835 protein-coding genes, 1 tRNA gene and 39 pseudogenes (2 of these 875 cut by a window edge) are annotated in these 922746 nt (G+C 62.4%); 477 read left to right on the top strand and 398 right to left on the bottom strand.

Annotation, left to right across the window (positions count from 1 at the left end; all coding sequences use genetic code 11):
- Nucleotides 1-290: the start of an adenosyl-hopene transferase HpnH gene (gene hpnH / locus G5S42_RS12785; RefSeq protein WP_176107065.1), read on the bottom strand. Its footprint begins 865 nt before the window's first position; the window shows 290 of its 1155 coding nt (coding positions 1-290); it begins with the start codon at nt 288-290; its stop codon lies off the left edge, out of view.
- A 10-nt stretch (nt 291-300) separates the two neighbouring features.
- On the bottom strand, nt 301-1245 hold the full coding sequence (gene ispH, locus G5S42_RS12780; protein ID WP_176107064.1) for a 4-hydroxy-3-methylbut-2-enyl diphosphate reductase: 945 nt from the start codon (nt 1243-1245) through the stop codon (nt 301-303).
- 377 nt (nt 1246-1622) lie between these two features.
- Here ispH and hpnC point away from each other — a divergent pair, with 377 nt between their 5' ends.
- Both hpnC and G5S42_RS12770 read left to right on the top strand, forming a co-directional pair.
- Nucleotides 1623-2489: a squalene synthase HpnC gene (gene hpnC, locus G5S42_RS12775; RefSeq protein WP_176107063.1), complete on the top strand. Its 867-nt coding sequence runs from the start codon at nt 1623-1625 to the stop codon at nt 2487-2489.
- A complete protein-coding gene (locus tag G5S42_RS12770; RefSeq protein ID WP_176107062.1) occupies nt 2489-3661 on the top strand; it encodes a glycosyltransferase in 1173 nt (390 codons plus the stop codon). Before hpnC ends, G5S42_RS12770 begins: the two co-directional genes overlap by 1 nt.
- Nucleotides 3662-3753: 92 nt before the next feature.
- Here G5S42_RS12770 and G5S42_RS12765 read toward each other — a convergent pair whose 3' ends face one another.
- The gene (locus G5S42_RS12765; RefSeq protein ID WP_176107061.1) at nt 3754-4308 is read right to left on the bottom strand and encodes a hypothetical protein; all 555 of its coding nucleotides are present in this window, start codon (nt 4306-4308) and stop codon (nt 3754-3756) included.
- 112 nt (nt 4309-4420) lie between these two features.
- Nucleotides 4421-5431: a hopanoid-associated sugar epimerase gene (gene hpnA / locus G5S42_RS12760; protein ID WP_176107060.1), complete on the bottom strand. Its 1011-nt coding sequence runs from the start codon at nt 5429-5431 to the stop codon at nt 4421-4423.
- Between the two features lie 137 nt (nt 5432-5568).
- Between hpnA and G5S42_RS12755 the strand changes: the two genes are divergently transcribed.
- A complete protein-coding gene (locus G5S42_RS12755; RefSeq protein WP_176107059.1) occupies nt 5569-5862 on the top strand; it encodes an acylphosphatase in 294 nt (97 codons plus the stop codon).
- A 103-nt stretch (nt 5863-5965) separates the two neighbouring features.
- Here the strand turns inward: G5S42_RS12755 and egtD are convergent, their stop codons facing one another.
- Nucleotides 5966-6949, bottom strand: a complete 984-nt coding sequence (egtD, locus tag G5S42_RS12750; protein ID WP_176107058.1) for an L-histidine N(alpha)-methyltransferase — start codon at nt 6947-6949, stop codon at nt 5966-5968.
- A 557-nt stretch (nt 6950-7506) separates the two neighbouring features.
- On the opposite strand from egtD, the gene rarD reads away from it, so the two are divergent.
- A complete protein-coding gene (gene rarD, locus G5S42_RS12745; protein ID WP_176107057.1) occupies nt 7507-8397 on the top strand; it encodes an EamA family transporter RarD in 891 nt (296 codons plus the stop codon).
- A 20-nt stretch (nt 8398-8417) separates the two neighbouring features.
- Here rarD and G5S42_RS12740 read toward each other — a convergent pair whose 3' ends face one another.
- The 20 genes from G5S42_RS12740 to G5S42_RS12650 form a co-directional block, all read right to left on the bottom strand.
- Nucleotides 8418-8957: an Mpo1 family 2-hydroxy fatty acid dioxygenase gene (locus G5S42_RS12740; RefSeq protein ID WP_176107056.1), complete on the bottom strand. Its 540-nt coding sequence runs from the start codon at nt 8955-8957 to the stop codon at nt 8418-8420.
- Nucleotides 8958-9086: 129 nt separating this feature from the next.
- Entirely contained in the window at nt 9087-9404 is a 318-nt protein-coding gene (locus G5S42_RS12735; protein WP_176107055.1) for a hypothetical protein, read from the bottom strand.
- Nucleotides 9405-9645: 241 nt separating this feature from the next.
- Nucleotides 9646-10032 (bottom strand): hypothetical protein, encoded by a 387-nt coding sequence (locus tag G5S42_RS12730; RefSeq protein ID WP_176107054.1) that lies wholly within the window; start codon nt 10030-10032, stop codon nt 9646-9648.
- 148 nt (nt 10033-10180) lie between these two features.
- Nucleotides 10181-12175 (bottom strand): putative bifunctional diguanylate cyclase/phosphodiesterase, encoded by a 1995-nt coding sequence (locus G5S42_RS12725; RefSeq protein ID WP_176107053.1) that lies wholly within the window; start codon nt 12173-12175, stop codon nt 10181-10183.
- Between the two features lie 136 nt (nt 12176-12311).
- On the bottom strand, nt 12312-13037 hold the full coding sequence (locus G5S42_RS12720; protein ID WP_176107052.1) for a GGDEF domain-containing protein: 726 nt from the start codon (nt 13035-13037) through the stop codon (nt 12312-12314).
- A gap of 1 nt (nt 13038) precedes the next feature.
- Nucleotides 13039-13434: a DUF1987 domain-containing protein gene (locus G5S42_RS12715; protein ID WP_176107051.1), complete on the bottom strand. Its 396-nt coding sequence runs from the start codon at nt 13432-13434 to the stop codon at nt 13039-13041.
- Nucleotides 13435-13453: 19 nt separating this feature from the next.
- Nucleotides 13454-14017, bottom strand: coding sequence for a SiaB family protein kinase (locus G5S42_RS12710; protein WP_176107050.1), 564 nt, complete (start codon nt 14015-14017; stop codon nt 13454-13456).
- A 12-nt stretch (nt 14018-14029) separates the two neighbouring features.
- Entirely contained in the window at nt 14030-15145 is a 1116-nt protein-coding gene (locus G5S42_RS12705) for a SpoIIE family protein phosphatase (RefSeq protein ID WP_176107049.1), read from the bottom strand.
- 310 nt (nt 15146-15455) lie between these two features.
- Nucleotides 15456-15716 (bottom strand): hypothetical protein, encoded by a 261-nt coding sequence (locus G5S42_RS12700; protein WP_176107048.1) that lies wholly within the window; start codon nt 15714-15716, stop codon nt 15456-15458.
- The gene (locus G5S42_RS12695; protein ID WP_176107047.1) at nt 15709-16458 is read right to left on the bottom strand and encodes a DNA/RNA non-specific endonuclease; all 750 of its coding nucleotides are present in this window, start codon (nt 16456-16458) and stop codon (nt 15709-15711) included. The genes G5S42_RS12700 and G5S42_RS12695 overlap by 8 nt, the downstream gene beginning before the upstream one ends.
- 321 nt (nt 16459-16779) lie before the next feature.
- Nucleotides 16780-17139, bottom strand: a complete 360-nt coding sequence (locus G5S42_RS12690) for a DUF3564 domain-containing protein (RefSeq protein WP_013092796.1) — start codon at nt 17137-17139, stop codon at nt 16780-16782.
- A 216-nt stretch (nt 17140-17355) separates the two neighbouring features.
- On the bottom strand, nt 17356-19068 hold the full coding sequence (locus G5S42_RS12685; RefSeq protein ID WP_176107046.1) for an acid phosphatase: 1713 nt from the start codon (nt 19066-19068) through the stop codon (nt 17356-17358).
- Between the two features lie 101 nt (nt 19069-19169).
- The gene (locus tag G5S42_RS12680) at nt 19170-19466 is read right to left on the bottom strand and encodes a hypothetical protein (RefSeq protein ID WP_176107045.1); all 297 of its coding nucleotides are present in this window, start codon (nt 19464-19466) and stop codon (nt 19170-19172) included.
- Between the two features lie 192 nt (nt 19467-19658).
- Entirely contained in the window at nt 19659-20120 is a 462-nt protein-coding gene (locus G5S42_RS12675; protein WP_176107044.1) for a GNAT family N-acetyltransferase, read from the bottom strand.
- 142 nt (nt 20121-20262) lie between these two features.
- Entirely contained in the window at nt 20263-20466 is a 204-nt protein-coding gene (locus G5S42_RS12670; protein WP_176107043.1) for a DUF3562 domain-containing protein, read from the bottom strand.
- A 236-nt stretch (nt 20467-20702) separates the two neighbouring features.
- Nucleotides 20703-22001 (bottom strand): TAXI family TRAP transporter solute-binding subunit, encoded by a 1299-nt coding sequence (locus G5S42_RS12665; RefSeq protein ID WP_176107042.1) that lies wholly within the window; start codon nt 21999-22001, stop codon nt 20703-20705.
- A gap of 350 nt (nt 22002-22351) precedes the next feature.
- Nucleotides 22352-22789: a hypothetical protein gene (locus tag G5S42_RS12660; protein ID WP_246391978.1), complete on the bottom strand. Its 438-nt coding sequence runs from the start codon at nt 22787-22789 to the stop codon at nt 22352-22354.
- Nucleotides 22790-23134, bottom strand: coding sequence for an STY0301 family protein (locus tag G5S42_RS45740; protein ID WP_368611023.1), 345 nt, complete (start codon nt 23132-23134; stop codon nt 22790-22792).
- Nucleotides 23121-23507, bottom strand: coding sequence for a BPSL0067 family protein (locus G5S42_RS12655; protein WP_176107041.1), 387 nt, complete (start codon nt 23505-23507; stop codon nt 23121-23123). Before G5S42_RS12655 ends, G5S42_RS45740 begins: the two co-directional genes overlap by 14 nt.
- Before the next feature lie 220 nt (nt 23508-23727).
- Nucleotides 23728-24654 carry a LysR family transcriptional regulator gene (locus tag G5S42_RS12650; RefSeq protein ID WP_176107040.1) on the bottom strand — a complete coding sequence of 309 codons (927 nt, stop codon included), beginning with the start codon at nt 24652-24654 and terminating at the stop codon, nt 23728-23730.
- A 124-nt stretch (nt 24655-24778) separates the two neighbouring features.
- On the opposite strand from G5S42_RS12650, the gene G5S42_RS12645 reads away from it, so the two are divergent.
- Both G5S42_RS12645 and G5S42_RS12640 read left to right on the top strand, forming a co-directional pair.
- Nucleotides 24779-25873 carry a tartrate dehydrogenase gene (locus G5S42_RS12645; protein WP_176107039.1) on the top strand — a complete coding sequence of 365 codons (1095 nt, stop codon included), beginning with the start codon at nt 24779-24781 and terminating at the stop codon, nt 25871-25873.
- A 178-nt stretch (nt 25874-26051) separates the two neighbouring features.
- A complete protein-coding gene (locus G5S42_RS12640; RefSeq protein WP_176107038.1) occupies nt 26052-27362 on the top strand; it encodes an MFS transporter in 1311 nt (436 codons plus the stop codon).
- A gap of 81 nt (nt 27363-27443) precedes the next feature.
- On the opposite strand, the gene G5S42_RS12635 is transcribed toward G5S42_RS12640, so the two are convergent.
- Complete coding sequence (locus G5S42_RS12635; protein WP_176107037.1) at nt 27444-28052, bottom strand: hypothetical protein; 609 nt, start codon at nt 28050-28052, stop codon at nt 27444-27446.
- Nucleotides 28053-28658: 606 nt separating this feature from the next.
- Here G5S42_RS12635 and G5S42_RS12630 point away from each other — a divergent pair.
- On the top strand, nt 28659-29207 hold the full coding sequence (locus tag G5S42_RS12630; RefSeq protein ID WP_176107036.1) for a hypothetical protein: 549 nt from the start codon (nt 28659-28661) through the stop codon (nt 29205-29207).
- Here the strand turns inward: G5S42_RS12630 and G5S42_RS12625 are convergent.
- Nucleotides 29201-29536, bottom strand: a complete 336-nt coding sequence (locus tag G5S42_RS12625) for a DUF4148 domain-containing protein (RefSeq protein ID WP_176107035.1) — start codon at nt 29534-29536, stop codon at nt 29201-29203. The two genes, G5S42_RS12630 and G5S42_RS12625, sit on opposite strands and share 7 nt — an antisense overlap.
- A gap of 369 nt (nt 29537-29905) precedes the next feature.
- Here G5S42_RS12625 and G5S42_RS12620 point away from each other — a divergent pair, with 369 nt between their 5' ends.
- Nucleotides 29906-30829, top strand: coding sequence for a LysR family transcriptional regulator (locus G5S42_RS12620; RefSeq protein ID WP_176107034.1), 924 nt, complete (start codon nt 29906-29908; stop codon nt 30827-30829).
- Between the two features lie 11 nt (nt 30830-30840).
- Here the strand turns inward: G5S42_RS12620 and G5S42_RS12615 are convergent, their stop codons facing one another.
- Together G5S42_RS12615 and G5S42_RS12610 are read right to left on the bottom strand one after the other, a co-directional pair.
- Nucleotides 30841-31431 carry a hypothetical protein gene (locus G5S42_RS12615; protein ID WP_376776947.1) on the bottom strand — a complete coding sequence of 197 codons (591 nt, stop codon included), beginning with the start codon at nt 31429-31431 and terminating at the stop codon, nt 30841-30843.
- A 28-nt stretch (nt 31432-31459) separates the two neighbouring features.
- Nucleotides 31460-32479: an AraC family transcriptional regulator gene (locus G5S42_RS12610; RefSeq protein WP_176107033.1), complete on the bottom strand. Its 1020-nt coding sequence runs from the start codon at nt 32477-32479 to the stop codon at nt 31460-31462.
- A gap of 200 nt (nt 32480-32679) precedes the next feature.
- On the opposite strand from G5S42_RS12610, the pseudogene G5S42_RS12605 reads away from it, so the two are divergent.
- Nucleotides 32680-34611 (top strand): annotated as a pseudogene (locus tag G5S42_RS12605) (glycoside hydrolase family 3 protein).
- 105 nt (nt 34612-34716) lie between these two features.
- On the opposite strand, the gene G5S42_RS12600 reads toward G5S42_RS12605, so the two are convergent.
- Both G5S42_RS12600 and G5S42_RS12595 read right to left on the bottom strand, forming a co-directional pair.
- The gene (locus G5S42_RS12600) at nt 34717-35121 is read right to left on the bottom strand and encodes a DUF3224 domain-containing protein (RefSeq protein ID WP_176107032.1); all 405 of its coding nucleotides are present in this window, start codon (nt 35119-35121) and stop codon (nt 34717-34719) included.
- Between the two features lie 93 nt (nt 35122-35214).
- The gene (locus G5S42_RS12595; RefSeq protein ID WP_176107031.1) at nt 35215-36165 is read right to left on the bottom strand and encodes a LysR family transcriptional regulator; all 951 of its coding nucleotides are present in this window, start codon (nt 36163-36165) and stop codon (nt 35215-35217) included.
- A gap of 82 nt (nt 36166-36247) precedes the next feature.
- Here G5S42_RS12595 and G5S42_RS12590 point away from each other — a divergent pair, with 82 nt between their 5' ends.
- Nucleotides 36248-36967 (top strand): SDR family oxidoreductase, encoded by a 720-nt coding sequence (locus G5S42_RS12590; protein ID WP_176107030.1) that lies wholly within the window; start codon nt 36248-36250, stop codon nt 36965-36967.
- A gap of 32 nt (nt 36968-36999) precedes the next feature.
- On the opposite strand, the gene G5S42_RS12585 is transcribed toward G5S42_RS12590, so the two are convergent.
- The 3 genes from G5S42_RS12585 to G5S42_RS12575 all read right to left on the bottom strand — a co-directional run bounded on the left by G5S42_RS12585 (nt 37000) and on the right by G5S42_RS12575 (nt 40188).
- Nucleotides 37000-38400 (bottom strand): DHA2 family efflux MFS transporter permease subunit, encoded by a 1401-nt coding sequence (locus G5S42_RS12585; protein ID WP_176107029.1) that lies wholly within the window; start codon nt 38398-38400, stop codon nt 37000-37002.
- Between the two features lie 55 nt (nt 38401-38455).
- Entirely contained in the window at nt 38456-39718 is a 1263-nt protein-coding gene (locus tag G5S42_RS12580; RefSeq protein ID WP_176107028.1) for a multidrug effflux MFS transporter, read from the bottom strand.
- Between the two features lie 185 nt (nt 39719-39903).
- A complete protein-coding gene (locus tag G5S42_RS12575; RefSeq protein ID WP_246391972.1) occupies nt 39904-40188 on the bottom strand; it encodes a hypothetical protein in 285 nt (94 codons plus the stop codon).
- Between the two features lie 126 nt (nt 40189-40314).
- On the opposite strand from G5S42_RS12575, the gene G5S42_RS12570 reads away from it, so the two are divergent.
- Nucleotides 40315-41199 carry a LysR family transcriptional regulator gene (locus G5S42_RS12570; protein ID WP_176107027.1) on the top strand — a complete coding sequence of 295 codons (885 nt, stop codon included), beginning with the start codon at nt 40315-40317 and terminating at the stop codon, nt 41197-41199.
- Nucleotides 41200-41208: 9 nt separating this feature from the next.
- Here G5S42_RS12570 and G5S42_RS12565 read toward each other — a convergent pair whose 3' ends face one another.
- Together G5S42_RS12565 and G5S42_RS12560 are read right to left on the bottom strand one after the other, a co-directional pair.
- Nucleotides 41209-41604 (bottom strand): glutathione binding-like protein, encoded by a 396-nt coding sequence (locus G5S42_RS12565; protein ID WP_246391970.1) that lies wholly within the window; start codon nt 41602-41604, stop codon nt 41209-41211.
- 167 nt (nt 41605-41771) lie between these two features.
- Nucleotides 41772-42755, bottom strand: a complete 984-nt coding sequence (locus G5S42_RS12560) for an aldo/keto reductase (protein ID WP_176107026.1) — start codon at nt 42753-42755, stop codon at nt 41772-41774.
- 180 nt (nt 42756-42935) lie between these two features.
- On the opposite strand from G5S42_RS12560, the gene G5S42_RS12555 reads away from it, so the two are divergent.
- From G5S42_RS12555 to G5S42_RS12530, 6 genes are all read left to right on the top strand, one after another.
- The gene (locus G5S42_RS12555; RefSeq protein ID WP_176110504.1) at nt 42936-43913 is read left to right on the top strand and encodes a LysR family transcriptional regulator; all 978 of its coding nucleotides are present in this window, start codon (nt 42936-42938) and stop codon (nt 43911-43913) included.
- A gap of 120 nt (nt 43914-44033) precedes the next feature.
- Nucleotides 44034-44633, top strand: coding sequence for a cytochrome b (locus G5S42_RS12550; protein WP_176107025.1), 600 nt, complete (start codon nt 44034-44036; stop codon nt 44631-44633).
- Nucleotides 44634-44696: 63 nt separating this feature from the next.
- Nucleotides 44697-46148: a glycosyltransferase family 2 protein gene (locus G5S42_RS12545; RefSeq protein WP_176107024.1), complete on the top strand. Its 1452-nt coding sequence runs from the start codon at nt 44697-44699 to the stop codon at nt 46146-46148.
- A 225-nt stretch (nt 46149-46373) separates the two neighbouring features.
- A complete protein-coding gene (locus G5S42_RS12540; protein WP_176107023.1) occupies nt 46374-47564 on the top strand; it encodes a Rieske 2Fe-2S domain-containing protein in 1191 nt (396 codons plus the stop codon).
- A 225-nt stretch (nt 47565-47789) separates the two neighbouring features.
- The gene (locus G5S42_RS45165; protein ID WP_281374993.1) at nt 47790-47915 is read left to right on the top strand and encodes a hypothetical protein; all 126 of its coding nucleotides are present in this window, start codon (nt 47790-47792) and stop codon (nt 47913-47915) included.
- Nucleotides 47916-47986: 71 nt separating this feature from the next.
- On the top strand, nt 47987-48421 hold the full coding sequence (locus G5S42_RS12530; protein WP_176107021.1) for a rubredoxin: 435 nt from the start codon (nt 47987-47989) through the stop codon (nt 48419-48421).
- A 33-nt stretch (nt 48422-48454) separates the two neighbouring features.
- Here G5S42_RS12530 and G5S42_RS12525 read toward each other — a convergent pair whose 3' ends face one another.
- Nucleotides 48455-49309: an oxidoreductase gene (locus G5S42_RS12525; protein ID WP_176107020.1), complete on the bottom strand. Its 855-nt coding sequence runs from the start codon at nt 49307-49309 to the stop codon at nt 48455-48457.
- A 216-nt stretch (nt 49310-49525) separates the two neighbouring features.
- A complete protein-coding gene (locus G5S42_RS12520) occupies nt 49526-50464 on the bottom strand; it encodes a LysR family transcriptional regulator (protein WP_176107019.1) in 939 nt (312 codons plus the stop codon).
- A 107-nt stretch (nt 50465-50571) separates the two neighbouring features.
- Between G5S42_RS12520 and lysA the strand changes: the two genes are divergently transcribed.
- Nucleotides 50572-51840, top strand: a complete 1269-nt coding sequence (lysA, locus tag G5S42_RS12515; protein WP_176107018.1) for a diaminopimelate decarboxylase — start codon at nt 50572-50574, stop codon at nt 51838-51840.
- Nucleotides 51841-51850: 10 nt separating this feature from the next.
- On the opposite strand, the gene G5S42_RS12510 is transcribed toward lysA, so the two are convergent.
- Nucleotides 51851-52771, bottom strand: coding sequence for a LysR substrate-binding domain-containing protein (locus G5S42_RS12510; RefSeq protein ID WP_176110503.1), 921 nt, complete (start codon nt 52769-52771; stop codon nt 51851-51853).
- Nucleotides 52772-52885: 114 nt separating this feature from the next.
- Between G5S42_RS12510 and G5S42_RS12505 the strand changes: the two genes are divergently transcribed.
- The 3 genes from G5S42_RS12505 (at nt 52886) to G5S42_RS12495 (ending at nt 56047) form a co-directional block, all read left to right on the top strand.
- Nucleotides 52886-53653, top strand: coding sequence for a transporter substrate-binding domain-containing protein (locus G5S42_RS12505; protein WP_176107017.1), 768 nt, complete (start codon nt 52886-52888; stop codon nt 53651-53653).
- A gap of 36 nt (nt 53654-53689) precedes the next feature.
- Nucleotides 53690-54805, top strand: coding sequence for a succinylglutamate desuccinylase/aspartoacylase family protein (locus G5S42_RS12500; RefSeq protein ID WP_176107016.1), 1116 nt, complete (start codon nt 53690-53692; stop codon nt 54803-54805).
- 324 nt (nt 54806-55129) lie between these two features.
- Nucleotides 55130-56047, top strand: coding sequence for a dihydrodipicolinate synthase family protein (locus G5S42_RS12495; RefSeq protein ID WP_176107015.1), 918 nt, complete (start codon nt 55130-55132; stop codon nt 56045-56047).
- Between the two features lie 76 nt (nt 56048-56123).
- Here G5S42_RS12495 and G5S42_RS12490 read toward each other — a convergent pair whose 3' ends face one another.
- Nucleotides 56124-58259, bottom strand: a complete 2136-nt coding sequence (locus tag G5S42_RS12490; RefSeq protein ID WP_176107014.1) for a phosphocholine-specific phospholipase C — start codon at nt 58257-58259, stop codon at nt 56124-56126.
- A gap of 210 nt (nt 58260-58469) precedes the next feature.
- On the opposite strand from G5S42_RS12490, the gene G5S42_RS12485 reads away from it, so the two are divergent.
- The 4 genes from G5S42_RS12485 to G5S42_RS12470 all read left to right on the top strand — a co-directional run bounded on the left by G5S42_RS12485 (nt 58470) and on the right by G5S42_RS12470 (nt 65882).
- Nucleotides 58470-60440: an amylo-alpha-1,6-glucosidase gene (locus G5S42_RS12485; protein WP_176107013.1), complete on the top strand. Its 1971-nt coding sequence runs from the start codon at nt 58470-58472 to the stop codon at nt 60438-60440.
- 52 nt (nt 60441-60492) lie between these two features.
- Nucleotides 60493-63264, top strand: coding sequence for an MGH1-like glycoside hydrolase domain-containing protein (locus G5S42_RS12480; protein WP_176107012.1), 2772 nt, complete (start codon nt 60493-60495; stop codon nt 63262-63264).
- Nucleotides 63265-63374: 110 nt separating this feature from the next.
- Nucleotides 63375-64994, top strand: coding sequence for a glucose-6-phosphate dehydrogenase (gene zwf / locus G5S42_RS12475; protein ID WP_176107011.1), 1620 nt, complete (start codon nt 63375-63377; stop codon nt 64992-64994).
- A gap of 63 nt (nt 64995-65057) precedes the next feature.
- Complete coding sequence (locus tag G5S42_RS12470) at nt 65058-65882, top strand: ROK family protein (RefSeq protein WP_176107010.1); 825 nt, start codon at nt 65058-65060, stop codon at nt 65880-65882.
- 7 nt (nt 65883-65889) lie between these two features.
- Here G5S42_RS12470 and G5S42_RS12465 read toward each other — a convergent pair whose 3' ends face one another.
- Nucleotides 65890-66351 (bottom strand): type VI secretion system amidase immunity protein Tai4, encoded by a 462-nt coding sequence (locus G5S42_RS12465; RefSeq protein ID WP_312883560.1) that lies wholly within the window; start codon nt 66349-66351, stop codon nt 65890-65892.
- Nucleotides 66352-66454: 103 nt separating this feature from the next.
- Between G5S42_RS12465 and G5S42_RS12460 the strand changes: the two genes are divergently transcribed.
- Nucleotides 66455-67021, top strand: coding sequence for a YbhB/YbcL family Raf kinase inhibitor-like protein (locus G5S42_RS12460; RefSeq protein ID WP_176107008.1), 567 nt, complete (start codon nt 66455-66457; stop codon nt 67019-67021).
- A gap of 47 nt (nt 67022-67068) precedes the next feature.
- Here G5S42_RS12460 and G5S42_RS12455 read toward each other — a convergent pair whose 3' ends face one another.
- Nucleotides 67069-68064 carry an aldo/keto reductase gene (locus G5S42_RS12455; protein WP_176107007.1) on the bottom strand — a complete coding sequence of 332 codons (996 nt, stop codon included), beginning with the start codon at nt 68062-68064 and terminating at the stop codon, nt 67069-67071.
- Between the two features lie 480 nt (nt 68065-68544).
- Between G5S42_RS12455 and G5S42_RS12450 the strand changes: the two genes are divergently transcribed.
- The 5 genes from G5S42_RS12450 (at nt 68545) to G5S42_RS12430 (ending at nt 73394) form a co-directional block, all read left to right on the top strand.
- Nucleotides 68545-70761 (top strand): TonB-dependent receptor, encoded by a 2217-nt coding sequence (locus tag G5S42_RS12450; protein WP_176107006.1) that lies wholly within the window; start codon nt 68545-68547, stop codon nt 70759-70761.
- 79 nt (nt 70762-70840) lie between these two features.
- Nucleotides 70841-71524, top strand: a complete 684-nt coding sequence (locus G5S42_RS12445; protein ID WP_176107005.1) for a Fe2+-dependent dioxygenase — start codon at nt 70841-70843, stop codon at nt 71522-71524.
- The gene (locus tag G5S42_RS12440) at nt 71521-72243 is read left to right on the top strand and encodes a PepSY-associated TM helix domain-containing protein (RefSeq protein ID WP_176107004.1); all 723 of its coding nucleotides are present in this window, start codon (nt 71521-71523) and stop codon (nt 72241-72243) included. The genes G5S42_RS12445 and G5S42_RS12440 overlap by 4 nt, the downstream gene beginning before the upstream one ends.
- 110 nt (nt 72244-72353) lie before the next feature.
- A complete protein-coding gene (locus G5S42_RS12435; RefSeq protein WP_176107003.1) occupies nt 72354-73043 on the top strand; it encodes a nitroreductase in 690 nt (229 codons plus the stop codon).
- Nucleotides 73044-73079: 36 nt separating this feature from the next.
- Nucleotides 73080-73394 carry a high-potential iron-sulfur protein gene (locus G5S42_RS12430; protein ID WP_176107002.1) on the top strand — a complete coding sequence of 105 codons (315 nt, stop codon included), beginning with the start codon at nt 73080-73082 and terminating at the stop codon, nt 73392-73394.
- A gap of 26 nt (nt 73395-73420) precedes the next feature.
- On the opposite strand, the gene G5S42_RS12425 is transcribed toward G5S42_RS12430, so the two are convergent.
- Both G5S42_RS12425 and G5S42_RS12420 read right to left on the bottom strand, forming a co-directional pair.
- Nucleotides 73421-73771, bottom strand: coding sequence for a DOPA 4,5-dioxygenase family protein (locus G5S42_RS12425; protein ID WP_176110502.1), 351 nt, complete (start codon nt 73769-73771; stop codon nt 73421-73423).
- A 48-nt stretch (nt 73772-73819) separates the two neighbouring features.
- Nucleotides 73820-74306: pseudogene (locus G5S42_RS12420) on the bottom strand (GNAT family N-acetyltransferase).
- Nucleotides 74307-74653: 347 nt separating this feature from the next.
- Between G5S42_RS12420 and G5S42_RS12415 the strand changes: the two are divergent.
- The 5 genes from G5S42_RS12415 to G5S42_RS12395 all read left to right on the top strand — a co-directional run bounded on the left by G5S42_RS12415 (nt 74654) and on the right by G5S42_RS12395 (nt 78649).
- Nucleotides 74654-74926: a DUF1488 family protein gene (locus G5S42_RS12415; protein WP_176107001.1), complete on the top strand. Its 273-nt coding sequence runs from the start codon at nt 74654-74656 to the stop codon at nt 74924-74926.
- A 697-nt stretch (nt 74927-75623) separates the two neighbouring features.
- A complete protein-coding gene (locus tag G5S42_RS12410; RefSeq protein WP_176107000.1) occupies nt 75624-76097 on the top strand; it encodes a hypothetical protein in 474 nt (157 codons plus the stop codon).
- Nucleotides 76098-76412: 315 nt separating this feature from the next.
- Nucleotides 76413-76766, top strand: a complete 354-nt coding sequence (locus G5S42_RS12405) for a YciI family protein (protein WP_176106999.1) — start codon at nt 76413-76415, stop codon at nt 76764-76766.
- Nucleotides 76767-76944: 178 nt separating this feature from the next.
- Nucleotides 76945-77358: a YciI family protein gene (locus G5S42_RS12400; RefSeq protein ID WP_176106998.1), complete on the top strand. Its 414-nt coding sequence runs from the start codon at nt 76945-76947 to the stop codon at nt 77356-77358.
- A gap of 16 nt (nt 77359-77374) precedes the next feature.
- The gene (locus tag G5S42_RS12395) at nt 77375-78649 is read left to right on the top strand and encodes an RNA polymerase sigma factor (RefSeq protein ID WP_176106997.1); all 1275 of its coding nucleotides are present in this window, start codon (nt 77375-77377) and stop codon (nt 78647-78649) included.
- Between the two features lie 25 nt (nt 78650-78674).
- On the opposite strand, the gene G5S42_RS12390 is transcribed toward G5S42_RS12395, so the two are convergent.
- The 8 genes from G5S42_RS12390 to G5S42_RS12355 form a co-directional block, all read right to left on the bottom strand.
- Entirely contained in the window at nt 78675-79292 is a 618-nt protein-coding gene (locus G5S42_RS12390; protein WP_176106996.1) for a LysE family translocator, read from the bottom strand.
- A 55-nt stretch (nt 79293-79347) separates the two neighbouring features.
- Complete coding sequence (locus G5S42_RS12385; RefSeq protein ID WP_176106995.1) at nt 79348-79935, bottom strand: DUF4337 domain-containing protein; 588 nt, start codon at nt 79933-79935, stop codon at nt 79348-79350.
- A 150-nt stretch (nt 79936-80085) separates the two neighbouring features.
- Nucleotides 80086-81054: a quinone oxidoreductase family protein gene (locus G5S42_RS12380; protein ID WP_176106994.1), complete on the bottom strand. Its 969-nt coding sequence runs from the start codon at nt 81052-81054 to the stop codon at nt 80086-80088.
- A gap of 95 nt (nt 81055-81149) precedes the next feature.
- Nucleotides 81150-84218 carry an efflux RND transporter permease subunit gene (locus tag G5S42_RS12375; RefSeq protein WP_217709887.1) on the bottom strand — a complete coding sequence of 1023 codons (3069 nt, stop codon included), beginning with the start codon at nt 84216-84218 and terminating at the stop codon, nt 81150-81152.
- A 16-nt stretch (nt 84219-84234) separates the two neighbouring features.
- Nucleotides 84235-85386: an efflux RND transporter periplasmic adaptor subunit gene (locus G5S42_RS12370; RefSeq protein WP_176106993.1), complete on the bottom strand. Its 1152-nt coding sequence runs from the start codon at nt 85384-85386 to the stop codon at nt 84235-84237.
- Between the two features lie 54 nt (nt 85387-85440).
- On the bottom strand, nt 85441-86958 hold the full coding sequence (locus G5S42_RS12365) for an efflux transporter outer membrane subunit (RefSeq protein WP_176106992.1): 1518 nt from the start codon (nt 86956-86958) through the stop codon (nt 85441-85443).
- A 290-nt stretch (nt 86959-87248) separates the two neighbouring features.
- Nucleotides 87249-87911 carry a VC0807 family protein gene (locus G5S42_RS12360; protein WP_176106991.1) on the bottom strand — a complete coding sequence of 221 codons (663 nt, stop codon included), beginning with the start codon at nt 87909-87911 and terminating at the stop codon, nt 87249-87251.
- 208 nt (nt 87912-88119) lie between these two features.
- Nucleotides 88120-88854 (bottom strand): GNAT family N-acetyltransferase, encoded by a 735-nt coding sequence (locus tag G5S42_RS12355; RefSeq protein ID WP_176106990.1) that lies wholly within the window; start codon nt 88852-88854, stop codon nt 88120-88122.
- 93 nt (nt 88855-88947) lie between these two features.
- Between G5S42_RS12355 and pdxR (G5S42_RS12350) the strand changes: the two genes are divergently transcribed.
- The 3 genes and pseudogenes from pdxR (G5S42_RS12350) to G5S42_RS12340 form a co-directional block, all read left to right on the top strand.
- Nucleotides 88948-90549 carry a MocR-like pyridoxine biosynthesis transcription factor PdxR gene (gene pdxR, locus G5S42_RS12350; RefSeq protein WP_176106989.1) on the top strand — a complete coding sequence of 534 codons (1602 nt, stop codon included), beginning with the start codon at nt 88948-88950 and terminating at the stop codon, nt 90547-90549.
- Between the two features lie 203 nt (nt 90550-90752).
- Complete coding sequence (locus G5S42_RS12345; RefSeq protein WP_176106988.1) at nt 90753-91088, top strand: hypothetical protein; 336 nt, start codon at nt 90753-90755, stop codon at nt 91086-91088.
- A gap of 138 nt (nt 91089-91226) precedes the next feature.
- Nucleotides 91227-91514, top strand: a pseudogene (locus tag G5S42_RS12340) (flavin reductase); the annotation flags it as partial.
- Nucleotides 91515-91520: 6 nt separating this feature from the next.
- Here G5S42_RS12340 and G5S42_RS12335 read toward each other — a convergent pair.
- The 4 genes and pseudogenes from G5S42_RS12335 to G5S42_RS12325 form a co-directional block, all read right to left on the bottom strand.
- Complete coding sequence (locus tag G5S42_RS12335) at nt 91521-92018, bottom strand: GNAT family N-acetyltransferase (protein WP_176110500.1); 498 nt, start codon at nt 92016-92018, stop codon at nt 91521-91523.
- Between the two features lie 142 nt (nt 92019-92160).
- Nucleotides 92161-92526 (bottom strand): outer membrane protein assembly factor BamB family protein, encoded by a 366-nt coding sequence (locus tag G5S42_RS45160; RefSeq protein WP_281375091.1) that lies wholly within the window; start codon nt 92524-92526, stop codon nt 92161-92163.
- A 459-nt stretch (nt 92527-92985) separates the two neighbouring features.
- Nucleotides 92986-93306 (bottom strand): annotated as a pseudogene (locus G5S42_RS45155) (hypothetical protein); the annotation flags it as partial.
- Between the two features lie 322 nt (nt 93307-93628).
- On the bottom strand, nt 93629-94012 hold the full coding sequence (locus G5S42_RS12325) for a hypothetical protein (RefSeq protein ID WP_176110499.1): 384 nt from the start codon (nt 94010-94012) through the stop codon (nt 93629-93631).
- Nucleotides 94013-94160: 148 nt separating this feature from the next.
- On the opposite strand from G5S42_RS12325, the gene G5S42_RS12320 reads away from it, so the two are divergent.
- Nucleotides 94161-95033 (top strand): AraC family transcriptional regulator, encoded by an 873-nt coding sequence (locus G5S42_RS12320; RefSeq protein WP_176106986.1) that lies wholly within the window; start codon nt 94161-94163, stop codon nt 95031-95033.
- Between the two features lie 355 nt (nt 95034-95388).
- Nucleotides 95389-96753 carry an MFS transporter gene (locus G5S42_RS12315; protein ID WP_176106985.1) on the top strand — a complete coding sequence of 455 codons (1365 nt, stop codon included), beginning with the start codon at nt 95389-95391 and terminating at the stop codon, nt 96751-96753.
- Between the two features lie 58 nt (nt 96754-96811).
- Here G5S42_RS12315 and G5S42_RS12310 read toward each other — a convergent pair whose 3' ends face one another.
- Both G5S42_RS12310 and G5S42_RS12305 read right to left on the bottom strand, forming a co-directional pair.
- Nucleotides 96812-97645: an AraC family transcriptional regulator gene (locus G5S42_RS12310; RefSeq protein ID WP_176106984.1), complete on the bottom strand. Its 834-nt coding sequence runs from the start codon at nt 97643-97645 to the stop codon at nt 96812-96814.
- 45 nt (nt 97646-97690) lie between these two features.
- On the bottom strand, nt 97691-99184 hold the full coding sequence (locus G5S42_RS12305; RefSeq protein ID WP_176106983.1) for a DHA2 family efflux MFS transporter permease subunit: 1494 nt from the start codon (nt 99182-99184) through the stop codon (nt 97691-97693).
- A 315-nt stretch (nt 99185-99499) separates the two neighbouring features.
- On the opposite strand from G5S42_RS12305, the gene G5S42_RS12300 reads away from it, so the two are divergent.
- Entirely contained in the window at nt 99500-99877 is a 378-nt protein-coding gene (locus G5S42_RS12300; RefSeq protein WP_176106982.1) for a hypothetical protein, read from the top strand.
- Between the two features lie 8 nt (nt 99878-99885).
- On the opposite strand, the gene G5S42_RS12295 is transcribed toward G5S42_RS12300, so the two are convergent.
- The 10 genes from G5S42_RS12295 to G5S42_RS12250 form a co-directional block, all read right to left on the bottom strand.
- A complete protein-coding gene (locus G5S42_RS12295; RefSeq protein ID WP_176106981.1) occupies nt 99886-101109 on the bottom strand; it encodes a dienelactone hydrolase family protein in 1224 nt (407 codons plus the stop codon).
- A gap of 33 nt (nt 101110-101142) precedes the next feature.
- Nucleotides 101143-102783 (bottom strand): AMP-binding protein, encoded by a 1641-nt coding sequence (locus G5S42_RS12290; RefSeq protein WP_176106980.1) that lies wholly within the window; start codon nt 102781-102783, stop codon nt 101143-101145.
- Between the two features lie 84 nt (nt 102784-102867).
- Complete coding sequence (locus G5S42_RS12285; RefSeq protein WP_176106979.1) at nt 102868-103266, bottom strand: RidA family protein; 399 nt, start codon at nt 103264-103266, stop codon at nt 102868-102870.
- Nucleotides 103266-103706: an acyl-CoA thioesterase gene (locus G5S42_RS12280; protein ID WP_176106978.1), complete on the bottom strand. Its 441-nt coding sequence runs from the start codon at nt 103704-103706 to the stop codon at nt 103266-103268. The genes G5S42_RS12285 and G5S42_RS12280 overlap by 1 nt, the downstream gene beginning before the upstream one ends.
- Complete coding sequence (locus tag G5S42_RS12275) at nt 103703-104914, bottom strand: acyl-CoA dehydrogenase family protein (protein ID WP_176106977.1); 1212 nt, start codon at nt 104912-104914, stop codon at nt 103703-103705. Before G5S42_RS12275 ends, G5S42_RS12280 begins: the two co-directional genes overlap by 4 nt.
- A gap of 1 nt (nt 104915) precedes the next feature.
- A complete protein-coding gene (locus tag G5S42_RS12270) occupies nt 104916-105767 on the bottom strand; it encodes an enoyl-CoA hydratase family protein (RefSeq protein WP_176106976.1) in 852 nt (283 codons plus the stop codon).
- A gap of 19 nt (nt 105768-105786) precedes the next feature.
- Nucleotides 105787-106341 (bottom strand): MarR family winged helix-turn-helix transcriptional regulator, encoded by a 555-nt coding sequence (locus G5S42_RS12265; protein WP_176106975.1) that lies wholly within the window; start codon nt 106339-106341, stop codon nt 105787-105789.
- Nucleotides 106338-107111 carry an SDR family NAD(P)-dependent oxidoreductase gene (locus G5S42_RS12260; RefSeq protein ID WP_176106974.1) on the bottom strand — a complete coding sequence of 258 codons (774 nt, stop codon included), beginning with the start codon at nt 107109-107111 and terminating at the stop codon, nt 106338-106340. The genes G5S42_RS12265 and G5S42_RS12260 overlap by 4 nt, the downstream gene beginning before the upstream one ends.
- Nucleotides 107108-109492 (bottom strand): bifunctional salicylyl-CoA 5-hydroxylase/oxidoreductase, encoded by a 2385-nt coding sequence (locus G5S42_RS12255; protein ID WP_176106973.1) that lies wholly within the window; start codon nt 109490-109492, stop codon nt 107108-107110. The genes G5S42_RS12260 and G5S42_RS12255 overlap by 4 nt, the downstream gene beginning before the upstream one ends.
- Nucleotides 109493-109775: 283 nt before the next feature.
- Complete coding sequence (locus G5S42_RS12250; protein WP_176110498.1) at nt 109776-112313, bottom strand: DUF3772 domain-containing protein; 2538 nt, start codon at nt 112311-112313, stop codon at nt 109776-109778.
- A 1039-nt stretch (nt 112314-113352) separates the two neighbouring features.
- On the opposite strand from G5S42_RS12250, the gene G5S42_RS12245 reads away from it, so the two are divergent.
- Together G5S42_RS12245 and G5S42_RS12240 are read left to right on the top strand one after the other, a co-directional pair.
- Nucleotides 113353-113535, top strand: coding sequence for a hypothetical protein (locus tag G5S42_RS12245; RefSeq protein ID WP_176106972.1), 183 nt, complete (start codon nt 113353-113355; stop codon nt 113533-113535).
- Nucleotides 113536-113891: 356 nt separating this feature from the next.
- Nucleotides 113892-114947, top strand: coding sequence for an AI-2E family transporter (locus tag G5S42_RS12240; RefSeq protein ID WP_176106971.1), 1056 nt, complete (start codon nt 113892-113894; stop codon nt 114945-114947).
- A 103-nt stretch (nt 114948-115050) separates the two neighbouring features.
- Here G5S42_RS12240 and G5S42_RS12235 read toward each other — a convergent pair whose 3' ends face one another.
- Entirely contained in the window at nt 115051-115812 is a 762-nt protein-coding gene (locus G5S42_RS12235; protein ID WP_176106970.1) for a TetR/AcrR family transcriptional regulator, read from the bottom strand.
- A gap of 424 nt (nt 115813-116236) precedes the next feature.
- Between G5S42_RS12235 and G5S42_RS12230 the strand changes: the two genes are divergently transcribed.
- From G5S42_RS12230 to G5S42_RS12205, 6 genes are all read left to right on the top strand, one after another.
- Nucleotides 116237-117412 (top strand): efflux RND transporter periplasmic adaptor subunit, encoded by a 1176-nt coding sequence (locus G5S42_RS12230; protein ID WP_176106969.1) that lies wholly within the window; start codon nt 116237-116239, stop codon nt 117410-117412.
- Nucleotides 117409-120582: an efflux RND transporter permease subunit gene (locus G5S42_RS12225; RefSeq protein WP_176106968.1), complete on the top strand. Its 3174-nt coding sequence runs from the start codon at nt 117409-117411 to the stop codon at nt 120580-120582. Before G5S42_RS12230 ends, G5S42_RS12225 begins: the two co-directional genes overlap by 4 nt.
- A 2-nt stretch (nt 120583-120584) precedes the next feature.
- A complete protein-coding gene (locus tag G5S42_RS12220; protein WP_176106967.1) occupies nt 120585-122066 on the top strand; it encodes an efflux transporter outer membrane subunit in 1482 nt (493 codons plus the stop codon).
- 165 nt (nt 122067-122231) lie between these two features.
- Entirely contained in the window at nt 122232-123653 is a 1422-nt protein-coding gene (locus G5S42_RS12215; RefSeq protein ID WP_176110497.1) for a paraquat-inducible protein A, read from the top strand.
- Nucleotides 123625-125220, top strand: coding sequence for a PqiB family protein (locus tag G5S42_RS12210; protein ID WP_176106966.1), 1596 nt, complete (start codon nt 123625-123627; stop codon nt 125218-125220). The genes G5S42_RS12215 and G5S42_RS12210 overlap by 29 nt, the downstream gene beginning before the upstream one ends.
- Nucleotides 125217-125957 (top strand): PqiC family protein, encoded by a 741-nt coding sequence (locus G5S42_RS12205; protein WP_176106965.1) that lies wholly within the window; start codon nt 125217-125219, stop codon nt 125955-125957. The genes G5S42_RS12210 and G5S42_RS12205 overlap by 4 nt, the downstream gene beginning before the upstream one ends.
- Before the next feature lie 68 nt (nt 125958-126025).
- Here G5S42_RS12205 and G5S42_RS12200 read toward each other — a convergent pair whose 3' ends face one another.
- A complete protein-coding gene (locus tag G5S42_RS12200) occupies nt 126026-126781 on the bottom strand; it encodes a TetR/AcrR family transcriptional regulator (RefSeq protein ID WP_176110496.1) in 756 nt (251 codons plus the stop codon).
- Nucleotides 126782-127171: 390 nt separating this feature from the next.
- On the opposite strand from G5S42_RS12200, the gene G5S42_RS12195 reads away from it, so the two are divergent.
- Together G5S42_RS12195 and G5S42_RS12190 are read left to right on the top strand one after the other, a co-directional pair.
- Nucleotides 127172-127840 (top strand): TetR/AcrR family transcriptional regulator, encoded by a 669-nt coding sequence (locus G5S42_RS12195; protein ID WP_176106964.1) that lies wholly within the window; start codon nt 127172-127174, stop codon nt 127838-127840.
- A 55-nt stretch (nt 127841-127895) separates the two neighbouring features.
- Nucleotides 127896-128795, top strand: coding sequence for a LysR family transcriptional regulator (locus tag G5S42_RS12190; protein WP_176106963.1), 900 nt, complete (start codon nt 127896-127898; stop codon nt 128793-128795).
- A gap of 571 nt (nt 128796-129366) precedes the next feature.
- Here the strand turns inward: G5S42_RS12190 and G5S42_RS12185 are convergent.
- From G5S42_RS12185 to G5S42_RS12155, 7 genes and pseudogenes are all read right to left on the bottom strand, one after another.
- Complete coding sequence (locus G5S42_RS12185; RefSeq protein WP_176106962.1) at nt 129367-130191, bottom strand: amidohydrolase family protein; 825 nt, start codon at nt 130189-130191, stop codon at nt 129367-129369.
- A gap of 24 nt (nt 130192-130215) precedes the next feature.
- Nucleotides 130216-130638: an RbsD/FucU family protein gene (locus tag G5S42_RS12180; protein ID WP_176106961.1), complete on the bottom strand. Its 423-nt coding sequence runs from the start codon at nt 130636-130638 to the stop codon at nt 130216-130218.
- Between the two features lie 66 nt (nt 130639-130704).
- Nucleotides 130705-130953 (bottom strand): annotated as a pseudogene (locus tag G5S42_RS12175) (altronate dehydratase); the annotation flags it as partial.
- A complete protein-coding gene (locus G5S42_RS12170) occupies nt 130920-131096 on the bottom strand; it encodes a hypothetical protein (RefSeq protein ID WP_176106960.1) in 177 nt (58 codons plus the stop codon). The pseudogene G5S42_RS12175 and the gene G5S42_RS12170, both read right to left, overlap by 34 nt.
- A 65-nt stretch (nt 131097-131161) precedes the next feature.
- Nucleotides 131162-132364, bottom strand: coding sequence for a fumarylacetoacetate hydrolase family protein (locus G5S42_RS12165; RefSeq protein WP_176106959.1), 1203 nt, complete (start codon nt 132362-132364; stop codon nt 131162-131164).
- A 95-nt stretch (nt 132365-132459) separates the two neighbouring features.
- Entirely contained in the window at nt 132460-133506 is a 1047-nt protein-coding gene (locus G5S42_RS12160; protein ID WP_176106958.1) for an aldo/keto reductase, read from the bottom strand.
- Between the two features lie 62 nt (nt 133507-133568).
- The gene (locus G5S42_RS12155; protein WP_176106957.1) at nt 133569-134918 is read right to left on the bottom strand and encodes a LacI family DNA-binding transcriptional regulator; all 1350 of its coding nucleotides are present in this window, start codon (nt 134916-134918) and stop codon (nt 133569-133571) included.
- Between G5S42_RS12155 and G5S42_RS12150 the strand changes: the two are divergent.
- From G5S42_RS12150 to G5S42_RS12130, 5 genes and pseudogenes are all read left to right on the top strand, one after another.
- Nucleotides 134873-135502, top strand: a pseudogene (locus tag G5S42_RS12150) (ATP-binding cassette domain-containing protein); the annotation flags it as partial. The gene G5S42_RS12155 and the pseudogene G5S42_RS12150 sit on opposite strands and share 46 nt — an antisense overlap.
- Nucleotides 135498-135854, top strand: a pseudogene (locus tag G5S42_RS12145) (substrate-binding domain-containing protein); the annotation flags it as partial. The pseudogenes G5S42_RS12150 and G5S42_RS12145, both read left to right, overlap by 5 nt.
- A 156-nt stretch (nt 135855-136010) precedes the next feature.
- Nucleotides 136011-136967 (top strand): substrate-binding domain-containing protein, encoded by a 957-nt coding sequence (locus G5S42_RS12140; protein WP_176106956.1) that lies wholly within the window; start codon nt 136011-136013, stop codon nt 136965-136967.
- A gap of 92 nt (nt 136968-137059) precedes the next feature.
- Nucleotides 137060-138625 carry a sugar ABC transporter ATP-binding protein gene (locus G5S42_RS12135; RefSeq protein ID WP_176106955.1) on the top strand — a complete coding sequence of 522 codons (1566 nt, stop codon included), beginning with the start codon at nt 137060-137062 and terminating at the stop codon, nt 138623-138625.
- A 19-nt stretch (nt 138626-138644) separates the two neighbouring features.
- Entirely contained in the window at nt 138645-139946 is a 1302-nt protein-coding gene (locus tag G5S42_RS12130) for an ABC transporter permease (protein ID WP_176106954.1), read from the top strand.
- A 100-nt stretch (nt 139947-140046) separates the two neighbouring features.
- On the opposite strand, the gene G5S42_RS12125 is transcribed toward G5S42_RS12130, so the two are convergent.
- Genes G5S42_RS12125 through G5S42_RS12115 form a run of 3 tightly spaced genes read right to left on the bottom strand, consistent with a single transcriptional unit; the run spans nt 140047 to nt 142090 of the window.
- Nucleotides 140047-140661 (bottom strand): hypothetical protein, encoded by a 615-nt coding sequence (locus G5S42_RS12125; RefSeq protein WP_176106953.1) that lies wholly within the window; start codon nt 140659-140661, stop codon nt 140047-140049.
- 49 nt (nt 140662-140710) lie between these two features.
- Entirely contained in the window at nt 140711-141505 is a 795-nt protein-coding gene (locus G5S42_RS12120; RefSeq protein ID WP_176106952.1) for a molybdopterin-dependent oxidoreductase, read from the bottom strand.
- 3 nt (nt 141506-141508) lie between these two features.
- A complete protein-coding gene (locus tag G5S42_RS12115; protein ID WP_246391965.1) occupies nt 141509-142090 on the bottom strand; it encodes a cytochrome b/b6 domain-containing protein in 582 nt (193 codons plus the stop codon).
- A gap of 442 nt (nt 142091-142532) precedes the next feature.
- Here G5S42_RS12115 and glnH point away from each other — a divergent pair, with 442 nt between their 5' ends.
- Genes glnH through G5S42_RS12090 form a run of 5 tightly spaced genes read left to right on the top strand, consistent with a single transcriptional unit; the run spans nt 142533 to nt 146727 of the window.
- Nucleotides 142533-143279: a glutamine ABC transporter substrate-binding protein GlnH gene (gene glnH, locus G5S42_RS12110; protein WP_176106950.1), complete on the top strand. Its 747-nt coding sequence runs from the start codon at nt 142533-142535 to the stop codon at nt 143277-143279.
- 27 nt (nt 143280-143306) lie between these two features.
- Nucleotides 143307-143963, top strand: coding sequence for a glutamine ABC transporter permease GlnP (glnP, locus tag G5S42_RS12105; protein WP_018438276.1), 657 nt, complete (start codon nt 143307-143309; stop codon nt 143961-143963).
- Nucleotides 143960-144697 carry a glutamine ABC transporter ATP-binding protein GlnQ gene (glnQ, locus tag G5S42_RS12100; protein ID WP_018438275.1) on the top strand — a complete coding sequence of 246 codons (738 nt, stop codon included), beginning with the start codon at nt 143960-143962 and terminating at the stop codon, nt 144695-144697. The genes glnP and glnQ overlap by 4 nt, the downstream gene beginning before the upstream one ends.
- A gap of 10 nt (nt 144698-144707) precedes the next feature.
- Nucleotides 144708-145793, top strand: a complete 1086-nt coding sequence (locus G5S42_RS12095; RefSeq protein WP_176106949.1) for a C45 family autoproteolytic acyltransferase/hydrolase — start codon at nt 144708-144710, stop codon at nt 145791-145793.
- Nucleotides 145729-146727 (top strand): MurR/RpiR family transcriptional regulator, encoded by a 999-nt coding sequence (locus tag G5S42_RS12090; RefSeq protein ID WP_176106948.1) that lies wholly within the window; start codon nt 145729-145731, stop codon nt 146725-146727. Before G5S42_RS12095 ends, G5S42_RS12090 begins: the two co-directional genes overlap by 65 nt.
- Nucleotides 146728-147115: 388 nt before the next feature.
- On the opposite strand, the gene G5S42_RS12085 is transcribed toward G5S42_RS12090, so the two are convergent.
- The 5 genes from G5S42_RS12085 to G5S42_RS12065 form a co-directional block, all read right to left on the bottom strand.
- A complete protein-coding gene (locus G5S42_RS12085) occupies nt 147116-148144 on the bottom strand; it encodes a hypothetical protein (protein ID WP_176106947.1) in 1029 nt (342 codons plus the stop codon).
- Between the two features lie 71 nt (nt 148145-148215).
- Nucleotides 148216-149100 (bottom strand): polysaccharide deacetylase family protein, encoded by an 885-nt coding sequence (locus tag G5S42_RS12080; protein WP_176110493.1) that lies wholly within the window; start codon nt 149098-149100, stop codon nt 148216-148218.
- 75 nt (nt 149101-149175) lie between these two features.
- Nucleotides 149176-150438, bottom strand: a complete 1263-nt coding sequence (locus G5S42_RS12075; protein WP_176106946.1) for an FAD-dependent oxidoreductase — start codon at nt 150436-150438, stop codon at nt 149176-149178.
- Nucleotides 150438-151640 (bottom strand): carboxylate--amine ligase, encoded by a 1203-nt coding sequence (locus tag G5S42_RS12070; RefSeq protein WP_176106945.1) that lies wholly within the window; start codon nt 151638-151640, stop codon nt 150438-150440. The genes G5S42_RS12075 and G5S42_RS12070 overlap by 1 nt, the downstream gene beginning before the upstream one ends.
- A gap of 143 nt (nt 151641-151783) precedes the next feature.
- On the bottom strand, nt 151784-153118 hold the full coding sequence (locus G5S42_RS12065) for an MraY family glycosyltransferase (RefSeq protein ID WP_246391963.1): 1335 nt from the start codon (nt 153116-153118) through the stop codon (nt 151784-151786).
- Between the two features lie 151 nt (nt 153119-153269).
- Here G5S42_RS12065 and G5S42_RS12060 point away from each other — a divergent pair, with 151 nt between their 5' ends.
- The 4 genes from G5S42_RS12060 to G5S42_RS12045 all read left to right on the top strand — a co-directional run bounded on the left by G5S42_RS12060 (nt 153270) and on the right by G5S42_RS12045 (nt 159268).
- Entirely contained in the window at nt 153270-155507 is a 2238-nt protein-coding gene (locus tag G5S42_RS12060) for a polysaccharide biosynthesis tyrosine autokinase (RefSeq protein ID WP_176106944.1), read from the top strand.
- Nucleotides 155508-155731: 224 nt separating this feature from the next.
- Nucleotides 155732-156841, top strand: a complete 1110-nt coding sequence (locus G5S42_RS12055) for a glycosyltransferase family 4 protein (protein ID WP_176106943.1) — start codon at nt 155732-155734, stop codon at nt 156839-156841.
- 22 nt (nt 156842-156863) lie between these two features.
- Entirely contained in the window at nt 156864-158084 is a 1221-nt protein-coding gene (locus tag G5S42_RS45460; RefSeq protein WP_176106942.1) for a glycosyltransferase family 4 protein, read from the top strand.
- Complete coding sequence (locus G5S42_RS12045; RefSeq protein ID WP_246391961.1) at nt 158081-159268, top strand: glycosyltransferase; 1188 nt, start codon at nt 158081-158083, stop codon at nt 159266-159268. The genes G5S42_RS45460 and G5S42_RS12045 overlap by 4 nt, the downstream gene beginning before the upstream one ends.
- A gap of 62 nt (nt 159269-159330) precedes the next feature.
- Here G5S42_RS12045 and G5S42_RS12040 read toward each other — a convergent pair whose 3' ends face one another.
- Complete coding sequence (locus tag G5S42_RS12040; protein WP_176106941.1) at nt 159331-160608, bottom strand: hypothetical protein; 1278 nt, start codon at nt 160606-160608, stop codon at nt 159331-159333.
- A gap of 399 nt (nt 160609-161007) precedes the next feature.
- Between G5S42_RS12040 and murJ the strand changes: the two genes are divergently transcribed.
- The 3 genes from murJ to G5S42_RS12025 are packed head-to-tail and all read left to right on the top strand — an operon-like array spanning nt 161008 to nt 164771.
- Nucleotides 161008-162372 (top strand): murein biosynthesis integral membrane protein MurJ, encoded by a 1365-nt coding sequence (gene murJ / locus G5S42_RS12035; protein ID WP_176106940.1) that lies wholly within the window; start codon nt 161008-161010, stop codon nt 162370-162372.
- 29 nt (nt 162373-162401) lie between these two features.
- Nucleotides 162402-163541: a glycosyltransferase family 4 protein gene (locus G5S42_RS12030; protein ID WP_176106939.1), complete on the top strand. Its 1140-nt coding sequence runs from the start codon at nt 162402-162404 to the stop codon at nt 163539-163541.
- A 51-nt stretch (nt 163542-163592) separates the two neighbouring features.
- On the top strand, nt 163593-164771 hold the full coding sequence (locus G5S42_RS12025; RefSeq protein ID WP_176106938.1) for a glycosyltransferase family 2 protein: 1179 nt from the start codon (nt 163593-163595) through the stop codon (nt 164769-164771).
- 81 nt (nt 164772-164852) lie between these two features.
- On the opposite strand, the gene G5S42_RS12020 is transcribed toward G5S42_RS12025, so the two are convergent.
- On the bottom strand, nt 164853-166835 hold the full coding sequence (locus G5S42_RS12020) for an acid phosphatase (RefSeq protein ID WP_176106937.1): 1983 nt from the start codon (nt 166833-166835) through the stop codon (nt 164853-164855).
- 729 nt (nt 166836-167564) lie between these two features.
- Here G5S42_RS12020 and galU point away from each other — a divergent pair.
- From galU to G5S42_RS12005, 3 genes are all read left to right on the top strand, one after another.
- A complete protein-coding gene (gene galU, locus G5S42_RS12015; RefSeq protein ID WP_176106936.1) occupies nt 167565-168464 on the top strand; it encodes a UTP--glucose-1-phosphate uridylyltransferase GalU in 900 nt (299 codons plus the stop codon).
- 377 nt (nt 168465-168841) lie between these two features.
- Complete coding sequence (locus G5S42_RS12010) at nt 168842-169498, top strand: peroxiredoxin (RefSeq protein ID WP_176106935.1); 657 nt, start codon at nt 168842-168844, stop codon at nt 169496-169498.
- A 57-nt stretch (nt 169499-169555) separates the two neighbouring features.
- Complete coding sequence (locus G5S42_RS12005) at nt 169556-170623, top strand: rhodanese-like domain-containing protein (protein WP_176106934.1); 1068 nt, start codon at nt 169556-169558, stop codon at nt 170621-170623.
- A 31-nt stretch (nt 170624-170654) separates the two neighbouring features.
- Here G5S42_RS12005 and G5S42_RS12000 read toward each other — a convergent pair whose 3' ends face one another.
- The gene (locus G5S42_RS12000) at nt 170655-171659 is read right to left on the bottom strand and encodes a DMT family transporter (protein WP_176110490.1); all 1005 of its coding nucleotides are present in this window, start codon (nt 171657-171659) and stop codon (nt 170655-170657) included.
- A gap of 477 nt (nt 171660-172136) precedes the next feature.
- Here G5S42_RS12000 and G5S42_RS11995 point away from each other — a divergent pair, with 477 nt between their 5' ends.
- On the top strand, nt 172137-172754 hold the full coding sequence (locus G5S42_RS11995) for a dihydrofolate reductase family protein (protein WP_176106933.1): 618 nt from the start codon (nt 172137-172139) through the stop codon (nt 172752-172754).
- Between the two features lie 39 nt (nt 172755-172793).
- On the opposite strand, the gene G5S42_RS11990 is transcribed toward G5S42_RS11995, so the two are convergent.
- Entirely contained in the window at nt 172794-173738 is a 945-nt protein-coding gene (locus G5S42_RS11990; RefSeq protein ID WP_176106932.1) for a LysR family transcriptional regulator, read from the bottom strand.
- A gap of 125 nt (nt 173739-173863) precedes the next feature.
- Between G5S42_RS11990 and G5S42_RS11985 the strand changes: the two genes are divergently transcribed.
- Nucleotides 173864-175081, top strand: coding sequence for an FAD-dependent monooxygenase (locus G5S42_RS11985; RefSeq protein ID WP_176106931.1), 1218 nt, complete (start codon nt 173864-173866; stop codon nt 175079-175081).
- Between the two features lie 161 nt (nt 175082-175242).
- Here the strand turns inward: G5S42_RS11985 and G5S42_RS11980 are convergent, their stop codons facing one another.
- Together G5S42_RS11980 and G5S42_RS11975 are read right to left on the bottom strand one after the other, a co-directional pair.
- On the bottom strand, nt 175243-175575 hold the full coding sequence (locus tag G5S42_RS11980; RefSeq protein ID WP_176106930.1) for a hypothetical protein: 333 nt from the start codon (nt 175573-175575) through the stop codon (nt 175243-175245).
- A gap of 73 nt (nt 175576-175648) precedes the next feature.
- Nucleotides 175649-175867, bottom strand: a complete 219-nt coding sequence (locus tag G5S42_RS11975; RefSeq protein WP_176106929.1) for a hypothetical protein — start codon at nt 175865-175867, stop codon at nt 175649-175651.
- A gap of 40 nt (nt 175868-175907) precedes the next feature.
- Here G5S42_RS11975 and G5S42_RS11970 point away from each other — a divergent pair, with 40 nt between their 5' ends.
- Nucleotides 175908-177107, top strand: coding sequence for a TIGR03118 family protein (locus G5S42_RS11970; RefSeq protein ID WP_176106928.1), 1200 nt, complete (start codon nt 175908-175910; stop codon nt 177105-177107).
- 55 nt (nt 177108-177162) lie between these two features.
- Here the strand turns inward: G5S42_RS11970 and G5S42_RS11965 are convergent, their stop codons facing one another.
- Entirely contained in the window at nt 177163-177900 is a 738-nt protein-coding gene (locus G5S42_RS11965; protein WP_176106927.1) for a transporter substrate-binding domain-containing protein, read from the bottom strand.
- 136 nt (nt 177901-178036) lie between these two features.
- Here G5S42_RS11965 and G5S42_RS11960 point away from each other — a divergent pair, with 136 nt between their 5' ends.
- From G5S42_RS11960 to G5S42_RS11950, 3 genes are all read left to right on the top strand, one after another.
- Nucleotides 178037-178618: an RNA polymerase sigma factor gene (locus G5S42_RS11960; protein WP_176106926.1), complete on the top strand. Its 582-nt coding sequence runs from the start codon at nt 178037-178039 to the stop codon at nt 178616-178618.
- A gap of 12 nt (nt 178619-178630) precedes the next feature.
- Nucleotides 178631-178939, top strand: a complete 309-nt coding sequence (locus G5S42_RS11955; protein ID WP_176106925.1) for a hypothetical protein — start codon at nt 178631-178633, stop codon at nt 178937-178939.
- A 140-nt stretch (nt 178940-179079) separates the two neighbouring features.
- Nucleotides 179080-179796 (top strand): O-methyltransferase, encoded by a 717-nt coding sequence (locus G5S42_RS11950; protein ID WP_176106924.1) that lies wholly within the window; start codon nt 179080-179082, stop codon nt 179794-179796.
- Nucleotides 179797-179926: 130 nt separating this feature from the next.
- Here the strand turns inward: G5S42_RS11950 and G5S42_RS11945 are convergent, their stop codons facing one another.
- Nucleotides 179927-180475 carry a carboxymuconolactone decarboxylase family protein gene (locus G5S42_RS11945; protein WP_176106923.1) on the bottom strand — a complete coding sequence of 183 codons (549 nt, stop codon included), beginning with the start codon at nt 180473-180475 and terminating at the stop codon, nt 179927-179929.
- 324 nt (nt 180476-180799) lie between these two features.
- On the opposite strand from G5S42_RS11945, the gene G5S42_RS11940 reads away from it, so the two are divergent.
- Entirely contained in the window at nt 180800-181216 is a 417-nt protein-coding gene (locus G5S42_RS11940; protein WP_176106922.1) for a cupredoxin domain-containing protein, read from the top strand.
- 120 nt (nt 181217-181336) lie between these two features.
- On the opposite strand, the gene G5S42_RS11935 is transcribed toward G5S42_RS11940, so the two are convergent.
- A complete protein-coding gene (locus G5S42_RS11935; RefSeq protein ID WP_176106921.1) occupies nt 181337-182752 on the bottom strand; it encodes a UbiA family prenyltransferase in 1416 nt (471 codons plus the stop codon).
- 825 nt (nt 182753-183577) lie between these two features.
- Here G5S42_RS11935 and G5S42_RS11930 point away from each other — a divergent pair.
- Nucleotides 183578-185182, top strand: coding sequence for a hypothetical protein (locus G5S42_RS11930; RefSeq protein ID WP_246391959.1), 1605 nt, complete (start codon nt 183578-183580; stop codon nt 185180-185182).
- 327 nt (nt 185183-185509) lie between these two features.
- On the opposite strand, the gene G5S42_RS11925 is transcribed toward G5S42_RS11930, so the two are convergent.
- Nucleotides 185510-185680: a hypothetical protein gene (locus G5S42_RS11925; protein WP_217710221.1), complete on the bottom strand. Its 171-nt coding sequence runs from the start codon at nt 185678-185680 to the stop codon at nt 185510-185512.
- An 84-nt stretch (nt 185681-185764) separates the two neighbouring features.
- A complete protein-coding gene (locus tag G5S42_RS11920) occupies nt 185765-186676 on the bottom strand; it encodes a CHAD domain-containing protein (RefSeq protein ID WP_176110488.1) in 912 nt (303 codons plus the stop codon).
- A 240-nt stretch (nt 186677-186916) separates the two neighbouring features.
- Here G5S42_RS11920 and G5S42_RS11915 point away from each other — a divergent pair, with 240 nt between their 5' ends.
- Nucleotides 186917-187285, top strand: coding sequence for an NUDIX hydrolase (locus tag G5S42_RS11915; RefSeq protein WP_176106920.1), 369 nt, complete (start codon nt 186917-186919; stop codon nt 187283-187285).
- Between the two features lie 66 nt (nt 187286-187351).
- Here the strand turns inward: G5S42_RS11915 and G5S42_RS11910 are convergent, their stop codons facing one another.
- Nucleotides 187352-188593: a cystathionine gamma-synthase family protein gene (locus tag G5S42_RS11910; RefSeq protein ID WP_176106919.1), complete on the bottom strand. Its 1242-nt coding sequence runs from the start codon at nt 188591-188593 to the stop codon at nt 187352-187354.
- Between the two features lie 203 nt (nt 188594-188796).
- On the opposite strand from G5S42_RS11910, the gene G5S42_RS11905 reads away from it, so the two are divergent.
- On the top strand, nt 188797-190416 hold the full coding sequence (locus G5S42_RS11905) for a DHA2 family efflux MFS transporter permease subunit (protein ID WP_176106918.1): 1620 nt from the start codon (nt 188797-188799) through the stop codon (nt 190414-190416).
- Nucleotides 190417-190426: 10 nt separating this feature from the next.
- On the opposite strand, the gene G5S42_RS11900 is transcribed toward G5S42_RS11905, so the two are convergent.
- Together G5S42_RS11900 and G5S42_RS11895 are read right to left on the bottom strand one after the other, a co-directional pair.
- Nucleotides 190427-190825, bottom strand: coding sequence for a hypothetical protein (locus G5S42_RS11900; RefSeq protein WP_176106917.1), 399 nt, complete (start codon nt 190823-190825; stop codon nt 190427-190429).
- A 93-nt stretch (nt 190826-190918) separates the two neighbouring features.
- On the bottom strand, nt 190919-191914 hold the full coding sequence (locus G5S42_RS11895) for an aldo/keto reductase (protein WP_176106916.1): 996 nt from the start codon (nt 191912-191914) through the stop codon (nt 190919-190921).
- Between the two features lie 174 nt (nt 191915-192088).
- On the opposite strand from G5S42_RS11895, the gene G5S42_RS11890 reads away from it, so the two are divergent.
- The 8 genes from G5S42_RS11890 (at nt 192089) to G5S42_RS11855 (ending at nt 200224) form a co-directional block, all read left to right on the top strand.
- Nucleotides 192089-192685: a cysteine hydrolase family protein gene (locus G5S42_RS11890; protein WP_176106915.1), complete on the top strand. Its 597-nt coding sequence runs from the start codon at nt 192089-192091 to the stop codon at nt 192683-192685.
- A gap of 84 nt (nt 192686-192769) precedes the next feature.
- Nucleotides 192770-193285 carry a hypothetical protein gene (locus G5S42_RS11885; RefSeq protein WP_176106914.1) on the top strand — a complete coding sequence of 172 codons (516 nt, stop codon included), beginning with the start codon at nt 192770-192772 and terminating at the stop codon, nt 193283-193285.
- Nucleotides 193286-193402: 117 nt separating this feature from the next.
- Nucleotides 193403-194248: an AraC family transcriptional regulator gene (locus tag G5S42_RS11880; protein WP_176106913.1), complete on the top strand. Its 846-nt coding sequence runs from the start codon at nt 193403-193405 to the stop codon at nt 194246-194248.
- A 45-nt stretch (nt 194249-194293) separates the two neighbouring features.
- Nucleotides 194294-194701 carry a PTH2-like family protein gene (locus G5S42_RS11875; protein WP_013092622.1) on the top strand — a complete coding sequence of 136 codons (408 nt, stop codon included), beginning with the start codon at nt 194294-194296 and terminating at the stop codon, nt 194699-194701.
- 613 nt (nt 194702-195314) lie between these two features.
- Nucleotides 195315-196706, top strand: a complete 1392-nt coding sequence (locus tag G5S42_RS11870; RefSeq protein WP_176106912.1) for a class I SAM-dependent methyltransferase — start codon at nt 195315-195317, stop codon at nt 196704-196706.
- 22 nt (nt 196707-196728) lie between these two features.
- Nucleotides 196729-198084, top strand: coding sequence for a sensor histidine kinase (locus G5S42_RS11865; protein WP_176106911.1), 1356 nt, complete (start codon nt 196729-196731; stop codon nt 198082-198084).
- Nucleotides 198085-198092: 8 nt separating this feature from the next.
- Nucleotides 198093-199217: a hybrid sensor histidine kinase/response regulator gene (locus G5S42_RS11860; RefSeq protein ID WP_176106910.1), complete on the top strand. Its 1125-nt coding sequence runs from the start codon at nt 198093-198095 to the stop codon at nt 199215-199217.
- Nucleotides 199217-200224, top strand: a complete 1008-nt coding sequence (locus G5S42_RS11855) for a response regulator (RefSeq protein WP_176106909.1) — start codon at nt 199217-199219, stop codon at nt 200222-200224. Before G5S42_RS11860 ends, G5S42_RS11855 begins: the two co-directional genes overlap by 1 nt.
- Nucleotides 200225-200355: 131 nt before the next feature.
- Here G5S42_RS11855 and G5S42_RS11850 read toward each other — a convergent pair whose 3' ends face one another.
- Nucleotides 200356-201246 (bottom strand): 2OG-Fe(II) oxygenase, encoded by an 891-nt coding sequence (locus tag G5S42_RS11850; protein ID WP_176106908.1) that lies wholly within the window; start codon nt 201244-201246, stop codon nt 200356-200358.
- Nucleotides 201247-201682: 436 nt separating this feature from the next.
- Here G5S42_RS11850 and G5S42_RS11845 point away from each other — a divergent pair, with 436 nt between their 5' ends.
- The 13 genes and pseudogenes from G5S42_RS11845 to G5S42_RS11785 all read left to right on the top strand — a co-directional run bounded on the left by G5S42_RS11845 (nt 201683) and on the right by G5S42_RS11785 (nt 220803).
- Entirely contained in the window at nt 201683-202954 is a 1272-nt protein-coding gene (locus G5S42_RS11845; protein WP_176106907.1) for an efflux RND transporter periplasmic adaptor subunit, read from the top strand.
- Between the two features lie 15 nt (nt 202955-202969).
- Nucleotides 202970-206095: an efflux RND transporter permease subunit gene (locus tag G5S42_RS11840; RefSeq protein ID WP_176106906.1), complete on the top strand. Its 3126-nt coding sequence runs from the start codon at nt 202970-202972 to the stop codon at nt 206093-206095.
- Nucleotides 206092-209406, top strand: coding sequence for an efflux RND transporter permease subunit (locus G5S42_RS11835; protein ID WP_176106905.1), 3315 nt, complete (start codon nt 206092-206094; stop codon nt 209404-209406). The genes G5S42_RS11840 and G5S42_RS11835 overlap by 4 nt, the downstream gene beginning before the upstream one ends.
- On the top strand, nt 209403-211031 hold the full coding sequence (locus tag G5S42_RS11830) for an efflux transporter outer membrane subunit (RefSeq protein ID WP_176106904.1): 1629 nt from the start codon (nt 209403-209405) through the stop codon (nt 211029-211031). Before G5S42_RS11835 ends, G5S42_RS11830 begins: the two co-directional genes overlap by 4 nt.
- 9 nt (nt 211032-211040) lie before the next feature.
- The gene (locus G5S42_RS11825) at nt 211041-211664 is read left to right on the top strand and encodes a chromate transporter (RefSeq protein ID WP_176106903.1); all 624 of its coding nucleotides are present in this window, start codon (nt 211041-211043) and stop codon (nt 211662-211664) included.
- 44 nt (nt 211665-211708) lie between these two features.
- A pseudogene (locus tag G5S42_RS11820) lies at nt 211709-212244 on the top strand (chromate transporter).
- 234 nt (nt 212245-212478) lie between these two features.
- On the top strand, nt 212479-213876 hold the full coding sequence (gene ehuR / locus G5S42_RS11815) for a MocR-like ectoine utilization transcription factor EhuR (protein ID WP_176106902.1): 1398 nt from the start codon (nt 212479-212481) through the stop codon (nt 213874-213876).
- Between the two features lie 182 nt (nt 213877-214058).
- Nucleotides 214059-215090: a hydroxyectoine utilization dehydratase EutB gene (gene eutB, locus G5S42_RS11810; protein ID WP_176106901.1), complete on the top strand. Its 1032-nt coding sequence runs from the start codon at nt 214059-214061 to the stop codon at nt 215088-215090.
- Complete coding sequence (locus G5S42_RS11805) at nt 215087-216091, top strand: cyclodeaminase (RefSeq protein ID WP_176106900.1); 1005 nt, start codon at nt 215087-215089, stop codon at nt 216089-216091. The genes eutB and G5S42_RS11805 overlap by 4 nt, the downstream gene beginning before the upstream one ends.
- Nucleotides 216092-216144: 53 nt before the next feature.
- Nucleotides 216145-217170: a N(2)-acetyl-L-2,4-diaminobutanoate deacetylase DoeB gene (gene doeB, locus G5S42_RS11800; protein ID WP_176106899.1), complete on the top strand. Its 1026-nt coding sequence runs from the start codon at nt 216145-216147 to the stop codon at nt 217168-217170.
- A 7-nt stretch (nt 217171-217177) separates the two neighbouring features.
- Complete coding sequence (locus tag G5S42_RS11795; protein WP_013092605.1) at nt 217178-217669, top strand: Lrp/AsnC family transcriptional regulator; 492 nt, start codon at nt 217178-217180, stop codon at nt 217667-217669.
- Between the two features lie 168 nt (nt 217670-217837).
- Nucleotides 217838-219361 (top strand): NAD-dependent succinate-semialdehyde dehydrogenase, encoded by a 1524-nt coding sequence (locus G5S42_RS11790; RefSeq protein WP_176106898.1) that lies wholly within the window; start codon nt 217838-217840, stop codon nt 219359-219361.
- 44 nt (nt 219362-219405) lie between these two features.
- A complete protein-coding gene (locus tag G5S42_RS11785; protein ID WP_176106897.1) occupies nt 219406-220803 on the top strand; it encodes an aspartate aminotransferase family protein in 1398 nt (465 codons plus the stop codon).
- 56 nt (nt 220804-220859) lie between these two features.
- Here the strand turns inward: G5S42_RS11785 and G5S42_RS11780 are convergent, their stop codons facing one another.
- The 5 genes and pseudogenes from G5S42_RS11780 to doeA form a co-directional block, all read right to left on the bottom strand.
- Nucleotides 220860-221264: a hypothetical protein gene (locus tag G5S42_RS11780; RefSeq protein WP_176106896.1), complete on the bottom strand. Its 405-nt coding sequence runs from the start codon at nt 221262-221264 to the stop codon at nt 220860-220862.
- A gap of 1172 nt (nt 221265-222436) precedes the next feature.
- Nucleotides 222437-222751, bottom strand: a pseudogene (locus tag G5S42_RS11775) (lysozyme family protein); the annotation flags it as partial.
- Nucleotides 222752-222796: 45 nt separating this feature from the next.
- Entirely contained in the window at nt 222797-223246 is a 450-nt protein-coding gene (locus G5S42_RS11770; protein ID WP_176106894.1) for a hypothetical protein, read from the bottom strand.
- 228 nt (nt 223247-223474) lie between these two features.
- Entirely contained in the window at nt 223475-224566 is a 1092-nt protein-coding gene (locus G5S42_RS11765) for an alcohol dehydrogenase family protein (protein WP_176106893.1), read from the bottom strand.
- Between the two features lie 65 nt (nt 224567-224631).
- Nucleotides 224632-225852, bottom strand: coding sequence for an ectoine hydrolase DoeA (gene doeA, locus G5S42_RS11760; protein WP_176106892.1), 1221 nt, complete (start codon nt 225850-225852; stop codon nt 224632-224634).
- A 332-nt stretch (nt 225853-226184) separates the two neighbouring features.
- On the opposite strand from doeA, the gene ehuA reads away from it, so the two are divergent.
- From ehuA to eutA, 5 genes are all read left to right on the top strand, one after another.
- Entirely contained in the window at nt 226185-227087 is a 903-nt protein-coding gene (gene ehuA / locus G5S42_RS11755) for an ectoine/hydroxyectoine ABC transporter ATP-binding protein EhuA (protein WP_281374989.1), read from the top strand.
- 82 nt (nt 227088-227169) lie between these two features.
- The gene (gene ehuB, locus G5S42_RS11750; protein ID WP_176106890.1) at nt 227170-228012 is read left to right on the top strand and encodes an ectoine/hydroxyectoine ABC transporter substrate-binding protein EhuB; all 843 of its coding nucleotides are present in this window, start codon (nt 227170-227172) and stop codon (nt 228010-228012) included.
- A 74-nt stretch (nt 228013-228086) separates the two neighbouring features.
- The gene (gene ehuC, locus G5S42_RS11745; RefSeq protein ID WP_176106889.1) at nt 228087-228746 is read left to right on the top strand and encodes an ectoine/hydroxyectoine ABC transporter permease subunit EhuC; all 660 of its coding nucleotides are present in this window, start codon (nt 228087-228089) and stop codon (nt 228744-228746) included.
- Nucleotides 228747-228750: 4 nt separating this feature from the next.
- The gene (ehuD, locus tag G5S42_RS11740) at nt 228751-229410 is read left to right on the top strand and encodes an ectoine/hydroxyectoine ABC transporter permease subunit EhuD (protein ID WP_176106888.1); all 660 of its coding nucleotides are present in this window, start codon (nt 228751-228753) and stop codon (nt 229408-229410) included.
- 3 nt (nt 229411-229413) lie between these two features.
- Nucleotides 229414-230187: an ectoine utilization protein EutA gene (gene eutA / locus G5S42_RS11735; RefSeq protein WP_176106887.1), complete on the top strand. Its 774-nt coding sequence runs from the start codon at nt 229414-229416 to the stop codon at nt 230185-230187.
- A gap of 27 nt (nt 230188-230214) precedes the next feature.
- Here the strand turns inward: eutA and G5S42_RS11730 are convergent, their stop codons facing one another.
- Complete coding sequence (locus G5S42_RS11730; RefSeq protein ID WP_312883559.1) at nt 230215-231318, bottom strand: extracellular catalytic domain type 2 short-chain-length polyhydroxyalkanoate depolymerase; 1104 nt, start codon at nt 231316-231318, stop codon at nt 230215-230217.
- 267 nt (nt 231319-231585) lie between these two features.
- On the opposite strand from G5S42_RS11730, the gene G5S42_RS11725 reads away from it, so the two are divergent.
- Complete coding sequence (locus G5S42_RS11725) at nt 231586-232941, top strand: MFS transporter (protein WP_176106886.1); 1356 nt, start codon at nt 231586-231588, stop codon at nt 232939-232941.
- A 62-nt stretch (nt 232942-233003) separates the two neighbouring features.
- On the opposite strand, the gene G5S42_RS11720 is transcribed toward G5S42_RS11725, so the two are convergent.
- Nucleotides 233004-233393 carry a YunG family protein gene (locus G5S42_RS11720; RefSeq protein WP_176106885.1) on the bottom strand — a complete coding sequence of 130 codons (390 nt, stop codon included), beginning with the start codon at nt 233391-233393 and terminating at the stop codon, nt 233004-233006.
- Nucleotides 233394-233660: 267 nt separating this feature from the next.
- Complete coding sequence (locus tag G5S42_RS11715) at nt 233661-235439, bottom strand: arabinofuranosidase catalytic domain-containing protein (protein ID WP_312883558.1); 1779 nt, start codon at nt 235437-235439, stop codon at nt 233661-233663.
- Nucleotides 235440-235461: 22 nt separating this feature from the next.
- On the opposite strand from G5S42_RS11715, the gene G5S42_RS44265 reads away from it, so the two are divergent.
- Nucleotides 235462-235704 (top strand): hypothetical protein, encoded by a 243-nt coding sequence (locus G5S42_RS44265; RefSeq protein ID WP_246391957.1) that lies wholly within the window; start codon nt 235462-235464, stop codon nt 235702-235704.
- A 383-nt stretch (nt 235705-236087) separates the two neighbouring features.
- Here G5S42_RS44265 and G5S42_RS11710 read toward each other — a convergent pair whose 3' ends face one another.
- From G5S42_RS11710 to coxB, 5 genes are all read right to left on the bottom strand, one after another.
- Nucleotides 236088-236786 (bottom strand): hypothetical protein, encoded by a 699-nt coding sequence (locus G5S42_RS11710; protein ID WP_176106883.1) that lies wholly within the window; start codon nt 236784-236786, stop codon nt 236088-236090.
- Between the two features lie 20 nt (nt 236787-236806).
- Nucleotides 236807-237577 carry a tetratricopeptide repeat protein gene (locus G5S42_RS11705; RefSeq protein WP_176106882.1) on the bottom strand — a complete coding sequence of 257 codons (771 nt, stop codon included), beginning with the start codon at nt 237575-237577 and terminating at the stop codon, nt 236807-236809.
- Between the two features lie 192 nt (nt 237578-237769).
- Nucleotides 237770-238105, bottom strand: a complete 336-nt coding sequence (locus G5S42_RS11700; RefSeq protein ID WP_176106881.1) for a hypothetical protein — start codon at nt 238103-238105, stop codon at nt 237770-237772.
- A complete protein-coding gene (ctaD, locus tag G5S42_RS11695) occupies nt 238102-240639 on the bottom strand; it encodes a cytochrome c oxidase subunit I (protein ID WP_176106880.1) in 2538 nt (845 codons plus the stop codon). Before ctaD ends, G5S42_RS11700 begins: the two co-directional genes overlap by 4 nt.
- Nucleotides 240636-241322, bottom strand: a complete 687-nt coding sequence (coxB, locus tag G5S42_RS11690) for a cytochrome c oxidase subunit II (protein WP_176106879.1) — start codon at nt 241320-241322, stop codon at nt 240636-240638. Before coxB ends, ctaD begins: the two co-directional genes overlap by 4 nt.
- Nucleotides 241323-241418: 96 nt before the next feature.
- Here coxB and G5S42_RS11685 point away from each other — a divergent pair, with 96 nt between their 5' ends.
- Nucleotides 241419-241886, top strand: coding sequence for a DUF2231 domain-containing protein (locus G5S42_RS11685; protein ID WP_246391955.1), 468 nt, complete (start codon nt 241419-241421; stop codon nt 241884-241886).
- On the opposite strand, the gene G5S42_RS11680 is transcribed toward G5S42_RS11685, so the two are convergent.
- Together G5S42_RS11680 and G5S42_RS11675 are read right to left on the bottom strand one after the other, a co-directional pair.
- Complete coding sequence (locus G5S42_RS11680) at nt 241850-242362, bottom strand: HemJ family protein (protein ID WP_176106877.1); 513 nt, start codon at nt 242360-242362, stop codon at nt 241850-241852. The two genes, G5S42_RS11685 and G5S42_RS11680, sit on opposite strands and share 37 nt — an antisense overlap.
- Entirely contained in the window at nt 242359-243084 is a 726-nt protein-coding gene (locus G5S42_RS11675) for a cytochrome c oxidase assembly protein (protein ID WP_246391953.1), read from the bottom strand. The genes G5S42_RS11680 and G5S42_RS11675 overlap by 4 nt, the downstream gene beginning before the upstream one ends.
- 324 nt (nt 243085-243408) lie before the next feature.
- On the opposite strand from G5S42_RS11675, the gene G5S42_RS11670 reads away from it, so the two are divergent.
- A complete protein-coding gene (locus G5S42_RS11670; protein ID WP_176106876.1) occupies nt 243409-243567 on the top strand; it encodes a hypothetical protein in 159 nt (52 codons plus the stop codon).
- A gap of 108 nt (nt 243568-243675) precedes the next feature.
- Here the strand turns inward: G5S42_RS11670 and yfcF are convergent, their stop codons facing one another.
- On the bottom strand, nt 243676-244308 hold the full coding sequence (gene yfcF / locus G5S42_RS11665) for a glutathione transferase (RefSeq protein WP_176106875.1): 633 nt from the start codon (nt 244306-244308) through the stop codon (nt 243676-243678).
- Between the two features lie 534 nt (nt 244309-244842).
- On the opposite strand from yfcF, the gene G5S42_RS11660 reads away from it, so the two are divergent.
- The 3 genes and pseudogenes from G5S42_RS11660 to G5S42_RS11650 all read left to right on the top strand — a co-directional run.
- Nucleotides 244843-244927 (top strand) — tRNA-Leu (locus tag G5S42_RS11660).
- Nucleotides 244928-245100: 173 nt separating this feature from the next.
- Nucleotides 245101-246050 (top strand): annotated as a pseudogene (locus tag G5S42_RS11655) (tyrosine-type recombinase/integrase); the annotation flags it as partial.
- 9 nt (nt 246051-246059) lie between these two features.
- Nucleotides 246060-246413, top strand: a pseudogene (locus G5S42_RS11650) (IS30 family transposase); the annotation flags it as partial.
- Between the two features lie 440 nt (nt 246414-246853).
- On the opposite strand, the gene G5S42_RS11645 reads toward G5S42_RS11650, so the two are convergent.
- The 4 genes from G5S42_RS11645 to G5S42_RS11630 form a co-directional block, all read right to left on the bottom strand.
- The gene (locus G5S42_RS11645; RefSeq protein ID WP_176106874.1) at nt 246854-247312 is read right to left on the bottom strand and encodes an MFS transporter; all 459 of its coding nucleotides are present in this window, start codon (nt 247310-247312) and stop codon (nt 246854-246856) included.
- A 254-nt stretch (nt 247313-247566) separates the two neighbouring features.
- Nucleotides 247567-249015, bottom strand: coding sequence for an amidase (locus tag G5S42_RS11640; RefSeq protein ID WP_176106873.1), 1449 nt, complete (start codon nt 249013-249015; stop codon nt 247567-247569).
- A gap of 18 nt (nt 249016-249033) precedes the next feature.
- Nucleotides 249034-250146 carry a CobW family GTP-binding protein gene (locus G5S42_RS11635; RefSeq protein ID WP_176106872.1) on the bottom strand — a complete coding sequence of 371 codons (1113 nt, stop codon included), beginning with the start codon at nt 250144-250146 and terminating at the stop codon, nt 249034-249036.
- A gap of 86 nt (nt 250147-250232) precedes the next feature.
- Entirely contained in the window at nt 250233-250934 is a 702-nt protein-coding gene (locus tag G5S42_RS11630; RefSeq protein WP_176106871.1) for a cyclase family protein, read from the bottom strand.
- Between the two features lie 299 nt (nt 250935-251233).
- On the opposite strand from G5S42_RS11630, the gene G5S42_RS11625 reads away from it, so the two are divergent.
- Nucleotides 251234-252067 carry an IclR family transcriptional regulator gene (locus G5S42_RS11625; protein ID WP_176106870.1) on the top strand — a complete coding sequence of 278 codons (834 nt, stop codon included), beginning with the start codon at nt 251234-251236 and terminating at the stop codon, nt 252065-252067.
- Between the two features lie 216 nt (nt 252068-252283).
- Here G5S42_RS11625 and G5S42_RS11620 read toward each other — a convergent pair whose 3' ends face one another.
- From G5S42_RS11620 to G5S42_RS45140, 4 genes are all read right to left on the bottom strand, one after another.
- Nucleotides 252284-253690 (bottom strand): MFS transporter, encoded by a 1407-nt coding sequence (locus G5S42_RS11620; RefSeq protein WP_176106869.1) that lies wholly within the window; start codon nt 253688-253690, stop codon nt 252284-252286.
- 144 nt (nt 253691-253834) lie between these two features.
- Entirely contained in the window at nt 253835-254581 is a 747-nt protein-coding gene (locus tag G5S42_RS11615; RefSeq protein WP_176106868.1) for an SDR family NAD(P)-dependent oxidoreductase, read from the bottom strand.
- A gap of 37 nt (nt 254582-254618) precedes the next feature.
- A complete protein-coding gene (locus G5S42_RS11610; protein ID WP_217709885.1) occupies nt 254619-255056 on the bottom strand; it encodes an SDR family NAD(P)-dependent oxidoreductase in 438 nt (145 codons plus the stop codon).
- Nucleotides 255046-255264, bottom strand: a complete 219-nt coding sequence (locus G5S42_RS45140) for an SDR family NAD(P)-dependent oxidoreductase (RefSeq protein ID WP_217709884.1) — start codon at nt 255262-255264, stop codon at nt 255046-255048. Before G5S42_RS45140 ends, G5S42_RS11610 begins: the two co-directional genes overlap by 11 nt.
- Nucleotides 255265-255760: 496 nt before the next feature.
- Here G5S42_RS45140 and G5S42_RS11605 point away from each other — a divergent pair.
- From G5S42_RS11605 to G5S42_RS11595, 3 genes and pseudogenes are all read left to right on the top strand, one after another.
- A pseudogene (locus tag G5S42_RS11605) lies at nt 255761-256072 on the top strand (LysR substrate-binding domain-containing protein); the annotation flags it as partial.
- A 698-nt stretch (nt 256073-256770) separates the two neighbouring features.
- Nucleotides 256771-257097: a hypothetical protein gene (locus G5S42_RS11600; protein WP_176110485.1), complete on the top strand. Its 327-nt coding sequence runs from the start codon at nt 256771-256773 to the stop codon at nt 257095-257097.
- 157 nt (nt 257098-257254) lie between these two features.
- Nucleotides 257255-257542, top strand: a complete 288-nt coding sequence (locus tag G5S42_RS11595) for a GYD domain-containing protein (protein WP_176106867.1) — start codon at nt 257255-257257, stop codon at nt 257540-257542.
- 270 nt (nt 257543-257812) lie between these two features.
- Here G5S42_RS11595 and G5S42_RS11590 read toward each other — a convergent pair whose 3' ends face one another.
- From G5S42_RS11590 to glcD, 6 genes are all read right to left on the bottom strand, one after another.
- Nucleotides 257813-258322 (bottom strand): DUF1269 domain-containing protein, encoded by a 510-nt coding sequence (locus tag G5S42_RS11590; protein WP_176106866.1) that lies wholly within the window; start codon nt 258320-258322, stop codon nt 257813-257815.
- Between the two features lie 138 nt (nt 258323-258460).
- Nucleotides 258461-259342, bottom strand: coding sequence for an NmrA family NAD(P)-binding protein (locus tag G5S42_RS11585; protein WP_176106865.1), 882 nt, complete (start codon nt 259340-259342; stop codon nt 258461-258463).
- Nucleotides 259343-259493: 151 nt separating this feature from the next.
- Complete coding sequence (locus tag G5S42_RS11580) at nt 259494-260066, bottom strand: TetR/AcrR family transcriptional regulator (RefSeq protein WP_176106864.1); 573 nt, start codon at nt 260064-260066, stop codon at nt 259494-259496.
- 575 nt (nt 260067-260641) lie between these two features.
- Complete coding sequence (gene glcF / locus G5S42_RS11575) at nt 260642-261907, bottom strand: glycolate oxidase subunit GlcF (RefSeq protein WP_176106863.1); 1266 nt, start codon at nt 261905-261907, stop codon at nt 260642-260644.
- A 35-nt stretch (nt 261908-261942) separates the two neighbouring features.
- Entirely contained in the window at nt 261943-263010 is a 1068-nt protein-coding gene (gene glcE / locus G5S42_RS11570) for a glycolate oxidase subunit GlcE (protein WP_176106862.1), read from the bottom strand.
- Nucleotides 263010-264509: a glycolate oxidase subunit GlcD gene (glcD, locus tag G5S42_RS11565; protein WP_176106861.1), complete on the bottom strand. Its 1500-nt coding sequence runs from the start codon at nt 264507-264509 to the stop codon at nt 263010-263012. Before glcD ends, glcE begins: the two co-directional genes overlap by 1 nt.
- A 249-nt stretch (nt 264510-264758) precedes the next feature.
- Between glcD and glcC the strand changes: the two genes are divergently transcribed.
- The 5 genes from glcC (at nt 264759) to G5S42_RS11535 (ending at nt 270978) form a co-directional block, all read left to right on the top strand.
- Nucleotides 264759-265523, top strand: a complete 765-nt coding sequence (gene glcC, locus G5S42_RS11560) for a transcriptional regulator GlcC (RefSeq protein ID WP_176110484.1) — start codon at nt 264759-264761, stop codon at nt 265521-265523.
- A 326-nt stretch (nt 265524-265849) separates the two neighbouring features.
- Nucleotides 265850-266410: a hypothetical protein gene (locus tag G5S42_RS11550; RefSeq protein WP_176106860.1), complete on the top strand. Its 561-nt coding sequence runs from the start codon at nt 265850-265852 to the stop codon at nt 266408-266410.
- A gap of 884 nt (nt 266411-267294) precedes the next feature.
- The gene (ggt, locus tag G5S42_RS11545; RefSeq protein ID WP_176110483.1) at nt 267295-269028 is read left to right on the top strand and encodes a gamma-glutamyltransferase; all 1734 of its coding nucleotides are present in this window, start codon (nt 267295-267297) and stop codon (nt 269026-269028) included.
- A gap of 395 nt (nt 269029-269423) precedes the next feature.
- Complete coding sequence (locus tag G5S42_RS11540; protein ID WP_176106859.1) at nt 269424-270335, top strand: dienelactone hydrolase family protein; 912 nt, start codon at nt 269424-269426, stop codon at nt 270333-270335.
- A gap of 205 nt (nt 270336-270540) precedes the next feature.
- The gene (locus tag G5S42_RS11535; RefSeq protein ID WP_312883557.1) at nt 270541-270978 is read left to right on the top strand and encodes a LysR substrate-binding domain-containing protein; all 438 of its coding nucleotides are present in this window, start codon (nt 270541-270543) and stop codon (nt 270976-270978) included.
- On the opposite strand, the gene G5S42_RS11530 is transcribed toward G5S42_RS11535, so the two are convergent.
- From G5S42_RS11530 to G5S42_RS11490, 9 genes are all read right to left on the bottom strand, one after another.
- Nucleotides 270950-272374 carry an amidohydrolase family protein gene (locus tag G5S42_RS11530; RefSeq protein WP_176106858.1) on the bottom strand — a complete coding sequence of 475 codons (1425 nt, stop codon included), beginning with the start codon at nt 272372-272374 and terminating at the stop codon, nt 270950-270952. The genes G5S42_RS11535 and G5S42_RS11530 overlap by 29 nt on opposite strands.
- A 10-nt stretch (nt 272375-272384) precedes the next feature.
- On the bottom strand, nt 272385-273200 hold the full coding sequence (locus tag G5S42_RS11525) for an ABC transporter permease (protein WP_176110482.1): 816 nt from the start codon (nt 273198-273200) through the stop codon (nt 272385-272387).
- Nucleotides 273201-273229: 29 nt separating this feature from the next.
- Nucleotides 273230-274054: an ABC transporter ATP-binding protein gene (locus G5S42_RS11520; protein WP_176106857.1), complete on the bottom strand. Its 825-nt coding sequence runs from the start codon at nt 274052-274054 to the stop codon at nt 273230-273232.
- A 4-nt stretch (nt 274055-274058) separates the two neighbouring features.
- Entirely contained in the window at nt 274059-275096 is a 1038-nt protein-coding gene (locus G5S42_RS11515) for an aromatic ring-hydroxylating dioxygenase subunit alpha (RefSeq protein ID WP_176106856.1), read from the bottom strand.
- A gap of 30 nt (nt 275097-275126) precedes the next feature.
- The gene (locus G5S42_RS11510) at nt 275127-276107 is read right to left on the bottom strand and encodes an ABC transporter substrate-binding protein (RefSeq protein ID WP_176106855.1); all 981 of its coding nucleotides are present in this window, start codon (nt 276105-276107) and stop codon (nt 275127-275129) included.
- Between the two features lie 973 nt (nt 276108-277080).
- Nucleotides 277081-277455: a VOC family protein gene (locus G5S42_RS11505; RefSeq protein WP_176106854.1), complete on the bottom strand. Its 375-nt coding sequence runs from the start codon at nt 277453-277455 to the stop codon at nt 277081-277083.
- 27 nt (nt 277456-277482) lie between these two features.
- Entirely contained in the window at nt 277483-278205 is a 723-nt protein-coding gene (locus tag G5S42_RS11500; protein ID WP_176106853.1) for a helix-turn-helix transcriptional regulator, read from the bottom strand.
- Nucleotides 278206-278618: 413 nt separating this feature from the next.
- On the bottom strand, nt 278619-278804 hold the full coding sequence (locus G5S42_RS45735; RefSeq protein WP_217710053.1) for an HNH endonuclease: 186 nt from the start codon (nt 278802-278804) through the stop codon (nt 278619-278621).
- A gap of 675 nt (nt 278805-279479) precedes the next feature.
- Nucleotides 279480-279641, bottom strand: a complete 162-nt coding sequence (locus G5S42_RS11490; protein ID WP_176106852.1) for an FAD-linked oxidase C-terminal domain-containing protein — start codon at nt 279639-279641, stop codon at nt 279480-279482.
- 44 nt (nt 279642-279685) lie between these two features.
- Between G5S42_RS11490 and G5S42_RS11485 the strand changes: the two are divergent.
- Nucleotides 279686-279940: pseudogene (locus G5S42_RS11485) on the top strand (hypothetical protein); the annotation flags it as partial.
- A 90-nt stretch (nt 279941-280030) separates the two neighbouring features.
- On the top strand, nt 280031-282082 hold the full coding sequence (fusA, locus tag G5S42_RS11480) for an elongation factor G (RefSeq protein ID WP_176106851.1): 2052 nt from the start codon (nt 280031-280033) through the stop codon (nt 282080-282082).
- A gap of 209 nt (nt 282083-282291) precedes the next feature.
- On the opposite strand, the gene G5S42_RS11475 is transcribed toward fusA, so the two are convergent.
- A complete protein-coding gene (locus G5S42_RS11475; protein WP_176106850.1) occupies nt 282292-282456 on the bottom strand; it encodes a UTRA domain-containing protein in 165 nt (54 codons plus the stop codon).
- A gap of 398 nt (nt 282457-282854) precedes the next feature.
- Complete coding sequence (locus G5S42_RS11470) at nt 282855-283961, bottom strand: IS5 family transposase (protein ID WP_376776852.1); 1107 nt, start codon at nt 283959-283961, stop codon at nt 282855-282857.
- Nucleotides 283962-284201: 240 nt separating this feature from the next.
- On the opposite strand from G5S42_RS11470, the gene G5S42_RS44255 reads away from it, so the two are divergent.
- A complete protein-coding gene (locus G5S42_RS44255; RefSeq protein ID WP_246391951.1) occupies nt 284202-284444 on the top strand; it encodes a hypothetical protein in 243 nt (80 codons plus the stop codon).
- A 340-nt stretch (nt 284445-284784) separates the two neighbouring features.
- On the opposite strand, the gene G5S42_RS11460 is transcribed toward G5S42_RS44255, so the two are convergent.
- The 8 genes and pseudogenes from G5S42_RS11460 to G5S42_RS11425 form a co-directional block, all read right to left on the bottom strand.
- Entirely contained in the window at nt 284785-285984 is a 1200-nt protein-coding gene (locus G5S42_RS11460) for an acyltransferase family protein (RefSeq protein WP_176106849.1), read from the bottom strand.
- A 560-nt stretch (nt 285985-286544) separates the two neighbouring features.
- Nucleotides 286545-286607: pseudogene (locus tag G5S42_RS11455) on the bottom strand (IS3 family transposase); the annotation flags it as partial.
- Nucleotides 286603-287478, bottom strand: a pseudogene (locus G5S42_RS11450) (IS30 family transposase); the annotation flags it as partial. The pseudogenes G5S42_RS11450 and G5S42_RS11455, both read right to left, overlap by 5 nt.
- A gap of 662 nt (nt 287479-288140) precedes the next feature.
- Nucleotides 288141-289160 (bottom strand): D-cysteine desulfhydrase family protein, encoded by a 1020-nt coding sequence (locus tag G5S42_RS11445; protein WP_176110480.1) that lies wholly within the window; start codon nt 289158-289160, stop codon nt 288141-288143.
- Nucleotides 289161-289187: 27 nt separating this feature from the next.
- Nucleotides 289188-290375 (bottom strand): annotated as a pseudogene (locus G5S42_RS11440) (aminotransferase class V-fold PLP-dependent enzyme); the annotation flags it as partial.
- 27 nt (nt 290376-290402) lie between these two features.
- Nucleotides 290403-290876: a RidA family protein gene (locus tag G5S42_RS11435; protein ID WP_176106848.1), complete on the bottom strand. Its 474-nt coding sequence runs from the start codon at nt 290874-290876 to the stop codon at nt 290403-290405.
- Nucleotides 290877-290980: 104 nt separating this feature from the next.
- Nucleotides 290981-291892, bottom strand: coding sequence for a transcriptional regulator GcvA (gene gcvA, locus G5S42_RS11430; protein WP_176106847.1), 912 nt, complete (start codon nt 291890-291892; stop codon nt 290981-290983).
- 80 nt (nt 291893-291972) lie between these two features.
- On the bottom strand, nt 291973-293268 hold the full coding sequence (locus tag G5S42_RS11425) for an L-fuconate dehydratase (protein WP_176106846.1): 1296 nt from the start codon (nt 293266-293268) through the stop codon (nt 291973-291975).
- Between the two features lie 193 nt (nt 293269-293461).
- Here G5S42_RS11425 and G5S42_RS11420 point away from each other — a divergent pair, with 193 nt between their 5' ends.
- The 9 genes from G5S42_RS11420 to G5S42_RS11380 all read left to right on the top strand — a co-directional run bounded on the left by G5S42_RS11420 (nt 293462) and on the right by G5S42_RS11380 (nt 303586).
- Nucleotides 293462-294223 carry a GntR family transcriptional regulator gene (locus G5S42_RS11420; RefSeq protein ID WP_176106845.1) on the top strand — a complete coding sequence of 254 codons (762 nt, stop codon included), beginning with the start codon at nt 293462-293464 and terminating at the stop codon, nt 294221-294223.
- A gap of 90 nt (nt 294224-294313) precedes the next feature.
- The gene (locus G5S42_RS11415; RefSeq protein WP_176106844.1) at nt 294314-295831 is read left to right on the top strand and encodes a sugar ABC transporter ATP-binding protein; all 1518 of its coding nucleotides are present in this window, start codon (nt 294314-294316) and stop codon (nt 295829-295831) included.
- 13 nt (nt 295832-295844) lie between these two features.
- The gene (locus tag G5S42_RS11410; protein WP_013092574.1) at nt 295845-296873 is read left to right on the top strand and encodes an ABC transporter permease; all 1029 of its coding nucleotides are present in this window, start codon (nt 295845-295847) and stop codon (nt 296871-296873) included.
- Nucleotides 296874-296992: 119 nt separating this feature from the next.
- Complete coding sequence (locus tag G5S42_RS11405; RefSeq protein WP_176106843.1) at nt 296993-297934, top strand: ABC transporter substrate-binding protein; 942 nt, start codon at nt 296993-296995, stop codon at nt 297932-297934.
- Between the two features lie 330 nt (nt 297935-298264).
- Entirely contained in the window at nt 298265-300214 is a 1950-nt protein-coding gene (locus G5S42_RS11400) for a putative bifunctional diguanylate cyclase/phosphodiesterase (RefSeq protein WP_176106842.1), read from the top strand.
- Nucleotides 300215-300243: 29 nt separating this feature from the next.
- Nucleotides 300244-300666, top strand: coding sequence for a hypothetical protein (locus G5S42_RS11395; protein WP_176106841.1), 423 nt, complete (start codon nt 300244-300246; stop codon nt 300664-300666).
- A gap of 115 nt (nt 300667-300781) precedes the next feature.
- Nucleotides 300782-301006 carry a hypothetical protein gene (locus G5S42_RS11390; RefSeq protein WP_176110479.1) on the top strand — a complete coding sequence of 75 codons (225 nt, stop codon included), beginning with the start codon at nt 300782-300784 and terminating at the stop codon, nt 301004-301006.
- A 233-nt stretch (nt 301007-301239) separates the two neighbouring features.
- Entirely contained in the window at nt 301240-302946 is a 1707-nt protein-coding gene (locus G5S42_RS11385; RefSeq protein WP_176106840.1) for a fibronectin type III domain-containing protein, read from the top strand.
- Between the two features lie 199 nt (nt 302947-303145).
- Complete coding sequence (locus G5S42_RS11380) at nt 303146-303586, top strand: hypothetical protein (RefSeq protein WP_176106839.1); 441 nt, start codon at nt 303146-303148, stop codon at nt 303584-303586.
- A 66-nt stretch (nt 303587-303652) separates the two neighbouring features.
- Here the strand turns inward: G5S42_RS11380 and G5S42_RS11375 are convergent, their stop codons facing one another.
- Nucleotides 303653-304804: a peptidyl-alpha-hydroxyglycine alpha-amidating lyase family protein gene (locus tag G5S42_RS11375; protein WP_176106838.1), complete on the bottom strand. Its 1152-nt coding sequence runs from the start codon at nt 304802-304804 to the stop codon at nt 303653-303655.
- 263 nt (nt 304805-305067) lie between these two features.
- Here G5S42_RS11375 and G5S42_RS11370 point away from each other — a divergent pair, with 263 nt between their 5' ends.
- The gene (locus tag G5S42_RS11370; RefSeq protein WP_176106837.1) at nt 305068-305361 is read left to right on the top strand and encodes a DUF1330 domain-containing protein; all 294 of its coding nucleotides are present in this window, start codon (nt 305068-305070) and stop codon (nt 305359-305361) included.
- A 47-nt stretch (nt 305362-305408) separates the two neighbouring features.
- Here G5S42_RS11370 and G5S42_RS11365 read toward each other — a convergent pair whose 3' ends face one another.
- From G5S42_RS11365 to G5S42_RS11355, 3 genes are all read right to left on the bottom strand, one after another.
- Nucleotides 305409-306260 (bottom strand): carbohydrate ABC transporter permease, encoded by an 852-nt coding sequence (locus G5S42_RS11365; protein ID WP_176106836.1) that lies wholly within the window; start codon nt 306258-306260, stop codon nt 305409-305411.
- A complete protein-coding gene (locus G5S42_RS11360; RefSeq protein ID WP_176106835.1) occupies nt 306257-307147 on the bottom strand; it encodes a carbohydrate ABC transporter permease in 891 nt (296 codons plus the stop codon). Before G5S42_RS11360 ends, G5S42_RS11365 begins: the two co-directional genes overlap by 4 nt.
- A gap of 172 nt (nt 307148-307319) precedes the next feature.
- Complete coding sequence (locus G5S42_RS11355) at nt 307320-308552, bottom strand: ABC transporter substrate-binding protein (protein WP_176106834.1); 1233 nt, start codon at nt 308550-308552, stop codon at nt 307320-307322.
- Between the two features lie 320 nt (nt 308553-308872).
- Here G5S42_RS11355 and G5S42_RS11350 point away from each other — a divergent pair, with 320 nt between their 5' ends.
- Together G5S42_RS11350 and G5S42_RS11345 are read left to right on the top strand one after the other, a co-directional pair.
- Nucleotides 308873-309658: an SDR family oxidoreductase gene (locus G5S42_RS11350; protein ID WP_176106833.1), complete on the top strand. Its 786-nt coding sequence runs from the start codon at nt 308873-308875 to the stop codon at nt 309656-309658.
- Between the two features lie 64 nt (nt 309659-309722).
- Nucleotides 309723-310805, top strand: a complete 1083-nt coding sequence (locus G5S42_RS11345; protein WP_176106832.1) for an ABC transporter ATP-binding protein — start codon at nt 309723-309725, stop codon at nt 310803-310805.
- A gap of 217 nt (nt 310806-311022) precedes the next feature.
- Here G5S42_RS11345 and G5S42_RS11340 read toward each other — a convergent pair whose 3' ends face one another.
- Complete coding sequence (locus tag G5S42_RS11340) at nt 311023-312129, bottom strand: IS5 family transposase (RefSeq protein WP_376776852.1); 1107 nt, start codon at nt 312127-312129, stop codon at nt 311023-311025.
- Nucleotides 312130-312231: 102 nt separating this feature from the next.
- Here G5S42_RS11340 and G5S42_RS11335 point away from each other — a divergent pair, with 102 nt between their 5' ends.
- The 5 genes from G5S42_RS11335 (at nt 312232) to G5S42_RS11315 (ending at nt 318007) form a co-directional block, all read left to right on the top strand.
- Nucleotides 312232-313095 (top strand): MurR/RpiR family transcriptional regulator, encoded by an 864-nt coding sequence (locus G5S42_RS11335; protein WP_176106831.1) that lies wholly within the window; start codon nt 312232-312234, stop codon nt 313093-313095.
- Nucleotides 313096-313497: 402 nt separating this feature from the next.
- On the top strand, nt 313498-314733 hold the full coding sequence (locus tag G5S42_RS11330; RefSeq protein WP_176106830.1) for a YbfB/YjiJ family MFS transporter: 1236 nt from the start codon (nt 313498-313500) through the stop codon (nt 314731-314733).
- A complete protein-coding gene (locus tag G5S42_RS11325; RefSeq protein WP_376776946.1) occupies nt 314625-315980 on the top strand; it encodes a TadA family conjugal transfer-associated ATPase in 1356 nt (451 codons plus the stop codon). The genes G5S42_RS11330 and G5S42_RS11325 overlap by 109 nt, the downstream gene beginning before the upstream one ends.
- A gap of 52 nt (nt 315981-316032) precedes the next feature.
- Nucleotides 316033-317010 carry a type II secretion system F family protein gene (locus tag G5S42_RS11320; RefSeq protein ID WP_176106829.1) on the top strand — a complete coding sequence of 326 codons (978 nt, stop codon included), beginning with the start codon at nt 316033-316035 and terminating at the stop codon, nt 317008-317010.
- Nucleotides 317011-317038: 28 nt separating this feature from the next.
- On the top strand, nt 317039-318007 hold the full coding sequence (locus G5S42_RS11315; RefSeq protein ID WP_176106828.1) for a type II secretion system F family protein: 969 nt from the start codon (nt 317039-317041) through the stop codon (nt 318005-318007).
- 10 nt (nt 318008-318017) lie between these two features.
- On the opposite strand, the gene G5S42_RS11310 is transcribed toward G5S42_RS11315, so the two are convergent.
- The 5 genes from G5S42_RS11310 to G5S42_RS11290 form a co-directional block, all read right to left on the bottom strand.
- Nucleotides 318018-318662 carry a trimeric intracellular cation channel family protein gene (locus G5S42_RS11310; protein WP_176106827.1) on the bottom strand — a complete coding sequence of 215 codons (645 nt, stop codon included), beginning with the start codon at nt 318660-318662 and terminating at the stop codon, nt 318018-318020.
- 57 nt (nt 318663-318719) lie between these two features.
- Entirely contained in the window at nt 318720-319175 is a 456-nt protein-coding gene (locus tag G5S42_RS11305; RefSeq protein ID WP_176106826.1) for a MarR family winged helix-turn-helix transcriptional regulator, read from the bottom strand.
- 96 nt (nt 319176-319271) lie between these two features.
- The gene (locus tag G5S42_RS11300) at nt 319272-319799 is read right to left on the bottom strand and encodes a GNAT family N-acetyltransferase (RefSeq protein WP_176106825.1); all 528 of its coding nucleotides are present in this window, start codon (nt 319797-319799) and stop codon (nt 319272-319274) included.
- Nucleotides 319796-320392, bottom strand: a complete 597-nt coding sequence (locus tag G5S42_RS11295; RefSeq protein ID WP_176110478.1) for a helix-turn-helix domain-containing protein — start codon at nt 320390-320392, stop codon at nt 319796-319798. Before G5S42_RS11295 ends, G5S42_RS11300 begins: the two co-directional genes overlap by 4 nt.
- 139 nt (nt 320393-320531) lie before the next feature.
- Complete coding sequence (locus G5S42_RS11290; protein ID WP_246391947.1) at nt 320532-321728, bottom strand: M23 family metallopeptidase; 1197 nt, start codon at nt 321726-321728, stop codon at nt 320532-320534.
- A 651-nt stretch (nt 321729-322379) separates the two neighbouring features.
- On the opposite strand from G5S42_RS11290, the gene G5S42_RS11285 reads away from it, so the two are divergent.
- From G5S42_RS11285 to G5S42_RS11275, 3 genes are all read left to right on the top strand, one after another.
- A complete protein-coding gene (locus tag G5S42_RS11285; RefSeq protein WP_176106824.1) occupies nt 322380-325880 on the top strand; it encodes a YadA-like family protein in 3501 nt (1166 codons plus the stop codon).
- A 51-nt stretch (nt 325881-325931) separates the two neighbouring features.
- On the top strand, nt 325932-326174 hold the full coding sequence (locus G5S42_RS11280; protein ID WP_176106823.1) for a hypothetical protein: 243 nt from the start codon (nt 325932-325934) through the stop codon (nt 326172-326174).
- 331 nt (nt 326175-326505) lie between these two features.
- Entirely contained in the window at nt 326506-328656 is a 2151-nt protein-coding gene (locus G5S42_RS11275; RefSeq protein ID WP_376776945.1) for a beta-glucosidase family protein, read from the top strand.
- 60 nt (nt 328657-328716) lie between these two features.
- Here the strand turns inward: G5S42_RS11275 and G5S42_RS11270 are convergent, their stop codons facing one another.
- The 4 genes from G5S42_RS11270 to G5S42_RS11255 form a co-directional block, all read right to left on the bottom strand.
- Nucleotides 328717-330039 carry a metal-dependent hydrolase family protein gene (locus tag G5S42_RS11270; protein WP_176110476.1) on the bottom strand — a complete coding sequence of 441 codons (1323 nt, stop codon included), beginning with the start codon at nt 330037-330039 and terminating at the stop codon, nt 328717-328719.
- Between the two features lie 368 nt (nt 330040-330407).
- The gene (locus G5S42_RS11265; RefSeq protein ID WP_246391945.1) at nt 330408-330878 is read right to left on the bottom strand and encodes a hypothetical protein; all 471 of its coding nucleotides are present in this window, start codon (nt 330876-330878) and stop codon (nt 330408-330410) included.
- A gap of 152 nt (nt 330879-331030) precedes the next feature.
- On the bottom strand, nt 331031-331570 hold the full coding sequence (locus G5S42_RS11260; RefSeq protein ID WP_176106821.1) for a thioredoxin family protein: 540 nt from the start codon (nt 331568-331570) through the stop codon (nt 331031-331033).
- Between the two features lies 1 nt (nt 331571).
- Nucleotides 331572-332288 carry a cytochrome c biogenesis CcdA family protein gene (locus G5S42_RS11255; protein ID WP_176106820.1) on the bottom strand — a complete coding sequence of 239 codons (717 nt, stop codon included), beginning with the start codon at nt 332286-332288 and terminating at the stop codon, nt 331572-331574.
- 374 nt (nt 332289-332662) lie between these two features.
- Here G5S42_RS11255 and G5S42_RS11250 point away from each other — a divergent pair, with 374 nt between their 5' ends.
- The 4 genes from G5S42_RS11250 to G5S42_RS11235 all read left to right on the top strand — a co-directional run bounded on the left by G5S42_RS11250 (nt 332663) and on the right by G5S42_RS11235 (nt 335705).
- A complete protein-coding gene (locus G5S42_RS11250; RefSeq protein WP_176106819.1) occupies nt 332663-333706 on the top strand; it encodes an alpha/beta fold hydrolase in 1044 nt (347 codons plus the stop codon).
- Nucleotides 333707-334086: 380 nt separating this feature from the next.
- Entirely contained in the window at nt 334087-334434 is a 348-nt protein-coding gene (locus G5S42_RS11245) for a DUF4148 domain-containing protein (RefSeq protein ID WP_176106818.1), read from the top strand.
- Between the two features lie 41 nt (nt 334435-334475).
- Nucleotides 334476-334829, top strand: coding sequence for a DUF4148 domain-containing protein (locus tag G5S42_RS11240; protein ID WP_176106817.1), 354 nt, complete (start codon nt 334476-334478; stop codon nt 334827-334829).
- Between the two features lie 87 nt (nt 334830-334916).
- The gene (locus tag G5S42_RS11235) at nt 334917-335705 is read left to right on the top strand and encodes an alpha/beta fold hydrolase (RefSeq protein ID WP_176106816.1); all 789 of its coding nucleotides are present in this window, start codon (nt 334917-334919) and stop codon (nt 335703-335705) included.
- 21 nt (nt 335706-335726) lie between these two features.
- Here G5S42_RS11235 and G5S42_RS11230 read toward each other — a convergent pair whose 3' ends face one another.
- Nucleotides 335727-336200: an Lrp/AsnC family transcriptional regulator gene (locus G5S42_RS11230; protein ID WP_013092527.1), complete on the bottom strand. Its 474-nt coding sequence runs from the start codon at nt 336198-336200 to the stop codon at nt 335727-335729.
- A 336-nt stretch (nt 336201-336536) separates the two neighbouring features.
- On the opposite strand from G5S42_RS11230, the gene G5S42_RS11225 reads away from it, so the two are divergent.
- A complete protein-coding gene (locus G5S42_RS11225) occupies nt 336537-337166 on the top strand; it encodes a LysE family translocator (protein ID WP_176106815.1) in 630 nt (209 codons plus the stop codon).
- Between the two features lie 265 nt (nt 337167-337431).
- Here G5S42_RS11225 and G5S42_RS11220 read toward each other — a convergent pair whose 3' ends face one another.
- From G5S42_RS11220 to G5S42_RS11195, 6 genes are all read right to left on the bottom strand, one after another.
- Nucleotides 337432-338232, bottom strand: coding sequence for an SDR family oxidoreductase (locus G5S42_RS11220; protein ID WP_176106814.1), 801 nt, complete (start codon nt 338230-338232; stop codon nt 337432-337434).
- Between the two features lie 105 nt (nt 338233-338337).
- Nucleotides 338338-338493: a DUF3309 family protein gene (locus G5S42_RS11215; protein WP_013092523.1), complete on the bottom strand. Its 156-nt coding sequence runs from the start codon at nt 338491-338493 to the stop codon at nt 338338-338340.
- 226 nt (nt 338494-338719) lie between these two features.
- Complete coding sequence (locus G5S42_RS11210; protein ID WP_176106813.1) at nt 338720-338929, bottom strand: hypothetical protein; 210 nt, start codon at nt 338927-338929, stop codon at nt 338720-338722.
- Between the two features lie 279 nt (nt 338930-339208).
- Nucleotides 339209-339427, bottom strand: coding sequence for a hypothetical protein (locus G5S42_RS11205; RefSeq protein WP_176106812.1), 219 nt, complete (start codon nt 339425-339427; stop codon nt 339209-339211).
- A gap of 195 nt (nt 339428-339622) precedes the next feature.
- Nucleotides 339623-339910: a hypothetical protein gene (locus G5S42_RS11200; RefSeq protein ID WP_376776873.1), complete on the bottom strand. Its 288-nt coding sequence runs from the start codon at nt 339908-339910 to the stop codon at nt 339623-339625.
- Between the two features lie 100 nt (nt 339911-340010).
- Nucleotides 340011-340280, bottom strand: coding sequence for a hypothetical protein (locus G5S42_RS11195; protein ID WP_176106810.1), 270 nt, complete (start codon nt 340278-340280; stop codon nt 340011-340013).
- 433 nt (nt 340281-340713) lie between these two features.
- Between G5S42_RS11195 and G5S42_RS11190 the strand changes: the two genes are divergently transcribed.
- A complete protein-coding gene (locus G5S42_RS11190) occupies nt 340714-342864 on the top strand; it encodes a serine/threonine protein kinase (RefSeq protein WP_176106809.1) in 2151 nt (716 codons plus the stop codon).
- 28 nt (nt 342865-342892) lie between these two features.
- Here the strand turns inward: G5S42_RS11190 and G5S42_RS11185 are convergent, their stop codons facing one another.
- Nucleotides 342893-344923, bottom strand: a complete 2031-nt coding sequence (locus tag G5S42_RS11185; RefSeq protein WP_176106808.1) for an SUMF1/EgtB/PvdO family nonheme iron enzyme — start codon at nt 344921-344923, stop codon at nt 342893-342895.
- A 311-nt stretch (nt 344924-345234) separates the two neighbouring features.
- Between G5S42_RS11185 and G5S42_RS11180 the strand changes: the two genes are divergently transcribed.
- The 9 genes from G5S42_RS11180 to G5S42_RS11140 all read left to right on the top strand — a co-directional run bounded on the left by G5S42_RS11180 (nt 345235) and on the right by G5S42_RS11140 (nt 357940).
- Entirely contained in the window at nt 345235-345738 is a 504-nt protein-coding gene (locus G5S42_RS11180; protein WP_246391943.1) for a DUF4399 domain-containing protein, read from the top strand.
- A 46-nt stretch (nt 345739-345784) separates the two neighbouring features.
- The gene (locus tag G5S42_RS11175) at nt 345785-346222 is read left to right on the top strand and encodes a DUF4399 domain-containing protein (RefSeq protein WP_176106807.1); all 438 of its coding nucleotides are present in this window, start codon (nt 345785-345787) and stop codon (nt 346220-346222) included.
- Nucleotides 346223-346473: 251 nt separating this feature from the next.
- Nucleotides 346474-346758 (top strand): hypothetical protein, encoded by a 285-nt coding sequence (locus G5S42_RS11170; RefSeq protein WP_176106806.1) that lies wholly within the window; start codon nt 346474-346476, stop codon nt 346756-346758.
- Nucleotides 346759-347109: 351 nt separating this feature from the next.
- The gene (locus tag G5S42_RS11165) at nt 347110-348486 is read left to right on the top strand and encodes an efflux transporter outer membrane subunit (protein WP_217710050.1); all 1377 of its coding nucleotides are present in this window, start codon (nt 347110-347112) and stop codon (nt 348484-348486) included.
- A gap of 240 nt (nt 348487-348726) precedes the next feature.
- Entirely contained in the window at nt 348727-351339 is a 2613-nt protein-coding gene (locus G5S42_RS11160) for an FHA domain-containing protein (protein ID WP_176106805.1), read from the top strand.
- Nucleotides 351317-352690, top strand: coding sequence for a beta-barrel domain-containing protein (locus G5S42_RS11155; RefSeq protein ID WP_176106804.1), 1374 nt, complete (start codon nt 351317-351319; stop codon nt 352688-352690). Before G5S42_RS11160 ends, G5S42_RS11155 begins: the two co-directional genes overlap by 23 nt.
- Nucleotides 352691-352727: 37 nt before the next feature.
- A complete protein-coding gene (locus G5S42_RS11150) occupies nt 352728-353480 on the top strand; it encodes a peptidylprolyl isomerase (protein ID WP_176106803.1) in 753 nt (250 codons plus the stop codon).
- 39 nt (nt 353481-353519) lie between these two features.
- Nucleotides 353520-356588: a peptidase domain-containing ABC transporter gene (locus G5S42_RS11145; protein WP_176106802.1), complete on the top strand. Its 3069-nt coding sequence runs from the start codon at nt 353520-353522 to the stop codon at nt 356586-356588.
- Complete coding sequence (locus G5S42_RS11140; RefSeq protein ID WP_176106801.1) at nt 356585-357940, top strand: sigma-54 interaction domain-containing protein; 1356 nt, start codon at nt 356585-356587, stop codon at nt 357938-357940. Before G5S42_RS11145 ends, G5S42_RS11140 begins: the two co-directional genes overlap by 4 nt.
- 69 nt (nt 357941-358009) lie before the next feature.
- Here G5S42_RS11140 and G5S42_RS11135 read toward each other — a convergent pair whose 3' ends face one another.
- Together G5S42_RS11135 and G5S42_RS11130 are read right to left on the bottom strand one after the other, a co-directional pair.
- Nucleotides 358010-358780, bottom strand: coding sequence for a PP2C family protein-serine/threonine phosphatase (locus G5S42_RS11135; protein WP_176106800.1), 771 nt, complete (start codon nt 358778-358780; stop codon nt 358010-358012).
- Nucleotides 358781-358785: 5 nt separating this feature from the next.
- Nucleotides 358786-359073, bottom strand: coding sequence for a hypothetical protein (locus G5S42_RS11130; RefSeq protein ID WP_176106799.1), 288 nt, complete (start codon nt 359071-359073; stop codon nt 358786-358788).
- A 451-nt stretch (nt 359074-359524) separates the two neighbouring features.
- Between G5S42_RS11130 and G5S42_RS11125 the strand changes: the two genes are divergently transcribed.
- Both G5S42_RS11125 and G5S42_RS11120 read left to right on the top strand, forming a co-directional pair.
- The gene (locus G5S42_RS11125) at nt 359525-360046 is read left to right on the top strand and encodes a lecithin retinol acyltransferase family protein (RefSeq protein WP_176106798.1); all 522 of its coding nucleotides are present in this window, start codon (nt 359525-359527) and stop codon (nt 360044-360046) included.
- A gap of 40 nt (nt 360047-360086) precedes the next feature.
- Entirely contained in the window at nt 360087-360344 is a 258-nt protein-coding gene (locus tag G5S42_RS11120; RefSeq protein ID WP_176106797.1) for a hypothetical protein, read from the top strand.
- Here the strand turns inward: G5S42_RS11120 and G5S42_RS11115 are convergent.
- On the bottom strand, nt 360335-361213 hold the full coding sequence (locus tag G5S42_RS11115; protein ID WP_176106796.1) for a LysR family transcriptional regulator: 879 nt from the start codon (nt 361211-361213) through the stop codon (nt 360335-360337). The two genes, G5S42_RS11120 and G5S42_RS11115, sit on opposite strands and share 10 nt — an antisense overlap.
- A gap of 338 nt (nt 361214-361551) precedes the next feature.
- Here G5S42_RS11115 and G5S42_RS11110 point away from each other — a divergent pair, with 338 nt between their 5' ends.
- Entirely contained in the window at nt 361552-362043 is a 492-nt protein-coding gene (locus G5S42_RS11110) for a DUF4126 domain-containing protein (RefSeq protein WP_176106795.1), read from the top strand.
- A gap of 75 nt (nt 362044-362118) precedes the next feature.
- On the opposite strand, the gene tehA is transcribed toward G5S42_RS11110, so the two are convergent.
- The 3 genes from tehA to G5S42_RS11095 all read right to left on the bottom strand — a co-directional run bounded on the left by tehA (nt 362119) and on the right by G5S42_RS11095 (nt 365183).
- Nucleotides 362119-363144, bottom strand: a complete 1026-nt coding sequence (tehA, locus tag G5S42_RS11105) for a dicarboxylate transporter/tellurite-resistance protein TehA (protein WP_176106794.1) — start codon at nt 363142-363144, stop codon at nt 362119-362121.
- A gap of 177 nt (nt 363145-363321) precedes the next feature.
- Complete coding sequence (locus G5S42_RS11100) at nt 363322-363672, bottom strand: response regulator (protein WP_176106793.1); 351 nt, start codon at nt 363670-363672, stop codon at nt 363322-363324.
- Nucleotides 363673-363677: 5 nt separating this feature from the next.
- A complete protein-coding gene (locus tag G5S42_RS11095) occupies nt 363678-365183 on the bottom strand; it encodes an ATPase domain-containing protein (RefSeq protein ID WP_176106792.1) in 1506 nt (501 codons plus the stop codon).
- A gap of 215 nt (nt 365184-365398) precedes the next feature.
- On the opposite strand from G5S42_RS11095, the gene G5S42_RS11090 reads away from it, so the two are divergent.
- Nucleotides 365399-366445 (top strand): phytoene/squalene synthase family protein, encoded by a 1047-nt coding sequence (locus G5S42_RS11090; protein ID WP_176106791.1) that lies wholly within the window; start codon nt 365399-365401, stop codon nt 366443-366445.
- Nucleotides 366446-366549: 104 nt separating this feature from the next.
- Entirely contained in the window at nt 366550-366798 is a 249-nt protein-coding gene (locus tag G5S42_RS11085) for a hypothetical protein (RefSeq protein ID WP_176106790.1), read from the top strand.
- Between the two features lie 195 nt (nt 366799-366993).
- On the opposite strand, the gene G5S42_RS11080 is transcribed toward G5S42_RS11085, so the two are convergent.
- The 8 genes from G5S42_RS11080 to G5S42_RS11045 form a co-directional block, all read right to left on the bottom strand.
- Nucleotides 366994-367308 carry a DUF4148 domain-containing protein gene (locus tag G5S42_RS11080; protein ID WP_176106789.1) on the bottom strand — a complete coding sequence of 105 codons (315 nt, stop codon included), beginning with the start codon at nt 367306-367308 and terminating at the stop codon, nt 366994-366996.
- Between the two features lie 196 nt (nt 367309-367504).
- Nucleotides 367505-369067, bottom strand: a complete 1563-nt coding sequence (locus G5S42_RS11075) for an alkaline phosphatase family protein (protein WP_176106788.1) — start codon at nt 369065-369067, stop codon at nt 367505-367507.
- Between the two features lie 151 nt (nt 369068-369218).
- Nucleotides 369219-369911, bottom strand: coding sequence for a hypothetical protein (locus G5S42_RS11070; RefSeq protein ID WP_176106787.1), 693 nt, complete (start codon nt 369909-369911; stop codon nt 369219-369221).
- On the bottom strand, nt 369911-370393 hold the full coding sequence (locus G5S42_RS11065; protein WP_176106786.1) for a glycoside hydrolase family 108 protein: 483 nt from the start codon (nt 370391-370393) through the stop codon (nt 369911-369913). The genes G5S42_RS11070 and G5S42_RS11065 overlap by 1 nt, the downstream gene beginning before the upstream one ends.
- Nucleotides 370394-370446: 53 nt before the next feature.
- Nucleotides 370447-371922: a tetratricopeptide repeat protein gene (locus tag G5S42_RS11060; protein WP_176106785.1), complete on the bottom strand. Its 1476-nt coding sequence runs from the start codon at nt 371920-371922 to the stop codon at nt 370447-370449.
- Between the two features lie 285 nt (nt 371923-372207).
- A complete protein-coding gene (locus tag G5S42_RS11055) occupies nt 372208-373071 on the bottom strand; it encodes an ABC transporter permease (RefSeq protein ID WP_176106784.1) in 864 nt (287 codons plus the stop codon).
- Between the two features lie 16 nt (nt 373072-373087).
- Nucleotides 373088-373882: an ABC transporter ATP-binding protein gene (locus G5S42_RS11050; RefSeq protein WP_026228638.1), complete on the bottom strand. Its 795-nt coding sequence runs from the start codon at nt 373880-373882 to the stop codon at nt 373088-373090.
- 39 nt (nt 373883-373921) lie between these two features.
- Nucleotides 373922-374941, bottom strand: a complete 1020-nt coding sequence (locus G5S42_RS11045) for an ABC transporter substrate-binding protein (RefSeq protein WP_176106783.1) — start codon at nt 374939-374941, stop codon at nt 373922-373924.
- A 287-nt stretch (nt 374942-375228) separates the two neighbouring features.
- Between G5S42_RS11045 and G5S42_RS11040 the strand changes: the two genes are divergently transcribed.
- The 5 genes from G5S42_RS11040 to G5S42_RS11020 all read left to right on the top strand — a co-directional run bounded on the left by G5S42_RS11040 (nt 375229) and on the right by G5S42_RS11020 (nt 380621).
- Complete coding sequence (locus G5S42_RS11040; RefSeq protein WP_013092490.1) at nt 375229-375906, top strand: response regulator; 678 nt, start codon at nt 375229-375231, stop codon at nt 375904-375906.
- A gap of 2 nt (nt 375907-375908) precedes the next feature.
- Nucleotides 375909-377294 (top strand): sensor histidine kinase, encoded by a 1386-nt coding sequence (locus tag G5S42_RS11035; RefSeq protein WP_176106782.1) that lies wholly within the window; start codon nt 375909-375911, stop codon nt 377292-377294.
- A 126-nt stretch (nt 377295-377420) separates the two neighbouring features.
- Entirely contained in the window at nt 377421-378461 is a 1041-nt protein-coding gene (locus tag G5S42_RS11030; RefSeq protein WP_176106781.1) for an ABC transporter substrate-binding protein, read from the top strand.
- A 50-nt stretch (nt 378462-378511) separates the two neighbouring features.
- Nucleotides 378512-379894: a sensor histidine kinase gene (locus tag G5S42_RS11025; RefSeq protein ID WP_176106780.1), complete on the top strand. Its 1383-nt coding sequence runs from the start codon at nt 378512-378514 to the stop codon at nt 379892-379894.
- 31 nt (nt 379895-379925) lie between these two features.
- A complete protein-coding gene (locus G5S42_RS11020; RefSeq protein WP_176106779.1) occupies nt 379926-380621 on the top strand; it encodes a response regulator transcription factor in 696 nt (231 codons plus the stop codon).
- 81 nt (nt 380622-380702) lie between these two features.
- Here G5S42_RS11020 and G5S42_RS11015 read toward each other — a convergent pair whose 3' ends face one another.
- A complete protein-coding gene (locus G5S42_RS11015) occupies nt 380703-381542 on the bottom strand; it encodes a DNA-binding transcriptional regulator (protein ID WP_176106778.1) in 840 nt (279 codons plus the stop codon).
- Nucleotides 381543-381762: 220 nt separating this feature from the next.
- On the opposite strand from G5S42_RS11015, the gene G5S42_RS11010 reads away from it, so the two are divergent.
- The 9 genes and pseudogenes from G5S42_RS11010 to G5S42_RS10975 all read left to right on the top strand — a co-directional run bounded on the left by G5S42_RS11010 (nt 381763) and on the right by G5S42_RS10975 (nt 392862).
- Entirely contained in the window at nt 381763-383625 is a 1863-nt protein-coding gene (locus G5S42_RS11010; RefSeq protein WP_176106777.1) for a bifunctional 3-(3-hydroxy-phenyl)propionate/3-hydroxycinnamic acid hydroxylase, read from the top strand.
- Nucleotide 383626: 1 nt separating this feature from the next.
- Entirely contained in the window at nt 383627-384577 is a 951-nt protein-coding gene (locus tag G5S42_RS11005; protein WP_176106776.1) for a 3-carboxyethylcatechol 2,3-dioxygenase, read from the top strand.
- A gap of 18 nt (nt 384578-384595) precedes the next feature.
- Nucleotides 384596-385405 carry a 2-keto-4-pentenoate hydratase gene (locus G5S42_RS11000; protein WP_176106775.1) on the top strand — a complete coding sequence of 270 codons (810 nt, stop codon included), beginning with the start codon at nt 384596-384598 and terminating at the stop codon, nt 385403-385405.
- 35 nt (nt 385406-385440) lie between these two features.
- Nucleotides 385441-386391, top strand: a complete 951-nt coding sequence (locus G5S42_RS10995) for an acetaldehyde dehydrogenase (acetylating) (RefSeq protein WP_176106774.1) — start codon at nt 385441-385443, stop codon at nt 386389-386391.
- A gap of 13 nt (nt 386392-386404) precedes the next feature.
- Nucleotides 386405-387430 carry a 4-hydroxy-2-oxovalerate aldolase gene (gene dmpG / locus G5S42_RS10990; RefSeq protein ID WP_176106773.1) on the top strand — a complete coding sequence of 342 codons (1026 nt, stop codon included), beginning with the start codon at nt 386405-386407 and terminating at the stop codon, nt 387428-387430.
- A gap of 101 nt (nt 387431-387531) precedes the next feature.
- Nucleotides 387532-388803: a 3-(3-hydroxy-phenyl)propionate transporter MhpT gene (mhpT, locus tag G5S42_RS10985; protein WP_176106772.1), complete on the top strand. Its 1272-nt coding sequence runs from the start codon at nt 387532-387534 to the stop codon at nt 388801-388803.
- An 81-nt stretch (nt 388804-388884) separates the two neighbouring features.
- Nucleotides 388885-389769 (top strand): alpha/beta fold hydrolase, encoded by an 885-nt coding sequence (locus G5S42_RS10980; protein ID WP_176106771.1) that lies wholly within the window; start codon nt 388885-388887, stop codon nt 389767-389769.
- 111 nt (nt 389770-389880) lie between these two features.
- A pseudogene (locus tag G5S42_RS44250) lies at nt 389881-390036 on the top strand (putative type II toxin-antitoxin system PemK/MazF family toxin); the annotation flags it as partial.
- A 597-nt stretch (nt 390037-390633) separates the two neighbouring features.
- Nucleotides 390634-392862: an NADP-dependent isocitrate dehydrogenase gene (locus G5S42_RS10975; RefSeq protein WP_176106770.1), complete on the top strand. Its 2229-nt coding sequence runs from the start codon at nt 390634-390636 to the stop codon at nt 392860-392862.
- Between the two features lie 188 nt (nt 392863-393050).
- Here G5S42_RS10975 and G5S42_RS10970 read toward each other — a convergent pair whose 3' ends face one another.
- Both G5S42_RS10970 and G5S42_RS10965 read right to left on the bottom strand, forming a co-directional pair.
- Nucleotides 393051-393278, bottom strand: a complete 228-nt coding sequence (locus tag G5S42_RS10970) for a hypothetical protein (RefSeq protein WP_013092475.1) — start codon at nt 393276-393278, stop codon at nt 393051-393053.
- Between the two features lie 360 nt (nt 393279-393638).
- Nucleotides 393639-394535 carry a LysR family transcriptional regulator gene (locus tag G5S42_RS10965; RefSeq protein WP_176106769.1) on the bottom strand — a complete coding sequence of 299 codons (897 nt, stop codon included), beginning with the start codon at nt 394533-394535 and terminating at the stop codon, nt 393639-393641.
- Nucleotides 394536-394633: 98 nt separating this feature from the next.
- On the opposite strand from G5S42_RS10965, the gene G5S42_RS10960 reads away from it, so the two are divergent.
- From G5S42_RS10960 to G5S42_RS10950, 3 genes are read left to right on the top strand one after another with little or no spacing between them, the layout of a single operon-like run.
- The gene (locus tag G5S42_RS10960; RefSeq protein WP_176106768.1) at nt 394634-395938 is read left to right on the top strand and encodes a CitMHS family transporter; all 1305 of its coding nucleotides are present in this window, start codon (nt 394634-394636) and stop codon (nt 395936-395938) included.
- A gap of 25 nt (nt 395939-395963) precedes the next feature.
- Nucleotides 395964-397337, top strand: a complete 1374-nt coding sequence (locus tag G5S42_RS10955; protein ID WP_176106767.1) for an acyclic terpene utilization AtuA family protein — start codon at nt 395964-395966, stop codon at nt 397335-397337.
- On the top strand, nt 397324-397629 hold the full coding sequence (locus G5S42_RS10950) for an AtuA-related protein (RefSeq protein ID WP_176106766.1): 306 nt from the start codon (nt 397324-397326) through the stop codon (nt 397627-397629). The genes G5S42_RS10955 and G5S42_RS10950 overlap by 14 nt, the downstream gene beginning before the upstream one ends.
- Before the next feature lie 57 nt (nt 397630-397686).
- Here the strand turns inward: G5S42_RS10950 and G5S42_RS10945 are convergent, their stop codons facing one another.
- The gene (locus G5S42_RS10945; RefSeq protein WP_176106765.1) at nt 397687-398397 is read right to left on the bottom strand and encodes a FadR/GntR family transcriptional regulator; all 711 of its coding nucleotides are present in this window, start codon (nt 398395-398397) and stop codon (nt 397687-397689) included.
- A 414-nt stretch (nt 398398-398811) separates the two neighbouring features.
- Here G5S42_RS10945 and G5S42_RS10940 point away from each other — a divergent pair, with 414 nt between their 5' ends.
- The 4 genes from G5S42_RS10940 to G5S42_RS10925 all read left to right on the top strand — a co-directional run bounded on the left by G5S42_RS10940 (nt 398812) and on the right by G5S42_RS10925 (nt 405338).
- A complete protein-coding gene (locus G5S42_RS10940; protein WP_176106764.1) occupies nt 398812-400143 on the top strand; it encodes an MFS transporter in 1332 nt (443 codons plus the stop codon).
- A 130-nt stretch (nt 400144-400273) separates the two neighbouring features.
- A complete protein-coding gene (gene gudD, locus G5S42_RS10935; protein ID WP_176106763.1) occupies nt 400274-401623 on the top strand; it encodes a glucarate dehydratase in 1350 nt (449 codons plus the stop codon).
- A gap of 539 nt (nt 401624-402162) precedes the next feature.
- Nucleotides 402163-404436 carry a beta-glucosidase family protein gene (locus G5S42_RS10930; protein WP_246391940.1) on the top strand — a complete coding sequence of 758 codons (2274 nt, stop codon included), beginning with the start codon at nt 402163-402165 and terminating at the stop codon, nt 404434-404436.
- A gap of 104 nt (nt 404437-404540) precedes the next feature.
- A complete protein-coding gene (locus tag G5S42_RS10925) occupies nt 404541-405338 on the top strand; it encodes a peptidylprolyl isomerase (protein WP_176110472.1) in 798 nt (265 codons plus the stop codon).
- A gap of 85 nt (nt 405339-405423) precedes the next feature.
- On the opposite strand, the gene G5S42_RS10920 is transcribed toward G5S42_RS10925, so the two are convergent.
- Nucleotides 405424-406932, bottom strand: coding sequence for an MFS transporter (locus G5S42_RS10920; protein WP_176106761.1), 1509 nt, complete (start codon nt 406930-406932; stop codon nt 405424-405426).
- A 306-nt stretch (nt 406933-407238) separates the two neighbouring features.
- Between G5S42_RS10920 and G5S42_RS10915 the strand changes: the two genes are divergently transcribed.
- The 3 genes from G5S42_RS10915 to G5S42_RS10905 all read left to right on the top strand — a co-directional run bounded on the left by G5S42_RS10915 (nt 407239) and on the right by G5S42_RS10905 (nt 410897).
- Entirely contained in the window at nt 407239-408417 is a 1179-nt protein-coding gene (locus tag G5S42_RS10915) for a porin (protein ID WP_176106760.1), read from the top strand.
- 542 nt (nt 408418-408959) lie between these two features.
- Complete coding sequence (locus tag G5S42_RS10910; protein ID WP_176106759.1) at nt 408960-409667, top strand: dienelactone hydrolase family protein; 708 nt, start codon at nt 408960-408962, stop codon at nt 409665-409667.
- Nucleotides 409668-410195: 528 nt separating this feature from the next.
- On the top strand, nt 410196-410897 hold the full coding sequence (locus G5S42_RS10905) for a GntR family transcriptional regulator (protein ID WP_176106758.1): 702 nt from the start codon (nt 410196-410198) through the stop codon (nt 410895-410897).
- A 107-nt stretch (nt 410898-411004) separates the two neighbouring features.
- On the opposite strand, the gene G5S42_RS10900 is transcribed toward G5S42_RS10905, so the two are convergent.
- The 7 genes from G5S42_RS10900 to G5S42_RS10870 all read right to left on the bottom strand — a co-directional run bounded on the left by G5S42_RS10900 (nt 411005) and on the right by G5S42_RS10870 (nt 416738).
- Nucleotides 411005-411550, bottom strand: a complete 546-nt coding sequence (locus G5S42_RS10900; RefSeq protein ID WP_246391938.1) for a flavin reductase family protein — start codon at nt 411548-411550, stop codon at nt 411005-411007.
- 99 nt (nt 411551-411649) lie between these two features.
- Nucleotides 411650-412321, bottom strand: a complete 672-nt coding sequence (locus G5S42_RS10895) for a 4-carboxy-4-hydroxy-2-oxoadipate aldolase/oxaloacetate decarboxylase (RefSeq protein WP_176106757.1) — start codon at nt 412319-412321, stop codon at nt 411650-411652.
- Nucleotides 412318-412995 carry an RraA family protein gene (locus G5S42_RS10890; protein WP_176106756.1) on the bottom strand — a complete coding sequence of 226 codons (678 nt, stop codon included), beginning with the start codon at nt 412993-412995 and terminating at the stop codon, nt 412318-412320. The genes G5S42_RS10895 and G5S42_RS10890 overlap by 4 nt, the downstream gene beginning before the upstream one ends.
- Nucleotides 412996-412997: 2 nt before the next feature.
- Nucleotides 412998-413660, bottom strand: coding sequence for an RraA family protein (locus G5S42_RS10885; RefSeq protein ID WP_176106755.1), 663 nt, complete (start codon nt 413658-413660; stop codon nt 412998-413000).
- 14 nt (nt 413661-413674) lie between these two features.
- Nucleotides 413675-414679, bottom strand: coding sequence for a DODA-type extradiol aromatic ring-opening family dioxygenase (locus tag G5S42_RS10880; RefSeq protein ID WP_176106754.1), 1005 nt, complete (start codon nt 414677-414679; stop codon nt 413675-413677).
- A gap of 27 nt (nt 414680-414706) precedes the next feature.
- A complete protein-coding gene (locus tag G5S42_RS10875; protein ID WP_176106753.1) occupies nt 414707-415720 on the bottom strand; it encodes an amidohydrolase family protein in 1014 nt (337 codons plus the stop codon).
- A 58-nt stretch (nt 415721-415778) separates the two neighbouring features.
- On the bottom strand, nt 415779-416738 hold the full coding sequence (locus G5S42_RS10870) for a PDR/VanB family oxidoreductase (protein WP_176106752.1): 960 nt from the start codon (nt 416736-416738) through the stop codon (nt 415779-415781).
- A gap of 273 nt (nt 416739-417011) precedes the next feature.
- On the opposite strand from G5S42_RS10870, the gene G5S42_RS10865 reads away from it, so the two are divergent.
- From G5S42_RS10865 to G5S42_RS10795, 15 genes are all read left to right on the top strand, one after another.
- Nucleotides 417012-418154, top strand: coding sequence for a WD40/YVTN/BNR-like repeat-containing protein (locus G5S42_RS10865; RefSeq protein ID WP_176106751.1), 1143 nt, complete (start codon nt 417012-417014; stop codon nt 418152-418154).
- Between the two features lie 82 nt (nt 418155-418236).
- Nucleotides 418237-419421: an acyl-CoA dehydrogenase family protein gene (locus G5S42_RS10860; RefSeq protein WP_176106750.1), complete on the top strand. Its 1185-nt coding sequence runs from the start codon at nt 418237-418239 to the stop codon at nt 419419-419421.
- Nucleotides 419422-419430: 9 nt separating this feature from the next.
- A complete protein-coding gene (locus tag G5S42_RS10855) occupies nt 419431-419736 on the top strand; it encodes a hypothetical protein (RefSeq protein WP_176106749.1) in 306 nt (101 codons plus the stop codon).
- Between the two features lie 59 nt (nt 419737-419795).
- The gene (locus G5S42_RS10850; RefSeq protein WP_176106748.1) at nt 419796-421049 is read left to right on the top strand and encodes a Rieske 2Fe-2S domain-containing protein; all 1254 of its coding nucleotides are present in this window, start codon (nt 419796-419798) and stop codon (nt 421047-421049) included.
- Nucleotides 421050-421056: 7 nt separating this feature from the next.
- The gene (locus G5S42_RS10845) at nt 421057-421851 is read left to right on the top strand and encodes an amidohydrolase family protein (protein ID WP_176106747.1); all 795 of its coding nucleotides are present in this window, start codon (nt 421057-421059) and stop codon (nt 421849-421851) included.
- A gap of 26 nt (nt 421852-421877) precedes the next feature.
- On the top strand, nt 421878-422981 hold the full coding sequence (locus G5S42_RS10840; protein WP_176106746.1) for a zinc-dependent alcohol dehydrogenase: 1104 nt from the start codon (nt 421878-421880) through the stop codon (nt 422979-422981).
- A 46-nt stretch (nt 422982-423027) separates the two neighbouring features.
- Nucleotides 423028-423873 (top strand): amidohydrolase family protein, encoded by an 846-nt coding sequence (locus tag G5S42_RS10835; protein WP_176106745.1) that lies wholly within the window; start codon nt 423028-423030, stop codon nt 423871-423873.
- Nucleotides 423874-424114: 241 nt separating this feature from the next.
- A complete protein-coding gene (locus tag G5S42_RS10830; protein WP_246391935.1) occupies nt 424115-425173 on the top strand; it encodes a Rieske 2Fe-2S domain-containing protein in 1059 nt (352 codons plus the stop codon).
- A gap of 35 nt (nt 425174-425208) precedes the next feature.
- The gene (locus tag G5S42_RS10825) at nt 425209-426789 is read left to right on the top strand and encodes an FAD-dependent oxidoreductase (protein WP_246391933.1); all 1581 of its coding nucleotides are present in this window, start codon (nt 425209-425211) and stop codon (nt 426787-426789) included.
- A gap of 37 nt (nt 426790-426826) precedes the next feature.
- Nucleotides 426827-428167: an MFS transporter gene (locus tag G5S42_RS10820; RefSeq protein ID WP_176106744.1), complete on the top strand. Its 1341-nt coding sequence runs from the start codon at nt 426827-426829 to the stop codon at nt 428165-428167.
- Nucleotides 428168-428229: 62 nt separating this feature from the next.
- Nucleotides 428230-429402: a mandelate racemase/muconate lactonizing enzyme family protein gene (locus G5S42_RS10815; protein WP_176106743.1), complete on the top strand. Its 1173-nt coding sequence runs from the start codon at nt 428230-428232 to the stop codon at nt 429400-429402.
- 68 nt (nt 429403-429470) lie between these two features.
- On the top strand, nt 429471-429986 hold the full coding sequence (locus G5S42_RS10810) for a hypothetical protein (RefSeq protein WP_176106742.1): 516 nt from the start codon (nt 429471-429473) through the stop codon (nt 429984-429986).
- Nucleotides 429983-430177: a hypothetical protein gene (locus tag G5S42_RS10805; RefSeq protein WP_087738133.1), complete on the top strand. Its 195-nt coding sequence runs from the start codon at nt 429983-429985 to the stop codon at nt 430175-430177. The genes G5S42_RS10810 and G5S42_RS10805 overlap by 4 nt, the downstream gene beginning before the upstream one ends.
- Nucleotides 430178-430296: 119 nt before the next feature.
- Nucleotides 430297-430833: a hypothetical protein gene (locus G5S42_RS10800; RefSeq protein WP_246391931.1), complete on the top strand. Its 537-nt coding sequence runs from the start codon at nt 430297-430299 to the stop codon at nt 430831-430833.
- 12 nt (nt 430834-430845) lie between these two features.
- Nucleotides 430846-431034, top strand: coding sequence for a hypothetical protein (locus G5S42_RS10795; protein WP_176106741.1), 189 nt, complete (start codon nt 430846-430848; stop codon nt 431032-431034).
- 511 nt (nt 431035-431545) lie between these two features.
- Here the strand turns inward: G5S42_RS10795 and G5S42_RS10790 are convergent.
- Complete coding sequence (locus G5S42_RS10790) at nt 431546-432634, bottom strand: porin (RefSeq protein WP_176106740.1); 1089 nt, start codon at nt 432632-432634, stop codon at nt 431546-431548.
- A gap of 629 nt (nt 432635-433263) precedes the next feature.
- On the opposite strand from G5S42_RS10790, the gene G5S42_RS10785 reads away from it, so the two are divergent.
- From G5S42_RS10785 to G5S42_RS10765, 5 genes are all read left to right on the top strand, one after another.
- Entirely contained in the window at nt 433264-433527 is a 264-nt protein-coding gene (locus G5S42_RS10785; RefSeq protein ID WP_176106739.1) for a DUF4148 domain-containing protein, read from the top strand.
- A 475-nt stretch (nt 433528-434002) separates the two neighbouring features.
- Complete coding sequence (locus G5S42_RS10780; RefSeq protein ID WP_176106738.1) at nt 434003-434506, top strand: hypothetical protein; 504 nt, start codon at nt 434003-434005, stop codon at nt 434504-434506.
- Nucleotides 434507-434529: 23 nt separating this feature from the next.
- Nucleotides 434530-435051 carry a DoxX family membrane protein gene (locus G5S42_RS10775; RefSeq protein WP_176106737.1) on the top strand — a complete coding sequence of 174 codons (522 nt, stop codon included), beginning with the start codon at nt 434530-434532 and terminating at the stop codon, nt 435049-435051.
- Nucleotides 435052-435218: 167 nt separating this feature from the next.
- A complete protein-coding gene (locus G5S42_RS10770; protein WP_176106736.1) occupies nt 435219-436199 on the top strand; it encodes a TRAP transporter substrate-binding protein in 981 nt (326 codons plus the stop codon).
- Between the two features lie 95 nt (nt 436200-436294).
- On the top strand, nt 436295-437650 hold the full coding sequence (locus G5S42_RS10765; protein ID WP_176106735.1) for an MFS transporter: 1356 nt from the start codon (nt 436295-436297) through the stop codon (nt 437648-437650).
- A 367-nt stretch (nt 437651-438017) separates the two neighbouring features.
- Here G5S42_RS10765 and G5S42_RS10760 read toward each other — a convergent pair whose 3' ends face one another.
- Nucleotides 438018-438998 carry a Bug family tripartite tricarboxylate transporter substrate binding protein gene (locus tag G5S42_RS10760; RefSeq protein WP_312883556.1) on the bottom strand — a complete coding sequence of 327 codons (981 nt, stop codon included), beginning with the start codon at nt 438996-438998 and terminating at the stop codon, nt 438018-438020.
- Nucleotides 438999-439746: 748 nt separating this feature from the next.
- Between G5S42_RS10760 and G5S42_RS10755 the strand changes: the two genes are divergently transcribed.
- From G5S42_RS10755 to G5S42_RS10725, 7 genes and pseudogenes are all read left to right on the top strand, one after another.
- A complete protein-coding gene (locus tag G5S42_RS10755; protein ID WP_246391929.1) occupies nt 439747-440865 on the top strand; it encodes a porin in 1119 nt (372 codons plus the stop codon).
- 283 nt (nt 440866-441148) lie between these two features.
- Nucleotides 441149-441439 (top strand): annotated as a pseudogene (locus G5S42_RS45135) (MarR family winged helix-turn-helix transcriptional regulator); the annotation flags it as partial.
- Between the two features lie 45 nt (nt 441440-441484).
- Nucleotides 441485-441685: a hypothetical protein gene (locus G5S42_RS44240; RefSeq protein WP_246392224.1), complete on the top strand. Its 201-nt coding sequence runs from the start codon at nt 441485-441487 to the stop codon at nt 441683-441685.
- 342 nt (nt 441686-442027) lie between these two features.
- The gene (locus G5S42_RS10745) at nt 442028-443593 is read left to right on the top strand and encodes a methyl-accepting chemotaxis protein (RefSeq protein WP_176106731.1); all 1566 of its coding nucleotides are present in this window, start codon (nt 442028-442030) and stop codon (nt 443591-443593) included.
- A 104-nt stretch (nt 443594-443697) separates the two neighbouring features.
- A complete protein-coding gene (locus tag G5S42_RS10740; RefSeq protein ID WP_176106730.1) occupies nt 443698-444171 on the top strand; it encodes a hypothetical protein in 474 nt (157 codons plus the stop codon).
- A gap of 504 nt (nt 444172-444675) precedes the next feature.
- Complete coding sequence (locus G5S42_RS10730; protein WP_176106728.1) at nt 444676-445704, top strand: helix-turn-helix domain-containing protein; 1029 nt, start codon at nt 444676-444678, stop codon at nt 445702-445704.
- A 4-nt stretch (nt 445705-445708) separates the two neighbouring features.
- On the top strand, nt 445709-446965 hold the full coding sequence (locus G5S42_RS10725; RefSeq protein ID WP_176106727.1) for a Zn-dependent hydrolase: 1257 nt from the start codon (nt 445709-445711) through the stop codon (nt 446963-446965).
- A gap of 8 nt (nt 446966-446973) precedes the next feature.
- On the opposite strand, the gene G5S42_RS10720 is transcribed toward G5S42_RS10725, so the two are convergent.
- On the bottom strand, nt 446974-447279 hold the full coding sequence (locus G5S42_RS10720) for a panthothenate synthetase (protein WP_176106726.1): 306 nt from the start codon (nt 447277-447279) through the stop codon (nt 446974-446976).
- 134 nt (nt 447280-447413) lie between these two features.
- On the bottom strand, nt 447414-448037 hold the full coding sequence (locus G5S42_RS10715; protein ID WP_176106725.1) for a methylated-DNA--[protein]-cysteine S-methyltransferase: 624 nt from the start codon (nt 448035-448037) through the stop codon (nt 447414-447416).
- A gap of 299 nt (nt 448038-448336) precedes the next feature.
- Here G5S42_RS10715 and G5S42_RS10710 point away from each other — a divergent pair, with 299 nt between their 5' ends.
- The 7 genes from G5S42_RS10710 (at nt 448337) to ilvD (ending at nt 455879) form a co-directional block, all read left to right on the top strand.
- The gene (locus tag G5S42_RS10710; RefSeq protein ID WP_176106724.1) at nt 448337-449716 is read left to right on the top strand and encodes a leucine-rich repeat-containing protein kinase family protein; all 1380 of its coding nucleotides are present in this window, start codon (nt 448337-448339) and stop codon (nt 449714-449716) included.
- Nucleotides 449713-450693 (top strand): substrate-binding domain-containing protein, encoded by a 981-nt coding sequence (locus tag G5S42_RS10705; protein WP_176106723.1) that lies wholly within the window; start codon nt 449713-449715, stop codon nt 450691-450693. Before G5S42_RS10710 ends, G5S42_RS10705 begins: the two co-directional genes overlap by 4 nt.
- A gap of 51 nt (nt 450694-450744) precedes the next feature.
- The gene (locus tag G5S42_RS10700) at nt 450745-451131 is read left to right on the top strand and encodes an amino acid ABC transporter permease (protein ID WP_312883555.1); all 387 of its coding nucleotides are present in this window, start codon (nt 450745-450747) and stop codon (nt 451129-451131) included.
- A gap of 79 nt (nt 451132-451210) precedes the next feature.
- A complete protein-coding gene (locus tag G5S42_RS10695; protein ID WP_176106721.1) occupies nt 451211-451858 on the top strand; it encodes a LysE family translocator in 648 nt (215 codons plus the stop codon).
- Nucleotides 451859-451881: 23 nt separating this feature from the next.
- Nucleotides 451882-452313: an NUDIX hydrolase gene (locus G5S42_RS10690; RefSeq protein ID WP_176106720.1), complete on the top strand. Its 432-nt coding sequence runs from the start codon at nt 451882-451884 to the stop codon at nt 452311-452313.
- Nucleotides 452314-452599: 286 nt separating this feature from the next.
- Nucleotides 452600-453745: a branched-chain amino acid ABC transporter substrate-binding protein gene (locus tag G5S42_RS10685; RefSeq protein ID WP_176106719.1), complete on the top strand. Its 1146-nt coding sequence runs from the start codon at nt 452600-452602 to the stop codon at nt 453743-453745.
- A 271-nt stretch (nt 453746-454016) separates the two neighbouring features.
- Nucleotides 454017-455879, top strand: a complete 1863-nt coding sequence (ilvD, locus tag G5S42_RS10680) for a dihydroxy-acid dehydratase (protein ID WP_176106718.1) — start codon at nt 454017-454019, stop codon at nt 455877-455879.
- A 119-nt stretch (nt 455880-455998) separates the two neighbouring features.
- On the opposite strand, the gene G5S42_RS10675 is transcribed toward ilvD, so the two are convergent.
- Nucleotides 455999-457207 (bottom strand): GGDEF domain-containing protein, encoded by a 1209-nt coding sequence (locus G5S42_RS10675; protein ID WP_176106717.1) that lies wholly within the window; start codon nt 457205-457207, stop codon nt 455999-456001.
- A gap of 338 nt (nt 457208-457545) precedes the next feature.
- On the opposite strand from G5S42_RS10675, the gene G5S42_RS10670 reads away from it, so the two are divergent.
- Nucleotides 457546-458001, top strand: a complete 456-nt coding sequence (locus G5S42_RS10670; RefSeq protein WP_176106716.1) for a CHRD domain-containing protein — start codon at nt 457546-457548, stop codon at nt 457999-458001.
- 48 nt (nt 458002-458049) lie between these two features.
- Here G5S42_RS10670 and G5S42_RS10665 read toward each other — a convergent pair whose 3' ends face one another.
- The 4 genes from G5S42_RS10665 to G5S42_RS10650 form a co-directional block, all read right to left on the bottom strand.
- On the bottom strand, nt 458050-458742 hold the full coding sequence (locus tag G5S42_RS10665) for a cytochrome b/b6 domain-containing protein (RefSeq protein ID WP_176106715.1): 693 nt from the start codon (nt 458740-458742) through the stop codon (nt 458050-458052).
- Nucleotides 458743-458895: 153 nt separating this feature from the next.
- Nucleotides 458896-460095 carry a GGDEF domain-containing protein gene (locus tag G5S42_RS10660; protein WP_176106714.1) on the bottom strand — a complete coding sequence of 400 codons (1200 nt, stop codon included), beginning with the start codon at nt 460093-460095 and terminating at the stop codon, nt 458896-458898.
- Nucleotides 460096-460295: 200 nt separating this feature from the next.
- Nucleotides 460296-461537, bottom strand: a complete 1242-nt coding sequence (locus G5S42_RS10655) for an FkbM family methyltransferase (protein WP_246391928.1) — start codon at nt 461535-461537, stop codon at nt 460296-460298.
- A gap of 73 nt (nt 461538-461610) precedes the next feature.
- Complete coding sequence (locus G5S42_RS10650; protein ID WP_176104966.1) at nt 461611-461895, bottom strand: hypothetical protein; 285 nt, start codon at nt 461893-461895, stop codon at nt 461611-461613.
- A gap of 199 nt (nt 461896-462094) precedes the next feature.
- On the opposite strand from G5S42_RS10650, the pseudogene G5S42_RS44235 reads away from it, so the two are divergent.
- A pseudogene (locus G5S42_RS44235) lies at nt 462095-462487 on the top strand (SDR family oxidoreductase); the annotation flags it as partial.
- Nucleotides 462488-462493: 6 nt separating this feature from the next.
- Here G5S42_RS44235 and G5S42_RS10640 read toward each other — a convergent pair.
- From G5S42_RS10640 to G5S42_RS10625, 4 genes are all read right to left on the bottom strand, one after another.
- Entirely contained in the window at nt 462494-462952 is a 459-nt protein-coding gene (locus G5S42_RS10640; RefSeq protein ID WP_176110466.1) for an MEKHLA domain-containing protein, read from the bottom strand.
- A 641-nt stretch (nt 462953-463593) separates the two neighbouring features.
- Nucleotides 463594-464886, bottom strand: a complete 1293-nt coding sequence (locus G5S42_RS10635; protein WP_176106712.1) for an SUMF1/EgtB/PvdO family nonheme iron enzyme — start codon at nt 464884-464886, stop codon at nt 463594-463596.
- Nucleotides 464887-464999: 113 nt separating this feature from the next.
- The gene (locus tag G5S42_RS10630; protein ID WP_176106711.1) at nt 465000-465656 is read right to left on the bottom strand and encodes a helix-turn-helix domain-containing protein; all 657 of its coding nucleotides are present in this window, start codon (nt 465654-465656) and stop codon (nt 465000-465002) included.
- Between the two features lie 312 nt (nt 465657-465968).
- A complete protein-coding gene (locus tag G5S42_RS10625; RefSeq protein WP_176106710.1) occupies nt 465969-466436 on the bottom strand; it encodes a universal stress protein in 468 nt (155 codons plus the stop codon).
- Between the two features lie 282 nt (nt 466437-466718).
- On the opposite strand from G5S42_RS10625, the gene G5S42_RS10620 reads away from it, so the two are divergent.
- Nucleotides 466719-467408 carry a FadR/GntR family transcriptional regulator gene (locus tag G5S42_RS10620; RefSeq protein WP_176106709.1) on the top strand — a complete coding sequence of 230 codons (690 nt, stop codon included), beginning with the start codon at nt 466719-466721 and terminating at the stop codon, nt 467406-467408.
- 57 nt (nt 467409-467465) lie between these two features.
- On the opposite strand, the gene G5S42_RS10615 is transcribed toward G5S42_RS10620, so the two are convergent.
- Nucleotides 467466-468059: an acyl-homoserine-lactone synthase gene (locus tag G5S42_RS10615; protein ID WP_176106708.1), complete on the bottom strand. Its 594-nt coding sequence runs from the start codon at nt 468057-468059 to the stop codon at nt 467466-467468.
- A 155-nt stretch (nt 468060-468214) separates the two neighbouring features.
- On the opposite strand from G5S42_RS10615, the gene G5S42_RS10610 reads away from it, so the two are divergent.
- Entirely contained in the window at nt 468215-468532 is a 318-nt protein-coding gene (locus G5S42_RS10610; protein ID WP_013092374.1) for a helix-turn-helix domain-containing protein, read from the top strand.
- On the opposite strand, the gene G5S42_RS10605 is transcribed toward G5S42_RS10610, so the two are convergent.
- Entirely contained in the window at nt 468516-469220 is a 705-nt protein-coding gene (locus G5S42_RS10605) for a helix-turn-helix transcriptional regulator (protein WP_176106707.1), read from the bottom strand. The two genes, G5S42_RS10610 and G5S42_RS10605, sit on opposite strands and share 17 nt — an antisense overlap.
- A 577-nt stretch (nt 469221-469797) precedes the next feature.
- Here G5S42_RS10605 and G5S42_RS10600 point away from each other — a divergent pair.
- The 7 genes from G5S42_RS10600 (at nt 469798) to araD (ending at nt 477999) form a co-directional block, all read left to right on the top strand.
- Nucleotides 469798-470787, top strand: coding sequence for a dihydrodipicolinate synthase family protein (locus G5S42_RS10600; RefSeq protein ID WP_176106706.1), 990 nt, complete (start codon nt 469798-469800; stop codon nt 470785-470787).
- Nucleotides 470784-471746 (top strand): SMP-30/gluconolactonase/LRE family protein, encoded by a 963-nt coding sequence (locus tag G5S42_RS10595; RefSeq protein WP_176106705.1) that lies wholly within the window; start codon nt 470784-470786, stop codon nt 471744-471746. The genes G5S42_RS10600 and G5S42_RS10595 overlap by 4 nt, the downstream gene beginning before the upstream one ends.
- 233 nt (nt 471747-471979) lie before the next feature.
- Entirely contained in the window at nt 471980-473149 is a 1170-nt protein-coding gene (locus tag G5S42_RS10590; protein WP_176106704.1) for an ABC transporter substrate-binding protein, read from the top strand.
- 171 nt (nt 473150-473320) lie between these two features.
- Nucleotides 473321-474400 (top strand): ABC transporter ATP-binding protein, encoded by a 1080-nt coding sequence (locus G5S42_RS10585; protein WP_176106703.1) that lies wholly within the window; start codon nt 473321-473323, stop codon nt 474398-474400.
- On the top strand, nt 474397-475284 hold the full coding sequence (locus tag G5S42_RS10580) for an ABC transporter permease (protein ID WP_176106702.1): 888 nt from the start codon (nt 474397-474399) through the stop codon (nt 475282-475284). Before G5S42_RS10585 ends, G5S42_RS10580 begins: the two co-directional genes overlap by 4 nt.
- Nucleotides 475284-476231, top strand: coding sequence for an ABC transporter permease (locus tag G5S42_RS10575; RefSeq protein ID WP_176106701.1), 948 nt, complete (start codon nt 475284-475286; stop codon nt 476229-476231). Before G5S42_RS10580 ends, G5S42_RS10575 begins: the two co-directional genes overlap by 1 nt.
- 31 nt (nt 476232-476262) lie before the next feature.
- Nucleotides 476263-477999, top strand: a complete 1737-nt coding sequence (gene araD, locus G5S42_RS10570) for an L-arabinonate dehydratase (RefSeq protein WP_176106700.1) — start codon at nt 476263-476265, stop codon at nt 477997-477999.
- A gap of 3 nt (nt 478000-478002) precedes the next feature.
- On the opposite strand, the gene G5S42_RS10565 is transcribed toward araD, so the two are convergent.
- Nucleotides 478003-478608, bottom strand: coding sequence for a short chain dehydrogenase (locus tag G5S42_RS10565; protein WP_176106699.1), 606 nt, complete (start codon nt 478606-478608; stop codon nt 478003-478005).
- A gap of 148 nt (nt 478609-478756) precedes the next feature.
- Complete coding sequence (locus G5S42_RS10560; protein ID WP_176106698.1) at nt 478757-479209, bottom strand: DUF3005 domain-containing protein; 453 nt, start codon at nt 479207-479209, stop codon at nt 478757-478759.
- Nucleotides 479210-479537: 328 nt separating this feature from the next.
- Between G5S42_RS10560 and G5S42_RS10555 the strand changes: the two genes are divergently transcribed.
- Both G5S42_RS10555 and epsC read left to right on the top strand, forming a co-directional pair.
- Nucleotides 479538-479771, top strand: a complete 234-nt coding sequence (locus G5S42_RS10555) for a hypothetical protein (protein WP_013092363.1) — start codon at nt 479538-479540, stop codon at nt 479769-479771.
- A 146-nt stretch (nt 479772-479917) separates the two neighbouring features.
- The gene (epsC, locus tag G5S42_RS10550; protein WP_176106697.1) at nt 479918-480844 is read left to right on the top strand and encodes a serine O-acetyltransferase EpsC; all 927 of its coding nucleotides are present in this window, start codon (nt 479918-479920) and stop codon (nt 480842-480844) included.
- A 35-nt stretch (nt 480845-480879) separates the two neighbouring features.
- On the opposite strand, the gene G5S42_RS10545 is transcribed toward epsC, so the two are convergent.
- The 3 genes and pseudogenes from G5S42_RS10545 to G5S42_RS45730 form a co-directional block, all read right to left on the bottom strand.
- Nucleotides 480880-481392, bottom strand: coding sequence for a metal-dependent hydrolase (locus G5S42_RS10545; RefSeq protein WP_176106696.1), 513 nt, complete (start codon nt 481390-481392; stop codon nt 480880-480882).
- A 149-nt stretch (nt 481393-481541) separates the two neighbouring features.
- The gene (locus tag G5S42_RS10540; protein WP_176106695.1) at nt 481542-482051 is read right to left on the bottom strand and encodes a hypothetical protein; all 510 of its coding nucleotides are present in this window, start codon (nt 482049-482051) and stop codon (nt 481542-481544) included.
- A 92-nt stretch (nt 482052-482143) separates the two neighbouring features.
- Nucleotides 482144-482346: pseudogene (locus tag G5S42_RS45730) on the bottom strand (porin); the annotation flags it as partial.
- A gap of 602 nt (nt 482347-482948) precedes the next feature.
- Between G5S42_RS45730 and G5S42_RS10535 the strand changes: the two are divergent.
- From G5S42_RS10535 to G5S42_RS10530, 3 genes and pseudogenes are all read left to right on the top strand, one after another.
- Complete coding sequence (locus G5S42_RS10535; protein ID WP_176106694.1) at nt 482949-483485, top strand: hypothetical protein; 537 nt, start codon at nt 482949-482951, stop codon at nt 483483-483485.
- 160 nt (nt 483486-483645) lie between these two features.
- Nucleotides 483646-483747: pseudogene (locus G5S42_RS46175) on the top strand (hypothetical protein); the annotation flags it as partial.
- 28 nt (nt 483748-483775) lie between these two features.
- The gene (locus G5S42_RS10530) at nt 483776-484207 is read left to right on the top strand and encodes a YjaZ family protein (protein WP_176106693.1); all 432 of its coding nucleotides are present in this window, start codon (nt 483776-483778) and stop codon (nt 484205-484207) included.
- Between the two features lie 252 nt (nt 484208-484459).
- Here the strand turns inward: G5S42_RS10530 and G5S42_RS10525 are convergent, their stop codons facing one another.
- Entirely contained in the window at nt 484460-484891 is a 432-nt protein-coding gene (locus tag G5S42_RS10525) for a hypothetical protein (RefSeq protein ID WP_176106692.1), read from the bottom strand.
- Between the two features lie 74 nt (nt 484892-484965).
- Between G5S42_RS10525 and G5S42_RS10520 the strand changes: the two genes are divergently transcribed.
- The 6 genes from G5S42_RS10520 to G5S42_RS10495 all read left to right on the top strand — a co-directional run bounded on the left by G5S42_RS10520 (nt 484966) and on the right by G5S42_RS10495 (nt 490018).
- Nucleotides 484966-485136 carry a hypothetical protein gene (locus G5S42_RS10520; protein WP_176106691.1) on the top strand — a complete coding sequence of 57 codons (171 nt, stop codon included), beginning with the start codon at nt 484966-484968 and terminating at the stop codon, nt 485134-485136.
- Nucleotides 485133-485834, top strand: a complete 702-nt coding sequence (locus G5S42_RS10515) for a CDP-alcohol phosphatidyltransferase family protein (protein WP_176106690.1) — start codon at nt 485133-485135, stop codon at nt 485832-485834. The genes G5S42_RS10520 and G5S42_RS10515 overlap by 4 nt, the downstream gene beginning before the upstream one ends.
- Nucleotides 485831-486646 (top strand): HalD/BesD family halogenase, encoded by an 816-nt coding sequence (locus tag G5S42_RS10510; RefSeq protein ID WP_176106689.1) that lies wholly within the window; start codon nt 485831-485833, stop codon nt 486644-486646. Before G5S42_RS10515 ends, G5S42_RS10510 begins: the two co-directional genes overlap by 4 nt.
- Nucleotides 486643-487695: a lysylphosphatidylglycerol synthase domain-containing protein gene (locus G5S42_RS10505; RefSeq protein ID WP_176106688.1), complete on the top strand. Its 1053-nt coding sequence runs from the start codon at nt 486643-486645 to the stop codon at nt 487693-487695. Before G5S42_RS10510 ends, G5S42_RS10505 begins: the two co-directional genes overlap by 4 nt.
- Before the next feature lie 28 nt (nt 487696-487723).
- Complete coding sequence (locus G5S42_RS10500) at nt 487724-488488, top strand: phosphocholine cytidylyltransferase family protein (protein ID WP_176106687.1); 765 nt, start codon at nt 487724-487726, stop codon at nt 488486-488488.
- A gap of 126 nt (nt 488489-488614) precedes the next feature.
- Nucleotides 488615-490018 carry an MFS transporter gene (locus G5S42_RS10495; RefSeq protein WP_176110465.1) on the top strand — a complete coding sequence of 468 codons (1404 nt, stop codon included), beginning with the start codon at nt 488615-488617 and terminating at the stop codon, nt 490016-490018.
- A 23-nt stretch (nt 490019-490041) separates the two neighbouring features.
- Here G5S42_RS10495 and G5S42_RS10490 read toward each other — a convergent pair whose 3' ends face one another.
- Nucleotides 490042-491091, bottom strand: a complete 1050-nt coding sequence (locus G5S42_RS10490) for a S1C family serine protease (RefSeq protein WP_176106686.1) — start codon at nt 491089-491091, stop codon at nt 490042-490044.
- A gap of 188 nt (nt 491092-491279) precedes the next feature.
- Here G5S42_RS10490 and G5S42_RS10485 point away from each other — a divergent pair, with 188 nt between their 5' ends.
- Nucleotides 491280-491678, top strand: coding sequence for a VOC family protein (locus tag G5S42_RS10485; RefSeq protein ID WP_176106685.1), 399 nt, complete (start codon nt 491280-491282; stop codon nt 491676-491678).
- A gap of 163 nt (nt 491679-491841) precedes the next feature.
- Nucleotides 491842-492768, top strand: coding sequence for a polyphosphate kinase 2 (gene ppk2, locus G5S42_RS10480; RefSeq protein WP_176106684.1), 927 nt, complete (start codon nt 491842-491844; stop codon nt 492766-492768).
- A 102-nt stretch (nt 492769-492870) separates the two neighbouring features.
- On the opposite strand, the gene G5S42_RS10475 is transcribed toward ppk2, so the two are convergent.
- Nucleotides 492871-494457, bottom strand: coding sequence for an inorganic phosphate transporter (locus tag G5S42_RS10475; protein ID WP_176106683.1), 1587 nt, complete (start codon nt 494455-494457; stop codon nt 492871-492873).
- Nucleotides 494458-494639: 182 nt separating this feature from the next.
- Nucleotides 494640-495233, bottom strand: a complete 594-nt coding sequence (locus G5S42_RS10470) for a short chain dehydrogenase (protein WP_013092348.1) — start codon at nt 495231-495233, stop codon at nt 494640-494642.
- Between the two features lie 225 nt (nt 495234-495458).
- On the opposite strand from G5S42_RS10470, the gene G5S42_RS10465 reads away from it, so the two are divergent.
- On the top strand, nt 495459-496304 hold the full coding sequence (locus G5S42_RS10465; RefSeq protein WP_176106682.1) for a CHAD domain-containing protein: 846 nt from the start codon (nt 495459-495461) through the stop codon (nt 496302-496304).
- Nucleotides 496305-496407: 103 nt separating this feature from the next.
- On the top strand, nt 496408-498003 hold the full coding sequence (locus G5S42_RS10460; protein ID WP_176106681.1) for a GGDEF domain-containing protein: 1596 nt from the start codon (nt 496408-496410) through the stop codon (nt 498001-498003).
- A 65-nt stretch (nt 498004-498068) separates the two neighbouring features.
- Here the strand turns inward: G5S42_RS10460 and G5S42_RS10455 are convergent, their stop codons facing one another.
- From G5S42_RS10455 to G5S42_RS10445, 3 genes are all read right to left on the bottom strand, one after another.
- A complete protein-coding gene (locus G5S42_RS10455; RefSeq protein WP_176106680.1) occupies nt 498069-499193 on the bottom strand; it encodes a VTT domain-containing protein in 1125 nt (374 codons plus the stop codon).
- A 265-nt stretch (nt 499194-499458) separates the two neighbouring features.
- A complete protein-coding gene (gene folE / locus G5S42_RS10450) occupies nt 499459-500097 on the bottom strand; it encodes a GTP cyclohydrolase I FolE (RefSeq protein WP_176106679.1) in 639 nt (212 codons plus the stop codon).
- 137 nt (nt 500098-500234) lie between these two features.
- Nucleotides 500235-501164: a LysR family transcriptional regulator gene (locus tag G5S42_RS10445; RefSeq protein ID WP_013092343.1), complete on the bottom strand. Its 930-nt coding sequence runs from the start codon at nt 501162-501164 to the stop codon at nt 500235-500237.
- 433 nt (nt 501165-501597) lie between these two features.
- Between G5S42_RS10445 and G5S42_RS10440 the strand changes: the two genes are divergently transcribed.
- From G5S42_RS10440 to pcaC, 5 genes are all read left to right on the top strand, one after another.
- The gene (locus tag G5S42_RS10440; RefSeq protein ID WP_176106678.1) at nt 501598-502305 is read left to right on the top strand and encodes a 3-oxoacid CoA-transferase subunit A; all 708 of its coding nucleotides are present in this window, start codon (nt 501598-501600) and stop codon (nt 502303-502305) included.
- A 13-nt stretch (nt 502306-502318) separates the two neighbouring features.
- Complete coding sequence (locus tag G5S42_RS10435) at nt 502319-502978, top strand: 3-oxoacid CoA-transferase subunit B (RefSeq protein ID WP_176106677.1); 660 nt, start codon at nt 502319-502321, stop codon at nt 502976-502978.
- A gap of 292 nt (nt 502979-503270) precedes the next feature.
- The gene (locus G5S42_RS10430) at nt 503271-504650 is read left to right on the top strand and encodes a 3-carboxy-cis,cis-muconate cycloisomerase (RefSeq protein WP_176106676.1); all 1380 of its coding nucleotides are present in this window, start codon (nt 503271-503273) and stop codon (nt 504648-504650) included.
- 5 nt (nt 504651-504655) lie between these two features.
- Nucleotides 504656-505447, top strand: coding sequence for a 3-oxoadipate enol-lactonase (pcaD, locus tag G5S42_RS10425; protein ID WP_176106675.1), 792 nt, complete (start codon nt 504656-504658; stop codon nt 505445-505447).
- On the top strand, nt 505444-505845 hold the full coding sequence (pcaC, locus tag G5S42_RS10420; protein ID WP_176106674.1) for a 4-carboxymuconolactone decarboxylase: 402 nt from the start codon (nt 505444-505446) through the stop codon (nt 505843-505845). Before pcaD ends, pcaC begins: the two co-directional genes overlap by 4 nt.
- Before the next feature lie 132 nt (nt 505846-505977).
- Here pcaC and G5S42_RS10415 read toward each other — a convergent pair whose 3' ends face one another.
- From G5S42_RS10415 to G5S42_RS10400, 4 genes are all read right to left on the bottom strand, one after another.
- Nucleotides 505978-506181 (bottom strand): Sec-independent protein translocase family protein, encoded by a 204-nt coding sequence (locus G5S42_RS10415; protein ID WP_176106673.1) that lies wholly within the window; start codon nt 506179-506181, stop codon nt 505978-505980.
- Nucleotides 506182-506298: 117 nt separating this feature from the next.
- Complete coding sequence (locus G5S42_RS10410) at nt 506299-506691, bottom strand: hypothetical protein (protein ID WP_176106672.1); 393 nt, start codon at nt 506689-506691, stop codon at nt 506299-506301.
- 14 nt (nt 506692-506705) lie between these two features.
- Nucleotides 506706-507095: a hypothetical protein gene (locus G5S42_RS10405; RefSeq protein ID WP_176106671.1), complete on the bottom strand. Its 390-nt coding sequence runs from the start codon at nt 507093-507095 to the stop codon at nt 506706-506708.
- Complete coding sequence (locus G5S42_RS10400) at nt 507092-507463, bottom strand: tlde1 domain-containing protein (protein ID WP_176106670.1); 372 nt, start codon at nt 507461-507463, stop codon at nt 507092-507094. The genes G5S42_RS10405 and G5S42_RS10400 overlap by 4 nt, the downstream gene beginning before the upstream one ends.
- A 264-nt stretch (nt 507464-507727) precedes the next feature.
- Here G5S42_RS10400 and G5S42_RS10395 point away from each other — a divergent pair.
- From G5S42_RS10395 to G5S42_RS10370, 6 genes and pseudogenes are all read left to right on the top strand, one after another.
- Nucleotides 507728-508120, top strand: a pseudogene (locus tag G5S42_RS10395) (amino acid synthesis family protein); the annotation flags it as partial.
- 142 nt (nt 508121-508262) lie between these two features.
- The gene (locus G5S42_RS10390) at nt 508263-510215 is read left to right on the top strand and encodes an ABC transporter permease (protein ID WP_176110464.1); all 1953 of its coding nucleotides are present in this window, start codon (nt 508263-508265) and stop codon (nt 510213-510215) included.
- Entirely contained in the window at nt 510212-511024 is an 813-nt protein-coding gene (locus tag G5S42_RS10385) for an ABC transporter ATP-binding protein (RefSeq protein WP_176106668.1), read from the top strand. Before G5S42_RS10390 ends, G5S42_RS10385 begins: the two co-directional genes overlap by 4 nt.
- Nucleotides 511021-511734, top strand: a complete 714-nt coding sequence (locus tag G5S42_RS10380) for an ABC transporter ATP-binding protein (RefSeq protein WP_176106667.1) — start codon at nt 511021-511023, stop codon at nt 511732-511734. The genes G5S42_RS10385 and G5S42_RS10380 overlap by 4 nt, the downstream gene beginning before the upstream one ends.
- Before the next feature lie 58 nt (nt 511735-511792).
- Nucleotides 511793-511957: pseudogene (locus tag G5S42_RS10375) on the top strand (c-type cytochrome); the annotation flags it as partial.
- A gap of 150 nt (nt 511958-512107) precedes the next feature.
- The gene (locus G5S42_RS10370; protein ID WP_176106666.1) at nt 512108-513316 is read left to right on the top strand and encodes an ABC transporter substrate-binding protein; all 1209 of its coding nucleotides are present in this window, start codon (nt 512108-512110) and stop codon (nt 513314-513316) included.
- A gap of 97 nt (nt 513317-513413) precedes the next feature.
- Here G5S42_RS10370 and G5S42_RS10365 read toward each other — a convergent pair whose 3' ends face one another.
- Nucleotides 513414-513665 carry a hypothetical protein gene (locus G5S42_RS10365; RefSeq protein WP_176106665.1) on the bottom strand — a complete coding sequence of 84 codons (252 nt, stop codon included), beginning with the start codon at nt 513663-513665 and terminating at the stop codon, nt 513414-513416.
- Between the two features lie 194 nt (nt 513666-513859).
- Between G5S42_RS10365 and G5S42_RS10360 the strand changes: the two genes are divergently transcribed.
- Complete coding sequence (locus tag G5S42_RS10360) at nt 513860-514384, top strand: DUF6496 domain-containing protein (protein ID WP_176106664.1); 525 nt, start codon at nt 513860-513862, stop codon at nt 514382-514384.
- A gap of 101 nt (nt 514385-514485) precedes the next feature.
- Here G5S42_RS10360 and aptA read toward each other — a convergent pair whose 3' ends face one another.
- Nucleotides 514486-515814, bottom strand: a complete 1329-nt coding sequence (aptA, locus tag G5S42_RS10355; RefSeq protein ID WP_176106663.1) for an omega-aminotransferase AptA — start codon at nt 515812-515814, stop codon at nt 514486-514488.
- Nucleotides 515815-516002: 188 nt separating this feature from the next.
- Between aptA and G5S42_RS10350 the strand changes: the two genes are divergently transcribed.
- A complete protein-coding gene (locus G5S42_RS10350) occupies nt 516003-517418 on the top strand; it encodes an aminotransferase-like domain-containing protein (protein WP_176106662.1) in 1416 nt (471 codons plus the stop codon).
- Nucleotides 517419-517439: 21 nt separating this feature from the next.
- On the opposite strand, the gene G5S42_RS10345 is transcribed toward G5S42_RS10350, so the two are convergent.
- Entirely contained in the window at nt 517440-518063 is a 624-nt protein-coding gene (locus G5S42_RS10345; RefSeq protein ID WP_176106661.1) for a LysE family translocator, read from the bottom strand.
- A gap of 262 nt (nt 518064-518325) precedes the next feature.
- On the opposite strand from G5S42_RS10345, the gene G5S42_RS10340 reads away from it, so the two are divergent.
- Both G5S42_RS10340 and G5S42_RS10335 read left to right on the top strand, forming a co-directional pair.
- Nucleotides 518326-519228 (top strand): glutamate/aspartate ABC transporter substrate-binding protein, encoded by a 903-nt coding sequence (locus tag G5S42_RS10340; RefSeq protein WP_176106660.1) that lies wholly within the window; start codon nt 518326-518328, stop codon nt 519226-519228.
- 139 nt (nt 519229-519367) lie between these two features.
- On the top strand, nt 519368-519757 hold the full coding sequence (locus tag G5S42_RS10335) for a hypothetical protein (protein ID WP_217709881.1): 390 nt from the start codon (nt 519368-519370) through the stop codon (nt 519755-519757).
- A gap of 67 nt (nt 519758-519824) precedes the next feature.
- On the opposite strand, the gene G5S42_RS10330 is transcribed toward G5S42_RS10335, so the two are convergent.
- From G5S42_RS10330 to G5S42_RS10320, 3 genes are all read right to left on the bottom strand, one after another.
- A complete protein-coding gene (locus G5S42_RS10330; protein WP_176106658.1) occupies nt 519825-521624 on the bottom strand; it encodes a chloride channel protein in 1800 nt (599 codons plus the stop codon).
- A gap of 2 nt (nt 521625-521626) precedes the next feature.
- Complete coding sequence (locus G5S42_RS10325; protein ID WP_176106657.1) at nt 521627-522043, bottom strand: MarR family winged helix-turn-helix transcriptional regulator; 417 nt, start codon at nt 522041-522043, stop codon at nt 521627-521629.
- A 116-nt stretch (nt 522044-522159) separates the two neighbouring features.
- A complete protein-coding gene (locus G5S42_RS10320) occupies nt 522160-523326 on the bottom strand; it encodes an HPP family protein (protein WP_176106656.1) in 1167 nt (388 codons plus the stop codon).
- A 300-nt stretch (nt 523327-523626) separates the two neighbouring features.
- On the opposite strand from G5S42_RS10320, the pseudogene G5S42_RS10315 reads away from it, so the two are divergent.
- From G5S42_RS10315 to G5S42_RS10295, 5 genes and pseudogenes are all read left to right on the top strand, one after another.
- Nucleotides 523627-523943, top strand: a pseudogene (locus G5S42_RS10315) (DUF1840 domain-containing protein).
- 480 nt (nt 523944-524423) lie between these two features.
- Nucleotides 524424-524846 (top strand): annotated as a pseudogene (locus G5S42_RS10310) (chloride channel protein); the annotation flags it as partial.
- A gap of 177 nt (nt 524847-525023) precedes the next feature.
- Nucleotides 525024-525521, top strand: a complete 498-nt coding sequence (locus G5S42_RS10305; RefSeq protein WP_176106655.1) for a universal stress protein — start codon at nt 525024-525026, stop codon at nt 525519-525521.
- 62 nt (nt 525522-525583) lie between these two features.
- Complete coding sequence (locus tag G5S42_RS10300) at nt 525584-525721, top strand: hypothetical protein (protein ID WP_013092287.1); 138 nt, start codon at nt 525584-525586, stop codon at nt 525719-525721.
- A gap of 301 nt (nt 525722-526022) precedes the next feature.
- Nucleotides 526023-526454: a response regulator gene (locus G5S42_RS10295; RefSeq protein WP_176106654.1), complete on the top strand. Its 432-nt coding sequence runs from the start codon at nt 526023-526025 to the stop codon at nt 526452-526454.
- Nucleotides 526455-526564: 110 nt separating this feature from the next.
- Here the strand turns inward: G5S42_RS10295 and G5S42_RS10290 are convergent, their stop codons facing one another.
- Together G5S42_RS10290 and G5S42_RS10285 are read right to left on the bottom strand one after the other, a co-directional pair.
- Nucleotides 526565-527356, bottom strand: coding sequence for a DUF4410 domain-containing protein (locus G5S42_RS10290; RefSeq protein ID WP_176106653.1), 792 nt, complete (start codon nt 527354-527356; stop codon nt 526565-526567).
- 646 nt (nt 527357-528002) lie between these two features.
- Nucleotides 528003-528455 carry a hypothetical protein gene (locus G5S42_RS10285; protein WP_176106652.1) on the bottom strand — a complete coding sequence of 151 codons (453 nt, stop codon included), beginning with the start codon at nt 528453-528455 and terminating at the stop codon, nt 528003-528005.
- Nucleotides 528456-528808: 353 nt separating this feature from the next.
- Between G5S42_RS10285 and phaP the strand changes: the two genes are divergently transcribed.
- The 3 genes from phaP to G5S42_RS10270 all read left to right on the top strand — a co-directional run bounded on the left by phaP (nt 528809) and on the right by G5S42_RS10270 (nt 531413).
- Nucleotides 528809-529234, top strand: a complete 426-nt coding sequence (gene phaP, locus G5S42_RS10280; protein WP_176106651.1) for a phasin family protein — start codon at nt 528809-528811, stop codon at nt 529232-529234.
- Nucleotides 529235-529651: 417 nt separating this feature from the next.
- On the top strand, nt 529652-530110 hold the full coding sequence (locus tag G5S42_RS10275) for a DUF2844 domain-containing protein (RefSeq protein ID WP_176106650.1): 459 nt from the start codon (nt 529652-529654) through the stop codon (nt 530108-530110).
- A gap of 10 nt (nt 530111-530120) precedes the next feature.
- A complete protein-coding gene (locus G5S42_RS10270) occupies nt 530121-531413 on the top strand; it encodes a DUF3443 domain-containing protein (RefSeq protein ID WP_176106649.1) in 1293 nt (430 codons plus the stop codon).
- Nucleotides 531414-531467: 54 nt separating this feature from the next.
- On the opposite strand, the gene G5S42_RS10265 is transcribed toward G5S42_RS10270, so the two are convergent.
- Nucleotides 531468-532568: a zinc-binding metallopeptidase family protein gene (locus G5S42_RS10265; protein ID WP_176106648.1), complete on the bottom strand. Its 1101-nt coding sequence runs from the start codon at nt 532566-532568 to the stop codon at nt 531468-531470.
- 356 nt (nt 532569-532924) lie between these two features.
- Here G5S42_RS10265 and G5S42_RS10260 point away from each other — a divergent pair, with 356 nt between their 5' ends.
- The 4 genes from G5S42_RS10260 to G5S42_RS10245 all read left to right on the top strand — a co-directional run bounded on the left by G5S42_RS10260 (nt 532925) and on the right by G5S42_RS10245 (nt 540185).
- The gene (locus tag G5S42_RS10260) at nt 532925-536335 is read left to right on the top strand and encodes a transglutaminase family protein (RefSeq protein WP_376776872.1); all 3411 of its coding nucleotides are present in this window, start codon (nt 532925-532927) and stop codon (nt 536333-536335) included.
- Between the two features lie 68 nt (nt 536336-536403).
- Entirely contained in the window at nt 536404-538995 is a 2592-nt protein-coding gene (locus tag G5S42_RS10255) for a circularly permuted type 2 ATP-grasp protein (protein WP_246391922.1), read from the top strand.
- Entirely contained in the window at nt 538992-539882 is an 891-nt protein-coding gene (locus G5S42_RS10250; protein WP_176106646.1) for a transglutaminase family protein, read from the top strand. The genes G5S42_RS10255 and G5S42_RS10250 overlap by 4 nt, the downstream gene beginning before the upstream one ends.
- A 75-nt stretch (nt 539883-539957) precedes the next feature.
- Nucleotides 539958-540185: a hypothetical protein gene (locus G5S42_RS10245; RefSeq protein WP_176106645.1), complete on the top strand. Its 228-nt coding sequence runs from the start codon at nt 539958-539960 to the stop codon at nt 540183-540185.
- Here the strand turns inward: G5S42_RS10245 and G5S42_RS10240 are convergent.
- On the bottom strand, nt 540151-540516 hold the full coding sequence (locus G5S42_RS10240) for a LysR substrate-binding domain-containing protein (protein WP_246391920.1): 366 nt from the start codon (nt 540514-540516) through the stop codon (nt 540151-540153). The genes G5S42_RS10245 and G5S42_RS10240 overlap by 35 nt on opposite strands.
- A gap of 181 nt (nt 540517-540697) precedes the next feature.
- On the opposite strand from G5S42_RS10240, the gene G5S42_RS10235 reads away from it, so the two are divergent.
- Nucleotides 540698-541633, top strand: coding sequence for a DMT family transporter (locus G5S42_RS10235; protein WP_176106644.1), 936 nt, complete (start codon nt 540698-540700; stop codon nt 541631-541633).
- Here G5S42_RS10235 and G5S42_RS10230 read toward each other — a convergent pair.
- Nucleotides 541630-542313: a response regulator transcription factor gene (locus G5S42_RS10230; RefSeq protein WP_176106643.1), complete on the bottom strand. Its 684-nt coding sequence runs from the start codon at nt 542311-542313 to the stop codon at nt 541630-541632. The two genes, G5S42_RS10235 and G5S42_RS10230, sit on opposite strands and share 4 nt — an antisense overlap.
- Before the next feature lie 379 nt (nt 542314-542692).
- On the opposite strand from G5S42_RS10230, the gene G5S42_RS10225 reads away from it, so the two are divergent.
- Nucleotides 542693-543385 carry a phosphatase PAP2 family protein gene (locus G5S42_RS10225; protein ID WP_176106642.1) on the top strand — a complete coding sequence of 231 codons (693 nt, stop codon included), beginning with the start codon at nt 542693-542695 and terminating at the stop codon, nt 543383-543385.
- A gap of 57 nt (nt 543386-543442) precedes the next feature.
- Here G5S42_RS10225 and G5S42_RS10220 read toward each other — a convergent pair whose 3' ends face one another.
- On the bottom strand, nt 543443-544372 hold the full coding sequence (locus G5S42_RS10220) for a LysR family transcriptional regulator (RefSeq protein ID WP_176106641.1): 930 nt from the start codon (nt 544370-544372) through the stop codon (nt 543443-543445).
- An 87-nt stretch (nt 544373-544459) separates the two neighbouring features.
- Between G5S42_RS10220 and G5S42_RS10215 the strand changes: the two genes are divergently transcribed.
- Entirely contained in the window at nt 544460-544993 is a 534-nt protein-coding gene (locus G5S42_RS10215) for a DUF8737 domain-containing protein (protein ID WP_176106640.1), read from the top strand.
- Nucleotides 544994-545267: 274 nt separating this feature from the next.
- Nucleotides 545268-546080 (top strand): DUF4377 domain-containing protein, encoded by an 813-nt coding sequence (locus G5S42_RS10210; RefSeq protein WP_176106639.1) that lies wholly within the window; start codon nt 545268-545270, stop codon nt 546078-546080.
- 58 nt (nt 546081-546138) lie between these two features.
- Here the strand turns inward: G5S42_RS10210 and G5S42_RS10205 are convergent, their stop codons facing one another.
- Complete coding sequence (locus G5S42_RS10205; protein WP_176106638.1) at nt 546139-546429, bottom strand: hypothetical protein; 291 nt, start codon at nt 546427-546429, stop codon at nt 546139-546141.
- Between the two features lie 110 nt (nt 546430-546539).
- On the opposite strand from G5S42_RS10205, the gene G5S42_RS10200 reads away from it, so the two are divergent.
- Nucleotides 546540-547505 carry a GlxA family transcriptional regulator gene (locus G5S42_RS10200; RefSeq protein ID WP_176106637.1) on the top strand — a complete coding sequence of 322 codons (966 nt, stop codon included), beginning with the start codon at nt 546540-546542 and terminating at the stop codon, nt 547503-547505.
- 4 nt (nt 547506-547509) lie between these two features.
- Here G5S42_RS10200 and G5S42_RS10195 read toward each other — a convergent pair whose 3' ends face one another.
- The 4 genes from G5S42_RS10195 to G5S42_RS10180 form a co-directional block, all read right to left on the bottom strand.
- Nucleotides 547510-548157 carry an energy transducer TonB gene (locus G5S42_RS10195; protein WP_176106636.1) on the bottom strand — a complete coding sequence of 216 codons (648 nt, stop codon included), beginning with the start codon at nt 548155-548157 and terminating at the stop codon, nt 547510-547512.
- Between the two features lie 88 nt (nt 548158-548245).
- Nucleotides 548246-548644 (bottom strand): ExbD/TolR family protein, encoded by a 399-nt coding sequence (locus G5S42_RS10190; protein WP_176106635.1) that lies wholly within the window; start codon nt 548642-548644, stop codon nt 548246-548248.
- Nucleotides 548641-549264: a MotA/TolQ/ExbB proton channel family protein gene (locus G5S42_RS10185; protein WP_176106634.1), complete on the bottom strand. Its 624-nt coding sequence runs from the start codon at nt 549262-549264 to the stop codon at nt 548641-548643. The genes G5S42_RS10190 and G5S42_RS10185 overlap by 4 nt, the downstream gene beginning before the upstream one ends.
- Nucleotides 549265-549285: 21 nt before the next feature.
- A complete protein-coding gene (locus G5S42_RS10180) occupies nt 549286-551631 on the bottom strand; it encodes a TonB-dependent receptor (protein WP_176106633.1) in 2346 nt (781 codons plus the stop codon).
- Nucleotides 551632-552051: 420 nt separating this feature from the next.
- On the opposite strand from G5S42_RS10180, the gene G5S42_RS10175 reads away from it, so the two are divergent.
- From G5S42_RS10175 to G5S42_RS10145, 7 genes are all read left to right on the top strand, one after another.
- The gene (locus G5S42_RS10175; RefSeq protein ID WP_176106632.1) at nt 552052-552474 is read left to right on the top strand and encodes a MarR family winged helix-turn-helix transcriptional regulator; all 423 of its coding nucleotides are present in this window, start codon (nt 552052-552054) and stop codon (nt 552472-552474) included.
- An 83-nt stretch (nt 552475-552557) separates the two neighbouring features.
- Nucleotides 552558-552980, top strand: a complete 423-nt coding sequence (locus G5S42_RS10170) for a MarR family winged helix-turn-helix transcriptional regulator (protein ID WP_176106631.1) — start codon at nt 552558-552560, stop codon at nt 552978-552980.
- Nucleotides 552981-553059: 79 nt separating this feature from the next.
- Nucleotides 553060-554160 (top strand): HlyD family secretion protein, encoded by a 1101-nt coding sequence (locus G5S42_RS10165; protein ID WP_176106630.1) that lies wholly within the window; start codon nt 553060-553062, stop codon nt 554158-554160.
- A gap of 7 nt (nt 554161-554167) precedes the next feature.
- A complete protein-coding gene (locus tag G5S42_RS10160; RefSeq protein WP_176106629.1) occupies nt 554168-555739 on the top strand; it encodes a DHA2 family efflux MFS transporter permease subunit in 1572 nt (523 codons plus the stop codon).
- A 9-nt stretch (nt 555740-555748) separates the two neighbouring features.
- The gene (locus tag G5S42_RS10155; protein ID WP_176106628.1) at nt 555749-557173 is read left to right on the top strand and encodes an efflux transporter outer membrane subunit; all 1425 of its coding nucleotides are present in this window, start codon (nt 555749-555751) and stop codon (nt 557171-557173) included.
- Nucleotides 557174-557364: 191 nt separating this feature from the next.
- Complete coding sequence (panE, locus tag G5S42_RS10150; RefSeq protein ID WP_176106627.1) at nt 557365-558300, top strand: 2-dehydropantoate 2-reductase; 936 nt, start codon at nt 557365-557367, stop codon at nt 558298-558300.
- Between the two features lie 88 nt (nt 558301-558388).
- Nucleotides 558389-558688 carry a hypothetical protein gene (locus tag G5S42_RS10145; protein WP_176106626.1) on the top strand — a complete coding sequence of 100 codons (300 nt, stop codon included), beginning with the start codon at nt 558389-558391 and terminating at the stop codon, nt 558686-558688.
- Between the two features lie 21 nt (nt 558689-558709).
- Here G5S42_RS10145 and G5S42_RS10140 read toward each other — a convergent pair whose 3' ends face one another.
- Nucleotides 558710-559147 carry a carboxymuconolactone decarboxylase family protein gene (locus tag G5S42_RS10140; RefSeq protein WP_176106625.1) on the bottom strand — a complete coding sequence of 146 codons (438 nt, stop codon included), beginning with the start codon at nt 559145-559147 and terminating at the stop codon, nt 558710-558712.
- 118 nt (nt 559148-559265) lie between these two features.
- Here G5S42_RS10140 and pdxR (G5S42_RS10135) point away from each other — a divergent pair, with 118 nt between their 5' ends.
- The 6 genes from pdxR (G5S42_RS10135) (at nt 559266) to G5S42_RS10110 (ending at nt 566276) form a co-directional block, all read left to right on the top strand.
- Nucleotides 559266-560753 carry a MocR-like pyridoxine biosynthesis transcription factor PdxR gene (pdxR, locus tag G5S42_RS10135; RefSeq protein WP_176106624.1) on the top strand — a complete coding sequence of 496 codons (1488 nt, stop codon included), beginning with the start codon at nt 559266-559268 and terminating at the stop codon, nt 560751-560753.
- Nucleotides 560754-561128: 375 nt separating this feature from the next.
- On the top strand, nt 561129-561581 hold the full coding sequence (locus G5S42_RS10130; RefSeq protein WP_013092256.1) for an HU family DNA-binding protein: 453 nt from the start codon (nt 561129-561131) through the stop codon (nt 561579-561581).
- 412 nt (nt 561582-561993) lie between these two features.
- Nucleotides 561994-563403, top strand: a complete 1410-nt coding sequence (locus G5S42_RS10125; protein WP_176106623.1) for a circularly permuted type 2 ATP-grasp protein — start codon at nt 561994-561996, stop codon at nt 563401-563403.
- A gap of 117 nt (nt 563404-563520) precedes the next feature.
- A complete protein-coding gene (locus tag G5S42_RS10120; RefSeq protein ID WP_176106622.1) occupies nt 563521-564471 on the top strand; it encodes an alpha-E domain-containing protein in 951 nt (316 codons plus the stop codon).
- A 12-nt stretch (nt 564472-564483) separates the two neighbouring features.
- Nucleotides 564484-565284, top strand: coding sequence for a transglutaminase family protein (locus G5S42_RS10115; protein ID WP_176106621.1), 801 nt, complete (start codon nt 564484-564486; stop codon nt 565282-565284).
- A gap of 119 nt (nt 565285-565403) precedes the next feature.
- Nucleotides 565404-566276 (top strand): proteasome-type protease, encoded by an 873-nt coding sequence (locus tag G5S42_RS10110; protein WP_176106620.1) that lies wholly within the window; start codon nt 565404-565406, stop codon nt 566274-566276.
- Between the two features lie 147 nt (nt 566277-566423).
- On the opposite strand, the gene G5S42_RS10105 is transcribed toward G5S42_RS10110, so the two are convergent.
- Both G5S42_RS10105 and G5S42_RS10100 read right to left on the bottom strand, forming a co-directional pair.
- Nucleotides 566424-567629, bottom strand: a complete 1206-nt coding sequence (locus G5S42_RS10105; protein ID WP_176106619.1) for a porin — start codon at nt 567627-567629, stop codon at nt 566424-566426.
- Nucleotides 567630-568014: 385 nt separating this feature from the next.
- Entirely contained in the window at nt 568015-569286 is a 1272-nt protein-coding gene (locus G5S42_RS10100; protein ID WP_176106618.1) for a YihY/virulence factor BrkB family protein, read from the bottom strand.
- A gap of 173 nt (nt 569287-569459) precedes the next feature.
- On the opposite strand from G5S42_RS10100, the gene G5S42_RS10095 reads away from it, so the two are divergent.
- Together G5S42_RS10095 and G5S42_RS10090 are read left to right on the top strand one after the other, a co-directional pair.
- Entirely contained in the window at nt 569460-569999 is a 540-nt protein-coding gene (locus G5S42_RS10095; RefSeq protein ID WP_176110463.1) for a YbaK/EbsC family protein, read from the top strand.
- Between the two features lie 125 nt (nt 570000-570124).
- A complete protein-coding gene (locus G5S42_RS10090) occupies nt 570125-571684 on the top strand; it encodes a methyl-accepting chemotaxis protein (RefSeq protein ID WP_176106617.1) in 1560 nt (519 codons plus the stop codon).
- A 66-nt stretch (nt 571685-571750) separates the two neighbouring features.
- Here G5S42_RS10090 and G5S42_RS10085 read toward each other — a convergent pair.
- From G5S42_RS10085 to G5S42_RS10060, 6 genes and pseudogenes are all read right to left on the bottom strand, one after another.
- A pseudogene (locus tag G5S42_RS10085) lies at nt 571751-571861 on the bottom strand (SulP family inorganic anion transporter); the annotation flags it as partial.
- Between the two features lie 40 nt (nt 571862-571901).
- Entirely contained in the window at nt 571902-572492 is a 591-nt protein-coding gene (locus tag G5S42_RS10080; RefSeq protein WP_176106616.1) for a BPSL1445 family SYLF domain-containing lipoprotein, read from the bottom strand.
- Nucleotides 572493-572771: 279 nt separating this feature from the next.
- On the bottom strand, nt 572772-574160 hold the full coding sequence (locus tag G5S42_RS10075) for an FAD-binding oxidoreductase (protein ID WP_176106615.1): 1389 nt from the start codon (nt 574158-574160) through the stop codon (nt 572772-572774).
- Nucleotides 574161-575236: 1076 nt separating this feature from the next.
- Nucleotides 575237-577603: a hypothetical protein gene (locus G5S42_RS45130; protein ID WP_217709879.1), complete on the bottom strand. Its 2367-nt coding sequence runs from the start codon at nt 577601-577603 to the stop codon at nt 575237-575239.
- A 207-nt stretch (nt 577604-577810) separates the two neighbouring features.
- Entirely contained in the window at nt 577811-578473 is a 663-nt protein-coding gene (gene pdeM, locus G5S42_RS10065; protein WP_176106613.1) for a ligase-associated DNA damage response endonuclease PdeM, read from the bottom strand.
- Nucleotides 578470-581112: a ligase-associated DNA damage response DEXH box helicase gene (locus G5S42_RS10060; protein ID WP_176106612.1), complete on the bottom strand. Its 2643-nt coding sequence runs from the start codon at nt 581110-581112 to the stop codon at nt 578470-578472. The genes pdeM and G5S42_RS10060 overlap by 4 nt, the downstream gene beginning before the upstream one ends.
- Before the next feature lie 251 nt (nt 581113-581363).
- Here G5S42_RS10060 and G5S42_RS10055 point away from each other — a divergent pair, with 251 nt between their 5' ends.
- From G5S42_RS10055 to G5S42_RS10045, 3 genes are all read left to right on the top strand, one after another.
- Nucleotides 581364-581714 carry an FKBP-type peptidyl-prolyl cis-trans isomerase gene (locus G5S42_RS10055; RefSeq protein WP_373685682.1) on the top strand — a complete coding sequence of 117 codons (351 nt, stop codon included), beginning with the start codon at nt 581364-581366 and terminating at the stop codon, nt 581712-581714.
- A gap of 103 nt (nt 581715-581817) precedes the next feature.
- Entirely contained in the window at nt 581818-582279 is a 462-nt protein-coding gene (locus tag G5S42_RS10050; protein ID WP_176106611.1) for a DUF488 domain-containing protein, read from the top strand.
- A 275-nt stretch (nt 582280-582554) separates the two neighbouring features.
- A complete protein-coding gene (locus G5S42_RS10045) occupies nt 582555-583628 on the top strand; it encodes a DUF6765 family protein (RefSeq protein WP_176106610.1) in 1074 nt (357 codons plus the stop codon).
- Between the two features lie 21 nt (nt 583629-583649).
- Here the strand turns inward: G5S42_RS10045 and G5S42_RS10040 are convergent, their stop codons facing one another.
- Complete coding sequence (locus G5S42_RS10040) at nt 583650-583901, bottom strand: hypothetical protein (RefSeq protein ID WP_246391917.1); 252 nt, start codon at nt 583899-583901, stop codon at nt 583650-583652.
- 407 nt (nt 583902-584308) lie between these two features.
- Here G5S42_RS10040 and G5S42_RS10035 point away from each other — a divergent pair, with 407 nt between their 5' ends.
- The 4 genes from G5S42_RS10035 (at nt 584309) to cls (ending at nt 587662) form a co-directional block, all read left to right on the top strand.
- Nucleotides 584309-584647, top strand: a complete 339-nt coding sequence (locus tag G5S42_RS10035; protein ID WP_176106608.1) for a hypothetical protein — start codon at nt 584309-584311, stop codon at nt 584645-584647.
- A 208-nt stretch (nt 584648-584855) separates the two neighbouring features.
- On the top strand, nt 584856-585707 hold the full coding sequence (locus G5S42_RS10030) for an H-NS histone family protein (RefSeq protein WP_176106607.1): 852 nt from the start codon (nt 584856-584858) through the stop codon (nt 585705-585707).
- 22 nt (nt 585708-585729) lie between these two features.
- The gene (locus G5S42_RS10025; protein WP_176106606.1) at nt 585730-586236 is read left to right on the top strand and encodes a hypothetical protein; all 507 of its coding nucleotides are present in this window, start codon (nt 585730-585732) and stop codon (nt 586234-586236) included.
- 151 nt (nt 586237-586387) lie between these two features.
- Complete coding sequence (gene cls / locus G5S42_RS10020) at nt 586388-587662, top strand: cardiolipin synthase (protein WP_176106605.1); 1275 nt, start codon at nt 586388-586390, stop codon at nt 587660-587662.
- A 34-nt stretch (nt 587663-587696) separates the two neighbouring features.
- Here cls and G5S42_RS10015 read toward each other — a convergent pair whose 3' ends face one another.
- From G5S42_RS10015 to G5S42_RS09985, 7 genes are all read right to left on the bottom strand, one after another.
- Entirely contained in the window at nt 587697-588587 is an 891-nt protein-coding gene (locus G5S42_RS10015; RefSeq protein WP_217709878.1) for a hypothetical protein, read from the bottom strand.
- Nucleotides 588588-588643: 56 nt separating this feature from the next.
- The gene (locus G5S42_RS10010; RefSeq protein ID WP_176106603.1) at nt 588644-589438 is read right to left on the bottom strand and encodes a MetQ/NlpA family lipoprotein; all 795 of its coding nucleotides are present in this window, start codon (nt 589436-589438) and stop codon (nt 588644-588646) included.
- Nucleotides 589435-590526: a formylglycine-generating enzyme family protein gene (locus G5S42_RS10005; protein WP_176106602.1), complete on the bottom strand. Its 1092-nt coding sequence runs from the start codon at nt 590524-590526 to the stop codon at nt 589435-589437. The genes G5S42_RS10010 and G5S42_RS10005 overlap by 4 nt, the downstream gene beginning before the upstream one ends.
- A gap of 7 nt (nt 590527-590533) precedes the next feature.
- Nucleotides 590534-592504, bottom strand: coding sequence for an arylsulfatase (locus G5S42_RS10000; RefSeq protein WP_176106601.1), 1971 nt, complete (start codon nt 592502-592504; stop codon nt 590534-590536).
- Between the two features lie 143 nt (nt 592505-592647).
- The gene (locus G5S42_RS09995; protein WP_176106600.1) at nt 592648-593190 is read right to left on the bottom strand and encodes a hypothetical protein; all 543 of its coding nucleotides are present in this window, start codon (nt 593188-593190) and stop codon (nt 592648-592650) included.
- Between the two features lie 51 nt (nt 593191-593241).
- Entirely contained in the window at nt 593242-593895 is a 654-nt protein-coding gene (locus tag G5S42_RS09990) for a response regulator (RefSeq protein ID WP_176106599.1), read from the bottom strand.
- A complete protein-coding gene (locus tag G5S42_RS09985) occupies nt 593892-595307 on the bottom strand; it encodes a cache domain-containing protein (RefSeq protein WP_176106598.1) in 1416 nt (471 codons plus the stop codon). Before G5S42_RS09985 ends, G5S42_RS09990 begins: the two co-directional genes overlap by 4 nt.
- A 205-nt stretch (nt 595308-595512) precedes the next feature.
- Here G5S42_RS09985 and G5S42_RS09980 point away from each other — a divergent pair, with 205 nt between their 5' ends.
- Both G5S42_RS09980 and mctP read left to right on the top strand, forming a co-directional pair.
- On the top strand, nt 595513-595710 hold the full coding sequence (locus tag G5S42_RS09980) for a DUF3311 domain-containing protein (RefSeq protein ID WP_018434172.1): 198 nt from the start codon (nt 595513-595515) through the stop codon (nt 595708-595710).
- Nucleotides 595707-597188, top strand: coding sequence for a monocarboxylate uptake permease MctP (gene mctP / locus G5S42_RS09975; protein WP_176106597.1), 1482 nt, complete (start codon nt 595707-595709; stop codon nt 597186-597188). Before G5S42_RS09980 ends, mctP begins: the two co-directional genes overlap by 4 nt.
- An 88-nt stretch (nt 597189-597276) precedes the next feature.
- Here the strand turns inward: mctP and G5S42_RS09970 are convergent, their stop codons facing one another.
- The 4 genes from G5S42_RS09970 to G5S42_RS09955 form a co-directional block, all read right to left on the bottom strand.
- On the bottom strand, nt 597277-597960 hold the full coding sequence (locus tag G5S42_RS09970; RefSeq protein ID WP_176106596.1) for a Fe2+-dependent dioxygenase: 684 nt from the start codon (nt 597958-597960) through the stop codon (nt 597277-597279).
- Entirely contained in the window at nt 597957-598793 is an 837-nt protein-coding gene (locus G5S42_RS09965; RefSeq protein WP_176106595.1) for a tetratricopeptide repeat protein, read from the bottom strand. Before G5S42_RS09965 ends, G5S42_RS09970 begins: the two co-directional genes overlap by 4 nt.
- Nucleotides 598793-601039, bottom strand: coding sequence for a TonB-dependent receptor (locus G5S42_RS09960; RefSeq protein ID WP_176106594.1), 2247 nt, complete (start codon nt 601037-601039; stop codon nt 598793-598795). The genes G5S42_RS09965 and G5S42_RS09960 overlap by 1 nt, the downstream gene beginning before the upstream one ends.
- 431 nt (nt 601040-601470) lie before the next feature.
- Nucleotides 601471-602703, bottom strand: a complete 1233-nt coding sequence (locus G5S42_RS09955; RefSeq protein ID WP_176106593.1) for an NAD(P)/FAD-dependent oxidoreductase — start codon at nt 602701-602703, stop codon at nt 601471-601473.
- Between the two features lie 252 nt (nt 602704-602955).
- On the opposite strand from G5S42_RS09955, the gene G5S42_RS09950 reads away from it, so the two are divergent.
- The 4 genes from G5S42_RS09950 to G5S42_RS09935 are packed head-to-tail and all read left to right on the top strand — an operon-like array spanning nt 602956 to nt 607627.
- Nucleotides 602956-603723 carry a DUF3348 domain-containing protein gene (locus G5S42_RS09950; protein ID WP_176106592.1) on the top strand — a complete coding sequence of 256 codons (768 nt, stop codon included), beginning with the start codon at nt 602956-602958 and terminating at the stop codon, nt 603721-603723.
- A 10-nt stretch (nt 603724-603733) separates the two neighbouring features.
- Nucleotides 603734-606352, top strand: coding sequence for a DUF802 domain-containing protein (locus G5S42_RS09945; RefSeq protein ID WP_176106591.1), 2619 nt, complete (start codon nt 603734-603736; stop codon nt 606350-606352).
- Nucleotides 606349-607002: an OmpA family protein gene (locus G5S42_RS09940; protein ID WP_176106590.1), complete on the top strand. Its 654-nt coding sequence runs from the start codon at nt 606349-606351 to the stop codon at nt 607000-607002. Before G5S42_RS09945 ends, G5S42_RS09940 begins: the two co-directional genes overlap by 4 nt.
- Complete coding sequence (locus G5S42_RS09935) at nt 606995-607627, top strand: DUF2894 domain-containing protein (RefSeq protein ID WP_176106589.1); 633 nt, start codon at nt 606995-606997, stop codon at nt 607625-607627. The genes G5S42_RS09940 and G5S42_RS09935 overlap by 8 nt, the downstream gene beginning before the upstream one ends.
- 58 nt (nt 607628-607685) lie before the next feature.
- Here the strand turns inward: G5S42_RS09935 and G5S42_RS09930 are convergent, their stop codons facing one another.
- Complete coding sequence (locus G5S42_RS09930) at nt 607686-608438, bottom strand: TerC family protein (protein WP_176106588.1); 753 nt, start codon at nt 608436-608438, stop codon at nt 607686-607688.
- 120 nt (nt 608439-608558) lie between these two features.
- Between G5S42_RS09930 and G5S42_RS09925 the strand changes: the two genes are divergently transcribed.
- Nucleotides 608559-609440, top strand: a complete 882-nt coding sequence (locus G5S42_RS09925; RefSeq protein ID WP_176106587.1) for a LysR family transcriptional regulator — start codon at nt 608559-608561, stop codon at nt 609438-609440.
- A gap of 29 nt (nt 609441-609469) precedes the next feature.
- On the opposite strand, the gene G5S42_RS09920 is transcribed toward G5S42_RS09925, so the two are convergent.
- Nucleotides 609470-610630 carry a porin gene (locus G5S42_RS09920; protein WP_176106586.1) on the bottom strand — a complete coding sequence of 387 codons (1161 nt, stop codon included), beginning with the start codon at nt 610628-610630 and terminating at the stop codon, nt 609470-609472.
- Nucleotides 610631-611092: 462 nt separating this feature from the next.
- Here G5S42_RS09920 and G5S42_RS09915 point away from each other — a divergent pair, with 462 nt between their 5' ends.
- On the top strand, nt 611093-611767 hold the full coding sequence (locus tag G5S42_RS09915; RefSeq protein WP_176106585.1) for an HAD family hydrolase: 675 nt from the start codon (nt 611093-611095) through the stop codon (nt 611765-611767).
- Between the two features lie 12 nt (nt 611768-611779).
- Here G5S42_RS09915 and G5S42_RS09910 read toward each other — a convergent pair whose 3' ends face one another.
- Entirely contained in the window at nt 611780-612640 is an 861-nt protein-coding gene (locus tag G5S42_RS09910) for a hypothetical protein (RefSeq protein WP_246391916.1), read from the bottom strand.
- A 620-nt stretch (nt 612641-613260) separates the two neighbouring features.
- Here G5S42_RS09910 and G5S42_RS09905 point away from each other — a divergent pair.
- Nucleotides 613261-614223: a response regulator gene (locus tag G5S42_RS09905; RefSeq protein WP_176106583.1), complete on the top strand. Its 963-nt coding sequence runs from the start codon at nt 613261-613263 to the stop codon at nt 614221-614223.
- A 43-nt stretch (nt 614224-614266) separates the two neighbouring features.
- Here G5S42_RS09905 and G5S42_RS09900 read toward each other — a convergent pair whose 3' ends face one another.
- A complete protein-coding gene (locus tag G5S42_RS09900) occupies nt 614267-615259 on the bottom strand; it encodes an alpha/beta hydrolase (RefSeq protein WP_176106582.1) in 993 nt (330 codons plus the stop codon).
- A complete protein-coding gene (locus G5S42_RS09895) occupies nt 615252-615788 on the bottom strand; it encodes a thioesterase family protein (RefSeq protein ID WP_176106581.1) in 537 nt (178 codons plus the stop codon). Before G5S42_RS09895 ends, G5S42_RS09900 begins: the two co-directional genes overlap by 8 nt.
- Before the next feature lie 236 nt (nt 615789-616024).
- Here G5S42_RS09895 and G5S42_RS09890 point away from each other — a divergent pair, with 236 nt between their 5' ends.
- The gene (locus G5S42_RS09890; protein ID WP_176106580.1) at nt 616025-616336 is read left to right on the top strand and encodes a hypothetical protein; all 312 of its coding nucleotides are present in this window, start codon (nt 616025-616027) and stop codon (nt 616334-616336) included.
- A gap of 235 nt (nt 616337-616571) precedes the next feature.
- Here G5S42_RS09890 and G5S42_RS09885 read toward each other — a convergent pair whose 3' ends face one another.
- The 7 genes from G5S42_RS09885 to phnC form a co-directional block, all read right to left on the bottom strand.
- On the bottom strand, nt 616572-618152 hold the full coding sequence (locus tag G5S42_RS09885) for a TolC family protein (RefSeq protein ID WP_176106579.1): 1581 nt from the start codon (nt 618150-618152) through the stop codon (nt 616572-616574).
- 7 nt (nt 618153-618159) lie between these two features.
- Nucleotides 618160-620169 (bottom strand): FUSC family protein, encoded by a 2010-nt coding sequence (locus G5S42_RS09880; RefSeq protein ID WP_176110462.1) that lies wholly within the window; start codon nt 620167-620169, stop codon nt 618160-618162.
- A 1-nt stretch (nt 620170) separates the two neighbouring features.
- The gene (mdtN, locus tag G5S42_RS09875) at nt 620171-621220 is read right to left on the bottom strand and encodes a multidrug transporter subunit MdtN (RefSeq protein WP_176106578.1); all 1050 of its coding nucleotides are present in this window, start codon (nt 621218-621220) and stop codon (nt 620171-620173) included.
- A complete protein-coding gene (locus G5S42_RS09870) occupies nt 621217-621510 on the bottom strand; it encodes a hypothetical protein (protein ID WP_373685679.1) in 294 nt (97 codons plus the stop codon). Before G5S42_RS09870 ends, mdtN begins: the two co-directional genes overlap by 4 nt.
- Nucleotides 621511-621833: 323 nt before the next feature.
- Nucleotides 621834-622673 carry a phosphonate ABC transporter, permease protein PhnE gene (gene phnE / locus G5S42_RS09865; RefSeq protein ID WP_176106577.1) on the bottom strand — a complete coding sequence of 280 codons (840 nt, stop codon included), beginning with the start codon at nt 622671-622673 and terminating at the stop codon, nt 621834-621836.
- The gene (phnD, locus tag G5S42_RS09860) at nt 622670-623647 is read right to left on the bottom strand and encodes a phosphonate ABC transporter substrate-binding protein (RefSeq protein WP_176106576.1); all 978 of its coding nucleotides are present in this window, start codon (nt 623645-623647) and stop codon (nt 622670-622672) included. Before phnD ends, phnE begins: the two co-directional genes overlap by 4 nt.
- Before the next feature lie 59 nt (nt 623648-623706).
- Nucleotides 623707-624621, bottom strand: coding sequence for a phosphonate ABC transporter ATP-binding protein (gene phnC, locus G5S42_RS09855; protein WP_176106575.1), 915 nt, complete (start codon nt 624619-624621; stop codon nt 623707-623709).
- Nucleotides 624622-624888: 267 nt separating this feature from the next.
- Between phnC and G5S42_RS09850 the strand changes: the two genes are divergently transcribed.
- Nucleotides 624889-625080 carry a hypothetical protein gene (locus G5S42_RS09850; protein ID WP_176106574.1) on the top strand — a complete coding sequence of 64 codons (192 nt, stop codon included), beginning with the start codon at nt 624889-624891 and terminating at the stop codon, nt 625078-625080.
- Nucleotides 625081-625165: 85 nt separating this feature from the next.
- Here the strand turns inward: G5S42_RS09850 and G5S42_RS09845 are convergent, their stop codons facing one another.
- From G5S42_RS09845 to G5S42_RS09835, 3 genes are read right to left on the bottom strand one after another with little or no spacing between them, the layout of a single operon-like run.
- Nucleotides 625166-625600 carry a hypothetical protein gene (locus tag G5S42_RS09845; RefSeq protein WP_176106573.1) on the bottom strand — a complete coding sequence of 145 codons (435 nt, stop codon included), beginning with the start codon at nt 625598-625600 and terminating at the stop codon, nt 625166-625168.
- Entirely contained in the window at nt 625590-626174 is a 585-nt protein-coding gene (locus G5S42_RS09840; protein WP_176106572.1) for a lysozyme, read from the bottom strand. The genes G5S42_RS09845 and G5S42_RS09840 overlap by 11 nt, the downstream gene beginning before the upstream one ends.
- Nucleotides 626167-626637, bottom strand: a complete 471-nt coding sequence (locus G5S42_RS09835) for a hypothetical protein (protein ID WP_176106571.1) — start codon at nt 626635-626637, stop codon at nt 626167-626169. Before G5S42_RS09835 ends, G5S42_RS09840 begins: the two co-directional genes overlap by 8 nt.
- Before the next feature lie 412 nt (nt 626638-627049).
- On the opposite strand from G5S42_RS09835, the pseudogene G5S42_RS09830 reads away from it, so the two are divergent.
- From G5S42_RS09830 to G5S42_RS09820, 3 genes and pseudogenes are all read left to right on the top strand, one after another.
- A pseudogene (locus G5S42_RS09830) lies at nt 627050-627299 on the top strand (hypothetical protein); the annotation flags it as partial.
- A gap of 221 nt (nt 627300-627520) precedes the next feature.
- Complete coding sequence (locus G5S42_RS09825) at nt 627521-628111, top strand: hypothetical protein (protein WP_312883550.1); 591 nt, start codon at nt 627521-627523, stop codon at nt 628109-628111.
- Complete coding sequence (locus G5S42_RS09820; protein ID WP_176106570.1) at nt 628108-628821, top strand: hypothetical protein; 714 nt, start codon at nt 628108-628110, stop codon at nt 628819-628821. The genes G5S42_RS09825 and G5S42_RS09820 overlap by 4 nt, the downstream gene beginning before the upstream one ends.
- Nucleotides 628822-628981: 160 nt before the next feature.
- Here the strand turns inward: G5S42_RS09820 and G5S42_RS09815 are convergent.
- Nucleotides 628982-629281 (bottom strand): annotated as a pseudogene (locus G5S42_RS09815) (integrase core domain-containing protein); the annotation flags it as partial.
- Nucleotides 629282-629594: 313 nt separating this feature from the next.
- On the opposite strand from G5S42_RS09815, the gene G5S42_RS09810 reads away from it, so the two are divergent.
- The 4 genes from G5S42_RS09810 to G5S42_RS09795 all read left to right on the top strand — a co-directional run bounded on the left by G5S42_RS09810 (nt 629595) and on the right by G5S42_RS09795 (nt 637592).
- Nucleotides 629595-630632, top strand: a complete 1038-nt coding sequence (locus G5S42_RS09810) for a M14 family zinc carboxypeptidase (protein ID WP_176106569.1) — start codon at nt 629595-629597, stop codon at nt 630630-630632.
- Nucleotides 630629-631477: an alpha/beta fold hydrolase gene (locus tag G5S42_RS09805; protein WP_176106568.1), complete on the top strand. Its 849-nt coding sequence runs from the start codon at nt 630629-630631 to the stop codon at nt 631475-631477. Before G5S42_RS09810 ends, G5S42_RS09805 begins: the two co-directional genes overlap by 4 nt.
- 198 nt (nt 631478-631675) lie before the next feature.
- Entirely contained in the window at nt 631676-636514 is a 4839-nt protein-coding gene (locus G5S42_RS09800) for an NAD-glutamate dehydrogenase (protein WP_176106567.1), read from the top strand.
- A 172-nt stretch (nt 636515-636686) separates the two neighbouring features.
- Nucleotides 636687-637592 (top strand): cation diffusion facilitator family transporter, encoded by a 906-nt coding sequence (locus tag G5S42_RS09795; protein ID WP_176106566.1) that lies wholly within the window; start codon nt 636687-636689, stop codon nt 637590-637592.
- A gap of 82 nt (nt 637593-637674) precedes the next feature.
- Here the strand turns inward: G5S42_RS09795 and G5S42_RS09790 are convergent, their stop codons facing one another.
- On the bottom strand, nt 637675-638655 hold the full coding sequence (locus G5S42_RS09790; protein ID WP_176106565.1) for an aldo/keto reductase: 981 nt from the start codon (nt 638653-638655) through the stop codon (nt 637675-637677).
- A gap of 341 nt (nt 638656-638996) precedes the next feature.
- Between G5S42_RS09790 and G5S42_RS09785 the strand changes: the two genes are divergently transcribed.
- From G5S42_RS09785 to G5S42_RS09750, 8 genes are all read left to right on the top strand, one after another.
- Complete coding sequence (locus tag G5S42_RS09785; protein ID WP_176106564.1) at nt 638997-647639, top strand: hemagglutinin repeat-containing protein; 8643 nt, start codon at nt 638997-638999, stop codon at nt 647637-647639.
- Entirely contained in the window at nt 647636-647917 is a 282-nt protein-coding gene (locus tag G5S42_RS09780; RefSeq protein WP_176106563.1) for a hypothetical protein, read from the top strand. The genes G5S42_RS09785 and G5S42_RS09780 overlap by 4 nt, the downstream gene beginning before the upstream one ends.
- 52 nt (nt 647918-647969) lie before the next feature.
- Nucleotides 647970-648215, top strand: a complete 246-nt coding sequence (locus G5S42_RS09775; RefSeq protein ID WP_176106562.1) for a hypothetical protein — start codon at nt 647970-647972, stop codon at nt 648213-648215.
- A 236-nt stretch (nt 648216-648451) separates the two neighbouring features.
- Entirely contained in the window at nt 648452-649228 is a 777-nt protein-coding gene (locus G5S42_RS09770; RefSeq protein WP_176106561.1) for a class I SAM-dependent methyltransferase, read from the top strand.
- Nucleotides 649225-650970 carry a ShlB/FhaC/HecB family hemolysin secretion/activation protein gene (locus G5S42_RS09765; protein WP_176106560.1) on the top strand — a complete coding sequence of 582 codons (1746 nt, stop codon included), beginning with the start codon at nt 649225-649227 and terminating at the stop codon, nt 650968-650970. The genes G5S42_RS09770 and G5S42_RS09765 overlap by 4 nt, the downstream gene beginning before the upstream one ends.
- A gap of 58 nt (nt 650971-651028) precedes the next feature.
- Complete coding sequence (locus G5S42_RS09760; RefSeq protein WP_176106559.1) at nt 651029-651709, top strand: CsgG/HfaB family protein; 681 nt, start codon at nt 651029-651031, stop codon at nt 651707-651709.
- 71 nt (nt 651710-651780) lie between these two features.
- Nucleotides 651781-652149 (top strand): DUF4810 domain-containing protein, encoded by a 369-nt coding sequence (locus G5S42_RS09755; protein ID WP_246391913.1) that lies wholly within the window; start codon nt 651781-651783, stop codon nt 652147-652149.
- A gap of 10 nt (nt 652150-652159) precedes the next feature.
- The gene (locus G5S42_RS09750; protein WP_176106558.1) at nt 652160-652825 is read left to right on the top strand and encodes a DUF799 domain-containing protein; all 666 of its coding nucleotides are present in this window, start codon (nt 652160-652162) and stop codon (nt 652823-652825) included.
- Between the two features lie 271 nt (nt 652826-653096).
- On the opposite strand, the gene G5S42_RS09745 is transcribed toward G5S42_RS09750, so the two are convergent.
- The gene (locus tag G5S42_RS09745) at nt 653097-653402 is read right to left on the bottom strand and encodes a DUF4148 domain-containing protein (protein ID WP_176106557.1); all 306 of its coding nucleotides are present in this window, start codon (nt 653400-653402) and stop codon (nt 653097-653099) included.
- Between the two features lie 210 nt (nt 653403-653612).
- The gene (locus G5S42_RS09740; RefSeq protein WP_176106556.1) at nt 653613-654617 is read right to left on the bottom strand and encodes a LysR family transcriptional regulator; all 1005 of its coding nucleotides are present in this window, start codon (nt 654615-654617) and stop codon (nt 653613-653615) included.
- Between the two features lie 176 nt (nt 654618-654793).
- Between G5S42_RS09740 and G5S42_RS09735 the strand changes: the two genes are divergently transcribed.
- From G5S42_RS09735 to G5S42_RS09710, 6 genes and pseudogenes are all read left to right on the top strand, one after another.
- Nucleotides 654794-655660, top strand: coding sequence for an alpha/beta hydrolase (locus G5S42_RS09735; RefSeq protein WP_176106555.1), 867 nt, complete (start codon nt 654794-654796; stop codon nt 655658-655660).
- Between the two features lie 35 nt (nt 655661-655695).
- Entirely contained in the window at nt 655696-656919 is a 1224-nt protein-coding gene (locus G5S42_RS09730; RefSeq protein WP_176106554.1) for an efflux RND transporter periplasmic adaptor subunit, read from the top strand.
- A 43-nt stretch (nt 656920-656962) separates the two neighbouring features.
- Nucleotides 656963-660148 (top strand): efflux RND transporter permease subunit, encoded by a 3186-nt coding sequence (locus G5S42_RS09725; protein WP_176106553.1) that lies wholly within the window; start codon nt 656963-656965, stop codon nt 660146-660148.
- Nucleotides 660149-660161: 13 nt separating this feature from the next.
- A pseudogene (locus tag G5S42_RS09720) lies at nt 660162-661797 on the top strand (efflux transporter outer membrane subunit).
- A gap of 233 nt (nt 661798-662030) precedes the next feature.
- Complete coding sequence (locus tag G5S42_RS09715) at nt 662031-663182, top strand: acyl-CoA dehydrogenase family protein (protein ID WP_176110458.1); 1152 nt, start codon at nt 662031-662033, stop codon at nt 663180-663182.
- A 58-nt stretch (nt 663183-663240) separates the two neighbouring features.
- Nucleotides 663241-664569, top strand: a complete 1329-nt coding sequence (locus G5S42_RS09710) for an Nramp family divalent metal transporter (RefSeq protein ID WP_176106551.1) — start codon at nt 663241-663243, stop codon at nt 664567-664569.
- 152 nt (nt 664570-664721) lie between these two features.
- On the opposite strand, the gene flhC is transcribed toward G5S42_RS09710, so the two are convergent.
- The 6 genes from flhC to G5S42_RS09680 form a co-directional block, all read right to left on the bottom strand.
- Entirely contained in the window at nt 664722-665291 is a 570-nt protein-coding gene (gene flhC, locus G5S42_RS09705) for a flagellar transcriptional regulator FlhC (protein ID WP_176106550.1), read from the bottom strand.
- Nucleotides 665292-665305: 14 nt separating this feature from the next.
- Nucleotides 665306-665626, bottom strand: coding sequence for a flagellar transcriptional regulator FlhD (gene flhD / locus G5S42_RS09700; RefSeq protein ID WP_018434215.1), 321 nt, complete (start codon nt 665624-665626; stop codon nt 665306-665308).
- A gap of 741 nt (nt 665627-666367) precedes the next feature.
- Nucleotides 666368-666904, bottom strand: a complete 537-nt coding sequence (locus G5S42_RS09695; protein WP_176106549.1) for a GNAT family N-acetyltransferase — start codon at nt 666902-666904, stop codon at nt 666368-666370.
- A 41-nt stretch (nt 666905-666945) separates the two neighbouring features.
- Nucleotides 666946-667794: a helix-turn-helix domain-containing protein gene (locus G5S42_RS09690; protein WP_176106548.1), complete on the bottom strand. Its 849-nt coding sequence runs from the start codon at nt 667792-667794 to the stop codon at nt 666946-666948.
- A 171-nt stretch (nt 667795-667965) separates the two neighbouring features.
- Nucleotides 667966-668268, bottom strand: coding sequence for an addiction module antidote protein (locus G5S42_RS09685; RefSeq protein WP_176106547.1), 303 nt, complete (start codon nt 668266-668268; stop codon nt 667966-667968).
- Nucleotides 668265-668654, bottom strand: a complete 390-nt coding sequence (locus G5S42_RS09680) for a type II toxin-antitoxin system RelE/ParE family toxin (protein WP_217709876.1) — start codon at nt 668652-668654, stop codon at nt 668265-668267. Before G5S42_RS09680 ends, G5S42_RS09685 begins: the two co-directional genes overlap by 4 nt.
- 258 nt (nt 668655-668912) lie before the next feature.
- Between G5S42_RS09680 and G5S42_RS09675 the strand changes: the two genes are divergently transcribed.
- The 6 genes from G5S42_RS09675 to G5S42_RS09650 all read left to right on the top strand — a co-directional run bounded on the left by G5S42_RS09675 (nt 668913) and on the right by G5S42_RS09650 (nt 671395).
- Complete coding sequence (locus G5S42_RS09675) at nt 668913-669281, top strand: nuclear transport factor 2 family protein (protein ID WP_176106546.1); 369 nt, start codon at nt 668913-668915, stop codon at nt 669279-669281.
- A gap of 22 nt (nt 669282-669303) precedes the next feature.
- The gene (locus tag G5S42_RS09670) at nt 669304-669585 is read left to right on the top strand and encodes a hypothetical protein (protein ID WP_176106545.1); all 282 of its coding nucleotides are present in this window, start codon (nt 669304-669306) and stop codon (nt 669583-669585) included.
- A 62-nt stretch (nt 669586-669647) separates the two neighbouring features.
- Nucleotides 669648-670118: an RbsD/FucU family protein gene (locus tag G5S42_RS09665; protein WP_176106544.1), complete on the top strand. Its 471-nt coding sequence runs from the start codon at nt 669648-669650 to the stop codon at nt 670116-670118.
- Entirely contained in the window at nt 670115-670522 is a 408-nt protein-coding gene (locus G5S42_RS09660; protein WP_176106543.1) for a VOC family protein, read from the top strand. Before G5S42_RS09665 ends, G5S42_RS09660 begins: the two co-directional genes overlap by 4 nt.
- 103 nt (nt 670523-670625) lie before the next feature.
- Nucleotides 670626-671060 (top strand): DoxX family protein, encoded by a 435-nt coding sequence (locus G5S42_RS09655; protein WP_018434221.1) that lies wholly within the window; start codon nt 670626-670628, stop codon nt 671058-671060.
- 62 nt (nt 671061-671122) lie between these two features.
- Nucleotides 671123-671395, top strand: coding sequence for a hypothetical protein (locus G5S42_RS09650; protein ID WP_176106542.1), 273 nt, complete (start codon nt 671123-671125; stop codon nt 671393-671395).
- Between the two features lie 22 nt (nt 671396-671417).
- Here G5S42_RS09650 and G5S42_RS09645 read toward each other — a convergent pair whose 3' ends face one another.
- Entirely contained in the window at nt 671418-672878 is a 1461-nt protein-coding gene (locus G5S42_RS09645) for an MFS transporter (protein WP_176106541.1), read from the bottom strand.
- Nucleotides 672879-673035: 157 nt separating this feature from the next.
- Nucleotides 673036-674337 (bottom strand): MFS transporter, encoded by a 1302-nt coding sequence (locus tag G5S42_RS09640; RefSeq protein WP_176106540.1) that lies wholly within the window; start codon nt 674335-674337, stop codon nt 673036-673038.
- A 292-nt stretch (nt 674338-674629) separates the two neighbouring features.
- Between G5S42_RS09640 and G5S42_RS09635 the strand changes: the two genes are divergently transcribed.
- The 7 genes from G5S42_RS09635 to G5S42_RS09605 all read left to right on the top strand — a co-directional run bounded on the left by G5S42_RS09635 (nt 674630) and on the right by G5S42_RS09605 (nt 680497).
- Nucleotides 674630-675337 (top strand): response regulator transcription factor, encoded by a 708-nt coding sequence (locus tag G5S42_RS09635; protein WP_176106539.1) that lies wholly within the window; start codon nt 674630-674632, stop codon nt 675335-675337.
- A gap of 225 nt (nt 675338-675562) precedes the next feature.
- Complete coding sequence (locus G5S42_RS09630; protein ID WP_176110456.1) at nt 675563-676519, top strand: 4-hydroxyproline epimerase; 957 nt, start codon at nt 675563-675565, stop codon at nt 676517-676519.
- Entirely contained in the window at nt 676516-677667 is a 1152-nt protein-coding gene (locus G5S42_RS09625) for an NAD(P)/FAD-dependent oxidoreductase (protein WP_176106538.1), read from the top strand. Before G5S42_RS09630 ends, G5S42_RS09625 begins: the two co-directional genes overlap by 4 nt.
- Nucleotides 677660-677935 carry a (2Fe-2S)-binding protein gene (locus G5S42_RS09620; RefSeq protein WP_176106537.1) on the top strand — a complete coding sequence of 92 codons (276 nt, stop codon included), beginning with the start codon at nt 677660-677662 and terminating at the stop codon, nt 677933-677935. The genes G5S42_RS09625 and G5S42_RS09620 overlap by 8 nt, the downstream gene beginning before the upstream one ends.
- Nucleotides 677932-679224: an FAD/NAD(P)-dependent oxidoreductase gene (locus G5S42_RS09615; RefSeq protein WP_176106536.1), complete on the top strand. Its 1293-nt coding sequence runs from the start codon at nt 677932-677934 to the stop codon at nt 679222-679224. Before G5S42_RS09620 ends, G5S42_RS09615 begins: the two co-directional genes overlap by 4 nt.
- Nucleotides 679225-679382: 158 nt before the next feature.
- Complete coding sequence (locus G5S42_RS09610; protein WP_176106535.1) at nt 679383-680150, top strand: AraC family transcriptional regulator; 768 nt, start codon at nt 679383-679385, stop codon at nt 680148-680150.
- Between the two features lie 17 nt (nt 680151-680167).
- A complete protein-coding gene (locus G5S42_RS09605; RefSeq protein WP_176106534.1) occupies nt 680168-680497 on the top strand; it encodes a hypothetical protein in 330 nt (109 codons plus the stop codon).
- A gap of 72 nt (nt 680498-680569) precedes the next feature.
- Here G5S42_RS09605 and G5S42_RS09600 read toward each other — a convergent pair whose 3' ends face one another.
- The 3 genes from G5S42_RS09600 to G5S42_RS09590 all read right to left on the bottom strand — a co-directional run bounded on the left by G5S42_RS09600 (nt 680570) and on the right by G5S42_RS09590 (nt 683407).
- Nucleotides 680570-680824, bottom strand: a complete 255-nt coding sequence (locus tag G5S42_RS09600; RefSeq protein ID WP_176106533.1) for a hypothetical protein — start codon at nt 680822-680824, stop codon at nt 680570-680572.
- Nucleotides 680825-680978: 154 nt separating this feature from the next.
- Nucleotides 680979-681311 (bottom strand): hypothetical protein, encoded by a 333-nt coding sequence (locus G5S42_RS09595; protein WP_176106532.1) that lies wholly within the window; start codon nt 681309-681311, stop codon nt 680979-680981.
- A 203-nt stretch (nt 681312-681514) separates the two neighbouring features.
- Entirely contained in the window at nt 681515-683407 is a 1893-nt protein-coding gene (locus G5S42_RS09590; protein ID WP_176106531.1) for a bifunctional sugar phosphate isomerase/epimerase/4-hydroxyphenylpyruvate dioxygenase family protein, read from the bottom strand.
- A 318-nt stretch (nt 683408-683725) separates the two neighbouring features.
- Between G5S42_RS09590 and aroQ the strand changes: the two genes are divergently transcribed.
- Genes aroQ through G5S42_RS09575 form a run of 3 tightly spaced genes read left to right on the top strand, consistent with a single transcriptional unit; the run spans nt 683726 to nt 686546 of the window.
- The gene (aroQ, locus tag G5S42_RS09585; RefSeq protein WP_176106530.1) at nt 683726-684181 is read left to right on the top strand and encodes a type II 3-dehydroquinate dehydratase; all 456 of its coding nucleotides are present in this window, start codon (nt 683726-683728) and stop codon (nt 684179-684181) included.
- Nucleotides 684178-685128 carry a shikimate dehydrogenase gene (locus G5S42_RS09580; protein ID WP_176106529.1) on the top strand — a complete coding sequence of 317 codons (951 nt, stop codon included), beginning with the start codon at nt 684178-684180 and terminating at the stop codon, nt 685126-685128. The genes aroQ and G5S42_RS09580 overlap by 4 nt, the downstream gene beginning before the upstream one ends.
- Nucleotides 685129-685178: 50 nt before the next feature.
- Complete coding sequence (locus G5S42_RS09575; RefSeq protein WP_176106528.1) at nt 685179-686546, top strand: MFS transporter; 1368 nt, start codon at nt 685179-685181, stop codon at nt 686544-686546.
- Nucleotides 686547-686655: 109 nt separating this feature from the next.
- On the opposite strand, the gene G5S42_RS09570 is transcribed toward G5S42_RS09575, so the two are convergent.
- The 3 genes from G5S42_RS09570 to G5S42_RS09560 all read right to left on the bottom strand — a co-directional run bounded on the left by G5S42_RS09570 (nt 686656) and on the right by G5S42_RS09560 (nt 689846).
- Nucleotides 686656-687411, bottom strand: coding sequence for a TetR/AcrR family transcriptional regulator (locus G5S42_RS09570; protein WP_176106527.1), 756 nt, complete (start codon nt 687409-687411; stop codon nt 686656-686658).
- A 105-nt stretch (nt 687412-687516) separates the two neighbouring features.
- Nucleotides 687517-688806, bottom strand: coding sequence for an NAD(P)/FAD-dependent oxidoreductase (locus tag G5S42_RS09565; RefSeq protein ID WP_176106526.1), 1290 nt, complete (start codon nt 688804-688806; stop codon nt 687517-687519).
- Between the two features lie 107 nt (nt 688807-688913).
- Entirely contained in the window at nt 688914-689846 is a 933-nt protein-coding gene (locus G5S42_RS09560) for a dihydrodipicolinate synthase family protein (protein ID WP_176106525.1), read from the bottom strand.
- Between the two features lie 159 nt (nt 689847-690005).
- On the opposite strand from G5S42_RS09560, the gene G5S42_RS09555 reads away from it, so the two are divergent.
- Nucleotides 690006-690959, top strand: a complete 954-nt coding sequence (locus G5S42_RS09555; RefSeq protein ID WP_176106524.1) for a LysR family transcriptional regulator — start codon at nt 690006-690008, stop codon at nt 690957-690959.
- A gap of 309 nt (nt 690960-691268) precedes the next feature.
- Entirely contained in the window at nt 691269-694382 is a 3114-nt protein-coding gene (locus G5S42_RS09550; RefSeq protein ID WP_176106523.1) for a transglycosylase domain-containing protein, read from the top strand.
- A 5-nt stretch (nt 694383-694387) separates the two neighbouring features.
- On the opposite strand, the gene G5S42_RS09545 is transcribed toward G5S42_RS09550, so the two are convergent.
- The 5 genes from G5S42_RS09545 to G5S42_RS43800 form a co-directional block, all read right to left on the bottom strand.
- Nucleotides 694388-695632 carry an ROK family transcriptional regulator gene (locus G5S42_RS09545; RefSeq protein ID WP_176106522.1) on the bottom strand — a complete coding sequence of 415 codons (1245 nt, stop codon included), beginning with the start codon at nt 695630-695632 and terminating at the stop codon, nt 694388-694390.
- A gap of 42 nt (nt 695633-695674) precedes the next feature.
- Nucleotides 695675-696478: an ATP-binding cassette domain-containing protein gene (locus G5S42_RS09540; protein WP_217709874.1), complete on the bottom strand. Its 804-nt coding sequence runs from the start codon at nt 696476-696478 to the stop codon at nt 695675-695677.
- A gap of 20 nt (nt 696479-696498) precedes the next feature.
- The gene (locus G5S42_RS09535) at nt 696499-697488 is read right to left on the bottom strand and encodes an ABC transporter permease (RefSeq protein WP_176106521.1); all 990 of its coding nucleotides are present in this window, start codon (nt 697486-697488) and stop codon (nt 696499-696501) included.
- Between the two features lie 97 nt (nt 697489-697585).
- Nucleotides 697586-698587 carry a sugar ABC transporter substrate-binding protein gene (locus G5S42_RS09530; RefSeq protein WP_176106520.1) on the bottom strand — a complete coding sequence of 334 codons (1002 nt, stop codon included), beginning with the start codon at nt 698585-698587 and terminating at the stop codon, nt 697586-697588.
- Nucleotides 698588-698712: 125 nt separating this feature from the next.
- Nucleotides 698713-698928, bottom strand: coding sequence for a hypothetical protein (locus G5S42_RS43800; protein ID WP_176120226.1), 216 nt, complete (start codon nt 698926-698928; stop codon nt 698713-698715).
- Nucleotides 698929-699036: 108 nt separating this feature from the next.
- Between G5S42_RS43800 and G5S42_RS09525 the strand changes: the two genes are divergently transcribed.
- Nucleotides 699037-700245, top strand: a complete 1209-nt coding sequence (locus G5S42_RS09525) for an MFS transporter (protein WP_176106519.1) — start codon at nt 699037-699039, stop codon at nt 700243-700245.
- A 61-nt stretch (nt 700246-700306) separates the two neighbouring features.
- Here G5S42_RS09525 and G5S42_RS09520 read toward each other — a convergent pair whose 3' ends face one another.
- Entirely contained in the window at nt 700307-701350 is a 1044-nt protein-coding gene (locus G5S42_RS09520; RefSeq protein ID WP_176106518.1) for a LacI family DNA-binding transcriptional regulator, read from the bottom strand.
- Between the two features lie 192 nt (nt 701351-701542).
- Here G5S42_RS09520 and G5S42_RS09515 point away from each other — a divergent pair, with 192 nt between their 5' ends.
- The 11 genes and pseudogenes from G5S42_RS09515 to G5S42_RS09465 form a co-directional block, all read left to right on the top strand.
- Nucleotides 701543-702694, top strand: a complete 1152-nt coding sequence (locus G5S42_RS09515; protein ID WP_176106517.1) for an ABC transporter ATP-binding protein — start codon at nt 701543-701545, stop codon at nt 702692-702694.
- Between the two features lie 20 nt (nt 702695-702714).
- Nucleotides 702715-704691: a beta-galactosidase gene (locus tag G5S42_RS09510; protein WP_176106516.1), complete on the top strand. Its 1977-nt coding sequence runs from the start codon at nt 702715-702717 to the stop codon at nt 704689-704691.
- An 88-nt stretch (nt 704692-704779) separates the two neighbouring features.
- Nucleotides 704780-706033 carry an ABC transporter substrate-binding protein gene (locus G5S42_RS09505; RefSeq protein WP_176106515.1) on the top strand — a complete coding sequence of 418 codons (1254 nt, stop codon included), beginning with the start codon at nt 704780-704782 and terminating at the stop codon, nt 706031-706033.
- Between the two features lie 67 nt (nt 706034-706100).
- Nucleotides 706101-707075, top strand: coding sequence for a carbohydrate ABC transporter permease (locus G5S42_RS09500; protein WP_376776871.1), 975 nt, complete (start codon nt 706101-706103; stop codon nt 707073-707075).
- 10 nt (nt 707076-707085) lie between these two features.
- Nucleotides 707086-707937, top strand: coding sequence for a carbohydrate ABC transporter permease (locus tag G5S42_RS09495; protein WP_176106513.1), 852 nt, complete (start codon nt 707086-707088; stop codon nt 707935-707937).
- Between the two features lie 559 nt (nt 707938-708496).
- The gene (locus G5S42_RS09490; protein ID WP_176106512.1) at nt 708497-708829 is read left to right on the top strand and encodes a DUF2322 family protein; all 333 of its coding nucleotides are present in this window, start codon (nt 708497-708499) and stop codon (nt 708827-708829) included.
- 245 nt (nt 708830-709074) lie between these two features.
- Nucleotides 709075-709365, top strand: a complete 291-nt coding sequence (locus G5S42_RS09485; RefSeq protein WP_176106511.1) for a hypothetical protein — start codon at nt 709075-709077, stop codon at nt 709363-709365.
- A gap of 58 nt (nt 709366-709423) precedes the next feature.
- Complete coding sequence (locus G5S42_RS09480) at nt 709424-709567, top strand: hypothetical protein (RefSeq protein ID WP_176106510.1); 144 nt, start codon at nt 709424-709426, stop codon at nt 709565-709567.
- 97 nt (nt 709568-709664) lie between these two features.
- Nucleotides 709665-709892, top strand: a complete 228-nt coding sequence (locus G5S42_RS09475; RefSeq protein ID WP_176106509.1) for a hypothetical protein — start codon at nt 709665-709667, stop codon at nt 709890-709892.
- Between the two features lie 42 nt (nt 709893-709934).
- A complete protein-coding gene (locus tag G5S42_RS09470) occupies nt 709935-710144 on the top strand; it encodes a hypothetical protein (protein WP_246391908.1) in 210 nt (69 codons plus the stop codon).
- Between the two features lie 714 nt (nt 710145-710858).
- Nucleotides 710859-711548, top strand: a pseudogene (locus G5S42_RS09465) (sterol desaturase family protein); the annotation flags it as partial.
- Between the two features lie 183 nt (nt 711549-711731).
- Here G5S42_RS09465 and G5S42_RS09460 read toward each other — a convergent pair.
- The 5 genes from G5S42_RS09460 to G5S42_RS09440 all read right to left on the bottom strand — a co-directional run bounded on the left by G5S42_RS09460 (nt 711732) and on the right by G5S42_RS09440 (nt 718173).
- Nucleotides 711732-712877 (bottom strand): MFS transporter, encoded by a 1146-nt coding sequence (locus G5S42_RS09460; protein ID WP_176106508.1) that lies wholly within the window; start codon nt 712875-712877, stop codon nt 711732-711734.
- Nucleotides 712874-713668 carry a DeoR/GlpR family DNA-binding transcription regulator gene (locus G5S42_RS09455; RefSeq protein ID WP_176106507.1) on the bottom strand — a complete coding sequence of 265 codons (795 nt, stop codon included), beginning with the start codon at nt 713666-713668 and terminating at the stop codon, nt 712874-712876. The genes G5S42_RS09460 and G5S42_RS09455 overlap by 4 nt, the downstream gene beginning before the upstream one ends.
- A 101-nt stretch (nt 713669-713769) precedes the next feature.
- Nucleotides 713770-715275 (bottom strand): PepSY-associated TM helix domain-containing protein, encoded by a 1506-nt coding sequence (locus G5S42_RS09450; RefSeq protein WP_176110454.1) that lies wholly within the window; start codon nt 715273-715275, stop codon nt 713770-713772.
- 35 nt (nt 715276-715310) lie between these two features.
- On the bottom strand, nt 715311-717680 hold the full coding sequence (locus G5S42_RS09445) for a TonB-dependent receptor (RefSeq protein WP_217709872.1): 2370 nt from the start codon (nt 717678-717680) through the stop codon (nt 715311-715313).
- An 82-nt stretch (nt 717681-717762) separates the two neighbouring features.
- A complete protein-coding gene (locus tag G5S42_RS09440; RefSeq protein WP_176106506.1) occupies nt 717763-718173 on the bottom strand; it encodes a DUF2946 domain-containing protein in 411 nt (136 codons plus the stop codon).
- A 153-nt stretch (nt 718174-718326) separates the two neighbouring features.
- Here G5S42_RS09440 and G5S42_RS09435 point away from each other — a divergent pair, with 153 nt between their 5' ends.
- Entirely contained in the window at nt 718327-718506 is a 180-nt protein-coding gene (locus G5S42_RS09435; protein WP_176104965.1) for a hypothetical protein, read from the top strand.
- Here G5S42_RS09435 and G5S42_RS09430 read toward each other — a convergent pair.
- The gene (locus G5S42_RS09430) at nt 718501-719097 is read right to left on the bottom strand and encodes a putative pterin-binding protein (protein WP_176106505.1); all 597 of its coding nucleotides are present in this window, start codon (nt 719095-719097) and stop codon (nt 718501-718503) included. The two genes, G5S42_RS09435 and G5S42_RS09430, sit on opposite strands and share 6 nt — an antisense overlap.
- Before the next feature lie 182 nt (nt 719098-719279).
- On the opposite strand from G5S42_RS09430, the gene G5S42_RS09425 reads away from it, so the two are divergent.
- Nucleotides 719280-719513 carry a hypothetical protein gene (locus tag G5S42_RS09425; RefSeq protein WP_176106504.1) on the top strand — a complete coding sequence of 78 codons (234 nt, stop codon included), beginning with the start codon at nt 719280-719282 and terminating at the stop codon, nt 719511-719513.
- A 22-nt stretch (nt 719514-719535) separates the two neighbouring features.
- Here G5S42_RS09425 and G5S42_RS09420 read toward each other — a convergent pair whose 3' ends face one another.
- Together G5S42_RS09420 and G5S42_RS09415 are read right to left on the bottom strand one after the other, a co-directional pair.
- Nucleotides 719536-720843 carry a LysR family transcriptional regulator gene (locus tag G5S42_RS09420; RefSeq protein ID WP_176106503.1) on the bottom strand — a complete coding sequence of 436 codons (1308 nt, stop codon included), beginning with the start codon at nt 720841-720843 and terminating at the stop codon, nt 719536-719538.
- Nucleotides 720840-721541: a GntR family transcriptional regulator gene (locus G5S42_RS09415; protein ID WP_176106502.1), complete on the bottom strand. Its 702-nt coding sequence runs from the start codon at nt 721539-721541 to the stop codon at nt 720840-720842. The genes G5S42_RS09420 and G5S42_RS09415 overlap by 4 nt, the downstream gene beginning before the upstream one ends.
- A gap of 391 nt (nt 721542-721932) precedes the next feature.
- On the opposite strand from G5S42_RS09415, the gene G5S42_RS09410 reads away from it, so the two are divergent.
- The 4 genes from G5S42_RS09410 (at nt 721933) to G5S42_RS09395 (ending at nt 724896) form a co-directional block, all read left to right on the top strand.
- Nucleotides 721933-722775 (top strand): gallate dioxygenase, encoded by an 843-nt coding sequence (locus G5S42_RS09410; protein ID WP_176106501.1) that lies wholly within the window; start codon nt 721933-721935, stop codon nt 722773-722775.
- Nucleotides 722775-723134 (top strand): protocatechuate 3,4-dioxygenase, encoded by a 360-nt coding sequence (locus G5S42_RS09405; RefSeq protein ID WP_176106500.1) that lies wholly within the window; start codon nt 722775-722777, stop codon nt 723132-723134. Before G5S42_RS09410 ends, G5S42_RS09405 begins: the two co-directional genes overlap by 1 nt.
- Before the next feature lie 94 nt (nt 723135-723228).
- Nucleotides 723229-723771 (top strand): hypothetical protein, encoded by a 543-nt coding sequence (locus tag G5S42_RS09400; RefSeq protein ID WP_176106499.1) that lies wholly within the window; start codon nt 723229-723231, stop codon nt 723769-723771.
- Nucleotides 723772-723903: 132 nt separating this feature from the next.
- A complete protein-coding gene (locus G5S42_RS09395) occupies nt 723904-724896 on the top strand; it encodes a bifunctional helix-turn-helix transcriptional regulator/GNAT family N-acetyltransferase (RefSeq protein ID WP_176106498.1) in 993 nt (330 codons plus the stop codon).
- Between the two features lie 30 nt (nt 724897-724926).
- Here the strand turns inward: G5S42_RS09395 and G5S42_RS09390 are convergent, their stop codons facing one another.
- From G5S42_RS09390 to G5S42_RS09375, 4 genes are all read right to left on the bottom strand, one after another.
- Nucleotides 724927-725562 carry a PqiC family protein gene (locus tag G5S42_RS09390; protein ID WP_176106497.1) on the bottom strand — a complete coding sequence of 212 codons (636 nt, stop codon included), beginning with the start codon at nt 725560-725562 and terminating at the stop codon, nt 724927-724929.
- Nucleotides 725559-726854, bottom strand: coding sequence for an MlaD family protein (locus tag G5S42_RS09385; RefSeq protein WP_176106496.1), 1296 nt, complete (start codon nt 726852-726854; stop codon nt 725559-725561). The genes G5S42_RS09390 and G5S42_RS09385 overlap by 4 nt, the downstream gene beginning before the upstream one ends.
- Entirely contained in the window at nt 726851-728056 is a 1206-nt protein-coding gene (locus G5S42_RS09380) for a paraquat-inducible protein A (protein ID WP_176106495.1), read from the bottom strand. Before G5S42_RS09380 ends, G5S42_RS09385 begins: the two co-directional genes overlap by 4 nt.
- Before the next feature lie 175 nt (nt 728057-728231).
- A complete protein-coding gene (locus G5S42_RS09375) occupies nt 728232-729353 on the bottom strand; it encodes an L-dopachrome tautomerase-related protein (RefSeq protein ID WP_176106494.1) in 1122 nt (373 codons plus the stop codon).
- A 519-nt stretch (nt 729354-729872) separates the two neighbouring features.
- On the opposite strand from G5S42_RS09375, the gene G5S42_RS09370 reads away from it, so the two are divergent.
- Nucleotides 729873-730655 carry a hypothetical protein gene (locus G5S42_RS09370; protein ID WP_176106493.1) on the top strand — a complete coding sequence of 261 codons (783 nt, stop codon included), beginning with the start codon at nt 729873-729875 and terminating at the stop codon, nt 730653-730655.
- A gap of 103 nt (nt 730656-730758) precedes the next feature.
- Here G5S42_RS09370 and G5S42_RS09365 read toward each other — a convergent pair whose 3' ends face one another.
- Both G5S42_RS09365 and G5S42_RS09360 read right to left on the bottom strand, forming a co-directional pair.
- Nucleotides 730759-731145, bottom strand: a complete 387-nt coding sequence (locus G5S42_RS09365; protein WP_176106492.1) for a BON domain-containing protein — start codon at nt 731143-731145, stop codon at nt 730759-730761.
- Nucleotides 731146-731186: 41 nt separating this feature from the next.
- Nucleotides 731187-731762 (bottom strand): cysteine hydrolase family protein, encoded by a 576-nt coding sequence (locus G5S42_RS09360; RefSeq protein WP_176106491.1) that lies wholly within the window; start codon nt 731760-731762, stop codon nt 731187-731189.
- A gap of 196 nt (nt 731763-731958) precedes the next feature.
- Between G5S42_RS09360 and ppnP the strand changes: the two genes are divergently transcribed.
- Nucleotides 731959-732279, top strand: a complete 321-nt coding sequence (gene ppnP / locus G5S42_RS09355) for a pyrimidine/purine nucleoside phosphorylase (RefSeq protein ID WP_008917257.1) — start codon at nt 731959-731961, stop codon at nt 732277-732279.
- Nucleotides 732280-732331: 52 nt separating this feature from the next.
- Here ppnP and G5S42_RS09350 read toward each other — a convergent pair whose 3' ends face one another.
- Together G5S42_RS09350 and G5S42_RS09345 are read right to left on the bottom strand one after the other, a co-directional pair.
- The gene (locus G5S42_RS09350; RefSeq protein ID WP_246391906.1) at nt 732332-732814 is read right to left on the bottom strand and encodes a CPBP family glutamic-type intramembrane protease; all 483 of its coding nucleotides are present in this window, start codon (nt 732812-732814) and stop codon (nt 732332-732334) included.
- A 29-nt stretch (nt 732815-732843) separates the two neighbouring features.
- Nucleotides 732844-733491, bottom strand: a complete 648-nt coding sequence (locus tag G5S42_RS09345) for a DsbA family oxidoreductase (protein WP_176106490.1) — start codon at nt 733489-733491, stop codon at nt 732844-732846.
- Between the two features lie 213 nt (nt 733492-733704).
- Here G5S42_RS09345 and G5S42_RS09340 point away from each other — a divergent pair, with 213 nt between their 5' ends.
- The 4 genes from G5S42_RS09340 (at nt 733705) to G5S42_RS09325 (ending at nt 739153) form a co-directional block, all read left to right on the top strand.
- The gene (locus tag G5S42_RS09340) at nt 733705-734433 is read left to right on the top strand and encodes a 2OG-Fe(II) oxygenase (RefSeq protein ID WP_013092117.1); all 729 of its coding nucleotides are present in this window, start codon (nt 733705-733707) and stop codon (nt 734431-734433) included.
- 104 nt (nt 734434-734537) lie between these two features.
- Entirely contained in the window at nt 734538-735440 is a 903-nt protein-coding gene (locus tag G5S42_RS09335; RefSeq protein WP_176106489.1) for a LysR family transcriptional regulator, read from the top strand.
- 132 nt (nt 735441-735572) lie between these two features.
- A complete protein-coding gene (locus G5S42_RS09330) occupies nt 735573-737528 on the top strand; it encodes an aconitase family protein (protein ID WP_176106488.1) in 1956 nt (651 codons plus the stop codon).
- A 134-nt stretch (nt 737529-737662) separates the two neighbouring features.
- Nucleotides 737663-739153, top strand: coding sequence for an MFS transporter (locus G5S42_RS09325; RefSeq protein ID WP_176106487.1), 1491 nt, complete (start codon nt 737663-737665; stop codon nt 739151-739153).
- 101 nt (nt 739154-739254) lie between these two features.
- Here the strand turns inward: G5S42_RS09325 and G5S42_RS09320 are convergent, their stop codons facing one another.
- From G5S42_RS09320 to G5S42_RS09290, 7 genes are all read right to left on the bottom strand, one after another.
- A complete protein-coding gene (locus G5S42_RS09320) occupies nt 739255-739713 on the bottom strand; it encodes a cupredoxin domain-containing protein (RefSeq protein ID WP_246391904.1) in 459 nt (152 codons plus the stop codon).
- Nucleotides 739710-739925: a heavy-metal-associated domain-containing protein gene (locus G5S42_RS09315; RefSeq protein ID WP_176106486.1), complete on the bottom strand. Its 216-nt coding sequence runs from the start codon at nt 739923-739925 to the stop codon at nt 739710-739712. The genes G5S42_RS09320 and G5S42_RS09315 overlap by 4 nt, the downstream gene beginning before the upstream one ends.
- 448 nt (nt 739926-740373) lie before the next feature.
- Nucleotides 740374-740745, bottom strand: coding sequence for a BON domain-containing protein (locus tag G5S42_RS09310; RefSeq protein WP_176106485.1), 372 nt, complete (start codon nt 740743-740745; stop codon nt 740374-740376).
- A 422-nt stretch (nt 740746-741167) separates the two neighbouring features.
- A complete protein-coding gene (locus G5S42_RS09305; RefSeq protein WP_176106484.1) occupies nt 741168-743537 on the bottom strand; it encodes a DNA polymerase II in 2370 nt (789 codons plus the stop codon).
- Nucleotides 743538-743690: 153 nt separating this feature from the next.
- Nucleotides 743691-744701 carry a DUF2891 domain-containing protein gene (locus tag G5S42_RS09300; RefSeq protein ID WP_176106483.1) on the bottom strand — a complete coding sequence of 337 codons (1011 nt, stop codon included), beginning with the start codon at nt 744699-744701 and terminating at the stop codon, nt 743691-743693.
- Between the two features lie 10 nt (nt 744702-744711).
- The gene (locus G5S42_RS09295) at nt 744712-744876 is read right to left on the bottom strand and encodes a hypothetical protein (protein ID WP_246391902.1); all 165 of its coding nucleotides are present in this window, start codon (nt 744874-744876) and stop codon (nt 744712-744714) included.
- 25 nt (nt 744877-744901) lie between these two features.
- Nucleotides 744902-745819: a LysR family transcriptional regulator gene (locus tag G5S42_RS09290; protein ID WP_176106482.1), complete on the bottom strand. Its 918-nt coding sequence runs from the start codon at nt 745817-745819 to the stop codon at nt 744902-744904.
- Between the two features lie 104 nt (nt 745820-745923).
- Between G5S42_RS09290 and mdlC the strand changes: the two genes are divergently transcribed.
- From mdlC to G5S42_RS09275, 3 genes are read left to right on the top strand one after another with little or no spacing between them, the layout of a single operon-like run.
- Nucleotides 745924-747567, top strand: a complete 1644-nt coding sequence (gene mdlC, locus G5S42_RS09285; RefSeq protein ID WP_176106481.1) for a benzoylformate decarboxylase — start codon at nt 745924-745926, stop codon at nt 747565-747567.
- Nucleotides 747568-747604: 37 nt separating this feature from the next.
- Nucleotides 747605-749056 carry an aldehyde dehydrogenase gene (locus tag G5S42_RS09280; protein WP_176106480.1) on the top strand — a complete coding sequence of 484 codons (1452 nt, stop codon included), beginning with the start codon at nt 747605-747607 and terminating at the stop codon, nt 749054-749056.
- Between the two features lie 58 nt (nt 749057-749114).
- Entirely contained in the window at nt 749115-750533 is a 1419-nt protein-coding gene (locus G5S42_RS09275; RefSeq protein WP_176106479.1) for an MFS transporter, read from the top strand.
- A 48-nt stretch (nt 750534-750581) separates the two neighbouring features.
- Here the strand turns inward: G5S42_RS09275 and G5S42_RS09270 are convergent, their stop codons facing one another.
- The 8 genes from G5S42_RS09270 to G5S42_RS09240 all read right to left on the bottom strand — a co-directional run bounded on the left by G5S42_RS09270 (nt 750582) and on the right by G5S42_RS09240 (nt 758323).
- Nucleotides 750582-751313, bottom strand: coding sequence for a DUF2278 family protein (locus G5S42_RS09270; protein ID WP_176106478.1), 732 nt, complete (start codon nt 751311-751313; stop codon nt 750582-750584).
- Between the two features lie 112 nt (nt 751314-751425).
- Nucleotides 751426-752160 (bottom strand): alpha/beta fold hydrolase, encoded by a 735-nt coding sequence (locus tag G5S42_RS09265; protein ID WP_176106477.1) that lies wholly within the window; start codon nt 752158-752160, stop codon nt 751426-751428.
- 81 nt (nt 752161-752241) lie between these two features.
- Nucleotides 752242-753699 (bottom strand): aspartate aminotransferase family protein, encoded by a 1458-nt coding sequence (locus G5S42_RS09260; protein ID WP_176106476.1) that lies wholly within the window; start codon nt 753697-753699, stop codon nt 752242-752244.
- A gap of 49 nt (nt 753700-753748) precedes the next feature.
- Entirely contained in the window at nt 753749-755083 is a 1335-nt protein-coding gene (locus tag G5S42_RS09255; RefSeq protein WP_176106475.1) for a glutamine synthetase family protein, read from the bottom strand.
- Nucleotides 755076-755885: a gamma-glutamyl-gamma-aminobutyrate hydrolase family protein gene (locus tag G5S42_RS09250; protein WP_176106474.1), complete on the bottom strand. Its 810-nt coding sequence runs from the start codon at nt 755883-755885 to the stop codon at nt 755076-755078. Before G5S42_RS09250 ends, G5S42_RS09255 begins: the two co-directional genes overlap by 8 nt.
- Before the next feature lie 265 nt (nt 755886-756150).
- Nucleotides 756151-756372 carry a hypothetical protein gene (locus tag G5S42_RS44220; RefSeq protein ID WP_241496023.1) on the bottom strand — a complete coding sequence of 74 codons (222 nt, stop codon included), beginning with the start codon at nt 756370-756372 and terminating at the stop codon, nt 756151-756153.
- 247 nt (nt 756373-756619) lie between these two features.
- Nucleotides 756620-757639 carry a VTT domain-containing protein gene (locus G5S42_RS09245; protein WP_176106473.1) on the bottom strand — a complete coding sequence of 340 codons (1020 nt, stop codon included), beginning with the start codon at nt 757637-757639 and terminating at the stop codon, nt 756620-756622.
- 267 nt (nt 757640-757906) lie between these two features.
- Nucleotides 757907-758323, bottom strand: coding sequence for a cupin domain-containing protein (locus tag G5S42_RS09240; RefSeq protein ID WP_176106472.1), 417 nt, complete (start codon nt 758321-758323; stop codon nt 757907-757909).
- A gap of 164 nt (nt 758324-758487) precedes the next feature.
- Here G5S42_RS09240 and G5S42_RS09235 point away from each other — a divergent pair, with 164 nt between their 5' ends.
- Complete coding sequence (locus tag G5S42_RS09235) at nt 758488-759093, top strand: peroxidase-related enzyme (RefSeq protein ID WP_176106471.1); 606 nt, start codon at nt 758488-758490, stop codon at nt 759091-759093.
- A gap of 42 nt (nt 759094-759135) precedes the next feature.
- Here G5S42_RS09235 and G5S42_RS09230 read toward each other — a convergent pair whose 3' ends face one another.
- Nucleotides 759136-760416 carry an MFS transporter gene (locus G5S42_RS09230; RefSeq protein WP_176106470.1) on the bottom strand — a complete coding sequence of 427 codons (1281 nt, stop codon included), beginning with the start codon at nt 760414-760416 and terminating at the stop codon, nt 759136-759138.
- Nucleotides 760417-760498: 82 nt separating this feature from the next.
- Entirely contained in the window at nt 760499-761446 is a 948-nt protein-coding gene (locus G5S42_RS09225) for a LysR substrate-binding domain-containing protein (RefSeq protein WP_176106469.1), read from the bottom strand.
- A gap of 290 nt (nt 761447-761736) precedes the next feature.
- On the opposite strand from G5S42_RS09225, the gene G5S42_RS09220 reads away from it, so the two are divergent.
- Complete coding sequence (locus G5S42_RS09220) at nt 761737-762450, top strand: DUF899 domain-containing protein (RefSeq protein WP_176106468.1); 714 nt, start codon at nt 761737-761739, stop codon at nt 762448-762450.
- A gap of 27 nt (nt 762451-762477) precedes the next feature.
- On the opposite strand, the gene G5S42_RS09215 is transcribed toward G5S42_RS09220, so the two are convergent.
- Together G5S42_RS09215 and G5S42_RS09210 are read right to left on the bottom strand one after the other, a co-directional pair.
- Complete coding sequence (locus G5S42_RS09215; RefSeq protein WP_176106467.1) at nt 762478-764451, bottom strand: putative bifunctional diguanylate cyclase/phosphodiesterase; 1974 nt, start codon at nt 764449-764451, stop codon at nt 762478-762480.
- Between the two features lie 215 nt (nt 764452-764666).
- Nucleotides 764667-765020: a hypothetical protein gene (locus G5S42_RS09210; RefSeq protein ID WP_217710037.1), complete on the bottom strand. Its 354-nt coding sequence runs from the start codon at nt 765018-765020 to the stop codon at nt 764667-764669.
- A gap of 392 nt (nt 765021-765412) precedes the next feature.
- Here G5S42_RS09210 and G5S42_RS09205 point away from each other — a divergent pair, with 392 nt between their 5' ends.
- A complete protein-coding gene (locus G5S42_RS09205; RefSeq protein WP_167039836.1) occupies nt 765413-765691 on the top strand; it encodes an HU family DNA-binding protein in 279 nt (92 codons plus the stop codon).
- A 246-nt stretch (nt 765692-765937) separates the two neighbouring features.
- Here G5S42_RS09205 and G5S42_RS09200 read toward each other — a convergent pair whose 3' ends face one another.
- From G5S42_RS09200 to G5S42_RS09190, 3 genes are all read right to left on the bottom strand, one after another.
- Nucleotides 765938-767056, bottom strand: a complete 1119-nt coding sequence (locus G5S42_RS09200) for a 3-deoxy-7-phosphoheptulonate synthase (RefSeq protein WP_281374985.1) — start codon at nt 767054-767056, stop codon at nt 765938-765940.
- 239 nt (nt 767057-767295) lie between these two features.
- Nucleotides 767296-768219 (bottom strand): DUF72 domain-containing protein, encoded by a 924-nt coding sequence (locus tag G5S42_RS09195; protein ID WP_176106465.1) that lies wholly within the window; start codon nt 768217-768219, stop codon nt 767296-767298.
- A 39-nt stretch (nt 768220-768258) separates the two neighbouring features.
- Complete coding sequence (locus G5S42_RS09190; protein WP_176106464.1) at nt 768259-768996, bottom strand: TetR/AcrR family transcriptional regulator; 738 nt, start codon at nt 768994-768996, stop codon at nt 768259-768261.
- Nucleotides 768997-769243: 247 nt separating this feature from the next.
- Here G5S42_RS09190 and G5S42_RS09185 point away from each other — a divergent pair, with 247 nt between their 5' ends.
- The 4 genes from G5S42_RS09185 to G5S42_RS09170 are packed head-to-tail and all read left to right on the top strand — an operon-like array spanning nt 769244 to nt 775027.
- Nucleotides 769244-770425: an isovaleryl-CoA dehydrogenase gene (locus G5S42_RS09185; RefSeq protein WP_176106463.1), complete on the top strand. Its 1182-nt coding sequence runs from the start codon at nt 769244-769246 to the stop codon at nt 770423-770425.
- Between the two features lie 34 nt (nt 770426-770459).
- Entirely contained in the window at nt 770460-772067 is a 1608-nt protein-coding gene (locus G5S42_RS09180) for a carboxyl transferase domain-containing protein (protein WP_176106462.1), read from the top strand.
- 49 nt (nt 772068-772116) lie between these two features.
- Complete coding sequence (locus G5S42_RS09175) at nt 772117-772905, top strand: enoyl-CoA hydratase/isomerase family protein (RefSeq protein WP_176106461.1); 789 nt, start codon at nt 772117-772119, stop codon at nt 772903-772905.
- A gap of 52 nt (nt 772906-772957) precedes the next feature.
- Nucleotides 772958-775027, top strand: coding sequence for an acetyl/propionyl/methylcrotonyl-CoA carboxylase subunit alpha (locus tag G5S42_RS09170; RefSeq protein WP_176106460.1), 2070 nt, complete (start codon nt 772958-772960; stop codon nt 775025-775027).
- Between the two features lie 32 nt (nt 775028-775059).
- On the opposite strand, the gene G5S42_RS09165 is transcribed toward G5S42_RS09170, so the two are convergent.
- From G5S42_RS09165 to G5S42_RS09155, 3 genes are all read right to left on the bottom strand, one after another.
- The gene (locus tag G5S42_RS09165; RefSeq protein ID WP_176106459.1) at nt 775060-775851 is read right to left on the bottom strand and encodes a phosphate/phosphite/phosphonate ABC transporter substrate-binding protein; all 792 of its coding nucleotides are present in this window, start codon (nt 775849-775851) and stop codon (nt 775060-775062) included.
- Nucleotides 775852-775871: 20 nt separating this feature from the next.
- On the bottom strand, nt 775872-776150 hold the full coding sequence (locus G5S42_RS09160) for a DUF1488 family protein (RefSeq protein ID WP_018434317.1): 279 nt from the start codon (nt 776148-776150) through the stop codon (nt 775872-775874).
- Between the two features lie 413 nt (nt 776151-776563).
- Nucleotides 776564-777856 (bottom strand): cation:proton antiporter, encoded by a 1293-nt coding sequence (locus G5S42_RS09155; protein ID WP_176106458.1) that lies wholly within the window; start codon nt 777854-777856, stop codon nt 776564-776566.
- Nucleotides 777857-777971: 115 nt separating this feature from the next.
- On the opposite strand from G5S42_RS09155, the gene G5S42_RS09150 reads away from it, so the two are divergent.
- On the top strand, nt 777972-778331 hold the full coding sequence (locus G5S42_RS09150) for a hypothetical protein (RefSeq protein ID WP_176106457.1): 360 nt from the start codon (nt 777972-777974) through the stop codon (nt 778329-778331).
- 444 nt (nt 778332-778775) lie between these two features.
- Here the strand turns inward: G5S42_RS09150 and istA are convergent, their stop codons facing one another.
- A complete protein-coding gene (gene istA / locus G5S42_RS09145; protein ID WP_176106456.1) occupies nt 778776-780275 on the bottom strand; it encodes an IS21 family transposase in 1500 nt (499 codons plus the stop codon).
- On the opposite strand from istA, the gene G5S42_RS09140 reads away from it, so the two are divergent.
- The 7 genes from G5S42_RS09140 to G5S42_RS09110 all read left to right on the top strand — a co-directional run bounded on the left by G5S42_RS09140 (nt 780274) and on the right by G5S42_RS09110 (nt 789584).
- Nucleotides 780274-781866: an adenine nucleotide alpha hydrolase family protein gene (locus G5S42_RS09140; RefSeq protein WP_246391900.1), complete on the top strand. Its 1593-nt coding sequence runs from the start codon at nt 780274-780276 to the stop codon at nt 781864-781866. The genes istA and G5S42_RS09140 overlap by 2 nt on opposite strands.
- 79 nt (nt 781867-781945) lie before the next feature.
- The gene (locus tag G5S42_RS09135; protein WP_176106455.1) at nt 781946-783499 is read left to right on the top strand and encodes a site-specific integrase; all 1554 of its coding nucleotides are present in this window, start codon (nt 781946-781948) and stop codon (nt 783497-783499) included.
- Nucleotides 783496-785424, top strand: a complete 1929-nt coding sequence (locus G5S42_RS09130; RefSeq protein ID WP_176106454.1) for a hypothetical protein — start codon at nt 783496-783498, stop codon at nt 785422-785424. Before G5S42_RS09135 ends, G5S42_RS09130 begins: the two co-directional genes overlap by 4 nt.
- The gene (locus tag G5S42_RS09125) at nt 785421-786401 is read left to right on the top strand and encodes a hypothetical protein (RefSeq protein ID WP_176106453.1); all 981 of its coding nucleotides are present in this window, start codon (nt 785421-785423) and stop codon (nt 786399-786401) included. The genes G5S42_RS09130 and G5S42_RS09125 overlap by 4 nt, the downstream gene beginning before the upstream one ends.
- Entirely contained in the window at nt 786350-787498 is a 1149-nt protein-coding gene (locus G5S42_RS09120; RefSeq protein WP_176106452.1) for a site-specific integrase, read from the top strand. The genes G5S42_RS09125 and G5S42_RS09120 overlap by 52 nt, the downstream gene beginning before the upstream one ends.
- 38 nt (nt 787499-787536) lie before the next feature.
- Nucleotides 787537-787941, top strand: coding sequence for a hypothetical protein (locus G5S42_RS09115; protein WP_217709871.1), 405 nt, complete (start codon nt 787537-787539; stop codon nt 787939-787941).
- Between the two features lie 989 nt (nt 787942-788930).
- The gene (locus G5S42_RS09110) at nt 788931-789584 is read left to right on the top strand and encodes a TetR/AcrR family transcriptional regulator (protein ID WP_176106450.1); all 654 of its coding nucleotides are present in this window, start codon (nt 788931-788933) and stop codon (nt 789582-789584) included.
- A gap of 276 nt (nt 789585-789860) precedes the next feature.
- Here the strand turns inward: G5S42_RS09110 and G5S42_RS09105 are convergent, their stop codons facing one another.
- The 8 genes from G5S42_RS09105 to G5S42_RS09070 all read right to left on the bottom strand — a co-directional run bounded on the left by G5S42_RS09105 (nt 789861) and on the right by G5S42_RS09070 (nt 798997).
- On the bottom strand, nt 789861-790628 hold the full coding sequence (locus G5S42_RS09105) for an SDR family oxidoreductase (RefSeq protein ID WP_217709870.1): 768 nt from the start codon (nt 790626-790628) through the stop codon (nt 789861-789863).
- A gap of 226 nt (nt 790629-790854) precedes the next feature.
- Entirely contained in the window at nt 790855-791592 is a 738-nt protein-coding gene (locus G5S42_RS09100; protein WP_176106448.1) for an OmpW/AlkL family protein, read from the bottom strand.
- 218 nt (nt 791593-791810) lie between these two features.
- Nucleotides 791811-792608, bottom strand: a complete 798-nt coding sequence (locus G5S42_RS09095) for an SDR family NAD(P)-dependent oxidoreductase (protein ID WP_176106447.1) — start codon at nt 792606-792608, stop codon at nt 791811-791813.
- Between the two features lie 261 nt (nt 792609-792869).
- Nucleotides 792870-794441: an AMP-binding protein gene (locus G5S42_RS09090; RefSeq protein WP_176106446.1), complete on the bottom strand. Its 1572-nt coding sequence runs from the start codon at nt 794439-794441 to the stop codon at nt 792870-792872.
- A 13-nt stretch (nt 794442-794454) separates the two neighbouring features.
- Nucleotides 794455-795759: an acyl-CoA dehydrogenase family protein gene (locus tag G5S42_RS09085; RefSeq protein WP_176106445.1), complete on the bottom strand. Its 1305-nt coding sequence runs from the start codon at nt 795757-795759 to the stop codon at nt 794455-794457.
- A gap of 33 nt (nt 795760-795792) precedes the next feature.
- The gene (locus G5S42_RS09080; RefSeq protein ID WP_176106444.1) at nt 795793-796623 is read right to left on the bottom strand and encodes an enoyl-CoA hydratase/isomerase family protein; all 831 of its coding nucleotides are present in this window, start codon (nt 796621-796623) and stop codon (nt 795793-795795) included.
- Nucleotides 796624-796652: 29 nt separating this feature from the next.
- Nucleotides 796653-797876 carry a thiolase family protein gene (locus tag G5S42_RS09075; RefSeq protein ID WP_176106443.1) on the bottom strand — a complete coding sequence of 408 codons (1224 nt, stop codon included), beginning with the start codon at nt 797874-797876 and terminating at the stop codon, nt 796653-796655.
- Entirely contained in the window at nt 797873-798997 is a 1125-nt protein-coding gene (locus G5S42_RS09070; protein ID WP_176106442.1) for a saccharopine dehydrogenase family protein, read from the bottom strand. Before G5S42_RS09070 ends, G5S42_RS09075 begins: the two co-directional genes overlap by 4 nt.
- A 212-nt stretch (nt 798998-799209) precedes the next feature.
- Here G5S42_RS09070 and G5S42_RS09065 point away from each other — a divergent pair, with 212 nt between their 5' ends.
- Nucleotides 799210-800163 (top strand): helix-turn-helix domain-containing protein, encoded by a 954-nt coding sequence (locus G5S42_RS09065; protein WP_176106441.1) that lies wholly within the window; start codon nt 799210-799212, stop codon nt 800161-800163.
- A 194-nt stretch (nt 800164-800357) separates the two neighbouring features.
- On the opposite strand, the gene G5S42_RS09060 is transcribed toward G5S42_RS09065, so the two are convergent.
- The gene (locus G5S42_RS09060) at nt 800358-800960 is read right to left on the bottom strand and encodes a TetR/AcrR family transcriptional regulator (protein ID WP_176106440.1); all 603 of its coding nucleotides are present in this window, start codon (nt 800958-800960) and stop codon (nt 800358-800360) included.
- Nucleotides 800961-801147: 187 nt separating this feature from the next.
- Here G5S42_RS09060 and G5S42_RS09055 point away from each other — a divergent pair, with 187 nt between their 5' ends.
- The 16 genes from G5S42_RS09055 (at nt 801148) to G5S42_RS08980 (ending at nt 816479) form a co-directional block, all read left to right on the top strand.
- Nucleotides 801148-801978 (top strand): alpha/beta fold hydrolase, encoded by an 831-nt coding sequence (locus tag G5S42_RS09055; RefSeq protein WP_217709869.1) that lies wholly within the window; start codon nt 801148-801150, stop codon nt 801976-801978.
- Nucleotides 801975-802271: an extradiol ring-cleavage dioxygenase gene (locus tag G5S42_RS09050; protein WP_176106439.1), complete on the top strand. Its 297-nt coding sequence runs from the start codon at nt 801975-801977 to the stop codon at nt 802269-802271. Before G5S42_RS09055 ends, G5S42_RS09050 begins: the two co-directional genes overlap by 4 nt.
- A 7-nt stretch (nt 802272-802278) precedes the next feature.
- The gene (locus tag G5S42_RS09045) at nt 802279-803136 is read left to right on the top strand and encodes a DODA-type extradiol aromatic ring-opening family dioxygenase (RefSeq protein WP_176106438.1); all 858 of its coding nucleotides are present in this window, start codon (nt 802279-802281) and stop codon (nt 803134-803136) included.
- Between the two features lies 1 nt (nt 803137).
- Nucleotides 803138-803482: a non-heme iron oxygenase ferredoxin subunit gene (locus G5S42_RS09040; protein ID WP_176106437.1), complete on the top strand. Its 345-nt coding sequence runs from the start codon at nt 803138-803140 to the stop codon at nt 803480-803482.
- An 11-nt stretch (nt 803483-803493) separates the two neighbouring features.
- Nucleotides 803494-804897 (top strand): aromatic ring-hydroxylating dioxygenase subunit alpha, encoded by a 1404-nt coding sequence (locus G5S42_RS09035; protein ID WP_176106436.1) that lies wholly within the window; start codon nt 803494-803496, stop codon nt 804895-804897.
- Nucleotides 804894-805445: a 3-phenylpropionate/cinnamic acid dioxygenase subunit beta gene (locus G5S42_RS09030; protein WP_081069608.1), complete on the top strand. Its 552-nt coding sequence runs from the start codon at nt 804894-804896 to the stop codon at nt 805443-805445. Before G5S42_RS09035 ends, G5S42_RS09030 begins: the two co-directional genes overlap by 4 nt.
- A gap of 2 nt (nt 805446-805447) precedes the next feature.
- On the top strand, nt 805448-806257 hold the full coding sequence (hcaB, locus tag G5S42_RS09025; RefSeq protein WP_176106435.1) for a 3-(cis-5,6-dihydroxycyclohexa-1,3-dien-1-yl)propanoate dehydrogenase: 810 nt from the start codon (nt 805448-805450) through the stop codon (nt 806255-806257).
- Nucleotides 806254-807279, top strand: coding sequence for an NAD(P)H-dependent flavin oxidoreductase (locus G5S42_RS09020; RefSeq protein ID WP_217709868.1), 1026 nt, complete (start codon nt 806254-806256; stop codon nt 807277-807279). Before hcaB ends, G5S42_RS09020 begins: the two co-directional genes overlap by 4 nt.
- A 33-nt stretch (nt 807280-807312) precedes the next feature.
- Nucleotides 807313-808092, top strand: a complete 780-nt coding sequence (locus G5S42_RS09015) for a 2-keto-4-pentenoate hydratase (RefSeq protein ID WP_176106434.1) — start codon at nt 807313-807315, stop codon at nt 808090-808092.
- Between the two features lie 4 nt (nt 808093-808096).
- Nucleotides 808097-809971, top strand: coding sequence for a feruloyl-CoA synthase (locus tag G5S42_RS09010; protein ID WP_176106433.1), 1875 nt, complete (start codon nt 808097-808099; stop codon nt 809969-809971).
- Nucleotides 809972-809993: 22 nt separating this feature from the next.
- The gene (locus G5S42_RS09005) at nt 809994-810944 is read left to right on the top strand and encodes an acetaldehyde dehydrogenase (acetylating) (RefSeq protein ID WP_176106432.1); all 951 of its coding nucleotides are present in this window, start codon (nt 809994-809996) and stop codon (nt 810942-810944) included.
- A gap of 13 nt (nt 810945-810957) precedes the next feature.
- Nucleotides 810958-811995, top strand: coding sequence for a 4-hydroxy-2-oxovalerate aldolase (gene dmpG / locus G5S42_RS09000; RefSeq protein WP_176106431.1), 1038 nt, complete (start codon nt 810958-810960; stop codon nt 811993-811995).
- Between the two features lie 4 nt (nt 811996-811999).
- Nucleotides 812000-813022: an FAD-binding oxidoreductase gene (locus G5S42_RS08995; protein WP_176106430.1), complete on the top strand. Its 1023-nt coding sequence runs from the start codon at nt 812000-812002 to the stop codon at nt 813020-813022.
- A gap of 79 nt (nt 813023-813101) precedes the next feature.
- On the top strand, nt 813102-814715 hold the full coding sequence (locus G5S42_RS45125) for a methyl-accepting chemotaxis protein (protein ID WP_176106429.1): 1614 nt from the start codon (nt 813102-813104) through the stop codon (nt 814713-814715).
- A 55-nt stretch (nt 814716-814770) separates the two neighbouring features.
- Nucleotides 814771-815520, top strand: coding sequence for an electron transfer flavoprotein subunit beta/FixA family protein (locus G5S42_RS08985; RefSeq protein WP_176106428.1), 750 nt, complete (start codon nt 814771-814773; stop codon nt 815518-815520).
- 23 nt (nt 815521-815543) lie between these two features.
- On the top strand, nt 815544-816479 hold the full coding sequence (locus G5S42_RS08980; protein WP_176106427.1) for an electron transfer flavoprotein subunit alpha/FixB family protein: 936 nt from the start codon (nt 815544-815546) through the stop codon (nt 816477-816479).
- Nucleotides 816480-816507: 28 nt separating this feature from the next.
- Here G5S42_RS08980 and G5S42_RS08975 read toward each other — a convergent pair whose 3' ends face one another.
- A complete protein-coding gene (locus G5S42_RS08975) occupies nt 816508-816762 on the bottom strand; it encodes a hypothetical protein (protein WP_176106426.1) in 255 nt (84 codons plus the stop codon).
- Nucleotides 816763-816953: 191 nt separating this feature from the next.
- Between G5S42_RS08975 and G5S42_RS08970 the strand changes: the two genes are divergently transcribed.
- The 7 genes from G5S42_RS08970 (at nt 816954) to G5S42_RS44200 (ending at nt 823325) form a co-directional block, all read left to right on the top strand.
- Nucleotides 816954-817970: an NADP-dependent oxidoreductase gene (locus tag G5S42_RS08970; protein WP_176106425.1), complete on the top strand. Its 1017-nt coding sequence runs from the start codon at nt 816954-816956 to the stop codon at nt 817968-817970.
- A gap of 199 nt (nt 817971-818169) precedes the next feature.
- Nucleotides 818170-819336 carry an ADP-forming succinate--CoA ligase subunit beta gene (gene sucC / locus G5S42_RS08965; protein WP_176106424.1) on the top strand — a complete coding sequence of 389 codons (1167 nt, stop codon included), beginning with the start codon at nt 818170-818172 and terminating at the stop codon, nt 819334-819336.
- 105 nt (nt 819337-819441) lie between these two features.
- Nucleotides 819442-820323, top strand: coding sequence for a succinate--CoA ligase subunit alpha (gene sucD / locus G5S42_RS08960; protein WP_176106423.1), 882 nt, complete (start codon nt 819442-819444; stop codon nt 820321-820323).
- Nucleotides 820324-820521: 198 nt separating this feature from the next.
- Nucleotides 820522-821610 carry an MBL fold metallo-hydrolase gene (locus tag G5S42_RS08955; protein WP_176106422.1) on the top strand — a complete coding sequence of 363 codons (1089 nt, stop codon included), beginning with the start codon at nt 820522-820524 and terminating at the stop codon, nt 821608-821610.
- Nucleotides 821611-821798: 188 nt separating this feature from the next.
- Nucleotides 821799-822272, top strand: a complete 474-nt coding sequence (locus G5S42_RS08950) for a hypothetical protein (RefSeq protein WP_246391896.1) — start codon at nt 821799-821801, stop codon at nt 822270-822272.
- 75 nt (nt 822273-822347) lie between these two features.
- A complete protein-coding gene (locus G5S42_RS44205; RefSeq protein WP_246391894.1) occupies nt 822348-822920 on the top strand; it encodes a hypothetical protein in 573 nt (190 codons plus the stop codon).
- 42 nt (nt 822921-822962) lie between these two features.
- On the top strand, nt 822963-823325 hold the full coding sequence (locus G5S42_RS44200; RefSeq protein WP_246391892.1) for a deazapurine DNA modification protein DpdA family protein: 363 nt from the start codon (nt 822963-822965) through the stop codon (nt 823323-823325).
- A gap of 137 nt (nt 823326-823462) precedes the next feature.
- Here the strand turns inward: G5S42_RS44200 and G5S42_RS08940 are convergent, their stop codons facing one another.
- Nucleotides 823463-824089 (bottom strand): hypothetical protein, encoded by a 627-nt coding sequence (locus G5S42_RS08940; RefSeq protein ID WP_246391890.1) that lies wholly within the window; start codon nt 824087-824089, stop codon nt 823463-823465.
- Nucleotides 824090-824273: 184 nt separating this feature from the next.
- On the opposite strand from G5S42_RS08940, the pseudogene G5S42_RS44195 reads away from it, so the two are divergent.
- Nucleotides 824274-824600, top strand: a pseudogene (locus G5S42_RS44195) (type 2 periplasmic-binding domain-containing protein); the annotation flags it as partial.
- On the opposite strand, the gene G5S42_RS08935 reads toward G5S42_RS44195, so the two are convergent.
- Nucleotides 824554-825456 (bottom strand): LysR family transcriptional regulator, encoded by a 903-nt coding sequence (locus G5S42_RS08935; RefSeq protein WP_312883636.1) that lies wholly within the window; start codon nt 825454-825456, stop codon nt 824554-824556. The pseudogene G5S42_RS44195 and the gene G5S42_RS08935 sit on opposite strands and share 47 nt — an antisense overlap.
- Before the next feature lie 105 nt (nt 825457-825561).
- On the opposite strand from G5S42_RS08935, the gene G5S42_RS08930 reads away from it, so the two are divergent.
- The 6 genes from G5S42_RS08930 (at nt 825562) to G5S42_RS08905 (ending at nt 834134) form a co-directional block, all read left to right on the top strand.
- Entirely contained in the window at nt 825562-826395 is an 834-nt protein-coding gene (locus G5S42_RS08930) for a shikimate dehydrogenase family protein (protein ID WP_176106420.1), read from the top strand.
- Nucleotides 826396-826420: 25 nt separating this feature from the next.
- Entirely contained in the window at nt 826421-827203 is a 783-nt protein-coding gene (locus tag G5S42_RS08925; RefSeq protein ID WP_176106419.1) for a sugar phosphate isomerase/epimerase family protein, read from the top strand.
- A 64-nt stretch (nt 827204-827267) separates the two neighbouring features.
- Nucleotides 827268-828587, top strand: a complete 1320-nt coding sequence (locus G5S42_RS08920; protein ID WP_176106418.1) for an MFS transporter — start codon at nt 827268-827270, stop codon at nt 828585-828587.
- Nucleotides 828588-828916: 329 nt separating this feature from the next.
- On the top strand, nt 828917-829939 hold the full coding sequence (locus tag G5S42_RS08915) for an IS110 family RNA-guided transposase (protein ID WP_176106417.1): 1023 nt from the start codon (nt 828917-828919) through the stop codon (nt 829937-829939).
- Nucleotides 829940-830665: 726 nt separating this feature from the next.
- Nucleotides 830666-831979 (top strand): group II intron reverse transcriptase/maturase, encoded by a 1314-nt coding sequence (gene ltrA, locus G5S42_RS08910; RefSeq protein ID WP_176106416.1) that lies wholly within the window; start codon nt 830666-830668, stop codon nt 831977-831979.
- A gap of 622 nt (nt 831980-832601) precedes the next feature.
- Entirely contained in the window at nt 832602-834134 is a 1533-nt protein-coding gene (locus G5S42_RS08905) for a serine hydrolase (protein WP_176106415.1), read from the top strand.
- A 219-nt stretch (nt 834135-834353) separates the two neighbouring features.
- Here G5S42_RS08905 and G5S42_RS08900 read toward each other — a convergent pair.
- A pseudogene (locus G5S42_RS08900) lies at nt 834354-834827 on the bottom strand (transposase); the annotation flags it as partial.
- Between the two features lie 254 nt (nt 834828-835081).
- Nucleotides 835082-835363: a DUF4148 domain-containing protein gene (locus G5S42_RS08895; protein ID WP_176106414.1), complete on the bottom strand. Its 282-nt coding sequence runs from the start codon at nt 835361-835363 to the stop codon at nt 835082-835084.
- 402 nt (nt 835364-835765) lie between these two features.
- Between G5S42_RS08895 and fumC the strand changes: the two genes are divergently transcribed.
- The 6 genes from fumC (at nt 835766) to G5S42_RS08865 (ending at nt 840124) form a co-directional block, all read left to right on the top strand.
- Nucleotides 835766-837277: a class II fumarate hydratase gene (fumC, locus tag G5S42_RS08890; RefSeq protein WP_176106413.1), complete on the top strand. Its 1512-nt coding sequence runs from the start codon at nt 835766-835768 to the stop codon at nt 837275-837277.
- 86 nt (nt 837278-837363) lie between these two features.
- Nucleotides 837364-838032, top strand: a complete 669-nt coding sequence (locus tag G5S42_RS08885) for a YoaK family protein (protein ID WP_246391888.1) — start codon at nt 837364-837366, stop codon at nt 838030-838032.
- A gap of 70 nt (nt 838033-838102) precedes the next feature.
- Complete coding sequence (gene tatA / locus G5S42_RS08880) at nt 838103-838303, top strand: Sec-independent protein translocase subunit TatA (protein ID WP_176106411.1); 201 nt, start codon at nt 838103-838105, stop codon at nt 838301-838303.
- Between the two features lie 51 nt (nt 838304-838354).
- A complete protein-coding gene (gene tatB, locus G5S42_RS45725; protein WP_376776870.1) occupies nt 838355-838867 on the top strand; it encodes a Sec-independent protein translocase protein TatB in 513 nt (170 codons plus the stop codon).
- 94 nt (nt 838868-838961) lie between these two features.
- Complete coding sequence (gene tatC / locus G5S42_RS08870; protein WP_246392143.1) at nt 838962-839675, top strand: twin-arginine translocase subunit TatC; 714 nt, start codon at nt 838962-838964, stop codon at nt 839673-839675.
- Complete coding sequence (locus G5S42_RS08865; RefSeq protein WP_217709867.1) at nt 839672-840124, top strand: response regulator; 453 nt, start codon at nt 839672-839674, stop codon at nt 840122-840124. The genes tatC and G5S42_RS08865 overlap by 4 nt, the downstream gene beginning before the upstream one ends.
- A 40-nt stretch (nt 840125-840164) precedes the next feature.
- Here G5S42_RS08865 and G5S42_RS08860 read toward each other — a convergent pair whose 3' ends face one another.
- From G5S42_RS08860 to G5S42_RS08845, 4 genes are all read right to left on the bottom strand, one after another.
- Complete coding sequence (locus tag G5S42_RS08860) at nt 840165-842654, bottom strand: ATP-binding protein (protein ID WP_176106407.1); 2490 nt, start codon at nt 842652-842654, stop codon at nt 840165-840167.
- Nucleotides 842655-842816: 162 nt separating this feature from the next.
- Nucleotides 842817-843569 carry a response regulator gene (locus G5S42_RS08855; protein WP_176106406.1) on the bottom strand — a complete coding sequence of 251 codons (753 nt, stop codon included), beginning with the start codon at nt 843567-843569 and terminating at the stop codon, nt 842817-842819.
- A 680-nt stretch (nt 843570-844249) separates the two neighbouring features.
- Nucleotides 844250-844582, bottom strand: a complete 333-nt coding sequence (locus tag G5S42_RS08850) for a DUF4148 domain-containing protein (protein WP_176106405.1) — start codon at nt 844580-844582, stop codon at nt 844250-844252.
- A 656-nt stretch (nt 844583-845238) separates the two neighbouring features.
- Nucleotides 845239-846156, bottom strand: coding sequence for a LysR family transcriptional regulator (locus tag G5S42_RS08845; RefSeq protein ID WP_176106404.1), 918 nt, complete (start codon nt 846154-846156; stop codon nt 845239-845241).
- A gap of 146 nt (nt 846157-846302) precedes the next feature.
- Between G5S42_RS08845 and gltP the strand changes: the two genes are divergently transcribed.
- Both gltP and G5S42_RS08835 read left to right on the top strand, forming a co-directional pair.
- Complete coding sequence (gene gltP, locus G5S42_RS08840; RefSeq protein ID WP_176106403.1) at nt 846303-847628, top strand: glutamate/aspartate:proton symporter GltP; 1326 nt, start codon at nt 846303-846305, stop codon at nt 847626-847628.
- A gap of 48 nt (nt 847629-847676) precedes the next feature.
- Entirely contained in the window at nt 847677-848966 is a 1290-nt protein-coding gene (locus tag G5S42_RS08835) for an aminotransferase class V-fold PLP-dependent enzyme (RefSeq protein WP_176106402.1), read from the top strand.
- Between the two features lie 506 nt (nt 848967-849472).
- Here the strand turns inward: G5S42_RS08835 and G5S42_RS44190 are convergent.
- The 4 genes from G5S42_RS44190 to G5S42_RS08815 all read right to left on the bottom strand — a co-directional run bounded on the left by G5S42_RS44190 (nt 849473) and on the right by G5S42_RS08815 (nt 852112).
- Nucleotides 849473-849628, bottom strand: a complete 156-nt coding sequence (locus G5S42_RS44190) for a hypothetical protein (RefSeq protein ID WP_246391884.1) — start codon at nt 849626-849628, stop codon at nt 849473-849475.
- A complete protein-coding gene (locus G5S42_RS08825; RefSeq protein ID WP_176106401.1) occupies nt 849625-850728 on the bottom strand; it encodes an extracellular catalytic domain type 1 short-chain-length polyhydroxyalkanoate depolymerase in 1104 nt (367 codons plus the stop codon). The genes G5S42_RS44190 and G5S42_RS08825 overlap by 4 nt, the downstream gene beginning before the upstream one ends.
- Nucleotides 850729-850761: 33 nt before the next feature.
- A complete protein-coding gene (locus G5S42_RS08820; protein ID WP_176106400.1) occupies nt 850762-851178 on the bottom strand; it encodes a ribbon-helix-helix domain-containing protein in 417 nt (138 codons plus the stop codon).
- 229 nt (nt 851179-851407) lie between these two features.
- Nucleotides 851408-852112 (bottom strand): hypothetical protein, encoded by a 705-nt coding sequence (locus G5S42_RS08815; protein ID WP_176110446.1) that lies wholly within the window; start codon nt 852110-852112, stop codon nt 851408-851410.
- 459 nt (nt 852113-852571) lie between these two features.
- Here G5S42_RS08815 and G5S42_RS08810 point away from each other — a divergent pair, with 459 nt between their 5' ends.
- From G5S42_RS08810 to G5S42_RS08790, 7 genes and pseudogenes are all read left to right on the top strand, one after another.
- Nucleotides 852572-852775 carry a cold-shock protein gene (locus G5S42_RS08810; RefSeq protein WP_176106399.1) on the top strand — a complete coding sequence of 68 codons (204 nt, stop codon included), beginning with the start codon at nt 852572-852574 and terminating at the stop codon, nt 852773-852775.
- Between the two features lie 275 nt (nt 852776-853050).
- A pseudogene (locus tag G5S42_RS44185) lies at nt 853051-853274 on the top strand (hypothetical protein).
- 389 nt (nt 853275-853663) lie between these two features.
- A complete protein-coding gene (locus G5S42_RS45455) occupies nt 853664-853960 on the top strand; it encodes a RidA family protein (protein ID WP_312883545.1) in 297 nt (98 codons plus the stop codon).
- A 570-nt stretch (nt 853961-854530) separates the two neighbouring features.
- A complete protein-coding gene (gene nthA / locus G5S42_RS08805) occupies nt 854531-855220 on the top strand; it encodes a nitrile hydratase subunit alpha (RefSeq protein WP_376776869.1) in 690 nt (229 codons plus the stop codon).
- Nucleotides 855217-855873, top strand: coding sequence for a nitrile hydratase subunit beta (gene nthB / locus G5S42_RS08800; RefSeq protein ID WP_176106397.1), 657 nt, complete (start codon nt 855217-855219; stop codon nt 855871-855873). The genes nthA and nthB overlap by 4 nt, the downstream gene beginning before the upstream one ends.
- Nucleotides 855874-855908: 35 nt before the next feature.
- Nucleotides 855909-856265, top strand: coding sequence for a nitrile hydratase accessory protein (locus G5S42_RS08795; RefSeq protein WP_176106396.1), 357 nt, complete (start codon nt 855909-855911; stop codon nt 856263-856265).
- A gap of 167 nt (nt 856266-856432) precedes the next feature.
- Nucleotides 856433-857452 (top strand): IS110 family RNA-guided transposase, encoded by a 1020-nt coding sequence (locus G5S42_RS08790; RefSeq protein ID WP_176110445.1) that lies wholly within the window; start codon nt 856433-856435, stop codon nt 857450-857452.
- Between the two features lie 535 nt (nt 857453-857987).
- On the opposite strand, the gene G5S42_RS08785 is transcribed toward G5S42_RS08790, so the two are convergent.
- The 4 genes and pseudogenes from G5S42_RS08785 to G5S42_RS08770 all read right to left on the bottom strand — a co-directional run.
- Nucleotides 857988-859193, bottom strand: a complete 1206-nt coding sequence (locus G5S42_RS08785; protein ID WP_446686555.1) for an ABC transporter substrate-binding protein — start codon at nt 859191-859193, stop codon at nt 857988-857990.
- Nucleotides 859194-859741: 548 nt separating this feature from the next.
- Nucleotides 859742-861448 carry a 3-(methylthio)propionyl-CoA ligase gene (locus tag G5S42_RS08780; protein WP_176106394.1) on the bottom strand — a complete coding sequence of 569 codons (1707 nt, stop codon included), beginning with the start codon at nt 861446-861448 and terminating at the stop codon, nt 859742-859744.
- Between the two features lie 300 nt (nt 861449-861748).
- Nucleotides 861749-862231: a YybH family protein gene (locus G5S42_RS08775; protein WP_246391882.1), complete on the bottom strand. Its 483-nt coding sequence runs from the start codon at nt 862229-862231 to the stop codon at nt 861749-861751.
- A gap of 251 nt (nt 862232-862482) precedes the next feature.
- A pseudogene (locus tag G5S42_RS08770) lies at nt 862483-862680 on the bottom strand (IS30 family transposase); the annotation flags it as partial.
- A gap of 474 nt (nt 862681-863154) precedes the next feature.
- Between G5S42_RS08770 and G5S42_RS08765 the strand changes: the two are divergent.
- The 5 genes and pseudogenes from G5S42_RS08765 to G5S42_RS08745 form a co-directional block, all read left to right on the top strand.
- Complete coding sequence (locus tag G5S42_RS08765; protein WP_176106393.1) at nt 863155-864963, top strand: cytochrome P450; 1809 nt, start codon at nt 863155-863157, stop codon at nt 864961-864963.
- Between the two features lie 414 nt (nt 864964-865377).
- Nucleotides 865378-865629 carry a YkvA family protein gene (locus G5S42_RS08760; protein ID WP_176106392.1) on the top strand — a complete coding sequence of 84 codons (252 nt, stop codon included), beginning with the start codon at nt 865378-865380 and terminating at the stop codon, nt 865627-865629.
- 525 nt (nt 865630-866154) lie between these two features.
- A complete protein-coding gene (locus G5S42_RS08755; RefSeq protein ID WP_176106391.1) occupies nt 866155-866316 on the top strand; it encodes a hypothetical protein in 162 nt (53 codons plus the stop codon).
- Between the two features lie 9 nt (nt 866317-866325).
- On the top strand, nt 866326-867243 hold the full coding sequence (locus tag G5S42_RS08750) for a hypothetical protein (protein WP_176106390.1): 918 nt from the start codon (nt 866326-866328) through the stop codon (nt 867241-867243).
- 204 nt (nt 867244-867447) lie between these two features.
- Nucleotides 867448-867717, top strand: a pseudogene (locus G5S42_RS08745) (hypothetical protein); the annotation flags it as partial.
- Between the two features lie 115 nt (nt 867718-867832).
- On the opposite strand, the gene G5S42_RS08740 reads toward G5S42_RS08745, so the two are convergent.
- A complete protein-coding gene (locus tag G5S42_RS08740) occupies nt 867833-868285 on the bottom strand; it encodes a PPC domain-containing DNA-binding protein (RefSeq protein ID WP_176106389.1) in 453 nt (150 codons plus the stop codon).
- Between the two features lie 158 nt (nt 868286-868443).
- Nucleotides 868444-868869, bottom strand: coding sequence for a CBS domain-containing protein (locus G5S42_RS08735; protein WP_176110443.1), 426 nt, complete (start codon nt 868867-868869; stop codon nt 868444-868446).
- A 278-nt stretch (nt 868870-869147) separates the two neighbouring features.
- On the opposite strand from G5S42_RS08735, the gene G5S42_RS08730 reads away from it, so the two are divergent.
- Both G5S42_RS08730 and G5S42_RS08725 read left to right on the top strand, forming a co-directional pair.
- On the top strand, nt 869148-869948 hold the full coding sequence (locus G5S42_RS08730) for an MBL fold metallo-hydrolase (protein ID WP_176106388.1): 801 nt from the start codon (nt 869148-869150) through the stop codon (nt 869946-869948).
- Nucleotides 869949-870007: 59 nt separating this feature from the next.
- Nucleotides 870008-871117 carry an SDR family oxidoreductase gene (locus G5S42_RS08725; protein WP_246391880.1) on the top strand — a complete coding sequence of 370 codons (1110 nt, stop codon included), beginning with the start codon at nt 870008-870010 and terminating at the stop codon, nt 871115-871117.
- Between the two features lie 53 nt (nt 871118-871170).
- Here the strand turns inward: G5S42_RS08725 and G5S42_RS08720 are convergent, their stop codons facing one another.
- Both G5S42_RS08720 and G5S42_RS08715 read right to left on the bottom strand, forming a co-directional pair.
- Nucleotides 871171-871413: a hypothetical protein gene (locus tag G5S42_RS08720; protein ID WP_176106387.1), complete on the bottom strand. Its 243-nt coding sequence runs from the start codon at nt 871411-871413 to the stop codon at nt 871171-871173.
- Between the two features lie 182 nt (nt 871414-871595).
- On the bottom strand, nt 871596-872087 hold the full coding sequence (locus G5S42_RS08715; RefSeq protein WP_176106386.1) for a hypothetical protein: 492 nt from the start codon (nt 872085-872087) through the stop codon (nt 871596-871598).
- A 36-nt stretch (nt 872088-872123) separates the two neighbouring features.
- On the opposite strand from G5S42_RS08715, the gene G5S42_RS08710 reads away from it, so the two are divergent.
- Together G5S42_RS08710 and G5S42_RS08705 are read left to right on the top strand one after the other, a co-directional pair.
- The gene (locus tag G5S42_RS08710; protein ID WP_176106385.1) at nt 872124-872522 is read left to right on the top strand and encodes a DUF2971 domain-containing protein; all 399 of its coding nucleotides are present in this window, start codon (nt 872124-872126) and stop codon (nt 872520-872522) included.
- The gene (locus tag G5S42_RS08705; RefSeq protein ID WP_176106384.1) at nt 872503-873123 is read left to right on the top strand and encodes a hypothetical protein; all 621 of its coding nucleotides are present in this window, start codon (nt 872503-872505) and stop codon (nt 873121-873123) included. The genes G5S42_RS08710 and G5S42_RS08705 overlap by 20 nt, the downstream gene beginning before the upstream one ends.
- Before the next feature lie 284 nt (nt 873124-873407).
- Here the strand turns inward: G5S42_RS08705 and G5S42_RS08700 are convergent, their stop codons facing one another.
- The gene (locus G5S42_RS08700) at nt 873408-874037 is read right to left on the bottom strand and encodes a TetR/AcrR family transcriptional regulator (protein ID WP_176106383.1); all 630 of its coding nucleotides are present in this window, start codon (nt 874035-874037) and stop codon (nt 873408-873410) included.
- A gap of 130 nt (nt 874038-874167) precedes the next feature.
- Between G5S42_RS08700 and G5S42_RS08695 the strand changes: the two genes are divergently transcribed.
- Genes G5S42_RS08695 through G5S42_RS08680 form a run of 4 tightly spaced genes read left to right on the top strand, consistent with a single transcriptional unit; the run spans nt 874168 to nt 878003 of the window.
- A complete protein-coding gene (locus G5S42_RS08695; RefSeq protein ID WP_176110439.1) occupies nt 874168-875250 on the top strand; it encodes an alkene reductase in 1083 nt (360 codons plus the stop codon).
- Nucleotides 875251-875300: 50 nt separating this feature from the next.
- On the top strand, nt 875301-876089 hold the full coding sequence (locus G5S42_RS08690) for an SDR family NAD(P)-dependent oxidoreductase (RefSeq protein ID WP_176106382.1): 789 nt from the start codon (nt 875301-875303) through the stop codon (nt 876087-876089).
- A gap of 42 nt (nt 876090-876131) precedes the next feature.
- Nucleotides 876132-876995, top strand: a complete 864-nt coding sequence (locus G5S42_RS08685; RefSeq protein ID WP_176106381.1) for an alpha/beta fold hydrolase — start codon at nt 876132-876134, stop codon at nt 876993-876995.
- A gap of 6 nt (nt 876996-877001) precedes the next feature.
- On the top strand, nt 877002-878003 hold the full coding sequence (locus tag G5S42_RS08680; protein ID WP_176106380.1) for an NADP-dependent oxidoreductase: 1002 nt from the start codon (nt 877002-877004) through the stop codon (nt 878001-878003).
- A 398-nt stretch (nt 878004-878401) separates the two neighbouring features.
- Here the strand turns inward: G5S42_RS08680 and G5S42_RS08675 are convergent, their stop codons facing one another.
- A complete protein-coding gene (locus G5S42_RS08675; RefSeq protein WP_176106379.1) occupies nt 878402-878980 on the bottom strand; it encodes a TetR/AcrR family transcriptional regulator in 579 nt (192 codons plus the stop codon).
- 256 nt (nt 878981-879236) lie between these two features.
- On the opposite strand from G5S42_RS08675, the gene G5S42_RS08670 reads away from it, so the two are divergent.
- The 6 genes from G5S42_RS08670 (at nt 879237) to G5S42_RS08645 (ending at nt 884141) form a co-directional block, all read left to right on the top strand.
- On the top strand, nt 879237-879869 hold the full coding sequence (locus G5S42_RS08670) for a cysteine hydrolase family protein (protein ID WP_176106378.1): 633 nt from the start codon (nt 879237-879239) through the stop codon (nt 879867-879869).
- A 93-nt stretch (nt 879870-879962) separates the two neighbouring features.
- Nucleotides 879963-880313 carry a CidA/LrgA family protein gene (locus G5S42_RS08665; protein ID WP_246391878.1) on the top strand — a complete coding sequence of 117 codons (351 nt, stop codon included), beginning with the start codon at nt 879963-879965 and terminating at the stop codon, nt 880311-880313.
- Nucleotides 880300-881010, top strand: coding sequence for an LrgB family protein (locus G5S42_RS08660; protein ID WP_176106376.1), 711 nt, complete (start codon nt 880300-880302; stop codon nt 881008-881010). The genes G5S42_RS08665 and G5S42_RS08660 overlap by 14 nt, the downstream gene beginning before the upstream one ends.
- Before the next feature lie 117 nt (nt 881011-881127).
- Nucleotides 881128-881748 carry a sensor histidine kinase gene (locus tag G5S42_RS08655; protein WP_176106375.1) on the top strand — a complete coding sequence of 207 codons (621 nt, stop codon included), beginning with the start codon at nt 881128-881130 and terminating at the stop codon, nt 881746-881748.
- Nucleotides 881749-882097: 349 nt separating this feature from the next.
- Nucleotides 882098-882490, top strand: coding sequence for a tautomerase family protein (locus tag G5S42_RS08650; protein WP_176110437.1), 393 nt, complete (start codon nt 882098-882100; stop codon nt 882488-882490).
- A 622-nt stretch (nt 882491-883112) separates the two neighbouring features.
- Nucleotides 883113-884141, top strand: coding sequence for a glycosyltransferase family 9 protein (locus G5S42_RS08645; RefSeq protein ID WP_176106374.1), 1029 nt, complete (start codon nt 883113-883115; stop codon nt 884139-884141).
- A 161-nt stretch (nt 884142-884302) separates the two neighbouring features.
- Here G5S42_RS08645 and G5S42_RS08640 read toward each other — a convergent pair whose 3' ends face one another.
- The 4 genes from G5S42_RS08640 to G5S42_RS08625 all read right to left on the bottom strand — a co-directional run bounded on the left by G5S42_RS08640 (nt 884303) and on the right by G5S42_RS08625 (nt 894505).
- A complete protein-coding gene (locus tag G5S42_RS08640) occupies nt 884303-886015 on the bottom strand; it encodes a class I SAM-dependent methyltransferase (RefSeq protein ID WP_176106373.1) in 1713 nt (570 codons plus the stop codon).
- Between the two features lie 38 nt (nt 886016-886053).
- Nucleotides 886054-890166, bottom strand: a complete 4113-nt coding sequence (locus tag G5S42_RS08635; RefSeq protein WP_176106372.1) for a hypothetical protein — start codon at nt 890164-890166, stop codon at nt 886054-886056.
- Nucleotides 890166-893690 carry a hypothetical protein gene (locus G5S42_RS08630; protein WP_176106371.1) on the bottom strand — a complete coding sequence of 1175 codons (3525 nt, stop codon included), beginning with the start codon at nt 893688-893690 and terminating at the stop codon, nt 890166-890168. The genes G5S42_RS08635 and G5S42_RS08630 overlap by 1 nt, the downstream gene beginning before the upstream one ends.
- Before the next feature lie 614 nt (nt 893691-894304).
- Nucleotides 894305-894505 (bottom strand): hypothetical protein, encoded by a 201-nt coding sequence (locus tag G5S42_RS08625; protein WP_176106370.1) that lies wholly within the window; start codon nt 894503-894505, stop codon nt 894305-894307.
- On the opposite strand from G5S42_RS08625, the gene G5S42_RS08620 reads away from it, so the two are divergent.
- A complete protein-coding gene (locus G5S42_RS08620; RefSeq protein ID WP_176106369.1) occupies nt 894505-894936 on the top strand; it encodes a hypothetical protein in 432 nt (143 codons plus the stop codon). The two genes, G5S42_RS08625 and G5S42_RS08620, sit on opposite strands and share 1 nt — an antisense overlap.
- A 457-nt stretch (nt 894937-895393) precedes the next feature.
- Here G5S42_RS08620 and G5S42_RS08615 read toward each other — a convergent pair whose 3' ends face one another.
- On the bottom strand, nt 895394-895807 hold the full coding sequence (locus G5S42_RS08615) for a hypothetical protein (protein WP_176106368.1): 414 nt from the start codon (nt 895805-895807) through the stop codon (nt 895394-895396).
- Between G5S42_RS08615 and G5S42_RS08610 the strand changes: the two genes are divergently transcribed.
- On the top strand, nt 895794-896897 hold the full coding sequence (locus G5S42_RS08610) for a hypothetical protein (RefSeq protein WP_176106367.1): 1104 nt from the start codon (nt 895794-895796) through the stop codon (nt 896895-896897). The genes G5S42_RS08615 and G5S42_RS08610 overlap by 14 nt on opposite strands.
- A gap of 631 nt (nt 896898-897528) precedes the next feature.
- Here the strand turns inward: G5S42_RS08610 and G5S42_RS08605 are convergent.
- The 3 genes from G5S42_RS08605 to G5S42_RS08595 all read right to left on the bottom strand — a co-directional run bounded on the left by G5S42_RS08605 (nt 897529) and on the right by G5S42_RS08595 (nt 899351).
- Nucleotides 897529-897822 (bottom strand): hypothetical protein, encoded by a 294-nt coding sequence (locus G5S42_RS08605; protein WP_176106366.1) that lies wholly within the window; start codon nt 897820-897822, stop codon nt 897529-897531.
- A gap of 204 nt (nt 897823-898026) precedes the next feature.
- On the bottom strand, nt 898027-898371 hold the full coding sequence (locus G5S42_RS08600) for a DoxX family protein (RefSeq protein ID WP_176106365.1): 345 nt from the start codon (nt 898369-898371) through the stop codon (nt 898027-898029).
- 2 nt (nt 898372-898373) lie between these two features.
- On the bottom strand, nt 898374-899351 hold the full coding sequence (locus G5S42_RS08595; RefSeq protein WP_246391876.1) for an NAD-dependent epimerase/dehydratase family protein: 978 nt from the start codon (nt 899349-899351) through the stop codon (nt 898374-898376).
- A gap of 75 nt (nt 899352-899426) precedes the next feature.
- Here G5S42_RS08595 and G5S42_RS08590 point away from each other — a divergent pair, with 75 nt between their 5' ends.
- Nucleotides 899427-900032 (top strand): TetR/AcrR family transcriptional regulator, encoded by a 606-nt coding sequence (locus G5S42_RS08590; protein WP_176106364.1) that lies wholly within the window; start codon nt 899427-899429, stop codon nt 900030-900032.
- A 151-nt stretch (nt 900033-900183) separates the two neighbouring features.
- Here the strand turns inward: G5S42_RS08590 and G5S42_RS08585 are convergent.
- Nucleotides 900184-901424 (bottom strand): annotated as a pseudogene (locus tag G5S42_RS08585) (alpha-hydroxy acid oxidase).
- A gap of 85 nt (nt 901425-901509) precedes the next feature.
- Nucleotides 901510-902442, bottom strand: a complete 933-nt coding sequence (glaH, locus tag G5S42_RS08580; RefSeq protein ID WP_176106363.1) for a glutarate dioxygenase GlaH — start codon at nt 902440-902442, stop codon at nt 901510-901512.
- Nucleotides 902443-902537: 95 nt separating this feature from the next.
- Here glaH and G5S42_RS08575 point away from each other — a divergent pair, with 95 nt between their 5' ends.
- Nucleotides 902538-903455, top strand: a complete 918-nt coding sequence (locus G5S42_RS08575) for a LysR family transcriptional regulator (protein ID WP_176106362.1) — start codon at nt 902538-902540, stop codon at nt 903453-903455.
- A gap of 134 nt (nt 903456-903589) precedes the next feature.
- On the opposite strand, the gene G5S42_RS08570 is transcribed toward G5S42_RS08575, so the two are convergent.
- The gene (locus tag G5S42_RS08570; RefSeq protein WP_176106361.1) at nt 903590-904213 is read right to left on the bottom strand and encodes a cysteine hydrolase family protein; all 624 of its coding nucleotides are present in this window, start codon (nt 904211-904213) and stop codon (nt 903590-903592) included.
- Nucleotides 904214-904467: 254 nt separating this feature from the next.
- Here G5S42_RS08570 and G5S42_RS08565 point away from each other — a divergent pair, with 254 nt between their 5' ends.
- Nucleotides 904468-904980 carry a winged helix-turn-helix transcriptional regulator gene (locus G5S42_RS08565; protein ID WP_176106360.1) on the top strand — a complete coding sequence of 171 codons (513 nt, stop codon included), beginning with the start codon at nt 904468-904470 and terminating at the stop codon, nt 904978-904980.
- 11 nt (nt 904981-904991) lie between these two features.
- Here the strand turns inward: G5S42_RS08565 and G5S42_RS08560 are convergent.
- From G5S42_RS08560 to G5S42_RS08545, 4 genes and pseudogenes are all read right to left on the bottom strand, one after another.
- A pseudogene (locus tag G5S42_RS08560) lies at nt 904992-906214 on the bottom strand (YbfB/YjiJ family MFS transporter).
- 66 nt (nt 906215-906280) lie between these two features.
- A pseudogene (gene acuI, locus G5S42_RS08555) lies at nt 906281-907262 on the bottom strand (acrylyl-CoA reductase (NADPH)).
- 86 nt (nt 907263-907348) lie between these two features.
- Complete coding sequence (locus G5S42_RS08550) at nt 907349-908560, bottom strand: MFS transporter (RefSeq protein ID WP_217709865.1); 1212 nt, start codon at nt 908558-908560, stop codon at nt 907349-907351.
- A 95-nt stretch (nt 908561-908655) separates the two neighbouring features.
- Nucleotides 908656-909282, bottom strand: a complete 627-nt coding sequence (locus G5S42_RS08545) for a cysteine hydrolase family protein (protein WP_176106359.1) — start codon at nt 909280-909282, stop codon at nt 908656-908658.
- Between the two features lie 444 nt (nt 909283-909726).
- On the opposite strand from G5S42_RS08545, the gene G5S42_RS08540 reads away from it, so the two are divergent.
- From G5S42_RS08540 to G5S42_RS08525, 4 genes are all read left to right on the top strand, one after another.
- A complete protein-coding gene (locus tag G5S42_RS08540) occupies nt 909727-910017 on the top strand; it encodes a muconolactone Delta-isomerase family protein (protein WP_176106358.1) in 291 nt (96 codons plus the stop codon).
- 124 nt (nt 910018-910141) lie between these two features.
- Complete coding sequence (locus G5S42_RS08535) at nt 910142-910714, top strand: ferric reductase-like transmembrane domain-containing protein (RefSeq protein WP_176106357.1); 573 nt, start codon at nt 910142-910144, stop codon at nt 910712-910714.
- Between the two features lie 134 nt (nt 910715-910848).
- On the top strand, nt 910849-912207 hold the full coding sequence (locus tag G5S42_RS08530) for an epoxide hydrolase family protein (RefSeq protein WP_176106356.1): 1359 nt from the start codon (nt 910849-910851) through the stop codon (nt 912205-912207).
- A gap of 177 nt (nt 912208-912384) precedes the next feature.
- Nucleotides 912385-912831: a MaoC family dehydratase gene (locus G5S42_RS08525; RefSeq protein ID WP_176106355.1), complete on the top strand. Its 447-nt coding sequence runs from the start codon at nt 912385-912387 to the stop codon at nt 912829-912831.
- 604 nt (nt 912832-913435) lie between these two features.
- Here the strand turns inward: G5S42_RS08525 and G5S42_RS08520 are convergent.
- The gene (locus G5S42_RS08520) at nt 913436-913696 is read right to left on the bottom strand and encodes an EamA family transporter (RefSeq protein ID WP_312883544.1); all 261 of its coding nucleotides are present in this window, start codon (nt 913694-913696) and stop codon (nt 913436-913438) included.
- A gap of 72 nt (nt 913697-913768) precedes the next feature.
- Here G5S42_RS08520 and G5S42_RS44180 point away from each other — a divergent pair.
- Nucleotides 913769-913910 (top strand): annotated as a pseudogene (locus G5S42_RS44180) (HU family DNA-binding protein); the annotation flags it as partial.
- 334 nt (nt 913911-914244) lie between these two features.
- Here G5S42_RS44180 and G5S42_RS08515 read toward each other — a convergent pair.
- The 3 genes from G5S42_RS08515 to G5S42_RS08505 all read right to left on the bottom strand — a co-directional run bounded on the left by G5S42_RS08515 (nt 914245) and on the right by G5S42_RS08505 (nt 916377).
- Nucleotides 914245-914724: an Lrp/AsnC family transcriptional regulator gene (locus G5S42_RS08515; RefSeq protein ID WP_008919388.1), complete on the bottom strand. Its 480-nt coding sequence runs from the start codon at nt 914722-914724 to the stop codon at nt 914245-914247.
- Between the two features lie 76 nt (nt 914725-914800).
- Nucleotides 914801-915745, bottom strand: coding sequence for a 2-hydroxyacid dehydrogenase (locus tag G5S42_RS08510; protein ID WP_008919387.1), 945 nt, complete (start codon nt 915743-915745; stop codon nt 914801-914803).
- Nucleotides 915746-915786: 41 nt separating this feature from the next.
- Nucleotides 915787-916377, bottom strand: coding sequence for an amino acid synthesis family protein (locus G5S42_RS08505; RefSeq protein ID WP_176106354.1), 591 nt, complete (start codon nt 916375-916377; stop codon nt 915787-915789).
- Nucleotides 916378-916536: 159 nt separating this feature from the next.
- On the opposite strand from G5S42_RS08505, the gene G5S42_RS08500 reads away from it, so the two are divergent.
- From G5S42_RS08500 to G5S42_RS08480, 5 genes are all read left to right on the top strand, one after another.
- Nucleotides 916537-918318, top strand: a complete 1782-nt coding sequence (locus G5S42_RS08500; RefSeq protein ID WP_176106353.1) for a helix-turn-helix domain-containing protein — start codon at nt 916537-916539, stop codon at nt 918316-918318.
- A gap of 145 nt (nt 918319-918463) precedes the next feature.
- A complete protein-coding gene (locus G5S42_RS08495; protein WP_176106352.1) occupies nt 918464-919444 on the top strand; it encodes a flavin reductase family protein in 981 nt (326 codons plus the stop codon).
- Nucleotides 919445-919460: 16 nt separating this feature from the next.
- The gene (locus G5S42_RS08490; protein ID WP_176106351.1) at nt 919461-920972 is read left to right on the top strand and encodes an aldehyde dehydrogenase; all 1512 of its coding nucleotides are present in this window, start codon (nt 919461-919463) and stop codon (nt 920970-920972) included.
- A 37-nt stretch (nt 920973-921009) separates the two neighbouring features.
- Nucleotides 921010-922077, top strand: a complete 1068-nt coding sequence (locus G5S42_RS08485; protein ID WP_176106350.1) for an LLM class flavin-dependent oxidoreductase — start codon at nt 921010-921012, stop codon at nt 922075-922077.
- Between the two features lie 19 nt (nt 922078-922096).
- On the top strand, nt 922097-922746 hold the 5' portion of the coding sequence (locus G5S42_RS08480; protein WP_008919381.1) for an alpha/beta fold hydrolase. 190 nt of this gene lie beyond the right edge of the window; only the first 650 of its 840 coding nucleotides appear in the window; it begins with the start codon at nt 922097-922099; the stop codon falls past the right edge of the window.

Here is a 922746-nt window from a genome sequence, read left to right as displayed (position 1 = left end):
ATGATGCCCTTGACGATCTGCGGCATTTCCTTGTGCAGCAGCGGCTCGCCACCGGCGATGGAGACGACCGGCGCGCCGCATTCGTCGACTGCCTGAAGGCATTCTTCGAGCGACAGACGCTGGTTCAGGATCGGATCCGGATAGTCGATCTTGCCGCAGCCATTGCAGGCGAGATTGCAGCGAAACAGCGGCTCCAGCATCAGGGCGAGCGGATAGCGTTTGTTGCCGGAGAGATGCTGGCGCATGATGTATGCGCCGACGCGGACTTTCTGTAGCAGCGGAATAGACAAGGCGTCCTCCTTAAACTTCGCGTGCAGCGAGAGGTTGCATGAGCTTCGATGGCAACTTGAATTCGACTTTTTCTTCACGGCCCGCCATCGTCGTGACATCGACGGGTCCCAATGCGCGCAGCGCATCGATTACGTTTTCGACCATTTCTTCGGGTGCCGACGCGCCGGCCGTGATGCCGACCGTCCGCACGTTGGCGAACCATTCCGGCTTCACTTCGGAGCCGTCGGCGACGAGGTAGCTCGCCACGCCGCTCTCACTGCCGATTTCGCGCAGCCGGTTCGAGTTCGAGCTGTTGGTTGCGCCGACCACCAGCAGCACATCGACCTCCTTGCTCAGTTCGCGCACCGCCGCCTGGCGGTTCTGCGTTGCATAACAGATGTCGCGCGTGTCGGGACCGACGATGTCGGTAAAGCGGCGCAGCAGCGCGTCGATGATGCCGCGCGTGTCGTCGACCGACAGCGTGGTTTGCGTCACGTAGGCGAGCGGCGTATCGACCGGCAACTCGAGTTTCGCGACTTCTGCCTCGCTCTGCACCAGCAGCACCGTGCCGGGGATCTGGCCGATCGTGCCTTCCACTTCGGGATGGCCGGCGTGGCCGATCAGGATCAGCGTGCGGCCGGCGGCCACGTACTGGCGACCCTGCACATGCACCTTGGTCACGAGCGGGCAGGTGGCGTCGAGCACGTCGAGGCCGCGCGCTTCGGCATCACGTTCGACGGTTTGCGCAACCCCATGCGCGCTGAATATCGCGACGGCGCCTTGCGGCACTTCATCGAGCTCCTCGACGAAACGCGCGCCCTTCTGGCGCAGATTGTCGACCACATGACGGTTATGGACAATCTCATGACGGACATACACGGGAGCGCCGTGTTGCTGTAACGCACGATCGACGATTTCGATTGCGCGGACAACGCCCGCACAAAAGCCGCGCGGCTGGGCAAGGATGACTCGCATAAGTTGGCGAACTCCGACTAACGCGGGTTTCGAAGAAGTCGTGAAGCTGACTTTATCGCCGCGCTCATCATGATTAGTTGACGTCTTGAGCCCCGGCGACCGGCCGGTACAGCAAAACCAAACGCGCATTCTAACGCTATCGGGGCCGCTTTGCTTTCTGGTGCGGCCCGCGTGTTGGGCGCTTGCCGCATCCGCTGGGCCTTGCGCAGGAGCGGGGCTACGGAGCGTTACAACGATGTAAGGAGCCAGCGCCAGATCGCCCCGTTATGCGCCCGGCCATGACCGCACACTGCACCGTCACCGCGGAACCCTTAAACTACCGATCCTTGCTGCGCGGACATCGCGCTGTATTACAGAATGGTTTCGAGGCTCGCTGGATGGACGTCGATCAACACGAAAACTTTCCGATCGCGAGCGTGTTGCTGCCGCAGGCGCTACGCGCGCCTGTCGGTATTATCTATCAGGTCGTGCGCACCGCGGCCGATATCTCCGCCGAAGGTCAGTGGAACGCCGCCGAGCGGCACGCCCGTCTGGCCGATTTCCGCGCCGGGCTCGACGCGATCGCGCAACGGCGCGCCGCGCCCGTGCATGCGCTGCTGTTCGGCAAGCTCGCTGGCGTGATCGCGCAATACGAGCTGCCGCTCGAACCGTTCTACGATCTGCTCGACGGCTGCGCGCAGGACATCGATACGAATCGCTATGCGGATCGCGCCGCGCTCGTCGACTATTGCCGTCGTTCGGCGCATCCGGTCGGGCATCTGCTGCTGCATCTGGTCGGCGCGGCGACGCCGGACAATCTCGCCGACGCCGACGCGATCTGCACGGGGTCGCAACTGATCAGCTTCTGGCTCGACGTCGCCGCCGACTGGCAACGACAGCACGTGTACCTGCCGCAAGCCGATCTGCGGCGCTTCGGCGTGACCGAGGCGCAGATTGCCGAGGGGGTCGTCGATGACGCGTGGCGCGCGCTGATGGCCCACGAAATCGCGTTCGTGCGTGCCACGCTGATCAGCGGCGCGCCGCTCGCGCTGCGCATGCCGGGGCGGCTCGGCATCGAGCTGAGCGGCGCGGTGCATGCCGGACTGCGGTATCTCGAGCGCATCGAGCGCGCGGGCTACGATGTGTTCCGCAAGCGCCCGGTGCTCAATCTGTTCGACTGGTGCGTGGTGGCGGCACGCACTCTGACAATGCGACTATCCAGGCGCGTCGGCATGGCGGCGCGCTCAATCGAGGGTAATGCTTAATGGCGGCGGTCCTGTTCATTCTTTCGTGTGTTTCCCTGCTGATCTGGTGCGTGCTGCTGTTCGCGCGCGGCGGCTTCTGGCGCGCGCGCCCCGCCGCGCCGCTGACCATCGCGGCGCGCGAAGCATGGCCGGCCGTCGCGGCCGTCGTACCGGCGCGCAATGAAGTCGATGTGATCGCCGAGGCGGTGACGTCGCTGCTCAAGCAGGACTATCCGGGCGCGTTCCACGTGATCGTCGTCGACGATCACAGCACCGACGGCACCGCCGACGCCGCGCGTGCCGCCGCGCTGCAGCTGCAATGTCCGGAGCGCCTCACCGTGCTGAGCGCTAAGCCGTTGCCGCCGGGCTGGTCCGGCAAGGTGTGGGCGCAGTCACAGGGCATCGAGGCGGCGCGCACGCTCGATCTGCCGGCCGATTTCCTGTTGCTGACCGATGCCGACATCGGCCACCCCGCCGAGGCGTTGACGCAGCTCGTCGCGCGCGCGAATGCCGAAAAGCGCGACCTCGTCTCGCTGATGGTCAGGCTGCGCTGCGATTCGTTCTGGGAAAAAGCGCTGATTCCGGCCTTCGTGTTCTTCTTCGCGAAGCTGTATCCGTTCGCGTGGGTCAACAATCCGCGCAACCGTACGGCGGCCGCGGCGGGCGGCTGCATGCTGGTGCGCCGCGCGGCGCTCGAGGAGGCGGGCGGCATCGAGTCGATCCGTGGCGAACTGATCGACGATTGCAGTCTCGCCGCGCGCATCAAGCATCGCGGCACCGGGCGTCATCCGATCCGCCTCGACGTGGCGGCGAAGAGCGTGTCGCTGCGTCCGTACGATAGCTGGCGCGACATCTGGAACATGATCGCCCGTACCGCGTTCACGCAGTTGCGCTATTCGCCGCTGCTGCTCGCGGGCACGCTGGTGGGAATGGCGATCATCTATCTGTTGCCGCCGCTCGCGGCGTTGATTCTCGGGCCGCTCGGCTGGCCGGCCTGGATCGCGTGGGCGGCGATGTGCTGCGCGTATGCGCCGATGCTGGTCTACTACCGGCGCTCGCCGCTGTGGGCGCCGTTTCTGCCGCTCGTGGCGCTGTTCTATGTCGGCGCAACGTTCGCGTCGGCGGTGCGTTACTGGCGTGGCAAGGGTGGACAGTGGAAGGCGCGCGTGCAGGCGCCGATGCAGGAGCGGTGAATTCGTTTGGCGCAGGCCAATGATGCTCCCGGCAGAATGCAGACGTAAAAAAAGCGGCTCCAGGCCGCTTTTTTTACGTCACGCGCTTCTCGTCACGCGTTCGTCAGCATCATGTACATCTGGATCACGACGTCCGGCGAGAACGTGAACGGCACCCAGCCGTGGCCGGTGTGGCGCATCACGAGCAAACGGTCGCCGCTCGACTGCTTCTGCACGGCCATCATCGGATTCTTCGTCGACACGAATTGCCAGCCCGGCGGGATGCCCTGCGGCTGCTCCGGCGTCATCGACGCGCGCGCGTTCGACAGTTCCTCGATCAACCGGCTGATCTGCTCGGGGCGCAGCGCGACGGTCTGGTTGCCGATCGTCATCGTGATTTCGTCACGCGCCGGGCGGTTGATTTCGAGCGTCGGCTGCAATTGCGGGGCGGCCGGCTTATCGATCGCTGCGGCGTTTGCTGCGGGGCTCGCGGGCTGTTCCGCGGCCGCTTGCGCCCGTGTGTCGTGCGCGGCATGCTCCGCCGCCGCGGGCGAGGCCGCCGCGTCAGCGTTTGTCTCGGGAGTGTTCTCGGCCTGCGTGGCCACGACAGCCTGAATGAGCTGATCGACGCCCATTTCCAGCGCGCCGAGCTGTTCGTGAAGATTCATGCGAGGTTTCTCAGGTAGGACCCGCGATTTTACCCGCTGCACGCGGGCTTGGACCCGTCGCCGGCGCGGGACTTGTAACAAATTGCTTACCGCTGTCGCTTACCGGTGTCGCTTACCGCTTCAGATACCCCGCCTGCCGGAACCATTCGAGCGCATCGCCGAGACCCTCGCGATAAGGCCGCGCGCGATACCCCAGCTCGCGTTCCGCCTTCGCCGACGTGAAATACATCTTGTTCTTCGACATCTTCAATCCGTCGACGGTGACGAACGGTTCGCGCTTCGTGAACTTGGCGACCGCTTCCGCGCCCATCGCGAGCGGATACAAAGGCCAGCGCGGCAGGCTCAGTGTGGGTGCCTTGCGGCCCGTCAACGCCGCGATGTCGGCGAGCATCTGCTGCAGCGGCAGATTTTCGCCGCCGAGAATATAGCGCTCGCCGATCTTGCCGCGTTCGAGCGCGAGGAAATGGCCGGCGGCGACATCGTCGACGTGCACGAGGTTCAGCCCCGTATCGACGAATGCGGGAATCTTGCCGAGCGCCGCCTCCAGGATGATGCGGCCGGTCGGCGTCGGCTTCACGTCGCGCGGGCCGATCGGCGTCGACGGATTGACGATTACCGCGGGCAGGCCGTCCTCGGCGATCATGCGCTCGACCGCGCGCTCGGCGAGCACCTTGCTGCGCTTGTAGACGCCGATCGCCTGGTCGGCGCGAAGCGGCGAGGTTTCGTCGGCGGACTGGCCGGAGCTCGTCACCTTCAGCGTCGCAACGCTGCTCGTGTACACGATGCGTTCCACGCCTTCCTTCAACGCCGCGCGCATCGTCGCCTCGGTGCCTTCGAGGTTCGCGCGCTCGATCTCGCCGGGGTCCGGCGCCCACAGCCGATAATCGGCGGCCACGTGCAGCAGATAGCGCACGCCGCGCAGCGCATTGCGCATCGATGCTTCGTCGCGCATGTCGCCGACGACGATTTCCGCATCGAGCGATTCGACGTTCTTGCGCGGACTCGTCGCGCGCACCAGCACGCGCACACGAAAGCCTTTGCTCTGCGCGATGCGGGCCACCGACGAGCCGACGAAGCCGGATGCGCCGGTCACGAGCACGAGATCGCGATTCTGTTCGGTCATTGTGTTTCCATTTCCTGCGTGACGGTCGACGGATTGTACGTGTCGCGCGCGGGGATGGGTGTTGTCGAGCACGCTCGCCGCGACACGACTAGAATGCCGGCTTGAAAGACTGTCAGGCATTAAAAGGAGGTAGCGGCATGGCCCCGGATCTGGATGAGCGGATCGAAACGTATTACGCGCGGGTGCGCGGCACCGTGCAGGGCGTTGGCTTTCGGCTGGCGACGGTGCGCCAGGCGCACGCCCTTGGCATCAAGGGATGGGTCGCGAATCTCGACGACGGTTCGGTCGAAGCGATGTTGCAGGGATCGGCCAATCAGATCGACCGGATGCTCTCGTGGCTGCGTCACGGACCGCCGGCGGCGCGCGTGACCGAGGTGAGCGGCGAGGAGCGCGCAACCGACAAGCGGTACGAGCGCTTCGAGCAGCATTGAGTTCGAGCTAAGCGGGTTAAAAAAGCGGCGCGCCGTCCAGAGGAGGGCGCGCCGCTTTTTCGTTGATGCCTTGATCGGCCGCGGTTCACCGCGTGCTCAGCGCTTAGCGCGCCACCAGCAAACTCTCAGCGAATCCCCACTCATCCTCGATCCATTGATGGCTGCACACGAAGCCGGCGTCATCGGCGATCGCGGGCAATTCGTCCGCGCGATACTTGTGGCTGCTTTCGGTCCAGATCGTCTCCCCTTCCTTCAGCGACACCGTCAGCTTTGCGGCGCGCACGTGAGCGGTGATATCGCGCTTCGCGCGCAGATGCATCTCGATGCTGCGCGCGTCCGGATTGAAGCGCGCGACGTGCTCGAACTCATCGAGCGGAAAGTCGCCGTCGAGTTCGCGGTTGATGCGCGCGAGCAGGTTCAGATTGAACGACGCGGTCACGCCGACCGCGTCGTCGTACGCGGCGACCAGCACGGGGGTCGGTTTGATCAGATCGGTGCCGAGCAGCAGCGCGTCGCCGGGCGCGAGCATGTTGCGGATGTCGCGCAGAAAACGCGTGGCCGCGAGCCGGCCGAAGTTGCCGATCGTGCTGCCGAGAAACAGCACCAGCAAGCGGTCGCCGGGCGCGCGCTGCCGGCTCACCTCGGCGAGACCAGCCAGATAGTCACGCTCATAGCCGACGATCGAAATCCGCTCGATGTCGCCGAGTTCGCGCCGGCACAACTGCAAGGCACTGCGCGAAATTTCAATCGGGCAGTAAGAAGTGGGGCGCTTTTTACACAGCGCCTCGAGAATGCGCCGCGTTTTGCGGCCGCTGCCGCTGCCGAGTTCGGCGACCGTCACGTCATGCGGCAAATGCTCGACGATGTCGGCCGCGTGCTTCGTGAGCAGCCGTTCTTCGGCGCGCGTGACGCCGTATTCGGGCAATACGGTAATCACTTCAAAAAGTGCGGAGCCGACTTCGTCGTACAGATACTTCGACGGCAGCTCTTTTTGCGGCGTGTGGGTGAGGCCGGCGTATACGGCGGCGGCGAAGGCGCGGCGCAGTTCGGAAGGCGAGTTGCTGAGCGATAGGGCTGGCTGGGTCATGCTGGCTCCAGTAGTCACATTCGATGAGCGGGATTGCTGCCGGGTGGTGGCATGCGCGGTGAAACGCGGTTGACGCGTGCCGTGGGCGAGATGCGCGGACGTCGGTTCATGGCGGCCTCCAAAACTACGCTCGGAGTTGCATTCGCCGACCCGGCTCGTGGGTGCTGCTGGTTTCGTGCCGCCGTGGCCGTCGTTGTCGCGAGTGATGCGGCCACAGCGTGCAAAACTTGGTAGCAAGATTCGCGCACGGCGCTGACGAACGTACATGTGTTCGTCGGCCGCGCGCATGAAGTTATGTTTTAGTGCATTGACGCGCAATGCGCACGACTAATTGCAGCCGATTGACGAAAAAGCGCAGGCCCATCGGCGACTAACCCGTCTAGAATGCCCGTTCTCCGGCTTTTTTGCAGAGCCGCTTCAGAACAACAATGCAGCGTCGGCCGCTTTGCCCGCATGCCTGCCTGCTCACGAGACATCATATTCATGACGACAACGAACGCCGCGAGCCCGGGTCGCGCGCCACAAGCCCAAGCGTCACATCGATTCCGGACCGCGTAATGACTCACAACGACTTCAGGCGCGGGATCGCATTGTCGGTCGGTGCGTCGGCGATGTTCGCATTGCTGTCCGCTTACGCGACGCTGCTGAAACCGCTTTCGGGCCTCGACATCTTCGCGTGGCGCATCGTGTGGACCGTGCCCGGCGCGCTGCTGCTCGTCGCGCTGCGCAAGCGTCTGCCGATTCTGCGCGCGCTGGTTGTCCGAATGATGAAGCAGCCGAAGCTCGGCATCGCGATGAGCGTGACCGCGGGCTTGCTCGGCGTGCAGCTCTGGCTGTTTCTGTGGGCGCCGCTGCATGGGCGCATGCTCGAAGTGTCGCTCGGTTATTTCCTGCTGCCGCTCGTGATGGTGCTGGTCGCGCGTTTCCACTATCACGAGCGGCTCGACGCGTTGCAGTGGCTCGCGGTCGCCTGCGCTGCGGTTGGCGTCGCGCACGAGCTGTGGGTGACCGGCGCGTTTTCGTGGCCGACGCTCGTCGTCGCGCTCGGCTATCCGCCTTATTTCATGCTGCGCCGTCAGATCAATCACGATTCGCTCGCGATGTTCACCGTCGAAATGGCCTTGCTGCTGCCGGTGGCGATCGTGTTCATTCTCGTCGGCGGTTCGCTGCAAGCGATCGCCGGACGCGCGGAAATGTGGTTTCTGCTATTGCCGGGCCTCGGCGCGTTGAGCACGCTCGCGCTCGCTTCGTATCTGAAGGCGAGCCGCCTGCTGCCGGTCGCGTTGTTCGGCATCCTCGGCTACGTCGAGCCGGTGCTGCTCGTGTTCGTATCGATCACGCTGCTGCGCGAAACGCTGAGCGTCGCGCAACTCGCGACCTATGTGCCGATCTGGATCGCCGTTGCGCTGACCGCGCTGCACAGCGTGCGCTTCGTGCGGTTTGCGTAGAGCTGAACGGCGACGCCCGCTCAGCGATGCGCTTCGGTCCGCTGTGGATTGATGCGCGTCGGGCCTACCTGCGCCTCGATCGCGTCGCGCAGTTCGGGACGCCAGCGGACACCGAACAGCGCTTCGGCGAGCACGAATAGCGGGCCGATCAACAGGCCGATCACATCGTCGACGAAGGCCGGCTTGCGATGTTCGTACGCGACGTGACCGACGAACTGGAACCCCCAGCCGATCACGAAGAGGCCAATGCCGGTCGCGAGCCACACGAGCGTCGTTTGCGCGGCGATCCACTCGCCGAACCCGACACAAAGCGCCGAGATGCAGGCCATCAGCACGCCGAGCGGCACGTCGAGCGCGAGGTAATAGATGGTCGCCGCCACGAACAACAGCCACGCTGGCGACAACGTGATCGGGAACATCCCGGCATCGAACGACGGGCGGCTCAGCAACACCGCGAGCGCGAGCACGATCATCGGAATGCCGACGAAGTGCGTGGCGATATTGCGCCGGTCGCGGTGGTAGGCCGCGTATTGCGTGAGTTGCTGCGTCAGTGTTCTCATCAGTGCCGCTCCTATGTCAACGTCAGCATAATCGCGCGCAGCGGATTTTCAAACCATCGGGTAGCCGGCGATCAGCGACGATCGCCCGCGGATGCTGTCCATGGTTTGTACGGCGCTCGTCGAGCGCGTTTAACGCGCGCCCGGGTGACCTGCGCGACGTTTCAATGCGCCGATCGTCGCGGCGGGCAACGTGGTGAGCAGCGTGTGCAACGTGAAGTCGAGGTCTTCGCGCGCGATGTCGAGTTGCACGCGGACTTCTCCGCGCACGGTTTCCGTGTTGATGACATAGACGCCGAGCGGCGAATGAAGCAGTGCGCGCAGGTGAGGGCGCGGCAGCGTCACGAGTAGAAGCGAGCGCGCCGACGGAAACGGAATGACGTTGCTGTGTTGAACCTGCTTGCTGGCAGGTTGCGCAGAGAGCGTGTCGAGCGATTGCATGAGAGCCATGTGATGCGGCGTTCGTGTAACGCGATGGTGAATTGGAACAATTCGAGCGTAATCGCCCGCGGGTAAAGACGGTGCAAAAATTCGCGGGTCTGTCGACAAAAAGATACGACACGGCATGGCACACGGCGTAAAAAAAGGCGAGTCATAAGACTCGCCCTCCCTGAACGGCACGGCCCGGCTTCGATCAGCTTCTATTTGAACAGCACCTGGATGGCCGGTCAGCGCCGAAACCGATCACGTGTTATTGCGTTTTGGTCGTGTCGGCTTGTGCGCCGTCGGCTTTCGCCGGGGCAGTGCTGGCCTCTTTCGCACTCTCCGTTTTAGTCTTCGCGGCGCTCGTTTCGACGGCATGTTTGCCCGTGGACTTGTGGGCCTTCTTCGTATGGGCGGAAGTCTTTTTCACGTGCTTTTGCGTGGCGGCTTCGGCGGGCGCTTTCGCTGCGGCCGCGCTGTCGTCCGTCGCACCGGCTTGTACCGCGGTGCTTGCTTTCAGACTCGCCTGGCCGGCAGTCGGCAGCTGCGTGGCTTGCGCGGGTTGCGCAGGTTGTGCGGCGGACGGTGCGGCCGTTTGAGCAAATGCGGTCGACACGAGCAGTGCGGAAGCAACAGCGGCGAAAAGCGTCTTCATGATGTGACTCCTGGTTGAATCGGTGGATTCGTTTGTCGCGGCTGAATTATTTCAGCGCTGCCGGTTTAACGTAGGGCGGAATACAGGAGTTGACGCTGCGCTGGTGACAAAACGTAAGTAGTGCGTCAGCGCGGATACATCTTGCGGCTCACAAAGCGAATCCACGGAAACTCGCCACGCTCAATGAAGACGCGACCGCGGTCTTGCCGAGCAATTGCGCTAAAGCCTCCGGCGAGACCGCCGGGCTAAACAGGAAACCCTGGGCCACCGTGCATCCGTGGCGGACCAGAAACTCGCGCTGGACCTCGAGCTCGACCCCTTCCGCGACCACATCGAAGCTCAGCGTTTCAGCAATCGCGATGATCGCAAGCGACAGCGCTTCGAGCTCCTTGTCTCTGCCGATTTCGCAAACGAAGGCGCGATCGATCTTGATGCGATCGACGCTAAAGCGTTTCAGATAGCTGAGGCTCGAATAACCGGTGCCGAAGTCGTCGATAGCGATGGAAACACCGAGTCCGCGCAGCTCGCGAAAAGCCCGTTGCGCTTCTTCCGCGTTGCGCATCAGCGTGCCTTCGGTGACTTCGAGTTCCAGTAGTTCGGCGGGCCAGTTGGCGTCCTCGAGTGCCGAGCGCACCACGCCGGGGAGGTCCGCCCGTTCGAGTTGAAGTGGCGAAACATTGACCGAGATGCGCACCGGGGGAAGCCCCGAGTGCACCCACGCGCTCGCCTGCAGGCACGCCTGCCGCAATACCCAGGTGCCGATGCTCTGAATCAGACCGGTTTCTTCGGCAAGCGGGATGAAGACGGCCGGCGACACCTCACCGAGTTCGTCGTCGTGCCACCGCAACAGCGCCTCGGCACCGACGATGCATCCGGTTTTCATGTCGATCTGCGGCTGATACGCCAGATACAACTCATTGGCTTTCGCCGCGCGCCGCAGTCGCGTCGTGAGCCGCAACTTCTCGGCGGCCGCCCGGCTCAACTCCGGCTCGTAGAATTGATAGCCGTTTCGCCCGCGCGATTTCGCCACGTACAGCGCGGCATCGGCATTGCGCGTGAGCAATTCCGGCTTCGCGCCGTCTTGTGGAAACGTACTGACGCCAATGCTTGCTTCGAGATAAAGCTCGTGCTCGCCGATGCCATACGGCTCGCTCATCTCATGAATCAGCGAGTCCAGCATTTCGGTGAGTTGCGTCGCGTCGGCTCGTTCCGCGACGATGACGAATTCATCGCCCCCGTAGCGCGCGACGAAATCCGTCGCGCGCAGCAGGCGCTGAAGCCTTCGCGCCACGGCTTGCAGCAGCAAATCGCCGATGCGGTGTCCGAGCGAATCGTTGACGTCCTTGAAACGGTCGAGATCGAGGAACAGGACGGAAACGTTCTGGCCTGTCGCTTGCGCGCGCACCAGCGACTCCGAGAGATGTTCGCCGAGCAGCACGCGGTTCGGCAGCTCGGTCAGGGCATCGTATCTGGCTTGATGCTCGAGTCTTTTGAGCGAGCGGCGAAGATGCGCTCCAATGCGGCCGTTCCAGTGAATCAGCGAAAGCAGCAACAAGGCCGAAGCGACGCCGCAGCCCAACAGCATGCGCGTAAACCACTTCCCGTCCAGCGAGGATTTGCTGACGACTGAAGCGACCTTGGCATCGGCCGCGAGTCGTACGTCGACTACCCGTTCGAGGACGCTATAGAAATAGGCGTCGATTTCCTCGAGTCGGGGGTCGTCCACTGCCACGCTGCCGGGATGCTCCGCGATCATGCGCGCAAGACCGAAGCTCTGCTCGCTGAGTCTGCCGATCATGTCGTCCAGGTCCGACAGCCGCGATATGCATTCCTGATTCTCGCTGCAGCTCTCGCGCGCGTCGCGCGTCAACGCGAGCAGTTCCAGCATCGGAAAGCTATAGGCCGCGCGGTTGTATAGCGGCACCGTGGCTATCGAGGTGTAGAGCGTCGCATGCTCGTCGAGCATGACATGCTGAACCTGGTCGAGGTCGTGGCGCAGCCGACCGGAAGCCTGGATCGTCCGAAGCGAACTGTCCTGCTCGCTGCTCTGGCGGATTGCGAGGAAGGTACTCGTCGCAATGACAGCGAGAATGGCAAGCACGGCTATGACAGTACCGGCTTTGCGCGTTGCTTCCTGTCCCAAGGCGCTTCCTTTCCGTCAACCCGGCGCGGGCGAAAACCGGCCCGCCCGGATAGTGAATGTTCAGGTGGCTGCATGACTTGCCTTAGGGCGCTGGGGATCTACCCGGGAATGGCGCGCTATGGCTCTGCTTATCCGCCTATCGATCGGCAAATTCCACGCGGTTGCGACCGCTTCGCTTGGCGCGGTACAGAGCCGCATCGGCGAGACCGTATGCGGTGTCGAAACAGGTTCCGACTGCGTTGATGCTGACGCCAAAGCTGGCCGTGATGCGGCGCTCGACCGGCGGAACGACCAGCGAGTCACTGATGGCTTCTCGCATGCGCTCGGCAAGAATGGCGCCACTGGCCGGTTCATGACCGGGCAGCAGCACCGTGAACTCCTCACCGCCCACTCGCCCGATGAAGCCTTGTTCCCCCACGATTCCGCGCAGACAATCGACGACCCCCGAAATGACCGCGTCTCCAGTGGGGTGGCCGTAGTCGTCGTTGATCCGCTTGAATTCGTCGATGTCGAGGATGATCATCACCGCGCTGCTGGTGCGCAAGACCTTGGTGGTCCGCTCGATCACGGCGCTGCGGTTCAGTACGCCCGTCAACGCGTCGTGCGAGGCGCGATACGCCAACTGCTGAGCCAGCACCTGCATCTCGCGTTCAGCCCGGTCGCTGCGGCCGATCAGGCGCCGTGTTTCGCGCATCAGGCGCTGGAAGTGCTCGATCAGTTCGCCCAGCGACTGGCGATACTCCGCGGCATCCGCATCGATGATCGAATGCATCGCGCGGGCCTTTGCCAGCGCCGTGCTCTCGTTCTGGAACAGATCGGGTGCGCCGCCCGAGGACACGTCACGGGAAGAGGTCGAACGCACCTTATTTTCCTTGCTGCGCGATGGGGCGATCGGTGAACTCGATCGCGCGGAAATCGGCCTTCAGTTCTTCACCGAATTCGGCAATGGTCTCGTCTTCCTCGTCGCGATACCAGTTCATCGACACGCGGCTTCCCGATTCCGCCGCCTGATCGAGCGCGTCGAAGATGCTGAACAGCATCTTGGTGCTCGAGCTGTTGAAGTACGTCAACGCGACGTCGATGGTGATTTCGGCCCCGGTATTCGCTGCGAGGTACTTGCGCATCTGCTCGATGATCGGCGCGTAAAAAGCGGCTGCGTTTTCCGGGTAGGACTCACCCTTGATCGACAACGCGTGTTGGTCGAAGCGAAAGTCGACTTCGGGCGACGTCGTCGTCGCGGGGATGTGTAGGTTTTCCATTGTTTTTGTGCCTTCCTGCTCAGATGATGGCCATGAGGCAAAACAGCGTGGTGCCGGGTTCGTCGGCACGCGGATGAAAAGCGAATTCAAGCGGCGCGCTCGCATCGCGCGCCATCGTCAGGAAGCCAAGGCCGGCGCCCTTGCTGTCCTTCGGCGCGTCGGCGCGCAATGTCACCTTGTACGCCTGCTTGATTTCTTCGAGCGACATGCTGCGCAGAGGCTCCAGCCTGTTGCGCAGGCCCTCGACCTCGGCGGTCGCGATGGGATTGACGCACAACATCACGTGATGCTCGCCGTGCCTGGAGATGCACACCGCGCCCTCGCGTATCGCGCCCGTCCCTTCGCCGCCTGGCTCCAGCGCGTTCGACGAGTAATGAACGATGTTCTGTGCCAGCTCGATAAAAGACGAGAAGAGTTTGCGGCGGGTCGGACCGCTGACGCCGGCGACTTCGAGTTGCAGTTTCACGACTTCGCCCATCGACGCGACGATGTTATGGGAGAAGTAGCCCTTGTGATAGAAGAGCACATTGCGCCGCTGCGCGAGTTCGAAAAAGGCGCTGTCTTGTTCTAGTAGTTGAGACATTCTGGGAATTCACTAAATGCGGGCACAGAAAAGCGTGACGTCGTCACGGCGCGGTTGATTGCCTTGCCATTGCGCGAGCGCGAGCCGGACGCGCTCGCAAATCGTCGCTGGGGTTTCGGCGCGGTTTTCGAGGATCAGGTCGAGCGCACGGCGCCGGCCGAAAGAAATGTTGCGCGGGCCGCCGATCTGATCGGCGAGGCCGTCGGTATAGATGAACAGCAGGCTACCCGTCGTGACCGGAATCGAGCGCAAGCTCCACGCATAGTCGGCGCGACTGTCCACGTAACCGACGCCCATGCGGTCGGCGCTGATCGTCTCGAACTCCGCGGCATCGGGTGACAGGATATGCAGCGCGATCCTCGCGCCGGCAAAACGCAGCATGCTCTCCGTCGCATCGAACCAGAAGAGTGCCGTGTCCAGGCCGTCGTTGGATTGGGTTCCTTCGTCGGCACTGTTCACTTGCCCCAGCAAGGCCTTGACGTTGCGATTGACGGCCGCCAGCAGCGCGGCGGGGTCGCGCGGCCCGATCTGTTCGAGCGCCTTCGACAACGACGCCGAAGCAAGCAAGGTCATGAAGGCGCCGGGAACGCCATGTCCGGTGCAATCGGCAACAGCGCCGAACCAGCCGGTCGGAAAGGCCGCGAAATGATAGAAGTCGCCGCCGACTACGTCGCGAGGTTCCCAGACCATCGCCGCGTCGCGCAGCTTCATCGACAGCGTCTCGCTGGAAGCGCGCAACATGGCGCGCTGGATCACGCTGGCGTACTCGATACTCTGCATGATCTGGCGGTTCTTCTCCGCCTGCATTTCCGCGACCGCGCTGATCAGTTGCAGACCACTGCCGAGACCTGAGAAGAGTCCGTCGCGTGTCACGATGAAACCATCGACCAGTGCTTTTTCTCCGGCCTCGACGGTCCTGAACGTCAGCGCTTCGATGCTCACGTCGGCATCGACGATGAGCGGGTCCTTGTCCATGAACGCGATGCAACTCTTCTTGTCGTAAAGCTCGCGATGGAACGGCTTGCTCATCTGCGACATGAAGATGTCGCGGTTGATCAGGCCGATGGGACGGTGCTCATTGATGACAGCGAGGCTCTGCATGTCGCGGCGCGCCGAGAAGATCTCCATGACCACGGAGTTGGGGTCTTCAACGTCTACGGATGGAACTTCGTGGCACAAGTCTCCGGCTGTGCGCGGATTCCCCTGTGCGGAAGAACGGCGAAATCTCGAGAACGCTGGATGCATGGCGACGCCAGTCGATGTATGAGGAAACCTCGCACGCTAAGGTTTCTCCATGTACTTTATGTGACAGAGCGGAGGCGATCCGCTCGATTGGCGCGAGATTAGAAAACGAGTGGTCACGCAAAGGTTTGCGTGACCGACATCAGTAAAACTTGCGGGCTGCGAGGTTGCGCAAATGCAACGCCGACGGGTCCGGTTATTCAAACGGGTTCTGCACGACACCCGGCTTGGCATCCGGCTCGTCCTGCACCTTCGCCGGCAAATCCTTCTGCGCCTGAAGACTCGCGACGATTGCATCGAGCGCTTCCTTCAGCGCGAGCGCCGCCTTCAGGCCGCGTTGGTCGCGCGTCAATTCGAGCGTGCCGTTCAGCACGACACGCGTCGTGCCGTTGCTGAGCGTGAGCGCATCGCCCTGAATGTTGAGCACGTCGTCATCGTTCGAATAGGGCTTAAACACCTTTTAGTCCTCCTGGCCGCTGGTCCTTCAGGTTATCCGGAATGCCCGGAAAGCGGATGCCCGACATTGCTTCGAGCTCGTGAATCGTGCGCATGTCGTAGCGGTTGGTCGCTACATTGTCAACCACGACTGCGAAAGCCAGTTGACGCGACGGCACATAGACGACCTTGTACAACTGGGTCGGCACGAACACGCGCGTCGGTCCGATCGTCTGCAATTGCTGTCCGGTGAACAGCGGTCCGGTGACGACGTACGTGTCGTCGTAGGCTAGTGCGATCTTGCGCACCGCGGTTTCGATGCGTGCCCACAATCGTTGGTTGTTCTGACGGTCTTGCGGCACGACGTTCGCGAGCGAGAACGATTGCGCCATCGCCTCATTGTTCCAGCGATTGCCCGCCGGACTCATATGGCCGCGATCGAAGCCGCTGCGTTTGTAGTCGGCGAGGGTCGCGCCTTCGCCTTCGGGCAGACGCGCGTCTTCGAAGAACTTGTTGGTACGCACCATGTCCTTCGCTTCTTCGATGTGCTCGCGTGTCAGATGCTCGGCCGACCACAGCGGACCGTGCGTGATACCCGAATGCAGCACCGCGAAATCGCTATAGCAAAGCATGCGCGTTTTGGGCGCCATCTTCTGATTGGTGAGGACGGGCCATTGCGCATTCGGCGTGAAACTGGTGCAGGAGGGCGCCGCGCCCGCATGGGCGGCGACGGCGAGGAACAGACAGGCAAGCCACTTCTTCATGTGTCGGTGGTTCGATGAAAGGGGACGCAAGTATAGCGTCGCGGCCCGCATCGAGCGACCGCACCATGCGAATCAAAGAAAGGGGATGGGAAACAGAAGAGGCGGCGTGCGCCGCACAAAAAAGTGGGCCGCTTTGCAGCGACCCGAATGCGTGGACTTCCGACTCTACTCACGCAATCTTAAGAAGGTCTTAAGACCTGCGTTCTCGCGGTACGTTATGTTCGTTTGCGCACGAACAGATTTACGCGCTCGAGCAGTGCTCGCGGAACGAGCCGGAAGTTTCGACCGGAAAAGAGGCAGCGCGGCGAAGCGCGCCGGAGATTAATTACCGAACACGCTGTTTTCAGCGCGAGTTTTTTGACGATCCACCGCCTGCAAACGCCAGAAGCCGCTAGTCGCCTTGCGGGTTCGCAGCGCGGTCCATGCTGCGGCGCCTTGCGCGGCGCTCACTCGTTCCTTGCGATCGACGTGCAGACCGCGCAACGTACAGAGCGGCGCGTCGGCGCTCGGTGCGCACAGCGTGGTCACGCCGTTCTCGTCGCGCAGTTCACCCCAAGGGGGCAAGTCGATCCCTTGATGCGCTTCTCTCGACCACCGATGTTCATCAGTATCGAGCCAGAGCACAGCGTAATCATGGCTTACGGTGGGATCGGAACCGTTGATCAGGATGGTCAGTCGCATAGCAGTTCCGTTCATAATTTGCGAAGGGCTTTACCAGTCTAGGCGGCGCGGCGCTTTATGCAAGACAAAGGCATGATTTGCGAATGGAAAAATAATTCGCCAAACCGTGAGGCGAGGTACGATGCATGCTCGAAGCGGCGCGCCGTACGCGATATGCATGCTGGAATGAGCACATGCACACCGCGAGGCGCGGCAAATCAACGCAGCCGACAGGCGTCAAGCGAGATCGAGCGAAGCGGTCAGATCGCCGAGCGGCGCGAGTCCGTTGCTGGCGAATGCCTTGTCGCGCGCGACCACGCCATCGAGCGGAGCGAGTCCATGCACACGACTAATAAAACGCAGAATTGAGTTCGTGTCGTACACCGTGTGATCGACGTAACCCTTCTTCGCGAGCGGCGAGATCACCAGCGCGGGAACGCGTGAACCCGGCCCCCAACGATCGCCGATCGGCGGCGCGACGTGGTCCCACCAACCGCCGTTCTCGTCGACGGTGACGATCACGACCGTGTTCTGCCATTGTGGCCCGCGCTGAATATGCTCGATCAGCGTCGCGATGTGACGGTCGCCCGAGGCGACGTCGGCATAGCCCGCGTGCATGTTCAGGTCGCCCTGCGGTTTGTAGAACGTGACGGTCGGCAAACGTCCCGCGTCGATGTCGGCGATCAGGCGATTGGTCGACGCGTCGTTGCCCATCCCGCCGTCGCGCAGATACCGGCGGCGCGCGGCCGTGCCCGGCGCGTAATTGGCGAAGTAGTTAAACGGCTGATGGTGATACTGAAAGTCGGGCATCGATCCCGTATCGCGATGATCGAGCGCGAATTGCCATGCGCCGCTGTACCACGCCCAGTCGATGCCCCTGGCGGTCAGCCGGTCGCCGATCGTCGCGTAATTCTGCGGCGGCATCACGCGCGGGTCCGACGGGTCAGCAAATGCCGGGTCGCCGCCTTCGGCCGGACGCACGCTGCTCGGCTGATACGGCGGAGCCATCGTGTTGACTGCGTAGCCGTCGGCGGTGAAAGCGCCGTCATTGACGAACTTTGGCGGACCGTCGAGCGCCGACGCGGGCGAATTGGGCGCGAGCTTCAAACGGGTGCCGGTCGGATCGTCGCCTTCCACGACCGACACCATCTTCCTCGCCGGGCTGTTGTGGATGTCCGGGTAGTACGGCGCCTGCGCCGAGATCAGGAAGATGTGATTCAGCCATGAACCGCCGAAAGCGGCCATGAAGAAGTTGTCGCACAGCGTGTGCTGCTGCGCCAGATTCCAGAGACGCAGTGAGTCGGCGGAATTGCGGTAGTGCCCCATCACGAGGCCGCCCGAATCGCCCCACGCGGCGAACTGGTTGTTGCGCCCCGCGTTGATCTGCATCTGGTTCTGATAGAACCGATGGATCAGATCGCGGGTGATCACGCCGGTCGGCAGCGGCGCGCCGTGCGCATCGACGATCTGGAACGGCCGGTTGCGCAGATGATCGAGATCCTTTTCGCCAATCATATAGCGCTTGCCGTCCACTTCCTGCGCCTGCGGCACGAGCCCGCCCCAGATCGCCGGCAGCCGCGGCAGCGGCGTCTTGCCATCGCGGTCGAGCTGGACGTACTGCTCGGCGGTGACCTCGTCGAGCGGATGCTGGACCCCCGGGTAGTTGCCGTACAGGTTCGCGAAGCTGCGGTTCTCCGCGTAAATCACCACGATGTTCTTCACCTGATCGTGCAGCGCAGCGTCGAGCCGCAAGTCGGCGGCGCTGCGCGGCGGGCCGTTGCCCGCGAGTGCCTCGCCCGTTTTGCAGCCGGGCAGCGCGAGGCCGAGGCCGACCGCCGCGAGACCGGTCAGGACGCGCCGGCGTTCGGGATCGTCGGGGGCGTCGTTGGTGTTGTCGATTGAATCGGGGTTGTCCAGTTTCGGTGGCAGGTGAGGATCGTGGTCGGTCATCGGTGAGTTCCGAAGGAGACGTGACGGTCGCTTCGGCGCCGCTGGAGGCGGCGCGCGCGACACCGGTTATGGGTCCGCCGAGGCCGGCAGGCCTCGCGGCTTTACGGCAGCCGACGCTTCACGCGCCAGCTGTGATGCGTGGCATCGACAGCCAATAGTAGCCAGTGCCGTGCGTCGATCGGATGACGCTTTTGCGTCGCGTAACGGTCGACGGTCAATTCGAGTTCGTCATGCGCGCGCCGATGATAGGTGGCGTGCGCGCCGGAGCCATCCGCGAACTCGACGCGCGCCTCGGCGAGGTTCGGCGCGCCGGCCGGTTCGGGAAGTTCGGCGATGCGCACCGCGCAGCCCGGATAAAGATGCGAGTCGGCAACCTGAATCTGGATCGCGTTGGGCATGACGTGGCCTCCTACGCTTGGGCGGCGCGAGCGCGCGGCTGGGACACACCGCGCCGCTGGACCGGATCAAAGCATAGCACCGCGTGGCCGAATCGCCGCATGCTTCGCGCTATCGTCCTGAATTGAATCGCATGAACCGCATAGCGCGACGCGATCGGACTCGGCACGCATCCGCTGAGCCGCGATCAGGCGTCAAAGCGTTTTCCGATAAACCACGAAGCCGGACTTGTCCGCGACCTTGTCATAGAGCTGCATCGCGGTGCGGTTCGTCTCGTGCGTCTGCCAGTAGACGCGTTGCGCGCCGTCGGCTTGTGCCCGCGCATAGACGGCCTCGATCAGCGCACGGCCGACACCCTTGCCGCGCTCGCTATCGAGCGTGTATAGATCCTGCAGATAGCAGATCGGTCCCGCCATCGTCGTATGGCGGTGATACAGAAAATGCACGATGCCCTGCAATTGCCCGGCGCGTTCGGCGACGAACGCATGCATCGGCTCGTAGCCATCGAAAAAGCGATTCCAGGTGATTTGCGTGATCTCGCGCGGCAACGCGGTCTCGCCCGAGCGGCCATAAAACGCGTTGTAGGCGTCCCATAGCGGCAGCCATGCATCGAAATCGTCGCGGGTGACGGCGCGAATCTGCAGCGGGGCGGACATGTGGGCGGCTCCTGTGGAAAGCTGTGGAACCGCCAGCATAGAAAATTTGCGACGTGATTGTTAGCTCCACCATGAACGACAAATCTGGAGCCACGACGCTTGCGGCAGTGCGGTGAGCCGATGCATCACCGCCTGCAGCGAGTCAGTGCTTGCGAGGATGCTTCTGGCGAAGCTCGTTGCGGACCTTCTTCGCGGCGAACAGCGGCACGTAGTCGAACACGCGCGCCTCGCTCCGGAATTCGGCGAGCGTATCGGCGTACATGCGGGACACCGTTTCGGTCGGCGTGTCGGTTTCTTCGGCGATGCTGCGGACTATTTCGTCTACATTCGGCTCGGGCTGCGACATGGACGCTCTCCGGTTAGTGTGCGGCGGACTGGATGGACGGTACGCGCACGGCAGGAGTCCATTACAGGATGCGATTCGCGAGCACGCCAATTAAATCGGCCTATCGTCCGACCGATTTCACAGAGATTTTCTTCTTGCGCTGCGGCAATCGACCATGCGGTGAGGGCGGGCGCAAAATCAACCGGTACGGCGGTGGTGAATACCCGGGAAACGTGCAGGGGTAAGGAGCGGCGTCTCTACTTCTCCATCTTCTGCGCTACGTGCGCGATCCGGTCGCGCACGACGCCGATCGCCTGCTTCAGCGCGTAAACGTCCTGAAAGTAGCGGTACGGAATCCGGATCTGGCTAGCGTTCGCGTCGATGTTTTCAATCTCGTCACTCCATTGCGCGACCTGCGCGCGAGTCGGCTCGGCGTTCTTCCATACTTCGTCCTCGAGCGCCTTGATCGCGCGGTACCACACGAACAGGCGCTTCTTCATACGCGCTTCGAGCATGCTCGGCAGCGCCTGGGCGAGGCCGATCAGCAGCGCAAGGAACGGCACCAGAATCAGCAGCCGTCGCTCGATCAGACTCGCGAGCCAGAACGGCAGGTAGCGATACAGAAACGGCCGGCCCGATTTGAAGTAGCGCACGCTTTCGTCGGAGATCGGGAATTCTTCAGTGTTCAGGTTCGGGAACGTGCCGAGCGGCGTGAAGTAGTCCTCGCCGCCGTGCACCGTGCGGGCCGCGTCGAGCAGCAGATAGACGAGCGCCGGATGCAGCGTGTCTTTCGACACCAGCAGCGCCGTCGCCGCGAGCAGCGTGACGTCGCTGCGCGGCAGATCGTCGGCGACGCTCGTCGAGGCACGCGGCAATACGATCTTCGACAGCGACGGGAATTTTTGCGCCAGTGCATCGGCCTGCGCGAAGCTCATCAGCTTCAGGTTGCTGGTCAGCAGCGTGTGCTGCATGTCGGCGTCGGGCCGGCCGATGAAGAACGCCGCATCGATCTGACCGCTTTCGAGCCCTTCGTATGCGGCGTTCGCGTCCATCTGCAGCAGCGTCGAGTTCTGGCTCGTGACGCCGCTGTAGCCGAGCAGCACCTGGGAGACGTTGAGCAGCCCGCTGCCCGGCACGCCTATCGAAATGCGCTTGCCGCGCAGTTGCGACAGCCGGTCGATCGTCGCGTCGCCGCGATAGAACACCCAGATCGGCTCGTACGACACGGCGGCGATGGTTTGCAGATTGTCCGTGTCTTTCGGACTGGTCGTGCCCGACTGGATGAAGCCGACCTGATAGGCGCTGTCCGGGTCAGCGAGGCGCTGGTAGTTTTCGACCGAACCCGACGAGCTGCGGATGTCGAGCTTGATGCCTTCGCGCTTGAGCAGCGGCGCGTAGCGATCGGCAAAGCCGCGATAAATGCCGCCGTCTGCGCCGGAAGTGATGACGATCGTGCGCTGGAACGCGGGCTCGAGAATCAGCGCGACCATCCAGCCGAACGCGGCGACCAGCACGATGGCGCCGATGATCAGAAGACGCCGGCGCCGCCGTGTCATCGGGGTTCTCGGGCTGCGGTACGGCGCGGGGTCTGGTCTCGGCATCGTTACCCGGTTTGGTCAGGTCCGGCCTTGGTGAGTAAAGGAGTGGGATCGGGGTTTGGTTCCTCAACTTTACGATATCGGGGAGTTTTATTCGATAGCCAGTGATGTGCAGTGAAAAGAGGCGGGTCTGTTACAGACTGTGGGGATCGCGATTTTCGTGCTACAGATTCCAGTCGTACAGGCCGTTCCGGCGTACGAACACGCGCGTCGTTCGTTCAGTCAGAGGGAGTTGCGGTGTTGGAGGCACCTTCTATCCCATTAGCAGGGCGCAGCCCATATGCAAGCACGCGTAGCCGTCGCAGCGGTTACTGTTCAGCCTGCGATGTGGCATTAGCCAATGCTTTACACAGTGAACTCATGCCTTTTGGGCAAGATCTGGTAGAGAGCGTAGCGATCTTTGCAAGGTCGTCAGTATCAAGCGTTGAGTTAATGTGACGCAGCACGAACGATTCTAGTGGCGGATCGAGCTTGATTTGTGCATCGAGTTCCGGCAGTGCTTTCCAGTGGTCAATCAGCAATCGCGCGATTGCCTCAGAATAGCCTTCAGCAATCCCACCATCGTCGCAGTGACCATACTGACTGAATGCGCTATTTACCTGAGCCCAGCTATCGAGTTGATCCACCATCGCGTCCGCCGCAAAAGCATCTTTTTCCGGGCAAATTTTGCCGTATGCCAACGGCATCCACGCAGCAATAGCAGCAGCTACAAGCAGCGCCGCCATTTTGCGGTTATCCCAGTCCATTTAACGAGAGGTGCAGTGAACAGCAAAGGGTTTGCTGGTGGCTTCGCAGGTCCGAGCACCAACAGCATGAATCACAAAAGTGCTGTTAGTGCCGTGATAGCGGCATACCAGATAGGGGTCGACGCCCGTTAAATCCCACTGGTCAGATGTTTTTCCTGGCTCAGGAATAAGGTCCGCCTCCTCCTCTGGAGGGCCATCGAACAGGGATGCGTTATCCAGAACATGATGTTGCCCTCCCGCAGAAAGAACGCTTGGGCATTTGAATCGGATCCGTGTTGGCGACGCACACGCGGCGCTTGTTGCCACGAGGCAAACTGCCAGGAAGAGCGCCTTATTCGACAACATAATATCGGCTGCCATCATTAACAGGCGTTCCATGGCCGCGACGGAAATGGATAGTACGCCGATGCGGAGGTTGTTTGGTATGGCCATTCCACTGGTCAATTACAGTGATTCCATCCAGTGTTTGCCCGAGATAAATTGCCGCATGGCTGGTTCCGTTCGTGTGATTTCCATAGCGTCCATTGCTGTCGAATGTGGCTATTACGGTTCCTTTGGCGATGAGGAAATTGCCTTGGACTCGGTCTCCCCTTTTCCATAAGGAAGACGGCGGAATACTCACAACAGCATGAACGAGTGTAACGCACTGGCCATTCCCAATCAGATGCCCTTGGTTGATCAGGTCATCTGCCTTTTCCGTATCAGCGACATAGCGCATCTTTTCTACTTCTCCTCAGCCAGTGAAAGGGGATAAGACTCAGCACACACTATCGAGGCAATCGTGCAAAAACAAGCAGTACTCAATTTTCAGATAATGCCGATCTGCTGATAAGGCCGTCCAGATTGTGATTCAGCTGCTCGCGAGCCAGAAACAGCCTCCTTCTCAATGTGTCGCAATGTGTCGAGTAGCTCCGCGACGAGTTAACCGCTCCGCAGCACTACCCAACCACCCCCACCTCACCCCCCAACTCCCGCGCAATAAACTCGACAAACGCGCGAATCCGATTCGACATCTGCTGCCGCGGCGAATACACCGCGAAGATGTCCGCATTCGGCGTGTCGTGATCAGGCAGCAACTGAACGAGCGACCCCTCCGCCAGATACTGCCGGATGTCCCATTCCGCGCGCATCAGGATGCCGTGTCCTTCGAGCGCCCATTTGACGGCGATCTCGCCGTCGTTGGTGGTCAGCGTTCCCTTGATGCGCACCGCCTCGGTCTTGCGCGCGGCGCCGCGTCCCGACGTCAGCCGCCACACGCCATACGCTTCGTCTCCCTGCCGAATGCCGATGCAGTTGTGGCGCGTCAGATCGTGCGCAGTGAGCGGCGTGCCGTGCGCCGCGAGATATGACGGCGCCGCGCACAGCAGACGCCGGTTCGGCGCAAGCCGGCGTGCGACTACGCGCGTATCGGGCGGCTCGCCGAAGCGGATGCAGACGTCGAAGCTGTCGTCGGTGAGCGGCGGGGGCGTGACCGACAACTGCAGTTGAACCGACACTTGCGGATACCGCGCGACGAAGCGCGAAATCGCCGGTCCGATATGGCTGCGCCCGAAGCCGAGCGTCGCGTTTACGCGCAGCAAACCCTTCGGTGTCTTCTTCGCCGAGCCGAGCAGTTCGGCCAGCTCGTCGATCTCGTCGAGAATCCGCCGCGCGCGTTCGAGGTATAGCTCGCCTTCGGGCGTCAGCATCATGCGGCGCGTCGTGCGGTTCACGAGCGCGACGCCCGCGCGCTGTTCCATCTGCGTGAGGCGCTTGCTGACGGCGGCCGCGGTCAGCCCGAGTTCGCGCGCGGCCGCGCTGAGACTGCCGCTCGCGGCGAGCGTCGAGAAAAAGCTCAGATCCGCTGGCTGCACGGTGTCGCGCATCGTCGTTTCCACGCCTTCGCATTTGTGAATGCAAGTTAAAGATGCTTTGAGTTTAGCACCGGTTTTTACCCATGCGACCGCGCTAGAGTCCACTCACGCCATTCACCAAGCACAGGACGCAGACATGAAGACCTATCGCATCGCAACCATTCCAGGCGACGGCATCGGCAAGGAGGTCGTGCCGGCCGGCGCGCAGGTGCTCGAAGCGCTCGCGAAGACCACGCGCGCCTTCACGTTCGAGTTCGAGAACTTCGATTGGGGCGGCGACTACTATCGCCAGCACGGCCTGATGATGCCGGCCAACGGGCTAGATGCGATCCGCAACAAGGATGCGATCCTGTTCGGCTCGGCGGGCGACAAGGACATTCCCGACCATGTCACGCTGTGGGGTCTGCGTCTGAAGATCTGCCAGGGCTTCGATCAATACGCGAACGTGCGCCCGACACGCATCCTGCCCGGCATCGACGCGCCGCTGAAGTACTGCAAGCCCGAAGACCTGAACTGGGTCATCGTTCGCGAAAACTCGGAGGGGGAATACTCGGGTGTTGGTGGCCGCGTGCATCAGGGCCATCCGATCGAAGCCGCGACCGACGTGTCGATCATGACGCGCGCCGGCGTCGAGCGCATCATGCGCTTCGCGTTCCGGCTCGCGCAGTCGCGTCCGCGCAAGCTGTTGACCGTGATCACGAAGAGCAACGCGCAGCGTCACGCGATGGTGATGTGGGACGAGATCGCGCTCGAAATCTCCAGGGAGTTTCCGGACGTCACGTGGGACAAGGAACTCGTCGATGCTGCGACCGCGCGCATGGTCAATCGCCCCGCCACGCTCGACACGATCGTCGCCACCAATCTGCACGCCGATATTCTCAGCGACCTTGCAGCCGCGCTCGCGGGCAGCCTCGGCATCGCGCCGACCGGCAACATCGATCCGGAGCGCCGCTATCCGTCGATGTTCGAGCCGATCCACGGCTCCGCGTTCGACATCATGGGCAAGGGGCTCGCGAATCCGGTCGGCACGTTCTGGTCGGTCGTGATGCTGCTCGAACACCTCGGCGAATTCGCCGCGGCCAGGCGTGTGATGCAGGCCGTCGAAGCGGTCACCGCGAACAGGTCGCTGCATACCCGCGACCTCGGCGGCACGGCCACGACCGCGCAGGTGACGGCGGCCGTATGCGCGTTCATCGAGCAGGCGGCGACGCCCGCGGAGAACGCGGCTTGAACGCCGGCTTCGCTTGAATTGACCGGCACCAAGCGGGAACCGCGCGCAACTCAGGCGCACGGTCTACGCCCCGGCCACCACGTGGCCGGCACCCAACCTTGACTCGACTAGCTCGGCCCAACGTCGGCCGGCGCGAGGCTCGCGCGCGGTCCACTGCCGCGCGCAGCAGGAGGAGACAATGACTTCGGAACTCGAAAGCCGGGTGTCCCGCAAGCTGATGCTGCGGATCATCCCGTTCGTCATGCTGTTGTACTTCGTGAGCTTTCTCGATCGCGTGAATGTGGGCTTCGCCGCGTTGTCGATGAACAAGGCGATCGGTCTTTCGCCGACCGCGTTCGGCCTCGGCGGCGGCCTCTTCTTTATCGGCTATTTTCTGTTCGAAGTACCGTCGAACCTCATCCTGCACAAGGTCGGCGCGCGCCGCTGGATTGCTCGCGTGATGGTGTCGTGGGGGCTCGTGTCGCTCGCGTCCGCGTTCGTCGTCGGGCCGAACAGCTTCTACGCGCTGCGCTTCATTCTCGGCGTCGCGGAAGCGGGGTTCTTTCCCGGCATCATCCTGTATCTGAGCCTGTGGTTTCCGACCCGGCAGCGCGCGGTCGCGGCGGCGTGGTTCATGGCCGCCGCACCGATTTCGACCGCGATCGGCTCGCCGATTTCCGGCGCGATCATGAAACTGCCGCCGATCGCCGGACTCGCCGACTGGCAGATGCTCTACATACTCGAAGCCCTGCCGGCGATCATCCTCGGCTTCGGCGTGCTCAAGTATCTGACCGACAAGCCCGCGCAAGCCGAGTGGCTGCAGCCCGAGGAGCGCGACTGGCTGATCGCGAAGCTGAAGCTCGAAGCCGACGCGCGGCACGCCCATGCAGGCCACACGGCCGGCGCGCTCAGCGCGTTGCGCGATCCGCGCGTGCTCGCGCTCGCGCTGATCTACTTCGGCACCTCGGCGGGACTTTATACGCTCGGCTTGTGGGCGCCGCTGATCATCCGCCAATATGGTTTCGGCACGTTCGAAACCGGGCTGCTTGCCGGTGTGCCGAGCGTGCTCGCGGTGATCGCGATGGTGCTCTGGGCGAAGCACTCGGATCGTACCGACGAACGTACTTGGCACGTCGTGATTCCGTGCGCGCTTGCGTGCGTAGGCTTCGTGTTCGCCGGCAATGCGAGCACCGCGTTGATGATCGTGCTTGCGCTCGTCGTCGTGAACGTCGGCATCAGCGCCGCGAAGGCGCCGCTGTGGGCGATGCCGAGCATGTTCCTGTCGGGCGCCGGGGCGGCCGCGGGGATTGCGATGATCAACTCGATCGGCAACCTCGGCGGCTTCGTCGGGCCGTTTGCGATCGGCTGGCTCAAGAACGTGACGGGCGGCTATTCGGCGGGGCTTTATGTGGTCGGCGCGACGTTGGCGGTGTCGGCGGTCGTGACGCTGATGCTGAGCCGCCAGACCAGGCATGCGCCGGTCGCGGTGGGCGAGCGGCAAGGGCACTGAGCGAAACATCGATGATACGGGAGAGCCGCCGGCTGAAAGGCCGGCGGCGAACGTGAACTCATCCGATGCGTTAGCACTCGACTACCGGAACCCGTAGACCAGAACCTTCTTCCCTTCAAAGTGTTCCTGCACACCTTGCACGCAATTCATCGGACAGCTGTAGTCGGGAGTCGACGAGGCTGTCGGGACACTCGCCCGATAGACCACGGATTCGATCTGCGTCCCGTCCGAAGTGATCACGATGTTCAGGTCAGTCTCGACGCCAGCCGCCACAGGTCCTCCGGTAATGTAGCGGACCGACATCGTTCCGGTGCAATCGGAGTTCACCGTGTAGGTGCCGGTCTGGTGAGGATTGAAGGTAGTCGAGCCGGCTTTCGGCACGCCGTTGATGTTCCCAACGTCAGTGCGTGTGAAACCACCGTTGCCGTCGAACGTCACCAGGGCGACGTCATCGTAAATCAACGGGCTCGTGAACGGATGCAGCGTGTTCGTCGAATCGAGCAATCCAAGAATCTCTCCGTGACCGATGAACCCATAGGGTCCCTTTAGCGTTGCCTTGGAGCAAAGGCCCCCGCGACCACCGTCGCCATCACCGTCGCCATCACCCCTGCCGCCGGCCTGCGCGGTGCCGCTCAGCGACAGAATTGCAACGGCTACCGCCGTCCAAACGCTTATATGCCGGGTCTTCATCTTCATCTCCTTGTTAGCAAATCAGGCGCATGAAATCGCGGCGTGCAACAGCCGTTCGGCTGCCGGGATCGGGGCCTGGATCAATCAAACGAAAATAGTCGATATGAAATGGCCGCAGCGATGCCTGGTCGCCGTCGGTTGAAGGACCAGAGGTGGGGCCAAAGTGGTGAATGACGAAACGTTTTCGCCGGGCAGTCGTGTTTCGCCCGGTGTCGGCGGATACGTGCGGAAAGGATGCACGAAAGTCCGCGCAATGGTGACTTCGTGAGTCAGCCACGCTTTAAAGTCGCATGGCGAAAACCAGTGTAATCCACGCTATTTGCGCAGACCTGATGAATATCGGACAAAAGGAAGGCACAATCAGATCGCGCGCCGCGAAGGATTGCGCTTTCTTTGGGGTTCCGCGTGGCTAATGTGCAACGTCGTCACGCCCGGCAAAAGAGCGTGCGCGACAACGAGACGACAGAGCGAGCTGATTGAAAGCTTGAGCGGCCGCTTCATGTTCCTGGCGGAACTTTTTGGGCGATCACCGCCACTGCTGCGGCCTCAACGGGACAGCACGCGGTCGCGTTCATCTGGAGTCCCTACACGCTGGTTTTCGCTGCTGTGCTGTTCGTCGTGCTGGTGTGCGTTGCGGCGCTCACGGATAGAGGCGCGTTGTTCAGCGTCAACCGCGCGATGAGTTTCGGGCGGCGTCTTTACGTGTGGTGGTCGTGCGCGTGGCGTCAGTGGCTCGCGAGTACGCTGCTTTTCATCGTCGCCGTGGTGGCGTTTCACTTTCTGGTGCCGCGCGCGGCGGTGCCGCTGATGAGATTCTCCGAGCATGTGATTACGGCTGATGTCGCGAGGAGTTCGCCGGCATGGTCGATGGTGATTGCGGCGATGCCGGCGATCGTCGCGCTCGCGATCTACCTGCTGGTGAGTCTGCCGATCGCCGGATATATGGTGCGCAGCGGCCTGGCCGCGCATGGTTTCGCCGGTCCCGAACGTTTCGGCTTCTGGCGCGCGGTGTCGCTCGGGCTCACGACGTATCTCTGGTCGGTGCCTGGTAGCCTCGCGATTGCCGATATCCGGTGCATGCGCAACGGCCCGCTCGAAGCGGGCCGTCTTCCATTGCCGCTGCCCACATGGGCAGCGCTCGCCAAACGTCAATGATGCGCGTAGACCGAGGCGAGGGCGGCAACGTCCTGTTGCTGCGACAGAGCCGGGACCTTAACCGCGCCAGCTCCGGCCGCCGACGACCCGTTCGCCGCCCCGCCATATGCCGACGCCGCCGCGCCGTTCAGCGCGCTCACGCGTGCCTCGGCGGCCTGGATATCCTGCGGATAGGTGTTGTAATCCGCAGCCGGGTTGTAACCCGCCTTTTCGAGTTGGACCAGTTCCGCGCGAACCTGGGCACGCGTAACCGGCGCGTTGGACTGCGCGAACGAAACGACGGGGACAGCGACAACAGCGGCAACGATCAGCGACTTGACGAGTTTCATGGCATCCACCTGAGAGCAATTGAGTTGGTTCAGACCACGGTTGCGTGGCCCGTGCATCCAGTCGCGTCGACGTCCGCTTTGCTTTGCGGCACCGCCGACTGGCATGGACATATTTGAACCCCCTCATGTATCCCGTCTGTTTCCGCGAACCCCGACTTTTGCAACGGTGTTTGTCGGTCAGCCCGGTGGATACATAACGATACGAAACTCGTCGAAATCACCGCGCACCGTTACTGGCCGCGAGTTCGGCGGGTCGAGGAAGCGCGTGCGCAACACCATCTTGACCAGGGCAATCCTTGCTAGCAAGAGCAACAAAGTTCACATATCGTTCCTCACACAGCAACGGAGCCACAGGCTAACGGGGATGTGATGCGCGAAATCAATCAGCAGCGGCTGCGCTATTTCCATGAGGTGCTCGGGCACGGCACGATCCGCGGTGCCGCGGACAGCCTCAACACGTCGCCCTCGGTGATCACGCGGCAGATCAAGCTGCTCGAAGACGAACTGGGCGTGCAGCTGTTCGAGCGGCAGGCGCGCGGCGTCCGGCCCACCGAGGCCGCCGCGCATCTGCTGGAGTTCTGGCGCGGCTATCGCGCGCAGCAGGAGAAGTTCGAGGATCAGCTGCACGCGTTGCGCGGCTTGCAGCAAGGCCGCGTCGATCTGGCCGTCAGCGAGGGTTACGTGGATGCGCTGATTGCCGAGGTCATCACGCCGTTCTGTGTGCAATACCCGAAGGTCGATATCGGCCTCACCGTGCTGCCGGTCGACGACGTGCTCGACGCAGTTGCGGAAAGCCGCGCCCATATCGGGCTCGCGTTCAATCCGCCGCCGCATCCGCGCGTCGAATATCGCGCGAGTTCCGCGCAGCCCGTGGTGTTGCTGGTGCGCCGCGACCATCCTCTCGCGCGGCGCGGCAAGCCCGCCACGATCGACGATCTGCTCGCGTGGCCGCTGGCGTTGATGCCGAGCACGTTCGGCATCGGGCACCTCGCAACGATGCTGGCGTTCGTCGAACACGTTGAGATCCGCGCGACGCTCACCACCAATTCGCTAACGGCACTCAAGCGGTTTGTCGCCGATGAAAACTTTGCGACGCTGATCGGAGAGTTCGCGGCCTCGCGCGAGATTCAGGCTGGCGAGCTGGCGACCGTGCCGATCGACCACGCGCTGTTTTTAGGCACGAAGGCGCGCGTGCTGGTGAAATCCGGGCGGCCGCTCGTCGCGGCCGCGCACGAACTGCTCGCGTGGATCTTGCAGCGCATGACGATGTTTGGGGGCGGCGCGCAAAGGTGAATCGGGTTGATTCACTGCGACCGCGCGCAATAGGCCCCCACCTGCCGCCTACGCACCACCATCAACGAACAGACCCCGATGGACGCCACGATATTCACGGCCGGATAAAACGCCACGGCCACACTCCATTTCGGCAGCGCGAGAATCGCGAGCGCGTACTTAAGAACGCATAGCGCAAAGTACAAAAGACTCTCACTCCACGGATCGAGGATGGTCTTGCGCACCGTCGGCCCGAGGCCGACGAGTTCGATCAGCGTGACAAGACAGATCGACCAAGTCGGATCATTGGTGAGTATCCAGAGCGGAATAGCCGACAACGCAGCGACGAGGCAAAGCCAATCGAAAGCGGTCCGCCGCCGTTCACCCCGAAAGACGCTCGCGACGAGAACAAAGAAGCAGGTGGCCGCGATCGCCCCGGTAGACCACGCCGAAGGGCCTGCACCGGCGACGAATTGTCCGACCGCCGCAATCGCCGTGACGACCGACCAGACCAGCCACGTGAACAGATGCGGACGTACGGTGCCGCGCCAGATCGCAAGTCCATAAGGCAGAAACGCGACCAGCGAAACGATCGCCCCCATGACGCCGAACAGTCGGGTCATGTCCTGAAAGATGCGCATCATAGGAAGATCACACCCGGCACTGTCCTCGATATCGTGCCGGCGGTGCTCCACATGCGCGCGTAAAGAACCGAGTAAACGCTGTCGTCGATGCAAAGCCGACCCGCTCGCTGATCTCGCTGATCGACATCGGCGTATGCGCGAGCAGCGTACGCGCTTCGTCGATGCGCGTTTGCGTCAGCACCTCGGTGAAGGTTTTGCGCTCCGCGGCGAGCTTGCGTTGCAAGGTCCAGCGCGTCAGCGACAGCCTCTCGCAGACGATCGTCTGCAGGCTCTTGGGATCGATCGCATCCGCCTGCTCGCGCAGCACGTCACGCAGACATCGCTCGACTGTCGGAGAAAAGCGGCCCTGCTCGCGAATCCGCTGCAAGATGCCATGCGCGGCATGCATATGAATTTTCGAAAGCGGCGCGTTGTAGACCTCGAACGCGCGATCCAGCGCCGACGACTGCAACACCATCCGATTGCACGCCTGATCGAGTTGAACGCGCACGCCCAACGTCCCGCACAGCGCCCCGAGCGCACCGAGCCGCGCATCGGTGATGCCCGCGTCGCGCACGCGCAGGCGCGCGTCGTAGAGCCTGGCCACGCGCGCGATCAGCGTGAAGTTGCCGAGCGCGCTCGAGGCGTTGCGCCCTTCGCCTTCCGTCACGTATTCGAATGCGACTTGGTCGCCATCCTCCTGCATGATGAGCCAGTCGACATTACCGATCAGGTCGCGGTACGTGACGTAATTACGCAATGCATCGCGCAGCGTCGGACTATTGCAGAGCACGCCCGCGAGCTCGGGGAAATACAGCAGACCATCGAGCGCGTCGCCCTCGGGCGCGCCGCGCATCAGGCAGCGTTCCGCGAGCTGGAGCATTGCGACATGCTTGTCGCCCGGGACTCGCGCATCCGCCGCGGCGAGGTCAGCCTCCGCGATGCCGATATCGTGAGCCACTTTGGTGCGATCGAGACCCTCACGCTCCGCCGCGTCGAGCAATCCTCGATAGATGCGCGCTGATACGGACTTCTGACGCAAATCCACTGTGCCCTCCTCCGGTCGAAACCTGTCTGCGGGTTTTCCTGACGCTTCATCGGTCAAGTGCTGCACCCATCGGTCAAGCGCGTTTCGAGCGCATCCCTAGAATTTCTTTCGGCGCATTACCGCGAGCGCTAAGCGTAACAGGACGACAACGTTATGCAATGCAAATCACATGACCGACAACGACAACTCGGAGCGAGACGATGAGAAGCAAGCTGACGATACCCTTTGCCGCAGGCGCCATCGCCTGCGGTGTCGCGGTGGTACTCGCCGCCTGCGGCAATGGCAGCAGCCTCAGTGACCCGCCGTTGCCGAGCGATCCCGATGCACGCGCCGATGCGCGTGCCGCCGCGCTGGTCCAGCAAATGACGACCGCCGAAAAGATCCAGCTCGTGCACGGTGTCGGCATCCCCAACGCGGGACTGGGCGGTCCGTATCCGGCCGGCGTCAACGGAGCAGGCTACATTCCGGGCATCGCGCGGCTTGGCATTCCGGGCCTTGCAATGGCCGATTCGGCGGGCGGCGTCAATGTCGTCAAGTCGAATGCGACGGCGCTGCCCGCGCCGGTGGCGCTCGCGGCAAGCTGGGACCCGGCGCTCGCGAACGAGTACGGCGCGCGTATCGCGACGGAGCTGCGCGTGCTCGGTTATGGCGCGATCAGGAAACGAACCGCATGACGAGCAACTCGGTCGTCGACGAACGCACGATGCGCGAGACCGAACTGCTCGCCTTCGAACTCGGCGTCACGCAAGGAAGAAGAGCCCGGCGATCTCGGCGGCGGAGCGTCGATTCCAGGCTTCACGCTGACGTCCTATTTCAACACCGCGCTGACGAGCGCGGTCAATGCCGGCAGCGTGCCAATGTCGCGACTCAACGACATGGTTCAGCGCAAGCTTCGCACGATGATCCGCTATGGCGTCTTCGATTCGCCGCCGACCACGGGCGGAAGTGTCGATCAAACCGCGGGCAATGCGCTGGCGTTGCAGGTCGCGCAGCAATCGTCGGTGTTGTTGAAGAACGCGGTGGCGAACGGTGATTCGCAGCCGGTGCTGCCGCTGAATGCGGCGGGGTTGTCGTCCATCGTGGTGATCGGCGGTCACGCGGATGCGGGCGTGCTATCGGGCGGCGGCTCGGGCGCCGTGCCAGCGGCCGCGGGCAACGCGGTGTCCGGTTGCGTGTCGCCGTCGCCGCTGCTGAGCACCTGCGCGACATGGTACAAGTCGGCACCGCTAGCCGCGATTCAGGCGAAGGCGCCGAACGCGAGCGTGACCTTCGTCGACGGCACGAACGCGGCGGCGGCGGCCACCGCGGCCGCGAAGGCGGACGTGGCGATCGTGTTCGCGACGCAATGGGAAAGCGAAGGCGCGGATCTGTCGAGTCTGAGCCTGCCGAGCAATGCGACCGACAGCTATAACCAGAGCTACGATCAGAACGCGTTGATCACCGCGGTCGCGGCGCAAGCGAAGCGCGTGATCGTCGTGCTCGAAAACGGCAGCCCGGTCCTGATGCCGTGGCTCGGCAACGTGCATGGCGTGCTCGAAGCCTGGTATCCGGGCGTGCAGGGCGGCCAGGCAATTGCCGATCTGCTGTTCGGCGCCGTCAATCCATCCGGCAAATTGCCGATCACGTTCCCCATGCAGGACGCGGATCTGCCGCAGCCGACGATCTCGGCCACCGATACGACCGTCAATTACAGCGAAGGGCTCTTCATGGGTTATCGCTGGTATGACGGCAAGCAGATCGCGCCGCTGTTCCCTTTCGGTTATGGGCTGTCCTATACCAGCTACAGCTACTCGGGCCTCAACGCGCAAGTGGATGCGAGTGGCAATGTGACTGTGACCTTTACCGTCAAGAATACCGGCTCACGCGCGGGCGCGGAAATCGCCGAAGTTTATGCCGCGTTGCCGAGCGGTCTGGGCGAACCCCCGAAGCGCCTGGTCGGCTGGCAAAAGGTCGCGTTGCAGGCGGGGCAGTCGCAGCAGATCAGCGTATCGATTGCGCCGAAGCTGCTGTCGACGTGGGACGCGACCAATCACGTGTGGAAGCTGAACGGCGGCGTCTATCAAATGATCGCGGGGGCTTCTTCGCACGATCCGAATGCGTTGACGGCATCGCTGACGATCGCGGGGCATTGAGCGCCGAGGTGTTGAACCCGCAAGCCCGGCAGCAGGGTACGGGGTCTAGCTCCGTGTCCTGCCTGCCCGGCTAGCTCGTGTCGTGGCCGCTCGGGTTTCGGCATGTCAACCGCCGGGCAGCCGATAAGCGAACTCGTACGAATGCGCGCCATCGACGATGTCGATCTTGAACTCGCCTTCAATGCCGCTCAGCTCGCCCGTGCCCGAATCGGGCACGACCGTCACCGCCAGCGACGCAGCACCGCGATTCATCACGCCGATATGCTGCAGCACGAACGTGCCCTGCTTGCCCGCCAGCGTGCCCCTCACCTGTTCGAGCGCGACATAGCCAGCCGAGCCTTTGACGTTCGTCATCGCGCTCAGCATTTGCCCTTGGGTGGTCGCGACGAGATCGCCGGAGATCTGCTTGTCGATCGACATGCGGCCGAGCTTCGATTCGGCCTCCGCGTTTTCGAACGGCATCGGTTGAAGGGAGACGATGAAGGTGCCTTTTGCGATGTGCTGAGTCATCGGGATTTCCTCCTGGCTTGAACGGGCGATGGCGAAGCGGTGAAACGAGACGCAACGCAATGTGACGGTGGTGAACCGTAGCACACGTCGCTGTTAATTAGCCGCACGCGCCGTGCTGTCAGCCGTGCCGAACGCATCCGCGAACTCGCGCTTCAACCACGCCAACGCCGGGTCCTGATCGTGCGCCGCGGCCCACATCAACGAAACCTCGTAGCCCGGCACTTCGAATGGCAACGGGCTGAGCGCGAGACCGAGCGTATCGCGCCAGACGCGGCCGATGAACTCCGGCACGGTCGCGATCGCCGCCGTGCGTTGCACGATGAACGGACTGGTCGCGAAGTTCGAACTCGAAAATACGACCTCGCGCTTCAGTCCCTGCAGCTCCAGTCGTTCATCGATGAAGCCGCGCAGCTCGGCGCTGAACGAAGTCAGCACGTGGCGGTGGCGCAGAAATTCGTCCCTCGACAGATGCTTGCGACGCGTCTTGACGAGCTTCGGGTTGTAGACGCTCACGAAGCGCCATGAAAACAGCGGCATGAGTCGCTGCCACGGCACGCACTCGCGGAACACGCCGACTGCGAGTTCGATCGCGCCGTCGTCGAGCATCGCGGCGGCGCGCGTCGAATCGGTGGAGCGTGCGATCAGCTTCACGCCGGGCGCTGCCACGGCGAGGCGCGCCATGATCTCCGGCATCAGCAGCAGTTCGAGCGAATCGCTGAGGCCGATGCGGAACACCCGCTGCGCGCGGGCCGGATCGAACACGGACGGCTGCGTGAGCGCCTGATGCAGCGATTGCAGGAATGGCTCGATCTGCCGCGCGAGTTCGAGCGCGCGCGGCGTCGGCGTCATGCCTTGCGGCGTGCGCACGAACAGCTCGTCGCCGAAGGTCTCGCGCAAGCGTTTCAGTGCGCCGCTGACGGCCGGTTGGCCAAGAAACAGCCGCTGCGCGGCACGCGTGACGCTGCGCTCTTCCAGCAGCGCGCGCAAGGTCAGCAACAGGTTCAGGTCGAAGCGCCGAAAATCATTTTCAATGATGTTGGCCATGACATTAAACGATTTGAATGATGGGCGTGCACCGCGCATTCTACTGCCACGGGGTCTTCCGTTCACTCTCAGGAGCAATGAAATGGACTGGCAAAATCAGAAGGTCGTGGTGCTGGGTGGTTCGTCGGGTGTTGGGCTCGCGACGGTGAAGCGGCTCGCGGCGGCTGGCGCGAGCGTCGTCGCGGTGGGGCGCGACCGCGCCAAGCTGGACGATGCGCTGAGCGGCATCGGCGCACAGGTGACGGGCGACGCGCTCGATTGCACCGATCGCGCGGCGCTCGAACGGTTTTTCGGCGGCCTCGGCCGGATCGATCATCTGGTGATGACGCTGTCGGGCGGCGAAGGCGCGGGGCCGTTTGCGGAGCTGGATCTGGCCGCGCTGCGGCGCGGCTTCGAGGCCAAGTTCTGGCCGCAGCTCGAAGCGGCGCAGACCGCGCTGCCCGCGCTGCGTCGCGACGGCAGCATCACGTTTCTGACCGCGATTTCGGCGCGCATCGCGAATCCGGGTACGGCGGGTCTGGGCGCGATCAACGGCGCACTCGAAAGCATGATCGGCACGCTGGCGCGAGAGCTGGCGCCGCTGCGCGTGAACGCGGTGTCGCCGGGGGTGATCGATACGCCGTGGTGGGACAGATTTCCGGCGAGCGTGAAAAGCGAGCTGTTTCGGCAGCAAAGCGAAACGCTACCGGTGCGGCGCGTCGGCCAGGCCGACGATGTCGCGCACGCGCTGCAGTTTCTGCTGGAGAACACGTTCATGACGGGGGCGGTGATCGAGTGTGACGGCGGCTTGCGACTACTGTGAAGCACGGGCGCGGGAATATGCGCTGAGGCATCCTACGCCCTCCGAACCCGAACTGGCAGACACATCGTCGCTGCGAAGCACAGCAAATGCAGCGCGGCCAGCAGCACGAACATCGGCAGAAATCGGCTGGGCTGGACATCCGAAGCACCATGCAGCGTCAACGCGATCGCCATCGAAAGCAGCGTCGTGGCGAACGGACCGCCCACTCTCTGCGCGATGTTCAACGCCGTATTCGCGACCGCGAGCCGTTCTCTCGCGATCGACGAATACGCGGCCGAGATCGACGGCACGCTGATCGTCCCCTGACCGACGCCCGCAACGAACAGACTGACAGCGGCCCATCCGGCCGAGAACGAAGCGATGCTCATCCACAGAAACACGAGCGTGCTCAGAAACGCCAGCAATGCGCCGGCCGCCGCGAGCGCGCGGCAACCGAGCCGCTCGGTCAACCAGCCGATCGGCGGGAACGAGCACATCATGCCGACGCCGGTCGCCGCGAGCAGGCCGCCCGCGTGCGCGGCCGACAAACCGCAGCCCGCGATCAGAAACAGCGGCACTGCAAGCTGTCGTCCATACATGATCCCGTTCGCGGAGAACTGCGCGAGTGCCGCGACCGAGAACGTACGCCTTGCAAACATGCGCACGTCGATCAGCGCGGCATCGCCTTTGCGCAACGCGTACAGTACGAACCCGGCGAGAAACACGACGCCCGCAAGCAGCCACGCGAGGCCCACCGCGCGCAACGCGTTCTGAAGTCCATAGACGAGTGCGACCAGCCCAGGGGAGATCAGCGCAAAGCCGGTGAAATCGAACGGCCGCTTCTGCGACGCAGGGGCATCGCGCGGCAGCAGCAACACCGCCATCGCGATGCCGACAGCGCCCACCGGCGCATTGATGAAGAACAGCCACGGCCAACTCGCGTGCGCGAGGACGAGTCCGGCCAGCACCGGGCCGAGAATGGGACCGAGCAGAATGGGCAGCGCGGTGAAGCCCATCACGCGCTCGAGGTTCCTGCCGGCCACTCGTCCGATCATCATCTGCGCCATCGGCACGAGCACACCGGCAACGAGGCCCTGGAAGATGCGCGCGCCGATCAACTCGCCGATCGTCTGCGCCGCGCCGCACAGCATCGACGCTATCGTGAACGTCGAAAAGCAGAACAGGTACAGCCGCTTCGCGCCGATGCGGTCGACCAGCCAGCCGTTGAGCGGCAACATCAACGCCATCGCGAGCAGGTAGCCGCTGACGATCCACTGCGCGGTGGCGATCGACGCATCGAGCGTATGGCCGATCGTCGACAGCGACACGTTGACGAGCGTCGAATCCATCTGCGACATGAACGAACCGATCGACACGACCGCCGCGACCTTCCAGACGGTGGGATCGATCCGCTCGGAAGCGGACGCGGAGATGTGCTCGCGCATGCCGCTCATCGGTCCGCGCGTGTACGGATGAAGGTCTGGCGCTCGGTCAGGCTCATGTACCGGCTCACGCTGCGTTGCCGCTCGCGGTCGCCGCGGCCGCGGGCTGTACCTGCTCGAGATGACGCAGCAGCTTCGTCACCATCATCACCACGACGAACGCGAGGACCACGAAGAACAGCGCGAGCGGCGTGAGCACCTGCACCGACACGAAGCCGGCCAGCCCCATCATCGCCGAGGACACCAGCAGCAGCGCGCAGCCGAGAATCGCGCTCGTCAGGCCCGCGATGTGAGGGAACAGCGAGTTGCCCTTCGCCATCAGCGTCGGATACATCGCGCCGGCGCAGAAGCCCATCACCAGCACGGGCGTCGCGAGCGTCCACACGCGCAGGCCGACCGTCAGCGCGAGCAGCAGCATCACAACCGACGCGGCCGCCATCAGCCGCGCGCCGATGCGCAACCGCTGCTCGGCGCTCGGCAGACGCGGACCGTGCAGCCGATTCGACAGACCGCCAAGGAAGTACATCATGCCGATGCCGAGCGCGAGATAGCCGAAGAAGGTCGGCGGCTTGTGCAGCGTGGTCTGCACCATGAACGGCCCGACGATGTTGAACACGAGCAGGATGCTGTAGCACAGGCCCTGCGCGAGGAAACAGCTTTGGAACACGGGGCTCGCGAGCACCTTGCGCGCGTTCGCGGTCAGCGTGCGCGGTTCGAGATGCACGGGCTTCGGCAAGGTCTCGCGATAACGCCACAAGAGCGCCCACATCACCAGCGAATAGATCAGCAGGAACACGAGGCACGCGCGCCAGCCGAACGCCGTCTGCAGATGCGCGCCGATCACCGGCGCGACGATCGGCGCGAGCCCCCATGCGATCGACATGTACGTGAACGCATGCAGCAACGCCTGACCCGCGAACGAATCGGTGATGATCGCCTTCGCGAGCAGGTTCGTGCTCGCGATGCCGAAGCCCTGCAACGCACGGGCGAGGATGAACGTCTCGAGATTCGGCGCCGCGAGCGACAGCAGACAGCCGACCGTGTAGACGGTCAGGCCGAACGCGAGCACGCGCTTGCGGCCATACGCGTCGGCGATCGGACCGAAGATCAGCTGGCCGAACGCGTAGGCGGCCATGTAGCCGGTGACGCTGGTCTGGATCGCTTGCGGCGAGGTACCGAAGTAGTGCGCCATCGCGGGCAGCGCGGGCACGTAGATGTCGATTGCGAGCTGTCCGGCGGATGCGAACAGGCAGATCAGGAACAACAGGAAGCGCGGCGAGTTCGGAGCGGAGTCGGCGGAGGCGGGTTGGTCGGCGGTAGCGTGGCTCATGGGTGCATCGAAAGGGAACACTGACGGCGCGGGCAGCGGCGCGTTCGGATATCGAACGGAAAAGACGCGGGTGCCCCGGCATTATCGCCGGGTATTGTGCCCGTGGTATCGCGGGAAGTGGGATATTCCTGGCGAGGGTGTGGGATGGCGCAGCCGACCAGCGCGCTATGCCGCCGCAACGGCGCTCATCTCGCGCAATCTTCGATCGACCGCAGCAACGCTCCCTGGTCCGCCGGGTCCTGGAAGAACGCGACGAAGCTCGCGTGTTCGCCGTTTGCGATGCGGTCCGAGCAGTCCTTGCCTTTGAGCGGGGGGCGAGACGCCGTCCAGATCATCGCCATCACGCCGAGGGCCAGCACGACGCCTGTAAAGACGAACCCGAGCAGCAACGACCTGGCGTCGTCCGACATTGCGTCTAGCGGATGAGAAGCGTCTTCCGGCTCGCAACTTCTTGTTGAAGATGAGTTCATGCCGATGTCCCGATAGTCAGCGTTCAAAAACCAGCGCCACCATGTTCCATCAGCACGTAAGATTGGAAAAGTTGAGTTTACTGACCATGTGATTCAGTTTTTCTGACCAATGCCATTCCGACTCCGATGAGAGAGATCAGTCTCGACCGCCTGCGCACCCTCGTTGTCGTCGCCGACCTCGGCTCTTTTGCCGAGGCCGCTGGCGTTCTGCATCTCGCGCCACCCACGGTCAGTCTGCATATCGCGGATCTCGAAAGTCGCGTCGGTGCGCCGCTGCTGTCGCGCAAACGCGGCCAGGTGCGCGCTTCGGCGATCGGCGAGACGCTGGTGGCCTATGCGCGTCAATTGCTGGCGAATGCGGAGCAGGCGCTGGAAGACGTGCGGCGGCAGGTGGAAGGGCTCGGCGGACGGGTTCGGCTCGGCGCTTCCACCGCAGCCATCGCGAATCTGCTGCCGCAGGCGTTGGAACGGCTGGCCGAGGACCATCCCGGCATCGACGTACAAATCGCCGTGCTGACTTCGCAGCAAACGCTGACGCGACTCGCGGAGGAGTCGCTCGACGTGGGCATCGTGGCGCTGCCGCAAGCGCCGATACGCGGGCTATCGATCGAAAAATGGCGCCGCGATCCGGTGGTCGCATTCATGCCGGCCGGGTGGCAATGTCCGGCGCGCATCACGCCGCATTGGATCGCCGCGAAGCCGCTGATCCTGAACGACGCCACCACGCGGCTTTCCCGTTTGACGACGGAATGGTTCAGCGCGGCGGGGCAGCATCCCACGCCGCGCATCCAGCTCAACTACTCGGATGCGATCAAGAGTCTCGTGGCGGCGGGATACGGCGCCGCGCTGCTGCCGCAGGAAGCGCGCTGCTCAACGGCCGACACTCGCATCGTCACACGTCCGCTGCGCCCGGCGTTATGGCGGCAGCTGGGCCTGGCCTATCGCGCGGGTATGGTGGAGCGTCCGACTCAGTATGTGCTCGACGTATTGCGGAGTTTGCGGTCGAGCTAGTGAACAAGACTACATGGCCGCGGCTTTGCGTCTGTCCTGTTCCTCGCGATAAAGCACGTACTCCTCCGCCATCGCTTTTGCAACGGATGGTCTACGCGCGGTGCGTTCGTAGTACTGCTGCACCGATGGCCACTGCGCGAGCTCGACGCCGCTGTAGCGCGCCCAGTTCAACACAGTGACCAGATAAGCATCCGCGACGGAAAACCGCTCCAGCAAAAACTCGCGTCCATGCAAATGCTGCTCCAGCACGTTCAATCGCAACGCCACCTTCTTGTGTGTATAGCTAAGAACGTCGGCGGCCGCGTCCGGATCGAGCAGCGGCACGAATACTCCCTTGTGCAGCTCCGTGCTGATGAAGCCAAGCCACTCCTGCAATTTCGCGCGTTCCGCCGTGCCGAGTCGCATCGGCGATTTTGCATACTCTCGCGCTGCGCTCGCGCGCGGGCGACTCGCGCGAGTCGCTGCGCGCGACGGCGCAGGCTGGCGTCGCGCTGATCTGCGGGGCGCCGGGCAAAAAGCCAGGCAAACCGCGGCACAGGTCCAAAACCTGAAGCGCCGCGACCGCGCACCGCCTAGCGGTTGATGAACCGCTGAAGCTGCGCCGGATAGCGCTCGCCCACCACCTTGATCTGCTCGAGCGCCGCTTCGATGTCGGAGAGATCCGCCGGCGTCAGCACGACACTGGCGGCGCCGACGTTCTCCGCGAGGCGCGGCAGCTTCGTCGTGCCCGGAATCGGCACGATCCATGGCTTCTGCGCGAGCAGCCACGCTAACGCGATCTGCGCGCGCGTCGTGCCTTTGCCATCTGCGATCCGGCCGAGCACGTCCACCAGCGCGGCATTCGCCTTGCGGTTCTCTTCCGAGAAGCGCGGCGCGATATTGCGGAAATCGCTCTTGTCGAAGGTCGTGCGCTCGTCGATCGCGCCGGTCAGAAAGCCCTTGCCGAGCGGGCTGAACGGCACGAAGCCGATACCGAGTTCTTCGAGCGTCGGCAGCACGCTGGCTTCGGGCTCGCGCCACCACAGCGAATACTCGCTTTGCAACGCCGCGACCGGCTGCACCGCGTGTGCGCGGCGGATCGACTCCACGCCCGCTTCGGACAGCCCGAAGTGCCCGACCTTGCCCGCGGCGATCAGATCTTTCACCGCACCGGCGACGTCCTCGATCGGCACGTTCGGATCGACGCGATGCTGATAGAACAGATCGATGCGGTCGGTTTTCAGACGCTTCAACGCAGCCTCGGCGACAGCGCGAATGTTTTCGGGCCGGCTGTTGAGCGGCTTTTTGGTGTCGCCGTCCTGAAAGCCGAACTTGGTCGCGACCACCACCTGATCGCGAAACGGCGCGACCGCTTCGCCGACCAGCTCTTCGTTCACAAACGGACCATAGACCTCGGCGGTATCGAAGAACGTGACGCCTTGCTCGAAGGCCGCGCGGATCAGTTCGATGCCGGCCGCTTTTTCGGTGGCAGGGCCGTAGCCGAAGCTCAGGCCCATGCAGCCGAGGCCGAGCGCGGATACTTCGAGGCCGCTTTTACCGAGTTGACGTGTTTGCATACGATGCTCCAGTTGATGCGCCCGGCCCCCGGCTGCTGCCGGGACCACGACGCTTTGAATGCGACACGCGCCACGCGAGTCGCGGCACTGGAAGCGAGTTTAGGTTGCTGTGTGCGGCTCAACAATATCTCTATACTTGCATGACGTATTGAATTGAATTCACAAATGGCGAATTCCCGACTGCCGCGCGCGGGCCTGGCCGAACTGACCGCCTTCATCACGATCGCCGAGCAGCGCAGCTTCAGCGCCGCCGCGCGCGTGCTCGGGCTGTCGCCGTCGGCGTTGAGTCACGCAATGCGCAACATGGAGTCGCGCCTCGACGTGCGGCTCTTCAATCGCACCACGCGTTCAGTCGCGTTGACGGAAGCTGGCGAGCAATTGCTACGGCGCGTGCGTCCGGCGCTGGCGGATCTCGACGACGCGGTCGGGGAAGTCACGGCCGCGCGCAACCGGCCGTCGGGCACGATCCGCATCAGCGCTTCGGAGGCGTCCGCGAAACAGCTCGTGCGGCATGTGCTGCCCGATTTCTTCGCGCGCTATCCCGAGATTCACGTCGAGTTCGTGGTCGATTCGAGGCTCGTCGATATCGTCGCCGAAGGATTCGATGCGGGCATCCGCGTGCTCGAGGACGTGCCGCGCGACATGATCGCGGTCCGCTTCGGGCGCGACATGCGTCTGGTGGCGGCCGCGTCGCCCGAGTATCTCGCGCGTTATCCCGCCCCCAAGGCGCCGCACGATCTGATGCGGCACCGTTGCATTCGCTTTCGCTTTGAAAGCGGCACGCTGTATCGCTGGGACCTCACGCATCGCGGCAAGAGCGCGAGCATCGACGTCGATGGACCGATGACGCTCGGCAATGTGAACCTGATGGTCGAAGCGGCGCTGGCCGGCATCGGCGTCGCCTGGGTGCCGCTCGACCATGTGGCCGAACACGTCGCGAGCGGCCGGCTCGTGCAGTTGCTGCCGGAGTGGAGCCCGACCTTCGCGGGCTTGTGCCTGTACTACCCGGCCAACCGTCATCCGCCGACCGCGCTGCGTTTGTTCGCCGAAGCAGTGCGCGCTTGGGGCGAGCGGCAGTTGAGCGATGAGCGGAACAAGGACCCGCGTCATCCCGTGAAACGAGTCGGTGCGCGAAATCAAAAGCCCGAAACAAACTGAAACACGCACGTTAAGCGCTTTACGGAATAAGACGGCAAACTTGGGCGTTTGCCTGATACCGGCAGCGTCGATTTTCAAACATCTTTCGCGCCTTTCATCGCCTTCGTGAACGGAACCCCTATGAACACCCAAGCGAACTCCCTGGCCGATTCGACCGATGCGACTTACCCGCCGCGTTACACGCGCACCGCGATGACATTGCACTGGCTGATCGCGTTGCTGATGATCGTCAACGTCGTGCTCGCTCTGTCCGCTGATTCCCTGCCCGACGACTGGGTGCGTCCTGTGATCGACACGCACAAATCGATCGGCATCACGGTGCTCGGGCTCGCGGTGCTGCGCATTCTGTGGCGCCTGTCGCACAAGCCGCCGCCGTTGCCGCGCGAGTTTCCGTCGTGGGAAAAGATGGCCGCGCATCTCGCGCACTTCGCGCTGTATTTGCTGATGATTGCGTTGCCGCTGTCCGGCTGGCTGCACGATTCCGCGTGGAAGGGCGCGGCCACGCATCCGATGCAGTGGTTTGGCCTGTTCCAATGGCCGCGTATCGGCTATGTGATGCACCTCGACCCGACGCTGAAGGAGACATTGCACGATCGCTTCGGCGCGCTGCATACGTGGCTCGGCTATACGCTTTATGCGTTGCTGGCGATGCATATCGGCGGCGCGCTCAAGCATGAATGGCTCGATCGCAAATCGGTGTTGAAGCGCATGAAGCCGTAAAGCCGCGGCACGAACACGGTTTCATCAACCAACCGCCACCAGCTCCAACCTGAAATATTCGCTTTGAAGAAGACCCTCGAACAGGCACTCGCGGCCGCGTCACCACGCATCCTGCCGCGTCGCGCGACGCTTTGGAGCACGCTGATCCATTCCAGCGTCGTCGTGCTGTGGGCGCTGCTGTTCGCGCGCGCGTTCTTTCTGCGCGGTGCGCTTGCGTGGTCAACCGGAATTGCGTATGTCGTCTATGACACGTTGCTGCTCGCGTTCGTCACGTGGAAATCGTTGCCGCTCACGCGCCGCGCGGCGCCGCTCGAAGCCGACTACGAACGGCGCGAACTGCCGGGCATGGGTGTCATCGTCGCGTCGCATAACGAGGCCACCGTGTTGCCGGTGACGCTCGCCGCGCTGTTGAGGCAAACGCACGGCCCGGCGCAGATCGTGATCGCCGACGACGGCTCCACCGACTCCACTGCCGACCTGCTCACCCAACGCTTCGGCCTCACGCCCGCCGCCGAAGGCGTGCTGAGCGCGCCGAGTTCGCTGCATCCGAATCTGTTCTGGCTGCGCGTGCCGCACGGCGGCAAGGCGCGCGCGCTGAACGCCGCGATCACCGTGATGACGACCGACACCGTGATGACCGTCGACGCGGACACGCTGCTCGACGACGACGCCACCTACGCGATGCGCGCCGCGTTCGCGAGCGAACCGTCGCTCGTCGCAGCGGCGGGCATTCTCGTGCCGGTCTGCGGCAAGTCGCTGTCGGGCCGCGTGTTCCAGTGGTTCCAGACCTACGAGTACATGCGCAACTTCATCGCGCGTTTCGCGTGGATGCGCGCGGACAGCCTGCTGCTGATCTCGGGCGCATTCGCGTCGTTCCGCCGCGATGCGCTTGTCGCGGTCGGCGGCTTCGATCCGCAGTGTCTGGTCGAGGACTACGAGCTGATTCACCGGCTGCGCCGCTATTCGGTCGATCACGAGCTCGGCTGGGACGTGCGCGTGGTCGGCGAAGCGCATGCGCGCACCGATGCGCCCGACACCCTCGCAAGCTTTCTGCGCCAGCGTCGCCGCTGGTTCGCGGGCTTCCTTCAGACGCAGTACTGGAACCGCGACATGACCGGCAATCCGCGCTACGGCACGCTCGGCATGCTGATGCTGCCGATCAAGGCGGTCGACACGATGCAGCCGATCTACGGCCTCACGGCATTCGCATTGCTACTCGGTCTTCTATTCGGCGGACATGGCGCGATCGTCGTGTCGATCTTCAGCGTGATCGGTCTGAAAACGGCGATCGATCTGGCGTTTTACCTTTGGAGCATCCATTTGTACCGGCGCTGGACCGGCGAGCGCAGCGGCAACAGCCTCGGCATGGCGATGCTCGCGGCCGTCGCCGAGCCGTTCACGTTCCAGCTCGCGCGTCATCTGGGTGCCGCGCTCGGCTGGCTGCACTTTTTGCGCGGCGGCCGCGCATGGGGCGTGCAACGGCGCACCGGGCTCGTCGCTCGCGACGACGATTGAGCACGTCGATGGACAGCTCATAACCCAGGTCAATGTTTCTGTAGGGCGGGTGTGGTAAAGGTAGATCCTTCACGCCGATGCGGCCGATGCGCAATGTGTGCTGCGACGCATCGCGCATGCCCGCCACAGTGCCATGCGGCGGCTGCATCAAGTAGACTGGTAAAGATGCCGCACTGCCATGCAGCGCGGCAACCTTCTATCCGCTCGTGCACGGAGGCTTGACCTATGCATGCAGTTCCCCCGCTAGAACAGGAACAGGAAATCGCCGGCGCCGCGCTTGCCGCCGCGCCTGCTCAAGCCACTCACGACGCGCCGGTGCGTGATCTGCGCCGCGTCGCCATTCATCCCGATTACTGGTACCCGCTCGCGTGGTCGCATGAAGTGAAGCGCGGCAAGACGCTCGGCGTGACCTTCGCCGGCGATCCGATCGTGCTCGCGCGCACCGAGAGCGGCAAGGTGTTCGCGCTCGAAGATCGCTGTGCGCATCGGCAGGTGCCGCTGCATCAGGGCGTGGTCGACGGCGAATCGATTCGCTGCGGCTATCACGGCTGGACCTACGACTGTTCGGGCACCTGCATCGATGTGCCCTACCTCGGCCGCGAGCGTCTGCCGAACGGCGTGCGTTCGTATCCGTGTCAGGAAGTGGAGGGACTGATCTTCGTGTTTCCCGGCGATGCCGCGCTCGCCGAGGAACGGCCGCTGCCGGGCTTTTGCTCGGTGTCGGACCCGAAGTACAAGACGCGCCGCTTCGGCCGTCCGGTCAAGTGTCATTATTCGTTCATGCACGAGAACCTGATGGACATGAATCACCAGTTCCTGCATCGGCGCCAGATGGGGCAGATGCGCGCGCGTTCGCTCGGGCGGCGGCGCGGTGAGGGCTGGGTCGAGATCGACTATACGTTCGCGCGGATGGCGGGCCAGCAGCCGATTGGCGAAGCGATGGTGTTCGGCGAGAGGCGCAAGACCGGTGGCTTCAACCATAAAGACGTGATGACGATCCGCACCGAATACCCATACCAGACCCTGCAGATCCGCAACGACGACAAGACGCTGGTGATGGACCTGTGGATCGTCTATGTGCCGCTCGATCGCGAGCAGCGCACCAACCGAACCTTCGGGCTGCTGTCCATCCGCAAGCCCGGCATTCCGGGTGTGATGAATCTTGCATGGCCGCTGCTGGTGTGGTTCACCGAGCGTATTTTCAAGGAGGATCGCGAGATCGTCGAAGCGGAGCAGCGCGCCCACGATTCGCAGGGAGCCGACTGGAATCACGAGGTGTTCCCGGTCATCAACGACCTGCGCGCGCTGCTGCGCGAGTGCGGCGCGCCGGACCAGGTGGTCGGCGCGGGCACTGGCGATACCTCGGTGATCCGCTTCTGGGATTCGCGTCACGGCAATCCGCTCGCGAAGACCTGAACGCAGCGCGGCGCGGGTGTGTTCACCGGCGCCGCGCAACCCGTCCCGCCACGGCTTTCTCCCTCGCTGGGAATTAATCCATCTCCGCACGGTAGACAATGCGCGGCGTGCAAGCGGCGATAATGTCGCACGGTACTGTTATTGCTCGCGAGTTTGCGCCAATCGACATTCGTCGCGTCCGCACCCGTGTACCATTGCGCTTTTTCCAAACTTCAAGACTCACTCGTGACCACGCAACAAACCCCCGCCGCCTCGCGTAAATCCCTCACTCTGCTGCAACTGCTTGGCCTGATCGGCGCCGCCGGCCTGATCGCGTCGTACGCGCTGAACCTGCTGATACAGGCGCACTGAAGCAGCGCCCGCGTCGCGCGGGCAGCCTTACGCCGGCGCGCGTCGCCGGCTTTCTCGAGTTTCCGATTGCCATGTACAAAAAGGGCGTAGCCGTAGAAATCCAGTTTTCCCCCGAGCGGCTCAACGATGGCGCCGGCGATCCGTACTGGATCGATCTGACCCACGACGAAGCGCAGCGCCTGCTCGACAGCTTGCAGGCGCGGCTCGCGGGAACCGGTAGCGGCATGGTCGCGCCGCTCGTCGTGAGCCTCGATCCGACGGCGCGCACGAACGCGGCGGATGCCGCCGCGTCCGCTAAGCCCGATGCGCCGTCGGCCGCGAACGCCGCCACGGCCGAGGAGTTCAAGCAATGGGTCTGCGTGATCTGCGGCTGGGTCTACGACGAAGCCGCCGGCGTGCCGGAAGAGGGCATCGCGCCGGGCACGCGCTGGGCCGATGTGCCGGCCGACTGGCGCTGCCCGCTGTGCGATGTGGGCAAGGACGATTTTGCGCTGGTGGAGTTTTAAGGCACGCGCCGAGGCTCGCCTGACAAACCTGCTCTACGCCGTCCGTTCCGGATAGTCCGCGCCCTCGGTCGTCGCTCGCCATGTGTCGAAATCGCCGCGCATGAAATCGAGCTTCTTGTACGCGAGATCGAGCGCGGCCTTGCCGAGCAGCAGACGCAGCGGCGGCGTGTCCGACAACGCCGCATCGATGATCGCCTGCGCGGCGCGCACCGGGTCGCCAGCCTGCTTGCCGCTGCGCGCTTCGGTCTGCTTGCGGCGCTCGCCGGCGGTCGACGCGTAGTCGTCGATCAGCGTCGCCGACTGCTTGATCGACGGCCCCGCCCAGTTGGTGCGGAACGGCCCCGGCTCGACGATCAGCACGCCGATGCCGAGCGGCTTCACTTCCAGCGCGAGCGATTCCGACAGCCCCTCGACCGCGTACTTGGTCGCATGATAAAAGCCGGTCGCCGCGAAACTCGTAATGCCGCCGATCGACGACACGTTGACGATCAAACCGCTGCGCTGCTCGCGCATGATCGGCAGCACGGCCTTCGTGATGTCGATGAGACCGAACACGTTGGTCTCGAACATCGCGCGGACTTCGCTGTCGTCGCCTTCCTCGATCGCGGCCAGATAACCGTAGCCCGCGTTGTTGACGAGCGCGTCGATACGGCCGAAATGGCGCTTCGCCTGCGCGACCACGGTTTCGATCTGCGCGCGATTGGTCACGTCGAGCGGCAGCACCAGCGCGCGCTCGCCGTGCCCCTGGGCAATGTCCTTCACTTTCGATGCATCGCGCGCGGTGACGACCGCGCGCCAGCCGCGTTCGAGCACGAGCTTCGCGAGCTCGCGGCCGAAGCCGGTGGAACAGCCTGTGATCAGCCAGACGGGATTGTCTCGATTCATCATGTGGAACACTCCTGTTGAGGGTCTATGACGTGAGGACTCGAAAACGGCGCGCCGATGCGGCGCGAACGCGCGGCGCGTCGGTAATCGGTATGCGGGTGATGTCAGCTTGAAGCGTGCCCGGTTGGCGCGGCGGACGGTTCGGGCGGTGGCCCCGCGCGAGCGCGCGTGCTGCTGCGCGGATTCGCCGGGGGATGACGACGGGCGCCGCCGTGACTGCTATGACTGCGAGGACCGCGTGGGGCTGGTGTGACGTTTCAATTGTAGTCGCAGCGCGGCGGCTTCGCTTTGCAGCGCGCCGACGAACGCGTCCGCGAGCGGATGCGCGGGCCGGTGCTCGGGACGGATCACGCCGACGCGAAACGGCAGCGATAACGCGAGCGGCCGGATATGCAGATTGCGGCCCGCGAAATCGAGCGCGGTCAGCGGATTGACGATCGCGATGCCGAGCCCTTGCCGCACGAAGCTGCACACCGATACCGCGGTCGGCGTTTCGATCAGCAGGCGGCGCGCGATGCCAGCCCGCGCGAACGCTTCGTCGATCTGCAGCCGGTACGGATCGTTGGCAGACAGGCTGATGAACGCCTGATCGGCGAAGTCTTTCAACGCGATCACGCGTTTCGCGAGCAGCGGGTGAGCGTCGGGCAGCACGCACACTTCATCGACGGCGATCAGCGGCGTGAGCCGCGTGCCGGGCGGCGGCGCGTCGTGCTCGGTGAGGCCGAGGTCGTAGCGCTGCGCGGTCAGCCATTCTTCGAGAAACGGCGACTCCTGCGTCGCGATCGATACGCTGACACCCGGCTGCGCATCGTGAAAGCGTTTGACGGCGCCCGGCAGGATCGAATGCGAAAACACCGGCAGCGCGATCACGGACAGCTGGCCGCCCTTGAATTCGCGCAGCGCGGCCGCCGTCGACGCGACGCGCTCGAGCCCGACATACGCGCGCTGAATCTCGTCGAACAGCGTCAGCGCGGATTGCGTTGGACGCAGCCGGCCCTGCGCGCGCTCGAACAATGCGAAGCCGATGCTCTGTTCCATGCGCGCCAGTTCGCGGCTCACAGTGGGCTGCGACGTGAACAGCATCTCGGCTGCCTTGGTGACGCTGCCGCCTGTCATCAGCGCGCGGAAGATTTCGATGTGCCGGTGCGTGAGCGCCATTGTGGTTCGGGGTATATCAGAAGTGAATAGATCAGCGATAGATTGGTATTTTACTGAATGATCGCCGCGGCTCATCATGTCGGCTAACGCTTTCGCAAAGCTTCGACATGCAACCGACCGTGACGCCATTCAACCCCCATCAACTCGCCGATCTCGGGCGCCAGCACGGCACGCCGCTATGGGTGTACGACGCCGACGCGATCCGCCGGCGCATCGGGCAGTTGCGCAGCTTCGACACGATCCGCTACGCGCAGAAGGCCTGTTCGAACGTGCACATCCTGAAGCTGATGCGCGACGAAGGCGTGATGGTCGATGCAGTCTCTTCAGGCGAACTGACACGCAGTTTTGCGGCGGGCTTTGCGACTCAACCTAGGTCGCACGACGCACCCGAAGGCGTGGTATTTACCGCCGACGTGCTCGACCACGCGACGCTAGCCACCGTGCTCCACGAGCGGATCACGGTCAACGCCGGCTCGCTCGACATGCTCGAACGGTTCGGACGACATGCGAGCGAAGGCCATCGCGTGTGGCTGCGGATCAATCCCGGCTTCGGTCACGGCCACAGCAGCAAGACCAACACCGGCGGCGAGCACAGCAAGCACGGCATCTGGCGCGACGACCTGCCACGCGCGCTCGAACTGGTGCGGCGCTATCGGCTGAAGCTCGTCGGGCTGCACATGCATATCGGCTCCGGTGTCGATTATGCGCATCTCGCGAGAGTTTGCGACGCGATGGTCGATGCAGTGTCGCAACTCGATCAGGATATCGAGGCGATTTCCGCGGGTGGTGGTTTGTCGGTTCCGTATCGCGATGGCGAGCCGAGCGTCGATACCGCGCATTATTTCCGGCTGTGGGACGATGCGCGGCGGCGCATCGAAGCACAGGTCGGGCATCGTGTGCGGCTCGAAATCGAACCGGGGCGCTTTCTGGTCGCGCAGGCAGGCGTGCTGGTCGCCGAAGTGCACGCGCTGAACCGGCGGCCGTCGCGGCAATTCGCGCTGCTCGACGCGGGCTTCAATGACCTCGTGCGGCCGTCGTTCTACGGCAGTCATCACGAGATCAGCGTGCTTCGGCGCGACGGTACGCCGAGCGATGCACCGGTCGGCTCGTTCAGCGTGGCGGGGCCGTTGTGCGAGACCGGCGACGTGTTTACGCAGGCGGAAGGCGGTGTCGTGACGAGCCGCTCGATGCCCGCGCCTCAAGTGGGCGACTTGCTCGTGTTTCACGATGCGGGCGCGTATGGCGCGTCGATGTCATCGAACTACAACAGCCGGCCGCTTGCTCCCGAGGTGCTGATCGAGCGCGGCAATGCGCGGCTGATCCGGCGCAGACAACGCATCGAAGAATTGATCGCGCTCGAAGAAACGGCGGGTTGAAGTTCAAGGCTCAACGCGCCCGCACCGTGCGCGTGTACGACGCGATCATCGTCGCGAACTCCTGCGTGGCTGGCGTCAGTGGAATCGCCGCGCGTTGCAGCAGACAGACGTTTTGCTGCAACGCGCGCTCGCGCACCGGGATCGTCGTCAGCATGTCCGCGAACGGTCCCCGCTTCGTGATGACCGACGATTCGAGCGACAGGCAATCCGTCGCGCCTACCAGATGCAACGTCTCGTATAAGCCCTCGACGGTCGCGACGATCTTCGGCGGCGGCAAACCGTGGCTGTCGAACAGATGGCTCAAGCGGTTGACGTGCGGCTCCTCGGTCAGATTCGGCGAGCGCGTCGTCACCCACGTGCAATCGACGAGCTCGGCGAGAGACTTCGCATCCGCCTTCGGATGACCGCGCCGGCACACGATCACCGGGTCGGACGGATAGAGTGGCGTGACCGACAGATCGGCGGTATCGGTCTGCTTCGAGACGAGCGCGACCGCGAAATCCAACGTGCCTTCACGGATCCACGAAATCATCATGCGCGACGTGCCCGTGCGCAGATGCACGGCGACGCGCTCGAAGCGCGCGCGAAACTCCATCAGCACCGGCGCGAACGCGTCGACGAGCGGCTCGGTCGTCATGCCGAACGTGACCTCGCCCACGTAGTCGCCGCGCAACTGACGCACGTCCTCCTCGGCCCGCTCGCATTCACCGAGGATCGCGCCGGCCCGCTGGAGCAGCCGCTGGCCCAGCGCGGTCAGCGCAATGCCGCGATTGGTACGCGTGAACAACGTCGCGCCGAGCATCGATTCGAGGTTCTGCAACTGCTGCGTGATGCCGCTTTGCGCAATGCCGAGCGCGCGCGACGCCGCGCGGATGCTGCCATGCTCGGCGACCGCCGTGAACGCGCGCAACTGCGAAATCGTCAATGCCATTGGCGTCAGGGACTGGTGATCGGTAAAAGTGATCATGATAGTCCGAACGGGACTTCTTCGAGGCACGGCGGCAGCTTACGATCGCGCTGTCCTGATCCGCTCACGTCGCCGTCCATGAAAACTTCGCTGATGACTCTTTGCGCCGCGCTGGCTTTCAGCAGCGGCGCGTTCGCCGCTGACGCCAACACGTTGCGCCTCGGCATCGACCCGACCTATCCGCCGATGGACTCGAAGGCCCCCGACGGCAGTCTGAAGGGCTTCGACGTCGATCTCGGCAACGAGATTTGCCGGCGCATCCACGCGCATTGTCAGTGGGTCGAACTCGAGTTTTCGGGCATGATTCCGGCGCTGCAGGCACGCAAGATAGACGCGGTGCTGTCGTCGATGGCGATCACCGAAAAGCGCGAGCAGCAGATCCTGTTTTCGTCGAAGCTGTTCCAGTTCAAGTCGCGGCTGATCGCGCGGCAAGGCTCATCGCTCGCGCCTACGGCGAGCGGACTTGCCGGCAAGCAGATCGGCGTGCAGTCGGGCACGCAGTTCGAGGGCTACGCGCTGAAGAACTGGACGCCGCTCGGCGCGAACGTGGTCGCCTACAAGAGCCAGGACGAGGTGTTCGCCGATCTGCGCAACGGCAGGCTCGACGGCGCGTTGCTCGGCACCGTCGAGGCCGATTACGGCTTCCTGCGTACGCCGGCGGGCAAGGGCTTCGCGTTTGTCGGCGAGCCGCTTTCGATGGGCGATCGCGGCGTCGGCATCGGCTTGCGCAAGGATGAAACCGAAGTGCAGGCATCGATCAACGCGGCGATCGCGTCGATGCGCCAGGACGGCACCTATGCGCAGATTGCGAAGAAGTACTTCGACTTCGATCCGTACGGCAATTGATCCAGGTTTCCAACTTTTCTTCACGGCTTTCCCTTCATGAACAGGCAATCGATTCCGCTTCTGTCGCCGGCTATCGGCACGCACCGCGAGCTGGTGTCGTTTCATTTCGGCCTGGCCAATAGCGGGCAGAAGATCTACATCCAGGCGTCGCTGCATGCCGACGAAACGCCGTCGATGCTGACCACGGTGCTGTTGAAGCGGAGATTGCTGGACCTCGAACAGGCCGGCGCGCTGAATGCGGAAATCGTGCTCGTGCCGGTGTCGAATCCGGTCGGGCTCAGTCAATACGTGCTCGGTCAGTTCGTCGGCCGCTTCGATCTCGGCAGCGGCAAGAACTTCAACCGGCATTTCGTGCAGTTCACGAAGCTCGTCGAGGATGCAAAGGAGGCGCTGGGAGCCGACGCGAACGCGAACCGCCGCATCGTGCGCGCACTGCTCACGGCCGAACTCGCGCAACAGAAGCCGCTGACCGAATTCGAGTCGCTGCAACTGGCGCTGCTGAAGCTGTCATGCGACGCGGACGTCGTGATCGATCTGCATTGCTCGCTCGAAGCGGCGATGCATGTGTACACGAGCGAGGCCGCGTGGGCCGAGTTCGAGCCGCTGTCGCGCTACCTCGGCGCCGAGGCCTCGTTGCTCGCGACGGATTCGGGCGGCGGCGCGTTCGACGAAACCCACAGCCTGCTGTGGTGGAAGTTGCAGCAGCAGATGCCGGCGAGCAAGCCGGTGCCGACCGGGTCGATCGCGGTGACGGTCGAATGCCGCGGCCAGCGCGACGTGTCTTACGAAGTCGCGCAGCAGGATGCCGACGCGCTCGTCGACTATCTGGTGTGGCGCGGTGCGATTCGCGGTGAGGCCAAGCCGTTGCCGCCGCTTCTGTCGCCGGCGACGCCGCTCGCGGGCAGCGAGCAGTTCTATGCGCCGGTAAGCGGGATTCTCGTGCACCGCGCGAAGATCGGCGACACGATCCGCGTCGGCCAGCCGCTGTTCGATATCGTCGATCCGCTGACTGACGAGACGACCACGATCGCGAGCCAGACCGAAGGGGTGCTGTATATGCGACGCGCGATCCGTTTCGTGACGGCCGGTGCGCCGCTCGGTCGCGTGAGCGGCACGCGGCCGATCAGAACGGGCGTGTTGCTGGGCGCCTGATCGATTGACGGAGGGCCCGCGCTCTTCGTCGCACCGCCTGCGCGCCGGCGGCACGAGTTACGACGCATCGCGTGCCGCTATGCCGGACTCGGCATCCAGGACCGCGTCAACGCCTCGCGCGACGGCGCTCACATGCGCCGCAGCCGCGTTGCCGTGAAGTTGGATTGCGCGATCCGACGCGGCCATTCCGCGTCTCGCCGACTGTGCGGATTTAATCTCTTTCAGCCGCGAAAAAGCCCAAGCCCGCTTCCGGACAAAGGCCGATACTCGTCGTCATACTCAACGTGTGTCGGCGCGGCCGGCTTTTTGAAGGAGACGGATAAAGTGAGCAAGGCTATCCAATGGAGCGGGGTGTTTCCCGCCGTCAGCACCCAGTTCAAGACGGATTTCTCGCTCGACATCGACGCGACGCACCGCGTGGTCACCAATCTCGTCAAGGACGGCGTGTCGGGTCTGGTGGTCTGCGGCACGGTCGGCGAAAACACTTCGCTGAGCACGTCGGAAAAGCTTCAGGTGATCGAGGCAGCGCGCGACGCGTCCGGCGGCAAGGTGCCGGTCGTCGCGGGCGTCGCCGAGTTCACGACCGAGTTCGCACGGCAGACGGTGCGTGAAGCCGCGCGTGTCGGCGTCGACGGCGTGATGGTGATGCCGGCGCTCGTCTATTCCGCGAAGCCGCACGAAACCGCCGCGCATTTCCGCTCGGTCGCGACCAGCACCGACCTGCCGGTGATGATCTACAACAACCCGCCGATCTACAAGAACGACGTGACGCCGGACGTGCTGATCGCGCTGCAGGACTGCGAGAACATCGTCTGCTTCAAGGATTCGTCGGGCGATACGCGGCGCTTCATCGATCTGCGCAACGCGGTGGGCGACCGCTTCGTACTGTTCGCCGGCCTCGACGACGTGGTGGTCGAAAGCATCGCGGTGGGTGCGGAAGGCTGGGTGTCGGGCATGTCGAACGCGTTCCCGAAGGAAGGCGAGACGCTGTTTCGCCTCGCCACCCAAAAGCGTTTCGATGAGGCGTTGGCGCTGTATAGCTGGTTCATGCCGCTGTTGCACCTCGACGCGCGCCCCGACCTCGTGCAATGCATCAAGCTATGCGAGGAACTGCTCGGGCGCGGCAGCGCCGTCACGCGTCCGCCGCGCCTCGCGCTGCAAGGCGATACGCTCGCCGAAGTCAAAGAAATCGTCGCAAAGGCGCTCGCTACGCGTCCGACGCTGCCGGACGTTGGTCTTTAAGAACGCCTGAAAGACATCGGCATCCTGTCCGCCTAGGAGGGGAACAGGATGCCGAACCCAACCGCGAGCGCAGACATCAACTCGCCGTCAGCACCGGCGCAACCGCAGCCGGATCACTGATACTCGGCCGGCCGTTCTCGACGTGACCGGCAAAGCGGCGCGAGAAGCGTGCGTCGTCGCTGCTCGTCACCGTCAGGTCGTACCAGTGATGGCTCGACGTAAGCACCCAGCCTTCTTCGATACGCGCATTGGCGGGCACGACCACGGTGCGCGGCCGCGCGCCGTATGCGTTGTCGATCACCGTCAGATGCGCGATGCCACCACTGCTGTTGGTGAACTTCAGGAACACGTTGCCATTCGCGACGTCGTATCGCGCGGTCACTTCAGGCTGAGCCGGCTTGTCGTTGCCGTGTCCGTTCTGCGCACTCGCCCGCGTGTGGCCCGCGAACTTGCGCACGAAGCCGTTCGGGCCGAACACGTCGAACGCATACACGCCGTTCGTCGCGCTCAGGTCGAACGTATCGCTGAGCGACTTGCCCGCTTCGACCGTGTAGCGCCACGGACCGTCGGTGCGATTCGTCGCGTACACGCAGAAGTGAGCGCCCTGCTCGCCGGTATTGCCGAGCGTGATTTCGAACGTGTTCTTGCCCACGTTCGCCGCGCCGTTCGCATGCAGTTCGTACGGCAACGCGCGCGCGAAGCGGATGCCCGCTTCCTGCGCTTCGATCGGAGTCGACGTCGTCGGCACGGTCGGCTTCGGTTGCGTCCTGCACTGGTTGTCGGCCATGTCCAGGTAGCTTTTGGTATCCGGCAGCGTCGGCATCTTCGAATCCGGCGTGCGGAAGTCGAACGCGGTGCTCAGGTCGCCGCACACCGCGCGACGCCATGCCGTGATGTTCGGCTCATGCACGCCGAAGCGCGTTTCGATGAAGCGGATCACCGACGTGTGATCGAACACTTGCGAGCATACGAAGCCGCCCTTGGTCCACGGCGACACGATCGTCATCGGCACGCGCGGTCCGAGTCCGTACGGACAGCCGTCGGCGCTGTAGCTGCCGCCGCGCAGCGGATTGACGACGTCGTGGATCTCGCCGTCGGTCGTCACCGTCGACTTGCCCTGCGCGGACTTCGTCGGCGGTTGCGGCGGCACGAGGTGATCGAAGAAACCGTCGTTCTCGTCGTACATGATGAAGAGCACGGTCTTGCTCCACATTTCGGGGTTCGACGTCAGCGCGTCGAGAATCTGCGACGTGTATTCGGCGCCGTACGCGGGCGTGTAGCGCGGATGCTCCGAATACGCGGCCGGCGGGCACAGCCACGAGACCTGCGGCAGCCGGTTCGCGAGCACGTCGGCCTTCAGGTCGTCGATCGTGCGCACGGTTTGCGCGCGCTCGTGGAGCGGCGAACCCGGCCGCGCGTTGATGAAGTTCGTGAAGTTCTGCAGGATGTTGGTGCCGTAGTTGCCGTACAGCGGATCGAAGCCCGTCGTGCCCTGTTGATAGACCTGCCATGAAATGCCCGCTGCCTGCAGACGCTCCGGATACGTGGTCCATGACAGCAACTGATAGTTCGGCGGACGATCGCCGTCCGCCCAATCGTTGTTGTCGAGCAGCGGGCCGCCCAGCGTGCCGCTTGGGTCGACCATGCCGGTCATCAGATACGCGCGGTTAGGGTGCGTCGGGCCCGGCAGCGAGCAGAAGTACGCATCGCAGATCGTGAACGCGTCGGCGAGCGCGTAGTGGAACGGGATGTCGCTACGCAGGTGGTAGCCCATCGTCATGTCGGTCTTGTTGGCAGGCCACTGGTCGTGGCGGCCGCCGTCGATCGCGGATTGGGTCTTGGACCACGTGTGATCGAGTTCGCCGACGCACTGCGCGCTCGTCGTCGCGGTGTTCAGATGGAACGGCAGCACCGGCCTCGCCGGGTCTTCCTTCGACGGCTGATTCCACACCGGCAGGCCGCTCGGCAGCGGGATCGGGAAGCGGTCGTTATAGCCGCGCACGCCGCGCAAATGACCGAAGTAGTGGTCGAACGAGCGGTTCTCCTGCATGAACACGACGATGTGCTCGACATCGCGAATCGTGCCGGTGCGCGAAAACGCGGGCACTGCCAGCGCGTTGCGGATCGACTCGGGCAATGCGGTCATCGCGGCGGCGGCGCCCGCGGATGAAGCCACGGTTTGCAGGAAACGGCGACGGCTAGTTGATGTCATCGAATATCACCTTCTGCGTAAAGGAAGAATAGCGGGTGAACGTGCCGTTGGGGTGTTTCGCTGTCGGTGACGCGTTGCTCTTGCCGATCAGTTGCGGGCTAGTCGTCGGTTGATCGAAAGAAAACGGAAAGTATTGGGAAGATCAATGTTCATTGCGCTGCCATCTGCGCTATGTTTGCTGCATTACGATTCGCGTATGAGCACGATTCAATGACTCGCATCGATCCACCCATCGACATCTCGCGACTCGAAGACGAATGGCTCGAAGCCGACGGCTTCGGCGGCTTTGCGTCAGGCACGGTCGGTATGTTGCGCACGCGCCGCTACCATGCGCTGCTGCTAGCCGCGACGCGCGCGCCGGGCGGACGCATGGTGCTCGTCAACGGCATCGAGGCGTGGGTCGAGGCGGGCGGCGAGCGCTTCCCGTTGACCATGCAACGCTATGGGCCTGACCTGATCTATCCGGATCTGCGCGGCAACCTGCTCGGTTTCGATACCGCGCCTTGGCCGACTTGGCGCGTTCAACTCGATACGCATACTGCGATGATCGCCGACGTGTTCGTCAGCAAAGCGACGTGCGAAACGGTATTGCGCTGGCGGCTCGAAGGCGGCGAACTCGATGCGCCCGTGCTGAAGGTCAGACCGCTGTTGTCGGGCCGCGATTATCACGCGCTGCATCACGAGAATCCGACCTTCGACTTCGGCGCGCAGGTCAGCGCCGATCAATCGTGCGCGAGCTGGCGGCCTTATGGCGGACTGCCGGTCGTGCGGGCGGCGACGAACGGCACCTATACGCATGCGCCCGATTGGTATCGCAACTTCTGCTACGTGCGCGAGCAGGAGCGCGGTCTCGATTGCAGCGAAGACCTCGCGGCGCCCGGCGTGTTCAGCTTCGATCTCGCCGAGGGCGAAGCGGTGATGATTCTGAGTGCAGCGAGCACTGCCGCCACCCAGAGCATCAACGACAATCCCCGGACCACCGCCCGCGCCTCCGAACTCGCCGACACCGAACGACAACGTCGGGCCGCACTCGGCTCGCGCCTGCAACGCTCGGCCGACGCCTATGTCGTCACGCGCAACGAAGGCCGCACGATCCTCGCAGGCTTTCCGTGGTTCACCGACTGGGGCCGCGACACCTTCATCGCGATGCGCGGCCTGCTGATCGCGTCGAACCGTCTCGACGACGCCGAAGCGATCCTGCTCGAATGGTCGGGCACGTTGTCCGACGGCATGCTGCCGAACCGCTTCCCCGACTACGGCGACGCGCCCGAATACAACTCGGTCGATGCGTCGCTATGGTTCATCGTCGCCGTTCACGACTATCTGGCTACGCCCCATGCAAGCGCGCGGACGCGCGCGCATCTGCAGCAAGCCGCCGAAACGATCCTGACCGGCTACACGAACGGCACGCGCTTTAACATCGGCTGCTGTCCCGACGACGGTCTGCTGCGCGCCGGCATCCCCGGCGTGCAACTGACGTGGATGGACGCGAAAGTCGGCGACTGGATCGTCACGCCGCGCATCGGCAAGCCGGTCGAAGTGCAGGCGCTATGGATCAACGCACTGCGAATCGCGTCGGCATGGAACCCACAGTGGCGGCAGGCTGGCGAGCGCGCGGCGCTCGCATTTCGCCGGCGCTTCGTCGATCCGGCCACGCAGACGCTGTTCGATAACGTCGACGTCGATCATGTGCCGGGCACGGTCGACCGCTCGATCCGGCCGAACCAGATCTTCGCGATCGGTGGCCTGCCGTTTCCGCTGCTCGAAGGCGCGGCGGCGCGCGCGGTGGTGGCGCAGGTCGAAGCGCAATTGCTGACGCCGCTCGGCCTGCGCTCGCTCGCGCCTTCCGATCCGGCCTATCGTGGCCACTACGGCGGCGCGCCGCTCGAACGCGACGGCGCTTATCATCAGGGCACCGTGTGGGTGTGGCTGATCGGCCCGTTCGTCGAAGCGTGGCTGCGAGTGAATGGCGCAAGCGCCACGAATCTCACACAGGCGAGGAGGCGTTTTCTCGCCCCGCTGTACGCGCATCTCGATCACGCGGGCCTCGACCACCTGTCCGAGATCGCCGACGGCGACGCGCCGTACGCGCCCGCCGGCACGCCGTTCCAGGCATGGTCGCTCGGTGAAATGCTGCGCGTCGAAAGTCTGCTTGCCCGATTCGAGCGCGACGGGGCGTAAACCGCGCTACGATGTTGGGTCCTACCGCCAGGCTTGTTGCAAGGACGTTCTCATGCCACCGCTGCGCGCTGCCAATCTGCTTGCCACGATCGAAGGTTCCCGGCTGCATTCGCCCGAATGCGGCCACTGGCAGCGCTGGGGGCCGTATCTGAGCGAGCGCCAGTGGGGCACGGTGCGCGAGGATTACAGCGCGAACGGCACCGCCTGGGACTCGTTTCCGCACGACCATGCGCGCAGCCGCGCCTACCGTTGGGGCGAAGACGGCATCGCCGGGTTCGGCGACGACCGGCTCAGCTGGTGCGTATCGCTCGCGCTGTGGAACCGCAAGGACCCGATCATCAAGGAGCGCCTGTTCGGCCTGACCAACGCGCAGGGCAATCACGGCGAGGACGTGAAGGAGCTGTACTTCTATCTGGACGGCACGCCCACGCACTCCTACATGCGCATGCTGTACAAGTACCCGCATGCGGCTTATCCGTACCAGAACCTGATCGACGAAAACGCGCGCCGCGGCGGCGACATGCCGGAGTACGAAGTACTCGATACCGGCGTGTTCGACGATCTGGGCTATTTCGATGTGCAGGTCGAATACGCGAAGCACACGCCCGACGACATCGTGATGCGCGTGACGATCGAAAATCGCGCGGACGAGGCGGCGTCGCTCGATGTGCTGCCGCAGATCTGGGCGCGCAACTCGTGGTCGTGGAAGGAGAACAAGGACAAGCCGAAGCTCGTCGCCGGCACCGACCACGACGGCGCGGTGCGTCTGCTTGGCCATCATCATGTGCATGAACCGATCGTCGTGACCGCGTGGTCGAAGGACGCACCGCAACTCGCGTGGCTGTTCTGCGAGAACGACACCAACGTGAAGCGGCTGTTCGGCATGGACGGCGCGGGCCCGTTCAAGGACGGCTTCAACGATTACCTCGTGCACGGCGACGCGAACGCGATCCGTCGCGACGCGGGTACCAAGGCCGCCGCACATGCACCGCTGGAACTCGGGCCGCATGGACGCGCGGTCGTGTATCTGCGCTGGCGCCCGCAAGCGGCGAGCGATGAAGCGCCATTCGATGCCGACGCGTTGATCGCGCGCCGCCTCGCCGAGGCCGACGAATTCTATGGCGCATTGCAGCACGAGATCACCGACCCCGATGCGCGCCTCGTGCAACGTCAGGCGCTCGCCGGCATGCTGTGGTCGAAGCAGTACTACCAGTACGACGTGCAACGCTGGCTCGACGGCGACCCGCTGCAGCCGAGCCCGCCCGCCGCGCGCAAGCAGGGCCGCAACAGGGACTGGCGACATCTGTGCAATGCGGACATCGTGTCGATGCCGGACAAGTGGGAGTACCCGTGGTATGCGTCGTGGGACCTCGCGTTTCACGCGGCCGCGTTCGCGCTGATCGATCCGGCGTTCGCGAAGAAGCAGTTGCTGCTGCTCGTGAAGGACCGCTATCAGCACCCGAACGGTCAGTTGCCGGCTTACGAATGGGCACTCAGCGATGCAAACCCGCCTGTCCATGCGTGGGCCGCATGGCGCGTGTACGAGATCGATCGCGCGCTGACCGGCAAGGCGGACCGTGATTTTCTGGAACTCGTGTTTCACAAGCTGCTGCTGAATTTCTCGTGGTGGGTGAACCGCAAGGACGCCGACGGCCACAATATTTTTCAGGGCGGTTTTCTCGGTCTCGACAACGTCGGCATCTTCGACCGCTCATCGCCGCTGCCGACCGGCGGCCACATCGACCAGGCCGACGGCACCGCGTGGATGGCCGCGTATGCGCTCGACCTGATGCGTATCGCGCTCGAACTCGCCTACGCGAATCACGTGTTCGTCGATATCGGCGTGAAGTTCTTCGAGCACTTCCTGTACATCGCGGAAGCGGTCAGTTGCGACGACGGCTGCGACACGGGCCTGTGGGACAGCGCGGATGAATTCTTCTACGACAAGCTGCGCTTGCCGGACGGCAGCAACATGCCGATGCGCGTTCGCTCGATCGTCGGATTGATACCGCTGTTCGCCGTGCACGTGCTCGAAGAGCGTTTGCATGGCGGCTTGCCGGGCTTGCGCGAGCGCCTCGTATGGTTTCTCGAGCATCGGCCCGATCTCGCGAAGCTGGTGTCGCGCTGGAACGAGCCCGGCAAGGGCAACGCGCTGCTGCTGTCGCTGCTGCGCGGGCATCGGATGAAGGCGCTGCTACGGCGCGCGCTCGACGAAAGCGAATTTCTTTCCGATCACGGCGTGCGCGCGTTGTCGCGTTGCCATCGCGACCATCCGTTCGTGTTCGAACACAACGGCAACAGCTTCTGTGTGAAGTATCTGCCGGCCGAATCCGATACCCGTGTGTTCGGCGGCAATTCGAACTGGCGCGGGCCGGTGTGGATGCCGGTCAACTATCTGCTGATCGAATCGCTGTACGAGTTTCATCGTTACTACGGGGATGATTTCCGCGTCGAGTATCCGACCGGGTCGGGCCAAAAGTTCTCGTTGAGCGAAATCGGCGACGAACTCGCGCGCCGCGCGACCACGCTGTTCCTGAAGGACAAGAACGGCGAGCGGCCGGTGATGGGCGCGTATCCGCTGTTGCAGGCGGACCCGCGTTCGCAGGATCTGATCCTGTTCCACGAGTATTTTCATGGCGACAACGGTCGTGGCGTCGGGGCTTCGCATCAGACCGGCTGGACCGGGCTCGTCGCGTTGCTGTTGCAGCCGCGCGCGATGGCGGCATCGGGCAACGTGCCGCTGGCGGGGGAACCGGCGCCGGCGCCCGCGCCGATTCCGGTGAATGAACCGGTACCGTCGCTCGCGGCCGCGACGACGAAGTAAGCACGCCGCGCGCTCGCGCGCGAAGGCGATTGAACTGTGCGGCAGCGCGCGTGGTCTTTCATGTATCGCCACGTTCGTTCTCTCGGCTTTCCAAGTTCCAGGTGAATTTCATGTCGACTACACCGAACTCTTCCGCCTCTTCCGATCAACCCAACGCAACGCCCGCCTCGAGCTGCAAGCTCATTTCGAACCGATACGACACGCTGTCGTCGCCGGCCGGCAAGAAGCCCGCGCCGCCGTGCACGCTCGTGATCTTCGGCGCGGGGGGCGATCTGACCAAACGTCTGTTGATGCCGGCGCTTTACAACCTCTCGGTCGATGGCCTGCTCGATGACGGCATGAAGATCATCGGCGTCAATCACGGTGAGCGCGAAACGCGCGAATGGTGCGACGAACTGCATACGTCGCTGCAGAAATTCGCCGCCGACAAAGCCAGCACCTTCCACGCCGGCAAGCTCGACGACAACGCGTGGAGCTGGGTCGCGCAGCGCCTCGAATACATGGCGGGCGAGTTCGAATCCGACGACACGTTCGCGAAGCTGAAACAGAAACTCGATCAGTCGAAAGTCGGCAACGTGATTTTTTACCTCGCGGTCGGCGCGCGTTTTTTCAAACCGATCGCCGAGCGGCTCGGCAAAGCCGGCCTGCTGAAGGAAGGCGACGGCGCGAACGGCGGCTTTCGGCGTCTCGTGATCGAGAAGCCGTTCGGCACCGATCTCGCATCGGCGCGCGATCTGAACGCGCACATCCTGTCGTATGCGCGGGAGTCGCAGGTATACCGCATCGATCATTTTCTCGGCAAGGACACCGTGCAGAGCATTCTCGCGGTGCGCTTCGCGAATGCGATGTTCGAGCCGGTCTGGCGGCGCGAGTACATCGACTGCGTGCAGATTACTGCGGCGGAAACGATCGGCGTCGAAGGGCGCGGCAGATTCTACGAGCAGACCGGCGCGTTTCGCGACATGGTGCCGAACCATCTGTTTCAGCTGCTCGGCATCGTGGCGATGGAGCCGCCGAATTCGTTCGACGCCGAAGCCGTCCGCGACAAGAAGGTCGAGCTGTTCGACGCAATCCAGCCGCTCAAGCCCGACGACGTCGTGTTCGGCCAGTACGAAAAAGGGTCCGCCGGTGTGGGCTATCGCGAGGAGCCCGACGTCGCGCCCGGCAGCACGACCGAAACCTACGCGGCGGCGCGCGTGTTCGTCGAGAACTGGCGCTGGGCCGGCGTGCCGTTCTATCTGCGTACCGGCAAGCGGCTCTCAGTGCGCCGCACCGAAATTTCGGTGCAGTTGAAGCCGGTGCCGTTCCGCCTGTTCCGCGACACGCCGGTCAACGCATTGACGCCGAACGTGCTGACGTTGCGCATCGATCCCGAGCACGGCTCGAGTTTCGATTTCAACGTGAAGGCGCCGGGCCCGGTGATGCAGGTCGGTGCGGTGCAGTCGTCATTCAACTATGGCGACTTCTTCGACGAGCGCGCGAACGTCGGATACGAGACGCTGCTATACGACTGCATGCTAGGCGACGCGACGTTGTTCCAACGCGCCGATGGCATCGAGACGGCCTGGTGTGCGGTCGACGACGTGCTGCATCCGAAGAGTGGCGGTGCTCTGCCCGTGCACGGTTATGCGGCAGGCAGCGACGGGCCGGCCGAAGCCGACGCGCTGCTCGCGCGCGATGGCCACGCGTGGCGGCCGTTGCAGCAGAAAGCGCCCGGTCGCAAGTCGTAGCGGCACCTTTGAACCAACCCGCAGACACGCATCACAACCGCTTCACCACAACCGGGAGACATCGTGGCGACACGCAACAAGAACGCAGTGAAACGGAATGCGCCGAAAAGCGGCAGCGAGCACATCCTCGCGATCGACGTCGGCGGCACCGGCCTGAAGGCCGCGATCATCGACGCCAACGGGCAGATGAAAACCGAGCGCGTGCGCGTTGCGACGCCGCATCCGTGCACGCCGGATCAACTGGTTGACGCGCTCGCGCAACTCGTGGCTCCGCTCATCGAGCAGGTGCAGCCCGCTTGTATCTCGATCGGCTTTCCGGGTGTCGTGCGTAATAACCGCATTCTGACCGCGCCGCATTTCGGCATCGAAGGCTGGCACGACATCGCGCTCGCGGATCCGCTCGCGCGGCGCCTGGGCGGTTTGCCGGTGCGAATGATCAACGATGCCGAGATGCAGGGCTTCGCGGCAATCGAAGGCCACGGCCTCGAATTCGTGCTGACGCTCGGCACCGGCGCCGGCACCGCGATGTTTCGCGATGGCGAGCTGATGCCGCATCTGGAGCTCGCGCATCATCCGGTCAGCAAGAAGGGTGTCGCGTACGACGAATACATCGGCGAGGCCGCGCGCGAGCAGGTCGGCAACAAGCGTTGGAGCCGGCGTGTCGAGAAGGTGATCGGCATTCTCGAGTCACTGGTCAATTACGACAAGCTGTGGATCGGCGGCGGCAACGCGGCGCGCATCAAGTTCAAGCTGCCGGCGAACGTGGCGACCGTATCGAACGACGCGGGGATCGAGGGCGGCGCGAAATTGTGGCATCCGCTGTCGGTGCGCGAGACGCGGCAGTATCCGGAGGCGACGGAGAAGACGGGGCGGTTTAAGCCGAAGTGAGGGGGAGTTACTTCGGTCTTGCCGGCAACGGATTATCTTGCCTGTAGGTGCGCTTGGGGTTGACGGCCAAGCGCTTTACCTGTTCGTCCAATTCCTTACTGTGATACAGGTCCAGGCACTTCAGGAAGTCGAATCGGATACCTTCAGTTTCCGATTCGACCAGCGGGTTTTGATAGTCTCGAGCCAAATAATTGTCCACCAAGGTTTTGATCGCGTCTGGAGCCTTCTCCAAGTCATAGTAAGTCCAGTCTCGCAATGCACTGACGCTGCTTCCGGCATCGATAGCAGCATCTTTGTCGTTTTTGTAGGCGTTCGCGATACAAGTAGCCAGAACCATGTCTCTGTAATTCTGTGCATGAGTGCGTGCTCCAGCTTGTGGATTCGCGACTTGATCGGCTTTCGCATAGCAAGCAGACGTACCGAAGATGATGGCAGAAGCAGTTACGATGCAAACCCAAACCTTCTTCACGGCAAACTCCAGAAGTTCGCTCCATGCGCAATATGCCGCCTCTTCCATCTCGAAACAACATTCTCGCTATAGTTGATGCATAAACTCTCAATGGAGACGCCCCATGAGTCGCATCCACTTGGCCCTCGCGCGGCACCTCCTCTCCGCTGTCGCGTGCGCGCTGCTCGCTTACGCGAGCGCACATGCCTACGCGGCACCGTCCTTCGCAGTGTCGTCACCGGGACTGGCCGATGGCGGCACGCTCAACGCGAGCCACGCGGCGAGCGCGAACAACTGCGGCGGCGGCAACGTGTCGCCCGCATTGCAATGGCATAACGCGCCGGCCGGCGCAAAGAGTTTCGCGGTGACGATCTTCGATCCCGACGGCGCGAAAGGCCTCGGCGTCGTGCACTGGATCGTCTACGGCATCGCACCGGGTACGACCGGACTCGCCGAGGGCGAAGCGGCGCCGGCGGGCAGCGTCGCCGGCACGAATCGCACCGGCGGCCCCGGCTATTACGGCCCGTGTCCGGCAGTCGGCGATGTGCCGCATCACTACGTCGCGCAGGTCTATGCGCTCGATCTGCCGCCCGACGCATTGCCGGCCGGCTTGACGCGCGATGCGTTCCTCGCCGCGATCAAGGATCACGTGCTCGCCGCGACGAGCACCGTGCTGCGCTACGGACGATGAAGTCGCGCGGCCGAACACCGGGCCGCGCTTGATCTGCAGAAGGGCGCTTAGCGCGCCGCATCCCCCCATCGATACTGCACGCTCGCGTCATCGAGCTGAGTCTTGATTGCGTCGTCGAGCGTGAACTCGGCCGCCGAGAGCGTATCGCTCAACTGCTCGGCGCGACTCGCACCAATGATCGCCGACGTGATCAGCGGATTCGCGAGCACCCACGCAAGCGATACCTTCGCCAACGATTCGCCGGTCGGCGCGGCGATCGCCTTCAGTCTTTCGATCGTGTCGAATTCGCGCTCGTGCCAGTAGCGCTGTTGATACATCGCGCCAGCCTTGCCGACGCTTTCAGTGAAGCGCCCCTCGGTGGGCGTCGCATCGAGCCGATGCTTGCCCGTCAGCAGTCCGCCCGCGAGCGGGTTATACGGCATCACGGCTAGCTGCTCCTCGGCGGCCAGCGGCAGCAGCTCGCGCTCGATCTGGCGAAACAGCAGGTTGTAGCGCGGCTGGACCGACACGAAGCGCGCGACGCGCAGCACGTCCGCGCGTCCCAAAGCTCGCGCGAGCCGGTACGCAAGAAAGTTCGATACGCCGATATAGCGCGCCTTGCCCGAGCGCACGATCGTATCGAGTGCTTCGAGCGTCTCGTCGAGCGGGGTTTTCGGGTCGTCGGAATGGAGCTGGTACAGGTCGACGTAGTCGGTGCCGAGGCGCTGCAAGGACGCATCGATCGCATCGAGCAGGTGTTTGCGCGACGCGCCCTGATCCCACGCGGCGGGCCCCATCTTGCCGACCGCCTTGGTCGCGACGATGAAGCGCTCGCGCTTGCCCTTCAACCAGCGTCCGACGATTTCCTCGGTGCGTCCGGACAGGTCTTCGCCGGCGCCGAGCGGGTAGACGTTCGCGGTATCGATGAAATTGACGCCGGCGTCCGCGGCCGTGTCGAGGATGCGGTGCGATGCGGCTTCTTCGGTTTGCAGGCCGAAAGTCATGGTGCCGAGACACAGGCGCGAAACGGTCAGGCCGGTGCGGCCGAATTGGCGATATTGCATAGAGTCGACTCCAGAGGGGACGAAAGCGTTTGCCGGAAGGGTGGGACTTTCATGTTGTATGCGGTGTTGTAAAAAGGATAAACGGACTCGCGATTCGATGTGCACGACCGCCGCGATAGAATGTTATTTAAATGAAAGAAATCGCGTAAGGTTGAATTGGCCCTCGAGTGCGTCATTGATAAGACTTTTGCAAGCATAGAATTACAAACAGTAATGAATCTGCGTAAGTAGCGCCCTTACGTTTACGTATTGCTTTCGAAAAGTAAAAAACAGAAACAAATCCATTACGCGAAGTAATGTACGCCGCGATTGATGCCTTCTTGTGCTTATGAAATGATAGCGATTCTCATTTAAACCAGCCAGCCATCCCGTCATCTCCATCTCACACAACGGAGAGCGGCAGCCAGCCATTTGCGCTTTCGTCATGAATTCGACGTCATTGATGCGAATTCGACAAAGCGCATTTCTGACGGGATTTCCATGCTCAATCACACGCCGCTCGCGACAGCGCTGGCGCTCGCTTTTGCCGTTCCTTATGCGACGCCTGCACTCGCGCAAAGCGCGTCACAACCGGCCGCCTCCAGCGCGCCGCAGACCGCACAAACCAACGCACAAACCAACGCACAGAACAACACACCCGCCGCCGCGCAGACGCTGCCGACCATCGGCGTGCAGGCTCAGACCGTTCAACAGGACTTCCAGGCCGAGCGCGCGAGCGTCGGTGCGAAGACCCCGACCGCGCTGCGCGACATTCCGCAGACCGTCACCGTGATCAATCGCGACCTGCTCGCTTCGCAGGGCGCGACGTCGTTTACGGACGCGCTGCGCAACGCACCCGGCGTGACCATCGGCGCGGCCGAGGGCGGCCAGATCGGCAACAACATCAACCTGCGCGGCTTCACCGCGCAGAACGACATCTATCTGGACGGCTTTCGCGACCGCAACCAGTACTACCGCGACACGTTCGATCTCGAAGCGCTGGAGGTGCTATATGGTCCGTCGTCGATGCTGTTCGGCCGCGGCTCGACGGGCGGCGTGATCAATCAGGTCAGCAAGAAGGCGAACCTGACGGACTCGGCGGAAGTCTCCGGCATGATCGGCACCAACGACCGCTACCGCTCCACCGTCGACGTGAACCACAAGCTCACCGACACCTCGGCGATCCGCCTGAACGCGTTCGGCCAGAGCCTCGGCTCGACGCGCGACGTGATGAAGAACAAGGATTTCGGCGTCGCGCCGGAGCTGCGCTTCGGTATCGGCACGCCTACCGAGATCACGCTGTCGGCGCTGATCCAGCGCAACAACGACATGCCCGACTACGGCATCCAGGCGCTGAACGGCCGCCCGTCGCCGGTGCCGAAAAACACGTTCTACGGTTTGACCAGCGACCGCACGATCCAGAACGTGCAGATCCTCACCGGGGCGATCAAGCACAAGTTCTCCGACGACCTGACGCTGACGAACCAGACGCAGATCTCGCATTCGATGACCGACGCGCGCGAAACCGCGCCGCAAGCGGTGCTGACCGGACCGCTGTCGTCGAGCACTGCGCTGAGCAACGGCAACTTCACGACGCTGCCGCCGTCGGCCCTGTTCATCAAGCTGCAGAGCCATGACCGCGTGATCCAGAATCACGCGATCTACAACGACACGATGGTCGAATACAAATTCGACACCGGGCCGGTCAGGCACGACGTGATTGCCGGTGTCGAAGTGGGCCACGACAGCTATACGAACCAGGCATATACGCGCAACAACCTGCCGATCGTGCCGATGCTCAATCCGCCGATCATCGGCACGCCGTCGAACGTGACGACGACGGTCGGCAACTACGCCGATTCGAGCGCGAACGAAATCGCCGCCTACCTGAACGACACGATCACGCTGACGCCGCACTGGAAGCTGATCGGCGGTCTGCGCTGGGATCGCTTCTCGGCCGAGATCCACAACACCGTCAGCGCGCCGGCTTTCGCGAGCCAGATCAACTACTTCACGAGCGTGCGCACGGGCCTCATCTATCAGCCGACCGACTGGCAGTCGTACTACGTGTCGTACGGCACGTCGTTCAACCCGTCGCTCGAAAACCTGACGGTCACGAACCTCACGCAGAACCTCGCACCGGAATCGACGAAGTCGTATGAAGTCGGCGGCAAGTGGGATCTGTTCGGCGGCAACATCTCGCTGACCTCGGCATTGTTCCGCGAGGAGAAGGACAACGCGCGCACCCAGGTCTCGCCGACCGAATACGAGCTGGCCGGCGACATTCGCGTCGACGGCTTCCAGGCGAGCGTGACCGGGCACATCACCGACAAGTGGCAGATTTTCGGCGGCTACACGTACATGGACGCGAAGATCCTGAAAGCGGCCGACGGCACGCAGGGTCACACGCCGGCCAACACCCCGCGCAACACGCTGACGTTCTGGACCACATACGCGATCACGCCGCACTGGGAAATCGGCGGCGGTCCGATCTATATGTCGTCGCGTTATGCATCGAATACGAACTACGTGAAGGTGCCGGGCTACACGCGTTGGGACGCGACCGCCGCCTATCACGCGAAGAAGTACGACGTGCGCCTGAACCTGCTGAACCTGACCAACAAGTACTACTACGACGCGTTGATTCCGTCGGACGGCGGCCGTTCGGTGCCGGGCATCGGCCGTACGTTGCTCGCGACGTTCGATTACCGCTTCTGATGGCCGCTTTTGCGACGCACTGGGCGCATCCGTTAGGCTTGCCGCTTTGCAAACGGCAAGCCGACTCGAAGGACACACTATGTTGCTGCACATTCCGAAGGTACTGGACGCCGGGCAATTGCGCTTCGTGCGCGAGCGGCTCGATCGAGCCGGCGACGCGTGGGTCGATGGCCGCGCGACCGCGGGCTATCAGGGCGCGCCGGTCAAGCGCAATCAGCAGATCGCCGAGCACTCTTCGATTGCGCGCGAACTCGGCGACGTGATTGTCGCGGCGATCGAGCGCAATCCCCTGTTCATCAGCGCGGTGCTGCCGAACCAGGTGTATCCGCCGCTGTTCAACCGCTACGAGGGCGGCATGCGGTTCGGCAGCCACGTCGACGGCGCGGTGCGCGTGCTGCCGAACGGCGTGAAGCTGCGCACCGACGTGTCGGTGACGCTGTTTCTCAGCGCGCCCGACGAATACGACGGCGGCGAACTCGTGATCGAAGACACCTACGGCGTGCAGCAGGTAAAGCTGCCGGCCGGCGACATGATCGTTTATCCGGCGACGAGTCTGCATCAGGTGACGCCCGTCACGCGCGGCGCGCGCGTGGCGAGCTTCTTCTGGGTGCAGAGTCTCGTGCGCAGCGACACGCATCGCGCGCTGCTGTTCGACATGGACACCGCGATTCAACGGCTCAATGCAACCCATGCCGACGAGGCTGCGCGACGCAGCCTCGTCGGTTGTTATCACAATCTGCTGCGTACCTGGAGTGAAACGTGAGCGAATCGGACACCCTCGACATGCAACCGCCGGCGGCCGGCCAACATGGCGCGCACGAACCGCGTCGGCTCGATGGCGATGAACTGAAGGCGCGCCAGCAGCGCTCGCGTCGCGCGACTTTCATCAAGTGGCTGCGCAACGTGCATGGCTGGGTTGGATTGTGGGGCGCGGCGCTCGGTCTGCTGTTCGGCACGACGGGCTTCTTCCTGAACCATCGCGGCGGTCCGCTGCGTGTGTCGACCGGCGAACCGCAGGTCTCGGTGATGCAGGTGCCGCTGCCGCAACCGGCACCGGAAACCCCGCGCGAACTCGCGAAGTGGCTCAAGCAGGAGCTGAAGGTCGCCGGCAATCCGGGGCGTGTGCAGAAGGAATCCGAGCATCCGGTGGCATGGGGCGATCGCAGCGTCGTGCAGCCCGAGCACTGGCAGCTGAATTTCGCGTCGCCGAAAGAAAATACCTTGGCCGAATACTGGGTGGGCAATAACACCGTGACGGTCAAGCGCAGCGCGAACACCTTTCTCGCGATGCTGACGAACATGCACAAGGGCGTGGGCTTGAGCGTCGGCTGGGTGCTGCTGATCGATACGCTCGCGGGCAGTCTGATCCTGCTGTCGCTGACGGGCGTGCTGTTGTGGACCGAGTTGAACAAGCGCAAGACGGTGGGGCTCGTGCTCGTGGCGGGTTCGATTGTGGCGGCGGTGGCGTTGGGGACGATGTAAGGGCGCAGCGCAACGCCCTGGACGAAGCCTGCGCGCTGGCGGGCAGGCTTGGAGCGGTACGCGCTAGAATCGTCGCTGACCTACTTCGCTGGCTCTGCCGCCATTCGCCGATGACCTCTCCCGCGAACCCCGTCGACACCGCGCTGACGACGCGACGCGCGGTGCGCGCCTTTCTGCCGACGCCGGTGCAGCGCGCCGACATCGAAGCCATTCTCGAAGCCGCCAGCTACGCGCCGTCCGGCACCAACACGCAGCCGTGGAAGGTGTACGTGCTGACGGGCGAATCGCTCGCGCGTCTGTCGCGCGATCTGCTCGCGGCCTACGACGATCCGCAGCGCGACCAGCTGTGCCAGGAGGAGTACGCGTACTACCCGCGCCAATGGCAGTCGCCGTACATCGACCGGCGCCGCAAGATCGGCTGGGATATGTACGGCCTGCTCGGCATCGAGAAGGGCGACAGGGCGCGCATGCACGAACAGCACTCGCGCAACTTCCGTTTCTTCGACGCACCCGTCGGCCTGCTGTTCACGATCGATCGCAGCCTCGAGCGCGGCAGCTGGCTCGACTACGGCATGTTCCTGCAGGCGATCATGACCGCAGCGCGCGGACGCGGCCTCGACACCTGTCCGCAGGCCGCGTTCATGCAGTTTCATCGGCTGATTGCCGAACATCTCGGCCTGCCCGAGAACGAGCAGTTCGTGTGCGGCATGTCGCTCGGCTTCGCCGACCCCAACGCGCTGGTCAATACGCTGCGCCCCGAGCGCGAGCCGGTCGAGCGCTTCACGCGCTTTCTCGATTGACCGCAGACCTCAGTCCCCACCCAGAGGCAAACGAAAATGAAAACATCGCGCCGCCATTTCCTGCTGGTCAGCGCGGGCGTCGGCTCGTCGCTCGCGCTGTCTCGCGTCGCGTTCGCCGCGACCGTTCCCAATGCGCTGAGCGAGAGCGATCCGCAGGCGCAGAAGGTCGGCTATACCGAAGATGCGTCGAAGGTCGACAAGGCAAAATTCCCGAACTTCGCGGCCGGGCAATCGTGCGCGAACTGCTCGCTGTTTCAGGGCAAGGCGTCGGATGCGTACGGCGGCTGCACGCTGTTCGGCGCCAAACAGGTCGCGTCGCGCGGCTGGTGCAGCGCGTACACGAATATGTAAGCACGCCGGCGCATCGTTCTCGGCTGCTACAGCAGCGCCTTTAACACGAGCTCGTGCGAGTGCCCGATCCACACGGCGGCGTCGCGATGATCGCGCAGCGCGTCGCCGGTATTCGGATGCAGAAAGACATCGAGCGCGCCGTGATTGAGCGTGAGCCAGCTGACCACGTCGGCGAACTGTTGGTGCGCGAACGCGAGCTGATACGACCACATCGGATGCGGGCCGACCGGCCGTTCATGGAAGCGCCCGATCTGCAGTTTGTCGCCCCAATGCGCGTCGATCTGCTCGCGAAACGCCCACGCGGCGTCGCGGCTCGCCGCGTCGAAATAAATGTGCGCGTGCCAGCTTTGTATTGCTGAAGCATCGCGAAAGTTCATATCAGAGTTCATTGCCAGGCTCGTTCCGTATCAGTCTTTATCCGACATTCATTCTGCTTCGTTTTCCGCCGGCGCGCGCGCTGCAACGCGCATGTGAAACTGTGTCTGATCCTCGCCGACGATCGCGAAGCCAAGACGATCGTACAGCCGTTTGGCGGGATTGCCCTTGAGCACCTGCAAGCTGACCGGCAGCGCTTCGGCCGCGGCGGCGCGCAGGATCGTGCGCAGCACCTGCTCGCCGATACCGCGGCCTTGTAGCGCCGGCGCGATCTGCAACTGCGCGACGAAACATTCGTCGTCGTTGCGATGCGCCTTCAACAGGCCCGCGGGCGCGCCGTCGATGCAGATCACACTGCGCGGCGTCGTAGCGATGCCGCAGGCGCGCGCGATGGGCGTTTTCGTCGGTCGGCTCGCCGGCGCGCGCCAGGTGTTCGGTCATCGTCGCCTTGCGCAGTTCGAGCAGGAAGGGTTCGTCGTCGGGTTGCGCGGGGCGCAAGGTCAACCCGGATCGTTGGTCGGGCAGTTGGGCGGTCATGTCGGCAAGGTGGTAGCGCGCGATCGGGCACGCGATGATCGTGCGAAGCGCGAGTAAGAATTGTCGTCGATTGTCGCGTCCGCTGCGCTTTTATTACCACGCGGCTATGTTGCGGTCTTCCCACTTTGCGATGCGGTCATCGTTGCCGGTGCCCGTGAGTGCCTGTGTCGCTATCGGCGTTGGGTGGCATGCGCTTTGCTCTAACGTCTGGCTCCATCGCGGCCACGCTATCCGCACCCCTGTACGAACAGACAAAACGGGCCTCGCGATGCTGCGAGCGTCAGATGATTTTCCGGGGACGTTCGCGTCATACGGCGAACGTCGTAATCAACGTTGCGAGGTGTGCTATGGCGATGATCGAGGCGGTACCCAGCGTCTCGGCAGATGGACGGGCGGTGATTTTCCAGCTTTCGTCGCGGGGACGAGACCTTGAATGCGCGGTCACGCGCGAGGCGCTCGAACAGCACTTCTGGCTGCAACGCGGCGCGGGTGAGGCGCGCATTCTGAAGACGTTCGCGGATGGGCGCCAACGCATTACCGCGATCGCCGAACGAAAAATGCTCGCGCGTCCCGGTGAGAAGGTCTTGCTGACGATCGACGATTTCTCTACACGCGGTTGACGTGCGTGGCGCGGCGGGCCGAAAAGCCCGTTGTTACATCGATTCGCCAAATTAAGCCGCCAATGTCCCTCGCTTCGCGCAATTGCATTCGCGGGTGCGCGCCTACACTCTTTTCCATGGAGCGACAAATCACCGAACTCCATCGATGCGACTTCCCCTCGTGTCGGATTTGAACCGTACCGTTGATGAAGTAGTCCGCAGTTCGCAGTTCGCAGTTGACGCAATATGAAGCGCGCAATGCATTGAACACGCGCGCGAAGCAAAAGGGGTAGCGGCCAGCAGTAGGAAATAACGAGGACCGGCCCACATGCAGTGGTATTTGGAAGTGAATTGAATCGACAGTTCGAAACGTGCTGTCGAGCGGTAGAAATTGCCGTTGCAGTACACGTAAGCAATAGCTTTGCAGGTTAGGTGGTTATAGGTTTGCAGGCACTCCACGCGCCTGCTCGACTGTTCCATCCTGTCAGCCCTGTTCCCTCGCGGAACAGGGCTTTTTTTCGTCGCAACGAAACGCGCTGCTTGTTTCCGGCGGCTTCGAACCGATATGGGGACAGTGCGTTCTTCGATACGTCGAAGAACCGGCACGTCGCAGAGCGTGAACTGTCGGGCGCGAAATGCGTCGGACGTTCGAGCGCGGCGTTTGCCGCCGTCGCGTGCCGAAGTCCGGGCGCGCTGCCGAAAGAAGGAGGTTGAATCGATGTCTAGCAAATCGCGAGTTCGCAAGCCCGGCCGCACGGCCATGTCCCCCTTGTTGCGTTCCCTCACGCAGAGCCGCACCGCGCACGCGCCGGTCACTCAGACCATGCTATTGCAGGCCTACGCCGCGCTCGATGCCTTTCGCCGCGGCCACGGCGCACGCATGCTGCACACGACGCTGAGCCGGCATCTGCTGGTGTCGCAGGAACTGACCCGCGCCGGACTGGGCGCCGACGCGCTCGCGGACATCGAAAGCGCGCATGCGGCGATGGTGCGGCTCGACATGCGCGAGCGCAGGACCGGCCGCTGGTCGCTCGAAGACGACGACTACGCACGTCTGTGCACGGCGCTCGCGATCTTCGACGGACAACTGTCGGCCGCGTCGCTGAGCGAGCTGGCGAGCGCGGAAGCGAAAATGATCGAAGGTCTGATGCGCTCCGCGCGGCTGAGAGCGCTGGCGGAAGCGCCAGTTTGAGCGTCCCGCAACATGCAAAACGCCCCTATAGGGGCGCTTTTCACATTCGGCGCGGACGTAAATTGATTCCGGAGAATGCTTGAATGCGGCATCGACGTGTCGCGCGCGGCCGGCTGATGCGCGCCGCGTGGCTCGTTACGAGTGTCCGTAGAAGTCCCGCCGGGCGCGTTTGCCGCTGAGGTTCCCGCTTGCTAGACTGGCTGCGCCTGATTGCCACCTATCTGCCTGCCTACCTGCTATGGCACCGAGGCCGGGCGTCGCTGACGTCGTTGCGATGCCGACCCGCGCATACAACCGAGCCCTGTCGGAGACCCCATGTCCTACATGCTGCTGATCGTCGAACCCACGGACCAACGCGAGGAGCGCGGCGAAGCCGCCGGTCGCGACCTCTATGACCAGATGGTGCGGTTCTCCGAGAACCTGAAAGCGCGCGGCAAGCTGCTCGCGGTCGAATCGCTGACTTCGCAGAAGGACGCCGTGCGCGTGCAGGTCCGCAATGGCCAGTCGAAGCTCGTCGACGGGCCGTTCGCCGAGGCGAAGGAGATGATCGGCGGCTTCTTTCTGCTGAACTGCGACAGCCGCGAAGAGGCCGTGGCGATCGCGCAAACCTGTCCGGCGGCGGCGTGGTGCACGGTCGAGGTCCGCAAGCTCGGCCCGTGCTTCATCTAGCCACGGGTGGCTCTCGCGTCATCCGCTTCGTGTTTTCCCTGGGATGCCGGGACCGCCGCGGGTGTCGATCTGACCTTGCATCGCGCGTCGTGTGAGTAAGGGGCTAGCCGGCGTGGCCTCTCCAAGCGATTCACGCGAATCCACTCACCACGAACCACTAACAACAAGGAGCAACGACATGCGATTCATGATCATCGTAAAAGCCACGGCCGCGAGCGAAGCCGGCGAGATGCCCGAACCGTCGCTGATCGCCGCGATGGGCGCCTACCACGAAGAACTCTCGAAGGCCGGCGTCCTGCTCGATGCAACCGGCCTGCAGCCGAGCTCGAAAGGCTGGCGCGTGCGCTATAGCGGCGGCAAACGGAGCGTCGTGGACGGACCGTTCGCGGAGACCAAAGAGCTGATTGCTGGCTACACGTTGATCCAGGTGCGCTCGCGCGACGAGGCGATGGAATGGGCGCGGCGTTTCCCGGCCCCGTTCGGTGAGCACGCCGATGGCGAAATCGAAGTGCGGCAGCTGTTCGAGATCGACGACTTCGAGCCGGGACCGGAAGTCGAGCGCTTTCGCAAGCTCGAAGAAGATCACCGCTGAGGTGAAGGCTGACGCCGTGACGATACAGGCCACCCATCGTGCGATCGACGCTGTCTGGCGGATCGAATCCGCGAAGGTCATCGCTCACGTCGCGCGGATCGTGCGCGACGTGGGGCTCGCCGAGGAACTCGCGCAGGACGCGCTGGTGGCCGCGCTCGAGCATTGGCCGAACGCGGGCGTGCCCGACAACCCCGGAGCCTGGCTGATGACGGCCGCGAAAAACCGCGCGCTCGATCGCTTGCGCCAGGAAGCGCTGCATGCGCGCAAGCGCGAGGAGCTCGGCCACGATCTCGACGCGATCGAGGCGCACGTGGTGCCCGATTTCGTCGATGCGCTCGATGCCGCGCGCGCCGACGACATCGGCGACGATTTGCTGCGGCTCATCTTCACCGCGTGCCATCCGGTGCTGTCGACCGATGCGCGCGTCGCGCTGACGCTGCGCCTGCTCGGCGGCCTCACCACCGACGAAATCGCGCGCGCGTTTCTCGTGCCGGAGCCGACCATCGCGCAGCGGATCGTGCGCGCGAAGCGCACGCTGTCGGCGGCGCGCGTGCCGTTCGAGGTGCCGCAGGCGGACGCGCGCGCGGCGAGGCTCGCGTCGGTGCTGCAGGTGATCTACCTGATTTTCAACGAAGGGTATTCGGCTACTGCCGGCGACGACTGGATGCGCCCGGCGCTATGCGAGGAGGCGCTGCGGCTCGGGCGCGTGTTGAGCGGACTCGTCGCCGACGAAAGCGAGGTCCACGGTCTGGTTGCGCTAATGGAGATCCAGGCGTCGCGCACGCATGCGCGCACCGATGCGCAGGGGCGGCCGGTGCTGTTGCTCGATCAGGATCGCAGCCGTTGGGACCCGCTGCTGATTCGCCGCGGCCTCGCGGCGTTGGACAGCGCGCATGCACTCGGCGGCGCAAGCGGGCCGTATGCGTTGCAGGCGGCGCTCGCCGCGTGTCATGCGCGGGCACGCCGCGCCGAGGACACCGACTGGGCGCAGATCGTCGCGCTCTACGATGCTTTGGCGCAGGTCGCGCCATCGCCGGTCGTGGAGTTGAATCGCGCGGTCGCGGTGGGGATGGCGTTCGGGCCGACGGCCGGACTCGAGATCGTCGATGCGCTCGCGGCTGGTTCGGCGCTCGAGAATTATCACTGGCTGCCGAGCGTGCGCGGCGATCTGCTGGTCAAGCTCGGACGCATCGACGAAGCGCGCGCTGAGTTCGAGCGCGCCGCGGCGATGACGCGCAATACGCGCGAGCGCGAGCTGTTGCTGGAGCGTGCGCGCGGGCTTGCGCATTGAGTTTTGGGCACCTCCGAGTGCCGCCTCAACGAATCAGCTGCCGCACTCCCAACGCAACGATCAACCCGCCGCACACGCGATCGACCCACATCTTGCCGCGCCGATACACCGACGCGATCCGCGCATGCGACAACGCCAGCGCGACGAACCCGTACCAACTGCTCGCGACGACGAACACCATGCCGAGCATCGCGGCAAACGTGCCGGTGCTCACATGCGCGGGTGCGGCCGACGAAAACACCGCGGCAAAAAACGCCATCGACTTCGGATTCGCGATGTTGGTCGCGAAACCCTGCGCGAACGCCTGCCTGAAGCCACCCGCCGGTGCTTTGACGAGCACCGCCTGCCTTGCCGCCGACGCATTGAAGATCAGCCGCCCGCCGAACCACAGCAGATAACAGGCGCCCACGATCCTGACCACGAGCGCGAGCCACGGGAACGCCGCGAACACGATGCCGACGCCGAGAATCGCGCAACTTGCCCAGAACAGATTGACGAGCACGATGCCGGCGACCATCGCGAGCGCTTCGATGCGCGTCGCCGAAGCGGCCTTATGCGCGACCGCGACGAAGTTCGGGCCCGGACTCACGACGCCCGCGATATACACGGAAAACACGCCGACCACGGCGGACCCATCGATCACGACACACTCCCTGTTGAAAAGCTCCGGCTCGAAGAAGGCAAGCGATGTACCTCGCTCATAGCCCGAAAAACGCCGCGCCTGCGGTCAGGACGCCTGCTCCCGCGACGAGGTACGACACATTGCGCAGCCAGTTCTTGCGCGTGAGCAGCGTGATCGCGCACAGCGCAATCGCGACCTGAATCAGCAGCGTCGCCTGAGCCCAGCGATGATGGCCGTGCAGCAGCGTTTCGCTGCGCGTGTCGGCGGCGACGACCTGTTTTTCGATCGCTTCGGCGTTCGCGCGGATCGGCTCCTTCTGCTGCTTGTATTTCTCGACGTCGGCGACGAATTTCGCGTGCGCGTCGGTATTGGGCGCCGACAGCGCCGCGCCGAGTTCGGCGAGGTTCTCCTTCTCGCCCTTCGCCTGGTAGTAGCTCCACTGGTTCGACGCTTCGGTCTTCTTGATCGCGGCTTCGTTCTTGAAGAACAGCGCGAGGTTTTCGGCGTTGCCGCTCTGGTACGCGCACAGCGCGCCGATCGTCGCGAGGATCGCGGTCATCACGGCCATCCGGCTCGCGAACGGATCGGCGTCGTGATGCCCGGCGTGGCCGGCGTGTTCGACGGCGTGGTCGTGCGGACCGTGCACTTCATATTCATCAGACATCAGATTCTCCGAGGCAATGCTTTTGTCGTTCTCGCCGGGCGGCGCGGGCGCCCGGCGGCCTCAATCTTAGCGTGTTGCGGGCGGCCTGAGGCCGCGGCTTCAATGCAGTGTCGCCGCCAGCGGGTTGCGCAGACCTGTGTCGGAGGTTGGTTATTGCATAAGGATCACGACGCGCCCGCGCGTGCCGGCGGCGACCGCGTCGTAGGCTTCGCGCGCGCGGGCGAGCGGAAATTCCTGTGCGATCGCCGGGCCGCTCAGCTTGCCGCTGTCGAAGCCCTCGACGAGCGACCTCATCAGCGGCGCTGATTGCGCGACGCCGAGCTTCGCGCTGTCGACACCGAGCAATTGCGTCTCGTTGTGATAGAAATCGATCAGATCGAACTCGACCCGGCGCTTGCCGGTCGCGCTGATTTCGAGCACGCGGCCGCGCCGCTTCGCGAGACTCAGCGCGGTCTCGAACGCGACACCGCCTACCGTGTCGTAGACGACTTCCGCGCCTGCGCCGCCGGTCAGCTCGCGCACACGTTCGGCTGCGTGTTCGTCGAACGGTACGTAGGCGTCGATCAGGCGGCCCGCGGGCGTGGCCGGATCGAGCGGCCGGCGGTCGACGGCGATCACGCGCGCGCCGCGTGCCTTCGCGATCTGCGCAACCGCGCCGCCGACACCGCCGCCCGCGCCAAGCACCGCGACGGTCTCGCCGGCCTGCAAGCTTGCGTATTCGACGGTGCCGAGCCACGCGACCACGAAGTTCACGCCGATTGCCGCCGCCTCGACATGGCTCAACGCAACGGGCTTGCGTGACAGCGCCGCGACCGGAATGCCGAGGTACTCGGCGTGCGTGCCGTCGCGCGTGAAGCCGATGTCGCCGCCGGTGCCCCACACTTCGGCGTCACGCCACGCGGCCGGGCCATCCACCACCACGCCGCTGAAGTCGCGCCCCGGTATGCGCGGCAGCACCGTATGTTCGAAACGGCCGGCCACGTTCTTCACGTCGCTCGGATTGACCGAGGCCGCCATGACCCGCACGACCGCATGCTCCGCGTCGGCCTGCGGCGTCGGCAGATCGACGTATTCGAGCACTTCGGGGTTGCCGAAAGATTTGAACTGGATCGCTTTCATCGTGCGTGGCTCCGGTTGGTCTTGCGCCGCGTTGCGCAGCGAATGCTCCGTAGTCTAGGTGACGAACGCGCAGCGGGTACGCGAACACCCAGGCCCTAACCCGCCTGACCCGCCTCGCCGGCTTTCGGCGCCTGAGCATGCCGCTGATGATCGGCGGCCAGAAACATGTACATCGCCGGCACGACGAACAACGTGAACAGCGTGCCGATCGACATCCCCGTGAAAATCACGAGCCCCATCGCGTTGCGGCCCGCCGCGCCCGCGCCCGACGCGATCACGAGCGGCACCACGCCGAGCACCATCGCGGCGGTCGTCATCAGGATCGGACGCAGCCGCACGCCGGCGGCTTCCTCGACCGCTTCGCGCTTGCCGCGGCCCGCGCGCTGCAATTCGTTGGCGAACTGCACGATCAGAATGCCGTGCTTGCTGACGAGTCCCATCAGCGTGACGAGACCGACCTGCGTGTAGATGTTCAGCGTAGTCAGGCCGATGTTGATGAAGATCAGCGCGCCGAACAGCGCCATCGGTACCGAGATCAGGATCACGATCGGATCGCGGAAGCTCTCGAATTGCGCCGCGAGCGCGAGGAACACGATGATCGTCGCAAGCAGCAGCGTAATGACGAAGCCACCCGACTCCTGCACGAACTGGCGCGACGCTCCCGAGTAATCGGCCGAATATCCGGCCGGCGCGACCTGTGCGGTCGCCTTGCGCAGAAAATCGAGCACCTGGCCTTGCGACACGCCCGGCACGATCACGCCGGAGATCGTCGCCGAGTTCAACTGCTGGAAGTGATTGATCGATTCGGGCACGACGCTGTGCTTTATATGCGCGACCGTCGAGGCCGGAATCACGCTGCCGTCCGGCGTGCGCAGATAGTAGTCGAGCACCTGCGACGGATTGAGCCGATCGGTCTGCAGCACCTGCGGAATCACCTTGTACGAACGCCCCGCGATCGAGAAATAGTTGACGTAGCCGCCGCCCAGCGCCGAACCGAGTGCCTGTCCGACGTCGCTTTGCGATAGCCCGAGCGAGGCCACCTTGTCGCGATCGACGACGAGCACCGCTTCCGGCTTGTCGATTTTCAGGTCGGTATCGACGAAGAAGAACATGCCGCTCGCGCGCGCTTTTTCGAGCACCGCTTGCGATACCTCGTTGAGGTTTTGGAACGGCTCGGTCGTGCTGATTACGAACTGCACCGGCAAGCCCTGCGAGCCCGGCAGCGGGGGAAACTGGAACGCTGCGACGCGTGCGCCCGCGATCTGATTCCACTTCTGCTGCAATTCCTCCTGCAGTACGGTCGCGTTTTTGCCGCGCTGATCCCAGGTCTTGAACAGCACCCCGCCGATGCCCTGGTTGATGGTCGGCGAACCCGTCAGCTGGAACATCTGCGAGTACTCGGGCAGCGATTTCGAGGCATCGAACACCTGGTCCGCATAGGTCTGCATCTGCTGGATCGTCGCGTTCGGCGGCCCGATGATCTGCGACAGCACGACGCCCTGATCTTCCTGCGGCGCGAGTTCCGACTTGGAGGTCATGAACAGATACACGGTGCCGCACAGCAGCAGCGCGCCCATCACCACGAACACGGGCCAGGTATCGAGCGTCGCATGCAACAGCCGGCCATAGCCGCGATGCACGCGCTCGAACTGACGGTCGACGAAACGCGCGAAACGCCCCGATTCCTGCTCGGCGCGAAAGAAGCGCGAACACATCATCGGCGACAACGTGAGCGCAATTACGCCCGATACCGTCACCGCACCCGCGAGCGTGAACGCGAATTCGGTGAAGAGCGCGCCCGTCAGCCCGCCCTGGAAGCCGATCGGCGCGTACACGGCGATCAGCACGACGGTCATCGCGACGATCGGGCCGCCGAGTTCGCGCGCGGCGATCAGCGCCGCGTCGAACGGCGTCTTGCCTTCGTGCTTCATATGCCGATCGACGTTCTCGACGACGATGATCGCGTCGTCCACGACGAGCCCGATCGCGAGCACGAGCGCGAGCAGCGTCAGCAGATTGATCGAATAGCCGAGCGCCTGCATCACGAAGAACGTGCCGATCAGCGACAGCGGCATCGCGATCAACGGCACGATCACCGCGCGGAAACTGCCGAGAAACAGGAAGATCACGATGGTGACGATCACGAGCGCTTCGACGAGCGTCTTGATCACTTCCCTGATCGCGGTGTTCACGAAGTCGGTCGCGTCATACACGATGTCGCCCGTCATACCGGTCGGGAACTGCCTCTGCAGATCGGGGAACACGGTTTTCACCCGCTTGGCCACATCGAGAATGTTCGCGTCCGGCGCGACCTTGATACCGATGAACACGGAGCGCTTGCCGCTGAACGCGACGTTGAAGTCGTAGCTGTCGGCGCCGAGCACGACGTTCGCGACATCCTGGAGACGCACGATCGAGCCGTTCTTCTGCTTGACGACGAGCTGCTTGAAATCGTCGACGGTATGCAGGTCCGTGCCCGCTTCGAGGTCGACGCTGACCATCTGCCCCTTCGTCGTGCCGAGCGTCGCGAGATAGTTGTTGTTGCCGAGCGCGGTGAACACGTCGCTCGCGCTGACGCCGTGCGCGGCGAGCCGCGCCGAATCCAGCCACGCGCGCATCGCGAACTGCCGGCCGCCGAGCACTTCGGCGGTCTGCACGCCCTGGATCGAGTCGAGCTTCGGCTTGACCACGCGCAACAGGTAGTCGGTGACGTTGTTGCTCGGCAGCACGCTGCTGTAGAAGCCCATGTACATCGCGTCGGTGGTCTGCCCGGTCTGAACCGTCAGCACCGGCTGCTGCGCCTGCGGCGGCAACTGGTTGCGCACCGAGCCGATCTGCGTGTTGATCTCGGTCAGCGCGCGGTTCGCGTCGTAATTCAAACGCAGCGTCGCGACGATAGTCGACACGCCCGTGATGCTCGTCGACGACATATAGTCGATGCCCTGCGCCTGCGCGATCGCCGCTTCGAGCGGCTGGGTAATGAAGCCGGCGATGGTGTCCGGGTTCGCGCCATAGTAGGCCGTCGTGATCGTGACGACCGCGTTCTCGGTCTGCGGATACTGGCTGACCTTCAGCACCGCGAGCGCGCGCAGCCCGAGCACGAGGATCAGCAGGCTCACGACCGAAGCGAGTACCGGCCGGCGGATGAAGATGTCCGTGAACATGATCGGGCGGCCTCGCTTATTGTTCCTGCGGCGTCGGATCCGGACTGTCCGACGGCTGGACGCGGTTGTCGATGATCAGCGGCGTGCCATTCTTCAGCTTGAGCTGGCCGCTCGTCACGACCTGCGTGCCGTCGTCGACGCCCTTCAGAATCGCCACCTGGTCGCCGCGCGTCGGGCCCGGCGTCACGAACACCTGCTGCGCGACGGGCAGCGTCTTGCCCTGCGCGTTGGGCTGCGTGCCGGGCTTCACGATGAACACGGTCGCGCCATACGGGTTGTAGGTGATCGCCGTTTGCGGCAGCGTTAAGTGGCGCTCCTCGGCGCCCGAGTCGATCTTCACGTTCGCGTACATGCCGGGCAGCAGCTTGCGCTCGCGATTGTCGACGCTCGCCTCGATCTGCACGTTGCGCGTCGCGCTGTCGACTTTCGGGCTCATCGACTGGATCTTGCCGGTGAAGCTTCGTCCGCTGTACGCGTTGGTATCTACGCTGACGGTCGCGCCGATCGCGAGCTGGCCGAGCTGCTGTTGCGGCACCGAGAAGTCGGCGTAGATCGGATCGATGGCTTGCAGCGTGACGATCGTATCGCCCGGATTCAGGTATTGCCCCGGATTGATCGTCGTGATGCCGAGGCGCCCCGCGAACGGCGCGCGAATCGTCTTCTTGTCGACGAGCGCCTGCTGCTGCGCGACCTGCGCCTTCTTGCCCTTGAGGTCCGCCGCATCGGCGTCGAGCTGCGCTTTCGCGATCGCCTTGATGTCGTACTGCGCGCGGTCGCGCTCGTAGACCGTCTGCGCGAGGTCGGCCGCGGCCTGCAGCGATTGCAGCAGCGCGACGTCGCTGTCGTCATTGAGTCGCACGAGGATCTGCCCGGCTTTCGCTTCCTGCCCCGACACGAACGCGACCTGGCGCACGAGGCCGGCGACTTCGGTCGTCACGTCGACGCCGCGCACCGCGCGCAGGCTGCCGACCGCCGCGAGCTGCGGCTGCCACGACTGATAGTGGACCACCACCGCCGACACCGTCGCGGGCGGCGTGGTGTTGGCCGCCATGAACTTCGCGAACATGTGCGCGCGGAACAGGTTGAAGCCGACCAGCCCGGCGAGCAGCAGGCCGACGCAGATCAACATAATCACCATGCGCTTCGTCATCGGTTCTCTTTCGGCCATCGTGATGTCCTTGCTCGGCTTGGGGCGAGGGCTGAGGGTTGTGTCAGGGCACGGTCAATGTGGCGTTGCGGCGGCGGGCGCGGCGGCCGACTCGGGCGCCGCGCCATTCCACCAGCCGCCGCCGAGCGCCTGGAACAGCGCGGCCGTGTCGGCGTAACGCGCGGCCTGCGCCTGCGCGAGACTCACCACTGTCTGCTGATACTGGCGTTGCGCGTCGAGCAGCGCGAGGTAGCTCACGCCGCCGACGCGATACTGCCCGCGCGTCAGTTCGAGCGAATCGCTCGCGGCGCGCGACGCGTCGGTCTGCGCCTTGAGGCCGGTCGCATCGTGTTCGAGCGCACGCAGCGTGTCCGCGACGTTCTGGAACGCGAGCAGCACCGTCTCGCGGTATTGCGCGCCGGCCTGCTCGTAGGCGGCCTCGGCCGCGCGCTTCTGCGCGCTCAGCTGGCCACCGTGAAAGACCGGTTGCAGCAAGCCCGCGCCGATGCTCCAGATCGTGCTGCCCGCCCTGAGCACCTGCGCGGGCGTCAGCGCCTCGGCGCCGTAGCTCGCGGACAACGTGATCTGCGGATACATCGCCGCGGTCGCGACGCCGACCTGCGCGCTCGCCTGATGCAGCGTGGCGTCGGCGGCGAGGATGTCGGGGCGCTGGCGCACCAGCGACGACGGCAGGCTCACGGGCAGCGTGTCGGGCAGCGAGAACATGTCGAGTGTGAATTCGGGCACGCCGGTGTCGCTCGGCAGTTTGCCGGCGAGCACCGCAAGCTGGTGGCGCGCCTGGTCGAGTTGCTGATAGAGCGGCGGCAGCGTCGCGCGGGTCTGCGCGAGCAGCGTTTCCTGCGCGAGTACGGCCGCGCGGCTCACGCCGCCGAGTGAGAGTTGCTGGTCGAGCACGTTCAGCTGCTGCTCTTCCTCGGTGGCGATCCGCTCGGTCGCGTCGATCTGTGCGCGCACCGACGCTTCCTTGACCGCCGCGGTCACGATGTTGGCCGATATCGTCAGATAGGCGGCCTGCAGCTGGAAGCGCTGATAGTCGATTTGCGCATGCAGCGCTTCGAGTTCGCGCCGCGCGCCGCCGAACACGTCGAGCTTGTACGAGACGTTGACCGACGCGTTGTAGAGATTGAATTCTTCGACGAGGCCGGGCTGACCGAACGCGATGCCGTTGATCTTTTCGCGCGTGGCGTTGAGTTGCGCGTCGACGCTCGGCAGCAAGGTGCCCCCCGCCTGCGCGATGTAGTTTTCGCGGGCCTGGCGCAACGCGGCCTGGGCCGCGGTCATGTTCGGACTATTGGCGATGGCCTCGCGGATCAGCGCGTCGAGCGGCTCGCAATGAAACAGCGTCCACCATGCGGCGGGAATGTCCTGGGCCGGCGCGAAACGCTGCGGCAGGCCGGCGGGGCCGGGCGCGGAGGCGGTCTGGTCGGGCAGTGGCGTGGGGGTGAAAGTGTTCGTGGCCGGCGCGGGCGGCGCGTGGTAGTCGGGGCCGACCATGCAGCCGGCCAGCGCGATGCAACTGCACAGCGCAACGGAGAGGCGCCGCCAGACAATACGCTGACTCACGTCGATCATCGATCTACCTTGTACGCCAGGGGCGGGTGGACCGGACGAAGATGTTCAGGGCACCCGAACGTTCTTGGAGTTGTCTTGCCGACGCTGGAATTTACCACGCACGGCGCGAGCCGCGTTTGGCCTCGCGTTCGCTAACCGCCGAAGGCGGATACGAGATCACGTAGGAGGGCGGTGATAACGGCTGGAGCTCCGCGCTGTCTGCGGCGGTGCTCGCCTGGTGGCCGGCGAACCGGAATCCTTGTTTGGCCAGGTTCCAGGAGTTGGCATGAACGGACCGCCGGCGCGGTCATTCACGCACCAGCCGCCGAACTCTCCGCCGCCGCCTCATCCGCCGGATAGCGCTGCGCGTCCCTCTTGATACGCCGGCGAATCAGGATCGTCCACAGCGTCAGCGACACGTACACACCATAACGCAGCGCAGTGGATGCAAGCGCCGAGCGCGGGTCGTTCGGCCAATGCAGCACGATCGCGCTTCGCACGATGTTCTCGCCGATCATGCCAATCCCCCACACGAGTGTCATCAGGCGAATATAGGTGGAGAGCATCGGACGATCGCGCCAATGTCGCTCGAACACTTCCACGCTGCGATGATCTTCGCGCGACATCGTCGAGCGCGCCAGATAGAACACCATCGGCTTGCGCAGCGTGAGCGACGCGAGAAACGTGATGCCGATAAAGCCCGACACCATAGGATCTTCGATCAACAGCAGACGCGCGTCGCCGAACACGAGGCTCGTGACGAGCGCTGGCAGCACGCCAGCGAGCACGAGTGCGCTCAGCGCGTCGAAATGCCGGTAACGCAGCAGATCCACCGTCATCCATGCGATCAGCGGCAACGCCGACGCGGCGAGCGCGCCCGTCTGCCCCCAGTGCGGAAACGCGAGCCGGTAGACAAGCAAGGGCAGCGCGAGATTGACGAGCAATGCGCTCAGGTAGCGCAGACGGGATTTCATCGGCTGGGCTGTAACGGCATGGACGGAGGCACGCGCGGCACATGCTGGTGCGCTGTGACAATCGCGCTTCGGCAGCGGCGCACGAACGTATGGAGCCAGTGTAGGGCGAAGTTGCGCGCGTTGCCGGGGTTGGCGGCGCGCAGCGAAAGGCTGGCGCAAGCGCGCCGCGTGCGGGGAATCGGCGGCGCGCCGATGCGATCGCCTGGTTTTACCGGGCCTCGTCCGCCGCTCGCCGCTGCGCGATCAGATCGGCAAGCCGCTCGACCTGCTGCCCTTGCGCATCGAAATTGCCCGCGTCCAGCCACCGCTGATAACACGAACGCAATGCCGGCCATTCGCTGTCGATGATCGAAAACCACGCCGTGTCGCGATTGCGCTCGCGATAGACGATCGCCTGCCGGAAGATCCCCTCGAACGTGAACCCGTAGCGCAGCGCAGCCTTGCGCGACGGCTCGTTCAGCGAATCGCATTTCCATTCGAAACGGCGGTAACCGAGCTTGTCGAACACTTCGCCGAGCAGCAGGTACATGGCATCAGTTGCGATGCGCGTGCGCTTGAGCCGCGGCGAGTACGTGACGTGGCCGACTTCGATCACGCCGTTGGCCGGATCGATCCGCATCAGCGACAGCGTGCCGACGGGCTTGCCCGTCGCGAGGTCGATCACCGCGTAGTGCAGCGGATCTTTCGATGCCGCCATTCGCGTCAGGTGCTCGCGATAGGCCGCGAGGCTGTCGAACGGGCCGACCGCCAGATAGGTCCAGTCGCGGCCGTCGGTGGCCGAGCGGTACGCGTCGAACAGGTCGGCCGCGTGGCGCTCGACGTCGACGGCTTCGAGCCGGCAATAGCGGCCGCTCAGCGGCTCGCGGCCCGGCGGCTGCGCGCCGTGCCAGCCGGGCATGGGCGCGCCGATCGGCTGGCCGTAGGCGTTACGTGTGGGTTCCATGTCCTTTCTCCTGGTCGTCGATGCAGGAACGATACGGCAAACGTGGTATGTTCAAAAGATCCACGACACGCTTATTCGATAGGTCCAGCCGCCATGATCGAAATTATCGGACCGCTCGTCCATGCGAACGACGTTTCCGCCGCGAGCGGCGCCAGCGGGGCCACTCGGCCCGCGCCGCTGCAAAAGCAGCTGATCGAACGTCTGCAGCAGGCGATTCACGCTGGCCGTCTGCCGGCCGGGTCGTTGCTGCCGTCGTCGCGGCTGCTCGCCGCCGAAATGGGCGTGTCGCGCAACACCGTCGTGATCGCTTACGAACATCTCGCCGCGGTCGGCTACGTCATCGCTGATCGCCAGGGCACGCGCGTGAGTCCGCTGTCGAGCCCCGCCGCGCGCGGCGAGCGGGCGACGGCGCCGGCCGCGCCGGAGGTCGTGTACGCGACGCGCGTCGAGCAGTTCGCGGCGACGCACAAGCACGCCGACAACAGCTATGCGCTGACCCCCGGCACGCCCGCGCTCGACCGCTTCCCGCTGGCCGCGTGGCGGCGCGCGCTCGAACGTGCGATGGAGCGCGCCTTACCGCACGCGCTCGGCTACGGCACGCCGGCCGGCGAAGCGGCGTTGCGCGACGCGATCGCCGCGCATCTGCGGATGGCGCGCGGCGTGCGCTGCGACGGCTCGCAGGTCGTGATCACCGAGGGCGCGCAGGAGGCGCTGAACCTGTGCGTGCGGCTACTGACCAATCCCGGCGATATCGCATGGACCGAGGACCCCGGCTACCGCGGCGCGAAGGCCGCTTTCAACGCGGGCGATTTGCGCTTGCTGCCGATTCCCGTCGATGCCGAAGGCATGGCCGTGCCGGCCGACGCGTGGCGCACGCATCCGCCGAAGCTGATCTACACGTCGCCCGCGCATCAGTATCCGACCGGCGCGGTGTTGTCGGTGGCGCGGCGGCTCGAACTGATTGCAGAGGCGCGGCGTTGCGGCGCGTGGCTGATCGAGGACGATTACGACGGCGAGGTGCGCCACACCGGCGAGCCGATCGCGAGCATGCAGGGCCTCGTCGACGAGGCGCCCGTGCTGTACGTCGGCTCGTTCAGCAAGACGATGTTTCCGGCGCTGCGCATCGGCTTCGTCGTGCTGCCTCGGGCGATCGCCGCGCATGCCGCTGTTGCGCTGCAAGAGATGCTGCGCGGCGGGCACCGGCTGGAGCAACTGGCGCTCGCGCATTTCCTCGAAAGCGGCGAATTCGGGCGGCATCTCGGGCGGATGCGGCGGCTGTACCGCGAGCGCCAGCAGGCGCTGCGCGACGCGCTGGCCGAGCATTTTCCGACGGCGACGATTCTTGGCGGCGATTGCGGGATGCATCTGACGCTGCGGCTGCCCGCGTCGCTCGACGATCGCGCGCTGACGGCGCGGGCGCTTGCGTTGGGGCTCGGTCCGCGCGCGCTGTCGGGGTTCGCGATCGGGGCGTCGGAGCAGACCAACGGGCTCGTGATCGGGTATGGCAATACGGAGGCGGAGCGCTTGGGGCCGGCGGTGAAAGCGCTGGCGGAGCTGGTGCGTGAGATGCAGAGCGAGGCGCGACCGGCTGCGAAGCGCGCGGCAAAATCCGCCGGGAAACCCGCTGGAAAACCCGCCCGGTCCCGCAAAAAGCCCACCCCGCAACGTCGTACGCCGGCCACCCAGGATATGTAAGTTTTACGTTTGTCCGCCCGGACCATGTCGCGCTATCGTGTCGTATGCGCGGCGACTTCGCTCCGAAGTGCTGGGTCTGGCTGGGTCTGCCCGCATGTGCCGTGGTTGCTCGGCCCGCCGCGTCGCAGGTGTCGCGCCGGCGATGGGCACGAACAATGCATTGAGTGTGGTTCTCGATGACGATTTATCCGACCGGAGACGATATGAAGGAAATCGAACCGACCCCGTGGTTTGAGCTGGCCATCCATACGCCCGTACGCGAAGGCTGGTACGAGGTGCAGTTGGCGAGCGGGGACACGGCGTTTGCGAAATTTGGCGACGGCGTATGGACCGAAAAGCCGTTGCTCGTGTTCACGCATTGGCGCGGCCTATCCGCCGATCCGTCGAAAGCCGCGGACGGCGCGGCCGAGTCGGTCAGCGCCGAGGCCACCGCGGCGCAGGGTGTGCGCGCCGCCTGGAACGCGTTCTTCCCGGGACTCGGCGAAGAGCAGCACAAGCCGCACAATGTGGTGCCGAACGGCAAGGCGCCGCATCATTGAGCGGCCATTGAAGTTCGCTTGAAGTCTGGTCGGGCGGCGGCTCGTGGGCTGCCGCCCGGCAGTTCGATTCGCCCGCCCATCGCTCCACACTGCGGCTGCGCACTGCGCGCATCGCATTTCTTCCGCCCCGCTACAATCTCCGCGTTCGATCTCGAGACCTTCCGCGCGCAAAAAATCGACGTGCCGATGCTGGCCGGCTGCATCACGTGGATGGAATGCAAGGTGATTCCGGATGACAGCCAGCGGCATGATCTGATCATCGGAGAAGTGGTCGCCGCGTATGCGGATAGCCGCGTGTATTCGCACAACCGCTGGCATTTCGGTGACGATCCCGACCTGCGCACGTGCCATTACGTGGCAGGCGGCACTTTCTTCGCGACGGGCGATGCGTTCGAGGTGGCGCCCGTCGCGGCCTTCGCGCAGTGATCGCGCTTAGGTGTTCGGTGCGGTTTCGCCTTCGGCGAATGCCTTGAGCGCGTCGCCCGCGAGACGGTAACGCACCCATTCGCTTTGCGGATTCGCGCCGATCGACTTGTAGAAGCCGATGGCCGGCTCGTTCCAGTCGAGCACGCTCCATTCGAAGCGGCCGCAGCCCGTTTCGCAGGCGATTTGCGCGAGATGGCGCAGCATCTGTTTGCCTGCGCCGCTGCCACGCGACGCGGGCGACACGTACAGGTCTTCCAGATAAAGCCCTTGCTTGCCGAGCCACGTCGAATACGAAAAGAAGTACACGCAAAAACCGACGGGCGCACCGTTCATTTCGCAGATCAGCGCTTTCGCGGGCGCGCCCTCGGAAAACAGGCTTTTCTCGATGTCTTTGATACCGGCGACGACTTCGTGCTCGGCTTTCTCGTAGATCGCAAGTTCGGTGATGAAGCGCAGGATCAGGGGGGCGTCGGAGGCGGTGGCGGGGCGGATGTGGATCGTCAAGGTCTGGTGCTCGGTGAGTTCGGTGGTGATTCCGGTCCGGCTGGCGGTACGCACGCGCCAAATGCGCCGGCCTCGGAACAGACTCACATCGTAGCAAAGAGCCAAAGGCCCCGCCGTGAAAGGACGAGGCCTTTGGCGTTTCCTACAGACCGAAGGCGAACAATTTTTGCGGCCCCGGTCCGTTCGTTGAACCAGAACCCCAGAACACCACGCCGTCCGCAACGGCCGGTCCGGCATTGCACGCGCCGCCGCTATCGAATGACCACAGTACTTTTCCGTTGGAAGAATCGAGCGCGTACATCGTGCCTTTCGTGTAGTCGAGATTGCATCCGAACACCACGCCATTCGCGACACTGACCGCTGCCTCCGCGCGGCTTCCGAGTGGGTCCGGCGTGGTCCACTTGACCGCGCCGGAATTCGCGTTGAGCGATGCCCAGCCGCCCGACGTGGTGGTGCCGCCGCCGTTCGCCAACTGCCATACGCCTGGCGTCGTGCCCGAGCCGGTCATCCCGCTGTTCGATGCCGCAACGTAAATAAACTGGCCGTCGTTGGCCGATCCCCACTGCAGACCGCCTGTGAGTCCGCCGGGGGCGACCTGGGTGGACCAACGCAGTGCGCCCGTTTCTTCATCGAAGGCCCAGAACATCCCGCTCTTTTGTCCCGCGCCGACCAGTCGGCCGGCATTGCCATTGCCACCGAAGAGCATCGGCCCTTGCGCGAAGTCCCAGTCCGGACCCTGCGGATTGGGGCAGTTGGCATTCGGCGGAAGAGTGAAGACGCCCGGCACGTTGAGGCCGCAGCCGACATTCCACGTGTCGTACGGCAGTCCGCGCGCGGACCATTTGACTGCGCCCGTCGTCATGTCCAGCGCGAGGATCGAGTCGAAGTGGTCGTTCGGGTCGATGCACGATGTCGGCGTGCCGCCGCTGTTCATGCAATCGAGTACGGCCTGAGGTACTGCCCAGTTGTTGCCGGAACCCATGAACACCGTATTGCGATCGACGTCGACGGCGCCCGTGCTTCCCCAGACGGAGCCGCCGTAATAACCCGTCGGCATCGTGTATGTCTGCCACTTGATTGCGCCGGTCGCGACCTCGAGCGCGACGACGCTGCCGCGGAAACTCCACTGCCACGCAGGCGGGGGGACATAGGCGGCCATCAATTCTTCGTTCGATTTCGTTCCTACGAAAGCCGTACCGTTCGCGATGACGGCGGACTGCGTGACCATTGAATACGTGGTTGGATCGACTTGGGTGTGCCAAAGCCGCAGGCCGGTGTTCTTGTCGACGGCAAAGACCTGGGCCGGTTGCGGAGGGCCGGTTGCGGACTCGACAGTTTGCCGCTTTGATTGCCGAGTATCAGTACGTTTCCGGAGATAGCGGGCGTTGCACGCGCGTAGTCGTTAGGGATGTCCGTGTAGGACGATACGAGGTTCTTCCAGACAACTGGACCGGTCTATTTGAATAAAATGAGTTCCCGGCGCCCTTGCGAAATTCGATGTGCGTTGGCCGAGGGATGGGGCACGGCGTGAATTTGGTCTGGCGGACGGAGTGGGATATCTGAAAGGCAAAGGAGGCTTGCCGGGTTCGCCGGTAAGAGTCTGACGCGCTTCAAGCCTCCGGCAATACCGACTTTCCGCGCCGCTTTTTCGGCTTTGGTTCCACCCCCACTCGCGGGTCCCGCTCCAGAACGAGCGCCGTCAACTGCTCGACAGTGTCTTCAAACGCAGGGTCCTCCTGCGGCACATAGAGCCACTTCCCGAGTACCGGGTGAGGCCGCAATGCAGGCAGATCGGTAATCAGCGCAGCATGGCGTTCCTGCGATGTACAAACGAGCAGCCCATTCCACGGCTTATCGCGATCGGCCGCAACCAGACACAACAGGCCGTCGATATACGCGGCATCGCTGCCAAACATCCGCCGGCGCAGATAAGTCGGATCGCGTTCGAACGCGTCGAAGATCCAGAGGAGCGAATTGCTGATCGAAGAGGGCATCGGCGGATATCTCAGGAAGCGAGGCAAAGGAATAAGTTTACGCAGATTCTCCAGGCTCGGCAGCGAGCCAATCGAAGATCGAGCAAGTCCGGCTAGGTAAGATGTGTCCAACCTCGGCGACCATATCGGAACTCGCCCGATCCAGACCATGCTAACTCACACGGACGCCACCGCCGCTTACGCTAAACGCTTCGAAACCGTTCTCGCCTATATCGACGCAAACCTCGAGGGTGATCTGTCGGTCGACGCGCTAAGCCGTATCGCAAACTTCTCGATGTTTCATTTCCATCGACAGTTTGTCGCGTATGTCGGCGTGCCCGTCGCACGCTACGTGCAGTTGATGCGCTTGCGTCGCGCGGCTCACCGCCTCGCGTCGCGGGCGTCGTGCTCGGTTCTCGATGCCGCGCTCGACGCCGGCTTCGACAGTCCCGAAGCCTTCAGCCGCGCGTTCAAGCGTGCGTTCGGCATGGCGCCGAGCGCGTTTCGACGGCATCCAGCATGGCAGTTCTGGAGTGCGAGTTTTATTGTTCCCTATCTTTCAAGGAGACTGACCATGCAAGTGAAAATCGTCGATTTTGCGGAAACCCGGGTTGCCGCGCTCGAGCATTGTGGTTCACCTGGACTCGTCAACGAGAGTGCGCGCAAGTTCATCGATTGGCGTGTTCAAAGCGGACAATCGCCGGTGGGGTCGAGCAGGACCTTCGGCATCCCGCACGGCAATCCGGACACCGTGCCAGCGGAGGAATTCCGCTTCGATATCTGCGGAGAGATCGACGAGCCGGTCGCACCCAATCGCTATGGCGTGCGCGAACTCGTCATGCCGGGCGGACGGTGCGCAGTGGTGCGACACACGGGATCGACCGATCACATCGGCGAGACGATCTACCCGATCTATCGCGACTGGCTGCCTTCGAGTGGAGAAGAGTTGCGAGATCATCCGCTGTTTTTCCACTACCTGAGCGTCTATCCTGAGACGCCAGTCGATCAATGGCAGACGGATATCTACATTCCGTTGGTGTGACTAGGGGAACGGAGGCGATGAGCATATGAGATGCCTAACCGTTCTGCGCGTGGTCTCCGAAGTTTGGGTTCATTCGGGCTCCGATCCAATTTTCGCGTCGGTATCAATTGCATTGAAGCGATGATTGACGGATTGTAGATGCGGCAAAAAATGCAATTGCGGAATGTATCTTGGAAACAAAGCCCCGATCTCTGCGAATAATGGTGCAGATACGGGTTTTCATCGATCCAGGCTCTCGGCCATGACAGAAGCCGAAAGGCGGTTCCGCTTTCGGCATCTCGCCTAATCACCGGAACCACCCAATACCCTGGGTGTCAACTGAGGATGTCACCCGTCCATTTTGGGGAGATATCAAATGGCTGCCACGCAATCTGGGGCTATGCCCCTCTCCGGTGAGGAGGCACGGCGCCAGTTGCGCCGCGCTGTCATCGCCAGCACGATTGGTACCACGATCGAATGGTATGACTTCTTCCTGTACAGCACGGTCACTGGTCTGGTATTCGCGAAGCTGTTTTTTCCTGAATCGGACCCGCTCGTCGGCACACTCCAGGCTTTTCTGATTTACGCCGTCGGCTTTATCGCGCGGCCGGTGGGCGCGGCGATTTTCGGCCACTATGGCGATCGCATCGGACGTAAAGCAACGTTGATCGTGACGCTATTGCTGATGGGAGTCGCGACATTCGCCGTCGGCTTCGTTCCGACCTACGCGTCGATCGGCATCTGGGGGGCGATCGCGCTCACGGCTCTGCGCTTTATTCAGGGTGTGGGCGTGGGAGGCGAGTGGGGCGGTTCTGTGCTGATGTCGATGGAATGGGCACGCACCAACAAGCACCGTGGTTTCGTCGCGTCGTGGCCGCAGTTCGGCGTACCGGCGGGATTGTTCGTCGCGAATCTGGTGGTACTGGCCACCAGTCGGATCTCCGGTAGCGCATTTCTCACGTGGGGCTGGCGAGTGCCGTTTTTCCTCAGTATTGCGCTGGTCGCGATTGGCCTTTATATCCGCTTGAGTATCCTCGAGACGCCGATCTTCGCGAAGCTTCTCGCTGAGCGCAGGATCGAAAAGGCGCCAATGCGTGAAGTCTTGCGCCGGCAGCCGAAAGACATTCTTCTGTCGGCTCTTGCGCGTATGGCCGAACAGGCGCCTTTCTATATTTTCACGGCTTTTATCTTCACCTATGGCGTGATGAGTCTGGGCGTTACACGCGATCTGTTGCTCACCGCGGTGCTGGCTGCTTCGGTGCTGGAATTCTTCACGATTCCGTTGTTCGGTCACGTGTCCGATCTGATCGGACGCCGACGCATGTACGTGATAGGCGCCGCTGCTGTCGGGCTATTCGGTTTCCTGTACTTCTTCATGGTCGGAACTCATAACCCGGGATGGATCTTCGCGGCGATCGTGCTTTCGCTGGTGCCGCACGCAATGATGTATGGTCCCCAAGCCGCGTTGATCGCAGAATCGTTCACGGGGCGCTTGCGCTACAGCGGCGCGTCGATGGGATACCAGTTGGCTTCCGTCATCGCTGGCGGTCCGGCACCGTTGATTGCGACCGCGCTTTATGCTTACTTCCATTCGGGATTTGCGGTGGCGTGGTATGTGTTCGTGTGTGCGGTGATTAGCGTGGCCGCCGCTATGCGATTGAGCGATTACACGAATAAGGACATTTCGCGGGAATACGACGACGTGCATGCATTGCATGATCGGGGACACGCCACTCCGTGATCGATCAGGCGGATGGCCGGTCGCAGCGGCCATCCGCGGCCATCCGCCGAATCAGGCATCAGCTTTTCAGCGGCAACCAGACTTCGACTCCACCCATTCCCGTCACCGGATCGAACTGCTCGCCATACCGTTCGAAGTGCGGTGCATCGGCAGGCACGTGCCCTGATGCGGGCAACCACTGATTCCAGATCGTATTCATCGTGCGACGAATGCCCGAGATGTGCTCGCGATGACTGAACACCGCATAGCGTTGTGCCGCGATGCGTACGCGACTCAGCTCCGGCGGCAATGCGGAAAAATCGCTGACTTCGACGCCGCACATATAGTCGAAGTTGCCCAATTCGTCGGCGTTATAGCCAACGCCATAAGCCACCTTGCCGACCTGTCCCGGCACCCTGCCGTACCAGGCGCCAAAGCGCTGCCATTGAGAGGGAATCGCCTTGCTGGTCTCGCACGTATAGCGCTCGCTCAGTCCAGCGATGAGAAGCGGCTTGCCGTCTTCGAAGCGCGGCGGTTCCAGATGGGTCAGAAGGGTTTCGTCCATTTTGATCGGCTCCACGATGCTCAGGTTGTCGAGATGACCCCGCGCGCGCAGCGCATCGGGCGTGAGCCCGAACTGGTCGCGAAACGCGCGCGTGAATGCTTCGTGAGAGCCGTAGCCGGCGTCGAGGGCGACCGCGAGGATGTCGGGCGCACCATCCGCGAGACGTCGTGCGGCCTCGCTCAAACGCCGTGCGCGAACGTAGCGCATCACCGGCATCCCGGTGGCCGCTTCGAACGCGCGGGCGAGGTGAAAGCGCGATACGCAGCCACCGCGGGCGATGTCGTCGAGCGTCAATTCGCCCGCGAAGTGGCTTTCGATATACCAGAGCGCTTTTCCAACCGGGTTCATCTCAGTTCTCATGTCAGCATGAAGCCAGCATAGTCAGCGGCGAACTCAGGCATTTGATCGTGCTTGCTGTTTTGCAGTCGCGGCGGAGGGCCGGGCCGACTCCACCACGTCACTCTGCGCGCCCGCAGCGCCGCCCGCCTGCCCCGGCCGCAGCAACAGCCCACCCAGCACGCCGGCCGCCGCCGCAAAGACCGCCCCAAACAGAAACGCGACGTGATACCCGCTGTTCAGCGCGGCCGCCGCGCTCGACGACGCCTGCATTGCCTCACTACGCGCCGCGGCAAGGCTCGCGAGCACCGCGAGCCCGAGCGCCCCGCCCATCATGAACGACGTATTGACGATGCCCGACGCGAGGCCCGAATCGGCGGGATCTACATCGCTCATCGCGGCGAGCAGCAGCGGGTTGAATGCGATGCCGGCGCCGAAGCCGAGCAGCAACATGCCGGGCAACACGTCGGGGACGAAGCTGCCGCCGACGGGCGCGCGCGCGAACAGCGCGAGCCCGCATGCAGCGATCAGCAGGCCCGCCGCGAGCGGCCCGCGCAGCCCGAAGCGCATCACCACACGCGCCGACAATCCCAGCGAAAAGAGTCCCATGATCAGATTCGCGGGCAGAAACGCGAGCCCCACCTGCAACGGCCGGTACCCGAGCACGCGCTGCAGATACAGCGCCGAAATAAAGAACCACGCGAACATCGCGGCCGCCCACAACACGCCGACCACGTTCGCGGTCGCGACATTGCGCAAACGCAGCAGACCGAGTGGCATCAACGGATGTTCGACTCTCGCCTCGATTGCGAGGAACACCGCAAGCAGTGCGAGCGCGACGCACAGCAGGCCGAGAGTTTGCGCAGAAGTCCAGCCCGCTTCGTTGCCGTTGACGATTGCATAGACCGCCAGCATCAGCGATGCGGTCACGCTGAGCGCACCGGCCACGTCGAGCCGTTCGCCGTGCGCGTGTCCGCGCGCGGCGGGCAAGAGCGCGAGGCACAGCGCGTACACCGCAATGCCGATCGGCAGGTTGACCAGAAAGATCCAGTGCCAGCTCAGCAGATTGGTGAGCAGTCCGCCGAGCAGCACGCCGATGCTGCCGCCGCCCGCGCAGACGAAGCCATACACGCCCATCGCTTTCGCGCGTTCACCGGGTTCGGTGAACAGATTCATGATCAGCGACAACGAGACCGCCGAGACGATCGCACCACCCAGGCCCTGCACGCCGCGCGCGGCGACCAGCAGCACTTGCGAATTCGCGAGGCCGCAGGCGAGCGAAGCGAGCGTGAAGAGCGTAATGCCGCACAGGAACAGCTTGCGGTGTCCGTACAGATCGCCAAGCCGTCCCCCGAGCAGCAGACAGCCGCCGAACGTCAGCATGTAGGCGTTGACGACCCATACGAGGGAGGTTTCGCTAAAGCCGAGATCGGTGGCGATGGACGGCAGCGCGACGTTCACGATGGTCGTGTCGAGCACGATCATCAGCACGCCGAGGCAGAGCACGATCAGTGCGAGCCAACGTTGCTTGCCGTGGAGGGAGTGGGTCATGCGGGTGCCCCTTTACGCGGATTTACGCGGATTCGGTCGATCACCGACGATGGGTTTTCGAGTCTAGCATCCGCGCATTTCGCGTCCAACTACGAAATCCTGGGCGGCAGCTCTTCGGATCGCGCCCATAACGCTTGATCTCGTAGGGGACGCCGTGTTTCTTCGAGCCGCCCGCGGTGATGGTTGGCGACGTGTACTACCCGGTTCACAATAAGGACTTTAGAGAGTAGTCAATAAAACACAACGAGGAGGTGACCGCGTGATCTATTCGGATCGAAAGTTTGTTCGAATCGACCCACCGATCAAGGTGTACTTGTGAAACACGGGCGATCGATCGGATTGGCTGCGGTAGTGCTTGCAATGATGTTTGCCGTACTTCTCGTCGCGACGCACACCGATACCGGGAATGCGAGCGAGTGCATCAAAAGCACGTCAAAGAACGGCCGCTACATTGCAGAGCGATGCCTGCTCCAATGGCGAGGCGGCAACGACCCGGACTATCGCGGTCAGGTCTACGACGCTGTCTCAGGCAAACTGCTGGTGCGCCGAACCTTCAGCACGCCCGTTCCTGAATTGATTTGGCTGGACGACGAAGGCGTTTCATTTTCTCGTGGCGACGACGACGCGTCGTTTGTAAAACTGCCGCCGTCATTCTATGACCGGATGATCGCCCGATTTTCATCGAGGGAATGACCACATCCTCAAACCTTAGACTTACCCCCCATCAACCCATTCGACGGCAAAGTCTCATCCAGCAACTTCCTCGCACTCTCAATCCCCGCCACCGGCAAACCCTCCGGATCGAGCAACCCCACCTGCACGAGCACCGAAGCCTGATCCCAATAGATGTGCTCGTTATAAAGCTTGTCACCGCGGAAGCACACCACGGCGAGCATCGGCACCTCGAAGTACTTGCCGGTCGGCGCGACGCCCGGCAGCAGCCAGTCGATCTCGCAGCTATGCGTGCAACTGAAAATGAACTCATCGACGACGCGATCCGAGCCGATCGTGCGTGAAATCGGGATCAGCTTCGTATCGGGCGGATTCGAGTTGACGAAATGATGCGTGTAAAAGCGCTTCAGATTGTCATGCCCGACACCGCCCGTCATCGTCGGAACATGATTGACGTAGGGCTCGGCGACCATCGTCGGCATCACCGCATCGACGTCGCGTGTCGCGAACTCGTGATAGCAATGCGCTTCCCACAGCGCGTTCAGATCGTAGACTGGACCGAGCACCTTGCGCAGCAGCGCGAGCGTGCGCGAGTACGCCATCATCGCGGCCGGCTTGTCGTACTGCTTGCGCTGCGGCGCGGCGAACGCGTGATCGCAGCCGGGATACACGTATTGCTCGATCTGCGGCCGCGTACGCAGTGCGGCGCCAATGCGTTCGCGCGTTTCGGGCGGACAGTGCGCGTCGTTTTCAGGGAAGTGGAACACCATCGGGCAGTTGATTGCCGATACTTCGTCGAGATGCGCGTCAAGCCCCACGCCGTAATAGCTGACCGCGCAATCGACTTCGGTGCGCGCCGCGCTCAAAAACGCGAGCTTGCCGCCGAGGCAGTAGCCGACCACGCCCACCTTACCAGCCTGCTCGGGCAGTTCGCGCAACGTGGCGATCGTGGCGGCGATGTCCTTCACGGCGACATCCGTATCGAACTGCCCCAGATAGCCGAGCGCCTGTTTCATATCGGCGTCGCCGTAGCCAAGCGAAATGCCCGGCTTGATGCGCCAGAACAGATCGGGCACGAGCACGACGTAGCCTTCTTCGGCGTAGCGATCGGCGGTCGCCTTCATCGTGTCATTGACGCCGAAGATTTCCTGCAGCAGCACGAGCCCCGGGCCCGAGCCCTGCGCGGGGCGCGCGACGTAAGCGTTGAAACGGCCGCCATCGTGGGCGACGACTTCGATGAAAGAGCCGGCCATGCGGTCTGTCTCCAGTCTTATGATAGATACGGGTTACGTCATCATGCGCAACTCGAAACGTTTGAGCTTGCCCGTTTCGGTGCGCGGTAGCGCGCCGACGAACGTGATGACGCGCGGATATTTATACGGCGCGACGTTATTCTTAACGAAATCCTGCAGTTGCGCGACCAGTTTATCGTCGGCCGTGTAGCCGGGGTTCACCACGACGAAGGCCCGCACGATCTGCCCGCGCGTTTCGTCGGGCACGCCGATCACGCCGCATTCGGCTACCGCCTCGTGCTGCATCAGCACGCTTTCCACCTCGGGGCCGGAAATGTTGTAGCCGGCCGACACGATCATGTCGTCGGCGCGCGCCTGGTAGAACACGTAGCCGTCCGCGTCCAGATAGACCGAATCGCCCGGCAGGTTCCAGCCATCGCGCACGAAGCGCAACTGTCTGTCGTCGGCCAGATAGCGGCAGCCGGTCGGGCCGCGCACTGCGAGCTTGCCGATCGTGCCGGGCGGCACGGGTTGCATGTCGTCGTCGACGGCTTGCACGACGTAGCCCGGCACCGCGCGGCCGATCGCGTGAGGCCGGATCTCCGCGCCTTGCGACGAAACGAAGATGTGGATCAGCTCGGTGCCGCCGATGCCGTCGATCATGTCGATGCCAGTCGCGTCGCGCCACAGACTCCGCGTCGAATCGGGCAGCGCCTCGCCGGCCGACACGGTCTTCTTCAGCGACGACACGTCGTGTTGCGCGACGAGCGGCGCCATCTGCCGATAGAACGTCGGCGCGGTGAACATCACGGTCGCATGAAAACGTTCGACCACGTCGAGCAAGGTCTGCGGCGTGAGCTTTTCGACGAGCACCGTCGACGCACCGACGCGCAGCGGAAAGCACAGCAGGCCGCCGAGCCCGAACGTGAACGCGAGCGGCGGCGTGCCGCAGAAGATGTCGCTCGCGGAAGGCTTCAGCACATGACGCGGGAACAGATCGCACATCGCGATCATGTCGCGATGGAAATGCATGCAGCCTTTCGGCGCGCCGGTCGTGCCGCTCGTGAACGCGATCAGGCAGACGTCGTCGGCGGCGGTGTCGCATGCGGTGAAGTCCTCTGGCTTGTTGGCGGCGAGCGTCTCGAGCGAATCGGCGGAATCGTCGTGAAAGCGGCGCGTCTGCTTCAGCACTGCGCAGTAGAACTCGTCGCGCGGATTCGTGCAGCGCTCGAGTTCCGCTGTCAGGCGCGCGTCGCAAAGCGCGGCGCTGACCTGCGCTTTCTCGATGATCTGCTTGAGTTCCTTCGCGCGCAGCAGCGGCATGGTCGGCACCACGACGAGCCCCGCCTTCAGCGCCGCGAGTGTGGCGACGGCCATCTGCAACGTGTTCGGTCCACGCAGCAGCACGCGGTTGCCGGGCCGCAAGCCCATTTCATCGACGAGCACATGGGCGCTGCGGTTGACCAGCGCGAGCAGTTCGCCGTACGTGGTTGCTTGCGGCTTGCCATGGACGTCTGACCAGATCGCCGGCCGGTCGCGATGTCCGGCCTCGATGGTCCGCTCCAGCAGTTCGGTCGCGCAGTTCAGCCGCGGCGGATAGGCGACGTCCGGATTGTCGAGCAGAAAGACGGGCCATTGATCCTGCGGCGGAAGATTGTCGCGCGCGAAAGTATCGACGTGTGCTGACGGTTCCATCATGGTCTCCCGGGGCGTTGAGCCGGAAAATGCGCTTCGTTCGGTGTGAAGGGCTTGCCTGTGCGTTCGATACCTGTATGACGTTCAGTGCGGAATCACCGCGGTGGCTTCGATCTCGACCTTCGCGCGGTCTTCCATCAGCGCGACGACCTGCACCGCGCTCATCGCGATGTCGTAGTCGCCGATCAGCTCGCGAAACACGCGGCCGATGTCCTTCAGCGATGCGAGGTACTCGCGCTTGTCGGTCACGTACCAGGTGAGGCGCACCAGATGTTCGGGCTTGCCTCCCGCTTCGCGCAGCACGGCAAGCAGATTCTTCAGCGCCTGCTCGGACTGCAGCGCGAAATCATCGGAATGGAACTGCGCCTGTTCGTCCCAGCCGATCTGGCCAGCGATGAACACCTGTGTGCCGCCGCTCGCCGCGACGCCGTTCGCATAGCCGCGCGGTTTGACCCAGCCGGCGGGAAGGAGAGCTTTTTTCATCAGCGCTGAGCCTCGATGGGGGAGGGCGATGGAGCGTACGCCGCGAGCGCGCTCGCGATGTCGCCGGGAAGATCGATCGATTTCGCGCTGTCGAACGACATGAACACGAGCACCTGTTTCGAACGAAAGCGCGTTTCGCCGTTGCAATGCCCGTGAATCTCGATGCCGATAGAACTGCGGCCGATGGTGTGGACCTCGAGCGTGAGCAGGATCGTTTCGCCCATCTGGCTCGGCCGCGAGAACTCGCAGTCGAGCTTGACGATCGGCAGGCCGATGCGGCGCCGCGCGATCATGTGCGCGTAGTCGATGCGCAGGCCCTCGTTGAACCAGTCTTCGACGAGCACGTTGGTGATCACGAGGTACTGCGGAAAGTACACGATGCCCGCGGGATCGCAGTGCGAGAAGCGGATGCGGACGGGCCGCTCGAACGATGTACTCATTGCGCGTTACCGTTCGCAGCGGCATGCGCCCTCAACAGATCGCGGCCGACGATCAACTGCTGCACTTCGGTCGCGCCTTCGTAAATGCGCAGCGCGCGGATCTCGCGGTACAGCATCTCGACCGCGCTGCCGCTTTGCACACCCATGCCGCCGTAAAGCTGTACGGCTGCGTCGATCACCTGCTGCGCGCCTTCGCTCGCGTGCCACTTCGCCATCGCGGCTTCGCGCGTGACGCTTTCGCCCTGGTCGCGCAGCCACGCGGCCCGATAGACGAGCAGCGCGCTGCTGTCGATCGTCAGCGCCATCTGCGCGAGCTTCGCCTGCGTCAACTGGAAGTCGCCGAGCGTCTGGCCAAACATCTTGCGCGACGCCGCGCGCGCGAGGCCTTCGGCCATCGCATGACGCGCGAAGCCGAGCGATGCGGCCGCCACCGACGTGCGAAAAATATCGAGCGTGCGCATTGCGATCTTGAAGCCTTCGCCGGGCGCGCCGAGCATCTGGCTCTTCGGCACGCGCGCGTTCGTGAAGCGCAGACGCGCGAGCGGATGCGGCGCGATCACGTCGATGCGCTCGGCGATGTCGAGGCCCGGCGTTTCTGCATCCACGATGAATGCGCTGATGCCGCGCGCGCCTGGTGCTTCGCCGGTGCGCGCGAACACCACGTAGAAGTCCGCGATTCCGCCGTTCGATATCCACGTCTTCTCGCCGTCGAGCACGTAGTGGTCGCCCTCTTCGCGTGCGGCCAGCGCCATCGCCGCGACGTCCGAGCCCGCTTGCGGCTCCGACAGCGCGAACGCGGCGATCGCCCGGCCGCTCGCGACGCGCGGCAGATAGCGCGATTTCTGCTCATGCGTGCCGGCGAGCGAGATCGCGCCCGAGCCGAGGCCTTGCATTGCCAGTGCGAAATCGGCGAGGCCGGAATAGCGCGCGAGCGTTTCGCGCAGCAGACACACCGCGCGCGTGTCGATCGTGTCGCCGTGGCCGCCATAAGCGACGCCGCCGACGCCGTATTTCAGCCAGCCGGCCTCACCGAGTTCCCGCACCAGCAGGCGGCAGGTCGCGTCGGTGTCGCCATGATCTTGATGCTTGAGATGCTCGCGGCACCACGCGTCGATGCCGGCCGCGAGTTGGCGATGACGCGGCTCGAAAAACGGCCACGCGAGCGGGTTATGCAAGTCGATCGGCGTGTTCTGATGGTCGGCGCTCAACTCAGTCTCCTTCGAACACCGGACGTGTCTTCGCCGCGAACGCGTCGTACGCGCGCTCGAAGTCGCGCGTGCCCATGCAGATCGCCTGCGCCTGCGCTTCGGATTCGATCGCTTCGTCGATGCTCATGCTCCATTCCTGGTGCAGCATCTTCTTCGTCATGCCGTGCGCGAAGGTCGGGCCGGACGCGAGATCGGCGGCGAGCTTGTGCGCTTCTTCGATGAGCGCGGCCGGGTCGCACAGGCGGTTGTAAAAGCCCCATGCGTGAGCTTCGTCGCCGCTTGCCGAGCGGCCGGTGAACAGCAGTTCGGCGGCGCGTCCCTGGCCGATGATGCGCGGCAGCATCGCGCATGCGCCCATGTCGCAACCGGCGAGGCCGACCCGCGTGAACAGGAACGCGAGCTTGCTGCGCGCGGTGCCGAGGCGCAGATCGGAAGCCATCGCGAGGATTGCGCCGGCGCCCGCGCAGACACCGTCGACGGCCGCGATGATCGGCTGCGGGCAATGGCGCATGGCCTTGACGAGGTCGCCGGTCATGCGCGTGAACAGCAACAGCTCGGGCATCGGCAGATCGATCAGCGGCGCGATGATGTCGTGCACGTCGCCGCCCGAGCAGAAGTTTTCGCCCGCGCCGTGCAGCACGACGGCTTTCACGTCGGTCGCGTACGCGAGGTCGCGGAACAGGTCGCGCAACTCCGCATACGATTCGAAGGTCAGCGGGTTCTTGCGCTCGGGGCGGTTCAGCGTGATCGTCGCGACCTTGCTGGTCACCGACCAGCCGAAGTGCTTCGCCTCGTAGCCCGCCAGGGTCAGGCGGTTGCCGGCCATCAGTGCGTCGGCGGTGGATCGTGTCATGTATGCCTCCAGTGCGAAGTCAGCCTTTCAGGCTGTCGAGCAGATGCCGCTTGAGTTTGCCGAGGTCCTGATGGGTCTTCATCTTTTCGTCGAGGCTCAGGCCGCCGAACATTTCGACGACCCATTGCTCGTGCGCGACGGCCATTTTGTCGAACGCCTTGCGGCCAGCCGTCGTCAGGCACACGCTGATCGAGCGGCGGTCGTTCGGGTCGGTATCGCGCGTGACGAGCCCCTCTTTTTCGAGCTGATCGGTGATGCCGGTGACGTTGCCGCCCGTCACCATCAAACGGCGCGACAGCTCGGTCATCTTCAGGCCTTCGGGATGTCGTTCGAGTTGCGCCATCAGATCGAAACGCGGCAACGTGGTGTCGAATTCGGTGCGCAGACGTTTGCGCAATTCGGCCTGCACGAGGTTGGTGGTGGTCAGCATGCGCAACCACAGACGCAGGCCCATATGGCTGTCCGCACCGGTGCTCATTTCGAGGTCCACGACGTTCTCCGCGGGTTGGGCGACGCCTTTGCGCGACGGTTTCGCATCCGCCGCCGACTTTTTTGCTTGTGTTGATTTGCTCACGTTACTTCCCCACCCGAAATGGAAATGGATTGCCCCGTGATCGCATCCGAGCCGGGGCGGCACAGCCACAACACCGCGTTCGCGACCTGCTCCGGACTCACGAAGCGGCGCTGCGGATTCGAGCGCAGCAGCGTGTCGCGCGCCTCGGCTTCGGTGCGCGAGGTCTTGCTCGTGATCTGTTGGAGCGATGCATGCAGCAGCTCGGTTTCGGTGTAGCCGGGGCACACGGCGTTGACGGTGATGCCGCGCGTCGCGGTTTCGAGCGCGAGCGAGCGCGTGAGACCGACCACGCCGTGCTTCGCGGCGCAATACGCGGCGACGTACGCATAGCCGATCTGCCCCGCGGTGCTTGCGACGTTGACGATACGGCCATAGCCACGCTCGAGCATGCCCGGCAGTACAGCGCGGGTGCCCAGAAACACGCCGGTCAGATTCACGTCGAGCATGCGCTGCCAGAGCGCGAGATCGGTGTGCGTGAACGGCGCGGCCTGCGCCTGCCCCGCGTTGTTGACGAGGATATCGACGGCGCCCGCCTCACCGAATGCGCGCGCCACCGACTCTTCTTGCGTGACGTCCATGCTGATGCACGCGACATCGCCGAGTGCCGCGCATTGTTCGCGCTGCGCTTCGAGGCGTTGTGCGTTGCGGCCCATCAGCGTGACGCGCGCGCCGGCGCGCAGCAGCGCCTGCGCGATGGCTGCGCCGATGCCGCTGCCGCCGCCGGTGACGACCGCGTGTTGGGCGGCGAGAGAGGTGTCTGACGTGTTCACACGGTTCCTTCGGCGCGTTGCGCGCGTTGTTGCGCCGTCAGGCCGGCGTTGGCGATGGCCTGCGCGCGCTCGCGTTCGAGGTTGCGTTCGAGCTGCATTTTCGCGGCGGTGTAGGGCTTCGGCCACGCGATGTCGAGATAGCCGATCTTCGCCGCTTCGTTCAACGTCCACGACGGATTCGCGAGATGCGGACGCGCGATCGCGCACAGGTCCGCGCGGCCCGCCGCGATGATGCTGTTCACGTGGTCCGCTTCGGAAATCGCGCCGACCGCGATCGTCGCGATGCCGGCTTCATTGCGCACGCGATCGGCGAACGGCGTCTGGAACATGCGGCCGAACACGGGCTTTTCTTCCTTGCTGACCTGGCCCGACGACACGTCGATCATGTCCGCGCCGGCGGCCTTGAACGCTTGCGCGATCTTCACGGCGTCGTCGGGCGTGTTGCCGCCTTCGACCCAATCGTGCGCGGAAATCCGCACCGAAATCGGCTTGTCCTGCGGCCACACCGCGCGGATCGCGCTGAATACCTGCAGCGGATAACGCAGACGGTTTTCGAGCGAGCCGCCGTATTCATCGGTACGGTGATTCGTCAGCGGCGACAGAAAGCTCGACAGGAAATAGCCGTGCGCGCAGTGCAATTCGAGCCAGTCGAAACCCGCTTCGATCGACATGCGCGTCGCCTTCACGAACTGCTGCTCGATTGCGCGCAGCTCTTCATGCGTGGCTTCCCGCGAATGCTGGCTGATGCCGCGCAGATACTGCTGCGGCGACGCCGAAACGAGCGGCCAGTTGCCTTCGTCGAGTGGCTGGTCGATGCCTTCCCACGCGACGCGCGTCGAACCTTTCGCGCCGGAGTGGCCGAGCTGGATGCCGATCTTCGCATCCGATTGGAGATGCACCAGATCGACGATGCGCTTCCACGCGGCCAGATGCTCGGGCGCGTACATGCCGGGGCATCCCGGCGTGATGCGCGCTTCGGGCGACACGCAGGTCATCTCGGTCATCACGAGCGCGGCGCCGCCCATTGCGCGCGCGCCGAGATGCATCAGGTGGTAGTCGCCTGCCACGCCATCTACCGCCGAGTACTGCGCCATCGGCGACACCATCACGCGATTCTTCAGCGTGACGCCGCGCACCTTGAAGGGCGTGAACATCGGCGGAATCGAATGTTTGTCCGCCGCGCGCTCGACGCCCGCGCGCTTCGCGAGCCAGTCTTCGAAGCCGGACAGATATTGCGAATCTCTCTCGCGCAGGTTCTCGTGCGAGATGCGCTGCGAGCGCGTGAGCAGCGAATAGGCGAACTGTTCCGGCTCGAACGACGTATAGCGATCGACGTGCTCGAACCATTCGGTCGAATTGCGCGCGGCGTTCTGGATGCGCAGCACGTCGACGCTGCGTACTTCGGCGTAGTGCTTCAACGCTGCAGCCAGATCGTCAGGATGCGAACCCGGATGCGCGCTGATGCTGTTCGCGAGTTCGATCGCGTCTTCCAGCGCGAGCTTGGTGCCAGAGCCGATCGAGAAGTGCGCGGTATGCGCCGCGTCGCCCATCAGCACGATCGGCGTTCGTGTGCCGTTCGCGTTGCGGCGCCAATGCACCCATTCCTTGTTGACGACGCGCGGAAAACGGATCCATTGCGACGAGCCGCGCAGATGCGCCGCGTTGGACATCAGCGCATTGCCGTCGAGGTACTTCGCGAACAGCTTCTCGCAGAACGCGATGCTGTCTTCCTTGCTCATTTCGTCGAGACCGGCGGCGCGCCATACGCGTTCCGGGGTTTCGACGATGAACGTCGAGGTTTGATCGTCGAAGCGGTAGGCGTGCGCCTGGAACCAGCCGAATTCGGTTTCCTCGAACGCGAACGTAAACGCGTCGAACAGCTTCTTCGTGCCGAGCCACACGAAGCGGCAGTCGCGCACGTCGATGTCCGGCTGATAGGTGTGCGCGTATTTCTGACGCACGGCGCTGTTCAGGCCGTCGCTCGCGATGATCAGGTCCGCGTCGTATGCGCTGTCGTCCACGACCTGGGTTTCGAACACGAGCTTCACGCCGAGTTCTTCGCAGCGCGCCTGCAGGATATTCAGCAGGCGTTTGCGACCGATGCCGCAAAAGCCGTGGCCCGACGAACGCACGCTGCGGCCGCGGAAGTGGATCTCGATGTCGTCCCAGTGATTGAACGCGTCGAGGATCGCCTCGGCGCTCGGGGCGTCGGCGGCGCGCAGATTGCCGAGCGTCTGGTCGGAGAACACGACGCCCCAGCCGAAGGTGTCGTAGGGGCGGTTGCGCTCGATCACCGTGACTTCATAGCCGGGGTTGCGCTTCTTCATCAACAGACCGAAGTACAAACCGGCCGGGCCGCCCCCGATACAGACTATGCGCATGCTGGTTCCCCAAAATGAACTCCGCGTTGAGATTAATTTAGGTTTTGATAGTTTAGATGTCAAGTAAATTTCGGGAGTGCCGGCATTGGCGGCTTCAGGCGATGTCGGGTATGCAACGTCCGTCGCCAGACAGTGCGGAGGCCGTTCCCCGCGCCTCAACCCGAAAGAACGGCGCCGCCCAGCGACGAGTGGAGTGTCGAGCAACAACAACCTGCGCAGGGCGTTTACTGGCGCTGATGGGTTTATGCAGGCCGGTCGACTGACAATCCTCGCAAGACCTGCGCTACGCCTCGACGCTGCTCGCAATATTTCGCGTGTTCGCCGATACGCTCGTTGTGCCGGCTGACGAAGAACTGCTATGGTGCGGTCCACCCGCAGCCGCCCCAAGCCCATTGGGGAGACAGCCGCGCGGTGAATGGATCAAAACCGTTCGTGGGTTCGACAAAGAGATGTCCGCGCCACGGAGCCGCTTGAGGATGGCGAACAGGAGTTCGCTTTTGGTGTCGGCAGCGATCCTGGGGCTCCTCACATGCCCCGTAACGGTGAGCGTAATGCCTTCGGGCGTCAACTGACTGAACATGACGGATGGCGCCGGATGTGCCAGAACCGAAGGATGATCCCTGTAAGCATCGAGAAGAATGTCGCGGACTTGCTCCGGGTCGACGTCGAGGGCGAACGTGAGCACCAGGGAGGCGATACCCTGTGTGGTGTTTCCCATCGTGACGTTGCGCACGTTCTGCGAGATGAGCTGTGAGTTCGGCACGATCACAGTCGACTTGTCCGCAAGCTGGATCTGGGTGGCACGCACGCTAATGCGCCGTATGTCTCCCTCGATGCCGGCGATACTGATCATGTCGCCCACCTTCACCGGCCGCTCCGCGAGCAAGATTAGTCCGGAAATAAAGTTCTTTACGATTTCCTGCAGACCGAAACCGATTCCTACCGACAACGCACTGACTATCCACGCAAGGTTGTGCCATCTGACGCCTAGCACCGACAACGACTGCAGCATGACGAGCACGTAACCGATGTTCGCAAACAGTGTGAGCAGCGACGCCCGCATTCCGGGACTCATTTCCGTCTTAGGCAGCAACTCCCTGTCGAACCATTTGCGCACGGACCGCACCAGATATATTCCGACGCCGGCCGTGAGCACGGCGCTAAAGATGTGAGCGGGGACGATATTGAGCGCACGCAGCCGGTCGCCGCCCAGCACCTCCAGAATGCTGTCGATCAGATCCGCGGGCGTTGTTCCGAGACCGCCTGTGAGCAGCGCAACGACTGCAGCGACGATGAGTGCGCTTCGGAGAACCCCGGTAAGCACTGTCGAAATCTGCGCGAGATGGGCGTTTTCGAGGCCAAACAGATGCTTGATCGTATTACCGCTTGCATGCGTCGGCAAAAAGATGCTTTCGCATACATCGCGCGTAAGCATCACCAGAAAATAGAGACTGCACAGAACGATATAGAACCACACGAGTTCGTAGGTCAGGAAACGCGCAACGGAAATGTATCCGAAGACCAATGCAGCCAGGGCGCCCACTACGACAACGCAGACAGCAGCGTGAATCAGACCGGCAACTGTTGACCGACCTTCCGGCGAATTTCCGGCTGCGGCCAGAGCGGTACGTACCCGGTTCGCATGAAGCAACGAAGCGCCGATGGCCAACGCGACGATCAACGCGACCAGACCGCGAGTGAAAATCGTGATTTGAAGGCTGGTGTCCACCGCTCTGTTGATCTGCTCTATCGCCCCTGAAAACAGCAGGAGCGCGGCCAATGTCCGTGGAAAAGATCTGAGCGCCTGCGCCACAGGATCAGCGATAGCAGGCAGGCGCCAGGTAGGATGCTCTGTACACAGGAACGCCCTGCCAAGTGCGAGGATCAACGCACAATTGACGATGTGCTTGACAAGCTCGTCAGTGAAGGTCTGCAGGGCGGGCGACAAGCTTTGTCGACCGCCAATGGCCACGCCGACCAGGTGTATTGCAACCACAGTGGTCGCAAGCGTCGCAAGTACGGTCGATATCGCGAAAGCACTGCGGCGCAGCCGTCCTTCCGGCAGACGGCGAACGCAAACCCATCCTAGCGTTCGCTCAAGAAGGCTGGCACCGACTGTTGCGCAGGCTACCGCGGCCAGAAGGATCGTGGTGGCGAGGAAGCGTCCCGGTTGCCACATCGATTGCATCTGCTTTTCGACCTGCTTTCCAAGCGCTCGCAGACTCTGATAGTCAGCCGCTTCCGGGTGAACCATGGGTGTCCAGAATGCAGTGCTCAGAATGCTGTCGGTGCGGAGCGCCAGTTGGTCTTTCAGATGTTCGTGGAGCAATCGTCCGATCTGTGCATCGACGTTGGCCAGATCGCCCTTAATGCTTCGCGCCTGCCTGAGCTGCGCACCAAGCCGCGCTTGCTGCGCCGTGAGGGCGTCGCGTTGTTGGGCGACGGCGGGTGTTTCCGGCCTTGCACCGGCGAGGGGTGCCGCGCCGAGCAAATCGAGCTGCGCGTGCGTCCGTTCAAGCTCGGGCTGCAGCGAGGTTTCGACCAATTTGTCGACGTCGTCGACTATGCGCCGGCTCAGCGAGTCCAGTTTGATCAGTTCGGCATCACCGGTTGCCCTCGACGCTCGCTGCCTGAGCGCGTCTTCCTTGGCCTGAAGCGCATTGAGTGCTTCCGCCGGCTCAGAACCCACACCAGCGATGGGCGCGGCGTAGTCGCGGTCAGCCCCGGCAGGCGGACCGCCCGCCGAGCATGCTACGGCCGGGACGAGGGCCCACAACGCAAGAACGATGACGCGGAAAGTGACCAGAAGTACTTGTCGCATGGCTCGGGAAGGAGACGGGCGAAACGTCATTGCCTGCCTCATGGCGCAGCAGGTGCCATCCGCCGATGTGCCCATGCCGGTAGCGCAGGAGACGTTCGCTGTCCGATATCTAAAGTGATTAGTATATCATCGGTGATATGTAAACCATAATTGTAGCGAACTCGCGCCAAGCGCCCGTCGACGCAACGCGCGGTAACAGATCGTGGGGCGGTCGGCAAAAAATTGCGGAAGCGCTGACGAGGGACGCGTCGGCGGTTTAGGGGCCTGGATCGGCGACTGTGAAGAAAGCTGGCTCTGGACTTGAGACGTTGCCTGCGTCAGCTGCTGTGACGAAAGCTGCTGCATGAGGGGCTGTTGCGTTAACTTTGCCGCCCTGAAAAAAACCGGCCCCCTGAACTTTTTCGCCGCTAACTTCAAATATCCGATATCACGCCGCTGCCGGAAACGGGTTGGACTGACGATTGCTTTGCGGACGAGCTTCTCACGCCACCATATTGTTCAAACGCCTGTTGTTGGGCTTGCATCCGCGCCTTGGCGCACGCAAAGTCCATCGGGTAGCCCGCGGCGGCGCTTGTTCTGTCCAGGTAGCTTGCACCCTGCGGCCGAACCGGGGCGCGCACTAGCTCGCTCATTAGCGAGCTGGTGCTGTGTGCGAATGAGACAGCCGGTACGGTTAGCGCAGACGCGAGAACGGTACCCGGGATGAACTTTCTTGCCTTCACGATGATGGTCTCTCCACTAGCGCGTCGGACATAAGAGGACGCGGATTTCTGAAATAACGTGCTGGGGCAGCAAGCCGTCAGTTCGTTGAGCGAGAGTCTATCGAATCGCTAAACACTCACAAGCAACTGCACGACAACGAACAGTTCCGCCGGGCGCAACCTTGCGAGCTCCCACGGACGCCCATCGCCTCGTTCGTTGGCAAGATGGAAACACACAATTGCGAGCGTCCCTTCAAGGTCTACGGCACATATACTTCCCGCCGCCGTCACCTCATCCATCAGGTGCCGGATTCTTATTGTCGAGAGAAGGAGTACTTATGGAAAAGCCATTCATCGCGATGATCGGTAAAGCAAGGCCAGAAAGCGCTCACCAGATCGTGCAGGCCGCGCTTCGCAGTGCAGCGACGGCGTCCACGCCCAACGGCGCCATCGACCTGCTTGGCGAGGCCCTGCTGGAGCTGGAGCGCCTGCTCGCACTGAATAGCGGGCAGATGCACTGAACTTCAGTGGCCCGCGTGGCTTTCCGAGAACACATGCAATGCTCCGGGGAGGTGTCAATGAACAGATCGCTTGCCGCACTGCTCCTGCCGTTAATGGTCGATGCCAATGCGGTTATCGCTGTTGTCAGGTATTCCGCATGTCCCGGAACAGGGCAGATCAATTCATGATTGACGATCTATCCAATAGTGATGATAATATCACTCATGCGGATTGCAGGTGTGTCGCCACTGTCCCCACGCGGGGACGGCAAATGTGCGGCGATGACGGCAGGATAAGGGCAGCGTATGCGAGCCAGGCGAATTGTGCAGCGCCGCTCGCCTGCCGAACTGAGCTTTAACGCGGAAAGGTCTTACGTATGACTGTCTACCATCGCCAATCATTGTTCTGGGGAGCCGTTGCCCTAGCGGCTGGCATCCTGTTATGGGTCCTGCGTCCCGTCCTGACGCCGTTTTTACTCGGTGCCATGATCGCGTACGTTTTGCAGCCAGGCGTGGAGTGGCTCGTACGGCATCGCGCACCCCGCGGTCTCGCGGCGTTTGTCATGATTTCCCTGTTCGCATCGCTTCTTCTGCTGCTTGTTTTGCTGATATTCGCGGTCTTTCAGAGAGAAGGGCCCGAACTCGCAAAAGAGCTGCCTTCGTTGGCGTCCAAACTGGACGCTGCGCTGAAACCCCGGCTGGCTTTCCTGGGGATCAACCATTCGCTCGATCTGGGGCATGTTCGCGACGCATTGGCAGCGCGACTGACTTCAGGCGAACACGGCGCAGTCCTCGCTGTGTGGCAGTACTTGCGCACGAGCGGCAATGTGATGTTGAGCCTCGTGGGCAATGCGGTGCTGGTGCCGGTCGTTCTTTTCTATCTTCTCTACGACAGGCACGAGGCGCTCGAGCGCATGGAGAGTTTTGTGCCGCGGCGCTGGCTCGGAAAAACTCGCCACTTCGTTGCCGAGATCGACCAGATGCTGGCGCAGTATCTCCGTGGGCAACTGCTTGTCGTCGTGATACTTGCGGTGTTTTACCCCGCAGCGCTGGCGATCGCCGGGTTGGACATCGCGCTGCCTGTCGGCCTTCTCACTGCATTTGCCGTGTTCGTGCCGTATATCGGCTTCTCGACCGCGCTGGTTCTTGCGCTGCTCGCCGCGTTTCTACAATTCGGGAACTGGTACGGCTTCGCAGCGGTGGCCGTCATATATGGAATCGGACAGATCCTCGAGAGTGTCGTTCTGACACCGAGGCTCGTTGGCGAGCGCATTGGCCTGCATCCGTTGGCGGTTATTTTCTCGTTGTTGGCGTTTGCGCAACTGTTCGGATTCTTCGGCGTGCTGCTGGCACTTCCCGTGAGTGCCGTCGTCGTTTCAGCGTTGCGGGAACTACGGCGGGGCTATCTGGCAAGTGCGCTTTACCAGGACTGATCGTTTTTAGATCAGCAGTAGTTGCGCACTGCGCCAACAAACAGCGGATGATGCTCGATTGCCTGCGAGGCGTGTGGCGCCGAGCGTGAAACCGCCTATCGCTTCAGATGGGCGCCGCTCGAGGGGGTGAAGGAAGTGGACGGCGAGCAATCTTTTCTGCTTCCGCGCGCTTGATGCCGAACGCCTGCAGCACCATGGCCGCCGTACTCTCGGCGAACTTGTCGTGCCTGGATCGAAGGGTCTTTCGTGCGCGAACCGTCTGTTTTGAAAATCCGGAGAAGTGAAGCTCAGCTGCTACTCCAGCGACGACAGTGCCGATCACGGAAAACACACACATCAGTTCGTCCGCGACCATGAAGCGTCGTTCCGAAATCCCTCTCTTCGTATCCCGCAGCAGCCGCTGACCGAGTCCCCTGCTCAGTACGCGCGTGGACAGCCCTTCGCGTATAAGGAGTTGCCCCCAAACGGGCTCCCGATACGCGCGCAAAAGCGTATGACGCACCGACACTGCAACCGCTTCGGCTGGGTCCGGCAATCCCGCGGCCAGGCGATCGAGCGTACCGGCGAATTCCTCGAACAGCCATTCGACAAGCGCGGCGAAGATCCCTTCCTTTGAGTCGAAGTAGTTGTAAAAGGACCCGAATCCCACGTTGGCGGCGTTCGTGATCTCGGTGATCGTGACGCCGTCCATTCCCTTCTGCGCCACCAGTTCGAACGCAGCATCGAGCAGACGAAGCCGCGTTTCGAACTGGCGCCGTGCCACGCGCGGCGATCGTGCTGCGATGGATTCGCGGCCGGAATTGGATGAACTGGATCCCTTCATTGGTTGCCGACGGTTCGTGCGCGAACTCGGAACGTTGGGCATGTCAACTCCTCCTCTGTATGCGGCAGATTGTAGATTTAAATCTCATAGTTGACAATAGAATCAGAAATGGATTTAATGTCACCTGTGCGACGGCGGAAGCGGGAAAACGGCGGAACCGGCAAGCGGCGAACAAGTCTCCGGGCCGCTACCAGTTGCCCCGCGCCCAAGTCCGCACACGTCGTGCAGAGAGCGCGTGCATCAGCGATGTGCCTGTCAAATGGCGCCGACCCGCTTCGAGGCACGTGTTGCTTACCCGATGCGATGGTCTGTCAAGGAACTTGTGCCGCCGTTCCGTCGGGTCATCAAAGAGGATTAGTTCGGCATCAATGGCTTTGTTTTCGCGTTACTGGCAACGCACGTCCGGCGGGCGCGGCTGGCCATTGGCGCGGACGACTTTTCCACCTGACTTCATCACCTGCCTTGTGTGAACATCGTGAAACATTCCGGTCTTGTCGCGCTGAAACGAGTGCGCTCCCTGTTACCTTGCTTCCTTCCATCCACACGTAAGGCAACTGTCGCCCTTGCGGCATGCAGCGCCATCGTCCTTGGCGCATGCCACCAGCGCGACGCAGTGGTCGCCGAGGTCAAGCCCGTCGTCGCGCTGGCGGTTCACCCGGATGAGCGCGTCGACACCACCTCGTTGCCCGCACAGGTGGAGGCGCGCTACTCCACGCCTTTATCGTTCCGGGTGGGAGGCAAGGTCATCGAGCGCCGAGTGCATATCGGCGATACGGTCAAGGCGGGACAGACCGTTGCGCTGCTAGATCCGACGGATCTGCAGAACAACCTCGTCAATGCGCGCGCGCAACTCGATGCGGCTGAGCATCGCCTTGTCTTCGCGAAGCAGCAGCTCGACCGCGATGAAGCGCAGGCGCGCGCAAACCTGATTGCGCCGTCGCAGCTTGAGCAAACTCAGGATGCCTACGCTTCCGCACTCGCACAGCGCACTTCCGCTCTCGCGCAGATGGCGCTAGCAACGGATCACCTGCGCTATGCGACGCTGACCGCGGACCACGACGGTGTCATCACATCGGAGGATGCGGATACCGGCCAGAATGTTCAGGCAACGCAGGCTGTGTATCACTTCGACTGGACCGGCGACATCGATATCGTTTGCGACGCGCCCGAAAGGACCGTGAGCTCTCTGGCCGTCGGCAGCAAGGCGCGCGTCACCTTGCCAGCGCTGCCCGGCAAGACGTTTGAAGCGCAGGTGCGCGAGGTGTCGGCGGCGGCCGACCCCGAAAGCCGCACGTGGCGCGTGAAGCTCACGCTGACTGCGCCGGGTCCCGACGTGCGTCTTGGCATGACCGCGAATGTGGCTTTCAGCTCAGCCGACGATATGGTTGCCGGCCAGACCTTTACGCTCCCGGTGACGGCGCTCTTTCACAAGGGTGATAACCCGGCCGTGTGGGTCGTGCGTAAAGGCAGCGACACGCTCGAGTTGCGCCCCGTCACGATACAGCGGTATGACGAGCGCACGGTCTCGCTCAGTGCGGGACTGCACGATGGCGACCGGGTGATCCTGCAGGGGGTGCATGCCGTGAGCTCCGGGGAGCAAGTTCAAGTGGTGCCTCCGCTGCATCGGGAGGGCTCGGTATGAACGCGCGCGACAACGAAACTTCGGTCGAACGGGCGCCGGCAAATGCTTCTGGCGAGGAACGCGCGAGCGGTACGGGCTTCAACCTCTCCGCATGGGCGCTGACGCACCAGCAGCTCGTGATCTTTCTGATCGGGCTCGCCACGCTGTTCGGTGTGATCGGCTACACGCACCTCGCGCAATCGGAAGATCCGCCCTTCACGTTTCGCACAATGGTGATCAAGACGTACTGGCCGGGCGCGACCGCCCGCGAAGTGCAGGAGCAGATCACCGACCGCATCGGCCGCCAGTTGCAGGCGGCGCCGTATGTGGACAACATCAAGAGCTACTCGCGGCCCGGCGAGTCGATGATCTTCTTCGCGATGAAGGACTCGGCGCCGGTCAAGGAGGTGCCCGAGACCTGGTACCAGGTTCGCAAGAAAGTCGGCGACATCCAGGCGACGCTTCCGAAGGGGACGGTCGGACCGTTCTTCAACGACGAATTCGGCGACGTCTATACCAACATCTATGCGCTCGAAGGCGACGGCTTCTCACCGGCGCAACTGCACGACTATGCGGACGGGCTGCGCACGGTGCTGTTGCGGGTGCCCGGCGTTGCGAAGGTCGACTACTTCGGCGACCCCGATCAGCACATCTTCGTCGAGATTTCGAACGCGCAACTGACGCGTCTTTCGATCACGCCGCAGCAGCTTGCTCAGGCGATCGACGCGCAGAATGCCGTCGCGCCTGTCGGCACGATCACCACGGCGGACGACCGTGTATTCGTGCGTCCGAGCGGCGCGTTCAAGGACGAGCGCGCGCTTGCGGACACGCTGATCACCGTCAACAAGCGCTCGTTCCGCCTCGGCGACATTGCGACGATCAGGCGCGGTTACGACGATCCGCCCGTCACGCAGATGCGCGTTGGCGGCCAGGCTGTGCTCGGCATTGGTGTGACGATGCAAAAGGGCGGCGACGTCATCGACCTCGGCCGCGCGCTCGACGCGAAGACCGCCGAACTGCAGGCAACGTTGCCGGCGGGTCTGAAGCTCGTGCCAGTTTCTAGCATGCCGCACGCGGTCAAGCACTCCGTGGACGAATTCGTGCGTTCGGTCGGAGAAGCCGTCGCGATCGTGCTGGTCGTGAGCCTCGTTTCGCTCGGTCTGCGCACGGGCATGGTGGTGGTGATCACGATCCCGATCGTGCTTGCCGTCACCGCGCTGTGCATGCATACCTTCGGTATCGGGTTGGACAAGGTTTCGCTTGGCACGCTCGTGCTCGCGCTCGGGCTGCTGGTCGATGACGCGATCATTGCCGTCGAAATGATGGCGGTGAAGCTGGAGCAGGGCTGGAGCCGCATGCGCGCGGCGGCGTTTGCGTATTCGAGCACCGCATTTCCGATGCTGACCGGCACGCTCGTGACGGTCTCGGGCTTTTTGCCGATCGCGCTGGCGAAGTCGAGCACGGGTGAGTACACCCGCTCGATCTTCGAGGTGTCGGCCATCGCGCTGATCGTCTCGTGGTTCGCGGCGGTCGTGCTGGTGCCGCTGCTCGGCTTTCATATGCTGCCCGAGCGCAAGGCTCACGCCGGCGCCGGGCACGACCATGAGCACGCCGTCTACAACACCGGCTTCTACCGACGCCTGTCGGGCTGGGTCACGTGGTGCATCGAGCGGCGCTGGATCGTGCTCGGCGTCACCTGCGGCCTGTTCGCGCTCGCCATGGTTGCGTTCACGCGCGTGCCGCAGCAGTTCTTCCCGAACTCCGAGCGTGCTGAATTGCTGGTCGACCTGAGGCTGCCTGAAGGCGCTTCGTTCGAGGCGACGCTGCGTGAATCGAAGCGCCTCGAGAAGGTCCTCGATGGCAAGACCGGGATCGACCACTACGTCGACTTCGTCGGCACGGGTGCCCCGCGCTTTTATCTCCCGCTCGACCAGCAGCTCCAGCAGCCCAATTTCGCGCAGTTCGTGATCACGGCCAAAGACGTCGAAACACGCGAGGAACTGATGCGCTGGCTCGACGCGAAACTGGAGAAGGACTTTTCCGGTGCTCGCACACGTGTCGCACGGCTCGAAAACGGTCCGCCCGTGGGCTTCCCGATCAAGTTCCGGGTGAGCGGTGACGACATCGCGACGGTGCGATCGATCGCGGATACGGTCGCGGAAAAAGTCCGTGCCGATTCGCGCACGCGCAACGTCCAGTTCGATTGGGATGAGCCGGCCGAACGCTCGATTTCGTTCGAGATCGACCAGAACCGCGCGCGCCAGCTTGGCGTCACGTCAGCGGACGTTTCCAGCTTCCTGGCCATGACGCTGTCCGGCTACACCGTCACGCAGTACCGCGAGCGCGACAAGCTGATCAACGTCGATCTGCGAGCGCCCAAGAGCGAGCGCGTCGATCCCGCCAAGCTCACGAGCCTTGCGATTCCGACACCGAACGGCCCGGTTCCGCTCGGTTCGCTCGGACACGTGCGCGACACGCTCGAATATGGCGTGATCTGGGAGCGTGACCGCCAGCCAACCATCACCGTGCAGGCGGACGTGCGCGGCGACGCGCAGGGCATCGACGTGACGCACGACATCGAGAACGCACTCACGGCTGTGCGCGCAAAGCTCCCCGTGGGCTACCGGATCGAGGTGGGCGGGGCGGTCGAGGAGAGCGTGAAGGGCCAGACGTCGATCAATGCGGAAATGCCGCTGATGATCATTGCGGTGCTGACGCTGCTGATGATCCAGCTGAAGAACTTCGCGCGCACCTTCATCGTCGTGCTGACCGCGCCGCTGGGTCTCATCGGCGTCGTGACAGCGCTGCTGCTGTTCAGCAAGCCGTTCGGCTTCGTCGCGCTCTTGGGCGTGATCGCGATGTTCGGCATCATCATGCGCAACTCCGTGATTCTCGTCGACCAGATCGATCAGGACATCGCGGCGGGGCACCCGCGCTTCGACGCCATCATCGGCGCAACGGTGCGACGTTTCAGGCCGATCATGCTGACGGCCACCGCCGCCGTGCTCGCGCTGATTCCGCTGCTGCGCTCGGGCTTTTTCGGGCCGATGGCGACTGCGCTGATGGGCGGCATCACCGTGGCCACATTGTTGACCGTGTTCTTCCTGCCGGCACTCTACGCGACCTGTTTCAGGGTCCGTCGTGACGAGCGCGGCGAGCAACCGGTCGTCGTCGAGCATACGGAGGTTTGATCATGAGTTTTACTTACAAGGCATCCGTGTTTGCGGCGGCCGCGGCGTTCGCCATGACGGCGTGTTCGTTCGGGCCCAGCGGCGAGCCGCCGGCGATGCCGTCTCCAGAGCATTACGGTGCGCAGGCGCAGCCTGCGAAGACGGCGGCAGCGGGCGGCGTTGCGCAGACCTTCGATGTCGGCGCCACGCCGGGGCCGCAATGGTGGCGGCTCTACCACTGTGCCGCGCTGGACGCACTCGTCGACGAAGGACTGCGCAACAGCCCGACGCTTGCGGCAACGCAGCGTACGCTCGCATCGGCGCAGGAGCAATTGCGCGCTCAGATCGGCTCATCGACGCTGCCATCGATCGATGGCACCGCGCAGATCCAGCGCGCCCGTTCACCGGTCGCGCCGCAGCTTGGCCTGCCCGAGCAGGTGCAATACAACTTCTTTGCCGGGCAGCTGCAAGCGCATTACACGTTCGGCCTGTTCGGCCAGACGCGCTATGCGAACTCCGCGAGCGCGGCCCGTGTGAATGTGCAGGCGTTCGAGCTGGAAGCGTCGCGCCGTGCGCTCGCGGCAAACATCGTGGCAGCCACGATCAACGTGGCGGCCCTCGACCGGGAGATTGCACTCACCGAGCGGCTCGCCGCCGTATCGAACGATGCGGCGAACGAAGACGCACAGCGCTACGCGCTCGGCTCGGTTTCGCGAGCCCAGGCGTTCGAGTCGAAACAGGACGCGGCCTCCATCGCGGCGAGCTTGCCCGCACTGCGTCAGCAACGCGCGACCGCGATTCATGCACTCGCGGTCCTGATTGGCCGTACACCGGACAATGCCCCGAGCGTGCCGGATCTGGACAGCCTGTCGCTGCCTGAGCACGTGCCCGTCGCGGTGCCTTCGGACCTGTTGCGCTCGCGCCCGGACATCCAGGCAGCCGACGCGGCCGTCAAGGCCGCAGCCGCCGACGTGGGCGAGGCAACGGCGCAACTCTTCCCGAGCCTGTCGCTGACGGGCGCGATGGGGCGCGGCGGCTTCAGCTGGCCGGCAGTCGTTTCGGGTGCGGGCGGGCTGTGGGCCATCGGTGCGAGCCTTTCGCAGCCGATCTTCCATGGCGGCGCGCTGTTCGCGCAACGCCGCGCGTCGATCGATGCGTACGACGCTGCCGCGCTGCACTACAAGGCGACCGTGCTTTCTGCGTTCGAGGACGTGGCGAATTCGCTCGCCGCGCTGGATAACGACGCACAGACTCTGGCGTCGAGCGAAGCCGCCGCCGATGCCGCGCGCACGGCATTCGACGACACCGCGTCGCGCCACCGCATGGGCTCGCTGCCTTCGGCGGCAACGCACGCCAGCGAATTGCGCTACCTGAACGCGCAAATCGCTGCAGCACGCGCCGCAGGTCAGCGCATGGGCGATACCGCGGCGCTCTTTCAGGCGATGGGAGAACTGCCCGACGCCCAGCAAGCGACCGCATCGACTGCAAAGACCGGGCGCTCGTGACACACGAGGGCGATCCAGCGGGACCGCCCTCGCCGTTCAGCAGTGGCTCGAGCCACGTCGATAGCCGTTGGACCCACATCGATTGCCGGCTGGGGGCCGCGCCGCAACGCGCGGTCTGGGCCTGCTGCGAGTGTGAATGCCCGCGGTTTTCCGCTTTATTTCCGTATGGATTACCAAAGACTGATTGTCTGCCACGAATGCGACCTGTTGTTTCGCAAGCCCGCTGACGTGAAAAGGCACCGCGCGGCCTGCTCGCGATGCGGTGCGGGCCTCGCAGCGCTACCGGGTTGCGCATTGTCGCTCGACTGGATTTGCGCTGTGACGCTCGCCGCGTTGATCGTTTTTTGTATCGCGCAGAGTTTCCCGCTCATCGAAATGCACGCGAACGGCATGACATCCGAGGCGACGCTGTTTGGCGCCGTGCGCTCGCTGTGGTTCGGCGACATGCGTGTCGTCGCGGTGATGGTGTTGTGCTCGGCGGTACTTTTTCCGTTGATCGAATTGCTCGCATTGCTCTATGTGCTGGTGCCGCTGAGGTTGGGTATACGGCCACCCCGTTTCAATGCGATGGTGCGTCTCGTGCAGATCGTCCGGCCGTGGGGCATGGTTGAAGTGTTCATGCTCGGCGTGCTTGTGACGATTGTGAAGATGGTCAGCATCGCGCAAGTGATCCCGGGACCGGGGTTGTTCGCATTAGGCACGCTGACCGTCATGCTGGGCGTGGTTGCTTCATTCGACCCGAGCGGGCTTTGGGCGATCAGTGAAGAAATCAGGCGCTCGCGAATGGCGGACGTTCGGTGGTCGAAGGTGAGCACCGGGCGACAGCGGTTCATGCGGCCCTTTGGGGCGCGCAAAGCCAGTTCGTCGACCGCCATCACGGCACGGCGAGCCGGACTTGTCGGCTGTCACGCATGCGGACTCGTTCAGACGCGTAGCGAACGGGATGCTCACCAGCGCTGCACCCGATGCCAGCATGTGCTGCACGAACGCAGGCCCGACAGTCTCACGCGGACGGCCAGTCTGCTTCTTGCCGCCGCGATTGCCTATATTCCGGCGAATCTGCTGCCGATCATGCACGCGTCATCCGTGGGCGGCTCGGAAGACGACACGATCCTTGGCGGCGTGGCGTATTTCTGGACCTCGGGAGACTGGCCGCTCGCTGTCGTCGTCTTCATCGCCAGCGTTCTCGTGCCGGTTCTCAAGCTCGTTGTTCTCACGCTTCTCACGGTGGCCGCTTCGCGCGGTTCGGGCTGGCGCGCTCGTGAAAGAGCGACCCTGTACCGGCTCGTCGAGCGCATTGGCCGGTGGTCCATGCTCGACGTCTTCGTCGTTGCACTGACGGTCACACTGGTGCATTTCGGCTCGCTTGCCGTCATCACTGCTGGACCGGCCGCCCTCGCTTTCGGAGCGGTTGTGATCCTGACCATGCTTGCATCGCATCAGTTCGATCCTCGGCTCATCTGGGACAACGTGGGTCCGGGGCCGCGTGCCGCTTCAACTGCGAACGATAAAGCTCTAGCTGCTCCTCTCCTGAAAAACCCGATTTCTGAAAAAGACGATGCATCTTTCCAATCTATCCAGACCTGACGTCAAGCCGCGCAAGCGTTGGCTGCCATCCCTCATATGGTTAGTGCCCCTGATCTCGGCATTGATCGGTGTTGCTCTGGTGGTCAAATCCGTTGCGGAAAAAGGACCCGTCGTGACGGTCACCTTCAATAACGCCGAAGGTATAGAGGCGGGCAAGACGAAGGTCAAGTACAAGGACGTTGAAATCGGTGTCGTGCAAGGCGTCGCGTTGTCCGCGGATTTGCGGCACGTTATCGCGAGTATCCAGTTGAGCAACGACGCAGAGAAGTTTGCCACGCAAGGCACGCGGTTCTGGGTGGTACGCCCGCGCGTCGGCGCCAATGGCATCTCCGGCCTCAGTACGCTGCTTTCGGGCGCCTACATCGGCGTGGACATCGGGCGCTCGACCGAGCGGCAAACCGCCTTCCTCGGTCTTGAAAGTCCGCCTATTGTCACCACGGGACAACCGGGGCATCAGTACACGCTGCGAGGCGACTCGCTGGGCTCGATCGATATCGGCGCCCCCATCTTCTATCACCGTATCCAGGCGGGGCAGGTGATCGGCTACTCGCTCGATCCTCACGGCGCGGGCGTCATCGTGAATGTGTTCGTGAATGCACCGTACGACCAGTACGTCGGTACCAATACGCGGTGGTGGCATGCAAGCGGCGTCGATCTGCGTCTTGATTCCAACGGGCTGAAGCTCAATACGCAATCGCTCGCGACTGTCGTCGTCGGAGGGCTGGCATTCCAGTCTCCGGCCGGGCAGGACGCGGGCCGACCGGCGGCAGACAAGGCGGAGTTCCGGCTCGCCGCGGATGAATCGGACGCCATGCGCGAGCCCGACGGCCAGCCGCTCAACGTGGTCATGCGTTTCAATCAGTCTTTGCGCGGACTGTCCGTTGGCGCACCCGTCGATCTTCGCGGGATCGCGCTGGGGCAGGTGACGCAGATCGGCATCGAGTACGACGAAAAGCAGAAGAGCTTCAGCATGAAGGTGGCGATGGCGCTTTATCCTGACCGCCTCAGCCGGCGCTCCAGCGAGGCGCTGCCGGCGCCGGACACGCCAGGCGGGCACGACATGCTAGAGCACCTGGTGACGGAAGGACTGCGCGGGCAACTGCGCACCGGCAATCTCCTGACGGGGCAGCTGTATGTCGCGCTGGACATGTTCCCGAAAGCGCCTCGCGCGACTGTGAACGTGCACAGCAACCCGATCGAACTGCCGACCGTGCCGAATACGCTCGACGAGCTGCAGGTGCAGATTGCGGACATCGCAAGGAAGCTGAACCAGGTGCCGTTCGACCGGATCGGCGCGAACCTCGATGGTGCCCTGGCGAACGCCAGCAAGCTGTTCGGACATATGGACACGGAGGTCGTGCCGCAGGCACGCGACACGCTCGCCGCCGCGCAAAAGACATTCGCGACGGCCGAATCGACGCTCCGGCAGACTGCGCCGATGCAGTCGGACGTTCAGGACGCCATGCAGCAGCTCACGCGCACGCTGCAATCGCTCAATGCGCTCTCCGACTACCTGGAGCGGCATCCACAGGCGCTGCTGTTTGGCAAGAAAGGAGACCAGCAATGATCGTGAGGCAATCCCGCTCGTTCCGCACCATGATGAGGACACTCGTCTCTGTCGTTGGGCTGGCCGTTCTGACGGCGTGCGCATCACCGGCGACGCGCTTCTATACGCTCGGGACCGACGCAGAGCCGGATGTCGCGAAGAGTGTGACAAGCCCCGCATTGCGGATCGATGTACGCCCGGTAAAAGTGCCGGCCGCAGTCGCCCGAAGCCAGCTTGTGGTGCAGGTCAATGCGGCCCAGGTGCAGGTGCTTGAAGACGACCAATGGTCGTCGGCGCTTCCGGACGAGATTCGCTATGCACTCGTGGCTCGCGTGAGCCAGCAGGCCGCCGCATCCGCTGCCAGCGCGATTGGGCGTGGCGATGCGGTTCCTGTCTATCGGATTGGCGTCGATGTTCAGCGCTTCGAATCGTGGCCCGGTTCACATGTGCTGGTTGACGCCGTGTGGAGTGTGAGCGGGTCTGCGGGCCTGCAGAGGCTGACTTGCCACAGCACTGTGACGGAGCCCGTGTCTGGCGGATACCAGGGCATCGTCGAGGGGCATCGTCGTGCGATCAATGCGATTGCTGACCAGATAGCCGAGGTCGTGCGCGCCTCCGCGGCGAGCGCGGTGGATCGGCCGTCTGGCCTTACGGGTGGGCTCGGCGGAACGGGAATGACAACGCTGTCCTGCCCGCCATTTTCAGGCGGTGCGCAAACCGCGGTAAACAGGCCGGCGGCTCCGCGCTCCGGCGGATAAATTCGCAGCCCGTCGCCAGTCGGGACAGGGACCGATCGCCAGAGACGTTCCGCGCACGACTGGCGACCTCAAGCTGCCTCGTCGGCTACCTCGACGATCGGCAGTGGACGCGCGGCAATCTTTTCCGCCTCTGCGCGCTTCAGGCCGAGTATCTGGAGCAACATGGCTGCCGTGCGCTCCGGAAAGTGCTCGCCGCTGAAACCCAGCTCCTTCAGCATACCTGCGGCACTTGCGCCCGGCGCGACATAGTTCAGTTCGGCCGCGATGGCAGAAAGAACGGTGCCGCCCACTGCGAGGTAGCCGATAAACGGGTCGGCAACGACAAATCGCTTTGCCGCAATGCCATTTCGAATGTCGCGCATAAGCCGCTGAGCCAGTCCACGACTCAGCGCAGGCGCCGAAAACCCTTCGCGAATCAGAAAGCGTCCCCACACCGGATCGTGCCGTGCGCGCAGCACGGTGTGGCGCACCGAGACGGCCACTACTTCCGCGGGATCGGTAATGCCTCCCGCGAGGCGATCCAGCACGTTCGCAAACTCTTCGAATACGTTGTCGACGAGCGTCGCGTAGATCGCTTCCTTCGACTCGAAGTGGTTATAGAAGGAGCCAAAGCCGACATCGGCGGCCTCGGTGATTTCATTGATCGCCACGCCTTCCATGCCCCTTTCGGCCATCAGCCTGAGGGCGGCGTCGAGCAGACGGGCGCGCGTCTCGCGCTTGCGGCGGGCGCCGCGAGGTTCTTTTTCTTCGATGACGGGAGCCGGGGAGGCGGACGCCTTAGCCGGGGAGCGCCTGGCTGCCGCGCGCTTTGTCGTGGTTGTCATGGTGAATCCAGTTCTGGGCATAGCCACAGTATAGATTCGAATGTCTTAATTGACAAAGCGATCAGTGATGAGTCGGATGTCATGAACGGCGGCAAAAGCCGGTCTTACTAGAACAGACGGAGTGACTGTGGAGACAGCAAACAGAACCGGCATTGCGCCCAGCGGCCGGCATCACCTTACCCAACGGCCCATCCGGGCTTTAGTCGAGGCCAACTGAAGCGTCGCTCGCGCCCTCAATTTCTTGATTGACATAAATATCAATTATGAGTGTAATGTCGAACATCCACGGGAAACCATGAGTCGGTCCCAGCGGCACAACGAGAGACGGCGATTTCACAGGTTCGTCTTGCGCAGACGATCACGAACAGTGAGATCGCCTCGAGCCACGCTATGAAGCACGAACGCCTGAGCCACGCGCGCAGAAAAGAGCAGACCCGGGAGCGCCTGTACGGTGCCGCAAGGACCATGTTCCTCGGGAAGGGCTTCGCGGCGACGACCGTGGAGGACATCGTCGAGGCCGCCGGGTACACGAGGGGCGCTTTCTACTCCAATTTCAGGAGCAAACAGGATCTGCTGACGGAACTGTTGCGGCGCGACGTCGAAGCGGCGCATGCGCATATGCGGGCGGTCTTTCGGGATTCTGGCACGCCTGAGCAAGCGACCGCGTGCGTGATTGCGAATCTGGTGCGTTTGTGGCGTGATCGAGAATGCTTTCCGCTTTGGGTCGAGGCGTACCTCCTCGCACGCCGCGACAGCGTCTTTCAGGAGCGCATTCATGGGTTGCGACGCGAGAAGCTTTTGCAGGTCGGCGCCCATATTCAAACGCTCCTGAGGGAAAGCGCCAGCGCATTGCCGCTGCCGTCGGATGCGCTGGCGCTCTGCCTCGTGAGCCTTTGCGAAGGCATGCAGCTCTTTAGTCTCTGCTATCCGCAGAGTGCGATCGACCAGTTGAGCCAGACAGTGCTAGCGCAATTTGCTTCATCCGTACTGCATCAGCAGTCAACGGAAAAATCGCCGCCGATGGGATGGCACCAGCGCTGCACTGTCGACAATCGTTGAACGAGGTCGCAAAGTGTTGCGATTGCAACGCGTCCAGGCGCTCGAAACGTAGATCATGGAATATATAGAAAGCTTGCGTCTTTTCCGCACGATCGTCGAAGTGAGAAACTTCCGGCGCGCGGGCGAAATGATGGACCTGTCACCTTCAGTTGTTTCACGCTCGATAGCCTCGCTGGAGGAGCGTCTGGGAGCACGACTGTTTCACCGTTCGACGCGGCAGTTTTCTCTCACGGAAGCCGCGGAGCACTTTTACGAGGGGTGCTGTCGCATTCTCGACGATCTGGATCGCCTGGAAGCGAGCGCTGCAGGTCATGGGCGACTACCGGCAGGCGTATTGCGTGTGGTCGCGCACACTACGGCTGCGTTGACATGGCTCGCGCCGTTGATGGCGTCGTTCAAGCGCAAGCATCCAAATATCAGTCTGGATATCACTTTGACAGAGCGATCTGTCGACCTGACGGCCGACGGGTACGATCTGGGCATCGTGCTACCGTTCATGCTCGCGACGGATCTTGCCGTGACGCGGCTTCTCCAACGGCTGCCGCTGGTCATCGTCACGACGCAGGCGTACCTCGGCAGGCGTCCACCGCCGCGGCATCCTGCGGAGCTGGCCGATCATGTGTTCGTCACGGTACCGCCCTCGATGCATAAACCAACCCTTACGTTCCAGATCGATCACGAAACCGTCGCAGTCCAGATCAAATACGAGATCGCCTCGAATAACCCGATATTCAATCGCGACATCATTCTCGAGGGATACGGTGTGGGATTGCTTCCCTCCGCGCTTGTGGAGCAGGACGTCAAGGCTGGCCGGCTCGTACGTCTGCTTGAAGGCTTCGAGATCGTCGATACGGCGGCTGAAGTCCGACTGGCCTATATCGGCCGCACGCTATTACCCGCAAAGGTCAGGGCATTTATCGACCATAGCGCGGAGTTCTTTGAACGGGGCATGTAAGCGACTCGCCGCTCAACGACGACCGAAGGCGCGTCGACTGTGCGGGCTGCCGGGACGGACCATGCTGGAGCGAGGCGCGAGAAGGGACGCTGGTCGGCGTTTCAGTTCGAACAGATCAAGCCCGCGCTCGCCCAGTACAAGGCAGCGTGGTCCGGGAAGCGCTCGCTGAGCGCGCCGGAAGTCTTAGCCAGTTCACATGTCCTTGACTCGCCTTGTTGGGATCACGATGCGATGTATCGTCGGGCACTTGCCGATCTGTGGGAGGAAGAATCTAGGTGCGCGTGACCGCCACTAACGCGGTTTCGCCGCACCCAGCGCGGGACACCTGGCCGTAAAAGCGCCTCGCTGCTGATGTATCAAAGTTTGCCGGTTTTCACTTTTAGTTTTTCATTCATCGATCTAGGTGGCCGACAAGTCGCCGTTTGACGTTTTTCAGCGAGTCTTAAAATTCAAGGTAGATGCGGCGCAGTTCTGACAGTTTTATTTTTAGGATCAAAGTCAGTCGCTCCCCGGCGCGCGGCGGCTTCAGGCGTGTCAGGGCCGCCGAAGCGAAGAATCGCGAGGAAGCGATTCAGACGCCGTAAAAGCGAGCGGCGTTCGCCTCGAAGATGTCGTGCAGCGCGTCGCCCCCAAAATGCCGTGCGAGAAGCGTGCGCATCAGATTCGCTACTTCGGCGTAGGTCGCGCGCAGCGTACAGACCGGCCAGTCGCTGCCGAACATCAGGCGTTGCGCGCCGAATGACTCAACGACATGATCGACGTAAGGGACGAAATCGCTGTATTGCCAGTGTTCGCTCGCTTCGGTAACCAGTCCCGACAGCTTGCAGAAGACATTTGGAAGTTTTGCCAATGTCGCGATGTCTTCTTTCCACGGCTCGAACGTTTGATGTGCGATATCTGGCTTGGACATGTGATCGACGACCGCACGCAGCGTGGGAGTATGCTCCAGGGCACGCTGCACATGACGCAAATGTCGCGGAAAGCTCAGTATGTCGAACGGAACGTTCTTGCGTGCCATCACCCTCAACGCATCGAGAACGCGCGGCCGTACGATCCAGGCGTCGTCGGGCAGGTCTTGCAACATGGGCCTCAAGCCGACGAACTTCGGAAACGTCGCGAAGCGGTCAAGCTTGTGCTCGAAATCGTCGGCCTCCATGTCGAGCCACCCGACCACACCCGCGATGAAATCGTGCTGCTCCGCGAGATCGAGCAAATAGACCGTTTCGCCCTCGGTTTGCGCGGCCTGGACGACGATCGTACGCGTGATGCCGGCCCTGGACAGGTGCGGCAGCAGGTCGGCAGGCTCAAAGTCGCGATTGAGCGGTTGAAGGTGCGGACCAAGCCAGTCGTAATCTCCACGATCGACTCGCCAGAAATGCTGGTGTGCATCGAGCATGACGTTCAGGTTTCTCCACGCAGATTACAGACGTACTACCCCTTTCTTGAGGATGATGTTGCCGTATAGTCGGCGCTCGCCTGAAGCGACGACCGCGAACGCGGCCCGAGCACGCTCGTAGAACTCGAAGCGATCGAGCAACTCGAGTTCGAGCACGCGTCCTTCGGCTTGCGCGATGGTCGCCTCGAACTGCCGGTGAATCTCGGGGCTTTCATCTGGAGCCCGCATGACGGCAGCCGGATTTGGCACGAAGTCGTCCAAAGGAAACACGGAACACACCGCGTCGAGGATTTCGGTCGCGGCGACGCCTGGTAGCTCAACGAGGCGTCGGGCGCACGCGGCAGCAGGGAAGTTGGCATCGGCGATCACGAATTCGTCGCCGTGCCCCATGGATGCAAGGATCGACAGCAGATCGCCGGTCAGCAAAGGGTTGAGATTCTTGAGCATGTGAATCCAGTTAGATGATGTTTGATGATCCCGCACACGGGGCCGCTGACATCAGGGCCGACAGATTCAGGTGATGGCGCCCAACTGCCATGGCACGAACTCATTCTGGCCGTATCCATGCAGTTCGCTTTTCGACTTCTGGCCCGAAGCAGTGGCCAGCATCAGCTGGAAAATTTCCTCGCCCAACTCATCGACCGTGCGCGTGCCATCGATGACGGCACCGCAGTTCAGATCGATATCCTCCTGCTGTCGTTGCCAGAGCGCCGAATTCGTCCCGAGTTTCAGTGACGGCGACGGTGCGCATCCACCTTGACGTCGTCGCCCACGCGCATACCCGCCACGAGCTGGTCGCGGGCGATCACGACATCGTCATCGGGATGCAGCCGGATGATGGGGTCCGTGGTTGCGGCATGCGCTGCGAGCGTTGGTGTTGCTGCAGATTTCAGGGTCGTAGGCATTGGACGATCTCCACGCAGGAGTTCACGGGCGCAGCGCCGCTGGTCGCGCGCGCAAGGGTTCGAATTCAGAGCGGCTTGCCGAGCAGTCCGCGCTGGGCGAGGTTGGTGATCAGCGCGCGCACGCCGAACCGCCATGGCGCGATACGGTCACTGCGCCCTACGCGGTTGACGAGCGTGCCGAGTGCGGGCGTGGAAATCCGCACGATGTCGCCTTCCTTGTGGGTAAAACCAGCGCCGGGCGCATCGCGGTCTTCCACTGGCGCGAACAGAGTGCCGAGGAACAGCACCGCGCCGTCGGGATACTGGTGAATTGCGCCGATTGTCTGGGCGACGAGATCGAGCGGATCGCGAGTGATCTGATTCATCGAACTTGTGCCGACCATGACGAAGCCGTCTTTGCCTTCGACACGCAGGCCCAACTCCGCTTGCCGCACGTGATCCATTGAAAAGCTCTCGTCGAACAGGCGCAGGAACGGACCGATGGCGGTCGAGCCATTGTTGTCCTTCGCCTTGCCAAGCAGCAGCGCGCTGCGGCCTTCGAAGTCGCGCAGATTGACGTCGTTGCCCAGCGTGGCGCCCAGCACCTGGCCCCGGCTGTTGATCGCCAGCACGACTTCGGGCTCCGGATTGTTCCACTCCGATCCGGGATGCAAACCGATATCCGTACCGGTGCCCAGAGCGGACAGCACGGGTGCCTTCGTGAAGACCTCAGCATCGGGACCGATCCCCACCTCGAGATATTGCGACCACATGCCCTGCGCGATCAGCAAAGATTTGAGTTCGCGCGCCTCGGCCGAATCCGGGCGAATGCTGGCAAGGCTGTCACCTACCAGCGCCTGAATCGTTGCGCGAATCTGCGCAGCGCCCGCAGGATCGCCTTTGGTCTGCTCTTCGATCACGCGCTCGATCAGACTGCCCGCAAACGTGACGCCCGCCGCCTTGATGACCTGCAGGTCACACGGTGCGAGCAGATGCGGGTGGGTGTCGTCCGCGTTGGCGGGTGCGTGCGCCAGCATCGTCTCGAGACTGCCGATCCAACGGCCGGCTGCACGACGTACCGTGGTCACAGGGTCGTCGTGTTCCAGCAGGCTGCTCATGGTCGGCGCTACGTCGGAAATGTCGAACACGCCATCGGCGCGCAGTACGACTACCGCCGGGCCGCCGAGCGCCGTGCCGGTAGGCGGCAGCCACGCGCGTCCGACGAGTGTACCCGTGAACCCGTCGTCGGGAAGCGTGTCCGTGGCGTTTAGCACTAGCGGGGAAGTCATCGTTGTCTCCATGCATTCTTGTTGGATCGCGTGCCGAGTCCGGCGGCGTATGTTGATCCGTCGCGCGTGGTCAAGGCCGTTCAGCGGTGCAGATATCAAGGGCGGGTGCCACGACACTCATGATCGGAGGGGTCTGGCGTCGCTGCGTGGGGCGCACCACGCGCGAGGAGGGGTTCCGGCGCGTCAGCGGGAAGCAGGCCGTCGGTTTTCAATGCCGCCCAGAATGCTGGTGGAATCGTCTCGGTCATTGCCGCGCAGTTCTGTCTGATCTCCGTTGCGTTCCTTGCGCCTGCAATCACGCAAGCAACCGCTCGCGGGGCATTGGTGAACTGCAGCGCGGCGGCCTTCAGGTCTACGCCGAACCTTTCGCAATGGGTCAGGAGTCGGCGCCGCTTCTCTAACATTTCCGCCGGCGCCTCGGCATATTCGAACGTCGTGCCGCCCACGAGCAAACCCGAATTGAACGGACCGCCCGCGACGAGCTGTACGCCGCGAGCATCGCAGACGGGGATCAGCGTATCGAGCGCCGAAGTGTCGAGCAACGTGTACCTCCCGGCGATCAGGAACACGTCCGGATCGGCGTCGCACAACGTCATCAGACACGGTTCGACGCGGTTGACGCCGAGCCCCCATGCGCCAATCACGCCTTGATCGCGCAGATCGGTCAACGCCCGCATCGCGCCGTCAGCGGCGATACGGTATTGCCGCTGCCAGTCCTCACCATGCGTGTCCTCAGCGACGTCATGGATATAGACGATATCGATGCGATCGAGCGAAAGACGCCTGAGGCTCGCGTCGATGGAGCGGTGCACTCCTTCCGCCGAATAATCGAATTCCACGCGAAACGGCAACGCGCCGACATATCCGTGCTGAACCCTGGAAACGGACGCATCCGGGACCAGCAGACGTCCGACTTTCGTCGATACGACGAACTCTTCGCGGGCATGATGCGCGAGGGTCCGGCCGAGGCGCTGTTCGGACAGACCCATGCCGTAAAACGGCGCGGTATCGAAATAGCGCATGCCGGCGTCCCAGGCCGCGCTCAGCGTCTCTTCGGCGGCTTCGTCGCTGACGGGCGCGAAGAGATTGCCTAATGGGGCCGCGCCGAAACCTAACGGTCCGGGCGGAATCAGAGGTCGCATGTTCTTCACGGATTGCTTCTCGTCGTTGATATAAGTCCGGTTCGCGGAGTCCGAGCGTCGATTCACGCGTCGGCAAGGTGCGCGTTGGCTGGCTTTCTCGTGCGCCGCGCCGGAGCGCGCCGCGCGGCAAGTCCGCTCGGCGCCGCCGGCGCGACGCAGGATTGCCGGATGACCATTTCGGGTGTGAACACCAGATGCCGTGGCGCAGCGTCCGTCCCGTTGATACGTTCCAGCAGCAGATTGAACGCGGCGTCCGCCATCGCGTCGACGGGTTGGCGCACGGTTGTCAGTGCGGGAGAGAATGCGGCCGCCCAGGGAAAATCGTCGATGGCGGCGACCGAGATATCGTACGGACAGGACAGCCCGGACTCGGAGATCGCGCGCATCACGCCGATCAGCATCTGGTTGTTGGCCGCAAAGATTGCCGATGGCCGCTCCGGCAGTGCAAGCAGAGCTTGCGAGCAGTCGAACGCATCGCTTTCATTGAACGCGCCGTGACGCACGAACTCGGGTATCACGTCGAGGCCCGCACCGCGTAACGCCTCGACGAATCCGGCCAGACGATCGCGGCCCGGTACGAGGTGCTGCTGTCCGGCAATGATCGCCACACGCGTATGACCCAGACTGATGATGTGCTGCATGACCATGCGCGATGCCGCGACGTTGTCGAGAACGACCGAGTCGTAATCGTCGGCACGGATGATGTGGTCGACCGAGACGATCGGCATGATGCCTACCTCATTGGGTAAGTCCTTGTATGACGCGTCGGGTCCCGCGGGGCAAATAATGGTGCCCGTCGCCAGGTGCGCGCGAAGCATCTTCAGATACGAGCGTTCCTGCTCGATATCGCGTTCGCTGTCGCATAGCAGAACCGCGTAGCCTAATTCGCGGGCGCGCTTTTGCACCGAATGAACGAGCTCCGTGAAAAACGGGTTGGTGATGTCGGGCACGACCAGCCCGATTATCTTCGTCGCACCCTTCTTGAGACTGCTAGCTACAGAATTGGGCGAGTAGCCCAGCGCGGCGACAGCTTTCTTCACGCGGCTGGTCAGCTCGGGGCTTACGTAAGTCGATCCGGACAGCACTGCGGAGACTGTCGCGAGGCTGACCTGCGCAAGGCGCGCTACATCCTTCATTGTTGATGCCACGGTTTTTCTTCCGATATCAGTGTGAGCCGTTGACGAATCATAGCTGCTTTCGATTCGCTTGATAAAGCGTTTAGCGAAACGTTTCGTTATGTGCATCTTATGGTTAACCCCGTCACGCCTGATTGACCATTGACACAAGGTTTCTAGCAATCTACTCTCTCGCCGCAACGTTTCGCTAAACGTTTCGCTGGGTGCCGAAAAAAACTGGACGAGAAGAAATGAGTGAGACAGAAACACGGCAGGACGGCGGTCGTCGTCGCGCACTGGTATCGATTCGCAATCTGAGCAAGTCGTTTCCTGGCGTGCGGGCGCTCGACAATTGCCAGTTCGAGTTGCTGCCGGGCGAAGTACACGCGTTGATGGGCGAGAACGGCGCCGGAAAATCAACGCTGATGAAGGTGCTGTCGGGCGTCTATCAGAAGGACGAAGGAGAAATCCTGATCGACGGCAAGTCCGTCGACATTCCCGATCCGCGCGCGGCCCAGGCGCTCGGCATCGGCATCGTTCACCAGGAACTGAACCTGATGAACCATCTGAGCGCCGCGCAGAACATCTTCATCGGGCGCGAGCCGCGCCGCGGCATCTTCATCGACGAACGCGCGCTGAATCGCAAGGCCGCTGAGATCTTCGAGCGCATGCACCTGAAGCTTGACCCGCGTACGCCCGTCGCTGAGCTCACGGTCGCAAAGCAGCAGATGGTGGAAATCGCGAAGGCATTGTCTTTCGATTCACGCGTGCTGATCATGGACGAACCGACGGCCGCGCTCAACAACGTCGAGATAGAGGATCTGTTCCGGATCATTCGTCAGCTTCAGTCGGCCGGCGTCGGCATCGTCTACATCTCGCACGACGGACCTCACGAAATCGATCATCACTGCCCACCCGCATCTGAAAGGCATCTTCGGCACGAACGAAGGATCGGCGATCGGTGTCGTGAACGGATGCCGCGAAATGAAAATGACCGGGAAGATCGCGATCGTCGGCTTTGACTCGGGTGAAAAGCAACTCGACGCGATTCGCCACGGCGACGAGGCAGGGGCCATCACGCAGAATCCGATCGGCATCGGTTACGACACCGTGCAAGCGGCAGTCGAGGCGCTTCAGGGCAAGAAGCTGCCCAAGCGGATCGATACGGGCTTCTACTGGTACGACAAGACCAATATCGATGACCCGAAGATCGCCGCGGTTCTTTACAAGTGATGCGCGATAGGGGCACCAAGCAGAGCAGGCGCAAAGCAGCAGAGCAGGAGAAGCAGATGCACTAACCGCGCATCTCGTCATGCGCAACCAAACAACCATCATAGATGGGCGGGAGCGGGCGGAAAGCCCCAACTCCCGTTGACATAGGAGACAGAGATGAACCGCAATCGCCGTCTGTTTACCGGCGCGCTCGTATCGGCGCCTTTGGCCGGTCTGATCTTAAAGGCCGGCTATGTACACGCGCAGGGCAAAAAATACCGCTTCGGCTTCTCGCAGGTCACGACCGTCGAGCCCTGGCGAGTGCAGTTCAACAAGGATATGAAGGCCGAGGCCGCGAAGCATCCGAATGTCGAACTCGTCATCGCCGATGCGAACGACCGCACCGACAAGCAGGTTGCCGACGTGGAGAACTTCATCGCGCAAAAGATGGATGCGATCTTCATCTCGCCGAAGGAGTCGGCGGGGCTCACGGGCGTCGTCGAGAAAGCCTACAAGGCAGGCATTCCCGTGTTCGTGCTCGATCGCGAAGTCAATGGCGACCAGTACACGCAGTTCGTCGGCGGCGACAACGTGCTGATCGGCAAGGGCGCGGGCGAGTTCATCGTGAAGACGCAGGGCGGCGTGGGCAAGGCGAAAGGCAATATCGTCGAAGTGTGGGGCGGTTTCGGCACGCAGGCTTCGCACGACCGGCACGACGGGATGATGTCGTTCGTCGGCAAGGAGCCGGGGCTGAAGATCGTCGGACAGCGCGTCGATTGCGACTGGAAGCAGGACAAGGCCTACGACTACATGAAGACGGTGTTGCGCGTTAATCCGCAGGTCGATCTCGTGTTTGCGCATAACGATCCGATGGCCTATGGCGCATATCTCGCCGTGAAGGATGCAGGGGTCGAGAAGAAGATCAAGTTCGTCGGCGCGGACGGCTTGCCGAACGAAGGCGCGGTTTGGGTCGAAAAGGGCATTCTCACCGCGACGTTCGTTTATCCGACGCCGGGCGGCGAAGCGATCCGTCAGGCGCTGAAGATGTTCGCCGGCGAAAAGATTCCGAAGAAAGTGACGATGCCGACACAGGGCATCTTCGCCGATAACGCGAAGCAGTTTGCCGCGAGTTGAGTCGCGGTGGAGCGCGCGCAGCGGTTGTCGTCACCGCCGCGCGCGCTTAGCACGCAACTTTGCATCCACGAATAATCAGCGGATGGGAATCCATGACGCCGAATGCCAGCAGCCTCGATCCTCCCCTACTGCAGCGAAGCGTTCCAGCGAGCGCGACACCGCTCGTCGCGGCGAAGCGCGTTTCGATCGCCTTCAACGGCAGCCCCGCGCTTACCGAGGTCGATTTCGACATCATGCCGGGCGAAGTGCATGCGCTGGCCGGTGAGAACGGCGCAGGCAAGTCGAGCCTGATGAAGATACTGGGTGGCCTGTATCTGCCCGATACCGGCTCTATCGACGTGGCCGGCGTTCCCGTCGATTTTAGAACCACGGCCGACGCCAACGAAGCGGGCATCGCGATCATTCACCAGGAACTAAATCTGGTGGATAGCCTGTCCGTTGTCGACAACCTGTTTCTCGGCCAGGAAATCACGACGCGCTTCGGCTTTCCCGATCATCGCGCGATGCGGGCGAAAGCGATCGAAGTGCTCGCGCAACTGCAATTCAGACCGTCGCCGGAGGCGCTCGTCGGCGCGTTGCGGATCGGTGAAAAGCAGTTGATCGAGATCGCCAAGGCGCTGCTTGCCGATGCGCGCGTGCTCATCATGGACGAGCCGACTTCCGCACTCTCCGACACGGAAGCGCATGCACTCGCGGGCCTCGTGCGTGCGTTGCGCGAGCGTGGCATGGGCATCGTGCTGATCAGTCATCGTTTGCACGAGGTGTTCGAACTTGCCGATCGCGTGACCGTGCTGCGCGACGGACGCCATATTGCGACGCTGCCGATGAGCCGCGTGGAGTCGGCGGTACAACTGGTGTCGATGATGATCGGCAAGAACTTCGTCGCGCCGCATCGCGAGTCCGGCGAAGTGCGCGCCGCTGCCGACACGATGATTGCCGTGCGCGATCTGACGCTGCATGGGGAGCATCGGCCAGTGGTGGATTGCGTGTCGTTCGAAGTGCGGCGCGGCGAAGTGCTCGGCCTGTCGGGGCTGCTGGGCGCGGGCAAGACGGAGATTCTCGAAGCGCTGTACGGCGTGTCGCCGTATCGGGTTGAGGGCGCAATCGAGATCGGCGCCGAAAGGCGCACGTTCAAGACGCCGGCGGACGCCGTCGAGGCAGGCGTCGCGTTCGTCACCGAAGATCGCAAGAAGGACGGGCTGATCGTCGATCAGTCGGTCGAGGCGAACCTGGTGCTGCCGAGTCTCGCGCAGGTGGAAGGCTTTCCGTTCTACCGGCCGCGCGTGATCGCGCGACGCGTGGCCGCGCAGGCGAAGGCGTCGAACGTGAAGTACGGCGGCGCGTCGCAGCCGGTCGCGACGCTGTCGGGCGGCAACCAGCAGAAGCTGATCATCGGCAAATGGCTGATGACGCAGCCCGCCATCCTGTTGCTCGACGAGCCAACGCGTGGCGTCGATGTCGCCGCGAAGGCCGAAATCTATAGCCAGATTTTGCAGGCCGCTCGCAGCGGGCTGACGGTGGTGGTCGCTAGTTCGGAGATCGATGAACTGATGCTGATGTGCGACCGCATCCTCGTGCTGTGCGAAGGGCGCGGGCGAGGCGTGCTCGAACGCGAAGCATTTTCCGCAGATGAACTCATAAAGCTGGCGTCGCCTTGATGCCGATGGAGCCCCGAACATGCTGAAGATCGATCAACAGGCGATGGATGCGATGCCTGATACGCGGCAGCAGCGATTGCGCGCGTGGCTGACGAACGTGAAGTACTACCTTGGACTGATCGTGCTGCTCGCGCTCGGCGCGCTCACGTCGCCGCACGCGGCGGACGGCAGCAACATCTTTCTGTCGTCGGCGAATTTCTCGGATGTATTCCGCCAGGTGGCGAACGTGGGCGTGATGTCGGTTGGGATGACGCTCGTCATCATCACGGCGGGCATCGACCTGTCCGTCGGCTCGGTGATGGGCTTCGGCAGCGTGCTCACCGCCATCCTGCTGACGACGCCCAGCAGCAACGCGGCCTCGTGGACATCGCTCGCGCTCGACGCCGTGAGTGTGTTCGCGATCGTCTATGGGGCGGGCGGGATGTTCGCGCGGCGCATGGGCGGCGCGAAGGTAACGGCGGGCACTGCGGGCGTCGGCGGCAAGGCGTCTGGCAAGCGGCATCGCGCGGTTCGCGTGGCGCTTGCCGCGCTCGCCGCACTGCTTGCTTGCGGCGTCGTGTGGCATCGACTGCCGCAGAAAGTGTCGCTCCTGATGGTGCTCTGGATGGTGCCGCTCGCGGGCCTCGCGATCGGCGCGCTCAATGGCCTCATCATCACCCGCGGGCGCATGCAGCCGTTCATCGTGACGCTCGCGGCGATGGTCGGCATGATGGGCGTGGCGCGGCTCGTTGCCGGGCAGGATACGGCCGTGTATTCAATCTATAGCGGTAGCAACGCGACGACCGACATCGACAACCTGCGTGCATTGCTGTTCGGCGTGGTGCCCGTTCCCGCGCTCTTTTTCATCGTGATCGCGCTGATCGCGGACTTCGTGCTCAATCGCACGGTGTTCGGCAAGTACCTGTATGCGATCGGCGGCAACGAAAAGTGCGCGCGCATTTCGGGGCTCAACGTCGACCGCCACAAGATCGCCGCGTATGCGATCTCGGGCATGCTCGCGGCGCTCGTCGGTGTGTTGTATGCCGCGCAGTACCGGCAAGGGAAAGTCGATGCCGGCGTCGGTTGGGAACTCGATGCGATCGCGGCGGTGGTGATCGGCGGAACGAGCCTGATGGGCGGCGTCGGACGGATCGCGGGCACGGTGGCGGGCGTGCTGATCTTCGGATTTCTCGGCAACATCCTGCTGCTCAACAACATCGACAGCAATACGCAACTGGTGCTGAAGGGGGTGATCATCGTCGTCGCCGTGTTCCTGCAACAGACCCGCATGAATCCGCAGACGATGCTCGTGCGGCTGCGCGGTCGGCGGGCAGCGAGATGAATGCACCCCATCCAGGCAAATCAATCGTGACGATGCGTCGGCACGCGCGGCGTCGACACATGACGCCGTGCGTGGCGCTCGCCGAGGCGAAGGTCAGCGCTCACATCGGCGGTACCACGCCGTCCTTTTCGACCACGACGCGTTGCGCAACGTAACTTCCCTGCGACGCAGGCGTTGCGACGATGAACACCTTCTTGCCGGCCGTAAGATCGCTGTGCTCCGCGGGCGTGAACGTGACGACGGGCACGTTTGGCGGCACCGTCACCACATTGCTGCCGCCCTTGTACGACAGCTTCAGGTCGCGTCCGTTAGTGCTCTGCACGACGGAGTCGACGTTCGCGTTGGTCATCGAGCTTTTCGGGCCCAGGTCCCACGGGTAATGCCCTTCGCCCGTGCCGCGCGCGGACTCGGGGAACACCACCACTTCCGTTGCCGTCAGCTTGCCGTCGGTGCCCGTGGTTGCAGCCGTGCCAATGAACGTACCCGGCTTGATATCCGATAGCTGCATCGTTTTCACAGCCGAGACACGCACATCCGGCTTCACATCGACCGACACGGTATCGCCGCTGCGGCGATGGACCTTGAGCGTGTCACCGTTTTGCGACACGATTTCGCCACGGATGCGCGTGGGCGTCGTGGCGGGCGCCTGCGCGAAAGCAGCGCTCGCGAGCGCGGCAGCCATAAAGGCTGCGCCAAGTTTGATGCGGAGTGTCATAGAACCTCCCAACTGGATGGTTGAAGGACGGGGGAAAGACATCATTGCTTCACGAGCCGCTGAACCAGTTGTAGCCCTGGTTCTCCCAATAGCCGCCCGGATACTGGTTGGTGATTTCGATTGCGACGACATGCTTGGGATTCTTGAAGCCGAGCTTGGTCGGCACGCGCAGCTTCATCGGGAAGCCATACTTCGGCGGCAGCACGTCACCGTCGTAAGTCAGCGTGAGCAGCGTCTGCGGGTGGAGCGCCGTCGGCATGTCGATGCTGGTCCAGTAGTTGTAGTCCGCGCAATGCAGCGACACGTACTTTGCAGTCGTGTCCGCACCCGCGCGACGCAGGAAGTCGGAAAAGCGAACGCCGCCCCAGCGGCCGATCGCGCTCCATCCTTCGACGCAGACAAGACGCGTGATCTGGCTTTCCTGCGGCAGCGCATGCAGTTCGTCGAGCGACCAGGTGCGCTTGCCATGCGCGAGGCCGGTGACCTGCAGACGGTAGGTCGCGGCATCGATCTCGGGTACGTCGTCGATCTCATAGAACGCGTTGAACGGAAACGGCCGCGTGATCATCGATTCCGGATACGTGGGCGCCAGCTTGTTCGGATCGAACAGCAGCGCCTGCACGCGGTCGTTGAAGAACGAGATGCGGCGCAGCGCGGTGTTCACCGCCTTGTCGTTGGTCAGATCGCAACCGGAGAGCATCGCGATGCCGCCCAGGGTCAGCAGCCGCCGGCCGAACAGGCGGCGCGCGGGCGATTTGAGTTCGCGCTGTGCGTCGCGGATGATCGATTCGGCATGCGTCGCGAGAAAACTGCCTTTTTGCGCGGTGCGTTTTCGGATCGTCACGATTTACCGTCCCCGTATCATCAACAGTAACGAGCGCGGCACGAGCGCGGCCATCGCGACGTGAACGATGAAAAACGCCACCAGGACGCTCATGCATACGAAGTGCACGACGCGCGCATTGTCATATCCGCCCATCAGCGTGCGCAGCAGCGGGAACTGCACCGACTTCCATATGACGAGCCCCGACAACACGATCAGCACGATGTCGGCGATCACGACGAGATAGGCGAGCTTCTGCACCGAGTTGTAGTGCGCGAGGTCGTCGTGTTTCAGGCGCCCGCGCAGTGCGGCGACCAGGTCGGCGGCCAGCTGTTTCGGCCTGATGGGCAGCAGTTTGCGTCGCAAGCGCCCGGACGCCAGATTCAGCGCGAGATAGACCAGAAAATTGGCGACCAGCAGCCACATCACGGCGAAATGCCATAGCAGCGCGCCGGCGAGCCAACCGCCAAGTGTGATCGAAGGTGGAAACTGAATGGCTGGAAAGATTGGCGACGCATCGTAAATCTGCCAGCCGCTCATGACCATCAGCACGACCGCGACAGCATTGATCCAGTGTGTGATCCGTACCCAGCCGGGTTGAACCATGTTGTGACTCAAAATCACTCCAGATTCGGTGGCATTCATTCCAGTAGCGCGGGGGCAAGCCGGTCGACACCGAATCGCGCTCCGACCGTCAGGCTGCCATCTGCAACACAAGGGCTAACGCGATCGATTGACCGTTATTCCGTCGCGCGTGAAGATTTTTCCCTTGCAATCGACTTTCAATACCGACACACAGCGCGCGCGAAAGCCGTCCCGCCGCAGGGGATTCGCAGCATCCGGCATGCCCTATTGCGCCGGGCACAAGCGCTTCGGCGCAAAGACATGCTTCGGCACCCAGCGCCTTCCGTCCGACATCTCCTATCGGGGTATACCCGATTCGCAAGCAAATTTGCGCGCCAAGCTATTGCGCAAATAAATTTGCAGAAAGATACTCATCGCAAATCGGTTTGCTGTCGTTCCTCAACCCCACCTCGAAGAGGTCATCATGAAACTCGTAGCAAAGCTCGCCGCGGCTGCACTCGTCGCCGTTTCCGTCCTCGGTCATGCCGCGCGGGCCGAGACCTTGCTGGTCGCCTGCGACACGGCGTTCGTGCCGTTCGAATTCAAACAGGGCGACAAATACGTCGGCTTCGATATCGACCTGTGGGAAGCCATCGCGAAGGACCTGAAGCTCGACTACAAGCTGCAGCCGATGGATTTCAGCGGCATCCTGCCGGCGCTGCAAACCCATAACGTCGACGTCGCGCTCGCGGGCATCACGATCAAGGACGAGCGCAAGAAAGTGATCGACTTCTCCGATGGCTACTACGACAGCGGCTTCACGCTGATGGTGCCGGCCACCAGCGCGATCAAGGGCCCGGACGACCTGAAGGGCAAGTCGCTCGCCATCAAGACGGGGACGTCGGCGGCGGATTACGCGAAGATGCACTTCGCGGGTACCGATCTGCGCCAGTTCCCGAACATCGACAACGCGTATCTGGAGTTGCAGACAGGACGGGTCGATGCAGCGATGCACGACACGCCGAACGTTCTCTACTACATCAACACGGCCGGCAAGGGCCATGTGAAGGCGGTCGGTCCGCAGATGATGGCGCAGCAATACGGCATCGGCTTTCCGAAGGGCAGCCCGCTCGTGCCGAAGGTCAATGCGGCGCTCGCGAAGATCAAGGCTGACGGTCGCTATGCGGCGATCTACAAGAAGTGGTTCGGCGCCGAGCCGACGAAGTCCTGATAACGCAACGGCTGCGGGAGGCAAGTCATGCAGTTCGATCTGTCAGTCGTCGTCGATGCGTTACCGGCACTATTGCAGGGCGCGAAGCTGACGGTGCTCATCACCATCGCGGGCCTTGCGGGAGGCCTGGCGGTCGGCTTTCTGTTCGGCTTGATGCGGGCGTACGGGAACGCCTTCATGCAGAAGATCGCGTTCGCGTACGTCGAGTTCGTGCGCGGCACGCCGATCGTCGTGCAGGTGATGTTCATCTACTTCGCTCTGCCCGTGCTGCTTAACGTGCGCGTCGATGCGTTGACGGCCGCGATCGTGTCGATCATCGTCAATTCGGGCGCGTATATCGCCGAGATCGTGCGCGGCTCGTTCCTGTCGGTGCCGCGCGGATTGAAGGAAGCGGGACTCGCGCTGGGCATGCCGATGTGGCGCGTGCTAGGGTTCGTCGTCGGGCCCGTTGCGATTCGCCGCATGACGCCTGCGCTTGGCAACCAGTTCATCGTGAGCCTGAAGGATACGTCGCTGTTCATCGTGATCGGCGTCGGTGAACTCACGCGTCAGGGTCAGGAAATCATGGCGGCGAATTTTCGGGCCGTTGAAATCTGGACGGCCGTGGCCGCAATCTATCTGTGCATGATCGGTGTGCTGACGTTCTGTCTGCGCACGATGGAAAAGAGGATGCGGATACTATGAGCGCGCTCGATATGGTGCAGTTCAAGCAGGTCACGAAGCGCTTCGGGCAGACCACCGTGCTGGACGGCGTCGATCTGAACATTCGCGCGGGCGAAGTCGTGGTGCTGATCGGTCCGTCGGGTTCGGGCAAATCGACGCTGCTGCGTTGTATCAATGCGCTGGAGCATATCGACGGCGGCGATCTGATCGTCGATGGCATCAGCGTGCACGGCGGCTCGAAGAAGGTGCGCGAGATTCGCCGCGAAGCGGGCATGGTGTTTCAGCAGTTCAACCTATTCCCGCAACTGACGGCGCTCGAAAACGTCGCGTTCGGTCCGCGTCAGGTGCGCGGCATGAGCAAGTCCGACGCGGAAACGCTCGCGCACGAGCTGCTCACGAAAGTCGGCCTGGCGGGCCGCGTCGGGCACTATGCAAGCGAGTTGTCGGGCGGTCAGCAGCAACGCGTCGCGATTGCGCGTGCGCTGGCCGTCAAGCCGAAGCTGATGCTGTTCGACGAGCCGACTTCGGCGCTCGATCCCGAACTGCGGCAGGAAGTGCTGCGGGTGATGCAGTCGCTGGCGGAAGAGGGCATGACGATGGTCGTCGTGACGCACGAAATGACGTTCGCGCGCAAGGTCGGCACGCGTCTTATCTTCATGGAGCACGGCCACATCACGGTCGACGGGCCGCCCGCGCAGTTGCTCGACAATCCGCCGAATCAGCGCCTGCGCGATTTCCTTCAACACGTCGAATGATCTCGAACTCATGTCTGCAATTGGATTCATCGAAATCTCCGGCTCGCCGTTCGACGCGGGCGAGGCGTTAGGCCGCTTCGGCGCGTTGGCCGTGCATCGCCACCTGGTGCAATCAGCCGCCTGGCGCGACGTCATGCAATGGCGTGGCACGCCGCTCGCGGCCGCGCTTTCCGCACATACGCGGCAGCGCTTTCCGCGAATCTGGGCGGAATTGCAGGGGCTTGCCAACGGCCTCGGACTGCCCTTCGACGATGTGTTCCTGTGGAACTGCCGCGGCGACCTGTGGGCTGCGTCGCCCGACGGTTGCACGACGGTTCAATTGCCATCGGTTGATGGCAAGCGCATCAGTCACAACGAAGACGGCGACCCCGGCTTCGCGGGGCATTGCGCGATTGCCGCGTGTCGGATCGAAGGCAGTCCGGGCTTTGCGGCGTTCGTGTATCCGGGCTCGCTGCCGGGCCATACGTTCGCCGTGACGGACGCGGGTCTTGCCGTCACCGTGAACAACCTGCGGGTGCGCGAGACCGAGGCGGGCGTGCCGCGCATGGTGCTCACGCGCGCCTTGCTGGATGCGCGCGATCTCGATGCGGCCGTTGCCGTGGTGCGCGACAACCCCCGCGCGGGCGGCTTCCATCTGACGCTTGCGCATCAGGCGAGCGCGCCGTTGCTGAGCGTCGAGTACAGCGCGCACGGTTGTTCCGTGCAGGAGATCACGCAGCCGTCATTGCATGCGAATCACGCGATTCATCCGCCGATGCACGGCCTCGCTCAGGTCGTGACCGATTCATCGCGTAGTCGGCAGGCGCGCGGCGACCGGATGCTGCGGGACGCAAGCGAAGCGGGGCATGCGCCTGAGCCGCTCGCGATCCTCGCCGACACGCACGACGAATCGCTGCCGATCTACCGCACCGATCCCGCCGATCCCGACGACGAAAACACGCTCGCAACCGCTGATATCGTGATCAGGGCGTCTCACATAGAATGGGACGTTTATGAACAACCAGGGACGCCGCCGCGATATCGATTGATCAATGGACACAAACCTACGCACGAAGCGCCGCAAGCCGGCGAACAAGGACGAGGCGAGCGCGCCTGAAGCCGTCGCTGGCGCGCCGCGCAGCGTCGATGCGCTGCGCGAACTGGTGGTGCGCATCGGTCGCGACGAGGCGGGCCTGTCGCTCGGCGGTAAGGCGCACGCCGTGCTGGCGTGGCTGCTCGAACGGCCGGAGGAAGTGGCCGTGCGGACCATCACCGATCTGGCGACGGCACTCGACGTCAATGCGTCGACGCTGACGCGGCTCAGCACGAAGCTCGGCTATACAGGGTTCGCGGATTTTCAGAGCGTGTTTCGCGATTCGCTGGCGGAGCGTCACCGGCATTTCTATACGAATCAGGCGGAGCGGCTCGTTGCAGGGAAAAAGCAGCGTGCGCACACGCCCGTCAATAGCGGAACGTCGCCCGAAGTCGAGGTCGTCGTGCAACTCGCGCACGAATCGATCGTCAATGTGGAGACGTTTCTCGCGCGGCTATCGGCTGACGATCTGCGTGGCGCGGCCGCGCTATTGGCGGGGGCGCCGCGCGTGCGCGTGCACGGCTTGCGGCAGTTCAGCGCCCTCGCCAGCTTTCTTTGCTATGGGCTCGGGATGATCCGTACCGACGTCGCGTTGCTCGATGCACAAGGGCTCGGCGTGGCTGAAGGACTCGCGCAGTTGCAACCGGGCGATGTGGTGGTCGTCACGAGCGTCTCGCCTTATACGCGCAGCGTCGCTGAAGCTGCGAAGGCAGCGGCCGAGGCGGGTATGACGGTCATCGCGATCACGGATACGCTCGCGTCTCCACTGGTGCCGCCCGCGCGCCACGCGTTCCTGATTCCGCATGACAGCAGTTTCTTCAGCAATAGCATGGGCGCGTATCTGATCTTTTGCGAAGGCCTGCTCAATCTGGTCGCGACGCATCTCGGGAAGCGGTCTTTGCAGGCGCTATCGCGGCGCGAACGATTGATTACCGCGTTGGGGATCGAGACGGACTAATGCTGGCGAGGGATCGTAAAGATCCGTTGTCGGACCGCGAGGTAGGTGCAGCGCATCTGCGGCTCGCTAGCCGCGGCCGTTGTGATCCGCCGCGTTCTGCTGACTTTCAATATTTCCCGCTCGATCGGCGCTGCTCAAGGAGCGCAAGCGCCGCTGGCGGAGCCGGCCATTCTTCGACGTATTCGAAAACAGGACGTCCGCGACGGCTCTGAGAGCAAGGTAGACCACGAATAGAAACGCGATCGTACCGATTATTCGTATAAGAGTCGTCATCTTGAACCCTCACTTAAGTAACGCGACCTCAGTTGGCTCGATTGGAAAACCGATCCATCAGTCGGGATTCCCAACTCCCGGCCGCGCACCTCCGGTCAATGCAGCACAGTTGCGCTTACTGAACGACTTTGCATCCTCTCACGCAGGTGTTTTGCCGATACTGTGCGGCGCCGCCGCTCGCCTTTTGCCATATGATACCTGGCCGTGTTGCGAACGAATAGTACGCCTTTTCGCTTACCCCCATTACGGTGTTGTAACGCACGATGTTGGTCGAGTAGTCTGCGTCGCCGGCGGTGCCACCTGTCAGCAGCACCGAAGCGCCCATATCGGGCGCTCCATAGCCGTGAATTGCCCTGACGTCGTTGTATTCGATCACGTTATCGCCGCCCAGTTGCTGCGCATTGTCATTCTCGACACCTACCGCGCAATCTATCAGAACATTATGTCCAATGTACCCGTGTCGATGCGCGACGAATACGGCGCCGTAGTATCCGCAGCTCTCGAAACGGTTGTATGCAATCACGTCGCCGCTGCCGCCGTCCACTTCCCCGTAGGTCTGAAACATCGCCTGGCCAAAAAATCGCCTGAAGGTGTTGCCGACAAGCATGAAGTCGCTGACCCTGTCCCGCGTCTCGACGGGAATGTTGTAGTGCAGCGCATCGTCGTCGAGAATAAAGCGTGGAGCAGTGGAATTGGTTCCTTCGAATACGCAATTGGCGATGCTGTCGCCGGTCAGCGTTTTCCCCCCCGGTGCGACGACGGAAAACATGCTGAATACCGGCTTGGTCTGCCTGAGCGTCGTGCCTTTCGCACATTCCATGTGCCGATGGCTGACCGTGATTTTGACCGTGTGGTCGATCACGCAGGTCCCAGCCGGCACCCGTACGTCGCCGGCATCCAGCGCGGCCTGAAATGCTGACGAATCGTCCGACACGCCATCGCACTTGGCGCCAAAGTCAACGGGATTCACTGGGTCAACAAGGGCTGGTGCGACGATAGTGCGCTCAGCCGGGGGCGTACCCAGCAGACCGCTGGCTGGCGGCACCCTGGCTGCCGCATCGCCGCGATCCGCGAGTAGCCGCAATGACAGCGCGGCAATGAGCCCGCTGAGCAACAGGCCGCAGGCCCAGTAAGCGAACCTCATGAAAATTGACTCCAGCGTTCGTTTAATAGCGCAACAGGGTTACAGCCGGACGGACATCCGGCCTTCGCCAACTAGAACTGCGGAAAGCGTCCATCCCACGAGCCACCTCGCAAGTAGCGCAGAAAAACCGGAATGCCTGTCAATTGGGCGGCGAACCAGGTGGGCGAAGCGTCGTCGGTAATGATGATCGTGCGCAAACGGTAAGGATCGGTTTGGCTATCGTTCCAGCCAACGTCGCAGGTGCGCGCGGTCTTGAATCCCGCCGCCTTCACGTATTCGATCTCCCGCGCGCCGTAGTTGCCGTTCGGATACGCGAAGTGAGTGCACTCGCTATTCAGTAAAGCGCCAACCTCGTGTCGTGAAGCCGCGATTTCCTCCTCACATTCGGATGCCTCGCAGCGCGTCAAGATCGGATGAAACCGCGTGTGCGCCTGAAAGTCCACGTAAGGCTTCATCGTTTGGATCTGCTCATGGGTGAGGCCCGACGGCTTGTCTTCGCCGTCCTGCGCAAATCCTCTCACCTCGAGTTCGGCCAGCCGACGTGAATTGCCTAGTCGCTTCAGCCGTTCGATACCGGCCTGTTCCGCTGACGGATGCAACCACCAATGCCTGCGCCGGCGCGCGACGATTCGACTGCATAGGAAAATGGTCGGGCGAACCTTATGTTTGATGAAAACCGGCAGAAGATCAGCATTGCCTGCGTGGCCATCGTCAAAAGTAACGACTGCGCGAGGCCGCCCTTTGCTGGGCTCATTGAGAGCCGCGAGAGGGATCACGTCGCAGATCTTCCGCAAATGGGTCAGATGCACATCGAGCGTTGCAGGGTCCGGATCGTGATACAGCAGGATCGCGACTCTGTCACGCCATAGCAAAGTTCGCGTTAGCCACGTCATACCGGAAAAGGACAAGCAGCGAGCCATGATTTCTTTCACGGCGCTGTTTCGCTGGGGAATCATCATTGGGCACACTCACTGAGTAGACAGTTGGCGTATCGATGAACCTGAACTCGACACGATCCGCATGGATGGCGCTTAATGATCCGCCTGATTCGCAACTGCTTCCGTAGTTGCTGCGGCGGGCGTCGTTCGCGGCGCGGGGCTATCGTGCCAATAACGCTTCACGATATGCCGTGCAACCTGCGGCGCTGCGTATTTCGCTCCATAGATGAATCGCATCACAGGACCAAAGCTGTATGCGGATGCGGGTCCAATCACATAGAGACCGGGAACACCGGTCTCGAAATGGCGCGTGAGTTCCGGCACACCGTCTTCAAGGGACATCGACTGGACGATTTCCCTTGAAAGAAATGCATGTCGACTGAGGTCGGTTTTGAACCCGGTCGCCGCAATGACGTGGTCGGCCTCTAACTGCGATTGCTGGTCTTTCGTGGAGACCTGCAAGACAATGCGATTTTTATCAACGGTCGCGTGACGTATCTGGCTGCCGACCGACACGTCGACTTGGTCGACGACGCGATCGCGCAGCCACCAGGCGCCAGACGGGCCCCACGTGGAATTTACGACCTGCTTTCGGCGCTGTGCGCCAAATGCGCGAAACACGAACGGCCATTCCGCGATGATATGGGCGCGCCAACCCGGGCCGATTCGCCCATCCGGCCTGATCAGCCTCGATACAAGGCTCCGGTTGTTCTGCGGTTTGTTGTTCCACGTCACGACAGGTTCACGCGCGAGCACGCGGATACGACCACCGTTTTCGTTCATGAGCGCGGCGAGGCCGAGTGCCGACTGTCCGCCACCCACGATAACGATATCCTTTCCTCGCACCCATTCGAGATTTCCGTACTCGCAGGAATGGGAGACGAATTCTCGTGGCAGCCCTTGCAGAACCGGAGGCGTCTTTTCGAAACCCTTGAGCCCCAGCGCCAGCACCACGCGGCGCGCGACGACGGAAGTGCCGTCACTCAGCGACAGATGGAACATCCCGTCCACGCGGCGCATATCGACAACATCGACCTGCCTTAAATCGTCGACGAGCTGTTGTTGAAACCACAGTCCATAATCAATGAACGTTTCGCGTGTCAGGCGCATGCCGATCGGCTGGTAGCGAATGCCCCTCAGCGCACAATAGTCCTGAAGCGCATAACCGCGCTGCGGTGCATAGAGACTCGTGGACCAGCCGTCAGAGCGCATCAGCATGCCCGGTGGCGCGAAGTTTCGCCAGCCTTCCATAGGCGTGCCTAAAACCTGATGAGGCACGCCCGCCGCATCCAGGTGAGCCGCGAGAGACAAGCCATAAGGTCCTGCACCAATGATTGCGGTATCGGTCGTTGCCATTAGTTCCTCCCACTTAACAGATTTTCGGGTCGATTTGTGAGCACATCTCTCTGCATCATCTGCCGCAGTCGGCGCAACGGATTTCCCATGCAGTACTGTCTTAAAGCGGGAAACGGGTCCTCGATGCGAAAATAGCCGTCCACGATCTCCGTGATGCCCGTCAGCAGTTGAGGTGGCGGCTTGTCGGCGATTGACGCCCGCCACGCGACGCTCACACGGTTTGCCGTGGCCGTCGTCACAGGTAGTCCTAGCTCGTGCTGATAGGCCGCGACTGGGATATTCGTCCCACACAAGGTAGCGATTTCTTCCTGCCAGTCCGTTCTTCCAACGGTGGGTTCGATCATCACGAACTTCCGGCGATGATCGTCCCACTTGTATTCCATGCTGCCCATGCCGTCCATGCTCGCGCATTCCGCGAAAGCCAACGTGATGGGCTCGAGTACTTTGTGCGCGTCGGGCGCCGCAACACATACCGCTGTGCTACCTACGTTGCGGGGATAGCAGGAGAGCTTGCGTCCGGTGAAGGTTGCGATTGGCCGTCCATCCGCACCACGATAAAAGAGCGTGAAATAGATGTTGCTATCCGCCCCTTCTATCCACTCCTGCACCACGATTCCTCCAGGAGTCTCAAGCATGACGGCTGCTTGCTCGCGGGCCTCTTTTAGCGTTTCGATACGAAGCGCGCGTTCTTTTTTTCCGGTTAACGCACTTCGCTTGTCATCGGGTTTCATCACGCATGGGAACTGCAGCATACCCAGCAGTGCCATATCGGAGCCACTTTCAAGAACGACAGTACGCGGAACCTCAAAATCATTTACTTGTGCGAACACGTGGAAACTCGCCTTACTGCTCAGGAGCTTTATCTTCTCGTCGGTCGGAATCCGAATGCGGAACCACTTCGATATTTCGTCGATGTTTTCGGAGACAGCATGAACCGCTGGTTCGGCCGTCAATATCAGAACCGGCGGCTCGCTCATTCCCCTGCCGATTTCGATCATGTCGTCGATGAATTCTCTTCCTTCGAGATTTCTGATTAGCCGGCCCTGCGTGTGACGAGACCAAAAGGCAGCCCTGCTTTCCATATCGACAGTCAAGGTCCGAATTCCTTGCCGAGCGAGCGACCTGACGACGCCAAGGCCGTTCAATTCGCCGCCAACCACTACTGCGCTGACGTTTGCACTGCGTGAATCCATACGCGCCATAATCGCTCCGGGTACGATTGCCTACATAAGAATGCCTGGGTCATTTGCACGTTCGGCCTTGCACGACGAGGAGTGCATAGCCGACTGCAATGAGATTTTTTTTGATGGAAGATTGGTCCGCTCTGTCCAGCTGATATGCGAATTCATTCCGCCTGGGATGGCTGCTCAGCGGTGTGGTTAGCCGGTGTTTCGCTCGGAGCGGGCAACGAATCGCGGGGCATGTAAATCACGAGCCAGCGCGGTGCCCTGAATTTGACGATCGATACATACAGCCAAACGTAGACCGCCATGAAAGTCATCGCGGTCGCAAAGAGCGCCACTTCGTTATTCCAAAGGAACGTCGCCGGCACGATACTGATGAGGCTGATCGTCCAAAGGTATGGCGACGTCCTCGCGTTGCGCCTCGTGCGCTGGCGTGTCGTCTCGGGATGAGCTGCGCGGCGCACCATCCGCCTGAAGATCAACGTGTGCAAATGGATGCCGTCAGGCTCGCCTGCCGCGCAGCCGCGCACAATGCGCCGCCGGTAGATCGTGAAGACGGTTTCGAAGATCGGATAGATCGTCACGACGACAGCGTACCAGGCAGAGACATTCGGATGGCGCGCTATAAGGAGGACGACGAGTTCGGCAATCGTAAAGCCGATGAAGTACGCACCCCCGTCGCCGAGGAAAATCGCCGCGGATGGGTAGTTCCACACGAGGAAGCCCACGATGGCGCCGATCATCGTCAGGGACACGCTGAGAATCAGCCAGTCGTCCACCTGATGTGCGACGAAACCAATCGAGGCCAGCATCAGAACTGCCACTCCGCCGGCCAATCCGTTGAAGCCGTCGATCAGATTGAACGCGTTGGTCAAGCCGGACACCATGAGCAAAGTGAGGCCCAGCGCGATTGGCGAATAGACAAGAAGGGAATCTATCAGCGGAAGATCCACACGATCGACGACGGCCCCTAGCGCAAAATCGCCGATCGCCGCAGAAACGATTGCACATAGCAACCTCGCCGCTGGACTCACCTGCTTGGTGAAGTCCTCGATGATCCCGCCGAGGAAAACTGGCAACGCGCACAGAAGCAATTTGAAAACCTCCATGCGCGGATTACTGCCGAGTAATGCACCGAGCGCGAGTGTTAGCGCCACCGCGAGCGCGACCGCGATGCCACCTACACGGGGCACGGCCGTAGCGTGCATCTTTTGTACGCCATCGAGTTGATTGTCGAGTCCAATGCCGCCACCGAGCCGAGCGCTTTTGACAACGATAAAAGTAATCAGAAAGCATGCTAATAGGCCAAATATTAAGTTCGGCATCTCTCTCGCCTCGATGGTGTTGACCTGATAACTGTCTCTCACACACAAAACGCGAATTCCACGACGATTAAAGCCATTTGTGTGGCGAGCAGCCTTTTTATTAATTCGGCATTTGCTACCGACGGGTACAGAAGGTACGGGAAAAAGGTACCCATCAATGTTCGTTTCCATACACAAACGGGGCCGGCCCGCTGGTACGTTCTACCGAAATGATTTTGGCTACTGTAGGCCTGCTGCGCGACTGATCTGATGCTTCACAACGGACGGAGCGTTTCTTCGCGAAGCATGTGACTTACGGGTTCTGTTTGTCCTGGGGATCTCCATGAACGAAAAGCAGATATCGATGCCGTCGTCGGCGCGGTCCAGCCACGGCAATCTTTCGCAAATACTCGATGTGATTTCGCGGCGCCGGCTGACGATTGCAGTCACAACGGTGGTCTGCCTCGTTGTGGGTGGCGTCGTCGCGCTCACGTCGCCGGTCTACCAGTCGAACATTCTCGTCAAGATCGATCAGTTGCCTGAAGCGCAGCCCTCCTCGCGTCCGGAACTGATGTCGATGGTTTCGCCTGCGTTCGATGCAAGGTCGAAGACGACGGGAGAGATGCAGGTAATCCAGTCGCGCCAGACCGTCGCACATGTGGTCGATGAGCTCGAGCTCGACGTTGTTTCAGGCCCGCGTCGCTTTCCTGTCATCGGAGCGTGGCTCGCGAGTCATGCAAGTGATCTCTCGAAGTCGGTCTTTGGCGCCATTGGCGGCTACGCGTGGGGCAAGGAACAGATCAAGGTTGGTGCATTCAAAGTTCCACGCGAGCTGGAAGACCGCCAGCTGACATTGACGGCGCTGTCCGAGGATCGATACGAGCTGAGCGGTAGTGAGCTTGACAGGCCCTTCGTCGGCAGCGTCGGTCGGACCGAAACGATCGCGACCACCAAAGGCGATGTGACGTTGCGCATCGACACGATCGTGGCGGGGCCCGGTATCCGGTTCAATCTGAAGCGCTTGTCGCGCCAGGACGTGATTGACGATATGCAGAAGCATCTGCAGATCACTGAGCAAGGCGAGAAGTCGAACGTCGTGAGCGTCTCCATGCGGGGTAGCGATCCGGAGATGCTTAGCCAGACGTTGAACGCGCTCGGCGCGCAATACGTGCGTGAAAATAACGATCGCAATGCGACCATCGCAGCAAATTCGCTGAGGTTCCTGGAGAGTCAGTTACCCGCTATGCAAGCGCAAATGGTGGCGGCCGAGCACCGCTACACCGCATATCGCAATTCGCTCGGTCTCGTCGATGCGACTGAAGAAGGGCGGCTAAATCTGCAGAGAGTCTCCGATGCTGAGGCACAGCTGCTCACGCTGCAGCGCACCCGTGCCGATCTGGCAGCGCGATACGCGCCGTCGTATCCGGCCGTAGCGTCGCTCGATGCGCAGATCGCGATGACGAAGCAGTATCTTGAAGCCGGGAGAGCGCGCGTCAATGCCATGCCGACGGAGCAACAAGACGCGCTCGCCCTGATGCGCGACGTGAGAATGACGACCGACCTTTACACGGCGGCGCGGAACAATGTCGAGCAACTTCGGCTCATTCAGGCGAGCAAAGCGGGTTTCGCGCAGATCATCGATCCCGCAATCGTACCCGAACATCCGGTGCGGCCCGTGCGGTCACTCGTGCTCGCCGCGTCGTTGTTACTCGGACTACTTGCGGGTGTCGCGATTTCGTTTGTCCGCGAGCTGCTTTTCGCTGGGGTGACCGAGCCTGAACAAGTCGAAGCTCGCACCGGTCTGATGGTGTACGGAATGGTGCCTCATAGCGCAAAGCAGGACGAGCTTCAGACCAAAGCGAACGCTACCGACGCGCGCGACCTGATTCTCGCCTGCCGGCACCCGTCCGATCCGGCCGCGGAAAGCCTGCGTTCGTTCCGCTCGGCCCTGCAATACATGTTGGCGAGTGCGCGCAACAACATCGTCATGGTGGCGGGTCCGATGCCACAGGTCGGAAAGTCGTTCGTCGCCGCGAACCTTGCGGTGATCCTGGCGATGACCGGAAAACGCGTGCTGCTCGTCGACTGTGACTTGCGCAGGGGCGCCCTGCATCGCAGTTTTGGACTTCCGTCCGGCCTGGGACTCGCGGAAGTTCTCGCGGACCCGTCACTGACTGTCGAGCTTGCAACACGAGAGGTTTTACCGAATCTCGACATCTTGCCGTGTGGTGACTATCCCGCCAATCCGGCCGAATTGCTCAATAGCGTCGCTTTCGACAGCTTGATGAGTAATGCGTCGGCGCGATACGACATCGTACTGCTCGATTCGGCGCCGGCGCTCGCCGTCTCGGACGCCGGCATTGTCGCGCCGCACGCAGGATCGGTCTTTCTGGTGGCACGGTTCTCGGAAACCCGTCTTGCGGAAATCGAGGAAACGGCAAGGCGCTTTGCCCAGGTCGGCACCCGGATACACGGCGTGATGCTTAACGGCTTCTCGGTACGCAGCGTGAAGTACCTGCATCCGGGGCGCTACGGCAGCCACATCTATGCGACGAGCCAGCACACTGACCGCATGAACTGACATCGTCGACGCGTATCAGTTCGACTTCACGACGGAGAACCGGCTATTCGCGACGTTGCTTTCTTTAGCCGGTGTCGTGCTCGTGCACAAACATCTCGTTACTGCCGTTCGCCGTAATAGTGGCGCGCGACTTCGTGCTGGCCCGCCAATTCGGGCCAGTTGGTGTGCAGTTTTCAACCGCGAAACACGCTGAGCCTTTGGCCGTTCCGGGGAGACAACGAAACGTGAAGATTGTTCTTGTCGTCAATTCAATGGGAGGACCGGGCGGCGCCGAACGGGTTGCCGCGGTGCTGTCGGCCGCGTGGGCCCAACGCAACGACACCGTTACGCTCGTGCCGACCTACAGCAAACACGGTGGATGTTTTTTTCCCATCGACGAGAAGGTGCGGATGATCTATCTGGCCGACCGCGTCAGGCATAGCCCGCTGCGACGGGTCAACTACATCGCGAGACTGGCGGAGTTGCGCAAGCTATTCGTGGAAGAGCAGCCCGACGTCATCGTGTCGTTTTTGACCAACGTGAACATCAACGTGATCCTGGCTTCACGGGGCCTGCGCATTCCGGTGATCGCCTGCGAGCACAACGATCCGGTGGCCGATGGCCGCCCGTTTCTGTGGAAGCTGCTTTGCCGGCTCACCTACCCGCGGGCCACCGCGCTCACGTTCCTTTCCCAATCGATGGCAACGCCGTTCGAGAAGATGCGCTCGGGAGACACGCCTCACATTGCCGTGATGCCGAATCCGATTCCGGACGAGCTTTTCAGCATGACGAGGCCGCAGCGCGTGGAAGGCAGAAAGCGCCTTATTTCAGTGGGTCGTCTGAACCCCCAGAAGCACTACGAGCTGCTGATCGAAACCTTTGCGAAGGTCGCGCACGATTTCGAGGATTGGGATCTGTGGATCTGGGGCGAAGGCCCTGAGCGGCCGATGCTCACCCGCAGGATTGCAGAGCTCAATCTGTCCAGGCGGGTATTTCTGCCGGGCAGCACGCAGGCTGCATGGGATGAGATGGCCGCCGCGGACGCTTTCATACTGTCGTCCCGCTTTGAAGGGATGCCGGTGGCGTTGATGGAGAGCATGGCGCTCGGTGTGCCGGCGGTCTCGTTCGACTGCCCGAGCGGGCCGCGCGAGTTGATGCGCGACGGGCAGGACGGTCTGCTGATCCCACCGGGCGATGCAACAGCGCTCGCCGCCGGACTGCGGCGCATGCTGTCGGACCAGGCGCTGCGCGAAGAGCTCGGCGTCAGGGGCGCGCGCTCGATCCGGGATCGCTATTCCGTTGCCCATATTCTGACGATCTGGGATCGCCTGTTCGCCCAGTTGCGCCTGGGTTAATCAGTTTTTCCGGAGGACGATAGTGCCGACGAATAAAGTCATTCTTCTCGCGAACACGGACTGGTATCTCTTCAACTTCCGCTTGTCGCTCGCACAAACCCTACGAGAGCGCGGGTTCGAGGTGATCCTGCTATCGCCCGACGGCAGTTATGGGCCGAAGCTTCGAGCTCTCGGTTTTACCTGGGAGGCGATTCCGATGGAACGGCGCAGCCTCAACCCATGGCGCGAGGTCGGCCTCATTCTATGGCTCGCACGCGTTTTCAGACGCGAGCGTCCGCTGCTCGTCCACGGCTTTACGATCAAGGGCGCAGTCTATAGCTCGCTCGCGGCGCGGCTGGCCGGCGTGCCGATTCGCGTCAACGGCATCGATGGCCTCGGTTACGTGTTCACGAGCGATGAACTGCGCGCCCGCATGCTGCGTCCCGTGGTGAGCAATCTCATGCGCTTCGCCTTCAATGGGGAACGCTCCGCCGTCGTTCTGCAGAATTCGTCGGACGTCGCGCTCTTCAAGCGGTCTCGCATCGCTGCGGACCGGGCGGTGCGGCTCGTGAGAGGCGCGGGGGTGAACCTGACACGCTACCGGCCGCGCGAGCCGGCCGAGACGAAAAAAGGTGCGCCGTTGCGCATCGTGCTGGCGGCGAGGCTGATCTGGGAAAAGGGTATCGGCGAATTCGTCGAAGCGTCTCGGATACTGAAGAGCGAAGGCCGTTCGGTGATTTTCCTGCTGGCGGGCTCTCCCGACGAGGGCAATCCAGCCGCGATTCAGCGCAGCAAGATCGAGGAATGGGACCGCGACAACCTGCTTACCTGGCTGGGGCACGTCAGTGATATGCCCGCCTTGCTTTCGGAGGTCGATGTGGTCGTGTTGCCGAGCTACTATCGGGAAGGTTTGCCGACGACGCTGATCGAGGGCGCAGCCTGCGCGCTACCGCTGATCACGACCGATGCGCCCGGCTGCCGCGAAGTGGTGAGCCGCAACGGCGACGATGGCATCCTCATTCCGGCGCGAGACCCCAAAGCGCTCGCCGACGCGATCCGCATGCTCGACGACGATCGCGCGCTCGGCGCCAAGCTGGGCCTTGCCGCGAGAGCGAAGGTGCAAACCGAGTTCGACGAGAACATCGTGCTCGCCAAGTTGCTGTCGATCTATCAGGAGTTGGGCGCCGCGTCGCCGGTCCCGGCGACGGTGCCGGTGCCGGTCGCAGGCTTGGTGGCAACACCGCCGGAGGGGACATCGCCATGAGAATCGTCCATGTCATCTCCGGGCTGCGGGTAGGCGGGGCCGAAATGATGCTCTATCGGCTGATCCAGGCGTCGCAGCGCGATGGTGTCCAGCACACGGTGATCTCCATGTCGTCACTCGACACGATGAGCGAGCGCATACGATCGCTCGGTGTCGAAGTGCGGATACTCGGCATGTCGCGGAGTTTGCCCAATCCGCTCATGCTGTTTCGCCTCGTGCGCTGGCTGATCGAACTGCGTCCTGACGTTGTGCAAACCTGGATGTATCACGCGGATCTGTTTGGCGGAATCGCCGCGCGCATCGCCCGGATCGTCGCGGGACGGGGCGAACGACGAGGCGGTACCTTGAGGCTCGCCTGGGGTGTGCATCAGACCGAGTTCCCATCGCTGCGTTCGGGCACGAAGCTGGCAATCGTCGCGAAGTTCTGTGCGTGGCTGTCAACGCGCCTGCCCGACGTGATCATCTGCTGCGCTGACGCGGCGCGCATCTCGCACGTCCGAGGCGGCTATTGCAGTACGCGAATGCAGGTGATTTTCAACGGCTTCGATCTCGACTTGTTCAAGCCGCGCCGGCGCGACAGCGATCCGTTGCGCAAGGCGCTCGGACTGGACCCTGCGACGAAGATTGTCGGCATAGTCGGCCGCTACGACCCTGCCAAGGACTATGGCACTTTCATCAACGCCGTAGCGAGGGTGTCTGCAATGGAGCCGGACTGCCGCTTCGTCATGATTGGCCGGGGCCTTGACGAGAGCAATCGGGAACTCACGGCGATGATCGACCGCGCGGGCATCAGGGACGTTTGTCGACTTACGGGCGCAAGCAATGACGTGCACCTGCTGATGTCCGCTTTGGACGTCTTCTGTCTATCGTCACGAAGCGAGGGACTGCCGACGGTGGTTGGCGAAGCGATGGCATGCGGTGTCCCCTGCGTGGCGACCGATGTAGGCGATACCGCGGCATTGATGGGAGAAACCGGCCGTCTGGTTCCGAGCGGCGATCCGGACGCGCTCGCCGCTGGTATCGTTAGCCTGCTTTCGCTCGACCGCGAGGGACGCGAACAGCTCGGCAAGCTGGCGCGCACGCGAATGGCAACACGCTTTTCAATCGAGCGCTGCTGGGCAAGCTACCGGCACGTCTATTCGACGCGCGACCAGGCGTTCGGGTTCGGTATTGATCGCACGTGAGGGCAACACAAACCTCGCAGGCCGGGACATGAGAGGATCGAGTACCGGCCGCAGATCGAAACTTAGGGCGAGCGCGGCGCAACTAGCAAATCCGGTTCTCTACCCTCAACATCGACACCCCGATAGCCGGCAGCCGAATGGGTATTGTCCCGCGATACCCCCAGCCGCATCACCAGGGGCAGGAGCCCGAAGTAGAGAAGCGGCGACGTGTACGACAGCTTTGATGACATCAGCAGCCCGAAAAAGCACAGATTGGCAATGTCCTTTTTCATGACCAGGAATATGCCGATGGGAATTGCAAGTCCTACGATGCCAAGTTGCACGACGAAAAAATTGAGCAATCCTGCGTCGTTAAGTGATGCAACAAAGGTCGACGTGTGTTCCGAGACATCGAACAGGTCGTATTCGACGGAGAAGGGGCCGTAGCCGAACAGAAAATCCCATCCATGGCGCACTTCATAGACGTACGACAGCAGCCGCAAGCGCAGTCCTGAATCCGCATCGATTTTGAGCATGAAGCTATTGACGTAAGCCGCAATCAATCCCGGCGAGGCCAAGGCGATCAATGTGAATATTGCCGTCGCCCACGCTCTCATGCGGCGCGAGTGCGTGACCATCAATGCTGCAATCAACACCACCGCCTGTACAACCGCCGCAGCTGACTGCGTGATGAGCATGGATAGCACGGTCAGAGCGATGGGCAGCGTAGCCGGCGTCTTTCCTCTCGCCCTGGAAAGCAGGATATAGCCGATTGCCATGGTTCCCACGGCCGCGGCGAACGTCGAAGGTTCTATATACAGACCCGTCGGCCGGAATGCGAAAACGGGATGCACGGACTCCCAATTCTGGTACCGCGACGCGTCACCCGTAATCGGCCTGGTAAAGTCGATGTACTGGCCGCTGATGAGCAGCGTTGCTGTCTGCAGGAACAGGACGGAGCAATTGAGGACTAGCAACCTCGAGACAGCTGTCGTGACTTCGCCGATGCGTGTTGAAATCAACGCAGCGAATGACGCAAGAAAGCCGATGTCAAGCAAGAAGAAAATGTAGTTGTTCGTCGCGGATTTCTCGAGATTGTACGAAGCGTTCCCGTGTGGTACTGCGAGAAACCACAGATAGCACGCGGTAATGACAGTCGCCGAAAGCGACACAAGAGCCACGCATCGAATACTGAACAACGCCTCGCGGACCTTCGCGTCGCTCATGCACACTGCCATAAGCAGCAGAATGCCTGTCATCACGACATATGGTCCATGGCTCGTCAGTGAGCACAGCAGCAGCGCGACGAACATCGCGCTGCGATGAATTGCGGTCGACCGCATCGTTATTTGTGTACTCATGCTATGGCTTCTCTGCTAAGCAAATAGTTGGACCAGGCCTTTGATTCAACTATTCGTTATTCCGGTACTTTCTGCGCACCCCGGTGAATGTAGAGGAAATAGGTACCTGTCAATGTGCGTTGTCAAACATTAATAGGGACGCAGTGACTGCTATGTTTTACCGACGTTTTGCGTGGCCGGATGCGTGCCACGCCGCGGTCTAAACCCTGCGATACGGAAGACTCCTACGTGTGCGAAGCATGTGGGCTTCGGTCTCCGCGCCCTGAGGAACTCCATGAGCGAAAGGAAGGTGTCCCTGGCGTCGTCGGCGCCGCGCAACCGAGCGCCAGCGGAAATACTCGCCACTGCGAAGTTTGCCGCACAGGAATTTGGACGGTTCAGACGATGGTGAGCGCACTGATGTTCCAACTGACTCGCTGGCGCGAGCGGGTGCTCAGTACGCATCCTGACCATGCACGCATCGCACGGAGCCTGGCGCGCGTCTCTGCGTTCGTGCTCATCGGGAAATGTGCCGGAGCGCTGAAGGAAATGGCGATTGCGTACAAGTATGGAGTCAGCAGCATTGTCGATGCGTATCAGTTCACGTTTTCGATGGTGAACTGGTTGCCAACCACATTGCTGTCCGTGGCAGGTGTGGTGCTCGTGCCGATGTTCGTCAACCTGCGCGCGCAAAAGAAGGAAGACGTGGCGCAGTTCGTCGGCGAGCTCGAAGGGGCCGCGCTAGTGAGCGGTCTTCTGGTTGCTATCGTCCTATACGTCGGCTGGCCGTTCGTGATGCAGCACCTTGGGCCGGATGCGCCGTCGACGACGCGCGACTTGTCCCGCGAAATGATGTACTGGCTCGCGCCCACAGGTGTACTGACGCTCGGCGCGGGGATTTATGCCGCGCGGCTGCAGGCCAACGAAAAGCATGTGAATACATTGCTCGAGGGGCTGCCTGCCGCGGTGATTCTCGTGAGCGTACTCGTGGCTTCGCCCGACGCGGGCCTCGTGTCGATCGTCTTCGGAACTGTGGTCGGCCTGGCGCTGCAGATGCTTTGCCTCAGGTGGCTTGCCGGACGCACCGACGGCGTGTCGAGCCGGGTCAGGCTCTCCATGCGCTCTCCGCATCTGGGCGAAGCATGGCTGTCCATGCGCACCCTCATGGTCGGCCAGGTCGCCGTCTGTTTCGCCGGACCGCTCGACCAATACCTGGTCGCGAATCTCGAAGCGGGATCGAATAGCACGCTTGGCTACGCGAACCGCGTACTCGCGTTGTTGCTCAGTGTAGGGGCGATGGCTGCCGCGCGCGCCACGCTGCCCATCTTCTCCGACATCCGCAGGCAGGGTGATGCGCGGCGTGCGCGCCGAACGGCGCTTTTCTGGGCGCTCGCCACGCTCGCTGCTGGTCTCGTTTGTGCGCTGGTGTCGTGGTTCCTCGCTCCGACTGCGATCGCCGTTCTGTTCGAGCGAGGTGCGTTCACGCCAGAAGATACGGTGAGAGTGGCAAGCGCATTTCGTTGGGGACTTTTGCAAGTACCGTTCTATTTTGCGTTGATGGTCGTGTGGCAACTCTTTGCCAGCGAAGGACGCTTCAGACTAGTGACAAACATCTCCTTGCTGGCGTTCGCGGTGAAGGTAGGGGCCAGCTTCGTGCTAGTTCACTTATTCGGAGTCGCGGGTGTGCAGATTTCACTTGCTTTGATGTACGTAACCGCATTCGTGCTTGCGATCAGCATGCTGCGGAGCAGTTCAACTTCGCGGCACGACAGCGAAATGCGCTGAGCCCTCGACCGTTCAAGAGACTACGAAACGTGAAAATTGTTCTTGTCGTCAATTCAATGGGTGAGCCGGGCGGCGCCGAACGGGTCGCCGCGGTGCTGTCGGCCGCGTGGGCCCAGCGCAATGACACCGTTACGCTCGTGCCGACCTACAGCAAACATGGTGGATGTTTTTTTCCCATCGACGAGAAGGTGCGGATGATCTATCTGGCCGACCGCGTCAAGCATAGCCCGCTGCGACGGGTCAACTACATCGCGAGACTGGCGGAGTTGCGCAAGCTATTCGTGGAAGAACAGCCCGACGTCATCGTGTCGTTTTTGACCAACGTGAACATCAACGTGATCCTGGCTTCACGGGGCCTGCGCATTCCGGTGATCGCCTGCGAGCACAACGATCCGGTGGCCGATGGCCGCCCGTTTCTGTGGAAGCTGCTTTGCCGGCTCACCTACCCGCGGGCCACCGCGCTCACGTTCCTTTCCCAATCGATGGCAACGCCGTTCGAGAAGATGCGCTCGGGAGACACGCCTCACATTGCCGTGATGCCGAATCCGATTCCGGACGAGCTTTTCAGCATGACGAGGCCGCAGCGCGTGGAAGGCAGAAAGCGCCTGATTTCAGTGGGTCGTCTGAACCCCCAGAAGCACTACGAGCTGCTGATCGAAACCTTTGCGAAGGTCGCGCACGATTTCGAGGATTGGGATCTGTGGATCTGGGGCGAAGGCCCTGAGCGGCCGATGCTCACCCGCAGGATTGCAGAGCTCAATCTGTCCAGGCGGGTATTTCTGCCGGGCAGCACGCAGGCTGCATGGGATGAGATGGCCGCCGCGGACGCTTTCGTACTGTCGTCCCGCTTTGAAGGGATGCCGGTGGCGCTGATGGAGAGCATGGCGCTCGGTGTGCCGGCGGTCTCGTTCGACTGCCCGAGCGGGCCGCGCGAGTTGATGCGCGACGGGCAGGACGGTCTGCTGATCCCACCGGGCGATGCAACAGCGCTCGCCGCCGGACTGCGGCGCATGCTGTCGGACCAGGCGCTGCGCGAAGAGCTCGGCGTCAGGGGCGCGCGCTCGATCCGGGATCGCTATTCCGTTGCCCATATTCTGACGATCTGGGATCGCCTGTTCGGTCAGCTGCCAGGGTTGAAGGGTTTTGCTGGAGCACGAAGATGCCGATGAATGAAATCGGTCTCGACGGCTGTATCAGGCACTGTTTGACTCGGAGGACGGATGAGCAAGGTCTATAGGTACGTCTCCAGGGCTACCGGCTCGGACGCCGTTGCCAGGAGCCTCGATGCGGTCTCTCGATTCCCTCTTTCCTGTGTCGCCACGGCCCTCAAGCTGACAGCCGACGGCAGAAAGAAGCCAATGGACAAAATGGCATTGGAGGCACGCATACAGAAACTGAGACCGTATCGGCCATCAGTTTCTCAGCAGTTGGCCTGCATGAATGAGGACACGGGCCTATGGCTTTCCATCATCGTGCCCGTGTACAACGCGCAAGCCTATCTGCTGAAGTGCATTGACTCGGTTCTGACCCAGAACACCGCACTCGCCTACGAACTGATTGCCGTCGATGATGGATCGACGGACGATTCTTCGGCCATTCTCGATTGCTACGCGAACCGCCCCCGCGTAACCGTGGTGCACATCGCGAACAGCGGCGTGGCGCTGGCCCGCAACGAAGGTCTCAGACACGCAAAAGGCAAATACGTGATGTTCGTCGACGCGGACGACTACCTACCGCCGGACTGCGTCGAGACCCTACTCGCTCCCGCACTTCGACACGACGTCGATATCGTGCAAGGCAGTTACTGGGTCGTCGACGTGACGGACAAAATACATAGGACGCAGGTCTTCGACGATTCGGTCGCGACTCGCGCTGATCCCGATGTCTTCGATCTGTCGGGGTATCCGTGGGGAAAAGTCATCAAGCGCGATCTTTTCAAAAGCGTGCAGTTTCCGGAGGGCATGGCGTATGAAGATTCGGTCGTCACGCTGGTCCTGCTTCCGCTGGCCAATGGCTATGTGAGCCTCAGTCAGCCGGTCTACTTTTATCGCGAGAACCCGCGCGGCCTGACGGCTGTCTTGACCAGGGATCCAAAGACACTGGATGCCTATTGGATTGTATTGAAGCTTCTGTCGGACAGACGTTCATTGGGCCTGCCGACTGACAACCGGGTCCTCGGGCAGGTTAAGAGTCATTTCGGCGCACTGCTCTACGGGAGGCTTGCCAATTTCGACAATGAGGTAAAGCGCGCAGTCTTCTATCTATGCTGCCTTCAACTGGAAGCGTTGCGAAGGGAATGCAGCGGTGGCATAAGCAGCGACAAGGTCGATAGGCTCGATTGCGCTTTCCGCACACGAAATTTCCTGCTCTGGAAGTTGCTTTGTTTTTTCGAGTTGTAAATTTCGCGATCGTGTCTCGCGTTGCGCGGTCCGTACCTCACGGTTGACGCGCAGCGCGATCCCACGCGGCATCCGGCCGGATTACGAATCGATGTGCACCGACACCCCGTTCGCCGAATAAACGGGTGTCGCCATGTGGCCGTCGACCGTGATCGTCGTGAACTGCTTGTTCGCCCCATTGCCATCGATCAGATCGATGGTGTCGCCGACCTTGGGCGCAAAGCCGTTCACGAACTTCACGTGCAGCGTGCCGCCTGCGATGGTGAGTTGATTGCCAACGTGCAATTGGCCGGCGCCTTTGCCGTCGATGTCGAGTTCGAGCGTCGTGCCGGCGAGCTGCGTGTACTTGCCGACGATGGACACGGGCGAAGTCGCCGCGATGGTGACGCCGCCCGCACCCAAATACACGTCGCCCGTGCCGAACGCATTCGGAGAATCCGCCTCGAGCACACCGCCGCTTACCTGGGAACCGCCCGACCAGGTGTTGTTGCCACCGAGCTTCAACGTACCGCTACCCTGCAGCGTCAACTTCCCCGCGCCGGAAATGTCGTTGCGCCACAGATCCGACGCGTTGAATCCGCCTTGGGACGCATCCATCGAAACGATGACGCTGCCATTGAACGCACCATATCCGTCGCCGGCCGCAAACATGTTGAGGCGGCCCCATCCTTCCGCGTCATCCATGACCGGATAGCCGGAAGGAAGCTCGGTCGTCTTGAGCACCACGCGGCGCTGGGCTGCGCTCAGATACGGAAAGCGCGTCTCCAGCAATACTTCCGCACCCTTCGGCACGACGGGAGGCGCATCGGTCGATTCGATCGGAGCAAAGCCGAACGTCATACGGCGGGTGAAGTCTGCTTTGTTCGTTGCATAGTCGGCGAAGCGGTCCGTCGCTGCCGTGCCGGAGTGGGCGAAAGCGGCGAAGTTCGTCGAATTGGTGTTGGTCGACTGCATCAGGGCTGCGTGCGCCTGACTAAATGCGGCGCCCTTCAAGGTGGCGTTGCTGGGATCGGAGAGATTCGCAGCAGTCGCCGCAAGTGCAAACATTCGACCAGCAATGACGTCGAGCGGCGAATGCATACCGGCAAAAATGCGGTTTTCGCCAAGTTCGAGGCCGCGGCTCGCCATCTCCTGGAACCGCTCCGGCAGCACGTAGGCCATTGTCATCGCGTCGCGCATCGCCTCCGCCTCGTGACCGCTGATATATCCGCCATCGGTCGAAGGCGTGGTGCTCTCGGCCGGCACCAGAGTCGGAGCTACCACGACACTCGTGCTCCAGCGGTATGGCCGCGCGTATTTGTAGAAGCGCTTGGCCGGCTCGGTCGATGCGTTGTTGCCCATGTTGCTGAGCAGATCGACAACCTGGCCGAAATTGCTATTGCCGCCACTGCTGCCGACGCCGATGTTGTTGCCGGCGTCGTTGTACAGCACGGTCGTCGCATCCGCCGGGATCGACGTGATCGTCGTCGTCTGCTGCGCCGCCGTGCGCCACGCGTTGGTGAGCGGGCCCATGCCGTCGGTCACGCTGTAGCCTTTGCCGCGCCGGTCGTCGTAGTAGGCTGCATCGGCCTGTGCCTGGGTTCGGTTGGTCGTCTCGGTGACCACGAATTGAATGTTTGCGGCATGGACGGCGCTATTCACGACCGCCCCACCCGGCGTACCGTCATTGGGTAGTCCGGTCCACGTGGATTGCACGACAGCCGGAAAGGAACCATTGGCGGGGGCGGATACGCCCGCATCGACGATCTCGGTCAACGGTTGCCAGATATCGAGGAATCGCGAGACGACACGCACGCCCGCATTCGTGGCGAGCGTCGCATATCGAGCGTCGCCGCGCTGGTTGGTCGCAATCGTGTCGACGAACGCGGGCACGTCGGGGATTGCGGCGTTGTCGACAAAACCAGGGTCGGCAGGCGGAGCCGGGATCGAGGCCGTCGTCGTTGTCGTCGAAGTATTCGAGGACGTCGGCGTAGAAGAGTCATTGCTGCCACCGCACGCGGCTAGTGCCGCCACGCTTGCGAGAATAGTGAGGCGCAGCGGAAGAGAGACGCGAAGATGAGTCATCACGAGACTTTCTTGTCGTTGTTGGTGGCGTCGAATTGTGCGGATGAATTATTACGGCATTGTTGCGACCTATTTTCAGGCAAGGGGACATGCATCGCAGACGTCTGAGCGCAGAGAGGGGGAAAGCCAACCCCTAAAGCCAACCCTTTACCGTCGCCACTCGCCAGACGACAAACATGACGAGGCCCACCGACGCGGCGGTCAACAGAATGAAGTCAATCGAGCGCGCTAGCTTTTTCATATCAAAGTCGGATCGGACGTGCGACGTCCGCATGTGAACAGGGAGTCAGGCGTGCGTGAGTATCGAAACGCGCTTGTGCGGAATGTCGAGCGCTCACGGGGACGCTTAGATGGATCGCGGCCAGGCAGCGATCGACGGGGCGCCCGGCATTCAGCGTGGGTGTGAAGTTACGCCCTGCAAGCTTAAAAGCCGCTTATCCCGAGCCTGTCCCCTTGACGACCCGGGTTCCCCCCGAGTCGCCCGGCGCTGCTGACTGACGCCCCGCAACGGCGAATATCCACATCCGCCGGCAAACCGTGCCATCATGGCGCGAGCATTCAGCAGATGTTTGCGAGCGGACGGAAGCCACGTTTGTTGCAAGCGCTTCATCGGTACCGCACGCTCCGACGCGCAGCACTGGCCAGCCGAAGCGGGACGCCCAGCCGGCGGCATCCGGCCATGCTCTACAGCCGTGCTGCTCCGTCTACCAGCCGGACGAGGAGTTCATCATGCTCGCAGTTCACAAGGCGGTGTTTCCGGTCGCGGGAATCGACACGCGCTTTCTGCCGGCCACGAAGGCGAGTCCGAAGGAGATGCTGCCGGTCATCGACAAACCGCTGATTCAATATGCGGTCGAAGAAGCGGTTGCCGCGGGTATCACCGAGCTGATCTTCGTCACGGGCCGCGGTAAGCGCGTGATCGAAGATCATTTCGACAGATCCTACGAAGTCGAACACGTGCTGCGGGCGCGCGGGCTGCAAAACCTCGCCGAACTCGTGCAAAGCATCAAACCACCCAACGTCAACTGCATCTATGTTCGGCAAGCCGAGCCGCTCGGACTCGGGCATGCGGTGTTGTGCGCGCAAAAGCTGATCGGCGACGAGCCGTTCGCGGTCGTTCTCGCCGACGATCTGCTCGAGGGTCAGCCGCCCGTTCTCGAGCAGATGGTGCACATCTTCAGCCATTACGATTCGTCGGTAATCGGGGTCGAGGAATTCGAAGCGCACGGCGCTTGCTCGCATGGCGTGGTCGGCGGACGACATTGGGACGAGCGCGTGATCAACGTGTCGAGCATCGTCGAAAAGCCCGCGCCGGAAAAAGCGCCTTCGTGCTTCGGCGTCGCGGGGCGCTATGTGTTGATGCCAGCGATATTCGACCACTTGCGCGCGCAGCGGCCCGGCCCTCACGGCGAGATTCAACTGACACCCGCCATTCATTCGATGCTCGAGGAAGAGCAGGTGCTCGCGTATGAATTCATCGGCAAACGCTACGACTGCGGGACCAAGCTCGGTTATCTGCAGGCGACCGTCGACTTCGCGCTGCGGCATAACGAAGTGCACGATGCATTCGGTGCCTGGTTGCGCAAGCGGGTCGACGGCGAGACGGCCGCGCCGGGCACCACGCATTAGCGCCGCCCATTGGACGACGGCACGGTCTGGTCAAAGCAGGGCCCGGTAAATCTGTGCGCTATCGCACACACGCCGGCGCATCGAATGTCCATGATTTACCGATCAACGCCATTCCTCTCAGCCATTCCGGAGTGGCCAGCCGGACAGATTTCGATGGGTGTCAGCATGGGCCTGCGCGTAACGCGCTATATTTGAATTCTCACTGCGCGATGCGGCGATGCGCTACTTGCCGCGCGAGTATGCGCCGCGAAAGCTTCATCTATCGTTGTGAGCCTTGGTGATTTTCAATCCCCGAGATTAACCGGGCTCGTGTTGGACCGTTGCAGACAGGCCTCGCTCGGGTCTTCCGCTTAACCACGACTTCACAGGACGGCAATATGTCACTTCGTATCAATGACACCGCGCCCAATTTCACCGCGCGGACCACGCAGGGCACCATCGATTTCCACGACTGGATCGGCGACCAATGGGCGATCCTGTTTTCTCACCCGAAAGACTTCACGCCGGTTTGCACGACTGAACTGGGCTACATGGCGAAGATCGAGCCGGAGTTCACCAAGCGCAACGCGAAGCTGATCGGGCTATCGGTCGATCCGGTCGAAGACCACGAAAAATGGGCCAAGGACATCGAGGAAACGCAGGGCGCCGCCGTCAAGTACCCGATGATCGGCGACACCGACCTCGCAGTCGCCAAGATGTACAACATGCTGCCGGCCGACGCGGGCGATACCAGCGAGGGCCGCACCGCAGCGACCAACGCGACCGTGCGCTCGGTTTTCATCATCGGTCCCGACAAGAAGATCAAGCTGACGCTGACCTACCCGATGAGCACCGGCCGCAACTTCGACGAAATCCTGCGCGTGCTCGATTCGATCCAACTGACCGCCAAACATAGGGTCGCGACGCCGGTCAACTGGAAGCAGGGCGAAGACGTGATCATCACGTCGGCGGTCAGCAACGAAGAGGCGCAGCAGGTGTTCCCTGGCTTCAAGACCATCAAACCGTATCTGCGCACCACCAAGCAACCGCGCTGACAGATGCGGCATGGCGGCCGTTCGCGGCCGCCTCGCCGATCTTCTTGAGAGATGCAGATGATTTTTCGTCAGCTGTTCGATCCTGTTTCGTCGACCTACACGTACCTGCTCGGTGACAGCGGCGAGGCGGTGCTGATCGACCCCGTCTACGAGCAGGTGCCGCGCGATCAGGCACTGCTGCGCGAGCTGGGCCTCTGGCTGCTTACTACGCTCGATACCCACGTGCACGCCGATCACGTAACCGGCGCATGGCGCATGCGTTTGCGTTGCGGCAGCGAGATCGGGCTTGCCGCGGTCGTGGGGGCGAAAGGCGTGACGCGGCCGCTCGCGCATGGCGATCGGATCGACTTCGGCACGCGTCACCTGACCGTGCGCGCGACGCCTGGCCATACGAATGGCTGCCTGACCTACGTGCTCGACGATCAGAGCATGGCCTTTACCGGCGACAGCCTGCTGATTCGCGGCTGCGGCCGCACCGATTTCCAGCAGGGCAGTCCGCAGCAGTTGTTCGCGTCCGTGCGCGAGCAGATCCTGTCGCTGCCGGACGGCTGCCTCCTCTATCCCGCGCACGATTATCGCGGCATCACGGTGACGAGCGTGACCGAGGAGCGGCGCTTCAATCCGCGTCTGGGCGGCGACGTCGACGTCGGCGATTTTGCCGGGTACATGAACAACTTGAATTTGCCGCATCCGAAGCAGATGGCGGTCGCGGTGCCCGCGAACATGCGTTGCGGGCAGCCGGAAGGCGGCGCCGAAGTTGCGACCGAAACACCGGATTGGGCACCGTTGACGCTGCGCTTTAGCGGCGTGTGGGAAATCGAGCCGATGGCGCTGCTCGAGCATGGCGCGAAATTTCAGATCGTCGATGTACGCGAGGCGCCGGAGTTCATCGATCGTCTGGGTCATCTGCCGGACGCGAAGCTGGTGCCGCTGTCGCAATTGACAGCGCGGCTCGAAGAACTGGATCGCGAGCGGCCGGTGGTCGCGGTGTGCCGGTCCGGCGTGCGCTCGGCGCAGGCGAGCGTATTGTTGACGAAGGCTGGGTTCGGCAAGGTGGCGAATCTTGCCGGTGGGATGCTGCGGTGGCGGACGGAGGGGTTGCCGGTTGCGTCGGACAGCGTTTGACGGGAAGCCGACGCTACGGAACCCCGCGAACTCAGCCGCGACCCTGAGGGCCCACGGCGACACCAGCCTTCGAATAGCCAGCGCTCCGTTGCGCCGAGCGCGTAACCAGCCAGATTCCTCCGCATACCAGCACCAGCGCGACGAGATTCTTCAATTCCATGATGTTCTCGTTCAGGCAAAACGCGGACAGCACGGTACCGAACACGGGCACCAGGAAATTGAAAACGGTAACTTTGCCGACCTGGTTATATTTGAGCAGAAGACTCCACAACGTGAAGGCCGCTGCAGACAGCAACGCCAGGTAGGCCAGCAAAGCCATCGATCCCAGCGTGAACGCGTGCAACGAACCACCGGTCGCGTACCCCGCCGCCAGCAGAACGACGCCGCCAAACCCGAGTTGATAACCGGTCATGACCATGACGTCCATACTCTGCGAAATGCGCTTTCCGTAAATCGATGCAGCGGATAGCACGAATGCGGCAATCACGATAAAGCCTTCGCCGAGCAAGGTGAATGCAAATTCAAACAGACCGTCGCCGAAATTGACGACCATCACGCCGACGAATCCCAGCAGACATCCAAGCGCTTTGCGTGGCGACAGCTTATCGTTCTTGTAGATGAAATGAGCAAGCAGCACGCTGAAGAAGGTCGTCGTCGAGTTCAGAATCGAACCGCGAACGCCGGTCGTGTAGGCGAGACCGATATAGAAGAAAACATATTGAATGGCCGTTTGCGTGAAACCCAATAGCATCAGCTGTCCGCTATTGCGTCGATTCAATTCGAAAACAGGCTTCTTTGAAAAGGCAGCAAGAATCAACAACAACAGTCCCGCGAGCACGAACCGGTAGCCCGCGAAGATCAGCTTCGAAGGAATATCGTTTTGTGTGATTCCGAGCAACGCGTAGCCAATTTTAATTGCCGGGTATGAACTGCCCCAAAGCAGGCAGCATAGCGTCGCCACGATGACGAGCACTTTCGGTTGGGTGAAAAACCGCGCGGAATCGCGCGATCCGGTTGTGGCTGAAGGCACGGACATTTTTCGGGTGATGTTGTCTTTGTGCACTATGTGGGCAGGCCACAGCAGTGCTTTTTTATTGCGGTATCGCTAATTTGCTTTTCAGTGATACCGCATGAAGGCTTCGCGAAATTATACGCAAATGCAATTGTAATGTCAGGGAGGAGCGGCTGCCTCGCGTCTAGCCATGCGTCGAACGTCGACGCGAATTCGGGCCGCGAACACTCATCGGCCATTGCGCGAAAGGCCACGGGCGACCGGACGTTACGCCGGCTGCTATGTGCGCATCACTGTGTCGGGCGATCTTCCGACCATACGCTGGCGAGTGGTGCGCACCTTCACACCTGCGTCGCAGGCACCCGTGGTCCAATCATTCTGCGCCGATCGCGCGATGCCCGCTTGCGCGGCTTCACGCAGTCCGCACGCCGATTGTCGATCCGCGTGCGAGTCGTTCGTCGTAGAGATAAACCGATCAGCTTCATCGACCAGGAGCCCATCATGCGCAAGCACATCGTTTCCATGTTCCTCAGCCTGGATGGCGTCACTCAATCCCCCGGCGCGCCCGAGGAGGATGCCAGTGGCAACTTTCGCCTGGGCGGCTGGATCGTCCCTTACGCCGACGAAGCGATCGGCGTGAGTGTGCACGAGCTGCTCGCTCAGCCGTTCGAGTTGCTGCTCGGGCGTTGCACGTATGACATATTCGCGTCTTATTGGCCCCATGTCCCGGCCGATTCACGCAGCCGCGGCATGGCCGACCAGTTCAATCAGGTCCGCAAGCACGTGGCCACGCATCGATCCGATACGCTCGATTGGCACAACAGCCACCCGCTGAACGGCGACCTTGCCGACGCGATACGCGCGCTGCAACTTCAGGACGGTGCCGATCTATTGACGTTCGGCAGCGGCGACATGGTGCGCCAACTGCTGGCGGCGGGCCTCGTGGATGAGCTTCGGCTTCTGATTTACCCCGTCATACTCGGGCACGGCAAACGTCTGTTCGGCAACGACGCACAAGCGTCGGCCTTCACGCTGGAACACGCGACGAGCACGCCCGGCGGCGTGCTGATCACGCGCTACACGCGCAATGGCGAGGTGCGAACCGGAGTGTTCGAGTAGACGTGAAGCTTCGGAGGATCGACGTTTACAAAAAAAGCCCTATTTCTTCCTCACGTCCCGCGCTCGCCTGCCACTCGTCGCCGTATCCGCGAACAGGTCGATCACGACCTCGCGCAGCCAGCGATTGCCTTCGTCGTGATGGACCCGTTCGTGCCACAACAAATGGATCGGCGCGGCGGGCAGCGTCATCGGCAGCGCGCGCAGGCTGAGCGAGAACGGCGTGGCCAACTCCAGTGCGAGACGCTCTGGCACCGTGGCGATCAGGTCGGTACGTTGCAGGATGTAGCCTACGCTCATGAAGTGCGGCACCGTCAGTCGCACCTGACGCCGCACGCCGCGCCGTTTCAGCCACTCGTCCACCTGACCGTGGCCGGTGCCGGCCGACACCACCACCAGATGCTCGGCTTCGCGCCACGCGGAAAGCGTGAGCGGCGCCTCTTCGAGTGGGTGGCCGCGTCTGAACAGACAGACGTAGCGCTGATCGAACAGACGCCGCTGATAGAAACCGCCCTTCAACTGCGGCAACAGTCCGATCGCCAGATCGACGCGGCCGTCGCCCATCTCCTTGCTCAGATTGACGCTCGTATTGCGGACCGTATTCATCGCGACGCCTGGCGCGACGCGCGACAATCGTTCCAGCAATGCCGGCAAAAACACGACTTCGCCGATGTCGGTCATACCGATCGTCATCGTTCGCATTGCGCGCAGCGGATCGAAGCCCGTCACCGGATTGAGCGCGGCGTGCAAGGTGGCGAGCGCCTGCGAGACCGGTTCCGCGAGACGCAGCGCGAACGGGGTAGGCACCACACCGCCCGGCGCGCGCACGAACAGCGGATCACCCAGCAGGCGGCGCAGCTTCGCGAGCGCATTGCTGACGCCCGGCTGGCTCATGTTCATTTGCTCGGCGACGCTCGCCACGCGCCGCTCCTGCATCAGCCGCTGGAATAGCAGCAGCAGGTTGAGGTCGAGATCGCTCAGTTCCATGGCTTCGGCATGACTTAAAGATCATTCATTTCGGTGATGAAGGAGATTCATTTCATCTTATTGAGCAATGACGGTCTAGTGCTGAAAATACCGACACGATAAACCCGCATATCGGAGACACAATCATGACCCGGATGGACCTGAGCATCGCGATCGTCGGCGCCGGCATCGGCGGCCTTACGCTGGCGCTCGCACTACGCGAGCATGGCATCGATGCGCAACTCTATGAGCAGACCGACGAGTTGCGCGAAGTGGGCGCGGCCGTCGCGCTGTCGGCCAACGCGACGCGCTTTTACGAGCGCATGGGACTACGCTCCGCGTTCGACGACGTGTGCGCCGAAGTACCCGGGCTCATCTATCGTGACGGCCGCAGCGGCAGCGTGATTGGCCATCATCGCGGCATGCCCAGCTATCGCGAGCAGTTCGGTGGCTCCTACTGGGGCGTCCATCGCGCCGATCTGCAGGCGGTGCTGTCGAAGGCGGTCGGTCTCGAGCACATCGAGCTCAGTCATCGGCTGGTCGATCTCGTGCAGCATCCCGATCGTGTGAGCCTCGCGTTCGACAACGGTCGGCGTATCGATGCCGATCTCGTGATCGGTGCCGACGGCGCACGCTCGATCACGCGACGCTGGATGCTCGGCTACGACGACGTGCTGTATTCCGGTTGCTCGGGCTTTCGTGGCATCGTACCGGCCGAGCGCATGGACCTGTTGCCCGATCCGGAGACGATCCAGTTCTGGGTCGGGCCCGGCGGCCATCTGCTGCATTATCCGATCGGCGACAACGGCGATCAGAACTTCCTGCTGGTCGAGCGTCATCCGTCGCCGTGGCCGTCGCGCGACTGGGTCATGCCGTCGACCGAAGGCGAACAACTGCGCCTCTTCAAGGACTGGCATCCGGCCGTCGTGCAGATGATCACGGCGGTGCCGATCAGTCAGCGCTGGGGCCTGTTTCACCGTCCGCCGCTCGGCCGCTGGAGCAAGGGTCGCGTGACGCTGATCGGCGATGCCGCGCATGCGCTCGTGCCGCATCACGGCCAGGGCGCCAATCAATCGATCGAAGATGCCGTGGTGCTGGCCGCACAACTGGCCAAGGCGGGCCCAGGCAACTGGCGGGAAGCGCAGGAGGGCTACGAGCGTCTGCGCCGGGGCCGCACGCGCAAGGTGCAATACGCGTCGATCAGTACCGCGGACGTGCTGCATCTGCCGGACGGCCCCGCCGCGCAGGAACGCAACGCGCGGCTTGGGGCGCGCGATAGCATGCTGCATCACCTCGACTGGATTCACGACTTCGATGCGCTCGCGCAGGAGCCGAGCGACCGGCAAGGGGGCACGTGGCTTTGAGCCTGTCCGTGACGCTTCGATAGCCAGGCGGTTGGCCGCGTGCGACGGCCATGCCTCTGCTATTCGACAAACTGGGCGCCGGTCGCAATTACACCTACGCCGCTGCGGACGGAGCGTTTGTGCCGCCGTGGATCGCAGCCGACGGTCATTTTTGCCAGCTGTTAATGGCCGGTAGCGGCTGGCGATACCACGCTCGGGGTCGCCAGCGTGTTGTTGGTCTTGGGCGCGGGGGTGGCGGTCGTCGAGCCGGTGTCGTTGCTCGGCAGGCCCGAGTTCGGCGCCTTGGCGCCCATGCCGCTGTCCGAGTTGGTGTTGCCTGGCATGCCGTAGCCGCCTGACGTTGTGCCGTTCATCTGATTCGACGGACTGGCGGTGCTGCCTGCGTTTCCGGTCGAACCGCTGCCGCTCTGACCTCCGGCCATCTGCGCAAAAGCGCCTCCCGACAGCGAGAGTGCGGCGACGGCCGCGACTAGTGTGATGGTTGCCTTGCTCATGATCCGCCCCTCCTTGATTGGACTGGAAGATTGACGCAGACAGTTGTCGCCTGCGCTACAGGAAATGTCGCAATCAGCGTGCCGCGCGTTTTCTCAGGTGCTGAATCGACGGTTGAATTTCACGCAGTGACGGCTCGATACAAGTTTTGGCCGCACGCATGGAATAGTCACGCCCCGTGTTCGTTGCGTACCAATCGCTTTTGTCTGGACGAACTCGACCATTGCGATCGCACGGGATCTGCCGCGAAATCAGCCGCTCCGCCGGAATAAACCCGATGCCGTGCTCGTTCATTGAGCGTTAGGTCCTTTGGGGCAGAACAAGGAGTGCGGTCATGAAGTCTCTACTCGCTATATTCGGCGTCGTTGCATGCGGCGCGGCCGTCGCGACTCTTGTGTCATGCGGCGGCGGGGGCGGCGGTAGCTCGAATTCGAGCAGCACGAGCCCGCCGGTTCAGTCGTCGTTCACAGCGACGGCGCTCGTATCCGATGGCGCGGTGCCGGCCGCACACACCGACGCAAATCTGAAAAACCCTTGGGGCGTCGCCTTCAATCCCAATGGTTTCGCCTGGGTCGCGGACAATGGCACCAATGTCGCGACGCTCTATGACGGCAATGGCGTGCCGCAATCGCTGGTCGTCACGATACCCGATGGCAAGAACGGCTCCGCATCGCCGACGGGCATCGTGTTCAACGGAACACAAAGCTTCCTCGTCACGGAAAACGGCAAGTCCGGAGTCGCTGCATTCATCTTCACGGGCGAAGGCGGCACCATCACCGCCTGGGCGCCCGCCGTCGGGCCGACCAATGCGTTCGTCATGTACGACGATGGTGCCGGTGGTGCCGTCTATAAGGGCCTTGCGCTCGCCGCCATGAACAATGGCAACTTCCTCTACGCGACGGACTTCCATAACAACAAGATCGACGTCTTCGATAGCTCGTTCACGAAGGTCTCGATGCCCGGCGCCTTCACGGACCCGGCGATGCCGGCGGGCTTCGCGCCGTTCGGCATTCAGGCGATCGGCTCGAATCTGTTCGTCACCTATGCAATGCAGGACGCAGCCAAACACGACGATGTCCCGGGCGCGGGGCTCGGCATGGTCGATGTGTACGACACCGGGGGCAATCTGAAGCAACGCTTCGCAACAGGCGGTTCGCTGAACGCGCCGTGGGGTATTGCGCAGGCGCCCGCGAGTTTCGGCTCGATGAGCGGCGCAATCATAATCGGCAATTTCGGTGATGGCATGATCAATGCGTTCAACGCATCGAGCGGGCAGTCGATGGGACCGATCAGTGGACCGAACAACAGCCCGATCGTCGAACACGGCATATGGGGCATCGCGTTCGGCAACGACCTCAGCAATCAGCCTTCCAGCACGCTCTTCTTCGCGGCGGGCCCGAATGACGAAGCAGATGGCGTCTACGGAAGAATCGATCTGAATACGGCAACGTCGAGCTCGGGCACGACCACGACCACGACCCCGGGCACGGGCACGGGCACAAGCGCGGGCGGAGGGATGAGCGTTGGAATGTAGCGCCAAGCGCGTAATGGACAAGCGCCGCTCTTGATGCGAGAGCGGCGGGATTTCTTTATCCTCGACCCGCGATAGCGGGATCGATCTCGTTGTGTGTCAGGCCGAAAGCCGCCATGCGAGCACGATGATCCGGTGAGCCCAGATATGAACGAAGGGCCTGGTTTACCGCCTGGATCAGATTGCTGTTACTTCTATTGAACGAGAATGCCCCGAGCGGCGGCTTCTGCTGCTGGCTCTTCGTTCCCGGTTCGTGCTCGACGGCCTCGAGCATTGAGCCTCCGATCCGGCTCGCCACTATCCGATTCCCCAAGGCCGTGCTCGCATAGGCATCGATGGCGCCGGAGAGCACCGCTTCGATAGCATCGGCCTGATGCTCGAAGACGGTAATCTGATCCTCGCTTACGCCAGATGCTCTCGCTGAGTCGTGCTGAACCTGTCCGGCTATGATGCCAACGCGCGCATCAGCGCGTTTGGCGAGTGACGCGTAGCTGTCGAGCGCTTTGGGGTTTCCAGTCCGAACCAGAAAACCGTCTGCGATCCCCCATACGGGGACGCTGAACGCGACCCTATCGGCGCGTTCTCGCGTGACGAACAGCGGAACGTTCATATCCCATCTGCCTGCTTCGACGCCGGGCAGGAGTTCACTAAACGATGTCAGATGGTGCTCGATCCGGGTGGCACCGATCGCCCGAAGCACCGTGTCGGCCAGAGCGATGTCGGCACCGGTGGCAGTACCATCTGTTTCCATCCAACCGAACGGGGGCTCTTCGATGTACGCAATCGTGACCTTCATGGCTGGGTCTCCCACTTCTTGCCGTTACGTAATGGTCGCAAACCTGCTACGCATTGCATCGCGCGAATCGGCAGTTTCTCAGGGAAAAAATTTTCGCGCTCGCCACAATTCGCGCTGCTGAAACGTCTTCAGGCGCATGGAACCGCCACCCACCTCGCACCCGATGACCGACCGAGACAGCGACATCACCGCGACCGTGGTGCGCGAGCGCACGAGGCTCGTCAATTTTATCCGGCGTCGGATACGCGACCCGGACGATGCCGAGGACATCCTGCAGGATGTGTTCCACGAATTCGTGCAGGCTTACCGGCTTCCGGCTCCGATCGAACAGGCGAGCGCGTGGCTTTTTCGCGCGGCGCGCAATCGCATCATCGATCGTTTTCGCAAGAAGAAAGAGCAACCGCTGGCCGATTTGTCCGAGGCCGAGGACGACGCCAGCGGCGAGTATCGCCTCGACCTCGCGCTGCCGGCGCACGATGCCGGTCCCGAAGCCCTCTACGCTCGCGCTGTATTGCTCAAGGCTCTGCAGGATGCGCTCGATGAATTGCCGCCGAATCAACGTGAGGTATTTATTGCGCACGAACTGGAGGGGCGGTCCTTCAAAGACATGGTGGCGGAAAGCGGCGTCGCGCTCAACACGCTGCTCGCGCGCAAGCGCTATGCGGTCTTGCATCTGCGCGCCCGACTGCAGGCCATTTACGACGAACTGGATATTTAGAGGAGTCGACGGATGAAGTTTCGAATCAGATGCGTGGGTAAAGCGCTGCTCGTGGTGATCGCGATAGCCGTGCTCGGGTTGGTGGTGATGACGTTATGGAATTGGGTGATGCCGGCGCTATTCGTCGGCGCCCGCGCGATCGACTTCGCGCATGCGTTGGGCTTACTGGTTTTGAGCCGCATCCTGTTTGGCGGATTCCGCGGACATGGCGGCTGGCGCGGACGGCGTCACTGGCGAAAATGGGAAGCGATGACGCCTGAAGAGCGCGAGCATTTTCGGGCGGCATGGCGATCGGACCGCGACCGGCGCGACGGAGATTGAACGTGCGCGAGGAATCGACGGTCGACTGCAAACAGCGGTCGGGCGTGATTGCGCCTGTCGTGCGGTCTTTGTGTGGGCGTGCCCCGAAGGCGCGATCAAGCTCGCCGGAACGGCATAGCGGTACACGTCAAGGAGCGCATATGGCTTCGTCAACCACGGATCTTCTGCGACGGCTTCACGAACAGAGTCAGACCGAGGTGATAGCCCGCGCACGCGCGCAATTCCAGGGATCGAGTGAGGAGTTTCTGACTCTTTCGGAGGATTACGAAACCCTCGCGCCGCGACTCCGTGGACGGTTTCTCGAAACGCTCGGACTATCCAGCGAAGATTTCGAATCGTCGCAAGGCCCGCCTTTATCGTTGGCGGTGTCGGCGGAAACGGGAAGGTTTTTGCGCAACATGGTGCTTTCGAACAAACCAGCTCGAATCCTCGAACTCGGCAGTTCGTGCGGGGTGTCCACGCTGTATTTCGCCGAGGCTCTTCGCATGTTAGGCAGTGGCATGGTTGTCGCGACTGAACTCGATGCCGGCAAGTGCGCGCAACTTCGGGCCCACGTCGGAATGGCGGGCGTAGACGCTTATGTCGACGTGCGGGAGGGCGATGTGTTCGAAACCGTTGCCGAGTTGGACGGTACTTTCGACATGGTGTTTATCGACGTATGGGCCGACAGCTATCTGAATCTGTTCAAGGGGATCGAGCGGCTGCTGCGGCCGGGGTCGATCGTTCTCGCCGACAATATGTACACAGCCGAGGACGCCGTTCGGCCATACAAGCGCTATCTCGACGGCGATTCGCGCTTTTCCACCACGACGCTGAACTTTGAATCGGGGGTCGAATTTACCGTTGTCGTGTCTTAGGCAGAAATCGGTTCATGTGCCTGACCGAACAGGCATGCAGGAGAAAAGGCCCTTTCCCCGTGAGGAAAGGGCTTTATCAGGCATTCCGCGGCAGCGGGCTCTATTGCTATTCACGCCGCCCCAACTTGCATCAAGCCTTCCATTCGTAGGGCTGCAAGAGTTCTTCGAGCGGCGGCTGGGTGACGTTCGCGGTGTAGTTCGTCATCGTCGAGGCGGCGACCACGAGGACGACATCAAGCACCAGCGCCTGATCGAAGCCGGCCTCGGTGAACGCAGCGATGTCGTGGTCGTCGATGCGGCCGCGCTTTTCGATCAGCGTGCGTGCGAGGCGTGACAGCGCCGCAAGCTTGGCGTCCTGCGGGAAGCGGCGTTCGCGGATCGCCTGCACGTCGGTCTCGGTCAGACCCTCCTTAAGCCCGAGGAATGAGTGGAATGCGACCGGCCAGGCGGAGCCATTGGTCACCGCATTCGTGAGCAGCAGTACCTGCATCTGCTGTTCGTCGAGGTTGCCGCCGTGCGCCTGATTGAACACACCCACGAGGGCAGTGATCAGTCTCGGTGAGCCCGCCATTTTGGCAGGCATATTGGGCACCATACCGAAGATCTCGGCGAGGCTGTTCAGCGCGGGCTTCGATTGTTCGGGTGCGGATTCGAGCGTATAGGTGGGAAAGTTGGCCATGGTATTTCCTTGAGGTTCGGGGGATATCGCTGGGTACGTTCGGGCGACATGCACAGATTAGTCAGAGGCGCGAGTCCCGCCAATTACATGGCAGGTAATAAACGAACCACACTATTCACGGGGCGCGGCGAGCAAAGCGATATGCCGCGCCTCAGCGGACTTACGGAATAAGCCTTCCGCCGCGCACGTTTACTGCACGTATCGCGCAATGCGCAAAGCGCTCATGCCATCGCACAGGCAGGGGTATCTGCTTGTCCGATAAATTGGCCGCGGCAATCGCTCGACGCCAGACACGCGCGATATGTCGATTCAAAGGAGGGCGCCATGTATGGCACTTACAGAATCGCCATCCTCGCGGCTGTGATCGCGCTCGGGATGACATCGCATTCAGGCTGGGCGGAGCAAACCGTTGATGCAACATTGCTATCGAACTCGATCCAGCTCGGGACGCACACCGTCAAGGCGGGTCCCATCACGCTTGAAGTCAAGAATGCTGCGGACAACAACATGGAACACGAACTCGTGGTGCTCAAGACAGATCTCTCGGACGATGCACTGCCCGTCAGCAGAGGACAGGTGCTGGAGCGCAGACTGAAAAAGATCGGCGAAGTGGAAGACATCGCGCCGGGCAAGAGCAAGCGCGTGTCGTTCAAGCTTGCGCCTGGCCACTACGCGTTAATCTGCAACAAGGCGGGACACTATGCAGCGGGAATGCACACGGCGCTCGTCGTCACGCCGTAGAGCATGCTTACTCACAAGCGAGCCACCGCAAACGGTGTTCGCCTTCACCAGGTGACAGTCGCAGCGGACCGTGGTTCTGTGCATGCATGGCTGGGCGCAGAAAAAAGAGCTAGCGTTTGATCAAATCGCAAAAAGGACTGCGGCTACGCAAAGCATCATGATGACCAGGCTAGAACGGTTCCTGAACGCATATACGATCGGGTCGTCATGCATCTGGCCTCGGAACGCTACCATCCAGACGCGGCTGATCCAGTACAGCACGAGAACAAAGAAGATCCAAAGCCTGTGGGGATGACGATACAACCCCGTGACGGCAGCAGAATTCATGTAGAGCGCAAGAACGAGCACCGCGACATAGCCCGCAGCGGGTCCAAACGAGCGCACGATGCTCATGTCCGCCGTTAGATAACCTCGGCCAGACGTGGAGTCCTTGCCCTCCCGCTGCATTTTGTCGAGTTCGGTATAGCGCTTCACCAACGCGAGACTGAGGAATATCATCACCGAGAACATGATTAGCCAGTCTGACGGCACGACATCGACCGCCGCGCCCCCGGCCACGATGCGGGTGGTATAGAGCGCAGCCAGCGTGAAGACATCTACGAGCATCACCCGCTTCAGGTGGAAGGAATAAGCGAGTGTCATTGCGACGTAACACGCTAGCACGAGCTGAAACGCCGGCGGCAGGAAAACCGCCAGGCTCGCCGACGCCAGCAACAGGACGAACAACATGCCAATGCCGCTAACTAGCGGCAACTCGCCTGACGCAAACGGACGTTTGCACTTGCGACTATGGCGCCTGTCCGCGTCGAGATCGAGCATGTCATTCAATATATATACCGAAGACGCACACAAGCAGAACGAAAGAAATGCGATCCCGGCAACCTTCAGTGCATCGATATTTGTAAAGCGATGCGACGCAAGAAGCGGCACGAAGATCAACAGGTTTTTCACCCACTGATAGACGCGCATTTCCCGTACGGCCAGTCTGAAGAGAGACCGTTTGTTATCGAAGATGACCGTGGTTTGATTCACCTTCCGCGCGGCCGCCTGGATGCTCGTTCCTCCAACGACGATCGCCGTGCGCGCCTGCTTCCACACCGGCAGATCGGCTCGCGCGTTTCCGCAATAGTCGAACCCTTGCACGCCAAACTCCGCCGTTAAAACCGACGCCTTGTTCGTGCCTGACAGATTGACCGACTCGTTGCTCGACATCACCCCTTTGAAGAATCCGAGGTGACGCGCGATCTGTTCGGCAAACCGTTGATTCCCCGCAGTGCAGAGATAGAGGTCGCGGCCGGCCGCGCTCTCTTTCTTCAGGAAGTCGATCAGGCGTCCGTTGTATGGCAGCAGTGACACGTCGATTGCGGCCCGTTCGGCTATCTGCGCTTTGAGATAACCCTTTCCGCGCAGCAACCATTCCAGACAATAGAGCAGATAGAGCGGATTTCGCTTGACGAGGGCGAAAAACGACTCGATCAGAAGATCGCTGGACGTCAGTGTCCCATCCAGATCAACGCAAAGTGGAATGGCAGCCATAGTGACCTCGATGTACCTGAATCGTCATCAAACCTTCCAAAGTTTGAGCAATGCAAAGCCACATTGAGCCGCTGGATCAGCCCGCGAGCGCACGCGCCGCTGCCGCGACCCATTTCTGCGTCGTCGGCTCGGTCGGGTTCATCTACTGATTCCAGTGAATTTTTCTACTTGAGAAGCGCAACTGCGGCTGGAACGCGCCATGCTGCAGTGAAGGGTGCGCGCACGCTCCCTGCATGAAGATCGTGATCGTCATGCACTCGACCCTTGTCTGACCGCATCGATCTGTCGATAGGGGTAGCACCACAGATTCGTGCGCGGACAATGAAGCCAATCGCTGGCTATTGCCTGTTCGCTGCGCAGCAGCGAAACGTTAGAACCTGAAGCGAGCATAGACCTGCCGGCTCTAAGCGGTGTGACAGGGGCTCGGAATGTGGTGATATTGGCCGATAACGTTGAACACTCACCACGTCAGGGTGCACGCCTCGACTTTCGAGGCACCCCCATCGAGCCGCGTTATTTGTGCGGCGCTCCGACAGCAGAAAAGTGCCTTGGCGGTTCGCGCAATGCGAGCTTGTGCAACGCCACACAAATGCACATAATCGGCAGTGTTCGACATCGCTATCGTTCCTCTTCTACTTCGTTCATCCCAACCCCGGCCGTGCGTTGTGTTGTCGTGGGCATGCTTCGATGGTCAGAGCGGTGACCTGATAGAGGGCGGGCATGCGTCGACGGACGGGGGGGCTCCATCAACCAGAGAAGGCCCGCATTTCCACGATGACGAAAGACGCCACTCAGCGCGTGAACTCCACGCGGAAATCGATGAGGATGCAAGCCGCCCTCGAGCGTGTGAACTGGACGCAGCTGTGCGACCAGATCCTCATTTTCGTATTCGGCTCGTCGCTATATGCCGCAATCCTCTACAACTTCGACATCAATAGCGGCGTGCTGGCGGGAATCTGGGCGTTCGCGATCGTTGTAGCCGTCGTCATCTATGGCTATGTTTCCCGTTTCGAATGGCGCACCACGATCGTTACGGTACTATTCATCGCGGTGGTGTTGTTTGCGTTCGGATTCCTGCGGGAATTCAGTTTCGACGGCTTGAACTACCACGTCGCGACACCGCTATCGATAGATCACACCCTGAACGGCATTGCCGATACCGATGCACTGGGCGGAAGCTTCTGGGCCGAACACTACCCCAAGGCATTTGAATATTTTGCATACACGGCCAAGGTTCTGGCTTCACGATTCAATAGTGGAAAGTCATTTACGCTATTGCTCAGTGTTCCTGCCTGTGTTGCTCTAATGCGTGTGCTCCAGTCAGCGGGAATATCTGCCAGAGCTTCACTGATTGCTTCGGCTTGCTGCGTTTATAACCCGGTGGTGCTCGGCCAGGTGACGAGTTTTTATGTCGACGCTGCGCATTACTTCTGCTGGGTCATCTTTTCGGTCCATTTGCTTTTCGCCCTCAAGCGTAGGCCTTATTCCAGAGTTCAACTAGGTATCGCACTCGTGCTTCTGATCGGCTCGAAGCTGACAGGACCGGCCTTCGCCGCTATCTCGATCGCTGTTCTCTTCACAGCGGCGTTTATTGGCGGCGAAAAGAGACGCTTTCTGACTCAGAACCGGGGAGTTATCGGAGAGCTGGTCATCTGGTCTTTTGTTGCTGTCGTAGTGATCGGCTATTCGCCGTACGTGGAGAACATAGTCGCTGGAAAACACCTTTTCTACCCCGTGCTGGGCAGCGACAAGATCGATATCATCGGTGGAAGAGTGTCAGCAGACTTTCTTGCAATGAATCCTTTGCAAAGGATATTCCTCTCGTATTTCTCGCTGCCGCTGGATTGCAGGCCGTGCGAGAACGCGGAGCCTACCTTCGTCCCGTCATACGCGCACTTGCGCGACGCGTTTATCGCGCTGCACACGGCTGCTACGCGTTTTGGCGCATTCGGACCCTTCTTCGGGGTTATGTTTATTGCGTGCATCGCTTCTTTGTTCTGGAGGAGGAGAGGCGGCGGTGAGATTGCGAAGATATTTCTTCTCGCGACGTTAGCGAGCGTCCTGCTACATCCGCAATCGTGGTGGGCCCGCTACGTCCCGATGTTTTATATGGTCCCTTTTCTGGTCATTGCGGGCTTTTCATCCGCTCGGAAACTATTCCATGTGGTAGTCGCCGTCGCCATCGCGAATTCGGTTCTCGCTGCGGCAAGCGTTACCGGCTACCTCCTGCTGAAGGAAACGCACTACAAAAACCAGGTGGCTGCAGTGCGCACCATGTGCGGTGAAGAACCAATATTGCTAGCATCTTCGGAGATGAATTGGGAAGCGGATTTGCGCGACGACCGTCTCGTGGTTGTTGCGGCGGGAAGGCATCCGGCCAATTCGAGTTGTCCCGTGAACTTCGACGAGATGATGGTAATGAAGAAGTAGGCGTCTAGCGCGTGATCCTCTCTATTGCTCAAGCGACAGAATGGGTCGTCATTGTTCTGCAGGACTGCGGCGGGTCTGCTAGCTGAAGACCACTGTCGAGTGGCACCGATCTATTTGAGCCCCAAACGCTGTCTGACCAAGCTGTGCAACTCGGGAAGAGCCTTCCGGCGCACGAACGATTCTGGGTCCTCAATGTCGATTTCGTGAAGAGTCTGATTGGGCCCGGCTACGGGGACTGAAATCGGCACCCGAGATCTTGCGTTCTGCGGCGGTATCCAGGTTCCTACCAATTTGCCATTTTGGCTGATGACAGCGATTTTCGACATTTCAGTTCCAGTCCTGGATATTCAGATTGTGCGGAACCGGACGCGAACCGGGATTTGTGATCGTAATCGTGTAATTCAGACCGTTATTAGTCGCGATCACGCCCTGATTGACGGTCACCAGCACGTCGCTGCCGATCACATCGTCGATGATGTTTGCTGGCAATGCCCACATCAAAGACGGATTTGCAGCGTGGCGCAAAAGAAGCTATTCGGGAGATGACGCAAAGCGAGCATCAACGAACTGATCCGGCCCGTCTCAGCTAGAGATGGCTCGAACCTGTCGCGATGCCGCCTGCATCCGTAGGGACTTCTGTTTTTCCAACCATTGCAGCGATTCCTGCACGACCTCGGGTGGAACTTCGTTGAAGGACGCGTTGCGAATCAGCGCCTCGCTTGCGGCAATGTCGTTGAACTGCCCCAGCTTGTTCTGCACGGATGTCAGTTCCTTGATGGTGCGACCGTGTCCGCCTTTGATAACGGGTTGAAAAAACTCCAGCAGGTACCTCAGTTTTTTGCCTGCTTTTCTGACATCGTGGAGCTCCTCCTCGTGGGGGTCCACGCTACGTGCAGCGCGTTTGCTGCGCTTTTGAAGTGCGCGTTGCGCTAAACGGACACGCTTTTCGGCGAACGCCCGAATGGCTAGACCGTCGCAGCGCGACAGCAGTGTGGTTTGCGCGCGAAGCAGGGCATCGTTCAGGAACGCCTCGACATCGTCGCTTTTGATCATCGTCTGACTATGCACGACCGCCTGCGCTCGCCTCTCGCGCGCCGCGGCCACCAGCGGTTCGATCGAGGCGCCGGACTGCTGGGCGGCTTTCAGCAGATCGCCTGCTATGTCCCAGTCACGCGTTCCGCCTGCGACGGCCGCAAGACGCTTGAATTCTTCTGTGACTTGGGCGGTCGATTCGTCTCCGAGGTATGGGGAGTACGCCCAGTACAAAGCCCGAAGCTTTCTGAAAGCAACGCGAAGCTGATGAAACCCTTCGGCGTCGCTCTGCGTGGATAGCTCTTTTGCCCTTTGCACGGCTTCAGCCACCACCGGCGCCGCGAGCGACGAGAAGGTACTGGCAATGGAACTCGATTTAGACAGTGATGAACCGGCCGTCCGGCGGTTGACCTTGAAGAGCGCATTTGGCCGTGGCAAGGACCAGTCACCATCCATATCCATTGCAGCCTCGAATCGGAAAAAATATACTGCCGAGACCTTACCACAGGGAGCATCGACCGCCGCGATTGTGACGCGCTGATGACAGGCTTTGCCGTGCCGCGCGTTCATGGTCCGCGCTTCGAAAACATCACCGCATTCTGCGGTTCTGTATTAGCATGCTCAACTATGTCTGATAACGCCCGATACGCCGCCGCGTCGTGAGCGTCTTGAGAGCATCCAGGGCATAAGTGGGAGTCCGGTTTGAAGAAACGCGCCACCGTGATCTGTCGCAGAGGTAAGCGAATCCTTCTGGTCGCACGTAGTGCATCAAAGTGGGCTTTGCCGGGCGGGATTCTCAAGCGCGGCGAACACCGCACCGACGCCGCACTTCGGGAACTCAAGGAAGAAACACAACTCTCCGGGAAGTCAGCCAAGCACCTTTTCGACTTCCGCGGCAAGCAGAAGCACCATCACGTGTTTTCCTGCGAAATTCCGAATCGCGCCAAAGCTCGCCCGAGTAACGAAATATCCAGGTGTCGCTGGTTTCACCTGGATGACATTCCTCGCCTCGTGACCACCGGGCCGACAACCGATATCGTGAAGCTGATGAATCAGCGGCGCAGAAAGTAGCACTGCCAGCAGTGGGACGAGCGAGACCGGCGCACCAGTCTCGCTCCAATTTCAAAGTCCCGCCAACTACGCCGCCAACTTCAGCGCCTGCTCAAAATCGGCAATCAGGTCGTCGGTGTCCTCGATGCCCGCCGAGAGCCGCAGCATGCCGTCGGAAATCCCCATCGCCTTGCGCGTTTCCGGCCCGGCTTCGAAAAAGATCGTCGGCGCAACGGGAATGATCAGCGTGCGCGTGTCGCCGAGACCGGTCGCCTTGACCGGCAGCTTGAGCGCGTTGACGACTTCGACCATGCGATCCGCGTTGAGCAATTCAAACGACAACAGCCACGAGGCGCCCTTGAACAGCGTCTGAGCGATCTCGTATTGCGGATGGCTTTTCAGGCCAGGATAGAACACTTTGCCGATCGCTTCGTGCCCTTCGAGAAACTGCGCGAGCGCGAGCGCATTGTCGCTGCTTTGTTTCACACGCAAGGCGAGCGTTTCCGCGCCCATCGCGATCGAGTGCGCCTGCTCGGACGACAATGACGCCCCCATGTCTCGCAAGCCCTTCTTGCGGATCTGCAGAAGCCCCTGATCCTTCGCCGCCGAGCGCCGATAGTCGTCGGCGATATTCGGATACGCGCTCCAGTCGAACAGGCCCGTATCCGTCACCGCGCCACCGAGCGCGGCGCCATGACCCGCGATGGTCTTGGTCAGCGAGTTGATGACGAGGCTCGCGCCGACCGCCTTTGGCTTGAACAAGGCAGGCGAGGTGATCGTGTTGTCGACCACGTACGCGATGCCGCGCTCGCGGCACACGTCACCGATACCTTGCAGGTCCGGAATCTGCGTGCCCGGATTCGCGATGGTTTCGACGAACACCATGCGCGTATTCGGCCGGATTGCGTTCTCCACGTCGTCGAGGTTGCACGCGTCGACGGTCGTCACTTCGACGCCGAGCGCCCGCAATGTGCCGAACAGACTGTTGGTGTTGCCGAACACGTAACGGCTCGACACGAGATGATCGCCCGCGCGCAGCAGCGTGAGGAACGTCGCGGTGATGCCGGCCATGCCGGTGCTGAAGCAGACCGTGCCGACGCCTTCTTCGAGGCTGGTGATCTTGCGCTCGAGCGCGGCGGTGGTGGGGGTGCCTTGCCGTGCGTAATTGAAGCCGCCTTTCTTCGTGCCCTGGAACACGCCGATCAGGTCCTCGACGCGCTCGAAACCATATTGCACGGACGTATGAACTGGCTGACGCAAGGCGCCGTGCTCAGTGCCCGCGGTTCTGTCGCCGTGAACGATGCCAGTGGTGAAACCTTGCTTGTCCATTCCTTCTCCGCCTTTTCAGATCGATTGCTTCCGACCGATTATCGCCTGTAACCGTCCGCCGGCGAAGTCCTTGGCGTCCCGCCCGGCGGCGCCGGGCTTTCCGAATGGTGCAAAACGCGCTCCGCGATGTTGCGCTGCGGGGTTGACTAGCCTCGGTGGCACGCACAGGCTCTAAGTCTCCATCGACCAGCACTGGAGGAAACGTGGCCAAGCCGAATACGGCGCGCATCATTGCCGCGCAGGCGAGTCCGTGCGACGAGCTCGTCATCCGCACACAGCCCCTCACGATTGACCGCCCATGCCGGCGCAAGCGGCTCGCGCTCGCCGCGACCATCGCTGGTTCGAGCATGGCGTTCATCGATGGCTCCGTCGTCAACGTCGCGCTGCCGTCCATTCAGAGCGAACTCGGCGCGAGCGTCGCGGCGATGCAGTGGGTCGTCAACGCGTATCTGCTGTTTCTCGGCTCCCTCGTGCTGGTCGGCGGATCGATGGGCGACAAACTCGGCCGACGCACGGTGTTCATTGCGGGCGTCGGGCTTTTCACGCTGGCGTCGGCCGCTTGCGGGTTTGCACCGAATGCGTCTGCGCTGGTCGCCGCGCGCGCGGTTCAGGGCATCGGCGCGTCGCTGCTCGTGCCCAGCAGTCTCGCGATCATCGGCGCGGTGTTCGACGACGCCGCGCGCGGACGGGCGATCGGCACCTGGGCGGGCGTCGGCGCGATCACGTCGGCCGTGGGGCCGGTGGCGGGCGGCTGGCTCGTCGATGCGTGGTCGTGGCGCGCGATCTTCTTCCTGAACGTTCCCCTCGCGGCGCTGACGATCGCGCTCGCGATATTGGCGGTGCCCAACAGCCACCGCGCCGATGCACCGCGACAGATCGACTGGCCCGGCGCACTGAGCGCGGCCACGGGACTGGCCGCGCTGACGTTCGGCCTGACCGAAGCATCGGCGCGTGGCTTCGCGCATCCGCTCGTGTTCGGTGCGATTGGCGCCGGCGTGCTGATACTCGCGGCATTCGTGATCGTTGAGGCGCGCAGCCCTAACCCGATGGTGCCGCTCGATCTGTTTCGCTCGCGCGACTTCACCGGTGCCAATCTCGTCACCCTGCTGCTTTACTTTGGCCTTGGCGGCGCGTTCTTCTTCCTGCCGTTCACGCTGATCCGCGCGCATGGCTTCAGCGCGACCCAAGCGGGCGCGGCGCTGTTGCCGGTGCCTTTCATCATCGGTCTGCTATCGCGCTTCACCGGCGGTCTGACGAGCCGCTTCGGTTCGCGCGCGCTGCTGACCGTTGGCCCGGGCGTCGCCGGAATCGGCTTCACGCTGCTGGCGCTGCCGTTCGTGCGCGGCAGCTACTTGACTGGGTTTTTCCCCGCGCTCGTCGTGCTCGGGCTCGGCATGACGATCACCGTCGCGCCGCTCACCACGACCGTGATGAGCGCGGTGCCTAGCGACCGCACAGGCGTAGCGTCCGGCATCAACAACGCGGTTGCGCGCGTGGCGGGCCTGCTGGCGATTGCGGTGCTCGGCATCGTCTTCCTGTGGTCGCATCACGCGGCGCTATCGGCGCGCCTCGACGAACTGCACGTACCGCAAGATGTGCGCCAGAGCGGGCAACTGCTGGCGCCGGTCGAGCAAGGGGGAGCGGCAGCAAGCGCCTCGCCTGCGCCGCGCGACACAGCCGTGGCGCGCGCGCAAGCCGATTCGATGACCGACGCGCTGCGCGCCGTCGCGCTCGTCTGCGCCGCGTGTGCGTTCGCTGGAGCGGGGCTGGCGATGGCGACCCTCCAGCCGCTGAATCGGGCGGCGGTAGCGCGCCCACAGTGAGAGTCGAAACTCAGTGGTGAACGGGCCGTACCGGCGACCCCGTCGGGCGTATCACCGCGGCCGCTCGCGCCTCGATTCTTTCCGCGGACGAAGTAGGCTGATGCGGAATGGTTGCGCTGTCGTACCCGTTCATTTGTTCATCGATGACGAAGTCCGCGACTCTCATCGCGTCCATCGCGTTGCCGTCCACGTCGTTCCACTCGCGAATCGCGCGATTGATCTTGGTTAGCGCGGTGACGGCGAGCAGGATCGCGTCGGTCTCGGTGATCTTGCCTTCGAGATCATCGACGAGGTAATCCGCAACACGTAGCGCCGCGCCGATCAGATTGGTGTCGTCGCTCAAGTCCGTCAGTACCGCATGAACCACTGCGAGGCAAGCATCTTTGCGTGCAAGTGCGATGTCCGTCATGAGGTTCTCCAGAGTCGAGGTGCCAGCACAATTTACTCCGAGTGCTCCCTGCATGTCGAATGCGCCCGCGGCGAAGCCGCCACCGCGTTGCCTTTACCAGCGCTGGTGGACGTGGGGCGCGATATGGTGCTGATAGATTTCCCGGACCCGCTGCATGAGCTCGTCGGACAGCGGCGCGAGGCTCGCGGCCGATACGTTCGACGCCGCCTGGGCGGCGTTTTTACTGCCAGGGATGATGACGGAGACGGCATCCTCCATCAGGATCCAGCGCAGGGCCAGTTGCGCCATCGAGGCGTCCGCGGGTACGAGGCCGCGCAGTTCGTCGACCGCCTTCAACGCGATGTCGTAGGGCACGCCGGAGAACGTTTCGCCGACATCGAACGCCTCGCCATGCCGATTGAATGCGCGATGATCGTCCGACGCGAAAACCGATTCCGCGGACAGCTTTCCCGTGAGCATGCCGCTCGCCAGAGGCACTCGCGCGATGACCGCAACGTCTTTCTTTTGCGCCTGCCTGAAGAACAGATCGGCGGGACGCTGACGGAACATGTTGTAGATGATCTGGACCGAAACCACATTCGGATATTCGATCGCCTTCAGCGCTTCTTCCACCTTTTCGACCGACACGCCGTAATAGCGGATCTTGCCGGCGGCGACGAAGTCGTCCATTGCGTCGAACACTTCGGGACGGTAGTACACCTCGGTCGGCGGGCAATGCAGCTGCACCAGGTCGAGCGTGTCGACGCCGAGGTTGGAGCGGCTCCGGTCGATGAACGCTTCGAGCTCGCGCCTGTTCAGATAGCCGCTGGTCACATGCGGGTCGAGTCGGCGCCCGAGCTTCGTGGCGACGATGGGACGTTCGCCGCCTCGTTGCCGCAGCACGTCCCGGATGATCCGTTCGGAGCGACCGTCGCCGTAGACATCGGCCGTGTCGATGAACGTCACACCGTTATCGAGCGCGGCGTTCAGCGCTGCCTTGGCGTCATCTTCCGCAACACTGCCCCACGAGCCGCCGATCGCCCATGCCCCAAAACCGATTTCCGACACATTCCAGCCGGTACGACCAAATTTTCTCGTCGAAAGCGTCATTTGGATGTTCATCCTCTGTTTTTGCGAAGTAGCGTCGCAGGTGCTTCATTACCCTTGCGGGAGTGCCGGCGACCTTGGTACGTAGTGTAGCAAGCGGGCGGGGGCGTATGATTGCCACGGCATCGGAACGGCCGCTCTGACAACAGGAAGTGGAACCGGGATAAAGGTGGCGCAATGACAACCAACGCAGGTTCTGACGACATCGCGAACGAGGCCATCACACCATCGCGAACCGCGCTCATCGTGATGCACTACCAGACCGACATTCTCGGACTGTTTCCATCGGTCGCGCCGGCGTTGCTCGCCAATACGCGCAGGTTATGCGACGCGGCCCGGGCCAAAGGCGTCAGCGTCTATTTCGCCAATCTCCGGTTCAGTCCGGGCTATCCGGAAGTCAGCCCGTTAAACAGGAACGGGCAGGGAATCAAAAAACTTGGCCTCTTCCGCGAAGACCGGACCGCGCCCGAGTTGGGCCAGCAGGCCAACGAACCACTCCTCATCGCGCATCGTGCGAGCGTGTTCTTCGGCACCGATCTGGAGGCGCGACTCTCCGCGCAAGGTATCGATTCGCTGATGATGGTCGGCATCGCGTCGACCGGAGTCGTGCTCTCCTCGGTCGCGTACGCGAGCGACGCGGACTTTCGCCTGTACACGGTCAAGGATTGCTGTTACGACCCGGACCAGGTGGTCCATGAACATCTGTTTGCGACGGCGTTCGATTCACGCACGACGGTGCTGTCACTGGCGGACGCGTTGCTACTGCTCACATAGACCGATACCGACGACTCGACCCGTTAGCCTCGGCATGCCATTTGCTGACTGAAACCGGAAGACAAACTCACCAGGCGACAAACCGTGGCGCCGAAAGCAACGGACATCAGCTCGTTTCAGATTTTCGAGAGCGTCGTCATCCGCTTGTACGACGGCGGGGTGCTGTCGCCGGCGGTGCTTGAACGTGTCGTCGGCGCTTTCGCACAAGCGAATGTCGACTGGCATAGCACCGTGCAGGGCCGTTCGGTAGATGGCCGTTCACTGCACGAAATCGTCGCGCTGACGATGCTGCCCGGACAGCCGCTTCGATCGGCATCGGCATCCTTCATGTCCGTGATCGAACACATCGCGGGCGTCGCCTCTCAAGCCGAACCGAAGCCCGCGAGACGCGGTAGAACAGCCGTAGCGCCGGCGGACAAAACGGAAGCGGAAGCGGAAGCGGAAACGGAAACGGAATCGCAAGAACTGCTTGCGCAATTGTCCGGCAACGAACCACCCGGCAAGCGCCGCCGCGCGAACCAACAACACGATCGGCCGGCGAACCCGCACGGCTATAACCCGTTCGTCAACGCCCGGCCGCCGCGCTCGAAGAAACCGTGACCCCGGTCGCGGCTCGCTTCGCATGCGCCAGGCGCTGGCGTCCCCGCAGATCCCGATTCCCACGCTGCCGTACACTATCCGCTGGCCGCATCGCCCGCGGGCCGTCAGCTCCCACCCATGCCCACTCCACTCGATCCCGCCAACTGGCTAACCGCCCGCCGCGATGCCGAAACCGGCATCGAAAGCCTGCGCGCGCATTTCAGCGGCCACGCCTACGATCCGCACGATCACGACGACATGCTGATCGGCTACACGGAGCAGGGCGTGCAACGCTTCCAGTGTCATCGGTCGTTGCACACCAGCGTGCCGGGCCGCGCGATCCTGATCGAGCCCGGCGCGCTGCACGACGGTCACGCGCCCGAGGCGGGCGGCTTCACGTACGCGATGCTGTATCTGCCGCAAGCCTGGGTCGAGCGCGCGGCGCGCCGGCTCGACCTGCCGGGACTGGCCGGCGTCGAGGCGGTGTTCGGCCACACGCTCGTCGACGACCATGCTCTCGTCGATGCGATCCGCCAGGCGTTCGTCGCGATTCATGGCAACGAGGGCCGGCTCGCGCGCGACCAGACGCTCGATCGTCTGCTGCTGCGACTCGGCGCACAGTTGCGCGACGCGCCGCTCGCCGGCGACCCCGCCGCGTCGCCCGCGATCGCGCGGGTGCGCGATCTGCTGCACGAACAGATGGACGGCAGTCCCGGGCTCGACGAACTCGCCGAAGTTGCCGGCATCGACCGATTCAGGCTGACGCGTCTGTTCCAGCGCGCGTTCGGCACGTCGCCGCACGCGTATCTGGTGCGCTTGCGCCTGCGCGCCGCGCGGCGCCTGCTCGCGGCCGGCCGCACGCCCGCGCAGGTCGCGGCCGAAGTCGGCTTCTCCGACCAGAGCCATCTCGGCCGCTGGTTTCGTCGCGCGTACCGGATGACGCCAGCCGCGTACCGGCAGATGTGCACAAACGTTCCAGACTGATCGCGCGGCATCGTCGATCATGAGCGGCTCAACGAAGGAGTCGTCATGTTCGATACCAAAGTGGCGCTGATCGTGCGCAGCGATCTCGCGGTCTGGCAGAAGCTCAATGTGGTCGCGTTTCTCGCGACCGGCGTCGCGGCCGCGGCGCCCGATGCGCTGGGCGAGCCCTACGAGGATGCCGCCGGGCACCGCTACGGCCGCATGCTCGGCCAGCCGATGATGGTGTTCGCCGCCGACCGCTCCGGTCTGCAGGGTGCGCATCGGCAGGCGCTGTCGCGCGAGCTCAGAATCGTGCCGTATGTGCACGCGATGTTTTCGACGGGGCATGACGCGGCGAACCGCGCAGTGTTTCGCGCCGAGGACGCGGCCAATCTCGACCTCGTTGGTCTCGCGCTGCACGGACCGAAGAAAGCCGTCGACAAGGCCGTGAAAGGTTTGGCCTTGCACGAGTGAGTCGACGAGTGCGCGAGCCGCTCGATTGTCGACGGCACTCGCGCCGAAGCTAAAAAAAAGCGTTTGCCGCGCCGGACCTGAATTGCGTTAAAACAAAAAAGCTTATTCGGCGAATGCACGAGGCATCAATTGCCGCTTCATTTCACATCGTTTCGACTCTCGAAACGGTATTGCGTCAAAGCGCCGGTCTATCCAACGGGCATAGATCGGAAAGGCACAAGTAACGCACCTCCTCTATAGCGGAGCGTGTCGCCGTCGTGGCAATGCGATTGCAAGTCTTTGTCGGGAAACGAATTGTCGGCGATTGCGCCAACGCGGTCGCCAACTCGTTTCAAATTATTCTTTGCAAAAACGGCTTTCTATAGCATGGACATGCTCGCGAGAAAACCTTGCGTATACGTTTCAACCTAAATTGAACCTCATTCAGAATTGAATCTGTTGATGTTACACTGCAAGCCGCTGGAGCCATTCTGGCAAAGGGCTTTGGTGTTTCCAGCTCAACTGTGGTTTGAAACGCGTCCACGACTTGTCGCTGGTGTCGTGCGTGCGGCAGCCATTCACTGGACTTCTCCAACACCCTGCTGCGTTCCCGGATTCCTCAGGTACTAATACCGTGTACTCTCAAACGCAAATCGACCCGGTGGTCAGCTTCCGCAACTCGCAGCGCGAGCATGTGCGTGGGACGATCATTAACCTCCAGAGAAAGTCTTTGGTCATGGAGGTCTATAACCCCTATTCCATCGTGCAGGTCAGCGAGGTCTTAAGCGAGCTGAGCGTGCGCATGGGCACCAAGAATGCCTATCTCGGCAAGGCGGTGGTGGTGAGTCTGGTGAACACCGGTCTGACCGCGGTGGTTTCACTGGCACTCATCGACGAATGGCGCGAGCTTAGCGTTCTGCCCAATGAAGCGAAGTCGGTCGGGCGGGAAGCAGAACTCTTTATTAGCGACTGGGACGCGCGCTTCAATATCCGCCGCGACTATCAGATCGTCGTGAACGAGATGCGCGCGTTCCTGTCGGAAGTGTCGCGCTGGGTGGAGCAGGTCGATCTGACCGAGAGCTTGCCGAAGACCGAAGGCGGCCGGCTGCGCGAGGACCTGTTCTACGAGCTTGCCACGCCGATCATGCTCAAGATCAAGTCCTACCTCGACCGTCTCGAGGAAGAAGCCGAGCGCGTCGACGCGGAGATCGCACCCGTGCATCGCACCTATGCGCAATCGGCGCTGCATCCGTTGCTGCTGCGCGCGCCGTTCGTCTACCGCACGTTCACCAAGCCGCTCGGCTATGCCGGCGACTACGAGATGGTCAATCAGATCCTCAGCGATCCGCAGCAGGGGCCGACCACTTACTTCCAGATCGTCAATACCGCGTTCCTGCAGGCGGCGGTCGCGACCGCGCACCGCAACCGCATCACGCTGCTGATCGACTTTCTGACGCGGCAGGCCGAGGCGGCGCGCGCGGCCGGCAGGCCGTTCCGCATCCTCAACGTCGGTTGCGGGCCCGCTTTCGAGATCCAGCGGTTCGTGCGTGAATATCCGCATCCGGAGCTGCTGTCGTTCGAGCTGGTCGACTTCAGCGAGGAAACGCTGGCGTTTACGAAGGACGCGATCGAGAGCTCGGCGCACGCCGCGGGCCATAAAGCCTCAGTGCAAATGGTGCATCAGTCGGTGCACGACCTGCTCAAGCGTAAGATTTCCACGGACCCCTCCGCGCGCGAATTCGACGCGGTGTACTGCGCCGGTCTGTTCGACTATCTGTCGGACAAGGTCTGCGCACGTCTGCTCAGTTACTTCGCCGCTCGCACCCGACCCGGCGGCCACTTGCTGGTCACCAACGTCCATTCCGCGAATCCGGAGAAGTACGGGATGGAGCATCTGCTCGAGTGGTACCTGATCTATCGGAACGAGAGCGGCATGAGCTCGCTGCTTCCCCCCAACTCCACTGACCAGAAGCTCTACGTCGACGAGACCGGGGTGAATGTGTTCGCGGAAGCAACGATCCTCTGAAACCGTGTCGACATCCCTGTCCATGACTACCAGTCCCCTGCAGAGCGGCTATCAAACCGAGCTGGCCGACTTTCGCGTCACGTTCAGCCGGGGCGGCGCGTGCACCGCGATTGCGCTCGTGCTGCTCGGCGTGGGGCTGGATTACGCGCAGTATCCGCAGTATCAGACGTCGTTCGCGCTCGCGCGGCTGCTCGTGTCGTTGATGATCGGCGGTATCGTCGCCTTGCTCGACACCGACATGGGACGACGGCTTACTCCATGGCTGACGCTGTCCTGGCTGCTGCTGCCGCAGGTGATGATTTCATGGATGATCTGGCGCACCGATGGCGTTCTGTCGCCTTACTATATGGGGCTGAATCTGGCCATCTTCGCGTCCGGCATTGCCTTGCCGTTCGGCTTGTGGCAAAACCTCGTGTTTGGCGTGTTGTCGTGCCTTCTGTATCTGCTGGCCTGCCTGTTGCCTCCGCATGACGGCTTGCCGCTCGGCACGTTGACCGTCAATGTTCTGCTGCTTCTGTTCGCCGCGGCCGCGAGTGCGGTCTACACGTTCTTCAATGAACGCGTGCGCTTCATGCTGTTTCGCCTGAAGGCCGAGGTGTCCGAGAAAAACGCGGAGGTCTCCGCGAAGAACGCCGAGCTCGAAGTGATCAATCGGCAGTTGCTCGACATCAAGGGCCAACTGCTGCAGCAGGAAAAAATGGCGGCGATCGGTACGCTCGCGGCGGGCCTGCTGCATGAAGTGAACAACCCGGTGAACTTCTGCCTGATGGCGATCGAGGTCGCTCTGGAGGAGCCGATCTCGAAGAAGGAGCCGACGCTGCAGGAATGTCTGGTCGATGCGCGGCAGGGCATGCAGCGGATCCAGCACATCGTGTCGGACCTGAAGACGTTCGCGTATCGCAAGCCCGGCGCCGAGGCGGAGCTGGGCACGCCGTTCCTGTTCGAAAAGGCGCTCGATTCGGCGATCCGGCTCGTCGGGCATGAATTGCGCGGCGTCACCGTGACGCGCGAGCTGCCCGCGGATACGCTGGTGCAGGGCGACGAGGCGGCCATCATCGGCGTGCTGATCAACCTGCTGTCGAACGCGGTGCTGGCGATGCGCAAGGCGGGCACGCCCGCGCCGGCGATCCACGTCAACGTCAGATGGACGGAAGAGCGCCTGCACGTGACGGTGAAAGACAATGGGCCGGGCATCGCGCCGGAGAATATCGCGCGCGTGTTCGAACCGTTCTTTACCACCCGCGAAGTGGGACAGGGCCTGGGCCTCGGACTGTCGATCAGCTATGCGGTGATCGAGCGCCACGGCGGCCTGCTGTTTGCCGAGAGCGAGCTGGGAAGTTGGGCGGCGTTCAGTTTCGATCTGTCGCCCGCACCCTGAGAAACACCATGAATGACATCCGTCAGACACAGCCCACTCTTCTCTACGTCGATGACGAAGAGTTGGCGTGCAAATATTTCGCGCGCACCGTCGGTGCCGATTACGAGGTCCTGCTCGCGACGAGCAGCGACGAGGCCATCGCTATCCTCGAGCAGGACAGTGCCCGGATCGCGGTGCTGGTCACGGACTTCCGCATGCCGGGGCGCGACGGCGGCGACCTGCTGCGCCAGGTGGCGCTGGAGTATCCGCACATCGTGCGGATTCTGGTCACTGCTTACGCAGACGTCGAGATGCTGTTGCAGACGGTCAACACCGGCGAGGTGTTCCGCATCCTCGAAAAGCCGCTGAAGCCGGCGGCGGTGCGCGATACGCTGCAACTGGCATTTGACCGCTACCACGAACGCGCGATGCAGAATCAGCGTCTGATCGCGATCGACGAAACCCTCGCGTTCATCGCGCACGAACTGAACACGCCGCTCGCGGCGATCGCGTTGAACGCGCACAGCATCGAAGATCGGACCGACGCGGAGCGCGATGCCGAAGGCGAAATTCTCGGCGCCGCGAAATCGATGCGCGAGAGTGCGCAGTACTGCATGGCGGTGGTGTCGTCGTTCTGGCGCTCGGTGCACAACGGGCGGCGCCGGCAACAGGAGGGCGACGAGGCGCGTATCGAGAGCACCGCGCATGGGCTGATCTCGGCGTTGCTCGATACGTATCCGTTTACGACCGCGCAGCGCTCGTGGGTGCATGTCGATGTCGAAAGCGACTTTGCGGTGCTCACGCAGCCGAACTGCGTGGCGCTCGTGCTGTCGTCGCTGTTGTCCAACGCGTTGCGCGCGCTCGCGGATGTGCCGTCGCCGTCGGTGCGCTTTACCGTAACGACGGAACCCCACCCGAGCATCGGCATCTGCGACAACGGGCCCGGAATTCCGCCCGAGATCAAAGACCGCCTGTTGACGGACCCAATTACAACGCACGCGAAATCCGGGGGGAACGGCTTGGGCCTGATTCTATGCAACCGTGTCATGCAGTCCTGTGGCGGCGGACTCAGGATCGAGTCCACGTCGGGGGGAGGCACCACCGTAGTGCTGGATTTCCCCCATATCAAAGGTCAAACGCACAGGAGTTGTTGATGAACGAAGCAAAAGCCACAGAGGAGTTGGCGCCGGCGATCATCTTCGTCGATGACGAAGCTACCGCCGTAAAGTACTTCCAGCGTGCCATCGGAAGCCTGGCGCCGGTCCTGACTGGCGGCTCGGTGGAAGAGGGCAAGGCGCTGCTCGACGAGCACGGCGACAGGGTCGGCGTTCTCGTCTCCGACCAGCGCATGCCGGGCGAGTTCGGCAACGAGCTGCTGCGCTACGCGAGCGAGCGCTTTCCGCATGTCGTGCGGATTCTGACCACCGCGTATTCGGAAATCGATCAGACCGTCGCGGCCGTCAACCTCGGCCATATCCATCGCTACATCAAGAAGCCTTGGGACATCACGGCGCTGCGCATGGAGTTGAAGCAGGCGCTCGAACTGGCCGAGCTGCGCAAGGAGCGCGACACGCTGGTGCGCGAGAAGCTGGGCGTGCTGCAAAAGCAGGTGGTCGCCACCCGCATTGGTCTGGTGCGTTCGCTGTCGGCTACGCTGATCGGGCCCGAGCGCTTCCAGCCGGTCGAGACGTATCTTGCGGCGGCGGTGCTCGCCGAAGTGCCGAACTCCGAGCCGGACTGGCTGCTGCAGGACTACTCCGACCTGATCGCGGCCGAGAGTGCCCGCAGCGGCGCGTTCGGTCATGCGGTCGCGGCGCATCTCGCCACGCTGCGCAACCGGCACGGCGGCGCGAGCGTGACGGCGAGTGACGCGCTGACGGCGCTGGCCGGGGCGTTTTCCGAGGCTGGCATCAATGTGCGCCGCGCAGGCGATGGTCTCGTGTGCGACCAGCCGGCCACGCTCGCGGAGTTTCTCGCGGAGCCGGGCAACAACGCGGTGTCGAGCGGCCACGCGGCATGGCTGGCGAGCCTGCTGTGGCTCGACGGCACTGACGGTGCATTGCAGCCGGCACGCGAAGGCAATGCGATCGCGTTCCGGCCGGCGCAGCGCGGTAACGAGTTCGCCGCTGACCGCCTCGCCACGTGGATCGAGCAGTTCTGATCAGTTTGCTTAGAGGGCGCGGCGTCTGACGCGCCCCTACTCACACTGGCTTCGCGCCGCAGCCCGCCTCGGCTAGCAGCGCGAAGCTGACCAAGGCTCGCACGAGCCGTCCCCGCTTCGGTCGATCATTCTCAAGCCTGAATGCGCGGCACGAAGCGCCGCGTGCGAATCCATTTGGTCGCCACCCACTTGTCGCCGGTGCGCAGCGGCGTGCTCGCGTGCAGCGAGCTCGGATCGCACATCCCGTAGCGGTTGCCGTATTCGAAGTAGAGCGCATGCCCGCGCTGCGGCACGACCGACCAGCCGAGCTGCGGAAACACCGTCTCACCGCCGCCTTCCACGTCTTTCAGATACATCAGCAGCGTGCCCATGCGCTGGCCGCTGCGGCCAATCGACTCGCGATTCGCTGCGTTGCCCGTCATCAGATAGTCGACGTGCGGCGTCGACTCCGCGCCTTCCTCGTAGTGAAGCATTTGCAGGCCTTCGCCGTTCTCGACCGGCGTCGCCGTCAGTTCCGCGATGCGCGCCTCGATGCGCGCGATCAGCGGCGTCTCGCCCAAACGGAAAAACATCCCGTGACTGCTGCGATGAGCGGCGATCACATCGCGGCCGGTCACCGGATCGACGACGGCCGAGCGGTCCAGCCGCGGCTGTGCCAGCGCGATCAGCTGCTCGCATTCGTCGGCACTCAGGAAGTTGGCGAGGTGCACGGCGGCCGGTCGTTGCAGCCGCGACAGCACGCGCACCTTGCGCTCGCCGAGCTGGATCAGAGGACCTTCGGGCACGCGCAGCGGCTCGGGCTGATAGCTGAGCGGCGCGCCGCCGACTTCGAGCTTGTCGCCGGGCAGCGCCATGCCGTACAGGAACGCCGACGCGACCGCCTCGACCATCGCCGCGGCCAGCTCGGCCGCGTTGTTGCGGCTCACCAGTTCGTTGACGATCGCTTGCGGCGCGACGCCGCGCGAAAGATTGGCGGCGATCCAGTCGCGGACTTCGGCGGGGAAATTGACGGTGATGGACATCGGGGCGAGCTTGTGGGGTGTCGTGACAGTCGCGGCGCGACGCTGGCTCGCGATGATATCGGACGAATGTGACGACTCTGGACGGACGGCCCGGTTTTCATTTGGCTGTCGTCTGTTACCGCATGTTGCGATGTCCCGCCGCGCTCAAAACTCGACCCATGCGGATGTCCGCCGCCCGCGCGCCGCCTGATCGATACCCCAACCCTTTCACCCGCCAACATGTTGCACCCCTGTAACTCAAGCCCTGCGCAAGCCGGCTAGATTCACGCATGCCCCACACCAAAGTCGCGCCCCGCTTTCTTACGTCTTCATAACAACAGTACCGAGGGCTTCGACTGATGACAACGCGCGCGAACCGTGTCACTTTTGCGCAGTCCCGTCAGAGGACGAGCTTCCAGCCGAATCTTGACATCAATATCCGTTCCCGGAGATCAACATGAGCGAAACCGTGTCCCCGCCGCCAAAGCGCTCGCGACGCGGGCTCATCATCTTCGCGGTTGTCCTGCTCGTGCTGGTCGCGCTCGTCGTGGTTCATCTGCTGACGCGCAAGAAGCCAGCGCGCGAGAACGCGGCGATCGTCGTCACCGTTGCGCAGGCGACGCTCGGTTCGATGCCGGTCACGCTGAGCGAGCTCGGCACCGTCATTCCGATCGCGACCGTGACCGTGCTGCCGCAGCTGAGCGGCTATCTGACCGAGGTCGGCTATCACGAAGGCCAGGAGGTGCAAAAAGGACAGTTCCTCGCGCAGATCGATCCGCGCCAGTATCAGATCAGCAAGCAGCAGGCGGAGGCGACGCTCGCGAAAGACCGCGCTTTGCTCGCGCAGGCGCGCGCCGATCTCGAGCGCTATACCCAGCTGAACGAGCGCAAGTCGATCGCGCAGCAGACCTACGCGGATCAGCAGTTTCTCGTGCAGCAGGACGAAGCGGCGGTGAAGGTCGATCTCGCCAACATCGCCCAATTCGATCTCGACCTCGCGTATTGCCGCATCACCGCGCCGATCGCGGGCAAGGTCGGCTTGCGGCTCGTCGATCCGGGCAACTACGTGACCGCGTCGTCGACGACCGGAATCGTCGTCATTACGACCGTGAAGCCGACCACGGTGCAGTTCACGGTGCCGCAGGATTCGCTCGCGTCGATCGTGCAGCGTCTGTCCACCGGCGCGAAGCTGCCGGTCACCGCGTATTCGAGCGACAACTCGCGCGAGATCGCAACCGGCACGCTGTACGCGGTCAGCAACCAGATGGCGACCGCGACCGGCACCATCACGTTGCGCGCGACCTTCGCGAACGACGACGAAGCGCTGTTCCCGAACGAGTTCGTCAACGTGAAGCTGCTCGTCGACACGATGCAGAACGCGGTGCTCGTGCCGAGCGCCGCGGTGCAGTCCGGCGCGCCGGGCGACTTCGTCTATCTGGTCAATCCGGACAGCACGGTGTCCGTGCACAAGGTCAAGCTGGGCCCGAGCGACGGCAGGAATACGGTGATCGAGTCGGGTCTCGCGGCCGGCAACCAGGTCGTGACGGACGGTACGGATCGTCTGAACGACGGCGCGAAGATCCAGCCGGCGCATCCGAAGTCCGCCGCCGCGGCAAGCGGCGCGGCCGCCGCCGGCCCGAAGGCGCCCGCCGCGGCGTCCGAAGGAGCGCCGGCGTCGAGCGCGGCGGCATCGCCCGCTGCGGCCGCGTCAGAAGCCGCTTCGTCGTAACGGACCGCCGCGCCGATGAACATTTCCCGCCTGTTCATACTTCGCCCGGTCGCGACGCTGCTGTTGATGATCGCGCTCGTGCTCATCGGTCTGATCGCGATGCGCGTGCTGCCGGTGTCGTCGCTGCCGAACGTCGACTATCCGACGATTCAGGTGCAGACCTTCTATCCGGGTGCGAGCCCGACGGTGATGGCGACCACCGTGACGGCGCCGCTCGAAGTGCAGCTCGGCGAGATTCCGGGCCTGCAGCAGATGACCTCGTACAGCTCGGACGGCGCGTCGGTGATCACGCTGCAGTTCGATCTGTCGCTGAACCTCGACATCGCCGAGCAGAACGTGCAGCAGGCGATCAACGCGGCGAACAGCTATCTGCCGTCGGGCCTGCCGGCGCCGCCGACATACGCGAAGGTCAATCCCGCCGACCAGCCCATTCTGACGCTCGCGGTCACGTCGAAGTCGATGTCGCTGACGCAGCTCGAGGACGTCGCGAACAATCGCCTCGGCACGAAGATCTCGGAGGTGTCGGGGGTCGGCGTCGTGACGACGAGCGGCGGCAACGTGCCCGCGATCCGCGTCGAGGCCGACCCGCACAAGCTTGCCGCCTACGGCCTCAATATCGACGATTTGCGCACGCTGCTCAGCTACGTGAACGTGAGCCAGCCGAAGGGCAATTTCGACGGCCCCGATCTCGACTACACGATCAACGGCAACGATCAGATCACCGACCCGAAAGACTATCTGGACACGGTGATCGCCTATCAGAACGGCTCGCCGGTCTACATGCGCGACGTCGCGCGCGTGAGCCAGGCCGCGCAGGACGTCGAGCGCGGCGCGTGGTACAACGGCTCGCCCGCGATCGTGCTGAACGTGCAGCGCCAGCCCGGCGCGAACGTGATCCAGACGGTCAATCAGATCATGAAGGTGCTGCCGCAGCTCGAATCGACGCTGCCGGCCGGCATGAAAGTGACGGTGGTGTCGGACAGTACCGGCGTGATTCGCGCGTCGGTCGCGGACGCCGCGTTCGAGCTGATTCTCGCGATCGTGCTGGTCGTCGCGGTGATCTTCGTGTTCCTGCGCAACGTGCCCGCCACCGTGATTCCGAGCATCTCGGTACCGGTCTCGCTGATCGGCACGCTCGCGGTGATGTACCAGCTCAACTATTCGATCGACAACCTGTCGCTGATGGCGTTGATCATTGCGACCGGCTTCGTGGTCGACGACTCGATCGTGATGATCGAGAACATCGTGCGCTATCTGGAAGAGGGCATGTCGCCGCTCGAAGCCGCGCTCGAAGGCGCGGGGCAGATCGGCTTCACGATTCTGTCGCTGACCATTTCGCTGATCGCGGTGCTGATTCCGCTGCTGTTCATGGGCGGCGTGATCGGGCGCCTGTTCAGCGAGTTCGCGGTGACGCTCGCGGTCACGATCGTGATTTCGGCGGTCGTGTCGCTGACGGTGGTGCCGATGCTGTGCGCGCGGATGCTGCGCGCGCAGGCCGAGCGGCATCCGAGCCGCTTCGAGCGCATCAGCGAGCGCCTGTTCGACAAGACGCTTGCCGCCTACGAGCGTGGCCTGCGCTGGGTGCTCGACCATCAGACGCTGACGCTCATGGTCGCGGTCGCCACCGTCGTGCTGACCGGCATCCTGTATGTGGTGATTCCGAAGGGGCTGTTTCCGGTGCAGGACGTCGGTGTGATCCAGGGCATCAGCGTCGCCGACAACTCGGTGTCGTACGCGGCGATGGTGAAGCGGCAGAGCGCGCTCGCCGATGCGGTCCTGAAGGACCCGGACGTGGTGTCGCTGACGTCGTACGTTGGCATCGACGGCACCAACGCGACGCTGAACAACGGCCGCTTCCTGATCAATCTTCGCGACAAGGACAAGCGTTCAGACAACGCGCAGGAAATCGCGCGCCGGCTGGCGCAGGAAGTCGCGCATGTGCCGGGCGTGAAGCTTTTCATGCAGCCCGAGCAGGACCTGACACTCGACACGACCGTGTCGCCGAACCAGTACAGCTTCGTGTTGCGTGGACCGAGCCAGCAGGCGTTCCAGAAGTACGTGCCGGAACTCGTCGCGCGTCTGAAGCAGATTCCGTCGCTGTCCGACGTGCAGAGCGACCTCAACACCGACGGCCTCAGCGTGAACGTCGAAGTGAACAGGCAACTGGCCGCGCGCTTCGGCATCACGCCCGCGACGATCGACAACGCGCTGTACGACGCGCTCGGCCAGCGCATCGTGTCGACGATCTTCGAGCAGTCGAGCCAGTACCGCGTGATTCTGGTCGCGAAGCCGGAGTCGATGCCGACCGTGCAATCGATCGGCAATCTGTATCTGCCGAGCCAGACCAGCAGCACGGGTCAGGTGCCGCTGTCCGGCATCGCGAAGATCGAGATCAGGAAGGCCCCGCTCGTGATCAGTCACCTTGCGCAGTTCCCGTCGGTGACGATCTCGTTCAATCTCGCGAAGGGCGCGTCGCTGAGCACCGCGGTGGAGGATATTCACCGGGCCGAGCAGGCGATCGACCTGCCGCCGTCGATCACGTCGTCGCTGCAAGGCGCGACCGCGGCGTTCGAGGATTCGCTATCGAGCGAGGTCTACCTGCTGATCGCCGCGCTCGTTGCCGTGTATATCGTGCTCGGTGTGCTGTACGAGAGCTTCATCCATCCGGTCACGATCCTGTCGACGCTGCCGTCGGCGGGCATCGGCGCATTGCTGTCGCTGATGCTCGCGGGGATGGATCTCGACGTGATCGGCATCATCGGTATCGTGCTGCTGATCGGCATCGTCAAGAAGAACGCGATCATGATGGTCGACTTCGCGCTCGACGCCGAACGCAATCACGGCAAGGCGCCGCGCGAGGCGATCTTCGAGGCGTCGCTGCTGCGTTTCCGCCCGATCCTGATGACGACGCTCGCGGCGATGCTCGGCGCGCTGCCGATGCTGCTCGGCACCGGCACCGGTTCGGAACTGCGCCGCCCGCTCGGCCTCGCGATCATCGGCGGTCTGACGCTGAGCCAGGTGCTGACGCTGTTCACCACGCCGGTGATCTATCTGTTCTTCGACCGGATGGCCACGCGCGTGAACCGCTGGCGCGCCGAGCGCGCTAAGCGCAACGCAGGCGGCGCGGAGGGCACGCGGTGAACATCCCGGCGCTCTTCATCCGGCGACCGGTCGCGACGACGCTGCTCGCGATCGCGATCCTGATCTCCGGCACGCTCGCCTATTTCCGCATGCCGGTCGCGCCGCTGCCGAACATCGCGTTTCCGGTGATCGTCGTGCAGGCCAACATGGCCGGCGCGAGCCCGAACATCATGGCGTCGACGGTGGCCGAGCCGCTCGAACGGCGGCTCGCGACGATCGCCGATGTCGAGGAGCTGACCTCGATCAGCTACGTCGGCTCGTCGATGATCATCGTCGAGTTCGGTCTGAAGCGCGACATCAACGGCGCCGCGCGCGACGTCGAGGCGGCGATCCAGGCCGCGCGCGCCGATCTGCCCACCACGCTGCGCAGCAATCCGAGCTACCGCCAGTACAACCCGGCCGACGCGCCGATCGTGGTGCTGTCGCTGACCTCGGACACGCTGACCAAAGCGCAACTCTACGACTCCGCCGATTCGGTGATCCAGCAGCAGTTGTCGCAGGTGCAGGGCGTCGGTCAGATCACGCTCGGCGGCGGCGCGTTGCCGAGCGTGCGCGTCGAGTTGCAGCCGGGCAAGCTCAATAGCTACGGCATCGGCATGGAAGACGTGCGCGCGGCGATCAGCGCGGCCAACGCCGACAGCGCGAAGGGGCATATCGACGTCGGCGATCAGCGCTACGTGGTCACCTCGAACGATCAGATCACGCACGCGGCGCCGTATCGCGATCTGGTGGTCGCGTATCGCGACGGCGCGCCGGTGAAGTTGCGCGACGTCGCCCAGGTGCGCGACTCGAACGAAAATATCCGCAATGCGGGGCTTTTCAACGGCAAGTCGGCGATTCTGGTGATCGTCTATCCGATGCCGGGCAGCAACGTGGTCAGCACCGTGCAGCAGATCCGCAACGTGCTGCCGGCGATCGAAGCGACGTTGCCGAGCAGCGTGCACGTGGATGTCGCGATCGATCGCTCGCAGTCGGTCACGTCGTCGGTCGGCGATACCGAGCGCACGCTGTTCATCGCGGTGCTGCTGGTGGTCGGCGTCGTGTTCATCTTCCTGCAGTCGCCGCGCGCGACGCTGATTCCGGCGGTCGCGTTGCCGCTGTCGATCGTCGGCACCTTCGGGCCGATGTATCTGCTCGGCTATAGCATCGACAACCTGTCGCTGATGGCGCTGACCATCGGCACCGGCTTCGTCGTGGACGACGCGGTCGTCGTGCTCGAAAACGTCGTGCGGCACATGGAGCTGGGACTGAGTCCGAAAGAGGCCGCGGTGAAGGGCGCGGGCGAAGTCGGCTTCACGGTGATTTCGATGAGCCTGTCGCTGATCGCGGTGTTTCTGCCGATCATTCTATTTCCGGGCATCGTCGGACTGATGTTTCATGAGTTCGCGATCACGCTGTCGATCGCGATCCTGATCTCGCTGGTGATCTCGCTGACGGTCACCCCCGCGATGTGCGCGTACGTGCTGAGCCGCGACAACACGGGTCATTCGAAAGCGCGCTGGGCGCAGTGGATCGAGCGGCAGTTCGATCGCTTCAAGGATGTCTATGCGCGCTCGCTGACGGCCGTGCTGGATCATTCGCTGCTGGTGATCCTGCTGCTGTTCGCGCTGCTGGTCGGCAACGTGTTCATGCTGAAGCTGGTGCCCGCCACCTTCTTTCCCGAGCAGGACACCGGCATCGTGATCGGGCAGATCATCGCTGATCAGAGCATTTCGTTCACGGCGATGCAGAAGAAGCTCGCGCAGTTGCAGTCGATCGTGCAGAGAGATCCGGCGGTGCAGTCGGTCGCGGGCTTTACCGGCGGACGCGCGCTCAATACCGCGAACGTGTTCATCGAGTTGAAGCCGCTGTCGCAGCGGCACGCGACGGCCACCCAGGTCGTGAACCGCCTGCGTCCGAAGCTCGACGAAGTGTCGGGCGCGCGGCTCTTTCTGCAGGCGCAGCAGGACTTGCGCATCGGCGGGCGGCAATCGGCGGCCGAGTACCAGTACACGCTGACGAGCGACGATTCCGCAGCACTGTTCGCGTGGACGCCGAGACTCGTCGCCGCATTGTCGAAGGAGCGCGGACGGCTGCTCGACGTGAACTCCGACTTGCAGCAGAACGGCCTGCAGACCTACCTGACGATCAATCGCGCGACCGCCGCGCGCTTTGGCTTCGCGCCGAACCAGATCGACAATGTGCTGTACGACGCGTTCGGCCAGCGCACCGTGTCGACGATCTATAACCCGCTGAACCAGTACTTCGTCGTGATGGAGGTCGCGCCCGAGTACTGGCAGTATCCGGAGACGCTGAGCCGGATCTATCTTAGCGCGTCCGCGGGTAATCCGACCGGCACGGCCGCGACGCAGATGCCGCATGGCACGGTGTCGGCGACGACTCGCGCGACCACGGCCAGCGCATCGTCGAACACGAACTCGCGCAACTCGGACGCGCAGTCGAACGCGACCAACAACAGCATCGCCAATAGCAAGGGCGGCAGCTCGACCGGCAGCGCAGATAGTACGGCTGCCGAAACGATGGTGCCGCTTTCGGTGCTGACGTCGTACAGGAACAGCCATACGTCGACGCAGGTGAACCACCAGAGCGGGCTCGTCGCCGCGACGATCTCGTTCAACCTGCCGGCCGGCGGGTCGTTGAGCCAGGCAGGCGCGGCGATCAACGAGACGATCCGCGACATCGGCATGCCCGCGAGCATTCACGGCTCGTTCGCGGGCGCGGCGGCGGCCTATTCGCAGTCGCTGGGCGTGGTGCCGCTGCTGATTGTCGCGGCGCTCGGCGTCGTCTACATCGTGCTCGGCGTGCTGTACGAAAGCTCGATCCACCCGCTGACGATCCTGTCGACGCTGCCGTCCGCGGGCATCGGCGCGACGCTCGCGCTGCTGATCTTCGGCACGCCGTTCTCGGTGATCGCGATGATCGGCATCATCCTGCTGATCGGTATCGTCAAGAAGAACGGCATCATGATGGTCGACGTCGCGATCCAGTTGCAGCGCCACGAACGGATGCCCGCGCGCGACGCGATCCACGCGGCCGCGCTGATCCGTCTGCGGCCGATCATGATGACGACGTTCGCGGCCGTGCTCGGCGCGGTGCCGCTCGCGATCGGCATCGGCCAGGGCGGCTCGCTGCGCCAGCCGCTCGGTATCACGGTGATGGGCGGGCTGATTCTGAGCCAGATGTTCACGCTCTATACGACGCCGGTGATTTATCTGTATCTCGACCGTCTGCGCGCACGGCTGGTCAGATGGTCCGCGGGTCTGCGCTGGAACCGCGACGCGACGCCGGGACAACCGGATACGAAGGCATGACGATGAAGATTTTTTCTGAACGAATGACGGGGCCGCGCGCCGGGTTGCCGGGCGTCGCGACGCTGGCCGTCGCGCTGCTCGCGCTGTTCAACGCCGGCTGCATGGTCGGCCCGGACTATCACCGGCCGCAGGTCAGCGTGCCCGCCACGTACTCGGAGCTGCCGGGCTGGACCCAGGCCGAGCCGAACGCGACCGGCCCGAAGGGCAGGTGGTGGACCTCGTTCAACGATCCGCTGATCGACGAACTCGAACCGCTCGTCGCGGTGTCGAACCAGACCGTGCGCGCGGACTACGCGAACTACCAGCAAGCGCTCGCCGAAGTGCGCGCCGCGCACGCGGCGCTGTTCCCGACGATCGGCGCGACCGGCTCGGCGACGCGCGAACGCGCGAGCAGCGGTTCGGTCAGTGCAGCGGGAAGCTTCGTCAATGGTACGTCGACGCGCATCGTCAATTCGGGTTCGCTGGAAGGCAACGTGAGCTGGGCGCCGGACCTGTGGGGTCAGGTGCGCCGCACCGTCGAGGAAAACGCCGCGAGCGCGCAGTCGAGCGAAGCGACGCTCGCGAACGCGACGCTCTCCGAACAGGTCGCGCTCGCAACCGCGATCATCGAATTGCGCACCAGCGACGCGAACATCGACCTGCTGCAACAAACGGTCGTCGCATATCAGCATGCTCTCGACGTCGTCACCGAGCAGGATCGCGCGGGCACCATTCCGCCGAGCGACGTGATCACCGCGCGCAGCCAGTTGAATACCGCGAAGTCCGATCTGATCGCGCTCGGCGTCGCGCGCGCGCAGCAAGCGCATGCGATCGCGGTGCTGGTCGGCAAGAACCCGGAAGAGCTGTCGATCACGCATAGCACCGCGATGCCGGCGCTGCCGTCAGTGCCGGTCGGCGTGCCGTCGACGCTGCTCGAACGGCGGCCCGACATCGCCGCCGCCGAACGCAAGATGGCCGCGCAGAATGCGGCGATCGGCGTCAAGGTGGCCGCGTATTACCCGGACATCTCGCTGTCGGCCGCGGCGGGTTTCACGCAGTCGCCGCTGTCCGGTCTGCTGAAGGTCGCGAACTATGTGTGGTCGCTCGGCGGCAGCGCGACCCAGACGCTGTTCGACGGCGGCCTGCGCAGCGCCGACGTCGATGCGGCGAAGGCGGCCTACGACTCGGCCGTTGCCAACTATCGCGGCACGGTGCTGGGCGCGTTCCAGAACGTCGAGGACGATCTGTCCGGCCTGCGCATTCTCGCCGAGCAGGCGGACGTGCTCGAAACGGCGGTGCGCGATGCGGACCGAGGCGCGGAGATCGCGTTCAACGAGTACCAGGCGGGCACCGTCGATTACACGACGGTCGCGACCGCGCAAGCGACGCAGCTGACCACGCGGCAGACCGCGCTGAACGTGCAGGAATCGCGCTTGCTGCACGCGGCGTCGTTGTTTGGCGATCTGGGCGGCGGGTGGTCGACCGGTGAGTTGCATGATCCGCGGCATCCGGCGGCGGCTGCATCGTCGGCAGCGTCTGCGGCTTCCTCGCCTTCGGCTGCGTCTGCTCCATCGGCTACGTCAGCGGGGACATCTGCGGCTATCATGCCGGGCGCGCGGCAAGCGCGGCACGATCAAAACGACTAAGGACGAGCATTGGCCAAAGGCATCCACGGGCACCACGTCAGCGGCCCGGTATCGGCACCCGAAGATGACGCGCCACACCACACACCGCCTCGCGATGTGACCTCGCTGGGCCTCTTTCTGATCTTCGCTCGCATCGGTCTGACGAGTTTTGGCGGCGGCTTGAGCGGCTGGTTCATGCGCGAGTTCGTGCACGACCGGCACTGGATGAGCGAAGACGAATTTCTCAACGGCCTCGCGTTGTCGCAGGCGCTGCCCGGCGTCAACGTGAAGAATCTGGCGATCTGGATCGGTTACCGGCTGCTCGGCTGGCGCGGCGCCGTCGCGGGATTTTTTGGCATCATTTTTCCGGCCGCCGTCGTGATCATTCTGCTGGGCGCGTTCTTTTCGGCGATCGCGTCGTTTCCGCTCACGCATATTGCGCTCGCTGGCGCCGCGGCCGGTGCGATCGGGCTGTCGCTGTCGATGGCGATCACCGCGGCGCGCCGCTTGCCGCGCCGCGTGTTTCCCTATCTGGTGCTGCTCGCGACGTTCGCGGCCGCCGCGGTGTTTCGCGTGTCGCTGGTGTGGACCGTACTGATTGCCGGCGCGTTGAGCGTTGGCTACGAGTACGTGCGCGAGGCGCGCCAGCCCTGATCGGCTTGTGTCGCCACAAGTCAAACTCCCCTAAAGCTTCCGCCGTGCTCAGAACTCTCATCGCCCTGTTTTCGGTTTTCGCGCCGCTGTCGATCGTCACCGTCGGTGGCGGGCAGGGGATCATCCCCGAAGTGCAACGCCAGGTCGTCGACGTGCATCACTGGATGACCCATGCGCAATTTCTCAGCGACTTCGCGATCGCGCGGCTCGCGCCCGGTCCCGGCTCATTGCTCGCGACGCTGATCGGCTATCAGGTCGGCGGCGTCGGCGGCGCGCTCGTCGCGACCGTTGCGCTATTCGGGCCGACGGCGTTTCTGATGTATGGCGTCGTGCACGTATGGAATCGGCACGAAGGCGCGCGCTGGCTGAATGCGTTGCAGGCTGGATTGGCCCCGTGGCCGCCGGGCTGATTCTCGCGGCCGTCTATGTGCTGATCAAGGACCTCGAAGGCGGCTGGATTGCGTGGCTGACCGCGGCAATCGCGACCGTGCTCGTGATGAAGACGCGCATCAATGCATTGGTGCTGATCGCGGGAGGGGCGATCGTTTTTGTGCTGATGCATTTTGCGGGGTTGCTGTAGCGCGGGGGGAACACAACTACCTTCGCCAGTCGAGACGTTCAGTATCTGACGCGATTTCCCGCCGTGACTGTGCTCAGGCGATGAACCAAATCGCCTGCATCCCGCCCCACATTTTTTCGCCCCAATTGCTCTAGGACAATTATTTTTCGCCCCGTTTTTGCCTCACTATTGGAGATCAGGCAAGACGACACGACTTCAAACGGAGCCGGAGTCGCGATAAACGGAGGAGCAACGGTGATCGAGCAATGGCGCGAGGCCGTGCGCGCGGTGCACGGCGTGGAGTCGAAATACAAGCGGCTGGTCAAGGCGATTGCCGGCGACATCGAGAACACGTCGCTGCCGCCCGGCGCGCGCCTGCCGCCGCAGCGCGACGTCGCCGCCGAACTCGCGATCAGCGTGCAGACCGTGACCAACGCATACAAGGAACTGGAGCGGCAAGGGCTGATCCGCTGCGAGGTAGGGCGCGGCAGCTTCGTCGCGGCGCGCGTCACCGAAACGATGTCGAGCTACATGCTCGATACGGCCGAGCGCTCGGTGGTCGATTTTTCGATCGCGCGCATCATTCACACGTCCGAGCACGATGCGATGTGGCGCAAGGTCTGCGCGACGCTCTCGACGCTCGACGATCAACCATGGATTCGCGCGTTCCGGCCGATCGCGGGCTTCGAGCATCATCGCCAGGCGGGCATTGCGTGGCTCGCGTCGCTCGGCATGCCGGCTTCGGCCGATACGCTGCTCGTCACCAACGGCGCCGCGCACGGCATCTTTCTCGCGCTTGCTTCGCTAGTGGGACCGGGCGACACCGTGCTGTGCGAAAGCCTGACGGATCACGGCGTGATAGGTTCGGCCAACGTGCTCGGCTTCACGCTGAAGGGCCTCGAAATCGACGAGTACGGCATACACCCCGAACATTTCGAGGAGATGTGCGACAGCGAGCGCATCTCCGCGCTCGTCTGCACGCCGACGCTGAACAACCCGACCGTCGCGCTGATGCCCGATTCGCGGCGTCGCGCGATTGCGAAAATCGCCGAACGCTATGGCGTCTACGTGATCGAGGACGACGTGTACGGCCCGTTGCCCGCCAAACATTCCACGCCGATTTCGAGCCTGATTCCCGATCTGTCGTTCTACTGCACGAGCTTGACGAAGTCGGTGATGGCCGGTTTGCGCATCGGCTATATGACGACGCCGCGCCGGCTCGCGCTGCGCGCCGAGAGCGTGCTGCGCGTGAGCAGCTGGATGGCGACCCCGCCGATGGCCGAGATCGCCACGCGTTGGATCGTCGACGGCACGGCCGCGCGGCTCGTCGAAATTCAGCGTGAACGGCTCGGGCGGCGTCAGGCGCAATTGCAGCAGACGCTCGGTAAATATGTCCTGGGCGCGCATCCGCAGGCATTGTCGGCATGGTTGCGGGTGCCCGATCACTGGCGCACCGACCGGCTGGTGCGCGAACTGCGCAACCGCGACATCGCGGTGACGTCGCCCGATCCATTCCTCGTGCGCGACGCGGACCGGCCTAATGCGGTGCGCGTTTGCGTCGGCGCCGAGGTTAGCGAAGACACCTACAAAGCCGCGCTCGAAACGATGCACGATGTGTTCGAGCAATACCCGCAGGTGCACGACTTCACCTGATCGCGCGGGTGCGCGAATTGCGCGGGCGCTGACCGAAATGAACTAGGACAATAAAAATCCTTTTTTAGAACACTAGACTGGGCTGCATGGAAAACGATGCGGCCGCGAATCACTGCGTTTATCTGCGACAGCCGTGCCCGCATCGAATAGCGAATCGACCACTTTGATGCAGGGCCTCGCGCATGTCCGTTCCATCGTCAGCCGATCTGTCGTTAGCCGACATTTACCGCGCGCGCAGCCGTATCGACGGCCGCGTGTGCCGTACACCGCTCGTCGAATCACCGAGCCTGTCGGCGCACGCCGGCACGCCGGTCTATCTGAAGCTCGAAACCGTGCAGCCGACCGGCAGCTTCAAGCTGCGCGGCGCGACCAATGCGCTCGCGCAACTGGCCGAGCAGGGCTGCACTCGCGTGGTGACCGCATCGACCGGTAATCATGGCCGCGCGCTCGCGCATGCGGCGCGCGCGCTCGGTATCGACGCAACCGTGTGTCTGTCGCGCCTCGTGCCCGCCAACAAGGTCGATGCGGTGCGCGCACTCGGCGCGCACGTGCGGATTACCGGCCAAAGCCAGGACGAGGCGGAGCACGAAGCATTGCGACTCGCGCGCGAAGAAGGTTATGCCTACGTGCCGCCATTCGACGATCCGCGCGTGATCGCTGGACAAGGGACGATCGGGCTCGAAATCGTCGAGGCCTTGCCCGATGTCGCGAACATCGTCGTTCCGTTGTCGGGCGGCGGGCTGTTTGCCGGCATCGCGCTCGCCGCGAAAAGCACGAGTGCCGCGATCGGTTTGACCGGCGTGACGATGGCGCGCGGCGCCGCGATGCACGCGAGTCTCGCGGTCGGTCAGCCGGTGCTGGTCGAGGAAGTCGATACGCTGGCCGATTCGCTCGGCGGCGGCATCGGACTCGAAAACCGCTACACGTACGCGCTGACGCGCGATCTGATCGACGAAACCGTGCTGCTGGATGAGGCATCGATCGCGCGCGGTATCGCGCATGCGTATCGGCAGGAACGGCTCGTCGTCGAAGGCGCGGCGGCGGTGGGGATTGCCGCGGTGCTCGATCGCGCGCTGCCCGCTGAGCGCATCGCGCGCGGGCCGCTCGTGCTCGTCGTGACGGGCGCGAACATCGATATGGATCTGCATCGGCGGATCGTCGGCAACGAAACATCGCAAGCCGCACCGCTACCGAACCCACATACCGCATCATGACCTCGATCACGCTCCTTGGCGAAGCCGAGCTTCGCAATCTCGTGCCGCTCGATCTCGCGGCTATCGACCAGATCGAAGCCGCCTTTGTCGCGCTCGCGACCGAAGCGGTCGCGATGCCGCCGATTCTGCGGCTCGATCTGCCAGCGCATAACGGCGAAGTCGATGTGAAGACGGCCTGGCTGCCGCGCCTCGACAGCTTCGCAATCAAAGTCAGTCCGGGCTTTTTCGATAACCCGTCGCTTGGTTTGCCGAGCCTGAACGGCCTGATGCTGGTGCTGTCGGCGAAGACCGGATTGACCGAGGCGGTGCTGCTCGACAACGGCTATCTGACCGCGATACGCACGGCGGCCGCCGGCGCGGTCGCGGCGCGCTGGCTCGCGAAAGCGCACACGCCGCACGTCGCGGTGATCGGCGCGGGCGAGCAGGCGCGCCTGCAACTGCGCGCCCTGATGCTGGTGCGCCGCGTCGAACACGTACGGGTGTGGGCGCGCGACGCGGCGAGCGCGCTACGTTTCTCAGCAGAAGCGAACAACACGCTCGGCGTGCGCTGCGACGTCGCGGCCAGCGTTCACGACGCGCTCGCCGAAGCGGACGTGGCGATCACGACGACGCCGAGCCGCACGCCGCTCATCGAAGCCGCCGATCTGCATCCGGGCCTGCACATCACCGCGATGGGCTCGGACGCCGAACACAAGAACGAAATCGCGCCGGCCGCGCTCGCGGCGGCGCGCTACGTGTGCGACCGCGCGCAGCAAACGCGGGTGCTCGGCGAACTGCATCACGCGATTGCCGCGGGCACGATGCGTGACGATGCGGCGATCGTCGAATTGGGTCAGGTGATAGCCAAAAAGGCGGCGGGCCGCATGAGCGACACCGAGGTGACGATCTGCGATCTGACCGGAACCGGCGCGCAGGACACCGCGATTGCCGCGCTCGCCTTGCAGCGCGCGCGTGCCGCGAAGGCGGGGACGACATTTGGCAACGACGCGCCGCTGAAATGACGCGCGATCAACGGTAAAACGCCGCACAAGCGGCTCACGAAGGAGTAGCACAGATGCGGGCATCCCCGATTCAACCGACGGTCGATTTCAACGCCGACGGCGAACAGCATGGTTTCCTGAAGCTGCCTCATTCTCACGACGTCTCCGCGTGGGGCGCGGAGATGATCCCCATCACCGTGATCCGCAACGGCGAGGGACCGACCGCGCTGCTAACGGGCGGCAATCACGGTGACGAATACGAAGGGCCGATCGCGCTGTCGAAGCTCGCCGCCACCTTGAAGGCGAGTGACGTGCGCGGGCGTGTGATCATCGTGCCGTTCATGAACTTTCCGGCGTTTCGCGCGGGCACGCGCACGTCGCCGATCGATCGCGGCAATCTGAATCGCAGCTTTCCGGGCAAGCCTGAGGGCACCGTGACCGAGAAGATCGCCGATTATTTTCAGCGCTATCTGCTGCCGCTCGCCGACTATGTGCTCGATCTGCACGCGGGCGGCCGCACGCTCGACTTCGTGCCGTTCGCCGCGATTCACGTACTGCCCGACGCGACGCAGCAGGCGCGCTGCGAAGCGGCGATGCGCGCGTTCGGCGCGCCGTACTCGATGCGGATGCTCGAGCTAGATAGCGTCGGGCTTTACGACACGGCCGTCGAGGAAGCCGGCAAGGTGTTCGTGTCGACCGAGCTTGGCGGCGGCGGTACCGCAACGGTGCAGAGCGTGGCGATTACCGAGCGTGGTGTGCGCGGCTTTCTGCAGCATGCGGGGATCATCGAGCAGGACGAATCGAGCCGTAACGCGCCACGCACGACCACGCTGCTCGATATGCCCGATGGCACCTGCTACACGACGAGCGAGCACGATGGTCTGCTCGAATTGTGCAAGGACCTCGGCGAGATGGTCGATAGCGGCGAGGTGATCGCGCGGGTTTACGATGCGAATCGCACCGGTGCCGCGCCGATCGAATATCGCGCGCGACGCGCGGGCATGCTCGCCGCGCGGCATTTTCCGGGGCTGGTGCGGATCGGCGATACGGTTGCGGTGGTCGCCGACGTGCTCGAACGTGGCATACCGGTAACGGTCTGAACGCGCGATGAAATTCGACCGCTACGATCTCGCGATTCTGCGCATTCTCGCGCGCGACGGACGAATCACGAAGTCGCGCCTCGCCGAAGAAATCAATCTGTCGATTTCGCCGGCATGGGAGCGCGTGAAGCGCCTCGAAGAAGAGGGCGTGATTCGCGGGTATCGCGCGGATATCGATTGGGTGCGCGCGTTCAAAGGCAGCCGCGTGGTGGTCGAGGTGACGCTAGCGCGTCATACCGCACCGGACATGCGGCGCTTCGAGGAGCGCATCGCGGCCGCGCCCGAAGTCGTGCAATGCCTCGCGACTGGCGGCGGCGTCGACTATGTGATGCACGTGCTGTCGCGCGATATCGACCACTATCAGCGCTTCATCGATACGTTGCTCACCGACGAATTGGGCATCGAAAAGTACTTCACCTATATCGTCACGAAGGTGGTGAAAAGCGGCGCCGAAGGACTGCCTGATTGGGCGGAACAATCGATTGGCGAGAACGGTTGAATGGCGCTGTAAATGCGGTCCAAATACGGTCAAAAGTCCCGCCCGAAAAAACATCAATCACGGGGCGAATTGCAGAAAAAACGCAGTTTTCCAACCGCGACAACAAAAAAATCCGCAGTGCCCGAGGACCTACAGTGATAGCAGAGACATCGCACACAGGAGGTCGTCATGTTGCTGGGTCATCCGGTCCTATTCAAATCGCTGTGCTACGTGGATGGACGCTGGGTCCATAGCGCGAGCGCCGCGAGCGTCGCAGTGCAGAATCCCGCGAATCAGGAAGTACTCGGCCATGTGCCGATGCTCGACGCGGCGCAGATCACCGCCGCAGTCGATGCCGCGCAGCGCGCGTTCGACACGTGGCGCTGGGTGCCGGTCGCCAAACGCTCGGCGCTGCTATTGCGCTGGCATGAACTGATCCTGCGTCATCAGCAGGATCTCGCTGCGATCCTGTCGCTCGAACAGGGCAAGCCGCTTGCCGAAGCGCGCGGCGAAATCGCGTATGGCGCGAGCTTCGTCGAATGGTTCGCGCATGAAGTGCGGCGCCTGAATGGGCGCACGATTCCGACGCATATCGATGGCGCGCATCTTGGCACGATCATCGAGCCGGTCGGCGTCGCCGCACTGATCACGCCGTGGAATTTCCCGTGCGCAATGCTCACGCGCAAGGCCGCTGCCGCGCTGGCCGCAGGTTGCACGGTGGTCGCGAAGCCCGCGCACGAGACGCCGTTCTCCGCACTCGCGCTCGCGCAACTCGCCGAAGAAGCCGGCTTTCCGGCAGGCGTGTTCAACGTGGTGCTCGGCGAGCCGCAAATGGCGATGGAAACGCTGGTTTCCGATAGCCGCGTGCGCTCGGTCAGCTTCACCGGATCGACGCGCGTCGGTGCACTGGTGATGCAAACGGCCGCGCAGGCAGGCATCAAGAAGACCGCGCTCGAACTGGGCGGCAACGCGCCTTTCATCGTGACCGAAGATGCGGACCTCGCACAAGCCGTGCGCGTGGCGGTGGCTGCGAAGTTCCAGACCTCGGGCCAGGACTGCTGCGCGGCGAACCGGATCTTCGTTGCGCGTTCGTTGTATGAAGCATTCGTGGCGCAATACAGCGATGCCGTGAGGGCGTTGAAAGTGGGCAATGCATTCGACCCGCACGTGGACGTGGGCCCGCTGATGCACCAGGCCGCGTTCGACTCGACCGTGCAGCGCGTCGCCGACGCGCGCGAGAAGGGCGCGCGCATCACGGTGGGCGGCTCGGCGCACGAGCGCGGCGGCTGGTTCTTCGAGCCGACCGTGGTGGCCGATGCTGCGCCCGGCATGCGCATCTATGACGAAGAGAACTTCGCGCCGATCTCGGCGGTCACGCCGTTCGATTCGCTCGACGAAGTGGTCGAACGCGCGAACGACACCGAGTACGGACTCGCCGCCTACGTGTGCGCGAAAGATCTGAACACCGTGTTTCAACTGATCCGCCGACTCGACTTCGCGATGGTGTCCATCAACGGCGCGAAGTTTACCGGCGCGCCGATTCCGTTCGGCGGCATCAAGTCGTCGGGGCTGGGACGCGAAGGCGGCGTCGAAGGCTTCGAGCCGTTCGTCGAGACACGTTATTTCTGCCTTGGCCAGCTCGGCTTGCCGGTCAGCGACAGCGCCCCCGCTCGTGCCGCGGCACACGCGATGGCGACGGACGCAACGGCCTGAACCTACTGTTTCATTCATCAAGACATCACACGAGGGAGCGACACATGACTCAATTCGATCAACTGCTGAGCGCCGATCGCGCACACTTCATGCATCCGTCGACGCACGCGCACGATCACGCGAGCGGCGCGCTGCCGGGCCGGATCGTGACCGGCGCGAAGGGCATCCGTATCGAGGACCATCAAGGCAAATCGTTTATCGATGCATTTGCCGGCCTTTACTGCGTGAACATCGGCTACGGCCGCACCGAAGTGGCAGACGCGATTTACGAGCAGGCGAAGAAGCTCGCGTACTACCACACGTATGTCGGCCACTCGACCGATACGATCATCGAGCTGTCGTCGCGCATCATCGACTGGTCGCCGAAGGGCATGAAGAAGGTGTACTACGGCTTGTCGGGTTCGGACGCAAACGAAACGCAGATCAAGCTCGTCTGGTACTACAACAACGTGAAGGGCCGCCCAAACAAGAAGAAGATCATTTCGCGCGACCGTGGCTATCACGGCTCGGGTATCGTCACCGGTAGCCTCACGGGCTTGCCGAGCTTCCATCAGTTCTTCGATCTGCCGGTCGAGCGCGTCAAGCACACCGTGTGTCCGCACTGGTATCGTCGCGCGCCGGCGGGCATGAACGAAACGCAGTTCGTCGCGTACTGCGTCGACGAACTCGAAAAGCTGATCGCGCATGAAGGCGCCGATACGATCGCGGCCTTCATCGGCGAACCGGTGATGGGCACGGGCGGCATCGTACCGCCGCCGGCCGGTTACTGGCCGGCGATCCAGCAGGTGCTGGAGAAGCACGACATTCTGCTGATCTGCGACGAAGTGGTGTGCGGCTTCGGCCGGCTCGGCTCGAAGATGGGCGCACAGCACTACGGCATTCAGCCGGATCTGATCACCGTCGCGAAGGGTTTGACGAGTGCGTATGCGCCGCTGTCGGGCGTGATCGTCAGCGAGGGCGTGTGGGATGTGATCGATAAGGCATCGCAGGAATCGGGCGCGCTGGGGCATGGCTGGACCTATTCGGGCCATCCGATCTGCGCGGCCGCGGCGCTCGCCAACCTCGACATTCTGGAGCGCGAGAACCTGACGCAGAATGCGGCGCAAACCGGCGCTTATCTGCTCCAGCAACTGCACGCGGCGTTCGACTCGCATCCGCTCGTTGGCGAGGTGCGCGGCGAGGGTATGCTAGCCGCGCTGGAGTTCATGGCCGACAAGCATCTCCGCACGCCGTTCGATGCGGCGCTGAAGGTGGGGCCGCGTGTGTCGGCTGCCGCGATGCAGCGCGGACTGATCGCGCGGGCGATGCCGCATGGCGACATTCTCGGCTTTGCGCCGCCGCTGGTGACGTCACGCAGTGATGTCGACGAGATCGTCAAGTTGACGCGCGAAGCGGTGGATGAGGTTGCGTCGCAGGTGTTTGCGCCGGCTGCTTCGCTTTGATGAACTGAGGTGTGAGAAAGCCCCGGCTGCTGGGATGTGGTTTGTGGTCGGGGCTTTTATTTACTTCGGGCGGAATTGATGTCAGGCGGTTCAATTTCGATAGAATCCAAGGTTTCGCTGACCGATCGTGTTTCGCGCAGATCACCGCCCACGATTTCGTGCTGGTGTCTGTCGAGAAATCGGATCTTCGTGTCGATTATCAACGTAACTGGGACGTCACCGTGGGAGCTATGCCACACGGCTTGAAATTTATACGGTCCCATCCGAGCACCGCCCATATGCGGCATTGTCGCGCTACCTATCCTGTTTCCCCATCCCGTATCCGTAACCGAAAAGTTTTCAGTTATGAACTGTTCCAATTCAGCGCGCGCCTTGAGCATTGGAACAATGTCGCCGTGAAAACTGACCGATCCATCCGCATAAGCGGTCGGAATCAATAGCGCTCCGACGAGCGTAGTCATAAATCTTTGAGCACAGATCCTTTTATTCACGATTCAAGATCTAGAAGATCTGGAAGAGCATGCCTTTAAATCTATGCCGTGCTTTAGTCCTCCCGGAACGGACTCCGGTTGCCCTTGTTCCGCAGGTCCTATCGTCACGCTATCGATATGCTCTTCAATGCGGACTGCCTTAAGCAAACTTCCATTGACCTTCCTGCCGCGCGAGTCGATAAAATCTATACGCGTGTTTATCGTCAGAACTACTGGTTTTGAACCTGAATTCCCGCGCCAGTTTGCCCACATCGAATAAGGCCCGATTCGGGAAACCCCCTAAAGCTTTCGATTTGAACGTCTCCAATTCGCGTTCCCATTGGATCGCTGACGATATCGAAGCTGCAGAGAACGAGTTCTCTTAAGTCTGCGTTCTGATTTAATAGCGGCATGATAGATGAATCGAAATCGACTGAGCTCGTACCATTTAGTGCGAAAGCAGTAAGCGGGAGACACGACAAGAGCGGAAGCAGTCTTTTCATTTAATAACCCAGGAATTTGGCCCGGCGAGAGCCGACAGCGTTGTGACGATGCATTGGCACGCTCCTCCTCGGATGGCGGCGGCTTCGCGCCGCCTTGTCACTGACGGCTATAGGTACATGGACCCACATCAGAACCGCTGGAAATTGTGCTTGCACGACAAGATGCTGCTTCGTAGCGACCGCTTCTCTGATTGAAGCGAAACCGGGTTGTGTAACACGTTATCGCCGTACAAGCCGTCTCTGCGATGTCTCGCATTCCACCATGCTCCACTTGCAAGATCTGAAAAACATCAGCATTTCCTTCATGCAGGATGCGCCCGTTAGAAACAAGCCAGTGCTGGAATTGATGGGCGCCATAGAAAGGTGCAAAATATGGGTCCAAGGTGGGCCGCACGAATCGGATTTCCCGCCCCCTAAGGCTAATTGGGACGGTCTTCCATACGAGCCTTGTGCTTGGGTCCTTCGGTATCTCGTCCGCTTGTGCATAGCCAGTTAAATCCTGCGCTCGCTCTTCATGTCTCATCAATGCGCTTGCGAACGCATGAGTGACGTGATCCCATCCGCTCGTTGAGTCTTCAGTTCGATTCTCGAACAAGATTTCTGAGGCAACTGCATGACCAGTCGTAAGGCCTGCGAGTAGTAGCGCGATAGCAGTATTTTTCATTTTGGTGTCCCGCCGCCCGCAATAAACCACGCCTTTAGAGTCGCAAAGTCATGAACCTGAAAGGACACCCATTCATGAGGCTTTAGCTTCTCAATGGCATGCTTAATGTCTCCGGCTATCACCAAGTCAATTACATTGTGGACGCGAACGTCTTCAACCGCGATAAGGTCCTGAGTGTGCGGCGAAAAATCGTCGAGACCCATCGCCTTTTTGCCATGTTCGGTCCACGCGGCTCTGTTAATCTGGTACAGACCGGCAGCGGTAGTGTGTCCATCTTTACCCGGCCCCGGGTGAGTTGATTCGTCGGTAAAGGTCCACGTCGTATTTCCCGGATACCACCCGTACTTCGCGTTGTCTTAGGCATCTTTCGCGCCGTTGCAATAAATATTGATTTCTTCAGCCGAACTGGTCATGGAAAGACGGTGCGTATAGCCGCTCGCGTCGGTCATTCCATGTTCTATATCGCCGCTTGCCCGTTCGACGGCATATTCAATGTTGACTAAAGGCTTACCCGTGTGAGTGTCGAGAAGTTGGAATTGCTCGTTGTAGTTGATACGCCTGGTGACCGGGGTGCGTCCGCGACAATCACACGCCCATGCGTAACCTAGCGCTTTAGCCATGTCATAACCGGTTGATAGCGAACGCAGCCGATCAAAGGGAAAGAACTCTCCGGTTTCTGCATTCATAGCCTGTGCCGACGGCATCGGCGGGAAGTTGGCGTAGATCGAATAGGTAATGCGACAAAGGTCACAGACCTCCTCGTCCGGCATCTTCTTTCCAGTGCCATCCTGATTCCGTTTCTCCATTGGATTCCTCATGAATTTTCCAGGCGATGTCGGATACTTACCCATCGAAACGAACCACGTCAACAGCTTTAAATCGAGATAAGACTGTCTTGAAAAACATTGACGACGACTGCTACGCGCGAAAAAGAAAGCCCGCCATGAGGGGCGGGCGGGCTCGGAGGGTGACAGTGTGCGGCTAGAGCTGGGAAGGGCCGTAATGCATCGGCCAGTGTTTAATCGCAATGAGAGTTAATGCGAAGCTTCGTCGCCGTAATGCCGATCCGGAATCACAACGATATTCCCCACGAAGCGCTTTTCAATAAACCGCGTCTGCGCCTCATGAAACTTCGACAGCGGATAAGTCGCTGCGAGAACCGGCCGAATCGTACCGCTCTGAATATAGTCGAGCACGCGTTTGAACGCGCCGCGCGTGCCCTGCGACGATCCATTCAACTGCAACTGCTTCAGATACATCGTGCGCAAGTCGAGTTGCACGACCGGCCCTGCGATCGCGCCCGCGGTCGTGTATCGCCCCTCTGGCCGCAGCACGTTCAACAGCTTGCCGAACAGCGCCCCGCCAACCAGATCGGCAACCACGTCGACAGGCCGGCCGTCGGTCATCCGTTCGACGTCCGCGACGAAGTCGCCGCTGTCGCGCAGCATCACGCGTTGCGCGCCGAGCGCGAGCACCGCTTCTTCCTTGCCCTTGCTGACCACCGCATACGGAACTGCGCCGCGCGCGCGGCACAGCTGAATGATGGCCGAGCCGACGCCGCCGGACGCACCGGTAATCAGCACCGCTTCGCCGCGCTTGACGGCCGCGCGTTCGATCATCTGCTCGCCGGTGTGATAAGCGCACCAGAACGTCGCGAGCTCGGCGTCGGAACACGTGGAGTCGACGCGATGCGCGTTGTCCGCGGGCACGGCCGTGTATTCAGCGTACCCCCCGTCGCGGCCGTGGCCGATGTAGTCGATATCGGCGAGGCTGTCGTCGTCGCGGTTGTAGATCGACGCGTCGACGATCACGCGCTCGCCGATCCGTGCATCGCTGACGCCGCGACCCACCGCGACCACGCGGCCGACGATATCCGCGCCCTGAATGCGCGGAAACGTCAGCGTCGAGCGGCCGCGTCGCCACGTCGAAACCGCTTGCGGGTCGTCGTCGGTGCCGTAGGCGCCCTCGCGGACCCACACGTCGGTATTGTTGAGACCGCATGCGGTCACATCGATCAGTACTTCGCCGGCCGCACAGGACGGCACCGGCACGTCGCCGCGATAGACCAGTTTGTCGAGGCCGCCGTGCCCGGTCAGCACGACGGCCTTCATCGTTTTCGGCAGCATGTTTCCCCTCGTGTTGAGACGGGCATCGTGCTCCGCGAGTCGATGCGGGCACGACGCCCGTGCGCTTACGGTTTGACGAACAGCTTGCGTGGCGTGCGGCAGAAGGTCTCGACACCGGTCCTGGTGATCAGGATGCTCTCGGTGATTTCGAGGCCCCAGTCGTCGAGCCACAGGCCCGGCATGAAGTGGAACGTCATGCCGGGTTCGAGGACGGTCTTGTCCCCAGGACGCAGGCTCATCGTGCGCTCGCCCCAGTCCGGCGGATAGCTCGCGCCGATCGGATAGCCGCAACGGCTGTTCTTCTCGATGCCGTATTTGTGCAGCACCGCGAAAAACGCATTAGCGATGTCCTCGCAGGTATTGCCCGGTTTCGCCGCGGCAAGACCGGCCTCGATTCCTTCGACCACCGCGCGCTCGCCCTCGATGAAATGCTTCGGCGGCTTGCCCAGATACACGGTGCGCGACTGCGGGCAGTGATAGCGCTTGAAGCAGCCGGCGATTTCGAAGAACGTGCCGGCGTCCTTCGCGAACGGCGTGTCGTCCCAGGTCAGATGCGGCGCGGCCGCGTCGGCGCCGGTCGGCAGTAGCGGCACGATCGCCGGATAGTCGCCGCCATGACCGTCGATGCCGGTAATGCCTGCCGAGTAGATCTCCGCGACGAGGTCATTCTTGCGCATGCCCGGCTCGATTCGCTCGAGGATATGCGCGTGCATCTTCTCGACGATGCGCGCGGCCACGCGCATGTACTCGATCTCGCGTAGCGATTTGACCGCGCGTTGCCAGTTGACGAGGCCGGTCGCGTCCTGCCATTTAGCGTCCGGCAGATGCGCGACGAGCGAGCGATAAGCGGCGGCGCTGAAATAGTAGTTGTCCATTTCGACGCCGATCTTCGCGTTGGCCCAGCCGCGCGCCGCGATCACCTCGCGCGCGAGATAGTCCATCGGATGCCGCGCGGTGGATTGCACGTAGTGGTCCGGATAGCCGACGATCTGATCGTGCTGCATGAAGACGGTGCGCTTTGCACCATTCGCGTCCTGACCGCGGCCGAACCAGACCGGCTCGCCATCGAGCGCGAGCAGCACGCACTGATGCACGTAAAACGACCAGCCGTCATAGCCGGTGAGCCAGGCCATATTGGTCGGGTCCGACACGATCAATAGCTCGATGCCGGCCGCCTGCATGGCCTTGCGCGTCTTGGCAAGACGCGCGGCATATTCGTCGCGTTCGAACGGCAGGCGCACGACGGGCACCTCAATTCGCGATTCCTGTTGCGTCGTATCTGACATCTTCCCCTCTCTCTGAGCGTGACGTCGTTGCGGGAGGTGGCGCACGGTGCACGTGAATGCGGCGCCACGGGTATTTCTCGCCGCAGTCTAATGCCGCGAAAAAACGCCTCCGAATGTGCTAGTTCAATGTCAGTGACGTTATCAACGCATGCTGCGGTCTTGTTGCGGTGCACCCTTCGCCCGCCTTTGGCCGCGCGGAAAAAAAGAATTGTTCTAGAGCAATCCGGTTTGCAAATATGGCTGCGTATTCTGGTCCGCATCACTGGCATTTCCGGCGCCGCAGCCGCATTCCATTGAGTCAAATCACGTACGACGAACGGGATCGAATCGATATGAACACTGCGCGAGTTACCGATCTACTGAGCGCTTCAGGCATCGCCCCGGCAAGTCTTTCCTCCGAACGCACGGCCACGCCCGCAGGCACTCAGGCGCGCCGTGACCAAAGCCCCGCGAATAAGCCATTGATCCGACTCGACCGGATCACGAAACGATATGGCGCGCTGACCGTGCTCGACGAACTATCGCTCGACGTGATGCCCGGCGAGAAACTGGCGCTGATCGGTCCGTCGGGATCGGGCAAGACGACGATCCTGCGCATCCTGATGACGCTCGAGACGATCGATGGCGGCCATATCGAGGTGGACGGCGAACAACTGTTTCATATGCCGCGCGGCGGCCAGATGGTGCCCGCGAACGAAAGGCATCTGCAGAAGATGCGCGAGAAGATCGGCATGGTGTTTCAGCACTTCAATCTGTTTCCGCACAAGAGCGTGCTCGACAACGTGACGCTCGCCCCAATGCTGACGAAGGGCGAGAGCCGCGAGTCGGCGGAGAAACGCGCGCTAGAGCTGCTCGACATGGTCGGCATGGCCGACAAGGCGAAAAGCCGTCCCGCGCAACTGTCGGGCGGCCAGAAGCAGCGCGTGGCGATCGCGCGGGCGCTCGCACTCGCGCCGCGAATCATGCTGTTCGACGAAGTGACGTCCGCGCTCGACCCCGAACTCGTCGAGGAAGTCCTGAACGTGATGCAGCGGCTCGCGCGCGAAACCGATATGACGATGCTGCTCGTCACGCACGAAATGGGCTTCGCGCACGATTTCGCCGACCGCGTGCTGTTCTTCGATCGCGGCAGGATCGTCGAGGAAGGCAAGCCCGAGGACATCTTCACTCATCCCGTGCATGAGCGGACCCAGACCTTCCTGCGCAAGATCCTCGCCGCGGGGCATCGAATCTGAGCCGAGCCGCAACAGATTGTTTTTCCATGCTGCACATCACCCACTACTACGTCATACCACTACGCCAAAGGAGCCAGAGATCATGAAGCTGAAGGGGATTCTGATTGCGGGAGGGTTGTCTCTGCTGACGCTCGCGAGCCTCGCATATGCCGCCGACGACAAGCTCACGCAGCTGCGCCAGCAAGGTTTCGCGCGCATCGCGATCGCGAACGAACCGCCGTTCACCGCAGTCGGCGCGGACGGCAAAGTGACGGGCGCGGCGCCCGATGTCGCGCGCGCGGGGTTCAAGAAGCTGGGCGTCAACGACGTCGTCGCGTCGGTCTCCGAGTATGGCGCGATGATTCCGGGCCTCGCGGCCGGGCGGCATGACGCGATTGCGGCGGGGCTGTTCATGACGCCGCAGCGTTGCGCGGCTGTCGCCTATTCGCAGCCGGTGCTGTGCGCGGTCGAAGCGTTCGCGGTCAAGAAAGGCAATACGAAGAGCATCAAGACCTACGAGGAAATCGCGAAAGATCCGAAAGCTGTGATCGGTGTGGAAGGCGGCACGACCGAGCAGAAGCTCGCGACCGCCGCGAATATTCCGACCGATCGCGTGATCATCGTGCCGGACGGGCAAAGCGGTCTGAAGATGTTGCAGGACGGCCGCATCGACGCATTCGCGTTGCCGCTTCTTTCGATCACCGATCTGCTTTCAAAGGCGAAGGACCCGAACCTCGATTCGATCGCGCCGGTGCAGAACACGCCGGTGCAATGCGACGGCGTCGCGTTCCGCAAGCAGGACACCGCGCTGCGCGATGCGTTCGATGTCGAGCTGAAGAAGATGAAGGATTCCGGCGAGTTCGCGAAGATCGTCGAGCCCTATGGCTTCTCGGCGAAGGCGGCGATGTCGGCGAGCCGCGAACAACTGTGCACGGCGAAGAACTGAGGCCGCGATAGCACGCCATGCGCGCGGCACGGTCGCGCGCATGGCCCCCGATACATTGTGCGCGAGGTGCGTCGATGAACCACTGGTCCGGTTATTTGGAGCTGATTTTGCAGGGGGCGCGGACAACCGTCGAACTGACGCTGATGGGCGCGGTACTCGCGCTCGTCATGGCGTTCGTCGCGGGGCTCGGGCGTCTGTCGCGCTTCTTCGTGGTGCGCGCGTTGGCCACGTCGTATATCGAGTTCTTTCGCGGCACGTCGATCTTCGTGCAGCTGTTCTGGGCGTACTTCGTGTTGCCGATGGCCGGCCTCACGCTGACGCCGCTGCAGGCCGGCGTGCTCGCGCTTGGGCTTAACGTCGGCGCGTACGGCGCCGAATTGGTGCGCGGCGCGGTCGCCGCGATCGGCCACGAGCAGCGCAGCGCCTGCATTGCGTTGAATCTTTCCCGCTATCAGCGCATGCGGCACGTGATCCTGCCACAGGCCTTGCCGCTGATGCTGCCCACCTTCGGCAACAACGCGATCGAGCTGCTGAAGGGCACGGCCGTCGTGTCGCTGATTTCGCTCGGCGACATGACCTTCCAGGCGCAAGTGGTGCGCTCGCAAACCGGCAATACGTTGATCCCGTTCGCGACGATTCTCGCGCTGTACTTCGGCATGGCCTGTCTGATCTCGTTCGGTATGCGCAAGCTGGAAAGCCGGATGAGTTTCGGTCTCGACCGCATCAGGAGATAGACGTATGGAATGGGACTGGAGCTTCGTGCGCGAGATTCTGCCGCTGCTGCTGCAAGGGTTGGAGATCACCGTGCTGGCTACCTTGCTGGGCGCGGTAGTGGCCGCCGTGGTCGGCATGGTGATAGCCATCTTGCGGCTCGCACCGAATCGCGTGGTGTCGCGCGGCACATCGGCGATTGCGAGCTTTATTCGCGGCACGCCGCTGCTGGTGCAGCTGTATTTCGTGTTCTACGTGCTGCCCGACATCGGCATCCGGATGCCGGCCCTCGCGGCCGGTGTGCTCGCAATCGGCGTGCATTACGCGACATATGCGGCCGAGGTCTATCGTGCCGGCATCGAAAGCATTCCGCGCGGGCAATGGGAGGCCGCGAAGGCCTGCAATCTGAGCCCCGCGCAAACCTGGCAGCACGTGATCCTGCCCGAAGCGGTGCCGCCGATGGTGCCGGCGCTCGCCAATTACCTGATCTCGATGTTCAAGGAAACGCCGTTGCTGTCGGCGATCACGGTCCTCGAATTGATGAATCAGGCGAAGATCATCGCGAATACGGATTACCGCTATCTGGAGCCGATGACGCTGGTCGGCGTGCTGTTCCTGATCATCAGCCTGATCGCGGTGGCCTGTGTGCGCCTCCTTGAAAAGCGTTTTCCGGCTCCGGGACATTGAACGATGCAAATAACTATTCGGCAGTTCGAGCGCGCGCCGAATTTGATCGAACGCGCTTTCGAAAAACGTATCGGCCTCGTGATTCTCGCGACCGATCACACCAGCGAGCCGGATTTCGCGGCACTCGTTGCGAGCGAGCGGATCGGCATCTACGTGAATCGCGTGCCGTATGCGAACCCGGTCACGCCCGACAATCTGCGCGCGATGCAACCGTCACTGACCGCGGCCGCGGCGCTGATCCTGCCCGACGAAACGCTCGACGTCGTGATGTATTCGTGCACGTCGGCATCCGTGATGATCGGTGATGCGCAGATCGAGCGCGCAATTCATGCAGCGAAGCCATCCGCCCGAGTGGTCACTCCAACGAATGCCGCGGTCACTGCGCTCGACACGCTCGGCGCGCGGCGTATCAGCGTGCTGACGCCGTACACCGCCGAAACGAGTGGGCCAATGGCGGAGTACTTTGCCGCACAAGGCTTCGCGATCGATCGCTTCTCTTGCGTCGGTTTGACCGACGACCGGGAGATGGCACGGATTTCGCACGACGATATCGTCGCCTTTGCGCGCGAAGCGACGGCGCGGGACTCCGACGCGTTGTTTATCTCATGCACCGCTGTGCGAGCCGCGCGGATCATCGCGCGAATCGAAGAGGCTACGGCCAAGCCGGTGGTCAGCAGCAATCTCGCGACCGCATGGATGTGTTTGCGGCTGTGCGGCGAGAACGACGCGAGGCCGGAGCAGGGGCGTTTGATGACGCTGCCGTTGCTGATGCGCTGATACGAATGACGTTGGGCTTTCAGCCACTCAGTGGCTTGCGCCCGACGTTAATCGTTCGATCATGTTGCGGATCGCGCGCATCTGAACGCCTTGCTGATCGGCGAAATGTCGGCCGGTATATCCCCACCAGTCCCAGCATCCGTTCGGGTTGGTTATTGGAATCGATACCGCCTGCGGATACAGCACGACGATCCGGTTGTTGTCCGCCCACTGCGTATAGCCGGCGTGCCGGACGAACGTGGTTCCGTAGGAGAGCCCGGTCGGTGAGCCGAGCGGGACATACGCCTGCCCCTGCCGGCAGCCATGCAGCGCAACTTGCAGCCGGCACGGTGCTCCGGCATTGCATGTGCTCGGTACATACAGCCATCCGGTGGCGTCCATGCCCGTCCTGCGCAAAATGCTCGCTGGCTGGCTGGCCGGTAGATAACGGCTCTGATCGAAGCGGATGAAGCGTCCCGATGGCGTTGCCGCGGCAGGCGGCGCGAGCGGAGCAGGTCCGTAGATCCAGCCCAGTATCTGCTTCGCGCCATCGACATCGCACTTGCCGATGAAAGGCGATTCGCTTTTTGCGCAGGCCACGCCATAGTCGATGGTGGGCATCGTGTGGCCCGCATCGGCAATGCCGATTTGAGTCATGTTCTGTGCCGGCACGCCGAGTGCCGCATAGAACGCCTGCAACTGGGCGACGATGGGCGCAGGCACGGTCGCATCTTTCGCTCCCGATATCGTGACGATTCGTTGGCCCATGATGCTGGCGACATCGTCGATCAGGCGACTGGCCGAAAACGTTTTGGCCATCGAGACGAGCCGTGGCACATTGGTGCTGTCAGGCGAGACCCGGCAGGCGCTCGCCGGTCGGATGGTGCATGAGCACCGGGTGGTGGCGATCAGAAGGCTGTTTCGCGAGCAATAGTACGGACCGGCCGCAACGACGCCCACGCCCTTGATGATCGACGAGTACGCGACCGCCAGTTGCACCGCCATGAACCCTCCCGCCGAGAGGCCGGAGACGGAGGTCTGCGAGATATCGATGTTGAGCGCCGGCAATGGCGGATAGCTGGCCGATTCGGCGTAACACCCTGCCGATGGCATCGACAAAGCGGTGATACATATGCAGAGCGCTGCTTTCACCGGTTGGCCTCGCACTCGAATGCTTATCGGTAGAACGAACGACGGCTTGAAATTTTAAAGCGTGCATTGCACCCGAATCGTGTTGTTTTTCCCGATCGCGCACGACGTATCGCCCACGCACGCGTACGGATTACCGCATCCAGGGCGGGCTTTATGGAAAACCCCGATGCCTGCATCGTCCTAGAACATCGTTGCGGAAGCGTGCCGCCGGTATCGTGGATTCGGGCGACGTTGCCTGTGTCGCATAGAGACATCCCAGGAGGAGACATGCATTACGCACATTCATGGACCGCGCAGAGCGCGCAACCGCAAGCGCAAGCGCGCAGCTTGCTGCGACGCGCGATCGCCGCATCGGCGCTCGGCAATGCAACCGAGTGGTTCGACTACGGTATCTACGCCTATGGCCTCAGTTACATTTCGGCCGCGTTGTTCCCCGGCAGCACTTCACAGGCTACGTTATTCGCACTCGCGACGTTCGCCATTTCGTTTCTCGTGCGTCCGTTAGGCGGCCTGTTCTGGGGGCCGCTCGGCGATCGACTCGGCCGCAAGCACGTGCTCGCTTTGACGATCATCCTGATGTCGGTCGCAACGCTGCTGGTCGGACTCGTGCCGACTTACGCAAGCATTGGCTGGTGGGCGCCGACGATCCTCGTCGTGCTGCGAATGATCCAGGGCTTTTCGACGGGTGGCGAATATGGCGGCGCGGCGACTTTCATGGCCGAATACGCGCCCGACAAGAAGCGCGGCTTTTGCGGCAGCTTCCTCGAATTCGCGACGCTGTCGGGCTTCTCGCTCGGCGCGTTTCTGATGCTCGGCTGCTCGGTCGCGCTCGGCAACACGGCGATGCATGCATGGGGATGGCGTTTGCCGTTTCTGATTGCGGCGCCGCTCGGCCTGATCGGATTCTATCTGCGCTCCAAGCTCGAAGACACGCCGGTCTTTCGCGAGCTCGAAGAAACGATGCATAAGGAGCAGCATAGCTGCGTCACGCTGAAGGCATTGCTGAGCGACTATTGGCGACCGCTGATCCAGCTCGGCGGACTCGTGGTTGCTTTGAATGTCGTCAACTACGTGCTGCTCGCCTATATGCCGACCTTCATGCAGAAGCAGCTTGGCATGAGCGACAACATGTCCCTGCTCGTGCCGCTGATCGGCATGCTCGCGATGATGGTGTTCCTGCCGTTTGCGGGCACGTTCTCGGATCGCGTCGGACGCAAGAACGTGTGGTGGTTTTCGCTGGTTGGCCTGTTCGTCGCGGCGATTCCGATGTTCCTGCTGATGAAGCTCAGCGTGACCGGTGCGTTCATCGGCTTTGCGGTGCTCGGGCTTTTGTACGTGCCGCAATTGGCCAGCATCTCGGCGATGTTCCCCGCGATGTTCCCGACCCAGGTCCGTTACGCGGGGATGGCGATTGCGTATAACTTGTCGACGTCGATTTTCGGCGGCACGGCGCCGATGGCGAACGAATGGCTGGTCGCGCATACGGGCAATGCGCTGGTGCCCGCTTACTACATGATGGCGGCGTGCGTCGTTGGTGCGATTGCGCTGGTCTTCGTGCCTGAAACGCGCGGGTGTTCGTTGCGCGGGCAAGGCATTCCGGGGAAGCAGGAAGTGGTTGGTTGAGGTGACATGGCGTGGCCGACCGCATATCGATGCCGTTCGGCCGCGCGTGTTCGATTGAGTGTTTATTTCAGCTGGCTTTCCGCGAGCCTCGACTTCAGCAGTTCATATTTCTCCCGCGACGTATCCGCGAACGCCGCCTCACGACTCGAACGCGTATCGTCGAATGGAATCGGCTCGGCAAACTGGCTGACGGTCAGATCCCATCTCTTGCCGTCGATCAGGTTGTAGAAGTGCGTGCCGCCGGACGTACGCGTCGTCAGAATCTCGCCACCGAAGCAGTCCTGCACGATCAGAGACGTCACGCTGCAATGATTCTGCGCCGGATTCGTCGACAACCACGCGTGGGTCGGGCTCGACGTATCGCCGGCCCACACACGTGCAAGGGCGCGGTAAAGATCGATGGGCGTCGCAAAGGTCTTCGAAACGGCTGGCGTCTGTGCTTCCTGCGTCATGGCGGCAATCCTTCGTTCGATGAGCGGATAAGGTCGTGGAAAACAAAAAGCCCCGTCGTTGCCGGCGGGGCTTTCTGGCGCATGCCGCTGCGAACGATGTCTAGCGGCGTATGCGTATGCGAGTCCCCACAGGCAGTCCCACGCGGGTATGCGCATGATGATGCTTTGCGATCGAGTGGGTCGTGAGGGCTTGCATAGTGAGCGAGTGTGCCTTCGATCGCGTGACGCGTCAACGAATCATCGATAACTGCGTGGCGCTGATCGTGATTACGACTTCGTGCCGCTCAGAATCGCGAGGCTCGGGCAGTAATGTGTCGCGCTCAAATACGCGGCCTGCTGCGAACGCACGCCTGCACTGTTCGACGTCGGCGGATCGATGAACACCTGCGCGTTGTTCGATCCCGCCGGTGCGGTCAGCGTCATCGTCACTTTCCACCAGTTGCCGGCTTTCACCGCGCTCAGCGCCGTCGCTTGTCCCGCGCCCCACGTGCCGCGCACGATCGCGCCGGTGTTCGTGTTCAGCACCCAGCCGAACTCGGTGCCGCTCGGGTCGTCGGTCTGGATCGAGCCGCCGGGGAATACTGTTGCGTTGGTGGTGGCGAGCACATAGTCGGTGAACGTGTACGACTGGCCGCCCTGTACCCGGATCACTTCGTGGATGTTCGACACGGACGAACCATTCGTGCTCGTGACCGTCGCGGCGCCAAGATTGACGCCGGAGATGTCGGTGGCGGGCACGGCAGTGCCGCCGTTCGACTGGAACCACGCATCCGGCGTCGCGAGACTACGCGGCGAATTGATCAGGTTGTTCGCGTAGCAGGCCGACGCGGCCGCGTCGGCCGGCGGTCCGTAGAAGCTTGCGATGCTCGACTGGATCGCGTTGTCGGTCGTATCGGACGTCGCCTTGGTGATGATCGCGCCTTCGAAGAACTGGATCGGCGCGGCGCTGCCGTCGCCGCCTTCGCCGAGCGACAGACCGCCTTGCCATTGGCCGTTGAATGCGTGACCGGCATCGTTGCCGAAGATCAGCGCTTCAGGCGGCGCCTGATCGTACAGCGCTGTCAACACGCTTTGCGAAGCGGAACCGCCTTTGACCGCGAATAGATTCAGCGCGTTGACCGGCGAGTACTTCGACAGCACCGTGACGAACTTCTCTTCCGCCGGCTGCTGCGGGCCGTACAGATAGACGCCGGCTTCGGCATCCACACCCGGCCAGTTCGTATCGAGTGCATTGCACACCGGGTCCTTCACGTTCGACGGCTGAATCGAGTCGCCGTCGCAATAGCCGAATACGGCCGCGTTGCCGTTCGAGAACGCGAGCGCGAACATTTCGCCTTCGATTTCGCCGTGCGCATAGGTGCTCGGATTCGCGCTGCTTTCCATGTTGCCGTAGGTGCCGCAGCAGGTCGACGATTGGCTGTAGTGCGCGCCAGCGACCATGTACTCGGCGATTTCGCTATCGCCGATCGACTGGTTCACCGTCCCGAAGCGTTTGCGGTAGGCCTGCCCGGCGAGCGTGCCGAGAGCCGCAATCTGGACACCGTTCGTCGTGACGAATCCGAGCTTGGCCGGTGTGCCGGGCAGCGCTGGCAAGTCGTTGCCGATCGTCAGTTGCTGCGTCGGCGTCTGTGCGGTCAACGCGGTCGGCGGCTGAAGCAGCTGCACGGTCAGGGTGCCGGAGGTGCCGGGCAGCGTGATCGTCGCGAAGCCGTTGAGCACCGGAACCGTGGTCGTTTTGCTGCCGTTCTTGACGCTTAGCGATTCGGTGCCGTCCTGGTTCAGCGTCAGCGTCGCGGGGACATTACCGAACGCGCCGTTCTTCAGCGGCGCGACCAGATCGATCTGGTCGTAGATGTAGGTAACCGAACAGGTCGTGTTGTCGCAGAAGGATTGCGCGCTCTGCACATTCGCCGAGCCGACCAGCGAGCGGTCGCCGCCCTTCAGCGTGCTGTTGGTGTACGGATAGACGTCGAGCGTCGTGTTGTCGGACGCGCGTTGAATCTGGAACAGCGGGCCCGTGTAGTTCTTCGTCAGCAGCCGGGTCACGCTGTGCGCGGCGGAGCAGGGCGTGTTGGCGGTTGCGGCGGCGTCGCAGGGCAGCGGCGGAGTCGTCGAGTTGTTGTTCGCCGATGCGTTCGAATTCGATTGCGATGCGTTGCTGGATACCGCGGCGTTCGAGGTGGCCGCGTTCGCCACCGGCGATGTCGATACGCCGCTATTGTCGCCATTACACGCGGCGAGTCCGACGACCATCGCCAGCCAGACCGCCACTAATCTTATTCTTCTGGACATCATGACCTCCTCCTGTTGAACCGCTGATCGATTGGAAATACCTATTGTTGGTTGCTCCGCAAGACGGCCGCTGGGGCTGGCGGCTAACGCCGGCAGGTAATAATATTAGTCAACAATATCGATTTGCCGGCATGGGGTAATCCCGCATGCGGGCCTTAGGAGAATGAAGGAGTCAAAGCTGGATGTGGAGTACGCATTCCGCATACATGCGGGGCTTTACGGAATTATTACTAATATTTTGGCCGGTGCGACACCCACGGCATGCTGCCGCGATGACGTGATTGCGAGCGCCGTGGCGAATCAGCGCGACGCCGTGAAGCGAGGGGAATAGAAATGAAAGTGACGCGCGGCGAATCAGAGCTTCAACCGCACATGGCTTGCGCCGATGTACTTCAACGCAATTCAACCACCGGACAGAATCGTGTCCTCGATTTCATAGCGTTCGTTGCCGACCGAAATCAGATTGATGCCGGCGTGTTTGCGCGTCAGCGTGTCGCCGGGCGTCGGCTGATCGTTCACGGACGCAGCGGTGCCCATCACACGGCCGTTGACGGCGAAGAAAATCGCTCGCGTCGTGCCGTCCGGCCAATACACCACGACCGTTGTCGATCGATCGCTGTGATGCACGACGCCGAACTTGCACATCGTTCTGGTCTGTCCGTTGCCCCGCTCGCATGGCAGTGTGCCGCTCGCGCTGATCGGCGATTCGTTTCCGGGCGCGTGACCATTCTGCGAACTAGTCTGAGCGCCTTCCGTCGAAATGGAAATCAGCGTCACGCCATCCGCTTCGCCGACCACGCGCGCGCGCCGCTGGTGCTCGACGATCGCACGCACGGCGGCGCTGTCGCGAGGACCTGGGCAACCGACCAGCATCGCCATATGGTCCAGATAGTTCGCGGTCGCGGCCGACTCGCCGAGCCGCCGGCAGACATCGCCCGAGTGCGGATAGCCATCGCCGAGCACGACGAACGAGGCGGGCCATTTGAACGGCCTCTCCGTGCCAGCGGCCTGCGCGGAAGTCGAGGCGCCGCCGCTACCGAAAGCCATCGCTGCCATTGCGGCATACAGCGCCAAAGCGAAACACCGGGTTGCGCGTCGCATCGATGTTCTCCTCGGCATGCTCAGGTTCGAGCCGCACCGGCCGCCAACGCGGCCTGCGCCCGCTGCAGCCACTCGCGATTGTGTTCGCGCGCGTGACGCGGCCAATGTTTGGCGTCCTGCACGATTTCCGCGTAGAGGGCACCGGCGCGGCGGCGGTCCGCGTCTTCCGGTTGCGCGGCGAGCCAGTCGGCGAACAGGCAGCGCGCCGCGACGTCGGTTGCGCAGGTCAGCGAGTGTTCGAATGCGGCGCGCGCACCGGGCGCGCTCAGCGCGGCCAGCGTGCGCGCGTACAGCAGCGCCGGCTCGCCCTGATTGCGCGCGTGCGGATTGACCGAGAACAGATTTGCCAACGTCGTATCGGCGGCCGTGTAGTTGCCGAGCGCGAACTGTGAGCGCGCAAGACCTAGCAGTAGCGCGGGATCGTTTGCAAAGGGACCATTCGCCGCGGCCTGGAAATGTTCGAGTGCTTCGCGCGGATTGCCGGCCGCGAGCAAGGCCTCGCCGAGCCGCATCCGATGCTGCACGGTCGGCGCGCGCTCGAAAGCGGCGCGCGCTTCACGCAGCGCGCGATTCGGATCGACGAATTGCGTGATCGCCTGCGTGGCCACTCGCGCGCCGCGCGTATGGCGCAGACCCGGCAGATAGATCGCGAAGAAGTACACGACGCTGCCGAGGAGCGGAAAGGCAAACAGAATGAATAGCCAGTAGATGCCCTGGTTATTGCGCATCGCGTGGATGGCGAAGAAGATCGCAATGAAAACGTGAAGACCAATTCCAAAGAAGTAGGGCATATCGATTCAACCTTCGAGCATGAGGAAAAGCGACGAAACCGTAGCGCTCGGAATGGTAGCGGATGCGCGGCACCTTCAGTTCGCCGAGCGTCAACGAGTCCCAGGTCTTGCCGCCAAACAGTAGCACGAGCGGGCTGCGTCGGTGCTTGTCCATGCCGGGGTGCGGCGGCCGCCCTCGCGCTCAGTGCACGTTCAGACGCAGGTGGTGAGCAGCAGCGCGGGCCCGAACGTGATCACGGTCGCGACCAGCGCCGCGATCAGGGTCCAGACGACGACGGTATGCACGAACGAGCTGATACGTTCGGGCCCAGGGTCGCGGGTCGCGGCGCGATAGCGCCATAGCCAGCCGATTGCGACCAAATGCAGCAGCAGAATGATCGCGAGACTCGCGCGCAGCGGGCCGGCCGGCCACGCGAACGCGCAGCCAATTGCATGCAGCGCATACAGGATCACGAACGCGAGACACCAGATCGTGAAGCCGACGGCGAGCCACCACAACCGACGCGGCGAAAGCGGACGCGCGCTCATGGTCTCGCTCCCAGCATGGCGACGAGGCTCGGCAACGCGAGCACGAGTCCGAGCGCGATGACGCCCGTCGCCAGCGTGTAATCGATCCACAAGCGCGTAAGGCGCAGATCGGTCAGGCGTCGCGCGGAAACGAAGCCCGCGCCGACACGCAGCACGTTGCTGATCAGGAACAGCAGCCCGACGCCCGCGTGAACCGCGATATACGTGAGCAGCGCCGCCGCCGTCGCGCCGAGCGCATGCTCGCGCGGATTCGGTGTCACGCCGTCGATCAGCATCACGCAGGCGACCAGCGCAATGATCAGCGCGATCGCGCAGAGCCCGATCGTGCCGTGCGGTTTGCGCTCGGCGGCGGCCGCGCGCAACGAGCCACGCGTGGCGGCTGCGGCCACCGCGAGCGCGACGGCCGCGACGAGCGCGAGCAGACGGTTCGGATGCGGCGCGACCGCAGCCGGCCAGTTCGGCGCGGCGATCCACAGATAGAACGTGCCGAAGACCAGCGACGTGAACAGCGTGCCGTCCGCGACCAGCGCGCAGATCATCGAAAGCCATGACGGCGCACCGGCCACCTCGGTATGCGGCGGCACGCTGACGCCGCGGCCGACCGGCAGCGCGCCGTAATCGCGCGCGTGCCCCGCGCTCTGGCCCGCGTAGATGAAGAGACCAAACGTCGCGAACGCGAATGCGACCGACAGCAGATAGAACTTGAACAGCATCGCGAGCACCGCCGCGGCCGTCACGAGTGCAGTGACGAGCGGCAGATACGTCGAGTTCGGCAGCACGATCAGCTGTTCGGCCTCGCCCGAAGTCATATGCACGCCTAGCGCCTCCTGCCAGCCGTTGCGCGTGAAGCCGAGGTAGCCGTCGCCGCGTGCGAGCGAGGTCGCCAGCTGGCCCGGGGACACCTTTTCGGTTTCGGCGTCGATGTGCGGGATCGACGCGAATGCGTACGGCGCGGGCGGAATCGGCATCGCCCATTCGAGGGTGGTCGATTGCCACGGGTTGCGCCGCACGCGTTGGCCGAAACGCAATTGCACGATGATGTCGATCACGACGAGCGCGAAGCCGATCGTCATCACGAAGCTGCCCACCGACGACAGCAGATTGAGCCCGTTCCAGCCTTCGTCGCCGCTATACGTGAAGACGCGTCGCGGCATGCCGAGCAGGCCGGTCAGGTGCATCATGAAGAACGTCATGTTGAAGCCGATGAACACGAGCCAGAACGCCGGCACGGAAAGCTTATGCACGGCGGTGCGCCCGGTCAGCAGCGGCAGCCAGTAATAGAACGCGGCGAGCATCGGAAACGCCAGCGCGCCGGCCACCACGTAGTGCATGTGCGCGACGACGAAGTAGGTGTCGTGCGCTTGCCAGTCGAACGGCACGATCGCGAGCATCACGCCTGTGAGCCCGCCGCATGTGAACACGAAGAAGAAGCCGAAGATGTACAGCATCGGCACATCCCAGCGCGGGCGGCCGTGCGACAGCGTGGCGAGCCACGCGAAGAACTGGATCGCGGTGGGCACCGCGACGATCGCCGAGCCCGCCGAGAAGAACGCGAGCGCCAGATGCGGAATGCCCACCGTGAACATATGGTGCACCCAGATGCCGAAGCTCAGGAACGCGAGCGCGATGATCGCGACGACGATCGCGCGATAGCCGATCAGGCGGCGTCGCGCGAACACGGGAATCATCGTCGACAGCACGCCGGCCATCGGCAGGAAGATGATGTAGACGTCCGGGTGGCCGAATAGCCAGAACAGGTGCTGCCATAGCAGCGGATCGCCGCCGCGCGTCGGATCGAAGAACGGCAGGTTGAACGCGCGCTCCACCTCGAGCAGGATCGAGCCGAGGATCAGCGGCGGAAACGCGACGATCATCATCATCGCGGTGACGAGGATGTACCACGCGAAGATCGGCATCCGATCGAGCGACATGCCCGGCGCCCGCATCTTCAGGATCGAAACGACGATTTCCATCGCGAGCGACAATGCCGAAATCTCGACGAACGTGATGCCGAGCAGCCAGACGTCGGCGTTCAGTCCGGGCGTGTACACGTTGGAGCTGAGCGGCGTGTACATGAACCAGCCGCCGTCGGGCGCGCTGCGCAGAATCAGCGCCACGGTCAGGATCGTGCCGCCGAACAGATAGCACCAGTAGCCGTAAGCCGTCAGGCGCGGAAACGCGAAGTCGCGCGTGCCGAGAATCTTCGGCGTCAGATAGACCGCGAAGCTTTCGACCATCGGGATCGCGAACAGGAACAGCATCATCGATCCATGCATCGTGAAGACCTGGTTATAGGTCTCGACATCCATGAAGGCCGCATGCGGTGTCGCGAGTTGCACGCGCGTAAGCATGCCGAGAATCCCGGCGATCGCGAAGAACACGAACGACGTGATCATCATGCGCATGCCGAGAACCGTATGATTGACCGCGGCGAGCTTCTGTACGCCCGGCCCGGTGTCCCAGATCGCGGCAAGCTGGCGATGCAGCCGCAGCGCGGTGATGCCCTGTGATGGCGGCTCGACGGGCACACTCATTTCTTCACCTCCCCGTTGGCGGCGGCGCTTTTGACAGCAGCCGGAAAATCTTCCGGACGATCGACGATCACGGTGAAGTGCATCCCCGCGTGACCGATGCCGCAAAACTCGTTGCATTGTCCGGCGTACCGGCCGGGCTCGTCGGCCTCGATGCGCAGCAGGTTGTGGTGGCCCGGCACCGCGTCGATCTTGCCCGCGAAGCGCGGAATCCAGAACGCGTGCACGACGTCCATGCTGGTCACGACGATGTCGACCGGCGTGCGCGCGGGCAGATGCAGCACGCTGTCGGTTTCGACGTTGCCCAGTTCCGGGTAGCGGAAGGTCCATCGCCATTGCTGCGCGATCGCCTCGATGCGCGCGGGCGCGTGCGCGCGCAACGGCAACAGCAACTCGCCCGCGTATAGCGCATAGCAGATCAACGGGATCAGGATCACCGCGGGCAGCACGAGACCGCCGAGCGCGATCCAGCGCGCGGATGACACATGCGAGCCCCAGCCGGGCCGGAACACCGTCAGCAGAAACAGTACGAGCACCATCGCGAACAGGATCGCGGCGCCGGCCAGCATCACCCACCATAGCCCGGCGATCGATGCGGCGGCCGGACCCGACGGCTCGAGCGTCGACAGCGGCCCGCTGCAGCCGGACAACGCGGCGAGCGATGCGGCTTGGACCGCCGGACGCAAGCAGCTATGATGGTTTGCAGCACCAGACATTCGATGCGAGGGCACACCACCATGGCAAACAAACGTAATCCTGGAAATGAGACGCGAAGCGAAGTGATGCTTGAGCTGTTGCGGCTCGACAAGGGCTCGGCGGTGGCGCTCGTCGGTCATCCGATTCACGTGATGATGGTGCATTTCCCGATCGCGTTCGTCGTCGCGACGTTGGGCGTCGACGTGATCTACTGGTGGACGGGCGACCCGTTCTGGGTTCGCGCCGGCTTGTGGGCCGCCGGCTTCGCGTTCTGGAGCGGCGTGGCCGCGAGCGTGGTCGGTACCGCGGAACTGCTGCTGGTGCGCGGCATCCGCCTGAAGGAAGCAAGCTGGTCGCATGCGGTCGCCGCGATGACGCTCGTCGCGCTCGCGGGAGCGAACTGGGGTGTGCGTCTTTACTACCCCGATGAGATCCTGCCGCATGGGCTCTTGCTGTCGGTGCTCAGCTCGGTAATGACGGGCTTCGCCGGCTGGCATGGGGGCAAGCTCGTGTTCGATCATGGCGTGGGGATTCTCGTTTCGCCAAAGGAGTGATGCAGCCATCGGCCAAGTCCGCCGGGCTCGAACAGATGCGGGGCCAGCAGGTTCGAGTCGATGTGGGGCTTGGCCAGCACGATCCAGATGATCGCGACGATCACAACCAGATAAGCGATGGTCAGCGCGATCGCCGAGGCACGGCTGAAGCGGCCGTCGGGCAGATACAGATCGTGCAGTACGAGGCCGGCCAGTACGTGCAGCATCGCCATGATGCCGACGAACACCATCTTCGCGGTGAACCATTCGACGAAGGTGGCCTGCAGAAAAATCAGCGCGGTGCCGCTCGCAATCGCGACGAAAGCGGCGGGCGAAGTCAGTTCCACGAACACGAGACGCGTGATGCGATGCAGCCGGTCGAGCTCGCTGCCGGCCGCGAGCCCGCGACGCTGCCAGAACAGATACGGCAGCACGAGCAAACCACCCGACCAGATCGCGATCGCGGCCAGATGAACGAACTTCAGAAGGGTCGTCACAGCGCGGGCTCTCTGACGCGCAGGCTTGACCAGACGAGCCAAAGTCCTGCCGCGAGATAAGGGATCATCGCCAGTACCCACATCAACAGCCCGGCGAGTTGCTGGTCGGCGAGCGGCGTAAGTCCCCACGCGGCGGTGGTCGCGAAGTGCGCGACGTAGAGCGGCACCGGCGCGAACACGATCAACGCGCCGAGCAAACCCATATGGCCGATCGTCGCGACCAGCGCCATCAGCGCGGGGCCGGTCGGCAGCGACGGCGAGAAGATGCTGCGCCACATGAGCCATGCACTGCCAAGCAAAGTGACCTGCATCAGCCAGTAGCCGGGTACGCTCGACAGTCCCCACGCATAGGGCCCCGGTGCATGCCACAGCCAGATGATCACGGCATGCGCTGCGACCACGGGTACAAGCGGCGGATACGCGAGGCGCGGCAACGGAAACGCAAGGGTGAGCAGTGGAGCTACTGCAGCGATCAACATGACGTGATGAGTGACGCGCGCGGAGAACAATGCCGAGGACAACGCGCAAAGCGGCGACACGAACACGAGGGCCATCAGCGCGACGGCGCCCCATCCCGCCCGTGCATTCGCCGAGCGGCCGCTGGCCACGACCCATGCGAACGCCGCGAGCGCGACCAGCAATGGCGGATCGGTATTCCAGCGCAACCACAAGCTCTCGGGGACAGCCGCGGGACCACAGTAGGCGACAGGAAAATATGGCATGGCGCGATGTCTTCAACGAGTCCAGGTGCTTCTTTAGTACACGCAAGCAAAAGCGTGACAGATAACACCTTTGAAATGTCGGGACGGCTCACGATCCAACTGATCGCTTGTGTACTCTAGCGCAAATAAGCTGTTTAGGGACGGCTATCTGACTCGTGTAAGTTTTGCGTGACAGAATGTTTTCAATTTGTCGCTCGCACTCTTTTTTGCCAGCGGGATAAGCGCTGATGTATTGGCGGCGATAAGATTGCAATGGTGCGGCGCAATACTTCAGGCGCGGCCTGCCCAGCATACTATGATGAAATCATGTGACGGAGGCCCGCCATGTTTCATGATCCCATTCGAATTCCCGCAATCATCGAATTGTCATTGCTTGCGATCGTGCTGATTGTTGTCAGCATCCTGCGCGTCAGGCAGCAAAGGGAGCGGGCGCGAAATCGGGCAATGGCGGAGCAGCGACGGTCTGATAAAACGCGAATGTAATATTCGCTTTTACTGCATCTTTTAATGCTTCTCTATTCAGATATGTTGCTGGTCTTTGCCACTTCTATTGACGGTTTTTCGGCGTGGCATGCAGCCACGCCGATCGAGTTATAGCGCTGGACGCTCCAGTCGGACCCACTGCTGCACGCTAGCGCGCTGCCATTGTTGTGTGGCGTAGTCGTTGAGCTTGTGCGGAACGGGATCCCCATTCAGCACGAGGCGATTGAGCATCAATGCGAGGTCCATATCGGCGATGCACCACTCGCCGAACAGATTTGGCGAATTGGCTGGAAGCAATGCATCGGCGGCGGCGAAGAGTTTTTGAGCCGCTTCCTGTGCGCGCGACGAAAGCGGGCCGCCGCTCGATCCGTAGAAAATGACTTCGGTGGAACGCTCTTCGCGAATCGGCAGCAGATCGCTGCGCAGCCAGGCTTGCACCTGGCGCGCTCGTGCGCGCAGACGCCGATCTTGCGGATAGACCGGAGTGTCCGGGAAAGTGTCTTCGAGGTACTCGGTGATCGCCGAGGACTCCGATAGCGCAAAGTCTTCGTGTATCAGCGTCGGCACGCGCTGCGTCATTGAAAGGGCCGCGTAGTCGGCGGCGAGATTTGCTTTGCTCGCAAGATCGATGGTCGAAAGGTCGAACGGCAAGCGCTTCTCGCGCCGCGTCACGAAGACGGACATCGCGTAGGGGCTCGCGAATTGGGTGTCGGTGTACAGGTGGAGGCGGTCTTGTGGCATACGGGCTCCGTTTCGTTAGTCAACGATGTCGAGATTGGAATACTAACCGCCCGTTGCATGCCGTGCGGCCTTTCACCAGTGCGGATTGGCCATCTCGCAGGCCAGCAGGCAGCCTAATGCCGACACGGTGCCGACTGCGCCGAGACCAAAACCTACAGCAAGATTTTCCGCCGTCGTTGCGCAACCCTGCAGCATGGATAGCGACGTCAGCAGCGACGCGAGAAGAAGACGATACCGAAGTCGCGAAGAATGTGTGCGTCGTGGTGACATGGTGTGTTCGCAGTGGAGGGCGCTCTTTCAGCGCATCAGCGCGCGAGCATAGCGGCCCACCATTTGCCGCATTCCCCGGAGTAGCGGCCCACTAACGTCAAACCTTACTAGCTGTTGCGAGACGACGGGCAGCGTTTGAATCGGTCGTCGGGGTGCGTTACTGCGTGAGACCACATCGTTTCTTCCTCCGGTATCTCAGCCGCCGAACAAAATCACGCGAGGGGCTTCAAAAAAAATTTTTAGCTGATACAATGGCGCCCCTCTGCCCAGGTGGCGAAATTGGTAGACGCACTATCTTGAGGGGGTAGCGCCGAAAGGCGTGTGGGTTCAAATCCCGCCCTGGGCACCAAAGTATATTCCGGCAAGTTCCGGAGAAATACGGAAACCCGCGACAGCACAAGGCTTCGCGGGTTTTTTTGTTTCCTGCATTGTGCGGTGAAGTGCTGGGACAGCCAGCGCAATTGGTGGCATTTTTGGTGGTATCGGCTGAATTTCTGCTGTGATAGTGCAGGAGATACCACCATGCCGCTCACCGACACACAGGTGCGGACCGCACGTTACAACCCAGAGGGCGCCGGCAATCGGTTGTCCGATGGTGGTCGCATGTACCTCCAGCTGGACAAGTCTGGCGCCAAATACTGGCGTATGAATTACCGGTTCGCGGGCAAGGACAAAACACTCGCTCTCGGCGTTTATCCGGATGTGTCATTGGCTGCGGCACGGAAGAAGCGCGACGAGGTCTGTGCGAGACTAGCTGCGGGCATGGACCCAAGTGCGGTAAAAAGGCTGATAAGCGTGCAGCCCGACTCGCAGCAGGCAATACGTTTGAAGCGATTGCATTGGCATGGATGCAAGAACGTAAATCCTACGTAGAACCTCACCAGCATGAGAACACGCTCGCGCGTTTCAAGAACGATGCGTTCCCGTGGCTCGGCAAACGTCCCATTTCCGAGATTGATGCCCCAGAGATTCTTGAGACTCTGAAACGCGTCGATAGCCGCGGCGCGCGCTATACCGCCCATCGCTTGCGCGGAGAAATTAGCCGAGTCTTTCGATATGCGATCAAAGAGAACTTCTGCAAGTCGGACCCAGCCCGCGATCTTGTTGGGGCTATTCCACCCGCGCAAACAACCCACTTCGCGTCGATCATTGAACCGGACAAAGTAGGTGAAATGCTGCGCGCGTTCGACGGCTTTAGCGGCACATTTCCGGTTTTCTGCGCGCTCAGACTTGCTCCGATGCTGTTCGTCCGGCCTGGCGAGCTTCGTAAGGCAGAATGGAGCCACATAAATCTGGACCGCGCCGAATGGCGCTATGCGGTGACGAAAACTGATACGGCTCATCTTGTACCGCTCGCTGCACAGGCCGTCGCTATCTTGCGGGAACTCAAGGCGTTGACCGGCAATGGTTTATACGTGTTCCCGGGCGCGCGCGATCGCAAGCGTCCAATGAGTGAAGTCACAATCAACGCGACCAGCAAGGACAGCGAGGTGGTTGCCAATGCGCTCATCAAACATGCCTGCAAATTGCCGCAGGAACTCTCCAAATCGCTAACCTGTGATCGCGGCACGGAGATGACCAGCCACAAACGCTTTACTATTGCCACTGACATTGCGGTCTACTTCTGCGACCCCCAACATCCCTGGCAGCGTGGGTCGAACGAGAACACGAATGGACTGTTGAGGCAGTACTTCCCGAAAGGTACCGACCTGTCAGTGTATTCACAGGCCAAACTCAATGCTGTGGCAAGACGCCTCAATGAACGTCCGAGGAAGACACTGAACTACGGAACGCCAGCCGAGCGGTTTAACCAAACTATTGCATCGACCGGTTGAATCCGCCCCCCAGCAAACGGTCATTCGATTCGCGAAGCTGGACGTCGTTTCTCTCCACCGCTGCCATCGGTCCATCGTCCATCAACCGCTCGACGGCTGAATAGCAATAAGGTCCGTCGCCAGAACTAACGCGCAAGTCATGGTCCTAATATTCTACTGGCGTAAGCCGGACATGAATTGAAATCGTTCTCGATGACCCGGAAAAACGTCCCAGTAGCCGATATCGGGCGCGAAGATCGAGGATGGGGCCGCATCACGCAATGCCCCCTTAAGAGCCAGCTGTGCCTTAGAAGAAAATCCTCCAAGCACAAAACATAGTGAGCCATCGGGTATGAATCCGGCCAGGACCTTGGTAATTGGAAATTCGGGCTCTGGTAAAGGCTGGCTCTCCGAGCAGCTCGCCGCTTCGCACGGTGACAACTGGGTTGGTCTTGACCTGTTCAACTGGGAGCCAAGTGGTTACAACACCGCCCGCAAGCGAGAAGATGTGATCGCGATGGCACGAGCCGCAACCGCCGAAGATCGTTGTGTAATCGAAGGAATCTATGGTTGGATCGTCTCCGAGATTCTGTCCGCTGGGACAGCGTTGATCTGGATAGATGTGGATGAATCTGAATGCGTGTCTGCGTGTCCACATTCGCCAACGCGGAGTGCGGCGCGGAGACGGCGGATGCCGCGAGACCGGTCATGAGCATGCGGTTGCGACCCAGCTGATCGGACCAGTTTCCTATCGTCAGCAACGCGCCGAGCACGCCGACCGCATAGCTCGCGAAGATCACTGTGATGGTCGCCGGACTAAAGCCGAAGGCGGTCTGGTAATCATGATAGATCGCCGTCGGCAGCGTCGTGCCTGCCATGTTGATCATGAACACCAGCGCGACTGCGAGATAGGCCTGCATGCGACGTCAATACCAATTAGAGAAAGTTGTACATCTATCAGCACACTTTGTGCACGAATTTTCGCATGCTGCCAGATCATTCGTCAGCGCTTAAGTGCGGGATCGACGACGGCCAGCAGGCGCTCGTATCGGCAATTAGGTCTGCGTCCAAAGAGGTTGCGAAGCTAGTCATCCGGCTCATGTCATCAGAGTCGTCGATCTTGATCCTCGCAGGCCCAAGAACTGCACTTCAATCCGATCCGAGCTCTATCTCCTCAAAGTCGCTGACACGATCCTGTTCTTGTATATTCCCGGTCCGTTCCCCCGTTTATTGGTGGTGCTTTGTGAAGCCAGGGGCGAGCGCTCTCGAACGCAGCGGCCGCGCGGAAAATTTCCGTCTCACAGCCGGTTTTGGCGACCATTTGCAGCCCTACGGGAAGGCCACTGGCTGTAAAGCCGACTGGGATTGACGCAGCGGGCTGACCGGTCAGGTTGAACGGATAGGTGTAGTACTGCCACGTGCAAAGGTTCCGTCCCTGCGACTGTCCGGGGACGTCAATGCCAATGTCGAACGCCGGTATGGGAACAGTAGGTGACAGCAGAAGGTCGAAAGGTTCAAATACGGTTCGAACCCTTTCGCGGAATTCGTAGCGCTCGAAAACACGTCCGTAATACTGCAACAGGCTCTGTTCAAGAGCGTTGTCGAGCACACCGGCTACTCCTTTGTCCAGTAGTTCTCGGGACTCAAGAAGCGTGCCATGCAAACGCGTTCCTACCCCGGCATAGAATTCTGCCGTCCATATGTCAGCCGGGTCTTCTCCGATTCCAGTCTCTAGAAGGACTACTTCACAACCCATATCCTCGAACGTGCGGACCGCGGTTTCGGCGATTTTCTCTACTTCGGCGTCAGCCCTTGCGTAGCCAAGAGTTGGACTCCACGCGATGCGCATACCTTCCACGGGTTGTTGGCACGCGCCCAGGAAATCCGGAACTGCACCCTGCTGCGAAAACGGATCGCGGGGGTCTCCGCCGGCAATGACAGACAGCAGCAACGCTGCGTCCCGAACGGTTCTGGCAAGGGGGCCGACATGGCCTAATGTGGGCGTTGCCGACACAGGAAACACCGGTACACGCGCAAACTGAGGCTTGATTCCGAAAACTCCGCAAAATGAAGCGGGGGTGCGAATCGAGCCGCCGCCGTCCGTACCCAAGGCAAACGGAGTAATGCCGGCAGCGACGCTCGATGCGGCGCCACAGCTGGAGCCTCCGGGAGTCCTGGTCAGATTCCAGGGGTTTCGGGTAATCCCCGTGAGGGGCGAGTCCCCAACGGCTTTGCACCCGAACTCGCTGGTTGTCGTCTTGCCAACGATACAGGCTCCAGCCGCCTTTATCCGCTCAACTGAAGGAGCGTCGCCGCCGGCGACATTCTCTGCCATTACCCTCGAACCAAAGGTTTGACAAACCTCGCCGACAGCGATTAGATCCTTCACCGAGACCGGGAGTCCGTGCAGCGGCCTGAGCGACTCACCTCTCATGACGGCCTGTTCAGCGCGTCGAGCGCTTTCGAAGGCAAGTTCCGGCGTGAACGTTGTGAAGCAGTTTAACCGTGGCTCAAGCGCGTCGATGCGCTCATAAACATCCTTCAACAGCTCGACAGGCGAGATCCGCTTCTTCGCGATTGCATCGCGCATGTCGAGCGCGGTGGCGAAATCGAATGAGTACATTCTCAAAAACCTTCTTGCCTAGACCATGACCACGCCGTGCTTCACGACGTCGGGGTTATTTGCGATGCAGGCCCTAAAACCTGCAATGATCCCATCCCGTTCGAGGTGCTTTCCGATTACGACGAGGCGAGTCTCTGATAGGCCTCGAGGCCACGCTTCCGCGTACGTAAGGGGGCTGAAGACATTCTGAACACCCTGCAAGATGATGGGACGGTCCGCGCCAGAGAACTTGATCAACCCCTTGACTCGATAAAGATTCGTACCGTAGGTCTGTGTCAGTTGTGTCAAAAATGCGAGAAACTTTTCGTGATCAACTGCATCAGGCTCACGAAAACTTACGGACGACACATCAGCATGGGGATGTGGTTCCTCGTGGCAGTGGTGATGTTTCCCAGAAGCGCACAAGGTACAGGGCTCGCTCTCGGACGTGCCTTCCGATTCACTCCCCATACCGATCCAGTCCGTGACTGATTGTTCCCGTGTGCTCGGATCAAATAAGCCGAGATCGAGCAATTCGGCGGCAGGCACGTCGCCGAAAAGGACAGTAGTCTTTGCTGCGATCGGATTCAGTGCCTGTACCAGCGAGACTGCGGAGTGGTATTGGTCGCTATCAACCAGGTCACGCTTATTGAATATGATCTTGTCTGCAAGTGCAATTTGCCGCTCAGCCTCTGGCGCGTTCTCCAGCTGACCTTCCACATGCCTTAGATCGACCAGCGTCACGATGGCGTCCAGGCGGTATGTAAGATTCAGCGACATATCCGTGTAGAAAGCTTGCGCAAGCGGCAGAGGATTTGCAACCCCTGTGGTCTCGATAAGCACGCGATCGAACTGAATTTTGGGCTCAGCAAGTCCCGCTTTTCGCATATATAGCTTGTACAGCGACTCAATGAGGTCATCCTTGCTGGAACAACAAATGCATCCGTTACTCAGCTCCAACATGTCCTCTGACGCGCGGCTGATCAGGTCGCCGTCGATGCCGATTTCCCCGAACTCGTTCACGATGACCGCGATTTTCTTGGAGTCGGGGTTCGACAGGATGCGGTTCACCAAGGTGGTTTTTCCTGCGCCGAGAAAACCTGTAAGAAGCGTGATGGGGATGCGTTGATCGTTGTCAGCGGAGGCGTTCATGGTGTGGCCTGCTCGATTGCGTGGAGGTGCGGCCGGGAACCCGTATCCGATTCCCGCCGGGTTGCTGGGTACACCAGCTGACAAGGTCAGTCGTTGAGGACAGCCCAGGCGCGGACAGGCGAGCCGCTTCCGTTTTGGATCTTAAGCGGCGGCCCGTAGAACATGAACTCACCTTTACCGACCAGTTCCTCGAGATTGACCAGCCATTCGTAATGAGTAATTCCCCGGTCGCGACATACGCGATGGCTTGGAAACAGGTTATGCGACGGTTTGTCCGTGGACGGCCCCTCCACTCCATGCAACCTGGAGCCGCGATCCGCAAGCCAATGGGTTGCTTCAGCGGTAAGACCTGGGTTGCTCCATACGACCTTCAGGTCTGGATAGTGTCGCTTGTGAAGACCGGTATTCATCAGCACAATGTGGCCGTCAATCTTCACCCCTGCCTTCTCCTCACCTTCTTCAAGATCTCTGACGTCGATGTCACCAAGATCAGGGATGTGCGTCATGTCCAGGCAGACCGCTTTCCCCATGAACATCGACAGAGGCATCTCGTCGACTGGTTGGCCCTTCGGGTTCGTGTGATAAAAAGCGTCGACGTGCGTTGCGATGTGATCCAAGGTGCTGATGAAGGTCGTTGCGAAGGTCATCGGGTCCTCCGGCACGCCCAGGCCCAACGAGAGCGACTTCTCATGAGTGAGGTGAGGCGCAATGATTGGCCGCTGAAAGAGCTTGTGTGCGGGCATGTTGTCCGCCAGGGTCAACGTCAGGTCTACGATTCGTTGCGGCATGGTAAGTCTCCTAATATCTGTTTCTCGAAGTGAACCGGGTGGTAGGCGTAGCGGTGAGCACCTGCTGCACGACAAATCCGCAATACGGACAACGGCTAAAGATAACCACCCGTCTCGCGGTCGTCAGGCATTGGGTAGCGCTCTCTGGCATGCCCTCAAATCTTCGCTTAATCAATGCTGTCCCTTCGATACAACCATAACCTCCCAAATCTCCTGGAACAACGGGGCGCCCGCAAAAATGAGTCCGCCATGCGGACTATTAGGGTGTAGGATAATCACTTTGGTGGGCACGTTACGACATGGATATTGAAACCGAGAGCCAATCGTCAGCGACGAGCAAAGGTTCGGGAACACAGAGCATCGAACGCGCAGCTCGGATCTTGCGAGAGATCGCATCATTCAGCGTGCACGGGTTGCGCTTATCGGACCTGGCCACTCAACTGAAGCTGGAGCGCCCGACGATCCACCGGATCTTGAGTTGTCTGGTGAGGGAAGGGCTGGTCATGCAGCACCCGCAAACGCGCCGGTATTTGCTCGGCCACGGCTTGTACGAACTCGGCCTGACTGCTGCAACGCAGTTCAAATTGCAGGCGATCTGTGAGCCGTCGTTGAAGCGGCTCGCCCAGTCGACCGGGGACGTCGCGTTCTTGACCATTCGTAGCGGCTCGGACGCCATTTCGATCGCGAGAGTTGAGGGCGGCGGACCCGTGACTGTACCTGCCATACAGATCGGCGTGCATCGACCGCTGGGGGTGGGCGCAGGCAGTCTCGCGCTGCTAATGCTTCTCCCGGATGACGAGATTTCCCGTATTTGCCATGCAAACGCAAAGCGACTCTTCACCTATGGCGGGTTGTCGGTGCCATCATTGCTCAAGATCGTGAAGCATTGTCAGGACGTCGGGTACGCAACGCACGACAGCAGTCTGATCCCCGGTCTCAGCGGAGTGGGCACCGTGATTCGGGACAGCGGTGGCGCTCCACTCGCCGCGCTTAGCGTAACCGCACTTGCAGGCAGCTTGTCGCAGGCCCGGCAGCAAGAACTCGTTTCACTTCTCCGCACTGAGTCGCGCGTCATCCAGAACCTCGTGCACCAGGCTAACCTCGACACCACGGATTTGCGCGGACGCGTCTAATTTGAACGACGTTTGGTCCAGGTAGGTGGTCTGGCTGGCCCGAAGCACTCGGCCCGGTGAGACCATCGCCATCAGTTCCGGACAATGTGGGGATGTGGCAGATGGGAGTTGTATCGGCTGGGTGACTCGTCACGGGCGGCGGAGTCTTGTAGCGGGGGGCAAATGCAGGCGCACGGTTGTTAGGTCTCGCGCGCCTGCCGTTGAGGTCGATCTGGTTTATTCGATTACAACGCCATAGCGGCCGCTTTCCTGCGCCTCCACCAGGCTCGGTTCGGGCACTGCCTCGCTCCAGGTATGCTCTTCCGGATCAACGTGACGCGTCGCGAAGATCAGCAAACCGGAGAGGAAGCAGGGAACCGCGCCGAAGAACAGGCCTGCGTGAAGCCAGTCGCTTCCCGAGCTAAGCGCCGCCGTAATACCAAGGCCGGCCAAAATTGCGCCAATCGGCCCCATCGCATGGACAATTGCGCTGCCAGTGCCACGAATTGCGGTCGGATAGCTTTCGCCGATGAAGAACAGGGCAGCGGCGTACGGGCCGTTCAGGAAGAACAGGCCGAGGCTGTAGAGACCGACCACGACGTAGAGGTCGTGCGGGCCATACAGCATCCCCGCGAACGCGAAGCCGCCAAGCATCCATCCCAGCGCCAGAGTGTTTCGCCGGCCAATCTTGTCGCCAATGAAGCCGTGCGAAAGGTAACCGATGTACCCGACCACGTTCGACAGGACGAGAATCAGCAGCGAGTTCTCGAACGAAACGTTGTGGACTTGCGTCAAAACCGTCGTGCCGAGCACGCCGAAGACCTGGATCGCGGACCAGTTCAAGAGAAAGCCGCCGCCGAGAACCAGCGTTGGACGGAGCGACTCGCCGCGGAAGGCCGCCCAGATACCAGCCGAGGAATGTTGCTCGTAGTCAATTCCGTGACGCGCTGCGATCTTGCGGGCAGCTTCTTCCTCACCACAGTCACGAAGATGCTTCACGTGCTTGTGCACCAGGAACTGCGGGCTCTCCTTCAAACGTCGCGTCATGAAGAAAATGACTATTGCAGGGAAAGTCGCGAAGACGAAGCAGCCTTGCCAGCCTATCCTCGGCAACAGCAAAGCCGTGAGGCCAGCGGCGACGAGCGCTCCGATCGGCCATCCACCCTGTACCAGGCTATAGATGAAGCCCTTGCGCTTGTTCAGTCGCGCGTCGTTGGCCGCAGTGTAAAGTTCGTTCAAATACGTCGCATTGACCGTCTCTTCCGCATACCCGAGACCAGAGAGCGAGCGAATAAGAATCAGGGGCCAGCGCCCGAGAGATCCGCCAACCACAGTGAGCCCGGAGCAGACTGCAGCGCCGGCGACGGTGAACAGGAGGCTGTTCTTGCGTCCCGCCTTATCGAGAATCGGTCCGATTACAAACGCGATCAGCGCGGTTCCGGCGGCAACCAAGGTTGCTATTTCGGCTTGCTCCGCAGCGTCCCACTTGTAGTGGGCTCCAATTTCTGGAAGGAGCGTGCCAAACAGGATGAAATCATAGACTGCGAATACCCACGCGAAGAAAGCGACGACGGTGGCTCGCTTTACATCACTCGGCAGTATCGAATCGACCCGAAAGTCATTTGGGCTTTTGAACTTGGCCATTTTGAACTAATCCTTAGCCTCACGGCATAAATAATCCTGTATTCAGTTTAAAGAAGGACAACTGAATAACATGTTTGGTCATTCATTTGGATTGGTGAGTGGGCTTAGCTTGAGCGCAGATAGCGCCTGAACTACGGCCAGCTGTCAGATCATGTAGTCGCCGCCATTTGGATTGATGGTGGCGCCGAGGAAGTAGGATCCGGCTTCGGAAGCAAGCAATACGGCAGCAGGCGCGATTTCGTCGACGGAAGCTGCTCGTCCGATCGGCAATTCCGCGAGCTTGGCGCGTCGGAACGTTTCGGGAAGACTGCGGAACAGTTCCGTGTCGACCGGTCCAGGACAGATCGCGTTCGCAGTGATTCCCTGGTCAGCCACCTCATACGCGAGCGAGCGGGTAAAGCCAATTACGCCAGCCTTCGCTGCGGCATAGTGGGCAAGTTCCTTCGCACCTTTATGTGCAAGCTGAGAGCTGATGTTGATGATTCGGCCGTGCTCGCGCTGGCGCATACCAGGAAGGACAGCTCGCGTACATAGGAAGACACTGCGCAGGTTAATCAGCATCATTCTGTCCCACATATCCGTGGGCATATCGGCGACGAGCGATGCGGACTCGATACCCGCGTTGTTGACCAGAATGTCAATGCGGCCGAGCGCGGCGATTGCGGTATCGACCGCAGCGTTCACCTGCGACTCTTCGCCAACATCGGCGGAGACAGCAACGCCTCTCACCCCGAGGTCGCGAATACGTGCTGCGGTGTGCTCTGCGTCTACCTTTAGGCGATCAAGTACGGCGACGTCTGCGCCTTCCTTCGCGAAGGCCAGGGCGATGGCTTGCCCGATTCCGCGCGCAGCGCCTGTTACCAAAGCCGTCTTACCAGTTAGGGTGCTCATGATTTCCTCCAAACGTGATTATGAGCGGTTGAATTGATTAATGGCTTTGGATGGCCAAGCCGCCATCGACCATAATCGTCTGTCCGGTGAGATACCGGGCTTTGTCCGAAACCATGAACGTAATGACATCCGCCATGTCTTCCGGCTCACCGACACGGCCGAGCGGAACTGATGCCGACACAGCATTGAGGCCCGATTCTCCTTTCGAGTGCTGCTCAGACAGCGCCTGCGCGGTACGAATAAACCCGGGCGCGAGGCCGTTGACGCGGATCCCGTGACGTCCTAGTTCGAAGGCAAGGCCACGCACCAGACCGACTACACCCGCTTTTGCCGCCGAGTAGTGTGCATGTTCATCCCATCCGTAGGCGATGCCCATGATGGACGACACAGCAACGATGCTCCCTGATTTCTTCTGCTTCATGCCCGGCAGCGCTGCACGAATGATGCGGAAGACGCCTTTCAGGTCAATATCCATCGTGAGATCCCACTTCTCGTTTAAGCGGATGGAATTCAGCCCGTCCCCCGGCTAACCGAATCTCCGCCGTTACCGCTTCTCCTTCTGCCTGTAGAACGTCGGTGACGATCACCCTGTAGTTCAACGCACCGAATGCCTTCGCGGTGGCTCGTCCGATCCCGATTCCGGCGCCGGTGATCAGAACCACGTTTTGATCCTGGGTACTCATTTGGAATCCTCATTACAAGGGAGTTTGATTGGGCAATTTCTGACCGCAACCTTGAGATTGGGGCCGGGAATGTAACGGTGTGTCGGCTTGGTCGGTCACGTTCTTACGTGAGTTCCACTATAGAGCCGCCACATTTGTTTTCAACGGCGTCGAAAACAAAGAATTCCGTATTGTGGACTCGGGTATAAACCCCGATAAATCTGCTCTCCCGTGGCGCGCGACTTTCAGAAGCGGAGTGCTACCACAAATCGTCTTGTAAGCCTTTGTTTTGTATGACTTTGACCGTTCGCAATGCACGCGGCATCAGCCACTCGGTCGTGCGCGAGCGAAACTCTCCGAGCAAAGAGGCAAGGTTTCCATGATATGGAGCAGTTTCGTCGAGCAAGGCCGCGCATCGTGACGCGACGAGCAAGGCCAACTGGAAGCCGGCGCAGATGGCCGGACCTCCTTGTTGGCTGCCGTTGGATGTTCGGCCACTCGGCCGGCGGGAATGGGTGAGTGCCTGAGTATTCTGAAGGCCGGGTCATGGACGTTGCACGACGGGAAGCGAACCGCCACTGTACCTGTGGGTGGCAGGTTCGCGCTCAACAGGGTTGGCATGATCCGCAGGCTGTCGACGCTCGACATGGCATCATCCTGATGCCAGAGGAAATCGTCTCGGATGAACTGGCCAGCGGGAGGCTGCGCCGCCATCATGCGGGCATGGCACGGCACGCCGACGCCCGTCTATGCCATCACCGAAACCCGGTTGCTGCCCGCGAAAACGCAGCGCTTCATTGAGTTCCTGCAGGAACGATTAAAGCGGTAGCCCGCGCGGATGACAGGTTATTTCCCTCTATGCGGTCGCGAACCTCCGTTGCCTGGTGCCAGTGCGACTGTTCAACCGCTGCGGCCCCAACGGCCGTGAAGGGTTGGCAAAACTCATACATCAATGGCGATAATTGACATTGACCGGCTCAGATTATCTTGGTAGCAGCAAAGACACGCACGCCGATGCGTGTCGGATGCCCTACAGGTTGCCCGAATGAAGAGGATTCCTTTGTAAATGCTGGCCATGCCTTCCGCGATCGAATCAGGGTACCGTGACTAGCGAGGCTTTGGGGCGCGAACGCGGCACGGTTTGCAGCTGAATTTTCCGTTCACGTGACGGCGCCCTTCATGCGCTGATGTCGAAGCGGCACCTCAGTCGCAGTCGCGAACCGCAGCACTCGTTTCGTCGAAACCTGTGTCAGCCCTAGTGGATCTTCACACAGCAAGCGCCTATGTCACGTCGGTGCGCTGCTCGTCGGCTGTTACGCTGATTTCGTCGGGCACTGTGCGGACCGCTGCAGGCGACCTGTTGTGACCTACACTGGAAATGCGTCTTTCGCGTGCCCAGGTGCCGCCGTGACGCAATGCAACATCGCTGGCCGCCGACTGCATCAGGCGAATGGCGATGGCACGGGCAACACACCGTCATCTGCTGCCTGAATTCCTCTGGATCTGATGTTCAAGAAAGGGGGCATCATGTTGCAAGCTAGTGAAATCCAAAAGCGTTTTACTCATCTTCAGCAAACCGTCAGCGAGGCATCACGTACCTTGCACGCCGACGCGACGATTCCTAAGCACTTGATGAACTGGATGGATGAGCTCGAAAAGGAATGCAAATCGGCGAAGAAGATCATGTCGTCCAAAGATGAGGATCGCATCCGGCAGTGCGTGGATGATCTCGAACGGATCGGTGATCGTGCGGAACGCGCTTGCCAACAGGCCAGTGGTCTGGCCGACGGAATCGTGGATACCGTCAGTTCAATGCATTCTGAACTTTCCGACCTGAAGCGACAACTGCACTGACCTGGCAGGGAGCCCCGGTCCAACCCGCCGGGGCTGGTCGCACTTCTACACCTGCGCTTCAAGACGCACCGCAACGCTTCTGCTTGACGCGCGGCCGCTTGTTTCCTTCGGACTGTCGTGCCCGATAGCGGGCCAATTCTTTGCTCGGAGGTATGCCATGGCTACCTACGTCATCCTGAGCCGTCTCGCTCCTGACGCATTCACGGATCCCAGTGAACTGAAGCAGCTCGCCGCCACAGTGGCCGAAAAGATCAGGACCGAATGCCCTGCCGTGACCTGGAAGGACAGCTATCTGACGCTCGGGCGCTTCGACGTCCTGGACGTTGTCGAGTCGAACGATCTGAAGCAGCTCGAGCTGGCGGTTTTAATTATCCGCGGCTATGGACACGCCGCTACCGAGACCCTACAGGCGACGCCGTGGAACGAGTTCATCGCGGCCCTGTAGCGCCGATCGACGGATCGGGCTCGAGGCGACGAAATGCGCCAGGTCGGCGCGAACTGATTTGGCTGAAGTTCGGTGCCGAGTGCGATGAGCGACCGCAGCTACCATAGGGTTTCCTGATGTTGGCCATACCTGTAGTTCGCGCGCACTCGACCCAGGATGCGGTCAGTACCGCATGTTTCTGTTCGCGCAGCCAGGCACCTGCCGAGACCCCCATAGCCATGCGAACGCGAAGACCAACACCCTGCCGCCCCCGCTCGTCTCGACTGCTTCTCAGGGGAAGATCGGTGTCGTGGGCTCCGCGCCTTCGAGATCGGCTTTCGGAAAATGCTGCGCGACCATCTGCTCGATCTCCTGTTCGCGCGATCCAGGCACGTCGGCCATGATCAGGAGCTGGCCGTCGCGTATGGCGCCACGAAAGCGCTCGAGTCGTGTATTCGGGTCGTCGACGCCGATCATCGTGGCCGTCCAGGCCCCGAAGCCGGCACCTGCCAACGTCAAAGCGACGACGGCTCCGCCCGCAATTGCGAGCTCCGCGGGAGGATAGACCAGCGCCACGAGACCGCGCAGCGCGCCGGTCGCACCGCCGAGCGCCACGCCGCGTTCGAGCGAGTGCACGACGTCGCTGCTTTGCAGCAAGGATGCCTCGGGTAACTGTTCGAGTGCGACACTGTGATTCGCGAGAACATGGATATGTCGCCATGTGATCCGCGCCCGCAGCAAGTCGTCTACGATCGCCTTCGCCGTCGTCGTGTCAGGTACGAGGAAATAAAGACGTCTCATGTCGGCTCTCCATCAATCAAGGAGTCCCCCAACGGGTCGATGCTGTTTATCGTACCCTGCCGCAGGCAATCAGGGGCGTAGGTGACTTGCCGATATGAAGCGGTGACAAAGCATCGGAAGCAAGCCGGCCGCCGCCCATCAGCCTTCGAAAAGCTGCCGGTTGGCGCGGACAAACTCTTCAACGGTTTGCGGCGCCTGTCCGGTGACTTGCTCGATGATGCCGTCTTTGCCCGCGAAGACACCGTTCTGGTAGTCGATGGCAACCTCAATGAAGTGCTGGATCATAAACTCCGGAAGACCGTACTTTTGCAGGTGTTCGCGATATTCGTCGAGCGTCGCTGGGTTATAAACAATTTCCCGGTCGAGAACCTTGCCGATTTCATCCGCGATGCCCTGATGGTCGAGTTCGATCGGACCGCACAGTTCGTAGGTATTGCCAATATGGCCGGAAGGATTTGTCAGTACGGTAGCGATGAAACGCGCCTGGTCTTCCGCGGCAATCGGTGCATGGCGTCCGTTTCCGTAAGGAAGGGTAATTCTCCCTTCGTTGACGATGGTATCGAGCACCCATGGGAAGATCAGCCATTCCGAGAAGAACGTTGGTCGGATGTGAACCGTTGGCACGCCCGACCAGTCGAGAACCCGTTCTGCGATCCAATGATTGCGCGCCGCGTGACTCTTCGAGTCTTCCCGCGCGGAGATTTGCGACATTTCTGCGAGGACTTCCACCCCCGCACGCCGTGCCGCGTCCGCGAAATACGCTGTCGCCTCGATGAAGCCCGGCCGCACCGGATAGCACAGGTATGCGCCAGTCACGCCGTCCATTGCGCGGAGCACATCGTCATGCTCGAGCAGATCGCCGACGACGACTTCGGCGCCCTGGGCACGAAGCGCTGCACTGCGTTCGTCTTCCTGGTGTACTAAGGCTCGGACAGCATGCCCGTCGTTCAACAGATGACGAATGGTGTGGACGCCTGTCTTGCCTGTGGCGCCAGTGATCAGATATTTACGTTGCTGCATGATGAACTCTCCAGTCTAACGATGTGAGCACTCGTCGCGAGTGCGGGGCTACCAGATCTCGCCGCCATCGAAAAATCGTTTCGAAACCATAAAGTGCATATGCACATCTAGATGCGCGCGCAATGCACTCAGTTTCAGGCTTGCACACCACCTACATCTTGATGAGGCGTTCTTGGACCGTCTGAAGAATTGCCGCGGACTCGTCAGGGTCTTCAACGATACGCGCCATGGTGAGAGCGCCGATCATCGCCGAGAGAGCGAAGATCGCTTCGGACCTTGCTGCTGCATGGTGCCGACGCCCGGACCGACTTGCCAGACTGTCGACGAGACCGTCGAACCCGCGCGCGGCAACTGCCCGCGTTTGTCCGTCGGCGCGCGCGAGCTCGCTGCCCATGCCCGCGAGCGGGCAACCGTCTGCCGGTGCGTCGCGGTGGGACGTCGACACGTAAGCCTCGACGATGGCCTTGAAAGCTTTAGCGCCGGTGCGCTCGCCCGCGGCCGCTTCGAGCTTGCCGATGATCTCGGTTAGCGCGGCTTCGCACGCTTGTGCGATTAAATGGTCTTTGGACTCGAAATGCCGATAAAAACCACCGTGCGAGAGTCCCGCGTCAGCCATCAGATCCGCCAAACCTGTCGTCTGGATGCCGTTCGCCCTGAACGCGCGAGCCGCAACATCGACGATTCGACGGCGGGTCTCAGCAGTTTCAAGTTTCGATCTCCTCATGACGGGGCACTCCGTTACGTGTTGTTTAGATGATAGTTATCATCTAAATCATGATCAACACGTTTTCAGCAACATTGAGTTTCAGCAGTCGAATGGGGCCTGATTGAATAGGTCGCATGGTCCACGCATCGGTCGCATGGTCCACGCATCGAAACCGGTCAGCTGACGACGCCTGAAATTCATCGGCGCGTAGCCACGGTCGTAAGAGGCATTTTCCGGGCAACTTCGTCTAGCGCCTCCGGCAGAGGGCGCCGATGCGATGCGGCTCCAGCAAGGTCGACACGTTTGGGATTCAACGATTCGGCACTACAAGTGCACGACTCGGCCGGCGGGCGACCACCCAGAATGCAGTCTGATAACTGGAACCGCGCGACTCACGCGATGGAGGAAAGTCTCGTCCCGTACGCATCTGCCCAACTTTACGTGGCGAGGCGAAAAACTGGACTGAATCCAACGTCCAGGTGCTCAGCTTTCCCGAAGACCTTTCTTCTGACGCAGAGGACGAAGCGTCCGTTTCCGCGACATCCCCCGAAACGGACACTTCATTGTCGCAGAGTTGCGCAACCGAGAGGACTTCAAGGCAAGGACGCATCTATCAGCTCAATCCAATGACGCACTGGTGTGCGGCCCGCTCCGTCCAGATGCACTTGGCATCCGATGTTGGCCGTGACAATCAACTCCGGCTTACCGCCCTCCAGCGCATCCAGTCGGTTGTTGCGCAACCTTTCCGCCAAGTCAGGCTGCGTAATGGAATAGGTGCCCGCCGAGCCGCAGCACAGATGTGCGTCAGGCACAGAGGTGAGATCAAATCCTAACCGTTGCAGGATCGATTCGACGGCTCCGCCCAGTTTCTGCGCATGCTGCAACGTGCAGGGACAGTGAAACGCGATTCTTCGCGGTACTGGCTTTGGACGTTCATCCCTCAACGAAGCTTGCGTGTCCTCCGGAAGATCCGTCTGCAAGCGCTCGATCGGCTCTCGAGCCAACACCTCGACCAGGTCCAGTGCCAGTTCGCTCACCCGCTGTGCTTTCGCTGCATAGGACGGGTCTTCGCGCAGCAGGTGTCCATACTCCTTGACGAACGCACCGCAGCCGCTCGCTGTTTGCACGATCGCTTCGGCGCCGGCCTGGACGGCGGGCCACCACGCATCGATATTGCGTCGTGCACGCGCGAGACCAGCGTCTTGAGCATTCAAATGATAATCGCTCGCTCCGCAGCAGCCGACCTGATTGGCATTGGTGATGCTGATGCCGAGCCGGTCCAGCACGCGTGCGGCAGCCGCGTTGGTGTTCGGCGATAGAGTGGGTTGGACGCAGCCTTCCAGAATCAGCACGGTCCGTTGATGCCGTGGTGTAGGCCGGGACAGTGGGCGGACGACGCGCTTAGGGACTTTGCGTCTCAGCGGCGCCGGTAGGAACGGCCGAAGCACTCGACCGGCTTTTAGCAGCGCTTCGAAGACCATGGGATGAGGAATCGTCCGACGCAGCCCTTCGCGCAGCAGGCGTTCGGTGGCTGGTCGTCGGACACGCCGTTCCAGTTCAGCGCGGCCGATGTCTAGCAGCGCGTGATAGGTGACTCCGGAGGGGCACGTAGTTTCACAATTGCGGCAGGTGAGGCAGCGGTCAAGGTGCAGCTGCGTTTTGCGTGTGACTGGCTCCCCTTCGAGCATTTGTTTGATCAGATAGATGCGACCGCGTGGTCCGTCCAGTTCATTGCCGAGCAGTTGATAAGTAGGACAGGTCGCGTTGCAGAAGCCGCAGTGCACGCACGAGCGCAGGATCTGTTCGGCTTCGTCCGCGCGCGACAGAGTCTTGGCCGCATCGCTGAGATTCGTTTGCATGCTGAAAATCCCTTTGGTAGAGCGACTAGACGTTTTCAAAGCCCGGCGTACATGCGACCGGGATTGAATAGGCCGCACGGATCGAGTCGCTGCTTCAATTGCTGATGAAAGCGCAGTAAAGCGGGCGAGAGCGGAGTGAAGGGCTCAGCGTGGACCCAGGGGCTGAAGCTGACGGCATGGCCGCCCGCCGCGCGTGCGATCTGCCGAATAATCTCGGCCGGCGCTTCGCTTTTCAACCAGCGCTGTGCGCCGCCCCAGTCGAGCAAAGCGTCACCTGGCAGGTCGAACAACGGCGTGGCGTTCGGCAACGACAGCCGCCAAAGCGGACGCGGGTCCGCAAAGAAAGCCAGACGATGTTCGCGCAGGTCGTTCCAGTATTCCGGACTCAGTTCGCTGCCGCCTATGCGATCCACCGCCGACGCCACAGAGCCTACGCCTCCTTCGAGTCGCACATGCAGACGGCCGTCAACGTGACACGCAGCGCTGATCGGAAGCACGGCACGGCGCCAAGCCGATAGTTCGCGTAGTGCTTCGTCCGCGTTGAGTTCGAGCATGAGGCTCGCGCTTGCACGTGGTTTCGGCAACACCTTGAGTGACACTTCTGTGACGAGACCGAGGCAACCGAGACTACCCGCAAGCAAGCGGGACACGTCGTAACCAGCCACGTTCTTCATCACTTCGCCGCCAAAGCGTAGATGCTTCGCGCGGCCTGTGATAAACCGGCATCCGAGCACGAAGTCCCGCACCGAACCGGCCCACGGCCTGCGCGGACCAGAGATGCCGGCGGCCATCATGCCGCCGACTGTGGCGGCGCTATTGAAGCCGGGCGGCTCGCACGGCAACATCTGGCCAGCCGCGTCGAGTGTCGCGTTAAGTTCTATGAGCGGCGTGCCAGCGCGTGCCGTAATTACTAGCTCAGTGGGATCGTAGCTCACTACACCGCGATGCGAGCGTGTGTCGATCGGCGTGCCGCGTACGGGACGGCCGAGGAAGCCCTTGCTATTGCCGCCGCGAATCCCGAGCGGAGTGCCACGGGCGAGCGCTTGTCCGACTTCGGCGACGAGACGTTCGCTGTCGTCCATAGAGACGGGTTCTGTGTGCATCAGAAACGCTCCAGTTCGGGAAAGGGCAGTACGCCGTGGTGGACGTGCATCGAACCGAACTCGGCACACCGGTGCAGGGTGGGAATGTTCTTGCCGGGGTTGAGCAGGCCTGAGGGGTCGAACGCGGCTTTCAGCGAATGGAAGAAGGTCAGTTCGTCGCTATTGAACTGCGCGCACATCTGGTTGATCTTTTCACGGCCGACGCCGTGTTCCCCGGTGATGCTGCCGCCCACTGCAACGCACAGCTCGAGAATGCGCGCGCCGAGCACTTCGGCACGTTCGGTTTCGCCAGGTGCGTTCGCGTCGAACAAAATCAGAGGATGCATATTGCCGTCACCCGCATGGAAGACGTTCGCTACTTGCAGCCCATATTCGTTCGACAACGCTTCGATGCCCTTCAGTACGCGCGGCAATTCGCGGCGCGGAATCGTCCCGTCCATGCAGTAGTAGTCGGGGGAGATACGGCCCACAGCAGGGAATGCATTCTTGCGACCAGCCCAGAACCGCTGCCGTTCGGCTTCGTCCTTCGCGGCCCGGATGTCAGTAGCGCCCGCCGCACGTAGGAGAGCTTCCACACACGCGAGGTCTTCCTGCACGTCGCTATCGACTCCGTCCACTTCGCACAATAGGATCGCTGCCGCGTCAACCGGATAACCGGCATGGATGAAATCCTCGGCCGCGCGGATCGCGAGGTTGTCCATCATTTCGAGGCCTCCCGGAATGACACCCGCGCCGATAATCTGGGCCACTGCTGCTCCAGCTTTTTCGACGTCGTCAAAGCTGGCGAGAAGCACTTTTGCGCTTTGCGGCTTCGGTAACAGCTTCACCGTGACTTCTGTGACGATGCCGAGCATGCCTTCGGAGCCAGTGAAGAGCGCGAGGTAGTCAAACCCCGGTGCGTCGAGAGCGTCCGAGCCGAGCGTGATGCGTTCGCCGTCGATAGTGAGGATCTCGAGCTTGAGAATGTTGTTGACGGTGAGCCCATATTTCAGGCAATGCACGCCACCTGCATTCTCTGCGACGTTGCCGCCAATCGAGCATGCGATCTGTGATGACGGGTCCGGCGCGTAGTAGAGGCCGTGAGGCGCTGCGGCCTGCGAGATAGCGAGGTTGCGCACGCCCGGTTGTACGCGCGCGGTGCAAGCTTCGGGATCGATTTCGACAATCCGATTGAAACGCGCCATCACCAGAAGGATGCCTTTCTCGAGCGGCAGCGCGCCCCCTGACAGACCTGTTCCGGCGCCGCGTGCCACCACCGGAATTTGCTGGGCGTTGGCGAATTTCAGCAAGGTCTCGACCTGGTCGACCGTGTGCGGCAGCGCAACCAGCATCGGCGTTGCGCGATAGGCGGCAAGGCCGTCACATTCAAAAGGCCGCAGATCTTCCTGCTCGTGGAGCAATTGCAGGTCGGGGATCAACGCCCGCAACTGCGCGATGACCGTGGCTTTGTCGTGTGTCGCAATTGGGCCGTCGATTTTCTCGTCGTAGTGGTAGCTCAAGGGGGGTCTCCTAGCCTTGTGCCTGACGTGCGATCGCGGGGCAATGTCAGCGGCGTGCAGGCTCTCTGTATGGCATTGTTGCGGGTGTGCACGCGGCTGTCGATGGCATTATCTGGTGGTCTTACCAGTTTTTATCGGCACGAATTTCCGCTGACTGAGCCAGAGTGGCGATTAGTAAAGGAGTCGTCGCTTATACCGATAGTATCCGTGATAGCATTGGTATGTGGTCATACCAGTGGAATACCGGCGATGCAGGCAGAGATTACGGAGAACGCTAGGCAGGTTGCCGACGTGGTCGCCGAGCGGATTGAGCGACTTATCGTAGACGGCGTCCTGAAAGCCGGGCAGGCGTTGCCGTCGGAGCGACGCCTCACCGACAAGCTCGGCGTTTCGCGAACGGCGCTGCGCGAGGGGCTCAAACTGTTACGAGCTCGCGGCATCATCGAAACATCGCATGGGAGGGGCTCTTTCGTTGCGAACTTGAGTGTGCAGCCGGCGCTGACGCCACTGATGCATCTGCTCGGCTCGCAACCGCGCACGCTTTACGATCTGTTTGAGGTTCGCCAGATGCTGGAAGCGGAATCCGCTCGTCTTGCGGCGCTGCGTGGCACTCCCGCCGACTTCGTATTGATTACGCGCCGCTATGAAGAGATGCTGGAGGCCCACGGTAAGGAGACCAGCGCGTCGACCCATGCGCGGCTCGACCACGCATTTCACCTTGCGATCTGCGAGGCATCCCATAACCCCGTGCTGGTGCATACGTTGAGTTCGCTGACTGAGCTGCTGCTCAGCTCGGTGTTCGCATCGGTGAACAATCTCTATCATCGCGAGCCGCAAAAGCGTGTCATCGATCGCCAGCATGCAAGGCTTTATAACGCTGTCACCGGCCAACTGCCCGAACAGGCGCGCAAGGCAGCGTCAGATCACATCGCGAGCGTATGCGCAAATCTGCGGGAAATCGAACAGGAGGAGCAGCGGCTCGTGCGGGCAACGTTACGCCTGGAGGGTTGGTAGTAAATCGGTGGCGGTGTTTGCGCATTGACTCAGGTTTTTTGTTACCAGGTGAGGGTCGTTGCCTCATGTAATTTGCTACCCGTCAGAATGCAGGCGGGAGCGACTTATGACAAGGCGACTCAGCATGACAACACGACAGGAATTGACTGAAGCAGTCGGCGAGCGGTATCGCCGTTCTGACCGGAATGAGAAACGCCAGATACTGGACGAATTCGTTGAGTTGACGGGTTACCATCGGAAGCACGCGATCCGGGTGCTGTGCCGGGAGTTGCGGCCGCCAAAGGTAAAGCCCGACCCTAGCCGCATCACTGACAATGGAGGTTCAAGTGCGCAATGTGCTGGTGGTTGCTCTCCTCGCCCTAAGTATGACGACTTTGGCTTACGGCTTCGACGGAAGCGGGTCAGGCGGTAGGGAAAGCGGCGAACGGGGTGGACAACGCACTCTGAAGGTCTTTGACAGCCAAGGCAAGATGGTGGGGCCGCTGGTTAGCTATGTACCGCTTGGCACTATTCTTCTCGTGAACGGCGCGGTGATTTTTGCTCCGATTCAACGGGTAAGCATCAATAGCGGTAGTCAGCATTCGGCGTCGCAATATCAATGGGCGGGCGACTTCTCTGCATATCCGACGCCAGACTGCAGTGGCAGCCCGCTGATCACTCCGAACGCTGCCGCGACCTCGCAAGTACGGCCATCCCAAATCGTCAGACAAGGAGTCGATGCGACCGTATATATTGCGGGCGACACTTACTCAGTCCAGACGACCTTTATGTCTTTCCTGGTGAGCGGCCGATGCGCGCCCGGTCAGGAGACGTTGGAAGCCTGGGCTCCCGAAAGCTCCTATTCGCTCACGCAACACTATCCCGAGCCGCTGACAATTCATTACTGAGCGCCCCGCTTGCCTGCTCCACGCGCTTCGGCGCAGTACTTTGCCGTGCCATTTCGCCGACAACAGTCTCAACGTGTCGCGCTCATCATTGCTCTGTTGCGCGCTGAATTTGGTCGCAGCAGGGCATTCACATCGCGGCGCTACGACGCGTTTCGGATCCAAGGTAAGCCGTATTAACCGCGCGCCTGCCGCGAAGGCGCGAACAGTCTCGGAGCCGCGGCCGCCATGCTCAAAGAATGACTATCGGACGCTTTCACCGAAGGCTCAGACAGACATCTGATTCTCCGTTGCGCATGCCGGTCGATCTCAAGGGCTGTTCCCGATGTCGCAAGCGACGTTCGAATGGCAAGATGACCGCATCGATGAGCGACCGCTTGTGGCCCGGACGCGGTCCGACGATGATCTTGCAACATCGAGTGGCTATCGCCTGTCGTCGACCGGCAGCTCCCGTAAAGGGTCAACCCTTTACGACAGCCGTCCTTCAACGCTGCGATCCCGCCATCTCCATTGAAAGCGTGTTCGGCCGCTCGCTCGTCTCTGGACATAAGCGACACCTTTCATACGCACCCGCGAATCCCTTGTCAGCCAAGGCTCGAACGGGACGGGGACGATATCTCGTGAGTTGACATTCTTAATGCGGTCTACGGCTGAAGCGGGCGGACGCGCTGTCGGTCATCCAGCAGTTCACGGAGCCCATGTTCGAATCCCGGCAGCCAGTCGCGCTGTCCCACCCGCTTCGCGTAAATCGCTCCACAAATCGTCAACCCGGCTGGCACGAGCGTCAAGGGGATGCAGCGGCATTCGCAAACCGGTCAGTGGCATGTTATAAGCCGAGGGCGAGACTTTTCTGTCGCAAAGGGAGCAACAATCATGGGGGACATTCAATGAAGCTTTTAAACAGGGCGCAATCGTCCGCGAGCGGCTTCGCACTGGTCACACTCGCAGCCGTTTCGACCGGCTTTCTCGAATCCGCACCGGCCTATGCGAAAATTCCTGAGAAACAGCAGCCGGCCGTACTCACCGCGTCGGCGATCGCCGTGGCCGACAAATACAGCGCCGATGCTGCAGAGAAGATCTTCAAGGAAGGCGGCAACGCGGTCGATGCCGCGGTCGCGATTGCCTTCACGCTTGCCGTGACGTATCCGGAAGCGGGCAACATCGGCGGCGGCGGCTTTATGACGCTGTACGTCGATGGCAAGCCGTATTTCATCGACTATCGTGAGCGCGCACCGCTCGCTGCCACGAAGAACATGTATCTCGACGAGCAGGGCAATGTCATCAAGGGCAAGAGCCTGTACGGCTACTATGCCGTCGGCGTGCCGGGCACGGTCGCCGGCATGTGGGAGGCACAACACCGCTTCGGCAAGTTGAAATGGAAGCAGGTACTGGCGCCTGCCATCAAGTATGCCCACGACGGTTTCGAAGTCGACGAGCAGCTGGACAAGCGTCGCGAAGAAGCCTCGAAAGAATTCGAGGGCAAGACGAACTTCGATACGTATTTCGGCAACCTCAAGCAGGGCGTCAACTTCAAGCAGCCCGATCTCGCCGCCGTGCTGACACGCATTGCCGACCAGGGCGCTAAAGACTTCTACAACGGCAAGACCGCCGATCTGATCGCGGCATCGATGCGTGGCCACGGTCTCATCACGAAGCGCGACCTGCAGGACTACAGGGCGGTATGGCGTCAGCCGATTCAGGCCGACTGGAATGGCTATCGCGTGATCACTGCACCGCCGCCGAGTTCGGGTGGCATCGGCCTCGTGCAGCTGCTGAAGATGAAGGCTGACATCGCACCTGACTTCAAGGACGTGACGCTCAATTCGGCGCAGTACGTGCACCTGATCGCGGAAATCGAAAAGCGCGTGTTTGCCGATCGCGCGCAATATCTGGGCGATCCCGATTTCTACAAGGTGCCGGTCGCGCAACTGACCGATGAGGCATACATCGCCAAACGCGCTGCTGAAGTCAACCCGACTACGCCGTCTGATACGAAGAGCGTGCAGCCGGGCCTCGGAACGACAATGCCGGAGAAGGCTGAGACGACGCATTTCTCGGTGATCGACAAGTGGGGCAACGCGGTGTCGAACACATACACGATCAACGGCTATTTTGGCTCGGGCGTCGTGGCGGAAGGCACGGGCATTGTCCTGAACGACGAAATGGATGACTTCTCCGCGAAGCCGGGTGTCGCGAACATGTTCGGCGTGGTGGGCAGCGATGCGAACTCGATCGAACCGAAGAAGCGTCCGCTGTCGTCGATGAGCCCGACGATCCTGACGAAGGGCGGCAAGGTGTCGCTCGTGATCGGCACGCCGGGCGGCTCGCGCATCTTCACGTCGATCTTCCAGGTGACCAACAACATCTACGATTTCAACATGCCGTTGCCTGAAGCGGTGGCTGCGATGCGCTTCCATCACCAGTTGCTGCCGCCGAACACGATCTTCTGGGAGCCGTACAAGCCCATCGACGGCGAACTCGCGAAGCAGATCGAAGCCAAGGGTTACGTGCTGAAGGGCCAGGATTTCAGCGGCGACATCCAGGCGATCAAGGTCAACGGCGATACGCCGGAAGCTGCCGCCGATCCGCGCGGCCGCGGCGTGACGCGGGTGATTCACTAGTCTGTTTTCTCGTTTGTTGCCGGCGACATGCGGGTTGTGTCGCCGGCTGGCGGCGATACTTCGCAAAGCGTCGCGACGAGTGCTCAAACCTGCGCCGTCCCTCAGTCAAAGAGCTCGGCGCCATTCACAAAGCTGGCATCGCCGGAGGCGAGAAACGCCACTGCCTTGCCGATCTCCGAGGGCTGACGGCCAAAGCACCGTGTAAGACGACTGCCAGCCCTCTGAATCTGCCATCCATCAACCGTTGCTTGATCTTGCGCAGTAGCTACGAGGGAAACGCCAAAGAGCCGCCAAGACCCGAATGCGAACGTATTCGATTGATGCCCGCGCCTATGATGAAAATGGAGCGGATTCGTCGATCGATAACCGCGCCCCTGACACGTTGGAGGTTCCGGATGAAACGCTCGCTGGTTACCTTGTTCGTTACGGTTTTGCTACTTATGCCGTGCGGCATCACGAACGCGTGGGAGGAAACGTCGCACCTGCGGATTAATTACGTCGCCTACCCGGTCATCTGGAACGGCCAGACAATCATGATCGCCGCGCGTCTGCAGATCCCGCTGGACGTAAGCGGGAAACTTCCTGCGGTCATCCTGATGCACGGAACGTCCGGCCTCAGTTATCGCGGCGTCTACTACGCAGCGGCACTCAATCGCGCCGGAATAGCGACGCTCGAGATTGATCAATGGGGCGGGCGCAACCTTCCGGGTGGATCTTCCAGCCGCCCCAAAAATCTCTCTGACAACCTGCCCGATATCGCCGGCGCTTACCGTCTGCTAGCCGAGCGGCCAAATATCGACGCGTCGCGAATTGGAATTCTGGGCAGTTCTATGGGCGCCATAGAGAGTTTGCTGATGATGACCCATCGCCACAGCGACGCTCTTCTAGGCGATCAAGTAAACCTGAAGGCCGCGGTAGCCTTTTACCCCGTCTGCTGGCTGTTCAACCACGTACCGGGCGCCGAGTTTGGGAATCTCGTCGACGCGCCAGTCAGGATTTTCGTCGGGACCGCGGACGACTATGACGGCGGAGATGCCGCCTGCCAGGATTTGCTGCACAGCCTGCCTCCCAAGGACGCGATGCATCTGTCGATACGCAGCTTTCCCGGCGCCACCCACGAGTTCGACGTATTCGACGGCCCGCGCGAATTCAACGATCCAGGGGCCAACCGCCGTCATGGAGGCACCATTCGTGTGCGTCCCGATCCGCAGGCACGGCAACAGGCTCGCGACGACCTCGTGCAGTTTTTTACCAACGCGTTCAACCAGGACCGGGTCGACCTGCCCCGACATGTGACGCCAAACTGATCCCGTCGTCCTTTACCCCCGGCGGTCGTATCTCGTGCAATCACCAAATTGTCAGAAACCTGGCTCTTGAGCGGACGCTCGCGAGCACATTAAGACAGGCCGTTCATGGCCGGTTGTACCCATCCAGTTATGCGCGATCTCTGTAGCGCGTCTGCTCGAAGCGGATGTGGTTCCGTTTCGCATGAAAGGCGTGGTCGATCCGCTCATGCGCGCAAAGCATTTTCACCTGACCGATCTCGAGTCGGCGAACCTGCTCGTCAGGGAGCGCGGCTCGGGTACGCGTGTCGCGATTGGACGTCTTGTCGAAGCGGCCTGGTTGAAGCTGCATGACGCGTCCGAGCTATCGAGCAATGACGCGATCAAGCCGCTCGTCGAAGCGGGACTCGTGGCGTTCCTTTCGCTGCACGCGTGTGCGCTCGAGATGCAGGCGGGACTCCTGGCGAGGCTTCCCGTGCCGTCTACACCGATTGAGCGAGCGTGGCATGTCGCGAATATGTCGGAGTGGCGCCTGCCTCAGGTCACCAACGCGCGCCGGGAGTTCCTGATGCAGTCGAGGGCCGCCGTAGCAGGCCTGACTTCGCCACCGGAAATACACAGGCGGGCGAGAGCCGCCGTTACGCCACTTCTGCCAGTATGCCGCTGACCTCGGCCAGCGCTTGCCGTCGCAGTTCGCCGAGATCGACATTCGCCACGGCATCGTCCTTCACCACGCAGCGTCCCGCCGAGAATAGTGCCGCGACCGTCGGCCGTCCGCCCGACGCCACCGGTCCGATCGCTGGATCGTGCAGACCGAAGTAGCGGGGATCGTCGAGCCGGTACACGGCGATATCGGCCGAGTAGCCCGACGCAATTCGCCCGACGCCTTCGAGCCCAAGCACGCGCGCGCCACCCGCCGTCCCCCAGTGCACGACTTCTTCCACCGAAGCGGCGTCGGCGCCGCCTTCGAACGTGCCGCCGCGATAGACAGGTTGCGCCGCCATGCCGCGCCGCGCGCGCTGCGCGAGCCACGCCATGTGGACCTCGGAGATCATGTCGGCGGCTTCGTTGGACGCCGCGCCATCGACGCCGATCGACACTCGCACGCCCGCGTCCGCCAGCTGGCGCACCGGCGCGATGCCGCTGCCGAGCCGCCCGTTCGATTGCGGACAATGCGCGACCCCGGTCCCAGTCTCGGCGAGCAGCGCGATCTCGCGCGCATCGAGCTTGACGAGATGCGCGAACCAGACATCGTCGCCGAGCCAGTCGTATTCGCCGCAGAACTCGACGGGCGTCGCACCATGGATCGCCTTCGCGCTGTCCTGATAGCCGACCGTCTCCGACAGATGACTGTGCATCCTCAAGCCGAGCCTGCGCGCGACGCGGGCGGTCTCGCGCATCTCGTGCGGCGAAATCGAATAGAGCACGGTGGTCGGCGCCATCGCGACACGACGCATCGCGCGCGGTGATGCATCGTGATAAGTCGATGCCAGCCGCTCGATATCGGCGAGATATGCATCGAGCGACTCAGGCCGAAGCGCGGTCGGCAACTCGGCTTCGAGCTGGCGCGTGCGCGTCGCACCGCCGCGCAGCAGCACGAAGCGCAGGCCGAGCTTGTCCGCTTCGTCGAAGAGAATCGCCGAACTGTCGAACGGCATGCCCGGGTAGTACAGGTAGTTGTGGTCCGCGACCGTCGTGCATCCCGAGCGCATCAGTTCGATCAACCCGATGCGGGCAGCGAGGCGGAAGCGCTTCTCATCGAAGAGTACGCGAAAACGATACGGCGTCGCGGCGAGCCACGGCGTGAGGGAGGCGTTGAGTCCCGAAGGATCGCCCTTGAGCAGCGACTGGAAAAGATGATGATGTGTGTTGACCCACGCCGGATAGACCACGCAATCGGAGGCATCGACGATCGTCTCGCCCTCGCGCGGCGCGAGCCTGCCAATCGCTGCGATCGTCTCGCCTTCGATGCGGATGTCCGGTCCATCCACGCGCGCCGGTTCTTCGGCGCTGCCGTCGCCACCGGTCATGATGGCCGCTGCATTGCGAATCAGTATGCTCATATTGATGGTCTCAGAGTTCGCTCTCGTGCCAGCCGCGCAAGCCGATGCGCGCGACCCACACGGTGATGCCGAACAGCACCACGCCCGTGAGCGTGATCAGAAAGAGCGCCGCAAAAAGGCGCGGAATGTTCAACTGGAATCCCGCCTGCAGAATCTGATAAGCCAGACCCGAGCCGCTGCCGCCGGTTCCCGCGACGAACTCCGCGACGACCGCACCGATCAGCGAAAGTCCGCTCGAAATCCGCAAGCCGCCGAAGAAATACGGCAGCGCGCTCGGGATGCGCAGACGCAAAAGCGTCTGCCAGCGTGTCGCGCGATTGATGCGAAACAGGCTGACAAGGCCCGGATTAACGCTGCGCAAGCCGAGTGCGGTGTTCGAGATGATAGGGAACAACGCGACGAGCGTCGCGCAGATCACGAGCGCGAACGTCGTGTCCTTCACCCAGATGATGATCAGCGGCGCAATCGCGACAACTGGCGTGACCTGCAGCAAGATCGCGTAAGGAAAAAAGCTCGCCTCGATCAGCGGACTTTGCGCGAACAGCAGTGCGACCGCCACGCCCAGGACTGTTGCGAGTGCGAAGGCGAGCAGCGTGATCTTGAGCGTCGCGAGAAGACTCATGACGAGCATCGGACCATCGGCGACCAATTGCAGCGCGATGTCGTGCGGCGCGGGCACGAGATACACCGGCACCTTGAAGAGCGCGCACCAGCCTTCCCAGACCAGCAGCATCAATATGCCGACGACACAGGGCGCCATCGCCTTCGCCACGCCGGGCCGCTGTAACAGCGCAGGGCTGCGCCGGCGCTCGGCTTTCGAATGCATCGCAGGCTTCGTTACAAGCGTCTGACTACTCATGATTGCGCTCCCTGGGTATCGACCTGCCTGTCTTCATTCGATGCCAGATGCGCGTCGGTGATCAGGTCCGACAGCGCCTTGCAATGCTGCATGAAGGGTGCCGAAACGCGATACGCTTCGTCGCGTTCGGCCGGCCCGCCGATCGGCACGTCGGCGATGATGCGCCCGGGCCGCGCCTGCATCACAACCACGCGTCCCGACAGATACACCGCCTCGTAGATGCTGTGCGTGACGAACACCACGGTCATGCCGCGCTTCCTCCAGAGCGCGCGCAGATCAGCATCGAGCTTGTTGCGGGTGAATTCGTCGAGCGCGCCGAATGGCTCGTCGAGCAGCAGCAGGTCGGGTTCCGTGACGAGCGCCCGTGCCAGCGACGCACGCATCTGCATCCCGCCCGACAGCTCGCGCGGACGCACCGTGCCGAAGTCGCCAAGACCGACGTTCGCGAGCGCAAGGGCGACACGCGCGTCGGCTTCGCGTCGTGGTACGTGCGCGAGGTCGAGTGGCAGGCGCACGTTGTCGGCAATCGACGCCCAGGGCATCAGCGTGGCTTCCTGGAACACCATCGACATGCGCCGCCCGACCGATCCGACGACGCTGAACGGCTGGCCCCACCACCGCATGTGACCGTGCGTGGGTGTCTCGATGCCGGCGAACATCTTGAGCAGCGTGCTCTTGCCACAACCCGACGGTCCGAGCAGCGAGACGAATTCTCCCGCGCCGATGGTGAGGCGTATATCGTCCAGTGCGATCGTGCCGTTCGGATAGACCTTGTCGATACGCTGGACGGCGAGCGCCGTGTCTTTGCTGTCTTCGCTCATGGCCTCATGCCTCCTCTGTATCGATGCGGAACACTTCGTGCTCGCCATGCCCTTCGAGTAGCTCGAGCAGCATGCGGCGCATCAGCAGTCCGGGCTGATCGGATGCCATGTGGCATTCCTGCTGGCGGCGCACGTCGATGCACGCGTCGTAGTCGGTGGCTTCGAGAATCTCGCGGTCTTCATCGGTGATCGGCCGGTCCCAGTCGATCAGCTCCTGGGTCGAACATTGCGCTTCGGTGTCGTTGCGATAGAGCCATTGCACGAGCATCATCGTTCTGTCGTCGATCGGCGTTGCGCAGTTGTAGATGATGTGATGCACGCCGCTTGCCGGATACATGCAGCCGAAGCGCCGCGCGAACGGCACGTACCATCGGTTCATCAGATGGCGCTCGGTGATGTCGTCGGTGGTGCCCGTGATCCGGAAGCTCGCTTGCGGGTTGCGGATCGGCACGCGCGTCTCGGCCTCAAAGCCCCATTCGTTCGGACGGAACTCGTACTTCGATGGCTTCGGATTGTCGAAGAGACCGAAGTTCGACTTGTGCACGAAGCTGAAGTGCGAGTTGTCGAACGAATTCTCCATCATGCGCAGCGCGCTCGTGTTCCACTGTTCGTAGAACTGCAGGATGCGCCGGTAGCCCGGTGCGTTTTCCTCGGCAAATTCGGGAATCGGCTGCAGCGGATCGTCGAGCGCAACCCACGCGTAACCGTAGCGCTCCTCGCAGCGATACGACTGCACGATCGCGCGCGAGGGAATCTCGCCGCCCGCGTTTTGCGGAATGCGCACGCACTTGCCGCTGCAGTCGTAGGTCCAGCCATGATAGCCGCAGGCGATGTTGCCATCGGCATCGACGAATCCCTTCGACAGCTTCGCCGTGCGATGGCAACAGCGGTCGCGCAGCGCATGCGGTTTTCCGCCCGCGCCTTTCCACAGGACGATCGGTTCGTTAAGCAGCGTGAACGGCTGCGGACCTTCGTCCAGTTGCGAGATCGGCATGACCGCGTACCAGAAGCGGCGCAAGACTTTCTGACGTGTGACCAGCATGATCGGACTCCTTGATTCCGTGACGCCCGCTCAGGGCATGACCTTCGCGTTCTGGATGTACTGCAGCGTATAGGCGCTCTTGTAGTCGGTGCTCGCTTTGAGCAGCTTCGCGCCGACCATGTAGTCGTAAGTCTTCTTCCAGCGCGTGTCGGTCATCGCGCCGATGCCGAGCGTCGATGCATCTCCGCCGGTCACGAGCTTCAGCTTCTTCAGTTGCGCCACGCCAAACGCGAGCTGCGCATCAGTCATCTCGGGATTGTCCTTCTTGATGAGCGCGTTGCCCGGCGCCGGATTGGCGAGATAGCTTTTCCAGCCTTCCATCGACGCCTTCACGAAGCGCGCGACCACATCGGGCTTCTCGGCAAGAGTCTTCTTCATGCCGACGATGGTGGTGTTGTAGGGCGGATAGCCGGCGTCGGCAAAAAGGAAAAAGTGCGTTTTCACGTTCGCGCGATCGGCCTGGAACGTCTCGGATGACGGATACGCCTGCATCGCGACGTTCGCATCAGCGAAGAACGGCTGGATGTTGAACGTATAGGGACGCGTCTGACCGTCGCTATAGCCATACTTCTCCTTGAGCCAAGGCCACCACGACGTGCGGCCGGAGCCCGCGACGAGGATCGTCTTGCCTTTGAGGTCCGCGAGGCTCTTCACGTCGTCGTGCGTGAGCATGCCTTGCGGGTCGAACTGGAACGAGGCGGCGACCGTCGTCACAGGAATCCCCGCCTCGACGCTCGACAGCACCTGGAAGTCGTAGCCGAGAATGAAATCAGCCTGGCCGCCGACGAGCAACTGCATACCGTTGACCTGCGGGCCGCCCATCTTGATCGTGATGTCGAGCCCGGCTTTCTTGTAGAGGCCCGTGGCCTGCGCCTGATAGAAGCCGCCGTGCTCGGCCTGCGCATACCAGCTCGTCAGGATGGTGATGTGATCGTCGGCGTGCGCCGATGTCGTCGAACAAATACTCGCGGCCAGAACGATGCTGCTCAAGATGCGATTCAATACACGCATGAAAAGGGCTCCCCTGTTAGAACGTAGGAAGACCATGCGGACGTAAGAACGTGTCGGGCGCTATGCGCTCGGCGTGCCGGATGACGATCGAGGAAGATTCGGGGCGATTCACGCAACGCTTCCTGTCGACGGAATCCGGACGATTCCGTTCGAACGTCGAGGCTGGTCGACGTAGGCGCGCGATGCGCCCCAAGAGCAATGCCCCACGCCGGTCAGATACGCCGACGCTAGCCGCTTATACTCTGCAACGCTTTAAGCGATATCCATGCCAGAGATTCGTTGCCGGGACTGGCGTACCTTGGGTCGTTGCAAGCCTGTCCGAGCGGGCGATACAGGGGCAGCGGCGCCCAATCATGAAGCATGGACGCACTGTCAAGGAACGCCTTCGGCCCTCACAGAGCTCGGATCGGATTCGGCCAAGCCATTTACCCAGTACATGACGGATTGCGGGGGTAATGAGTATGCGAGCGCCACCTAGCACCTGGACTGGATAGGCAAGGTGTATGTGAATCACCGATATAGCTTGGCAAGCGGCCATTACGGAGGGCGGAGTTCGAGTGGCAGCAGTGGGTCGCGAAGACTCGTTCATTGACGTGAGAAGTGCCGTTTAGGCTTATTCGACGCCTGGCCGTCGGCGCCGCGGCACGCTCACAGCAATGTGAATGAGGGCAGGCATCGAACAACCCTAAACGCGAAGAGTCCTTCGATGACCCTGAAGAGGGTCATTCACGCTCGTCCCGCGACGGCGCAGATCTATTCTTTACCCGCTCCCTCATCCACTCTTAAACTCTCCATCCTGAACGGTCGGTCACCACCCTGCATAGCTCTACGATCTTCAGGGCGCTGTTGAATGTCTCATACTCGCCGTACTGACTCCCACAGAGTCCGGCTCTTTTCAACCCACAAGAGACGTTCGGGTCTTCCAGAAACGGCCATTCATGCGAGCACCGGGCCACTGCGACGGCGGGCTTTCTCAACGCACGGGCCGACAAAATATATTGACGAGATTTCCATCCGGGTCGCGCAGCAGTAGCGAGCGATTGCCCCAAGGCATCAATGTCGCCGGCATCACGATGGTTTTACCGGACGCTTTCATCCGTTCGAACACCATGTCGACGTCCTCCACTTCGAACTCCAGGATTGCCGATTGATTGGCTGCGGCAGTGGCCGCTCCGACATTGAAAAGCTTGATCAGGTGCTCAGATGAAATCGCGAGGGCCGTGCTCGCGAATCGCATTTCGGCAAACCCATCGGCTAGCCGCACAGCCTCGATCCCGGACAGCCTCTGATAAAACTCGACCAGCCGTTCAATATCTGCGGTAACCAGTCGAACCGATGCAAACTTCATTTTAAGCTCCTTTAAAAGAGCTTCAGTCTACTGGGGCATGCTGTCAGATTCTGGCAGTATCGTGCGACTAGCGACCTGATTGAGTTTGCGCCATTCTCGAAGCAGAGTGGAACGCCGCTTGGGATAGCGCTCCATCTTTTGCTCGACGCTCAAGATCCGATCCGAACGGAAATTCCGAAAATCGGCTCGAAGCTCGCACCAACACATCAGCACCCGTGCCTGGTCGAAATACACCAGGGCAAAGGGCCAAACGACGCGCCGCGATTGAATGCCGCTGCCGTCCACGTAGGTAATCTCGAGCTTCAACTCTGCACGGACCGCGGCACGCAGCAGGTCCGGCGAGATCGTGTGGGCAGGTCTCGTCAACGGCGCGCCGACCAGCAGCGAAGATTCCTCTAGCTCGCGGCGCAGTTCGGCGGGCAGCACGGCCGCTATCTTTGCAAGCGCGCCGAGCGCACCCCCTGATAGCGTCTCGTCGCAGCGATCGGCCACCCAGCGCATGCCAAGCACCAAAGCATCGAGTTCCTCCGAGCGGAACATGATGGGTGGTAGCATGAAGCCCGGCTTCATCACATAGCCAATGCCCGGCGCCCCCTCGATGAGTGCGCCCTGGGCCTGCAAACTGGCGATGTCCCGGTACAAGGTGCGAGTGCTTACGCAGAGCTCATTGGCAAGAGTTTGGCCGCTCACGGGACGTCGATAACGACGTAACACTTGCAGGAGTTGAAGGAGGCGTTCTGCACGGGACATACGTGAATTGTGATATTGGCACGGAGGGAAATCAACAATGTGATCCGGTGCTTCGAACCGAATGCAGTTCATTCGTTCCGAGGACCATTGCATTGTCGACGATCTATACGGCTCTGTCGAACGTCCTTTCCTGGCCGAGAGCACCAGTTCAACGCTGGTTCTGTTGAGGTGCCGTTGAACGCTTCGACGGCAGCTTTCGGGCGGCTTCTGTGGATGATTACAGCCGGCCAGCTTCGGACTTCGGCTGGCGTCGCGAGTCCGCCATTCGCATGTCTCAAGCTTCCAAACTTCGGACGTTCGCATATCGCCGACTGGCGGTTGATCAGCCGAAGCGCTCAGGCCGCTTGGAGATTCGCCACCCCTGCCTGCGCTAAATGTTGACGTAACGTGGCCAAGGCAGGATTGTCGAAGACCTATTTGGCATGCCACTTTCCTCGATCCACGCATCGCTGAACATACATCCTGTGTTCGTTCGGATCGCGCGCGACCTTTCTATGGTGTCGCCGTGCATTACAAACTCGGCAGGCTGCAACAATGTTCCGCTTGCAATTCGCGCCCCCATCAACCCGAGCACGAAGATGCTCGCCTGTCCAGTGCAGTTGCGGCGCTTGACGGCGGGAGATGTTGTATCGCTCAATGAACGGCTCAGCGCTGCCGTCCTACATTGGATAACCGCAATAGAAGCAAAGACCGGATTGACGTTTGAAAGCACGAGCGCGGTGTAGCGCGATTGGCGAAGGCATGAGCGACTCCAGATGTCAGGAAGATTCGGGGAAATTTCGAAACCCGCTCGCCCTTTAGGTGCCCACGGGAAGCAGCCAACTCAGTTGCACTGGCACCACATCAACTCTTCAAGAGATTGACGCACCAAGTCTAGTGCGACTTGGACTTCAGGCAAGTTGGTTTTCAGCAGAATTTGCTCCCACCCGACAACGGCTTGTTGTGCGTTCCTTGATAGTTTTCTCGATGGCGTTGGAGGAGGAGTGTTTGCCCTAGGCCTTCTCAAAGCCACTGTTACGGTCGACTATTCGCCGATCAACTCGACGGACCGTGCGGCGGCTGTACTTCTTAGGTGATCCTTGCTCTGATCCGGGCGGTTCAGGGGTGACTCATGCACTTCGCATGGTTCGCCGTCCGGCAGCCCAAGTCAAAGCGGTGTGAGACTCAGTTCGGGCCAGTTGCAGCCGTTCGACCGGACATGCTGTCGGACATTCGAAGGACCGCTTCACCAGATACTCGCCTTTGCGGCTCAATATCCGAGGTGCTGTGCGGCGTCACAGCACTTCGCCGGGATTCAGGATATGCTTGGGATCGAGCGCTATCTTGAGCCGACGCATCAGGCTTATTTCAGCATCGCTGCGCGTGCAGGCGAGGTAGGGGCGTTTCAGCACGCCGATTCCGTGCTCCGCCGAAATCGGTCCGCCCGTTTGTTGCATGACAGCGTAGGCGGTTCGATCGAGTTTGTCCGCCAGCGCTACGTCCAGCGAAGAAAGGCGATTACCTCGAATTCTTCGCGTGGATCGATTTGCTGTGCGCACTGTCGACCTGCCTAGGTGGCGATCTGTCAGTGCCAGTGTGGGGCCCCGACGCGCGCGATCCGCTGGAAGTGTGCCGGCCGCTTGGCATCGAAGTCTGGCAATTCGCGCCAAAGATGCTCGACGGTTGGTCGCCGCCAGCTCTCGCCGCCTACAAGGGGCAGCACGGCATGGTGTTGAATCAGCCACAATGGGAGTGAGCTTGCGGCTACCTGAATCGTCCGATTAACACGCGCGGCGAACAGGCTGGTTTTCGCCAACAATGGCCTCACCACGACGAGAGGGCGAACATGCGCTATAGCCCCGATATGATCCGCACCATCGCTCTGGCCGGGCATGCCGGCAGCGGCAAGACCTCGCTTGTGGAAGCGCTGCTGTACCACGGCGGCGCGCTCCATGCGCCCGGCAGCGTCGCGCGAGGGACTACGGTCTGCGATTTCGAACCGCTCGAGCGGAAGTATCACCACTCGCTCAACTCCACCGTCACGCACCTTCATTACCGCGACACTCGCATCTATCTGCTCGATACGCCCGGTTACCCCGACTTTTCCGGGCCGTCGTTCAGTGCGCTGCCGGCCGTCGAGACGGTCGCCATCGTCATCAATGCGCAGACCGGCATCGGAATGACCACCCGGCGCATGATGAATTGGGCGAGCGAACGTAAGCTTTGCAGAATGATCATCGTGAATGGTATCGATGAAGAAAAGGTCGACCTTCCAGCGCTACTCGCGCAAATCCAGCAAACCTTCGGCAGGGAATGCCTGCCTGTCAACCTGCCGGCGCAGCACGGCCGCCAGGTGGTGGACTGCTTTTTCAACCCTGCTGGAGACGCCGATTTCCTGTCCGTTGAAGCTGCGCACAGTGCGCTGGTCGATCAGGTGATCGAACTCGACCCGGAGCTGATGGAGCTATACCTGGAGCAAGGCGAGGCGATCCGCCCGGAGCAGTTGCACGAGCCTTTCGAGCGTGCGCTGCGCGAGGGCCATCTGGTGCCGGTGTGTTTCACCTCGGCGACCAATGGCGCCGGCATCGAGGCTCTCCTCGATGTGTTTGTCCGGCTCCTGCCCAATCCGCTGGAAGGCAACCCGCCGCAGTTCTACCGCGACGCCGGCTCCCACAAGGAAGTCGTGCGTGCCGAACCCGCCGCCGACAAGCACGTGCTGGCCCACACCTTCAAGATCGTGATCGACCCTTACATTGGCAAGATCGCCGTGTTCCGCATCTATCAGGGGACGATCGAGCGCGATAGCCTGCTGTATATCGGCGACAGGCGGCAGCCGTTCCGGGTCGCCCATCTGTTGATGTTGCAGGGCAAGGAGCACGTCGAGGTCCTGCGAGCCGGTCCCGGCGATATCTGCGCGGTGGCCAAGGCCGACGACGTCGGCCTCGATGCCGTGCTACACGACGCGGCCGACGACGGCAACATTCACCTCGTCCCGCCGGACTTGCCGACGCCCATCTATGGTCTCGCGATCGAGCCGGCGCGCCCGGGCCACGAGCAGCGGCTGTGGGAAGCACTGCAGAAGCTGAGCGCGGAAGACCCGTGTCTACACATCGAACGCGAGGCGAGCACCAACGAGACCGTGGTGCGAGGCCTCGGCGAGTTGCATTTGCGCTATATGCTGGAGCGTCTGTCCGACCAGTACAAGCTCGAAGTCGTGACACGGCCGCCGAAAATCGCCTATCGCGAGACCATCGGCGCAAGCGCCGAGGGACACTGCCGCCACAAGAAGCAATCCGGTGGCGCCGGGCAGTTTGGTGAAGTGATGCTGCGCGTGGAGCCGCTGCCGCGAGGCGCGGGGTTCGAATTCGTCGACGCTGTCAAGGGCGGCGCCATCCCTGGCCAGTTCATTCCCGCCGTGGAAAAAGGTATTCTTCAGGTGATAGAAAGCGGGCCTCTTGCCGGTGTCCCGATGCAGGACGTGCGGGTCACGGTCGTCGACGGCAAGAGCCATTCGGTCGACTCAAAAGAGGTGGCATTCGTCACCGCCGGGCGCAAAGCCTTCATCGATGCGGTGCTCAAAGCCCAGCCCATCGTGCTCGAACCTATCGTGGATATCGAGGTAACAACGCCAGAACCGGCAATGGGCGAAATAATCGGCGATCTGTCGTCGCGGCGCGGCCAGGTTCATGGCTCCCGCCCGTCCGCCGGGAACGCCGTGGTCGTCGCAGGACAGGTGCCGCTTGCCGAGCTCAACCACTATCAGTCGCGTCTGAACGCGATCGCCGGTGGACACGGCAGCTACAGTATCGAACTCAGCCATTACGCGCCGGTGCCCGCTGCCACGCAGGAATCGTTGGTGGCGCAGCACAAAAAACGAAGCGACACGGTCCAGCCGTGAATGGCCGGCTGTCCTGTGGCATCTGAGGGACATCATGAAAGTTATCGTGCTCGGTGGCGGCTGGTCGGTGTGACAGCCGCGTATCAGGTGCAGAAGGATGGCCAGGAAGTCGTGATCATCGAGCGCCATCCGGTCGTTGCAGCGCAAACCGTCTGAACGTCTGTTCGGCAGTAGGGGCGAATGACAATTTTTGACCGGGTCTAGCCGGTTCAACTTGCGAGCTTTCCCTCGACCCCGCTCGTCACGACGAATTCATGCCGCTCTGGCCGGATGCGAAAGACAGTCGCCTCGCAGACACGATCGTCGTCCAGCCGCGTCGCCCGCCGCGTCAGTAGCAGCGGCGCGCCGACATCGATTTCGAGACTTCGAGACATGCGGCAAGGTCTTCCCCCGGGAATGCCCGCGCCGCACTGGAAACATCTGTCTCCAAATCGCGTCTCCAGGCTGGTTTAGTAAAATGAGAGCTGCAAAAACTTCAATGAACTCGCCACTCAGACACTCCATGGACATTTTTTACTATTGGCAGAAACTCGAGCAAAATCTGAAGGAAGGACCGGTCGGGTATTTCGGCTCGAACAATACAAAAATCCTGGAGCTGACACAGCGATTGCCTAACAGGCTGTTGAAAAGCGCCCCGTCATGACGACCGAAGCTATGTTCAGGAGACTTGCGCGTGCGATATTGCGCTGAATTAACGGTTCACCGCGCGATCTGCGCGGGGCAGGCGCACGCATGCGGCTCGTCTGGCGCGCAGTCTTCGCGCATTGGCGGCTCATCGCGTCGCTCCTCGCGGCACCATCCCTGGCATTCGGGCCATGCGGGTCAGATTGCTCGCAACCATCGTCAGCTTGAAGTGCTGGTCGACGCGCTTGAGGCCGCGATAGACCGTCTGCCGGATCCGCCCGATGGTTTTGCCCCAGCCGAAATGCTCTTCGATTCGTTTGCGGATGATCTGGCTAGTCCGGTAGCCCGCATGCCGCGAAGTGCGACCGTCGATGGCGCTGCCGCCCCAACGCTCATCGTTGCGCGCGACATGCGGTGTCACGTTGCGAGCGCGGCAATCGTTCACGAAGTCACGGGTGTCATACGCCTTGTCGGCGCCAACTGTCTTCGCATGAGTACCTGGCACGCAATCGAGCAATTGCAATGCGCTGGCCCGCTCGGCAAAACCATCTGCGTGACTAACCACGGCGCCGACCACCAGCCCCGAGCGATTCTCCATCAGGATGTGCCCGTGGTAGCACAGGATGGCCGGGCTCTTGTGGCTCTTCTTGAACAATCGCGCCTCCGGATCAGTAGTCGACTCGTGCGTGGCATTGCTACGTCGCTCGCCTTTCCAGTCGGTGTCGGCGTTGCGGCCACCGCCGGCTGGCGGACCATCGTCCGGGCCGTCCTTGCGGCGGAAGCTTTTGTGACTGGCCCACGCCTGAATCAGCGTGCCGTCCACCGAGAAATGCTCTCTCGACAGCAAGCCCCGCTTGTCCGCCAGGCTCATGACTTCGGTGAAGAACGCTTCCACGACTTCATGCTCCAGAAGCCGGTCGCGGTTCTTCGAGAACACCGAGTGGTCCCACACGGCGTCCTCAATCGCCAGCCCGACAAACCAGCGGAACAGCAGGTTGTAGCGCATCTGCTCCATCAGCATGCGCTCGCTGCGTACGGAGTAGAACACCTGCAACAGCAGCGCCCGCATCAGCTTCTCAGGCGCAATCGAGGCACGACCGGTGTCCGCGTAGATGACGCTGAACAGCCCGTTGAGCCGTTTCAACGCATCATTCACCAGCAACCGGATCGGTCGCAACGGGTGATCTGCCGGGACGAAGTCCTCGAGCTTGACCGTCGTGAACAGGGGTTCCTGCATCTCGTCCATTCCGCGCATCGCATCCGCTGCCAAAGATCATGAACACGATATCCATAACGCCCGTCCTTCAAACCCCGTTTACACGGGATCCAAATTCAACAGCCTGCTAAGCGTATCTGGGTCTTCAAGACCCCGAGAGGAATGAAGGGCTCCATCCAACTAGTCGGGTCACTCCTTGTCAGCGAGACACCGTGCGTCGCAGTCAAGACTGACTATCCCAACGTGATTTACTACGACCCGTTCTCTTCCGAGTCGGTAATGTACATCGACTCGGGCACACCACAGCGCATCCAGGAGGTCTCTGGATACTTCCAGTACCGGTTTCACTCTGCCTTTAGCTCGAACTTTCAGGGAGACGCCGGTCTGCAAGCTATGGAGTCGAACGTCGTGCGCGGGTTCGAAGCGCTGGTCGCTGACTGGGACACGTGTCAGATGCTCGACCGTGTTAAAAATCGCGAGAAGGTTCAGCCCATCAATCCTTTCGCACAACATTCAGCGTAACAGAGGCTTTGTTGCGTGACCTGTCCGGTAGCTGAGTTGGCATGGCTAGCCGCACTTTCCCATATTGCCCAGCGAACACAGTATGTCGCCGTGAGTGGATATCAGACGGCCATCGAGGCGCCGCTTGCATCGATGATCGTCGCGCTGCTGCGCGCAGCTGGCGGTTGCTGCTGACGATGCTCTGGCTGCTGACCGAATGGCTCGCCCGCGTGGCATCTGAATGACTGTGGCCGTCACTGAAGCGATCACGCTTGCCGCGAGCATCGTGCTTTATCTCACGCGCGGGCCGGCTTCGATTCAGCGGCCCGTGCCCGCGGAGATGAATCGAAGCCGGGCGCTTTCATAGGCGCTCGGTCGTCAAATGAAAGCGCCGGTCGACCGTGGCGAGCAGGCGCTTCGACAGGCGCGTGGCGCGCCCCTGAATCAGCCGGTCCGACACGCGCGACAGACCGTAGGACACGAACAGCACTGCAATCAGCGTCGCCCCGAAAAGCATGAGCGACGTCTCGCCGCTCTCCTCGCCGAACAGTCCGTCGAAGAAATGAAAGGTCATATAGACGCAGATGAAGTGCCAGAGATAAATGCCATAACTTTCGCGCCCGAGGGCCGCGGCGCAGCGTCGAACCAAGGGCATGCTCGGCGCCGCATGCCCTCTCTCGCGTTCCTTGCGGGCATGGCGCGAGCACACGAACAGCAGGAACGCCACCGCACTGCACGCGGCGAATACAGGCGCGAGCGCATTTGCCTTGTCGAGCCATACACCGAGCGCGGCCGTGACGAGCGCGAAGCCCAACGCAAGCAACAGATAGAGCCACGACACGCGCCCGGTCAGATCGGATGCGCCGAGCAAATGCGAGCGGAACGCGTACCACGCCCACATGCCGACGATGAAGCACGGCCCCTGTACCGGCGGCCAGAAGTAGCTGAACGTATTGTTGGCCACATTGCATTCGAGCGTGCCGTTGCAATCGCTCATCGACAGTACCGCGAGCGACAGGCCCAGCATCAGGATGGTGGCCAGCAACAGGCGCGTGCGGTTCATCGCCAGAAAGAACAGCAACGGCGCGATCAGATAGAAAAGCATCTCCACACCGATCGACCAGCCGCCCGGCACGACGTTGTTGATCGCGGTCGGCGACAGCGCATGAAGGAAGACCATGTTGAGCAATACGTCCATCGGGCCATGCGCGCCCAGAATCCATGCACGCTCGATGCCTGAGCGCATCGCGCCGTAGCTGATGAGGCCATAGACCGCGATCGCCGCGTAATACAAGGGCGCGATACGAAAGAAGCGCTTGATATAGAAGCGCAGCGTGACGTGACCCGCGCCCGCGCAACGCTCGTGATCCATTTCGAGCGTCATGAAGATCGTGATCGCGCTGATCACGAAGAAAAGCTGCACGCCGTACTGGCCCATTTGCGCAAGCAGTGTTACGCCTCCCGGCAAATTGGGAAACTGAAACGACAGGTGTACTGCAACGACCCCGACGATCGCAAGCGCCCGGCCTGCATCGAGCGCGGCAACACGTCCCTTCTGCATCGATGATCTCCTTCGCGTTGATTCCGACCTTCAAAGGCTCCAACCTTCAAAGGCCGATAGGCCGGTGGACAAAGACGCTTCCGGCGCAGTTCCGCCCAGACCGTGTTTGAGGCCCAAGTCTTACAAGAAGAAACGCGATACACGCATGGATACAATTTCGGCATTGGCCTCCGCGCATAACACATTCTTTATCGGGAACATGTGTGCGAATTCCTGTCATATGTGACTGTCACGGGTGAAACCGGCCACTGAAACATATCGCCTAGCTTCGAACGGACGCCTGATTCGCCAAAAATCCGCCAAAGTAATAAAAACTTAGTGGATTACCTGACAGAGCGACAGCACCCCGGATGTCCTGACGTCTACCTTGAGCCCATTTGGCGTGCCTTGGGCCTGCGATCGTCAACCATCGGAATAGAGCCGTTCGATGTTCCGCGACTGACGCGAGGGTTGTCCGACACACGGCCGTCGACGTGTCGCCCACTAAAAAACGGGCTCGCCATGAACTGCACCCCACCAAGTTGGACGGTAAGTTTCTGGGCCGCCAGAAGCTGGGTCCTTTATTGCACGGGACTCAGCCCATTGAGTTCGAGCTTGATACGCTCGTGGTTATAGTAGTGAATGCACTGACAGATCGGTACCTTTCGGGATGTACTGCCTCAATAGTCCATTGGTGTTCTCATTCGACCCACGCTACCAGGGATGTTGCGGGTCGCAGAAGTAGACGGCAATGTCTGTGGCAACGGTGAAACGTCTGTGGTTGGCCATCTCCGTTCCACGATCCCATGTTAGCGATTTATAAAGTTCCTGTGGCAACTTGCAGGCATGCCTGAGGAGTGCATTGATGACCGTCTCGCTGTCCTTGCTGGCTATCTTCACCAGCATCACGTAGCGTGTCTGGCGCTCGACGAGCGTCGCAATCTGGCTGTTCGCGCTGCCGCACAGCAGATCGCCTTCCCAGTGTCCCGGTACCGCGCGGTCTTCAACTGTCGCTGGACGTTCGCTGATCGATACCGTGTCGCGAATCCTGCCGTGATCATCCGTCTTCTGTGTGTGATGGCGCGAACGGCGCATGGCCCGGGTGCGCCGCAAATGGTCCAGCAGTTCCTTCTTCAGGGCACCGCGTGCCTGGATGAAGAGACTGCGATAGATGGTCTCGTGTGACACGTGGAAATCCTCGTTGCCCGGGTATGCCCGCCTGAGCCATCCGGCGATCTGCTGGGGTGACGATTCCAGCTGGAGTTTGTCTGCCACGATGCGTGCCAACATCCGGTGTTCAACCAGTTTGCAGAGTTTGGGCCGTTGCGCCCGATCCTAGGCAAGCTGGTCGGCACGGCTTGCCCGATAGCCGTCCGGTCCACTGTTGCGTTTGATTTCGCGGCAGATGGTGGAGGGAGCCCGTGAAAGCCGACTGGCTATTAACTGGATCGAATCGCCAGCAACGAGCGCCCTCGTCTTCCGACGCGATCCACCTAAAGCCGTTGAGTGCCGGGAGGAAATGCCGGTATCACTGACGGTATCGGCGGCGCTATGGGACCCCTGTCAGGCCCAACGCTGGGTTTGCGGCGGGTGGTGTATGGGTAGGATAATGGGTAGGCGGCGGGCTGGGAAAGCGGGAGTCAAACCTGGCGCGGCTTTCCGGGCGGTTGTTGGACCCTGCTGCCTGCAGCAAACCATGTCGGGCGTCTCTTGGCAACGGTTGGCAGATACGGCTGACGTGGGTTAGAGACTGGCCACTATGCGCAGCCGCGAAGTGTGAGTTGGCAAGTCGGATTTACGGTGGCCGGGCGGCGGAGGAGTCGAACCTGGCCAGGCTTTCCTCGCGGTTGTAGAAAAGTCTGTGTGATTTGTTGCCTGTTGATGGGGAGGTCCCGGTCATCCTGCCGAATTTTTGTCAACGCTAGCTCATAGCGGATACCTCGATCAACATGCCGTTTCTGTTGGTATATCGGGTGGTATGTCACTCCTGAAAAATCAACAGACCCTTGCCGGAAAGCCGATTCCGGGCATTTTTCAAATCCCGCCCTGGGCACCATTTCGAATCGTCGATTCGAATCTTCAAGCGCTTCGCGCTTTCTTCAGACAACGCCGGCCCGTATCAGACCATCGCGTTGTCTCCGCTTCTTCTGCGATTCACTTTCGTGGCGCTTCATCGCTCAGAACTCGTTCCGATAGGCAAATAGCCCCGGAAGTCCGCCGCTCATCACGAATAGAATTTTCTGTCCGGCCGGATACTTGCCGGTAGTCACGTTTTCTACGAGCCCGGCAAAAGCTTTGCCGCTATACACGGGATCGAGCAGCAGACCTTCCGTCGATGCCATCAGCCGAACGGCAGCGCGCATGTTATCGGTCGGAATGCCGTAGCCGGGTCCAAGCTGCGCCTCGTCGATCGAGATCGCGTCATCATTCACGCTTAGGCTTGGGTCGATCAGTCGAACCGTCTGATTCGCTTTATCCAAAGTAACCGTGCGCGCATGCCCGGCATTCCCATACACCGTGAATGCCGCAATACGTGACGGATCCAGGCCCAGCGCAACCAAACCCGCAACCAGTCCCGCATGCATGCCGCCGCTTCCGTTCGGCACCACGATGCGATCGAAAGCCACGTTTTGCGCCTGCGATTGCGCGACGATTTCAGCGGCGCAGTCCGCATAGCCGAGGCAACCGGCCGGACTCGAACCGCCCAACGGACACACATACACGTTACGGCCCTGCGCCCGCAACTCGTTCGCGCGTTCTTCGGCGAATTGCAGTGCGTTGGCCGCGCCGGGAAGATCGTGCACGCGAGCATCGAATAGCGCATCGAGCAGCACGTTGCCGTTCTCCATGTAGTCGTGATCGGAACGGGGCACGGTTCTCGTCAGCACCAGTTCGCATTGAAGTCCGACGCGAGCCGCCGCGGCCGCCGTTAGGCGCGCATGGTTCGATTGACGTGCGCCGACGGTAATGATGGTGTCCGCGCCACGCGCGAGCGCTTCGCCAATCAGGAATTCGAGCTTGCGCAGCTTGTTGCCGCCGCCACCCAATCCCGTCAGATCTTCTCTTTTGACGTAGATGTCCGCGCCGCCGAGGCGAGCGCTCAGACGCGTGAGGTGCTGAATTGGCGTCGGGCCTTCGAGAAGCGCTTGGCGCGGAAACCTTGATAAATCGAGGCGGTGCGATAAGGCGGAGTTCATGGTCGTGGGCGGGCGAGAGAGTTGAACGAGACGCCGTATTCCAGCCAGCAATTTATCAACGTCGGCGTCAGTGGTTAGATAGCTGACCGATGCGCGCGCGATCTGCGTCAGGCCTCTGATCGTCATATCGAACGGTGTATATGCGACGCCATTCGAGCCGATCGTGATGCCGTGTGCCGCCAATGCGCGTCGCACCGACATGGCGTCGAGTCCGGCGACGTTGAACGACACCAGACCGGATCGTTCGACACCCTGGTCGAGTACGGACACGCCCGGCATCGCGGCCAACCGCTCGCGCAATAGCTGCGCGGTCCGATCGATCTGCGCGCGGATATTGTCGATGCCGATTTCCAGCGCTTCGTCCAATGCATTCGCCAATCCGCAATGCAGTGCAATCGACGCTTCCGATGATTCGAGACGCGCGGCATCGCCGCGCAGTACCGGCTCGCAGTTGGCGTCGAGCGGCGCGGAATAGGTGTCGACGAAGGCTGGCATCAAGCGGGGCAGAAAATTCCGCCGCACGAATAACAGCCCGGTGCCGCGCGGTCCGCGCAGTGCCTTGCGGCCCACGCCCGCCAGCACCTCGCAGCCGAGTTCGACGACGTCGATCGGCAGTTGTCCGATGGCCTGCGCCGCATCGATGAAATACGGAATGCCGTGACGGCGCGCTATCTGCCCAACCGCGGCAGCCGGATTGATCAGTCCGCCATTGGCCGGTAGCCACGTGAGTGCAATCAGTCGGACCCTGTCGTCGAGCATCGCTTCGAGTGCGCCAGGATCGACCCTGCCGCTGGCATCGGAAGGAATCGTCTCTATCGATGCACCCGCGCGCTGCGCCAGAAGACGCATCGTCGCGAGATTGCCGCCCCATTCGTGCCGCGCAACGAGGATGCGTTGCCCCTCGCGCCACGGACCCAACGCCGCGAAAGCTGCGCCCCAGCCCGGCGAGTTGCCGGTCGTCAGCGCGATCTCGGCAGGCTGAGCGTTCAGCAGTCGCGCGGCGAGCGTGCGGGCCCGCTCGGTTTGTTCGCTAGCAGCCGCGCCCGCTTCCATGGGTCCCATCGACGCTTCGCGCAACAGATGCGCGTGAATCGCTTCGAGCGTGGCGGCCGACGGCAGCGACGCGCCCGCATGATTGAAATGCGTGGTACTGAGAACACCGGGTGTGCGGGCACGTAATGCATCGATGACTGCGGGCGACAGCGGAGAAGACATTGGCGGCTCCGAGTGTATGAGTGGAATTCAGGCGTTTTTCAATGCGACAACCGCTTCGACTTCGACGGCGACTCCCGCCGGAAGCGACGCGACACCAACCGCGCTACGCGCGTGACGGCCGGCGTCGCCGAAGATCTGCACCATCACGTCCGACGCACCATTGGCAACCGTGCTCTGCGCACTGAACGCCGGCGTGCTCGCGATGAACACGTTCAGGCGCACGACGCGCGCCACGCGCTCGAGCCGGTCGCCTGTCGCCGCGACGATCTGCGCGACGACACCGAGCGCAGACAGCCGCGCGGCCTGAGCGCCTTCGGCGTCGCTGATATTGTCGCCGAGACGCCCGAGATATGCAGGCTGTCCGTTGTTGCGCGAAATCTGACCAGAAATGTGAAGCAGATTGCCTTCTTGCACGAATGGTACGTAATTGGCAGCGGGTGCGGACGCGAATTCAAGCGTCAGGCCGAGGCTGGCGGCGCGGGAGGTAATCGAGGAGGCCATCGGAAGGGTACCGTTTTAGTGACGGAAAAGCTTCGATGCTATTGATTCGCGCTGCACGCGACCAACGAATTATCGCGCTCGACGTATGAGCCAGACTAATGCGTTCAGCCGAGCGGGTCTTGCTGCGCCGTTTGCACGATCCATGAGCGGAATGCGGTCGCGGCGGCATCGAGCTTGCCCTTGCGCGTGACGAGCCACCACCCGATGCGCGGATCGTCGAGCACCGTGTCGGGCAACGCAGGCACCAGCGAGCCTTGCGCGAGCTGCTGCGCGATCAGCCGATGGCGGCCCATTGCGATGCCCTGTCCGGCCAGCGCCGCTTCGACGACGATGTTGTAGTCGTGCAATTGCACCCGTTGCGCGTCGCCGAGGTCCAGGCCGGCATGACGCGACCATGCTTCCCATTCGAACGAATGCGTCGAGTAAGAAATCAGCAATGGGAAACGCAGCAGGTCCAGTGCTTTGCGCGGACGCTTTCTGCCGGCAAGCAGCGACGGACTGCACACCGGCGAAAGACGCTCGGACATGAGCCTTTGGGAAGCGACACCCGGCCAGCCGCCGCGTCCATAGCGAATCGCCACGTCGACTTCGCCGCCCGGCACATCGGCGAGTGCGATGTCGGGCCGCAATTGCAGTTCGATATCCGGATGCGCGAGCGGGAACGTATGCAGACGCGATGCGAGCCAGCGACTCGCGAATGAAGACAGCAGGCCCACGTTCAGCGTTTTGCGTTCGGTGGAGAATGCTCGCACTTCGCTGGTGCCGAGCCGCAGCAGTTCGAAAGCGGCGTGGACTTTCGCATAGTACGCGCGGCCTGTCCCGGTGAGTTCAATCGCGCGCGTTTGGCGCTCGAATAGCGCGATACCCAGATCGGCTTCGAGCTTCTGGATATGGTGGCTGACCGCGCTTTGCGTGACGAACAGTTCTTGCGCCGCGCGGCTGAAACTCAGGTGGCGCGCGGCGGCTTCGAAGGCGCGCAGCGAAAGCAGAGGCGGTAAGGGGCGGGCGGTGCGCATCGAATCGGACGATAACAGCGTGAGTGAAGTCTGCCGTTATACGCCTGAAGGGACGCAAATGAAACCCTTACCGTCCGGCTTCATTCCTGCCACGCCGCTCCTTCCGGATACCAGTACTTGTCCAATGTCCCTTCCAGCATCTCGATGCTATAGCCCGGCCGTTGTGGCGGCATGTAGTGCCCGTTGCGGATCACCACGGGGTCCACGAAATGCTCGTGCAGATGATCGACATATTCGAGCACGCGATTTTCGAGCGACGCCGACACGCAGATATAGTCGAACAGCGAAATATGCTGCACGTACTCGCACAGGCCGACGCCACCCGCATGCGGGCACACCGGCACACCGAACTTCGCGGCCATCAGCAGTACGACGATCACTTCGTTGAGTCCACCGAGCCGACAACTGTCGATCTGGCAAAAGTCGATGGCTTGCGCCTGCAGCAGTTGCTTGAACATCACGCGATTGTGGCAATGCTCGCCGGTTGCGACGCCAATCGAACCGAGCCGCCGGCGAATCGCCGCATGACCGAGGATGTCGTCGGGACTGGTGGGCTCCTCGATCCACCACGGGTCGAACTCGGCGAGACGACGCATGTTCGCGATCGCCTCATCGATGTCCCACACCTGGTTGGCGTCCATCATCAGTTTCAGGTTCTCGCCGATCTCTTCGCGCAGAATGCGCGCACGCCGCACGTCTTCTTCCAGGTCGCCACCGACCTTCTGCTTGAAATGCGTCCATCCCTGCGCGACGCCTTCGCGCGCGAGCCGGCGAATCTTGTCGTCGTCGTAACCGAGCCATCCTGCGGATGTCGTATAGGCCGGATAGCCGTGCGCGAGCATTTCCTTTTCTCGCTCGCCTTTGGTCTTCGCATGACGATGCAGCATCGCGAGTGCTTCGTGCGGCGTGATCGCATCGGTCACGTAACGAAAGTCGAGGCAGCGCACGAGTTCTTCCGGACTCATGTCGACCAGCAGCTTCCAGACCGGCTTGCCGACGGATTTCGCCCACAGGTCCCACACAGCGTTGACGACCGCCGCGGTGGCAAGATGAATCGCGCCCTTGTCCGGACCGATCCAGCGTAGTTGGCTATCCGAAGTGAATGCGCGCCAGAAAGCACCCATATTCGCGGCGATATCTTCGAGCTTCTTGCCGACGATCAATGGCGTGAGTGCATTCACGGCAGTCACGCAGATTTCATTGCCGCGGCCAATCGTGAACGTGAGACCGTGGCCAATCAGGTTCGGCGTGTCGGTTTCGAGCGTGACGTAGGTGGCGGAGTAGTCCGGCGCGGCATTCATCGCGTCGGAGCCGTCCAGTGAACGTGAGGTGGGAAACCGGATGTCCCGAACGGACAGCCTTGTGATCGTCGTCATCTGCGCACCCTCCGGGGCTATGGCTATCGGCTTGTCGTCTGCGGACGCAGACGGGATCGGCTACATGCGCACGTTCTCCATGTGCGCGTTCCTGCCGCGTGTACGGGTAAGCCCTTGGTTCCCAGATACCAGGCATCCCTAGGTATTCCCCAGGCATTTGTACGCGTTGACAACACGGCATTCCCTTTCTAGCATGCTAGCATGTTCTCTCGAAATCAAGGCCTCCGTGAACTCGTCAGCCGAACTGGAGAATGCCGCTGGCAATCCTTATGTCGCACTGCAAAAAGTTGGCGGTGGCGAGCGCGGCAGTTTGACCGACGCGGTGGAGGCGGCGTTGCGAGAAGCGATCGTTACGTTGGCGTTGGAACCCGGCATGATGATCGACAAGATGGCCGTGTGCGAACGGATGGGGGTGTCGCGCTTTCCGGTGTCGTCCGCGTTGGCAAGGCTTGCGCATGCGGGTCTCGTCGAGGTATTGCCGCAGCGCGGCACGCGCGTCAAGCCGATCGCGCTCGACGACATCCGCCAGCATCTATTCATACGCAGCGCACTGGAGGTCGAGACGGTGCGCGGCGTGGCGCGAATGCACGACCGGGCCACGCTCGACGCATTGGCCAGCAATCTCGACCAGCAGCGCACTCTGGCTGGAAGTGGCGAACGTCTGGCGTTTCATGCGCTCGATCTGGCTTTCCATGAAATCCTGCTCGACGCGGTCAACCTGCCGCGCGTAAAGGAAATCGTCGCGGTGTCGCGCAATGCGCTGGACCGCGCGCGGCAATTGCTCGCAAGTCCGGAACGGCTCGTGCATACGCTGGAAGAGCACGAGAGCATCTTCAAGGCTCTTTGCGCCGGCGACGGCGATGCGGCCGCGAAAGCGATGCACGATCATCTCGACCAGGTCGTCGCCGAATTGCACCGGTCCGCGAAAGAGCGGCCCGACCTGTTCGCGCCTTGAATGAAAGCTGCAATGAAAGCCGTTGTCGAGTCGTAAAAAGCTCCACCGTAAAAGCGTTGGTGATACAGGCAGCCGTCGACAGATCAGCACATGAACCCACTCATTTCCGTCAACAAGCTTTGCAAGAGCTTTCCGGGCGTTAGAGCACTTCATGACGTCCGCTTCGAACTCATGGCCGGTGAGGTCCACGCGCTGATGGGCGAGAACGGCGCCGGCAAGTCGACGCTGATGAAGATTCTTGCCGGCGTCTATACGCGCGATTCCGGCGAAATTCTGTTCGACGGCAAACCCGTCGACTTTCAAGGCCCGCGCGACGCGCAAGCCGTCGGCATCGGCATCATTCATCAGGAACTGCAACTGATGAATCATCTGAGCATCGCGCAGAACATCTTTATCGGCCGAGAGCCGCGCAAGGGTCTGGGTCTGTTCCTCGACGAAGACAAGCTGAATGCGCAGGCACGCGAGATTCTCGCCCGCATGCACGTGAAGCTCGATCCGCGCAAGATAGTCGGCACGTTGACCGTCGCGAGTCAGCAGATGGTCGAGATCGCGAAAGCCCTGTCTTTCGATTCGCGTGTGCTAATCATGGACGAGCCCACCTCCGCGCTCAACGATGCCGAGATTGCCGAGTTGTTCCGGATCATCCGTCAATTGAAAGAGCGCGGCGTCGGCGTCGTCTATATCTCGCACAAGATGGACGAGTTGAAGCAGATCACCGATCGCGTCACTGTGATGCGCGACGGCGAGTATGTGGCCACCGTTCCGACCGAGGGCACCAGCGTCCAGACGATCATCGGCATGATGGTCGGGCGCACGCTCAGCGACATCGCGCCGGTGCAGAGCGCGCCGGCGAAAGGCGAACTCGCGCTCGAAGTGAAAAATCTCGTCGCGGGTCCGCTCGTGCGCGACGTCAGTTTCGAATTGCGCAAGGGCGAAATACTCGGCTTCGCCGGCTTGATGGGCGCGGGCCGCACGGAGCTCGCGCGTGCGGTGTTCGGCGCCGATCCGGTCGAATCGGGCGAGATTTTTGTGAAGGGCGTGAAGGCGTCGATCAAAAGGCCCAGTGATGCGGTCAAGCGCGGCATCGGCTATCTGTCGGAAGATCGCAAGCGCTTTGGTCTGGCCACCGGAATGGATGTCGAATCGAACATCGTAATGTCCGATCTCGGCAAGTTCCTGTCGCTCAATATGTTCCTGCGCAGCGGGCAGATTCGTAAAAGAGCGCAGCACTTCATCAAGCTGCTTGCGATTCGCACGCCTTCGGCGACGCAGCAGGTTCGGCTCCTGTCGGGCGGCAATCAGCAAAAGATCGTGATTGCGAAATGGCTCGAGCGCGATTGCGATGTCCTGTTCTTCGACGAACCGACGCGCGGTATCGACGTCGGCGCGAAAAGCGAAATCTACAAGCTGCTGCGCTCGCTGGCGGCGCAAGGCAAGGCGATCGTGATGATCTCCTCGGAGCTGCCCGAAGTTCTGCGCATGAGCGACCGCATCGTCGTGATGTGCGAAGGCCGCATTACCGGCGAGCTGTCCGCCAGCGAAGCGACGCAGGAGCGCATCATGCATCTCGCGACGCAGCGCGAATCCCTGAAAACGGCACAAGCCTGAAGAGGTCTATGACATGACAATGCAAACGGATACCGCGGCGCTGGACAACGAACGGCGCACTTCCGGGCTGAAAGCGCGAATTTTTGCGCCGACCGCCGTGCAAAAGATGCTCGCGTTCGCGAGCCTCATTCTGCTGCTGGTGTTCTTCAGCTTCGCGTCACCGGCCTTCATGCAGATGGACAACATCCTCGGCATTTTGCAGGCGACCGCTGTGAACGGCGTGCTGGCGATCGCGGCCACGTTCGTGATCATCACCGGGGGTATCGATCTGTCGGTCGGTACGTTGATGACGTTCACCGCCGTGATCTGCGGTGTATTTCTCACCTACTGGCATCTGCCGATGTGGATGGGCGTACTCGCGGCACTGGCGACTGGCGCGGTATGCGGCACGATATCGGGCACCTTGACCGCGAAAATGAAGATTCCGCCATTCATCGCGACGCTCGGCATGATGATGCTGCTCAAAGGGCTTTCGCTCGTCGTGTCGGCTGACAAGCCGATCTATTTCACCGATACCGAGAACTTCTACCGTATTTCCCAGGACTCGCTGATCGGCTATTTCCTGCCGAGCGTGCCGATTCCGAATGCGGTACTTATTTTGTTCTTTCTCGCGATCGTCAGTTCCATTACGCTCAATCGCACTGCGCTCGGCCGCTACACATTCGCACTCGGCAGCAATGAAGAAGCGGTACGGCTTTCGGGCGTCAATGTCGATCGCTGGAAGATCGCGATTTACGGCGTGGGCGGCGCGATCTGCGGCATCGCGGGTCTCCTGATCGCGTCGCGGCTCAATTCCGCGCAGCCGGCGCTCGGCCAGGGCTACGAGCTCGATGCGATCGCGGCGGTCGTGATCGGCGGCACGTCGTTGAGCGGCGGTTCGGGCACGATCCTCGGCACCATCATCGGCGCTTTCATCATGAGCGTGCTGACCAACGGGCTGCGCATCATGTCGGTCGCGCAGGAGTGGCAGATCGTCGTGACGGGTTTAATCATCATTCTGGCGGTGTATGCGGACATTCTGCGGCGCAGCCGGGGAAGTTGATGTAGGAGCAAGGAAGCAGCAAATAAGCAGGGAACGCAGGAGCAGCAGAGAGAGGGCACGTGAAGGCTCCCTCGAAAGCTCGATAGCGGCTTGATAGCCCAACCATTGGAGGAGGCCCCATGTTGAAGAGAAGACTAATCGGTATCGTGGTCGGTGTCGGTGCGCTCGTTGGCGGAAGCAGTCTCGCGTATGCGGATGACCAGTATATTCCGCTTATTTCGAAAGGCTTCCAGCATCAGTTCTGGCAAGCCGTCAAATCGGGTGCCGAGCAGTCCGCGAAAGCGAACAACGTCAGGATCACGTTCGAGGGACCGGAAACCGAAGCGATGGTCGACAAGCAGATCGATATGCTGTCGGCCGCGCTCGCGAAGAAACCGCAGGCGATCGGTATTGCGGCACTCGACAGCAAGGCGGCCATCCCCTTGCTCAAGCGCGCGCAGAACGACAAGATTCCGGTGATCGCATTCGACTCTGGCGTCGACAGCGATATTCCGTTGACGACCTGCGCAACGGACAACCTCGCCGCCGCCGCGCTCGCCGCCGACAAGATGGCCGAGTTCATCGGCAATTCCGGCGAAGTCGGCGTCATCGTGCACGACCAGACCAGCCGCACCGGTGTCGATCGTCGCGACGGTTTCGTCAATCAGATCAAGTCGAAGCATCCGAACATCAAGATCGTGTCCGTGCAATACGGCGCCGGCGACCACCTGAAGTCGGCGGAAATCGCCAAGGCCATGATCCAGGCGAATCCGAACCTGAAGGGCATCTTCGGCGCGAACGAAGGTTCCGCGGATGGCGCAGCGATTGGCATCAAGGAGTCGGGCAAGAAACTCGTGCTGATCGGCTTCGACTCCGGCAAGGAGCAGAAGGACAACATCATGTCGGGTTTGATGGCCGGCGCAATTACGCAGAACCCGGTCGGTATCGGCAAGTGCACGGTCGACTCGGCGGTCAAGGCGCTGCATGGCGAGAAGCTGCCGAAGAAGATCGATACCGGTTTCTACTGGTACGACAAGACCAACATCAACGATCCGAAGATCGTAGCCGTGCTGTACGACTGAGCAAGGCCGGCGATCGCGACTCGGGAAGCCGGGCACGCGGAAATCGTCAAGGAGGAAGAGCCACGCTCTTCCTCTTTTTTATTGCCTTTGCGCGACATAGGAATGACGCCAACCGAGCGGGGCGCTGCGCCGCAACAACGTGCGATCCGAAACGCTCGCACCGGGTCGAGCGGCTGCGGATTAGCGACGGTCCATTGCCATAAAAGCGTGGCTAATAGTCATTTCACGCCATTGCCCGCATTAATCTGATATTTTATGTTTATGTAATCGTTGCACGAGCCGTCCATTCGCATGCCGATTCGGACCCACTAACCGTCGAATGCGCAGGTCATGGCTTTTACCGAACCAAGGTCTCCATTTTTCAAGTGGCTCGTGTCCTCGGCTCAGAACCTGAGTCCGGACAACCGGCAGATTCTGCTCGCCAACCTGTTTACGCGAACCGCTTCTATCATATTCGCATCGATTTGCGAAATCAGCGTTTGCGCTACTGCGTATTATCTTTATCCAATTCCGCTGTATGCCGCGTGGGGCATTGCGGTCGTCGCATTGCTGATCGTGCGGCTCCTGTTGATCTGGCTATGCCGCACGCGCGCCGCGAAAGGGCTGCCCACACCGACTTCCGCGTTTCTTTTCGCGAGTCTGTTGTGGAGCGCGCTATTCGGCTTCGGCACATTTCTGTGCAATATCAGCGGAAGTCCCACGCTTTTTCTGCTTGGAAACGTTTGCGCGGTCGGTGTAATCGGCGGATTGGCCGGACGTAATGCGAGCACGCCGCGGCTTGCGTTATTGCAGATCGTTTTTATTCTGAGCTTTCTGAGTATCGGTGCGGCGATGTCGCCAGGCAATGGCAAGCTCGTGTTGCTATTTCAGGCACCCTTTTGCGCGGCCGGCTTTTTCACGGTTGCGCTGCGCAGCAATCGCGACACCGTCGCGTTGCTGCTCGCGCGCGAAAACAGTCATCGCCTCGCGCGTCAGGACAGCTTGACCGGTTTGCCGAATCGCGCGCGCATCAGCGAGCTGCTGCTCGAGCGCACCGGCGAGAGTTCGACCGGGCAGCGCGGGGCGTTCGCGGTGCTGCTGATCGACCTCGATGGCTTCAAGGCGATCAACGACAGTCTCGGCCATGCCGCCGGCGACCAGATTCTGCAGGAAGCGGCGACGCGTTTGTGCGACGTGCTGCCAAGCGGCGACCAGGTTGGCCGCCTCGCGGGCGACGAGTTCGTGGCGATTTCGGACGGCGCCGGGCAGCTTCGCGACGTGCGCGTGCTGGCCGATCGCATCGTCAGAACGCTGGCGCGGCCGTTCGTGCTGAGCGAAGCGCTCGTGCATATCGGCGCGAGCGTCGGCATCGCGCTGTACCCCGAACATGCGAATACCGGTCCGCAATTGCTGATCTGCGCCGACCGCGCGCTGTATGGCGTCAAGCGCAGCGGCAAAAGCGCGTTTGCGATTTTCGATGCCGAGAAGCACGTATCCGACGAAAGCCTGAGCCTGCTGCGCAGCGATCTCGAAGGCGCGCTGAAGTCGTTCGATGGTTTGCGCATGGAGTATCAGCCGATCATCGATCTTCACACCGGCGCGGTAGCGGGTCGCGAGGCGCTGATTCGCTGGGCTCATCCGACGCGCGGCGAGTTGTCGCCGTCGGCGTTCATTCCGACCGCCGAGCGCACCGGCCTGATTCTCCTGTTGGGCGAATGGGTGCTGCTGCAATCGTGCATGGCGGCGTCGACGTGGCGCGACAAGGTGATCGTCGCGGTCAACGTATCGCCGGTGCAGTTGCGCGAGGAATCGTTCGCATCGACGGTGACGGCCATACTTCGGAAAACGAGGTTGCCGCCGACGCGGCTCAATCTCGAGGTCACGGAAACGGCACTGCTGAACGACGATGAAGTGACCCGCCGCAACATCACCCGGTTGCGCGCATTGGGCATCGGGCTGGCGCTCGACGACTTCGGCACCGGCTTTTCGACGATGTCGACGCTGGTGCGCTTCTCGTTCGACAAGCTGAAGATCGACAGTTCGTTCGTGCGCGACGCCGTGCATGGGCGCGAATCCGCGGCCGTGGTGCGCGGCATCGTCGCACTTGCGCGCGAGATCGGCATGCCGACCACGGCAGAGGGCATCGAAACCCAGGAGCAGCTCAATTTCGTGCGCGTATGCGGTTGCACTCATGCGCAGGGTTATCTGCTGGGCAAGCCGATGAGCAGCGAAGAAATCGAGCAGTGCGAAGCCGCGCTCGACGCGCGTGTCGCCGACAAGGCGGCGCCCGCGGACTTTTGATAACCGTTACCGACGCGATCGAGGTCGTGATGTCATCTCCCCTGCAATTCCAATTGCGGATCACCGCGTCGGCGGAACTCGCCAACTCGCTGCGCGCGGACCCTTCGTGCGCCGCGCATCCAGCACTTCGCGCCCTTTTGCAAACGCAACACGCCACGCTCAAATGCCAGTTCGATGCATTCGCCGACTACGTGAGTGAAGCGGAGAGAATGGGCGCCGAGAACTACCCGCTTTATCAATGGACGCGGCAAACCATCGAGAACCCGGAGAAGAAAGCGAAATACCTCCGGTCGTTCACGCTTTACGTGAATGGCGACGAGGTGTATGGCAAGGATGTCGCCGATGCGCTCGAAGTCGGCTTGTCGAAGCTGATCGACGCGAACGGCATTGTTCGTGTGTCGAGGTTCGACACGAATCCCGCAAACAATCCACAGCCGCCCGCGCGCATGTGAGGCGACCGTTTAATTTTCACTCTGAAAGCTTCACGGTCAACCGGCTTAACATTTGACGACACGCCACGAAGTTCGTGAGACCATGGAAGTTCGCTTATTTTTGTGGGAGCGCGACATGGGACTTTTAGACGAAGTGGGCAAGATTGCCGGCGCGGTCGCCGCCGTTGAAGCCGAGGAGAAAGTCGATCCGGCGGCGGGCCTGTTGGCCAAAGGCGTGGCCGCCGTCGCCGGTTTCGAAGGCGCCGGCAAGCTCGAAGAGCTGGTGGAAAAGAAAGAAGAAGAGAAGAAGGACGACGCCGACAACGCTCAAGCCGCGGACGATACGAGTTCGCAAACCTGAGCGACGCTCGGGCGGATTGCCGGATGCATGCGCGTGATCGAATTGCGCGCTGCACCGGCAATTCGTTTTTCTGAGCGTTTCGATCTCAATCCCCACCTTCCGCTGTTCTCCCGATGTTTTCATCGGGCTGTCATCGCCGTCCGGCTACGATCGTCCGTCACTTTCCTTCCGCGCTCGCCCCGCGGGGTGTTGTTTTGCGCTGGCGTTCTTCCAACCGAACAACCATACCGGACATGTCGAACAGAAAAATCGTCAAGACAACGCCTGCCGATGAGCACGGCGCATCGATCGTCTCGCGTCGCGGCTTTCTGAAGTTCGCCGGCGTGTCGAGTCTCGCGACGGCGGCGGGCGCGCTCGCATCGACCGCGCGCGGCGCCAATAGCGGCACACCCGATGGCACGCCCGAGCAGATCCACCTGACCTGGGGCAGCGACCCGACGAGCGAAGTTACCGTGTCGTGGTCGTCGCTCGCGCCGGCGGTCAATCCGCAGGTGCGCATCAGCGGCACCCGTCACGGCGACCACGCGAAACATACGGTGCACGCGGTGCAAAGCACTTATACCGACGGCCTCAACGGCGAGGTGGTGTTCAACTATCACGCGCGCGTGCGCGAGCTGAAGGCCAACACGACCTATCAGTACGAAGTGACGGCCGATAACGACAGCAACGCATCGCAACCCTTCGCCGCGAGTTTTCGCACCGCGCCGCGCGGCCGCGCGCCGTTCCGCTTCACGAGCTACGGCGATCTCGCGACGCCCAATACGAACTGGGTGCTGTCGTCGCCGCAAAGCCGCTTCGCGGTGGCGGCCGTCGAGAGCTTCCAGCCGCTGTTCCATCTGCTGAACGGCGACCTCTGCTATGCGAATCTGAACCCGATGCAGCAGCCCGAGGTGTGGCGCGACTTCGGTAACAACGCGCAGACCTCGGCGTCGAACCGGCCGTGGATGCCGTGTCCGGGCAATCACGAGCTCGAATTCAACAACGGCGAGCAAGGGCTTGCGTCGTATCTGTCGCGCTACATGCTGCCGGACAATCACACGCGTTTTCCGGGCCGCTGGTACAGCTTCCGGGTCGGCTCGGTGCAGTTCATTTCGCTCGATGCGGACGACGTCGTCTATCAGGATGCCGCCGCGTTCGTCGCCGGGCCCGCGCCGTTGACGCCGGTCGCGAGTACCGGCAATCCGCCGATTCCAGCGGGCACCTCGCTGTACGTGCGCGGCTATAGCAATGGCGAGCAGACACGCTGGCTAGAGAAAGTGCTGGAGCATGCGTCGCACGATAACGACGTGGACTGGATCATCGTGCAGATGCATCAGGACGCGCTCAGTTCGTCGAAGACCGGCAACGGTTCCGACAAGGGCATTCGCGAAGCGTGGCTGCCGCTGTTCGATCGCTATGGCGTGGACCTCGTGCTGTGCGGTCACGATCACGACTACGAGCGCAGCTATCCGGTGCGCGGTTGCAATCACAACCGGGGCACCGACATCGCGACGGGGCGCCCGGTCGATACGTTGCAGCCCAAGCCGATCATGTCGGCGGTATCGGCGGGTGCATCGACGTTCGATACGAGTCACGGCACGATCCACCTGATTCTCGGCGGCGGCGGCACGAGCGCGCCGCTCGACGTGTATGGCGTCGATGCCGGCACGGGCCTGCCGCAGGCGCGCATCTTCACGAAGCCGAATCGCCCGGTGCCGGCGACGACCGCGGGCGCGTTCGTGCGCGCGAGCGCCGACGCGGTCGAAGACGCGATCTGGTCCGCGCAACGCGACACCGGCACCGGCTACGGCATCGCGGTGTTCGACTACGATCCGGGACAGCCCGGCGGCGACACGACGATCACGATGAACTACTACCATGCGCCTGGCGCGGATCAGACGCCGACACCGGAATATGCGCTGTTCGAGACGATCGAATTGAAGAAGAAGCGGCGCGGGTAGAAGAGTAGATTCAGACCGCTAACCGGCATTCACTCCAGGGGCCGCTCACCACGAGCGGCCCTGGTTTTTCGCGGTCACCGAAAAAACAATACCCCATTCATTTTGTTACACGTCTTACCGGGATGGCCGGTCGCAGTTACAAAGGCCTTTCGCAAGCCCCGCTATACTCGGCGCCGTCTCACTAAAACAAAGACCCGATATGTCGAAGAAGATCATCCAGATGGTTGCCGTGGCTGCATTGAGCGCCGCGGCGTCGTTGCCGGCCCTCGCCGGTGATATGAACAACATGCTCGGCGGCGCGCTCGGTGGCGTGGCCGGCGCGGCAGTCGGCGGCGCGGTGGGTGGCAGCACCGGCGCGGTGATCGGTGGCGCGGTGGGCGGTGGTGCGGGCGGCGCGGTCACGTCGAATCGTCGCGAACGTACCGGCGCGATCATCGGCGGCGCGCTCGGTGGCGGCGCGGGCACCGCGGCCGGCAACGCAATGGGCGGCCGCACTGGCGGCCTCGTCGGCGCGGCGCTGGGCGGCGGCGCGGGTTCGGCGCTCGGCGGCAACATCTCGCGCTCGAACTCGTACGCCGACGACTACTCGCGCGACTACCATTCGGGCAAGCGCCATCACAAGCATCGTCATTACGACTGAGATGGCTTGACATAGACGGGGCTGGTCCGCGTGCGCATCACAGGCGAACGCGGCGGCCCTCGTCCATCACGCATGCAAGACCAGTTTCTGAATGCGCCAGTTCAGCAACTCGGCAACGAATAAGACGTTTTCCGAAGGGCACGCCATCTCGTGAATCCAGCCGAACTGTTTCGGCTGTTTGCCCGCCTTGCCGAGTACGCCGAGCACTTTGCCATCGAGCGTCATCTTGTAGATGCGGCCCGGAAACGCGTCGGCGCTATAGAGCACCTGATTCGGTCCCGGCGAAATGCAGATCGCCCAGGGTGAGCCCGGCGCGAACGTGCCCGCGGCGAGTTCCGCTTCGCTCGGCATGTTGCCGATCGCGGGACGCGCGTCCGGCGGCACCGGTACGTCGATCGTGAACTGCCGCAGGAACGTGCCCTCGGTATCGAACACCTGGATGCGCCGGTTGCTCCGATCGGCCACGTACACGTGGTCGTGCGCATCGACTGCAATGCTATGCGGCGTATGGAATTGCCCGGGTCCCGTGCCGCGATCACCCCATGACTTCAGCCAGTTGCCGTCGCGATCGACCTTCGCGACGCGCGAGTTGATGTATCCGTCGCTGATATAGGTGTTGCCCGCCTTGTCCCACGCGACGTCGGTCACCTGGCGAAAGCGTCCGGGTTCGGACGGCAGCGGCGGATTCGGATGCTTGAGCGGCGCGGTCTCTTCGTCCGATGCTTCCTGCTTGCGGCCGAACACCATCGCGACGCGTCCTTCCGGCGTGAATTTGATCACCATGTCCGAGCCCTTGTCGGTGACCCAGACGTTGTCATGCCGGTCCACCTTCACCGTGTGCGCGAACGACCACGCGTACAGGTTGTGGCCGATCTCACGCACGAAGCGTCCATCGGGCGCGAACTCGAGCAGTTGCGCGGCGGCCGCGCCATACGCGGGGCCGGTGGTGTTGCCGCGCGACAGCACGAAGATATGGCCACGCGAATTGAGCGCGACGCCCGAGCATTCGCCGAAGTACGTGTCGTTCGGCAAACGTACGGGGTTGGCAATCGAGTCATAAGCAATCGTGGGCACGTCGGGTGCGTCCGCGGCGAACGCGGACGGCATCGCGAGTCCGGCGGCACTGCCCGCAAGCAGGCTCATGAAAGTCCGGCGGCTCATCGCCCGATGGTCGGGACTGCCGCAGCATGCACAAAACGACTCGTATCGCTCGCTCATTCGTTGTCTCCTTTGATCCATCGCTTGAAGTGTGCAAAGGCAAGCCTAGTGCACAAAACGCTTAATAGCTAAGTCGTTTTGCGATGCTGGAAGAGACACTTCCGTTATGCGCGCCACATGCTCTTTCGCGACCGGCTGACAGTCAGATGGAATGTGCGGTGAGGGCAGGGCATCGCGAGCCAGCCCGCTTTGCTACCATGCAAGACAGCGACCGCCATGGTCCGCTTTCATCCCGCGTTGGTCCATCACACAAGGAGATTCGAATGAGCAAAGGTTATTGGGTGACGTCGTACCGCAAGACGAACGATCCGCAGAAACTGGCCGCGTACGCGCAACTCGCCCCGGCCGCGGTAGCGGCGGCAGGCGGCAAGTTCATCGTGCGAGGCGTGGCGGACGAGGCGCGCGAGCAGGGCCTCAAGGAGCGCACGGTCGTGATCGAATTCCCGACCTACGAGGCGGCCGTCGCCGCTTACGAAAGCGACGAGTACAAGAAGGCGCTGGCCGCATTGGGCGATGGCGTGGAGCGCGATCTGCGCATCGTGCGCGGCGCCGACTAACGCGCGAGCCGCATGTGCATACTGCGCGGCACGCGCCGCGCAGCCGCTTACTTCACCGCGCCGAGCGCGAGCCCCTTCACCATATAACGCTGCAACCACGCAAACACGATCGAAACCGGCAGCGTCGCGCCCAAGGTCGCGGCCATCACCAGATGCCATTCGACCACGTACTTGCCCGCCACCATATCGGTCACCTGCACGGTCAGCGTCTTGTTTTCCGGCGAACGGATCAACGTATAGACCACCGCGAACTCGTTCCACGCATTGATGAACGTGAAGATCGCAGTTACGACGATCGCCGGCACCGCGAGCGGCAGAAACACCTTGAACACCGCGCGCGTACGGCTGCAGCCTTCGAGCCACGCGGATTCCTCGAGATCCTGCGGCACGGTCTGAAAGTACGACGACAGCATCCACACCGCGAACGCGATATTGAACGCCGCGTACGACACGATCACGCCGATCCTCGAATCGACCAGATTGCCGTCGCCCCACGGAATCATCGCCGCGAGCCGGAACAGGCCGACCACCAGCAGGATCGGCGACAGCATCTGCGTGACGAGCAGGAACTGCCTGTACAGACCGCGTCCGCGAAACGGAAAGCGCGCGAGCGCGTAAGCGGCGGGCAGGCTCACCGCGAGTGCGAGCGCGGTGGACAGGCAACTGATGATCGCGCTGTTGCGCAGCGCGACGCCGAAGTTGGCCGCGTCCCACATGTCGACGAAATTGCGCCACTGCCACTGCACCGGCAGCCAGCGCGCCGGATAGACGAAGATCTCCGACGCGGGCTTTACCGAAGTGAAGAACATCACCGCGAACGGAAACAGTATGACGATCACGAGCGGCGTCAGCGCGATCCAGCACCACAGCGAGCGTTTGGTCTTCGCGCTCAGACTCATGACGGCACTCCTTCTTTCGTGCGTTGCAGACGCAGATAAGCGATCGAGAACGCGAACAGCATGACGAGCATGATCAGCGAAACGGCGGCCGCTTCGCCGGGGCGTCCGAGCCGGAAGCCGAGTTCATACAGATAGGTGACGAGGATGTGCGTGCTGTTGTCGGGCCCGCCTTGCGTCATCACCCAGATGATCGGAAACGAGTTGAACACGTAGATCACGTTCAGCAGGATCGCCATGTTGATGAACGGGCGCAGCAGCGGCATCGTCAATTGACGGAACTGCTGCCACGCGCTCGCGCCGTCGATCCGCGCAGCTTCGTAGATATCGCTCGGCACCGAAGACAGGCCGCCAAGAAAAATCGTCACCGTGAACGGAATCGACACCAGAATGCCGACCGCGATTTCGACGGGGAACGCGAACTCGGGCGTCGCGAGCCAGTGAATCGGGCCGCTGATCAGGCCGAGCCGCTGCAGCGTCACGTTGACCATGCCGTAGTCGTCGTTGAAGGCCCAGCGCCAGACGACGGCGGTCATCGTCAGCGAGACGGACCACGGCAGCATCACGATCGTGCGCGCGACACCGCGGCCATGGAAGTCCTGATTCAGAATCAGTGCGACAGGTACCGAGATCAGCACCGTGCCACCCACCACGCACACGGTCCAGATGATCGTGCGGCGTACCGAAGCGAGAAACACCGGGTCCTGGAATACGTTGATGAAATTCTGCGCGCCGGTGAAGTCGCGAATCGCGCCGAAGCGCGACACCTCATGCAGCGATTGCCACACGATGTTGAAAATCGGATAGCTGATGATGAACAGCGCAAGCACGAGGCTAGGCGCAATCAGCAACCAGGGCGCGTGCGCGCGCGGAGAAACGGAGCGGCTCATGCGTGCTCGATCGTAAGACGCGCCCGCTTTCTGGCGGCGGGCGCGACGGAATGGGCCGGTGGGTGCGTCGTGCTGCATAGGCTCGAATATTGGGGGGTGTGCGCAACGCGCGGCGCTTCAGCTACGGCGCCGCGCGTCCCCTGTTCGTCTCGTTACTGCCGGAAACCGCGTATCAATGACCGAGCGACTTGTTTGCCTGCGCAGCCGCCGCATTCAACGCGTCAGCCGGTTGCGCCTTGGTCAGATATATCGCTTGCATCGAATCGGTCACGGCCTTCGCGGTGTCTTCCCAGCCGGTCACGGTCGGCGCGAAGTGAGCCGTGGGCAGCAACGCGATGAACGCCTTGATGTCCGGATCGTTGAACGCCGGGTCCGCCGCTTCGGCCTTCGTGGTCGGCAGGAAGCCCTCGGTCGTCGTGAACTCGACGCGCGGTTCCTTCGTGAACAGATAGTCGAGGAACTTCCACGCGGTCTTCTTCGCCTTCGAGTTCTTGAACATCACGATCGAGTCGGTGACCGCGTAGGTGGCATGCGTCGTGCCCATCGGCACCGGATCGATGCCGTACTTCAGGTTCGGCGCTTCCTTCTTGATCTGCTTCGCGAGGAACGGCGCGGAGATCACCATCGCGACGCGGCCCTGCTTGAACAGGTTCTGCACGTCTTCGCGGCTATAGCCGGTGACGCCCGGTTGCGTGAGGCCCTGGTCGATCATCTGCTTGTACATCGTCGCGGCCTTCACGCCCGCCGGCGAATTGAACGCGGCCTTGCCGTCCTTGCCCACCACGTCGCCGCCCATCGTCCACAGCGCGTAGTAATAGTAGACGTCGGTTTCGATTTCCTTGCCTTGCAGGCCGAAGCCGGCGATGCCTTGCGCCTTCAGCTTCTTCGATGCATCGATCACGTCGTTCCAGGTCTTCGGGCCGTCGGGGTAGCCGACCTTCGCGAGCATGTCCTTGTTGTAGTACAGCGCGCGTGCGGAAGCGGCGATGGGCAGCCCGTAGGTCTTGCCGTTGATCTGGCCGGGCGCGAGGAACGGACCGATGAAGCGGGCCTTGAAGTTCGCGTCCATATAGCCGTCGAGCGGCTCGGCGACGTCGTCCTTCACGAAGTCGAGCAGCCACCGCGTGCCGACGATCGCGAGGTCCGCGTTGGCGCCGCCGGAGATGTCCGTTTGCAGCTTCTGTTGCAGCGTGTCCCAGTTCACGTCTTCGATCTTGATGGTCGTGCCGGGGTTGGCCTTCTCGAAATTGCGGGCCATTTTCTCGAAGTACGGCGCGGTCGCGTCGCTGTAGTGCGCGACCGTCACGCGGACCGTTTCGGCGTGGGCCGACACGGCGATACCTGCAAACGCGAGCGCCACGGCGACTTTGCCTAGCGCGAGGGAAGCACGGGCATGCAACGACATTTTTCTCTCTCCTGTGGGTGGTTTGCTGCCGTCGCCGGCCGCCTTGGGTAAATTGTTTGAAAAAATCCTACATGACGCAAAATAGCTTGTCACGTAGGGTCTGCGATATTTTTTCCTCGGTGATTTTGTGCATAAGATGCTGGAAAGCATGGGGTATTCTGCACTGCGCGATGTTACGGAAACCCACTCTTCGGGATGACCGGGCAGTCGTCGCAAAACGCTTTTTGTAAGAAATTTACAGCGAGGCGCGCGGCGCGAGCCGGGTGGCGGAAGGCGACGGCAAGACGGCCGAATCGGCCGGGCGAACGAGCGAGGAACACATGGATCGTGTCGTATTGGTAACCGGCGCATGCGGCGGTATCGGCAGCGTGTTATGCGAGCGCTTCGTGGCGGCGGGCGACACCGTGCTCGCGCTCGACATCGACGCGGCAGCGCTGCAAGCGCTGAGCGCGCGACTCGGCGCACGACAGGGCGCAGTCAAAATCGTGCCGGTCGCGGTCGATCTCGGCGACGCCGCCGCGGTGCAGCAAGCGGTGGCCGCGGCGGTCGCGCAGCGCGGACCGGTCGACGTGCTGGTCGCGAACGCGGGCGCGGCGCTCGGCGCGTCGCTCGCGACTACCGACGCCGCGAGCTGGCAGCGCGACATCCATCTGAATCTGAACGGCACGTATCACACGGTCGAGGCGGTGCGCGCGTCGATGATCGAACGGCAGCGCGGCGCGCTCGTGCTGATCGGCTCGGTGAACGGTCTCGCGGCGCTCGGTCACCCGGCATATAGCGCCGCGAAAGCCGGCCTCATCAGCTATACGAAGGCGCTCGCGATCGAGCTGGGCCGCTATGGCATTCGCGCGAACATCGTATGCCCGGGCACTGTGAAGACGCAGGCGTGGCAGGCCCGCGTCGACAAGAATCCGCAGGTGTTCGAGGAACTGAAGAAGTGGTACCCGTTGTGCGACTTCGCGACGCCCGACGACATCGCCGATGCGGTGCTGTTTCTCGCGTCGCCGCAAGCGCGCGTGATCACCGGAGTCGCATTGCCGGTCGATGGCGGCTTGATGGCGGGCAACCGGCTAATGGCGCAGGAGCTGACGCTCGAGTCGTTCTGAGCCACGCACGGCGCGCGCATTACGACACCCGCAATACAACACGCAGCAAGACGATGAGGACAGCATGGCAGCAGTGCAACTGAGCGGCATCTTCAAACGCTATGGCGACACCCAGGTCGTGCATGGCATCGATCTCGACATCGACGACGGCGAGTTCGTCGTGCTGGTCGGTCCGTCAGGCTGCGGCAAGAGCACGCTGATGCGGATGGTGGCCGGGCTCGAGGAAATCAGCGGCGGCGATCTGATGATCGGCGGCACGCGCGCGAATACGCTCGCGCCGCAGCAGCGCAATATCTCGATGGTGTTCCAGAGCTACGCGCTGTATCCGCATCTGTCGGTGTATGAAAACATCGCGTTCGGTCCGAGAATCCGCAAAGAGTCGTCGGAGAAATACAAGCCGCGCATCGATGCGGCCGCGAAGATGCTGAACCTCAGCGGCTATCTGGACCGTTTGCCGCGCGCGCTGTCGGGTGGTCAGCGGCAACGTGTCGCGATGGGCCGCGCGGTGGTGCGCGAGCCGTCGCTGTTCCTGTTCGACGAGCCGCTGTCGAATCTCGACGCAAAGCTGCGCGTGCAGATGCGCACCGAAATCAAGGCGCTGCATCAGCGCTTGAAGAACACGGTGATCTACGTCACGCACGATCAGATCGAAGCAATGACGATGGCCGATCGCATCGTCGTGATGAACGCGGGACGGATCGAGCAGATCGGCCGTCCGCTCGAACTCTATGACCGGCCGGCGAATCTGTTCGTCGCGAGCTTCCTCGGCTCGCCGTCGATGAATTTCGTCGAGGGCGTGATCGTCACTCGCACCCAGGGTGCGGGCCTCGCATTGAAGCTCGCGGACGGCAGCGAGGTCGCGCTCGAAAGCACGCCTGCGTCGGCCGTGGTCGGTGCGCAGGCCACGCTCGGCGTGCGGCCCGAGCACATCGAGATCACGGCGCAGATACCGGATGCCGCGCTCGACGTCGAAGTGATCGAGCCAACTGGCGCCGAGACGCACTTGTACGGGAAAATAGGCGGCTCCGCGTGGTGCGTGACAACGCGCGAACGCTCGAAGATCGAGCCCGGTCAGCGCGTTGCGCTGCGTCTGCCGGCCGAACACATTCATCTGTTCGATACGGAGAGTGGACGCAGGCTGGTTTGATCAGGCCGATTGAAGCGAAGAAACTGCGAGCGACGCGGAACCATATGAAACAGCCCCTAACAGGCTGTTGAAAAGCGCCCCGTCATGACGACCGAAGCTATGTTCAGGAGACTTGCGCGTGCGATATTGCGCTGAATTAACGGTTCACCGCGCGATCTGCGCGGGGCAGGCGCACGCATGCGGCTCGTCTGGCGCGCAGTCTTCGCGCATTGGCGGCTCATCGCGTCGCTCCTCGCGGCACCATCCCTGGCATTCGGGCCATGCGGGTCAGATTGCTCGCAACCATCGTCAGCTTGAAGTGCTGGTCGACGCGCTTGAGGCCGCGATAGACCGTCTGCCGGATCCGCCCGATGGTTTTGCCCCAGCCGAAATGCTCTTCGATTCGTTTGCGGATGATCTGGCTAGTCCGGTAGCCCGCATGCCGCGAAGTGCGACCGTCGATGGCGCTGCCGCCCCAACGCTCATCGTTGCGCGCGACATGCGGTGTCACGTTGCGAGCGCGGCAATCGTTCACGAAGTCACGGGTGTCATACGCCTTGTCGGCGCCAACTGTCTTCGCATGAGTACCTGGCACGCAATCGAGCAATTGCAATGCGCTGGCCCGCTCGGCAAAACCATCTGCGTGACTAACCACGGCGCCGACCACCAGCCCCGAGCGATTCTCCATCAGGATGTGCCCGTGGTAGCACAGGATGGCCGGGCTCTTGTGGCTCTTCTTGAACAATCGCGCCTCCGGATCAGTAGTCGACTCGTGCGTGGCATTGCTACGTCGCTCGCCTTTCCAGTCGGTGTCGGCGTTGCGGCCACCGCCGGCTGGCGGACCATCGTCCGGGCCGTCCTTGCGGCGGAAGCTTTTGTGACTGGCCCACGCCTGAATCAGCGTGCCGTCCACCGAGAAATGCTCTCTCGACAGCAAGCCCCGCTTGTCCGCCAGGCTCATGACTTCGGTGAAGAACGCTTCCACGACTTCATGCTCCAGAAGCCGGTCGCGGTTCTTCGAGAACACCGAGTGGTCCCACACGGCGTCCTCAATCGCCAGCCCGACAAACCAGCGGAACAGCAGGTTGTAGCGCATCTGCTCCATCAGCATGCGCTCGCTGCGTACGGAGTAGAACACCTGCAACAGCAGCGCCCGCATCAGCTTCTCAGGCGCAATCGAGGCACGACCGGTGTCCGCGTAGATGACGCTGAACAGCCCGTTGAGCCGTTTCAACGCATCATTCACCAGCAACCGGATCGGTCGCAACGGGTGATCTGCCGGGACGAAGTCCTCGAGCTTGACCGTCGTGAACAGGGGTTCCTGCATCTCGTCCATTCCGCGCATCGCATCCGCTGCCAAAGATCATGAACACGATATCCATAACGCCCGTCCTTCAAACCCCGTTTACACGGGATCCAAATTCAACAGCCTGCTAAGGAACACCGGGTGTCCGCACCGAACTTGATTCCCCATATCCGCAACGCACTCGCGAGTCTGCGGCCCGCCGAGCGCAAGGTCGCCGACATGGTGCTTGCCGACGTCGACTTCGCGATGCGCGCGAGCATCACCGATCTCGCGCAGCGCGCCGACGTGTCCGAGCCTTCCGTCACGCGTTTTTGCCGCGCGATCGGTGCGCACGGTCTGCGCGACTTCAAGATGCAGCTCGCGCAAAGCGTGGCGGGCGGCTTGCCGTATGCGTCGACCGCGGTCGCGCGCGACGACGACGTGCAGACCTTGATGGACAAGGTCGGGGAAGCGGCGATCGACGGCATCACGCATGCGCGCGGCGCGCTCGATCCTGCGGTGGTCGAAAGCGCGATCGCGGCGCTCGTGAGCGCCCGGCGGGTGTTTTTCTTCGGCGTGGGTTCAGGTTCCGGGCTCGTCGCGCAGGATGCGGCGCTGCGGTTCTTGCGCATCGACATCGCGGCGGCCGCTTTCACAGATGGTCATTTGCAGCGTCTTTACGCGGGCCTGATGGAGCCGGGCGATGTCGCGTTTGCGATCTCGCATTCGGGGCGCAGCGTCGAAGTCAACGAAAGCATCCAGATCGCGAAGGAGCGCGGCGCGACGACGATCGCGCTGACCAACGTCGGCTCGCGGCTCGCATGGCTCGTCGATATTCCGCTGCTGCTGCGCGTGGCGAGTCCGATCGATCCGAATACGCCGGGCGTATCGCGGCTCGTGCATCTGTGCATCATGGATGCGCTCGCGATCGGCGTCGCGCTGAAGGCCGGGCCCGAGACGCTGGAAAAGATGCGCCACGCGAAAGCTCGGCTCGTGCCGCATGAGCCGGAAGGGGCGGGCGGGTAGAGCGCTCGAAGCGCTCGCGCGCCGTCCTCTTCGGCCAGCCGATCATCGACACCTTTCACCGGCTGCGCGACCGTTGCCGCCGCGCGAACCTTGCCGCCCATCGGCAGATCGAGCAACTGCCACTTGTCATGCCTCGCGAGTTCGAGCGAGAAGCTTGCGGCTTCATCCGACCACAGCAACCGCTCATCGATATCGACCGACGTATCGCGCAACGCGCTACGCAGGCGCTTGCGCAGCGTCGTGTTCGGATGCAGCCGTGCGCGCGCTCGCGCTCGGTCACAACTGCAACTAACCGTCAAGCCGAAACGTCTCTCCCGGCTATCATGGCAATCTGCCGCATTCGTCCGACTCATCATCCAATCAGAACCGGCTCGCAGCGTTCTCGTTCAGGTCCGTCCGTCCATGTCCCTCCGTTCCGCCGACACCGCATCGCACGCTTCAACCACGATCACCCCCCGCCGTCTGCCGACACTGCTGCTGGCCGCCGCGCTATCGCTCGGCAGCGCAACAGCGCTCGGCCTCGCGCGCTTCGCCTACGCGCTGCTGTTGCCGTCGATGAAGCTCGACCTCGGCTGGAGCTTCGCGCAGGCCGGCGCGATGAACACCGCGAACGCGCTCGGCTATCTGCTCGGCGCGCTGGTGTTTCCGCGCCTCGCGCGCCGCTGGTCGGCGGGCGCGCTGTTCGCGGGCGGTTGCGTGCTGACCGCGCTGTTGATGGCCGGCAGCGGCGTCACCGCCAGCACGGATGCGCTGCTGACACTGCGCGTAATCACTGGCGCGAGCAGCGCGGCGGTCTTCATCGGCGGCGGCGTGCTCGCGGCGCGGCTCGCGTCGGCGCGTCCGCGCGACGCGGGGCTCGTGCTCGGTCTGTATTACGGGGGCACCGGCTGGGGGATCGTCGCGTCGTCGTTGCTGGTGCCGGTGACGATCGTTGACGCCGCCCACGGCTGGCAGTTCGCGTGGTTCGCGCTCGCGGCGGCCTGCGCGCTGTTCGCCGCGGTCGCGATCGGCGCGTCGCGCAGAATCGAGCGCGCGCATATGAGCGCGGCGGCTGCCGCGCATGCAGCCGGCGCCACTTCCGCGCCGGGTTGGCCGCACTTCGCAGCCGCGCTCGCGGGCTACGGACTGTTCGGCGTCGGCTATATCGGCTACATGACGTTCATCGTCGCGCTTCTGCGCAACGCCGGCATGAGCGCGGCGGTCGTCACCGGCTTCTATCTGCTGCTCGGCGCCGCGACCGTGGTGTCGGCGCGGATCTGGTCGACGCTGCTCGATCGCATGCGCGGCGGCCAGGCGCTCGCCGTGCTCAACGCGCTGCTGGCGATCGCGACGCTGCTGCCCGCGCTGTTCACGCAGCCGTGGGTCGCGTTCGTTTCGGGCACGCTGTTCGGCGCGACGTTCCTGTCGGCGGTCGCATCGACGACCGCGTTCGTGCGCCACAATCTGCCCGCGAGCCACTGGGCGAAGGGCATCAGCGCCTTCACGATCGTGTTCGCATTCGGGCAGATCGTCGGGCCGGTGGTGATCGGCTGGGTGTCGGATGGCGCCGGGCTCGCGCGCGGGCTCGTGTATTCGGCGCTGCTGCTGGCGGGCGGCGCGGTACTCGCGGCGTGTCAGAAGGCGTTGCGCGCGGCGTGAGCCGCGTTACGCGTGCTGCGCGTTCAGCGATAGGTCCAGAACCGATGCCGCCCGAGCAGGTCCGCCAGGAGATCGCGACGCTGATCGGCCGCATTCTCGAAGACCAGAAGGCGCCCGCCAACGATCTCGAACGCCGGCAACTCGTCGGCGACGTGCACGACGAAATGTTCGGCTTCGGTCCGCTCGAAGTGCTGCTGCGCGACCCGACCGTATCCGACATCCTGGTGAACACGCATCGTCATACCTACGTCGAGCGCCGTGGCCGGCTGGAGGCGACCGAGGTGACCTTCTACGACGACGCGCATCTGATGAAGGTCATCGAGAAGATCGTCTCTGGCGTCGGCCGCCATATCGACGAATCGAGCCCGATGGTCGACGCACGCCTGCCGGACGGCTCGCGCGTGAACGCAATCATCCGGCCCTGCGCGATCGACGGTCCGTTGCTGTCGATTCGCCGTTTCGCCGCGAATCCGTTGCAGGTTGCCGACCTGATCGAATTGCAGAGCCTGACGCCGCCGATGGCGGAAGTGCTCGACGCGCTCGCGCGCGCGAAGGTGAACATCCTCGTGTCGGGCGGCACGGGCAGCGGCAAGACCACGCTGCTGAACGTGCTGTCGGGATTCATTCCGGGCGACGAGCGCATCGTCACGATCGAGGACGCGGCCGAGCTGCAGCTGCGCCAGCAACACGTGCTGCGGCTGGAGACGCGTTCGCCGAACATCGAGGGACGCGGCGAGATAACGCAGCGCACGCTGGTGCGCAACGCGCTGCGGATGCGCCCCGACCGCATCATTCTCGGCGAGGTGCGCGGCGCCGAAGCGCTCGACATGCTGAACGCGATGAACACCGGCCACGAAGGCTCGCTGTCGACGATCCACGCGAACACACCGCGCGATGCGCTGACGCGCCTCGAAAACATGATGACGCTCGGCGGCCTGTCGCTGCCGACACGCACGATGCGCCAGCAGATTTCGTCGGCGATTTCGGTGGTCGTGCAAGCCACGCGTCTGACCGACGGCCGCCGCAAGATCGTCAGCATTTCGGAGCTGACCGGCATGGAGGGCGACATGATCAACATGCAGGAGATCTTCGTGTTCCGCCGCTCCGGCGTCGATACGAAGGGCAACGTGCGCGGCCATTTCTGCGCGACCGGCGTGCGGCCGAAATTCGCCGAGCGCTTGCAGGCATTCGGCGTGGCGCCGTCGGAGCAGATCTACGATCCGGCGCGGCGCTTCGAAACGACATGACGTGCACGGGCAACGCGCACAGACCGCTTGCCCGGTGTTTCAGGAGACTTGCATGAGCCCGATTTTCTACGCGTCGATCATTCTGCTGTTCGCGGCCGTGGTGCTCGCGACGGGTGGCGTCTACGAGTATTGGAACAGCCGGCACGGCCCGGTCGCGCGCCGCGTCGATGCGCGGATTCGCGCGGTATCGGCCGGCGGCCCGATGAGCCGGCAGCGTCTGTCGATTCTGAAGACACGCACGATGGCCGAGTCGGCGGTGCTCGCGCGGCTGCTGCTGCGTATTCCGCGCGTGCATGCGCTCGATCTGTTTCTGCAGCAGTCGGGGCTGTCGTGGTCGGTCGGCCGATTCTTCGGCACCTGCGCGGTGTTGCCGCCATTCGTGCTGATCGTGGGCGCGAGCCTCAGGGTGCCGTGGGTCTTCACGACCGGCGCCGCCGCTTTATGCGCGTTGCTGCCGATCGTCTACGTGCAGCGGCGCCGCCACCGGCGCATTCGTCAGCTCGAACGGCAACTGCCGGACGTTTGCGACATGCTCTCGCGAGCATTGCGCTCGGGCCATGCGTTCACCGGCGCGATCGATATGGTCGGCGCCGAGTTCGCCGAGCCGATGAGCGGCGAGTTCCGCATCGTGTTCGATGAGATCAACTACGGCGTGTCGATCAGCGAGGCGCTGACGAATCTCGCGACCCGTGTGCCGATTCGCGATCTGCGCTACTTCGTGATCGCCGTCGTGATCCAGCGCGAGACCGGCGGCAATCTCGCCGAAGTGCTCGACGGCATCACCGCGCTGATCCGCGACCGCTTCAAGCTGTTCGACAAGGTTCGCGTGCTCTCCGCCGAAGGCAGGATGTCCGCGTGGGTGCTCGGCCTGCTGCCGTTCGGCGTCGGCGGCGCGATGATGGCGATCAACCCCGGGTTCCTCAACGTGCTGTGGTGGGACCCGGCGGGCGTCAGGATGATCGCGGTGGCGAGCGTCGCCATGCTGTTCGGGATTCTGTGGATGCGGCACATCGTGAAGATTCGCGTTTGAGCGGGCTCGAGGTCATCGGAGAAGGACCATGCAAACACTGAACATCACGCAGATTCTGTTGCTCGCCGGCGTATTCGCGATCGTTTTCGCGGCCGTGTTCGGCGCGATGCATCTGAGCACGCCGCGCGACATGAGCCGCCGCATCGAGCAGGCGGGCGGTGCGAATGCCGTGCCGGCGCCGGAGCAACTCGACGCCGCCGCGCAGACGCGGTGGTACGAAAAGCTCGTCGAGATCTCGCAGCCGATCTCGAAGCTGTCGGTGCCGAAGGACGGCTGGGAGCAATCCGCGCTGCGCGTGCAGTTGATGAACGCCGGCTGGCGCTCGGCCAACGCCGTGCCGATCTATCTGGCCGCGAAGACCGCGCTCGCGCTGACGTTGCCGCTGCTGGCGATGCTCGCGCTGTACGGCTCGTCATTCGCGAGCTCGCTGCTCGAACGCGCGATCGTGCTCGTCGTGCTGGCCGCGCTCGGCTGCTACCTGCCGAACGTCGTGCTGTCGCGCTGCACGGCAACGCGCCAGCGCAGCATCGTCGAGGACTTTCCCGATGCGCTCGACCTGCTGACCGTATGTGTGGAAGCGGGGCTGGGCCTCGATGCGTCGCTGATGAAAGTCGGCGAGGAAATCCGCCTGCGCAGCGCGGTGGTCGCGAGCGAGCTCGAACTGATGCTGCTCGAAATGCGCTCGGGTTTCTCGAAGGAAAAGGCACTGCGCAATTTTTCGCTGCGCACCGGTGTGGAAGACATCGACTCGTTCAGTGCAATGCTGATCCAGGCCGAGCGCTTCGGCACCAGCATCGGCGCGTCGTTGCGCGTGCTGTCCGATACGCTGCGCACGCGCCGCCGGATGCGCGCCGAGGAGCGGGCCGCGAAGATTGCGCTGAAGCTGCTGTTTCCGCTGATGTTCTGCATTTTTCCGGCGCTGCTGGTCGTGCTGATGGGGCCCGCGATGATTCATATCTATCGCGATCTGCTGCCGAGCATGGCGGGCGGCGCATGACCACAGCCCGCTATGAATTGTCGCGCGTCTCGGCCGCGCGTCTGCCCTGGAAGACCGGGAGCCGCCAGCCGTAGCGCAGCGACGCGAGCCGCACCAACATGCAAGCCAACGTCGCGAACCACGGCGTCCACCAGTCCGTCCAGCCCGCATACGAAAAGCCGACCTGCACCGCCGCGCCGAACAGCGCGGCAGACGCATAGATCTCGCGCTCGAGAATCGCTGGCACGCGCGAGAGCACGACGTCGCGCATCACACCGCCCCCCACCGCGCTGACGACGCCGAGCAGGATCGCGAGTTCGGCATTGTGGCCATACGTGAGCGCTTTCTGCGCGCCCGACACCGCGAACAGACCGAGCCCGATCGCATCGAAGAACAGCACCGGCTGACGCAGCCGGCGAACCTGCGGATACGCGAGAATCGTCACCGCGGACGCTGCGAGCGCGGTGGCCAGATAGCGCCAGTTCGACAGCCCCGCCGGTGGGATCGCGCCGATGCACACGTCGCGCACGATGCCGCCGCCGCACGCGACCATGAAGGCGATCACGATGATGCCGAACAGGTCGAGCCGTCGTTGACGTGCGGCGACCGCGCCGCTGATCGCGAATACGAAGGTGCCGATCAGATCGAGAATGGTGTAGACGGCGTGTGAATTCACTGAGTGGTTTCGTGTTGGGCGAGCGCAGGGAGGGCGCTGCGAAATGCGGACCGTCGGTCAGGAGCTCGCGGGCGGCGCGCTTGCGGACTCGCTTTCGAGCAGGCTACGCGAAAGCTTGCTAAGCAGACGTTCGAGCGTTTTACGTTCGTTCGCGCTCAGCGCCTTCGCGAGCTCGACTTCAAGCTCGGTGCCTACCGCTTCGGACGCTTGCGCAACTTCGAGGCCGTGATGGGTGGCGCGTAACGCGATGCTTCGACGGTCCGATGCATGCACGTTGCGCGTGATCAGGCCGCGTGATTCAAGCTCGGCGAGAACTTTGGAAAGCAGCGTCTTTTCGATCAACGCGCGCTGCGAAACGGCCTTGGGCGTGATGTCGGGCTCCGCGCATACGAGGCGCAGCACGCGCAGCGCGCGCACGTCGAGATCCCAGCGCTCGCGGTAGACCAGGTTCGCGCGGTTGATCAGCAACGCGCTGGTCAGATCGAGCCTGAAAGTCAGGAAGTCCGAGTACAAGAATTTGCTCCGCTGTCGACCGTTATCCGTCGTGCAGGCATTATAGGCAAGTAGTTGAAACTTTCAAATACTTGCGCCGCGTGGACTGCGTGTGCGTCAAAGCTGTTTGAAATAGAAGGTGGTGGCGCACAACGCGCCGTCGGGCATCAGCGCGTAGTTCGGCACGCTGCCGACGCGTTGCCAGCCGGCGCGCTGATAGAGTCGCTCGGCATCGCCGCCGGTTACGGTGTCGAGCACGAGGACCGATTTTTTCTCTTCCCGCGCAAGGCGATCGAGTTCGCTCATCAGAGCGTGCGCGACGCCGTGCCGGCGTGCTCTTCTGTGTACGAGCATCTTCGCCACGTCGGCTCGATGCGGCTGATTTTCGGGTTGCGCGATGATCAACTGCACGGTGCCGACGATGCTGCCGTCTCGATCTTCGGCGATCAGCAACGCGCGTTCGCCGCGTGCGACGCTTTGGGCGACGTTGCGCCAGAACGCGAGGGCTGTGTTGCGCGAAATCGGCAGCATGAAGCTGACCGATGCTCCGCCTTCCACGCAGTCGATCAGCACATCGGCGAGCGCTTCGATGCAGGCCGCCGCTTCGTTCGCGCCGACGCGCCGAATGGTCACGTTATCGCTCATCCGCTTCTCCGTTCATTGATGGGGGACGTGCTCAGCGCGACCAGATAGCGCGCGCGTTTGCGAGTGGGGTTGCGAAACACGATAGGGCTGTCGAGCCGCATCGCCAGGCAGTCGCCTGACTTGAGCCGCCAACTGGTGTCGCCGACCGTGATTTCCATCGACCCGTCGAGCATCCATACCTGTTGATGAATGTCCGCGTCGCGCGTGCCGGTTTCGTAGCTGACGCGCTGACCGGCAGGAAAGTCGACTTCGACCAACTGGATCGCCGAGCGCGCGGTAGGCGACAGATGACGCCGCACATAACCGGAACCCGGATCGGTCCACACCGCCTGTTCGGACGCGCGACTGACCGGCGATGGCTCGGCCACCGCTGCGCCATCCTGCTCGAACAGCGATGCGAGCGGCACGTTCAACGCGGTGGCAAGTTTATCGAGCACGGTCGCGGTGGGGCTGCTTTGCCCGCGCTCGATGAGCGAGATATTCGAGCGGCTGACCTTGCTGCGCTCGGCCAGTGCGTCGAGCGACCAGTTCTGAGCGTCCCGTAGCGCTTTGACTCGACGAGCGATCAGGGCGTTGATGTCCGTGCTATCCAGTTTAAGAGATTATTTGTCTATTAAACTAGAGATGGTTTTTTTGATTGTCAATAGTGGGCGGCACGTGCTCGCTCGCAATCGCACGCATTGCAACGCTCGCGGTCTTTGAGCTCGCGTTTCAAGTCAGCGAGCTGTGCCGCTATGCAGGCGAATTCGGCGTGCCTGCGGTATTCGACGCCATCCTGTTTGCCGGAGCATCGACGGGCAATGCAGCGAGTTGTTCACGCAGGGCGCCCGTCATGCTGTCGAACGCAATCCGCTCAGTGGTCGTGAGCGGCGAAGCGCCAGTTCGGCCTGTCAAAGTGAGCGGATCGATCGGTTGATCGTACTCACGCACCTCAAAATGCAGATGGTTGCCCGTAGCCGTACCGGTGCTGCCCACCGCGCCGAGCGGTTGTCCTTCGGCGACCGGTTTGCCGACCCGCAAATCGCGGGAAAAGGCGGACAGGTGTGCGTAGTGCGTCGTGAAACCTCGCGGATGACTGAGTACGACGATGTTGCCGTATCCGGGTTTGAAGCCGATGAACCGCACGGTTCCTGCGGCGGCCGCGACGACGCGTGTCCCCTTCGGTGCGGCAAAGTCCACACCTGTGTGCATCTGGTGTTTGCCCTTGACCGGATGGGTTCGGTAACCGAATGGCGAACTGAGCCGCACGTAGTTGAGGGGCATGGAGAACGGCTTCGCGGCGAGTCCACGCCCGTCGAATGAATAGTAGTCTCCATCGGTGCGCCCCGGTGCGACAAACCAAACGGCCTGGTAGACCTCACCGCCCGAGCGGAGCTCGACCGCCGTTAGACGCTTGCGCTGTGCGTTCGTATCGTCGCTTTCGTAGAGAACACGATAAGTGTCGCCCTTGTGCGCGGGCGCGGCGAGGTTGAGTCGAGGAGCGAAAATATGCGCGATCTGCTCCTGTATCTCCGCCGGCACGCTGGCCCGCGCCAGCGTGTCGCGCAACGTTGCTTCGATCTTCCCTGCGTAAAAACCGCTGTCGAGATCCGACATGACAAGCGGCGCAGCGTGGGATAGCTGACCATTGCTGGTTTTGCTGCCAGAGTCATTGACAGCCGGCGCCGTCACTTCCAAGGCTCGGGACAATTGGCGTGCAGTTGATCCGTGCCCGCGACTGACGATCTCCGCTTCCGTAACCTCATTCGGCGTTCCCAGCATCGCAACCATGCCAAACAGAAACACGGCGGCCGCCGGAGATTTAAATCCGCAATAGACCGAATGAACCACATTCTCGGAAATAACCTGAGCGCGAGAGCAGGCGTGACGTAAATGGCGTAAGCGCATCATTTCAAAACCTCGCAGTCGGAATAAAAGGGCTGCAGACATGAAACGACGTCGCTTGAAACGCCACGGGAACCCAATAAATCGAACAAGGGATTCTCTTTCTCGCTACACAACCCGGTATAAGGAGCTTTCAGTCTATGGGGCGCAACGGGCTATCAATATCGGGAGAATCCGAATTTTGAGATAGGCTCGGCGCCAGTACCATCAACCGCATGAGCGTCGTCCCGCCATTTTTTCATGCAGGGCGAGCCGAGTGCTTTCGCGGATGGCGTTCCCGCTCGCGCTGTCGGGCGATCCAGCGTTTCTTCAGTGCAGCGGACACGCAGGCTTGTTTAAGCCTGCGTGTCTATCGCAGGTTGTAAAAAAACACCAGTTACCGGTTTTCGCAAAAATCGCAGTTTTCTCTTAAAACCTCTTATGCGCAGCCGCCAAGCGATTTTTAGGGTGCTTGGTATTAAATTGATTTTTCAAATAGATCTAATAGCTGAACTCGATCGACGATTCGGATCGGTCCTATTTTTATCCTATCCCAAAAATCTAAGATGAAATCAGTTTCAAAGATTCGAAGGCAACGGGAATTCTGTGTGTTCTGTATTTAATGGTAACGATTTAATTGTATCTGGTTAATTTCCGTGATTTTCGGGTGGCGATTCGCCGCAAATCTATTTTCATTACCTTGATAGGGATAGGATCATGAACAAGTCGTATATCAGCGTCTGGAACGAAGCCCTGGGTTCGTGGGTAGCTGCGTGTGAAAACTCGAAGACTCGTGGCAAGCGCGGCAAGTCGAAAGCAGTCAGTCTGATGGGTGCGGCGTTGCTGGCGACGAGCGCAATTGCGCCTCTCGCGCATGCGCAGTACGCGGCGGGTAGCGGCTTTGCGGAGGGCCCGTCCTCCGTGGCAATCGGTGCGGATTCCGGCGATGCTGCATTCGCTTTAGGCGATAGCTCCACTGCGGTCGGCTCGAACGCGGCCGCGACGGGTGCGGGCAGCGCGGCCTTTGGTAACGACACTACGGCAATCGGCACGGGTTCGTTCGCCGCTGGTGGCGGCAGCCACGACGGCTCGACCCCTGGTGCAATCGCAGCGGCGGACTGGTCGGTGGCGCTGGGCCGGTCGACTGTCATGTACGGTGCGACCGCTGGCATTGCGATCGGTCTGAACAATACCGCCTCCGCTGCTGGTGCGGTGGTGATGGGTTCGAACTCGATCGCTTCGGGTTCCGACTCGATCGCCTTCGGTACCGGTACGAGTGCGACCGCGGCAAACTCCGTGGCGCTGGGCTCGGGTTCGATCGCCGACCGCGAAAATACGGTGTCGGTTGGCAGTGCGATGGCCATGCGCCAGATCACCAATGTTGCGGCCGGCACGCAAGACTCGGACGCGGTCGTCGTGTCGCAGCTCAAGGGCGTGACGACCGCGCTCGGCGGCGGTGCTGCGGTCGATGCCGACGGTTCCGTCAAGGCGCCTGCGTACAGCGTGGGCGGTACGACGGTCGACAACGTGGGTGACGCGTTCGCCAACGTCGATGCCCGTACCACGCAGAACACGGCCAACATTCAGAACATTGCCGGTGACGTTATGAACATCACGAACGGGCTGGACAACGGCACGATCGGTCTGGTGCAGCAGGATGCAACCACCCGCGACATCGCGGTGGCGAAAGATGCTGACGGTTCGGTGATCAACGTGGCAGGCACGGCGGCCAATCGTACGGTGACCGGTGTGGCTGCGGGCGCAGTGCGGGCATCGAGCGTGGACGCGGTCAACGGTGGCCAGTTGTACGGCACGGCGTCGAGCACGGCCCGGGCGCTGGGCGGTGGTTCGATCGTGCTTGCGGATGGCTCGATCAGCGCGCCGAAGTTCAGCGTGGGTGGCACGACGGTGTACAGCGTGGCTGAAGCCGTGACGAACCTCGACGGTCGCACGACGCAGAACGCGGGCGACATTGCGCAGAACGCGGGCGATATCGCGCTGAACGCAACTGACATCGCAAAGAACACGAGCAACATCGAGCAGAACGCGTCCAGCATCATGAGCGTGCAGAACCAGTTGTCCGAAGGCACGGTGGGTCTGGTCCAGCAGGACGCAACCAGTCGTGACATCACGGTGGCAAAAGACGCTGACGGTTCGGTGATCAACGTGGCGGGCACCGCGGGCAACCGTACGGTGACGGGGGTGGCTGCGGGCGCAGTGCGGGCATCGAGCGTGGATGCGGTCAACGGTGGCCAGTTGTACGGCACGGCGTCGAGCACGGCCCGGGCGCTGGGCGGTGGTTCGATCGTGCTTGCGGATGGCTCGATCAGCGCGCCGAAGTTCAGCGTGGGTGGCACGACGGTGTACAGCGTGGCCGAAGCCGTGACGAACCTCGACGGTCGCACGACGCAGAACACGGGCGACATTGCGCAGAACGCGGGTGATATCGCGCTGAATGCAACTGACATCGCAATGAACACCAGCAACATCGCGCAGAACGCGTCCAGCATCACGAGCGTGCAGAACCAGTTGTCCGAAGGCACGGTGGGTCTGGTCCAGCAGGACGCAACCAGTCGTGACATCACGGTGGCAAAAGACGCTGACGGTTCGGCGATCAACGTGGCAGGCACGGCGGGCAACCGTACGGTGACGGGGGTGGCTGCGGGCGCAGTGCGGGCATCGAGCGTGGACGCGGTCAACGGTGGCCAGTTGTACGGCACGGCGTCGAGCACGGCCCGGGCGCTGGGCGGTGGTTCGATCGTGCTTGCGGATGGCTCGATCAGCGCGCCGAAGTTCAGCGTGAATGGCACGACGGTGTACAGCGTGGCCGAAGCCGTGACGAACCTCGACGGTCGCACGACGCAGAACACGGGCGACATTGCGCAGAACGCGACCAACATCGCGAGCGTGCAGAATCAGTTGTCCGAAGGTACGGTGGGTCTGGTACAGCAGGACGCGAACACGCGCGACATCACGGTAGCGAAGGACATGGACGGCACGGTGGTGAACGTGGCGGGCGCGGCGGGTAACCGCACGGTGACGGGCGTGGCGAATGGCGCAGTGAACGCATCGAGCGTGGATGCGATCAATGGCGGCCAGCTGTACGGCGCGGCATCGAGCACGGCCGAGGCACTGGGCGGCGGTTCGACCGTGAACGCAGACGGTACGCTCAGCGCACCGAGCTACAGCGTAGGCGGCGCGACGGTGCACAGCGTGGGCGATGCCGTCACGAACCTCGACGGTCGCACGACGCAGAACACGGAGGACATCACGAAGCTGCAGACCCAGGTGGGCGATGTCGGCACGCAATTGTCGGCCGCGGTGCAGTACGACCGTCGCGCTGACGGCTCGGTGAACTTCGGTGCCGTGACGCTGGGTGGAGGCCAGAGCACGGGTCCGGTGATCCTGACCAACGTGGCCAACGGCTCGAGCCAGTATGACGCGGTGAACTTCGGCCAGTTGTCGGCGTTGCAGGATCAGGTGACGGATCTTAACGGGCAGGTGTGGAATCTGGGCAGCCAGCTGTCCAACGTCCAGCCGGGCAGCTCGAATTCTGATGCCTCGAATGGTTCGTCTTCGGGCGGCGGCAACGACGCGGTGGTCAACGCAGCAGCGCCGGGTAGCGGTGCGGCCAGCACGGTGGCCGGAGCGGGCGCGGCAGCCTCGGGCGACAACGCGACGGCAGTCGGCGCCAACGCAGCGGCAAGCGGCGTCAACTCGACGGCGATCGGCACGGGCTCGCAGGCTGCCAATGCGAACTCGGTGGCGTTGGGTCAGGGTTCGGTGACGGATCGCGACAACTCGGTGTCGGTGGGTTCGGCCACGCAGCAGCGTCAGATCACCAACGTTGCAGCGGGTACGGCGGACACGGACGCGGTCAATGTCGGTCAGATGAACAGCTCGGTTGCGCAGGGCGTGCAGCAGGCCAACAACTACACCGACATGCGGTTCAACGACTTGAACAGCACGATCGACAGTATCGCGAAGAAGTCATATTCCGGCTCGGCAGCGGCGATCGCCACGGCCAATCTGCCCCAGGCTCCTGCCGCGGGCAAGAGCATCGTAGCCGTCGCAGGCGGAACGTATGCAGGCCAATCCGCAGTTGCCGTCGGTTTGTCGACGTTCACGCGTAACGGCAAATGGATCATCAAGGCTTCGGGCTCGACCACCACCGCGGGTTCGTTCGCCGTCGGCGCCGGCGCCGGCTTCGTCTTCTAAACTGGAGAACGGCACACGGATAGACTAACGAAAGAAGCGGAACCGGGCGGGATGTGCGAACATCCTGCCCGTTTTTTTTGGGGGGCTTCTCAACGGGATTTCAATGATTACGTGGTGCGTCGTTATGTAATCGATACGAGTCCGCTCGAGCAATTCGAAGCCGAGGCATTTGCAAGCATGCGGATTCCGCCCGGCGAAATTGGGCGGCCAACATCAGGAATATTTTCTCCGGCCGAATTTCCAATAAAAGACCGGAAAGAAATTGCTGGCGCGCTATTCAACTTGATTCATTAACTTTCAATTGAATTATGTAAGAAAAGGCTTTACGCCCCATTACGCATAAAATTGCGGGCATTAGTAGAACTACCGATGCTGTAGTCAGACTACATTCTTACATTACCCACCACGGAGAGTCGCTACAGCCCATCCAGTTGCCCCGATTCTTCTTCCAACAGGCAAACGTTTGCAGTCATCGCTGCATGCCTGTTTTCGCGTCCGCTTTCCACCCACTCGACGCGCTCCGTTGTCCCAAGAAGAGCACAATTTCGGAGAGACACCTATGCAGAAGAAACTATGGCCGGCCGTCGCGATAGCGGCGGCCGTGAGCGCTGCTGCGCACGCGGAAATGCCCACTCCTGGTCTCGACTTCGCACCCATGTCGACGGTGCTGAACGCGTTCGCGTCGGCGGCCGCGCATCGGCGCGCGGAAACGCTCGTCAACAAGATGACGATCGACGAAAAACTGCAGTTCATTCATTCGGAGTACGCGATGTCCGCCGTGCCGGGCGGCGGCGCGGGCTACATTCAGGGCGTGCCGCGTCTCGGCATTCCCGACCTGAACATGGTCGACTCAGCCACCGGTTCGGGCAGCACCAACCAGCCATCGACGACCTTCCCGGCGACGCTCGCGGTGGCGGCGAGCTGGGACCGCGCGCTGTCGTGGAACTTCGGCAAGCAGATCGCGATTCAGTTGCGTCAGCAGGGCTTCGGCATGGGCCTCGGCGGTGGCACCAACCTCGCGCGTGAGCCGCGCGGTGGCCGGCTCTTCGAGTATCTCGGCGAAGATCCGGTGCTCGCCGGTGAGATGCTCGCCGAACGCACCGACGGCACGCAAAGCCAGAAGGTCATCGCGACGATCAAGCACTACATGGGCAACGAGCAGGAACACAACCGCGGCGGCGGCAACAGCCAGATCGACGAGCGCACGATGCGCGAGCTCTATCTGCTGCCGTTCGAAATCGCCGCGCGCCGCGCGCAGCCGGGCAGCGTGATGTGCAGCTACAACGAGGTCAACGGCACCTATGCCTGCGAGAACTCGCACATCCTCAACGACGTACTGAAGAACGACTGGCACTTCGAAGGTCAGGTGCAGTCGGACTGGGGCGCGACGCATAGCACTGCCTCCGCGATCAATGCCGGTCTCGACGAAGAAGAGGACGTCGGTTCGACCGTCTATCTGACGCCCACGCTGGTCAAGCAGGCAATCGCGAACGGCTCGGTGTCGACCGCGCGCCTCGACGACATGGTCGAGCGCAAGCTGTACGTGATGATCCGCACGGGCGTGATGGACGATCCGCCGAAGGGTGGCGCGACCATCGACTTCTCGGCCGCGAGAGCCTTCACGCAGTCGGTCGAAGAGCAGTCGATGGTACTGCTGAAGAACGCTGGCAATCAGTTGCCGCTGTCCGCCGGTTCGCTGTCGCGTATCGCGGTGATCGGCGGGCACGCTGACGCGGCGGTGTTGACGGGCGGCGGTTCGGGCAACACCCGCGATCCGGTGACGGGCGCGTTCGCCGGTTGCGGCGGCTTGACGTTCGGCACCGAGACGGGCTGCAGCTGGTGGACCAACCCGTGGCTGAAGCTGAACACCCCGATCGTGTCGGCGATCAAGGCGCTCGCGCCGCAGGCCACGGTGACCTTCGCCGGCAACAGCGATCAGCAGTCGCCGTTTGCCGCCTATACGCAGCAGCAGATCACCCAGGCAGCAACGCTGGCCGCGAACTCCGACGTCGCGATCGTCGTGGTCGCGCAGCCGGCCGGCGAGGATATCGGCGATCTGCCGAGCCTGGGCCTCGCGAATCCGACCAACCAGGATGCACTCGTCGAAGCGGTTGCGGCGGCCAATCCGCATACGATCGTCGTCGTCGAAAGCGGCAACCCTGTGCTGATGCCGTGGAAGGACAGCGTGTCGGCGATCGTCGAAGCATGGTATCCGGGCGAAGGTGGCGGCAACGCGATTGCGAACGTGCTGTTCGGCAAGGTCAATCCTTCCGGCAAGCTGCCCGTCACGTTCCCGGTGCACGACCAGGACACGCCGACGTGGGGCACGAATGGCGCGTTTGCGGCGAACCCGGTGTACTCCGAGAAGCTCGATATGGGCTATCGCTGGTACGACTCGCAGAACATCACGCCGATGTTCGAGTTCGGCTACGGCCTGTCGTACACGCACTTCGCGTACTCGGGTCTATCGGTTCAGCATCTGCCGGGCGGTCTGATCGATGTGTCGTTCAACGTGCGTAACGATGGGCGCGTCGCCGGTGCCGAAGTGCCGCAGGTGTACCTCGGCGTGCCGTATCAGGGTGAGCCGCCGCGGCGTCTCGTCGGCTGGGACAAGGTTGGTCTGAACCCGGGCGAATCGCGTCGCGTGCACGTGGTCGTGACGCAGCGCATGCAGAGCGTGTGGGATACCACGAACAACCGTTGGCTCTATGTGCCGGGCAGCACGGTGTACGTCGGCGCATCGTCGCGCGACATCCGTCTGCAGGGGCACGGCTAAATAGTGTGACGTCGTAGCGATCGCGGGCGCGCGAAGTTGCGCGCCCGCTTGTATTGCCGATTACGCTTTCAGCGTGTTCTTGTAGAACTTTCCATCCTTCATCACGATCCGCAGGTTCTGCTCCGGGTTAGCCATCAGGTCGAGATTCTCGAGCGGATTGCCATCGACGAGAAGCAGATCGGCGTATGCACCTTCTTCGAGTACGCCGAGCTTGCGCGGATACGGATTGCGGTGCCCGGACAGCGCGAGTAGTTGTCCATTGGTGCCCGTTGCGATGGTCAATGCCTCGGCTCCGTTGTACCACCGCTTCATATGCGTGAGCATCCTGCCTTGCCCTGCGGCCACGGTCTGCGAAAAGATCAGGTCCGTGCCGAATGCGACCTTGATGCCATGCTTGCGCGCGAGTTTGAAAGCGCGATCGGTGCCCGCAATCACTTCGAGAAATTTCTCGCGGCTCTGTGGGGCGAGCGGGCCCACGTCGTCTTCGTTGACGAACGGCTGCGTGCTCAACCACGTGCCGTTCTTCGCCATCAACGCCGCAGTCTTGTCGTCCATCAGATGACCGTGCTCGACGCACTGCACGCCCGCCGCAACGGAGCGCTGAACCGCTTCTGGCATGTACGCATGCGTGAGGACATAGGTGCCCCAGTCGGCCGCTGTTTCGACGGCCGCGCGCAACTGCTTTTCGGTAAAGGTGAGCATGTCGAGCGGACTGCGCGGCGTCGATACGCCACCGGAGCCGACCAGTTTGATCTGCGTCGCGCCCTGGATGAACTGCTCGCGCACGCGCAAGCGGACTTCGTCTTCGGTGTCGGCGATTGCGAAGCCACCGTCCCGCTCCAATTGGGTGACCTGGCTGCTGGTGCGCGGCAGATCGGTCAGTGCGCGGAAATCGCCGTGACCGCCGGTGGTCGTGATCATCGCGCCGGACGGATAGATGCGCGGTCCGGAAATCATGCCGCTATCGATTGCCTGCTTCAGCGCGAATGACGGGCCGCCCGCGTCGCGGATCGTCGTGAAGCCGCGCAGTAGCGTGCGTTCCGCTTCAGCGCTTGCCGCGATATGAACGAGTGAAATGTCCGATTGAAGGATGACCTGAACCGGCACCGCCGCGAGCAGCGCATGCCAGTGCATGTCGATCATGCCGGGCATCATCACCTTGCCACCGCAATCGACCAGCGTTTTGCCGTCGCTCGAAGCCGGTTGACCTCGACCCAACTGGCTGATGCTGTCACCCTCGACAACCATATAGAGGCCGTCACGCAACGTCGACGATTTGCCATCGAACAAACGGAAGTTCGTGAACAGCACCGGCTTCGCGGGCGGTGCTGGCGGCACGGTGGTTTGGGCATTGCTGAGCCCGGGCATTACGAGACTCAGCATCGAGGCGGCGAGACCAGTGACAAAACCGCGGCGCGACAGGTCGGCGCTAATACGGCGGTTTGCATATTGCACTTGTGACTTGTCACAAAGACATGAGGAAGATGGACTGACTATTTTATTGCCAAGATACTTTCCTGAAGGCATAGCTCACCCCATTACGTGGACCACGGTGCATCAAACCCGCCGTCTGACTACAGTTCACAATTGGCGACGTGAGAGTCAAGCCAGCACAAAGTATCTGCTGCGAACGATGATGGCAAATGCGGGAGCCGAGTGCGGAAATGATCGGTCGAACTAAGGCCGCGATGCGACGAGCTGGCGTAGCGCGGCAGGGCCGCCTAACGGGTCGATGCGCAATCTTCGAGTATTCAGTGCCGGCGCTGAAATTCCCAATTGTCCGAACCGGACCGACAGAATCGCGGAGTGAGATGCATCGTTTGTCCTCTTGCACTGAGGTCGATTGCCGCGACCCGGCATGTTCGCGCCTCTTCCTTGACCGTGTGTGAGGGTGTGATGGTCGCGTGGACACGAGGCCTGTTGCGCGTAGCGTCGTTCGTCCAGTCGAGTGATTCGCCATCCTGCTTGGTATCGAGCGCCTGATTCACTGCGGACTGGATCGACGCGATGTCCGCTTGCCGCATCAGACTGATCGGCGTATCGCTCAGGAATCCAAGGTTGATGGCCGCGTGAGCGCCCATTGTTCCCAGCACGAGCAAGCTACCAATAACCACTTTGTACAGCCGCGACGGTACTGACATGGGTTGGTTCTCCTGAGAAGAGGTCATGCGCAGATCGATGGCCAGAAGGACAATGAAGGCAATGACAGCCGATAGTACCATTGGAAAAGTCTCGACGAGTACGCTCGTGCAGGGTTTCGTGGACGAAGAGAAGCCCGCCTGACCCGCACGGTTCGGGTCAGGCGGGCTCGTGCGATCACAGCTCGATATAGTCTGATCGTCGGGGATCAGCGTCATCCCGACGGATCGCTTCGTCAGGTCTTCTGCGCGAGCAGCGCCTGAATCCTGGCTTCGGTCTGCGCATAGTCGCCTTCTCCAAAGTGCGAGTAGACGATATGACCTTGCTTGTCGATCAAATAGAAGGCGGGCCAGTACTGGTTGTTATACGCATTCCAGGTCGCGTACTGGTTGTCCTGCGCAACCGGATAGGTGATGCCGAGCCGCTTGAGCGCGGTCTTCACATTGCCGGTGTCGCGTTCGAACGGATATTCGGGCGTATGCACGCCGATCACCGTGAGCCCCTGATCCTTGTACTTCTGGTTCCAGCTTTTCACGTAAGGCAGCGTGTTGGCGCAATTGATGCAGCTATAGGTCCAGAAGTCGACGAGTACTACTTTGCCGCGCAACTGCTGCAATTTGAGCGGCTCGCTATTGAGCCATTGCGTGATGCCTGTGAGCTCGGGTGCGGGCGGCCCGCTTTCCTGCGGCGCGGCGATCGCGGCCGTACTCGCCGTGATCAACGCGCAGGCGGCAAACGCGGTGGACAGTGCGAAGCTTTTCAATCGGGTAGTCATGTCAAAGTCCTTTGAGTGAGGGAAAAAGGCCGGCGAGCCGCGCGTACAGCAGCACGTCGTACTGCAAATAGATGGCGAGTGCGGTCAGCATCACCAGTACGCCGAATACCTGTTGCAGACGCGCTGCGTGACGCGAGACGACACGTACATGACGCGTCACGTAATGTCCGCCATAGATGATCGCGAGCATTGGAATCGCTGCGCCGATCGCATACAGCGTGAGCAGCAGGGCCGACCAACCGAGGTCCTGAGCCTTAACGACGAGCACGAGAATCGACGCGAGCACGGGGCCGGCGCAGGGCGTCCATACCGCGCCGAGGGACATGCCGAGCACGAATCCACCCGCGTTGCCGCTGCCCGGCTGAGTGCCCGGCGCAATGGCCGCGCCGATCCGGTCGAGCGGTCCTTGCAGTTGCGCGACGAGCCAGTCGTAGGGGCGCGGCCAGATACGCAGAAGTCCGGACAGTGCGAGCAACGCGATGCCGGTATTGCGCAGTACCTGTTGCGCGACGTGCACGGTGCTCGACACAGCGCCCAATAGCAGCGCGAAAGACGCGAAGGTCAGAATGAAGCCGGCAACGATGAAGAGTGGCCGCGTACGGCTCGGTTGTTCGACGGAAGTGCCGAGCAGGATCGGCATCACCGGCAGCACGCAGGGAGAGGCAATCGTCAGCAACCCGGCGAGCAGGGCGAGCGGAGTTTCGAGGGTACTGTGCATGATGGGCGTTCCGTTGGCTGGGATGACCGTATTGGAACGCCCACGCGTATCTGGTTTATGTCGGCGATCGGGCGCGGTTGCAATGTTGTGTGTCCGCGCACGGCGCAGATACATTGCGACACAAACCGGCTGACGAGTCGATGCGCGCTGCGGTGGCTGCAGCGCTGGTGGAATGCGTGATCAGCGCGTCCTGCATGTGATTAGTCGACTACGATTGATGCGTTGCCCGTAAAGCAACGATGCGTGAACTTAGTTGCTCTTGGTGACGGCGGCCTGCGCTGTCACCATTCATCTCAAGCGGGGGGCTGCGCGATATCGCACGCGAGCGGACCCGATCAATTCCGTATCCAAGCCTTGCTTGAAGGAGAACAACCATGTCGGATCAGATCAATAGCCGTCGCCGCCGCTTTCTCGGAACGGCGGTTGCGGGTATCAGCCTGCTCGAATTGGGGCTGAGCGGGCTCGCGCATGCGCAATCGGCCGACACGGCCGGCAATGCGAAAGCAGGCGCGCACGTGGCGTCGTTCGAGAACATTCGCTCGATAAATGCAGGCACCTTGAGCATCAGCTATGCGGAAGCAGGTCCGCAGAACGGACCGGTGGTCATTCTGCTGCACGGCTGGCCTTACGACATCTACAGCTTTGCCGAAGTAACGCCGTTGCTGACGGCGGCCGGTTACCGCGTGATCGTGCCTTACCTGCGCGGCTACGGCGGCACGCGTTTTCTGTCGGCCGATACGCCGCGCAACGGTCAACAGGCGGTGGTCGCGGTCGACATCATCAACCTGATGGACGCGCTGAAAATCGACAAGGCCGTGCTCGGCGGCTTCGACTGGGGCGCGCGCACCGTGAACATCGTCGCCGCGCTGTGGCCGCAACGCGTGAAGGCGATGGTGTCGGTGAGTGGATATCTGATAGGGAGCCAGGAGGCTAACCGCGCGCCGTTGCCGCCGAAGGCCGAGCTCGCGTGGTGGTATCAGTTCTATTTCGCCACCGAGCGTGGCCGCGCGGGTTATGAAGCGAACCGTCATGACTTTAACAAGCTGATCTGGCATACGGCCTCACCGAAATGGAATTTCGACGATGCCACGTTCGAGCGCTCCGCAGAATCGTTCAATAACCCGGACCATGTTGCCGTGGTGATTCACAACTACCGCTGGCGTCTTGGACTCGCGCAGGGCGAGCCGCAATACGACGAACTCGAAAAGCGCCTCGCCACCGGACCGACGATCGCGGTGCCGACCATCACGCTCGAAGGGGATGCGAACGGCGCCGCGCATCCGGAGCCCGCTGCATACGCGAAGAAGTTTACCGGCAGGTATCAGCACCGCAACATCAGCGGCGGCATCGGCCACAACCTGCCGCAGGAAGCGCCGAAAGCTTTCGCGGATGCGATTCTCGACGTCACGCGCCTTTGATCGAGCCGGCGCTCGCCGGCTTTTCTCTGCTAAACAGAACCCCGGCAGCTGAACGCACGGCTGCCGGGGTTTTTTCATGGGCGGGCCATTTACAGCACGCGCGCAACTCGCAAGACGCATGCGACGCTGGCACTGCGCCGCATGTTCGGAAGCGGGGTTTTGTATCGCAATGTATCAACGGCGTACGCAGACAAACACGCTTGCAGAAATGGGGGGTGACGAAAACATTGCAGATACGTTGGAGCGTTCTAATGTCTTCACGCAAGGTTGATTCACAACGTTGCGTGTGAATCAGGCGGGGCATGACAGTGTATCTGCATTGATGGCTTTGTGTTCCGCTCAATCCTTATCCCTGATGGTTTGATACCCGGAGAAGACTCATGAAACTCGTTCAATCGCTGCTCGTCGCCGCACTCGTCGCCGCTCCTGCTGTTTCGTTCGCGCAATCGCAACCGCAACAGGCGCTCACTCGCGCTGAAGTTCGCGCGCAGGTGGTCCAGTTGCAGAAGGCCGGCTATAGCCCGGCTAGTGACAACGCGCAATACCCGCAGAACATCGAGGCAGCAGAAGCGCGGGTCAGCGCCAGCAAGGACGCTACCGCTTACGGCGGTGTCGAGAATGGAAGCTCGGCTTCCAGCTCGCATCTGCCGATGAAGCATGCGGCTGCGCATGGAGCCAACGACGGCTCGAACGTTGTCGGCCTTGGCTCGATCTACGCGCACTCCTGATTCGTTGATCGCTGAATGTTCTGATACCCCGGAGAAGACTCATGAAACTCGTCCAATCGCTGATCGTCGCTGCACTCGTCGCTGCTCCCGTTGTTTCGTTCGCGCAATCGCAATCGCAACCGCAACAGGCGCTCACTCGTGCTGAAGTTCGTGCGGAGCTGGTTCAATTGGAAAAGGCCGGCTACAACCCGGCTAGTGACAACGCGCAATACCCGCGGAACATCGAGGCAGCAGAAGCGCGTGTCAGCGCGGGCAAGGACGCTACCGCCTACGGCGGCGTCGCGAACGGCAGTTCGGCTTCGGGCTCGCACGTGCCGATGAAGCATGCGGCGGCGGATCGCGTATATGACGGCTCCAACGTCGTCGGCCTCGGTTCCATCTACGCGCATTCGTGATCGACACAAATGAGCAAGCCGTCCGCGCGCATCGATTCATGTCGACGCGCGGACGCCTTGTTTAACCCACCTGACGAGATAAAAACGATGACCACGTTGCTGAAAAAAATTCTCGGTTCCGTTCTGTTGCTGGGCGGACTGTTCGCATTGCAGGCCCCGGAGTTCGCGCAGGCTGCGCCGCCCGACGACCTGAATGGCAAGAACGTCGTGCTCGTTCATGGCGCCTTCGCTGACGGGTCGAGCTGGGACAAAGTGATCCCGTTGCTCGAAGCGCGCGGCCTGCATGTCGTGGCCGTGCAGAATCCACTGAGTTCGCTCGCCGACGACGTGGCGGCAACCCGGCGCGTGATCGCGCAGCAGAACGGACCTGTGATTCTGGTCGGCCATTCATGGGGCGGCGTGGTGGTTAGCGAAGCGGGCAACGACGACAAGGTGAAGAGCCTCGTATACATCGCGGCATTTGCGCCGGACAACCGCCAGTCCATCGCCGACATCACGAAAGACAAACCCGCTCCGGTCTGGGCTAGCGAGTTGCGCAAGGACTCGGCCGGCTATCTGACGCTATCGACCCACGCGGTGCTCGACGACTTCGCGCAGGATCTGCCGCTGCCGCAGAAACGCCTGATCGCGGCGACGCAGCAGCCGTGGGCCGCTGGCTGTATCGACGACAAGGTGACGAACGCCGCCTGGCATGACAAGCCGTCGTATTTCGTGGTGTCGGGCCGCGACCGCATGATCGATCCGGCCTTGCAACTGGAGATGGCGAAGCACATCGACGCGAAGATCACGCGCGTCGACACGAGCCATGTCGCGATGCTGAGTCAGCCGCAAGCGGTGGCCGACGCGATCATCGCCGCCTCGCGTGCCGCGCATTGAACCGCGCAGTCTGATCACCAATCAGATTGCGATCGATGGAATGCTCTTCATGCAGCGCAGCGCGAACATCGAGCGGCTATGGCGAATGCCTGCGATCTTGTAGAGCTTTTCGCGCAGGAAGCGTTCGTAGCCGGCGGTACCGTCTACCGCGACCTTGACCAGGTAGTCGTAATCGCCGGACACCAGGTACGCTTCCAGTACTTCGCTGAGCGTGGCGAGCTCGGCGCCGAAGCGCGCGAGTGCATCTTCGTCGTGGCGGTCCAGCGTGACCTCGAGCAGCACGACGTCCGCGAAACCGAGCTTCTGCTGATCGAGCAAGGCAACATAGCCGCGGATATACCCTTCGTTTTCGAGCTGCCGCGTGCGATTCCAGCACGCGGTGGTCGACATGCCGACCAGTTCGGCAAGATCCGCATTGCTGAGCCGGGCGTTCTTCTGAAGCTCGCGCATGATCTTGCGATCGAGGGCGTCGAGCGGGCGGTTTCGGGTGTTCATCAACGGCGATGGAAGAATATTTTGCGAAACAACATTATAGGTGAAGATCGTTCCGAATAGGCGGCATCAGCGGATGCGTTTAAGAAGCCTATCCAGCCGGGCTCCCGGTATATTTTCAACGTGCATTCATGCCCGGGACATCCACCCGGACCGCAGGCCTCGCGCCGGCGATCCTCCGTGGCCAAAAGCCGCTTTTTCGGTGTCTCGCCGCCTTCACGGTAAGGCGGCACGCGGGCGAATTCCGGCGTTACCCACGCAGGAAGGCGCGCTCGCCGGGCATGGACGCATGTCGCCGCATGTGTCTATCGCAACTCTCTTTTGCCTGCTGATTCGCCAATGCCGATCCAGTTGTATCTTTCGTTTCTTCTCGCGTCCGCCGTACTCGTTTATTCGCCCGGTCCGGTCAATGTTCTTACGATGAGTCAGGCGCTAAGCGCTGGATGGCGCGCGGCATTGCCCTGTGTATGGGGTGGCACCTGCGCGGTATTGCTGCAACTCGCATTTACCGCGTTGTGTCTGAACTCGCTATTGCTGATCGATGAGCGCGCGCTAATCGTGTTGCGCTGGGCCGGCGCGATTTATCTGGTTTATCTTGGTTTCAAACAATGGCGAAGCGGCGCATGCGCGGCTTCGCCGCTTCTGGCCCAGAGAGCCGGACAACGCGGTTTGTTTTGGCGCGGCTTCGCGACGTCGGGCCTGAATCCGAAAACGCTATTGTTCTTTCCGTCTTTCTTTCCGCAGTTCATCAGTACTTCGTCGAATGAAGCGCATTGGTCGGCCAATCATCAGTACTTTTTGCTGGCCAGTACTTTTGCGCTGATGTTCGCGTTGGGCGTCGCATCGACGGCAATCTTCTCACACCGTCTGCGCACGGTTCTGCAGCGGCCCGCGCGGCTGCGCGTCGTGAACCGCCTGATGGGTAGCTTGCTGGTTGGAATGGGCGCGCTGATGGCGGCGGTACGCTGACTGCGAAACGAGCCGCATACCGCCGCCGCGGGGACAACGTCACCCTTATCGTCTGTACCGCGCGATATCAATGGAAAATGAGGTACAGGATGATCAGAACGATCAACGGAACGCCGAGTAGCCAGCCAATCAGGTAAGGCATGATGTCATCTCCTTTCGTATTTAAGTTCGGATACGCAGGAGTGTCAGCAGGCCGCGTGCCTGAGTCGAAACGGCACCAGGCTGCGATGCATAGGGGTGTCGTATGTCGTGCCCGTATCGTTCTTTAGCCGTTATTCGAGAAGCCCGGATACAGCGTCATCCCGCCATCGACGAACAGCGTCGTGCCGACGACGTAATCGCTTTCATCGGAAGCAAGCCACACCGCCGCCTTGCCGATATCTTCCACGGTGCCGACGCGTCCATAGGGAATCAACTGCAATAGTTTGTCGAGTGCCGCTTGCGAATCCCACGCGTCCTGATTGATCCGCGTACGGATCGCGCCCGGCGCAATCGAATTGACGCGAATGCGCTCGGGAGCCACTTCCTGCGCCAACGATTTCATGAACATCTGAACGCCGCCTTTCGACGCGGCGTAATTGACGCGCCCCGCCCACGGAATGACCTCGTGAACGGAACTCATGCAAATGATCTTGCCGAGCGCTTTCGATACGGTCGTCGGGCCGCGGCGGCGGAATTCTTTTACTGCGGCCTGGCAGGTCAGAAACTGGCCGGTCAGATTCGTCGACAGCACGAGTTGCCAATCGTCGAGCGTCATGTCGGCGAATGGGCTGTCCTTCTGCAGTCCGGCATTCGCGACCACGATATCGATGCCGCCAAAGCGCGCGCGACTCGCCTCGAAGAGGTTCGCTACCTGAGCGGGATTGGATACGTCTGCCTGGATCGCGATTGCCGATCCACCGGATTCTTCTATTTCGTCGGCGAGCTTTTCATCAGGTTGCGCGTGCGAATGATAATTGAGCACGACCGCCGCGCCAGCATCCGCGAGTGCTTTGGCGACGCCATAGCCGATTCCCGAACTCGCGCCGGTAATCAGCGCGACCTGATTGGCCAGTAACTTTTCCATTTGAGTGCTCCGGCAACGACGAAAGGCGAAGCCGCCACCTACCGGCGCGCGACATCGCGCGGATAGACGGCGGCCCGCCTGGTGTTGCAGTCCACGACGCGTGGCCTATATCACGCCGGCAACCAGCAGAACGATCACCACGATCAATACGATGCCGAGTCCGCCGGTCGGACCATAGCCCCACGCCCGGCTGTGCGGCCACGCCGGAAAAGCGCCGATCAGCAGCAGAATCAGCACGATGAGAAGAATGGTTCCTAGCATGTTATGACCTCCGCCTGGTTGAAGGGGACCTGCTGTACCCAGGTTGCCCACAGGGCCGCAGGGTCATCCCTAGAGAGCAAACCGCGTACCCAGGGCCGATCCTTTAAGAGGATCACAGTGGCAGCGCACGCCGGTGCGGAGATTCGCGAGTCAATTAAAACGGCACCCATTGCGCTCAGAACATGAGCCGGGTGCCGTTTTTCCAATTGTGGACACGTCGCGCGTCCTATAGAAGGTAGGGTCCGTTGATGCGGCCTTCGAAGATCGCGGTGTTGATGTCCCAATCGTCGACGGTGCCCGTGCCGCCACCGTCCACCTTGACGACTACCGATCGGCCGCCGCGCAACGTCTTCATCTTTTCGGCGCTCAGCGTTTTGTCGTCGGATGGCTCGCGCGCGCCGGGTGGCAGGTCTTTGATGATCACAGTGGCTTTCATGGCATTTCTCCTTGACGTGAAAAGGCGAGCACAGTGCGGCGCCCGCCTCGATTTCTGCAAGGGCTATGCCAACGTAGGGGAAGTGAGCCGCAAAATGGAGCGGGGGCCGCGATGCGAAACCTGGCAAGGATCCGCGCGATAGCCGCATTGAATCACACCGGATACGACCGCGATCTCGAGTCGAAGTGTTTGCGCGCGTCGCACGGGTCGCGTGCGAAAGGTTGGGGCGCGGCGCAGCGTCGCGCGTGCCGTGATGCTGAAACGCCCCCGCGAGCAATGCTAGCGGCGTCGCCCTTTGCGCGGCGCAGCGGCTTCCGCGATACGCAGATGCGCGTCCGGAAAGCCCGGCGGGTATTCGACGACGCGCGTCGCGGCCGGCACCAGCGGCGCGGCGAGACTCGACCGCGCGCCGACACGAGCGCCGCCGACGATCGCGGCCATCGCCTCGCGGTCGAGTTCGACGCTTTCGGTCAGATCCTTGATGCTCAGCTTGGCCATGACGGCTCCAGAAAAACGCGCCGGCGGCCAGACCCGTTCGGGTTCCGGCCGCCGGGCTCGGAATGTGTTCAGTGTGCTATTCGTTTTACTGCGGTCTCAACGCACTATCAGTATAGGAAATCCGTTCGCGGCGTGCGCGGTCGTGGTGCTGTCGCGGCAGTGAAGGAACCCCCGGTCCCCCGCTGGTGCCTCGGCCTACACGGCGGAGAGGTTCGCGCCCGCCAGGATCGGATCGACTTTCAGCTTCGGCAGCACGACGTCCGAGCCGATAAAGCCGATGTCATTGAGCGCTGCGACATTGACGATTTGCTGTTGAGCCAGATTCTGAGTGACGTTGACATTGACGTTGACGTTGGCGATGCCGGCAAGGCTGCCGAGACCACCAGGGCCCGAGGGCATGGGCACGTTGCTGCCGGTGCCGCCGGCGATCCCGGACATGGTCCGGCGATCGAGTTCGCGCGCGCCGGGCAGATCGCGAATCATGAGGGATGACATGGCGTTTCTCCTAAAACGTATGGAAGGCGGACATGCATGGCTTGCGGCGAAGCGGCCCGCGACAGCGGGCGCCTCGCCGCGCCATGCATTAGTGGCCGTTAGAGTTGCTCGACACGACATACGGGCTGAGCGTCGAGTCGATGCCCTCGGAGAACGCAACGTTGTTGCCGTTGGCGTTCTGGAAGTTCAGGTCGTTGTTGATGAATTGCGAGGTGGTGCTGTTCTTGATGCTCGTCGGCGCATAGACCGGGGCGAAGCTGTAGTACTGGCTGGGGCCGTAGCCACCGCGTACGGCTTTCATGGCCTTGCTGTCGAGTTGTTCGGTAACGGACAGGTCTTTGATCATCAGCGTTTTCATGGTGAGTCTCCTGAAGGAAGTTTTCGCAGTGTCGCGAGTGGTTTCGAGCAATTCGTTTGCTCGGGCATCACTAATGCACAGGCTGTGCCAGTGGTGGCCACGTATCCTGAGGAAATCGACGAAGCCTTGTCGTATAAGGGTTTTGTGCGAGGTTCGGCCGCCGCGCCGGTCCGCTCGAAACGCGTTGACGCGCTAGCGGCGGTGGTGGCAGTCCGACATCGCGGCGGACCCTGTTGGCTCGCACACGACATTGCGCGCGACACCATGCGGCGCGGCGCGCGGCTCATGCCTGGTTTGCCTGGTTTGCGAAAGCGCGGACCGGGAGCTAGTATCGAAACGGCACATGTAACTGGATACGACAGCTTCTCTATCGACCCGCGTGGCGTCGGTCGCATGCGACACGGTCCAGCGGCAACGGCGGTGCTTCGCAAAAATGGCTAGCCTTGCGCGTGTGATTCTCGACTTCCAGAGCGGCGAGCTGTCGCGCGACGAGTTCGTCGCGCAGCTCGACAGCGCGTTGGCGACCGAGCAACTCGGTCCGACGCGGCTGCTGGAGACGCTGTACGCCGCGCATCACAAGTCACCGTTGCCCGACGATCTCTATCTGGAAGTGCGGCGGCGCATCGAGCTGCTGCGCGTGTCGAACGTCGCGGCGGGCGGCGAGGAAACCGGCATACAGACCACGGTCGATCTACTGCCGCTGCGTTCGTCGAGCGCGGGCGGCGCGGGCAGCGCGAGTACCACTGGAAGCACCGCGCACGAAACCATCAAAGGCATCGGCGATACCCTGAACAACCGCTTCGTGCTCGAAGAGTGCCTCGGCGTGGGCGGCATGGGCACCGTGTACAAGGCGCTCGATCTGCGCAAGCTCGAAGCGTCGGACCGCAAGCCCTATCTCGCGATCAAGGTTCTGAACGTCCAGTTTCGCGGCAATCCGAATTCGCTGGTCGCGTTGCAGCGCGAAGCACGCAAGGCGCAGGTGCTCGCGCATCGCAACATCATCACCGTGTACGACTTCGACCGCGACGGGCCGATCGTCTATCTGACGATGGAGTATCTGAGCGGTAAGCCGCTCAGCCAGCTGCTGCGCACGCCTGGATATCAGGGGATGCCGGTGCGGGCCGCGCTGCCGATCGTGCGCGGCATGTGCGCGGCGCTCGCGTACGCGCACGAGCGCGGCTTCGTCCATTGCGATTTCAAACCCGCGAACGTGTTTCTGACCACCAATGCCGAAGTGAAAGTGATCGACTTCGGCATCGCGCGCGTATTCCAACGGCCGGAAGAGGAGAGCGACGCGACCGTGTTCGATCCCGGCAGTCTCGGCGCGTTGACGCCGGCCTATGCGAGCCCGGAGATGATCGAGCATCGCGAGCCTGACCCGCGCGACGACATCTACGCGCTTGGCTGCATCACCTACGAGCTGCTGACCGGACATCATCCGTTCGATCGCCTGTCGGCTACCCAGGCGCGCAATGCCGAGTTCAAGCCGCAGCGTCCGCCGAATCTCGATGCGCGCCAATGGCGCGCGTTGCGTGCCGCGTTGTCGTTCGACCGCAATACGCGGATGCCGAGCGTCGTGCGCTTTATCGCCGAGTTCGACAATGAAGCGCGCGCGGAGAAGTCCGGGTCGCTCGCATGGGCCGGGCTCGCTACGCTGGCCGTCGTGTGCGCGGTTACGGTGGGCGTGTTCGCTGTTCGCTCGGGGTCCAACCGGCAGCAGGCCGCGCGTTCCGAGGCGGCGGGACCGCTGGGCGATCAGGTCGATCGCGCGGCTGCGGCGTCCGCTGTCGCGCCTGCAACGAATGCCGCACAGACAGCGCCTTCGGCTGGCGCGAATGAAGGCAGTACTACAACGGGTGGTGCGGCCGCAACCGCGACGCCGGCGCCCGCGCCCAAGCCCGCGTTGACGCTTGCGGCGATCACGCCCACGCTTGCCCGGGTACCGTGTTCGGCTTTATCGGGCGCAGTGCAGGACCACGCACTGACGGTGCGCGGTTTCCTGTCGCAGCGGTACGGCGCCGCGCGTCTGAAGGAGACCTTGGCGGCGCTGCCTGGCGTCGATACGGTTTCGCTCGACGTGCGGCCGCTCGCCGACGACAAATGCGACTTCGTCAAAACGCTTGCGCCGTTTCTGGTGCGCAACTGGCAGGCGGGACGGGCAGCGTCGCTGCATATGCGACCGCCAAGCGGTTTGCTGACCGAGAACGACTCGCTGGTGGTCGACCTGAAAGCGCCTCCGTTCGATTCCTTCGCGACCGTCGACTACTACCAGTTAGACGGCCACGTCGTGCACATGGTGCCGAGCCGTCTGTGGCCGGACAACCAGATGCAGGCCAACGGCGGTCCGTACACGATCGGCAGCAATGCGGGCGATTGGACCGTATCGAAGCCGTTCGGCTCGGAGATGGTGGTGCTGGTGGTGACCCCGGTGCCGCTGTTCGACAAGCTGCGCCCGGAAAGCGAAGCGCGCGCCGATTATCTGCGCGCGCTCGAGACGCGGTTGAAGCAGATCGGCGGCCAATACGGGCAGGATCGTCTATTGGCGGACTTCGCGCCGATTACGACCAAACCCGCCAAGCCATGATCCGTCAGAGAGCCAATCGAAACGGCCCTCAGCGCAAATCCTTGACGACGCGAAAACCGTTCTGCGATTGACGCACGCCCGCGCTGTATTTGAAGCGCGTCGCGCTGAGCATGTAGTCGCCGCCTTCGCGCCATGAGCCGCCGCGAATCGCGCGCATCTCGCAGCCGGGCGTGTCCCATGCGTGGCCGTCGGCGGGTGCGCCCTGATAGGAGTTGTGCCAGCAGTCGGCGGTCCACTCCCAGACGCCGCCGTTCATGTCGTACAGACCCAGCGGATTCGCGGCGAACGTGCCGACGTTTTCCGGTCCTTCCTTGTGCCACGGGTCGCCGCAGTCCTTGCAATTGGCGTTGCCCTTGCGCATCTGATCGCCCCACCAGTACGCGGTCGTGGTGCCGGCGCGATCCGCGTATTCCCATTCGGCTTCGGTCGGCAGACGGTACGGTTTGCCGGTCGTTTTGGCGAGCCATTTGACGTACTGCTGCGCGTCGTCCCAACTCAGATCGCGCGCGGGTGCGGTCTTGATGCTATTGCTCTCCGGGGTCAGCTTCTGGCATGCGCCGGCGGCGACGCACGCATTCCATTGCTCGACCGTCACCGGGAATTTGCCGATCGCGAAGGGTGCGCCGATGCTCACGCGATGCACGGGCTTTTCCGAAGGGTCGTCGGTATTGCTGCCCATTGCGAACGAGCCGGCGGGTACGGCGACCATGATCGGACAGGCGGCGCAGTCGCGGATTTCACCGGCGGTCGGCGGATGGGCGACGGTCTTTTCGGCGAAGGGCGCAGCGGCGGCCGTGGCGGGCGGCGTCGGCGCTGGCGCGGCAGCGGGGCGCGGTGGTGGCGGCGCGGCCGCGCTCGCTTGCGCCGCGGGATGCGCGAGCTGAGCAGGCGGTGCGGGTGGCGCGACATGCCCGCTCTGCGCCGCGGGCGCGGCTGGTTGCGCACCACTCACCGCCGGAGTCGATGCCGCCGCGCGCAATCGATCGATACGCGCATGCGCGAGTGTGGCGAAGCGCCCATTCGGATAGGCCTTCAGATAAGCCTCGTAATCGGCTGGGTAGTTGCTGTCCTTGATCGACTCCCAGAACGTGATTTCGTATTGTTCGCCGCTTTCCTTCGGCATGATGCCGCGACTGCGCGCTATTACGGCGCGATCGTCCGACGTTATCGACGACGCAATAGTGCGTTCGCCACTGGTGGGAATGGAAGTACGCGCTACGGAGAGCCACGGCTGCTGCGCTCCGCGAGTGGCGGCGCGCACCTCGGTGGCGACTTGGCGGAACAGCGCGGCGAGCGATCGGGACGATGCGTCGGCATCATCGAGCGCTTGCAGCAACGCACCGGTGTAGACGCCATGCCGCGGACCGTCCGCCGCGAAACCACCCGGCGCGGTTGCGTAGGCAATCACGGTGTTGGCAGCGAGCTTCGGTTGGTCGATCGCAATCTCGGCGGGCCTAAATGGATCGTCGAGGCAGGTATCGAGAATCAGCAGATTGAGCCGGCCGGCGCGAGCGGATTGCATCGCATGCAAGACGGTATTCAGTTCGACGCCGTTATTCAGCAGCGACACCGGTGCGCGGTTATCGGCTCGAGCATCGAGTCCCGCCGGCAACAGCAGCGTTTGTCCGGCTACCTGCATGCCGTGTCCGGCGAAATAGAACAGCCCGATATCGCCTGTCTTCAAACGTCGTTGAAATTCGTCGATCGCCGCGCGCATTTGCGGCGGCGTCGCATTCGTGCGCGTGATGACTTCGAAGCCACGCGCCCGGAGTGCAGCGCCGATCGATTCGGCGTCGCGCGGCGCGTTGGCGCGGATCGGGTTAGTGGCGTCGCCGTATTCGCCATTTCCTATCACGAGCGCGATACGCCGCGAATGGGTGTCGCCGCGTGACGAAGCAAAGGGTGAAAGGAGCAGAGCGGTATCCGCCGGCCGCCCCGGTTCACTCGTCACCGAAGCCGCACTCGGCTCGATGAATTCGCGTTGCGTCGCGGCACCGGCGCTATCCCACTGCGCCTGGATTGCCCCAACCACGCACACCAGCAGGAATCGTCGCCACATCGTTTTATCCTGTTTGTACCGGACAGAATTCAGGCATTCGCGCACCACGATCGCGCTGTCCGCGCTCATTATTAACGATAGCACGCGCTTCGCGTCATAACTGTCCGGGAGTCCTGAACGCGTCATACGGTTAACGAGCATTGCGTATCTTTTTAGCAAGTTAAGTTCTAAGCTGATTCACAAAGTCACCTCACACGGCCGTTTTAACTAGGTGGCTGTCTACCGGTTTCAATCCGCGACAAGCCGCTCGAACACCCGGATGCCCATCGATAGCCGGGCCCAGCCATGACTCCTGTTCGGGAGAGTGCGCTATGCGAAGAACCCGTGTTTCCTCTCTTTTCGGCAGACGTGATCCGGCACAAGCGCATTGCGGCGGATTGCGCGCGGCGGTGTGCGCGACGCTCGTCGCGGTGTGCATCGGCATAGGAACGGGCGGCGTCGCGCGCGCCGAGCAGACGGCGTCACCACCGGGGGCCGAGGAGTACATCATCTGGCCGTCGGATGGCGCGGTGATTCACGGCGGCAAGCTGTGGGTGCGCATGGGGCTGCGCAATATGGGCGTGTGTCCGAAGGGCATCGCGTTTCCGAATACCGGCCACCATCATCTGCTGATCGACACGGATTTGCCCGCGCTCGACCAGGAGATTCCATCGGACCGCCAGCACCTGCATTTCGGCGCGGGCGAAACCGACGCGCGCATCGAGTTGCCTCCCGGCAAGCACACGCTTCAGCTGATTCTTGGCGACCATCATCACGTGCCGCACAACCCGCCGGTGTATTCGAAGAAGATCACCATCACTGTGCTAAAAGACTAACGCGATCCGTTGGTTCGAACTGGTCAAGCCGGAACGGAGAGTCCTGATGAACAAGATCATTGCGGCCGCGGCATTCGTCGCGGCGGCGCTGACGGCATCGACAGCGCCGCAGGGTGGGTGGGCAGCAACGCCGTCGCCGCCCAGCGCCTACGCGTATATCGGCTATCCGAACGATGGCCAGGTGGTGCCCGCCAATAAGCCGTTTCGCGTGTGGTTCGGCCTGCGCTTCATGGGCGTCGCACCGAAAGGCGTGAAGTACCCGAACACCGGCCACCACCATCTTCTGATCGATAGCGAGCTGCCGCCGCTGGATCAGGAGATACCCTCGGATCGCCACCATCTGCATTTCGGCGCGGGCGAAACGGAAACGATGATTTCATTGCCGCCGGGCAGGCATACGTTGCAGCTGTTGATGGGCGACGACATGCATATGCCGCATAACCCGCCGGTGTATTCGAAGAAGATCACGGTGATCGCGCGCTGACTGTCATCATGCAACCAACAATGCCGCGTGCGCTGTTGGCTGCGATCCACCATTCGCGAGCCCCGCTCCGCCGGTTGGTAGCGACGCCACGGCGGGTGCGTTCTTCCAGGCCTTTACTGCAAGGCCGTCATCACCCGGATAACGAAAGCGCAGCACTCCTGGCATAGCCCATGCATCAGTAGCGCCCGAGCAGACAAGTTGCTCGAACCCGACGCACCACGATGCGCTTTCCCTTTCCCAGGAGTTTTGCCATGAACACGCTGATGATCAAGGACCTGTCCAACACCGAACAACTCGACAGCAAGGCGATGAGCGCCGTGCGCGGCGGCAACAGCTACTACTGCCCGATGCCGTCATACCTCAGCTATGCGCCCGTCTATGCGCCGACCAGCATCAAGAACATCTGCACGACGCAGTCGATCAACACGGAAATGAACATCCAGAGCGCGAATGGCAACAACTCGGCGCTGGTCAGCGGTACGACGACCTACATCGAACCGACCGTGTACTCGAGCAACGTCAACAACGTGAAGTGAGCGGCGCTCGCACGCGCGGCCCGAGCGGCCGCGTGGGCGCGCCCGCGTAGCCGCGTCGCTCAAAAAGACCATTCATTCAATCGTCCTTTCCACGCATCCTTCGCGTATCCGCCGCTCCCCGCATCGAGATTTCCGCCGCTTCATCGCTGAAGCCGCGCGGACGCGGCTCGGCCTCAAAAAACCGGCCGTCTCGCGCGAAACAGGCGGGTGCAACTGGAGACAACCGTGTCAGCATCGCCGAATTCATCGTTCGGTTCGTCGTGTGATTCGCCGGACCTTCAGCGGGTTTGCGCCGCAGCCACGGCGCCGCGCCGCATCGGCCGCGTGCTGCGCGGCCTCGGCGCCGCGACGATGTGCGCATTGGCGTTGAGTGCCTGCGTCGACGTCAGGATGCCGGCTTATCAACGCCCGGACACGCCGGCCAAGACATCATGGTCGGATCGCCAGGGCGCGCCGGTATCGGCCGCGGAGACGATCGAGCGCGACTGGTGGAAGGGCTTCCAGGACCCGTATCTGGATACGCTGATCGACAAGGCTATCGACGGCAACTTCGATATCCGGGTGCTAGCCGCGCGTATCGAAGTCGCGCACACGCAGATCAGCGAGACGGGCGCGGCCGCATTACCGACGGCGGACCTCGGTGCGGGCGCCGACTATTCGAAGACGACCGGCCAGCCATTGACGAGGACCTACAACCTCGCGCTGCAGGTGAACTGGGACATCGACATCTGGGGCAAGGTCGAAAAAGGCGTGCAGGCGCAAAAGGCCGAATTCCACGCGACCGAAGCGGATTGGCGCGCGGGGTATCTCGAACTCGTCGCGAACGTGGCCAGTACCTATTTCCAGATCCTGCAATTCGACGACCAGATCGCCCAGCAGCAAAAGACCATCGCCACCAACAAGCAAATCCTGACGATCTACGAAGGCCAGGCGCGCAACGGGATCGTGCCGCAAACGCAGGTGTTGCGCCAGCAGGCGGAGATCAACCGCCTGACCAACGATCTTTACGATCTGCGCCGCTCGCGGGCAGTCTCAGACAACGCACTGTGCACGTTGCTCGGCGTGCCGGCCGGCGAATTCCATGTGCCGCAGGGCCATTTGCAGGAGCGCGTGAAATTGCCGGGCGTGCCCGATGGTTTGCCCGCGCAATTGCTGTCGCGCCGCCCCGACGTGGTGGCAGCCGAATTCAGGGTGCTCGAAGCCTATGACCTCGTCGGTCAGTCGAAGCTCGCGCAATTGCCGAGCATCGGCCTGACCGCTCAGGGCGGCACGGCAAGCTATGCGCTCAACCAGCTGCTGAAGTCGTTCACGTTCGGCCTGATGCCGAGCATCAACTTTCCGCTGTTCGATCCGGGCGTGCGCGCTCATGTGAAGGTGACCGAGGCGCAATCGAAAGTCGCCGAACAGCAATATCGGGTGGCCGTGATGGGAGCGTTCGAGGAAGTGGAGAACGCGCTCGTCAATCTGAGTGCGCATAAGGCGCAGCATGAGGAATTGCAGCAGCAGGTGGCGCGCTTGCAGATCGTGGCGGATCAGATCCAGTCGCAACTGCACCTTGGCGTCGTGTCGCAACTCGAGGTGTTCGAAGACGAGCGGACCCTGCTGCAGGCGCAACAGGCGTTGCTGGAAAACCACCAATTGATTCTGTCCGATACGGTAACGCTTTATAAGGCGCTCGGCGGTGGATGGCCGGGTGTCGACGTGCAGGCGCAGGCCAAAGAAAAGTAACGAAGCATTGAGCTAATCCACGAGTTGGCGTACCACGCGGGTATTTCGTCGGTTGACGACTGATCCGCTGTCTTCTCATCCGGCGATATCCAAATTGACACTCTCGATGCGTGACTTAAAATCCTTTAGGGGTCAGCGTTTGCGTGGCTCTTCGCGACAATATCGTTGGGCCGTCGTTCTTTGTCCAGTTCGCCCCGCGTTCCTGCCGCGGCAGGTAAACGCTTAAGCGATCCAGAGAAAATGGCCACCGGCGAAGCTCCGATTGCTGAAATGCGCACGACAGCGGACGCTGCTTTCGACGTGGTGTTGTCGCCGGTTGCGTGCGCGCAGCGCCCCGCGCTCGACGCCATTCGCATCGTCGACAACCTGTTCGCGGTCGGCCGCAGCGAAGCGCCGTTCAACGACTATCCCGCGCAATGGACCGCCGGTCTGTCGCGCCGGCATGCGCGTCTTTTCATCGAGCATGGCGCGATTTACGTCGCCGATCTCGGCAGCAAGAACGGCACGACGGTCAACGGCATCGCGGTGCGGCAAACTCCCGCGCGCGTGCGCGGCGGCGATGAACTCTGCTTTGGCGGTGAACTGTGCTATCGCGTCGGCATCGAGCCGCGCGCGCGCGTCGTCACGGGCGCAAGCGCTTCTCCCCTCACTCATCTATTGCTGGTGCCGCAGCGCGACGATCTGGGTCTGCAACCGGTCGACGTGCTGGCTTTTCCGTTCCTGGTCAGCAAAACGGATGAGATCTTCTCGCGCTACAAAGACCGTTATCCGCACCAGGTCAATTACATTTCGCGGCGCCATGCGCACCTGTTTCTGAAGGGCGGCCAGCTCTATGTCGAGGACCTCGGCAGCACCAACGGCACGTTCGTGAATGGCCAGCGGATCGGCGAATCGGCGCTTGCGCTGGTGGACGGAGATGTCGTTGCATTTGGCGGCGACCACTTCGTCTACAGGGTGTCGCTACAGAACTCCGCCGACACCGAACCCACCGTGACCCAGTTCTCTCTTCGCCCCGCTGCCGACAGTGCCGCCGATGCCGACAAGACGACCTTCGTCGCCGCGGCGCATTCGTTTCTCGACATCTTTTGCGTCGATCCGGCACTGCAACGCGAAGACGAAGTGAACGAGGCGGCGCAATCGGGCTCCGCGCGCGCGAAGCGCGATGGAGCGGGGGCGGCAAGCGGCGCGCAAGCCGCAAAGGGTGCGCAGGCAGTGCACCCTGCCGACACGAAAGACGGCGCGAATGAAAGAAGCGGCAAAGGCAAACCCGCGGGACGAAGTAAGCCGCGTCGCTGGAAGATGGTCGCCGGCGAACTCCACAAGGCGTTAGCGGACGGCGAGCGCACCAATGCGCGGCGCGCGGCGGCATGGGGCGGCGCGGGTGTTGCGCTCGTGATCGCGCTTGGCGTGGGCCTCTATCTGCACGGTTCATCGGAACGCGAGTTGAAGAGCCTGCTCGCGAACGGTGATTACTCGAACGCCCTGACGATGGCGCGCGGCTATCTGGCCACGCACCCGGCGGATACCAGGATCAGCGCGCTCGCCAGCGAGGCGTTGCTGAAAGCGAACTTGCCGGGCTGGATCGAAGCCGTGCAAAAAGCGCAGTTCGACCAGGCCGACGCGCTGCTGAAGAACATGAGGGCGTTGAGCGCGACGGACTCCGATGCCGCGTCGCTGGTCGGCGAATTGCAGTGGGTCGGCGATCTCGAACGCTTCGTCGCGGCGCGCGGCGGCGTGGACGCGCCGATCCGCATGTATGCGGACGAAGCGACGATCAACGGTCTGCTGCACCGCTGGGACGACGACGCGACGAGTCATCAGCGCGCGCTCGACCGGATTGCGAGCTACGTGCCGGCCTTCGCGGAGCCCTACGCGCACACGCTGAGCCATCTGCGCAAGCTCGAAAGCGACGATTCCGTGTACGTCGCCGCGATAGATCGGCTCAATGGCGTGATCCAAACCGAACTCTCGCGCGACAAACCCGACGCGCTGCCGCCGGTATTCGACGATTACGCACAGCGCTACCCACGGCTCGCGGGGCTCGACAGAGTGCGCGACGATTTGCGCCAATACACCGCGTTGCTGAATGCCGCATTGAGCCGCCAATTGACGTCATTGCTCGCGATGATGAAAACGGCGCGCTTCAGCACGCCGCCTTTCCAGGCGCAATTCCAGCAGCTTGCGGCGACGCGTTTGCCGTCGGCGGACATCGTTCAACGTCAGGACGCGGTTGATGCCGCGTGGCAGCGCGGCGACGCGCAGCAGGCGCTCAGCGAATTGCAGTCGATGCCGGCGAGCCCATGGTCCGACGTGCTCGCTGCCGAAGCGGCGCACAAGAAGGCGCTAGCCGATCAATACAACGATCTGCAGAAAACGCGTGGCGGCAAAGACTACGACCAGCGTCTGCTGTCGTTCTACGCGAGCCTCGATCCGCGAACCGACGCGTGGTTCGTGCAGGCGATCCAGAAAGACGTCGCCGCGTTGCATGACAATGCCCTCGCGCGTGCGCAGGATCTGTTGCTGCGCGCGCAAAGCCTGTGGAAAGAGTACCGCGCGAACGGCCCGATCGGCGGCACGCAGCGGCTCGAAGCCGGCATCTCGCCGGGCTTTCGCAGCGAGGCGCGCCTGCTTAGCGATGCGCAGACGGCGGCACGGCAGGGCATACGCATCTATACGCAGCTGCAGGCCGATCATCCCGCCGACTTCGATCGCCTGCTCGCGGATATCGACGCCGAAGCGAGTTTGCAGCGCCGCTCGTTGACCGAGTTGCGCATGGTGCTGGACCCTGGGCTCCTGAAAGCGAAGCTCGCGTTGATTGGAGGCGATCAGAGTGAAACGCGATCCTCACCCTAGACCGTTGTCGGAGGCGCTCGAAGATCATAGCGTCGAAGGCATCGCGATCCTCACGTCCGAGCCGGTGCGGATTGCGCGCGCGCTGATCTGGGCGATGGTTGCGCTCGTCGTGTCGGGCCTGCTGTGGTCGTTCGTCGGCCGCGCGGATGTGATCGTCAGTGCGCCCGGCACGTTGTCGCCGGAATCGGAGGTGCGACGCATCTATACGCCGATCGACGGCGAGCTCGCGGATCTGTATATCGCCGAGGGGCAGCCGGTGTCGAAAGGCGACGTGCTCGCGCGGCTCAATGCGCGCGGCGCGATCGAAGCTGCGAGCAACGCGTTACAGGCGCAACTGAAACTCGAAGACGCCGAACGCGAATGGAAGCAGTTTCCGGAGAAAAAGGCGTTGATGGAACGCAAGGCTGCGTCGTTGAAGGCGCAACTCGAAGTCGAGGAGCGTCTGCACGAGAATCGCGTTTCGGAAGGCACGACCAAACTTGCCGAAGGGCAGAAGGCCGAACTCGACGAAGCGCGCAGCTCGCTCGATAATGCGCGCCGCGCGCGCGAAGCGGCGAACCAGGAACTCGATCGCTATTCGCGGCTGTTCGCGCAGCCGGGCGGCGGCGGCATCGCCGAATTGCAGGTCGAGCAGAAACGCACGGCCGCGCTCGAAGCGGATAACGCCTTCCGTGTCGCGCAGTCGAAGCTGGCCGAGCTGGACTTTCGCTTGAGCCATGAATACGCGCAGGCGAATGCGCAACTCGCGACGAGCGGGCAGCAAAGCACCGATCTGCAGCTGCAATACGATCAGGCGGTGCGCGACGTCACCGATGCGGAAGACAAACTGCGCGTGCAATTGCAAAGCGCGCGTCTGGAAGCCGAAGCCGCCGCGCGCGTGCGCTTCGAGAACATCGATAAAGACAATTTTCTGCTGATTCTGGCGCCGGTTTCCGGCGTGATTACCGACGTCACGTCGACGCAGCGCGGCGACAAGATTCAGGCGAATGCACCGCTCGGCGGCATTGCGCCAAAAGACGCGCGGCCCGTGCTGAAGATCGAAATCTCCGAACACGACCGCGCCTTTCTGCACGTGGGCCTGCCGGTCAAATTGAAGTTCAATGCGTTTCCTTACCAGCGCTACGGATTGATCAGCGGCACGCTCGCGTATATCTCGCCGGCCACGAAGCCGTCCGCGCAGGACAAGCAACCGGTCTACGAGGGCCGCGTCACGCTCGACAAGGATTACTACCAGGTGGCCGGCACGCGTTACCCACTGCGTTACGGCATGACCGCCAATGCGGAAATCGTCGTGCGGGAGCGGCGCCTGATCGACCTCGGTCTCGATCCGTTCAGAGAGGTGGCGGGTTGAGCGCGCGAATCAAACATCCCAGCAAGGAGCAGAACAAATGACCGCGATAGTGCGTATCGATGATGAAGTCGTGAACGTTGACGAGTTCATTCGTCTTCTGAAACTGACCGGCCAGTTCGAGAGCCTGATCGAGCAGATCGTGCGCGACAAGCTTACCGTCCATGCTGCGAAAAAGCAGGGCATCACTGTCAGTGCCGATGAGATCCAGCAGCGCGCGGACCAGTTTCGCCGCGTGCGCGGGCTGCATCGCGCGGCTGACATGAATCATTATCTCGACGCGCTGCACGTGAGCCTCGACGAATTCGAGGCGTTCATTACCGACGGGCTCTATCAGGAGAAGATGCTCGACGACATCGGTAACGACGCGGCGATCCGTGATTACTTCGCGTTGAATTCACCGAAGTTCGACGCGATCGAAGTCAGCCATATCGTGCTCGATAGCGAAGGCAAGGCGAAGGAAATGATCTCGTACCTGCACGACGACCCCGACGCCTTCGCCGAGATGGCGCGCGAGCATTCGATTGCGGATACGCGCGAGTCCGGCGGCGTGATCGGCAAGGTACTGCGCGGTTCGCTGAAGCCCGATATCGAGGCGAAGATCTTCAATGCGGCGGTCGGCGATCTGCTTGGTCCGTTTCCGTCGGCCGACCGTTCGTGTTTCGAGATCTTCGCGGTGACGGCCAAATATCCGGCCACGCTCGATGCCGACGTGGCGACCGAAATCCGCCGTTTGCTGCGCGAAAGCTGGCTGATCGCCCGCGCCCAGGAACACGTGATCGAAGCGCGCTAGTACCCGACTAGCGCCCGATAAAGCGAGGCTCACCGATACATGGACGCTCCTCAGACCGCGCCATCCGCGCCCTCCACCGCCGAATTTCTCGCTTCGGTGGAGATCCTGTCGCCATTCTCGCGCGACGAATTGGAGCGGCTTGCCGAATACGCGCAGGCAAAGTTCTATTCGTTCGGCGAAACGGTGTGCTCGGCTGGCGAAGTGGCCGATGGTCTCTTTGTGATCCGCTCGGGCACGGTGCGTATCTTTACCGAGGAGCACGGCAAGGAAACCAGCATGGGCGTGCGCAAGTCGGGGGAGATCTTTGCCGACATTGCGATGTTGCGCTCGTACGTTCACGAAGCGTCGGTACGTTCGTCCGGCAAGACCGAAGTGCTGTTCATTCCGCGCAGCGCGATCGAACCGGTGATGGCGGCCAACGCCGCCGCGCTGGCGTTCGTCGCCAGCTATGTCGCGATCAATTCGGCCGGCGGCTTCGTCGCGCAACTGTTCGACCTGCGCGGCAAGCTGAACAAGGCGGAACTCGAAGAGTACGTGCGCAGCGTCGGCGCAAAAAGGGTGGCTGCCGGCAAGGAGATTCTGAAACAGGACGGCCGCGAGGACAGGCGGCTTTATGTGGTGCGGCAAGGCCAGGTGCGCATCGTGCGGCACGAGGAGGGTCACGACTACACGCTCGCGACGCTCGGCGAAGGCGAAATCTTCGGCGAGAAGGCGTGCCTGATGCGCCAGGAACAGATGGCATCGGTGGTTGCGACCACCGACACGCGGCTGCTGGTGATCCCCGAGCGTACCGTCCATTTCATTCTCGAACGCAATCCGAAACTGCGCGAAGTACTCGACGAGCGCATCCGCTACGGCGACCGCGAATTGCAGCGCCAAAAGCGGCTCGAACAGCGGCGCAAGCTGCCGTTGATGCTCGACCTGCAGAGCAGGCCGGAACTCGGCGAGAAGATCATCCGGCGTTTCGCGCTCGTCGAGCAGGCCGAGGAAATGGATTGCGGCGCCGCGTGTCTCGCGATGATCTGCCGCCATTACGGCATTCCGATGACGCTCGGCAAACTGCGCGAACTCGCGAACGTGACGACGCAGGGTGCGACGCTCGACAGCCTCGCGCGCGCGGGCGAGTCGCTCGGCTTCACGACGCGCGGGGTGCAATGCACGTTCGATTCGCTGCGCGGCTTCGATCTGCCGTTCATCGTGCATTGGGAGGGCTACCACTATGTGATCGTGTACGGGCTGTCGAAAGAGTATGTCTGGGTGGCGGACCCGGCACTCGGTTTCAGAAAGCTGAGCGTCGAAGATTTCGAACGCGGCTGGAGCGGCACCTGCCTATTGTTTACCGGCGGATCGCAACTGTTGCAGATGTCGGCCGAGCGCTCGCCGTGGATTCGTTTTGTCGGATACCTGAAGCCGTACCGCAAGATACTCGGCTATCTATTCCTGGCGACCTTCGTGATCCAGGTGCTCGGCGTGATTCCACCGCTGATCATTCAGAACATTCTCGACGGCGTGATCGTGCATCAGAACGTCAGTCTGCTGCATATGCTGATCGGCGGGCTCATCATCTCCAGCGTCTTTACACAGCTGATGTCGACGATACGCGCGTATCTTGCGAACTTCATGGTCCGCAACATGGATTTCGCAATGATGTCGCAGTTCTTCAAGCATACGTTGTCGCTGCCGTTCTCATTCTTCGCAAAGCGCAAGACCGGCGATATCTTCGCGCGCTTTCAGGAGAACCAGACGATCCGCGCGTTCCTGACCGAATCCACCGTGACGACCGCGCTGAATCTGCTGATGATCTTCATCTACTTCACGATCATGTTCGTGTACAACGTGAAGATGACGCTGGTGTTGATCGCATTCGTGATTCCGATCATGGGACTCACGGTGATCGCGACACCGAAGATCAAGGGCTACGCGCGCGAGGTGTTTACGGCATCGACCGAGGCGAAGTCGTTCCTGATGGAGGCGCTCTCCGGCGTCGAGACGGTCAAGGGCATGGGCATCGAGAGGCCGGTGCGCTTGCGCTGGGAAAAGAAATACGCGAAGGCGCTCGAATTGCAGTATCGCGCGCACGCATTCAATATTCTGGTCAGCTTTGGCAGCCAATTGCTGAATGCGGCCACGACGATTGCGATTCTTTGGGTCGGCGCGAATCTGGTACTCGCACGCGAATTGACGATCGGCCAGTTGATCGCGTTCAATGCATTCATGGGCAGCGTATTGAGTCCGCTGATGGGTCTCGTCGGCTTGTGGAGCATGCTCAACGATGCGGGTGTCGCAATGGAACGGCTCGGCGATGTGCTCGATATCGAGCCCGAACAGAAGCCGCAGGATCTGCCTTCCCGCGTCATGCTGCCGGAACTGCAGGGCGAAATCAGTCTGCAAGGCGTCTATTTCCGCTATGGCGAAGAGGATTCCGCTTATGTGCTCGAGAACATCAGCTTCGATATCAAGCCCGGTGAACTGGTCGCGATCGTCGGGCGCAGCGGCTCGGGAAAAACCACGCTCGCGAAGCTGCTGGTCGGGTTCTATCAGCCGAGCGAAGGGAAAATGACGATCGACGGTTACGACTCCGGCGTGATCGACAAGGCTTATTTCCGCGCGCAAATCGGCTACGTGATGCAGAGCAACCTGCTGTTCTCGGGCACGATAGCCGAGAACATCGCGAGCGGCGACGACGCGCCGGACCGCCGGCGCATCGAGGAGGTCGCGAAAATGGCCGACGCGCATGGCTTCATCAGCAAGATGCCGCTCGGTTATGAGCAGGTCGTCGGCGAGCGCGGCATCGGCTTGTCGGGTGGTCAGATCCAGCGGCTGTGCATTGCGCGCGCGTTGTATCACGATCCGCGTCTGCTCGTATTCGACGAGGCGACATCGGCGCTCGACTCGCAATCGGAAAGCAATATTCTCGGCAATATGCACGACATCCTGAAGGGCCGCACGGCGGTGATCATCGCGCATCGGCTCAGCACGATCATGCGCGCGGACAAGATTCTCGTGCTGTATGAAGGCGCGATCGTCGAACAGGGCCGTCACGAGGAGCTGATCCAGCGCGGCGGCATGTACTATCAGCTCGTGCAGAAACAGTTGAGTGCATCATGATGAAGATACTCGACCAGATTGAAGAGGCGAGTCCCGCGATATCGTACGCGGGACTGATCGAGCGGATCGAGATCCTGCGCTCCACGTTGCGCTGGTCGTCGCGGCTCGAACGCGCCGATATCGACAAGCTGCTCAGGCAGGCCACCTCGTTGCGCGACGAAGTGATGCAGCTTTCGCACAAGGAGCGCTTCGTGCAGGCAGCCACCGCGGGCGAGCCGCAGACGAGCGCGGAGCAATCGCGTGGAGCGCGCCGCAAGGCGCTGCTCGAACGGAGCTTTATTTTCGAGGGCACGTTCGGCGACAATCCGCGGCTGCTCGAATCGCTCGAAATCGCGGAAAAAGCCGCGCCGACCGATTTGCCGGTGTTGATCGATGGAGAGAGCGGCACCGGCAAAGAGCTGATGGCGAAAGTGATTCACGCGAATGGCGCGCGTGCGGACAAGCCGTTCATTTCGGTGAACTGCGGCGCGATTCCGGACAATCTGCTGGAATCGGAGCTTTTCGGGCATCGCAAGGGCGCATTTACCGGCGCGTCGAACGACCGCAAGGGCAAATTCGAAAGCGCGCACACGGGCACGATCTTTCTCGACGAAATCGGCGAGTTGCCGCTCGCGGGCCAGGTCAAGCTGCTGCGCGTGCTCGAAGCGCACGAGATTCAACGCGTCGGTTCCGACGAAACGATCGCGGTCGATACGCGCATCGTCGCGGCGACCAATCGCAATCTGCGCAAGCTCAGCGAGGAAGGCCGGTTTCGCGAGGATCTGTTCTACCGGCTCAGCGTGATTCACGTGACGCTGCCGCCGCTACGCGAACGGCGCGACGAAATTCCGTTGCTGATTGCGTGGTTCGGCGACGAGGCGGCGGGCACGCTGAAACGCAGGCCGGTCAGATTGACGCCGCGTTTGCGCGACTTTCTGTTGAGCTACGCGTATCCGGGCAATATCCGCGAATTGCGCAACGTGATGTATCGCATCTCATGTCTGGCTGCTGATATGGCCGACGTCGAGCACTTGCCGCTCGATATGCGACCGGCCGCACCCGGTTCAGCGGCGGCGCAGGCGGAGGGCGGGCAGGCGAGCGGCGAGCAGCCGATCAGTGTCGCGAATCTGATGTCGTTGAGCGACGCGAAGCGGGCGGCCAGCGACGACGCCGAGAAAGCGTTTCTCGAACGCGGACTGCGTGAAGTCGGCGGAACGGTCGCCGAGCTGGCGCGGCGCATCGATATGAATCGCTCGCACTTGCAGATGCTGCTGAAAAAGCATGGCCTGCACTCGAAGGATTTCCGCAATCGCAATGCGCCGCCCACGAAAAACGGCACGAACGAGCGCGATGAGGAAGACGACGAAGGCTGATGGAAGGACCACTGAAGGGACCACTGAAGGAACCACAGAAGGCTCGCTCAAACGCGTGCCTGAAGACCATCAAGGCGCCGGATTCAGCAAGGTCTTGTCCGCCGCATTCGGGTCTTGCGCTTCGACGACCACGGCCGTGATGTTGTCGCGTCCGCCGCGCGCGAGCGCGAGGTCGACCAGTTCGCAGCATGCGTTTTCACGCTCCGCCGAGGTCAGCACGCCGGCGATTTCGTCGTCGCTCAGTTCGTTGCTCAGACCGTCGCTGCACAACAGGAACACATCGCCGTCGGCGACTTCGATCGCGTCGTCGTCGAGTTCGAGCAGATCCGTTGCGCCGACCGCGCGCGTGATCATGTGTTGCGCCGGATGATTGCGTGCCTCTTCGTCGGTGATGACGCCGAGCGAGCGCAGTTCCTCGACCTGGCTGTGATCGCGCGTCAGTTGCCGTAACTGTCCGTCGCGGTACAGGTAGATGCGGCTGTCGCCGGCCCACACGTAGCCGCAGAAGCGATCGCAGGCAAGCAGCACGACCACGGTGCTGCCGATGCGCTGCACCTGGCGGCGCTCGGCTTCATCGCGCAACTGACGGTTCGCGAATTGCAGACGCGCGCGTACATCGGCGATCAGCATTCTGAGGCCGTGCGGCGCTGCCAGTTGAGTCAACGCGTCGATCACGGTGCGGCTCGCAACGTCGCCGACCGCGTGACCGCCCATCCCATCGGCGACAGCCCAGCGTCCCGCCTCGGGCTCGTTGAGGCAGGCATCTTCGTTGATTTCGCGGACCCGTCCCGTGTCGGAACGCGCGGACGATGTCCAGCGAAATTGGCTCTCGCAGGTCACAACGGCTACACCATCTGGTTTCGGTTGCGTGCGTCTGGAGACACGGTGAGGGTCGCGTTCGCGCCGGTGTTGCGTACGTCGACCGACTGGAACTGGTTGATCATCTGGTTAGCATAGAAGTTGTTGGAGACCTCGTACAGATTGACCACCGGCCCAATGCTAGGCGTTTGCGGCACGTATGGCTGAATCCAGCCATAGATCCATGGCGCGCCGCCGCCACCGCGAATCGCCGCCATCGCTTTGCGATCGAGCGCGAGGTTCAGCGAGAGGTCGTTCAATTTGATGCAGGACATATCGTTCTCCGGTTGGCCGCGTGTGCAATGTGCGCGGCTGAATGGACCCTGCACCCGATGGTGCAAAGGCCATGCCAATCGGGGGCGGATTCGGCGCGAAACCCGCAGCGCTTTGACTGGCGTGCGTTTCGCGGCTTTTACCACGAATCCGGTCGGCGCAATCGGTCGGTTCCCGGCCAACAAGCCCGCCTTCGAACAGGTGTAGGACCCAACACATTCAGGCGGGTCCTCTTCCGTTTTCCATTCACCTGAAGCAGCGCGCGACACGGCTCGCAAATGAGCGTCGCGCGCCAACAGATCAGCGCGATTTCTGTTGGTCTCGTACTGACATCTACCTCTTCAGAAAACCGCTCGATCGGCCGTCAAGCCCGTAAATACGGGCTTTCCGGCAACTGGCCCGGATGATGCAAAAGCTGTCGCAACAGTGTTGGAAATGCGAACGAGGCCAGCCATGAACACCCAAACGCTCGATACCCGCGACGACGAACCGCAATCCGCAGCCGCTTGCGACACCACATCATCGACGATCGATCTGCCGATCGGCGCGCATCTGGTTACGCAACGCCATGGCTACGAACATCACGGCATCTATGTCGGCAACGGCCGCGTCGTGCACTACTCGGGCTTTGCGGGTTCCGCGCATCGCGGCCCGGTCGAGGAAGTCGAACTGGCGCGCTTCGCCGCTGGCCATTCGATGTCGGTTCGGGCGACGCCGAGCGCGATCTACGTCGGTGCCGAAGCAGTGAGCCGCGCGCGCTCCCGCCTCGGCGAAAACCGCTATCGCCTGCTGACCAACAACTGCGAACACTTCTGCGCGTGGTGCCTGCTCGGCGAAAGCCGCAGCGATCAGGTGGATTGCTGCCTGCGCCATCCGAGCACGGGCGTGCGCGCACTGCTGTGCCTCGTGAAGGCGTTTGTCGAGAGCGGGGCGAGGAACGATCACCGCGCGGCGCAACTCGTGCAATTCGCGTGAACGCGGCGCGCTGGGAACGGGGCGATTCGAGGAGAACATCATGGTTGCCGCGGAAAAGAGCTTGCACTGGGCCGTCGACAAATGGCTCGCGCCCACGCCGTCGATGCCCGCGCGCGTCGTGCGGTTCTGCCATCGCGCGTCACAACAGCAACGCTATGTATGCGTGCAAGCGTTGAAGCCGGAAGGATTGCTGTCGATCTTCTTCTTCCGCCACGGCGACGGTTCGTGGAACGTGTTCCCGCCGCAAGCCGAGCGGCCCGCGATGAACGGGTACGGCCGCGTAGCAACTCAGGCGTGACCCGCGGTGGCCGCTTCCTTGGCGAGCCACTGACTGAACAGCAACATCGCCGGCGTCATGGGCTTGCCCTTCAGGCAGGTCAGCCAGTAGCTGCCCGCCTTCACCTCGACGTCGAACGGGCGCACCAGACGCCCGGTATTGATCTCCCGTTCGAACATCAACGCAGGCGCGAGCGCGATGCCCGCGCCTTGTATCGCCGCCTCCACCATCAGCCGCGACGAATCGAACACCGGCCCGCGCACCGGCCGCGGCGCGATGCCCGCGGCCGCGAACCAGTTCATCCAGTCGTCCATGCGGTACGAGCGCAGCAGCGTTTCGTTGGCGAGATCGTCGGGCCGCGTGAGGCGCGCGGCGATCTCGGGCGTGCAGAGCAGCGCGAGCGGCGCGTCGAGCAGCTTGGTGGCGAGCGAGCCGGGCCAGGTGCCGTCGCCGAAACGGATCGCGAAATCGAGGCCTTCGGTCGCGAGATCGACGAGGTTGTTATTGGTCAGGAGCCGCAGTTCGACGAACGGATGCGCGTCGCGAAACGACTTCAGGCGCGGCATCAGCCAGCCGACCGCGAACGTGCCGACCACACCGACCGTCAGCACCTCGTGGAAATGCCCGCCGTCGAACTGCTTGAGCACCGCCTCGATACGATCGAACGCGTCGGACAGCACCGGCCGCAGCGCGAGCCCTTCGTCGGTCATCGCGAGGCCGCGCGGCAAACGCTTGAATAGCGCGGTGCCGAGCCGCTCCTCCAGCGAGCGGACCTGCTGGCTGACCGCGGCCTGGGTCACGTTCAGCTCTTGCGCGGCGCGCGTGAAGCTCAGATGCCGCGCGGACGATTCGAACGCGCGCAGTGCGTTCAGCGGGAGATACGGTCTCATGGTGCAGATACAAGATTTTCTTGTGAGTGGGCTAACTTATCACCATCGGCCCGCTTCGCCGACTCCCTGGCTGTTATTCGCCAGTCGAATTGTGCGACACTAGGGCCATATCGACGGGGGCAATCGCAGGCCCGGCGCCGCGCGAGCGCGCGGCGGCGAGTCGGCAATCAAGGGCCGGCAATTGTGAGCAACGGTGAATGGCCGCCGCGGATTGCCTCGATGTAGGTAGTGAGAAGTTGACTGTCCAGATGGAATGCTCGACATGTTCTGCCGACGTTCGTCCAGGTAAACCGTCGGCTCGTGCAACCTTGCATCAGTGCCCTCGATCGGAGTCCGCTATGTCCGTGTATGTTCTGGCCTTGCTCATCGGCGTCGTCGCCGGCCTTCGCGCGATGATCGCCCCCACCGCCGTCAGCTGGGCAACGCGCCTGGGATGGCTGCCGCTGCAAGGCACGTCGCTCGCGTTCCTCGGCGCCGCGGCCACGCCGTATATCTTCACCGTGCTGGCGGTCATCGAACTGATCACGGATCAATTGCCCGAAACGCCGAGCCGCAAGGTGCCGCTGCAGTTCGGCGCGCGCGTCGTGCTCGGTGCGCTGAGCGGCGCTGCGATCAGCGGCGTGCATGGGGGCCTCGCGGGCGGTGCGATCGTCGGGGTGCTGGGCGCGGTGGTCGGTGCGGTAGGCGCGGTTATCGGCACGCTCGGCGGCGCGAAAGTGCGCAGTTCGCTCGCGAGCATGTTCGGGCGCGATGCGCCTGCGGCGCTGATCGAGGACGTGGTGGCGATCGTCGCGGCCGCGTTGATCGTCGTGTCGATGCACGGCTTCTGATACGAACGCAAACACAAACGCGAACGCGGCGGCACGCTTTGCGCGTCGCCGCCGCGTTCGGTCGCTGCCTGCCGCTTATTGAACCCGGGCGATTCGCGCGGCCGTCGCGACTTGCTTGACCGGCGCGGTCGCCGCCGTCGAACCCGCCGCCACCGGCGGGATCAGCTTGCCTTGCACGAGCAGCTGAAGCGTCTTCACCACCAGAATCGCGATGATCGCGTTCGCCACCACGAATAGAACCGGCGCCGCGAATTCGATCGGACCCGTTGCGCCGCGTTCGACGAGACGCAGCGCCATCGTCGGCAATGCCGCTACGCCGAAGCTGAACGCCCAGTAGCCGGGCACGAATGCCTGTTGGCGAATCCACGGCAGCAAACGCAGCAGCATCAGCGCTTGAAACAGGCCGTAGCCGAGCAGCGCGAAGGCGAACAGATCGGGCGTGCCGCTCGTGAGGCTCAGATACGCGACACCCCCGACGACCGGCGGCGCGAGCTGCACGCCGAGGGTCGGGCGCAGCGCTTCGGGCAGCGGTTCATGCACGGCGGCGCGATGCAGGATCATCGATTCGAGCGCGAGCCACGCCAGCACGCCGCCGCCGAAAAACAGCTCGCCCAGTTGATGGAAGCCGAATGCGGCCGAGCTCGCCGCGGCGACGAAACCCGCTCCGACCGTCGGCAGATAGATCGCCGGCGTGGTCAGTTCGGGCCTGCGGCCGCCTTGCCACAGCCGGCCATGTAGATAGACCCCGACCCCAAGTTGCGCGAGCGCCGCGATGCCGTATAGCGTCAGCGCGATGGTGTGCGCGTACGGCTGCAGCAGTTGCGCGGCGAGCAGCGTCGAGATCGGCGCGAGCGCGACGAACGACGACTGCACCGGGTGGTCCAGTTCGGCGCGCGCGTCGGCGGTCTGCGCGAACCACTTGTGCGCGTACGCGAACAGAATCACGACCCAGACAGCGAGCGCCGCGACCGTCACTACGCTGCCCGCGACGGCCGGCAAATGCCACAGGCGGATTGCCACGCGCCACAGGTTGGCCAGCGCCAACGAGCCCACCGCGATACTGAAGAAGCCAGCGGGAACCGCACCACGATTGCTGTTCATGACGACCTCCGAAAGTTGCGTCGCGCTGCGGGTTGCTGTCGATGCGCGATCGATGGCGTACTGTAAAAGGCCGCGGAGAATCGCAGAACGCTGCAAACGCTCGACAAATCGCGCGAGCGTCTCAAGCTGTGTTTTTAGCGGGAAAAGAGGCAGAGAAGGCAGGGAGGGAGCCCAGCGTCAACCGCCCATGCGCACCAGCATCGCCAGCAACTGGTCGAACGACAGCGGCTTGCGCGCGTACGCGATGTGCGGATTGGGCTGCACCGGAATGTCCGATGCGGCACTGCACAGGATGATCGGAATATCGCGCAGCTCGGGGTCCTCGTACAGCGCCGCGCACAGCTGGAGGCCCGACATGACCGGCATCATGCAATCCGACACGATGATGCCGGGCCGGCTCGAGCGGACCAGTTCGAGCGCGACGGCGCCGTTCGACGCGGTCCGCACCGCATAGCCGTGTCGTTCCAGCAGCAGCCGCCACACCGTGAGGATGTCGAACTCGTCGTCCACCACCAGAATGGTTTTCATGGCGGCTAGGTTTTTCGCCGCGATTGCAGCGTGGCCGACAGGCCCGGCGTCGGTTGGATGCCGGCGGCGCCGGGCGAGCCCTCGATCACGTCGAGTCCTTGCGACGAAATCGACAGTTCGCGCAGTGACGTGTCGTGCGCGCTTTCGCGTTGCTTGACCACCGAAATCATGCGCCGCAGTCCTCCTTCGGTCTCGGCGTAGCGCAGCAGCACGAGGTTCTCGGTCAGCGCCGACACGCGCACGGCCTTTGCGTGGCCCGGCTCGCTGTACAGCGGCAGCTCTTCGGTGACGAGCGTCGTGACGGCCGCTTCGCGCAACTGATGCAGCAGTGCATTGAGGAACAGGCCGAAGCGCTCGGTGCGCAACGCCGAATCGCGAAAGCCCTCGACGCCGTCGATCACGATGCGCGTCGCGCCGGTCTGCTTGACGGTGGCGAGCGCGTTCGCCGCGATTTCGTCGATGGCGAGTTCGATCGCCGGCTGCCAAAGCACGATCAGACGGCCGTCCCGCCACGCATCGGCAAGCGGAATCGACACCGCTTCGGCTTTGCCGATCAGGCGCTGCGGCCCCTCGTAGAAGCCGAGATACACGCAGCGTTCGCTGCGTGCGAGGCCGGCCGCGAGGAACTGCAGGCACAGCAGCGTCTTGCCGACGCCCGACGGGCCGATCAGCGTGGTCGTCGAGCCTTGCGCGAAGCCGCCGCCGAGCAGATTGTCCAGATGCGGCAAGCCGAAGCCGAGCCGTGCTTTCAGATCGACGGGGCCCGGTTGCGGCGCGCACTGCGCTTCGAGTCGCGGGAACATCAGCAGCCCGCTGCCGGCGATGCGGAAGAAGTGCTTGCCCATCCGATGATCGCGCGCACGCATCTTGTGCACTTCGATCTCGCGCGCGCGGCGCATGCCGTCGTGATAGCGGTTCAGCTCGATCAGACCATCCACCAGCGTGTGCTCGGGATGCGGCTCGTTGCCCGACAGCGGCGCGAGCAGCAGCGTCGTGCAGTCCATCGCGGCGACCAGCGCGTTCAGCTCGTGGATGAACTTCGACAGCGACAGCTCGGTTTCGCTGAATTCGCGCGCGCTGCGAAAGCCGTCGACGATCATCAGGCTCGGCCGGTAGTCGTAGATGCTCGACGCGATCAGCTTGAGGAAACCGTCGAGGCCGTCCTGCATCAGCTCGTGATAGCCGGACACGAACAGCATCTGCTGCGCGACCGCGGTTTCGTCGAAGAAGCTCAGGCCTTTCAGGTGACCGAGCAGCTTGTCGTGCGATTCGGCGATCAGCGTCATATACAGCACTTTCTCGCCTTGCCGGACCCGGTGAAAGCCGATCTGGCTGGACAGGATCGTCTTGCCGGCGCCGGCCATGCCCTCCAGCAGATAGACGCCGCCGCTCACCAGACCGCCACCGAGGATTTCGTCGAAACCAGGCACGCCGGTTTCGATATTGCGTCGCGCCGCGTCAGGCCGAGCCGCGTCAGAAAGACGAGAGGGGTTCGATGCTTCGGTAGTCATTGTCGATGTGTCTTTCAAAGTGCAAGCGACGGCCTGGTCGTGACCGTCCCCTGGTTAACCCCGTCGTGGCAGCAATCCCCGTTCCCGCTCGCGATTAGCGATGTCGCACGGCGCGGGAGCCCGTTGCAGGCGACATGACGGAGAGCGCGTATACAATTCGGCAGCGCCTGATCCCCGCGGGCTTTCACCCGCCTATTTGCCAACCAGTCCAACTCATGCCGAATCCGACCCGGGCCTTTCTTCTCGGTCCGCTCCTGAAAGGCGTTTCACGCTCCTTCTATCTGACGCTGCGCGTGCTGCCCATCGGCATGCGCGATCCGATCGGCCTTGCATATTTGCTCGCGCGCGCCGCCGATACCATTGCCGACACCTCGCTGATCGCGCCGGGCCAACGCCTCGAATTGCTGCTTGCGTTGCGCGATCAGGTCAATGGCGTGGCCGTCGCTAGTGCGCCGTTCCAGCGCATCGCCGCCGAAGTCGCGGGTCAGCAGACGCAGTCGGATGAAAAGCTGCTGCTCGAATCGTTGAACCCCGCGCTCGACGTGCTGGCGCAACTGAGCGAGTCCGACCGCCACGCGGTGCGCGCGATCGTCACGACGCTGACCGAAGGCATGGAATTCGATTTGCGCACGTTTCCCGACGAACGCTCCGGCCAGATCGCGGCGCTGCGCGAATACGGCGAACTCGATCGCTATACGTATCTGGTCGCGGGCTGCGTCGGCGAGTTCTGGACCACGATGACTTATGCGCACATGCCGGGCACGCTGAAGCAGCAGCCCGACACGATGAAGCAGCGCGGCGTGCGTTTCGGCAAGGCATTGCAGATGACCAACGTGCTGCGCGATTGCGGAAAGGACTTGCGCATCGGCCGCTGCTATCTGCCGCAGAGCATGCTCGAGCGCCACGCTCTAAGCGCGCGCGATCTGCTGCAACCGGCCAATTCGATGCACGCGCGGCCGCTGCTCGTCGAACTACTGCGCAAGACGCTCGATCATTTCCGCGCGGCGCTCGACTATACGCTTGCGATTCCGGCGAGCGCGGTGCGCTTGCGGCTCGCCTGCCTGTGGCCGATCCTGATCGGCCTCGACACTTTGCTGCTGCTCGCGGATAACGACGCGTGGCTCGATCCGGCGAAAGTGTCGAAGGTGACGCGCGGTGACGTCTATCGGATCATCGCGTCGTCGCTGCTGCTGGTGCCGTCGAATGCTTTGGTGCGCAATGCGATCAATAGCCGCATCGCGCGGATCGAGGCTCGGCTGTAGGCGCAAACGATTTATTCTGGATCATTGAAACGTCAACAATCGGGAAAGCCCTAGGCCACTGCATTCGCGCTTCGCGTTAGTCTTTTCGAAAAGGAGACGAACCCATGCGACAAGCGTTCAATATTGCGTTGGTGCTTTTGCTTGGCTATTTGATGGCGGATCGGGCGTTGATGCGTGCGCAGGCGGGCGAGGTCGGCACGATTACGTGTCACCAGGGCGCGGCGCTCGTTAAATCGGACGCGTTGAAAAAGGGCTTTGGTGACGCTGGCGCGAGCGCGCAGAGCGAGAGCTTCCTGTCGAGTTGCCTCGTGACCGGGCGTGGCCAGGTCGGGGATCTGATCGCGCGCGAGTGAGCGCCGGCAGTTGAGGATTCGTCACGGCGCACGCATAGCGCCGCGAAAAAGCGCCCAGACCGTGAAGGCCCGGGCGAAGTCATCGGGAACCCGATGACGGAGGTAACACATATGAACTGGCCCGCGCTCGGAGATACCCGAGCAGCGGGCCAGTTCATTTGATTCGGGGTGCGCGTCGCAAGGACGCGCCATCGCTTACTGACCGAAGTAGACCGACTTCGGGCCACTCATCGGAGCCGCACGGCTCGTTTGGGCCGTACCGCTCACCACACCACCGAAGCCGGTAGCGGCTTGGCCGCCGCCGTTTTGCGCGTCGACGCGGGCTTGCGCAGCCTGGATGTCAGCCGGGTAGTGCGGGTCGGCGTGACCAGGTTGATAGCCGGCCTTTTCCAGTTGCACCAGATCGGCGCGCACTTGAGCGCGGGTCACGGGCTGGTTGGCTTGTGCGAAAGCAGCGGCCGGAGCGGCGACAGCGACGGCGATGACAACAGCTTGAATCAGCGATTTCATGATACTTACCTCCAGTTCAGGATTTTTGTCTTGCTGCGAACGTGCTTGTTCGTAGTTAGTGATTGCATTGTAATTTGGTGAACTTGGCAGAGTAGGTCGTGATGCGGCTAATGTTTGTTGCGAATCTTGATATAAAAGCGCGGAACTTTCAGGGTTAACGCGTAGACGTTCTTTGCGCGGCCGGCAATGCGGAGTGCTACTTCTCCGAGACCGGACTGACGGCCGAGGGTGTTGCCATTGCCGTTGCCGGTGCCGGCGCGTCGTTTCGCGCGATGCCCGGCGTCGCGGCACGCACCGATTGCCGCAAGCGTGTGAACGCCTGACTCGTGCGCGCATCACGCTGGTCGCGTGCGTCGTAGAAGTCCTTGCTGAGCCACTGGCCGAGACTCGTCATCAGCGAGCCCAATGCGCTCTTGAAGCGCACCCACGCATTGCCGGTGCGCGCCAGTTGTGCGGCCCCCTCGACCGCCTCGGCGGCGAGCCGGTCCAGTTCCGCGTGCAGAAAGTCGGCGAAGTGATGCAGGCCTTGCTGATTGCCATTCGACGATTTGCGCTCCAGCTCGACGTGCTCGGCAATCAGCGATTGATTGGGCACGCGAATAAACGCCGGCGTATCGGCGCGCGCGCCGCCGTCACGGCGAATCGCCACGCCGAGGTTCGCCGATGCCGCGGTGCGCTCGCCGAGCGGTGGCATTTGCCACTTGTCGCACAGGTATTTCAACAGGCTGCAATGATCGAATCGTTCGTTGCATACGCCGGCTTCGCACCACGGTGACACGAGGATCGCGGGAACGCGTACGCCGAGTCGTTTGAAATCGAAGCTCGTGGTGTGGCCGTCGGGTGCGACTGCGTCGGCCGGCGGCGATACGTGGTCGTAGAAGCCGCCGTGTTCATCGTAGAGGACCACCAATAAGGTGCGCTCCCACAGCGCCTGATTCGAGCGCAGCGCATTGTAGGTGTCCGCGATCAGCTTCTCCGCCTTCATGATGTTGTGCGGCGGATGATCGTCGTTCTGCGCTTCGCCGAAGTACTTCGGCTCGATCAGCACGAATTGCGGGAATTGGCTGGCGGGTCCCGCTGCGTCCTCGAAGAACTTGTCGAAAGAGCGGTAATTCGCGAGGTTTTCCGCGCGTCGCTGGTTCTTCAGCAGCAGTGACGCGGGGAAGTCATAGAAATAGACGCTCCATGTTTTGCGCGCGGCGTTCAAGCGATCGAAAATCGTGTCCTGATCCTGCTCGGTGTACCAGCGTGGATTGAGTCCGTCGAGCCCCGAAGGCATGTCGATCTCGCCTTTCGACGTACCCGTCAGTGCGAAAAAGCGATTCGGCCACGTCGGCCCCGGCAATGAAGAGAACCACCGGTCACACACGGTGAATTGCGAACCGAGCGTGTGCAGCGCGGGCAGAAAGCCGAGCGGGTAATAGCCCATCACGTCTTGCCGCGCGACGAGGCTGCTCTCCGGGTAGTCGTTGACGAACGAACGCACGAAGCCGCTGTTGTCGGCGGCGATCTGATCCATCACGGCCTTGTGCTCGTGATTCGGATCGTGCTTCATCTGCCGCTCGCGCGTCGCACGCGGATAGAAGGTATTGCCTTGACCGTCGGCGTTCGATTTGCCGGCCGCGTTGCGCACCCCGTCCAGTTTGTCGTGCACGGCGTCGAGGCAGCCGAGCATCTGGTCGAACGAGTGATTCTCCATCAGCAGCAGCACGACGTGTTCGATCGGATCGTTCTGCGCGTTCGGCTTGACCTCACTCATCTTGATCGCTCCACTCGGGACGGGATGGACTTAGCGCTTGCCAACTTAGCGCAAAACGCGTGCTGGCGAAAGAGCTCTGCTTTGAAACGGACCTGCACGCGACGCTCGGCGTATCTCGTCGCGTGCATGATTCGCTCAGCCTGGCATGGATTCAACTGCCGCCAGAGAAGATCGGGCCTTGCCCGCCCGGCGCGAACGACGGGAAGGGGTCGCCGGACGGCGCGACCGCCGCCGGTGCATGCGCTCCCGGCTGCGACGCCGGTTCGCGCAACGTCAACGCGCTATCGGCCGTGATCGGTACACTCGGCTTCGCGAGCAGCTCGGTCTTGCGCATCGAGCCGACCGACGTGCCGAAGTAATAGCCGATGATGCTGATCCACGCGGTTCCCAACGCGCCGACGATCACGTTGACGAGATCCTTGTTGGTGCCCGGCAGAGGCTGAAACGCCATCAGCAGCAGAATGCCGAAGAAGCCGGTGGTGACGGCCATCGCGAGCACCTTCGGAACCCAGTCGCGATTGGCGACACCCATCGCGCGTGCATTCGCGGTATCGCTCGTGGCGATGCGGGCCATGTCGGCGTCGTGCGCGAGGCTCGACTGCGCGGCCGTCACCATCAACTGCTGCAGTTGCAGCGAGTTAGCGCTCTCGGCCTGGCGAAGTTTTTCGAGTGCGCCGGGGTCGTTCAACGCGGGTTCCACGAAGGCGGGGTCGCTCGGCGTGCCGAGCGCGTGCGAGATGATCGCGGCGGCGGCGGTCACGCCGAGGCCGACCGGACCACCCACGAGCCCGGCGAGAAGCGGGGCGGTGCTGCTGATGTTCGTCGCTACTTTAGACCAGTCCATCATGCTGCTCCCAGGAGAAGATTGGCTGCCATCCGTTCGGTCCAGCCGCGGCTGAAACTCGGCCACGAATGCAGATTGCGCAGGTACCGCAGACGATACGCGGCGAAGCGCATCACGAACTTCATCGGGTCGGCGTTCTTGACCGCATCGAGCGTGTCAGGGCCGAACTTGCCGTCTTCCTTCGCGCCGGACGCTTTCTGTATCCACAGCACGACGAGGCCGCCGTTGTAGTTCGCATCGAAAATCTGAAAGGCCACGCGCGGATCGAGTTCGTCGAGATGCAACGGGTCCCAGTACCTGCGCTTGGCGATCTGATGGGCGGTTTCGAGCGGCAGGTCTTTCATCGCGCCGTTGTAGCCCTCGCTGCGCGCGACGCGCGCCGTCACACCCCACATCGTTTCGCCGCCCGGATCGGCCGGATTGAAGCTGTACCCGCCTTCGTTTCCGATCAAGGCTTTGAATGCATCTTCGAAACTGTCCATCGAACTGTCTCCTGTTCGGCTGTGTTGCCAACTCAAATGGCGATGCGCGCGGCTCAGGCCGCTCGCATCGCCTGTCCTACGGCGTCGCGTAACGTGTCGAGCGAGGCCCGCAGCGGATACGACGTCATCGGATTCGAAACGGGCTTGACGCGCGGGTCAGGCCTCGATGTCTGGGTGTCGGCCTCGTCGGGCGATGCGTCCGTCGAGAGCGCCAGCTCGCGTTCGCGCGCCGACAGCGTGGCGGCGTCGACCTGCAATGCCTGTGCGTACTTGCGCGCGGCCTCGCGCAGAGCGCCTTTGTGTTCCAGCGCGCGGCCCCATTCCGCATAGGACGGCGCGAGATCGGGCCGCAACGCGACGGCGCGCGAGAGCTTTTCGATTGCTTCGTCGTAGTGGCCGGTCTTGACGAGCGCCTCGGCCCAGTCGTGCAGCGTGTCGACGGATTCCGGGTTCATCTCGGCGGCCCGTCTGAATGCGTCGAGCGCTTCGCGGTTGTGCCGGTTCGTATGCAACAGCACATCGCCGAGCAGCCGCAGGTTTTCAGCGGTGCGCGACGTTTCGTTCGCGCCGGTCCGCAGTTCCTCGAGCGCATCGTCGATGCGGTTCTGCTGTTCGAGCGCGATGCCCAGACTCGCGCGCAGCACGGCCGAGTCCTTGTACTGGATCAATGCTTCGCGGATCTGCTGCTCGGCTTCTTTCGAGCGCTGCTGACTGTCGAGCAACCACGCCTTGCCCGCGACCGCCCATTGGGCCTGTTCGGACGAGGGCAGCGCGAGGACTTCGTCGTAGATTCCGACGATCTCGCGATAGTCGCATTGCGCGAGCGAACATTTGGTCTTCTGCACCTGGGTGAACAGATGACTGGCGAGGATGTTGGGTTCGGCGAGGCGCATCGCCGTGGTGGCGATGTCGTGCACGAACTTTTCGAGGTCGCGCCCTTCGAACGGCACCGTGCTTTCGCGGCCGTTGAACGGGCCGTGTTCTATCTGCACATGCGCGACATACGAATCCGCGCTGTTGTTCGTCTTCGTGATGCCGACGTGCACGGCGACATCTTCGCGCTGGAGCAGGCCTTTGATGAAGCGCACCGTCGTCGCATACGACATCTCCTGACCCGGGATCTGGATGTCCTGCTGCGCGTCGTTGCTGGTCATCGTGTCGTGCGGAATCGATTCGGCGTCTCGCCCGATCTCCTTCATCGCCGACATGATCCGCTCGGCGACAAAGTTCGACGTGTAGCCGCGCTCGGTCAACGCTTGCGGCGTCTCCACCGGCGGCACCAGCAATTGACGCGTGAGCACGCCGCGCGCGACGAGGCAGATCGAACCGATCGTCAGCAAGATGACCAGCCACGGCAACACATATGGCCAGAGCCGCTTCGGCCCGCGGCCGATCACACTGGCGGTATGCAAGCCGAACAGCACGAATCCGCTGGAATGATGACGATGGCGGCGATTCACGGCGTTGGCGCGTATGACCGCACCGCTGAACCCGTTCATCGACCGACGTTGACCCTGTGCACTCGACATGACCCACCTCGCTTCGATCGGCGACCGATGTTGGCGACCGCCCGACTTGCGCGGTGAGGACGCATCGAACGTGCCATGCCGCAGGGAATGGGCTAGCGGGCCGCTGTTGGCTTGCGGTGAGGGGATTGAAAGAAAGAAGTGTTGCAGGCTGGCCAACGTCTCGGGAAAAACAGTTTGCCGGCGGGAGACAGGATGCGGGTTGGCAAATAAAAATGCCGCTCAGTCCAGAAGACTGAGCGGCATCGGTGAAGCGAACTACTGTTTGAGGACTTGCGCTGCGGCGGCTTAAACCGAACTCGGCCGCCACTTCAACAATCGATGCTCCACCGCGGTCAACAGGTAGTCGGCGGCAAGCGCGACCACCGCCAGCACGATCATCGCCGCGAACACGCCGCTCGCATTGAACGCGCCCTGCGCGGTGGAGATCAGCAAACCGATACCCTGCTTCGAGCCGAGAAATTCGCCGACCACCGCGCCGACCAGCGCGAAGCCGAAGCTCACGTGCAGGCTCGCGAGAATCCAGCTCAGCGCCGACGGAATCACGACCGAGGTCGTCACCTGGCGGCGCGACGCGCCGAGGATCTGCGCATTCGCGATCATGTAGCGGTCCGCTTCGCGCACGCCCTGGAACGCGTTGGCGAACACCACGAAGAACACCATCACGACCGCGAGCGCGACTTTCGATGCCATGCCGAGCCCGAGCGCGATCACGAACACCGAGCCGAGCACGACGCGCGGAATCGAGTTGGCGATCTTGATGTAGAGGCTGAACACGTCGGAGAGCAGCTTGTTGCGGCCGAGCACGATGCCGCAGACGATGCCCGCGACGGAACCGATGATGAAGCCGAGGCCTGTCTCTTCGAGCGTGACCCACACCTGCGTGAGCAGCGGACCTTGCGACGTGCCGTTCACGAACCAGTCGACGATCTGTTCGAAGATCGCGCTCGGCATCGAGAAGAAGAACGGGTCGATCCACTTCAGGCGCGCGGACAGTTCCCAGCCGCCGAGCACGACCACGAGCACCAGAATGCGCAGCGAAATCACCAGAACCTGGCGCTGGCGGATCTTCTTCTGCGCGATACGCTCGACGTGAGCGAGCGACGCGGCGTCGATGCCCGAGGGCATCATCTGTTGAGAGGGTGTAGACATGTTTGCCGTTCCTTGATTAACCGATCTGCACTTCTTCGCGCAGGTCATGCCAGATATCGCGCGAAATTTCGATGAAACGTGAGTCGTAGCGGATCTCCGACGTGACACGCGGTCGCGGCAGATCGATTTCGTAGACTTTCTTCAGCGTGGCGGGGCGCGCGGTCAGCACGAACACGCGGTCGGCGAGCGCAATCGCTTCCTCGAGGTCGTGGGTGACGAACACGACCGAGCCGACGCCGCCCCACAATTGCAGCAGCTCGTCCTGCATCAACGTGCGCGTCTGCATGTCGAGCGCCGAGAACGGCTCGTCCATCAGCAGGATTTCCGGCTTGTTGATGAAGGTCTGCGCAAGCGCGACGCGCTTGCGCATGCCGCCGGACAGTTGATGCGGATAGTGCTTGCCGAACTTGTCGAGGCCCACGCGGCGCAGCCATTCGTTCGCTTCGTCGTAGGCGGCCGATTTCGAACGGCCGCGATAGAGCGGACCCGCCGCGACATTGTCGAGCACCGAGCGCCACGGAAACACCGCATCGGCCTGGAACACGAAGCCGATGCGCGGATCGATGCCGTCCACCGGCGCGCCCATCACGCGCACTTCGCCGGTGGTCGGCTTCAGCAAGCCGGTGATCATGCTGAGCGTGGTGGACTTGCCGCAGCCGGTCGGGCCGACCACCGCGACGAATTCGCCGCGTGCCACCGACATGCTGAAGTCGCGCAGCGCGATCGTGGCCTTGCCGTCCGGGGAAATGAAACGGCACGACACGTTGCGCATTTCGATCGCTGGCGTCTCGCGTGACATAGGTTGATTCATCGGCGGGTGCCTCGCAGTTCTGTGAATATGAAAGAAGCGTTACTTCGACGCGGTCTTGACCGGCGCCGACAGGAAGTCGTTGGTGTAGGTCTTGGCGAGGTCGATATGCTTGCCCTTCACCGACGGATTGAATGCGGACAGCACCTTCAGCACCGTGTCCGGGCCGTCGGCGGGCATCTTGCCGTCCTTCGTGAACATCGGCAGCGACGCCTTCAGTGCGCCCACGTACAGGTCCTTGTTGTTGCCGTAGTAGTCCTTCGGCATCTGCGCGGCGATGTCCTCGGCGCTATGCGTCGCGATGAAGTTCAGCGTCTTCGCGAACGCGTGCGACAGCTTCGCCGCGTCGTCCTTGTGCGATTCGGCCCACGCGCGCTGCACGTAGAAGCTCGACGCGGGGTAGGTGCCGCCGAGCGCGGCGCGCGTGCCTTCCACGGTGCGCATATCGACCAGCACCTTCGCGTCGCCGGTCTTCAGCAGTTGCGAGACGGTCGGCTCCGTGGTCATGCCGGCGTCGATGCGGCTTTGCTTGATGGCGGCGATGAAGCTGTTGTCCGCGCCGACCGGCAACATCGTGTATTGCGTCGACGCCACACCGGCGCGCTGCGCGAGGTACTGCGTGAGGAAGCTCGTCGACGAACCGAGGCCGGTCACGCCGAGCGTCTTGCCTTTGACGTCGGCCATGCTCTTCAGCGAATCGGCCGCCTTCGTCGAGACCATTTCGACTTCGCCCGGCACCTGGCCGAAGACGACGAGCGCCTGCACTTCCTTGCCCTTGCTCTGCAGGTCGATCGTGTGATCGTAGAAGCCGACCACCCCTTGCACCGCGCCCGCGAGCAGTTCGTTCTCCGCATCGACACCGGCCGGCTGCGACAGGATTTCGACGTCGAGGCCTTCGTCCTTGAAGTAGCCGAGCTGCTCGGTGAGCTTGGCCGGCAGATAGATGATCTTGGTGGCGCCGCCGACCATGATCGTGATCTTCTCGGCGTGAGCGGCGGCCGAAGCGGCGGCAAGGGCGAAAGCAACTCCTGACACAACGGCAATCTGGCGCAAGGTACGCATGAAGCAGTCTCCTTAGGTGGGTCGCCGCGATCGAGGCGCGGCGCTTTCTGGGTGAATGGCAGCGATTATAGAAACGCGAAACCTTCTGCCAGCTTTCGGGGTTTGGCGCAAAACATGGGTGTTAACCCGACGATGCGCCGACGATGCGCCGACGACGCGCCGAAATTTCGCGGGAATCGCCGCTGCGCTCGCGGCAGCCACAGGACGTATGCTGTAAACCACACTGCACGCGCGCAGAGCCCTTGTTTTAAGGCACAATCGACGACCTGACTTTTGCCGTTCCCGCCATGAAGCTGCTGCTGATCGAAGACAACCCCACGCTTGCGCACTGGCTCGCGAAGATGCTGGAGCAGGAAGCCTTCGCGCTCGACGCCGTGCAGGACGGCGACGAAGCCGACCGCCTGCTGCGCACCAATCACTACGACGTGATCCTGCTCGACCTGAACCTGCCGAAGCTGTCGGGCAAGAACGTGCTGCGCCGGCTGCGTCAGCGCGGCGACGCGACGCCGGTGCTGATCCTGACCGCGAGCGGCTCGATCGACGAGAAGGTGGAACTGCTCGGCGCCGGCGCCGACGACTACCTGGTGAAGCCGTTCGAAGTGCGTGAGCTGATCGCGCGCATCAAGGTGGCGATCCGGCGGCAGTCGCCGTCCAAAGCGAGCGAGGTGGTGTGCGGCGACCTGTCGTTCGACATCGACACACGCCAGTTCACGCTGAAAGGCGCGCCGCTGAACGTGACGCCGCGCGAGCGTTCTGTGCTCGAAGCGCTGATCCTGCGCCTCGGCAAGACGGTGACGAAGCCCGCGCTGGTCGATGCGATCTTCACGCTCGCGGACGAGCCGAGCGAAGACGCGGTCGAGATCTACATTTCGCGTTTGCGCAAGAAGCTCGATGGCAGCTCGGCCGCGATCGTCACGCTGCGCGGGCTCGGCTATCTGCTGCGCAAGCGGGAAGACGACCAGTAACGATGTCCAATAGCCTGCGCATCCGTCTGCTGTGGTGGCTGCTCGTGCCGCTCGCGCTCTATGTGTTCGTGACCGGCAAGACCGAGTACGACAACGCGCGGCACACCGCGAATCTGGTGCAGGACAACCAGCTGGTCGCGTCGGCGCGGATGATCGCGGGCGAGGTCGAATGGAGCGACGGTTTTCTGCGTGTCGATGTGCCGCCCGCCGCCCTCGAGATTTTCGCGTCGCCATATCGCGACCAGGTGTTCTACAGCGTGCGTGTCGACGATGGGCGGCTGCTCGCGGGTACACCTGATTTCCCGCCGCGTCCGCTGCGCGCGCCCGACGTGCCGGACTCGTACTACACCGAGTTGCACGGCCAGCAGGTGCGCGCGGTCGACATCGTGCGGTTCATGTACGACAACGGCGCGACGCGCCCCGTGCGCGTGACGGTCGGCAAGACCGTGCGCTCGCGCGACGCGATGACTCAACAACTGTGGCGGCCGCAACTCGTGCGCCAGCTCGAAATGATCGCGCTGGCAGTCGCACTCGTTTGCATCGGGCTCACGTTCGAGTTGCGCCCGTTGATGAAGGTGAAAGACGAGGTAGCCGACCGCGATCCGATGCAGCTCGAACCGATCCGCGTCGAGCGTCTGCACTCGGAACTGCGGCCTATCGTCGATGCGATCAATCAGTGCATCGCGCGGCTCGGCGTGCAGGTGGCGGCGCAGCGGCGCTTCATCGCGGATGCCGCGCATCAGTTGCGCACGCCGCTCACGCTGCTCGGCACGCAACTGCAGTTCGCGCGGCAGCAGGAAGGCCTGAATCCCGCGCTCGACGAAGCGCTTGCCGCGATGCATCGAAGCAATCGTTCGATGGTCGGTCTCACCAACAAGCTGCTGCTGCTCGCGCAGGCCGAGGCCGCCGACAACTCGCAACTCGCGATGGAACGCGTCGATCTGGTACCCCTCGCAATGGAAGTCGTCGAAGATCTCGGGCTGCTCGCGCAGGCGCGTGAAATCGATCTGGGCGCGGAATTGCATGGCGCGGCGCCGGTGCTCGGACATCGCGGCATGTTGCAGGCGCTGATCGCGAATCTCGCCGAGAACGCGATTCGCTATACGGGCAGCGGTGGCCACGTGACGGTCGCCGTGAGCGCGGATACCGAGGCCAATACGGTGACGGTCAGCGTAACCGACAACGGCCCCGGCATTCCGGCCGAGGCGCGCAGCCGTGTGTTCGAGCCGTTCTTTCGCGCGTCGACGGATACGGAAGGCACGGGCCTCGGTCTGGCGATCGTGCGCGAAATCGCGGACGCGCATCACGGCGAGATCGTGCTGAAGGCGGGCGAGGGCGGCAAGGGCGTGGATATCGCGGTGACGTTTCCGCGCGCGATGCCGCAGTGATCGGGACAAACCCGAAGTTCGCGCAACAAATGCAGCGCTGAAAGCATAGGGAAGGGTTCGCCCCTTCAGAATCACGGGCACGCGACCCGCGCGGCGCCCAGAGCAAGATAACGGAGACACCCGCAAATGAAGCTTTCCCCGACGCGTTTTTCGCGCGCGGCCTATGCCGCCGTGGCGGCGTCGCTCGCATTGTGCGCGCTCGCGACGGTGGCGACACCTGCGCAAGCGGCCGAGCCGGAGAAACTCGCGATCATGGTGGGCGGCACCAACAAGCTCATCTATCTGCCGGCGCGTCTTGCCGAACAGCTCGGCTATTTCAAGGGGGAAGGGCTCGACGTCGAACTGCTGTCGCAGCCGACTGGAATAGAGGGCGAGAATGAGATGCTCGCCGGCGCGGTGCAGGGCGTGGTCGGCTTTTACGATCACACGATCGATCTGCAGACACGCGGCAAGGAAGTGAAGACGATCGTCGTGTTCAGCCAGGTGCCGGGCGAAGTGCAACTGGTCGCGGCGAAGTCGGCCGCTTCGATCCGCAGCATGGCCGACGTGCGCGGCAAGACGCTGGGCGTGACCGGGCTCGGTTCCTCGACGAGTTTTCTGACGCAATACCTCGCACAGCGCGCGGGCGTGCCGTCCACGCAATACACGCTGCTGCCGGTCGGCGCGGACAGCAGTTTCATCGCGGCGATGCGGGAAGGACGCATTCACGCGGGTATGACGACCGAGCCGACCGTCACTCAACTTTTGAAAGCAGGCGACGCCAAAGTACTCGTCGATATGCGCAACGTCGACGGCACGCGCGCCGCGCTCGGCGGCATGTATCCGGCGTCGAGCCTCTACGTGCAAAGCACGTGGCTCGACGCGCATCACGACGAAGCCGCGAAACTCGCGCGCGCATTCGTCAGGACACTGCGCTATATGCATACCCACAGCGCGGAACAGATCGCCGCGCGGATGCCAAAAGAAGACATCGGCAACGACAAGGCACTGTATGTCAGCGCGTTGCAGGCTTCGCTGCCGATGTACACCGTCGACGGCAAGATGCCCGCCGACGGTCCGCAGACGGTGCTGAAGGTACTGTCGAGTTTCAATCCGGCGGTGAAGGGGCGGTATATCGATCTGTCGCGCACCTTCACCAACCAGTTCGTCTCTGACGTGAAGCCTTGAAAGCGGGCTGACCGCGTGGGTCGCATCGAGCACAAGAGGATCGGCACATCGTGTTTTCAGGCAGTTTGCGCGGACGCTTGTTGTGGTGGCTGCTGTTGCCGCTGGCGGCATTCGTCTCCATTTCAGTCGTCATTTCATACCGGTTCGCGCAGAACACCGCGGACCTGGTGCAGGACAATGCGCTGCTGTCGTCGATGCGGATCATCGGCGAGGATATCGACTGGGACAACGGTTCGGTGTCGATCCAGATTCCGCCGGCCGCGCTGGAACTCTTCGAATCGCCGGAACAGGACACGGTTTTCTATCGCGTCGAGGCGGGCGGCCATCGTTTGCTCGCGGGCATCCCCGAGTTGCCGCTGCCGCCGCATGTGAGCGACAAGCCAACGCTTTATTCCACCCATTTCGCCGACGGCCGCGCGGCGCGCGCGGTCGCCTACGCGCGGCAGCTTTACGACTCGGGACACACCGAGGAAGTGATCGTCGCGGTCGCGAAGACGGAGGGCTCGCGCGACGCGATGGTGTGGCGTCTGCTGCGGCCGCAATTGTCCGGCGAAGTTCTGACGCTGGTGCTGGCGATGGTGTTCGTCTACCTCGGCCTGACCTTCGAACTGCTGCCGCTGATGAAGGTGAAGGACGACGTTGCCGATCGCAATGCGTCGCAACTCGAACCGATTCGCGTCGCGCGTCTGCACGTCGAGCTAAGGCCGATCGTCGAGGCGATCAACCAGTGCATCGCGCGAATGGGCCAGCAGGCCGCGACGCAGCGTCAATTCATCTCCGATGCAGCGCATCAGTTGCGCACGCCGCTCGCGCTGCTGGCCGCGCAGATCCAGTTTGCGCGGCAACGCGATAGCCGCGACGCCCCGCTCGACGAAGCGCTCGCGGGCATGCACAAGAGCAGCCGCAAGCTGACCACGTTGACCAACAAGCTGTTGCTGCTGGCGCAGGCCGACTCGGCCGCGCCGCTGAACGTGCCGGAGCGGATCGATCTGAGCGCGTTGATCGCGGGCGTGCTCGAGGAGTTGATCGCGTTTGCGCAGTCGCGAGAGATCGATCTGGGCGCGGAGCTGGAAGACGGCCTGTACGTGACCGGTGACGAAGCATTGACCGCGGCCCTCGTGACCAATCTGGTCGACAACGCGCTGCGCTATACGCAGGCGGGCGGGCGTGTCACGGTGCAGACGCAGCGGCGCGAGGGCATGGCGATCGTGCGTGTAATCGACAACGGGCCCGGCATCAAGGCCGATGCGCGCGAGCGAGTGTTCGAGCGCTTCTATCGCGCGTCGAGTCACGCGGAAGGGACTGGTCTCGGCTTGCCGATCGTGCGCGAGATTGCGCATCGCCAGGGCGGCAGCGTGACGCTCGAATCGAACGCAGGCGGCGCGGGCCTCGTTGCGACGGTCGAGATGCGCTTATGGCTCGGCGCAACTTGACGTCGCGCGACTCACCAATGAGAGGACAACGATGAAACTGCTGCTCGTGGAAGACGACGCGGACCTTGCGCGCTGGGTGATGAACCTGATGCAAGTCGAGCAATTCGCGATCGACTGGGCGCAAAACGGCGAATGCGCGGAGACGCTGCTCGGTCTGCAATGCTATGACGCGGTGCTGCTCGATCTGCGCCTGCCCGGCATGAGCGGCAAGGAGGTGCTCGCGAGGTTGCGCCGCAAGCGCGACAACGTGCCGGTGCTGATGCTGACCGCGAATGGCTCGACCGACGACAAGGTGGCCTGCTTTTCGGCCGGTGCGGACGACTATGTGGTCAAGCCCTTCGATGCGCGCGAACTGGTGGCGCGCATCAAGGCGCTGATTCGCCGTCAGGCCGCGGGAGACAGAGGGCAGTCGACCGAATGCGGCAATCTGCGTTATCTGTTCGATTCCCGCGAATTCGTGCTGCGGGACGAACGCCTGCCGTTGCGCCGCCGCGAACACGCGATCCTCGAAGCGCTGATACTGAAGCAGGGCAAGACCGTCTCCAAAGCCACGCTGATGGACAAGATCTTCACGCTCGACGAGGAGCCGAGCGCCGACGCGATCGATATCTATATTCACCGGCTGCGCAAGCATCTCGCGGCATCGACCGCGAAGATCATGACCTTGCGCGGACTCGGCTATATCTTGCGCGAAGAAGAACCGCACGAGGCATTTGCGTCTGCCTGAGATGACCGCACGATAGGAGCGCGTTTGCACGCGGTTCCGAGGTGCCAGGCGGACGATTTTAATAAGGTTTCGAAAGCGGCCTCACGAGTTGCGCTCGCGCCCCGTACGCGTTTTACCCGCTCCGCTGTTAGCGCTGCTCTGCGCCGCGAGTTCCTCGACCATCTCACGCGCAGCCGTCTGCAACTCGGGCACATAGCGCCGCTTCGCTTCCGCAAGCGACACCGCGCGCGACAGAAACACCACGTTCAAGCTCGCGAGCACTCGTTCCTCGAACACGATCGCGACGGCGACCGCGCCGATCTTCCCCTGGTCCGCCCAGTCGCCGTGATTCGAACCGAACCCATCCGCGCGCACGCGTCTCACGAGACTGTGGATCAACGCGTCGTTCGACGCGAGCGCCTTCTGCTCCTCGCCGCCCGCGCCCGCGCGCAGCAGATCGAGAATGTCCTCGCGCTCTTCATCGGGGCACATCGCGAAGTACGCGCGGCCCGCCGCGGTCAGCAGCATCGGCAAACGGCGGCCGACCATCGCGCGATGAAACGACAGCGTACTGAAGCGGTGCGTGGTCTCGCGGATGATCATCGCGTCGCCGTCGGGCGTGGTCAGATCGGACGGCCACGCAACACGTTGCAGCAGACGCCCCATGACCGGCGGCGCGATGGTCGCGATGCGTTCGTCATCCGTGAAGCCTTCGCTCAGCGCGCGCACTTTCAGCGTGAGCCGGAAGCTGTCGTCCGACGCGCTGCGCCGCACGAATCCTTCTTCCATCAACGTCTCCAGAAGCCGCCGCGCGGTGGTGCGATGCAGGCCGGTCAGCTCGCTGATCTGCTGGCTCGTCGCGCGGCCGCTGTCCATCGAGTTGAGTGCTTGCAGCACCTGCAAGCCGCGCGACAGACCTCGCACATTCGTGTATTTGGTCACTTAAAAACCTCAATTAAATCAGCTATGTGCATTCTATGCACATTTTCCAGATTTTGTTGAGCGGGCAGGTGGCCGGTCCTAGACTGCCAACAAATCAACGATTTCATGGAGACGCGAGCAGTTGCCCGCAGGCGATTTTCGCCGTGGCTAGCGCTGGTTCCCGCCGCCGCGCTCCGTGAATAGCTCGACCCGGTCAATCCGGTCGATATACGGAGACAACATGCCCCAACCGCTCGACCCGGTGGCCGCGCAAGGCCACAGCGGAACCGTCACCACCGACGTCGCGATCATCGGCGCCGGCCCGGTCGGTTTGATGATCGCCAACTATCTCGGCCTGCAGGGCGTACGCGTCGTGCTGATCGAAAAGCTCGAGAAGATCATTGACTATCCGCGCGCGATTGGCCTCGATGACGAAGCACTGCGCGTGTTCCAGTCCGTCGGCCTCGCCGATGCGTTGCTGCCGCACACGACTCCCGATCACTGGATGCGCTTCGTCACCCGCAACGGTCACTGCTTCGCATCGATCGAACCGCGCACCGACGAATTCGGCTGGTCGCGCCGCAACGCGTTCATTCAGCCGCTGGCCGATCGCGTGCTGTACGACGGCCTGCAACGCTTCCCGCACGTCGAGGTGCTGTTCGGCCACACCGTCAACTCGTTCACGCAGGACGGCAGCGGCGTGACGATCGAAGCGGAACACGCGCAGAGCGGCCGCCGCACGATCCGCGCGTCGTACATGGTCGGCGCGGACGGCGGCAACAGCTTCGTGCGCCGCACGCTCGACGTGCCGTTCGAGGGCCGCACGAAACCGAATCAGTGGATCGTCGTCGATGTGCGCAACGACCCGATCGGCTCGCCGCACGTGTACATGCACTGCGATCCACGACGCCCGTATGTGTCGGCCGCGCTGCCGCACGGCATTCGTCGCTTCGAATTCATGGTGATGCCCGGTGAGACCGAGGAAGAGCTGTCGAAGCCGGAGAACATGGCCGCGCTGATCCGCAAGGTCGTCGCCGAGCCGGACAAGGTCGACTACATCCGCAAGCGCGTCTATACGCACAACGCGCGCCTTGCGAGCAGCTTTCGCGTGAACCGCGTGCTGCTCGCCGGCGACGCCGCGCACATCATGCCGGTATGGCAGGGCCAGGGCTACAACAGCGGCATTCGCGACGCTAGCAACCTCGGCTGGAAACTCGCGATGGTGGTCAAGGGAGTCGCCGGCGATGCGCTGCTCGATACCTATACCGCCGAGCGCCGTTCGCATGCGCGCTCGATGATCCACCTCTCCGAAGTGGCGGGCGACATTTTCGCGCCGACGAGCCGCTTCGGCATCAAGTTCCGCGACGCGTTCGTGCGTACGTTCAACTGGTTTCCGGCGGTCAAGCGCTACTTCGTCGAAATGCGTTTCAAGCCGATGCCGCGCTATGAAAGCGGCGTCGTGTTGCTCGCGCACACGCCGCGCAAGCGCGGCTGGCTCGCGCGCGTGCTCGAACGCTCGGGCCATTCGGCGCCAGGCCGCCTGCTCGGTCTGATGAGCGAGAAGCGCGAGTCGCGCCTCGGCCGTCTCGTGTATGGACGCGACCCGCATTGTCATTCGCCGGTCGGCCGCATGTTCATTCAGCCGCGCGTGCGTACGGCGAGCGGCGAGATCGTGCGACTCGACGATGTGCTCGGCAACCGCTTCGCGATCGTCGGCTGGGGCGCGGAACCGACCTTCGGTTTGTCGGAGGAAGCGCGCGCGATCTGGCAGCGGCTCGGCGGCTGCTTCGTGGTCGCCAAGCCGGACACGCAACTGTCTTTTCATGACGACGTGCCAGACGGCGTGATCGCTATCGGCGATGTGAATACGCGGCTGAAGGACTGGTTCACGCGAGTGCCGGAGTCGGTCGTGCTGTTGCGTCCGGATCGTTTCGTCGCGGGCATGGGCTCGCCGCAGCAAGTGTCGCAACTGGTCGTCGAACTCGCGCGGAAGCTGCAACTCGACGCGGCAACGCGTGCGGATGTGGCGAATGCCGGCAACGAAGCGGCGTTCGCGCGCGACGCCGTTGCCACTCTCGCAACCGCTGCAAGCGCCGGAGCCTGATATGCCGATGCTGCTCGAATGCCTATCGCACACGCCGTTGCACGGCTATTACGATCCCGCGCCCGAAGTCGTCGCCGAAGTCGAGCGTGTGCATGCGGCGGCGCGTGCGCGCGTCGTCGAGTTCGATCCCCAACTGGTCGTCGTGTTCGCGCCCGATCATTACAACGGTTTCTTCTATGACGTGATGCCGCCGTTCTGCATCGGCGCATCGGCGAGCGCGATCGGCGACTTCAAAAGCCTCGCCGGTCCGCTGAACGTGCCCGCCGATACGGCGCTCGAACTGGCCGAAGCGGTGCTCGCGAGCGACGTCGACGTCGCGGTCTCCTACCGCATGCAGGTCGATCACGGTTGCGCGCAAGCGCTGGAGATTCTGACCGGCGGACTCGATCGATATCCGGTCGTGCCGGTGTTCATCAATTCGGTGGCCGCGCCGATGGCTTCATGCCGCCGCGCGCGTCTGCTCGGCGATGCGTTGGGCCGCGCGCTCGCACGCTCGAATCAGCGCGTGCTCGTGATCGGCTCGGGCGGCATCTCGCATGAGCCGCCGGTGCCGGAACTCGCGGGCGCGAGCGAGGAAGTCGCCGAGCGTCTGATCGCGGGCCGCAATCCGTCGGCCGAGTCGCGCGCGGCGCGGCAGGCACGCACGATTGCGGCTGCGCGCGCGTTCACCGCGGGCGACAGCCATCTGCATCCGCTCAATCCCGAATGGGATCGCGCGTTCCTGAAGCTGCTCGAAGACGGCGAGCTCACCGCGCTCGACGGCCTGACCAACAACGCAATCACGCGCGATGGCGGCAAGTCCGCGCACGAAATCCGCACGTGGATCGCCGCGTTCGGCGCGCTGAACGCGAGCGGCCCGTATCGCGCGTCGCTCGATTACTACCGTCCGATCCCCGAATGGATCGCGGGCTTCGGCGCGATGCACGCGCGGCCCGTGACTGCCCACGTTTAACCGAATCTGGAATCCCCTATGAACACTCAAAGCAACATCGACGCGTTGGCCCTGCGCCTGCGCGAATCGGAACGTACGCGCGTGACCATCGCGCCGCTGCGCGACGACGCGCGTTTCACCGAACTGCCGAACCTCGCCGACGCCGAGCAGCTCGCGTACGCGGTGCAGCAGGCCAACGTGGCCGCGCGCGTCGCGGCGGGCGAACGCATCGTCGGCCGCAAGATCGGACTCACGTCGGCGGCCGTGCAGCGCCAACTCGGTGTCGATCAACCTGACTTCGGCGCGCTGTTCGCATCGATGGCGTATGGCGACAGCCAGCCGATTCCGCTCGGCGAGCTGATCCAGCCGAAGGTCGAGGCGGAGATCGCGCTCGTGCTCGAACACGATCTGCTGCACGAGCGCCACACGTATGCCGATCTGATGCGCGCAACCGCGTATGCGGTCGCGGCGATCGAAGTGGTGGACAGCCGCATCGAGGGCTGGAACATCCGCTTCGTCGATACGGTCGCGGACAACGCGTCGAGCGCGCGCTTCGTGCTCGGCAGCCGCCCGGTGCTGCTGCGCGATGTCGATCTCGCGGCCTGCGCGATGACGCTGTCGAACGATGCCGAAGTCCTGTCGCGCGGCAATGGCGCTGCGTGTCTCGGCAATCCGCTGAATGCCGCTGCCTGGCTCGCGGATCGGATGGTCCGGCTCGGCACGCCGCTGCGTGCCGGCGACGTGCTGATGACGGGCGCATTGGGCCCGATGGTCGCGGTCAGGCAGCCGGGCACCTTCAGCGCGCAGATCGACGGTCTCGGCAGCGTCCGCGCGACTTTCTCCGCATAAAGCAAGCACTCGCAAGCAATCGATTGGGAACTCATATGGCAAGCGAAAAACTCAAGGCCGCGATCATCGGCTCGGGCAATATCGGCACCGATCTGATGATCAAGATCCTGCGTCACGGCAAGCATCTCGAAGTCGCGGCAATGGTCGGCATCGATCCGAACTCGGACGGTCTCGCGCGCGCCGCGCGGCTTGGCGTCGCGACCACGCATGAAGGCGTCGAAGGTCTGACGCGTCTGCCCGTGTTCAATGACATCGACTTCGTTTTCGACGCGACCTCGGCCGGCGCGCACGTGAAGAACGATGCGCTGTTGCGAAAGCTGAAGCCTTCGATTCGCGTGATCGATCTGACGCCGGCCGCGATCGGGCCGTACTGCGTGCCGGTCGTCAATCTCGACGCGCATATCGGCGCGCCCAACGTGAACATGGTGACCTGCGGCGGACAAGCGACCATTCCGATGGTCGCGGCCGTGTCGCGCGTGGCGAAGGTGCATTACGCGGAGATCGTCGCATCGATCAGCAGCAAGTCGGCCGGTCCCGGCACGCGCGCGAATATCGATGAATTCACCGAGACCACGTCGAAGGCGATCGAAGCGGTCGGCGGCGCGGTGAAGGGCAAGGCGATCATCGTGCTCAATCCGGCCGAGCCGCCGGTGATGATGCGCGATACCGTCTATACGCTGTCGGAGATGGCCGATCGCGCGAAGGTCGAGGCTTCGATCGAGCAGATGGCCGCCGCGGTTCAGGCGTACGTGCCCGGCTATCGTCTGAAGCAGAAGGTGCAGTTCGACGAAATTCCCGCTAACGCGCCACTCAACATTCCGGGCCTCGGCCGCTTCAGCGGCCTGAAGACGTCGGTCTTCATCGAGGTCGAAGGCGCCGCGCACTACCTTCCCGCCTATGCCGGCAATCTCGACATCATGACTTCGGCCGCGCTCGCGACCGCCGAGCGTATGGCGCAGGCGCTCGTGCAGGCATCAGAGGCTTAAGGAGACTTCCCGCATGGACAAGAAACTGTATATCTCCGACGTGACGCTGCGCGACGGCAGCCACGCGATTCGTCACCAGTACTCGATCCAGAACGTGCAGGACATCGCACGCGCGTTGGACCGCGCGAAGGTGGACAGCATCGAAGTCGCGCACGGCGACGGCCTGCAAGGTTCGAGCTTCAACTACGGCTTCGGCGCGCATAGCGACCTCGAATGGATCGAAGCAGTCGCGGATGTCGTCGAGCACGCGCAGATCGCGACGCTGCTGCTGCCCGGCATCGGCACGATTCACGACCTGAAGGCTGCGTACAACGCGGGCGCGCGCGTGGTGCGCGTGGCGACGCACTGCACGGAAGCGGACATTTCGAAGCAGCACATCGAATACGCGCGCGAACTGGGCATGGACACCGTCGGCTTCCTGATGATGAGCCACATGACCACGCCGGAGAACCTCGCCATCGAAGCGAAGAAGATGGAGAGCTATGGCGCGACCTGCATCTACGTAGTCGATTCGGGCGGCGCACTGACGATGAACGATGTGCGCGACCGCTTCCGCGCGGTGAAGGCCGTGCTGAAACCCGAAACGCAGACGGGCATGCACGCGCACCACAACCTGTCGCTCGGCGTGGCGAATTCGATCGTCGCGGTCGAAGAAGGCTGCGACCGCATCGATGCATCGCTCGCGGGCATGGGCGCGGGCGCGGGCAATGCGCCGCTCGAAGTGTTCATCGCGGCAGCGGAGCGCATGGGCTGGAATCACGGCACCGACCTCTACACGCTGATGGACGCCGCCGACGACATCGTGCGTCCGCTGCAGGACCGGCCGGTGCGCGTGGACCGCGAAACGCTCGCGCTCGGCTATGCGGGCGTGTATTCGAGCTTCCTGCGTCATTCGGAAGTGGCCGCGAAGAAGTACGGTCTGAAGACCGTCGACATTCTGGTCGAGCTGGGCAAGCGCCGCATGGTCGGCGGCCAGGAAGACATGATCGTCGATGTCGCACTGGATCTGAAGCGCGGATCCGACGCAGTGGCCTCATGACCCAGACGCTGCGCGGCGGCGCCGCATGCCGCGCGCGCAGCGTTCATTTCATCCAGCAAGGTCGCCGCAAGAGCGACGCTGATTCAACATTGGAGACATTCATGCGGCAGTCAACACAAGCAACGCAAACAGCGCAAACAGCGCAGTCGACGAAACCTTTTGCCAGCGGCGCGCTGACGATCGGGCTCTGCCTGATCGTCGCGCTGCTCGAAGGCGTCGACCTGCAATCGACCGGCCTCGCTGCACCGCGCATGGCGCGCGAATTTCATCTCGCGGTCGCGCAGCTGGGCTGGGCGTTCAGCATCGGCGCATTTGGGCTGCTGCCCGGTGCCGCTATCGGCGGACGTCTCGCCGACCGGCTCGGGCGCAAGCGCGTGCTGATGTGGTCAGTCGCGCTGTTCGGCCTCTTCTCGCTCGCGACCGCGCAGGTATGGGATCTGAACAGCCTGCTTGCCGCGCGCTTTCTGACCGGCCTCGGTCTTGGTGCGGCGATGCCGAATCTGATCGCGCTGTGCTCGGAAGCGGCGCCGCCGCATCAGCGCAACACCGCGGTCGGCGCGATGTATTGCGGCATGCCGTTCGGCGCGGCGCTCGCGGCGGTGGTCGGCATCGTCAGCCCGGGCGATGAGGGCTGGCGGCATATCTTCTACGTCGGCGGGTTCGGGCCGTTGCTGGTGCTGCCGCTGCTTGCGCTGTTCATGCGCGAGTCGGCGCAGTTCGTCGCGGCGCGTGCAACCACGGGCGCGCGGCACGATGCATCCGCCAGCGTGACGCGCGCGCTGTGGCAGGAAGGGCGTGCGGGCACGACGATCGCGTTGTGGATCAGCTACCTCGGCACGCTGATCGTGCTGTATTTCCTGATCAACTGGCTGCCGTCGCTCGTGTTGACGCGCGGTCTGACGCGCGTGCAGTCGGGTGTCGTGCAGATGATGTTCAACATCGGCGGCGGCATCGGCGCGATCGTGATCGCCGGCATGATGGACCGGATGGGCCGGCGCCGCACGGTCGCGGGCATGTATGTCGGCATCGTCGTTGCGCTTGGCGCGTTGCTGAGCGCGCATGGCGGCGCGTCGATGGCGTGGGGCGGTCTGCTCGCCGGGCTGTTCCTGGTCGGCGGCCAGTCGGTGCTCTACGCGCTGGCGAGCAGCCTGTACCCGACCGAAGTGCGTGGCACCGGCGTCGGCGCGGCCGTGGCGGTGGGCCGTCTCGGCTCGATCCTCGGACCGTTGATCGCGGGGCAACTGCTCGCGATCGGTCAGGGCGCGAGCGTGCTGCTCGGCGCGAGCATTCCGCTGATCGCGGTTGCCGCGATCGGTGCGTGGCTCGTCGTGAATCGCTCGACACTTCGATACACCGCGGTGGCCGCGCAGTAGTTTTGCGGCCTGAAATATGGAGCGGGTTCGCCGTCGGCGGCGGCCCGCAGTCACTCAACTCGTGAAACACAGGAATTCGACATGAGCAATACCAACACGCAAGCAGTGGCGATCAGTGAAGAAGCGACCAGCAAATTCGTCCGGATCACTGAAGATGGCCGCGAGGTGCAGCTGCACTACAACGACGTGGGGCAGGGCGCGGAAACGGTCGTGATGCTGCACGGCTCGGGACCGGGTGCGACCGGCTGGGCCAACTTCAATCGCAACGTCGAGCCGCTCGTCGCGGCGGGCTATCGCGTGATCCTGATGGACTGCCTCGGGTGGGGCAGGAGCGACCCGATCGTCTGCAAGGGTTCGCGCTCGGAACTCAACGCGCGCTGCCTGAAGGCGTTGCTCGATGCGCTCGATATCGAGCGCGCGCATATCATCGGCAACTCGATGGGTGGGCATAGCGCGGTCGCGTTCGCGCTCGCTGAACCGCAGCGCGTCGGCAAGCTCGTGCTGATGGGCGGCGGCACCGGCGGCCCGAGCCAGTTCGTGCCGATGCCGACCGAAGGCATCAAGCTGCTGCAGGGGCTGTACCGCAACCCGACCATCGAGAACCTGCAGCGCATGATGAGCGTCTTCGTGTTCGAAACGAAGGCGTTGACCGAGGATCTGATGCAGGCGCGTCTCGCGAATATGCTGGCACGGCGCGACCACCTCGAGAACTTCGTCGCGAGCCTCGCCGCGAATCCGAAACAGTTCAACGACTATGGGCCGCGCCTCGGCGAAGTGGCCGCGCCGACGCTCGTGATCTGGGGCCGCGACGATCGCTTCGTGCCGATGGACGTCGGCCTGCGGCTCGTCGCCGGGATGCCGAACGCCGATCTGCATGTGTTCGGCCGCTGCGGGCATTGGGCGCAGTGGGAGCATGCGGACAAGTTCAACCGGATGGTGGTTGAGTTCCTGGGACGCGAGGGGTAAGGCGGGTTGTTATTGCGAGCGACTGGCGCGCCGTTGCGGCGGCGGGCTGGTTGCTTCTTTTTGCCCATTTTCCGGCGATTTTACGGCTCCGCGTGTAGAGTCAATGTAGATCCCCTCTCGGGTTCAGGAACAGAAACTCCGGGGGTCGCGCTGATGAACATGGTGCGCACTCTAGGCCTGGAGGCACGCGCCGCACGCAAAGTCGAGCGCGCTCCGGCCGAGGTGGTCGAGGACGCGCTTGCCCGCCTTCAAACGATTCTGGAATGACGGGAAAGACGATTCGACTTAAACCCGCGCGCGGCGAGTGACGCAATCACTGCCCTGCCAGCATCCGACTCGTACTGTTTCGCGTGCGAGCATCCCCGTCCGCGCTTCCCCCGCTTCCCCCGCTTCCCCCGTCCAACCGTCGACTCCCGCACCACCGGATGCGGATCTGTCCACTCTGCTGTGGACGCCCGCGCGCCGTCGGTCGACGAAGCCGGCAGGGGACGTCGTGGCGCGCGTAGCGCAGGCCTGACTGGCTGGCGGCGACTGAAGCGCGCGGGACTTGCGGCTCCTCAATGCGATCCATTCGCATTCAGCCAAAAATAATATGTCGCAAGTCATCTATAAGATATCTGTCTTAAGACCCGTGTAATCGGCCGCAAACCCTTGCCAGCCGGGGCTCGACCCTTTTCGGCAGGGTCTCGCGACCTGTTTGTTTACCCACATTTAGTGGAAAACGCGCATATACTCTCGGTCGTATCGCAAAACGAAGGTCGCGGGGTTGCGTCGTGCCGAACTGACGCCGTCGCCGTCGCGCCGCGATTTGCGCTGGCCTCGACTGCCAACGCTCTGTCTACCACTTCTAGCAAAGCATCAATCATGTCCACACCGCCGAAGATCATCTACACCCTGACCGACGAAGCGCCCGCACTGGCGACGTACTCGCTGCTGCCGATCGTCAAGGCGTTCACGCGCTCGTCCGACGTGCTCGTCGAAACGCGTGACATCTCGCTCGCCGGCCGGATCATTGCCGCATTTCCCGACTACCTGAGCGCGGAACAGAAGGCTTCCGACGATCTGGCGGAGCTCGGTGGACTCACCACGCGCCCGGAAGCGAACATCATCAAGCTGCCGAACATCAGCGCGTCGGTGCCGCAGCTGAAGGCAGCGATCGCCGAGCTGCGCGACCAGGGCTACAAGCTGCCGTCGTACCCGGACGTCGCGACGACCGACGCGGAGAAGGACGTCAAGGCCCGTTACGACAAGATCAAGGGCAGCGCGGTGAACCCGGTGCTGCGCGAAGGCAACTCGGACCGCCGCGCGCCGCTGTCGGTCAAGAACTATGCGCGCAAGCATCCGCACAAGATGGGCGCGTGGAGCGCGGACTCGAAGTCGCACGTCTCGCACATGAGCGGTGGCGATTTCTACGGCAGCGAGAAGTCGGCGCTGATCGCGCAAGCCGGTAGCGTCAAGATCGAGCTGGCCGCCGCGGACGGCACGACCACGGTCCTGAAGGCGAAGACGCCGGTGCTGGCAGGCGAAATCATCGACGCGTCGGTGCTGAGCAAGAACGCGCTGCGCAGCTTCATCGAAGCGCAGATCGCCGACGCGAAGGCGAACGGCGTGCTGTTCTCGGTGCACCTGAAGGCCACGATGATGAAGGTCTCGGACCCGATCATCTTCGGTCACGTCGTGTCGGTGTTCTACAAGGACGTGCTCGCGAAGCACGCAGAGGCGCTCGCCAAGGTCGGCTTCAACCCGAACAACGGTATCGGCGACCTGTACGCGCGTCTGAAGGATCTGCCGGCTGAAACGGCAGCGGCGATCGAAGCCGACATCAAGGCGCAGTACGAACAGCGTCCGCCGCTCGCGATGGTCAACTCGGACAAGGGCATCACGAGCCTGCACGTGCCGAGCGACGTGATCGTCGACGCCTCGATGCCGGCGATGATCCGCGAGTCGGGCAAGATGTGGGGCGCCGACGGCGCGCTGCACGACGCGAAGGCGGTGATTCCGGACCGTTGCTACGCCGGTGTGTACCAGGCTGTGATCGAAGACTGCAAGAAGCACGGCGCGTTCGATCCGGTCACGATGGGCACGGTGCCGAACGTCGGCCTGATGGCGCAAGCCGCGGAAGAATACGGTTCACACGACAAGACGTTCCAGATCCCGGCGAACGGCGTGGTCCGCGTGACCGACGAAGCCGGCGCGGTGCTGCTGGAGCAGCCGGTCGAGCAAGGCGACATCTTCCGTATGTGCCAGACCAAGGACGCGCCGATCCGCGACTGGGTCAAGCTCGCGGTGAACCGCGCCCGCGCGACCAACACGCCGGCCGTGTTCTGGCTCGACCCGGTGCGCGCGCACGATGCGCAGATCATCAAGAAGGTCGAACAGTACCTGAAGGATCACGACACCAACGGTCTCGACATCCGCGTGATGACGCCGGTCGACGCGACGAAGTTCTCGGTCGAGCGCATCCGCGCGGGCAAGGACACGATCTCGGTCACCGGCAACGTGCTGCGCGACTACCTGACCGACCTGTTCCCGATCATGGAACTGGGCACCAGCGCGAAGATGCTGTCGATCGTTCCGCTGATGGCCGGTGGCGGCATGTTCGAAACCGGCGCGGGCGGTTCGGCGCCGAAGCACGTGCAGCAGCTGGTCGAAGAAGGCTTCCTGCGCTGGGATTCGCTCGGTGAATTCCTGGCGCTGGCCGCATCGCTCGAACATCTGAGCACCGCGTATCACAACCCGAAGGCGCAGGTTCTCGCGAAGACGCTCGATCAGGCGACCGGCAAGTTCCTCGACAACGACAAGTCGCCGGCGCGCAAGGTCGGCGGCATCGACAATCGCGGCAGCCACTTCTACCTCGCGATGTACTGGGCCGAAGCACTGGCCGCGCAAACCGACGACGCGGCGCTGCAAGGGCAGTTCGCGGGCGTCGCGAAGGCGATGGCCGACAACGAGGCGAAGATCGTCGCGGAACTCGGCGCGGCGCAGGGCAAGCCGGTGGATATCGGCGGCTACTACCGTCCGAACGTCGAGCTGACCAGCAAGGCGATGCGCCCGAGCGCGACGCTGAACGCGATCGTCGATTCGGTGGCTTGACGCCGTACGGGCTGCTGATGCGGTAAGCGTCGCGGCCGCAGCTACTCGGGCCCGGAAAGCCACGCGGTAAGCGCGCAGCGCAACCGCGGACAAAGCCGCAAGCAGGACCGCAAATACGACAATGGCGCCTTCGGGCGCCATTGTCGTTTCTGCTTTCACTGCTACGTCGCCGTCGGTCATATCCGTCCTTATACGTGAACGATTTCCCAATCGGCGAGTTTCTCCGGAATTTCGAGTGTCGACGTGTCGAGCTCGGACAGATGCTCGCAGCTCAGGCCGCGCGCGAGGTCGTCGGCGGCCTGTTGCGGGCTCGAGAATTCTCCGAGCGTTTCGTTGCCGTAGGTGGCTTCCCAGCCGTCCTGACCCGGCAGAATGTAGAACGCTCCCTGCGTCGAACCAAAGCGAAAGCCTTTCATTTTTAGTCTCCCAGTTACCAATAAAAAAGCCGCGATTCGTGACGGCTTCTGCGCAATCTCTGGGATTTGGGTGGCCATTTCGCGAGGCCCCTCGAATCCGACTGCGTGAAGCGCGTGCTCTTGTGAAGGAGTCTACGTCAGGGAGTCGGCTGGCAAGCGGGCGTCAAACGGATCTTTATCTTAAAAATACTGCTGCAAAAACAATGGGTTGATTGTTTCATTTTGCGATGTGCAACGCCGCCGGGCATCGTGAAATGACCGGTTTGTGCCGCGCACCATGATTTTTTACGACGCGCGCCATCGTTTCGTATCGTGAAAATTAGGGGCTGCGGGGGACGGGCAAAACGATGCCATGCGGCCCTATGACGCGTCGATCCGTTCGATCAGCATCGCGACGAAGGTCTCGCTCACCGGCGGCAAGGTTCGGCCACGCTTTCTGATCAGCGCGATGCGGCGCGTGAACGCGGCTTCGTCGATCGGCCGCGCGACCAGTTCGGGCTCCGCGCGTACCTCGCGTGCCGACGCCGGCAGGATCGTGATGCCGAGCCCGGCGCGCGCCATCGCGACCGCGCTCATCATGTAGGTCGGCTCGCAGGCGATGCGCGGCTCACATTGCGCGTCGGCGAACGCGCTGTCGACGACCGCACGCACGCTCGTGCCCTGCGCGGTCAGCACGAGCGGCTCGTTGGCGAGATCGGCGAGCGTGACGGGCCGGCGCCGCCGCGCGAGTGCGTGCTCCTTCGGCAGCACCGCGACGAGCCGGTCGATGCCCTCATGCAGCACCTCGAGCCCGCTGTCGTTCAGCTCGCCGCCGGTCAGCCCGATATCGACTTCCTCGTTGCGCACCAGCGTGTTGACCATGCTCGCGACGACGTCGCGCACCTCGAAGCCGACGCGCGGCACGGCTTTTCTCAGCGCCTGCACCAGCTCGGGCAGGACGCTCGCCGCGAAGGTCGGCAGACAAGCGATGCGCACCGTGCCGCTCGCGCCTTCGCCGAGCGAGCGTGCATCGCGCAGCACGTGCTCCATGTCGTGCAGCGATTTCTGCAGCACGGGCAGCAGCTCGCGGCCGGTCGGCGTCAGCGCGACATTGCGGCTGTTGCGATCGAACAAGCGCAGGCCGACCGTTTCCTCGAGCCGGCGAATCTGCACCGTCAACGCCGGTTGCGACAGATGCAGCCGCGCGGCCGCGCGCGTGAAGCTGCCCGTTTGCGCGACCGCGATAAACGCCCGGATGTCCCGCAGACTCAGATCCATGATGATTTGTGATTGCTGCGATCAATTCATTTCAATTGTTTTATTGCTGTCGCGAACTTACGCTCGATCACACTAAAAAACAACCTGGAGACAAGCTCATGCTGCCATTACTGGGGCTGGCTACCATCGTCGTGCTGCTCGGCGCGATCCTGTCCAAACGCATGTCGCCGCTCGTCGCGCTGATCATCGTGCCGCTCGCGGCATCGCTGCTCGGCGGCTTCGGCCTGCAGACCAGCAAGTTCGTCGTCGATGGCCTGAAAAGCCTCGCGCCGGTCGTCTGCATGTTCGTATTCGCGATCCTGTACTTCGGCACGATCACCGACGCCGGCATGCTCGACCCGATCATCGAGCGGATCCTGCGCGCGGTCGGCACGCGGCCCACGCGCATCGTGATGGGCACCACGCTGCTCGCGCTGCTGATCCACCTCGACGGCTCCGGCGCCGTCTGCTTCCTCGTCACGATTCCCGCGATGCTGCCGCTTTACGATCGCCTGAAGATGGACCGGCGCGTGCTCGCCGCGGCGGTATCGATGGCGGCCGGCATCAACTTCCTCCCGTGGACAGGGCCGATGATTCGCGCGTCTGCGTCGCTGCATCTGCCGATCTCGGCGCTATTCAATCCGCTGATTCCGGTGCAGGCGATCGGCCTCGTATTCGTGTTCTCGATGGCGTACTGGCTCGGGCGGCGCGAGGAAAAGCGCCTCGGCCTCACTGCCGCGAGCGGTTCCGTGCCGATGCCCCAACGCGAACTGACGCCAGAACAACAGGCGCTGCGCCGCCCGCAAAACTTCTGGTTCAACCTCGTGTTGACGCTCGTCGTGCTGGGCACGATGGTCGTGATGGGCGAGAAGATTCCGCCGGCCGTTATGTTCATGGTGGGCCTGTGCATCGCGTTGATGGTCAACTATCCGAACGTCGACATGCAGCGCAAACGGATCGACGCGCATGCGCGCGCCGCGCTGATGATGGCCGGCATCTTGCTCGCGGCCGGCGTGTTCACCGGCGTGATGCAGGGCAGCGGCATGCTGAAGGCGATGGCGCAGGCGGCGGTCGGCTTCGTGCCGCCGGCGATGGCGAGCCATATTCCGATCGTGCTCGGCCTGCTGTCGATGCCGCTCAGCATGCTGTTCGATCCCGATTCCTTTTATTTCGGCGTACTGCCGGTGATCGCGGAAGTGGCGGGCCAGCTCGGCGTGCCCGCAGTGCACGTCGGGCAGGCCGCGTTGCTCGGACAAATGACCACCGGTTTTCCGGTCAGCCCGCTCACGCCCGCGACGTTCCTCGTAGTCGGCCTGTGCGGTATCGAGCTGGCCGATCATCAAAGATTCACGTTTCCCCTGCTGTTCGGCGCGTCGGTCGTGATGACGATCGCGTGCGTCGCGCTCGGGATCTTTCCACTGTGAGCTTCATTGAACGGACGGGAGCACCATGACAGCCACTGAATCTGAACGCATCGTGCGCATCGGCGCTGGCGCGGGCTTTTCGGGCGACCGCATCGAACCCGCGCTCGAACTCGCGGAACACGGCCACCTCGACTATCTCGTCTTCGAATGCCTCGCCGAACGCACGATCGCGATCGCGCAGCAGGCGCGCAGCAAGGACGCGGAGCTCGGCTACGACCCGCTGCTCGAAGCGCGCATGCGCGCGGTGCTGCCCGTCGCGGCGCGCAACGGCGTGCGTATCGTGTCGAACATGGGCGCGGCCAATCCTCGCGCGGCGGCGCGCAGGACCGCACAGATCGCGCGCGAGCTCGGTCTCGGCGCGCTGAGGATTGCCGCCGTCACCGGCGACGACGTGCTCGACGTCGTGCGTGCGGGCGACTTCCATTTCGTCGAATCGGGGGACGCGGTGGCCGCGTACGAGGACCGGTTGATATCGGCGAATGCGTATCTCGGCGCGAGCGGCATCGTCGACGCGCTGGCGGCCGGCGCGCAGATCGTGCTGACCGGTCGCGTCGCCGATCCGTCGCTGTTCGTCGCGCCGCTGGTCCACGAATTCGGCTGGCGCATGGACAACTGGCCGATGCTCGGCCAGGCGACGGTAATCGGCCATCTGCTCGAATGCGCAGGGCAGATCACCGGCGGCTATTTCGCAGACCCCGGCTTCAAGGACGTGCCGAATCTCGCGCGGCTCGGCTTTCCGATCGCCGAAGTTGCGCGGGACGGTTCGGTGGTGATCACGAAGCTCGCGCAAAGTGGCGGGCTCGTGACCGAGGCGACGTGCAAGGAGCAGTTGCTGTACGAGATTCACGATCCGCGTCGTTATCCGCAGCCCGACGTGGTGGCCGATTTCTCGCAGGTGCGCGTCGAGCAGGAAGCCCCGGACCGTGTGCGCGTCACCGGCGGTGGCGGCACGGAGCGCACCGCGACGCTGAAAGTGTCGGTTGCGTATTTCGACGGCTATATCGGCGAAGGGCAGATTTCGTACGGCGGACCGGGCGCGCTTGCGCGGGCACGGCTCGCTCTCGATATCGTGCGCGAACGGCTCGCGCTGACCGGTGTAGAGACGCGTGAACTGCGCTTCGATCTGATCGGCGTGAACGCACTGCACGGTGACACGGTGGCGGCTGGCCATGGCGAGCCGTACGAAGCGCGCGCGCGGGTGGCGGGGCGCACGGCATCGCTCGCGGAGGCGGTGCGCATCGGCAACGAGGTCGAAACGCTGTACACGAACGGACCGGCGGGCGGTGGCGGAGTGACGAAGGCGGCGCGCGAGGTGGTCGCCGTGCAATCGGTGCTGCTGCCGCGCGAGCATGCGACGCCGGCTTTCTCGCTGGTGGAGGCTCGAGATGAAACTACGTGAACTGGCTCATTCGCGCACCGGCGACAAGGGCAATACGCTCAACATCTCGGTGATCTGCTACGACGCGCGGCATTACGAGCGGTTGCGCGATGTGTTGACGCCCGAGCGCGTCAACGCGCATCTGCGTGAGGTGGTGCGCGGTGACGTGGTGCGTCATGAGTTGCCGGGCCTTGCCGCGTTCAACTTCGTGCTCGGCGATGCGCTCGGCGGCGGCGTTACGCGTTCGCTCGCGCTCGATGCGCATGGCAAATCGCTGAGCTCGGCGTTGATGGATCTGGACGTGGGGGAATGAGCGGATGCTGCTGGCGGCGTGTCGTGTTGCGAGGCGGTCGGTCAGCCCCGCATGCGATCACACGCCAGCCTTCGTCAAATCATGCGCGCGGCGCAGACGCTCGCGGCTGTTGCTCAGATGCATGCGCATCGCGGCGCGCGCGTCGTCGGCGTCCTGACGCTCGATCGCGCGATAGATCGTCAAGTGCTCGCCGAGCACGCTACGCAGCACCTCGATATGGTCGAGCTCCGCGATCTCGGCCGAACCGAGCCGCGTGCGCGGGCTGACCGAGCGCCCGAGCTGGCTCAGCACGTCGAAGAAGTAGCGGTTGCCGCTCGCGCGTGCGATCTGCAGATGGAACTCGATGTCGTGTGCGAGCGTGTCGGTGCTGCCGCGCTCGAGTTCCGACTCGAAGCGATCGAGTGCGATGCGAATCTGCTTCAGGTTCTGCTCGGTACGCCGCGACGCCGCGAGCGCGGCCGCGGCCGCTTCGACGTCGATCCGGAACTCGATGATCGCCATCACGTCGAGCATGCTGGTGAGATCGGCGGCGGGAAGCTGCATCGGCTTTTCCGCGGCGGGCGTGAGCACGAACGTGCCGATGCCGTGGCGCGTCTCGACGATTCTCGCTGCCTGCAGACGCGAAATCGCCTCGCGGACCACGGAGCGGCTCACGGACAACTGCTTCATCATCGCGACTTCGGTGGGGATGCGATCGCCTGGCCTCAGCGCCCCGCGGCGAATTTCATCGGAAAGGGTGGCCACCACCTTTTCAGTTAGGCTGCTCATTTTTGTGGCTGGTTGACTGATCCAACAAAGTATCGCACAGGAATGTACTCGATTCTGCCGGGTTCGGCGGCATCGGCGCGGGCTATTTTTTCCGTGCGGACGCGAGATGGAGCGAAGATCAGGCGGACATTGGCGCAAACGCATGGAGTGCTGCTAGCGAGCCGCCAATTAAAGACATCAGACGTCTTATCTAGTGAGACCTAGAAGTGGGCTATAGCCTTTGAAGCCTTGAATCCGTTGTTATTTCAAAGGCGTTGATCGAGACACGCAGGGTAAACACCCAACTGGATTTGAGAAAAATAACGCGGTAGACTGTCGTCAGACAACGTATCAGACCTACCGGCGGGTCTCGCACTCACCTGTTGCGTCGTGCTGCGTTCCACCAGGCCACATGGCCGACAGGGGAGACAAATCTTGACATCAGTTCTGACTACCGCGCTCGACCCGCTCGAATCAGCGGTCGCAAAAGTGAAGCGCAACGTGCTGCCGCTTTTCCTGATCATGTTCATCGCGAACTATATCGACCGCGTGAACATCGGCTTCGTCAACGCGCACATGAAGACCGATCTCGGCATCGGCGCGGCAGCCTACGGTCTCGGCAGCGGGCTGTTCTTCATCGGCTACGCGCTGTTCGAAGTGCCGTCGAACGTGCTGATGCAGAAGTTCGGCGCGCGCGCGTGGCTCACGCGCATCATGGGCACGTGGGGGCTGGTGGCGGGCGCGATGGCGTTCGTGTGGAACGATACGTCGTTTTACGTGCTGCGGTTCCTGCTCGGCGTCGCCGAGGCGGGCTTCTTTCCCGGCGTCGTCTTTTACTTCACGCAGTGGCTGCCGCAAAAAGAACGCGGCAAGGCGATGGCGATCTTTCTGTCCGGCTCGGCGCTCGCGTCGGTGCTGTCCGGCCCGATCACCGGCTCGCTGCTGTCCATTCGCGGCCTCGGCCTGCAAGGCTGGCAGTGGATGTTCCTGATCGAAGGCGGGTTCTCGATCGTGCTGTGCATCGTCAGCTGGTTGCTGCTGAAGTCGCACATCCGCGACGCGCACTGGCTCACCGGCGAAGAACAGCGCGTGCTCGAACACTCGATCGCGGCCGAACAGGCCGAGCGCGAAGCGCAGGGCGGCGCGCATCTGCCGACGATGAAGCTGCTGAAGGACCCGCAGATCGCGCTGTTCTGCTTCCTGTACTTCGCGATCCAGCTGACGATCTACGCGGCCACTTTCTGGCTGCCCACGATCATCCGCAAGATGGGCGGCCTGTCCGATTTCGAGGTCGGCATGTTCAACGCGATTCCATGGTTGATCGCGATGGTCGCGATGTATGGTTTCGCGGTCGTATCGGCGAAATGGCGTCATCAGCAGGGCTGGCTCGCGGTCGCGCTCGTCATCGCGGCGATCGGCCTGTTCGCGTCGACATCGGGCAACCCGGTGTTCTCGTTCGTCGCGATCTGCTTCTCGGCGATCGGCTTCAAGGCGGCGTCGTCGCTGTTCTGGCCGATTCCGCAGGGCTACCTCGATGCGCGCGTCGCCGCCGGCGTGCTCGCGCTGATCAACTCGCTCGGCAACCTCGGCGGCTTCTTCGCGCCCGCTACCTTCGGCTATCTGCAGCAGCACACGGGGTCGATCACGGGCGGCTTGTACGGCCTCGGCGTCGCGTCGCTGCTCGCGGCCGCGGCCGGCTTCCTGACGCGCAACAAGCCCGGCAATCGCGAGCCGGCGCCCGAGTCGTTGCGCGGCAACGCGCATTGACTACACTGACGGCTCGTATGCGGCCGTCAGTTCTTCTGTATTCGAGTTTTCATCCGGTCTGGCCGAACGCGCACGCAGCGCGCGGCGGCTTCCGCCGGCCGGCTTACTTCATCACACAGGTGCTTTTCCCATGTCCACCAAACCTACCGAATCGAACGCCACGCCGGTCGTCACCGAGCTGCGCGTCGTGCCCGTCGCTGGCCGCGACAGCATGCTGATGAATCTGAGCGGCGCACATGGTCCGTTCTTTACGCGCAACGTCGTGATCCTGCGCGACAGCGCGGGCCATACCGGTGTCGGCGAAGTGCCGGGCGGCGAGAACATCCGCAAGACGATCGACGACGCGCGGCCGTTCGTGGTCGGTCAGTCGATCGGCAATCTGCAGGCGATCCTCAACAAGGTGCGCACGCAGTTCGCCGATCGCGACGCAGGCGGTCGCGGTCTGCAGACCTTCGACCTGCGCACGACGATTCACGCGGTGACCGCGCTCGAAGCCGCGCTACTGGACCTGCTCGGCCAGCATCTCGGCGTACCGGTCGCGGCGCTGCTCGGCGAAGGCCAGCAGCGGGACGAGGTGGAAATGCTCGGCTACCTGTTCTATATCGGCGATCGCAACAAGACCGATCTGCCGTACGCGAACAACGCCGGCGCGCGTGACGACTGGGAGCGCGTGCGCACCGAACAAGCGCTGACGCCGGAAACGGTCGTGCGTCTCGCCGAAGCCGCGAAGGCGCGCTACGGCTTCAACGACTTCAAGCTGAAGGGCGGCGTGCTGCCGGGTGACGCCGAGATCGAGGCGGTCACGGCGCTGGCCGAGCGCTTCCCCGAAGCGCGCGTGACGCTCGACCCGAACGGCGCGTGGTCGCTCGCCGAAGCGGTGCGCCTGTGCCGTGACAAGCACGACGTGCTCGCCTACGCGGAAGATCCGTGCGGCGCGGAGAACGGCTATTCGGGCCGCGAAGTGATGGCCGAGTTCCGCCGCGCGACCGGCCTGCCGACGGCGACCAACATGATCGCGACCGACTGGCGTCAGATGGGGCACGCCATCCAGCTGCAATCGGTGGACATTCCGCTCGCCGATCCGCATTTCTGGACCATGCAGGGCTCGGTGCGCGTCGCGCAGATGTGCAACGACTGGGGCCTCACGTGGGGTTCGCATTCGAACAACCACTTCGACATTTCGCTCGCGATGTTCACGCACGTCGCGGCCGCGGCGCCGGGCAAGATCACCGCGATCGATACGCACTGGATCTGGCAGGACGGTCAGTTCCTGACGCGCGATCCGTTGCAGATCGTCGGCGGCAAGGTCAAGGTGCCGCAGAAGCCGGGCCTCGGCATCGAGCTCGATATGGACGAACTCGACAAGGCGCACGCGCTGTATCAGCAGCACGGCCTCGGCGCGCGCGACGACGGCGTTGCCATGCAATATCTGATTCCGAACTGGAAGTTCGATAACAAGCGTCCGTGTCTCGTGCGTTAAAGAGGATTTAATTCAATCGACAGCCTGGCGGGCTGCACAAAAGGTGCGGTCCGCCAGGCTTTTTGTTTTCAGGCCGTCGAGATCCTCGCTCGCCGCACACACTAATCGTCTGACGTCCGTGCATATCTATTAAGTCATTGTTTTTATTGCTATCACGTAAACCCCAGTCGTCTGATGACGATTAAATCATTACGATGGCTTCACTGGAAAGCGGAACGTGTCCATGTTGAGGTGAACGTCGGGAACGAGAGGTTTCCAGCCAGGTCTGCATGTCTTTTTAGATTCGGGCCTTGGAGCAGCAGCAAGCGGAAAACTGGCAATAAATCGAATCGCAGTCCTTCACATTAAAACGACCGATGCGCGTCTCGCATTTGTGCATATAACAATTGAGGAAAGACATGTCTGTGAAATTCACTCAGAGGAGAACAGCCGCTGCCGCAAGTTTCGTATTCATTCTGGCGGCGTGCGGTGGCAGTGATAGTCCGAACACAACGGCGGCTTCAACGCCAGCCCCGACGCAGACATCCACCATGCCATGGATGAATACGTCACTGTCTCCCGAAGCACGCGCGGCACTGCTTGTCCCCGCCATGGCGCTTGCCGATAAGGAAGAGCAATTGGCCGGTTCGAATCCCGGCATCCTGCCTGAATTGCCGCAGTGCTACGGTGCGCGGCACATTCTCGGCCTGACGAAGTACGCTATTCCGACATTGCGTATCACCAATGGGCCCGTGGGTATCGGCCAGAACGACTGCGTTTCTCCGTCCGTATCGGGCTTTGCCGCCTATACGGATTCCAGCTCCGCCAAGGCGACCGCTCTGCCTTCAGCCATCGCGATGGCGGCTTCGTTCGATCCTTCCGTAGCAACCCAGTTTGGCAACGTGGTTGGCGTCGAAGGAGGCAATCTGGCTCTGCACGTGTTCGAAGCGCCGGGTATGAACCTGGCAAGATTGCCGGTGGGCGGACGCAACTTCGAGTACATGGGCGAGGACCCCTATCTCACCGGCACGATGGGTGTCGCCGAAATCCAGGCCGTGCAAGCGCACGGCATGATCGCGATGGCGAAGCACCTCGTGGCGAATGAGCAGGAAACGAATCGCATGACGATTCAGGAGAGCATCGACGACCAGACGTTGCACGAACTCTATATGCTGCCGTTTGAAATGGCGGTGAAGGCAGGCAACGTCGGCGCCGTCATGTGTTCGTACAACTCGGTGAACGGCTTTTCGATGTGCGAGCAGAAGCACATCCTGTCCGATGTGCTGCGCGGACAATGGGGCTTCAAGGGCTACGTGCAGTCGGACTTCTTTGCGGCGCACAGTACCGCGCCGACCCTTCTGGCAGGCATGGACAACGAAATGCCGCTGCCGCAGAACTGGTCGCCGGCAAACTTGAATGCGGCTTTGGCTTCGGGTCAGATTCAGACCTCGGATATCGACAATGCTCTGCTGCGCCGATACACGCAGATGTTTCGCGCGGGCATCTTCGATCGGCCCATTCCTCAGACCGCGATCAACGCGACGGCCGACGGTACGGTCGCGAAGCAGATTGGCGAACAGTCGGCCGTGCTGCTGCAAAACAACGGGACTTTGCCGCTGAAAAAGACGGTTCGAAATGTCCTTGTGGTCGGCAAGACGACACAGGTCTATGCGCAGCAAGCTGTTGCCGGCGGCAGCTCGGTCGGCCACCCGATGGGTTCGGGCGGCGGCAGCTCCGACGTCGTCGCCTTGTACACCGTGACGCCGGTGCAGGGCATCAAGGACACGCTAGCGAACCTCGGCAATGCCGGTGCTCAGGTTCATCTGGCGCTCGTCGACGACAACAATTCGACTGGCACGATCGACGGCGCGGCCGCCACCATCTCCGATGTCACGTCAGCGGCGACCGGCGCCGACGCTGTGATCTTCATGGCCGGCTCCATGTCGGAGGAAGGTGCCGACCAGGCGACCTTTACCGACTCGACGGGCCTGACGCTCGACACAGGCAAGTACCTGAATACGCTCGACTGGTATTCGCCGAAGTCGAGCTCGATCACCACCTCGAGTACCGCCAGGAACAGCAACACGCTCGCGCTGCTGCAGACCATCGTCGCGGCGAACAGCAACACCGTGCTCGTTCTGAAGGACAGTGCCGCCGAAGCGCTCGATCCGTCGATCCTCACCGGCGGGACATCCGCCGCGAGCGCGATTCTCGAGACGTGGTTCCCCGGCCAGGAAGACGGGCACATCGTGGCGGATCTGCTGTGGGGTGTCGCGAATCCGTCCGGCAAGCTACCTGTGACGTTCCCGCAGGTCGGCCAGGGCTTCATGGACTCGATTACGCCTTACCAGTACCCGGGCGTGTCGATCAACGGAAGCGCGACGGTCACCTACTCCGAAGCGCTCAATGTCGGCTACCGCTGGTACGACGCAATGGGCAAGACGCCGGCATTCCCGTTCGGTTATGGTCTTTCGTACACGAGCTTCACGATTACCAATCCGACCGTCAGCACCGGAGCAAACGGCACGTACACGGTTAGCGCGGTCGTGAAGAACACGGGTTCCGTCGCGGGCGCCGAAGTTCCGCAGGTGTACGTTGCGCTGCCGACGTCGGCGGGAGAGCCGCCCAAGCGTCTGGTGGGATTCCAGAAGGTGAGTCTGAATGCAGGCGGAACGCAGACCGTGTCGATCTCGATCGATCCCGCCGCGCCGAATCATCCGCTCAGCACCTGGAGTAAAGATGCGCAGCAGTGGACGACCCCGACGGGTTCCTACTCGGTGTATATCGGGAACTCGTCGCGCAGCCTGACTCTTGCGGGAACTATTACTAAATAAAGTCGAGTAAAGCGCCGGGTCTGATCAGCTTCGATGCCTGATCGGACTTGGCGTTACACACACCAACGAAAATGGTCCGCTTAATGAAAGTACTATCACGACGGATGTTGGCACTTGTGCTCGGTGCAACGCTCTCATTGGCGACGGGTGCGACAGAAAAGCCCTTCGTCACGGTCAATGGCAAACCGGTTTCTCAGGCCGATGCCGATTTGTACATCGGACAGGCGCATGCGCAAGGATTTTCCGATTCCCCACAATTGACGGACCATGTCCGGGACGAACTGATCCGGCGCGAAGTACTGTTCCAGCAGGCGCAGAAAAGTGGCTTCGACCGCGACCCGAAAGTCGCGGCACGCGCCGAGGCCGCGCGGCAAAAGATTCTCGCGCAGGCGCAGGCGACGTGGGAGATCGAGATCGTCAGAGCGTACATGCAGGACTTTCTGAAAAAGAATCCTGTCAGTGACGATCAATTGAAGGCGATGTACAACGACATGAAAGCAAAAGGCGGAAGCACGCAATATAAAGTCCGCCATATCCTCGTCAAGGATGAAGGCCAGGCAAAAGACATCATCGCGAAGCTGAACAAGGGTGCGTCATTCGGCGACCTCGCAAAGGAATCGATCGATGCCGACACTCGATATAACGGCGGAGATCTGGGCTGGACAACTTCCAGCAAAATGGTCAAACCGTTTGCTGACGCGGTTTCGCATTTGCACAAGGGCGAATACACGCGCACGCCGATCAAGACCGGATACGGTTTTCATGTGATCGAAGTCGATGACACTCGCCCCTTGCAGGTTCCGTCGTTCGAAGACATGAAGCCGATGCTGTACCAGCAGGCACAAGCGGAACTCGTCGACAGGATGGTGAAGGATCTTAGAGCGAAAGCCACCATTCAGTAAGCGGCCAAATCACGTTCGTCATCCTTGGGATGCGATTGAGAGCCGTGATGTGACGGCGTCGGGTCTCTTTGTCTTATTCGCGCACTCAGCTCTTGCGAAACACCACGTGCGAAATCCGTTGCACCAGCAGCGCGGCCGCGAGCGATGCCACCGCCGTCAGCCACACGCCCATATGAATCGACTGCACGAGGGCATCGCGCGCGCTATCGATCAGCGCGAGCGTGTCGAGTCCCGACGACTTCATGTCCGCGATCAGTTGCGTGCGCGATGCATCGTCGATCAGGATGCGCAGATCGACGAAACGCGGCCGCCATTGCGATGAGGCCGGCTCGCCGAGCACGCTCATCGTGCGCGTGACGACGTCGCGATAGTGATGCTGCACGACCGTCGCGACAATGCTGGTGCCGAGCATGCCGCCGACCATGCGGGTCGATTGCAGCAGTGCGGTGGTGATGCCGAAGCGCTCACGTCCGGCGATCTCCTGGCCGAACACGTTCAGATTGTTCAGGATGAAGCCGAGGCCGATGCCGACCGCGCCCATCGGCAGCACGATGCGCAAGCGCGGCGTGTCCGGATTCGCGAACGCGAGCGCGATCGACGCAAACATCAGCAGCCCGAAACCGATCGTCAGAATGCGCGTGGGCTTCTTCATGTGAATCACGATGCGCGTGTTCAGCAGACTGCCGAGCGCGATGCACGCGGCGATCGGCGTCGCGAGCAAGCCGGCCTGCTGCGGCGACAGACCGAAGCCGCCTTGCAGCAGCAAAGGCGCGAAGAAGATCAGCGAGAACATCACGAAGCCGGACAGCATGCCGAGCGTGAATAGCGTGACGAGCTGCGCGTCCTTGAACAGATCGAGCGGAATGATCGGATGCGTGGCGCGCTTTTCGCACTTGAAGAGCGCGACAGCACCGATGATCACGCACGCGCCGAGCACGAGATTGCCCAGCGTGAGGCCACTCTTCGGCACTGCTTCGATGAACGCCTGCAAACCGCCGAGCACGCACGCGACGAGCCCAGCGCCGAGCCAGTCGATCTTGACTTCGCCCTCCTGCGGCCGTCGGAAGTTCGGCAGATGCATCCAGACGAAATAGAGCGCGGCCGCGCCGACCGGCAGATTGATGAGAAACGTCGAGCGCCAGCCGAGGTGCTCGCTCATCCAACCGCCGAGCGACGGACCCGTCGCCGTGCCGATGCCGTAGGTCGCGGCCAGCACGACCTGCCAGCGCACGCGGGTGCGCGGGTCGGGGAACAGATCGGGAATCGATGCGAACGCGGTGCCGACCATCATGCCGCCGCCGACGCCTTGCAGTCCGCGCGCGATCGCGAGAAACAGCATGCTATTGGCCAGGCCGCACAACACCGACGCGACCGTGAACGTGATCACCGCGGCGATCACGAAGCGCTTGCGGCCGAAGTAGTCGCCGAGCCGCCCGAACACCGGCACCGTGACGACCGACGCGAGCAGGTACGCGCTCGCGATCCACGCGAAATATTCGAAGCCGTGCAGCTCGGCGACGATCGACGGCAACGCGGTGCTGACAACGGTCTGGTCCAGCGCGACCAGCATATTGACAAGGCCGATGCCGAGCATCGCGTAAAGCGCGTGGCGAAACGGCAGGGCGGGGGCCGCGGGAACTGCGGCGGAACTGGCGGCGGGGGGCAGTGGAATTCACGGATCGGGCAGAAGGCGGTTCGGGGTGGACGCTGCGCGGCGGACGGTCAGGCACCCGGCGATTGTACGCAAGTTGTCTGACGTCTTGAGGATTATACGGGTTTTCACCTACTCGAAACCATTCGTCGCGCGAAAAAACACGCTGCGACCGACGCTGCCCGCGCGCACATCCATCGTTCGGGTGTGCGCCAGCGTACTGGACGGCCCGCATGGTCTCGTCCAAACGTGGTAAGTTCGCTCGCGGAATATCCGATCGATGTATTTGAGGAGGACCTCGTCCTGCGTCACGTCATGGCTTGCCTGCAGAACCCAGTCCGCGAAGCCTTGACGATCAGCGTCGGCGTGACAGCGGCCTGGTTAGGTGGCGCGCTGCTGCTCTACGCGCACGGCGCGGGCGCCGTCACCGACATGGATACTGGCACCGGAGCCGCTTCCGCTTCGGGAACCAACGCCGGCTTCGTCTCGCTGTATGGCGTGATCGACACGAGCGTCGAAATCACCGACCCCGGGTCGGGCTGGGTCGCGCGTATGGACTCGGGCGCATATCGCGGTTCGCGCGTCGGGCTGCATGGCGCGGAGCCGCTCGGCGGCGGCAACGCGATCGTGTTCACGCTCGAAAACGGCTTCGGCTCGACCGACGGCAGCCTGCAGGTGCCCGGCTCGATCTTCAATCGCCAGGCATGGATCGGCGCGAGCGGCGGCTGGGGCGAACTGCGCTTCGGACGCCAGTATTCGCCAATCTATATTCCGTTCAAGGGCGATCTCGACGCGTTCGGCGCCGGCACGATCGCTTCGGGGCTCAACAACCTGTCGAAGATCACCCCATACGCGAACAATGCGGTTGCGTATCTGTCGCCGCGCATCGCCGGCTTTAGCGCGACGCTGATGATGGCGATGCGCGATCCGTCCGAGAAGGACGGCAACGGTATCGACGGCTATTACGTGACCGCGTCGTATCGGTTCGACCAGTTGCATCTGCTGTACGCGCGCCAGCAGACCCACGGTGCCGGTGCACTGCGCGCGAATCTCGGCGGCGCGAACTACGCCTTCGGCAAGTTGCGCGTGTGGCTGTCCTTTTTCAATGGCGATGGCGGCGCGCCGGTCTATCACGGCGCGGGCGGCTCGCTATCGGCGCAGTACAGCTTTTCGAACAACGCGCGTGCGTCGCTCGGCTATGCGCACGTGCGCGACTACACGACGCCTGGTGGCAGCGCCGACCAGTTCAGCGCGGCATTCGAATACAGCATGTCGCCGACGCTGCTGCTGTACTTCAGCGCCGCGTATCTCGCGAATCACGACGACTCGAGCTTCACGCTGCGCGGCGTCAACGTGACCGGGCTGCCGGTCGCCTATCCGGGTGCGCCGGTGGCGGGTGTTCAATTCGGTGTGATCGAGCGGTTCTAGCGTGGATCGCAATACGTGATTAATTGGTATGTGTCGAATGCACTTTTGATGCGACTGCCAATTGACGAGAGTGTCGCGCGAGTCGGAATTGCAAAAGCGTCGCGAATAAAAAAAAGCCGACACAGTGTGTCGGCCTAAAGATTCTGGCATCCGAGGATGATGGCCAGAACCTGAGAGACGTGGACCCGCAAAGCAGCGCCAGTGCGGTATTTCGGGGGCGCCGCGATGCGCATCGACCTGCGTCGTACTTTAACGTTAGCTTTCAGCACGAGACGATTGAGAGCGCGTTCCGCCGATTGCTCTTCCTTCGAATGTCGATCCAGAAAGCATGGCGTGGAGTATAGCGTCGTCAATCGCCTTTGTGGAACCGCACTTCGGCGAATGGGTTAATGCACTTTTCCTGATGTTCAACGTCGTATGGTTGGATTTACATAATGCGCAGATTCAACGGGAGCACGCCCGCGCGCTGACACGGTTCCGATAGAACAGGAAACGGGGTAGTGGCGCTATGCTAGCGGTTTCGTCTACTCGAGGAGCGACCGATGACCCAACACGCAGGTTCGATGATCACGTTCAACCGTCCGGACGGCAAGCAGCTACAGGGCTATCTCGCGAAGCCGGAAAAAACCGCCGGCGCGCCCGCAATCGTCGTGATCCAGGAATGGTGGGGCTTGAACGACCAGATTCGCGGCGTCGCCGATCGCCTCGCGAAAGCCGGCTACTTTGCGCTCGTGCCCGATCTGTATCGCGGCAAGTCGACGGTCGAAGAGGACGAGGCGAACCATCTGATGAGCGGCCTCGATTTCGGCGATGCCGCAACGCAGGATGTGCGCGGCGCGGTCCAGTATCTGCAGCAGCACGCTGCGAAGGTCGGCGTGACCGGCTATTGCATGGGTGGCGCGCTGACGTTTCTCGCGCTGTGCAACGTGCCCGAACTGGCGGCCGGCGTCGTCTGGTATGGCTTCCCGCCGCTCGACTATATCGACGCGTCGAAGATCAAGGTTCCGGTGATGGGCCACTGGGGTCAGCAGGACGAGTTCTTCGCCGCCGACACCGTCGACGCGCTCGAAAAGAAACTCACCGACGCGAAGGTCGACATCGAGTTTCATCGTTATCTGGCGCGTCACGCGTTCGCGAACGAAACGGCGGTTGGGTCGGGCCGCATTGCGAAGACGCAATACGATCCGGTCTGGGCGCAACAGGCGTGGGATCGCACGCTGACGTTCTTTGGCCGCACGCTGTGGAAATGAGTTGGTGAATGGCGGAAGCGGACGGCCGCGCTGTTTTTTTGCAGCGCGGCCGTTTTCTTATGCAGCCTTTTCCGAGTTTGCGAGGTGCGCTTCAAACCCTGCGTGTTCAATAGCGTTGCCAACATGGCGGATGTGGACTATTTGATTTGGCGCAAACGTAGTTTTCCTTATCGGATGCGTCTCTCGAGAATTGCATTTGAAAGCAAAGCCAACATAAAATGCTAAACGGTATTGGAATCGTCGGTTAAGTTGTAGAGCAGCACTTAACTCGGCAGACGGTGTCCGTTCATTTGGCTGTTCGCGACCTGAAAGCATCATTCCCCCGATCGGGAACGGGCGACATCTTCGCTGACATTGTCTGACCGGTCGAGCACCGGCAAATACAGTTAAGCACCTACCTAATACCCAGGGTGAAATTCGCGAGCCCGAGGCAACACGCAGGGCGGCGAGCGTCCGGGCCAAGGGCCGGCTGCGACGTGTCGTTGACGTTGACGTTTGCGTCGGGATATTCTGAGATATAATACGAAAATGAATACGATTGCGATCCTAGGCCGAGTGACTTCCGGCGAACTTCAGGAACTGGACGGCAGTGATTTTCCGGCTCAGGTAGCGGCAGAGACACGCAAACTGATCAACCGGGGAGTGCTTGCACCCGGTTTCCAACTACGACAGTCCGATCTTGCCGAGCGCTTCGGAATTAGCCGAGTGCCCGTGCGTGAGGCGCTGAAACTGCTGGCCGCTGAAGGCATCATTGAACACGATCCAAATCGTGGGTTCTTTGTCGCCCAACTGTCGAGCGACGAAGCGCGGCAACTGTATCGGATGCGGCAACTGCTTGAAGCCGAATTGCTGATGACCATCGAGTGGCCGACGCCCGCGCAGATGAAGCAACTGAAGGCAATGCTCGCGGATCTGGAGCATTTGCTCGGTGCGGGTAATCGCGAAGGCTGGATCGAGCAACACCGCGCATTCCACGACATGATTTTCGATCTGTCACCGAACAAGGTGCTTAAGCGCGAAGTGCTGCGATTGATGCGGTTGACCGATCGCTATCGTGCATTGGCCGCAGATATCTCAGCGAACCCTGAACACCGCAGTGCGAATATCGAGGCGCGGTTGGTGAAGGCGCTGCAGAGTAAGGATAAAGACTTGCTGCTCGCGACTTACGAAAAGGGCCGATCAATTGTTTTGAGCGGCTTGATGGCGGTGCTTGCGGCCAGAGAGACCTGATCGATAGAAGGGGCGCCGACGGTGCCCCTTTTTTTCATCTACAGCCGGTATCGCGCAACGTGCTTGTCATTTGACGCCCACGCGAAGACTCCTGCCAAATTGCTAAATTAGTCGGACCCCCAGTTCGAGATCCAAAGCATGTCGTGGAAATCGACGGCCTTATTGGTTTGAAATTCACCATAGGAGCCCTGCGAATACAGTAGCGGCGTCTTTGCGTCCGTATTAATGGCGGTTCCCAACACGTGGCCAAAAATTACGGCATGCGTGCCGATCTCGACGATACGTTCGACGCTGCAATCGAAATTCACCATCGCCGTGGCCAACGCCGGGGCGCCGGTCCTGATGCGATTCCACGTGCCGGCCTGGAATTTTTCCTCAGGCGAGATAGGGCGAGAAAACCGTTGTGCCAATTCCTGCTCGCTGCGCGCTAGCACATTGACGACGAAATGACCGGTCGCCTGCACGTGTGCCAACGAGGAATTCGCGCGATTGATGCAGACGAGCAGGATAGGGGGCGCAGCACTCACGGAAGTCACGGCGGTTGCTGTCATACCAGCAAGTGGACCGTCAGCGTCAGAACCGGTGGTAATCAAACACACGTGCCCGGTGAGACTGCGCATGGCGCGCCTAAATTCAGATTCTTCGATGCTCATTTGCGCCCCCAGGTCATCAAAATTTGGTGACACCAAAAGAAACACGGGTGGCGTCCCAAAGACGGCCGCCCGTGAGAGAGACTCGCACCTCTTAGCTGGTTACTGGTCCCAGCCGAAGATACTGAGCGTGCTTTCGCCTGCCTCGAGCCGTTTCAACTGCTGTGCTTCCGCGGCCTCACGTGCTTCCGACGCGGCGATAGCGGTTGCGACCTGCTCGCGCGGAATGCAGACGACACCATCTTCGTCGCCAACGATCAGGTCACCTGCGTTAACTGTCACGTCGTCGAGTCGGATCGGTGCGTTGATCCAGCCGCGAGCGCCAAAATCTTTTCCGGTGCCGCGGATACAAAGTCCTCGGGCGAAGACGGGGAACCCGATCTCGGACAGCAGTCGCTGATCACGAACGCACCCGTTAATGACGAGACCTGCAAGCCCGCGAACCTTTGAGGCCGTTGACATGATCTCGCCCCAGTACCCATGCTCATAGGCTTCGCTGACCGACACGACCAGCACGTCGCCCGGCTGTGCGGCGTAGATCGCCCGATGCAACCACAGGTTGTCACCACCCGGCGAATGGACGGTCACAGCAGGGCCACACACTTTGAAACCCGGTGCCACAGGGTGGATTGCAGCCGGCAGCGCACCGATCTTTCCAGCCGCTTCATGCAGCGTGGCAGAAGGCAGTTTGCCCGCCGACTTGATTAGTTCGGTATCCGGACGTTGAATGTCGACTCGTGTCGTCTCTGCTGGGTTCAAGCGCGGACCGGTCATGCTTTGCTCCCGGTGGTGCGCGTTTGCAATTGATGGTACTTGAACTGCTTGCGCGCTTCGTCGAGGCGCATGCCCGACGCGACTGCTGCGCGAATGGCTCTTTCTGCTGCGTCGATTTCTTCCGCAGCGGCGAGCACACGCTCTTCGTGTTCTTTGGGAATTGAAATAACGCCATCGGCATCACCGCGTAGCAGGTCACCCGGAGCAACACGTACGTCGCCGATGTTGACCGGCACGTTCGTGGCTTCGACTTGCACGCGATCCTTGCCAGTGCGCATCCAGTTGTCCTTGGAGAACACCGGGTAACCGAGCGACAGGCAGAGATGGACGTCGCGGTTGATGCCGTCGATCACCGTGCCGGCGATGCCGCGACGGTGTGCGATTTCGGTCAGGATGTCGCCCCAAACGGTGGCATCGGTGCGACCGCCGTTGTCGAGAACAATCACGCTGCCGGGCGGCACGTCGTCGATGAAGTCGCCGACCGTGCCTGCGGGAGAAGCAGCCGGGCCGTAGAGGATCGTGAATGCACGACCCGCCATGCGGAAGGACGGGTCACGGGGCTTGATGCGGCTGCACTGGCCGTTGAGACCCAGACGATCGAGAGCGTCGCTTAGCGTTGCCGTTTCGAGTTTTGCTGCACGAGCAACGTTTTTGTCTTGTTCGATTTCGGACATGACTAATCCTTAAGCATGAATTCGTAGTTGCCGCCCATCACTTCGTGGATGGGGGTGCCTGCCAGTACAGCCTTCGCCATCAGGGCTTCACGGGCCACGATCGACTCGGCGGTTTCGATCACGCGTGCAACGTTGGCCGCGCTGATGAAGACCACCGCGCTGCTGTCGGCGATCACATAATCACCGGCTTCGACGGCGGTACCGAAGACCTCGACCGGAACGTTGACGCCCTTCTCGACGATGCGACCGCGGGCAGTGCGGGCGGTGAACGCGTTCGCGAACACCGGCAGATCCATCTCGCGGGATTCGTCGATATCACGGACCGGGCCGTCGGCGATCACGCCAGCGATGCCGCGAACCTTGGCGCCCAACGAGAGGATGCCGCCCCACGAACCGGCTTCGACGCCCGTGCGCTGCTCGACAACGATCACGTCGTCGGCGCCGCCGAGTTCGATCGCGGTGGTGCCGAGGTGACGCGGCGGGCCCGGAGGCGGATCGCCAACACCGAGTTTCATCGTGATCACGCGACCTGCGATCCGCCTCGTGCCCGAAGCCTGCTGAACACCGCTGACGACACCGGTCAGACCGAGTTTGTCCAGCGCATCCGAGACGGCACAGCAGTCCAATCGCCGAAGGCGGTGGACGTATTCGTCTTTGCTTTTCATATCTTTGCTAATCCTTATTGCTGGTCCGGCGATTTCCAGTAGACGAAACCCATCGCGTTGCCGGTGCCGGCTTCGCTGCGATAGCACGGCACGTAATCGACCACCGTCATGTCGAAGCCGATTTCGTCCATCACGCCAGCGACCGGAATCCAGTTCTTGATTTCCGACGTGCCTGCCTGGAAGATCGCTTCATCAAGTTCGAAGACCGGCGAGAAATCATGGTTCTTCATCGCGCTCAGGACCAACTGGTCGACGCGCTCGTCGATCACGAAGTGCGTCAGACCGCCCGAGGCGATGACGGCAACGCGTGCATCCGTGTCCCACGACTGGATAGCGCGACCGATCGAGCGACCGAACGCGTGGCAGCGGGCAACGGTCGGTTGATTCGGCGGGTAGAACGTGTTGACGAGCACCGGCACGGTCGGGATCACCTGATCCTTCATCAACTGACGGAACACGAACCCGAACGCGTGCGGCGTTTCGGTTTCCGACAGACGCTGAAGGGCTGCGACGTCGAACTGATCGTTCATCGCGGTCTTGATGATGTGCTTCGCGAGTTCGGGAACGCCGGAGTAACTCGCGGTATCCGGCATATAGCCCGGCATCGCGTGACGCACACCCGGGGGCATCGTCTGAAGTTTCTCGTGGCTGATCATGTTGTTCACGATCGTCGGGCCACACATCACGCTGAGTGCAGGGATGCAGTCGGTATCGAAGATTTCCATCTGATCGTTGCCGACGATCACAACGACGTCCGGCTTCGCTTCGGTGAGAACCCGCGCCATCTCCTCGATAGCCGCGAGACACTGGGCGTGCCTGGCTTTCCATACGTCGAGCGTGATCTGGTTCCCGAGGTTCTCGTCACGCCGATAATCGACGAGTTCATCGAAGGACCACTCACGGCCCTCGAAGTGATGCTTACTCAGTCGGTCATCGGGTACACGAGCGCCCCAGGTTTCAGGCGGCGTCACGAGCATGGGACCGTGCGATGTCCCCATTCCCAGTACGATTTTTGCCATGGTTTCGAGTCCTGTTGGCGCCGGGAATTATTCGTAATCCGCGAGGTCGAGCTTGAAGAAGTCGCGGGCATTGCCGAAGAAGATCTTGTCCTTCTCCTCCTGCGACAGCCAGTCGAAGCCCTGGATGTACGGCTTGATGTCGTCGAACGTGCGGCCCGTATCCGGATTGATCGCCGAGCCGACGCCCGGACACTCGGCACCGAACAGGCAGCGATCGGCACCCACGGTCTTGATCAGCAGGCGCAGCGACTCTTCCGAGTAGAGCACGGTGTCGTAATACAGATTGCGCATACCTTCGAGGAAGTTGCGGCCCGCGCGTGCGGCACCCGACTGGAAGCGACCGATCTGATATGGGATCGAGCCGCCGCCGTGCGAGATCATGATCTTCAGCTTCGGGAAGTCCTTGAACACGTTCGAGTTGACGAGGTTGAACACCGCGATGGTTTCTTCATTGATGAAGTGAACGGTGTAGGGCGAGCGAGCCGAATGTGAACCCGTAGCGTGGATGTGCGCCGGAATGTCGAGTTCGCACAGCTTTTCGTACAGCGGATACCAGTAGCGCTCACCTAGCCCCGGAGCTTCGCTGCCGCTGTTTTCGAACGGATCGGGGTTGAGCAGCACGCCCTTGAAGCCGAGTTCCTTCACGCCGCGTTCGAGTTCAGGCAGCACGGTTTCGATCGGGTCACCCGCAACTTGCGGCAGGCCGCCGACACCGATAAAGCGCTTCGGCAGCAGCTTGACCGTGCGCGAGATGATGTTGTTCGTTTCTTCGGTGAACCAGTGAACGAGTTTGCCCGGCTTCTGGCTGTGCATCATCTGGAACGGCCGCGGCGACAGCAGCTGGACGTTCGTGCCCACGCGATCGAGCATGTCGAGATGGCCGACCGGCGCCATTTCCTTCTTGTTGGCGTAGTGCAGGATCTCTTCGTCCGTCACTTCCGGCATCCTGCGACCATGCTCGCCGCGATGCGAGAGGATGTGTGCCTTGTAGACCCAGAGTTCGGCGGGCGCGCTGACGTGACCGTGGCAATCGATAATCACTTACTTGTCTCCTTGACTTAACGTGAGATGTGGGCGACGTCGTCGCCCGGTGTTCTACTTACAGATCGAGGACGAGACGGTCGCCCTTACAGCCAGAACAGCAAATGATCATCGTGTTGTTCGCAGCCTTTTCGGGCTCCGACAGAATGGCATCGCGGTGATCCGGCTGCCCTTCGAGCACGCGGACTTCACACGCGCCGCACACGCCTTCTTCACAGGAATAGGAAATGGGAATTCCCGCGTCGCGCACGACGTTGAGAATCGTCTTGCCCTGCGGGACCGTCAGGGTTTTTCCGCTCTTGCGCAATTCGATGACGAAGTTTCCATCGAGCGCGGCTTCCTGCTTCGCGGAGAAGTATTCGACGTGAACCTGTTCCTGAGGCAGCGATGCACACGCGGCTTCGAACGCCTCGAGCATCGGGCCGGGGCCGCAGCAGTAGAAGTGAGCGCTAGACGGTTCGTTCTTGACGACGTCCGCGATGTTGAGGAATGTGCCGGCCTCGGCATCGACGTGAACCAGCGCGCCTTCGAAGCTTTTCAATTCCTCGGCAAACGCGACGTCGACGCGTTCACGGCACGAGTAATAGATACGCGGCGATTGGCCGAGCTCTTTCAGACGACGGGCCATACACAGAATAGGTGTAATCCCGATGCCGCCGGCGACCAGGACGGTGTGCGCGGCATCTTCATTGAGCGGGAAATTGTTGCGAGGTGCTTCGACCTGGATGAGATCGCCGACACGCATCGTTTCGTGCATATAGCGCGAACCGCCGCGCGACTGCGGATCGAGTTTGACGCCGACCACGTACGAACGCTGTGTCAGGCTGTTGCTGTATTCCAATAGCGAGTACTGACGGGTCAGACCGTTCGGCAAAACGACTCCGACGTGAGCGCCCGGTTCCGCCCCGGGCAGCAGATTGCCCTCGGGGTCTTCGAATGTGAAGGCCAGCGTGTTCCGGGCGAGATAGTTGATCGCCGTCAAACGCAGGGTCATCACTTCATTCAGTTGTTCACTCATGTCACCTCCAAAATCGTAGAACGCGGGGAACCGCGCAAACGGCGCGCAAGAATCACACATCACGCTTCCTTGTTTAAAGACCTCTGACGTCAGAATCACGGGGCACTGAAAGTTCCGTGGGCCGTTTGACGCGTAATTCTTTTTTGCATATTATTTGGCCTGACCAGAAAAAAGTCAAAGCCTCTTCGGCGCAGAGTCTGGCGGAAGCTGTAGCGACTACGTTTCTGAGGAAAACAGGCGACATCACACGGGGTATTCCCCTAGGGAGGAGAAATGATCGCAGTTCTGACCACCAACGGTGGAACCGTCACGTACGGTGAGGGTGCGGCAACCACGCTGTTGGTCGCCACTATTCGCGGCATGCTCGTGTTCGAGCGTGCCGACGCCAATGCGCCGTGGAAGCTCACGCGCAAGGCGCTGGAAGATCGTCACGTCAGCGCGCTGCTCTACGTGCCGAAAGCGGGTCTGTTGTTCGCGGGCGCACACGGCCAAGGCAGTCTGTCGGTCAGCAAGGACCTCGGGCTGACGTGGGAACCGGCCAACAACGGGCTGAACAGCACGCATATCTACACGATGGCGCAACAGGAGCGCGATGGCCGTATCGTTCTGTTCCTGGGCACGGAGCCGTCCGCGCTTTATCGCAGCGACGACCTGGGTGCGACGTGGGTCGAAATCCCCGAGATGATGACGGTGCCGGACCAGGACAAATGGACGTTCCCCCCGCCCCCGCACGTCGCGCACGTGAAGAACATCGCGTTCCATCCGGCCGAACCGGAGACGCTCTATATCTGTATCGAACAGGGCGCGCTGCTCAAGACGGTCGATGACGGCAAGACATGGACCGAGCCGCGTAGCTACGAATCGGAAAACGACAAGTTCTATCACGACAACCACCGCGTGCTGATTCGTCCGTCCAATCCCCGGCAGATGTTCATGTGCGGCGGCGAAGGCCTGCACTACAGCGCAGACGCAGGCGAGACGTGGGTGCACCTGATGACGCGTCAAGACCTCATCGGTTATCCCGACGCGATGTTCATCGATCCCCGCAACGAAAACGTGCTGTATCTCGGTGGGCCGGGCAACGCGCCGCGTGACTGGGGTGCACGGAAGTCAGCGGATGCCACGGTTCTCAAGAGCACCGATGGTGGCGTCACCTGGGACCATATGCGTAATGGTTTGCCCAAGGAAATCATCGGCAACATCGAGGGCATGGGCCTCTATCAGTGGGACGACAGGATCATGCTCATCGCCGGTACCGCGACGGGCGAGATTTACGCGACCGAGAACGACGGAGAAAGCTGGTACGCGATCTCGGAAGACGTGCCGCCGATCTCGAAGGGTGGTCACTACCGCTGGTTCCTCGATGCCAAGGAACGCATGAACGTCGAAGGTCGTTACGGCCGCAACGAACACTGACCCGGCCACAGCGGCTAAACAAAAACTATTCTGCGCGCCGGTTCCTCGAGCGCGGCGCAGCAAGCCCTAACAGGAGAACGCCTTGAGCCGTATTGCTAGTCACGAGGACGCCCTCGCTATTGCTCGCGGTTTGCACAACGTGATTCGTTCACGTGTCAAACAGACCGAAAGCGATCGCGTGGTGCCGAAAGAAACCATCGACGCACTACGTGAGTCGGGTCTTTTCAACATCATCACGCCGAAGTCGTTTGGCGGTTCCGAGTTGGGCTTCACGACGCTCGTCGAAGTCACGGCAGAAATCGCGTCGGCTTGCGGTTCGACCGGTTGGGTGTTCGGCGTGCTCGCCGGTCACAGCTGGATGCTGAACCTGTTCCCGTTGAAAGCACAGCAAGACGTGCTGGGCAAAGGCCACGCTCTGACGGCCACGGTGTTCCGCCTCGGCGGCACGATTACCGAAGTCGACGGTGGCTACAAACTCGTGAACGGTGAAGGGCGTTTCTGCTCCGGTATCGATCACGTGGAGTGGGTCATCGTCGGCAATGCGGTGCAGCGCGAAGACGGCCCGCCCGAACCGCGTTTCTTCGTGATCCCGCGCTCGGACATCCAAATCGTCGATGACTGGCACACCGCAGGCTTGCGTGGCACCGGCAGCCGCACGATCAAGGTCGCCGAAGCGTTCATCCCGGCACACCGTTCGGTGTCCGTCAAGGAAATGATGACGGGCAATGTCGAAGGCGCCGATGCCATGCGCGCTCCGATTTACCGGATGCCGTTCCATAATGTCACGCCGTTCTCGCTGATCGGTGCGCCCCTGGGCATGGCACGCGCGGCAATCAAATCATTCACCGAAGGTCTGGCGCCACGTCTGAAGGCAATGCCGGCTGACCAGATGGCAGAGCAGTCCGCAACGATCGAACGTCTCGCACACGCGACGGCGGATCTCGACGCCGCCTATGCGTTGATTCTCGAAGACACACGTCGCATTGACACAGCAGAAAGCGCAAAGTCGTTGACGCCGCTCGAATGGTCGCGCATTTCCCGCGATTGGGCATATTCGGCGCAAACGGCTCGTCGTGCGGCCAACAGTTTGTTCGAAGCCGCGGGTGGCACCAGCATCTATAACGCGTCGGACCTCCAACGAATCTGGCGCGACGTCAATTCGGCCGCGCAGCACTTCGCATTCACGTGGGACAGCGCACTGACGAGTTATGGACGTCAGGCACTCGATCTGCCGCCTTCGAACTTCGGCCCTGGTCCTAAGAAATAGGAGTTACCAATGAACGTGGATGATCTTCATTCAATCGAGGATTACTCGCCGGAAACGCTGCGTCAGATTATCGAACGGGTGGAGAACTCGCGCACGTTCGAACAGATGATTTATCGCGAGTCCGAACTGGACGAAGTCTGGCGACTGCTCGACAACGATATCGCTGCGGAAGCACGGAATGCCGCGAACTCGGCCGAAGGGCAGAACCTCGTGGCGCTGCGCAATCTGGTCATCGAAGCGCACGACCTGATCGGCAACGAAAGTAACACCGTAGACGCTCGCGAGCGACTGCTAAAAGCGGTCGCACTCGTTTAAGGCCGACGGGGGATTTCGGTCTCCCACGCAAATTCACATATAAGAGATTAGGAGCAAACATGCTTTCCCGTGAAGACAACGACGTTCTGACTCAAGTAGGAAAAGGCACCCCGAACGGCGACATGATTCGTCAATTCTGGATTCCGGCGCTGCTCGCATCGGAAATTCAGGAGCCGGGTGGTGCGCCCAAGCGCGTGCGTCTGCTGGGCGAAGATCTCGTGGCGTTCCGCGACAGCGACGGCAAGGTCGGCCTGCTCGAAGAACAGTGCCCGCACCGTCGTGCATCGCTCGCGCTGGGCGACAACTCGGAAGGCGGTCTGCGTTGTCTGTACCACGGCTGGAAGTTCGCGGTAGATGGCCAGTGCATGGACACCCCGACCGAGCCGGAAGATTCGAAGCTGTGCTCGCGTATCAAGGCGATCGCGTACCCGGTGCGTGAAGTCGCTGGCGTGATCTGGACGTACATGGGCGACCCGGCGAAGGTTCCGCAGTTCCCCGACTTCGATTTCCTGTCGTACCCGGCAGCAAAGGTCGCAGCGTTCAAGGTTCTCGAAGACTGCAACTACGCTCAGGCCGTCGAAGGCACGATCGACTCGGCACACGCGGGTGTCCTTCACCGCGAGCAGCCGTGGTCGGCGCCGGCGAAGTACGAACACGAGCGCGATCTGCGTCCGAAGATCGAAGTCGAATACACGCTGTACGGTTTGCGCTACGCCGGCGTCCGCAATTTCCGGGAAGAAGGCAAGCTGCACGCCCGCGTCACGGAAGTGATTCTGCCGTTCTTCACGCTGATCCCGCCCGATGGCTTCGGCGTCCGTAAGAATCGCCGCATGGCCAACGCTTTCGTTCCGCGCGATGACGAATCGACGTGGCACATCCAGTGGTTCTTCGACGAAACGCAGCCGGTCGATATCGAATATCGCATCCAGGAAGGCGGCCACTGGGTCGACGAAAACTTCCGCAAGGAACTCAACATCGACAACTGGTACAAGCAGGACCGCGAGGCGATGAAGACCTCGTCGATGTCGGGCATCAAGGGCATCCTGACGCAAGACCACGCAGTCAGCGAAACGCAGGGCCGCATCCTCGACCGCACGAAGGAACACCTCGGCACGTCGGACGTCGCGGTCGTCGCATGGCGTCGCCAGATGATTCGTTCGGCACGCGCGTATGCACAAAGCGGTGAACTGCCGAGCGTGCTGACGAACACGATTCCGTGGAATCAGATTCACGCTTCGACAGTGATCTTCCCGAACGACCGCACGTGGAAGGAAGAAGTGCCCCTCAACCCGGACGTCGCTCTGAAGGCCTGAGGTTCGCATGATCGTCGATAGCCACGCTCACGTATCGCCTCATTGGTATGAGCCCGTCGAGACGCTGCTCGATCAGATGAATGAATACGGTGTTGGCCATGCCGTGCTCACGCAGATGATTGGACAGACGGATAACCGGTATCAGCAGGAATGCGTCAAACGATTTCCCGGCCGTCTGTCGAGCGTGGCCTGGGTCGATGTCGAGGACCCGGACGTCGCGAAAACGATCGAATCGCTGGCCCGTGCTGGTGCCAGCGGTATTCGACTGAGACCATCGGCATGTCTTGACGACGGTCGCCTTCCCGAGGCTTGGCGCGGTATCCAGGCCTCGGGATTGCCAGTGAGCTGCGTTGGATCTGCTGAAGCGTTCAACGCGCCGGGCTTCATTGAATTGATCACCAAATTGCCGGGTACGACGATTGTCCTCGAGCATCTTGGCGGCACCAGCACGCCGGCTTCAACGGATGAAGCGCTGGCCCTGCGCCGCCAGGTGTTCAAACTCGCGGCGTTCCCCAACGTGATGCTGAAAGTACCGGGCCTTGGCGAACTATTGCCTCGCGATTCGAAAACCTGGCAGCAGGGCCGGCCGTTTGGTGATGCCCATCCTACGCTCCTACACGAAGCAGTTAGCGCGTTTGGCGCTGATCGTTTGATGTGGGGCTCTGACTTCCCCGTCGTGAGTTCACGCGAGGGATATGGTCTGGCGTTGAAACTCACGCGTCAGGCACTCGCGGGACTGACGAATGACGATCTCGACGCGATCTTTGGCGGCACCGCCCTGCGCGTATTTTCGAAAGCCTGAGATTGAAAAACTAGTAGGAGACAGACATGACGAAGAAGGTATTGGCCGCGGTTAAGACGGATGTCGAGACCACCGAATTGCGTGAATTCGATTATCCGCAAGTGCGCCCCGAGACCGGCATTCTGCGCATCGAAGCCAGCGGCGTCGGTGGCAGCGATCCCGAGTTGTATCGCAAGGCCGGTCACGTTCCGGTGATCATGGGCCACGAGAACGTCGGCACGATCGAAGAGGTTGGCGAAATCGCGGCTAAGCGGTGGGGCGTCAAGCCCGGCGACCGCGTTGCTCTCCATGAATACCTGCCGTGCTGGAATTGCGAGTGGTGTATGAAGGGCGATTTCCGTCTGTGCATGGAAGTCGATTTCTTCAACGTGAAGGATCGTCTGAATACCGATCGATTCGGCATGTCCACCGCCAACAAGCCGCCGCATCTGTGGGGCGGTTACGCGCAGTACATGCACATGCCGCTCAACACGGTGATGCACAAGATTCCCCACGACATGCCGGCCACGCATGCGACGCTGGCCGTGCCGTTCGGCAACGGCGTGCAGTGGGCGTGTCTTGACGGTGGCGCAGGCCCCGGCAAGGTCGTGCTCGTCTTCGGCCCTGGCCAGCAGGGTTTGGGCTGCGTGCTGGCGGCAAAGGCCGCTGGCTCGTACACGGTGATTCTCGCGGGTATGACGCGTGACCAGACTCGTCTCGATCTGTCGCTGCGCCTTGGCGCCGACTACGCGATCAATGTCGAGACGCAAGACCTCGAAGCCGAAGTGATGCGTATCACGAAGGGCCGTGGCGTGGACGTCGTTGTCGATACCACGGGCGATCCCAAAGGCGAAATCGTCAAGCAGGCGATCGCGCTGGCAGCGAAGGGCGCCTACCTGAGCCTGAACGGCCTGGAACAGCACGTGCCGATCGGCGAGATCAAGAAGCGCTATCTGACGGTGCGTGCACCGCGTGGCCGTAGCTATGCGGCTGTCGAACTGGCACTGCGCTATATCGGTTCGGGCCGCTATCCGATCGACGAGGTGTGCTCGCACACCTTCGGACTCGCACAGACACACCAAGCGATCCTGGCGACGGCCGGGCGTGGCGTCGAAGGCGCTATCCACGTCTGTGTCGATCCGTGGAAATAACGCCCTACCGTTTGTTGATATCGAATTTTACAGAGAAGGTAACGTCATGATCGATAGTCACGCCCACCTGATTTCCACGAACGTGGAGAAATATCCGCCGTCGCCGTTGAGCGGCACGCTCGAAGCCAACGCATTCGACAACCCGGTGACGGCCGAACGCCTGATCGACCTGCTCGACGCTTGTGGTGTCGAGAAGGCGCTCGCGGTCCAGCGCGCTCACCTCTACGGCTTCCACAACGACTATGTGGTGGACTCCGCAGAGCAATATCCCGATCGTCTGCGGTCGCTGTGCATGATCGATGCACTGGCCGACAACGTGGAAGAAACCGTGCGCTACTGGGTTGGCCAGCGTGGCTCGGTCGGCATTCGTCTGACGGAGCCGCACAAGGGCGCGGACTCGAGCTGGTTCGCGTCGAAAGAAGCCATGCGTGCATGGTCGGCCGTGTCGGATTTCGGCGGCTCGGTGCGCCTGCACTTCTACCGCTGGAATCGCGTCGCCGCGCTCGAAGCGCTTCGAGACGTCGTCAAGCAATTCCCGAACACGCCAGTCATTCTCGATCACTTTTCGAACATCGTCGGCGAATCGGGTGCACCGGACTACGGCGTGGACGAAGCGCTGCTCAAGTTCGTCGACTCGCCGAACGTCTACCTGCTGTACTCGATGATCAACCTCAGCAAGCTGAAGGCACTCGAGCTGCCGGCAGCGCCCGTCGTCGAGCGTGTCGTCCGGTCGTTCGGAGCCGACCGCGTGATGTGGGGTTCGGACATCGCGCAGTCGAAGGGTGAGTACAAGGACATGGTTCAGTTGGCAAAGGATTCAGTGTCGTCGCTCTCTGAAGCAGATCAGCGGAAGGTCCTGCACACGACCGCTGAACGCGTGTACTTCAGCTGATATTCGCCCACGTGGATACGGCGTTCCAACAAGAAAAAGCGGGACGCCGATTCTCGCATTTAAGGGTATCCCCGAGTCTTGTCGAGCGGTGCTACAAGATAAGATAAAGAATACCCAATTGAATACTTTCGGCGATCGAGCGCGGTAGATCCGATCCGGGGCAAGTTGGGTCGGCTGTACCGCATGTGTCAGGCAATACGCTCGATTTGTCCGTTCTCGATTCTCTCTGAGGAGACATCAAATGAAATTCCTTCGGAACTGTTGGTACATGGTTGGCTGGTCGAGCGAGTTCTCGGCTACCGACATCGTCCCGTTCACCGTGATGGACGAACCGCTGGCGCTCTATCGCAAGGACGACGGCACGCTCGTCGCTCTGGAAGACCTGTGCCCGCACCGTTTGGCGCCGCTGACGGTTGGCCGCAAAGAAGGCGACGAACTGCGCTGCATGTATCACGGCCTGAAGTTCGCTGCCGATGGTCGCTGCACCGAAATCCCGGGCCAGGAGCGGATTTCGTCGAAGGTCTGCGTGCGCAGCTACCCGATCGAAGAAAAGCACGGTGCCGCATGGGTCTGGATGGGTGACCCGGCAAAGGCCGACGTCGCACTGATTCCGCCGATCGAAGGTCCGGATAGCGACACGTACTCGATGGTCTGCTCGAAGTTCGTCATGAACGGCAATGCAGAACTGGTGGCCGACAACCTGCTCGACCTGTCGCACGCACCGTTCATTCACGAATCGACGTTCGGTGCGAATAACAAGGTGTCGCTGAAGGTTCAGAAGGATGGCGAGACCAAGCGCGGCACGACGGTTCTCGAACGTGGCGTCGTCGCCGATCGTTGGCACATGGGCCGGCCGACGAACCCGTATTTCGATCTGCCTTCCGACGATAACGTGGTCAGCACCTTCCTGGTGCCGGGCGTCTTCATTCTGAAGATCAACTCCTTCGCACCGGGCGTTCAAAATCGTTTCGTCGACGGTAAGCCAAACGAGCAACCGATCTTCCGTCGCTGCACGTGCCAGATGATTACGCCGATCAACGATACGCAATCGATGTTCTTCTACAACTTCGGTCCGGATCATGAGCACGCCGATCTGAAGGAACACGCATTCGGAATCGCCGACGCGGCATTCGCCGAAGACAAGGCAATCATCGAAGCGCAGCAGGCAATGATCAAGAAGGTGCCGGGCCGCAAGATGATCATGCTGGCGATGGATCAGCCGGTGCTGCGTTACAACGAGATTTATGACGGCCTTCGCACGAAGGAAGAAGCCGAGCAGGCAGCATCTCCCGCAGCCTAAGCAGCTCAACCCGCGCCGGTATGTTTAGAGACACGATGGATAACGAAAAGATGGAAGTGAACTGGACCGAGCCCCGATGGGATGAACAGGCCGATATGGTTGTGGTCGGCTATGGCGGTGCGGGCGCAACGTTCGCGTTCGCTGCCGCCGAACAGGGCGCTGACGTGCTCATCCTCGAAAAGGGTGCGCAGGGTGGCGGTAACTCGGTCTGTGTGGCGGGTGGTCTGATCATGACCTCCGTCGATGAAGAAGAGTCTTTCAAGTATCTGAACTGGTTGTGTGCAGGTCAGACCGAGGAGAGCGTTCTTCGTCATTTCGTCTCAAGTCTCAAAGACATACCTGCGTTCCAGCACAAACTGGAATTGCCGCTCAAAGACAACCCGCAGCCGTTCTCGGCCCCGGGTTTCTTTCCCGAGTTCGCGGGCGCTCCGGGTGCCGAGAGCATCAAGGGTATGAGCGTCGTGGCCGCGCCAGGCGGCGCAGGTCTCTATAACGCGATCTCGGCTCAAGCAGAGAAGGCGGGTGCACGTGTCAAGTACAGCACGCGTGTTACGCGTCTGATTCAGCATCCGGTGACGCGTGCGATTCTCGGTGTCGAAGCCGAACGCGAAGATGGCACGACGATCACGATTCGCGGTCGCAAGGCAACGGTGCTGGCCAGCGGTGGCTTCGAAGCGAACGAGGCCATGTGCAAGCAGTTCCTCACCGCATGCCCGATCTATTTCCTGGGCAGCCCAAATCTGACCGGCGACGGCATCCGCATGGCACAGGAAGTCGGTGCCCAGTTGTGGCACATGAACGCCGTGGCAGGCCCGCTCAACATGGGCATCAAGACTAAGGAAGGGTACGTCTACGTCACGTATGACCTTAACAAGGTAGCGGGTTTCGGCTACAAGTCGGGCGCGTTCAAGGACGGCGGCAGTCTGCTGTGGGTGAACCGACAGGCGAAGCGCTTCCACAACGAAACGATCGACACGTCGGTCGTTCAACACGGGTTGGCGAATCGCGACACATGGCTAGCAACGACGCCGGGCATTCCGGAATTCACCAACGTGCCGGCATTCCACATCTTCGACGAAAAGGTTCGGGCCGGTGGGGCGGCGATGACCACGCTGAATTCGCGCGTGCCGCCGTGGAGCCAGGACAACCTCAAGGAACTCGAAGAAGGTCTGATCATCAAGGCCGATACGCTCGAAGAATTGGCGTTGAAGTGCCAATGGCCGGAAATCCCGGGCGTGACCAAGGCAGGTCACCTCGATCCTCAGGCGCTTCGTGAGACGGTCGAGCGCTATAACGAGCAGTGCCGTCTGAATGCCGATCCCGAGTTCGGACGCGAGACGTTCCTGGTGCCGCTCAACGACGAGGGGCCGTACTACGCGATCGGACCCATGCTGCCGACGTACCTCAATACCCACGGTGGACCGAAACATGATGCGGGGCAACGTGTTCTCGATCATCAGGACAAGCCGATTCCCGGTCTCTATGCAGTTGGGGAGTGTGGATCCTTGTGGGGTCCGTTTTACAACTCGATGGGCGATATTGCGGAGTTCATCGTATCAGGCATGACAGCAGCGAAGACCGCACTTTCCGATAGCGAGGATCGGAAGCTTCGCTGATTGATTACACGGATAACTAACCAGGAGACAGAGAACAATGAGTGAGACCGCAGAGGTGCGAGCGACGTTCGCACCCGCCGAAGCCGCTTCGGATTCGAAAACGTCGAAGGGAGCTTGGTGGATGCTCGCCATTTTGACGGCGACATACGTGGTCTCCTTCATCGATCGGGGCGCGATTTCCCTCGTCGTTGGGCCGATCAAGGAAGACCTCGGAATTTCCGATCTCGAAGTCAGTTGGCTTCTCGGGCTCTCATTCATGCTTCTGTACAGCGTGCTTGGCGTCCCCATGGGTGCGCTGGTCGATAAGTACGAGCGCCGGCGCCTGCTCGGTGGCGCGATCATGGCATGGTCCGCCGTTCAGGTTTTGTGCGGTCTGAGTCAGACGTACGTCCAGTTGTTCGTGACGCGGGTGGGCCTCGGTGTTGGCGAGTCCGCGCTGTCGCCTGGAGCCGCGTCGATGATTCGCGATGCGTTTCCGCCGCAACGCCGCAGCCTCGCGTTCGGCATTTACAACATCGGCCCGCTTCTCGGCACCGGTCTGGCTCTCGGGCTCGGCGGTTTTCTTCTGAAGGCGGCATCGGCGGGTGCATTTGCGGGCCTGCCGCTGGTTGGGGGGCTCAAACCATGGCATTTCGTGCTGCTGGTGCCGGGTCTTATCGGCATTCCGTTCGCCGTGCTTCTGTGGCTCGTACGTGAACCGGCACGCCGCGACGTCAACGCAGGCAGTGGGGTCACGTATCGTCAAGCGCTTTGTTTCGCGTGGACCAACAAGGCCGTCTACGTTCAACTCTGGGTTGCGATCTGCTTGTACGGCATTGCGGTTGGTTCGCAGATGGCCTGGCTTCCGGAAATCATCGCGCGCACGCTGAATGTCCCGCGTCCGGAGATCGGTAAGGCGTTGGGCGGTGTGGCACTGTTGGCGTCGCCTGCTGGCCTGTTGATCCTGGGCCGTATCGCTGACTGGCTGCGTGAACGCGGCATGATCGACGCACCGGTTCGTGTCGCCGCTGTCACGACGGCCATCGCTGCAATCGTCACCGCATGCTTCCCGCTGATTCACTCGATGAATGTCGGCCTGATCGCTTATTTCGTGCAGACGTTCATGTTCTCGATGTTCGCGGTAGCAGGCGGCGCAACGATGGCCAACTTCACGCCGGGCAACATGATGGGAAAACTGACGGCGGTCTACTACCTGATCACCAACCTGCTCGGCCTGGCGCTCGGGCCCACCGTCGTCGCGCTCGTTGCCAAACTGTTCACGGGTCCCAATGCACTCGGCGCTTCCTTCGTCGTTTGCTATGTGATCTCGGTAGCACTGGCAGTCATTCTGTTGATCCGTGTCTGTGGTGCACTGCGTCGTACGGCGGCAAATAGCTGATATCTGGTTCAGAAGTGTCCGGTGGGGGCACTCCTCTCTCGAGTTCCTATAGGTTCAATCCCGTGAAAATTACCCGCGTTGAGTGCGTTCCGGTTTCAATGCCGCTTAAGAAGCCGCTGAAGCTTCCGAACGTCACGATCACCTGTCTGAATACGCTCGTGGTGCGTATCTATGCCGATAACGGATTGGTGGGCGTTGCTGAATCTGGCGACACCTCGTCGTGGTATCGCGGTGAAAGCCAGGCCTCGATGACGGCAATGATTTCCGATATTTTCGCTCCGCGAATTCTGCTCGGCGAAGATCCGTGCAATATCGAAAAAATCGTCGGCATGATGGATCAGCTCGCACGCGACAACAATCAGGCGAAAGCTCTCGTCGATTGTGCGTTGCATGACCTGAAGGGGAAAGCACTCGGTCGCCCGGTCTACGATCTTCTGGGTGGCCGCACTCGCGAGTCAGTTCCGTTGGGCTGGGTTCTCTCGGCCGGCGATCCGGAAAAAGTGGCAGAGGCAGCAGTCCAGGTTCGGGAGGCTGGTTTCTCCGCCTTCAAACTCAAGGTTGGGCGCCATACGTTCGACAACGATGTGGCAACGGCCCGTGAAGTGCGCAAAGCACTCGGCCAGGACGCGATGATCACGCTGGACGCAAATGGTTCGTGGAATTACGAGCAGGCCCTGAAGACGGTGCGTCGCCTGGACGAATACAACCTCGCTTTCATGGAGCAGCCGCTGGCGCATCAATACCGCGACAGCATGTCCAAACTCCGCGAGCGCGTGAACACGCCGATTTACGCAGACGAGGGGGCGCAGGAACTTGGCGACCTGCGCGAGATCGCGGAGCGCCGCTCGGCTGACGGCGTAATTCTGAAGATTCAAAAGGTCGGCGGTCTGCTCAAGGCGCAACGATTCCTGGCGGCATGCCGGATCTACGACATCCCCGTGTTCTGCTCCACCTTGATCGGCGGCGGTATCGAGTCGGGCCCGAGCACGCATTTGATGGTCTCGGATCAGTGGGCGTGCCAGTTCATGAGCGAAAGCATGGGGCCTCTGGCCGTGCATTCGGTATTCAACAGCGACGAGATTCCGGCGGGCGAAGATCTGGCAATCGGCGGTCAGCGGTTTGCCCGGGGCCGGGCATATCCGAGCGAAGGGCCGGGCTTTGGATTCGAGGTCGATGAAAAGCTCCTGAACAAAATCATCACGCCGGGCGCAGCCCATCGGGTCGTTCAGGCGTAAACGGGCATTCAGCGGCTGACTCGATTCCGCCGCGTTGCGAAAACTAAAGCCAACAACGGAGACATCTGATGCAAGGTATTAATTCGCCGCCGTGGAAGTACGCTGTCCTTTGGCTCCGGATATATTTCGGTGCCGATTTGCTGTGGTCGGGTTTCCGTTATATCTCCACCGGATGGGTTCCATTCATTCCGGGCACCGGAGGTGCATACGTGCAAGCGCTGGATGCGATTCACATGTTCCCGGTGGTCAAGTATATGGAATGCGTGCTCGGTATCCTGATGCTGAGCAACCGTTTCGTGCTGCTCGCTGCGATTTTTGAGTTCCCGACTTCGGTTTCGATCTTCTGGATCAATACCTTCATCGTTGCGACTCCGCGCCAATTGTTCTCGGGCCCGAATCAACTGCTGATGAATGGTCTATTGATTTTGGCCTACAGCGGCTACATGGCTTCGGTATTTAAGCCAAAACTCACGCCTCTGGCATTGTGGGAAGGGTTCAAGGTCGATGTCTGGAAAGAGTCTCTCAAGTTCAAGAAAACACCTGAACCGCGCAGAGATATCGTCGAATCGGGAGAACTGCAATGAAGAGCAACCGGAACCTCTATATCGGTCTCGCCCTGTGTCTGGTCATGACGTGCTGGGTCTTCTTCGGATCGACGGGATTGGGTTACACGGAATATCGTCCTCTGCGCGCGCGTGACATGTTTGGTCTGGCAATTCCGTGGATCTGCGTCATTACTGTACTGATTCGCGATCGCCGTAAAGGCATCGTTTAAAACGGCTCTTAGGTGATGGGAAGTTTCCATCACCTTTGAGATATCCTGTCGTATTGCAATTTCTGCGGCACCATATTTCAACGTTGTACTGCAAGAACCTTTACGGAAATACCCTTCCCATGAATAGCGCGAATTCTTCCCCGTGGAAGTATGTAATCACGTGGTTGCGTCTGTATTTCGGCGCCCACCTTTTCTTCTCAGGTATCCGATTCGTGATCGACGGCTATGTCCCGATGATTCCGGGTCTCGCCGGCCAGTATGTGGCGGGAGCCGATGCGATCGGTATGTATCACTGGGTTAAGTACATGGAAGCGGTTTACGGGGCACTTCTGCTGATGAACCGTTTCGTGTTCCTGACACTGATTCTCGAGATGCCGACGACGGTCACGATTTTCTGGCTGAACACGTTTATCTCGGCGACGCCGCGTCAACTGTTCTCGGGTCCGCAAGAACTCCTGATGAACGGCATTCTGCTGCTCGCATACAGCGGCTACATGGCGGTTTGCTTCCGTCCGACGCTCAACCCGATGTGGCTGTGGGACGGCTGGAAGGGTTTCAGCCTGAAGGGCAAAGGTGGGAGCCTGGTGGGTGTACCCGCCGTCGAACAGCAGCAAAATGTACCCGCCTTCGAACAGCGGAAAAAAGAATTGGCTTAAGGAGCACATGCGATGAAAAAGAATACCTGGATCGCAATCGCCATCTGTATCGCACTGACGCTGGCGGCCGTCGACGGCTCGACGGGTTGGGGCTGGACGGAGTACCGTCCGCTGCGTAATTTCGACTACTTCGGCCTCGGCGTCTCCTGGCTGCTCTTCATCTTCGTGCTCGTGCGCGACAAGATCAAGGGCGAAGCATAAGGCTTCGGTCACCGCGGTTGTAGATTCAAGGAAGTCCGGGGAGAATTTTCTCTCTGGACTTTTTTTTTTGATAACGGCTTGGCGTGTCCATCTGAGTTGGGTTCAGCAGGATCGACCTGATGGTGGCGCAGGGCGCGAGTACGCATGACCCAAGTCGTAGGCGGTTCGTCTCTGATCTGTCGAGCAATGAGCTGCGACAGATATCCCAATCTCGCTTTGTTCCCGAGTGCGTTTGAAAGTCCTTAGACAGAGGCACTGCGTCTGATTGAACGGATGGAGAAGTACCTGCTACTGGCGACAGAAAGATGCCTGCCTGCAGAGGATTAGTAGGCTAAGCTCGAGCGCAGGCTGAAGACGGCGCTGGTCCAACGCGACCGAGAACAGATCATGCAGGTGTTGATCGATGAGCGAGAGCGTATAAGCGGGACGGTCATCGACGTTTTGGTAAGCAGAGGACTATGAATAAAAAAAGCCCGCTCGAAGCGGGCTTTTTTCACGGGAGTAGGAAGGCTTAGAAGCGCGTTGCCAAACCCAGGCCGATTGCCGTGACATTGGCGTGGTAGCCGGTCGGGGCACCGAGACCACCGGGCGGGTAGATCGTTTGGTGCGCGATCCCGCTGTTCCAGAGCTTCTTGAAGAAGCCGTACAGCATCGTCGCCTTCGAGAGTTGGTACGTGTAACCGACAGCAGCCGATCGGATCGCCCAATTACCAGTTACCGGACCGTTTGTGCTGGCATAGGTAATGTTCTGGTCGCTCAGTCCGCCGTAAGAAGCGCGAATGGTGCCGAATGGGCCGGTCGGAATCGTGACACCGGCTTGCCAGCCCTTATCGGTCTGGCCCGGATCATTCAGACGCACTTGGTACGTACCGTAGAGCGCGACGAAGTTGAAGTCGTATCTCACACCCAAGACGTGTTCGTACGTATTGCGTGCAATGGTCGCTGACGGTTGCAGGCTGTGGCCGAAGCCGTAGCTCGTGAGCAACGGGCCGTTGGCGTAGGTAAGAGTCGCGAGTTGGTAGTGCGTCGCGTTCTGCAGACCTTGATTGTTGCCCCACGAATACGCTGCCGTGCCATTCAGACCCCTCCACGTCGGCGACGAATACTGGATCGTATTGTCCTGGCGAGCGGGATCTTGCAGCATGTTGAAAATCCACGGACGCGGTTCTTCGCCGCCAATCGAGCCGAGCGGCGAGGCTGCTGCCAGCAGCATCGGGTCGAAAGTGCCGCCCCATTCGTAGCCGGCCGTTTGCAGGCGACCTGCAATGATCTGGCCGAAGTCGCGGCTGTCGATGCCGACGTAGGCGCGACGCCCGAACAGACGTCCACTCTGGCCGGACGTGCCGTTGTTGATGTTGAAGCCGCTTTCGAGCACGGCGATCGCTGACAGACCGCCGCCCAGATCTTCCTTCGCGCGAATGCCCCAACGGGAACCACCGGCACCGCCGCTGTTCATGCTGACGACGTGTTGGCCTTCGGAGTTTCCGAAGTAGCCGATGAATGCATCGGCGACGCCATACAGCGTCACGCTGGTCTGTGCCTGTGCCATCACAGGCGCGATTGCTGCCGTAACGGCGCAGCTAACGAGCAGTTTACGCAATTCCAGTGTCTCCTATTTGTGGATGTTAATTTGTAGAGTGGTCGACGTTGCACAAGGGCGAGGCGATGCACAACAGTACGCATGCAAAATAATATACGATGTTGCATATGACAGGTGGGAAATTTCAGAAATGTTGTGTTCGCGGGTATTCCCTGGATGACAGCTGAAGCTCGCTATTTTCTTTGTGGTCATTGCTTGGGATTGCAAAGGAAAAAGCGATGGTGCAGAGCGATTCTCCAAAAGAAAAAGATAGAGCGCCATTGGTTGAAGGCGTCTAAGGCCGGCATGGTGAAAGGCCCGCGGGCGAAGCTCTTTTCGGCGGAACAGAAGGCGCTTACAGCGGGAAGCTTCCGGCGCGCAGTCTATCGGCAATTGCGGCGCGCCTCGATGCCGCGCGATCCATCGAACGCTTCGCTCTGGCAGTGGCCGTGTCCTCGAAATTCCTCCGCTGACACAGGACAGCGCCGAACGATATGCGCTTGGTGAGCCGTTAGTCGGCGGCTTGCCAGACCATATTCCCGCCCCTCGTTTATGCACTACGCGAGAAGTGAATATGTTTCGATTTGCCTTTCGTTTGTCAAGACAACGCCTATACTTTCAGCGATAACCCCGATAAGAAAGGCCTTGCCATGAACTCCGTTCCGCGTATAGCGCTCGGCGTCCTTGCCGCGGCGTGCTGTTTCGCGTCGATTGCGGCGCTGGCCCAACCGTACGATTCGACGGTGCCGCTCACACGAGCCACGGTGCGCGCCGACCTGATCGAATGGCGGAAGGCGGGCTACGACCAGTCCGACGACTGGTTCGACTACCCCGATAGCGCGATACGCGCAGGCGCGATCGTGGCGCAATGGCATGAGGCGGCCGGCGCTCGAACTGGTCAGACGCCCCAGTAGTAACTTAGCCGCAACACCCCGATCATCCGGCGTAGGGCGCTGCAAGGGCCAATGCCGGTGGCGAATCGTGTTCGCTCGCGGATTGAATCTTCCTGTCTGCCCATCCGGGTGAGAACTCGGGCATTACGGAAGGCCATGGATGGGCAAGGCTTTTGCCACCATGCCGCGTCAACTATCGCGGCATGCGGGTTCCTTGCCATTGACCGACTCACTGCTGACGGATTCGTCAGCCCCAAAGCCCACCTTGCCGCCCGCCCGGCGCCGTCGCTCCCCGCGGATTACATTCCGCGCGAAGGAAATGTCGCGTACATCAAATAGCACCTATCCGCCAACAACGGAAATAGGGAAACCCCGACGTTTACACACGATTCTTCGACCTATACGATTCGGTAGGCTAAATTAAATACAAAAATGCAGGACCGAACCATCTCAAGCCGAAGCGTTTAACTCTTCACAATGCTTTCAAGGAGGCAGGATGTCGAATAACCAAGGGGTTCTCTCCTCGGGGGGTATCGCCACGCGTATCAACGTGTGGATGGACAGCATGACTGGACGCGTGGTCACGGCAATCGTGGGCTTCCTGTTCATCGCGCAGATCGCTCACGGTTTGCATTCGGATCCGCGTTGGCACTGGCATGCGGGCACCGGCAAACTGCCGCATGACATCGTTCAGGAGTTCATGGACCTGGCCTATACGGAGGGCAAGGGCGCCGAAGCGTACAAGACTTACTTTTCGGAAAAGGCTGTCGATAACGCGCCGAACACGATCGATCATCAGGATGGCGGACCCATTCCCCACGAAGTGAAGAAGATCATCGTCCAAGGCATGGACGTCGCGGTCTACCAGACGATCGGCGCCACCCGTGGCCAACCGGCGCAAGACGTTGTCGATGTCTACGAGATCAGCGGGTCTGGCTGGATCATTCGCCATGATCGCATTACGCAACAGAAGGCGGCGCCTGTGCAGGCTGCGAACTAAACAGCAAAGGACGAAAGCACACTATGGACAACGATGATCGCAAAACGATGCCGCAACTCATCGGCAAAGTCATCCTGACGTTCTGCCGGCTGTATCTTGGCGGCTGGATGGTCGTCAGCGGTACCAGCTACTGGCGTACGGCTCTCGGCATGTCGCCGATCTTCCCGCAACCGTTCGGCACGCTGCCCGAGTCGAATGAGCTGCTGGTCACGATGGTTCACACGCACTTTTTCCATATCGTGAAGACGTGTGAAATTCTGGGTGGCCTTTCGCTCATTCTCGGTATCTTCGTCCCGGTCGGCCTGCTTATGCTTCTGCCGGTGTCGTTCGTCGTCTGGTACAACGCGATCGTGTTGAACCATCGCTTCGACAAGATGTTCACGCCGTACATGGGCGTTGGTTGCCTATATATGAACCTGATTCTGATGGTCTGGTACATCAAGTACTACCTGCCGATGATGACGTTCAAAACCACGATCGGCCGCATCAGCGACTGGAAGAAGCTGCCAAAAATTTTCAAGTCGGACGCTGTTGATTTGATCTGATTTCGGATGTGAAGTGAGGGATTTGGCTACGTTGCTTCGGTAACGTAGCTTTTTTTGTTTAGATATTTGGCGATATTTCCTGGAACATGACGAAAAGATTTTTACGTCTTAAATCGGGTTGGTCATTGAGCCGAGTTTGTGGCGATATCAGTGGTGCGATATTTGGCATGCTGTTGATCGTGCAGCCGTTGATCGCGCATGGGCAGCCTGTTCAAACGCTCACGATCGTAGAGTATCGAGCGCATATGTCGCCGGACCAGCCGACAATGCGCGGCATGGCCAGGTTCGCAGATATCGTGAACCGGGAGTCTCACGGTCGTCTGGTGGTGAGCGTGAGCGCCGATACAGTACCGGGTTCGCCGGGTGAGCAGATCAAAGCATTGCAGGCAGGTGGCCCGGGCGCCCCGGATTTGATGCTGCTGGTGACGCCGGCATTGCGTCATCTCGTGCCCGAATTCGAGATCATGGATCTGCCGTATGTTGTCCGCAGCGAACGTCAGGCGCAGGCGCTGCTCGATGGTCCGTTCGGACAAGCTCTGTTGTCGCGCCTCGAGGGTCACGGTCTGACGGGTCTGGCCTGGTGGGAGAACGGCTTCCGACAGATCACGACGTCGGGCCAGCCGTTCCGGCACGCGCTCGATCTGGCGAACCGGCCGGTTCGCGTGATCCCGGAACCCGCGTTCGTTGAGACGTTCAAGGTCTTGGGCGCTGACGTCGTGGGACTTCCGTATTCTGAACTATACGGAGCATTGAAGAGTGGACGCATCGTTGCGGAAGATAACTTCTATTCGCAGATCTTGGCCGGTCACCTTTATGACGTTCAATCGGCCGTTTCGGTCACGAATCACTCATACAGCGCCATTGCTGTGGTTGCCAATTCGGCGGTCTGGCAGAAGTTGACGGTGCAGGATCGAAATGTCTTACAACACGCTGCAATAGAAGCTGGGCGCTTTGAGCGCGATCTGATTCGAGAACAGGCGAAAACCGATCGTGCTGAGCTTGAGCGTCACGGAATGACGGTTCATACCGTCGCGACGGATGAAATAGCAAAACTGGACACCCTTACAGATCCCGTCAGACAGCAATTCTTCCGCAACTACGATCCCAAGATCGTCGATATGTATCGACGTCAAATAGCGAAACGCTAGACAATCCGGTGCTTGAGAAAAATGTAACTATTGGGGATTCGCGAGACTCCACCCAGGAGTCTCGATCTGCATCCCGGCGTACGCGACTGATTCCAATGATCGTTGCGGTGCCGATGTTTTTGCAGAGTCTCGATACCTCGATATTGGGCACGTCTCTCCAGTCGATTGCCGCTTCCCTGAATGTCGAGATACTTCATCTCAACTTCGCTATAACCGCCTATCTGTTGAGCCTCGCACTGTTCCTCCCGGCAAGCGGGTGGCTCACCGATAGGTTCGGAACGCGGCGCGTATTCTGTTCGGCAGTCGCCATCTTCTCACTGGCATCCGCACTATGCGGCGCGGCCACCTCGATCACTGAAATCGTTCTATTCCGGGTCTTGCAAGGCCTTGGCGGAGCCATGATGGTGCCTGTAGGGCGCCTGATTCTGCTGCGAAGTATTCCGGCAACGCAGCTGGTGGCAGCAATGGTGTGGTTTACAGTTCCCGGCGCCATTGGGCGTGTGATTGGGCCGCTACTGGGTGGGCTGATCGTCACGATGGGCTCCTGGCGATGGATCTTTCTGCTCAACATTCCATTCGGTGTATTGGGCATCCTCCTGTCGTTGAAATTTGTGCCGGATTCGCGCTCGGAGAAGTCTGAGCCGTTCGACATGACGGGATTCATTCTGATGGCGATAGGGCTTTCGGGCATCGTATGTGGTCTGGAAACCGTCGGCCGCAATTTCGTCCCTATGAGCGTGACGATTGGAATCACGGCTATTGGGGTTCTGGCAATGGTCGCATACGGGCTTTATAGCCGTGGACGTCTCGATGTCATTATCCCTCTCAAGATTTTTGGATATCAAGCGTTTAGCATCACGACGATTGGCGGCATTCCGCTCCGACTCGCGGTCGGCTCGGCTCCAATCTTCGTACCGCTGCTCTTGCAGGTCGGCTTGGGATTGACGCCCATTCAATCCGGCTTGATGAGCGCCTGGCTCTCTGTCGGCGCATTCGGTGTCCGTCCAATCATGGATCGTGCAATAAGGAAGTTGGGATTCAGGCCGATCATGATGCTGGGCGCCGCGATGACGGGCGCGACATTCGCTTGCTATGGCTTGTTCAGACCGACGACATCGGTTGGGCTTATGTGCTTCGTGCTTTTCGTAGCGGGTATCGTCAATTCTCTGGGGATGATAACTATGAATACGGTTGGCTATTCCGGCATTCCTAAGACCTTGATGAGTAAGGCCACGGCACTTTCGACAATGATGCAGCAGACGTCGATCAGTTTTGGTGTCGCAGTCTGCGCATCATGCCTGACGATCACCGCGCAGGTTCATGGGCACAGCGCAGATCATCTGGTAATCGACGATTTCCCGATGACATTCTTCGTTGTCGGGGCATTTACCCTGTTGTCTGTCGTGGCATTCGCCGGTCTTCCCAGGGAGGAAGGCCAGGAACTGCGCTAGATTACGAGAAACGATATGAGCTATTCCTTTAAATCACACGCAAATACATATCCGGGCTCAAGTGATTACGGTCGAGACCTGGCGGATCACTTCGGTGCTTTCGATGCAGAATTTTAAGACCGGCGCGTGGCCAATCCAGCCGAACTTCAGGTGACGCCGCGAGATGAAGCGCGCGAAAATTCACGAGGGCGGCAGGTTAGCGCTCGCGCGTGATCAACGCGATTGGACGGCTCGTAAGTGTGAGAGGTACTGAGGAGAATCCCCGTAGCCTCTAGTTGCGACAGGAGATGGATGAGCGACAAAAGAAAAAAGCTCGATGTCTTTTCAGAACATCGAGCCCCAGTTGCTATACACGCAACGAACAACGTTACTTCGCGGGCTGACTCAGCTTGTCGTGGTCAGTGGCGATAACCTTCGCATAGTCAGCGGATGCGAGATATGCAGCCTGGTGACCGTTGACGTTCAACGCCTTCTGGACGTTCGGGTCCTGCACTGCCATCTTCACGGCATCCGCGATCTTATCGCGGACCGGCGCCGGGAGATCCTTCGGTGCCAACACACCCGTATGCGACGCGAAATCGAAGCCTGGGAACATTTCGCCGAGTGCGGGAACATTCTGAATCTCGGGAATACGGCGCGAGCCCAGGACCGCGAGCACACGCATCTTGCCGGCCTTGATCTGCGGCGCCGCCATTTCATACGGAATCTCTATCATTTGCACCTTGCCGCTCAAGAGCGCCGGGATCTGTTCAGCGGCGCTCTTGTAGGCGGTATGAATCATTTTGACGCCCGCTCGCTTCTGGAACGCCACCATCGCCAGATATTCACGCGACGTGGTGCCTGTCGATCCAAACATGTAGCAGTTCGGATTGTCCTTCAGACGGCTGATCAGATCGGCGTAGTCCTTGATGTCGGTGCCGCTCAAACCGGCGCCGTTGCCCGCGACCAGAACCAGGCCCGCGTGACCGGTGACCTGTGCCACCGGAGTCAAATCCTGGCGTGCGCCGTCCACTTGATCGGTATCGCCGACGAGAAGCGTCAGTCCGTCAGCGGGCGCTGCTTTTGCTGCCGACACCGCAGCTGCGTCCGCCTGATTTTCGACGACAACATCGGTGCCCAGCGCCTTGCTCAATGCCGGTGCCAGTGCGCGTGCAACCAGGTCTGAATTCTGGTTCGGTCCGGCAGCGATCAGCTTGACCGGCGCCGACTTCGCCGGTGCTTTGGCGATGGAGGCTTTGACGGGTGCCGTCTGTGCCGCGAAGCCACGACTCGACATCGTGATGCCGGCGACCGCGGCGAAAGCGAGTGCCGCACCGACGAAGATTTTTCGATTCGCGTTCAAGGTCACGTCTCCTTTATGTTGGGTTACAGATACGATGCGCGATTTTGTATTCAAAAAAGACTACCATTGTACTAGGGCAAACGCGTACGATGTGGCACGAGTGCGAGCGCAGACGCCCCGCGAATTCCCTTGTGCCCTAGGCAAATTGCGACGCGACCGGAAAGCCAAGCCCAGGGTTTTTACCGGAGCATGGTTCGTTGACATTGTAGGCTGTCGTAAATACTATTTTGACTGATGATAACGAATTCAAAGATCAGACGCACGATGATATCGGGGTGCGGTGCGAATCCGGTTGTGGCAGGTCGCGCATCCCGAATCTGTTGAGGTTTTGCTAACACGTCCTGCTCGAACATTCGAGCCGCCAAGCAGTTCACGGCAAATGCACTGCCTTGGGCAGCGGCCGATCTGAGCAATCGATTCGCATGCAAGAACGCAACATCCTGATCGCCAACGTGCCGAGCTCTGTCATTCGTCACGCCGAGACCGGCTCCCCTCTCTATTAGGCCGGTGCCTCCGTACAGCTGGCGCCGGCCACGGCTCGCACGATTCATGAGTTGCTTCGGGTGTTCAACTGGGACCCGGCCGCCCGCATTGGATGCTGCACAACTTCAGGAGGACAACCGACCAGCGAAACAATTCACCAGCAGTCAGTTTCAAAGAGCACTTATAACAATCAGGAGAATGTATGAATCACCAGGGGGTCGGGAGGAAACGCCGATGGGCCACGGTACCGTTGGCATGCGCATCAGTTTGCATGAGCATGACGGCCGCGCATGCGCAAAGTAGCGTTATGCTTGGAGGATTCCTTGACGAAGGGATCGCTACCTATCGTGATTCAGGTGGGTCACGTTTATTTCAAATGCAGGATTCCGCCATTTTTCCGACCAAGTTCTTCTTCCGCGGGAGCGAGGACATGGGGGGCGGCCTGCGCGCCAACTTCAGCCTCGACTCGATGATCAGCCTAAGCACAGGGGGACTTGATCCGCAGTCGCGCGGCGCGATGTTCGAGAACTCGTCGTGGGTCGGACTGAGTCAAGCAGGGATTGGCAGCTTCCGCCTCGGGCGGCAGAACGACTTCGCCTTCGACTATTACCTGCTCGGCGGTATCGATCCGGCCACGGGCATCGCTGGCGGTATGCTGAACTTCCGCACCGGTAGCTTCGGTGCCGACCTGCTCGGCGTTTCGGGTCCAGCCCAGATCGCCGGTGCCGTCTCAGGCGGCCCGTTCGCACCTATCACAAGCAACGGCCAGATCACTGGGTTAGCGGCCATCAACTGGGATCGTGTCGGCGGCAAACGAATGTCGAATGCCGTCAAGGTCGTCTCCGAAGAATATGCCGGGCTGTCGGTTGGCTTGATGTATAGCTTCGGCGGCACGGCGGGGGACTTCAACAACGGGGCTGGAAAGAGCGCCGCGATCAACTTCAGGAACGGGGAAACGCGTGCTGCGGTTGTTTACACCGAGCAGAACTACGCGCCGGTCAACAACGGGCATAGTGGCATCGCCAACCTCCTCGCCGGCGCAAGGACGAAGTACGCCCATTTCACGGTCTCGGGGATGTACAGCCAGGCGCGCAACACCCATACGGGTGCCAGGATTTACGCGCTTGCAGGTGGCGTCGGGTATGACTTCTCACCGGCCTGGAACCTCGGCGGCGCTTATACCTACGAAAATGGTAACGAGCTGCTGAAGAACGTGACGATCAACCAGGCCGCATTGCAGTTGACATACACGTTGTCGAGACGCACCTCGCTCTATGCCGCTGGTGTATTTCAACGCACCAACGGCGCATATGCTGCAGAAATCGGGAACATCGTGGCAAACGGCAATATCCAGTCAGTTTTTCAGCTTGGCATGATGCATCGATTCTGATGCTTGATTGAGAGCGGCGGCGATGAGTATGTTTTCGTCATCGCTGTCGTGCTCTTCACGGATATGCAATAGTAAAAAGTCCCCCCGATCAAGCGCAGAAAGTGCCACGAGGACCTTTTCGTCTACTATGATAGCATACAATTTAGAATTATAAGTAATTCAGTGCGCCGGACACGCAGTAGCGGCGCAGGACCGACCGATCAACCATAGTACGAGGTAGTGTTCGGACGTATAGGCGCAAACCCGACGTCTGGTTCCGATCACATTTGAAGGAGCGGCAGATATGAAGAGCGAGGAGGACCTACCCCTAAGCCATGCGGTTGAAGCCCCTTTGAATTGGCTAACCCGTTTTGTCGCCGTCGACAGGGCGGTCTCGGAGTCTGCTGATCGACATCTGAAGTCATCGCTTGGGATTTCATCTGCGCAGGCTAAGGTCATCATTTGCCTCGCTGGACGGCAATTCATGACGCAGGTTCAACTCGCCCGCCGGCTGAATTACGATATGGGGTCGCTATCCCGACTCATTCCGCGTCTCATCGACGCTGGAATTGTAATGAGGTCCCGGCATCCAGACGACTGTCGCTGCTGGTGCGTTCAGCTTACGGGAAGCGGAGTGGCCATGGTCGCGAAGATCACCGCGTTTCTCGGGGCAACTGATCAGAAATTGATTAGCCTCTTCACCGAGGACGAAGCGGATATTTTCATGGTGTTGCTCAAGCGCTTACTCGTGAATTCCGCAACTCATGGGGCAGCCGATGTTTCGGCAGTTGCCTCGACGGTCAGCCCGAGGTCCTTTGGCGCCATTGGCGCACCGGCGTGACCGACAACGCTCTCTCCTTCGCACTACAACGTGGCCAGCGCATATCTAGTCCTGCGCGTCCGTGCCTTCGCCGTTATCGACGTTCGGCTTCTCGCACGTGCGCCCGATGATCGTCGCGGTCGATGCCGCTATCCGGAGGCCGCATTCACGGGCAGGAAAAGCCGAGCACACCGGCCATCGTTGGCGCCCGTGCTGCGTTGATTTCGCCTTAGCGGTCGAAAGATCTCGCGAGTCCGGCACTAACACATCAGACCGGATTTCACAATCATGCTTGCCCCCTATCCATACTCAGGGGATTTATGCCGAAATCCAAGGTTATACAATCAATGTAGGCAAAAAAACATGCTAATGCTTCTTCGCAATCTCAAAGTACGCAACCGGCTGTTTGTTAGCTTCGCAATCGTTATCCTGCTGTTATGCGGTGCCGCGGGATTTGCGCTTTTCCAGGCGCATCGGATCGAATCGCATCTAGTGGACATCAAACAGAATTGGATGGAGTCGATCAAAACGATTGCTGATCTTCGTCTGGCCCTCAGCACGGATCGTCGCGCCACGCTGGGTCTGGTGTTGTCTGATTCCAAACAAGCCAAAGATACCAATGCGGCGATCCGTGCCCAAGCCTTGGATCAGCTGAGAAAGGGTGTCGATCACTATGAGAAAAACGCGCTGCCGGGCGAGGATCGTCAGTATTTCGAGAACGATAAGAGGGCAATTGCTGCGTATGCGGTGATCAACAAAGAACTCTACACACTTGCAATGACTGACAATCCAGATCTTGCTACCGCGCGGGTGCTCGCCAACACCAAGATCTTTGATGTCTTCAAGTCCACCGAGAACACGCTCAGCGCCCATATGGACTTCATCCAGAAGAATGCGGATGAAGCTGCGGAAAACGCCATTCACGACTACGACATGGCCCTGATGCTGACATTCAGCGTGATCTGTATCGCTATCATTGCGACGGTATATGTCTGCAACACGGTTGCCACATCAATCGTCTTCCCGTTAAATGACGCCGTAAGAATTGCCGAAGCAGTTGCGTCGGGGGATTTGACGTCACAGGTCAGGGTGCATTCCGATACTGAACTCGGCCAATTGATGCGTGCGCTTCGCAGCATGAATGAGAGTCTCGTGGATATCGTGAAGCAAGTCCGGTCCGGTAGCGAGGCCGTATTGACCGGCGCATCCGAAATCGCGGCAGGTAACGAGAACCTGAGCCAGCGCACCGAGGAACAGGCGGCGTCTCTCGAACAGACGGTAGCTTCGATCCAGCAGTTGACGGCGACCGTGGAGAACAACGCGGCGAATGCCAGACAGGGCCTCAAACTCGCGCAGACTACATCCGATTTGGCAAACGGCGGTGGAGAGGTCATGAAAGTGGTCGTGACCACCATGTCAGGCATTGCCGATCAATCCAGGAAAGTCGCCGACATCATTGCGACTATCGAGGGTATCGCCTTTCAGACCAATATCCTGGCCCTTAACGCGGCGGTTGAAGCTGCACGTGCTGGCAACGAAGGTCGTGGCTTCGCCGTCGTTGCTCAGGAGGTCCGCACGCTGGCTCAACGCTCGGCATCGGCCGCCAAGGAAATCAAGGAATTGGTCAGCAATTCGGTCACCCGCGTTGATCAGGGATCTCAGCTGGTGAACGATGCCGGGTCAAAAATTAACGAGGTGGTGAGTGAGTTCGCCCACGTTTCGAGCCTGATGGAGGAGATCACCCATGCATCCGATGACGGCCACCGGGGCATCATGGAGATAAACAAGGCAATCGGCGAAATCGATACCGTGACCCAGCACAACGCAGCCCTGGTCGAAGAGGCCGCTGCCGCTGCCCGTGGCGTTCATGCGGAAGCTGAACGCCTACAGTCACTGGTTACCAACTTCAAGATCGCACGCGCTATTTGATTCACGGTCTTTGGACACCCGCGGTTGACTCCTCACGATGCCTTTCAGGGAGTGAGTAAACGGCCGATGGCAAAATTTCTAATCCGCGAAAGGATAAAAAAGCGATGAAAATAGCAAATGAATCACCTTGGAAGTTCGTCGTCATGTGGATGAGGCTATATTTCGCATTCCACTATCTCTCTTCCGGGCTGAATTTCGTGGTTTTCAGATACATTCCGGATTTCAGCCACGCGGGAAAAGTGGGCGCCTATATAGGAGCTATGGCAGATATCGGCTTCTACCAAATGGTCAAATATCTGGAAGTTGTGCTTGGCTCCATGCTGCTGCTAAACATCGGGGTGCCGCTGGCATTGATCGTAATGGCCGGCGTCAGCGTCACCATTGTCTTCCTCAACCTTTTCGTTTCGCCAGATCCGCGCGAACTGTTCACCGGCTTCCAGGAGTTGCTCTTGAACGGAGGACTCTTGCTAGCGTACGGAGGGTACTATGCAAATTTTTGTCGCGTCAAAGCAGAGCCTTTTTGGTTTTGGGACGGAATGCGGAAGCGGGGAGATTTCGACGCAAGGAGCCAATCGTGAATAAAGATTTTTTGGTGGTTTTTTCCATCATTGCCGTTGCAGTTTTGATAGTAATTTCGACGTCCACCATTTTCTTTGCGCGGCACTTGCGTTTTTATGACTATGGGCCTCCATTGGGGGCAGGGCTATTCACGTTGGCGGCAATGCTTCGAGCCGCAGCGACGAACCGATAGCTGCTGGATGCGCGTTCATTTGAAACGATTTACGTTTCGAACCGATTATAAAAAAATAACATGGCCTCCGTCTGGAGGCCATTTTTTATGTTGTTCGGCCGGACCGCGAGTGCCTGCGACATGGACGAAGGCGAGCTCGAGCGGCGGCATGAGAGGCCTTGCGCAAAGAAAAAAGACTTTGTAGGCTGGTGCTGATGCCTGTCAGGCATGAGCGGAGCGGGGGCGCATGAGCTTCGACGGCCACGGCATCGACGCACTAGCAACAGGCTCATGACGTTTTCGCCAATCGCGGCTATCATGCCGCGCACACTACAAAACCGGCGGGGAGACCTTGACGACCAATCAGGCAGCCAACCGCACCGCAACCGCGGCCGCAGCAATGCCAGCGGCTTTCGACTACACCCACTTCGACACCTACACCAAGGCGCCGCGCGCGCAATTGCCTATGTGGCGCGAGCGCGTCGGCCATTTTCTCGACGTGCCGATCTCGCGCCGGCAACTCGCCGACGGCTTTCGCGGCAGCATCGACACCTATCGCGCCGGTGGCATGGCCTTCACGGATTGCCGCACCGATCCGGTCGCGCAAGCGCGCTCGGTCGCTCGCATTTCGACCGATAACGTGCGCCAGCTCGTGTTTCACGTGGCCGTCGAAGGGACCTTCGAGACGACCACCGGCCTCTATCCGAAGCGCGTCGCGCTGCAAACGCGGCCGAGCATCCTCGCACTCGACATGAATCAGCCGATGCAGATGACGCGGGGGCCGTGCCGCCTGGTCGCGCTGTTTGTGCCGCGCCATCTGATCGATCCGGTGCTGCCGGAAGCGGAGTCGATACATGGCCGCATGATCGAATATGAAACGCCGCTTGCGCGGCTGATTCCCGCGCATCTGGCCGATCTATGCCGCAGGTTGCCCACGATGGACGCGCCCGCGGCGCAGGAAGCGTTCCACACCTGCGCGTTGCTGATGGCGGCGGCGTTCGGCAAGGAAACGGGCTTGACCGGCGGTGCGCGCGCGGTGGCACGCACCGCGATGTTCGCGGCGGCGCGCCGCTATATCGACGCGAATCTCGGCCAACCTGATCTGACCGTCGACAGCGTGCTGGCCATGTCGCAGCTGTCGCGCCCCACGCTGTATCGATTGTTCGAGCCGGAGGGCGGGCTCCACGCGTATATTCGCAACCGGCGCCTGCGCGAGGCGGCCGACGAACTGCATCGCTACCCGCGCAGGCCGGTGATCGACGTCGCGTACGGCTGGGGCTTCAATAGCGCGTCGGATTTCAATCGCGCGTTCAGACGTGCGTACGATATGTCGCCGGGCGATTTTCGCGCGGCCGCATCCGCAATCAATTCAGGGAGATGACAACGTGGTAAAGATCGATCCGGACCGGCTGATGGCCGACCTCAAACGGCTGCGCGGGTTTGGCGCGGCCGGCTCAGGCGCGACCGGTCCCGGCGTGGTCCGGCTCGCGCTGTCGCCGGTCGATCTTGCGGCACGCGAATGGCTGGTCGGCAGGATGACGGAGGCGGGGCTCGACGCGCGCATCGACGGCGTGGGCACCGTGTTCGGACGCTCGCGCAACAGCGGTCCCGCGCTCGTGATCGGTTCACACACGGACACGCAGCCGACCGGCGGCTGGCTCGATGGCGCAATGGGCGTGATCTACGGGCTCGAAATCGCCCGCGCGCTAGCGGAGAACGACGCGACGCGGCACCTCGCCGTCGACGTCGCGTCGTGGATCGACGAGGAAGGCACGTTCTCGGGCCTGCTCGGTAGCCGTAGCTTCGTCGGCGAGGCGGTCGACGAGTCGATTCGCGGCGCGACCAACCGGCAGGGCGAACGTCTCACCGATGTACTGGCGGCGGCGGGCCTCGCGGGCCGGCCGCGTGCGCGTTTCGAGGCAGGGCGCCAGGTCGCGTATCTGGAGCCGCATATCGAGCAGGGCGGGCGGCTCGAAGCGATCGGCAAGTCGATCGGCGTGGTCACGACGATCGTCGGGCTGCGCGAATCGCGGCTGCGCTTCACGGGTCAGCGCAACCATGCGGGCACGACGCCGATGGCGATCCGCCGCGACGCGGGCGCGGCGCTCGTCGCCTTCATCGCGCGGATGAACGACGCGTTCAAGCAACTGGCCGACGCGGATACTGTCTGGACCGTGGGCCGCATCGATCTCGATCCGGGCTCTATGAGCGTCGTACCCGGCGCTGCCGACATGTACCTGCAATTCCGCGACGCGAACCCCGCACGGCTTCAGGCAATGGAGCACGCGCTCGCGGAACTGGTGCGCGACTTCAATGCGCACAACGCCATAAGCGTCGACTTGCAGACGATCGACGAGCCGATCGAGCCCGTCAGCATGGACGCCACGCTCGCGGAGCACATCGCGCGAGCCGCCGAAGCGATCGCGCCGGGCCAGTGGCTGCGCATGCCGAGCGGTGCCGCACACGACGCGCAGGTGATCGCGCGTTGCATGCCGGCCTGCATGATGTTCGTGCCGAGCATCGGCGGCGTGAGTCACGACTTCATCGAGGACACGGCCGAGGAGCATATCGTGCTCGGCTGCCAGGTCGCCGCGACGGCCGCGGCTTCGATGCTGCTGCAGCTATCGGCGGGGCATTCCTGAGGGCCGCGCTACTTCCACTTGTCGCCTAGCGCGTCGAGGCCGGCTTTCATCAGATCATCGGGCAGCATCGCGATGCGCAGTTCGCACTCGGCGTCGAGCTTCAGGAACCACGGTTCGGCGAGTGCGGGAATCGCCGATGCATCGGCGACATCGACGACCGCCACCGCGCCGCGTTTGCCCTGCTGCTCGGTGAAGTAGATGGCTTCCGGCTTCATGTCCTCGAGGATCTTTTGCATCAGCTCGCCGATTCGGCCGTCGCGCACGAGTGTGCCGAACGGTTCGTTCGGTATTTGTATGTTGAGAAGCATGCGCATGTCATCCTCCTATTCGATACCTCAACGGGCATCTCAAGGATAGGTGTTGCATGCGCGGCCGATGGCGTTGATCGCGGACGAAGCATCGGCGATTACGGCCGACGGGTGGCGCGTTGTGCTGTGTCTGCGCGGCTTCAGCTACCGAACAGCGATCCCTGCGTTCCCCGGCTCGGCGGGTGATGTGCCGGTTTCGCGGGTGCATCGTCCCTGACCGGCCGCGCCGCCTTTCCTTCCGGCGCGGGCCGTTGCGCGTCATCGGCCGCTGCTTCGAGCGACGTCTGCCCCGCCTCCAGCGAAAGCAGCAGCATCTTGTTGGCGAGGCCGCCGGCGAACCCCGTCAGCTCGCCCGACGCGCCAATCACGCGATGACACGGCGCTACGATCGAAATCGGATTCCGGCCATTTGCCGCGCCCACCGCGCGCACTGCATTGAGCTTGCCGATCTGCTGCGCGATCTCCGAGTAGCTGCGCGTCTGGCCAAACGGGATGGTCAGCAGCGCGCGCCAGACCTGCTTCTGGAACTCGGTGCCCTGAAAATCGAGCGGCAGATCGAAGGTCTGGCGCGTGCCCGCGAAGTACTCGCGCAATTGCCGCTCGGTTTCGACGAGCACCGCCAGCTCGTTCGCTTCGCTCATTTCGCCGAGTCGCACGCGATTCGGCTTGTCGCGTTCCCATAGAATCGCGGCAAGGCATTCGCCTTTCGCCACGAGCTTCAACTGACCGACCGGCGAATCGATCAACTTGTATGCGTACGTCACTTTCTCAGGCTCCTGACAGGGTGGAGGCGCAAGACCCGCGAGACGGACGTGCTTGAACGACCGGACGCGGAAAGCTGTATGAAGGCTGCGCCGATACAGGGGAGTGTCCCGCTCGCGTCGCCTGAACGCCCTCCGGATATTGCTGTCTCATTCGCATTCGACGCGGCCGCGACTGTCGTGAGCATCGCGGCGATCACGTCACTGTACCGCAGAGAACCCCAGATGGCCTTTGACTCAGTAAAATCGATAGCTTCGGTACGACGCGCTGCGCGCGCTACCCGATCTTCTTTCCCACGACTGTGACCACGACTTTAGAACAACTGCGGGCCGGGCAACTGGCGGGTACGCGCGAACTCAAACTCGCGTGCGGTCTCAGCGAATTTCCGCGGGAGATTTTCGATCTCGTCGATACGCTCGAAGTGCTCGACCTGTCGAACAATGCACTGACGACGCTGCCCGACGATCTGCCGCGCCTGCGCAAACTGCGCATCCTGTTCGCATCCAACAACCCGTTCACCGAACTGCCCGGTGTGCTCGGCGAATGCGCGCAACTGAGCATGATCGGCTTCAAGTCGAATCGCATCCGCGAGGTGCCGGCGAGCGCGCTGCCGCCGCTGTTGCGTTGGCTGATTCTGACCGACAACGACATCGAAAGCTTGCCCGCGGAACTCGGCCGCTGCACGCAACTGCAGAAGCTGATGCTCGCCGGCAACCGGCTGCGCGCGCTGCCCGAGGAACTGGCCGCATGCACGCGGCTCGAACTGCTGCGGCTCGCGGCGAATCGGTTCGACGCGTTACCGCATTGGTTGCTGCGTCTGCCGCGGCTTGCGTGGCTCGCGTATGCGGGCAATCCGTTCGACGCGGCGCTCGAACGGGCGGCGCTCATCGACACACCGATCAGCGGCATTCGCTGGGATGCGTTGCGGCTCGAACGGCCGCTGGGCGAGGGCGCATCGGGCGTCATCTATCGCGCGGCGCTGCACGCGGACCACGAACCCGCGCCGCGTGCGGTCGCCGTCAAGCTGTTCAAGGGCGCGGTGACGAGCGACGGTTTGCCCGACTGCGAAATGGCTGCTTGCATTCGCGGCGGCGAACATGCGAACCTGATTCCCGTGCTCGGCAAGGTGATCGGGCATCCGTCGGACACGCATGGCCTCGTGATGGGATTGATCGATCCGCGCTTCGCCAGTCTGGCCGGTCCGCCGAGCCTCGCATCGTGCACCCGCGATATCTATCGCGACGACGCGTGCTTCGACCTCGAGACGGTGCTCGGTATCGCGAGCGGCATCGCGAAGGTCGCGAGTCATCTGCATCGGCGTGGCGTAATGCATGGCGATCTGTACGCGCACAATATCCTGCACGGCGGCGCGGGGCGCGCGCTGCTCGGCGATTTCGGCGCGGCGTCGTTTTTCGATGCCGGCGATCGCGAGCTCGCTATCGCGTTGCAGCGGCTCGAAGTGAGGGCGTACGGCTGTCTGCTCGAAGAACTGCTGGAGCGTTGCGACGCGCAAGCGGACATCGCCGGGCAACTGGCCGCGTTGAAGACGCGTTGTCTGAGCGAAGACATCGACAGCCGGCCGCTGTTCGACGAAATCGTCGCCAGCGTCGCGTCGTTCGATCGGCACATCGGCAACCAGTCCGTCCGCAACCGGCACCTCCGCGAAGGAGTCAAGCCATGACGCAGAACATGCGCCGCCGCGTGCTGCTCGCGGGCGCGCTGGCAGCAACCGGTCTCACCGGCGTCGCGCGATTCGCGGACGATGCCCATGCCCAGGTACCGCCCGGCGCGAAGCCGAAGATCGCGCTCGTGCTCAAATCGATGTCGGACCCGTTCACGGTCGCGATGGTCGACGCCGCGCGCAATTACCAGCAGCACTTCTCGTCGCAATTCAGCCTGACGATTCGCGGCACGGCCAGGCAGACCGACACCGCCGCGCAGATCCGCATGGTCGACGAGATGATCAGGGCGAAGATGAACGCGATCGTGATCGCGCCGACCGACTCGAAGGCGCTGATCCCGGTGATTGCACGTGCGATCAAGGCCGGCATCATCACGATCACGATCGACAACCCGCTCGACGACGCGACGCAGGCGGCCGCCGGCATCTCGGTGCCGTTCGTCGGGCCGAACAATCGCAGCGGCGCGAAGCAGGTCGGCCAGTATCTGGCCACGCGGCTGAAGCCCGGCGATCAGGTCGGCATCATCGAAGGCATTTCGGTGAGCAGCAATGCGCAGCAGCGCACGGCCGGCAGCCGCGACGCGATGGATGCGGCGAAGGTGCAGGTCGTCGCGGTCGAGTCGGGTAACTGGGAATACGGCAAGGGCCGCGACGTGGCCGCGAAGATGCTGGCCGAGCATCCGCAGCTTCGCGCGCTGTTATGCGGCAACGACAACATGGCGATGGGCGCGGTCGACGCGATTCGCGACGCGGGCCGTGGCGGCGGTGTCTACGTCACCGGCTACGACGCGATCGATGCGATCAAGCCGCTGCTCGCCGACGGCCGCGTGCTCGCGACGATGAACCAGTTCGCCGACCGCCAGACCGTGTTCGGCATCGACTTCGCATTAAAGGCGGTGACCGAGCGACGCAAGCAGCGCGAGCTGTCGAGGGTGATCGAGACGCCGCTGCAACTGGTGACGGCCTCGAAACGTTGAGGCGGGGCGCGCGATTGCGCCGCTTGCGTCGTCGATCCGATTCCCGCTGGCGTGGCCGCTTTGTCGTCGTGCTATGGGGCCTATATGACCGAGATCTTTCGCGCCGGCATTCAAAGCATTCCGAAAGGGAAGTGGGATGCGGCACGCGCGCTCGGTCTCAGCCACGGCATGATGATGCGGCTCGTGATTCTGCCGCAGGCTCTGCGTGTGATCATTCCTCCGACCGGCAATCAGTTCATCGCGATGCTGAAGGATAGTTCGCTGGTATCCGTCGTCGGTGTGTGGGAGCTGACCTATGTCGCGACCACCGAAGGGCAGCGCGAATTCCGTCACATGGAGATGCTGATCAGCGCGTCGGTGATTTACTGGCTGCTGTCGATGGTGCTCGAAGTGATGCAGTCGCGTATCGAACGCCGCTTCAGGAGGTCCGCGCGATGACGCCGGTCGCGGCGTTTTTTTTCCGTGTCATCATGTCTGGTCTGTTGGGATCCAATCACAACGAACTCCCGGACCTGCCATGTCATTCCATACCTGGTTGCTTTTCGCCGCTGCCTATCTGCTCACCACCATTTCGCCGGGACCGAACGTTCTGCTGGTGATCCGCAACTCGGTTCGCTATGGAAGCCGCGGCGCGGCCGCGAGCGTTGCCGGCAATCTGCTCGCGCAAGGAGTCGTCGTCGCGCTCGTGGCGCTCGGTGTCGGCGCGGTATTGACGACGCTGCCGCCGCTCTTCGTCGCGATGAAAGTGCTTGGCGCGGGTTATCTGATGTATCTCGGCATCAGGCAACTGCGCGGCGGCGGCAACAGGCAGGCAGCGCAAGCCGCGCAGCCCACGGGCGTCGCATCGCCCACTCATACGTTCGAGCGCAGCAAAGTGTTCCGCGAAGCCTTGCTCGTGTCGGGCAGCAATCCGAAGACGATGATCTTTCTTTCGGCGTTCATGCCGCAATTCATCGACCACGAGCGCGGCCTGCCGGAGCAGTTCATCGTGATGTATCTGACGATCTCGGTCACCGTCGCGCTCGTACACACCATTTATTCGCTCGGCGTGCAAGGTATCCATAAGCGCGTCGGACCCAGCCGGTGGATCGCGGCGATCAAACGCGGCAGCGGGCTCGTCTTCGTCGCGCTCGGCATCAAGCTGCTGAGCGCGCAGCGCGCGTAGTCCATCACGATGGCTGCAAGCAAATGAGCCGAATGCAAAGCGTCGTCGATGTGAACGTGCTGTTTCTGAACGGGCAGGGCGAGTGCCTTTTCATGCAGCGGGCGAATACCGGTTTCAGGGACGGCCAGTACGCGCTGATTGCCGGCCATCTCGAACCTGGCGAATCGATCGAAGAGTGTGCGATTCGCGAGTCGAAAGAAGAAGCGGGCGTGACGATTGCGCCCGGCGAACTCGAATTCAAGCTCGTGATGCGACGCGACTCGGACACGAACCGCATCAGCTTCTTTTTCGCGTGCCGTTCATGGCAAGGAGAACCGGCGAACATGGAGCCGCACAAGTGCTCGGGCTTCGTGTGGGCGAAGCCGGACCATCCGCCGGCGCCGATCGTCGACTATGTGGCGGCCGCTCTCGCGCATATCCGCGAGGGCGTGATGCTGGCCGACTTCAAGCCTTGATTGCTCCGTACCGTTGCCGAAGAATAAGCGCGAGATTCAGCTTTATTGGCTGAGTTGGCGCTTATTTCGTCACTTTTACTGACGATTCCCTCAGCAAATCGAACGCGTAATCTCCCGCTTCAATAGAGCGACGAAACGACCGCTCATTGACGCCGCGCCAATCCCCATTGCGCGGGAATTTGTCGCTTGCGCCGGTTTTGCGTTATCGTGCTGCACCAAAAATGGCGGAGCTGGCGAATTGCCCAGCCGTCCGGTTGGCAAGGTAAGTAAAGAGGAGATGTGTCGTATGTCGTTCAAGCTTCACAAACTGCTGCCGCTCAGCGCGGCAGTCGTCGCATTCGCGGGCATTGCCGGTACGGCAAATGCGGATCAGGTCGTCAAGATCGGTCACGTCGGTCCGTTGACGGGCGGCTCCGCCCACCTCGGCAAGGACAATGAAAACGGCGCGCGCCTCGCGATCGAGGAAATCAACGCGAAGGGCCTGACGATCGACGGTCAGAAGGTCACGCTCGTGCTCGACGCGCAGGACGACGCGGGCGACCCGCGCCAGGCAACCCAGGTCGCGCAGAAACTCGTGGACGACAAGGTCGTCGCGGTGGTCGGCCACTTGAACTCGGGCGCGTCGATTCCGGCATCGAAGATCTATAGCGACGCGGGCATCGTGCAAATTTCGCCGTCGTCGACGAACCCGGCCTACACGCAGCAGGGCTTCAAGACGACCTACCGCGTCGTCGCGACCGATGCACAGCAAGGTCCGGCACTCGCCGCCTACGCCGCGAAGACCCTGAACGTGAAGACCGTGGCCGTGGTCGACGATTCGACCGCCTATGGCCAGGGTCTCGCGAACGAATTCGAAAAGACCGCGAAGTCGCTCGGCCTGAAGGTCGTCTCGCACGACGCGACCAACGACAAGGCGGTCGACTTCCGCGCGATCCTGACCAAGATCAAGGGCGAGAATCCCGACGCGATCATGTACGGCGGCATGGACGCGACCGGCGGTCCGTTCGCGAAGCAGGCGCGTCAGCTGGGCCTGCGCGCGAAGTTGCTGTCGGGCGACGGCGTGTGCACCGAAAGCCTCGCGGACCTCGCCGGTCCGGCGGCGGGCAACGTGGTGTGCTCGCAGGCCGGCATGGCCGTCGAGCGCATGAACGGCGGCGCGCAATTCGCGGCGAAGTACACGAAGCGCTTCGGTCATCCGATCGAATTCGACGCACCGTTCACGTACGACGCGGTGTATATCGTCGTCGACGCAATGAAGCGCGCGAACTCGACCGATCCGGCGAAGGTGCTGGCCAAGGTGTCGAGCACCAACTACAAGGGCGTGACCGGTGAAACGACGTTCGACGCGAAGGGCGACCTTCAGCATGGCGTGATCTCGCTGTACGACTACAAGGATGGCAAGAAGTCGCTGCTCGACGTCGTGAAGATGTAAGAGCGCAGACGCGTCAAAAGCGTTGAAAGCACGAAGGGCCGATGAAGCATCGCTTCATCGGCCCTTTGCTTCGACTGAAGTCGAGCGGCGTAGATCGGCTAAGCGGTCGCTTCATCGATTAATATCTTTCGCGACCTAATCTCGCAGGAAAAATATATTGGACGTCTTACTGGCGTTCTTGCACTATTCGTTTCCAGCGCCGACTCCGCGCTGCGATCCCCACGCCCGCGCGGGCGCTCAAAACCGATAACAGCAATCCCTGAGGATACAGATGCCCAACTATCGCTCACGCACTTCGACTCATGGCCGCAACATGGCCGGCGCCCGCGCGCTGTGGCGCGCGACCGGCATGAAGGACGACGATTTCGGCAAGCCGATCATCGCGGTCGTGAACTCGTTCACGCAGTTCGTGCCGGGCCACGTGCATCTGCGCGACCTGGGCGCGCTGGTCGCGAAGCAGATCGAAGCGGCTGGCGGCGTGGCGAAGGAATTCAACACGATCGCCGTCGATGACGGCATCGCGATGGGTCACGGCGGCATGCTGTATTCGCTGCCGTCGCGCGAACTGATCGCGGACTCGGTCGAGTACATGGTCAACGCGCACTGCGCGGATGCGATGGTCTGCATCTCGAACTGCGACAAGATCACCCCGGGCATGCTGATGGCCGCGATGCGCCTGAACATTCCGGTCGTGTTCGTGTCGGGCGGCCCGATGGAAGCGGGCAAGGTCAAGTCGCCGACCGACGGCCAGGTGATCGCGAAGATCGACCTGATCGACGCGATGATCAAGGCCGCCGATCCGAAGATCAGCGACGCCGAAGTCGCCGAAGTCGAGCGCAGCGCGTGCCCGACCTGCGGTTCGTGCTCGGGCATGTTCACGGCGAATTCGATGAACTGCCTGACCGAGGCGATCGGCCTCGCGCTGCCGGGCAACGGTACGGTCGTCGCGACGCACGCATGGCGCAAGGGGCTGTTCGAGCAGGCGGGCAGTCTCGTCGTCGAGCTGTGCCGCCGCTACTATCAGGAAGAGGATGCCTCGGTCCTGCCACGCAGCATCGCCACGAAGCAGGCCTTCGAAAACGCGATGACGCTCGACGTCGCGATGGGCGGCTCGACCAACACCGTGCTGCACCTGCTGGCCGCCGCACAGGAAGCGGGCGTCGATTTCACGATGTCGGACATCGACCGCATCTCGCGCAAGGTGCCGTGCCTGTGCAAGGCCGCGCCCATGACCGACAAATACCACATCGAGGACGTGCATCGCGCGGGCGGCATCATCGGTATTCTCGGCGAGCTCGCGCGCGCAGACCTGCTCGATCTGTCGTGCGGCAACGTGCATAGCGGCACGCTCGGCAACGCGATCGCGAAGTGGGACATCGCCGGCGGCGCGGGCGACGAAGCGCAGAAGTTCTTCCGCGCGGCGCCGGGCGGCATTCCGACCACGGTCGCGTTCAGCCAGGAAGCGACCTACGCGACGCTCGACACGGACCGCAAGAGCGGCTGTATCCGCAGCAAGGAAAACGCGTATTCGAAGGACGGCGGCCTCGCGGTGCTGTACGGCAACCTCGCGGAGAAGGGCTGTATCGTGAAGACCGCGGGTGTCGACGAATCGCAGTGGCTGTTCTCGGGCCGCGCGCGCGTGTTCGAAAGCCAGGACGACGCGGTCGATGCGATTCTCGGTGACAAGGTCGTGCCGGGCGACGTCGTGGTGATCCGCTACGAAGGTCCGAAGGGCGGTCCTGGCATGCAGGAAATGCTGTACCCGACTTCGTATCTGAAGTCGAAGGGCCTCGGCAAGAGCTGTGCGCTGTTTACCGATGGCCGTTTCTCGGGCGGCTCGTCGGGTCTCGTGATCGGCCATGCGTCGCCGGAAGCGGCGGAAGGCGGCACGATCGGTCTGGTCGAAGACGGCGACGTGATCGAGATCGACATTCCGCAGCGCAAGATGCATCTGGCGGTGTCGAATGAAGAGCTCGCACGCCGTCGTGCGGCGATGGAAGCGCGCGGCGCCGACGCATGGCAGCCGACCAATCGCGAGCGTGTGGTGTCGCAGGCATTGCAGGCGTATGCGGCGCTCGCGACCTCGGCCGATCGCGGCGCGGTGCGCGATATTTCGCAATTGAAGCGCAAGTAAAGCGCGAATCAGCGCGACGGCCCTGTTCGCGGTGACGCGGACGGGCCGAACACAGACCGGTATGCGGGCGACTGCATGCCGGTTTTTTTGCAGGGGCAGTACCCAGCGCGGAACCTTCGTTAAGCCGGAAAACTGGAAACGAGGCCATCGGCAGGCTGCGAAGATGCTGCAACCATCACGCAGTTTCTGCCGTTGGCTTTCGCTGCATAGAGCGCCGTGTCGGCTCTCGCCATCACTGAGGCAACGGTATCGCCATTACCGAATTCGTCGACGCCAGCGCTGAGTGTGCAGGCGACATCACCGGTCGGAGCACGCGCAATAGACGCCGCGACAAGTGCGCGCAACCGGTTCGTGAGATGGGCCGCTTCGTCTTTGCCGGTCAGTGGCATCAGCAGCGCAAACTCTTCACCGCCGATGCGGCCAAGCACGTCGGTTTGCCGTAGTTCGCGCGATATCGTCAAGGCAACATGCGCAAGGGCCTGGTCGCCGGCGGCATGCCCGTATCGGTCATTGATGCCCTTGAAGTTATCGATGTCCAGGATCGCGATGGACAGCTTCGACTTCGCCACCTTCGCCAACTCGAACAGCGCCTCCGCGCGCGCGATGAAAGCGCGCCGTCCGAGCGCGCCCGTCAGATCGTCGATGGTGGCGAGGCGTTCCATCCGCTCCGCCAGCCGGTCATGAGCCAGCATTACCATGCCGACCGACAGGCATGGCAAAGTCAGTATCGCCATGCCGAGAAATGCGACGTTTAGCGGCGTTTCCTCCAGAAAGACCGATTCATGCGCTAGCCCCGACCCATATACGATGCAGCGGGCTGCGTGGACGACCGCCCCCAACACCGCGGCAACAGCCACGAAGTGGTAGCCGTATTTCGGTCTGCCCGCCGGCCGATACCGTTGCACGATCCAGGCGATCGCAAATCGGATGTAGGCGAGAAAACCCGAGATCATCGCGCCCCGGGCACTGACGTCAGGCGACACGTAAGTCCAATAAACGAGTCCCGCCAGGATCGCGCACAGCGCGCCGTACTCCCAGATTACCGATGGCGGCCGATGAAAGAATTGCCGGAAGCCGTGAATCGCGAGGAGCGACGCGACGAGCAGCAATACGCTCGCGCCCAGTACGACGAGATCAGACCTACGGAACAGGAGGAGCGTGGCCGTGACGGCCAGCAGACCACTCGCCACACACCAACGGCGTATCCCCGGAACCTGAGTGTGAAACAGCGAGCCTAGAACGGCGACGCTCATCAGGCAGGACAGAATCGCAATGCCGATTAGCGCGTTCGGGATGGACATGGCAGCGTAACGATGGGTGTGATCCATGAAGGCGCCTGGCGCAATACGAGGTCGCGCCGGTTACATCCGCTGCCTTCGCGCAAAGCGCATATCGTACCGGAAGAATTTTTCGCTTTGGATCGATTTTTCAACGATTTTCGCCCAGCGTTTTCCTTTCGGCTCGCTGTCCACACTAGTGGGACGTCGACGTAACGGGGCGGTCGTCATGCCCTGACCAGAGTTCGGCCTGATGCGAACTTCGCGTAACGGCCGGCTTGCGTCTATGCTTGACTCACTTGTTCGGCTGTCTACGACGTCGACGAGCTCTTCTGCAGTCTTCAATAATCGCCCGTTCACCAAGGGCAAACCCAACAGGAGAAAACCAGATGTCACGATCCATCACGCGGCGCGCTTTCATGGTGTTCGGTGGTTTGGCCTTAGCGGGTACGCTGACCCTGGCGCAAGCGGCGCCCGTCTCGTTCGCGGTGCCTTTGACGGGCGCTCAACAGGTTCCACCGGTGCAAACTCCGGGCAGCGGCAACGCCAAACTCACGTACGACGCCAGCACACGGGTCGTCACCTGGAACATCACCTTCAGCGGATTGACGAGTCCGACCACGATGGCGCACTTCCACGGACCCGCCCCGGCCGGTAAAAACGCCGGCGTAAAAGTCTGGATCTCGCAGAAAGGCTCCACAGAGGTGACGAGCCCGATCACCGGTCAGGCCACGCTATCTCCGGACGAAGCCAAGATGTTCGAAGCGGGTGAGATGTACATCAACGTTCACACGAAGAACAATCCGGACGGCGAGATTCGTGGCCAGGTGACGCCGCCGAAGTGAAGCTGAAGCAGGCACGGTAGCCGCCCCGAGATCGGGTGCGCGGCTTGCTCACAGATATGCCGCGAGCAGCATCACCACGGCAACGCCGACGCCGAGCGGCAGCAGCGCCAGCAGCGCTGGCGCCTGCCGCGGCGCGTCCACGGACGAGGGCAGCAGTTTGTAGCCGGTCAGCATCGGACGAAGCAGGTTGTGTCCCTTCGCTACCGCGTAGACGGCGATCACGAGCACATGCAGCGCGACGGCCGCGAGCAGCACGTACCAGACCACCCCATGCAGCGCCAAGATTGCGTTGGCTAGCCACGCGGGCACGAGTTCGCTCAACGGGCCTTCGTCGGCGATGTCGTTGTTGACGTAGAGCCCGCTCAGCGTCTCGGTCAGCAGCAAGGCGAGCAGAAATAGAACCATCCAGCCGCCGGCTGCATTGTGGCCGACCTGCACATCCGGTTCGCGATGAAACAGCCGGCGCAAATGACGAAGCGCGGCCGCGGGCGACGCCACGAAACTGCGAAAGCGCGCGGTCTCACTGCCAAAGCAGCCCCACAGCAGCCGGAAAATAACCAGGGCGAGCAGCGTCTCGCCGACGCGCACGTGCCAGTCGATCCAGTTCAGCTTCAGGGTGATATAAGCCGCAGCGACCAGCACGACCACCAGCCAGTGAAACAGTCGCACCGGCGCGTCCCAGACCAGCACCGGACGGGGCATTGGCTGTGTCGGCCGCGTGACGGGTTTGGGTGCATCCATGTTGTTGGGCCTACGTGCGCAAGCGGCGGTTTGGCGATGTGAGCTCGGGCGGTAGCGGGCGATTAAGCATACCTCTCACCGATCCTTGACGTACCTTGGCGAAAATTTGACGAACACTACCGATATGAAGGTGCATGCCACATTACTGAGCGATCAAATCTGGTTTCGATCCGCGGAGTAGCTATCGGCAGGGAGCGCAGCCCTTGGCGTCCGTTCGAGACGGTTGCCGCCTAGCGACTTGGCTCGATACAACGCCTGGTCGGCGGCTGAGAGCAGGTCGGCGAGGGAAGCCGTTTCGCGACTCGACTCGGCGAGTCCAATGCTGACGGTTGCGCGGATCCGGTCGCCGTCGGCGCCATGGGACATTGCAGCGAACCGGCTGGCAACGGTCTCGCCCACCTTTCTTGCGCGTTCGCTGTCGTGCCCGGGCAACAGGGCGGCAAATTCTTCGCCGCCGATGCGTGCAAGAATCGCGTCTCTGCCCGTCACGGCTCGAACGGTTTCCGCGAATGATCTCAAGACCTCGTCGCCAGTCTTGTGTCCGTAGCGGTCATTGATTCTCTTGAAGTGGTCGAGGTCGAACGCGAGGAGCGTGACGGGTCGTCGATGTGTCTGGTGGTCGCTGATGGCCCGCTCGCCCTCTTCGAAAAACAGCTTTCGATTGCCGAGGCGGGTCAGGTAATCCGTGCGGGACTCTTGCAAAAGTTCACCATGAATTTCTTCCCGGGTCATCCGGAGCAAGGTCATCGGCAAAATGACCGAGTAGAGAACTCCTTCGTACATCGTGATTTCGCTGGAGACAGCCAGCACGCGTGGCCCGAAGATCGACACCATCCATGGCAGCACGAAAGCCCGGGTGACGTAAAACAGCGCGTGGATGCCCGTGACCACCACGGCGACGCGCCGGGATTGAACCGCCGGCATGCCGTCGCCTCGCAGCAGTTCGAGCGACGTCATGGCGGAAGCCAGCGCGATCGGGATGGCACTGACGTACATCCAGACGGCAGCCTGCCAACGCACGCCGGCTACCGTCCACGTGAGCGCCGTCAGCACGAGCAAACCGATCGAACTCGCGAGATAGCGCCGGCCGTTGAACATTGCCACACCGTCGAGGACGAGCAGATAGCCGGTGAGAATCACGAGATTACTCACTGCCGGGCCAGCGGCGCCGAGCAGTTGAACCCGAAACAAGGCGGCCGCGCAACCCAGTCCAAGGGTGGCGTAGCCGATCGCCAGCGTTCGCAATTCCTTGCTGCGCTTCGGATGAGACAAGTGTTCCCAATACATCATCGCGGAACTGGCTAATAAGGTTCCAATCACGAGAAGGTATAGGGTGGCTAGATCGACTTTCATCGCTGACTTCAGAGCGCGTCCCCGCAATGACGGGGAAAAGGTTGGAGACTACATATGGGATAACGGCAAATGCCGCGCATGTTTGCGAAATGATAACGGAATGGATAACGTAGCGGTCGTGGCATCGGTGTCCCAGTACACGTCGTGCCAGGCAGCGCGATCGAGTAGAGCGCCATTACGTCTGTGCGCAGCGGCAACCACTAGTTGAGATGCTTGTTAACCGCCAGAAAAATCAACTGGGATTCGTTGCCTTTATGGCTCACGGTAAAGCCGTTTTGCTCGAGGAACCGCAAAAATGCCAAACCGTCACCCCTATCAGATCCACCTGCCTCGCCAACGATCACGCGAACCTTCTGTGACAACAGTCGGCCGTGCGGAAACAAAATGGCATGCTCCGAGCCTTCGACATCAATCTTCAACAAATCCAGGATTTCCGACGAAAAGCCCCGCAGTAGCGTCGGAAAATCCGTTACGGGGACCTCGACTGTCTCCGCTGAGGAATGCTCGACCATGTTCAGCTTATTTCCACCAGTGTTGTCGGAGCTAATAAACAGCGTGCCCACGCCAGACGCCGAAGACACTGCCATCTCCTTCAGCTCGATCGAAGATTGGAGCTGGTTGAGGCCGATGTTCTTCCGAATCAACTCGGCATTACGAGGTGCCGGCTCGACAATGATTATCTGCATGGGCTGTTTCAACAGCGCACTGACCTGGATAGAGAACGAACCGATATGACCGCCGAGATCGAGTACGGTAGTGCCATGGAAGTCGATTCCTGACAGTTGGTCGAGATATTCGGACCTTACCTCATCGACAATACCCTCATCCATTGTGCCGGTTCGCACCGCAAACTGAAAACCGTACCTGCTTACGATGACTACGTCGCCCGGTGCCTTGTTGTCCGCCACTTGCTCCGCGAGTTGCCTCGGTGACTCGGGATTGGGCACCGTACTGAGGCGGAGACTCCTGTCGGCAATAACGATATACGCGCCATTCGCAAACGGGACTTGCATCTGCGCGATCCTCTCTGCGTACTGTGGCGGAACCTGATTCAACATTGCCCGGTTGATTACCATCAAGCGCACCTGCGGAGAATATTCTCCGATAGGACACAGCTTCAGCCTGCCGTTCAGCAACAACGGACGAACCATCCCAAATACCTTTTTCCAGTAGTTTGGGACCGCAATGGTCAACTGATCATCCGATTTCAGCGAATTGAGATTGGGAACAAGCCACATCAGCATCTCGATTGATTGTTCGTCCCCTGCCTGCTTCGCAAGAATCTTTACGGCTGAATCATTCTTTGGTTTTCCGAGAAACGGTGGCGCTGCACTGAAGAGCTTCAAGCGAGCGCGAGTATCAATGTAACTAAAGGCACGTCTTAGCAAGTTTCGGGTGCCGCCCGACTTATAAGCCGATGCTATTTTCTGAATCAGTTCCATCTCGAAATGTCTTTTCCGATGAGTGCATTAAGATCTAAATGTGCGGCGGGGAGTTTAGCCGCAGGCATGTTCTTTATAGGTTACGTGTTTTTTGAGGTTTCCAGCAATTTATTTTCTTGGCCGGCCCAACAAGCGCGCGTAAGTACTTTGCCTTCATTCTGTTCGGATGGGGTATTGTAGAAATAACGATGATCGGGGCAATGCCTAGGTGATGACGCGCAGCCTTGCGAAGGGCGGGAGGAACCGATTCCGGCATCACCGTCTTGCTGAAGTCCGGATTTTTCCAGAACTCCACTTCCGCGGTGTGAGCGATTTTAGTTAGGCGGGCGAACGTCAGTAGTATCGCGAATGCGTTCACCGTGTTGTCCGAACGGCAACAATCGAAGCCCTGTTGATTGATGTTCCGCACGCAACAATGTGGTTGCCGGCAACGACCTACCGCAGGAAGCAGCGCGTACGTAAGATCGCTCGTGGATGGACCGCCGTCGCCGCGCACGCCGAATATGGCGCCACGCGCGGCGGAAATCTGTAGAGGCAATATCGCACGGAGAAACTACATGAAGATCATCGTCATTGGCGGTACGAGACTTATCGGCAGCAAGTGGTGAAGAATCTTCGCGAGCGCGGTCATACCGCCGTCGCGGCTTCGCCGGCAACCGGCGTGAATACGCTCACCACCAAAGGACTGCGCGAGGCGCTCGAGGGGTGCGACGTCGTCGTCGATCTCGCCAATTCAAGGACAACGCCGTTTTGGCCTTCTTCGAAACATCGGGCCGCAATCTGTTCGCGGCGGAAATCGAGGCCGGTGTCCGGCATCAGGTCGCGCCTTCTGTCGTTGGCACCGACCGGCTTTCGCAAAGCGGCTATTTCCGCGCGCCAAGATCGTGCAGGAAAAACTCATTCGCGATTCGGGCGTGCCATACACGATCGTGCATTCCACACAGTTCTTCGCGCGATCAGATGTCGCGCGTGCGCGGGATGACCACCGCCTGGCCGTGCAGTGTGCCGTCCGCGTCGAGTAGCTGCCACAGTGTGGCTTGCTCGATGATGAAGCGCTCGCCAGACTTGGTAACACGCACGCCCCTGTAGTTCGTCTCGTAGCCGAGCCGCTGCACGCGTTCGAGGAATTGCTGCCGTTCTTCACGATTCGGGGCCTCGGCGGAAAGCCGGGACGGCAACCTGGTGATTTCATTCCAGCTATATCCAAAGCGGCGCTGTGCGGCCTTGTTGCCGTAAATAAAGACCGGGTCTGGATCGGTATTGTGCGCGAGTACCGCGAATGGGGCATGTTCATAGAGCCATTCGGTCGCTTCAATAACGGACATGACGTGCGGAACCAGCCGGTGACCGACTAGCCGGGCGTAACTGTCGGAAAGCAGTTGGTAAAAAGCCGGATTACGGTGGAGTGGAATCATCGGGTTTATCTCGACGAAGAACATTGGGGACACTGGATCAAGGAATCCTGATCCAGATTGTCCATGAATGGCGCATCCAAGTCGAACAACTGAGACCTGACGGGGACAACGGTGTCGAGCGGCCGATCGAAACCATTGCCGCACCGAAAATCCCGCCGAAGCGGGCCTATGCTAAACGTTAGCTGTGCACGAAGGCGAGCAGATCCGCGTTAGCTTCAACCCCGCTGAGATAGACAGGCCGAGTACTGACAAGGGCGTTCCGCGCTCGGAATGAATAACGCCCTGCTGACATTGGTATAGCGTGAGCCGTCAACGTGATCCGCAAAGCCCTATTCACTGGTGAGGAGGACCATCCTCATCGCAACGAGGGCTTACTCGTGCTGATGCTACTTTCCCGACACGTCCACCCCAGAGCGGTCTGCGAGGCTGATTCCGGCTCTATCCGTCCAGTGGATGGCAACGTTGGTTGGACCCGTCGGATCGCCTGTTTCAGTGGGTTTCGACGCCGCTCGAGAAACTGTGTGCGTGAGCGCGTCGAGGGAACATTGGAGATAGAAGCGTAAACAACAAACTAACCGATAGATGAGTGGGTTGACAGTAAAGCGATAGTCAAGATTTCGCGTCAGCTATCGCTTTATAGATCAACCCCGCACACACCGAAACCCCGCATACACATACTGATAGTGCGGCTGAAACCAGTTGCGAAATTCCGGCCGCAGCATGCACAGCGCCGTACGCGCCGAGCCGCCCTTCAGCACGTAATGCTGTCCATCGAAGAAGTTGGCCGAATAGCCGGGATAGAACGGAAACGCTTCGAACCCCGGCAGCGCTGCGAATAGCGTCGAGGTCCATTCCCAACCGTTGCCGAACTGACCTTCCGCACCGAACGTGCTGACGTTGTCCGGATGCGCATCGACGGGCAGTGGGTCCCAGCTGCGGAAATCGAAATTCCCCGATGCCGCGTGCGGCGCGCCGTGCGCCGCGCGTTGCCATTGCGCCTCTGTCGGCAGGGCTTTGCCGGCCCAGCGCGCGTAGGCGCTCGCTTCGGCGTGGCTCACGTAGACGGGCCAGTCAAGCGGCAACGGCACGTCGTCGAACATCGTGCGCAGCGTCCATGCGGTGCGGCCGTCTTCCGACGTGCGTTGCGACCAGCCGGCCGGATGCTCGATGCACTCCGCTTCCTTCCACGCCCAGTCTTTCGGCGACCACCACTTCGGCTCGCGATAACCGCCGTCTTCGAGGAACTCGAGGAACGCACCGTTCGTGACCATGTATCGATCGATCTCGAACGCGGGCACCTCCACGCCCATCTCGCCGAATTCATTGTCCCAGCCGAAACGGCCGGCCTCGCGCGGCATGCCGAGCACGGTCGTGCCGGCGGGCACGCGGACCATCGACGATAACCCGTCGCGCCGCTCCGTGCGCGTCACCACCGGTTCGCGCAATGCGGTGTTTTTCTGCGCGAGCGGCAACTGATGGAGCATGTACGCGAGCGTTTCCGCGTGCATCAACCGATGCTCGATCGCGACGTTCAGCAACTGCACGGCCGCTTCATCGCCCACCGGGTTGCCGAGTTCGTCGAGCGCGGCGTCGATCTGGCGGCGCGCGCGCATCGCATACTCGCCCACGGCGTCGAGCGACGGCCAATCGCTGGGCTGATCGGTGGGAAAGCCGCCGTCTACCGGATCGATGCCGAATGCGAACAGCTGGTCGAGTTCCGGTGCGAAAGCCGGCAGATCGAACAGACGCTGGTCGAACAGATTGCGATCGAACGCTTCGAGATGGCCGATATAGAACACGACACGGTGACGCTCGCGGATCGGCCGTTCATAGAGGTAGTCGGGTTTGACGATTGCAAACAGGTCATCAGTGACTTGACGCGCGTCGTGCAGGCGCTGCACGAGCGGATGATGCGGGGCAGGGTCGCGATTCATTGGGGCCGGGTCTCCATGCAACACGGTCGCCGTGGGGGCGGTCTGAAAACTTTACCCCCTTGCAGACGGCGTGCCAAGACGAACCGCGCGACCGTTCAGCCCCGGCCAGCCGCTCAGACCTGCCGCAAGCCTTCGAGATCGACGATGTGAATATGCTTGCCCCGCGTGTCGATCAGGCCACGCTTTTGAAATCTTGACAGCGTGCGGCTGACCGTTTCGAGCGTCATGCCGAGGTAGCTGCCCATGTCCTCACGCGTCATGCGCAGGTTGAATTCCGACCACGAGTAGCCGCGCTGCGCATTGCGCTGCGACACGTCCAGCAGGAAGGCGGCGACGCGTTCGTCGGCGGACAGCGAGCCGAGCACCATCATCTGCGCGGCCTCGCTGACGATCTGCGCACCCAGCAGCTTGTGCATGCGCTCCTGGATCGAACCGATTTCGCGACATAGCTGCTTCAGCGCACTGTATGGAACGATGCACACTGTGCTGTCTTCCAGCGCGACGGCGCTGCACGCATGGATGTCCGCGCTGATGCCGTCGAGCCCGAGCGGCTCGCCCGCAAGACGCAGGCCGGTGACCTGCTCGCGGCCGTCGCGGTGGACCATCACGGTCTTCATCGAGCCGGAACGCAGCGCGTAGATGCTGTCGAAGCGGTCGCCGCTGAGATACAGCGCTTCGCCGCGCGGCACCGAGCGCGCCGAGCAGATCAGCGTTTCGAGCTTCGGCAGCTCCTCCGCCGACAGCCCCTGGGGCATGCAGATCTGACGCATCGAACAACTGGAGCAGCGCGCGGCGGTGCGTGCGGTGGCGCGTCCCGCCATGGACTCGCGACTGCCGCTCGCGGCAGAGCCGGCGGAGCGGGTCGAGGAACGGGGCACGGCGGTAGGATTCAGCATGTTCTGCGCGCGATTGATTATTGGTAGTGGTGAAATTGTCCCACCCGTTATGACCCTCAACGGGTGGCAAAGTGACGCGTTCGCTGCTTCGCTTTCCTGGCGACGGTGCTGCCCCGACGAGGGTGGGAAGGTGAGCCGCCGCGGCTTATGTCGTCGTGGCTCACCGTCTTGCGCATGATGACCGTGTCAGACGGGTTGCTTGTCGGCGCCCGCGGCGGACGGTACCAGCAGAACCGGCAGCGTGGCCTGGCGCACGCAGCGTTCGGCGACGCTGCCGAGAATCAGCCGCTGGAAGCCACGCCGCCCGTGCGTGCCCATCACGAGCAGGTCTGCGTTGAATTCGGCGGCGGCGTGCAGCACGATCTCGGCGACATCGCCGAGCGACGAAGCCTCGGAAACCCCCGGGTCGCCTTTCACACCTTGCTCGGCCATCACTTTCGAAAACTCCGCACGCAGCTCCTGGCCTTCCTCGATCAGCCGGTTGCGCAGGATCGACGGGTCGTAGCCGGGCGCCTCGAAGTACATCGGCGTATTTTCGACGACATAAAACGGCCGCAGCACAGCGCCATTCGACTTGGCGAGTTCGAGCGCCGCTTCGAACGCACGGCGCGAGGTATTGCTGCCGTCGACCGCTACAAGGATGCGTTTGTACATATCGGCTCCACGTCAAAAAAGCGTCTGCCACATTGCTAGCCGCGGCGGGGTTTTATTGATCTTTTATACCAATGGAGCTTAGATGATTGCCGGAAAAGATGCACTCGACCAGGATGTAAATCAAACATTTGCCAAATATTCAGACCGGGCGCGGACGAAATGGCGGGCGCGGCGGCGCGCGCGAGTGGCCTTGCATGCTTACAAACCGCATAAGTTTGCTGAAGCTGGAACAAGGTTGGCCTTACAATCAGGCCATATTCAGACAAGCTGGCCAGTCCGCTGATGAACGATCGAAAAACCAAGGGCTTACCCGACCAGATCTACGGCGACATTCTCAACCGCATCCTCGAAGGCGAGTACAAGGAAGGCGAACGGTTGCCAACCGAGCATGCGCTGGCGGAGCGTTTCGCCACGTCCCGGCCGACCGTGCGCGAAGCGCTCGCGCGATTGCGGGCCGACGGCATCATCTCGACGCGGCACGGCTCTGGAACGACCGTCGCGCGGCGCCCCGACCCGGACGTGCGCCGCTTCGCGCCGCTCGAAACGCTGTCCGATATCCGCCGCTGCTATGAGTTTCGCATCGTGACCGAGGCGGGCGCGGCCGCGCAGGCAGCGCTGAAGGCCGACGCCCAGGACATCGCCGCGATCCAGCATGCGTGGGACGAGCTCGAGCGCATCATCGAGGCGCAGGGCATCGGCGCGAAGGACGACTTCCTGTTCCACCAGGCGGTCGCGCGGGCGTCGAAGAATCCGTTTTTCATCACGGTGATGTCGTTCATCGAGGAACAGATCCTGTTCAGCATGAACCTGTCGCGCAATCTGTCGCTGGTCAAAACGGTGGAGCGGCAGCGGGTGGTGCAGGCCGAGCACATGGCGGTGCTCGACGCGATCCGCCGCAAGGACTCGGCGGCCGCGGGCGCCGCGATGCGCGCGCATCTCGAGAACGCGCTGGAACGGATGTTCGGTTCCTGAGTCCGCGCGCGCGGGTGAAGGTGTCGAGATTTCGGTGCGGCCACGCTCCGGCGCGGCTCAAGCCGCGTCGGCGACCGGCCCGAATAGTGAGGTCAGCGTTTTCGCGCTTACCGCGACGTCGAGCGCAACGGCCCGTTCGACGCCGATCTGCAGCGGCGGCCCGAGCCGGCTGATATCGAGCCCGGCACGGCGCAGCATGCGCTCGATCGGCGTGGTAGTCACCGTGACGTAATGCGTGATGCCCATGCGCTGTGCGAAGCGCATCACTTCCTGAATTGCGCGAATTGTCATATCCGTGAAACCAAAAGACTGTTCCTCCCCGTTGGTTTCGATCGCCCAGCGGCTGAGTTCCCAGATATGTCGGCCGACCGGCGCGGCCGCGCCATGCAGCAGTTGCGGGAAGGTGTCTTTCAGCATGTTCGGACCTTCGGTCGGCATCAGTCGCCAACAGCCGCGCAACCGTTCGTCTTCGCCCTGAATCAGCATGTAGTACGGCCCGAGCGCGTCGTAGCCGTCTATCTCCATTCCCGCGATGGTCGGAATTTCCCAGCCGAGCCGGCCGTGAAAGACCCGGGCGCGCAGCCGGTACATCTCGTTGATCAGTTCGTTGTCGAATTCCTGCCGGAGTCCAATACGGATCGTGGTTTGCATGACGTTCTCCTGTGCGTGTCGGGTACTGCCAGATACGCAGGAAAACTTATGCATTCTGAATCTTTGCGCCACCTACCTACCTGGATAGGTGTGGATGCTTATCGGGTATCGCAAAATTCACACACGTATCCGCCCCCAACCTACAAGGGTCCAAAATGGAACTCCTCGACAATCACTGGCAACCGCAAACCCACCTCCAGGCGCGTCCCTCGGAGGTCTCTTCGGCAGTGGATCGTGTTCTGATCATTGCCTACCGGAAGAAGAAAAAAGAGAGCCAGCGTCGTTTCTGGGCTCGCTTCGGCGTCACGCAGTCGCGCGGGAGCCGCTTCGAGTCGGGTGCGGAGATCCCGGCGCCGGTGTCGATCCTGCTTGGCCTTTACTTCATGAAAACCGTGTCGGACGCCGATCTTGGTCGCGCCGAGCGCGTGATGTACAGCCGCGACGCGGCCGCGCTGCTCAACCCGGGTCAATAAGCCCAAGCTGGGCCGCGATCACGGCGGCCGCGCGCCGTGAATTCACGCCGAATTTCGCCCTGATGTTTTTCATGTGGAAGTTCACCACGGCTTCCGAGCAACTCAGGATGTGGGATATCTCCCACGTGGATTTGCCGCGCGCGGTCCATTTCAGACATTCGCGCTCGCGCGGAGTCAGCTTCGGCATCAAGCTCTGCGCATGCGAATCCAGATGCTGTTTGCTGGTGTCGATCACCAGGTCGCGCAACAGCACGAGATTCGGCAACGCGGCGTTCACATGGCGCCTGAACCCGTCCGACGGCTTGTCGTCATTGACGAAGCACATCATGCCGGCTTCCTGATTCGGCCCATGAATCGGCAGCGTCACACCCGCACCCAAGCCGTACGAGCGGGCTTCCTCGTACAGGGCTTGCTGTGGCGGGGTGGCGAAAATCTCTGGCGTCCAGATGAGCGGCGCGGAGCGTGACAGGCAGTGCGCGACCGTCGGGTCGATATGCACCATGCCCTGTTCGTCATAGGTCTGCCGCCATGCCGGCGCGTAAGTGCTGCGCAGGTAAGCGTCCTCGAGACGCATGGTGGGCCGCGGCAGCATCGCGACCAGTATCCTGTCGAAGCCCCACGTTTCGGCGAGGCCCGTAATCACGCCGAACCATTCCGCCTCATCGGCGGCGTCCAGTAGCGGTGCCATCTGCTCGATAAAGTGTAGCGACAATTTTTTGGCTCTCTCAGGCTCGCAAACATCCCATTCGCGGTTATTGGCAGACAAACTTCGGTCCGCTCTTTTGGTCCGCATAATCTATCACTAAAAACTCGAAAGCAATGCGCTGCTGCTGCGCGGGGTAAACGATAGCAGCCATGTGATAGCAAGGGCGGTGTTGCCTATTATTATGCTGATTGAAATAGATTTTTAACCCGCCCGGGTCTCGGGCGAGAAATGCGGCTAATCGGCATCCGGCTACCGCATTTTAATGTGTTTCATTGACAGCATTATTTCTTTCGTGATTCGGAATTAATCGCATTTACTCGATTAGTTGGGAACGCGGGTTATTTGCGCGTCGCGTCGGTCTTGCCAAACAAGCGCCTGCGCGGTTTGCATGTGGGCTGTGGCTCCATTGTTATACAAAAGGAAATTTCGTGAGCGGTTCGTGGGCAATTCGCCGCCGGCGGCATTTTGGGGGCGATCGCCATCCGCAGGTTGTTTGACAACATTGTAATGCCGATGCTACCGTGAAACCTCCGCCCAGCACGTGTGCGCGTCAACCATCATGAACGATTCTCCGCTGCGCGACGGCGCGTTCGCCGCGTCGGTCATGGCCGTGCCGCCGCTCGCGCGCCGCGCCGACTACACGCTCGACCCTGCTCGCAATCTCGCGCTGATCCGCCATATCGAAGCGGGTGGCGTACGCACGCTACTGTATGGCGGCAACGCGAACCTCTATCACGTCGCGGTCAGTGAATACCGCGAGCTACTGGACCTGCTCGCCGAAGCCGCGAGTCCGGGGACACGCGTGATTCCGGCGCTCGGTCCCGACTACGGCAAGATGCTCGATCAGGCGCGCATCCTCGCGCAGACGCGTTACCGCACCGCGATGGTGCTGCCGCTCGGCGGCGTTACTACGTCCGAGGGCGTCGAGACGGGCCTCACGCGGATCGCCGACACGGCCGGCATGCCGCTCACCTTGTATATCAAGAGCGAAAACTACGTGGCTGTCGATGCGCTCGCGCGGCTCGTCGAGCGTGGCACGTTGAGCGCGGTCAAATACGCGATCCCGCGCGACGATCCCGCCGACGATCCCTATCTGCGCCGGCTGCTGCAATGCGTGCCGGCCGCGAAGATTGTATCGGGCATGGGCGAGCGGCCAGCGCTCGTGCATCTGCGCGAGTTCGGGCTGGCAGCGTGGACGACCGGCAGCGGCTGCATCGCGCCGAACATGGTGATGGCGTTGCTGCGCGCGGTGCAAAGCGGCCGGAGCGCCGATGGCACCGATAGCGCGGACAACGACACCGCCCAGCGTTTGTACGATGCGTTCATGCCGCTCGAAACGCTGCGTAACGACATCTCGCCGATCCGCGTGCTGCACGACGCGATCACGTTCACGGGCCTCGCCGACATGGGGCCGTTGCTGCCGCTGCTCAGTTCGACACCGCGCGAGCATCATGCGAAGATCGCGCAGACCGCGTGCACGCTGCTCGCTCTCGAGCGCGAGTTCGCACCCACCCAATCGAACCGCTCCGACACGCAGGCAAGCACATGACCGAACACAGCCGACGCTATCCCGATCCTTCCATCCGTGTGTTCGATCCGCGCTTCAAGTCGTTGATCATCGCATCGGCGTCGGTCGAATGTCTGTATCAGGGCACGCGCTGGTCGGAGGGGCCGGTGTGGTTCGGCGACGGCCGCTATCTGCTGTGGAGCGATATTCCGAACGACCGCATCCTGCGCTGGGACGAAACGACGGGCGCGGTCAGCACGTTCCGTCAATCGTCGAACAACGCGAACGGCCATACGCGCGATCGCGAAGGGCGTCTCGTCAGTTGCGAGCACCTGACGCGGCGTGTGACGCGCACCGAGTACGACGGCTCGATCACCGTGCTCGCCGACCGCTATCAGGGCAAGCGCTTCAATTCGCCGAACGACGTGGTCGTCAAATCGGACGGCTCGATCTGGTTTACCGACCCGACCTTCGGCATCGAAGGTTTCTACGAGGGCGAGCAGCAGCAGTCCGAACTGAAGCCGTGCGTGTATCGGATCGACGGGCAGTCGGGCGAGGTCTCGATGGTCATCGACGACGTGCTCGCCCCGAACGGTCTCGCGTTTTCGCCGGACGAGTCGCTGCTGTACGTGGTCCAATCGCGCGGCGAGCCGCGCAAGATCCGCGTATTCGATGTCGAGGCCACTGGCAAAGGCACGACGGTGTCGAACAACCGCGTGCTGATCGACGCGGGTCCGGGCACGCCCGACGGCTTTCGGGTGGACGTGCACGGCAACCTGTGGTGCGGCTGGGGCATGGGCACCGACGAACTCGACGGCGTGCGCGTCTTCACCGCGCAAGGCGAGCCGCTCGGCCATATCGCACTACCGGAGCGTTGCGCGAACGTTTGCTTCGGCGGACGGCATCGCAGCCGTCTGTTCATGGCGGCGAGCCACGGCTTGTATTCGCTGTTCGTCAATACGCAGGGCGTGCGCGGGGGTGAGCAGTTGTCCGCTAACTAGACAACAGCTGTTGCAGCCACTGCGGACGCTCGGGTTTGCCCTTAATTCGCGTTACCAGGCATTGAACGGCAAGGATTTCACGTCAATCGAGCCACTTTTGACCAGGCCTCGCGCTCTCGACTATTTGCTTGACATCGGCTGTTACGCTTCGCTATGTTCCCTTGGTAGAAAGATACCGCCCGCATGCAACACATCGACCAGCGGGCTTCCATACCAAGAAGCGAGGAGACGCAATGACTGTTTCGCACAGGCTGTCGTTCAAGCTGGTATCCGTCTGTATCGCCGCGAGTGCGGCGTTCGCTCTTGCCGCGCACGCGGCCGATCCGGTCACGATCAACATCGTCGACGTGGCCGGCGATCTTCAACTCACGCAGAAGGGCTTCGAGGCGTTCAAGGCGAAGAATCCGAATCTCGTTGCGAACATCACGTTCACGAACGCTCCGTCACCGCAATTGCCCGGCAAGATCAAGGCGATGCAGGCAGCGGGACGCTCCGACATCGACCTCGTTTTGACCGGCACCGACGCGCTCGCGGCCGGCATCGAACAGAACCTGTGGATCAAGCTGCTGCCCGATAACGCGGCGCAGTTCCCCGGTGTGCTCGACAAGTACGCGCCGGGTCCGCGCAAGATGCAGGATCTGGCGCAGGGCTACGGTCTCGAGGTCGCGTATATGCCGGCTGGTCCGCTGCTCGAATACAACCCGGCCAAGGTCAGCGATCCGCCGAAGACACCCGAGCAACTGCTGCAATGGTGCAAGGCCCACCCCGACAAGCTGATCTACGCGCGGCCGGCCAATTCCGGTCCTGGCCGCACGTTCCTGATGGGCTTGCCCTATGTGCTCGGCGACAAGGACCCGCAGGACCCGGTGCACGGCTGGGACAAGACGTGGGCGTACCTGAAGCAGTTGAACGACTGCATTCCGTACTATCCGGGCGGCACCTCGGCGGTGATGAAGGAACTGGGCGAAGGCACGCGCGACATGACCGTGACCGTGACCGGCTGGGACATCAATCCGCGCGCGCTCGGCATCGTGCCGGCCGAATTCCGCGTACAGCCATTCGACAACATGACGTGGGTCAACGACGCGCACTACATGGTGGTTCCGAAGGGCGTGCCGAAGGAAAAGCTAGACGTGCTGTACAAGATGATGAACTTCATGCTGGAGCCCGCGCAGCAAGCATTGACCTACGACGACGGCTACTTCTACCCGGGCCCGGCGATCAAGGGCGTCACGATCGAACAGGCGCCCGCGCATAGCCAGGAGGTGCTGCAAAAGTATGGCCGACCGGAATACGCGAAGATGTTGAGCGATCGTCCGCATGCGTTACCGCTGAATGCGGCGGCAATGGTCGCGGCCTTCAGGAAGTGGGATACAGACATCGGCGCGCAGAAGACCCGATAGGCCTTCACCGTTGCGACGGAAAACGAGGCGAAACGCAGCGCGGCGTCAGGTAGCGCCGCGCTGCGTGTTTGCGGCGACCACGCGCGCCTCGGCTTAACTGCCTGATGCGCCGCGCGCACCGCACGCGCGGCACTTGCGACAGCCGTCGTCTCACGCGGATCAGGAAACCGTATGAAGCATCACTTTGAGCAGTTACGGCTCGACTCGGTGAGCCGCAGTTTCACGAACGCGCAAGGTCACGCGATCGCCGCGCTGCAGGGTCTCGATCTGACGATCCGGCGCGGCGAGTTCATCGCGCTGCTGGGACCGTCGGGTTGTGGCAAATCGACGGCGCTGAACTGCATCGCCGGATTGCAGCCGCTCACCGGCGGCGGCATCTGGCTCGACGAGCGCCGCATCGACGTGCTGCCGCCGGAAAAGCGCGGCTTCGGCATGGTGTTCCAGAACTACGCGCTGTTCCCGCACATGAGCGTGCTCGACAACGTCGGCTTCGGGCTGAAGATGCGCGGCGTCGGCAAGAGCGAGCTCGCGCGCCGTGCACGCGAGGCCTTGAAACTGGTGCAACTGACAGGGCATGAGCAGAAGCTGCCCGGCCAATTGTCCGGTGGCCAGCAGCAGCGTGTCGCAATCGCGCGTGCGATCGTGATCGAACCGCCGCTGATCCTGATGGACGAGCCGCTATCGAATCTCGATACGAAGCTGCGCATCGAAATGCGCGCGGAGATTCGCCGCATCCATACGCAGCTCGAACGCGCGACGCTGTACGTGACGCATGATCAGGACGAAGCGCTCTCGATGGCCGATCGCATCGTCGTGATGAGGGAGGGCGTCGTGCAGCAGGTCGCGACGCCGAAAGAGGTCTATACGCGGCCGCGCAATCTGCATGTCGCGCGCTTCATGGGCTATCGCAACGTCGCCGAGTTCACGCTGGAGGGCATGCAAGGAGAGGGCGTCGTGGTCAGTGCGAACGGTGTGCGGCTGATCGGCACGGCGATGGCCGGCTTCGACAGCAAGCGCGTGAGCGTCGCGCTGCGCCCCGAAGACATGGAGCGCGCCGAGCCCGGCGCCGACAACGCGTTCGAGGCGCTGATCGACGCGGTCGAATACGGCGGCCACGATTCGCTGCTGCGGGTGAAGACCGCGTACGGCGACGTGTGGGCGCGCGTGACCGGTGAATGCGCGGAGGGCGAGCGCATCATGCTGCGCGTGCGGCCGTCGTGCGTGCTGGTCTACGATGCCGAGGCCGCATGAACACGCCGACGCTCGTCCCCCCGCTTACTCCCCGCGCGCCGCGCGATGCCAAGGCCTGGCTCGTCGCGCCCGCGCTGCTCTTTATCGTCGCGCTGTTCATCTATCCGTTCGCGTACGGTCTCGCGCTGTCGTTCCGGCCGATGAACGGCGGCGGCCTATGGGCCAACTATCTGACGTTCTTCACCGACACCTCGATGTGGCCGACGATTCTCGTCACGCTGAAGCTGTCGGTGCCGGCCACGCTGATCAACGTTGGCGTGTCGGTGCCGGTCGCATTCGCACTGCGCCGCTACTCGCGTTATCAGAAGATCGTCACGACGCTGCTGGTGATTCCGGTGACGCTCGGCACCGTGCTGATCGCCGACGGCATGCTCACGTACTTCGGTCCGCACGGCTGGCTGCCGCAGGCATTGCAGGCGCTGCATCTGTACACGCAAGAGGTGCGGCTCACGCACAACTTCACGGGCGTGCTGCTGTCGCTGATCGTGTCGGGCTTTCCGTTCGCGTTTCTGTTGACGCTTTCGTACGTGACCGGCATCGACCCGACGCTCGCGAGCGCGGCGGCGACGCTCGGCGCGAGTCCGTGGCAGCAGTTTCGCCGCATTTATTTTCCGCTGCTCGTGCCGGGACTCACGATGGCCGCGTGTCTGTCGTTCGTGCAGGCGTTCTCGGTGTTTCCGTCGGCGGTGCTGCTCGGCGCGCCCGCGGGTCCGACGCGCGTGATGTCGATTGCCGCGGCCGAAGCCGCATTCGAGAGCTACGACTATTCGCTCGCGTCGGCGATCGCGATGGTGATGGGCTTCGTGCAACTGCTGGTGGTCGCAGCGCTGCTCGGCGCGCGCCGCTGGTTCTATCGTGGTCCCGTTACGGGAGGCAAAGGCTGATGACGACCGATCGTCGCGCGACGCAGCCCGACTGGCCCGCGTCCACCTCCGCTTCCGCATCCGCGGCGCCGCAGCCGGGCGATGGCGCGCGCGAGCCCGCGCAACACGCGCGTCAGCGCGCGAACTTGCCGGGCCGCATCTGGCAGGTGCTGGTGTGGGCCGTGATGGCGTTTTTCCTGATCAACGTCGTGCTGCTGATTGCGACCGTCGCGGTGAATTCGATCGCGACGCGCTGGTTCGGCACCGCGTTGCCGCAAGGCTTCACGCTGCACTGGTATGCACAGGCGTGGAGCGACTTCCAGCTCGCGAACGTGCTGTGGGTGACCGTGCAGGTGGTCGGCGCGGTCGTGCTGCTGTCGGTGCTGCTCGGCGTGCCTGCCGCGTATGCGCTCGCGCGCGTGCAATTCCGCGGCAAGCGCCTTGCGATGCTGATCTTTCTGCTGCCGCTGATGGTGCCGCCCGTCACCTACGGCATTCCGATGGCGACCGTGATGTACAAGGTCGGCCTTGCCGGCACGCTATGGGGCGTGATTCTTGCGAACCTCGTACCGGCGCTGCCATTCGTGATTCTGGTGATGACACCGTTCATCGAGCAGATCGATCCGAATCTCGAAGCAGCCGCGCGCATTTTCGGCGCGAACACGTTCCGCTACTTCCGTTACGTGCTGCTGCCGCTGCTCGTGCCGGGTATGCTGGCCGCAGGGTTGCTCGTGCTGGTGCGTACGATCGGCATGTTCGAGCTGACGTTCTTTACGGCCGGTCCTGCCACGCAAACGCTGGTGGTCGCGTTGTACTACGCTGTGTTTTCGACCGGCGTGCGCGCGCCGCAATCGATCGATGCGATGGCGATGATCTATATGGCGATCACGTTGATCTGGGTGCTGATCGCACTACAATTCGTGAGCCCGACGCAGATCGTGTCTCGCGTGAAAGAACAGCGGCGCTGACGCGTGGTCGGCGTCAATCGTGGAGTAGACGTTGGCGAAGAGAAAAACCCCCGAGGAATTGCGCAGTCATCGCTGGTATGGCGCGAACGATCTGCGTTCGTTCGGCCACCGCTCGCGCACCGCGCAGATGGGCTACAACCGGGAGGAATACGCGGGCAAGCCGGTCATCGCGATTCTCAACACGTGGAGCGAGATCAATCCTTGCCACACGCATTTCAAGCAGCGCGTCGATGAAGTGAAGCGCGGCATCTGGCAGGCCGGCGGTTTCCCGATCGAGTTGCCTGTCCAGACCCTCTCCGAGCCGTTCCAGAAGCCCACCACGATGCTGTACCGCAATTTCCTCGCGATGGAAGCCGAGGAGATGCTGCGCTCGTATCCCGCCGACGGCGTCGTGCTGATGGGCGGCTGCGACAAGACCACGCCCGCGTTGCTGATGGGCGCGATCTCGATGGACCTGCCGGCAATCTTTTTGCCCGCCGGCCCGATGCTGCGCGGCAACTGGAACGGCGTGACGCTCGGTTCGGGTTCCGATTCATGGCGCTATTGGGCCGAACTGCGCGCGGGTACGCTGACGCCGGAAGACTGGCAGGGTGTCGAGGGTGGCATCGCGCGCTCGCCGGGTCACTGCATGACGATGGGCACCGCGTCGACGATGACGAGCGCGGCCGAAGCGCTGGGCTTCACGCTGCCCGGCTTCGCGTCGACTCCCGCGCCCGATTCGCGCCATGCGCAGATGGCCGCGAAAACCGGCATGCGGATCGTCGAGATGGTGTGGGAGGATCTGAAGCCGTCGGACCTGATTACGCCGGCATCGGTCGATAACGCGGTGACGACTTGTGTCGCGCTGTCCGGCTCGACCAATTCGGTCGTGCATATGATCGCGCTTGCACGGCGCGCGGGCGTCAAGTTGACGCTCGATCGCTTCGACGAGATCGCGCGCCGCACGCCCGTGCTCGCGAACATCCGGCCGACCGGCGCCTATCTGATGGAGGACTTTTTCTACGCTGGCGGTTTGCGCGCGCTGCTCGCGGAACTGGGCGAGCTGATCGACGGTTCGCAGAAAACCGTGAACGGCCGCACGCTCGGCGAGAACCTCGCGGGCGCGCAGATTTTCAACGACGACGTGATCCGCCGCCGCACGAATCCGCTACTCCGTGACAGCAGCCTCGCAGTGCTGCGCGGCAATCTCGCGCCCAATGGCGCCGTTATCAAGCCCGGCGCGGCCGAGCCGCATCTGCTCGTGCATACGGGCCGCGCGGTCGTGTTCAGCGACTACAACGACATGGCCGCGCGCATCGACGACGACGCGCTCGACATCGACGAAAGCTGCGTGCTGGTGCTGCAGCACGCGGGGCCGGTCGGCGCGGGCATGCCCGAGTGGGGTCAGTTGCCGATCCCGCGCAAGCTGTTGCAAAAAGGCGTGCGCGACATGGTGCGCATCTCCGACGCGCGGATGAGCGGCACGAGCTATGGCGCGTGCGTGCTGCACGTGGCGCCCGAGGCGTTCGTCGGCGGGCCGCTGGCTTTGGTGCGAAGCGGCGATCTGATCGAGCTCGATGTGCCGCGCCGCAGGCTGAACCTGCTGATATCGGACGAAGAGTTCGCGCGCCGCAAGGCTGCGTGGGTCAAACCGGCGGCGCGCTTCGAGCGCGGCTATGGCGCCCTACATCAAGCGCACGCGATGCAGGCGGACCAAGGCTGCGATTTCGACTTCCTGCAGCGCGGCGGCGCGAGTCCGGAAAGCTCGGGCGAGCCGGAAATTCACTGACGCTCAATACCCGACGCGATACACGCGCCCCGTCTGCGCGCCTTCCACGCTGCGCAGATAAGCAAGCGCAGCGCGTTGTGCGCTGACGGGTTCGAAGCCGCGAAAGAACGGCGCATAAGCCTCCATCGACTCGGTCAGCACGGTCGGACTCACGACGTTGATGCGCAGCCCGCGCGGCAGTTCGATCGCCGCGCCACGCACGAAGCCTTCCAGCGCGAGATTGACGGTCGTCGCGCTCGCGCCCTGCGCGATCGGCTCGTCGCCCAGAATGCCGCTCGTCAGCGTGAACGAACCGCCGTCGGTCACGTACGGCAGCGCCGCGAACACGACGTTGATCTGGCCCATCAGCTTGTCGCGCAGCCCGACCCAGAACTGCTCGATGCTCATCTGCGCCAGCGGACCGAAATGCACGTTGCCGGTCGCGGTGACGACGCCGTCCACCTTGCCGATGTCGCGAAACAGCCGCTCGACGCTCGCGGGGTCCGTGCTGTCGACGTGATATTGCCCGCGCGTCGCGCCCACCTCGATCACTTCGTGACGCGCCTTCAACCCCTCGCTGACGGCGTGGCCCAGCGTGCCCGTGGCACCGATGACGACGATCCTTTTCATCCGCAACTCCGTTAAACGAACCAACCTTAAACAAAGCAAAGCACGCACCAGAATAAAACGGTGCGTGCGACGTGAATGCCTGATTTAATCGGATTAAATGCGGTAATTCAAACGCGCGCGTATAAAGGGATGATACGCGCGCGTCCGCCTATTTCACGCGGTGTAATTCGATAACGCGCGCGGGCCGCAAATGATTGAGCGCGTAGTGGATGCGGCCGCGATCCTGGCGCTGTCCGACTGGACGCGGGTCGACGTACTGGTTGTCGGCCGAGTAGACGGCGAGCGGCTCGGCCATGCCCTTGTCGATCACCGCGTAACCGGGCTCGAGCGCGAGCAGCAGATGATTGCCGCCAAGCCGGCTGTCGAAGCCGGCCATGCCGTCGCGCGCCTCGGGCACGCTGTTCTCGAGCGTCGCATTGCTGGTTGTGATTTCGTCGGGCGAGATCGCGCCGTGGCCCGCCAGACGGGCCGCTTCATGGTTCTTGCCGTCGGTGTCGACGGTGCTGTCGTGCGTGCGATCGTTGTGCAGGTCCGTGGTTGGTGGGTCCTTCGGGTCGGGTTTCGTGCCGGCATTTTCGGGTTTGCTGATCGCGCTGTCCATCGTGCATCTCCTGAAGAGGACATTCGAAGAAAGAGCAAAAGCCGTTCCGACTGACACGGCGCCGCTTTGCGCGGGAGTCGCGATGCGTTGTCCGCCATGATTCGATGCGAGTGGCGTTGCCCACGCGATTGAATGGCGATGAGGTCCGCGATTCATTTCGTTTTTTTTAATGGACGCGTATTTTCTACAGAGTATGATTCTACTCCTGCGACCGACGCGCGGATAAATTGGCGGCATGCTCCGGCTGTTCACCATGGTCGGAAAAAATTAACAAACAAATGGCCGCGCGACCGAGAAAATGTTACGGGGCTTCAGGGGCGGGTGACTCATGCACTTCGATGCTGCATTCACACATCGCGGCTATCTATTGAATTGCGAACCGGCGCGCTCGGGCGACGGCTCCTGGCAACCGTATGTGGTGATCTCGCGCTCGAGCGACGGCGAACTGGTCGCCAACCGTTTCTTCCCCACGGAGCTGCGCTTCTCAGACGAAGCCGCCGCGATCGCGCACGCGCGCGATTGGGCAGTGCGCTGGATCGACGCGAGCAGTCTGACAATCTGACGTCAGGGAACGATGCATGCGTGCAGGCACGCGCCGACGCAACGAGCCGAGCCGATCTGCGCGCCGCCGGGCGGGCAGCGTTAAAACGCGGTAATCTCTGCTGGATAACCACTTTGAACCGTGCACGCTGCACGGCGCCGTCCCTTATGCCCAACGAGCCTTCCCCGAACTGGGGCCTTGAACAGATCGTCGCCGATCTGCGCGCCTCGCGCGAGCAATTGCATCGCACGCGGCATCCGCTCGGCATTCGCGAGTTGCCATCGCGCGAAGCGGTGGTCAATATCGTGACCGGCTTGCGCGCCGCGATGTTTCCGACGCACTACGGCGCGCCCGATCTAACCGACGAGACGGTCGACTACTACGTCGGCCACACGCTCGAAAGCACGTTGCGGCTGCTCGCCGAACAGATTCGCCGCGCGCTGCGCTTCCTGCCAGAGTTCGGCGCGACGCCCGACGCCGAGTTGCGCGAGCGCGCATTCGCGGTGGCGCGCGAGTTCGCGACGCAGCTGGCGGGCATCCGCGCGCTGCTCGTCAGCGACATCCAGGCTGCGTATACCGGCGACCCCGCCGCGCAGCACATCACCGAAATCCTGCTGTGCTATCCGGGCGTGTGGGCGATGACGCATCACCGGCTCGCGCATGCGCTGCATCGGCTCGGCGTGCCGCTGCTCGCGCGCTTCATCAACGAGATCGCGCACTCGGCGACCGGCATTGACATTCACCCGGGCGCGACGATCGGGCCGAGCTTCTTCATCGATCACGGCACCGGCGTGGTGATCGGCGAGACCGCGATCATCGGTGAGCGCGTGCGCGTCTACCAGGCGGTCACGCTCGGCGCGAAGAGTTTCGCGGCCGACGAAGACGGCATGCTGATCAAGGGCAACGCCCGGCATCCGATCGTCGAGGACGACGTCGTGATCTACGCGGGCGCGACGATTCTCGGACGCGTGACGATCGGGCGCGGATCGGTGATCGGCGGCAACGTGTGGCTCACGCATAGCGTGCCGCCGGGCAGCAGCGTATCGCAAGGCAAGATCCGCGAAGGAGAGCGCACCGACAATGGGCGGCAGTGATGGTCGCCTGGCCGCGGCCGGCTGCATCGCTGCGCCTAGCTGATCGGCCAATGGCGTAACCACGGCAACGCATGCATGCCATGCCGCCACACATGCTCGCCGATGAACCACGCGGCCACCCACGACGCCGCGACGACGATCAGATCGCAGTGCCCGCTATTCCATAGATTCAACGAATGTCGCCCGGCGATCCACGGCACGCCGAGCGGATTCGGCCAGTCGGCGAGCAGATGCATCAGGCCGCCGCACGCGAAGCCGAACGCGGGCGCCGCGTAGATCGAATGTCCGAGCATGTGATACGACGCCGCGAGCAGCGCGAGCCAGCCGATGCCCCAATGCGTCAACGTGCGATGCGCGATCCACAGCCGCCGCGCGCGTGACCACCATGCAACTTCGAGCCAGTCCGGCGCGGTGCTGCCAGCCACGCCGGCGATGAAGCTCAGCAGCACGCCAGCGTGAAACGGACCGCCGCCGCTGCGCGCGACGATCGCCGCCGCGATGATGCCGGCTGCGAAACCGGTCGCATGATGCGCTTTGCTGGATGCCATCGACATTCGCGACACAAGTGCCGCGCGAAAAACAAAGGGCGGCTATGTTCGCAGATGAGCGCGTAAAAAAATAGCCGATGGGCGAGATATAAATTCGCGCATCGGCCTTCCGTGAGTGATGCGCACGGCGTTCAAGTGCGCCGCGCCGCTCAGGTCGCGCAGCGTGCGATAGCGAAGCGCATTTCCTCTTCGGGTGGATCGTCGGGCGCGTTGGCCGGATGCATGACCTTGATGACCGTGCTGCCGTTGAGCGGGGTCAGCGTGACGAAGTATGAGTTGTGCGAATCGGCGCCGACCGCGAGTTCGGTCGCGGCGCCGGTGTGCGAGGTACGCACGCGCGGCAGACGTCCTTCGAGGCAGGCGGCGATGGACGCAGGCGTGCGTGACGACGACACGTACACGAGCGGCGCGGACGCATCGCGCGCGGGGCCGCCCGACGAACCGCAAGCGGCGAGGGTGGCAGTGAGGGCGGCAGCGGGGGCAAGCAGGAGAAGTCTTTTCATGATCCGATCGTCGGCGTTCCCAGTCATGCATGGGAAGGTGAGGCGCGGGCGAAGCGCGATGCGCTGGCGGACAGCGCGATGCTTCGCGACGAAGCTGCCGTGCAGGCGGCGCGGTTTCGCGGCGTCGCACGGCGGCCGGGGCAGTATACCGAGCAAGCGCCGGCGTCGTCACTAGCGCGGCCAGGGAATCGCCTTGCAGCGACACGGTGTGCCACTTCGGCTTGCCCGAGCCGTTGGAGCCGCTCACCTTCCTCGCTGCCACGCGGACCAAAGCAGGTGTTCGACAATGAGCCGCTGCCCTGCTGCCCTGCTGCCAGCTGCTGTGACCGCCCTGGTTGTTCGAGTAGACGAGACCCGCGTCGAGCGAGCCGTGCAAAGTGACGCTGCCTTGCGCGTGTACGGTGATTGCGAAGGCGCTCATCAGGCCTGCCGTGGTGGGGCTTCTTTGCATGTTCGGGATTCACTCCGTGGTACGTGGAGAATTGGCATGTTGAGCGCCATTCCCAGCGAAGTGTAATTACCGCTATGCAGATATTTAATTATTCGTCTTACAACAGTTCATTTTCGAAGTCGAGATTATGTGAATTAATCGTGTAAGTGCAGGCCGCCAAAAGGAATTATTTTAAAAAGGAATGGGCGGCTGCGCCGTCAAGTCCAGCGACGTTGCCGGACCGTTACGACACAAGGCCTCCCGGCCAGCATCGGAGGCCCTCATTTGCGCCGATTCCCACCTTTTTGCGCAACGCAGTCTTACGAAGAAAGCGTTAAATCAAGGTGGGATGCCACTTATAATTTCGATAGACCCCTTCGACCAAAGGGTGTCTTTTTCATTTTTACACGCGGCTTTCGGGCCGCGTTTTTTTATCTGACATTTAAAGCGGTTTTTATACATTCTCGCGTAAGGGTAAATAGAATTTTTCGCCCCTCGAGCGGCTTCGCCGTTCCGAGCGCGCCTTGTCCGTTCGTCAGAGCGAGCAGGGCGAAGCGGGCCGGGCAGGTAGAATCGCGGGTTCGAAATCTGTTTGTGCGCCCCGCGAAGTGAGTGAACCTGTGATGAACGACACGCCCTTTCCCTCGACCGACACGAATGCCGGGTTCCTGGCCGACGACTCGTCCGGACCGGACGAAAGCGTGCATGAAGAGCGTCTGTGGCGCGATAACGGCTGGACCGCGCGCATCATCAAGAACGAAGACGACGAAGGCTGGGCCGTCGAAATGATCAAGGACGGCGAGGCGGAGCCCGCGCTCGTCGGACCTTGGACGATGGGTCGCAACAAGAAGGATCCGAAGCCGCTCGACGTGTCGGCGTTCAACACGCTGGTGAAAACCGCCGCGGAAGTGCTGCGTCGCCACGAGCAGCAACTGCGCGCGCAACTGCACAAGGCGGTGCGCGTGCCGAGCGCGGACGGCAACGACGAATTCGACATCACGCTCGACATCGTTCCGGACGAAGACGAGCCGTACGCGCTGTTGAGCGCGCTCGATATTTTCGGCGAGCAGATCGCGCAGGTGCAGGTCGCGCCGACCTTCAAGCTCAGCAAGGCGAGCGCCGCGGCGTGGGTGGCGAACGAGTTTCGCCGGCCGGGGTAAATGGCGGTTGCAGGCGCGGTTGCGTCGTGACCGGATCGTCTTAGGCCATCCGGCCGAGGAGCCAGCGAACGGGAATCTCGCGATAATTTGCGGTCTCTTTTGGCGGCCTCGCGAGCTGGACTTGAAATGGATTTCGATTTTGCGACGAGGTTTTATCGACGTGGCGGATGTTCGCTATGACCTCGCTCATCTGCTTGCCAGCGCGTTTACTTTCGCGATTCCCGCCGCGCCGCGATTTCCGGCAGTGTCGGCAACGGTCCACGTCGAATACACGTCGCATTGCGTGTCGTTTGGAGCGGGCGACCGGGCCACTCGATTTCGAAGTGCTCGGCAACGCGCGCAGAATACTCGATCACCGCAATGTGGCGCGCGCGTTTTGCCCCGACCGACACCGCTGGTCGCTCAATCTGCCGGCGATCATCGCGCAGTTGGCAGAGCGGCGGTGCTATTTCACTGGCCGTTCGAACTGGCTCGTGATCGAAGATATCGATGATCGTGGCGAAGCGGTCGAATACGAGGTGTTTTTCCGTTTGCGCCGGGCGGCGGCAGCGCAACTGCGGCTCGTGATCGAGAGCGCGTATGTGCGCAACCCTGGCAGCCCGCAAGCGGCAGGCAAGCCGGGTATTCCTCGCAACCGCCGGAGCATCGTGCGGTTTCGCGTGATGGCGGCCAAGATTTTGAGAGGCGAATCGATCCGCGATCCGAGCCTGGGTCGGCAGTAGAAAAGAATTGGATGTGTGAGAGCGGCCGGGCCAGAAACGGGTGAGGCCCCGCGCGGGGGCCTCATAACTTCGCGGGAGCGCTTGATCGGTGCGACCGACGTAACCAGCACGGCTGGACCCTGTTGACCAGGAGGCAGATAGACACCCTTGCGGAGCCCCGAAAAATCTATCTGGCAGGATTATACCGTGCCAATCCTGCTCCGAGCTATCTCAATACCGATGGCCGCAGCCAGCGCGTGCCGCCACCAACCCCTAGTTGCGCTTGCAAAAAATCGCGGTGATCAGCGGTGCGACGTGGTGCACGATCGCCGTACTGCCGGCGTTCTCGAGCGCGCTTTTAACCTTGTCGTCGCCGCCGAACACGACGGCGCCATACGCGGACTGCGCGACCGGTTCGCCGTCGCCGACCCGGAACATCGGGTCGTCTTTTTCGAAGCCCACCACTGCGAATACGCGGAAACCGAACGCGGTTAGATGCGCACCGGGCATCGGCGAGAACGCGTTGATCGAGTTGCTTTCGACGTGACTTGGCTTCGGGTTGATCAGTTGCTGCTGCATCAGATCAGCAATGAACTGGTGGCCGCTCTCATTGCATACGAGTGGCGCGTCGAGCTCCACGGCAAAAGAGGACAGCGGCAGCGCGGCGGCTGCGGCAAACAGCAGAGGGACAAGAAGACGGTTCATGAGTGTAGGCGGGCGTCCACAGTCGATGCCGTGGATTAGCAACCACTGCGCCATCCCCCGGAGGGGCGCGAGCGGTGCTGCACATCGAACAGATTCCGCGTGACTGGCACAACTGGATTCGCACTTTACAGCGATTCGGCGAATTCCGCTTTGTGGCGGACATACAAACGGTATTTGCAATTGCCGGGAAATATACCGACAAAACAGCAAGCTTTCAGAATCCCGTATATATTTCCGCCTTATGACTTCGCAACCCCGACCTCCAATAAACGTCCCGCCGCCACGTACGTGGGATGCCCGGCTCGCTCGCCGGCTCGTGACACCGCTAATCGATACCTGGGTCACCCCGAATCATTTGACCACGCTGCGCCTGCTGATCGGCGTCGCAGGCGCGCTGTGCCTTGCGCACGGGGGATTCGGGTGGGCCAATGCGGGAGCACTTCTGATAGTCCTGTCTAATTTCGTCGATCACACCGACGGCGAACTCGCGCGCGTCGGCGGCAAGTCGAGCCGTATCGGTCATTTTTACGATCTCGCCTGCGATGCTCTCGTGACCGTGATGCTGTTCGTCGGCATGGGTATCGGTGTCGGCGGTGCGCAGATGGATGCTTTGAAGCTCGCGCCCGGCATGCTCGGCGCGGTTGCGGGTGTCGCGGTTGCCCTGATCTTCTTCTTGCGCATGCGGATCGAGGAAATGGTCGGCAAGGCCGGCACGAAGCAGGCGTCGGTGGGGGGCTTCGAAACCGAGGACGTGCTTTACCTGCTGCCCATCGTCACGCTGACGAATGTCGTCGCGCCGTTCGTGGTGGTCGCGTCGATCGGCGCGCCGCTGTTCGCCGCATGGGTGGTGATCGACTACTGGCGCGTCGCGCGCCGTAGCGCTCGCCTGACGGCCAAGGCCCCCGCCACTTCAGAAACCAGTCAACAGTGGGCCAGCAAATGAATCTGCACGCCGAAGACGACGTGATCGCGCCCGTGTCGACAGGCACGCCCGTGGCGGCGCTCACGCCCGCGCCCGATGCCGACCGCGCGGTCGCGAGCCGTACCCGCACGTTCGACAACGCGCGTCTGCGCAAAGACTTCGCCGTGCAGGACGCGTTTCTGTATCTCGAAGATTTCCTCGCGCCGGAAGTCACCGCGCAACTGGTTCACAGCGCGCGCTCGCTGCTCGACGAAGTGAACCGCAACTATCTGCCTGGCCACAAGCAGGGCGGCAGTGTCAGCCGCCATACGATCGACCGTCTCGCGCCGTTCATCGCCGAGCTGTATCGTTCGAAGGAGTTGATCGGCTGGCTCGAGCAGCTGAGCGGCGACCAGTTGCAGGTGTCGCCCGCCGACGACCCGCACGCCTACGCGCTCTACTACTACACGCGCCCCGGCGACCATATCGGCTGGCACTACGATACTTCGTATTACGACGGGCGCCGCTACACGCTGCTTCTCGGCGTGATCGACGAATCGTCGTGCCGGCTCGACTACGAGCTGCATACGCGCAATCCGAAGATGCCGGACCAGCCGGGTTCGGTGCAGATTCCGCCCGGTGGCCTCGTGTTTTTCGATGGCGACAAGCTGCGTCATCGCATCACGCCGGCCGGCCCGAACGAGATGCGCGTGTCGCTGACGTTCGAATACGTCACCGATCCCAACATGCGGCCGTGGCGCCGCTTCGTTTCGAACATGAAGGACGCGATCGCGTACTTCGGTTTCCGTCAGGTGTTCCGTCAGATGGCCTCGCGCGGCAAGGACGCCGCATGAGTCGCGCGGCGCTGCTTCTGCTGTCGATCGGCTCGGCGCTGTTCGTCGGCCTGCTCGCGTGGCAGGGCTTCGGCTCGGTGGCGTCCACCTTGCTCGCAGCCGGCTGGGGGCTTGCGGTCGTCGCCGCGTTCCACGTGGTGCCGCTCGTGATCGATGCGGCTGCGATCGCGGTGCTGTTCAAGCGCGGCCACCCGTCGCGTGACGGCGCGCATGAAGGTCCAGCAAGCCGCGCGGGAGCCGGACTCTCGCTGCGCGATGCGCTGTCCGCGCGCTGGATCGGCGAATCGGTGAATAGCCTGCTGCCCGCTGGACAGATCGGCGGTCCGGTGGTGATGGTGCGGCAACTGTCGCAGCGCGGCATGCTGCTGCGCGACGCGGCCGCCGCGATCACCGTCAGCACGACGTGGCAGGCGCTCGCACAAATCGTGTTCGCGCTCGGCGGCCTCGCGATGTTCGGCGCGTATGCCGCGCACGGCACGCTGCACGACCTGCGAACCGCAACGCTGATCGCGACCTGCGTGCTCGGGGCGCTGATCGCCGGGTTCTACTTCGCGCAGCGGCGCGGCCTGTTCGGGCGTCTGCTCGGCGTGGTGTCGAAGGTGTTCGGCAAGCGCGACTGGTCGTCTCTGATGACGCGCGCTGAAGCCGTCGATGCCGCCGTGCAGTCGCTGTACCGCGAGCGCGGCCGCGTGGCGGCGAGCTTTGCGCTGAGCCTCGTCGGCTGGGTCGTCGGCACGGCCGAGGTATGGCTCGCGCTGCGTTTTCTCGGCCATCCGGTCGGCTGGGTCGACGCGCTGCTGCTGGAGAGCATCGGCCAGGCGATTCGCGGCGCGGCCTTCATGATTCCGGGCTCGCTCGGCATGCAGGAGGGCGGCTATCTGCTGCTCGCGCCGCTGGTGGGTTTGCCGCCCGACGCGGCGCTGGCGTTGTCGCTCGCCAAGCGTGCGCGTGAAATGCTGCTGGGCCTGCCGGGCCTGCTGGTATTGCACTTCAGCGAACGAAGCTGGCAACGTCGGCGCGCCCCGCGGCGTATGCCGGTTGCCGATTGACCTCCGTACTTTTTTCAAAGGACCGCGCATGCGCGCCATCATTCTCGCAGCGGGCCTCGGCCTGCGTCTCCAGCAGCCGCCGCAAGCCCAGTTTCCGAAATGCCTGTTGCAGTTCGACGGCATGAGCCTGCTCGAACGGCATCTGCAGATGCTCGAAACCGCCGGCGTGACCGACGTCGTGCTCGCGCTCGGTTTCCAGCCGCAATCCGTGCAGGCGGAACTCGCGCGCATCAACTGGCCGCATAAGATCGAGACCGTGCTCAATCCGCGTTTCGATCTGGGCAGCGTGCTGACCGTGCATACCGTTGCCGACTCGTTGACGCGCGGCGGCGACGTGCTGCTGATGGACGCCGACGTGCTGTACGACGAGCGCATCCTGAACGCGCTGGTGGCGGGCGAGTCGGTCAACCGACTGCTGATCGACCGCGATTTCGAAGCGGGCGACGAGCCGGTCAAGCTATGCCTGAAGGACGGCGTGCCGGTCGAGTTGCGCAAGCAGCTCGCGGTCAATCTGGAGTTCGACACGATCGGGGAGTCGGTCGGCTTCTTCCGCTTCCGCGAGGAAACCGCGCGACGCTTTACCCAGATCGTCGCGGGCTATATCGACAGCGGCCGTGCGAACATGCCGCACGAAGAGGCGGTGCGCGACCTGCTGCTCGAGCGCAGCCAGGTATTCGACACGGCCGACGTGACCGGCGCGCCGTGGATCGAGATCGACTTCCCGAACGACGTCGCGCGCGCGGCCAACGAAATCCTGCCGCAGTTGCAGCCGCTCGTCAGCGCATCGCGCTAAAGCGTCCGCCGCGCGTCAGCACGCATGACGGCGCGCGGCAAAACCCCTCGCGCGACAACATTTGTTGCCGCCGCAATGCCATAATCGGCACTTTCCATTGATGGCGGGCCGCCCGTCGCCATGACAATGCTGCTCGCTTTAGGCGCTTTCATCGTTCCGCTGATCGTCGCGTGCGCGATGTTCATGGAAAACGTGGACGGCACGGTCATCGTGACGTCGCTGCCGGTTCTGGCGCGCGACCTCGGTCATGATCCGATCACGCTGAAGCTTGCGGTTACCGCGTATGTGATCGGCCTCGGCGTTTTTATCCCGATCTGCGGCTGGGTCGCCGACCGCTTCGGTTCGCGCACCGTGTTCCGAACCGCGATCGGCATCTTCATGGCGGGCTCGCTGCTGTGCGCGGCCTCCACTTCGCTCGATACCTTCGTACTTGCGCGCTTCGTGCAGGGCATCGGCGGCGCGCTGATGGTGCCGGTGGGGCGCATCATCATCTTCCGTTCGCTGCCGAAGTCGGAGTTCATTCGCGCGATGAACTATCTAACGGTGCCGGCGTTGCTCGGGCCGGTGGTCGGGCCGCCGCTCGGCGGCTTTATCACGACCTATCTGCACTGGCGTCTGATCTTCGTGATCAATGTTCCGATCGGTCTGCTCGGCATCTGGCTCACCAACAAGTACATCGCCAACACGCGCGAGCCGCATCCAGGCCCGCTCGACTGGCTTGGCTTCGTGCTGTCGGCAAGTGGCGCGTCGTTGTTCATGCTCGGGCTCTCGCTCGTCGGCGGCGAACTGGTGTCGACGGGAGAATCGGTCGGCATGTGCGTGACCGGCATCGTGCTGCTGCTGCTTTATGTGCTGTACGCAAGCCGCGTCGCGCTGCCGGTGCTCGATCTGCGTTTGCTGCGCATTCCGAGTTTTCATGCGAGCGTGATCGGCGGTTCGCTGTTTCGTATCGGTCTTGGCGCGGTGCCGTTCCTGTTGCCGCTCGCGTTGCAGGAAGGGCTCGGCATGACCGCGTTCAGAGCCGGCGCGATCACCTGCGCGTCCGCGTTCGGCTCGATCTTCATGAAGACAGTGGCGTCGCGCATTCTCGAACGCTTCGGCTTTCGTACGGTGCTGATGGTCAACGCCGGGTGCGCGGGTCTTGCGATCGCCGTGTACGGGTTGTTCTTTCCCGGCACGCCGCATTGGGTGATCTGGTGCATCGTGCTGGTGGGCGGCTTCTTTCCCTCGCTGCAATTCACGTCGCTCAATACGCTGGCCTACGCGGATATTCCGAGCAGCGACGTCGGCCGCGCAACGAGTGTTGCGAGCGTGATCCAGCAGATGTCGCTGGGCCTCGGCGTGACGATCTCGGGCATCGTGCTGCTGATTTCGCATCGTCTGCAAGGGCATCCGAACATCGTGTTCTCCGATTTCTGGCCGGCGTTTCTGGTCGTCGGTCTGTTCTCGTGCCTGTCGATTCCGATTACCCGCCGGCTGCCGCGAGACGCGGGTGATGAGATCGCGCGCGGCAGCCGCGGGCGCGCGTAAGTCAAGATACGGGCGCAGTCTTCTTACCCCGCCTGCTCAACTGGCGTCACCGTCAACTCCAGCCGCTGCGCGCCGCGCAACACCGTCACGCTGACCGGCTTGTCGATACGCGAAGCATCGAGCGTGCGTTGCAGACCATCCACATCCTGCACCGGCTGCATGTCGATCGCGACGATCGTGTCGTCGGTGCGCAAGCCGCCGAGCGCGGCCGGACTGCCTTTGACGATCTCCATGACGTGCACGCCGCTTTGCGTGCCGAGGCCAAAGTAGCGCTGCACACGCCGCGACAGCGGCGTCGTCGTGCCGGCCACGCCGATATACGCGCGTCGCACGCGGCCATGCGCGAAGATCTGCATGATGACCCACTTCGCGGTATCGATCGCGGTCGCGAAACAGATGGCCTGCGCGCCAGGAATGATCGCGGTATTCACGCCGATCACCTGACCCGCCGAATTGATCAGCGGTCCGCCCGAGTTGCCCGGATTCAACGCCGCGTCGGTCTGGATCACGTCGTAGATCATGCGGCCGGAGTTCGAGCGCAGCGACCGGCCCAGCGCCGAAACGACGCCGGTCGTCACGGTCTGCTGCAGCCCGAGCGGGTTGCCGACCGCAATGGCGATCTGCCCGACGCGCAGCTTCGACGATTCGCCGAGTTCGACATGCGGCAGCGGCTCCGGCGAACCGATGCGCAGCACCGCGAGATCGCTGCCTGGATCGTCGCCGACCAGATCGGCGTCGAACTTCGCGCCGTCGGCCAGCGTCACCTGGATATGCGTCGCGCCATGCACGACGTGGCTATTGGTCAACAGGTAGCCGTCGGGCGTGAACAGAAAGCCCGAGCCGGTGCCGCCGCGCGCGCCGCGACCATGCGCGGACGCGTCGCCGGGCAGCCGGCGCTCGACGGCGATAAACGCGACCGCCTGCTGCACGCGCTCCAGTGCGCCGATCACGGTGCGGGAGTAGGCGTCGAGCAGTGCGTCGTCGTCGGCGGTCAAAAGCTCGGTGGATTGGGGCCCGGGGGCGTCGGATGCGGCGCTCGACAGGTCATCGATGAAGCGTGGACGGCTTCCCATAACGATGCTCCGGATAGACGGGCTGCGAGATGCGGGGCGTCGCGCGGGTTTTCAAGGGCGTCTGGGGCGGGGCGCCCGGGGTCGTCCGGAGTGCCGCACTGGCGGCCAGCGCGTGTGAGACACTTTCCGGGGCGGGCCGTCGCTCGCCGCTCGCTCGCTCGCTCGCTCGCGCCACGGAGACCCCCTTCATGTCCGCATCTACCCCTTCAGCGCCGCAACCTCCGCAGCCGGAACCACGCATCGAGTCTCTGAGCGCAATCACGCTCGCCACCAGCGACATGCAGCGCGCCGTCGCCTTCTACGAAGCGCTCGGCTTCCCGCTCAAATACGGCGGTCCGCGCGAGGCCTTCACGTCGTTCGCGTTCGGCAGCTCGTATCTGAACCTGATCGCCGATGCGCGCGCGCCGGTCAACTGGTGGGGGCGCGTGATCATCTACGTGTCGGACGTCGACGCGATCTATGCCAAGGCGCTGGCCGCGGGCTTGCAGCCGTCGCTCGCGCCGGCGGATGCGCCGTGGGGCGAACGCTATTTTCATATCACCGATCCGGACGGCCACGAATTGAGCTTCGCGCGGCCGCTGCACTAGCGGCGGCAGCCCAGGCAAAACTCGCTATCATGGGTGTTTCCACGCATCCGCAGCGGCCGCCCACGCGGTAACACGGCTGACACCTCGCGCTTCGATAATCGAACGCGACCGCGTCGCGCTAGCCGCCGCGCGCCATCCCATTCCTGTTGCGAGGAGAGCCGCAATGAAAGAGCCGGACCCGAGACCCGATTTCGAATTGATGGCGGAGCGGCAACGCCGTTTCGAGGAAGACCTCATCGATGCCTACGACGAAGAACTCGAAATGGAGGTCGACGACCGCATCATCGACGGGCCGGCCGGATTTACGCCCGAGCATCGCGAGGCGCGCAGGCAGTACTTCCGTGAACTGTTCCGGCTGCAGGGGGAACTGGTCAAGCTGCAGGACTGGATCGTCGCGACCGGACATCGGCTCGTCGTGATCTTCGAGGGGCGCGATGCGGCGGGCAAGGGCGGCGCGATCAAGCGCATCACGCAGCGCCTCAATCCGCGCGTGTGCCGCGTGGCAGCATTGCCCGCGCCGAATAATCGCGAGCGCACGCAATGGTATTTTCAGCGCTATGTATCGCATCTGCCGGCGGGCGGCGAGATGGTGCTATTCGATCGCAGCTGGTACAACCGCGCGGGCGTCGAGCGCGTGATGAACTTCTGCACCGACGAGGAATACGAAGAGTTTTTCCGCTCGGTGCCGGAGTTCGAAAAGATGCTGGTGCGCAGCGGCGTGCAGATCCTCAAGTACTGGTTCTCGATCACCGACGAAGAGCAGGAACTGCGCTTCCAGAACCGCATTCACGATCCGCTGAAGCAGTGGAAGCTGAGTCCGATGGATCTGGAAAGCCGGCGCCGCTGGGAAGCGTATACGCAGGCGAAAGAAGTGATGCTGCAGCGCTCGCATATCCCCGAGGCGCCGTGGTGGGTCGTGCAGGCCGTCGACAAGAAGCGCGCGCGCCTGAACTGCATTCACCATCTGCTGAGCCAGGTGCCATATCACGAGATCGAGCACCCGCACATCGAATTGCCGTCGCGCGTCTATCACGAAGACTATAGCCGCCAGCCGGTGCCCGACGCGATGATCGTGCCCGAGGTGTACTAAAAAGCGGATCGTATGGACTAGCGGGCCAACGAAAAAGCGCGGTACGTATAGAACGTATCGCGCTTTTTTTCGTGCTGGATGGGTTCCGCCAGATCGGCGAACTCAGAACACCGAACGGAACACCCAGTACAACCCGCCCGCGAGCGCGATCGACGCGGGCAGCGTCAGCACCCATGCGAGGATCAGGCTGCGCACGGTGGCCCATTGCAGGCCCGAACCGTTGGCCGCCATCGTGCCGGCCACGCCGGAAGAGAGCACGTGGGTCGTCGACACCGGCAGACCGTAGACGTCGGCGGCACCGATCGTGACCATCGCGACGAGTTCAGCCGACGCGCCCTGGCCGTACGTCAGATGCTGTTTGCCGATCTTCTCGCCCACCGTGACGACGATGCGCTTCCAGCCGACCATCGTGCCGAGACCCAGTGCGATCGCGACCGCCACCTTGACCCACGGCGGAATGAACTTGGTCGCGTGATCGATCTGCTTTCTAAAGTTGGCGATGACCTTCGCGTCCTCGGGCGAGAACTGCGGCTGATTGGCCTTCTGCATCAGACGGATCGCCTCGGACGTGACATACATGTTGTTGCGCACGTTATCGACGATGCCTTGCGGCAGCGCGGCCATCGAGCCAAATTCGCCGACCTGGCGGCCGATCTGCTCGGTCAATTGCCGCAGCGCCGGCAGCGTCGCGGGTGTCAACTGACGGGTGCGCACGAAGGCCTCGACGTCGGCGCGCGGATCCGCGGAAGGCGCCGCGCCCTGCGTGTAGCGCGCTAGCGTCGCCGCGGTTTGATGCGCGACCGCGACGAAGTTCTGCGTTTGCTCCGGCGTGACCGCTCGATTCAGTGCGTACGCAGTGGGCACCGTACCGATCAGGATCAGCATGATCAGGCCCATGCCTTTCTGGCCATCGTTCGAGCCGTGCGCGAACGACACGCCCGTGCAGGTCAGAATCAGCAGGCAGCGAATCCAGAACGGCGGCGGCTCCTTGCCTTTCGGCTCGGCATACAGCGCGGGCACCCGCACGACGGCCTTCAGGATCAGCAGCAGCAAGCCCGCGAGCAGAAAGCCCACGATCGGCGAAAACAGCAGCGACTTGCCGACGCCGAGCGCCTGAGTCCAATCGACGCCGCTGGTGCCATTCGCACCGTGCATCATCTGATTCATCAGGCCTACGCCGATGATCGAGCCGATCAGCGTGTGCGAGCTCGAAGACGGCAGGCCCAGCGACCACGTGCCGAGGTTCCAGATGATCGCGGCGATCAGCAGCGCGAATACCATCGAGAACCCGGCGCTGCTGCCGACCTGCAGGATCAGCTCGACACGCAGCAGTTGCAGCACGCCGAAGGCGACCGCACCGCTAGACAACAGCACACCGAGAAAATTCCATGCGCCGGACCAGACGACCGCGATATTCGGTGTCAGCGAGTGGGTATAGATGACGGTGGCGACCGCATTGGCCGTATCGTGAAAGCCGTTGACGAACTCGAAACCGAGCGCGATCAGCAGCGCGACGCCGAGCAACAGATAGGGCAGCACCGAGCTTTCGCGCACGGGCTGCAGATCGTCTATCAGATGAACACCGCAGTACACGACGCCCGCAATGAGCAGGCCGGCGAAAATCACCAGGCCTGCGCTACGGCCCTTGCCGCTGGCGGCGCCTGGTTGCGGATACGAAAGTTCCGGCATGGCGTGAGCCCCAAAAATGTGGTCGCAGAGTATTCGATGCTGCTTTCGCTGCGTGTCGCAATGATGACAACTGCGTGACGGCAATGGGGGTTAAAAAATGGTCGCGGCGCGGCTTGTGCCGCCGCGCACTGGACTAAGCAAGTGATGAATAAAACCAGGCAGTGGACGCACCGCAGTCGCGCCTACGATGCGCTGACGACTTCGCCGCTTGCGCTGCCACCGAGGGTGCGTTTATAGGCTTGTGCGACGATTTCCGCCGGTATCCCTTGCGACGGATCTCGGCCCATCGATTCGAGCGTTTCGGCGACCCACCCCGGGCTCACCACATTGACGCGGGCTTTGCCGCGCAACTCGAGCGCGGCCGAGCGCGCGAACGCCTCGACGCCCGCATTGACGATGCTGACCGCGGCGCTGCCTTCCATCGGCTGTTGCGCGAGCACGCCGCTCGTCAGTGTGAACGAGCCGCCTTGCGACACATGGTCCACGCCGCAGCGCACAACATTGACCTGCCCCATCAGTTTGTTGGCAAGACTAAAAGAAAAGTCTTCGTCGCCAAGCGCCGCGAGCGGCGCGAATTTCGCGGAGCCGGCCGCGCAGATGATCGCGTCGAAGCTGCCGGCTTGCGCATACATCGCTTCGATGCTGCGTTTGTCGGACAGATCGACGTGCAGGTCGGAGCCCTTGCGGCTTGCGCCGACCACGTCATGCTCGGTGGCCAGCAGCTTCACGATGTGCGAGCCGAGCAGGCCGGTCGCACCGACAACGAGTATTCGCATACATCCTCCTCTGGTCTGTTTGCGGCATTTGCCGCGCCACACACTGCATCGTCAAGCCGGAGCATTCGCCGGACCGCGCGATAAGCGGCCCCATCGGTCGAGCATAGGCGCTGCCGACACGACACGCCACCGCGTAACTGGGAAACCCGCCGATTTGCGCGGTGAATCCCTCGTGAGCATCGATTTTGCTACGTTGGAAATACGGTCACGTTTCCGGGAGCATCGATGAAGCAAGACAGTGAAACAGCCAACGAGCCGGTACCCGAAGAATCGGCGCAGCGGGCCTTTACTTCCTACGCCGCGCCACTGGTCGATGAGGCGGTCAGACTCGCCAAAGGCATACACGACGACCCGTCACCCGAAGCGCTGCACAAACTGCGTGTGTCACTGCGGCGTTTGCGTTCGTTGTGGTGGGCGTTCGCACCGCTGCTCGACAAGGGCGAAAATTCTCGCCAGCGCGCCGTCTATAAGTTCCTTGCCACCGCGGCGGGTAAAACGCGCGATTGGGACATCCTGATCGAGTTGCTCAAGCAGGAAGGCGGCGACGCACGAGCGTTGATGCCGAAGCTCGAGCAGACGCGCCGCGACACGCTGGCGACCAGCCGCGAGACGTTGTTGAATGCCGACGTCAAACATCTGTTGCGCGATGCGCTGGCCACCACTTCCGGGGAACTGCACGCCACGCACGATGCCGATATTGCGTTGCGCAAATTTGCCGCTCGGCGCATTCGGGCGTCGGAGCGCTCGTTGAAAAAACGCATCAAACGCGCGCGCCATGCAAAACGCTCGAATTACGCGGCCTTCCACGATGTCAGAAAAGCGGGCAAGAAACTGCGCTATCTGTTCGAGTTTTTCGGGCCGGCGCTTAAAATCAGCCATAAGCGCACGCTCAAGCGGCTGAAAAAGCTTCAGAAGCGCTTCGGGTTGCTCAACGATACCGTCGCCAGCGAAGCGCTGTTGCGCGACAATGCGGCGTCGCTTGCCGACGCGAACCACATCGAAGCCGCGTTGGCCTGGCTCGACAGGAAACGCAAACGCCGCTTGCGCGCGGCGTCGGAGCTACTGGGCTGAGCGAGCGCTCTGGTCTCGCTGGCACGGAGCACCCGCAGCCCAAATTGCACGGCGCACCGCGCTACTGGTCCGAAAGAATCGTCCGCGAAAGGAGGCGAGGAGCGTGGCACAGCATGGGCTTTCGCTGCGTCATCGGTTGCGCCTGGCGTTGCATGCCGTTCGAGCCGGGATGACCCGCTATGTGGGCAACCGCCCGTGGGTGGCCGGCGTCGCCGGCACGCTCGTCGCGTTGGCGATGTCGATCCTCACTGCGGTGGAAGTCGGCGAAGGCCGCCGCGAAATGCTCGATCATGCGCGCCAGACCTCGCAAAACCTCGTGTCGATCATTTCCGCGGATCTCGCGCGCAACGTCGAAATCTATAATCTGTCGTTGCAATCGATGGTGGATGCCGCGCGCAGTCCGGACACCTGGACCCTGCCGGTCCCGGCACGCCAGGCGAGGCTGTTCGATCGCGCGACCACCGCCGCCTTTCTCGGCGGTGCGTATGTCGTGGGCGCCGACGGCGAAGTGGCCGCCGCACAGTACGACGACGCCAACACCACCGTCCATCTCGACGACCGCGAATACTTTCAGGTGCAGCTGCGCAACCCGGCGGCGGGCCTGTATTTCTCGCATCCGTTCATGTCGCGGCTGCGCGGCGGCATGCCGTCGATCGCGCTGACGCGGCGCATCGACGATGCGCAGGGCAACTTCGCCGGCATCGCTCTGCTCGCGATTCGCATCGAGTACTTCCAGCACCTGCTGGACCGGATCGACACCGGCGAGCAGGGTTCGGTTTCAATCGTGATGGCGGACGGCACGCTGCTCGCGCGCAAGCCGGTCGACGGGCGCGATATCGGCGCGAGCGTCGCAAAGTCGCCGACCTTCGTACCGATGACCGCGCACGACTCCGGCACCTACGTATCGGTCTCGCCGGTCGACGGTGTGCGGCGCATCGTTACGTACGCGCACGTACCCGGCACGCCGCTGATCGTGGCGATCGCGCCCGCCGTCGACGACGTGCTCGCGCCGTGGCAGCATCGCAGCCACGTGGCGGCTGCGCTGACCATCGGGTTCGGTGCGGTGTTCGTGGTCGTGTCGTGGCTGCTCGCGTTCGCGCTGCGCGACAAGCAGCGCGCGCAGGCCGCGCTGCTGCGTCTCGCCTCGACCGATTCGCTGACCGGGCTCAGCAATCGCCGCGTGCTCGACAAGCGGCTCGACGACGAATGGAAGCGCGCGCGGCGCGACGACAAGCCGCTGTCGGTGCTGTTCATCGATATCGATCACTTCAAGCGTTTCAACGACACCTACGGCCATGAGAGCGGCGACGAAGTATTGGTCGCGGTGGCGGATTGCATCGCGTCCGTGGCGCGGCGCTCGGTCGATCTGGTCGCGCGCTACGGCGGCGAAGAGTTCGCGGTGGTGCTGCCGGATACCTCCGCGCGGGGCGCGTTCACGGTCGCGGAGCAAATTCGACGCAAGGTGGAAAACCGCGTCATCGTGCGTGGACACGATGCGCCGCAGGCGGTGACGGTAAGCGTCGGCTGCGCCACGGCGCTGCCGGGCGCCACGGATTTCGCCAACGGAGCCGAGCTGCTGGCCGTCGCTGACGCGCAGCTCTATGTGGCGAAGAACGAAGGGCGCAATCGCACCCGGTCGGCGCAGTGGGACGAGTATTCGGCGGTGCAGGGGGCGTCGAGTACGGGCACGGCGCTCTGACGCCAGGTATCCGTTCACGTGAGCGTGAGCGCTCGCTCGGCCTAATGGCCGCGACGCAGCGCGATTCAGGCGCGCTCCACGCTGCGCGGCGCGAAACCGCGCAACGTCACTGCAGCTGCAGTTTCGCCCCGCCACGCCGGGCGTGGCTGATCGGCCGCCATACCGTCCGCGTAAGCCAGCGAGCCCACCGGGAAGCCGCGCCGCCGCCATGCGTCGAGCCCGCCACGTAGTGCGCGAATCCGCGTGTAGCCGTTGCGGCGCATATGTTGCGAGACTTCGAGCGCGGTCGCGCTGTCCGGACAGATGCAATAGATGACCACGTCGTGCGTGCGCAGTGCACCGTCGATCAGTTCGGGCGAGTGAGGATCGAGCGCGAGCGCGTCGGGGATCTGGCCTCGCAGATCGAGCAGTGGTGCGCCGGGCCGCGCATCGAGCACGCGGGACGGCGCCGTGCGGCTCAGGCGACCGGAGTGCCGCCAGCTCCACGGCAGTCTCGATGCGTCGCTCGCCGGTGACGCGTGCGTCGGCGCGGCCAGCATCGGCGTGGCCAGCATCGGCGTGGCCGGGGCCGACGCGGCTCGCCTGAACCGACGTTGTTCGTCATATCGCAGATACAGCCGGCAGAGCAGATAGAACAGCGCCACCACAAGAAGGATGTCGGCGAGTGTGCCGCCGCGCCGTTCGACGAATGCGCGCAACATATGCACCTCGCGCTCCACCGCCGCGCCGCCAAGCAGCCAGAAAGTCGCCCATGCGATCACACTGGCCAGATCCCATAGTGCGTAGATGCGGATGTCGACGGCGGTCGTGCCCATCAACGGCGGCGTGATCAGGCCGAGCCCAGGCACGAACTTCGAAATCGACACGAGCGGCATGCCATAGCGTTCGAATAGCGAGCGCGCCATTTCGAGCCTCGTATCGACGACGGGCGACAGGCGGCCGAGCCATGCGAGCAGCTTGCGCCCATACAGCCGGCCGGCCGCGAACCAGGTGCCGTCGCCCATCAAGGCGCCTAGCACCGCCGCGCCGAGAGTCGGCCAGAACGACAGGGTGCCCGCGGCGATCGCCGAGCCCGCGACCAGCAGCATCGGCACGGCCGGGATCGGTACGCCGAGGCGCGTCAGCAGGACGTTGACGAACACGATCGCGCTGCCCCAGTTTGAAATCGCCGACAACGGAAACTCGACCAATTGAGCCGCTCCTGTTGCTGCTGGTGGGCTGGCATGCGCACCTTGGATTTCAGCATAGGCGATGGCTTGTGGGCGGTGCGCGGTGCGCGTGGGGAGGGTGGATTGGGCGGGGTGATCGATGAGACGCAACTAACTGTCAACCCCACCGGCCCACCACGACGTTGCCGGTGAGCGTGAAGAGAGTGCGCGCGGGGCCGCACGCAGGATTCGCAGGGGCGGGGGCTGCATCGTCACCGAACCCCAAACGGCCCCTGGGTTCACCGCATCAGGCATTCGGCATGGCCACCACGCCCGGATTCCCGACGATCGCCAGAAACTCCCGCCGGGTCGACGGATCGGTGCGGAACGTGCCGAGCATGCGCGAGGTGACCATCGTGACGCCCGCTTTATGCACGCCACGCGTCGACATGCACTGATGCGCGGCTTCGAGAATTACGCCGACGCCGGCCGGTTGCAGCACGTCGTTCAGCGTATCGGCGATCTGCACCGTCATCTTTTCCTGGATCTGCAGCCGCTTCGCGAACGCATCGACTAGACGCGCGAGCTTCGAAATGCCGACCACGCGATGATTCGGCAGATACGCGACGTGCGCGCGTCCGATGATCGGCACCATATGGTGCTCGCAGTAGCTTTCGAAGCGGATGTCCTTCAGCACGATCATTTCGTCGTAGCCGTCCACTTCGGAGAAGGTACGCGCGAGGATTTCGCGCGGATCGACCTGATAGCCCGCGAAGAACTCGTCGTAAGCGCGCGTCACGCGCGCCGGCGTGTCGATCAGGCCTTCGCGCTGTGGATCGTCGCCGGCCCAGCGCAGCAGCACGCGCACCGCTGCCTCAGCTTCTTCGCGGCTCGGGCGTTCGACGGCCGCTGCGGGTTTGGTTTTCTTTGCCTTGCTGCTGGTCATGCGTCGTCCTCCTGGATCGCGTGTCGATGCTGCGCTGCGCGCGGGGTCAGTAACTGAGGTCATTGTTCCATGTTTTGCGCCCGAAGATGCCGATGCCCCTTTCGCTGCCGGGGCGGTCGCGGACTTGCCTCGAGCGGCTACTTCGGCCATTCGTCCATCGCATCGTTGAACAGTTCGGCGACCACGCCGCGCAGCCAGCTGAGGCGCGGATCGTTATGAAACTTGCGATGCCAGTGCTGCCGCAGGTCGAAGCGCGGCAACGGCAGCGGCGGCTCGACGAGCATGATCGACGCATGCTCCGACACGTACGCGAAGCCGATCGCGTGCGGAACGGTCGCGAGCAGATCGGTGCGCGCGAGGATGAAAGGCAGGCTCATGAAGTGCGGCGTTTCGAGCACCGCGCGCCGCTTGATGCGCTTCTTTTCGAGGTACTGCTCGAGCACTTCCTGGCTGCGTCCCTCGGCGCGCACCACCGCGTGCCCCGAGGCCACATATTGCTCGAGCGTGAGCGGCCCCTTCGACAGTGGATGTCCGCTGCGCATCAGGCAGATGAAGCGGTGGGTGAAGAGTCGCTGCTGAAAGAAGTTGTTGCCCGCCAGGTCCGGAAAATAGCCGACGGCGAGATCGACGTCGCCCGATTCGAGCCCGCGCTCCACCTGCGACGGCGACAGCGTCACGGAGCGCAGATTCGCCGACGGCGCGCGCTCGGCGAACAACTGCAAAAGACGCGGCAGAAACACGATCTCGCCGACGTCGGACAGCGCGATCGAGAACGTGTGCGTGCTCGTCGCCGGATCGAAGTCCTGCACGTCGAGCATGCCTTTCTCGATGCGCAGCAGCGCGTCGCGCGCGGCGGGCAGGATCGCGAGCGCGCGCGGTGTCGGCTCCATGCCTTTCGATGTGCGCACGAACAGCGGATCGTCGAAGTATTCGCGCAGACGGCCAAGCGCGGTGCTCACGCGCGGCTGGCTCACGCCGAGCTGCTCGGCGGCGCGGCTCACGTTGCGCGTGTCTTCCATCGCAACCAGATAGGGGATCAGATTCAGATCCAGATGTGTCTCGGACATACTAGTTATGGCTCGCGGGCCGGGCGAGGCAAGGGGGTGCCTATGCCGTATCGCTATAGAGCCTAGTTGAAAAATCGCCCATAAGCATAGTGGGATTTTGCGCGGCCGGCTTTTTCGCGCGCAAGACGAGCGCCGGGCAAGGACAACCCGCGCCTTCGCCGCCGCGAGCGGCGACCTATGATGAAGGGGGTTTCCCTGCCTTGACAATCCGCCCACAGGACAACCATAATCGCCGGAGCGTTCGCTAAACGAATCACTGTTCATGTAACGAACAAAATTCAGCGGCGAATCAATCGAAGGCGCCAGCCCGCCCTCTCCCTCGCGAGCCGTCGCCAGCATGCCCGGAGACTGTTTCCGCGCGAGCTTTGCCGCGAGCCTGGTCGGTGAGGGCTGTCAGCCCAGCGGCACGTAGCGCCCCCAAAGGAAATTCGACATGATCAACAAGATTTTCGAGACACTTCAATCGGCGGTCGCCGATGTCCACGACGGCGCGACCGTCATGATCGGCGGCTTCGGCACGGCCGGCATGCCGTCCGAACTGATCGACGCGCTGATCGAACAGGGCGCGCGCAACCTGACCATCGTCAACAACAACGCAGGTAACGGCGACATCGGCCTCGCGGCGCTGCTGAAGGCCAAGCGCGTGCGCAAGATCATCTGCTCGTTCCCGCGCCAGACCGACTCGTATGTCTTCGACGCGCTCTATCGCGCCGGCGAAATCGAACTGGAACTCGTGCCGCAAGGCAATCTCGCCGAGCGCATCCGCGCGGCGGGCGCGGGCATCGGCGGCTTCTTCACGCCGACCGCGTACGGCACCAAGCTCGCCGAAGGCAAGGAAACCCGCCTGATCGACGGCCGTCACTACGTGCTCGAGTCGCCGCTGCATGCGGACTTCGCGCTGATCAAGGCGTACAAGGGCGACCGCTGGGGCAACCTGATCTATCGCAAGACCGCGCGTAACTTCGGGCCGATCATGGCGAGCGCCGCGAAGACCGCAATCGTGCAGGTGTCGGAAGTGGTGCCGCTCGGCGGCCTCGATCCGGAAGAAATCGTCACGCCCGGTATTTTCGTGCAACGCGTGATCGAAGTGCCGCAAGCGGCGCATCTCCCCACGCCCAATCCTCACGACGCTGCTGCCTGACCCGGAGACCGACATGAAGAAACTGACCCGCGATGAAATGGCCAAGCGCGTTGCCCAGGACATCCCTGAAGGCGCTTACGTGAACCTCGGCATCGGCGTGCCGACGCTGGTGGCGAACCACCTCGCCGCCGACAAGGAAATCTTCCTGCACAGCGAAAACGGTCTGCTCGGCATGGGCCCGGCACCGGCGAAGGGCGAGGAAGACGACGAACTGATCAACGCCGGCAAGCAGCACGTCACGCTGCTGACGGGCGGCGCTTACTTCCATCACGCGGATTCGTTCGCGATGATGCGCGGCGGCCATCTGGACTTCTGCGTGCTCGGCGCGTTCCAGGTGTCGGCGAAGGGCGACCTCGCGAACTGGCACACCGGTGCGCCCGACGCGATTCCGGCGGTCGGCGGTGCGATGGACCTCGCGATCGGCGCGAAGCAGGTCTACGTGATGATGGAGCACCTGACCAAGCAAGGCGAAAGCAAGATCACCGCCGAGTGCTCGTACCCGGTCACCGGTATCGCCTGCGTGACCCGTATCTATACGGACCTCGCGATGATCGACGTCACAAAGGAAGGCCTCGTCGTGCGCGAGATTTTCACGGACATCGGCTTCGACGAACTGCTGAAGCTGACTGGCGTGCCGATGACCGACGGCACCCAGGCCGCACGCGCGGCCTGATGCGTGGCTGAGGCGTCGCGGCGGCGGCCTGCCTTGCGGCCGCATCGATGGCGCCTCGTCTGAAGGCAGCATTGCACGAACGGGCCAGCGCTGACGAGGCAAACTCTTCGTCAGCGCTGGCCTGACAACTTCAGCGACAGCCTGCCCGCGTTTGGCGCACAATACGCAGCACAAAGTGCGGCATACGTATGGCACGAGCGCGCTACAAGCGCCGGTCCACCGCGGTGTCTGCTTCGACCCGCCGCGCCGCGCCGTTTCTTCACTTCCGATTCCCTCAAACATCGTCGTCACCATGCTCGACTCCAGCGCCCGTCTGACTGGCCTTCTTTGCGGCACACAGCCGATGAACGACATCTGGGCGCCGCGTGCCACGCTGCAGCGAATGCTCGACGTCGAAGCCGCACTCGCGCGCGCCTCCGCCGCGCACAAAGTCATTCCCGAATCCGCCGTCCCCGCGATCGAAGCGGCCTGCCAGGCCGACCAGCTCGACGCCGACGCGCTCGCACGCGACGCCGCGCTCGGCGGCAACCTCGCGATTCCGCTCGTCAAGCAACTGACCGCACGCGTCAAAGCCGCCGACGCCGAAGCGGGCAAATACGTGCATTGGGGCGCGACGAGCCAGGACATCATCGACACCGCGACTGTGCTGCAACTGCGCGACACCTTCGACCTGCTCGACAGCGGCCTGCAAGCCACCTGCGACGCGATCGCGAAACTCGCGGCCACCCATCGCGCGACGCCGATGATCGGCCGCACATGGCTGCAACAGGCGCTGCCGATCACGCTGGGTCTGAAGTTCGCGCAATGGCTCGACGCACTGCTGCGACATCGCGATAGGCTCGATGCACTGCGAGAGCGCGTGCTCGTGCTGCAATTCGGCGGCGCGGCCGGCACGCTCGCGAGTCTGCGCGAGGCGGCGCCGCAGGTCACGCAGTCGCTCGCCAAGGAACTCGGGCTTGCGGTGCCGACCTTGCCGTGGCATACGCAGCGCGATCGCATCGCCGAGACGGCGTCGCTGTTCGGCATGCTGATCGGCACGCTCGGCAAGATCGCGCGCGATGTGTCGCTGCAGATGCAAACCGAAATCGACGAGCTCGCCGAACCGGCCGCGGCCGGCAAGGGCGGATCGTCGACGATGCCGCACAAGCGCAACCCGGTCGGTTGCGCGGCGGTGCTGACGGCCGCGACGCGAGCGCCCGGCCTGGTCGCAACCGTGTTCGCCGGCATGGTGCAGGAGCACGAACGCGCGCTCGGCGGCTGGCAAGCCGAATGGGACGCGCTGCCGGATCTCGCGCGTCTCGCGGGCGGCGCGCTCGCGAACATCGAACAGATCGCGTCCGGCTTGAACGTGAACGTGCCGCGACTTGCGAAGAATCTCGACGTCACGCACGGGCTGATCCTCGGCGAAGCGGTGATGCTCGCGCTCGGCGATGCCATCGGCCGGCTCGACGCGCATCATCTGGTCGAGCGCGCGTCGAAGGCGGCGATCCGCGACGGCAAGACGCTGTACGACGTGCTTGCCGCCGACGCGGCCGTCACCGAACATCTTTCGATCGAGCGCCTCAAGCAGCTGCTCGATCCCGCTCAATACGTCGGCCAGGCGCACGCATATGTCGACGCCGCGCTGACGCTTCACACCACGCGCGCGCAGCGCGCCCATTCCAAGGAGTAACCGGCATGCCCTACGCCGCAGTCAACGGCACCGAGCTTCACTATCGCATCGACGGCGACCGTCACGGCCACGCGCCGTGGCTCGTACTGTCGAATTCGCTCGGCTGCGATATGTCCATGTGGACGCCGCAGGTCGCGGCGTTGTCGAAGCACTTCCGCGTGCTGCGCTACGATACGCGCGGTCACGGTCATTCTGAAGCGCCGAAGGGGCCGTACACGATCGAGCAACTGACCGGCGACGTGCTCGGTCTGATGGATACGCTGAAGATCGCGCGCGCGAATTTCTGCGGCATTTCGATGGGCGGCCTGACCGGCATCGGGCTCGCCGCGCGTCACGGCGACCGCTTCGAGCGCGTCGTGCTGTGCAATACGGCCGCGCGCATCGGCTCGCCGGAAGTCTGGGTGCCGCGCGCCGCGAAGGCGCGCTCGGAAGGCATGCTCGCACTCGCCGGCGCGGTGCTGCCGCGCTGGTTCACGGCAGACTTCATCGAGCGTGAGCCGGTCGTGCTGGCGATGATCCGCGACGTGTTCGTGCATACCGACAAGGAAGGCTATGCATCGAACTGCGACGCGATCGACGCGGCCGATCTGCGTCCCGAAACGCCGGGCATCAAGCTGCCGACGCTCGTGATCAGCGGCACGCACGACCTCGCCGCCACGCCCGCGCAGGGCCGCGAACTCGCACAGTCGATTCCGGGCGCACGCTACGTCGAGCTCGACGCTTCGCATATTTCCAACATCGAAAAGGTCGACGAGTTCACGAAGACCGTGCTCGACTTCCTGACGGAGGCAAAATGAACGATGAAGACCGTTACGAAGCCGGAATGGGCGTACGTCGCGCGGTGCTGGGCAACGCGCACGTCGACCGTTCGCTCGCGAACCGCACCGAGCTGACCGAGGAGTTCCAGAACCTGATCACGCGCTATGCGTGGGGCGAGATCTGGACGCGTGAAGGTCTGCCGCGTCATACGCGCAGCCTGCTGACGATCGCGATGATGGTTGCGTTGAATCGCAGCGAAGAACTCGCGCTGCACCTGCGCGCCGCGAAGAACAACGGCGTGACGCGCGAACAGATCAAGGAAGTGCTGCTGCAGACCGCGATTTATGTCGGCGTGCCGGCGGCCAACTCAGCGTTCCACCTGGCCGACAAGCTGTTCCGCGAGGACGATGCGGCGGCCGCGGTGGCGAAGTCGTAACGACCGAGCGCTCGTAGTTTTCAGAGCCAATCAGCAAACGCGCGACGGATATTTCCGTCGCGCGTTTTTTTATGCGGCGGTCGTCGCTATGACGCTTGCGGGCATCTGCACATTCAGACCGGACGCGACAGGTCAGGACTGTCTCGAGTTCAATGCAGGCCAGCGGGCCAAGGCAATGAACCACAGTAGAACGACGTTCACCACCGGAATGAAGGCAAGCAGCGACCAGACTCCCGCATATCTCGCCTTCTTCAGGATCAGCCATAGTGGGATAATCTCCGCGATGACGACAACAAGAACAAACACCAGCCAGTGCGAAATGGAAAGAGCGCCCACGCCTACCTCCATCTTTAAAATTGACGGGCAGAGCTAAGTACAACGACGCAAGGCCGACTCCTTGCTCAATGTAAAAAAGACCCGTGCGAAGCGGGTCCGCGTCTGAACCGGCGCGAGTCACTCGATCTGCCTGTACCGAGTGTCCCCGCTGACACGCTGCAACTGTTTCGAAACGATAAGAAACTGTTCGTCGCGAATCGTGCACTCCAGTTCGCCTATCTCATACACAGCAACCAGCTTGATCTTATTTCCATTTCGCTCCTCAAAGGTGATCTGATAGACCCCGCGCCACTTTTGTTCGCCATCTTCGTATTTACCGATCTTCTCGGACGCCAGTCGCACGGCTTTTGTTTTCGTAGCATCGAAATCCAAGGAGAGGATGTCTGTTTTTCTCACCGCCATCTGGGCCACATAGGCCGGAAATCGGTCGCCGCATGGGGGGTATGGGCTGGTTTCCGCCAAGCATAGCGCGGGAAAAGATAGCAGTAGGACTGCAAAAACGTGTTTCATGGATTCAAAGGGCCTCACTCTATCTGCTTGAACATTCTGTCGTTCTCGGCTCTTGGCAACAAATGCTTCGAAACGACAAAGACCTCTACGGAACTCATCGAGCATTCAAATTCGCCAGCGTCGTCCACAGTAATCACCTTGACCTTGTTTCCGTTTTTTTCGTGGAAGGTGATGTGATAGACCTCACGCCACAACTGTTCGCCATCCTCCGATTTTCCAATTTTCTCGGATGCCAGTTGCACGGCTTGGGTTTTCGTATAGTCGATACTGCCAATCATGCCTGCGTCTTTCAGGCTGTTTTCGGCGATGTTGGTCGGCCACCTGTCGCATGGCGGGTTCGGTCTGCCTTGCGCCAGGCACAGCGCGGGAAGGGATAGCAGCAGGACTGCAAAAATGTGTTTCATGAATGTTCCACCCTAAGCATTCTGTCGCCACTGTTCCAGATCTGCTTGCGGTATGGGAGGTGCAGAACGATACATCCATTTGACGCGTTGCCGGGTTCCTTCATGCTGTCGCCGTGGATCATGAAGCCGTCGCGCCCGCCCAGGCTGGTTCCCGCAACGGGGTTGAGCCGCATGGAATGCGGTCCAGTTTTAGGGTGCGGAAATGGTGCGGTAATTTCATACAGGCCAACGGGGATTGGTCCCTGGTCGCGGACATACTGGCTACTGTGCTTATTCTTGTGCTCTCCCTTGCCGGAATATCCCTTATCTGTGATTAATTTGTCGTTGTGATACAACAAGTGGCTCTCATGCTTGTAAATCCAAACCATCGTCTTTTTCTCATTGGTTGTACGAACCAACGATTAAACCAGACCGACTGGTTGCACGCAATTTTTAAGATATGCGTCAGTTTGATCTGCATCCGGATATGGAGATCGTCTACATCCTCGAGATGAGCACGGGCAGTGCGTGCATGCGCGGGTGGGCGGCCTCGCGAAGGGGGCGGTCGTCGGCAAGGATGGCTTGCGCTGAAACTGAAGCGGTGCGCACCAAGTCACGGCAAACGGCAATGCAACGAACCTCGCAGAGCGCAGATGGCGATCAGGCCTCGCAAGCTGGTCGTGCAGGCAGCCGTCGAGCCGCCCGCGTGCCGTGCGGTCGCGATTGCGGTGATCGATAATGCGTATGCGGGACGATACGAGGCGAAGCTCGACCCGCCAATCGAATCCGGCGAGGAACTCTGCACGCTGCTCGGCAAGCGCTGCGTCGAAGAAATCTGCATCGCGCCCGGCGAGGCGCAAAGCTACGGCAAGTTGGCGATCGTCGGCGAGGCGGGCGAGCGCGAACATGCGGCCGCGATCCTGCATCCGGAGCTTGGCGCGCCGCTGCGCGCGGCGGCCGAGAAAGGCGCGGCTCCGGTGCCGTCGGCGAAGAAGATCGGCACGCTCGGCACCGCGATCGACGTGCCGCTCGCCCACAAGGACGCCCTTCGCTTGTTGCGCGGGTTGTTTCGCTGGTAGTGTGCTGCCTTTGACGCGGGCGCGCATGGTGCCGCCCGCGCTGCAACGTCCGTCGATCGGGCCGCAGCGCATGTTGCGCGCGCCGTTCGGCGAGCTGCCGAGGGTCACGATGCTTTCGAATCTGCTGGTACAACTGGTCAATGGACTCGCTGACGCGTCGACGCTGTTTCTGGTCGCTGCCGGTTTGTCGTTGATCTTCGGCGTGACGCGCATCGTCAACTTTGCGCATGGCTCGTTCTATATGTTCGGCATCTACGTCGCGTACAGCATCGCAAGCCGCTTTGGCCATACCGCGGGCGGCTTCTGGCTGTCGGTGCTGGCGGCCGCGCTCGCGGTCGCGGTGCTGGGCGCGCTCGTCGAAATCGTGGTGCTGCGGCGGATCTATCAGGCGCCCGAGCTGTTCCATTTGCTCGCCACCTTTGCGCTCGTGCTGATCTTTCGCGACGCCGCGCTCTGGCTTTGGGGCCCCGACGACCTGTTCGGTCCGCGCGCGCCGTATCTCGCGGGCGCGGTCGACTTTCTCGGCCATCCGCTGCCCACTTACGACATCGCACTGATCGTGATCGGTCCCGTCGTCTTGCTGCTGCTGTGGTACGCGTTGACGCGCACGCGTTGGGGCACGCTGGTGCGCGCCGCAACGCAGGATCGCGAGATGCTCGGCGCGCTCGGCATCAATCAGGCATGGCTGTTTACCGGCGTGTTCTTCATCGGCGCGTTTCTGGCGGGACTGGGCGGCGCGCTGCAAGGGCCGCGCATGTCGGCGAACCTGTCGCTCGATCTGGAGACGATCGGCAACGCGTTCGTGGTCGTCGTGGTCGGCGGCATGGGTTCGATTCCGGGCGCGTTCATCGCGGCGTTGCTGATCGCCGAGATCAAGGCGCTGTGCATTGGCATCGGCCATGTGACGATCTTCGGCATCGGTTTGTCGCTGAGCCGCTTTACGCTGGTGGCCGAATTCGTCGTGATGGCGGTCGTGCTGGTGGTGCGGCCTTGGGGGCTGCTTGGCCGCGCAAGTGCCGCGGTGCGCGCGATGGGTGCGCCGGAAGCGCCATTGCGTCCCGCGGGCAAGCGTCTGAAGTGGCTCGCCGCCGTCGTGTTGCTAGTGCTCGTTCTGGCGCCGCTCGCGGCCAACGCGTTTCCGTATATGCCGGTGCTGCTCGTCGAAATCCTGATCGCGGTGCTGTTCGCGACGAGTCTGCATTTCATCATGGGCCCGGGCGGTCTGCATTCGTTCGGCCATGCGGCGTACTTCGGACTCGGTGCATACGGCGCGGCGCTGTTTCTCAAAGTGCTGAATCTGCCGATGGAAGCCGCGTTGCTGCTCGGGCCGCTGCTCGCGGTGATCGGCGCTCTCGTGTTCGGCTGGTTCTGCGTGCGCCTGTCCGGCGTCTATCTCGCGATGCTGACGCTCGCGTTCGCGCAGATCGTCTGGTCGGTCGTGTTCCAGTGGGACGATGTGACGGGCGGCAGCAACGGCATTCTCGGACTATGGCCGTCGAACTGGCTGTCGTCGCCGGTCGCGTTCTACTACCTGACGCTAGCGTGCGCGGTGCTCGGCGTGGGGCTGTTGCGCCGCATGCTGTTCTCGCCGCTCGGCTACGCGATGCGCGCGTCGCGCGATTCCGCGCTGCGCGCCGAGGCGATCGGCATCGACGTGAAGCGCGTGCAGTGGGCGTCGTTCGTGATCGCGGCGTTGTTCTGCGGACTCGCCGGATCGCTGTACGCGTTTTCGAAGGGCAATATCTCGCCCGAAGTGATCAGCGTGAGCCGCTCGGTCGATGGCCTCGTGATGGTGCTGCTCGGCGGCTTGCAGACCTTGAGCGGGCCGATCGTCGGCGCGGCCGTGTTCACGTGGCTGCAGGACACTGTCGCGCGACAGACCGACTACTGGCAGGCGCTGCTCGGCTTCGCGATCCTGCTGCTGGTGATCGCGTTTCCGCAGGGAATCGTCGGCTTCATTCGCGAGCGTTTCGGCGACACGAACGACGATCAGGCCGATAAGTCCAACGGCGGCGCCGCGTCGCCATCGCAACGGACCGCCGCGGTCAAGGAGGGCCTATGAGCCTGCTGCGCGTGAGCGGTCTGTCGCGATCGTTCGGAGGACTGAAGGCGGTCGATGACGTTTCATTCGAGCTCGAAGCCGGTCAACTGCTGGCGCTGCTCGGCCCCAACGGCGCGGGCAAATCGACCTGTTTCAACATGGTCAACGGTCAGTTGCGGCCGTCGTCGGGATCGATCCTGCTCGACGGTCATGAACTCGTCGGCATGCGGCCGCGCGATATCTGGCGGCGCGGCGTCGGCCGCACGTTCCAGATCGCCGCGACGTTCAACTCGATGACGGTGCTTGAAAACGTGCAGATGGCGCTGGTGTCGCGCGAAAAAAAGACCTTCGGTCTCTGGAAACCAGCGGGCTCGCGCTATGCCGACGAAGCGTTCGCGCTGCTCGAACAGGTCGGCATGAGCGAGCACGCGAAACGCGCGTGCGGGGTGCTCGCGTATGGCGACGTGAAGCGCGTCGAACTCGCGATCGCGCTCGCGAACCGGCCGAAGCTGCTGTTGATGGACGAACCGACCGCCGGCATGGCGCCGAAGGAGCGCAACGAATTGATGGCGTTGACCAGGCGTTTGGTGACCGAACACAGGATCGGCGTGTTGTTTACCGAGCACAGCATGGACGTCGTATTCGCACACGCCGACCGGATCATCGTGCTCGCGCGCGGCAAGCTGATCGCCGAGGGCGACGGCGATACGATCCGCAACGACCCGCGCGTGCAGGAAGTCTATTTCGGCACAGGCAAGATGTTCCGGCCGCACGCGGCGCTGCAGGACGCGGACGGCAATTCGCAGAATGGCCGGGGAGCGCAGCAATGAGCGAACCGATGCTGAAAGTCTCCAGCCTCAATGCGTTCTACGGCCGCGCGCACATCCTGTTCGACGTCGACCTCGAAGTCGGCCGTGGCGAAGTGGTCGCGCTGATGGGCCGCAACGGCGCCGGCAAATCGACGACGATGAAAGCGGTGATGGGACTGCTGCCGCACCGCCACGGCGAAGTCACGTTTCGCGGCCAGAACATCAGTGCGCTTGCGCCGTACAAGATTGCGCGCATGGGCGTCGGCTTCGTGCCCGAGGACCGCCGCGTGTTCGCGGATCTGTCGGTGATGGAGAACCTCGACACCGGCCGCCAGCCGCCGCGCGACGGCGCGCCGCAATGGACGCCAGAAAAGCTGTTCCGCCTGTTTCCGAATCTCGGCGAAATGCCGAGGCGCCCCGGCGGCCAGATGAGCGGCGGCGAGCAGCAGATGCTGACCGTGTCACGCACGCTGATGGGCAATCCGTATCTGGTGTTGCTCGACGAACCGTCCGAAGGCGTCGCGCCGGTGATCGTCGAGCAGATGGCGAACATGATTCTCGAACTGAAGCGCGAAGGGCTATCCATTCTGCTGTCGGAACAGAATCTGCACTTCGCCGAGTTGGTCAGCGACCGCGCGTATGTGCTCGAAAAAGGGCAAATCCGTTTCAGCGGCACGATCGGCGAGCTCGCACGGAACGAAACGGTGAGGCGCGCTTATCTGAGCGTGTGAATTCATCCGGTAATGTCGGCGGAAGGATAGGCCGATGGCGCCGGCGATTGGGGACCGCGCGGCGCCGGACAACCTGATTCGCGTGACTCTCGACGGCATCGGCTCGCCTGCGCGGCCCGAACTCGGTACGATGCCGGCTTACCGCGATAGTTTGAACGACGCCCAGGTCGCCGAGCTCGTGTCGCACCTGCGCGCGCAGTTCGCGGGCGGCGAGCCGGCATGAAGGGACGTCGCCGCGAACGTGGCCAGAATCCGCGCGGAACCGCGCGAGCAATGAGCCGCCGGCCGTCGTCCACGGGTGCGCGGGTCCGCGCGCTTGCCCGTTCGCACGTCTGACAAAACCCACCATTCCTTTTGATTACGGAGTTAACGCATGACCACGCGCGCAGGATGGATCTCTCGCCTCATGGTGTCGACCGTGTGCTCGTTTGCCGCGCTCGGCGCGAGCGCCCAGCAGACCATCAAGATCGGCGAGATCAATAGCTACAAGGCGCAGCCAGCCTTTCTCGGGCCTTACAGGCAAGGCTGGAATCTCGCGCTCGAGCAGGTGAACGCGGCGGGCGGCGTGCTCGGCAAGCAGCTCGAAGTGATTTCGCGCGACGACGGCGGCAACCCCGGCGACACGATCCGCGTCGCGCAGGAGCTGATCGCGCGTGAGCAGGTGCAGTTGCTGTTCGGCGGCTTCCTGTCGAACACGGGCCTTGCGCTCGCCGACTTCGCGAAGCAGAAGAAGATCTTCTTCCTCGCCGCCGAACCGCTGACCGACAAGATCGTCTGGGCCGATGGCAACAAATACACGTACCGTCTGCGTCCTTCGACCTATATGCAGGTCGCGATGCTGGTGCCCGAGGCCGCGAAGCTGAAAAAGAAGCGCTGGGCGATCGTGTATCCGAACTACGAGTACGGGCAATCGGCGGTGGCGACCTTCAAGAAGCTGCTGACGGCCGCTCAGCCGGACGTGCAGTTCGTCGTCGAACAGGCGACGCCGCTCGGCAACGTCGACGCGGGCGCCGTGACCCAGGCGATCGCCGACGCGAAGCCGGACGCGATCTTCAACGTGCTGTTTGCCGCCGACCTCGGCAAGTTCGTGCGCGAGGGTAATACGCGCGGGCTCTTCAAGGATCGCGCGGTGGTGTCGCTCTTGACCGGCGAACCCGACTACCTCGATCCGCTCGGCGCCGAAGCGCCGACCGGCTGGATCGTCACCGGCTACCCCTGGTATTCGATCGATACCGCCGCGAACAAGCAGTTCGTCGACGCGTATCGGGCCAAATATCACGACTATCCGCGGTTGGGCTCGGTGGTCGGCTATTCGGCGCTGATGTCGATCGCGGACGGCATCAAGAAGGCGGGTTCGACCGATGCGGACAAGCTCGCCGCCGCGTTCAAGGGGCTCAACGTGCAGACGCCGTTCGGTCCGATCACGTACCGCGCGCAGGACAATCAGTCGACGATGGGCGCTTATGTCGGCGTGACCGGCGTGAAGGACGGCAAGGGTGTGATGACGTCGTACCGCTATGTGGATGGCGCGAGCGTGCAGCCATCGGACGCCGAGGTGAAAAAACTGCGGCCGGCGGATTGAGGACGCGGCGCGCGGCGCTCCGTCGTGACTGCCGCGCGATTCGCCGCGTGAGTGCTGGTGAATGTGCTTGCGCAGCGGCCTCTGCCGCCAGCAAAACCTACTCTTCCGCGTCGTGCTCCGTGACGAAGCGCTTCAGATAAGCGAGCACGGCCGCTTCCATCGCGCGATGATCGGCGGTGTTCTTCGAGCCCGCGTTTTCTTCATCGCCGAACAGTGTGGACGGCGCGTCGTGCACGTCCACTTCCTGCCCCTCGCGAAACAGGCGTATTTCGTGGACGTCTTCGACGTACTCGGCGATCCAGTGCACGCCCTCGATATGTGCGCCAGCGCGAACCGTAACTGTCTTCATGGCTGTCTCCGTGCAAGCGGTCGATTTGAGTCGGCGCCTCGGCGCTGACTCCCGTCCCATGTCCACAACCATACGCCGTCCCGCCGACGCACGCGAGTCCCGCCCGTAACTGCCGCCGGACCAAGACGCAGATGGGCGTTGCGGCACGCTCGTTGCTGAACCATAAGAGCCTCACCCACAACCGGAGAACCGTCATGCCAGAGCAGAAAACCTTGAAGCGTGCCGCGGCCGATAAACGCGCGGGCAAATCAGCGAGTACCCAAGCGGGAGAGTTCGTCAAGGAACAGGTGGACAAGGTCCGCGCAGGCAAGCACGGCGTGCGCTCGCCGAAGCAGGCGATCGCGATCGGGCTGTCCGAGGCGCGGCGCGCCGGCGTCGACCTAAAGCCGCCGAAGAAGGGCGCCACGAGCGAGGCGACCCGCAAGAAAGCGCAGAAGGACAGTGCGGCGGGCAAGCACGTCGGCGCTGCGAAGAAGAGCGCGAGCAAGGAGTCGAGCGCTAAACGCTCGCGTGTGTCGGAAAGCGTGCTCAAGCGCGAGAGCAAGGCCGGGGCGTCGTCGGCGGCGATGTCGAAGCAGGCGAAGTCGGCGGCGGCCAAGCGGCCTGCCGCGAGCCGCTCCGCCGCAGCCAAGAAGGCCGCGGCGACCAAAGGCGCGGCTGGACGCTCCGCTGCCGCGAAAAAGGCCGCGCAAACGCGGGCGGCGCGCGCGCATCACTGAGCTTGCGGCTCGCAAAGCGGCGGCAATGGAAAAGGGCGGCGGCACGCATGCGCGTGCCGCCGCTCTGTTGTTGTCGCCCGCTGGCGGGCTTGCCTGCCTACTTACTGCACCGTCGCCAGCACCTCGCCAACCGTGCGGAAGAGCCGCGCGATCTGCTCTTCGTCGATGATCAGCGGCGGCGAGAACGCGAGGATGTCGCCGGTGAAGCGGATCAGCACGCCCGCCTCGAAGCATTTGACGAACGCCTCATAAGCGCGCGCGCCCGGCGCGCCGTCGCGCGATTCCAGTTCGATGCCCGCGACGAGGCCGAGATTGCGCACGTCCTTCACATGCTTCGCGCCGCGCAGCCCATGCGCGGCGGCTTCGAACGTCGGCGCGAGGCTGGCCGCGCGCTCGAACAGCTGGTCGCGGCGGTACAGGTCGAGCGTCGCGATCGCGGCCGCGGCCGCGGCCGGATGCGCCGAGTACGTGTAGCCGTGGAACAGCTCGATCGCGCCCGGCGCGCCGCTGCCGACGACCGTGTCATGGATCGTGCGGCTCGCAGCGACTGCGCCCATCGGAATCGACGCGTTGTTGATCGCCTTCGCCAAGGTGATCAGGTCCGGCGTGACGCCGAAGTGTTCGCTCGCGGTCGCGTTGCCGAGACGGCCAAAGCCGGTGATCACCTCGTCGAAGATCAGCAGGATGCCGTGCTTCGTGCAGATCTCGCGCAGCTTCTGCAGATAGCCTTGCGGCGGAATCAGCACGCCGGTCGAGCCGGCCACCGGTTCGACGATCACCGCGGCGATCGTCGAAGCGTCGTGCAGCGCGACGATGCGCTCCAATTCCTCGGCCAGATGCGCGCCCCATGCGGGCTGGCCCTTCGCGAACGCGTTGTGTTCGAGGTTGTGCGTGTGCGGCAGATGATCGACCGCCGGCAGCAGCGCGCCCGAGAACGTCTTGCGATTCGGTGCGATGCCGCCGACCGAAATGCCGCCGAAACCGACGCCGTGATAGCCGCGCTCGCGGCCGATCAGACGCGTGCGCTGAGCTTCGCCGCGCGCGCGATGGTAGGCGAGGGCGATCTTCAGCGCTGTGTCGACCGATTCGGAGCCCGAGTTCGTGAAGAAGATACGGTCGAGCCCTTCCGGCATCAGCTCGGCAACCTTCGCCGCCGCTTCGAACGCGAGCGGGTGGCCCATCTGGAAGGTCGGCGCGAAGTCGAGCGTCGACAGCTGCTGCGTGATCGCGGCGACGATTTCATCGCGGCTGTGGCCCGCGTTCACGCACCACAGTCCCGCGCAGCCGTCCAGAATCTCGCGCCCGTCGGTGCTTCGGTAGTACATGCCCTTCGCCGATTCCAGCAGGCGCGGCGCGGCCTTGAACTGGCGGTTCGCGGTGAAGGGCATCCAGAAGGACGACAGATCGTCGATGACGGGGCGCGAAGTCATGGCATCTCCTCGAAGTGGGTGTCGGTTGAGGGCTTTGAGCGTAGCCAAACTGTAGTCCTCGCGGTTTAATGGCGGCATAAACAGTTGACGAAGTGTGGTGCCAACTGTGCTGGTGAATTCGCGCGAACTGTCCCGGTAGGCGGGGCGGTCCACGCTTGGTCTTTTTTTCTAGGTTTTTCGCCCAAAACATGATCGAACTGGACCTTCAACGCGACCGGCGTGCGGCGCCGACGCTCGTCGAACAGGTCGTGCAAGGCTTCGCGCGCGCGATCGATGCGCAATCGCTGCGCGCCGGCGCGCTGCTGCCGTCGGTGCGGCAGCTTGCGCAAAGCCACGCGCTGAGCACCTTCACGGTGACCGAGGCGTACAACCGGCTCGTGTCGATGGGGCTCGTGGTCGCGCGGCGCGGCTCCGGCTATCGGGTGGCGGCGCGCTCGCCGTCCGCGCGCGCGGCTGTCGCCGATTGGACGCCGCCGAGCCTGACCGCGACATGGCTGCTGTCCGACGTGTTCGCCGATCACTCGGTGCCGATCAAGGCGGGCTGCGGCTGGCTGCCGAGCGAATGGACCAACGAGAGCGGCCTGCAGCACTCGCTGCGTGCGCTGAGCCGGGTGCCGGCCGCGCGTCTCGGCGACTACGGCCATCCGTACGGCTTCGCGCCGCTGCGCGAGCGCATCGCCGAACAACTCGATCGGCGCGGGCTGCCGGTCGACGTCGCGAACGTGCTGCTCACGCAGGGCGCGACGCAGGGACTCGATCTGATTGTGCGCACGCTGCTGCGCGCAGGCGATGCGGTCATCGTCGAGGACCCCGGCTACTGCAACCTGCTGCAGATCCTGAAGCTCGCCGGGCTGGTCGTGCATGGCGTGCCGCGCACGCCGGCCGGCGTCGATACTGAGGTTCTCGAAACGTTGGTCGCGCGGCACAAGCCGAAGGCGATCTTCGTCAACACCACGCTGCAGAATCCGACCGGCGCGACCTTCGGCATGTCGGCCGCGTTCCGCTTGCTGCAGATCGCCGAGCGCGAACGCATCTGGGTCATCGAGGACGACGTGAGCCGCGAACTCGCGCCGGCCGGCGCGCCGCTGCTGGCGGCGATGGAGGGCTTGCAGCGCGTGTTGCACGTCGGCGGCTTTTCGAAGACGGTGACGCCGTCGCTGCGCTGCGGCTACGTGGTGGCCGAGCAGGCGGTGCTGCGCGAGCTCGCGCGCACGAAGATGGCGGTGGGACTGACGTCGTCGGAAACGATCGAGCGGATCGTCGACAAGGTGCTGGTGGAAGGGCGTTACGCGCGCCATGTCGAGATGGTCAACGAGCGGCTGAAGCTCGCGCACGTGGCACTCGAAGAACGGCTCGACGTGCTCGGGCTCGAGGTGTTTCATCGGCCGCGCGCGGGGCTCTTCATGCTGGCGCGTCTGCCGATCGAAGCGGAGCACGCCGCCGAGGTCGCGACCGCCGCGCTCGCGCATGGCATCTGGCTCGCGCCGGGCTCCTACTTCCGTCCCGACGACGCGCCGAGCGCGTGGTTCCGCTTCAACGCGCCGTATTCGACCGACGACGCGTTGTGGCGCTTCATCGAGAGGGTCGGGCAGGGGGCGTGGTAGACGCGGCGGCGCGTCGGACGCTCAGCCGCCATGCCCGAACAGCTTCAGCGCGATCGGATACAGCGACCCCACGAGCAGCAGCGCCATCGCGACGTTGAAGACGCGCAGCCGTTTCGGGTTCGACAGCACCTCGCGCATCGCCGTGCCGAAACCAGCCCACACGCAGATGCACGGAAAGCCGATCACATAGAACACCGCGGCCATTGCAACGGCGTTCATGCCGAAGCTGTTGCTCAGATGAATCGTCGTCGCGGCGGTCAGCACCATCATCCACGCCTTCGGATTGACCCACTGAAACGCGATTGCTTCATGAAAGCGCATCGGGCGCCGTTCGCCGTTCCTGAGCTTGAGCTCTCCCGACGTGCCGATCTTCCACGCCAGATACAGCAGATAAGCGACGCTGACGGCTTCGAGCACCGTGTACAGCACGGGAAAGTGCACGAACGCTTCGCCGAGGCCCACGCCGACCGACAACATCAACAGCACCACGCCGACGCTGATGCCGGACAGATGCGGCAGCGTGCGGCGAAAGCCGAAATTGACGCCCGATGCGAGCAGCATCGTGTTGTTCGGACCGGGCGTGATCGAGGTGACGAGCGCGAACAGAATGCCGGCGGGCAGCGCGCTGAGAGTGACGAAAGACATGGGGGGATGGGCTCCGGTGTCGCCAACAGAAACGGTGAAGCTCATTCTAGCGATAGGTCCCGGTACAGTACCTGTACGGTTTTGAAAAGGGTGTCCGGTACGGATCTATGGTGAATTGATGAGCGGACAACGCCGTTGCACGGCGTGTCGACACTCGGTAGTTAACATATGTTGCAAGTATTTTTTTAATGGCAACATATGTAGACGGCTGGCACAGCAGCCCGCCATCCATCAGGAACCTGCAGAACGATCGGAGAAACCTATGAAAGTGATGAATTGGTCCGCTGTCGCCGTGCTCGTGGCGGCAACAGCGGTGAGTACTGCCGCGTTCGCGCAGGACACGACGTCCACGCTCGCGAAGATCCAGCAAAGCGGCGTGATCGCGATTGGCCATCGCGAGACCTCGGTGCCGTTTTCCTACGTCGATGCGAACAACGAAGTGATCGGCTTTTCGCAGGACTTGTGCAACAAGATCATCGATGCGGTGAAAACGAAAACGAAGCGTCCGGACCTCAAGGTTCGCTTCATCCCGGTCACCTCGCAGAATCGCATCCCGCTCGTACAGAACGGCACGGTCGATCTCGAATGCGGCGTGACGACCAATCTCGCCGCGCGCCAGAGCCAGGTGAGCTTCGGCGACACGTTCTTCGTCGCGACGACACGTCTTCTGACGCGCAAGGACTCCGGCATCAAGGACTTCCCGGATCTCGCGGGCAAGACGGTGGTGACCAACCAAGGCACGACGTCCGAGCGCATCCTGCGCAAGATGAACGAAGACAAGAAGATGAACATGCAGATCATCAGCGCGAAGGATTACGGCGAAGGGCGCCTCACGCTCGAAAGCGGCCGTGCCGTCGCGTACATGATGGATGACGTGCTGCTTGCCGGCACGCGCACGCTGACCGCCAAGCCGTCGGACTGGATCATCACCGGCACGCCGCAATCGTCGGAAGCGTACGGCTTCATGTTGCGCCGCGACGATCCCGAGTTCAGAAAGCTCGTCGACGACACGCTCGAACAGGTGATGAAAGGACCCGAAATCCACACGATGTACGACCGTTGGTTCGTCAAGCCGGTGCCGCCGAAGAACATCAGCTTCGACTTTCCGATGAGCGATTCGCTGAAGCAGCTTTACGCGCAGCCGAACGACAAGGCGCTCGAATAACGGGTTTTGCCGCGATTGCCTGTAGGCACGGGTTTTTGTGTGGCAGCGTTTGGCTCTTTCCTCTATACCTGGCTATAGGCGGCGTGTTTCGGTTCAGCGTCGCCTGTAGAGGGAACGGAGGCGAAAAGTGAAGAAGCCGATGGAAACTTCACGGCGCAGACAGGTTTTCCTCAGTGGGATCCTTCCTGCCGTGCTGGCGCTAGCAAGCGGCGTATTCGTGGTGTCCGCCAACGCCGACGCGCCCATGCGCGCGATCACGATCGTATCGGGCACCTATGGCGGGAATTGCGGCGCGCCGCCGGGCAACCTGACTCGCGAGCTCGAGCGTCATTGCAACGGACGGGAAACTTGCGATTACCCGCTGCCCGGTCTGCACAAAGGCGGCACGACGCTGGCATGCGCGCGCGACTTCCACGCCGAATGGCATTGCGATCACGCGGACTTCCACACCGCGGCGCTGGGTCCGGGCGCGAAATCGGGCGACACGCTCGTGCTGGGTTGCGTCGAGCCGCGTGGCGCGGGCAAATAGCTGCATGCGCGAACAAAAAAGGCCGAGGCCCTCGCGGGGCTCGGCCTTTGACTATTGCAGCGGTCTTTTAGCTGGTTTTACGAACCGGCGCGAAGCGCCGCTTGCCGAGCGACGGCCCGATACGACGGAGCCGCTCGCGTTTGTGTTCCTCTTCGAAGTGAACGAGCGACGGCTTGATCAGATCGCTGCGCGACACGATTCCGATCAGACGCATGCTGTTGCCATCGGCGACCACCGGCAGGCGTTCGAGCCCTAGCACTGCGAGCCGCGTCGCCACGAGCCGGCAGGTCTCGGATGACAACGCAAACGCGGTGTTGTGCTGGGCGAACACGGCGGCGAGGGTCATCGCGCGCTTGCGCTCCGTGTCCTCGGCGCAGAAGCGTTCGAGCAACGGGCGTTCGGCCACGCCGATCACCGCGCCGTCGCGCACCACCGGATACGCGCGGCGCAGCTGGTTCGCGCCGAACAGCGTCTGCAGCGTTGCGCCGACCGTCGTGGCGGCATCGACCGATTCGACCGATGCGGTCATCACTTCGTCGACATAGTGGCGCTCGAGCGGATCGACGCCGTACTCGCGATAGATGTGATAACCGCGTCGCGCGATTTTCTCGGTCATGATCGAGCGCCGCATCACCACCGTGGAGAAGCCGTGCGCGATCAGCGTTGCGGTCAGCAGAGGCAGCAGCGCGTTGGCGTCGTGCGTGAGGCCGAACGCGAACACGATGGCCGTGAGCGGCGCGCCGAGCGTGGCGCCAAGCGTCGCGGCCATGCAGACGAGCGGCCACAGCGCCGGCTCGCTGCCCGGCAGCCAGTGCGCGAGCACCGTGCCGAGTCCGGCGCCGAGCATCAACAGCGGTGCGAGCACACCGCCCGACGTGCCCGAGCCGAGCGCGATGACCCACATCACAGCCTTCACGGTGAGCAGCAAAAGCGCGACCTGCACTGCAATATGCTGATGCAGCAAATCGCCGATCACGTCGTAACCGACGCCGAGCGCGCGCGGTTCGAGCCAGCCGCCAATGCCGACGACGGTACCGCCGAGCGCGGGCCACCACATCCAGTGGATCGGCAGCTTGCCGAACAGGTCTTCCACCTTGTAGAGCGCGGCGGACAGGCCGGACGCAAGCGCGCCCGACAACACGCCAGCGACCGCGCACGACAGCAGGGACCAGCCATCGGGCGCGGCGGTCTGCAGCGGAAACAGCGGACCTGTACCGAAGAAAATCGCGCGAGCGAAGCCGGCGACCGCGCAGGCCACCGCGACCGGCAGGAAGCTGCGAGGGCGCCATTCGAACAGCAGCAGCTCGACCGCGAGCAGCACGGCCGCGAGCGGCGTGCCGAACACCGCGGTCATGCCGGCCGCGGCGCCGGCCACGAGCAGCGTCTTGCGCTCCGCCGACGTGACCTTCACGCACTGCGCGATCAGCGAGCCGAGCGCGCCGCCGGTCATGATGATCGGGCCTTCCGCGCCGAACGGCCCGCCGCTGCCGATCACGATGCCCGACGACAACGGCTTGAGCACCGCCACTTTCGGCGACATCTTGCTCTTGCCGAACAGGATCGCTTCGATCGCCTCGGGAATGCCGTGGCCACGAATTTTTTCGGAGCCGAAGCGCGCCATCAGTCCAACGATCAAGCCGCCGATCACCGGCACGCCGATCACCCAGATGCCGAGCGTATTGGCGGCGGGCGAGCGGTCGACGAACGACAGCGTGCCGAAGAAAAACAGGTTGGTGAACAGGTGAATCAGGTTCAGCAGAACAAAAGCGGCAAACGTGCTGACGAGGCCGATGCACGCGGCGAGCGCGAAAATGCCGGGCAGCCGTGCATTCGCCGCGAAGTCGCGCTTGTGGGAATCCATGCTCATGGTTAGTCGAGATCGATCTGAGGAATCTGGAAGGAGCCTTCGAGCGATCTCAATTCGGCGCGATGCAGTTCCGCGAGCCGCTCGAGTACCCGTTCTCCCGCTTTTTCGATGTGTACTTCAACCTGGCGACGATCGGTTTCGCTGACCTGGCGGCGCACGAGACTCAGTGCCTCGCAGCGCGATACCAGTGCGACGACGCCGTGATGTTGCGCCTGCAGACGCTCCGCGAGTTCGCCGACGGTCGCCCAGTCGCGCTCGGGATAGCCCTTGATATGCAGCAACAACAGGTATTGCAACGGCGTGATGCCCTCGTTCTGCGCGGCCTGCTCCGAGAAGCGCTCGAAGCGCCGCATCTGGTAGCGAAACTCCGACAACTGCTCGAAATCGCTCTTGACGAGCTTGCGAGTCCGTACTTTCATGGGATATCCGCCGATGTGAAGAAACGGAAAATATATCACGGCATGATGTATTTAGGTGGATTACGGCCGTGGCAACGGCATCCCGCGGCAGGTCTCCTTGCTCTTTTAACTGAAAATCAGGCCGCCTTGCGGGCTTGGGTGGCGGTCTGCCGGTACAGGCCGGAGATCAGGTCCACCTGCGTGATCATGCCGACCACGCGCCCCCCGCGATCGAGCACCGGCACGTGGTGGTGCCCGTAGTTAGCGAACATCGGCACCAGTTCCGTGATCGGATCGGAGGCGCCGACGGTGCACACGTCGGTGGTCATCAAGCTGCCGACGTTCGACGTGCGAAGCGCATCGCCGCGCAGCCAGCCGTCGAAGTAGTTCAGGATCGGACCGAGCGCGCCGAAGCTTTTCCTGTCGACGAAATCGGCGCGCGTGACGATGCCGAGCAGCTTCTGCTTCACATCGACGACCGGCAGCGCCTTCACATTGTGGCGCCTGAACAGCTCCCATGCGGCAGCGGCGCGCGCGCCCGGCGACACCGACACGACATGGCGCGACATCACGTCTTCGCAGCGCAGTTCGTCGAAGCTGCGCGAGAAGGCCTGTAGCTGCGTTTCGCGCAGCAACGAATAGAGGTCGTCGGTGCCGATGTCGAGCATTTCGTCACGGCGTCGAAGCACGGCTTTGACGTCGTCGCGGGTGAAGCCGACGCGCGCGGCTTCGTCGGCGGCCTGATTCGGCGTCGCGCGGTCCTGGCGTCCCGCATGCGGGTAGCGGTGGCCGGTTGCCGCGTGATAGACGAGCGCCGCGAACAGCAGCGCGGCCGACTGGATCGCGATCGGTTCGAGCACGAAGCGGTAGCCGAGCGCATGAATGACCGGGCCGCCCAGCACCGCGGTCAACGCGACCGCGCCCGACGGCGGGTGCACGCAGCGCAGCGCGAACATGCCGGAGATCGACAGCGCCACCGCGAGGGCGGCCGCCAGCGTCGGATCGCCGATCAGCATCGCGCAGGTCACGCCGACCGTCGCGGACACGAGGTTGCCGCCGATGATCGACCACGGCTGCGCGAGCGGGCTCGCGGGCACGGCAAACAGCAGCACCGCGGAGGCGCCCATCGGCGCGACCAGCAGCGGAATGTTTGCAGCCGGACCGAGCAGCAGATACATCAGACCGCCGGTGAACGCGATGCCGAGCAGCGCGCCGAGGCACGAACGCGCACGCTCGTGCCATTTCACGGTGACCGGTGCGGGGAGAAAGCTGGCAAGCCAGCCGAGAGCAGGAGAGCGGGACAAGATAGGAGCGGAAAGTAGTCGATGATGCCGGGCCCGACATTACCGGGGAAACCCTGGCAACGCGAATACAGTCTGGTCATGATTATATTTCAATATGATATAAAAAGTTCTCCAACCCCCACGCGGCGCGCGAAATCTGTCGCATATCGCAGAAAGTCGAGTGCGCGCCCGACCTCCTTCGGCCTGGCTCCAAACACCGATCCGCACGTTCTTTTTTATCACGTTGTGATATAAAATGATGGCAGACCGATTGGGAGCACTCGTTGGCCGGTTGCCTGATAGACCGATAAGGGAGCCATCATGATGATCACATTTCAATCGACGGCGTCGCCGGATGCCGTCATGTGAGGGATCTCGCGCAATATCTGCTAGGCCTGATCGGCAAGCGGCTCGGCGAGCGGGGCGTCATCAGCCACGACGAGCTGGTCCACGCGATCGATCGTCTCGAAGCCGCCATCACCGAAGACGCGGCCGCGGAAACGACCCTCGAAGCATTGCACTGTTCAACGAGTAATCAACGCGAGTCGCGCAACCGGCTATCGCAGCGCGCGTGGCCGTTTCTGGACATGATGCGTGCGGCGCGTGACTCGGACGCTGACATCATCTGGGGGCTGTAGTTCGTCGAGGGAATCGCGATGAAACGATTGACGTCGCGTCGACGCTTCGCAATCCTCCTTATTTCGGTTTGCGCCGTTCCGCTTGCCCACGCGTTCTCACCTGAGCGGGAAACCGGCCGATACCAGCAGCCGATGCGCGACCCATGTGCCGCGTCGCGCGACACCGAGCTGCGAAGCAGCGTGATTGGCGTGTATGGCGGCACCGTTGTCGACCAGTTGTCCAGTGGAGCGGTGGTGCTCGTGAAATGGCCGAACGGTTCGCCGCACGAGGCATGGACCGCTCGGTCGCACAGCCATGGTTTGCCCGTCGATCCCGCGGCAAACGCTGCTCATGTTTTCTTTCTGTGGCCGGAGTCATAGCGCGGCGTTCCTGATCGCCGCGCCGAGCAACCGCATGCATTCAGGTACGGCTAATGCGTGCGCGATGCTGTTACGACGGCACACCCATTCCCTATCTCGATCCGACCATGAGGAGCGGCAGTGCAGACCCACGCGTCAAAAGGCGATTTCGCCACCGATACCCGGCTTCTGCGAATCACGGTGATTGCCGCCGTGGTCGGCCTGTTGAGCACCTTCGGCGCGGACTTCCTGCTGCACCTGATCCGCTTTTTCATCAACCTGTTCTTCTTTCAGACGCTGTCGATCGCGGACCGCTCGCCGCGCAGTCATACGCTAGGGCTGTGGGTGATCGTCGTGCCTGTAGTCGGCGGTCTGATCGTCGGGCTCATGGCGCGCTTCGGATCGGAGCAGATTCGCGGGCACGGTATTCCCGAAGCGATCGAGGCGATCCTGTTCGGCAAGAGCAAAATGTCGCCGAAGGTCGCCGTGCTGAAGCCATTGGCGTCGGCGATCGCGATCGGCAGCGGTGGACCGTTCGGCGCCGAAGGGCCGATCATCATCACACGGTTCCGGCGCATTTCGCTATTCCATGGCAGGGATTCGGTGGCCACCGAATCTCGCGAATAGTGCCTGTTTAACGGCGTTTCTGTAGGTATTTGCATGTATCGGTGTCGCGCGGTATATGTCACGAACTGACATATAATTAATTGATGACTTGCCGCGCGGCGCAAGGAGGTTCTCATGTCGAGCTTCAAGCGCATTCTTCTCTGTTACGACGGAACACGCGAAGGACAACACGCATTGAAGGACGGTGCCGCTCTAGCGCAAGACCTGAACGCGGAAGTGCACCTGCTTTCCGTGCTCAACAATACGGCGTGGATGCAGGGCGCGGACATCACGTCCGCGGTGCCGGTCGATTTCATCAACGAATCCGCCAAAGCGCTGCTCAACGAGGGCTTGCAGAAACTCGCCGCGCGCGGAATTCGCGCGACCGGTCATCTCGCGATCGGTGAACCACTCGACGAGATTCCGTTTTTCGCTAACGATCTGAAGGTCGATCTGGTCGTCGTCGGTCATCGCCGCAGTCACGGACTCGCGCGATGGTGGGGTGGCCGGCACGACGGGCTGCTGCTCGATCGCGTGACGTGCAGTGTGCTGGTGACGATGGGCGCGGCAGCTGGTGCGCCGGCCGCAGTCGCAGGCACGGGCGAGACCGAGCGGTCCGCCGAACATTCATGAGCGTTGTGTTGTTTGTGTTGAGTTGAGAGTTGTGTTGCGTTGCGTTGGCACGGAGGCACACCATGAAAGTCGTCGACGAACAGTTCAATCATCCCCAGCCCGTCAAGCACAGCGATAACGAAAAGAGCAAGCTGCCGCAGCGCGCCGCCGATGCGCAGCGGCCGAAGAAGAAACCCGAAGGCGAGCCGCCGGTCGAGTGACGCGGGGCGGCACCACGCCGTTCAATCCGCGCGTGAATGCTAAAACGCTGCCAGGCCCGAAAGCCTGGCAGCGTTTTAGTCATGCATGCGAGTCGCCCGGCCCGATTATCGTTCAAATGCGAATCGTTCTTATTGAAGAACTGCGGGAGAACTGCAGAAGAACTGCGACGATTTACCGGACAGATGGCAAAAGTGGGTGTTTCTGATGGCGTCATGACGCCGTGATGCGCGGGTTTGACGGCACCGCGAGGACGGTACAGCGTTTGCTACCGCCCAAAGGTTTAACCGCAGGCCGCCATACATGTCACGAAATTCGACTACCTGCCAGAGATGGAGCGCCCGAGAGGTCCAGCTATTGCACGACGTGCCGCGCGTGCTCGTCGTCGACGACAACGAGAGCGCCGCCGAAGCGCTTGCCACCTGGCTGTCCTACGAGGGCGTCGAGGCGCGCGCCGCGACCGGCTGCACGGCGGCGCTGCGCTGCGTGCGCAACTGGGTTCCCGACGTCGTCGTACTCGACATCATGATGCCGGAGCGCGATGGCTACGAAACGGCGAGCGCGCTGCGCCGCTATCTGCCGACGCACAGCCTCGGCATCGTCGCGTTCACGTCGTTGGACGAAGATCATGTGAGGGAAACCGGCCGCGAGCGTCACAATTTCGACGGCTATTGCCAGAAGGGCACCGCGCCTGCCGCGCTGCTCGCATTGTTGCGAGGGCTGTGGCGCGGATGAAGACGGCGCTCGCGTCGACAAAAAACGCGGCGGCGTGGACATCTCTCCACACCGCCGGGCTTGTCAACCGTGCTTTTCAGTCGGGCCCGCAAGCCGCCGCGCTCAATCGCTCAGCTCTTCCGCGCGGCCGGCATCCAGCCGGCTTCGACACCGAACTGCGCGATCTGTTTCGCGACCGCATCGGCTAGGCGCTTTGCATCGTCCGACACACCCGCGCGCTTCGTTTCGGTCACGCCGTGCAGGCCCGCGCCGGCCGCTGCCGCGGTCGCGACGGTGCCGGCCGCCGCGCCGACTCCGGCGGTTTCGACCATGCCCGGCATCTTGCCGCTGTCCGCGTTGGCCGTGAAGCTCTGCACGACGCGCGGCGCGCCCACAGCGGGTTGGTAGACGATCTGCACCGCGCTGCTCACCTCGCTCTTGCCCGCGCCGAGCCCGATCAGCGTGCGGCGGCGGCGATTGCCGGCGTCGATCGTCTCGAAGCTGCCTTGCACGAGCAGCACGTTCTGGCCGGCGGGCACCGGCGCGTCGGTGCGCACCGCGTGCAGACCCATCGCCTGCAGCTGATGGACGATCTCGTCGGCGACCTGCTCGCGCACCTTGGTGGCATCGGTAATCTGCTTCTGCGCGTCCGACGAACCCGACATCTGCGTCTTCAGTTTCTGCAGCATGCCGCTGTTATCGAGCTTGACCTGCTGCGGATCGGCATCGAACGTGTACACGTAGATCGTGTCAGGATGCATCGTCGACTGCGTGCCTGCGCCGGCCGTCGCGGACGTGCTCGTCGCGCTCAGATTCGTGACGCTGGCGCCGGCGCAGCCGCTCAGCAGCGCGCTGCCGCACACGAGTGCCATGCAGGTGAAACGGGCGGCGTTCTTTTTGATGAAGTTCACTGAAGTCAACATGATGATCCTGTCGTCGGCACGCGGTGCCAGTGGGTTCGAGTCCATCGCCGATGATCGGGCAACCGTGGGATCGTCGATCATCGGCGAAGGGATTCGCACGTGAAGCCTTTCGATCTCATGCGTCTGTGATTCGTCACGCACCGGCAGCGAACGAAGTATGGGCGAGCGGGCCGCCGAACTCCATTCAACAATTATTTCGAGCGATGTCACGGCGACATGAAGGCGCGAAGCGCGAGGAGCCGCGGCGACGCGCGACACGAAACGGCGGGGAGCGGGATGAAGAAGAGAAAAGGCGCGGACGTCGGGCCGCCGATCAGTTCAAAGCGAGCTTGACGATGCAGCACAGCACGAACACGAGCAGGGCGGCGGCAATGGCCATGTCCATTGGATAGCGCATTCCTTCACCCTGTCCTGACGTTGCGGAGCTCCTATCGTAATCACCTGACGGAAGATGAAAAGCGTCAGTGAAGCGCCAATGTGGGACAGGCAACGAAGTCCCGCGTAGCCGCACGTAGCGGGGCTGCGGGAGCGCTTCACCTATCGGCGAGAGGCAGCGGTGGACCGATCGCTCGATTGCGCCCGCATGCTCCGGCGCAAAAAAAGTGCCGCGTGGCGGGGCGCTCCATTCGCAACTCGCGATGAAGATTTATTGCGCTTGCGCCGCCGGCTCACCCGGCGGCGTGCCATGCGGCGCCTTGTTCGCAATAGCGAGATCTTCGGCGAGACTCGTGCGCAGTGTCGCGATAGCTTGCTCGGGATTGGCGGGCTTCAGCTGCTCGCGCGCCAGCGAGTCGTACACGTAGTGACGCAGCATCGGGTCCTGGGTCTTGTTCAGCACGTCGTGGTAGACCGCGACGATCTCGCCTTGACGGCCGCTCAGCGCATACAGACGGCGCAGTTGTTCGAGATCGTTGATCACCGCGAAAGCTGGACTCGGATGACCCATCATCGGACCATGCCCCGGCGGCCCGTCGCCGCGCGGACCGCCGTCGTGCATCGCGGCGGGCGGGGGCGGTGGCATGCCGTCGTCGGCAAGCGCGGCCGTTGCGATGATGCCAAGAACCGCGGCCACGGCCGCGCTGAGGATTGCTTTTCTCATGATGTCGCTCCCAGCGAAAACAGCGCCGGCGCCACGATGGACCGGCTCCTCGTAACGATAGTCGACACGCTGATCCACCGGGTTACGAAAGCCATTCAGTAACTTTCCGAGCCTTTCGAAGCATGCGCATACATCTCGACGCGACGCACGTCATCGCGCACGCGTTTGCGTCAGGGTGAGCGCCGCTGGCGCAACGCAGCCGGATAGCGCATGATTGCTGCGATGTGCCGTGCGACCCCCAAAAGCACGTCGCCGTGGCGGCACGCGCGGCACACGCAGCCGCCGGCATCGGCGTCGCGCCTGGTGTGGGCGGCGCAGAGGCGATGAGTCTTCAACCGCAAGGAGGATTTCGCATGGACCGACCCGATGCAGCCAATCCGTTTGGCGATCTGACCAAAATGCTGGAACAGTTCAAGCTCCCCGGCTTCGACGTACCCGCCATCATGGAAGCACGCCGCAAGGACATGGAAGCGCTGGTTCAGGCGAATCAGACAGCATTCCAGGGGATGCAGTCGCTCGCGCAGAAACAGGCCGAGATGCTGCGCAGCACGCTGGGCGAGTTGCAGGCGCTGACTGCGCAACTCACCGCGGCCGGCGCCGCGCCGTCGAGCAAAACCGCGGAGCTGATCCAGCAGAGCCTGCACAAATCGCTCGCCGATATGCAGCAGCTCGCGCAAGCCGCCTATCAGACGCAGGCGGAGTCGTATGCGGTGATCGCGAAACGCGTAGAGGAGAATGTGCAGGAACTGAAGTCGCTTCTTCAGCAGCAGAAGAAGTAGCGCACGCCGCGAGTTCCGAACCATCTATGTCGCGGAGGGCCGTCAAGCCCTCCGCGATTTTTTTGCCCGTTATTCGGTAGACGCTTACATCGATAAAAAAACGCTGCCCTGATTCACAGCTTCTACGCATGACGACCGAAATTTCCGCAGCCTGCTGCTTCTAAATATCAGAAGAAAACCAAGGCATTGTCGCCAAAAGACTTTGTCCGCACTGATCGAACGTAGTCGAACGATCCAGCAACCTCCAAAGGCTCGAATCGCGCAGCAAACGATTGCCGCGCGCCATTCCCCTGACTTAAAGTTTCGCCCCGCCTTTCCGTAGACGCATTCACGCAGCCCAACCGGCGTGAAGGCAGCCCGGCCTAGCCGGTCAGGTGTGCGCCCTCGTTTCGCGTTTTCACCTGGGAAGGAAATCTCTTGAATCCGAAGCTTCTTACCCGCATTGCCTGCGCAGTGCTCGGGGCATGCTGCGCGTTGCCGTTCGCCGCGCACGCGACGCTCGGCCAGAACGCCAGCACCGTCGACGGCGATCAGACGCGCCTGCACGCAGTCGCTCATGCGGCCAGCGCGCAGGGCGCCTATTCGGTGCACGCGCTGACGCTGCCGTCCGGCACCCAGGTGCGCGAATTCGTGGCGGCCAACGGCATCGTGTTCGGCGTCGCGTGGGATGGCCCGACGCTGCCCGATCTGAAGGCGATGCTCGGCGCATCGTTCGACGTCTACGTCGCCGCCAGCGCGACGCGTCGCGGCGTGCCGCTCGCGGTGTCGAACAGCGATCTCGTAGTGTTCTCGAGCGGCCATCTGCGCGCCTTCACCGGCTACGCGTATCTGCCGCAGGCGGTGCCGGGGGGCGTCGATGTCAGCGTCATTCAATAACGGAGCGAACATGCGATCCAGGTCTTCGTGGATGACTCGGCTGGGCGCGACGCCCGTCGTGGTTCTGGCGCTGCTGCTGAGCGCGTGCGGCGGCGGGGGTGGTGGTGGCGGCAGCGCGAGCACCACGGCCAATTCGAGCTCGTCCGGGAGTTCGACCGGCTCATCGGGTTCGACCGTGACCAATACGTCGCCGTCGCCGCAGGTGCTGGCCGCCAACGCGGTGCGCGTGACGGTCGACTCGGGCATCAGCAACGTGCCGAACATGCCGTTCGTCAGCATCACGATCTGCGCGCCCGGCACCGGTAATTGCCAGACGATCGATCACGTGCTCGTCGATACCGGCTCGTGGGGCGTGCGCGTGTTCGCATCGCAACTGCCGGCGTCGATGAGCCTGCCGCAGCAGAAGGACGGCGCGGGCAATTCCGTCGCCGAATGCATGCAGTTCTTCGACGGCTATACGTGGGGCGCGGTGAAGCTCGCCGATGTGCAGATCGCCGGCGAGAAAGCCGCGTCGCTGCCAATCCAGCTGATCGATCCGGGCTACGCATCGCTGCCGGGCGATTGCGCGGCCGTCGGCGCGCCGCGCAATACGCCGGCCAGCTTGCAGGCGAACGGCATTCTCGGCATCGGCGTGTTCAAGCACGACTGCGGCGCGAGCTGCGTGCAGCAGGCGATTCCCGCGACCTACTACGGTTGCAGCGGCGCCAACTGCACGTCGATACCGCTCGCGGAAACGTATCAGGTCGCCAATCCGGTGCCGTACTTCGCGACCGACAACAACGGCTCGGTGCTCAGTCTGCCGACCGTGTCGGGCGGTGCGCCATCGGTGTCGGGGAAACTCGTGTTCGGCATCGGCACGCAGGGCAACAATGCGCTCGGCGCGGCGCAGGTTATCGGCGTGAGTCCGTCGAATGGCACGTTCACGACGGTGCAGAACGGCACCACGTACACGCGCAGCATTGTGGACAGCGGCTCGACGGGACTCTTCTTTCAGACCACCTCGATGCCGGCCTGCGCGAGTCCGAACAGCGCGTATTACTGCCCGACTTCGACGCAGCAGTTGAGCGCGATGATCGAAGGTGTGAACGGCACGACGAGCGCGGTAACGTTCAGCGTCGGCAATGCGATGTCGATCGCGCAGACTTATAGCGGCGACTCGGCATTGCCGCTGCTCGCGGGACCGGCGTTCGTGACATCGACGGTGTTCGATTGGGGGCTGCCGTTCTTTTATGGCCGCAACGTCTATGCGGCGATCGAGCAGCAGTCGACGCCGGGTGGGAAGGGGCCTTATGTGGCGTACTGAAGCGATGACCGTGTGATGAAAGCCCGCTGCCGGTTGATCCGCCAGCGGGCTCTTTTATGCGCTCATGTGCTCGCGGTCGCTCCGGTTGTCGCGCTTGCCGCCCGCCGCCGCGATCACCCGATGCACGAAGCGCAGCTTGTCGACCACCGGCGCGGCGAGCGTGAACGGATAGCCGTCGGGCATGCCCAGACTGCGGTTCAGGCTGTTCAGCGCGTACGTGAGTGGAAACCAGCGCTTCATCAGATTGCCGAAGCTCGCATCCTCGACCGGCGTGCGGTCGGTCAGCGTCGGCTCGCTCGGATCGTCGGGCAGCAGCGCGAGTCCGTACGACGTCGAGGTATCGAGCACATCGACGATCAGCAGATAGTGCGCCCACGTCTCCGCCCAGTCTTCCCACGGATGCATCGTTGCGTACGCGCTGATGTACGACGCCTGCCAGTCGGCCGGCGCACCGTCGCGATAGTAGTCGTTCAGCGCTTCGCCGTAGTCGGCCTGCTCGTCGCCGAACAGCTTGCGAAACGGTTCGAGCCAGCGCGGCTCGTTTTCGATCAGCTGGCTGAAGAAGTAGTGGCCGGTCTCGTGGCGGAAGTGGCCGAGCAGCGTGCGGTACGGCTCGCCCATCGCGGTGCGCACTTTCTCGCGATGCGCGTCGTCGGCCTCGGCGATGTTCAGCGTGATCAGCCCGTTGTCGTGACCGGTCATCACCGGCTCGCCATCGCCGCCGTCGGCGAGAAATTCGAAGGCGAGACCGCGCTCGGGGTCCGCGTCGCGCGATTGCACATCGAGGCCGAGTTCGCCCAGTGTGTACAGCAGGCGCCGTTTCGCGACTTCGAGCCGGTACCAGTAGAGCCGGTTTTCCGGTTCGCTCAGGTTCGGAATCGTGCGAGTCAACTGACAGGCGCGGCACAGCGTATCGGGCGAATCGGCGGGGATCATCCAGTTGCAGACGTTTTCGACCGCGTAGTTGTGGCATTGCCGGAACAGCGCGCCGTTGGCCTCCGGATGCAGGCTGCGCCAGCGGCCGTCGCCGGCGTCTTCGAACGCGCTGATTTCGCGCAGTTCGGGGAGATAGCCGAGCAGCGACTCGCAGCGCTCGCAGCGGACGTTCTCGTAGAACAACAATTGCGCGCAGCGATTGCAGTGGAAGGTTTTCATCGGGCCGGCCTTGTGATTAGTGCGATGTCGGTTGCGGTGACGAACGATCGCAATCTTCATGCCGCGATTGCCAGACGTCACCGCTTTAACGCACAGTACGGTCATGATCGTGCATCGGTGCTGCGCCGCTTTGGTGCACGGTCCGACGTAGCCCAACGGCAAGACAACAGATACGCAAAACGCACACGCAATTCAGGCAACACCAAACGATTCACGCGGGTTTTGTCCAACAACGGCATAGAGCTTGCTTTTTTGGCGGGCTGCACCTTTCGTCGAGGAGTCCGGAGTGTCCATACGCGTCGCCTTGCGTTACTCATTACCGCTACGACAGACTGGTTACGCTGTCGCCCCAGGTCGTGAGGCTGCGGCCCGCGCCGCATTGCCGTACGCCGATTCTGTCGTACTCGATGCGCATCGAACCCGCGAGACACTTCATCAACTGGCAGCAGGACGCGTTCGCCAACTATCAGGCGCGGCTGGTGTTTCCCGAGCAGACGCGCGAGTTCAAGGTGAGCGTCGATCTGGTCGCCGAGATGGCCGTCTACAACCCGTTCGACTTTTTTCTGGAACCATCGGCCGAGCGGTTTCCGTTCGACTACGCGCCGGAACTCGCAGCCGAACTCGCGCCCTACTGCGTGAAACGGCCGATGACGCCGCGCTTCGCCGAGTTCGTCGCGAGCATCGACCGCGCGCCGGCCGGCACCGCGAACTTCCTGGTGGCGCTGAACCAGCGGCTGCAACGCGAAATTCGCTATCTGATCCGGATGGAGCCGGGCGTTCAGTCGCCCGAGGAAACCCTGGTCAACGCGTCGGGCTCGTGCCGCGATACGGGCTGGCTGCTCGTCGAGACGCTGCGGCAACTGGGCTTCGCGGCGCGCTTCGTGTCCGGCTATCTGCTGCAGCTCGCGCCCGACGTCAAATCGATCGACGGCCCGAGCGGCACCGAGGTCGACTTCACCGACCTGCACGCGTGGTGCGAGGTCTATCTGCCGGGCGCGGGCTGGATCGGGCTCGATCCGACCTCGGGGCTGCTCGCCGGCGAAGGCCATATTCCGGTTGCCTGCACGCCGGAGCCGGGCAGCGCGGCGCCGATCTCGGGCGCGGTCGACGAATGCGAGGTCGAATTCGGACACACGATGTCGATCGAACGCGTGCTGGAGTCGCCGCGCGTCACGAAGCCGTACAGCGAAGCCGCTTGGCACGACGTGCTGAAGATGGGCGCGCGGGTCGACTATGAACTCACCGACATGGATGTGCGACTGACGATGGGCGGCGAGCCGACCTTCGTGTCGGTGCGCGATCGCGATGCCGCCGAATGGAACACCGACGCGCTTGGACCCACCAAGCGCGGCTACGCGGTCGCGCTGATGGACCGATTGCGCGAGCGCTACGGCGCGAACGGCTTCCTGCATATCGGCCAGGGCAAGTGGTATCCGGGCGAGCAACTGCCGCGCTGGGCGATGTCGCTGTACTGGCGCGCCGACGGCGAACCATGCTGGCGCAACCCGGCCTTGTTCGCCGATGAACGGGAGCCTGGCCGCTACACGGCCGGCGACGCGCAACGGTTCATCGCGCATCTGGCGGCGAAGCTGTCGCTCGACGCGGACTGCATCCAGCCCGGCTACGAGGACACCTGGTACTACCTGTGGCGCGAGCGTCGCCTGCCGGTCAACGTCGATCCATTCGACGCGCGCCTCGACGACGAGCTCGAACGCGTGCGGCTGCGGCGCGTGTTCGACGCCGGGCTCGCGAGTCCGGCCGGCTACGTGTTGCCGCTCGGCCGCGAGCGCGGCGCGCCGGGCATCGGGCCGAAGTGGATCACGGGCCGCTGGTTCTTCCGCGACGAACGCATGTATCTGATCCCCGGCGATTCACCGATGGGCTACCGGCTGCCGCTCGATTCGCTGCCGTGGGTGTCGAAGACCGACTATCCGTATCAGCACGCGCACGATCCGTTCGCGCCGCCGCAGCCGTTGCGCACGGCCGCGCAGTTGCGCGTGCAGTACGAAGGCGGGCGCGAGAGCCGGCAGATCGCCGAGGAACAGACCAGCGCGCGGCAGGCGGCCGCGCTGTCGCTGTCGGCGGCCGATCTGTTGAGCGGCATGCCGCAAGGCGGCGTGCTCGCGTATGCGCCGCCGCGCCATGACGAAGCGCTGCCGGCGCGTGGCGAATCGTCGAAGGACACGCTGCGCACCGCGGTGTGCGTCGAAGCGCGCGACCCGAAGCGCGCGGCCGGCCCGAAAGCCGAAGCCGATTCCTTCGGCAGCGGCCGCACGCTGCTGCACGTGTTCATGCCGCCGCTGACCGATCTCGACGACTATCTCGACCTGCTTGCCGCGGTCGAAGCGACGGCCGGGGAGCTGAAGATGCAGATCGTGCTCGAAGGCTATCCGCCGCCGCGCGATCCGCGCCTGAAGGTGCTGCAGGTGACGCCGGACCCCGGCGTGATCGAAGTCAACATTCATCCGGCCGCGAACTGGGACGAGCTCGTCGATCACACCGAGTACCTGTATCAGTCGGCCGCGCACAGCTATCTGAGCAGCGAGAAGTTCATGCTCGACGGGCGCCACACCGGCACCGGCGGCGGCAATCACTTCGTGCTCGGCGGCGCGACGCCGGCCGACAGCCCGTTCCTGCGGCGGCCCGACCTGCTCGCGAGCCTGATCGCGTACTGGCACAACCATCCGTCGCTGTCGTATCTGTTTTCGGGGCTGTTCATCGGACCGACGAGCCAGGCACCGCGCGTCGACGAAGCGCGCAACGACCAGGTCTACGAACTCGAAATCGCGTTTGCCGAGTTGCAACGGCAGGTCGATCTGCTCGGCGGCCGCGATAGCGGCAACCTGCCGCCGTGGATGATCGATCGCGCGCTGCGCAACATCCTGATCGACGTGACCGGCAACACGCACCGCGCCGAGTTCTGCATCGACAAGCTGTATTCGCCCGACGGACCCGCAGGCCGCCTCGGTCTGCTGGAACTGCGCGCCTTCGAGATGCCGCCGCACGCGCGCATGAGTCTGGTGCAGCAATTGCTGCTGCGCGCACTGGTCGCGCGATTCTGGCGCATGCCGTACACGCGGCGGCTCACGCGTTGGGGCACCGAGCTGCACGACCGCTTCCTGCTCGGCACCTTCGTAAGGATGGATTTCGACGACGTGCTCGCCGAACTCGGCGAAGCGGGCTTCGCCTTCGATAGCGCGTGGTTCGCGCCGCACTTCGAATTCCGCTTTCCGCTCGTCGGCGAGATGACGCTGAGCGGCATCGACCTGACGATCCGCAACGCGCTCGAACCGTGGCACGTGATGGGCGAGGAGGGCTCCCCCGGCGGCACGGTGCGCTATGTCGATTCGTCGGTCGAGCGGCTCGAGGTGCGCGCGCTCGGGTTGAACGGCAATCGTCACGTGCTGAGCGTCAACGGCGTGCCGGCGCCGCTGCAACCGACCGGCCGCGTCAGCGAGTACGTGGCCGGCGTGCGTTTTCGCGCTTGGGCGCAATCATCGGCGCTGCATCCGACGATCGGCGTGCACGCGCCGCTCACGTTCGACCTCGTCGACACCTGGAGCGGCCGCTCACTCGGCGGATGCCAGTATCATGTCGCTCATCCGGGCGGGCGCAACTATCAGACCTTCCCGGTCAACGCCTACGAGGCGGAAAGCCGGCGGCGCGCGCGTTTCTTCGCGTCGGGTCATACGCCGGGACCGCTCGCCGTGGGCCGACCGCAACGCAGCCTCGAGTTTCCCTTCACGCTCGATCTGCGCCACAGTTGAACAACACGCATCGCTGACATCACACGACCTTGGCCTTTCAATCGACCTTGCCCTTCGAAGCGTCCGCGATGCCGGCGGACGCTTCGTCCCTATTGCGGTTGCTGCCGGGTCATGACGGACATTGGGACGAGCTGCGCGACGCGTCGGGCGCGCTGCGCGAGCCGTGGCGGCAGTTCTTCGCGCTGCTCGACGAGGACGGCGTGGCGCGGCTCGCGGACCATCACGCGTCGATCGCGCAGCAGATCCGCGATAACGACATCAGCTACAACGTCTACGCGGACAACGGCAAGTCGCGGCCCTGGGCGCTCGACCTGCTGCCGTTCCTGATCAGCGAGGCCGAGTGGGCGCAGCTCGAGCGCGGCGTCGCGCAGCGCGCGCGTCTGCTCAACGCGATCGTCGCCGATATCTACGGACCGCGGACGCTGCTCGAACATGGACAACTGCCGCCCGCGCTGGTGTTCGGCCATCCCGGCTATCTGCGTTCGGTGAAGGGCTTCACGCCGGCCGGTGGCCAGTATCTGCAGGTCGTCGCGCTCGATCTCGCGCGCACGCCGGGCGGCGAGTGGAGCGTGATCGCGCATCGCACCGAGGCGCCGTCCGGTCTCGGCTACGCGCTCGAAAACCGCCTGATCGTGTCGACGCTGCTCGCCGAGCCGTTCCGCTCGCTGCGCGTGAGCCGGCTTGCGCCGCTCTATTCGCAACTGATCGCGACGCTCGTGCAGGCCGCGCAAGCGACGATGCGCGACGAGGAAAGCGCCGACGCTTCACCGCATATCGCGCTGCTCACGCCGGGGCCGTACAGCGAAACCTATTTCGAGCATGTGTTTCTCGCGCGCTATCTCGGCGTCACGCTGGTCGAAGGCAAGGATCTGACCGTGCGCGGCGACCGGCTCTATCTGAAGACCCTGGCAGGCCTCGAACGCGTGCACGTCGTGCTGCGCCGTCTCGACGACGCGTTCTGCGACCCGGTCGAGCTGCGCGCCGATTCGACGATCGGCGTGCCCGGGCTGTTGCAGGTGATGCGCGCGGGCAACGTGATCGTGTCGAACGTGCCGGGCTCGGGGTTCGCCGAGTCGCCGGCGTTGCACGGTTTCATGCCCGGTATCGCCGAAGCGTTGCTCGGCGAAGAGCTGCTGCTGCCCGGCGTGCCGACCTGGTGGTGCGGCGAACAGGCCGCGCGCGAGCATGCGTTCGCGCATCTGGACGACGCGTTCATCGTGCCGACCTGGCCGCTCGCGGGACGCGATGCGCCGCCCGGCATCGAACGGGGCCGACAGCCGCTCGCGGCATGGCGCGAGCGTATCGACGCGTTGCCCGACGCGTTCACGATCCAGCAGGAGCAGCGCTTTTCCTGCACGCCGCGCTACGAGGAGGGCACGATCGGCGGGCGGCCGTCGGTGCTGCGCGTCTATGCGATCGCCGACGTCGACGGGGGCTGGCACGTGATGCCGGGCGGCTTCACCCGCATGGCCGCCGAGCGTCAGACCACGGTATCGATGCAGCATGGCGGCAGCAGCGTAGATACCTGGGTGCTGTCGAGCCAGCCAAGCTCTACGTTCACGCTGCTGCCTTCGCCGATGCAGCCCGCCGACCTCACGCGCAAGCGTCGCACGGTATCGAGCCGCGCCGCCGAGAACCTGTTCTGGGCGGGCCGCTACGGCGAGCGCGCGGAAAACAATGTGCGGTTGCTGCGGCTGATTCTCGGCTCGCTCGAAGGCAACGACGCCGACGCGATGTTCGCGACGCTGGTCGAACTCGCGACATGGTGCGGCCTCGTGCAGCCTGGCGACCTGGCGTCGCCGCACGGGCCGGCCTCGCCGCAGACCTTCGAGCGTGCGCTCGTCGCGAATCTCGGCGAGAGCGCGGGCAGTGTCAGCATCAGCCAGAACCTCAACTGCCAGGCGCGCGCGAACGGCGAGGTGCGCGGGCGGTTGTCGAATGATCATTGGCGCATGATCCTCGCGGCGCGCAACGACTTTCAGGATGCGTTGCAGGTGTTGCTGCCTGCCGTGGGCGCAGGCAACGGCGGCGCGGGCGCCACGAGCACCGGCAGTGCGTTCGATCGCTACGATCGCGTGACGCTCGCGAACGCGCTCGAACATCTGTCGGTGCAACTGTCGGCGATCAGCGGCGCGCAGGGCGACCGCATGACGCGCGATGAAGCGTGGCGGCTGCTGTTCGTCGGGCGTCATATCGAACGCGTCGCGACGATGGCCGCGTTCATGCGCGGCGTCGCCGCGAACGGCCAACTCGCGACGCCGGCCGGCTTCGATCTGCTGCTGCAGATGTTCGACAGCACGCTCACGTATCGCTCGCTGTACCCGGGCCGTTTCGAAGTGCCCGCGCTGCTCGATCTGCTCGTCATCGAACCGCACAATCCGCGCGGCATTTACGGCGTGTACGAGCGGCTGCGCAACAAGCTCGACGAGATCGCCGTCGCGGCGGGCAGCGTGCGGCATCGGCCGTTCGCGGAGTTGCTGCCGCCGGTCGAGATGCTGCCGTCGCTGGGATCGCTGTGCGAGGTCGACGAACACGGCTCGTATGGCAAGCTGATTGCGCTGTGCGATCAGATCGGCGGCTTCGCCAATGCGGCCGCGCATGAAATCAGCGCGCGCTATTTCAGTCACGCGACCACGGTCGCCTCGCAGGTGTGGGTATGAAGCACGCGTCGACGGTGCTGTCGGTTTCGCATCGCACTACCTACCATTACTCGACGTATGTCGAAACCGCGCAGCATCTGGCGACGATCCGGCCGCTCGCGTGTCCGTGGCAGCGCGTGATCTCGCGCAGCGAGCGGATCGAGCCGGAGCCGTCGTATAGGCATAGCCGCATCGACGCGTTCGGCAACGACGTGCTGTATTTCGCGCTCGATACACCGCACGAGCGTCTGCAACTCGTCAGCGAGACCACGGTGGCGCTGACGCCGCGCTGGACCGACCTCGACGCCGAGGCCACGCCGCCTTGGGAGACGGTGGCCGAGGCGCTACGGTTTCGCGTGGGCGGCGCGTTCCGTCCAGAGGCGGAGTATTGCTTCGCGTCGCCCAATATCGCGCTGCGACCTTCTTTGCGCGCCTATGCGTTGCCGAGCTTCACTCCCGGCCGGCCGCTAGTTGTAGGTGCGATCGATCTGATGCATCGCATTCACGAGGACTTCGCGTACAAGCCGTCGGCGACGCTGTTTGATACGCCGGCCGAACGCGCATTCGAACTGAAGAGCGGCGTGTGCCAGGATTTCGCGCAGGTGATGATCGGCTGCCTGCGCTCGCTCGGTTTGCCCGCGCGCTACGTCAGCGGCTATCTGCGCAACGATCCGCCGCCGGGCCATCCGCGTCTGATTGGCGCGGATGCTTCGCACGCGTGGGTGTCGGTGCATTGTCCGGCCAGCGGCTGGATCGATCTCGATCCGACCAATGACGTGCTCGCCGATCTCGATCATGTGACGCTCGCGATCGGGCGCGATTACAGCGATGTGTCGTTGCTGCGCGGGACGATTCTCGGCGGCGGCGCGCATCGGATGGAAGTGGGCGTGACGGTGCTGGCGTTGTGAAGCGGGCGCGCTCGTTGCCGGTATTCGACTGAGTTCGGCCATAATGGAGAAAACGTCGCCGGAGTTCGCCCGCTCATGAAGTCTCTTTGCTTCGCAGCATTTCTCGTTTTCGCTGCCGGCTGCACGTCGACCTCGCCGCCGGCGAATCCTCAGGCGGCGCATGATACGAACGCCTACATACTGCACGCTCCCGACGCCGCTGCGAGACCACCGCGACTTACCGTCGGCACCAGCTATTCCGACACGCAACTGATTCTGCCGTGGTTCCTCAACGACCTGATCGACTTCGTGAACTATCGCTAGTCTGAAAACTGCATCTCGTGTCTGTCAGAAATCGCCGCACTTCGGCTGCTAACCAGTCGCGAAGCGCGGAGACCTTGGGATGATCGCGATTGCCGACGCGATAGACCAGATCATAGCCGCGCTCGACTTTCAGGCGAATGTCGGGAAACGGCGCGACGAGGCGTCCAGCCACGATGTCATCGCCTACCAGGGCACTGCGTCCGAGGGCTATGCCTTCACCACGAAAAGCTGCCTCGATGGCCATGCTTCCATGACTGTATGCGGGACCTCGACCTCTGCGATTCCTGGCCACGTCTGCATAGGCGAACCACTGTTCCCAATTGGCCAACATCCGGTCTTCATGTAGCAGCGTGCAACGAACATAGTGGGCCGTTATGTGTGAGTTTTGCTCACGCATTATATGACGACAAATCGTTTGTCAACGAGCCGCGCGGCCGCGAATATCTCCATTCAATGTCTTTTCCGCACCAACGCCAATGTCGAGCCCAAGCCTGAGTGATGCCCGTTCCGGGATGGTCGCTAACGACCACGCAGCCAAGACGGTGACGATGCGCAGTTTCGGCGCATTGATGGTCCTCGCGGTGATGTGGGGACTATCGATACCGGTGACCAAACTGGGACTCGAGTCGCTACCGCCGCTGACGCTCACCGCAATGCGCTTTGCCGTAGCCGTGCCGCTACTGCTCATCTTCGCGGTGGGCCGGCATCCGTTGCCGCGGCACGCATGGCCGCGCGTCGCCATGCTAGGCGTGCTGGGCATCGGCATCGGACAGGTCGCGCAGACTTTTGGTGTCTCGGGCACCTCGGCGTCTGTCGGCACCATCATCTCCGCGACCATTCCGGTTTTTATCGTGTTCTTTGCGGCGCTGCGCCTCAAACAGCATGTATCGGGTTGGCAAAAGCTGGGACTGCTCGCGGGATTCGCGGGCATCGCGTTGGTCGCGTTCGCCCGCGAGCACGGCGCAGCGACGCTGTCCGATACCACCGCGGGCGGTGCAATTTGCGTGCTGCTGTCCGCGCTCGCCATTGCGTTCTATTACGTCTGGAGCGTCGAACTCACGACCGCATATGGCACTGCGACGGTAGCAGCCTGGAGTACGCTGTTCGGCTTCATAGCACTGCTGCCGTGGGCGGCGTGGGAGATGTGGCACGTTCCATTTCACGTAGCCACGCAGGGTGTATCAGCCGCGGTATATCTCGGGGTGATGGTGACTGTTGCCGGCCTGTTTATGTGGCTCAACCTGCTGCGTATCGTTCCAGCGCGGGTTGCCGCGAGCGTTCAGTTCCTTCAGCCGGTCTTCGGCATCGCCGCTGCATCGTTGATGTTCGGCGACAGGGTCGGTCCATCCTTCGTGGTCGGCGTGGCTCTCGTGCTGGCCGGACTCGCGCTCACGATGGTTTCTCGCAACGAGGTGGGTAACCGGGCTCAAAACGGCAACGTCCGCTAGCCAGCGAAGCGGACTTTCGAGTCGGGTGTTCTCAGACAATAGCCTGCGCCGCGAACCGTCACGATCCGTCCTGCTCCGATTTTTCGTCGCAAGCCACACACCTGCACTTCGATGGCATTGCTGGCGATTTCCTCGCGTGGATCGCATATCCTCGCTTCAAGTTCTGAGCGAGTGAAAACGCGCGCCGGGTCTTCGATCAGCGCCTGTAGCAGAGCGAACCCGCGCGGCGCCAGCGTGAGCGGCTCTCCATGCAGGGTGACTCGATGAGAGGCTGCATCCAGCATGAGGCCGTCGTACGCCAGAACGGGAACCGTCCGTACCACTCTGCGACGCGTCAACGCGCGTACGCGCGCCGCAAGTTCATCGACGTCGAATGGTTTGACCAGGTAATCGTCCGCGCCTGCGTCGAGTGCGGCAATACAAGTTTCCAGTTCCCTCTGTGCCGTCACGATGATGACGAAGGCATGGCCACCGCACTCTCGATAACGCTTCAACGCGTCAATAACGTCGATTCCCGACAGGTCGGGGTCGAGCATGACGAGGTCGTACAAGCTGCAGTCCGGCCAACTCATGGGCTCGCCAACGACACTCATCCAGTCGACGATATGGCCCGCACGTCGCAACGTATCCACGGCCGGCAGAGCGATCGACTCATCCTTTCCCATCAACAGCAACTGCATCGCAACAGATCCCTTGAATGCGCGTCGGTTATTCGTCTTGTCCGGTTCGGCGCGATCGTAAGGTAATCATGCTGAAGAATTGCTTAAGAGAAGCAGGCTGGCGGGTCGCGAGGGTTGACGTCGTTGATTGTCGTGTTTGGCGAGGAAGGCTTTCAGCACGGGTTCCGTTAAGTGCAAACGTTCGCTATCGCACCGATTGTTCGAAAATTATTGCGGACACTAGGATGGCGGTCGTTTTCAAGCTTCGATGCACGCCAACGAAATGGCGGACTAGCTCACTGCATGAAAGGCCCCATCAACCATCCACCGCAGGTCGCCCGGCTGCGCGACGTAGAAACGTCGAATCGATCCCTGCGCGATAAACGCACCTGAGCAACGAATGGACCCTTTCGATACCGCAATCCAAACCTTCCTGACGCACATGGCGCCGAATTGCGCCACGTTGAACCACGCGATAAGAATCATCGCGGACCTATACACATTCAAGGGCCTGGTGCTCATGCCCGCATTGTGGTGGATATGGTGCAAACGCAGCCAGCGTGGCGATTGGGAGCGTGAAATGGTCGTCGCGACGATCGCGAGCGGCCTCCTTGCGCTCGCGATATTCAGACTCGTCTCGCATTATTTGCCATTCCGTACGCGGCCTCTTTTTAATCCTGAGCTACACCTGAATTTTCCATCGGGTGGTCTGGATGCGGCCGTGTTGCCAGCCTGGAGTTCATTCCCGAGTGACCACGCGATGCTGTGGATTTCGGTCGCAACCGGGATCTTTCTGGTGTCCCGCGGCGTCGGTGTGCTCGCGCTTTTATACACCACGATCTTCATATGTCTGCCCCGCGTTTATCTCGGATGGCACTATCCGACCGACATAATCGCGGGTGCGGCGATCGGAGCGACCATCACATGGATAATGACTCGGGACGCCGTTAGAACACCTATTGCGGCGCCGATTCTGAGGTGGATGCACAGATTTCCCGGGCCCTCCTATACGCTGTCGTTTGCTTTGTGTTTTGAACTGGTCACGCAGTTCAACGAGTTATTAGTTCTGGGGCGGTCGATATTACAGGGCTAATGAGTTGGAATCCGCTCCGAGGCCAGTCCCTGGGCGAGGTGCTGTGAGATCAGGCAATCAGTGTCCATTCTGGGTACTTGCCGTGCGGCGCTTCACATGATCGATGAACGCACGCAGCTTCGGCATGATCTGCCGGCGGCTCGGATAGTAGAGAAACACGCCAGGGATCATCGGCGCATACGCATCCAGAACGCGTACGAGCTTTCCGGTTCGCAACCCCTCGGCGGCCATCGGCTCGGGTAGCTGGGCAAGGCCGATGCCCGCGTTCGCCGCACCCAGCATGCCCAGAAAATCGCTGGCGATGAAAGGACCGGAAACGGCGAGCTCGATCGGCTGGCCGTTGTCGTTGAACGACCACGACGCGAGCGCGCCGCTGGAGCGCCGCCAGCGAATGCAGGCATGCGTACGCAGATCGTCGATGTGTTCGGGGCGGCCGCGCGCCGCGAAATAGCCGGGACTCCCCACCACGACGAAGCGGAATGGCGCCGTCAACGGCACCGCGACCATGTCGGCGGCAACGAACTGGCCCAGCCGGATGCCGGCGTCGAAGCCTTCCGCCGCAAGATCGATCAGTTCCTTGCTGGCCGCGATCTCGACCTCGACCTCTGGATTGGCCTCGCAGAACGACGCGATCAGCGGCTCCAGCAGGATCGGCACGACCGCGCGCGGCACCGAAAGACGCAACAGGCCGGACGGCCGCTCGCCGAGTCCGCGCGCCACCTCGCTGGCGGCGACGAGTTCCTCGAAAGCGGGTTTGGCGCGCGCCAGAAAGCGCTCGCCGGCTTCGGTCAAGCCGACGCTGCGCGTCGTGCGAATGAAAAGCGTCGCGCCGATGCGCGCTTCGAGCACACGCACCGCCTGACTGACCGCCGACGGCGTCACGCCGAGCGCCGCGGCGGCCCCGCGAAAACTGCGATGCTCGGCCACGCTGAGGAAGACTTCGACGCCGTCGAGTGCACCCTGCCTGACTGTGAAGTTCTGCTTCATAGCCTGTCAACATTGTGAGGAATAGTCGCTCGCGCGAGACGATGGTACACCTATCACCTGCGCATCCAACATTCGACAGGAGGCACCATGTCAGCGCGGCTTCTCTTTCAGATGCATCTCGTTCTGGGCTACGTTGCCTGGTTGTTGTGCTTCGGCACCTACGTGTGGCCGAAGCTCAGGTCGATGGCGCCGTTCGACGCGCAACGCGCGATCGCCACCTTGCACAGCTTCCGTTTCTTCGGGCTCGCGTTCCTGCTGCCTGGCGTCGTCAGTCCGCAACTGTCCGCGAGCTTCGCCGCGTTCGCCGCTTATGGGGATTTCGCCACGGGCGTGCTGGCGATGCTGGCCTTGCTGACGGCGCGGATACGGCCGCTTTTCTGGTCGTTCGTGGTTGCTTTCAATCTGGTCGGTATGGCCGATCTGCTTGTCGACTACTACCACGCGACAGCGGCCGATCTGCCCGCGCATTCAGGAGAACTGGGCGCCATGTACGCGATCCCGATCATCTATGTACCGACGCTGGCGATCACGCACGTTGCCGCCTTTTATCTGATGCTGCGTCCCCGGCTCAGGAGACTTCACGCCGCGCCTGCCGTGCGTCGCGACATATCCAAGGCGTAGCCGGCGTTACCTGCCGCAGTTCGGTAACCTAATCAACAATCCAGGCAAACATCGAATAGCATATTTCCGCCATCTACCTGCGTTATGCTGTCGGTCGTCGAGTCGATGCTCGCGGCCTGAGCGACGCAGGTGCGCAAACCCGGCGTAATGTGGCCGGGTGGTGACCTTCACTGGCTTTTCCGGCTTTCGGGTATGCGACCTGATGCTCGCGTCCGTTCGCCAGGCGACGCGGGCCAACGCCCGGAACAACCACTGAACTCACCGAGGTGCCGACGTGAAATACCGCATGCTCCTGCTGCCGCTCGTTCTCGCCGCGTGCGCGCAGACACCCGAAGTGACAGCGCCGGCTCCCGCGGCGACCACGGCCGCGGCGAACCCGGCGGCGCCGACCGGCACCGATCAGCTGACCCGCTACCACTGGCAGCTGAGCAACGCGATCGACAGCCACGGCAACCGCATCGATGCGCTGTTCGCCCGCCCGGACAAACCGGTGCAACTGGACTTCAGTCCGTATCGGATCACCGTCGTCAATAGCTGCAACAACATGGGAGCGGGTTACACGGTGAGGAAGGGATATCTGCAGATCGGCCCGATGGTCACCACGATGATGGCCTGCAACGACCCCGCGCTTGCCGCACTCGACGATGCGATCTCGCAGCGAGTGCGCGGCAGCGTCAACGTGAACCTGCTCGCGCGCGACAACGGGCCGCGCCTGCAACTCGTCACGGATAACGGCGATACGCTGAGCTTTACCGGCGTGCCGACGGCCGAGACGCGCTACGGCGGCCCCGGTCAAATTGCGTTCCTGGAGGTGGCGCCGCAGTCGGTGCCGTGCACCCATCCGTTGATGCCGGACGGGCAATGTCTGCTCGTGCGCGAACGCTTCTTCGACGAGCAGGGGCTGGCCACCGGCACGCCCGGTCCGTGGCAGCCGCTCAATCAGAATATCGAAGGCTATACGCACACGCCGGGCATCCGTAACGTGGTGCGCGTCAAGCGTTTTACGATCAGGAACCCGCCTGCCGACGGGCCGTCGGTGGCTTATGTACTGGACCTCCTGGTTGAATCGGAGAAGGTCGGGCAGTGATGCTTCTGCAAGCGTGCCACCGGCCAGGCCGGCGGCACCGTTCATCCCGCCAGCAACATCAACCCTTCTGAATCAGCCGCCCGAGCGGCGCGAGCGGTCCCACCGGCAAATACTCATACTTCATCAGCCCGTCGGCCACGAGCGGCAACGCGTCGAGTATCGACCTGGCCTCGTCGACCGATGCGACGTTCATCAGGAAGATCGGCCCCGCCTTGTCGCGGAACCAGAACTGCTCGATCTTGCCGTCCAGATAGAACTGCAGAGTGGCCGGCACCTCGTGAGGCAAATGCTGCTGCAGCTTGTCCGGGGTGAGGGTCGGTTGTGCGGATGCGATGGCGAAAACTTTCATCAGTGACCTCCTTGGTCGACGTTCGTTGCGATGTACAACGGAGTTCACTGTAGCCCTCGGCCGGAAAAAGCTGTATCGTCGCAAATGACAACTTTAGGGTCATTTACGCCATGCGCATCGCGATCCTCGCCCTGCAGGGGCTGTTCGACACCGGCCTCACCGTCATGCTCGACGCGTTCTCGCTCGCCAACCGGTTCGCGGCCGCGAAAATGGGCGGGCGGCCGCACTTCGATCTGTCGATCGTCGGCGTGCGCAGGAAGGTCCAGTCGGGGCAGGGGTTCGCCATCCCCGTGCAAGCGATCACCGCCGACCTGAGACCGGACTGGGTGGTCATTCCCGCGCTCGGCACCGGCACACCGGAGCAACTGGTGCCGGCGCTCGAACGGCCGGACGTGCGCGACGCCACGGAGCAATTGCTCGCGTGGCATGCAGAGGGCACGTTGCTCGCCGCGTCGTGCATCGGCACGTTCCTCGTCGCGGAAACCGGACTCCTGGATCATCGCGAAGCGACCACGACCTGGTGGCTGAGTCCATTGTTCCGGCAACGCTATCCGGCGGTGCTGCTCGACGAGTCGCGCATGCTGGTGCCAACGGAGGTCGGGGTGACGGCGGGGGCGGCGATGGGGCATCTCGATCTCGCGCTGTGGCTGATCCGTCGCGCGAGCCCCGAACTGGCCGCGCTCGTGTCGCGCTATCTGCTCGCAGATCTGCGCTCATCGCAGGCACCGTACATCATTCCCAACCACCTGGCGCAGGCCGATCCGCTGATTCAGCGCTTCGAGCGATGGGCGCGCGATCATCTGAAGGAAGGGTTCTCGCTGCAGCACGCGGCGGCCGCACTGGCGACGAGCGCGCGCACGCTGCAGCGTCGTTGCCGGGACGTGCTCGGCAAATCGCCGTTGGCGTACTTTCAGGATCTGCGTGTCGAGCATGCGCAGTCGCTGCTGCATGGCAGCGGCCTCGGCATCGACGCGATCGCGGCCGAGGTCGGTTATGTCGACGGTGCCACGTTACGCACGCTGTTGCGCCAACGACTCGGCAAAGGTGTGCGTGATCTGCGTGCGGATCTGCGGTGAGGGCTCAGCTGACGTTGAAATGCACGCGGACGTCCTGCGTGCTTTCGACGGGCCGGCCGTCGCGCAGCGCGGGAAAAAAGCGCCAGCGCCGCAACGCGACGAGCAGCAGCTGATTGAGACGGGGGTTCGGTGTTGCCCGAACGAGCTCGACGTCGACCGAGCCATCGGCGTGGATCGTGAAGCGGGCTGTCGCCGTTGTTTGATAGGCCTGTTCGCGCAGGTCGTCGGGCAGGGACGGCAATGGTTGCGAAATGGAGCGGGCGGCGGTGTCGGAGCTTGTTGAGGCGCTCGGCGCGGCGTCGTGCTGTGCGGATGATTGCCGAGATCCCGCGGCAGCCGTTTGTTCCGGCCGCTCATCTTGCGGCGGGTGTTGCGCTGGACTTGCAACCGGTGCAGACGGCGTTGCGGCGGCGGTCGTCGTCTGCGTTCGTGGCTCGCCTGGCGCAGGCGGCATCGCGCGACGCATCGATGTGCGCGATTGCGTCTGCAGATGCGTTGGTGCCTGTTTCGCCGGAACCGGGGTAGCAGGTTGCGGCGTGCGGGATTCTGACGCCGCGGGTTCGTCGAGCACGACGACTTGCATATCCAGCGGAGCAGGCGGCGGGACTGGCCGGGCCGGCCTGAGCAATCCGGCAGACAGCGTGACCAGCATCAGCAGCCAGATACCGAGCGCGATCAGAGTCGCGATGGCAGTACGCAGCGTCTTCGCAGCGCGTCTCTCGAACCAATCGCGGCGACCTTCAATCACGATGCACGGCGATCAGAAAGTGTTCGGCGCCCGCGCGACGCGCCGCGAGCATCGCCTGCACGACCGCGCCGTGACCCGCGTGATCGTCGGCCGCGATCACGACGTTACCGTCCGCGCGCAGCAGGCGCTTTACTTCGGGCTCGATCTGATCCGCGCGAACGACATGGCGATTGACTGAGACCTCGTCGTTGCCGCTCACCGATATCGTCAGCGGCTCGCTCGTGCTGATCGGCTGCGCGTGTCCCGAAGGCAGATTGATTCGCACCGCATCGAGACGCTGCATTGTGAGCGAGGCGAGCATGAAGGTCGCGAGCAGAAAGAACATCACGTCGATCATCGGAATGATTTCAATGCGGCCGCGCCGCGAGGCGCGCGAGCGTTTGAGTTTCATCCTCGCTCTCCGCGCGTCTCGTGCTGCAGGCGCAGTGCGCTGAGTCGCGCGTTGGCGAACAGTTCAAGGTCATCCATCAGACGCTCGAGCCGTCGTGAAAAATAATTGAACGCGAACAGCGCGAAGACCGCGACGATCAATCCAATCGCGGTTGCCACCAGCGACTGCGCGACCCCGCCCGTGACACCGCCCGGATCGACGAGCCCATTGCCGCCGAACAGCTGGAACGATTTCATCATCCCGACGATCGTGCCGAGCAGGCCGAGCAGCGGCGCCGCCGTGACGATCGTTTCGAGCAGCCACAGACCTCGCCCCATGTCGCGCTCGATCTGCGACGCGATCGATTGCGCCGACGCCTCGCGCAGCCACATCGGCGCATTCGTTTCTGGCTGCCACGGCGCGGCCATGCGCCGAAACGCGTGGTACGGGGCGAGACCGTCGAGCCGGTGGTCATCGGCTGACGCGGGTTGCAGAAGACGCGCCGGTGCGCTTGCGAAGCGGGCAAACACATAGGCCCGCTCGATGATGATCGTCAACGCGAGCACGCCGAGCACGCTGAGCGGATACATGATCCATCCGCCAGTACGCATCGCCGCGATAAACCCTGTCCATTCCTGCATGATGGTTCTCCTAACGGTCGTTCAGAAGTACTTCGTCACGCCCGCATAGACGGCGAAATGCGGACCGTACTGCGGCGCGCCGACGCCGATGCCCGAACCATCGCGCAACTGGTAAACGCGGTTGAATGCGTTGATGACCACCAACCGCGCATCGAACTTGCCGATCATTGGCTCGTTGAAGTGCTGGATCGCGCCGAGGTTGAACTGCGCATAAACGGGCAGACGATCGGTGTTCGCAAAGCCGCTGCGCAGACCCGAGCCGACGATGCCGTCGAACGTGAAGGTAGTTTGGTGAAAGTCGTAGGCCGCGCCGAACGATGCCGTCACGCGCTGGTCGTGATCGAGAAACACCCAGTGGTTCGAGATGAATGCCAGCTCGTCCGCGTCGAAGTTGAACTGCGCGGAGTTGATGTTCTTACCTTGCGCGCGGCTATAGGCGAGGTTCAGATACGCGGAGAGGTTGTCCTGTTTGTAGTTGGCGGTGAATTCCACACCATACGTTTTGCCGTATTGATAGTTGAACGGCGTGAAGATCAGCGCGGAGCCGAACTGTCCTTCGTCGAGCAGGTCGGTCGATTTCTTGTAGTACGCGTCGAGTCCTAGCGTGACGGAAGGGCCGAGCTTCTGCGTGATGCCGAGGTCGAAGTAGTGGCTGCGTTCCGGCTGTACGGGATCGTTCTGGGTTGTCGGACTCTGATTGGTCGTACCGTTGAATTTCGATATCGTCGAGCCGGATACGAGTTCGAACGGCGGTGGCGTGAAGTAGCGCGCGTAGCCGGCGTGCAGTGTCGTCGACGGTGTGAGCGTGTAGACGAGGCCCACGCGCGGGCTCAACTGGCTCGCGCTCGTGTACTCGTCCATGCGGTCGTAGCGCAAGCCATAGTTCAGCGTGAGCCGATCGGTCAGCTTCCATTCGTCCTGGGCGTACAGGCTGTACAGATAGCCGGTCTTGCTACTGCTGTCCTGGATGTTGAAGGGTACGTCGGAGAGCTGGTTGCCGTTCGCGTCGGCGGGGAAGACGGTCACGCTGTTGTCGAATACCGCATGCTCCTGCTGGAAGAAAACACCCGCGCGAACCGTGTGACTGTCGTTGACGCGCCAGGTCGTATCGACCTGCACGCCGTTGGCCGTGTTGCTATGGAAGTCCTCCGATGCCACGCCGTTGAACATCAGGTCGCCGATCGGATCGGGATTGAACTTCGTGCGCGTGTAGCGCGTGAAGAAGGCGACCTGGTAGTCGAGCGCGCCGCCGTTGGTGCCCTGAAGCGCCAGCGCCGCGAAGTTGTTCAGCTCCGATTGCGTTTCGTTAAGTTGCGACGAATCGAACGTGGTGTGGTCGGCGAGCGCGAAGTTCGGCGTCAACCCCGGCGTGTTCGGAATCTCGAACTGGTTGCTGGTCGCGCCGAACAGCAGGCTCACGCGCGTGAGCGGGTTGATCAGATACGACAGATAGCCGAACGCATTGCCCTCGCGCGTGTGATCGTGAATCGCATTGGCGCTTGCGGTCGGATTCTCGATGCCGAGGTTGTTCATGCCGAGCGAGCCGCTCAGGTAGTAGCTGAACGGTCCTTGGCTGCCGAACACATCGGCACTCGTTTTGACGGTCTGATGGCTGCCGCCGAACACGTCGATCGAGCCCCCGCTGCCCGTGTCGCCCGATTTGGTGCGAATGTCGACGATCCCGGCCGTGCGGTAGCCGTACTGCGCGGGCAGGGCGCCGGTGAGCAGGTTCAGCTGATCGATGATGCGCGTGTCGAGCGACTGGCCGAAGCCGCTGATCGGCTCTGGAATGATGATGCCGTTGATCCGGTATTGCAGATTGGCGTGCTCGCCGCGCACGTGCAACTGGCCGAACGAGTCGTTGGCGACGCCGGGCGCTTGCAGCAAGACCTGATTGAGCGGCGTGTTCGCGCCCGCCGGCATCGTATCGATATCCGCCTGCGTGAACCGGTAGACGCTGCTGCCCGTCTCGGGCAGCAGGCCGTTGCGCGCCGCGTTCAGACGTCGAGCGTTGACCTGCACGTCGAGTGTGTCGCTCTTTTGCAGTTGCACGCTGACGCTCGCCGGGGCGCCGGACTGGGTCGTCGCGATGCTGCTGCCGCTCGCAAAGCCGGTAGCGGTGACGACGATCGCATACGTGCCGGGTGCCACCCCGTCGATCGAGAAATGGCCCGACGTGTCCGTGCTGGACATGTTGACGGAGGCGCCGCTCGCGTCCTGTATCTCGACTTTCGCGTGAGCGACGGGATGTCCCAGAGGATCGGAGACAGTTCCCGTCAATACGGCGTTGCCCGGCGCGCCCCATGCGCCCGAGATGACGGCACAGAACACGATCGCCGCCTGCGCGGTTGTTGTGCGTTTTTTCATTGTTGTTGCTCGCTCTATGGACGATGCGATTGATGAATCGAAAGTGTTCGGCAATAGCTCACCGACCTCGCCCCTGGCTGGCAAGGGAAGGACAGGCGAACTGGAGGTGGACGACGGGCGACGGCAAGCCCGTCGATCAATCAGGACGACGTTTCGATGGGAACGGGAGGCAACTTGGTCATAAGCGGCGATTGAGTATGGACAGTCCGCTCATAGGTCGGACGGATTTTGTTGAGCGTCGCGGTGGGCGCATCTGAGACAACGACAGCGCCGGAGCACCGATCTCCAGAAATGTTATAACATAACAAGCGAGGCTGGCAAGTCGCAAACTCAACGCGCCGTCGCGCTACCGACGAGGCATTTACCAGCCGCTCACAGAAAAACTTGACACCGTGCATATGCACACATAGACTTGCTTGCATGAACCGCCCTGTCTCCTACGACGAATGCAACTGCTTTGCGCTGCGCCAGGCGGCGCGGCATGTCACGCAGATCTACGAGCGCCATCTCGGCAGCGTGGGGCTGACGGCTGCGCAGTTCACGATTCTGGCAAAGCTCGCGCGCACCCCGAACCTGCCGATGGCGGAGCTCGCGGACGCGATGGTCATGGAGCGCACCACGCTGGTCCGCGCAATGAAGCCGCTGCAGCGCGACGGCCTCGTGCTGGCCGAAGCGGCGGACCACGACAACCGCACGCTGCTGTTCAGCCTGACGGAAAAGGGCGAAACCACCTTCGATCAGGCCTCGGTCGCATGGCGCGCCGCGCAGGACGAATTCGAAAAGAAGTTCGGTCGCGCCCGCGCGAAGACGCTGCGCGCGGAGCTGTTCAGCATCACCGACTAGAGCGGCACCGGAACCCGCCTCGGCGGGTTTTATAACGCCGCTTTGTGTGCATATGCACTAATGAACAAAGGGAAGTGCAGCGAATGGAAGCGCTCCTAGACGACGACTGCTTTGCGATCCGCCAGGCTGCGCGTCACGTATCGCAGATTTATGACCGGCATCTGTCGAATGTCGGCCTGACCATCACGCAGTTTTCGCTGCTGGGGCGTCTGAAGCACACCGGCCCGATGACGATGAAGCAGATAGCCGAAGCCATGCGCATGCAGCGCACCACGCTGGTCCGCACGATCCAGCCGCTGCGCCGCGACGGGCTCGTGTCGAGCGAGGCACTGGGCGCGGATGCGCGCACGCTGCTGATCTCGCTGACACCCGAGGGCGAACAGCGGCTAGCCTCAGCCCGCGCGTATTGGTACGCCGCGCAGGCCGAGTTCGAGCACCGCTTCGGCGTGAAGCGCGCGGCCGCGCTGCGCAGCGAGCTATTTGCCATCACCAAAGTTTCGCTTTGACATAAACGCTGAAGGTAGCAGGCCGGCGCACTGCGCCGTTTTTTTCAACCTGAAGAGTGCATACGCACATATCGACATCATGTCCACAACTCCCTCGACCGTCGCGCCCCCGAGCGCGGTACAACCCGCCCGAGCGGCGCGGCGTATCCCGTGGATGCTGCTCGCGATTCTGTCCGTTCTCGTCGTGCTGGCGCTGGCCACGTCGCACTGGTTCTTCGTCGGCCGCTTCATCGAGACGACCGATGATGCCTACGTCGGCGGTGATGTCACGGTGATGGCGCCGAAGGTCAACGGCTTCGTCACCGAGGTGCTGGTGCGCGACAACGAGTTCGTGCACGCGAACCAGGTCCTGGTGCGACTCGACGCCCGCGATTACGACGCGCGTCTCGCGCAGGCCAACGCGGAAGTGGAAAGCGCGCAGGCCTCCGTCACCGAGCTCGAAGCAAAGAAATCGCTGCAACTCGCGGCGATCAACGAGCAGGCCGCGGAGGTCCGCGCGTCGGGCGCCGAGCTGACGCGCAGCGCGGCCGACCAGATACGCTACCGCGAGCTCGTGAAGGACGACGCGGTGTCGAACCAGGTCGTCGAGAAAGCCGATGCGGATCTGACCAAAGCGCGCGCCGCGGTCGATCGCAGCGGCGCGGCGCTGCTCGCGGCGCAACGCCAGATCGCGGTGCTCGACGCGCAGATCGGCGACGCGAAAGCGCGCATCGCGACCGCGCAGGCCGCCCAGCGCGTCGCCGCGTTGAACGTGGAATACACCACGATCCGCAGTCCGATCGACGGCTATGTCGGCAATCGGACCGCGCGCGTCGGGCTGCTCGCCAACACCGGCGTGTCGCTGCTGACCGTCGTACCCGCGAGCGGCCTGTGGATCGACGCGAACTTCAAGGAAGACCAGCTGCGCAAGATGCGCGCGGGCGACAGCGTCGAGGTCCAGCTCGACGCGTCGAATACCGCGCTGCACGGCGTGGTCGAAAGCCTTGCGCCGGCGACCGGCGCGACTTTCAGCGTATTGCCCGCGGAAAACGCGACCGGCAACTTCACGAAGATCGTGCAGCGCGTGCCGGTGCGCGTGCGCCTCGACGTGCCGAAGGACCTGCAAGGCGTGTTGCGTCCCGGCCTCTCCGCGACGGTGAAAGTGCACGTCGATGCGCGCCATCCGGCCGCGCAAGGATGAATCGATCATGACCGAAGTTCTCGACAACCCCGCCGACCAGCCGACCCGCACCAAGGTCTTCGCATTCGCGCTGATGTGCGTGGGCTTTTTCATGGCGACGCTCGATATCCAGATCGTCGCCTCGTCGCTGCGCGATATCGGTGGCGGGCTGTCCGCGAGCCAGGACGAACTGTCGTGGGTGCAGACCTCGTATCTGATCGCGGAGATCATCGTGATTCCGATGTCGGGGTGGCTCACGCGCGTGTTCTCGACGCGGTGGCTCTTCACGTTCTCCGCGCTCGGCTTCACGGTGACCAGCATGCTGTGCGGGCTCGCATGGGACATCAACTCGATGATCCTGTTTCGCGGTCTGCAAGGCGCGCTCGGCGCGGCGATGATCCCGACCGTGTTTACGACCGCGTTCGTGTTGTTTCCCGGCAAGCAGCGTCTGATCGCATCGACGACGATCGGCGCGCTCGCGTCGCTGGCACCGACGATCGGCCCGGTGATCGGCGGCTGGATCACGTCGCAATGGTCGTGGCACTGGCTGTTCTATCTGAACCTGGTGCCGGGCGTCGCCGTCACGCTGCTGGTGCCGAAGTACGTGCATATCGACAGGGTCGATCTGTCGCTGCTGAAGAAGGGCGACTACATCGGCATCCTGCTGATGTCGGGTTTTCTCGGCTGCCTCGAATACGTGCTCGAAGAAGGGCCGCGCAAGAACTGGTTCGGCGACGACGTTATCGTGCTGTGCGCGTGGGTCGCGGCGATCTGCGGGTTTCTGTTCCTCGTGCATGCGTTCACCGCGAGGGAACCGATCGTCGATCTACGCGCGCTTGCTCTGCGCAACTTCGGTATCGGCAGTCTGCTGTCGTTCATCACCGGGATCGGGATCTTCTGCACCGTGTTTCTGACGCCGGTGTTTCTTGCCCGCGTGCGCGGCTTCGATTCGTTGCAGATCGGTCTCGCGTTGCTGTCGGTCGGTTGTTTTCAGTTGCTCGCGCTTGGCGCTTACTCGACGCTCGCGCGCTTTGTCGATATGCGCTTGCTGATGGTGTTCGGCCTCGCGCTGTTCGGCATCGGCTGCTATCTGTACGTGCCGTTGACGAACCAATGGGGCTGGCAGCAGTTGCTGATTCCGCAAGCATTGCGCGGAATTGGCCAGCAGTTCTGTATTCCGCCGATCGTGACGATGGCGCTCGGCGCGCTGCCGCCGTCGCGGCTGCGCTCCGCGAGCGGGCTGTTCAATCTGATGCGTAATCTCGGCGGCGCGATCGGCATCGCAGTCAGCAGCACGATGTTGAACGACCGTCTGAATCTTCATTACGAACGGCTCGACGAACATCTGAACGCGGGCCGTCCGGTCGTCGAATCGATCTTGCAGAAGCAGGCCGAGTATCTGTCGGCAGTCGGCGGCAACGTATTGAATGCCGCGAATGCGGGGCTGGCCGAATTGCACGAGGCATTGATGCGCGAAGCGCTGGTGCTCGCGTTCTCCGATGCCTTTCTGGCGGTTGCGCTGTGCTTCGTGGTTGCCTTGCTGAGCGTGCTGTTCTCGCGCCCGTTCGGCAACACCGCGCCCCCGCCCGATGCCCACTAGGAGTCCAACATGAAACGGATGGTGATGAAGTTAGTGGCGGGCGCGGCATTTTTGACGCTCGCGGCCTGCGCGGTGCAACCGGCCACGCACGCGGATTTGCCGCATGCGGTGCAGACGCTGGCTCCGGCCGCCTGGAGCGTCGACGCACCGCAAGACAGCGTGAACACCGATGCCTGGTGGGCGCAATTCGGCGACCCGGTCATGCATCAGCTGATCGAATCGGTATTGAGCGGCAACCTCGACGTGCAGGCCGCGGCCGAGCGTGTGAAGCAATCGCAGGACCTGGTGACGCAGAATCGCGCGGCTCTGCTGCCGGAGCTGAATGCGAACGCGGGCGCATCGACCGAGCGGCAGAATACGCCGCCGCCGCTCGGCTATGTGCGCCAGGCCGGCTTTGGCCTCGCCGCGAGCTGGACGCCTGATGTGTTCGGCGGCGAACGGCTCGCGGTGCTCGCGTCGCAGGCGCAGGTGTCGGGCAGCGTTGCGGCGCTGAACCAGTTGCGGCTCGCGCTCGCGGCGAACACGGCGGCTGCGTATATCGATCTGCGCTGGGCGCAGGCCCAATTGCAGATCCTCGACGACAACGAGCAGATTCGCAGCCGCGCGCTGAAGCTCACGCAGCAGCGTCTGCATTATGGACTGTCGACTCAGCTCGACGTCGCCCGTGCGCAAAATCAGTTGCAGGACTTGCAGGCACAGATTCCGCGCATGCAATCGACGGTGCAGCATCAGCTGAGCCTGATCGCCGTGTATTCGGGGCGTACGCCGGAAAGTCTCGATACGCTGCTGCTTTCCAACGCGCGCGAGATTCCGGTGCCTGCGCAAAACGCGCCGCAGGTATTGCCGTCCGACGCGTTGCTGCATCGGCCCGACGTGCGCACCGCTTATGCGCTCGTCGAACAGCGTGCGGCGGAAGTGGGAGTATCGAAAGCCCAGCGCTATCCGCAGTTCAAGATCAACCTGACGAATGGGCTGCTTGCATCGTCGTACCTCGGCTTGCCGACGCTGACTGACAATCTGTTCAGCGCCGCGTTGAATGCAACGAGCCCGATCTTCAACGCCGGGCGAATCACCGCGAACATCGACGCGAGCGAGAGCCGCATGCGCGAATCGCAGCTCGGCCTGCAGCAGACGATGCTGCAGGCGCTGAAGGAGGTCGAGGACAATCGCAGCGATCTCGTCAGCGGCGCGGCGCAGGTGCAGCGCCTCGCCGGTGCGCTCGATGCGTCGAATCATGCGCTGCGTCTGTCGACCGAGTTGTACAAGGGCGGCGCGTCGAGCTTCCTCGATGTGCTCGACGCGCAGCAAGCGTATCTGCGCGACTCCGAGTCGCTGAACCAGGCGCGGCGCGAGCATGCGCTTTCGGCGATCGCGCTGTACCGGTCGCTTGGGGGCGGGTGGGAGCAGGGGGAAACGGTCGCGTCCGGACAGTAAGGCACGCGATAGCGCGATTGCAGCCAGAAGGCGCGGGACTTTGAAAGCGTTCGCGCCGCAGTTGAGCCTCCCCGGAACCGATTCCCAATCTTTGCTACATTCTGCACAAGAAGCACACACGCGGCACTATCGGGATGCGTCCACCAGCGACGCGCATGATCGGCAAACCGAAATCTTTCAAGAGGCTCACGATGCGAATTCTGGTAGTAGGGGCGGGCGCGGGAGGCGGGTATTTTGGCGGACGTCTGGCGGCGGCGGGGCAGGACGTGACCTTCCTCGTCCGCGCCGGTCGCGCGGAGAAGCTGCGGCGCGACGGCCTCGTCATCAACAGCCCACGGGGCAATCTCCAGTTGCGGGACGTGAAGACGATACTGGCCGGTGTCGCCAGCGAGCCGTTCGACCTCGTGCTGCTGAGCTGCAAAGCCTACAGTCTCGATGACGCAATCGATTCGTTCACGCCATTCGTCGGCGAAGAAACGCTGATCCTGCCGATGCTCAACGGCATGCGCCATATCGAGGTGCTGAGCGCGCGCTTCGGCAAGGAGCGCGTGCTCGGCGGCCAGTGCGTGATCGCCGCGACGCTCAATGCGGAGCAGCACATCATGCATCTGAACGACATGCAGGCGATCACGTTCGGCGAACTCGTGGGCGGCACCTCGGAGCGCACCCAGGTGATTGCCGATGCGATGTCGGGCGCGAAGTTCGACGTCGCGGTCAGCGACAACATCCTGCTGCGCATGTGGGAGAAATGGGTGTTCCTCGCCACCTTGGCTGGGAGTACCTGCTTGATGCGCGGTTCGGTCGGCGATATTCTGGCTGCGCCTGACGGCAAGCGCGTGATCGAGAATCTGCTCGGCGAATGCCGCGCGGTGGCCGAACACAACGGCTTCACGATGGACGCGGACTTCGACACGCGCGCCGCCCAGGTGCTGCTGACGCCGTCGCCGCTGACCGCGTCGATGTTGCGCGACGTCGAAAACCGCTCGCACACCGAGGCGGATCATATTCTCGGCGACCTGATCACGCGCGGCGGCGACGCGCAAAAGGGCGAACACGCGTTGTCGCTGCTGCGCATCGCCTATAGTCATCTGAAGACGTACGAAGCGCGCCAGACCCGCACTTCCTGACGGCTCGCCGCGGCCGGCGCGAACGCGGATCGGGCGAACGGCGCGCCGCGCGCGAGCGCCGCCGCAACCTGACGATCGGAGGTCAAGCATGCCGACTCCCACTGGCTCGGTGCCCGCGCTCAGCGCCGCTTCCGCGACCGTGTTCTCGATCGGCATCGTGTTTCTCGGCTACTGGGGCATGTATGAGCCGACCGCCTGGCATAAGGCCGACATCGTGGTCTTCGTGCTCGCGCTGGCCGGTTTCGCATGCCTCGGGCTCGTGCCTTGGATGGCGACGAGTCCCGTCGAGCCGGAGAACAGCGACTCGCGCGTGCGCATCGCGCGGCATCTGTTTCTCACGGGCGTGACCGCGATCTGGCTCGCGGTGGCGGTTTCCGTGATCTTCTGAGGCCCCGCGAAGGCGCGCCGCTTACTCGGGCATCTTCCTGAACGACACCGCAATCCGGTTCCAGCCGTTGATCGCAACGATCAGCAGCGTCAGGTCACTGATTTCCTGCTCGCTGAAATGCGGCTTCACTGCTTCCCATACCGTATCCGGTACGCGCGTTTGCGCGACCAGCGTCACTGCCTCCGTCCATTCGAGCGCCGCGCGTTCGCGCGCGGTGAAAAACGGCGCTTCGCGCCACGCGGCCACCGTCGCGAGACGCCGTTCGGTTTCGCCGTGCTTGCGCGCGTCGGTCACGTGCATGTCGAGGCAGAACGCGCAGCCGTTGAGCTGTGACGCGCGAATCCGCACGAGTTCGGCGAGCGTCTTGTCGATCGTGCTCTTGCCGATCGTTTCCTCGAGCGCGAGCATCGCGCGCGTGCCGCTCGGGCTGGCCTTGTAAAAGTCGAGACGTGCTTGCATCAGAGAGTCCTCGTGAACGTGCGAAGGGCGTCCAAATGGGCGTCCGTGGAGGTAAGCTTACGTTCGCCACTGGTCTTTCGAAATAACCATTTCGCCGTTATTTGAGGTAACCACCCGAATGGACATTCATATCGCGGTCGAAGGCCATCACGATCTATCCGGACAGATTTATCGACAGTTGCGCGCGGGCATTCTCGAAGGGCGTCTCGCCGGCGGCACGCGTCTGCCGTCCACGCGCGATCTCGCGACGCAGCTCGGTGTATCGCGCAAGACTACGCTCGATGTTTTCGAGCGGCTGCTGTCCGAAGGCTATCTGAGCGCCCGCGCCGGTTCGGGCACCTTCGTCGCCGACGGGCTCGAACGGCTGCCCGCCGAGCGCTCCGCGCAGGCGCGCGCGGCGGCTCGTTCGCGCGAGCGCGACGCCGCGCAAGCGAAGGCCGCCGCACGCGCGCAGCCGCTGTGGCAGCAGTTGCCCGACAGTCTGCCGTTGCCGCGGCCGTCGGTGCCGTCGCCGCTCGACTTCATCGGCGGAGCGACCGACAAGACGCTGTTTCCCTTCGACGTCTGGCGCCGCTGCGTGAATCACGCGCTACGCAGCCAGGCGCGCAGCCCCGGCACCTATCGCGAGGCCGCCGGTGAGCAGCAGCTGCGGCTCGCAATTTCGCGCTACCTCGCCTTCAACCGCGCGGTATCGAGCAACTGGGACGACGTGATCGTCACGCAGGGCGCGCAGCACGCGCTCGATCTGATCGCGCGCATCACGCTGCGGCCCGGCGAAATCGCGGCCATCGAAGACCCCGGCTACCCGCCCGCGCATGCCTGCTTCACGGTGACGGGCGCGCGCGTGGTGCCGGTTCCGGTCGATAGCGAAGGCCTGATCGTCGGCAAGCTGCCGGACAAGGCACGGCTGGTCTACGTGACGCCTTCGCATCAGTTTCCGCTCGGCATGCCGATGAGCCTCGAGCGTCGCGTCGAACTGCTCGAATGGGCGCAAAAACGCGGCGCGGTCATCATCGAGGACGACTACGACTGCGAGTACCGTTTCGAAGGCCGGCCGATGGAGCCGCTGAAGAGCCTCGATCGCGCCGGTCTCGTCGCCTATGTCGGCACGTTTTCGAAGACGATCTTTCCCGAGCTGCGCATCGGCTACCTGGTGCCGCCGGCGTCGTTGCACGGCCCGCTGCTGAAGGCGCGGCAGATCGCTGATTGTCACGGCTGCACGCTGACGCAAACGGCGCTCGCGGCGTTCATGCTCAATGGCGACTTCGCGCGCCATCTGCGGCGCATGCACAAGGCTTATGCGGCGCGCCGCGCGATGCTGCTCGAGCATCTGCAAGGCGACCTCGCGCGCTGGTTCGAACCGATCGTGCCGACTGCCGGCATCCATCTGGCGGCGCGGCTGAAGGGGCCGTTGGCGTCGCTCGGCGAAGAGGCGCTCGTCACCGCCGCGCGTGAAGCGTCGATCGGCCTCTATGGACTCGCGCCATTTCACCATCGCGTGACACCGCAGCCTGGGCTGATGTTCGGCTATGGCAGCATCGCGGCCGAGCATATCGACACGGCGCTGACGAAGCTCGCCGGCATCCTGCCGCGCATCGCCCGCTGAACCGGAACTCGGCGCAAGCGCGGCGTAGGCATCGCCGAAGCGTCGGGGTTGCGTTGCTTGACGTGTCAAACGAAGAAAATGCCCTGATTCAAGGGGCGAAAACACCAGCTCGCCTCGCCGCGACCACCTCGAAACCGCCGCCGAAACGAACTGTAACGAGCGTTACTCCTGCCTGTTAAAAACCTTGCCGCGCACGTTTTAGCCGCTAAAACAGGTACTAAAACGTGTTGGACCGTTGGCGCCACGCAAAAAACTTCATCGCAATACATAAAAGAGTCGCGCAAATCGCTTTAGCGCTTGTAGAATCCGGCGTTGAAGCGTGCACATACGGTGTGCGCTTCAAGCAATTCACTGACCACAACAGGTAGGAGAAACATGCCGACTTCCGCAAAAAAGGTGGCCAAGAAGGCTGCTGCCCCGGTACCGACCAAGAAGGTTGCTGCAAAGAAAGTCCCTGCGAAGAAAGCCGTCGCAGCCAAGAAGGTCGCCGTGAAGGCGTCTGGCGCACCGACGCCGATCAAGGACACCTTCACGAAGGCCTCGTTGGCAGCTCACATCGCTGAGCGTGCTGCAGTGGAACCGAAGACCGCCAAGGCTGTGCTGGCCGCGCTCGAAGACACGATCCTCGGCACGGTGCATAAGAAAGGCGCTGGCGAATTCACGCTGTCGGGTCTGCTGAAGATCGTCGTGCAGGCTGTGCCGGCGAAGAAGAAGCGCTTCGGCAAGGACCCGTTCACGGGTGAAGAGCGCTGGTTCCCGGCCAAGCCGGCAAGCGTGCGCATCAAGGCACGCGCGCTGAAGAAGCTGAAGGACGCAGCGGCTGCCTAAGCGCGTTGTTCTCACGCTCGGGCGTCGTTATGGCGCGGTTGTGTTTTATCATGCCTGACGTTTGAGTGCGTGAAAAAGCGCCTGCATGCAGGTGATCGAAGTCCCCGTGGATGAGAATCCGCGGGGACTTTTTTTATGCGCTCGCTTCGTAGCGCTCATTGCCTCCATTGGCGAAACGACGGGTGCGACTCTCATAGTGTGCTCCCTGATGGCGCGCGCGCACCTGACTGGCGCATCATGATCCACGACAGTACGATCAAGGCAATCCGACGCGCTGCGGATGCGCCGCTACCGTGCACGTCAACGCGCATCATCACGACATATTCAATGGCATAACGCTTGCTTGATCGAAGGTCGAATACCGAATGCGCAGCGCATTCGCCTTCTATTTGACAACAAGACTGGGGCTGACATGCGATGCTATGACGAGATGCGCTATCAGGACGATGGCGTACGGCCGCATTACGCGCGCTTCGAGCGATGGTTGGACAGCCAGGGCAACGAAGCGATCGCACGCAAGCGCGCGGAAGCGGACCTGCTGTTCAGGCGCGTCGGCATCACGTTCGCGGTGAACGGCGACCTGTCCGGCACCGAGCGGCTGATCCCTTTCGATCTGATTCCGCGCATCATCCCGCGCGGCGAATGGCAGACGCTCGAAGCGGGTTTGCGACAGCGCGTGCAGGCTCTCAATCTGTTTATCCACGACGTCTATCACGATCGCAACATCGTGCGCGCGGGCATCGTGCCGGCCGAGCAGGTCTATACCAACGCGCAGTATCGTCCGGAGATGCAGGGCGTCGACGTGCCGCTCGGTGTTTACGCGCATATCGCGGGCGTCGACGTGGTGCGCGCCGGCGACGAAGGCGAGTTCTACGTGCTCGAAGACAATCTGCGTGTGCCGTCGGGCGTGTCGTACATGCTCGAAAACCGCAAGATGATGATGCGGCTCTTCCCCGAGCTGTTCGTGCAGAACCGCATCGCCCCAGTCGCGCATTACCCTGATCTGCTGCTCGATACGCTGCGCTCGGTCGCGCCGGAAGGCGTCGACGATCCGGTCGTCGTCGTGCTGACGCCGGGCATGTACAACTCCGCGTACTTCGAGCATACGTTCCTCGCGCAGCAGATGGGCGTCGAGCTCGTCGAAGGCAAGGATCTGTTCGTCGACGACAACTACGTGTTCATGCGCACCACCCAGGGACCGAAGCGCGTCGACGTGATCTACCGGCGCGTCGACGACGACTTTCTCGATCCTCTCGCGTTTCGCCCCGACTCCGCGCTTGGCGTGCCGGGTCTGCTGACCGCGTATCGCGCCGGCCGTGTCGCGCTCGCGAATGCGATGGGCACCGGCATCGCCGACGACAAATCGATCTATCCGTACGTGCCCGACATGATCCAGTTCTATCTCGGCGAAAAGCCGATTCTGAACAACGTGCCGACCTATCAGTGCCGCAAGCCCGAGGACCTCGCCTATACGCTCGCGCATCTGCCGGAGCTGGTGGTCAAGGAAGTGCACGGCGCGGGCGGCTACGGGATGCTGGTCGGCCCCGCCTCGACGAAGGCCGAGGTCGAGGCCTTCCGCGAGCGGCTGATCGCGCGTCCGGCCGGCTATATCGCACAGCCCACTCTTGCGCTGTCCGCGTGTCCGACCTTCGTCGAAGCAGGCATCGCGCCGCGCCATATCGATCTACGGCCGTTCGTGCTGTCGGGCAAGACCACCACGATGGTGGCCGGCGGCCTCACGCGCGTCGCGCTGCAACAGGGCTCGCTCGTCGTCAATTCATCGCAGGGAGGCGGGACCAAGGATACCTGGATGGTCGACTGATGCGCGGCAAGCGGCACGCAATGAGCGTGCGCCGCCGTCGCTCAACGGATAACCAGCGCGGGCTTTCGTCGCTGACGAAGGCCTCGCGCGTTCAGATCACAGACATGGAACGCCGTCATGCTTAGCCGAACCGCCGATCACCTCTTCTGGATGGCCCGCTATATGGAGCGCGCGGAGAATACCGCGCGCATGCTCGACATCAACCTGAAGGCGCAACTGCTGCCGCAGACGCCCGAACAGGAGGCTCGCGCGCAGCGCTCGGTGCTGCGCATTTCCGAGCTCGAAAGCGCCTTCGCCCAGCGTTACGACGAACCGACGCGCGACCACGTGCTCGACTTCATGGTCGCCGACGCGAGCAATCCGTCGAGCATTCATTCGTGCCTGCAAGCCGCGCGCGAAAACGCCCGCGCGGTACGTGGCACGCTGACGACCGAGTGGTGGGAAACCATCAACGACACGTGGCTCGAATTCAACGAGCGGCTCGCGAGCGGGCAGGCCGCGGGCAATCCCGGCTCGTTGTTCGAATGGGTCAAGTTCCGCTCGCATCTGTCGCGCGGCGTGACGATCGGCACTGCGTTGCAGGACGACGCGTTCTTTTTCACGCAGCTCGGCACGTATCTGGAGCGCGCCGACAACACCGCACGGATTCTCGATGTGCGTTTTGCGAACGTCGAGCCGAACTCGCGCGACGCCGCGCGCCAGCTCGAGGACTTCTATTACTGGACCTCGATCCTGAGTTCGGTGTCGGCGCTCGAGATCTATCGGAAGGTGTATCGCGACGTCGTGACGCCCGCGCGCGTCGTCGAGCTGATGATCCTCAATCAGCAGATGCCGCGCTCGCTGCTCGCCTCGCTCGACGGCGTGTGCAGCAATCTCGCGATGCTGCGCACGTCGGGCTCGAACCAGTGCGAGCGCTTCGCCGGCAAGCTGCGCGCCGAGCTGCTGTATGCCGACATCCGGCAGATTTTCGAGAGCGGTTTGCATGGCTATCTGACGCAGTTCCTCGCTCGCGTGTTCGAGCTGGGCAATCTGGTGGCGCGTACTTATCTGATGCTGCCAGTGGCCTGACGGAGTTTTCTCATGTACCTGACGATCCGCCATGACACCTTTTACCGCTACGAAGCAACGGTTCATTATTCGATCCAGCAGTTGCGCCTGACGCCCTCGAGCGGCGCCGGGCAGACCGTGCGGCGCTGGAGCATCGACGCGCCGGGCAAGCTCGACGCCACACTCGACGCCTACGGCAACGTGCTGCATACGCTCGTCATCAACAAGCCGCACGATGAGATTCATCTGCGCGTGTCGGGCGAGGTGGATACGATGCCGCTCGTCGACGGCGTGCTGCGCGATCCGCCCGGTCCGATTCCGCTCGAGCATTTCACCTGCGCGACGCGTCTGACCGAAGCCGATGGCGCGATCCGCGAACTGGCGGAATCGGTGGCGAATCTGGCGAGTCCGGCAAGCCTGATTGCGCTTGCCGAGCAGATCGTGCACCGGGTGCAATACCGGCCCGGCGTGACCGAGGTCACGAGCACGGCCGCCGAGGCGCTCGCGCTCGGCAACGGCGTGTGCCAGGACCATGCGCATCTGATGCTCGCGTGCTGCCGCGCGCGCGGCGTGCCGGCGCGCTACGTCAGCGGTTATATCGAACCCGGCGACGTGCCGCATGGTGCGAGTCATGCATGGGTCGACGTTTGGCTCGAAGGCAAGGGCTGGATTTCGCTCGACGTCACGCATGCCGCGTTTGCCAGCGAGATCTACTGCCGCCTCGCGGTCGCGCGCGACTATGAGGCGGCGGCACCGGTGCGCGGTCGACGCATCGGCGGCCTCGAAGAGGAGCTTCACGTGGCGGTGGCGGTCAGCACGCAGATGTCGCAGTAGCCGCGTTGCAACGCTAAAGGCTGCGAAAAAGGCCATAAAAAAAGGCCGTAAACACGGATAAAAGGCGCCAGTGCGCCGCATTACAATAGCCCCGTTCCCTCGCGTTCTGCGGATTCGTTATGACTTACTGCGTAGCGATGGCCGTCAACGACGGCCTCGTATTCCTGTCCGATACGCGTACCAATGCGGGCGTGGATCACATCAGTACCGCGCGCAAGATGTCGGTGTTCGAGCAGCCCGGCGAACGCGTGCTGGTGCTGCTCGGCGCCGGCAATCTGTCGATCACGCAGGCGGTGCTGCACGAGTTGTCCGAGCCCGCCGATGCCAGCGAGCCGACGCTGTGGAGCGTGCCGACGATGGCCGACGCCGCGCGCGTGGTCGGCAGCGCGGTGCGCCGCGTGCACGAGCGCGAAGCCGCGGCGCTGCAGAAGTTCGGCGTCGACTTCAATTGCAGCTTCATTCTCGGCGGCCAGATCGCGGGCAACCGCATGCGGCTTTTCATGATCTACGCGGCGGGCAATTTCATCGAGGCGTCGGCGGTGAATCCGTACTTTCAGATCGGCGAGGCGAAGTATGGGAAGCCGATCATCGACCGCGTGCTGACGCCGTCCACACCGCTCGACGAGGCCGCGAAGTGTGCGCTGATCTCGATGGACTCGACGCTGCGCTCGAACCTGTCGGTGGGCTTGCCGCTCGATCTGCTGGTGTACGAGAACGATGCGCTGCGCGTCACGCGATTCGTGTCGATCGATCGCGACAACGCGTACTTCGACATGATTCACCGCACGTGGGGCGAGCGTTTGCGCCAGGTGTTCGCCGAGATTCCCGATCCGGACTGGCAGCAGTCGCTGGATGCGCCGTCGCCGCATCCGGAGCGGGCGCTGGTGCTATATCGCGCGCCGGTCGGCGCCGATGGGGTCGAGCATGAGCACGATGTGTCGCCCGCGCAGATTCTCGCGCAAGCCGACAAGGGCAAGGCGCAGCGGCGCTAGCTGGGTCGGATTCGGAGCGCGTGTCGCGCTCGTCGGAATCACACCAAAACCTCGGGACGAAAAAAAACCAGCCATCGGCATCGCCTGTGGCTGGTTTTTTGGCTACGCAGCTCGTCAGCTGCGTAGCAGGTCCGACTCGAAGTTCGATTAGAACTTGTGGCGGATACCCAGGCTGACCATGACCTGGTTGTTGGTGCTCGACTGGTTGCCGTACGAACCGATCGAAGCCGTCGACGGCACGAGGGTACCGGCACCCGTAGTAGCCGTAGCCGGAACGCGCTGGTTGCCGCTTGCGTGCTGCCATGCGCCGACCAGGTAGAAGTCCGTGCGCTTCGAGAGGTTGTAATCGCCACCCAGCGAAACCTGGTTGTAGGTCGCGGTTGCGTCGCCCGAGCCGTGCGTGTACGCATAGCCGATACCGAGCAGCGCTGCCGGCGTGAGCTGGTAGCCCACGTATGCGCGGCCGACGTTGTACTTCTGCGTCGTCGCGAAGCCCGAGTTTGCGTCCGGGCGGTACTGTGCGTTGCTGTACGACAGGTTGCCCGTCCACGGACCCGTCACGTACTGAACCGCTACCGAAGCGATGCCGATCGACTTCGAGAACGCATATGCCTGGTTGATGCCGGCGTTGTTCGGGAAGTTGGTGTCAAACGTGGCGCCCGGCGCTGCCGTACCTGCCCAGCCGCCTGCAGTCGCACGCGTAGCCGGCGAATTGGCATTGCTTGCGTGCAGGTAGCCTGCAGCGACGCTGAACGGACCCGTTGCATACGTTGCTGCGCCCGACCACGTTTGGCCCGAACCCGTCGCGCCTGCGACGCCGCCCAGAGCATACAGACCTTCGATCTGGAAGCCCGACCAGACCGGCGACACGTACTTCAGCGAGTTGATGACGCGGAAGCTGTTGTCGTTGTTGTCGACGTCGCCCGGCGTAGCGAACGTGCTACCGAAGTAGTTGTCGCCCGTCAGCGGCTGGATCATGTCGACCAGCGGGTCGTACTGACGACCGGCCGTGAACGTGCCCCATGCGTCGCCCGTCAAACCGACGTAAGCCTGCCGACCGAACATCGAGCCGCCTTGCTGCAGCTTGCCGGTGTTGATGTCAAAACCGTTTTCCAACTGGAAAATTGCCTTCAGGCCGCCGCCCAGGTCTTCCGTGCCCTTCAGGCCGAAACGGTTACCTTGGAGGTTGCCGCCAAACAATTGAACGAGGCTGCCGCCCTTCGGCGTAGCGTTGTTCACGTACTGGATCGACTCATCCAGCACGCCGTACAGGGTCACGCTGCTTTGCGCGTGTGCGATACCGGCGACGCCCAGGAGCGCCAGCGAGAGGGTAGACAGTGCGATTCGTTTCATCCATTTCTCCACGCAGATGATTGTTCGTTGTTGCGGAAAGCAGAATAGCTCAGCGCATCCGCCGGGTAGAAACGGAAAAAAAAGAGTGTCGCCAAAAACTGACAATCGAGGCAAACCCTTGTATTTAAAGCCATCAACAATTATTTCTGTTTGCGCAATATTTATTGGCCTGATGCGCATTATTGTTGATTTGTTGATAGTGACCGGGTGATTTGACGCACTTTCGGCGTCGATTTGCATGCTAAACGTAATCTAGTCGTCTACACGTCTGCCTGATTTTGTAGCGAAAGCATAAAGAAACAGCCAACAAAATGACTAGACAGGCTGGACAGAAAAGGCGCGCTGTGTCCAAGCGCCATCGAGCGGTTTGACGGCGCAACACGTTTCAGCGCCTATCGGCGCCACGGCGCGCCACGGCCGCGGCCGTGAGCCCCGCGGCGGCCGCGAGCAGCACGGAGGTCCATGGGTTGCGTCGAACGTAGCGGTCGGCGGCCGTCGCCTGGCGGCGTGCTTCGACGATCGCCGACGCCGCGAGACGGGTGGCTTGCGCTTCGACGTCGAGCACCTTGCGCGTCACGTCGACCGCGGTTTCATGCGCGGAGCGCTTTTGCGCCGCCGCGTCGATCCCCGACCGCAGCAGCGGCGCGGTCGTTTGGCCGCCAACAGGCACAGCCGAGCGAGCCGAAGAAACCGCATTTGCCGCGACGGTCGATGCCGCCAGCACCGACGCGAGCTTCGCGCGGCTGCCCGGCGGCGCTTCTGCCTGCATGCCCCAGCCGCCGCGCGGATCGTGCAGCCTGCCGCGCGCCGCCGAGAACTCCGCGCCGAGCAGCAGCACCAGCGCCGAGAAGTACAGCCACATCAGCAGGACCGCGAGCGAGCCGGCCGCGCCGAACGCGCTGGCCATTCCCGCATGCGCGAGATAGAGCGCGAACAGCTTTCTCCCGGCCGTAAACAACACGGCCGCGACGACGCCGCCCACCAGCGCATCGCGCCATAGCACCCGGGCGTCGGGCAGGAACTTCAGCAGTCCGGCGAACGCGAAGACCAACACGAGCAGACCGACGCCGAGCTGTAGCAGATTGCCGATCACGACATACGGCGAGTCGCCCCACAGCCATTCGCCGATAAAGGCGATGACCGTATCGAGCACCAGCGACACGATCAGCAGGAACGCGACGCCGAGCACGAGCCCGAACGAAATCAGCCGCACCCGCACCAGCGCGAGCCAGCTGGCCGTGCGCGGCCCGCTGTACGGCCACACTATATTGAGCGCGCTGTTCAGCGACGAGAACGTCGCCGACGCGCCGATCGCCAGCAGTGAAAAGGAAATGATCGTCGCGATGCCGCCTTTGGCGCCCGCGTGGTGCGCGTTTTCGACGATCGTCTGCACGCCGGCCGCGGCCTGGTCGCCGATCAGGCCGTTGATGTGGCCAAACAGCTCGCCGCGCGCTGCCGCCGGTCCGAAGAACCAGCCGGCCACCGCGATCACCATCACGAGCGTCGGCGCGAGCGAGAACGCCGCATAGAACGCGATGCTCGCCGCCATCTCCAGACAGCGGTTCTCCGTGAACTGCCGCAGTGCGCCCATCGCCCAATTGGCCTGGTGACGCGCGGCCTGCTGGAGGTTCTCGCGAGAAAGGGTGTCGATGTCCATGATCGTGTCTGAATCGTGACGGCGCTTTCACGGTGTTTGCTTCGCCGCAAACCTCGTGCCCATCACTATACAAGTTAAGCGGTGGGCTTCATTGCCTGCTTGCATGGCCCGTTCCGCGGCCGCCCGCGCGTACCGCTAGAATGCAGCGGGTTAATGTCACCTTTCCGCTCATCATGCATTCGCACGAACTCGTACGGCAACTGGACGTCATCGAGCGCGACCAGTGGAGCGCGCATCTGCCCGCGCATGTCATCGAACAATTGCCGGCGCACGGAATCACGGTGTTCGCGGTTACCGACGACGCCTCCGACACCGCCGCATTCAGCGCGCGCTATGGCTTCGGCCTCGAAGACTGCGCGAACACGATCGTGATCCGCTACAAGAAAGACGGTGGCGAGCACTATGCGGCGCTGGTGTCGCTGGGCTCACGGCGGCTCGACATCAACGGCGCGGTGAAGGCCGCGCTCGGCGCGCAGCGGCTGTCATTCGCGAAGCGCGAGGCGGCGGTCGAGCATAGCCAGATGGAGTTCGGCGGCATCACCGCCTTTGGTCTGCCGGCCGAATGGCGCGTGCTGGTCGACGCCGCGGTGATGGACCGTGCGCAGATCGTGATGGGCGCCGGCGTGCGCGCGGCCAAGCTGCTGATGTCGCCCGACGTGCTGCGGCAATGGCCGCGCTGCGAAGTGGCGGCGCTGACGCTGCCGGCGGACTGAAACCCGCAACCTTGGAGTAGCACTGAAGTTTTCCGCCGTCGCGCCGTTAATCCCGACAACGACATGAAACGTTTGCGGCGTCCGCTTGCGCGGACCGCCGCAAACCACGACAAGGGATACGGAAGATGGAACGGTTTCGCCTGAAAGTGCGGCTGTGGCTCGCGCTCGCGGTGATGTGCATGGGCATTCTGGCGATCGGCCTGTGGGGAGCGTACAAAACTCGCGACACGATGATCGCCGATCGCGAGGACGAGCTGAAAAGCGTGGTCAGCATCGCGTACAGCGTGCTCGATCGCTACAACGCGCTCGCCGCGGCCGGCACGATGCCGCTCGCCGACGCGCAGCGCGCCGCGATGGACGACCTGCGCGCGATGCGCTACGACGGCGCCGGCGGCTACCTGGTGCTCGAAGACAGCCACGCGCACGTGCTGATGCATGCCACGCGCGCCGACCTCGTCGGCAAGGACATGACCACCGTCACCGATCCGGACGGCCGTCATGTGTTCAAGGAGGGTTCCGAGCAAACCCAGCGCGAAGGCGAGGCATTCGTTCATCTGATGTTCCCGAAGCCCGGCACCGACCAGCTCGCGCCGAAGAGCAACTACATGCGGCTTTACAAGCCGTGGGACTGGACCATCGTCACCGGCGTGTTCACGGACGACATCGAGGCGATGTTCTACCGCACCCTCGTGCAATACGTGATCGCGGCGCTAGTGCTTTGCGCGCTCGTGTCGCTGGTGATCGGCGTGATTCTGCGCAGCATTCTGCGTCAGCTTGGCGGCGAACCGGCGTACGCGGTGCAGATCGCGTCGCGAATCGCGGACGGCGACCTCGACGTGATCGTCGATACGAAGACCGGCGACAGTACCAGCCTGCTCGCCGCGATGAAACGGATGCAGCAGCGTCTCGCGCAGGCGATCGAGCAGATTCGCGGCGGCGCGACGCTGATTTCGTCGGTATCGAACGAGATTGCCGCGGGCAATTCGGATCTGTCGCGCCGCACCGAGCAGCAGGCGGCCGCGCTCGGCGAGACCGCGTCGAGCATGGAGCAGATCACTGCGACCGTGCGTCAGAACGCCGACAACGCGAAGCAGGCGAGCCAGCTCGCGCACAACGCTTCGGAGACCGCGGCGCGCGGCGGCGCGGTGGTCGGCCAGGTGATCGACACGATGCGCGGGATTTCACAGTCGTCGCACCGGATCGGCGACATCATCGGCGTGATCGAAGGGATTGCGTTTCAGACCAACATCCTCGCGTTGAACGCGGCCGTCGAGGCGGCGCGCGCGGGCGAGGAGGGCCGCGGTTTCGCGGTGGTCGCGGGCGAAGTGCGTACGCTCGCGCAACGCAGCGCGGCGGCCGCGAAGGAGATCAAGGCGCTGATCGAAGAATCGGCCGCGCAGATCGCGGGCGGTTCGGAGCACGTCGGACGCGCGGGCGACACGATGCAGGAAGTCGTGCAGGCGGTACGTCGCGTCAACGACATCATGGGCGAGATCAGCGCGGCGTCGGCCGAGCAGACCTCGGGCATCGAGCAGGTCAACATCGCGGTCGCGAGCATGGATCAGACGACGCAGCAGAATGCGGCGCTCGTCGAGGAAGCGAGCGCGGCGGCCGATGTGCTGAAGACGCAGACCGGGCAATTGTCGGCGGCGATCTCGGTGTTCAAGTTGCCGGAGCAGCGCTAAACCGCCAGGCCGCGTTGCCGGCGCTCATGTCGACGGTCACGCGAGCACACACCTCACGCGCGCTCGCATCACCGGATGCGGGACCATGCGGATCAGTTTGCCGACCCGCAATACGCCGAACAGCACCATCAGGAGGCCGCTCAGGATCACGGTCGCGAGCAGATACCGCGCGCCGTGCGCGCGAGGGATGCGTCCGCTGGGCGCTCCGCTCAGATACTCAAATAATCAGCCGGGACACCTTCGTGCCTTCGAGCGACACGCCGGCCATCAAACCGCCGTTAGTCAACACGAAAGCTTGCACCGGACTCGTTGCGGTCGAGGAATCGACCGCGCCGTTCGCGCCGACCTTCAGCACGGCGACGGTCGCATTCGCGCCGACCGCCCAGCCCTGGCTGTGCATGAATTCGTCGAGCGCTTCCTGCGTCATGAACAGAAACACGAGCGCCTTCGACTGCGCGCCGATCTGCAACCCGAACGAGCCCGCGACCGTGCTGAAGTAGCCGACCGTGCGGCCGCCGATGCGCATCGCCCCTTCACCATACTGTGCGCCGACCCAGAAGCCGGCCGAGATCACCGACGGAAACACCAGCACGCCGCGCGCTTTCGCAACGAGCTCGCGCGAACCGTCGACGTTTTCGTAGAGACGCGCGAGCGTCGAGTCGACGCCGGCGTTGATCGTGTCGCGCTTTCCGGCATTGGCCGACGGCGATGCGTTCGAGGACGGCGAAGTCGTCGTGCAACCGGTGAGGCTCAGGCCTGCGACGGCCAATGCAGCGCTGCCGGTCATGATGAATTGTCGTCTGCGCATGACTGTTTTCCTTTGCGTTTCTCACGCATGTTGTACGTTATGGAAGAGTGCGGCGAATTGCCGCCTTGCTTTGCTTTGTTCTCATTTGCGCACGAGAGGTTCCGTGCGCGCGATGATTGTCGTTGAGCGGGCGTGCCGCGACGCGCGAAGCACGCATCGCGGGCATCCGCGGCCGACAAAATAGCAGGGAGCGTGCCCAAGGGCCGCGCCGCCTTGCGCGAGGGCGGCGCGGCGATTTGCAGTTCGCGGTTTTGCGCTGCTTGCCGTTGCGCGTCGTCGCTACAGCGTTGGGCGAATGTTCTGGTTATGGCGGAACAGGTTGTGCGGATCGTAGCGGTTCTTCACGGCGACGAGCCGCTCATAGTTGGGCCCATAGGCATCCGCGATACGGCCGCCTTCTTCCTCGGTCATGAAGTTGACGTACACGCTGCCTAGCGCAAACGGGCGCGCCGCGTCGAAAAAGTCGCGCGCCCATGCGACGCAGCGCTCGTCGTCGCGCGCATCGTCCCAGCGGCCGTGCACGTTCATCGCGTATAGCGTCTCGCGAGCCGGGTAAGCGGTTGCGTCGACCGCCACGCGCTGCGTTTGCGCACCGATCAGCCCGAAGAAAATTTCGCATTGCGTGGACGGCAGCGTGTCGATCGCGCGGATCAGTGCGTCGATCAGACCATCGTCGATGGTGGCGAGGTTGTGCGACTTCCAGTAGTTGCGCGCGCCCGGCGTGAGCAGCGGATCGAAGGCCTGTTGCCAGACTTCGAGGGGCATCGGACCAAGATGTTCGCCGAGCGGCTTGCCGAAGCCGCGCGCGGCTTCTACCGCGTCCGGGCCTTGGTCGACCGGGCCGTTGTAGCACATCGCGAACACCAGCACGGGTTTGCCGTGTACGTCGGGCGGCAGGAACGGCAGCGGCGGCGCGAGCCGCGCGACCGCCCAGACGGCCAGCTCGTCGGGCATTGCCGGCGCGGCATCGCGGTATTTGATCAGTGCTTCCTTCGCGTCGGCGAGCGGCAACACGACGAGGCCGCCATACACGAGCGGGCCGACCTCATGAAGCGCGAACTCGAATAGCGTAACGACGCCGAAATTGCCGCCGCCGCCGCGAATCGCCCAGAACAGATCGTCGTGCGAAGTGGCGCTCACGTGGCGGAACTCACCGTCGGCGGTGACGATGTCGGCCGCGACGAGGTTGTCGATCGTCATGCCGTAGCGGCGGCTCAGCCAGCCGAAGCCGCCGCCGAGCGTCAGACCTGCGACGCCGGTCGTCGAGTTGATGCCGAGTGGTGTCGCGAGTCCGAATGCCTGCGCTTCGTGATCGAAATCATGCAGCGTCGCGCCGGGTTCGACATACGCGCGCCGCGCTTGCGGGTCGATACGCACCGATTTCATCGTGGACAGATCGAGCACGAGGCCATCGTCGCACACAGCGCTGCCGCCGATATTGTGGCCGCCGCCGCGAATGGCGAGCGGCAGGCCGTTGTCGCGCGCGAAGGCGACGCCGCTGCGCACGTCGGCCACACCCGCGCAGCGCAGGATCATCGCGGGAGTACGGTCGATCATCGCGTTCCAGATGCTGCGCGCCGTGTCGAAGCCCGGCGTGTCGGGCAGCAGAAGCTGGCCGCGCAGTGTGGATTTGAATTCGTCGACGGCGCTGCTGGAGATAGTAACCATGTTGTACCTCGTCGGAGAGGGGAGGGCGCTCGCAGAACACTGCTCAGCAGACCAAACAAAATGCGGGCGGTGAATGAAAGCGGATTGAGAGGTTCGGCTGCGTGCAGTAAACGGGGCGGCGCGACGAAGTCAAACAAAGGTTTACCCGCGTATGGGGGCGATCCCGCGCAGTAGCTCGCGGGGACGGGCGTTTGCGGGCAGCGCAACGACGATACGCGACGGTGGCGCGGAAGATGGTGGGAATGCTCCGGAAAAAGCGTGCGTGCCGATGTGTTGGTTATCTGACGCGCTGGTGGTTGTGCCGCGACACTTTGCCGATGGAGTGGGTCGCGATCGCGTACGGCTGAGCCGCACGTTCGGCGACTGTGCGCGGCAGCGCACATCGCGACATCGCTCTTTGCGACGCACAGGCGTTATGCAACGACGCGTAATGTTTCGCGCGCGCATTTCGGTGATTTTCATGGTGTTGTCTATTGGATTTCTCTCATTCGGCTTTTCCAATTTTCTTGTTTATGTGCGAATGGCCACATGAATAAAACGGATGATGTGTAAATGATCTGAATTCATCCGATAAAACCAAATGTTAATTTTCTTTATGTCGCTCAAATTGCATCGAGCGTGATAGTTTTAACTTCCCGTATGAAGAATCTGGATTAGCGGATTTGGCGGACGCATCGTCGTTTTCCCCTGCCTGGCACGCCGCATCGGCAATATCGCATTGCGTGGTCTAGCGCACGGTCGCGCGATTGCACTGCGAATAACTTCAACGTCCATCAAGCCTCGCTGTGCGGCTCTCACGATCATGTGCGCGCACGGCCAGCCCATTCTCTCGAAGCACGCCAAATCGGACCGGGGATTTTCCGTGAGAGAAGTATTTAGTGCGAGCGCATTTTAATTCGCATAAGGCGAAGCTGCGCAAAGGCTTTGACTTTCGTTTTTTTTCACGAGCGGAGATTCACTCGTAAATTGGACCGGTCGCTCAGGGGAAATAATTAGGAGGATGAAATGAAAAAGCAAAACGGGGACGCGTGGATACTTGGCACGCGGCGGGCGGCTTTGGCGGTCGCGGTCAGTCTTTATGCGGCGATGGCGGGTGCGCAGACGAATTCGGGGAGCACCGCCGCGCCAGCAACCAATCCTGGAGTGATGGTGCTCGCCGAGGCGAGCGTGTACGGCGGATGTCCGTCGGGCGGCGGGCCGGGCTGCACCTCGGGGGGATTCGGGCAACTCGGGGCGGGTGCCCTCGGCATCGCGGCGGCGGGGCTCGGTCCGACGTCGTCCACCGGCTCGTCGCCGGGCAGCGGGACGTCGTCGCCGGGCGCGGGCAGCAGTGGCGGAAATAGTTCGGCTAATTCCGGCACCGGCGGGTGGGCTCGGGAAATACCGGCGGCAACAATGGTAACGGCGGTTCCGGCGGCAACGGTAACGGCGGCGCTGGAAGCGGTGGCGATGGCTCGGGGAATGGCGGCACGGGCGGCGATGGCGGCAACAACGGTGGCGGCGATAACGGCGGGGATGGTGGGGACGGTGGTGGGGGGCATGGGCATGGGCATGGTCATGGCCATGGCCATGGCCATGGTGGTGATGGTGATGGCGACGGCGGTCATGGACATGGCCACGGTGGCGATGGTGATGGTGACGGCGGTCATGGTCATGGCCACGGCGGCGATGGTGACGGCGATGGCGGTCATGGCCACGGCCACGGTGGCGATGGTGACGGTGATGGCGGTCATGGTCATGGCCACGGCCACGGTGGCGAGGGTGACGGCGATGGCGGTCATGGTCATGGCCACGGCGGCGAGGGTGACGGCGATGGCGGTCATGGCCACGGCCACGGTGGCGATGGTGACGGTGATGGCGGTCATGGCCACGGCCACGGTGGCGAGGGTGACGGCGACGGTGGTCATGGACATGGTCACGGTGGCGAGGGTGACGGTGATGGCGGTCATGGTCATGGCCATGGCGGCGAAGGTGACGGTGATGGCGGGCATGGCCACGGCCACGGTGGCGAGGGTGACGGTGATGGCGGTCATGGTCACGGCCACGGCGGCGAGGGTGACGGCGATGGCGGTCATGGCCACGGCCACGGTGGCGAGGGTGACGGTGATGGCGGTCATGGACATGGTCACGGTGGCGAGGGTGACGGTGATGGCGGTCATGGTCATGGCCATGGCGGCGAAGGTGACGGTGATGGCGGTCATGGCCACGGCCACGGTGGCGAGGGTGACGGTGATGGCGGTCATGGTCACGGCCACGGCGGCGAGGGTGACGGCGATGGCGGTCATGGCCACGGCCATGGCGGTGATGGTGATGGCGACGGTGGTCATGGACATGGTCTCGGTGGCGAGGGTGACGGCGATGGCGGTCATGGTCACGGCCACGGTGGTGATGGAGATGCCGGTCATGGTCACGGTGACGGCGGCCACGGCGAGGGCGGTCATGGCGAAAGCGGTCACGGTGACGGCGGCCATGGCGAGGGTGGCCATGGCGAGGGTGGTCACGGCGAAGGTGGTCACGGCGAAGGTGGTCACGGCGAGGGCGGTCACGGCGAGGGCGGTCACGGCGAAAGCGGCCACGGTGACGGCGGCCATGGTGACGGCGGCCATGGCGAGGGCGGTCACGGCGACGGCGGCCACGGCGGCAGCGGTCATGGTGACAGCGGCCACGGTAGCAGCGGTGGCGAAGGCAAGGGCGGTTCTGCCAACGGTGGCCGTGGCGGTGAAGGTGGCGGCCAAGGCAACGGCGGTTCCGGACACGGTGGCCATGGCGGTGAAGGCAGTGGCGGCCAGGGCAACGGCGGTTCGGGACACGGTGGCCATGGTGGTGAAGGCGGTGGCGGCCAGGGCGGCGGTGGTTCCGGACACGGTGGCCATGGTGGTGAAGGCAGTGGTGGCCAAGGCAACGGCGGCTCGGGCAACGGTGGTCATGGCGGTGAAGGCGGTGGCCAGGGCAACGGCGGTTCTGGACACGGCGGCCATGGAGGTGAAGGCGGCGGCCAGGGTAACGGCGGCTCGGGCAACGGTGGCCATGGCGGTGAAGGCGGTGGCGGCCAGGGCAACGGAGGCTCCGGACACGGTGGCCATGGCGGCGAAGGCGGCGGCCAGGGCGGCGAAGGCGGCGGCAAGGGCGGCGAAGGCGGCGGCCAGGGCGGCGGCGGTTCCGGACACGGTGGCCATGGAGGCAACGGTGGTGGCGGTGGCAACGGCGGCGGCCAGGGCGGAAACGGCGGCAACGGTGGTGGCCAAGGCAGCGGTGGTTCCGGCAACGGAGGTCACGGTGGCCATGGCGGCGACGGCGGTAACGGTGGCAACGGCGGCGGCCAAGGCAACGGCGGCAACGGTGGCGGCTTCGGCAACGGAGGCTTCGGTAACGGTGGGCACGGAGGCCATGGCGGCTACGGCGGCGGTGGCTCCGGCAGTGGCGGCCACGGCGGCAGCAACCATTAGGCAGTGGCAAGGGTCCCGCGAACCCTGCGGGGCTCTCTCCAGGAAGGGAGGCCGGCGCCGCCCGGCCTCCACACCGACCGCGCTCGAGCACCGCGGGGAATTTGCAGCGAAAAAGCCAGCAAAAAACCAGGCTAGCGAATCAGCAAGCCAACCCGCAAACAAAAACGCAATCAGGCAACAAAGCGGACGGCCCCCGCCGTCCGCTCAACCGCTCAACTCAATCACCCTCTCCTGCACGACCAGAAAAACCCGCTCCCCCAAAACGCGCCCCGTCTCACGCGCGCCTCCAGTAAAACTCCCGAACGCCGGCAGCACCCCCCGATCGATCCCGAAGCGAAAGCACGGCACGCGCACTGAATCGGTCCGCGTCGCGATCCGATAGACCGGATGCACATGCCCCGCGAGCACATACGCGTGATCGACCGCATGCGGGTGATGACACAGCGCCCACGCCCCGAAATGCCACGGCTCGCGCACAGACTCGACATCCAACGAAGGCGGCAACGCACCGGCATGCCGATCGTGATTGCCTTCGACTAGCACCACGCGCATCGACGCATGCCGCGCGCGCCACACATGCAACGCATCGAGTGTGGGCGTCGACAGCGACTCGCGCGCATGCAGCAGATCGCCGAGAAACACCAGCATCGCCGGCTCGAACTCGGTGATCAGACGATCGATTCGCAGCAGATTCTCCACGGTCGAACCCGTCGGCACCGGAATGCCACGCGCGCGAAACACCGCATCCTTGCCGAAATGCGCATCGGCGATAAAAAGCGCGCGCAGCACCGGATCGAAACACGCGCGCAAACTCGATAGCACGAGAGGCTGTCCGCCGACGTCGATCGCAAGAGAGTTCGCCGTCATCGTTGCGCCGCCTTTTCGAGTTCGGCCAGCATTCGCTCGACGCGATCGGCGAGCTTCTCGGTGCTGACTTTTTCGCGCAGGCGTCCGACGATCAACGGAAACGCGAACGGCGTCGGCTTGCTGGGCCGCGTGAGCACGACGCGGCTCGCGTTCATTCGTTCGAGCGCGATACGGATGCGCCGCACGTCGAGTTCCTGCAGCAGTACTTCGGTATCGGCCTGGCCCAGCAGCAGATTGCCGCGATCGTGTTGACGAAAGATCTCGTAGAAAAGCCCGCTCGAGGCCTGTAATTGCCGCGCGCTTTTCTGCTGTCCAGGATGCGCCTGAAACACGAGGCCCGACACCCGCGCAATCTCACGAAAACGTCGCAAAGAGAGTTCGGACGAATTGAGGCTTGCAAGAATGTCGTGATCGAGTTCGTCAGGTGAAAGCAGGCCATTGCGCAAGTGCGTGTCCCAATCGAACGCCTGCGCGCACAGCAATTCGAAACCGTAGTCGTTCATCGAAATGGAAAACGTGCCGGGCTCGTCGCGCGCGACCCGCCACGCGAGCAAAGCGCCAAGCCCGATATGCGCGGTGCGCCCGGCGAACGGATAGCAGAAGAAGTGGTAACCCTCGCGCGATTTCAGCAGTTCGACGACCAGCACACCCGGCTCGGGCAACGCCGACCACTTCTGCTGCAATTCGAGCAGCGGCCGTACCGCGCGCATTTCCGGCTCGTCGTAGATGCCGTCGGCGGCGCGCGCGAGCATCGTCAGTGTCGCGTCGGCGAGCTCGGACGATAGCGGCATGCGGCTGCCGGCCCATTGCGGCATTGCGCCACGCGATGAGCTCGCACGCCGCACCCACGCCGTCATATCCTGCACGCGGATCAATTCCAGCGCGCGGCCGCCGAACGTGAATACATCGCCGGGTCTGAGCCGTGAGATGAACGATTCCTCGATTGCGCCAATGCGACCGCCCGATAGATACGCCACGTTCAACGTCCCGTTCGCGACGATCGTGCCGATGTTGTTGCGATGCCGGCGCGCGAGATCGTCGCGCGGCACGCGGTACAGACCGTCGCTATCGCGCGCGACGCGATGGTAGTCGGGATACGCGCGCAGCGTCGCGCCGCCGCCTTCGACGAAACCCAGAGCCCAGTCGAACTCCTGCTGCGTCAGATCGCGATATGCATAGGTATGCAGAAGTTCATCGTACAACTCGCGCGCGTCGAAACCACCGCCGATCGCGACGGTGACGAGATGTTGCACCAGCACGTCGAACGGCTTTTGCGGCGTATCGCGGCTTTCGATCTGCCGTTTGTCGACGGCTTCACGCGCGGCCGCCGCTTCTATCAATTCGAGCGCATGCGTCGGCACGATCGTCACCCGCGACGGCAAACCGGGTGCGTGTCCCGAGCGGCCCGCGCGCTGCATCAAACGCGCGACGCCTTTTGGCGAGCCGATCTGGAACACGCGCTCCACCGGCAGAAAATCGACGCCGAGATCGAGACTCGACGTACACACCACGGCCTTTAGCAAGCCGTCCTTCAATCCGTGTTCGACCCACTCGCGTACGTGTTGATCGAGCGAGCCGTGATGCAGCGCGATCACGCCGGCCCATTCGGGGCGCGCGTCGAGCAGCGCCTGATACCACACCTCGCATTGCGAGCGCGTGTTCGTGAATACGAGCGACGTGCGCGCTTCGTCGATCGCCCGCGCGACCGCATCGACCTGACGCATACCCATGTGACCGCCCCACGGAAAGCGCTCGATCGTGTCGGGAATGATCGTGTCGACGATCAGTGCCTTCGGCAGCGCGCCGTGCACACTGACGCGCGGCGTCGCGACCGGCGCGAGCAGGACCTCGGTCGCGAACGACAGATTGCCCAGCGTCGCCGACAGCCCCCATACCTGCAAGCCGGGCCGCCAATGCGTGAGACGCGCGAGCGCGAGTTGCGTCTGTGTGCCGCGTTTGTTGCCGAGCAGTTCGTGCCATTCATCGACGATCACGAGCCGCACCTGAGACAGTACTTCGCGCGCATCGGCGCGCGTCAGGATCAGCGTCAGACTTTCGGGCGTCGTGACGAGCGCGGACGGCATGCGTCGGTTCTGGCGCTCGCGTTCGGCGGCCGACGTATCGCCGGTGCGCAGACCGACGCTCCAGGGTACCGCGAGTTCGGCCGCGGAGCTTTGCAACGCGCGCGCGGTATCGGCCGCGAGCGCGCGCATTGGTGTAATCCAGAGCGCCGTCAGCGGTTCGGGGTGCTTGCGCGGCGTCGACGCCGCACTCGCGAACGCGGCGAGCGCGCCGAACCACACGGCCCAGGTTTTGCCGGCCCCGGTGCTTGCGTGCAGTACGCCGCTCGCGCCAGCGGCGATGTTGCGCCAAACCTCGCGCTGAAAATCGAACGGCTGCCAACGGCGCGCGGCGAACCATGCGTCGAGTTTGTCCGCGAACGGGCGGCGCGCGTCGTCGGGTGAATACGAGGGGAACGGCAGCGGCTCGAAAGCGGATTCGCGCGCATCGAGCCGCGCCTGTTGGGCACGGCTGCGCGGAATCCGGCGCGGCCTTGGCGCGCGAACGCGCTCGTCGGCGGGCGCTGGCGCGGCGGTCGGGTTGTCAGCGGGGTTGTCGGAAGGGGCCGGCTCGGTCATCGGAAGCGCTCTCAACGGGTGCGGCGGATTCGCGTGCCGGCGACTCGCGCCGGATGTTCATGTGGACCGCGGGCTCGCGCGGCGGTTCAGCGAAGTTCGTGACAGGCGCGCAACGACCCGCGGCATCCGGCAGTATTTGGGAGCCTCGGCCGACACCCGATCCGTTACAATCAAACGGACTACCCCATTGGAGATTTGCTTTGAAATCACTCGTTGCTTTGCTGGCCGCAGCCGTGCTGTCCTCAACCGCGATGGCTGCCGCGCCGACCACGGAGAAGCTGCCGTCCGGCGTCATCGTCGAACATCTGACGCAAGGCACGGGCCCGCAGCCGTCCGCGACCGACGTGGTAAAAGTCAACTACCGCGGCACGCTGCCCAACGGCACCGAATTCGATAGCTCGGCCAAGCATGGCGGCCCGGCCACGTTCCCGCTCAATCGCGTGATTCCGTGCTGGACGCAAGGCGTGCAGAAGATGAAAGTCGGCGGCAAGGCGCGACTCACGTGCCCGGCGGCGACCGCATATGGCGATCGCGGCGTCGGCCCGATTCCGCCGAATACCGATCTGACCTTCGAAGTCGAACTGGTCGACATCGTCAAGTAAAGCGCGCGAGCGGCGCTAAAGATGCACTGCCACCGAGCCTCGCTGCGCCAATCGCAGCGAGGCTTTTTTATGGGCGCCGAATGGCCCGCCAAGGGGATTCACGATGAAACGTGACAAAGGTACCGTACAGGTGGCGAGCATTGGTTTTACCGGCAAGAGCGCCCAGAAGTTCTTCGGTTTGTTGAAAGAGGCCCAAGTGCGCACGGTGCTCGACATTCGCCTCAACAACACGTCGCAGCTGGCGGGTTTTGCGAAAAAGCAGGATCTGCCTTTCTTTCTCGAGCAGTTGTGCAATGCGGCGTACGTGGAAATTCCGGAGTTGGCTCCCGAGCCGGAATTGCTCAAACGCTACCAGGGCAAGCAACTGAGCTGGGAGAACTTTCGCGAGGAATATCTCGACCTCATCGCGCGCCGCCGTGTGGAAAGCAATCTGGATATCGCGCTATTTGAATCGGGCTGCCTGCTTTGCAGTGAACATTTACCACATCATTGTCACCGGATGTTCGCGCTCGAGTATCTGAACCAGCACTGGAACAATCGTCTTTCCGTTACACATTTGACCTGACCGGCGCCGGTCGGGCCGGGTTACGCTTTCCGCCTCGTTGCCCGTCGGCTTGCTGTGCCGGCGGGTTGGATCTCGCTGGCGCGGCCGGCGTTTTCCTTCAGTAGCCCGAATAGTAGCGTGGCGCGAACGTGGAAGAACACGCCCAATACGCATGTTATTTCAAGGCGAGTGCAGCTCGTTCGTCTACTATCTACTCACGCGCAGATCCCTGTATTCGTCTCGCCCTATCGCCGGCCACAGACCGGCCGTGATTATGCGCGCCAGGAGCGCCTGCCATGAACATCGACTTCCATTACGGCGTGGTCTACATTGCCGCGCGCGTCGGCGGCATGACGGCCGGCGATGCGCAAACCGTCGCGCATGCCTGCCAATACGTCGACGACGCAACGACGAACGGAATACTGCGGTTCAAAGGCGGCGAGACATTCGAGCGATTCGCGACCGCGCACAAGTTATTCGATTACGCCAATACCGAGAACGACCAGAATCGGCTCGTGTGGGCGCCGTTCCATTTTCTGCCGGCTGGGGTGGGTGACAGTCTCGAGGAAAAGGCGGTTTGCCGGCCCGACAGTGAAGTCGCGCGCGAAGTCGTGCGGCGCGCGATCCGGCAGCGCGATTCGGAGACCGCGTTGCACCGGCTCGGCGTGACGCTTCATACGTATGTCGATACCTGGGCGCACCAGGGATTCGCGGGCATCGAAAGTCCGTGGAATCGCGTGCATCTTCTCGAAGCGCAGGATTGCACGCGCAAAGGCTGGCTCGCGAGCCTGGAACTGGCGGTTGCGCATCTGATCGAGCGCGTCGAGACGGACGTTCTGACGATCGCGTTGCCGGTCGGCCACGGCGCCGCGTTGCATTATCCCGACCAGCCGTGGGCACGCTGGCATTACATCGACGGCTGCAATCACTTCATCTCACGACACAATTTGCCGGATTTCGTGCAGGCGGCGGACATGAGTTGTCGTGTCGTGCGAGCTTATCTGGCCGGACGCGAAGATTTCGAAAACCAGCCCGGCATCCCGGACGACGTCAAAGACGCACTGACCCGACTGCTCGATACGAACCGCGAACCCGACGACAACCTGCGTCTGAGAACCGTTTGCGAATGGGTGAATGCCGGCCGTATTCCGGGTTTGAAAGAACCCGTGCCCGGCTATATCGCGAAAGGACACGGTTCGTGGAAGTACCAGGCCACCGGTTTGTTGTGCGATGACGACACCGGGGACAGACCGGAGTGGACGACCGCCTTCGAGAAGAGCGACTACCGCCTCTTTCACGACGCGGTCAAACAGCATCGTTTCGTGACTACCCAGGAGATCTTGCCCGCGCGCGGATTACGCATTGCCTGAGTGAATGGAGCGGGGCGCCAGTTACTGCATTTTGGCTTGCTGATGTGGCGCGGCCTGAGTCGCTGCCTGCTGTTCTTCGGCGTGCTTTTTGGCCACATGCCGTCCGACGATACAGCCGCCGACCGCGCCGACCACCGCATGATGTCCCGCATAGTGTCCGGCGACGCCGCCCACTACCGCTCCTTTCAGGCAACCGGCCGCGTTCGCGGTGCTTGCCATTACCAACGAGACTGCCAGTGCCCCGAGGGCGGTCCGAATAAAGTCAGCTTTCATTGTAAGTACCATCGTGTTTGAGTGGATCGAAGTTAGGGTGGCCCGGCGTCTTTTTCAATAGCCGCCGCGAGGCTGGCGGCTGACAAAGGACTCTCTATTGGCTCGGCATCCGCCGCTGGGCACGGATACCAAGTGTAAATGGACCTGCGCAGAGCAGGAGCAACAGGTGCTGCAAGATCGGTAACGGCAAGTTACCGGAGCCGGGGGCTTTGCAGGCATCGTCACTGATGTTTCGCACACGCTTGAATCGGTTCGCTATAGCGGTTCGCCAAAAAAAGACCGTTTTCAAATAAAAAGTGGGCTACTCTCCTTTGAATATTCAAATGCCGGGCTATAGTAGAAGCGACTAAAGCCAGAAAGCATGACGGCGCGCTTTTGCCGTCGATGCCGATGACGGGAAAACACAAATGACGCCATCGAATGCAGCGATCTATCAGACCAGGACTTGCACACCGGAGTCGTTGCGTACGCTCGCGAGCTTTCTCGAATTGGCGCTCGACGAGGGAAAAAGCGTGGTCGTCATGCGGATCGGCAAGCAGGCGCGCAGCGTTTATGTCGGAAATCCATCCGGTGCATTGGAGGATTTAACGGATTCCGGTGTCGTCGATGCTTCCCAGGCAGATGAAATGCTGCTACTGACCCGCGTGGGCCTGAACCGGATAACGGCGGACGGTCAACACTACCGCTTTATACGGAGTGTGAGGTACATTGCCGATCGCCAGGTCGTCGTTTTTACACCGATCTGAGTGGTGGAACCGAAACGAAAAAGAAGAATCACGAGGGAAGGAAAAGGAAGAAATCTTCGATGACCCGCTAGAAAACCTGAAAGCTTTGTTATTTGAAGGCTGCATCGGCGCTGGTATCGATGTATTGAAGCTCAGGATAGGTCAATAGACTGCCTTTCTTCCGTCATTCATGGCATAGTTCGACGATTACCACATAAGGAGCAATCAAATGCCTTCGTTAGAGCAAATCCAAGCAAAGCTTAAGAAGCTCCAGGCGCAAGCTGACGTTCTCATTGCCAGAAAAGCACAGGCCGCGGTCGATCAGATTCGCGAGTTGATGCTCAAGCACGGTCTGACGACTGCCGATATCGAAGCACAGGCAAAGGCACGACGCTCCGCGCGAGGTCTGAATGGCAATACGGGTACGGGCCGGGGAAGACCTGCTGGCGTGAGCAAAGCCGCCAGGTCGGCAACGCCGGCGAAGTACCGCGACCATAAAACCGGCGCGACCTGGACGGGTCACGGCCGCGCGCCTGGCTGGATCGCCGGCGCGAAGGACCGCACGGTGTTCCTGATCGACGCTGCGAGCGCAAGCAAAGCCGCGGCTACTCCCGCCGCTAAGCGCGGCAAAGGTCAGCCGAAAGGCGCCCAGCCGCCGAAGTACCTGGATCCGAAAACCGGCGCGACGTGGAGCGGACGCGGTCCGGCGCCGGCATGGCTTGCTTCCGTTAAGGATCGCAGCAAATTCCTGATCGATGGCACGAGCGCGGCTGCCGCTCCGAAAGCGGTGAAAACGGCGGCAAAGAGCGGCCAGGCGAAAGCGACCGCAAGCGCGGTAGGCAAGAAGACCACGGCGAAAAAAGCAGTGGCGAAAAAAGCAACGCGCAAGACGGCCGTGAAAAAGACCGCAGCCGGAAAGGCAACGCCGGCAAGCCGGAAAGCCGCGGTGAAGAAAACCGCTGGCCGCAAAAGCGCTGTGAAGATGGCAAGAAAAGCACCGGCCCGCAAGGCTGCTGCAAAGAGCACGGCCGCCCCCGTCGCGGCGGCTCCGCAAACGCCCGAGACGCAAGCAGGCGCGTAATAGCCGCGGAGCCGTGAAGTAGATGGTTAGCACGTTCGATGCATCCCGGCAGGAAGATCAGGTCTTCCTGCTGGACTCCGTTCCTCATCCGGCAGCCGATGCCGCCGAACCATTCATCGTTGCCAGCGATCGCCGTGTAATCCTCACTTATCCGATCGCGGAGTCGGACTTTGAACGGTTCGGGCCATTCGATCCCGACGACGATCCTTTTTGCGCGGTATTGTTCGCCGACGCCGTGTTTCATCGTCTCGGGCCGCCGGGCGATGACGCTCTCGCCATTCATCCGCTCGCGGCGCAAGGTCTCACTGGCTACGCGGTGCATGAAATCGTCAATTCGTCGTTGTGCGCGGAGATTGCCGCCGTGACGACTGATCCGATCGCGATTGCTGCCGAGTCACCGGCGCGGCGGCATTTCGTCATTACGTTTCGGGCATCGACGTTCGAATGCGTGGCTTCGGACTATACGGTCATCGGCGTATTCGGCGCGGGCGAAATAGCCAGACGCGAGGCATTTGCTTTGGTCAGATAACGCGTTGGAACCGGAAAGCAAGGCGCGGTCCCGATGCGGGCACGCGCCGTGCATGACCTGAGGATCGTGAGAGCCGGGCACGAGTCCGGCTCTTTCCCGTCGGACGAGGGATGCGCATGCCGTGTCCCGCCGCCTGCCATCGAGGCCATGCATGCTGACCATTGCTATTACCGCGTTCGTCACGCTGGTGATCGTTCTCGTGATCGCCAATCTGTCGAGCGGCGAGAAGAAAATAGAACATAAGATCGAGCGGCTCTATAAGAGCGAAGATCCGCAATTCCTCCGCTCGATGGGTCTATTGCTCGGTCCGCCCGTGGTGCCGGGTAATCGCTTCGAGATGCTGCTCAACGGCGACCAGATCTTTCCGTCGATGCTCGAAGGCATTCGGTCGGCGCGCGAAACCATCACATTTGAAACGTTCATTTACTGGTCTGGCGAGATCGGCGAGCAGATTGCGCGTGCGCTTGCCGATAAGGCGCGTGAAGGCATCGCCGTGCATGTCCTGCTCGATTGGGTCGGTTGTTCGAAAATGGATCGGCGCTATCTGCAACTGCTGCGCGAGGCCGGCGCCGAAGTGGTCAAGTTTCACAAACCGCATTGGACCGGACTCGGTCGCATGAACGATCGTACGCACCGGAAACTATTGGTGATCGACGGCCGGATCGGTTTTACGGGCGGGGTCGGCATTGCACCGGAGTGGACCGGCCATGCGCAGGACGAAAAGCATTGGCGCGATACGCATTTCCGCTTGACCGGTCCGGCGGTCGCCCATATGCAGGCCGTCTTCATGGATAACTGGATCAAGGCGACCGGCAACGTCTTGCACGGTCCCAGGTATTTCCCGCACATCGACGCCGAGCCGAAAGGAGAGGGCGAGGGTTTTGCGAATATGTTCAGCAGTTCGCCGTCGGGCGGCAGCGACGACATGCAACTGATGTATCTGATGGCCATCACTGCCGCGACGCGCAGTTTGCAGCTTGCGAGCGCGTATTTCGTGCCCGACAAGCTCACCATCAACGCGATCGTTGAAGCCGCGAAACGCGGCGTCAAAGTACAGATCGTCACGCCGGGCAAACGCATCGATACGCACACGGTGCGAGAAGCGTCGCGGGCATGCTGGGGCGATCTATTGAAAGCGGGCGTCGAGATCTACGAGTACCAGCCGACCATGTTCCATTGCAAGTTGCTGGTGGTCGACGAGTACCTGGTGTCGGTCGGCTCGACGAACTTCGATAACCGCTCGTTCAAGCTGAACGACGAAGCAAACCTGAATATCTACGACCGCGCTTTCGCCAGACAGCAGACCGCCGCGTTCAACGACGACATCGCGAAGTCGAAGCGCATCACGCTCGAAGCATGGACGCGACGTTCGTTTACCGAGAAGGTCGTCGAAAAGTTCGTACGGCTGCTGGACACGCAGCTTTGAATAGCTGAATAGAAAGTGTCGATGCGCCGACGGATCAGTGAACGGCGCCGCTCAGATACGCTTCGATGTCGGGGCGCAAAGCCTGCGTGCCATTGTGTTGCTCGATGGCGGCCGCATCGACGAGGCGCGCTTTCGCATGTCGATACGCATTGGCAAAGCCGCGCAGTTGCTGCGTGACCGGACGATCGTCGAGCCGGCGTCGTGTGAGCGCTTGCACGATGCTGCGTTCGATCAACGCCAACTGGCTGTCGATGTAGTCGATGCACAGTTCGCGGCAGCGCGACGATGCCGCCGCGACGCTTAGCAGTGCCGGCACGAGCGAGATCGTCAGAAAACCGCCCGCGGGGATGCGTGCCAGCGCGGCGGGTGAATCGAACAGGTCGGAGCGCAACGCTTCGAATACGGCTTGCGTCCAGATTGCGCGCTCCTGTTCTAACGCACGACGCCGCCGCGCGAGCGCATCTTTAGCGTGCGGATCGGCAATGCGGCCTTCGTCGACCAGCAACGCCGCATCGTCGCGTTTGCCTTCCTGTATGCATGCGCTGCCGACATAGATGGCGCTGGAGCCGCGTTCGGCCAGCACCAGATGTTGCAGGCTGTCCGGCACTAGCGGGTCGAGCGGCACCACTTCGCAGGTCAGCGGCTTGCCTTGCAGATGAATCGCGCAGCGTCCGTCGTCCGCGAGAGCAGGGCAGCGCGCGAGCGACGGATAGTCGAAGCCCTGCGCGACGATGCTGAAGGTATCGCCCGCGCGATACAGCAGCGTATCGGCGAGCACTTCGAACGCCGCGCAGTCGGCTTCGTCGAGCACGGCTTCATGCCGGCCGACGCGCAGCCGTTCGCCGGGCCGCCTGCGCGCCACGCGTCCAATCGCAATGCAGCCGATAAACCGGTCGGGATGGCGAAACAACTCCGCCAGCGTCATCGACGGTGGACTGTTGCAGCATCGACCGCACGCGGAGCAGGAAAACGAAAACGTGTTCACCACGGCCGACGCACCGAGTCCTGATAACGCGTGAGGATGAAATGCGCGACGTCGTTCGAATGATAGGCGGCGACCAGTTGCGCGACCCATGGGTGCTGGCGATCGCTGTCGCGCACGGTCAGCACGTTTGCATACGGCGAGCGCGCGTCTTCGAGACTGAGGCCGTCGCGAGCGGGGCGAAGACCTGAGCGCGCCGCCGTGTCGCTGTCGATCACGGCGAACGCGACGCTGTCCAACGAGTCGTACAGGCGCGCGCGCGGCACCTGGCGAATCTTCAGATGGAGGCGGTTGCTCGTGATGTCGGCGAGCGTCGCGTGCAGGCCCGCGCTGTCGCGGAACGTCAGCAGCGTTTCGTTTTGCAGAAGGATCAGCGCGCGTGCGGTGCCGGCGGGGTCGTCGGGTATCGCAATCGTCGCGCGGCGCTGCAATTGCACGAGATTCGTCAGCTTGCGCGAGTAGAGCGCGACCGGAAACGTGACGGTCGTGGCCACGCTCGTCAGTGCATAGCCATGCTGTTTGCGCTGCGCGTCGAGCGCGGGCTCGTCTTCGAAGCTCGCGACGTCGATCTGTTTCGCGACGAGCGCCGCGTCGATCCGCGACGGCTGATCGAACACCACGATGTCGAGCGCGAGGCCCTCGGTCGCGGCGACGCGGCGCACTTCGTTCATGATTTCCGCTTGCGCCCCCGAACTCACCCCGACTTTGATGGTCTGCGCGGCGGCGTACGCGGGTTCGGGCAGCCAGGCAGTCAACACCGCGAACGCAAGCGCGGCAATCGCATATCGCTTCATGACCGATCCCTCGACACCGTGCGAAAGCCGATATGCGAAGCCGGCAAATCGGCTTCCTGCTGCTCGCGCGACGCCGCGCGATACCTGACGCAATAGTCGCGCGAGCACAGGAACGAGCCGCCCTTGATGACCATCGGCGTATCGTGTCGGCGACTGAGCGGCGCCACGGCCGCGGTATCGCCGTTCGTATGCGATTGGTGCGGACCGCTGTACACGTCCTTGGTCCATTCCCACGCATTGCCGATCATGTCGTAAAGCCTGAAGTCGTTCGCCGCATAGCAGCCGACCGGTGACAGGCCGGCATGACCATCCTCACTGGTGTTGAGCACCGGAAACACGCCTTGCCAGTAGTTCGCGCTCGGCTTGCCGTTCGCGTCGCGCGGCGCGGTGTCGAGATCCGCGCTTTCATGGCCGGCTTTGCCCGCGTATTCCCATTCGGCTTCGGTCGGCAGATCGCGGCCGAGCCAGTGTGCGTAGGCGAGCGCATCGGCCTGCGTGACCATCGTCACCGGTTGATTCATGAGGCCGTCGAGATTGCTGCCGGGGCCGCTCGGATGATTCCACGCGGCCCCTTTGACCCAACTCCACCACGCGAGATCGCGCGCGTTCATTTCCTCGCGTGTCGGCGTGTGAAAAACGACCGCACCGCCCTGGCGCTCCGCATCGCTGACGTAGCCGGTCGCGCGCACGAACGCGGCGAACTGCGCATTCGTGACGTCGGTCTGGTCGATCCAGAAGCCGGCAACGTGCGTCTTGCCGTTGCCGGCCGGGCGCTCGTCTTCGTAACCGAGCTTGCTGCCGAACACGAAGTCGCCACCATGCAGATGCACCATGCCGGCATGCGGGTCGTCGCGCCAGCGCGCAGGCACCCCAGAGTATCGCTCGCATTGCTGCTCGGAGCCGAGCGCGGCGAGCGGGCGCGAGCGGTTGAGGCTGTCGAATGCGCTGGACAGGCCGCCGCCGAATACCGCCGCGCTCGCCACACCGATGGACGGCGCGGCAAACGCGGCGGCGAATGCGGCCGCCGCGATCGCGGCGTATGCGCCATAGAGCGCCACGCCGCCTTTGAGCTTGAATGAAAGCGCCATCGTGTGCTCAGTAGTAGCCGCGCGGACGCAACGGCTCGACACCGCCGACGCTCGTCATATAGTCGTTCCACTGCTGCACGAGACCATCGATGATCGACGGGTTCTGCGCGGACACGTCCTGCGTTTCGCCGCGATCGGCGCTCATGTCGTACAGCTGCCAGTGACCGTCGACGGGGCCGAGCGGCGGTTCGGTCCACAGAGCTTTCCAGCGGCCGTCGGCGCTGCGCAGATAACCGCGGCCGTAGGCCTCGTCGCCGAACGACGCACTATGCACGGGCGCCGTGCTCTGATCTTCGAGTTGCGGCAGCAGAGATCTTCCGGTGATCGGATACACATAGCGGTTGTTGTAGACCACCTTGCCCTTGTTCTGATCGACGCCGGTCAGCGTGTTGATCAGCGCGGGCGCGGGCGTGGTCGGCGGCGCGATCTGCGCGACCGCGAGGAACGTCGCGGTGTTGTCCGTCACGTGCGTGAATTCACGCAACGTCGGCTTTTGCGAAGTCTGGCCCGGCAGATGCACGATCAACGGTGTCGACACGCCGCCTTCGCCCGAATAACCCTTGGTCAGGCGGAACGGCGTCGCGCTGACTTCGGCCCAACGCAAGCCGTATTGCAGACGTTGCGCGTTCTGCTTGCCGTTGTCGGTGCCGAGTTGCGAGTAGGTCGGATCGGCCGCGTTCGCGGTGTCGGTGGCGGTCGGGTCCGCGCCGGAATCGATCGGCCAACCCTCCGCGCCGTTATCCGACTGGAACACGATGAACGTGTTGTCGTATTCGCCGATGTCCTTCAGATGCTGGATCAAGAGGCCGATGTTGTGATCGAGGTTCTCGACCATGCCCGCGTAGATTTCCATGTAGCGTGCCTGCGCTTTCTTCTCGGCCGGCGACAGGCTGTCCCACTTCTTGTTCACATAGCCGGGGCCGTAGTCGGTGTAGCCCTGCACGGCGCTGTGTACGGCGCTCACGTATTTCGCGTTCGTGGTGCCGTTGTTCGCGGTCGCCGGGCTCGCGGCCAGCGTCTCCGATGCGCCGCCGTACGGCACGAAGTCCTGTGGAATGATGCCGAGCGCTTTCTGCCGGGCGATCCGTGCATCGCGGATCGCGTCATAACCGGCATCGTATTTGCCGACGTAGTTGTGCAGATAAGGATCGGGCACTTGCAGCGGCCAGTGTGGTGACGTATAGGCTGCGTACGCGAAGAACGGCTTGCCGTCGCCCTTGTTCGAATCGATATAGGAGATCAGCCGCTGCGTGTAGAAGTCGGTCGAGTAGAACACGGCTGGGCTGCCGCCCGCGCCGCCCGGTTGCCCAGGCTGGCCCGGCTGCACGTACTTGCCGTCTTCGGTGTAGTTCTTCGAGCCGGCCAGTTCGTGCGCGAAGTGATTGGACGCGGCGCCGCCGAGCAGCGCGTAGCTGTGCTCGAAGCCCCATTGGTCCGGCGTCTGCCCGCTGCCCGTCGCGCTGCCGACGATGCCCGAGCCGATGTGCCACTTGCCGGCCATGTACGTGTGATAGCCGCCGTCCTTCAGCAACTGCGCAACCGATAGCGCGCGATCGTTCAGATAGCCTTCGTATCCCGGCAGTCCTTTGCGCTCGTCGGTCGGCACGCCCATCGTGCCCTCGCCGACCAGATGGTGATCGGTGCCCGAGATCAGCATCGAACGCGTGATCGCGCAGACGGTGCCCGTGTGGTGATTCGTCAGGATGCGGCCGCTTTGCACCAGCGCATCGAGATTGGGTGTGTTGATTTCGCCGCCGAACGCGTGGATGTCGGAATAGCCGAGGTCATCGGCCATGATGTAGAGAATGTTCGGCCGCTTTTGCGCGACGACCGGCGCGGCATTCGACGCGGCGGACGCGGCCGGCAGGTTGTCTTCGCCGCACGAGGCGAGCGTGACGAGGCTCGCGACAGCGGCGCCGATCACGCCGAGACGCAATGAAGTGCGATAGCTGGTACGGCGAAATCGAGGAGTTGTCATTGTTATTGCGGACCGTAGGGTAGGGCCGCTGATGTTAGCAATGACGTTATCGAGGCCAAACGAACGATTTCTGCGTTGCTATCGACGTTTGCCGATATAGCAGACAACAAATGCCAGAGGCGAAAACATCGCCAGTTGCCGAGTTAATTGCCCCGATTGAGCACGGGCTTATCAGGGTCCGCCTGCGTGCGGTACGGCAACTGAGTGGCGTGAGGATCGGTGATCGTATTGTCGATTACGCGCTCGACGTCCGCCGTTTTGGCCAGTTCGTTCAGGAAGGTCTTTTTGTCGAAGCCCGGCGCGACGCAACCTTCGACGTAGATGAAGCGGCGTTGCAGCGTCAGCCATAGCGTCGATTGCTCGCGCCAGTGCGTCGCGACGTTCAGATTCGCGAGACGCCGTTGCACGCTGTCCGCGATTTCCGCGTCGTACAGATACGCGTTCGGCAAACGGCAACGGCCTTCGATCCAGCAGCTATTGCCGCGTTCAATCCGGTAATGGCTATCGTCGAGCCATTCCTTTTCGGTTTCGAACGGGCCGAGCGGCGTCGGGCAATCGGCGACAGCTTTGGAGATCTGTATGAATGGATCGTGGCCGCGATTGACGCGCGCCGGTTCGCCATAAACGCGAGCCGCGGCCACGCAAAGCATCAGGCTGGCGAGACTCAGTTCGAACACGCGTTTCATGCTGTGGTCGCCCCAGGTGTGGACCGGCTCATTATCGCGCGCCAGCGAACCTCAACGCTTGTTGCGCCGATTCTCGACCGCGAACTTGATCAACTCCGCCTGCCCTTCGATATCGAGCTTGCGCTTCAGATTCAGCCGGTGCGTCTCCACGGTTCGCACCGACAGATCGTTGCGCTGCGCGATCTGCTTGCTCGACAGTCCCTCGGCAAGCGCATCGAGAATATCGCGCTCGCGCGGCGTCAAACGTTCGACTGGCGATTGCGTCGCCGACGCCTGGATCAGTCGGGCGCTAATCTCCGCGCTGAAGAACGTCTTGCCGTCGAGTACCGCGCCAATTGCCTGAATGATCTCGAGCGCCGGCGAATCCTTCAGCACATAGCCGCTCGCGCCCGCGCGCACCGCCTGGGTCACGTATTCGAGGTTGTCGTGCATCGACAGCATCAGCACGCGAATCGCCGGAAAGCGCTCGTGAAAAAGGCCTGCCAACGCAATGCCGTTCATGCCGCTTTTCATGCCGACATCCATTAGCGCCAGATGCGGCGCCTGTCGTTCGGCCACAGCGAGCGCTTCCTGCGCGTCGCCCGCTTCGCCGACCACTTCGAAGTGGCGCACTGCTTCGAGCCGTGCGCGCAGACCGTCGCGCACGAGCGGATGATCGTCGACGAGCAGCAGACGCGCGATGGAAGGAGAGGCCGTGTCGTTCATGACGAGAATTCCTGCAGGGGCGGCATCGTGGCGTGCGTCGTTGGCAGCGGCACGCGCGCGGTAACGGCGGTGTGTCCCGGCTCCGAGTTCAGCGACAGCGTGCCGCCGAGCGCTTCGAGCCGTTCGCGCATGTTGCGTAGACCGACACCTTCGAGTCCGCCGACGAATGCGTCGGCCACGTCGAAGCCGCGGCCGTTGTCGGAGATCGTCAGCGTGACCGCGTCGCGCGACACTTCGAGCGCAAGCGCCGCGCTCGACGCCTGCGCGTGCCGCACGATGTTCGTCAGCGCTTCCTGAGCGATACGAAACAGCACGGTGTTGACCGTATCGGGCAGCGTGGCCGCATGCGTGTGCGCGATCTGCGTGAAGCCGATCGCGATGCCGGACTCGTCGCCGAGTTCGCGCGTCAGTTGTTCGAGCGCGGCGGCGACGCCGAGATCGTCGAGCATCGACGGACGCAGCGCATGAGAAATGCGCCGGACTTCGCGCAGCGTATCGCCGAGCCGCGTGAGTCCGGTGGACAACGCGGCCTCGGCGGCGGGCACGCGCGCGTCGCCGCGTTCGAGCCGCGCGAGCGCCGATTCGAGCAGCAGCTTCACGGACACCATCATCTGGCTGATGCCGTCGTGCAGTTCGCGCGACAGGCGTGCACGCTCGTTTTCCTGCGACTCGACGACCTGCTGCGCGAGCCGCTTCAGCTTCGCGTCGGCGCTGCGATATTCGGTCACGTTCAGCACGAGGGCGCACAACGCAATGACCGCGAGGCCGGCCACGGCGATCGCGTCGATCCACTTCATCGTGCGATCGATATTGGCCGCAGCCTCCTCGTCGATATGCGCGAGCGCCGTGTCGACGTCGTCGAGATAGATGCCGGTGCCGAGCATCCAGCCCCAGCGTTCGAGCGGCACCACGTAGCCGAGTTTCGACTCCTCCTTGCCGGTCGACGGCCGGTGCCACAGATAGCGCACGTAGCCGCCGCCGCGCGCGGCCGCGGCGAGTAGCTGCTGGATCGTCGGCGCGCCGTGGCTGTCACGCAACGACCATAGATCCCGGCCCACCAGATCCGGCTCGCGCGGATGCATCAGCGTGCGGCCGTGCAGGTCGTACACGAAGAAGTAGCCGTCCTCGCCGAAATTCATCTTCTCGAGCACCGCGAGCGCGCGCGTGCGCAGCAGCGCGTTGTCGCGCGCGTTGGCGCCGCCGGCTTCGTAGAGCGGCGCGATCGCGGTGGTCGCGAGCTCGACATAGTGCTTGAGCTCGACCTCCTTGCTGGCCATGTAGGCGGCCTGGGTGGTCGCGTGCTGCCGCTCGGCTAACGCCGTCGCTTCGCGGCGCACGCCGGTCTCGATGCTCGCGATCGCCGCCAGAAAGGGCACGATCGCAAGCAGCACAATCTTTGCTTTGAGTTTCATCGTTGAAAAAAGCCAGTCAACGGGCTACGTATTATTACGTAGACGGCTTACGTAGTTGCGCGCTTGTAAGGAAAGGCGCGAAGGCGAATACTACATGCCCGTCGCATCCCGCGCTGCGCCAGGCCTGGCGGGCGCGTGTGCGGCGTTGCCGATTTCCCCGCACGAGCCATCGCGCGTGCTGTCGATAATACTCAAGGAGACGTTCGTGGAGACCTCCCCGCCGGCCGGCCGTTCATGGCTCTGGCTCATTTTGCTGATCCCCTATATCGCGCTGCTGTGGCTGCCGTTCTATAACGACACGCATCCGTCGCTCGCGGGCTTTCCGTTCTTCTACTGGTATCAGTTTCTGTGGGTGCCGTTGACCTCGCTGCTGATTTACATCGTGTATCGAGGTCTCAAATGAGCGATCTGAATCCTGTGAACCCGGTTGCGATGACGGTATTCATCGCATTCTTCGTGCTCGTCACGGTGATCGGCTTTTTCGCGGCGCGCTGGAAGCGCGGCGATCTGACGCAGTTGCACGAGTGGGGCCTCGGCGGCCGGCAGTTCGGCACGATCATTTCGTGGTTCCTCGTCGGCGGCGATTTCTACACCGCTTATACGGTGATCGCAGTGCCCGCGCTCGTTTTTTCGGTGGGCGCGTACGGCTTCTTCGCACTGCCGTACACGATCATCGTTTATCCGTTCGTGTTCGCGGTGATGCCGAAGCTGTGGAGGGTTGCGCACGCGAAGAACCACATCACCGCGGCCGACTACGTGCACGGCGAATACGGCGGCAAGTGGTTCCCCGCAGCCATCGCGCTGACCGGCATCGTCGCGACGATGCCGTATATCGCGCTGCAACTGGTCGGCATGCAGGTCGTGATCAAGGGTCTCGGCGTCAGCGGCGAATTGCCGTTGATCGTCGCGTTCGTGATCCTCGCGCTCTATACGTATGCGAGCGGCCTGCGCGCCCCGGCGATGATCGCGTTCGTCAAGGACATCATGATCTATATCGTCGTGATCGCGGCGATATGGCTGATCCCGGTGAAGCTCGGCGGCTATGGGCACGTGTTCGAACTGGCCGATGCGCACTTCCAGGCGAAGGGCGGCGCGACCGGCATCCTGCTGAAGCCGAACCAGTACACCGCGTTCGCATCGCTCGCACTCGGCTCGGCGCTCGCCGCGTTCATGTATCCGCATACGATGACGGCGGTGCTGTCGTCGTCGTCGGCAAAGACGGTTCGCAAGAACGCGATCTTCCTGCCGGCCTACACGGTGCTGCTCGGCCTGATCGCGCTGCTCGGGTATATGGCGATCGCCGCGGGCGTGAACGTGAAGTCGGCGAGCGACGTGGTGCCGGCGCTGTTCGGTACGCTGTTCCCGTCGTGGTTCGTCGGCTTCGCGGCCGCCGCGATTGCGATCAGCGCGCTGGTGCCGGCCGCGATCATGTCGATCGGCGCGGCGAATCTGTTCACGCGTAATCTGTGGCGTCCGCTGGTGTCGCCGAACCTCTCGCCTCAAGCGGAAGCGGCCAACGCGAAGATCGTCTCGCTGGTCGTCAAGTTCGGCGCGCTGCTGTTCATCGTGTTCCTGCCGACGCAGTACGCGATCGATCTGCAACTGCTCGGCGGTGTGTGGATTCTGCAGATTTTCCCGGCCATCGTGTTCACGCTGTACACGCGCCGTCTGAACACGCCGGGTCTGTTCCTCGGCTGGCTGGTAGGTATCGTGCTCGGCACCGGCCTCGCGATTTCGCAAGGGCTCAAGCCGGTGTACGGCCTGCATTTCGGCCACGAGAACTATCCGCTGTATATCGGCCTGATCGCGCTGGTCGCGAACATCGTCGTGAGCTTCGTGGTGTCGGCAGTGTCGCCGCGTCGGGCTGCCGTGACGGCCTGATCCACGTTTGTCCGGCTCGATGAAAAACGCCGCGGGGCAGTTGGCCCGCGGCGTTTTTTTGCATCGGCGGCTGGTGACCTGGCGCCGATCAGGCGTCGGCCCAGCGACGTAGCAGATTGTGATAGATGCCCGTGAGGCTCACGACGGTCGCGTCGTTCGAGCCTCGTTCCGCCGCGAGCGTCTGCACGTCGTTGTCGAGCTGGAACAGTGTCGCGCGCTGGCCGTCGTCGCGCACCATGCTCTGAATCCAGAAGAATGACGCGACCCGCACGCCGCGCGTGACCGGGCTCACGTGATGCAGGCTCGAAGCGGGGTAGAGCACCATGTCGCCGGCCGGCAGTTTCGCGCGATGCACGCCGTAGGTGTCCTCGATGCAAAGCTCGCCGCCGTCGTAGGTGTCCGGTTCGGCGAGGAACAGCGTAGCCGACAGGTCGCTGCGGATGCGGAAGTCAGTGCCGCGCAACTGGCGGATCGCATTATCGACGTGCGTGCCGAAGCCGTCGCCGCCGGCATAACGATTGAAGAGCGGCGGGAAGAGTTTCAGCGGCAACGCGGCGGAAAAGAAGCGCGCGTTGCGGCCGAGCGCGTCCTGAATCGCATCGCCGATCGTACGCGCGGCGGGTGAGCCTTCGGGCAGCTGCTGGTTGCGCTTGGCTTGCGCCGATTGCTGGCCTGAAGTCGCATTACCGTCGATCCATTGCGCCGCGTCGAGCATTTCGCGGCATTGCGCGACCTGCTGTTTGTTGAGTACGGCGGGTAAATGCAGCATCATCTGCGCGGCTCCTGCGTCAGGTTTGGCGTGGCGCTGATTTGCGTGTTCATGTCGAGGCTCGCATTCGCACTGGCATTCGCATTGGCGTTTGCGCCAAGGCTGCGTTCGAGTGCGCAAAACGCGCTAACGGGAGAAGCGGCCAGCCATGCGCGCATCTTCGCAACGAAAGCGCCGGTCGCGGTGTGCGGCACACGTTGCAACCATTGCAATGCTTCCGCGATTTCGCCACGCTCGGCGAGCAGCCGCGCGTAATTGAACTGCCCGCGAAAATCGCCGCCTTGCGCGGCGCGTCGATAGTAGTCCAGCGCGATATCCGCATCGGCATCGACGCTCCAGCCGTCCTCGTAAAAGCTGCCGACGAAGTTCAACGACTTCGCATGCCCGAGTTCGGCAGCACGCAAGAACCACTGCAATGCCTGCGCGCGATCGCATTCGATGCCATGACCGAGCGCCAACGCCGACGCATAGTTGTACATGCCCCAGTCGAGCCCGGCTTGTGCCGCGAGCCGATACCAGTACACGGCGACCGGCGCGCAGGCGGCCGTACCCCAGCCATGTTCGTAGCAGCGGCCCAACATGTTCATCGCCATCGGATGATCGCGCCGGGCCGCGTGCCGGAACCAGACGAACGCTTCGTCGACGTCGCGCTCGACGCCGTGACCCTCGAGCAGGTACTGGCCGTACACGGCCTGCGCCTCGACGATGCCGTTGCGCGCGGCCGCCGCGACCCACGCGGCGGCACGCTCGGGTGGCCCCGCGAGGATGGCGGCGAGTTCATCGCGCGACACGCTCGCGAGCGCCCGCACCGAGACCTCGTTCTGCGCGCGCGGCATCAGTAGTGCGCGTTGAGCGTCAGGAACGCGGAGCGTCCCGGTGCGATCGACGCGTAGTGCGAGGCGTACGCCTGGTCGTAATACGTGCGGTTGAAGATGTTCTGCACGTTCAGTTGCAGATCGACGTGCTTGTTCACGCGATACGTCGCCATGCCGTCGAAGCGCCAGTACGAGGGCACCGCCCGCAGATTCGCGGTATCGCCATACACCTGCGACATATAGAACGCGCCTCCGCCGATCGTGAACTTCGGCAGCACTTCGTAATTGGTCCACAGGCTGATGCTGTTCTTCGGCGTGTTCGGGAACTGATGGCCGTTATCCGACTTGGTCTTGCCGTTGTTGCGCAGCTCGCTCTTCAGATACGTGTAGCCGCCGAACACCTGCCACTTGTTGGTCAGTTGACCCGCCACGCCGAACTCGAACCCCTGCACGCGCTTGTTGCCGACCATCGCGTAGGTGTTGTCAGGCAGCGTGACGCGCGCATTGGTCGTGTCGATCTGGAACAGCGCGCCGGTCAGCGATAGCTTGTTATCGAGCACGTTCCACTTGCTGCCCACTTCGACGCTGCGGTTCTTCTCCGGCGACAACAACGCCGCGTTCGGACCGACGCCGCGGGACGGAATCAGCGACTGCGTTTCGCTGCCCTGGCCGAGCAGTGCGCCAGCCGGCGTCGACGACGTGGAGATCGACGCATAGATGCTGCCGTTAGATGCCGGCTTGAACACGAGGCCGAACTGGTAGTTGAACAGCGTGTCGTCGCGCGACACACGCGTCGCGCCGTTGGCGACGGTATTGCGCAGTTCGGTCGAGTAATCGTCGACGCGCAGGCCGACGTTGGCCTGCCAGCGCCTGGTCAACTCGATCGTATCGAACGCGTAGATCGATTTGGTGGTGGTGCGTTGCTGGCTCGGGTCGTTGGTTTGCCTGATCGATCCGGCCCACGGATCGTTCGGATTCGGCGTCCAAAGACTCGTGCAGTTATAGCCCGACGCCGCGCCAATGCCTTTGTTTGCGCAGATCGCGCCGGTCGCGGCCGCCACCGTGTACGAATCGTTGACGCTGGTTTCGCGCGACAACTCGATACCGGTCGTGAAGCTGTGCTTCAGGAAGCCCGTCTTGAACTCGCCGAACAATTCGGTCTGGTTCGCGAGGCTGTACACGTTGCTCGCGCGTGTATTCGCGCGGCGCCACACCTTGCCGTTGACGACGTTGCCCTGGCTGTCGTCGGGCTGGGTCCAGATGTAGTCCTGGGTCGACTTCGTGTAGCGCGTCGTGTTGCGGATCGTCAGGTCGCCGTTGATGTCGTGTTCGATGCGCACGGTGCCGATATCCGAACTCGTCTTGCGGAAGTCGCGGTCGATCAGGCCGTAAAAGTTGTGGCGGTCCACCGGCGCCGGGAAGATCGTGCTGACGTTCGCCGGCTTGTTGGTCGTCGTGTAGAAGTACGGGATGCCGCTGTCGGGCAGATCGTCGGTGGTGAGGTGATAGTAGCTTGCAGTCACGCGGGTCGGCGTGCCGAGACCGTACGTGAACGACGGCGCGATGCCCCAGCGCTCGTTGTTGACCGCATCGCGGCCGGCCAGGTCGTTGTTGTGGCTCATCACGTTCAGGCGGAACGCCGCGTGGTCGGCCATCTGCCAGTTGCCGTCGGCGGTGAAGCGGCGATAGCGGTCGGTGCCGAGGCCGACGCTGCCGTCGGCGGTCGTGCCCAGATGCGGCGTCTTCGTGATCAGGTTGATGCTGCCACCCGCGCCGCCGCGGCCACCGAACGCGCCGTCCGAACCCTTCGTCACTTCGATGCTTTCGATGTTGAACACTTCGCGCGTGGTTGCGCCGATATCGCGCATGCCGTCGACGAACGTGCTGCCCTGCGCGTCGTAGCCGCGAATGAACGGCCGGTCGCCGAGCGGGTTGCCGCCTTCGCCGGCGCCGAACGTGATGCCGGGCACGGTGCGCAGCGCTTCAGTTAGCGTCGATGCGCCGGTGCTGCGAATCAGCTCCTCGGGAATCACCGTGACCGACTTCGGCGTATCGACGAGCGGTGCAGTGAATTTGACCGACGCGGAGTGATTGGTCTTGAAGCCATCGTCCGACTGGCCTTGCACGGAAATCGGCGCGAGCTGGCCCTCGCGCTCGGGGGGCGCGGCGGCCGTGGTGCCCTGCGCGAGGGCGGGGCCGGCGGCCAGTACGCCGCACAGTGTCGTGCTGATTTTGCCGAGCTTCGGATCGTCGGACCGCAACTTCATGTTTATCCCCGTCGAGTTCGGGAAGCCGGGGCCGGTGCTAGTTTCCTTACCCGGGCATTCCATGTTTATTACAAAGTCATTTCGCGACGGATTGTATTCAATTGCCACGTAATTGAGAAGCGTTCTCAATAGAAATTTTGGCTGGAGCTGCTTGGGAAGATATGCGGCGAATGTGGGTTGAAAGTGAGATCGCTGAGAATTGCTGTATGAAGGCGGGTGTTTGGCGGCTATACCGTGCATAGCCTATCTCTGGGAGGGATGGCGCGAAGGGCGTGGCGAGGAGCAGTTTTGAGAATCGCTGTCCTCGCCCTGTTGCGGAAGAGGGCGAAAACCGGTCGTTCAAGAGGCCCATTGCGGGCACTCTTGTCCGTCGTTTCTTTCACGGAAGTAACAAAATCAGGCGCTCGATCGAGCCGCCTCGGACCATCCGGCTAAAACCGCTCGACGCGAAACGGCCGCGGATCGACCAGCGTCTGCTCGCCGGTCATCATCTCGGCGATCAGCCGCCCCGTCACCGGTCCGAGCGTCAGACCATGATGCGCATGGCCAAACGCGAACCACAGCCCCTGATGTTTCGTCGCGGGCCCGATGATCGGCATCATGTCCGGCGTGCACGGGCGCCGTCCCATCCACGGTTCCGGGTCCAGGCGTTCGCCGAGCGGAAACAGCGTGCGCGCGATGGGTTCGGCCGCATCGAGCTGCACCGGCGTCTTGACCGCTTCGGGGCGCGCGATTTCGACGCCCGTCGTCAATCGGATGCCGCGCGCCATCGGTGCGAGCACATAGCCGTGGTCGACGTCGAGAATCGGATGGTTGAGGTGCGCGGTCCGACGCGCTGCGTAGTGCATGTGATAGCCACGCTTGACCGCGAGCGGCAGCCGATACCCGAGCCGCGTGCTCGCGCGATCCGACCACGGCCCGAGCGCGATCACCGCCGCTGCGGCCGAGATCGGCCCGTCCCGCGTATCGACCTGCCAGCCTTCGCGCAGCGTATCGGCATCGCCGATGAAGAACCGGCCGCCGAGCGCTTCGAAGTACCGCGCGTACGCGGTGACGAGCGCGTTCGGATCGCTGACCGAATCGGATTGCGGATAGCGCAGCCCGCCTTGCAGGCGCTTGTCGAGATCGGGTTCGAGCTGTTGCAGGCGCGGGGCGTCGAGCGTTTCGAACTCGACGCCGTATTCGCGATGCCACCGTTCGGCAAGCATGATTTCGGCATCGCGCGCGGCGGTGTGGCGAAACACCTTGATCCAGCCGATGGGCCGCAGCAGCGCGCTCGCACCGGCGTCCGCGGCGAGCGCGCGATGTTCGCTGACGCAATGCTCGATCAATGTCGCGTACGACTTCGCGATTTCCGCGTGCTTCGCCGGATGTGAGTTGCGCCAGTAGCGCCACAGAAACGGTGCAACCTGGAGCATTGCGTCGGCGTGATAGCGCACGTCGGGCGACTGGTTGCGCGCGTAGCGCAGCAGCGTGCCGAGCCCGCGCGGAAACGCGTACGGATAGACGCCTTCGCGCTGGATCAGCCCGGCGTTGCCGAACGACGTCTCGTTGCCCGGCTGCTTGCGGTCGATCAGTGCAACCGCGCGCCCGCGCTTCTGCAGCTGCACGGCGACGCATACCCCGACAATGCCGGCGCCGAGCACCACGGTATCGAATTTCATGCTGCCTGTCCGCCTTGCGTGTGTTCTGTGTGTTGTCGACGCTCCGCAGTGTTCAGTGCGAGGCGATGCGCCAGCTTTCATCTTATACAGGGATAGGCTCGCTTCGCTATTGGCAAAAAACCGCGCTCGATAAAACGCGCGAATGCCAGGTTCGATCGGGCAAAACCGGGTCTTTCGACGCACGATCGAGCAAGCGACTTCGGACTCGTTGGCCCCAGCGTGTAAACTGCTGACTTTTTTGCGTCCGGTGGTATGTTGCAAGCCCCTCAGCGCAGCGCCCTCAGCGGCCCCGCGCTCGTTCGCTTACTGGCCCGTCTCGTCGAGGCCGACGTCGCCGAATCGCGCCAATCGCTGGCGGATCGGCTGAGCCAGTGGCTCGGCTGGACCGACGCTATCGCGTTGTCATCGGCGCTCGACGGCAAGCCGCCCGCCGTCGCTGGTGGCGCGCGCGCGTTCGGTCGCGCGGAAGAGGAAGAGTGCACGCGTGTGCGCCGCTCGCTGGTGAGCGCAATCGCCAGCGATAGTGTGCTCGCGGGCTCACGGCGGCGTGGCTCGTCGTCTTTGTCTGCCCGGATGTCGGCACCGCGCGTGGCCGTCGTCGACACGCAGACCGACTATGCGGTCTTCAGGCAGCGCTATCTCGCGCTCCAGCAGTCGATGGAAACTGCGATCGGCACGTTACGCGGGCGGCTGCGCGCGCTGCTGGCGACGCAAGCGCCGGCGCTTGCGCGGCTCGCGGTCGTCGATGCGGTGATGGAGCGTGCGCTCGGCGAGCGCGAGCGGACTTTGCTCGGCGCGGTGCCCGGCCTGCTCGGCGGGCACTTCGAGCGCTTGAAAGAGGGGGAGGCCCGGAGGGTCGCGGAGGCGGAAGCGACCGACGCCAGCAACGCTGCCGCGCCGCTCGCGTCCGACGCATGGCTCGACGCCTTCGGCAAGGACATGCAAAGCGTTTTGCTGGCCGAGCTGGACGTTCGTTTTCAACCGGTCGAAGGGCTGCTCGCGGCTCTTCGCGCCTGCTAACTGGGACCCCATGTCCAGATATCGTATCGATCTCGTTGTATTTCTCGCGGGGCTCGCCGCGGCGTGCTGGATCGCCGTCGGTTACGCCGTCTCCAATGCGCTCGCGTTCGCCGTCACGCTGCTGATCGGCGTCTTCTATGTGCTGGGCGCGCTCGAATTGCGCCGCTATAGTCAGGCGACCGCTACGCTGACGGGCGCGCTTGCTGCGCTGTCCGGACCACCGCCGAGCCTTGCCGCGTTTCTCGAACCCGTCCATCCGAGTCTGCGCAATAGCGTGCGGCTGCGCGTCGAAGGCGAGCGCGTCGCGTTGCCGGGACCCGCGTTGACGCCGTATCTGGTCGGCCTGCTGGTGTTGCTCGGCATGCTCGGCACGCTGCTCGGCATGGTGATGACGCTGCGCGGCACCGGCCTCGCGCTGGAGAGCGCAAGCGACCTGCAGGCGATCCGCGCATCGCTGGCGGCGCCGGTCAAGGGGCTGAGCTTTGCGTTCGGCACCTCGATCGCGGGTGTCGCGACGTCGGCGATGCTCGGGCTGCTGTCGGCGCTATGCCGCCGCGAGCGGCTCGAAGCGGCGCAACAGCTCGACGTGAAGATCGCGACGACTTTGCGCGTGTACTCGCAGAGCCATCAGCGCGACGAAAGCTTCCGGCTGCTGCAACGCCAGGCCGAAGCGACGCCGCTGCTGGTCGAACGTCTGCAGACGATGATGAGCGCGCTCGAACAGCAGAGCGCCGCGTCGAACGAGCGGCAGATCGCGAGTCTCGACGCGTTTTACGGACGCACCGAAGCGGCTTATCTGCGTCTGGCCGGTGTGATCGAGCAGTCGCTGAAAGACAGCGTGGCCGGCAGCGCCCAGGCTGCGGGCCGGGCCCTGCAGCCGGTCGTCGAAGCGACGATGGCCGGCCTTTCGCGCGAAACCGCCGCGTTGCACGACGCGGTGACCCAGGCCGTGCAGCGCCAGCTCGACGGCATGTCGAGCGGCTTCGCGGCGACCAGCGCGAACCTCGCCGACATTTGCAGCAGCGCGCTCGCCGGACATCGGCAGGCGAGCGACGAGTTGGCCGCGCAACAGCGCGCTTCGGTCGAACGCGTTGCCGAAGCGTTCGAACAGCGCTCGGTCGCGTTGCTCGAAGGCGTGTCCGCGCGGCTCGAAGCGACGGCCAGCGGCATCTCGCAGGCGTGGGGCGATGCGTTGGCAAAGCAGCAAAGCGCGGGCGACAAGCTCGCCGCCAACAACGAACAGGCGTTGGCGCGCGCCGCCGCGACGTTCGAACAGCATGCCGCGGCGTTGCTGAGTGCTGTCGGTAGCTCGCATACGAACTTGCAGACGGAGCTGACTGCGCGCGACGAGCAGCGTTTGAGCGCATGGGCGGAGGCGCTCGACGCGATGGGCGCGAAGCTCGGCGAGCAATGGCGGCAGACGGGTGCGCAAGCCGCCAGCCATCAGCAGCAAATTTGCGACGCGCTTGCACAGACGGCGCGCGAAATTTCTGCGCAGACGCAAACGCACGCCAGCGCGACGATCGCCGAAATCGATCGACTGGTGCAAGCAGCGGCCGAAGCACCGAAGGCCGCAGCAAACTTGCAAGCCGAACTCGCCGCGCGCGACGAACAGCGCTTCGCCGCGTGGACCGAAGCGCTCGGTGCGATGACGGCGAAACTCAACGAGCAATGGCAGCAAACGGGTTCGCAAGCTGCAAGCCATCAGCAGCAAATCTGCGACGCACTCGCGCAAACGGCACGCGATATCTCCGCGCAGACGCAAACGCATGCGAGCGCGACGATCGCCGAAATCGATCGACTGGTGCAGGCCGCGGCCGAAGCACCGAAGGCCGCAGCAAACCTGCAAGCCGAACTCGCCGCGCGCGACGAACAGCGCTTCGCCGCATGGACCGAAGCGCTCGGTGCGATGACCGCAAAGCTCAGCGAACAATGGCAGCAGACGGGTTCGCAAACGGCGACCCGTCAGCAGCAGATCTGCGACGCGCTCGCGCAGACCGCACACGATATCTCCGCGCAGACGCAAACCCACGCCAGCGCGACGATCGCCGAGATCGAGCGCCTCGTGCAGGCGGCATCGGAAGCGCCGAAGGCCGCCGCCGAAGTCGTCGCGGAGCTGCGCCAGAAGCTCTCCGACAGCATGGTCCGCGACACCGCGATGCTGGAAGAGCGCAGCCGTCTGCTCGCCACGCTGGAGACGCTGCTGGACGCGGTCAATCACGCGTCGACCGAACAGCGCAGCGCCGTCGATGCCTTGGTCTCGACGTCGGCGGATCTGCTCGAACGCGTCGGCAATCGCTTCACCGAGCACCTCGAGCACGAGACCGGCAAGCTCGGCACGGTCGCCGCGCAGGTCACCGGCAGCGCGGCCGAAGTCGCGAGTCTCGGCGAAGCATTCGGCGCGGCCGTCGGAATGTTCGGCGAAGCGAACGACAAGCTCGTCGCGCATCTCGAACGCATCGAAGCGGCGCTCGACAAATCGCTTGCCCGTAGCGACGAACAGCTCGCCTACTACGTCGCACAGGCGCGCGATGTGGTCGATCTCAGCGTGATGTCGCAGAAGCAGATCGTCGAAGACCTGCAGTTGCTGGCCGCGCAGCGCGCGACCGCCGGAGCCGACGCGGTATGAGCGAGGACATCGACGGCGGCGTGGAAACGGCCGCGCCGGTCTGGGCCTCGTTCGGCGATCTGATGTCGGTGCTGGTCGGCGCGTTCGTGCTGATTCTGGTGAGCGTGATCGGCATGCAGCTCGTGCTATCGAACAAGCTCGAGCAGGAGGTCAAGCAGCGCCAGGCCGAAACGCAGCGGCGCAAGACGCTCGAGCAGGCGCTCGCGGGACCGCTCGCGGCGGGGCGCGTGACGCTCGTCAATGGCCGCATCGGCATTAGCGGCAACGTGCTGTTCGCGCTGAACTCCGCGCAGCTGCAGCCCGAGGGCCGCGCGCTGCTGAAGAGCCTCGCCGGTCCGCTGTCCGCGTATCTGCGCGCGAGCGATCAGATCCTGATGGTCAGCGGCTTCACCGACGATCAACGCCTGCGCGAAGGCAATCGACGCTTCGCCGATAACTGGGAGCTGTCAGCGCAGCGCGCGTTGACGGTCACGCGCACGCTGATCGACGAGGGCGTGCCGGCGTCGTCGGTGTTTGCGGCGGCGTTCGGCGCCGAGCAGCCGGTCAGTTCGAATGCCGACGAATCCGGCCGCGCGAAAAACCGCCGCGTCGAAATCGCGCCGGTGCCGCGGCCGTCGAGCGCGGCGACGGCGGAGAAGTCCGGTGCTTGACGACGCAATCGACGCGGCTCGCGCGACGCTCGATGCATGGCGCGCGAGCGGTGCGGATCGGCTCGATCCGCTGCGCTTTCATCTGCTCGAAGCGCTTGCGCGGCGCGCGGCGCGGCACAGCGGCGAGACGCGACGGGTGATCGAGCAACGATTGGCGGCATTACTGGCCGAATATGCGGCCGAGGTCGAGCGTGCGGCCGTGGCCGAGAGCGCGTTGCAAGCCACTCCCGTTGAAACCGACGCGGCCAGCGACGCCACGCTCGCGGCGCTGATCGAACGGCTTGCCCGCCACCACGCGCGGGCCGATGCTCCGCACGCCGCCGCCTATCCCGAACTCCCCGCGCTCGACTACTTCCGCGAAGTCTGGTCGAAAGTCCGCACCGAAAAGCAGTTGCGCCAGTCGCTCGCGCAGGTACCCGGCAACGCGGGGCCGCTCAATTCGAGCAGCCTCGTGCATCGTGCGCTGTCGTTGATGCGCGAGCTGTCGCCGGGGTATCTGAAGCAGTTTCTGTCGTATGTCGATACGCTGTCGTGGCTCGAGCAGATGAACGGCGGCGCACCGGTCGAGAAGGAAGCGCCGCGCGCCGCGACGACCGCCAAGGGCGCTCGCAGGAAGGCGCGCTAACGCGCCAACGGCGGCTGGAAGCTGCTTGCGCCAAGCCGCCGGGCATTTCATCACGGCATTACTCCTCGTTGCTTGCCAGCCGTTTCGTCTTCGCGCGCCGCGCGAGCATGTTCATCCCCTCGACGAACGCGGAGAACGCCATCGCCGCGTAGATATAGGCCTTTGGCACGTGCGAGCCGAAACCATCGGCGATCAGCGTCATGCCGATCACGAGCAGGAAGCTCAGCGCCAGCATCACGATGGTCGGATTGCGATCGATGAAACGCGCGAGCGGCTGCGCCGCGAACAGCATCACCATGATCGATACGATCACCGCGACGAACATGATCGGCAGGTGCTCGGTCATGCCGACCGCGGTGATGATGCTGTCGACCGAAAACACGATGTCGAGCAGGATGATCTGACCGATCGCGGCGGCTACGGTCAGCTGTACGGTCGAGTTCGATTTCGCGGTGACTTCGTCATCGGGGATCATGTGCTGACGGATTTCGGTGGTCGCTTTCCACACGAGAAACAGGCCGCCAGCGACGAGGATTAGATCGCGCCACGAAAAACCATGATCGAACAGCGTGAACGCGACCGCGGTCAGCTGCGCGATCCAGGCGACGGTGCTGAGCAGAATCAGCCGCATCACCAGCGCGAGCAGCAGCCCGGTGCGCTGTGTGCGTGCGCGTTGCGCTTCCGGCAAGCGGTTGCTGAGGATCGAAATGAAGATCAGGTTATCGATGCCGAGCACGATTTCCATCACGATCAGCGTAACCAGTGCGGCCCAGGCGGCGGGATCGGCAACGAGTGCAAACAGGGAGTCCATGAGGTGGGGCAAGCGAGTGCGCCGCGAGCGGCGGAACCGCCATCATCGGCCTGTTCACGGTTCGAATGAACCAGTGCTAATCTGAACAACATTTCGGTTTTTTCGAAGTATCGGATCCGCATGCTCAACTATCGTCACCTGTACTACTTCTGGATCGTCGTGAAGGAGGGCGGCTTCGCGCGCGCGGCCGCGAGACTCGACATGGCCGTGCAGACGATCAGCGCGCAGGTTCGCGAACTCGAGAAAGCGCTCGGGCGCCAGCTATTGAAGCCCGCCGGGCGTGGCGTCGCGATGACCGAAGCCGGTGAGCAGGCGTTCAATCGTGCGGAGCAGATATTTCAGCTGGGCGAGGCGTTGCTCGATGAGATGCGCGAGACGAGCGGCGCGGACTCGGTGCGACTCGCGGTCGGTTTGTCGGACGGGATTTCGAAGCTCGCCGCGCATGCGTTGCTCGCGCCGGTGCTAGCCACGCCGTCGCTAAGGCTGCTGTGTCACGAGGGGGAGCCCGCGCAACTGTTGTCGGAGCTCGCGCTGCATCGGCTCGATCTGGTGCTCGCCTGTCAGCCGGCGCCACACGGCGCGGACCTGCGCGTGCTGAGTCAGCGCGTCGGGGGCTCGCCGGTCGACTGGTACGGGCCCGCGCAGATCGTGCGCAAGCCGGCGCGCGACGGCTTTCCGCACTGTCTCGCGGACCTGCCCGTGCTGCTGCCGACCCGCCACGGCGCACTGCGCGCGCGGCTCGACCGCTGGTTCGAGGCGCAGGGAATCAGGCCGCGCGTCGTCGGCGAATTCGAGGACAGCGCGTTGATGGCGGTGTTCGCGGCGCGCGGGCTCGGCGTGTTTCCGCTGGCGGAGCTCGGCGCCGACGATCTCACGTTATTGCGGGGCTTGCGCTGGCTCGGCCGCGCGGACGGCGTAATCGAGGAGATTCACGCGATCCGCTCGCGACGCGGCCAGCATCATGCGCTCGCGTCGCAGGTGATCGCGGCGGCGCAGTCGTGAGGGCATCTCACCGTCGCGGCGCGCGCGCATCAGAACGCGTGGCGCATGCCCACCGTGACCGCGACCTGTGAATTCGTCGACGACGGCGACAGTGTGTTGATCATCGCGTGCGACAACACCGAATCGGCCGGTGCGCCGTGCGCGTTCTGGTACACGCCTTCCAGGTAGAAGTCGGTGCGCTTGCTGAGCGCGTAGTCGGTCTGCAGCATCGCGCTGTTCCATGCCGGCGACGAGCCGTTATACGCGCCGTGCGTGAAGGTGTATGCGCCCGATACGCTCCAGGCGGGGCTCAGCGCGTACTTCGCGTTGACCTCGTAGTTGTCGAGGCGCAGCGCGCCGCTGAGCGTGCCGGTGGCGTCGCCGGCCGCGCCGAGATAGCCGCCGGTGCCGAACGAGAACACGCCCGCGACGTCGTCGATCTGCGTGTGGCTCCAGACGAGACCGACGCTCGCCGGTCCGAACGTGTAGTTGCCGCCGAGCGACCACACGCGCTGGCGCCTGGCGATGAAGTTCGCGCTGGTGTCGGCGGTGGTCACGGCGCCGGCGCCGTTGCCTGCGTTGTCGAACTGCAGGTAGCCGGCCGCCAGGTTCAGCGGGCCCCGCGCGTACGAAAGGCCGAAGCCGTAGGAGCGGTTGTTCGCGAAGCCGCCGGCCTTGTTGCTGAACGAGTACATCGTCCCGACCGTGAGACCGTGGTACAGCGGGCTCGCGTACTTGACCGAGTTGTTGATCACGACCGAGTTCGCGGCGAGGTTGTCGTTTTCGAACGGATGCCCGGCGAGGCTACCGCCCCACGTGTTGTAGCCAGCCGTCAGCGGGCCGACGGCGTCGTTCATTATGTCGAACTGGCGGCCGAACGTCAGCGTGCCGTACGAATCACTTTGCAGGCCGAGCCATGCCTGCGAGCCGAACCCGCTGCCGGCGAACGCCTGCGCGCCGTTGTTCATCATGAAGCCCTGCTCGAGCTTGAAAACTGCGCGCAGGCCCGCGCCGAGGTCTTCCCAACCCTTCAGGCCGAATACCGTGTTCTGCGTGGTGCCGCTCGCGAGCTGCCAGTTGCTGTGGCCGAGCTGGTTGTTCGTATAGACGATGCCAGCGTCCATCAGGCCGTACAGCGTCACACCGCTTTGGGCGTGCGCCGATATCGTGAAGGCGCCGCACAGCGCGGCGGCGAGCAGGGTCTTTTTCATCGCGGGTTCCTTGATTGACTAACGTGTTTTTGGACTGATTGGGCTCGTTGCGCGATTCGCTGGATGTCGTAGCGTCGGTTATTTCCTCGCTTTTTATTCCGGACAGCAGTGAGCCGATGGCTGGATAACCGGGTAGCGGGTGATTTAGCGAATCAGCCACAAGCACGCGGCGTGCTCGGGCCCGACGCGGGGCGCGGAAATCGCGCTCGGGTCGTCCAGCGGAGAAATAAAGCGGGGATTTTTTCGAAAAACGGTGACGGCGCAAACAACGAAGGGGCGAAGCTTACCGTGTTCCGGTGTGCGCCGGGCGAGGGCACGGCGAAATCGGGGGAAATACGCGCGAATCCGTGGTAATTCGCGCAAATCGGTTAGTGCCGGGACGTGCTGAAAGGCGGCGGCCCGCCCTGGCCGCTTCATCGACACATGGCATAGTGACTGAACCCATCATCACCGGAGGCCGGCATGCGTATCCAGACATCCTTTCTTTTCGACCTCGACGGCACGCTCGTCGACAGCGTCTATCAGCACGTGCTGGCGTGGAAAGAGGCGCTCGACAGCGAGGGTATCCCGCTGTCCGTCTGGCGTATCCATCGCAAGATCGGCATGAGCGGTGGGCTGTTCACCGACCAGCTGCTGCGTGAGACCCACGGCGAGATCAGCGTCGAACGCGCCGAACGGCTGCGGCACGCGCATGCGGCCGCCTATCAGCGGATGCGCGCGCAGGTCTGCCCGCTGCCGGGCGCGCGCGAATTGCTCGCCGCGCTGACGCAAGCCGGCACGCCGTGGGCCGTCGCGACGAGCGGGCGGATGGAAACCGCGTCGCTGAATCTGGCGGCGCTCGGCGTCGATCCGGCCAAGGCGGTCGTCGTCACGCGCGACGACGTCAAATACGCGAAGCCCGATCCCGACCTGTTCCTCGCCGCGGCGGAGCGGCTCGGCGTCCCGATCGAGCACACGGTCGTGGTGGGCGACAGCATCTGGGACATGCTCGCCGCGCGCCGCTGCCGCTCGCTCGGCGTCGGCGTACTGTCGGGTGGCTACGGCACCGAGGAACTGGAGCGCGCGGGCGCACTGCGCGTCTACGACGATCCGGCCGATCTGCTCGCGCATCTCGACGAGGTGGCGTCGCGGCCGTGAGCCCGGCGTCGCTCAGGGTTTGTTGAGGATCGGCGGCTCAGCCGGGGGCTGAGTGGGCCCCTGAGTGGGTCCCACTTTCGACGATTCGCGCACGAGCTTATCGGTCATCGCCGACGCGACCGGATTCGTGCTGCCGCGGCCGACACCCGGGCCAGGTCCGGGGCCATTGTCAGACGGCATCGGCACGGTGACGCCAGACGGCATCGGCAGCGAAGGGTCCGGTTTCGCCGATTCCTTGACCAGTTGATCCGTCAGCATCGCGGCGACAGGGTTGGCGCCGTTCGGGTGCGTGTCGTCGCGCCGGCGGCCTTGGGTCGTCTGGTCGATGCGCGGCCCGTACTGTGGCCTCGATTGGGCTCTTTGCTGCGCGTACGACTGCGGTTTCGAGCGCTCGCGCGCGACCGCGGCCGGATTGCCCGCAGCCGGCGCTGCGTTGTCGATGCGGCCGCTGGCGGTCTGGCCGGCATCGGGCGTGACGCTCGGCGCGGGCGAGGCCGCTGTTGCGGGGAAGGACTGTGCGGGAGCGGGTGCCGGAGCTTGCGCCTGAGCTGGAGGCGGTGCCGGGGCGAGTGCCTGAGCCTGGGCCGGAGCGGGTGGTGCCGGAGCAGCCGACTCCGTCCGCGGGGCCGCCGATTGCGGCGCGATCGGGGCGTTGTTCGCGATGTCCGCCCGCGGCGCTGGCGGGCTCACCGGTTGCGCCGGCCTCATGCTGCCGCCAATGGCACGCGCCGTGTCCGTCTGCGGTTGCGATTCGACCGTGCCGGTGACGCTGCGAGTCACCGAGCCGGTCACGGCCGGCACCTGATCGTCCCTGGGGTACAGCAGATAACCGGCGACGCCCGCATCGATCACGAGCAGCCCAACTATCATCATCTTCCCGGTATTCGTCATATCTAAGCAACAACCATTAAGCAACTGCGATTGACTGATGATAAACGACCATTTCGCCAGCGACGCTTCTCGTCGGCATATTGCGACGCGTCATGATGGTAGATGTCTGATCGGACCTGGCACCGGAACGGTGCGCGGCTGCCGCGATAGGCTTGGCCGGCGCGAGCGAAGCGGGCATTTTTTCCCTGTTCCGCGGTTTTCTTTTCGATCGATCAGTCGCGCCGCATTTGCGCGATAGGCGCCTGCAGGAAAGCGATTTAAGTTGTGCCGTCAATGCCCGGACCCTGTACTATACGAACCATTGCAGACGACCGGCTGCCATAGTTCGATTATCCGGCGTGTAAATGTGACTTGCAGCGACTGGCTCGCAGTGCACATGCCGGCAGGCCCGCCAGACTGAGCCATCCGAGATGCACGAACAGCGTCGATAGCGGCGACGGCAGGCGGTGACCGGAAGTAGCGACAAGAACCCATTGATCATGCGGACCCGCGGGCGAGACATTGCCCGGCATACCTTGGGCAGTCGCTTTGTGAAACGCCACATCCACCAGCCGACCGGTTGGTCTGGCGCGTTCGCGGCGGCGTGGGAAACACGTGAAGATATGAACAACTTTATTCGACCTCCCGTTTTTTATCCGTCCACGGTGGTTTTCGTCGACGACAACGACAGCTACCTCGACGCGCTTCGCCGGTTTTTTCCGGGCACCTACACGAACCTGTTTTTCACGCGGCCGCAAGCGGCCCTCAACTATATCCGCCAGCACGCGCGCGAGAATTCGCTCGAATTCGCGGCGGCGTCGGCGTGTCTGAGCGAGCCGGGTGTCGAGCGCTTCGTCGAGACCTCGGCTGAACGCGACATCGTCGCGCGGCCGTCGCGCTTCGAGGAAGTGGCGGCGGTCGTCGTCGACTACGACATGCCGGGCATCGGCGGCGTCGAATTCCTGTCGTCGATCTCGCATCTGCGTTGCGCGAAGGTGTTGCTCACCGGCGTCGCCGATGAAACCGTCGCGGTGAAAGCCTTTAACGCCGGCATCGTCGATCTGTACTTGCGCAAGACCGATGCGGATTCGGCCAATCGCCTCACCCATTTCCTGAAGGACGCAAAGAGCCGCCATTGCGGGGAGTCGGGCTGGCTCGCGCTCGGTGAAAACGGCATGACCTACTGCGATCCGCGCACCCGCAAGGTGATCGACGAAGTGGTGGCCGCGCAGGGCATCGTCGAGTATTACTGGCGGCCCGAGCAGAACGTGATCCTGATGTTCGACGCCGCGGGCAACCCGAGCGTATTTGTCGCGTGGGCCGAGAACGACTGGATCTCGCAGGGCGAAATCGTCGCCGACGAGGGTGGCCCGTCCGACCTGCTGCGCCAGCTCGCCACGCGCGAGGTGATGCCACTGTTCTGGCCGGACCTCGCGTATCGTTCCGGCATGAAGTTCCGGTCGCTGACGCCGCAAAGCATTCCCGGCTGGGACGACGCGTTCTTCGGCTGGACCCGCATCGAGCCGGGCGAGGTCGGCCTCGATCTCGTCACGTTCGCGCGGTGGCGCGCTGAGCGCAATCGCTGAACCGCGCGGGAGCGCACTGGGCGCGGCGGTTAGTGTCGCTGCGCTAATGGCGTGCGCGTTCGCGGAGAAAATCGCATACAGCCCTGTGCATGGCCTGCACGCCTGGGCTCGTTTCAAGCGCGCGCCAGCATCCATGCACGAGCCCCGTGCCGATCAGCAGCCGGGCATCTCCACCAGCCTCGCGAATCCGCTCGACGAACACGCGCGCGTCGTCGCGTAGCGGGTCGTGCTCGGCGCCGATGGCCAGCGTCGGCGGCAGTCCGTCGAAGCGGCTTGCGGCGAGCGGGATCGTCCATGCGGGGCCGGGCGTGCGGTCGCCTTTCTCTTCGTCTCTTCCTCCGCTGTTTCCCCCGCTTGTCCCCCAGTACGCGTTGCGAAACTTATGCACGTCCGCGAGCGTCAGCATCGGCGCATTGGCCTCGGTGTCGCGCGCGGGTAGTTGCGGTTCGGTGCCGAGCATCGGATAAACCAGCGCGATGCCGCGCACCCCGCTCACGCCGTTGTCGCGCAAGCGCAGCGCGACGCTTGCCGCGAGCGTGCCGCCGGCGCTATCGCCGGCGAGTTGCAATCCGGCGGGGTCAGGCAGATCGAACGGCAGGCGGTCGTTCAACGCGGCACGCGTGATCTCGAGGCAGTCGTCGTGCGCGGCCGGCGCGCGATGCTCAGGCGCGAGCCGGTAGTCGACCGCGATCACGTCGAGGCCGGTGTCCGCGGCGAGGCGCGCGGTCATCATCTGATGACTGTTCAGCGAGCCGAGCACGAATCCGCCGCCATGAAAATACAGCACCGTGCCGCGGTTCGTGCCGTGTTCGCTTGCCTTCGCTCGATGCCGGTAGAGCCGAAGCGGGATCGCATGGCCCGCGTCGGTGCGAAAGCTTGCGTCCTGTGTGGTGAGTTCGCTGGGCAGCGGCGGCGTCAGCGTGGCAGCGTAACGGTCGTACAGTTCGCGCTGCTCGCGCGTCGTCATCGCCGCGTGATGCGACGGATAGAGCGCACTGGCTCGTTCGATAAACGCGGCGATTTCCGGCTCAAGCATGGTCACTCCGTTCGGGTAGTGCTTCCCGTTGCGTTGCGCAGGGCAATGCGATTACACGTCCCGCGAAACGCGCCGGCGGCAATGCCGCATGAGATTGCGCGAGTTCGTGAACGCGCGCTTTGACGTCCGGATCGAAAGCGACGCCGCGCGGTCCGCTGGTATCGACGTGCAGCAGTATCTGCTCGCCAGCGGCGACGGGATCGGTGCGTTGGCTTTGCGTCGCGTCCAGCGCAAACATTTCGAAGTACACATGCAGACGTTTCGCGTCGTATCCGAGCACGCGCATGTCGACACGCACCGGCGTGCCACGTTTGATTTCATGCAGATAGTTGACATGCGCTTCGAGCGTGTAGATCGATCGATGCCGCTCTTTGCGCACCGCATCGGGCAAGCCGATCAGATCGATCAGCTCGTCGGTCGCGAGACTGAAGATCAGAAGGTAGAACGCGTCGCGCATGTGGCCGTTGTAGTCGACCCATTCGGCGCGCACGCTGTCGCGGTAAGACGGCAGGGCAACGGGATGCGACATGAGCGTCTATCTCCTCGATCGAATGCGATGGCTGTGGCGCGTCTTTGGCGTTATCAGTGTAGTTCATCGCGTTGACGCCGCGCCGGAACGTGGTGACTTCGAATTGTGGTCGCTATGGCAACAGTGAATTCATGGTTCAGGGCTTACTGCGCGGCCTGACCGGCTCCTAAACTGGTTTTGCTGCCGCGCGAGGCTCCGCGGCAATCGGATGAAGCCATCTCTGGAGGTTGGAAATCATGAAGTCCATCAGGTCGCTGATCGAAGCAGGGGTTATCGCCGCTCTGATTGCCGCGCCAATCGCGGCGTTTGCGCAGTCGAATCAGGCCAATCAGCCGCTCTCGCGCGCGCAGGTGCACGATCCGTCCAACGCGAATTCGATGGACTATCCGGCCAATATCCAGGCGGGCGAAGCAAAGGTCGCGGGGCAAAACCAGGCTGCGCAGAACAGTGGCTACGGTGCGCCGTCGAATGGTTCGTCGCAGCGCGGCGGCCGGACCGATTTCGCGCCGACTTCTTATTCCGTGCCGGTGGTGAATTACACGCGTTGACTACACATCGTGAAATGCCCGAATTCGCGACCGTCGCTCAGCGTGACTTCGGCGATCGCACCGACCAGCGATATGCGTGAAGCAGTGCGGAGAACAGCACCGGCAGGACGACAAAGGGTTCCGTCCACAGCGGGATCGGACGAAGAGGCAAGGAAAGACCGCAGTGCGGTCGCGAGCCCGTGATCATTCCAGCAGATGCACGGCGGCAGGAAGGGGACGACGCAGCAGCGCGGCGTTAGTTGACAGGCGCGTCCAGCGGCGAGTCCGGGCCCGCACCGGCCGGAGCATCGATCGAACCCGTCGCGAGCGCAAGCGCCGCCGCCGCCGACAGCGCGCCGCTATAGCTGTCCGCGTAGGCATTCTTCGCGGCCAGCAACTGGTTCTGCGCGAGCAGCGCATCGGTGATCGAACCTACGCCGTGGCGATAGGCGTCGAACGCGGCGTCGTAGGTCGTTTGCGCGGCGGCGAGCAGTTCCTTCGCGGCGGTGTGCGCGCTCAGGCTCGTTTGCAGCGCGTTCTGCGCGCCGACGATCTGCCGCACAGCCTCTTCGCGACTGTGCGCGAGACGGGTCGATGCGCTGTCGGCGTCGTTGCGTGCCTGTGCGAGCACGGCCGAGCGGAAGCCGCCGTCATACAGCGGAATCGACACGCCGACCACCACGGTGCCGCCATAACGGTTGCCGCTCAGATTGACGGTCGGCAATTGCTGGCCGATCCCTGGCACCGCCGAAATCGACGAACTGTTCGAGTTGTACGCCGCCGACGCCGACAGGAACACTTTCGGCTTGAAGTCGGACTCGGCTGCCTTGATCTTCGCAAGGTTCGCGCGTTCCGCCGCGTAGGCGCTCAGCACGTCCGGACGCCGCGCGATCGCCGTGGCCACGATCCGGTCGATCGGCTCGCTCATCGCCGGCGATAGTGTGTGGGTAGGCATGTCGGCGATCGCGGGTTTGGCGAGTGGAGAGATGCCCATCGCGGAGATTAATGCGAGGTAACCGTTGCTTTCGGCCCCCTCGGCTTGCACGAGGCCGAGTTTTGCCTGCGCGAAGTTCTGACGAGCCTGGGCCACTTCGATCACGGTGCCTACCCCACGCTGATAGCGCGATTGCGCGGCGGACAGAATCGCGTCGGCGTTCGCGACACTTTGATTTGCGGTGCCGAGGCGAGCGCGGGCGCTCTGGTACGCGTAGAACGCGACGCTGACGTCGTAGATCACCTGCTGATGGATTGCGGTGAAGCCGATGTTGGCGACCACCGAGGCCTGCGATGCGGCCTCGACACGTGCGGCCCGCCCGCCGAAATCGAACAGCAGCCACTCCAGCGACAGCACCGAGGTCACGCCGTGCGTCTCGCCGCTGATCGACGCTTGACCGAGCTGCGACGTGTCCGAACTTTTGCCGCCCGTGTAGTGAGCCATCGCCGCGACCGACAATTGCGGCAGATAAGCACTCTTCGCGATGCCGGCCGCGAGCGCCACGTTGCGCGCATCGTTCCACGCGATGCGGGTCAACGGATTGGCCGACTCCGCGATGTCGATCAACTCGGGCAGTTCGTACGCGTGCGAGGGATCGAGCGCGGGTGGCGGCGGCACGGCGGCGAGCGCCGGATTGGCGGGCAGCTGATAGCGGGGCGTGGTCGATGCCGACGGCGCACCCGGCGCGTGAGCGCCCGGCACGATGGCGCCCGCTGCATCGGTCTGTGGCTGCCACGGCGTCGCGGAGCTGTCGGGCGCCATGTCGAGCGATGAAGTCGCGCACCCGCTCAAGCCTGCCGCGACGAATATCGCCAGCGCGATGGGCGGGTTGAGTCGACGCATGATTCGACTACTCCTTTGCCGCGTCGGCGGACGCCGCGCGTTCGAATTCGTCAAGGCGTGCGTCGCCGAGACTTTGCAGCGCGGCGCTTGGCGGGTCGGTGACGTCGGGCGCCGGCCGTTGCGTCGTGGTCGTTGCATCGACGCGGGGCGGTTGCCCATGCGCGACGGCCGCGAGCCGTTGCAGCCAGCCTTCGATCGTCGCGGCGGCGGGCTGTCGTTCGACGAGCAGCAGCATCGGCGCTTCGAGCGCGGCGAGGCCGGCCAATTCGCGGTGGTGCGCGGTGAGCCACTGTGGTCCGGGCCGCACCCACGACGGCTCGTAATGCATCAGCGCAACATCCTCGCGCAGCGCCCGGCCGCGGGCCAGCGCGGCCGCCACGTCGGCGCGTCGCGTGCCGGCGTACCCGGGCGCGGCAAGGCGTGCCCATTGCTCGCGCAGTGCGGCCAGCGCCTGTTCGACGCGCGCGGCGATGCTGATCGGCCACACCCGTGTGAACACCAGATAGACGACCACGTTGCCGATCAGGATGCCGATCGTCCGGTCCCGCGCGATCGTCAGATCGAAGGCGGGCTCCGCGCCCTGGATCACGCAGAGGAAGAACGCGAACGCGATCTGAAAGCCCGCATACGCAATGCGCGGCGAGCCGAATGCAACCCACGCCGACAAGCCCGCGCCGATGGCCACGACCGCCATCAACTCGCCGATCGAGGTCAGCGCGGGCATCAGGAACACGATCGCTGCGGTGCCCGCGAGCGCGCCGGCGATACAACCGGCGATGCGCAGCGCCAGTTTCTCGACGGTCTCGGCGGTGCTGCCGAGCGACACGACGTAGACAGTGATGAAGCAGGTGTGGATGCCGGGCCAGTCGAGCTGCGAGTACAGCAGATAGCAGAACATCGCCGCGACTGTGGTCTTCAGCGCGTAGCGGACGTGGTCGAGATTCGTGAAAGCGTCGGCGGCGAAGAAGCCGGCGTGCGGCGCGGGCGGCGCCGGTTGCGAGGGCGCGTCGTGCGCGGCTCCGGATTCGACAGTGGGCTCGGCAAACCGCGTGATCGTATCGTGCAGCGTGTCGGCTACCGCACGTGCGAGCGGAGTGAGCGGCGCCGACGAGGGCAACGTCAGTTCGATGTCGACCGGGTAGCCGCCAGCGTCGAGCATGCGCGCCATCTCCTCCAGCGTAGTCGCGATCGGTTCGACGAACGAAGCCGGCAGGCGCGCCGACGCTTCGCCGCACGCGAGGTCGACCGCGGCTAGCAGCATGACGCTCGACACCGCGGCACGTTGGAGCGCAACGACATCGGCTCGCAGCGACGTTCCTTCCAGAGCGGACATCTTCAGCCACGAGCCGATCTCCGCGTTGCCTTTGCGCAGCGCCGCGTCGAGCGCATCGCGCGTGGGGCCGGGTTCGCGCAGGCCACGCGCGGCGAGGCGCAGACGTTCGGCCAGTTCGCGCGACGCGAGCCGACGCGGCGACGGCGCGCACACGAGACTGACCGCGACCGACATACCGGCCGGAATCGCGACGAACAGCCACGCATACAGCAGCGCGCGAGTCGCCAGTTCGCCGACCGGCACGCGGCCCAGTTGGTCGAGCGCAAAGCCGACGATCATCGCGACGATGGCGCCCACCGGCCGTAGCTTGCTTGCCGACGTGACGAACAGCAGACTCGCCGACAGCAAGGCCATGGCCGCGACGCGCAACGGCGGATAGTCGACCACGACGATAGCCACCGCCAGCACGAGGCCGATTACGATGCTGACGAGCACCAGAAGCGCCACGCCGGTCACGAAGCTGGTGGTCCGGTCGGGCCGGATCATGAAGAACACGATGTAGGCCGACAGTGCCGCTTCGGGCGTGCCGTACGCGCTCGTGACCCATACCGTCAGTGCGCAGATCAGCGCGACGCGTGCCGCGGTCGCGGCGCGTCCGGGAAAAGGCGCAAGGAGTTTCAACAGGTCGGCGACGCCGGGCCGCAGCGGACGCTCGACGTAACCGGCGGCGGCCGCGCTGTCCATGTCAACGGCACGCCGCGCCATGCCTCACCTCGACGATCGCACTCGCGCCGACGCGCACCAGTCGCTCGGCCGGTTCGTCGAGCAGCACGCGCACCGGGAAGCGCTGCGCGACTCGCACCCAGTTCACCGACGACTGCACCAGCGGCAGCGAGCGCGGCAGGTTGAGCCGATCCGTATCGGAGACCCCCGCGCTGATGCCGACGACCTTGCCGTGAATCGGCTGGCTGCGGTCGATCATCGAATACACGGTCGCGCAATCGCCAGGCGCGATCCGTGAGAGTGCGCCTTCGCGAAAGTTCGCGACAGCGAACCATTCGTCCGCGTGGACGAGGGTGAAGATCGACTGATTCGGTGCGACCGTTTCACCGGCCAGCACGAAAAGGCCGGTGACGTAGCCGTTGTGCGGCGCGCGCACCACGGTTTCATCGAGATTGTGCTGGGCGAGCGCGAGCGCGGCTTCGCGCGCGTGCACGGCGGCGATTGCATCGGCATCGTCGCCGATCGTCTGGGCGCTCGCCTGCTTCTGCTCGCGCGCCTGACTGAGCGACAGCCCGGCTTCGTGCTGCGCAACCTGCGCCTGATCGAGTTGCTGGGCCGGTACGTAGCCTTTCGCCGCCAGCGGCGCGAGGCGCTCCACGTTGCGCGTCGCGAGCGCGTAGGTGTGCGCCGCCTTGCTGGCCTGATCTCCGGCGACCGCCGCGTTGGCGCGCTCGCCCGTGATCGTCCTGCGACGAGTTTCGAGCGCTGCGCGCGCGAGCTCGAGATCGGCCCGCGCCTGCGCGACGATGAGGCGGTACGGCACGGGATCGATTTCGAACAGCAGGTCGCCTTGTGCGACCCGCTGGTTTTCCTGCACCGCAAGCCTGACGATGCGTCCGCCGACCGGTGTCGCGATATGCACGACGTCGGCGTCGATCGTCGCGTCGTCGGTGGAGGGGAAGCGCGTCGTGCGGTCGTAGGCGAAATACGCGGCCGCAAGGCCGATCAGGATAATCGCGCCCGCGATCAGGCGGCCTTTGAGCGGAGCCCTCGATGTGCCGGCCATTTTCATAGCAGGTGTCCCGTGCCCGAAAGCCAGACGAGCACCGCGACCGTGAGTCCGATCGCGAGGCAGACGGAAAGCTGAAGCGGGACGATCGATGCCCAGCCTGTCGCAACGAACAGGCGATGGGCGAGCAGCGCCGCGAGCAGGCCTATTACGCCGCCGAGCAGCCAGATAGGGAAGTACGCGCCGAAGATCTCGAACGATGGCGCGCCGCGCAGCACGCACCCGGCCAGCAACAGGCTCGGGGCGGCGATGACCGCCAGACGCTGGGTGCCGCGCATAGCTACGTTTGTCATACGTTCCAAGGCCGAGCAGGGCATCGCCGCAGCGACACGATCGTCGCGCGTTGCGAGAATCGCAATATCTGAAGAGGACTTTACCAGTAGCCGACGGTCGATTGGATCGTCCGAGGTACTTTCTCTCCTCCATAAATACACCAGGAGCCCGGCGCGGAAAAGGGGACGAGGCGTTGCTGGCTGGCGGAAGACTTTCCGGGGAAGTGTGCTGTCGGGCAACTCGAAGGCAAATTTGAGCCGGGGAGACAATGAAAAACGGGCAAAGCGCCGTACGCTTTGCCCGTTGTCTTTCAGAACTGAAGCGCGGTGCGCTCCAACGGTGTTCAGATCACCCGCTCACGCAACCACGCCGAGCCGAGGTCGATCACCGTCACGACGACGATCACCATGATCATCACGGCGGCCGTCTGCGCATAGTTGAACGAGCGGATCGCCTCGTACAGCACGACCCCGATGCCGCCCGCGCCGACCATGCCGACCACCATCGCCGAGCGCACGTTCGACTCGAAGCGATACAGCGCGTACGAGATCCACAGCGGCAGCACTTGCGGCAGCACCGCATAGACGATTTCGTCGAGGCGCGTGGCGCCGGTGGCGCGCACGCCTTCGGCCGGGCGCGGATCGATTGCCTCGACCGCTTCGGCGAACAGCTTGGCGAGCACGCCCGTCGTATGTACCCACAGCGCGAGCACGCCGGCGAACGGCCCCAGGCCGACCGCGACGATGAACAGCATCGCGAAGACCATTTCATTGATCGCGCGGCACGCGTCCATCAGGCGGCGCACCAGTTGCAGAAGCCATTGCGGCGCGAGATTGTGGGAGGACATCAGTCCAAAAGGCACCGCGCAGACGAGCGAAAGCGCGGTACCCCAGATCGCGACCGCCAGCGTCACGTACATCTCGTGCAAGTAGGTGCGCCACTCGGTGAAGTCGGGCGGAAAGAAGTCCGCCGCGAACGTGCCCATGTTGGCGGAGTCGCTGAGCAGATCGAGCGGACGCATGTCGGCGCCGTGCCACGCGCCGCCGAGCACCGCAAGCACCGCGATCCAACCGAGCAACGACCACCAGCTGCGCTTGCCGGCACGATCTTTCGATTGCGCCGCCTGAGCGGCGGCCGCTTCGCTCGCGCGCGCCGGCGACACGATCAGATCGGTCGTGTTCATTGCTTCTGCTGTGCGGCGCCGAGCGCGCTCAGCTTCGCGTCGAGCGCGGCCAATTGCGTCTTGCGGTCGCTATCTGACAGATGCGTATCGCTCTCGATCTTCTGCTTCTGCTGGAACAGCACGATCTGGCGGATCGGCAGCAGTTGCTGATCCGACGATGCCGAGAAGCCGCTGTAACCGGTGATGGCGGCCATCACTGCTTTTTCGTGCGGACCGGTCTTCGCGTAGTTCAGGAAGAATGTGCGCAGCTTGTCCTTCGTCGCTTGAGGCAGATCCTTGCGCCACACCAGCGGGTCCGACGGAATCAGCGGCGAGGTCCACAGCACACGCACCTGCGCGTACTTGTCCGGATGCTGTTGCTTCAGCGTGTCCATCATCTCGCTGTTGTTGGTCGCGATGTCGATCTTGTTGTTGACGACGGCCAGAAGATTCGCCTCATGGCTCGACGGCAGCACGCTCTTGAACGACGTTTTGACCGGCGCGTTGTGCTTCGCGAACAGGTAGTAGCCCGGCACCAGCGTGCCCGAGGTCGAGTTCGGATCGCCGAAGCCGAGCGTGACGCTCTTCGTGTCCTTGAACACGTCGTCGAGCGTCTTGAAGCGGCTGTTCACATTGGTGATCAGCAGCGAGTAGTAGCCGCTTTGGCCGTCCGCGTGCTCGACTTTGGCAAATACTTCGCCATTCGAACGATCGACGGCTTCGATCGCCGACGCATTGCCGAAATAGCCGACCTGCACCTTGTTGAAGCGCATGCCTTCGATGATGCCCGCGTAGTCGGTCGCGAAGAATGCCTTCACGTCCAGGCCGGTCTGTTTCCTCATGTCATCGATCAGCGGTTCCCAGCGTTGCTTGAGCACCGCCGACGAATCGGTCGAGATGATGCCGAGGTTGATGTCCTCGGCGTGGGCCGCGGCGACACAGGTAAAAGCGGCAGCGCCGGCCGCGAGCGTGATCAGGGAGCGCAGGAGTTTCATCGGTTGAGGTCCGGTTGAGTGGATGGAGCGAATCAGGAGGTCGCGACGGCGTGCGCGCTTCAGTTCGACGGCGCGGCGTTCAGCGCGAACGCGTAGCGCGCGGCGGCGGGGCCGGTGTCCGGCCGCGCGGGGGCGGCGGTGTCGGGGGCGTCGGGCGCGTCGTGAGTGTCGTCGGCGTCGTGCGTCGCGTCGTCGAACAGTTCGCGCGCATCGTCGCCGTAGAGTTTCTTTAGCACCGCCGGCGTCAGCGCATTGGAAGGGCCGTCGTAGACCACCTTGCCGCGACGCAGTGCGACTGTGCGCGGGCAGTACTGCATCGCGATATCGACCTGGTGCAGCGACACCAGCACCGTGATCCGATGCTCGACGTTCAGCGCTTGCAGCATGTCCATCACGCGACGCGACGACTCGGGATCGAGCGACGCGATCGGCTCGTCGGCGAGGACGATTTGCGCGCGCTGCACCAGCGCCCGCGCGAGCGCGGCCCGTTGCTGCTGACCGCCCGACAGGTTCGCGGCCCGCTCGCGCGCATGCTCGCCGATGCCGACCTCGTGCAGCGCGGCCAGCGACAACGCGCGCTCCGCCCGCGGGAAGCGGCCGGAGAGACGCCGCCACCACGGCAGGCGTGCGAGCGCGCCGATCAGCACGTTGGTTTCGACCGACAGCCGGTTCACCAGATTGAACTGCTGGAACACGAAGCCGATGTCGCGGCGAATGCTGCGTACTTCACGCACGATGCGGCCGTTCTGCTGGATCGGCCGGCCGAGAATCTCGATCTGCGACGGCTGCGCGTCCGACGCGGTAAAGCCCGCGATATGCCGCAGCAACGTCGATTTTCCCGAGCCCGACGCGCCGATCAGCGCGACCATTTCACCGGGCGCGACGCGCAGATCGATTTCGTCGAGCGCTTTACGGCCGTTGCCGAACGTTTTGCTCAAACGTTCGATTCGAATAGCTTCCCGGATCGCTTCCATCTGTATTCCCTCGATGCATCCGGACACTGCCGGCATGTGTGGGTCTCATTCTAGAAAGCGACTGTGACGGTTGAGTGAAGGCATCGCAACGTCTAGACGACTATATCTTTCTGTGTCGAATTTTCCCGCGGCGTCATGTGTCGTCGGGATGGCAGAACGAAGTCAGCTTGAAGTCGCTGATTTGAACGGAGAGTGACATACGGATGACATGATTTGCGATTCTCGCTGACGCTACGGAAGGCGTGAACGCGAAACTGGCGGCGATGGATGCTTCGTGGACGCAACACTAACCAGTTTCGATCCCTGTCGATAAAGGCGGCGCAATGCCGCCTTTTTTTCGCCCTGCGCCAGCAGGAATATGCAATTGAAATCGAGATACCCGACACAGTCGTTAATAGTTGTATCGAGTTCATCGGCGACATGGCCTATGCGAAGTGGTGGTGCCGGTTCGTCGCGTGACACGGCGCGCGATCTGCCACGACGCACCGCCCAAATGAAAGCCCCGCCGAAGCGGGGGCATGGTTGACGTGCGTCTATATGATCTTCAATCCGTTTTGATCGAATCGAGGTCGCGCAGGAACTCGTTTTGCTGCTTCCGAATTGAATAGTGGCAACGGGCCGCCATCACATCATATAGTTCTATGTGATTTCTTTTTGCTCTTTCCTTTGCTGACGGATATTCAATTTTAATCGCAAGATCGCAAGCTTTCACAGCGTCATCTTGCACTCGCATATAACGGATCAACTCGATCTTGTTCGTTCTGGAAACGCCGTGCGCGACCAAAATTGCATTAGAAACCTTCTTGTTATCAGCCTCCAGGCTCCTGGCATGATCTTCGTAACAATCGAAGTCTCCGAATCCACCACCGCCTAGATATTGTAGACAGTTCGAATCATCTATAGCTTCGTCGGCATATATTGAATGAAAGCCGCCCAAAGCCACTACTAATACAAAACATTTGATAAGTCTATATGACAATGCCTTTCCCGTGCTGTGCATCATAATTCCCTGTTTCAAAAAGTCGTGCCTCAAGTGCGCGCCTCCATTCAATTCCTCGCGCGCGATACGCGCGAATATAGGCCGGTAATTTACCGTATTCTGCGGTGTTGACCTTGTCAACCAGCTCTGCAATTCCATGTCCCGGTCCGGCGTTAAAAGCCATGCTTACTAGTGCATCATATTCATACTGGAGCAACGGAACCCGTATCCGGCGATTAATGGCAGACTCACATTCTTCAAAATTTGTTTTTGCGAGTTGTCGCGCACGCTCCACTGAAATCACATCGCCAACGTGCAGATGATCTGAGGGAAGAACCTTATGCCCGAATCCAACTGTAGGATATCCCTTGCTATCAACATAGACTTTAAGGATCATCCCATCAACAACGGGCAAGCCCTTATAAGTTCCGTTCAAAACGCCACTTTCACACACGGCCATAAACGCCAATCCATCATTCGAAAGACGCCAGGGTTTGCCGTGCCTACTGCAATGCACGTCAACACACGAATTCGGGTCTGTATTTGTTAGTACTGTTGCAAGCGCATCAGGCATTGCGCCCCCTATGACCGATGTAAATGTCGATGGATTGCGCGCCGCGTGTCCTGTACCGGGCTGTACGCCCCGCGTGATCTGTAACGCCGTGCGTCAGTTCGCCCGATGGCAAACGGACCGTATAAAGGGTTTCGGGTAGCGCGCGCCCGTTGTGGTCTTTTAGCGTGAACTGTTCATCGAACGGGCCCGCAGATCGATTGCGACAGCGGCATTCGTCGTCTTGCCCTAAAGCCCGCGTCATGTCGTAACCAGTTGGGAGAGCCCTGATCGCATTAATCGAAATCCACTCTCCGGTTTTCTTGTTCGTCGTCATTGCGTGAGGCATATCAGTAAATCCTTTGTATATCTTGAATGTAATACGACAACCAAGACATTCCCGGCCATCTGATCCCTCGAACATATCCGAAAAGCCAGCCTTCATTTCTTCAATGATCTCCTTTGCGGAGCGCATTCTTTCGTACATTGGACATCCATAGGTTAATTGTCGATCTCAGACCATCAGACCTCGACCATGCGTAACAATGGCACCAGTGTCCGACGGGCTATGGTTCAGGTTGAAGCACACCCGCGAATAAACCATCCAAGATGCTTAGCCGTCAACCGCCTTAAATCGGGATAAGGGCGTTTTGACAACTATTTACGACTGTGTCCGGTATCTTGATTTCTATTGCATATTCCTGCTGGCGCAGGATGAAAGAATGGCGACATTGAGTCGCCCTATCGTTATGGATTGAACCCGGTCAGTGCTTCGTTGAGGAAGGATTCGTAACGGCCACTCTGTCCAAAACGGGCTTATCCCGATTTAAAGCGGTTGACCGTGGTCCGTTTCGATGATTAATTCGCGAGGCGTCGTCTGAAAACTCTTGAGGAGTGTAATGGAGCAACTGAATCAGCAAAGCAGTGGAAAGGATTGGACAGTCGAGGAAGAATGCGACCTTTGCCGTATCACCTATTTCGATCTATTCAAACTTCCCGCCGACGCCGCGCGCTCAGGCCCTGAACGCTGGAACCGGCGAGTTCTTTCCGTTTGACAGGGTTCGTAAGATGAAATCCGGTTATGCCATGGCCGAAGCGCTGGGTTACGCATGGGCGTGCAATTGTCGCGGACGCAAGGCAGCGCCGAAGTTTGAGGAACTCGAGCAATATTTCGAGCTTGTTGACGCGAAGACCAAGTCTCCCGTCGAAGGGATGACCTATAGGCTATCCAGCGATGGTCAATGTCTTGTCGACGACGCGACGCTGGCAGGCGGGAGAACGCGCGCGTTCTCATTGAAGCGGCATCCGAATCTAACCTTCGTGGCGTGGCGTGAGGGGGATGTGCGAGGAGCGGCGCAATCAGCCAGGAGGTGCGATTGCTTGCCGCGATCGCTTACGGGGAGGCATCCACGGCCAACGACCCGCATGAAATCGGGGGAATTGCGTTTGCCGTGGCAAATCGGTGTCGTGCATGGGGCGGAAAGACCGTGTCCGAGTTGCGCGCCGCAGACCCGAACTATTCCTACGCATGGGATGGTTCCAACGCTAGATTCAACAAATTGATGCGTGCCACTGACAGTGAAATTGAACCGAATCCTGGGATTAAGCTGGCTCTCGATTGGGCTCAAAAGGCATTAGCCAACGATGGACCGGACCCGTCGAACGGTGCATTCTGGTGGGACGGGCTGGACTTCAAGACCAGATACGCGAGCCGTCCCAAGGTGCTAGACGGGTTCAAATGGGGCTCCCCATCTGACAACATTTTCGGCGTGCCAGAGAAGCGGCGCGAAGTCATCAAGTATTGGAGAGTCCGTAATAAGAAGACTGGGCAAATCGTCGACGGCGGCGAACGCGGCCGCTACGATTCGGTATGGGTTTCGACGGCCGCTCACGGTGGCACCGTATTTTGGCGGCACAACCCAGATTACCTGAACGCTAACGGAGCAAAGGCATACCGATGAAATCCACCGTGATGCTGATGGCGGCTCTGGCCGTCATGTCGAGCAATGCACACGCGGTCCGATCTTACGACAGTTACGATGCGCTCTATTCCGCCCAGCCGGGCGTGGTGTTCGGTGCCCCGATCAAGCAACCTGCCGGGCCTCTCCAACTTTATTCAGATCTCGGGGGGCAGGGTAGTTACACGGAACTGAGAACCACTCTGGACGGAAAGCCTGTGCGAATCGAGGTTGCAGAGAATCGCATAACGGTCAATGGCAAAAGCTATCGCTTTGCGCGCGCGACGACGTTTCCGGATGAGTATGCAATAGACATTTATCCGGGCAACGCTCAGGTGTTCTTGGCGGGAGGGACGAGCAATCGTCCTCCGCTTCTGTGTATGGAAGAGTACGGCAGTGGTTCAGGCGAAGCCGACCGGCACCAGCAGATATTCCTTTTGGTGAACCCTCTAGCTCGCAAGCCGACATTGTTGCATCTGCCAAGTCTGCTTTCGTCATGTCTGGCTGTAGTGGCGACGAAGGACGGCAAGCTTGCCTTTCCGAAGAACAGTTACCTGTTCGATGATGCACAAGAATCCCGCGTTGGGTTGTTAGTGACGTACTACGCGTTTGAGAATCAGCGCTTTGTCCCGGTCCCGGCTCTAAGCCAACTTCGGCTCAGATTTGCGCAGCCAGAGATACCGTTTCAATTTTCGGTCCAAGACAAGAACTAAGCGACCGACCATCTCCCCTCGCGCCGGCTTACTTACAGAGCCGGTATCGGGTTGCCGATCTGAGGACTGTCACTTGCAGATGATGTGAGCATCCTACGATGGTGAACCGCTTTGGTTTTCTGGACATGTAGCAGTGTTAGTGTCTGGCCTTTCATGAGCCTTATGCCGACGACCGAAGACTGTGCTGCCGGGCAAATTCGCCCAGTGTTAAATCGTCCAGCGCCATGTGAGGCCGGGTCTCATTGTAGTCCCGCCGCCAGGCCTCGATCTGGCGTTTCGCTTCCGCCAGAGATTCGAACCAGTGCAGGTTCAGGCATTCGTCCCGGAATGAGCAACCGTTGAATGTTTGGATGAAGCTGTTATCCGTCGGTTTGGCTGGACGGCTGAGGTCGATCTGTACCTTGTAGTGGTACGCCCATATGTCCAGCAGACGACCAGAGAACTCGCTCCCGTTGTCGGCGCTTTCCGGGAAGTCCAGTCAATTCCGTGCTTCCGAGTCTGGTTAACTGTGCGTTAGTCCGACGAGTTTCGTTTCCCGGCATGCCCGAGTCGATGTTTACGAATTCACGGGGTGCGTCAGCTGCGTCAAGCGTTTGCATCTGCTTATCTCCTTGTCTCTAACCGCGGCACGGCCCACGCATCGACGCGGCGCTAGACCTCGATCCCACGCAGCTGCCGCTTGGCTGGACGCCCGCGCCTACTGACACACAGCCAGGCTATAGTGCGTCTTTCCCGGCCGCCCTTAAAAATCCCGACACCCCGGTCACGCCGTCATGCCGACACCTTTGAGCTTCCTTCCGGACAGTTTTGCCGAATATGAAGATCTCAAGTCAATCCTCGACCAGGGCAGGGCGAGCTTCGAAATCCGCGCGATCTGCGAGACCGAGGTACGCAGCCGGCGCTTTTCCATCTATACCGCGAGCATCGGTTCATCCGATCCGCTCGCGCCGGCCATTGGCTTTTTCGGCGGCATTCACGGGCTCGAGCGAATCGGTTCGCAACTCGTGCTCGACTATATGCGCTCGCTGCTCGCGCGGCTCGAATGGGACGAACTGCTGGTGCGTGAATTGCAGTCCATCCGGCTGATCTTTTTACCGATCGCGAATCCCGGCGGCATGTGGGCAGCGACGCGTGCCAATCCGCGCGGCGTCGACCTGATGCGCAACGCACCGCAAGACGCCGACGCGCGTGTGCCTCTGCTTGCGGGCGGCCAGCGCGTCGGCGCGTGGCTACCGTGGTATCGCGGCCGCGCGGGCGAGCCGATGGAGGTCGAGGCGGCCGCACTGCTGCACGTGGTCGAAACGCAACTCGCCGCGCGGCCGCTGAGCATCGCGCTCGATTGCCATTCCGGCTACGGCTGGAGCGACAGCATCTGGTTTCCGTACGCGCGAACCCGTCAGCAGATGCCGCATCTTCCCGAGATGTACATGCTGAAGAGCATGTTCGAACACGCGCATCCGCATCACGGCTACACGTTCGAGCCGCAAAGCCATCAGTATCTGCTGCACGGCGATCTGTGGGACTACGCGTACGACCGCACGCCGGTGCCGAACATCTTCCTGCCGATGACGCTCGAACTCGGCTCGTGGCTGTGGATCAAGAAGAACCCGCGCCAGTTGTTTTCGCGGCAGGGCATGTTCAATCCGGTCATGGAGCATCGCACCGCGCGCGTGCTGCGGCGCCATGCGAACCTGTTCGACTTCCTCGCGCGCGCGGCGTTTTCGTCGCGGCGCTGGCTGCCGCAAGGCAACCATCGCGAGCAGTTGCTGCAAAGCGCGCTCGACCACTGGTACAGGCCGGATCGCGAATGAGCACATGGATCCTGCTGCGCGGACTGACGCGCGAAACGCGGCATTGGGGGCGCTTGCCGGCGGCGTTGCGCGAAACCCTGGGCCAGAGCCCGGACGCCGCCACCCCCAACGCAACGACCACGACCGGCCTCCGTTTGCTGCTGCTCGATCTGCCGGGCAACGGTGAATATGTGCGGCGGCGCGCGCCCGCGAGCGTCGCGGGCATCGTCGCCTTCGTGCGGCAGGCGGCGCTCGAAACGGGCATGCCGGGCCCCTACAACATAATCGCGATGTCGCTCGGCGGCATGGTCGCGACCGACTGGGCACAGCGGCATCCCGGCGAAATCGAACGGCTCGTGCTGATCAATACGAGCATGCGGCCATTCAGCCGCATGCACGAGCGGCTGCGGCCCTCGGCGTGGCCGGGTCTGCTCGGCGTCGCCGCGCATTGGGGTGATGCAACCGATGCCGAGAGCGGTATCCATCGCCTCACGTGCAACAACCTCGACACCTTGGGAGCCGATCTCGCCGCTTGGACCAACATCCGCCGCAGCGCACCGGTGAGTCGCGCGAATGCGCTGCGGCAATTGTGGGCGGCCGCCCGCTTTAGCGCGGCGCCCGCCGCGCCGGGGTGTGCACTGCTGATTTTGTCATCGGCGGCAGATGGGCTCGTCAATCCGGTCTGTTCGGCGAAGCTCGCGTCGGCGTGGGGCGCGCCGCATCGCGAGCATCCGTGGGCCGGCCACGACTTGCCGCACGACGATCCCGCGTGGACCGCCGCGCAGATTCGCGCGTGGCTCACTCAGCGCGCCGACGACAGCAATGCGGCCGTGCCGGGACCCGCACCGGCCAAGCCCGCGCGTTGAGCCTCGCGCGGCATTGCCGCGCCGCAGCGACGCGGCCCTTTCCAACCCAACTGTGACAATTCTTCGACGACCCGTCAGCGGGTATTACCTGACTGCGCGAAACGGACGCATTGCACACTGCAGGCGCATAATTCCAAGTCAGACGTTGCCTGCGAATCACGCGATACTCACCATTGCCGCCAGCCAGGGGAGTCGATCATGCAAGCAAAGAACGAAGAAGCCGTCACGCACCTGCTGAACGATGTCGTCGAATTTGCGCGGGGGCGGTTGCCGGAACCGACCTTCAATATCGTCGAACCCTTCCTGCGGCATTACTACGATTTCGTCGACGCAGGCGATCTGCAAAGCCGCTCGATCGCCGATCTGTACGGCGCGGCGCTCGCCCACTGGCAGACCGCGCAGCGCTTCGTGCCGGGCGAGCAGCGGCTGCGCGTATATAACCCGATCCTCGAACAGCATGGCTGGCATTCCGATCACACGGTGATCGAGATCGTCAACGACGACATGCCGTTCCTCGTCGATTCGGTCTCGATGACGGTCAACCGCCATCGGCTCGCGCTGCATTCGGTCGTGCATCCGGTGTTCCGGGTCTGGCGCGCGGCGGACGGCAGCATCACACGCGTGAGCCAGGGCGCCGAAGAAGCCGGCGATACGCGCTCGCATCTGACCTCGTGCATCCATTTCGAAGTCGATCGTTGTGGCGATGCCGCAAAACTCGACGCGTTGCGCGACGATATCGCCCGGGTGCTCGGCGACGTGCGCGCGGCGGTCGAGGACTGGCCGAAGATCATCGAACGCGCGAAGCAGACGATTCAGGATATGAAGGCGCGCGAGACCGGTCCCGAGGGCGTCGAAGCGCGCGCGTTCGTCGAATGGATGGTCGCCGATCATTTCACGTTCCTCGGCCAGCGCGATTACGAACTGGTGCAGCTCGATGGCGGCTATGGTTTGCGGGCGGTGGCGGGCTCCGGTCTCGGCATTCTGCGCGATGCGCAGGGTGCGGGCGGCGCGCCGGAAGTTACGCCGTTGCCGCCGGCGGCTGCGGAGATCATCTCAGGCTCGTCGCCGATCTTCCTGACCAAGGCCAATTCGCGCGCCACGGTGCACCGGCCCGGCTATCTCGACTATGTCGGCATCAAGCTGAGCGGCGCCGATGGCAGGGTGACGGGCGAACGGCGCTTCATCGGCCTGTATACGTCGACCGCTTATTTCGTGTCGGCCGCGGAGATTCCGATCGTGCGGCGCAAATGCGCGAATATCGTCAGACGCGCCGCATTCCTGCCGAAAGGTCATCTGGCGAAATCGCTGGTCACGGTGCTCGAAACTTATCCGCGCGACGAACTGTTCCAGGCCGACGAAGATCAGCTGTACGACACCACCCTCGGCGTGCTGCGTTTGCAGGAGCATCAGCGCACGCGGCTGTTCGTGCGGCGCGATCGCTTCGATCGCTTCGTGTCGTGCCTCGTGTTCGTGTCGCGCGACAAGTACAACACCGATCTGCGGCAACGCATCGCGAATCTGCTCGCCGACGCGTTCAATGGTGAGAACGTCGAATTCACGCCGCTGCTGTCGGAGTCGACACTCGCGCGAATTCATTTCGTCGTCCATGCCAAAGCGGGCGGCATGCCGAGCGTCGATACGCGCGAGCTCGAAGCGCGCCTCGTGCAGGTCGCGAGACGCTGGCAGGACGAGCTGGCCGACGCATTGCTCGACGCCTACGGCGAAGAGCAGGGCAACCGTTTGCTGCAGCACTACACTGACTCGTTTCCGGCCGGCTATCGCGACGACTATCCGGCGCGCACGGCGGTGCGCGATATCGAACTGATCGAGCGCGTGCAAGGCAGCGAGCGGCTCGCAATGAACCTGTACCGGCCGATCGAATCGGGACCGCGGGCGTTCCGCTTCAAGGTGTATCGCGCGGGCATGCCGATCGCGCTGTCGCGCAGCTTGCCGATGCTCGAACATCTGGGCGTGCGCGTCGACGAAGAGCGGCCTTATCTGATCGAGGCGCCGGGCGCGATGCCCGCGTGGATCCACGACTTTGGCCTCGAAGTTGCGGACGATGCCGAGTTCGACATCGAGCGGGTCAAGGATCTGTTCGAGCAGGCGTTCGAGCAGGTGTGGACCGGCACGATCGAAAGCGACGACTTCAACCGCCTCGTGTTGCGTGCGCAGCTCAATGCGCGCGAGGTGACGATTCTGCGCGCGTACGCGAAGTACTTGCGCCAGGTCGGTTCGACGTTCAGCGACGCGTATATCGAACGCGCGGTGACCGGCAATCCGGCGATTGCGCGCATGCTCGTGGACCTGTTCGTCGCGCGCTTCGATCCGGCGCTCGGCACGGTACGCGAAGCCCGCGTCAACGCCTGTCTGGAGTCGATCGACAGCGCGCTCGACCAGGTGCCGAATCTCGACGAAGACCGCATCCTGCGGCAGTTCCTCGGCGTGATCAAGGCGACCAAGCGCACCAACTACTACCGCCACGACGCTCAGGGGCAACCGAAGCCGTACCTGTCGTTCAAGTTCGATCCCGCGCAGGTGCCCGGCCTGCCCGAACCGAAGCCGATGTTCGAGATATGGGTCTATTCGCCGCGCGTCGAGGGCGTGCATCTGCGAGGCGGGCGCGTTGCGCGCGGCGGCCTGCGCTGGTCGGATCGGCGCGAGGATTTCCGCACGGAAGTGCTTGGCCTGATGAAGGCGCAGATGGTGAAGAACGTCGTGATCGTGCCGGTCGGCTCGAAGGGCGGCTTCGTCGTCAAGAATCCGCCGCCGCAGAGCGAGCGCGATGCGTGGATGCGCGAAGGCGTCACGTGCTATCAGACCTTCCTGCGCGGCTTGCTCGACGTAACCGACAATCTGGCGGGCACCGACGTCGTGCCACCGCCTGACGTGGTGCGCCATGATCCCGACGACCCTTATCTGGTCGTCGCCGCCGACAAGGGCACGGCCACGTTCTCCGACTACGCGAATGCAATTTCGCATGAGTACGGATTCTGGCTCGACGACGCGTTCGCGTCGGGCGGCTCGGTCGGCTATGACCACAAGAAAATGGGCATCACCGCGCGCGGCGCGTGGGAGTCGGTCAAGCGGCACTTCCGCGAAATGGGCGTCGACACGCAGAGCCAGGACTTCACGGTGGTCGGTGTCGGCGACATGTCGGGCGACGTGTTCGGCAACGGCATGCTGCTGTCTGCGCATATCAAGCTGCTCGCCGCGTTCGATCACCGCCATATCTTCCTCGATCCGAATCCCGATCCCGCCGCGAGCATGGCGGAACGTGCGCGGCTCTTCATGCTCGACCGCTCCAGCTGGGCGGATTACGATCCGTCGCTGATCTCGGCGGGCGGCGGCGTGTTCCCGCGCAGCGCGAAGACGATTCCGTTGTCGCCGGCGGTGCAGGCGGCGCTCGGCACCAGCGCCGCGGCGCTGTCGCCGGCCGAGCTGATGCGGGTGATTCTGCAGGCGCCGGTCGATCTGCTTTATAACGGCGGCATCGGCACCTACGTGAAGGCGAGCCTTGAGACCAACCAGCAGGCGGGCGATCGTGCGAACGACGCGATCCGCGTGAACGGTGCCGACCTGCGCTGCAAGGTGGTGGCCGAGGGCGGCAATCTCGGCTTGACGCAACTCGGCCGCATCGAGTTCGCGCAGCACGGCGGCCGCATCAATACCGATGCGATCGACAATTCGGCCGGTGTCGATTGCTCGGATCACGAGGTCAACATCAAGATTCTGCTGGGTCTCGTCGTCGCCGATGGCGAGATGACGGAGAAGCAGCGCAATGCGCTGCTTGCAGAAATGACCGATGAAGTCGGTCTGCTCGTGCTGACGGACAACTACTACCAGACGCAGGCCTTGTCGATCGCGGGCCGCTTCGGCGTCGAGCTGCTCGATGCCGAAACGCGTTTGATGCGCTATCTGGAGAAGGCGGGGCGGCTCAATCGCGTGATCGAGTTTCTGCCTACCGACGAAGACGTCGCCGAGCGTGCGGCCGCGAAGCAGGGACTGACGACACCCGAGCGCGCGGTGCTGCTCGCGTACAGCAAGATGTGGCTCTATGACGCGCTGCTCGAATCGTCGATGCCGGAGGACCCGCTCGTCAGCGACATGCTGATCGAGTACTTTCCGAAGCCGCTGCGGCAGCGTTTCCGCGAACCGATGCAGCGCCATCCGCTGCGCCGTGAAATCCTCGCGACGCATCTGACCAATGCGCTCGTGAATCGCGTCGGCTGCGAGTTCGTGCATCGGCTGATGGAGGAGACCGATGCGCAGCCCGGCGACATCGTGCGTGCGTGCATCATGGCGCGCGACGTGTTCGATCTCGATCAGATCTGGCGCAGCATCGACGCGCTCGACAACCGCGTCGCCGACGACGTGCAGGCGCGCATGTTCGCAGAGGTCGCGCGGCTCGTCGAACGTTCGGCGCTGTGGTTCCTGCGGCATCTGCAAACGGGCGCAGCCAACGGCGACGTGAGCGGCCTGCTCGCACGCTGTCGCGATGCCGCGCAGCGTCTCGCGCCGCAATGGCCGGCGCTGTTGCCGGCCGCTGATCTCGAAGCGTTGTCGGAGCGGCAGCGGGCGTTCGTCGATGCGGGTGTCGATAGCGATCTCGCGGTGCGGATCGCGAGCGGCGAGGTGTCGGCCGCGCTGCTCGATATCGCCGAAGTCGCGTCGACGTGCGAGCGCAATCTCGAACAGGTCGCGGGCGTCTACTTCGCGCTCGGCACGCTGCTGAACTACAGCTGGATCAGCGAGCGCGCCGCTTCGTTGCCGGCGCCGACGCATTGGGACATGCTCGCGCGCGCATCGGCGCTCGCTGAACTCGCACGCCTCAAGCGCGCGCTGACCACGAGCGCGTTGGCTGGCGCGACCGATGCGTCGACGCCCGATTCGCTGGTGCAAACGTGGCGCGAGAAACGCGCGGCGCAGCTCGAGCGTTATACGCGTCTGCTGACCGATTTGCGTGCGACGGGTGGCGCGAGTCTTTCGGTGCTGCTGGTGGTCGTGCGGGAGATGGCGGCGCTCGAGCGGGCGTGAGCCGCGCGAATGGTGGAAAGGGCGCTTCGGGTGCTGGCGGCACGGCGACACATCAGGTCCGATTCCTGCGGCCTAGTGTGTCGTTGTCATCCATAATACCGGGTGCTTGCCGATCGCTTCGGTCGTGCAATCGCCAACAATACCCAGCACCTTCACGGACGTCCGCCCGCAGATGAAAGAAGAATCGCCGAAAGCCATTTTCTACGCGCTCGCCGCCAACCTCGGCATCGCCGTCTGCAAGTTCGCCGCGGCGTCGTTCACCGGCTCCGGCTCGATGTTCGCCGAAGCGATTCACTCCACTGCCGACTGCGGCAATCAACTGCTGCTGCTTTTCGGGCTGCGCGAAGCGCGCAAGCCGGTAAGCCCTTTGCATCCGATGGGCAGCGGCCGCGAAATCAACTTCTATTCGCTGCTGGTTGCGTTGCTGCTGTTTTTCGTCGGCGGCGCGTTTTCGGTGTATGAGGGCGTGCATCGGCTCATTGCCCGCGAGCCGTTGCAGTTTGCGTTCGTCGCGTTGGCGGTGCTCGGTGTGTCGGTGGTGCTCGAAGCGCTATCGCTGTGGGGCGCGATCAAGGAGATTCGCAAGACGTATCCGGACAAGAATCTGTGGCAGTGGTTTCGCGAGACGCGCGAATCGGACCTGCTGGTCGTAGCCGGCGAAGATATCGCCGCGCTATTCGGTCTCGCGATCGCCTTCGTCGCTGTGCTATTGACGATGATGACCGGCAACCCCGTGTATGACGCGCTCGGCTCGGTCGGAGTCGGTCTTCTGCTGATGACGATCGCGTGGCTCGTCGCGCGTGAAGTGAAGTCGATGATCGTCGGCGAATCGGCGAGCCCGGAAGTGCGCAGCGCCATCGACGCGCATCTGCGCGCGCGTCCCGAGATTCGCAGCATCATCAACATGATCACGCTGCAGTGGGGACGTCACGTGGTGGTGGCGGTGCAGGCGGAAATGATCGACTATGCGAGCGGCCGCGCGATGGTCGATGCCATCAACGTCATCGAGGCCGACTTGCAGGCCACGTTTCCTCAGGTGCGCTGGGTGTTCTTCGAACCGGATGTGCCCCGTAGTTAACGAAGAGGGGGCGCAACGACCCGCACCGCAATTGCGGGCCATTCCGCCTGTGCTAACCGGATTTCAGTACGCGTGAAAGCGCTTATTTGAACCCTGCCACCGCATGCGGCACATACAATTCTTCGAGCCGCTGAATCTCTTCGCCGCTGAGCTTCAACGACAGCGCCGCGACCGCATCGTCGAGATGATGCAGCTTGGTTGCACCGACAATCGGCGCGGTAATCGGCTTCTTCTGCAGCACCCACGCTAGTGCAACCTGCGCGCGCGGCACGCCGCGCTCTTTCGCGATCTCGCTGACCCGCTCGACGATACGCCGATCCGCTTCCTGCGTCTGCGCGTACAGCGTGCGGCCGAACTCATCGGTTTCCGAGCGCGCGCTCTCGGTGTCCCAGTCGCGCGTCAAGCGTCCGCGTGCAAGCGGACTCCACGGAATCACGCCGATGCCTTCGCTCTCGCACAGCGGCAGCATTTCGCGCTCTTCCTCGCGATACAGCAGGTTCACGTAGTTCTGCATCGTCACGAAGCGGGTCCAGCCATTGCGCTGGGCCACCTGCAGCGCCTTGGCAAACTGCCATGCGTACATCGACGATGCGCCGATATAGCGCGCCTTGCCGGCCTTCACGACGTCGTGCAGCGCTTCCATCGTTTCTTCGATCGGCGTGCCGTAGTCCCAGCGATGAATCTGATACAGGTCGACATAGTCGGTACCGAGCCGCCGCAGGCTGTGATCGATCTCCGCCATGATTGCCTTGCGCGACAGCCCTGCGCCGTTCGGGCCCGGATGCATGCGGCTATTGACCTTGGTGGCGAGCACGAACTCATCGCGTTTCGCAAAGTCCTTCAGCGCACGGCCGACGATTTCCTCGCTGGTGCCGTCCGAATAGACGTTGGCGGTATCGAAGAAGTTGATGCCGTGATCGAGTGCCTGCTTGATGAATGGCCGCGCGGCTTGGTCGTCGAGCGTCCAGGTATGCGTGCCGCGCGAGGGCACGCCATAACTCATGCAGCCGAGACAGAGACGCGATACATCGAGGCCGGTGCGGCCGAGTTTCACATATTCCATCGTGTTGCTCTCCTATGGTGAAGCGCACAAACCCGCTGCGAGGGAAAGACCTTCGATTATAGGGAAACGACCGCAAGCGCGTCGTCGCGGGCCGCGGCCGCTTTCGATCGCTTCAAAGCAAATGGCGAGTGACGTGAACGACGGTTAAGAAAAGTCTGCAAAAGGCGTGGATTTGATGAAGCGTTGGACTTTCTGAAAAAGCGGTGGATAACTACGATCGTTAAATATCGACAAATTCAGAATAATTCAGAATTGTCTCGTAGTCGCCATTTGCTCTCCTTGATAACCTTTTGATGCCGTTGCATTGCGCAGGGCTTCATCGGGAATCACAGGTATAAGCAATGAATAACCGTTGTTATCGGCTTGTTTTCAGCACGCTTCGAGGTATGCTCACTGCCGTTGCAGAAACTGCGATCGGTCACGGGAACTCCAGTCGCGGTGAAACCGGCTTATCGGTTGCGTTACAGTCTGTCACACTCTTTGCAATGCGTCATGCGGCCTTTGCCGTGCTGGTGCTGTGCGGACTCGCGCCCGCGCTTTCAGACGCGCAGATTGTCCCATCAGGTACCCATGCGCCTGGCGTAGTCAGCACGGCAAACGGCCTGCCGCAGGTTAATATCAATAAACCGTCCGGTGCGGGTGTTTCTCTCAACACTTATTCACAGTTCGACGTCCAGAAGAATGGCGCGATTCTCAACAATTCGCCCGTTATAACGGGTACGCAATTGGCGGGGCAGATTAACGGCAATCCGAATTTCGAACCGAACGACGCCGCGAAAATTATCGTCAATCAGGTCAATAGCAATAATCCGTCGCTGCTGCGCGGTTATGTCGAGGTCGCGGGCCAGAAAGCGGCGGCTGTCGTGATCGCCAATTCATCGGGGCTGGTCGTGGACGGCGGCGGTTTCATCAATACCTCGCGCGGCATCCTCACGACCGGCAATCCGCTGATCGACGGCAGTGGCAACCTAACCGGGTTCAACGTTACGGGCGGCACGATCACGGTTCAAGGTGCGGGTCTGAACACCTCGAATATCGATCAGGTGGACCTCATCGCACGCGCGGTGCGGGCGAATGCGGCGATTTACGCCAATACGCTGAACGCCGTCGCGGGTGCGAACAGCGTCGATTACGCGAGCCTGAACGCGACGCCCATCACTGGAAGCGGAGCCGCGCCGGGCGTGTCCATCGACGTAGCGCAGCTCGGCGGCATGTACGCGAACCGTATCACGCTGGTCGGTACGGAGAAGGGTGTCGGTGTGGCCAATGCAGGCACGATCGCCGCGCAGGCGGGCGACCTCACACTGACGAGTTCGGGCCAGCTCGTGCAGTCCGGCACGATGAACGCAAGCGGCAGCATCGGTATCAGTGCGGCGAGCGTCGCGAATAGCGGCACGATCTACGGGCAGCGGAATACCACGATCGGCGCGACAGGCGCGCTGACGAACTCCGGAACACTTGCGGCGCAGCAGGACCTCATGGCGACGGCGGGCAGCGTCGCGTCGACGGGATTGCTCGGCGCGGGCGTCAATCCTGACGGCAGTCTGGGCAGCAGTGGCAATCTGTCGGTGACCTCGGCGGGGCTGCTGTCCGCTACGGGCCAGAACGTCGCCTCCGGCATCGTGACGCTTTACGGCGTGTCGCTCGATCTGGCCAATGCGCAGACGTGGGCAGGTACGGCGCTCGCGCTGACAGCGAGGGACGGTAACCTGAGCCTCGTCAACGCAATCACCGGCGCAGGCTCGTCCATTACGGCAAATGCGGCAGGCACGCTCGACAACAGCGGCGGCACCTTCAACGCGCCGCAACTTGCGATCCGTGCAGGCAACTTCACGAACCGCAGCGGCACGATCACGCAGACCGGCACGGGGCCGATTACGGTTACCGTCTCCGGCACGCTTGACAACACCCGCGGCTCATTGCAGACGAACAGCGCCGATCTGGTGCTGAGGCCTGCCACGATCCTCAACGACGACGGCACGATCACCAGTTCGGGCGCCGGAAGGCTGTCCGTGCAGACAGGCGCGCTGTCGAACAATGGCGGCACGCTTGCCACCAATGGCTCGCTCGACGTGCAGGCAGGAGCGGTGTCGAACCGGGGCGGCACGCTGGCGGCGCAGTCGTTGGCGGCATTCAGGGTTGGCTCGCTGGACAACAGTGCGGGTGGGCAGATCAGCGCCCGCGACGTATCGATTGCGGACACCGGGGCGTTCAGCAACGCCGGCGGCACCGTGCAGGCGGACGACACGTTAGGCATCAACGCACAGACGGTAGCGAACGACGGTGGCAGCATTTCCAACGCTGGTACGGGTACGACTACCGTCAGTGCGTCGGGTGCACTGTCGAACACAGCGGGCGGCCTGATTGGTGGCAACGGCGACGTGTCGGTGTCGGGCGGCAGCATCGACAATGGCGGCGGGTCGCTGGTCGCGGGCGGCGCGCTGGGCGCGCAGTCGGGCAGTACGCTGAACAATGCGGCGGGTCTCATCCAGTCGGATGGTGATGCATTTGTCTCCGCACAAGGTGCGCTCACCAATGCGGGTGGGCAGATCGGCACGAACGGCAGGTCGGCTACCCTGGAGATTGCCGGCGCATCGCTCGACAATTCTTCGGGCCGCATCGCCAATACCGGTACGGGCGCAACGACGGTCAGCGCTGGATCGATCAGGAACAGCAATGGGAGCGGCGTAGCGGGCGCAGGGGTCATCGGCGGGAACGGCGATGTCATGGTCTCAGGCGCGTCGCTGTCGAATACCCAGGGTGGCCAGATCGTCGCGGGCAACAACCTGACCGTTTACGAATCGCAGTCCGTGGACAATTCGGACGGTACGCTATCGGGCGCGAACGACCTGACGCTCAACGGCGCAGGCGCGGCGGTTTCCAATGTGAACGGCTCGATCCATGGCAATGGCGTGCTCAGTCTCGATACCGCGTCGCTGGACAACACCTCGGGCAAGATCGGCAACGATCAGGGCAGCGGTGGCAGCGTCGTCATCACGACCGGCACCCTCACGAATCAGAACGGCGCGATCGGCAGCGATCAGAACCTGACGCTCACGACGAACCGGCTGGCGGGTGACGGCACGATCATCGCGGGTCGGGATGGTGCGGTGACGGTCAATGGCGACTACGTGAACCATGCTGCCAACCAGATGCAGGCCAACCGCAATCTGAGCTTCACTGTCGCGGGCAAGCTCACAAACCAGGGCACGCTGGGCGCGGTGAATGTGCTGACGGTGAATGCTGCGAACGTCGACAACCAGGCGGGCGCAGACCTGAACTCGGCCAGCACGACCGTCAATGCAACGAACGCAATCACCAACGAAGGCCGCATCGAGGGCGATACGGTCACGACGAACAGCACGACGCTGACCAATACGGCGACCATCATCGGCAATACGGTGACGCTGACCGGCAGCCAGTCCATCGCAAATACCGGCGCCGCCGCGATCATTGCCGCGGCGGCGCAAGTGAACCTCTATTCGCCCGGCGATATATCGAACACAGGCGGCGCGAACGTCTTCAGCCTCGCAGACGTGAACCTCGCAGCGGATGGCACGCGCGACGCAAACGGCCTGCTGTCCAACCGCTCGAACACGGTCACGAACGACCAGTCGACGATCCAGGCACAGGGCAACCTCGAAATCGCCGCACAGACGCTGACCAACTCGCGGCCCGCGCCGACGGTTCAGACCGTGACGACCGACGTCGAGACGGTCCACCAGACCAAGCGCGGCAAATACATGGCCTGTGCAACAGGCAATGCCGTGAGCGGTTACTGCTCGCAGTCGATGTGGGATAACGGCTACATTGCGCCGATCGACACGACGTTCTCCGCTTCGCAGATCATTTCACAAACGGCGGGCCCCAATCCGACGGACAATGTGCTCGTTGTGAACGTCAATGGCACGCAGCAGACGATCTGGTACAACTCGATCACGACCAACGGCGACGGCACGATCACCGTCAACTACTGGGACGACTACAACCCGAATATCAACTACCTGCCGTCAACCGAGTACGCAACCCGCAGCGACGGACACAAGGGCTACCAGCGCGTCGAGTATGCACGCGATACGACGACCACCACGCAGCAGGATCAGGTAACGGGCGCGCAGGCACAGCAGGGTCAGCTGCTTGCGGGCGGTGACATGACGCTCGCGAACATCGGCACGCTGAACAACAACTACAGCGCGATTGCGGCGGGTGGCTCGATCCAGATTGGCAGTACCACGCAGGACGGCTCGCTCGATCCGTCGGGCAGCGGCAACTACGGCGGCACCCAGGTGAACAACACCGGGCAGACGCTGTACCAGTACCAGCGCCAGGACATCGTATCGACCTACGCATGGAACGAGAACATCACGCAGGACGTGGGTCAGGTGGTGGAACCGTCGGTCGTGCTCGCGCCGGTGGCGATCGGCGGAACGGGCGGCACGATCATCGCGAACAGGGCGGTGGTTATCAGTGGCACGGACATCAACAATACCAACGTTGCTGCGGCGAACTCCGCAACCGGAGCGACGGGCGGCACGCTCGGCGCCAACCAGGTGCTGACGGGCCAGAAAGCGAACGCGCCGCAGACGGTCGCGGACAGTTCCGGGTCGCTCCATGTCACGCTGCCGACGAGCGGCCTGTATTCGCTACGTACTGCACCGAACGCACCCTACCTCGTCGAGACCGATTCGCGCTTTACGAGCTACACGAAGTTCATCAGCAGCGACTACATGCTTGGCGCATTGGGCCTGAATCCTCAGAGGGTGGAAAAGCGCCTCGGCGACGGACTCTACGAGGCACAGCTGGTACAAAACCAGATTACGCAACTCACCGGTCGCGTCTACCTGCGAGGCTACAGCAGCAACCTCGACGAATACACGGCGCTGATGACGGCGGGCGTGAATGTCGCGCAGCAGTTTGGCCTGGCCGTTGGCGTCGCGCTGAGCGCGGCACAGATGGATGCGTTGACGAGCGATATCGTGTGGTTGGTCAGCCAGACAGTCACGCTGCCGGATGGCACGACGCAGTCGGTGCTGGTTCCGCAGGTTTATCTGGCGCAGACGCATGCCAACGATTTGCAGCCTACGGGCGCGCTCATTGCCGCTGACGATGTCGAATTGCACGCGGCGGGCAGCGTGAACAACAGCGGCACGATCAGGGGCGGTACGCAGACGGTCGTCACGGGCACCAATATCGTGAACCGGGCGGGCACGATTACGAGTAGCGGCACGGATGGCACGACGGTCGTGTCGGCAACCAGCGACGTGGTCAATGCATCGGGTCTGATCAGCGGCAACCGCGTCGCGGTGCTGGCGGCCAACAACATCATCAATACGACGCTGGTCGACGCGACTGGAATCAGTTCGGCCGCCGGTGACAGCAAGGTCGGCCAGACGCTGCTCGGCGCGCTGGGCTCCATCGCCTCGACCGGCGACATGGTCATTGCCGCAGGCAATGATCTGACCGTGCACGGCGGGAACATCAACGCGGGCGGTGACGCGTCGATCAGCGCTGGTCACGACATTGATGTTGACACCGTGCAGTCCACGACCACGCAATCGGTGACGCTGAATGACCAGCATCATTGGGAGGCGAGCGGCACAACGAACCAGACGAGCGCGATATCGGCCGGTGGCGACCTCGCGATGCAGAGCGGCAATGACATGACGTTCAAGGGCACGACGGTCACGGCAGGCGGCGACCTAGCAGCGGTGGCCGGCGGCAACCTGACGGCGACAACGGTCACGAACACCGCGACCTTTAATAACGTCGCGACTGACGACAGTTCGCGCAAGGAAGTCGATCGCATCTACGACGAGCAGGCAGTTGGCACGACCTTTTCGGCAGGCGGCAATGCGATACTCGCGGCGGCCGGCACGGACACCAGCAAGGGCAATGTGACGCTCACCGGTTCGACACTCACAGCGGGTACCGGTGCAGCAATCATCGCGGCAAGCGGCGACGTGAATGTCAACGAAGCCCGCGAGGAACACGATTCCTATGTAGCAACCGGGTCGAAGCGCGGTAGTGCGTTCCATAGCTCCACCTCCGACACGACCCAGGACACGCATGCGAATATCGGCGTGGGAAGTACGGTTGCAGGGGACTCAGTCAGCATCAGCGCGGGCAAGGACCTGACTGTGAAAGGCTCGACGGTGGCGGGCACGAATGACGTGAATCTGACAGCTGCTGGTAACGTCAACATTACGACATCACAGGATTCAGAGACTACGTCCACGTACTATCAGAAACATGAGTCGGGGTTCGGTACGAGCGGCGGTATCGGCATATCGGTCGGCAGCAAGACGCAGACCGATACCACCAATACGTCGCAGGTAACGAACACGGGCAGCACCGTCGGCTCGCTCGCGGGCAATCTGAACATCGTCGCGGGCAATGATCTGCATGTGACCGGCAGCGACCTCATCGCAGCGCAGAACGTCACGGGCAATGGCGCGAACGTCATCATCGACGCGGCCACCGACACCACGCACCATGACGAATCGCATGCGGTCAAACAGAGCGGGTTCACCCTTGCCGTGAAAGCGCCGGTGCTTGATGCGATATCGAATGCGGCTGGCCAGGCACACGCGGCCAGCAACAGCAAGGATGATCGTGCGGCGGCATTGCACGGCATGGCGGCAGCGAGCGCGGCGTGGGACGCGAACATGGCCGCAGGCGGGCTGGTCAACGATCTTGCGGCGGGCACGACGCCCCAGATGAAGGTCGAACTCAGTTTCGGCTCCAGTAGCTCGAAAAGCACGTACTCAGAGGGCTCCACGACAAACGTAGGGTCAAGCGTGAACGCGGGCGGCACGGTGGTGTTTGCGGCAACTGGTGACGCCACGCCCGGCAGCGGTAATGTGACGATTGCTGGTTCGAACGTCAATGCCAGCGACGTGATTCTGGCGGCGAACAATCAGGTCAATATCGTCAATACCACGGATACGGATTCGACGCGCAGTTCGAACGAGTCGCAGAGCGCGAGCGTGGGGATTTCGTACGGCACGGGCGGATTCGGCGTCTCGGCGGCGATGTCGAAGGCGAATGGCGACGGCAATAGCGATCTGGCAACGCAGAACAACAGCCGTGTGATCGCGTCGAATACCGTGACGATCATCTCGGGCGGAGATACGAACATCATTGGCTCGAACGTGAGTGGCAATCAGGTGAGCGCCGATGTGGGCGGCAATCTGAACATCGCGAGTGTGCAGGATACGCTGGTGAGCTCGGCGCATCAGTCGAGTGCGGGCGGCGGCTTCAGTGCGAGCCTGGGCGGTGCCAGTGGCAGCTTCAGCCAGAGCAGGGGTGACGCGACGGGCAGCTACGCGGGTGTCAACGAACAGGCTGGAATTCAGGCGGGAGACGGTGGTTTCAGCATCAACGTCAAGGGCAACACGGACCTGAAAGGTGGGCTGATCGCGAGCGACGCGGATGCGTCGAAGAATTCGCTGACGACGGGTTCGCTGTCTTTCTCGGACATCCAGAACCAGTCCAACTACGACGTGAAATCGAGCGGCTTCAGCGCGGGTGTGACGACGGGAGACGGCGGTGCGAACTACAGCACGCACGGCAATACGTCGGGCAAGAATACCGGTGGTGCTTCGCCGATGCTGGGTCAGCACGACAGCAGCAACGACAGCGCGACGACGAAGAGCGGCGTCAGCGCGGGCACGATCACGGTGACTGATCCGGCGAACCAGCAGCAGGATCTGGCGAGCCTGAACCGCGACACGACGGATACGAACGGCACGGTGGCGAAGCTACTGGACATGCAGAACATGCTGGACCGGCAGGCGGACATGATGTCGGCGGCGAGTGCGGCAGGCGAGGCGGTGTCGCGCCGGATCGGCGATTACGCTGATTCGAAGTACAAGGAAGCAAAGGACGCGGGCGACCAGGCGGGGATGGATGCCTGGAAGGAAGGCGGGGCAAGCCGTGCGCTGATTCAGGGTGCGGGCGCGGCGCTGGTGACGGGCCTGGCGGGCGGGAATGCCGTGGGTGGTGCGGCGGGCGCGGCGGTCGCGTCGATCGCCGGAGGCAAGCTGAACGAACTGAGCAGTGCGATTGCGGGCGCGGACCCGACCGGTAACGCCAGCATGAACGAAGCGCTTGGCAACATTGTCGCGAATGCGATCGCCACGGGGGCTGGCGGTGCCGTCGGCGGCGAATCGGGGGCATTCTCGGGTTACAACGTAGATCGTTTCAATCGGCAGTTGCATCCGGAGGAAAAGACCGCTATCGCGAAGCAGGCCAATGGAGACAAGGCCGAAGAGGACAGGCTCACGCGTGCGGCGTGCTATGCCTTGAAGTGCTGGGCGGAGTACGCACCGGGAAGTGAGGAGTACAACGCGAACTATGTGAGTCAGCTTGAGGCGTCTCAGCTTGGTCCGGAGATTCAGTGGGTGAACCGTCAGCAGGAGGCGGGATTGTTCGTCTATACGCCGACGCAAAAAATTGGCGACGCGGTTCATAGTGATCCAGTCGGTGTCGCGAAGGATGGGGCGAAACTGGTGTTGGGTGGCGTGACAGCCAAAACAGGGGTCGGACTTTGCACGACGGCGCTCGGGTGTGCAGCCGGTGTGCCTATGGCGTCGGTCGGTTTGAGTGATATGGCCGAAGGCGCGGATGGACTGTACAACCGATACAACGGTATCAATGCGCCAAGTGTGAATCCATTACGTTACGGGTTCAATGAGGTGTTGCCCTCGGGGTGGGGAAACGTCGCATATAACGGATTAAGTCTTGCCGCCGCAATTGCTGCTCTATATGCTCCTGTCCCCCTCAAGATGGGCACGTCAGATGGCTTGCGGCGCCCAAATTCGATGTTTGACGTGACGGTGCCACAAATTAGCAACAATAAGTTGATTCCGTTCATCGATCGGGCAACGCCATACGGAACAAATCAAGGCGTCTTGCTATTTGGTGTAGGGATGAAAGGATTGGCCCTTATAAACGACATCCGTAATAGCGGGGGCGACAAGTGAACTGGAAGCGTCTGTATGCAGTTAGCCAAATAGTGGGTGCTGTTGGTGGGATTTCGGTTGCGGCGGCCGGATTTTACGCCGTTATCGTGGTCGGCATATGCAGAAAATTAATTGGTTTGAGTGACAATTTTTCTGTATTTGGTATTGGGATCCCATCCTTCGTGGTTATCTTGACTGTCTTCATCCGATATCTGCCAAACCATCTTCGCAAGGCCGGGATGCTGAGTGACGATCCCAAAAAATTTGGTCCATGGTTCAAGCGGGACAGCGAGGCCTGAGATAATGGACGCACATTCGTGGCGCGTTCAAAGAATAAGATTCGAAATGGCTATGAAAATCAAAAAAGAGGCTGGTGGTGTCCCCACTTACGGCCGTGGCATCGCTCTCCTTCGCACAGCAAACGCCGCCGCCAGCGGACAACACAGCAGCTGCACGGCATTGATACGTTCGCGCGCAAATGGCTCGACCACTACACGGGGCAATGCGGGATTCGACACGATCACGATCAATTGTTTGGGCGCTGCTAATGAAAATAGTGGCGAAATTAACTTAAAAATTTCTTCGGCGTTCAAATAATCAATGCAGTTTATGCGTATGTCGTGCCGTTGCCGGTTACATAGCGTCTTCCCTTTCTTTCGTAGTCCACGCCCAGAAGCCGCCCTTTGTTTTTTGGGGAGGTGCATGCGAGAGCGCATGATTTTATCGATGGACGGTTTTGCGGGTTGTACCTCCATGCACAATCAACAATGAGTAAACCACAAATGAGTAGACCACGTTTCAGCCACGTGTCAGGGTACACGGCGTACATGCGCATGATTCACGACGATATCGTGAAGCGCGCTGCGCCAGGCTCGAGCATTCTCGACCTACCTGCGGGAAACGGCCTGTTTGGGGAGCACCTGCGCGTTCTCGGATACGACGTCACCTGTGCAGACCTGAACGAGGCGTACCCCGAGTTCGTGAAGGTCAACATGGAGGAACCTCTTCCCTTCCCGAGTGAAACATTTGATGTCACGGTATGCATGGAAGGCATCGAGCACGTGCTTCGGCAGCGGCAACTGCTTTCCGAGCTGGTACGTGTGACAAAAGCCGGCGGCCTGATCTATATCAGCACCCCAAATGTTTCGTGCCTGTGGTCCCGCATCGTTCTGTTGATGTGCGGGTACTTCTATCAATTCAAGCCCTCGGCGCAATTGATCGGCGATGAAAGATCGACCTTCGACAAGGGCCATATATCACCCATCGACGTTTACACCCTTGGCTATGTGATGGCAGCGCGCGGAGCGGGGCTAGTCTTTGCTACCGCGGACCGGGTCAAGAAGGCGGTCGTCGTGTGTCCGCTGGCGGTCGTTCTTTATCCGTTCGCGCGCTGGAGCGCCGCACACATCCACCGGCGACTGCACTCGCGATTCTTCGAGCGCAAAGAGGCGCATCCGGCGTACTTCAACCTCAGGGTCTTCACCGGTCGATCCCTCATCGCCGCGTTTCGCAAAACGAGCCACGACCTGCGAGGACCGGCTATCCGGACGGACGCAGCGCCATTGCGTTGCGGCAGCATAGACGAGCCAATCTTGCGCACCTCCCAATGACCCTGCGCACAAATTCCCTGCTGTTCTTCGCATCCGTAGTGGCCTTTGACGCGGCGGCGCAGACGCCTATCTCCGCCGAACAGGCGGCCGCGGGCCGTGCGAACGCCGAACAGCAGCAACAAGTCCAGCAGCAGCACGACGCCGGGCAGCGAGCGGCAACTGTCGCCGCACCTGTCGTGCGGTCAACGGTACCTGTGAACGAAGCTTGGCCTGAACTGCCAGCCGAAACGCCCTGTTTCCGCATCGATAAGTTCGCGCTCGGCGTGCCGTCCACCCTGCCGGAATCAGTCCGCTCGCAAGGCGCATCCGCGCTACCGCAGGACCGCTTCGCGTTCGCGCGCGAATGGCTCGATCACTACCAGCGCCAATGCGTCGGCCAGAAAGGGCTCGACGTGCTCACAAAGGGCCTGCAGGCAGAGATCCTGAGCCGCGGCTACATCACCACGCGCGTGATGCTGCCAACGCAGGATCTTTCAACGGGCACGCTAAGACTCGCCCTCGTCCCCGGCGTCGTCCGTCAGCTTAAGTTCGCCGACGAGTCCACACGCGGCACCTGGAAGACAGCCTTCCCCGCGCGCGACGGCGACGTGCTCCAGCTTCGTGATCTCGAACAGGGACTCGAGCAGATGAAGCGCGTGCCCAATCAGGACACGACCATGCAGATCGTCCCCGGCGACGCGCCCGCAGAAAGCGACGTGGCAATTACTGTCAAGCGTTCAAAGCCATGGTCGCTCGCCCTGTCGGCCGGCAACTCAGGCACGACCGAAACGGGCCGATATATCGGCAATGTGACGCTTGGTCTATATAACCTGCTCGGCCTGAACGACATTCTCTCGGCCGGTTACAACCAGGACTTGCAGTTCGGCAATCACGACCTCGGTACACACGGCTGGAACGCTTCGTATTCGGTGCCGTGGGGCTACTGGACCGGCACGCTGTATGGCTACACGAACACCTACTACCAGCAGATCGCGGCGGTCAACGGCACGTTCGTGGCAAGCGGCAATGCGCAGACGGCCGGTCTAAAGCTCGAACGTGTCTTTCACCGCAGCCAGAACGATGTGTCGGGAGTCGAATTCCAGCTGATCAAGCGCTTCGGGGCAAGCTTTATCGAGGGCACCGAAATTCCGCAGCAGCAGCGCGACAACACCTTCATCGAGGTGGGGCTCACTAACCGGCATTACTTCGGCGCGGCGCAGTTCGATGGAACACTGGCCTACCGCCAAGGTACCGGCGGGTTCGGCGCACAGTCCGACACGCCGGGCGGCCCAACCTACCGCTTGCACATGGCGACGCTCGACGCCAATCTCTCAGTGCCGTTCCAGGCGGCAGGCCAGTCGCTGCGCTACGTGGGAACCGTACGCGGGCAATTCACCAATGACGAGTTGAACTACATCGACGACCTGACGATCGGCAGCCGCTACACGGTGCGCGGTTTCAGTGGCCAGACGATGCTCGCGGCGGAAAAGGGCTTTTACTGGCGCAATGAACTTCAGTATCCGCTTGGGCAGACGGGACAGGTGCTGTATGGGGGTTTCGACTACGGCCACCTATGGGGACCGTCGGCAGCGAACCTCGCGGGCACGCAACTCGCGGGGGCGGCCATCGGCATGAAAGGCTCCATGCCGTCACGTTTCGGCCCATACAGCTATGACGTGTTCGCGGGCACGCCGATCTACAAGCCGGCCGGATTCGATGCCGCACGCGTCGTATTGGGCTTCCAGGCAACCGCGCAATTCTGAAATTTTCCCCGCCGACGCTATCGGGGTTTCTGTCGTTTCAACAAAGAGGAAAAACAAAATGAAGTCATCAAAAACATATGCGCTTGGAACCGTGGCTGTTGCCGTCGTGGTGGCGTTGGGCGGATGTGCAACCGAGTCCTCACGCTTACTGCCGGTGCCGCCCGTCGCCAGTGCGCAGAAGCCAGCGGTGGGCCAAGCCATCGGCATTTCAGTGGGCAAGTTCGACAACCGCTCGAGCTATATGCGCGGGATCTTCTCGGACGGCGTTGACCGTCTCGGTGGTCAGGCCAAAACCATTCTAATCACGTCTCTCCAGCAGAGCGCCCGCTTCAATGTGCTCGATCGCGACAACCTCGACGAAATCCGCCAGGAAGCGGGCTTCCTCAAAAAGGCCCAGTCGATCAAGGGTGCGCGCTTCGTCGTCACGGGGGACGTCACGGAATTCGGTCGTAAGGAGGTTGGCGACCGGCAGCTATTTGGCATCCTTGGCCGCGGCAAGAGTCAGGTGGCCTATGCAAAGGTCAGCCTGAACGTCGTCGATACGACGACATCCGAAGTCGTGGCGTCGAGCCAGGGCGCGGGTGAGTTCAGCCTTTCGAACCGTGAAGTCATCGGTTTCGGCGGCACCGCCGGCTACGACTCCACACTGAACGGCAAGGTGCTCGATCTGGCGATCCAGGAGGCCGTCAATCACCTCGTCGAGCAGGTCGATGCAGGCACGCTCAGGGCCGCACAGTAAATGCGTGCTGGTCTATTGCGTTCGATCCACGTCCAACCGCACAAGCAATCAACATGATGACGCGATTCACGATGAAACATAACCGCATGATGCGGAGAATCTATTTGCCAGTAGCAATGGCAGCCGTACTCCTCTCGGGATGCGCGGCCAACAGCCCTCCGCCGCTTTACCAGTGGACCGGCTACCAGCCGGCCGTGTACGACTATCTCAAGGGTGAAAAGGCACCGCAGGAGCAGATCGAGGCGCTCGAAAAGTCCCTCCAGGATATCCGGGGCAACGGGCACACGCCGCCGCCCGGATTTCATGCGCAACTGGGCATGCTGTACGCGAATGTCGGCAACGACACCCAGGCCATGCAGGGATTCGAGTCCGAGAAGCAGCTGTTTCCGGAATCCTCGACCTACATGGACTTCCTGATGAAGAAACCGAAACAGCCCTGAGCGAGTCACCATGTCCAAGATCCTTTCCCTCAAACTCTGGTTTGCTCTGTCGACTGTCGCACTGCTGGCCGCGTGCGCGCAACCCGCTAAGCACGCCGACTACGCGGACTTCAGGAACAGTCGGCCACGCTCGATCCTCGTGCTGCCGCCGATCAACGAAACGACTGATGTTCAGGCGACCAACAGCATGCTCTCGCAGATGACGATGCCGCTTGGCGAATCCGGCTACTACGTGGTACCGGTGGCGGTGATGGACGAAACATTCAGGCAGAACGGCCTGACGATCGCGACGGAGATCGAAGCGACCTCGCCCGCGAAGCTGCGCGAAATCTTCGGTGCCGACGCGGCCCTGTATTCGAAGATCACGCAGTACGGCACCGTATATCACGTACTCGACAGTGCGACAGTCGTCACGGCATCCGCCAGACTGGTCGATCTCAAGACCGGTGACGTGCTATGGCAGGGTAGTGCGAGCGCCAACAGCAACGAGGGCGACAACTATGTCGGCGGTGGTCTGATCGGCATGCTGGCGACGGCAGCGATCAAGCAGATTGCGAATTCGCTGACGGACAGGGGACACGATATCGCCGGCGTGACGAGCTATCGGCTTCTGCATGCCGGGCCGCCGAACGGACTGTTGTACGGGCCACGGTCACCCAAATACGGCACCGATTGAACGCTCCCAGGTCAGCAAAAAACGGCTTGCGCTTTCGATCGCTTCAATGCAAATGCGCCCGCGAAGCCACTTCGCGGGCGCATAGCGGCGAGTGCCGTGAACGACAGAAAGCCAACACTCAATGCTGTACCGGGCGATATGGCGTCCACACCGGCGTATCGGTATCCCAGTTATCGAGTTCCGATGGTGTCATGATGTGCTCCTTGATGAAGAGGCGCGCGCTTCTAGTGCGGCAGGCGCGCCGGTTTCCGAATCAACCTCTGCCAACTCGTTACTGGCCCTTCGCGACGCGCGTCACTTCGCCGTTGGTCCCTTCCTGCAACGCGATGCGCGCGGCCTGCGTCTGGCCGATCAGGCCTTTGTTCGGATACGACGTGCGATTCAACGAGGGCAGCGAGCCGTCGCGATACGCGGCGACCAGTTCGGCCTTGACCTCGGCGCGCGTTTTCGTGCTCGCGCTCGGCGCCGGTTGCGTGTCATAGGTTCCTGCACGGCCGATACCGCCGCCGCCTTCCGCAAATGCCGGAACGCTGACGAGCAGCGACAGGGCGAGGCCTGCCAACAGATTACGTTTCATGATTCACTCCTGTCGATTCATTGGCAGCGTGATTGCGCTGCGACAGGGTGAAATGTAGACGTTGACGTGTTGCGGATAAATCGCGGTTTTGCGAAATGAATTGTCGCGATTCAGGAACAATCGCGAGCGAGCCTTGCAGAAGCAGTGCAATTGCACGCTTGCCGCGGCATTGGCGCCGCGGCTGGAATTCACTGTTTCAATTAACGTACTTCAGGCGACCCATTCGGACATCACCGGCGTGTCGAGCGCCGGCGCAGACTCGCGCTGCTCGAACGTGCGCTTCGTGCAGGTGGCGTCGAGACTGCCGCGTCCGCTGAGCAATGGGCACCGATCGAACAGCTCTGCAATCCAGTCTACGAAAACGCGGACTTTCGGCGACAGATGACGACTGTGCGGATAGACTGCCGAAATCGGCATCGGCAAAGGTTTCAGTTCCGGCAGTACTTCGACGAGCTGGCCCGAGCGGAGATGTGGCAGCACCATGAAGAGCGCCGGCTGAATCAGGCCGAAGCCTTCGAGTCCGCAGGTCACGTAAGCATCGGCGTCGTTGACCGACACGATGCTCTTCATCTTCACCTCCACCTCGTCGCCGTTCACCAGGAACGCCCAATCGAGCGTGCGTCCCGTGCGGCTCGAGAAGTAATTGACGGCTTTGTGATTTTCGAGATCTTCGAGCGAAGTGGGAATCCCCGCGCGCTTGATGTAGTCGGGTGCCGCGCACGTCACGCCCTCGAACAGACCGATGCGGCGTGCGACCAGTGACGAATCCTGCAGCGCGCCGACGCGTACCACGCAATCGACGCCTTCCTGCAGCAGATCGACGGGCCGGTCGGTCAGGCCCAGTTGCAGATCGATGTCCGGATAGCGCGTGTGGAATTCGCACAACGCTGGAATCACGAGCAGACGGCCAATCGAGCCCGGCATGTCGATGCGCAGCTTGCCGTGCGGCTTCTTGTTGCCGCTCTGGAAACTCGCCTCGGTCTCTTCGACGTCAGCGAGGATGCGCACGCAGCGCTCGTAGTACGCGGCGCCATCGGGCGTCAGCGACAGACGGCGGGTGGTCCGGTGCATCAGCCGCGTGCCGAGAAACGCTTCGAGGTTCTGAATAATCGTAGTAACCGATGCGCGCGGCAGGTCGAGCGTCTCCGCTGCGCGGGTAAAGCTGTTGGTGTCGACGACACGTGTGAACACTTGCATGGCCTGAAGCCGGTCCATTGCAAACCTCCAGTAGGGGCAGGTGCGCAGGCGGGAATGGAGTCCGCAAAAACAATCGCAACCGGATTGTTCAAAGGCACCGAATTGTGTTGCCGGATTATAGGCATTTATTTGCGAGTCTGCTGAACCCACAATTCGCACCATTGAAGTTCTATGCGCATTTTGCGCGGCTCGACATGGATGCATTCAAATCGCCGTACCCGTCCGTTTCCATCGGCGTTTCCGCCGAAGACACTGACGCTGAGGCCAATGACGCAACACTTGAAGTCACCGACGTGGGTATCGATGGGTACGCTCAGCCCATTACGTTACGCCTGTATCGGCTGACGAAAAAAACCGCATTGCCAGTATTGCTTTATTTTCACGGCGGCGGCTTTACGAAGGGTTCGATCGATTGCGCGGACTTCGCCGCGCGGTATTTCGCAGAACACTTACCGGCGCTCGTGGTGTCGGTGGGCTATTCGCTCGCGCCGCGGTTTCCGTTTCCAGCCGCGCCGGAAGATGCGCATCGCGCGGCGCTGTGGGTGCAGACGCGGGCGCGAGCGTTTGGTGGCAATAGCAGAAAGATCGGTGTGGCGGGCCATGACGCGGGCGGCCAACTCGCCAATTGTCTCGCGTTCATCGCGCGCGATCGTGGCGACGTGCAGATCAGCGCGCAGGCGCTGTTCGGTCCGATGCTCGACCCGAGCCTGACGCGGCTTGGCGACGAGAAGCGGCTCGGTTCGGACATCACCGCGCGCGAGTGCGCCGCGTGTTATCGCGCGTATTTGCCGCAAGCGTCGCAGCGCATGCATCCGTATGCGGCGCCGCTCGAATCGGCGCGGCTCGCCGGCTTGCCGGCCACGCTGATCGCCACCGCGCAGAACGACGTGCTGCACGTCGAGGCAGAAAAGTATGCAAGCAATCTGATCGACGCGGGCGTGCAGACCCAAGTGGTGCGCTTTCCGAGCGTGTCGCACGCGGCGCTCGCCGATCATCCGCCCGCTTTGCAGGAAGCGGTGCGCTTTTTCCAGTGGCGCTTCGATGCGCGCGCTCATCGATAAACAGAAATTCAATCAACGATACCGGGAGCTACACAATGACTATCCTTCCTCTTTCCCGCCGCCGCGTGGCGCTTGCCGCGCTAGTGGTCGTCGTTCTTGCCGGGCTCGGCACGTTCGGCGCGATCCGCGTGGATGCAAGCTCGCCGGCCGCGCCGACCATCGTGCCGGAAGTCGACGTGGCGACCGTCGTGCAGAAGACGATCACCGACTGGCAATCCTATTCGGGCCGTCTCGAAGCCGTCCAGAAAGTGGACGTGCGTTCGCAGGTGCCAGGCACGATCGTGTCGGTCAATTTCAAGGACGGCGCGCTGGTCAAGCAGGGCGACACGCTGTTCGTCATCGATCCGCGTCCGTACGCGGCCGAAGTCGATCGCGCGGAAGCCCAGCTCGCGGCTGCGCAGGCGCGTACCGGTTACACGCAGAGCGACTGGGAACGCGCGCAACGGCTGATCGTCGACAACGCGATCGCCAAGCGCGACTATGACGAGAAGCAGAACGCCGCGCGCGAGGCGAGCGCGAACCTGAAGGCCGCGCAAGCCGCGCTCGAAACGGCGCGCATCAATCTCGGCTACACGAAGATCGTCGCGCCGGTATCGGGCCGCGTGTCGCGCGCGGAGATCACGGTCGGCAACGTCGTGTCGGCCGGCGCCAGCTCGGCGCCGCTGACCACGCTTGTGTCGGTGTCGCCGATCTACGCATCGTTCGACGCGGACGAACAGACCTATCTGCAATACCTGAGCCGCGCGAAGGACGGCGGCAAGGTGCCGGTGGAACTCGGTCTCGCCGATGAATCCGGCTATTCGCGCAGCGGCACGATCGAGTCGGTCGACAACCGGCTCGACACGTCGTCGGGCACGATCCGCGTGCGCGCGAAGTTCGACAACGCGGACGGGGCGCTGATTCCGGGCCTCTACGCGCGCGTCAAGGTGGGCGGTAGCGCCCCGCATCCGGCGCTACTGATCGACGATGCCGCGGTCGGCACCGACCAGGACAAGAAGTTCGTGCTGGTCGTCGATCAGGGCAACCACGTGATTTATCGCGAGATCACGACGGGTTCGATGCAGGGCAATCTGCGCGTCGTCAAGGACGGTTTGAAGGCGGGCGACCGCATCGTCGTCAACGGCGTTCAGCGTGTGCGCCCCGGCGACGCGGTGCGCGCGCACATGGTGCCGATGACGACCGACGATGACCCGAACAGCGCCGCGCTCGCACAGTCGCACGGCAAGGCGGCGGACACCGGCGCGAAAGGCAATTCGTGAGCCGCGTGTTCCAACCCGCATGTTCCAAAGTTAAGAGCTTCCAATGAACATATCCAAATTCTTCATCGATCGCCCGATCTTTGCAGGCGTGCTATCGGTATTGATCCTGCTTGGGGGCATCATCTCGCTGTTCAAGCTGCCCATCTCCGAGTACCCGGAAGTCGTGCCGCCTTCGGTGGTGGTGCACGCGCAGTATCCGGGCGCGAATCCGAAGGTGATTGCCGAGGCGGTCGCAGCTCCGCTCGAAGAACAGATCAATGGCGTCGAGAACATGCTGTACATGCAGTCGCAGGCGAATAGCGACGGCAATCTGACGCTGACGGTCACCTTCAAGCTCGGCACCGATCCCGACCTCGCGACGCAGCTCGTGCAGAACCGCGTCAATCAGGCGCTGCCGCGTCTGCCTGAAGACGTGCAGCGACTCGGCGTGACGACGATCAAGAGTTCGCCGACGCTGACGATGGTCGTGCACCTGATCTCGCCGAACGATCGCTACGACATGACGTATCTGCGCAATTACGCGCTGCTGAACGTGAAGGATCGGCTCGCGCGGATTCAAGGTGTCGGCGAAGTGCAGCTGTGGGGCTCGGGCGACTACGCGATGCGGATCTGGCTCGATCCGCAGAAGGTCGCGCAGCGCGGTCTCACCGCGACTGAAGTCGTCAACGCGATTCGCGAGCAGAACATCCAGGTGGCGGCCGGTGTGATCGGTGCATCGCCGTCGGTGCCCGGCACGCAGTTGCAGTTGTCGGTGAATGCGCGCGGCCGATTGAAGACCGAGAGCGAATTCGGCGACATCATCGTGAAGACCGCGCCCGATGGCGGCGTGACCTATCTGCGCGATATCGCGCGGATCGAACTCGCGGCGTCGGAATACGGCCTGCGTTCGCTGCTCGACAACAAGCCCGCGGTGGCGCTCGCGATCAATCAGGCGCCGGGCGCGAACTCGCTCGCGATTTCGGAGCAGGTGCGTGCGGCGATGAAGGAACTCGCCGTAGACATGCCGGCCGGCGTCGAATACCGGATCGTCTACGACCCGACGCAGTTCGTGCGTTCGAGCATCGAGGCGGTGATCCACACGCTGCTCGAAGCGATTGCACTGGTCGTTATCGTCGTGATCGTGTTCCTGCAGACGTGGCGCGCGTCGATCATTCCGTTGATCGCGGTGCCGGTCTCGATCGTCGGTACGTTCTCGCTGCTGCTGGCATTCGGCTTTTCGATCAATGCGCTGTCCTTGTTCGGCATGGTGCTCGCGATCGGTATCGTCGTCGACGATGCGATCGTCGTGGTGGAGAACGTCGAGCGCAACATCGAAAGCGGGCTCAGTGCGCGCGATGCGACCTACAAGGCGATGCGCGAAGTGAGCGGGCCGATCATCGCGATTGCGCTGACGCTCGTCGCCGTGTTCGTGCCGCTCGCGTTCATGACGGGTCTCACGGGCCAGTTCTACAAGCAATTCGCGATGACCATCGCGATCTCGACGGTGATCTCGGCGTTCAATTCGCTGACGCTGTCGCCGGCGTTGTCCGCGCTGCTGTTGCGCAGTCACGGCGAGAAGGAGGACTGGCTGACGCGTGTGATGAACCGTGTCCTCGGCGGCTTCTTCAAGCAGTTCAACAAGGTCTTTCATCGTGGGTCGGAAGCCTATGGCCGCGGCGTGACCGGCGTGCTGCGTCGCAAGGGCGCGATGCTCGCGGTGTACGCGATCCTCGTCGGTGCAACCGTATTGATGGCGCGGATCGTGCCGGGCGGCTTCGTGCCCGCGCAGGACAAGGAGTATCTGATCGCGTTCGCGCAGTTGCCGAACGGTGCGTCGCTCGATCGCACGGAGAAGGTGATCCGCGATATGAGTTCGATCGCACTGAAGCAACAGGGCGTCGAAAGCGCGGTGGCGTTCCCGGGTCTGTCGGTGAATGGCTTCACGAATAGTTCGAGCGCGGGCATCGTGTTCGTCACGCTGAAGCCGTTCAAGGAGCGCGGCGACAAGAAGCTGTCGGCGGGCGCGATTGCCGGTGCATTGAACCAGCAGTACGGCGCGATCAAGGACTCGTTCGTCGCGGTGTTCCCGCCGCCGCCGGTGCTCGGGCTCGGCACGCTCGGCGGCTTCAAGTTGCAGCTCGAGGATCACGGCGCGGTCGGCTACGCCGAACTGAACAAGGCAGCCGAAGCCTTCGTGAAGCGCGCGGCGCAAACGCGCGAACTCGGGCCGACCTTCTCCAGCTATCAGATCAACGTGCCGCAACTGAATGTCGATCTCGATCGCGTGAAGGCGAAGCAGCTCGGCGTGCCGGTCACGGACGTGTTCGACACGATGCAGATCTACCTGGGCTCGCTGTACGTGAACGACTTCAACCGCTTCGGCCGCGTGTATCAGGTGCGTGTGCAGGCGGATGCGCCATTCCGTCAGCGCGCCGACGACATTCTGCAACTGAAGACGCGCAACGCGGCGGGCGAGATGGTGCCGTTGTCGTCGCTCGTCACGGTGACGCCGACCTACGGGCCGGAGATGGTGGTGCGCTACAACGGCTACACGGCGGCCGACATCAACGGCGGCCCGGCGCCCGGCTTCTCGTCGGGACAGGCGCAGGCCGCGGCCGAACGCGTGGCTGCCGATGTGCTGCCGCGCGGGGTGAAGCTCGAGTGGACCGACCTCACGTATCAGCAGATCCTCGCCGGCAACGCGGGCCTGTGGGTGTTCCCGATCAGCGTGCTGCTCGTGTTCCTCGTGCTCGCAGCGTTGTACGAAAGCCTGACGCTGCCGCTCGCGGTGATCCTGATCGTGCCGATGAGCGTGCTGTCGGCGCTGACCGGCGTATGGCTCACCGGTGGCGACAACAACATCTTCACGCAGATCGGTTTGATGGTGCTGGTGGGCTTGTCGGCGAAGAACGCGATTCTGATCGTCGAGTTCGCGCGTGAGCTCGAACACGATGGACGCAGTCCGCTGCAGGCGGCAATCGAAGCGAGCCGTCTGCGTCTGCGGCCGATTCTGATGACGTCGATCGCCTTCATCATGGGCGTGGTGCCGCTGGTGCTGTCGAGCGGCGCGGGCTCGGAAATGCGTCACGCGATGGGCGTCGCGGTGTTCTTCGGCATGCTGGGCGTCACGCTGTTCGGCCTGATGCTGACGCCGGTGTTCTATGTGGTGTTGCGTTCGCTCGCGGGCGGGACGATACACGTCGCGCAGAAGGATGCGCCGCGCTATGGCGCGCCCGTTACGGACGCCTGAGGAGAAAACAACAATGAAACGCTTTGAATCTCGCTTTGTATCCTTGCGCGGATGGGGCCGCGCCGCCGCGAGCGGTTTGCTGATTGCGCTGCTGGCCGCTTGCTCGGTGGAGCCGACGTACAAGCGTCCCGATGTCGATACGCCGGCGGCGTTCAAGGAAGCGCCCGCGGTGAAGACGTCGGCTGCGGCGGCGTCGGGCGCTGCGGCTGGTTCGGCCGGGGCGACACAAAACAACGGCACGTGGAAGCCGGCTGAGCCCGCCGACAACGCGCTGCGCGGCGAATGGTGGAAGGTGTTCGGCGACCCGCAACTCGACGCGCTCGAAGAGCAGGCCGCCGCCGCGAACCAGGACCTGAAGGCCGCGGCCGCGCGCGTGCAGCAGGCACGCGCGGTCACGCAGGCCGCGAAGTCCGACTGGTTCCCGAAGCTCGACGCGGGCTTCGGCCCGACGCGCGAACGCGCGTCGGCGGCATCGCAATTCCAGCCGGACAGCGCGGGCGGCACGACCGGCACGATCTGGCGCGCGCAGGTCGGCGCGTCGTATGAAGCGGATCTGTTCGGGCGCGTCAGCTCGAACGTGAACGCGGCGCGCTCGGACGAGCAGCAGAGCGAAGCGCTGTTCCGTTCAGTGCAGCTGTCGTTGCAGGCCGACGTCGCGCAGAACTACTTCCAGTTGCGCGAGCTCGACACGGACCAGGATCTGTACCGTCGCACCGTCGCGTTGCGTGAGGACACGCTGAAGCTCGTACAGCGGCGCTTCAAGGAAGGCGATATCAGCGAGCTGGATCTGTCGCGTTCGCGTAACGAGCTCGCCAGCGCGCGTGCCGATGCGGTCGGCGTCGCGCGGCAGCGGGCGGCCTCCGAGCATAGCCTCGCGATTCTGCTCGGCAAGCCGCCCGCGGATTTCACGTTCGCGGAACAGCCGCTCTCGCTGGTGACGGTGCGCGTGCCGGCCGGTTTGCCGTCGGCGCTGCTCGAACGCAGGCCTGACATCGCGGCAGCCGAGCGCGCGATGCAGGCAGCGAATGCGCGCGTCGGGCTCGCGAAGTCGGCGTTCTTCCCGAAGCTCGATATCACCGGTGCGTTCGGCTTTGAATCGGCGACACTCGGCGATCTGTTCATGTGGTCGAGCCGCGCGTTCATCCTCGGTCCGGCCGTGGGTACCGCGCTGACGATGCCGATCTTCGACGGCGGCCGTCGCAAGGCCAATCTGGCGCAGGCGCGTTCGAAGTACGACGAGGACGTCGCGCAATATCGCCAGCAGGTACTCGTGGCGTTCCGTGAAGTCGAAGACAATCTCGCCGATCTGCGTTTGCTCGACGATCAGATGCGCGAGCAGAACGACGCGGTCGATGCGTCGCAGCGCGCCGCGCATCTGTCGCGCACGCAGTACACGGAGGGCGCGGTCAGCTATCTCGACGTGATCGATGGCGAGCGGCAGGTGCTGCAGTCGCAATTGCAGGCGAGCCATCTGGCGGGCACGCAGGCTGTTGCAACTGTTAATCTCATTCGCGCGCTCGGCGGCGGTTGGGGCGATCTGACGGCGGGGGGTACGGCGGTGGGGGGCGGTGCCGGTGCCGATTGGTGCTTCCGGTTCCGCGGCTGAAGCTGCAGACGTTTCGGCGCAACAGCAAGTGGCGAAGCGCTGACTACCTAACCCTGTAGCAAGCGCTTCATCAGCCTCATCAACCACGCCGGGCCGCGCAAGCGCCGCCCGGCGTTTTTCATGCAAATCGTTTTTCGCGCTTTCCTTGTGCAAATCGCTTCGTAGACCACGTGCGCGCGGCTCCCTATCATCGTCCGATCCAGCCAATGACGACCCTAGGGCAAACCAGTGACTTTCGTGCATGACGGCATCGCGCAGATTAGCGAGCAGCAGCATATGGATTGCGCGCGCGACCTCACCACATTGCTAGCCGCGTTGCGCGCGAGCGCCGCGCAGCGCGATCGCGAAGGCGGTCATGCCGCGCAGCAAAAGCAGTGGATCGCCGACGCGGGCGTGCTGACGCTCGCCGTGCCGCGCGAATTCGGCGGTGCTGGCGCGCGCTGGTCCGCGATTTACGACGTGGTGCGTGAACTGGCGCGCGTCGATAGCGCGCTCGCGCATCTGGTCGGCTTCACCTGTCTGCAGGTGGTCAGCATCGACCTGTGGGGCAATTCACGGCAGCGCGAGAAATATCTGCGCGGCACCGTCGAGCATCGCTGGTGGTGGGGCAATGCGGTGAATCCGCTGGATACGCGCCTCATCGCTACTTCGACGCACGACGGCGGCTACCTGCTCGACGGCCAGAAAGGCTTCTGTTCCGGTACGCGCGGCTCGCAGATGATGACCGTGTCCGCTCAGGATCCATCGACCGGCAAACCCCTGTTCGCGGCGGTGCCGACCACGCGCGAAGGCATCACCGTTCACGACGACTGGGACCCGATCGGCCAGCGGCAGACCGACAGCGGCAGCGTGTCGTTCGCGCGCGTCAGGGTCGAGCCGCACGAGGTGCTCGAACGACCCGACACGCCGCACGCGAGCTTGCGCACACTGATCTCGCAACAGGTGCTGACCAATCTGTTCGTCGGGATCGCACAGGGTGCGCTGGAAGAGGCGCGAGCCTACGTGCACGAACATGGCCGGCCGTGGATCGCGTCCGGCGTCGCCAAAGCGACCGACGACCCCTACCTGATCCAGCGCTTCGGCGAGATGCATATCCAGACGGTCAGCGCCGCGGCGCTGGCCGCGCGCGCCGCGAACGCGCTCGACGAAGCGTGGCAGCAGCGCGCAACGCTCGATGCCGAGAGCCGTGCGCGGGTCGCGCTCGCGACCTCGGAAGCGAAGATCGTCGCGCATCGGGCGGCGCTCGACATCGGCGAAAAACTCTTCGACGCATGCGGCGCGCGCGCGACTCATGCGCCGCTCGCGCTCGATCGATTCTGGCGCAACGCGCGCGTGCACACGCTGCACGATCCGCTCGACTATCGCGTGCGCGACGTCGGCCGCTACGCGCTTAGCGGGACATTGCCGGAAGTTTCTCTGTACACTTGAGGCCGTTTGCGACGCCCGCCCGAGGCGTCGCGTCGATTCCTCCCGAGAGAGTTCCGGCTTGCTGTTCAAACTACCTACAACCGCCACAGCGCCGTTCTGCCCGGCCGAGGTACAGGGTTCGGTGGCCGTCTCCGCGGGCTCGCCGTTCTGGAAGAAGATCCTGCAATTCGCGGGGCCCGGTCTGCTGGTATCGATCGGCTATATGGACCCGGGCAACTGGGCCACCGCGATCGAAGCCGGTTCGCGATTCGGCTACAGTCTGCTGTTCGTCGTGCTGCTGTCGAGCCTCGCGGCGATGGCGCTGCAATGCCTGAGCATGCGGCTCGGCATCGCGACCGGGCGCGACCTCGCGCAACTGTCGAGCACGCGCTATGCGCCGGGCGTCGCTCGTGCGCAGTGGCTGCTCGCGGAGCTGTCGATCATCGCCTGCGATCTCGCCGAAGTGCTCGGCGGCGCGCTTGCGTTTCATCTGCTGTTCAACTGCTCGCTGACCACCGGCGTGTTGCTCACCGCGTTCGACACGCTGATCGTGCTCGGCCTGAAGGGCAAGAATTTTCGCGACCTCGAAGCGATCATGCTCGGCCTGATCGCGACGATCGGCGTCGGCTACATCATCGAGCTTGCGCTCGTCAGGCCGCATTGGCCGTCGGTCGCGCAGGGGCTGATTCCGTCGTGGCAGGCGTTGAATTCGCGCGAGCCGATGTATCTCGCGATCGGCATTCTCGGCGCCACGGTGATGCCGCATAACCTGTATCTGCACTCGTCGATCGTGCAGACCCGCGCGGTGAAGCGCGATTCGGCCAGCATCCGCTCGGCGATCGGCATGTCGCGTATCGACACGATCGCATCGCTCGTGCTCGCGGCGCTGATCAACATGGCGATCCTGATTCTCGCGGCCGCCGCATTTCATGCGACGGGCCACGACCAGGTCACGCAGATCGAGGACGCCTACCGGCTGCTAGCGCCGATCGTCGGCACCGGCTTCGCCGCGGTCCTGTTCGCGATCACGCTGCTCGCGTCGGGACAAAGCTCGACGTTCACCGGCACGGTGGCGGGGCAGGTCATCATGGAAGGCTTCCTGAAGATGAAGATTCCGTGCTGGCAGCGGCGCTTCATCACCCGAGCGCTCGCGCTGATTCCGGCGCTGATCGGCGTGCGGATGCTCGGCAATGGCGCGGTCGGCCAACTGCTCGTCGCGAGTCAGGTCGTGCTGAGCCTGCAACTGCCGTTCGCACTTTATCCGCTGATCCGCATGACGAGCGACCGTTCGCTGATGGGCGAATTCGCCAACACGCTGCCGACGCGTCTGCTCGTGTGGACGCTGTTTGTTGTGATTAGTGCCGCGAATCTGTGGCTCGTGGTCCAGACGGTGGGCCTGGTCGGTTGATCTGACCGGCGGCGAGGACTCATTCGGAACGCCGGTTGGCCCGGCGCGCAGGCAAAAAAATCCGCGCAGTTCAATCACTGCGCGGATCCACGTGAGCTTCGGTTTGAATCGGAATCGGCTTGGCCGCGTCTCGCGACGGGCGCCTCGAACGGTCAGGCGGCCTGCGCGGCCTGCGCCGCACCGAGCGCTTCCCGGCGCGCGGCGGCTGCCTTCTTCGTCTTGCCGGCACGCGACGGCGGCTGGCACGCGCCGCATACGACGTTGTGCTGCAGGTCGTGCTTGTGCGCGACGAACTTGCCGGTGCAGCGGCAGCACCGGGTCAGCTGCAGGATGTCCGCGTCGAAGAAACGCACGAGCGTCCACGCGCGCGTCAGATCGAGCACCGGCTCGGTTTCGCTGTGCTGACAATGTTCGAGATATAACCGATATCCCTTGGTCAGCGCATCGAGATGCGAGCAGCGCGCTTCGTTCTTCAGGAACAGGTACGTGTTGTAGAACAGCGACGCGTGAATGTTCGCGAGCCACGTCATATACCAGTCCGCCGAAAACGGCAGCATGCCCTTGGGCGGCGATACGCCCTTGACCTCGCGATACAGGCGGATCATACGGTCGCGCGACAGCGTCAGCTCGCTCTCGAGCACCTGCATGCGGGCGCCGAGCTCGATCAGTGCGATCGCGCGAAATACTTCCTGTGCATCTTCGGTCAGGCTTCGCTTGAGCATTGCAGTCATCTCGATCAGGCAAATTGCTCGGCGGGCTGGCCTGCGAGCAGGATCGCCGTGTGGGTCGGTGCAACTGCGGCGTGCTTCGTCGTTTGCGTCAACGCCGACAGCATCGCGTGGTCGTTGAAACGGAAGAAGCACAAAAGCTGGTCGGAAGAGGCCAGTTTGACGATTTGCGCGAGCGACAGCCCGGCAAGCAAATCAGCCAGTTCCGACGACAGTCCCAGCCGGAACATTCCGACCGGTTTGTCCTCGCGCAACATGCGTTGCGCGAGCATGATGTAAGACAAATTGATCTCGCGGATTGAATCCAGCGTCTCGCTGCTACGGTCCATTTTCTCTGTTTCCGAAGCCCCGAATTTCTATGTCGGCTTTGCGCCGTTATGTCTTTTCTGCCTCGCCGGAAACGCTGCCTCCGGCTACATGTTGCTACCTGCTACAGACAGCGAACATTTGATACAAGCCGTTACATTTCGTAACAGCTGGGACGAATTGTATGAAGGGTAAAACCAGAAATCAATCCCTTCATAAAAAAATATCTCAAAAAACCACATCATTTTTCGGTAACTTTTTCACGCCGTTGTAATGAATGATGCCAAGTGAATTTTTAGCCTTTCGAGAGTCACCTCTAATCCATGAAAACCCTTGCTGGGTGGGCACCGAGCGTACTTGTTCGCGCCACGCATCCGCCACCGCGCGGCGCTCGGTAAATTCGTTTTGAATTGGAAAGGAAATAGAAGCGATGGAATAGACGGTAATAAATACTCGTCTTGCGCCTCGGGCGAGGGACGGATGAGGGGTGTAACGGCAAGATGCGCCCCCAGTTACAACTGCGCAAAGGGCGGGATTTGTAACGGCTTGGTGCGGGTCGGCAGGCGGACGGGCGGATTCGTTCGGCCCCGAGACCGAAAAGCCGTCGCAAACGTGTGCCGCTTACATTGCCGACGAGCACGACGGGGAGCCAGAGCCGTGCAGGATGCCTGACAGATATGTTGCTGCAATGGGCGCCGATATTTACAACCTTGCCGAGGCACCGGAATCGGCCTCAGGGGGGCGCTGTCAATGCTTCCGGGGCGCTATGCGAGGAATCTCGCCATCAGATCCTCGTCATGGAATTCGCCGTCGACGTCCAACGCGCCGACTTCGCATCCATATTTGCGAAAGCCGAGCGATTCATACAGCTTGCGCGCCGCGTCGTTGCGGCTACCCACCGTCAGTTGCACCTGCCGCAAGCCGTCGACGCGTGCGGCGCGCGTCAACAGCTCGCTGAGCAACGCACGCCCGACCCCACGACCAGCCGCTTCCTGTGCAACATACATGCCGACGACGTTCGCCTTGTGCCGTTCCTTGTGGGCCTGGTTGCGCAGCAGACCGACGACGCCGATCAGCGGAGCATCCGCCGATGCATACGCGCCGAGCAGGAACGAGCCTTCCGCCTCCGAGCCCAGCAACGTCGCGTCATGCTGCGCGGCGCCTTTCGCGAGCGCTTCGTCGTAGCTTTGTCCGAACGAAGCGGGGTGCGCCTTCAGCCCGCGCAGACGAAACTGGAAATAGGCGTCCCGGTCGGTGGGTCCGAGTTGGCGTATGAGCAGGGTGTCGGCGTTGACGGACATATCACTTGTTCGTGGTGAGTCGGGACCGGGCCCGCGGGGGACTAGCCGCGCTGGTGTTCGGCAAACTCGCGCAGCGCGGCCGCAGTTTGCTGATCCGCCGGAAAGAACGCCTCGATAGCGAGTTCCGACAGCGTAACGTCAACCGGCGTGCCGAACACCGTGGTAGTGCTGAAAAACGACAGCACGCCAAGCGGCGTGCGCAGCCGCAATGGCACGGCGATCTGGTTGAGGACTGCCTCGTCCGGCATCGACGCGTCTGTATCAGGCGGCGCGGGATAGCCGGCCAACTCGTCGCGCAGGGCGCTCAGCGTGTCGTCGCCGCTGACGTCGATCTGCCGTTGCAGCCGGGCCAGCACATGCTCGCGCCATGCATGCCAGTTGACGATCGACGCCGCGATGCCTTGCGGATGCAGGCTCAGTCGCAGCGCGTTGACCGGCGGCTTCAGCAGTTCGGGACTCGCGCCGCTCAACAACGGCGCAAGCGCATTGTTGGTCGCGACGATGGTCCAATGCCGGTCGATCGCGAGGGCCGGGTAGGGCTCGTGTCCCTTGAGCACCAGTTCGACGGCTTCGCGCGCGGCGGAGAGCTGCGGGTCGGAGAGCGGACGTTCGCGAAACAGCGGCGCGTAGCCGGCCGCGACGAGCAGGGCATTGCGCGCGCGCAATGGCACGTCGAGACGCTCGGCGAGATGCATGACCATTTCCCGGCTCGGTAGCGCGCGCCCCGATTCGACAAAGCTCAGATGGCGCGTCGAAATGTCGGCCTCCGTGGCGAGCAGCAGCTGACTCTTGCGCCGCCGTTGCCGCCATTCGCGGAGAAGTTCGCCGACCGCCCGAGTGCCTCTCGACGGGGATGACGGAGCCGTTTGTGCGATAGAGAGTGTGTTCATGCCACCGATGATAGCCAAAGCGTGCAAGCAATCGATTACCTGAGAGGTAATGCCCCGCCAATTTCAACCAACGCGACGCGCGGCCGATACCGTCGATTCACACCAACGATTGCGCCGGCCTCGGCCGCCACACGCGAACTCGCGCGACACCGTGGCAGCGCCGCGCCCGGCTCAGGCAGCGGCAATGCGCAGCGGCACGGCGGTGAATTTGACGCCGATCGCACTCGCCAGCTTGAGGACCGTGTCCATGCGTGGCTTGGAGCCGGGCGCGAGTGTCTTGTACAGGCTTTCGCGGCCCAGGCCGGCTGCCGCGGCGATCTTCGTGATGCCGCGTGCTTTGGCGATGTCCGCAATGGCGGCGAGCAGGAGATCGGAGTCGCCCTGGTCGAGCGCGGCGTTCAGATAGGCCGCGACCATTTCGTCGTTGTCGAGGTACTTCGATGCGTCGAAGCGTGCGGTTTTGATCTTGCTCATGACCGTTCCTTTCTGATGGTTGCCCACATTGTTCCGGCATGCCTGATATCGGCCTGCTGCGTGGACTTGTTACCCCCGCACAGCAGCAGATACATCATGCGCCCCTCGCGCGCGTAGTAGACCCTGTAACCCGGGCCGCAATCGATGCGCATCTCGAACACGCCGTTTTCCAGCAACTTCGCGTCGCCGAAAAGCCCGCGCTCCGCGCGCCGGATTCGCACGAGAATTTGCGCCTTCGCCTTGAGGTCGGTGAGGCCGTGAAGCCAACGATCGAACTCCTCGGTGCAGTTGATCGTGTACACGCGCGGTGTTTCGATCTGCGGATGATTGTATCCCCTAGGATACGGTCGTGCAAGCGAAAAAAGTGTCTCGATAAAGCGGTCCAAACCGTCCTCCTGTTCATTGCATTGCCCGCCTCGCGATGTCATCGGCAGGCTTCGTGAGGTTAGCGATGCGAAGGTTTCTTGACGACTCGGCCGAATGGCCTATTTGGCGTGAAGGACAGTGAAAGACGCTGCATCCGCTTGATTACCTCTCACGTAATCGACGCAATGCACGCGAACCGTCAATCTTCACTCCGAGCCCGCCGCATGCGATGCGTATGACGCGCGAAGTGCTCAGTCCTGCCAATCGAGGAGTTTGAGATGAATGCACATACCGATCTGATCGACCGTTATTTCGATACCTGGAACGAAACCGATGGCGCGCGTCGTCGCGAGTTGATCGCGGCCACGTGGAGCGCCGACGCCGACTATCGCGACCCGCTGCTGGCGGGGGCGGGCCACGATGGCATCGACGCGATGATCCGCGCGGTGCACGAGCGTTTTCCGCATCACACGTTTCGCCGCACGACCGACGTCGACGGCTTCGCGAATCGTCTGCGCTTCTCGTGGGCACTGACGACGCCCGCCGGCGAGGCGATCGTGAAGGGCTCGGACTTCGGCGTGGTGGACGCGCATGGACGCTTGCTAGCGGTCACCGGTTTCCTCGACGAAACCCCCGGCGCCGCCTGAGGCGCTTTTCACGGAGACGATCATGCGCGACCCCGCCGCCGCCAGGCCCGCACAAGTCCATTTCGCGTTGCTGCGCGTCGCGGCCGCGTTCGATGCGGTATCGAGCGCGATCGCCAGTTTTGCGCTGCTCGGCGGCGCGCGGGCGTTCATGTTCATCGCACTGTTCGGTTGGCGCGAGCCGGTGCTCGGCGGCGCGGGGCTCGTGCTGCTCGCCGTGGTCGGATGGCTGCGCTGGCAATGCGGTGCGAGCGCAGCGCCGCAAGATCCGCGACGCGCTTGCTACAATCGATCGTCGTGCGGATGATTGCGTGACACGCACGACTTCACCGCCGCGGCATGTTCCCAACCGAACGACCAGGAGACCCCGTGCTGAAAAATCTGGACCCGCTGCTGAACGCCGATATCCTGCACGCGCTGCGCTCAATGGGCCACGGCGACGAGCTCGTGATCTGCGACGCCAACTTCCCGGCCGACGCGGTCGCGCGCGAGACCGTGCTCGGCAGGCCGCTGCGCCTCGACGGCGTCAGTTCGCCGCGCGCGATCCGCGCGGTGCTGTCGGTGCTGCCGCTCGACACCTTCATCGAGCATCCCGCCTCGCGCATGGAAGTGGTGGGCGAGCCGCACGCGATTCCCGCGGTGCAGCGCGAAGCGCAAGCCGAAGTCAATGCGGGAGAGGGGCGCGAGGTGCCCTTCGTGTCGATCGAGCGCTTCGCGTTTTACGAGCGTGCGCGCCGCGCATACTGCGTGATCGCGACAGGCGAAGAGCGCGGCTATGGTTGCTTCGTGTTCACGAAGGGCGTGTTGCTCGCGCCGGACGCACCGCACGCACAACCATGAGCTTCCAGCTAGTCAGTCTCGATCATCTCGTTCTGAACGTCGCGGACGTCGAAGCGAGCGCGGCGTGGTACGCGCGGATGCTCGGCATGCGACGCACCGAGTTCATGTCGCGCAGCGGCATGCGCGTGGCGATGACCTACGGCAACCAGAAGATCAACCTGCGTCCCGCGTCGGCCGATACCGTCGTCTGGTTCACGTCGCGCGAGGCGGTGCCGGGAACGGCGGACCTGTGCTTCGTGACCACCGCGAGCCCGGACGAAGTCAAGGCGCACTGGCTCGCGCAAGGCGTAGCGATCGAGGCGGGGCCGGTGCAGCGCGACGGCGCGCGCGGCAAGATGACCTCGGTGTATTGCCGCGACCCGGACGGCAACCTGATCGAGGTCGCCACCTATCCACCAGCCTGAGCGGGCTTGGAAATCGTCGCCATTGCACATATGCTCAGGGGCGAGGCGGGGAACTGAGCCCGTCTATTCGGGTCTGCTGCTTATTCATTACAGGAGTCCCCCCATGTCGCGTCCCGTCGATTTCGGCATTATTTTCATCGCCCGTCTTGCGCTTTCCGTGCTGTTCCTGTGGAGCGGGGTGATGAAGCTGCTGGGCTATGCGGGCTTCGTCGGCTACCTGCATTCGAAGGGCGTGCCGTTCGTGCAGATCGCCGCGCCGATCGCAACCGCGGTCGAGGTGCTCGGCGGCCTGCTGCTCGTGGTCGGCTTCAAGGTGCGACCGCTCGCGCTGATCATGGCGGTGTATACGGTCGCGACGGCGGTGCTCGGCCACGACTTCTGGAATATCACCGACCCTGCGTTGCAGCACGACATGGTGATTCATTTCTGGAAGAACATCGGAATCGCGGGCGGTTTTCTGCTGCTGTTCGTCACTGGCGCGGGGCGTCTGAGCATCGACAACGCGCGCGCGCCGCGCAGCGGACTCGGCGGCCTGTAGGGCGCGGCCCGCATCCTGCTACCAGCAGGGTTTCCGGTCGGCGCCAATCAAGGGAGCAGATGATGATTCAGAACTTCGAGCAAATGATCGGCGGCAAGATGACACAACTGTGCGCGAGTCTCGGCGAAGGGGCGACGCCGCATCGCGTGATCATCAGCCTCGCCGATTCTGCGAAGACGCTGGTGGTTCTCGATGCGTCCGGATTCATCGGCACGCTGAAGGCGGAGATCGAGGACCCGGAGAAACTGGTCGCCGATGCGATCGTCAAGGCGCGCGACGAAGGCCTGATCGAGCGCGCAATCGATACCGGCACGATTCAGGAGGCGTCGCTGTAGGCGCCTGCGTTACACACGCCGTTTACTTACTCGCGGCTCTCGCCCCGCGCCCAGACGATGCCGTCGCGTGCGGCTCAGGATGCACGAAACACGCAAGCACGAGACCCAGCACCAGCAATCCCACCGAAATGGCCGTCGCCGCCTGCATCCCCGGCACGATCTCGGTCGCGGCGGCGCCGCCCGCGAGCGCACCGAACGCCGCCACGCCCACTGCGCCGCCGGCCTGGCGCGCCGTGTTCAATACCGCCGACGCCGTGCCCGCGCGCCGCGCTTCGGTCGATGCGAGCACCGCCGTGGTCATCGCGGGCACCGCGAGTCCCATGCCCGACGGAATCAGCAAAAACGGCAGCAGCAGGCCAATCAGCGGCGTGTCGGCATCGACCAGATGCAGCAGGCCGTAGCCGAGACCGGCCGTGATCGCACCGAGGATCATCGGCACGCGCACCCCGAGGCGGCCGATCACCCAGCCGCTCGCGACGTTCGAGATCAGGAAGCCGCCCGTCAGCGGCAGGAACGCGAGGCCTGCCTGCAGCGGCGTGTAGCCGCGCACACGCTGCAGGTAGAGGCTCAGCACGAACACCATGCCGTAATACGTCAGGTTTACGCAGATGCCGAACAGCACCGCGGCGCTGAACGTGCGCGTGCCGAACAGCGACAGCGGCAGCATCGGGCTCGCGACACGCGCTTCGACGAACACGAACGCGACCGCCGCCAGCAGCGCCAGCACGAAGCCGCCGGCGACCAGCGGATGCGCAAGCCCGAGCGGCCGCCATTCGATCACCGCGGCGACGAACGCGGTCAGCGCGACGATCGCGAGACACTGGCCGCCGAGATCGATGCCGCGCGGTATCGCGCCGATGTTGCCGCGAGCGGCGGCGGGCGTGCCGCGCTGCGCGGTTTGCGGATGCGGAATCCACAGCAGCGTCGCCAGCAGGCCCGCCGCGCAGATCGGCAGATTGACGAGAAAGATGCTGCGCCAGCCGAACGCGGCGATCAGCAGACCGCCGGCCACCGGCCCGGCCGCGATCGAAATCGCGCCGGACGCGGTCCACAGGCCGACCGCGCGCGCCCGCAGCTTCGGTTCGTGGCCGAACGACTGATTGAGCAGCGCGAGCGAATTCGGCAGCATCGCGGCCGCGCCGATGCCTTGCACCGCGCGTGCGGCGACCAGCATCGGGGCGTCGAGCGCGAGCCCGCAGGCCAGCGACGCGAGCGCGAACAGCACGATTCCGCACGCATACATGCGCCGCGCGCCGAAGCGGTCGCCGAGCGCGCCGGCCGAGAGCATCAGCACGGCGAACGCGAGCGTGTACGCATCGACGACCCATTGCAGTCCCGCGACGTTCGCGTGCAGATCCGCGCCGATTCGTGGCAGCGCGATATTGACGATGGTCACGTCGAGTTGCGTGACCACGAAGCCGACGCTGACGGTCGCGAGAACGCGGCCGAGGGCGGGCGAAAAGGAGGGTGTGGATGAGTTCATGACTGCATCGTATGCCCGATGCAGCGTGCCACGTTTCGGTGTGGCGTGAAGTATGGATGTCGCCCGTGCGAGCGACGGCGCGTCGAAGGCCGCGCCGTCGCGGAGCGCCTCGTCGACGCGCTGGATGCGGATCGACGAAGCGAGCTCCGGCGTCGGCTCAACGCCCCTGCGGCGCGTCCTTGATGAACAGCGTGGTCAGCGCGCCCAGCACGCAGATCGCCGCGACATACAGCGGCGCGGCCAGCGGGTTCGACTTCATCATCAGCGACACGGCGATCGGCGTCAGACCGCCGAACACCGCGTACGCGACGTTGTACGAGAACGAAATGCCCGAGAAGCGCACCACCGGCGGGAATCCGCGGACCATCACGAGCGGAATCGCGCCGATCAGGCCGACGAACAGCCCGGCCAGTGCATACAGCGGCACGAGCAGGGACGTGTCGACGGCCAACTGGCGAAACATCACGTAGTACGTGATTGCAAGCGCAACGCCGCCGACGAAAATCGTGCGACCCGCGCCAATCCGTCCGGCGATCGAGCCCGCCATCACGCAGCCGATCGTCAGGCACAGCGTCGCGACACAGTTCGCGAGCAGGGCGGTGGCCGGCTCGATGTGGAATTGCTTTTGCAGCAGCGTCGGCGTCATCAGGATCACGACGACGATCGCCGCCGACAGCATCCACGTGAGCAGCATCGACACGATCACCGCGCGGCCGTGATCGCGCAGTACGGCCTTCAGCGGCACTTCCGCGGCGATCGCCTTGCGCTGCTTCAGCTCGGCGAATACCGGCGTCTCGTGCAGCCAGCGGCGCAGATACACCGAGAACATGCCGAACACGCCGCCGATGAGGAACGGAATGCGCCAAGCAAACTCGGAAATTTCGGCCGGCGTGAAATGGCGATTGACCGCCGACGCGATCAGCGAGCCGAGCAGAATGCCGGCCGTGAGGCCGGCCGTCAGCGTGCCGCACGCATAGCCGACGTGCCGCCCGGGCACATGCTCGGACACGAACACCCATGCGCCCGGCACTTCGCCGCCGACCGCCGCGCCCTGCATCACGCGGAACAGCAGCAGCAGCACCGGCGCGAGCACGCCGATGCTCGCGTAGGTAGGCATCAGGCCCATCAGCAGCGTCGGCACCGACATCAGCAGCACGCTCAGCGTGAACATGCGCTTGCGGCCGAACAGGTCGCCGAAGTGCGCCATGATGATGCCGCCGAGCGGCCGCGCCAGATAACCGGCCGCGAAAATGCCGAAGGTCTGCACTTGACGCAGCCAGTCCGGCATCGCCGCCGGGAAGAACAGCTGGCCGATCGCCGGCGCGAAGAAAACGAAGATGATGAAGTCGTAGAACTCGAGCGCTCCGCCGAGCGCGGCGAGACCGAGTGTCTTGTAATCGCTGTGCCCAAGCGGGCGTGGGGTGACAGCCTGTGCTCCACCCAGATTTGTTGCTTGCATTGCCATGTCTTTCGTTGAATTGGGAGCCACGCGGGTCACGCGTGGACATATGGCGGTCGTCGGGCGAGAAGTGTGGCAAGCGCTGGGTAGAGCACGGAACACGGGCGCGCCGTCCGGATAGGGCGGGCGCGCTGACGACTGAGGCCGGCGCGGATTTTACAGGATGAAAGGGGAAGTGCCGCGGAAGCGCCCAATTGAGCGAAGAAAGCGCGGAAATTAGGAATGCTCCGAAGGGAGGGATCGGGGTGCGTCCCGGAGAATGGCCCGCGAGTCCTTATCGAGAGTCCATTCCATGCGCGTAGCTGTCCTTCAGCGTGACCCGGTCATGCGTCGGTCCATTGAATCAATGCTGGTGAGAGCCGGCCATTTCTGCGCGGCGTATGACGACGGCCGCGCGATGTCGAAATCGCTCGTGCACTCCACGATGGATCTGCTGGTGCTCGACTGGCAGGATACGCGGCCCGCCGGCGCGGACCTGTTGCGCTCGATGCGCGTCGTGGCAGGCGAGCACGTGCCGATCATGTTCGTGTCGAACGACAGATCGGAGGAAAGCATGGTGCGCGCGCTCGCTGGCGGTGCCGACGAATACCTCGCGTTGCCGTTGCGGGACGCCGAGTTTCGCGCGCGAGTCGCGGCGCTGCTGCGGCGCGCTTACCCGGAGAGCTTCAGCGCCGCGACCTGCTTCGAGATCGGCCCTTACCGTTTCGACACGGTCCGCCGGGCCGTCGCGCTGCGCGGCAAGCCGGTGCCGTTGTCACCCACGCAGTACCGGATCGCGGTACTGCTCTTTTCCAACATCGATCGCGTGATGTCGCGCGACCATATCTTCGCGACGGTGTGGGGCCGCGAGCTGCGCGAATACACGCGGACCATCGACAGTCACGTGTCGCGGCTGCGTCTGTCGCTCGCGATCGAGCCGCGTAATGGTTTCCGGCTGCAGCCTGTATACAGGAGCGGCTACCGGTTGCTGCGGGTCGGCGACCATGTGCTCGGGGGGTGAAGATTTGCAGTCGGCCGGGTATATGCTGAAATCCGCGTTGTAGGCCGTTGGGTTGGCCAGTGGCGTTCGGTGCCGTGTCCGGAGTGATGTTTGTCGACGCTGATACCGAATAGCGGGACGTTTCGCGCGCCGCGCGCGCGGCGGATCACGCATCGTCCCGGTATGCCGAAATCGTCTCAATCCGCGCGCACGCGCACCAAGACCCACCCGCCCGCGATTCCTACCATGGGCGACATGAAAACCCTCAACATCATCGACTCGCACACCGGCGGTGAGCCTACCCGCCTCGTGGTGTCGGGTGGCCCGGACCTGGGCGGCGGCACGCTCGCGCAACGGCTCGACGTTTTCCGCACCCGCTTCGACGACTGGCGCGCCGGCATCGTCACCGAACCGCGCGGCTCGGACGTGGTGGTTGGCGCGCTGCTCTGCGAGCCCGACGATCCGGGCTGCGCGGCCGGCGTGATCTTCTTCAACAACGTCGGCTATCTCGGCATGTGCGGGCACGGCACGATCGGGCTCGTCGTGTCGCTCGCGCACATGGGGCGGATCGGGCCGGGACGGCACCGCATCGAAACGCCGGTCGGCGCGGTCGAGGCGGCGCTGAACCAAGACGGCGCCGTCGCAGTGCGCAACGTGCCCGCGTATCGCCACCGCAAGGCCGTGCAGGTCGACGTGCCTGGCTATGGCGTGCTGACCGGCGACATCGGCTGGGGCGGCAACTGGTTTTTCCTCGTCGCCGAGCATGGCCACGAGCTCGAAGCCGCGAACATCGCGAGCCTGACGGCGTTCAGCTCGACGATTCGCGACGCGCTGATCGCACAGAACATCACCGGCGCGAACGGCGCGCTGATCGACCATATCGAGCTGTTCGGACCGGGCTCGCGCAAGGGCCTCGACAGCCGCAGTTTCGTGCTGTGTCCGGGCAATGCGTACGACCGCTCGCCGTGTGGCACCGGCACGAGCGCGAAGGTCGCGTGTCTCGCGGCCGACGGCAAGCTCGCCGAAGGCGCGGTGTGGCGCCAGGAGAGCATCATCGGCAGCGTGTTCGAGGCGAGCTATCGCGCCGCGGGCGACGGCGTCCATGTGATTCCAACCATCACCGGTCACGCGCACGTGATGGCCGAGGGGCGTCTGTGTTTCGATGAGCGCGATCCGTTCGCGTGGGGTATCCGGACCGCATGAGCCCGGACGCGCTGATCATCGGAGCGGGTATCGTCGGTGCCGCGTGCGCGGCGGAACTGGCCGCGCTCGGCATGCGCGTCGACGTGCTCGACGCGCAGCGCATCGGCGGCGGCGCGACGGCGGCCGGCATGGGCCATATCGTCGTGATGAACGACTCGCCCGCCGAATTCGCACTGAGCCGCTATTCGCGCGAGCTGTGGCTCGAACTCGCGCCGCAGCTGCGCGCGCGTGACGCGTTCGCGCGCTGCGGCACACTGTGGGTCGCAGCCGACGACGAAGAGTGGCAAGCCGCGCGCGCAATGCATGCGGCGTTTGGAAGCCAAGGCGTTGCCGCGCAACTGGTGGACTCGGCCGGGTTGCGCGCCTGCGAACCGGCGCTCGCACCATCGATGGCCGGCGGCTTGCGCATCGAGCACGACAGCATCGTGTATGCGCCGACCACTGCCGAATGGCTGCTCACCCAATCGCCGCACGCGGCGAATATCAGCGTGCGGCTCGGTGCGCAGGTCATGTCGATCCATGGAGGCGGTGTGACGCTGGCGAGCGGCGAGTGCATCAGCGCGGCGCACGTGGTCGTCGCGAACGGCCTCGGCGCGGCGCAATTGCTGCCGTCGCTGCCGATGCAGCCGAAGAAAGGCCATCTGCTCATCACCGACCGCTACCCGGAGCTGATCCAGCATCAACTCCTCGAACTCGGCTATATCAAGAGCGCACATCACGCGACCGGCACGTCGGTCGCGTTCAACGCGCAGCCGCGTCCGACCGGGCAATTGCTGATCGGCTCGTCGCGCCAATTCGAAACGACCGATCCCGCCGTCGAGATGCCCGTGCTCGCGCAGATGCTGCAACGCGCAGCGCTGTATCTGCCGGCGTTGCCGACGCTCAGCGGCATCCGCGCGTGGACGGGGTTTCGTGCGGCGTCGCTGGACGGCCTGCCGCTGATCGGACCGGCCGGCGAGTTTGCGCCCGAAGTTGGCTCTGGTTCCACGTCCCGCATATGGCTTGCGGTCGGTCACGAAGGGCTTGGCGTAACGACCTCGCTCGCGACCGCGAAACTGCTCGCCGCGCAGATCGCGGCCCACGCCGCGCCGATTCCGTTCGAACCTTATCTGCCGGTCCGTTTTGCTGAACAGGTGGCCCATGACTGACCCTGACGCGGCTAGCATCCGATTGACGGTCGACGGTTGCAGCATCGAAGTGAAACCCGGCACGATCGTGGCCGCGGCGCTCGCTATTGCGGGCATCCGCGGCTCGCGTCTGTCGGTCAAAGGCGAGCCGCGCGCCGCGCTGTGCGGGATGGGCGTGTGCCAGGAGTGCCGCGTGACGATCGACGGTCGCTCGCACGTGCTCGCGTGCCAGACGCTGTGCCGCGACGGCCAGCGCGTGCTGACACGAAACGGGACAGTACACGCATGACGCGGCACTTCGACATCGTGGTGATCGGCGGTGGTCCGGCCGGGCTCAATGCCGCGCGAGCGGCGGCGCAGGCAGGCGCGACGGTCGCGCAGATCGATGACAACCCGCGCGCCGGCGGCCAGATCTGGCGCCAGGGGCCCGGCTATCCGCCGCAAGCGCCGCTGCATGCGTTGCTCGCGGCGTTGCTATCGCAGCGAAACTTCACTTACTGGCCAGCGACGCGCGTGATCGCGCCGCTCGGCGCTCACGCTTTGCTGCTCGAATCCGCCGAACAAGGCGGCGTGTCGATCACTTACGACAGGCTGATTCTTGCGACCGGCGCGCGCGAGCGTCTTCTGCCATTTCCCGGCTGGACCTTGCCCGGCGTGACCGGCGCGGGCGCATTGCAGGCGCTGATCAAAGGCGGCATGCCGGTGCGCGGCGAACGCATCGTAATCGCCGGCAGCGGCCCGCTGCTGATGGCGGCGCTCGCCGCCACGCGAGAGGCCGGCGCGCATGTGATCGCGGTGGTCGAGCAGGCATCGGCGGCGAAGGTCGCGCGGTTCGGCGTGTCGCTGCTGCGCGAGCCTGCGAAGCTGCGTCAGGCGATCAGTCTCACGCGCGGCTTCGCGGGACTGCGCTACTGGAGCGGCAGCATCGTGCGCGAAGCCCGCGGCGCCGAGCGCGTTGAGCAGGTGACGATCCGGCGCGGCGAGCGCGACGTGACGCTCGATTGCGAGCGCGTCGCGTGCGGCTACGGACTGCTGCCGAACGTCACGCTTGCCCAGGCGCTCGGCTGCGCGATCAACGACGCGGGCGAAATCGCCGTCGACGCTGGGCAGCGCACCTCGCTCGAACGCGTTTATGCGGCGGGCGAGTGCACGGGCGTGGGCGGCGCGGAACTCGCTTGCGCGGAAGGCGAGATCGCCGGTCTCGTGGCGAGCGGCGCGGTGGCTACCCAACGCGCCGCACTGGCGGCACTCGTTACGCAGCGCGCGCGCTGGCGGGGCTTTGGCGCGCGCGTCGCGGCGTCGTTCGCATTGGGCGAGGCGGCTCGCACGCCGCCTGCCGATGCGACGCTGCTGTGCCGTTGCGAGGACGTGAGCGTCGGCGAGGTGCGCCGCTGCGCCGACTGGCGTGACGCGAAGCTGCAGACGCGCTGCGGCATGGGCCCTTGCCAGGGGCGCGTCTGCGGCGCGGCCGCGAGCCTGTACTTCGGCTGGCCGGCCGCCGCGCCGCGTCCGCCATTCAGCCCGGCGCAAATTGGCACGCTGATGAGCGCCGCCGAGCCGCCGACAGCGGCGCTGTGACGGCTCCGCGCTTACCCTCGACAGATATTGGCAGGCGGCGCGCCGCTCTATAATCGATCGCTATCGACTGCACGAGCAGGCTGCGCGGCCTCACCGGCGCAGTAATCCGCGAACGCACCTAACGCAATCAACCAGGCACGCATCAACGGAACCGCACGATGAACACGCTGGCTCATCCGCTCGAACCGGGCGATACGACGCTGTCCGGCATGCTGTCGCATTTCAGGTTGCTCGAGCCGGTATTCGATGCAATGCCGGATGTCGTGTTCTTCGTGAAGGACGCGGACGCGCGCTACGCGCTCGTCAACCGCACGCTCGCTTCGCGTTGCGGCTTCAAGGAAAAGGCGGCGCTGCTCGGCAAGACCGCGGAAGACGTGTTTCCGCGCCGCTTCGGGCGCATCTATACCGCGCAGGACAAGGCGATCATCGGCGTCGGCAACCAGATGCTCGATCAGCTCGAATTGCATCTGTATCCCGGCCGTCAACCGGGCTGGTGCCTGACCTGCAAACAGCCGTTGCGCGATGCGAGCGGCAAGGTGGTCGGCCTTGCCGGCATCTCCCGCGATCTGAAAGCCGACGAAAGCAGCCACCCGGCCTACAGCCGGCTTGCGGCCGTCGTGCGTTCGATCCAGGAGAATTACGTGCAGCCGCTGAACCTGAAGCAGCTTGCGGCGATGGCGGACATGTCGGTCGCGCAGCTGGAGCGCTACTTTCACAAGGTGTTTCATCTGACGCCGCGCCAGGTGCTCCTGAAAACGCGACTCGATGCGGCGACCGCGCTGCTGGTTTCGCATGACAAGGTCACCGACGTCGCCGCGCGTTGCGGCTACACCGATCACAGTGCGTTCACGCGGCAATTCAAGGCGACCGTCGGCGTCACACCAACCGAATACCGGATGTTGCTGCACGGCACGCTGCGCGGCTGAGCGGCGTCGGGCGTGTCATGGCCGGTCGCGGACATCACTACTACGTGTACGTCGTCGCGCTCGACGACAAGGTGTGGAGCGAGGCGCGCTTTCGTCGCGCGAATCCCGATTACCGTTTCGACAAGCCGTGCGTGTACGTCGGCATGACCGGGCTCGACCCGGACCTGCGCTTCGATCGGCACAAGGCAGGCGTTCAGGCGAATCGATATGTGCGCGACTACGGCTTGCGTCTGATGCCCGAACTGTACGAAGTGTTCAACCCGATGCCTTACCGTGGCGCGCAGGATATGGAAGTGGAGCTGGCGATCGGGTTGCGCGAGGCGGGGTATGGGGTGTGGCAGGCTTGAGAGGCCGGAATGAAAAAGGCCGCGGTAACGTCGATCGTCGCCGCGGCCTCAAATCGTTATGATGGTCGTGCTTTACTTCACCCCAAGCCCCCGCAACACCGCATTACCCTCTGACGTCAGGCGGATATGCTGCGTGCCCGCGTCGTTCGAAACGGTCTCGACGAGACCTGCTTCGTAAAGCTGCGGAATTTCGGGTTTTGCGGATGCATCGATCGGTGCGTGCAACAGCAGCAGCAGCGTCGCGAGTTCGTGATGGCTCAACAGACGGCGCAGGATAGTGGGCCGCTTGGCCGGCGTTTCGTTGGTATTCGGTTCGGGCTGGTTCATGGAGCGCACCTCGTGCGGGGACATGTCCGGGGATGTTGCGGACGAAGTCTTAAACGATTCTTAAGACTCCATTGTCCTGTAACACCGTGACATGAACGTTGCAATGGGTCAGATTCCGGCCCCCCGCAACTTCGCCTTTATGCGCCACCAAGCCTTATGGCGCGCAGGTCTTGGCTGCCGATTCGATCCACAGATTGCTTACATGACGCTTGCCCGCATAGAAACGGTAAGTTGTCGCGCCGTTGTCGCTGCGTACCTTGATGATGTTCGAGTCGCCGAAATCGAGCATCTGGCCTTGCGGGATGCCGGTCGACTTGAACGCGGCGTTGTGGTGATTGGCCAACTGCGTCAGACAGGCGACCACGTCGTCGACGGAACGCTGCGTCGTCGTGTCCGTGACGGGTTCGCCGGAATCGGGGTCTTTCTGGAAATACGCGCAAGCGTTGAGAAGCAGCGAAAGGGACAGGACTGCAGCGAACTTCTTCATATCTCTCCTGGCGTTGATTCGGCGATTCGGCCGCGGGTCCACGCGTCGCGCGGGCTGGACCCCAAAACAGCCGCCATTATATCGAGACGGCGAACTGACCGATCGAGCGCGCAAATCGCGTGCCTGAAACACCAAATCCTGTATCGTCGCGGCGACTTGCCAATGACGAAGCCGCCGCCGTGCCTGGGGTGTCTGCCTGCCCGTTACTTGCGGCGCTGTGCCTGAGCCGCGAGCCGCACCGCCGCATTGGCCGCGCCGTAGCCGTCATAACCACCGCGCCGCTCGACGATTTCGAGGAAGAAGCGCTGGTCGAGTTGCTCCGTATAAGCGTGGAAGAACTCGCCGCCGCGTTCGTCGCGGTCGTACAGGATATTGTTCGCGCGCATCGCTTCGAGCAGCGTGTCGGACAGCGCGTAGCGGGCCGCGAGGTCGTCGTAGTAATTGCGCGGAATGCGCAGGATCGGCACGCCGTCGGCGACGAATTCGGGGATCGCGCTGAAGATGTCGCCGGTACTGAAAGCGACGTGGTTCAGTCCCGAGCCGTGATACGTGTGCAGCGCCTCGGCCACCGCCGTGTGGCGATCCACCGATGCATTCAGCGCGATCCGCACCGAGCCGTCGGCGCTGCGCAGCGCGCGGCTGCGCACGAGGCCGTACGGATCGGGCACGAGCACCCCCGGCTCGGCCTGGAAGCCGAACGCGGTGCGCAAAAACAGCACCCACGTGTCGAGCGCACTCGCCGGCACGGACAGGCACACGTGATCGATGCGCTCGAGCGGTCCCACCTCGGTCGGCCCGTTGATGTCAGTCAGCACGAAATCGGCCTCGAACAGCGTGGGCTGATCCGGCGTTTCGTCGACGAAATAGTTGAGGCTGCCGTCCGGTGCCTGCACGGCTGGCAGCACGCGCTCGTTCGGCCCGATCTGGCCGGAGAACGGCGAGTAGCCAAAGCCGGCGGCGCGCTCGAACGCCTGGCTCGCGTCGTCGACGCGAAACGCCGATGCGCACAGCGACAAGCCATGCTGCTGAAAGAACGCGTTCGCGAACGAATCGGGCTCCGCGTTCAGCACGATCGATGCCGCACCGTGCTGATACAGCGTCACGTCCTTCGAACGATGCTGGCCGGCCTGGCGAAAGCGCAGCTTGCCGAGCCAGTCGGCGAGTTGCGCGCGGGTGGTGTGATCGACCGCGAATTCGAGGAACTGATAGCCGACGTGCGCGGGTGCGGCGGGCGAGCGGTACAACTCGCCCGTCGTTTTCTGCGGCTGCTGCTGCTCTTCGAGCAGCGCGCGAGTTTGCTCTTCGAGGAACAGCAGCGAGCGATGGCCATCGGCGGCCGTGATCGTGGTGGGGGCGGCGCGAAAGCCGTCGTTGAAGATTTCCAGCGAGAGCGGGCCCTTGTAGCCGGCTTTGACGACCTGCGCGGTGAAGTTCGCGAGGTCGAAGTCGCCCTGGCCGGGGAAGCAGCGGTAGTGGCGACTCCATTCGAGCACGTCCATCGCGAGCTTCGGCGCGTCCGCGATCTGCACGAACGCGATGCGCTCGCCGGGAATGTCGGCGATCGCGTCGGGCGTGTCATTCAGCGAAAGCGTATGAAAGCTGTCGAGCACGAGCCCGAGGCTCGGATGGTTCACTGCGTCGACGAGTTTCCACGCGTGGCGGTAGGTCTTCACGTGCTTGCCCCAAGCGAGCGCCTCGTAACCGGCGATCACGCCGGCCGCTTCGGCCGCGCGCGCCAGCGCGCCCAACTGGTCGATCATCAATGAGTCGTCGCAGATCGTCTCGGGCGACACGTTGCTGCACACGAGAATGCGGTCCGTGCCCAACTCGTGCATCACGTCGAACTTGCGCTTCGCGCGGTCGAGATTGCGCTCGAGCCGCTCGGGACTGACGCCGTCGAAATCGCGAAACGGCTGGAACAGCATGATCTTCAGGCCTAGGTCGTCGGCGATGCGGCGCACGTCGGCCGGCGAGCCGTCGAAATACAGCAGGTCGTTCTCGAAGATTTCGACACCTTCGAAGCCTGCCGCGCGGATCGCGCTCAGCTTCTCGACGAGGGTGCCGCTAATCGACACGGTGGCTATCGAACGTTGCATGAACGGCTCCTGCAAAGACGGACAAACGAAGGGGAAACAAGGAGACAAACCACTGCGGCGCGCCTATGGAGGCTGCCTACCGGGCTTGTTGCAATGCGCAAAATGAGCTACTTCGTTACGCACTGTAGCAAGACGCGGACCAGAATGCCCCACACTAGCTGGGAGTTTCGATAGTCTATACAAACTAACTAGATGGTACAAATTCGTAGAAACCCCGAATGACGGTGACGGCCGATGAGCGCACACTTCGCCATGCGTCGAAGAACCGTCGCGAGTGCCGCGGTTCGAGTCGCGCTTTATTTTGTGGGAGTCGTTGTCATGAGCTTTGCCTCCGTACTGGTCCTGAACGGACCGAACCTCAATCTGCTGGGCACGCGCGAGCCGGCCATCTATGGCTCGGAAACGCTCGACGACGTCGCGAAGCTGTGCCGCGACGCGGGCGAGCGCCTCGATCTCGCGATCGACTTCTGCCAGTCGAACGCCGAGCATCAACTGATCGACTGGCTGCACGCGGCGCGCACCAAGGTCGACGGCATCGTGATCAATCCGGCCGCGTACACGCACACGTCGGTCGCGATCGCCGACGCGCTGACGGCGATCGAAAAGCCCGTCGTCGAGGTGCATATTTCGAATGTGCATCGGCGCGAAGCGTTCCGGCATCACTCGTACGTGTCGGCGGTGGCGGACGCGATCATCGTCGGCTGCGGCACGCAGGGCTATGTGCTCGCGCTGGAACGGATGGCGACGATTCTTAAGAATAGGGCGGCCAAATGAACACTCAAGCGAACACTCAAGCGAACACTCAGGAAAATCCCCGGTCCGACGCGCAGATCACCGCGTTGGCCAATGCGCAGGCGAGTTTGCGGGCCACGCCCCAGTCCTTTCTGGTCGGACTGATCGGCTCGGGCATCAGCGGTTCGCTCACGCCCGCAATGCACGAGGAAGAGGGCAGCAAACTTGGTCTGCATTACGTGTACCGACGCATCGATCTGGATGCGCAGAAGCTCGATACCGCCGCACTGCCGGAGCTGCTGACCGCGGCCGAACGGATGGGTTACAACGGCCTGAACATCACCTATCCGTGCAAGCAGGCGGTGATTCCGCTGCTCGATGAACTGTCCGACGACGCCCGCGCGCTCGGCGCGGTCAACACCGTGCTGTTCAAGGACGGCAAGCGTATCGGTCACAACACCGACTGGTCCGGTTTCGCGCGCGCGTTTCAACGCGGCCTGCCGGACGTGTCGCTGGAACGCGTCGTGCAACTGGGCGCGGGCGGCGCCGGCGCGGCGGTCGCGCACGCGGCGCTGAACATGGGCGCGCAGTCGCTGACGCTGTTCGACGTCGATGCCGGCCGCGCGCAATCGCTCGCCGACGAATTGCAGGCGCGTTTCCCGAAAGCCAAGGTCAGCGCGGGCACCTCGCTCGAAGAATCGCTCGCCGCCGCCCAAGGGCTGATTCACGCGACGCCGACCGGCATGGCTAAAATGCCCGGCCTGCCGCTGCCGGCCGAATTGCTGCACCGCGACCTGTGGGTTGCCGACATCGTCTATTTCCCGATTCGCACGGCGCTGCTGCAGGCAGCCGAGGCGCTCGGCTGCCGCACGCTGAGCGGCGGCGGCATGGCGGTCTACCAGGCGGTCGACGCGATGCGCATTTTTACGGGGCTCGAGCCGGACGCCGAGCGCGTCTACACCCATTTTCAATCGCTGTTGCAACGCTAACCGGCCGCGTAGAGACCGGCATCCAAGCTGATCGAGGAGACCAGTACGACATGACGCAATCGTTCCAATCCAGTTCCGCGGGCTCGCCCGCGCAGAGCAAGTCGGCCAGCCCCGCGCGCCGTTCGAAAGCCCGTTATCAGATCCTCGGACTGCTCGCAGTCGGCACGATGATCAACTATCTCGACCGCACCGTTCTGGGCATCGCGGCGCCGCAGTTGACGAAGGAGCTTGGCATCAACGCCGCGCTGATGGGCCTGCTGTTCTCCGTGTTTTCATGGAGCTACGTGGCTTCGCAGATTCCGGGCGGCCTGTTTCTCGACCGCTTCGGCAGCAAGCTCACGTACTTCCTGTCGATGACGTTCTGGTCACTGTGCACGCTCGCGCAGGGGCTCGTGGGTGGCATCGCCGGCCTGTTCGCGTTCCGTCTCGGCCTTGGCGTTTCGGAAGCACCGTGCTTCCCGACCAATAGCCGCGTGGTCGCCACGTGGTTTCCCCAAAGCGAACGCGCGATGGCGACCGGCACCTACACGGTCGGCGAATATATCGGCCTCGCGTTTTTCAGCCCGTTCCTGTTCATGCTGATGGGCGCGTTTGGGTGGCGCTCGCTGTTTCTCGTGGTCGGCGGCGTCGGTATCGCGTTTGGCGTGGTGTGGTGGCTGATGTATCGCGAGCCGCGCGATCATCCGTCGGCGAATCAGGAAGAGCTCGACTATATCGAGGCGGGCGGCGGTCTCACGCAACGCCACAAGGATGTCGCGGGTGCGGCCGATGCGGCGGCATCGAAGACGAGCGGCTTTCAATGGCGCACGATCGGCCAGCTGCTCAAGCATCGTCAGCTGACCGGCATCTGCCTCGGCCAGTTCGCGGGCAATTCGACGCTGGTATTTTTCCTCACGTGGTTCCCGACGTATCTCGCCACCGAGCGTCATATGGCGTGGCTGAAGATCGGCTTCTTCGCGATCATGCCGTTCATTGCGGCGTCGATCGGCGTGATGTTCGGCGGTGTGTTTTCCGACTGGCTGCTGCGTCGTGGCAAATCGCCGAACGTCGCGCGCAAGCTGCCGATCATCGCCGGTTTGCTGCTCGCATCGACGATCATTCTCGCCAACTATGTCGAGAGCAACGTGGTCGTGATCGCGATTCTGTCGGTGGCATTCTTTGCGCAAGGTATGGCCGCGCTCGGCTGGACGCTGGTGTCGGATATCGCGCCCGAGGGCCTGCTTGGTGTGACCGGCGGCATCTTCAACTTCGCCGCGAATCTGGCGGGTATCGTGACCCCGCTGGTGGTGGGCCTGATCGTCGCGGCGACCGGTTCGTTCGTCGGTGCGCTGGTGTTCATTGGTGTCATCGCGTTGATCGGCGCGCTGTCGTATATCTTCATCGTCGGCGATATCAAGCGGATCGTGCTGGCGGATTGAGGCTTCCTGTTGAGACGTCGCTTCAGGTGACGGGTGTCGAAGCAAAAACGGGATGTGGTGAAAGCCACATCCCGTTTTTCATTTTCAGCCGGTCGCTACGCAAGCGGCCTCAATCGTCCTTCTTCACGAACCGCAAGATCGCATCGACGATCATCGCCCGATGCCGCGCGCGCAATCGAGGATGCGACGGATCGCGCCCGAACGCGGTGCCGAACGTATGCCGGTTGCCCACGCGATGAAAGCACAGCGAACTGATCATCAGATGCAGATCGATCGGATCGATATCGCTGCGGAACTGGCCGGACGCGATGCCGCGCGCGAGCAGATCCTCGATCGTGTGAATCACAGTGACGTTGCGTCCTTTGAACGTCTTGACCTGCTCGACGTACTTCGCGCCGTGAATGTTTTCGATGGTCACGAGGCGCACGAAGTCGCGCTGCCGGTCGTGGTAGTCGAACGTGAATTCGACCAGCGCGCGCATGCCCTCGACCGGATCAAGTTCGCTGATGTGCAGATCCTGTTCGAGCGCGCGAATGTCTCCATACACCTTTTCCAGCACCGCCTGGTACAACCCTTCCTTGCTGCCGAAGTAGTAGTACAGCATGCGCTTGGTGGTGTTCGTGCGCTCCGCGATCGCGTCGACGCGTGCGCCCGTCAGTCCCATCGCGGAGAACTCCTGGGTCGCGACGTCGAGGATGTTGCGCTTCGTCTGCTCGGGATCGTATTTGCGTGGGGCGTCCGCACGCCGGGTGTTGACACGGCTGGCGTCGGCTCGCTTGGCGTCGGTACGTCGCGCGTCGGCGTGCGGCGCGCCCGACACGATGCCGTTGGTATCAGGCTCGGCGGCCTTGCTTCCCTTTTTCATTGTGGTTTCGAGCGGCAGTGACGGCGCATTCTAGCATGGTGAAATGGGCCTCTGGCGCGGGTCTCGGGCATCGGTGCAGGTATTTCGAAGGAGCTTGCGTGGCGCTTACGCGACCGGTCGCGCGGGCCGGCGGCGCGCGGCGAGGGCGTCGCGTGTTTGCATCGCGGTGTACGTGAGCTGCGCGGCCGCGAGACCGAGCGCGCCGTATGTGCGCGTGAGGCCGAAGCTCGCGAATGCATCGGGCACCGGCCGTTCACCGCAGATCGCCGCGGCCAGCAATTCGCCCGACACCGTGGTCGGCGCCATGCCGTGTCCGCCGAAACCGACCGCGTACCAGACGCCGTCCGTGCTTTGGCCGATCTGCGGCATCTTGTGCCGCGCGTAGCTCATTAGTCCGCCCCACGCATGCTCGATGCGTACGTCGCGCAGCTGCGGATAGACCTTCAGCAGGTCCTGCCGCAACAGACGCGCGATCGCCTCGGGCTCGCGATCGCGCACCGAGATGCGGCCGCCCCACAGGATGCGCGAATCGGGCAGCGGCCGGTAGTAGTCGAATGCGAAGCGGGTGTCGTAGACCGCGGCGCGCGTCGCGATCGCGTCGTGCAAGCGTTCGCCGAGCGGCTCGGTCGCCATCACGTAGGTGGCGATCGGCAGCACCGCGCGCTCGACGCGCGCATACACGTTGCGCGCATAGCCGCCGCCCGCCATCACGACATGACGGGCGTCGAGCGCACCTTGCGGTGTCTCGACAACGAAGCCCGCGCCGTCGCGCCGCAAGCCGACGACCGGCGAGCGCTCGTGGATCGTCACGCCCGCGTGCGCGGCCGCCGCGGCGACGCCGAGGACGTACTTGAGCGGATGAAAATGAAACGCGTTGCGCTCGAACAGTCCGCCGTGATAGCGGCTCGTTTTCAGTTGCGCGGCGAGTTCGTCGGCGGCGATCGGCTCCCAGTCGACGCCGAACGAATCGCGCATCAGACGCCGTTGCGCCTCGAGACGCGCTGGTTCGTCGAACCAGTTCGCGAGGATCACGCCGGCATCGGTTGCGTCGCAATCGATCCGATAGCGCGCAATGCGTTTGCGCATCAGCTCGACCGCGTCGGTGGTCAGCGCATAGAGCTCGCGCGCGCGAGTCGGCCCGAGCGTCTTCAGCAGGTCGGCGCAATCGAGGCTGTAGCCGCCGAACACGAAGCCGCCGTTGCGTCCCGATGCGCCGAAGCCGACCTGCTGTGCTTCGAGCACGACGACGTCTTCGACGCCGCGCTCGGCGAGTCCCAACGCGGTGGAGAGTCCCGCGAGTCCGCCGCCGATGATGCAGACGTGCGCGCTGCGTCGACCGTTGAGGGGCGCATAGGCGCAGGAGCGAGTGACGGTGGCTTCGTAGAAACTTTGCATGGGGCGCGAGCTCGTGGACACGCCCTAGGTTAGCGGCAATCGCGTGTCGCCGTCCAGCCCGCGGAAGCCCGCACGTCGGCGGGCGCCCCGCTGCATTTCAACGTGTGTTATCGACCCCAGCGCAACACCAGCGGATCGAGCCGGCGCGCGATCTTCAACAGCCCTTCGCGCGTCGCCGGATGCATTTGCGGCAGCGGATCACGCACCGCGTCCGACGCGATCACGCCGCCTTCCTTCATCAGCGCCTTGCACGATGCGAGGCCGCCCTGGCGGTTCTCGTAGTTGATCAGCGGCAGCCACTGCTGATAGTGCGCGGCGGCGCCCTCGGTATCGCCGGCCGCATAGGCATCGATGATCAGGCGGATGCCATCGGCATAACCGCCGCCCGTCATCGAGCCGGTCGCGCCCGCATCGAGATCGGCCATCAACGTGATCGCTTCCTCGCCGTCCCACGGACCGACGATCGCGTCGCCGCCCAGTTCGATCAGCTCGCGCAGCTTGTTGGCGGCCTGTGGCGTTTCGATCTTGAAGTACGACACGTTGTCGATCTCGCGCGCCATGCGAGCGAGGAACGGCGCGGACAACGGCGTGCCGCTGACCGGCGCATCCTGGATCATGATCGGAATCTGGATCGCATCGGACACCGTGCGATAGAACTCGTAGATGCCGCGCTCGCCGATGCGGATCGTCGCGCCGTGATACGGCGGCATCACCATCACCATCGCGGCGCCCGCGGCCTGCGCGGCGCGGCTGCGCTCCGCGCACTGGTACGAGCTGAAGTGCGTGGTCGTGACGATCACCGGCACACGGCCCGCGACGTGTTCGAGCGAGAGATGCATCAGTGTGCTGCGCTCGTCGTCGGACAGCGCGAACTGCTCGGAGAAGTTCGCGAGAATGCACAGGCCGTTCGAGCCGGAGTCGATCATGAAATCGAGACAGCGCTTCTGGCCTTCGAGATCGAGGCGGCCGGCGTCGTCGAAGATCGTCGGCACGACGGGGAAGACGCCGCGCAGGGCGGGGGAGTGTGACGCTTGGCTCATGGCGATGTGGTCCGTGCTGGGATGGAAGGATTGCGCTCGAGCCCGCGAGCGAGCGGCGCAACTGGATGAATGTCTCCTGCGGCGACTATACGGCCCCGGGCGTCGCAGGTATATTGAATTGTTTCCATATCGTGATCGCTTTTGCGACTCACCCGCACAATGAAAGACACGCTCAACGTCCTGCTGTCGAAGCTGCGCATGAAGCAGCTGCATCTGCTGATCGCGCTCGACGATCACAAATCGCTGCACAAAGCGGCCGGCGTGATGTCGATGACGCAATCGGCGGCGAGCAAGGCCCTGCAGGAGCTCGAATCGATGCTCGACGCGCCGCTTTTCGAGCGCTCGAAAAGCGGCATGATCCCGAACCAGCTCGGCCATTGCGTGATCCGCTATGCGCGCGTCGTGACGTCGGACCTCACCGCGCTGTGTCAGGACGTCGCGGAAATACGTTCGGGGCGTGGCGGGCGGCTCGCGCTCGGCGCGATCATGGGCGCGATTCCCGACTGCGTGGTGCCCGCGCTGAACCAGTTGCATGCGGCGCAACCGGGTCTGTCGATCGAGGTGGTCGAAGACACCAGCGCGCGGATGCTCGCGCAGCTCGACGACGGCCGGCTCGATCTGGTGATCGGCCGCGCGGCGGTCGCGGCCGATCCGTCGAAGTATCAGTATCGCCCGCTCGGCGACGAGCCGTTGGCGGTGGTGGTCGGGTATCAGCATGCGCCGTTGCCGCGTCGCGAGATGACGTTGAGCGAGCTCGGCGGGCATCGCTGGGTCATGTATCCGTCACATATGCCGCTGCATGCGCTGCTCGAACGCGAGTTGGATCTCGCCGGCCTCGATATGCCCGACAATCCGATTTCGACGGCTTCCACTTTCGTGACAGTCGCGCTGCTGCAAAGCAGCGCCGAACTCGTTTCGCTGCTGCCGAGCGCGATTGCCGGGCCGTTCGTACGGCACAAGATGCTGCGCGTCGTGCCGGTCAGGCTCAAATCGCCATCGCAGACTTTCGGCATCGTCACGCGCAAGGGCGGCGTGCTGTCGCCGCCGGCGGAGCGGTTCATCGCGCTGTTGCGCGCACAGACACAACGGACGCAGACGAAAATACGAGCTTAGCCGCACCGCCACCGGCTTGCTCGGCCGTTCGCCCGGTTGCCGGTAAGAATGCCAGCCAAAAAGCGACTTTGTTTCGGCAAGCGCCGCCAGAAACGGCAAAACCGCCCGAAAAGGCGGTTTGGTATACGGGTGAAACGTCCTTCAATATCTCATGCCGGTTCGCGTTTTGTCATTCGACGCCAGCGGATGTTGTAGCCGCGACACTGTCGCGTCAATCTGAGCCGATGACGGTTTCTCGTTCCGAGCTACACTGGTTTATATCAACTGAGCCAGGCTGGACATCCTGGCCATCGCTCGGGGAGAGCAGCCATGAATCGGCCACCGCTTCGGTTTCCGCTTCGCGCGACCAGCACCGTGACCGTGCGGAGTTGGCGTTGGCTCAAATGGGGCCTGGCCGCGTTTTTCCTGCTCGCGATGGCGCTGATTGCGCGGCTCGTGCAGATCGAGATCGAGACCTCGCGGCTGCAGGCGCGCTACCTTTCCGAGCTGACCCGCGACGTCGGTTTCTCGGTCGCCGACGGTCCCAGTCATTCCATCCGCTTTCCGCAAGCCGACAAGGGCCCGTACGACGCGCGCCTCGGCTACGCGCTGTTGCCTGCCATTCAGCAGCGCCTGTTGCAGCATGGCTTCGAAATCAGCTCGCAGGCGCGCGATTCAGAACGCATGCTGTCGCTGGCCGATGATGGCCTGTTCCTGCCTTACGACGAAAAAGACACGGCAGGCCTGCAATTGTTCGACGGCACTGGCGTGCCGCTATACAGCGCTCAGTTTCCGGGCCGCGTGTACGACAGCTTCGACGCGATTCCGCCGCTCGTCGTGAACTCGCTGCTGTTCATCGAAGACCGCTATCTGCTCGATCCGGGTCAGCCGAACCGCAATCCGGCGATCGACTGGGGGCGCTTCAGCCGCGCGCTCGTCGACCAGGGCGCGCGCGTTTTCAATCGTCATCAGCAGACGCCGGGCGGCAGCACGCTCGCAACGCAGATCGAGAAATTCCGTCACTCGGCGGGCGGCCGCACCGCGACGCCGCCTGAAAAGCTGCGGCAAATCGCGTCGGCGTCGGTGCGCGCTTATCTGAACGGACCGCAAACACTGCCCGCGCGCGAACAGATCGTCGTGCACTATCTGAACTCGGTGCCGCTCGCCGCGCAGCCCGGCGTCGGCGAAATCAACGGGATCGGCGATGGTCTCGCCGCCTGGTATGGGCGCGATTTCCGCGAGACCAACCGTCTGCTGAAGGCGCCGTCGACCGACGCGAATCTGCCCGACCAGGGCCTGGCGTTTCGCGAAGTGCTGTCGCTAATGATTGCGCAGCGCGCGCCGTCGTTTTTCCTGCAGCGCGGCTATCCCGAGCTCGAACGGCTGACCGACAGCTATCTGCGGCTGCTCGCGAGTGGCGGCGTGATCACCGCGCAGTTGCGCGACGCGGCGTTGGCGGCGCATGTCGAACTGCATCGCGCGCCGCGCAGCACGCCGGATCTCGGTTCGTTCGTGTCGCGCAAGGCCGTGACGTCGATGCGCTCGCATCTGCTCGCCGCGCTCGGTGTGCGCAGCTTCTATGAACTGGACCGCCTCGACGTGCAGGCCACAGGCACGCTGAACAATGATGTGCAACAGGCCGTCGCCGAGCGCCTCGCCGCCGCCGCGACCAAAGACGGCGCGAAGGCCGCGGGGCTCGTCGGCTACGAAATGCTGCGCGGGTCCGACGATCCGACGCATATCGCCTACAGCTTCACGCTTTTCGAACGGCACGGCGACGCGAACCTCGTGCGCGTGCAGACCGATAGCGTGAACCAGCCGTTCGACATCAATTCGGGCGCGCGCCTGAACCTGGGTTCGACCGCGAAACTGCGCACCGTCATCACGTATCTGCAGATCGTCACAGATCTGCACACCCGTTACGCCTCGCTGAGCAATGCCGAGCTGAAAGCAGTCACGCCCGATCCGAACGATCGGCTGACGCGCTGGGCGATCGACTATCTGCTGCACACGCGCGATCACTCGCTGCAGCCGATGCTCGACGCCGCCGTCGAGCGTAAATACTCGGCGAGCCCCGGCGAAACGTTCTTTACGGGCGGCGGCGCGCAGACCTTCACGAACTTCGAGTCCGATGACAACAGCCGCATCCTGACCGTGCATCGTGCGTTCCAGCATTCGGTGAACCTCGTGTTCGTGCGCCTGATGCGCGATATCGTGCACTATGAAATGGTGCAGACCACCGGGCCGTCGTCGGAATGGCTCGGCGATACAGCGACCCGCAAGATGTATCTGACGCGTTTCGCCGATCAGGAAAGCCGCGTGTACATGAAGCGTTTCTACACGAAGTATCACGGCAAGACGCCCGATCAGCAGATCACGCTCTTGCTTCTCGGCGTGCGCAAATCGCCGCCGAAAGTGGCGACCGCTTTGCGCAGCGTCGCGCCGGATCAATCGAACGCCTGGTTCAACAAGATGATGTACGCGGCGCTGAAGAACACCCCGTCGGCTTCGATGCTCGACGACGAAGACCTTGCGAATCTGTACGACAAGTACGGCATCAACCGCTTCAACCTGAACGACCGCGGCTATATCTCCAGCGTGCATCCGCTCGAACTGTGGACGCTGAATTATCTGCGCAAGCATCCCGATGCGACGCTCGCGCAGATCGAAACCGCAAGCCAGGACGTGCGACTGTCCACCTACTCGTGGCTCTTCAAGACGCGCTATCACGCGACTCAGGATCGCCGCATCAAGCGCATGGTCGAACTGCGCGCGTTCGACGCGATCGGCAAATCGTGGCAGGCGCTCGGCTATCCGTTCGCGTCGCTGACGCCGTCGTATGCGGCGGCGATCGGCGCGTCGGGCGATCGTCCGGCGGCGCTCGCGCAACTGATCGGCGTGATCGCGAACGGCGGCAACAAGGTGCCGACCGAAACGCTGACGCAAATCGACTTCGCGAAGGATACGCCGTACGAAACGCATTTCAGGCGCGCGGTGATCGCGCCGCAGCAGCAGGTGTCGCCGGAGATCGCGAGCGAGGTACGGATGCTGTTACGTGATGTCGTGACGGGGGGTACCGCGAGGCGCCTCGCGCAAGGTATGACGTTCCCGAACGGCGAAACGCTCGAAGTCTATGGCAAGACCGGCACCGGCGATCAGCGCTTGAACGTGTATGCGAAGGGCGCGCGCTTGATCGAGTCGCGCAAGGTGAATCGCAGCGCGACCTTCGTGTTCGCGCTCGGCGACCGCTTCTACGGCACGCTGACCGCGTGGGTGCACGAGCCCTACGCCGCGCGTTACGACTTCACGAGTGCGCTGGCGGTGCAGTTGCTGAAGTCGATGGCTCCGGCGTTGCAGCCGTTGCTCGATAAGCCGGTTCAGAAAACCGTGACGACGGTGCCGGCGCAAGCGCCGCCAGCAGCGACGAAAGTTGCCGCGCACTGAACCGCTTACCGCTCGTCAAAACCCGCCTCCGACGCCGCCGGCTTCAGAAACAGCTCATGGACCGGTGCGAAATGCCCATAGAGCGGCAGAATCGCACCGCCCATCGCGCGGGCGTCGGCGCCGATCGCGCCTTCCAGCAATTGCGGCCGCACCATCCCTTCCCATTCGAAACGATCGAGCACGCGCTCGGTGCGGCGAATGATCTCGCGCAGCAATAGCCGGTCGAACTCGCCGTCGATCACGACGGCTTCGAGATCGAGCAGCGCGGCCGCGTTGGTCAGCGCGTTTGCGATCGCCGGGCATGCGCTATCGAGCCATTGCTCGGTATGCCGCCACAACTCGGGCGACAGTGCGCGATGATCGTGCGCCGCGGCGGCCGGCGCGCCCGCGTCGCTGAACAGTTGTTCGAGCACGAAGCCCGATGCCGCGTGCAGCAACTGCCGCGCGGGTTTGCGTGCGCTGCCTTCGCGCAGCGGGATCGAACCGACCGCGCCGGCGTTGTCGTGCGGACCGCCATGGAGACGGCCGTCGATCACGAGTCCGCCGCCGATGAACGTGCCGACGAACAGATACAGGAAGTTGTGGATGCCGCGGCCCTGGCCCATCACGAGTTCGGCCGCGCACGCGGCCGTGGTGTCTTTGGCGAACTCGACGGGCAGGCCGCTTATCGTCGCGATGCGCGCGCGCAGATCGATGTCGTTCCAGGCTTCGAGCGCGCCGGGCGGCGCGCCGAGAAAGTCGCGCCAGCCGCCGAGCCACAACGGCGCCGCGACGCCGACGCCAACCACTTTGCCGGCCTTCGCACCGAGCGTCTGGTTCACGCGCGCGAGTTTGCTTTCGAGCGCGGGGAACAGCGTTCGCGGGTCGGGATACGCATACTCGAACACGTCGCGGCACACGATGCGCCCGGCGAAGTCCATCGCGAGCACGTCGAGACTGCGGCGTCCGACCTTGATGCCGATCGTGTACGCGCCGTCCGCGCGCAGCGCGATCGGCACCGACGGCTGGCCGATCTTGCCGCGCACGCGCGCCTGTTTTTCGAGCAGGCCGTCGGCGATCAGCCGATCGACGATCATCGACACCGTCTGCATCGAAAGACGCGTGAGGCGGCCGACCTCGGCCTTCGGCAGCGGGCCATGCAAGCGGATCGTTTGCAGCACGATCCGCTCGTTGAATTGCCGCATGCCGACCTGGTTCGAGCCGACCGTGCGTTTGACCGGCGAGCGCGGGCTGGTGCTGGAGGTGTCCATCGTCGTGTATCGGCCTCGTGGCTCAGCGGGTTGAGCGGCGCGTCACGCGATTGCTTTCACGTCGGCTTTCTTCGCGCCGGTCATGATCGCGACCGCTTCCGACATGTGCACGTCCTTCGTATTGACGAGCGCCGCGCGCCGGCCGAGCCGCTGAATATGGATGCGGTCGGCGATCTCGAACACGTGCGGCATGTTGTGGCTGATCAGGATCACCGGCAAACCACGATCGCGCACGCGCCGGATCAGTTCGAGCACCATGTTGCCTTCCTTCACGCCGAGCGCGGCGGTGGGCTCGTCCAGAATCACGACGTGGCGCGCGAACGCCGCGCTGCGTGCCACCGCGACGCCCTGGCGCTGGCCGCCGGACAGCGTTTCGACCGCCTGGCGCATCGAGCGGATGCCGATTTGCAAGTCTTTCATGGCCGCGGTCGCTTCGTCGAGCATGCGGCGCTTGTCGATCATCTTGAACAGCGAGCCGCGCCAGCCTGGCTTCAGCAATTCGCGGGCGAGAAACAGGTTTTCGGCGATGCTCATCGCCGGCGCAACCGCGAGTTCCTGGTACACGGTCTCGATGCCTTGCGCGCGCGCGTCGAGCGGACTGCGGAACTTGACTGGTTTGCCGTCGAGCAGAATCTCGCCTTCGTCGGGCACCGTCGCGCCGGAAAGCGCCTTGATCAGCGACGATTTGCCGGCGCCGTTGTCGCCGATCACCGCGAGGATCTCGCCGGGCAGCACTTCGAAATCGCAACCGTCGAGCGCGGTAACGTTGCCATATCGTTTGACGAGCCCGCGTGCTTGCAGAACCGGCATCGCGGCGGACGTGGAAGGGGAGGTGGAGGTCAGCATGACAAGGCTCCTGTGCGGGATCAACGGCCGCGGTGCGAGAGTTTATCGGCGGCGACCGCGAGAATCACGAGGATGCCGGTGATCAAGACCTGGTACACCGAGGACACACCGATCAGCGTCAGGCCGTTACGGAACACGCCGACGATCAGCGCTCCGAGCAAGGTGCCGACGATCGATCCGCGTCCGCCGAACAGACTCGTGCCGCCGAGCACGACCGCGGTGATGCTGTCGAGATTCTCGGTTTGCCCGGCCTGCGGATCGCCGACGCCGGTGCGCGCTACCGACAGCAGCGCGGCGATGCCATAGATCGCGCCGGCGAGCGTGTAGACGATCAGCAGAATCCGCTGCGACGACAGGCCCATCAGCCGCGCGGCCTCGGCGTTGTTGCCGAGCGCGTACAGATGCCTGCCGGGCACCGTGTCGCGCAGCACGAACCACGTGGCCAGATACATCAGCAGCGTCAGCACGGTGCCGTACGTGACTTCCGCCGGTCCGAGCCTGAACGTGCTGCCGAAGAACATGATCGCGTCGGGCAGGTTCGACACGCTTTCCGCGTTCGAGTAGATCTGCGTGAGCGCAAACGCGATGTTCAGCGTACCCAGCGTGACGATGAACGCGGGAAGCTTGATGCGTGTGATCAACAGGCCGTTCAGTAAGCCGAACAATGTGCTGGCGCCGATGCCGCATAGGATTGCGAGAATGGGTGGCACGCCGAGCACGACCGCGAACTTGGTCATGATGATCGAGCCGAAGGCCATCACCATGCCGCAAGACAGATCGATGCCACCGGTCAGCACGATCAGCGTCTGGCCGATCGCGATGACCGCGACGACCATCGTCTGTTGCAGGATCAGCGACAGGTTCTGGAACGATAGAAAGCGGCTGCTTTGCGAAATAAAGAATGCGCAGGCCAGCACCAGCGCGATCAACGGTCCGATTTCGGTCAGCGATGGCAGATGCTCGGAGAAAGACGGGCGCGGGCGGCCGGCGGGCGCGGAAGGGGTCGACATGATGGCAGTCCTCGGTACATGAGCGTGACGTGAAGGTCACGCGGCGAATCAGATGGCGGCCCGCTACGACGCGCAACGGGCCGCTGTGCAATGCGCGTTACTTGCCCCAGCAGTTATCGAGGCCGAACTTCGTGTCCTTGCTATCGACGCCGGACATCGGTCTATCGGTGATCAGCGTGACGCCGGTGTCCTGATACCCGGAGACCTTCTTGCCGGTCTTCGCGTAATCGACGCCGGCGCTGACGCCGAGCGAGGCCATCTTCAGCGGATACTGCTGCGAGGTCGCCGCGATCGCGCCGGCCTTCACGTTGCGCACGCCTTCGCAGCCGCCGTCGATCGACACGATCATCACGCCCTTGTCCTTGCCCGCTGCCTTCAGCGCGCGATACGCGCCGGCCGCGGCCGGTTCGTTGATCGTGTAGACCACGTTGATATCGGGTGCCTTCTGCAGGCAGTTTTCCATCGCGGTCTGGCCTTTCGCCTGATCGCCGCGCGTGTCCTGGCTGCAGACGATCGACGCATCGCCCTCCTTGACACCGAAGCCTTCGAGGAAGCCGTTGTGACGCAGCACGCCGACCGACACGCCCGGTGCGAGATCGAGCGTGGCGATCTTCGCGGGTTTGCCGTTCAGCGCGGCCTTTGCATATTTGCCGATCAGCACGCCGGCCTTGAAGTTGTCGGTCGCGAAGAGGGCGTCGGTCGCGTCCTGCGGATCGGTCGGCGTATCGAGCGCGACGACCATCACGCCGGCCGCGCGCGCCTTCTTGATGCTCGGCACGATCGCCTTGGTGTCGCTCGGCGTGATCAGGATCGCTTTCGCGCCGGCCGTCATCATGTTTTCGATCGCGGTGACCTGGCTCGCGTTGTCGCCGTCGAACTTGCCGGCGGCCGTGATCAGTTTCGCGCCGTCTTTCGACGCGGTCGCGTCCGCGCCCTGGCGCATCTTGACGAAGAACGGGTTCGTATCGGTCTTCGTGATCAGGCCGATGACGGGCTGGTCGGCGGCCTGACTCGCGCTCGCGCACCACAGCGCCGCTGCCGCGGCACCCATCGACACGATTGTCCTGACGACAGGACGCCTGTGGGAATTCAGATTCATGAGACGCTCCTCCAGTTATTGGCAACGACGTGTGAGACTGCTGATAGATCGAAACTGCAAAGTTGCTGGGTCGACGTTCGGCGATGACGCTTCGATTCGACGTGGTCCGAAGGAAATCACCTAAATCACTTTGGTTGATTTAGTACAGCAGGCGCGCAGCCGATCGTCAAGGAAATGTGAGAGCGGAAATTTGCCGCGCGGCGCACCGCGTGCAGGCTGTAAGCCTTGCGTGGCAAGGCTTTGAAGGCGTGTTGCGGTGCGAAGCAGCGCTTTTGGGCTTCGGGAAAGTCCTGGATCGACTGAAAGCTATTTGAAGCCTGAGCGATGGCTTTTAAACACATTTCGCGGCACGTAACGCGCGTTTTCGGGGTTCGCTGAATCCGGAGGCGAGGTCGCGGCGGAACAGCACTTGCTCGCGTCGACAGGACGTGAACCTGTCGGAGAGACCCATGCCTTCGCATTGGTGGCCGCGACGACTCGGCTCCCGCGCATCGCTGAGCGCCGCCGCCCTCGTGATCGGCGTTCTGTACGCGGGCAGCACGATGGTCACGCCGCTTTATCCGCTCTATCAACGCCGGTTTGGCTTGTCCGAGCTGACGATCACGCTCGTGTACGCGACCTACGTGATCGGCAACCTCGGCGCGCTGTTTTTGTTCGGTCGCGTATCCGACCAGGCCGGCCGTCGATCGGTCACTCTGGTGGTGCTCGCAGCCGCGATCGCGAGCACGATGTGCTTTCTATTCGCCACGCATGCGACGTGGCTGTTCGTCGCCCGAGCGGCAAGCGGACTGGCGATCGGCGTCGGTGCCGCCACGGCGACCGCGTGGATCGCGGAATTGCACGCCGGCGCCGACAAGGCGCCCGCCAGCCGTCTTGCCGCGGCGGTCAATCTGGCCGGGCTCGGAGTGGGGCCGCTGCTGACCGGACTGCTCGCGCAGTTCGCGCCCTGGCCGTTGCACACGGTGTTCGTCGTTTATCTGTTGACGCTTCTGGTCACCGCGGCGTTGGCGGCGCTCGCATGCGAAACCGTGCAGGAGCGCGCCCGGACGTTTGCACAGGTGTCGTTCGCGCCACGCATCGGCGTACCCGCGCGATTGCGCGTGGCATTCGTCGTGCCTGCCGTCACCGCATTCGCGACCTTCGCGCTGCTCGGCTTTTTCGCGGCGCTGCTGCCCAATCTGATCGCGAACAGCATGCATCTGCACAGCCCCGCGCTGAGCGGGGCGCTCGTCGCCGAACTGTTCGCCGCGAGCACGATCACGGTGATGGTTACGTCGAAACTCGCCGCCCGCACCGCGATGTTCGCCGGTCTGTGGCTGTTGCCGCCGAGTCTGGCGTTGCTGCTGTGGGCGCAGGTCGCCGCGTCGATCGTGGTGCTGAGCGCGGCGACGGCGTTGTGTGGCATCGCAGCCGCGCTCGGGTTTCGCGGCAGCTTGCAGGAGGTCAACCGGATCGCGCCCGCGGACCAACGCGCCGAATTGCTATCGGCGTATCTGCTGTGCTGTTACACCGGCAACTCGTTGCCGGCGGTGGGCATAGCGCTGCTGTCGAGCCGGGTCGGGCATTTGTGGGCCAACGTCGCGTTCGCGGCGGTGTCCGCGGTATTGGCCTGCATTGCGTTGGCGGTCGGCGCGCGTGTGCCTCGTCACGCGAGTTGATGCGCGGCAAGCCGGCTGAGCGTCGGCGACTACACGTTGCGCCGTGGCTGCTACTGCCACATCAACGCGAGCGGGGCGCGGCCGTCGATGCGCGCACCACCAGTTTCGGCTCGGACGAAATCCGCATCGGCACGTGCGCTGGCACGTCCCCCACGGCGCGTCCAGCTTGCCCGTACGACGTCTCGATCAGCTCGCGCAGCAGTTCCACTGCAAGTCCCGCTACCTCGACCGTCGGTACCGCCACCGTCGTCAGCGCGGGACGTGACTCGCGCGCGAGCTGGATGTCGGTGATGCCGATCACAGACAGATCGTGCGGCACGCGCAGGCCGAGGTCCGCCGCCGCGTGCATCGCGCCGAGCGCGGGCAGGTCGTTGGTCGCGAAGATCGCGCTCAGCTGCGGATCGGCTTCGAGCAGCGCGCGCGTCGCAAGGTAGCCGCCGTGGATCGTGTCGAGCGCGTGCCGCACGCGATTCCTCGTCACGCCGGCCGCACGCAACGCGTCGACGAAACCCTCGTAGCGCGCCGCGTGAATGCCCGACGCCTTGCTGCCGACGATCGCACCACAGCGCCGATGCCCGAGTTCGAGCAGATGCTCGCCGGCCAGCTTGCCGGCCAGCCGGAAATCGACCGCGACGCACGGCAACCCGGGCGGCTCGCTGGGCCGCTCCCACATGCACAGCACGACTGGTGTGCCGCGCGCTTCGGTCTTGTGCAGATCGGCGAAATCCAGGTTCGCGTTGGTCACGAGCACACCTTCGGAAAGCGTGCCGGCGATCTGGTCGAGGTACGCGCGGCCACTCAGCGGATCCTCGTTCGTATTGCAGATGATCACGAAGTGGCCGCTCGCGCGCGCGGCGCGTTCGACCGCGAGCGCGAACTCCGGATAGAACGGATTCGCGATGCTCGACACCATCAGCGCAAGCGTCGGCGCGCGCCCTTCGGCGAGCGCGCGCGCGGCGAGATGCGGGCGATAGCCGAGCGCCGCGACCGCATCGAGCACGCGTTGCCGGGTCGTTTCGCCGACGCGGCCGCGATTGCGCAGCACATTGGACACGGTGGCCGGGGTAACGCCGGCATGACGCGCGACTTCGCTGAGTGTAGGCATGATAGGTCAGTATTTGGGATGGCTGTCCGGCATTTGCATCGCGGCGCGAGGCGCGGCAACATCTGCCCTCAACCAAGTACAAAACGATATCGGAGACAGACCCAACGATCGCCTTGCGGTCGATTTTTTCGGTCGCGGTGATTAAGCGCTTAATCTCCGACTTCGCGCCGATTAAATCACGGAGTCGATGCAATGGCGAGCATTTCGTTACGAGGCGTGCAGAAAGCATATGGCGACGGTGCGCCGGTGATTCGCAACGTCGATCTGGACATTGGCGAAAACGAGTTCTGCGTGTTTCTCGGCCCGTCGGGCTGCGGCAAATCCACGCTGCTGCGCATGATCGCCGGACTCGAAGACGTGACCGACGGCGACCTGTCGATCGGCGGGAAGATCGTCAACGACGTGCCGGCCGCGCAACGCGGCGTCGCAATGGTGTTCCAGAGCTATGCGCTGTTTCCGCACATGAGCGTGTTCGAGAACATGGCGTTCGGCCTGAAACTCGCGAAGACCCCGAAGGATGAAATCGAGCGCAAGGTGCGTGAAGCCGCGCGCATCCTGCAACTCGAGGCACTACTCGAGCGCAAGCCGAAGGCACTGTCGGGCGGGCAGCGGCAGCGCGTCGCGATCGGACGCGCAATTGTGCGCGAGCCCGGCGTGTTTCTGTTCGACGAACCGCTGTCCAATCTCGATGCAACCTTGCGCGGACAAACGCGCGTCGAGATCGCACGCCTGCATAAGCAGTTCGCGAAGGCGAGCGTGGTCTACGTGACGCACGATCAGATCGAAGCGATGACGCTCGCCGACAAGATCGTGCTGTTGCATTCGGGCAAGGACACCGAGCGCTACGGCAGCATCGCCCAGACCGGCGCGCCGCTCGAGTTGTATCACCGCCCGAAAAGCCGCTTCGTGGCCGGCTTTATCGGCTCGCCGCGAATGAATTTCCTGCCGGGCAAGGTGGCCTCGCTCGATGTGCAAGGCGTGCTCGTCACGCTCGATCACACCGGCGAGAACGTGCGCGTGCCGGTCAGCAGCGCGGGCTTGCAGCCAGCGCAGCCGGTCACGCTCGGCGTGCGTCCCGAGCATCTGGAGTTCGTCGATGCATCGGCCGCGTCGCAAGACGGCGTGCTCGCGCGCACCGTATCGCTCGTCGAGCAGCTTGGCGAGCACAGCTACGTGCACCTCGATCAACCCGGCGGGGCCGTGCTGATCGCGAAGGCGCCGGGCAACACGCGCCTCGCCCCAGGCGATCGCGCGAGCCTGCGGGTGCCGCGTACCGCCTGTCATCTGTTTACCGAGGACGGCTTCGCGGCCGCGTCGCTCGAATCCGTCGAACACTACGCTTGAAGAACATTGGGGACACAGGGATGCGTTTAGGAGTCTGTTATTACCCGGAGCACTGGCCCGAGTCGATGTGGGAAGACGACGCACGCCGGATGAAAGCGCTCGGCATCGAGCAGGTGCGAATTGCAGAATTCGCGTGGAGCCGCATCGAGCCGACGTCCGGCGAATACGATTGGGGCTGGCTCGATCGAGCCGTCGACGTGCTCGGCGCGGCTGGCCTGAAGGTCGTCATGTGTACGCCGACCGCGACACCGCCGAAGTGGCTGATCGATCGTCATCCGGACATCCTGCCGGTCGGCGCCGATGGACGCCCACGCGCGTTCGGCTCGCGGCGTCATTACGACTTCTCGTCGCCCGCGTATTTCGAGGCGTCGCGTCGTATTTGCACGGCGGTGGCCGAGCGCTACGGCAAGCATCCGGCGGTCGCTTTCTGGCAGACCGATAACGAATTCGGCTGTCATTACACGGTGGTCAGCTATTCGCCGGCCGCGCTCGCGCGCTTTCGCGAGTGGCTGAAGGCGCGTTATCGCACGATCCAGGCGTTGAACGAAGCATGGGGCACGGTGTTCTGGAGCATGGAGTATCGCGGCTTCGAAGAAATCGACGCGCCGGTCGGCACCGTGACCGAGGCGCATCCGTCGCATCGGCTCGACTACCGGCGCTTCGCATCCGACGAAGTGGCGCGCTACAACCGCATGCAGGTCGAGATCATTCGCGCGCATTCGCCGGGCCGGCCGGTCGCGCACAACTTCATGCAGCTTTTCACCGAGTTCGATCACTACAAGGTCGCGGCCGATCTCGACGTCGCGACGTGGGACAGCTATCCGCTCGGCGCGCTCGAAGAACAGTGGTTCGCGCCGGACATCAAGGCGCGCTGGTTGCGTACCGGTCATCCGGATTTCGCGTCGTTCAATCACGACGTGTATCGCGGCATGTCGAAGCTGCCGCTGTGGGTGATGGAGCAGCAGCCGGGACCGGTGAACTGGGCGCAATGGAACCCGGCGCCGCTGCCGGGCATGGTGCGGCTGTGGAGCTGGGAAGCGTTCGCGCACGGCGCGGGCTGCGTGTCGTATTTCCGCTGGCGTCAGGCGCCGTTCGCGCAGGAGCAAATGCATGCGGGGCTCAATACGCCCGATAACCGGCTCGACGTCGGCGGCAATGAAGCCTCGCAGGTGGCATCGGAAATTCACAAGGTGCTCGCGGCGACTGCCGATGCGAATGCGTCGATCCGCTCGAAAGTCGCGCTCGTCTACAACTACGAAGCGAAGTGGCTGTTCGAGATTCATCCGCAGGGCGCGGATTTTCACTATCCGCGCTTCGCGTTCGAGTACTACTCGGCTTTGCGCTCGCTGGGGCTCGACGTCGATGTCGTGCCGGTCGACGCATCGTTCGAGGGCTATAGCCTGATCGTGGTGCCGCCGCTGCCGGTCGTCCCCGACGATTTCGCCGAACGTCTCGCGCGCTCGGGCGCGCAAGTCGTGCTCGGCCCGCGCACCGGATCGAAGACGCGCGACCTGCGGATTCCGGCGAATCTGCCGCCTGGCGCATTGACGTCGGTATTGCCGCTGCGGGTCTGGCGCGTCGAATCGATGCGGCCGAACGTGACGGAAGCGGTGGTGCTCGAACAGAAGGGCGGTGCGGCCGATGGTGTCGCTCGTCACTGGCGCGATTTCATTGACACAGATGCGTCATCGGCGCTCGAAGTGCGCGCGCGTTTCGCGGACGGTCATCCCGCGTACGTGCGAAGCGGGGCATTCCACTACTTCGCGAGCCTGTTCGACGACGCGCTGACGGTGCATCTGTTCGCCCAGATCGCACAGGAAGCGGGCCTCGAAACGCAGGCGCTCGGCGACAGCGTGCGCATCAGCCGACGCGGCGCGCTGACCTATGTGTTCAACTATGGCGATCAAGCCCGCACGCTCGACCACATTCCCGACGACGCTTTCGTGATAGGTTCACGCGAGTTGGCGCCGCAAGGTGTAGCGATCTACCGCTCGTAATAGAAGTCCAGTCGTAGCAACTCCACGCAGTCATTCGAAACAGAAGCGACAACGTCGCAAAAACCTTGGCATAAAGGAGACAGTCAGGATGAAACTGAAACCACGCAAGATTCTGTTGGCGCTCGCGCTGGCCGCGGTTGCCGCGGGGACCTCCGTCGTCAGCACCGCACAGGCGGGCACACTCGCGCTGAACATCGCGTACAAGGGCGCGAGCCAGCGCGCGGTGTGGCAGCAGGTGGTCGACGAGTTCAAGAAGGCGCATCCCGATGTCGACGTGAAGGTGTCGTTCATCGACGAGGAGGCCTACAAGGTTCAGTTGCCGGGTTGGCTTTCGACTGTCGCACCCGATATCGTCAACTGGCACGACGGCGAACGGATGGCCTATTACGCGCAGCGTGGTCTGTTCGATGATCTGAGTGGCGACTGGCAGAAGAACGGCTGGAACGGCATGTATGCGTCGACGAAGGAAGCGTCGTCGTACAAGGGCAAGCAGTATGCCGCGCCGACCGTGTACTACTCGTGGGGGATGTTCTATCGCAAGGATCTGTTCGAGAAGGCCGGCATCAAGGGCGAGCCGAAAACGTGGGACGAGTTTCTCGACGCCGCGAAAAAGCTGAAAGCCGCCGGCATTACGCCGATCGCAGTAGCGGGCCGCGATGCGTGGACGCTGGCCGGCTGGTTCGATTACCTCGATCTGCGTCTGAACGGCAACGCGTTCCATCAGAAGCTGATGGCCGGCGAGATTCCGTACACCGATCCGCGTGTGAAGAAGGTCTATACGACGTGGAAGCAACTGATCGACGACGGCTACTTCATCAATAACTCGCTGTCCTACGATCTCGACGCGGTGCAGCCGTTCCTGTTCCAGGGCAAGGCCGGCATGATGCTGATGGGCACGTTCATTGCGGCTGGTTTCCCGGATAACGTGAAGCCGCAAATGGGCTACTTCCAGTTCCCGATCATCGACTCCAAGGTGCCGACCGCCGAGGATGGGCCGGTCGAATCGCTGCATATTCCGTCGAAGGCGAAGAACAAGACCGATGCGCACACGTTCCTTGCTTTTGTCGCGACGCCCGAGATCGGCGAACAACTCGCAAAGGGGCTCGGCTCGTTGTCGGCGAATAGCAAATCGCCGGAGCCTGAAGAACCGATTTCGAAGATCGGCTTCCAGATCCTGTCGAATACGAAGGGCGGTATCGCGCAGTTCTACGATCGCGACATGACGAAGGAAATGGCCGACGAAGGGATGAAGGGGATGCAGCAGTTCGTCTCCGATCCGTCGAAACTCGACGACATCCTCGCGCAGCTCGAGCAGACGCGTCAGCGTATCTACAAGAAGTGAGCGGCGGCGGCCGCAAGGCCGCTGTCCGACGCATTGCGTTGTATCAGATCGGATCGGGAGATTGATCGTGTCGCATTCCGTCAGCCGTCATAGCGTCGACGGTCCTGTTGAATCCGGTGGGCCGACCTTGCCGGCGCCGGGCGGTGCGCTGGGCGGCGCACCCGTCGCGTCGCGCCGGCGCGGCCCGACGCCGACCGCGCGGCGGCAGCGGCGCGCCGCGTTCCTGTTTCTCGCGCCGGCCTGCTTCATGGTGGCCGTGTACGTGGTGTGGCCGATTCTCTCGACGATCCGCCTGAGCTTCTTCAACTGGGACGGGATGACCGAGCCGACCTTCATCGGTCTCGCGAACTATATCGAGCTGGTCCATACGCCGACGTTCTACACGGCACTGAGAAACAACCTGATCTGGCTCGTACTGTTCCTGCTCGCCCCGCCGATGGGCCTCGCCGTCGCGCTGTATCTGAACCAGGCGGTGGCGGGCATCCGGATCGTCAAGTCGCTGTTTTTCGCGCCGTTCGTGTTGTCGGGCGTGGTGGTCGGACTGATCTTTTCGTGGTTCTACGATCCGACCTTCGGCCTGCTCGCGATGATGCTCGGCCGCGGCGTGCCGGTGCTCGGCGATCCGCGCTATGCGACCTTCGGCATCGTGTTCGCGGCACTGTGGCCGCAAACCGCGTATTGCATGATTCTTTATCTGACCGGCTTGACCACGTTGAACGCCGAGCAGATCGAAGCCGCGCGAATGGAAGGCGCGCAGGGCTGGTCGATGCTGTGGCACGTGATCCTGCCGCAGTTGCGGCCCACGACGTTCATGGCGATCGTCGTGACGATCATCGGTGCGCTGCGCAGCTTCGATCTGATTTCGGTGATGACGGGCGGCGGTCCGTTCGAAAGCTCGACAGTGCTTGCCTATTTCATGTACGACCAGGCAATCAAGTATTACCGCATCGGCTATTCGGCGGCGATCGCGGTGGTGCTGTTCGGCATCATGCTCGTGTACATCGTCTATCACCTGCGGCGGATGCTGCGCGCCGAGCAATAAGGAGCCGCTGATGTTTCCGATTCCGATCGACAAATGGAAGCCGGCCACGCGCCGTGCATACAAACTGACGTTGCCGATTGCACTCCTGATCTGGCTGCTGCCGATGATCGCGGTGCTGATTACGTCCGTGCGTTCGACCGAAGAACTGAGCGAGGGCAACTACTGGGGATGGCCGAAGCACTTCGCGATGTTCGACAACTATCGCGAGGCGTTGACGACGTCGCCGATGCTGCATTACTTCTGGAACAGCGTGCTGATCACGGTGCCTTCGGTAGTGGGCTCGATCGCACTCGCGGCGATGGCGGGCTTCGCATTGGCGATCTATCGCTTTCGTGGCAATTCGACGTTGTTCGCGACGTTCGTCGCGGGCAACTTCGTGCCGATCCAGGTGTTGATGATTCCGGTGCGCGATCTGTCGTTGCAACTCGGGCTGTTCAATACCGTGAGCGCGCTGATTCTGTTTCATGTGTCGTTCCAAACCGGCTTTTGCGCGCTGTTTCTGCGCAACTTCATCAAGCAGCTGCCGTTCGAACTGGTCGAGGCGGCGCGCATCGAAGGGGCGAACGAATGGACCGTGTTCTTCAGGATCGTGCTGCCGCTGATTCGACCCGCGCTGGCGGCATTGGCGATCCTCGTGTTCACGTTCGTGTGGAACGACTATTTCTGGGCCCTGTGTCTGACGCAAGGCGATGACGCAGCGCCGATCACGGTCGGCGTGGCCGCGCTGAAAGGGCAGTGGACGACCGCGTGGAATCTCGTTTCGGCGGGATCGATTCTGGCGGCGCTGCCATCGGTGATGATGTTCTTCGCGATGCAGAAGCATTTTGTCGCGGGACTGACGTTTGGCGCGACGAAGGGGTGAAGATGTTGGCGCGTGGCGATGCTGCGCAGAGAAGGGTTGCCCGCGCAAGCGGGCTTTTTTTCGTGCTCGATTGCTGCCCGCCCGCTGGCTTATCCATCAACGCTTTTCAGCTGACGCCTGGTTGAGCCGCCGCATAACGGTATTCAACGCTGCGCGCGCACTATCGAGGGGGGGCTTGCCTTCGCTCGCCTGGCTCGCGAGGTCGGCAGCCCGAGCCATCCACGGATGAGCAAACGCGACGACGCTCGCGCCTGCCGCATACGCATCTTTTGTCGCCGATGCGATCGCCGCTAAGCATGCGCGCATCTCACTGCTGCGAAACAGTGTCCAAATTTGCGGCACGTGAACGATTTCCACTGACGCGGAACGTTCTACCGCATGTTGCGTGAAGAGTTTCCGATTGGGTATTGCTGCTACCCGTATTCTGGTTTGTCGAGGTCATCGCCCGTGCGAAACATTCGCTGGGAAAACCAGGTCGCGGCCGCAGATTCACCCGCTCGCCACCCATCGGATAAGATACGGCCCGCCATGCATTTTTAGAACGGAAGGAGTGGTTTCAATGATCGAACCGAGCAACGTCTTCAAGGAAAATCTCGCCAGAATGCCGGCAATCGACGGCATCGCACGCATCGATCTGATCAACGGCAGAGGTGCCGTGGTCGCTAGCATCGAGAACAAACCGGGCAAGCAGGGCTCGCTCGCGGTGTACAACTACCTGCGCGGCGCGTTCGGCACGCTCGACGCGAAGGCGGCCGAACACGGCCTCGCGCTGTTCGCCGAGCATACGGCCGACGCGCGCAACCGTCCGGGCGCCCATCCGAACGTCGATCACCTGCTGGCGATTGCCGCCGGCGGCGAGGCATTGCGCATCGACGTGGTTCCGGCAGCTTAAGGCCGCTCGAGTCTTTTCCGCTTCCACAAGCTAGACGTTTTCTACCGCTGCCGCAAATTCCGACGCCCCGGCGACGGGATTGGCGGCCCGCCAGCGCTGATTGCCCGGTAAAAACCCTTGTTTTTCTCGAAGCCCCCAGATTAGCTTCGGATTCGGCTTCTGTTCGGCGAATTGAAACGCCGGGGGGCGGCGCACACTGAGTTCGTCCCGTCGCGTATATCGCGCTTTTCCGTCAGGAGCCCCGGATGTCTTCCCGTCACAACAAACCCCGCCGGTTCGACGCCGACCTGCCTGAACTCACCACCTCGGAATGGGATCAGCCGACGCCGGGTCCTGACGACCTCGCAATGCGCGAACTGCAACGCGGTTCCGAAGCCATCCTGCGTCTCGCCACGCAGGCACACGCGGCGGTCGCCCGAAGCGACGAAGCGGGTGCGCAAGCCGCGCGCCAATCGCTCGAAACGCAGCTGACGTTCACCACCGCCCTGATCGATGAGCTGCTGTTCGGTGCGCCCGAGCGCTCCACGCTGCATTGACGGCGAACGCGGCAGCAACACAGTACTAACCCGCAGTCCCGAAGTTCCGGAAGCTGACATGAGCGCTTTGACCGTCTTTCTTTGCATCTGGGCCATGGTCGCGTTTTGCGCGGTCCTGTTCATCCGCGGCGCGAGTCCGCGCGTCGAGCGTGAGGTACAACAGCCGCGCGCCCGTCCGTCGCGCTATTCGATCGCCGAGTAACGCGTACGTCCGACGACGCGGAATCAACGGGGTAACATGAAGAGCGCCGGCGCCACTGCCGGCCGGCACCGACGATGTTCCCCCCGGAGGTTCTCGTATGGACACACATTCGATTCTCGGCATGCTGCATGCCGAAGAGGCTTTGCTGGTCTCCATCGTGCGGTCGCTGCCTGACGACATCAAGCGCAAAATCGCCAACGATTTTCACGAGCAGGCGGAACTCGCCGAAAGCTCGCATCTGAATCCCACCACTAACCGCGAAACGAGCGACGCATTCAAGGCCCATGTCCGGCGTCTGTCGAACATGCTTGCTTCGTTGTCTTGACCCGGCCGCGATCTGTCGCGCGATCTGAAAGCTGGCGACCGCGTGAGCGCCGTCTTCGACACCAGTAGCGGCAACGGCAAAGACGCAGCGCGCGAACCGCTCGCGGTGCGCATCGTACGAGGCTCGACCGCGCACGACGTGTTCCTTCACAAGAATCCGCAAGGTGAACCGCTCTACTACTCGAAAGACGGCGTCAGCACGGGGCCCGCGTTCGAGCGACCTGCCGCAGAAGAAGGCGCTTGCCGCCGATGAATTGCGGCAGTTCGAGTTGCGGGTCGCGCAATTGACCGCGCTGCTGTAAGCCATTTGTCGTCTCAACTTTGCGACACGCCGGTCCGCCTGACCCAGGTACTCTTTCGTCGCATCGCGCTCCGGCGATCCTGGCCGATACGTGTCGCAAACCTTGACCTGTCAATCCGCGTTCGGGTATTCCCGCGCGCGTCGAACGACGTGTGCGCACCAGCACGAACTCGTCGGAACATTCGCGCGGCGTTTCATTTCCGATGCATTGCGAGCGATCAGGCCCGCTTCGAAGTGCATCGGTACACATCCGTCCATACGTGGCAACGCTTTGTCCCAGCATGGCATAGCCGTTGCAATAATTCCGGCACAAGAACTACACATGTTGCAGCCGGAATTTCACGCAGTGAATAAATGCCGACGGCAGCAAACGTCTTCGCGATTCGCGCTCGGGGAGCTTGGCGCAACATGCGAAGTACGGCGGGGCCACCACCAAACGGATGTCGACAAACAACGACGACGCAAGCGGACGATACGGCTGTATTTAACGTCCGCTCGCGATCGTGACGGCGTGAAGCGATGACCCCGCCATTTTTTCCGTGCTTGCGGGTGCAGCCAAATGCGCGGCGGCCCGAGCGAAAGGGCGCTTGCGCGCGGACCAGCGGACTGCGAAGATCATGCTAACGCTCCTCTACACGGGATGCAGCCGCTGCATCAGGGAATGCCATGTTAGCGTCGAGCCCGTTTCCGGCATTGCTGCACCACGCGAGCCTGTGGCTGCAAGGCTATGCGCTCGTGCTGGTCATGATGGGACTCGGCGCGTTGCTCGAGCGCCGCTGGCCGGCCGCATTGCTGCAATCGCGCGCGGGGCAGCGTCTGAACATGGCGTACGCGGGCCTGTATCTGGCGTTGGTTGAAGCCACGAAGCCGCTGACCGCGGCCGCCAGCGTCGCGATCGTGAATGCACTCGGCGGCGGCATGGTGGTGCTGGTGTCGCACGGGTGGGGCGCGCTCGCTTCGTTCGTGATCGTACTGTTGACGATCGATTGCCTCGAATACGCGTTTCATCGCTTGCAGCACACGTGGCCCATCTTGTGGAAGCTGCATTCGCTGCACCATAGCGCGGTGGATTTCAACGTGACGATCACGTTGCGGCATCACTGGATCGAAGTGCTCATCAAGGGCTGCCTGCTTTATCCGCTCGTCGGCGTACTGTTCAAGGTCGAGCCGTGGATCGTCGGTGCGACGTCGATCGTGTTCATGTTCGGCAACTACTTCGCGCATCTAAATTTGCGCGTGGACCTCGGCCGCTACGTCACGTGGGTCAACAATCCGCAGTATCACCGTTTGCATCACTCGATTCGCGCCGAGCATCTCAATCACAACTTCACGCAGCTATTGCCGATGTGGGATCACGTGTTCGGCACGCGCTGGGTGCCCGCGAAACACGAGTGGCCCGCCACCGGTCTCGACGATGGCACGCAGCCGAGCTCACTTCTCGGCGCGTTCAGCTGGCCATTGGGTCAGCATGCGGGACGCGATGCGTTACCCGTTCGCAAGCCGCTTGCCGTGCTCGACAAGAAAGCGAAATAGCACTGGCTAAGCGGGTTGCGCGCCGCGCACCGCCTTGCCGCCCAGCAGCGACACGATCAGCGTGGCCATCACCAGCACACCCAAGGCCGCGCGCAAGCCGAGCACGCCGGCGCCGAAACCGATCAGCGGCGGCCCGACCAGAAAGCCCGCATAGCCGAACGTGGCCGCCATCGACACGCCGATCGCCGGCGTCGCGCTCGAACGGCCCGCCGCGCTGAAAATCACCGGAACGATATTCGCGAGACCGATGCCGACCATCGCGAAGCCGACACAGGCGGTCAGCACCGTCGGCAGGCTGAGCACCAGCGCGAGTCCGGCGAACGCGATCAGACCGCCGAGCGCGACGACCTTGCTCGAGCCGAAGCGTCGCACCGACGCATCGCCTGCGATCCGGCACGCCGCCATCGAAAACGCGAACGCGGAGTAGCCGATCGCGGCAATGCTCGCTTCCTGGTTCAACGCGGAGCGCAGGTACACCGCGCTCCAGTCGGCCACCGCGCCTTCCACGAGCATGCACATGAACGCGAGCAGCGCCAGTTTCATCACGGCGCTGTCGGGCCATGCGAAGCCGCTCGACGCGGCGGCCGCGCGGGGACCGATATCGCGCAACGCAAACCATGCAGCGAAAATGATCAGGGCCGCGATGAACAGATCGGGGACGAGCAGCCCGCCCAGGACGCCGACGCCGCCTTTCTGCAGCATCGCGCCGCTCGCCGCGCCAAGCAGGCCGCCCGCGCTCCACGCGGCATGAAACGACGACATGATCGGCGCCCGCCAGCGTGTTTCGATCGCGCTCGCATGTCCGTTCATCGACACGTCGAGCGCGCCATTCGACGCGCCGAGCGCAAACAGCACCACGCACAACGTCAGCATGCCGGGCGCGACCGCGGGCAACGGCAGCGCGATCGCGAATGCCGCGCCAAGCAGCGCGGTGGCGCGGCCGCTGCCGACGCGCGGCGCGAGCTGTCCCGCGAGCGGCATCGCAACGATGGCGCCGAGTGCGAAGCAGAACAGCGCGATGCCGAGCGAGGTGTCGCTGAGCGCGAGGCTTTCCTTGATGCGCGGCACCTCGACCGCCCATGCGCCGATGCCGAAACCGTTGGCGAGAAAGACGGCGAGCGTCGCGATGCGTTCCCTGACGAGTAAGTTCATGGGCGTGCCACCATCACGTTATCGCAGACGGCCTTGAGGCTCGCGATACGCGCGCCCGGTACGTCCGCTTCGACGAACAGATAATCGACCGACGAAGCCGGCGCTACCGCGAACGGCGCCGCCGTGATCAGCTTTTCCGAGGTCAGCGCGATGGCGATCTGGCCGCTCGCTTTGACCATCGCGCGTTTCAGTTCTGCATCTTCAGCGTGGAATGCGGCGACGCCTTCGTCGGGATCGAAGGCGCAGGCGCCGAGAAAACAGAGATCCGCGCGGATCTGCTGGATCTGCAGCAGCGCGGTCGCGCCGAGCGAGCCCGCCGCGCCCCCGGCGATGCGGCCGCCGATCAGTATCACGTCGATCCCCGGTCGGTTCAGCAGCCGCGCGCACGCGTCGGGCGAATTGGTGACGACGGTCAGGCTGGCGTTGTCGGGCAGCGCCGCCGCGATCGCGACGTTCGTCGAACCCGCGTCGAGCAGCACGATCTGCTTCGGACGAACGATCGACACGGCCGCCGCGGCAAGGCGTGCCTTGCGATCGACGGCCTCGTGCATGCGCAGCGCCGCGGGTTTGTCTGCTGGCGACATCAGCAGCGCACCGCCATACACCCGCTTGCAGTGGCCTTGATCCGCGAGATCGCGCAGATGGCGACGCACCGTGTGCTCAGAGATCTGCAGCTCGGCGGCAAGCTCGGCCGCGAGCACGCGACCATGCGTGCGCAATCGCTCCAGAATCAGCGCTTCGCGCTGCTCGGGTAGTAGCCCGTTGATCGCTTCTTCCCGGGTTCGCTGCATGGGTCTCGTCTCCGTTTCGGTGCAAACCGATCATAAACGAGCAAAATGTATCGTAAACGCTCGTTAAGCGCAAGCGCAGCCTGACGCGGCTTGCCCTGGCATCAGGCGACTTCGTTCAATTCCGGTCGCGAGTCACGGCCGAAAACCAGCCGATCGAGCAGCCACACCGCGACGAGCGTCGCGCCCATCAGCGGGAACACGACGCCGAGCAGCACGAGGCCGGCTTTCCAGCCACGCATCGGCGGCGCGGCGCGCTCGCGCGACGGCGCGCCGAGCGAGCGTTGCGGCCGGCGTTTCCACCACATCGCGAAGCCGGTCACAGCGAGCGCGGCAAGGCCGAGCGAAATGGCCGCGCACAGTATCTGATTCGCGATGCCGAAGTAGCGCCCCATATGCAGCGACGTGCCGTACGACACGGCCTTCGCGATCGCCCCGTAATCGCCGTAGCGAATGTCCTTCAGGATCGCGCCGCTGTATTGGTCGACGTACAGCGTGCGTTCGTCTCGCGGATTCGCGGGGAACCAGGAAAGCGTGTAGACGCCGGTTGCGGAATTCGGCAGCACGATGCTGTAGCCGTCCGAGATGCCGAGCGACGCGGCGAGCGCAACGATATGACCGAGCGACAGAGGCTGTGCCGCGTCGCTGTTCGAGGAAGAGGGCACGCTGGAGTTGCCCGCGGCCCACGGCGTCAGCGGCAACGGCAGATCGTCCATCACCATACTGGGCATCGAGTCCATGTCGGCATGCGTGGCATGCGCGCTCGTGCCGCTCGCGTGGTCGGCCTGTTCTGATTGCGCTCCTGGCACGATGGAGCGCAATGGCAAACCGCCCCACGCGCCCGGCGGCGCGCCAAGCTTCGTCGCGGTCGCAAACACCTTGAACTGCTTGCCCCATGAGCCGGTCCACGGCAGACCGGTCAATACGAACGCCAGCGCGCCCAGCGCGAACCAGATGCCGATCACCGCGTGAAGACTTTTCCATAGCGGACGTCCTTTCAGCGCGAGGCGCGGCAGCAGCACAGCGCGCGCGGTCGTTTTGCCGCGCGGCCACCATAGCGCGATGCCGGTGCCGATCATCACGAGCGTCCAGCATGCGGCCAGTTCCATCAGCAGCTCGCCGAGCTTGCCGAGCAGCAGCTTGCGATGAATCATGCGATCCACCTGCATCAAGCGACGCTCGACGCTCAGCGTGCCCAGCACATCGCCGTTGTACGGATTCAGATAGACGCTCTGCTGCGTACCGTCCGCGAGCCGAAACACGAATTCGGCGCTGCGTTGCGGATCGCGTGTGATCACGGCGGTCGTCGCGACCGAGCCGGGCGGCATCTCCGCGCGCGCTCGCGCGAGCAGCACGCTGTCGGGCAGTCTCGGCACCGCTTGCGGTGCGACGACCATCTGCTGCCGATACAGCAGCGGCTCGATCTGCGGCTGGAAGCAATACAGTGTGCCGGTGATGGCGAGCACGAGCAGAAACGGCATCACGAAGAGGCCCGCATAAAAATGCCAGCGCCACAGTGTTCTATAGCCTGGATGTGCGGGGCCGCTGGCGGCGGCAGCGGCCGTACTGTTCTGCGCACGTACGGGTTCGGCGGTTGGAGTCGTGGATATGAAATCCTCGTCGGGCAAATGGGGCGATGGGTTACTCAGAGACGCAGCTTCGCTTCGACATAAAACGTGCGGCCCGGATACGGGTGGTAGACGAAGTAGCGCGCGTCGAACAGGTTGTCGACGCCGATGCCGAGTTCGCTGAGCTTCGTCGGCTTGAACGTGAACTTTGCGTCGGCGACCGTGTAGGTGCTGGTGCCGCCGAACACGTTCGGGTTCGTGTCGGTATTCGTCAGCGTGTTGTACTGACGGCCCGAGTAACGCGCGGCGAGCGTCAGCGCCGCTCGCGCGTCGAAGTGATACGTCGCGGCAAGATTCGCGCGCCACAGCGGAATGCGGTAAAAGTACTTGCCGACCGAGGCCGGATTCTGAGCGTTTTCGAGGATCTTCGACTGCGTGTACGCGACGCTCGCGAGCAGATCGAGTCCGCGCACGAACACGTCTTCGCCCGAGTAGCTCGTTTCGACGCCGCGCGAGCGAACCTTGCCGATGTTCTGGAAGTTCGTCACGTTCGGGATCACGGTGGTGTCGGTCTGACTGAAGATCGTGTTCTTCACGTCGTCCTGAAACAGCGACAAGCGGAACACGCCATTCCAGTGCGCCCATTCGGCGCTCAGTTCTTTCGACAGATCGTCCTCGGGCTGCAGATGCGGATTGTTGTTCACGATCGCGGAGCCATTGATTTGCCCCTGGAACAGTTCGCTCGCGGTCGGAAAGCGATAAGCGCGACCGATCGACGCGCGCAAAGTCAAATCGTCGCTGGCATCGAACGATAGCGACGCCTTCGGCGAAAAGTGACGCTGGCTGGCGTCGCTGTACGCGATCGTCGCGCCGGGCAGCGACTGCGCGCCGCCGTAGGCTTGCCAGTCTTCATAGCGCACGCCGTAGACGAGCTTCCAGCGCGGCAGAAAGCGCCATGCGTCCTGCGCATAGAGAGCTTGCGTCTGGGTCTTGCCGGTGAACGCGTTGGCGAACGAGGCCGCGTCGCCGTCGCGCCAAGCCATCGTGTTGTAGGTCTGGTTGTCGACGAAGTAGTTGTCGTAGTGGTAGCCGAAGCTCAGTGCGTGATTGGCCAGCCCTGGCTGGTTCGTCGCGGGCGTGTAGGTGCCGCGCAGGTCCAGCGTCTTCCAGCCGGTGCCGTCGCCGAACAGCACGGTGCCGGGGCCATTGCCCGGACCGCCCGCATTCGCGGTGCGTGCGACGCTATTGCCGATGTCGTAATACGACGCGATCGCCTCGCCGTTCCAACCGGTCGCATTGCGCGTTTTCAGCGACACGCCGTAGAGCCAGTTCTCGCTGTGTCCGAGACTCGGCGCGAACGCTGCCGCCGGAATCGTGTAGTGGTAGCCGTTGATCGATACGTTGCCGCTGTACACCGGCGTGCCGTCCGCGTCGCGCAGGAACGTCGACGTTTCGCTGTTGTAGGTCTGGTGCCAGTAGCCGAGCGTGAAGCCGCCCTGCAGCGTCGGCGTGAAGTCGTACTGCATCTTCAGCTTGAACTGGTTCTGCACCGTGTGCTCGATGCCTTCGCCGTTCACGCCGAGCACGGCCGTCGGCGTATTGGTCTGGTTGTTGTAGAAATGGGCGCCGGTGACGGGCGTGTCGCCGGCCTTCGCGGGCGTGGTCGATTGCGCGAGCGTCGCGAATTGCAGCGGCTGACTCGTGTTCTCGAGATGATTGACGCCGAGCAGGTACGAGAACTTGCCGATCCGATCGCCGAGCGACGCGCTCGCTTCGCTGCCGTTGAAGCTCTGGTTCACGCCGAACAGGCTGAAGTGCTGCGTGAATGCCTTGATGTCGGCGTTGGCCTCGAACTGCTTCGGCACGCGCGTGCTGATGAGCACGGTCGCGCCTAAAGAATTGCCAGGGTACAGCGCGGAAAACGGCCCGTAGATTACGTCGACTTGCTGGATTTCGTCGGGAGACACCATCGACCAGCGCGGCGGAAACGAATAGCTATTGCCGAGCAGGTTGCTCAGCAGCAAACCGTCCGCATAGACGAGGCCGCGCGCGCTCTGCGTATTGCTGGTGCCGCGTACCGCGATGATCGAATTCAGGTCGCCGATGAAGCGCTTGCGTACCGCGAGGTTCGGCAGGTACTTGAGCACGTCCTCGGTGTTGACGACGTTCCAGTTCGCGAACTGATCGCGCGTGACGGTTTCGATGGAGGCGGGCAGGTTCGGGTCGACGGCGCGTGGTGCGGCGCTCGCACTTGCGCTTGCATTGACGCTGACGGCGGGCAGCGTCGCATCCGCGTCGGCGGCCTGCGCGGGTGTTGCAACCAAAGCCGGCACGAAAGCAGGCACGAGCGCGGGCCAACGAACGGAACGACGAGCCACGCGATGAGTGGAACAGACAGCGTCACGACGGACGCAAAAAGACAGCCTTCGCAGCGCGAAGTTGAACATGAGCGTTTCCTCGATGCATTGAACAGGTGATCGCAGGCTTCGTCGACGTGAGCGACGAAGGCGCGATCAGAACCGGCAGAGATCAGGAAACGACAGGTGGCGCGCGCGGACGTCCCGACGGGAACGCGCCCAGCGGCGTGAAGCGGGTGGACAGCGTGGGCGGCGCGGTGCCGGCCAGCGGCAGCGCGGCCGGCAGCTCGGCGGCGGCGAGCGTCGGCATCGCGACGTGATGTTCGAGCAGATGACAGTATCCGCAGGCGCCGAATGCATCGTCGTGGCTCAGATGCACGGGGGCGGGACTGGTTTGAGCGACGACGCTCGCATCGCTGATATCGCTCGCGCCGGTCGGATGAAGCGCCGAACACAGCACGGCAATCGGCTCGTGGCCGCGGCCCGATTCGAGCAACTGACTGATGAGCGGCGCGAACACGACGAGCCACATGGCGACGAGGCCAAGCCATGCGGTCAGGTGGTTGCGGGAGCGTCGAGTCATGAGCGTCGAAGAAAAGACGGGGGCGATTCTAGCATCACCACGCGATCCTCTCATTCGTAATGTCAGGTATAGCGGCGGATTAGACGGTGAAAAAGCGTTCACTTCCCGGCGCTGAAGCCGGGGCGAATCACTTATGTTGTGTAATCGCGCGAGGTGCGCGTATCGAAACGGCGCAACAGCGGCGCATCCGCCGCACGGCCGCGCGAGCGCGACGATTCGCCGTGGTATCCGCACACGCTGCGTCTGTTCCGGCGCGCGCCAGGGGAAGACTGGGCGAGCTCGGTCGAGCGCGTGCGACAGGCGTGCGTCGAGCGATTCGGCGGCGCGCTATGACGCCTCGGTGAGCTGCATGTGATACAGGCCCCACGGCGACAGTTCGAAGCGGTCCTTCAGCGGCTTGGCCGCGAGTTCGGGAATCTGATCCGCGTCGTAGATCGCCCATAACGGCCCCACGCCACCGAGCGCCAGCGGCTTGCCGTCCATTTGCGTCGCGACGATGAAGTGATACTCGCGCACCTTATCGAGCGTCGTCTGCACCGCGTAGCCGTCGACCGCGTGCATGACGATTTGCGTGCTGCCTGCATCCGGTGCGCCGATATGCGCGAGCACGTCGGTCAGCAGCGGGCCGCTGAACGTATGCAGGTGCGCATCGTATTCGATCGTCGGATGGATCGTCACGGATTTCATGCTGGCGAGCAACGGCAGATCGACGCCATACGCTTGCGAAAACTTCACCTGGTGCTTCGCCAGCAGTTGATCGAAAGCCGGATTGAGCGCGCCGCGATTGCTGTTCCTGATCGCACCGGAGATCGTCAGGAGAACTGGAGACGGCGCGCATTCGGCGTGCTCACGCTTTGCGCCGAATGCGGGCGCGACCGCCGCGCCCAGCACCGTGGCGCTGGTCAGGAACTGGCGTTTGTTCATTACGTTTTCTCCGGGTGTCGATGAGGCTTGGCGGGGTCATTTGAGCGCTCTTCTATTGTCGGAGAATTGCCGCCGCAGATGATACGGCGATGCTTCATTTACGCGTCATTCGCTATGCTCTTTCCGCATGCGATTCACAGCGGAACTGGCACGCTTCGTCGCGCGGTGATCCAGGACGGTGCATGTCTTCGCAGGTTTATGAAGAAGTGCTACTCACGCGCATCTCATTCATGGGCTTCGGCGAAGCGGGCGGCATACTCGGTGCGGCATTGGCCGCGAAGGGCGCGCAGGTGTCGATGTTCGACCAGCGGCGCGATGCGCTGCGAGATAAGGCGCGCGCGGCGAAGATCCGCGTCGCCGACACGCTGTCGCGCGCGTTTTTCGACAGCCTGCCGGACCCGGACGGAAACAGTTGAGCGAACTGATCGATGGCAACGCTCAGGTCGCGCCGATGCTGACCGTGCGCGTCACATCGACGACCGACAGCCGGATCGCGTCGATCAATGCCCGTGCGGCCGGCGATGGCGTACCCGCCGCGCGCATCGTCAGGCCGATCTCGCGCCGCGTGTTGTGCAGCGGTACGTCGAGCACCACCAGTTGCCCGGATTGAACCTCGTGATGCAGCTGCTGCGCCGACAACGCCGCCGCCATGTCGGTGCCGAGCAGCAGCCCGCGAATCACCGCGAGGTCAGCGGTCTCGACGGTCGGCAAAGGCGGCTTCACCTTCATCCGCCTGAATTGCGTTTCGAACAGCGCACGCGCCGGCGCGTTGCTGCGCGGCAGAATCCATTGCGCGTCGCGCAGACCCATGATGGTCAGATTGTGCACTTGAGTCAGCGGGTGACCGCGGCGCACCAGCACCACCATGTTTTCCGACATCAGCCGTTCGTTTTTCAGGCCGCTCGTCGCGTCGTTGTCGCGCAGCGCGCCGAGAATGAAGTCGATGTCGCCGGCGCGCAGACCGGCCACCAGCGTCTCGTACGCGCTTTCGTCGGTGACCACCCGCACGCCGGGATTTTCCGAGGTCATTCGCGCGATCGCCTTCGGCAGGATCAGCGTGCGTCCGAGCGGCAACGCGCCGACCGTCACCGAGCCCTGAATCTTGCCGTGCAGTGCGGCGATATCGTCGGGGATGTGCCGTAGTTCGTTCAATGCGCGGCGTACGTGCAGCAGGAACGTTTCGCCCTCGGCCGTCAGCAGGATGCCGCGCGGGCTGCGATGGAACAGGCTCAGTCCCGAGCCGCTTTCGAGTACGCGGATCGCGGTGCTCACCGCGGGCTGACTGATGCCGAAGGTTTTTGCCGCGCTCGGCATATGCCGATGCCGCGCGAGCGCCGCGAACAGTTGCAGCCGCCGCGTATTGAGCAGGTACGCGGGCAATGCGCCCTCCGATACGGGCCGGCGGCGCGTCTGTCGCGCGGCGCACCATTGCGCGAGCTCTTCGAGTTCGGCGAAGATCCGCTCGCAGCGGTGCAGCACCGCGCGGCCGACCGGCGTGGGCAGCATGCCCGAAGGACCGCGATCGAACAGCGGCACGCCGAGCGCCGACTCGAGTTCCTGCACGGAGCGCGTGACCGCCGACTGTGCGCGAAACAGCGCGGCCGCCGCGCGCGTCGCGCTGCCCATGTCCGCAACGAGCCGGAAGGCGCGCAATTGCGCGAGATTGAGCAGGTCCTTGCTGCTGACCGACAGCGGCGCTTTGGCGGCCGCCTGGCTGGCTTCGGCGGAAAGTGCGTCGTTGCTCATGCCGCGCCCGCGATCAGATGCAACGATGGCAGCGACAAATTCAGACTTTCCTTCGAGATATGTGTGTGCTCCTTCATCAACGCATCGACGCGCGCGCCTTCGCCTTGCTTCAGCGCGTCGACGATCGCGTGATGCTGGCGATGCGCGTACATCAGCATCATGAACTGACGCTCGCGCGCGGATTCGTCGAACGCGATCGTGAACGGCGACACGAACGGCACCTTGTCGTTCAGGCTCAGCGCGGCCGTGATCGCCTGGTTCTGCGCCGCTTCGACGATCAGCGCATGAAAGCGGCCGTTCATCTGCGCGTAGCGCACGTCGTCTCCTGGCTTCAGATGCTTTTGCTCGAAGATTTCGTCGCCTTCGCGCAGGCAATCGTCGAGCGCGGCGGCGAGCGCCGGGCTCACGCCGTTTTCGGCGACCGAGCGCGCGGCGAGCCCTTCGAGCACGCCGCGCACGTCGATCGCATCGAGGACGTCGCGCACGCTGAAGCGGCGCACTACATAGCCGCGCGAGCCCGAACGATCGAGCAGGCCTTCCGCCGACAGCACGCTCAACGCATAGCGAAGCGGCGTGCGCGACACGCCGAGCCATTGCGCAAGCTGCGCTTCGACGAGCCGCTGCCCGGGCGACAATTCGCCCGACAGGATTTTCTCGCGTAAGGTCTGCACGATCGCTTGCTGGGTCGTCTCGTTCATCGTTTCGTCGCTCGTCGGAAGCACCGCAGTATAGCCACGCGTGCAGCAGCGCTCCAAGCCTTTAAAAAGTGCGTTGCGAGTTGTTTTCCGGGTCATCTGTTTTATTTATCGCTTGCCGGAGCGAGAGGCGGTCGCGGAAGGCACGCCGCGCGGGCTTGGGATACCGAGGGAGCCCTGCGCAGCGTGGGTCGCGGCGGGGTTCATCGGCTCGCCGGGCGCCCGCATACCGGGTTTTTCCCCATCATTCCGGCACAACTCGAGGTATACCCGTACTTCACGTATCAAGGCACAATTTCTATCTTTGTATCCCAAGACGGTCGCGGTGACTAGCGCGGTAAGCTAGGCGACCTATCCGATTGGCAGCAGCACGAAGTGACGGAAGAGAACGAATATGGCAAGGATCATTGGTGGTATCGGCACGTCCCATGTACCCACGATCGGGTTGGCGTACGACAAGGGCAAGCAGAATGAACCGGCATGGGCGCCGATGTTCAAGGGTTATGAACCGGTGGCGCAGTGGCTGGCCGAGCAGAAGCCCGACGTGATGGTGATGTTCTACAACGATCACGCGAACAGCTTTTTCTTCGATTGCTATCCGACCTTCGCGCTCGGCGTGTCGCCCAATCACGAATTCGCCGATGAAGGCGCGGGCAAGCGTCCGCTGCCGGACATCGCCGGCCACCCGGATCTGGCGATCCATATCGTCGAGCAACTGGTCGCCGACGAGTTCGATCTGACCGTCTTCCAGGACCGCGCGCTCGATCACGGCGTCAATTCGCCGCTCTCGCTGATGCTGCCGCATCAGGGCGGCTGGCCGCTGTCGCTGGTGCCGCTCGAAGTCAACGTGCTGCAGTATCCGCTTCCCACCGCGAATCGCTGCTACCGGCTCGGCCAGGCGCTGCGTCGCGCGATCGAATCGTTCGAACAGGATCTGAAGGTCGTGGTGGTCGGCACGGGCGGGCTGTCGCACCAGGTGCATGGCGAGCGCAGCGGCTTCAACAATACCGAATGGGACATGGAGTTCCTCGACCTGATCGTCAACGATCCGGAGCGTCTTGCCAGGATGAAGCACGTCGACTACGTGCGCCTGGGCGGCGCGGAAAGCGTCGAGACGATCATGTGGCTCGCGATGCGCGGCGCGCTCGGCCAGAAGGTCCGCGAGTTGCATCGCAGCTACTACCTTGCGACCAGCACCGCGATGGCCGTGACGATCTACGAAGGAGAGGTGGCGTAATGAATCCGCAACTGGTTGGCGTCGAAGAATTGACCGGCACGTATCCGTTCGATATCCGCCAGAGCATGAAGGCGATGCGCCTGAACCGCTTTTTCTGGCAGATGCGCGAAGCGTCGGCGCGCGCGCTGTGGCTCGAAAATCGCACCGCCGCTTACGATGCGGCCGGCCTGACGCCGGAAGAGCGCGCGCTGGTCGACAACACCGACTGGATCGGTCTGATCCGCTATGGGGTGTCTTTCTTCGTGCTCGAGAAGTTCGCGCGCGTGGTGAAGATCACCAATCTCGGCGTGTACGCGAGCATGCGTGGCGAAACGCTCGAAGAGTTTCTGAAGACCCGCCAGGTACCCGACGCCGTTTAAAGGCCGGGCATCGAAGGCGCGCAACGAAGCAGCACTGTCCGCTGGGCATTCCGATTTGAAGTTCCGATGTGTAGTCCATTCGAGGAGAGTAGAGATGGTCGGCAAGTTCGGCATCAGCGAAGGGGATTTGGACCGGCGGCCAAGACTCGCGGAGTCCGGTGCACTCGAACGCGGGGCGATGTTGCGCGCCGGCGTGATCGGCGGCCTGGTCGGCGCCGTGGTGATCTGGATTTACGAAGCGCTTGTCTGGGTCGGCGCTCAGCATTTGATGCCGCTTGCCGGCATTCCGCGCAATGCGACGGGGCTCGTGTTCGGCAAAGACGTGCAGGCCTCGCTCGGCATCTGGGCGTATATCGTCGGCACCGGCATTCATTTTTTCTTCGCGATCGCGTGGGGCGTGCTGTTCGCCGCGATCTGGCCGTACTTCCGGCGGCGCGGCTATGAAGCGACGCTGGTTGCGCTGTTCTATGCGGTATTTGCGTGGATCGTCATGCATGCCGCGATCATGATCGCGTCGGATAACCATCCGGATTATTTCGACCCGGCCGTGATTATCGGCGGGTTCATGTCGCACATCTTTTTCACCGTGCCGTTGGCGTTGACCGTCAAGCAGTTGATGGAAGAGCGGCGCTATTGATGAGGTTGAACGCAAAAGCAAGCCGGGTTCGATGCTGCGTTGCAACGCTTCCGATTGCAACCTAGCGTTTGCTTAAGTTGCGGGGTCGCAACTATATTGATTGCGCAACGCAACTGATATGTGAGCGCCCTCATGGATCTGATCGAAGCCCCCGCCAAGCCTCGCGACACGACGATTCTCGAACTGCGCGAGTTTTCCCGCCGCCTGGTTCGCGAACTCGGATTCATGCGTACGACGCTCGCCGACAGCGACCTGGCGCCCTCGGCCGTGCATGCGGTAATCGAGATCGGCATGTCGCCGGGCATCAGCGCCAAAGATCTCGCGACCATCCTGCGGCTCGACAAATCGAATACGAGCCGACAGATCGCAAAGCTCGAAGCGAGCGGACTGGTCAAGCGTACGGTCTGCGCCGACGATGCCCGTTCTTCCGAGTTGTACCTGACGGCCGAAGGTCAGAAGCTGCGCAAGAAGATCGACCGGTTCGCGACCGATCGCGTGTCCGGCGCGCTGCGGCGCATGGTTCCCGCCGACCAGCAGGCGCTGGTCCGTTCTCTCGCGCTTTATGCGGACGCCCTCGCGCATGGCGAGGTCAGCAAGCTTCCTGCGACGGAAGCGGGGTCCGCGGGAATCGTGGAAGGCTACCAACCCGGCTGTATCGGCGATATCGCGAGTCTGCACGGGCGCTATTACGCGCAGCACTGGGGTTTCGGCGCATTCTTCGAAAAGAAGGTCGCGACGGAACTGGCGGAGTTCGCGGGCGCATTGCCGGCAGAAGGGAAAGGGCTTTGGCTTTACGTCGAAAACGGCCGCACGCTCGCGTCTGTCGTGATCGATGGGGATGTCGGCACCCGTGTCGCGCATTTGCGCTGGTTCATCGTCGACGATTCCTTGCGCGGCTCCGGGATCGGGCGGCAATTGCTGGCGCATGCGATGCGTTTCGTCGACGAGCGCTTTGACGAAACCTATTTATGGACTTTCCAGGGGCTCGACGCGGCGCGTCATCTGTACGAGTCGTTCGGCTTTCGGCTGAGCGACGAATCGGAAGGGGAGCAATGGGGAACACGCGTCGTCGAGCAGCGTTTCGACCGGATTTCCGCAATGAAAGGCGGTACCGGTACCCAGTGATCGACCGAGAAGCGAACTAGACCGCTTCGGTCAATGCGCGACGACCGACGCCGCGATCCGGTCGGCCAGGTCGGCGAGAATGCGGCTCAACGTGGCCGCCTGCGCGAGCGCATCGTGTCCGTCGATCGCAGAATCGAGCGTCACTTGCTGCCGCAGCGGCGCCTGATCCGAATGCCCGTTCAACAGGGTCCACTCCGCCTGCAAGGTCAGCGTGCCGCTCGCGTTGGCCGTCGCGTTCAACACGGTGACGACCAGCCTGCGCGTGCCTGGTGGCGCGGGCGCATCCGGCACGACGAACGACCCGGCGGGCAGCCGCGTGAGCAAGTCCTCGGCAAGCGTTTTGCGCATCATTTGAGCGAGCGGTGCGCCCCACCGGTCGGTATCGTCGATCGTGAGACGGTTCTGCGAAGCCAGCGTGACGACTTCGAGCCGATCGAGCACCGCGGGAATGTGCACGGCGGTCAGTTGAATCGGCGGCATCGGCGCCGTGGCTGGCGGGGCGTCGGCGGGCATCGGGTTCAACGTCACATAGCGCGTCGGCATGCTGTGCCCGCATCCGGCGAGCGTCATCGCGGCGACGCAGACGACAAGCGCCGCCGTCCAGAAGCTCGTCGTGAGCGATGCCACGACGGCGCGTCCGATGCGAAGCGTGGACCTCGTCATCATTGAATCTCCTGCTGCCTGCCATGGATCAGCGCCTCGGGATGGCGGTCCAGATAGTCGGCCAGTGCCCGAATCGAGCGGGCGGTGTCCGTTAGCTCCTGCATCGCGGCAGGCAGGTCGTTCTGGCTCGACGCATCGCCGCCTAGCGTACGGTTCGCCGCGGCAACGGTGCGATCCGCCGCGTTCGCTGTGTCGCGCAGTTGCGCGACGAGCGGACCGATTTGCGGCGAGACCTGCTGCAATGTGTGATCGATCTGCGCGACGGAGTGATCGATGTGCGTCAGGCTGTCCTTGATTTGCGGCGAGGAACTGAGCGCGTTGATATGCGCGGCGATACTGCGCACCTGTTCGCCGGTTTGCCGGATCGGAAGATCGTCGATTTTCTGGATCACCTCGTTGGCCTTCGCCATCGTCGTGTCGAGATTCGCGGCGGCGACACTCGGAATGACGGGCAGGCCGTCCTCGCTGGCGAGCGTCGCGACCGGCGCGCCTTGCACGAAGTCGAGGGTGATCTTGTCTGCGCCGACGACCGGCGGATCCTGCGACAAGCGCGCGCGCAAGCCCGTGGCGACGAGACGGCCGAGCATGCCGTCGACGAGCGGGCGCCAGTCGCCGTTGGCCGGCGGAGGTGCGCCGACGATGCCGAGCTGCGACGGGTTCAGCGCGATCTGCACCGGGGTGCTCAGCGCGCCCGTGCGTGCGTCGTAGTTCAGGCGCACGCTGGTGACGGTGCCCACGTCGAAGCCGCGCAATTGCACGTCGGCACCACTCTTCAGGTCGCCCACCGCACCGTCGAAGCGCACCAGGTAAGTGACGACCGGGCCGTGTCCCGGTGCGAGCGCTGGGCGGCGATCGACTCCGTCGAACCGCGACGCCGGTTTACCGGGTCCGGGCTCCATCACGATCTCGGGGCCGGACAGCATGCCTTTGAGCGACGCTGGGTCGTTGAGGTCCACGTGGGCTCCGCGCAGAAAAAACTTCGTCTCGCTGCGCAGATACTTTTTTTCGGCGCGATCTATCTTGAGCTCGGCTTGCACGTGCTGGCCATCGGGCGCGAGCGTGATCTCCGAGACGGCGCCGACCTTCACGCCGCGCAGCGTGACGATCGTATCGTCGGGCTTCATGCCGTATGCGTTGTCGAAGGTGACCGTGACCGTCTCGTCCTGATGCGTCAGCGCGCGAACGCCGAGCCATCCGGCCATCGCGAAGGCTGCGATCGGCACCGCCCAGATCCAGCCGGGCCACGGGCTGCGCCGCACCTGCGCTTGCGAACGACGGGGACGCGTGCCGCTCATCGCTTGCTCCGCGGGTGGACGTCCCACATCAGGCGCGGATCGAATGCGCGCGAAGCGGCCATCGTCAGGAACACGACCAGCGCGAACGCGGTGGCGCCGATGGCCGGTCTGGCCGACGCGATGCCGTCGAACTGGATCAGCGGCACGAACGCGGCGATCGTGAACACGTCGACGAACGACCAACGTCCGAGTTCGTCGATCAGGCGGTACAGATGCGCCTTGACCCGCAGATGCCGGCGCGAACGGCGCCGCACGGAGACGATGAACCAGCCCATGCCGACGATCTTCGCCACCGGAATGACGATGCTCGTGCAGATGATCAGGATGCCGAGCGGCCACAGGCCCACGTGGAACAGCTGGTAGACGCCGTCGACGACCCTGGTTGACTCGATGTGTCCGAGTTGCATCGAACTGGTCATCGGAAAGACGTTGGCCGGGATCGTCAGTACGAGCGCGGCGAGCGACAGCGCAGCCGCGCGCACGACGGCGTCGGTTTTGCGAGCGCGCAACGTCAGCGCGCAACGAGGGCAGGGACGCCCCTCCTGCGACATCGGCACGACCAGATCGCAAACCGTGCAGGACAGCGGCGCTTCGTGTTCCGGCAACTCGTTGTCCGTGGCAATCGCGCGCCACACGGTTCTTCGATCGAGCGCCGCGCGCGTGAGCATCGACAATAGCGCCGCGGCGATGAAACAGTAGCCGCCTGGGGCGATCGTGCCGGTCAGATTCTGCGTCACGCGCGCGTAACCGACGAAGCAGCCGACCAGATAGACGTCGGGCATGGCCCAGATATCGAGCGAGGTGGTCCAGCGAAACAGCGCGCCGATTGCCCTGGTACGCCAGCCCAGCCGTAGCGCGACGAGGACGGCCACGAGGCCGCCAAACCGGACGAATGGCAGCACGATGCCGAAGGTGCCGAGCAGTACCGCGAGAATGAACCAGCCGTCGTTCCACATCTGCACGATGCCCGACGACAGCACTGACGAGTGCTCGGCGCCGAGCATGTGCACGTACATCAGCGGCGCGAGATTGGCCGGAAACAGCAGCACGAAGGTTGCGCTCGCGCAGGCGAGCGCCGCGGTCTGGCTTCGGCCGTTACGCCGCTCGAGCGGAAAGTGACAGGCGCGGCAACGCGCGTAGGTATGTGCGGCGAGCGGCGGGATGTCTTCGAGCGCGCCGCATTCGGGGCAGCCGATCGTCATGCGACGTTCTCCATCGGCTGTCCGTTTTCAGGCGGGCAGTGCGTTGCGAATGAGGTTTCGCCGATCATCCCTCGACCCCCGGCGCCAGTTGGCGCGTGAATGCACGGCAGGCGCGCTGGCACGCGCCAGCTCCATTTCCTCCACTAGCATTGCGCGTGCCCGGTTTGGTGTCCGGCTACGCTGAGGGAGCGGCGTCCGCAATGATCAGCAGCCTCGAAGGCAGCGCGTCCGGATGGCCCGGCTTGAACCAGTTCATCTCGGGAATGCGCGAATCGGTCAGGTAGATCGTGCCGTCCGGCCCTTCGGCGAACGTATCCGGCCAGCGCAGGCCGCGCTCGTGCAGCAGCGTCGTCAAGGTCGCGCCGTCCCATACCTTCACCGCGTGTTCCTCCACCGCGGTAATCAGCAGGCGTCCCGCGCGGTCGATATGCAGCCCGTCGGCGGGGCGATGCTCGAGCACTTTCTCGACGCGGTTGCCGACATCGTCGGCCGCGAGCGCGGTATCGCGAAGCGCTTCGGTGGGCACGCGGTAAAGCGTTTTGCCCTTCAAGGCCTGCCAGTACAGATACAGTCCATCGCGAGTCAGCGCGATGCCGTCGGCCGAAAATTCGACGCCGCGTCCATCGGGACGCCGCAATGGTGCGCCGCCTGCATGCACGGTGACGCTCGGGTCCATTTGCGTCGATGGATGCCCGTCGAGCACGCGGCGCGCTTGACCGGTGCCGAGATCGACCACCACGATCGCGCCGCGTGTTCCGGAGTCCGTGATGTAGGCGAACCGGCCGTCCGGACTGATGCGCACGTCATTCAGATAACTGCCCTGCGGCGCGACATCGAGCGTGAATGCGACGCAGCCGACGACGCTATCGGTCGCAAGATCGATGCGGACCAGTTTGGGGGCGCCCGGCACGACGAAGGACTGGGCCGGCGCGCCGGGGTCGAGCACCCACAGGTTGTTTTGCGAATCGCACAGCATTGCCTGCACGCAGACCCAGCGATCCTGCGGGTTCAACTCGTCACGCCTGGCGTTGCGCCAGCCGTTCCAGCGATCGTCGGGGTAAGGACGAACGTCGCCATCGGGCGTGAGTACGCCGACGGAGATCGGCGCGTCTTCTGTCCAGCGCGGGAAGTTGACGAAGATGCGTCCGTCCGCGGCGACGGCCACCCCGGTCACCTGATGCCCGAACGACGCAATCTCGCGCAGATGCTGCCGCGAGCCCTCGTCACCGGTGCTCGATGCAGGCGCGGCGGTCAGCGGAACCCGATCCGCGGCGGGTGGCGTGACGGAGTCTTTCATGGGCTGCCTCCGGGGCAGAGTGGAAATGTCCGTACTCAGCAAAGCGAATGCCGCGTGCAACGATAAAGTAGATCGTAATCCGCGAATCTTTCGGAAGGTATTCAACTTGAATTTGCGGATCGTTCTTTATGCATATTGTTTGAGTTTCGCGCGAGCAGAGAACGGCAGGTCGCACAATTGGGAAAGCCGAGTTGTCGCGCAGTGCTCGATACGGGCTGGCGCGTTAAAAGGCCGTGTAGGTGCCACGTGATTCATGGCAAAAAGAATTGCTTCGCGGCAGCATGCGGAGTCGCCGTAGCAGGCAGTCCATTTCGGCAACTTTGACTCTCAGGGTTTCTCCTGCCTCGCATTGGGACCCGCTGTGTCAGTCGTGCGCTACACCGCTCAGTTGCAAAGAAAAAATAATGTCGGCGTCAAAGGAATGTGCTAGAAAATAACAATTGCACGCGCAGAGAAATAGCCACGCCTGCAAGTAAAAAATTCGGCTTTCAATACTCTTAATCGGCCGCGAGGTGGATCATGAGAACAAGTGCGCTTTGGGGGCTCGGGGTGACGACGGTCGCTTCGGTGCTAACGCTGCAGTGTTATCCAGCGTGGGCCGACGGACCCGAAGCGGCGTATGCGTCCGACGACGAGGTGCCGGCCGGCTCGCTCAGCCCGAACGAGTACAAGGTCAATGCGGACGGCATGAAAGAAGATCCGAATGCGAAGATGTCTGACGTGGCCCGCGCATATCGCAACGGCTATATCAATCGCGGCAAGCAGGATCAGGCCGACTACCAGGCAATGATCGATTCGCACAATCATGGTCAGCGGCAACCCGCGAAGACCGACGTCGCGCGGGTCGACGTGCCGCCGCTGCCGCCGGGCGTCCCCGAAGACGACAACTCGAAGTACACGAGTATTCCGCCGCAGCCTCAGAAGCCGCAGCCGGTCCAGTACGCGCAGCGTCAGGTGCCGCAACCGCCGCCGCCGCAACAGCAATATCAGCAGGTCTACCAGCAGCCGCAATACGCGCCGCCGCCAATGCAATACCAGCAGGCGCCGGCCTATGCGCAGATGCAACCGGTCTACGACAACCAGCCGGTGTATGTGCGGCAGGACTATCCGCAGCCACCCGTGCAGTACGTGCCGGTTTATCCGCAGGCGCAATACGAAGAAATGCCGCAGGTCGTGGAAACGGTGATTCAACCAGTCGCGCCTGTCGCTTATCAGATTTATCATCCGCCGGTCTATTGGGCGCAGCCGCGCGTTTATTCGTATCGCGCGCCGCCGGTGTACGGCTATCGTATGTGGCGTTGAGGTATTGCGGCGAATACTCGCGCATCGATTTGAATGGTCGATGCAAAGTACTCAGCCCGGCGCATTCGTGCCGGGCTGAGTACTTTCTTTTATTCGCTTTGTGCTAGTGACCGCTGGCTCCTCTGGTGCGCACATTCAGATGGTTGATCACCTGCCGGACTCCGCGCACCGATCTCGCGACACTGCCCGCGCGTTGCACCTGGGCGCGCTGCGGCACCCAACCGGTCAGCGTCACGATACCGCGGCGGGCTTGCACGTGAATCGCCGTCGCATGCACGTTCGGTGTGCGTGCGAGAGCGCGCCGCACGTCGCGCGCGAGTTCGCTATCGGGCCTGTTGCGAGCCGGCGATGCCGCGATGGTTTGGCTTTGCGCGGAAGCATCGTTCGGCATGCCGCCACCAGTTTGTGCATTCGCACAGGTCGCAGTGCCGATCGCAATCGCTGCCGCGGCAATTGCGCCCATTATGCTGTTCACGCTGACTTTACTCACATCTCCTCCTGTACCGGAAATTGGCCGTATATGGGTTCCGGCTAATGCGGTTGCCGGTTGTCCAATAGCGCGTCCGTGGTGACGACCGTGCAGTACTCTTGATCGAGATTCGCCAGCGACATCGCATGGACGTCGTCGGCACTGCGCAGCGTTCCGTTCCAGTCCGCCCGTGCAAAAGTGAAACAGCCGTCGGACACGAGATAGGTATCGAAGCCGAGATTGCCGGCCATCCGCACCGTGGCCTCGACCGAGTTGTTGGTGATGACACCCGCCACGACAAGGGTCGTGTGGCCGGCGGCGCGCAGGCGGTCTTTCAATCCGGTGCCGATGAACGCGTTATTTGTGCGTTTCGCGATCACCGGCTCGCCGGGCAACGGCGCGTTCGACGCCTTGAATTCGTGTCCCGGCTGACCCGGCCGATAGTGCGACCCAGGCTCCGTCGAGTCGTGCCGCACATGCCACACCGGCCAACTCCGGCTGCGCCAATGCGCGAGCAGGCGGCTCACCTGCTTCTCGGCTGCGGGATTGTTGCGTTCGCCCCAACTCGGATGATCGATCGCGCGTTGCAGATCGATCAGCAGCAGTACGGCGCCGGCAGAAGGAGCGGAAGAGCGCATGGGTCGAATGAGTCTGTGTAGGTGTCGATATGCTTCTGGCAGACTTTACCGTATTGGCGCCCACAATAGCCTGTATGATGGCGGGCTCGCGCCCGGACCGGAGCCTCGCGCGGGCGGCTTGCGCGGACCGCGCGCCGTCTGCCGCGCCCAGCCGGCCGCAACGCATCCATTCACGATGACCCAGAGGAAGACCGCCATGACGGCTGCAACGCAATTCGACCAGGTTTCTGTTGTCAAACGAGCTAATGTGTACTTCGACGGCAAGTGCGTGTCGCACACCGTGCTGTTCGCCGACGGCACGCGCAAGACGCTCGGCGTGATCCTGCCCGGCACGCTGAACTTCGGCACCGACGCGCCGGAACTGATGGAAGTGCAGGCGGGCAAGTGCCGTATCCGTCTCGACGGCAGCGACGAGTGGAAGACCTATGGCGCGGGCGAATCGTTCTCGGTGCCGGGCAAGAGCCGCTTCGATATCGATGTGGTCGAAACGCTCGACTACGTTTGCAGCTATCTGTAAACGGTTTTAGGCGCGCGTGATGGCTTGGGCAATGGGCCTGAGCCATCCCTGCTCAAATGTGTTGAAGCGAGAACACGCAAGCATTCGCGAGTGCATGCGTGAGCCAGGTGCACAGAACGGGCCCTCCCTTACGCTTCGCTTCGACGATGAACACCGCCGCCAGCACCACCGCACCCAATAGAATCGACACGACCGCACGATCGACGTAACCGTGCATCAGCGTGAACAACGCAATCGACCCCACCGCGGCAATCCGCCACGACAAACGAAATACGCCGTTAATGAGCCGAATGGGCAGCCATTGTCCGACGATCGTCTCCAGCAACGGCATCAGGATCACGATAAAAAACAGCTGAACCAGGATCGGTTTATCGGCGAGCGGGATTTTACGCGGCGCCGGCGCGCCCCACAGCGCGTATTGAGCGAATACCAGCGCGATCTGCCCGAAAAACATGATTGCCGCGCCGCCGACTATCAGCCCCCATCGGGGCACCTCGTTCCAGCTTCTTTCTGTTAAAGCCGTCAGCGCGTGCAATGTGGGCTCCATTCGCAATTGGCAGGGTCTCAGGCCGTCTCTTTTGCCAGAATCTCCTCGATCACCTGCACGAATTGCTCGACCGGTTGGCCGCCCGTCACCAGATAACGGCGGTTGAAAATGATCGACGGCACCGATTGAATGCCCATTTCCTGATTGTTCTTTTCCGCTTCACGCACTTCAGTGGCATACGCGCCGCTCGTCAGCACTTCGCGCGCCTCAATGACGTCGAGTCCGGCCGACTGTGCCGCCTCGGCCAGCACGTCATGATTGCCCGGATTCTTGCCGTCGGCGTGATACGCGCGCAATAGCGCGAGCTTCAGCGGCAACTGTTGGCCCTTCAGGCCGGCCCAATGCAGCAGGCGGTGCGCGTCGAACGTATTGTAGGTGCGGGTGCGCGGACCGAAATCGAAGCCGACGCTCGCGCCGCGTTCGCGGATCATCGCTTGCGTTTCGGCGATCTGCGCGGCCGTGCGGCCGTATTTCTTGCCCAGATACTCGACGATATCTTCGCCATCCGGTCCCATCTGCGGATTCAGTTCGAACGGATGCACGACGATGCGCGCATCGATCTTGTCCTGAAGCCGCGCGAGCGCGAGTTGCAGCGACGACAGGCCGATCGCGCACCACGGGCAGGCGATGTCGGAAACAAAATCGATGGTGAGCTGCTGTTTCATGGTTGTCCCTGGAGATAATGAACCGTGTTGCGGCCGTGCGAATGCGGCCGCAACGATACCGACAGCGTAGCGTGAATCGTGCACCCGTGCAGTGCCGCCGAATTTGACCGCAAGACCCGGAGTGTTTTCCCGCCGCCACGCTCGTACACTAAGCTCATCGAGCCATCTACTTTCACGGCGCGGGTAACGAGCCCCGCCGCGCACTCATCGACGATGAACGCAATCGCTCCGACCCAAACGATCGACCAACGCGTCGACGCCCTCGACTGGCCGCGGATCGAACACGATCTGGATCAGTACGGCTGCGCCGCCGTGCCGCAACTGTTGACTCCGCGCGAATGCGACGCGCTGAGCGCGCTTTATCCGCGCGATGCGCTGTATCGCAGCCGCATCGTAATGGCGCGCCACGGCTTCGGCCGCGGCGAATACAAGTACTTCGCATATCCGCTGCCGCCGCTCGTCGACGGCTTGCGCGGCGCGCTGTATCCGCACCTCGTGCCGGTGGCAAACCGCTGGAATAGGGCGATGGGCATCGACGTGCGCTATCCGCCGAAGCACGCGGAATTCATTCGACGCTGCCATGACGCCGGCCAGGTGCGTCCGACGCCGCTGATCCTGCAATACGGCGAGGGCGATTACAACTGCCTGCATCAGGATTTGTACGGCGAACACGTGTTCCCGCTACAGGTCGCGGTGCTGCTGTCGGAGCCGGGGCGCGACTTCACGGGCGGCGAGTTCGTGATGACCGAGCAGCGTCCGCGCATGCAGTCGCGCGCCGAAGTCGTGCCGCTCGCGAAGGGCGACGCGGTCGTGTTCACCGTGAACAGCCGGCCGGTGCAGGGCACGCGCGGGCCGTATCGCGTGAATCTGCGGCATGGTGTGAGCCGCCTGCGTTCGGGGCATCGGCATACGGTCGGCATCATCTTTCATGATGCGCTGTGAGGATCGAGGCCGGCGCAATGGCGCAACACTGCGCGCCGTGAGACGATAAGATCCACGATTCCAGCGATCCGCCGCCATTGTCGTCAGGCCCGTCACCTCGTCCCATGGAAAACCTGCTCAAGAAACTCGATCTCACTTCGCTGCGTCTGTTCGTCGCCGTTTGCCAGGAGCGCAATATCGCGCGCGCGGCGGAGCGCGAGTTCATCGCGTCGTCGGCGGTGAGCCGGCGCATCGCCGAGATCGAGGCGCTGATCGGCCTGCCGGTGATTCAGCGGCAGTCGCGCGGCATTACCGTGACGCCGGTCGGCGAGACCGTGCTGCGCTACGCACTCGCGATCATTGGCAATATCGAGCAGATGAGCGCGGAGTTGTCGCGCTTTTCGACGGGCGTCAAAGGGCGCGTGAGGGTGGTCGCGAATCTGTCGTCGATCGTGCAGTTTCTGCCCGAAGACGTCGCCGCGTTCGGCCGCGCGTTCCCGGATGTATCGATCGAACTCGAAGAAGAAAACAGCGCGGACGTGCTGCGTATCGTCGACGAACATGGCGCGGACTTCGGCATCTGCAATCCGGTCGCGGGCAGCGAGGCGTTCGAGCAGGTGCCGTACCGGCAGGACCGGCTCGCGGTGCTCGTGCCGGGCGGGCATCGGCTCGCTAGCGCCGCACGGGTGAGCTTCGACGATCTGTTGCACGACAGCTTCGTCGGCCTGCGCAGCGAAAGCGCGCTCACGCGCTTGCTCGCGCAGCAGGCGGCGAGCGCGGGGCGGCAGCTCGATGTGCGGATGCGCGTGAGCAGTCTCGATGCGCTGTGCCGGATGGTGCATGCGGGGCTCGGCATCGCGATCGTGCCCGAGCCAGTCGGCCTGCTCTACGTGAACACGCTCGACGTGCGGCTGCTGCCGCTTGCCGATGCTTGGGCCGAGCGCCATCTGATCATCATCTTCAAGGCGCGCGAGCAGTTGAGCGCGAGCGCGGCCGCGCTGGTGTCGTTCCTCGGCAATGAGCCTTAGACAATCCCTCGCACGCACGCCGCGCCGCGGCTCCATAGTCGAGCATTCGCGAAACGAGACGGCAGCGTTGCCGCACCGGCACTTCGGCATCGGCCTTGCGCGCCGTATAGTGGGCGCAAGGAGAAAGAAGTGATGAGCGATACGATTCGTTTGGACGGCCGCGTGCTGTACCTGTCGCAAGACCCGGCCGTGATCGAGGCGCAACTGGCCGGCGAAAACTTCACGCGCGAGACGGCGGGGCCGTTGCGCGACAACGTGTCGACCGACGAGATCACGCCCGTCACCGTGATGCTCACCTATGACGAGCGGCTCGGCCAGTATCCGTACGTCGGCTTCAAGGCCGGCGAATGTCTGCCGATCGGCCGCAACGCGGTGAAGGACGGCGGCTTTCGCGTGACCGTGGCGGGCAAGCGCTACGGCAAGGGCTCGTCGCGCGAATCGAGCCCGCTCGCGGAATTGTCCGCAGGTATTCGACTTATCGTTGCAGAAAGCTTCGAGCGTATCTATCAGCAGAACTGCGACAACATCGGCATTCTGACCACGACGGATTTTTCCGTGCTGGATCGCCTGCTCGCGGGTGAAGCGGTGCCGATCGACGAATTCCTGAAGGGCCGCGACGCGCTCACCCAGCAGATCATTCGCAGCGGCGGCTTGCTCGCGTATAGCAAGTTCGCGGACTGGCCCGCGCCGGGCGAGCGTGCGAGCGCTGCCCTGAACGACGCGCCGGGCGCCGAGCCGAAAACGCTGGTCGAGAAAATCATCGACCGTCATCTGCATCCCGGCACCACGAGCGCGCAGCGCGGCGACGGCGTGTTCATCGCAGCCGACTGGCGCTTCAGCCACGACTATTTCACCGGCATGTGCGCGCATCTGATGCATCGCGCGTTCGGCAAGCCCGCGCCGCTGCATGCGCCCGATCACATCATCGCGTTCCAGGACCATCTGGTGCTCGCGCCGCAAAGCATCCCGCACGTGCGCGACGGTCTGCTCCCGGGCGTCGCGAATCTGATGGAAGGCCACACGTCGTTTTCGCGCGACTACCCGGTGCGCTCGCACGGCGCGCTCGATGGCGTGCCCGGCTCCGAGGGCATCTGTCATGCGTTGATGGCCGAGCAATACGCGCAGCCGGGGCAGGTCGCGTGCGGCACCGATTCGCACACGCCGCATTCGGGCGCGCTCGGCTGCCTCGCGTTCGGCGCGGGCGCGACCGAAATCGCCAATAGCTGGGTCACCGGCTACGTGCGCTGCAAGGTGCCGGAGACGCTGCGCATCGAAATCGACGGCCGGTTGCGCGACGGCGTGACCGCGAAGGACGTCGTGCTGCATCTGCTGCGGATGGACGCGATCCGCTCGGGCGGCGCGATCGGCCTCGTATTCGAATACGGCGGCGCGGCGGTGCGCGCGATGTCGATCGACGAACGCGCGACGCTGACCAACATGGTCGCGGAACTCGGCGGCTTCACCGGCATCGTCGAGCCGGACGAGCGCACGGTCGCGTTCCTGAAGGAGCGGCGCGGCGTCGATTTCGTGCTGGAAGACTGGATGAAAAGCGATGCCGGCGCGACCTATCGCGACACGATCCATATCGATGCGAACGCGATCGAACCGATGCTCGCGCGGCCGGGCGACCCCGGCAACGGCGTGCCGGCGCCGCGGCTCGAACAGGACGTCGCGATCGATATCGCGTACGGCGGCTCGTGCACCGCGGGCAAGCGCGAGGACTTCGATTTCTATCACGAGGTGCTGCGCTGGGGCGTCGAGCACGGCTTGCGCGTGCCCGAGCGCACGCGTCTGTATCTGCAATTCGGCACGATGGCGGTGCGCGCGTATTGCGAGGAGCAGGGCTACCTGCCGGTGTTCGAGCGCGCGGGCGTGACGCTCGTGATGCCTGGCTGCGGCTCGTGTGCGAACTGCGGACCGGGACAATCGGCCAACGCGAACGATGTGACGATCAGCGCGATCAACCGTAATTTCCCCGGCCGTTCGGGGCCGGGCGACGTGTGGCTCGCGAGCCCGTATACGGTCGCGGCGAGCGCGCTGGCCGGGAAAATCACCACGTTCGAACAATTACAGCACGCGCACGGCTAGAATGCTGGCCGAACTCCGGCCGGGGCATCGTGGCGCGTGCGATGCGCGACCAAACGCAAGGCCGGCATCGGACCGGCCGCGGCGAGCGATCAGCGTTGCCGCAAAAGCAGTCGCAACAGAAGGAGACAGACAACATGGCATCCCCCGATCACGCGGGGTCCGTCGCGCGCAGCGACGGCAACGCGGCGCATTCCACCGACGCGGCCGGCAGCGCCGCCCGCAGCACCGCCGCTCAGGCGGCGGGCCATGCAGCGCTCGACGCCGGCAGCATTTCGGCGCGCCTCGACCGCTTGCCCGCCACGCGCTCCATCTGGAAGCTCGTGGTGCTGCTGAGCCTTGGCTTCTTCTTTGAACTCTACGATCTGCTGTACTCCGGCTATGTTGCGCCGGGCCTCGTGAAAAGCGGCCTGCTGAGCGCGACCACGCGCGGCCTGTTCGGCTCGACCGGCGTCGCGAGTTTCATCGCCGCGCTGTTTAGCGGCCTGTTTATCGGTACGATCGCGTGCGGTTTCCTCGCGGATCGCTTCGGGCGGCGCGCGGTGTTCACCTGGTCGCTGCTTTGGTATACCGCGGCGAACGTGGTGATGGCGTTCCAGGAGACCGCGGCGGGCCTCAATTTCTGGCGCTTCGTCGCCGGTGTCGGCATCGGCGTCGAGCTGGTGACGATCGGCACTTACATCTCCGAGCTGGTGCCCAAGCAGATTCGCGGCCGCGCGTTCGCGTGCGAGCAGGCGGTCGGCTTCACGGCGGTGCCGGTGGTTGCGTTTCTGTCGTTTCTGCTGGTGCCGCGCACGCTGTTCGGTCTGGACGGCTGGCGCTGGGTCGTGCTGATCGGCGCGCACGGCGCGCTATTCGTCTGGTGGATTCGCCGCGCGTTGCCGGAAAGCCCGCGTTGGCTCGCGCAGCAAGGACGTCTCGCGGAAGCCGACCGCGTGATGAACGCGCTCGAGGCGAAGGTACGCCACGAATACGGCCGCGAGTTGCCGCCGCCGGCGCCGCCGGTGGCGGTCGCACCGCGCGGCAGCTTCCGCGACATGTGGATGCCGCCGTACCGCAGCCGCACGCTGATGATGACGATCTTCAATGTCTTCCAGACGGTCGGTTTCTATGGCTTCGCGAACTGGGTGCCGACGCTGCTGATCAAGCAGGGCATCACGATCACCACGAGCCTGATGTATTCGAGCGTGATCGCGTTGGCTGCGCCGATCGGTCCGATCGTCGGGCTCTTTATCGGCGATCGCTTCGAGCGCAAGACGGTGATCGTCGTGATGGCCGGCGTCAATATCGTGTGCGGGTTGTGGTTCAGTCAGGCATCGGGTGCAGTGCTGCTGGTGAGCTTGGGGGTGTGCCTGACACTGGCCGGCAACATCATTTCGTTCAGTTATCACGCGTATCAGACGGAACTGTTTCCGACCAGCATCCGGGCCCGCGCGGTCGGCTTCGTCTACTCGTGGAGCCGTTTTTCCGCGATTTTCACGGCCTTTCTGATCGCGGCCGTGTTGCGCTACTTCGGGACGACCGGCGTGTTCGTGTTCATCGCGGGTGCGATGTTGATCGTGATGCTGGCGATCGGTTTGATGGGACCGCGTACAAAAGGGCTTGAGCTGGAAAAAATCTCGAGATAGAAGGGCAAGAAGATCTCTCAGCGCAGGGTCGCTCAACGGCATAGCCGAGCGACCGCACCGGATACTTCGCCTTTCAGACGACGCTCTTTCCGCCGGTTGCGTCACTTGACAGTGACCGTCCCCTTCATCCCCGCCTCGAAATGCCCGGGTTGCAGGCAGGCAAAATCGAAGACGCCAGCGTGGGAAAATCGCCACGACAGATCACCGGTTCGCCCGGGTTCGACCGTCACGCTATTGGCGTCGTGATCCATCATGTCTGGCATCGCACGCATCATGTCGGCGTGCTCCTTCAGTTCCTGTTTCGAGCCCAGCGTCATCTCGTGACGTACGTTGCCGGCGTTCTTGACAACGAAGCGGATCGTCTCGTCTTTCTTCACAGCGATCGTCGGCGGCTCGAAGCGCATGGAGTCGAGCATCGTGACGTTGATCGTGCGCGTAGCGTCCTTCGAGTGGGCAGGTTTGCCGACGGATAAGGCTTCATCATTTCCGTGGGCCAGCGCAGCGGAAGTCACCAGGGCAAGCAACAGACCGGCAGCAGCAAGCATTGACTTGAACATCATCGAATCCCCCTTTCCGGCTTGCCCGCACGCGGAGGGAAGCCCGCCTCGCGCAGCGCAGAACCGATCTGTTCTTGCGGCGCGGAGGTTTGGACATGCACGAGCCGGGTTGGCGGATCCGCCGTGATGATCGCGCTCGGATCGATCGACTGAATCGCGCGGCTCACGGCGCGTGCACAACCGCCGCAGGTCATGTTATCGAGGTGGAACTGCATGGAGAACTCCCGTTGAAATGGAGTTCCGAGCGTACACATTGCCATCGTTGGAAGGTCAAGCGACACGACAGGGCAGTAAGGACGCGGATTCCAACCAATGTTCCCATGATCGCCACACGAATCCGGATGCTTCTGCGCCCGAAGGCCATGCCGGGCACCAGCACGATAATGGCCATGCGACTCTCACCACTGCGACGCAAGTGAAGGCTTCGCCTGCCGAAGACAAGGCTTGTTGCGCCGCAACACAGTCCGGGCGCGATGCTGATCGCGATGCTGCCGATTGGGTTGACGGAGCTGAACACGAAAGGGCTCGAAATCGAGCAGATATCGACATGGCGACGGCCGGCTTTTGAGCCGGCCCGCCGCCATGTGCCGCGTTGGCTTATACGGTCGATGGAATGCGCAGTCAGAAAGTCGATCTTCCTGCAAGGTGCGGTCCAGGGCCGCTTCAGGTCCCGACTGGACGGATCGACAGCGCGTTCCTGACCGAAGTTACGCCGGGTACCCCTTTCGCCACCTCGGTTGCCCGGTCGCTCTGGGCCTGGAGCGGTACGCTGCCCTGCAGCGTGACAGCACCATCGCGGGCGCGAACCGTAATATTGGCCGTCGAGATACTCCTGTCTTTCACCAGCGCATTTCGAACCTGACGTTGTAGCGCCCGGTTCGCTGCTTTCATCGACTTGTAATGCGATCGGGCTTCAGGCGTCGTGGTCGGTGCAGACTCAGGGGCGTTAGCGTTGCTCGCCTGCGCATAGGCGTGAATCGAACCCGAAATCAGAAGGGCGGTACTGACCAGTCTGACGGCTTGGATTGCTTTCATGCATCTTCTCCTGTCGTTGCAGATCGTTGGGCTACAGACTCAGGTATATCGCACAGCGTCCCCGCAATGTTTCCGGGGCGGATCAAATGGCACTATAGGACAATAAAGGGTTAGGTCAAGAAACAATGCAAATCCAGTCAATTGCACGGACAAGCGACGATTTAGAATACTTCGAATTACGATGGCGCAATTCCGCTGATAGGATTGCAAATCAAATCCAAGGATTAGTTTTTTTCCGCCTTTAATCATGGATTACCTATGCCTGATTGACATATTTAGCCATCCCGGATGTGGCGGCACGGTTACAACTCCGGCATACAAGCGCCCTTCGATGAAGAGGCTGAGCCGCCGTCCGTGGTGACGCCGTCCGTGGTGAAGTAGGCAATTCGTCCATGGTCGCAGCCGCGCGCTCGCCGCCACGATCAGAACAACTGTTTCTGCCCCGACATCAGCGTCGTGAAATCGTCGCGCAGCAACGGCAGAATCGCGTCGGCGACCGGCTGTAATTGCCGCGTCACATAGTGCTCGTAGTCGATCGCCGAGCGCAGCGTTTCGAGCGGCTCGGGGCCGGCCACCGTAATCACGTAGCTGATCCAGCCGCCGTTCTGATATTGCAGCGGACGTCCCTGCTGGCGATTGAACTCATCGGCGACGCGTGCCGCGCGCACATGAGGCGGCACGTTGCGCTCGTACGCGTCGATCGGTCTGCGCAACTGCTTGCGATAAACCAGCTGATCGTCGAGCCGGCCCGCGAGCGTATCGCGCACGTAGTCGCGCACGTAATCCTGATACGGCTGCTGCTTGAAGATGCGCCGATACAGTTCCTGCTGAAACTGCTGCGCAAGCGGCGTCCAATCGGTGCGCACGGTTTCGAGACCTTTGTAGACCACGTCCTCGCGCCCGTCAGGCAATACCGTAAGGCCTGCGTAGCGTTTCTTGCTGCCTTCCTCGGCACCGCGCACCGTCGGCATGAAAAAGCGCCGGTAGTGCCGCTCGAATTGCAGTTCCAACGCACTGTCGATACCGAAGCGCGCCTGCAGCTTCTGCCGCCACGTCGCGTTGATATGTTCGACGAGCGCGCGGCCGATGCGCGCGGCGTCTTGCTCATCATGCGCGTGCCTGAGCCAGACGAAGGTCGAGTCGGTGTCGCCATAAATCACTTCGTAGCCTTGCGCCTCGATCAGCTCGCGCGTCGTATGCATGATCTCGTGGCCGCGCATCGTGATCGACGACGCCAGCCGCGGATCGAAGAAGCGGCAGCCGGTCGAGCCGAGCACGCCGTAGAACGCGTTCATGATGATCTTCAGCGCCTGCGATAGCGGCTTGTTGTGCTCGCGCTTGGCCGCTTCGCGCGCCTGCCAGACCTGCGCGACGATCGACGGCAAGCAGTGACGCGTGCGTGAGAAGCGCGCGCCGAGAAAGCCCGGCACCGAGTGCGCGTCGTCGGGATGCAGCATGCCTTCGACGAGGCCGAGCGGGTCGATCAGAAATGTGCGAATGATCGACGGGTACAGGCTCTTGTAGTCGAGCACGAGCACCGAGTCGTAGAGGCCGGGCCGCGAATCCATCACGAAGCCGCCGGGGCTCGCGGCGCCGGCCACGTCGCCGAGATTCGGCGCGACATAGCCCTGCCGATGCATGCGCGGCATGTACAGATGCGTGAATGCCGCGACCGAGCCGCCGCTGCGATCGGCGGGCAGGCCGGTCACGGTTGCGCGTTCGAGCAGGAACGGCAGCAGTTCGGTCTTCGCGAAGATGCGCGTGACGAGCTCGCAGTCCTTCAGGTTGTAGCGTGCGAGCGCGGGCTTGTCTTCGTCGAAGCGGCGCTGGATTTCGTCCATGCGCTGATACGGATTGTCGATCGCCTTGCCTTCGCCCAGCACCGAACGCGACACATATTCGAGGCTGAACGATGGAAAGCTCCACGTCGCCGACCGCAATGCCTCGATACCGTCGATGACCCAACGACCCGCCACACCCGCGAAAAAATGATTGCGCGTCACGCCATGTTCGCGCCACTCCATCACCGCGCCGCCGCGGCCGATGCGCAGCGGCACGCGATACTGCTCGGCATGCTGTTGCAGCACCTTCAGGTCGAACTGCACCAGGTTCCAGCCGATGATCGCATCGGGATCGTGCCGCTCCATCCACTCGATCAGTTTTTCGAGCAGTTGCGCGCGGGTTTCGCAGTATTCGAGCTTGAAGTCGAGGGCGTCGGCGGCGTTGCCATTCGGCGGCCCAAGCATATACACCTGCCGCTCGCCGCAGCCTTCGAGCGCGATCGAATAAAGCTCGGCATGCGCGCTCGTTTCGATGTCGAGCGATACGAGCTTCAACGGCGGACGATATCCGTTGGCCGGTTTGAGCTCGCCATCGAGCCACGGGCCCTGGTTCTGCGGCACGCCGCTGAACCACACCGGCGCGGTGATGAAGCGCTCCATCATGTAGCGCTCGGGCGGCTGGATATCAGCCTCGTAGACATCGACGCCGCCTTCTCGCAAGCGCTTTTCGAAGCCCTTCAATTGCCGGTATTGCGCACAGTAAATCCCGCTGACCGGCCGATGCTGGAAGTCGTGCAATTCGAGCGGACGCAGATCGAGCGGCGCGTCGCGGCGCAGGATCGTTTCGGCGCGTTCGCGATGTTCGGCCGGAATGAAGGCAACGGACGGCTGAGGGCGCAGACGGATGTGGCGCGGCCCGCTGTCCGTCGCCAGCCAGAACTCGATTTCCGTGCCGGCGGGCGTGTCCCGCCAATGCCGGGTCAAAATGAAACCCTGCTCGAACTCAGTCAAACTTCCACCTTTTAAGCGGCGCAATCGCCTTGCGAGATTTTACCGCCGCGGGCAACGACTTTGAGCGGGCAAAGAAAAGGGCGCTTCGCATTGAAGCGCCCCAAGCAGCACGGCTTTATTTCTTTAAAGCCGGTTCAGTTCGCTTCCGGTCGCTCAGGCTTCGAGCGCGAGTGTCGCGAACGTGGCGAGCCAGTGCTCGCCCATGTAGTCGCCCGCCACATGCGGCAGCGCGCAGCGCAGATGACGCTCGGCCGCATCGAACAACAGGGTGCGCCGCACGTCGCCGGCGGGCAGCGCACGCGCGAGCGCACGCTGGCACCACGCGCGGCTCAGATTGAGGCCGTCCAGATGCGCAATCTTGCCGTCGCTGCGATCGGTGACGGTGACGGGTTCGAACAGCGTCGCCGGCTTTTTCGCGCCGAGGTCCGGCAGGAATCGTCCGAACCAGTCGGCGAACTGCGCGGACGGCAACACGCGCCGCATCAACTCCGCTTCCATCAGCGACGGCGACAGGAACTCGTCGCCGGCCGGCTCCCACGCCTGACACGCGACGTCGTCCAGATACCAGCGCTCCGCGGTGCTGACGATCAGCGCTTCGAGCGATTCGCGCGAGGTATGCCGCGCGAAGTCGAGTGTCAGTGCGAGTGCGAACGCCATGTTGAAGTGCGTGCCGACGCGCAGCGGATAGGTCGCTTTCGGCAGGAACTCCTCAAAACGTTCGACGAACGTCTCGGTGAGCGGCGCGAACGTCTTCGACCAGCGCGCGGCTTCGGAGATTTTCATCGACTGCAACTGCGTGCTGAGCGCGAGCAGCCATGCCCAGCCATACGGCCTCTCGAAGCCGCGGTTGTGCGGCAGGTCCAGATACGCGAGTTCGCCGGCGACGTTCGCCTCGGTGAAATGCTCGTCGACCACCGCGACGATGCGCGCGGCCTCGGGCAGATCGGGGAAGCGTTCGAGCAGATGCAGGATCAACCAGTAGCCGTGCACACACGAATGCCAGTCGTAGCTGCCGTAGAAGATCGGATGCAGGGCGCGCGGACCCTGCACGTCCTGCGGCCCTGCGAGCGAGTGCGTGAGCTTGTTCGGGTATTCGCGCGTGAGGTGAGCGAGCGCGACATTGGCGAATTTCGACGCGAATTCGCGGGTGAACTGGATGGTCATCGGCGGCTCCTCAGAAGCGCAATACGAACAGGTACAACAGTATGGTGTTGACGATCGGCAATAGTAAAGCGGTCGGCCATTGCGGCTTGATCGCGACGATCGCGCCGATCACGCCGATCGCGCCGATCACGCCGATCACGCCGAGAATCGCCGGGTTGCCGTTGAACTGATGCACGATCGGTGGCGCGTGCCGGAAGCGCTCAGCCCGTGTTGATTCCCTCCGACGTCAACTGCCGCAACTGCTCCAGCAGCTTGACCGCCGGACTCGGCAGGATGCCCTGGCGCCGCCGGAACGCGGTCAACGTGCGCCGCCCGACCACGCCCGGCACGCCGAGCGTATCGAAGACGCCGGCCTTGCTCTCGGTCACGTACATCGTCGACGCCATCCAGCTCAGAAAGCCCGAACGCGCGACCAGACTCTTCAGCGCCGTGACCGAGCGCGTTTCGACGACGACATTCGGCAGTCCCAGCCCGCGCTCCGCAAACACGCTCTGCATGTGCTCGAACGGCCCGGTGCCGCGCGGCGGAATCGCCCAGCGCTCGCCCAGCGTGTCGGCGAGCGTGAGGCCGGACTTGCTGCGCAGCGGATGATCGAGCGCGGCGACCACGTAGCTCGCGTCTTCCCAGCGGCAATCGGCGATCGCGGTGATCTCGTCGGTATCGGGCACGGCCATGCTGAGCGCGAGATCGATCTGACGTTTGACGAGCGCATCGGCGAGCCGGTCCCACACGCCCTCGATGATCTCCACGCGCAGGTTCGGCCACTTCGTCAACACGCCGCTGACCGCGAGCGGCAACAACAGGCTCGCGATGCTGCCCACCGCGCCGACCCGGATCGTGCCGCGTGCGAGGCCGCGCATCGCGTCGATTTCCTCGCGCGCCTGTTCGGCTTCGCGTTGCAACAGGATCGCGTGCGGCAGCAGTGCTTCGCCGACCGCGGTCAGATGCATGCCGCGCGAGTGCCGCTCGAACAACGGCGCGCCGACCTGTTCCTCGAGACGGCGGATGGTCCGGCTAAGCGCCGGCTGAGTGATGTGCAGTGCTTCGGCGGCGCGTCCGAGGCTGCCGCTCTCGACGATCACCGCGAATGCCTGCAGTTGTTGAAGGTTGTAAGTCATGCCAAAAGGTAATGCCTTTTAGCGAATTAGGCAATTTTCGGTTACCCCGGCGGCCGTGATAATGGCCTGTCGATTTTTCGCGCTCATCACACAGGAGGCCTCGCATGACAGGCAGCGCGCCGCAGCACAAGCCAGCCCACACGAAAGAGCAGGGCACCCAATGGACCGTTCGCGATGCGGTCATCGACTTTGCGCGCCGCGTCGGCATGACGTCGATCTTCGCGAACCCCGGCTCGACCGAACTGCCGATGTTCCGCGATTTCCCCGCGGATTTCCGCTACGTGCTCGGTCTTCAGGAAGCGGTCGTGGTCGGCATGGCCGACGGCTACGCGCAGGCCACCGGCAACGCGGCGCTCGTGAACCTGCATTCGGCGGCGGGCGTCGGCAACGCGATGGGCAATATCTTCACCGCGTTTCGCAACCGCACGCCGCTCGTCGTCACCGCGGGTCAGCAGGCCCGCTCGATCCTGCCGTTCGACCCGTTCCTTGCCGCGACCCAGGCGACCGAATTGCCAAAGCCCTACGTGAAATGGAGCATCGAGCCGGCCCGCGCGCAGGACGTGCCGCTCGCGATCGCGCGTGCGTACGCGATCGCGATGCAGGAGCCGCGCGGCCCGGTGTTCGTATCGATCCCCGCCGACGATTGGGATCAGCCGGCCGAGCGGGTGGCCGACCGCGAGGTCGCGCACATCATGCGTCCCGATCCGGCGATGCTGGCGCGCATCGGCGCCGTGCTAGACGCGTGCGAGCGGCCCGCATTCGTGGTGGGCGGCGCGGTCGATCGCGCGAATGCGGCGACAGACGTGGTACGGCTCGCGGAGCGGCATGCGGCGCGCGTCTACGTCGCGCCGATGACCGGGCGTTGCAGCTTCCCCGAAACGCACCGGCTGTTCGCGGGCTTTTTGCCGGCGATGCGCGAGCGCATCGTCGAGCTGCTCGGCGCGCACGACGCGATCTTCGTGATCGGCGCGCCCGCGTTCACGTATCACGTCGAAGGCAGCGGTCCGCATGTGCCGCCGGGCGCGCGGCTGTGTCAGTTGATCGACGATCCGGGCGTCGCGGCATGGACGCCGCAAGGCATCGCCGCGGTCGGCAATATGCGGCTCGGTGTGCAGGACCTGCTCGCGCGCGCCGCGCCCAAAGCGCGCGAGTTGCCCGCGCCGCGCGCGGCGGCGCCGCGCGCGCTGCCGCCCAGACGAGGCGAGCGGATGTCGGTCGCCTTCGCGTTGCAGACACTCGCGGAAGTGCGCGATACCGATGGCATCGTCGTCGAGGAAGCGCCGAGTTCGCGGCCGATCATGCAGACCTATCTGCCGATCGCGCGCCCCGGCACTTTCATGACGATGGACAGCGGTGGCCTCGGCTACGGCATGCCGGCCGCGGTCGGCGTCGCGCTCGCGCGGCCCGGCGAGCGCGTTATCGCGCTGATCGGCGACGGTTCGAGCATGTACTCGATCCAGGCGATCTGGAGCGCGGTGCAGATGCAGTTGCCGATCACGTACGTGATCCTGAACAACACGCGCTACGCGGCGCTGCAGGATTTCGCGCCGGTGTTCGGTTTCGCGCCGAACGAGACCGTGCAGGGCACGGATTTGCCGGGGCTCGACTTCGTGACGATCGCGGCGGGCATGGGTTGCCCTGGCGTGCGCGTCAGCGAGGCCGCTGAACTTGCCGGCGTGTTGCGTCGCGCGCTGACCGACGCTGACGGGAAAGGCGGTCCCACGCTCGTCGAGATGATCGTCGCGTAACGGCGCTTCCCATTCACGAAAAGAAGAGAGTCCTACGATGAAGAACGTATCGATGCTGATCGGCGGCGAACAGGCACAGGCGCGCAACGGCGCGACCTTCGAGCGCCGCAATCCGCTCGACGGCGAAGTCGCGTCGCGCGCGCCGGCCGCGACCGTCGAAGATGCCATCGCCGCCGTCGATGCCGCCGCGGCCGCCTTTCCGGTGTGGTCCGCGCTCGGGCCGAGCGAGCGCCGCGCGCTGCTGACGAAGGCCGCGCACGCGCTCGAAGCGAAGGCCGACGCGTTCGCCGCCGCAATGGCCGCCGAGACCGGCGCGTCGGGCATCTGGGCCGGCTTCAACGTCCATCTCGCGGCGGCCGGGCTGATCGAAGCGGCCGCGCTGACCACGCAGATCGCCGGCGAACTGATTCCGTCTGACGTGCCCGGCAGTCTCGCGATGGGCGTGCGTCAGCCCGCGGGCGTCGTGCTCGGCATCGCGCCGTGGAACGCGCCGGTGATTCTCGCGGTGCGCGCGATCGCGTTGCCGCTCGCATGCGGCAACACGGTCGTGCTGAAGGGCTCGGAGATCTGCCCGGCCACACATGGTCTGATCATCGAGGCGATGCAGCAGGCGGGTCTGCCGCGCGGCACGGTGAACTTCGTGACCAATGCGCCGGCCGACGCCGCACGCATCGTCGACGCGATGATCGAACACCCCGCCGTGCGGCGCGTCAACTTCACGGGCTCGACGCGCGTGGGGCGTCTTATCGCCGAAATCTGCGCGCGCAATCTGAAGCCCTCGGTGCTCGAACTCGGCGGCAAAGCGCCGCTCGTCGTGCTCGATGACGCCGATATCGGCGCCGCCGTCGATGCGGCCGTGTTCGGCGCGTTCGCCAATTCCGGGCAAATCTGCATGTCGACCGAGCGGATCATCGTCGACGACAGCATCGCCGATGCGTTCGTCGAGCGGCTCGCCGCGCGTGCGCGCGCGTTGCCGCTCGGCGACCCGCGCAATGGGCCGGTCGTGCTCGGCTTGGTGGTCGATATGAGCACCGTCGAGCGCTGCAACGCGCTGATCGACGACGCGCTCGCCAAAGGCGCGACGCTCGTGTGCGGCGGCAAGAGCGAAACCACATTGATGCCCGCGACGCTGCTCGATCGCGTGACGCCGGACATGCGCATCTATCACGACGAATCGTTCGGGCCGGTCAAGCCGATCGTGCGCGTGCGCGGCGAAGAAGCCGCGATAGCGTGCGCGAACGACAACGAATACGGCCTGTCGGCGGCAGTATTCAGCCGCGACACGGCGCGTGCGCTGAACGTCGCGAAGCGCATCGAGTCGGGCATTTGTCACGTGAACGGTCCGACCGTGCACGACGAAGCGCAGATGCCGTTCGGCGGCGTGAAGGCGAGTGGCTTCGGCCGCTTCGGCGGCAAGGCGGGGATCGCGGAATTCACCGATCTGCGCTGGGTCACGCTGCAAACCACGCCGCGTCACTATCCGTTCTAATTGCCGACACCAAAAAATCGAACAACGCGCGCGCAGCGCAAACAACGGAGACATGTCGATGAACTACGTTCCTCCCGCTTCGGCCGCGCCCTCGACCTCGACCGCGCGCGACGACGCGGCGCTCGCCGGCATTGCGCGCGGCGGCGACACGGTCGACATCGGTCATGCGCTCGACGACGGCCCCTATACGTTGCTGCAGAAAATCGCGGTGGTGCTCGCGGCGCTGTCGATCGTCGTCGATGGTTTCGACAGCCAGCTAATCGGCTTTGCGATTCCGATGCTGATCAAGGAGTGGGGCATCACGCGCAATGCGTTTGCGCCGGTGGTCGCGTCGGGGCTGATCGGCATGGGCATCGGAAGTGCGTTCGCGGGGCTGTTCGCCGATCGCTTCGGCCGCCGCTGGGCCGTGATCGGCAGCGTGTTCGTGTTCGGTCTCGCGACCTGCGCGATCAGTCTGGCGCCGAACGTCGCGGCCATCGCGGCGCTGCGTTTTATCGCGGGGCTCGGCATCGGCGGCGCGCTGCCGACGTCGACGACGCTGACCGCCGAGTTCACGCCCGCGCGTTTTCGTACCTTCGCGGTGACGGCGACCATTCTGTGCGTGCCGCTCGGTGGCATGGTCGCGGGACTGTTCGCCGGGCAGGTATTGCCGATTTATGGCTGGCGCGGTCTGTTCGTCGCGGGTGGGGTGCTGCCGCTCGTGCTCGGCATCGTCCTCGTCGCCGCGCTGCCGGAATCGCCGCGGTTTATGGCGCGCCGTCCGCATCGCTGGCCAGAACTCGCGAAGCTGCTGCGGCGCATGGCCCGCGACGTGTCGGCCGATGCGAGCTTTACCGACGTGCGCGAACAAAGCGCCGAGAAACACGTCGGCTTCACCGCGCTGTTTCGCGATGGCCGGTCGCGCGACACCGTCGCGATCTGGGGCGCGTTCTTCATGTGCCTGCTCGCGGTGTACGCGGCATTCAGCTGGCTGCCGTCGATGCTGACGAGCGAGGGTTTGAGCGTGTCGCTCGCGGGCTATGGCCTGAGCGCGTACAACCTTGGCGGCGTAATCGGCGCGGTGCTGTGCGCGCTGGCGATCGGGCGCTACGGCTCGCGCTGGCCGCTGCTGCTGTGCTGCGCGGGCGGCGTCGCGAGCGCATGGATGCTGCTCGGCGTCAGCGCGACACAGCATACGGCGTTGATGATCGTCGGCCTCGGCTTGCATGGGCTGTTCGTCAATGCGGTGCAATCGACGATGTACGCGCTGTGCGCCTACGTCTATCCGACCGGCGTGCGGGCCACTGGCACCGCGTCGGCACTCGCGGTCGGCCGCGTCGGCGCGATTCTGAGCGCGTTCGCGGGCGCCGCGGTGATCACGGCCGGCGGCGCCTTGGGCTATCTGCTGATGCTCGGTATCGCGATGGTCATCGTGCTGATCGCGCTGGCGGTGGTGCGGCGGCACATTCCGCGACGAGGCGCCGCAAGCGTGCGCTGACCGATGCGAAGGGGCCGTCGCGATGCCCCGGCGCACGTACCGACGCCATCAACCTCGTTGAATATAAACAGGCAATGCCACCGCATTCGCGGCCGGATCGCCGGCTGCATCGGTCGGCAAATATTGCGTCTGAAACGCGGTAAACATCGCGGCAAATCCATCGGCGCGCTGCACGATCACCGCGCCGTCCTGGAACGCACCGTTTTCGTTGTAGTGCGGCCCGCGCGGATTGCCCTGATTCATGTGGGTTTCGTGAAGACCGTCCTTCTTCGGCAGAAACAGAAAGCCGAACCCATAGACGACGATGTCTGCGGTCGTCGGGGTCCAGAAATCGCGGTTTTGCAACTGACCGCTGCCGTTGTCGTAGGGCAGGCTTTGCGACGGCTTGCTTTCGTCGATGGTCAGGATTTCGTCGATGATGTCATTGACGTCGGCGCGATTGCCGTTTTGATCCTCGTAGGGGACCGGCCGCATGCGGTGAATGTCGAGCAGGCTGCTGTCCTGGAAGTAGTCGAGCCGCGGAAAGCCGCTGGTGTAGAGGCCGAGGTTCAGGGCCTGCAGTTTCGCGGTGAGCGGATCGGCGAAGTTCAGATCGGCATAGAAGTACACGTCGTCGTTACCGCTTGCGCCCGGTTGCGTCGACGCCGAATTGACGACGATATTGAATGGCGTGTTGTCGTTGCCAGTAACCGTAATCACATAGTGCGGACTGCCCACATACGAATCTTTGAAAGGCGCCGCGCGCAGCAGTTTTCCCTTGAACATGCAGTATTCGTTCATGAGTGAATGACCTTGTCGAAGTTGATGAACGGAGAGCGACTCGCACCCAGGCATACGGTGCTAGTCGTCGATAAACAGAACGGTGCGGACGGCGCGGCGAACGCCAAACAGATCAACGAGCCGTTTCGAACCCGGCTGCCCAGCGAGCCCATTCGACCAGCACGTCGGTCACATCGTCGGGCCGCTCCATCGTGCACATATGACCGCTTCGTTCGATCACGCGAAGCTTCGAGCCGCGAATCTGCGCGTGCATCTCCTCGTGACGCGCCAACGGACTCCATTTGTCATCGCGTCCGCACACGATCATCGTCGGGCACGCGATGTCGCGAAGCAGCGCCGCCGCATCGGGACGATCCAGCAATGCGCGGATCTGCGCCGCGAATTTATCTGGCGTGCTTCGCTCGATCATGTCGAGCACCGCCTCGTAGACGGCGGAATCGTGGCGATCGGCGTTGACCATGCCGGGCGCCCACTCGTTGCCCATCGCGCGCATGCCTTTCGCGCGCGCGAGTTCGAGCAGTCGCAGCCGCTGCGCGCGCTCGCTTTCGCCGGCCTCGCCGGCGGCACGCGGCGTGCAACCGGTGTCGAGCAACGCGAGCCCGGCGATGCGTTGCGGTGCGCGCCGGAACACTTCGAGCGCGACCCGTCCCCCCATCGAATGACCCGCGACCAGCAGGCGGTCTCCCGAAACCGACTCGAGCACGAGTTCGGCCATCGCGCCGAGCGAGTCGCGCATGCCGTAGTCGGGCACGAAGCAGTCGCCGATCGCGCCAAGCGCGCCGCGCTGATCGGCCCACACTGCGCCGTCGCAGAGCAGTCCAGGGAGCAAAACGATTTGGTGGGTCATGGGTGGGTCCTGTGATGCGTTGAACGGATAAAAGAAATGACACTCTGTACGACGTCATCGTCGAATGGTCATTCATCCGTCTTACCATAGCATGCCCATCTGCCGCGCGGTCGCATCGATCGCCGCTTTTGCCTTCGCGACGATTTCGTCGATTTCCGGGCGGCTGATCACGAGCGGCGGCGACAGCAACATCCGGTCGCCGCTCGCGCGCATGATCAGATTGCCGTTGAAGCAGAAGTCGCGGCACAGCGCGCCGACATCGCCGCCATTCGCAAAGCGCTTGCGCGCGAGCGGCTCCTCGGCGAGTTGCACACCCGCCACGAGGCCCGCGCCGCTGATCTCGCCAACGACAGGATGAGCGGCGAACGTCTCACGCAGTCTCTTCTGAAAGTATGGACCGGTATCCGCTTTGACGCGCTCGACGATCTTCTCGTCGCGCAGCAGTTTCAGATTGGCAAGCGCGACGGCCGCCGCGACCGGATGCCCGGAGTAGGTGAGGCCATGATTGAAGTCGCCATTGTCGATCAGTGCGCGGGCGACGCGATCATGCAGGCCGACCGCTCCCATCGGCACGTAACCGCTCGTGAGTCCCTTCGCGAGCGTGATCAGGTCCGGCTCGAAGCCGAAGTGCTGATGCGCGAACCATTCGCCGGTTCGGCCGAAGCCGCCGATCACTTCGTCCGCGACGAGCAGCACGTCGTACTTGCGGCAAATACGCTCGATTTCCGGCCAGTAAGTGTCGGCCGGAAAGATCACGCCGCCGGCTCCCTGGAAAGGCTCACCGATAAACGCGGCGACATGGTCCGCACCGAGTTCGAGAATCTTCGCTTCGAGCTGCCGCGCGCGAGCCAGCGCGAATTCTTCCGGCGTCTGACCGCTCGCCGCTTCGCCGAAGAAATAAGGTTGATCGATGTGCACGATGTTCTCGACTTTCGACGGCATCTGTTCATGCATATAAGCCATGCCGCCGAGCGTGCCGCCCGCGATCGTCGACCCGTGATAAGCGTTCTTGCGCGCGATGACGAACTTCTTCGCGCTCTGGCGTTGCGTCGCCCAGTATTGATGAACGATGCGCAGCACGGTGTCGTTGCCCTCCGAGCCGCTGTTGCAGTAGAAGAAGTGATTGAACGGCGCGGGCGTCAGCTCGGCGAGTAAGGCCGACAGTTCGATCACCGGCGGATGAGTCGTCTTGAAGAAGGTGTTGTAGTACGGCAGTTCTTGCATCTGCCGGAAGGCGGCATCGGCGAGTTCATGGCGTCCGTAGCCGACGTTCACGCACCAAAGTCCAGCCATGCCGTCGATGATCTTGTTGCCGTCCGAGTCCCACAGGTACACGCCTTGCGCCTTTACGATCACGCGCGAACCCGCGCGATTGAGCGAGCCCATATCCGAGAACGGGTGGATGTGATGCGCGGCATCGAGCGCGCGGTATTCGGCGGTGCTGCGCGACGGGGCTTGCGAGGTCTGCGCGTCTACCGTTCCGCCAAGCACGGGCGTCTCCTTCTCCGCATACATCAAATCGTCTGTCTTATAGCTCATACTGCCTCCGTCTTTTCAAAGTTCTCATTGACCGATTGACCCGCGGCACTCACACGTGCAGCAGCAAATGCCGGCGCTCCCACGAACTGATCACGCGGAAAAACGCTTCGTATTCGGTCTCTTTCAGCGCGAGATACGCGCGGACGAACTGCTCGCCGAGTACGTCGGCAATTGGCTCGCACGCACTCATCAACGTCAGGCCTTCTTCGAGATTGCGCGGTAATTGGTAGGGCAATGCATAGCCGTCGCTCGCCAGCGGTTCGGTTGGGGCGAGCCGCTGCGTGATGCCGAGATAGCCGGCGGCCAAGGTCGCGGCAATCGCCAGATATGGATTGCAATCGACACCCGGAATGCGGTTCTCGATGCGGCGCGCGACCGGCGTCGAATGCGGAATGCGAAAGCCCACCGTGCGATTGTCGTAACCCCACGCGACGTTGATCGGCGCGGCCATGAAACGCGACAGGCGCCGATACGAGTTGATGTACGGCGCGAAGATCGGCATTAGCGCCGGCGTGTATTTCTGCAAGCCGGCGATGTAGCCGGTGAAAAGCGACGTCGGTTCGCCATCCGCGGCGGTAAACAGGTTGCGGCCGGTTTCCATATCGACGAGGCTCTGATGCATGTGCATCGCCGAGCCCGGCTCGCCTTCCATCGGCTTCGCCATGAAGGTCGCGTACATCTTGTGGCGCAACGCCGCTTCGCGCACGGTGCGCTTGAATAGAAACACGCTGTCCGCGAGTTTGAGCGGATCGCCATGCATGAAGTTGATTTCCATCTGCGCGGCGCCGACCTCATGTATCAGTGTGTCGACTTCGAGTTCCTGCACGTCGCAGTACTCGTAGATGTCTTCGAACAGCGGATCGAATTCATTGACCGCTTCGATCGAATACGCCTGGCGTCCGGTTTCCGCGCGACCCGTACGTCCAACCGGCGGTTGCAGCGGCAGGTCGGGATCGCGGTTCATATCGACTAAATAGAACTCGAGTTCCGGCGCGATCACCGGTTTCCAGCCGCGCGCCTTGTATAGATCGAGCACGCGGCGCAACACGCAGCGCGGCGAGATTTCGACCGGCGTGCCATCGAAATGAACGCAGTCGTGAATCACTTGGGCGGTCGGGTCGACTGCCCACGGAATCATCCGGATCGTGCTCGCGTCGGGTACGCACACCATGTCGGGGTCGGTGACGCCGGTCAGCGAATCGCTTTGCGGATAATCGCCGGTCACGGTCTGAATCATCACCGCCTGCGGCAGACGCATCGATTCGCCCGATTCGAACTTGCTGCGCGGAATGATCTTGCCGCGCGCGATGCCGGCCATGTCCGGAATAATCGCTTCGATTTCGGTGACGTGATGCTTTTTCAGAAAATCGTCGATGTCATACATGATTGTTCTCTCTGTTTTGATCCGCGACCTGGGACATGCGAGCAGGGTTGCGTGTATTCATGCGCTGGCGGCACGCGTCGCCGAAGGCGCGAAATATCGCGGTCGATAACGCGTCGTCCGCGTGTCTCCATTCCGGGTGCCATTGCACGCCGAGCGCGAATGCGCGGGCGTCGCTGACGCTGATTGCTTCGATCAGGCCGTCCGCCGCGAGTGCTTCGACGTCGAGGCCTGCGCCGAGTCGCGCAATACCCTGACCGTGCAATGAATTCACCCGCGCTTCGTGGGCGCCGCCCGCAAGGCGCTGCAGCATGCCACCGCGCGTCAGCACGATCGAATGCGAGGTGGCGTATTGCACGTCGAGCGAGTCGTCCTTGTTCTCGCGATGGTCGTTCAGTCCGCCGACCGCATGAACGCTTTGATGCAAGGTTCCGCCGAATGCCACGTTCATTTCCTGCAAGCCGCGGCAGATGGCGAGAACCGGTACGCCGGCCGCAATCGCAGCGCGGATAAGCGGCAACGTGGTTGCATCGCGCGCCGGGTCGTGCAATGTATCGGGCTCGCTCGAAGCGCCGCCGTAACGGTGCGGCTCGACGTTCGTATAGCTGCCGGTGAATAGCAAGCCATCGACAGCGGCGAGTACATCGTCGCTGCACTGGCGCTCACCGAGAGCCGGCACCAGCATCGCGAGCGCTTGCGAGCCCTCGACGATCGCGGCGATGTACTTTTCACCGGCCACGTGCGATGGATGAGCGCCGAGCATCGTTCTATCGGCGGTGATGCCTACCATTGGTTGGTTTCGCATAAAGAATAGGCGTGTCGATCCCACGCCGCACACCACGTGAACGGCGTTAAATAGCGCGCGCGACGAAATGGGAAAACGCGAAGGCGAGGCGAAGCCAAAGCGAATCCGCGCAACAACGCGCAGCGCTATTCAGATTAGAAGCGGTTCGATTGAATCCGTCGTAATGCGCGGCAATCAGTCAGCGCCGCGTGGACGCAAACAGACAGCTCGCGAAACGCGTGCGAACGGACGAATCGAGCAGCGAAAAGAGACTAGAGAAGAGGCGCTACGGCAGCAGCGAGGCGACTTCGTCTGTGCGCACCGCGATGAACGCGCGTGCGGAGAGGACGTTGCGGCGTCGAACGGAGCGACGCGACAGGACTGTGATGACGGACAGAAAGCGGCGAAACGCAAGGCTGCCGTTGCTGCCGTCGGCGCTGGCGCCGTCAGCGCAAATACCACGCGCCTGACTGCGATTCCAATTCACCAAAGGGCCTCGGACTCTCACGATGACACTCGACTGGCGTAGTTGAGGGTATTGAACGCTCTGTTTCGAATCCACAGCGGATATTGAAGAAACAGGACGCGGGTCGATCGAGAAGAAACGGTACTAAACGGTAAAGGCTTAGTTCGCAGCGCCGCTCACGCAATCTCCCAATAGCTAGGATATACGAGCTAAAAATGCCGTCAATTTATTTTTGTTTTTTGGCAAGACGGCATCAAGCGTGAGGCCGTGTGCCTAGTCTGCAATTCGTTCACTCCGCGAGACGGGCGCGCACTGTGTATTCGCCTTCGTTGCCCCTGTCTTCGAGCATGTGCGCCATCGCCGTATTGAAGTCGGGTGGCAGTGGCTCGACTGGATAGCCGCGCTTTTCCCATGCGTCGAGTCCGCCCTTAAGGGCGCGCACATGATGAATGTTCTTGCGATGCAATTGCCTGACGATGCGCTTCGCGGTCGCTTCGTTCGGACACACGCAATAGACGACGATCGGCCGCTTCAGATACTCCGGATGAATCGGATCGGGCGATTCCAGATCGAGTGGCCGTGCGCCGGCAATGCGATGCGATTCCTTTTCGCGCACGGTGTGCGGGCGCGCGTCGAGAATCAGCGGCGGTTCGTTCGACTTCATCATCGCGTCGAGCTGATCGGGCGAAATGCGTGCATGCGCGAGCCAGCGGCGAAACTGCAAACGGCGCAGCCAGCGATACAGCAGAACCGCCGCGAAGATCACCGCGAACGTATCGAAGATCGTGCCGCCGTTGCGGCGCACGAACAGCATCAATTGGACGATCTCATCGTGCAAGGCGGCGCCGCCGATGATCCAGACGCTCGCCCACAGCGTCGCACCGACCATGTCCCACAACAAGAACACGCCGATGCCGATCGCGGTCGTGCCGAGCAGCGGCGCGGAAATCAGGCCGAGACCGGGCAGGAACTTCGCGACCGTCAGAATCGGCGCGCCATAGCGCTCATAGGTATTGCGCGCGACGCGCACCGTGGTGTCCAGCGACAGCGAGAAGCGCACGAGGTAATTGAGCAGACGGCGGCCATACGCGCGTCCGGTAAAAAACCACAGCGAGTCGGCGATCAGCGTCGCACCGACCGCCGCGCAAATCATGTTGACGTACGAGGCTTCGCCCACCGCGGCCATCGTTCCCGCGAGAATCAGCATCGGCGCGGCCGGAATCGGCATGCCGAGCTGCGTGACGAGCACGCTCATGAAGACGGCCCACACGCCCGCAGACGGTGGAATAGCGACCGGGAAATGCCACACAACCGCGCTCCTGATAAGCCAAATAAAGGGAAAAGAATCGTCTGCGCCGAGGCCGATACGAGCCTCTGGCGACGCGAAAGACGGATTTAAGCACAGGTGGCGAGTCGGCGTTATGAAAGTGCGCCGACAAAGTGGCGCGCGAGCGACGAATGCGCATGGCGCACCGCGCCATGCGTGCATGCGCCGCGCGACAAGTGGATCAACGCGGACTGAGCAGCGGGATTTGCCTCGCTTCAGGCGAGGCGGTCCAAAAAGCGGCCTGTCGCCTTACGCATCTTCGGAGGGATCATAGGGCACCACGCGCTCATGCTCGTCCGCGTGATTGCGCGCGACGATCGCGCGCGCCGCGGCGTTCGCATCGAGATTGAACGGCTGATGCGGCACGCCGGGCGGAATGAACAGGAAGTCGCCCGGCTCGGTGATGACCGACTCGCGCAGGCCCGGGCCATAGCGCGTCTCGATCTTGCCTTCGAGCATATAGATCGCGGTTTCGTAGTCGGCGTGATAGTGCGGCTGCGCATGGCCGCCGGGCGGGACCACGACCATATACATCGACAGTCCGGTGGCACCCGCGGTGCCCGCCGAAATGCCGACGAAATAGGGCAACCGCTGCATCGTCGCCATTTCCCGTTCCGGGCGCACCTTGATCACAGGGGCCCGCGCGTCGTGCCTGACGTTTGACATGGTCGCTCCTTTCGTCGCCGCCGTGCCGGGCGGCTTCATGCATGCCGAACTGAAAGTCTAGACGATTCGGGCGGCAATATCGGACCTGGTGAAGCGCGGGCGACCGCCAAAACGCGTTGCTACAATGATCGGCATACCCCCGACCAAGATCACGGAGACAGCGCATGGCCACGCTTCAGCCCATCAGCCGCTACCCGGTCCCCGAGCCGAGCGAGTGGCCCGAAGACATCAGCGCCCGCATTCTCGAAGTGCAGGACAAAGCCGGTTTCGTGCCGAACGTGTTTCTGACGCTCGCGCATCGGCCCGATGAATTTCGCGCGTTCTTCGCTTATCACGATGCGTTGATGCTGAAAGAGGGCGGTCTCACCAAGGGCGAGCGCGAGATGATCGTGGTCGCGACGAGCGCGGTCAACGATTGTCTTTACTGCGTGGTCGCGCACGGCGCGATTCTGCGCATCTACGAGAAAGCGCCGCTGCTCGCCGATCAGCTTGCGGTCAATCATCGCAAGGCCGACATCAGCGAGCGCCAGAAGGCGATGCTCGATTTCGCGCTGAAGGTGTGCCGCGCGTCGGGCACGGTCGACGAAGAAGACTTCCAGACGCTGCGCGGCCACGGCTTCACCGATGAAGACATCTGGGACATCGCGGCAATCACCGCGTTTTTCGGGCTATCGAACCGGATGGCGAACGTGATCTCGATGCGTCCGAACGACGAGTTCTATCTGATGGGGCGCGTGCCGAAAGCCGCCGCGGATGCGCCGAAGAAGTAGCCGCGACTGGCATTGCTTCAGCTTCTCTACCGGCATTGCGCATCACGCCTGCGCGGGACGCGGCGCATGCCGCGCGGGCGTCGTCACCGCCGTGTCGTCGATCGGGAAATGCAGCAGCGCCGCGAGCAATCCCGCCGCGACCGTCGCTACCCAGATCAGCGAGTACGAACCCGTCAGATCGAACACGAGGCCACCGAGCCACGCGCCGAGAAACGAGCCGATCTGATGGCTCAGAAAGCACACGCCGAACAGGCTGCCGAGGTGACGCGTGCCGAACACCTTGGCGACGAGCCCGCTCGTCAGCGGTACGGTACCGAGCCACGTCAGGCCCATCACGGCCGCGAAAATCACCACGGACACCGCGCTTTTCGGCAGCGCGAAGAACGTGGCGATCGTCGCGCTGCGAATCAGATAAAGCCAGCCGAGCACATGATGCTGGCGGAACCGGCCGCCGAGCCAGCCGCACGCCCAACTGCCCGCCATATTGAACAGGCCGATCAGCGCAAGCGCGGTGGCGCCCAGCCCGATCGGCATATGACACAGCGTCAGATACGCGGGCAGATGCGTCGCGATGAACGCGAGCTGGAAGCCGCAGGTGAAGAAGCCGAGCGTCAGCAGGCGGTAGCCGCGATGGCGCGTCGCTTGTGACAGAACTTCGCGCAGCGGAGTCGCGGGCGCGTCGTCGAACCGGACCTGGCCCGCCGCATGCATCCGCGCGCGACGGTCGAGCACGATGCCGAGCGGCGCGATCAGCAGCATCACGAACGCGAGCACGAATAGCGAGGTCGCGATGCCCGCGTGCAACCGGATGCCTTGCACGAGCGGCACCATCAGCACCTGTCCGGCGGAGCCGCCGGCGCTGACGAGGCCCATCGCGACGCTGCGCTTCTCCGGCGACGCCATGCGGCCGACCGCCGGCAACACCACGCTGAAAGTCGTGCAGCTGACGCCGATGCCGACCAGCAGCCCCATGCCGATCACCAGCAGTGCGCCGCTCGGCGCGACCGCCGACAGCGCGAGTCCGGCCGCGAACGTCGAAGCGCCGAACCCGACGACCGGCGCCGAGCCATAGCGATCCGCAGCCGCGCCCGCGAACGGCTGCGCGAAGCCCCACACGAGGTTGTGCAGCGCGATCGCGAAGGCGATCAACGTGACCGGCAGACCGCGGTCGAATGAGAACGGGCCGATGAACAAGCCGAAAGTCTGGCGGATGCCCATCGCGGCGCTCAGGATCAGCGCGGCGGCGACGATCACGATCGTGGTGGTGACGGTCGTCGCCGGAGCGACGGCGGGGGTGGGTTGTCCGGTGTGGGTGGTCGACATGGCGGCTTCTCCTTGGCCACCATCGTCGCAGCCCGCCGCGTGGCCGGCAAAGGAAAAGATTTCGACGACAGGTGAGCGCCGCTCACCTGTAGGCTGCCAGATCGCCGTCCGCGGCCGCGTCGGCATGCACGTCGAAGGCCGCCGCCTCGTCGACGAGCCAGCGCCTGAAATCGGCGAGCTCGGGCCGCCGGATCGCGCTGTCCGCATTCTCCGCGCTGACCAGCCAGTACGCGGTGGTGGATGCGATGGTGGGCGCGCAAGCCTCGACCAGCGCGCCGCTCGCCAGATCGCCATCGACCAGCGGCTTGCGGCCGAGCGCAACGCCGAGGCCCATACTGGCCGCTTCGAAGGCGAGCTGGATCGTGTCGACGTGCAAGCCGGCGTCCATATCGATGCCGCCGGTGCCGGTTGCATCGAGCCACGCCTGCCAGTCTTCACTCGCGGCGTTCACGTGAATCAGCGTCGCGCGTCGCAGGCTCGGGACGCCGTGCTCGTCGCGCAGCGTCGCCAGGTGAGCGGGGCTGCACACGGGCACGAAACGCTCGCCGAACAGGCGCGTCCATGCGGTGCCGGCGACCGGCGCTCGGCTCATGCGGATCGCGAAATCGAAGCCGTCGACCGGGAAACCGACCTGGCGGCGCGATGTATCCACGCTCACGTTGATATTTGGCCAGCGCGCGCGAAAACCCGCGAGGCGCGGCAGCAGCCAGCGCGACGCGAAGGTCGGCGCGCAGCTGAGCGTGATCGACCGATCCGCGCGGTAATTGGGCAGACGCTGCGTGCCGATCGCGATCAGCGAAAAGGCCTCGGACACGTACGACAGATAATCCGCGCCAACCGCCGTCAGCGAGATGCCGCGCGGCTCGCGCACGAACAGCTCGACGCCGAGCGCTTCCTCGAGCCCGACGATGCCATGACTGATCGCGCTCGGCGTGACGTTCAGCTCGGCGGCGGCGAGCTTGAAACTTTGATGCCTGCCGGCCGCTTCGAAAAAACGGAGCGCTGGCAGGGGTGGCAGACGAAGCGGCATGTGCATTCCCCAGGGCGGCCGCGTCGCGCGGGGCGCGCGTGCCGCGTGGTGTTGGCGGGTGTAGTGGGCGTGCTGTTTGGCGCAAGCATACCTTGCGGTGGCGTCTCGCGAGTGTGTTGTCGAACCGTCGGCAAAAGCGGCTGCAAAAAGGCTGCCGCTTAAAAATCATTGGCGGCCCTGTCGATTTTTCGCGGTCTCATCCGTCGTCGCTTGTAGGAAGGGCGGCAAAGCACAGGCAGCCGCCCGTCTTCCGTCCGTTTCTCGCACGACTTCTCACAAGGAGATGGCTGATGAACGACGCAAACACATCGATGCATACGCTAAAACCGGCCCGCGAACTGCCCGACCTGCCTCAACGCTTTCCCGGCGAGAGCGCCGAATATCGACGCGCGCGCAACGCGTTGCTCGCCGAGGAGATCGAGCTGCGCCGCCAGATTGAGCGCGTCGCCGCGCAGCGCCGCGCGCTGCCGGCGGGCGGCATCGTGCCGCAGGATTACCGCTTCGACGGCGAAGCCGGCCCGGTCACGCTAGCGCAGATGTTCGGCGCGCACGACACACTGGTGACCTACAACTGGATGTTCGGACCGCAACGCGCGCGGCCGTGCCCGATGTGCACGTCGCTATTGAGTGCGTGGGACGGCGAAATGCCCGATATCCTGCAGCGCGTCGCGTTCGTGGTGATCGGCCGCTCGCCGATCGACAGGCTCGTCGCGTTCAAGCAGGAGCGTGGCTGGCGGCATCTGCGGCTCTATTCGTCGGGCGGCAATACGTTCAATCGCGATTACGCAGCCGAAGATCCCGCCGGCGACGACGTTCCCGCGCTCAACGTATTCACGCGCACGGGCGGTGTCGTGCGGCACTTCTGGGCCGAGGAGATGGGGCCATCGACGTCGGACCCCGGGCAGGACCCGCGCGGCGCGCCCGATCTGATGCCGCTATGGACGATCCTCGACATGACCCCCGGCGGCCGCGGCACCGACTGGTATCCGAAGCTGGCGTACTGAGCGGCACGGCCGCAAAGCGATCGAGCGCTACGAATGCGTCTCCGCCGCATGGCTTTGCGCGAGCGCGGTCCATAGGAACGTGCCGACCGCGCTTGCCCGCATCGGCAGGCTGAACAGATAGCCTTGCACCGCGCGCGCGCCGAGCGCCTTCACGACCTGGGCCTGCAATGGCGTTTCGAGTCCTTCCACCACGCATTCGAGTCCGAGGTTGCGGCACAGGTCGATCACGGATTTGATGATCTTCTTCGATGCGCTGTTGGTATCGACGTCGGAGACGAAGCTGCGATCGATCTTGATCGCGTCGAATGGCAAGCGATGCACGTAGCTGAGGCTCGAATAGCCGGTGCCGAAATCGTCGAGCGACATCCGGCAGCCGGCCTGCTTCAGCATCGTCATCGCACTGTGCGCCTGCTCGAAATCGCGCGTCAACGCGGTTTCGGTGATTTCGAACGTCACGCGATGCGGCGACACACCGCTTGCGGCGACGATGTGGATCAGGCGGCGGGCGCGTGCCGACGTCGAGATATCGATCGCGGACAGGTTGAACGACAGATACAGATCGGCCGGCCAGTGTGCGACTTCGGCGAGCGCCTGGCGCAGCAGCACATCGGTGATGCCGAGAATCAGTTCGGTACGCTCTGCGATCCGAATGAATTCCTCCGGCCTGACCATGCCGAGCCGCGCGTTGTGCCATCGCCCGAGCGCTTCGAGGCCGATCGGCCGGTGGGTGAGCAGATCGTAGATCGGCTGGAACTCGAGGAATAGCTCCGCTTCGAGATCCGCGTGGCGCAACTCCTGGGTGACGAGGCTTAGCCGCCGCATCTGCGTTTCGTGTTCGGTCGAGAAAATCACCGGCATGCCGCGGCGGTTCTCCTTGCCGACATAGAGGGCGGCGTCGGCGCGTTCGAACACTTGCGCGACCGTCGAGCCCGCGTCGGGAAACGCGGCCCAGCCGATCGTGCCCGACAGCTCCGCGACATTGTCGGCGACCTGGTAAGGCCGACTGAGCGCGTCGCAGATCCGCTGCCCCAACTGAACCAGCGCTTCGTTCGACATCTTGTGACGCACGAGCACGCCGAATTCGTCGCCGCCCAGACGCGCGAACATCAGCCCCGTCTCGCTGATCGACACGAGCCGCGTGCCGACTTCCTGCAGCACGAGATCGCCGCTCGCGTGACCATATATGTCGTTGACCTGCTTGAAGCCGTCCAGATCGATGAGCCCGACGTTGAAGCCGCCGCCGGTTTCGAGCGCCTGCTCGCGGATCGCGCTCAGCGCCGCGAAATAGCTGCGCCGGTTCGGCAGGCCGGTCAGGCTGTCGATGTTGGCGAGCCGGTAGTTGTCGTCGCTGAGCCGTTGGGTGTTTTGATGGCTTGCCTGTAGTTCGCGTTGCGCTTGCACGGCGTCCGCAAACGTGCGGCAGTAAAGCTGGATGACCACCGCGAGCGCGACGCCGACCAGCGTCATGTCGACGGCCATCGCGAAGAACACCGGCGAGCCGCTGGACACGAGGAACCCGGAGAAACTAAGGAGGACGATGCAAAGCAACAGAAGCGCGGCCTTGCGCAGGTGGATCAGGCAGAACATGCTGCCGACCAGCGTCGTCGCCATGTAGAACGCGACCTGCGCCTGCTGATACGCACCGCCGTACGGGAACAGCAGCAGCGACCAGCCGCTGAACGCGACGCCGAACAGGCCGACGATCCACGTCACGCCGCGCAATTCGCGGACCACCTGGGCGTCCGTCATCGTCCGGTTGCGTTTGCGCCACCAGCGCACGCAGCGAAGCACACACAGCGCGGCGAGCGCGCCGGGCATATATATCGACAGCCAGGCCGGCGCGCTGTCCAGATGCGTCGCCGCGACCGCCGCCGTGTTGACGAGCAGGATGAAGTAGAGAAGCGGTACCTGGCGGCTGAACGCGTGCAAGCGCGCACGCATCAGCGCACGGTCACCGTCGGCGACCGACAGTACCTGCTTCAGTCTTGCGAGCCAAACCATCACCGTCCTTTTAACGTTTGCGCGCTAAACGCAGCTGTTTATATCGGCGCGAAGATGGTTAACTTGAGCGTTCCGGGAGGTAAAGAGCATCGCAGCCAAGGGTCCGTGAACCCGACGGCATGCTTGCGAATCGTCGTGCGGTAAGTACTACCTGGCGGCGCCGGAAGCAGGCGTTTATGCCGGATGCCGATGGCGGAACTCTCGACGAAAGCTGGCTATCGCGCATGCTCGAAGTTGGGGCATGACAGCACCCGCTGCGGCTGCATCGCAGTGCCGGGCTGGCCGGCTGGAGCAGGGGCGCCTCGCGGCGCTGACGAGACGAGCCGGACCGCGTCGGCGCCCGCATTCGCGAGCACGTATTTTTCCGGGCTATCGTCCGGCTGCCAGTACGCGCGAAACACGCCGCCGTCGCTGAACACGAGCAGCTTGCCGTGCACCGTTGTTCCGCCGCCGACGAAGTCGACCGGTTCGCCGTCGCGTAGCGAAAAGCCCTGCGCGGCACTGGAATTGGTTGCGCCGACGAGGGTCGCGCACGGGTTGTCGCTGGCAGCCGCAGCCACCGATGACAACGCGCAGAGCAGCGCGCATGTTGCAAAGTGGCGAATTCTCACTTTTTTATGTCTTGCAGAAAGTTTTCTTGTGATGTGTTTCGCAAATAGCGCGCCCGCGCTTCACGAAAAGGGCTATCGTCATCGGGAAGGCCGCGCGGGCTCGCATAACGCGACCTAAAGTACTGAAATTGCAACGGATTGTGATGCGCGGCAAACGCTCATGAGATGGCGCGCGCACATAAGCCCGCGATTCTTATGGCAGTTTGCGACGGAAAAACGTCAAACCGGCGCTCCGGGCTTGATACAAGCCTTACACCAAGGGTTTGCGCGAAGGTGCGCCTATGCGTTAGTGTGTCGGTCCCGGCGCCTCAGAGTGGCGCCGGTTCCATGATTACCATACGGGAAGTGCTATGAACAAACAGGAACTGATTGATGCAGTCGCCGCAGCGACGGGCGAAAGCAAAGCGGCAACCGGCCAGACCATCGACGCGATCGTCGAGGCAGTGACCAAGGCCGTGGTGGGCGGCGATACGGTGCAACTGGTCGGTTTCGGTTCGTTCTCGACCGGCGCGCGCGCAGCACGCGTGGGCCGCAATCCGTCGACGGGCGAAGAAATCCAGATCGCCGCGGCCAAGACGGTGAAGTTCACCGCGGGCAAGGCGTTCAAGGAAGCCGTCAACGCGTCGTAAGCAACGCGCTTCACGCCGGAGCATTCGCGGTGCGCTTTGCAGCTTCCTGTGAGGCGCACGCGTGAATGATGCGATAGGCGTGAGGTTCACGCGCTGCCCAACCCGGCCAGGCGGTTTGCCCTGGCAACTGGCGCGGCGCGTGTGCCTGGCTCCTTGGGCCAGGCGTTCTCGTCCTCGATCGGCCCCGAGCGGGTCGCGAGCGGAGCCGTCGCCGAACCGCGGTCGCGCGGTTCGTGCGTTGCGCTGTCAGCCGGCGCGGCGTTTGCGGGTTGCCTCGGCGAGGGTGGCGAGCACCGGCTCGGTCTGCGCCCAGCTCACGCAGGCATCCGTGATCGACACGCCGTAGCGCAACGGCACACCGGCCTTCAGATCCTGACGGCCTTCTTCCAGATGACTTTCGAGCATCACACCGATGATGCGGCCTTCGCGCGCCGACAGTTGCCGCGCGATATCGTCCGCGACCTCGATTTGCCGCAGATGCGACTTGTTCGAATTCGCATGCGAGCAGTCGATCATCACCTGTTCGCGCAGACCCGCTGAACGCAGCGCTTCACAGGTCGCCTGCACCGACGCGCTGTCGTAGTTCGGTCCTTTCTTGCCGCCGCGCAGGATCACGTGCGCGTCGTCGTTGCCGCGCGTTTCGAAGATCGCGGCCATGCCCATTTTCGTCATGCCCATGAACGCGTGGCTCGCACGCGCCGCGACGATCGCGTCGGCGGCGATCTGCACGCCGCCGTCGGTGCCGTTCTTGAAACCGATCGGGCAGCTCAGTCCCGACGCGAGCTGACGATGACTCTGGCTCTCGGTCGTACGCGCGCCGATCGCACCCCACGCGATCAGATCGGCGATGTATTGCGGGCTCAGCAGGTCGAGGAATTCGGTCGCGGTGGCGAGACCCAGACCGTTGATATCGAGCAGCAACTGCCGCGCGCGACGCAGCCCTTCGTTGATGCGGAAGCTGCCGTCCAGACGCGGATCGTTGATATAGCCTTTCCAGCCCACCGTCGTGCGCGGTTTCTCGAAGTACACGCGCATCACGATCAGCAGATCGTCGCGGTAGTGATCGGCGGCGGCCTTCAGCTTGCGCGCGTATTCGATCGCCTGGTCGTGGTCGTGAATCGAACAGGGCCCGACGATCATCACGAGCCGGTCGTCGCGGCCGTGCAGAATGTCGGCGATTTCGACGCGGGTCTTCTCGACCAGCGTCTGCACCGCGGGCGGCACCGGCAGTTCGTCCTGCAGCAGCGCCGGCGAAATCAGCGGACGGACCGCGCCGATGCGCACGTCGTCGATGCGCGTGGTGTCCTGGGTGGCGTCGGCCGAACCGACTTCCTGATCGTGCAGGGGATTGTCGAGGGCGCTCAAGATGTTCTCCGCAATCGGTTGATGAGGCGGTCTTGCCGCCTGACTATGCGAGCGCCGCCGCGACGTGGGCGCGCGGGCGCTGCGTGGGTTTGACGTGGACCGTGCGGGCTGGCTGGCTGCGTGCCTCGGGCGAGGTTCGGCGCATGGTGTTGCGTCGGGCTTGACGCGACGCCGCCGCGACCGCGCACGGATGCGCTGGCGCGATTATGACACTCGTGCCGGCCTGGCGGCAGGCGGATTCAGAGCTTCTTGATCAACGCCATCGCGGCGGCCGGATTGCGCTCCTTGAAGCCGCTGATCACATACAGATAGACGTCGCGCTTCGCTTTTGTCGCGGGCGGCTCGGCGCAGGTTTCCAGATCGTCCGGCGTGATGCCCGCGGCGAGCTGGCGCGCGCGTTCGGCCCATGCGTCGAGCTCTTTCGTCGAATAACCTTTGGCTTGCTTGTCGCTCGTGCCCATGATGCGCGCGTACACGAACGGCGCGGTGATGTCGGCGATCTGCGGATACTCGCTGTCGGCCGCGAGCACGACCGCGACCTTGTACTTGCGCGCCAGCGCGATGAACTCCGGTGTCCTGAACGAATCGTGACGAACCTCGACCGCATGCAGCAGCTTCTGTCCTTCGATGCTCGCGGGCAGCAGCCTCAGAAAGGCCTCGAAATCGTCGGCGTCGAACTTCTTGGTCGGCGCGAACTGCCAGTTGATGGGCCCGAGCTTCTGTTTGAGCAGCAGCACGCCGCTTGCGAAGAAGCGCTCGATCGTGTCGCCGGCATCGGCCAACACCTTGCGGTTGGTCGCGTAGCGCGGCGCCTTCAGGGAGAAGACGAAATCGTCGGGGGTTTCCTGAAACCACTTTTCGTAGCTGGCCGGTTTCTGCAAACCATAGAACGTGCCGTTGATTTCGATCGACGTCAGATGCCGGCTCGCATATTCGAGTTCGCGGCTTTGCGTGAGGTCTTCCGGATAAAACGGGCCGCGCCAAGGAGCGTACGTCCAGCCGCCGATGCCGATGCGAATGCGTGCTGCGGACGCGGACTTTGACGGCGCTTCGGTTGATTTTTTCGTTGGCGCTTTCTTTGTGGCTTTCGGCCTGTCGCTGCGTTCTTCGCCGGACTTCTCGCTTTGCTTGCTGCTTTCCTTCGCGCTTTTCGCTGCGGGCACTTTGGCTCTCCTTCGGGCTGCGGCGGGAAAGCTCGTAGATTAGCCGCTTTTTTTGCGGCGCGCGGCGCTGGCTTCGTCAAAGCGCCGGCTCGCCGCCGCCACTTCGACGTGAAAACGCTGCAATGCACTGAGCGCAAGATCGGGGGGCGTCAGCGCGGCCCACAGCACGTCGATCAGCTGATCGGCGGTGGCCTCGATATCGATCTGCCGGTTCGCGAGCGTCGCGTCCCACAGCACGTGTTCCATCGGGCCGAACACCATCGAGCGCAACAGTCGCAGCGGCATGTCGGCGCGGATTTCGCCGCTTTGCTGGCCTTGCGCGAGCACGCGCATCAACGGCGCGGTGTAGCGGCGCTGCAACTCGGTCAGCGCTTCGCTGAGTTCGTGATGCCGCGCGCGACCTTCGGACAGCACGAGTGCGCACAGGTCGGTGCCGTTCACGAGCATCAGCCGCAGATGCATGCGCACGATGAACGCGAACTGCTGGCGCACGTCGCCGTCGCGCGGCAGGCCCGCTTCGATCGCGTCGATGATCTCGTCGTACCAATCGCCGATGACCCGGGCGCACAACTCGCGCTTGCCGCGAAAGTAGCTGAACACCGTCGCCTCGGAAATGCCGAGGCGCTGCGCGATTTCCGCGGTCGTCGCGCGCTCGTAGCCCTTTTCGGAAAACACGTCGCGCCCCGCCTGAAGGATCTCCTTCACGCGCTGCTGTGACTTGCGCCCGGCCGGCTGGCGACGCGAGACAGGTAATCCGGCCTTCTCGGCAACCGTCATATGAGTCGGATTCAGATTTTGAAGCAGGTTGGGGGTAAAACTGGCGTTTGAGCGCCGCGAATTTGCCTGACGACCGCGATACTATCACCGAATCGGCTGTCTGGAGCAGCTTTGCGAATTTTCTGAGTAACACTCAAAAATACCTATTGACGCTTACGTCAATCTGGCGTGAAATGCGCGATGACATGCTCTCGCGTGCCGCTTCGCGTTCCGTCAGCGGCCGCCCACGAACTCAGGAGACACCGCAATGCCCAATCTGCCCGGTTTGCAGTTCCCGCTCGGCGAAGAGATCGAAATGCTGCGCGACAGCATTGCGTCGTTCGCCGCCAAAGAAATCGCGCCGCGCGCCGCAGAAATCGATCGCACCGATCAGTTTCCGATGGACCTGTGGCGCAAGTTCGGTGACCTCGGCGTGCTCGGCATGACGGTCTCCGAAGAGTACGGCGGCGCGAACATGGGCTACACCGCGCACATGGTCGCGATGGAGGAAATTTCGCGTGCGTCGGCCTCGGTCGGCCTGTCGTACGGCGCGCATTCGAACCTGTGCGTGAACCAGATTCATCGCAACGGCACCGAAGCGCAGAAGCGCAAGTATCTGCCGAAGCTCGTATCGGGCGAGCACGTCGGCGCGCTCGCGATGAGCGAGCCGAACGCAGGCTCGGACGTGGTCAGCATGAAGCTGCGCGCCGAGAAGAAGGGTGATCGCTACGTGCTGAACGGCACCAAGATGTGGATCACCAACGGCCCCGACTGCGACACGCTGGTCGTCTATGCGAAGACCGATCCCGAAGCGAATTCGCGCGGCATTACCGCGTTCATCGTCGAGAAGGGCATGAAGGGTTTCTCGGTCGCGCAGAAGCTCGACAAGCTCGGCATGCGCGGCTCGCACACCGGCGAGCTGGTGTTCCAGGACGTCGAAGTGCCGGAGGAAAACATCCTCGGCGAGCTGAACGGCGGCGTCAAAGTGCTGATGAGCGGTCTCGACTACGAACGCGCGGTGCTCGCGGGTGGCCCGACCGGCATCATGGTCGCGGTAATGGACGCGGTGGTGCCGTATATCCACGACCGCAAGCAGTTCGGCCAGTCGATCGGCGAGTTCCAGCTGATCCAGGGCAAGGTCGCCGACCTGTACACGACCTTGCAGGCATGCCGTGCGTATCTATACGCGGTGGGCCGCCAACTCGACACGCTCGGTAACGAGCACGTGCGCCAGGTCCGCAAGGACTGCGCGGGCGTGATCCTGTACACGGCGGAGAAAGCCACGTGGATGGCCGGCGAGGCGATCCAGATTCTCGGCGGCAATGGTTATATCAACGAGTATCCGGTCGGGCGCCTGTGGCGCGATGCGAAGCTCTATGAAATCGGCGCGGGCACGAGCGAGATCCGCCGCATGCTGATCGGCCGGGAGCTGTTCGCCGAAACGCTGTGATGCAAAACGAACGGCCCTCTGGAGAAGCCACGTCATGCCGATCATCGAATCAAAACTGAACCCCCGCTCGGACGACTTCCGCGCGAACGCGGCGGCGCTCGAAGCGCTGGTCGCCGATCTGCGCGCGAAGATCGAGCAGCTCGCGCAGGGCGGCGGCCAGGCCGCGCGCGACAAGCACACGAGCCGCGGCAAACTGCTGCCGCGCGAGCGGATCGCATACCTGCTCGATCCGGGCACGCCGTTCCTCGAACTGTCGCAACTGGCCGCGTACGGCATGTATAACGACGACGCGCCGGGCGCGGGCGTGATCACCGGCATCGGCCGCATCGCGGGGCAGGAGTGCGTGATCGTCTGCAACGACGCGACCGTGAAGGGCGGCACCTACTATCCGGTCACGGTCAAGAAGCACGTGCGCGCGCAGGAAATCGCCAGCGAGAACCGCTTGCCGTGCGTGTACCTCGTCGACTCGGGCGGCGCGAATCTGCCGAATCAGGACGACGTGTTTCCCGATCGCGATCACTTCGGCCGCATCTTCTACAACCAGGCGAATCTGTCGGCGGCGGGCATTCCGCAGATCGCGGTCGTGATGGGCTCGTGCACCGCGGGCGGCGCGTATGTGCCGGCGATGAGCGACGAGTCGATCATCGTGAAGAACCAGGGGACGATTTTTCTCGGCGGACCGCCGCTCGTCAAAGCCGCGACCGGCGAAGTGGTCAGCGCCGAAGATCTCGGCGGCGGCGACGTGCATACGCGTCTGTCGGGCGTCGTCGATCATCTCGCGCAGAACGATGCGCATGCGCTCGGGATCGCGCGCAGCATCGTCGGCAATCTGAATCGTGTGAAGCCGACGCCGCTCGCGTTGCAGGAGCCGAAGCCGCCGCGGTACGACACGCACAGCATCTACGGCGTGATTCCGGTCGACACGCGCAAGCCGTTCGATATCCGCGAGGTGATCGCGCGCATCGTCGACGATTCCGCGTTCGACGAATTCAAGGCGCGCTACGGCACGACGCTCGTGACGGGCTTCGCGCATATCTGGGGGCATCCGGTCGGCATCGTCGCGAACAACGGCATTCTGTTTTCGGAGTCGGCGTTAAAGGGCACGCACTTCATCGAGCTGTGCTGCCAGCGCAAGATTCCGCTCGTGTTCCTGCAGAACATCACCGGCTTCATGGTCGGCCGCAAGTACGAAAACGAAGGCATCGCGCGAAACGGCGCGAAGATGGTGACGGCCGTTGCGACCGCTAAGGTGCCGAAGTTCACGGTGATCATCGGCGGCTCGTTCGGCGCGGGCAACTACGGCATGTGCGGCCGCGCGTATTCGCCGCGCTTCCTGTGGATGTGGCCGAACGCGCGCATCTCGGTGATGGGCGGCGAGCAGGCGGCGTCGGTGCTCGCCACGGTCAAGCGCGACGGCATCGAAGCGAAGGGCGGCAGCTGGAGCGCGGAGGAAGAAGAGGCGTTCAAGCAGCCGATCCGCGAGCAATACGAGCATCAGGGCCATCCGTACTATGCGAGCGCGCGGCTGTGGGACGACGGCGTGATCGACCCGGCGCAGACCCGCGACGTGCTCGGCCTCGGCCTGTCGGCGGCGATGAATGCGCCGATCGAAGACACGCGCTTCGGCGTGTTCAGAATGTGATGGCGCGCGGCGCCGCGCTGCGAGAAAGTCAGCCAAAGGAGTGCTACGCATGCAATACGAAACGCTGAAGGTCGAGGTTGCCGGCCAGATCGCGACGGTCACGCTCAATCGTCCGGACGTGCGCAACGCGTTCAACGAAACGATGATCGCCGAGCTGACCGCCGCATTCACCGCGCTCGACACCCGCGACGACGTGCGCGCGGTCGTGCTCGCCGCGAACGGCAAGGCGTTCTGCGCGGGCGCCGACCTGAACTGGATGAAGAAAATGTCCGGCTACTCGGACGACGAGAACCGCGCCGATGCGATGCGTCTCGCGGGCATGCTGTCGGCGGTATATCGCTGCAACAAGCCGGTGATCGCGCGCGTGAATGGCGACGCGTATGCGGGCGGCATGGGCCTGATAGCCGCATGCGACGTCGTCGTCGCGGTGGACAGCGCGCACTTCTGCCTGTCCGAAGCGCGGCTCGGGCTGATTCCCGCGACGATCGCGCCGTATGTGATTCGCGCGCTCGGCGAGCAGGCGTCGCGGCGCTACTTCGTCAGCGCCGAAGCGTTCGACTGCGCGACCGCGTTGCGGCTGGGTCTCGTCAGCGAAGCGGTCTCCAGTGCCGAGCAGCTCGACGCAACGGTCGCGCAGCTCGCGCAGGCGCTGTGCGCGAACGGCCCGCAAGCGGTGCGCGCCTGCAAGCGGCTCGTGCAGGACATCGCAGGCCGCGAATTGAGCGACGCGGTGATCGAAGACACGGCAGTGCGGATTGCGAAGACGCGAGCCGGCGCCGAAGGCCGCGAGGGCGTCGCGTCGTTCCTCGAAAAGCGCACGCCGGGCTGGCGCAACTGACAGGCCCTGCTAACAACAACCGCCCCGTACCGCCTATTTCATCGAGACACTCATGTTCAACAAGATCCTGATCGCCAACCGGGGTGAGATTGCGTGCCGCGTCGCGGCGACCTGCAAGCGGCTCGGCATCGCGAGCGTGGCCGTCTATTCGGACGCCGATGCCAACGCGAAACACGTCGCCGCCTGCGACGAAGCGGTGCATATCGGCGGCTCGACGGCGGCGCAAAGCTATCTGCGCATCGAACGCATCATCGAAGCCGCGCGCGCGACCGGCGCGCAGGCCATACACCCGGGCTACGGCTTCCTTTCCGAAAACGAAGACTTCGCGCATGCGTGCGAGGCAGCCGGCATCGTCTTTATCGGACCGCCGGTCGAAGCGATCGCCGCGATGGGCTCGAAGGCCGCCGCGAAGGCGCTGATGCACGCGGCCGCGGTGCCGCTCGTGCCCGGCTATCACGGCGATGACCAGCAGCCGCAGTTGTTGCAGGGTGAGGCCGACGCGATCGGTTACCCGGTGTTGCTGAAAGCGAGCGCGGGCGGCGGCGGCAAGGGCATGCGCGTGGTCGAGCGCAGCGCCGACTTCGCGGCCGCGCTGCTGTCGTGCAAGCGCGAGGCGGCCAGCAGCTTCGGCAACGATCGCGTGCTGATCGAGAAGTATCTGACCAGGCCGCGGCACGTCGAAGTCCAGGTGTTCGCCGATCGGCACGGCGGCGCCGTTTATTTGTTCGATCGCGACTGCTCGGTGCAGCGGCGGCATCAGAAAGTGCTCGAGGAAGCGCCCGCGCCGGGGCTGTCGGCCGAGGTCAAACGCGCGATGGGCGAAGCGGCCGTGGCCGCCGCGCGGGCGGTCAATTACGTCGGCGCGGGTACGGTCGAGTTCATCATGACGCCGACCGGCGAGTTCTATTTCATGGAGATGAACACGCGGCTGCAAGTCGAGCATCCGGTCACCGAGATGGTGACGGGGCAGGACCTCGTCGAATGGCAACTGCGCGTTGCCGCGGGCGAGGCACTGCCGCTCATGCAGCAGCAGTTGAAGCTCGACGGCCACGCGATCGAGGCGCGCATCTACGCCGAGCATCCGGCCCGCGGTTTTTTGCCGTCCACCGGCATGCTCAAGCATCTGCGCATGCCCGAAGGCGTCGAGTTCGCGATCGACGCGGCGGGGCTCGGCGAGCCGGGCCGCAAGGCGCCGGTGCGGATCGACAGCGGCGTGCGCGAGGGCGACACGATCACGCCGTTCTACGATCCAATGATCGCGAAGCTGATCGTGCACGGCGCGACGCGCGAGGAGGCGTTGGCGCGGCTCGCACGCGCGCTGCATGCGTGCGAGGTGGTCGGGCCGCATACGAACGTCGAGTTTCTGCGGCGCATCGTCGCGAGCGAACCGTTCGCGAGCGGTGACCTCGACACCGGTTTGATCGAGCGTCATCACGAGGCGCTGTTCGCGCCGGCACAGAAGCCGTTCAAGGAAGCGCTCGCGCTCGCGTGCGCCGCGTTGCTGACGCGCGAGGGCGGCACCGCGCACGGCGCATCGCCGTGGGACGCGCTGTCGCACTGGCGGCTCAATAGCGGCTACACGCAAACGCTCGGCTGGCGCGTGATCGACGACCGCGCCAACGACGACAGCCCCGAGTCGTTCACGGTCGTTTTCGCGCGCAACGGGGACCCGCAAGCGCTCGTGCAAACCCTCGAACACGACGGCGTGCGCGAGGACTTCAGCTGGTCGGTCGGCGCGGGCGCCCACGAATTCCGCGCGACGATCGGCGATGCGCGCGTGACGGGGCGCGTATTTGTCGACGGCGACAGGTTCCACGTGTTCTGCCACGGCGAGACGCTCGCATTCGAATGGCAGAACCTGCTCGCGCATGCTGCGGATGCCGAGCACGGCGAAGGCCGTCTGACCGCGCCGATGCCGGGCAAGGTGATCGCGGTGCTGGTCGAACCGGGCGCGGTGGTCGAGAAGGGCGCGCCGCTGATCGTGATGGAAGCGATGAAGATGGAGCATACGATCGGCGCGCCGGCGGCCGGCACCGTCGCCGAGGTGCTGTATACGGTCGGTGATCAGGTCACCGACGGCGCGCAGCTGCTGGTGCTGGACGTGCAGCAGGCGGGTGGATGAGCGCGCCGAGTGGCAGATGAGGACCGCGTGAATCAAGCGAGCCGCGCGTAGCCCGCGGCACGCGCCTCGCTTTCGAGCTCGCCGATGCGCGCGTAGTCGGTCAGCGGCAGCGCCGAAAAACCTCTCAAACGCAGGCGTTTCGCTCGCTCGGGGCGGATGCTCAGCGTCTCGTTCAATGCGTCGCGCAGCGCGGCGATCGTGGCCGGCGGCACATTGGCCGCGGCGATCAGCGGCAAGCCCGGCGACGCGGCGGTCATGCCGATCGCGCGCACGCGCCGCGCCAGTTCGGGCAGCACATCGCCAACGAAGGCGAAGGTCACGCAGTCGATCGCGGCGACGTCCGCGCGATTGTCCGCGACCGCGCGCAGCGAGCCAAGATGCGAGCCCGTACGCAGCACGGAGCCGAAGAACATGCCGGCGCGAGCGAGCGGCGCGACCGCGTGGCGAAACGCGTTCATGCCGCTGTTCGAATCGTCCTGGTTGTAGGCGGCGCGTGCGCCGCGGCACGAGGCGAGTGAGTCGAAGCGCGCGTCGGCGCGCGTGACCAGTACGCTCGAGTAATGCGCGCCGTCGCAGCCCGGCGCATCGAAGCAGGGTGTCGCGACCAATTGCACCTGCGCTTGAAGCCCGTGCATCAGCGGATAACCGCAGGTCTGCGAGATCAGCAGGTTCGGGCGCCGCCAGAAGCCGTGCAATTCCTCGTCCGGTTCGACGATGCGGCACGCGGGCTTGACCCGGTGCAGCACGTCGTCGAGCCACTCGCGCCATTCGAGGCCGAGCGCGGGCGTCACGTTGTACATCGGCAGTGCAGCGATCCAGCTCATGAAGGGCGTTTCTCGCACGCCTAATGTCTGACCAATTTGAAATCGTCCAGACCGAGGCGCACCGGCTCGCTCGGCGTGTACTGCCAGCGCTGCGCGGCGACCGAGAGGATCTCGTCCTGCGCATCCTCGAACGCGACCAGCAGGTCCTCCTTGCGACGGCTCTCGGCGCCGCAGAACTCGACCAGCGCGTCGGCGCTGACTTCAAAAACCTGCGCGCGATCGTCGCAGCACACCCGGAACGCGACCGTCGCGCATTCCGTCACACAGGGCCGAAACCCCTCATCGACATAGACCGACATGGCGAACTCCTTCCAACGCCTGAATCGACAGGATGACAAACCGCGCCTGCCAGGTATGTGGGAGAACCGGCATTGACGGCCAAATGCCCGGCGCCGCGGCAGGCGCGACGGTCCGGAAACTGGCGGAAAGTAAGCCAGAAACTGGCGGCGGACTCGTTCAAGCCCGAGCCAGGGCCGCGGCGCGAACCGTGGCCGGAGGGAAGACCGCGGCGATTCGCTCGCCATCGGTCCTGCCTCGTGGTGGGCCGCCGCGAGTCGGAATCACGGCGGGCACTGCTCAGAAGACGCTTAAATCGGGCGCTCCAATCCAACGTTGAAATCGGCGCGCGAACTGCTCGCGCCGGTCTCGCACTGTCTTTGGGATTTTCCCACCAACCTCGCGGTGTAGATCCGCGTAGGTATCCACTTTACGATTAGCGCGCGTTTTGTGCAGGCGATGAGTCCGGCGCGGCCGGCTGGGTTACGTGAGCGCCCGAGAAATTGAGCCGGCGGATCAGCGGACCCAAGGTCGTCGCTTGAATCAGCAGGCTGAACACGACGACCAGATACGTGACGCCGATGAACATTTCGCGTCCGTGAAACTCGGGCAGCGAGAGCGCGAGCGCAATCGAGATGCCGCCGCGCAGTCCGCCCCACGTCAGCACGACAGCCGAATGCGGACTGAGCCGCCGGAACTTCTGCAGCGCGAGCAGCGGAATCGCGACGCTGGCGCCGCGCGCGAACAGCACGACCGGAATCGCCGCGAGCCCGAGCCAGACGATCTCGAAGCGCAGCGACAGCGCAATGATTTCGAGTCCGATCAGCCCGAACAGCACGAGATTGAGCAACTCGTCGAGCAAGTCCCAGAAGTTGAACAGATGCTCGCGCGTCTTCTCAGACATCGATGTCGACGCGCCGTGATTGCCGATCACGAGCCCCATGATCACGACCGCCAGAGGCGCCGACACGTGCAGCGCTTCGGCGAGACTATAGCCGCCGGTCGCGAGCGCGAGCGTGATCAGGATCTCGACTGGATAGCTGTCGATGCCTCGCAGCAGCAGCGACGCGCCGAAGCCGAGCGCCGCGCCGAGCACGAGCGCGCCGGCGACTTCGCGCAGCAGATCGAACGCGATCGCGCCCGCGGAAAACTCGTTTGCGCCGGTCGCGAGTCCGACTAGTGTGACGAACGCGACCACGGCCGTGCCGTCGTTGAACAGCGATTCGCCGGTGATCTTGGTTTCGAGGCTTTCGGGCGCCGCCGCCCGCTTGAGCACGCTGAGCACCGCGATCGGATCGGTCGGCGAGATCAGCGCGCCGAACGCGAGGCACCACAGCAGGCTGACCGGTTGGCCGAGCCATTGCGCCGCGTAGTAAAAGCCGAAGCCGACCACCGCGATCGAAATCAATACGCCGATCGTCGCGAGCATCAGCACCGCGCGCCGCTGCGTGCGCATCTTCGACAGATCGACGTGCAGTGCGCCGGCGAACAGCAGCAGGCTTAGCAGGCCGTGAAACACGATGTCGGCGAAATCGATCTGCACGACGATCTTGCGCGCGGCGATCGCCATCGCCGGATAGTAGAAGCCGAGCGCCGAAATGCCGACGCAGACGACGAGCCCGACTGCGGTGATGCCGAGGGTGTCGGGTAACCTGATGAAGCGATAGTTGAGGACGCCGAACAGCGCGACGATGGCCAACAGCGCGCCGGCAATCTGGAAGACGCTCATCGTGCATACTCCCACGTTTCGCGGCGGCGCGAACGCGTGATCATCGTGGCAGCGAGGTAACTTGCGCGAAGAGGCATAAAACCGGCAGGCAGAGAAAGCCGCCACGATTGCGATATTGAAGCAGCGAGATGTTTCACCAGCAATTCCTTATTCAGGCTCATTCAATCCGATAAACGATCTACGGTTTGCAATGACACGATCGTTGCCGCTGGCGATAGAGCGACGTACCGCTACAGACGCCTTATTCAAACTCGACGGACGATGCGATCAGACGCAAAGTACTTTATCGGACCACAAGCGGATGACGGCGAACCTGTTGGAGCCAGGCTCGCCAGAAGGTGCCGCGATGGGCAATGATAGTGTTCGGACCACTGAAGCGCCGGGCGAGTTCCGGTCTTTATTTTGGGATATAGCTTTTTTATTTCGAGATCTTCCGCACGGCTTGATTCGTCACGATCTATTCAATTTGATCTGAATTGGCATTATCAATTTGTAGTTCGCTTTGTCGTCCGATGACACCCACTATTGGCCATGTGCGACGCCGGAATTGGCATGCCGAAAACAGGGAAAGCCCTAACCGAAAATCGCCGAAGATCTGACAATTTTTGACAATTACGAGTCGAGAATAATGCAGCATCGATACATGATCTCCGCGGTGCGTGTGGGTCCCAGACAGGGCGTGCCCGTCTCCTCTGCGTCCTGTTGTTTTAATCCCGCTCCCCCTGTGCGGGATTTGTTTTGCCTGATTGAAATCGCGGGCGCTCGATAACGCACTGTCACATCGGCACGACAACAGAAAACGCAAGAAAAAAGCCTCGAACGCGAAGCGCGATCGAGGCTGCCGAAGGACAGACTCAATGCCTGTCTGGGAAGGTCGATCGGACCCGTAGACGGGCGGCATCGTAGGTAGCAGCGGTGTTCATACCGGCACCTCGTCATCGAGCAGCGTGTCGTAGAGTGCCGCCGATGGCGTCTCAACCACCACTTCGGGACACTGGGGCTGACGCGGTGCAAATTCGTGACGCAACTGCTCCAGCTCGGGTAACTTGCCGGCAGCGAGCAGCGCATCGAGCCGTTCGGCCAGGATTGCCTCGACGCCGTGATGCGCGGCCAGTTCGAGTAGCCCGACCATGAGCTTGCAGGCTTCGCGTTGTGCCAGTCTTGCCTCAAGCTGCTCCCAGGTGCGGCGATACGCTTCGCGCGGAAACAGGTCGTCGCGAAACGCCAGGCCCCTGAAGGCCTGCGGCTTACGTTTGAGTGCATCGATGAAGTGTCGGTAATCGAGGGCGCGGCCGCGGCCGTAGGGCACACGCGAGCCTCGCTGGGTGCTGTGCACCAGTGCGCCGGACAGATAGCAGTCGAGTCGGTCGTTATAGAGCCGTACCCGCAGGCGGTGGCCGATCAGGCGCGATGGTGCGCTGTAGAGGATTCCGCGCACGGTAAAGGTGCCACAGCGGGTAACGCGCGCTTCTTCCTCGACGAAGTCGGTCGTGCGACGCTCGGGCAGATCGTGCAGATGCTCGCGCTCAACGTTGAATCCAGCAGCATTGCGCCGGTTGCGGCGCATGACGACTTCGCGAACGAACCCGTCATAGGCAGCACGCTCGGCAAAGTCGCGATGACCGCGCAGCATCAACGCCTGATCGATTGCCTCCTTCAGGTGACGATGCGATGACTCCACGCTGCCGTTCTCGTGGCCCCGGCCGCGGTTGTTGCGCGTGCCGACCATGCCGTAATGCTCGAGCAGCGCGGTATAGCGGACCGTGAAGTCGTCCTGTTCCTGCAGATTCCTGAACGCCGCCGACAGACTGTCGGTGCGGTGTTCCCGTGGGCATCCGCCGGCCTGCCACAATGCATTCTGCAAGCCTTGGGAGAGCGCTTCAAAGCTCTCGCCCCCATCGACGACACAGGCGTATTCCCAGTGCGAGAACGCGAGCACAAAGTGGTACAGCCGGTGGGCGAACGGCACGCCGGTGATCGTGATACCAAGGCCGCCCATATCGGTGAAGTCCGACAGCCCCTGTGCGCCAGGCAGATGCTCCTGGGGAAAGAAGACTTCCTTGCCTGGTCCCTCAAGGGCACGCCACTGGCTAACGCGTCGCTCCAGCGTACGCCGCATGCTGTCAGGAAACTCGCCCGGATGCGTCTCCTGCAGTTTGCCCAGCAGCGTGATGGCCTTCAGCCCGGGGACGCTGCGCAGCAGAGGCAGCACTTCACTCTCCCAGACCTCGGCAAATGGATCGGGGCGAGTGCGCCAATCGCGATGCGGCTTCTGCGACGGTAACCGGCCATCGCGTTCGATTCGCCGTGCCGTGCGCGAACTCATGCCCGACTTGGCAGCAGCGACTTCCTGAGTGTGATGTTTGCGCTTGCTCATATAGAGGCGGACCTGCTGGTCCGTGATTCGGGTTCCGGACATGGCTGTTCGCTTCTTCTTGAACGCGACCAGCCATCCTATGACCCCATCATCCCGGCGCCGCCGGTGGTGCGTCGTCTCCGGCGGCTACGCCGCCTTCGACTCCGCACCACCGGCCAACACAATCGTCAATCGACCGGACAAGATAATTGTCGGCGCCCAAGCAATCATGTTTGACGAGATTCTTCAAAAGATAGAGGCCGCGATCGCCGTCCTCATGGGCCTGATCCGCGCCGGCCATCCGTTGTGCGGCACGGCCAGCGGCAAGGACTCGACGTGCGCGACGATTCTCATGCTAGAAGCCGTGCGCCGCGTCGCGGAAGAAGGCCACGTGCAACCCGCGCACTACATCTCTTCGGCCAATACAACGATCGAAAACAGCAGTCTTGCGCGGCATATCGAGACCATGCTGGAAGAGGTCGACGAGCACGCGGCCGCATATGGGCTCGGCGTGACGACGCACATTGCCACGCCGTCGCTGGCGATGCAGTTTGTCGTTTCCACCATCGGCCGCGGCACCCTGGTGCGCACCGTCGAAAACGGCGTGCGTGCCGGCAGACGCACGAGAGCGTGCGCGACGGACTGGAAGCTCATCCCACAGGGGCGGTTGCGCGCGGCGCTCGAGCGCGATGCCACCGCCCGCGGCGACCGCGAGATCTGTACCGTTCTCGGCAATCGCATCGCTGAAAGCGCCTCGCGCGGCGTTGCCATGCTGGCCCGAGCGGAAAGCGCGATTGCGCCTACGCGTGACGCCACCGATGCACTGTCTATCTCACCGTTGCGCGACAGGTCGGTCGATGACGTCTGGCTGATGCTGACGATGTTTGCTGACGAAGAGAAGCGACCGTTTCCTTGTGCGTTTTCGGTGCGATCGATCGAACGTCTGTCGGACCTGTACCGCGCCGGTAACGAGGGCACGTGCGGAGTTGTTCTCGGCGAAAGTGGGCAGCGTACGGCGTGCGGTTCGCGGTTCGGATGCGTGTTCTGCTGCGTCGTTGGCGATCGGGACAAGTCGCTCGAATCGATGATCCGGGAGCCGGAGCATGCGTACATGGCGGGCCTCAACGATTTCCGCAATTACCTGCTCGCGACACAGTGGGATCTGAAGCGCCGCGAGCTGGTGGGTCGGTCGCTGAGTTCTGCCGGATATGTGCGAGTGCAGCCCGATGTGCTGTCGTTTTGGGAGCGCATGAACCTGTTGCGCTACCTGCTCACGCTCGACGCGCTCGAAATTGAACGCGCCGAACAGCACGACGCCGATCTCGCGGCCGGTCTCATTCCAGACACACCAGAAAATCGTGATCTCTGCGACGTGCAGTTCGAGATGATTACGCCCTCACAACTGGTCGCGATCGACTTCATGCTGTCCATGCACCACTACGCACCGCATGCGTTTCCAGCGGTCTCAGCCTGGTACGAAGTCCACAGACTGGGGCGCCGATACCGCATCCCCAAAGTCGACACGTTTCCGAAGGTACCCATCACGAATCACGGATGGTTCCGCGTCGGACAGTTCGACGCGGAGGCGCCCGCCGAAGGTCTTCGGGTATGCCGAACTAACCAACGCGATGGGCGCATGCCGCACCAAAATTAAATGGACATTGGCAGATCATTAAGAAAATGGACATCGACAGGTCATACACTGAGACCGACAGAAAAGCCGAAGGTGAGCCATGTCCCAAAGCCATGCGCGTCGTATCGTCCTCCCCCGCTACGTAGAAACAGTTACGTGCGACGCAGCCGACACCGGTGCGACGCGAGTCGAACTGCCGAACGGCGCCCATTACTTCATCCGCCCGATGCACACCCAAGGCGAAGTTAACCGAGGAGACGGTTCACCCCGCTGGAAGCGTTCCGATTATGACCTATACCCGATAGTCATTCGTAGTGGTGGCGTTCCGTGGTACGAAGCAAACTTGTGGATACGACACAGGTTGCAGGAGAAGGCGTATGACCCGCATTCATCGACCCGCGACATCGCATCCACGGTGAACGATCTCGTCGCCTACCTACGATTTCTCGAGGAAGAGAACATTGACTGGATGGACTTCTCTGGTTTCTTCAAGGACGAGCGTCCCACTTACCGATTCAAAACATACCTATCGGACCTGGTCATCCAAAACGTGATCAGCCACAGCGTCGGGCAGAGGCGCATGCAGACTGTCATTCGCTTCTATCGCTATCTGATGAGCGAAACGCATTTCAAGCCAGCGAAACCTACATGGCTAGAAAGGCAAGTCAAAATTCCGGTTCCAACGTCGCAGGGGATCGTCCTAGAAATTCCAGTCACAGCAACGGACTTAAACGTGAAGGGCAAGCCAACTCCAAATCCGTTCGATGCCCATATCAGGGACGGTGGCAAGCTGCGACCTTTGACCGTGGAACAACAAATTTGGCTGGAGGAAGCCTTGCACGCGCACGGAAACTACGAAGTCCAGCTAATGCATTGGCTGGCTTGGTACACCGGCGCACGGCTGGAAACGGTCTTGACGTTTCGGCGGAAGCATGTTTGGGCAAGCACTACACCCGGTGGTTCATGGAGAACGGCGTGCATCCGCTACGCTACGCAAGCCCGACATGGATTCGTGGTTGTCGCGGTAGGCCCGGGCACCGGTATCGACACGAAGCTCAATCAGAACTATCCGCTGCATATTCCGGTATGGCTATATGACGCCCTTCACGGCTACGCACACAGTGAACGCGCGACGAAACGGCGGAAGATGGCCGCCGGCGGCGACATCGACGACCAGTATCTGTTCCTGACCGAGAAGAGAAAGCAGCCATGGTATCGATCGATGCAGGCCGTTCCTGAACTCAATGAAACCAACACTCATCGCAGACACAAGACCGGCGACGCGCTAGGGCACATTATCCGCAATAAAATTATTCCGGCCGTCCGCGGTAAGCATGATGGCGACTTTCATTACACGTTCCACTGGTTGCGGGCGACGTTCGGGATGAACGAGCTTGAACGGTTGGTTGACAAGCCGAGGGATCCGAACCAAACAGACGGACCAAAGGGGACGCTGATGGATGGCCTGAAATGGGTCCAGGCGCGGCTTCACCACAAGCGTATTTCGGTTACTGAGGGCTACGTGCGCTACCGTGAGGCCGTCGAATTGGCGCGTGCGGCGCAAGATGCATGGGAGACAGAACTGGGCGAGAGGGTAAAGCGGCACGCCCTGGAAGGCCGGGAAAAACTGGACGGACCAGAGGCAACCAGATGAAGAGAGAACGCGATAGCGTCCTGCAGAGCCGGCAAACTGATCTTCATGTGCTGCCGCTTCCTGAGGGCGCGGTATTGCTGCATCCAGAGCGGGTAATATTGGCTTTCGGTCACAGGAATGGAACGCTGGATTTCGGTGCACTCTGCTTTCTGCGCAGGAGTAACGCCACCCGAGGAGCGAATGAGGGCCGGCGTGTAGACCCGGCTTCCATGCACCGCCGGCGGGTCGAGCACGTTCGGACGGTCATTCAATCCGTGGTCCTCGAGGCCAGGTTGGGAGGAACTCGCCTGTCGAGTCTGCGACCCGCATACGGCTGTTACCTCCGCTTCATGGATTGGTGCGACCTGAACGGTCGGCACGACGCTATTTACGCTGAACCTGCATTAAAGCAAGCGCTAAAGTCCTATGTCGCGTACCTACGCGAACGGATCATGACGGGCACGCTAGGTCAGAATCCAGCGGCTGCCTATCAAAGCCACGCTATCGCAGTGCTACAACGGGTGACCGGCTTCGAGGATCTCGGAATTGGCATCAACCTTATTACGAAGGATAAGCGGCTTGTCGAGCCAACTCTACCGCCGGATGAGGCGGTGGTTGGCAAAGTGCTGGCGTGGTGCGAATGCCTCGTCGAAGGATTCACCGACTTGCTCGTGAATCACAAGCCATATCCATTCCCCCTTCCGGTCTGCGATTACTTAGGTGAACGCGGAAATCGATTATGGGTATTTCCAACGGTACCGTGGGCCGTGACGCAGCGTCGGCAACCCATTGGGCAAGGGCGTCACATCGATTTCGCAAATGGGAGGATCCGCAAGCCGGAAGAGGTTCGCCATCTCACGAAGCGACACCCCCCTAAATTGCGATTAGACAACTTGCGAATGCATCAGTTACTGGCGGCGGCTACTGCCGACCGACTGCATCATTCACGCATCGAGCGCGGAATGCTCGCGATGAAAGGGTACCTGATGTTGCTCCTTGCATCGTCGGGACAGCCGTTGTCAGTAGTCGCCAGCCTGCCATGGAGTCCTGAACTGGACGAGCAGATTCTTAGAAAGAATGTGACGCGACAGCAGTTTCGCAATATCAAGTACCGCGCCGGCGGGACGCAGGTCACCTTCGAGATTGGGGTGAATCATACGCGGCTGCTGCGGCAATACCTGTATCTGCGCACATTTCTTCTGCGAGGACGAACCTGTGACTACCTCTTCTTCAGCCTTGGTCCGAACGAGCAAGCGGAAAAGCCCGAACCCATAGGCGGACAAGCTGCGGTCCAGTCGATTTACAAGACACTTCGCATGCTCGACCCTAGCTTGCCTACAGTAAATCCTCGCGAACTCCGCGCGGGTAAGCAGGATTTTTTGATCCGCACCAGCGATCCGGCCACTGCCGCGGTGGCGATGCAACACACGGAAGAGACGGCCGCTCGATACTACAGCAACGGATCACCTACTATTGGGAAACTTGAGGTTGCTGCCTTCTGGAAAGTCCTCGAGACGAAGGTGAAGATCTTGGCGAAAGGCGACCATCTGCCAGGCAGCGAGGACCGGGTTAGCGGAAGCTGTGGTGCGCCCCAGCAGCCGAACCCGATCATTGAAAACACTCCAGTCACGCCGGATTGCAAGTGCCCCGAGGGCTGCTACTTCTGCGAGCACTTCCATGCCCACGCGGATGAGGCAGATGTGCACAAATTATTGAGCGCGCGTCTGTGCATCGGACGCAGGGCGAGCCGCGTGAGTACCCATGAAGAGTACAGGAGCAAATATGAGCCGGTCTTGAAACGGATTGAGTTCATTTTGGACCGGGTAAGGGAACTTCGACCGGACATAGTGGCGGACATTGAGGGTAAGGTCGATCAAGACGGTAGTTTGACCCCCTATTGGTCGGCGAAGATGCGGGCCTATCTTGAGATAGAAAGGTTGCAATGACGAGATTCCAGGCAAGGCTGGAGAGCATTCCCGGAAAAAGTGCTCCCGACGAGTATGATTCGTCGAATGGATTGATGCCTCCGGACAACTTCGTCGTATCGCGAAATTTGGACGGCGACCCGCTATCGTTTTACGGACAGCTCGCCTGGGACCGTTCGCCGTATGGGACTGATGGATCCGGAGCGGTCTTGTATTTCGATTACTGGCGCCTTCCGTACTCTGCCCCAGATATTCCGGCGGCGCTAAGGCAGATGACGCCACAGCGCTCGGCGCTGGTAGATGAAATACGCTGGCTGATGTTCGTCCTGATCTACCTGCGGACTGACCCGTTAAGCAACGCGACGATGATCAAGTATTGCACGATGATCTGTCGGCTAGCTGCAGTAGCGGAATCACAATGCGCAACGCTCGAGCAGCTGATGGCGGATTCGGAAGCGATGATACAGCATGCGACAACGTACCCCGTCCACGCCAGATGCCTCTCGCCATTGCTGCAGTTACTGCGCCAATTGGGACAGGAGCGGGTGGGATTCAAGGTTGTACAGGCGAGGACCATCAGCAGAATAGCAGCCATCGGCGCGGCCGTCGGTCATTTCCAGACACCTCCGCTGCCGACTCGAATTTATACGCATGTATTAGCTGCACTTGCCTCCGAGCTGGGCGACTGTGAGCGAGTTATCGACAGAATCTTGGAGATGTTGGGTGCGTGCGCGAAAGACAAACTCTTAGGAAGGAGCAGAGCCCGACAGAAAGACCTGGGACAGCGTAGGCAAGAAGCGAGACCTGATTTCGTGGAAGTGCTGCGTGAATACGATCTCGAAGACTTCTGGGCGAGGAAGGGGTATGGCGCGCATTTCCAAAGTCTATCAGCGTTGCTGACAGAAATCATGGGGGCATGTGCGCTACAAATTCAGGCTTTTACTGGATGCGTCACAACGAAGTCGAGGCACTGCCGCATTTTTGCCTGGCGGAAGTAACGGCCGGTGGTGTGGCGCATTACATGGTGCAAGGACGCGTCACGAAGCTGACCGGCGGCAAGCCCAAACGTGCGCAATGGGTGACGAGCAGTAGCGGCCGACGTGCAATCGTCCTGGCGCAGCGCATCTCGCGAGCGGTCTATGGTCTGGCAGGCGACACCCCAAAAGACAGTACGTCGGGAAAGAGTTCACATTGTCTGTTCGTCAGCATAGGTAGCATATTTTCTCCTAGGTTCGAGGCGAGGAACCGGACTCCGAACCTACAGTTTTCCGAGCGGTCATTTAATCGGCTACGTTCCGTACTGGAGATCGCGATCACAGAGAAAGACATCGAGGAGTTGGAGTTGGTCGATCCGGAACGGGACTGGAGAGGTGAGGGCGACTTTAGTGTCGGCCAGCGGTGGCGGCTTACCACACACCAGTTCCGCCGATCGCTCGCACTATACGCCCACGCCAGCGGCCTCGTATCTCTGCCATCGCTGAAGCGCCAGTTGCAGCACATAACCCACGAGATGTCGCTGTATTACGCCCGCGGCTCACAGTTTGCGGGTGACTTCATCTCCGGTCAGCAAGCCGGCGGGAAGCACTTCGGCGTGGAGTGGCAAGCGACCGAGCCTGACGCCGAATATCTCGGACATTTGGTCAACGTGGAGATGGGCGATCCGGGGCAGCTAAGCGGCGGATACGCTATATGGTATGACCGAGCGGTGCGCCGCAAACAGGTGTCGCTTGATCGGGAAACGACGCTGAACGAGTTCCGTCAGGGTAAGCGGGGTTATCGCGAAACATTTGCCGGTGGCTGTACTAAAGTAGGCCAGTGTGACAAGCGTCCCGAGGATCCGATGAACCTCGAATGCCTGCTGAATGACTGCAAGAACCTGGTCATCCAGTTGCCCAAGTTTGAGCGGATCATTCGGATCCAGTTGCAAATGGTGATGGAGCTGGACAGCGCGGCTCCGGACCTACCAGAGACCAGGATCGAAAGAGATATCCTTGCGAGATTGCTGGAGCGTAGGCACCGGATTGCAAGCGAGAAGGGGCGAGCACTGAGCATAAGCTCGGTCCCCGTGGAGCGAAGTAAGCCTGCACATAGCTGACCGGCAGCGTCCTGCGAGGAAACGCAACAGGAGTGTACGTGGCACGAGATAGATATGAGGAGGCGCTGGAGCGCCTTGGACGAGGCGTCCCGAAGGTCGTGCCGAAGGGCACAAAAATCAGCAATGACTCGGTCAGCATGGAGGCGGGCTGTAAGAAGGGCAGTATTAAAAGGTCCCGTCCACAGTTTGCGGCACTGATTGCCGACATTAAGGCAGCTGCGGAGGAGCAGAGGCGCACGCCACAACAGGAGATTCAAGGGAAGCTTGCCAGACATAAAGAAGACACAAAGAAGTATCGGGAGCTTTATGAGGCGGCCTTGGCCCGTGAGCAATCGCTGGTCGCTGAAATATTCACGCTGAAGAGGAAGCTCGCGGAGCTAACCGGGGCGGACGTCATCCCACTTCGTCAGACGCGAACGGCAGAGAGCGAAAGGGTGGGTTAGCATGGACGGGCAGACAAGTGTAGATCTACGTCTCGCCGGCTTGAACGTATCGCGTAGCGTCAGCACGTCAGGAATTTGCGATGCGATCGAGGACGACTACCCCTTCATGGTCTTCACGAACGACACAGCGTGAAACTGAGGACGGGCCGGGTCGCGAACGGCTCTCCCCGATAGTTGTGCCTCGGCTCGGCTGACCGCGGATTCGGACGAACGTTGACGAACGTGAGATGCGTCCGGGCGATCGCAATTGCCTCTGGAGCAAAATCAGCCGGGGCGCATTGACGGCCGTTTCGTCGCAGGAGGATATACATACCAACGGCCGTCATCGTGCCTGAAGAACATAATTTCGAGCGGCACAGTCCCAGTCAGTCTGGAAGACCTCGCGAAGACGCAACGCGCTTCTCCCGAAGCCGCATTGCTCAAACGCGACCGCGTTAGATGTACCGGTGATGCCGGAGTTGGCGCAAGCCACTTGTCGATCAGGTTGCGCAAGGATTTCTCGCTGAGGCTCATCGCGACCTCCATGGATACATCAAGCATTCACAGGCGCGGCTACCAACGTCGCCCGTCCTCGACTGTGTCTTATCCAACGTGGAACGGGGTTGGCTGCGTCACCAACGTGCGCGACGGAGAAATGCGTGGCCGATGGAAGGTCGGCGTCAGGCAATCTCTAATATTGGTCGCATGACTGATTTATACAGTCATGCGACCAATAAATCAAGATTCTCAGCAACCGGGAAACTACGGATTTGTATACATATAGTTGGTAGAAATCCGGCCGTGTAAACCAAGAATTGGTCGGTTGTCTGGTAATTATTGGTCGTTTGACGTACTATCTGGGCGCGGAGCAGTGACGGATATCCTGTTGAGGGCGGTAGTCAACCGTGGTACGCCGTGGTCGTGCCCCATCAAGGCAGTCGTCGCTCGGCGGTGCAGCTACGTCGACCGCCATACCCGGACAATTGGCAATCAGCTAGGAGGGTTCATAAGTGAAACAGGTCGCGATCAACCTGGCTGGCAGGAAAGAGGAACCCGACGAGCCGAAGCGTCGCGGTAACAGGACAACGCGAACTCCGGAGATCCTCGAGGCGGCGATCGATGTGCTCGCAAAGTACGGTAACGTCGGTTTTGCTCTCCGGCGCGTTGCCAGTGAGGTAGGTATTCACCTGGCTACTTTGCAGCACTACTTCCCGAGCAGGGAAGACTTGTTGCGTGCGGCGATGGAAGAGGTCGCGACGCGATACCTGACGCTGTATCAAAGTTTGGTGAAGGACGATGAACGGTCACCAGAGGTTCGGCTCGACGCTATCGTGGACGTCGCCTTTGATGAGTTGACCAAACCCGGTACCCACATTGCGCCGTTTTGTCTCGAAGGATGGAGCATGGGAGAGCGTGAAGAGTTTGCCCGGAGCTTGGTGGCCAGATTTAACCGCCAATTTCAGGAAACATTTGCGAGCCTGGTAGGGAAGATCAACCCGTCGCTTACGCCTCAAGAATGCGCGCTCCGCGGTCGTCTGCTTTATTCGCATATGGCGGGACTAATTGTCCTCGTTCGCCCTGTACGTGGGGGCTCGGCCGACGTTGAAGCACTTCGTGCAGCGACAAAGGTCGTATGGAGAGCGCTCAGCGCCGCCCCGCAGTAGGGTGAAACGCTCCTGACGCTGATTGCCAGACTTTCCATAGAACTGCGCCTGATTCGAGAGACGATCTACACCTGTCGACCCAGCTGATATCGCCTGCTTCACTCCGCTAAGAGTGCTGGCATCCCGACAGGTTACCGATGTGTTTCGCGACGAGCGGACGGGGGAATGCCTGCTGCGAACCGTCTTCAGGGATTCGACAGAACTGCGGGTTATCGATTAAGCACATCGGAGTGATGTCGACCAAAGCGATGTCGCACCTTGCCGCATGCAGATACGCTAATCCTGGCGATAGGCGGGAGCCCCCATCATCGCGCCAGTGACCCCACCGTCAACATAGATTTCGGTAGCTTGCACATACGATGACTCACTAGAGCAGAGAAAGAGCACGACCTCTGCGACCTCTTCTGCCTCACCCAGGCGGCCCAGTGGGACGGATCGCGTCGCGAACTCATGTACGGCTGGAATGAGCGCGGCGTCTGCTACAGTTCGCCAGAACGGAGTTCGAATATTACCGGGAGAGACGACATTTACTCGGATCGCTCTTCCAGACAGCTCTGAGGCGATGCATCGGGCCATCCCGACCAGTCCAGCCTTGCTGGCAGCATAGGCTGCCATCCCCGGCATTCCGATCGCATTGCCGATCGAACTATTCAGTACTATAGAAGCATTGTTTCGTAGGTGGGGTAGGAGCGCTTGAACGTAGAAGAAGGGACTTTTCAGGTTCGTCGCGATCAAGTGATCGAACTGTTCTACAGTCGTGCCGCCCACTGGCGTCAAGCTTGCGTCGCCAGCATTCAGAAACACAGCGTCGAAATTGCCTACGTCTCTCACGATGGATGCGAGCCCGGATTCCAGGCCGACGAAGTCGGTAGCATCCAAGCGAAAGGCAAAAGCCGACTCGCCAAGTGCCGCCTTGCTTTCGGAAAGTGTAGCTTCGTTGCGTCCGGTGATAACCACAGTAGCGCCTTCTTCCGATAGCCGTTTGGCCGCAGCGAATCCAATTCCACTATTTCCACCTGTGACCAGCACCGTTTTGCCTGCCATTCGCATGTGATCTTCCCCTCATATGAATGAAATTAGCTCAAAAGGAGCGCCATGTAGTTGATGGCGTAATGGGACGAAACTTATAACGCTTTTATTAACGAACCGTTGTTGCTTCTGCCCTTCGGAATCGTTCGCCGTCGATTGAGTTCTATCGAACCCGGAGCTAGAGATGATGCAGTCAAGCTCCGTCCGAATACCTTCGGAGCTTAGGCAGCACCTTCGACCGTTAAAACTTGTACGAGATACCGAGGAAAGTCACGATTGGATGAAGCCTGACTTTCGCATGACTGACAATCTCTGTTCCGCCTGCCGTTTTCCCTGTCAGCGTCACATTGGTGTCGGTAGGGATATATGCCACCAGCATGTCCACAGACCAGCGCCTGGATATCTGATAGTCAAGGCCAGCCTGTACCACCGGATTCCATGAACTGGAGGCATGTGCAGTCGCAGTACCACCGGGACCGAAGGATTGCTCGACAAAATCGGAGTTCGTGACACGCGTGTCAGTGAACCACGTGTAATTGACGCCGACGCCGACGAAGGGCCTGAATCGACTGTCGGGCTGACCAAAGTGGTAACGCAATACCACCTCGGGAGCCCACGTCCGCGTATCGCCCAGAACGCCATAACTATCCATCACGCCCCGCCCCTCTAGCTGCATTCGACCGGGCCAGCCACCCAAAAACGCAACGCCAATTTGATTGGTAATGTAGTGTTCGAAGATGAAGGCGGGTAAGTCTGCGCTTCGGGCACCAGACCCTGAACCCGGAATCGGCATGTCGACAGGCGTTCCGCCGACGCTTGTTACCGTCAGCGGACCGCTACCGGTCTGTGGCGCCACATGCGCCCAGCCAAGACTGACGACGTTGTCGCCAGCCGCCTGTGCGTGTGCGCTGTCGACAGATCCAGCAATCAGCGTCAAGGCTGACAGGCATGCCGTTGTTGCGTACTTCCACTTCCACATAATTGTCTCCGTTGTCGTTTTTTTCTATACGTTGTGGTCGAACTACAGCTTCCGACAGTTCAGCGAGGCCATATTGGGAGGAGCGGCCTTCGCGGAACCGTGGGACAGTAAGGCCGCCGCAGTGCTCTGCGACGCGCTCGTGCTAGAACGGGTTGGCGTGGCGAGTTGCGGGCCGTTGACCAGGACGTTGCCGCGACGTAACGCCGGGTCGGGCCGGATTAAACCCCCAACTTTCTGCGCACGAGTGCGCCATAGCTGTCGGGAAACAGACGAGCAATCCATTGCAAGGAGCGCGCGCCATTGCCAACCAGCAGCCGTTTGTCGCCGCGTAGCAGTCCCGCCACAATCTCGCGTGCACACTGCTCGGGTGTTGTCGTCATCTGGCGTTTGTTGGCATCCAGTAGACGACGCTCAAAATCCGTCTCATGTTCGGCTTTTGGAACGTTGCTGATGTTGGTGTTGATGCCACCCGGGTGCACGAGTACGGCTCGCACGCCGGTGCCCTCCAATTCCTGCCACAGTGTTTCTGTTAGTCCTCGAACGCCGAACTTGGAGATTGTGTATGCAGCCGAGCAGGGTGTCGCCACTAGCCCGAAAACACTCGATATATTTACGATGCAGCCTTGGCGCCGGGCCAGCATTTTTGGCAAGAAGGCTTTGGTGCCGTAGATCACACCCCACAGGTTGATTCCGATTACCTTCTCGAACTCCTCTATCGTGGCGTGTTCGACTGAGGCCAGCACTGAGGTTCCGGCGTTGTTGATCACAAAGTCGACCTGCCCGAAGTCACTGGCTACTTCGTCAGCGTGCCGAAACATTGCATCGCGACTTGATACGTCGAGTAAGTAGGAGCGTGACGAGGTGGCGACCGGCAATAGCTCGACGGTTTTCGCCAGATTCTGCTCGCTCACATCTGACAGTGCGAGACGAGCGCCCCTGCGAGCGAGTTCGATAGCCAGCGCGCGGCCAATGCCCGACCCCGCACCAGTGATGGCCACGACGAGATTACTGAACATGGCCGTGCACCTCCGCATTGCCACGCATTGCTGCAGCGCGACACAACACTTTGACGCAGTTTGGCATCCCCCTGACGTCTGTCGGTGTAACCAAAGGACGGTTCTTGTCCATTCAATGTCTCCTCTTTGCCATCGCTAACGAAAGGTAGGCTAGGCCTGCACTATTTATTTCGGTATGCGAACCAATGCAATCGTTATTGAGTTCGAAAAGACCGGTCGGAGTATGCCGACCGGCCGAACTTCTACGTCCCCGTGTGAATGTCAGATTTTGCGCTGCTCGTCCCGCCAGAAAGGCGCGCGCACATCCTTTTTTAGGACCTTGCCGTTGGGGCTTCGGGGAAGGGCATCGACGAACACGACGCGCTTGGGGGTTTTGATTCCACCGAGCTTTGGGCGACAATAGGCAATGATCTCGTCCTCGGTCGCTTGTTCGCCCTGGTTCAGTTCGATCACAGCCGTGACTGCTTCGCCCCAGTCTGCGTGCGGAATGCCGATCACGGCGCAATCCTGCACCGCCGGGTGGGTCCAGATGACCTGCTCAACCTCGCTCGGGTAGACGTTGAATCCGCCGCTTATGATCATGTCCTTCTTGCGGTCGGTAATATGAAGGAAGCCTTCTGAGTCGAGATAACCGATGTCGCCGGTGTGGAGCCAGCCATCAATGATTGTTTCAGCGGTCTTGTCCGGGGCCTTGTAGTAACCTGCCATCAGCAGATCGCCACGAACGCAGATCTCGCCTGCCGCGCCGATGGGAAGAATTCTGCCATTGTCGTCGAGGATTTCGACACGCACGAGCGGAGCAGGCCGCCCGGCGGCCGAGAGCCGCGCGTCGTCGGCAATTTCACCGTTGCGGAAGTGGTCTTCGGGACGCATGAATGCAATCGCGGAGGGAGCTTCAGCTTGACCGTATCCCTGAAACATCACCGGTCCGAACACTTCGATCGCGCGACGCAACTTCTCCGTTGACATCGGAGCTGCGCCGTAGATGAAGTATTTTAGCGACGAGAAGTCGCGTTTTTCGATCCCGGGAATTTCGAGAAGTCGATAAATTACCGTGGGCGGCAGATAGAGTTCCGTAACACGGTGTTTTTCGATCAGATCAAGCAGCTGATGCAGGTCCATTCGATTCATCACCACGATCGTCCCTGCGCGCGCGGTACATGGCAGGGTAAGCGTACCGGCGGCGTGTGTCATCGGAGCGGCGACAAGATTCACGATCGGCTCGTCCGAAGAGTATGGCGCGGCAAACATCTGGTGCAGTGCGCTGACGGACAAACTTCGGTGAGTGTTCATCGCACCTTTCGGTGCCCCCGTCGTTCCCCCGGTCGGCATCACGCCGGCGAGTGAGCCCTGTTCCGGGACAAAGTCCGGAAGGGAGGCTGGCGCGTTTGCAAGGAACGATTCGAGCGTAACGGCACCCGTTGCAGATGCAGCTTCGACGTCGTCGCCCAGAGAGATCACGGTGTGCAGTTTTTTCAGGTCGGCACGAATTTCATGCACAAGCGGCAGGAACTGCTCGTGACAGAACAGTACTTCGCAGTCAAAGCCGTCCAGCAGCCGCTGGGTCTCCTCTGGCGGATTCGCCGGATTGACCGGGACCCAGGCGAGCCCCGCGCGCCACAGTCCGAGCACACAACCCCACGCCTCAGGGTCGTTACTTGCCAGCACTGCGCCCTTGGCATCGCGCTCGATACCACGGCCGAGTAGGGCATTGCCGACGCGGCAGGACAGCTCGCCGATGTGCCTATACGTGAAGGTGCGATCGCCAGCGATGAAGGCGATCTTCTCGGGGTTGGCCCGCCACCCGCGGTCGAAGAAATCTGTGATAGCCATACAAGTTCCTAGTTCACAACCCGATTCGATTGCAGCGGTACAGCAGCGAATTCAGGTAGCCAAATTTCATGTTGAGAAGATGATTCTCGCCGTCCTCGATCCGGGCAGCCCTTGCGTCCCGAAAGAGCTTCTCTAGCGGGTATTCACGGGTCAATCCATAACCGCCGAACAGCTGCAGGGCCTCGTCTACGACTTCGAACGCGAGGTCGGTGCACGTAACCTTCGACGCGCCGGTAAAGTACGGATGTTTAGCCGGCGAGAGTAGGGTGTACTCAGTGGCACGCCTGGCCACCGCGCGAATGGTTTCGACTTTCCGCGCCATGGCACCGAGCCGGTACTGGACCATTTGATGGTCGCTGAGAAGTGCGCCGCCCTGGCGCCGCTCGTGCACATAGGCGAGCGCCACTTCGAATGCAGCCCTCGCCATGCCGGTTGCCATCTGGCCCATGCCAACGCCCGCTGTCGACCACGTATTTGCATGACCGCGCCAATATTCCTCCCGTGAGGACACTGCGTAGCGCAGGGGCACCTTGACGTTGTCGAAGTAGATCTCGCCTTGCGGTAACGCCCGCTGGCCGAGCTTTTCAAGCGGCTTGCCGCGGCTCACGCCTGGAAGGTCCAAGGGAACAATCACCTCGATACCGTGCGGATGCCCTTCTTCGTCGAAGAACCCGTTACCGTAGTCGGCCACGATCGTCAAGATTGCAACCTGCGCTACAGAACCGTTTGAGACCCAGGCAGAACTCTGTCCATTGATCACAATGTCGCCACCGCTGACCTTCGCTGTGAGATTGCCTTTGTTGCCCTGCGGTGCTGTAGCGTGCCGTTCGCCCGGGTAGAGCATTGTGCCGTCGGAACCGCGATCTGGCTGGGTCGCGATCCAGCATCCGAGCTTGTTTGCAGTCAGATCGATGAGTTCCTGGTTGGCGGCCCGCTTGGCGATCATGTTCGGGAACGCGGCTGCGGCGAGCGATACCGTTAGTCCCACGTCACCCCACCCGAATTCTTCGATTACGATAGCCTGTAGCCTGGCCAGTGCTTGGGGCGGCACATCATCAGCGTCGGTGTCGAAACTGATCCCGGCTGAAGCTGCGGTCTTGATAAAGTCCCAGTACGGAGAGCCTGGTGCAATCGCATCTTCGGCGCTCAGCTTGTCGATGGCAATCGCCGTAGGCCGCATTACATCTCGTGCAAACTTGTGCATCGCTTGCTGGATGTTGCGTTCTTCCTCGCTGAGGACTTCGAATCCCGTGAGTTCGACGTACGGCAGATCCGGCCGCACTGAAGTCAGCGCAGCGTGTTCGACCTGTTGTGTCATTTCGGCGTCTCCTGTTTGTGACGGTCGTTTCGGCTACTCGGCGGCGGCGAGAAGCGCTGGGAGGTCACGCTCATGCTCGACGTCCTGCATTTGCGCCATCTTTTCCAGGCCCTCCCGGACAGGGGGCTCGTCTACAAGCTTCATGAACGCCGCGTTCTCACTGGCGAAGCCGGCGAATTGTGCGTCGACGGCCCAGCCAAAAACGCTTTTGATGACCTCGTCCACAGCGGCAATCGAGCTTGGCGGTCGCTTCGCGACACCGTGGGCAAGCGTGCTTACGTATGTATGGAGATCCTCGCGCGGCAGCGCCCGGTTCACAAAACCGTAGGTTGCCGCTTCGTCGCCGCTGAAATCGCGTGCCGACAAGATCACCTCACGAGCGCGGGCAGGCCCGATCAACATCGCCAGACGTGTGGTACCGCCGCCTGCAGGCAAGATGCCGCCACTGGCCTCTGGCAGACAGAACCTGCTTCCTGGCGTCGCGAAACGCATATCGAGGGCGAGTATGAATTCGAGCCCCGCGCCGCGGCAGATTCCATCGACCACGCCAATGGTGACCTGCGGCAGAGTCTGCCATGCCGTCGAGAGGGCTTGCACCACGTTGATGTCGTCGTAACGGCTCCGGGGCGCGGTCGGGTCGCTAGAGAGCCGGAGGAGGTCGTTCAGGTCAAAATGCGCAACGAAGAACTCCGGGTTCGCGCTGCCGAAGACTACGACCGCGGTCTCACGGTCAAACGCGAGCGATCCCGCAAGGTCGAACAGCTCGCCGATCATCTGAGCATTGATCAGGTTCAGCGGGGGACTGTTGAAATCAACGAAAAGAGTCCGGCCATCGCGCCGGATGTTAAGTGTCTGGTAGGTCATTGTCTCCTCCGAGAAGATTTGCGGACGATTCAGGAGCCGAGAATGGTGATTGCGGCGGCCGCCTCCTCACCTGCGTAGAGCCCGCCGCCGTTCTCCGCGAGGGCTATACGGGCGCCGTGCACCTGGCGTGCTCCGCAGTTACCGCGAAGCTGGTGCACAAGCTCATAGATCTGGGCGAGGCCAGAGGCCCCCATTGGGTGACCTTTGGATTCGAGGCCACCGGACGGATTGATCGGCAAGCTGCCGCCGAGCTTCGTTGCACCAGATTCCGCGAACGGGCCGCCGGCGCCGATCTCACAGAATCCAAGCAACTCGGATTGCAGAAGCTCACCAAATGAAGATGCGTCATGGACCTCCGCGACGGAAATGTCCTCGGGTCCGACTCCCGCCTGTTCATAGGCGGACCGAGCAGCGAGGCGGGTGACTGATCGATCCCAAGCCGAGAGCGGACGCACGGTCCCACTCTGCAGAACGTTTGCAAGTACCCGTATCGGCTGGGCGCTGCCGAGACGTCGCAGGCCGGCCGCATTGCAAACGACAACTGCGGACGCTCCATCTGTTAGTGGGGCGCACATTGGGACTGTGAGCGGCCCCGACACCGGCCGTGCCGCCAGGATGTCCTCCACTGACATTTCCTTGCGAAAGTGTGCGAGAGGGTTATGGACAGCATGCGCATGATTCTTCGAGGAGATGACGGCAAGCTGTCGCTGCGTGGTTCCGAACGCATTCATGTGTGCTCTGGTGAGCGCAGCGTAGATATCCATAAACAGGCTGTGAGGTTGCCCATCGTCTGGAATCCCGCCCCCCAGCTCCTCGAGAACGGCTCGCACACCTTGCCTGTCATTGACGTCGACACCGCCGTCGAAGACTCCAAGTGCTTTGCTCTTGTCGCCAATACTCAGTTTTTCGGCTCCGACTGCCAGCACGACGTCTGCTGCCCCAGAGCGCACATGCATGATCGCCTGATGCAAGGCTGTCGCCCCCGTCGCGCACGCGTTCTCGACGTTCACGATCGGGATGCGTTCGAAGCCCATTGATCGCAGCGCCATCTGGCCGGCCACTACCACCTGGCCTTCGAGGACGTCCTGACACGTATTGCCAAAGTACGCTGCGTCGATGGTGCTCATATCGCCTCCGGCGTCGCAGATGGCCTCAAGCACCGCCGTCCTCGTGAGATCCTTGACCGACGCGTCTTGCCTAACCCCAAACGAGGTCATGCCTACGCCGGCTATCCAAACAGGCACCGCGGTCATGCCACTGTCTCCTCGGTCACGCGTGCAAGGCCAAACGCCTCCAGAGCCCCCATGAGTTCGCGATGTCCCAGGAACTGCGCCGGCGATCGGAAGCCCACACCGCTGTAGGTGTTTCCGAGCAATCGCATGGCCGCATAAGCCTGCAAAACACCCGTGATTTGATAGCCGGAAGTGCCGTGAATAACTGCGCGTGCTGTGATGTTGTTCCCGCGGCCAATACACCAGTCAACGGATCGGTGCACCTGCCGGTTTTCACGAGGCGGCGTGTTGGGCGTCATGCTGGCTGCGATCCGGTCTAGCACCGGGTGCAGCTTCTCTTCAGGCAACCATTGGAACATGACCTTGAACATGCGCTCCGCTGCACGAACCCGCTGGGGAATATCGCCCTTGTCATTACGCATCGCGACGAACATGCGACAGTTGCGCACCCTGCGGTCATCCCGGAAGAACACGGGGAGTGCCGTGCCACCCCACTGCAGGCCCGGGACAACATAGGCGGTACCAGGCACAACCATGTCCTGCTGGACGATGCCATCGTACTTTTTAAGAACGTTGTCCTGGAGGTAGTAAGAATCTGTGCGAATCACGTCGAACATCGACTGGCTCGAGCCCACTGTGGGAATTGCGCTGACGTACTCCCCAAGCTCGAGAGTGTCGATTCCCGGTGTTTCCAGAACTATGCGGGCAGCAATGTCGTGAACCGCATACTGCATGGACACAGCAGTCGATACGACCAGTCCGGCGGCTGCGAATTTGGGGCCCCATTCGTCAAGTAACTGAAGATGGTGTTGCTGCTCTCCGGCAGTGTCGAGATAGTGGCATCCGGCGCGCAGCGCGGCTTCGAGGACTGGGGGCGCATATCGCAAAAAAGGGCCGACCATATTGCAGACGACCTTTCTGCCTTTGAAAAGCGCTACCAGCGACTCGACAGAACCGTCGACTTCGGCGATTTCGTAATCGGCAGTTTCGATTCCGGGCACTGAAGCCATGACTTCCTGTAGCTTCGACTTGTTGCGACCTGCGGCGACGAACGGGATGTTGTATTCGCGCAGGTACTCGGCCACCAACCGTCCGGTATAACCGCTGGCGCCATAGATGACGACAGGACGCAGATCGCTCATCATCTCCTCCTATTTAATAGTTTGGTTGCTGTTAGTGATGGCCGACTGTACTGGGTGACTGGCATCCGGCGCTTGCACATGCGTGCATGCGACTTGTCGGTTTGTGCATCGTGGGCCCGGATTCGGGTTTCTGCGCACTTGACGGCGGCCTTCCTGATCCACACGATCGCTGGTAGTTGTTATCTGTCAATTCGCCAATGGAAAGGAACCCAATGGCAGCTGTTACCTGGTCGACCCACGGGTTGCCCCACAAGCTCTTGCAGGACGCATTCAGCAGCAAGCTCTCTGATCTGCATGTAAATTGGACGTTATCGATCCCAGAGCCGGACGGATTTGACGCATCTGTGCGGTACCGGAAAGTGGATCGGCTGACAATCGGGGAGTTGCGGAGTGGCCGGATTACCGGCCAACGAGCGGCGTCGGGAGATGCACCGCTACTGGGTGTTCTGATGAACCTCAGTGGACGGCTAGCGTGCCGCTACGAAGATGGGCGCGAGGTCGTACTGCCCCCCAATCATCTGCTGATCTGGGATAGTGAGCTCGGTTTTGACTTTGACGTTGAGGGGTCTCATCGCGAGTTCTATCTGCTTTTGCCCCGCGAGCGAGTTCCCTTGACGGTTGCGAGCGCTGCCACTCATTTGTGCGGCGCGTTACCGGCGGTGCAAGGTTCCGGCTTGTCGGCCATTGCCGGTGAGCATCTCCGGACGATCTCGCAGGAGCTCGATCAACTGTCCGATGGCGCATTGGCGATTGCCTGTCAGTCCTTTTTCGACTTGCTCGACGCGGCGATTACCGTCGACACCGATCGTCCATCCTCAAAGGCCATACTGCTAAATGCGATCCGGCAGTACATTGACAAAAATCTGGACGACCCCGAATTGTGCGCTGCGTCAATCGCAAACGCTCATCATATTTCGGTGCGGAAATTACATGTTACCTTCGCAGGTACGGGGACAACGGTCAGTCGTTGGATCCGTGATCGTCGGCTGAAAGTCTGCTATCGCGAACTATGTGCGGCTGCCAGTACGAAAACGGTGACGGACGTGGCTTACAAATGGGGATTCAACGACGCAGCCCACTTCAGTCGGACGTTCAAGCAGGCGTTCGGCGTAACCCCAAGAAGTTTGCGGATTGGCAGCGCGGTACCTGCCCTGGACGATTACTAAGTCCAGTGTTCCAGACCTGGGTTGTTTTACTGTGCCGAAGATTTCGCACAAAAGCTCGTCGCTGTGCCCTGTGCCCCGCCTGACGGCATCAGGATGCGCAAGCAGCCGGTCGCAGCATGACCTACTGGTACGGCTTGCTGAAGCTGAAAGTCAGGACGGGCGCTGCTGCGAGGTCCTGCTTTCGTAGGCCAGAGTTAGTGTTCATCGCGCAGCAGCATGCGCTCCATGAAAACGCGCCGCTCATCCCGCTGCTTATCGGTACCCTGGTTTGAAAGTAGGGATTCGGCCAACTCATAACTATAAAGGGCGAATGCGCGCTTCCGTGCTTCCGAAATATCGAAGCCGAGTGCACTAAAGCACTGGGCAATATAAGCAAGGCGCTTCGCATCCACCTCATCCACAAATTGACGGGCCATCTCGTCCCGCCTTGCCCATCCCCGTATCGCTAACTCCGTCGCGGCGGCAACCTGCGCTGCTTCACCGTGAAACGGCAATGCCAGCAGTTCGCGCAGCAGTTCTCGCGCCTTGACGTTGCGTTTCTCAAAACGCTCAATGATTTGCTCTGTGGCGGTATCGCGCCACCACGTCAGCAAATGACTCAAGAGATCGTCGCGGTCTTTGAAGTGCCAGTAAAAGCTGCCCCGTGTGACCCCAAGATTCTTCGACAGAACCTCTACACGCACGGCTTCGACACTCTTGTCGACCAGAACTTCTGCGGCTGCACGAACCCAGTCATCCGGCGTGAGTTGAGGTTTGCTTGACGCGTCCGAAGTACGCGGTACCGAAGATCGTGACATTGCGTGTCCGTAAGGGCAAAAGAAATATTTTACTTCATCGACACATGCAGAGCCGTATGGTCATGTGTATTCACGTTAACACCTGGAAATTTGACTGCTGAGGGTTATTGACTTCATCTCTGCCACGACATACGATGCACTCCATACACATACGTATGTGTATGGAGAGAACGCGAGGAGAGCGAGAATGGGCGATTTGGCAGGCGTTGGAAAGACGCTGCAGGCGGCGGACCATCGAACGAACTATCACGAGGTCGGGCAGGGCAAGCCTCTTTTCCTGCTGCATGGATCCGGTCCCGGCGTGTCGGGCTGGACCAACTGGAAGGGCGTGATGAGCGATCTTGGTGAGCAGTTTCGCGTGATCGTGCCAGACATCGCCGGCTTTGGTTTCACCGAGTTCAAGGAAGGCAGCAAGTACGACATCAAGCTCTGGGTGCGCCATCTCACGGGCATCATGGACGCACTTGGTATCGAGAAGGCGTCCTTCGTCGGAAACTCGTTCGGTGGCGCGCTCGCCATCGGGCTTGCGCTTTTCGATAAGCAACGCGTTGACCGGCTAGTGTTGCTAGGTACCCCTGCAGGCGAATTCGAACAGACTCCCGGCCTGAGGTCGGCATGGACGTATGAACCGTCGCTCGAGAACATGGAGCAGACGATGCGTTTGTTCCCTTATGACCAGGCGATCATCACCGATGAGATGGTCCGGACGCGTTATGAGGCCAGCGCTCGTCCTGGTGCGCAAGACGCCTTGCGTAAGCTGATTCCGAGGCCGAATGACGACGGGCCGACAATCGTCAAGGGATTTCCCGCGTCCGCCGTTGCCGGCATCGAAGCGCCGACGCTCGTGCTGCACGGGCGCGAGGACAGAGTCGTGCCGCCTGCTTGCGGTGCGCTACTCGCTCAGCACATTCCCAACGCCGACCTGCACCAGTTCGCCAAGTGCGGCCACTGGGTGCAAACGGAGCGCCGAGACGATTTCCTCCGGCTCGTCACGGATTTCGTTGGACAGCCATCATGAGCCGCAACAGCGTGGAGCGCGTGCTGCATCAGCTGTGTATCGATCGCGGCGCCAAACAGCGGTTCAAAGAGGGCGCGGAGCAGTTCCTCGAGCGCTTGCCGCTGACTGATGACGAGCGCGAGATGATCTTGTCGTTCGACGTGAAAGGCCTTCAGCGATACGGCGTGAACAGCATGTTGACCATGGGTTTTTGGCAGGAGCTCTCGCCGAATCGCGACATGAGGGCCTATCTGTCGCGTCTGCGTGATGTGAAGGACGGGGAAGCGGTTTTTGCAGCGGCACTGAAGGGGTAGATCAACTATGGGAAAAATCGTAGGAGCGTTTCTGGTCCCGCATGATCCCGTCATGTATGTGGCGCCGGAGGCGCCGGCGAAGCAGCAGCGCGATGCGGTCTGGCAGGCCTATGCGGAGTGCGCGCAGCGCCTGCAAGAGCTAGAGCCGACCACCGTAATCATCATCGGCTGCGATCACTACATCTTGTTCGGTCCGCAGTGTCTGCCGAGCTACCTGATAGCGACCGGAGACGTCGACGGCCCCATCGATCAGCTACCCGGACTCAAACGCGCTGCGTTCAGCAATAACGAGGCGTTGGCGGCACATATCGCTACGTACGGACGTGAAAACGGATTCGATTGGGCGGTGGCGCGCGCGTTCACAGCGGACCATTCGGTGGCGATTCCTCAGCAGCTTATCGTCGATCCGTTGCGCACGATGAGCGTAGACGTCAAAACCATTCCGGTCTATCTGGCGTGCGGCGTCGATCCGTACATCACGTTACGGCGATCCGCGGAACTGGGCGAACAGATCAGGCGGGCAGTCGAGGCTTTCCCCATCGATGAGCGCGTCGTCGTGATCGGCAGCGGTGGAATAAGTCATTGGGTAGGCTCTGCCCAAATGGGGCGAGTGAACGCAGTGTTCGATCGCGAAATCATCGGGTACGCCGAGGCAGGCGATCTCAATGCGCTATGCGCGTTGTCGGACGAGTACATCCTCGAGCACGGCGGTGAGGGTGGAATGGAAATCCGCAATTGGGCCTGCGCCATGGGAGCGCTCGAAGGCTCCCGCGGAGAAACGATTGCCTACGAGGCAGTGCCGGAGTGGGTGACCGGGCTGGGTTTCGTACAGCTGCATCCGCAGCGAAGCGAGAAGGACTCCTGAGATGAGCAACAAGATTTTCTTGATCAAACGAGACCAGCTGCAACCAGGACAGGTGTGCAAGGTTGAGCAGTCGAGCTGCCCGCTTGCGGTCTACAACGTCGACGGTAGTTTCTATGCGACGTCCGATATGTGCACGCATGCGACCGCTTCGCTTTCGGAAGGCGAAATTGTAGACGGCGATCTGATCGCCTGTCCGCTCCACGATGGGCAATTTCATATTCCGACAGGGCAAGCGATGGCGTTCCCATGCACGGTGGATCTGCGGACTTACAAGGTGATCGAGGAAGGCGACGATATTTACGCCGACCTTGAACAGGAAGCGGACGCGGCGGCGTCGGCAATCTGAGGAGCGAAGAAATGACATACGAGTGCACCGGAAGCTGCGAGCGGCTGCGCAAGGATCCGGCTAGCGAGCCGCTTGCCGGCCTCGACCGGCTGATCGATCTCGACGCCGGGCGTCTGTCGCGCAGGGTCTATTGGGATCAGCGCATATACGAGCAGGAACTCGAGAAGATCTTTGCCCGGAGCTGGCTGTTTCTCGCGCATGAGTCACAGATTCCCAAGGCCGGCGATTATCTGACGACCTATATGGCCGAAGACAACGTCATCGTCGTTCGCCAGAAGGACGGATCCATCAAGGCGTTCCTCAACACCTGTCCGCATCGCGGCAACAAGCTGAACTTCACGGACGCTGGTAACGCACGCAGTTTCGTCTGCAACTATCACGGCTGGGCTTTCGGCATCGACGGTGCGCTGCGCGGCATGGCCGGCCAGGAATTGTTCGACGAAAGTGGAATGAATCGTGCCGAGCACGCCCTGCACCCCGTCGCTCAGGTCGCAACCTACAAGGGCCTCGTATTCGGCAATATGGATCCGGATGCGCCCTCGTTGAACGAATACCTTGGCGATTTCCGGTATTACCTCGATGTGATCCTCGATATGGACGGGGAGGGCACGGAGTTTGTCGGCGGCTGCGTCAAGTCGGTGATCAACTGCAATTGGAAGATTCCGACGGAAAATTTCATCGGCGATATCTACCACGCGCTCTGGACGCACGACTCGGCGGCACGCGCAATGCTGGGCGGACCGGTCGCGGAAGTTTATAAGGATCCCGACTCGTACCATGTGAACTTCAACGGCCACGGCTGGGAGTTCAATCTCGACATCATCGGTAACGCGGCTACGTTGGGCGAAAAGGAAATTCGCAAATATCTGTATGGCATTCAACCGAAAGTTGCGGAGCGACTTGGCGAGTTTCGCTCCAAGATGATCGGTTCGATTTCGTCTGTCAGCGTCTTTCCGAACCTGTCGTTCCTGCCGGGGCAGAACACTTTCCGCGTTTGGCATCCGCGAGGACCGGGCAAGATCGAACTGCACACGTGGACCATCGTCAACAAGAGCGCGCCGCAGGAGATCAAGGAAAAGTGGCTTAAGGGGACGATGATGACGTTCTCGCCGACGGGTGTGTTCGAGATGGACGACGGCGAAAATTTTGAGTTTTCGACGCGTACCAATGCGGGTTTCGTCACGCGGCAACAGGACCTGTACATGGGGCTTGGTCGCGGCAGCCGTCTCGAGGACAGCGACTTGCCCGGCAATGTTTACCGGAATCAGGTCAACGAGGCCAACCACCGGGCGTTCTATCAGCGCTGGCTCGATCTGATGCAGGCCCGCTCGTGGAGTGACGTGCCGAAGCGCGACTCGGCGAGGCTTGATGAGAATGCATTTGTCCACGGGCAGGCAGCAAAGGAGGTCGCATGAGTGCGGTACCTACGCTCGTATCCGCCGGCCCGGCGGATGGCACGGTGGATCGGGAGGTTGCCCATCGCATCGAGCAGTTCCTCTTCCGTGAGGCACGGCTGCTCGATACGGAGGCATGGGACGACTGGCTCTCGCTCATGACGGAGGATATCCATTATTGGATGCCTGCCATCGAGAACCGCAGGCGCGCAGATAAACTCGGCGCGTATGCCCCGGGTCGCGCCGCTTATTTTGACGACAACCACTTCGATCTGGCGCGCCGCATTGCAAGGTTCAAGCAACCGTCGGCATGGGCCGAGGATCCGCCAACCCGGCATGTGCATGTGATCAGCAATGTGGAGGCGTTGCCCGGTTCTCGGCCTGGCGAGTATGTGGTCCATTCGGTCTTTGTTAATTACCGCAGTCGCGGCGAGGCGGACAACGACCTGCTACTTGGCAGGCGCGAGGATCTACTCCGCGAATTCGACGGCAGCTTCAAGATCGCGAGCCGCAAGATCGTCATCACGCAATCACTGCTGATGTCCAAGAACCTTAATACGTTCCTTTGACCATGGGTTGGCTAGACAACGATGTAGCGCTGATTACGGGCGCCAATTCCGGGATCGGGCTCGCCGTGCTGCGGCGTTTCCTCCAGGAGGGCGCGAAGGGCGTCGGGGCGTTGGTGCGGAGTGCTCAAGGCGCGGATGCCTTGCGTCAGGAGTTCGGCAACCGCGTTGCGGTGACTGTTGGTGACGTTCGCTCCGCCACGGCCAACGAAGAGGCTGTCGCTGCGACGCTGAGCGCATTCGGCAAACTCGATACGTTGGTTGGCAATGCGGGCGTTTGGGACTACTTCGCATCGCTGCGGAAGTTTGCCGACGGACAGCAGCTCGCTGACACTTTCCGCGAAGTGTTCGACGTCAACGTAATGGGGTATCTGCTTGCCGCGCAGGCAGCGGCGCCAGTATTGCGTGAGACGAGGGGCAGCATGATCTTTACGCTCTCCAACTCGAGTTTTTATGCGGGTGGTGGCGGACCCGTCTATGTGGCTTCGAAGCACGCTTGCGTCGGGATGATTCGGCAACTCGCCTATGAACTCGCGCCGGACGTTCGCGTGAACGGCGTGGCCCCGGGCGGCACTGCGACCCCTCTCAAAGGCCCGGAGTCACTAGGCAAGCATGACGCGCGGCTATCCGAGATCCCTGGATTCTCGGATGCCGTGGCGGACGCCGTACCGCTCGGCTTTATGGCCCAACCGGAAGACCACACGGGACATTATGTGCTGCTCGCCTCGCGCACCAATTCATGTGCGACGACGGCGAACATCATTCAAAGCGATGGCGGGTGGGAGGTGCGCGGGCGTCCCCCGCGCAAAGCATGACGGATATGGGAGGCGCGACGAAGATGGACGGTGCGACAAACCGCGGCTGCCTCGACGAGCTGTTCCCTGCCGGTCGGTTGCCGTTAATGGCGGCGCCGATGTTTCTGGTTTCCGGACCGGAGCTTGCGATCGCCTGTGCAACAGCCGGCATTGTCGGTAGCTTCCCGGCCCCGAATGCTCGCAATGTCGATCTCCTGGAGGTATGGCTCGCGCAGGTGACATCCGCTTTGCGCGATATGCCGGGCGCTTCCCCCTGGGCGCTCAATATGATCGTGCATAGCACCTACGATCGCTTCGAGCGTGAGCTGGCACTGGTCATGAAATATCGGCCCCGCATCGTTTCTACCGCGCTCGGCAGCCCTGCGCGCGTGCGCGAGCATGTGCATAGCTACGGCGGCATCGTGATGGCGGATGTTGTCACGCCCACGCTGGCGCGCAAGGCTGTCGATGCAGGCGTCGATGCGCTGATTCTTGTTACCCATGGCGCTGGCGGGCACACGGGTTATTACAACCCTTTCGCATTCGTCGCCGAGGTCCGTCAATTCTGGAGCGGACCACTTGGGCTCGCTGGATGCATTACGAGCGGACGCGATATCCGCGCCGCCCAATTGATCGGTGCCGACTTCGTCGTGGCCGGCACACGCTTCATCGCGACTCGCGAAAGCATGGCGTCGGCCGAATATCGCGATCTGGTGGTGAGTAGTCGGATTGAGGATTTAGTTGAGTCCAAAGCCGTGTCGGGTGTTCTTGCCAATTGGCTCAAACCCACGCTGCACGCGGCCGGCATCGATGCGTCCCGGGATAGTGAAGGCAAAAGGATCGATTTTTCGGGCGACATCAGTGCCGGGAAAAAGGCGTGGAAGGACGTGTGGTCGGCGGGACAAGGGCTAGGCGCAATCGGGCACTTGAGCAGCGTCGCTGAGTTGGTACGGCAGCTCGAATGCGAATACCTCGAAATGCTGACAACAGAACGGGAACAGACCGGTGCACTGTTGGGCCGCTGGCGAGGGGCATCCGCGTGACGCGCGTCGGTCCGTCAATATTAGGAGAGAGGCATGAGACCAGGCATTGAGGGAGCAGCCGAAGCATTGTGGCAGGCGCGCTCCGAACGGAAGACTATCGCTCGCGTGTCGGAGACCTTCGACATTCAAACGGTGCAGGATGCCTACGCGGTCGCCGAGGTCAACGTCAACCGCGCCCTTGCGGCGGGCGCACGAGTCTGTGGAAAAAAGATTGGCTTGACATCGAAAGCCGTACAACAGCAGCTTGGGGTCGATCAGCCCGACTACGGCGTGCTGTTCGCGGACATGGAGTATTTGAGCGGTGCCGAACTACCGGCGCAAAAGCTGATTCAGCCAAAGGCCGAAGGGGAGATCGCGTTCGTTGTTGGTCGCGATCTCGATGCTCCGGACTTGAGCTGGGGGCATTTTCTCATCGGTTTGGAATACGCGTTGCCAGCGATCGAGGTTGTTGACAGTGCGATCGACGATTGGAAGATTACGCTTGTCGATACCGTCGCTGACAATGCGTCGTGCGGGCTTTACGTTCTCGGCCTCGAGCCGCGCCGTATAGGCGATCTCTCGCTGGCCGGATGCGGGATGGACTTCAGGAAGAACGGGATGACTGCCTCCGTCGGGTCAGGGGTGGCTTGCCTCGGAAATCCGCTGAGCGCGACGTACTGGCTTGCCAAAAAGATGGCTGAACTCGGCCAACCCCTGCGCGCCGGTGACGTCGTGATGTCGGGCGCGCTCGGGCCGATGGTGCCGGTGACGAGGGGCGATCGCGTCGACGTTGAGATCAGCGGCCTGGGCCGCGTGAGCTGCGCGCTGGAGTGACGTGATGAACTCGGCGCATGATGTCCCCGACGGGCTTGGCCGGAATCAGGCGTCTGCGGGGCTTGCTTTGGCAACGCCCGATATCGAACGCGTTGACGCTCCTGACGGCAGCTTCATTCTGCGTTCCCGTATGCCGCCAAGGCCGCACGTTCGGCGTATCGGCACCTGGCTTGAATACTGGAGCCGCACCACGCCTCTACAGGTCTTCCTGGCGGAGCGTACTGACGACGGTGCGGGTTGGCGCCGTTTGACGTATGCGCAAGTGCGTGCGGAGGTGGGCGCGATCGCCCAAGGCCTGCTCGATATCGGCCTTGCATCCGGGCGGCCCATTGTCGTTCTATCGGATAACAGCATAGATGCTGCACTTGTGGCGCTGGCCGCGATGCATATCGGCTTGCCGGTGTCGTTCATATCGGCAGCCTATTCGAGGGCAGCGCACGATAGCAGCAAATTGAACGCGCTCCTGAACGTGCTGGATCCGGGTCTGATGTATGCCGATGACGGAGAAGTTTATGGCAAGGCCATGCAGGCTAGCGGCAGGCAATGCCCGCTCGTGTATTCGCGGAATGTACCGGACGGCGGGATCGATCTCGGCTGCCTACGCAAGACGCGGGAAACGGCAGCCATCATGGAGGCTCACGCATGCGTCACGCCGGATACGCACGCGAAATACCTGCTGACGTCAGGCTCGACTGGCATCCCGAAAGCCGTAATCAATACGCACGGAATGCTTTGTGCAAACCAGGAGGCGATCGCTCAGGTTTGGCCGTTTGTTGACTTCGCCGCACCGATCGTCGTGGACTGGCTGCCTTGGAGCCATACATTTGGCGGCAACCACAACTTCAACATGATCCTGCGCAATGGCGGCTCCCTCTATATCGATGATGGGCGGCCCGTGCCTGGGTCGATCGAAAAATCGGTGCGTAATTTAATCGAACTGTCGCCGACACTCTATTTCAACGTGCCGCGCGGATTCGATGTGTTGCTGCCTCATCTCGAGCAAAACGAGACGTTTGCACGGCATTTTTTCAAGAATATGCGGGCGATCTTTTTCGCTGGCGCTGCGTTGCCAAAGCCGCTATGGGATCGCCTGAAATCGGCCGCTGAACGCCATCGTGATGCGCCGCCACTGTTCACTTCGGCGTGGGGCTCGACGGAAACTTCACCGGTTATCACCAGCCTGCACTTCCATTATCCCGAGCCCGGCAATCTCGGTGTGCCGGTTCCGGGCGCGGAAATCAAGTTCGTACCGAACGGTGACAAGCTCGAAATGCGAGTGCGCGGCCAACACGTCTTCCCCGGGTACCTCCATGCGCGGGAGCTAACAGACGAGGCATTCGATGAGGAAGGATTTTATTTGATAGGAGATGCAGGGCGCTTGGCCAATCCCACAGATCCGAACGCTGGCGTTCTGTTTGATGGACGCATCTCGGAAGATTTCAAGCTGACCACGGGGAGCCGGGTATCGGTCGGCACGTTGCGCCTACGTGCCGTTGCCGCCCTGATGCCATACGCGCAGGACGTTGTTGTGGCTGGACATGATCGCGATGAAATTGGCCTGCTCGTTTTTCCGTCACCGGCGTTGCACGCGTTGGTCGGAGACGACGCGCGTGCGATGACGGGTGAGCAATTGGCGGCCAATGCAGAGGTCCGAAGAAGGATTGCAACCGCGCTCTCCTCGCTCAACGAGGGTCATGGCTCTGCTGGCCGAGTCGCACGCGCAATCATCATCGGCGGTCCGCCAAACCAGGAGAGTGGCGAGATTACGGACAAGGGATACATCAATCAACGGAGAGTGTTGACGTTGCGCGCACACGAGGTCGAGCGATTATTTGGCGGAGGCGCCTCGGTCATCTTTCCCGCCACCAACACTCATTGAACGCACTAGCGAAGGACGAGCAATGGCAAAGAAACTGAAGGCCGCGATCATCGGATCCGGAAATATCGGCACCGATTTGATGATCAAGATTATGCGACATGGCGAGCATCTCGAGATGGGGGCGATGGTCGGCATCGACCCTGCATCTGACGGCCTCGCACGTGCTTCGCGCTTGGGCGTCGCCACGACATACGAGGGCGTCGAAGGGCTTACCCGTCTGCCGGTGTTTGACGAAATCGATATCGTATTCGATGCGACAAGCGCCGCCGCGCATGTGAAGAACGACGCGTTCTTACGTGGGCTCAAGCCTGGCGTGCGAATGATCGACTTGACGCCGGCAGCGATTGGTCCGTATTGCGTACCTGTTGTGAACCTCGCTGAGCATGTCGATGCGCTAAACGTCAACATGGTCACGTGCGGCGGACAGGCGACGATTCCGATGGTCGCCGCCGTCTCTCGTGTCGCGAAAGTGCACTACGGCGAAATCGTCGCGTCGATCTCGAGCAAATCGGCAGGCCCGGGTACGCGCGCGAACATCGATGAATTTACTGAAACGACCTCAAAGGCGATTGAGCAGATCGGTGGAGCGACGAAGGGAAAGGCGATCATCATCCTGAATCCAGCAGAGCCGCCACTGATCATGCGCGATACGGTGTACTGCTTGTCAGAGCCGGCCGACGAGGATGCCGTGGCGCAGTCGATCGAGGAAATGGTGGCTGCCGTCAACCGTTACGTACCTGGCTATCGCCTCAAGCAGACGATCCAATTCGACCGCATTGACGCCACTCAACCGTTGAATATCCCCGGGGTCGGCGCGCGGATGAGCGGGTTGAAGACCTCGGTATTCCTCGAAGTGGAGGGGGCCGCGCATTATCTGCCGTCTTATGCCGGCAACCTCGACATCATGACCTCCGCGGCGATGGCCTGTGCTGAACGCATGGCCGCCGAAATGGTCGCCCGTACCACTGCCTGAAGGGAGAGACGGCATGACATCTGACAAAAAGCTCTACATTTCCGACGTGACGCTACGCGATGGTTCGCATGCGATTCGTCACCAATACAGCGTGGAACAGGCTATCGCCATTGCCAAGGCGCTCGACGAGGCGAAAGTTGACTCGATCGAGGTCGCTCATGGCGATGGTTTGCAAGGATCGAGTTTCAACTATGGCTTCGGCGCACACACTGACCTCGAATGGATAGCGGCAGTGGCGGGCACGGTCAAGCATGCCAAGGTCGCGACGCTACTTTTGCCTGGCATCGGCACGATTCACGACTTGCGCAATGCCTACGATGCCGGCGCACGCATCGTACGTGTCGCGACCCACTGCACCGAAGCCGATGTCTCGCGACAGCATATCGAGCATGCGCGCAAGCTTGGGATGGAAGCAGTGGGATTTTTGATGATGAGCCATATGACGACGCCGCAGCATCTGGCTCAGCAGGCAAAGCTCATGGAAAGCTATGGAGCGACGTGCTGCTACGTCGTGGATTCGGGCGGTGCCCTTGGCATGAACGACGTCCGTGAACGCTTCCGCGCATTCAAAGACGTCCTTGATCCCGGAACGCAGACCGGCATTCATGCACACCACAACCTGAGCCTCGGGGTCGCGAACAGCATCGTGGCGGTGGAGGAAGGATGTGACCGCATTGATGCGAGTCTTGCAGGGATGGGGGCGGGTGCCGGCAACGCGCCACTCGAGGTATTTATCGCGGCGGCCGCTCGACTCGAATGGAACCATGGCTGTGATCTCTACAAGCTGATGGACGCTGCAGACGATATCGTCCGCCCGCTGCAAGATCGCCCGGTGCGAGTCGACCGCGAAACGCTCGCGCTGGGTTACGCCGGTGTTTATTCGAGCTTCCTGCGTCACACCGAAGTTGCCGCAAAAAAGTACGGACTCAAGACCGTCGACATCCTCGTTGAACTTGGCCGCCGTCGTATGGTCGGTGGCCAGGAGGACATGATTGTGGACGTTTCGCTTGATCTGCTCAAGGCAAAAGAGGCCGAACGAGTAACCGGATAGTGCCATGACTGCATTCAAGCTGAGAATCGAGCCGGCGGGTGTCGAAATTCCGTGTTCCGCCGAGGGCAGCCTGCTCGATGCCGCGCTGGCTGCCGGTTACTTTCCGCGTCATAGCTGTCGGCGTGGCCAATGCAACGCGTGCGAGGCACGCGTCGTGTCCGGCGACGCGCGCTATCCGAGCGGATTCGAGCCGGAAGGCGTGCGCGACGGTTACGTCTTGACCTGTCAGGCTCGCTGCACGACGGATGTCACGATCGAGGCCCATGAGGTCGCGTCCACTCCGGGGCAGCGTGTTTTGCAGACAGGCGCGCGGGTGCTGGAAGTCCAGCGCGTGAGCGAGGACGTGGCCCGCGTGCGGCTGGCAGTGCCAACGGAAACGGGTTTTGCTTTTCAACCGGGGCAGTATGTGGAAGTGGTCTTGCGGGATGGGGCGCGGCGCAGCTACTCAATGGCGAACGCGCCCGACGAGAGCGGAACGATCGAGTGGCATGTCCGCGCGGTGCCAAGCGGGCGCTTCTCGAACCACGTCTACCGCTCGCTGAAGCCGCGTGACATGCTGCGAATCGAGGGACCATTTGGTACGTTCATGCTACGAGATTCGTCTGCGCCCGTTATCTTCCTGGCCTCGGGAACGGGTTACGCGCCGATTGCGGCGATGCTGAAGGCGCATGAGACGGTCATCCAGCAACGTGGCGCGGTGCTCTATTGGGGAGGCGTGCGTCTTAGCGATCTCTACGCATACGACGAGGTACGCGCGTGGGAGCAGGCCCATCCCGGCTTCCGCTTCGTTCCGGTTCTGTCGGGCGACGAGCCCGGTTGGACCGGACGCAAAGGCTTCGTGCATGAGGCCGTGTCTGCGGATTTCCCGAATCTTTCGCAGCACGAAGTTTACGCCTGTGGCAACCCGCTGATGGTCGACGCAGCGCGGCACACCTTCACTCTAGCGAACGGACTTCCCGCGGGAAATTTCTTCAGCGATGCGTTCGTCACTAGACCGGAGCCGGTGAAGACCGACGAAAGGGTATGACTTTCGACCGCACAGGCGTGCACGAATATGCCTGTGCGCGCGCCATAACCTTGGCCTTGCAGGAAACTGTGGATAACTTATGAAAGGCATGATAGGAACGATGCGCTTCACGGTCATTGTGGGTGCGACTGTCTGCGTTGTTATGCTGGCTGCGATGAGTTTCTTTAGCGCTATCGGACTATCCAGGCTAGATACACGTGTCGCGGAGGTTTACCTCAAAGGCGCGCTTCCTGTTGCGAACCTCGGCGACATGCGCAAGGCGCTGTTGGACATACGCTTACAGTTGCGCCGCATACAGGCAACGACCGATGCGTCCACTGTCTCATCGTTCACGGATGCAATTCGCGAAGATGAAGACCTCCTGCATAAGGCGTGGAATGACTACTACGCCAGTGGGGCTGCGAGTGGCGAAGGACGCGCTGTGGCCGACCGCATTGTGGCGTTACTTCCTCAGATCATGGACGGTGACGCGAAGATTGCTTCGGCTGATGCGGCCGGCGACCGAGATACTGCGGAAAAGTATATCGTCGCCGATGAAGCGGTCTGGAAAGCACTGACGGCTGCCATTGATGATGGCGTCGATGTTACACGTTCTGAAGCGGGAAAATGGGCCGACCAGGGGCATGCGACCTATCATACAACGCTGATTCTCGCGTTGACGATGTCGGGTATGGGCCTACTCACAGCAATCGCTATAAGTATCTATCTCCTGCGTTCGATCTCGCGCCCCCTCGAAAAATCAATAGGTGTCGCCGGTAACATCTCTGTCGGCAAGCTGGAGAACAATTTAATCGTCGACTGCGGAGGTGAATTCGGTCAGTTGCTCGCGGCTCTGAAAAGGATGGATGAGCAGCTATCGTCGACGGTTCGCCGCATACTGGCGTCCGCTGCCTCGGTCGGGCGTTCGTCTCACGAAATCGCAAGCGGCAATATGGAACTTTCCTCACGAACTGAAGAACAAGCTTCGTCGCTGGAGGAAACGGCAGCGAGCATGACGCAGCTGACGGAGACCGTGAAGCAGAATGCAGACAATGCAATGCAGGCGAATGATCTCGCGACTGGCGCAGCCAGTCTAGCCGACACGGGTAACGAAGCAGTACAAGGCATGGTTGGAACTATTGAGAAAATCGCCAGCAGCTCGTCCAAGATTTCAGATATCACGGGCGTGATCGAAGGCATTGCGTTTCAAACAAACATTCTTGCCTTGAACGCCGCAGTCGAAGCGGCGCGCGCCGGCGAGCAGGGACGCGGATTTGCAGTCGTTGCCAGTGAGGTGCGCAGCCTTGCCCAACGCTCTGCGGCTGCGGCTAAGGAAATCAAGGAACTGATTAGCGCGTCTGTGGCGATGATCCAGGAGGGTGCTCGGCAAGCTACGGACGTGGGCGCAACCATGACGCACGTCAAGCAGGCCATCCGCAGCGTCTCAGATATCGTTGCCGAAATAGCACGCGCGTCCGACGAGCAAAGCCGCGGGATCGAGCAGGTCGAGCAGGCGGTATCGCAGATGGACGAGGCGACGCAACAGAATGCGACGCTTGTCGAACGGGCGGCCGCCGCCGCGCAGTCACTCCAGGAGCAAGCAAAAAATCTAGGCGACGCGGTATCGGTCTTCCTGTTGCGGCAGAGCACTGAAGGAACGGTGGCATCCGAACGCCGCCAGGTTGAGGAGCAGCTAGAAGTTTCCGTCGTTTAGTAAGAAATTCCGAGCCCTCGGAGGGTTTTGCATTTTTCAATGAACGGTGATTGAGATGAAATTGTTGGTTTCAGTGAAACGCGTGGTCGACTACAACGTCAAGGTCCGGGTCAAGTCGGACGGCGCGGGCGTCGATATTGCGAATGTGAAGATGTCGATGAACCCGTTCGACGAAATTGCCGTGGAAGAGGCGGTGCGTCTGAGGGAAGCGGGTGTGGCTACGGAAGTGGTGGCGGTGTCGGCCGGTGTGGCGCAATGCCAGGAGACGCTGCGCACGGCACTGGCGATCGGTGCCGATCGCGCGATCCTGGTCGAGTCGAACGAAGATCTGCAGCCGCTGGCTGTGGCCAAGCTGCTCAAAGCGCTCGTCGATAAGGAGCAACCGCAGCTCGTGATCCTGGGCAAACAGGCGATCGACGACGATTCGAATCAAACGGGCCAGATGCTCGCCGCGCTGGCCAATCTGCCGCAAGCGACGTTTGCCTCGAAGGTGACGGTCGAAGGCGGCAAGGCCACGGTTGCGCGTGAAGTGGACGGCGGCGCGGAAACGCTGACGTTGACGCTGCCTGCCGTGGTGACGACGGATCTGCGCCTCAACGAGCCCCGCTACGTGACGCTGCCCAACATCATGAAGGCGAAGAAGAAGCCGTTGGAAACGATTAAACCCGAGGACCTCGGCGTGAATGTGGCACCGCGTTTGAAGACGCTGAAGGTGGCCGAGCCGCCCAAGCGCAGCGCCGGCGTGATCGTGCCGGACGTGCTGACGCTGGTCGAGAAGCTGAAGACCGAAGCCAAGGTGCTGTGAGATTACGCGCGGAGCGAGACGAAATGACGATTCTGGTAATTGCGGAACATGACAACGCGTCGATCAAGGGCGCGACGCTGAACACAGTTGCTGCTGCACAGAAGATTGGCGGCGACGTCCACGTGCTGGTCGCCGGCCACAATGCGCATGGCGCAGCCGAGGCAGCGGCCAAGATCGCGGGGGTGGCGAAGGTGCTGCTGGCCGATGCGCCGCATCTGGCCCAAGGCTTGGCGGAAAACGTCGAAGCCACGGTGCTGAACATTGCGAAGGATTACTCGCACATCGTGGCGGCGGCAACGGCCTATGGTAAGAACATTGCCCCACGCGTGGCGGCCAGGCTGGATGTGGCGCAGATCAGCGAAATCACGGCTGTGGTGTCCGCCGATACGTTCGAGCGTCCGATCTACGCGGGCAATGCCATCGCCACGGTGCAATCGGGCGACGCGATCAAGGTCATCACGGTGCGTGCGACGGGCTTCGATGCGGTAGCGGCCGAAGGCGGCAGCGCATCGGTGGACAAGATCGAAGCCGCAGGTGACCGTGGCATTTCGCAGCTCGTGAACCGCGACGTGACGAAGCTCGATCGCCCGGAGCTCACGAGCGCGAACATCATCGTGTCGGGTGGCCGCGGCTTGGGGAGCGGCGAGAACTACACCAAGGTGCTCGAGCCGCTGGCCGACAAGCTCGGTGCGGCGCTGGGCGCCTCGCGCGCGGCCGTGGATGCGGGCTATGTGCCGAACGACTACCAAGTGGGCCAGACTGGCAAAATCGTCGCACCGCAACTGTATGTGGCGGTGGGCATCTCGGGTGCGATTCAGCACTTGGCCGGGATGAAGGATTCGAAGGTGATCGTGGCAATCAACAAGGATGCTGAGGCGCCCATCTTCAGCGTGGCCGACTACGGGCTCGTCGGCGACCTGTTTGTTGCCGTGCCCGAACTGACTGAGCGGATCAACTGAGGTTCGTCGAAATCGCCATCGGAACTATCTAAGGCGGAACAGAACGATGGATACGATGCAGCAGGCCCGCCTTGACGCGGCTGCCGCGGCCAATGCGGAGGACGCTTCGATTTGGCGCTGGTTTTGCGTGCTTCTCGAAGAGCGCAGAGTTCGGTGGCGCTATGCGTTCGATCAATGGGTCGTGAGCGTTGATCGAGTTCGAGTTGCAGCCGAAAGTAATTTTCACGATGCCATACGCGCGGCTAAACGGGCCGCCGAAAATCGCGGCCTTGGCCTGTTGCACGAAGCATCGGGCGATGTGAGACGGTCGAGGGTGAACGAGGACGTGACGCGGTGCCTCCGATCCGACGATGAATGTCTGCGGTCTCCCGTCGGACACACCCATTAAATCGCGATAAGGCAGCGTCCTTGTTCGCCTATTTGTTGAGAATTTCGGAATAGCGATCGCGGAACCGAGCGGTGCATGGAGAACGTATGAAGCAAAAGTCGTGGATTGTCCACAAGCCGGCGCGAGGCGCCTATGACCCTAGCTGTCTGAAGCTTGAGGAGCGAGAGAGGCCGAGTCAGGCGGGCGGAGAGGTTCTCGTGCGCACGCTATTGCTGAGCTTGGACCCGAGTAGTCGCAATTGGCTCAGGCTCGATCCTGCATCTTCCCATTCGGCACTCGGAGTAGGCAGCGTGATGGTTGGCATGGCCGTGGGTGAGGTCGTTCAGTCGGGGTCGGTGTGCTTCTCCCGAGGAGATCTCGTGCAGGGACTATGGGGATGGGAAGAATTCTCGGTTGCCCGTCCCGACGCGCTTGAGAAAATCGAGCTGCCACCAGGCGTTCCGCTGGAAACGCACCTTTCAATCTTTTCGCACATCGGGCGTGCGGCCGCGGTGGGTCTTCTCGAAGTGGGCGCGCTCAGTCCGTCGGACACTGTGGTGGTGTCGGGTGCAGCGGGCGCGACGGGATCCCTGGCGGCGCAGATAGCCAAGGCATTTGGCGCCCGCGTGATCGGCATTGCCGGCGGTGAGGCTAAGTGCCGCAGGTTGCTCGACGAGTTGGGACTCGATGGTGCGATTGACTACAAGGCTGAGCCACTCGATGCAGCGCTTCGTCGCGAGTGTCCCGACGGCATCGATCTTTACTTCGACAACGTCGGGGGGGCGACGCTTGACGCTGTCTTGGAAAATATGGCTGTTGGTTGCCGCATTGTGGTCTGTGGCGCAATCTCGCAGTATGACCTGGCTACCGAGAGCGAAGCATACGGAATCAAGAATCTTCCGCTCATGCTCGTCAAACAAGCGCGGATGGAAGGATTCGTCGTTTCGCAATTCGAACATCGTTACGCCGAGTTCGACGAAGTACTCCTCGATTTGTTCACCGAAGGCAAGCTGAAGCATCGAGCGCACTTGGTGGACGGGCTCGAGCACGCGGCTGAATCTCTAAGGCTGTTTTTCAGCGGTGCTAATGAAGGCAAGGTAATGATCCGCGTGGCGTCCCGATAGGATTTCCATTACCGTTCTCAGACATATGAAAATGGGCTGGCGCCGAGATGGGTGCTTTGTCGACCACCGGCTTCACGTGGTTCGCTCTTGGTGCACCAATCGGTTGTCTCGCCTCCGTTGCGGCTTGTACAGGGAAACGCCTCTCGCAATTTTCGATCGACACAACTCAATCGAACTCTCAGACTGAAGGGAATCACGCATGAAGATTCACGAGTACCAGGGTAAGGAAATCCTGCGGAAATTCGGCGTCGCGGTACCGCGCGGCAAGCCGGTCTTCTCGGTGGATGATGCGGTCAAGGCCGCGGAAGAGCTGGGCGGCCCGGTGTGGGTCGTCAAGGCTCAGATCCACGCAGGTGGCCGTGGCAAGGGCGGCGGCGTCAAGGTCGCCAAGTCGCTGGAACAGGTTCGCGAATACTCGAACCAGATCCTCGGCATGCAGCTCGTCACGCACCAGACCGGTCCGGAAGGCCAGAAGGTGAACCGCCTGCTGATCGAAGAAGGCGCTGACATCAAGAAGGAACTGTATGTCGGTCTCGTGATCGATCGCGTTTCGCAGAAGATCGTCGTGATGGCGTCGAGCGAAGGCGGCATGGACGTCGAAGAAGTCGCGGAAAAGACGCCTGAGCTGATCCACAAGGTTGCTGTGGATCCGTCGACCGGCCTGAAGGACTCGGAAGCGGACGACCTCGCGAAGAAGATCGGCGTGCCCGACGCTTCGATCCCGCAAGCTCGCGCGATCCTGCAAGGCCTGTACAAGGCATTCTGGGAAACCGACGCATCGCTCGCCGAAATCAACCCGCTGATCCTGACCGGCGACGGCAAGGTCATCGCGCTCGACGCGAAGTTCAACTTCGACTCGAACGCGCTGTTCCGTCACCCGGAAATCGTCGCTTACCGCGATCTGGACGAAGAAGATCCGGCTGAAATCGAAGCGTCGAAGTTCGACCTCGCGTACATCTCGCTCGACGGCAACATCGGCTGCCTCGTGAACGGTGCTGGCCTCGCCATGGCGACGATGGACACCATCAAGCTGTTCGGCGGCGAACCGGCGAACTTCCTCGACGTCGGCGGTGGCGCGACGACTGAGAAGGTCACCGAAGCGTTCAAGATCATGCTGAAGAACCCGAACCTGACCGCGATTCTGGTCAACATCTTCGGTGGCATCATGCGCTGCGACGTGATCGCGGAAGGCGTGATCGCGGCGTCGAAGGCCGTGTCGCTGAAGGTGCCGCTCGTGGTCCGCATGAAGGGCACGAACGAAGACCTGGGCAAGAAGATGCTCGCTGATTCCGGCCTGCCGATCATCTCGGCGGACAGCATGGAAGAAGCGGCTCAGAAGGTCGTCGCTGCTGCCGCAGGCAAATAAGGGCGCATCGCATCAAGGATGCCGAATGGCGGCGCCTGGGCGTCCCGGTCCGTGCCACGTCACGGCGGCAACGCAATGCGACGCCAAACGAACAGAGGTCAATACATGTCGATTCTGATCAACAAAGACACCAAGGTCATCACGCAGGGCATCACCGGCAAGACCGGTCAGTTCCACACGCGTGCTTGCCGTGAATACGCAAACGGCCGCGAAGCGTACGTCGCGGGCGTGAACCCGAAGCGCGCCGGCGAAGATTTCGAAGGCATTCCCATCTACGCAAGCGTCGCTGAAGCCAAGGCTGAAACGGGCGCGACCGTGTCGGTGATTTACGTTCCGCCGGCTGGCGCTGCTGCGGCAATCTGGGAAGCGGTCGAAGCCGACCTGGATCTGGCAATCTGCATCACCGAAGGCATCCCCGTGCGCGACATGATGATGGTCAAGGACAAGATGCGTAAGGCCGGCAGCAAGACGCTGCTGCTGGGCCCGAACTGCCCTGGCCTGATCACGCCGGACGAAATCAAGATCGGCATCATGCCGGGCCACATCCACCGCAAGGCCCGCATCGGCGTGGTGTCGCGCTCGGGCACGCTGACGTACGAAGCCGTGGGCCAGCTGACCGCGCTGGGCCTGGGCCAATCGTCGGCAGTCGGTATCGGCGGCGACCCGATCAACGGTCTGAAGCACATCGACATCATGAAGATGTTCAACGACGATCCGGAAACGGACGCCGTGGTCATGATCGGTGAGATCGGCGGGCCGGACGAAGCCAACGCGGCTTACTGGATCAAGGGCAACATGAAGAAGCCGGTGGTCTGCTTCATCGCTGGTGTGACCGCGCCTCCGGGCAAGCGCATGGGCCACGCCGGCGCGCTGATCTCGGGCGGTGCCGATACCGCGCAGGCCAAGCTGGACATCATGGAAGAGTGCGGCATCAAGACCACCAAGAACCCGTCCGAAATGGGGCGGCTGCTGAAGTCGCTGATTTGATCAGGAGCGGCAACAATAGGGATGTAGAATACGAACCCGCGCGTGGTGCAGCCGAGGCAACCAAAGTCGCCGAGCACAAGATCGACCGTCCGATCCGTGGATCCTAAAGACACCAATGCTGTGGTGCTTTGGCTTGTCGGGCGTCTCGCTGAACTTGGCTGCCTACATTGCTCGCGCTAAACGAATCGGTCCGATTCCATGAGTGACGAGACTCTCATTCCTCCTCGAGACGATAAGCCCGTTCTTCACTACCCTTGTGGCGAAGCGCCCGCAGCCGGGACGGTCAGCGAAATTGCGCCGGGCGTGCTCTGGTTGCGCATGCCGATGCCGCTCGCGCTCAACCACATCAATCTATGGGCATTGCGTGACGGCAACGGATGGGCAGTCGTCGATACCGGCCTGCAAACCAGCGACACGGCAGCGGCTTGGCACAAACTGTTTGCCGACGGCGGTGCTTTGGCGCAAGTAAGACTGACGCGCGTCTTCGCCACGCACATGCACCCGGACCATATCGGCATGGCAGGGTGGCTCACGCGGAAGTTCGACTGCCGGCTTTGGATGACCCGCATGGAATATCTGATGTGCCGGGTCTTGGCCGCCGATAGCGGACGAGCCGCACCGGACGACGGCGTGCGCTTCTACCGGCAGGCGGGCTGGGACGACGACGCGATCGAGCTCTACAAGATGCGCTTCGGCGGCTTTGGCAAGTTCGTGCACGCGTTTCCGGATAGCTTCCGTCGGCTTGGCGACGGCGAGACCCTGAACATTGGTGAGCATTCCTGGCGTGTTGTAACCGGCAATGGGCACTCGCCGGAACATGCATGCTTCTACTGCGCCGAATCGAAACTATTGATCTCCGGCGACCAGGTATTGCCGCGGATCTCATCCAATGTCTCGGTCTTCCCGACCGAACCGGACGCCAACCCGATGGAGGACTGGTTAGCATCCCTCGACAAACTGCAGAAAATGATCCCCGACGACGTGGTCGTGCTGCCCGCACACAACGAGCCGTTCAGGGGACTTCACGAGCGCCTTGACTATTTGAGACGAAGCCACCATGCGACGCTCGACCGGCTAAGGCAGGCTCTGGTTCAGCCGAAGCGCGCAGTGGATGTATTCCCGCAGCTTTTCTCACGTCCGATCAGCTCGGCGGAGCCGGGCTTGCTCGGCATGGCCACCGGCGAGAGCATCGCACACCTGAATTACCTGTTGCACCGCGGCGAAGCTGAGATGGAACTTCGGTCCGACGGTTGCGCATGGTATCGCCTGAGCCGCTCGATCCATTGACGTGAGCGTCCGCAGATGGCTAAAGCGACCGCTCAGAAGATCGATTGACGGCAGGCGGGAGCGGCACAATGACACCTGTATTGCCGGCGGATGTCGTCGACGACTGTCATTCCGCTCGTGACATGCGGAATGAAATGGACAGACGGCAAGGAAACTGTCCATCTAGGCGAAAATCTAATGGACGCGACTTGATCTGTCGAACCATTGATTGTTGGGCCTCAAGCCTGTCCATTTTCACAATAGAACGGCAGCTTCGTGATTTTGGCGCCGAGCAGTGGAATCGCTACCGGCATCCGGGTCGCTTGTCCACCTATGCGCAAACGACTGCTGGCGAACGCGTTGTGTATTTCGAACAAAGCGACCACCTCGACGTCGATGCCGAAAGAGCCTGTGAGTTCGTAACCTGTTCGTTTGACTACGACCGGTATGCGCGCGTGCAGGCCCATGCAGGGATCGAATCGGCGCGTTTCTGGCTCAACGAAACGATCCTGACACTGCCTACCGGGAAGTCCCAGCGATATCAGGAGATGGCAGTGCGCGGGCAGTATTTCGCGCGCCTCGCCGAGCGTCTGAACCTGACGCCGGCGGAAGTGGATCAGTACCTGATTAGCCATGCGGTCAAGGAAGTGCAGCAGCTCGATCTCTTCTCGATGGCCGCGTGAACGGTCTCATCTCATTCACCCTTGCGGGGCACGCCCTCGCAAGGGGCTGCTCCGCGCATCCATCTGGAGTAGCTTATGTACCTTGAAGCAGCTGAACCCGGCATGCCGGTTCACCAGCGCAACGCTCATGTGGACGAAGGCCTGCTCGTCCGTGTCGGTATCCCGCACAGCGGCGGCCGACTCGCATACCACGCGTTCAATGAAGGCTACGCGGGTATGGTCTCCGCTTCTGCCTTCTGGGATCCCAAAACCGGTCGCTTCCGCATCCCTGAAGCGACGGACCTCACGGAAATCGATTTCGCGCTGGATAGCGCGGGATTTACCGCAATGCGGCACTTTCAACTGAAAGGACGCCAGCAGGGAATCGCTAACGTATATCCTTGGAGCTTGGAGCAGTTCGTGGAACTTGCAGCCTTTTCCGGTGCAGCATGGTATGCACAGCCAGACCTTTGCTGCGAACCGGCTATTGCACCTGACCAGGAAGCAATCGACTATCGCATTAACGCGACGGCAACGCTCCTGGAGGCGACGCTGCGTGTCGTGTATGCGTGGCAGGATGAACTGTCGAAGACAATGAGCGCGGCCGCGGTCCAAAATGCCGTTCGCATTCCCGTAGGTGTGGCCCAAGGCTGGACGGTCGACGACTAGAGGCGCAGCATCGATCTCATGATGCAGGTGTGGGAGCGATGGATGCCCTGGATCGCTCCCCCCGTTCTGATTGGCCTCGGCTCCGTCTGTCGACGCCACCTGACCGATCCCCGGCACGGGCTGTTTGCGATACTGGAGGGGCTGGAGGGGCATCTTCCAGTTGGGGCGCGCGTCCACTGCTTCGGCGTCAAGGGGCAGGCCTTATCGAGGGTCAAAATGTATCCCTGGGTGGCGAGTGTAGACTCGATGGCCGCCGACTATTCGGCGCGGGTGAAGGCCCGACAGGCTGGGATCTCCAACACGATTGCGCACCGCGCGGCAGAAGTGAATCGCTGGATGGCGGCCGCCTCACGGCATGCTGCACCTGCCACTGGCGACCAGTTCCGTCTTGGCTTCAACGTCTGAAGGCAGCATCCATTTTCTCGATACCAGCCCGCGCGTTCTCACGAACCGCGGGCTTTCTTTCTTTTTGGGCATCGGCATTATTGCGCCGTGCTTGTTGCATGCTTTCTCGATAGATAGCTGGCTGCAACACTTCCTTGCTATCGCAGAGCCGCAGCTATTTCCTTCGGGACAGGAACAGGTTTCGCGTGTGCGGTATGGACGCGTGCCCGCCCGGCGATGACGGAGTCCGTGCGGATTGCAACGCGTTCTGAGAACCTGCATCGGCCCGTCGCGACATGGGTGGCGTCGTACGGATTGCCGCGCGCGATGTAGTCATGGATGTCGACTTCAATGGCGAATAGGGCCAACGTCTCGCCGTCCTCAACGACGAGCCTGATTGCGTTTAGCGCCACGCCGCGTAGATAGACATCCAGGATGCGGTTCAGCACGCGGTCCCGAACGATCGAAGAATTCAGCGGACTTTGATGGTCCGGGTTGACGTGGCGCAGTTGAATGATCCCAAATCGTTCGGGCGCTTCAGTGAATGCGATCCGGAATTGAAGGGCACATGGCCGCGCAGATTCGTCGGGATAGGTCAGATCTAAAAATGCTGTCCGGTAGGGCATGCCACGCTCCGCTCGAAGGTTGCGCCGGTCGGGATGATCCGGCACAACCCAGCCTACGGAGCAGCGCGCAAAGTCAAGGCGCTGCAGAAGCGCACGGCCATTCGCCGAACTGTCCAAAGATGCGACACGCAGCAGCCGCTTCGAGGCGGAGCCGGACATGTCCGGCTGGCTTCGGCCACTTTCTGCCACTCGCCTGAGCAATGCAGTCGTCACTCGAACGGCTGGTCCACTTCGAAACCCGCCCGATGCGCGTGCGGCGGCTGCCGTCGCTTTGCCGACATTCACACACCGACGCCCGTCGATGTCGACTATCGCTATCAATGAATGGTTTTTCCGACCCGCACGGGAACAGATTCAGCGGGACATTGTGCCCAAGTTGCCGGGATTTCTCGGACAGAGTGCGGTCATCCAGACAACAACTGATCTTATTGCCACTCTTCCCCGGCATATCGGCAATACACTCGCACACGTCAATGACCTTGCGATTCATTCGTCTTCGATTCCGGTGGAGGGTTTTGCCGGGCGGCAGCACTGGCACACGAGATATCACCACAAAGCAGGCAATCGCTGGTTGCGTGAGACAGTGGCCCAGTTGTTCGCGCAGTTCGCCGCTGAGACGTCGCTCAGGGTTTCCAGAGCGCGAACTCGCCGTGCGCGAGCTCCTGCTTGAGAAAATCGATGCACACGCGCACCTTCGCCGATTGCGCCGCGCGCGCGGCCGACATCGCCCATACGTCCGCCGGTTGTTCCCATGCGGGCAGCACGCGCTCGAGCGTGCCTTGCGCAAATGCTTGAGCCACATACGACTGCCCGACCATAACGATGCCGTGACCATCGCGGGCCCATCCCAAGACGACGTCGCTGTGATTCGAAGCGAGCGGACCAGTGACTTTTACCGTGCTCCAGCCCCCTGGCCCGAGAAGACGCCACACGCCGAATGGCTCGTCACGTTCACGAAAGACGAGGCAGTCGTGCTGGGCGAGTTCGTCGACGCTCTTCGGCCGGCCATGCGCGTCGAGGTAGCCGGGCGCCGCGCACAGCACACGGGGACTGACGGCAATGTGATGCGCGATCAGCCCCGGTTCCTGTGCCGCGCCTACGCGGATGTCAAGATCAAAACCCTCGTCGACGATATTGACGCGTCGATCGACCAGTTCCAGCCAGATTTCGAGTTCGGGATAGCGCTTCTTCATCAGCGACACAATCGGCGCAATGTGACTGCGCCCGAGCCGCTGGCTCGAACTGATACGCAGCGCCCCCCTGGGATTTACCCGCAGACTGGACAGATCGTCGCGCATCGCATCGACGTCCTGGAGGATCGCGCGCGCCCAGCGATTGACCGTTTCGCCATCGGTCGTGAGCGACACCCGGCGTGTCGTGCGGTGGAGCAGTTTCACCCCGAGGGTCTTTTCCAGCAAAGCGATGCGCTTGCTGACGTGGGTCTGCGAATTGCCGAACTCGTGGGCCGCTGCGACGAAACTCAGTCGCCGCGCGACTTCGCAAAACAGGCGGAGATCTCCGAGCATCGGTTCATTAAGCATGATGTGGTGATTATGGAGTGCAAGATCGGATAATAATAGTTCGAATGTGCGATAGTAACCTTCGATCATGCTTTGAAAACGGAGACAAGCATGATCAATGGGAATACCGGGCTCGTCGCCCACATCGGCTATCCGACGCACGCCTTCAAGTCGCCGATGATCTACAACCCTTACTTCGAACAAGCCGGCATGAATGCCGTCGTCGTACCGATGGGCTGCACGCCGGAGCATTACCCGACCTTCCTCCGTTCGATCTTCACGCTCGAGAACATCCGCGGCGCGCTCGTCACGATGCCGCACAAGGTGACGACCGTTGGCTTGCTCGACGACGTCACGCCCACGGTGAAGATCGCCGGATCGTGCAACGCGGTGCGACGGGCGGACGACGGACGCCTCGTGGGTGACATGTTCGATGGTGAAGGGTTCGTGCGGGGAGTCCGACGCAAGGGGTGCGAGCTCGAAGGCGCGCGCGTGCTCGTCGTGGGCTGCGGTGGAGTGGGATCTGCGATCGCCGCATCTCTGGCCGCGGCGGGCGTGGCATGGCTGGGCCTCTTCGATGCGCGGGCCGAATCGGCGCAGGGCCTGAAAGAGCGTCTCACAACGCATTACCCGCGGCTCGAAGTCACGACGGGCAGCAACGATCCGGCAGGTTACGACCTCGTCGTGAATGCAACGCCGATGGGCATGAGCGACGGTGATCCACTACCGGTAGATGTAGAGCGCATCGCGCCGGACACCTTCGTCGGCGAAGTCGTGATGAAGAACGAAATGACGGCATTTCTGAAGGCCGTACAGGCCCGCGGCTGCCGCTTCCAGGTTGGCTCGGACATGCTGTTCGAGCAGATTCCTGCTTACCTCGAATTCTTCGGCTTTCCGACGACAACTCCGGAAGTGCTGCGTTCTGTCGCGAAGCTGAGCTACTGAACCCCATTAAAAGCAAGGAGATGGTATGACGACGATACCCCGATTCGGCTGGTGTGGACCACTTCAGAACGCCGCACTGATGAAAGAGGCCGGGCTCGATTACATCGAGGCGCAACTCGTGCCGATGAAGCTCGAAGACGATGCGGCGTTCGAGGATGCCAAAGCACGCATCGGCGATTTACCGTTGCCTGCGCTGGCGTTCAGCTACCTGTTTCCGCACGATGCGCGCATCGTCGGGCCCGAAAAGGACGAGCGGCGCAATCGCGCGTATTTCGATCGCGTCGTCGAATTGATGACGATGGCACGCGCACGGATCGTCGTGCTCGGTAGCGGTTGGACGCGCAACATGCCCGATGGCTGGTCGCGAGCCCAGGCGGAAGACGAATTCCTGACGACGCTTTCATGGTGCGCCGATGCGTTGCGAGGCACGGGCGCGACGCTTGTCATCGAGCCACTGAATCGCAAGGAATCGAATCTGGTGAACAGCGTCGGCGACGGCGCGCGGCTCGCAAAGCTGCTGGGGCGCGGCGAAGTGCGCGGTCTCGCGGATTTCTATCACATGGATGAAGAAAGCGAGCCGCTCGATGAGCTTCAGGCGCACGGCGAATGGCTCGCGCATATCCATCTCGCGGACACGGGTCGTCTGAATCCCGGTACTGGCACCTACGACTATCCGACGTTCTTCGGCAACCTCAAGGCGTGCGGATACGACCGACTGCTGAGCGCCGAATGCGGCTTCAAAGGAGAACCGCTCGCATCGATGCGCGAGAGCGTTGCGTTCATGCGGCGTGCGTGGAACGACGCCTGAGCATTTCATCAAATCATCGAAGGGGCCGGTACAGGCCCGCAACCCTCGAAGGAGGAGACACACCATGCAAGCTGATTCCCTCGGCAATGCGGCCGCCGATCGCGCGGCCGACAAGGCGACGCGCCGCCTGATCCCCTTTCTGCTGTTGATGTACGTGCTCGCATTTCTTGATCGCGCGAACGTCGGATTTGCGAAGCAGGCGCTGCACGATGTCGTCGGCATCTCCGATGCAGCGTTCGCGTTCGGCGCAAGTATCTTCTTTGTCGCTTACGTGTTGCTCGAAGTGCCGAGTAATCTCGCGCTTCACAAGGTCGGCGCTCGCCTGTGGATGTGCCGCATCATGGTGACATGGGGGCTCGTGTCGGCGGCGACGATGTTCGTCAAAGGCCCGACGAGCTTCGTGGTGCTGCGCTTTCTGCTCGGCGCATGTGAAGCAGGCTTTTTCCCGGGCGTGATCCTCTACCTGACCTACTGGTTCCCGGATGCGCGTCGCGCGAAGGCAATGGGTCTGTTCTACTTTGGCGCGCCGCTCGCGTTTATGTTCGGCTCACCGTTGTCCGGTTTTTTGTTGCGCTTCGACGGCGTGCTCGGCCTGCACGGCCACCAATGGATGTTCATGCTCGAAGGCCTCGCAGCAGCAGCTGTCGGCGTGTGGGCGTATTTCTATCTCGACGACAAACCCGCCGATGCAACATGGCTGGACGTCGACGAAAAGCGCGAACTCATCGCCACGCTAGCTGCCGAAGACGCCGCGAAGGCGTTGCACAGTCCGCATAGTCTGGGCGCTGCTCTCGCTAATCGCACCGTGCTTTATTTCGGTCTGGTGTTTTTCCTGATCCAGATGGGCGTGTCGGTGGTGGTGTTCTATCTGCCAACCTTCATCGGCAAATTGCTGGGCACGGGTCCGAACACACTGGTCGGTCTGGTGGTTGCGATTCCCTGGGCATGTGCGCTTGTCGCAACCTACGCCGTGCCAAAGGCCGCCGGACGTACCGGTCGTTTGACGCTCTTCGGCTGTGTAAGCCTCGCTGTCGCCGCTTTCGCGATGTTCGCGTCGGCCGGCGCCTCGCCGGTCATCTCGGTAGTCGCGCTGTGCATCGCCGTCGCGGGACTTTGGGCCGTGCAACCGATTTTCTGGACGATGCTCACGAACTGCGTCGGTGGAATCGCTGCCGTGTCGGGCGTCGCTATGGTGAACACAATCGGCAACGTCGGCAACTTTGTGTCGCCGAATATCAAAGCTTGGGCCGATGCAAGCTTTGGATCGAATGTCGCCGGGCTCATTGTGCTGAGCGTCGTTGCGCTACTGGCGGCCCTTCTTTTTGTTGGGGCACGCGGTGCTGCACGTCGCCAGGGGCTGGTCGACGATAGGGCCGTCGTTTGAGGCGGCGTGGGCTGTGACCCGCAACGTCTTGACAGGGAATGGCCGAGGACTTGCCAGCGGGGAGAGCGTGCGAATGGCCGTTCCGGCCTGCAACCGGTCGTACCCTTGCATTGGCTAGAAGGGCCGTTGTGGGTCGCGTGCCGCCGACCATCGTTCGCCCGCTGCACGATCTGGATATGCGATTCGCATGAGTCGCCGATCGGCCGAGATGGAATGGACACCGCCCTCCCTTCGGGGAGGTGGGCATGAATGAGGGCCTCAAGAACCGAACGGCATCAATGTGCCAAAGTGGAGTTGCGACACAACCACTTGAGGAACGGAGGCCCCAAATGAATGCTACGACGTACGGACTGGATGTTGCAAAGCGGGTGTTCCAGTTGTACTGGGTCGACGCCCAAACCGGCGAGATTGCGAATCGGCGTTTTGGCCGCGATGATCTGATCGCGTTTCTGGCTCAGCGTCCCGCCGGGCGTGTCGCTCTTGAAGCGTGCGGGAGCGCTCACTGGTGGGCACGTAAAATTCAGGCACTGGGACACGAGGTCGTGTTGTTGCACGCGCAGTTTATCCGGCCCTTTGTGCAAACGAACAAGACCGACGCGGCGGATGCGAAGGCGATATGGACTGCCGTTCAACAACCTGGAATGCGCACCGTCGCAGCGAAGACAGAAGACCAGCAAGCGATGCTGAGCTTGCACCGAATGCGTTCGAAACTCATCAAGTTTCGAACAATGCAGGTGAACCAACTCCGTGGGTTTCTCTACGAATTTGGCGTGACGTTTCGGACAGGACGTGCGGCAGGGCTTGCCGAGGTAAGGCAGCGCATGGCGGAATTGGAAGATGCACTTCCAGCATCGATCATGCTTGATCTGCAAGACCAGTTACGACGCATCAACGCGCTTGAGGATGATATCGATCAACTCGAGAAGCGCATTGGTGCCTGGCAGAAACAGGAAGTGGCATGTCGCGCGATTTCCGGCGTGCCCGGCATCGGCAGGCTCACCGCAACGGCCCTGGTAGCAACAATCGGAGACGCGAGGACCTTCAGGTCAGGACGTGAATTCGCTGCGTTCCTCGGTCTTGTTCCGCGGCAAAGCGGTACGGGCGGGAAGATTCGATTGGGCTCCATCTCGAAGCGAGGCGATCCCTATCTGCGCACGCTGCTGATGCACGGAGCGCGCTCCGTCCTGTGTCACACGAAGGCACCCACAGCGTGGCAGAAAGGAATTCAGGAGCGGCGACCCGCCAACGTGGCAGCCGTCGCTCTGGCGAACAAGATCGCACGAACTGCCTGGGCCATACTGGCCCACGAGAGCAATTACGAAGCGAATCACGTCAGTGTAAGACCAGCTTGACCGTATGAGACTTTGAGACCTTGATGAACCAGTAGGTTGCTATGGTTGATTCTCCGTGATGGCAAAACAGGTCGGACCGCAGGAGTGCAAACCTGAACACAGCCTTGTGCCTGAAGCACGCGGCCGAGATGAGGACACTCCTGGCGCATTCCATCAGGGCTCGCGGCTTCGGCCTGCGTAAAGCCGGATATAAGACCGCAGCCGATACCTCGTTACGGCATCACATCAAGATCGACTTGGCAAACCGGGCGGTGTCCATAGTGTGCTACGAATGCAAGCGCAGCGGTTGCGTGAGCAATGCTTTGTTGAAGATGAGGGCGGACCCCTCGAAGTCGGCTTGCAGGAGTTGGCTTCAAATCACCTCAAGCTGCGCGGGTAAAGAGTCCGCGTGGTAAGCGTTGAGAAAAAGGCAGAGAGAAATTCTGTCAGATGAGTGCTGGTGAGACGAATGCGAGTGAACCACTGATGACGTGTCGAAACCCCATGATGACGCCAAAACCGGGGGGTACGGATGCCCCGGGACAAGGGCAGACGGAGCCTGTTGACGGGCTGTCTGGCGTCCGGCATGAAGGTGGCGTGACGCCAGCGCAGGCTTCAATGAGGAACGCAGGAACCTGTCGTCGCGATGCGAAGGGAGAAGCTCAAGCAGGCAGCCCCTGCAAGAGCCTGAGTACCGATGCGCGGCACAGGGGCGGAGTCGTCCGTAGTAGGGAGGAAGGCCCTGTAATGGGGCTGGACCGAAGGGGCGACGTTGCCCGGCAAGACGAGGCAGACAACCGGCAACGGGAGGATCTGTCTCGGCATGCCAAACCGTTTGATATTTCCAAGCGTGAAGTGTGGGAGGCCTACAAGAAGGTCAAGGCCAACCGGGGCGCTGCTGGAGTCGATCGGCAGACGATCGAGGAGTTCGATTCGAGGTTGGCTGACAACCTTTATAAACTCTGGAATCGACTGGCCTCGGGAAGTTATCAACCTCCACCGGTTAGACGTGTGGAGATTCCGAAGGCAGGTGGCGGTGTGCGACCGTTGGGGAGACCGACCGTCGCGGACCGGGTGGCTCAGATGGTGGTCAAACAGCGTCTTGAGCCACAACTGGAACCGCGCTTCCATCCCGACTCTTACGGCTACCGGCCGGGCCGGTCGGCACATCAGGCAGTGGCCATGGCGCGTGTGCGTTGTTGGCAATACGACTGGGTGCTTGATCTCGACATCAAGGGGTTCTTCGATTCCATCGATCACGCCTTGCTGATGAAGGCGATACGGCATCACACGAAGTGCAGGGTGACGCTTCTGTACATTGAGCGGTGGCTTCGGGCTCCGGTCAGTCTGGCAGACGGCACTACGCAGCCGCGGGACGCTGGCACACCGCAAGGCGGAGTCATCAGTCCGTTGTTGGCCAATTTGTTTCTGCACTACGTGTTCGACGAATGGATGCGCCGCACCTATCCGGGCGTGCCGTTCGAACGTTATGCCGATGATGTAGTTTGCCACTGTCGCACCATGGCGGAGGCAGAGGCGCTTAAGGCAGCCTTGGAGCAGCGGATGGCGCAGTTCTCACTTGCCTTGCATCCGCAGAAGACGAAAGTCGTCTACTGTCGCGATGACAATCGGAGGGAGCGCTTTAGCGTTCATCAGTTTGACTTCCTGGGCTTCTGCTTCCGACCGCGCTTCGCAAGATCGCGCACCGGTACGGTGTTCGTGAGCTTCCTGCCCGCGATCAGCCGAAAAGCTGCCAAAGCCATTCGCCAGACAGTGCGTCGATGGCGACTGCATTGCCGACACACCGTGGAATTGCCGGACCTGGCGCAGGAGATCAACCCTGTGCTCAAAGGGTGGCTGCAATATTATGGCCGCTTCTATCGTTCGGCGCTGTACGCGGTGTTCGATTCGTTGGATCAGTACCCGGTGCGGTGGGTGCGCAGGAAATACAAGCGCCTAAAGGATAAAGTGACTCGGGCACGGGAACTGGTGGTCAAGATAAGACATCAGCGGCCGGGTCTGTTTGCTCACTGGATTCTGGCGCAGAACGGTGGGCAATAGGAGCCGGATGAATTGAGAGATTCACGTCCGGTTCTGAGAGGGCCTGCGGGTGCGATTCCCGCGGGCTACTCACCTAAGGCCGTGTGAAAACGTAAAAGTACTCGGTTTTCGAGTGTCGCTTTACCCTTCTCAACGCACCGCCAAGCCAACACAGCGCGATCTGGAGGGTCGTCTTTCCCGAACTCCGCGTTTAGCCTGCGTTTTCACACGGCCTCGGCCAGGAGCCGACTGTCGGCCTCACCCACCAGGTCGTCGACAAACGCAACGGCTCCGTCTTCATTGACGTGACCGCGTGAACTAAACAAGCGACGAGGATCGCGCCTTCCTCCCGGCCATAGACCAAATGTCGAACGCCTCTTCGTCGCGCTTTTATGAGCGCGAGCAGATGCAGCGAACTGAATTTTTGCTCTTCTCGAGACTGGCAGCGTCCTGTACGGCGCGTCTCGTCGGATCATGGGTGATCGGTGTTGCGCTTGATCGGCGCTGCTGAATCGCGGAATACCCTAACTTTTTCGACGTCCGCCGATTCCTAAATTAATTTCAACCTGAACGCCGCGGTATCCTAACGCGACGAAAGGTTCCGCTAACATAAGGAAGAGCGCAGTCGACTCGGGAGATGGTGATGACCGCGTCAACGGTAATCCGATCGCGCTGGTTCGCGATGCTGCTGCTCCTGGCGTCGACGCTGGCGCCGCTGCAGCCCGCTCACGCTGAGGGTCCCCTTGCACGCGAAGTGAACGGGGTTACGTTCGACCAGTTCATACAGAAGACGCTTGAGGACTATGGGGTACCTGGGGCGGTTGTCGTCGTGGCGAGCGACGAGGGCACTGAGTTCCTGAAGGGGTACGGCGTGCGTCGTCGTGGCGAAACGGCGCCGGTCGACGGGGATACACGATTTCAGCTCGCGTCCATGAGCAAGTTCATCGCCGCGACGTCGGTCGGAGCACTCGTCGATCGGGGCGTGGTTTCCTGGGACGCACCTGTCAGGACTTTTTCGCGTGACACCGTACTCGCGGAGCCTTACGCCACGCAGAACGTCACATTGCGCGATTTCTTCGCACATCGTACCGGGCTGCCGGCCTACACAGACGACCTGCTTCCCCAACTCGACTACGGCCCTGACGAACTGCTGCACCGCGCGCGCTTCCAGCAATTCGACCATAGCTTCCGGTCGCGATGGGCCTATTCGAACTACGGCATCTTTCTCGGGCAGTACAGCGCATCGCGGGTTGCCGGGATGAGCCCCCCACAATTGCTGTCGAACATGATGCTCGTGCCGCTAGGCATGACGCGAAGTGGTCCGGTACAGGCGGAACTTTTCAAGGACGATAATCGCGCCACGGCTCATAACATCGACGGCTCGATCATGCCCTACGAGAACGTCGACAAATTCAGCGGTGCGGGCGCCATAGTTTCGACAGGCCGCGACATCGGACGCTGGATGACGATGTTGCTCGGGCAAGGCACATTCGACGGCAAGCCGATTCTGAGCAAGGAAACCGTGACGGAAATCTTCGCGGCGAGCATGGTGCAAGGCGTTGGTGGTCCGCTGAACGATCCCAATGACTCGTCCGGGCTGGGCTGCGAGAGCTATCACTTCCTTCGCTGGCGCGTAATCGAGAAAAATGGCGCGCTGAATGGCATGCGCACCATCGTCACGCTGATTCCGGAGCGTCGCCTTGGCATCGCAATCTTTGCCAACAAGCAGGTGACGGTATTTCCGGAGGCCGTCCGTGCGGAGTTTCTCGAGCGCGTGCTCGCGCCGTCAGGGCAGGACTTGCAAAGGCAGATTCACGAAGAGCAAAAAGGCTGGTTTGCGCTTCTCGATGTGCCCAAACCTCCGGCCGATGCCAAGCCGCTCGCGCGCGACCTTGACGCTTTCACGGGCCTCTTTGTCAGTCCGCTGTATGGGTCGCTTGCCGTGATACGCAACGGCGAAACCCTTGCAGTGAAAATCGGCGCCCATGATTTTCCAGGGAGGTTGACGCATTGGTCCGCTGACTCGTTCCTGATCACGTTTGAGAATCCCGATATACCGCCGGGCCTCCTCACGTTTGCTTTCAAGGGAGGCGATCCACACGCCACCGGCTTTGACGGCAGCAAGGTTCCGAATGCCTTCACGACCGATTACGGGCATTTCGATCGCGCCGAATAGTGGGGAAGGCGATGCGTCGCAGAGATTTAACGTAGTTGGTTTCTAAACGACCGCTGCGAGGCGAATCGAAGGGCCGAAGAGGGTCAGGTGCCGAAAATTCGCTGGGGCGCGCCGCGCCCGACCATGAACTTCGGCAACCGGCCACTTTCTGCCGGTCGCAAAGGCGACTCAGTCGTCACGTGAATGGCTGGTCCACTCCGAAATCCACCCAACGCTCAGTGCGCGCTCCTGTTCGTTGGCCGGCGTTACGTGCACAGCAAGCAGTTGCCCCAACGTGTCGGCCGCCATGTGGACTTTGCTGCCGCGTTTGCGTTTGTAGCCGTCGTAACCGGCACGAGGCTCGCTCTCGCAGGTCGACTGCAGGGTACGCCCATCGAGAATGACCGCGCTGGCTTGACCGCGGCGGTCCTGCGCGATCCGGATGATCGAACGTGGGTCATTCGCCATGGCCTCGAAACAGCCCGCATGGATCCAGCGCTGCGTCTGCTGGTAGCCCATTCCCCACGGTGGAAAGTCATTGTGCAACAAACGCCACAGCGCACCCGCGCGCACGATCCAGCGCAGCGCGTTGGACATATCGCGCAGTCCGTAGCGGCGCTGCGGTGCGTCTTTGCTCATCAAGGTCACATAAGGAGCAGCGAAGTGCCATTGTTCATCCGATACATCCGTTGGGTAGGGCCTGCGTTTTGTCATCCCACCAGGATTCCGGATCTGGCCGAAAGTGCCTTCTAGGCGCGTCGCTTACGGCGTGACGACTATGAGCGTCTGTGCGTTACCATCATCAATCGGGTGGCTGGGGTATGGAAAAGAACTGGCCCACCATCTTGTCGACCGGAATGGTGGGCCAGTTCTTATAAGTGCAAGTAAGCAAGATCGCCGAGCGGTAGGCGGCCAATACCACCCGCCACTCAAGCGCGAGCGTATCAGGGTAATTTGAACGTCGCGTTCTAGTCGGCCTTGACGAACGGATGACCCGCGTCCGATGACCCACTCGCCGCACCGCCGACACCCGTCGCCGCGTGCTGCGCAGCCACCTTAACTTCAGCAGCCTCGATATCTGTTGGGTAATAGGGATCGTCGCCTCGAGCCGGATTGTAGCCAGCCTTTTCAATCTGGATCAATTCGGCTCGCACCTGCGCACGGGTAACGGGCTGGTTCGCCTGGGCGAACACTGCAACGGGAGCCGCAAGGGCGGCTGCGACCACAACGGTTTGAATCAGGGGCTTCATGATAGCTACCTCCAAGGTTTCATTTCGTCCTGCTACGAACAAAGCTGTTCGTAATCAGTAAATTTTGAATAGGACCGGCCAGTTACCCTTCCTTTTCAACGTTGCAACAAGAGGATCGGGTGGATGAAATTATTGTTCGAGCCCGTTATGTCTCTGTTTCAGCCAATCGCGCCTTTTGTTACAGCTGAAACCGGCGCTGCTCAATACGTTTCAGTTGCAATCTCAAGGCTCGAATCTGAAATGTGCGGATCACCGCTCGCCGGTCAAATACCAGTCATTGGGCAGGGCTGTCGAGAATCGGAAACGACGCCCGCCCGACTCGGGTGCCGTTGCAGTCAAGCGGCGTTTAGTTTTTCGACGGGCCGGATAGGGCGTCGCAATTGGATAGTTAAAGGAACGCAGATGAATCGCAGGGAAATGATGCAATCCACCCTTCTTGCCTCGGTGGCGCTTGCCGGCACAAGAGCGTTTGCACAATCGGCTGGTGCGGGTGCATCGGCATCCGCGTCGGTGGCGGGTTTCCGCCAGGAAACTGACAGTATGGGCATCGTCAATGTGCCTGCCGACAAACTGTGGGGTGCGCAAACCCAACGCTCCCTTGAGCACTTCAGCATTGGCCCCGATCTGATGCCTAGGGAGATGGTCACCACCTATGCGATCCTGAAGAAGGCAGCGGCCAACGTCAATTACTCGGAGAAGCGGCTCACTGACCAGCAGCACGACCTGATCGTCAAGGTCTGCGACGAAATCATCGACGGCCAGCACGCCGACATGTTCCCGCTGCACGTATGGATGACCGGCAGCGGCACGCAGTTCAACATGAACGTGAACGAGGTGATCTCCAACCGCTGTTGCCAGATCGCGGGCACGCCGCTCGGCAGTCATACGCCGGTTCATCCGAACGATCACGTGAACATGTCTCAGTCGTCCAATGACTCTTTTCCGACCGCCATGTACATGGCCGCGGCGATCAACGTGAAGCGCCGCCTGATGCCCGCCGTAGCGAACCTGCGGGATTCCATCGGCGCGAAGGCGAACGAATGGATGGACATCGTCAAAATCGGTCGCACGCACATGCAGGACGCAACGCCGATCACGCTCGGTCAGGAGTGGTCCGGCTACGAGGGCATGCTGACCGACAACCTCGAACGGCTCGACGATGCGCTGAAGGGTACCTATCGCCTTGCCTTGGGGGGGACTGCTGTAGGCACCGGCCTGAATACCACGCCGCAATTCGCGCCCGCTGTCGCAGCGGAGATTGCGCGCCTCACGAACCTGCCGTTCGTGACCGCTCCGAACAAGTTCACCGTGCAGGGCGCTCACGATGCGCTGATTCACCTGTCGGGCACAATGCGCACGCTGGCGGTTTCGCTTTACAAGATCGCTAACGACATCCGGTTGATGTCGTGCGGGCCTCGTGCCGGCTTCGCAGAACTGATCATTCCGGAAAACGAGCCCGGCTCGTCGATCATGCCCGGCAAGGTCAACCCCACGCAGGCGGAGGCGCTCGCGATGGTGGCCGCGCATGTGATGGGCAGCGACGTTTCCACGGGAATCGGCGGCGCAAGCGGATACCTGGAAATGAACGTGTACAAACCGCTGATCATTTTCGACATCACGCACTCGATCACGATCATGACGGACTCCAGCAGGAACTTTCGCAAGTTCCTCGTGGAAGGCACAAAGCCGAATCTGAAGAAGATCAAGGAGTACGTGGACCGCTCGTTGATGCTCGTCACTGCGCTGTCGCCGGTTATCGGTTACGACAAGGCTTCGAAGATCGCGCACTACGCGTACGACAATGACCTCACGCTGAAGGAAGCGGCACTCAAGCTAAATTACGTTAGCGAAGCGGACTTTGACCGGATCGTCGATCCGCGCAAGATGGTGGCGGCTTACGTTGCGCACAAATAGAGCGCGGCGTATCAGCGATGTCGTTCACCAGCGGGAGCCCGACTCGGACTGGATGATGCTCGGGCTTCCGCCGTCAGGAAATGAAGATGGAATCAGTGAAAGCGCATCCGGCAATCGCGATACTGCTCACGTTGTGCGGCGGATTTCTCGATGCGTTCACATTTGTCGGTCACGGCCGCATATTTGCGAATTCGATGACGGGAAACATCGTGGTGACGGCGGTCAGTCTCGCCGCCGAAAACCGCGGCGCAGCACTTGCGCATCTAGTGCCCCTTGGCGGATTTGCTGTTGGGGTGTTTGGCGCGCACCTGTTGCGTCTGGCTGCTTCACGAGACGAGTCGCTTTCAGCCATCGTTGCGCTGCTGCTCGAAGCTGTGTTCCTCTTCGCCGCCGCAATAGTCGGCATGCCGCAGCTATTGCTGATACCGGGAATCTCATTCGTTGCCGCTTTGCAGACGACCATTTTCACGCATTCCGGCACACAGCCTTACTCGTCGGTGATGACGACAGGGAACTTGCTGAGGACCTTGCAAGGTTTCTTTCGATCGACGATACCGCGGCGCGATTTCGCGGGAATACGCAGCGCAGCTGTGCTCGCAACAATATGTTTCTGCTTCGCCTGCGGTGCTACGGCGGGTGCCGTCGCGACGCAACGGTTTCACGATGTCGCGTTGCTCGGCCCTTCGTCCCTCGCGTTCATCGCACTGATTTGCCTTGTCGCGCTGAAAACCCGCAATTGCAGGCAAGAAGCTTGACGTTACATATACGGGCTACCAGCCCAATTTCCGGTTCGCCACAACGACCGCATTTTTAAGGAGCATTGTCATGGGATCGCTGAGTATCTGGCATTGGTTGATTGTTTTGGTCATCGTTTCTCTGGTCTTTGGAACGGCGAAGTTGCGAAATATCGGCTCCGACGTTGGCTTTGCGGTGAAGGGCTTCAAGGATGGAGTCAAAGAAGCCGAGTCACTTTCGCGAAGCGCAGACGCGGAGCTCTCAGGTGAGCGCGGCGGACTCGGCCATTGATCTTCGGCGACGCTTCGTTGCCCGCCGTTTCACCATTTTGGAGAGCAGTCGATGTTAGACGTAGATTTTTCGAAATTGCTGTTGATCGCGGCGGTCGCAGTCGTCGTGCTTGGGCCCGAACGCCTGCCGCTTGCTGCGCGCGCGTTGGGTGTCCTCATTGGGCGTTCGCGGCGATACCTCGACGATCTCAGGTCGCAGGTCACCGAGGATCTCGAGCTCGGGCAACTGCGCGCAATGAAATCGCAGATCGAGTCGGGCGTACAGGAATTCGCCGCGCTCGCGGACCGAGGTGGGTCGCTCGCGCGCAACGCCGTGACTTTGCTGGACGCGGACACGTCAGAGACCCCGATGGCCGCTCTACCCGAGCACGATCAAGCGGTTAGGCGCGCGCGGCTATCACGTCGTGCAACGGAATCATGGCGTGCGAATGCACCTACGACAGGCGCAGGCGATGGGCACCCTCCGCGCCGGAACCGCCGACACATCGGTGCTGCGCAGCCGCGTCCGCTACGCCATGCGGCCGCCAGAAGAAGGAACCGCATCCTGATGGGAATCGCCCGGTGACAGCGGGAAACGCAAAAGGTGACACACGATGAGCAGTACACGAAAACTCCCGTACGGAGCCGATGAGAAAGCCGTCCAAACCGACCAGCCGTATATGACCCATATCGTGGAGCTGCGCCGGCGTTTGATGAGAGCAGCCGCAGCGGTCCTCGGGGCTTTCGTGGGACTCGTCTACTGGGCGCCGGAGATCTTCCGCCTCGTGGTGCGGCCTCTGGCCGACAACCTGCCACAAAACGGCAAGCTCATCGTCACGGACGTGACGGGCTCGTTCTTTGTGCCGATGAAAGTCACGATGATGGTGGCATTCGTCGTCGCGTTGCCGGTCGTGTTGCACGAGTTGTGGTCGTTTGCGGCGCCGGGCCTCTACAGGCATGAAAGGAAGCTCATCGCGCCGCTCGTGGTCTGCAGCTATGTACTGTTTCTCGCCGGGATGGCCTTTTCATATTTCCTCGTATCTCCCGCGATCCTTCATCTGATGGCGCACTATAACGCGCCGCTCGGCGCTCAGATGATGACGGACATCGACCATTACCTGCGCTTTACCGTTCGCTTGTTCATCGCGTTCGGCGTGGCTTTCGAGGTGCCGGTCGTCATCGTCGTGCTGGTCCGCAGTGCGCTCGTGGATATCGCCAAATTGGAGCAGATTCGTCCTTACATAATCGTCGGCGCGTTCGTCGTCGCCGCAGTCGTGACACCGCCCGATGTCGTATCGCAGTTGCTCCTTGCCGGCCCACTCGTGCTCCTTTACGAGCTCGGGATCGTGGCAGCAAGGATGTTTGGCAGCATCGGGAAATCGGCTGACCAGTGACGCGCAGGCAGGTCGATGGCGCACTCAGGCCAATTCGTGAAAACCGTAAAGGATCGATTGTGGAAGATCGAAAAAGGGTGTTGGTGATGGAGGACGACACGTCAATGCGGGCGCTGCTCTCCCTCGCCTTCCGGGATGCGGGCTATGACGTGCTGGAGTCAACGGGTGCGAGCGTTCCGGATTTCGTAGTAGGCCAGATTGATCTTGCGGTGGTCGATATCAATCAGCCGAAGGCGATGGATCCTGAGCGGATCGCTCTCGTTCGGACTGTCTTTCCCTCGGTGCCCGTGATCGCGATTTCGGGCTATTTTCCGACACAGGCTCATGCCATGTCGATGCTTGCCAGCCGGTTGGGCGTAGAACGGGCGCTGGCAAAGCCGTTCAGGCGCGAAGCGTTGTTACAAGCCGCTGCGGCATTGGTCGGGCGGGTCGCGAATGGCTCGGGGTGACGAGGCGTGGCGCCGTAGACGGCTGTGGCGATGCGAGCGCCTAGTCGGGCAGCAGATGCTTCAGCGTGCGCGCAAGTTCTGCCTTGGGCAACGGCTTGCGCAATTGCGCGTTGACGCCAGCCTCGCGCACCTGCGTTTCCAGCGCGGGGCTGCTGAACCCGCTGACAAGAATGATGGGTATCTCGGCACGTACAGAACGGATCATCCGGGCGAGTTCGACGCCGGTTATCGCGGGCATCGTCTGGTCCGTAACGACCGCGTCGAAGCGCTGCGGATCGGCAAGGAAGGCCTGCCACGCCGCGTCGCTGGAGACGAAGCCCGCGGGCTCGTAGCCCAGCTCCGCGAGGCGCTCCTCGCCGATCCGCACCAGCGCTTCTTCATCGTCGACGAGCAGGATGGTCTGCCCTTCACCGTGAGGGCAAGCCTCTTTGTCCCCGGGTGCTTGACTGGTATGCGAATCGATTGTTGGAAGCAGAAGCGTGAATTGGCTTCCTGCACCGACCACCGTCCGCACGTCGATGCCGCCGCCATATTCGCGAACGATCCCGTCGACGAGCGCCAGTCCCAACCCGGTTCCCTCACCGGCTTTGCGCGTCGTGAAGAACGGATTGAAAATGCGTTCGAGCAGATCGGGCGTCATGCCCACACCGCTATCCGATACGGCGAGCCTCACGAAATGCCCCGCTTCCACGGCGCCGTGCGACAGCGAGCATGCTGCGTCGAGCTCGAGCGTGTCGAGGACCACGCTGAGCGTTCCGCCGTCCGGCATCGCGTGGATCGCATTGACGCAAAGGTTCGTGACCAGCTGGTCGAGATGCGCCGGATCGCCTTCGATGTGGGCCTCGGGTGCGTTCAGTTCGACTTCCAGCCGGATGCCGGCGGGAAGGCGCACCTTCAGCATTTCGATCGAGTCGTGAACAATGGGCTGAACATGTACGGGCTGCCGGGTTGTGAGTCCGCTGCGGCTAAAGGTGAGAATGCGCTCGACCAGCGAGCGTGCGCGGTCCGCCGACTTGAGCACCTGCGCGACATAGCGCTGCTCGGGTGTCTCGTCCGCGAGTGCCTGGAGCGCGAGCTCCCCATATCCGACGATCGCGCCGAGGATGTTGTTGAAGTCATGGGCAATGCCGCCGGCGAACGTGCCTAGCGCTTCCAGCTTCTGCGATTGCCTCAGCTGGCTTTCGAGCTGGCGGCGCGCCTGCTCGTCCTCACGGCGCTGCGTGACGTCTTCCACGGTCGCCACGATGACATCTTCCTGGCGTGCCGGGTCCTTACCCGTCGTCTCCTCCGACACGGTAACCCGCGCGAGCCGCACGTCTGTCCAGACAGTGTATCCGTCGCGGTGCTGGTAGCGTTTCTCAAAGCGAATGCTTTGCGAGCCGTCCCGCAACAGCCGCTCGACATGCTGCCGGGTGAGTTCGACGTCCTCGGGATGGGTGATGTCGGTGTCGGTCAGATTCTTGAGCTCCGTTGACGAGTAACCGACCATGCGTTGAAACGCGGGGTTGGCGCCGAGGTAGCGCCCGCGCGGCCGCAACAGCATGATTCCCGCCGGCGCGTTGTCGAACACGGCTCTCCAGCGTCGCTGGCTCGACTGGAGCCGGCGCGTGAAGCGTCCGAGTTGCTGCAGCCTCCTCATCAGCGCGAGGCCGAGCGCCACCACGAGTAGCGAAAGCGCACTGGTGCCGATGAAGTCGTAGATCGTAGTTATGCGCCATGTCTGAAGCGCGAGCGCTTCGTCGCGGGTGACGTCGACCGTCAACTGGAAACCGGGCACCGGTTTGCGGGCGGAGAGTAACGGCCGCCCGCGCTCGCCTGGTTGCTTCCCGCTTGTGGACGCCACGACCGGCGCGCCGTCCTCACGCCGGAGCGTGATGCCGGTGCGTTCGTCTGCATCGACCCGCCTGTAGAAGTCGCGAAAGTAGCCGTCTTCGATCAGCGCGACAACGGCGCCCTTGAAACGGCCATCTTCGTCCTCGAGACGGCTAGCCATCGCAAACGTGGGGCGGCCGTCGACCATGCTGACGAGCGGGTCGCTCACCACCAGCGCGTTGCCCGATGCGCGCTGCACGGCCTTGAAGTAGGCCCTTTGTGAAACATTGGCGGCGGGGCCGCCGGGGAGGGTCGTTGCTATCCGCTGGCCAGTGGCATCGACAATGTCGAGTTGCCTGACCTGGGGTACGCCGGCGATTTCCTCGCGAAGAAAGCGGTTCACCGCCTCCCCGGCGTCCGCTGCGTTATTTGCGTCGCGCGACCAGCCGGAGGTGCGCCGGAGAATGAATTCGACGCCCTGCAGGGATCGGGCGGTTTGCTCTGCCAGCGCGCTCGCGAGGCTCGACAGTTCCCTGTCGTTGGACTGGAGCACCAGTTGGCGCGATCGGAAGCTTTCCGTTACCGCGCCGATCCACAAAAGGACTACGAACAGGCATCCCGCTGCCAACAACCCGTACTGGTGCGGCCACGCAAACCTGCGCCTGATTCTTTCCGTGCTCATCGAGGCTTTGATGTTCAGTTCGCAATGGTTGGACAAACGTGAGCACCCGGTATCGCCGCAAGCATCATTCGATGGGGACAATTCAATGACCGGCGATGATTCGGCCGTTTCGGTTTCGGGCTAGATCAATTGCGACCGAAAAGTCCCGCGAACCCGTACTGCGTGTAAAGCGAGGGGACGCGGCGAGAAAGCTGCCGGTCAGCGCATTTCCCACTCCACCAGGGCGGCCAGCGTGTCCACCTGCGCAGTAAATATGTAGCCCGCGCCGCGTTCGGTCTTGATGTAACGCGGGTTCGACGGGTCTTCCTCGATTTTTCGGCGCAGCCGCAGGATTTGCACATCGATTGCGCGGTCGTAGACCTCATCGTAAAGCCGGCTCGATTCGAGCAGCTGATCACGCGTCAACACCCTGCCGGGCGAAGCGAGAAACGCGGCGAGCAGCGAAAACTCACCGTTGGTCAATGAGACCGCCTGTCCGGCTGGCGAGCGAAGACGTCGCGTGTTGATGTTCAGCTCCCAACCCGCGAAACGGTAGCCCCGCGCATTCGCCTGCCGCCCGGTCGCGACCTGGGCCGTCTTCGATCGTCGCAGCAGGGCGCGAACACGCGCCAGCAGTTCGCGGCAACTGAACGGCTTGGTCATGTAGTCGTCCGCGCCCAGTTCCAGCGCCATCACGCGGTCGGCCTCTTCCTGACGGCCTGAAAGAATCAAGATTGGCAGTGTGGACTTGTCACGAATGCGGCTCGCGATTTGCATACCGTCTTCGCCCGGCATGCGCAGATCGAGAATGACCAGATCAACGGCACCGCCCCTGAGCGTGGCCGCCATTTCTGCTCCGTTCGCCGCAGCGGACACACGGAAATCGTTCTGTCCAAGGTATTCGGTCGTGACGTCGCGAATGGCGGGGTCGTCATCGACTATGAGGATGTGAGGCAACTTGACGTCGACCATGAATTGGAAGCTCGAGACAGTGAAAGTCTGGCAAGTCAGCTTAAGCGATGTCGGGTTGGTGCGGGCAACGTTTCGTAAGGAAAACGCAAGCGTATCGATTCCGACTGTACTTGGATTCTAGCTGCTCTCGACGGAAGTGGCAGCGAAGCGACAAGCGTTAGGCGGTAGGTCGGCGCGCTCGCGGACTACACGTGCACATCGCTGCCTTAAGTGAAGCGCCAAGAGAAGTCGTTGGCTTGTAGTTCCAACTGCTCAGTGCCGTACGCCGTATTTGACGACTTGCCCTGTGCAGGTAAGGGAGCAAGGTCGTCACTCAGTGCCAGTCCAGGCCAGATACGACATCGCGCGTTAAGCCGGGTCGGCGCGCGCGAACACGCGCCGCAGGGTTGCGAGCCCGCGAGGCACCGTCAAAGCCAGCCGGAGAGCCACGCCGTTTCATAGCTTCACAGGGGTGCCCGCTGCGCTCACGGCGCGGCGATGCGGCGTTCCTATAACTGCATCTATTAGTCAGGATCTCGATTTGTCGAAGAGGTCTGGCCAGTCATGGCCGGCTCTTCAAGTCGGGGCGACGTTGCTCAAGCTATCGGGGGAACATAGTGAGCCCAGTTTCGGGCGGACTGCGATACAGGAACCGGTCATAAGAGTCCTGTTTGCCACCCGCGCCGAGCGACACTCCAGGCCTAGTGGAAAATGTATGTGGGGGGAGAGTACGATGACGCTTCATCATCGCCAATTTGCTCCGTCCGCGCTCGTCCCGTGCTTCGCGTCGCGCTGGCACTGTCGACGGTCCCGCTTGGCGCACGGTGTGTTTTCGCTACCGTTGCTTCTGCAGCTTGAATATCGTCCGGGTATTGCGCGTCGTCCCCGGCGCTTGGGCGCCATCCGGCATGCTCGAGTTGAACAAGTTCGGCGCGCGCCCGCGCGCGAGTCATCGGGGCCTCGGATTGCGCGAACGAGGTGATCGGGACGATGAGAGCAGTGGCGAACGCCAAGGCGAAGGTGAGTGATTTCACAACAATTGACTCCGTGAATGTGTCTGACGTATTTCCCAGGCAAGCGCCGGTTGGTCCTTGCCTGCCTTCTGGATCATTGTTGTCCCCGAGCGGCGCGCCGTCTATCCCTTCCGATTTTCAAATGAAACACGTTTGACGTCATCGATTAACAAATGCATTGTCGTGTCAGGTTAGTGATGGCCACGGGCAGTATCGACGCTTACGAATGAACCTCTCGCGGTTGACATTCAACGGAGGTAGAAGCAAATGAAAGCGAGTATTTGATCCGTCTACCAAAGACTTTGGCGACCGGCCGGTATTCAACTTTGGTGCAGGAACTCACCGAAGTGTCGAAATGCGAACTGCTGCGCACGTGACTGACGTCTCACCGTTCACGTACGCGACACTCACAGAGGCGGCAGTTGGCCGCCTCTTCGCAAAATCTTTCCGGGGCCATGCGCTGATGGAGACGTCCGTCTGCGCGCGTCTATGCGCTAATGGCTCTGGACCGCGCGCTAATAGGCATCCGGCAGATTTCAAGGGCGGGCACAAGAAAGCAGCTAGCTCCGCCAGGTTGGCGAGCGATGGCTTCCGACTCTAGATCAAGCGCTCCCTCTCGATGGCCGCGCAAGCCACCACGTGCATGCGGCTCAGCGAGTCAGGGACTTCTTTCGCCTTTAATCTCGCTTAACTTCCCGGTCAAGCAGATTCGAGGAGAAGTCGCACGATTGCGCTGCAAGCCTCGCCACGGCAGCACTGAGCGAATGCGACTGCTCTGCCCGATGCATAGCGACGTATCTGACGGCGGGCAGCGCTGGGGAGGTCGGCAGCACGACAAGCGCCCGCCGCTTGAGCATGCGCGCAAGACATGCTTCGGGTAAGTAACTGACGCCAAGCCCCGACAGTGTGAGCCCGATCTGCGCAATAAGGCTGTTGCTCGCCAGCACTTTCTGCAACGCCACGCCTTGCTCCTCCAGAAACCGGCTGTACACGTAACCCGTACCCGATAGGCCGCCCTGCAAGATCAGCGGAAACTTCGCGATGTCGGCAATCGGAATCGCACGCTTTCCCGGCGCGAGACTGGCCGCGCACATCCACGCATTCTTAACCTGACCGACGAGCGTCGACGCATACGGCTCGACCTCATGCGTCTGCGGCACGATGATGACGTCCACAGTCGCCGCTGCCAGCCGTTCGCGCAACGTCGCGTTCAGATCCACTTCTGCTTCGACCTTAACCTTCGGATATTCGGCCTGAATCGCGGCGATGAGGCGCGGCAGCCACGTCAGCGCCGTGAGTTCTGTCACGCCGATGCGGATCTGGCGTACCAGCGCCTCCTTCGAGCTCATGCGCTCGACGATCTGGTCGCGCCGTTCGAGCAGTTCTTTAGCGTGCTCGAAGAATTCTGTCCCTTTCTCCGTGAGACGCGCGCTGCGATTTGCGCGGTCGAACACCGACAGGTCGAATGCGCGTTCCAGCTCCTGCACGCGCTTGGAGATTGCCGATTGCGTGGTGTTCAGCCGCGCCGCGGCCGCCTCGAACGAACCGAGCTGTACGATCCAGTACAAGGCTTCCATCTGCTTGAACGTCAGCATGGTTTGCGTCTTTTGATCACCAAAAGCGATAGTTTCTCATAGAAAAAAATCGCTTTTTTAGTTCTTTTTGGCTGATTACCTTGGCCCTTAACGAGTCCGGGGGAGGCTCAACTTATCCGCTCAACCAATACGATTCTGGAGAACGCATGGAATCCGTCATGGAAACACCGCAACCGGTTCGCGTGGAACACAAGTCCCGCGTCGGGCTCGCGTGGCAAATTGTCATTGGCCTCGTCGTCGGCATCGCAGTGGGACTGGTGCTCAACCGCTTCCCGGAGTTTCGCGAATCCGCGATCAACGGCTTCCTGCAACCGGCGGGCGATGTCTTCATCCGCCTGATCAAGATGGTCGTCGTGCCCATCGTCTTCACCAGCATGGTGATGGGTATTGCAGGCGTGGGCGACGGGCGCTCACTCGGGCGCATCGGTCTGAAGACGCTCGTGTACTTCGAAATCGTTACGACGATCGCTATCGTGCTGGGTCTGGTGCTCGGCAATGTGCTGCATCCGGGTCTGGGCACGGATCTGTCCCAGCTCGGCCACACCGATATTTCGCGCTATCAGCAGACCTCGCAGCAGACGCAGGGACATCACGGGTTCATGGCGCTGCTGCTGAGCATTATTCCCGACAACATAGTGATGGCGATGGGGCGTGGCGATCTGCTGCCGGTGATCTTCTTCTCTGTGCTGTTCGGGCTCGGCCTGCAATCCGTGCCTTCCGAATATCGCAAGCCTGTGCTTGCGACGTTCAAAGGCATCAGCGATGCCATGTTCAAGGTCACCGGCATGGTAATGCGTTATGCCCCGTTCGGCGTCTGCGCGCTGATCGCGGTGACCGTCGCGAGCTTCGGGTTCGGTTCGCTGTTGCCGCTCATCAAGCTCGTCGCGGTGACTTACCTCGCGATCATCGTGTTCGCGGTGTTGGTACTCGGCGTCACGGCGCGGCTCTTCGGCTTCAGCATCTTCACTCTGCTGCGCGTCATCAAGGACGAACTGGTCATTGCGTTCTCGACATGCAGTTCCGCGACGGTACTACCGCAACTCATGAAGAAGATGGAGGACTTCGGTGTGCCCAAAAGCATCACCACGTTCGTGGTGCCGACGGGCTACACATTCAATCTCGATGGCGCGTCGATCTATCTCGGCATCGGCACGCTGTTCGTCGCGCAACTCTATGGCGTGCATCTCGGCCTGCAAGAGCAGATTGTGCTCGTACTTACCATGGTCGTCACATCCAAGGGCGCGGCAGGCGTGCCTGGCTTCATGTTCGTTATTCTGCTGACGACGCTCGCGAGCGCGGGATTGCCGCTCGAAGGGCTCGCGTTCATCGCGGGGGTCGACCGGATCATGGATATGGGGCGCACCGCGCTGAATGTGGTCGGTAACGCGCTCGCGCCGCTCGTCATTGCCAGATGGGAAGGCCAGTACGACGCGGAGAAGGGCAAGGCTTATATCGCGTCGCTGGACGCATGAGAACAGGTAAAAGCAGGAAAGGCAATCATGGAACGAGGAGCAAGTAAGATGAGTAGTAGTCGCGGGCAGTTGTTTTCCGAATCGGTCATGCGACAGATCAAGCGTCACTTTCATTACGTCGATCACGACGTCGACGGCCGTGTACGCCTCTTCTTTGACAACGCCGGCGGTTCGTTCAGACTGAAATCGGCACTGGATGCGTTCGCGCAGATCGACGCGTTGCCGGATTGCCCGGAGCGCATCCACGAACGCGCGCTGGTATTGCAGGACATTCAGACGCGTGGCGAAGACGACATCCGGCGCATTCTCAACGCGCGCGATGGCAGCGTATATCTCTCGCTGACGGCATCGGCGGCGATGTTCGAAATGGTGCGCGCGGTGATGGAGAACGTGCCTGGCACGAATGTCGTGACGACCATTCTCGAGCATCCGTCGTCCTTCGATGCGATGTCGCTGTACTGCCAGCGCACCAGCAAGACGCTGCGCGTCGCGCCAAGCAACGCCGAAACTGGCGGCGTCGATGTCGATGCCATCGTCTCGCTCATCGACGACGACACAGCGCTGTTGAGCGTGATGTACGCGTCGAATATCTCTGGTGCGAAGCTGGACATCGCGGCAATCGTCGAACGTGCGCGTGCGCGCAAGCCGGATCTGTTCATCATCGTCGATGCGGTCCAGCATGCGCCGCACGCGGTCATCGACTTGCAGAAGACGCCCGTCGACGGCATCAACTTCGCGCCATACAAGTTCTTTGGTTGCCGGGGAGCAGGCGTGGCGTGGCTGTCGGAACGGCTCGCGGAACTTCCTCATCATCGGCTCGCCGCAAAAAAGAAAGGTGTCTGGGAACTCGGCAGTCCCGCGCCGGCGCAGTTCGCCGTGGTGAGCGCAATCGTCGACTACGTCGCGTGGATCGGCGCGCAGTTCAGCGACGCCGAAGACCGGCGCGAACTCTTCGTGCAGGGCATGCACCGCATCGAAGAACACGAGCGCGCGCTGCTTTCGTTAATGCTCAATGGCGTTGATGGACAGCGCGGGCTGCGAGCGATCGACGGCGTGCACGTGTTCTGGGATCACGACGATCTGACGCGCCGGGATCTGATTGCAGGCATCGGCTTCGATGGTCTGGATCCGACCGCCGCCGTGCGCGCCTATGAAGAGCGCGGCGTGATCGTCTATGAGCGGATTGCGACCAGCCTCTACTCGGGGCGGATGTTGAAATCGTTTAACCTCGACGGTGCGGTACGTATCTCTCCGTTGCATTGCCATGCGCCGCATGATGTTGCGAGGTTCCTGGCAGTAACTGAGGAGATTGCGATCACAAGCCGGCTTGCGGGATAACGCGGGGTGAGGCGCGGACGCATCGATATTGAGCTGTGCAACTCCGTGCGTCCCATCGCCACGTCGGCATGGCAGCTGTCTGATTTCGTCTGCAGCGAAGCAGTTCCGGTCGAACTAGCCGTGTCGACGGCGGAGACTCGCCAGTATCGGTTACAAAATCGAGTGGCCGGTATCCAGCCAACATGCGCCAGCGGGCACGACGCGCTGACCGGCAGCTATGGGTCGACTGCTGCCCGACGCGGCCGATCTATGGCCGACCATGGCCGCCGGTCTACGTCGGGCCGGAGTCGGCCACGAACCGCCGTTCACCTGCGTTTTCGATCGGACATTCGTGCGTCGGCTCCGCCCCGTGATCGGCCCTCCGATCGATCAACACAACCGCTCGTTCGTCGCACGAAGTGACTGCTCCGTTTGTGCCTTCTTCGCATGATGATGGGTGACAACAGGAGGGCAGACACACCGAGTACCTGCAACCCGCCTTCAACACCGCGAATAAGCCCTTTCGCTCAACCGACAAGGAGCGCCAGACCGATTGCCAGTTCGACGGCAATGATCGCAAGATTGGTTGGCAGGCGCGTTCGGGAAAGGAGCATGGCAACCTGCGCCTCCGTTGCGCGCCCTCCTTGCACCGGATACAGCAGCGCGGCGCGCTGGACGCTCACTGACGACGAGGATGCTCGAGAAAAAATCGCACCATCTCCGCACTGGCGTCGGGGCCGGATGGATCGGTATAGCTCCCGCTTGAAGAGCCTCCGGCCCACGCATGAGGCGCGCCGTGGATGATCCATAGTTCGGCATGTACCCCGGCTCGTGACGTCATGTGCCGGACCGTATGCTTGCGCGCCTGCCCATTAGCGCCCGACGGGCGAGCGGCTATCGGATCACTTGAGGAGAATCCGTGTACCAATCCGTTGGCGTTGGCAGGATGCACGGTCGCATCCGCGTCGCCGTGAAAAACGATGAGCGGGCATTGAGACGCCTGCGTGTCGTGAATGTCCGCTCGGCCAGGTTTGCGCGCTTTGGAGCCGGTCTTGCCGCCGCGCATTGCCGCCAGCGCGGACGGCAAGTCGTGCGCGCATCCGACGGGCAGGCCCGAATGAATACCCGCTGCTGCGTACAGATCGGGATAGGCTTGCGCGACGATCGCCGCCATCGCGCCGCCGGCCGAAAGACCGGCAACGAACACGCGTTTCGGATCGACGTTGTAATTTGCCATGACTTCGCGCGTGATGCCCGCGATCAGCGACGGCTCGCCGTGGTCGCGCAGCTGATCGGCAGGCCTGAACCAGTTCCAGCATTTCGAGGTATTTGCGCGTTGCGGCTGGGTCGGATAAGCGACGATAAAACCGTGCGTTTCGGCAAGGGCGTTCATCCGCGTGCCGGCTGCGAAATCGTCAGCGTCCTGCGTGCAACCGTGCAGCATGACGATGAGGGGCAGGGGATCACTGCGATATTGACTGGGGACGTAGACCTTGTAGTTACGCTGGCCCGCGGCGTTGACGTAGCGCCGCATGCTGAAGTGCGCACGATCCTGCACGTCCGGTTCGGTTTGCGTCTGATGGGCGCGATGCCGGGGTTGCAGGAGGTCGGCGAAGCGCGTTGTCGTCGTGTTCTCATGCCGGTCTGCATGCGCGGTTGCCACGTCCGTCGGCTCGCCACGCATGGCGCGTTTGACGATCTCCGCGGCCGCCGCGGCGTCATTGCGGCGAAAGAGGGCGAACGCCTCTTTCATCGAGTCCAGAAAGCCTTCGTTGAGTTTCATGTTTTTTCCGATAGCGGGAAAGAGTCAGGGACGTCAGCGAATTCGATCCGCCAGCGCGGCCTTGACCGCCGGTGAGGCATGGAGTGCGCCTCGAACCAGAATCGAGTCGATCGCTGCCAGCGCAAGTTCGGGTGAGACGTCTGTAGCAATGCTCGCCAGTCCCAGCACCTGAATTCTGAGTCGCTGACGGGCCGCGCATGCTGCCTCGAGGTCTTGTTTCGAGAAATGCTGGAGACCCAGTACAAGCTCACGGCGCGTTACGGTTTCCTTGACGGCAGGAGCATGAATCGACAGCTGATTGCGGATGGCCGTACGGATCAGATCCGTGCGGTTCGAGTAAAAGCCCTCTTCGACGAGCAAATCGATTTGCCCCAGATCGACTGGACCAAGATTGATCGTAATTTTTTCGGTCTCGCTACCTCGCGAGCGATCCGGCACTTCTTTTGCCATATGCGAAAATCCTCCAGTCACCATCCATGTGGATGGTTATAGGATGATTTCAAGAGGGCGTCAACGCTGATCGCTGCGATTGGCCCGTGTGCGGTCTATCGGCAGAAAGACGCGGGCAGGGAGATAACAGGCGATGTCGGTGTGCGTCGAGGCGACGCGAGGACGAGATGGATTGCGAGTCGTGTACTTCGTGTTCCAGTGCCACGGTCCCAGGGCCTTACGCCGATAATCAGCCAGCGCGGTGCCAGCGACCGGATTCCGGGCACACGGCGGCTGGTGCGCCGTTCATCCAGACTTGCTCCTCCTCTAATCGCTGCGACGACGGGCGGTCGATGTCGAAGATCACCTTGAGTGCGTGCCCGACATTGGCGTCTTCGATCGGAAGCTCCCACGTCAAGAAAATCTGGGTGAAGTCCTGGTCGGGCGCGAAGTCGGCCGCAGAGAAACTCTCGCCGCCACGCTGAATCACGCCATGGGGCTGGCCCGTATCGAAAATGACGGCTGTTCCGCGCTTGAGGGGAATGCATTGACCCGTAGAGGGAAACCGCAAGTCCAGGCCCTTGTCTTCACTCAGGAACAGATTGCAAAACGCGGCACTGCCATATTGCTCACCGTCATGGTGATATCTCGCGCCACGACAGGCCATCAGCGCCATGCCACTATCGGCGAGCACCGCGGGCAGTCCCAGGGCGCACGTCCAATCGGACATGGCTTGCACGCAGCGCTTGTAGGCCGGCCAGCGCACTTGCGTGCGCGCCAAAGGCATTGCCTCAACATCCCCAGGTTCCAGAGCGAGTCGCGTCGATATCTCTCTTTGCCAATCTGCCACCACGGGCGCAGGGGGTGAAGGTACATCGAGCGTGGTCCATAAAACGATGTCACTTACGCGTCGACTGCGGATGGCGTCGCCGCTCCAGAAAAAGGAAGTCAGCATATTTCTCATTTCATGCTGTCGAAGGGAGTTCGTCGAGGCATTGTAATGATTCAGCCTGGTCATCCCGGTAAAAATCGGCGATGAAGCGTTCATCACCTGGTCACGTAGCCAGGTCATTCCAGCGTCGGCTGCCCCTTTGGAAACAGCCAGACGTCAATCCACTAATCTGATACAAAGGCGCGCGGTGTATAACCTGCCTGGCATGCCATGCCAGGCAAGGGGCACAGCCAAGCGGTGTCGCATCGCTTCGTCAGCAGCGCGGCCCGCCTGCTGAAATGGTTGCAAAATAAGTGTTGACCCTGACCCGCCTGGCGGGTACTGTGCCGTTCGAAGTTCAAGAAGTTCGATTGCTGTTCATCAATTGCTCGCTCCTCAGCGGTATTCGTTGTCCTCTCCCTCCTTGAAGCTTCAAGCGCTCTTTGACAGAGCAAGTCTTCATTTTTTTCTCAAGGATTCTTCATGGAAACCGGTACCGTTAAATGGTTTAACGACAGCAAAGGCTTTGGCTTCATTACCCCGGACAAGGGCGGCGACGACCTGTTCGCTCATTTCTCCGAGATCCGGGCCGACGGCTTCAAGACGCTGGCTGAAAATCAGAAGGTGAGCTTCGAAACGAAGCAAGGCCCCAAGGGTCCGCAAGCGGCTAACATCAAGCCGCTGTAAAGTTTGAAGGACCCGGCATTCGACGAACGCCGGGTTGCAGCGACACCCTCGCGGAGTTTTTGTCTCCCAAAGTTGGCGCGATCGCCGTTAGCTGCATCTGCTGATTCGGCAGCTTAGCGAGCGCCATACGCCTTGTTGCGCCTCATTCTCTCCTCAGGCCTCAACGCCATCTTTCGCCTTCCGACTGCTTGATGAATCGGCTCGAGTGGCTTTGGGTCAACGCACGCGTGCCCTTTCGTACAGTACGTGCGCACTCCAATATCATTAAAACTAAAATGCAAAACAAACAAGTTCAACAATACAACGGCTATGCCGTCCAATCCTCGGCGCATCGTTTGCCCGACGGTAACTTCCATCCAACCTGTTGCTCGAACGCCTCGATAACGCGCGAGCCGAAGGCCGCTACTGGTTCTATTCACTCGACTACTTCACGAGTGAAGAGCAGGCGTTGCAGTACTCCAGCCAATGGGCACGCAATTGGGTCGACACCCGCGGTTAAGGGCGACTCCACAGTTCGAAACATCCAGCGCATTCGAAGCGCCAGGGCGGTTGCAACCAAAGGCGCTCAAACATCCCGCAGGTTTTGGAGCGGCACGTCGTCGGCACGCGCGGCTATCGGCCCACCGTCCTTCTGGCCCGCCGATAGTGGCCTGAAAGATGGCGGGGCTCGGCCCGTGAAAAAACCTGCCACCGAACGCAAGCGCAAAAAGGCTGCGGCAGTGGCACGACTGCGCAAGCAGAGCAAACGGTCGTTGCCGCCAAAAAAGCGGTATTGCCCGGAATTTTCCGGGCAGCCATGCTAAGGCGCCGGGCATCCCGCTAACCTCCGTATGGGGAAGAGTAGATCCCCAGCATCTAACGTGCTCTGTACGTCTTCAGGAGACTGCCATGGCCAAAATTGAAGCAAGGTTGGCGGAGATGGGATTGGTGTTACCGCGGCCACTACAGATGCCAGCTGATGCACGCATGTCACTGCCGTTCGCATGGGTGCGTGTGAGTGGAAAACGCGCGTTTGTCTCGGGACATGTACCACTGAACGCGGATGGAACCATAGCGCAACCCATTGGCAAAGTGGGCGCCGAAGTGTCCCCGGCCGAAGCGTATGCGGCAGCACGCCTCGTGGCTCTTGCCCAGTTGGCGAGTCTCCAGAGGGCGCTCGGCGACTTGGACCGCATTACAGGCTGATTGCGCGTTCTCTCGATGATCAATGTCGCGCCGGCTTTCGATCAGACTCCGCGTATCGCGAATGGCTTCTCGGACCTCATCCTTGACCTATTCGGTCCGGACGTCGGGACACACGCTCGCTCGGCAGTCGGCATGGTGTTGCCTTTGAATGTGCCCGTCGAATGCGAGGCGGAGGTCGAGATCGACGGACCGTGACGATCGTCTCACTATGTCATTGGGTTCTTTGCCATGGCCTCTCCGGCCAGCGCGGATGAGCCCTCGCGACCATTGGAGCTGGTAAGCATCGACTGCCGCATGTCGTAACGTTGGGTGCTCGGTATGATTGACCGGTACCGGTCCCCGGTACGAGCCGATGGCCTGCCGGGTCCGTACGGCTCACACGGGGTCGAGTTCGACGGTCATTTACGAGCCTCAACGCATAAGAAGGGCATTATCACGTTCGGACAGGAACTGACGCCGGTGGGCGTCGCACTGATCGATGGTGCTGCCCGGAACCGCGCGTCGGCCGTTTGCATTCAACGTCTTGCCCGTCCATACTCTATGAATGTCGCATTCTCGAAGGGGATCCAGGTGAGTCACGACCCCGTACATGACCCTTCGCGGCATCACGCGACTCAACACCCTCAGGTGCATGAAGGACATGAGGGCAGCGCACTACCCGACATGGATCTGCGTGTGCGTGCGCTCGAATCGCTTCTGATCGAGAAGGGCTACGTCGATCCGCAAGCGCTCGACGTACTGATCGAAACCTACGAAACGAAAGTGGGTCCGCGCAATGGCGCTCGCGTCATCGCAAAGGCGTGGAGCGATCCGGAATTTCGACACTGGCTGCTCGATGATGCGACAGCCGCGATCGCGTCACTTGGCTTCGCGGGGCGTCAGGGCGAGCACATGGTTGCGCTGGAGAACACGCCGGGCATACACAACATGGTCGTCTGCACGCTGTGCTCGTGCTACCCGTGGCCCGTGCTCGGCTTGCCACCCGTCTGGTACAAGTCGGCGCCGTACCGCTCGCGCGCAGTGATCGACCCCCGTGGCGTGCTGGAGGAGTTTGGCGTAGCGTTGCCGGACGACATCAAGATCCGCGTTTGGGATTCGACGGCCGAGGTACGCTATCTGGTGCTGCCAATGCGTCCGCCCGGCACCGACGCACTGAACGAAGACGAACTCGCCGATCTCGTCACGCGCGACTCGATGATCGGCACAGGCTTACCGCTCCCTGCGCAGCAGGCGACAATCCCCAACGTAGGTTCATCGTGAACGGCGCGCAGGATCTGGGCGGGATGCAGTCGTTCGGGCCGGTCGTGCCCGAGGTCGACGAACCTTACTTCCACGCCGACTGGGAGCGCCATGTGCTCGCGCTGACGATCACGATGGGTGCGACGGGCACATGGAATCTCGATATGTCGCGCGCTGCGCGCGAGAGCCTGCCGCCGGCGCAGTATCTGTCTAGCAGCTATTACGAGATCTGGTTTGCAGGCTTGTGCAAGCTTCTGGTCAACTCGGGCCTCGCCACGCCCGACGAGATCGACTCCGGCGTATCACGGCATCCCGCCGCGCCGGTGCCACGCGTGCTGCCTCATGACCAGGTCAACCAGGCGCTCTTTAGCGGGAGCCCCGTGATGCGCACGCCGCCGCATCCGGCCCGTTTTGCCGTCGGCGACGAGGTACATACGCGACTGCTCAACCCGCAAACGCACACCCGCTTGCCGCGTTACTGCCGTGGCAAGCGCGGCCGGGTCGTCGCAGTGCACGGCGCGCATGTGTTTCCTGATTCGAACGCGGTGGGCCGCGGCGACGATCCACAGTGGCTGTACACGGTGAGCTTCGATGCCGTCGAATTGTGGGGCCGGGATACCACGGCCGCTTCCGTTTGCGCCGATTGCTGGGAGCCGTATCTGGACAGGTGCTGAACGACATGCGCGTTCGCTCATCGAGGAAGACTTTCATGACTGCGCCCCCGGTGTCACTCGATACACTGCCCGGCTTGCCACGCGACGATGCCGGCCCCGTCTTCTCCGCGCCCTGGGAGGCGGCGGCCTTTGCGATGGCGCTCTCGCTTCATGAGCGCGGCGTGTTCACCTGGGCCGAATGGGCGGCTCAACTCGCCGATGCTATCCGCGACGCGCAGGCGCAAGGCGATCCGGACCACGGCGACACCTACTATGTTCATTGGCTGACCGCGCTCGAACAGATCGCGACCGCGAAGGGCTGCCTGACGCGCGATGCACTGGTAGAGCGGAAAAACGCATGGGACGTAGCGGCGCGCCGCACCCCCCACGGGCGGCCGATCGAACTCGACTGAGCGGCAAACCGGCATCGCTGACTTAGCGATGGGTGAGGAGAATGAAATGAACGCGTCCCACCCCGTTACCGAGTGAGCAAAGGAAGGAGGATCCTCACGGGCCAACGGCATCGATGTACCCAAGGTGGAAAATGCGAAGTTTTCCAAGGCAACCGGAGGATCCAGTGATCAATGGTACGGCAGTCGGCGTCGATATCGCGAAGTCGGTGTTTCAGGTGCATTACGTCGATCAGGAAACCGGCGAGATCGTGAACAAGCCGGTCAAGCGGGCGAAGTTTCTCGAATTCTTTGCGAACCGTGCGCCGTGCGTGATCGGGATGGAAGCGTGCGGCGGAGCGCACCACTGGGCCCGGCAACTGACGAAGATGGGCCATCAGGTAAAGCTGATGGCGGCGGAGTTCGTGAAGGCGTTCAACATCAGGAATAAGAATGATGCGGCGGATGCCAGGGCGATCTGGATGGCTGCGCAACAACCCGGCAAGCCGGTGGCGGTGAAGACCGAGATGCAGCAGGCCATGCTGGCACTGCACCGGATGCGGCAGCAATTGATCAAGTTTCGCACGATGCAGAGCAACGGACTGAGAGGATTGCTGACGGAATACGGCGAAGTCATGAGCAAGAGTCGGGACAAGCTGGACAAGGAAATACCCACCGTGTTTGAGCGGATTGCTGCGCGTCTGCCTGCTTCATTGATCGATACATTTCGCGAACAGTGGAGCGGCTTGGCAAAGCTGGACGAGCAGATTGCAGAGATCGACCGGCGCATGCGCGAGTGGAAAAAGGAAGACAAGGCGGTGAAGGCGATCAGCGAGATTCCTGGAGTTGGATTGCTCACGGCAACCGCAGCCGTGGCGACGATGGGTGATGCGAAGGCATTCCGGTCTGGCCGCGAGTTTGCGGCATGGGCCGGTCTTGTACCGAAGCAGACCGGCTCCGACGGCAAGGTGAACCTGCACGGTATATCGAAGCGCGGCGATACCTATCTACGCACACTACTAATTCACGGCGCACTAGCAGTATTGACGCATGCGAAGGAGCCCGACCGGTGGGTCGAGCGGATGCAGAAGCGCAGGCCGAAGAATGTGGTGATCGTCGCGCTAGCCAACAAGATGGCGCGGACGATCTGGGCGGTGCTAGCCCATGACCGGCCGTACCAAAAGGGATATGTGAGCGCGAAACCTGTTTGAGCGAACCGCGCCATGTAGCAGTTCAACGTTTAACACAGGGATGAACGTCGAAAGGTTGCGCAGCAATCGAGTGTGATGACAAGCCAGGTAGGACCGGGACTCACGAAACCTGAATATCATCGAGAGCCTTGAGCTCGCTAGGAGAATGAGGCGTGGGTCAGCGGATTTCATAGGGGGCCGCGACGGCAGTATCGTCTGCAACAAGCCCGGATATAGAGATGCAGCCCATCCTTGTCTGTCTGAAACTCACGAAAGCTGTTGCAAACGGGACGCGTTCATATAGAGAGATATGGGCAGAATCGAAGCGAAGTTAGCGAAAATGGGATTGGCGCTACCACAGCCGCTACAAATTCCGGCGAATGTACGTATGCGTTGCCATTTGAATGGGTGCGTGTCAGAGGAAAAAAAGCATTTGTCTCGGGTCACGTGCCGCTGAACGCGGACGGGACCATTGCGCAACCGGTCGGCAAGGTTGGCGCAGAGGTTTCGCCGGACGAAGGCTTACCGAGCACGAGACCGACCCGCGCCAACGGCTTCATTTCCATAACGCGCAGCGAGACTCAGCTTTACTGCCGAACGCCTGTTCACCAGGAATCGTTTCGATGATCTTGCAGTAGTCCCACGGCTGCTCCGATTCGTCCGGCGTCTTCACCTCCATCAGATACATATTGTGAATCATGCTGCCATCTTCCCGGATATATCCTTGCGCATACACGTCGTCGATCTTTTGTTTCTTTAGCTGCGACATGACCGCGGCTGGTTCGGTCGAGCCGACAGTCCGCACTGCCTTCAGATAGGTCATCGTTGCGGAATAGTCGGCGGCCTGCAGGCTCGACGGCATCTTGTTCATTTTCGCGAAATAGCGCTGCGACCACTTGCGTGTTTGTGCATTCTTGTTCCAATACCAACTATCCGTCAGCACGAGATGTTGCGCCGTCGCGAGACCCAGACTGTTGATATCGTTGATGAAGATAAGCAGCGCGGCCAGCGTCATCGTTTTCGTTACGCCGAACTGGTTCGCGGCCTTGATTGCATTGACGGCGTCGCCGCCAGCGTTCGCGAGTCCAAGGACCTGTGCTTTCGATTGTTGTGCCTGAAGAAGGAACGAAGAAAAGTCCGACGCGGAGAGCGGATGATGAACAGATCCCAGCACTTGGCCGCCATTCGCCTTCACGACATCAGAGGCGTTCTTCTCAAGCGCCTTGCCGAACGCATAGTCGGCGGTTAGGAAATACCATGTTTTTCCGCCTCTTTTAAGCACTGATGAAGCGGTTCCCTTTGCAAGGGCCATCGTGTCGTACGCATAGTGGACCGTATAAGGCGTGCATTGCTCATTGGTCAGCGTATCTGCGCCGGCTCCTACGTTGATGTAGGGAATCTTCTTTTCTCCGGCAATCTGATTGGTGGAAAGCGCGGTTGCAGAATTCGTCCCGCCGATAATCACATTGACACTCTCGCGGTCGATCCATTCCCGCGCGACCGATGCTGCTATATCGGCCTTGTTCTGATGGTCCGCATAGAGCACCTTGATCGGCTTGCCGTTGACCTGGCCTCCGAAATCCGCAATGGCCATTCGAATTGCCTCGAGGCCGCCCTGCCCATCACCTTCGGAATACAGTCCGGAAAAATCCGTGATGAATGCGATGGTCACTGCATCGCCAGTTGCGCGCGCGTCGCTGTACATCACCATTGCGCTGACAGTCGTCGCGACCCCCAGCAGGCGAAGCATAGGTGATCTCATGTACATCGCTACCTCCACGTACTTCCACGTGCCTCTACCTGCGCGCGGTTTCTGCTTCTCGTCCCGCGCCCGCGAAGAAAAGCATCTGAACGAGATTCGAAGCCCGTCGAACCTGCACATCGCGGCTATATTCGATGCTAGTCCGGACTGCGCAAAATGCCAGGTAAAGATGCGATGTAGTGAATATTCGACCGCTCGCGCAAACATGCGATGAAACGCGGCGACGGCCGCGCCGAATGTGCGGCGGTGATGAGGAAATGGTAGCGTACGCCTGCTTCTGTGCCGGCCGGAAGCTCGCCTCCGACAGCCGACGGCTGCAAGATTGTCCGTCGGACGTGGGCGCCCACGAGTCTGGCAGGGCTGAGTCGTGTGTCGCTCTCACGACGGGCTGAGCGCCTGCACTGAGCATTCAATCTTTGCTGGCGTCTTGTTTGCTGCTGATAGCGGCCGTGCATGTCGCTGTCTGTCTGTGGCGGGTTGGGGTCACCCACGGCCGGCTGCACCAAATGGCGGTGCGGTGGCGGTCCCTTTGACAGCCTCCTTTTCGATTATTCCGCCGCAGGTTTTGACCCGGCGCCTTCCATTGCGCGCTCGTCGGCAAGGGGACAGGGCTCAACTTCGAGCGCCGACGCCAGCAGGTGGTCGCTGAACTGCTCGCGCAGCTTCAGTTTGTGCAGCTTTCCAACGGCCGTATGCGGCAATTCGGTGACGAAGATAACGTCATCGGGCATCCACCACTTCGCGACCTTGCCCTCGTAGAACGCGAGCAGTTCGTCGCGCGTGACCTCCGCGTCCTTGCGTTTGACGACGACGAGCAGCGGCCGCTGCAGCCACTTCGGATGGGCGCAGGCGATGCAGGCTGCCTCTGCGACGCCCGGATGCGCGATCGCGATGTTCTCGATTTCGATCGAACTGATCCACTCGCCTCCCGACTTGATCACATCCTTGCTGCGGTCGGTGATCCGCATAAAACCGTCCCCGTCGATCGTGGCCACGTCGCCGGTCGGAAACCAGCCGTCGACGAGCGGCGAGTCATCCTTCTGGAAATACCGCTTGATCACCCACGGACCGCGCGTGTGCAGTTCGCCGAACGCGATGCCGTCCCACGGCAGGTCGCGCCCATCGTCGCCGACGATCTTCATGTCCACGCCGTAGATCACGTGCCCCTGCTTTTCGCGCAGCCTGCGCTGCTCTTCCGGCGGCCGCTGTGATTGTTCCCAGTTGAGTTTTGCGAGCGTGCCGAGCGGTGACATCTCGGTCATGCCCCATCCGTGAATGGCTTCGACGCCGTATTCCTCGAAGGTGCGCAGCATCGCCGGCGGGCACGCGGACCCGCCGATCACCGCGCGTTGCAGTGACGACAACCGCACGCCCGCTTCCTTCATGTAGTTGAGCAGGCCAAGCCAGACGGTTGGCACGCCGGCGGAATACGTGACGCGCTCCGCCTGCATCAGCTCGAAAAGGGATTTACCGTCGAGATCTTTGCCCGGAAGGACGAGTTTCGCGCCCGTGAGCGGCGCGGCATGCGGAATGCCCCATGCGTTCGCATGAAACATCGGCACGACAGGCAACGCCGAGTCGTGCGCCGATAGACACATCGCATCCGGCAGCGCACCGGCGTACGCGTGCAGCACCGTGGAGCGATGCGAATACAGCGCGCCCTTTGGATTGCCCGTCGTGCCCGAGGTGTAACAAAGGTACGATGCCTGGCGCTCGTCGAGGAGCGGCCAGTCGAATGCGCCGTCGTGCGGCTTGAGAAACGTCTCATAGCTGATGAGCGGTATGGGCGTCTGCACCGCAGGTAGATGCGCGTCGTCGGCAAGCGCGATCCACCCACACACCTTGGGACAGAGGGGCGCAAGGTATTCAATCAGCTGCGAGAACGTCGTATCGAACAGCACGTAGCTGTCATCGGCGTCGTTGATGATCCATGCGATCTGCTCGGGGAAGAGCCGGGGGTTGATGGTATGACACACAGCCCCGAAGCCCGTCGTGCCGTAATAGGCTTCCAGATGGCGGTAACCGTTCCATGCCAGCGTGCCGATCCGTTCGCCCGGCTGCACATCCAGCGCGATAAGCGCCTGCGCCAGTTGCTTCGCGCGCTTTTCGCAGTCGCGATACGTGTAGCGATGTACGTCGCCTTCGATGCGCTTTGACACGATCTCGGTAGTGCCGAAGTGCCGTGACGCATGGGCCAGCAGTGAGGAAACCGTCAGCGGCACGTCCATCATCTGTCCGAGCAGCGGTGTCGTCATAGCCGAGTCTCCCTGCTATTGCCGCGAGCCCGGAATCGCGTAAGAGTGCTAGAAATATCGGACACGGCACCCGCCCGGTAGCCAAGCCTTCCGGTTATTCAACATAGTTGAGGCCTGCGAGTGTTGCAAATAGATAAGATGGATATTGCTAATGTCTCGCGTCTGTAGCACCCGCAATCCGCACGCTGAGACTAGCCATGCGCATGTCAGACGGTAGCCGGCCCAATAGTTGCCGCTCAGGTAGCTTAGAAAGCAGCCATTCGAATGCCTCGTCTACTTCCTGAACGTGCGAGATGCCCTTCACTTGTTCTCTTCCGCATTCCACGTGTGCGCGATCGTGCGCCACTTGCCGTCCGTGCTCCTCGTCATCACCTTTAGCAATACGCCTTTGTATTGCGGCTTCTTGCCATCCTTCTCCTGCACCGCAGTCCAGTCGGCCGTTTCGTACATCACGTTGCCGACCTGGCTCGCGCGCACCACGTCGATCGCGTAATCGTGAACGCCGGCATCGAAGTGGCTCTTGAAGAGCTTCTCTATTTCGTCGCGCCCTTGAACGATCTTGCCGTTACCCCGCGATACGATCGCCTTTTCGTCGTATAGCGCGGCGAGCCCGTGAGCGTCGCCTTTGTTCCATGTTGCATTCGCATCCGTGACGAGCTTGTTCTGGGCAAGCGCGGGATGCATAGTGAAGAGCGCTGGCAGCGCAAAAAGTCCGCATGTGCCGAAGTGCTTCAAGGTGTTGTTAATCGCTTGCCTCCAGTAGTGAACGTCGGCGAGCGGCATGAGTGCTCGTTGTGCGGCACTCACGTTCACGCTTAACTCACTTCGGCCTCTCGCAGGTGCGTGGAGTATATGGATGGGCGTGTCGTAATCAATTAACGGAGATCATTGCTAATGCTATTGACCAAACGTTAGCAAACCGGATTGACCCGTAACTGCAATAAGCTACGCCGGTGAACTCGTCACGCTCATAGGGAATGTTTCTGTTTCAGGCGGTCCGCTGACTCACTGCTCACGCGGTCGATAGTGTTACATCGACCGGTTGAATCCGCAGTTACATATTGGCGCAGCCGTCCATTAGTCGACAGCTTCGCTGGCTTTGGTCGTTTGGCGAACCGTGCCGCCTTCCACTGCGCGACCGAAGCACGATACGCGAGGCACCCACCACGTGTCGCCGCATTGCGCGTGAGCTCTCGTGAAACGGTTGTTGGACTGCGTCCGATACTTTCAGCGTCGTCTGGCCGGCGACAAGGGAGCAATCGGGTGGGCAAATATGTGGCCAGAGCACAAGCTGATCAAATGGCGGTGTCCCCTTTCGCACGCTGGTGCCACCACACTCCGTCAAAGCACCGCAACAAGGGGCTGTGGGCGGAGTTCCAGGATCTGTCGGTGACAGCTTTAGAAGGGCGGCGTGAAACTAGAAAGTTCACTTGGCTGGTAGCATGGGACAGCTATCATGCAGTCACAGAGCGCATCCTGGTGCGCTCGAAGATTCACACGCGATGCCGGTGCAGGGGTTCATGCAGTTAAGGCCGTCCGCCGAACTTCTGGCGCTCGCGGTTGCTGCCATACTCCTCCCGCGTCGCGGTCCCGCACCTTTCTGGCAGCTGGTTCGACCCTTCCCGAGCGGGACCGCGACAAAGCCAAACGGTCTTTCGCGCCCTCCTGCCCGTGATGAGGGCGCTTCATTGGGAACGAGCGCGAACATGAGTTCAACTCTTCAGATCGTAAAGCCGGCCCCGGAAGATTCGGTAGTCGTCGCACGGACGAAAGACCTGGAGGACGAAAACGTCCAGGCGGCTCACCTCGACGGAATTGATCTGGTTGTTATCAGGCACGCCCAAGGCGTCTGCATTTACCAGGGCCGATGTCCGCACGAGGGTACCCTGTTGTCAGAGGGCGCATTAAAGGACGACGTACTTACTTGCAGGGGGCACGGTTGGCAATTCGCCTGTCTATCGGGACAGAGGCGCGGTATCAGCACTTCAGATCTGAAGCGATTCGAAGCAATTATCGAAAACGGGGAAATAAAGGTTGATCGAAATGAAGTGCTTGCATGGAAGGCGCAACAATCCTCCTGCGCGGCTGCTGTCGAGCAGGCCGCCCGCCCATCACCGGTTCGTAGCGTTAAGCAGCTTCCGGGACCGAAGGGTGTTCCGCTCCTTGGCAACCTTCTGGACTTCAGGACCCGCCAGTTGCATTTGCTGCTCGAGAACTGGTGTAGAGAGTTCGGCAGCATGTACACCTACACGCTAATGGGTCGGAGATTCGTTGCGATTGCAGATCCGGTTCTCGTCAATCAGGTCCTCCACGACCGGCCGGGCACCTATCGCCGCTGGGACGTAATCCAGCGCGTCGCGCATGAAATTGGTGTTGATGGCGTGTTTTCGGCAGAGGGCGATACCTGGAGGAGACAGCGACAACTCGTCGTCAAGGCACTTGACCCGGTCCACCTTCGCGCATTCTTTCCCTCGATGCGCATGATGACCTCGCGGCTACTTAGTCGATGGGAGACAGTCGCGCGTAATCGTCAATCCGTAAACATTCGCCAGGAGCTCATGCGCTACACAGTGGACGTGGCGACGAATCTTGCGTTCGGCTATGACATGGACACCCTCCAGAGTGATGGCGAAATCATCCAGCAGCACCTCGCAGTGATGTTTCCAATGATTCAGCGACGGATAATTGCCCCGTTCCCCTATTGGCACTACTTCAAACTGGCACCGGACAGGCAACTTGACCGGGCTCTGGTGGCCGTGCGGGCTCTGACACAGGTTCTCATCACACGCAATCGCGCCCGATTGATGCAAGACGCGATCACTGACGCGCTTCCTTCGAACCTCCTTGAGGCGTTGCTCACGGCGCAAGAGGAAGGAGAGGCACCGCTAACGGACGAAGAAGTGATGGCAAATGTTTTCACGATACTGCTGGCCGGCGAGGACACGACCGCCAATACGATCGCCTGGATCGCGTATCACATGTGCACTCACCCCGAAGTCCAGAACAAAATGCAAGCTGAGGTCGATTCTGTCATCGGGGAGGGCGCAATACTCGAAGACGCGGATGCACTTGATGATCTCGTGTATCTTGACGCGGTAACCAAAGAGACCATGCGTCTGAAGCCGGTTTCCCCGGTTACCAGTTTCGAGCCGAATTTCGATGTCCAGTTAAATGGCATCGCAATTCCCAAGGGTACGGTGCTGACGCTCTTGACGCGACAGCCCGCGCTGCAACCAGGTAGCGTTTCCCCAATGCGAACATTTGACCCTGACCGTTGGCTCGGCGCGTCCGGTGCGACGAGCAGCCATCAGGTAGGTTTCGTTCCATTCGGCTCAGGACCCCGGTTGTGTCCGGGTCGCAAGCTCGCCCTGATGGAAGTTAAATCGGCGCTCGCAATGATGTGCCGCAATTTCAACATATCCCAGGCAACTGACCGAACCGCCGCTGTGGACGAGATATTTGAGTTCACGATGTTCCCGGAAGGCCTCTTTGTGAGGCTGGAACAACGTCACTGACTGGCCTCAGGCAAACAGCGTTGATCCGGGACAGCGAACTCAACCTCACGACGCCAGATCTTGCAGGTCGGGTCCGCTCCGATCAGTGATTCATTGTCGCGAACTGAACGATCAGTACCCCGCTCGACGTCCCTCACCCCCCGAACGAAGTGGAAGGTGAGATTATCCAGGCATCGAAATCGAACCGCACGTCGATCCGGCGAACCTCGGTGCTTCCACTGCTGATTTCAGTCTCGCTTATGTCGCGGTTTCCACGTTCCTGGCTTCTGAGCGCCGGCAGCTCGCCAACAATCAAAAGAAAAGGGGCCGAATTTGGTTGACTTGTATCGGCCATCACCGACCAAGTATCCAGGGGTAGGATGTGATCTGTGAGAAACGGCCGTCTAAGGAAATGAAGGGCGCGGAGCTGTCGGAATGAAAAAAATCGCATTTTTATGGAAGGTGGTCAGGGACGATTTGCGCGTGCTCTTATATGCGCTGCGGCAACCCGACCGTCCAAGATGGCTGATGCCCGCGACCGCTCTGGTGGCTCTGTACGCGGTCGATCCTTTCAATGTTGCTGTTCCATTCGTCGGGATTGTGGACGACGGTGTGCTAGTTCCGCTGGCATTGCATTTGATGGTCCGTTGTCTGCCAATCCAGTTGCGACGGCTACGCCGCCTATGATGAAATCAACATGATGCAGCGTTCACGTCACGCCGCATGAATCAAGGCGCAGGACCCGAGTTGATTACACAGGACCGCACTGTAAAGGTGAGTGACGGCTATTAGGGAAACTGAGGGTCTCTTGTCGGTCGGTTTCGGCCGATCCCGTCGGGCGGCAGCCGGCCATGACCGGTCGGCCGCGTCTGATCGGCCAATGTCCGTTCATGGTGGCGAATGAGCCAAACGATGTCGCTGATTGCACTCGCCACGCGCTTGACGGCAGGATGGATCGATTCCAGAGCCGGCTCCCATCAGCGACTGCATGATTGACTGTTGTCGTTGTCACGCCGCCGCTAACCATCACGGCAACTCGCCCTACGCTCGCGGAAAGAAAGTCGAAACGGATGCCATATCAACCGGCGTCTCATGCGCCGTCACGCTTAAGTCACGCGCCCATGTTTCCATCTATTTCGGTTTGTTACCGGCCGCCTCGGAAACGACGGTGCCCCGACTTTCCCGACTGCATACCTGCCTCAGGAGATGAGCATGCGAAGCATTCACCCCCTTTACGCAACAAGCCGCATTTTCGGCCGCACCGCGCTAGTGTTCACCGCATTCTGCTTCGCGGCTGGTGCCGCCGACGCGCAGACCTCGGCGAAGCCGCTCGTCACTCCGGGTTTTAGCATGGCCGTGTTCGCGACGGGTTGAGGCGGGCTGATGAGCGCACCTGACTCACTGGCCGTGCTTGATGATCACGTTTGGGTCGGCTATGCAAACAACGGCGCACCGGATGGCTCGAATGGCGCAATGAGCGTGATTGTCGAATACACGCTGGACGGCAGCGTCGTGAAAACGTATCAAGTCGCGGGACACAACGATGGCCTGAAGGTCAATCCGTACACGCGCGAGATCTGGGCGATGCAGAACGAGGATGCGAATCCGAACCTCGTCATCATCAATCCCGCGACCGGCCAGGCCTCCAAGCCGTATTCCTTCGCCAAAACGCTGCACGGTGGCGGCTATGACGACATCGTGTTCAAGGACGGCCAGGCCTACTTCAGTGCGTCCAATCCCACCCTTAACGCTAGTGGCAAGAATACGGGGCCCGCGATTGTTCGCGTTGTGCACCTTGACGCAAACAGCTACAGGATCGACGTCACGCCGGTTATGAGCGGCTCGCTCGACGCCAGGAACATTCCGTTTGGCACGGTGGCGACCCTCAACCTGACCGATCCGGATTCAATGACGCTAACGCCGTCGGGCGATGTACTGCTCGATGATCAAGGAGATGGCCAGCTTGTCCTATTACGCACGTCGGGCGATGAACCGCGCGTGCAATATCTGCCACTTCTCGGCAACGTGCAGGTTGACGACACGGTATTCGCCACTGCGCGACGGGGCTACCTGCTGGTGTCCGATACGAAAGCCAACATGGTGTACAAGATCAGCGCCAATGTCTGGCAGCGTGACGCAGCTTTCTCCGCCTCGACGGGAGTGGCCGCTACGGGTAGCACGCCGGCAGTGCCGGCTTATGTTGGCCAACTCGATCTGCGGAGCGGAGCGCTTCTACCGCTGGTCACCAATTTGGCCAATCCGCACGGCATGGTCTTTGTACCGACAGGCGACCAGCAATAACGGCCGCGCATTGATTGCCGGGTGACGTGATCGCCGTGTGCGGTTTCGCTGCGATCACGTTGGCCGGTACGTTGCCGTACCGGCGACGACGCAACTCTGGCGTGGCCGCCTTCGTCTGCTCCTGGTAGTCGATCGGCCTTTCACTATCGATGATTGAATGTCCCTTCAGGGCCCGATCAGCGACACTCGCATGCTTCAACGATCGCGCTGGTTGGCCCGATGGCGGTCGGCGAAACGAAACCGTGGTCGGTCAAGCACACGTTGCCGATCGAAAACGGTCACGGCCAGGTGCGCGTGACGCGCGCGGTCAATTCGGCGCTCGCGCTGTGCAAAGACTTCGTGTTCTCGGTGCAGGACGGCGACGGCCCGAACGCGCCCGAGAGGTGGTTCACGGCGAGCGCGTGCCAGCAGGACAAGGGCTGGAAGTGGGCGACGGCCGAGCCGGCGGTCGCCCGCTGGGGCAATTTGCAATAAAGAAGCGGCGAATGTTGCTCGCCGCTTCCTCCCTCCGTCTCCTTCGCACTAAAACATCGCGGTCGTAGACACCCCTTCGACGGCCCCTATGGCGATTCTATTCGTGCCATAGCGATCAACCTGTATCCAGCGCGATCAAGGCGATCCCGCCGAGCTCGCTGTGGGACGTTCGACGCAGGTGGGCCGGTGCCTCGACCAGCATGACCTCGAGCGTCGGACGCACGTGCAGTTCCTGAATGTGGCCGCCGACGGTGCGGCCGCCTTTTAGTCCAAGGAGTCCGTGCAGATGCAGCGATGGCCGGCCATCGTCTCCCTTGGCGACATCGCCCAGGATGGAGATCACCTCGCACTGCTCGTCCACGGAGATCGGCTCATAGGTCTTTGTTTCCCAGTTGAGCCATGCCACGACGCCGCACTGCAGCGCGCCTATCGCACTGACCCGGGCGCCTTCGATCCCATTGTCGCCAGCGAAAGCCTTGAGGCCGCCGACGGCTTCCTCCCCCGTATCGAAGACGACCACGTAGGTGCGGCCACCCTGGGCGTCGGTCTCCAGCAGCTTCGATTTCATGTTGGCTCACCTCTGTCTTTATCGTCTGCTATGTGCACTCTGCGATTCCCGAATTTACAAAGGGCCGGGTGAATCGTGCGTGGCCCATCTTGCAAACACATGTGGCACTCAGGACAGTCGTGAGTACCGCGCAACTTGCCGGGGCGACAAATGACGCGTCAGCGGTCGGGCGTCGAAGGCGTGGACACGGCGGAAAGCGTCGAAGAAGTGCCGCCGTCCGCAGTCGTTGCAAGGTCCCCGAGCGCGATGATGCCGACGAGATGCTTTTCCCGATCCACCACGGGTAGCCGGCGAATCTGCGCATCCTCCATTTTCTTTTGGGCTACGTCGAGGTCCTCGTCTTCGAAGCACCAGTTGACCGGGCCGCTCACAATGTCCTCGATCGGCGCGTCGGACGACATTCCGGCAGCGATCGCGCGCACGACGATATCGCGATCCGTCACCATACCGAGGAGGTTGGCGCCATCGCAAACCGGCAAGGAGCCGACGTTCAGTTCGTCCATCAATTTCGCCGCTTGCTGAATACTTTGCGCTGCGCCGATCGTGGCGACGTCGCGGGTCATTACTTGTGCTACTGAGGTCATGGTTTGCTCCTCGTCGAGGTTGAACTGTAGTTTCAATCGCAGCACGGGCCATTCCAGAAAAGCGGTTGGTTGTTTGGGTATGGGCATTGCGGCGACCTATTCGTGTCATGCCAGAAATGGGTTCTAAGGTGTGTTGCTTCGGTGCCAGCCGCTGCAAGTCAAGCGCCGCGCCCGAAGTCCACGCCGCCCACAGACAGTGTCATGCATAACGTAAAACGGAATCCACGCAACCAGGCTGACGGCGCGCAGAGCCCCGTCTGCCCGACCTGCGGCACGCAGTGCCGCGCGAAGGCCAGACCTGGACCGATCTCGCGAGCCTGCGCGTCAAGCACGCAAACGCTTTCAAGCGGCTACGCGCTGGCCTGTACGAGGTTCGCACGCAACCGCCATTCGCGATCGGACAGCGTGCGCTGCTGGCCACCACCGCTGCCGGCAACGTGCTATGGGACTGCGTTACGCTGCTCGACGATGCCACGGTCGACATCGTCGATGCGTTGGGCGGTCTCAGCGCAGTGGCGATCTCGCATCCGCATTACTACGCGACGATGGTCGAATGGGCACGAGCCTTCGGCTGTCGTGTCTGGCTGCATGACGCCGACAGGCAATGGGTGATGCGCGACGATCCCGCGTTGCTGTACTGGTCCGGCGAGCGCATCGCATTGAATGACGAGGCGACGCTGTTGCGGGTTGGCGGACATTTCCCGGGTGCAACCGTGATGCACTGGTCGAACGGCGCGGGTGTGCTGCTATCGGGCGATGTGCTGCAGGTCACGCCGGGACGCTCGCACGTTTCTTTTATGTACAGTTATCCAAACTATTTGCCCTTGTCGGCGAACTGCGTGCACGCGATCGAACAAGCGCTCGACGGCGAAGCGTACGACGCCGTATACGGCAGTTTCGCGAATGCGGAGATCGAGCGCGATGCGAAGCGGGCGGTGGCCGATTCGGTTGCAAGGTACGTGGCGCTTCTCGACGATCGCTCGGTGGGTGTGATCGTCGATTGCGCAAACGAAGGTCGAGTGAAAAGACCAGCGCGGGAGGCGGCGCGTGACGACCGCTTACGCGCGCGTAGGAAATGAAAGACATGGAAGGGCATAAGGCTTGCTCGATCGTCGGCACATCGAAGAAGGAGAAGCCCATGTCCAACGATCGATCGACGAGCGCTCCTGGCCGCGAGTCGTTAGCGCAAAACAACACGCCCGCAGACCAGGTGTCCCACGGGCGCCGCAAGGTCGTGCAAAGCGCCGCGGCCGGTCTGGCCGCGGTCTTCGCCGGAAACGCGCTCGCAGCCGATCCCGGCGCGCCGGGTAGCCAAGCCGCTGACGCACCCGCAGCACCCGCAGCGCCTGCCGTTCCCGACGCGAACGCGGCGCTAAATGATCCGCGCGATCTGTATCCGCACCCGCCGTTTCAGGATCAGCAGCAGCCGTGGCCCGGCCTTGCGAGCCGCATGACGCCGCGTCCCGATCATGGCGAGTCCAGCTATCGCGGCAGCGGACTGCTGGCGGGCCGCAAGGCGTTGATCACCGGCGGCGATTCGGGCATCGGTCGCGCGGCGGCGATCGCGTTCGCACGCGAAGGCGCAGACGTATCCATCATCTATCTGCCCGCCGAGGAGCCGGACGCGCGCGAGGTCGTGGCACTGATTCGCGGCGCGGGTCGCAAAGCGCTCGCGATACCCGGCGACCTTCGCGACGAAGCGTTCTGCAAGCAGGCCGTCGATCGCGCGGCGAACGGCATGGGCGGCCTCGACATCCTCGTCAACAATGCGGGACGCCAGCACAGCCACGATTCGATTCTCGACATCAGCACCGAGGATTTCGACTGGACCTTACGCACCAATCTGTACGGCATGTTCTGGATCACGAAGGCTGCGATCCCGCATATGCCACCAGGTGCGGCGATCATCAACACGAGTTCGGTCAATGCCTACAATCCGTCGGTGAACCTGCTCGACTACGCGATGACGAAGGCCGCGATCGCGAACTTCACGAAGTCGCTGGCCAAGCAGATGATCTCGCGCGGCATCCGCGTGAACGCGGTGGCGCCCGGTCCGTTCTGGACGCCGCTGCAGGTCAGCGGCGGCCAGACGATGAAGAACCTCGAGAAGTTCGGCGCCGACACACCGATGGGACGTCCGGGTCAGCCTGCGGAAATCGCGCCGGTTTATGTGGCGCTGGCGATGGCGCGCGCGAGCTATGTGACGGGGCAGGTGTATGGCGCGACGGGCGGCGAGGGTCCGCCGTGAGCGTGAGGGCCAAGGGATCGCTGCGCGGCGCGATGCGTGGAACACGCCGTTTTCTACTTCGGGTATGCCCACGGCGGGCAACCGGCCCGATTTTCGCAAAGCCAGTAGTAGCAGGCGGCTTCGTGAGAGGCAAAATCATCACCGCGCTCACGAAGGCGCTCTCGCCATTGGGCGACGTCCATTACCGAAGCATGCGCACCGTCGGCGGTCCAGAGCGCTGCCATCAGATATTTGTCTACTTCGATCGGCGTCCCATTAACGATAACAGTCGGGATTGCCAGGGATTCAGTCAACATGGACCAGGTCACGCTCGTCGATTGCAGTAGTATGACGGTACGCCGATTGCTAGCGCCCATGTGTGTTCGTAACGGCTGCGTTTCGGACAGACCGGTATCCGCGGCGCGAGAAGAAATCCAGCGTACTGGCGCTTTGACCATTTGTGACACCACGGGACAGACGAAAAAGGCGGTTCAAGCCATCAAATCGCGCTGTGGCGCAAGGCGCTGGCCGAGCGCGCAGAATCCGTCGGAAATGGCCCGGCCGCGGAGAGGTGCCGCGTGACCGGCATTGATCGAAGCATTCTTCTCGCTGTCGAGTGGTCCGTGAGATCATGTAGCTCCCAGGCCAGAATCCGTAATTCGCGTTCGACGGGGGGAACGGGGTGAAGGCTAACGTAAGTCAAGGCGTCAAATGCCTCGATCAACGTGCGTGCGAGCACACACGCAGCGCCGATATCCCAAAGTTCTGGCCCCGATGTGGGCTGAAGCATGGGCCCCAGCTTCTGCAGACTGCACGCATGGCAAAGCAGCTTCGTAAAGATGGTCTCAGCGTACGACAGATGTTTCTCGCTGACGCAGCGTCCCGCCAGACGATCCGACATCGCGCGTGCGTGAGCAAGAATCGCATCGTATTCGCTGAGAATCGCGATGTACCGCTGGGGGTTCATCTGAATAGAGTTCATCGTTGACACGCTACAATCCACGGACTTGCTACGCTCGGAACAACTATGCGGCTTTACTACCTGACGGCTGAAAAGCGGGCGAAGAAGAGTATCGCCGAACGCAGGTTGAAAATCTCGCTTTTTGAGGAACTCAAGGATCCTTTCGAGTTGTTACCTCACGTTCTACCGAGCCGCGCGCATCGAAGGGTCGCCGAGGTATTGCGCGACCATCTGTTAAAGCAACGGGGAGTGATCTGCTTTTCGACTGATTGGCAGAATCCGGTTATATGGGCGCACTATGGCGCGAAACACTACGGCGTCTGTCTCGGGTTCGACGTTCCTGACAGTCTGGCTATGCGGGTTAGCTATGAGCCGAACCGCCTCGACTTTGACATCGATCTCTCGGTGCCCAATGCCGGTGTTACTCATGACATGAGTAAAGGCCATGCTCCTGACGAAATTTGAAACCTGGCGATACGAGAACGAATACCGAGTGATGGGAGAACTGCGAGATCAGGACACTGATGGCCATTACTACGTCGACTTTGGCAAGGATCTAATGCTGCGGGAAGTGGTCATTGGGGTGCGCAACGAAACTTCTCAACGGGAAGTAGCGGAGTGGATCGGGGATTTAGGCCATGACGTCGCGATCGGCTGGCGTTCAAGCAGTTCAAAATCACTGAGCAGCTTAACCTGCCTGTCCTCCTGGCCGGTCATGGCAATTCCAAGTAGCAAGGCATCTGCTGCCATAGACCAGCGGTCGCGCGACCGGTATCGGAAGACGACACTGCGATGGACCCACATCCTGGAGGCTGGAAGTATCCTGGGATCTTTGCTGGACGACATAGCATGGGACAAGGAAGCGCACCAAAGCAAAAAGGGACGCCTTGCGTCCCTTTTATTTCACCCGTCCGAACAATCAACGATCTCTGTCCTGATAGCTCGCGCAGCTGGCGGATTCCGAATACAACCGGCCATTGGAATGTTGGCTTTGTGCATTGCCCGAGCGGCAGCTTGTGGCCCAGGCAAGCGTCCGCTCGCCGGCCATGTTGCGGTCAGACCTTAGTCTGTTCTGCCATATCGAGGGCATCGTCGACTTCAATGCCGACGGCTTCCAAGGTACAACGGCCGTTCGGGCGATCGTGTCTGTCGCGACGTCCAGTGCCAGTGCTTCGGTGATCAACTGGGCCCGCTTGCTGACGGACAGGTTCGGCGGCGGCGTCGGCAACCCGTTCGCCAGTTTTCTGATCCCGTTGACATGGATCGCCGCTGCTCGCGATCTTGTGCTCCCAGCTGCTGTGCGTTGTTTCGCAGGCCTTCCCGACATTCGGTTTGCCGCCGGTAACGGAGTTATTCGGGCCTTGCCGACGTGCCGCTGCCGTGATTGGGCGTAGGTTCGCCTGCGGTCGCCGACGGGCCCATTGACGCCAGAATCTGGTCGCGGCAAACCGCAAGAATTTCGTCGGCCAGCGGCGAATCGTCCGGGCAGGCGCGCGACATGACAATGGCACCGACCGCGTGCGCCAGTATGTCGAGGGACTTGGCCCTCGCCAGGCGTGTGTCCTCACCGTTCAACGCACTACTCTCGGGATTCAGCACCGTCAGCAGGCTCTCAATGCCGGCCGCGAAGGTGGCGCGAACTGCTTCCGGCTGACGCGCGGCATCCCCGCCCAGTGCGGCCATCGTGCAACCGGTCGCGCGGGTGTCCCGGTGCTCGCGAGAAAGGTAGTACCGCACAAACTCAGGCGCGTCCACACCCACGCTCAGCGCCACGGTCTGCGCGATTCCGCACGCCGCCGATTCCGCCATCAGATCTGCCTTGGAGCCGAACTGCTTGTAAAAGCCGCCGTGGGTAAAGCCGGCGGCGGCCATCAGATCGGCAATGCCGACCCCATCGTAGCCGCGCTCCCGAAACAGCTGCGACGCCGTCTCGACAACGTGCTCACGGTTGGCCTGTGCTTGTGCCTTGGTGATCTTCATGGTCTGGCCACGATGGGTTCATGTGTGAAGGCTTCATTATACATTGATGTCGATCGTCATCAAAACCTTGACAGTTTTGATTATGATCGTCATCATTGGTCCTGTTCCCAACCTCGAACCTGACGCAAACATGACCGACAAGACGCTTTTCGAGCCCTACACCCTGGGCCGTCTTACCCTCGCCAATCGCCTTGTCATGGCGCCGCTGACCCGCAACCGCGCCGGCGTGGGGCTGGTGCCCAGCGAGCTGGCTGCGACCTATTACGCGCAGCGCGCCTCGGCCGGCCTGATCATCACAGAGGCCACTCAGGTGTCGGCGCAGGCGCAGGGCTATCAGGACACCCCCGGCTTGTACACCCCCGAGCAGATCGCCGGTTGGCGCACGGTCACCGAGGCTGTGCATGCGAGGGGCGGGCGCATCTTCGCGCAACTCTGGCACGTCGGCCGCGTTGCGCACATCGATCTGCAGCCGGGCGGCGCCGCGCCAGTCGCACCGTCAGCCATTCGTGCAGCGACCAAGACCTTCGTGAACAACGGATTTGCCGACGTCTCCGAACCGCGCGCTCTGGAACTCGCCGAACTGCCGGGCATCGTGAACGACTTCCGCCAGGCCGCGGCGAACGCCATTGCAGCCGGCTTCGACGGCGTGGAGATCCACGGCGCCAACGGTTATCTGCTGGAGCAGTTCATCAAGGACGGAGCCAACCAGCGCACTGACGCCTACGGCGGCTCGATCGAGAATCGCGCGCGCCTGTTGCTGGAAGTCGTCGCCGCCGTGATGCAAGAAATCGGCGCCGACCGCACCGGGGTGCGCATCTCGCCCGTGTCGCCGGCAAACGGCATTTCCTGCAGCGATCCTCAGCCGCAGTACGACTACATCGCCGGGCAGCTCAGCGCGCTGGGCATCGTCTATCTGCACGTGGTCGAGGGTGCGACCGGCGGCCAGCGTGATGTCGCACCGTTCGACTATGACGCGATGCGCCGCCGGTTCAGGCAAACCTATCTGGCCAATAACGGCTATGACCTCGAACTCGCCACCTCCAGACTCAACGAGGGCAAGGCAGACCTGTTCGCCTTCGGCCGCGCCTTTATCAGCAACCCCGATCTGGTCGAACGCCTGAAGACCGGCGCGCAGCTCGCGCAGCCGGACTTCGCCACGCTTTATGGTGGCGGCGCTGCGGGCTATACCGACTACCCCTCAATCACCGCTTGACGCGCGCTGCCAGCGTCCGTGTCGAACCTCTTTTACAAAGGAAACAAACCATGACCACGCTTCCGACGGTGCTCGTCACCGGCGCCTCCTCTGGCATCGGCGCGATCTACGCCGAGCGCTTCGCCGGCCGCGGCCACGACCTCGTGCTGGTTGCACGCGAAAAGGCGCGCCTCGATGCGCTGGCCGCGCGCCTGCGTGAAGAAAGCGGCGTGGCCGTCCAGGTGCTGCAGGCCGATCTCACCCAGCCCGCTGACCTGGCTACGGTCGAGACTCGCCTGCGTGACGACACTCGCATAGGTATCCTGATCAACAACGCCGGGATGGCCCAGTCAGGCGGCTTCGTCCAGCAGACGGCCGAGGGCATCGAGCGTCTGATCGCGCTCAACGCCACGGCGCTGACGCGGCTCGCAGCCGCGGTCGCTCCGCGCTTTGTGCAGTCTGGTACTGGCGCGATCGTCAACATTGGCTCGGTGGTGGGTTTCGCGCCCGAATTCGGCATGTCGATCTACGGCGCCACCAAGGCGTTCGTGCTGTTCCTGTCGCAGGGACTGAACCTGGAGTTGTCGCCTGACGGCGTCTACGTACAGGCGGTGCTTCCGGCGGCGACCCGCACGGAGATCTGGCGACGCGCCGGCATCGACGTCAATACGCTTCCCGAGGTGATGGAAGTCGGCGAACTGGTTGATGCGGCACTGGTCGGCTTCGATCGCCGCGAACTAGTGACTATCCCGCCGCTGCACGTGGCCGGGCGCTGGGAGGCCCTGGATGGCGCGCGTCAAGGGCTCATATCGGACATTCGACAAGCCCAGGCGGCCGAACGCTATCGGCCCGAAGCCTGACCGCCACAATGACCGGGGCGGCACCCCCGACGAGAATCGACCATGAACTTCAAAGCGCTGCAGGCGTCTTATGCCCACGCTCAGACCAAGCTCGTAGAGGCGGGCGGAACCACGTTCGCTTATCGGGAACTGGGACAGCATGGCGGTACCCCGCTAGTCCTGCTCAACCACTGGGGCGCCGTGCTGGACAACTTCGACCCGCGCATCGTAGATGGCCTGGCTCGTGAGCATCACATTCTTGCCATCGACTATCGCGGAATCGGTTTGTCCGGCGGCACCGCGCCGGTGACCGTCGACGAGATGGCGCGCGACACTATCTCGGTGATCCGCGCGATGGGTTTCGATCAGGTAAATCTGCTCGGCTTTTCGCTTGGCGGTTTCGTGGCGCAGGACGTGGCCCTGAAGGCGCCTGCCCTTGTGCGCAAGCTCATCCTTACCGGCACGGGGCCCGCGGGCGGTCAGGGCATCGATCGTGTCGGTGCGGTGTCGTGGCCGCTGATACTCAAGGGCCTCCTGACGCTACGCGACCCCAAGACCTATCTCTTCTTCACCGCTACGGCCATCGGCCGGAAGGCAGCAAGCGCCTTCCTGAAAAGACTGAAGGAGCGCCGCGCCGATCGCGACAGGGGACCGACACCTCGCGCGTTCTCGCGCCAGCTCAAGGCGATCAAGGCTTGGGGCCAGCAGGTGCCGCAGGAGCTCGCCGGCCTGCGCATGCCAGTCCTGATCGCCAATGGCGACAACGACATCATGGTGCCCACCTCACTGAGTCTCGACATGGCTCGCCGCATTCCCCATGCGCAGTTGGTCATCTACGAAGACGCTGGGCACGGCGGCATCTTTCAATATCACGCTGACTTCGTGTCGAAGGCGCTGGCGTTCCTGGCAGCACCCTACCTTGGTTAAAGCAACATGCAAGCACTCACATTCAAACGCTATGGCAGATCACCTGAGATCGAGTTCGCCGACGTTCCACGCCCCACGTTAAAGGCGGATGAGTTGCTGGTGCAGGTCCACGCGGCCGGATTGAACCCAATCGACAACATGATTCCGGCGGGCACGTTCAAGCCCGTCCTGAAGTTCGAATTACCAGCCACGCTAGGCAGCGATATTGCCGGCGTGGTGGTTGAGGTTGGCAGTCGCGTGACGCGTTTCAAGGCGGGCGATGCCGTTTTTGCCAGTCTCTTCGATCTTGGCAGAGGGTCGATAGCCGAATTCGCGGCGGTGCCGGAAAGCGTTGCCGCACCGAAGCCGGCCAAGCTCGACTTTGTGCAGGCCGCTTCCGTTCCGATGGTTGGCCTCACCTCGTGGCAAGCATTGAAGGAGCGTGCCAATGTTCGATCTGGCCAGAAGGTGTTCATACCTGCGGGGTCGGGCGGTATCGGTACCTTCGCGATCCAGCTAGCAAAGTACCTCGGTGCCAAGGTAGGAACGACCACCAGCACGGGTAATGTCCCACTGGTCACCACGCTGGGCGCAGACGAGGTGGTTGATTATAAGAAGGAGAACTTCGAAAAAGTGCTGCGGGGCTACGACGTGGTGCTCGGTACACTGCGAGGCGATGCGATCGAGAAAGCCATCGGCATTCTCAAACCAGGGAGCAAGGTTGTCTCGCTCATCGGTCCGTTGGACGCAGCGTTCGCACGCGCACGACGCCTGAATTTCTTTCTAACGTTCGTGTTCGGCTTGATGAGCCGAAAAATCATGCGCCTTGCAAGAAAACGGGACGTCACCTACTCATTTCTATTCGTCCGTCCCGACGGCGCCCAACTCGCCGAAATTGGAGGACTTCTCGAGTCGGAACACATTCGTCCGGTGATCGACAGGGTTTTTTCGTTCGAGCAAGCGAAGGAAGCGCTTGAATACTTGGCTCAGGGACGCGCGAAGGGCAAGGTCGTCGTGAAGATCAAGTGAGTGGCCAAACGGTTGACTGTGCAGGAGCTTGCCCTGGCGACTGAAGACGCGGGTGACCAGGTTAAGGCTCATGGAGAATCGGATGGCCGGTTAGAGGGCAGAGCCGACGCCCGAACGTCCGGGCAAAAGCGCGAGCGAATGACGCTTGTTGGCCCGACTGCCGCCCGATGCGGTCGGCTGTAGTCGACCCGTTGGAGCCGTTCAATCCCAAGTGACTCGGCGTCGCGTTTTGGAAGCACAGCGGTCATTCGCCGAACCAATCCACTCATTCGTGCCATGGGAGGAAGCGGAGCAGGCCGCCGCGAAGAAGGCAGTCAAACGGCCGAAACGGAAAGCCGTGCCTGTGTGACTCGCGGGCGGCGGACCATCGCCGCACGCTGAGGACGCTCCGTCATCAGCTAGCGCGTCCGCGCCTCGAAGATCCCCTGCTCGACTCCGGCAGACCACTTCTTGTCTCCCGTCGCCCGCGAAAGCATGTTCGCGCCGACCATCGCAGCAAATCCGAAAACCAGCTCTTTCTCCGAGAGCGGACATGCCGGGTCTGCCCGTGCGATCTCCACGAAGGTGGAGAACAGTTCCTCGACACCTTGCCGGTACGCCTTGTTTAAAGCCGCGCTTGCGTGATGGGGCGCGGCATCCTGTCCGAGCGCCACCATCGGGCAACCCTGCTCGACCGGCTTCCTAGTGAAGTAATACGAAATGAGGCGTTTTAGTGCGCCTGCAACCGGTTGCCTCGCTGACATCGCCTTTGCTTTCCAGTTCTGCACAGAGCGCGCAAAGCCAGACGAGCAGGCCTCGGCAATCAAGGCGTCCTTCGATTCGAAGTGGTTGTAGAACCCGCCTTGCGTCATTCCTACGCCGGCCATGATCTCGGCGATGCTGATAGCGGCCACGCCACCGCCGCGCACCGCTGCATCTGCCTGATCTACGATTCGCTGCCGGTTTTGTTCCGCCTGCTCCCGGTTTGAACGTCCCATCGAAACACCTCCTGTTACCGCGAAAATCTGGAAAAACCAGTTGGACGCCTGACGGCGTTAGATGTTGTGCAACCTCTATTCTAATACACTCGTTCCGACATGCGGGCCAGACGATCCGATAGCCGAAAACATCATCTTCTACCTTGCTAAACCCCGTGAGCCACGCATAGAATAGATTACGCATAACATGTATTTTGCGCGAGCGATGCAACGCTGCAGGGTCGGTGGTGCATCCCGATCCGACAAGGAGTATTCAATGGCCACTTACGAACCTGGTATCACCGCCGTGCTGTGCGTGGATCTGTACAACGATTTCCTGAGCGAGGGAGGCAAGCTTTTCCCCTGGGTCAAGGACATCGCACGCGAAAACAACATGCACGAGAACCTTCGCTCCATCGTGCGGACTGCGCGTGAAGCAGGGATCGCGATCTATCACGTTCCGCATCATCGATGGGAGCCGGGCGATTACCTCAACTGGAAATACCCATCGCCTTATCAGCTGGGCGCGTCCGAGCGGCAGGCCTTTGCCAAGGGCACGTGGGGCGGAACGTTTCATGACGACTTTCAGGTTCAGCCTGGCGACATCGTCGCGACGGAGCACTGGGCGTCGAGCGGCTTTCCGAACACGGACCTCGATCATCAACTCAAGCGTCACGGCAAGGAGAGGATCATCCTGATCGGCTTGCTCGCGAACACGTGCCTCGAAGCGACCGCCCGGATCGGGATGGAACTGGGCTATCACGTCACGCTGGTGCGCGATGCGACTTCCGCGCGCTCGCATGAAGCGCTTCATGCCGCGATGAATATCGACGGGCCCACTTACGCGCACGAGATTCTCGCCACCGCCGAAGTCGTGGCGGCGATGAAAGGCAGCAATCAGCAGGGGTGATCCGTCATGTCCACGATTCCCAAGCCGGCGCCGGTAATCGGCGCCCGAACAATCGAGTTGGCGGCGAGGCGCGGTCTACGCCAGAGCCGGCTCATGCAGATTGCGCTGATTTCCGCTACATGGTGGACGGCGACTGGTGTCGTGCACTTGCTAGCGCTCCCTGTGCCAGCCGGGATCGTGGGAATGGCGTTCGCTCTGCTCCTGTTGGCGACGCGGCGCATCAGCCTGTTCGCATTGCGTCGTGGTGCGGAATGGTTCGTGGGCGAAATGATGCTTTTCTTCGTGCCGGCCGTCGTCTCTGTACTCGATCATCCGGAGCTTATCGGACGCCTGGGCGCGGAACTGTTGCTGATCGTCGTTCTCAGCACGCTTGCGGTCATGACGGTCACGGCGTTGACCGTCGAGCTGTTCTATCACTGGAGGACGCGTCATGTCCGTCCTTGAGCGCGCGCCGGCGGTATTCGTGTGGTCGATCGCAACGATCGGTCTTTACTGGATCGCGAAGCAGATCTACCGACGCCGACCGCGCATCTGGGTTGTGCCCATTGCAGTCACACCACTGTTGCTCATCACGTTGATCGTGCGCCTTCATGAAACATATCGGCACTATATCGGCGGAACGGGCTGGCTCGTGACGCTGCTCGGTCCGACCACCGTCGCGTTCGCGGCGCCGATCTATGAGAAGCGGTCCATCATCCGCGCTTACTGGCCGATCCTCCTTATCGGCGCTATCGCCGGATCGATCACTGCAATGGCGACGTCATACGGACTCGCGGCGTTGTTTCAGCTCGATCCGTCCTTGCGCCTGAGCCTCTTGCCGCGATCGCTCACGATGCCTTTCGCGATGGCCGTATCGAATGAGATCGGCGGCATTCCGAGCCTTACGGCGCTCTTCGTGGTGGCGACGGGCGTCGTCGGAGCGATCGTTGGAGACGCGATGGTCTCGTGGCTCCCGGTGCGCTCGAGTCTCGCGCGCGGCGCGTTCCTCGGCATGGGCGCGCACGGAGCGGGAACCGCGAAGGCGTATCAGATTGGACGAGAGGAAGGATCGGTCGCCGGATTGGTGATGATTTTCAGCGGGCTGCTCAACGTGGCCGTTTCGCCGCTGCTCGCCCTGCTTCTGCAGTCTGTTTCGAGTTGAAGATGACGAACGCGCAGTGACGATTCACCGCGCGTTCGCTCTCCTGCGCAGCTACCAGTCTGCTTGCTCTGCTTCTCGACACCTCGTCATCCGTCAGCCAAGGAGGGCTTGTACGATATGGAAGATGGCAATCATCCTGAACCACCCAGCCAACTATTTGCGTGCTTTGTCCATGAGGTAAACCAGCCGCTCGGCGCGATCGTCACGAATGGCGAGGTGTGCCTCCGTTGGCTCAAGCGCGAGGAACCGCAATTCGAGAAGGCAGCGGCCTGTGTGCAGAGCATGATCGACGATGGGCGGCGCGCGAGTGAAATCGTCCAGCGCATTCGCACCCTCGCGACTGCATCCGCACCGCAGCAGACACGGCTTGAAGTGAACGACGTGGCGCCTATCGTTCGTCAGGAGGTGTCCAATCATGGCGTCTCGCTGCGACTGCGGCTTGCCCCCGGTCTGCCGCCACTGCTTGGCGATCGGATTCAGCTTCAGCAGGTTTTCCTCAACCTAATCCTAAACGGTATCCAGGCTATGGCCGACATCGCCGACAGCCCGCGCGAGCTTCTGATCGAATCGCGTCTGGACGCCGGCGGATTCGTGATCGTCTCCGTGCGCGACGCAGGCACCGGGATTGCCCCGGAGCATGCATCCCGGCTGTTCGATGCCTTTTTCACGACGAAGCGCGGCGGCATGGGGATAGGTCTGGCGATTTGCCGTTTAATCGTCGAAGCACACCGGGAATGATATGGGCGTCCAACAACGCCGGGCACGGCGCGACATTTCAGTGTCGTTTGCCGGTAATAGAAGCAAGCGCCAATGGTAAGTGAATCGTTGTGGTTCGGCGTGATGTGCTGACGTGCAACAACGACTCGCCTCAAATAGGTAGAGCCGACAAGACGCTCGCAGACGGCGTTTGATCACCAGTTCGTCCGCCCCCATCGTCGAGGTAATGCTCGTGCGACTCTTGACCACTGACTTATCTTTCCTCGGCGGGAACATATGCAGTAGCCTAACCTCGTTTGTACTGAACGCCGCCGACTTCGAAGTGGCGCTTCATGGCAACCGAGCGAACTTCGTCAATGGAGCTCTAGAAATGCCACTCGTGCGAATCAATCTGACAAAGGACGCCTCGCCCGAGGCTGTTCGCGCTATCAGCGATACCGTGTACGAGGCGATGATCAATGTCGCCAACGTCCCGCAACACGATAAGTTCCAGATCATTACTCGCCACGCGCTAGACGAACTGGTGTATCCGGCCGATGGATATCTCGGCATCTCATACTCTCCTGGAATCGTGTTCATTCAGGTCACCTGGAACGCGGGCCGCACTATCGACGTCAAGAAAGCCTTTTACAAGGCGGTCGCTGACGGAATCCATGCGAAGGCGGGGGTGCGCAAGGAGGACATCTGGATCAGTCTGACAGACGTTGCAAAGGAAAACTGGTCCTTCGGCAATGGCGAGATGCAGTACGCGCCCAAGGAGTAAGGTAGCTGGTGATAGTGACCGTGGTGGCGGGCGTCGCGCCCGCCTTCGGAAGAAGCATTGCTGTCTGCGCCGTGCAACGCAGAAGGTCGCATGGCCCTCTTTGGCGTTCGACCGTGTAATCCACTGAAAGACCTGCCTTCGAGAGGACGTGGAGATCTCGCCGCGCGCCGCCGGGGCCGTACCGCGCATCCGTTGGAAGCGCTCGGATGCTAACGACCTCATTGATTCGCGTAACCAACGGTCAGCGCTCTACCATCCCTCGACAGCACCACCACTATGCAATGGTGATTCTGTAGCGGCAGAATCGCGGGCAGCCCTGCGTGCTGCGCGTAGCCAGCAACGCGTCTCTCGCTCGGTTCGGGCCATTTGGCTGCGGAACAATCGACGGCCGCGTTCAGGGTGCTCCGCACGAACGGCAATCAAGAATTACCTCTTGCATTTGACGAGGCAAAGGCTACTATTTCATCGGTCGGCCGATCGTCTGGAGGCGTCGGTCAGTCATGATCTTCGCAAATAGATCGGACCGCCGCATGGAGCAAGTGACGCCTTGCCTTGACGGTCGCAACGGCTTAGACGCTCGCCATGTCCAAACCCTATCGGCATCGCCTTTGAGGGACTTCCAATGCGCCGACTGATCCTGCGCAACATGCAGTCTCCCGGCGACATCGTGATGCTGACAGCCGCCCTGCGTGACCTGCATCTTTGCTATCCGGGCCAGTTTCTTACCGACACGCGCACGCCATGTCCGGCGCTGTGGGAACACAATCCCTGGATTACGCCGCTCAACGAGGACGATCCGGATGTCGAAGTGATCGATTGCGAGTATCCGCTGATCCACCGGAGTAATCAGCTTCCCTATCACTTCATCCACGGTTTCAGCCAGTTTCTCAACGCGAGGCTCGGACTCGACATCCGGCCGGCTTGTTTCCATGGCGATATCCACGTGTCTGACCAGGAAAAGCGGTGGTACTCGCAAGTCGAGGAGATCGTCGGCGAGGCGTTGCCTTTCTGGATCGTCGTTTCAGGCGGCAAGCCCGATTACACAGCGAAGTGGTGGGATCGCGAACGCTATCAGCAGGTAGTCGATCATTTTCGCGGTCGCATCTTGTTCGTGCAGGTCGGCGAAGGCGGACACCGGCACCCGCCCTTGCGCAACATTATCGACCTGCGGGGGCGCACCGATCTTCGACAGCTGGTCAGGCTCGTCTATCACGCTCAGGGCGTCTTGTGCCCGGTGACGTTACTGATGCATCTCGCCGCGGCCGTCGAAACGAAGCCGGGCATGCCGCCGTCGCGACCGTGCGTGGTTGTCGCGGGCGGCCGTGAGCCCACGCATTGGGAGGCGTACCCGACGCATCAGTTCATACATCGCGCGGGCGCGTTGCAGTGCTGCGCAGACGGCGGCTGCTGGAGGTCGCGCGTCACACCGATCGGCGACGGTGACGAGAAAGACCTGCCCCAGAATCTCTGCGTTGATGTTGTCGGCCACCTGCCGCGCTGTCTTGACATGGTGACAGCATCCGATGTGATTCGCGCCATCGAGCTTTACTTCGAGGGGGGTGCCGTTTCGTATCTGGCGCATCCGGGCCAATGGTTGAGCGCGCTGACGCACGGGCGCGCCGAGAACGCGCACGCGTCGCATAGCCGTTAAGGAACGCTCCGTCCGTGGTTCGCATCCTTCTGTCAAGAAACAGTAGCCCGTAGAGCCGCGTGATGCGCGTAATCCACCGGTGCGTCGTAGCTACGCCAGAGCCCGTCAGCGGATCTAAGTAACGGAGAGAAACTCCGGCCACTAGGCCGCCACGCAGAACATCAGGGCGTCGTCCACCACACGGCCCCGGAAGGACTCACCTCCACGCGCGTAAAGCGTTGTTGGACGGCCTCACGGACCGAGTCCCACCCGTAATCGTCGCCGCAGATCAATCCTCCTGGCCTGAGCTTAGGCCTCCAGACGTCGATATCGAGGAGCACGGTGGACGTTTCATGGCATGCATCTATAAACACGCAGTCGATGCTCGCATCATCGAACAGATTGGCTGCTAGCCCCGAATGTCCCGGCACGGAGGTCACGCGCAAAGTCGGGTACCGTGCAAGATTGTCCATAAACCGCCTCCTTGATGGCAGAGGCCAACCATCCATCGAGCCGTCCATGTTTCCCATGAACGATTCAACCGCGTAAAAATCGATGTCACGGTTGGCAAAGCGCATCGCAAGTGCAAGAATCGACCCGCCTTCGTAACAGCCTATTTCGACGTATCGGTGTATGGATCGACGGTTTGAGACCAGTTCGAAGACTTCACTCATACTACCGCCGCCGAGTGACATCGCGCGTGGAACGCCATTGAGTACACGATCGATCAACGCATCCGTAATCCCTTCCCACCTTGTTCGCGCAGGTGGGTAGACCTGCATGATCTGGGAACAGAAATGAAGTAGTTCGCCCGGCAAATGGTGACTGTTGGGAGGTATGAGCAAAAAGGGATCCCTAGACCAATTTGAACATTGGCCGAACCAGAACATCGCCAAGTACCAGACGTACGGATACGTCTGCAGCGAACGCGTGCCGCTCACCTCGTCGGCATGTTCACGCGACCAGAATTTGGCGGCGCCGCCGCAGTGAAAGGAGCGTTGCGCAAGGCGGCCAGCCGTGAGGTTAATGAAGAGGCCGTCGCGATAGTCAAAAATTGAATCCCAGTACACCCAGTGCTGGCTCCACAACGCGTTATCAAGCAACTCGACGCGATCAGGGGCGTTTTCAGCAAAAAGCACAGCGTTGAGCACGCCTTGGTCACCGTGACCGGGAAACGGGCCTTTCGCATTGAAATCGGCCGCATTGCAACATTGTGCCCACTTGCGCAACACGCGTTTGTTCGCGTCTGTAATCGCGCAAAAATATAAGGAGGTACTCATATAGCGCTGGTTACGCGCGGGCGTTTCAATACCGTATACACGGTACGATTCGTCATAGTCCGCGCCATCACCGTCCCGGCCCCCGAGAAATTTCCCGGTTGCAAAACAACGCTCAATCTCCGCGTCGACGTTGGAGCAAAGTATACAGTCGGAATCGATGCCAACTACCACATCGTAGTCGTAGTGTTCGGCAAGTGTCCAAGCAGCGTACGCTTTCAACTCCCACGCGTTCACGTAAAGTCCGGCGGCGCTATATTGCGAGGAGTCCATGAGCACGACGCGTGCTGCCGCAGCGAGGCATTCACGTTGAGCCTCGCTCAGCGGGCACTTTTCGTTGACAACGATGAAGATGTCCGCCTCCGGTTGAAATTCAAGTACGCTGTTGACCGTAGCGAGGGTGCCAGGAAAGAAGTTAAAGTCCGTTACGGTGACAAAAGCATACCGGACCAGGTTTTCCCCGGGGGTATGCGGATGCGGTTCCCACCCCGGCTTCGATAGAACCGCCTGTTCCGACGAACCCGTCGCGGTCGCCATGTCGCGCAGACGCGCAAGGTCATTCCGTAAGCGGCGGATCTCATTACGCAGCGTCTCTTCGGTCCACGTTTGTTGATCCATGATTGCGCCTCGGGAATGCTTGATCGATGACAGCAAGCTCAGAGTTTTAGAGCATGGTGCTCCACGAAGACGATGCGGCGTCCTTTGCGCGTCGGCACCTTGCCATAGGGATTCGCGCCGTCGACGACATATTCCTCGTATTCCGCGACGACAAGCCTTAGATGCCCGCACGCGTCCTTCTCTGGAACCGACACTTGCCCGTTCCAGAGAACTTGCGCGGGCGCGCCCGTCGCAGCCGCGCCCGCGCCTGGTGTCACGACGGCGCCAGTCAGCAACTGCCAACCAAAATCGTCGCCGAGACGGGGCTCCAGCCGCTCGACCCAGACCTCGATCACGCTGGTTTTTGCAGGCACGACGTCGGCTGCGGCGGACTCGCTCTTTGCCTCCTGCCATCCACTCGAACTCGCGTAACCGGTACCGGACACGGTGACCTGCCATTGGCGTGGCTCTGTCGCCGCGATGGCCACCCACCGGCCCGGCGCGAGCGCCAGAAAATCCGCCAGCACGATTCCCGACAGCCATGCCTCGTCCGCCGAGATCGGCTGGTAGCGCGCCAGCGCGAGACGGATCAACGGGAAGTAGGAGCCTGTCGCGGCAATCTCGATGTCGCAATGCCACAGTTGCCGGTCGGCATCCCAGAAGACGTCGTGTGGCGCGACCTCGAGCTTGAGCGTGCCGGCTGGCACGCCCGGGGGATTGAAGCCCGTTGCCTTGAACGTCCCCGGCCGCTGATCGGCCTCGGTGGCCGGGGCGCCGGGTGGCAGCCATTTGCCGCTTGCATCGGGCGCGAAGCGCGCGAGCGGGAAGTCGCCCCGCCGCGGGCCAATGCCCGCAACCAGCGCCGAATCCCACACCGGGTCGTTACCCCACAAGGTCGCGTAGCGCTTGAGAGGATGGCCGTTCGGCTCGCTCTCGGGGTCGCCCGTGAAGTCCGCGGGCGGCAGCACCACCGCGAGCATTTCCCCATAACCAGAAACGTTCCACGGCCGGTCCAGATACACGCGGATGCCGCCGCGTCGTTCGCTGACCGCGTGGCCGTCCGTATCCTCGTCACGGCGCCAGCCGAAGGTCGGCACTGCGTAGAGATACGAGGGAACGGGAGGCGGTGCCGAGTTTGGTATCCATCTCACGCTGCTCGATCCGCTCACCTTGATGTGCTCGTCGGTGGTCGTCGTCGCGCCGGAGTCGTCCTGGCCCGTCAGGATCGCGGCGGGCATGAATTCGCGAAACCGGGTTGTCGCGTCAAACGCGTATTCGATCCGCCGATAGCGAGTGTCGTGAAATTCGTGCGACTTGGGCAGGATGCCCTTGAGAAGCGCGTTGATGCCGACGAGGTCCGCTCCGGCAATGCTGTGCTCGGGATGTCCGCCGCCCGGGTTACCGTCCTGGACGTTCGCGTAGTCCGTACTGTCTGTAATTTTCACGGAGAATGCGACGTCGTCGCGCTGACGGTCGCCCGGCGCCGCGCCATCGTCCGAAGGTTCATGCCAGCGGGCCAGCAGGTCGAGGCGATCGGTGGTAGCGAGCGAGCAGTTCACGAGCATCATCGGTCGTACGGAAGTGCTGCCCAAATCGCGCTTCATGATCTGCAAGAGCGAAATGTCGGGCGCCACGAGGGGGCGCTGCACAGCATGCACGATCGTCAACTCTCGTGCTGGCGTGAGCATCCAGTGTTGTCCGTTAAGCGCCCGCGTGCGCTGCGCGTTCTGGTCGAATGCCTTCAGCCACCCGAAGATGCCCATATTTGCCAGTGACGCGTCATCGAGCGTCGACGACAGCCTGATGCGTGCACGCACGCCCTTGGGAAGAGGCACGCGCAGGCGCCGGCTGGCCGCATCGAACCACGGTTTCGCCGCCCCGCCGTCAAAGACCTCGATGACGAAAGGTTGTGCCTCGGGCCACGCGCCACCGGGGTAGAAGGGGACCAGGATGATCTCGTCGTCCGCGATGTTCGGATGACTGAATATGCGCACCGCGACGGTGCCCGCATATGGATCAGGCAGATAGGTCATCGCCCTCCCGTCTTCGTACACGGCGAAGGTGGTGTCGGAGGGCGATCCGCCCAACGGCCCCTGCATTGGTAGCGTAACCTCGCGCAGCACCGCATCGGGATCCTGCGCGTCTCGATCCTTGTCATGCGCGAGCATCGTGAACGTAGAGGGATCGACACGGCCTGCGTGATCGAGCATGCCGTGATGCTCGACGTCGCGCGCGCTCACGCGCGGCGGCAGCGCGGCCCGATGCGCTTGCTGTGCGGACGGCGTGTCACTATCCGCGGGTGTGTCATTGAAGCTGCGGATCGCCATGCAGTTCATCGATTCGCCCTCCGCCGGCGCTTCGACCGCGCCGCCGTCCGACAACAGTCCAACCACCGGCGCGGCCACCGGCTCGAAGCGAAGATACGTCTGCGCGTGCGCGTCAGGTTGCTCCGAGCCAAAGTCACCAGTGCGGAACGGCAATGAGTTACCGGCCAGATCAACAGCGCGCGCCCTGATCCAGTAGCGGCGGCCAAATCGTAGCCGAGGCAGTGAGGCCTTCACCGCCTTAAAGCGCGAAGTGAGCTGCACACCAGGCGGCACGTCCGCCTGGGTACCGTCCGGTGCCTGATCGACTGCGTCGTTGGGCAGGATAGCCTGCCCGGGCAGCGGCGCCGCGAGACTCCAGCCGTGCCATGTCATGAGGGCCTCGTGCAGCGAGAGCACCTTGGTGGTGCTCGCTGGGTCGGGTGGTGTCGTGGCGGCGAGCCGGATGGTGCTTTCCTCTTCGCCCGCCGCTGGCTGCACGGTCACTTTGCCATCGCCTAGCGAATAGGTCGCAGTCCGGCGGCACAGTGAGGCCCAGGCACCCGTCGTCGCATCCCAGATGTCGAAGCGATAGCCGCGCACCAGGTCCTCGGCATGCAGAGGAACCCTATCGGACTTACTGCCGCCTATCTGATTCTCGAGGGAAGCGTTGCGGTCCTTGTTTGCAGCGAGACGGCTCGACAACCAGTCGCCGCGCTCGCGTTCCACGAGCATCAGTCCGGCCGTCCTCAGTGCCGGCGCGCCGATCGCGTCTTCCTGCCGGGTGACGGGATCAACGCGCGCATCCGGATCCGTGCGGCGCAGCAGCGAACGGGCAAAATTCATCGCCTTCAGTCCTGCACTGTCGATGTCCGCTTGCAGTAATGTGAAGCGCTTCGCATCGAGATCGAGCAACCCGTCTTTCACCAGATATTTCGCCCCCGGATCGGACGTGGCTTCGAAGGACTTGGCGCTCAGAAGCGTGCGCGTGACGGGCGCAGCATGGCCAGCGACGTGTGTGGCAAGGGCGCCCTTCGGAAAGACGAGCTGCACCGACAGGTCGGCTTCATTCGACGCCTTGAAGTCGTTGGAGAGAAGCAGATCGACAACCAGACCAAGCTTTCGCAGCAAGGTCGGGTAAGAGCCCATGGACGCGACAATCTGATGAAACTCCAGTTGTTGCGCCAGTTCATCGGGCTTCGGCATTGGCGGACTGACATATTCGTTCCACGCGGCCTTAATGCGCGGGTCATCCGTTCGCGTCACTTGTCGGCGCGCAGCCGGGGCGAGGGGAGTATGAAAGTCACTGAATTGCTGGAGCGCGAAGTTCAATTCGCGCGAGTCGGGGCCGGGAATGTCCCCGTCGATCTCATCCAGCAAGAACACCGCCGTCATCCATTCGCCCCAGTCTCGGCTGTCGACGAAATCCGAGACGGGCGGCAAGTTGTCGCCTGCCTTCGCGGCCAGGTCGCCATAGAGCGACGCCACGCGATTTCCGAGATCGGTCGCGTCGAATGTTTTGATGGTGTGCTTCGAGTAGTCCGTGAAGCTGTAGCTCCGGACACCTAGATCGGCACGGAAGAGTGCGCGCCAGACCGCGGAATCGGGCATGCCTAGCGTCGGGTCCAGCCGGTCGGTTGAACCGCCGCCGCCCATCGCCACCGATACACTCTTGTGGTTGTACGACACCTTCAGGCTGCCCTTCGCCAGCGAATTCGGCCAGTCGAGCCAGTCGGCGAAGCTGTCGAGTCTCTTCGGGTCACTTTCGCAATCGAGCCTTGGAGAGAGAAAGACCGAAAGCCGCAGTTGCTTGCCATCGTCGCTGTAGCCATTCGGCAGCGCGGTCAAAACGAACGATTGCTGGGCCATCAGACCGCCTCCACGGCGAACGCGTCGCAATAGTCGGCCCAGACCTGTTCGTTAGGGACCTGGTCGATGAACTTCGGATCTCCGGCGCTGCCCGCAAATTCCCGCCTGCAACGCACCGAGACGGACGTGCTGAACATGAGGATGTCAATCTCGACGGTGAGCTGCGCCTCGCCGTATACAATGGATGAATTGCCGGCTTTCTGGTAGCCGAGTTGCAAATTGAAAGTCAGCGACACTGAAATGAGTGCGAGTACGCACAGCTCGCCGTGAATGCGCACATATCCGGCAAGCTCAACCGTGCCTTGGCCTGGTGTCGGTTCGAGCCAATGGAAATATACGCCGGCCTTGATCTCGACGCTGCCGGACGCGACGCCGAGATCGATCGCGACCATCGCGCCGAACTCGAGCGCTGCCTCAATCTCATTTACACCCGCCGACGAGATGCCAATGCCGAAGAAGCCACCGCCGCCGATCATCGACACCGCCAGGCTAAACGGGTGCTCGCGTTGCGAAAAATAAAAGTTAACGCGCGCCGGGGTGGCGTCGAACGGCAGGCTGAAGCTCGCGCCTAATGATACGTTCGACAGCACGAACACGCCGACTCCGATCGTGGGCAGCGTCAACGAATAGGAAGCGCCGATTCCGCTTGGCGTCACCTGGATCGCCGGCGGATCGGAGAAGCCGTTGCCGGGAATGACCTGCCGCAATGCATTGACGAACTCGAGCGGGCCGCCGAAGGTCACCGCGTCCTGGCCGTCGCGCAGTTGTACGGAGACGTCGGGCTTCTGCCCGCGCTTTGCGTTGAACTCGAGCTTTTCGAACCAGAGGATGATGAAGCCGAAGAGGTTGACCTTGAAGTTGTTCAACGTCGCACTCGCCTGAATGGTGGGCGAAGCCGCAGACTGAATCGGCGTGGTCACGATGCCACTCATCACGAGCCGCGTGTCCGGTCCGCTCGGGTCGGCGCGCGGGATGATCAATCCAGCAGGATCGCTGCCGACCACCGTGGTGCTCCAGTCGAAGCTCGCTTCGACGCGATCCGGGAAGTCCCGCGATAGAATCTTCGGGACTTCCTCGCCCGCAAGAGAAGCGCTCTTTTGCACGATCGCGCCGAGGTCGATCCCGCCGAGCAGCGTCGCGTTGTTGAAGAAGTCTGTCGGGTCGAACGTTGAGTTCTTCACATTACCGAGAGCCGTGAGGACCTGGTCTGCGGTGCTCGCGGTCTTCCCTGCCACCGGACCGGCGAGCTTCGACAGGCCGAGCAGATTCATCTGCGGACTCGCCAGCGCGCCGAGCGTATCGCTCTTCGCCTGGTCCGTACCTCCACCGAAGTTCAGCGCCTGCGAGCTCGTGAACTGCAGGAAGACCTGTCCGGCGTTGGCGGTGGCGTCAAAGCCGTTCTCGGAATAAAACTTCGGATAGGTCACCTCAGAAATAAAGCCGGGCTTGCCGAGCAACTTCTGCACGGGTTTGATGCCCACGTTCGCCCGATATATTTGCGGATAGAAATTCGGGTTCGTGTTGTCATGGACAGTGACCGGGCCGGCGTGCAGCGTGATATCGGCCGTGGGGAGCTTCGTGTCACCCTTGTCTGCGTCGGTGCCCGGTGCGTAGGCCACCACGCTGCCGCCGAGCGACGTGCGCAACTTCGGTTCGGGCTGCGCGGCGTTGTAGGCCGCGATCAGGTTGCTCGTGGTGTTGGTGTTCTGGTTTGCCGGATCGCCGACGAACATCAGCGGCATCGAGAAGGTGACGCGGTTGCCCACCAGATCCGTCGCCGCAATATCGAACATCACGTCGGCCGGGTTGTTCGGGTCGCTCGTTGGCACCATCGGCCAGAACAGCATGCGCGCCTCGATGGTTGGGTTCTGGTAGGGATCACCGGCCGTCGGATCGGCCGCCACGTGACTCGCGGTGCCAACTACTCCGGGGTCCATCAGGTCGGGCGTGATGCGCGTCAGGATCTCGACGCTCGTGAACGGGAAGTCTCGCCCGTTATTTGGAGAATTCGTGCCGTCGTAACTCCGTCGCTGCTGACGGACAAGCAGGAAGAATCGCTGTCGCAACACAGCGATGCGCCCGGGCCCATCTTTGCCGAGCGGCTCGAAGCGCCGCTCGGTCACCTTGACGAGCGAGGCCGCGTGGCCAAACGGACAGAGAAAGCCGGCATACACAACACGCACATAGTGATCGCGCCCAAGCGATGCCAAATGTCGCCACTGCTCGAGGTCGATACCTTCTGGCCTGACCTCCCAGTTGCCTTCTGCGTCGAGCAACGCACCAAGCGCCGACAGATGCAGCCGCTTGGCCTCACTGCCGATCGGGCTGTAGCTGTTGCCCTTGCTCGGCGTCGCGTCGAAGCCCGCCATCAGCGTAACGAGCATCGAGCGGTCCACCGGATCCAGGCTCATACGGATCACATCTGGATTGGGACGGCCGGGCGGAGGGCCTGGCAAGCTGATCACCTGGTAGAGCGTGGGAAGTTCCGACTGCGGCCTATAGTCGGGCGACCAGATCGCGCGCATGCGGCCAGGCGCGCCGGGACCGGTACCTGATGAACCAGACGACAGTCGCGTATGCCATAACTCTGTGTGACCATTTCGCGTCACTGGCGTGATACTGTGCGCCCACCGCGCCGGTTCGAGTGGCGATGTGATCACCCGGTAGGGCAGTTCGAGCGCGGTCACGCTGTCTGGCGGCTCCTGAGGTCCGAGCAGCAACGTGAAGAACGGCAGCGTGGGTAAGCGCGTGACGGCGCCTGGGCTTGCCTGACCGAACACGCTGAACGACTCCAGCGCGGCCATCGACAGAGCGGTCAGGCTGGCCGTGCGCGCCGCATCACCGCGCAGGGCCGGATACTGCTGTTCAAGCGCGGCCGCCGAACTCAGAAGATTTTGCCGCAATACCGCAGTGACGTGCGCGGATTCATTGCCAGACGTCGTCGACGCGCCAGACAACATGCTCACCGCCTGTTGCGCGAGCTGTATCCCGGATTGCGCGATCGCATTGGTGAGCGACGCTGCGTTCTCCGGCGCGCTGCCGGCGAGCTGACTCAGGAACCCGGATGTCTCATTTTTCAGGCTGACGAGCGCTGGATCGCGGACCAGCTTCCCGATCCAGTCAAAGCTGATTTGCCCTCCAGACGGTTCCGGGACTGCGCCGCTTGCGCGCCGCATGGGCCAGTCGCGCAGCGCCCCAAGAATCGTCGGCAAATCGAATGCGATGCTCGATTGCTCGTCGGGCATCGACACGACGATCCGGCTCGCTGCGGCCATCCGGACGCGCGCAACCGGCAGAACGCCGGGCACGGCGTCTTCAGTGCCGGCAATGTTCTGCGGCGGATAATTCTTGTCGGCGGTGACTTCCTGCTGGCCGGCGGCCTCGGCGTCTTGCCCTATCGTTTGCAGGAACGCCTCTTCTCCAAAACTTTGCGGCGGAAACTCTACGGCTATATAGGAGTCGCTCGCGGTACGGTCAAGACGCGGCGGATTCTCCAGGAACGCGAAGCCAGAAAAGCGCAACATGAGGACCAGCAAATCATCCGGACGCAGCACCTTGATGCTCGCTGGAAATACAAGCGGCCCCGACTCACCACATGGTTCACCTTCGCCCGTTTGCAACTCATTCTCACGTTCCGTGTCGGACTCGCATGGTTCGGCCTCCGAAGGGACGACGCAAACCGGTTGAACGCGCGGTGGGTACGGTGCGTATGGAGCATAGGGCGGATAAGGAGCGTAAGGCGGATACGGCGGGAAGGGCGGATATGGCGCAGCAAACGTGACCGGATGAGATGCCGCTGGAGCGGCCGGGTCGCACGGAACGCAGCCACTCCCTTGTTGTTGTTCGTCATCCGGATTTTTCACGCGAGGTCTCCTGCGGCCTGGTAGGAAAACCGTGGATAGCGTGCAGGCAAACCAGACACTAAAGGCCGCCTTTGCATTGTCGAAATATTAGCATTCGCACGTGGAACTGCTAGGATTTTGATGAGTGGCTCTGGGCGTGCGTTTAGCCTGCGTAAGGGTATGGGCGCCTTGACCGTATTCACGGAGGTACAGCCATGCCCGCGCAATGCAATGACGATGATCGGCGGGATTCGCTGCGCGATCTACGCGACGACATCGACGATCTCCGCCAGCAGCTAGCCGATCTGCGCCACGAATGGCATCACGGCGAAGCCCCACGCCATGACGATCCGCTTGTCGATGCGCTGATCGATCTGCGCCGTCGCCTCGATGCGCAGCATGAGGCCGACCGGCGCGCGGACCGTGCGCTGTGCGCGCTCGCCGAGTCGGTCGAGCGCCTGGCGCGAAGCGTGCACGAGTGCAACGAAGGCTCGCATTGCTTACCATCCTGTGGATGTCCGCCTTATCCGCCATTCCCTCCGTATCCGCCATTTCCCCCGTATCCGCCGTTCCCGCCTTATCCGCCTTATCCACCGTGCGCGCCGTGCCCGCCGACGCAGGTCTGCTGCTCGCCGCCGTGCGTTTCGTGCAAGCAGCCATGTGCCCCATGCAAGCCGCCGAGTTCGAGCAGCAGTTCTTCGTCATCGCCGTCTGCGAGTGCACTTCAACCTACTCGTGGCACTGGCTGATCGCGATCTCAAGCGCGTCCAGTCCAACCTTTGCTAACGATGTCTTGGGAATGAACGGGCAATCGAGGAAACCGGATTCCTTCCGTGTACCCGCAACAGGAGACATGACATGTCGTATGACGACGCACCGTTCGAGTCCGATCTGCGCCGCCGGATTGAACGGCTCCGGGACGAACTAGACCGGCTGCGGCTGGACTCGGCTAATGTCAGCGAACCGTCGCTCCGCGAACGATGCGACGATTCGCGCAGGGACTGGCGTGATGACAGACGCTCGCTCTCCGCTGAGGCAGAGCGGCTGAAATGCGCGCTGGCGGACGCGAGGTGCGAACTGCACGCCTGTCGAGAGCGGGAGCGCAAACGGGAGAACGAACGTTTGCACGCGGAGGAGCGGGAGCACGCGTTGCGGGAAGAACTCATCCGGATGACGGAAAGTCTAGCGTCATGGCTCGGCGACGAGAACTCACGAACGGATCGCGCACGACTCATCGACGTGCTCTGCCGCGAAATCGAGTGTTTGACGAAGGAGATCGGCAGGTGCAAGGACGGAGCGCACCAAGGTGGCTCCGCGCCGCCTTGTCCGCCATATCCACCGTATCCACCTTTCCCGCCGTATCCCCCTTTTCCGCCTTACCCGCCTTATCCGCCGTGCTCGCCGACGCAGGTCTGCTGCACGCCGCCGAGTGTCCCGTGCAAGCCACCATGTTCCAGCAGCAGTTCTTCTTCGCGTCTCAGCAGTTCGTCGTCGTCCTCGTCAAGTCCCAGCAGTTCGTCTTCTTCTTCATCGAGTCCCAGCAGGTCGTCGTCGTCCTCGTCAAGTCCCAGCAGTTCGTCTTCTTCTTCATCAAGTCCCAGCAGTTCGTCGTCGTCCTCGTCAAGTCCCAGCAGTTCGTCTTCTTCATCAAGTCCCAGCAGTTTGTCGTCTTCTTCATCGAGTCCCAGCAGTTCGTCGTCTTCGTCATCTAGTCCCAGCAGTTCATCGTCTTCGTCGAGCAGCAGCTCGTCCAGTTCGAGCTCCAGTTCCAGCACGACGCCGAAATTGCGACGCGTCATCCTCGCGGGAATTAGCAATGCGGGCGCATATCTCACTCCGTTTGTAAATAATGAGAGTCAGGGTCAGGGTGTGCTAAGCGAGATGCTCGCGGGCGTGTGGGACTTCAACAGCGATGCGAGCCAAACGGGGGCCGGCGCGCCCGACCCCTCAGGCTTTATCGTCGTGCCGACCGTCCAGAGGCGGCTTTATTACCAGCAAAAAACGGTGGCACAATTCGACTACAATACCGGCGTCACGATTCCCGCAGATGTCTCCCGCTGGAGCGATTATCAGAATCAGTCCACTCTGGGTGAAATACCGCCGCTACCGCCTCTCGCAAGCAATAGCGCCATCGGGGGCGACTTGGGAAACGACAATCAGGATGTGGTCGGCAGCTTCGTCTATGCGCATCACTTGATCCGCGATTTTATGTTTCTGGATGCAGCGCGCAGCGACGATCCCGCTCAAGGGGGCGCGGATAACGTTGTTCCAACCGGCGAGCGACTGTTCACTGCTGTTTTGAACCAAACGGTGCTTCAACCCGTGTTTGGCGCCCCACTGGCCCTCTACACCCGGGGAGTGGGACCTCAAAGCTATAACAAACTGCTTCTCGCCAGCAACGGTTCGGAGGTGACAGATACCTCCAAGCCGGCGTTCTCCTTCGCCTCTAAAATCGTGGGTTATTCCGCCCTGTTGTACGAGCTCCAGGGCCAAGATGCAGACAAAACGAGTCCAAACTGGTTCGGAGTCGTCGTGCCTGCAGGACAGGTCAAGGTCAATTGGTCGAGCGTGGTCATTTACTTTCACCCGAGGCCGAGACAGGCGAACTATTTCGACACTGACTATCCGAATAAGGCGACCATGTCCGGCTTTACCAAAAACGGCGTACGCCACGCGGACTGGAAACAACTGTTCGGCTACGTCGATCGCTTGGGCGCCCAATTGGCGGGCGCCATCATAGACAATCAGGATTGTGGCCAGGTCGTGATCGTTCCATTCATGCAGGAGTCGGACGCAGGCACCGCCGGAATATTGCCTACGCAGTGGTATTTCATTGTCAGCGACATTCTGGCTAGTGTCATGTCACTGAGGGCGAGCGGACAAATCTGATGCGTTGATGTCACGGCACATCCCGTCATGGACTGGCCGCCGTCGATGGGCCGGGGGGCTCGCGGTCAAGACTGGATACCTCACTCAGGCGTGAGTTTCTGCCTGTGCGGGAAACGCCATCGAGTCAGGATCCGAAGAGCAAGACGGACGATGCGTTTGGCCAAACGCCGCCCCAACTTTCCTTGGCCAAGGGAGGGTCAATCCAAAGCGGACCTGCAACCACGCTGATCGCCGAGCTTCAAGACACTCCGTTTGGCCAACGGATTCTGACAAATGACGGAGTCGACTGATCTGGGATTTTTGCATCCCGTTTGAACGCGAGGCGCGAGGGGCGGTAGGTGCGCCGAAGGAATGCATTCAAATGCCTGAGTCGCGTGCATTTTCCGTTGTTAGTTACACATATCAGCCTTTTGAGGATCTCGTGACCGATACAGAATACACGTTGGCGTTGGCAGTAGACTTATACAAAAATGTATTATCCCTCGTGTCACGCGCATCCCGTAATGATTGATCACCGGTTGTCAGTGCGGAGTAGGAACGGAGGATTACAGTCGCCGGAATCTGGAATGGCTAGACTCTTGCCGGGACTTTGGACAATTCTTGTTAGGGTGCCCGCCTTGTCGGCCGGGAATCACAACAACTTCGGTGACTCAGATTGCAAGTGGTAGGCGTCGCCTTCCTGCCGCGAGACGAAGCCTTCGAACACGAGTGGGGAAGTGGTGTGGGCGGGCGAGTCCGGCGACTGCTCAACAAGCCCGAGAAGGCGTCCGTTCTCCTCGATCGCGTGCACGAGCTCGCGACACAGGTCCGGAAAGGCCGCAATGAGTCGCTCACCGAGCGCGGCACGTTGTGTCGCCGCATCCGGGCCTTGCGCGGCCGCAAGCGCTTCGTACGTCGCCTTCAGGTCAAAAAGCTTTTCAAGCATCGGATTTCGAAAGGTTGGGTTGGAACGGTCATGCTTTTATCGGTGGTCATTCGGTGACCGCACAACGAGCGTATTCGCTAGAGTACTGCCATGAGCACGCCCCTTCCTTCGGCTATCCGTGTGCCTATTTTAAGTACTTGCAGCACGGATTGCCCGCGCGGCCTGTTAGTTTCCCAGGGCCGCTCGCCTGATGGCGGGGAAGCCTCAACCGCGGGCAGCCAAGGTGACCACAATCAAAGCCGAAAAGACCAGCGCCGGGGCGAGATGCCGGAATGGCTCCCGATTTCGCACCAACGTGAAGAGCGCGCCGATCATGATCGCACCGGCCAACGTTAAGCCCAAGACTCTGGTTTGTTGTCCAAGAAGAAGTGCCGCACTGAGCAATTCGAGCGCGCCACAGAGCAACTGAAACCATGCCGGATAGCCCCAGCGTGCGAAGTCGCGCTTCACCGCGCCGGGCCTTGCGAGATTGACCACGCCAGCAATCGTGAACAGCACCGCGACGATCATCGCTAGGGTTGATTCGAGAGACGCACTGCTCCACGCCATCGTCATGCTCCGTTAGTTTGCTGAAAGTGTTTTGGTGCAGAGAGGTCCGCAATCAGGCCAGGGCCATGGGGTTCCCACTCGAGAACTCGCCGGGCATGCTGAGCGCTTACTGTCTGGTCGAGCGCCAGTGCGTCAGCGAACGATCCAAGCGATTTGCGAGCATCGTCGAGCGGCCAGAGTTCGACACGATCGGCGCCGACCGAGGCCCGAATCGCTTTACCCATTTCGGCAACGGCAACAGCATCTTCCGCGACCACGTTGAAGATCTGTCCCGTGACTCGACTGTCTCCGGTTGCCGCCTGTTCCACCGCGCTCAGATAAGCCGTGGCGAGATCATCGACGTGAACGGCCGGCCAGTGATTGCGACCATCGCCGACGACCCTCACACTGCCAGTCTGACGGACCATCCCGGCAAGCATGCCGAAGATGCCGCCACCGTAGCCGTGCACCATCGCCGGCCTGAGAATCACCGCGGCAATCGAACGGCTCGCTGCTAGCGCCCGCACATGTTGCTCCACTGCGGGCCGCCAGGCGACGAGTGGTGTCGGGTTCAGCGCTGATGCTTCAGTCGCGGGTTCTCCCGCAGTATTGCCGTAGACCCAGGTGCCCGACGTATAGACAAACACCGCGCCCGGACGCAAATGCGAAAGCATCGCTACAACCGCGGCCTCATCAGCAGTAGCGGCGGAAGCGTCGTTGGTCGACGCGGCGTGCACCACGCCATCAGCGGCACTGGCAGTCACAGCGAAAGACTGTGGCTCACGCAGGTCGCCGACATGGAGTTTCACACCGAGACGTGCCAGCGCGCTGGCAGCCGCCGACCTGTCCTGGCGCACCATCGCCGTCACCTGATGGCCGCGGCTGATTGCCCTGCGCGCGATTGCTTGCCCGATGTAGCCCGTACCACCCGTAATGAATAGTTTCAAAGCGTTCTCCCCAACGATTGCCTGCGAAGTTGAATAGTCACCAAACGAGACCAAGCAGTCTCGTTTCAGCGAAGGTAAACGAGACTGATCAGTCTTGTCAACTACCCGGCGATCTGGTATTTATTTCGTATGAACGCTTCCTCTCTTCCTGGCCTGAGCCCGCTGCAACGCCGCAAACGGACTGCCATCCTCGATGGCGCGAAAACCGTTTTTTTAAGCGAGGGTTTCGGCCTGGCAACCATGGACGATGTCGCGGCGGCCGCCGGCGTCGGCAAACAGACGGTCTACCGCCACTTCAAGTCGAAGGAGGCGCTCTTCGTTGGTCTGGTGAGCTCGATGTGCACTCAGGTGGGCGGAGTTCTAGCCAGTGCTCAGAACGAGCAATCCGATGGCGCACCCGAAGTCGAGCTGCGCGAGTTGGGATGGGTGTTGGCACAAATCCTGATCACGCCGGATTATCTCCGGCTTTACCGGGCCATCGTTGCTGAGGCCGAGCGTCTTCCGGAACTCGGCCAGGTGTTTTACGAAAATGGGGCAAAGGTCGTGCGTGCCTTCGCCGCAAAAATTCTGCGAAAGCGATTTGACGAACCGACTGCTGCATTGCGAGCAGCTACATTCGTTCAGTTGGTGCTAGGCGACGCGTATTTGGAACTGTCAATTGGCTACACGGTGCCCGATGTTGAAGCGCGCTTTGCGCTGCAGATTGACGAGGCGGTGACGGCTGCACTTCGCTAAGGAGCGCCGCATAGGAGGCTGCGAAGCGCGCCCAGCGCCGCGCAGGGGAGGTAGTTTCTTGAAGTCCACTGGATGCGGAATCCTGATTTATTGGCGGTTGGTGTTTTCGTCCACCGGCAGGGTCACACGTGATCCGGTCGGAACGCGCCGTTCAGGCCAGTATTGCGCGATCGATCTCGCCAATCGCTACCTTGCCGAGCATCGCCATGTTTCGGTCGACTTCGTCCCTGAGAAGGCTGATCGCATGTCGAACACCCGACGCGCCGCCCACCGCGGCGGCGTACATGAACGGGCGCCCGGCGAATACGAAATGTGCGCCGAGCGCGAGCGCCTTCAGAACATCTCCCCCTCGCCGGATCCCGCTGTCCAGCATGACGACGGTCTTGTCTCCAACGGCATCACAAATCTGCGGCAACACGGATAGCGGCTCGACCGCCCCGTCCAGTTGGCGCCCACCGTGGTTCGACACGATGATCCCGTCCGCGCCAATCGCGAGTGCGCGCTGCGCGTCGTCCGCGTGAAGGATCCCTTTGATGACCAGATTGCCGTTCCAACGTTGACGAATGCTTGCGATGTCGGACCATGACAGATGGTCGCGACCGGCGGTATCGCGTACCGCCGAGTCGGACAGCATCGGCGCCCCTCGTGTCGCGAACGAGTTCTCGAAGTGGGGCATGCCGTGATTGATCAACGTCCGGGCGAAAGTGCCAAGCAGCCAGCGTGGGTGGGAAATGCCATCCATCGCAAGACGCAGCGATGGTCGCAACGGCAGCGAGAAACCGGTACGCACGTTGTTTTCGCGATTCGCCCAAACGGGAATGTCGACTGTGAGGACGAGCGTAGCGAAGCCAGCGGCCTTGACACGCTCGATCAGGGCGTCGCGGCGCGCGACGTCGCCGGGTAGATAAGCCTGGAACCAGGTGCCAGGCGCTGCCGCCTGCACCGCCTCCATGGGAATGAGCGAGGAGCCGCTCATGATCGCAGGGATATTTTTTCATCCATCGCGGCCGTGGCCAACGCAATGTCGCCCCGATATGCCGAGATGGCACTGATTCCGACCGGAGCGATTCCGAACGGAGACGAGTAGGTGTGGTTGAAGATCGTTGTCTGCTGCGATCGATGAGACACGTCGACAAGCACTCTTGTGCGGAATTTCAAGCGTTCGAACGCAGCCCGATTCGCCGCGATCGACATTCCGTCCTCCGCTGCGCCGGAGATATAGCCGTAGAGCGGACGCGGCAGAACGCGCCGTGCCGCCCGCTCGAAGTCCGCGAGCGAGAGGATCTGGCGCAGCCGCCGGGGGAGATGTTGCTTGACCCCGTAAGCCGCTTGTTCAACTCGCCCGACGGACGTCGTTTCGTGCACGCTCACGTGCTCTGCGTAGTCGTTCATTTCACCGTCTCACTGTGTTACATCGAAATCGCTGCGTTGGCCCTCGGCGGTCGGTGTGCCCGATCATGCCAGAGAGCGGATGACATCAATACGCAAACGAGCCGCGCTGGCGCATCAGCTCGCGGAACAGCGATTCGTTCGGTTGGAATGGCGCCCGACCGTGAAGGTAAAAATAGTTGTTCAGCACCACCAGACCGCCGACCGGCAAAGACACTTCCTTCGTGCCGGCCGACGTTTCCATCGACTGGGACAGTGAGCGGAGAAATGCCGCTTCTTCACGGTTGGACGGCTGAACGAACTGGTCGATGAACGAGATCGACAGACCAAATTCGCTTTGAAAGAACAGCGGCCGCTCGATCTGCTCGCTGACGTTCTTGGAATCGGATCCCTTGTAGAAGAACGGCTTGGTTCCGAGCTTGTGATTGACGAAGCGATCGCGCTCTTCCCAGTCGTCCAGGTGCAGAAACCGCGATTCGCCGCCGACCGCGCTTCGCTCCGCGAATTTCATCATCAGCAGCCAGTCCGTTGCGTCGCTCACGTACGTGCCGTCGGTGTGCATCGTGAACAGCCGGTATGCCTGACGAAGATATGAGTCGCTGTTATCGGTGTGCTTCACCACGAAGCGGGCGTAGTACGTTCCCGACATCGCATCGTGATTGCTCGGGCCGAGGAAATGACCGATGGCCGTACCGAACTTCACGAAGTCAGAAGGGTCTTGCGAAAGGTCCTGGAGGCCGATGGTGAAACCGCCGTGCCGACGGTCCTTGACCAGCTCGACGAGCATGTCGGCAAAGTCGTCACCGAGACGCTCGACCAGCAGATCGGCAAGGTGATGGCGCATGAACGGGACATACTCGAGATTCTGGACGTCGATATCGCGCACGTCCGCCAGGAATCCGGTCAGTGCGTTCGGGTCGACCGTCACGTTCATGATGCGGTGATGGGTGGGATGCGCCGACAAGCGGAAAAGCGGTTGCCGGTGCGTGATGGAACCAGGGTTGGTGGTCAGTGCGTCCATGTTGTCCTCCTGTTGTTTCAGGGCTCTATTTGATGCCTCTTCTTTGATATCATCCAGACGCATTGCGCGAATGTTTATTCGCTCCTGGAGATTAAATGATCGACGCCCGTCAACTGCGATACTTCGTTGCTGTGGTGGAGGATCTGCACTTTGCCAAGGCAGCGGATCGCTTGAACGTCGCGCAATCTGCGCTCAGCGCCCAGATTCAACGCCTTGAGCACGAGATGGGCGTTCGTCTCCTCAACCGCAACAAGCGACAGCCCGTCACGCTGACCGATGCGGGGCGTTTGTTCCATGCCGAAGCGGTTGCGGCGCTACGTCATATCGAGCGTGCGGATCAGGTCGGCCGGTTGGCGGCCAGAGGCCTCGCCGGTGTTGTGCGGATTGGATCGGTCGCATCCGGCGTGAGCAGCGGCGTGCTCTCGAGGATGCTGCGTCAGTTTCGGATCACGCACGGTGACGTGCGAATCGAGGTCCTGGCCATGGAGACTCCGCGTCAGTTCGAGGCGCTTGTCAGCGGCGAGATCGATGTGGGTATCGTGCGGCCCTGGCGCCAACATCCGGCGGGGATCGTGGCCACGATCGTACAGACCGAATCCCTTTTGGTCGCGATGGCCGAGGATCATTCATTGGCGGCAAGCGACCACGTGTCGGTCAGCGAGCTAAAAGATCAGCGTTTTATTTCCCCCCACTTCGACGACGACGGAGGATTCAGCGAGGTGCTCACCGCGCTGGGCTTAGCGGGAGGCTTCGTTCCTTTTCTCGAACATCGCGTTCATGACTTTATCGCCGCGATCAGTCTTGCATCGGCCGGTTACGGCGTGGTCGTTGTCCCGGAATCGATGCGCAACTTCACACAGCCGGGAATTTGCTATCGGGCCATCGCGGATTTCGAGTATCCGTGTCATCTCGCAATGGCCAGCAGGCGACGGGAGTTTTCTCCCGCCGTTCGCGCATTCGTGAAGGAATCCTTCGCGCTGTTCTCCGGCCTCGCCCCATCAGACCCAGCTTGAATTGAACTCGCAGGTCTGTCAGTGACGATCCATAGATAGTCAATCACCATCCCCAGATGGTAATCATGGGTGAGTCCTTCATGGGTTGTTGCTAATGGATTGATCGCTAGAGTCCGTCATCGTCGGCATAACACCTATGCCGGCAGTGCTGTCAGCAATTCGGCCGTCGTGACGATCGAATGGGCAAACGTGGGTCCGTTCAGTTCGTGGGCGGCTCGCATCATTTCCGGCGAGAAGGCGGCGGTCGCGTCGCGCACGAGCGTCACGTGATAGCCGAGTTCCATTGCGGATCGCGCGGTGGCTTCGATGCAGGTGTTCGCGAGCAGGCCAACGGCGATGACGTGCGAGATTTTGTGCTGCTTGAGCTGGAAATCGAGGTCCGTGTTGGCGAAACCGCTTTGCGCCCAATGCTCGTGGATGATGATGTCGTTTTCCAAGGGAACAAAATCGGGGTGCCATTCGCCGCCCCACGTCCCTTTTGCGAAGGACTGGCGCTTCTGCACGATCAGTTGCGTCGGATTCGGATGGTCCCAGTCTTCGTAATCGCCAGGTTGCCAGCGGCGATGCGGGACGTAGAACACCTGGATGCCAGCTTTGCGTGCGGCGCTCACCGCTGCGCGCAAATTGTCGAGAAGCCGAACGTCGTTGGCGACTGCCTCGATCATCGGAAAGATCTTGCCGCCATGCGACAGGAAATCGTTGTAAGGGTCGACCAGCAAAAAACCAGTGTGTTCGGCGCGATAGATAAGGGCAGACATCGTGTTCTCCCGAAAGGGGGGTTGGGCGGGGCGTGTCGCAACCGGAGCCCGGCTGCGCAATTCGTCTGCGCGGACTTGCGCGCGCGGACGTCACACGAATCGATTATAAATATGAATATCATAGAAACAAGTCTAAGCGTCGTATCCATAACCAGTGTCAGGTTTTGAATGGACAACGGGTGACTCGGTCAGCCGTGTATGCGAGGGATACGAATTCGTGTTACTATGAAAAAAAGAGGTTCTGCGGAGGCGAAATGAAGCGTAGAGAGAAGGTAATGGCCACGGTATGCCCGGTTGCGCGATCGACGGAAGTTGTCGGTGACAAGTGGACAACGCTTGTCCTGCGCGAGATGTACATGGGGGCGACCCGGTTCGAGGAAATCCAGATTCAGACGGAAGCGACGCCACAGATGCTGGCCACGCGCCTGAAGTCGCTGGAAGCAGACGGGATGATCGAGCGCCAACCGTATCAGAAGAGGCCGGTACGGTACGAATACCATCTCACACAGAAAGGGCGGGCGTTCTATCCAGTGATCCAGGCGATGCGTACATGGGGTGAAACCTGGTGCAAGAGCAAAGGCGAGGAAGTCGCCGTACGGTTTATGCATCGGGTGTGTGGGCACGAGGTCGGGCTTGACTATATCTGCCCGTCTTGCGGCGAATACGTAGAGCGGAGCGATCTCGACGCGGCCTTGAGCCCGACGTTTGCAAAGGAGCGCGAGAAAAGACGCGAGGCGTATCGGGCCGCGAAGGCCAGGTCTGGGTGATCCCTCCCGCGCTAGCGCTCATGCTGCTCTGTGCGCCGAGCCTGCATGATGACGTCGGCGAGGAAGGCTAGGGTGAGCGCGCCCGCACCGCACAGGAAGACGAGCGCGTAGTCATCGTGAAAGCGGGAAAACAGATCCGAGTAGCCATAGCCGCCAAGCGCCTGAAAGAGTGCAAAGGCCGTGGTCGCGCGGCTCCAGGCTGCGCGCTGTTCGAGGTGATTGTCACGCACCAGCTCATGAATGCGCCCGAGCACGAGTGGCACGATTCCGGGCGTGAATACGCCAATGACCACCGTGGCGACCCCGAACACGAAAGGATTGCCCGTCTTCGCGAGCACCACGACCGCGATGGCCTGCAATGCGAGGGCGGCGCGCCAGGCTGGACCGAAACCGATGCGATCGCCAAGGTTTCCGCAGATCATCGGGCCGGCGATGGCGGCGAGACCGTATAACACCCAGTAGTTCGCACCAACGGCGGCGCCCCGGCCGAGGCCCCGGGCCACGTAGTCGACGAGCAGCACGATCACGGGCACGAGACCGAGCGCGTTAGCAGCGTATTGTGCGTAGAAGACGCGCAGCGCGAGCCTGCTGCGGTCTGCTCCGTGCAACGGGGCGACCTGTGGCGCGGGACGGTTCGTCGCCGGCCAGCCGAACCAGCTCAAGGCCGTGAGCGAGAGTGAGAGCGCGCCGAGGCCAAGCCACGTGTCGCGCAACCCCATGTGCAGAAGTTGCGGAATCAGCGTGCCTGATGCCGCAACTCCGAGACCCAGGCCAAGGAAGATCATTCCGCTCGCGAAGCCACGGCGCGGCGCAGGAATGTGCGGCAGGATCGACGTCGCGACGAGCACCATGATCGCGCCGCCCGAGATACCCGACAGCAGACGCCAGAAGAAGAACCACGACACCGACACCGGCCACGCGCACGTGAAGAATGCGATCGTGACGACCGCCATCAGGAGCCGCAATGCGGACCGGTGGACAGCCACGCAGCGAACGGGCGTCCCACCATTGCGCCGATCAGGTAGCCGGCGAAGTTCGCCGCTCCGAGCGTGACGGTCTGTGGGGATGTGAACCAGTGCGCCTCGATCAGCGAGGGGATGAGCGGTGTGTAGGCGAAGCGCGCCAGACCAATGGCGACCAGACTTCCACAGAGCCCGGCAAACGTGGCGAACAGGGCACGGGCATCGAGCGACGAAGCTTCGCACCGGTGGCATGAAGAAGGAACGGCGGACACGCTGAACTCCTGAATCAAGATTGCTGCTGTGCGCACAGTCTCTGGAGACGAATGACGACAGGGCATTTATGCATCGACGTCGACGATGGTACGTCCCCGAACCTTGCCTTCCAGGATCTGGTGCGCAATCGCAGGAACCTTGGCGAGTCCCACTAACGTCGTCGCGCGGCCGAGCTTGTCCAGGTCGAGGTCATGCGCGAGCCGCGACCAGGCCTCGACGCGCACTGCCTGCGGGGCGTTGACGGAATCGATGCCCGCGAGGGTCACGTTACGTCGGATGAAGGGCAGGACCGAGCCGGGGAGGCCCGCGCCTTGCGCGAGGCCGCAGGCGGCAACCACGCCGCGGTACTGGGCCAGCACGTTGGCGAGCGTGTGATGGCCGACGGAGTCCACGGCACCGGCCCAACGTTCCTGGGCGATCGGTGCACCCGGTTCAGAGAGCGTGCGCCGGTCGATGATCTCCGCCGCGCCAAGGTTGCGCAGATATTCGGCCTCTTCGAGGCGTCCGGTTGATGCGACGACGCGATAGCCGAGGCCAGACAGGAGCGCAATCGCGATCGATCCGACGCCGCCGTTCGCGCCAGTAACGAGGACATCACCGCGCCGAGGCGAGAGGCCGCCATGTTCGAGAGCCAATACGGAGAGCATGGCTGTGTATCCGGCGGTGCCGATCGCCATTGAGTCCATGGTAGAAAGGACCGCTGGCAGCTTGACTACCCATTCGCCTTTGACGCGCGCCTTCTGCGCAAATCCGCCGTGATGACTCTGGCTTAATTCCCACCCGTTGACGACGACACGATCGCCAACCGAAATGCCGGGGTACGCCGATGCCTCGACGGTGCCGGCCAGGTCGATACCCCGCGACTAACGGAAACTCGCGAATGATCTCCGCGCGTCCCGTGATGGCGAGCGCGTCCTTGAAATTCACCGTTGAATACTCCACGGCGATCGTGACGTCACGGGGCATGAGATCCCGGTCGTGGAAATTGACGATGCGCGTCGAAACCGCGTCGCGCGGCTTTGTTGCGAGCAGTGCCTTGAATGACATCAGACTCTCCTGAGTAAATTGTCTTTCGGCGGCTTGTGCTACGTCGAAGCCACCAAGCCTGCGTGCGAATCGTCCGGTTGTTCGGGTCAAACCTGCCCGTCGACAATGGCCGAACTGGGCCGCCCGAACGCGAGCGAATTGACGGCAACGGCCGCGAGCGAGAGCAACACGCCGACCGCGGCGAGGCCAACCCAGGCGGCGCGCAAGGCGCCGGCCCCGCCAAGCGCCGCACCGACCGCGCCACCCAGAAAGTACGAAACCATGAAAACCGTATTAAGGCGGCTGCGGGCCTCGGGACGCAGCGCATAGATGCGGGCCTGGTTGGCGATAAAGCTCGTGCGGTTGCCGAGATCCAGCAACACCATGCCGACGATCAGCCATACGAGGCTGCGGCCGCCCGCTGCGACAAACGCGAATGCAATCAGAACCGTTAGTGCGCCGGCGGTCGCGATGTGGCGGGAGCCCATCCGGTCGACGACGGCACCGAGTTGTGGTGATACCGAAAGGCCGACCAGCCCGATCAGTCCGAATGCGCCGATGGTGGCAGGACCGTAGTGATAGGGCGGTCGGGCGAGCAGCACCGCGAGTGTTGCCCACAGCGCGCTGAAGGCGGCGAACACGAGAAAGCCCATCGCCGCCGAGACGCGTAGCAGCCGCTCCTCTCGCACGAGACCAGCGAGCGACTGCATCAACTCGCGGTAGCGGATAGCCACGAGTGTGTTCGACATGGGCAACTTCATGATGACGAACAGGAGTGCTATATCGATGACAGAGGCGATCACGAATATCGAGCGCCAGCCCCACAGTGCGCCAACGATGCCGCTTAGCGTGCGTGCCAGCAGGACGCCCGAAGATAGCCCGCCCAGCAGCGAACCGACCACTCGCCCGCGCGCGGCAAGCGTGGCCTTACCGGAGACCGCCGGAATGATGATTTGCGCCGAGATTGAAGTCGTTCCGACGAGGAAGCTGCAAACGCTCAAGGTGGCGAAGGACGGTGCGGCTGCACAGGCGATCAGCGCCATCGCATTCGCCACGATGGCCCGCGACGCCAGCGTGCGCGGCTGGACGCCGTCTGCGAGCGGCACCAAGAGCAGCAGTCCCATTGCGTAGCCAAGCTGGGTCAGCGTGGCGATCAGGCTCCCGCGAGCGGACGGCACGCCGAACGTCGACGCGATCTGTGGCAGGAGCGGCTGGTGGTAGTAGATGGGAGAGACGGCGAGCGCGCAGCACAAAGCCATCAGAAAGACCTGGCGCGGGGAGATCATGGGTGTCGTCCAGAGGGTAAGGGGATCCGGCATCGCGCGGCGGTGACCAAATCATCGCAAGCCTGATGGCCTCGTCCAGCAAGTCAGGCGGCAACACGCCATGCGGACGAATGCGTCACGGAGTCAGCTCAGGCCGTTGGCAACGCATCGATGAGCTCGCGCGTGTTGACGATACTGTGCGCAAAGGTCGGCCCATTCAGATCGTGTGCCGCGTGCATCATTTCCTGACGGAACGCGGCCGTTGCATCCTTCACGAGGGTCACGTGGTAACCGAGTTCTATTGCGTAACGGCCAGTCGCCTCGATGCAGGTGTTGGCCAGCAGGCCGACGAGAACCACGTGCGTAATGCGATGCTGCTTGAGCTGGAAATCAAGGTCCGTATTGGCAAAGCCACTCGAGCCCCAATGTTCGAGGGCCACGACGTCGCCCGGTTGCGGCGCGAAGTCGGGATGCCACTCGCCGCCCCACTCGCCCCTGGCGAAATGATGACCGTCCATGATCTTGCGCTGGCTGGGGCTCGGGTGACACCAGCACTGGTAATCCCCCGGCTGCCACCGGCGGTGCGGGACATACACGACCCGTATCCCGGCACGGCGGACGGCGCTGTTGATGGCCCGAAGATTGTCGAGCAGTCCGACTTGTGCCGCGACGTCCTTGACGAAGGGCCAGACTTTGCCGCCCTCCGAGAGGAAGTCGTTATAGGGATCGACGAACAGCAGTGCAGTCGAATTGGTGTGGTAGGCGACGGGCGTCATTTGCGTTCCTTCGGAAGGGGGGGCATCGAACCTGCGTCCCGACACGGCCTGCGTTTTACACGGACACCTGTGCCGCTCGCGAACCCGGTTCAGCTGGCGATGAAGTTTGCCTGTGACTGCATTGTATATATGAAAAGCATAGTGTAAAGCTAGAACTTGAATTCCTGAATTGTTACGTGCGTAGCCTCGAGAAATTAGCCGCGCATCAGGTGAGGTTTGCACAATAGAAAAAATCTGTTGCTATGAAAAACATAGGTGATGTATGGTTCGGTCAGACGCCGGATTAGCTGCCCAGTGACCACATCCACCGATGCCTCGGAGGATGCAAGAGGAGCGGGTGTGCCGTTCTTCAGGCTGAGATGACCCATTCCTCCCAGCACTGAGTTCCGGATTTGTTCACACGGAATTCATAGCCGGAGCGCAACGCCTTCCCAGGAGAGCAAAATGCAATACCTCGTGATCATTCCCCGTTCGGAAAACGCGTCCTCGATGTCCCCTGCCAAGGAGGACGTCGAGGCGGAAGCCGAGTATGTTCGCCGGCTCTACGCCTCGGGAGTCGTGCGCCAGATATGGCTGAGAGCAGAAGGTGGCGCCTGCATGATTTCGGAGGCCGATGACGAAATCCGCCTCGCGGAACTCCTGTCAGAGCTTCCATTGGTCAAATCCGGTTTTCTCGCACGGCCTCAGATCAGCCAGTTGCGCTCCTACTCAGGATTTGGGCCGCGTAGTCACTGAACCAGACGCTGCGCGCGCGTCTGGCCGGCCGCGCTACCGTACCGATACAGGCCCGAAAGCCGGCGTCTCTCGCAATCGCCGGCTCGTTGCCCAGCAATCGACAAATATCGATCGGATTATCCATATGACCCGCTGGAAGCTTTTCGGTGTACTTACCATATGTGCTTCTTGCTTTGCAGTGGCGGCCTTCGCACTGGCGCCGGACTGGGTGAGATCGTTGCAGTATGTTGTGCGTGCGACGGCTCGCACGTCCTTTGTTCTGTTTCTCGCCGTTTTCATGGCCGCGCCGCTTGTAAAACTGGCGCCGTCGGTGCCAACCAGAGCGCTGGCAAGAGAGCGTCGCTACATCGGGTTGTCGTTTGCTGTGTCGCAGTTTCTGCATGCGTTAGCACTCGTCGCCTACGTCGGTACGGCACCCGAAGCATTCTGGGCAGGCCGTACGACAGTGACCAACATACCGGGCTTCATCGGCTATCTGATGATTCTGCTGCTCACGGCTACGTCGTTCGCGACGCCGGCGCGCCTTATCGGCCCGGAAAACTGGAAAAAGCTGCATCTGCTGGGCGTGTGGATACTCGCCATCATTTTTGCGGGCTCTTTCTTTACCCGTGTCCATCTCCATGCCAGCTATCTCGCCCCGGGCATGGCCATGGTTGCGGCCATGCTGTTACGTGTGGCTGCGCGGTTCGGCACGTGAGACTGGCTGTTCGTCGCGCCTTGGAGATGCGCCGCATGGACCAGGCGTGTCGAAACTCCCACAGGGGTCAACGCCGGTTCTCCCTTTTGTGCCTTGCGCGCCAGCCGCCAGGCTCATCGTCAACTGGAGTTCGCATGACAGACAAGCTTATCCCTCAATCGACATCCCGCCGGCAATTCGTGAGCCTCGCCGCGGCAGCCGTAGCCGCGCAATCTCTGAGCCCACTTGTATCTGCGCACACGAACCGCGGTATTACCGATGTCCAACCGCAGACGGGCAGCGGCACGGACGCAATTCGCCGCCTTCGCGTGCAGGTTCACGTGTCGCTGCTCGTAGATCTGAGAAGACGCATCAGGGCCACCCGATGGCCGGAGCGCGAAACCGTCGATGACGACTCGCAAGGCGTGCAACTCGCGACGCTTCAGGGCCTCGCGCACCATTGGGCGACCGACTACGACTGGCGCAAGTGCGAAGCGACCCTGAACGCTCTGCCGCAGTTCGTCACTGAGATCGACGGGCTCGACATTCATTTCATGCACGTGCGCTCGAAGCATGAGAATGCATTGCCGCTGATCGTATCGCACGGGTGGCCCTGTTCGATCATCGAGCAGATCAAGATCATCGATCCGCTCGTCAATCCCACCGCCTATGGCGCGAGCGCATCCGACGCCTTCCATCTGGTCGTTCCGTCGTTGCCGGGCTATGGCTTCTCAGGCAAGCCTACGACGACCGGCTGGGGTCCGGAGCGTACCACGCGCGCATGGGTCACGCTCATGCAGCGTCTTGGCTATACGAAATTTGCGTCACAGGGCGGTGATCTGGGAGGTATCGTGTCGAATGTGATGGCCAAACAGGCGCCGCCTGGATTGCTGGGCATCCATGTCAATTTCCCGGCGGCAGTTCCGCCGGATATCCTCACGGCGATCCAGGGCGGGAACCCGTCACCGGCAGGGCTCTCGTCCGACGAAAGGCTCGCGTATGAGCAATTGAGCGTCAATTTCAAGAAGCGCCGCGCCTACGCGTTCGAGATGGCGACTCGTCCGCAAAGCCTCTATGGACTGGCCGATTCTCCGATTGCGCTGGCAGGCTGGCTGCTCGATCACGGCGATGCTTATGGCCAGCCGGCGGCAACGATCACCTCGGCCGTGCTAGGGCGCACGGTCAACGGGCATTCAGCCGGTGCCATCACACGCGATGACGTCCTCGACAACATCACGCTTTACTGGCTGACCAACACGGGCGTGTCGGCGGCCCGATTCTATTGGGAAACGGCCCACTTCAACTACCTCGTTGCAGCGAATGTTTCCGTGCCGGCTGCCGTCAGCGCGTTTCCCGGTGAGAACTATCAGGCGCCGCTCAGTTGGACAGAGCAGGCTTACCACGACCTCATCTATTACAACCGGCCTGAACGGGGCGGCCATTTCGCCGCCTGGGAGGAGCCCCTGCTACTCGCGCAGGAAGTTCGGGCGGGTCTGCGGCCGCTGCGCAGCTAATGGGCAGGCAGTGCGACCGGCTTCGAAGTCGCTAGCGGCGAGGCCCCCGGGCCACTCTCGGATTCTCCGCGCAAGACTATCCTTCGGATAGGGATAGCACCATCAAGGTCGAACGTCACCACAGAAGGGGCGTTCGAAGAGCCAATATCAGCGAATAAAACGTTTCAGGAGTAACGCATGAAATCAGAGACTCTGTATCTGGAAGATCTCGCCGTGGGTGCGGTGTACAAAAGCGCGGAGCATAAACTCGATGTCGACCAGATACACGCCTTCGCGCGACAGTTCGATCCCCAACCTTTCCATCTGGACGAGGAAGCGGCTCAACGCTCCTTCTTTGCGGGGCTTGCAGCGAGCGGCTGGCACACGGCAGCGATCACCATGAAACTTCTCGTTCAGAGCCTGCCGATTGCGGGTGGCATTATTGGTGCGAGCGGCGAAATCGCGTGGCCAAGACCCACTCGCCCGAACGATGTCCTGCATGTCGTCAGCACCGTCCTGGAGATCGCGCCGTCGCGTTCCAAACCCGACCGCGGCATCGCGACAGTCCGCAGCGACACGATGAACCAGCAAGGTGAGCTTTGTCAGCGAGTGGAAATGCGCCTTCTGGTTTTTAAACGGCCCTGAAGCTTAATCTCGGATGGCCACGTGTTTCGCCGCGCCACCTTGCAGTTTGGGTTCAATCAGGGCTGGCCCATTCAAGACAATCCAGACAGACGCCGGCGTGGGCACACCCCTGACGGCACCGAGTTTATCGAGCAGCCGGTAATACGCGTTCGACAGACCAAGCGTATAAGTCCGGCGGAATGTCTGTGCGAGGGTAGTGTGCGTTGTCGAACGATGACAGGGTTTCGCCGACTCGTTGCCGCCTGACGGATGCGATACCTGAAGGTTAGGTATGGTCGAGCACTTGCCGGTCAGCTTGCTCGGCATATGGCTGCTGTACTCAGAGACCTGACGGAGGAGCTACGCACAGAATTCGGCCAAAGCCGACATTGGTGCGCACTCGGTTTCACGTCAGCAATGTGGCGGATTGCCGACGGTGGAGGCATCGAGCGGCCACGCGGCAGCTTGCCGGATCAGCAAACGCACACTCCCGATCGACAACGGCCGACCTGCAGCGAACCCGACGACAGCTGGCGAGTAGTGCAGCCAATCCAGCGGGGATTGCCGGCGGCCTGGAAGTCATATCCCGTTCAAAATCCCGCAAAACAACAAGCAAGAAAGGTGATTACTGGCCTCGAGGTGACGCATGCACGACCATCGTGCCGATTCCGCTGATCGCGATTACAGCCATCCCTACGATGGTCCACAAGTCTGGAATCTTACCGAACAGCAGCCAGCCAAAGAATGTGGCGAAGGCAAGCTGCGCATAGCCGAACGGAGTCAGCACAGCAAGCGGCGTTCTTCGCAACGCCTGAAGCATAAGGAGATGACCCGAAGTGGCAAGCGACGCCATCAAAATGACCAATAGCCAGCTTCCCGCCCTCACGTCATGAATTGCGGGAAGAAGAGCAGCCTGATCGACCCATAAAAGCTACGCTAGTGCGATGCTCGCTATCAGGGCTGTGAAGCGTTTTCGACCGGCGCGCGTGCTACGCGGGTCAGCCGCAATCCGGCGACCGGCGCCGATCCAGATCGCTGCGGCGAAGACGGTCAAGTTCACTGCGGGCAAGGCGTTCAAGGAGGCAGTGAACGGTGCGTGAATTGGCGCGTCGCGTCGCCCGGCTCCCGTGCGGCGGCACGCTTGCCCGGGGGACGTTGGCGCGCAAGTCCGAGGTAGGCGGGCACAGTTGATGTGTGCACTGGACATGTCCCGATAATCAACGATGCTCTGAAAATGAGTTAAGCCGCGTTTTCTTACCAATGTGGTGTTGGCGAGCAGTTCCAAGATTCTGTGTCTCAGCGTCTGTCCAACGCGTCCGCGATCTTGCCCCTGTTTTCGTGAGCGGCCTACTTGCTGCCGCGAATGCAACCGTGAAAGCGATGTTGACGTGCACGAACGGCATGCAGAGTCCGATACCCCTCGCCCACACGAGATCAATCCAATGCGATCCACTCAGGCACGTTGCAGGTGACCTGTTTGACCATCTTCGTCACGACGTAGGTAAAGTAGCGCTCAATGCCGAGATCATCCAAAAGCATTGCGTCGATGAAGCGCTGATAGTCATCTATGTTTCGTGTGACCGTGTGCACGATGTAGTCGATGCCACCCCCCGTCGCATAGCACTGCACAACTTCTGGCGCGGAACACATGCGTGTCTCGAAGCGATGCAGGTCGTAAGCGGTATGCCGCGAGAGTGTCACCTCGACGATGATATGGCTGATATCAACTGCGCCAACCCAATCGAACTCTGCCCGGTAGCCGCGGATAATTCCACCTTCTTCGAGCCGACGGACGCGTTCCCAGGCAGGCGAAATAGAGAGATGGATCGCTTCGGCCAATCGCGATTTGGTTATGCGCCCTTCGCGGGCGAGGATCTGCAAGATTGCGATATCGTAGCGATCAAGCTTCAGCATGTGCGGCCTTCGGTCGACAAAACGGAAATACGCGATGTCATGGCAAGGAGCGGAGGTGGAGACGCTGCATGCCAGGTCAGTAACCGCGAGTCAAGTCGACATTGGCGGGGATGCGCCCGCCACTCCGATACGCGCGAACATTGTCGGCGAACACGGTGGCGGCTGTTTCGTTGTCCGTCGGCGCTGAAATGTGCGGCAGCACAGTGACCGATGAATGGCGCCACAATCCGGATTCTTGCGGCAACGGTTCGACACTGAAGACGTCCAGCACTGCGTGCGAGATATGTTCACGCTCGAGCATCGTGAGCAGATCGTTCTCGACAAGAATTGGCCCGCGCGAGAAGTTGATAAGCGCAGCGCCTCGCTTCATTTGAGTCAGTCGCTCGATATTTAGCAAGCCCTGCGTCTGCGGTGTGAGAGGTAACAGGCACACGACGATGTCGCTCTCGCGCAGTATGAGATCGAGCCCGCTCTCGCCGGAACAGGTCTCGATGCCAGGCAGGCGCTTTGTCGAGCGACTCCAGCCGCGCACCTTAAACCCTGCGTCCGCCAGACGGACTGCCGCAGCGGTTCCAAGTTCACCCATACCCAGTAGACCGACGCTGACTTGAGATGGTTTGCGGTATGGCAACTGCCTCCAGAGCAATCTCGCTTGCTGGCGGGCGTACGCAGACATGTCCCGTTGAAGGAAGTACGTCCATGCGAGTACGGCTTCGGACATCGTTCGCGACATTTCCGGGTCGATCAATCTCACGACTGGCGGCGCTTTGCTCCCAAGCGCGGGCAGGAGTTGGTCGACGCCTGCCCACATGCTCTGGATCCATGCGAGCTTGGGCAGGGCGGCGACTTTGACAGGATCGGGTCTCGCGACCACCGCGATGTCGACCCGTTGACGCTGCGCGTCCGTGAGCAGATCAAAGGGAACGATGTTCTCACCCGGCATGGCCGCGCGGAGCGATGCGAGGTAGCTGTCCTGTACCTCGGACGGCATGCTGCTAATAAACGCAATCGGGCCTGTCATGGTTGATCTCTTTCGCGTGGGCGTTGCGATGCGACGTAAGCTCAGGTGGACGCCTGTTCGTTGGCCATCTCTTCCATATCCTGGAAGCGGTCTGCGATTCGGGGATGGACCCGTCCGCCGTCGGAGGCGCCGATCGCGATCACGATTTCGTCTGGGCCGGGCGCATCTGCAATCTGGAAGGTGCTCGTAATGAAGTGAGAGCGCTTACCGGTTTCCGATTTGTGGATCATCGGCACTGAAATCAGGGCGCCTGGTCCGACACGCGTATTGGTGAAGCTCAGAAAGGCGGTGCCTTCGACGGCGTGGCGAAACACGTTGCCGAAGCGCAGTGTATGGATCAACGCCGACGCGTGCTCGATTTCGCCGTTCACGCCGACCACGGCCGCTTTCCCATACGCCTGTACCCGTTCGGCGGGCATGAGGTCTGTCAGTTGTCGCGTCAGGGTTTCCCCGAGAGAGGGTGCCGACGCGAGAATTTCGGCCCGCAGGTCTTCAACGAAACCCTGTCCGGCCCACGGGTTGCGAATCACTGCCGCCACGATGACCGTCGTGACGGGCTTTCCCGCTGCCTTACCCCCTTCGACGTAGGTTGTCTCGATGAAGGTCGCGATTTTTCGAAGTTCGGCGCTCACTGGAAGTCTCCTGGTGCGTTGGGCTTGAGATCGGCTCGGGAACGAGCACGCATCAATGCTATGCATCGTCGCGCGACGTGTCTTCCTCGCTTCGCAGGAAGATTCTTTTTTTCTTTCCTACGGTTTCGTGTAATTTCCTCGGAAACACAGGAGGGGACGATGTCCGATCAGCAGAAACAGGTCATGGCGCTGAGCCGGGTTGCCAGCCAGATCAGTGCGGACGAGAACATCGACGAGCTATTGGCCGGTTTGATCCGCTCGGCCTGCGAGCAGGGCGCATGGCATCTTGGCTCGATCATGTCTGTCGACCTCGCTCACGGCTATGCGCTTGTTCTGACCCGGTATGAGTCGAGCATGCTGCCGCAGCAGACCGAGGATCGCTGGGAGTTGGCGACGAGTCCTTGTCTGATCGCATTGCAGACGCGCGAGCCCGTCTATATTCGCGACGCACTCGAAACGACACAATTCCCGGGTTATCGACGCGAAGCCAAGGTACGCGGTTACCGCACCGTTCTGGTCCTGCCGATGACCAGCAGCGATACGGCAGGTCGGCCAATGGTACTGACGGTTGCGTCGCGCGCCGTACGCGAAGTAGGCGAGGAGGACCTCGCGTTCATGTCGGCGGTTGTGCAACTCGGCGCGATCGCGGTCGAGCGGGCGCATCGTCATCGGGCGCAAACGCAGGCCAATGAGCAGCTTCAGCGCATCATCGAATCGCAACGCACGTTGCTCAGAGAGGTTCTGGCGGGTGAGTCATTGGCGACCTTGACCGTGTCGCTCGGCGACCTGCTTGACGGGCCTGTGCTGGTCGTGGATTTCTTCTCGAACTACCTCCTCGGATCGGGATCGCCTCTTCCCTCCATCTACGACGACGCAGCATGGGCCAAATGGCTGACGGGTGCCGGAGGCCGGGAATTCGTTCCGATCGTGCGTGATGCGATCGAGTTTCAGCGCAAGTCATCCGTGGTGCTGCCGATCGGACAGGGAAGCTCTGTCGAAGCCACGATCCAGCCGCTCACCATCGACGATGAACTGGTGGGAGCCCTGCTGACGTTCGGCGAGGGCAAACCCTCGGACCTGCAGAAGCTGATGCTCGAGAGCGTCAGCTTCGCCCTGAGCGTTCAACTGATGCGCAGCGTGATCCGCTTCCGCATAGAGACGCGCACGCTCACCGAACTGTTCTTCGAAATCGTGGAGCGTCGCTGGCGCAGTGAGGACGACGTATTGGGGCGAGCACGGCATCTTGGTCTCGCCCTCACCGCGCCGCTTCGGATGATCGTGATCGACTTTCCGGGCCCGGCTGGTCAAGGCACCAATCTCACCGTCGAGGGCCATAGAACGGTCACCATGCTCGCAAGGCAGCAGAACATCACGATGCACGTCGTGATGGTTGGCAGTGGACTTGTCTGCCTGCTCCCCGACGAAGAAGATTCCGAGGCTACCGCATTGACGAGGCTCGGGCAGCAAATCTCGGATGCGGTCTCCGGGACCTTTGGATGTGCGCCAATCGTCGTACTTGGCGAACGCTTCGAGGGAATGGAACCTCTGGCGCAGGAATGGGAGCGATGCTGGCGGATGATCCGGGTTGCCCGGAACTATGGAAAAACCGGCTTCCTGCGGATGCCCGATCTCGGCCCTGTTCCCATCCTGATGGGTGCAGCGGATTCTGCAGACGTTCGGATTTTCGTCGACGGTGCGATCGGCAAGCTGATCGAATACGACAAACGCACCCGCTCGGATTATCTGCAAACACTCTCGGCTTATCTGCGCTCGGGATGTCGCAGTCAACTCTGCGCCAACGAGATGGGCTTGCACGTCACGACACTGCGCTACCGCCTGTCACGTATCAACGAGCTTTTTCACATCGACGTCGAGTCGCCTGAACGGCGGTTCGCCGTCGAGCTGGCGATTCACCTTCATCAACTGACGGGAACCCACTGAGTCGATCGTGCCCTATGCGTCCGTGAAAACCCTGCCTACAAAACGATACTAATTAATTGCGGTTTTCCTCCGGGACAGAGGAAGAAGCCCGGATTTTCATCACATATCGTTCACCTCAAGACAAACACGTTTTGAGGTGACGGGAATGCAAAAGGACGCCGGAGAACAGGTCAAACCAATCGATCCCGTGGCGTTGCGCCGTGCTTTCGGCACCTTCGTCACGGGGGTGACGGTCATCACGACGCGTGATGCGGAAGGCCGTCCGCGCGGCATGACGGCTAATTCCTTCACGTCTGTCTCTCTCGACCCGCCGTTGCTGCTGGTGTGTATCGGCAAGGGTGCATCGAGCTACCCCGTGTTCCAGCAGAGCGGGCATTTTGCAGTCAACCTTCTGCACGACGGGCAGGTCGATGTCTCGAATCTTTTCGCGTCCAAATCTGCCGACAAGTTCGCATCGGTTGTCCACGACGCCGTGCACACAGGCGCGCCCGTACTCACCGATTGCCTGACGTGGTTCGACTGCACGGTTCATAGCCTCGTCGATGCCGGTGATCACGCCATCCTGGTGGGTCGCATTCAGGCATTCGGCACGAGCCCCGCGGACCCGCTCGGTTTCTGCCGCGGCCGATACGCACAGGTCAAAGATCCGCTGCCGCCGGGTTGGCTGTCTTCGCACGACATGATCGTCGGTTACCTCATCGAGGCCGACGGCAGTCTGTTGCTTGCACGGGATGGCAAGGGAGGCTGGGTACTGCCAAGCGCGACGAGCCGCATCAGGGAGGGGCGGCTTCCCCTTGCCGGTGGTGGTGAACTCGCGCTCGAGCCCTATGACACGTTCCTGTACTCGGTGTTCGACGTTGCCGACAACGATCCCGGATACCTGATCTATCGCGCCAGGATTGCCCGTCCCTATGGAAGTTGCGGACTGCCGGAGCAGTTCTGCTTCTTCACGATGAACCAGCTTCCCTTCGAGAACATCGCGTCGCAAGAGATCCGCGCGATGTTGCGACGCTACGTCCATGAGACCGAACGCGGGAGATTCGGCATCTACATGGATTCACTCGACGGCGGTCGCGTCGCCATGGTCGGCGACACGCAGCCGTGGCTTCAATCTGCACATTCTTGATACGTGGAGTCAACCGATGCAAACGACCATCGAACGTCTGCAAGGGTCCCGCCTGGGACTGTTCATTGACGGGGAATTCACCGCGGCGCACAGCGGGGAATTCATCGCCAGCTACGACCCATCGACAGGCAAGCCGTGGTACGAGTTCTCGCAGGCGGATTCGGCCGATGTCGATAAGGCGGTTCGCTCGGCGCAGGCTGCCTTCGTCAATCCGGCCTGGCGGCGCATGACGCAAACGGAGCGCGGCAAACTGGTGCGGCGCCTCGGAGAACTGGTGCTCGCCCACGCGGACGAGCTTGCGATGATCGAGTGCCGCGACAACGGCAAGCTCCTCAAGGAGATGCGGGCGCAAATGCGCGCGATGCCCGACTCGTATTTCTATTTCGCCGGCATGGCCGACAAGCTGCAGGGCGAGACTATCCCTGTCAACAAGCTCGATACGCTCAACTACAACGTCCGCGAGCCGATCGGCGTCGTCGGCATGATCACGCCCTGGAACTCGCCGCTGATGTTGCTCACGGGCACGCTCGCGCCCTGCCTTGCCATCGGCAACACGGTCGTCGTCAAGCCGTCCGAGCACACGACGGCGTCGACCGTCGCACTGGCCGAACTGGCGATCGAGGCCGGTATTCCACCGGGCGTATTCAACGTCGTCACGGGCGACGGGCAGATCACGGGTGATGCGTTGACCCGTCATCCGGGCATTGCAAAATATGTCTTTACGGGCAGCACCGCCACGGGGCGGAGGATCGCCGGCAATGCCGCGCAAAACCTGGTGCCGTGTCAGATGGAGCTGGGAGGCAAATCTCCACACGTAGTATTCGGTGACGTCGACATCGAGCGTGCTGTGAACGGTGTCGTCTCCGGTGTATTCGCTGCAGCGGGACAGACGTGTGTAGCGGGTTCGCGTTGCTTCGTCGAAGCACAGGCGTACGACGATTTCGTCGAAGCGCTGGTGGAACGCACGCGTCGGATCACGATCGGCCACCCGGTCAGCGAAGGAACCGATATCGGACCACTCGCGCTGTCGTCGCAACTCGACAAGGTTCAAAAGTACGTGGGCTCGGGTGTACACGAAGGCGCAAAAGTCGCCGTGGGCGGACAACGCCCCAATGATGACGCGCTAGCCGGCGGCTGGTACTTCGAGCCCACGGTCATGACGCATGCACGAAACGACATGCGCTTCATGCAGGAGGAGATCTTCGGCCCCGTAGTCGGCGTGATGCCGTTCTCGAGCGAAGAAGAACTGATTGCACTCGCCAACGGGACCGAATATGGATTGGCTGCTGGCATCTGGACCCAGGATATCAGCCGCGCCATGAGATTTGCGCGTGACGTCGATGCAGGCACCGTCTGGATCAACACGTATCGGTCGGCCGCCTACATGTCCGCAAACGGCGGCATGAAGCATAGCGGCTATGGAAGGCGCGGGGGATTCGAAGTGATGCGCGAATTCTCGCGTCTCAAGAACATCGTCATCGATTACTCCGGCGCGATGCAGGACCCCTTCGTCATTCGCCTGCGCTAAGCGTGACGCGTTCAACACATGTTCTCAGGAGCTTGATATGAAATTCGCGGTTTCGCTCAGCATGGAACGCTTTTCGCCGAACGATACGATGAATGACGCAGTGACCCATATGCTGGCACTCGCGCGAATCGCCGATGAAGGCGGCTTCGAAACACTCTGGACGGCAGAGCACCACACGATCGAGTGCACGATTTCGCCCAATCCGTTCGTGACCCTGACCTGGCTTGCCCAGCACACGGAAAATATCCGGCTGGGTACCGCTACATTGGTGGCGCCCTATTGGTCACCGATTCGGCTCGCTGGCGAAGCCGCATTGTGCGACCACCTGACCGGCGGCCGACTTGAATTCGGCATCGCACGTGGCGCATACCAGTACGAGTTCGACCGCATGGCGGACGGCATCCCGCAACAGGAAGGCGTGGGTTATATGAAGGAGCTGGTTCCTGCCGTCATGAAGCTCTGGCAGGGCGACTACGCACACGATGGCCAGTACTGGAAATTTCCGCTCGCGACCTCGGTGCCGAAGCCGTTGCAAAGACCGCATCCGCGCATCTGGGTGGCAACCCGTGATCCTGGAAGTTTCGACTGGGCGGTGGGGGTGGGCGCAAATATCCTGTCGACGCCGCTCTCGGCACCGGCTTCAGAGGTCGCCGTTCTCGGTGAGAAATTTCGCAAGGCGGTCGCGGATCATCCGGAGCGCGCGCGTCCGCGGTTCATGATGCAGCGCCGAACCTGCCTCTACGACCGGCCGCAAGACTGGGAGGTAGCCGTGCGGCACAGCGTCGATTACGGACGAACGTTTGAGAATCTCATGCAGAACATCGGCACCGTCACCAACGGCTTTCCGGAAGCCGTTCCATACGAGAGCGTGGTCAATCGCGCCAATTACGATCCCGCGGCCATCCGCGAAAACCTGATGTTCGGCACCCCGGATGAGGTCATCCGCAAACTCGAGATCTACGAAGCGCAGGGCGTCGACCAGTTTTGCCTCGGACTCACGTTCAACCTTCCGTTTGAACTCCAGGTCAAGACGTTGCGACTGTTCATCGATGAAGTGATGCCCCATTTCGCCGCGCGCACACGCGAGGCGCAGTACGCAACCTGACACTCGCAGGCGGACCAACATGCTGACTCGCAAACCTGTCAATGACGACGTCGTCACGCAAGGTCGCCTGAAAGCCGGCAGTGTCGAACTCAACTACCGGCTGCAGGGACGTGGCGCACGGCAACTGATCTGTATTCATGGTGTCGGCTCCTATCTGGAGGCATGGGAGGGCGTTGCCACGCATCTGTGCGATGACTTCCGCATCCTGACCTTCGACCTGCGTGGCCATGGTGAGTCGTCGCACATCCTGGGCCGCTACGAGATCGATGAGTTTGTCGACGACACGCTGGCACTCGCCGATCACGTGGGGTTCGAGACGTTCAACCTCGCGGGATTCTCTCTCGGAGGACTGATCGCGCAACGCATGGCGCTCTCGCATCCGCAACGTCTGCGTGGGCTCGCTTTGCTCGCGACGGTGTCGGGCCGTACGCGAGAAGAGCGCAGCCGGGTGCTGGAGCGGCTTGCCGCTTTGCAGAATGGTGAGCGTGGCGCGCACTACGACGCATCGCTATCACGCTGGCTGACGGAAGATTTTCAGGCGAGAAATCCGGAGATGGTCGCCTATCTGCGCAAGCGCAATGCAGAGAACGATCCGCATTGCTATGCGGCCGCATACCGTGTTCTGGCTGAGACGGACTTCGGTGGCCTCATCGACCAGATTCGCGTTCC

This window comes from Paraburkholderia youngii, from assembly GCF_013366925.1.
GTDB lineage: Bacteria > Pseudomonadota > Gammaproteobacteria > Burkholderiales > Burkholderiaceae > Paraburkholderia > Paraburkholderia youngii.
This window is presented reverse-complemented; position numbering and strand designations above follow the sequence as displayed.

Bases quoted from the DNA above. Each gene is read 5' to 3' on its own strand.
- ispH (WP_176107064.1), bottom strand. From the start codon at position 1,245: ATGCGAGTCATCCTTGCCCAGCCGCGCGGCTTTTGTGCGGGCGTTGTC.
- hpnC (WP_176107063.1), top strand. From the start codon at position 1,623: ATGGACGTCGATCAACACGAAAACTTTCCGATCGCGAGCGTGTTGCTG.
- G5S42_RS12770 (WP_176107062.1), top strand. From the start codon at position 2,489: ATGGCGGCGGTCCTGTTCATTCTTTCGTGTGTTTCCCTGCTGATCTGG.
- G5S42_RS12765 (WP_176107061.1), bottom strand. From the start codon at position 4,308: ATGAATCTTCACGAACAGCTCGGCGCGCTGGAAATGGGCGTCGATCAG.
- hpnA (WP_176107060.1), bottom strand. From the start codon at position 5,431: ATGACCGAACAGAATCGCGATCTCGTGCTCGTGACCGGCGCATCCGGC.
- G5S42_RS12755 (WP_176107059.1), top strand. From the start codon at position 5,569: ATGGCCCCGGATCTGGATGAGCGGATCGAAACGTATTACGCGCGGGTG.
- egtD (WP_176107058.1), bottom strand. From the start codon at position 6,949: ATGACCCAGCCAGCCCTATCGCTCAGCAACTCGCCTTCCGAACTGCGC.
- rarD (WP_176107057.1), top strand. From the start codon at position 7,507: ATGACTCACAACGACTTCAGGCGCGGGATCGCATTGTCGGTCGGTGCG.
- G5S42_RS12740 (WP_176107056.1), bottom strand. From the start codon at position 8,957: ATGAGAACACTGACGCAGCAACTCACGCAATACGCGGCCTACCACCGC.
- G5S42_RS12735 (WP_176107055.1), bottom strand. From the start codon at position 9,404: ATGGCTCTCATGCAATCGCTCGACACGCTCTCTGCGCAACCTGCCAGC.
- G5S42_RS12730 (WP_176107054.1), bottom strand. From the start codon at position 10,032: ATGAAGACGCTTTTCGCCGCTGTTGCTTCCGCACTGCTCGTGTCGACC.
- G5S42_RS12715 (WP_176107051.1), bottom strand. From the start codon at position 13,434: ATGGAAAACCTACACATCCCCGCGACGACGACGTCGCCCGAAGTCGAC.
- G5S42_RS12710 (WP_176107050.1), bottom strand. From the start codon at position 14,017: ATGTCTCAACTACTAGAACAAGACAGCGCCTTTTTCGAACTCGCGCAG.
- G5S42_RS12705 (WP_176107049.1), bottom strand. From the start codon at position 15,145: ATGGAGATCTTCTCGGCGCGCCGCGACATGCAGAGCCTCGCTGTCATC.
- G5S42_RS12695 (WP_176107047.1), bottom strand. From the start codon at position 16,458: ATGAAGAAGTGGCTTGCCTGTCTGTTCCTCGCCGTCGCCGCCCATGCG.
- G5S42_RS12690 (WP_013092796.1), bottom strand. From the start codon at position 17,139: ATGCGACTGACCATCCTGATCAACGGTTCCGATCCCACCGTAAGCCAT.
- G5S42_RS12685 (WP_176107046.1), bottom strand. From the start codon at position 19,068: ATGACCGACCACGATCCTCACCTGCCACCGAAACTGGACAACCCCGAT.
- G5S42_RS12680 (WP_176107045.1), bottom strand. From the start codon at position 19,466: ATGCCCAACGCGATCCAGATTCAGGTTGCCGACTCGCATCTTTATCCG.
- G5S42_RS12675 (WP_176107044.1), bottom strand. From the start codon at position 20,120: ATGTCCGCCCCGCTGCAGATTCGCGCCGTCACCCGCGACGATTTCGAT.
- G5S42_RS12670 (WP_176107043.1), bottom strand. From the start codon at position 20,466: ATGTCGCAGCCCGAGCCGAATGTAGACGAAATAGTCCGCAGCATCGCC.
- G5S42_RS12665 (WP_176107042.1), bottom strand. From the start codon at position 22,001: ATGACACGGCGGCGCCGGCGTCTTCTGATCATCGGCGCCATCGTGCTG.
- G5S42_RS12660 (WP_246391978.1), bottom strand. From the start codon at position 22,789: ATGGACTGGGATAACCGCAAAATGGCGGCGCTGCTTGTAGCTGCTGCT.
- G5S42_RS45740 (WP_368611023.1), bottom strand. From the start codon at position 23,134: ATGTTGTCGAATAAGGCGCTCTTCCTGGCAGTTTGCCTCGTGGCAACA.
- G5S42_RS12655 (WP_176107041.1), bottom strand. From the start codon at position 23,507: ATGCGCTATGTCGCTGATACGGAAAAGGCAGATGACCTGATCAACCAA.
- G5S42_RS12650 (WP_176107040.1), bottom strand. From the start codon at position 24,654: ATGCGCGACACCGTGCAGCCAGCGGATCTGAGCTTTTTCTCGACGCTC.
- G5S42_RS12645 (WP_176107039.1), top strand. From the start codon at position 24,779: ATGAAGACCTATCGCATCGCAACCATTCCAGGCGACGGCATCGGCAAG.
- G5S42_RS12640 (WP_176107038.1), top strand. From the start codon at position 26,052: ATGACTTCGGAACTCGAAAGCCGGGTGTCCCGCAAGCTGATGCTGCGG.
- G5S42_RS12635 (WP_176107037.1), bottom strand. From the start codon at position 28,052: ATGAAGACCCGGCATATAAGCGTTTGGACGGCGGTAGCCGTTGCAATT.
- G5S42_RS12625 (WP_176107035.1), bottom strand. From the start codon at position 29,536: ATGAAACTCGTCAAGTCGCTGATCGTTGCCGCTGTTGTCGCTGTCCCC.
- G5S42_RS12620 (WP_176107034.1), top strand. From the start codon at position 29,906: ATGCGCGAAATCAATCAGCAGCGGCTGCGCTATTTCCATGAGGTGCTC.
- G5S42_RS12615 (WP_376776947.1), bottom strand. From the start codon at position 31,431: ATGACCCGACTGTTCGGCGTCATGGGGGCGATCGTTTCGCTGGTCGCG.
- G5S42_RS12600 (WP_176107032.1), bottom strand. From the start codon at position 35,121: ATGACTCAGCACATCGCAAAAGGCACCTTCATCGTCTCCCTTCAACCG.
- G5S42_RS12595 (WP_176107031.1), bottom strand. From the start codon at position 36,165: ATGGCCAACATCATTGAAAATGATTTTCGGCGCTTCGACCTGAACCTG.
- G5S42_RS12590 (WP_176107030.1), top strand. From the start codon at position 36,248: ATGGACTGGCAAAATCAGAAGGTCGTGGTGCTGGGTGGTTCGTCGGGT.
- G5S42_RS12585 (WP_176107029.1), bottom strand. From the start codon at position 38,400: ATGAGCGGCATGCGCGAGCACATCTCCGCGTCCGCTTCCGAGCGGATC.
- G5S42_RS12580 (WP_176107028.1), bottom strand. From the start codon at position 39,718: ATGAGCCACGCTACCGCCGACCAACCCGCCTCCGCCGACTCCGCTCCG.
- G5S42_RS12575 (WP_246391972.1), bottom strand. From the start codon at position 40,188: ATGAACTCATCTTCAACAAGAAGTTGCGAGCCGGAAGACGCTTCTCAT.
- G5S42_RS12570 (WP_176107027.1), top strand. From the start codon at position 40,315: ATGAGAGAGATCAGTCTCGACCGCCTGCGCACCCTCGTTGTCGTCGCC.
- G5S42_RS12565 (WP_246391970.1), bottom strand. From the start codon at position 41,604: ATGCGACTCGGCACGGCGGAACGCGCGAAATTGCAGGAGTGGCTTGGC.
- G5S42_RS12560 (WP_176107026.1), bottom strand. From the start codon at position 42,755: ATGCAAACACGTCAACTCGGTAAAAGCGGCCTCGAAGTATCCGCGCTC.
- G5S42_RS12550 (WP_176107025.1), top strand. From the start codon at position 44,034: ATGAACACCCAAGCGAACTCCCTGGCCGATTCGACCGATGCGACTTAC.
- G5S42_RS12540 (WP_176107023.1), top strand. From the start codon at position 46,374: ATGCATGCAGTTCCCCCGCTAGAACAGGAACAGGAAATCGCCGGCGCC.
- G5S42_RS12530 (WP_176107021.1), top strand. From the start codon at position 47,987: ATGTACAAAAAGGGCGTAGCCGTAGAAATCCAGTTTTCCCCCGAGCGG.
- G5S42_RS12525 (WP_176107020.1), bottom strand. From the start codon at position 49,309: ATGATGAATCGAGACAATCCCGTCTGGCTGATCACAGGCTGTTCCACC.
- G5S42_RS12520 (WP_176107019.1), bottom strand. From the start codon at position 50,464: ATGGCGCTCACGCACCGGCACATCGAAATCTTCCGCGCGCTGATGACA.
- lysA (WP_176107018.1), top strand. From the start codon at position 50,572: ATGCAACCGACCGTGACGCCATTCAACCCCCATCAACTCGCCGATCTC.
- G5S42_RS12510 (WP_176110503.1), bottom strand. From the start codon at position 52,771: ATGGCATTGACGATTTCGCAGTTGCGCGCGTTCACGGCGGTCGCCGAG.
- G5S42_RS12505 (WP_176107017.1), top strand. From the start codon at position 52,886: ATGAAAACTTCGCTGATGACTCTTTGCGCCGCGCTGGCTTTCAGCAGC.
- G5S42_RS12500 (WP_176107016.1), top strand. From the start codon at position 53,690: ATGAACAGGCAATCGATTCCGCTTCTGTCGCCGGCTATCGGCACGCAC.
- G5S42_RS12490 (WP_176107014.1), bottom strand. From the start codon at position 58,259: ATGACATCAACTAGCCGTCGCCGTTTCCTGCAAACCGTGGCTTCATCC.
- G5S42_RS12485 (WP_176107013.1), top strand. From the start codon at position 58,470: ATGACTCGCATCGATCCACCCATCGACATCTCGCGACTCGAAGACGAA.
- G5S42_RS12480 (WP_176107012.1), top strand. From the start codon at position 60,493: ATGCCACCGCTGCGCGCTGCCAATCTGCTTGCCACGATCGAAGGTTCC.
- zwf (WP_176107011.1), top strand. From the start codon at position 63,375: ATGTCGACTACACCGAACTCTTCCGCCTCTTCCGATCAACCCAACGCA.
- G5S42_RS12460 (WP_176107008.1), top strand. From the start codon at position 66,455: ATGAGTCGCATCCACTTGGCCCTCGCGCGGCACCTCCTCTCCGCTGTC.
- G5S42_RS12455 (WP_176107007.1), bottom strand. From the start codon at position 68,064: ATGCAATATCGCCAATTCGGCCGCACCGGCCTGACCGTTTCGCGCCTG.
- G5S42_RS12450 (WP_176107006.1), top strand. From the start codon at position 68,545: ATGCTCAATCACACGCCGCTCGCGACAGCGCTGGCGCTCGCTTTTGCC.
- G5S42_RS12445 (WP_176107005.1), top strand. From the start codon at position 70,841: ATGTTGCTGCACATTCCGAAGGTACTGGACGCCGGGCAATTGCGCTTC.
- G5S42_RS12435 (WP_176107003.1), top strand. From the start codon at position 72,354: ATGACCTCTCCCGCGAACCCCGTCGACACCGCGCTGACGACGCGACGC.
- G5S42_RS12430 (WP_176107002.1), top strand. From the start codon at position 73,080: ATGAAAACATCGCGCCGCCATTTCCTGCTGGTCAGCGCGGGCGTCGGC.
- G5S42_RS12425 (WP_176110502.1), bottom strand. From the start codon at position 73,771: ATGAACTTTCGCGATGCTTCAGCAATACAAAGCTGGCACGCGCACATT.
- G5S42_RS12415 (WP_176107001.1), top strand. From the start codon at position 74,654: ATGGCGATGATCGAGGCGGTACCCAGCGTCTCGGCAGATGGACGGGCG.
- G5S42_RS12410 (WP_176107000.1), top strand. From the start codon at position 75,624: ATGTCTAGCAAATCGCGAGTTCGCAAGCCCGGCCGCACGGCCATGTCC.
- G5S42_RS12405 (WP_176106999.1), top strand. From the start codon at position 76,413: ATGTCCTACATGCTGCTGATCGTCGAACCCACGGACCAACGCGAGGAG.
- G5S42_RS12400 (WP_176106998.1), top strand. From the start codon at position 76,945: ATGCGATTCATGATCATCGTAAAAGCCACGGCCGCGAGCGAAGCCGGC.
- G5S42_RS12385 (WP_176106995.1), bottom strand. From the start codon at position 79,935: ATGTCTGATGAATATGAAGTGCACGGTCCGCACGACCACGCCGTCGAA.
- G5S42_RS12380 (WP_176106994.1), bottom strand. From the start codon at position 81,054: ATGAAAGCGATCCAGTTCAAATCTTTCGGCAACCCCGAAGTGCTCGAA.
- G5S42_RS12375 (WP_217709887.1), bottom strand. From the start codon at position 84,218: ATGTTCACGGACATCTTCATCCGCCGGCCGGTACTCGCTTCGGTCGTG.
- G5S42_RS12370 (WP_176106993.1), bottom strand. From the start codon at position 85,386: ATGGCCGAAAGAGAACCGATGACGAAGCGCATGGTGATTATGTTGATC.
- G5S42_RS12365 (WP_176106992.1), bottom strand. From the start codon at position 86,958: ATGATCGACGTGAGTCAGCGTATTGTCTGGCGGCGCCTCTCCGTTGCG.
- G5S42_RS12360 (WP_176106991.1), bottom strand. From the start codon at position 87,911: ATGAAATCCCGTCTGCGCTACCTGAGCGCATTGCTCGTCAATCTCGCG.
- G5S42_RS12355 (WP_176106990.1), bottom strand. From the start codon at position 88,854: ATGGAACCCACACGTAACGCCTACGGCCAGCCGATCGGCGCGCCCATG.
- pdxR (WP_176106989.1), top strand. From the start codon at position 88,948: ATGATCGAAATTATCGGACCGCTCGTCCATGCGAACGACGTTTCCGCC.
- G5S42_RS12345 (WP_176106988.1), top strand. From the start codon at position 90,753: ATGAAGGAAATCGAACCGACCCCGTGGTTTGAGCTGGCCATCCATACG.
- G5S42_RS45160 (WP_281375091.1), bottom strand. From the start codon at position 92,526: ATGACCGGCTCGGGCACGACGCCAGGCGTATGGCAGTTGGCGAACGGC.
- G5S42_RS12325 (WP_176110499.1), bottom strand. From the start codon at position 94,012: ATGCCCTCTTCGATCAGCAATTCGCTCCTCTGGATCTTCGACGCGTTC.
- G5S42_RS12320 (WP_176106986.1), top strand. From the start codon at position 94,161: ATGCTAACTCACACGGACGCCACCGCCGCTTACGCTAAACGCTTCGAA.
- G5S42_RS12315 (WP_176106985.1), top strand. From the start codon at position 95,389: ATGGCTGCCACGCAATCTGGGGCTATGCCCCTCTCCGGTGAGGAGGCA.
- G5S42_RS12310 (WP_176106984.1), bottom strand. From the start codon at position 97,645: ATGAACCCGGTTGGAAAAGCGCTCTGGTATATCGAAAGCCACTTCGCG.
- G5S42_RS12305 (WP_176106983.1), bottom strand. From the start codon at position 99,184: ATGACCCACTCCCTCCACGGCAAGCAACGTTGGCTCGCACTGATCGTG.
- G5S42_RS12295 (WP_176106981.1), bottom strand. From the start codon at position 101,109: ATGGCCGGCTCTTTCATCGAAGTCGTCGCCCACGATGGCGGCCGTTTC.
- G5S42_RS12290 (WP_176106980.1), bottom strand. From the start codon at position 102,783: ATGGAACCGTCAGCACACGTCGATACTTTCGCGCGCGACAATCTTCCG.
- G5S42_RS12285 (WP_176106979.1), bottom strand. From the start codon at position 103,266: ATGAAAAAAGCTCTCCTTCCCGCCGGCTGGGTCAAACCGCGCGGCTAT.
- G5S42_RS12280 (WP_176106978.1), bottom strand. From the start codon at position 103,706: ATGAGTACATCGTTCGAGCGGCCCGTCCGCATCCGCTTCTCGCACTGC.
- G5S42_RS12270 (WP_176106976.1), bottom strand. From the start codon at position 105,767: ATGACACGATCCACCGCCGACGCACTGATGGCCGGCAACCGCCTGACC.
- G5S42_RS12255 (WP_176106973.1), bottom strand. From the start codon at position 109,492: ATGCGCATAGTCTGTATCGGGGGCGGCCCGGCCGGTTTGTACTTCGGT.
- G5S42_RS12250 (WP_176110498.1), bottom strand. From the start codon at position 112,313: ATGCGACAAGTACTTCTGGTCACTTTCCGCGTCATCGTTCTTGCGTTG.
- G5S42_RS12245 (WP_176106972.1), top strand. From the start codon at position 113,353: ATGGAAAAGCCATTCATCGCGATGATCGGTAAAGCAAGGCCAGAAAGC.
- G5S42_RS12240 (WP_176106971.1), top strand. From the start codon at position 113,892: ATGACTGTCTACCATCGCCAATCATTGTTCTGGGGAGCCGTTGCCCTA.
- G5S42_RS12235 (WP_176106970.1), bottom strand. From the start codon at position 115,812: ATGCCCAACGTTCCGAGTTCGCGCACGAACCGTCGGCAACCAATGAAG.
- G5S42_RS12225 (WP_176106968.1), top strand. From the start codon at position 117,409: ATGAACGCGCGCGACAACGAAACTTCGGTCGAACGGGCGCCGGCAAAT.
- G5S42_RS12220 (WP_176106967.1), top strand. From the start codon at position 120,585: ATGAGTTTTACTTACAAGGCATCCGTGTTTGCGGCGGCCGCGGCGTTC.
- G5S42_RS12215 (WP_176110497.1), top strand. From the start codon at position 122,232: ATGGATTACCAAAGACTGATTGTCTGCCACGAATGCGACCTGTTGTTT.
- G5S42_RS12210 (WP_176106966.1), top strand. From the start codon at position 123,625: ATGCATCTTTCCAATCTATCCAGACCTGACGTCAAGCCGCGCAAGCGT.
- G5S42_RS12205 (WP_176106965.1), top strand. From the start codon at position 125,217: ATGATCGTGAGGCAATCCCGCTCGTTCCGCACCATGATGAGGACACTC.
- G5S42_RS12200 (WP_176110496.1), bottom strand. From the start codon at position 126,781: ATGACAACCACGACAAAGCGCGCGGCAGCCAGGCGCTCCCCGGCTAAG.
- G5S42_RS12195 (WP_176106964.1), top strand. From the start codon at position 127,172: ATGAAGCACGAACGCCTGAGCCACGCGCGCAGAAAAGAGCAGACCCGG.
- G5S42_RS12190 (WP_176106963.1), top strand. From the start codon at position 127,896: ATGGAATATATAGAAAGCTTGCGTCTTTTCCGCACGATCGTCGAAGTG.
- G5S42_RS12185 (WP_176106962.1), bottom strand. From the start codon at position 130,191: ATGCTCGATGCACACCAGCATTTCTGGCGAGTCGATCGTGGAGATTAC.
- G5S42_RS12180 (WP_176106961.1), bottom strand. From the start codon at position 130,638: ATGCTCAAGAATCTCAACCCTTTGCTGACCGGCGATCTGCTGTCGATC.
- G5S42_RS12170 (WP_176106960.1), bottom strand. From the start codon at position 131,096: ATGCCTACGACCCTGAAATCTGCAGCAACACCAACGCTCGCAGCGCAT.
- G5S42_RS12165 (WP_176106959.1), bottom strand. From the start codon at position 132,364: ATGACTTCCCCGCTAGTGCTAAACGCCACGGACACGCTTCCCGACGAC.
- G5S42_RS12160 (WP_176106958.1), bottom strand. From the start codon at position 133,506: ATGCGACCTCTGATTCCGCCCGGACCGTTAGGTTTCGGCGCGGCCCCA.
- G5S42_RS12140 (WP_176106956.1), top strand. From the start codon at position 136,011: ATGAACCGCAATCGCCGTCTGTTTACCGGCGCGCTCGTATCGGCGCCT.
- G5S42_RS12135 (WP_176106955.1), top strand. From the start codon at position 137,060: ATGACGCCGAATGCCAGCAGCCTCGATCCTCCCCTACTGCAGCGAAGC.
- G5S42_RS12130 (WP_176106954.1), top strand. From the start codon at position 138,645: ATGCTGAAGATCGATCAACAGGCGATGGATGCGATGCCTGATACGCGG.
- G5S42_RS12125 (WP_176106953.1), bottom strand. From the start codon at position 140,661: ATGACACTCCGCATCAAACTTGGCGCAGCCTTTATGGCTGCCGCGCTC.
- G5S42_RS12115 (WP_246391965.1), bottom strand. From the start codon at position 142,090: ATGGTTCAACCCGGCTGGGTACGGATCACACACTGGATCAATGCTGTC.
- glnH (WP_176106950.1), top strand. From the start codon at position 142,533: ATGAAACTCGTAGCAAAGCTCGCCGCGGCTGCACTCGTCGCCGTTTCC.
- glnP (WP_018438276.1), top strand. From the start codon at position 143,307: ATGCAGTTCGATCTGTCAGTCGTCGTCGATGCGTTACCGGCACTATTG.
- glnQ (WP_018438275.1), top strand. From the start codon at position 143,960: ATGAGCGCGCTCGATATGGTGCAGTTCAAGCAGGTCACGAAGCGCTTC.
- G5S42_RS12095 (WP_176106949.1), top strand. From the start codon at position 144,708: ATGTCTGCAATTGGATTCATCGAAATCTCCGGCTCGCCGTTCGACGCG.
- G5S42_RS12090 (WP_176106948.1), top strand. From the start codon at position 145,729: ATGGACACAAACCTACGCACGAAGCGCCGCAAGCCGGCGAACAAGGAC.
- G5S42_RS12085 (WP_176106947.1), bottom strand. From the start codon at position 148,144: ATGAGGTTCGCTTACTGGGCCTGCGGCCTGTTGCTCAGCGGGCTCATT.
- G5S42_RS12080 (WP_176110493.1), bottom strand. From the start codon at position 149,100: ATGATTCCCCAGCGAAACAGCGCCGTGAAAGAAATCATGGCTCGCTGC.
- G5S42_RS12075 (WP_176106946.1), bottom strand. From the start codon at position 150,438: ATGGCAACGACCGATACCGCAATCATTGGTGCAGGACCTTATGGCTTG.
- G5S42_RS12070 (WP_176106945.1), bottom strand. From the start codon at position 151,640: ATGGCGCGTATGGATTCACGCAGTGCAAACGTCAGCGCAGTAGTGGTT.
- G5S42_RS12065 (WP_246391963.1), bottom strand. From the start codon at position 153,118: ATGGAAACGAACATTGATGGGTACCTTTTTCCCGTACCTTCTGTACCC.
- G5S42_RS12060 (WP_176106944.1), top strand. From the start codon at position 153,270: ATGAACGAAAAGCAGATATCGATGCCGTCGTCGGCGCGGTCCAGCCAC.
- G5S42_RS12045 (WP_246391961.1), top strand. From the start codon at position 158,081: ATGAGAATCGTCCATGTCATCTCCGGGCTGCGGGTAGGCGGGGCCGAA.
- G5S42_RS12040 (WP_176106941.1), bottom strand. From the start codon at position 160,608: ATGAGTACACAAATAACGATGCGGTCGACCGCAATTCATCGCAGCGCG.
- murJ (WP_176106940.1), top strand. From the start codon at position 161,008: ATGTTCCAACTGACTCGCTGGCGCGAGCGGGTGCTCAGTACGCATCCT.
- G5S42_RS12025 (WP_176106938.1), top strand. From the start codon at position 163,593: ATGAGCAAGGTCTATAGGTACGTCTCCAGGGCTACCGGCTCGGACGCC.
- G5S42_RS12020 (WP_176106937.1), bottom strand. From the start codon at position 166,835: ATGACTCATCTTCGCGTCTCTCTTCCGCTGCGCCTCACTATTCTCGCA.
- galU (WP_176106936.1), top strand. From the start codon at position 167,565: ATGCTCGCAGTTCACAAGGCGGTGTTTCCGGTCGCGGGAATCGACACG.
- G5S42_RS12010 (WP_176106935.1), top strand. From the start codon at position 168,842: ATGTCACTTCGTATCAATGACACCGCGCCCAATTTCACCGCGCGGACC.
- G5S42_RS12005 (WP_176106934.1), top strand. From the start codon at position 169,556: ATGATTTTTCGTCAGCTGTTCGATCCTGTTTCGTCGACCTACACGTAC.
- G5S42_RS12000 (WP_176110490.1), bottom strand. From the start codon at position 171,659: ATGTCCGTGCCTTCAGCCACAACCGGATCGCGCGATTCCGCGCGGTTT.
- G5S42_RS11995 (WP_176106933.1), top strand. From the start codon at position 172,137: ATGCGCAAGCACATCGTTTCCATGTTCCTCAGCCTGGATGGCGTCACT.
- G5S42_RS11990 (WP_176106932.1), bottom strand. From the start codon at position 173,738: ATGGAACTGAGCGATCTCGACCTCAACCTGCTGCTGCTATTCCAGCGG.
- G5S42_RS11985 (WP_176106931.1), top strand. From the start codon at position 173,864: ATGACCCGGATGGACCTGAGCATCGCGATCGTCGGCGCCGGCATCGGC.
- G5S42_RS11980 (WP_176106930.1), bottom strand. From the start codon at position 175,575: ATGAGCAAGGCAACCATCACACTAGTCGCGGCCGTCGCCGCACTCTCG.
- G5S42_RS11975 (WP_176106929.1), bottom strand. From the start codon at position 175,867: ATGAACGAGCACGGCATCGGGTTTATTCCGGCGGAGCGGCTGATTTCG.
- G5S42_RS11970 (WP_176106928.1), top strand. From the start codon at position 175,908: ATGAAGTCTCTACTCGCTATATTCGGCGTCGTTGCATGCGGCGCGGCC.
- G5S42_RS11965 (WP_176106927.1), bottom strand. From the start codon at position 177,900: ATGAAGGTCACGATTGCGTACATCGAAGAGCCCCCGTTCGGTTGGATG.
- G5S42_RS11960 (WP_176106926.1), top strand. From the start codon at position 178,037: ATGGAACCGCCACCCACCTCGCACCCGATGACCGACCGAGACAGCGAC.
- G5S42_RS11955 (WP_176106925.1), top strand. From the start codon at position 178,631: ATGAAGTTTCGAATCAGATGCGTGGGTAAAGCGCTGCTCGTGGTGATC.
- G5S42_RS11950 (WP_176106924.1), top strand. From the start codon at position 179,080: ATGGCTTCGTCAACCACGGATCTTCTGCGACGGCTTCACGAACAGAGT.
- G5S42_RS11945 (WP_176106923.1), bottom strand. From the start codon at position 180,475: ATGGCCAACTTTCCCACCTATACGCTCGAATCCGCACCCGAACAATCG.
- G5S42_RS11940 (WP_176106922.1), top strand. From the start codon at position 180,800: ATGTATGGCACTTACAGAATCGCCATCCTCGCGGCTGTGATCGCGCTC.
- G5S42_RS11935 (WP_176106921.1), bottom strand. From the start codon at position 182,752: ATGGCTGCCATTCCACTTTGCGTTGATCTGGATGGGACACTGACGTCC.
- G5S42_RS11930 (WP_246391959.1), top strand. From the start codon at position 183,578: ATGCAAGCCGCCCTCGAGCGTGTGAACTGGACGCAGCTGTGCGACCAG.
- G5S42_RS11925 (WP_217710221.1), bottom strand. From the start codon at position 185,680: ATGTGGGCATTGCCAGCAAACATCATCGACGATGTGATCGGCAGCGAC.
- G5S42_RS11920 (WP_176110488.1), bottom strand. From the start codon at position 186,676: ATGGATATGGATGGTGACTGGTCCTTGCCACGGCCAAATGCGCTCTTC.
- G5S42_RS11910 (WP_176106919.1), bottom strand. From the start codon at position 188,593: ATGGACAAGCAAGGTTTCACCACTGGCATCGTTCACGGCGACAGAACC.
- G5S42_RS11900 (WP_176106917.1), bottom strand. From the start codon at position 190,825: ATGACGGACATCGCACTTGCACGCAAAGATGCTTGCCTCGCAGTGGTT.
- G5S42_RS11895 (WP_176106916.1), bottom strand. From the start codon at position 191,914: ATGACGCTTTCGACGAGAAAATTTGGTCGTACCGGCTGGAATGTGTCG.
- G5S42_RS11890 (WP_176106915.1), top strand. From the start codon at position 192,089: ATGACAACCAACGCAGGTTCTGACGACATCGCGAACGAGGCCATCACA.
- G5S42_RS11880 (WP_176106913.1), top strand. From the start codon at position 193,403: ATGCCCACTCCACTCGATCCCGCCAACTGGCTAACCGCCCGCCGCGAT.
- G5S42_RS11875 (WP_013092622.1), top strand. From the start codon at position 194,294: ATGTTCGATACCAAAGTGGCGCTGATCGTGCGCAGCGATCTCGCGGTC.
- G5S42_RS11865 (WP_176106911.1), top strand. From the start codon at position 196,729: ATGACTACCAGTCCCCTGCAGAGCGGCTATCAAACCGAGCTGGCCGAC.
- G5S42_RS11860 (WP_176106910.1), top strand. From the start codon at position 198,093: ATGAATGACATCCGTCAGACACAGCCCACTCTTCTCTACGTCGATGAC.
- G5S42_RS11855 (WP_176106909.1), top strand. From the start codon at position 199,217: ATGAACGAAGCAAAAGCCACAGAGGAGTTGGCGCCGGCGATCATCTTC.
- G5S42_RS11850 (WP_176106908.1), bottom strand. From the start codon at position 201,246: ATGTCCATCACCGTCAATTTCCCCGCCGAAGTCCGCGACTGGATCGCC.
- G5S42_RS11845 (WP_176106907.1), top strand. From the start codon at position 201,683: ATGAGCGAAACCGTGTCCCCGCCGCCAAAGCGCTCGCGACGCGGGCTC.
- G5S42_RS11840 (WP_176106906.1), top strand. From the start codon at position 202,970: ATGAACATTTCCCGCCTGTTCATACTTCGCCCGGTCGCGACGCTGCTG.
- G5S42_RS11830 (WP_176106904.1), top strand. From the start codon at position 209,403: ATGACGATGAAGATTTTTTCTGAACGAATGACGGGGCCGCGCGCCGGG.
- eutB (WP_176106901.1), top strand. From the start codon at position 214,059: ATGTCCGTTCCATCGTCAGCCGATCTGTCGTTAGCCGACATTTACCGC.
- G5S42_RS11805 (WP_176106900.1), top strand. From the start codon at position 215,087: ATGACCTCGATCACGCTCCTTGGCGAAGCCGAGCTTCGCAATCTCGTG.
- doeB (WP_176106899.1), top strand. From the start codon at position 216,145: ATGCGGGCATCCCCGATTCAACCGACGGTCGATTTCAACGCCGACGGC.
- G5S42_RS11795 (WP_013092605.1), top strand. From the start codon at position 217,178: ATGAAATTCGACCGCTACGATCTCGCGATTCTGCGCATTCTCGCGCGC.
- G5S42_RS11790 (WP_176106898.1), top strand. From the start codon at position 217,838: ATGTTGCTGGGTCATCCGGTCCTATTCAAATCGCTGTGCTACGTGGAT.
- G5S42_RS11785 (WP_176106897.1), top strand. From the start codon at position 219,406: ATGACTCAATTCGATCAACTGCTGAGCGCCGATCGCGCACACTTCATG.
- G5S42_RS11780 (WP_176106896.1), bottom strand. From the start codon at position 221,264: ATGACTACGCTCGTCGGAGCGCTATTGATTCCGACCGCTTATGCGGAT.
- G5S42_RS11770 (WP_176106894.1), bottom strand. From the start codon at position 223,246: ATGGAGAAACGGAATCAGGATGGCACTGGAAAGAAGATGCCGGACGAG.
- G5S42_RS11765 (WP_176106893.1), bottom strand. From the start codon at position 224,566: ATGCTGCCGAAAACGATGAAGGCCGTCGTGCTGACCGGGCACGGCGGC.
- doeA (WP_176106892.1), bottom strand. From the start codon at position 225,852: ATGTCAGATACGACGCAACAGGAATCGCGAATTGAGGTGCCCGTCGTG.
- ehuA (WP_281374989.1), top strand. From the start codon at position 226,185: ATGAACACTGCGCGAGTTACCGATCTACTGAGCGCTTCAGGCATCGCC.
- ehuB (WP_176106890.1), top strand. From the start codon at position 227,170: ATGAAGCTGAAGGGGATTCTGATTGCGGGAGGGTTGTCTCTGCTGACG.
- ehuC (WP_176106889.1), top strand. From the start codon at position 228,087: ATGAACCACTGGTCCGGTTATTTGGAGCTGATTTTGCAGGGGGCGCGG.
- ehuD (WP_176106888.1), top strand. From the start codon at position 228,751: ATGGAATGGGACTGGAGCTTCGTGCGCGAGATTCTGCCGCTGCTGCTG.
- eutA (WP_176106887.1), top strand. From the start codon at position 229,414: ATGCAAATAACTATTCGGCAGTTCGAGCGCGCGCCGAATTTGATCGAA.
- G5S42_RS11725 (WP_176106886.1), top strand. From the start codon at position 231,586: ATGCATTACGCACATTCATGGACCGCGCAGAGCGCGCAACCGCAAGCG.
- G5S42_RS11720 (WP_176106885.1), bottom strand. From the start codon at position 233,393: ATGACGCAGGAAGCACAGACGCCAGCCGTTTCGAAGACCTTTGCGACG.
- G5S42_RS11710 (WP_176106883.1), bottom strand. From the start codon at position 236,786: ATGCGACGCGCAACCCGGTGTTTCGCTTTGGCGCTGTATGCCGCAATG.
- G5S42_RS11705 (WP_176106882.1), bottom strand. From the start codon at position 237,577: ATGCCCTACTTCTTTGGAATTGGTCTTCACGTTTTCATTGCGATCTTC.
- G5S42_RS11700 (WP_176106881.1), bottom strand. From the start codon at position 238,105: ATGAGCGCGCGTCCGCTTTCGCCGCGTCGGTTGTGGTGGCTCGCCGTC.
- ctaD (WP_176106880.1), bottom strand. From the start codon at position 240,639: ATGAGTGTGCCCGTCGAGCCGCCATCACAGGGCATCACCGCGCTGCGG.
- G5S42_RS11685 (WP_246391955.1), top strand. From the start codon at position 241,419: ATGCTTGAGCTGTTGCGGCTCGACAAGGGCTCGGCGGTGGCGCTCGTC.
- G5S42_RS11675 (WP_246391953.1), bottom strand. From the start codon at position 243,084: ATGCCATATTTTCCTGTCGCCTACTGTGGTCCCGCGGCTGTCCCCGAG.
- G5S42_RS11670 (WP_176106876.1), top strand. From the start codon at position 243,409: ATGTTTCATGATCCCATTCGAATTCCCGCAATCATCGAATTGTCATTG.
- yfcF (WP_176106875.1), bottom strand. From the start codon at position 244,308: ATGCCACAAGACCGCCTCCACCTGTACACCGACACCCAATTCGCGAGC.
- G5S42_RS11645 (WP_176106874.1), bottom strand. From the start codon at position 247,312: ATGCAGGCCTATCTCGCAGTCGCGCTGGTGTTCATGATCAACATGGCA.
- G5S42_RS11640 (WP_176106873.1), bottom strand. From the start codon at position 249,015: ATGTACTCATTCGATTTCGCCACCGCGCTCGACATGCGCGATGCAATC.
- G5S42_RS11635 (WP_176106872.1), bottom strand. From the start codon at position 250,146: ATGAACGCCTCCGCTGACAACGATCAACGCATCCCCATCACGCTTCTT.
- G5S42_RS11630 (WP_176106871.1), bottom strand. From the start codon at position 250,934: ATGCCGCAACGAATCGTAGACCTGACGTTGACCCTGGCGGACAACATG.
- G5S42_RS11625 (WP_176106870.1), top strand. From the start codon at position 251,234: ATGGATATTGAAACCGAGAGCCAATCGTCAGCGACGAGCAAAGGTTCG.
- G5S42_RS11620 (WP_176106869.1), bottom strand. From the start codon at position 253,690: ATGGCCAAGTTCAAAAGCCCAAATGACTTTCGGGTCGATTCGATACTG.
- G5S42_RS11615 (WP_176106868.1), bottom strand. From the start codon at position 254,581: ATGAGCACCCTAACTGGTAAGACGGCTTTGGTAACAGGCGCTGCGCGC.
- G5S42_RS11610 (WP_217709885.1), bottom strand. From the start codon at position 255,056: ATGGATATTGACCTGAAAGGCGTCTTCCGCATCATTCGTGCAGCGCTG.
- G5S42_RS45140 (WP_217709884.1), bottom strand. From the start codon at position 255,264: ATGAGTACCCAGGATCAAAACGTGGTTCTGATCACCGGCGCCGGAATC.
- G5S42_RS11600 (WP_176110485.1), top strand. From the start codon at position 256,771: ATGTTGCAAGCTAGTGAAATCCAAAAGCGTTTTACTCATCTTCAGCAA.
- G5S42_RS11595 (WP_176106867.1), top strand. From the start codon at position 257,255: ATGGCTACCTACGTCATCCTGAGCCGTCTCGCTCCTGACGCATTCACG.
- G5S42_RS11590 (WP_176106866.1), bottom strand. From the start codon at position 258,322: ATGAGACGTCTTTATTTCCTCGTACCTGACACGACGACGGCGAAGGCG.
- G5S42_RS11585 (WP_176106865.1), bottom strand. From the start codon at position 259,342: ATGCAGCAACGTAAATATCTGATCACTGGCGCCACAGGCAAGACAGGC.
- G5S42_RS11580 (WP_176106864.1), bottom strand. From the start codon at position 260,066: ATGAGGAGATCGAAACTTGAAACTGCTGAGACCCGCCGTCGAATCGTC.
- glcF (WP_176106863.1), bottom strand. From the start codon at position 261,907: ATGCAAACGAATCTCAGCGATGCGGCCAAGACTCTGTCGCGCGCGGAC.
- glcE (WP_176106862.1), bottom strand. From the start codon at position 263,010: ATGCACACAGAACCCGTCTCTATGGACGACAGCGAACGTCTCGTCGCC.
- glcC (WP_176110484.1), top strand. From the start codon at position 264,759: ATGCAGGCAGAGATTACGGAGAACGCTAGGCAGGTTGCCGACGTGGTC.
- ggt (WP_176110483.1), top strand. From the start codon at position 267,295: ATGAAGCTTTTAAACAGGGCGCAATCGTCCGCGAGCGGCTTCGCACTG.
- G5S42_RS11540 (WP_176106859.1), top strand. From the start codon at position 269,424: ATGAAACGCTCGCTGGTTACCTTGTTCGTTACGGTTTTGCTACTTATG.
- G5S42_RS11535 (WP_312883557.1), top strand. From the start codon at position 270,541: ATGCGCGCAAAGCATTTTCACCTGACCGATCTCGAGTCGGCGAACCTG.
- G5S42_RS11530 (WP_176106858.1), bottom strand. From the start codon at position 272,374: ATGAGCATACTGATTCGCAATGCAGCGGCCATCATGACCGGTGGCGAC.
- G5S42_RS11525 (WP_176110482.1), bottom strand. From the start codon at position 273,200: ATGCATTCGAAAGCCGAGCGCCGGCGCAGCCCTGCGCTGTTACAGCGG.
- G5S42_RS11520 (WP_176106857.1), bottom strand. From the start codon at position 274,054: ATGAGCGAAGACAGCAAAGACACGGCGCTCGCCGTCCAGCGTATCGAC.
- G5S42_RS11515 (WP_176106856.1), bottom strand. From the start codon at position 275,096: ATGCTGGTCACACGTCAGAAAGTCTTGCGCCGCTTCTGGTACGCGGTC.
- G5S42_RS11510 (WP_176106855.1), bottom strand. From the start codon at position 276,107: ATGCGTGTATTGAATCGCATCTTGAGCAGCATCGTTCTGGCCGCGAGT.
- G5S42_RS11505 (WP_176106854.1), bottom strand. From the start codon at position 277,455: ATGAAGTTTGCATCGGTTCGACTGGTTACCGCAGATATTGAACGGCTG.
- G5S42_RS11500 (WP_176106853.1), bottom strand. From the start codon at position 278,205: ATGTCCCGTGCAGAACGCCTCCTTCAACTCCTGCAAGTGTTACGTCGT.
- G5S42_RS11490 (WP_176106852.1), bottom strand. From the start codon at position 279,641: ATGCAACAAACGGGCGGACCGATTTCGGCGGAGCACGGAATCGGCGTG.
- fusA (WP_176106851.1), top strand. From the start codon at position 280,031: ATGCGCTATAGCCCCGATATGATCCGCACCATCGCTCTGGCCGGGCAT.
- G5S42_RS11475 (WP_176106850.1), bottom strand. From the start codon at position 282,456: ATGTCTCGAAGTCTCGAAATCGATGTCGGCGCGCCGCTGCTACTGACG.
- G5S42_RS11470 (WP_376776852.1), bottom strand. From the start codon at position 283,961: ATGCGCGGAATGGACGAGATGCAGGAACCCCTGTTCACGACGGTCAAG.
- G5S42_RS44255 (WP_246391951.1), top strand. From the start codon at position 284,202: ATGTACATCGACTCGGGCACACCACAGCGCATCCAGGAGGTCTCTGGA.
- G5S42_RS11460 (WP_176106849.1), bottom strand. From the start codon at position 285,984: ATGCAGAAGGGACGTGTTGCCGCGCTCGATGCAGGCCGGGCGCTTGCG.
- G5S42_RS11445 (WP_176110480.1), bottom strand. From the start codon at position 289,160: ATGAACTCCGCCTTATCGCACCGCCTCGATTTATCAAGGTTTCCGCGC.
- G5S42_RS11435 (WP_176106848.1), bottom strand. From the start codon at position 290,876: ATGGCCTCCTCGATTACCTCCCGCGCCGCCAGCCTCGGCCTGACGCTT.
- gcvA (WP_176106847.1), bottom strand. From the start codon at position 291,892: ATGCGCACCGCCCGCCCCTTACCGCCTCTGCTTTCGCTGCGCGCCTTC.
- G5S42_RS11425 (WP_176106846.1), bottom strand. From the start codon at position 293,268: ATGACGACGATCACAAGGCTGTCCGTTCGGGACATCCGGTTTCCCACC.
- G5S42_RS11420 (WP_176106845.1), top strand. From the start codon at position 293,462: ATGCTAGCATGTTCTCTCGAAATCAAGGCCTCCGTGAACTCGTCAGCC.
- G5S42_RS11415 (WP_176106844.1), top strand. From the start codon at position 294,314: ATGAACCCACTCATTTCCGTCAACAAGCTTTGCAAGAGCTTTCCGGGC.
- G5S42_RS11410 (WP_013092574.1), top strand. From the start codon at position 295,845: ATGACAATGCAAACGGATACCGCGGCGCTGGACAACGAACGGCGCACT.
- G5S42_RS11405 (WP_176106843.1), top strand. From the start codon at position 296,993: ATGTTGAAGAGAAGACTAATCGGTATCGTGGTCGGTGTCGGTGCGCTC.
- G5S42_RS11400 (WP_176106842.1), top strand. From the start codon at position 298,265: ATGGCTTTTACCGAACCAAGGTCTCCATTTTTCAAGTGGCTCGTGTCC.
- G5S42_RS11395 (WP_176106841.1), top strand. From the start codon at position 300,244: ATGTCATCTCCCCTGCAATTCCAATTGCGGATCACCGCGTCGGCGGAA.
- G5S42_RS11390 (WP_176110479.1), top strand. From the start codon at position 300,782: ATGGGACTTTTAGACGAAGTGGGCAAGATTGCCGGCGCGGTCGCCGCC.
- G5S42_RS11385 (WP_176106840.1), top strand. From the start codon at position 301,240: ATGTCGAACAGAAAAATCGTCAAGACAACGCCTGCCGATGAGCACGGC.
- G5S42_RS11380 (WP_176106839.1), top strand. From the start codon at position 303,146: ATGTCGAAGAAGATCATCCAGATGGTTGCCGTGGCTGCATTGAGCGCC.
- G5S42_RS11375 (WP_176106838.1), bottom strand. From the start codon at position 304,804: ATGAGCGAGCGATACGAGTCGTTTTGTGCATGCTGCGGCAGTCCCGAC.
- G5S42_RS11370 (WP_176106837.1), top strand. From the start codon at position 305,068: ATGAGCAAAGGTTATTGGGTGACGTCGTACCGCAAGACGAACGATCCG.
- G5S42_RS11365 (WP_176106836.1), bottom strand. From the start codon at position 306,260: ATGAGTCTGAGCGCGAAGACCAAACGCTCGCTGTGGTGCTGGATCGCG.
- G5S42_RS11360 (WP_176106835.1), bottom strand. From the start codon at position 307,147: ATGAGCCGCTCCGTTTCTCCGCGCGCGCACGCGCCCTGGTTGCTGATT.
- G5S42_RS11355 (WP_176106834.1), bottom strand. From the start codon at position 308,552: ATGTCGTTGCATGCCCGTGCTTCCCTCGCGCTAGGCAAAGTCGCCGTG.
- G5S42_RS11350 (WP_176106833.1), top strand. From the start codon at position 308,873: ATGGATCGTGTCGTATTGGTAACCGGCGCATGCGGCGGTATCGGCAGC.
- G5S42_RS11345 (WP_176106832.1), top strand. From the start codon at position 309,723: ATGGCAGCAGTGCAACTGAGCGGCATCTTCAAACGCTATGGCGACACC.
- G5S42_RS11340 (WP_376776852.1), bottom strand. From the start codon at position 312,129: ATGCGCGGAATGGACGAGATGCAGGAACCCCTGTTCACGACGGTCAAG.
- G5S42_RS11330 (WP_176106830.1), top strand. From the start codon at position 313,498: ATGTCCCTCCGTTCCGCCGACACCGCATCGCACGCTTCAACCACGATC.
- G5S42_RS11320 (WP_176106829.1), top strand. From the start codon at position 316,033: ATGAGCCCGATTTTCTACGCGTCGATCATTCTGCTGTTCGCGGCCGTG.
- G5S42_RS11315 (WP_176106828.1), top strand. From the start codon at position 317,039: ATGCAAACACTGAACATCACGCAGATTCTGTTGCTCGCCGGCGTATTC.
- G5S42_RS11300 (WP_176106825.1), bottom strand. From the start codon at position 319,799: ATGAGCGATAACGTGACCATTCGGCGCGTCGGCGCGAACGAAGCGGCG.
- G5S42_RS11290 (WP_246391947.1), bottom strand. From the start codon at position 321,728: ATGTCTGCAGCCCTTTTATTCCGACTGCGAGGTTTTGAAATGATGCGC.
- G5S42_RS11285 (WP_176106824.1), top strand. From the start codon at position 322,380: ATGAACAAGTCGTATATCAGCGTCTGGAACGAAGCCCTGGGTTCGTGG.
- G5S42_RS11280 (WP_176106823.1), top strand. From the start codon at position 325,932: ATGTGCGAACATCCTGCCCGTTTTTTTTGGGGGGCTTCTCAACGGGAT.
- G5S42_RS11275 (WP_376776945.1), top strand. From the start codon at position 326,506: ATGCCCACTCCTGGTCTCGACTTCGCACCCATGTCGACGGTGCTGAAC.
- G5S42_RS11270 (WP_176110476.1), bottom strand. From the start codon at position 330,039: ATGCTGAGTCTCGTAATGCCCGGGCTCAGCAATGCCCAAACCACCGTG.
- G5S42_RS11265 (WP_246391945.1), bottom strand. From the start codon at position 330,878: ATGGTACTATCGGCTGTCATTGCCTTCATTGTCCTTCTGGCCATCGAT.
- G5S42_RS11260 (WP_176106821.1), bottom strand. From the start codon at position 331,570: ATGACTACCCGATTGAAAAGCTTCGCACTGTCCACCGCGTTTGCCGCC.
- G5S42_RS11255 (WP_176106820.1), bottom strand. From the start codon at position 332,288: ATGCACAGTACCCTCGAAACTCCGCTCGCCCTGCTCGCCGGGTTGCTG.
- G5S42_RS11250 (WP_176106819.1), top strand. From the start codon at position 332,663: ATGTCGGATCAGATCAATAGCCGTCGCCGCCGCTTTCTCGGAACGGCG.
- G5S42_RS11245 (WP_176106818.1), top strand. From the start codon at position 334,087: ATGAAACTCGTTCAATCGCTGCTCGTCGCCGCACTCGTCGCCGCTCCT.
- G5S42_RS11240 (WP_176106817.1), top strand. From the start codon at position 334,476: ATGAAACTCGTCCAATCGCTGATCGTCGCTGCACTCGTCGCTGCTCCC.
- G5S42_RS11235 (WP_176106816.1), top strand. From the start codon at position 334,917: ATGACCACGTTGCTGAAAAAAATTCTCGGTTCCGTTCTGTTGCTGGGC.
- G5S42_RS11230 (WP_013092527.1), bottom strand. From the start codon at position 336,200: ATGAACACCCGAAACCGCCCGCTCGACGCCCTCGATCGCAAGATCATG.
- G5S42_RS11225 (WP_176106815.1), top strand. From the start codon at position 336,537: ATGCCGATCCAGTTGTATCTTTCGTTTCTTCTCGCGTCCGCCGTACTC.
- G5S42_RS11220 (WP_176106814.1), bottom strand. From the start codon at position 338,232: ATGGAAAAGTTACTGGCCAATCAGGTCGCGCTGATTACCGGCGCGAGT.
- G5S42_RS11215 (WP_013092523.1), bottom strand. From the start codon at position 338,493: ATGCTAGGAACCATTCTTCTCATCGTGCTGATTCTGCTGCTGATCGGC.
- G5S42_RS11210 (WP_176106813.1), bottom strand. From the start codon at position 338,929: ATGAAAGCCACTGTGATCATCAAAGACCTGCCACCCGGCGCGCGCGAG.
- G5S42_RS11205 (WP_176106812.1), bottom strand. From the start codon at position 339,427: ATGGCCAAGCTGAGCATCAAGGATCTGACCGAAAGCGTCGAACTCGAC.
- G5S42_RS11200 (WP_376776873.1), bottom strand. From the start codon at position 339,910: ATGATTCGCGATCTGCCCGGCGCGCGCGAACTCGATCGCCGGACCATG.
- G5S42_RS11195 (WP_176106810.1), bottom strand. From the start codon at position 340,280: ATGAAAACGCTGATGATCAAAGACCTGTCCGTTACCGAACAACTCGAC.
- G5S42_RS11190 (WP_176106809.1), top strand. From the start codon at position 340,714: ATGGCTAGCCTTGCGCGTGTGATTCTCGACTTCCAGAGCGGCGAGCTG.
- G5S42_RS11185 (WP_176106808.1), bottom strand. From the start codon at position 344,923: ATGTGGCGACGATTCCTGCTGGTGTGCGTGGTTGGGGCAATCCAGGCG.
- G5S42_RS11180 (WP_246391943.1), top strand. From the start codon at position 345,235: ATGCGAAGAACCCGTGTTTCCTCTCTTTTCGGCAGACGTGATCCGGCA.
- G5S42_RS11175 (WP_176106807.1), top strand. From the start codon at position 345,785: ATGAACAAGATCATTGCGGCCGCGGCATTCGTCGCGGCGGCGCTGACG.
- G5S42_RS11170 (WP_176106806.1), top strand. From the start codon at position 346,474: ATGAACACGCTGATGATCAAGGACCTGTCCAACACCGAACAACTCGAC.
- G5S42_RS11165 (WP_217710050.1), top strand. From the start codon at position 347,110: ATGTGCGCATTGGCGTTGAGTGCCTGCGTCGACGTCAGGATGCCGGCT.
- G5S42_RS11160 (WP_176106805.1), top strand. From the start codon at position 348,727: ATGGCCACCGGCGAAGCTCCGATTGCTGAAATGCGCACGACAGCGGAC.
- G5S42_RS11150 (WP_176106803.1), top strand. From the start codon at position 352,728: ATGACCGCGATAGTGCGTATCGATGATGAAGTCGTGAACGTTGACGAG.
- G5S42_RS11145 (WP_176106802.1), top strand. From the start codon at position 353,520: ATGGACGCTCCTCAGACCGCGCCATCCGCGCCCTCCACCGCCGAATTT.
- G5S42_RS11140 (WP_176106801.1), top strand. From the start codon at position 356,585: ATGATGAAGATACTCGACCAGATTGAAGAGGCGAGTCCCGCGATATCG.
- G5S42_RS11130 (WP_176106799.1), bottom strand. From the start codon at position 359,073: ATGTCCTGCATCAAATTGAACGACCTCTCGCTGAACCTCGCGCTCGAT.
- G5S42_RS11125 (WP_176106798.1), top strand. From the start codon at position 359,525: ATGAACACCCAAACGCTCGATACCCGCGACGACGAACCGCAATCCGCA.
- G5S42_RS11120 (WP_176106797.1), top strand. From the start codon at position 360,087: ATGGTTGCCGCGGAAAAGAGCTTGCACTGGGCCGTCGACAAATGGCTC.
- G5S42_RS11115 (WP_176106796.1), bottom strand. From the start codon at position 361,213: ATGAGACCGTATCTCCCGCTGAACGCACTGCGCGCGTTCGAATCGTCC.
- G5S42_RS11110 (WP_176106795.1), top strand. From the start codon at position 361,552: ATGTCCGTGTATGTTCTGGCCTTGCTCATCGGCGTCGTCGCCGGCCTT.
- tehA (WP_176106794.1), bottom strand. From the start codon at position 363,144: ATGAACAGCAATCGTGGTGCGGTTCCCGCTGGCTTCTTCAGTATCGCG.
- G5S42_RS11100 (WP_176106793.1), bottom strand. From the start codon at position 363,672: ATGAAAACCATTCTGGTGGTGGACGACGAGTTCGACATCCTCACGGTG.
- G5S42_RS11095 (WP_176106792.1), bottom strand. From the start codon at position 365,183: ATGACTACCGAAGCATCGAACCCCTCTCGTCTTTCTGACGCGGCTCGG.
- G5S42_RS11090 (WP_176106791.1), top strand. From the start codon at position 365,399: ATGCCGAATCCGACCCGGGCCTTTCTTCTCGGTCCGCTCCTGAAAGGC.
- G5S42_RS11085 (WP_176106790.1), top strand. From the start codon at position 366,550: ATGCGACAAGCGTTCAATATTGCGTTGGTGCTTTTGCTTGGCTATTTG.
- G5S42_RS11080 (WP_176106789.1), bottom strand. From the start codon at position 367,308: ATGAAATCGCTGATTCAAGCTGTTGTCATCGCCGTCGCTGTCGCCGCT.
- G5S42_RS11075 (WP_176106788.1), bottom strand. From the start codon at position 369,067: ATGAGTGAGGTCAAGCCGAACGCGCAGAACGATCCGATCGAACACGTC.
- G5S42_RS11070 (WP_176106787.1), bottom strand. From the start codon at position 369,911: ATGGACTGGTCTAAAGTAGCGACGAACATCAGCAGCACCGCCCCGCTT.
- G5S42_RS11065 (WP_176106786.1), bottom strand. From the start codon at position 370,393: ATGGACAGTTTCGAAGATGCATTCAAAGCCTTGATCGGAAACGAAGGC.
- G5S42_RS11060 (WP_176106785.1), bottom strand. From the start codon at position 371,922: ATGTCGAGTGCACAGGGTCAACGTCGGTCGATGAACGGGTTCAGCGGT.
- G5S42_RS11055 (WP_176106784.1), bottom strand. From the start codon at position 373,071: ATGTCTACACCCTCTCAACAGATGATGCCCTCGGGCATCGACGCCGCG.
- G5S42_RS11050 (WP_026228638.1), bottom strand. From the start codon at position 373,882: ATGAATCAACCTATGTCACGCGAGACGCCAGCGATCGAAATGCGCAAC.
- G5S42_RS11045 (WP_176106783.1), bottom strand. From the start codon at position 374,941: ATGCGTACCTTGCGCCAGATTGCCGTTGTGTCAGGAGTTGCTTTCGCC.
- G5S42_RS11040 (WP_013092490.1), top strand. From the start codon at position 375,229: ATGAAGCTGCTGCTGATCGAAGACAACCCCACGCTTGCGCACTGGCTC.
- G5S42_RS11035 (WP_176106782.1), top strand. From the start codon at position 375,909: ATGTCCAATAGCCTGCGCATCCGTCTGCTGTGGTGGCTGCTCGTGCCG.
- G5S42_RS11030 (WP_176106781.1), top strand. From the start codon at position 377,421: ATGAAGCTTTCCCCGACGCGTTTTTCGCGCGCGGCCTATGCCGCCGTG.
- G5S42_RS11020 (WP_176106779.1), top strand. From the start codon at position 379,926: ATGAAACTGCTGCTCGTGGAAGACGACGCGGACCTTGCGCGCTGGGTG.
- G5S42_RS11010 (WP_176106777.1), top strand. From the start codon at position 381,763: ATGCCCCAACCGCTCGACCCGGTGGCCGCGCAAGGCCACAGCGGAACC.
- G5S42_RS11005 (WP_176106776.1), top strand. From the start codon at position 383,627: ATGCCGATGCTGCTCGAATGCCTATCGCACACGCCGTTGCACGGCTAT.
- G5S42_RS11000 (WP_176106775.1), top strand. From the start codon at position 384,596: ATGAACACTCAAAGCAACATCGACGCGTTGGCCCTGCGCCTGCGCGAA.
- G5S42_RS10995 (WP_176106774.1), top strand. From the start codon at position 385,441: ATGGCAAGCGAAAAACTCAAGGCCGCGATCATCGGCTCGGGCAATATC.
- dmpG (WP_176106773.1), top strand. From the start codon at position 386,405: ATGGACAAGAAACTGTATATCTCCGACGTGACGCTGCGCGACGGCAGC.
- mhpT (WP_176106772.1), top strand. From the start codon at position 387,532: ATGCGGCAGTCAACACAAGCAACGCAAACAGCGCAAACAGCGCAGTCG.
- G5S42_RS10980 (WP_176106771.1), top strand. From the start codon at position 388,885: ATGAGCAATACCAACACGCAAGCAGTGGCGATCAGTGAAGAAGCGACC.
- G5S42_RS10975 (WP_176106770.1), top strand. From the start codon at position 390,634: ATGTCCACACCGCCGAAGATCATCTACACCCTGACCGACGAAGCGCCC.
- G5S42_RS10970 (WP_013092475.1), bottom strand. From the start codon at position 393,278: ATGAAAGGCTTTCGCTTTGGTTCGACGCAGGGAGCGTTCTACATTCTG.
- G5S42_RS10965 (WP_176106769.1), bottom strand. From the start codon at position 394,535: ATGGATCTGAGTCTGCGGGACATCCGGGCGTTTATCGCGGTCGCGCAA.
- G5S42_RS10960 (WP_176106768.1), top strand. From the start codon at position 394,634: ATGCTGCCATTACTGGGGCTGGCTACCATCGTCGTGCTGCTCGGCGCG.
- G5S42_RS10955 (WP_176106767.1), top strand. From the start codon at position 395,964: ATGACAGCCACTGAATCTGAACGCATCGTGCGCATCGGCGCTGGCGCG.
- G5S42_RS10950 (WP_176106766.1), top strand. From the start codon at position 397,324: ATGAAACTACGTGAACTGGCTCATTCGCGCACCGGCGACAAGGGCAAT.
- G5S42_RS10945 (WP_176106765.1), bottom strand. From the start codon at position 398,397: ATGAGCAGCCTAACTGAAAAGGTGGTGGCCACCCTTTCCGATGAAATT.
- gudD (WP_176106763.1), top strand. From the start codon at position 400,274: ATGTCCACCAAACCTACCGAATCGAACGCCACGCCGGTCGTCACCGAG.
- G5S42_RS10930 (WP_246391940.1), top strand. From the start codon at position 402,163: ATGAATACGTCACTGTCTCCCGAAGCACGCGCGGCACTGCTTGTCCCC.
- G5S42_RS10925 (WP_176110472.1), top strand. From the start codon at position 404,541: ATGTTGGCACTTGTGCTCGGTGCAACGCTCTCATTGGCGACGGGTGCG.
- G5S42_RS10920 (WP_176106761.1), bottom strand. From the start codon at position 406,932: ATGCTCGGCATCGGCCTTGTCAATATGCTGGTCGCGCTGGACCAGACC.
- G5S42_RS10910 (WP_176106759.1), top strand. From the start codon at position 408,960: ATGACCCAACACGCAGGTTCGATGATCACGTTCAACCGTCCGGACGGC.
- G5S42_RS10905 (WP_176106758.1), top strand. From the start codon at position 410,196: ATGAATACGATTGCGATCCTAGGCCGAGTGACTTCCGGCGAACTTCAG.
- G5S42_RS10900 (WP_246391938.1), bottom strand. From the start codon at position 411,550: ATGAGCATCGAAGAATCTGAATTTAGGCGCGCCATGCGCAGTCTCACC.
- G5S42_RS10895 (WP_176106757.1), bottom strand. From the start codon at position 412,321: ATGACCGGTCCGCGCTTGAACCCAGCAGAGACGACACGAGTCGACATT.
- G5S42_RS10890 (WP_176106756.1), bottom strand. From the start codon at position 412,995: ATGTCCGAAATCGAACAAGACAAAAACGTTGCTCGTGCAGCAAAACTC.
- G5S42_RS10885 (WP_176106755.1), bottom strand. From the start codon at position 413,660: ATGAAAAGCAAAGACGAATACGTCCACCGCCTTCGGCGATTGGACTGC.
- G5S42_RS10880 (WP_176106754.1), bottom strand. From the start codon at position 414,679: ATGGCAAAAATCGTACTGGGAATGGGGACATCGCACGGTCCCATGCTC.
- G5S42_RS10870 (WP_176106752.1), bottom strand. From the start codon at position 416,738: ATGAGTGAACAACTGAATGAAGTGATGACCCTGCGTTTGACGGCGATC.
- G5S42_RS10865 (WP_176106751.1), top strand. From the start codon at position 417,012: ATGATCGCAGTTCTGACCACCAACGGTGGAACCGTCACGTACGGTGAG.
- G5S42_RS10855 (WP_176106749.1), top strand. From the start codon at position 419,431: ATGAACGTGGATGATCTTCATTCAATCGAGGATTACTCGCCGGAAACG.
- G5S42_RS10850 (WP_176106748.1), top strand. From the start codon at position 419,796: ATGCTTTCCCGTGAAGACAACGACGTTCTGACTCAAGTAGGAAAAGGC.
- G5S42_RS10845 (WP_176106747.1), top strand. From the start codon at position 421,057: ATGATCGTCGATAGCCACGCTCACGTATCGCCTCATTGGTATGAGCCC.
- G5S42_RS10840 (WP_176106746.1), top strand. From the start codon at position 421,878: ATGACGAAGAAGGTATTGGCCGCGGTTAAGACGGATGTCGAGACCACC.
- G5S42_RS10835 (WP_176106745.1), top strand. From the start codon at position 423,028: ATGATCGATAGTCACGCCCACCTGATTTCCACGAACGTGGAGAAATAT.
- G5S42_RS10830 (WP_246391935.1), top strand. From the start codon at position 424,115: ATGAAATTCCTTCGGAACTGTTGGTACATGGTTGGCTGGTCGAGCGAG.
- G5S42_RS10825 (WP_246391933.1), top strand. From the start codon at position 425,209: ATGGATAACGAAAAGATGGAAGTGAACTGGACCGAGCCCCGATGGGAT.
- G5S42_RS10820 (WP_176106744.1), top strand. From the start codon at position 426,827: ATGAGTGAGACCGCAGAGGTGCGAGCGACGTTCGCACCCGCCGAAGCC.
- G5S42_RS10810 (WP_176106742.1), top strand. From the start codon at position 429,471: ATGCAAGGTATTAATTCGCCGCCGTGGAAGTACGCTGTCCTTTGGCTC.
- G5S42_RS10805 (WP_087738133.1), top strand. From the start codon at position 429,983: ATGAAGAGCAACCGGAACCTCTATATCGGTCTCGCCCTGTGTCTGGTC.
- G5S42_RS10800 (WP_246391931.1), top strand. From the start codon at position 430,297: ATGAATAGCGCGAATTCTTCCCCGTGGAAGTATGTAATCACGTGGTTG.
- G5S42_RS10795 (WP_176106741.1), top strand. From the start codon at position 430,846: ATGAAAAAGAATACCTGGATCGCAATCGCCATCTGTATCGCACTGACG.
- G5S42_RS10785 (WP_176106739.1), top strand. From the start codon at position 433,264: ATGAACTCCGTTCCGCGTATAGCGCTCGGCGTCCTTGCCGCGGCGTGC.
- G5S42_RS10780 (WP_176106738.1), top strand. From the start codon at position 434,003: ATGTCGAATAACCAAGGGGTTCTCTCCTCGGGGGGTATCGCCACGCGT.
- G5S42_RS10775 (WP_176106737.1), top strand. From the start codon at position 434,530: ATGGACAACGATGATCGCAAAACGATGCCGCAACTCATCGGCAAAGTC.
- G5S42_RS10770 (WP_176106736.1), top strand. From the start codon at position 435,219: ATGCTGTTGATCGTGCAGCCGTTGATCGCGCATGGGCAGCCTGTTCAA.
- G5S42_RS10765 (WP_176106735.1), top strand. From the start codon at position 436,295: ATGATCGTTGCGGTGCCGATGTTTTTGCAGAGTCTCGATACCTCGATA.
- G5S42_RS10755 (WP_246391929.1), top strand. From the start codon at position 439,747: ATGAGCATGACGGCCGCGCATGCGCAAAGTAGCGTTATGCTTGGAGGA.
- G5S42_RS44240 (WP_246392224.1), top strand. From the start codon at position 441,485: ATGGTCGCGAAGATCACCGCGTTTCTCGGGGCAACTGATCAGAAATTG.
- G5S42_RS10745 (WP_176106731.1), top strand. From the start codon at position 442,028: ATGCTAATGCTTCTTCGCAATCTCAAAGTACGCAACCGGCTGTTTGTT.
- G5S42_RS10740 (WP_176106730.1), top strand. From the start codon at position 443,698: ATGAAAATAGCAAATGAATCACCTTGGAAGTTCGTCGTCATGTGGATG.
- G5S42_RS10720 (WP_176106726.1), bottom strand. From the start codon at position 447,279: ATGCGCATGCTTCTCAACATACAAATACCGAACGAACCGTTCGGCACA.
- G5S42_RS10705 (WP_176106723.1), top strand. From the start codon at position 449,713: ATGACGCAGAACATGCGCCGCCGCGTGCTGCTCGCGGGCGCGCTGGCA.
- G5S42_RS10695 (WP_176106721.1), top strand. From the start codon at position 451,211: ATGTCATTCCATACCTGGTTGCTTTTCGCCGCTGCCTATCTGCTCACC.
- G5S42_RS10690 (WP_176106720.1), top strand. From the start codon at position 451,882: ATGAGCCGAATGCAAAGCGTCGTCGATGTGAACGTGCTGTTTCTGAAC.
- G5S42_RS10685 (WP_176106719.1), top strand. From the start codon at position 452,600: ATGTCGTTCAAGCTTCACAAACTGCTGCCGCTCAGCGCGGCAGTCGTC.
- ilvD (WP_176106718.1), top strand. From the start codon at position 454,017: ATGCCCAACTATCGCTCACGCACTTCGACTCATGGCCGCAACATGGCC.
- G5S42_RS10675 (WP_176106717.1), bottom strand. From the start codon at position 457,207: ATGGATCACACCCATCGTTACGCTGCCATGTCCATCCCGAACGCGCTA.
- G5S42_RS10670 (WP_176106716.1), top strand. From the start codon at position 457,546: ATGTCACGATCCATCACGCGGCGCGCTTTCATGGTGTTCGGTGGTTTG.
- G5S42_RS10665 (WP_176106715.1), bottom strand. From the start codon at position 458,742: ATGGATGCACCCAAACCCGTCACGCGGCCGACACAGCCAATGCCCCGT.
- G5S42_RS10660 (WP_176106714.1), bottom strand. From the start codon at position 460,095: ATGAAAGTCGATCTAGCCACCCTATACCTTCTCGTGATTGGAACCTTA.
- G5S42_RS10655 (WP_246391928.1), bottom strand. From the start codon at position 461,537: ATGGAACTGATTCAGAAAATAGCATCGGCTTATAAGTCGGGCGGCACC.
- G5S42_RS10640 (WP_176110466.1), bottom strand. From the start codon at position 462,952: ATGATTCCACTCCACCGTAATCCGGCTTTTTACCAACTGCTTTCCGAC.
- G5S42_RS10635 (WP_176106712.1), bottom strand. From the start codon at position 464,886: ATGAATCGCGACCCTGCCCCGCATCATCCGCTCGTGCAGCGCCTGCAC.
- G5S42_RS10630 (WP_176106711.1), bottom strand. From the start codon at position 465,656: ATGCGTCAGATCTGCATGCCCCAGGGGCTGTCGGCGGAGGAGCTGCCG.
- G5S42_RS10625 (WP_176106710.1), bottom strand. From the start codon at position 466,436: ATGTACAAACGCATCCTTGTAGCGGTCGACGGCAGCAATACCTCGCGC.
- G5S42_RS10620 (WP_176106709.1), top strand. From the start codon at position 466,719: ATGAACGATCGAAAAACCAAGGGCTTACCCGACCAGATCTACGGCGAC.
- G5S42_RS10615 (WP_176106708.1), bottom strand. From the start codon at position 468,059: ATGCAAACCACGATCCGTATTGGACTCCGGCAGGAATTCGACAACGAA.
- G5S42_RS10610 (WP_013092374.1), top strand. From the start codon at position 468,215: ATGGAACTCCTCGACAATCACTGGCAACCGCAAACCCACCTCCAGGCG.
- G5S42_RS10605 (WP_176106707.1), bottom strand. From the start codon at position 469,220: ATGGCACCGCTACTGGACGCCGCCGATGAGGCGGAATGGTTCGGCGTG.
- G5S42_RS10600 (WP_176106706.1), top strand. From the start codon at position 469,798: ATGAACGATTCTCCGCTGCGCGACGGCGCGTTCGCCGCGTCGGTCATG.
- G5S42_RS10595 (WP_176106705.1), top strand. From the start codon at position 470,784: ATGACCGAACACAGCCGACGCTATCCCGATCCTTCCATCCGTGTGTTC.
- G5S42_RS10590 (WP_176106704.1), top strand. From the start codon at position 471,980: ATGACTGTTTCGCACAGGCTGTCGTTCAAGCTGGTATCCGTCTGTATC.
- G5S42_RS10585 (WP_176106703.1), top strand. From the start codon at position 473,321: ATGAAGCATCACTTTGAGCAGTTACGGCTCGACTCGGTGAGCCGCAGT.
- G5S42_RS10580 (WP_176106702.1), top strand. From the start codon at position 474,397: ATGAACACGCCGACGCTCGTCCCCCCGCTTACTCCCCGCGCGCCGCGC.
- G5S42_RS10575 (WP_176106701.1), top strand. From the start codon at position 475,284: ATGACGACCGATCGTCGCGCGACGCAGCCCGACTGGCCCGCGTCCACC.
- G5S42_RS10565 (WP_176106699.1), bottom strand. From the start codon at position 478,608: ATGAAAAGGATCGTCGTCATCGGTGCCACGGGCACGCTGGGCCACGCC.
- G5S42_RS10560 (WP_176106698.1), bottom strand. From the start codon at position 479,209: ATGGACAGCGCGATCAGCAAACCCGAAAATGCCGGCACGAAACCCGAC.
- G5S42_RS10555 (WP_013092363.1), top strand. From the start codon at position 479,538: ATGCACTTCGATGCTGCATTCACACATCGCGGCTATCTATTGAATTGC.
- epsC (WP_176106697.1), top strand. From the start codon at position 479,918: ATGCCCAACGAGCCTTCCCCGAACTGGGGCCTTGAACAGATCGTCGCC.
- G5S42_RS10545 (WP_176106696.1), bottom strand. From the start codon at position 481,392: ATGGCATCCAGCAAAGCGCATCATGCGACCGGTTTCGCAGCCGGCATC.
- G5S42_RS10535 (WP_176106694.1), top strand. From the start codon at position 482,949: ATGAACGACACGCCCTTTCCCTCGACCGACACGAATGCCGGGTTCCTG.
- G5S42_RS10525 (WP_176106692.1), bottom strand. From the start codon at position 484,891: ATGAACCGTCTTCTTGTCCCTCTGCTGTTTGCCGCAGCCGCCGCGCTG.
- G5S42_RS10515 (WP_176106690.1), top strand. From the start codon at position 485,133: ATGACTTCGCAACCCCGACCTCCAATAAACGTCCCGCCGCCACGTACG.
- G5S42_RS10510 (WP_176106689.1), top strand. From the start codon at position 485,831: ATGAATCTGCACGCCGAAGACGACGTGATCGCGCCCGTGTCGACAGGC.
- G5S42_RS10505 (WP_176106688.1), top strand. From the start codon at position 486,643: ATGAGTCGCGCGGCGCTGCTTCTGCTGTCGATCGGCTCGGCGCTGTTC.
- G5S42_RS10500 (WP_176106687.1), top strand. From the start codon at position 487,724: ATGCGCGCCATCATTCTCGCAGCGGGCCTCGGCCTGCGTCTCCAGCAG.
- G5S42_RS10495 (WP_176110465.1), top strand. From the start codon at position 488,615: ATGCTGCTCGCTTTAGGCGCTTTCATCGTTCCGCTGATCGTCGCGTGC.
- G5S42_RS10490 (WP_176106686.1), bottom strand. From the start codon at position 491,091: ATGGGAAGCCGTCCACGCTTCATCGATGACCTGTCGAGCGCCGCATCC.
- G5S42_RS10485 (WP_176106685.1), top strand. From the start codon at position 491,280: ATGTCCGCATCTACCCCTTCAGCGCCGCAACCTCCGCAGCCGGAACCA.
- ppk2 (WP_176106684.1), top strand. From the start codon at position 491,842: ATGAAAGAGCCGGACCCGAGACCCGATTTCGAATTGATGGCGGAGCGG.
- G5S42_RS10475 (WP_176106683.1), bottom strand. From the start codon at position 494,457: ATGCCGGAACTTTCGTATCCGCAACCAGGCGCCGCCAGCGGCAAGGGC.
- G5S42_RS10470 (WP_013092348.1), bottom strand. From the start codon at position 495,233: ATGCGAATACTCGTTGTCGGTGCGACCGGCCTGCTCGGCTCGCACATC.
- G5S42_RS10465 (WP_176106682.1), top strand. From the start codon at position 495,459: ATGAAGCAAGACAGTGAAACAGCCAACGAGCCGGTACCCGAAGAATCG.
- folE (WP_176106679.1), bottom strand. From the start codon at position 500,097: ATGACCAGCAGCAAGGCAAAGAAAACCAAACCCGCAGCGGCCGTCGAA.
- G5S42_RS10445 (WP_013092343.1), bottom strand. From the start codon at position 501,164: ATGTCCGAGACACATCTGGATCTGAATCTGATCCCCTATCTGGTTGCG.
- G5S42_RS10440 (WP_176106678.1), top strand. From the start codon at position 501,598: ATGATCAACAAGATTTTCGAGACACTTCAATCGGCGGTCGCCGATGTC.
- G5S42_RS10435 (WP_176106677.1), top strand. From the start codon at position 502,319: ATGAAGAAACTGACCCGCGATGAAATGGCCAAGCGCGTTGCCCAGGAC.
- G5S42_RS10430 (WP_176106676.1), top strand. From the start codon at position 503,271: ATGCTCGACTCCAGCGCCCGTCTGACTGGCCTTCTTTGCGGCACACAG.
- pcaD (WP_176106675.1), top strand. From the start codon at position 504,656: ATGCCCTACGCCGCAGTCAACGGCACCGAGCTTCACTATCGCATCGAC.
- pcaC (WP_176106674.1), top strand. From the start codon at position 505,444: ATGAACGATGAAGACCGTTACGAAGCCGGAATGGGCGTACGTCGCGCG.
- G5S42_RS10410 (WP_176106672.1), bottom strand. From the start codon at position 506,691: ATGAAACACGTTTTTGCAGTCCTACTGCTATCTTTTCCCGCGCTATGC.
- G5S42_RS10405 (WP_176106671.1), bottom strand. From the start codon at position 507,095: ATGAAACACATTTTTGCAGTCCTGCTGCTATCCCTTCCCGCGCTGTGC.
- G5S42_RS10400 (WP_176106670.1), bottom strand. From the start codon at position 507,463: ATGGTTTGGATTTACAAGCATGAGAGCCACTTGTTGTATCACAACGAC.
- G5S42_RS10390 (WP_176110464.1), top strand. From the start codon at position 508,263: ATGCTTTCGAATCTGCTGGTACAACTGGTCAATGGACTCGCTGACGCG.
- G5S42_RS10385 (WP_176106668.1), top strand. From the start codon at position 510,212: ATGAGCCTGCTGCGCGTGAGCGGTCTGTCGCGATCGTTCGGAGGACTG.
- G5S42_RS10380 (WP_176106667.1), top strand. From the start codon at position 511,021: ATGAGCGAACCGATGCTGAAAGTCTCCAGCCTCAATGCGTTCTACGGC.
- G5S42_RS10370 (WP_176106666.1), top strand. From the start codon at position 512,108: ATGACCACGCGCGCAGGATGGATCTCTCGCCTCATGGTGTCGACCGTG.
- G5S42_RS10365 (WP_176106665.1), bottom strand. From the start codon at position 513,665: ATGAAGACAGTTACGGTTCGCGCTGGCGCACATATCGAGGGCGTGCAC.
- G5S42_RS10360 (WP_176106664.1), top strand. From the start codon at position 513,860: ATGCCAGAGCAGAAAACCTTGAAGCGTGCCGCGGCCGATAAACGCGCG.
- aptA (WP_176106663.1), bottom strand. From the start codon at position 515,814: ATGACTTCGCGCCCCGTCATCGACGATCTGTCGTCCTTCTGGATGCCC.
- G5S42_RS10350 (WP_176106662.1), top strand. From the start codon at position 516,003: ATGATCGAACTGGACCTTCAACGCGACCGGCGTGCGGCGCCGACGCTC.
- G5S42_RS10345 (WP_176106661.1), bottom strand. From the start codon at position 518,063: ATGTCTTTCGTCACTCTCAGCGCGCTGCCCGCCGGCATTCTGTTCGCG.
- G5S42_RS10340 (WP_176106660.1), top strand. From the start codon at position 518,326: ATGAAAGTGATGAATTGGTCCGCTGTCGCCGTGCTCGTGGCGGCAACA.
- G5S42_RS10335 (WP_217709881.1), top strand. From the start codon at position 519,368: ATGGAAACTTCACGGCGCAGACAGGTTTTCCTCAGTGGGATCCTTCCT.
- G5S42_RS10330 (WP_176106658.1), bottom strand. From the start codon at position 521,624: ATGAGCATGGATTCCCACAAGCGCGACTTCGCGGCGAATGCACGGCTG.
- G5S42_RS10325 (WP_176106657.1), bottom strand. From the start codon at position 522,043: ATGAAAGTACGGACTCGCAAGCTCGTCAAGAGCGATTTCGAGCAGTTG.
- G5S42_RS10305 (WP_176106655.1), top strand. From the start codon at position 525,024: ATGTCGAGCTTCAAGCGCATTCTTCTCTGTTACGACGGAACACGCGAA.
- G5S42_RS10300 (WP_013092287.1), top strand. From the start codon at position 525,584: ATGAAAGTCGTCGACGAACAGTTCAATCATCCCCAGCCCGTCAAGCAC.
- G5S42_RS10295 (WP_176106654.1), top strand. From the start codon at position 526,023: ATGTCACGAAATTCGACTACCTGCCAGAGATGGAGCGCCCGAGAGGTC.
- G5S42_RS10290 (WP_176106653.1), bottom strand. From the start codon at position 527,356: ATGTTGACTTCAGTGAACTTCATCAAAAAGAACGCCGCCCGTTTCACC.
- G5S42_RS10285 (WP_176106652.1), bottom strand. From the start codon at position 528,455: ATGAGAAAAGCAATCCTCAGCGCGGCCGTGGCCGCGGTTCTTGGCATC.
- phaP (WP_176106651.1), top strand. From the start codon at position 528,809: ATGGACCGACCCGATGCAGCCAATCCGTTTGGCGATCTGACCAAAATG.
- G5S42_RS10270 (WP_176106649.1), top strand. From the start codon at position 530,121: ATGCGATCCAGGTCTTCGTGGATGACTCGGCTGGGCGCGACGCCCGTC.
- G5S42_RS10265 (WP_176106648.1), bottom strand. From the start codon at position 532,568: ATGAAAACCTTCCACTGCAATCGCTGCGCGCAATTGTTGTTCTACGAG.
- G5S42_RS10255 (WP_246391922.1), top strand. From the start codon at position 536,404: ATGCCGGCGGACGCTTCGTCCCTATTGCGGTTGCTGCCGGGTCATGAC.
- G5S42_RS10250 (WP_176106646.1), top strand. From the start codon at position 538,992: ATGAAGCACGCGTCGACGGTGCTGTCGGTTTCGCATCGCACTACCTAC.
- G5S42_RS10245 (WP_176106645.1), top strand. From the start codon at position 539,958: ATGAAGTCTCTTTGCTTCGCAGCATTTCTCGTTTTCGCTGCCGGCTGC.
- G5S42_RS10240 (WP_246391920.1), bottom strand. From the start codon at position 540,516: ATGTTGGCCAATTGGGAACAGTGGTTCGCCTATGCAGACGTGGCCAGG.
- G5S42_RS10235 (WP_176106644.1), top strand. From the start codon at position 540,698: ATGGTCGCTAACGACCACGCAGCCAAGACGGTGACGATGCGCAGTTTC.
- G5S42_RS10230 (WP_176106643.1), bottom strand. From the start codon at position 542,313: ATGCAGTTGCTGTTGATGGGAAAGGATGAGTCGATCGCTCTGCCGGCC.
- G5S42_RS10225 (WP_176106642.1), top strand. From the start codon at position 542,693: ATGGACCCTTTCGATACCGCAATCCAAACCTTCCTGACGCACATGGCG.
- G5S42_RS10220 (WP_176106641.1), bottom strand. From the start codon at position 544,372: ATGAAGCAGAACTTCACAGTCAGGCAGGGTGCACTCGACGGCGTCGAA.
- G5S42_RS10215 (WP_176106640.1), top strand. From the start codon at position 544,460: ATGTCAGCGCGGCTTCTCTTTCAGATGCATCTCGTTCTGGGCTACGTT.
- G5S42_RS10205 (WP_176106638.1), bottom strand. From the start codon at position 546,429: ATGAAAGTTTTCGCCATCGCATCCGCACAACCGACCCTCACCCCGGAC.
- G5S42_RS10200 (WP_176106637.1), top strand. From the start codon at position 546,540: ATGCGCATCGCGATCCTCGCCCTGCAGGGGCTGTTCGACACCGGCCTC.
- G5S42_RS10195 (WP_176106636.1), bottom strand. From the start codon at position 548,157: ATGCTGGTCACGCTGTCTGCCGGATTGCTCAGGCCGGCCCGGCCAGTC.
- G5S42_RS10190 (WP_176106635.1), bottom strand. From the start codon at position 548,644: ATGAAACTCAAACGCTCGCGCGCCTCGCGGCGCGGCCGCATTGAAATC.
- G5S42_RS10185 (WP_176106634.1), bottom strand. From the start codon at position 549,264: ATGCAGGAATGGACAGGGTTTATCGCGGCGATGCGTACTGGCGGATGG.
- G5S42_RS10180 (WP_176106633.1), bottom strand. From the start codon at position 551,631: ATGAAAAAACGCACAACAACCGCGCAGGCGGCGATCGTGTTCTGTGCC.
- G5S42_RS10175 (WP_176106632.1), top strand. From the start codon at position 552,052: ATGAACCGCCCTGTCTCCTACGACGAATGCAACTGCTTTGCGCTGCGC.
- G5S42_RS10170 (WP_176106631.1), top strand. From the start codon at position 552,558: ATGGAAGCGCTCCTAGACGACGACTGCTTTGCGATCCGCCAGGCTGCG.
- G5S42_RS10165 (WP_176106630.1), top strand. From the start codon at position 553,060: ATGTCCACAACTCCCTCGACCGTCGCGCCCCCGAGCGCGGTACAACCC.
- G5S42_RS10160 (WP_176106629.1), top strand. From the start codon at position 554,168: ATGACCGAAGTTCTCGACAACCCCGCCGACCAGCCGACCCGCACCAAG.
- G5S42_RS10155 (WP_176106628.1), top strand. From the start codon at position 555,749: ATGAAACGGATGGTGATGAAGTTAGTGGCGGGCGCGGCATTTTTGACG.
- panE (WP_176106627.1), top strand. From the start codon at position 557,365: ATGCGAATTCTGGTAGTAGGGGCGGGCGCGGGAGGCGGGTATTTTGGC.
- G5S42_RS10145 (WP_176106626.1), top strand. From the start codon at position 558,389: ATGCCGACTCCCACTGGCTCGGTGCCCGCGCTCAGCGCCGCTTCCGCG.
- G5S42_RS10140 (WP_176106625.1), bottom strand. From the start codon at position 559,147: ATGCAAGCACGTCTCGACTTTTACAAGGCCAGCCCGAGCGGCACGCGC.
- pdxR (WP_176106624.1), top strand. From the start codon at position 559,266: ATGGACATTCATATCGCGGTCGAAGGCCATCACGATCTATCCGGACAG.
- G5S42_RS10130 (WP_013092256.1), top strand. From the start codon at position 561,129: ATGCCGACTTCCGCAAAAAAGGTGGCCAAGAAGGCTGCTGCCCCGGTA.
- G5S42_RS10125 (WP_176106623.1), top strand. From the start codon at position 561,994: ATGCGATGCTATGACGAGATGCGCTATCAGGACGATGGCGTACGGCCG.
- G5S42_RS10120 (WP_176106622.1), top strand. From the start codon at position 563,521: ATGCTTAGCCGAACCGCCGATCACCTCTTCTGGATGGCCCGCTATATG.
- G5S42_RS10115 (WP_176106621.1), top strand. From the start codon at position 564,484: ATGTACCTGACGATCCGCCATGACACCTTTTACCGCTACGAAGCAACG.
- G5S42_RS10110 (WP_176106620.1), top strand. From the start codon at position 565,404: ATGACTTACTGCGTAGCGATGGCCGTCAACGACGGCCTCGTATTCCTG.
- G5S42_RS10105 (WP_176106619.1), bottom strand. From the start codon at position 567,629: ATGAAACGAATCGCACTGTCTACCCTCTCGCTGGCGCTCCTGGGCGTC.
- G5S42_RS10100 (WP_176106618.1), bottom strand. From the start codon at position 569,286: ATGGACATCGACACCCTTTCTCGCGAGAACCTCCAGCAGGCCGCGCGT.
- G5S42_RS10095 (WP_176110463.1), top strand. From the start codon at position 569,460: ATGCATTCGCACGAACTCGTACGGCAACTGGACGTCATCGAGCGCGAC.
- G5S42_RS10090 (WP_176106617.1), top strand. From the start codon at position 570,125: ATGGAACGGTTTCGCCTGAAAGTGCGGCTGTGGCTCGCGCTCGCGGTG.
- G5S42_RS10080 (WP_176106616.1), bottom strand. From the start codon at position 572,492: ATGCGCAGACGACAATTCATCATGACCGGCAGCGCTGCATTGGCCGTC.
- G5S42_RS10075 (WP_176106615.1), bottom strand. From the start codon at position 574,160: ATGGTTACTATCTCCAGCAGCGCCGTCGACGAATTCAAATCCACACTG.
- G5S42_RS45130 (WP_217709879.1), bottom strand. From the start codon at position 577,603: ATGGTTGCTGCCGCCGTGGCCGCCACTGCCGGAGCCACCGCCGCCGTA.
- pdeM (WP_176106613.1), bottom strand. From the start codon at position 578,473: ATGACGGCGAACTCTCTTGCGATCGACGTCGGCGGACAGCCTCTCGTG.
- G5S42_RS10060 (WP_176106612.1), bottom strand. From the start codon at position 581,112: ATGACCGAGCCGGCCCCTTCCGACAACCCCGCTGACAACCCGACCGCC.
- G5S42_RS10055 (WP_373685682.1), top strand. From the start codon at position 581,364: ATGGCTGCCGCGCCGACCACGGAGAAGCTGCCGTCCGGCGTCATCGTC.
- G5S42_RS10050 (WP_176106611.1), top strand. From the start codon at position 581,818: ATGAAACGTGACAAAGGTACCGTACAGGTGGCGAGCATTGGTTTTACC.
- G5S42_RS10045 (WP_176106610.1), top strand. From the start codon at position 582,555: ATGAACATCGACTTCCATTACGGCGTGGTCTACATTGCCGCGCGCGTC.
- G5S42_RS10040 (WP_246391917.1), bottom strand. From the start codon at position 583,901: ATGAAAGCTGACTTTATTCGGACCGCCCTCGGGGCACTGGCAGTCTCG.
- G5S42_RS10035 (WP_176106608.1), top strand. From the start codon at position 584,309: ATGACGCCATCGAATGCAGCGATCTATCAGACCAGGACTTGCACACCG.
- G5S42_RS10030 (WP_176106607.1), top strand. From the start codon at position 584,856: ATGCCTTCGTTAGAGCAAATCCAAGCAAAGCTTAAGAAGCTCCAGGCG.
- G5S42_RS10025 (WP_176106606.1), top strand. From the start codon at position 585,730: ATGGTTAGCACGTTCGATGCATCCCGGCAGGAAGATCAGGTCTTCCTG.
- cls (WP_176106605.1), top strand. From the start codon at position 586,388: ATGCTGACCATTGCTATTACCGCGTTCGTCACGCTGGTGATCGTTCTC.
- G5S42_RS10015 (WP_217709878.1), bottom strand. From the start codon at position 588,587: ATGACGCTGGCGGAGTTGTTTCGCCATCCCGACCGGTTTATCGGCTGC.
- G5S42_RS10010 (WP_176106603.1), bottom strand. From the start codon at position 589,438: ATGAAGCGATATGCGATTGCCGCGCTTGCGTTCGCGGTGTTGACTGCC.
- G5S42_RS10005 (WP_176106602.1), bottom strand. From the start codon at position 590,526: ATGGCGCTTTCATTCAAGCTCAAAGGCGGCGTGGCGCTCTATGGCGCA.
- G5S42_RS10000 (WP_176106601.1), bottom strand. From the start codon at position 592,504: ATGACAACTCCTCGATTTCGCCGTACCAGCTATCGCACTTCATTGCGT.
- G5S42_RS09995 (WP_176106600.1), bottom strand. From the start codon at position 593,190: ATGAAACGCGTGTTCGAACTGAGTCTCGCCAGCCTGATGCTTTGCGTG.
- G5S42_RS09990 (WP_176106599.1), bottom strand. From the start codon at position 593,895: ATGAACGACACGGCCTCTCCTTCCATCGCGCGTCTGCTGCTCGTCGAC.
- G5S42_RS09985 (WP_176106598.1), bottom strand. From the start codon at position 595,307: ATGAAACTCAAAGCAAAGATTGTGCTGCTTGCGATCGTGCCCTTTCTG.
- mctP (WP_176106597.1), top strand. From the start codon at position 595,707: ATGAGCGATCTGAATCCTGTGAACCCGGTTGCGATGACGGTATTCATC.
- G5S42_RS09970 (WP_176106596.1), bottom strand. From the start codon at position 597,960: ATGATGCTGCATTTACCCGCCGTACTCAACAAACAGCAGGTCGCGCAA.
- G5S42_RS09965 (WP_176106595.1), bottom strand. From the start codon at position 598,793: ATGCCGCGCGCGCAGAACGAGGTCTCGGTGCGGGCGCTCGCGAGCGTG.
- G5S42_RS09960 (WP_176106594.1), bottom strand. From the start codon at position 601,039: ATGAAGTTGCGGTCCGACGATCCGAAGCTCGGCAAAATCAGCACGACA.
- G5S42_RS09955 (WP_176106593.1), bottom strand. From the start codon at position 602,703: ATGAAATTCGATACCGTGGTGCTCGGCGCCGGCATTGTCGGGGTATGC.
- G5S42_RS09950 (WP_176106592.1), top strand. From the start codon at position 602,956: ATGTTGCAAGCCCCTCAGCGCAGCGCCCTCAGCGGCCCCGCGCTCGTT.
- G5S42_RS09945 (WP_176106591.1), top strand. From the start codon at position 603,734: ATGTCCAGATATCGTATCGATCTCGTTGTATTTCTCGCGGGGCTCGCC.
- G5S42_RS09940 (WP_176106590.1), top strand. From the start codon at position 606,349: ATGAGCGAGGACATCGACGGCGGCGTGGAAACGGCCGCGCCGGTCTGG.
- G5S42_RS09930 (WP_176106588.1), bottom strand. From the start codon at position 608,438: ATGGACTCCCTGTTTGCACTCGTTGCCGATCCCGCCGCCTGGGCCGCA.
- G5S42_RS09925 (WP_176106587.1), top strand. From the start codon at position 608,559: ATGCTCAACTATCGTCACCTGTACTACTTCTGGATCGTCGTGAAGGAG.
- G5S42_RS09920 (WP_176106586.1), bottom strand. From the start codon at position 610,630: ATGAAAAAGACCCTGCTCGCCGCCGCGCTGTGCGGCGCCTTCACGATA.
- G5S42_RS09915 (WP_176106585.1), top strand. From the start codon at position 611,093: ATGCGTATCCAGACATCCTTTCTTTTCGACCTCGACGGCACGCTCGTC.
- G5S42_RS09910 (WP_246391916.1), bottom strand. From the start codon at position 612,640: ATGATGATAGTTGGGCTGCTCGTGATCGATGCGGGCGTCGCCGGTTAT.
- G5S42_RS09905 (WP_176106583.1), top strand. From the start codon at position 613,261: ATGAACAACTTTATTCGACCTCCCGTTTTTTATCCGTCCACGGTGGTT.
- G5S42_RS09900 (WP_176106582.1), bottom strand. From the start codon at position 615,259: ATGCTTGAGCCGGAAATCGCCGCGTTTATCGAACGAGCCAGTGCGCTC.
- G5S42_RS09895 (WP_176106581.1), bottom strand. From the start codon at position 615,788: ATGTCGCATCCCGTTGCCCTGCCGTCTTACCGCGACAGCGTGCGCGCC.
- G5S42_RS09890 (WP_176106580.1), top strand. From the start codon at position 616,025: ATGAAGTCCATCAGGTCGCTGATCGAAGCAGGGGTTATCGCCGCTCTG.
- G5S42_RS09885 (WP_176106579.1), bottom strand. From the start codon at position 618,152: ATGCGTCGACTCAACCCGCCCATCGCGCTGGCGATATTCGTCGCGGCA.
- G5S42_RS09880 (WP_176110462.1), bottom strand. From the start codon at position 620,169: ATGGACAGCGCGGCCGCCGCCGGTTACGTCGAGCGTCCGCTGCGGCCC.
- mdtN (WP_176106578.1), bottom strand. From the start codon at position 621,220: ATGAAAATGGCCGGCACATCGAGGGCTCCGCTCAAAGGCCGCCTGATC.
- G5S42_RS09870 (WP_373685679.1), bottom strand. From the start codon at position 621,510: ATGACAAACGTAGCTATGCGCGGCACCCAGCGTCTGGCGGTCATCGCC.
- phnE (WP_176106577.1), bottom strand. From the start codon at position 622,673: ATGAACACGACCGATCTGATCGTGTCGCCGGCGCGCGCGAGCGAAGCG.
- phnD (WP_176106576.1), bottom strand. From the start codon at position 623,647: ATGAAACTCCTGCGCTCCCTGATCACGCTCGCGGCCGGCGCTGCCGCT.
- phnC (WP_176106575.1), bottom strand. From the start codon at position 624,621: ATGGAAGCGATCCGGGAAGCTATTCGAATCGAACGTTTGAGCAAAACG.
- G5S42_RS09850 (WP_176106574.1), top strand. From the start codon at position 624,889: ATGCTTCGTGGACGCAACACTAACCAGTTTCGATCCCTGTCGATAAAG.
- G5S42_RS09840 (WP_176106572.1), bottom strand. From the start codon at position 626,174: ATGCCTGATGCGCTTGCAACAGTACTAACAAATACAGACCCGAATTCG.
- G5S42_RS09835 (WP_176106571.1), bottom strand. From the start codon at position 626,637: ATGTACGAAAGAATGCGCTCCGCAAAGGAGATCATTGAAGAAATGAAG.
- G5S42_RS09820 (WP_176106570.1), top strand. From the start codon at position 628,108: ATGAAATCCACCGTGATGCTGATGGCGGCTCTGGCCGTCATGTCGAGC.
- G5S42_RS09810 (WP_176106569.1), top strand. From the start codon at position 629,595: ATGCCGACACCTTTGAGCTTCCTTCCGGACAGTTTTGCCGAATATGAA.
- G5S42_RS09805 (WP_176106568.1), top strand. From the start codon at position 630,629: ATGAGCACATGGATCCTGCTGCGCGGACTGACGCGCGAAACGCGGCAT.
- G5S42_RS09800 (WP_176106567.1), top strand. From the start codon at position 631,676: ATGCAAGCAAAGAACGAAGAAGCCGTCACGCACCTGCTGAACGATGTC.
- G5S42_RS09795 (WP_176106566.1), top strand. From the start codon at position 636,687: ATGAAAGAAGAATCGCCGAAAGCCATTTTCTACGCGCTCGCCGCCAAC.
- G5S42_RS09790 (WP_176106565.1), bottom strand. From the start codon at position 638,655: ATGGAATATGTGAAACTCGGCCGCACCGGCCTCGATGTATCGCGTCTC.
- G5S42_RS09785 (WP_176106564.1), top strand. From the start codon at position 638,997: ATGAATAACCGTTGTTATCGGCTTGTTTTCAGCACGCTTCGAGGTATG.
- G5S42_RS09775 (WP_176106562.1), top strand. From the start codon at position 647,970: ATGAAAATCAAAAAAGAGGCTGGTGGTGTCCCCACTTACGGCCGTGGC.
- G5S42_RS09770 (WP_176106561.1), top strand. From the start codon at position 648,452: ATGATTCACGACGATATCGTGAAGCGCGCTGCGCCAGGCTCGAGCATT.
- G5S42_RS09765 (WP_176106560.1), top strand. From the start codon at position 649,225: ATGACCCTGCGCACAAATTCCCTGCTGTTCTTCGCATCCGTAGTGGCC.
- G5S42_RS09760 (WP_176106559.1), top strand. From the start codon at position 651,029: ATGAAGTCATCAAAAACATATGCGCTTGGAACCGTGGCTGTTGCCGTC.
- G5S42_RS09755 (WP_246391913.1), top strand. From the start codon at position 651,781: ATGAAACATAACCGCATGATGCGGAGAATCTATTTGCCAGTAGCAATG.
- G5S42_RS09750 (WP_176106558.1), top strand. From the start codon at position 652,160: ATGTCCAAGATCCTTTCCCTCAAACTCTGGTTTGCTCTGTCGACTGTC.
- G5S42_RS09745 (WP_176106557.1), bottom strand. From the start codon at position 653,402: ATGAAACGTAATCTGTTGGCAGGCCTCGCCCTGTCGCTGCTCGTCAGC.
- G5S42_RS09740 (WP_176106556.1), bottom strand. From the start codon at position 654,617: ATGGACCGGCTTCAGGCCATGCAAGTGTTCACACGTGTCGTCGACACC.
- G5S42_RS09735 (WP_176106555.1), top strand. From the start codon at position 654,794: ATGGATGCATTCAAATCGCCGTACCCGTCCGTTTCCATCGGCGTTTCC.
- G5S42_RS09730 (WP_176106554.1), top strand. From the start codon at position 655,696: ATGACTATCCTTCCTCTTTCCCGCCGCCGCGTGGCGCTTGCCGCGCTA.
- G5S42_RS09725 (WP_176106553.1), top strand. From the start codon at position 656,963: ATGAACATATCCAAATTCTTCATCGATCGCCCGATCTTTGCAGGCGTG.
- G5S42_RS09715 (WP_176110458.1), top strand. From the start codon at position 662,031: ATGGATTGCGCGCGCGACCTCACCACATTGCTAGCCGCGTTGCGCGCG.
- flhC (WP_176106550.1), bottom strand. From the start codon at position 665,291: ATGCTCAAGCGAAGCCTGACCGAAGATGCACAGGAAGTATTTCGCGCG.
- flhD (WP_018434215.1), bottom strand. From the start codon at position 665,626: ATGGACCGTAGCAGCGAGACGCTGGATTCAATCCGCGAGATCAATTTG.
- G5S42_RS09695 (WP_176106549.1), bottom strand. From the start codon at position 666,904: ATGTCCGTCAACGCCGACACCCTGCTCATACGCCAACTCGGACCCACC.
- G5S42_RS09690 (WP_176106548.1), bottom strand. From the start codon at position 667,794: ATGAACACACTCTCTATCGCACAAACGGCTCCGTCATCCCCGTCGAGA.
- G5S42_RS09685 (WP_176106547.1), bottom strand. From the start codon at position 668,268: ATGAGCAAGATCAAAACCGCACGCTTCGACGCATCGAAGTACCTCGAC.
- G5S42_RS09675 (WP_176106546.1), top strand. From the start codon at position 668,913: ATGAATGCACATACCGATCTGATCGACCGTTATTTCGATACCTGGAAC.
- G5S42_RS09670 (WP_176106545.1), top strand. From the start codon at position 669,304: ATGCGCGACCCCGCCGCCGCCAGGCCCGCACAAGTCCATTTCGCGTTG.
- G5S42_RS09660 (WP_176106543.1), top strand. From the start codon at position 670,115: ATGAGCTTCCAGCTAGTCAGTCTCGATCATCTCGTTCTGAACGTCGCG.
- G5S42_RS09655 (WP_018434221.1), top strand. From the start codon at position 670,626: ATGTCGCGTCCCGTCGATTTCGGCATTATTTTCATCGCCCGTCTTGCG.
- G5S42_RS09650 (WP_176106542.1), top strand. From the start codon at position 671,123: ATGATTCAGAACTTCGAGCAAATGATCGGCGGCAAGATGACACAACTG.
- G5S42_RS09645 (WP_176106541.1), bottom strand. From the start codon at position 672,878: ATGAACTCATCCACACCCTCCTTTTCGCCCGCCCTCGGCCGCGTTCTC.
- G5S42_RS09640 (WP_176106540.1), bottom strand. From the start codon at position 674,337: ATGCAAGCAACAAATCTGGGTGGAGCACAGGCTGTCACCCCACGCCCG.
- G5S42_RS09635 (WP_176106539.1), top strand. From the start codon at position 674,630: ATGCGCGTAGCTGTCCTTCAGCGTGACCCGGTCATGCGTCGGTCCATT.
- G5S42_RS09630 (WP_176110456.1), top strand. From the start codon at position 675,563: ATGGGCGACATGAAAACCCTCAACATCATCGACTCGCACACCGGCGGT.
- G5S42_RS09625 (WP_176106538.1), top strand. From the start codon at position 676,516: ATGAGCCCGGACGCGCTGATCATCGGAGCGGGTATCGTCGGTGCCGCG.
- G5S42_RS09620 (WP_176106537.1), top strand. From the start codon at position 677,660: ATGACTGACCCTGACGCGGCTAGCATCCGATTGACGGTCGACGGTTGC.
- G5S42_RS09615 (WP_176106536.1), top strand. From the start codon at position 677,932: ATGACGCGGCACTTCGACATCGTGGTGATCGGCGGTGGTCCGGCCGGG.
- G5S42_RS09610 (WP_176106535.1), top strand. From the start codon at position 679,383: ATGAACACGCTGGCTCATCCGCTCGAACCGGGCGATACGACGCTGTCC.
- G5S42_RS09605 (WP_176106534.1), top strand. From the start codon at position 680,168: ATGGCCGGTCGCGGACATCACTACTACGTGTACGTCGTCGCGCTCGAC.
- G5S42_RS09600 (WP_176106533.1), bottom strand. From the start codon at position 680,824: ATGAACCAGCCCGAACCGAATACCAACGAAACGCCGGCCAAGCGGCCC.
- G5S42_RS09595 (WP_176106532.1), bottom strand. From the start codon at position 681,311: ATGAAGAAGTTCGCTGCAGTCCTGTCCCTTTCGCTGCTTCTCAACGCT.
- G5S42_RS09590 (WP_176106531.1), bottom strand. From the start codon at position 683,407: ATGCAACGTTCGATAGCCACCGTGTCGATTAGCGGCACCCTCGTCGAG.
- aroQ (WP_176106530.1), top strand. From the start codon at position 683,726: ATGAGCTTTGCCTCCGTACTGGTCCTGAACGGACCGAACCTCAATCTG.
- G5S42_RS09580 (WP_176106529.1), top strand. From the start codon at position 684,178: ATGAACACTCAAGCGAACACTCAAGCGAACACTCAGGAAAATCCCCGG.
- G5S42_RS09575 (WP_176106528.1), top strand. From the start codon at position 685,179: ATGACGCAATCGTTCCAATCCAGTTCCGCGGGCTCGCCCGCGCAGAGC.
- G5S42_RS09570 (WP_176106527.1), bottom strand. From the start codon at position 687,411: ATGAAAAAGGGAAGCAAGGCCGCCGAGCCTGATACCAACGGCATCGTG.
- G5S42_RS09565 (WP_176106526.1), bottom strand. From the start codon at position 688,806: ATGCAAAGTTTCTACGAAGCCACCGTCACTCGCTCCTGCGCCTATGCG.
- G5S42_RS09560 (WP_176106525.1), bottom strand. From the start codon at position 689,846: ATGAGCCAAGCGTCACACTCCCCCGCCCTGCGCGGCGTCTTCCCCGTC.
- G5S42_RS09555 (WP_176106524.1), top strand. From the start codon at position 690,006: ATGAAAGACACGCTCAACGTCCTGCTGTCGAAGCTGCGCATGAAGCAG.
- G5S42_RS09550 (WP_176106523.1), top strand. From the start codon at position 691,269: ATGAATCGGCCACCGCTTCGGTTTCCGCTTCGCGCGACCAGCACCGTG.
- G5S42_RS09545 (WP_176106522.1), bottom strand. From the start codon at position 695,632: ATGGACACCTCCAGCACCAGCCCGCGCTCGCCGGTCAAACGCACGGTC.
- G5S42_RS09540 (WP_217709874.1), bottom strand. From the start codon at position 696,478: ATGCTGACCTCCACCTCCCCTTCCACGTCCGCCGCGATGCCGGTTCTG.
- G5S42_RS09535 (WP_176106521.1), bottom strand. From the start codon at position 697,488: ATGTCGACCCCTTCCGCGCCCGCCGGCCGCCCGCGCCCGTCTTTCTCC.
- G5S42_RS09530 (WP_176106520.1), bottom strand. From the start codon at position 698,587: ATGAATCTGAATTCCCACAGGCGTCCTGTCGTCAGGACAATCGTGTCG.
- G5S42_RS43800 (WP_176120226.1), bottom strand. From the start codon at position 698,928: ATGTGTTTAAAAGCCATCGCTCAGGCTTCAAATAGCTTTCAGTCGATC.
- G5S42_RS09525 (WP_176106519.1), top strand. From the start codon at position 699,037: ATGCCTTCGCATTGGTGGCCGCGACGACTCGGCTCCCGCGCATCGCTG.
- G5S42_RS09520 (WP_176106518.1), bottom strand. From the start codon at position 701,350: ATGCCTACACTCAGCGAAGTCGCGCGTCATGCCGGCGTTACCCCGGCC.
- G5S42_RS09515 (WP_176106517.1), top strand. From the start codon at position 701,543: ATGGCGAGCATTTCGTTACGAGGCGTGCAGAAAGCATATGGCGACGGT.
- G5S42_RS09510 (WP_176106516.1), top strand. From the start codon at position 702,715: ATGCGTTTAGGAGTCTGTTATTACCCGGAGCACTGGCCCGAGTCGATG.
- G5S42_RS09505 (WP_176106515.1), top strand. From the start codon at position 704,780: ATGAAACTGAAACCACGCAAGATTCTGTTGGCGCTCGCGCTGGCCGCG.
- G5S42_RS09495 (WP_176106513.1), top strand. From the start codon at position 707,086: ATGTTTCCGATTCCGATCGACAAATGGAAGCCGGCCACGCGCCGTGCA.
- G5S42_RS09490 (WP_176106512.1), top strand. From the start codon at position 708,497: ATGATCGAACCGAGCAACGTCTTCAAGGAAAATCTCGCCAGAATGCCG.
- G5S42_RS09485 (WP_176106511.1), top strand. From the start codon at position 709,075: ATGTCTTCCCGTCACAACAAACCCCGCCGGTTCGACGCCGACCTGCCT.
- G5S42_RS09480 (WP_176106510.1), top strand. From the start codon at position 709,424: ATGAGCGCTTTGACCGTCTTTCTTTGCATCTGGGCCATGGTCGCGTTT.
- G5S42_RS09475 (WP_176106509.1), top strand. From the start codon at position 709,665: ATGGACACACATTCGATTCTCGGCATGCTGCATGCCGAAGAGGCTTTG.
- G5S42_RS09460 (WP_176106508.1), bottom strand. From the start codon at position 712,877: ATGAACTTACTCGTCAGGGAACGCATCGCGACGCTCGCCGTCTTTCTC.
- G5S42_RS09455 (WP_176106507.1), bottom strand. From the start codon at position 713,668: ATGCAGCGAACCCGGGAAGAAGCGATCAACGGGCTACTACCCGAGCAG.
- G5S42_RS09445 (WP_217709872.1), bottom strand. From the start codon at position 717,680: ATGTTCAACTTCGCGCTGCGAAGGCTGTCTTTTTGCGTCCGTCGTGAC.
- G5S42_RS09440 (WP_176106506.1), bottom strand. From the start codon at position 718,173: ATGACTCGACGCTCCCGCAACCACCTGACCGCATGGCTTGGCCTCGTC.
- G5S42_RS09430 (WP_176106505.1), bottom strand. From the start codon at position 719,097: ATGAACAAACGCCAGTTCCTGACCAGCGCCACGGTGCTGGGCGCGGCG.
- G5S42_RS09425 (WP_176106504.1), top strand. From the start codon at position 719,280: ATGTCTTCGCAGGTTTATGAAGAAGTGCTACTCACGCGCATCTCATTC.
- G5S42_RS09420 (WP_176106503.1), bottom strand. From the start codon at position 720,843: ATGAGCAACGACGCACTTTCCGCCGAAGCCAGCCAGGCGGCCGCCAAA.
- G5S42_RS09415 (WP_176106502.1), bottom strand. From the start codon at position 721,541: ATGAACGAGACGACCCAGCAAGCGATCGTGCAGACCTTACGCGAGAAA.
- G5S42_RS09410 (WP_176106501.1), top strand. From the start codon at position 721,933: ATGGCAAGGATCATTGGTGGTATCGGCACGTCCCATGTACCCACGATC.
- G5S42_RS09405 (WP_176106500.1), top strand. From the start codon at position 722,775: ATGAATCCGCAACTGGTTGGCGTCGAAGAATTGACCGGCACGTATCCG.
- G5S42_RS09400 (WP_176106499.1), top strand. From the start codon at position 723,229: ATGGTCGGCAAGTTCGGCATCAGCGAAGGGGATTTGGACCGGCGGCCA.
- G5S42_RS09395 (WP_176106498.1), top strand. From the start codon at position 723,904: ATGGATCTGATCGAAGCCCCCGCCAAGCCTCGCGACACGACGATTCTC.
- G5S42_RS09390 (WP_176106497.1), bottom strand. From the start codon at position 725,562: ATGATGACGAGGTCCACGCTTCGCATCGGACGCGCCGTCGTGGCATCG.
- G5S42_RS09385 (WP_176106496.1), bottom strand. From the start codon at position 726,854: ATGAGCGGCACGCGTCCCCGTCGTTCGCAAGCGCAGGTGCGGCGCAGC.
- G5S42_RS09380 (WP_176106495.1), bottom strand. From the start codon at position 728,056: ATGACGATCGGCTGCCCCGAATGCGGCGCGCTCGAAGACATCCCGCCG.
- G5S42_RS09375 (WP_176106494.1), bottom strand. From the start codon at position 729,353: ATGAAAGACTCCGTCACGCCACCCGCCGCGGATCGGGTTCCGCTGACC.
- G5S42_RS09370 (WP_176106493.1), top strand. From the start codon at position 729,873: ATGAGAACAAGTGCGCTTTGGGGGCTCGGGGTGACGACGGTCGCTTCG.
- G5S42_RS09360 (WP_176106491.1), bottom strand. From the start codon at position 731,762: ATGCGCTCTTCCGCTCCTTCTGCCGGCGCCGTACTGCTGCTGATCGAT.
- ppnP (WP_008917257.1), top strand. From the start codon at position 731,959: ATGACGGCTGCAACGCAATTCGACCAGGTTTCTGTTGTCAAACGAGCT.
- G5S42_RS09345 (WP_176106490.1), bottom strand. From the start codon at position 733,491: ATGAAACAGCAGCTCACCATCGATTTTGTTTCCGACATCGCCTGCCCG.
- G5S42_RS09340 (WP_013092117.1), top strand. From the start codon at position 733,705: ATGAACGCAATCGCTCCGACCCAAACGATCGACCAACGCGTCGACGCC.
- G5S42_RS09335 (WP_176106489.1), top strand. From the start codon at position 734,538: ATGGAAAACCTGCTCAAGAAACTCGATCTCACTTCGCTGCGTCTGTTC.
- G5S42_RS09330 (WP_176106488.1), top strand. From the start codon at position 735,573: ATGAGCGATACGATTCGTTTGGACGGCCGCGTGCTGTACCTGTCGCAA.
- G5S42_RS09325 (WP_176106487.1), top strand. From the start codon at position 737,663: ATGGCATCCCCCGATCACGCGGGGTCCGTCGCGCGCAGCGACGGCAAC.
- G5S42_RS09320 (WP_246391904.1), bottom strand. From the start codon at position 739,713: ATGATGTTCAAGTCAATGCTTGCTGCTGCCGGTCTGTTGCTTGCCCTG.
- G5S42_RS09315 (WP_176106486.1), bottom strand. From the start codon at position 739,925: ATGCAGTTCCACCTCGATAACATGACCTGCGGCGGTTGTGCACGCGCC.
- G5S42_RS09310 (WP_176106485.1), bottom strand. From the start codon at position 740,745: ATGAAAGCAATCCAAGCCGTCAGACTGGTCAGTACCGCCCTTCTGATT.
- G5S42_RS09300 (WP_176106483.1), bottom strand. From the start codon at position 744,701: ATGACCATCCAGTTCACCCGCGAATTCGCGTCGAAATTCGCCAATGTC.
- G5S42_RS09290 (WP_176106482.1), bottom strand. From the start codon at position 745,819: ATGACTTACAACCTTCAACAACTGCAGGCATTCGCGGTGATCGTCGAG.
- mdlC (WP_176106481.1), top strand. From the start codon at position 745,924: ATGACAGGCAGCGCGCCGCAGCACAAGCCAGCCCACACGAAAGAGCAG.
- G5S42_RS09280 (WP_176106480.1), top strand. From the start codon at position 747,605: ATGAAGAACGTATCGATGCTGATCGGCGGCGAACAGGCACAGGCGCGC.
- G5S42_RS09275 (WP_176106479.1), top strand. From the start codon at position 749,115: ATGAACTACGTTCCTCCCGCTTCGGCCGCGCCCTCGACCTCGACCGCG.
- G5S42_RS09270 (WP_176106478.1), bottom strand. From the start codon at position 751,313: ATGAACGAATACTGCATGTTCAAGGGAAAACTGCTGCGCGCGGCGCCT.
- G5S42_RS09265 (WP_176106477.1), bottom strand. From the start codon at position 752,160: ATGACCCACCAAATCGTTTTGCTCCCTGGACTGCTCTGCGACGGCGCA.
- G5S42_RS09260 (WP_176106476.1), bottom strand. From the start codon at position 753,699: ATGAGCTATAAGACAGACGATTTGATGTATGCGGAGAAGGAGACGCCC.
- G5S42_RS09255 (WP_176106475.1), bottom strand. From the start codon at position 755,083: ATGTATGACATCGACGATTTTCTGAAAAAGCATCACGTCACCGAAATC.
- G5S42_RS09250 (WP_176106474.1), bottom strand. From the start codon at position 755,885: ATGCGAAACCAACCAATGGTAGGCATCACCGCCGATAGAACGATGCTC.
- G5S42_RS09240 (WP_176106472.1), bottom strand. From the start codon at position 758,323: ATGTCAAACGTCAGGCACGACGCGCGGGCCCCTGTGATCAAGGTGCGC.
- G5S42_RS09235 (WP_176106471.1), top strand. From the start codon at position 758,488: ATGGCCACGCTTCAGCCCATCAGCCGCTACCCGGTCCCCGAGCCGAGC.
- G5S42_RS09230 (WP_176106470.1), bottom strand. From the start codon at position 760,416: ATGTCGACCACCCACACCGGACAACCCACCCCCGCCGTCGCTCCGGCG.
- G5S42_RS09225 (WP_176106469.1), bottom strand. From the start codon at position 761,446: ATGCCGCTTCGTCTGCCACCCCTGCCAGCGCTCCGTTTTTTCGAAGCG.
- G5S42_RS09220 (WP_176106468.1), top strand. From the start codon at position 761,737: ATGAACGACGCAAACACATCGATGCATACGCTAAAACCGGCCCGCGAA.
- G5S42_RS09215 (WP_176106467.1), bottom strand. From the start codon at position 764,451: ATGGTTTGGCTCGCAAGACTGAAGCAGGTACTGTCGGTCGCCGACGGT.
- G5S42_RS09205 (WP_167039836.1), top strand. From the start codon at position 765,413: ATGAACAAACAGGAACTGATTGATGCAGTCGCCGCAGCGACGGGCGAA.
- G5S42_RS09190 (WP_176106464.1), bottom strand. From the start codon at position 768,996: ATGACGGTTGCCGAGAAGGCCGGATTACCTGTCTCGCGTCGCCAGCCG.
- G5S42_RS09185 (WP_176106463.1), top strand. From the start codon at position 769,244: ATGCCCAATCTGCCCGGTTTGCAGTTCCCGCTCGGCGAAGAGATCGAA.
- G5S42_RS09180 (WP_176106462.1), top strand. From the start codon at position 770,460: ATGCCGATCATCGAATCAAAACTGAACCCCCGCTCGGACGACTTCCGC.
- G5S42_RS09175 (WP_176106461.1), top strand. From the start codon at position 772,117: ATGCAATACGAAACGCTGAAGGTCGAGGTTGCCGGCCAGATCGCGACG.
- G5S42_RS09170 (WP_176106460.1), top strand. From the start codon at position 772,958: ATGTTCAACAAGATCCTGATCGCCAACCGGGGTGAGATTGCGTGCCGC.
- G5S42_RS09165 (WP_176106459.1), bottom strand. From the start codon at position 775,851: ATGAGCTGGATCGCTGCACTGCCGATGTACAACGTGACGCCCGCGCTC.
- G5S42_RS09160 (WP_018434317.1), bottom strand. From the start codon at position 776,150: ATGTCGGTCTATGTCGATGAGGGGTTTCGGCCCTGTGTGACGGAATGC.
- G5S42_RS09155 (WP_176106458.1), bottom strand. From the start codon at position 777,856: ATGAGCGTCTTCCAGATTGCCGGCGCGCTGTTGGCCATCGTCGCGCTG.
- G5S42_RS09140 (WP_246391900.1), top strand. From the start codon at position 780,274: ATGGCTGTTCGCTTCTTCTTGAACGCGACCAGCCATCCTATGACCCCA.
- istA (WP_176106456.1), bottom strand. From the start codon at position 780,275: ATGTCCGGAACCCGAATCACGGACCAGCAGGTCCGCCTCTATATGAGC.
- G5S42_RS09135 (WP_176106455.1), top strand. From the start codon at position 781,946: ATGTCCCAAAGCCATGCGCGTCGTATCGTCCTCCCCCGCTACGTAGAA.
- G5S42_RS09130 (WP_176106454.1), top strand. From the start codon at position 783,496: ATGAAGAGAGAACGCGATAGCGTCCTGCAGAGCCGGCAAACTGATCTT.
- G5S42_RS09125 (WP_176106453.1), top strand. From the start codon at position 785,421: ATGACGAGATTCCAGGCAAGGCTGGAGAGCATTCCCGGAAAAAGTGCT.
- G5S42_RS09120 (WP_176106452.1), top strand. From the start codon at position 786,350: ATGCGTCACAACGAAGTCGAGGCACTGCCGCATTTTTGCCTGGCGGAA.
- G5S42_RS09105 (WP_217709870.1), bottom strand. From the start codon at position 790,628: ATGGCAGGCAAAACGGTGCTGGTCACAGGTGGAAATAGTGGAATTGGA.
- G5S42_RS09100 (WP_176106448.1), bottom strand. From the start codon at position 791,592: ATGTGGAAGTGGAAGTACGCAACAACGGCATGCCTGTCAGCCTTGACG.
- G5S42_RS09095 (WP_176106447.1), bottom strand. From the start codon at position 792,608: ATGTTCAGTAATCTCGTCGTGGCCATCACTGGTGCGGGGTCGGGCATT.
- G5S42_RS09090 (WP_176106446.1), bottom strand. From the start codon at position 794,441: ATGGCTATCACAGATTTCTTCGACCGCGGGTGGCGGGCCAACCCCGAG.
- G5S42_RS09085 (WP_176106445.1), bottom strand. From the start codon at position 795,759: ATGACACAACAGGTCGAACACGCTGCGCTGACTTCAGTGCGGCCGGAT.
- G5S42_RS09080 (WP_176106444.1), bottom strand. From the start codon at position 796,623: ATGACCTACCAGACACTTAACATCCGGCGCGATGGCCGGACTCTTTTC.
- G5S42_RS09075 (WP_176106443.1), bottom strand. From the start codon at position 797,876: ATGACCGCGGTGCCTGTTTGGATAGCCGGCGTAGGCATGACCTCGTTT.
- G5S42_RS09070 (WP_176106442.1), bottom strand. From the start codon at position 798,997: ATGAGCGATCTGCGTCCTGTCGTCATCTATGGCGCCAGCGGTTATACC.
- G5S42_RS09065 (WP_176106441.1), top strand. From the start codon at position 799,210: ATGGCAGCTGTTACCTGGTCGACCCACGGGTTGCCCCACAAGCTCTTG.
- G5S42_RS09060 (WP_176106440.1), bottom strand. From the start codon at position 800,960: ATGTCACGATCTTCGGTACCGCGTACTTCGGACGCGTCAAGCAAACCT.
- G5S42_RS09055 (WP_217709869.1), top strand. From the start codon at position 801,148: ATGGGCGATTTGGCAGGCGTTGGAAAGACGCTGCAGGCGGCGGACCAT.
- G5S42_RS09050 (WP_176106439.1), top strand. From the start codon at position 801,975: ATGAGCCGCAACAGCGTGGAGCGCGTGCTGCATCAGCTGTGTATCGAT.
- G5S42_RS09045 (WP_176106438.1), top strand. From the start codon at position 802,279: ATGGGAAAAATCGTAGGAGCGTTTCTGGTCCCGCATGATCCCGTCATG.
- G5S42_RS09040 (WP_176106437.1), top strand. From the start codon at position 803,138: ATGAGCAACAAGATTTTCTTGATCAAACGAGACCAGCTGCAACCAGGA.
- G5S42_RS09035 (WP_176106436.1), top strand. From the start codon at position 803,494: ATGACATACGAGTGCACCGGAAGCTGCGAGCGGCTGCGCAAGGATCCG.
- G5S42_RS09030 (WP_081069608.1), top strand. From the start codon at position 804,894: ATGAGTGCGGTACCTACGCTCGTATCCGCCGGCCCGGCGGATGGCACG.
- hcaB (WP_176106435.1), top strand. From the start codon at position 805,448: ATGGGTTGGCTAGACAACGATGTAGCGCTGATTACGGGCGCCAATTCC.
- G5S42_RS09020 (WP_217709868.1), top strand. From the start codon at position 806,254: ATGACGGATATGGGAGGCGCGACGAAGATGGACGGTGCGACAAACCGC.
- G5S42_RS09015 (WP_176106434.1), top strand. From the start codon at position 807,313: ATGAGACCAGGCATTGAGGGAGCAGCCGAAGCATTGTGGCAGGCGCGC.
- G5S42_RS09010 (WP_176106433.1), top strand. From the start codon at position 808,097: ATGAACTCGGCGCATGATGTCCCCGACGGGCTTGGCCGGAATCAGGCG.
- G5S42_RS09005 (WP_176106432.1), top strand. From the start codon at position 809,994: ATGGCAAAGAAACTGAAGGCCGCGATCATCGGATCCGGAAATATCGGC.
- dmpG (WP_176106431.1), top strand. From the start codon at position 810,958: ATGACATCTGACAAAAAGCTCTACATTTCCGACGTGACGCTACGCGAT.
- G5S42_RS08995 (WP_176106430.1), top strand. From the start codon at position 812,000: ATGACTGCATTCAAGCTGAGAATCGAGCCGGCGGGTGTCGAAATTCCG.
- G5S42_RS45125 (WP_176106429.1), top strand. From the start codon at position 813,102: ATGAAAGGCATGATAGGAACGATGCGCTTCACGGTCATTGTGGGTGCG.
- G5S42_RS08985 (WP_176106428.1), top strand. From the start codon at position 814,771: ATGAAATTGTTGGTTTCAGTGAAACGCGTGGTCGACTACAACGTCAAG.
- G5S42_RS08980 (WP_176106427.1), top strand. From the start codon at position 815,544: ATGACGATTCTGGTAATTGCGGAACATGACAACGCGTCGATCAAGGGC.
- G5S42_RS08970 (WP_176106425.1), top strand. From the start codon at position 816,954: ATGAAGCAAAAGTCGTGGATTGTCCACAAGCCGGCGCGAGGCGCCTAT.
- sucC (WP_176106424.1), top strand. From the start codon at position 818,170: ATGAAGATTCACGAGTACCAGGGTAAGGAAATCCTGCGGAAATTCGGC.
- sucD (WP_176106423.1), top strand. From the start codon at position 819,442: ATGTCGATTCTGATCAACAAAGACACCAAGGTCATCACGCAGGGCATC.
- G5S42_RS08955 (WP_176106422.1), top strand. From the start codon at position 820,522: ATGAGTGACGAGACTCTCATTCCTCCTCGAGACGATAAGCCCGTTCTT.
- G5S42_RS44205 (WP_246391894.1), top strand. From the start codon at position 822,348: ATGTACCTTGAAGCAGCTGAACCCGGCATGCCGGTTCACCAGCGCAAC.
- G5S42_RS44200 (WP_246391892.1), top strand. From the start codon at position 822,963: ATGCCCTGGATCGCTCCCCCCGTTCTGATTGGCCTCGGCTCCGTCTGT.
- G5S42_RS08940 (WP_246391890.1), bottom strand. From the start codon at position 824,089: ATGTCCGGCTCCGCCTCGAAGCGGCTGCTGCGTGTCGCATCTTTGGAC.
- G5S42_RS08935 (WP_312883636.1), bottom strand. From the start codon at position 825,456: ATGCTCGGAGATCTCCGCCTGTTTTGCGAAGTCGCGCGGCGACTGAGT.
- G5S42_RS08930 (WP_176106420.1), top strand. From the start codon at position 825,562: ATGATCAATGGGAATACCGGGCTCGTCGCCCACATCGGCTATCCGACG.
- G5S42_RS08925 (WP_176106419.1), top strand. From the start codon at position 826,421: ATGACGACGATACCCCGATTCGGCTGGTGTGGACCACTTCAGAACGCC.
- G5S42_RS08920 (WP_176106418.1), top strand. From the start codon at position 827,268: ATGCAAGCTGATTCCCTCGGCAATGCGGCCGCCGATCGCGCGGCCGAC.
- G5S42_RS08915 (WP_176106417.1), top strand. From the start codon at position 828,917: ATGAATGCTACGACGTACGGACTGGATGTTGCAAAGCGGGTGTTCCAG.
- ltrA (WP_176106416.1), top strand. From the start codon at position 830,666: ATGGGGCTGGACCGAAGGGGCGACGTTGCCCGGCAAGACGAGGCAGAC.
- G5S42_RS08905 (WP_176106415.1), top strand. From the start codon at position 832,602: ATGACCGCGTCAACGGTAATCCGATCGCGCTGGTTCGCGATGCTGCTG.
- G5S42_RS08895 (WP_176106414.1), bottom strand. From the start codon at position 835,363: ATGAAGCCCCTGATTCAAACCGTTGTGGTCGCAGCCGCCCTTGCGGCT.
- fumC (WP_176106413.1), top strand. From the start codon at position 835,766: ATGAATCGCAGGGAAATGATGCAATCCACCCTTCTTGCCTCGGTGGCG.
- G5S42_RS08885 (WP_246391888.1), top strand. From the start codon at position 837,364: ATGGAATCAGTGAAAGCGCATCCGGCAATCGCGATACTGCTCACGTTG.
- tatA (WP_176106411.1), top strand. From the start codon at position 838,103: ATGGGATCGCTGAGTATCTGGCATTGGTTGATTGTTTTGGTCATCGTT.
- tatB (WP_376776870.1), top strand. From the start codon at position 838,355: ATGTTAGACGTAGATTTTTCGAAATTGCTGTTGATCGCGGCGGTCGCA.
- tatC (WP_246392143.1), top strand. From the start codon at position 838,962: ATGACCCATATCGTGGAGCTGCGCCGGCGTTTGATGAGAGCAGCCGCA.
- G5S42_RS08855 (WP_176106406.1), bottom strand. From the start codon at position 843,569: ATGGTCGACGTCAAGTTGCCTCACATCCTCATAGTCGATGACGACCCC.
- G5S42_RS08845 (WP_176106404.1), bottom strand. From the start codon at position 846,156: ATGCTGACGTTCAAGCAGATGGAAGCCTTGTACTGGATCGTACAGCTC.
- gltP (WP_176106403.1), top strand. From the start codon at position 846,303: ATGGAATCCGTCATGGAAACACCGCAACCGGTTCGCGTGGAACACAAG.
- G5S42_RS08835 (WP_176106402.1), top strand. From the start codon at position 847,677: ATGAGTAGTAGTCGCGGGCAGTTGTTTTCCGAATCGGTCATGCGACAG.
- G5S42_RS08825 (WP_176106401.1), bottom strand. From the start codon at position 850,728: ATGAAACTCAACGAAGGCTTTCTGGACTCGATGAAAGAGGCGTTCGCC.
- G5S42_RS08820 (WP_176106400.1), bottom strand. From the start codon at position 851,178: ATGGCAAAAGAAGTGCCGGATCGCTCGCGAGGTAGCGAGACCGAAAAA.
- G5S42_RS08815 (WP_176110446.1), bottom strand. From the start codon at position 852,112: ATGCTGACTTCCTTTTTCTGGAGCGGCGACGCCATCCGCAGTCGACGC.
- G5S42_RS08810 (WP_176106399.1), top strand. From the start codon at position 852,572: ATGGAAACCGGTACCGTTAAATGGTTTAACGACAGCAAAGGCTTTGGC.
- G5S42_RS45455 (WP_312883545.1), top strand. From the start codon at position 853,664: ATGGCCAAAATTGAAGCAAGGTTGGCGGAGATGGGATTGGTGTTACCG.
- G5S42_RS08795 (WP_176106396.1), top strand. From the start codon at position 855,909: ATGACTGCGCCCCCGGTGTCACTCGATACACTGCCCGGCTTGCCACGC.
- G5S42_RS08785 (WP_446686555.1), bottom strand. From the start codon at position 859,193: ATGAGATCACCTATGCTTCGCCTGCTGGGGGTCGCGACGACTGTCAGC.
- G5S42_RS08780 (WP_176106394.1), bottom strand. From the start codon at position 861,448: ATGACGACACCGCTGCTCGGACAGATGATGGACGTGCCGCTGACGGTT.
- G5S42_RS08775 (WP_246391882.1), bottom strand. From the start codon at position 862,231: ATGCCGCTCGCCGACGTTCACTACTGGAGGCAAGCGATTAACAACACC.
- G5S42_RS08765 (WP_176106393.1), top strand. From the start codon at position 863,155: ATGAGTTCAACTCTTCAGATCGTAAAGCCGGCCCCGGAAGATTCGGTA.
- G5S42_RS08760 (WP_176106392.1), top strand. From the start codon at position 865,378: ATGAAAAAAATCGCATTTTTATGGAAGGTGGTCAGGGACGATTTGCGC.
- G5S42_RS08755 (WP_176106391.1), top strand. From the start codon at position 866,155: ATGCGAAGCATTCACCCCCTTTACGCAACAAGCCGCATTTTCGGCCGC.
- G5S42_RS08750 (WP_176106390.1), top strand. From the start codon at position 866,326: ATGAGCGCACCTGACTCACTGGCCGTGCTTGATGATCACGTTTGGGTC.
- G5S42_RS08740 (WP_176106389.1), bottom strand. From the start codon at position 868,285: ATGAAATCGAAGCTGCTGGAGACCGACGCCCAGGGTGGCCGCACCTAC.
- G5S42_RS08735 (WP_176110443.1), bottom strand. From the start codon at position 868,869: ATGACCTCAGTAGCACAAGTAATGACCCGCGACGTCGCCACGATCGGC.
- G5S42_RS08725 (WP_246391880.1), top strand. From the start codon at position 870,008: ATGTCCAACGATCGATCGACGAGCGCTCCTGGCCGCGAGTCGTTAGCG.
- G5S42_RS08720 (WP_176106387.1), bottom strand. From the start codon at position 871,413: ATGTTGACTGAATCCCTGGCAATCCCGACTGTTATCGTTAATGGGACG.
- G5S42_RS08710 (WP_176106385.1), top strand. From the start codon at position 872,124: ATGCGGCTTTACTACCTGACGGCTGAAAAGCGGGCGAAGAAGAGTATC.
- G5S42_RS08705 (WP_176106384.1), top strand. From the start codon at position 872,503: ATGCTCCTGACGAAATTTGAAACCTGGCGATACGAGAACGAATACCGA.
- G5S42_RS08700 (WP_176106383.1), bottom strand. From the start codon at position 874,037: ATGAAGATCACCAAGGCACAAGCACAGGCCAACCGTGAGCACGTTGTC.
- G5S42_RS08695 (WP_176110439.1), top strand. From the start codon at position 874,168: ATGACCGACAAGACGCTTTTCGAGCCCTACACCCTGGGCCGTCTTACC.
- G5S42_RS08690 (WP_176106382.1), top strand. From the start codon at position 875,301: ATGACCACGCTTCCGACGGTGCTCGTCACCGGCGCCTCCTCTGGCATC.
- G5S42_RS08685 (WP_176106381.1), top strand. From the start codon at position 876,132: ATGAACTTCAAAGCGCTGCAGGCGTCTTATGCCCACGCTCAGACCAAG.
- G5S42_RS08680 (WP_176106380.1), top strand. From the start codon at position 877,002: ATGCAAGCACTCACATTCAAACGCTATGGCAGATCACCTGAGATCGAG.
- G5S42_RS08675 (WP_176106379.1), bottom strand. From the start codon at position 878,980: ATGGGACGTTCAAACCGGGAGCAGGCGGAACAAAACCGGCAGCGAATC.
- G5S42_RS08670 (WP_176106378.1), top strand. From the start codon at position 879,237: ATGGCCACTTACGAACCTGGTATCACCGCCGTGCTGTGCGTGGATCTG.
- G5S42_RS08665 (WP_246391878.1), top strand. From the start codon at position 879,963: ATGCAGATTGCGCTGATTTCCGCTACATGGTGGACGGCGACTGGTGTC.
- G5S42_RS08660 (WP_176106376.1), top strand. From the start codon at position 880,300: ATGTCCGTCCTTGAGCGCGCGCCGGCGGTATTCGTGTGGTCGATCGCA.
- G5S42_RS08655 (WP_176106375.1), top strand. From the start codon at position 881,128: ATGGAAGATGGCAATCATCCTGAACCACCCAGCCAACTATTTGCGTGC.
- G5S42_RS08650 (WP_176110437.1), top strand. From the start codon at position 882,098: ATGCCACTCGTGCGAATCAATCTGACAAAGGACGCCTCGCCCGAGGCT.
- G5S42_RS08645 (WP_176106374.1), top strand. From the start codon at position 883,113: ATGCGCCGACTGATCCTGCGCAACATGCAGTCTCCCGGCGACATCGTG.
- G5S42_RS08640 (WP_176106373.1), bottom strand. From the start codon at position 886,015: ATGGATCAACAAACGTGGACCGAAGAGACGCTGCGTAATGAGATCCGC.
- G5S42_RS08635 (WP_176106372.1), bottom strand. From the start codon at position 890,166: ATGGCCCAGCAATCGTTCGTTTTGACCGCGCTGCCGAATGGCTACAGC.
- G5S42_RS08630 (WP_176106371.1), bottom strand. From the start codon at position 893,690: ATGTTGCGCTTTTCTGGCTTCGCGTTCCTGGAGAATCCGCCGCGTCTT.
- G5S42_RS08625 (WP_176106370.1), bottom strand. From the start codon at position 894,505: ATGCGAGCCTTCGTTGCACTCGTGCACGCTTCGCGCCAGGCGCTCGAC.
- G5S42_RS08615 (WP_176106368.1), bottom strand. From the start codon at position 895,807: ATGACGCGTCGCAATTTCGGCGTCGTGCTGGAACTGGAGCTCGAACTG.
- G5S42_RS08605 (WP_176106366.1), bottom strand. From the start codon at position 897,822: ATGCTTGAAAAGCTTTTTGACCTGAAGGCGACGTACGAAGCGCTTGCG.
- G5S42_RS08600 (WP_176106365.1), bottom strand. From the start codon at position 898,371: ATGGCGTGGAGCAGTGCGTCTCTCGAATCAACCCTAGCGATGATCGTC.
- G5S42_RS08590 (WP_176106364.1), top strand. From the start codon at position 899,427: ATGAACGCTTCCTCTCTTCCTGGCCTGAGCCCGCTGCAACGCCGCAAA.
- glaH (WP_176106363.1), bottom strand. From the start codon at position 902,442: ATGGACGCACTGACCACCAACCCTGGTTCCATCACGCACCGGCAACCG.
- G5S42_RS08575 (WP_176106362.1), top strand. From the start codon at position 902,538: ATGATCGACGCCCGTCAACTGCGATACTTCGTTGCTGTGGTGGAGGAT.
- G5S42_RS08570 (WP_176106361.1), bottom strand. From the start codon at position 904,213: ATGTCTGCCCTTATCTATCGCGCCGAACACACTGGTTTTTTGCTGGTC.
- G5S42_RS08565 (WP_176106360.1), top strand. From the start codon at position 904,468: ATGAAGCGTAGAGAGAAGGTAATGGCCACGGTATGCCCGGTTGCGCGA.
- G5S42_RS08550 (WP_217709865.1), bottom strand. From the start codon at position 908,560: ATGCCGGATCCCCTTACCCTCTGGACGACACCCATGATCTCCCCGCGC.
- G5S42_RS08545 (WP_176106359.1), bottom strand. From the start codon at position 909,282: ATGACGCCCGTCGCCTACCACACCAATTCGACTGCACTGCTGTTCGTC.
- G5S42_RS08540 (WP_176106358.1), top strand. From the start codon at position 909,727: ATGCAATACCTCGTGATCATTCCCCGTTCGGAAAACGCGTCCTCGATG.
- G5S42_RS08535 (WP_176106357.1), top strand. From the start codon at position 910,142: ATGACCCGCTGGAAGCTTTTCGGTGTACTTACCATATGTGCTTCTTGC.
- G5S42_RS08530 (WP_176106356.1), top strand. From the start codon at position 910,849: ATGACAGACAAGCTTATCCCTCAATCGACATCCCGCCGGCAATTCGTG.
- G5S42_RS08525 (WP_176106355.1), top strand. From the start codon at position 912,385: ATGAAATCAGAGACTCTGTATCTGGAAGATCTCGCCGTGGGTGCGGTG.
- G5S42_RS08515 (WP_008919388.1), bottom strand. From the start codon at position 914,724: ATGCTGAAGCTTGATCGCTACGATATCGCAATCTTGCAGATCCTCGCC.
- G5S42_RS08510 (WP_008919387.1), bottom strand. From the start codon at position 915,745: ATGACAGGCCCGATTGCGTTTATTAGCAGCATGCCGTCCGAGGTACAG.
- G5S42_RS08500 (WP_176106353.1), top strand. From the start codon at position 916,537: ATGTCCGATCAGCAGAAACAGGTCATGGCGCTGAGCCGGGTTGCCAGC.
- G5S42_RS08495 (WP_176106352.1), top strand. From the start codon at position 918,464: ATGCAAAAGGACGCCGGAGAACAGGTCAAACCAATCGATCCCGTGGCG.
- G5S42_RS08490 (WP_176106351.1), top strand. From the start codon at position 919,461: ATGCAAACGACCATCGAACGTCTGCAAGGGTCCCGCCTGGGACTGTTC.
- G5S42_RS08485 (WP_176106350.1), top strand. From the start codon at position 921,010: ATGAAATTCGCGGTTTCGCTCAGCATGGAACGCTTTTCGCCGAACGAT.